Raw genomic sequence first — 922,746 nt, 5'->3', positions numbered from 1 at the left:
GGAAAATGAAGCATATCTTTCTCTTGCAGAATTCGGGGAAGATGAATTTGAAATTGTGACACCTTCTTTAAGTATTTTAGCTGAACCACCAGTGGCAATTGTCGACAAAATCGTTGATAAAAAAGGAACTCGCGAAGTAGCAGAAGCTTACTTGAACTATTTATACAGCGAAAAAGGGCAAGAAATTGCAGCGAAAAACTTCTATCGCCCTCGTGATGAAAAAGTGTTGGAAAAATTTAAAAATCAATTCCAAACTTTAGAGTTAATTACTATTGATGAATTTGGCGGGTGGCAAGAAGCCCAGAAAACCCATTTCGCAGATGGCGGAACATTTGATGAAATTTATCAATAATACAAAATATATGCTTCTACGTAAAGTGTTAATTTTGGGATGGAATGAAATAAATTAACTTTGAATAAACCACCATCAACATCTGAACGGGAAGCATCATTTGAGAAAACTGAATTTTTCGAAATAAAAGCATAAAGGAGAAGTATGACTCCTCCTTTATGCTGAATCTTCATTATGGAGATGGTGAGAGTGGAATTATCATTAAAAAGAAGGAAAAAAACTACTATTATTCCTGGTTTTTCTTTGACTTTTGGATATACGATGCTTTATTTAAGCATGATTGTCCTATTGCCTTTATCGATGATTATTGTAAATACGCTATCAATGAGTTGGAGTGAATTTTACGAAACGATTACCCATCCTCGGGCAGTAGCCTCTTATAAATTAAGTTTTGGAACGGCTTTCGTTGCTGGATTAATCAATGTTTTCTTTGGAACGATGATTGCATGGGTGCTTATTCGATATGAGTTTCCAGGAAGGAAAATCATTGACGGTCTTGTTGATTTGCCTTTTGCATTACCAACGGCGGTTGCAGGGATTGCGCTTACAACACTGTATGCACCGAATGGTTGGATTGGGCAATTTTTTGATTTTAAAATTTCTTATACGCCGCTTGGGATTATTATTGCCCTCACATTTATTGGGTTGCCATTTGTCGTTCGAACGGTGCAGCCAGTCTTGCAAAATTTAAGTAAAGAAGTAGAAGAAGCTTCAGCCAGTTTAGGGGCAACTAGATTCCAAACATTTGTGAAAATAATTTTACCTGAACTATATCCAGCAATGATTACAGGTTTTTCGTTAGCATTTTCTCGAGCTCTTGGTGAGTACGGATCCGTCGTATTTATTGCTGGGAATATGCCGATGAAAACGGAAATTACTCCGCTTATTATTATGACAAAGCTTGAACAATACGATTATGTTGGTGCAACAGCAATCGCAATTGTCATGTTATCGGGTTCGTTTATCATCCTGCTATTTATTAATTTCATTCAATGGCGAATGAATAGGAAATTTTATCATTAATGAGGAGGGCAAGTAATGACCAAACCATTGGAGGTAAAACAAGAAGTGCCCGTTGTTACAAGAACAACCAGTAACTCTTATTCTTTGAAAGAATCAGCAACTGTAAAGTGGTCATTGATTACGATTTCATTCCTTTATATTAGCCTATTTTTAATACTTCCGTTGATTTCGATATTTGTCACTGCCTTCGAAAAAGGTTGGGAAACGTATGTTGCATCGATTGTTCATCCAGATGCACTAGCAGCAATTAAACTAACTATTACCGTTGCACTGATTGTCGTACCATTGAATGCGATTTTCGGAATTGTAGCTGCTTGGTTGATTACGAAGTTTTCTTTTAAGGGAAAAAATTTATTAATAACACTTATTGACTTGCCATTTGCCGTCTCCCCAGTAATTGCAGGTTTAATTTTTATTTTACTTTTCGGTGCTCAAGGATTGTTTGGTGAATGGCTCTTTGAACATGATATAAAAATTGTATTTGCATTACCGGGCATCATCCTTGCTACATTGTTCGTGACATTTCCCTTCATTGCAAGGGAGCTGATTCCTTTAATGCAAACACAAGGAGTAACTGAGGAAGAAGCTTCTATTTCGCTGGGAGCAAGCGGGTTGAAAACATTTCTCTATGTCACGTTGCCAAATATTAAATGGGGATTATTGTACGGCTTAATATTATGTAATGCCCGTGCAATTGGTGAGTTTGGCGCTGTTTCTGTTGTATCGGGACATATTCGAGGATTAACTAATACAATGCCGTTGCATATTGAAATTTTATATAACGAATATCAATTTACAGCGGCTTTTGCTGTCGCTTCCATCATGTCAGTGTTAGCGATTATTACAATCATTATTAAAAATATTGTTTCATGGAAAGCTAAAGATGTGTAAGGTAGGGAGAGCTTATGAGCATTCAAGTAAAAAATGTATCAAAATCTTTCGGCTCATTTCAAGCGCTGAAAGATATTTCAGTTGATATCGAATCTGGTGAATTAATTGCACTACTAGGCCCCTCTGGATCTGGGAAAACCACGCTATTACGTATTCTTGCAGGGTTAGAAGGGCTTGATGAAGGAGCAATCTATTTTGATGGCGAAAATATTACAAATGTAAGTCCAAAGGAGAGAAAAGTCGGTTTTGTTTTCCAACATTATGCGTTATTCCGTCATATGACTGTGTTTGAAAATGTTGCATACGGATTAAAAGTGCGTCCGAGAAAAACGAGACCTTCCAAGCAAGAAATTGCAAAAAAAGTTAATGAATTATTGGAGCTTGTTAAACTTCAAAACTTTCAAGATCGATATCCTTCACAACTTTCTGGTGGTCAGCGGCAACGAGTTGCATTAGCGAGAGCACTTGCAGTCGAACCGAAAGTATTATTGCTCGACGAACCGTTTGGCGCTTTAGACGCAAAAGTGAGAAAAGAGTTGCGAAGGTGGCTGCGCCAACTGCATAATGAGTTTCACGTGACAAGCATTTTTGTTACCCATGATCAGGAAGAAGCACTTGATGTGGCAGATCGCATTATTGTCATGAATAATGGAAAAATCGAGCAAATTGGTACACCAGATGAAGTATATGAGAACCCAAAAAGTCCTTTTGTTTATGACTTCTTAGGAAACGTAAATATTTTTCGTGGACGTTTACAAAATGGAAAGCTAAGACAGGGGCAATTTGAAATCAGTGCTCCAAATTATCTTGATTCCCATGATGAGGCAGTTGGATATGTTCGTCCTCATGACATTCAAATTGAAAAAGAAAAAGTTGACAACGAAACAGTTGCCGCAAAAATCACGTTTATTCATATCGTTGGCCCAACTGTACAAATAGAATTAAAAAGGGAAGATAATGGTGAATTTTTAGAGGCTGAATTAACAAAGGAACATTATAAAAATCTAGAAATTCAAAAAGGGGATATCGTGTATGTTCGCCCAAAACAATTAAAAGTGTTCATACCGGAAGATTTCTCAATATAATAGTTATATTTTTATAGAGCAATTAATAATTTCTATCCGACGAGAAAACTAGAGGCCATCTAAGTAGCAATTGCTATTTTATGGTCTTTTATTTTTGCTAAATACGCTTTAGTTGGAATGCGTCAAATTAAATTATAGTTAAGAGTAAAAAATACGCTTATTAAATCATCCTATTTAATGAGTGTAATCATTCGTTCCCAAATTTCTTGAGACATGACCAAAGTAATCAAGTTGGAAAGAGTTCGATTTGCGTATTGCTTAATCGAACTTTTTTTGTATAATCGTTTATACTTTTTTATATACAACATAATGAGGTAAAATGGAGAGAAAGAAATGATAAAAATTGGTCTTACTGGATGGGGTGACCATCCTACAATATATCGTGAAAACTCCACAAAAAGAGATAGGCTTTTTGATTACAGTGGTCATTTCCCAATAGTGGAAGTAGATACATCCTTTTATGCAATTCCATCAGTGAAAAATGTTGAAAAGTGGATAGAGGAAACGCCAGAAAATTTCCAATTTATCGTGAAGGCATATCAAGGAATGACCGGTCATGGTAGAGATAATATTCCGTATCAAAACCGACAAGAAATGTTTGAAGCATTTCGCCAATGTGCCAATGCCTTTCACAAGTCCAATAAATTAGCTATGGTACTAGTCCAATTCCCACCATGGTTTGATTGTACCTCTCAAAATGTAAAGTATATTTTAGTATGTTAAACAACAATTAAAAGAGTTTCCAATTGCTATTGAATTTCGTAACCAAACTTGGTTTCAAAGTGATAGAGAGGAAGCAACGATTCAATTTTTAAGAGAAAATGGACTAATTCATACCGTTTGCGATGAACCACAAGCCGGTATTGGTTCAGTGCCCTTCGTTCCGAAAGTAACAAATAAGAAAGTACTTGTCCGTTTGCATGGAAGAAATGTTTTTGGATGGCGTAATTCGGGTACTCCTAATTGGAGAGAGGTTCGTTTTTTATACGACTATACAAAAGAGGAGCTAGAAGATTTAGCAAACAAAATAAAAGATTTGGAATCCAATGCGGAAGAAGTTTTTGTACTTTTTAACAACAATTCAGGGCATCATGCAGCAAGTAACGCAAAAATGTTTCAAGAAATTTTAAATATCAATTTTAAAGGTCTTGCACCGAAGCAATTAAATTTTTTTGAAGGGGAATTTTAATGGGATATTTACTTCTTTCCATCATCGCACTTTGTGCTGGAATATTAGGTTCGTTAGTTGGATTAGGGGGAGGGGTTATTTTAATACCAGCAACGCTTTTTTTCGGTATTAATTTAGGCTTTTTTCCTGACATTACTCCGCAGCGAGTCGTTGGTTTATCTGTAATCATGATGATTTTCATAGGCTTGTCTTCAACGATTTCATATATGAGATCAAAACAAGTGGATTTCATAAGCGGATTAATTTTTTTTATAGGTAGTGCACCAGGTACAATATTGGGCGCTTGGTTAAACAAAGGGTTGGATATTGATTCATTTAATTTATATTTCGGTTTTTTACTAATCGTTTTGTCAACAATATTGTTTGTACGAGATAAGTTAAAGCCTATTAACTGGTTTATTGATCACGGATTAAAAAGAAGTTTTACAGATCGCCAAGGCCAAAGTTTCGAATATGGTTATCCTATTTGGTTTGCTGTTCTCTTTTCCTTCTTTGTCGGCATGATTTCAGGATTATTTGGCATAGGTGGAGGTTCATTACTTGTTCCTGCAATGGTGTTATTGTTCCGTTTTCCACCACATGTTGCAGTTGCTACTTCGATGTTTATGGTGTTTTTAACATCATTAGTCAACTCGATGAGTCATATATATTTAGGAAATATCCCTTGGCACTATACAATTCCCGTAATTGTTGGGGCTTATGTAGGTGCGAAATTAGGTTCAGCTTTAAACAAACGATTGAAATCAAAAACGGTTGTTCTTGTATTGCAAATCGTTATGGTATTAATCGGTATCCAATCGATTTTAGAGGGGCTATTTTAAATATTGAGAGATGGTGAATAGTTTGCTAGAAACGATTCATTTTTATCATACAAATGATTTACATAGCCATTTCGAATATTGGTTGCGTTCTCAATTTTTCATTCGAAAAGAACGCCTTGCCTACGCAGAACGTGGAGAACCTAGTTTTTTATTTGACATTGGCGACCATTTAGATCGTTCGAATATATATACCGAAGCAACGCTCGGTTTAGGGAACGTCAAACTATTAAATGAAGCTCAATATGATGTTGTTACAATCGGAAATAATGAAGGAATTACGTTAGATTTTGACGAACTTTATCATTTGTATGATGAAGCAAATTTTGAAGTGGTTGTCGCTAATTTAAAGGCAGCAAATAAAGCGAATCCGAAATGGCTAAAACCATATACAATCTTAGAGACTAAATACGGAACAAAAATAGGTGTAATTGGTGCTACAGCTTTTTATGAATTGTTTTATAAAGAACTTCAATGGGATATTGTAGAGCCGAGAAAAAAGATAATTTCTATTGCTAAACAGCTTAGGGAACAAGTCGATATCTTACTATGTTTATCTCATTTAGGAATTACGGAAGATGAGTTATTGGCTCAAGATTGTCCAGATTTAGATGTAATTTTTGGTTCTCACACTCACCACTTTCTTGAATCAGGGAAAATGGTAAATGGTGTTTTGCTCACTGGTTGTGGCAAATTCGGGGCATATACAGGACACTTAACGATTCAATTTGATCACCGCGAGCGAAAAATTATTCGGAAAGAAGAGAAGATTATTGATAATGCATTGTTACCTGAAATTGACGGGGAAGTGGAGTTTCTAGAACAGTTATCGCGCACTGGCAAGGAGCTAATGAGCGAAACGATTTTCCAAACAACGAAAAGTTATAATAAAGAATGGTTTCATCATTCCCAAATTTCAAGGCTTTTTGCGAAAGCAGTATTGGAACATACGGGTGCCGATTGTGCGATGTTTAATGCAGGAATATTTTTAGATGGCTTAAAAAAAGGAAATATTAGTAAATATGATATTCATCGGATTTTACCCCATCCCATTAACATATGTGTTGTAGAAATAACCGGTAGAGAATTGAAGGAAGTGTTTCTCCAAGCGAAGAATGATGAGTGGTCACAACTTGAGTTGAAAGGGTTAGGTTTTAGAGGATTAATTTTTGGAAAAATATTAACTTATGATTTTTCGGTAAACAAAAATCGGGAATTAATTGTAAAAGGAGAAGTAAGTGACTTAAATCGAACATATCAATTAGCGACGCTTGATATGTTTACTTTTGGATATTTTTTCCCTAATTTTAAATATGCGAAAAAGAAATATTTTTTACCATATTTTTTGAGGGACGTTTTAATAGATTATTGTAAACGGTATTTAAATTGAAAATTTTTACTAAAATGTTCCTAAATAATATTACTGGCTATATAATATAATTTGGAATACTGAAATTGGCAGAATGGGGTAAACATTATTATGCGACTCATTTCTATTAATGCAGCAAAACCAGGAATGATAATGGGGAGAGCCATTTTTAACGAATCAGGACATCCATTAGTGCAGCGACATGTAAAAATGACCGAGGGCATGATACGAAGATTAAAGCAAATGAACATTCAATATATATATATTGAAGATGAAATTTCCAAGGACATTGTAGTGGAAGAGACGGTACCCCTAGAACTCAGAGCAAAAGCTGTATCGAATATTGAGCGTTCTTTCCGTCAAATGAAAGGATTAAATAGTCGTGATGCGGCTTTTGTTTTAGATAAGGAATCAAAAAAGTTGAATTTTTTAGTAGATGATTTGTTACAAACGATTTTTAGCAATAATGAAATGTTAACGATTATAACGGATACTTATCTTTATGATGAAGCGTTGTTCCAACATTCCTTTAATGTAACCCTTTATTCTCTTGCAATAGCGAAAGAACTCGGTTACCCGTATGAAGATTTACGTACAATTGGAATTGGCGCATTGTTACACGATGTAGGTAAAATGGTGCTGCCGCTCGAAATTTTACATAAACCTGGACAATTAACTGATGAAGAATTTGCCATTATGAAACTACATACCCGTTACGGGTTCAATATTTTACGAAATTTACATACGGTTTCTTTATTAGTTGCTCATTGTGCCCTGCAACATCATGAACGTTTGGATGGCAGTGGATATCCAAGAGGATTAGTAGACAATGAAATTCATCCATATGCAAAGATTATTGCAGTGGCCGATGTTTTTGACGCGGTCACATCAGATCGGGTTTATCGCGATAAAATGTTGCCTTCGGAAGGAATTGACCTAATTGAATCTGATAGTGGCACGCTTTTTGAAAAACAAGTGGTAGATGCTTTGATTAAAAGTGTTGTACATTATCCAAATGGAACGGTTCTTTGTTTATCGGATGGAAGAAGGGGAATCGTTGCAAAACAAAATACTAAACAATCCTCCCGTCCCTATGTTCGCATTTTTGAGGAAAACGGTATGTTATTAAAGTCTACGTATCTATTAAATTTAGAAGAATTTCCACAAGTTGAGATATTAAGAGTAGATACTGAATATTTACAGCCTTGAATAGCAATCTCCTCCTGTTCATAAAATTAGCTAGGAGGAGATTTTTTGTTTTCACGAAAACCTCGTAGAATGATGATTCGGTCACCGAATAGACGAAAAAAAAGAGCAAATCGTTTTGCATTATTTCTTATGAGCTTTGTATTCACTGTGATATTATTTTTATATTTTTTAAACTCTCGATTGATGCCAACCTATTTAGATTATGCTGAAGTACAAACATATAAAATCGCCTCGCATGTAGTAAGTAAGGCAATCAATGCAAGAACTTCAAGTGTGCTAGATGTGAATGAAATAATTGAGGACTTGCCTACGGAATCAGACTACATGTTGACAACGAAATTTAATACTGAAATTATTAACCAAGTCCGCGCGGAAACGACAGCCCTCGTAAAAGAACATCTAGAAATGGCGGAAAGGGGAGACTTGTCCCAGCTTCCTGAATTAGAAAATGTAGAATATGATGTTTCGGAAATTCAAAGAGGGGACGGCATTGTCTTTTTTGTACCACTTGCTCAAGCGTTAAATCTGCCCCTATTAGGTAACTTAGGACCTAAAGTGCCAATACGTTTTCACATCATTGGAAATGTCTCGAGTGATGTTGCTACATCAATAACAGAATTTGGAATCAATAATGCACTTGTAGAAGTGAACATTCGCTTAAAAGTAAATGTCCAAATCATCGTGCCATTTGCTAGCAAAACTGCTACTGTAGAACAAACGATTCCAGTCGCAATTGGACTGACTAGAAGCCAAGTTCCAAATATTTATACAAACGGTGGAGATGGTGCACAACCTTCTATTGAAGTCCCTGTTCCATATGAATAATAATAGAAAATAATATTATTGAACTTTATCGATATTGTTAGTTGTTGCAAAAGCATTAACATGATATATTGACAAGTAGGTTATACTATTTTTTCTTAATTGATAGGGGCTGATACGAAATGAGCAATAAAGAATTTCTAAGGAAACCCGAATGGTTAAAGATAAAGTTAAATACGAACGAAGAATATCGAGATTTAAAAAAATTAATGCGAGAAAATAACTTGCATACTGTTTGTGAAGAAGCACGTTGTCCAAACATTCATGAATGTTGGGGAGAGCGAAGAACGGCAACGATGATGATTTTGGGGGCTGTTTGTACCCGAGCATGCAGATTCTGTGCGGTTAAAACGGGACTTCCAAATGAGCTGGACTTACAAGAACCAGAACGTGTTGCTGATTCAGTAAAAATTATGAATTTAAAACATGTCGTAATCACAATGGTTGCGCGTGATGATTTAAAAGATGGCGGAGCAAGCATATTAGCTGAAACAATTCGCGCCATTCGACGTAAATCACCGCAAACTTCGATTGAAGTTCTACCTTCTGATTTAGGCGGGGTAGAGGAAAATTTACGCATTGTCATGGATGCAAGACCAGATATTTTGAATCATAATATCGAAACTGTTCGAAGACTTACTCCGAGAGTCCGTGCTAAAGCAACGTATGACCGTTCACTAGAGTTTTTGCGCAGAGCAAAAGAAATGCAACCGGATATTCCGACAAAATCTTCTTTAATGATTGGACTCGGTGAAACATGGGATGAAATTTTAGAAGTAATGGATGATCTCCTTGCTAACAATGTTGATATCATGACAATCGGACAATATTTACAACCAACGAAAAAACACTTACCAGTTAAAAAGTATTATTCACCTCTAGAATTTGGAAAACTTCGAAAAATTGCGATGGAAAAAGGTTTCAAACATTGTGAAGCAGGTCCTTTAGTTCGTAGTAGTTATCATGCGGATGAACAAGTGAATGAAGCAACGAAAACTAGACAACTCCAAGCAGAGATGTAATGAAATAAAAAGTGATCTAGTCGTAAAATTGGAGGGGTTTGGGTGATTGTAGTCGAAGGAATTGGCTATGAGTTAATTGAAAATTATCGTGACGGTTTTCAAGACGAAACATTTATAAATCGATATACGGACGTATTAGCGAAGTATGATTATATCGTCGGAGATTGGGGATATGGTCAACTTCGATTAAAAGGTTTTTTTGATGATCGCAATCAAAAATCTACCTTTGATAATAAAATTAGCACCGTTCAAGATTATTTATTTGAGTATTGTAATTTTGGTTGTGCGTATTTTATTTTAAGAAAAATTGGCCGAGTTCCACAAGAAAAGCTTGTATCAGCTCCGCAGGGGTATTCTCACGACAAAATCAAATAAGAAAATGAAGGCCATCTCCCTTGTTGGAGATGGCTTATTGATTATGACAATAATTCCATCAAATATTCTCTTAAATCTTCAGCCTCTTCTTCTGTTTTATTAAAAACATGTTCTAAATAGCCAGGTTCTTCTAAATCATCTGGTCCGATAATCGCAAATCGGCCAAATTGCATATCTAAAACAAGAACTTTTCCATAAAAACGTGTCGATTGCATAATCGCTAAATCATAGCGAAGTTTTTTTCCAGTAAAGCTGACAAATCTTGTCTTTGTATCTTCTATATCATCATATAAGAAAAATCGTTCCATGGCTGTTTTGGTCTCCTTCCAATACTACAGAATATGTTACTATAGAAGCGGGAAAACTATCAACTTTTTGAATTGGAGGCATTTGTCATGTATTTTGTTGACAGAAATAAAATTACGAGAACTTTATCATATTTAGATGAAATCATCGCCATTTTTGAACAGAAAGAAGATTGGCTAAAAGATGATATAACAAAATTAGCATTGGAACGCATTACACATAATGCAATTGAATCAGTCATCGACGTTGGAAACTTGATGATTGACGGTTTTATTATGAGAGATCCTGGCAGCTATGACGATATTATTGATATTTTGATTGATGAAAAAGTTATCGCAAGTGAAAAAGAAAAGCCATTCAAAGAATTAATCAGTTTACGCAAAAATATCGTCCGTGAATTTACACAAGTAGAAATTGAAAAGGTTTATGAAGTGTTAAAAAATACATTACCAGCGTTAAAAACATTTTCAAAAGAAGTAACGCAATATTTGGAAAATGAATTAGGACCAGTGTCCGCATTTTTACCGGAGGATCGTTGATGAAGCACTATCGAGCGTACTGTTTTGATTTAGATGGCACAGTATATCGTGGAAAAGAAGTTATTCCTACTGCCATCCAATTCATCCATCAATTAGAAGATAAACAGTTAGATTACTTTTTTGTAACAAATAATTCGTCGAAAACTCCTTCCCAAATTAAACAAACACTTCAGCAGTTCGGATTGAACGTTTCTGAAAAACAAATTTACTCAAGTTCATTAGTGACTGCAAAATATGTGAAAAAGCATTTTGGACAAGCTAAAGTATTTGTTATTGGCCAGGATGGAATCCGTTATGCACTTCAACAAGAAGGAATTGACATAGTGGAAGAAAATCCTGATGTAGTTGTAATGGGAATTGATCGAAAAATTGATTATGAAAAATTAACGAAAGCTTGTATTGCTGTTCAAAATGGAGCAACCTTAATTGGAACGAACGAAGATATTAAATTCCCAACAGAAAAAGGGTTCCATCCAGGGAACGGTTCTTTTGTTAAACTCGTTAGTCAAGTTTCTAATGTGGAACCAATGTTTATGGGGAAACCGTCGCCAGTTATGCTAGAAATGATACAGCAAGAATATGGCTATAACAAAAATGAGATGCTAATGATTGGAGATAATTACGATACGGATATTTTATGTGGTATTCGCTTTGGCTGCGATACTGTTCATGTCAATACGGGTGTCGTGAATACGGAGAAAGTTAAAGAAAAAGGGGTACAACCAACTTACTGCATTAATGATTTAAGTGAATTTGAATTATAAGCGTAACAAAAATTTGTCATAATAAATGATAGATATACGTTATAGCTAGTTGTCTTCTGCGGTACTCCTTTATAACTTGCATTTATCACATATAAAATGCGACGAGAGGGGGCATTTGATGTGGCCACCTGACTACCGTAGAGACAGCTTAAAAATATTCATAGTAAATATTTGAGCCTGACCAAAAAGTTTGTACTTTTGGTCAGGCCATTTTTCAATCTGTATCTAAACGAAATGATGACATGATTAAAAAAGAGGGTTGTCTTTAATATATTCATAAATCTTTTTCGTCAATTCTTCAGGAGTATCAGCTTCAACCATGTCTCCATTGACGAGAGCATATAACTTCTCTGAACACATTGTACAATAACTTAAACAACCGTATTCAAGAACATCTATATTTGGATCATTTTCCAATACATCATATGTTTCTTGAGAGCCCATTGCTAAATTCGAAATACAAAATTCTACTAACGGATTCACAAAGGTTCACCTCACTCAAAAAAATCCTACTCTTAAATTTTACATTCGTCAATGAAATAAACTTTATGTGAATCCTTTCACAAAAAACTATTGTGAAATCTCTCACAATGTAATATACTAATGTTTGTGTAAATTTAGTGAACTGCAAGCAATAAAAAAATAGGGGAGTTTTCTATGAAAAAACTTGTATTACTAGGCGGCGGTTATGGCAACATGCGTATTTTGCTTCGATTGCTACCTAACCAAATTCCAGAAGATACGATGATTACATTAATTGATCGCAATCCGTTCCATAGTTTAAAAACAGAGTTTTACGCACTTGCAGCGGGGACAACAACTGACAAAAAAGTACGAGTTGATTTTCCTGAACATCCAAGATTAGAAAAGGTGTACGGAGAAATTACAAAAATTGATCGTAAGGAAAAAACGGTTCATTTACAAGATGGAACGGTTATCCCATATGATGATTTAGTAATCGGTCTAGGCTGTGAAGATGATTATCATGGTGTACCTGGAGCAGAGGAGTATACATTGAGCATTCAAACGATAGCAAACTCTCGCAAAACGTTTGAAATGTTATGCGGCTTACCTCCAGGTTCTATCGTTGCAATCGTAGGAGCAGGATTGAGTGGTATTGAGATTGCTAGTGAATTAAGAGAAAGTCGCTCAGATTTGCAAATTAAATTGTTTGACCGATCTTCTCGTATTTTACGTTCATTCCCTGAAAAACTAAGTATGTATGTAAAAGAGTGGTTTGAAAAAAATAATGTAGAAATCGTTGCAGAATCTAACATTACAAAAGTTGAACCTGGAAAAATCTATAATCATGATGAAATAATTGAAGCTGATGCCATTGTTTGGACAGCTGGTGTACGTCCAGTGAAAATTGTTCGAGAAATGGATGCTGAAAAAGATAATAAAGGTCGACCACTTGTCAACCAATATTTCCATCTCGTTGATGATGAGCATGTTTTCGTTGTAGGAGACTGTGCTTCATCTGATTTGCCAGCCAGTGCACAACTTGCTGAAGAACAAGCTGAACGAATTGTTCGTGTGTTAAAACATCGCTGGAAAGGTGAAGCGTTACCAGAAAAAATGCCAGATATCAAATTAAAAGGATTTATGGGATCTTTAGGGAAGAAACAAGGATTTGTTTATATTGCGGATACAACGGTAACAGGTAGAATTGCACGTTTACTTAAGTCAGGATTGCTTTGGATGTACAAACGTCAAAACGATAACTAAATGAAAAATTCGCAAGTATTTTCCTTGTAATACTTGCGAATTTTTAACGTAAAGAAAACGTATGTTAATATTACTCGCTAGGCTCAAAACCTAATTTTTCTAAAGCTTTAAAAACCGGCTGTATTTGGATATATCCTTCTCCGACAACTTCATTGTTAATAAGTACTAGAGGATAAAAATATTCATCATTATGAATGCGTTCAGCATATTCTTGATCCCGTTTATCTGTTAGCGGTTCGTTGATATCAATGTAGCGAATTGTAAATGGTTGATTCGGATATTTCCGTTTAATCGCTGCTTCTAACCATTCGTAAGTGTTTTTGGATGAAGGTGCATTAACGCAACTTGCACAAAGAACGTCGGCACCAAAAACTTCAATAATTGGTATATTTTTATTCATATTATTACACCTTTCGTTACGATAATAATGGATTTTTTCTCTTGTTCACATTATAATAATTTTAATGAAAGGAGTCGAGGAATATGACAAATACTGAACAATTTGAACAAGTAAAAGAAGTTTTAGATAAATTACGCCCGTTCTTACTACGCGATGGTGGAGACTGCGAATTAATTGATGTGGAAGACGGCGTTGTAAAATTACGTTTACTAGGTGCATGTGGTTCATGCCCAAGCTCTACAATTACATTAAAAGCCGGCATCGAACGCGCATTATTAGAAGAAGTACCTGGCATTGTTGAAGTAGAGCAAGTTTTCTAATTGAAAAACGACTAAACTAATTGAAAACGGTGTACTCTTCTATTTAATATGAATAGTGAGTACACCGTTTTTTTATTCAGTAATTACATTTCCTTGATTTCGCTCTTCGCGAATGATTTGCCATTGTTCCTTAGCCATTTCTATTATTTTAGGTTCTCCACCATGTCGTTGATTTTCTATTACTTTTGAGAAGAATCTCGTTGCATTTGATATGTCCCCGATTCTTCGTGAAAGTTCAGCAATCAAGTACATAACACGGATTCCGCTCATTCCAGTGCTTAAATAGTCTTCTGTTGAGTAAGAATCCATATATAAATCTCTGGCAATTTTTAAAAAACGTATTTCTTGTTCTTTATTTTGAAGAGTACGATATAGCCAGCCAATTCGAAGAGCAAGACCTGCTCTTGCAATGAATTTTTCATTTTTTAAATTACCGCAAACGAGTGCGAGTTTATATGATTGTATTGCTTGGGCTATTGTACGTTCACCGCTAAAGCTGTGTGGAACCCATTTTTTCGTAATTTGCTCTTGAATTTTTTCCCGTGTACCTGGTGCAAAATATTTAGAAAAATCTTCGGTGAAGGAAAAGCCGCAGTGTTGACAAACAAATACATTGTAGTATAAAGGATTGACATTCGAATCAGAATAAATGGGACGAAAATCAGTTTCAGTATTTTCAACTTTTACGAACTTGGAACGAACTTTTAGGGTAGGAAATTTTTTTTCACAAAAAATACAAACTACTTTTTTTACATAAAAAGGGGAGATTTCTGTATGGTTTTCCATAATATACTACCTCCTGAGCAGTAGGTTATAAGACTATTATACTGGCAGATTCAATAAATGAGTTTAACAATAATGTGTATAAAGCAGTTTCATTGTCATATTCATGATTGCACTGTTATTATATTGTTTAAGGAAGGTGATTCGGATGAGTGCAGAAAAAAGAGTTATTGAATTAACAGAAGCAGCTGCATTTCGCGTAAAAGAGATGGCAAAACATAATGAGGAAGAAAGTTCTTATTTACGTTTAGCTGTTCATGGTGGTGGTTGTAGTGGTCTTACTTATGGCATGAATTTTGATCAAAATGTAAATGAAGATGATTATATCGATGAACAGCACGGAATTAAAATTTTAGTATCACAACAAGATGCCCCTATTTTAATGGGGACAAAAATTGATTATAAACAGTCGTTAATGGGCGGTGGATTTACGATCGACAATCCGAATGCCATTGCATCTTGTGGTTGCGGTTCATCTTTCAGAACAGCGAAAGTTACTGGCACACCGGAAGAATGTTAAAACGATTTATATTAATTGGGCTGTCTAGAAGAGAAATTTCTGGCGGCCTATTTTTATGAATTTTTTTAAGTGAACTAGGTGCTACTACCAAATAAGGAGATAGCTGAAAGTTTTATAGATATATTCAAATAGCTATAAGCGTTGTAAAATAGTGGTAAGTTTAAACAAAGGGTGAGTATATATGAAAAAAGAACGAGGAAAAGTATGGTTAGGTGCAGGAGCTGTTGTTGTCAATTCAGATGGAAAATGGCTCGTTGTAAAAAAGAGATATAGTGGATTAAAAGGAGTATGGTCAATTCCAGCAGGATTTGTGCAACTAGGTGAAACTGCTGATGAAGCAGCACTCCGGGAAGTAAAAGAAGAGACTGGGATTGATTGTATCGTAACCGGCATGGTTGGATTTAGAACGGGGGTTATAAGAGGAGAAGTAAGTGATAATATGGCCATTTTTGCTTGTAAACCAATTAATGAAGAGCAACCGATTTGCATTCAAGAACGCGAACTAATTGATGCGAAATGGCTTTCTGTAGAGGAATTATTAACTGGCGGGGAAGCTTCCATCATGCTACAAAACATGGCAAGTGATACTTTAATTCAGTATCAACTATCAAAAAATGAGGGGATTAATCCAGGAGATTGGTTTCAATATACATCCTATCGTGTGTTTTTTAACAAGTAATCTTCGAAGCTTTATTGAATAAAACAAAGAATAGGATAATAGTATAGTAAAAAAGAGATTGATTTTTTTGAAAAAATATAAAATAATAATAAAAGAATCAATTTCATAAATCATAGTTTTTCTGAAGTATAGAGTACCCCTATACTAAAAACTTTGTTTTTTTTAAATTATGCAACTTGGTTTTGTTGCTGTAATAAAGCATTGATTCGATCAACTGCTAGTTTGCAGGTATTATAAATTAACGTCACCAGATTGAAATGCATTTTTGCTTTCTTTCCTGTACGATGACGGACATTGTTTAATTGAAAGTATTCCTTTAAATAAGCGTTAACGCGTTCGACTGCTGTACGTTCTTGATAAAGCTGTTTCCATCGTTCTGTCCCACGTGCTGGATAGGTAAATTTACGGATATCTATATCACATTTGATTTTGAAAACTTTTTGGCAAAGGGTGTCTTCTCGTAATGGGCAAGTTGCACATTCCTTTGGACGTGTGAATTTTAATGTATTGTACTTAGCGTCAAAGCTGTCATATTGGTAACGATGTTCACGCACACAGGTTGGACGAAAATGTTCATCGAATCCTATATATTCTCCTTCTCGACGAACGTTGTAAGGAATCACGACTCGCATGGACTGTGATACGGCTTGACGGTAAATAGGTTCAACATCATAACCAGCATCAAATATAGCTATTGTAAAATGACCGTTTCCTAAGTGATGAAGTTTTTTCAATAATGGAATCGCAGCTTTACAATCACTTAAATTACCTGAGGACATCAAACGAGTGATGATATATTGACTTTTCGTCGAAACAGCTAAATGTGCTTTATAACCAAACCAGAATGTATTTTTTCCTTTACTATTCTTTTTCACACCCCATTTTGGCTCAATCGGTACATCCTTCCAAAGGGTTTCTAATGGGATATCCAGCTGTTCTTTCAGTTCTTTTTCATAGGTTGATTGATTTCCTTTTTTCTCTACTTGTTCGGCTAACCAAACAGCTCGTTCAGCTTTAGTTTTACGACCACGTTTTTTAGGAGTTTTAGGTGCTTTCTTTTCTGATGGTGTGAAAGCATCACGAGCTTCAAAGTGACTCGCATCGATGGCGACATGTTCATCATTTAGAAAGCCTTCCAACATCGCTGTTTTGATGAGTGTATCGTTCATTTTATCTAGCACATCTGATTCACTAATGACTTGAATCATGCGTGAATAAGAGCTTTCAGATGGTACGACATCAGACACAAGGAATCCACAGTCGAAACGAAATAAAGGATCATGAACCAAACGTTTGACTAAATCCTTGATAGTTGGAATACGTTCGACAATACGTATAATCAGCGATTGAATCATTGCACCATAATTCAATTCACGTGGTGCACCTTTCAATGTCTTTTTAGAAAACAATTGAAATATAGGCTGAATGTCGATAGCACTAAAAATGGCTTCATAACGATGGGAACTTTCCATTTCTAATAATTGATGGATGTCAAAAAGAGAAATTTGTTTTACAATAGTCATAGGGTACTCACCTCTTTCGTATGGTTTGTTTGGTTACCTACCATTATAACGAAATTTGGGGAGGTACCCATTTTTTATTGTCTTGAATCCCTTGAAAATCAAGGGGTGAGAATTATGAAATTAACTCAAATAATAATAAAAAAATATTTTTTGTAAAAGTCGTAATTTTTATACTATTACAAAAGAAATTTCATATTGTTTATTACATTTTCAATAATTTCTAAAAGGAGGATTGGACAAGGGGGTTATTTTAAAATAGAAATCGATTCTGTTAGTAGTTATTCGAAGAAATGAATACTATGGGATGGGGGAATTTTATGAATGGTCTTTCTATTGTAATTGGTGCCATCTGTATACTCGTGATTGGATACCGATTATATGGTTATTTTTTTACAAAAAAAGTTTTGTTAATTAATGAAAAAACACCAACACCTGCCCATGAATTAAACGATGGGCAAGACTATGTGCCGACGAACAAATGGGTAGCATTCGGACATCACTTCGCCGCAATCGCTGCAGCTGGGCCGCTTGTTGGACCTGTACTTGCTGCACAATTTGGATATTTACCAGGTTTACTATGGTTGTTAATTGGTGCGGTGATTGGTGGAGCAGTACATGATGCCGTTGTATTATTTGCATCCATGCGCAAAAAAGGGAAATCCCTTTCTGAAGTGATGAAAGAGGAGCTTGGGCCGGTTGCAGGATTCTGTACAGGTCTTGCTATGTTATTCATCATTACGATAACAATGGCTGGTCTTTCCATGGTAGTGCTTGGTGCATTAGAAAGAAATCCGTGGGGAACTTTTGCAGTAGGAATTACAATCCCAATTGCTATGCTTGTAGGGATTGCCTATAAAAAGACTGGTAATTTAATTGTAACATCTACGATTGGATTTATTTTATTAATGATCGGCGTATTTGCTGGACCGTATATTCAAGGAACAGTGCTTGGTGATTGGTTGACGTTAGATCGCCAAACTTTAGCGTTGATCTTACCGATTTATGCATTTTTTGCTGCGGCATTGCCGGTATGGTTTTTGCTTGCACCTAGGGATTATTTATCAAGCTTTATGAAAATTGGGGTATTTATAGCTTTAATTATTGGGGTATTTTTCGTTAACCCTGTAATTCATTTCCCAGCAGTAACAGAATTTATTCATGGTGGAGGGCCAATCATTGCAGGTCCTGTATGGCCATTTGTTTCAATTACCATTGCTTGTGGTGCCATTTCCGGTTTCCATGCATTCATTGGATCTGGAACAACGCCTAAGATGTTAGATAAATGGGAAGATATTCGCGTTGTAGGATTTGGAGCTATGCTAGTCGAAAGTTTAGTAGGGGTAATGGCGCTTGTTGCAGCTACTTCTTTGCATCCTGCTGATTATTTCGCAATCAATGCAGCTCCAGCAGTATTTGCCACATTAGGAATGGAAGTTGTCAACTTACCTCAATTATCACAAGCGATAGGTATTGATTTAGAGGGAAGAACGGGCGGTGCCGTATCCCTTGCAGTAGGGATGACACAAATTTTTACTGGAGTGCCATGGTTCACAGAAATGAGCGGTTACTTCTACCAATTTGTCATCATGTTTGAAGCGGTGTTCATCTTAACTGCAATCGACGCAGGTACTCGTGTAGCCCGCTACTTAATTCAAGATTTCTTAGGAGATGTCATCAAACCGTTAAAACGGACAGATTGGTTGCCTGGTACAATCATTGCTAGTGCTTTAGCGTGTTTCATGTGGGGGTATTTACTGTACACAGGTGAAATTGGACCAATTTGGGCGTTATTCGGTGTATCTAACCAGCTAATGGCTTCCATTGGATTAGTTATTGGTGCAACGGTTGTATTAAAAATTGCTACAAAACGGATTTATGTTTTAACTTGTATTATTCCATTAGTATATTTATATATATCAGTAAATGTTGCAGGAATTTGGATGATCAAAAACGTGTACTGGAATCCAGCAGCATCTGGTTATTCTGTATTAAATGGCATATTATCCGTCATAATGTTGATTTTAGGTGTTGTTGTTGTGATTACGGCTATTAAATCATGGATTAATCTATGGAATAGTCCAAGATTTGTAAATGGTAAAGCGGTAGGAGAAGCGGTATAACATAAATTTAAGTCTAGCATTCTATAGTTGGAATGCTAGACTTTTAATTTTAATAATGATTTGTTTTTCCATTTGAAAGGACAACTTAATTAGGTTAAACTAGGTAAAGGAAAATGGAGGTTATACATACATGGGTGGTTCTGTATCAATTGTTCAATTAGTGATCTCGATTGTACTATTTTTTGTTATGTTTTTTGGAATCGGTTTCTTATTAAATATGCTTCTTCGTATGACATGGTTAATGACGATCTTATATCCGATTGTCGTTATTTTTATTATTGATGAAGTGAGTTTTTTAGATTATATATTCAAACCTACTGTCGCATGGCCTGCTTTGTGGGATAAAGTTTTATCTCTTCAAGTGGTGGATATCGCCATTTTGTCTGGTGGATTTGTAGGTACAATTGTTGCGGGTATTGTTATGATTATATTAAGAAAGAACGGTTATCGAATGTTTTAAAAAAGGATATATCCAAAAGTGAAAGACGCTTTTGGATATATCCTTTTTATATGATGAAAGAATAAAATATGAAGGAAATTAGAATACCAGTTATGGCACCAGATAATACTTCATTCGGCTTATGACCTAACAATGTTTTTAATTCTTCGTGTTTTTCATGTTCATGTTTATCAGTCCAATGTTTCATATCCCTAAAGAATATGGTTAACTCTTGGCGTATCTTGTTTAACATAGCTGCATGTTGACCTGCCTGATATCGTACGCCGCTAGCATCATACATTACGATTCCAGCAAACAATGCAGCAATGGCAAATACAGGTGAGTCAAAACCGGTCTCGTATCCGATTGCAGTAGCAAGACTTGTCACTGCAGCTGAATGAGAACTAGGCATGCCGCCTGTAGACGTTAAAAGAGACCAGTTAATTTCTTTTGTAAACAAAAAATGTATGGGTACTTTAATAAATTGTGCAAAAAAAATTGAGAATATCGCTAGAAGTAATGGTGCGTTTTGAAATATTGCCAAACCGTAAAAACCCTTCCTTTCACGTCTTTCCATAAGTATAGCATAACTAATATACAACAATTAACGTTTTAAAGTAAAAAAATTTCTTAATTATTTAATTTTTTTGTTAGCGAAATTGTTTAGGATATGAGACAAATAAAAGGAACTTCAAAGCAATTTTGGCTTCATGATACTAGTCCACTTCTTAATAAAAATTGGGTTATACTTATAGTGGATAGATATATTGAAGCTCGTATACGATGAATTCTATTTGGAGGTTAAAGATGATTATTCAAAAAGAGAGAAAATCCTTTGAACAAATATCAACTGAATTGTTAATTGTGGGAGTTCAAAAAAACTGCGACCATATTAAAGGATGGAAAGAATTCGTATCATTTTACGGAGAACATGTTGAAAAATGGATTCGTACGGGAGATATCGAAACGGGGCGCAAAAAATTAACAAAGATTCCTTATTTGGGAGCTAATGAACATTTACAACGAATATTATTTGTAGGATTAGGTGATACGAAAACATTAACGCGTAATGAATTGCGAGACACATTTGGATTAGTGGGCAAAAAACTTCGGGAGATGAAAGCGAATCGATTTACGATTTGGTTAGAATCTTTTACAGCAGATCCTATTCAAGAAAAAGATATTGCGTTTTTATTTGCTGAAGGGAGTGGCATGGGATTTTATCAAGTTCCCCATTATAAAACAACTTCTAATGAACCGGAAGTTTATTTGGATGAAGTTCAATTCGTTACGAATGCAGATATTGATGAAATTGTTGAAAGCTACAAACTCGGAAAGATTTACGCAGATGCAGTGAATGAAGCAAGAACGTTGGTGAATTTGCCACCGAATATATTGAAAGCAACTGATTTAGCGGAATATGCTGTGAATTTGGCAAACAACTATGGCTTTGAAGTAGAAATATTAAATAAGGAACAACTCGAAGAATTAGGAATGGGAGGCATTTTAGCGGTAAATAGAGGCTCAACGAATGAACCGAGAGTTATTACATTAAAATATAAGGGAACAGAAGAATGGAAAGACGTAATTGGATTAGTTGGAAAAGGAGTAACTTATGATACAGGAGGCTACTCCATCAAATCGAAAACTGGAATGGTAGGCATGAAAGGAGATATGGGGGGAGCTGCATCGGTACTTGGAGCCATGAAAATTATTGGAGAAATGAAGCCAAAAAAGAATGTTGTCGCAGTTATTGGCGCAACTGACAACATGATTTCAGGAGATGCCTTTAAACCTGATGATGTCATCACGACTTACAGTGGAAAAACGGTGGAAATTAAAAACGCCGATGCAGAGGGCCGCCTCGTTTTAGCCGATGCAGTCACTTATGCAACACAACAAGGAGCCGATTATTTAATTGATGTGGCTACGTTAACAGGCGGGGTCATCACAGCTTTAGGATATGATAAAACGGGCGCATTATCGAATAACGAAGCGTTTTTCGATGCTTTTATTGAAGCAAGTGTGAAAACTGGAGAATTTGTTTGGGGCATGCCGCTTACTGAAAGGGATAAAAAACGCATCCGTGATTCACAAATTGCAGATTTAAATAACTCTCCTGGAAGCGATGGACATATGATTTTTGCAGGTGGATTTGTTGGAGAATTTGTAGAAAATACACCTTGGATTCATTTAGATATTGCCGGGACATCTGATACTACAAAACCCCATGAGTTGGGGCCAAAAGGTGCAACAGGTGTGATGGTTAGAACACTTGCGACATTTATCAAAGATTTTACATTTCATATATGATAAATGTTCACATTAGGCAATTCACATAGCTTCGCCTCTTTTTCTTACATATGTTATCAAAGAAAAGGAGGTTTACTATGACTGGTTATCGCCATTATCAACGTCCTGGATACCATCATCGTGATGGATTTAGTAACTTTGGCTATCCGTTTATTGGTGGATTTTTAGGTGGTTTATTAGGAAATGTCTTTTATCCACAGCAATTTTATTATCCACCTAACTATCCATATTATCCTTACTATCCATACTACCCTCCGTTTTACCCGCCATTCCGCCGTTATTAAAAAAGGAGTGCGTTCAATCGCACTCCTTTTTGTGTGTGCGCCTGGCATGGATGTAATCTATAGGGTGCAAGTCCCGAGCCGTGAAGGCAGAAGTAACGGTTAGCTTAACGCAAGGGTGTCTGTGGTGACGCGGAATCTGAAGGAAGCGAGCGGCAAACTTCCGGTCTGAGGAACACGAACTTCATACAAGGCTAGGTATCATTGGATGAGTTTGCACAACAAAACAAAGTCCTTTCTGCCGAAGGTGATACAGAGTAAATGAAGCAGATAGATGGAAGGAAAGATTACATTCTTACCCAGGGAGGTCTGATGGATACGTGAAGTACACTTCATAACCTACTTAGTGATAAGTAGCTGAACCATCAGAAGTCAGCAGAGGTCATAGTATTAGTTGGTCTAGAACAACTGAGAAGGACCGAACAATTAAGAGAGAATAGCCCTTGGCATTCAGTGAGTCATGATGAACACAGAAAACGTAGTACCTCACTTGAGGAAGGAAGCGGTGAATCCCGTGGGGGACCTCTTGGAGGGTGGAGTGACCACTGGCATAAAGAGAACAGCTATTCACGGAAGGAGAATAACGATGCTTTTGAATCAAATCCTGTCACGGGAGAACATGCTTCAAGCACTAAAACGTGTAGAACAGAATAAAGGAAGCCACGGAGTAGATATGATGCCCGTACAAAATCTACGACAGCACATAGTTGAAAATTGGCTATCGATTAAAGAAGCAATTCTCAAGGGAACTTATGAACCGATGCCAGTCCGCAGAGTCGAAATCCCGAAACCTGATGGCGGTGTTCGTTTACTAGGAATCCCTACCGTAACAGACCGTTTGATTCAACAAGCAATCGCCCAAGTACTTTCAAAAGTGTACGACCCTACATTCTCTGAAAACAGCTACGGATTTCGACCAAACCGAAGTGCTCATGATGCGGCGAGGAAAGCGAAAGAATATATAAGAGATGGATATCGATGGGTTGTAGATATGGACTTGGAGAAATTCTTTGATAAGGTCAACCATGACAGATTAATGGGTACACTCGCGAAGAGAATCCAAGATAAACCATTACTGAAATTGATTCGTAAGTATTTACAATCGGGCGTCATGATTAATGGTGTGGTGTCAAGCACATTAGAAGGAACTCCACAAGGAGGACCATTAAGTCCGCTACTATCTAACATTGTACTAGATGAACTAGATAAAGAATTGGAAAGAAGAGGACACAAATTCGTTCGATATGCGGATGACTGTAACATTTACGTGAAAAGTAAACGAGCAGGACTTCGCACAATGGCAAGTATCCAGCGATTTATTGAAGGAAAACTACGACTGAAAGTAAATGAAAAGAAATCAGCGGTCGACCGTCCATGGAAACGTAAGTTTCTAGGATTTAGCTTTACCTATCATAAAGAGCCAAAGGTTCGTATCGCAAAAGAAAGCCTTAAACGAATGAAGAATAAAGTTCGTGAAATCACATCACGCAAGATGCCCTACCCGATGGAATACCGCATTCAGAAACTGAATCAATATCTAATGGGATGGTGTGGATATTTTGCGTTAGCAGACACCAAATCTATATTCCCTGAATTAGATAAATGGATTCGTAGAAGACTTCGAATGTGTCTATGGAAGAACTGGAAGAAACCGAAAACAAAGATACGCAACCTTATTCAACTTGGCGTACCACAATGGCAAGCGTATGAATGGGGAAATACTCGGAAGAGTTATTGGCGTATTTCAAAAAGTCCAATATTACACAGAACCCTTGGTAACTCCTATTGGAGAAACCAAGGGCTGAAAAGTCTTGAAGCTCGTTATGAAAACTTGCGTCAATTATCTTAATTGAACCGCCGTATACGGAACCGTACGTACGGTGGTGTGAGAGGACGGGAGCTAATCACTCCCTCCTACTCGATGTGCGCCTGGCATGGATGTAATCTATAGGGTGCAAGTCCCGAGCCGTGAAGGCAGAAGTAACGGTTAGCTTAACGCAAGGGTGTCTGTGGTGACGCGGAATCTGAAGGAAGCGAGCGGCAAACTTCCGGTCTGAGGAACACGAACTTCATACAAGGCTAGGTATCATTGGATGAGTTTGCACAACAAAACAAAGTCCTTTCTGCCGAAGGTGATACAGAGTAAATGAAGCAGATAGATGGAAGGAAAGATTACATTCTTACCCAGGGAGGTCTGATGGATACGTGAAGTACACTTCATAACCTACTTAGTGATAAGTAGCTGAACCATCAGAAGTCAGCAGAGGTCATAGTATTAGTTGGTCTAGAACAACTGAGAAGGACCGAACAATTAAGAGAGAATAGCCCTTGGCATTCAGTGAGTCATGATGAACACAGAAAACGTAGTACCTCACTTGAGGGAGGAAGCGGTGAATCCCGTGGGGGACCTCTTGGAGGGTGGAGTGACCACTGGCATAAAGAGAACAGCTATTCACGGAAGGAGAATAACGATGCTTTTGAATCAAATCCTGTCACGGGAGAACATGCTTCAAGCACTAAAACGTGTAGAACAGAATAAAGGAAGCCACGGAGTAGATATGATGCCCGTACAAAATCTACGACAGCACATAGTTGAAAACTGGCTATCGATTAAAGAAGCAATTCTCAAGGGAACTTATGAACCGATGCCAGTCCGCAGAGTCGAAATCCCGAAACCTGATGGCGGTGTTCGTTTACTAGGAATCCCTACCGTAACAGACCGTTTGATTCAACAAGCAATCGCCCAAGTACTTTCAAAAGTGTATGACCCTACATTCTCTGAAAACAGCTACGGATTTCGACCAAACCGAAGTGCTCATGATGCGATGAGAAAAGCGAAAGAATATATAAGAGATGGATATCGATGGGTTGTAGATATGGACTTGGAGAAATTCTTTGATAAGGTCAACCATGACAGATTAATGGGTACACTCGCGAAGAGAATCCAAGATAAACCATTACTGAAATTGATTCGTAAGTATTTACAATCGGGCGTCATGATTAATGGTGTGGTGTCAAGCACATTAGAAGGAACTCCACAAGGAGGACCATTAAGTCCGCTACTATCTAACATTGTACTAGATGAACTAGATAAAGAATTGGAAAGAAGAGGACACAAATTCGTTCGATATGCGGATGACTGTAACATTTACGTGAAAAGTAAACGAGCAGGACTTCGCACAATGGCAAGTATCCAGCGATTTATTGAAGGAAAACTACGACTGAAAGTAAATGAAAAGAAATCAGCGGTCGACCGTCCATGGAAACGTAAGTTTCTAGGATTTAGCTTTACCTATCATAAAGAGCCAAAGGTTCGTATCGCAAAAGAAAGCCTTAAACGAATGAAGAATAAAGTTCGTGAAATCACATCACGCAAGATGCCCTACCCGATGGAATACCGCATTCAGAAACTGAATCAATATCTAATGGGATGGTGTGGATATTTTGCGTTAGCAGACACCAAATCTATATTCCCTGAATTAGATAAATGGATTCGTAGAAGACTTCGAATGTGTCTATGGAAGAACTGGAAGAAACCGAAAACAAAGATACGCAACCTTATTCAACTTGGCGTACCACAATGGCAAGCGTATGAATGGGGAAATACTCGGAAGAGTTATTGGCGTATTTCAAAAAGTCCAATATTACACAGAACCCTTGGTAACTCCTATTGGAGAAACCAAGGGCTGAAAAGTCTTGAAGCTCGTTATGAAAACTTGCGTCAATTATCTTAATTGAACCGCCGTATACGGAACCGTACGTACGGTGGTGTGAGAGGACGGGAGCTAATCACTCCCTCCTACTCGATGCGCCCGGCATGTACATGAACTATAGGGTGTAAGTCCCGAACTGTGAAGGCAGAAGTAACAGTTAGCTTAACGCAAGGATGTCCGTGGTGACGCGGAATCTGAAGGAAGCTGGAGGCAAAACACCGGTCCGAGGAACACGAATCTCATATAAGGCTAGGTATGATTGAGTGAGTTTGCAAAACAAAACAAAGCTCTTTCTGTCGAAGGTCATATCGAGTAAATGAGGCGGATAGATGGTGTGAAAGTGCATGTACTTACCCGGGGAGGTCTGGCGGATATGTGAAGTACACTTCATAACCTACTTAGTGATAAGTAGCTGAACCGTCAGAAGTCAGCAGAGGTCATAGTATTAGTTGGTCTAGAACAACTGAGAAGGACCGAACAATTAAGAGAGAATAGCCCTTGGCATTCAGTGAGTCATGATAAACACAGAAAACGTAGTACCTCACTTGAGGAAGGAAGCGGTGACCTCTTGGAGGGTGGAGTGACCACTGGCATAAAGAGAACAGCTATTCACGGAAGTTATATAAAGACTTGCGTCAATCATCTTAATTGAACCGCCGTATACGGAACCGTACGTACGGTGGTGTGAGAGGACGGGAGTTAATCGCTCCCTCCTACTCGATTTTTCTTCTCTTGATAGATTGAAATTTTTTGTTATGATATGGTAGGAAAATACAATAAACGAGGCAAAGTACAATGAAAAATCCATACTTATATGGTTATTTACCATTATTTTCAATTATTCTGTATAGCCTAACTTTTGGAATTTTTACAGTAAGTAAGTCTATTCAACTTTTTCAATCTATTGGAATCTATAATGGCATGCGAGAATTTCTAACAGATGTAGAAATTCGGATGCTATTATTGTTTGTATTCTTCCTTTGCTTTTTCATGCTGTTTTCAGCTTTAAAATTGATTGGAGAAACGATTCACGAAATAGGGATGTTGTTTTTTTCAAAGGATTCAGAAGGTGGTGCTGTTAAAGCAGCACGCGGAGGATATGTACTTTTCTTTATCGGAAGTCTTATTAGCGCCTTTGCTATCCAATCCTTTACTGCACTAATAATCATTTTTGCATTATCACTATTTTGTTTTTTCGTCTATTCAATCTATAAAATGAGCCAATATATGTCTTTATCTGGGATGATTGGATTAATCGCCTTTGAAATACTCTTTTGGTCTTTTTTTATAACAGTCGTCATTTTTGTTTGTATGAAACTTTACAACGGGATTTTGGCGAGCTTGCCTTTTGCTAAATAAGGGATAGACACTCTTATTCTAATCTGATTTAAGCGAAAGGAAAGTTCCTGCCGTGTTCGCTTCGTCGCAATTTATCTGCGATGAAAGCAATATTAAAGTAAAGCTTTCCCGCGGGAATGGACATGAATAAGAGAGGAAAGCCCATGCCCGCGGAAAGCTTCCAGCTGAAGCGAAAATCTATGATAGAAAAATATCATCCAAATAGTCATTTTATTGGTTAATAATACGGTTAAATATGTTGAAATGAATTCGATCGTCTTCTAATTGAAGCATAGATGTTGGTTGATCATAGCCAATCCAAACGGCTGCGGTATATTCATTGGATAATCCAGCGATCCAAAAATCTCGATATTCGTTCGTAGTGCCTGTTTTTACCCCAATATAGGATGAATTTGCATGAATCCCTCTTCCTGTTCCACTTCGCACTACTTCGTTTAATAATGAACGCATGTATTGTACAGTTTGTTTAGACCATATTTGTTTCCGTTCCGATGGCCACTGATACAATATGTTTCCTTGTTGATCGGTAACTTTTCGAATTGCATGGGATTTAACGTAACTTCCATCGATAAAGCTTGTATATGCATCGGCCAATTCTAATGTAGTTACACCGTATGTTAGTCCACCTAATGCAGCTGCGTAGTTTTTATCTTGTTCTACAATCGATTTAAAATTGAATTGTTGTAAATATTGAAAGGCTGTCTCTATACCAACTTTTGAAAACAGACGAACAGCTGACGTATTCAAGCTATGTTTAAAGGCAGTTGAAATCGTTACATCGCCATAGATTGCTCCGCCGTAGTTTTGTGGGCAAAACGCCCCAATGCAATATTTTCCTCCATTCACGATGGAGGAAGGTGAATAATTTGTTCTTTCAAATAGCGGTGCATATACAATTAACGGTTTAAAGGATGAACCTGGCTGTCTCGGAGCCTGATAAGCTCTATGAAAATCGAATTTATTGTAGTTTTTTCCAGCATACATACTCACGATTTCCCGCGTTTCATTTTCAATGACAACCGCGCTAGATTGCAAATTTTGAATGGTTAAAAGAGAATTGATTGATACATCATCTTTTGATTGTTTTTCAGGATCTAATGCTGTATGTATGATGATGCCAGAATAAAGAAGTTCATTGATTTTGTTATCTAATTCTTTTTGAAGCAGCAATTTTTCCTCTGGTGAAGCTTGTTGCAGCGCTTCGTTGTATCCCTCAGTTTCTGCAATTAATTGATTCAGTTCATGTAATACATACGTGCTGTAAGCAGGGAAGTTTTGCGTTTTTTCTTTTATGTTCAACTGTATGGGTTCTTCTTTATATTGTTTTGCTTCATCAAGGGAGATGACATTTTCTTTTGCTAGAAGATCAATTAAACGTTCTTGACGTGCTTTCGTATTGTCAAAATGCTTTAACGGATCATAAATAGAAGGGTTATTTGGTATAGCTGCAATAAAGGCGATTTCCGCAACGGATAAATGTTGTATTGTTTTTTGAAAATAATAGGTTGCAGCTGAATTAATACCATACACTTGATGACCAAAGTACATTTCATTCAAATACATTTCAAAAATGGTGTCTTTATCATATAGTTTTTCAAGTTCATAAGCATACAACACTTCCATAAGTTTACGTTCATAGGTTTTTTCTTCGGATAAATAAAGCATTCGAACAAGCTGTTGGGAAATTGTACTGCCCCCTTGTTGAATAGAATTTTGTTCCGCATTGGTTATGACAGCCCTCATGATGGCACTTATGTCAAAACCGATATGTTGATAAAAATCTCGATCTTCACTCAAAATAAAAATTTGTTTAACGATTTCGGGTATTTCTTCTATGGGGATAGGATTTCTCCATTCCACGTAATCTTCGTTAAATAAATTTCCGTTTCGATCTAACATTTTAACAGGAAGCTGTTTTTTTATTTCTGGGAGTTTGATTTGTTCCTGAATTTGTTCTTTATGAATTTGTGCTTTGGCTGCTTCTTCCCAAACTTTATCTCCAACAACAAAAAGAAGAGGGAAGAAACAAAGAATCATAAGATACCCTACCAATTGCCTCACATTCATTCCTCCTCGATTGCCTACAAGAAAGAATACCATATTTTTCATTTGAACAGTTCACTTTTCATATCATTACAACATGTTTTCAAAGAATTTTCCGAAAAAGATGAATGAAAGAAAGGGGAGTATAACACTTAAAATAAGTAGAAATACAAGTGAAATAACTTCATTAGCGGAAAAAATTCATGTTTTATGGTAAACTGGAACGAGGAAAATAAGAAATGTAGTCATCACTATGATTTTATTTATAAAGGAGAAGAAGAAATGTACCCACAATTAACGAAAGAATTAAACCCTGGAGAAATCTTAGTTGAAATGAAAACGACAATGGGATCAATGAAAATAAAGTTGTTCCCAGAACATGCACCTAAAGCGGTTGAAAACTTTTTAGGTCATGCAAAGTCAGGTTATTATGAGGGCATTATTTTCCACCGTGTCATTGCTGATTTTATGATTCAAGGTGGAGATCCAACTGGTACAGGTATGGGAGGGGAATCCATTTGGGGAGAACCTTTCGAAGATGAATTCCATCCTGAATTGTTTAATTTACGTGGAGCGTTATCCATGGCGAATGCTGGTCCAAATACGAATGGTTCTCAATTCTTTATTGTACAAATGCCGCAAGTACCAATTGATATGATTGCACAAATGGAACAAGCAGGTTTTCCAAAAGAAATCATTGAGGAGTATGCTCGTATAGGAGGAACACCTTGGCTAGACTATAAGCATACTGTATTTGGTCATGTTGTTGAGGGTATGGAAGTTGTAGATAAAATTGCCAATGTAGAAACAGATTTCCGAGATAAGCCGTTAGAAGAGATTAAAATTGAATCAATTACAGTGCTTGAATAAGACGACAGAAAGAAGTGATGATTGTGCACCAGCTATTATTATATGGCGATTTTTTATATTTTCCGGAAGACAAAAAGGCATATATTCCAGCTGCAGTTGAATTGGTATTGTTATTTATACTTTGTTTTGCTGTCTTTTTCCTTGTAAAGAAAATATCAAAAATACAAGAAATGAAGACAAAAGAGCTGGAAAAGCGAATGTTGCGTGAGCGGGAACAAAATAAAGAAACAATAATAAAAGAGTAGGGTTTGCTACATGAAAAGGGGCTGTCCAGAAAGTCGAACACTTTCTGAACAGCCTTACTTCTTATAGTAATATTCTCTTAAAAACTGGCTCTATAATATTTGGTGTTGGTGAGTATAAACCAGCACCAATTTTTTTGAACAAAAAAAATGAGACAGTGACAAAACTCTGGTAAAATGTAATCGCCAAAACACATTTTCCAAAGGAGTTGTGTCACATGTCTCACCATCATTCTATACGAAACCTACTCAATATAAAAGACAAAAATATCACATTTGATGAAAATTTTTGTTCTACCGAAACAATCAAAAAAGTAAAAGCGAAAGTCTTTCATGGGACGTTAACGTATCAACCAAAAGCTTGTTATGCTTGTGGACATGTCTTCGATGATCAAATCATTAAACACGGTTTTAAAACGTCTCTCATTAAAATGCCTAGCATTTCAGGTTTTCATACCTACTTAAAATTGCGTAAACAGCGTTATTTCTGTAAACATTGTCATTCCACGTTTACTTTAAAAACGAGCGTCGTGGCTAAAAACTGTTGTATTTCCAACAATACCAAAGTATCGATTGCTTTAAACGCCAAAGATAAAATATCCGAAAAAGATATTGCGATGAAACATAATGTTTCTCATGCCACTGTCAGTCGTGTCATTGACAGCTTTTATAGCTACTATCAACCAAATGTTCACTACCTTCCAAAGCATTTGTGTTTTGATGAGTTTAAATCAGTGAAATCCGCAGCTGGAGCGATGTCCTTTATTTTCTGCGACTCTGAAACGGGGGAGATTGTGGATATCGTGGAGGACCGGAGATTATCTGTCCTCAAAGAGTATTTCTTACGGTATTCCAAGAAGGCGAGAGATGCGGTAAAAACGATTGTCATCGATATGTATAGCCCTTATATTTCCTTAATCCAAGAAGTTTTCCCTAAAGCGGAAATCGTACTCGACAAATTCCATATCCTCCAACTATTTAGCAGAGCTTTAAACAAAACGCGCATCAACGTCATGAATCGGGATAAAAAGAATTACAATAAATTGAAAAAATACTGGAAGCTCCTTCTGAAAGATCAAACAAAACTTGATTATAAGAACTATAAATATCATCGTTGCTTTAAAAAGCATATGTGTGAGGTGGAGATTCTCCACTATCTCATTGATTTAGATTCTGAATTAAAAGCGTCCTATGAGTTATACCAATACGTTCGACATTACATCAAAACCAAAGACTTTGAGCTCCTAAAGAAAACATTAGAGAATAAACAAAATATCGTTTCCAGCTATATGAAAACCGCCATCAAGACAATCAACAAATACATCAATTATGTCGAGAATACGCTAAAGTACGATTATAATAACGGCATTTTAGAGGGGATTAATAACAAAATCAAAGTGATTAAACGCATTTCTTTCGGTTATCGATCCTTCTATCACTTTAGAAACCGAATATTCATTACCCAAAACTTAGCGAAAATAAAAACAGCTTAGGGGAACCTCGAATTTCCCCTAAGCCATCCGATTACATATTACCAAATAATGTCACTAAAATTTATTCACCAACACCATTTGACAAAGAACCATTGTTTTAAACAACTTACTATTCACCTTATACACTATGTTTTTGGTGGAATCTTTTTAACGAAAAATTTAAAAAGATAAGATAAGAAATTGTTGTAGTGACAGTAATCAGTATGAACCCTTTCCATCCTAAATTATTATAAATGGGGGCAACCAAGGTGCTTCCTGATGCAACACCAATATAATAGGAAACTAAATAAAGACTTGATGCACTTCCTTTTAAATGGGTTGCAGTTTTGCCAACACTTGCTGCAATTAGCGAATGGGCGGTGAAAAAGCCGAAACAAATTACACACAAACCGAGCAATACGATAAAGAGTGAAGAGTGCAATGTGCATAATACTCCGAATGATAATAAGCAGATTGCAGTAGTTCGTACTTTATCTAAAGTAAATTTATTTGATAGCCAACTCGCAATTGGAGCTCCTAATATTCCAAAGGCATAGGCAAAATACAAAAAGGAAATGGAGTCAAGCGACATTGAAAAAGGCGGTTCTGCCAATTGGAAAGGGAGGTATGTCCACGTTCCAGTAAATGTGATTTGTAATACTATACCTAATCCGAATAAAACAAGTAAATTTGGATTTTTTAAATGAAATCCAAAACCTCTAATATCTTCCCAAAAACTTACAGAACTTGGAATGAAATGTTTTGATGATGGTAATGCAATTAAAACAAAAAGAAATACACCAATCCCAAAAATGGTAATGATCGTAATTGCTAATTGCCAACTGTAGTTTTCTGAAAGATACCCTGCAAGAAAACGTCCAATCATTCCACCAAGCGCATTGGTAGAAATGTAAATGGATGTTGCTAAATTTCTTACTTTCGAATCCATTTCCTCTCCGATATACGCAAGAGATGCTGCCGGAACGCCAGCAAGGGTGAAGCCTTGAATTAATCGCAATATTGAAATCACCCAATACTTTTCCACAACAAAAAGCATAACCAGAAAAGGAATGATAGATAAAAGAATAGAAAGTTTAATAAATAATACTCTTCCATTCCGATCCGATAAAAAACCTAAAACAATCAGACCGAGAATCAAAGATAAGGTTGCAAGCGACATCGTTAAACTAGAATAGGTTACGGATATTGCAAATTCTTTTTCAAATACAGGAATGAGTGGTTGAAAGGCATAGAAAGTTGCAAATATAAAGGTTGAAGCTAAACCGAGACTCGCGACAATTCGCCAATAACCAATTTCATTAATATGATACCCCTTTGTTTCCATACGTGAACACCTACTTAATGGAAGTATAACGGACACAGTAGGAAGTATCCGTTATAACGTCAATTATTTTCCAATTCCAAATGGTAACCAAAGTGACAATTGTGGGAAGAGAATGACGACAACTAAGTATGCAATCATTAATACGATAAATGGAATAACTCCTCGAACAACCATCCCAAGTTTTTCCTTCGCTATACCTGCAACGACGAACAAGTTTAATCCAACTGGTGGTGTAATCATTCCAAGTTCTAAGTTGATAACCATGATAATAGCGAAGTGATATAAGTCGATGCCAAAATGTTTTAAAATAGGTAATAGAATTGGTAATGTAATTAATATGATGGAAACAGCTTCTAGGAACATACCTAAAATAAAGAAGAGCAAGTTAACAATGAACATGAACATCCATTTGTTCATACCGCTTTCAGCAATCCACGCTCCAACTTTTTGTGGAACTTGCTCATTTGTAAGATATAAACCGAATAATGAAGCAGCACCGATAATTAAGAAAATCATGGCTGTTACGTTGATGGATTCAACTAAGATTTGACGGAAATCTTTCCAACTTAGTTCACGGTAAATAAAAATCGAAACGATGAGGCCATAAACAACAGCAATAATAGCAGATTCAGTCGGCGTTACAACCCCTGAGTAAATCGTACCTAAAATTAATATCGGCAAAAATGCACCCCAAATGGCTTTCAATGACTTTCGACCGCGTTCTTCCCAAGTTGCTTTTTCATCGCCTTGATATCCCTGCATTTTTGCATATACAATAGCTGCTACAATTAAAACAGCAAGTAACCCTAATCCAGGGATGACCCCGGCCATAAATAATTTTCCAATCGATTCTTCCGATGTAATACCGTAAATAATGAGAGGTACACTCGGAGGAATTAAAATACCAAGAGTTCCCCCAGCAGCTACTAAACCGAGGGCGTATTTTTTCTCATATCCAGCAGCAATTAATGCAGGAATCATGATAGAACCAATTGCAGCTGCTGTTGCTGGAGAGGAACCAGAAATTGCTGCAAAAATCCCACAGGCAAGTAGTGTTACGACAGATAGTCCACCAGGTAAGTGTCCAACCCAGGCACGCAAAGCTTCAATTAAATATTTTGATATACCACCGCGAGCCATAATGGCACCTGCTAATACAAATCCAGGGATTGCCATCATTGGAAAGGAATCAAGTGCCGTAAACATACGTTGCGGCATCATATCCATATTAAAATTAGACATAGATAACATTAGAATAGTAGATAAAGCTAAACTAATAGCAATAGGAACACGTAAAAAAATCAATACAAAGAAACTAATTAAGAGGGTTAGCATAATCTTCATCCTTTCTACGCAGAATGTTTACCAACCTTTCAATGAAACGAAGCAGGAAAAGCACTCCTGAAATTGGTAGTATTAGGTAAACAATCCACATAGGGATTCCTACATCTAGAGATACCATTCCTGAACTAATGCGAGCAGTGACTAGTTTCATTCCGAAATATGTATAGATTAGGCAGAAAACAATCGATAGCACTGTCGCTAGTATATTGATGAAATACTTTCCCTTATTTCCTAAACGATCATATAAAATATCTACTTGAATATGTTGATTATGTTTTAGCGCCATACCAAATCCTAAAAATGTTCCCCAAATTATTGAATATCTTGCGACTTCTTCCACCCATGCTTGAGGATGATTTAAAAAGTAACGCATAACTACTCCGTAGAAAATCAATAATACACCGACGCCAAAAAAGAGGCTTGCTAATATTTCTTCTAACCAAGTCCAAAGCTTCGATAATGCCTTCACTTGTTATCAACTCCCTTATATTGGAATACATATATGAAAAAGAGGGAGTGTCGAAATAAATTCGACACTCGAAAAAATAGGGAAAAGACTGTGTTATAAGGATGAATTATTCAGCTAATGCTGTAATGCCATCGATTAATTCTTTTGTGATGACATCAGTAAATTCATCATAAACAGGTTGTAAAGCTTCTCGTAAAGCTTGGCGCTCTTCATCAGTCATTTCATAAACTTCAACAGTACCTAAGCTTTTGATTTTTTCGAAGGATTTTTGGTTTTCTTCAGCTGCTAATTTTTGAGCGTATTCAGTAGCTTCAGCAAGCGCTTCTTCCACTAATACACGTAAGTCTTCAGGCATTGATTCCCAGAACGATTTGTTTACGAAAATTGCATAGTCAAGGCGACCATGTTGAGTTGTGGATAAATATTTTTGAACTTCATAGAATTTCATTGTATCAAAGTTGTTGAATGGGTTTTCTGCACCATCAACAGTTCCTTGTTGAAGAGCTGCGTATGTTTCACCGAATGAAATTGTTGCAGAACCTGCACCTAATGATTCAAATTGTTTTTCTAATACTTGTCCTGCTTGTGTACGGAATTTCAAACCTTTGAAGTCTTCAGGTTTTACTAATGGATGTTTGTTGTTAGAGAAATGTTTAAAACCGTTTGGCCAGAATGCCATACCTTTAATATCGTTTTGTGCTAATTGTTCAGAGTTGAATAACTCATGTGCCACTTCTGAATCAAAGAATTTTTGAACATGTTCTTCATCTTTGAATAAATATGGCATATCAACATATTGCCAACGTGGGTCGATTTTTACCATTTTTGTAACGGATGGAGCAATCATATGTACGTTCCCTGATACTAATGCATCAAGTTCGTCCGCATCGCCGTATAATTGTGAAGATGGATAAACTTCAACTTTTACACGACCCTCTGTTTTTTCATCTACTAATTCAGCAAAGTAGTTAGCAGATTTACCTTTTACACTATCAACTGCAGTTACGTGTGAGAATTTGATAATAAGTGGTTTGTCAGCAGTGTAATCTTCGCTGGATTTTGGTTCACTGCTTGAACTGCCGCCACATGCAGCAAGGACAAGAGCTAGCACCCCTAAAATAGTGGCTAATAGCCATTTCTTCATGTAATAATCCCCCTTAAATATAGTAATTTTTTATTGTAAAAAGAGCGCAAAGTCTCTTTTTTACCTATTTGACATATTTATATTTCGGAAGATTTTGAATGTAGTAATCCCCGTAATGTTGAGTGTAGTAGTGATATACGGGCGTAAAATGTTCCTCCCATTCTTTTTTCTCTTCCTCAGATAAATAATAGATTTGTATGCATTGGCATTCTTCAATTTCTTGCAGTCTTTTATCATTCAAATCTTCTGCAAGCTGCCATTGCCATTCTTGAACTTCATGAAGCGTCTCGGTAATAAGTTCCTGATCTTCATCAGATAAACTTTCCCAAAAATCTAAATTAAATAGTAGAAAATAACCTAAATATCCATGATTTGAAATAGTTAAGTATTTTTGCAATGAATAAAAGTTTTTACTTGTGATATTTGTTAACGTATTTTCTTGTCCTTCTATATCACCTTTTTTCAGCGATTGAAAGACGGTATTAAAATCGATTTTTCTAGGAAAGGCGTCAACAATGTAATATTGTTGAGCTAAAATATCGCTCTGCATAATGCGCATCCGTATTCCTTTTAAATCTTGATAATGCTCGATCGGTCTAATGTCGTTGCTAATTTGTTTAAAACCGCTATCCCATAAACCAAGAGCGATAAGATTATGCATTTTTAATAAATCTTTTAATCGATTCCCGGCTTCACTTTCTGTAAATTCATGAACTTCTTCTAATGAATTAAAAGCATAGGGAAGATCGTATACAGAAAGTTCAGGAACCAAATCTGTCAACTTCGAAATAGCAGGAGCAATTAATTGGATATCTCCTCTTAAAAGGGCATCCAATTCTTCCACATCTTTATAAAGAGTTCCGTTTGAGAACACTTGTATTTCAATTCGACCGTTTGATCGTTCTTTAATGAGTTCAGCAAATTTTCTAGCTGCCATCCCCTTTGGTGTATCTTCACCTACTACATGGGAAAATCGGATGACAAGTCGCTCATCTTCACTTAACTGTTCTAAATCAGTGGGATAATCTTTTATTTGAGAGCATGCAAGAGTTAAAAATGGTATGACTAATAGAAAACAAAATAGAATTACTTTTATTGAATCTCTCATCGTTTTCCCCTTGAACTTGCTGTTAGATGTAGATAATTTCATGTTATATGAAAAACGAAAATTCTCAATATTATGGTATTAATGGACGTTTTGTTCTTTTTGGTATACAACAGCTATTTCGGAATAATAACTGTTATATTACATGGATGAAGGCAAAAAAATAAGAGCTTTAATAGCTCTTATTAAAGGGAATAATATTTTGTTGGACGACCCACTGTACCGTATTTTAAATCGATTTTGACTTCACTAATACTCGCAAGATAGTCTAAATATTTTCTTACAGTGACTCTCGCCATGCCTGTATTTTGTGCTAGTTGTTCAGCTGTGACGGGACCGTTGATTTCTTTTAATTTGTCGGTGATTTGTTTCATTGTAATTTCATTGAGTCCCTTTGGTAATTCTTTTTGAGACTCATAATACATGCCATAATAATCATCGATGTCATCTTGCTTAAGTTCAGTTTTTGTTGTTAATTTTTTTCTTGAACGAGCATAATCTTCTAACGCTTGTTGGAATCTTTCTAGGCGGAAAGGCTTCACTAAATAGTCGAAAGCTCCTAAGCGTGTCAATTCTTGAACAGTTTTTGCATCTCTAGCTGCAGTAATCATAATAATATCAACTGGGAGGCGTTCTTGACGAATTTTGTAAAATTTAATGGGTATCTCTTATACTACCCAAGATACTTCTGCAAGTGTTATTAACTCAAGTGACGATTTCTACTCCAAGGTGAAAATTTATGACGGAAATGGTGTATAAGAATCCTATTCTATCGAAGAGTTAAAAGAATTCATTAAATTCACTCCAAATGAGACTACTTTAAATGATGAATTCTACTCTAAGGTGAAAATTTATGATGGAAATGGTGTAGAAGAATCTTATTCTATCGAGGAGTTAAAAGAATTCATTAAATTCACTCCAAATACTTCAAATGCTAATATCTTAAGCAACAATCTATTATCAACTTCACTTGCAGCATCAGATTGGGAAGTATATAGCACAGGTGCATTTAACTTTCAGTCTGATATTTGGATTGGTGGAGGATGGAGAGGAAAGGCTTTCTATAATCCCGTTGATACGCTAATTACTCCAAAAGGAACTGCTAAAGATTTTAAAATTGAATGTTATTATGACAAAGATGGAGGAGCAGGTGATACTGCAAAGATTATAGAATTCCCTGGAGGATGGACAGGTACTATTCATGTTTCTGCATGGAGTAATCTTCCAAGAGGTTATAAATATCGATTCCACTTTGTAAATACTTCTAAGGACAAATCTAAGTTGTATTTAGATAATGTTTCTGTTTTATATGATTAAGATTGATACGTAAGAATCAACATCTTTAGGATTTTACTTAAATTATTAAAAACAGCTGAAAGGTTTAATCGACATACCTTTTCAGTTGTTTTTTCAATATGATGAATTTATCACAGCTCATTAACATATTGTTGAATCGTGCTTTTTTCAACTTTAATATCAGAAAATTTCTTTGTAGCCAATCTAAAATTTGTACTCCTTTGATCCATACTACGATCTTGATAGGGAGCAAGTTCTTTTTTTGTAGGACTTAATTCTTCAAATGATTTCTTAATAGTTCCATGCAAAATACTTATAAATCCAATTACGTGGAACCTTAACTCTTTTGCAATTTGCGAAATACGAAATTTCATTTAATGCAAATTGTGGAAATCTATACATAACTATAACCAGTTTCTGCTTTAATAGTACAACTTTCAGAATATTGCATGGTCTAGATTCTATCCAGCCAATAGTTAGGGGATTTCCACTGATTCTTTTTTCTTTTTTCACGAATCAATGTGGTTTTTGATATGTTTGTCATTTCTACTACTTCTTTATAAGTATGTGTTTCAAGCAACTGTAAGGCATGTTCAATTTGCTTTCTTGAGTATTTTTTCTTTCTACCTTCTCGATAATCCCCTCTTTGTTTAGCGAATTCTTTTCCTTCATTTAATCGTTCAACGATTATATCACGTTCAAATTCCGCAAACGCCGAAAGAATAGATAATATTAATCTACCTGTAGGAGTATTTTCTACAACACCCATGTTTAAGATATGAACATTTATATTATGATTCATTAAATCCTTGATAATCGTTATACCATCAACTGCAGAACGAGCGAAACGTTCTAACTTTGTTACAACTAACGTATCCCCCTCTTTTAATTTAGATAACACACATTGAAATTCTGGTCTTTCTTTTTTCGTACCTGTATATTTTTCAGCATAAACCTCGTCACATTCCCCTCTTTCATACAATTCTTGGATTTGTGCTTCTAAATCTTGTGACATGCCGCTAACACGAGCGTATCCGTATCTTGCCATAGGATTAACCCCCATTCAACTAATAGATTGCTAGATAGATTTGCTATATCTGTGATATAACGATTATAGCATTTATAATCGGAATTTTTGAGATAACATATACAAATATACAAATATATTCATATATAAGTTCACTAGCGTCGCATTAAAATAATTTAACACCTTCAAATAAACCGAATTTTCTGAAATATAATCTAAACACAAAAAAATCCTTTATAATGGTTGGGTGGTAGTAAACCATCCAAATCCAAAATAAAGGACAATCGCATGGATAAGTCTACACGAAAAACATCATTTGAGCAATGGTTTTCACCGATTCATCGTCCATTATTTGACGACCTAGTGAAAACTCATCAATTAAATCACTATACCAAGAAGCTTTATACGGCTTCATTTATGAAACTGCTTTTGTATGCCCAACTCCATGAAACCGAGAGTTTACGAGCGTTGAGTGACGCTGTCTTTTTAGAAAAATTACAACGAGCAACGGGATTGGAATCGATTAGTTTTTCACAGTTAGGGAGACGAATCAACGCCATTCCAACGGTTTTCTTTCAATCGATTTTTCTTGATTTAGTGGCTCAAATTCATGAGAAAACACATTTTCAAAAGCGAAGAAAGCTGACAACGCCACTAAAAATCATTGATTCGAGTACATTACCGCTTAATTTGACCAATCATAAGTGGGCAGAGTTTCGAAAAACAAAATCAGGAGTAAAGCTTCACTTACGACTTGTTTTTATGGAAAAAGGACTCTCCTATCCAGATCAAGCCGTACTCACGAATGCCAACGAACATGATCGTGGTCAACTAGAAGTATTCGTGGATGACAAAGAATGCATGTACGTGTTTGATCGTGGTTACTTGGATTATGGGCGCTTTGATCAAATGACGGAAGATGGCTATTTCTTTGTGACCCGTTTGCGTAAAAACGCTGTTGTCCGAGTGTTAGAATCCTTTTCGTTACCAGAAGATTCACCCGTATTCTCTGATGAAATGGTTGTCATTGGAACACCACAAAATCGTTCTGAAAACGTGTTTCGCTTACTCAAATTGCATGATACAAAAGGAAATGAGCTTCATTTACTGACAAATCGGTTTGACATTGACGCAGATGAAATTGCAGAAATCTACCAATCACGTTGGGCAATCGAACTTTTTTTCAAATGGATGAAACAACATCTGAACATTAAAAAGTTTTTTGGTCACAGTGAACAAGCTGTACATAATCAAGTGTACGTAGCCATGATAGTGTACTGTCTGAATGTTTTAGCTCAGCTGAACACGAATAGCGAACGCAGTTACTTACAAATTAGTCGCTATTTGAAGGCTTCTTTGTGGAAATCCGCTCACATTTGGTTACGAAAAATCGAAGGAAACGGCGTCCCATAAAGGTTTGCCAGTCGTTGTTGCACAAGTCATAGGTTATAGTAAAAAAATGGATGTTTACTACCCTCGCTTAGGTGTTTTCGTTTTTTCTCTAAAGTCCAGAAAAAATAAAACTGAAAATTCAGACATCATTTATGCGACGGTAGTGATAATAAATAGAAGATTGAAAAAAGGTAACAAATAAAAAGACTCTAACCTTTAATAGGTTGAGAGTCTTTAATAAATGTTTTTATAATAAAGCTTTTTTGAATCGTTCAACACCGTCTTTTACTGTTTCAAATGGACATGCTAAATTGATACGAAGGAATCCTCGGCCAGCTTCACTATATTTTGTACCTGGTTCTAATGCGATTTTTCCTTTATTTATCAGACGATCCATCATTTCGTTTTCAGAAAGACCAGTTCCACGATAATCAATCCAAACGAGATAGGTGGCATGAGGACGAATGATTCGAATGCCATCCAACTTATTTAATTCTTGCTCTAAATAGTCAATGTTTTTGGAGACGTATTGAATCATGCGATCGAGCCATTCGTCTCCTTTTTCATATACCGCTTGTACACCGCTAGCTGCAAGTACGTTCCAATCATCTAGACCGTGAGCCATTTTATTTTGAATTAATGCATTTCGTAATTGTTTATTTTCTGCTACGATAATCGCTGCATGAAGTCCAGCTAGATTAAATGTTTTCGTAGGAGCAATACAAGCGACAATTTTTGCTTGTTCGGCACCTTCTACAGTCATAGTAGGGATATGTTTATGACCTTCAAATACAATATCTGCATGGATTTCATCTGATATAAGTAAAACATCATATTTTATACATAAATGGATGAGTTTTTTCAGCGAGTCTTTTGACCAAACAACCCCAGCAGGATTATGTGGGCTACATAAAATATAAGCTTTTACTCCTTTTTTAAATTCTTCCTCCAACTGTTCAAAATCATATTCATAAATATGCTCTTTACTTTCTACTAAATTGCATTCGATTACTTGGCGATTAAGGGCTTTTGGTATGCTGAAGAAAGGTGCATATACCGGTGTTGAAATACATATTTTGTCTCCCGGTTCTGTGAAGGTTTCAATAATCGTAGCTATTGCAGGAACAACACCGCTATGGAAGATTAGGGCATCTTTATTTATATGCCAATTGTGGCGGCGTTTGTACCATTGTTGAATGGCCTCTTTGCAATCTTCACTGATGTAGGAGTAGCCGAAAATCGGATGATTTAGTCGTTCTTTTATAGCGTCAATAACAATTTGGGGAACAGCAAAATCCATATCAGCAACCCACATTGGCAAAATATCAGAGCCATCTTCTACATGGTATTTTGCACGGATGCGTTCTTTGAATTTGTCCCATTTTAAACTATTGGTGTTTCTTCTTTCGTATATTTCATCGAAATACAATGTCACAATTATCACTCTTTTCTATTTATTTTTTATCTTTAAATCTAATGATAATATGATATCATAAGAAGGAAAATAAAGAATAATTTGTGTTAGGTGAAATTCGTGGAGAACGTATTAATGAATAAAAAAGCGAAGCAAGCTTTAATGAAATGGGATCCCTTTCAAATGGGAGAAGGTGCTTATGAAATTGAAGCCAGCGATGTTGTTGCTGCGTTGCAAGCGATAGATGATCCCACAGAATTAGCAAAAGTAATTCAGAGAGTATACGAACACTCCTTTGAAATTTGGATTCCTTTCGAAAATTGTGTGGAAATGGCTTACCAATTGATTGCGATTAAATTTGAAGCTAAATGTATTATATAAAAAGTGATAAAAAGTGATAAAAAGTGTCGCTCCTTTAAAAAAAGTCGACACTTTTTATTTTACTTTCAAAATTAATGTTATGATAAACTTTTATAAATTCATCAAAAAAAATTGGAAGCTTTTTTCAAAAAAAGGTGATTTTTTGTTTCGCCGTTACTCGTTATGTTATAATTTAACATGACATTTACGTAGTGAAAGAAAGTAGGAAAAAATTATGAAAAAAAAATATGAAGTAGGTGAAGTTGTAACAGGGAAGGTAACCGGGATTCAACCATATGGAGCTTTTGTGGCATTAGATGAATCAACACAAGGTCTTGTTCATATTTCTGAAATTACTTATGGTTACGTTCGAAATGTAGAAGATTTTTTTAAAGTTGGTGACATAATACAAGTAAAAATACTTGATATTGATGAACGTAACGAAAAAATTAGTTTATCTACCCGTGCTCTTCAAGACCCACCACCACAAAAGAAAATGGATAAGAATCCGAAAAAAACATTACAAGAACGTGTAAATGAACAGGATGCAAACGGTTTTCAGACGCTAAAGGAAAAACTTCAAGATTGGATTGAGAGAGGGCATTAAAAAAATCCCAAAAGCGATGTGCTTTTGGGATTTTTTATATGTTTAATTTTCTTAGTCTGTATTGTAAATTTTGTCGTGTCATACCTAATGCATGGGCAGTTTTTGTAATATTTCCTTCGTTCATTTCTAATGCATGTTGTAAATAATATTTTTCTACTTCTTTTAAATAATCGTTTAATGGCAATAATTCCCGATTTTGTTGAAGAAGGAAAAAATCCGGTTTTCTCATTTTTTCGTTTTGTTGTTGTAACTTAAACCGGAAATGTAATGGCAACATTTCGTATGTAACGTATTTTTCATTTGTAATCATCGAAGCGATTTCATCTAACAATAGTTCCAATTCCTTTAAATTTCCAGGCCAATCATATTCAAGAAACAATTCCATTACATCATTAGACAAACCTTGAATATTCGAATTAAAACGTTCGCGATGTCTTGAAAAGTAATCATTTACGAAAGGTTTAATGTCTTCTTTTCTAGTGCGCAAAGCGGGTATAGAAATGCTCATTGAAGCAAAATAATAATATAAGTCTTTCAGCAATTGATGATTGCCAATTAAATCAATTGGGTCTCCACCGACACTGCCAATAACCATATGCTTTTCTGGCGGTAGGCTTGTTAACAGTTTATGTAGTTCTTTTTGAGTGGAGAAGGAATAAAATTCAATTCGTTCAAAGAAAAATGTATATGATTTATCTTGTTTTAAATACGTTTTTAATCTTTCTAATTGGTTTGGCCTTCTGCTGAAAAGAGTAACAAATTCATCGTTTTTCGGCTGAAGCTCGTGATGGATTCCTTCTGCTATTAAATCTTTTCCTGTTCCAGATTCTCCAATTAATAATACAGGAATGCGGGCACGAGCTGCTTTTTTTGCGTTTTCTTTAACGATTTGCATCGGTTCAGAGATCGCTGTAATGACATCAAATGTTAATGGTTCCCCATATCGACGTAAAGGTTGATAAATAAGTTTTTCCAAAGAAGTGATATCACGGGCAAATTCTATGGCACCGATAAGTTTTTCCCCTTCGTAAATGGGGTACGTATCATTAATCGTGGTAATTTCATGACCATATTTATTAAAATATGTTTGTTTTACGTTGATTTCTTTGATTCCAGTTTTTAATACGCGCAACAATGTGCTGTCATGGGAGCGAAATGCAAAAAGTTCTAAAATAGAACGATCGGTAATGTCTTCCACATCAAAACCTTCTATTTCTTTCATTTTTTTATTATATAAGATTGTTCTTCCTTCCGTATCAACAGCATGAATGCCAACTGAAACATGTTCTACAGCAAATTCATACAGTTTTAGAAGTTGTTTACTATTTAGAGACATCGTCAACACCCTCAAAAAATTTTTTTGATTATGTTATATAATATGTATTGAAAAATGCAATAATATTTTGCATTATTATATATATAAATATTCTATAGGTGCAAATATTTTTTGCATACTATTTATGTAATTTATTTTAAGGAGGAGTAATAATGATTCCCTACAAACATGAACCCCTAACTGATTTTTCAATTGAAGAAAATCGTCAAAAGTATCTTGAAGCATTAAAAAAAGTTGAAAGTGAATTAGGCAAGGATTATCCATTAATTGTTGGTGGAGAAAGAATTACAACGGAAGATAAAATTACTTCTTATAACCCTGCAAATAAAACGGAAGTTGTAGGTCGAGTTTCAAAAGCAAATAAAGAAATTGCAGAAAAGGCAATGCAAATTGCAGATAAAACGTTCAATACATGGAAAAAAGTAGATCCAGTTATCCGTGCAGAAGTTTTATTTAAAGCTGCAGCGATCGTTCGTCGCCGTAAATTTGAATTAGCGGCATGGTTAACAAAAGAAGCAGGTAAACCATGGGTACAAGCGGATGGAGATATTGCTGAAGGGATCGATTTCTTAGAATACTACGGTCGTCAAATGTTAGAAATTGCAAAAGGAAAACCGCTTGAAGAAAATCCTGGAACAATCAACAAATATGTTTATATTCCGTTAGGTGTTGGTGTTGTTATTTCACCATGGAACTTCCCATTTGCTATCATGGTTGGGACAACTGTAGCAGCTGCTGTTACAGGTAATACTGTACTTTTAAAACCAGCTTCTACAACACCAGTTATTGCTTATAAATTCATGGAAATCTTAGAAGAAGCAGGAATGCCACCAGGAGTTGTTAACTACATTCCAGGACCAGGTTCAGAAGTAGGAGATTATTTAGTAGATCATCCACGTACACGCTTTATCAGCTTCACTGGTTCTCGTGATGTTGGTATTCGCATCAATGAGCGTGCTGCCGTTGTTAATGAAGGACAAATTTGGCTTAAACGAGTAATCGCTGAAATGGGTGGTAAAGATGCGATTATCGTAGACGATGCTGAAAATGCTGATTTAGAATTAGCAGTTCAATCTATCGTAACTAGTGCTTTCGGATTCAGTGGTCAAAAATGTTCAGCATGTTCACGTGCAATCATTGTAGGAGATGAAGCTTACAATAAAGTTGTAGAACGAGTTGCTGAATTAACAAATGAACTTGTTGTAGGAGATCCTGCAAATGTTGAAACATATGTAAACCCAGTAATCGATGAAGGCGCATTTAAGAAAATTGCTGAATATATCGAGATCGGGAAGAAAGAAGGCCGCTTAGTTGCTGGTGGACAATATGATGATTCAAAAGGTTACTTCATCCATCCAACAGTATTTGCAGATGTAGATCCTAATGCTCGAATTATGCAAGAAGAAATCTTTGGTCCAGTTCTTGCAATAACAAAAGCAAAAGATTTTGATGAAGCACTTGAAATTGCGAATAATACAGTGTATGGTTTAACAGGTGCTGTCATTTCAAATAATCGCTTCCATTTACAAAAAGCTGCAGAAGATTTCCATGTAGGTAACTTATACTTCAACCGCGGATGTACTGCTGCAATTGTTGGATATCAACCATTTGGTGGATTCAACATGTCTGGTACAGACTCAAAAGCAGGTGGACCTGACTACTTGATTCTTCATATGCAAGCAAAAACTATTTCTGAAACGTTATAATTTAAAAAGCAGACGTTTTTATACGTCTGCTTTTTTATCAAAATGAATGATAAATAATTTGTTGAGCTAATAAATAAATAGGGAGAAAAAATGGTTGTACATATGGTAGGACATCATTAAAATGGAAATTACCAATACAATCAACTCGATTTATTTACAAAGTATGTTAATATGATGATGAGGTATCTTCTCAAAATATTAAATCATTGAGTTAAAAGAGGCGAGAATATATGTCTGAAAATGTAAATCTTCTTACTTCAACACAAGATGTGATTAAAGAAGCATTAAATAGGCTTGGATATGATGAAGCGATGTATGAATTATTAAAAGAGCCGCTTCGCGTGTTAAAAGTGCGCATCCCTGTAAAAATGGATGACGGTACAACGAAAGTATTTACTGGTTATCGTGCTCAACACTCAGATGCGGTTGGTCCGACTAAAGGAGGAATACGCTTTCATCCAGATGTGACCGAGGATGAAGTGAAAGCGCTTTCTATGTGGATGACTTTAAAATGCGGTATTGTTGATTTACCATATGGCGGAGGTAAGGGTGGAATTGTTTGTGATCCTCGCCAGATGTCAATGGGTGAATTGGAGCGATTAAGCCGTGGGTATGTTCGTGCTGTGAGCCAAATCGTGGGACCTACAAAAGACATTCCTGCTCCAGATGTATTTACAAATGCCCAAATTATGGCATGGATGATGGATGAGTATAGTCGAATTGACGAGTTCAATTCACCTGGATTTATTACAGGAAAACCAATTGTTTTAGGCGGTTCGCAAGGACGTGACCGTGCAACTGCAGAAGGTGTGACAATTGTTATCCAGGAAGCAGCGAAAAAACGCGGTATTGATATTAAAGGTGCACGAGTAGTTATTCAAGGTTTTGGAAATGCTGGTGGATTCTTGGCGAAATTTATGAGCGATTTAGGTGCAAAAGTGATTGGTATTTCCGATGCTTATGGTGCTTTATATGATCCAGACGGTTTAGATATCGATTACTTACTAGATCGTCGAGATAGTTTTGGAACAGTAACAACATTGTTTGAAGATACAATTACAAATAAAGAATTGTTAGAATTAGACTGCGATATTTTAGTTCCAGCAGCAATTTCAAACCAAATTACAGCTGAAAACGCACCTAATATTAAAGCTAAAATTGTTGTCGAAGCTGCGAACGGTCCAACAACTGCTGAAGCAACAAAAATCCTTACTGAACGTGGAATTTTATTAGTACCTGATGTACTTGCTTCTGCTGGTGGGGTAACTGTTTCTTATTTTGAATGGGTTCAAAATAATCAAGGCTACTATTGGTCTGCTGAAGAAGTGAAAGAAAAATTGCGCGAGAGAATGGTCAATGCATTTGAAAATGTTTACCAAACTGCGCAAAGTCGAAATATCGATATGCGCCTTGCTGCGTATATGGTTGGTGTTCGCCGTACAGCTGAAGCTTCCCGCTTCCGCGGATGGGTGTAATATACAACTGAATCTTGATTTAGAGTTTGCTTCTTGAAGAAGAATAACACCATTTTTCTGCATTGAAAAATGGTGTTATTTGTGTGCGCCTGGCATGGATGTAATCTATAGGGTGCAAGTCCCGAGCCGTGAAGGCAGAAGTAACGGTTAGCTTAACGCAAGGGTGTCTGTGGTGACGCGGAATCTGAAGGAAGCGAGCGGCAAACTTCCGGTCTGAGGAACACGAACTTCATACAAGGCTAGGTATCATTGGATGAGTTTGCACAACAAAACAAAGTCCTTTCTGCCGAAGGTGATACAGAGTAAATGAAGCAGATAGATGGAAGGAAAGATTACATTCTTACCCAGGGAGGTCTGATGGATACGTGAAGTACACTTCATAACCTACTTAGTGATAAGTAGCTGAACCATCAGAAGTCAGCAGAGGTCATAGTATTAGTTGGTCTAGAACAACTGAGAAGGACCGAACAATTAAGAGAGAATAGCCCTTGGCATTCAGTGAGTCATGATGAACACAGAAAACGTAGTACCTCACTTGAGGAAGGAAGCGGTGAATCCCGTGGGGGACCTCTTGGAGGGTGGAGTGACCACTGGCATAAAGAGAACAGCTATTCACGGAAGGAGAATAACGATGCTTTTGAATCAAATCCTGTCACGGGAGAACATGCTTCAAGCACTAAAACGTGTAGAACAGAATAAAGGAAGCCACGGAGTAGATATGATGCCCGTACAAAATCTACGACAGCACATAGTTGAAAATTGGCTATCGATTAAAGAAGCAATTCTCAAGGGAACTTATGAACCGATGCCAGTCCGCAGAGTCGAAATCCCGAAACCTGATGGCGGTGTTCGTTTACTAGGAATCCCTACCGTAACAGACCGTTTGATTCAACAAGCAATCGCCCAAGTACTTTCAAAAGTGTACGACCCTACATTCTCTGAAAACAGCTACGGATTTCGACCAAACCGAAGTGCTCATGATGCGGCGAGGAAAGCGAAAGAATATATAAGAGATGGATATCGATGGGTTGTAGATATGGACTTGGAGAAATTCTTTGATAAGGTCAACCATGACAGATTAATGGGTACACTCGCGAAGAGAATCCAAGATAAACCATTACTGAAATTGATTCGTAAGTATTTACAATCGGGCGTCATGATTAATGGTGTGGTGTCAAGCACATTAGAAGGAACTCCACAAGGAGGACCATTAAGTCCGCTACTATCTAACATTGTACTAGATGAACTAGATAAAGAATTGGAAAGAAGAGGACACAAATTCGTTCGATATGCGGATGACTGTAACATTTACGTGAAAAGTAAACGAGCAGGACTTCGCACAATGGCAAGTATCCAGCGATTTATTGAAGGAAAACTACGACTGAAAGTAAATGAAAAGAAATCAGCGGTCGACCGTCCATGGAAACGTAAGTTTCTAGGATTTAGCTTTACCTATCATAAAGAGCCAAAGGTTCGTATCGCAAAAGAAAGCCTTAAACGAATGAAGAATAAAGTTCGTGAAATCACATCACGCAAGATGCCCTACCCGATGGAATACCGCATTCAGAAACTGAATCAATATCTAATGGGATGGTGTGGATATTTTGCGTTAGCAGACACCAAATCTATATTCCCTGAATTAGATAAATGGATTCGTAGAAGACTTCGAATGTGTCTATGGAAGAACTGGAAGAAACCGAAAACAAAGATACGCAACCTTATTCAACTTGGCGTACCACAATGGCAAGCGTATGAATGGGGAAATACTCGGAAGAGTTATTGGCGTATTTCAAAAAGTCCAATATTACACAGAACCCTTGGTAACTCCTATTGGAGAAACCAAGGGCTGAAAAGTCTTGAAGCTCGTTATGAAAACTTGCGTCAATTATCTTAATTGAACCGCCGTATACGGAACCGTACGTACGGTGGTGTGAGAGGACGGGAGTTAATCGCTCCCTCCTACTCGATTTATTCGTATTTTTAACTTATAGTGTGAATTGTAAATTTGCTCATAAAGGAGAGTGTTTGAGTGAATAATTTTGTTTTTACTAATCCTGTTCGATTATATTTTGGGAAGGGTGAAATACGTAAATTAAAAAAGGAGCTGCCGAAATACGGGAGAAATATTCTGCTTGTTTTTGGAGGAGGCAGCATTAAGAGAAACGGGCTATATGATGAAGTGACTTCTATATTGAAAGATCTTGATTTGAATGTTTTCGAATTAAGTGGTGTAGAACCAAATCCAAGAGTTGAAACGGCTAGAAAAGGAATTGATATTTGTAAGAAAGAATCTATTGATTTTGTACTTGCGGTTGGCGGCGGTTCGGTTATCGATTGTTCTAAATTAATAGTTGCTGGAGCAAAAACGGAAGAAGATCCATGGGATATTGTAACGGAAAAAGTGAAGGTAAAAGATGCATTGCCTCTAGGAACAGTTTTAACGTTAGCTGCAACTGGATCAGAAATGAATGCAAATTCTGTTATTTCCAACGAAAAAACGAAAGAAAAATATGGTTGGGCAAGCGGAAGGGTGTTTCCGAAATTTTCAATTCTTGATCCGACATACACAATAACAGTACCAAAGGATCAAACGGTATACGGTATTGTTGATATGATGTCCCATGTATTTGAACAATATTTCCATGATGCGGAAAATACATTAGTTGTGGATGAATTGTGTGAAGGAGTACTCAGAACAGTTATCGAAACAGCACCAAAACTAGTAGATAATCTGGAAAACTATGAATTGCGGGAAACGATATTATTATCTGGAACGATTGCTTTAAATGGGATACTATCAATGGGATCAGATGGTGATTGGGCAACTCACGAAATCGAGCATGCTATATCTGCTGTATATGACATTCCACATGGTGGGGGGCTTGCGATTCTATTTCCAAACTGGATGAAACACGTAATGCATGTCAATCCACATCGTTTTGCTCGGCTGGCTACGAAAGTGTTTGGAGTAAATCCGTCTCATAAGACTGTAGAAGATGTTGCATATGAAGGAATTGAACGTTTAAGAGAGTTTTGGACATCTCTAGGAGCTCCAAGTTCACTTAAAGATTATTCTATTGATGATTCAAAGTTGGAATTATTAGTTGAAAAAGCAATGGCGAATGGTTCAATTGGACGTTTTAAAGTTCTTGAGAAGAACGATGTAAGAGAAATTTTGAGGATGTCTTTATAAATGGGTAGGCTGTCTAGTATTAGACAGCCTATTATCTTTAACAGTGTAATATATCATTGTATTAACATGATAATTCATTTTAGCGATTTCACAATTAAGTTATCCATTATTCTTTTTATGATATTTCCACTCTGTTATTCCGTCGTCTTTGTCAAAAGCAAGAGTTACTTTTGTAACGCCTTTTTGAGCCAAAATTAATTCAACTAAGTGATCTCGGACGCCATCTAAATAATCAAGAGATTGATGAGGATTGGTTTCTACAACGATTTCAACATGTAGAAACTCTCCTTCCTTTACAACTTCTAACCGTTCAATATCTTTTACATGGGGGTCTTCCATTACTAAATTACCAATGTGTATTAACATTTCTTCATCTGTTTCGCCGATTGCACCACGAGCGTTGTCAAGGAATACTCGACCCACTACATAAAACATCATTACACCTATAATCATAGATACTAAACCTTCTAATGCGTAAAAGTTCGTAAAATAAGCGATAATGATAGCTAAAAATGCTAGTACATTTCCCGCGGTAGCAACTGCATCTTCCATCCATACTAATTTTGTCGCTGGTTTAGCTCGGTTTAAATAAATAATTGATTTTGGAATTGCTCCTATACCGGAAGTTTCGATTCCTACTTCATGTAAAGTTTCTTTTGCAGCTTTTTGTAGAACAATGGCTTCCAGTATCGTTCCCAATAACAAAACACCAAGGGCGAATAGGATTCCATCTGATTGTTCTTTAGGATGTAAAAAATGATGGAGACCTTCTTTTACTGTTTCGTAAGAAAGTATTGCAACGATGATGACTGCTCCTAAACAAACAAGATTCACTACCCGCCCAAATCCATTTGGAAACCGTTTTGTAGGCGCCTTTTTTGATAAAGCAGAACCAATATAGACGAAAAATTGATTGGCTGCATCTCCTAATGAGTGCATCATTTCGGCAAACATGGCTACATTCCCTGTAAAAAAATAAGCTGCTCCTTTAATAATACCTAAAGTTAAATTCACAATTGCTGCAGATAATGATGGTTTATTTCCGTCTTTTAGTAATTTTATTATTTCTAACATCGATTTCCTCCAAATCAAGATAAAATTTCAATTTCAATTTTTTGAATATAAGGAAGTGCATGAAAGGTGTTAAAAACTGTATAAGTGTTATTTTTTAATAATGTGGAAAAACGAATATCAACTTCATAAGTCAGATTTTCGCCAGTAATGCGAATATTATCGATAACCATCCCGTTTTTTTTCATGAACTTTAGCAATTCCTCTATATTTTCTTTATGTGCAATCTTTGCTTTAAGAGAAAGTTCTCGCATCCTTATTCGTTTTGGCCCAATTTTTGTTAAAAAAGGTGCTACGATTTCAATACCGAAAACGACAATGATAACTGTTAATAATGCTTCTATATAAAACTCGGCACCGACAGCAATTCCAATTCCAGCCGCTCCCCAAACGATAGCAGCTGTGGTTAAACCTGTAATACTATCGTTTCCTTTTCTTAAAATGACACCTGCACCTAAGAAGCCGACTCCGCTCACAATTTGGGCTGCAAGTCTTAGTGGATCCATTGTGATGTTGATATCACCTCTAGGAGGGGTACTATATGCAGTATCAATCGAAATAATGGTTAATAAACAACTAAATGTAGAAATTACTAAGCTAGTTTTTAATCCCACAGGTTTTTTCTTTAATTCTCTTTCGATTCCGATAATTAAACTTAACATTGCAGCAAAGGCCAATTTAAATAAAACGACGCTGCGAATCGTTTCATGAAAAATGAGAAAGTACCCCAAGACATTTCCCCCTTTTTTTATTGTGCAAAAACATTAATCATGTAAAAATGGATATTGAATAAAGTAAAGTTAGGGGTAAATAAAATGGAAAAACCACTGATCCATCCATCTATAGCAATCATTATTGGTGTCATTTCGATTTCTTTTTCTGCTATTTTGGTAAAACTAGCAGAAGCTGAATCGGGTGTTATCGCTTTTTACCGTATGCTATTTACGGTGTTAATCTTGTCACCGATATTTTTTAAAAAACATGTACACGAATTAAAAATGTTAAATAAAAGAGATTGGTTGTTCTCTACAATTGCCGGAATCTTTTTGGCATTTCATTTTATACTTTGGTTTGAATCACTAAACTACACTTCGGTTGCAAGTTCTACGGTTCTTGTTACAATGCAGCCCTTATTTGCTTTTGTAGGAACATATTTATTTTTTAAAGAACGCATTACAATGCAAACAATATTGTCTGGAATTATTGCTATATCCGGTAGTGTTTTAATTAGTTGGGGAGATTTTAAAGTAAGTGGCAATGCTTTATTTGGAGATATACTAGCGCTTATTGCTTGTGGCTTAGTAACAGCATATTTTTTATTTGGACAAGATGTAAGAAAGAGATTATCCTTAATTACATATACGATGGTCGTATATTCTATTAGTACAGTTTGTTTATTATGTTATGTCATAATAAGAGAAGAGTCATTTGGTCCTTATCCAATGATGACATGGATATGGTTTTTGTTGCTTGCAATCCTTCCGAATTTACTTGGCCATTCACTTTTTAACTGGGCTATTAAATGGATAAGCACTACAGTTATTTCAATTGCAATATTATTTGAACCAGTTGGTGCATCAATTTTAGCATTGTTTATTTTTGGAGAAAAATTGATAGTTACACAAATTGTTGGTGGAATTATAGTAATTGCAGGAATTTTGTTGTTTGTACTAGATTTGAAAATGCTAAAAATTTTTTCAAAAAAACTATTGACTCCTAATGAAATGTGTTTTAATATATATCATGTCCTTAGCGGACGAGATAAGTTTTGTAATAAAAAACAAAAAATAACAAAAAACATCTTGACAATAACAAAACAAGATGTTAAAATAAAAAAGTTGTTTCGACCGATAAATAATGAAACAAAAATGAACCTTGAAAACTGAACAACAAAACGTTAATGCAATAAATTGTCTAGTTGTTAACCCTCGTTGACAAACTAGATTCGGACATTAAATTTTTGAGCAAATCAAATTTTCTTTTATGGAGAGTTTGATCCTGGCTCAGGACGAACGCTGGCGGCGTGCCTAATACATGCAAGTCGAGCGAACCAATTGAAAGCCTAGCTTTCATGAGGTTAGCGGCGGACGGGTGAGTAACACGTGGGTAACCTGCCCTATAGACTGGGATAACTCGCGGAAACGCGTGCTAATACCGGATAACACATCAAAGTGCATGCTTTGATGTTGAAAGATGGTTCTGCTATCACTATAGGATGGGCCCGCGGCGCATTAGCTTGTTGGTGGGGTAACGGCCTACCAAGGCGACGATGCGTAGCCGACCTGAGAGGGTGATCGGCCACACTGGGACTGAGACACGGCCCAGACTCCTACGGGAGGCAGCAGTAGGGAATCTTCCACAATGGGCGAAAGCCTGATGGAGCAACGCCGCGTGAGCGAAGAAGGTCTTCGGATCGTAAAGCTCTGTTGTAAGGGAAGAACAAGTGCAGTAGTAACTGGCTGCACCTTGACGGTACCTTACTAGAAAGCCACGGCTAACTACGTGCCAGCAGCCGCGGTAATACGTAGGTGGCAAGCGTTGTCCGGAATTATTGGGCGTAAAGCGCGCGCAGGCGGTTTCTTAAGTCTGATGTGAAAGCCCCCGGCTTAACCGGGGAGGGTCATTGGAAACTGGGAGACTTGAGTGCAGGAGAGGGAAGCGGAATTCCATGTGTAGCGGTGAAATGCGTAGAGATATGGAGGAACACCAGTGGCGAAGGCGGCTTCCTGGCCTGTAACTGACGCTGAGGCGCGAAAGCGTGGGGAGCAAACAGGATTAGATACCCTGGTAGTCCACGCCGTAAACGATGAGTGCTAAGTGTTAGGGGGTTTCCACCCCTTAGTGCTGCAGCTAACGCATTAAGCACTCCGCCTGGGGAGTACGGTCGCAAGACTGAAACTCAAAGGAATTGACGGGGGCCCGCACAAGCGGTGGAGCATGTGGTTTAATTCGAAGCAACGCGAAGAACCTTACCAGGTCTTGACATCCCGCTGACCGCTATGGAGACATAGCCTTCCCTTCGGGGACAGCGGTGACAGGTGGTGCATGGTTGTCGTCAGCTCGTGTCGTGAGATGTTGGGTTAAGTCCCGCAACGAGCGCAACCCTTGTCCTTAGTTGCCATCATTCAGTTGGGCACTCTAAGGAGACTGCCGTACAAATACGGAGGAAGGTGGGGATGACGTCAAATCATCATGCCCCTTATGACCTGGGCTACACACGTGCTACAATGGACGGTACAAACGGTCGCGAAGTCGCGAGACGGAGCCAATCCGAAAAAACCGTTCTCAGTTCGGATTGCAGGCTGCAACTCGCCTGCATGAAGCCGGAATCGCTAGTAATCGCGGATCAGCATGCCGCGGTGAATACGTTCCCGGGCCTTGTACACACCGCCCGTCACACCACGAGAGTCTGTAACACCCGAAGTCGGTGAGGTAACCCTTTCGGGAGCCAGCCGCCGAAGGTGGGACAGATGATTGGGGTGAAGTCGTAACAAGGTAGCCGTATCGGAAGGTGCGGCTGGATCACCTCCTTTCTAAGGATATTTACGGAAGCGTTAGCGTTTTGTGTTCAGTTTTGAAGGTTTATGACCTTCAAAGTTATAGCGTTGTTCTTTGAAAACTGGATAAACGACATTGAAAGCAAGCAATTTACTGTAAAGCGCAAACAACTAGGCTAACACGACGTAAATGCGACGTGGATTAAAAGCCGTAAGGGTTGCGAGACGCAAGCAAGACAAGGGAATGAGCGAGTGAGAACCGGAGTGTACTATATGCGTACATGAGGATTCGAACGAGCGAAATTGACGAAGTATTGCGCAGCGTATCGAAAACCGTAAAGGTTAAGTTGTTAAGGGCGCACGGTGGATGCCTTGGCACTAGGAGCCGATGAAGGACGGGACTAACACCGATATGCTTCGGGGAGCTGTAAGTAAGCTTTGATCCGGAGATTTCCGAATGGGGGAACCCACTGTTCGTAATGGAACAGTATCTTAACGTGAATCCATAGCGTTAAGAAGGCACACCCAGGGAACTGAAACATCTAAGTACCTGGAGGAGAAGAAAGAAAAATCGATTCCCTGAGTAGCGGCGAGCGAAACGGGAACAGCCCAAACCAAGAGGCTTGCCTCTTGGGGTTGTAGGACACTCTATACGGAGTTACAAAAGGATGGATTAGATGAACCGTTCTGGAAAGGACGGCCAGAGAAGGTAAAAGCCCTGTAGTCGAAAATCCATCCTCTCCTGAGTGGATCCTGAGTACGGCGGAACACGTGAAATTCCGTCGGAATCCGGGAGGACCATCTCCCAAGGCTAAATACTCCCTAGTGACCGATAGTGAACCAGTACCGTGAGGGAAAGGTGAAAAGCACCCCGGGAGGGGAGTGAAAGAGAACCTGAAACCGTGTGCCTACAAGTAGTCAGAGCCCGTTAACGGGTGATGGCGTGCCTTTTGTAGAATGAACCGGCGAGTTACGATTACGTGCAAGGTTAAGCAGAAAATGCGGAGCCGCAGCGAAAGCGAGTCTGAATAGGGCGTTTTGAGTACGTGGTCGTAGACCCGAAACCAGGTGATCTACCCATGTCCAGGGTGAAGGTGAGGTAACACTCACTGGAGGCCCGAACCCACGCACGTTGAAAAGTGCGGGGATGAGGTGTGGGTAGCGGAGAAATTCCAATCGAACTTGGAGATAGCTGGTTCTCTCCGAAATAGCTTTAGGGCTAGCCTCGTGTGAAGAATACTGGAGGTAGAGCACTGTTTGGACTAGGGGCCCACCTCGGGTTACCGAATTCAGACAAACTCCGAATGCCAGCTATTTATACACGGGAGTCAGACTACGAGTGATAAGATCCGTGGTCAAAAGGGAAACAGCCCAGACCACCAGCTAAGGTCCCAAAGTAATCGTTAAGTGGAAAAGGATGTGGCGTTGCTTAGACAACCAGGATGTTGGCTTAGAAGCAGCCATCATTTAAAGAGTGCGTAATAGCTCACTGGTCGAGTGACGCTGCGCCGAAAATGTATCGGGGCTAAACGATTCACCGAAGCTGTGGATTCGTGCGTTGCACGAGTGGTAGGAGAGCGTTCTAAGTGCGTCGAAGTCAGACCGGAAGGACTGGTGGAGCGCTTAGAAGTGAGAATGCCGGTATGAGTAGCGAAAGATGGGTGAGAATCCCATCCACCGAATGACTAAGGTTTCCTGAGGAAGGCTCGTCCGCTCAGGGTTAGTCGGGACCTAAGTCGAGGCCGAAAGGCGTAGACGATGGACAACAGGTTGATATTCCTGTACCACCTCCCCGCCGTTTGAGTGATGGGGGGACGCAGGAGGATAGGGAATGCACGCCGTTGGTCGAGCGTGTCCAAGCAGCAAGGCGTGGAAGTAGGCAAATCCGCTTCCTAATACGCCGAGCTGTGATGGGGAGCGCGTTACGCGCGAAGTTCCTGATTTCACACTGCCAAGAAAAGCCTCTAGCGAGGCGGGAGGTGCCCGTACCGCAAACCGACACAGGTAGTCGAGGAGAGAATCCTAAGGTGAGCGAGAGAACTCTCGTTAAGGAACTCGGCAAAATGACCCCGTAACTTCGGGAGAAGGGGTGCTCATTGGGGTGCAAGCCCTGATGAGCCGCAGTGAATAGGCCCAGGCGACTGTTTAGCAAAAACACAGGTCTCTGCAAAACCGTAAGGTGAAGTATAGGGGCTGACGCCTGCCCGGTGCTGGAAGGTTAAGAGGAGGAGTTAGCGCAAGCGAAGCTCCGAATTGAAGCCCCAGTAAACGGCGGCCGTAACTATAACGGTCCTAAGGTAGCGAAATTCCTTGTCGGGTAAGTTCCGACCCGCACGAAAGGCGTAACGATCTGGGCACTGTCTCAACGAGAGACTCGGTGAAATTATAGTACCTGTGAAGATGCAGGTTACCCGCGACAGGACGGAAAGACCCCGTGGAGCTTTACTGTAACCTGATATTGAATTTCGGTGCAACTTGTACAGGATAGGTAGGAGCCGTAGAAGGGGGAGCGCCAGCTTCCCTGGAGGCGCCCTTGGGATACTACCCTGGTTGTACTGAAATTCTAACCCGCAAGCCTGATCGGCTTGGGAGACAGTGTCAGGTGGACAGTTTGACTGGGGCGGTCGCCTCCTAAAAGGTAACGGAGGCGCCCAAAGGTTCCCTCAGAATGGTTGGAAATCATTCGCAGAGTGTAAAGGCATAAGGGAGCTTGACTGCGAGACCTACAAGTCGAGCAGGGTCGAAAGACGGGCTTAGTGATCCGGTGGTTCCGCATGGAAGGGCCATCGCTCAACGGATAAAAGCTACCCCGGGGATAACAGGCTTATCTCCCCCAAGAGTCCACATCGACGGGGAGGTTTGGCACCTCGATGTCGGCTCATCGCATCCTGGGGCTGTAGTCGGTCCCAAGGGTTGGGCTGTTCGCCCATTAAAGCGGTACGCGAGCTGGGTTCAGAACGTCGTGAGACAGTTCGGTCCCTATCCGTCGTGGGCGTAGGAAATTTGAGAGGAGCTGTCCTTAGTACGAGAGGACCGGGATGGACACACCGCTGGTGTACCAGTTGTCTTGCCAAAGGCACCGCTGGGTAGCTATGTGTGGACGGGATAAGTGCTGAAAGCATCTAAGCATGAAGCCCCCCTCAAGATGAGATTTCCCATTGCATAAGCAAGTAAGATCCCTCAAAGACGATGAGGTAGATAGGTCCGAGGTGGAAGCACGGTGACGTGTGGAGCTGACGGATACTAATCGATCGAGGACTTAACCAATCATTTCAATGTCGTTATCCAGTTTTGAAAGAATAATTTAATTCGGAGGATTAGAGAGAAGATATCCCATTAAATTAGGAAATCACCAGTTCATTCTATTGTCCTCCATCGCTAAAAATATATGCCGGTGTAGCTCAATTGGCAGAGCAACTGACTTGTAATCAGTAGGTTGAGGGTTCGATTCCTTTCGCCGGCACCATCATGAGCCATTAGCTCAGTGGTAGAGCATCTGACTTTTAATCAGAGGGTCGAAGGTTCGAGTCCTTCATGGCTCATCCCGTTCACTTTAATATATTAACAATGATAAAATAATTAAAGATTAAGTATTCCACTTAATTTTGCGGAAGTAGTTCAGTGGTAGAACACCACCTTGCCAAGGTGGGGGTCGCGGGTTCGAACCCCGTCTTCCGCTCCAATAATGCCGGGGTGGCGGAATTGGCAGACGCACAGGACTTAAAATCCTGCGGTAGGTGACTACCGTACCGGTTCGACTCCGGTCCTCGGCACCATGTAAAATAGAAGTTAGCGCCAGTAGCTCAATTGGATAGAGCGTCTGACTACGGATCAGAAGGTTGTGGGTTCGACTCCTGCCTGGCGCGCCAAAAAAAGTGAACCGGGAAGTAGCTCAGCTTGGTAGAGCACTTGGTTTGGGACCAAGGGGTCGCAGGTTCGAATCCTGTCTTCCCGACCAGCAGGAACTACGGGGCATTAGCTCAGCTGGGAGAGCGCCTGCCTTGCACGCAGGAGGTCAGCGGTTCGATCCCGCTATGCTCCACCAAATTATAAATGAATAACAATTGACGGCGGTGTAGCTCAGCTGGCTAGAGCGTACGGTTCATACCCGTGAGGTCGGGGGTTCGATCCCCTCCACCGCCATCTTAAGGACCTTTAGCTCAGTTGGTTAGAGCAGACGGCTCATAACCGTCCGGTCGCAGGTTCGAGTCCTGCAAGGTCCACCAAAGGTTGAAAAGATAGATAAGAAACAAATGGAGGAATACCCAAGTCTGGCTGAAGGGATCGGTCTTGAAAACCGACAGGCGGGTCAAACCGCGCGGGGGTTCGAATCCCTCTTCCTCCACCATAATATAAAATAATTATTATCGCGGGGTAGAGCAGTCTGGTAGCTCGTCGGGCTCATAACCCGGAGGTCGCAGGTTCAAATCCTGCCCCCGCAACCAAAGTGGTCCCGTGGTGTAGCGGTTAACATGCCTGCCTGTCACGCAGGAGATCGCGGGTTCGAGTCCCGTCGGGACCGCCATAAATACGGGTCGGTAGCTCAGTTGGTAGAGCATTTGACTGAAGATCAAAGTGTCGGCGGTTCGATTCCGTCCCGACCCACTTGATGCGGGTGTAGTTTAATGGTAAAACCTCAGCCTTCCAAGCTGATGTCGTGGGTTCGATTCCCATCACCCGCTCCAATGGGCCTATAGCTCAGCTGGTTAGAGCGCACGCCTGATAAGCGTGAGGTCGATGGTTCAAGTCCATTTAGGCCCACCATATATTCCGAAGTAGCTCAGTGGTAGAGCAATCGGCTGTTAACCGATTGGTCGTAGGTTCGAATCCTACCTTCGGAGCCATAAGGAGAAGTACTCAAGAGGCTGAAGAGGCGCCCCTGCTAAGGGTGTAGGTCGGGGTAACCCGGCGCGAGGGTTCAAATCCCTCCTTCTCCGCCATACATAGCCGTGGCCCCTTGGTCAAGTGGTTAAGACACCGCCCTTTCACGGCGGTAACACGGGTTCGAATCCCGTAGGGGTCATAAAAATAATAAAAAAAATAAAAAAAACTCTTGAAAAAGAGATTGAATATGATAAAATAATTCTTGTCCTTAATAAGTCTAGTGACGATGGCAAAGAGGATACACCCGTTCCCATACCGAACACGGAAGTTAAGCTCTTTAGCGCCGATGGTAGTAAGGGGCTTCCCCTTGTGAGAGTAGGACGTTGCTAGGCTTGATATGGAGGATTAGCTCAGCTGGGAGAGCACCTGCCTTACAAGCAGGGGGTCGGCGGTTCGATCCCGTCATCCTCCACCATGATATATGCCGGCGTAGCTCAATTGGCAGAGCAACTGACTTGTAATCAGTAGGTTGAGGGTTCGATTCCTTTCGCCGGCACCATCATGAGCCATTAGCTCAGTGGTAGAGCATCTGACTTTTAATCAGAGGGTCGAAGGTTCGAGTCCTTCATGGCTCATCAATAAACATTTGCGGGTGTGGCGGAATTGGCAGACGCACTAGACTTAGGATCTAGCGCCTTACGGCGTGGGGGTTCGACTCCCTTCACCCGCACCATTTAGAAAAATTGCGGAAGTAGTTCAGTGGTAGAACACCACCTTGCCAAGGTGGGGGTCGCGGGTTCGAACCCCGTCTTCCGCTCCAATAATGCCGGGGTGGCGGAATTGGCAGACGCACAGGACTTAAAATCCTGCGGTAGGTGACTACCGTACCGGTTCGACTCCGGTCCTCGGCACCATGTAAAATAGAAGTTAGCGCCAGTAGCTCAATTGGATAGAGCGTCTGACTACGGATCAGAAGGTTGTGGGTTCGACTCCTGCCTGGCGCGCCAAAAAAAGTGAACCGGGAAGTAGCTCAGCTTGGTAGAGCACTTGGTTTGGGACCAAGGGGTCGCAGGTTCGAATCCTGTCTTCCCGACCAGCAGGAACTACGGGGCATTAGCTCAGCTGGGAGAGCGCCTGCCTTGCACGCAGGAGGTCAGCGGTTCGATCCCGCTATGCTCCACCAAATTATAAATGAATAACAATTGACGGCGGTGTAGCTCAGCTGGCTAGAGCGTACGGTTCATACCCGTGAGGTCGGGGGTTCGATCCCCTCCACCGCCATCTTAAGGACCTTTAGCTCAGTTGGTTAGAGCAGACGGCTCATAACCGTCCGGTCGCAGGTTCGAGTCCTGCAAGGTCCACCAAAGGTTGAAAAGATAGATAATAAACAAATGGAGGAATACCCAAGTCTGGCTGAAGGGATCGGTCTTGAAAACCGACAGGCGGGTCAAACCGCGCGGGGGTTCGAATCCCTCTTCCTCCACCATAATATAAAATAATTATTATCGCGGGGTAGAGCAGTCTGGTAGCTCGTCGGGCTCATAACCCGGAGGTCGCAGGTTCAAATCCTGCCCCCGCAACCAAAGTGGTCCCGTGGTGTAGCGGTTAACATGCCTGCCTGTCACGCAGGAGATCGCGGGTTCGAGTCCCGTCGGGACCGCCATAAATACGGGTCGGTAGCTCAGTTGGTAGAGCATTTGACTGAAGATCAAAGTGTCGGCGGTTCGATTCCGTCCCGACCCACTTGATGCGGGTGTAGTTTAATGGTAAAACCTCAGCCTTCCAAGCTGATGTCGTGGGTTCGATTCCCATCACCCGCTCCAATGGGCCTATAGCTCAGCTGGTTAGAGCGCACGCCTGATAAGCGTGAGGTCGATGGTTCAAGTCCATTTAGGCCCACCATATATTCCGAAGTAGCTCAGTGGTAGAGCAATCGGCTGTTAACCGATTGGTCGTAGGTTCGAATCCTACCTTCGGAGCCATAAGGAGAAGTACTCAAGAGGCTGAAGAGGCGCCCCTGCTAAGGGTGTAGGTCGGGGTAACCCGGCGCGAGGGTTCAAATCCCTCCTTCTCCGCCATACATAGCTGTGGCCCCTTGGTCAAGTGGTTAAGACACCGCCCTTTCACGGCGGTAACACGGGTTCGAATCCCGTAGGGGTCATAAAAAAACCGGCTTTTTGTCAAATGGTGTTGGTGAATAAATTTTAGTGACATTATTTGGTAATATGTAATCGGATGGCTTAGGGGAAATTCGAGGTTCCCCTAAGCTGTTTTTATTTTCGCTAAGTTTTGGGTAATGAATATTCGGTTTCTAAAGTGATAGAAGGATCGATAACCGAAAGAAATGCGTTTAATCGTAAGCCCGAATTCAAACGACGCATATCAATCGATCGTACCTCCCTGTAAGATAGAGTTATCGATTACAGAGGAGGTGTTTTTGTTTGGCAGTTGAAAAATTAAATATCGTCCCTGTCAATTTGGAATCCGATTCTGATTCAACTTCACCCTCAACGAGTCGTGGTCCTCTCAAACCTGTATGCGTTATTCAAGCAACAAATTTTAAAATCTCCTTTTACCCCGGTGTAAAACCTCACATCATTCAAACGGTCATCAAGGAGTTGAATAGCAGTGATTCATGATTTTACTAAGTGTAAAAATATCTATATCATTTGTGGTCGTACGGATATGAGAAAAGGAATTGATGGTCTTGCCACCTTAATTCAGGATTCTTTCGAACTGGATCCATATAGCAACGCCATTTTCTTATTTTGTGGACGGAAGAAAGACCGCTATAAATGTTTGTATTTTGATGGAGATGGCTTCGCCATGTTATACAAACGAATCGATAACGGCAAACTCCAATGGCCCAGAAATGAAAATGAGGTTCGAAATTTGACTCAACAGGAGCTTCGATGGTTACTCGAAGGGCTCTCGATTCAACAACCTAAAGCCATCCAAAAATCGAAAAAAGGTGTCTTCTAAATACCGATTCATGATATAATCAACTCTATATAGAATCAGTACGGAAAAGTGGTGGATGTTGTGAACAATGATTCATACGAAAAGTTAATTCAGTCATTAGAAGAGCAACTAGCTCATGCCAATCAAAAAAATGATGAATTGTTGAAACAAATTGAATTATTGTCACAACAAGTTCGTTATTTAACTAAACGGCTTTATGGCTCAAAATCTGAAAAATCAAAGTATCAAGCTCCAGACGGACAGTATTCTTTGTTTGATGACGACTCTTTTTTTAATGAACCTGAGCACACAGGAGAAAAAAGCACGGACACTGTGACATACACAGTTGTTCGTAAACGACATAACAAGAAAAAACGAAATGATTCTTTTATGGATGGTTTAGAAATTGAAGAAATTCATCATCATCCAGAAAACTTACAATGCGAGTGTTGTCAATCACCTATGACAGAGATTGGCAGCACGATTGTACGAGAAGAAGCAAAATTCATACCAGCTACTATGAAGCGTGTTCAGCATATTGAACACGCTTATGAGTGCAGGTCTTGTAAAAAAGATTCGAATAAAGACTCACAAATCAAACGTGGAAAAGCACCGCAACCTGCCATTCTGCGAAGTATCGCAGGACCAACGGTCTTAGCAAAACTCATCTATGATAAATTTATTCTTTATTTACCCTTATATAGGCAGGTAAAGGAATGGCATCGTTATGGTTTACTAACCAATGATAAGAACCTATCCAACTGGGTGATTCGCACGGCAGAAGATTGGCTTCTTCCATTATATAATCGAATGAAAGAAACCCTCATGAAAAAATCAATTCTTCATGTCGATGAAACCTATGCCCAAGTATTGAACCGCTCAGATGGAAAGCCAGCTCAATCTAAAGCTTACAACTGGGTGTTCCGTAGCGTAGGATCTCAAGGTCCAGCAATTGTTCTGTTCCATAGTGCTTTATCCCGAAGTCGGGAAATTTTGACTGACTTTATGAAAGGCTTTAAAGGGACGATTATCTGCGATGGATATTCTGCATACCATGATGTGCCAAATATTCATTTTGCCAACTGCTGGGCTCATGTTCGTCGATACTGGTTAAAAGCCGAAAGTAAAAATGGACGGATTGGTGTCGATTATTGTGATCGACTTTACCGCCTAGAACGGAAATTTAAGAAACTTCGGCCGAGCGAACGGAGAAAAGCTAGACAAAAAGAGTCCAAACCTATCGTTGAGGCATTTTTCAAATGGATTGACGAATCTCCTTTCTATGGGAAGAATGCCCTTGCCAAAGCTGCGGAATATACATTGAAGCACGCCGAAGGTTTAAAAGCTTTTCTGTATGATGGACGCATTGAAATGGACAACAACCCAGCTGAAAATGCGATTCGGCCGAATGTCATTGGACGAAAAAACTGGCTGTTTTCCGTGAGTGAATCGGGAGCCGATGCAAACGCCATCTGTTTAAGCTTGGCTGAAACGGCAAAAGCTAATGGAATTGATTTTTATCAATACTTAGTGAAAGTATTGTCGGAACTCCCAAGTTTACCAATCCATCAACAGCCAGAAATATTAGATCGCTATTTGCCATGGTCGAAAACAATTTGTGAATCATGTGCAATGGCAAAATAGCCCTTAATCCGAAAAAATATTGGATTGAAGGGCTATTCGTCGTGCGTACCAGAGGGTGCGCATTTTTTTATTTATCTCACATATTTCGGGCTTACGTTTAATCACTTTGATTTTGTTATGAATCCCCTCTAAAATGCCGTTATTATAATCGTACTTTAGCGTATTCTCGACGTAATTGATGTATTTGTTGATTGTCTTGATGGCGGTTTTCATATAGCTGGGTTTTCTTCAAGAGCTCAAAGTCTTTGATTTTATGCAATATTGTACGTATTGATATAACTTATAGGACGCTTTTAATTCAGAATCTAAATCAATGAGATAGTGGAGAATCTCCACCTCACACATATGCTTTTTAAAGCAACGATGATATTTATAGTTCTTATAATCAAGTTTTGTTTGATCTTTCAGAAGGAGCTTCCAGTATTTTTTCAATTTATTGTAATTCTTTTTATCCCGATTCATGACGTTGATGCGCGTTTTGTTTAAAGCTCTGCTAAATAGTTGGAGGATATGGAATTTGTCGAGTACGATTTCCGCTTTAGGGAAAACTTCTTGGATTAAGGAAATATAAGGGCTGTACATATCGATGACAATCGTTTTTACCGCATCTCTCGCCTTCTTGGAATACCGTAAGAAATACTCTTTGAGGACAGGTAATCTCCGGTCCTCCACGATATCCACAATCTCCCCCGTTTCAGAGTCGCAGAAAATAAAGGACATCGCTCCAGCTGCGGATTTCACTGATTTAAACTCATCAAAACACAAATGCTTTGGAAGGTAGTGAACATTTGGTTGATAGTAGCTATAAAAGCTGTCAATGACACGACTGACAGTGGCATGAGAAACATGATGTTTCATCGCAATATCTTTTTCGGATATTTTATCTTTGGCGTTTAAAGCAATCGATACTTTGGTATTGTTGGAAATACAACAGTTTTTAGCCACGACGCTCGTTTTTAAAGTAAACGTGGAATGACAATGTTTACAGAAATAACGCTGTTTACGCAATTTTAAGTAGGTATGAAAACCTGAAATGCTAGGCATTTTAATGAGAGACGTTTTAAAACCGTGTTTAATGATTTGATCATCAAAGACATGTCCACAAGCATAACAAGCTTTTGGTTGATACGTTAACGTCCCATGAAAGACTTTCGCTTTTACTTTTTTGATCGTTTCGGTAGAACAAAAGTTTTCATCAAATGTGATATTTTTGTCTAATATATTGAGTAGGTTTCGTATGGAATGATGGTGAGACATGTGACGCAACTCCTTTGGGAAATGTGGTTTTGGTCGATTACATTTTGTCACTGTCTCATTCTTACGATCAGTCAAGTATATTTTATTAATTTGTATATGTTTTTATTTTAGTTGTAGTTGTGAGGGGGTACCCCCTCACAATTACAACTAAATTTTGGCATGCCAAAACAAAAAGACCTAACGATTTTTATTTTTTTCGCAAGGTCCTTTATGGTATAATGTAGTTAATCGATTATTTAACTTAAGGCAGTTTCATAATCGTATAAAATGCCATGTGTCAGTAACTGGAACGTCACTTTTAAAAATTTATTGATACAGGCGATAATCGCAACCTTATGAGGCTTTCTCTGAGGTTGTGTTTTTAATTTATAATAGTAATCTACAAAATGATTCGGTTTATCTTTCTTCTTCATAATCATGGCACACACCATAAAATATAAAAGCTTTCGCAAGTGTTTGTTACCTCTTTTATTAATACAATCATGATACTGTGTATTCCCCGATTGATAGCGCATAATATCAATTCCCGCATAAGCATTCAATTGTTTAGCATTTTGAAAGCGACGAATATCACCCATTTCCCCAATTAATCTACAAGCAGTAGAATCACCGATACCAGGGATGGAACGTAAAACAATATACTCTTTTCGATCTTTTGATAAAGTAATCATTTGTTGGACAAGTGCTTCTTTTTTATCCTTTAATTCTGCTATTCGATTTGCGTAATCACGGACTTATTCACATCGCACATCGGTAGATTTAATCGCTGGATCACTATTTTGAGCAGCTTCTAATAAAGCAATTGCTTTTTTCTCTGCCCGTTCTAAAGAAAGGTTCTTTCTTGTATTCGCTTTTAGGCGATTCTTCATGACAGTTTTAGAGTGAGCTAAAACAAGTGTTGGGTGAGGGTATAGTTGTACTATATTTAAAAATAGTGCAGAATTTGGTGTCAGTATTTTTTCTTGATTACTTTGCTGATCAAGTTTTAAAACTTACAAATCATTACTTTGGAAAATATAGAAAGGAAAAAACCAGTTGCAAAGATTAGAAAAACTGAAACAATTACAACTATAAATTTATTGAAAAAAATGTGCTTCAGCTTGCGATTGCAAGAAAAGCACATTACATAGTCACAGCACATTTGCATTAATAATTTTTTGAAGCATTGCACGAAACGATGGTGATGTAAAATCATACTGCAGTAGCTTGTCTTATAAAGAATAATACGGACTACATCATGCTTTGTATCCCCAACAGTTGGATTGATATGTGAATAACTATTCTTATTCGAAAGCTCCTTTTTTAAAGGAAGTTGAGTAAATTTTTTCAGCTCTTCTTCATTAAATAAACTGACAGGATAATCTAAATCTATTCGCAAACGATTAGTTCCCACGAATATTTTTCCCCACTTATCTGATTTTTCTTTCCAAGAAAGTCCCGATGTGCTTACAATATTGTAAATCTGTTTTTCTTCATTGCTAATAATAACTAGGCAATTGCGATGAGATTCTATAACACTACTAAATACTTTTCGTTTTTCTTGAATAGAATTCAAAATAATCACCTTTCTTATAGAATTTAGGATAAATTGATTTTCACTAGTGTCGCATAAAAAATACCAATAGACATAATAAATCTGAATTTTCTGTAACTATATTTTTCTAAAAAAAAATCCTTTATAATGGTTTGGTGGTAGTAAACCATCCAAATCCAATACAAAGGACAAAAGCATGGATAAGTTTACATGAAAAACATCATTTGAACAATGGTTTTCACCAATTCATTTCAACTTATTTGACGATATGGTGAAAGCCTATCAATTAGATTACTATACAAAGAAGCTTTATATGGCTTCATTTCTGAAATGACTGTTGTACGCTCAATTACATGAAACCGAGAGTTTGCGAGCTTTAAGTGACGCTGTTTTTTCTGAAGAATTACAACGTGCAACAGGTCTTCCATCGATTAGCTTTTCCCAATTAGGAAGACGAATCAATGCCATTCCAACGGTTTTTTTCAATCGATTTTTCTTGATTTAGTGGCTCAAATTCATGAGAAAACACATTTTCAAAAGCGAAGAAAGCTGACAACGCCACTAGAGTACTATGCGACGCTAGTGATAAATACTATAAAAACAAAAGAGTATGGGGAGTGGAGAATAGATGAAAGTAGTGGACCTACATTGCGATGTATTAGAAAAATTAGCACGATTTGAAGATGCCAATTTTCGCAATGATTCTAGAATAAATTCTAACTTTGAAAGATTAAAGGCAGGGAATGTAAAAATTCAAGTATTTGCAATATTTATCCATCCAGATATTCCTCAAGAGCAGAAATTTCAAGAAGCATTACGTCAGATTGAAGCCTTCAATAAATATGTATTGAAAGAGCCGGAAATGGTTCATATTAAAGATTGGAAGCAAATTGATGAGCTCGAAGAAGGGCAAATAGGAGCCGTATTAAGTTTGGAAGGCTGTGATGCTATAGATGATGATCTTGAAAAATTAAAGATTATTTTGGATGCAGGCGTTAAAATAGTCGGATTAACTTGGAATTATGAAAATAAAGTTGGCTATGGCACGTTAGAAGATTCTACAAAGGGTATAAAACCTTTTGGAAAAAAGGTAATTGAATTGTTAAATGAACGAGATATTATCATAGATGTTGCGCATTTAAATGAAAGAGGATTTTATGAATTATTACCGCTTGCAAAAAAAGTGATTGCTAGCCATTGTAATTCACGCACTCTCTGTGATCATCCAAGAAATTTAACGGATGAACAAGTGAAAATGCTTGTAGAAAAAGGTGGACGTATCCATGTTGTTTTTTATCCCCCATTTATAGAAAAGGAGAAGAAAACGACGACAATCGAAAAATTGGTTGAGCACATAAAATATTTAGCTAATTTAGTAGGAGTGGAACATATCGGTTTTGGTTCTGATTTTGACGGGATGGACCCATTGTCAGTAAGCAATTTATCAAATGCTTCTGAATTTCCAAATATCATTGAAAGGTTGCGTCAAGAGTTTACAGATGATGAGGTGAAATTATTTTCAGAAGAGGGATTTATGAATTATATAAGAAAATTAAATGCAACGACTTAATATAGAGTTAGGGAAATAAAAACTATATACTCCTAAAATTGGAGATTTTAGGATAAAAACTTTATAAATAATTTCACAGAAAGAATAGTTGAAAGTATTATTATTAAACCTAAAAAAATGATATGATAAAATAGATATTGCATTGTTCGGAAAGGCAATCAGAATAATTATTTTAGGAAAGCAGAAATAAGATTCTGCTATTTTTATGGCAAATTACATTGCTTTTTTACGGAGGTTTTTTTCATGCAGCAAAAGTGGTCTAAAACCACTGAAGTTGAAGTGGCATCAAATAAATTGTCCTTTTATATTGAAACGATTGAAGTGAATCAATTGTCCCCTTTAGCTTTTTATGCAGCAGGAGAACAGCAATATCGAGGGGAAAGGTTTTTTTGGCAAAATCGGGAAAAAACATTAACGATTGTTGGACTTGGACAAGCAATCGTATTGGAAAATAATAAAAATGGTCAACGTTTTTATGATATTGAGCATCAATGGAAAGAATTAACGAAAAATATTGTAATGGAAGAGCAGGAACCTCAACCTATTTTATTCGGAGGTTTTACCTTTGATCCGGAAAATAAAGAAAATGGTGAGTGGAATGATTTTCCTCAAAGTTATTTTACTGTAGCTACTTTTCAATTAATAAAACAACATGAGAAAACTTATGTCAGCATTCATTTGATTACAGAACAACAAGATTCTTCGATACATTTTGAAAAATTAAGGGAAGAACGGGACCAATTAATTCATGCAGCTCAAGTGAAAGAATTGAAAACATATGAAAAACCGAAAATACACTCGATTCATGAGCGAAATAAAGATTACTATTTCCATGCAGTTGAAAATGTTACCCATTTAATTCAAAAAAACGAAGCAGATAAAGTAGTAATCGCCCGTTCTTTAGAATTGGATTTTAAAGATGCGTTAACTTCGCCTCAAATCATTTATCAAATTATGAATGAACAGCCGGAAAGTTATTTATTTGGTCTTGAGCGGAAAAACTTACTATTTTTTGGTGCTACCCCTGAGCGTTTAGTAAAGGTGAAAAATCAGTATGCTTATTCTGCTTGTGTTGCTGGTTCTATCAAACGGGGAAAGACAGCAGAAGAAGATAAATTACTAGGGGAACAACTATTAAGTGATTCCAAAAACTTAAAAGAACATCAATATGTTGTCGATATGATTGAAAATATTTTTAGCAAACATTGTGAAGAGTATAAACTGCCAAAGCGTCCTAAATTATTAAAAATTCGTGATATCCAACATTTATATACGCCTGTTGAAGGAAAATTATTCAATCATGCAACAATATTGCAATTAGTAGAACATTTGCATCCTACTCCCGCGTTAGGTGGAGTTCCTAGAAATAAAGCGATGGAGATTATTCGTGAGTTCGAAAAAATGAACAGGGGATTATATGCAGGACCAATCGGTTGGATTGATGCTGATGGAAATGGAGAATTTGCCGTTGCTATACGATCTGCAGCATTAATTGATAAGAAAGCATACTTATATGCTGGCGGTGGAATTGTCGCAGATTCAAATCCAATGACAGAATATGAAGAAACGTTAGTAAAGTTTCGTCCGATGTTGCGGGCTCTAGGAGGACAATTTAATGAGTGAACGTAAAATTTTGACGGATTATGTGTATCAAATTGTAGCGTCTCTTGTCCAAAATGGTGTGGAAGATGTAGTCATTAGCCCTGGATCACGTTCAACTCCGTTAGCCTATGCATTTGCATCAACAAAAGAATTGAATCTGTATCGACAAGTGGATGAACGATCTGCGGCGTTTTTTGCGTTAGGATTGGCAAAGTCAAAAGGGAAACCAGTAGTATTACTGTGTACATCAGGTACTGCTGCTGCAAACTACTATCCTGCTATAGTGGAAGCAAAATATGCACGAGTTCCGCTCGTTGTCATTACAGCTGATCGTCCCCATGAATTGCGTGAAGTAGGGGCTCCACAAGCAATCAATCAAATTGATTTATATGGAAATCATGTCAAATGGTTTGCTGAATTTCCAATACCTGATGATAACAGTCAAACTCTGCCATTTGTTGAACGTCATATTGTACGAGCTGTCAATATTGCTAAGACTCATCCATTAGGTCCGGTACATATTAATATTCCGTTTCGTGAGCCATTGTTGATTGATTTTCAAAATGAATTACCAAAAAGATCATTTTTGGCAAGTTTCAATGGCACGATTACCCCACACTATGAAGCGATGAAGGCGCTATCATCGATTATCAAAGAAACACGAAGAGGAATAATCGTAATCGGTGAACTTGCACTTGGTACAAAGTTAGAATATTTATGGTCATTTATTCGAAAAGTACAATGGCCTGTTTTAGTTGAAAGTTTATCAAATATGAGAGCGAATATCCCAGAAGATTGTAAACAGTATGTCATTGCTACATATGATGCGCTCTTAAAAAGCGATGAGTTTAAAAAATTGGCAGTTTGCGATACAGTCATCCGTTTTGGTGCACAACCAGTTTCAAAATTTTTAACGATTTTTTTAATGGAATCAAAGCCAAAAAACTATATAGTAATCGATGAGGATCCGATGTTTCGGGATTCAACTTCCGTTTCAACACATTTTATCCATGCAACCATCGAATCATGGTTAGAGGAAATGATTATCCAGTCAACGATTAATGAATCATATTTTACTCTTTGGAAAACAGCTGATGATATAGCTAAAAAACATATACTTGCATATACTCAACATGAAAAAGATGAAGGGGCATTCGTTCGCTATTTGTTAGAACAATTGCCAGAAAAAAGTGATTTATTTGTGAGCAGTAGCATGCCAATACGAGATATTGATACTTTTTTGTTGCCTACTTCAAAGGATATTCAAATCTTTGCTAATCGAGGGGCAAACGGTATTGATGGAGTCATTTCAACGGCATTTGGATTTTCGAAAGGGAGAGAAAATAGAAAAACGTATTTATTGATTGGAGATTTGGCAGCCTTACATGATATTAACGCGTTTCTATTAACCCGCTATCAACCGTGTAATATGACTATTTTTGTATTAAATAATGATGGTGGGGGGATTTTTTCCTACTTGTCTCAAGCAACCGTAAAAGAATACTATGAGGACTTATTTGGAACTCCGACTGCACTAAAATTTCAAGATGTAGCAAACATGTATGGAATGGACTATTTGCTAATCAACCATTTTGATGAAAAAGAAAAGATTTTTGATATAGGGGATAAACCATTAAGATTAATAGAAATTCGAACAAACCGAAATGAAAATGTTCAGGCACATCGAAAGTTATGGCAACATATAAATTCGGAGTTGAAAGAATGGCTACTTTAAATATTCGTGGAATACAGGTCAATGTGGAAATATGGAATGAGGGTGCAGAAGAAGTTCTTGTTTTGTTACACGGTTTTACTGGAACAACTAACACCTGGAATAAAGTAATTGAATACTTGCCAAATACAATAAAAATTGTCGCAATTGATTTAATTGGACATGGTAAAACAGAAGCGCCAAAAGATTCTTCACGATATTCTATGATTGAACAAGTGAAGGACTTGGAAGAAATATTTAATCAATTGGGATTACATTATTTTAACTTATTAGGTTATTCAATGGGAGGGCGAGTAGCATTATCATACGCAGTTCGCTTTCCTAAGCGGATTAAACAATTAATATTAGAAAGTTCATCGCCAGGTTTACATACCGAAGAAGAACAACTGGCTAGAAGACAGGCGGATGAATTATTGGCTGATGAAATTGAAGAGAAGGGAATTCAATGGTTTGTAGATAAGTGGGAAAACATCCCCCTTTTTGCATCCCAAAAGACATTACCTGAACAAATACAACAAGCGATTCGAGAAGAACGGTTAAGCCAATCAGAAACGGGGCTTGCTAATAGTTTGCGTGGAATGGGGACAGGTGCCCAACCTTCATTATGGCGAAAATTAATTCGTCTCTCCTTTCCCGTTATACTCATAACTGGAGAATTAGATCAAAAATTCGTCCAAATTGCTGAACAAATGCTTGAACAGCTACAAAATGCGAAACATATTAACGTTCCTAATGTAGGCCATTCAATTCACGTGGAAAATCCGGAACAATTTGCTACAATAATTAAGGAAGTCTTATAAAATTCGGGGAGGTTACTCATATGACTCGTGAGTGGAAAACTTTACATACTTATGAAGATATAAAGTATGAATTTTATAATGGGATTGCAAAAATTACAATTAATCGTCCGGAAGTACGCAACGCATTTCGACCAAAAACGGTTGAAGAATTAATTGATGCTTTCTCACGTGCTCGTGATGATGCAAATATCGGTGTTATCATTTTAACAGGTGAAGGTGATAAAGCATTCTGTTCTGGTGGTGACCAAAAGGTGCGCGGTCATGGTGGGTATGTAGGCGATGACAATATCCCACGATTAAACGTACTAGATTTACAACGACTAATTCGCGTAATTCCAAAACCAGTTATTGCGATGGTTGCTGGATATGCTATCGGTGGCGGACACGTATTACACGTAGTGTGTGACTTAACGATTGCTGCAGACAACGCTATATTTGGACAAACTGGTCCGAAAGTTGGTTCCTTTGACGCTGGATACGGTTCTGGCTATTTAGCACGCATCGTTGGACATAAAAAAGCTCGTGAAATCTGGTACTTATGCCGTCAGTATAATGCACAAGAAGCGTTAGAAATGGGATTAGTAAACACGGTTGTACCTTTAGAACAATTGGAAGATGAAACGGTAAAATGGTGTGAAGAAATCCTTGAAAAATCACCAACTGCCATTCGTTTCTTAAAAGCTGCAATGAATGCAGATACAGATGGACTTGCAGGACTTCAACAATTCGCTGGAGACGCGACGCTTCTTTACTATACAACGGATGAAGCAAAAGAAGGACGAGATGCGTTTAAAGAAAAACGTAAACCAAACTTTGGTCAATTCCCAAGATTCCCTTGATTTAGATATCGATAATTCGTTTTTGAAAATAGGCTGTCTTGAAAGTTTCTCCTTTCAAGACAGCCTTTTTCATTTTGGATGGATTTTGTAAATCATGATAACCAATGAGTCTGATTGTTAATTTTTATTTGTGAAATTTTTTTAGTAAAATGAAGGGGAGAAAGGGAGGAATTATAATGTACCCTAATTGGATTCTACAGCGAGCCTATTTAACGCCAAATCGAATTGGGTTATCTTTTGAAGGTAATTACTGGACTTTTGAAGAAATCAAAAAGATTTCTGTAAAACGTGCGGAACAATTAAAGTCATTAGGCATAGACAAGGGAAGCCGTGTTGCGGTTCTTGGAGAAAACGATTCAAGTTTGATTTTTATTATGTACGGATGTATGCATTTACAATGTGAAATGGTGTTATTAAACCGTAAGCTAACTACTAATGAATTGGCTTATCAAATCAATGATGCACAAGTCTCAATGGTATTAGTCAATGACAATGATCTGTCATTACTGCCTGAAGATGTGAACTACTTGCGATTCTCTGAAATCGAAAATAGCGATTGTAAGCCAATTGAAATAAGCCGTGAATGGCCGCTGCAACAGACGATTTCCATTATGTATACGAGCGGCACGACAGGTTTTCCAAAAGGCGTGCGTCAAACGGTAGAAAACCATCAATCAAGTGCCGTTGCTTCAGTTTTGAATATCGGTTTATCCGAAAAAGATGTTTGGCTTTGTGCTGTACCTCTTTTTCATATTAGTGGATTTTCGATATTAGTTCGTTCTCTATTATACGGCAACGAAGTAAAGCTCTATCGAAAATTTGATCATGTACAAATTGCAGAGGATATTGTTTTCGGTAGGGTGACAAATGTTTCAGTGGTAGCGGTGATGCTTGAGCGAATTTTACATATCCTTGAGGAACGAAATCAGAAGGCATCTCCATCATTTAAGTTGATATTGGCAGGAGGTGGCCCTATTCCGAAAGATTATTTAATTCGTGCAGAACAGCGGGGATTGAAAGTATTGCAAACTTATGGGATGACGGAAACTTCCTCTCAAACAGCGACATTACCTGCGGAAGATGCTTTGCGGAAAATCGGTTCGGCTGGTAAACCATTATTTTTCAATCAGATTAAAATATTAGGAGCAGACGGTCCTTATCAAGAAGGGGAAATTTGTATCCGCGGCCCACATGTGACGCCAGGATATATTGGACGTTACGAAGCGAAACCATCGACGGAAGACGGATGGTTACATACTGGTGATATAGGTTATGTAGATAACGAAGGATATTTATATGTCGTTGATCGCCGTTCAGACCTAATCATTTCCGGTGGAGAGAACATTTATCCAGCAGAAGTGGAAAACGTGTTAATGGGGCATCCTGCAATCAAAGAAGCGGGTGTTTGTGGAGTGGAGGATGCAACATGGGGACAAGTTCCAGTTGCTTTCATTGTATTGAAAAAAGATGTTTCACCTGATGAAATTAAAGAATATTGTTTACAACATTTAGCGAAGTATAAAGTACCAAAAGAAGTCTATGTGGTTGATGCATTACCAAGAAATGCTTCCAATAAATTGTTGCGTCGAAAATTAAAAGAATTGTTACCTTAATCTCCATGAGTAGTACAAGCTGATTTGTACTACTTTTTTAATGGGAAAAGGTTAACTTTTCTACGTTTTTAACTATAGATTGCTTATCATGTTCCTAATTTTAGGAAAAATAAGAGCGAATCGAAAGCCTGTAGCTTTCAAAATTCGCTCCTTTAAGATTAATAATTTAAAGCTTTTTCCAACGTTTTTAAATTTTTTTCCATTAATGTAAAGTAATCTTCATTATTTTTTATATCATCTTCTGTTAATACGCTTAGGTTATGTAATATTAGCGATTCGGCTCCAATTTCTTCCTGAATGACAGATGCTAGTTTTGATGATACATTTTGTTCGAATAATATATATTTTATTTGATGTTTTTTAGCAAGAGCAACAATTTCCGCAAGCTCCTTCTGGGATGGTTCGCTTTGTGAATTTAATCCAGCAACGGGGATTTGTGTTAACCCGTAATTTCCTGCGATATAACCAAAGGCTGCATGGGACACAAAAAATGTTTTGGATGAAGCTTGACTTGCTAAATCTTTATATTGTTGATCTAATTCCTCAAGACGTTTTATTAATCGTTCATAGTTTGTATTGAACGTATTTTCTTGTTCTGGAAGAAGGTTGACAAGTTCATTTTTTATCGTTAATGCTATATCTTTAGAAATCGTTGGAGAGAGCCACACATGTGGATCGACATCTCCATGGTGGTGGTCGTGTTCATGTTCATGTTCCTCGTGGGAATGACCAACAGAAGTTTGTAGTTTTTGTTCATCAATTTTTTCCGCAACTGGAACAAATATTACGCGTTCATTTGCCAATGAATTTTTCGCATTTTCCACAAAACCTTCTAAACCTAATCCAATATAGAAAAATACGTCTGCATCTGCTAAAGCGATTATATCCTTTTGTGTTGGTTCAAAAGTGTGCTCATTTGCTCCAGGAGGATAGATAGAAGAAACATTCACATAATCTCCACCGATTTGTTTTGCAAAATATTGTAGTGGGTATACAGTAGTATATATATCAATTACGTTACTTTTTTCTTGATTCGATTCATTATTGGTACAGGCAGTTAAAAGCAGCGTCATCGCTAGTAATGAGAGGAAAATCAAATTTCTCATTGTATTTCTCCTTTTTATCAAATAGTAATGATTACGATTTATGTATTGTTCACGAAATCAATAATACCATGAACAAGTGAATAAATACAATAAGAAAAACCTTCGAAATTAATTTTTTTTCGAAGGCCACTTTTCAGGTACGGGATCAAAACCCCCAGGATGAAAAGGATGACATTTTAAAATGCGGATTGTAGTAAGTATAAAGCCTTTAATAGCACCGTGCTTTTCAAATGCTTCAAGTCCATATTGAGAACAAGTTGGATAAAATCGGCAGGTTGGTGGTGTGAGAGGAGAAATAAATTTTCTATAAAATTGAATAAGCCAAATAAAAGGATATTTCATTGTTCGAATTTCTCATTCCTTACTCTACTTATTTAAAATCGACCTTTTCTTTTCATAAGTATAAAGAAACCGATTGCACCAATCATTATGACGAAATACATAACGCCTACTAATATTAAGATACCAGACATATTCAATATCATCACCTCTACCTATATACTAACATAATTGTTCTTCTGATTGTTGCATACAAGGTGAACATAATATTTGGATAAATTCAATAAAAATTATCATACTATATATGAACTGTTTTCTGAGATTTCATGTAATTGTAAAATTATGAAAACAACATTTATAGTATAATTTAACAAAAGGATGGAAAATCTGTAAAATGAGGTGAAATGATGACAAACGATAAATTAATTGCACAGTTAAATGAATTAGTTTCAACATACTCAGTATTATATACGAAACTTCACAATTACCATTGGTATGTAACAGGTCCAAGCTTCTTTACATTACATGAAAAGTTTGAAGAATTATACAATGAAATTACGGCAAATTTAGATGAAGTAGCAGAGCGTATTCTAACAAAAGGCGGAAAGCCAGTTGCAACATTAAAAGAGCATTTAGAATTATCGAGAGTACAAGAAGCTTCAGGTTCAGAAACATCAGAGGAAATGGTTCAAACGATTATTGATGACTTCCAATCCACTATGAAGCTGATTAAAGAAGCAATGGAAGAGGCGGCAAATCAAGGCGATGATCGTACAGAAGATATGTTGAACGCAACTTTCCAAAGTTTAGAAAAACATACATGGATGTTATCAGCGTTTTTAGGTAAATAACGGAATGTCTATCCTCAAGAGTTCAATGTTAGGACTTTTGAGGATTTTTTATTTTTTTGAATAGCCCTAATTATATTTCACCATAATGAATATAAGGAGGGTGATTACTATCGAAAAGACAACGCTGTATGTGAACGTCTTAAACCAATCTTATAATTATATTCCTACCGGTGAACCTTGTGAGTTTAAGATTGAATTGGATCCGGATAAATTGTTTATATTTAAAAAGCTATTTAATCAGTTAAACTCTTTAGAATTTGATAATGCAGTAAGAGCTCATTTACCATATCTTCCATACCATCTTGATGAAGAGAATGATGAAATTGATACTCGTTTGAAAAAAATATATGCTTTAATTCATGAGTTTGGAGATGAAAAAATAAAAGAATTTGTGGAACAATTGCCCTATTTCAATAATTGATTAGAACATATCCCTTCGCTACACTAAATGTATAGGAGTTGAAGGGATGTTTACTTTTTATGATTTAAACAATAATAAAGTTGAACTAAGTTTTGAAGGTCCTCCGTTTCCACTTGAGCCGAAGCATGTCCTGGTACTCGTTCAAAAAGATGGAAAATGGCTTTGTACAATCAATCAAAAACGGGGTGTGGAATTTCCTGGAGGTAAAGTGGAATTGGGAGAAACAATAGAACAAGCAGCTAAGCGGGAAGTTTATGAAGAAACGCTCGTACATATTACGGATTTGAAATTATTTGCTCATTATACTGTTTATGAAAAAATCCCATTTTGTAAAGCCGTATTTGTTGCAAAGGTGGCTCGAATCGAACCTTTTGTTCAACAATACGAAACGGTTGGGCGACTTTTTTTAACAACGGAGGAATTATTACATCATCCATATGCAAGTTTTTATATGAAGGATGAAGGGATGAAAAAAATTTTGCAGGAAGTGAAACAACTTGAAAAAGAATGGTAGCATTGAATTAATTAGAAAATATCCTTCTCCTAATCCAAATGTAGAGCTTGAGGAAATCGTTTATTGGTCGGAAGGGCTTCGAGTGAAAGGATTGCTTGCTAGACCTATTGGAGATGGTTCATATGAAGCGTTATTATATTTGCGTGGTGGATTGCAGTCGGTAGGAATGGTAAGGCCAGCTAGAATTGCGCAATTTGCCTCAAATGGGTTTATTGTATTTGCACCATATTATCGTGGAAATCGAGGTGGAGAAGGTCGCGATGAATTTGGGGGCGATGACCGTCTTGATGCACTGCATAGCATCCAATTATTAAAAGAAATTGCCAATAATGATTCGGTACACCTTTTTGGTTTTTCAAGGGGAGGATTAATGGCTTTATGGATGGGGATTTTGAGTAAAGATATTCGGTCAATCGTCACTTGGTCGGGTGTAGCTGATTTGGCGGATTTGTACGAAGAACGGGTTGATTTAAGACGTACGCTAAAGAGACTTATCGGTGGATCTCCAACAAAATATCCGGAAATTTATGAAGAACGCTCACCAATTTATGAAGTGGACCGCATTCATGCACCGGTACTTATTATCCACGGTACTGAAGATTCCAATGTTAGGATTGAACAATCCTATAAGCTTGAAAGGGCGCTTAAAGAATCAGGAAAAGAATTTGAAACGTGGTATATGGCCAATTTGGCACACCATTTTCCACCTCATATCAATAGAGAAACGGTCCGTTCTATTTGCAATTGGATGAAAGAAAAAGGAAAGAAGCGATGATTTCAATTCACTCTTTTCCCTTTAATTATTGAAACACTTAGAACCGTTTTTCATTAAAGATTTATAAAAAATCCCATCAAAATTAAATGGCCTGATCAAAAAGTGGAATGCTTTTTGGTCAGGCTCAAATTTTTTATGAATATCATTCTTTCCCTGCGTTGGTCACATCTGACGCGACTCCTTGTCGAAATTAATCTGCGAAGAATGCATGAGCATCAGTCGTAAAGAGAGGCGCCTCAAATAACTTATTAGGCGCCCTCTTTAATCTTAATATGGATGGAACGTTAGTATTAAACCAATGGTCCACCTTTTTTCAAAATATCTTCTGATACATTGTTAAATTTCTTGAAGTTTTCTTTAAATAAATCAGCTAAATAACGAGCTTTTTGATCGTAAGCTTCTTTATCTTTCCAAGCTTCACGAGGATCTAGCACTTCGCTTGGAACCCCTTCAATTGCAGTTGGGATGTGTAATCCGAAAATACCATCTTGTTTTGTTTCAACATCGTTTAATTTACCGCTGATAGCAGCACGTACCATTGCGCGAGTATATGAAAGCTTCATGCGGCTACCTACACCGTATTCGCCACCAGTCCAACCAGTGTTCACTAAGAATACTTGAACGTTGTGTTCATCGATTTTCTCACCTAACATTTCAGCATATTTTGTTGCTGGAAGTGGTAAGAAAGGAGAACCGAAGCATGTAGAGAATACTGGTTCAGGTGAAGTAACGCCGCGTTCAGTACCAGCCAATTTAGAAGTGAATCCGCTTAAGAAGTGGTACATTGCTTGTTCCTTCGTTAATTTACTGATTGGAGGAAGCACTCCAAAAGCATCAGCAGTTAAGAAAATAATTGTTTTCGGATGACCAGCAATAGAAGGCATTACAATATTATCAATGTAATGAATTGGATACGCTGCACGTGTATTTTCTGTTAAGCTATTATCATCGTAATCAGGAATGCGTGATTCTGAATCGATTACAACGTTTTCTAACACTGTACCAAAACGAATGGCATTATAAATTTCTGGCTCTTTCTCAGCTGATAAATTAATTGTTTTAGCGTAGCAGCCGCCTTCAATGTTGAACACACCGTTGTCAGACCAACCATGTTCATCATCACCGATTAATTTACGATCACTGTCAGCAGAAAGAGTTGTTTTTCCAGTACCAGATAAACCAAAGAATAACGCTACGTCACCATCTTCTCCAACGTTAGCAGAGCAATGCATTGAAAGAATTCCTTTTTCAGGTAACAAGTAGTTCATGATACTGAAAATAGATTTTTTCATTTCACCAGCATATTCCGTACCACCGATTAAAATAATTTTCTTTTCGAATGATACGATAATAAATGCTTCAGAGTTTGTTCCGTCAACAGCTGGATTCGCTTTGAAACCAGGTGCAGAAATAATTGTGAAATCAGCTGTATGAGAAGCTAATTCTTCTTTTGTTGGACGGATGAATAATTGATGACAGAAAAGATTGTGCCAAGCATATTCATTTACTACTTGAATAGATAATTGAGATTCTTTATCTGCTCCAGCAAAGCCTTTAAATACAAATAACTCGTCTTTTTCTTTTAAGTAATTTAATACTTTTATATACAAGTTATCAAACACTTCAGCAGAGATTGGCTGATTTACACTACCCCAATCAATTTTATCTTTAATGCTTTCTTCTTCGACAATAAATTTATCTTTTGGAGAACGGCCTGTATATTTACCTGTCTCAGCAACAATTGCACCATCAATTGTTAATTTGGCTTCTCCACGAGTTACCGCCTTTTCAACTAATTGAGGCACTGACAATTGAGTGTTTATATTTCCACCTTTTAATAATTCCTTCAGCTCATTTGCAATTTCTACTGAATTCATCGATTAAATACCATCCTTTTTTTATTTTTAGGAAAATTAATTGTTGGTTATATAATACAGAAATTAGTATAACACATTAGATGAAATAATCTATACTAATTCTTAAAATTATTTATGAAAATTTTTTGCTTGTAACAAGAGTACCTACTTATAAGTAAATTATAGAATACCGGGTTATGTCAAATTTGAGAAAAAGGAAAAAATATTTGACATTGTATAGTATATTACGTAACATGTTGGTTGAACGGATACTCTTATCCAGAGCTGGTGGAGGGTTAAGGCCCTATGAAACCCGGCAACCTGCATTACTATAATAATGCGTGGTGCTAACCTGATGCAAGGGGTTCCCTTGAACGATAAGAGTGAAAGGTAGAATGTTTAGTTCCTTTCCTCATGCATGTGGATAGGAACTTTTTTTATTCAAGCACAAATGTCGTACTCATTCAACCTATAAAACCTATAAAAAGATAAAAATTTCTTAAAGCCTTTCATCATCTTCGCACTGTTCCTTACGGGCGAATGTTGCTAAGGCAAAATGGATAATGAGTACCGTATCATAGCAGAGATTCGTCTCGTAAATTTAGGAGGAAATTTAATGTCAAATCGTCGACTGTTTACATCAGAAAGCGTAACAGAAGGTCATCCAGATAAAATTTGTGACCAAATATCCGATGCAATATTGGATGCGATACTAGAAGAAGATCCAAATGCAAGGGTTGCTTGTGAAACAATTGTTACAACTGGATTAGTGCTTGTAACCGGAGAAATTACTACGACAACTTATGTCGATATTCAAAGTATTGTTCGGGACACTGTCGCAGAAATTGGATATACGCGTGGGAAATTTGGATTTGATGCAGAAAACTTGGCGGTGCTCACTGCAATCGGTGAACAATCACCAGATATTGCAGAAGGTGTAGACCAAGCCTTAGAAGCACGAGAAGGATATATGACTGATGAGGATATCGAAGCGATTGGTGCTGGAGACCAAGGATTAATGTTTGGATTTGCTTGCAATGAAACTCCAGAACTGATGCCTCTACCGATTAGTTTAGCTCATCGACTTGCAAGAAGATTATCAGAAGTTCGGAAATCAAAAGAGATTCCGTATTTACGACCAGATGGTAAAACACAAGTTACTGTAGAATATGATGAAAATAATGTACCTCGTCGCATTGATACAATCGTCATTTCTACTCAGCATGATGAAGGAGTTACTCTTGATCAAATTAAAGTAGATATGATGGAAAAAGTTATTAAGGAAATTGTTCCAATAGAGTTGATTGATGACGATACTAAATACTTCATTAACCCAACTGGCCGCTTCGTAATTGGTGGACCAAAAGGAGATGCGGGTCTAACTGGACGCAAAATTATTGTGGATACTTATGGTGGATATGCTCGTCATGGTGGAGGAGCATTTTCTGGAAAAGACCCTACAAAAGTGGACCGTTCTGCTGCCTATGCTGCGCGTTATGTAGCAAAAAACATCGTAGCATCTGGTCTTGCTGATCGAGTAGAAGTTCAATTAGCTTATGCAATTGGTGTTGCACGTCCTGTATCCATTTCAATTGATACTTTTGGAACAGGTAAAGTAAGTGAGAGCAAATTAGTTGAGTGGATCAAAGAACTATTTGATTTACGACCTGCGGGTATCATTAAAATGCTAGATTTGCGTCGTCCAATTTATAAACAAACTGCTGCATATGGTCATTTTGGTCGCACGGATATCGATTTGCCATGGGAAAGAACAGATGTGGCCCAATTATTAAGAGAGAAGGCAGGATTATAATTATTTTATAAAAATGCAGGCAAATATGAACGCCTGCATTTTTATTTTTCAATGTAAATTTAATATTGTATAAATATAATAACTTGAATTTTATTTCTTTAATGACTGATAATATTTCCCTTTTTCAACATATTCTTGAATAATGCGATCCATATCTTTACGATCTTCTTCTGTTACTTGACGGACGACTTTAGCAGGATTGCCCATAGCGACAGAATTTGGAGGGATTTTTTTACCAGGAGGTACTAAACTTCCAGCTGCAACGAGTGCTCCTTCACCGATTTCAGCACCATCTAATATGATGGATCCCATGCCAATTAAAGCGCGTTTACGTACAATACAACTGTGTAAAGTAGCCTGATGACCAACGATGACTTCATCCTCTATGATTAGAGGGTTATTGGGACTTTGATGTAAACAACTTAAATCTTGGATGCTACAACGTTTTCCAATAATCGTTGGTGCAACATCTCCGCGAATCACAGTTCCAAACCAAATTGACGTATCTTCGCCAATTGTAACATCTCCAGTAATCGTTACATGGTCTGCTATAAATACAGAAGGATCGATATTAGGTTCTTTATCTTTATAAGGATAAATCATCGCAAAGCTCCTCATTTCTAAAGTATTATTATGTATATTATCCTAGCAAATAAGAAAATATTTGAAAATAGAACAAAACTAACTTGTAATGACAGAAGTATTAGTGGATTTAGGAGGAACGCTATGTGGAAGTGGGAAACTAAAGAGCAACCGAAAGCTGTTATAGTAATAATACATAGCGCTTTTGAAAACCACCGTTGGTATGCATGGTTAATAGAAAAATTGATGACGGAAGGTTATCATGTCGTGATGGGCGATTTACCAGGGCATGAAGAAGGCTCAAAATTTACGAGGGTTCATGATGAATTAATTGACGAATACTTACTTTTCATTAAACAGCTCATGAAAAGCGCTCTTCAATATCATTTACCAGTATTTATCATTGGGCATGGCTTGGGCGGAACCCTTGCAATTCAATTTTTAAGGTCAACGAAGACGGAATGCGCTGGACTAGTATTAACTGCTCCATGGTTACAGTTGCATAAACATTCCAATTTACTTACAAGTGCACTAGCAAGCATGAACATAGCACCAAGCAAAAAAGTGTCGATGGAGTTTGATAAACGATTATTTACTCGAAATTCTGATGGTTTTCTAGAGATGGAGGATGACGTACCATATCATTCCAATGTTACCGTTCGATGGTATCGAGACATTCAACAATTAATGAAAAATTTGATGACTCAGGATAAGACATTGTCATTGCCCATTTTGCTGATTACCCCTAATCAAGATAAAGTGGCGGATTCAGAAACGGCAAGAAAGTGGCTATTATTGCAAAAAACAAATGAATTTCAATATAAAGACTGGCCCCATAGTTATCACAATATTTTTCATGATTATGAAAGGGAAGAAGTATTTCTATACATGAGAGATTTTATGAATAATGTTCTACGATCTATAGGATATATAGTTTAATTGAATTATATTGAAATTGGAGGAATGTTCGATATGGACATTCCTTTTTTGATATAAAATTAATAATTTTTTTAAAAAAATGATATCTAAAAATATTGATTGTTTTCATAAGTTTTTGTAATATAAAAAATATTCGTGATACATAAACTTAAAGGGGTGTGTGTATGTTAGAAAATTTCTTAAAATGGATTAGCGGCATCCTTTGGGGGCCAATCATGATTTATGGGATTTTAATCGTAGGACTTGTGTTCTCGATTATGACCCGATTTGCTCAAGTTAGAAAAATTAAAGAAATGTTTGTTTTAATGTTTACTGGGGAGAAATCTGAAGCTGGAGTTTCTTCTTTCCAAGCATTAACGATAGCGCTTTCAGGACGTGTCGGTACCGGAAATATTATTGGTACGGCCAGCGCTATTGCATTTGGTGGTCCGGGTGCAGTGTTTTGGATGTGGATTACTGCATTTATTGGAGCATCAACAGCTTATGTTGAATCAACTTTAGCGCAAATCTATAAAACTAAGAAACAAGGGGTTTATCGTGGTGGACCGGCGTATTATATGGAAAAGGGGACTGGAAAACGCTGGTTCGGGGTAATGTTTGCGATTGCAGCCATTTTAGCGATGGCTATCTTGATGCCTGGAGTTCAATCAAATGCTATTTCCAAAGCAATGAACACTGCATTTAACATTTCACCTTGGATGACAGGATTAACTGTCATTGCTTTATTAGGATTTGTCATTATTGGTGGGGTAAAACGTATTGCAAACGCAGCCCAAATTATCGTGCCATTTATGGCGGTTGCATACCTTTTAGTAGCAATTGTCGTAATTATCATGAACATTTCAGAAGTGCCTGCAGTGTTCGGATTAATCATTCGAAGCGCATTTAGTGTAGATGCAACATTCGGTGGTATGATTGGTGCAGCCATTGCGTGGGGGGTAAAACGTGCTATTTACTCCAATGAAGCAGGACAAGGTTCAGGTCCACATGCTGCAGCAGCTGCGGAAGTATCCCATCCAGTGAAGCAAGGTCTAGTGCAAGCAGCATCTATTTATATTGATACGTTGCTTGTATGTTCCGCAACAGCGTTAATGATTTTATTCATGGGCACTTACAATACGAATGTGAATAGTGCTGAAGGAGAATTAATTGTTGAACATGTGCCAGGGCATAGCTATACAGAATTTACTCAGCTTGCTGTTACTGGAGCATTCCCTGGATTAGATAATTTCGGTTCTGCTTTTGTAGCCTTTGCGTTATTCTTCTTTGCATTCACAACATTAATGGCTTACTACTATATTGCAGAAACGAATGTTGCTTATTTATTCTCCGGACGCACAGAAGGAACGATTACTTGGATTCTAAAAATTGTAATGCTTGCTTCCGTATTTTACGGTTCAGTAAGAACATCAGATTTAGCTTGGCTACTAGGGGATATCGGACTTGGTTTAATGGTATGGACAAATGTTATAGGGATTATTGTATTAGCGAAGCCTTCCTTCATAGCTTTAAAAGATTATGAGGAACAAAGAAAAGCTGGAAAAGATCCTGTATTTGATCCTATTAAATTAGGAATTAAAAATGCAGATTTCTGGGTAGAGCGTAATCAATCGCAAAATCAACAACAAGTAAATAAAGAAAAAGCAAAAATGTAGAAAAAGAAAAACTGCGGACTTTATTTTAAGCCCGGCAGTTTTTTTATTTTCTCCAAAGCGATGATAAACGGAGGGTCGTTTTTTTGATTAATGAATTCATAGCGAAGAACGTGAACATATTTTTGAGGAAGAGATTTTACAAATTCAATCACCGCATCTCTTTCCTCTTTCCCACCTTCGTGACCATGGTAAATCACTAAAACAATCATGCCGCCAATCTTTAAAAGTGATAGTAATTGTTCAATTGCAGAAATAGTTGTTTCTCCTTTGGTGATAATGTCATGATTTCCACCAGGTAAGTAGCCTAAATTAAAGACAGCCCCCGCAACTTCTTCTTGAACATATTTAGAAAGTTGTTCGTGTCCATCTAAAATGACACGTGCTCTATGTTCTAATCCCTTTTCTTTTAATCGTTGGATTGTTGCATCTACTGCTTGTTGTTGGATATCAAAGGCATAGACAAAACCAGTCTCCCCTACAAGGTTTGCTAAAAATAATGTATCGTGGCCGTTTCCAGCGGTTGCATCAACGGCGATATCACCTTCATTAATTACAGATGATAATAAAGTTTTTGCGTAAGGTAAAACCCGTTCTAGCATTATTTGTTCACTTCCGCCTTATAATATTTTCCTTGCCAGGAGTTTCTGCGTTCTAATTCAGCATCAATTCCGTTTAACACTTCCCATTTGTTCACGCTCCACATTGGTCCAATCATTAACTCTATCGGTCCATCACCGGTAATGCGATGGATGATCATGTTTGGCGGAAGAATTTCTAATTGGTCTGCTACAAGTTTGATATACTCTTCTCTTTCAAGGAATTGTAACATGCCTTTTTCATATTGTTTTACCATCGGTGTTCCTTTTAGTAAATGCAAGAGATGAATTTTGATGCCTTGAACATCTAACTTAGCCACTTCACGTGCCGTTTCCATCATCATATCGTAATCTTCTAATGGTAAACCGTTAATGATGTGGGTACAGACACGTATATTATGTTTGCGAAGTTTCTCGACTCCTTCAACATATGTAGCATAATCATGAGCTCGATTGATTAAATTCGCTGTTCTTTCATGTACCGTTTGCAGTCCCATTTCAACCCATAAAAATGTTCTTTCATTTAATTCTGCCAAATATTCTACGACGTCATCTGGTAGACAATCGGGGCGAGTCGCGATGCTTAAACCCATTACTCCTTCACAATTTAGTGCAGCTTCAAACTTCTCTTTTAAAACAGGTAGAGGTGCGTGAGTATTTGTATATGCTTGGAAATAGGCCATTGTTTTACCGTCTTTCCATTTATTTTGCATTTTTGATTTAATTTTTTCGAATTGGACCGGAATTGGGTCAACTCGGTCACCGGCAAAATCCCCACTGCCGGCAGCGCTGCAGAAAGTACAACCTCCATATGCCACTGTTCCGTCTCGATTCGGACAATCAAAGCCTGCATCTAATGCTACTTTATATACTTTATGGCCAAACTGATCACGCAAATATCGATTCCATGTATAATAACGTTTCCCATCGGAAGGGAATGGAAATTGTTGCTCTGTCAATTGTTTCACTCCTTACTGGTATTCACGAAAACAGTTGCATTTTGTTGGGTTAGATGTTGAATGATGAGCGGAATACCATTACACATTATAACATTGAAGAGGAAGCGTTGTAATCTTATTCATATTGCTTATATGGTTTATATTAAAATTCACAATATTGGTTATAATAGGTAATATTATATCGATTAGGAAAAAAGGGGAGTTTAGGGTTGATATTTCAAATAATGGGGATAGGAAATGCTATTGGATTCATCATGTTCTTTATTATTTATCTTCTAAGCATGATACTAGGTTTTTTCAAGCATTCCGCATTTTTTGCTCTAGCCATTATCGGATTTGGTGGAGCGGTTTATTACGTTGTTCGAATTGTTTCAAATATACTAAAGGAGATAAAGAAAAGAAATACAGAATAACTGGTGAAAAACTAGCCATATGAGGAAATTTAGTCTAAAATAATATACATTAAGATTTGTATTTATAGGGCTTGTATAATTTCTATATTTCTATTAAAATGAATTCATTGAAAATATGTACGACTAGGAGAAGGAATAGTAGATTTTGACGCTTTAACAGAGAGCTAGCGGTTGGTGGGAGCTAGTAAGCAGACAAATCGAACTCGCCTTTGAGTCTGTTTTAGTGAAAAGTAGTAGCTAAAACCGTTCACCGCGTTAAGGTATGAGCTGAGTGCATGTGTCACTAATTTGGGTGGTACCGCGGGAATAACATACTCTCGTCCCTTCTCTTTAGGTTGGGGCGAGTTTTTTTATTTTTTTAAAAATTCCGTTAATTCTACCACTTTTAGGATAATATACGGATAGGCAATTTATTGTTTCACGTATGTAGTAAAAAAGGTTGCAATAAATTAGGTCAAGGAGGAAGTACCCGTGAGTTACAATCATCGAGAAATTGAGAAGAAATGGCAGACGTATTGGGCGCAAAATAAAACCTTTAAAACATTAAACGATAATTCGAAACCTAAATTTTACGCATTGGATATGTTCCCTTATCCATCTGGATCAGGTTTGCATGTAGGTCACCCAGAAGGCTATACAGCGACAGATATATTATCTCGTTATAAACGCATGCAAGGTTATGATGTCCTTCATCCAATGGGGTGGGATGCGTTTGGACTCCCTGCTGAGCAATATGCATTAGATACAGGTAACGATCCTGCAGAGTTCACTCAACAAAATATCGAGAACTTCAAACGTCAAATTCAAGAATTAGGATTTTCATATGACTGGGATCGGGAGATCAATACAACAGATCCAGAATATTATAAATGGACACAATGGATTTTTATTCAATTATATAAACATGGATTAGCATACATTGATGAGGTACCTGTAAACTGGTGTCCAGCTCTTGGTACTGTGCTTGCCAATGAAGAAGTTATTGATGGTAAATCAGAACGCGGAGGGCATCCGGTAATACGTAAACCAATGAAACAGTGGATGCTAAAAATTACAGCATACGCTGACCGCTTATTGGAAGATTTAGATGAGTTGGATTGGCCTGAAAGCATAAAAGAAATGCAAAGAAATTGGATTGGCCGTTCAGAAGGTGCTGAAGTTACATTTACTGTACAAGGTACTGACAAACAATTCCGTGTGTTCACAACACGTCCTGACACATTGTTCGGAGCGACATATTGTGTTCTTGCACCGGAACATGATTTAGTAAAAGAAATTACGACTCCTGAACAAAAAGAACAAGTGGATGCTTATATTGAACAAGTACAATCTAAATCTGATTTAGAACGTACAGATTTAGCAAAAGAAAAAACAGGTGTATTTACTGGTGCATATGCCATTAACCCTGTTAACGGAAAAGCTATTCCAATTTGGATTGCGGACTATGTGCTTTCTTCGTATGGAACAGGTGCTATTATGGCGGTTCCTGCACATGACGAACGTGACTATGAATTTGCGAAAAAGTTCAATTTACCAATCATTCCTGTTTTAGAAGGCGGAAATATTGAAGAAGAAGCGTTTACTGGAGATGGACCACATATCAACTCCGATTTCCTAAATGGTTTAGGAAAAGATGATGCAATTAAGAAAGCCATCGAGTGGTTGGAAGAAAAAGGCGTAGGAGAAAGAAAAGTATCTTATCGTCTGCGTGATTGGTTATTTAGCCGTCAACGTTATTGGGGCGAGCCAATTCCGATTATCCATTGGGAAGATGGCACAATGACAACAGTACCTGAGGAAGAGTTACCTCTTCGCTTGCCTAAAACAAATGATATTCGCCCAAGTGGTACAGGAGAATCTCCACTAGCAAATATTGAAGATTGGGTAAATGTCGTAGATCCGAAAACAGGTAAGAAAGGTCGTCGTGAAACTAATACAATGCCTCAATGGGCAGGATCCAGCTGGTATTTCTTGCGCTATATCGACCCAAATAACAAAGAAAAACTTGCAGATGAAGAGCTTTTAAAGCGCTGGTTGCCAGTAGATATTTACATTGGTGGGGCGGAACATGCCGTTCTTCATTTGCTATACGCTCGCTTCTGGCATAAATTCTTATACGATATTGGCGTTGTTCCAACGAAAGAACCATTCCAAAAATTATTCAACCAGGGAATGATTTTAGGAGAAAATAATGAAAAAATGTCTAAATCAAGAGGTAACGTTGTAAACCCTGACGACATTGTGAGAAGCCATGGTGCAGACACGTTGAGACTTTATGAAATGTTCATGGGTCCTCTAGATGCTTCTGTTGCATGGTCTACGAAGGGGCTAGATGGAGCAAGACGCTTCTTAGATCGAATTTGGAGACTGTTTGTAAACGAAGATGGGACACTTTCTAATAAAATTCAAGAGTCCGATGATAAAACGCTGGAAAAAGTTTATCATCAAACAGTAAAGAAAGTGACTGAAGACTACGATCACTTACATTTCAATACAGCAATTTCTCAACTAATGGTGTTCATCAATGAATGTTATAAAGTTGAAGTAGTACCAAAAGAGTATGCAGAAGGCTTTGTAAAAATGCTTTCTCCAATTGCACCACATATTGGTGAAGAACTTTGGTCAATTTTAGGCCATGAGGGTACGATTACATATGAACCTTGGCCAACTTATGATGAATCAAAACTCGTTGATGATGAAGTTGAAATTGTAGTTCAAGTTAACGGGAAAGTCCGCTCAAAAGTGAAAGTAGCGAAAGATGCATCAAAAGAACAATTAGAAGAAATTGCAAAAGAAGATGAAAAAGTGAAAGAACTTGTTGAAGGAAAAGAAATTGTTAAAGTGATTACCATTCAAGGAAAACTTGTCAATATTGTTGTGAAATAAAAAGCATTTGGTAAGCCCGTAATCAAATAACGCATATAATATATTTGGCACCTTCGGTACGATAGACGTATCAATTAAAGGAGGTGCCATATCTATGTCCAAAAATAAATTAACAATTGTCCCTGTTAAACTTAATCCTCTTCCAACTGAAGCTACTTCGTTTCATTCTCCACATGATGCAGCTAAACCAGGTTGCGTCATTAAAACTGCTCTCGCTGAGATTTCCTTCTTTAATGGCGTAGATGAGCACATTATTCAAACCATTATGAGGGAGTTGAAAAATCTATGAAACATGATTTTACGAGCGTAAAAAATATTTATATTATTTGCGGGAAGACCGACATGCGAAAAGGTATCGATGGTCTGGCTACGCTCATTCAAGATTCGTTTCAATTAGATCCATATGGTGATTCAATTTTTCTATTTTCAGGTTGGAGTAAGGATCGCTATAAATGTTTGTATTTCGATGGTGATGGATTTGCGATGCTTTATAAACGCTTGGATAATGGAAAATTACAATGGCCAAAAAATGAAAATGAAGTAAGAAAACTCTCTCAACAAGAACTACGTTGGTTGTTAGAAGGATTATCCCTTCAACAACCGAAGGCTATTGTAAAATCTAAAAAAGGTGTCTTTTAATCAAAACACTTTCAATGGTATAATTATCCATAGTATATATTGAACGAAATGTGGTGAATGATTTGGGCAACACTTCTATGCAACAAAAAGAACGATTGATTCAATTACTGGAACAACAATTAGCACATTCAAATAAGCAGAATAACGAATTAGCAAAGAAATTGGAGCAATCGTTGAAACAAATTGAGGTGTTAACTGAACAAGTTCGCCAATTAACAAAAGCTTTATATGGTTCTAAATCTGAAAAGTCTAAGTATCGAGCGCCTGATGGGCAAATTTCTTTATTTGAAGATGAAGATGACCCTTTTTTTAACGAATCTGAGCACACAGAAGAACAAAGCACGGAAACAATTTGTTATACCGTTACTCGTAAAAAGACAAATAAAAAGCGAAATGATTCCTTTCGTGGAGATATTGAAATAGAAGAAATTCATCATCATCCAGAAAACATAATTTGTGACTGTTGCCATGGAGAAATGGTGGAATTTAGTTCAGTCCTTGTGCGTGAAGAGGCGAAATTTATTCCAGCAACAATGAAACGGGTACAACATTTTGAACATGTATACGAATGTAAAACATGTAAAAAAGACAACTTACAAAAAGCTCAAATTAAACGTGGGAAAGCACCACAAGGTGCCATTCAAAGAAGTATTGCCGGGCCTACTGTTCTAGCGAAACTTATTTATGATAAGTTTATTCAGTACTTACCTCTCTATCGTCAGGTAAAGGAATGGGAACGTTATGGTTTACTAACGAATGATAAAAATTTATCGAATTGGGTCATTCGTGTATCTGAAGATTGGCTACAGCCCTTATATGACTTGATGAAGCAGCAGCTAATGAAAAAATCAGTGTTACACATTGATGAAACTTATTCGAAAATCATCAAACGTTCCGATGGAAAGGCTCCTCAATCAAACGCCTATAATTGGGTGTGTCGTAGCGTCCAAAGTGAAGGTCCGATTATTGTTTTATTTAAGAGTGCTCTATCTCGTGGACGAGCTATCTTAGAAGATTTAATCAAGGACTTTAAAGGAACTGTCATTTGCGATGGTTATTCAGCTTACAATCAATTGCCTAATGTGAAATTCGCCAACTGTTGGGCCCATGTACGTCGATATTGGTTAAAAGTAGACAGTAAGAATGGTCGAATAGGTGTGGAATATTGTGATCGGTTATTTCATATCGAGCGTAAAATAAAACATCTGTCACCAGAAAAACGTGTGCAAATTCGGCAAAAAGAAGCTAAACCCATCATCGACGAATTTTTTGATTGGATTGATCGCTCACCTTTCTTCGGTAAAAATGCCATTGCGAAAGCTGCGGAATATACATTGAGCCGAAAAGAAGAGTTAAAGGTGTTTCTCGATAACGGAAACGTTGCCATTGATAACAATCCAGCTGAAAATGCCATTCGTCCCAATGTGATTGGTCGAAAAAACTGGCTTTTTTCTTTTAGCGAAGCAGGTGCAAAAGCAAATGCGATTTGTTTAAGTTTAGCTGAAACAGCCAAAGCAAATGGGATTGACTTCTATCGATATTTAGTAAAGCTGATGACAGATCTTCCTAATTTACCAATTCATCAGCAACCTGAAATTTTACATGACTATCTGCCTTGGTCTGAAAATATCCAAGCCACATGTGCAAAATAGCCAGCTAACCGAAAAAATTTTCAGTTAGCTGGCCATTCGTCGTGCGTACCGAAAGGTGCGCTATTTTTATTTCGGGCTTACAGCATTTGTTGAAAACAATGGCTCAAAAGTAAGAAATCTTTTGAGTCATTGTTATTTTTATGTAAATAATTCTTACTAAATTTATAGAATTATAAAAATTCTATTGACTTATCAAGTTTTTAACCTTATTATTTATACCAAATTACTATGAATTAAAGTGCTGACTAGAAAACTAGAGGCCGTAATATTCTCCGGATGAACCATAAAGACACGAGTACTTGTGTTCAAGGGGATATTATGGCCTTTTTGTTAATGTAAGTTTTTAAATCGGGTTGAAATTGGTTTGGCTGATTTGAAAAAATGAATCCATTATTCTTAATTTGGAAAAAAGTATTGAAAAGCTATAGGGTATTTCGTAATATATAAAAAACATAAAACTTAGTTGTTTTATAAGAATTTAAGGTTTTAGTATTCATGATCATCATTGATTGTATATTTCAGGAAAAACGTGAGGGAACAAAATGGGAAAAGTATATATTGTAGGGGCTGGTCCTGGCAGTGTCGATTTAATAACGGTAAAAGGTTTGAGATGTCTTCAACAAGCAGATGTTATTTTGTACGACCGTCTTGTATCAAAAGAGTTGCTTTCTTATGCGAAACAAAACGCTGAACTAATCTTTGTCGGAAAGTTACCAAAATTACATAATGTCATACAAGAGCGAATTAACCAATTGCTTGTACACCATGCAAAAAGAGGGAAAATTGTTACAAGGTTGAAAGGAGGAGACCCTTTCGTATTTGGGCGTGGGGCAGAAGAAGCAGAGGTCTTGAGGGAAGCGGGCATTCCGTTTGAAATTGTGCCAGGCATTACCTCTGGTATTGCTGCTCCTGCATATGCTGGAATTCCTGTAACTCATAGAGATTTTGGTTCGAGCTTTGCAATCATTACTGGTCATATGAGAGAGGGAAAAGACGAAGGTATTGATTGGAAAGGTTTGGCAGAATCAGTCGATACGTTAGCAATTTATATGGGTATTGGTAATTTGCCATACATTACAGAGCAATTGTTGAAATATAAGCGAAATCCAACTACTCCTGTAGCATTAATTGAATGGGGAACTACCGATCATCAAAGAGTTGTTACGGGTACGTTAGAAACAATTGTAAGCATCGCAAACAAAGAGAAGATTCAAAATCCTTCAATGATTATAGTAGGAGAAGTTGTAAACATGCGTGAAAAGATTGCGTGGTTTGAAGAATGTCAGTCGACTTTACGCGAAACTATGTAAACAGGAGAGATGAGATTGCAAGCATTGTTGTATGTTGCTCATGGTAGCCGAGTAAAAGAGGGTGTAAAAGAAGCGATTCAGTTTATTGAAACAGTAAAACCCTATATCGATGTTGGTATTCAAGAATATTGTTTTTTAGAACTGGCAGAACCATCGATTTTAAAAGGGATAGAGCAATGTGTTTCGAAAGGAGCAACATGCATTACAGTAATCCCACTATTATTGCTTTCTGCAAATCATGCAAAAATCGATATTCCATCTGAAATCGAACAAGCAAAAAGACGATATCCTTTTGTTACCTTTACGATTGGAAAACCTCTCGGCGTTCATGAAAAGCTTATTCATAGTTTACACAGCCGAGTAATGGAACAAAGTCCAGTAGACCCAAAGAAAACGGAGATTTTGTTGATTGGGAGGGGAAGCAGTGATCCAAGTGTACAGAAGGAACTAGGAGAAATTGCAAAACTCCTTCAACAAACATACGAATATGCAAAAGTTGATATTTGCTTTTTGTATGGTAACGGACCATCCTTCGACGAAAAATTAATGAAATTAAATGACAGCAAAAATCGGGTATTCATAATTCCTTATTTGTTATTTACAGGGTTATTAAAATTAGGCATTGAGAAAAGGGTAGCGAAACAAGGATTTTCGAAAGAACAAGTGGTGTTGTGTGAATGTTTAGGTTATGACGACAATGTGCGTCAAGTTTTTATTGAGAGAATTGAAGAATCACTATATTCATTTGTAGGGAGTGATTGAAATGGATAAAAAACAACAAAATTTTGAGAAGGCAATGGAAAGCATTAAAAAAATGATTAGCACAATGAATTATGGTTCAATCACTTTAATTGTTCAAGATAATTTTATAATTCAAATCGAAAAAAACGAAAAGATTCGATTGAAGTAAAAAAAATAATTTTATTTTATCGAGGTGTGCAGAGTGTTAGAAGTCATCAATAGTCCATTTAATGAAAAACAAGTAAAGCAGTTAAATGAAGTGTTAGCAACGTTAACTCCCCAACAAAAAATTTGGTTAACTGGATATTTAACTGCAAGTGCAAACATTGGCGTTATAGAGGCTCCTAGAGAAATGACTCAACAAGCCGTTGCATCTTCCCCAATTCAAAAACATGTGACAATCCTTTATGCCAGTCAAACTGGAAACGCACAAAAACTTGCAGAAAAGTTTGGCGACCAGCTTCAACAGATAGGTTTAGAAGTTTCGGTTTCATCAATGAGTGATTATAAAACGAATGCGTTGAAAAAGGTTCAATATTTACTGATTGTAGCAAGTACCCACGGCGAAGGGGAGCCACCAGATAATGCGATCGCTTTCCACAGCTTTTTACATGGAAAACGAGCGCCAAAATTGAATCATGTACAATACGCTGTTCTTTCGTTAGGCGACTCTAGCTATGAATATTTCTGTCAAACTGGTAAAGATTTTGATATTCAGCTAGAAAAACTAGGGGCAAAACGACTAGTGGAACGGGTTGATTGTGATGTTGATTATGCAGAACAAGCACAAAAATGGTTTGAAGCGGTAAAGGAAAAATTGCATAGTGAATTTACACAATTTACTCCTTTTGAACAAGAAGCAGCGGCGGCTGTATTACAAGAAGAGACGGAATATTCACGCAAAAATCCATTTGTTGCAGAAATCATTGAAAAGATTAATTTAAATGGTCAAGGTTCCAATAAAGAAACGATTCATTTGGAACTTTCTCTTGAAAACTCAGGAATTGCTTTTGAACCTGGTGATTGTTTAGCCATCATCCCGATTAACAATCAAAATCTTGTAAACTCTTTAATTTCTGCATTAGGATTTGAGGCGAACACAAAAGTCGATGTGGATGGAATAGCCGTTACACTTGAAGAAGCCCTATTAAAAACATTTGAAATAACACTTTTAACAAAACCGTTAATGAAGAAAATCGCAGAGTATACGGAAAATAAAGATTTCCATGCATTAATCGAAAATCAGGAAACTTTAAAACAATTTATAAATGGTCGAGACTTATTAGATGTTGTGGAACAATTTGGACCATTTAAATGGGATGCTCAACATTTCATCAACTGTTTACGTAAAATTCCTGCTAGACAATATTCCATTTCAAGCAGCTTATTAGCATATCCTGAAGAAGCCCATGTCACAATTGGTGTTGTTCGTTATGAAGTAGATGGTAGAGAAAGACTGGGGGTTTGCTCAACATATGTTGCCGATCAATTAGAAGTGGGAGATCAAGTGCAAGTATATGTTCAGAAAAATCCGAACTTTAAACTGCCAGATGATGATACGCCTATCATTATGATTGGGCCAGGAACAGGTGTTGCTCCGTTTCGAGCATTTATTCAAGAGCGAGAAGAGCGAGGTGCTAGTGGAGAAAATTGGTTGTTCTTTGGAGAACAACATTTCGTAACAGATTTCCTATACCAAAGGGAATGGTTAAACTGGCTTAAATCTGGAGTGTTGACGAAGCTAGATGTTGCTTTTTCCCGAGACCAAGAAGAAAAAGTATATGTACAACATAAAATGCTTAAACGTGCAAAAGAATTGTATGCATGGTTAGAAAAAGGGGCAGCTGTTTACGTCTGCGGTGATAAAAACATGGCAAAAGATGTGCAAGAGACGTTGCTCCAAATTATTCAACAGGAAGGCAACAAGTCGGAAGAGGATGCATTGGAATATTTAGAAGAATTGCGTAAGCAAAAACGTTATCAGCGGGATGTTTACTAAAGGAGGAAACAAACGTGACAAAAAAAATTGTGTTACCACCCCAAGAGGGAAAACCTAGTGATGTAGAGGAGATTAAACAAGCAAGTAACTATTTGCGTGGAACATTGGCTGAATCATTTCAAGATGAAGTTACATCCGGCATTCCTGATTGGGATAATCGATTATTAAAATTCCATGGAAGTTATTTGCAAGATGACAGGGATCAAAGGGTTGAAAGGGAACGTAAAAAATTAGAGCCGGCATACCAATTTATGGTGCGATTGCGGATGCCAGCTGGAGTTGCAAAGCCAGATCAATGGATAAAATTGGATGAATTGGCTGATAAATATGGAAACGGTTCAATCAAAATTACAACGCGACAAACAATCCAATTCCATGGGATTTTGAAATGGAATATGAAAAAACATTTACAAGAGTTAAATAGTATTTTGCTTGATACGATTGCTGCATGTGGAGACGTAAATCGCAACGTCATGTGTAATGCAAATCCTTATCAATCTAAACTGCATCAAGAAGTATCTGATTACGCAGCAAAAATCAGCCAACATTTATTGCCTCGAACAAACGCTTATTATGAAATCTGGTTAGATCATGAAAAAGTTGTAGATACGCAAGAGGAACAAGAACCTATTTACGGTGCTCTTTATTTACCACGTAAATTTAAAATTGGTATCGCTGTTCCACCTGCAAATGATGTAGATGTCTTTTCTCAAGATATCGGCTTAATTGCCATTGTTGAAAATGATGAATTGGTTGGTTTCAATGTGGCAATCGGTGGAGGAATGGGAATGACCCATGGGGATACAAACACTTATCCTCAGTTAGCGAGAATTATAGGATATGTTTCGAAAGATAAAATCGTTGATGTTTGTGAAAAAATTATGACTGTACAGCGAGACTACGGTAATCGTTCAGTACGTAAATATGCTCGCTTCAAATACACCATCGATCGACTTGGTTTAGAAAATGTGAAGAAAGAAATCGAAAAACGATTAGGATATGAATTTGAAGAAGCTCGTGACTTCCGTTTTAAACACACGGGCGATCGTTATGGTTGGGTTAAAGGGGAAGATGGTAAATATCATTTCACATTATTTATTCAAAATGGCCGTGTCCGCGATTTTGAAAATTATCCATTAAAAACCGCATTACGAGAAATTGCTGAAATTCATAAAGGTGAGTTTCGCTTCACAGGAAATCAAAATTTAGTCATTGCCAATGTAAGCCCAAGATCGAAAAAAAACATTGATAAAATCATTGAAAAATATCAATTAACGGAAAGTGACAATTACTCAGCTCTACGCAGAAATTCGATTGCTTGTGTTGCATTGCCAACTTGCGGATTGGCGATGGCTGAGTCTGAGCGGTATTTACCTACCCTTATTCAAAAAATTGAACCAATTTTAAAAGAATACAGCTTATTTGATCAAGATATTGTGATTCGGATGTCTGGCTGTCCGAATGGTTGTTCTAGAGCAGCTATGGCTGAAATTGGATTCATCGGAAAAGGTCCTGGAAAATACAATTTACATTTAGGAGGAAGTTTCCAAGGTACTCGACTTGCTAAATTGTATAAAGAAAATATAGGAGAAGAAGAAATATTAGCTACTTTAAAGCCGATTTTTGAACATTATGCAAATGAGCGGCTTGAAGGAGAGTATTTCGGAGATTTCGTCATCCGTGCTGGATATGTAGAAGCAGTTGCGGATGGAAGGGAATTCCATAAAGAGAAAACAAACGCATAAACATATTTTTCATTTCATTCTTCTGCCATGTCGAAAAGGGAATTAAGTAAAAATTTCCCTCCTGTTCGATAAGACATGGCAGAAGCAATGAAATTTATTTTCCTGCATTCATTCCTGCAATACGTCCTGTTACAAGAGCACTTGTAATATTATAGCCTCCCGTATAACCATGAATATCTAAAATTTCACCACAAAAATATAATCCCTTCTTTTTCTTCGAGGCCATCGTTTTAGGATCGATTTCCTTAATGGACACACCACCACCAGTAACAAATGCTTTTTCTAAAGGCAGCGTACCATGGACATCCATTGTAAACGATACAAGCTCATGAGCTAATTTTCGTATATGTTCTTGTGAAATTTCTGCGCAAGATTTTGAAGCATCGATATTTGCTCTTTCAAGTAAAAATAATAGCCATCTCTCAGGAGCTAACGGTTTTAATAAATTTTTTATCGATTTTTTCGGTTCCTTTTTTAGAAGTTGATTTAAGTATTGGAAACAAGTTTCTTCATTATAGTTGGGTAAGGTTTGTATACGAATTGGAACAGGTGCACCACTATTTTTCTTTAATTCTTTCACAACAAATTGGCTACACCGCAATATGGCTGGTCCACTTATCCCAAAGTGAGTAAAGAGCATGTCCATTTGATGAGTAATAATGGGTTTTCCTTTTTTATTTAATACGGAAACCGCTACATCTCTTAATGATAAACCTTGCAAGTCCCGAGATTGAATAAAAGGCTCCTTCGATATAATCGGCACCTCTGTCGGGAATAATTCTGTAACTGTATGACCTGCTCGTTCTGCCCAAGGATATCCATCTCCAGTCGAACCAGTTTGAGGAACCGCTTTGCCGCCAACTGCCACGATTACTGTTTTTGAACGAATTTCAGAACCATCTTGTAGACGAACCCCTAAAACTTTTTCATCATCCATTAATATTTTGCTGACAGAAGTTTGTAATCGTACTTCTACGTTCAAGCGGTTTAATTCACGCGTCAAGGCATCAACCACATCTTGTGCTCGGTTGGAGACAGGAAACATGCGCCCGTGATCTTCTTCCTTAAGCGGTACACCTAATCTTTCAAAAAATTGTATGATATCTTCGTTATTAAAAATGGAAAAGGCGCTATAAAGAAAACGACCATTGCCCGGTATATGTTTAATGATTTCCTCAACCGGTAATCGGTTGGTAACATTGCAGCGACCGCCGCCAGAAATCGCAAGTTTTTTTCCAAGTTTATTTCCTTTTTCAATTAGCAAGACTTTTTTCTTTTGTTCACCAGCCGCTATAGCTGCCATTAAACCGGATGGACCGCCTCCGATTACAATACAGTCGTACATAGGAAAATCTCTCTTTCATTTAGATTTTTTTCATTTCATATTATACACGCTGGATGGATGAAAATATAAATCTTTTGGAATTGTAAAAAGAAATAGCATTGGGAAAAGATATAATAAATTTAAGCAAGTAGCAAAATCCATATAGAAAAATTATCTAGAAATTGTCTAGCTTTGTCGAGTTTAGTACAATTGAGAAGATTCATTGAATCTTGAGTAGAATCGTTTTATAATCATAATTCGGTATGATTACGGAGCAATTTCTGATAAAATAATTTTGTTATGCAGAAAGTTGAGGCGAAAAGTAATGTGTGGATTTGTTGGATATATACATGGAACGGAGAAAATAGACCATCATCAAACAATTGAAAAAATGATGGATACAATTATACATCGTGGACCAGACAGCGGAGGCATACATATTGATGAAAAAGTTTCCCTAGGATTTCGTCGGTTAAGCATTATCGATTTAACCGATGCAGCAAATCAGCCTCTCTATAGTGAAGATGGAAGCATCGTTTTGGTTTTTAACGGAGAAATTTATAATTTTCAACAATTGCGGGAAGAGCTAATTAATAAAGGCTATCAATTTAAAACGAAATCAGACAGCGAAGTGCTGATTTATAGTTACATGGAATATGGTGAAGAGTTTGTAAAACAATTGCGCGGTATGTTTGCCTTTTGTATTTGGGATAAAAACCGCAATCAAATGATGATTGCCCGCGATGGTTTTGGAATTAAGCCGTTATATTATACAAAAAATACAAAAGATAATACGTTCATTTTCGGATCTGAAATTAAATCATTTTTGACCCACCCATCATTTATTAAAGAATTAAATAAGGATGCTTTACGTCCATACTTAACATTCCAATATTCATCAATGGACGAAACGTTCTTTAAAGGAGTTTATAAATTACGACCTGCCCACTACATGATTATTAAAGAAGGCAAAATCGTAAAAATGGAAAAATATTGGGATAAAAAATACCATGCGAAAGATGGCACATTGGAACATTATGTTGAAGAAATCCAAAAAACAGTGAAAGAATCAGTTGAGGCCCACAAAATTAGTGATGTGAAAGTTGGTTCCTTTTTATCTGGAGGGATTGACTCTAGTTACGTAACTTCACTATTACGTCCAAATACATCTTTCTCTGTTGGATTTAAAAATTACGAAAAAATGTTCAATGAAACGGATCATGCAAAAGAATTATCCGATATTCTCAATATCGAGAATAAACGCACATATGTATCTGCTGATGATGTATTTGAAAAACTGCCTACCATTCAATGGCATATGGATGAACCACAATCCAACCCTTCATCGGTACCGCTTTATTTCCTTTGTGAATTAGCGAGTAAAGATGTAACAGTTGTTTTATCTGGGGAAGGAGCAGACGAGATTTTCGGAGGGTATGAATGGTATCAACCTTCGAAGCGAATGGAAACCTATGAAAAAATTCCGTTCGGCTTAAGAAAAATCATTGGAGCTATTGCAAAGAAACTCCCGAAAAACAAATATACGAACTTCTTGATAAAAGGTGGACAAACAATCGAAGAACGCTTCATTGGGGAAGCGGTTGTGTGGGATGAAGAAGATGCCTTAAACGTATTAAAACCAGCTTATCGTACTGGCCCTAGTGTTCATTCAATAACAAAACCGATTTACGATGAAGTACCATATGAAGATGACGTAACGAAAATGCAATATTTAGATTTAAATCTTTGGTTGCCGGGAGATATTTTACTGAAAGCAGATAAGATGAGCATGGCTCATTCTTTGGAACTGCGCGTACCGTTTTTAGATAAAAAAGTGATGGAATTAGCAAAAAACATTCCTACGAATTATCGTGTGAATGAAAAAGATACAAAATTTGCATTAAGGCTTGCTGCTTTAAAAGAGCTTCCTGAAGAATGGGCAAAGCGTCCAAAGCTCGGTTTCCCTGTTCCAATTCGCCATTGGCTTCGAGAAGAGAAGTATTATAATATGGTCAAAGAAGCCTTTCAATCTGATTATGCGAAGGAATTTTTTGATACGAATCAATTGATGAAATATTTAGATGAGCATTATCATAATAAAGCAAATCACGCAAGATACATTTGGACAGTATATGTTTTCCTTGTGTGGTATAAGCGTTTCTTTATTGATGAGAAATAAAAATAAATTGTTCATGAGGGTGTTTCGTACCGGTTTTCCCTGTTATTCGGGGAACCGGTGCGATTCTTTCAATGTTTATAGATTTTATAATTTCTGATAAAGGACTATCTCAAAAGAATATGAGGTAGTGCTTATTTTTTGATGTAAAATTATATACTATGATTATTTACTTGAATTAAAAAGAACTAATAAACTGCATAAACGTTAAAAATACATAATAATGAATGTGATGATTATAAAAAATCCTTTATAGAATGGATGAATTTGATGTCCTCTTTAATGAAAGGTACAGCTATATTAACAATCGGCATGTTTTTATCGAAAGTACTTGGATTAATCTATGTATTCCCTTTTTATGCAATTGTTGGAGAAGAAAACGTCATCCTCTACCAATATGCTTATATTCCATATACCATCATGCTGTCTGTTGCCATTTCCGGCGCACCAGTTGCAGTATCAAAGTTTGTAGCTAAGTATAATACGATTGGCGATTATGAAGCGGGAAGGAAGTTGTTAAAATCTGGACTGCTCACAATGATGATCACAGGATTTTTGACATTTTTATTATTAAACTTACTTGCATCACCGATTGCAGAAATCGTCATCCGAAGTGAAGAGCAAGTTTTCACAGTGGAACAAGTGGCATCAGTGATTCGATGGGTTAGTTTTGCTTTAATTGTCGTTCCATTTATGAGTTTGTGGCGTGGCTTTTTCCAAGGATATGGAATTATGGAGCCGACAGCATACTCACAACTAGTGGAACAAATTGTGCGCATTCTATTCTTACTTTGTGCTTCATTCATTGTGATGATCCTTTTAAAAGGGAAAGCTGAAACAGCTATTGCATTATCAGTATTTGCTGCCTTTATCGGAGCAATCGGAGGACTTTTCGTATTATTTTATTATTGGAAAAAATATCGACCTCAAATGAATGAGCTTAGAAGTCAAAGCAGCAGAAACTCTGACATTAAATTAACTGAAATTTATATGGAAGTGATACGCTATTCCATACCGATGATTTTCGTCGGAATCGCCAACCCTCTTTTCCAATTAGTCGATATGTTGACATTTAATAATGCGATGAAAAATATTGGGATGTCAGAAGTATCTGACCTATATTTAAGTATGATTAACTTTACAACTCACAAAGTAGTTATTATTCCCGTAATGCTAGCAACTAGCTTATCTTTAGCACTGGTACCAACGATTGCAAAATATTTCAACAGTGGTGAATTTCAATTATTGAAAGGGGCAATGGATAAGTCTTATCAAATATTATTTTTCATCACATTGCCTGCAGTAATTGGAATTGCATTATTATCTCATGAAATTTACTTCCTTTTGTATGCTCAAAGTGAAATGGGAGCGAAAGTGCTTGCTCACTATGCTCCAGTAGCGATTTTATTCGCTTTATTCCAAGTAACATCCGCACTTTTACAAGGCATTGACTTTCAAAAGTGGATTGTTTTCAGCTTGTTAACAGGTATTCTTATAAAGTTAGTGCTGAATACGCCGCTTATTGAAGCAATGCAAGCGGATGGAGCAATTCTTTCGACAGCAATTGGTTATTCCGTTTCGATTGCCATAAACATCATCGTTTTAAAGAAAGTATTAAATTATCAATCGAAAATTGTATTAAGACGCACTTTTCTCATCGTTATTTTAACAGCTGTGATGGCTGCTTGCGTGTTGTTGGCGCATAAAGGACTAGTATGGTTATTTGGACCAGTTGATAGTAAATTGACCAGTTTAATTGTGGTATCCATTTGTGTCGCGATTGGCGTATATGTTTATGCATTTATAAGCTTTAAAACAGGGTTAGCTCAAAAATTATTAGGAGAGCGAATTTCTCGTATAGCAGGGAAATTCGGGTTAAAGTAGGTGTAGAAAATTATGCGTTTAGATAAAATACTCGCCAATTCTGGATTTGGCTCTCGAAAAGAAGTAAAACAGTTGTTGAAAAAAGAGCATGTGACGGTTGATGGGAAAGTTGTGAAAGATCCTGCCATGCACGTAGACCCAATGAGTCAAGAAATCTTTGTGCTCGGAGAAAAATTAGATTATAAAGAATTCATTTATTTAATGTTGAATAAGCCAAAAGGTGTTATTTCGGCAACGGAAGATCTTCGAGAAAAGACCGTGATTGACTTATTAAGCCCAATCGATCGACATTATCAACCTTTTCCCGTTGGTAGATTAGATAAAGACACTGTAGGATTATTGTTGTTAACGAATGATGGAAATTTAGCCCATCAGCTGTTATCACCGAAAAAACATGTGCCGAAAACCTACTATGCAAAAATTGATGGCGTCGTAACGGAAGAAGATATTTTGGCCTTCAAAGAAGGAGTCGTGTTGGATGATGGCACGGTCACAAAACCGGGAGAATTGACTATTTTAAAGTCCGGAGATACTTCTGAAATCGAATTAACGATCTACGAAGGAAAATTTCATCAAGTAAAGAGGATGTTTGAAGCTGTCAATAAAAAAGTAATATTTTTAAAACGTTTATCAATGGGGAACTTAACATTGGATTCTAATTTAAAATACGGGGAATATCGTGAGCTAACAGATGAAGAAATAAAATCAATAAGAGAGTATGTGAATAAAAAAGAGTGACCCCAACGTAAGGTCACTCGTTAATTTTCTGTATGCAATAAAATATAGCATATATTGTATTTCTATCTCTATGAAGTTAATTTTACTTTTTTCTTCGTCGTTGTCCATTTGCCTCTACTTGGACTTTCTACCAAGTTGTTAAAGGCTAACACATTCAAATCTCTTTGAATGGTGCGAGGAGTGATGTTAAACTCTTCAACTAAATCCTGTGTAGTTACTGTTCCATTCTCCCGAATGTACAAGTACACGTCTTTAATGCGAGTTAGCATTCTATTTGTAGCGGGTTTCATATTCATGAACCACTCCTTCATCTTAATTCACATGGCAAAGACCAGCGGACGACTAACAAATGAATGAGAGGTCTAAATTTCTGTCCTAGACATCCCCTTTTCAGAATTTTTTGTCAAAAAATACATTTGACAGAATCATTATAGCAATAAACTATTAATTTTTCCACAATTCAAAACGATATAAAGATAATTTTTGTGTTTTATTATTCAAAGAATACGTTAATATAAAGGGTTTTATACCTTTCTAATTTTTTTTTGAAACTCCTTAATTATTAATCAAAGAGGTGAAATACATGAACTTTTTGACATTAGCAGAACAAAGAAAAAACGAATTGATTGAAGAATTGCAGCAAATTATTCGAATTGAAAGTGTATTGGATGAAGAGAATAAAACGGAAGATGCACCATTTGGAAATGGACCTAAGAAAGCGTTAGAGTGGCTTCTTTCGAAAGCTTCAAAAGAAGGATTTAAAGTGAAAAATGTAGATCATTATGCAGGACACATTGAAATGGGAGAGGGAAAAGAAATTCTCGGTATTCTTTGTCATGTAGATGTTGTTCCAGCTGGTGATAATTGGACTTATCCACCATTTGAAGGGATCGTAAAAGACGGAAAGTTGTATGGCCGTGGTGCCATTGATGATAAAGGACCGACAATGGCTGCATATCTTGCTATGAAAATGGTGAAAGATGCCGGTATCCCACTATCCAAACGGGTTCGCTTAATTATAGGTACTGATGAAGAATCAGGATTCCGGTGTGTTGAACATTACTTCAAAAAAGAAGAAATGCCTGATATAGGTTTTGCTCCAGATGCAGACTTTCCTCTCATCAATGCTGAAAAGGGAATTGCCGTAATACAGTTTTCTCAAACGAGTCCTTTGTCTCATAATGAGCAACTCGTTTCCTTTAAATCAGGTGATCGACATAATATGGTTCCTGATTTTGCAAAAGCGATAGTAAAAAATGTTTCATCGGATTTTGAAAAAGAATTCTATGAATATTTTAAACAATTTAATGAAGAAGCAACCTTCACTAGAGAGGGAGAACAGGTTATAATAGCGGTAACAGGAAAATCTGCCCACGCAATGGAACCAGAAAAAGGAATAAATGCTGCCGTTATGCTTGCGAAATTTTTAAAACAACATTTATCAACCGACGCAAGTAAAGCATTTGTTTCATTTATTGTCGATGCTTTTAGTGATGTATATGGGAAAGCTCTAGGTTTCGATTATATAGACGAAATGTCAGGACCAACAACATTGAATGCTGGAGTAGTTTCTTTTGATTCAGAGAGAGGAGGAAATATACTCGTCAGCATGCGTTATTCTGTCACTTATCCATATGAAGAAAAAATTCGAGAAGCCACAGAGCGTTTATCGAAATATCCTTTTAATTTAACAGTAATATCAAATTCAAGCCCTCATTACATTCCTGAAGATGATGAATTGATTCAAACATTATTAAAAGTTTATCGACGATATACTGGCGATGAATCTAAACCACTATCAACCGGTGGCGGAACTTATGCAAGAGTGTTGAAAAAAGGGGTGGCATTCGGCAGTTTATTTCCTGGAGAACCTGATGTGGCTCATCAAAAAGATGAGTATGTTGTCATTGACAACTTAGTGAAGTCTGCTGCAATATATGCAGAAGCAATTATTGAATTAGCAGCGAAAAAATGAAGGATGTGGGAAAATGGGATACACTTTATGGAATGACCAAATTGTGAAAGATGAAGAAGTCAAAATTGATAAAGAAGATCGCGGTTATCAATTCGGTGATGGCGTATATGAAGTTGTGAAAGTATATAACGGTGAAATGTTTACTGTAAATGAACATATTGACCGATTATATGCATCAGCTGAAAAAATACGAATTACGATTCCATATACAAAGGATAAATTTCATCAATTGCTACATGAATTAGTGGAAAAAAATGAATTAAACACTGGGCATATTTATTTTCAAGTTACTCGCGGAACTTCGCCTCGTGCGCATCAATTCCCTGAGAATACTGTAAAACCAGTAATCATTGGTTATACGAAAGAAAATCCACGACCATTAGAAAATCTTGAAAAAGGTGTAAAAGCTACCTTTGTGGAAGATATCCGTTGGTTACGATGTGATATTAAATCATTGAACTTGCTTGGTGCAGTATTAGCAAAACAAGAAGCTCATGAAAAAGGCTGCTATGAAGCGATTCTACATCGAAATAATACAGTAACAGAAGGCTCTTCTTCAAATGTATTTGGAATAAAAGATGGTATATTGTATACGCATCCTGCAAACAATATGATTTTAAAAGGAATCACTCGCGACGTTGTCATAGCTTGTGCAAATGAAATTAATATGCCTGTAAAAGAAATTCCATTTACAACTCATGAAGCATTGAAAATGGATGAATTATTTGTAACGAGTACAACTTCTGAAATTACGCCAGTTATTGAAATAGATGGCAAGTTGATTCGAGATGGAAAAGTTGGAGAATGGACTCGTAAATTACAAAAACAATTTGAAACAAAAATTCCAAAACCACTTCATATATAATCTGAACTGAGAAAAGTTTGGTTTTGCTTTAAACCACTAAAACAAAAGTATCCTCATACTTTGAGGGTACTTTTTTCATTTTTAAATGTGAGCGTTACTATGAATTTTTAAAGCAGTCATGTAAAATGAATTCGAGAGAGTATGTAGGAGAGTGTTTTCATTGGCTCAACTGATAAAACTACAGGATTATATTTCGAGATATCAAATGGATTTAACAAGATATCCAACACAATATGTCAGATTAAAAAGAACCCAATGGGAAAAGGTAAAACAACAATGGTTAACTGGAGAAGAACCATTATCTTGGGAACATATTGAAGAAGATGAACAACTGAACCGCTTCTCCTTTATAAAAAAATGGTTCAATCAAAAGCGAATAAAAGAACAAGAGGATATGGAATCTGTTGATGTCTCCCATGAAGCGATGTCGGATGAAGAAGGAGAAGTTGATGAAGAGTCCACTTTGTACTTTGAGCCACATATCGTTTATCATCCAGATAGTATTGAAGAGTTAAAACGTATGTTTCTTGATCAATTTTTCCATTTTCAAATAAAATGGGCGAGTTCAACGCTATTAGAAAAATCATATGTCGATCCTCGTTTTTTTAGAGACAGTTTTTTAAGAACACTTCTCCAGCGTTTGCCTGATAATTATTTAGTATTTTACTATCCTATTATTAAAATAAAAAAAGCGCCGATAGAACTGGATGTCATCATCTTAACGCCGACTGAATGTTTATGTATCACGCTTGTTGAAGAAGAAGAGTCTGCTGTATATGTTGGTGACGGAGAACGATTCTGGACGAAAAAAGTAGGAAAAAGAAGTGAGAAAATGTTGAATCCGTTCATTCAATTAAATCGAATGGAAACAATTGTGTCACAACTATTTAATAAGCATCAGGTAGATTTCCCGATTCGAAAAATATTGCTATCACGGAATGGCTATTTTGATTATTCGCTGACGCCTTTTAACGTTCAAATCATTGATAAGCGTGGATATACAACGTGGTTACAGCAATTAAAATATTCTCCATCTCCTTTGAAAAAAGTGCAATTACAAGCGGCACATGCGATTTTGAATAATGTGGAGACAACTTCACATAGCCGCGATATATTGAATCCTCAAAATTTGGAGCAGTAAAATAAACAACTACTTATTCGTTGATATACATAAAGAAGAAAATGTAATAAATAAGAGTATCTCCATTCCTGGAAAAATTAATTTCTTTATGAACGGTTGTAATTGTTACATAATAATTTATTCTATAAATAGAAAACAGTTATTTTAAAAAAACATCGTTTGCATACGTAAAATGAATGAAACACATAGAAAGTAGGGTATAAAGTGAGATTACGTAATAAACCATGGGCGCGAGAATTTATTCAACAACATCCTGAAATGGTGATTCCGAATCCCGAAGAATATAAAGGGAAGTGGAATGAGCTTTTTGGAAATGATTGCCCGCTGCATATTGAAGTCGGTTCAGGAAGAGGGCAATTTATTGTTGGCATGGCTCAAGCCAATCCAGAAATTAATTATATTGGGATCGAATTATTTGATAAAGTTATTGTAAAAGCATTACAAAAAGCGTTGGAAGCAGGTTCGCCTCCCAATTTGCGATTATTGAGAGTGAACGCAGAAGAATTGGAGAAAATTTTTCAAAAAAATGAGGTACATCGCGTTTACTTGAATTTCTCTGATCCTTGGCCAAAGAAACGGCATGCAAAACGTAGATTGACTCATGAAAAGTTTTTGAAAATCTATGAGTCGATTTTGATAGATGAAGGTGAAATCCACTTTAAAACAGATAACCGAGGGCTTTTTGAATATTCATTGGTATCAATGTCCCAATATGGCATGAAGTTGAAAGATGTTTCTTTAGATTTACATGCAAATGAACCAGAAGATAATATACGAACTGAGTATGAAGAAAAGTTTTCTTCTTTAGGTCAGCCGATTTATCGATTAGAAGCTCAGTTTGTAAAGAAATAATTTTGATAATCTATTGAAACTTCCCTCACCATTTTTTGATAAATTCCAATTGAAGTTTCAATTGATTTCATAGACATTTTCATATTTTAGGGGGAGAAATGGATGGACAAACTACAGTTTCACGATATGACATTGACATGGTTAGATGGTGGCGTAACGTCACTAGACGGGGGTGCCATGTTTGGGGTTGTTCCAAAACCACTATGGTCAAGAAAATACCCAGTAAACGAAAAAAATCAAATCGAACTAGCCTGTGAACCAATTCTCATTCAATATAATGGAAAAAACTATATGATTGACAGCGGAATTGGAAATAAATTAAATGAAAAGCAAATCCGCAACTATGGTGTAACGGAACAGTCAAATATTGAAGAGAGCTTACAAAAATTAGGTTTGACAGTTGAGGATATTGATGGAATCTTGATGACCCATATGCACTTTGATCATGCCAGTGGATTGACGAAATATGAAGGGGGCGAATTGGTTTCCACTTTCCCAAAAGCCAAAATTTATGTTTCCCAAATTGAATGGGATGAAATGCGCAATCCGAATATTCGTTCAAAAGCAACGTACTGGGCGGAAAATTGGGAGCCGATTCAAGACCAAGTTGTTACTTTTACTGACTTTATTGAAGTTGCACCAGGAATTGAAATGATTCATACAGGCGGCCATAGTGACGGACATGCCATTGTGAAATTGAAGCAAAAAGGCGAATCGTTAATTCATATGGCGGACATTATGCCAACTCATGCCCATCAAAACCCTCTATGGGTAATGGCATATGATGATTATCCAATGACAAGCATTTTTGCTAAAGAGAAGCTATTAAAAGAAGCTTATACGAATGGATATAAATTTATTTTTTATCACGATGCGTATTATCGTATGGTACAGTGGGATGAATCAGGGAAAGACATAATTGATTCATTGAAAAGAAGTAAAGAAGCGAAAATTCAATTTTAAATAAAAAAGATGGGGCATCCCATCTTTTTTATTTTAAAGCATTGTTTATGCTTTCTTTAGTTCAACGATTACTCCTGAACGAGCATCCGCTGCAAATTCAAAGTTTTCCACTTCACCATCTAATACTCTTGAAATACCGCCTCGATAAACAGGGATTGTCATAACCCCGTTATGATAATTTTCAGGCTTCATATAAATCCATGAACCATCGATAGGGCTTTCTTTTCTAAATTCCTCTTTAATATTTTCCAATACTTGATTTGCATTCATAAACGGTTGTATACGTTCTGAAGCTTCTTTTATAATGACTGCCGCAGCTAAACCGGTTGTTACACCTAACATAAAATCACGTAAATTCATTAACTTTTCCCTCCTAATTTCCATTTTATCATGAAATCATTTTTTTAGTCTTCTGAAAGCAGGATAAATCGAATATATACTCTTTTCTATAAATAACTTAGATTTCCCTTTTTTAAGGATCCAATTAAATAAATCTTTTCGTTTAGAACAAACCTTTCTTAATTTCCAACGTTTTCAATTGATTATGTTAAAATAGAACGAGTAAATAATGAGGGAGTGTTCCGAATGAATGAAGAGACTTTACAATTATTTAAAACATTGACGGAACTTCCAGGGGCACCTGGAAATGAGCATTCAGTGCGAGCATTTATGCGTTCAGAACTCGAAAAATATGCAGACGAAATTGTACAAGATAATTTAGGTGGAATTTTTGGCTTGCGCAAGTCGGAAGAAAAGGATGCGCCCAAAATTTTAGTAGCGGGTCATATGGATGAGGTAGCTTTTATGGTAACGAGCATTACCGACCGTGGAATGATTCGCTTTCAAACGTTAGGGGGCTGGAATAGTCAAGTATTGCTTGCGCAGCGAGTGATAATTTATACAAATGAACGAGAAATACCCGGAGTGATTGCATCTACTCCACCTCATTTATTGACAGAAGAACAACGTAAGAAACCAACGGATATTAAAGATATGCTCATTGATGTCGGAGCTGACAGTAAAGAAGATGTCATTAACATGGGGATACGTCCTGGACAATCCATTTTACCAGTTTGTCCATTTACCGTAATGGCCAATCCGAAAAAAATAATGGCAAAGGCTTGGGATAATCGATATGGTTGCGGACTAGCCATCGAACTTTTAAAGGAATTAAAAGATGAAAAAATGGTGAATCATCTTTATTCTGGTGCCAATGTCATGGAAGAAGTAGGGCTACGAGGTGCACAAGTATCCTCTTACATGATTCAACCTGATTTATTTTTTGCATTAGATGCCTCGGCTGCAAATGATATGACAAGTGAAAAGGAATTCGGCCAGTTAGGTAAAGGCGTATTATTGCGAATATACGACCCGACGATGGTAACTCATCGCACATTGCGAGAATTTATATTAGACACTGCAGAATCCAACCAAATTCCTTATCAATATTTTGTATCACATGGTGGTACAGATGCTGGAAAAGTTCATACGATGAACGGCGGCATTCCAAGTGCGGTTATTGGCATTTGTTCTCGCTATATTCATACATCTGCATCCATAATTCATATTGACGATTATTTAGCTGCGAAAGAACTATTAGTTAAGCTAATTCGAACATTAGATCGTACGACTGTCGATACAATTCTTCAAAATCCTTAAAAAGATTTCTTTTTGTTCTATATAATGGGGAATTTGTCCAAATGAATTTCTATTTGTTGATATGAGCGAAAGGCGGCGGTGTTCCTGCCCTTTCGCTTCCCCATGTAGCGAAAATCAACAGTTTGTTGTTTCTGTAACATACCTGTAAAAACAATGTAATGAATTTCTATGAAATAACTAGAACATAATAAAGTAAAGAGAAATGAGGGTGCAACATGAAAATAGCAATTGGAACACATAACCGTGCAAAAGTAAAAGCGGTGCAAAACGTAGTGAATACATATTTTGATGATATTGAATTTCTAGAAGTGGATGTTCCTTCAAATGTTTCATCCCAACCATTTTCTGATGAAGAAACCCGACAAGGCGCTATTAACCGTGCTTTAAATACGTTAGAAGCAACGGGGGCAGAATTGAATTTTGGTCTTGAAGGCGGAGTTCGTGAAATAGATGGAATCATGTATTGTTGCAATTGGGGTGCACTGGCATTAAAAAACGGTCAAGTTTTAACTGCAGCTGGAGCACAATTTATGTTGCCTGAAGAAATTGCAAAAAAACTACGCGCGGGAAAAGAGTTAGGTCCTGTTATGGATGAGTATACGAATGAAAAAGATACGCGCCATCATAAAGGAGCAATTGGCGTATTAACAGCGAATTTGGTTGATCGTAAGGAAATGTTTGAACATATCGTTACATTATTGATTGGACAATATCTTTTTACAAAAAAGGAGAAATAATGATTAAATTTTCCTATTTTTTATCTATTATTCTAAAATTAGACTTTAAGATTGCACTCTATTCGATATCCTACTAAAATGTAGTATGGGTAAAGGAAGTGAAATGAAAAATGAAAAAATGGTTACTATTAACCATTAGCTGTATATCGTTGCTTGGATTAGCCGGTTGTGGAAAATCCGTAGAAGAGCAAATCAATATAGGTGTAGCTAGTGCACAAACAGTATTTGAAGAATCGCCAAGAGAACCAAATAAAAAGATTGGACAAATCGAGTTATACTTGCCATCAGGATATAGCATAAAAGAAACAGTTGATGAAAACAATTACATACTATCAAAAGGAAAAGATAAATATATTTTATTTGTGAATGTTAATGAAAAAGAAGATAGTCAGCTTCACTATGACTTATTGAAAAATAATTCAACGAAAAAAATAGTAAAAGAGCAACCAGTTGAACTAGATGGTGCTTTTGGATTTACAATGGTACTGGAACATGATGAAGGGCAATTCGAACTGATTGCTAGTAGCGGTGGTGTAAAAGTTTCTACGATATCCAATAATAAGCATATGGATAATAAGTTAGTAGAAATGATGTTAATTGCTCGTTCAGTAGAAGTACTGTACTAAAATTCATACTAATCGACTGTCCAATGTTTCTTCTGATACAATAAATGTATGAAAATTAAAACGGTTCACTGAAGTGAGCCGTTTATTTGTGCACATAAGGAAGTGATTTTAGTGAAACCTGAGCAGCTTGTAGAAGAGTTAAAAAGACGATTAGGTATTGAAAGGTTTAATTACTCGTACAATCGCAAAGATAATAAATTACGTTTAGATCATAAAAATCTTGGAAAAGGAATGGATATTAATCTTCCTGAGATTATCGCAAAATATAATGAGAGAAAAGAACAAGCGTTAGAAGATGTAGTCTATACGATTGAACAGACTTTTATTGCGATGGAAAAAGAGCAAGCTGAAGAAATACATCAATTATCTAACATTTTCCCAATTATTCGTTCCACTTCTTTCCCATTGAAATCGAAAGAGGGGCATCCCTTCATTACGTCAGATCACACGGCAGAAACCCGCATTTTTTATGCTTTGGATTTAGGAACAACTTATCGATTAATTGATGAGTCAATGCTTTCGAAATTAAATGCTACTGGTGAACAAATCCGGGAAATAGCCCGCTTTTCAGTAAAAAAGTTGTCAACGAATGTAAAAAAAGATGAAGTAGCAGGAAACATATTTTATTTTGTTAATGAAAACGATGGCTATGATGCGAGCCGCATATTAAATGAAACCTTTTTAAAAGAGATGAGGGAAAAAATTAAAGGAGATATGACAATTTCCGTACCTCATCAAGACGTGCTAATCATTGGGGATATTCGAAATGAAACAGGTTATGATGTGCTAGCCCAAATGACGATGCATTTCTTTTCAATTGGCCGTGTACCGATTACATCACTATCCTTCGTATATGATAATGGAGAGCTGACGCCGATTTTCATATTAGCAAAAAATCGAATAAAAAAGGAGACGAAAGATCAATGATTGTAGCGTACAATAAAGAACATGTTGGCGATGTTTTATTAGTTCAACTTACAACTGAGGAAGTTGTAACCCCATCAGTAGAGCGAGTAGGGGATGTAGCTCTTATCAAAGAAAAAACAACTGGTGAAGTGAAAGGGTTTAATTTATTTAATGCAAGTAAATATGTTGAATTGAATGTGAATGGTAATGTGGAAGTAACAGAGGAGCTTGTTCAAAAAATCCAATCTGCATTAAATAAAAATAATGTTGAGGTAACTATAAACGTTGACTTGTCACCAAAATTTGTTGTCGGATATGTGGAAGAGAAGGAAAAACATCCAAATGCAGATAAGCTTAGTGTTTGTAAAGTCAATGTAGGGGATGAAGTATTACAAATCGTTTGTGGAGCACCAAATGTTGAAGCAGGTCAAAAAGTGGTAGTTGCCAAAATTGGCGCGGTTATGCCTTCAGGAATGGTAATTAAACCTTCTCAATTACGTGGTGTAGATTCTTATGGCATGATTTGTTCAGCTAGAGAATTAGCAATTCCAAATGCTCCTCAAGAAAAAGGTATATTAGTTTTAGAAGAGGACGCTGAAATTGGTTCAGCATTTCAAATCCCTTCTACACTCTAAACATGGTTAGGACAATTTGTCCTAGCCTTTTTTAATTGAATGTTATTGTAATGTAAAGAATCTGCAATAAAACTTATGGTATTCTTTAGTGGCGAATACATAGTTCAAATGCATGAATTCGCTTACCAATACATATATGAAAGATGTAATTCTATAAAGAATGTAGCTTCATTACCGATTATTATCATATAATTATAAAAGGTATGATGTTAGAAAGAGTGATGATCGATGAATTGGCTCAAACGTACATTGAATAAGTTGTTATTTAAAGACGAAGTTGAAGATGAATATGACTATTATGAAGAAGATGAGTGGCAAGAACCTATATACGAAAAGAAAGAACAAAATCGAGCGAAATTTCGATTTCCATTAATCCCTGACGAAGAATTACAAGCGTCGGACCAGACCCCTCATCAACCAAAGTCTTATAATGATTTTATTTCGAATATCGAACCTCAACATCATAAAAATTCACTTGTATATGATGTGGAAGTGTCAAGAATCCATGAACTGTTAGAAATGCGAAAACAAAATAAGAAAAAAACAACAAGTGTCAGTTATGATATTACGTCCCGACGTAATGAGCGGTTAATTGAGAAAACAATTAAAAGAGAACCTATACAAAAGGAACAACCAATTGTAAAAGAAAAAAGTCAACCACAACCAAGCCGAAAAAGATTTATTCCTACCGATGTACCTTCACCGGTGTATGGATTTCAGAAACGTAAGCCAATAAATGCTTTGTATACTAATACACAAGAACAAACTGAACAGAAATTTGAGATGAATGCTGAAAAAGAAATTTCTCTTGAACAGTCGAAAGAAATAATTATAGCATCAGAAGAAGTAGCGAGCACTACTGTTGTTGAAGAGATTGACAAAAAGCTAGAACAAGTGAAGGAAGAAGTAGAACAATTCATCCATCAATCAAAAGAAGGATTTTCGATTACAATTGAAGAGGCAAGAAAGACAAAAGAATATGATGAAGAAAAATTAGTTCAGAATGATGGAGATGTACATCTAATAGTTGATAAAGAGAAAGAATTTTCTAATGAACCTCTAATCCTTACAGAACCAATAACAGAAGAAGCTCATATAATTGAAAATAATCATGGAAAAACGATAGAAGCAACTGACGATATAGAATCAGTTGCAACGAGTGAGGTTAACAAACAATTTGCATTAGGGTATAGAGAGAATGTGGAACCAACTGTTGAAAGTTCTTTACTTCAAGCGAATACGTTATTAGAAGCAGAACATGATGAAGACTTACAAGAGCAAATCGAGAAGGAACAAAATGAACCGTTGAAACTTCATGAAGATATGGCTTGTGAAACTGGTGAACAAATAGAGGAAACACAACATACTGTCGATAAAGATGAATTCAATTCGATGAATGAAGTAGAGAGCATAAATCATTCCAATTTCCAAAATGAATATGAAACAGGCGATTCGTTGAAAGAGGATGAAGCAAATGGTCTTCAACAAATCTCTGAATCGCTCCGTTTAGAATCGGTATTGAACGAAGCACAACTTTTCAACAATCAAAATAGAATTGAAGATTTATTAAATGTACAAAAGGAAGTAGAAGAACCACTTTCCGATGATATTCAAATGGAGTTATCTAATAATAGTGAGATAAATGAGCCGGCTTTAGAAGAAGAACTCTCAAATGAATCGCATCCAATTAGACAAGAACAACCTAAGAAAAAACCAATACCATTTAATGTCATCATGTTAAAGTCTGATAAAGAAAAATTAGCAAAAAAACAGCAAGTGCAAAAAAAGGAGACAAACGACTTAAAGGAATCCCAACCAATTGAAATTCCTGAACAATTGGAGAAGAATCAAATTGAATATAAATATATGAAGCCGCCTTTAGAATATTTGGCACCACCGGAAGAATCGACAGAAGATCGGGAATGGATGGAACGTCAGGCGGAAACGCTTGTGGAAGCACTTTCTTATTTCCAAGTCAATGCGAATGTTGAATCCATTATGCAAGGGCCAGCTGTTACGCAGTTTGAAATCACAGTAAGTCATGGGACGAAAGTAAGCAAGATTCGAAATCTTGCAGATGATTTAAAGCTTGCTTTAGCTGCGAAAGATATACGCATACAGGCACCGATTCCAGGGAAAAACACCATTGGAATTGAAATTCCAAACCGCATTTCACGTGCAGTTCGACTATCTGAAGTCGTAAATAGTGAAAGTTTCTTACAATCGGAATCGCCTCTTGAAGCAGCCCTTGGATTAGATTTAACTGGTAAACCAGTAACGATTGACTTGCGTAAAATGCCTCATGGATTGATTGCTGGCGCAACTGGTTCGGGAAAATCTGTGTGCATTAATTCAATCTTAGTCAGCCTGTTATTAAAGGCAGAACCAAGTGAATTGAAATTAATGTTAATCGATCCGAAAGTGGTGGAACTTGCACCGTTTAATCACATTCCGCATCTCGTCAGTCCAGTCATTACGGATGTGAAAGCAGCAACCGCAGCACTGAAGTGGGCGGTAGATGAGATGGAACGAAGATATCAACTGTTTGCCCATGCGGGTGTAAGAGACTTACCTCGATATAACAAACTTGTTGAACAAGAGGGGAAAAATAGTTTAAAACTGCCATATATATTAATCGTTATCGACGAGTTAGCCGATTTAATGATGATGGCTCCACAAGATGTGGAAGAATCCATTTGCCGAATTGCTCAAAAAGCGAGGGCTTGTGGAATTCATTTAATCGTTGCCACACAAAGACCGTCCGTTGATGTCATAACGGGTTTAATAAAATCAAATATCCCAACTCGTATTGCTTTCTCTGTATCTTCCCAAATCGACTCAAGAACAATTTTGGACAGTCAAGGAGCGGAACGCTTACTTGGCCGAGGCGATATGCTTTATTTAGGAAACGGGATGACAGACCCTATTCGATTGCAAGGTACTTATGTTACGGATGATGAGATTGAAGAAATTATCGAGCATGTGAAAGAGCAAGGAGAGCCTGAGTATCTCTTTGAACAAGAAGAATTGCTTAAAAAAGTAGAGATGATTGAAGAACAAGATGAATTGTTCGAAGACGTTTGCCGCTTTGTGTATGAACAGGGTTCCGCATCAACATCTTCCATTCAGAGAAAATATCACATCGGATACAACCGAGCAGCCCGCTTAATTGAAATGCTTGAAAGTTACGGATTTGTATCTGAACAAAAAGGAAGTAAACCTAGGGAAGTGTATATTACAGAATCAGATTTAGCGGAATTATTCGATTGATTTCCCAAAGCGCATCCGTATGAAAAAGAGGGGCCCGCCCCCTCTCAATTTTTTTCAAGACAAATGAAAAATAAATGCTATAATGTAATAGGTTTTTGATTAACTAAAAATGTATAAACTAGACATATATATAATATTTATTCATTAGGGTCAATCCCTGGGAGGTTTTTTGAACATGACAATTTATCATTTTACAGGAATAAAAGGTTCGGGAATGAGTTCACTCGCTCAAATATTGTTTGACTCCGGTGAATCGGTACAAGGATCGGATGTAGAAACATATTATTTTACCGAACAACCTTTAAGAGAAAGAAATATTAAAATATTAAAATTTGATCCGGATAATATTCAACCCGGAATGACTGTCATTGCAGGGAATGCTTTTTCTGATAGTCATCCTGAAATCGTACGAGCAAAGGAATTAGGCGTTGAAGTTATTCGTTATCATAAATTTCTGGGTGAGTATATAAAGAAATTTACATCAATAGCGATTACAGGTGCCCATGGAAAAACATCGACCACCGGCCTAACAAGCCATGTGATAGGTGGATTTAAGCCAACATCTTATTTAATTGGTGACGGTACTGGATCAGGTAAAAAAGATGCATCTTATTTTGTTATGGAAGCTTGTGAGTATCGACGACATTTTCTAGCTTACCATCCGGACTATGCAGTGATGACCAATATCGATTTTGATCATCCAGATTATTTCTCTGGAATCGATGATGTATTTTCGGCATTCCAAGAATTAGCGTTACAAGTTAAAAAAGCCATTATCGCTTGTGGTGATGATCATTATTTACAAAAAATTCGTGCTAACGTACCGGTGATTTATTATGGATTGGGAGAACGGAATGATGTCATAGCAAAAAATATTGAAAAATCAACTGAAGGTACGAGTTTTGAAGTATATATTCGTAATGAATATTATGATCGATTTTTCATTCCATTGTATGGAGACCATGCAATTTTAAATTCATTGGCAGTCATTGCATTATGTCATTATGAAGGAATCCCTGCAAATGTAATAAAAGAAAAACTAAAAACATTCAAAGGAGTAAAAAGACGTTTTACTGAGACGATAATTGGCAATAATGTTCTTGTTGATGATTATGCACACCATCCGACAGAAATTAATGCAACGATTCAATCAGCAAGACAAAAATATCCTGATCGAGAAATTGTGGCAATTTTTCAACCACACACATTCAGCCGAACAGAAACTTTTTTACAACAATTTGCTGATAGTTTAAAAAATGCGGATTCGGTTTATCTTTGTGAAATATTCAGTTCAGCTCGTGAACAAAATGGCAGACTAACGATTGAAGATTTAGCTGCCATTATTGATGGTAGTGAAATACTTCACGCTGAAACAATTGATAAATTAAATAAACATCAAAATGCGGTTTTCCTATTTATGGGAGCAGGAGATGTTAATAAGTTCCAAAAGGCATTTGAATCAATACTCCAAATGGGTGCATAGTTCCTTTCAAGATGATACGAAAATTTTTCATATTTCAAAAAGGAGCTAATTCAATGCTCCTTTTTTTAGCAGAAGAAGGAATAATAAAAATTTTGTCGAATTATATAAACAACTCATCATTCTAGGAGGTCTTCAACATGGAAGTGATACTATATATTTCAGCACTTGTAGCAGCAATCGCTTTCTTAGTTCTTTGCATAAGCATTGGTGCGACATTATTCTCATTAAAAGGAATATTAAAAAGTATTGCAGGTACCATTGCAGGTATTGAAAAACAAATGGAAGGCATTACCCGTGAAACGACTTCTCTATTAGAAAAAACTAATACGTTAGCTGCTGATATTACAGAAAAATCAGAAAAGCTGAATTCTGTAGTAGATGCAGTTAAAAATATAGGCGTATCAGTAAACAATTTAAATAACTCGATTAATCAAATTACTGAATCCATTTCGAGAGAAGTAAGTAAAAATGAAGAAAAAATTGCTCAAGTAGTTCAATGGAGCAATGTGGCAATGGATATAGCAGAAAAATGGAAACAGCGAAAAGCCCAACAAGAAGTGGTGGAGGTAGTGGATAATACGAGTACGACGAAATATAAACGCCGTAAAAAGTAGATAAAGGGGGAAAATGTATGTCAGGGGAAAAACCAAATTATAACGAAGTAAAAAAACAACAGTTACCTCAAGAATCCCTAGTCCATGAAACTAGAGAGGAGGAAACAATCAATATGAAAGATTTCGTAATCGGTGCATTAGTTGGGGGAATTGTAGGAGCTGCTGTAGGATTACTACTTGCTCCAAAAACAGGAAAAGATTTGCGAAGTGATGTTGCGCAACAAGCAGTTAATATTCGACAAAAAGGGCTTGTTCTTTCATCAACAGCTAAAGAAAAAACTGTTCAACTTTCAAGTCAAATTAAAGAGCAGTCATCTCAATTAGTAGATAAAGTTAAAGCCAAAAAAGTAAAATCGCCACAAGTGATTGATGATGGTACGGTTTCTTATGAGGAAAATTTAAATGATGTTTATGATGGGATGGATATTTCAGAAATTGCTAGACCTTCATCTATCTAAGCGGAAAAAAGCAAATTGAGAAAACGATGAGTTTTCTCAATTTGCTTTTTTAATTTAGATTAAAATTTAGCATTCTTCCAGCCGTTATCCCATAGCTGGTTGTTCAATTAATTGAATTTCTAAAATATCGCCACCAAAAATTTCTGTGTCAAAAGAGCTTGGATTTCCGTTTCTAAGAATAATGAATTGTCCTCTAAAATCAGGAGGCATTTGCCAGTTGGAGAATTTAAAAACGTCTTGGAAAATCCAAGGGCTACCATCTTTATTCACCAATTGTAAAGAAGCACCGTTATACACAATTGTAGTTGGCTGTACGACTACACCATTCATGAGAACTTCATATTTTGTTTTTTTCAATTGTAATGGTTCATTTTGAAAAGTTACTGTAATAGAGTCTTCTAATGCAATATCTAATTGATCTAACACGACTCGAACTGTTGGCATCGTCGTTGGGGTTTGTATCGTTAATACATCCTCATCTTGAATTGGGTACGTTAATTTGGCAGGTTTACCATTCAATAAGAATGTGCCACTGTACTTTTGTAAATATACCGGTTGACCGTCAACTTTAACTAAAAACGTTTGGAATTGGATGACATCATGTCGGTTAATATGCTCTAAAAAGTCTTGTACTGTTTCAATAGGTTCAAAGATAATTTGGTCTCGGTCTTTTATAGGAGTATCGAGGGATGCTCTTTCTCCGTTTAATTTTACAATTGGTTCAACAAAATATGTTTGTTCGTTGAAATTGATTTTTTTGGTGGATGCTTGGTCAATAATATCACGAATTGTAGCATGAGCATCTTTACCATCTTCTCCAGGGATGATAGTAATTTCATCCCCATCTTGAATTTTTGATTTAGTTGAAGCTTCTTGACCATTCACCAATATCGTTGCAGGATTTCCGTGTTCACCAGGAATGAAAATATCCCGGTCGTTGATGGTAATGGATATGCCTTGTCCTGGTTTACCATATAAATGTTTTGCACTTATCTTCGCAGCTAAAAAAGCATCGCTTACCGTCATTTCTTTCGTTTCAAATAGTCGAACAACCTGATCGTTCACTTTAACTGACATATATTGTATAGGAGATTTTTTAGCCGCAATCGCAATACCGATTGGAGTTACAAGATCAGGTCTTACTTCAATGGTTTCATCTTTTATTAAGTTCTGTATGGCACTAATATCCCGAACGGCTACACGATTTGCTGGCAATTGTAAGATTTTACAAAGTTCTTCAGGTAGTTTAGGTGTTAAACTTCCCCCTCCAATAAGCATAACAGCTTTTGGTGGAATTTGGTTGTTTAATCGCAATATTTCATTTCCGATGGCAGTTGCCAATTGTTTTATGGATGGCTCAATCGATTGAACGATTTCCACGCTTGGGATTTCTTGTTCAAATCCTAATATATCTTGAATCGTAATCATTTCTTCTGTATGTAATTTACGTTTAATAGATTCTGCGACAGGGAAGTCGAGTAAATATTGATCACACAAACTTTCAGTAATTTCATCACCAGCTGTTGGAACCATCCCATAGGCCACAATTGTGTTATTATTTGTAATTGCGATATCCGATGTACCAGCACCTATATCGACTAACGCTACGTTTAATCGACGCATTGTTGGAGGAATTAAGACATTAATTGCTGCAATTGGTTCGAGGGTTAATGCCTCCATTTCCAAATCTGCTCTTTTTAATGCAGCAAACAGCGATTCAATTACTACTCGTGGCAGAAATGTTGCAATCACTTCAACTGTCGCTTCATTTCCCTGCTGATCCAAAAGACTCCCAATTTCTTGCCCATCAAGCTTGTAGTAAAGTACAGAATAACCAACACAATAAAAATGATTTTTTTCATCTTTTTCATGTCTCTGAATAAGTTGAACTTGCGCTTGTTGTACAGCTTGTAATTCAAGTCGATTGATATCTTCTTGTGTAAAAATTGGCCGATTTTTAATATTAATTGTCACAAGAGCTTGTTCAGTTTTTAGTGCACGCCCTGCTGCAGCAACGTTCACTTTTGTTAAAGGACCGTGTTTTTTTTCTAATTCTGACTTCAATTCTTTTATTAATTCTGCCACGTATAAAACATTATGTATTTGGCCATCAATCATTGCCCGCTCTTTATGTTCTTTCATTAGTATATCCACAACCCGGTACTGTTGATTTTCCTCTTCTAAAATAATTCCTACAACCGACCGGGTTCCGATATCTAAAGCAAATATTTTGGAACTCAATGCAACCGCTTCCTTTCTATTATTATCTTCATACACTTTAACGAGTTGAAGTGTTAAATTAAAAACGTGACATTCTGAATTTTCTTGATTATAATATGGATATTATCTTAAAATGTAACATACATTTCAGTCTTCTGAAAGTGTTGTATTTAAGTGGAGGAGGAGAATTAGGGAATGAGTGAAAAAAGATTAGAAGCACTTCGACAACAAATTGACGAACTAAATTTAGAGATTCTTCGTTTGATTAACGAACGTGCTGAAATTGTAAATGAAATTGGTAAAATTAAAGAAAAACAAGGCGTTACACGATATGACCCGTTACGTGAACGACATATGTTAGATTTATTAAAAAAGCATAATAAAGGTCCGTTAAATCAAATGACGGTTGATTATATCTTTAAAACAATTTTTAAAACGGCTTTGAAACAATTAGAATCAGATACGAAAAAAGAATTGCTTGTGTCACGTAAGAAAAAACCAGAAGATACAGTGATTGAAATTAATAATGAAAAAATCGGGGTTGGCGAGCCAACATTCATCTTCGGTCCATGTTCAGTAGAATCATATGAACAAACAGCACAAGTAGCCGCTTCAATTAAAGCTAAAGGATTAAAGTTCATCCGCGGGGGTGCTTACAAACCTCGTACTTCTCCATATGACTTCCAAGGATTAGGCTTAGAAGGTTTAAAAATTTTAAAACGCATTTCTGAAGAATATGGATTAGCGGTAGTGACTGAGATTGTCACACCTGCTCATATTGAAGAAGCTTTGGATTATGTTGATGTCATTCAAATCGGTGCCCGAAACATGCAAAACTTTGAATTGCTAAAAGCAGTTGGTGAAACGAACAAACCAGTATTATTAAAACGTGGATTAGCTGCTACAATCGATGAATTTGTGCACGCAGCAGAATATATCATGTCTAAAGGTAATGAAAATATCATGCTTTGTGAACGCGGAATCCGTACTTATGAAAAAGCAACACGCAACACACTAGACATTTCAGCGGTTCCAATTTTAAAACAAGAAACACATTTGCCTGTATTTGTTGACGTAACTCATTCAACTGGACGCCGAGACTTATTATTGCCTTGCGCTAAAGCAGCTATTGCCATCGGGGCAGACGGTGTGATGGCGGAAGTGCATCCAGATCCATCAGTAGCATTATCCGATTCACAACAACAAATGGATTTACAGCAATTTGACCAATTCTTTGAAGAGCTTCAAAAATTCATGAAACAATATGAATATAAAGCTTAATGTTTTATACTATCCAATCACTAAGATTGGGTAGTTTTTTCTTACTCGAATATTTAGTGATAATTTACTAGTATTATATCTAAAATATTATATTTTTTTGAACTTTTCCTTTGTATTGAAATAATTAAGCAAAATATCGTATTATGAAGACAATAATAAAATGAAAAAGGAGGGAAAACCTTTGACTGTTACAATTTATGATGTTGCACGGGAAGCGAATGTTTCAATGGCAACAGTGTCACGAGTAGTAAATGGTAATCAAAATGTTAAGCCTTCTACTCGTAAAAAAGTGCTTGAAGTGATTGAACGTCTTGAATATCGTCCTAATGCGGTAGCAAGGGGACTTGCGAGCAAAAAAACTACAACAGTAGGAGTTATCATACCGGATATTTCAAACAATATATATGCTGAAGCAGCTCGAGGGATTGAAGATATTGCAACGATGTATCGATACAATATTATTTTAGCCAACTCTGACCAAAATGAAGACAAAGAGTTGTCACTGCTTGACACAATGTTAGGAAAACAAGTTGATGGAATTGTAATGATGAGCGACGCAGTTACACCGAAATTACTTCAGTCAATGGAAAATTCCCCTGTACCGATTGTTCTTGCAGGTTCAATTGATGAATCTCAAAAGTTACCTTCAGTTAATATCGATTATTTCCAAGCAACTTATGAAGCGGTAAATATGTTAATTACGAATGGACATAAACGTATTGCATTCGTTAGCGGACTGTTAAGTTATACAATCAACGTCAAATATAAGCTAGAAGCTTATAAAAAAGCATTGAAAGATGCTGGATTAGATGTGGATGAATCGTTAATTGTTGCTGAAGACAGCACGTATGACGGTGGAGTGGAAGCATGGAAAGAGTTAAACCAAATCGAAAATCCGCCGACTGCCTATTTTGCTGGAAGTGATGAATTAGCAATTGGAATTATTCATTCTGCACAAGATCACGGTATAAAAGTACCGGAAGATATTGAGGTCATTAGTTTTGAAAATTCGAAATTAGCTCGTATGGTAAGACCACAATTAACAAGTGTGGCATTACCTTTATATGAAATCGGTGCAGTATCAATGAGATTATTAACGAAATTCTTGAATAAAGAAAAAGTAGAAGATCAAAATGTTATTTTGCCTTATCGAATTGAAAAACGTGATTCAGTGAAAGAAAAATCAAAAAAATAAAAGAGTGTAGACAAAGTCTCAAATGATTTTGTCTACACTTTTTCGTGCGCCCGGCATGTACATGAACTATAGGGTGTAAGTCCCGAACCCCGAAGACAGAAGTAGAGGTTAGCCAAGAGCAAGGGTGTCCGTGGTGACGCGGAATCTGAAGGAAGCTGGAGGCAAAACACCGGTCCGAGGAACACGAACCTCATATAAGGCTAGGTATGATTGAGTGAGTTTGCGAAACAAAACAAAGCTCTTTCTGTCGAAGGTCATATCGAGTAAATGAGGCGGATAGATGGTGTGAAAGTGCATGTACTTACCCGGGGAGGTCTGGCGGATAGGTGAAGTACGCTTCATAACCTACTTAGTGATAAGTAGCTGAACCGTCAGAAGTCAGCAGAGGTCATAGTATTAGTTGGTCTAGAACAACTGAGAAGGACCGAACAATTAAGAGAGAATAGCCCTTGGCATTCAGTGAGTCATGATGAACACAGAAAACGTAGTACCTCACTTGAGGAAGGAAGCGGTGAATCCCGTGGAAGACCTCTTGGAGGGTGGAGTGACCACTGGCATAAAGAGAACAGCTATTCACGGAAGTTATATAAAGACTTGCGTCAATCATCTTAATTGAACCGCCGTATACGGAACCGTACGTACGGTGGTGTGAGAGGACGGGAGTTAATCGCTCCCTCCTACTCGATTTATATGAATGCTATTTTTTCTCACTTCTGATGATATTTAATGCTTTTATGAGCATTTGTGCATTTTTTTCTTCTATTTCTGCTTTCCTTGGAATCGGTTCAAATAATGGATTTGGGTCTTCCCACGTTGGAATGAGCGGCACCGGCGCCTCTTTTTGCCATTTGTTTAACCAATCTTCAGGCAGTTTTCCTGTTGGAATGGGGTAATCATTCATCTCTAGCCAAATCAGTGACCATGCCCGTGGCACAACTCGCCACATGTCATAACCGCCGCCACCAACGGCAATCCATCGTCCATCACAATATTCATGAGCCAATTCATGAGCGAGTTTCGGAATCTCTCGGTATATTTTCATGGAGGCATATAAATGAGTTAAAGGATCAAAATAATGGGCATCTGCGCCATTTTGGGTGAAAAGTACATCGGGTTTAAAATATTCAATGACTTCCCTTAAAGCTTTTTCGTACACCATTAAAAAACTATTATCCTCAGTAAAGGCTTCAAGAGGAAAGTTAAATGAAGTTCCATAACCTTGTCCATTTCCTCTTTCACTGATATTTCCCGTACCTGGAAATAAATATCTGCCTGTCTCGTGAATGGAAAATGTGCAAACGCTAGGATCATCATAAAATGTCCATTGTACACCGTCACCATGATGAGCATCTGTGTCTACATAAAGAACGCGAGCTTGATATTTTTCTTGTATGTAACGGATTGCAATCGAACTATCGTTGTATATACAAAAGCCACTTGCTCTTCCACGAAAACCATGATGCAAACCACCACCGAGATTTAAGGCATGTTTACTTTTTCCTTGCATTACATAATCTACCGCTTGCAATGTACCGCCGACAAGCAAACTACTTGCTTCATGCATGTTCGGAAAAATCGGGGTATCTTCTGTTCCAATGCCGTATGGTTCTGCTTGTTCTGCTGTTATGAGGCCATGTCCTGCTTTTTTTACGATGTCGATATATTTTGAATCATGGACCAGTTCAAGTTCTTCATCAGTTGCTACTCTTGCTGGAATGATATCATCATCTGATAAGGCGTCAATGTTTTTTAGTAAATCAATAGTTAACAGTAACCGCTTATGGTTAAATGGATGGCTGTCAGAAAACTTGTAGCTTAATTGTTCTGGTGAGTATACAAATACTGCATTTTTCATAGATTCACCCCTGGCACATTAGGCCATAATACTTCAAAGCCGTTGTTTCGTAAATCAGTAATAATTGATAAAGGATTCATCATTCGAATGCGAATTGAAATGATGCGGCTATCATTGTTTTCTGTATCAGGAAATACTAAAATGCTTAACACATTTGCATGATGTTTTTTTATAAGTGTTAGGACATCTGCTAATGTTCCAACTTTATCTTTTAACCGAATATCAATTTTCGATGAAGGCTGATGTGCACCTGTTAATTCAATATAAGCATACAGTAAATCCGAAGATGTAACGATACCTACAAGCTTCCCTCCAGAAACTATAGGTAGGCAACTAATTTTTGATTCGTAAAATGTAATCGCTACATCCTCAACAAAATCAAGTGGATGACCAACGATGACATCTTTTACCATAAATTTTTCTAGTGGTGTATCATAAATAGTCGGATTATTTTCTTCTTTAAGACAAGAAGGTAATGCATTTTTGACGTCGTGTGATGTAATGAGACCAACGACATTTTCTTCATCATCTACAATGGGAATGTGGCGGATACTTTTTTCTCTCATCAATTTAAGGGCATCATTTAATGTATCTTTTGGTGTAAGCGCATACACATCTCTTTTCATGATTTGTTCGACAATCATACTTATCCTCCTAAATTAATACATGTATCGATATTTAAATCGAAGTCTGTCAAATCGTTCGATGGATTCTTGATTCACTCGCTTGCCTATACGAACCATTAGACAATTGGCTGGATGAGATGTTATTTCTGGATCATCGGTCGCACAATATTCAAAGCCAACTGTTTTCATTAAATTTTCCATCATATTTCGATATTGCCATACATTTAGTCCTGTGCCTTTTAAATCCCAATGCCAATAATATTCTGTAGTAATAACTAAGTAATCTTCCATTTCATCTCCCATAAAGGAAACTTCTAATAGTTTTTTTCCTACCCCAGCTCCTCGATAGGATGGTATTACTTCAATTGCTCCCAATTCTAGCATATTTTCAATCTTATCCTCTGACCATCTCTCAAGTGGATCAGGATAAAGATATGTGACATAGCCGATGACGATATTTTCATTGCGAGCGATAATAATTCTACCTTCTATTAATTTAGCTATCTCGATTAATGCCCTTTTTTGTTCCTGAGGAGGACGAAAAGAAGTTAAATTTTCATGAAATTCATATTGTTCGAGTGTTTCTGGCGGTATGGGCCCTTCGACGATGACGGTGCCATGAGGCGTTTTCAACTGCGCATTGTAATAATTTTTTATATGTTGCAATCAGCATCACCTCCGTTTTTCTATTATTAACATTATATGATAAATTCTGTGCATTAACGCAGAAATTTGTGAAAAATAAACAAATTAACTAAATGTTAAAAATATTTTGCTAATTATAATAATTCGTTGTAAAATGTAAAATATCAAAAAAGAAAGGGGATATTTCATGGGGATGAAAACGACTGAGAAATTAGCAGTTGTTCACGGGGATTATCATCTAAAAAACTATGATGAAACATATGCTAATTTCGATTGGAAGGAAGTAGAGAAAGCATTTAGTTGGTATACGACGGGGAAACTAAATGCTGCTTACGAAGCAATCGATCGTCATGCAGAATCAGATCGAAAAAACAAAGTAGCTCTTTACTTTAATAACGGGGAACGTAAAGAAGCCTACTCATTCTATGATATGAAGCGCATGACGAACAAGGCTGCCAACGTGTTAAAAGAGTATGCAAACCTTGAAAAAGGGGATCGATTGTTTATCTTTATGCCGAGATCTCCAGAATTGTATTTTTCTTTGCTTGGTGCTTTGAAGTTGGGGGTAATTGTAGGTCCGCTCTTTGAAGCATTTATGGAGGGAGCGGTATATGACAGATTATCAAATAGTGAAGCAAAGGCACTTGTTACAACTCCAGAATTATTAAATCGAGTGCCGTTAGATGAATTACCACATTTAGAAAAAGTATTTCTTGTTGGGGAACAAGTAGAAGAAAATGAAAAAATCGTTGATTTTAATAAAAGATTAGATGAAGCATCCAGTCATTTCGATATTGTTTGGGTAGATCGAGAAGATGGAATGCTTTTACATTATACATCTGGATCAACGGGGGCACCAAAAGGAGTATTGCATGTGCATAATGCAATGATTCAACAATATCAAACTGCTCGTTGGGTATTAGATTTGCATGAAGATGATATTTATTGGTGTACAGCAGATCCAGGATGGGTGACAGGGACAGCCTATGGTATTTTTGGTCCATGGTTGAATGGTGTAACAAACGTAATCATCGGAGGAAGATTTAGTCCTGAAAAATGGTATGAAGCTATCGAAGAATATGGTGTTACTGTCTGGTATAGTGCACCAACAGCATTCAGAATGTTAATGGGTGCAGGTACAAGCGTGTTAAAACAATATGATTTATCTTCATTACGACACGTGCTCTCAGTAGGAGAACCATTAAACCCAGAAGTCATTCGTTGGGGAATGAATGAATTAGGCCATCGCATCCACGATACTTGGTGGATGACAGAAACTGGTGGACATATGATTTGCAACTATCCAAGCATGGAAATAAAACCAGGTTCCATGGGAAAACCAATTCCAGGTGTATATGCTACTATTGTCGATGATGAAGGAAATGAATTGCCGCCATATACGATGGGTAACTTAGCGATTCGTAAAGGATGGCCTGCCATGATGAGAGCCATTTGGAAAAATCCTGAGCGTTATGAACAATATTTCTTAAATGGAGAATGGTATGTTTCAGGAGATTCAGCATATAAAGATGAAGATGGATATTTCTGGTTCCAAGGTCGTGTCGATGATGTAATTATGACAGCTGGCGAGCGAGTTGGACCATTTGAAGTAGAAAGCAAATTGCTAGAACATCCAGATGTTATTGAAGCGGGTGTTATAGGAAAGCCAGATCCAGTTCGCGGTGAAATCATTAAAGCCTTTATAGCACTACGACCTGGAGTTGAACCGACAGAAGAATTGAAAGAGGAAATTCGCCAGTTTGTTAAAACGGGTTTAGCTGCACATGCAGCACCGAGGGAAATTGAATTTAAAGATAAACTTCCGAAAACTCGAAGCGGTAAAATCATGCGCCGCGTATTAAAAGCTTGGGAGTTAAATCTTCCAACAGGTGACTTATCGACGATGGAAGATGATTAATTCAATGAATTGCTAGAACACATCATGTGATTTATTGAGCAAGATAATATTTATGCATCTACCGAAGGATAATTCATTTATAAATAAGTGAATATCCTTCGTTTTTTTGTTCTATAGAATTTTTCGAAAATATATAAAAATACATTTGACTTTATATTTATACAGGTTTATACTATACATTATCTTACAGAAGAGGTGAGAATGATGAAGGTGGCAATCATTGGAGCTACTGGATATGGTGGATTAGAACTGATTCGGTTTTTACATAATCATCCTGAAGTAGAAAGGATGGACTTGTTTACTTCTTCTGAAGAAGGAGTTATATTTTCGTCAAAATATGGTCATTTATTGAATATTCAAGATGTACCTTTACAAAAAATAGATTATGAGACTTTGAGGAAATATGATGTTGTCTTTGCAAGTACACCTAGTGGGGTGACGAGCAAACTTTTACCTCCGCTTGTAGGAAGAGGACCAAAATTAATCGATTTATCTGGAGATTATCGATTAAAAAATCTACAAGACTATGAAAAATGGTATAAGAAAGAACCTGCTCCATCGGAAATTATAGAAAAAAGCGTATATGGTTTAACAGAATGGAATGAAAAGAACATTAAGGAGGCTGCTTTTATAGCAAATCCAGGATGTTATCCGACTGCAGTACTCTTATCAATCCTTCCGCTAATTAAGAATGGTTTAATTGATCCTTCCTTCTTAGTGATAGACGCAAAAAGCGGAGTATCAGGTGCTGGAAATAAACCAACGAAAATGACGCATTTTAGTGAAACGAATGAAAACTTATCAATTTATAAGATTAATGAACATCAACATATTCCGGAAATAGAGCAAGCCATTGAAATGTTTACAAACGTTAAAACAACCATTACATTTAATACGCATTTAGTGCCCATGACGAGGGGAATTTTAGCGACTTCCTATGCACCGGTGGCAAATGGAGTAACTACAAAAGATTTAACGGAATGTTTACTAGAAACGTATAAAAAACATCCGTTTGTTCGTGTGATTACCGATGCCGATACAATTGGAACGAGTCGAGTAAAAGGTTCGAACTATTGCGATGTGTTTGCAAAAGTAGATGAACGGACAAATCGGGCTACCATCATTGGTGTAATTGACAATTTAGTTAAAGGGGCTGCAGGGCAGGCAATTCAAAATATGAATGTTCAAATGAATCTGCCGCAAACGACGGGCTTAAATGTCGTACCATTATTTATTTAATTTTGCGTTTGATAGAAATGGAGGAGAAAAAATGGAATCTATAGTAGAGATGAAGCTATCAAGTAAAAATATTGTATCACCGAAAGGATTTAAAGCTGCTGGAATCCATTGTGGACTTAAACATAAGAAAAAGGATTTAGCACTTTTATATAGTGAAGTACCAGCGAGTGTTGCAGGCGTATTTACAACAAACAAAGTGCAAGCTGCACCGATTAAAGTAACGAAAGAAGTTGTTTATGAAACGAAAAAAATGCAGGCGGTAATTGTCAACTCTGGTAATGCCAATGCTTGCACAGGAAAACAAGGGTTGCTTGATGCTTATGAAATGCAAAAATTAGCTGCAGAAAAATTAGGTATCGATCCTGAATTAGTGGGAGTTTCTTCTACTGGAGTTATCGGTGAGATGCTAAAGATGGATTACATCCGTGAAGGTGTGAAAAAAATTGAGATAGGAAATACATTGGAAAATGGCATCGATTTTGCACAAGCAATTTTAACGACAGATACGGTCATGAAAAACACAACTTATTCCACAACTATCGATGGAAAAGAAGTCGTAATTTCAGGTACAGCAAAAGGTTCTGGAATGATTGAACCAAATATGGCGACGATGCTTGGATTTATTACAACAGATGCGAATATCGAATCCGATGTATTACAAAAAGCGTTATCAGAAATTACAGACTTTACTTTTAACTGTATTACAGTTGATGGAGATACTTCAACTAACGATATGGTATTGGTGTTGGCGAATGGTTTAGCAGGGAATAACCCATTAACACCGGAACACCCAGACTGGAACAATTTTTATAAAACTTTACAAATGGTTGCAGAAGATTTGGCAAAAGCAATTGCACGAGATGGAGAAGGCGCAACAAAACTAATTGAGGTAGAAGTAGATGGGGCTGTTTCAGATGAAGAAGCACGAAAAATTGCAAAAACGGTTGTAGGCTCTCCATTAGTGAAGACGGCGGTATTTGGTTGTGACGCTAACTGGGGACGCATTATTGCGGCTGTTGGTTATAGTGGAGCAACAGTTGACCCAGACAAAATTATGATAAAAATTGGTGATAAAAAAATGGTGGAAAATGGTGAACCCGTTCCATTTAATGAAGAAGAACTAATAAAAATTTTAAAGGCAAATGAAATAAAAATTTATGTTTCATTAAGTCAAGGAGAAGGACACGGGTTTGCATGGGGGTGCGATTTATCTTATGACTATGTACAAATCAATGCAAGCTACCGTTCGTAAACGAATTGTCATTAAATTAGGTGGAAGTACATTAGAAGGCTTAAATGAGGCCTTCTTTTCCAATTTTAAAACATTACAAGAAGAAGGTTATGATATCATCATTACCCATGGCGGAGGTCCGGCCATAAACCGAGAATTGGAAAAAAGGAAAGTTTCATCGCATAAAATAAATGGTATTCGAGTAACAAATAGAGAGGCAATGGAAGTTGTTCAGTCGATTTTAATTGGCCAAGTGAATCCGAAACTCGTTTACGATTTAAATCGAGCAGGCATTCAAGCAATCGGTATAAACGGATTTGATATGAATCTTCTTCAGTGTGAATTACTAGACTATGAAACTTATGGATATGTGGGAGAAATAAAGCATATAAATACTGATATTATCGATATCCTTACCACAAAGAAAGTGGTGCCGGTCATTAGTTGCATCGGCGTTTCCGAAGAAGGACAAGGATTAAATATTAACGGTGATACAGTAGCTAGCGAAATTGCGTTGGCAGTAGGTGCTGAACGTTTACTGCTTGTTACAGATGTAGCTGGAATTCGCATTGGTGGAAAGTATCAAAAAGAAGTTACACCTGAACTCATTCATCGGTGGATTGAAGAAGGCGAAATTACAGGGGGGATGATACCAAAAGTAGAGGGAGCGATTCGAGTATTAAAAGCAGGCATCCCGAAAGTAGAAATCGTTGATGATACGTTAACAGGGACAACAATAATCAGTAAGGAGTTAGTAAAATGAGTGCACTTTTTAATACTTACGCAAGAAGACCCATTGCTCTTGTTGAAGGGAAAGGGACCATCGTCAAAGATCAAAATGGCAAAGAATATTTAGATTTTACAAGCGGAATTGCTGTATTATCATTGGGTCATGCTCATCCGGAACTTGTCAAAACAATTCAGGAACAAAGCGAGAAAATTTGGCATACTAGCAATTTATATCAAATACCGGGTCAGGAAAAACTAGCGCAATCACTCGTAAAGGATACACACTTTTCATACGCATTTTTCTGTAATAGCGGAGCAGAAGCAAATGAAGCGGCTATTAAGCTCGCACGTAAACATACTGGAAAACACCATATTATTACCTTTCAACAATCATTCCATGGCCGTACATTTGGTTCAATGAGTGCAACAGGACAAGGTAAAATTCATAACGGTTTTGGTCCGTTAGTGGACAAATTTACGTATCTACCATTTAATGATGTGGATGCATTAATGAGTGTAATTGATGATACAGTTGCTGCCATCATGCTTGAAGTCATTCAAGGTGAAGGCGGGGTCAATGCGGTTACCGATGAGTTTGCTGAAGCTATTCAAGAGATTTGTTCAGAGAATGGAATTTTATTAATCATTGATGAAGTTCAAACAGGAATTGGTAGAACAGGTACCCGTTTCGCCTTCGAACAAACCCCTTTAAAACCGGATATTGTGTCAATAGCTAAAGGACTCGGAGGAGGATTTCCAATCGGTGGTATATTAGGAACAAAAGAATTGTTTGATACTTTTAGTCCAGGTACACATGGTACAACTTTTGGAGGAAATCCGTTAGCTGTTGCTGTTGCTCAAAAAGTTATTGACATTGTATTCCAACAAGAATTTTTAGATGAAGTAAAAAAGAAATCAGATTATTTTGGTGAAAAGTTAAAAGCAGCTTTCCATAATGGAGAATTTAAAGTTAAAGGTAGAGGGTTATTGATTGGTTTAGAAGGGGAAAATGAAGTGGCGCCAGCTATTAGTAAACTAGAAGAAGCTGGTTTATTAGTTTGTTCGGCTGGTACAAAAGTAATTCGATTATTGCCTCCTCTAACGGTAAGCTATGAAGAAATCGATCAAGCCATCGACATTTTAAAAAAGGTATTCGCATAAAAAGAAAGGGTGAACTGCTTCCTGTCAAGTAGACAGTGTAAAAAATAAAAATGTAACTAAGCGGCTTGAGCCCTGTATTCTAATGGACTTAAGCCGTTTAATTTTTTCTGATAACGGAAATTGTTATAAAAATAAATATATTCATCAATCGATTGTTTCAGTGCTTGATATGAATCATAGGTATTCAAATGATATTTTTCACATTTGAATTTACTCCAAAAGGATTCAATTGGAGCGTTATCGATGCATTGACCTACCCGAGACATACTTTGTGTTAATTGTGCCTCGTCTATAATTTCCTTATATTTTTTGGACGTATATTGGAATCCTCGATCGCTATGTACGAGTGGATGTTCATCAGGTTTCAGGGTTTGGATTGCTTTTCGTATGGTTTTAAAAACTAATTGATTATTATTGGAATGACCCAATTCATAACTCACAATAGAACCATCATACAAATCAATAATGGCACTTAAAAATGAATCAGTTTTAACATGAACTCTTTAGGATACTTGTAAAAGGTCATAATGAAAGCCCCCTATTAGGTTAGATGAATTTTTATTTTTTCATCTGTCTACCTAATAGGGAGCATATCACTTTCCAGACACCCTCACTTATTTTTTTATAACACTTGTTCCTGCGATAGTGTTACAATTGGCGTCTTGAAATCATTTCAGACGACGTGTTTATAAATGATGATGTGGGTTGCCATTGTTGTGGAATAACAGTTTTTATTGATGGTTCTGGTCATTTTCTTCTTTTTCAGTTTCATTTTGTTCGTTGTCGTTTGGTTGTTCGTTTTCGTTATGATCGTCCTTAGGATTTTCTTGTAACGGTTCTCCTGCTTGCACGTTGGAAATGGCGGATTCTAATCCCGTAATATCAACTGCGACGACTCCGTATTTTCCTTTTCCAACAGTAATGCTGCGAGTATCACTTTTAACGGAAGCGATTAATTTTTTACCGCCGTCGGAAAGGTCGTAAACACGATAACCGACAACGTCATTGGAAGCGGAAGGTGACCAGGATAAAACATTTCCTTTAATTGTTGCATTTACTGGTTGAGGTGCAACTTGGTCTGCGTCAAAGCTCTTTGCAGATGCAACTTGGATTGATTGTTTTCCTAAGAGTTTATCAGGATTTCCGCCGAGACGGCCTAGTAATTTATCAACAAATTCTTTATTTAATGAAATTCCGCTAGAAGTATAAGTAAATTCAGATGGTGTTGAATCCAAAGCAAGATAAGATTCACCGTTGATGTTAACCGTTCTCGTTTCAGAAGAGATGAAGCTATTATCTACTTTGGATGGAACAAATTTACGAATAAACAAGTCATTTTGTACTAAACCAGCATTACTACATGCGTTTGATGGCGCCATTCCTGAGATGCCACAGAAGGATGCATGTACGACATCTTTCGGTTGTTGGAATCGCTCTTTCGTACCAATGAATTCGGGTTTTACATTGTAAGCCGCATTCATTAAAGTTGCCCATAATAAATTTACACGAGTACTTGGTTGGAAATATATATTGTTAAATTGATATAAAGTTCTCGGTTGGTCATAACCTAACCAAACCCCTAAAGAAACATTTGGATTGTATCCAACGAACCATACGTCTTTGTATTCTTGAGTTGTACCTGTTTTTGCTGCAAAGTCAGATGAGAATTTTAATGTACTGCGTGCTCTAGTACCAGTACCATATTCCAATACATCTCTCATCATATCAGTAATGATGTATGATGCTTCAGGGGAAAACACTTGAACTGGCTCTGGAGTGTGATTGTAAATAATATTGCCGTCTACATCTTCTATCCGATCAATCATATAAGCGTCAATAAATTTCCCACCATTTGCAAATGTGGCAAAAGCGTTTGTGTTTTCTTCCACTGTTGTTCCGTATTCTAATGCTCCGATAGAAGTAGCTAGATTAACAAAATCCCCTTCAGTTAATTTTGAGAATCCCATTTTCTTTAATAGCTCAGCAGGTCTTCTGTCGATAATTTGGTCGTATAAACGGATTGCTGTTAAGTTTTGCGAGTGAGCTAATGCTACCCTAGCCGGTATGATTCCCCGCTCTTCGTTTTGGATATAGTTAGTTGGAGCCCAGCCTTTATACTTGAATTTGACGTCAACAACAGGACTTCCTGCGCCAATCACACCATATTCGATCGCTGGACCATAAACAAGTAGCGGTTTCATCGTTGAACCATTCGGACGATATGCTTGAGTTGCATGGTTTAACTCGGTAATTTCAAAGTCTCTTCCTCCAACAAAGCTCAATATTTTTCCTGTCTTATTTTCGATTAGTATACTGCCTACTTGCACAGGAAGAGGGACTTCAACTTCTTGTTTTGTTTCTGGATCAATTTCTGTTTTCGTAAAAGTATGACCATAATATTGGAATTCCTTTGCTGCATTGTTCATTGCATCATATAAGTCTTTATCGATTGTCGTATATATGCGGTAGCCGCCTGAACGTATATCTCTGTCCGCAAGTATTATATATTTTTCGTAAAGATTTTCCTCTTCATCAAGACGTTTAGGATCGATGCCGTCTTTTTCAGCTAATACTCTTGCCATAATTTCTTTTGCTCGGCGTTCGATTTCAAAAGTTAGATATGGGTAATTTAACGTTTGTGATTCTGGTTCTTTGAAATCTTTTGTAATGTCATAGTTGAGAGCTTCTTGATATTCCTCTTCTGAAATATAGCCAACTTCTTTCATTCGATATAAGACGGTTTTCATTCGTTCGATTCCAGGTTGTAAACCTTCTGGACTTTTTAGTTGTCCTTTTTGCGTATAAGGAGTATGAGCAAAAGGTGCTTGTGGAATTCCGGCAATGTATGCAGCTTGCGGTAAATTTAAATCCTTTGCACTTACACCAAAAATTCCTTTCGCCGCTGTTTCCACTCCTGCAATATTCCGGCCAGAAGCATTTCTGCCATATGGAATAATGTTTAAATACGCCTCTAAAATTTCATCTTTTGTCATAAAATGTTCAAGACGGAATGCAAGCAACAATTCTCTCGCTTTTCGTTCGTATGACACTTCATTCGTTAATATTTGGTTCTTAATAAGTTGCTGCGTTAAAGTAGAACCACCAGTTTGGGTTGAAGCATTTGTAAAGTCTTGAATTAATCCTCGAAGTACCGCTTTTGGCACGATTCCATTGTGCTCATAAAAGTATTCGTCTTCCGTTGCAAGGACTGCCTGCACTAAAAGGGGTGAAACTTGATCAAGCGTTGTTTCTTGTCGATCTAAATCTGTGCGAACTTTGCCTATGTAAATATTTCCGGCAAAATACATTTCACTAGTTTCTTCATAGTTATAAATTTGTTTTCGCATTTCTTCCTTCGTGTGCAGAGGCTCGTCTTTTACTAATGATGCAAAATAGCCTACTCCAATGGAAAATACAAATACAAAGCCGGTTAAAAAAAGTATCAAAAAGACGAGTCCTAGATTCCAAAGCACACTTAATGTAATGCGCAACTTGCTTGTATCTTTAGATGTAGCTATCGTTTCAATTTTTTCGTTTATTTGTATTAGTTTATTGATAAATTGTTGAAGCCACTCTCTCACTCAATCCCCTCCTAAAATCTTGTATATTATAGCACAATTCTATATAATCGGAGTATAGTTGTTGACAATGAAAATTTTACGAGTACAATATGACTTATAGTTTTTATGATTTACATATATTTTCAAGCGTTGAAGAGATTGAAGTAGTGTTTTCATTCACTGTATTAGAGAGCTAGCGGTTGGTGCAAGCTAGTCATAATGAAGACATGAATTACGTTCTTGGAGCTTGAACGTTTTCCGCGATAAGGATGAATGAGTGGGAGATAGTTTCTCCAAGCTGGGTGGTACCACGTGAATAGCGTCCCTGCATGCATGATTGCATGCAGTTTTTTTATGTGCGCCCGGCATGTACATGAACTATAGGGTGTAAGTCCCGAACCCCGAAGACAGAAGTAGAGGTTAGCCAAGAGCAAGGGTGTCCGTGGTGACGCGGAATCTGAAGGAAGCTGGAGGCAAAACACCGGTCCGAGGAACACGAACCTCATATAAGGCTAGGTATGATTGAGTGAGTTTGCGTAACAAAACAAAGCTCTTTCTGTCGAAGGTCATATCGAGTAAATGAGGCGGATAGATGGTGTGAAAGTGCATGTACTTACCCGGGGAGGTCTGGCGGATAGGTGAAGTTCGCTTCATAACCTACTTAGTGATAAGTAGCTGAACCGTCAGAAGTCAGCAGAGGTCATAGTATTAGTTGGTTTAGAACTACTAAGAAGGACCGAACAATTAAGAGAGAATAGCCCTTGGCATTCAGTGAGTCATGATGAACACAGAAAACGTAGTACCTCACTTGAGGAAGGAAGCGGTGAATCCCGTGGGAGACCTCTTGGAGGGTGGAGTGACCACTGGCATAAGAAGACAAGCTATTCACGGAAGTTATGAAAACTTGCGTCAATTATCTTAATTGAACCGCCGTATACGGAACCGTACGTACGGTGGTGTGAGAGGACGGGAGCTAATCACTCCCTCCTACTCGATTGCAAAATTTCTTTGACCTAGCTTTGGTGAAATATGTATTGAACACACTATCCCTTTTCATTAATAAATAAAAATTAGGAGGAATCAAGTATGACAAATGCGTTATTAGAAGATTTAAAATGGCGTGGTTTAATATATCAGCAAACTGATGAAGAAGGATTAGAAAAACTATTAAGTGGAGAAAAAATATCATTATATGTAGGGGTGGACCCAACAGCTGATTCCATGCACATTGGCCATATTGTGCCACTACTGACACTGCGTCGTTTCCAACAAGCAGGTCACAAACCTGTATTACTTGTTGGTGGGGCAACAGGAATGATTGGTGATCCATCTGGAAGATCTACAGAACGCCAACTTCTTACAAAAGAACAAATAGAAAAAAATGTTAATGGACTAAAAAAACAAATGGAGCGCATTTTTGAATTCGGTGATAGTGAAAATAGTGCTATTTTAGTGAATAACTATGAATGGATTAGCCAAATGAATGTCATCGATTTCTTGCGTGATTACGGAAAGCTTATTAATGTTAATTACATGCTTGCAAAAGATACCATTGCCTCTCGTCTTGAATCAGGTATTTCATTTACTGAATTCTCTTACACTTTATTGCAAGGTATTGATTTTAATTATTTATATGATCATTACAATGTGCGATTACAAGTTGGGGGTTCAGACCAATGGGGCAACATTACAACAGGTCTTGAAATCATCCGCAAAACCCATAATGAAGAGGCTAAGGCTTACGGTATTACAATGCCGCTTGTTACAAAAGCGGATGGCACAAAATTTGGTAAAACGGCAAGCGGTGCAGTTTGGTTAGATCCTGAGAAAACTAGTCCATATGAATTTTATCAATTCTGGATTAATACAGCTGATGCGGATGTTGTTAAATATTTAAAAATCTTTACGTTCTTAAGCAAAGAGGAAATTGAAGCTCTTGCTGTATCTGTGGAAGAAGAACCACATTTACGCAAAGCGCAAAAGGTATTAGCAGAAGAAATGACAAAACTAATTCACGGCGAAGAAGCGCTCGAAACAGCAAAACGCATTACAGATGCACTATTCTCAGGGGATTTAAAATCACTATCTGCCAGCGAAATGAGAGATGCATTTAAAGATGTACCTACTGCAGAAATCGCGAAAGTAGACAAAAATATTGTAGATTTACTAGTAGAAGCAAATATTTCGCCATCAAAACGTCAAGCGAGAGAAGACGTAGCGAATGGAGCCATTTCTATTAATGGAGACAAAGTAACTGATGTAAATTACATTGTTGGTAGCAAAGAGCGTTTAGACGATGAATTTACAATTATCCGACGTGGTAAAAAGAAATATCATATGGTTAAATACGTTTAATATTTGATAGAAATAAACGGTTCTTTGTCAAATGGTGTTGGTGAATAAATTCTAGTGACATTATTTGGTAATATGTAATCGGATGGCTTAGGGGAAATTCGAGTTCCCCTAAGCTGTTTTTATTTTCGCTAAGTTTTGGGTAATGAATATTCGGTTTCTAAAGTGATAGAAGGATCGATAACCGAAAGAAATGCGTTTAATCACTTTGATTTTGTTATGAATCCCCTCTAAAATGCCGTTATTATAATCGTACTTTAGCGTATTCTCGACGTAATTGATGTAGTTGTTGATTGTCTTGATGGCGGTTTTCATATAGCTGGAAACGCTGTTCTGTTTATTCGCCAAGGTTTTCTTCAAGAGCTCAAAGTCTTTGGTTTTGATGCAATGTTGCACGTATTGGTATAACTCATAGGACGCTTTTAATTCAGAATCTAAATCAATGAGATAGTGGAGAATCTCCACCTCACACATATGCTTTTTAAAGCAACGATGATATGTATAGTTCTTATAATCAAGTTTTGTTTGATCTTTCAGAAGGAGCTTCCAGTATTTTTTTAATTTATTGTAATTCTTTTTATCCCGATTCATGACGTTGATGCGCGTTTTGTTTAAAGCTCTGCTAAATAGTTGGAGGATATGGAATTTGTCGAGTACGATTTCCGCTTTAGGGAAAACTTCTTGGATTAAGGAAATATAAGGGCTGTACATATCGATGACAATCGTTTTTACCGCATCTCTCGCCTTCTTGGAATACCGTAAGAAATACTCTTTGAGGACATGTAATCTCCGGTCCTCCACGATATCCACAATCTCCCCCGTTTCAGAGTCGCAGAAAATAAAGGACATCGCTCCAGCTGCGGATTTCACTGATTTAAACTCATCAAAACACAAATGCTTTGGAAGGTAGTGAACATTTGGTTGATAGTAGCTATAAAAGCTGTCAATGACTCTACTGACAGTGGCATGAGAAACATTATGTTTCATCGCAATATCTTTTTCGGATATTTTATCTTTGGCGTTTAAAGCAATCGATACTTTGGTATTGTTGGAAATACAACAGTTTTTAGCCACGACGCTCGTTTTTAAAGTAAACGTGGAATGACAATGTTTACAGAAATAACGCTGTTTACGCAATTTTAAGTAGGTATGAAAACCTGAAACACTAGGCATTTTAATGAGAGACGTTTTAAAACCGTGTTTAATGATTTGATCATCAAAGACATGTCCACAAGCATAGCACGCTTTTGGTTGGTAAGTTAATTGGCCATAAAAGACTTTTGATTGGACCCCTTTAATGAGTTCTTCTGCACAAAAATTTTCATCAAATGTGATATTTTTGTCTTTAATATTTAATAAATTACGTATAGAATAATGATGAGACATGTGACATCACTCCTTGTAAATGTGGTTTTGGTCGATTACATTTTACCAGAGTTTTGTCACTGTCTCATTTTTTTGTTCAAAAAAATTGGTGCTGGTTTATACTCACCAACACCAAATATTATAGAGCCAAATAAACGAGTAGGCTTGATTGACAAATGATGTCAATCAAGCCTTAATTTTTGTCCTTTTGAAAAAAATTCCACCCAATTAGATAGTAGATATAATGGGGTTTTGAAATTTTCTTTCATTAAGACTTACTTATTAATACCAAAATAGTAATAATGCACTTAATTCTACATAATATTTTATTGACATGTTACGAAACAATTAAACCAAAAAGATTAAAAAATGTAAATAAATATAATTTTGTTATTTGAATCAATTTCATAAATCATAGTTTTTCTGAAGTATAGAGTACCCCTATACTAAAAACTTTGTTTTTTTTAAATTATGCAACTTGGTTTTGTTGCTGTAATAAAGCATTGATTCGATCAACTGCTAGTTTGCAGGTATTATAAATTAACGTCACCAGATTGAAATGCATTTTTGCTTTCTTTCCTGTACGATGACGGACATTGTTTAATTGAAAGTATTCCTTTAAATAAGCGTTAACGCGTTCGACTGCTGTACGTTCTTGATAAAGCTGTTTCCATCGTTCTGTCCCACGTGCTGGATAGGTAAATTTACGGATATCTATATCACATTTGATTTTGAAAACTTTTTGGCAAAGGGTGTCTTCTCGTAATGGGCAAGTTGCACATTCCTTTGGACGTGTGAATTTTAATGTATTGTACTTAGCGTCAAAGCTGTCATATTGGTAACGATGTTCACGCACACAGGTTGGACGAAAATGTTCATCGAATCCTATATATTCTCCTTCTCGACGAACGTTGTAAGGAATCACGACTCGCATGGACTGTGATACGGCTTGACGGTAAATAGGTTCAACATCATAACCAGCATCAAATATAGCTATTGTAAAATGACCGTTTCCTAAGTGATGAAGTTTTTTCAATAATGGAATCGCAGCTTTACAATCACTTAAATTACCTGAGGACATCAAACGAGTGATGATATATTGACTTTTCGTCGAAACAGCTAAATGTGCTTTATAACCAAACCAGAATGTATTTTTTCCTTTACTATTCTTTTTCACACCCCATTTTGGCTCAATCGGTACATCCTTCCAAAGGGTTTCTAATGGGATATCCAGCTGTTCTTTCAGTTCTTTTTCATAGGTTGATTGATTTCCTTTTTTCTCTACTTGTTCGGCTAACCAAACAGCTCGTTCAGCTTTAGTTTTACGACCACGTTTTTTAGGAGTTTTAGGTGCTTTCTTTTCTGATGGTGTGAAAGCATCACGAGCTTCAAAGTGACTCGCATCGATGGCGACATGTTCATCATTTAGAAAGCCTTCCAACATCGCTGTTTTGATGAGTGTATCGTTCATTTTATCTAGCACATCTGATTCACTAATGACTTGAATCATGCGTGAATAAGAGCTTTCAGATGGTACGACATCAGACACAAGGAATCCACAGTCGAAACGAAATAAAGGATCATGAACCAAACGTTTGACTAAATCCTTGATAGTTGGAATACGTTCGACAATACGTATAATCAGCGATTGAATCATTGCACCATAATTCAATTCACGTGGTGCACCTTTCAATGTCTTTTTAGAAAACAATTGAAATATAGGCTGAATGTCGATAGCACTAAAAATGGCTTCATAACGATGGGAACTTTCCATTTCTAATAATTGATGGATGTCAAAAAGAGAAATTTGTTTTACAATAGTCATAGGGTACTCACCTCTTTCGTATGGTTTGTTTGGTTACCTACCATTATAACGAAATTTGGGGAGGTACCCATTTTTTATTGTCTTGAATCCCTTGAAAATCAAGGGGTGAGAATTATGAAATTAACTCATTTAACAATATTCACTTTAATAATGATGGTAATTGGAATCATTCGAATTATTGAATGTTCCATTTATGATTAATTTATTTTTAATTTATACATGTTATGGAATCTTATTGTCTCTTACAGCATTTTTCCAGCGAGTATATACTCAAGGATTAAAACTGCATGGGTCAGATGTGATGATTGCATTACTAATGGTCATGATTGAAATTGCTATATTCCGTTATTTTTTATCGCTGATTAGAGTTTCGGCGTTTATAGGATATAGAAAAAAACGTTGCCAATGGGGGAAAATTACCCGCAAGAAACATAATAGCAAAACGATTGAATATACTTAATGCCTTGATATTAACAGATTTGTTTGTTTCACTATTAATTGAAATAAAGTTTTCCATATGCTTAAAAAAAGCCCTGGAAACTTGATAACAAAGTTTCCAGGGCTTTTTGTCATAAAGCAATAAATCAGCGAGAATAGAACTCAACGATTAGAGATTCGTTAATTTCAGATGGTAATTCAGAACGTTCAGGATAACGAACGTAAGTACCTTCTTTTTTCTCTGCATCGAAAGTTAAGTATTCTGGAACAAAGTTGTTTGCTTCAATTGCTTCGTTTACAACTTGTAAGTTTTTAGATTTTTCACGTAAAGAAATTACTTGACCAGGTTTTACGCTGTATGAAGGAATATCAACACGTTGTCCATCAACAGTAACGTGGCCATGGTTTACTAATTGACGAGCTGCACGACGAGTGCGAGCAAGACCTAAACGATATACTAAGTTATCTAAGCGAGATTCAAGAAGGATCATGAAGTTTTCACCATGAACACCTTTCATTTTACCCGCTTTAACGAATAGGTTTTTGAATTGACGTTCGTTCATACCATACATATGACGAAGTTTTTGTTTTTCTTGAAGCTGTAAACCATATTCTGTTAATTTTTTACGTTGAGTAGGTCCGTGTTGACCTGGTGCGTAAGGACGTCTTTCTAATTCCTTACCAGTGCCGCTTAGTGAAATACCAAGGCGACGAGAGATTTTCCATGATGGTCCTGTATAACGAGACATCTTGTCTCCTCCTTTTGGTTTTTTTGTTGTAAAACAAAACCAGTTGTATCCGAACTTATGTGTATTTTATTTTCATGTATTTTCGCCCTAGCAGCCGTTAGGGTTACTCAATACACCTTCTAATAATCAGTGACTATTAGAGGAATAAAATACATTCACAAGTTTATACAACTGCTGCATTTATTTTACACGAAGGTAATTTTATAATTTTTTAGAACTTCAGTCAAGGGAAAATAATTGAATTGCTAATGTTTAGAGATATTTCAACTGTTTTTTTCATAACATTAATCAATGATACAGAAAAGAGCATTAGCATTGCATAAATATAGTTAGAATTTTCTGTTAATTAATTTTTGTGAATTTGTGCCAAAAAGACAAAACCTAAAGAAAGGTGGCACTGCCCATTTGGTAAATATATACAGTTAAACCAGAGCGACAACGACAAAAGGGAGATTATGGACTGGCTCGCCCATCAAATTTTCGCAACCAAACATAAGCTGGTTTCCACAGAGCTCTCTTTAACCAACGAGTAATTCGAAGTAGAGATTTCTTACTTTTCATCTCCAATTGAATGAGAACATGTAAGCAATACGTGATAAGGGCTAAGAAAATTTGATTTTGAATAGCTGTTTCACTCATTCCATAAAAGTGCTTAATTTCTACGTGTTGCTTGAGCCATTTGAAAAAGAGTTCAATAGCCCAGCGAGATCGGTAAATATCACTTATCTCTTCTGGTTTTAAATCAAATCGGTTGGTGATGAAACGAAGTAAGTTCCCTTTTGTGTCCATAACTTCTAGTAGACGAAAGACATTTTCAGTACGATTTTGTGTGGTACCAATGTAGACCATTTTATCGGATAGAACGTGACAATCATCAGGAAGTGAAAATGTATAGACTTCACGAATGACTGCGTTTTTCTTCAGTCTTGAAACGAAGAAATAGCCATCATCTGTCATCCGATCAAAACGTTCATAGTCCACATAACCGCGGTCAAACACATACATGGCTTCTTTATCATCCACTAGGACTTCGAGTTGATTTCGGTCATGTTCTTTTGCTGTCGTAATCACTGCTTTTTCAGGATAGACGGTGTCTTTATCCATGAAAACGAGCCGTAAGTGTAGCTTTACACCAGCTTTTGTTTTACGGAATTTTGCCCATTTATAATTGGTCAAATTCAACGGGAGTGTACTTGAATCAATGATTTTCAGTGGCATATTCTTTCCGGTTTTATAATGGTACCGTTGAATTTTCCAAACAAGATCCAAGAACAAATTTGCAAGAATTAGTGGGTTGATCTGATTGTTTTTTCGGGATAGCTGAGAGGCACTTATCGATTCAAATCCGAGTGCTTTTTGAAGATCTTCGTCTACAAGTGCATCACTCATTTCCTCTAAGCTCTTAAATTCGAGCAGCTGGGCTACCAATAAAAGTTTAATATAGGCTTCTGTTGTCAGCTTTTTTGTGTAATAGTCCTGTTTCAATTCTTTGACTTGTTCGCTAAGTTTTTGAATATTTATGGGTGAAACCCATTTACCAAATGATGAAATTAGTGTATTCTTGTCCATAACGTTTATCCTTTACGATTGGATTTGGACAGGAACCACCTGTACTTCCATTGTAAAGGATTTTTTTGTTTCGAAATCAATAAAAAATTGAACATTCTTAGTATTTTGAATCATCAGATTTAATTAGTGCAATGCTAGTGAGAAAAGAGAAAATTTTATTTTACAATATGTCTTTAAAGCTAAAATAAGTAGGAAATTAGTTTTGAAAAATGGTATAATTATATAGTATGTTGTTATCTTGTTAGTCAAGAAAAGGTGATTTCATGTCAGAAGATCGGCTGAAATTAATGGAATTTAAGTCGGAATTATTGAACCTTTCATTTAGCTCCATCGATGATGAGCGTGATTTGAAAGAATTTATCAATATGCTTAAAAAGTGTTTGGTGCAACATTTTAATATAAAGAAATGTGATATTCTCTTCGTTGAAAATGATACGTTAAAGCAGTATAAAAGCGCAATTTCCATATTAGAACAGAGAGAGATACCGCAAATGGTCGAAGCTAGGGCTTCCATACCACAATCTTTAAAGGAGCTTTTTGACTATCGTGATTTCACTGATATGGTGTTACTCAGAGAAGGAGAAAGAGTATTCGGATTATTATTATGTCAATCGAGTCCTACTTGGAAAAAGTTTTCTGAATCAGAAGTTTTTTGTGAATTCGTCGATAACATCTCAAAATTTCTTCGAGCATTCATTCATAATTTAGAAGTACGCACGAACGAAAAGAAATTTAAAAAATTATATAGTATGACGGATTTATTTCACTCTACGATGGATATCGACATCATATTAGAAAACGTGATTACCACAATCCAAGAAAACTATTCAGAATTTGAAGTAGAATTAATATTGTCGAATGATCAAGAACAGAAGACTTCCCTTAAAATTAAACAGTTTGACTATTTAAAAGAGCGCGCTGCAACAGTTGAAGCATTTGTATCGGGGAAAATTACGATTGAAAAATCAGAGGAATTAAACAGTTGTATTTTAAACGCACCGATAAAAGGGAGACAAGCAATTTACGGTATTTTTCAAGTGAAAGCACCAATCCAATATGTATTCTCCCAAAAGGAAAAGGAATACATTGCAATGCTTACACATACGGCGGGCAATGCATTAGAAAACGCAAAATTATATCATCAATCTCATCGTTTAATCGGTGATTTGCAACTAATTAATGAAACCAGTCATCGATTGAATTCAGAGCTAGATATAGTTGAAATGCTTACGTTTTTAAAGAAGCAGTTAATGAAATCTTTCCAACCTAACGAGTTATGTTTTGTGTTTGCGGAGAAGGAATGTTTTCAATTAGCAAATGCTTCTACCAGTTTATTTAAATCGGTTGAGGGCATTTTTTACATTGATTTTGTCGCAAAGCATTTTGAAAAATCGAAGGACTCTTTATTCATCGCAGATTTTAGCCGACTCATTTCAAGCGATGTGAAATTCAAGTCGATGATGGCCATACCGATGATTGCTGGACAAAAAATTATCGGCTTTAGCATTGTTTTACATGAAGACGCTTACTTTTTCTCTTTTGATAGCTTTAAATTAATGCAATCGCTGATCCATCACTCATCTTTAGCGATATCGAATAATATTCTGAGACATAAATTGCAAGAAATGGTCGATCATGATCATTTAACGAAGCTTTATGCTAGAAGTTATCTTGATAAATTTGTGAATCAATCATTAACAAACGATGAAAGCGGTATGTTTTTATTGCTTGATATTGATGACTTTAAACAAATTAATGACTCATTCGGTCATCAAGTTGGCGATCAAGTATTAATTCAAATTGGAGAAAAGTTAATCGAGGAAGTTGGAAAAAAAGGGATTTGTGCTCGATGGGGCGGTGAAGAATTAAGCGTTTATGTGCCAAATATATCTGAATCGGAAGCATATCATCTATCTAAAAAAATCGTGTCGCAAATTCCAAAAATAACTGTTCCTAAAGTGACCGTTTCAGCTGGATTAATTACTTGGCATAAACAAAATCGACCTGAATATCAGCAATTATTTTTGCAAGCGGATAAAGCTTTATATGCTGCAAAAAATAGCGGAAAAAATAAGGTTTGTATTTATGAGGATGTAAGGGCTTTGAGGCCATAAAAAATTACTACGTTCGTAAAAGTTACGAAAACGTAGTAATTTTTTTATAAATATTGGATTAATGTTTGGACAAATTTTTCTAATCCCAGCTTGTCATCGTCTGTAAAGCGATTTTTCAGTGGACTATCAATATCAAGGACGCCGATGATTTCATCGTTTTTTATTAGTGGAATGACAATCTCTGAATTACTTCGAGCATCGCATGCAATATGACCAGGGAATTGGTGAACGTCTTCTACGACGATCGTTTCTCTTTTCTGTACAGCGGTACCACATACGCCACGTCCTACTGGGATTCGTACACAAGCAGGCAATCCTTGAAATGGTCCGAGGACAAGTTCACCATTTTTCATTAAGTAAAATCCAACCCAGTTGATGTCTGTTAAAAATTGATTTAACAATGCACTAGCGTTGCTTAAATTCGCAATGATATCATCTTCTCCTTCGAGTAAAGCGGAGAGTTGCTTGGATAACATGTCATATTGCTCTTCGAGATTACCTTTATATTCAGTTTTCGTAAACATAGTACCTCCTATTTGCGGAAAATTTTTTCATAATGTTGATGCAAATCATTGATTGAGTGAGCGTCAGATCCAAACACAAGTGGCAGATGTATCGATTTAGCATACTCAATCATTGGGAATGGCGGGTAAGGCTCTAAACAATATTTTTTGCTTAACCCTGCGCTATTTACATCCAGTTCGTATCCAAATACCTTCATTTTATTTAAAACTTCTTTAATGCGCTGTTCATCATCTACATGAACTTTATGGGCATGTTGAAATTTATGGACTAGTGTAGGATGGCCGATGCGACGAGGTTTATATACACCAAGGTCCACATCAATTGATTGAATAACAGTATCATAATACAATTCATAAATCGCTTCAACACTTCCAACTTTTTCTATAAATTTCATAAATTCTTGTTCTGAATAATCGATGCAAACATATTCATCTTTCCATTTTAAAAAATGAACGGACAGGATGGCATCATCAAGAAAAGGACCAACACTATTTAATAAGTTTTTCGTTTCGTTTTCGTAACCAACAATATAATCCACTTCTAAACCTATATGAATGGTGATATCTTTTTCATATTGTTGTTTTAATTTGTGCAATGTATCTATATAAGTTGGCAATAAATCCGGTTTCATTCCGCTATCCTTTTCGGGTGTGGGATCAACAAAATTTGCTGGTAGAGGTGCATGTTCAGTAAACGTAATATCTGTAAATTGATGTTGAATTGCTTTTTCTATATATCCTTCCAGCGAATCAGCTGTTCCATGGGGACAAAAGGGAGTATGAATGTGCCCGTCTTTTTTCAATTTTTTTCAACTCCTTTTACTTTTAAATAGAATTATATTACTTTCATGAAATACTTCATTTTTTAAAACAAAAGTTTAAAAACATGGTATATTATATAACATATAGCCAATTTGCGTGAGTGTGGAATAGGAGGCTTACGATGAAGTATATCATCATTGTCATCATCGTACTATTAGCATTATTAACGTTCGGGCTAATCATCCGGAAAAAACATAATGCTGTAATAGAGCGACTGGAAAAAAAGAAATTACAAATTCAACATTATCCTATATTTGAAGAATTAACAAAGGTAAAAAATTTGAATATGAACGGTCAGACGGAAGAATTATTCGAACGTTGGCGAAATAAATGGACTGAAGTGGTAGATGTTGACATCATCAAAATTGATTCCATGTTGTTCGATGCTGAAGAATATATTGACCGGTTTAAATTTAAAAAAGCTTCGATGATTGAAAAAGATATAGAAGATTATATTGATAAATGTGATCAAATCAAAAATGAGATCTTATCTGAATTAGAAGAATTAATTGGCAGTGAAGAAAAGAATCGCATTGAAATAGAACAATTGAAGGAACTTTATCGTTCAGCTCGCAAAACTCTTCTAGCTCATCAATATTCCTTTGGTCCTGCGATTGAGAATTTGGAAAAAATGCTAGAAGAATTTCCGAAGAAATTTGAAGAATATGATAAGTTAACTGAAGAAGGAAATTATTTGAATGCCAGAGAGATTGTTCTTTTGCTCAATGAAAAATCGAAAGAAATAAATGGGTTAATTAATGAAATTCCTGCTTTATTAACAGACATTCAAACAAAAATACCGTCCTCAATTCATGAATTAAGAAATGGTCACCGGGAAATGGAAGAACAATCCTATTACTTGCAGCATCTTGAATTAACAGAGAACCTTGACCGTATTGAACAAGAATTAAAGAAATTAGAAGAGGAATTAGCGAATTTAAATATTTCTTATGTGTCGACAAGAATCCAAGAAATCAATGATGAAATCGACAATTTTTACGATTTACTTGAAAAAGAAGTTTATGCAAAAAACTATGTCGATAAAAATTGCGATAGTACATACAAAACTTTAAATGAAGTTTTGAAAGCTACAAAAGAAGTAAGTACAGAAGCAGAATATGTGCAAAATAGCTATCGTTTGCCGGAAGAAGAGGCTGAAATTCCAAAACTCGGATTAAAACAATTGGAAGTGATACAAAAAAGATTTGAAGTATTGTTATCCCGTGTAAGAGAAGAAAAATCCGCATACTCAAGTTTGCAAGAAGAATTAATCGAAATTCGTAATGAAATTGAGCAAATTCAAGAGGTACAAGATCAGTTTTCAAACCGGTTAAAGAATTTGCGAATTGATGAAAATAAAGCTCGAGCAAAACTTCAGTCTTTAAAGAAAATCCTGCAAGAAACAGACCGGATGTTACATAGAGCAAACATTCCGGGTATACCAGAAGAAATGGATGCTCGCTTAGAAGAAGCAGAAGAGCAATTATTTATTGTCATGCAAAGCCTCCAAGAAGTTCCGTTGAACATGAATTTGGTAAATAGCAATTTAGATCAAGCGGAAAAATGTATTCAGGATGTGCAAAAACATGCTAAAGAGATGATCGAAAATGTGATGTTAATAGAGCGTATCATTCAATATGGAAACCGATATCGTTCAAATCCAAGGGTCCATGAATTGTTACTTCAAGCGGAAGAATCGTTCCACAATTTCCGCTATGTAAAAGCTTTGGAAGAAGCAGCAGAAGCTGTGGAACTGGCGGAACAAGGAGCAATTCAACGCATTCAAGAACTCGTTCAAGAAGAAATGTTCGAAAAAACGAAACATTAGTTTATGCACGGTAAGATTATTCACGATATAATATTAATAACAAATTGCATTATCGGAAATTGATATTGCAATTTGCTGTTATCCATTCATTTGAAAGATTTTGGATGATCTTTTGATGCTAATAGTCACAATGAGAAGGTTGGTTGTCCGGAAAGTGTTCACTTTCTGAACAACCCTTTTCTTTTGAAATTGTCATAAAAATTATAAATAGAAGGTTGGTATTCATGATCTATTTTGACAATAGTGCTACAACGAAACCACATGATGAAGTATTACATACATTTCTTGAAGTAAATAATAACTATTTTGCGAATCCTGCTTCAATTCATGCCTTTGGTGTGGAAGTAAATGAATTATTAGAAGCAGCAAGAAATCAAATTGCTCACATAATCAAAACAAAACCGGAACACGTTTTGTTTACTTCAGGAGGAACAGAATCAAATAACTTTGCAATTTTTGGCGTTGCAAAAAAAAATAAGCATATTGGGAAACATATAATTACAACTGAAATTGAACACGCATCAGTGTTGGAAGCATATAAAACTTTAGAAAAAGATGGATACGAAGTCGAGTATTTATCAGTGGATAATAAGGGTGTAATATCCATAGATGAATTGTGCAGCAAACTTCGTAAAGATACGATTCTTGTTAGCATGATGCACGTCAATAATGAGATGGGAGCAATTCAACCGATTGAGGAAGCAGCCAAAATCATTCACCAACATTCTCGTGCCATTTTTCATGTGGATGCAGTACAAAGTTTTGGAAAATTGGAAGTTCAATTTAACGGTGATGCCGGACCGGATATATTAACAATTTCGGGTCATAAAATCCATGGAATAAAAGGAACAGGAATCATCGCATTTCAAAGAAAATTAAACATTGCACCACTAATTGTAGGTGGCGGTCAAGAATTTGGATTAAGAAGCGGAACTGTCCCTGTTCCACAAGCTGTTGCATTAGCAAAAGCTTGTCGAATTGCAACTGAACATCTACAAGAAAATTATGCAAAATTTACAAAGTGGCGAGATCATCTGATGGATTTTTTCAATACTTTCGGTGATCATATTTATTTACTCTCAACTAAAGAAGGGGCGCCACATATTTTGTCTTTTAGCGTGCGAGATTTAAAAGGCGAAGTGATAATTAATGCATTGCAAAAAAGAGGTGTCATTGTATCTACATCTAGCGCATGTTCTTCAAAACAAAAGAAAACAAGCCATGTTGTCGAAGCTTTAAATGTAGATTCTCACTTTAAAGAAGGTGTTATTCGAATAAGTTTTGGCGCAAAAAATACAGAGAAAGAAATAGAACAATTTAAAGAAATTTTTAAAGAAGTTATGAAAGAATTAAAAGGAGTATAAAAATGATGCTTTGGAATGAAATATTAATACGATATGGTGAACTCACTACGAAAGGTCGAAATCGTAAAGATTTTATTCACCGATTAAAAAATAATATCAAATATACTTTTTCTGATATTGCCCCTCTGACAGTTCAAGCAGAGCGGGATCGAATGTATATTAAGCTTGATAATGAAAAACAATTTGAAGTATTGATGGAAAAATTGCCTAGTGTGTTTGGTATTCAATCGTTTAGTCCTGTTGCTATATGCGATAGGGAAATTGAAAACATCCAACAGTTAGCCCAAAAAATAATGGATCGTTATAAAGATCAGCAAATCACGTTTAAAGTGGAAGTGCATCGATCAGATAAAACATACCCACTCAAAACATATGATATACAATTAGCAGTTGGAGGATTTTTATTAAAACATAATCCAAATTTATCAGTAAATGTTAAAAATCCTGATGTGGAACTTCGAATTGAAATTCGAAAAGAAGCAGCTTATTTAATGTCTGAAATCATTTATGGTGCAGGTGGTATGCCTGTAGGTTCGAACGGAAAATCGCTATTATTGCTTTCTGGAGGAATTGATAGCCCAGTAGCAGGATATTTAATGATGAAAAGGGGAGTAAGAATTGATGCCATTCATTTTTATAGCCCACCTTATACGAGTGAACAATCATTGCAAAAAGTAAAAGATTTAGCAAATGAATTAACAAAATTCGGTTCTTCTATTCATTTACATGTTATACCATTCACTGAATTACAAGTTTTAATTAAAGATTCAGTACCAAAAGAAATGTTAATGACAACAACACGCAGAGTGATGATGAAAGTTGCAGATCGTGTTCGTGAAGAAATTGGCGCTTTGGGGCTTGTTACAGGTGAAAGTTTAGGACAAGTAGCAAGCCAAACATTAGAAAGTTTAACGGCAATCAATGAAGTAACGAATACACCGATTCTTCGACCTTTGATTTCATTCGATAAGCTGGACATTATTGATATTGCTCAAAAGATTGGCACGTACGAAATCTCCATTAAACCGTACGAAGATTGCTGTACAATATTTACACCAGCAAATCCGAAAACAAGACCAAAAATAGATCGAGTAACTTATTTCGAATCTCAAGTAGATTTTGAAGAGTATATTGAACGAGCAGTGAAAAATCGCGAAATTTATACGTTGCCTGAAAAACGTATGAAAGTAGAGAAATTTAAGCATTTATTATAATATATAATAATTTTGTACCATCGAATCGGTAATATATGAACAATTTACCTCTCACCTTTTATGTATTAATTAATAATTACAGCACATTCTAAATGCACAAGGAGGTGAGAGAGATGGCTACAAACAACAACAGCAGCAGAAATAAACTTTTAGTTCCTGGTGCAAATGCAGCATTAGATCAAATGAAATATGAAATTGCACAAGAGTTTGGTGTTCAACTCGGACCTGAAGCTTCTGCTCGTGCAAACGGGTCAGTCGGAGGAGAAATCACTAAACGTCTAGTGCAAATGGCTGAGTCACAATTACGTGGAACTCAACAATAAGTAATACAAGGCTAGTAGCGTATGCTACTAGCTTTTTTTCTATAATTTATTTCATTCATTCTCAAAAAAATTACTTTTTAAACAAAAATATATATACTATTTAGAATATTTTGATGATATTATTGAATATATTATAATTAGAATAATATTTTTATTTTTGAAAATTGAGGGGGAATTTGCTTGAAAAGAGAGGATTTACTAGCTCCAGAGAAATATAATATTGCAGATGAATTCGAAAAATGGGCAAAAGATGAAAACAAAGTGGCGTTACTGGTACACCATGAAGACGGTACGACAGAAAAAATCACGTTTGTAGAGTTATTAAAAAGAGCAAATAAAGTAGCAAATTTATTTAAAAAACATGGACTGACAAAAGGCGACGTTCTCCTTGTCATGGTTCCACGTTCTGCTGAAGCTTATGCTACATACATTGGTGCATTAAAAGCAGGGATTACAATTATTCCAAGCTCTGAAATGTTAAGAGCAAAAGATATTGACTACCGCATCGAACACTCAGGTGCAAAAGGAATTGTTGCTTTCTCAAATGAAATTTCTCAATTTGATGATGTAAAATCGTTAAATGGATTAAAACTTTTCGTTTACGGTGAAGCGAATGAACCGTGGATTCAAATAGAAAAAGAGCTTGAAAATTTATCCGATGAATTTAATGAAGTGCAAACGAAAAGTTCAGATGTTGCTTTCTTATCTTATACAAGTGGAACGACAGGAAATCCAAAAGGGGTTATTCATACTCATAGTTGGGGATATGCACATTTACGGACAGCAGCTGAGCACTGGCTCGGTGTAAAAGAAAATGATTTAGCTTGGGCGACAGCAGCACCAGGTTGGCAGAAATGGATTTGGAGCCCATTCTTAGCTATTTTAGGAAGCGGGGCAACAGCATTTGTTCATACAGGACGATTCGATCCAAAAAACTACTTGCAAATGTTGCAAGATTACAAGATTAATGTATTATGCTGTACACCAACAGAATATCGCTTGATGGCGAAAGTGGATGATTTAGAATCTTATGATTTATCCAATTTAAGAAGCGCTGTTTCTGCTGGGGAACCGTTAAACAGTGAAGTAATCAATAAATTCTTAAATGTATTTAACTTACAAGTTCGTGATGGTTATGGACAAACTGAAAATACATTGCTTGTTGGAACACTCCTCGGCATGAAACCAAAACCAGGATCTATGGGTAAACCAACTCCAGGAAATATTGTGGATATTATTAATGAAGATGGAGGACCAACAAAACCAGGCGAAGTTGGAGATATTGCAGTTCATTCTTCTACACCTGCATTGTTTAAAGGTTATTTAAATGATCCTGAGCGTACGCAAAGACAATTCCGTGGAGAATGGTATTTAACTGGTGACCGTGCATATAAGGATGAAGAAGGATACTTCTGGTTTGAGGGTCGTGGAGATGATATTATCATTTCTTCCGGTTATACGATTGGGCCTTTCGAAGTGGAAGATGCCCTTGTTAAACATCCAGCGGTAAAAGAATGTGCGGTTGTTGCAAGTCCTGATGAGATTCGAGGAAGCATCGTAAAAGCATTCGTTGTTTTAAAAGATCCATCTTTAAAGGATAGCCCTACCCTTGTTCAAGAATTACAAGAGCATGTAAAAAGTATTACTGCACCATATAAATATCCAAGAGCAATCGAATTTATCGACGAGCTACCAAAAACGGCTTCCGGTAAAATTCGACGCGTAGAATTGCGTCAAAGAGAAATGCAAAAGCAAGTTCTAAAATAATTAACTCAACTTTCGCAGAGTAATATCTTATTGCAACTCTTGATATGACTGTTTTATATCGTCTTTCATTATTTCTCTTGTTTTTTATTGATTTTATTTTTTTAAAAGAAAAAGACACCTATCTTTTGGTAAAATTATGGTGAACAAACCAAATACCAAAGAAGGTGTCACCATTATGATAACGAAAAAAGATACTTTTGCACAACTACCAAAAGAACTTGAACGAAGATTTTCTGAATTAAATATAGGCAAACATTTGAGAAAAGCGAGAATTACTAAGGGATTTGGTTATTCATGCTTATCTATTTTCCGTCTTATTTTTTTGCTTGTTTTCCAATATAAAAATTGGTTTCAAGCACTTCAAAGTAAGAAAGCCGTGGACTTACCTAAAAAAGATACGATCTACCGTTTTCTAAATTCATCTACTTATGCTTGGCGAACTTTTTTACTTTCCTTATGTCAAGATCTTACTGGACGTATAAAAAAGCTTACATCAAACAACAGAGTGAAGGTGTTTATTGTTGATGATTCACTCTTTTCACGCAACCGAAGCAAGTCTGTTGAACTTCTTTCACGAGTATTTGATCATACAGAGAAACGATTCTATAAGGGGTTTCAGTTGCTTACTCTTGGTTGGTCTGATGGATATTCTTTTCTACCTGTAGACTTTGCTTTATTGAGTTCAGCGAAAAAGGAAAATCAACTTAACGGGGTCGATGAATCCATTGATAAACGCACTTCCGGCTACAAGCGTCGTCTTGAAGCACAACAAGATAAGCCAAGCGTTGTCTCTGCTTTATTGGATCATGCCTTAAATGCAGGAATTACAGCTGATTATGTGTTAATGGATACTTGGTTTACGCATGAGCCTTTGATTGAAAAAATCACGGATAAAGGTTTATTTGTCATTGGTATGGTCAAGCAGCTAAAACAACGTTATTTCATAGATGGTGAAGCCCATACTCTGGATGAACTCTTTAAAAAAGCAAAGCGTACCATGGAAAAGAAAGACCTACTCGGTTCGATCCATGTTCATCTTGCAAAAGGACGACAAGTCAAGATTGTATTCGTGCGTAACCGCAATAAAAAGAGTGAATGGTTAGCCATTTTGAGTACAGATACCACACTTTCAGATGAAGAAATTGTGCGTATTTACGGGATGCGCTGGGACATCGAAACATTTTTCAAGTGTACCAAATCATTGCTTAACCTAGCAAAAGAATTTCAAGGTCGTTCGTATGATCTGTTGATTAGTCATACAACGATTGTGTTTACTCGCTTTATACTCTTAGAGTGGGAGCGTAGACAAAACAACGATCCTAAAACGATTGGAAATCTCTTTTTTCTATTATGTGAAGATGTAAAAGATATGAATCTAGAGAGTGCATTGAATCAATTATTAGCGATCTTCCAAACATTAGCAGAAGCTAATGTTTGTTTGAACATGGAATTATTTAAAAGTAAAGTACAAGAATGGATTGCGTCTTTACCCAATTACATCAAGAGATGTCTGACAATATCTGTGTGCGAAAGTTGAGTAATTAATTAAATACTTATCTATTGCATGAAGTGATATCAAAGTCAAGGCGTTCAGAAACAATTACTTTCTGAATGCCTTTTTTTCATGTAATCTTATACTAGCATAGAAAAATTTATCATTTTTTTGAAACAATTGTTGTTGAAAAACGTATGTAAATTGAAGGAGGTAAATTAGATGAATTTAAAAAGATGGATAGCGTTAGGAGCAGCAGTTTTTTTGCTGATTGCATCAATCGCAATCAATACGTTAATGTCATTTCTCAAGAGTGACTTTTTAAGTGGATTTGAGACGCTTACGGATGTAGAACTTGCAGAGACGGTCCTCGAACCAGGGTCTTTTAATGAACGAATTGCTTTACTATCTATAGATGGAGTAATTCAAGATGTTGGTTCAAGTTCACCTTGGGTACCGCTTGAATATGATCACCAAATGTTTCTTGCTTCATTAGACCAAATTTTGGAAGATGATACAGTACAAGGTGTTGTATTATCTGTCAATTCACCAGGTGGTGGAGTTATTGAATCTGCTGAAATTCATGAAAGATTGCTAAAAATTAAAGAAAAAGGTATTCCAATATACGTTTCAATGGGATCCATGGCTGCATCAGGTGGTTATTATATTTCCGCTCCAGCAGACAAAATCTTTGCCCATCGTGAAACAATTACGGGTTCCATTGGTGTTATCATGCAAAGTTATAATTATGCAGAGCTAGCGAAAAAATTGGGTGTTGAATTTGAAACAATCAAATCCGGTCCACATAAAGATATGTTCGGTGGTACTCGACCTACGACAGAAGAAGAAAAAGCGATGATTCAAGAGATGATTAATGAATCTTACGAAGTATTTGTAGATATAGTAGAACAAGGAAGAGGAATGACTGAAGCGGAAGTGAAAAAAGTTGCGGACGGACGAATCTTAGGTGGTAGTCAAGCGTTAAGAGCTGGTTTGGTCGATGAGCTTGGAAGTTTAGAGGATGCAATTCAGTCACTAAGAGAAGATTATGGATTGGAAGACGCTGAATTGTTCGAATATGAGTCAAATTTAGGTAGTTTTGCTTCTTTATTTACAATGAAACTGGGAACACTCTTTGGCCCTTCACCAGAAGAGCGGATGCTAATGAAATTGATGAATTCTTATGATGCACCACGATTAATGTATTTATATGGCCAATATTAAGGAGGGCTGGAATATGACGAGTTATAATCAAGATAATAACCGGAAAACTTCTGCCCATGAGTCGAATAATGACATTTTACAAAACAAACAAATGGAACAAAACTCAGCAAACGATCGAGACCAAGAGGAGCTTAAAATTGAAAATCCACACACTTCGGAAATTGCTCAAAAGTTCGTTGCAAATGAAGAAGAAATCAAAGTGGAGACAGATAAAGAAATTAAGCCTGATCAGCAAGCTGGTGTAGAGAAAGAACTAGAGCAAAAGGAAAAATTTCCAAAAACATTTTCAGAAACGGAAATCATTACAGAATATGAAGAAAAAACAGCTGGTTTTTGGATTCGTTTTTGGGCATTTATTACAGATGGTCTTATTGTTACAGCAATCGTCAGTATTTTAGTTAAACCAATTTTCTATATGATGGGTTGGAATTTATCTAGTTCCGTTTGGTATGCGCCTATTACGATTATTTCAGGATTTTTCTATTATGTATATTTTGTACTTATGACAAAGTTTTGGCAGCAAACTGTTGGCAAAATGATTTTCGGTTTAAAAGTAAAGTCACTGAAAGAACAAAAACTATCTTGGAGTACAGTATTGTTTAGAGAGTTAGTCTCTCGTTTTATTAACAATACAATTTGGCTTCCTTATATTGCTGTTGCATTTACTCCAAAAAATCAAGGACTACAAGATTATATATCAGATACCATTGTGGTGCATGAAAAAGTGTATGTGAAAAATGAAAAAAAGTTATAAAAGAAAAAATGATAGAATCAAATCATCAAACAGTATAGAGTTACTAAAACCATTCAGTGTCATGAAAATTTTAGACGCTGAATGGTTTTTAATTTTCAAGTTAAGTTATTTGCTTATACGTGAAGGTGTTTAGTAAGATGAAATAAGTAGAAAAGAAGGAGGAATATTCAAATGGCTGAAGTGACATTTAAAAATAATCCAGTAACATTGTTAGGAAATGAAGTGAAAGTTGGTGACATTGCACCAGACTTTACGGTGCTTGCCAATGATTTAACACCTGTAACATTAAAAGATTCTGAAGGTAAAATTCGCTTATTCGCTACTGTACCGTCTCTTGATACAGGTGTTTGTGATGCAGAAACTCGCCGTTTTAATGAAGAAGCAGCAAAATTAGGAGAAGATGTGGTTGTTTATACTGTTTCTGTTGACTTACCTTTTGCTCAAAAACGCTGGTGTGGAGCAGCTGGTATTGATCGAGTAGTGACAGTATCAGACCATAAAGACCTTTCATTTGGAAAAGCTTATGGAGTTGCAATTGAAGAGTTACGCTTATTAGCTCGTGCGGTGTTTGTTGTCGATCGTGAAGGTATTGTTCGATATGTAGAATATGTTCCTGAAACAACAAACCATCCAAATTATGAAGCGGCAATTAACGCTGTTAAAGAATTGATTTAACAATACGATGATGCAAGAAGTTCTTTTATCGTATATGATAGTTTTATGATAACAACTTTTTATGTAGACAAAGTCAAAGACGGCTTTGTCTACACTTATTTTCGACTATGTTCCTGTCGTTCTAATCGTAACTCCATAAAAAAATGGAAATTAATGAAAGGAAGAATTTGATGGAAAAGATAGAGCAAATATTTACCTTTATCAATAAAAAAACAGAGGAACTTGAAAAAACAGAGTCCTCTACATATTTAGAGAGTGTCTTAACAACTCTCAAGGGGATACTTGATGGAAAATATGAATTACCCTTTGAAGCAGCAACGAAGGAAGAAATGCGTAAAGCAATTCAGCTTTCTATATTAAAAGGAATGCGCGAATCTTCTCAACCAAATCACCAAATGACGCCAGATTCTTTAGGCTTATTAATAACGTATTTCGTTGAACAATTTTTTGAGGAAACATTAAAAGATGGAACAATTTCAATTTTAGACCCGGCTTTAGGAACAGGTAATTTAATGTTTACGATTATGAACAAATTGGATGGAAAAGTGTTCGCAACGGGTGTGGAAGTGGATGAATTGTTAATTCAATTAGCTGGGGAAATTGCAGAGCTTATTGAACAACCAATTCAGTTATACCACCAAGATGCGTTAAGACCATTACTAGTTGACCCTGTAGATGTGGTAGTTTGTGATTTACCAGTAGGATTTTATCCAAATGATGATATTGCAAAAAACTATGAATTAAGTTCTAAAGAAGGGATGAGTTACGCTCATCACTTATATATTGAACAAGCATTAAATTATACGAAAGATGGCGGTTATTTGATTTTTTTAATCCCTGCAACTTTATTTGAATCGGAACAAGCTGAAATGTTGCATAAATTTTTGAAGAAGTATGCGTGGATTCAAGCTGTGATGCAGCTTCCAGAAAACATCTTTAAATCCAAATTGCATGAAAAAAGCATTTTAATATTGCAAAAGAAAAGTGATACATTGAGGCCACCAATAGAAGTATTATTAGCGAAGGTGCCGAATTTATCCAATAAGCAAGCATTATTATACTTCTTTGAAAAAGTGAAAATTTGGAAAGAACAAAATACGAGAAAATAGGAAATTTATAAAAAAAGAGGAGGTGTCTAATTTTTATAGACACACCCCGTTAAACACCTATTAAAATTTTTTGTACAATAACGTATCAACGAATTGGACGACCGGTTTTCTTGACAAACAATATACAATTAATAAGCTGAATACAAACAATATCCAATATTGGCTTGATTCTATGATATACGACTTTATTGAAGACTCACGGAAAACTCGAACAATAGCCATATGAAGCAAATAAATCACCATCGTAGATTGGCCGATGGATGTAAGATAGCATTGTTTTTTAGGAACGAGGGAAAAAAAGGTATACAACGCTAACAGCTGAATACCGTATGTACTTAATCTTATGAGTGCTGAATATTCTAAGAGATTCGTTATTTCTTCATATGGTCTTTTTCCAAATAACCAAAATCTGAAGTCGATTGGTACATAGAGAACTATGATGATAAAACCTACGATGGCAAGTACTGTGCCAATAAATACGTTGATTTTGGATTTTATTTTGACAAAATGCTGTTCTTTTAAATGAAATCCAGCTAAGAAAAACGGAAAGAAGAAAAAGGTGCGGGACAAACTTAAAAATTCATCCACTTCAGTATCATAGCCAATTAATAGAGAAATAAGAATTGCGATTGGAAGTCCATATTTTAATTTTCCAAAGAAATATAAGAGAATATTCCAAAATAAAAAACTCATCAAAAACCAAAGTCCCCATCTTGGGATAAATAAACTATAACCTATCGAGTCTCCAAATATTAAATCATAGTAAAAAGTGTACAACACTTGAAAAATAATATAAGGGATGAGGAGTTTTTTGATGAGTTTTTTAAAATAGCCTTGTTCATAAACTTTTTTTGCAAAATAACCAGAAATTAAAATGAATGCTGGCATATGAAATGTATAGATGAAAAGATAAATATTTGCTAGAATCCTTTCATTTTCTATATACTCACTAATCATATGACCAAACACAACGAGGAAAATCAATATTGCTCTTGCATTATCAAAATATGAATTTCGTTTCAATAGAATCATTCTTTCTATATTTATTGTGAACTCAAAGGAGTAGAAGCCAACTAAAAAAGCAAAATGAGCGTTTTAGCGGCGGTTAATTGAGAACAGATATAGTTGTATCATAATTCGACAAAAACTTCTATTGCAAAAAGATAACAAAAACTTTAATATTTTATGTTAATCAAAAAAGAGGCTGGGACATAAACAAAAAATTAAAGGGGCAGTTGAAATAGTTTTGATAAAAAATTGATATAACTAAAAATTGATTGAAGTGACGGGCGAGTGCTCCTGTCGCGCACGCTTAGTCGCAAAGCAAAGCTTTCCTGCGACGAGCCCTATCGAGATACCGTAGGAGCGAAGGATTGAATCAGAGGAGGCTCGAGACGGGCCCGCGGAAAGCGTCCCCGGAACGGAAATTAATTTTAATAACATATCAAAAAAACATCATTTTCTCCTTGGAGAAAATGATGTTTTTTTAGATTTGTCCCAACCTCTTAAAATCTATACTAGATTAATTTTCAGGCGTGCGAACTACAAGAACATCACATTTTGCAGAGCGAACAATTGCTTCTGATACTGAACCGATTAAGAAACGTTCAACGGCATTTAGACCAGTAGCACCGCAGACAATTAAATCAGCATCTACTAATTTGGATAATTCTTTTGTAATGATTGTTTTTGGAGATCCGTATTCAATGATTACGTTCACATTTTTTACGCCAGCTTCTTCAGCTTTCTTTTTATATCCTTCAAGTAATTCTTCAGAGAAGGCCTGTGCTTTTTCAGCGATTGAGCGATCATATGCTTCAATTGCTGCAAAAGAGCGAGTATCAATTACATTCACTAAGTTTAATTTTGCATCCTCATTTTGTTTAGCGATTTCAGTTGCTTTTTTAAAAGCGTATTCTGCTTCTTTAGAACCATCCACAGCTACCACAATACTCTTATACTTTGTCATATTGTTTACCTCCTTTAACTATGTTTCTATTATATCAAATTTTCAGACAATGAGAATGCTATTTTAGTTAAAAATGAAAAACATTCACAAAATCTTCTAATTATTGTAAATGATTTTCTACAATACTGTAATTTTTTATATTTACAATTATGAATAATGTGAAGAAATTTGGAAGAAAAATTTTTCAAAAAATAATTTAATTTTTTTTTAACAATTGATAGAATAGTGGTGATTGATTTTTTATTACGAATATTCAAGCAAAGGGTGGGAGTTTTCGTGAAAATTGGAATACCTAAAGAAATAAAAAATAATGAAAATCGTGTAGCAATGACACCTGCAGGAGTTGTAACTTTAACGAATGCTGGTCATGAAGTATATATTCAAAAAGGTGCTGGACTAGGCTCTTCATTCACTGATGAAGACTATATTGCTGCGGGAGCAAAAATTGTTGATACTGCTGAAGAAGCTTGGTCACAGGAATTAGTTTTAAAAGTAAAAGAACCAATTGAAAGCGAATACAAATATTTTTATGAAGGACAAATCCTCTTCACTTACTTGCATTTAGCACCTGAATACGAATTAACACAAGCGTTATTAGATAAAAAAGTAATTGGAATTGCATACGAAACAGTGCAATTACCAAATCGAGCATTACCGTTATTAACGCCAATGAGTGAAGTTGCTGGAAAAATGAGTGTCCAAATTGGGGCGCATCATTTAGAAAAATTAAATGGTGGTAATGGAATTTTATTAGGCGGTGTACCTGGTGTACCCCGAGGAAAAGTTACAATTATCGGTGGGGGAGTAGCTGGAACAAATGCTGCTCGCGTTGCTATCGGCATGGGTGCAGATGTAACAATTATTGAACTGAATCCGGATCGTTTACGTCAATTAGAAGATATCTTTGGATCTTCTGTTAAAACATTAATTTCTAATCCGTATAATATCGCAGAGTCTGTGAAACAATCAGATCTTGTAATCAGTTCTGTTCTAATTCCTGGTGCAAGAGCTCCTAAATTAGTAACGGAAGAAATGGTAAAACAAATGAAGCCTGGTTCTGTTATCGTTGATATTGCAATCGACCAGGGTGGAAGTACGGAAATTACAGCGAACAACCCTACTTCTCACGATAAGCCAACATTTGAAAAATACGGTGTTTTACATTATGCAGTTCCGAACATTCCAGGAGCAGTTCCAAGAACATCAACAATTGCATTGACAAATGTAACGGTTCCTTATGCGTTACAAATTGCCAATAAAGGATATAAACAAGCGTGTTTAGAAAATGAAGCACTGAAAAAAGGTCTAAACACGTTAAATGGATATGTTGTGTATAAAGCGGTTGCAGATGAGCAGCAACGCGAATATGTATCTGCTGATACACTGTTGCAAGAATAATTATAACTATTTCAAGTACTTGGGAATACTTATGTATTTCCAAGTATTTTTTTATTTTATTAGAAATTTTTATAAATAGAGTTTGTAATATTTTTAAAATTCAATTAATAGAATAATAAATAGAGATTTACATTACTCCAATAGTGTAAATTAATAGAATTGAATTTATAGGGGGATTCAAAATGCAAAAGTTTCTAATTATTTTAGCAACATTCATGTTAATTCTATTAACAGCTTGTGGTAGTTCATCAACATCAACAAACAGCGGAGGACAAAGTAAAACAAGTATTGAAGACGAAACATCTGGAGAGGTAATTCAAGCAAAAATCGGGGTAATTTCATACCTATCTGGTGCAGGGGCTGCCTATGGAGAGGCGATTACACAAGGGTTGAAATTAGCTCAAAAGGAAATTAATGAAAAAGGTGAAGTGAATATTGAATTAGTAATTGAAGATTCTGCTGGTGAAGCGGAACAAGCGGTAAATGCCGGTCAAAAATTAATGGCCGATGATTCTATTCTTGCAATTATTGGACCAACGCTTAGTACGGAATTTTTCGCGGTTGCACCTGAAGCTGATTTAAACGGTATTACAATTATGGGTACATCTACAACAGCGGACGGAATTCCTGAAATTGGAGATTATGTATTCCGAAATTCAATTCCGGAAGCGTTAGCAATTCCTGCTGCAATGGAAAAAACAGTAAAAAGAACAGGAGCAAAAAAGGTTGCCATTATTTATGGGAATGATGATGCTTTTACAAAAGCGGGATTTGAAGTAATGAAAAGAACTGCGGAAGAAATGGGCTTAGAAATTACAACAATTGAAACATATCAAAAAGGTCAAAGCGACTATAAAGCACAGCTAACGAAAATCAAAAATACGAATCCAGATTTAGTTTTAGCTTCTGCTTTATATAACGAAGGAGCCGTTATTATCGATCAAGCGCGGAAGATGGGCATTACCGTTCCGTTCGTTGGAGGAAATGGATTTAACTCCCCTCAAGTTTTAGAAATTGCAGGCGATGCTGCGAACGGTTTAATTGTAGGAACACCGTATTTCGGGGATTCTACAGATCCAAAAATTGTTGAATTTAATAAAAAATACGAAGAGGAATATGGGAAAAAGCCTGACCAATTTGCTGCGCAAGCATATGATGCTCTTTATATTTATGCAGATGCATTAAAGAGAGCGGGAACAGGTGATGATCGAGATGCATTCCGAGATGCACTAGCTGAGACGAAAGATTTTGAAGGGATATTAGGACTATTTTCATTCAATGAAGTTGGTGATGTCGTGATGGATGTTACAGTTGTAGAAATAAAAGATGGGAAGTTTGTAGAATTCGAGGAATAACCTCGAATTCTACTTTTCCTTATATGAAAAGGGTGATGGTTATTGCTAATTGAACAGTTGATTAATGGGATTACATTAGGAAGTATTTATGCGATTGTCGCCCTTGGGTTTACTCTAGTTTTTGGCGTATTAGGCATCATCAACATGGCCCATGGCGAAATTTTTATGGTAGGAGCTTTTATTGGTGTATTGACGACGAGTGTATTAGGTTGGCCGTTGTGGCTTGCTTTTCTTGCGTCGATAGTCGTTACTTCCTTATTAGGTTATCTGTTAGAAATCTTCAGTTTACGCCCTCTTAGAGGGAAAAAGGGAGTATCCCATTTGGCTCCACTAATTAGTACGATTGGTGTATCAATCTTTCTTGAAAATTTATCTCATCATATGTTCGGAGCTGGAAATAAGCCATTTCGAACTGCTTTTGCAGAAATTCGTTTTGAAATTGGTTCAATAACAATTTATTTAGTACAAATTACGATTTTTGTTATTTCCGTCATATTAATGGTCGGATTATCCGTTTGGCTTTCAAAAACAAAAGCTGGTAAAGCCCTTAGAGCTACGGCAGAAAATTTAGAAACAGCAAGTATTCTTGGAGTGGATACGAAAAAAATCATCACATTAACGATGATTATCGCTTCCGGCATGGGAGGCATAGCAGGTATTTTAGTAGGTATGGCCTTTAACTCGGTAAGTCCACAAATGGGTTTATCTATGGGATTAAAGGGTCTTGCCATCATTATTTTAGGTGGTATGGGCAATGTGAAAGGAGCGATGGTTGGGGGGCTAATCCTCGGTTTATCTGAAACGTTGCTTGTTGCTTATGGCGATTCGGGATATCGAGACGCTATCGCATTTATCATGATAATTCTTATTTTATTAATTCGACCACACGGTATATTTGGATCCAAGACGGCAGAGGGCAGGTGATAAGAATGTTAGGAGAACTATTAAATCCATATTATTTACAAGTTTTATGTTTCATATTAATTAACATAATGTTAGCCCTTAGTATATATGTTCCGTTATCAAGTGGGCAGTTATCTTTAGGAAGTGCAGGATTTATGGGAATTGGTGCATACACATCCGCCCTTCTAACGATTCATTATGAACTTCCACTTTATGTAACAATCTTAGTGGGTGCCCTCTTAGCAGGTGTAATTGGTATTATCGTTGGAATCCCATCATTAAGATTAACGGGTGTATATTTGGCAATTGCAACATTAGGATTTGGAGAGGTTATTCGTGTTCTCTTTGTCAATTGGGAAAGCTTGACGAAAGGCTCAGTTGGTTTAACTGGTATTCCTCAGTTGGGGAGGGAATTGCTAAAGTTTGCAAAAAGTATCGGAATAGAACCTAGTGCTCTAGGTTTGAAAAATAATCAATTTGTTTATTTATCCCTTGTCATCGTTTTATTCATAATCGTTTTATTCATTTTATGGTTTGTCATTCGTCAACAAAATTCAAGAATTGGACGAGCTTATTCTTCCATACAAATGGACGAAAAAGCGGCGGAGTCAATGGGAATCAATATCACGTACTATAAAGTATTAGCATTTGCACAAGGAGCTTTTATCGCAGGACTTGCTGGTGCACTATTTGCACATACAATTGGCTATATTTCTCCATCTGATTTTTCATATCATCGCGCAGTAGAAATTTTGATATTTACAGTCTTTGGCGGCAGCGAAGTAATAATTGGTTCCGTTTTTGGAGCAACCATTTTAACATTATTGCCTGAAGTACTACGTTTTGTAAGTGACTATCGATATATATTTTATGGGATTATGCTCGTGATTTTAATGGCTGTTCGCCCTCAAGGAATATTAGATCTTCATTTGTTTTATCGATTAAAAGGAAAACGTATTAAAAGGGGGACTAGCTAATGGTCCTTGAAGTGAAAAACATTACAAAACGTTTTGGCGGGATTACCGCATTAAAAAATATCTCTTTTACAATTGAACAAGGGGAAATTTATGGATTAATTGGTCCAAATGGTGCTGGTAAAACGACGATGTTTAATTGCATTACAAATATTGTTGAACCGACAGAAGGTGAAATTTTTTTTAATGGAGAAAAAATTACAAAACTAAAGCCATATAAAATAACCGAAAAAGGCATTTGTAGAACTTATCAAAATATTCGACTGTTTCCGCAAATGACAGCGTTACAAAATGTAATGGTCGGTGGGCATTCAAGAATTTCAGCGGGAGTCTTCAGAAGCGTAATTCGAACGAAATCTCAAAAGCAAGAAGAGAAATTATTAAAAGAAAAAAGTGAAGAATTATTAGAATTAGTTGGACTTGGTCAATTGAAAGACCAATTTGCAGAGAATTTAGCATATGGTCAACAAAGAAGATTGGAGATTGCTAGAGCATTAGCAAGCAATCCGACTTTATTGCTGCTCGATGAACCGGCAGCAGGCATGAACGAAACGGAAACGGATAATTTATTTGATTTAATTAAAAAAATACAATCTATGGGAATTACAGTACTCATTATTGAGCATGATATGTCGCTTGTCATGAGGTTGTGTGATCGAATTACCGTTCTGAATTTTGGTGAGAAATTGGCAGAAGGGACACCGGATGAAATTCAAAATAATGAAGCGGTGATTGAAGCCTACCTCGGTAAAGAGGAGGAAGAGACAATTGCTTAAGTTAACAAATATTGAAACGTATTATGGACAAATTCAAGCATTAAAAGGAATACATTTAGAAGTTGAAGAAGGAAAAATTGTAACACTTCTTGGAGCTAATGGCGCTGGTAAATCAACGACGATGCGAACAATTGCTGGCCTTATAAAACCAAAAAGGGGAACGGTAGAATTTTTAGGACAAAATGTAACGGGAATGCGTCCACACCAACTTTTGAGGAAAGGTATCTCCCTCGTTCCAGAAGGTCGTGCAATTCTATCTACCATGACCGTTTTAGAAAATCTTGAAATGGGCGCTTATCATCGTAAAGATCATGATGTGAAAAAAGATATACAAAATGTAATGAAACGATTCCCGATTTTGGAGGAGCGCCAATCACAGCTGGCTGGTACGTTATCTGGCGGCCAACAACAAATGCTTGCAATTGCACGTGCATTACTTGCAAAACCGAAGCTATTATTATTAGACGAGCCTTCTATGGGGTTAGCTCCTCTAATTGTTGCGGAAATATTTAATATAATTAAAGAAATCAAAGAAGATGGAACGACGGTGCTGCTTGTGGAACAAAACGCAAAACAAGCATTGAAAATCGCTGATTATGGATATGTAATGGAGACAGGAAAAATAATTATTGAAGGACCTGCGGATGATTTACTTAAGGATGAGCGAATTGTCGAAGCATATTTAGGAAAGAAAAAAACGACCGTCTAAAATAAAAGAGCTTCCCAATGTCTAATAGACGTTGGGAAGCTCTTTCAATTATTGGATAATGATTAATTCTTTTGGATATTTTGTTAGGACTTCAACATCATTTTCCGTTACGACAACATCATCTTCTATACGAACTCCAGCCACATCGGATTTGTAAATGCCAGGTTCAATTGTAAATACCATGCCTGGTTTTAATTTCATTTCATTTGTTCCAGTAATTGATGGGAATTCGTGTACTGAAATACCAAGACCATGGCCTAATCGGTGAGTATAATATTCACCATATCCTGCATCAGAAATTATATCCCGGGAAATTTTATCTAAATCCATGCAGCGAATTCCAGGTTTCACTGATTTTATGGATTCTTCGTTTGATTTTTTTACTGTTTCATAAATCTTTCTTTGTTCTTCGTTAATTCCCCCGAATGCAACGGTGCGAGTGATATCGGAACAGTATCCTTCGTAAATTACCCCTAAATCAAACAACACAAAGTCGCCTTTTTGAATGGTGCGATTTCCTGGAGTACCGTGTGGAGATGCAGCTTTTGGACCAGATAATACAGTCGTTTCGAAGGACATGGAATAACCTTTTTCCTTAATAGCACTTTCAATAATGTGAACAATTTCTAGTTCAGTAATACCTTCTTTGATGGCCTTTACACCGACATCAATTGCATAATCGGCTAATTCAGCGGCTTTTCTTAATTTATCCAGTTCTTCTTTATCTTTAATTACCCGAAGCTCGTTTATTTGATTATCAATTGGAACAAAACGAGCATTAGGGAAGAAGGCTTGTAGAGCTTCAAATCGTTCAACTGTTAAATGCCCTTTTTCAATAGCAATTGTTGAAATATTGTTCGTACGAGAATGTATTTCGTTCGCTAATATATTCCATGGTTGATCGGTATCACTATGACCAACAATATCAAATGACCAACCCGAAGATTTCACATCAGAGATTTCCATTTTCGGACATATGATGAACGGGTCTGCATTTTGAAAAATCGAAATACCTAGTAATCTTTCGTGGGGATTACTTTTAAACCCTGAAAAATAAAATACATTATCTGGATTTGTAACGAAGGCTATATCAATTTCCTGCTCCTTTAAGTAAGATTGGATATTTATCATTTTGCTCATTAGACGTTCCTCCAAGTTTGGTTTATATATTACATAAAAGGAAATATAACAGTATTAGTATAGCAAAAAGAAGGAAAAAAGAAGGTTTTGTAGAAATATAAATGATGAAATTTTATTTATTTAAAGGGGGAAACATAATGGAAATTTCTTACCATGGTCATTCCGTCGTAAAAATTAAAACAAATGGCACAACGATTTTAATAGACCCGTTTATTACAGGAAACCCTTTAACTGATTTAAAAGTTGAGGAAGAAAAGCCGGATGTGATTTTATTGACACACGGTCATAATGACCATGTTGGAGATACGATAGCGCTAGCGAAAGCGCACAATTCGCAAGTAGTGGCGCTAAATGAGTTGGCAGTATATTTACAAAAACAAGGTGTCAATGCCCATCCAATGGGAGTTGGAGGAGCTTATGAATTTCCATTTGGTAAAGTAAAATATACGCTTGCTTTCCACGGTTCTACTTATGAAACTGAAACAGAAGTTGTCAATGCAGGAAACCCTGGTGGAATCTTGTTCTACGCGGAAGGTTTAACAATTTATCATGCAGGCGATACAGCGTTATTTGGTGATATGAAATTAATTGGTGACCGAAATGAAATTGATGTTGCCTTTTTACCGATTGGTGATAACTTTACAATGGGCCCTGAAGATGCGGCATATGCTGTGGAATTATTAAGACCTAAAACTGTTGTACCAATTCATTACAATACGTTCCCAGTCATTAAACAAGATCCGAATGACTTTGCGAAATTGGTGAAAAATAGTAAAGTTCAAATTTTAGAAGCAGGGCAAGAAGTAGAATTGCCTTAAACATATAAAACATAAAATCAAAAAGTTTTTTAAATGAATAGCAATAGAGAAAGTGAGTTATGGAGATTTTGTCGATTATTGTAAAATATCCATGACTACTTTCTCGATTTTTTTCTATACATAATTGAAAATATGTTACACTATGGGAGGAGAAAGTACGATGAAAATAGGTGATATCGATGTCCACAAAACATGAAAAAATATTGCAATATATCGAGTCACTTCCTATTGGCGAAAAAATATCAGTCCGACAAATTGCAAAAGAAATGCAAGTAAGCGAAGGTACGGCATATCGAGCAATTAAAGAGGCAGAAAATCGAAGTTTGGTGAGTTCTATTGAACGCGTAGGAACGATTCGAATTGAAAAGAAAAAGAAGGAGAATATTGAACGTCTAACTTTCGCGGAAATCGTCAATATCGTAGATGGACAAGTGCTCGGTGGAAAAACAGGGTTGCATAAAACGTTGAATAAATTTGTCATCGGTGCAATGCAATTAGAAGATATGATGCGCTATACCGACCCTGGGAGTCTTTTAATTGTTGGTAACCGTTTTAAAGCTCATCACAACGCTTTGAAAACTGGTGCAGCAGTATTAATTACAGGTGGATTTGACACGACAGAAGAAAATAAAAGACTCGCGGATGAACTGGAGTTGCCAATCATCTCATCTAGTTATGATACATTTACAGTAGCAACGATGATTAACCGTGCCATTTATGACCAACTCATTAAAAAAGACATTTTGCTAATAGAAGATATTTATGTACGTTTGGAAGATACAGCAAAATTAAATGTCGGACAATCGGTTGCTGATTTTCATGCATTAAATGCCCACACAACGCACGGAGCATTCCCGGTTGTTTCAAAAAATAATAAATTAGTGGGGATTGTCACTGCTAAAGACGTGATTGGGAAAGATGAAAATGAATTAATTGATAAGGTGATGACAAAACAACCGATTTCCGTGTCAATGAAAACAAGCGTCGCTTCTGCAGGCCACCGAATGGTTTGGGAAGGGATTGATTTACTTCCTGTCGTGGATGATGATGGATATTTACAAGGTGTAATCAGCCGTCAAGATGTATTAAAGGCATTGCAAACGTCCCAACATCAACCGCAACATGGTGAAACGATTGATGATATCGTAAAAAGTGAAATGAAAGTGCTTGGTGAGGAAGAAGTAGTAGTTGAATTTATTGTAACGCCTCAAATGACAAACCAGTATGGTGCGATTTCTTATGGTGCCTTTACAACATTGTTGACGGAAGTTGGATTAATTGCACTAAAAAGACGAAAACGTGGAGATGCGGTAGTAGAAAACATTGCAACTTATTATATTAAACCAATTCAAATGGATAATGTGTTGAAAGTCGTTCCACATATATTAGATATGAGTAGAAAATTCGTAAAAATGGATTTTGATGTTTATCACGAAGAAGCGCTTGTTGGAAAAGCGATGGCTACTTTCCAGCTACTAGATCGTTAGTAAATGAAAAAGGTTGTCCAAAAGAAATTGGACAACTTTTTCATAAATCGATTATTGCTTATTTAATTCATATTCTTGTTGAACAAATTTCCCTTCATGTTTTGCACGTTTATAACTGTGATAAGATTCCATTAGTCCGACAACAACGAAAACAACACCAACTATATTACCTAATAATGTATCTTGAACAATAAAGGTATTTAAACCAAAAAATACAACGAAAAGACCTAAAGCAACACCGGCTTTCGCTTTATACCATTTTTTTTGTATCGGCAATGAAGTGCGAAATTGTTTCGTTTTATAGTAAAAATAGGCGGCAAATGAAATGATGATGAAAGTTACAAATAACGCATTTAACATTTTCAGAACCTCCTAAACAAACTAAAATTATTGTAACGATTTTTTTATAAAAATGCTAATATATTAAAAAAATTTTCAATAACTTTGGAGGGTACCAATTTGAAGCGACGAATCATTGATACTATTGAACAATATGATACAGTTATTATTCATCGACATATCCGTCCGGATCCTGATGCATACGGTTCACAATTCGGTTTAAAAACATTAATTAAAGATAATTATCCCAATAAAAAAGTGTATGCAGTTGGTACACATGATGAATTATTATCCTACTTGGCTCATCCTGATGAAGTTTCCGATGAAGAATATAAAGGGGCTCTTGTCATCGTAACGGATACTGCAAATACTGAGAGAATAGATGATGACCGATATTCTAATGGAAATTTTCTCGTAAAAATCGATCACCATCCTAACAATGATGCATACGGAGATTTAGTATGGGTTGATACGGAATCCAGTTCCTGTAGCGAATTAATCTACGAATTGTATGAAGAAGGTCGAGAATACAAAGGATGGAAAATGTCTGAAGAATGTGCGAAATTTCTTTTTGCAGGCATTGTGGGAGATACAGGGAGATTTTTATATCCTAGCACAACTACTAAAACCTTTGAAGTTGCAGGGCAATTAGTTAATTATCAGTTCAATCGCAACGAAATCTATAATGGCATGTATGAAATGGATCCAAACCTATTGAAATTGCAAGGATATGTATATCAAAACTTTACAATGGACGAAAATGGCGCTGCATATATTAAACTACCAAAAGAACTGCTTGAGGAATACAATGTCACTACTTCCGAAACTTCTTCTTTAGTAGGGTCACTAAGTAATATTAAAGGTGTTCGGGCATGGGCGTTCTTTGTCGAAGAACCTCATGAGATTCGAGTGCGACTGCGTTCAAAAGGTCCAATTGTCAATGAGCTCGCCAAAAAATACCATGGAGGTGGACATCCTCTAGCTTCTGGCGCAACTGCTTATTCATGGGAAGAAGTAGACCAAGTAATTGCAGATTTAAAACAACTTTGTAAAGAATATTAATAAATACAGGAGGGATGCAGATTGTCCATTTATCCACAAGTACGAACAAGTGCAGATTTATTAAAGAGTACGATTCGTTTGGAAGAACTCATCCCTTTTTTAATTGAACAAAAGGCAGAAGCTTGTGCAATTGTCAATACAAAATTGTACGGGCTTTTGCCTTTTTACCATGAATTAAAAAATGCAGGTATTCATCCGGTTATAGGTCTTACTGCTCGAGTGCAGTTTGATCACATCGTTCTCCCCCTTCTAATATACGCACAAAACAACGATGGATATAAAAACCTGCTGAAGATATCTAGCAGCATTGCCATTAGAGATGATGAGTTATTGCCTATTCAGTGGCTAAAAGGATACTCTGACGGAATTGCCGTCGTAATTCCAACTATAAGTGATGATGCCAAATGGGTAGAGCATCCCTCTTCCATCGAACTGTTGCAAAAGTTATTCAAAGGGCGAATATGGTTAGGTATTTCAAGGCTTGAAGGAGAAAAGTCTCCTTTTGAAAATGAAGTCATTCACCTGAGTGAAAAATTGCAAATTCCTATCATGGCGATTCATGAATGTCTATATTTAAATCGAGAAGATGCCTTTAGTTATAGAGTTGCAAGAAGTATTGAAACGGGCGTTAAATTAAGCGAACAAGTACAAATCAATGAAAATTACAAACGATATTATACTCCTACTAAACATGATTGGCTTCACTGGTTTAATGATCGTGAAGAGTGGCTGCAAGAGAGCAGAAATATGCTTTTGAGTTGCCAAGTAGACATCGCTCAAAAAGGCCATATACTGCCAAAATTTCCTTTACAACAAGGACAAAGTGCGGAACAAGTATTGAGAATGTTAGCGTTGAAGGGATTAAAAGAGCGGTTAAAAACGAATGCACCAAATGAAATCTATATCCATCGATTAAATCATGAGTTAGAAATTATTTGTTCCATGGGTTTTGCTGATTATTTCTTAATTGTTGCAGATTTTATGAATTTTGCTCGCGGGCAGCAAATTTTAACTGGACCAGGGAGAGGCTCCTCAGCTGGTTCACTTGTGGCTTATTGCTTATACATTACTCAAGTCGACCCGATTCGTTACGGATTATTATTTGAGCGATTTTTAAATCCTGAGCGAGTAACGATGCCTGATATCGATATTGACTTTGTCGATACGAGAAGACAGGAAGTAATTCAGTATGTGGCAAAAAAATATGGGGAGAAGCATGTAGCGCAAATTATCACCTTTGGCAGTCTATCGGCAAAGGCTGTCGCTAGGGATGTAGCGAGAATGTTCAACTTTGAATCTGACACCCTTGAAATGATTTCTCGTCTCATTCCAAATAAATTAGGGATTACATTAAAAGAAGCATACCATACAAGTGAACCTTTAAGAAGATGGATTGAAGAGGAGTCTATTCGAAAACGTTGGTTTGAAACGGCGTTAAAATTAGAGGGATTACCTAGAAATGCTTCCACTCACGCAGCCGGTGTCGTGTTAAGTCCAGTTCCTTTAGTTGAGGTCGTTCCGATTGAAAAGGGACATGATGGGATTTTTATTACACAATGGCCTATGCAAGAAGTGGAGCAAGTAGGTCTATTAAAAATGGACTTTTTAGGTTTACGAAACTTAACAATGATTGAGCAAATTCAAAAAATGATTTACTATGCTCGAAATGAGAAAATTGATTTAAATGAAATCCCATTGGATGATCATAAAACCTTTGAATTGTTGCAAAAAGGAGATACAGCAGGCATATTCCAGCTGGAGTCGGAGGGAATGAAGAGTGCTTTGAGGGAAATTGTACCTACACAATTTTCCGATATTGTTGCAGTAAATGCTCTGTATAGACCTGGACCAATGCAGTTTATTCCGATTTATGCAGCCAGGAAAAAAGGGGTACAGTCCGTTGAGATGCCACACCCTGATTTAGAGCCAATTTTAAAAGAAACGTATGGCATCATAGTATATCAAGAACAGATTATGCAAATTGCCAACATTCTAGCAGGATTCTCACTAGGACAGGCTGATTTATTGAGAAGAGCGGTAAGCAAGAAAAAACGTGAGGTATTGGAAGAGCAAAGGATAGCCTTTGTCAACGGCGCAATCCATAAAGGATATAGCAAAGAGGTGGCAGAATCGGTATATCAACAAATTGTGCGATTTGCAGATTACGGTTTCGCGAAAAGCCACGCGGTTGCATATAGCATGATTTCTTATCAGATGGCCTATTTGAAAGCAAATTATCCAGCGGAATTTTATGCTGTCATGATGACCTTTGCCACAGGAAATCAAGAAAAATTATTCTCGTTAATAATGGAAGCGAGAAGCAAAGGTATATCGATACTACGGCCTTCCCTTCATCAAAGCAATCGGGTATTTTCAGTTGAAAATGGAAATATTCGCTACAGCTTATCAGCAATCAAGGGCGTTTCTCAAACGTTTTTACAAAAATTAATTTCTGCTCGAAAAGAACAAGGTAATTTTCATGATATATTCGATTTGGCTGTTTCCTTAAGCGGTAACTATTTCGCCCGTAAATGGATAGAGCCATTGATTAAAGCAGGTGCGTTAGACGATTTTGGAAAGGATCGAGCGACGCTTCTTGCAACGATTGAAGCAGCAGAAAAACATGCAAAAATAGTTCGGCCGACAGAGGAAGAAGATTTATTTACTTCACAAACCTCGCTATTTGGAAAACCGAAATATATGGAAGCAGCGCCGATTCCAAATAAAATGAAACTGGAATTCGAGAAGGAAGTCATAGGATTTTATTTATCGGAACATCCGGTTACAAACATCCGCCACAAACTACATGTGAATACAAATAGTTTTCTGTTGAATGGTCTTCCGCAAAACGCCTTAGTAAAACTTGTAGGAATAGTAGAGTCCATTCATCAAATACGCACAAAAAAAGGTGAACTGATGGCGTTTGTTCAAATTCAAGATGAATATGGATCGGTTTCAGCAACTCTGTTTCCGAAACAATATAATGAATGCCTAGGATGGATAAAAGAAGAGGTGCTAATCTATTTAGAAGGTAATGTAGAATATCGCTACAACCAACCTCAAATAAAAGTGAAAATGATAAGAAATGTTCAATAGCGAGATATTTTTGTTTGAATTTACAAAAACTGTGCGATTTTGCACAGTTTTTTCTTTACAAAGCAGAAAACATTTTGTAAACTGTACAAAAGTGGTCTGACCACTTTATGTGAGGATTTAAATGATAATGTTGGGGATTACTGTATTTTAGTAAACGATCGGTATAAGGGGTTGTTAAAACGTTTTGAGGTGAACATGGACACGAAACAAGAAAATAAAAAAGTCTTTTTAGAAATTGTTAGTAAATTAAAAGACATTATTATCACTGAAAAACTTCAACCTGGTGATAAGCTCCCTTCGGAAAGAGTTTTATCTGAAAAGTTAGGCGTTGGTAGATCTTCGGTAAGAGAAGCGTTACGAAGTTTAGAATTGCTAGGAATTATTGAGACCCGCCATGGCGGTGGTACTTTTTTAGCTTCCTCTCAACAATATCGATTAGTTGAATTACTAGCTACTTTTATATTGCAAGAAAATCAATCAATACGCGATGTTCATAAAACACGGGAAATTCATGAAAGAGAAGCGATACGAATTATTTGCTCCGATAAACGATTAAGACAACTTCCTGTTTGGGAAAGTTTATTTTTAAAAATTGAATTGGAAACAGAAGTAATTCGAGATCATATTTTACGTGAACTTCTCATTGCATCAGAAAATCGTTTAGCTCTTAGAATATGGATTCAACTTGTGGCTTATAGTGCCAATGCGTTAAAAAAAATGACGACGGAAGAAGAAAAGCCAATATTACAAAGGCTATTAACATCTTTGCAGCTTGGTTATGAAAAAGAAGCTCTTGAGGCATATACTGAATGGTTAGTTTTTTTAAAATCGCATGAAGAATAAATATAGTAGGGGGAAAAATCGTGGCAATAAAAAGTTTGCTAAATTTAAATCGGAAAAAAACAAAAGGGGTTATTGTAAATTCTAAAAATGAAAGCTCATTTCCAGCAGATTTAATGACGAAATGCCCATCATGTCGAAAAATCTTTTTAACAAAAGAAATTGAAACGAATTTAAAAGTTTGTCCAAATTGCGACCATCATTTTAAAATGACTGCTTGGGAACGGATCGACTCCTTTTTAGATGTTGAATCATTTACGCCGTTTGATGAACACTTACGCACGACAAACCCTCTTAACTTCCCATCATATATAGAAAAAGTAGAAGCGGATATGAAGAAAACAGGATTATCCGAAGCGGTTTTAACAGGAAGCGGGACGTTAAAAGGGGAAGAGGTCGTTGTTGCTGTGATGGACTCTCATTTCCGCATGGGATCAATGGGATCTGTTGTTGGCGAAAAAATTACCCGTGCAATTGAAAAAGCTACGGAAATGCAAGTGCCATTCATTATCTTTACTGCGAGCGGCGGTGCACGAATGCAAGAGGGAGTTATTTCCTTAATGCAAATGGCCAAAACGAGCGTTGCTTTAAAACGTCACAGTGACGAAGGTTTGCTTTTCTTATCCATCATGACTGATCCAACTACTGGTGGAGTATCGGCAAGCTTCGCCTCACTAGGAGATCTCAATATTGCTGAGCCAAAAGCGCTTATTGGGTTTGCTGGGAGAAGGGTAATCGAGCAAACGGTGCGTGAGAAGTTGCCTGATGACTTCCAAACAGCAGAGTTCTTACTTGCACATGGTCAATTAGATGCTATTTTCCATCGAAAAGAGATGCGCGATAAAGTGGCAACAATCGTGAAATTGCACCGCAAAGGAGGAGTAACTCATGTCTAAACCGATGTCATTTGAAGAACCTATTATTAAACTGAAAGAAAAAATTGATGAGTTAAGGGAACTGGCAAAAAATGCGGATGTAGATATGTCCGATGAAATTAAAACATTGGAAGAACGATTGCGCCAATTGGAAATTAAAATTTATTCGAACATGGAACCGTGGAATCGTGTACAAGTAGCGCGAAACCCAGAACGTCCAACAACCCTCGATTATATAAAAGAAATTTTTACAGATTTTATTGAACTCCATGGTGATCGCTATTATGCTGATGATGAAGCGATTGTTGGGGGAATTGCCTTTTTTGATGGCCAGCCGATTACTGTAATCGGTCATCAACGTGGTAAAGCAACAAAGGAAAATATTCGACGAAATTTCGGGATGCCCCATCCGGAAGGTTATCGAAAAGCGTTGCGTTTAATGAAGCAGGCGGAGAAATTCAGACGCCCAATTATTTGTTTTATTGATACAAAGGGCGCTTATCCAGGAAAAGCTGCAGAAGAGCGTGGACAAAGTGAGGCAATCGCCAAAAATCTGTTTGAAATGGCTGGTTTAAAAGTGCCTGTTATTAGTGTAGTAATTGGAGAAGGTGGTAGCGGCGGTGCATTGGCATTAGGAGTAACGAACCGCATCTATATGTTGGAAAATTCCACATACTCCGTTATTTCTCCAGAAGGTGCTGCTTCAATTTTATGGAAGGATGCTAGTCTTGCAAAACAAGCAGCAGAGGCAATGAAAATTACAGCTCAAGATTTAAAAGAAATGGGAATTATTGATGATATCATTCCTGAAGTTCCAGGAGGAGCACATCGTGACCCAGTATCACAAGCGAAAATCTTAAAGGAATATTTGAAAAAAGGGCTTGATCAATTAACTGCATTGTCGGAAGAGGAAATTATTCAAGACCGCTACGATAAATTCCGTAAAATGGGAGATTTTATTGAAGAAATTGTTCAATAAAATTACTAGACTTTCCACCCTTCTAATGACAAAATCCAATAGTGAGGATTTTGTCATTTTCCATTTTACATGAACAGTTTTATTATCGATGATAAATAATGGAATACATGAAAGTTTCTAGTTTCAATAGAAATTTTTTATGTTATTGTTTACATTATGAGCATTTGAATGGAGGGAGTAGGGTGAAAAGAATAGGTGTTTTAACGAGCGGCGGTGACTCACCTGGCATGAATGCAGCAATTCGTGCAGTTGTTCGAAAAGCCAATTATCATGGGGTTGAAGTCTTTGGAATATACCATGGATACGAAGGCTTTATAAAAGGTAAAATAGAGTTATTAGATTTAGGATCTGTAGGTGGGATTATTCAACGAGGAGGAACGAAGCTGTTTTCATCCCGTTGCCCAGAATTTAAAGAAAAGAAATATCAACTACAAGGTATTGAAAAAATGAAAGAAGCTGGAATTGAAGGCTTAGTAGTAATTGGAGGCGACGGTTCTTTCCGTGGAGCTTATGAGCTAACGAAATTAGGATTAGCATGTATTGGTGTTCCTGCAACGATTGATAATGATATTGCTGGTACAGAATTTACGATTGGTTTTGATACGGCACTCAATACAGTTGTCAGTGCAATTGATAAAATTCGTGATACTGCAACAAGTCATGAAAATACCTTTATTATAGAAGTGATGGGTAGAGATGCAGGTGACATTGCTTTATGGTCGGGACTTGCAGCCGGTGCAGAATCTGTTATTATACCAGAGGAGCCGTATGATTTAGATGATATTATTACGCGCATGAAGCGTGGAGAAGCGCGAAATAAAAAACATAGCATCATTATCGTTGCAGAAGGAGTTATGCCAGCCTCAAAACTTGCAAACATGCTAAAAGAAAAAGCCGGAATCGAAACGAGGATTACCGTGTTAGGGCATATTCAACGGGGAGGATCACCGTCAGCATTTGACCGGGTATTGGCTAGTCGTCTAGGTGCTCGAGCAGTCGAATTATTGTTGGAAGGGAAAACTAGTCGTGCAGTTGGTATAAAAAATCATCAAGTTTACGATTATGATTTACGGGAGATTTTTACAGCAAAACATAAAGCAGATACTAGTCTATATACTTTATCAAAAGAACTTTCAATTTAATCTAGAAAATGGAGAGAATGTATATGAGAAAAACAAAAATTGTATGTACTATAGGACCCGCAAGCGAATCTCCAGAAGTTCTCGAAGAACTTATTAAAGCCGGAATGAATGTTGCGAGACTTAACTTTTCGCATGGTACACATGAAGAACATGCTATGCGTATCGCAACAATCCGAGATGTAGCTAATCGATTAAATAAAATTGTCGGAATTTTGCTTGATACAAAAGGTCCAGAAATTCGAACACATTCAATGAAAAACGGGGAAGTTCACTTAAAAACAGGACAAGTCATCGATATTTCAATGACAGAAGTTCTTGGAGACGAAACATGTTTTTCCGTTACGTATGACAAATTAATTTATGATGTTAATCAAAACGATACAATATTGTTAGATGACGGATTAATTGCATTGCGCGTATTAGCGAAAGATTACGATAAAGGATTAATTCATACGATTGTTGAAAATGCCGGAGTGCTGAAAGATAAAAAAGGTGTGAACGTCCCTGGAGTTTCAATAAAACTACCTGGAATTACAGAGAAAGATGCGAAAGATATATTATTTGGAATTGAACAAGGAGTCGATTTTATCGCTGCTTCCTTCGTGCGAACAGCAAAAGATGTGCTGGAAATACGAGAATTGCTCGAACAAAATGGTGGCGGACACATTCAAATCATTCCTAAAATTGAAAACCGAGAAGGCGTAGATAACATTGATGAAATTATTGAAGTTTCTGATGGATTAATGGTTGCTCGCGGAGATTTAGGAGTGGAAATTCCTGCTGAAGAAGTGCCGCTCGTTCAAAAAGCATTAATTAAAAAGTGCAATCAAGTAGGAAAACCTGTCATCACGGCTACACAAATGTTAGACTCTATGCAGCGAAATCCGCGACCAACTCGTGCGGAAGCAAGCGACGTGGCAAATGCAATCATTGATGGAACAGATGCCATTATGCTTTCAGGAGAAACAGCCGCTGGTCAGTATCCAGTTGAATCTGTGAAAACGATGAACAGAATTGCAGTATTTACAGAAAACTCGCTGGATTATCGTTCGATAGTACAAACAAGAAGTCGTGAAAAAGAGACAACGATGACCGAAGCCATTTCCCAAGCAGTTTCATACACTTCAATTAACTTAGGTGTTAAAGCGGTGCTTGCACCAACTGCGAGCGGAGTTACAGCAAAATTGATTGCTAAATACCGTCCAGGTGTGCCGATTATCGCCATTACAGATTCTCCTTCAACTGCTCAAAAATTGACGCTTGTGTGGGGCGTTAATCCGATTGTCACACATAAAGTAACGACAACGGATGAAATTTTAGAATTAGCTGTGGATGAAGCGTTGAAATATGGTTATGTAAATCACGGTGATATTGTTGTGATTACTGCGGGAGTGCCGGTAGGAGAATCAGGAACAACGAACTTAATGAAAGTCCATGTGATAGGTGATTTATTAGCTCGTGGACAAGGAATTGGTAAACAATCTGTCGTTGGAAAAGCGATCGTTGTGAAAAATGCTGAAGAAGCACAAGCTTATGATACGGAAGGTTGTATCCTTGTAACGGTTGGAACCGATCGGGAAATGATGTCGGTAATTGAAAAATGTGCGGGCATTATTACTGAAGAAGGTGGCTTAACAAGCCATGCCGCTGTCGTTGGTCTAAGCTTAGGCATCCCTGTCATTGTTGGTGTGAAAGAAGCAACATCAATCATTCGACATGGACAAGAGATTACAATGGATGCTGAAACTGGTGTTATCTATAAAGGTCACGCAAGCGTATTGTAAGCATTAGCATAATTGGGCTGTCTAAAAAGTAGAAAACTTTTTAACAGCCCAATTTATTATTACGATATTATTGTAATTGAAACATTTGGCCTAGCAATTTCGTATATATGATAGTCAAAAAATTACTCTAATGGAGGGTATTATTTGAAAAAGTTATTTTCCATATGTATTGCGTTTGTTCTTATAGAGATTGCAATTTTCATTGTCGTCGGTAATTGGTTAGGCATCTTAAGTACATTGTTATTAATTGTATTAGCAAGTTTATTTGGAGCGATGTTAACAAAAAAGCAAGGATTGGAATCCGTACAAAATATTCAGAATAGCATTCGACGGGGAGAACCCCCAGGACAAGCGGTGATCGATGCATTTCTCGTATTTTTAGGAGGAGTATTATTTTTATTACCAGGATTTCTCACGGATATAATTGCTTTTACTTTGGTTCTTCCATGGACAAGACGTCTCTATAAACCGATGATCTTAGAATGGATTCGTAAAAAAATGAAAAACAGTGAGATGATTATTATCCAGCGATAGATTTTTGTTTGACTTTCACAGCTATCAATAATATAAATGGACTCAGCAATATACCATAAACCCCAAACAACAATATAGAGGCAGCGCTGATTAAAAATGTGTGGACTGTTCGCAATTGGAAAGTGGATGCCCATAATAATGATTCAGTTAGCTGCCTTGTTATTTGTATAAATACATAAAGCAAAACCAATGCTAAACTTACGAACTTATCTCCAATTGCAAAAAAGTATATGGCGATAGGAATGAGAAATAACCCAATTCCGAAAAATGGCAATACATCTGCAAAAGAGATTAGAAAGGCTTTGTTTATTGGATTTTCAAATTTTAGTAATGCCAGTCCAATACTAAGAAGGAAAAAGGTAATAATGAACAACTGAAATTCTACATATAAGAAATAGCTAAATAAGTTCATCGCCTTGGAGAAATATTGTTTCCATTCTTTACGATATGGTTTAGGCACATAGATAAAAAACCAGTATCGATTTCTTCTTGATTCAAACAAGGCAAAGAAGAAAGCCACTAGAAAAATAAAGAGCTCAAAAATGTATTGAAAAAAGTCTTGCAAATAACTAGCCAAACTCATAATAGCAGTATCGATATACGATAAAGACTCATTAAATATGTTTTCTAATACCACTAAATATTCGGAATCAAATAATTGAAGATTATCTACTTGTATTTTTATTTCTGGATAAATGGCAATAATACTTTGAATGGTGATATAAAAGAAGGAATAAATTGATAGGAAGATTAATAAAGATATAATGATGGCACTTATGATATATGGTAGTTTCAGTCGCTGATGGCAAAAGTGAATAATTGGATATAACATATATGCAAAAAATATTGCTAATGAAATGGGTAATACGAGCCAAAGGAAAATAAAATATAAAATCAGCACGAGCAACTGAATTACATTTTTATTCGAATAGGTTGAAAATTTATTCAATTGCAAATTTATCACCCCTAGTCCAAGTAATTATAATCTCGTGAACGTGGAATTATTCTCGTTTAAGTGGTGATTTTATTAAAAATACGATTTTTTCTTTATTTTTGAAAAATTATTCACAAAGCCGTCAAAATTTATTATAATTAACCATGTAAGCGATTTAATAATGGGTTCATTATGAGCGAAACGATCGTAAGTGTCATAGAAGAAAAAGAAAGCACTTACAATAAGTACTTACATTTTTTTAAAATTTAAAGAGAGGGAGCGATTTTATATGACAGCAACACGCGGTTTAGAGGGTATTATTGCAGCTGAATCAAAAATCAGTTCAATAATCGACGATACACTTACATATGTAGGTTATAGTATCGATGATTTGGCTGAAAATGCTACTTTCGAAGAAGTAATCTATCTATTATGGCACCAACGTCTTCCAAATAAAGAAGAATTAGCAGAACTTAAAAAACAATTAGCTGAAAATGCTGAAATTCCTCAACAAATTATCGATGTATTTAAATCAATGCCTCTAGATAAAGTTCATCCAATGGCTGCATTACGTACAGCGGTTTCTTTATTAAGTGCGTATGATGAAGAAGCTGACGTAATGAGTGATGAAGCGAACTATCGCAAAGCAATTCGTCTTCAAGCAAAAATTTCGACAATTGTAACAGCATTTGCTCGTGTACGTAAAGGTTTAGAACCTGTTTCTCCTAAACCTGAATTAGGATATGCAGCAAACTTCTTATATATGTTACATGGTAAAGATCCTGAGCCAATTGAAGTAGAAGCATTTGATAAAGCATTAATTCTGCATGCGGACCACGAATTAAATGCTTCAACATTTACTGCACGCGTATGTGTCGCTACACTTTCTGACGTTTACTCTGGTATTACAGCTGCAATCGGAGCATTAAAAGGGCCGCTTCACGGTGGAGCTAACGAACAAGTAATGAAAATGTTAACTGAAATTGGTTCAATTGAAAACGTAGAACCTTACATTATGAACAAATTAAATAACAAAGAAAAAATCATGGGATTTGGTCACCGCGTATATCGCAAAGGAGACCCACGTGCTAAACATTTACGTGTAATGAGTGAAAAATTAACAGCATTAAGAGGAAAACCAGAATTATACGAAATGTCTGTGAAAATTCATGACATCGTAGTTGGACAAAAAGGTCTTCCAGCAAATGTTGACTTCTTCTCTGCATCAGTGTATGACTCACTAGACATTGAGCATGACCTATTCACACCAATCTTTGCAGTATCTCGTACATCTGGATGGCTTGCTCACATTCTTGAACAATATGCAAATAACCGCTTAATTCGTCCTCGTGCTGAATATGTTGGACCACAACGTCAACAATACGTTCCAATCGATGAAAGATAATTTTTTATTCTAATCTAATAAGAAAATTTTTAGAAAATATGCTAAAATACACTAGGACTGTGTTAAACGACACAGTCCTAGACTCATGAATATAGGAGGCAACATACATGACTAACGGTAAAATTACAGTAGAAAACGGTAAATTAGTAGTACCTAACAACCCTGTTATTCCTTTCATTGAAGGAGATGGTACTGGACCAGATATTTGGGCAGCAGCTCAACGTGTATTTGATGCAGCTGTTGAAAAAGCATACAATGGCGAAAGAAAAATCCAATGGTTGGAAGTTCTTGCTGGTGAGAAAGCATTCAATCAAACTGGTGAGTGGTTACCACAAGAAACTTTAGATAAAATTAGCGAATACTTAATTGCAATCAAAGGTCCTCTTACAACTCCTGTAGGCGGAGGAATTCGTTCATTAAACGTAGCATTACGTCAACAACTTGACTTATATGTGTGCTTACGTCCTGTTCGTTACTTCGAAGGTGTTCCATCTCCTGTAAAACATCCTGAACATGTTGATATGGTAATCTTCCGTGAAAACACAGAAGATATTTATGCTGGTATTGAATACGAAGCTCAATCAGAGAATGCAAAAAAATTAATTAGCATCTTACAAGAAGAATTTGGCGTAAATAAAATCCGCTTCCCTGAAAGTTCTGCAATTGGTATTAAGCCAATCTCTATCGAAGGTACTGAGCGCCTAGTTCGTGCTGCTATTGAATACGCTATTCGCGAAGGACGCAAATCAGTAACTTTAGTTCATAAAGGTAACATCATGAAATTCACTGAAGGCGGCTTCAAAAAATGGGGTTATGAATTAGCTGAACGTGAATTCGGTGATAAAGTATTCACTTGGGATCAATACGATCGCATTAAAGCTGAAAAAGGCGTTGAAGCTGCAAACGAAGCTCAAGCTGAAGCAGAAGCAGCTGGTAAAATTATTGTAAAAGATACAATTGCTGACATCTTCTTACAACAAGTATTAACTCGTCCGAAAGAGTTTGATGTAGTAGCTACAATGAACTTAAATGGTGACTACATTTCTGACGCATTAGCTGCACAAGTTGGTGGTATCGGTATCGCTCCAGGTGCAAACATCAACTATGTAACTGGTCACGCAATCTTTGAAGCTACTCACGGAACTGCTCCAAAATACGCTGGATTAGACAAAGTGAACCCTTCATCTGTAATTCTTTCTGGTGTGTTAATGTTTGAACACCTTGGTTGGAAAGAAGCAGCAGATTTAATTATCAAATCAATTGAAAAAACAATTGCTTCAAAAGTTGTTACTTATGACTTTGCACGTCTAATGGATGGTGCGACAGAAGTTAAATGCTCTGAATTCGCAGATGAATTAATTAAAAACCTTTAATTTGATAAGTTTCTAGAAGGAATAATATATCTTTTGTAGAATTGTATATTTAGGCTTACCGAGTAATCGGATTGAATTGGGCCGTCTCAACTAACAGATTGAGACGACCCTTTTTATTTATTATTTTTGTGAAAGAGGTGTAATCCATGACTTTAAAAAGAAAAAAGATTTCTGTGATTGGAGCAGGATTTACTGGTGCTACGACAGCTTTTTTATTGGCACAAAAAGAATTGGGAGATGTTGTATTAGTCGATATTCCCGAAGCAGAAAATCCAACAAAAGGAAAAGCGTTGGATATGTGGGAAGCAGCACCGATTCAAGGTTTTGACTCTTATGTTATCGGGACATCAAATTACGAGAAAACAGCTAATTCAGATTTAGTCATCATCACTGCAGGCGTAGCACGAAAACCTGGAATGAGCCGTGATGATTTAGTACAAATCAATCAAAAAGTCGTAAAATCGGTAACAAAAGAAATCATGAAGTATTCTTCAGATCCAACAATTATTGTATTAACGAACCCAGTTGACGCGATGACGTATGTAGCATATAAAGAATCCGGTCTTCCGAAAAATAAAGTTATGGGACAATCTGGCATATTAGATACAGCACGATTCCGTGCTTTTGTGGCAGAGGAATTAAATGTATCTGTAAAAGATGTCACTGGTTTTGTTTTAGGAGGACATGGAGATACAATGGTGCCGCTCACTCGTTATTCTTACGTAGGTGGAATCCCTATTGAAACGTTGATTTCAAAACAACGACTTGAAGAAATTGTTCAACGAACTCGAGTGGGTGGAGGAGAAATTGTCAACTTATTAGGAAATGGTTCGGCATATTATGCCCCTTCAGCTGCATTAGTGGAAATGGCAGAAGCGATTATAAAAGATCAGCGTCGTATATTGCCAACAATTGCTTATTTAGAAGGGGAATATGGTTTTGAAGATATTTATTTAGGCGTACCAACTTTGATTGGAGCTAATGGTGTGGAGAAAATTTTCGAGTTAGAATTAACGGAAGAAGAGAAAGAAGCATTACAAAAATCCGCTGAATCTGTAAGAAATGTTATGAAAGCCTTATCTTAATTTGTGTCCTTTTATTGTGGCTATTTTCTGAAAAAACTGATACTATGTTACTAAAGTAACCAATTAGGGGGAATTTTTCGATTTGCTAAACGGGGCAAGAACCAAGATTGGCAAGAAAATTGATGAAATTGCTGTTGGTGAAAGGATTCACTTAGTTGAAACAATTGAAGATAAAGACTTGCTTATATATTTAGGGTTAACAAATGATAATAATCCATTATATATTCAGCATGAATATGCAAAAGATACATTTTTTAAAAAGCCAATTGTCCCAACGATTATGTTGAATGGAATCGTGACAAGTGCCATTTCTAAGCATTTACCCGGTCCAGGTTCGCATATTCGCGAGCAAAATATTATATACTTAGAACCGGTATATCATTATGAAACAATCGAATTTCTGCTAGAAGTCCAGCACATTGACTACGAAAATAATATTGTAAGTATTCAAGTAGATGCAATGAATAAAAGTCACCAACAAGTCTTACATGGCATATTAAAAGTTTTACCTCCAATATAAACAAATTACAGATTTGAAATGGGGGTTTCAAATCACAGGCAATATGGAGGATTAATCATGTCAACAAATCAAACAATTTTAGTTGTAGAAGATGAAGTATCGATTGCTACATTGCTAAAGTATAATTTAGAACGCGTCGGGTATGAAGTGTTGCTCGCTCACGATGGCAAAGAAGGGCTTGATATGGCCCTTGAGCACTTGCCGGATTTAATTCTATTAGATTTAATGTTGCCGACGATGGACGGGATGGAAGTTTGTAAAGAATTAAGGAGTCAAAAGAAAAATATCCCCATCATCATGTTAACGGCTCGTGATGATGAATTTGATAAAGTATTGGGACTTGAATTAGGTGCTGACGACTATATGACAAAACCTTTTAGTCCTAGAGAAGTAATTGCTAGGGTCAAAGCTGTGTTGCGCCGTTTCAATTCAAGTTTTCAAGAAGAAAAGAAAGAAAAAAAATATTATCATTTTGGAAAATTAGAAGTTTATCCAGAACGTTATGAAGCTTTTCTAGACAATCAACCACTTGAATTTACACCTAAAGAATTTGAGTTGCTTGTATACTTAGTGGAAAATAAAAATCGTGTATTGACTAGAGATCAATTGTTGAGTGCCGTTTGGAACTATGATTTCGCGGGTGATACACGTATTGTCGATGTTCATATAAGTCATTTGCGGGATAAAATAGAAGAAAACAGCCGGAAACCGAAGTTTATCAAAACGGTGCGAGGTATCGGTTATAAATTTGAGGAGCCTAAACAATGAAATCTCAAAGCAATCGATTGTTTTTCATCTTTATTATGCTAACGGGTTCAATTATAGCTGTCCTTGGTATTGTACTAGGTCAGCTATTTCCTTTCTATATGGAAAGTTATTTTATGAAAAACGATATTCCCTTTACAGAGGAACAAATTGAACAGATTAAGTATCAGCTAGCTTTTATTTTAGCGATTTTATTAATGTTTGCATTTTTATTAATCGCCTACATCGCAAATCGATTAATTAAAGAATTGCTCATTCCCATAGAAAATGTGACTGAAACAGCACGAGAATTGATTAAAGGGAATTATCGCGCAAGAACTTATGCCAGTGGACCAGCGACAATCATTGAATTGCGAAATTCCATTAATATTTTAGCGCGAAATCTTCAAGAAATTGAAAAAATGAGAGAAATAGAAGATGAGCGCTTGAAGACGTTAATTGAAAACATGGGTAGCGCCCTTATCATGATTGATAGGGAAGGGACAGTATCCATTGTTAATGGTCAGTTTTTGGAAGAATTTAATTTATCATTAAATGAAGTAAAGGGAAAAAACTTTTTAACTCTAGGTCTTCCTAGGGAATTGGAGAAATTTATAGACCACGTATTTTTAACAGAGCTTCCTTTTCGACAACAAATCGAAATAGAAATGAATAACGAAAAAATTTATGAACAAGTTTATGGGGCACCTGTTGTAGGAGATCACGGTCGCTGGTTAGGGATTGTCATCGTTATGCATGATATTACTGAGCTGATTCGTTTAGAACAGATTCGAAAAGACTTTGTGGCGAATGTTTCTCATGAACTTAGAACGCCGATTACATCGATTAAAGGTTTTTCTGAAACTTTGTTGGATGGTGCTTTTAAAGATGAAAAAATGCTGCTATCCTTTTTAGAAATTATTTATCAAGAAAGTAATCGACTTCAAATGCTAATACAAGACTTATTAGATCTATCGAAAATTGAACAACATGGCTATACAGTAAAATTAGTCCCAACAAGTTTAAAAGATGTGTTAATACGTGCCGTCGAAGTAACAAGCCCGAAAATGGATCATAAAAATATGGAGTTTGATGTTGATATTAAACGAGATGTGATGGTGCTGGGGGACAAAAACCGCTTAATTCAAATCTTTACAAACCTCATTGTAAACAGTATTACCTATTCCCCAAATCATACGGTCATAACATTGCGCATGAAAGAAAATGAACATTATGGAATTGTGGAAGTGGAAGATCAAGGAATTGGAATTGAGAAAAGTGAAATTCCACGCATTTTTGAGCGTTTTTATCGCGTTGATAAAGCACGAAGCAGAAATTCAGGGGGCACTGGGTTAGGGCTTGCAATTGTAAAACATTTAGTAGAAGCCCATCGAGGGAAAATAGAAGTAGAAAGCACTGTTGGCAAAGGAACTTGTATGCGGGTTATGATTCCCATTTATCGAGAAATTTAACATTCTCTTTACAATTTTGTGATGAAAGCTTCATACTCTACGTTTATTGTTCTAAATGAAACCCCCTTTTTAAATTTAGTAATTTGCCTAAATAAAAGAGCCGTCCGTTGTAGGCGGCTTTTTATTTTAGTGCGCCTGGCATGGGTGTAATCTATAGGGTGTAAGTCCCGAACTGTGAAGGCAGAAGTAACAGTTAGCTTAACGCAAGCGTGTCCGTGGTGACGCGGAATCTGAAGGAAGCGAGCGGCAAACTTCCGGTCTGAGGAACACGAACTTCATATAAGGCTAGGTATCATTGGATGAGTTTGCTAAACAAAACAAAGTCCTTTCTGCCAAAGGTGGTACAGAGTAAATGAAGCAGATAGATGGAAGGAAAGATTACATTCTTACCCGGGGAGGTCTGGCGGATATGTGAAGTACGCTTCATAACCTACTTAGTGATAAGTAGCTGAACCGTCAGAAGTCAGCAGAGGTCATAGTATTAGTTGGTTTAGAACTACTAAGAAGGACCGAACAATTAAGAGAGAATAGCCCTTGGCATTCAGTGAGTCATGATGAACACAGAAAACGTAGTACCTCACTTGAGGAAGGAAGCGGTGAATCCCGTGGGGGTCCTCTTGGAGGGTGGAGTGACCACTGGCATAAAGAGAACATCTATTCACGGAAGTTATGAAAACTTGCGTCAATTATCTTAATTGAACCGCCGTATACGGAACCGTACGTACGGTGGTGTGAGAGGACGGGAGTTAATCGCTCCCTCCTACTCGATTAACTTATATTAATAAAAAGACTATAATTTTATTAATTTTTTTCATTTCTGTGAAACTTTATTTGTAAATGTTACGTAAATTAGCTAATGTAATTTTAGAAAAGAAAGAGAGGGAGAGGTTATGAGTGTAAAAAGAGCGTTGCTTACAACAGGGCTAGCAATTATTTCAATTATAGGTATTATTGCGATATTTACTACTTGGTATACGGTCGATGAATCGGAGCAAGCCGTTGTTATCACGTTTGGACAAGCAACAGAAACCATTACAGATTCCGGTTTGCATTTTAAATTGCCATGGCCAGTACAAAAAGTAGAAATTCTTTCGAAAGAAACATATAGTTTACAGTTCGGTTATAAGACGACAAAAGATGGAGAAATAGTAACGAAAGATAGCGAAACGAAAATGATTACTGGGGATGAAAATATTGTACTCACCGATTTAGTTGTACAATATAAGATTTCTGATCCAGTGAAGTATTTATTCCAATCCGAAGACCCTAAACAGCTTCTGCATCATGCTACTTCAAGTGCGATTCGTTCCATTATTGGAAGTTCAACAATTGATGAAGCATTGACGGATGGACGAGCAGATATCGAGCAAAAAACAAGGGACTTACTAGTATCTGTCATGGAAGATTACGATATCGGCGTGACAATCTTGGCAGTGAAACTACAAGACGTCGAATTGCCAAATGCGGAGGTTCGTGCTGCCTTCACAGCTGTAACGGATGCCCGCGAAACGAAAAATACTAAAATTAACGAAGCAAAAAAATATGAAAACCAAAAAATTAGCGAAGCTCAAGGGGAAAAAGATGCAATCATTTCCCGTGCCGAAGGGGAAAAAATAGCACGTATTCAACAGGCGGAAGGGGACGTAGCCCTTTTCAATAAACTTTATAATGCATATGTTGGAAACCGAGAAATTACACGCCAACGACTTGTGTTAGAAACATTAGAGGAAGTATTACCGGGTGCGCAAATTTACATTATGAACGATAACGGAGAAACATTAAAATATTTGCCGCTACAACCTCAAACTGTACAACAAAATACAGAAAAAGAGCGTAAAGAAGGAGGCGGTAGTCAATGAGCAACAATTACTATGACGGGGATTTAGAAAAGTTCATCCGCAACCTTTTTGGAAAGAAAAATAAGGAAAAGAAAAATAAAGAAGCGAACCATATTCCAAATGTTGAAATCATTAATAAAAAGCCATCATTTAATCCGAAAAAATATGGAAAGCTAGCAATCATACTTACTATAATAGTAGCAGTCATTGCAATTTTATTAGCAAATTTATATATTGTGAAAGAGAATGAATATAAAGTCGTTCGCCAATTTGGTGAAGTCATTAAATATCAAGATCAGCCGGGACTTTATATGAAAATTCCATTTATCCAAAGTGTCACTACATTACCGAAAAACTTAATGATCCATAACATGTCTGAAGAAGAAATCAATACGTTGGATAAAAAACGAATCATTATTGACAACTATGCGGTTTGGCGTGTGACAGATCCAAAATCTTTAATTACGAATGCGAGATCCTTAGTCAATGCAGAAGCGCGTATGGAAGAGTTCATTTATTCGGTGTTGCGCACGGAACTTGGACAAATCAATTACGATGATATTATTAATGATGAAAATTCTGATCGGGGCAGCCTCTCAGAAAAAATTACAACGAAAGTAAATGAATTATTGCAAACGGACAATTATGGAATAGAAGTTGTAGACGTTCGCATTCGCCGTACTGACTTACCAGAGGAAAACGAAGAATCTGTTTATAAACGAATGATTTCTGATCGAGAATCAATCGCTCAAAAGTATTTATCTGAAGGGGATGCAGAAAAAAATCGTATAGTGGCAAATACCGATCGACAAGTGCAAGAAATGATTTCGACAGCCAAAAAAGAAGCTGCTTTGATTATCGCTGAAGGGGAAGCAGAAGCTGCAAGAATCTATAACGAAGCTTTCTCAAAAGATCCGGAATTTTATCAATTGTATCGGACATTAGAAACTTATAAGAAAACGATTGGTGATGATACGGTTATTATTATTCCTTCAAATTCACCTTACGCCAAAATATTATCGGGCTACATTGAAAACAATGAGTTAGTAGAAGGATTAGATGAATAATGGAGTAGGAATATTTTATTCCTTTGTGGTATTAGCAATAATTACAACTTTATCATCCTATTAACCTCAGTATATAATACTATATAGTAATAATAGAATTGAGGCGAAAGGATGTACCGTTTAAATAAATGGATTCAAAACACATTGCTTGCTGTAATAATGGCATGCAGTATGACAGCATTATATTTTTCAACACCTTACGCTTTTTTAAAAATTAAATTATTTCATATCCCCGTTTTATTTATCATTATCTTCATCTTCTCTATCATTATTGCCGAAGATGTTCGAAATAGTTTTAAGAAAGTGTTCCGTTTTAACAATCGTGATAATAAACGCTCCATCTGGCAAGTGGGAGTTGGTATGATCTTTTACTTTACTCAAGTAGGGATTGTGGAAGTATTTTTCCGTTCTTGGATGGAGCCTGAATTAGGTGGCATGCCCCTTTATCTTGTGATTGCCTTCTTGAATGCCTTTATCATGACAGTTATTTATGAAGAAATATTTTATTTCGAAGAAATGAATCAAACGAATTAGAATGATCGCAAACTAAATAAAAAGTTAAGAAAAAAAACACGTATTTGTCGTATTTCGGCAAATACGTGTTTTATAATGGGATTAACTGTGTAAAAGTAATGGAAGATGATTTATACGTTGAAGGAGTGCAAATGAGTGGGGAAAGAGAAATTATTATTACTAGATGGAAATAGTTTAGCCTACCGAGCATTTTTTGCATTACCCCTATTATCGAATGATAATGGGATTCATACAAATGCGGTTTATGGCTTTACAACGATGCTTCAAAAAATTTTAGAAGAAGAAAAACCGACGAAGATGCTCGTTGCATTTGATGCTGGAAAAACGACGTTCCGCCATCAAACTTTTGAAGAATATAAAGGCGGGCGTCAAAAAACGCCGCCGGAATTATCTGAACAATTTCCGTATTTACAAAAGTTAATTGACGCTTATCGCATCAAAAGATACGAACTAGAAATGTATGAAGCCGATGACATCATTGGTACGCTAGCTCGACAAGCGGAAAAGGAAAACATCGATGTTGTCATTGTTTCGGGTGATAAGGACTTAACACAACTCGCTACAGAGAAAGTAAAAGTTTATGTTACTCGAAAAGGAATGACAGATATTGAACAATATACACCAGAACATATTCAGGAAAAATATGGACTATCTCCAATACAAATTATCGATATGAAAGGTCTTATGGGAGATGCATCTGATAATATTCCGGGAGTTCCTGGCATTGGAGAAAAGACGGCTATTAAATTGTTAAAGGAATATGGAACAATCGAAAATTTATATGAACAAATCGATGAAATGAAACAATCAAAAATGAAAGAAAAGCTTATCGCAAATGAAGAGCAAGCGAAAATGAGCAAACAATTGGCGACAATTAATACAAATGCACCAATTGAAATTTCTCTTAATGATTTAAATTATCCAGGTCCAGATCAGGAAGCGGTTCTTGAAGTATGGAAAGAGTTACAATTTAAATCGTTAATCGAAAAATCAGATTTTGAAATTGAAGAAAAAGAAACAGCTACCCTTTCATTTAAAATCGTTCGTGAAATTGCGGAAGATCTTTTTACTGATACGATGGCTGTTCATGTTGAGCTGGAAAATGAGCATTATCATACATGTAATATATTAGGTTTTGGCTTTACAGATGGTTCAAATACCTTTTTCGTTCCAACAGAAGTTTTGCAAAAGAGCGAAAGATTAAAATCTTACTTTGAAGATGAAACGAAGAAAAAATACATGTCGGATTTAAAAGCTGCGCAATGTATATTAAAACGTCATGGCATCAATTTGCGAGGCGTGGAATTCGACTTGCTACTTGCATCTTATATTGTCAATCCTGCCATTTCAGGTGATGATGTAGCCACATTGGCAAAGGAATTTGGCTATACAGATGTGCGTTCCAACGAAGCTGTTTACGGAAAAGGGGCAAAATGGGCATTACCAAGTGAAGAAGTTCTTGCTGAACATGTTTGCCGAAAAGCATTTGCGATTTGGAGCTGTAAGGAACGGGTATCAAATAAGTTAAAAGAAAATGAACAGTTTGATTTGTACCATGATTTAGAATTGCCTTTGGCTGTTATTTTAGGAAAGATGGAAAGCGAAGGGATTAAAGTTAATATTTCTACCCTTGAAACTATGGGACAAGAATTAGAAGATAAAATCGCGAAGCTTGAAAAAGAAATTTATGAGTTGGCTGGCGAAACATTTAATATTAATTCACCAAAGCAGTTGGGAGTAATTTTATTCGAAAAATTAGGATTGCCGGTCATAAAGAAAACGAAAACAGGTTACTCCACGGCAGCGGATGTACTTGAAAAACTAAAGTCGGAACATCAAATTGTTCAGTTGATTTTAGAATATAGAACTCTTGCGAAATTACAATCCACTTATATTGAAGGATTAATCAAAGAAGTTCATCCAAAAGACGGCAAAGTTCACACTCGTTTTATGCAAGCCTTGACATCAACAGGACGGCTTTCTTCTACAGATCCGAACTTGCAAAACATACCGATTCGTTTAGAAGAGGGAAGAAAAATACGGAAAGCTTTCGTACCTTCCCATGAAGGCTGGCTGTTATTTAGCGCCGATTACTCACAAATTGAATTGCGCGTGCTTGCACATATGTCGAAGGATAAAAATTTAGTGGAAGCTTTCAATCAAGGGATGGATATTCACACACGAACAGCAATGGAAGTATTTCATGTATCCCAAGACGACGTTACTTCTAATATGCGAAGAGCGGCAAAAGCGGTTAATTTCGGAATTATTTATGGAATCAGCGATTATGGACTATCCCAAAACCTCGATATATCAAGAAAAGAAGCTGGAGAATTTATCGAAAAGTATTTTGAAAGTTTTCCAGGGGTAAAAGAATATATGGATAACATCGTGCAAGAAGCAAAATTGAAAGGTTATGTAACAACGATCTTAAACCGCCGACGTTATTTACCTGATATTACGAGCAAAAACTTTAATTTAAGAAGTTTTGCAGAGCGCACAGCAATGAATACGCCAATTCAAGGAAGTGCGGCAGATATCATTAAAAAGGCGATGCTAGATATTGACGCAAGATTGAAATCAGAAGGGTTACAAGCGAAACTGCTTTTGCAAGTACATGACGAATTGATTTTTGAAGCGCCGAAAGAAGAAATTGAAAAGTTAGAAAAAATTGTACCAGAAGTGATGGAAAGTGCCATTTTACTTGATGTGCCATTAAAAGTGGACATTTCTTATGGAAATACTTGGTATGATGCGAAATAAGGAAGTGAAATTATGCCTGAATTACCAGAAGTGGAAGGGGTTGTTCGGGCGCTATCCCCGAAAATAGAAGGTAAGACAATTTTAGAAGTTGCCCTATCTAAAACGGTTTGTGATGCTCATCAACAAGGAAAACAATGCATAGTGAAAAATATGGAACCAAGGGAATTTGAAGAACAGATGCGCGGCATGACAATCAAAAAGGTGCTTCGCCGCGCCAAATATATCTTTATTGATTTAGAAAAAAATAATACACCATATCTTTTCGTTAATCATTTAGGAATGACTGGCGCTTGGTTTATTGTTCAGAACGAAAATGAAATTTTAGAAGAAAAGTTTCGAAATCATATTCATGCCACATTTCAATTATCTACTGATGAGTTGCTCATATTTTCAGATATTCGTAGATTTGGCGAATTGAGATTGCTAAATACAATTGATGAGCACCCACCTCTTTTACAAATGGCTCCTGAACCTTTTGATGAAATTGCATTAAACTACTTTTTAGAAAAATGTGAGCTTACTAAATATAAAAACAAACCGATAAAGGAAGTCATTATGGATGGGCAAGTGATTTCCGGCTGCGGCAATATTTATGCAACGGAAGCGCTTTTTCGAGTAGGCATACATCCTGCGAGAAAGGCTGGGCGAATCAGTATAATGCGGAAAATCGCATTATTTGAAGAGATTCAGAAAATTTTACTTGAAAGTATTGAAAGGGGAGGCTCAACAATCTCTGATTATCGCAATATCAATGGCGAAGCAGGCGGGATGCAGCATCGATTGAAAATGTATGGTAAAAAGGTTTGTCCAGCATGTAATGCAAGTACGAAATCGATGATTATCGGAGGAAGAACAAGCGTTTATTGTCCAAAATGTCAACGTTAAAAGGGTGTTATATATGATTATTGGTTTAACTGGAAGTATCGCAAGTGGAAAAAGTACAGTAAGCAACATGTTAAAAGAATATGGATTGCCAATAGTTGATGCAGATGTGGTGGCTCGTCTCGTAGTGGAGCCTGGCAGCGAAACGTTAAAGAGAATTGTTGAAGCTTTTGGAGAAGAGGTACTAACAGAGAGGGGAGAATTAAATAGGCAAAAGCTAGGATCCATTATCTTCAATGATGAAGAAAAACGTCAAACGTTAAATGGCATTATTCATCCAGCTATTCGGAAAGAAATGTTGCGACAGCGGGATGAATATATCGCTAATGGTGAAAAAACCGTCATTATGGACATTCCATTATTATTTGAAAGTAAACTTCAACATTTTGTTGATAAAATTTTAGTCGTGACGGTATCGGAAGATGTACAATTGGAAAGATTAATGAAAAGAAATCAATTAACTGCGGAAGATGCAAAAGCCCGCATTCGTTCTCAGCTGCCATTAGCAGTAAAGGAACAAGGAGCCGATGCGGTTATAAATAATAATGGAACAATTGAAGAGACGCGAAAACAATTAGAGCATATTTTGAAAGAATGGGGAGTTCTTTCATAAGCTTTACATCGATTGATGATCAAATTATTGATTTCTAAACATTGTGTGAAGTGAATTTTTTCCATTTCATTCACGCTGAAAACAGCAATCGATGGAAAAGTTAGACTTTAAGCGGTAATTTTAAACAATTTTCTCATAGTAATACCTTTTTCCCTTTAATCATTTATTTTTCTGAAAATAATAACTTTTTTATTATTAGAATTATTGGTACACCTTTTATAATAATGTGCTATACTAATTGAGAAATAGTAAACATAATTGAAGTAAAACGGGAGGCTTATATTAATGACAGTTTCTATTGCAATTAACGGCTTTGGACGAATTGGCCGCATGGTGTTCCGACAAGCGATTGTTCAAGAAGATTTAAATATAGTGGCAGTTAATGCTAGCTATCCTGCAAAAACATTAGCACATATGGTTAAGTATGACACAATTCATGGACATTTTGATGGAACTGTAGAGTATGAGGAAGATGCTTTAATCGTCAACGGTAAACGTGTTCAATTAATTGCTGAACGCGATCCTGCAAAATTACCGTGGAAAGAACTTGGAGTAGACTTAGTTATCGAAGCAACAGGTAAATTCAATGATCGCGAAAAAGCAGCTCTTCATTTAGAAGCAGGTGCAAAAAAAGTAATTTTAACAGCGCCAGGTAAAAACGAAGACGTAACAATTGTAATGGGTGTTAATGATGATGTATTAGACGTGTCAAAACACCACATCATTTCAAATGCATCTTGTACAACAAACTGCTTAGCTCCGGTTGTAAAAGTGTTGCATGAACAATTTGGTATTGAAAACGGTTTAATGACAACAGTTCACGCATATACAAATGACCAAAAAAATCTAGACAACATGCATAAAGATTTACGCCGTGCTCGTGCATGTGGTCAAAGCATTATTCCAACTACGACTGGTGCAGCAAAAGCATTAAGTAAAGTAATTCCTGAAATGGAAGGAAAAATCCATGGTTTAGCTCTTCGTGTACCAACTCCAAATGTTTCATTAGTAGACTTAGTAGTCGACTTAAAACAAGATGTAACAGCTGAACAAGTGAACGAAGCTTTCAGAAAAGCAAGTGAAGGTTCATTAAAAGGTATCCTAAACTATAGCGAAGAACCACTTGTATCTGTTGATTACAATACAACAACATATTCATCTACTATTGATGCACAATTAACAATGGTAATGGGTACAAGAAAAGTTAAAGTAATGGCTTGGTACGATAATGAATGGGGTTACTCTGCACGCGTAGTTGATTTAACGAAAAAAGTTGTAAAAGCACTTGAAGCGGTAACTGCATAATAAATAGTTGATAAAGTGTAGACATCGTCTGACAACGACTTTGTCTACACTTTTTTATATAATCTGTAGTTATGTAATATCACTTGATAAAATAATCTTTCATTACTATTTATATACAAAACTTCCGAAAAATATGCATTGAAAGTGCTACCAATCATTCTAATGAAATTCAATATAAATAACCTCGATTTTTGGTTGGAAGTATATTAAAATGAAAACCTATCATCTTCCATTAGAGATTATGTACTAGGAAAAGTGTTACTTCCTATGTTATTTGATATAATAATGTTAAATATACTAGACAGGGAGAAATTTTTATGAGATGTCCAAGTTGTTATTACAATGGAACGCGTGTCATAGATTCCAGACCCGTTGATGATAATAAAGAGATACGTAGACGTCGTGAATGCGAATCTTGCGGTTTCCGATTCACTACTTTTGAAAAAATAGAAGAAACGCCATTAATTGTAGTGAAAAAAGATGGGTCCAGGGAAGAATTTAGCCGAGAAAAAGTGTTAAGAGGGCTAATTCGCGCTTGCGAAAAACGTCCAGTATCATTAGAACAACTTGAACAAATCGTCTTTTCTATTGAAAAAGAATTAAGAAGACTAGGAAATTCGGAAGTAAGTTCTGTAGATGTTGGAGAAATGGTAATGGATGAGCTTGCAAAGGTGGATGAAGTGGCTTATGTTCGTTTTGCATCTGTTTACAGACAATTCAAAGATATTAATGTGTTTATGCAAGAGTTAACAGAATTATTGAATCGACAGCCAAAAAAGTAGTTATAGGGGGAAAGCAAAATTGGTTCATTTGTATAAAGAGCTTCAACCGAAGGATCATTTTGACATTATTCTCCCTCATTCTCTATCTTCCCATGAACGACAACTATTAACGCTTTTCTATCAGCCACTTACTGGTCCGGAACCTATCAGCCTATATTTAACTTTATGGGCAGAAGGTGAAGATGCTCATAGGGAAACTTTAAATCATTATTATTTAATGAATGTGTTAGATATGCCGATTGGTAAAGTGTTTCAAGCCCGTATTTCATTAGAAGCAATCGGTTTATTAAGAACATATCGAAAAGAAGAAGGAGAAAATCGTTTCTTTTTATATGAATTAGTGCGTCCTCTTGATGCAGAGACATTTTTTCAAGATCCGTTATTATCGATGTTTCTTTTCAGTAAAATTGGAGAACAAGCATACCGTAAACTTCGGAAACGATTCATCAAGCGAATGAACATGGATTCTTTTAAAGAAGTATCAAGAACATTTATGGATGTGTACAAACCCATTCATACGAATGTTCCCCAAGAATTCATCGAACCCAACCTAGAAACAAAAAATCGCAATTATCCATTCTATTATGAACAATTTGATTTTGCTTTATTGCAAGCTGGGTTATCGGAACAATTGATTCCTACCAGTGTATTTACAATTGAAGTAAAAGAATGGATTGCAAAGATAGCCTTCCTCTATCAATTCTCTCCACTTGATATGCAGAAGGTTGTTATTTTAGCGATTGATGATGAAATGCGAATTTCGTTAGATAGATTGAAAAAAGCTGCATCAGATTATTATAAATTAACGATTTCTAAAGAAGTGCCGAAACTTGAAAAAACTTTTGAAATGAAACCGCAAGAAATACAAAATCAGCCTTTAACGAAAGAACAAGAGTTAATTGATTACCTTGAAACAACCCCACCCGTTCAAGTGTTAAGAGACATTAATAACGGAAAAGAGCCAGTGCCATCTTCTGTCGAAATAGCAGAAGATTTAATATTGAAACATGGCATGCCCGTCGGAGTTGTCAATGTATTGCTTGAATATGTTATGCTAACTACAGACATGAAATTGCCACGCAAATATGTTGAACGAATTGCGGACCATTGGATGAGGAAAAATGTTCGAACGGCGAAGGAAGCAATGGAACTTGCTCGCACAGAACGGGATCAATATAATAAGTGGAAACAAGAAAACGAAGAGAAAAAGTCTTCTGCTTTAAACTATAGAAAACAGCCATACAAAAATATAAGGGAAGAAAAGATACCAGAATGGTTCTATAAACGAAACGAACCTCGGAAAGAGGAAGAACAGTCCACAAAACAAAAAATTAACTTTGAAGAAGAACGTAAAAAAATATTGCAAAAACTTGGAGTTGTAGACGGGTAGGTGACCAACCATCGAATCGATCAAAAAATCTTTAAATAAAGTGCAAATTCCATCCTTTCAAGAAAGATACAATGCCATCCGAAATCAAATTTTAGAACATCCGAACGTTCAAAAATTTTTAAAAGAACATGATGATGTGGTTAATAAAGAGATGGTTGAACGCAGTTTAGCAAAGCTATATGAATATATTAGTCAAACGAGCGAATGTTGCAACTGCGGTTCGACAGAAAAATGCACTAATTATTTAAAAGGGTTTGTTCCAAAACTGTATATCGCTCAAAATTCCATAGATGTTGAATATGAACGATGCAAACAAAAAATCATTGAGGATGAACGCAGAGAAATTGAATCGATGATTTCAAGCATGTACATGCCAAAAGATGTATTATCTGCAACATTGAAAGATTTAGAGATTGATGATGAATCGCGGGTTGAAATACTTAATTATGCAGCTGATTTTGTTGCTCATATCAAAAATTCAGGGGAATTACCGAAAAAAGGGTTTTACTTGTATGGAGAGTTTGGTGTTGGGAAATCCTTTGTACTAGGTGCGATTGCCAACGAACTCGCAAGTTTAAAAGTCCCGTCAGTTCTTGTATTTGTACCTGAATTTTTAAGGGAATTAAAAAATTCCATCCACGATCAAACACTTCAGGAGAAAGTGGATTATGTGAAACAAGCTCCAGTATTGATGCTCGATGATATTGGTGCGGAATCATTAACAAGCTGGGCGAGGGATGAAATCTTAGGATCCATTTTACATTATCGAATGAGTGAGCAACTACCAACCTTTATTACATCGAATTTAGATTATAAACAATTGGAAATTCATCTAGCAGAAACTTCTCGTGGTGAGATGGATGTAGTGAAAGCGGCAAGAATTATGGAGCGAATTAAAGCCGTGACGTTTCCTATTCGAATGACGGGAAGAAATAGGAGACTTTAAAAAGCTTTGTCTATTTCGATAGTTGCATTTCAAAAAAACTCAGCGTATACTTTCATTATGATGATGAAAAATATTTTGCGGTGAAGAGGACACGAAGTTTGTGAAACGGCTTATAGAGAGGGAAACCTAGGCTGGAAGTTTCCTAGTACGACGCAACACTTTACTACCTCGGAGCATTAGCGGGGAACAATCCGCTAACGTTTTCGGTACGTTACACCGACCTAGAGCTTCGTCTGAAATTTTATTTCGGAAGGAAGAAGGGTGGAACCACGAGCGATCGCGTCGTCCCTTTATTGGGATGGCGTTTTTTTATTTTAGGTTTCAACTGTTTAGCTTCATTAATTTTTGATTTCTATGAATACAGAATAGCTAAAAATTTTGCATCAAAAAATATAGTAAAGGAGAATTTGAGTATGTCTGAAGTGATTCAATTAACATTTCCAGACGGTGCAGTAAAGGAGTTTCCTAAAGGAACTTCTACTGATGATGTGGCAGCTTCCATCAGCCCAGGATTACGTAAAAAAGCGTTAGCAGGTAAAATCAATGGTAAGTTACTAGATTTAAAAACACCAATTGAGGAAGATGGTGCAATTGAAATCATTACACCAGAACATGAAGATGCATTAGAAATATTGCGCCACTCTACTGCTCATTTAACAGCTCAAGCAGTAAAACGTTTATTCCCTGGTGTGAAACTTGGGATTGGTCCTGTAATTGAAGGTGGGTTTTACTACGATATCGACTCACCAACACCAATATCTGCAGATGATCTTCCAAAAATAGAAAAAGAAATGAAAAAAATCATTTCTGAAAACCTTGAGATCGTGCGTAAAAACGTTACTCGCGAAGAAGCGCGCAAAATTTATGAAGAAATCGGCGATGAATATAAATTGGAATTACTTGATGCGATTCCAGAAGGGGAACAAGTCTCTATATACTATCAAGGGGAATTTTTCGATCTTTGCCGTGGAGTGCACGTTCCATCTACAGGCAAATTAAAAGAGTTTAAATTGCTTTCTTTAGCTGGAGCATATTGGCGTGGTGATTCTAACAACAAAATGCTTCAACGTATTTACGGCACAGCATTCTTCAATAAAGAAGATTTAAAACAACACTTACAAATGCTTGAAGAGGCAAGAGAACGAGATCACCGTAAAATTGGTAAGGAACTTGAGCTATTTACTTTATCTCAAACTGTAGGGCAAGGGTTACCAATTTGGTTGCCAAATGGTGCAACAATTCGTCGCATCATCGAACGCTATATTGTTGATAAAGAAATCAGTCTTGGTTATCAACATGTATATACTCCAGTGCTAGGTTCTAAAAGTTTATATGAAACATCTGGACATTGGCATCACTATTCTGAAGATATGTTCCCTCCAATGGAAATGGATAACGAAACACTTGTGCTTCGTCCAATGAACTGTCCACACCATATGATGGTGTACAAGAACAGCATGCACTCTTACCGTGAGTTGCCGATTCGAATTGCCGAACTTGGTATGATGCACCGTTATGAAGCATCTGGTGGTTTATCTGGATTACAACGTGTGCGCGGAATGACGTTAAATGATGCCCATATCTTCGTTCGTCCAGACCAAATTAAAGATGAGTTTAAACGAGTAGTTAACTTAATTTTAGATGTTTATAAAGATTTCGATATTAAAGATTATCGTTTCCGCTTATCTTACCGTGATCCAGAAGATACAGAAAAGTATTATGACGACGATGAAATGTGGGAACGTGCTCAAAGCATGTTAAAAGAAGCAATGGATGACCTAGGCCTTGAATATTTTGAAGCGGAAGGCGAAGCGGCATTCTATGGTCCTAAATTGGATGTACAAGTAAAAACTGCTATTGGTAAAGAAGAAACATTATCAACTGTGCAACTTGACTTCTTGCAACCAGAGCGCTTTGATTTAACATATATCGGAGAAGATGGAGAAAAACATCGTCCAGTTGTAATTCATCGTGGTATTGTATCGACAATGGAACGCTTTGTTGCATTCCTAATTGAAGAGTATAAAGGTGCGTTCCCAACTTGGTTGGCACCAGTTCAAGCAGTAGTGATACCTGTATCAAACGAAGTGCATTTTGATTATGCAAAACAAGTGGAAGAAACACTTCGTAAAGCAGGTATTCGCGTAGAATTGGATGTTCGTGAAGAAAAGTTAGGATATAAAATCCGTGAAGCACAAATGAAGAAAATCCCTTACATGTTGGTATTAGGAGATAAAGAAGTGGAAGCGAATGCGGTAAATATTCGCAGATATGGATCTAAAGATTCCGAAACAGTTCCATTCGAACAATTCCTTGAAGATATCAAAAAGGACGCAAGAGTGTAAACGAGATACAAAGATGATTTGTATTTTTGATTAGTGTGGAAGATGCCCGGAGCTTAGCAAAGGGCATCTTGATTTTTTAAAATGCTTTAGTTTATAATTCTAATCATTGCACGATTAAAGTTTTCTATTTTTTCTTTCAAAGGAATGTATTGATAAAAAACTTGACATTCTAAAATATGAATGTTACGATAACAAAGGTTAAGAATACAAGTTTGTGGTTGAAAGTAGAGGCTGCCCGCTTCTCACCTGTTTCGACGCTTCAAGCAGTTGGCAGGTTTGGAATACATGAAAAATGAATACGCTCTTTTTGCGTATTTTACGGCGGGCGGACATCTTCTGAAATGTCCGTCTTTTTTTATGGACATAACAGAATCAACAGCGACGTTCAACCAGGGATGTTTCCAAACCGTGTATTCGCGACACAACCTTGGAGGTGGATTTTTATTAGCAAAGACATGTACGTCAACGAAGGGATACGTGCACGTGAACTTCGTGTAATTGATCAAAACGGTGAACAATTAGGAATTAAATCCCGTAATGAAGCGTTAGAAATGGCTGCTCGTGTAAACTTGGATCTTGTCCTAGTAGCACCACAAGCGAAGCCACCTGTCGCTCGTATTATGGACTATGGCAAGTTTAAATTTGAGCAGCAAAAGAAAGAGCGCGAGATTCGCAAAAATCAAAAAGTCATCCACATGAAAGAGGTACGTTTAAGCCCAACAATTGATGAGCATGACTTCCAAACAAAACTTCGAAACGCAATCAAGTTCCTTCAAAAAGGAGATAAAGTAAAATGTACGTTGCGTTTCAAAGGTCGCGCAATTACGCATACAGATATTGGTCAGCGGGTATTAGATCGTTTTGCTGAAGAATGTGCAGAATATGCAACAGTAGAACAAAAGCCAAAATTAGAAGGCCGAAGCATGTTTTTAGTACTTGCACCAAAAAATGAAAAATAATGATTACGAAATAAGGTTTAGGAGGAAATACTATGCCAAAAATGAAAACTCATCGTGGCGCTGCTAAGCGTTTCAAAAGAACGGGTACAGGTAAATTTAAATTTGACCGTGCTTACGGTAGCCACTTAGCTGCAAACAAAACGACAAAACAAAAACGTCAACTGCGTAAAGCTAAAGTGATGACTGCAGGTGACTACCAACGCATTAAAACTTTACTTGCGTACAAAAAATAATTGAACGTTATATAAAAATTTAATTTTCGAGAGAATAGCAGGAGGTAATTAATATGCCACGCGTAAAAGGTGGAACAGTAACGCGCAAACGTCGTAAAAAAGTATTAAAATTAGCTAAAGGTTATTTCGGTTCAAAACACACTTTATATAGAACAGCAAATCAAGCGGTAATGAAATCTGGTTTATACGCATACCGTGACCGCCGTCAGAAAAAACGCGATTTCCGCAAATTATGGATTACTCGTATCAACGCAGCTGCTCGTCAAAACGGCCTTTCTTACAGCCGTTTAATGTACGGTTTAAAACAAGCTGGTATCGAAGTAAACCGCAAAATGTTAGCTGACTTAGCAGTAAACGATGCACAAGCGTTTGCTCAACTTGCTGAAGAAGCGAAAAAAGCAATTGCGAAATAAGAAATTGACTCATTTTTTCACGAATTTAAACAACAACTTTAAAGGCTGGTAGGACATCCTATCAGTCTTTTTCTTTTAGGAGAAGCGCATATGAATGAAATTCTTATTGTTTACATGATGATTCTATCAGCGATTTGTTTTACATTGATGGGGATTGATAAATCAAAAGCGAGAAAAAAGAAGTGGCGTATTTCAGAAAGAACATTATTGTTCGTTGCAATCATCGGAGGCGCCTGTGGTGGGCTAATCGGGATGTATCTATTCCACCATAAAACGAAACACTCAGTATTTGCATTTGGATTGCCATTTTTGTCTGCAATACAGATTATATTAATCATGTATATAAATCGTTCATTCTAATTTGATGGAGTATGTTGTGATGATTCACTTCGCTCTTTAAAGAATTAAACGGCTTAAGCCTATAAAGATTTAGGGCTCAAGCCGCTTATTTTAAAATGATTTACTCAACAGAGAGTTTACTAATATTGTTTGGACAAGCTCCTTGTCCATCAACGAACAATTAAAACATTATTTAGAGGATGATTATTCTTCTTCTTTCATCAATTTTTCAATAGGATTTTTCCAATTGATTTTCGCTTTAGGATAATTCATTAAAATTTCCTTCTCTAAAAATTTGAAATCATCTTTCGTCATACCGTGAAGTTTCATTGGATCATGCACCCAGACGAAAATCGAAACAACTTCAAAGGCATCTTCGGTTGTCCCTAAATATTTTTCACCTTCAAATAATGCCCCTTTATAAGAAATGAAGAAGTTTTTTCGTACATTTTTTACATCGTCATAAAAATAATAATGCCCCTTTTCATAGGCTTCATCTAATTTCCTTTTTGGATCTGTTAAGTAGCGAACAGCTTTATAAAATAAATAGATAATGAGGACAATAACTATAATGCGCAAAAGAAAACCCATAAAAGTTCCCCCTTGTATAAAAGGTATCATATCCTATACGATTAGGGTAGATATATAGTTTCATTTTTTATAGAAAATGAGGGATAAAATTAATGGAATTTAAAGAACTGTTTAATATGCAAGCACAACTGGATTCATTTATTCAAAAAAATCAGCAAATCAACCGTGATGTGTTTTTAGAAAAAGGATTGGCGCTAACAATTGAACTAGCAGAGTTAGCAAATGAAACTCGCTGTTTTAAATTTTGGAGCACGAAAGGACCTTCTGAACGAGAAGTGATATTAGAGGAATTTGTAGATTCTATTCATTTTCTGCTCTCATTAGGAAATGAGAAAGGCTATCGATTAGATGCTTGGCCGGAAATTAAGAAAAAGGAAAACTTAACGACGTGGTTTTTACAAACACAAGATGTAATATTATCATTTATTCATAATCCGACAGAGGATAATTACTTGCAAGTGTGGAAATATTATGGAGTGCTTGCCTATAATTTAGGTTTCACATTGGATGATATTATCCAAGCATACATTGCTAAAAACGAGAAAAATTACGAGCGGCAACGCAATGGGTATTAAGGAGGATATTCATAATGAATTTGGATCAAACTCTGCAAATGTTGAAAGATTTGACTGATGCAAACGGCATCCCAGGAAATGAAAAAGCGCCGAGAGCAGTAATGAAAAAATATATCGAACCGTTTGCTGATAAGATTGAGTATGACAATTTAGGAAGCTTAATTGCTGAAAAATGTGGCGATGAAAAAGGCCCAAAAATTATGATTGCCGGTCACCTAGATGAAGTCGGCTTCATGGTGTCACAAATTGATGAAAAGGGGTTTATTAAATTTCAAACGGTAGGCGGCTGGTGGGCTCATGTTATGCTTTCTCAGCGGGTAACGATTACAACTCGTTCAGGAGAAGAAATCATTGGCGTAATCGGTTCAAAACCGCCACATATCCTGCCTCAAGAACAAAGAAAGAAAACTGTAGATATAAAGGACATGTTTATCGATGTTGGTGCATCTTCAAAAGAGGAAGCGGAAAGCTGGGGAATACGACCTGGTGACATGATTACTCCTTATTTTGAATTCAATGTGATGAAAAACGAAAAATTGTTACTCGCAAAAGCTTGGGATAACCGAATTGGTTGTGCCATTGCCATCGAAGTGTTGAAACGATTACAAAATGAAAAACATCCAAATATCGTGTATGGTGTCGGCAATGTACAAGAAGAAGTAGGTTTAAGAGGTGCGAAAACGTCCACGTTTAAAATCCAACCGGATATTGGCTTTGCAGTAGATGTTGGAATTGCTGGTGATACGCCGGGAATTACTGCAAAAGAATCGACATCGAAGCTAGGAGCAGGGCCGCAAATCGTTATTTACGATGCTTCGATGGTATCGCATAAAGGATTACGGGATTTTGTAATAGATGTTGCAGAAGAGAACAAGATTCCATATCAATTTGAAACGATGCCTGGTGGTGGAACGGATGGCGGTTCTATTCATTTAACTGGAAGTGGCGTACCAACCCTTTCCATTGGCGTTGCTACTCGTTATATTCATTCCCATGCATCCATTTTGCATCGTGATGATTTTGAAAATGCAGTAAAATTAATGGTCGAAATTGTAAAGCGGCTTGATTGGGATGCGGTGAATAAAATTAAATTTGATTGAGGCTGGGACATAAACAAAAAATTAAAGGGGCAGTTGAAAGAGTTTTGATAAAAAATTGATATAACTAAAAATTGATTGTAGTGACGGGGCGACTCCTGCGGCAACAGCCCGTGTCTCGAGACACCGCAGGAGCGAAGGAATGAGCTCCGAGGAGGCTCGAGCCGGGCCCGCGGAAAGCGTCCCCGGAACGGAAATCAATTTTAATAACATATCAAAAAAACATCATTTTCTCCTTGGAGAAAATGATGTTTTTTTAGATTTGTCCCAACCTCTTTTTTATTGGCATTTAGAACACTTGAAGTTATCTTTATGCATAACATGTACTATTATGAATAGAATGGAATGGATATCGTTTTAATTTGTGCGCATAAATATTAATTAAAATCAAAAATAAACCAGTTTCGTTGAATTTTTATTCGTTTTGATTGAATATCACTTCTATTGACAAAAAGATTAAAATATAATAAAAATACACTTGATTTAATAAATATGCAATTGTATAATGAATACAACCAAACGTTAAAGGAGCGGTAAGAATCAATGAAACTGTTGGAAGAAGTGCAGCTAAAGCCCGTTTCTAGTTTAAAGGGCAAAGATTTATTGACGCTGCTTGATTATACAAGTGAAGAAGTGCAAGAACTAATTAGTCTTGCAATAAAAATGAAAAAGGTAACGAAAAACGGAAGATGTCCAAAACTATTAGATGGAAAAATAATCGGAATGATTTTTGAGAAGAATTCAACTCGTACTCGTATTTCCTTTGAAGTAGGAATGCATCAATTGGGTGGAAAAGCGATTTTCTTAAATGCAAGAGATATGCAACTTGGTCGTGGTGAACCAATTTCTGATACTGGCCTTGTGCTTTCAGGGTATTTAGATGGCATTATGATACGTGCAAATTCCCACAAGATGGTAGAGGAGTTAGCTGAATACTCTACAATTCCTGTGATTAATGGATTAACGGATCTTTATCATCCATGTCAAGCATTGGCCGATATTGAAACAATCGTTGAAAATAAAGGAAAATTAAAAGGTTTAAAAACAGCTTATGTTGGCGATGGAAATAATGTTGCCCATTCGCTGGTAGTTGCAGCTGCCCATGTTGGAATGGATATTGTGGTTGCAACTCCAAAAGGGTATGAGCCAGATGAAATCATCATGAAGAAGGCTCAAGCGATTGCAGAGAAAAATGGCAGCACGGTTGTCGTAACAAATGATCCAATTGAAGCTGTGAAAGATGCAGATGTAATCTATACAGATGTATGGACTAGTATGGGGCAGGAAGAGGAAGCGGTTCAGAGATTAATAGACTTTAAAGGTTATCAAATCAATGAGGAACTTGTTGCTCATGCAAAACCTGACTTTATGTTCTTACATTGTTTGCCAGCTCATCGCGAAGAAGAAGTGGCAACATCAGTAATCGATGGACCAAATTCATACGTCTTCGAGCAAGCAGAAAACCGATTACACGCACAAAAAGCAGTATTGTTATCTCTTTTAGCATAATGAAAATAGAAGAGGATATGCATAGCTCTGCCCCGAAAGCGCAAGCGTCAGGGGCAAGCAGAAAACCGACTCCATGCTCAAAAAGCAGTGCTATTATCTCTATTAGCATAATGAAAATAGAAGAGAATATGCATAGCTCTGCCCCGAAAGCGCAAGCGGCAGGGGCAAGCAGAAAACCGACTCCATGCTCAAAAAGCAGTGCTATTATCTCTATTAGCATAATGAAAATAGAAGAGAATATGCATAGCTCTGCCCCGAAAGCGCAAGCGGCAGGGGAAACTTTTATCTCTACTACTATGCAGATTAACATGTTTTCACTCGATGTGGATTTCTAGGTGGAATGAAGCATCGGTATAAATAAAAGATACAAGGCAATCCAGGAGGCGCTGGATTGCCTTTTTACGTGCGCCCGGCATGTACATGAACTATAGGGTGTAAGTCCCGAACCCCGAAGACAGAAGTAGAGGTTAGCCAAGAGCAAGGGTGTCCGTGGTGACGCGGAATCTGAAGGAAGCTGGAGGCAAAACACCGGTCCGAGGAACACGAACCTCATATAAGGCTAGGTATGATTGAGTGAGTTTGCGTAACAAAACAAAGCTCTTTCTGTCGAAGGTCATATCGAGTAAATGAGGCGGATAGATGGTGTGAAAGTGCATGTACTTACCCGGGGAGGTCTGGCGGATAGGTGAAGTTCGCTTCATAACCTACTTAGTGATAAGTAGCTGAACCGTCAGAAGTCAGCAGAGGTCATAGTATTAGTTGGTCTAGAACAACTGAGAAGGACCGAACAATTAAGAGAGAATAGCCCTTGGCATTCAGTGAGTCATGATGAACACAGAAAACGTAGTACCTCACTTGAGGAAGGAAGCGGTGAATCCCGTGGGAGACCTCTTGGAGGGTGGAGTGACCACTGGCATAAGAAGACAAGCTATTCACGGAAGTTATGAAAACTTGCGTCAATTATCTTAATTGAACCGCCGTATACGGAACCGTACGTACGGTGGTGTGAGAGGACGGGAGCTAATCACTCCCTCCTACTCGATATGAAGGAATATTTTATTTAGAAGACCGTTTCTTTAAATCAATTAATTGATAAACAATCGCATTTGTTTGCAAGTCTTTCGTACAAATGTGGCCTAATTCTTTCGAATAATAATATTGGTAACCATCGGAACTAACAATTTCCATTACAGGATGAAAGGTTCCAGCAGGTGTTGTGATTTTTTTCGACATGCTGGTTACGACATACGTTACTGGTTGATACTCATCCTTATATGAATAAGACCAACTCGTTCCACGTTTTACTGGGTACGGAATATGAAAATCTGTGATAATTTCTTTATTTTCTAAGTAACCAGTAAAAGTGAAGCCTTTTTTATCGATGCGATTTACATAATGGATGTATTGATTGTTTTCGTCGGAAACTTGCCACCAATCCCCTAGTTCGTCAGATGAAAGGTACGAAAAATATTCTCGAGCGGTATAGCCCTCATTTAATTCATATATGTACTGGTACTGTTTATTGTACCCAAATCCACTTGAAACAGGAATAAAATCAGGTTCAATAATCCGAGACATAAAAGTGGAAAAGTGAGCGCGAGTAAGAGGTTGAGAAGGCTTAAAAGTGCCATCTTCGAATCCCGTTGTAATGTTATTTGCAGCTAATACTTTTATTGCTTGATAGAATGTATGGTTTTTGGAAACATCTTTAAACTCTTGGTTTGTTGTACCTTTTAAATGAAATGCATTAACTAATACTTGAGCCATTTCACCGCGCGTAATGGGTTCAAAGGGCCTAAAAGTATCTCCTTTTGGAAAAATCCCTTCATCCACAACTGCTGCGATGGCCTTATAAGTAACTTCATCGATTTTTCCTAAATCTTGAAATCCTGGAGCTGGTCGATTCTCTACATTAAGATTTAATGCTCTTGTAATCATTAATGCGACTTGGGAATTTGTAACATTGTTAGAAGGTTTAAAGGTTTGATCTTGATAACCTTTAATAATTCCTGAATCCGCAAGAAATTCAATCTCGAATATTGACGGATGACTTTCAGGAACATCTTTAAAAGTAGCAGCATCTCCATGATTTACTTTTACGCAAAAAATTAACATACAAATGATAAAACTACTCCATAGCCATTGTTTCCAATTGTAATGTACTCCCACTTCTTTCCCTCCTTCAATACTAGTTTGGATAAACTTATGAAATAATGATATTTTTACTAATTCTCATACTAGTATAAACGCTCTCTTTTTTTTGGTAAATGACGAATTAGACCTATTCAGGTATGATAGTAGTATTAACAGTTGAATAATAAATTCATTATTGATATAGTTGCTAGTCTACAAAGGGGTGAGATGATTGAATGATCATAAGGGAGAATTGTTGTTTGATTTAATTAAAGGGAAATGGATGTTATTGAAAAAAATAAAGAAAGGAAAATGGCAAGATATTAGTGATATTTACATAACAAATTCAGAATTTGCTATTTTATCAATAGTTTATAAGGATAAGCCATTAATTTCTCATGTAGCGAAACAAGTTCATTTTACAAGGCAAGCAACCCATAAATTTATCAAACAATTAGAGCAAAAAGGTTTGGTGGAAACGAATAAAGCGAACTTGAGAGATAAATATATTGAACTGACACCTTCGGGAGAAGCTTGCTATGAAAAATATATCGCTTTAAAAAAAGAATTGGAGAATATCATTGCAGAACATATAGGGGAAGAACAACTAAAAAGCTTGAAGGAAATTTTAAAAATGGAATGGGGGTTATATTAAATAAGGGCATGGAGAATCCATTCTCCAGCCCTTTAATTTTGAAATGCTTTTGATAATGTTTCGGTAAACTTTGCATGCTCTTCTTCAGTAGAAGTTTGCCACCACTTTTCTAAAAAGACACCAAGTCCTGGAAGTAGGTGCTCATCTCCTCGAGCGATTGCATCTTGAATTGTTTCCTGAAAATCTTGTGGGTTGTCTCCTTTAACATTTGCTGTAATGGCTTCTCTTATTTGAAAGTTCATACCATTCGCCTCCTCGAGTAGTAGTTTGTTACCACTCGATGAAATTATGCGTCATTTTCAATAACTCCTTGGAGAAACTTTTTTGGAGTAAAGTTCTTCTTAGCGCAACTTGCGTAATGTGTATGTGATTTTATGCTAATTGAAGCATACGGTTTAATGACAACAATGCTTCTTCCGTTGTTTCTCGGTCCACTTTAATGACATTTCCTTGTTCACCATTTTCAATCATTTCAAGCGCCCAAAGGAAATGTGGCAAATCGATACGGTTCATTGTTAGGCAAGGGCACATATTTTCATTGAGTGAGATGATGTGCTTGTCGGGATGCTCAGCAATAATTCGTTTCACTAAGTTCATTTCTGTTCCGATTGCCCAACTCGATCCAGCAGGAGCATTTTTGATGGTTTCTACGATATATTTAGTAGAACCTGAAAGGTCTGCTGCTTGTACTACTTCAAAAGAACATTCTGGATGAACAATGACTGTCATTTCAGGATAGTTTTCTCGAACTTCTTGAACATTCTCCACTGTAAATCCTTGATGAACAGAACAATAACCATCCCATAAAATCACTTTTATGTCTTGGACATTGCCTTCATACTTGAATTCTCCAGAAATCGGATTCCATACAGCCATTTGTTCTAAAGGGATTCCTAATTCGTAGGCTGTATTTCTTCCTAAATGTTGGTCTGGTAAGAAAAAGATTCGCTCTTTTTGCGTAAGTGCCCACTCCACCATTTTTTTGGCGTTGGATGAAGTGACACAAGCACCGCCATTCCGCCCGGTGAATGCTTTTATCGCAGCAGTTGAGTTGACATATGTTAATGGGATAATTGTATCGCCGAAAAGGGCTGTTAACTTCTCCCATGCTTCTTCCGTTTGATAAATATTTGCCATATCTGCCATGGAACAACCTGCACGCATATCAGGCAAGTAAACAATTTGCTCATCGGTTGTTAACATATCAGCTGTTTCAGCCATGAAGTGCACACCGCAAAATACAATATGTTTAGCTTGTTTATTTTTAGCAGCTACTTGCGCCAATTGCAAAGAGTCGCCTATTGCATCAGCAAATTGGATTACTTCATCTTTTTGATAATGATGTGCAGGGATAAATAATTGATCACCTAATTTTTCCTTTATTTCACGAACTCTCTTTTCCATTTCATCACGAGACAAGCGACGATATTTTTCAGGCAACATACCTTGAGTTGGAAGTGTGCAAATTGTTGACATTATTCAACATCCTTTCTTTTTACTAATGCACTAATATCTAAAGCGTTAACCGAATGGGTAAGGGAGCCGAGGGAAATCCATTCTACGCCAGATTCTGCGTACTTTCGCAAATTGTCTAACGTAATGCCCCCAGAAGCTTCCGTTGTTATATGTTTTGGAACAAGCGGCAACCATTGTTTAATTTCTTCAGGAGTTCGATTATCAAACATGATAATATCCGCACCAGCTTCAATTGCTTCTAACAATTGTTCTTTCGTTTCAATTTCCACTTCGATTTTTACCGTATGACCAATTTTTGATTTAGCTAATTGTACGGCCTTTGAAATGCTTCCAGCGAAAGCAATGTGATTGTCTTTTAACATAATGCAATCGTATAAGCCGCTTCGGTGGTTATAGGCACCGCCTGTCCGCACAGCGTATTTATCGAGCATTCTTAGACCTGGCATCGTTTTTCTGGTATCACATATTTTTGCATTTGTTCCTTTAGTTAATTCAACAGCTTTTCTTGCGTTCGTTGCGATGCCGCTCATCCGTTGAATTAAATTTAAAATGACCCGTTCTCCGCTAAGCAAACTTTGTAAAGAACCCTCTATGATAGCGATTTGATCCCCCTTATGAACTTCATCCCCATCTTCTTTCAGCAAGGTGATGTTAAGGAAAGGGTCGAGCAACTTAAATCCGGTTTCGATTATCGTAGCTCCACAAAAGATTCCGTCCTCCTTTGCATAAAAAGTAAAAGATCCTTGATCTATACGGGAAAAGATGGTTTCGCTTGATAAGTCACCGTCTCCGATATCTTCATTAAAAAACTGTTTCAATATTTCTTGTAATTTGATTTTGTTCATAAAGTCCGTCCCTCACATGTAATTTTCCTTGTTTGAAGATAATCCACTTATTTTGCCAATCCTCATTAATTGATGGAAAGTCATTACGAATATGGGAGCCACGAGATTCTTCTCTAGTAAATGCTCCTTGAACAATTAAAGAGGCGGTAATATGCATAAATAACTGTTCAATCGTTCGTCTGTCTAATGCATCAAAATTGACATTTGCAAATTCCTCATAGGCAGGCAACTGTTCAATTAAATCCGTTAACGCTTTTTTTTCTCTTACGATGCCAGCCTTTAGGAACATTTCTTTTTGTAAGACACTAGGTTGCATTAATTTTGGGATGTTGGACGATTTATTGTCAATTTTTCGAATCGTATAGTTGTTTTGACGGCTGCCGTTATTTAGCAAATGTTCTGCCATCAATTTTCCAAAGGTAATACATTCTAACAATGAATTGCTGGCTAGTCGATTTGCTCCATGGACACCCGTACAAGCGGCTTCACCAATGGCAAGAAGTCTTGGGATATTAGTCCGGCCGTAAACGTCGCTGACGATGCCTCCCATAAGAAAGTGGCTTCCCGGTGCAATGGGTATGCGCTGATTCGATAAATCAATCCCTATCACTTTGCAAATATTAGTAATCGTAGGAAACTTTTCTTCAAAGTGCTCGATGTTCGAAATGTCGATATAAACTTCATGGCCATTTGTACGATGTTTATACATTTCGTAAGCGGTAATATGTCTTGGAGCTAAATCCGCAAGTGGATGAACTCTTTCCATAATTCGATTTCCATTTTCATCAACAAAATAACCGCCTGCTCCTCGAACTGCTTCAGAAACAAGTCCATGCGTTTTTCCATCCAAATAAATTAAGCTTGGATGGAATTGAATAAATTCCATATCAGCGATTTCGGCTCCTGCAAGGTAAGAAAGGGCAATCCCATCACCAAAGCTATCGGAACAATTTGAAGTATATTCATACAATGCTCCTACACCGCCAGTTGCAACAATCACGTATGAGGCTAAGTACGTAATATGATCTTCAAAAGATTTCGTTTTTACACCGATACATTCTCCATCATCATTAATGAGTAGTTCATAAGCCAACTCATATTCGTGAATTATGACGTTTTCAGGCAAAGAATCTACCAAAAAGTTTACTAGAGCTTTGCCCGTTGCATCGCCGCCAGAATGGATGATTCTTGGTTTGCTATGTGCTCCTTCAAGTCCAAGCAAAATCGAGCCATCAGGTGCACAATCAATAGGAAAATGATCGTTAATTAGTTGTTGAACAGTTTGTTTTCCTTCTTTTACAAGTTTTATTACATTTTCCACATCATGATGATGAAGGCCAGCAACAAATGTATCTTCTATGTGAAATCGGATGTTGTCTTCACTGCTTGTGACTGCAGCAATTCCTCCTTGTGCTTTGTATGAACTACCGTTTTTTATGTGATTTTTTGTGACAATGTGTACATCATACTTTTTTGCAAGGAGTTTTGCTGTTTGAAGAGCACTAATACCACTTCCTATAATGACAATGTCTGTGTTGATGATCATAGCATTACCTTCTTTACAGTTGTCTTGACACATATATTTACATAAAATAAATGATAAAACAAGCATTTTCATTCATAATTTCCGTTATGTAAAGTATGCTAAGAGTCCATAATTTTTGTAGAAATGGGGAATATCAATGATTTATCTAGATTATGCTGCGACAACCCCGATGATGGATGTAAGTATTGAGGCTTACAGTCTTGCTGCAAAAAGCGTATATGGTAATACATCCAGTTTGCATGATGCAGGTGGACAAGCAGCCTTTTTGTTAGAAAACGCAAGAGAGGTTGTGGCAAAAAAATTAGGCGTTAATCGGGACGGCATCATATTTACTGGAAGTGGTACAGAAGGGAATATCCTTGCAATAATATCTTTAGCCCGTGCAGGAAAAGGGAAACATATCATCACGTCAAGCGCAGAACACACGAGTGTACATGCAGCTATAAATACTCTAGAAAAAGAAGGTTATGAAATTACAAAACTACCGTTAACAAAACAAGGTATAGTTGATGTAAGCTTGTTAGAACAATCGATTCGCCCAGATACAGTTCTCATTACAATCCAACATGTCAACTCAGAAATTGGTTCTATTCAACCGGTGAAAGAAATTGCCGAAGTTGCACAAAAATACAATATTTCATATCATGTAGATTGTGTTCAGTCCTTCTGCAAATTAGATGTAACGGAATTTTCAAAATTTGTTGATGGCATCACAGTATCCGCCCATAAAATTGGTGGACCAAAAGGCTGTGGTGCGGTATATTTAAATCCGCGCAGAAGAATATTGCCACTTTTTCCAGGTGTGACTCATGAAAGGGGCTTAAGAGGCGGTACGGTCGATACCCCAGCGGTTTTTGCTTTTGCCAAAAGCGTAGAGCATTACCAGTATGACCTCAATAAATTTTGGAGTTTGCGAAACCAATTAAAAGAATCAATAAAAGATACAAACTGCTATTTTATTGAAGCAGACGAAGCTCATCAACTCCCAAGCATATGTGGCTTATGTATGAAGGGGGCGGAAGGGCAATACGTGATGTTGCGATTAAATGAAGAAGGAATTTGCATTTCAACCGGAAGTGCTTGCGATATTAACAGTGCATCAGGAACAAAGGCGATACTTGCGATGGGGCATAGCTTATCGGAAGCACGTACATTTTTCCGAATCTCTTTTGGAATGGATACAACAGAAGAACATATTTATCGACTTAGTAAAGCATTAGTAAATTTAGATCAAGATGTAAAAAAATAAATAAAGGCGGTTTATCAATAATGAAACGCATAGAATCGGCTCAAAACGCTTATGTGAAACATTGGAAAAAGCTAGTTACCAATAGGAAAGAGCGAGAAAAAACAGGAGAATTTATTGTCGAAGGATTTCATTTAGTAGAGGAAGCGCTAAAAAATAAGGAGCAAGTCATTCAAGTCATTGTACGCGAAGGGGTTGAAATTCCCCGTGAATGGTCATTGAATGATGTAAAGATAGTGGAAGTAACGAATTCCATTGCGAAGGACATTGCAGAAACAGAAACTTCACAAGGTATATTTGCACATTGCAAACAAGCAATGATTTCGGAAACTGAACAGGCATCATGGAAAAAATTATTGCTTATTGATGCAGTGCAAGACCCAGGAAATATCGGAACGATGATTCGTACAGCGGATGCTGCTGGAATCGATGCGGTTGTTTTAGGAAAAGGCTGTGCAGATATATATAATCCAAAGACATTGCGTTCGGCGCAAGGATCTCACTTCCATATTCCGGTAATTCGCGGAAATTTAATGGCTTGGGTTGAAAAATTAAAAGAAAGAAACATTCCTTTGTATGGAACTGCTCTTGAAAATGCAGTTGATTATAGAGAATTACATAAGTCAGGAAGTTTCGCCTTAATTGTAGGAAATGAAGGTAGCGGTGTTCAAAAGGAATTGCTCGAGCAAACGACTCAAAACGTGATGATTCCGATTTTAGGACAAGCAGAATCGTTGAATGTGGCGGTTGCTACAGGGATTTTATTATATCATTTCATCGATTAACAAACTCTTACTTTTGCTTCTCGATTGAAGTAAAAGTAAGAGTTTTTCATTAAACGGATTGGATAATTATACAAGGTAGATACTTGAAACATAATCCAATTTATCGTAGAATAGTCTAAGATTTTTCCAATCATATGTGAATAAAGTGGAAATGCGTTGGAGCGGGAAGAGTAAATATTCAATGACTGCATTTCAGGGAGCATAAGCCATGACTGGAAGCTTATGTATGCAGTGAATATTGAAGTTCACCCCGCGAGCAGCATCCAGGACCAGAGTAAAGTTCTGTAAAGGATTGCCGGCGAATGCCGTTATGTCAATGAAGTGATTGCATTTTGCAATAACTAGGGTGGTACCGCGAATGTTCCTCGTCCCTTGATTTGGGGCGAGGTTTTTTATTTGATTTGTAACATGTGAGTGTGTAACAAAAATTGTTAATTTTATAACAAAAACTGGTAATTATTCAAACGAAAAATATTTTTCATTTAAGGAGGTTACATGATGGAACAGCAACTAAAACAAATTGAGCAAGAAGCCATTGAGAAAATTGCTGCATGCACGAACTTAAAAGAACTGAATGATGTTCGTGTTCAATATTTAGGGAAAAAAGGGTCCATTACGGAAGTATTAAAAGGAATGGGGAAACTTTCTCCTGAAGAGCGTCCTAAAATGGGGGCTCTAGCTAATACAGTTCGTGAAAAAGTAACTGAAGCGTTGGAGCAACGTGTCAAAGTATTAGAAGAACAACAAATTCAAGAACAACTAGAAAAGGAATCCGTCGATGTAACACTTCCTGGACGTAAAGTGCGCCTTGGCAACAGACATCCTTTAACGCGTGTTGTTGAAGAATTGGAAGATTTATTCATCTCCATGGGATATGAAATTGCAGAAGGTCCAGAAGTGGAAATGGATTACTATAACTTTGAAGCATTGAATTTGCCAAAAGGGCATCCTGCTCGGGACATGCAAGATACTTTCTACATTACGGAAGAAACGTTATTACGTACGCATACATCGCCGGTGCAAGCTAGAACAATGCTTGCGAAAAAAGGCAAACCGTTCCGTATTATTTGCCCGGGAAAAGTGTATCGTCGTGACACAGACGATGCTACTCACTCACACCAATTTATGCAAATTGAAGGGCTTGTGGTAGGAGAAAACATTCGTATGAGCGACCTAAAAGGTACGTTAGATAAACTCGCGAAAAAAATGTTTGGTGAAGATCGAGAAATTCGTCTGCGCCCAAGTTTCTTCCCGTTCACAGAACCATCTGTTGAAATGGATATTTCTTGTTTCCGTTGTGGAGGAAATGGCTGTAACGTATGTAAACATACAGGATGGATTGAAATACTAGGTGCCGGCATGGTGCATCCTAACGTACTGAAAATGGGTGGATATGATCCGAAGAAATTCTCTGGTTTTGCCTTTGGTATCGGTGTAGAACGTATTGCGATGTTGAAATATGGTGTGGAAGATATTCGAAACTTCTATATCGATGACATTCGATTCTTATCACAATTCCGACGTACAGAAGGGTAAGGAGGTATTAATATGTTAGTTTCATTAAATTGGTTGCAAGAATATGTAGATACACAAGGGCTGTCACCTGAAGATTTAGCAGAAAAAATTACTCGTGCTGGAATTGAAGTCGATTCCGTCATCGATCGATCTCAAGGAATGACGAATATCGTTGTTGGTCATGTCGTATCAAAGGAGAAGCATCCAGATGCAGATAAATTAAGCATTTGCCAAGTAGATGTAGGTACGGATGTAAGACAAATTATTTGTGGTGCACCGAATGTGGAAGCCGGCCAAAAAGTAATCGTTGCATTACCTGGTGCAAAACTTCCGGGTGGAATCAAAATTAAAAAAGCGAAAATGCGCGGCCAAGAATCGAATGGAATGATTTGTTCTTTGCAAGAACTTGGAATTGAAGGGCGCGTTGTACCAAAAGCATATTCGGAAGGAATATACGTATTACCGGAAGATGCAGTTCCTGGCAGCGATGCTTTAGAATTAATCGGTTTACGAGATTCTGTATTGGAGCTTGATTTAACTCCTAACCGTTCCGATGCACTTTCAATGTTAGGTGTAGCCTATGAAGTGGGAGCAATTTTATCGCAAGATGTCAAATTACCAGAAATTCAATATGAAACTTCAAACGAAAAAGCGGAAGATTACATTAAAGTTAAAGTAGAAGCTACTAAAGAAAATCCATTATACGCTGCAAAAGTCATTAAAAATGTAAAAGTGGCAGAATCGCCATTATGGTTACAGCATTATTTAATGGCGGCGGGCATTCGTCCACACAATAACGTAGTCGATATTACGAACTATGTATTGTTAGAATATGGTCAACCGCTTCATGCCTTTGATTACGATTCACTAGGCACAGGTGAAATCGTTGTTCGATTAGCGAATGAAGGCGAAAAAATTGTTACTTTAGACGATCAAGAGCGCACGTTACAGAGTCATCATTTAGTCATTACAAATGGAAAAGTACCTGTTGCTGTCGCAGGGGTAATGGGTGGTGCCAATTCGGAAGTAACAGAAAACACAACAACGGTTGTACTTGAATCAGCTTATTTTGTTGGTCATTCAGTTCGTCAAACTTCAAAAGATTTAGGATTGCGTTCCGATTCATCAGTTCGTTTTGAAAAAGGTGTCGATCCAAATCGAGTTTTAGAAGCTCAAGAACGAGCTGCACAACTTCTTAGTGAATTAGCTGGTGGAGAAGTATTAGAAGGTACCGTATTAGTTGATGAGCTTGATAAAACACCAGCGCGAATTGTAATTTCACCAGATGAAATTAATGCAAAATTAGGAATGAAAATCTCCCTTGAAGATATGATTTCCATCTTACAACGCTTAAAATTTGAGGTGGAAGCAGCACGAGGTTTATTAATCATTAATGTGCCAACTCGTCGACAAGACATTAAAATAGAGGAAGACATCATTGAAGAAATCGCAAGACTTTATGGTTACGATGAAATTCCAATGACATTGCCAGAAGGTAAAATGCATATTGGTGGCTTAACTCCGTATCAAGAAAAGCGCCGCATTGTGCGCAATTTCTTAGAAGGAGCTGGATTGTATCAAGCAATCACCTACTCATTAACTTCTGCTGAATTGTCTCAAAAATTTGCACTGAAAAAAGAAGAAACAACGAAATTGTTAATGCCGATGAGCGAAGACCGTTCAACTTTACGTCAAAGTTTAATCCCTCACTTATTGCAAGCTGCAAGTTATAACTTGGCGCGTCAAGCGGATTCTGCTAGTTTGTATGAGATTGGGTCTGTATTCCTCGGGAAGACGGAGGAAGGTTTACCATTTGAAGAAGAGCATGTTGCCTTTGTCATTACTGGCAAATGGGTAGACGATGCTTGGTTAGGGGATAAACGCAATGTAGATTTCTTCGCAGCAAAAGGCATTGTAGAGGGATTGCTTGAAAAACTAGGATTAACTGAACGAGTTACTTTTGAGAAAGCAGCAATGGACGGATTACATCCTGGCCAAACAGCAAATATATTACTTGATGGAGAACGTATTGGAGTAATTGGTGGTCTTCATCCATCAGAACGAAAAGAGTGGGATTTAAAAGATACGTATATAGCTGAATTAAATTTACATGCTCTGTTGCGCACTGATGCAAAAGGAGTAGAATACGAACCGGTTCCACGCTTCCCACTTGTTACACGAGATATTGCCATTGAAGTAGATCGCTCTGTACCTGCTGGAGAACTTGAATCTATCATTCGTACATCAGGTACGAAATTATTAAAAGCTGTAAAAGTATTTGATGTATATGAAGGAGAAAATATCGATGCCAATAAAAAATCAGTAGCCTTCACATTAACATACTTTGATCCTGAAAGAACATTAACAGATGAAGAAGTAACAAATGCACATGAAAAAGTATTGAAAGCATTAAAAGAAGCTGGTGCTATAATTCGTTAAAGGTTTTAAAATTTATATATTTAAAGTAAGGCTGGATTTAGATTCCAGCCTATTTTTATCTCATCATTGCTCTTTGTGTTTAGTATGAGTGGAATGGGAAAATATTGTATAATTTTCTTGATGTAAACCAATGGATGAGGAGTGAAATTGCTTGAAAAAAATTAGAAAAGCCATCATCCCAGCTGCAGGTTTAGGAACACGATTTTTACCTGTAACGAAAGCCATGCCGAAAGAAATGTTACCGATTGTAGATAAACCAACCATTCAATATATTGTTGAAGAAGCGATTGCTTCGGGAATTGAAGATATTATCATCGTTACCGGAAAAGGAAAACGGGCGATTGAAGACCATTTTGATCACGCCTTTGAACTGGAGGCAAATTTAATTGAAAAAAAGAAGTACGATTTGTTAGAAAAAGTACGTGTATCATCGGATATTGATATTCATTATATCCGCCAAAAACAACCTCTAGGCCTTGGACATGCCATTTGGTGTGCCCGTAAGTTTATTGGTAATGAACCTTTTGCTGTGTTGCTCGGAGATGACATCGTTCAAAGTGATGTTCCTTGTTTAAAACAATTAATCAATCAATATGAAAAAACTTTTTCTAGCGTAATTGGCGTTATGGAAGTACCTGATAGCGAAATCCATCGTTATGGTGTGATTGATCCAATTTCCACCGATTCACCGTTAATGCAAGTGAAAATGTTTGTAGAAAAACCAACAAAAGAAGAAGCACCTTCCAACTTTGCGATTATAGGACGTTACATTTTAACGCCCGAAATTTTCCGCTACTTAGAACAAAAGAAAATGGGGAAAGGCGGAGAAATTCAATTAACGGATGCTATTGAGGAATTGAATACGATTCAACGTGTGTTTGCATATCGCTTTGAAGGAAAACGATATGATGTCGGCAATCAAATGGGATTCATTGAAACGACAATTGATTTTGCGTTGCAGCGTGAAGATTTGCGAGAAGAAGTAAAACGTTTCATTATCGATAAAGCGCAACAATTATCAATACAAACACGTTCCCATTAATGAAATGCTAAATGAAATAATAAATTATAAGTAGTGATTATGTTTAATTGATAATAGAGTTTTGTAAATCACGATGAAAAAATTTCAAGATTCTATAAGAATATTTAAAGTAAAAAAATAAGAAATGAGGCAATTCCATTGACAACTCATTCTGTTCAAACAACATTATTGAATTGTTTATTCGATTATCAAGATATGGAAGCATATAAAGATCGAGTTAAACAAATTCACTTTGAATTAGAAAATTCAAAGGATATGACTGGTTGGATTAATTATCCATTAATGGACCATAAGGCGTTATTTAATGAAATTGAGGATTTGAAAAGTGAAATATGCATAAATGCGGATGTGTTTGTTGTAATTGGTATTGGTGGTTCATTTTTAGGAGCCCGTGCCGTTCAAGAAGCATTATCTCCTTATTTTGGTGTTCTCAAAGAGGGCATTGAGGTTATATACGTTGGTCATCATATGAGCGGGGCTTATTTAGAGCAATTAATTCATTATTTAGATGATAAAGAAATTTATATCAACGTCATTTCAAAATCTGGAAGCACGATGGAGACAGCTTTAGCATTCCGCGTGCTAAGACAGTATATGGAAAAACGCTATGGTGAAAATGCAGTTAATCGGATTATAGTAACAACAGACCCTGAAAGAGGAATTTTGAAAAATATAGCAGAAAAGGAAGGGTATAAACAGTTCGCTATCCCTTCGAATATAGGGGGCAGGTATTCAGTATTAACGCCAGTGGGGCTATTGCCACTCGCTGTATCTGGAATAGATATTCGATCTTTCATGGATGGTGCAAAAAATGCAGCTTTGGAATTAAAAGCGGTAGATTTAATGCGTAATCATGCATACCAATACGCAGTTATAAGAAATATCTTATATAACGAAGGGTACAGTGTGGAAATGCTAGCATCCTTTGAACCTTCATTAAAGAAGTTTCACGAATGGTGGATGCAGTTATTTGGTGAAAGTGAAGGCAAAGAAAGAAAAGGTCTATTTCCTACATGTGTTACGTTCTCCACTGATTTGCATGCAATCGGACAATTTATTCAAGAAGGAAGCCCCATTTTGTTTGAAACGCTTCTCCATTTCCATGAAATCGACGGGGATTATGACGTACCATATGATAGTCGAAATGAAGATGGATTAAATTATTTAGCAGGCCGCTCCTTTAACGAAATCAATGCAACTTCAAAACAAGGCACAGCCCTCGCCCATGCAGAAGGTGGAGTGCCAGTTATTCAACTAGAAATGCAAAAGCTTGATGCCTATCATCTAGGCTATTTAATCTACTTCTTTATGAAAGCATGTGCCATGAGTGCGAAGTTACTGGAAGTAAATCCTTTCGACCAACCTGGAGTGGAAGCGTATAAAAAGAAAATGCTTAAACTGTTAAAAAATGAACCATTAAAATGAAAAATATTATTCTACATTGGATTCTTCTATATTTTCAATTGGTTTTGGTTTCATAACACCATAAAAAGCTCCAAGTATACCACTAATTGTATGGATTAATCCGAATGTATAGATATTAAAAAAGACTAGATTTTTCGAATTGTTAAATTCAGAGAAGTCTCCTTCTATTGATTGCACAGATGAAAAATACACAAATAATCCAAGAAGCAATATTCCACCGGCAATGCCTATAAATTTTTCTATTCTTTTTGCAGAGCTTGTTACAGTTAAGAAATAGCGAAAAGTGGTAATTAAACTCAATATAATAAAAGGGAATAAGAAAATGATGCCAATGAATCCTAAATTACCAGTTGCTCCTTTCGGTTGCACCTCATACAATTGACTAACGAGTACAAAACCGAAAAAGGAAATGGCGATACTTATAAGCCAGCTTAAACGAATCACATACATCATCCATTTCTTTTGCATTATTTTAAGGCTACTAGTATTATAACCTATCTTAAAAACATGTTCTTATTGAAAGAAAATTTATATACAAGGAAATACCAATATTTTGTAGAATTAAATAAAAGGAAGATTGAAGGGGGATGAGGAGTTTGTTGACGAAACAAGATACTGTACTTGTATTGATTGATATTCAAGGAAAACTTGCACGCATCGTGGACAACAGTGAATTTGTGATTCAAAATATCGCCAATATGGTACAAGGTGCTAAAGTGTTAGGTTTGCCTATTTTATGGCTTGAGCAGTATCCGAAAGGTTTAGGGCCAACTGTAGAAGAAATTTCACAGCATTTAGCAGATGAGAAACCAATTGAAAAGATTACGTTCAGCGCATATGATACACCGGAATTTGTCGCTGCACTTGAAGCAACAGGTCGTAAAAAAGTGTTAATTGCCGGTATTGAGACGCATATTTGTGTGTACCAAACGACAGCTCACTTGCTCCAAAATGGTTATGAAGTCGAAGTGTTAGCGGATTGCGTTTCTTCTCGTACAGCTTTAAATACACAAATAGGTTTAGAAAAAATGAAACAATGTGGAGCAAAAATAACGAGTGTTGAAATGGCATTGTTCGAAATGCAACAAATTGCTCGTGGAGATGAATTTAAAGCTATTAGTAAGATTATTAAATGATGATTGAGTGGTTGAAAATAAAAAATTATCATCCGATTTGGATGATAATTTTTTATTTTGAGGTATACCGTATTGTCTTTATTTATAGTCATATTATTGAATGCAGGAGGTTGTTTGTTTCATTTGTTATTCGTTATCCAAAAATTGATCATGTCGTTCACGGATTGATGGATTTTCTTTCTTTTTTGGAATATGAAATTCTTCTTCCATTCCAAATTCTTCGAGACTTGCTCCATTACTTCCCACAGATTGTTTGCCGCGTACAAAATCAAAATGGCGTCTATTGTTTTCTAAATCCATTCGATGATCCATTGTAGAACTCTCCTTTCGTTTTTAATATGAGCATTTTCAACGATGTTATGCATCTCAAAGTTTGTCATAAATTCCTCACAAGCGGAGTTTTAGGTGCACGTGTGTGAATGCTAAATGTACAAGATTGTGTATTAACCACACCAGTTTCACGAGTTAAGCTGGCAATCTCACAAACTGTATTAACTTAACTAATATATATCCATAATTATTTTTAATAAAATAATTTCATATTATTAATGAATAACTTATAGTGAGTAACAATATATTTTAAAGTGTGGATAGATTAATATGTGAAGTTTAGGAGGAAGGAACATTGTCAATTAATAAAGGGCAATTGATTGAGTTAATAGAAAATTTACCAAAGTCAGCACATATTACAACGTACTACTATTTAAAAGATTTAACGAAAAGTAGATTTGTACAATATGAAATAGAAGTTGAAGATTACTCATTCATCAATGAGCAAAATAAACAAATAGAAACGTACTGGATCGATGCTTTTATGGAGTATCATTTAGACTCGAAATAAAATAGCCTCCTATTTATAATCAAATAATTACCAATTCATAAAGAGATTGGTTGTTTCTAATATAAAAATATCTAGTAATTTATTCCTATTTCAAAAATATTTCAATAATTTTACGAGATAAAAAAGAAGAAACTTATTCTATCAAAGGGTTGGTAGATTAATATTTCAACGTAACAAAACTGTAAAAATCCTTCCAAAAATTTTGTGATGAATTCATCAATCATTCCTTTTATGATGAATTTACATCAAGAAGGAAGGATTGAAGGAAATGTACAAAAAATTAAAAAGAGGTGCAGGAGCACTTGTACTATCAATTGGATTATTAGTACCGGCAACGGCTTTAGCTGCAGGAACGTATACGGTTGTTTCAGGAGATTCGCTTTGGAAAATTGCTGTAAAAACACAAACAGGTGTACAAGAATTAATTAATGCGAATCCACAGTTAAAAAACCCTAATTTAATATACCCTGGTCAAAAAATTAATATCCCTGAAAAAGAAGGGTTGGCTTACGAAGAAGAAGTAGTACGACTTGTGAATGTTGAGCGTGCAAAAGCAGGTCTACCAGCATTAAAATCTGATTGGGAACTTGCTAGAGTTGCAAAACATAAATCTCAAGATATGCACGATAAAAAATATTTTGATCATACAAGTCCAACGTATGGTTCACCTTTTACCATGATGAAAAACTACGGAATCCAATATAAATCTGCGGGTGAAAATATTGCGATGGGTCAAAGCACACCAGAACAAGTGGTGAAAGCTTGGATGAACTCATCTGGCCATCGTGCAAACATCTTAAACAAAAACTTCACTCACATCGGTGTTGGTTACGTGAAGGATGGCCATTACTGGACACAAATGTTTATTCAAAAATAATGATAAAAGAGGCGCCTAAAAAGTCATTTTTAGGCGCTTTTCTTTACGTTTGCCGCTCACACTTCATCGCAGATAGAGGTGCGTTTCATATGACCGTCGCAGAGAAATATAATACTAGAGCCTTACTAGAATGTGCAAACTTATTAGTCGGGCTTTTTATCATCAATACCATATTTTGCTTTCAAAGTAGTAATTTTATATAATTCACTTTAAAGTAGCTTTTTCATAAAGGGGATATTATGGTGAAGCCGATCAATTTATTTTCTTTGCTGAATGCAAAAGAAGATTTATATGAAACGAATTTTATACAATATCTGGAGCAGTTCGGAATCAACCCAAGAATCCGAACGAGTGAATTTTATGATTTACATGCTTTCGTTGAAGAGTTGAGAAAGAAATCTAAAGTTATACATATTTACAATGGTTATTACGTCGGCTATATGATTAAGCAAATCGGAAAGGAATTTGATTTATTAAGAATTGGGAAAGACTGTGTCATCAATATTGAATTGAAGCGGGAAGGAAATGTAGAAAAGATAACGAAACAGCTTGTACAAAACCGTCATTATTTAAAATTTCTAGATGTGGATGTATACAATTTTACCTATGTTTCATCAATCAATAGATTATATAAGTTAAACGAAAACAATCAAATTGAAGAAGTTGATTTTCACTTTTTAATTGATAAATTAATACAACAACAAATACAAGTCATAGAAAATTTAGATGATTTGTTTGATCCGTCGAATTACTTAGTATCCCCATTCAATTCAACAGAAGCATTTATGGAAGATAAATATTTTTTAAGTGCCCAACAAAGTACATATAAACGAGAAATCATTCATGCCAAGCCGACGAATCAATCAAAAATATTTGCGATTGAAGGTGGCCCTGGTACAGGAAAATCCTTACTCACTTATGACATTGCGAAAGAGTATATTCGACAATCGAAAAATGTCATCATTTTTAACTGCGGACGATTAAATGGAGGACATTTGAAGCTAATTGAAGAATACAAATGGCCAATTGTGCCAATTAGTAAGTTTCAAAAGGTCATACATAAAGAAACGGATTTATCAAAATATGACTTAATTATTTTCGATGAAGTACAGCGTTTATATATTCATAAATTACAGAGCTTCATTCATCTCTTAGAAAAATCAAAAACGAAATGTATATTCTCGTACGACCCTAATCAAGTATTAACGACTGTTGAAATGAGAAATAAAGTACCAAAAATCATCGAGACGACATTGAAACCTGTGAAGTATGAGTTAACAGAAGTTGTTCGATATAATAAAGAAATCCATTCATTTATTAAGAAGTTGTTTGATCTATCGACGGAAGTGCCTGTACAACAATATTCTAATGTGAGCATTCAATATTTCTCATCCATTCAAGCGACAAAGAGTTACCTGTATTTTTTACAGCAAGCTGGTTGGAAAGTGATTGATTTCACGCCTTCAAGGTTTATTGATCGCTCCAACAATCAAAGCAATCCATTAGCAGTGACAACCGCTGACGTAATCGGGCAAGAATTCGATTATGTTGTAGCAGTAATTGATGATTCCTTTTACTATAAACCGAATCATAAATTAGCAGCCAAAATGAATTTCAAGAAGCCGTATTATCAACCGACGAAAATGCTTTATCAAAACATTAGCAGAGCGAGGAAAAAACTGCATGTAGTTGTTGTCAATAACTTAATTGTAATGGATAAAATTTTAAAGATTTTAAATGGTTAATATCACCCTATTTCTTACCAATTTGTACTTAGATGATTGGAATGAATAGCAATATAAAATGGTCGATTCCACAATCGACCATTTTGAATGTTAGTCATCTACTTGCGAAGTTTTCATAAATCCTTTTGGCTTTTTTAGTGTTCGCAAAATGCCATTTTGCGATAGAACGGAGAACATTTTCACCTTGCTGCAACAAAATTTTTGCTGCCATTTCATCGACCAAATGACTAGCGCCTTTTTGAAGGGGAAACCCAACAATGTCAGATAGGCGATCCATTTCGATTAAAAAAGCATAACGCGCTATGATGGAGGCGGCTGCAACAGCGATATGTTGCTGTTCAGCTTTTGTCGAAAAAAGAACGTTTTCGCGAATGATTTCTTTTTCATTTTGAATATATTGATAGTACGTGTCTCTTTCTGCAAATTGATCAATTAATATATAATCCGGTTTTTCCGGTGAAATTTTATGGAGCACATGTTTTAAAGCTTGATTGTGCAGCATGGCTTTCATTTTTCCTTGAGTTAAGCCGCGGCTTTGCAAATCGTTATACTTGTCATTGCGTAATGTTAAAAGGCTATGAACACAAGTTGCAATTAAATGAGGTGCAATTTCTCGGATTGCTTGATCGTTTAGTTGTTTAGAATCTTTTACTCCCAGTTCTGTTACTAGTTCAATTTTGTCATTTGGTACGTAGACAGCAGCGACTGTAATTGGACCGAAATAGTCTCCAGTTCCTGTTTCATCAGATCCAATAACAGACAATTTTGAAAAGTTTTCCGGAAGTGTATCTCCTATTGAGTTTATGTTTTGTTGATTGTTTTCATCAGTTAGAGCGAATTCGTTAAATCGGCTAGCTTCCCGTTGAGCTCCTAAACCCTGAAACATTACTTTTCCAGAACTGTATACGGTGATGGCTACATCGGGGAGTTTTGCTGCAAATACGACACCAGGTGCATTACGTTCTACCTTATGTTTTAAGTAATACGTTTCTATTTCATTGAGTTGTTGTGGTAATAATTTTAAGACGATATTGTTCATGATACGCCCCTTTCTCCCAAGAAAGATTTAAATTGATTTTACCAAAAGGAGATTGAGAATGAAATTCTACAATATCCCTTTTAACTCTAGGTTGTATGACAACGAATAAAGATGATATGATAAACTTATTGATTCTAATAAAACATAAATATATGTAATTAACAGCTCCTATGAAAAAATATCGAGCTTCTAGGAGGTGCCCACTTGGCTGAGCAAGAGAAAAATAAAATAGAAGTCGAAATATATGGCCATACTTATAAATTAGTAGGTAATGAATCCATTGGTCATTTACGATTAGTCGCTTCTATCGTAGATGATAAAATGAGGGAAATTAAATTACATAATCAATCTCTCGATACGACTCAACTAGCTGTGTTAACCGCAGTGAACAGTGTTCATGAGTTTTTAAAGCTCAAAGAAGAAGTTGAGAGATTAGAAGAAGAATTGAAAAAACTGAAGGGTTGAACTGCATGTTAGATATCATATTGCTTTTTGTTTTTGCTGCTAGTTTATTAATAGGAATGAAGCGCGGTTTTATCATGCAAGCAATTAATCTTGTTGGTTTTCTTGTTGCGTTAATCGTGGCTTACATTTACTATAAACCGCTAGCAGAAAAATTTGTGTTATGGATTCCATATCCGGGGTTGCAGCCGGACTCTTCTCTTACATTAGTGTTGGATGCATTGGATGTAGATAAAACATTTTATCGTATTATTGCTTTTGCGGTAATCTTCTTTGTTGTTAAACTTGCCATGCAAATTGTTGCTTCGGTATTTGATTTTTTAACATTTTTACCAGTATTAAAATCTTTTAATCGCATTTTAGGGGCATTACTATGCTTCGTGGAATTTTATTTTATACTTTTTATTTTATTATATGTTTTCGCATTATTACCAATTGATGCTATTCAAAAACTCATGGGAAGTTCGTTTATTGCCAATTTCATGCTTGAACATACCCCAATCGTAACTCAATTATTCCAAAAACTATGGTATATTTATTTGGAAAATTAATAAACAACGAAATGATTGTCAAAAGTATCTTCCATCAACACAGCGGAGATACTTTTTTGCGGTTTAAAATAGAAAAAGGGTGGGACAGTTGAATAAAAAAATTGTCATTCGTACATTGGAAAAAATTGCGTTGTATTTGGAGCTTAAAGGAGAAAATCCGTTTAAAGTATCCGCCTTTCGAAAAGCGGCGAATGCATTAGAGTTGGATGAACGAAGTCTTGAAGAAATTGATGATTTTACGAAAATTAAAGGGATTGGAAAAGGCACGGGAGCAGTCATTGAAGAGCTGATTCAAACGGGAGAGTCCCAACAATTAATCGAATTAGAAAAACAAATACCGAAAGGCTTAATCCCTCTATTAAAAATACCTGGCCTTGGCGGTAAAAAACTTGCAAAGCTATACCAGGAACTTGGAGTGAGTAGTCGTGAAGCGTTGAAGGAAGCTTGTGAATCCAAAAAGGTACGATCGTTGCCTGGGTTTGGACCGAAAACGGAAGAGAAAATTTTGAAGGAACTTGAACAATTTGGAGAACGAACAGGAAGACTTCCTATTTGGTATCTTGAATCGGTTGTGAGAGAAATAAATCAACTACTTGCATCCATTGAAGAAATTGAACGATATTCTGTTGCCGGGAGTTTCCGTCGGGTGAATGAAACGAGCAAAGATTTGGATTTTGTCATTGCCACAAAAAGTCCTGAAAAAGTTAGGGAACAGCTTTTATTTGAATTAACAATAAAAGAAATCGTTAGCAGTGGAGACACAAAAGTGTCTGTCGTATTGGATTTGGACGAGCTTGTCAACGTTGATTTTCGATTAGTGGCAAATGAAGAATTTATCACAACACTTCATCACTTTACCGGTTCAAAAGATCATAATGTTCGCATGCGTCAATTAGCAAAAGAACAAGGGAAGAAAATTAGCGAATATGGTGTGGAACAACCAGATGGACAAATCCTTACATTCCATTCGGAAAAAGAGTTTTTCGCTCATTTTGGACTTCCTTACATTCCGCCCACTGTTCGCGAAACGGGACAAGAATTGGATCGTTTAAATGAAATTAAAGAATTGGTTACAATAGAAGATATTAAGGCTGATTTACACATGCACACCACTTATTCTGACGGTGCTCATTCCGTAGCAGAAATGGGAGAAGCGCTTATTTCAAAAGGCTATCATTTTGGAGTGATAACAGACCATTCTCAATATTTGAAAGTAGCAAATGGTTTAACACCGGAAAGGTTAAAAAAACAGCGTGAAGAAATTGAAGCTTTTAATGAAGCTCACCCTGATTTTACTTTATTTTCGGGAACAGAAATGGATATTTTGCCTGATGGTTCCCTCGATTATGATGATGACGTATTAAAAAATTTGGATTTTGTGATCGCCTCCATTCATTCAAGTTTTTCTCAACCTCAAGAAAAAATTATGGAACGATTATTTGCGGCGATTCAACATCCCTACGTTCATATGATTGCACATCCAACTGGTCGAATTATTGGTGAACGTGAAGGATATAATCCTAACGTTGAACAATTAATTCATTGGGCGAAAGAGTATGGGAAAATTTTGGAATTGAATGCTAGCCCATACCGATTAGATCTATGTATAGAACATTTGAAACTAGCGATGGAACTTGGTGTTCCTATTGCAATCAATACAGATGCCCATGCGATTGAACAACTTGATTATATGGAAATCGGTACAAAATATGCGCAAAAAGCGTGGTTGAAAAAAGAACTAGTTGTCAATACATGGAGCGTTGAACAGTTCAAAAATTTTATTCGGAAAAATAAGTAAACATATGTACAGACAGGAGTGTTCAGAGTGATTGCTGAACGAGCATTAAAAACCCTTGAATTCGATAAAGTGCGTGAGCAAGTGTCAGACTTTTGTACATCTTCCTTAGGGAAGCAACAAATAGAGCAGCTTGTGCCAGAGCCAAACTTTGAAAAGGTTGTTGAACTTTTAGAAGAAATGGATGAGGGACTAGCCATCCTACGGGTAAAAGGACATGTGCCAATGGGAGGTATTTTTGATATTCGTCCACATACAAAGCGGGCACAAATAGGCGGTATGCTAAGTGCAATGGAATTGATGGAAATTTCAAGTACTATTAGAGCAAGTCGAATTTTAAGAAATTTTATTGAAGATATCGAAAATGATGAAGAAATTCAAATACCACATTTTATTGAAAGAAAAAATAATATGCCGATTTTAACAGCGGTACAGCATGAAATTGATCATTGCATTGATGAAAATGGAACGGTGTTGGATTCCGCTAGCGTGGAATTACGGTCAATAAGACAACAACTGCGCTCAGAAGAAGCGAAAGTGAGACAAAAACTTGATAGTTTAACGAGAGGCCCTAACGCAGCAAAAATGCTTTCGGATACTATCGTAACAATTCGAAATGACCGTTATGTTATCCCGGTAAAACAGGAATATCGAAGCTACTACGGCGGGATTGTTCATGATCAATCTTCTTCAGGGCAAACTTTATTTATTGAGCCGGAATCAGTTGTGCAAATCAATAATGAAATTCAACGTTTAAAGGTTCGTGAAAAGGCTGAAATAGAGAAGATTTTACTTGCCCTTACGGAAAAAGTCCAAGAAGTAGCGAACGATTTATTTGAACTAGTTAAAATACTAGCGGATATCGATGTCATATTAGCGAAGGCGAAATACGGTGTGGCACAAAAATGCTCAAAGCCAAGCGTGAACAATGAAGGATATATTCGTCTAATACAAGCAAGACATCCCCTAATCCCAATGGATGTAGCGGTGCCGAATACAATTGAATTTGGTCGAGAATATACAGCAATTGTGATTACTGGGCCAAACACAGGGGGGAAAACCGTCACATTAAAAACGGTTGGATTGTGCACCTTAATGGCACAAGCGGGAATACCAATACCTGCATTAGATGGCTCAGAGCTTTCCGTTTTCAGTCAAGTATTTGCGGATATTGGTGATGAGCAATCCATCGAACAATCGCTATCCACTTTCTCATCCCATATGGTGAACATTGTCGATATATTAAAACACTTTGATGAAAACTCGTTAATTTTGTTTGATGAACTTGGGGCAGGTACCGATCCGCAAGAGGGGGCGGCACTTGCGATATCAATTTTAGATGAAGTTGTGGATAAAGGGGCGCGCGTTATGGCTACAACCCATTATCCTGAATTAAAAGCATATGCGTATAACCGAAAAGGAGTTATCAATGCAAGTGTTGAATTTGATATTGAAACCCTTAGTCCTACTTATCGATTATTAATAGGCGTTCCGGGACGATCCAATGCATTTGAAATTTCGAAGCGTCTCGGCTTAAAAGATTCCATCATTAATCAAGCGAAATCTTATACAGGTACTGACCGTCGAGAAGTAGAGTCGATGATTGCTTCATTAGAAGAAAGCAGACGCCGCGCTGAACAGGAAGTAGAGGAAGCGCATGAAATTTTAGAAGAAGCACAACAATTGCATGCGCAGTTAGAAGAAAAATTGAGTGCATTTAACGAAAAGAAAGAAAGCCTTGAACAAAAAGCGAAGGAAGAAGCGCGGAAAATTATTGAGGATGCGAAAAAAGAAGCAGAACATATCATTAAAGAATTACGTGAAATGCAGCAAAATGCTAATCAAGTTATTAAAGACCATGAAATCATCGAAGCGAAAAAGCGTTTAGAAGACGCATTACCAGCAGAAAATCCAATTTTGAAAAAACAAGCGAAAATTCGTGAACGAGCACAAAACTTACAACCTGGTGATGAAGTAAAAGTATTAAGCTACGGTCAAAAAGGAACGCTAATTGAAAAAGTTTCCGATAATGAGTGGGTTGTGCAAATCGGTATATTAAAAATGAAAATGGATGAGTCAGACTTAGAATATGTGAAGCCAGAAAAAGAAAAACAAAGAATTACATTGACAACGGTGAAAAATCGCAATAGTCATGTTAAATTAGAATTAGACTTGCGAGGAGAACGGTTAGAAGATGCCATCATGAAAACAGAAAAATATCTTGATGATGCCCTACTTGCCAACTATAGCCGTGTAACAATTATTCATGGAAAAGGTACAGGGGCTTTACGCCAAGGAATTCAAGAATATTTGAAAAAACATAAACGAGTTCGTTCTTTCCGATATGGTGAAGCTGGTGAAGGTGGCTTAGGAGTAACTGTCGTTGAATTAAAATAAAGGGGATGGTGAATGTGGGTACAACTTTTTGGCAACATCCTTTAATAGAAACAGCAGGCTATTTTAGTGTTGTTGTATTATGTTTAATAGTTTCAATGGTCTTATTTGAAATGGTGACAAAATATAAAAATTGGGAAGAAATTAAAAAAGGAAATGTTGCCGTCGCCCTTGCTACTGGAGGAAAAATACTAGGTGTTTGCAATATATTCCGCTATTCCATTGAAAGGCATAATACTTTTTTTGAAATGATTGGTTGGGGGTTGTACGGGTTTATTTTGCTTATCATCGCATATTTTTTATATGAATTTTTAACCCCCCATTTCAATGTCGATCAGGAGATTGCAGCGGATAATCGTTCAGTTGGATTGATTTCATTCACCATTTCACTTGGACTTTCCTTCGTCATCGGTGCCAGCATCATTTAGGAGGTTCCAATGGACAAATTAGCAAAAGTGCTTATCGTTGTAGCTGTCTTATTTTTTATTATAGGATTTTATTATTTACTTTCACTATAATGGTTATTATTAAAATTTTAATACTAGTAGAAACGTTAACATGCGTTTCTACTAGTTTTTTTAGTGCGCCTGGCATGGGTGTAATCTATAGGGTGTAAGTCCCGAACTGTGAAGGCAGAAGTAACAGTTAGCTTAACGCAAGGGTGTCCGTGGTGACGCGGAATCTGAAGGAAGCGAGCGGCAAACTTCCGGTCTGAGGAACACGAACTTCATATAAGGCTAGGTATCATTGGATGAGTTTGCTAAACAAAACAAAGTCCTTTCTGCCAAAGGTGGTACAGAGTAAATGAAGCAGATAGATGGAAGGAAAGATTACATTCTTACCCGGGGAGGTCTGGCGGATATGTGAAGTACGCTTCATAACCTACTTAGTGATAAGTAGCTGAACCGTCAGAAGTCAGCAGAGGTCATAGTATTAGTTGGTTTAGAACTACTAAGAAGGACCGAACAATTAAGAGAGAATAGCCCTTGGCATTCAGTGAGTCATGATGAACACAGAAAACGTAGTACCTCACTTGAGGAAGGAAGCGGTGAATCCCGTGGGAGACCTCTTGGAGGGTGGAGTGACCACTGGCATAAAGAGAACAGCTATTCACGGAAGTTATAAAGACTTGCGTCAATCATCTTAATTGAACCGCCGTATACGGAACCGTACGTACGGTGGTGTGAGAGGACGGGAGTTAATCGCTCCCTCCTACTCGATTTGTTACAAAGTTATTAATAGTTATATCAAAATAGTAAATAACCCTATTATTCGACATTTTTCGTCATAGAAAATAGTATTAAAATTATTGAATGAATAAGAAAAATTAAGAATTAAAGTAGAAAAAAATTATAATTCTAAAAAAATAGTTTGAAAGACCATTTCTTTTCAATTATAATAAATGTAACAATTGCAAGAAAATTTGAACATTTGCGCAAGGGGGATGTGTTGATGTCTAGTAAAATTTGGCTTAAACATTATCCTGCTGAGATACCGCATACGCTGGAGTATGAAGAAATTCCCGTCCAAACATTTTTGACAAGAGCATACGAAAAAAATCCAAAAAAATGTGCAATACATTTTATGGGAAGGGAATTGGATTATCAAGAGCTGTATGAATCAGCATTAAAATTTGCCAACTATCTTCGTTTTTTAGGGGTTGAAAAAGGAGATCGGGTAGCAATCATGTTACCAAACTGTCCACAGGCAGTTATAGCTTATTACGGTATTTTATATGCAGGAGGAATTGTCGTTCAAACAAATCCGCTTTACACAGAGAGGGAATTAGAGTATCAAATGCAGGACTCTGAAGCAAAAGTAATTTTGGCATTGGATATTTTATACCCAAGAATCATGAAAGTCATTCATCGAACACAAATTGAAAACGTTATCATCACGGGTATTAAAGATTATCTTCCATTTCCGAAAAATCTCGTATATCCTTTTATTCAGAAGAAACAATATGGCTTTAGTGTCAAAGTAGAACATCGTGGTTCCACACATTTATTCACGGAAATCATGAAGGTTGAAAAACCGAAACCAATTGATGTGCCTTTTAATTTTGAAGAAGATTTAGCCCTTCTTCAATATACTGGTGGTACGACTGGCGTTCCTAAAGGGGTAATGTTGACTCACAAAAATTTAATTGCCAATACAATGATGTGTGATGCATGGTTATATAAATGTGAGGAAGGAAAAGAAATTATATTAGGATTGCTTCCTTTCTTCCATGTATACGGCATGACTACAGTGCTGATTTTATCCGTCATGAAATCAAACAAAATGGTATTGCTTCCTAAATTTGAAGTGGAACAAGTGTTAAAAACCATTGATAAACAAAAACCTACTTTATTCCCTGGTGCACCAACAATGTATATTGGTCTATTAAACCATCCGGATTTATCTAAATATGATTTGTCTTCCATCAATGCATGTATAAGTGGTTCTGCTCCACTACCTGTGGAAGTACAAGAAAAATTTGAAGAAATCACTGGTGGGAAACTTGTAGAAGGCTACGGCTTAACGGAAACTTCACCAGTAACCCATGCAAACTTTATTTGGGGAAAACGAGTAGTTGGCTCGATTGGAGTTCCTTGGCCTGATACAGAAGCGGTGATTATGAAACCAGGAGAAAATGAAATTTTACCACCTGGAGAAGTAGGAGAAATCGCGATTCGTGGACCTCAAGTGATGAAGGGATATTGGAAACGCCCTGAGGAAACTGCAAAAGTGTTTGCAGATGGATGGTTCTTAACTGGAGATTTAGGATATATGGATGAAGAAGGATATTTCTATGTTGTAGATCGTAAAAAAGATGTCATTATCGCTGGCGGATTTAATATTTATCCGCGAGAAGTAGAGGAAGTATTGTACGAACATGAAGCGGTTCAAGAATGTGTTGTAGTTGGAGTTCCAGATCCATATCGGGGAGAAACGGTGAAAGCTTTCATTGTATTAAAAGAGGGTAAAACAGTGACGGAAGATGAATTAAATAAATATTGCCGCAATAATTTAGCTGCTTACAAAGTACCTCGCATTTATGAATTTAGAGATTCACTACCGAAAACAGCAGTAGGAAAAATTTTAAGAAGAACATTAATTGATGAGGAAAAACAGAAAGCTAAGGAGCTTCAAGCGAAATAGCATTAGTTATTGACAGAAAGTTCATGAAATTATAATATGAAAATATGAATGAATAATCATTCATATTTTCTTATTTTTTTGGTGGTGAACATCATGAATCGAGATAAACCGAAATACATGCAAATAATTGAAGCAGCAGTTATTGCGATTGCCGAAAATGGCTATCATCAAACACAAATTTCAAAAATTGCTAAACAAGCAGGTGTTGCAGACGGGACCATTTACCTGTATTTTAAAAATAAAGAGGATATTTTAATTTCCTTGTTTAAAGAAAAAATGAGAGTTTTTATTGAAAATTTAGAAGAAATCATTCAAACTGGTGCTAACGCCTCTGACAAACTATCAAAAATGATAGACAACCATTTTAGTGTGTTGGCCAATAATAAACACCTTGCGACAGTCACCCAATTAGAATTGCGCCAATCAAATAAGGAGCTTAGGTTAAAGATTAATGCAATTTTAAAAGAATATTTGAATCTTCTTGATAATATATTGGTAGAAGGCATGATGAATGGCGAATTTAATCCAACAATGGATGTGAGAGTTGCAAGACAAATGGTATTTGGAACAATCGATGAGACAATTACGTCTTGGGTGATGAATGATTTCAGATACAGCCTCTTAGATAATGCACCTAAAGTAAAGCATCTACTATTGAATGGTCTAAAAAATAATTAAAAGGAGTGTCTTCATGGAATTTCTAAAATGGAGAGCAGAAGACGGTGTTGCGATTGTAACAATCAATCGTCCGCCAGCAAATGCACTAGCACAACAGCTAATCCGTGAATTAGACGAATTGATGACTGAAGTTGAACATAATAATGATGTTCGAGTTGTTTTACTTCACGGTGAAGGACGTTTCTTTTCAGCAGGAGCTGATATTAAAGAGTTCACAGATGTTTCTTCTGAACAACAGGCAGTAAATCTCGCAGAAAATGGACAAGCTGCTTTTGATCGCTTGGAATCTTTCCCAAAACCTGTCATCGCAGCAATTCATGGTGCCGCACTTGGCGGTGGATTGGAACTTGCGATGAGTTGCCATATTCGATATGTCGCTGAAGACGCGAAGTTGGGTCTTCCTGAATTAAATCTTGGAATTATTCCTGGATTTGGTGGAACACAAAGATTACCGCGATATGTCGGATTAGCAAAGGCTGCTGAAATGATTTTTACAGGAGAGCCGATTTCAGGGGCAGAGGCCGTACAATGGGGGCTAGCAAATAAGGCTGTACCACAAGAAGAACTTTTACCGCAAGCATTAGAATTGGCGAAAAAAATTGCCAAAAAGAGCCCGGTTTCATTAAAAGCTGCTATTCATGCATTACAATACAGTAAGAAATCATTCGAAGAAGGAATCAAAGCGGAAGCAGAGCAATTCGGCCTTGTATTTAATTCGGAAGATGCAAAAGAAGGAATTCAAGCATTTATTGAAAAACGCCAACCTACTTTTAGTGGCAAATAATTTTTAGGAGGTAATTTACATGAACATTTTCGTATTAATGAAACGCACTTTTGATACAGAAGAAAAAATCGTCATTCAAGATGGAAAAATTCAAGAAGACGGCGCTGAATTCATTATCAATCCATATGATGAATATGCCATTGAAGAAGCAATTCAAGTAAGAGATCAACATGGTGGAAAAGTAACGGTAATCTCCATCGGCAATGAAGAAGCGGAAAAACAACTGCGCACGGCTCTTGCAATGGGTGCTGATGAAGCGGTTTTAATCAATACAGAAGATGATTTGGACGAGCTAGACCACAGTGGTGCAGCTTATATTCTCGCTGAATATTTAAAAGACAAAGAGCCAGATTTAATCTTGGCAGGAAATGTTGCAATTGATGGTGGTTCTGGTCAAACTGGACCAAGAGTTGCTGATTTATTAGGCATTAATTATGTAACAACGATTACAAAATTAGAAATTGATGGAAATAACGTGAAAGTTGTTCGTGACGTTGAAGGAGATTCTGAAATTATAGAAACGAGCTTGCCTTTATTAGTTACAGCTCAACAAGGATTGAATGAACCGAGATATCCTTCTTTACCAGGTATTATGAAAGCGAAGAAAAAACCGCTTGAAGAGTTAGAATTAGATGATTTAGACATCGATGAAGATGATGTTGAAACAAAAATTGAAACAGTGGAAGTATTTTTACCACCACAAAAATCTGCTGGTCGCATCTTAGAAGGAGAACTAAAAGACCAAGTGAAAGAATTAGTAAATTTACTTCATACGGAAGCAAAAGTGATTTAAATTTTCTGAACAATTAGAATGGATTGAAGAGTATTAGATTTCATTAGATTCGTACGGTAATGGAGGGAAAACAATGGCAAAAAAAATATTGGTATTAGGAGAAGTACGTGACGGTGCTTTACGTAATGTTTCATTTGAAGCAATTGCTGCAGCAAAGCAAATCGCAGATGGTGGAGAAGTTGTAGGCGCGTTATTTGGCGATCAAGTAGCAGATCTTGCAAAGGAATTAATTGCATATGGAGCTGACCGAGCGCTCGTTGTGGAACATCCACATTTAAAAACATATACTTCAGATGGCTTCAGCCAAGCTTTATTAGCTCTTGTGGAACAAGAAAAACCTGAAGGAATCGTTATTGGGCATACATCTTTAGGTAAAGATTTATCACCTAAAGTGGCATCTCGCCTGCAAGCTGGATTGATTTCAGATGTAACAGAGATTGAAGGAACAGGTGATGATGCACTATTTATTCGTCCAATTTACTCAGGTAAAGCTTTTGAAAAAGTAAAAATTAAAGAAGGATTCGTGTTCGTGACAGTTCGTCCTAACAATATTGCGCCACTTGATCGAGATGAAAGCCGCACAGGAGACGTTCAATCTGTATCTGTAGATATTAAAAACTTGCGTACGATTGTAAAAGAAGTTGTTCGCAATGCAACAACAGGTGTTGATTTATCTGAAGCGAAAGTAATCGTGTCTGGCGGTCGCGGTGTAAAATCAGCAGAAGGATTTGAACCATTAAGAGAGCTTGCTAACTTACTGGGCGGTGCAGTAGGTGCTTCCCGTGGTGCTTGTGATGCGGGTTATTGCGATTATGCAATGCAAATTGGTCAAACAGGTAAAGTGGTAACACCAGATTTATATATCGCGTGTGGTATTTCTGGCGCAATTCAGCACTTAGCAGGTATGTCTAACTCAAAAGTAATTGTTGCAATTAACAAAGACCCTGAAGCAAACATTTTCAAAGTTGCTGATTATGGAATTGTCGGCGACTTATTTGAAGTCGTTCCGTTATTAATTGAAGAAATTAAAGCATTAAAAGTAAATTCTTAAAATCTAAAACTGGCAATCTCCTCACCACATCTCAAATCTCAGAGATGTGGTTATTTTTTGTGAAAAAGTAAATCATTAAAAGAATTTGTATGTTAGATGAACGGATTTTAATTTCTTAAAACACTTTACTACCCTTTGAATTTTTAACGTGCTATACTACTAAAAGATGTTACATTAAGGAGGCATTTTATAAATGGCAATTGTACATGCTACTGATCAAAACTTTTCACAAGAAATCTCTTCTGGTTTAGTATTAGTAGATTTCTGGGCAGCTTGGTGTGGACCTTGTAAAATGATTGCACCTGTATTAGAAGAACTCGATGCCGAAATGGGTTCAGAAGTGAAAATTGTAAAAGTTGATGTTGATAACAATCCAGCAACAGCTGCTGAATATCAAATTATGTCGATTCCATCTTTGCTTTTATTTAAAGATGGCCAATTAATTGCAAAAACTGTTGGCTTCCAACCAAAAGAAGCATTAGTTGAATTCATCAACAACAATAAATAATATTCAACCGAGCACAAAGAATTTGTTTGTGCTCGATTTTTTATTTTGGATATGATTATTGATTTAAAAGAAAACTTATCGATTTTTGCTTTAAGATATTCGTATAATAGAGTTAAAGTAGGTTGATTAAATGTAAGGTGATACTCCATGAATGAAACAATTCAAAATAAATTGGCGCTGTTACCAGATTTGCCTGGATGCTACTTAATGAAAGACCGACAAGGAACGGTTATTTACGTCGGAAAGGCAAAAGTCTTAAAAAATAGAGTTCGATCCTATTTTACTGGTTCCCATGATGGTAAAACTCAACTGCTAGTTAGTGAAATAGAAGATTTTGAATATATTGTTACTTCAAGTGATTTAGAGGCTTTAATTTTGGAGCTCAATTTAATCAAACAATATGATCCAAAATATAACGTAATGTTAAAGGATGACAAGAGTTATCCTTATATTAAAATTACCAATGAAATTTATCCAAGAATTATTACGACAAGAAAAGTGAAAAAAGACAAAGCTAAATATTTTGGACCTTATCCGAATGTATCTGCCGCGAATGAAACAAAGAAGCTCCTCAACCGCATCTATCCATTAAGAAAATGCAACCGACTGCCAGATCGAGTTTGTTTGTATTATCATTTGGGGCAATGTTTAGCTCCATGTGTTAAAGATATAGATCCGAAAATTTTTGAAGAAATGACAAATGACATCATAAAATTCTTAAATGGCGGCCATGAACAAGTAAAAAAAGAATTAGAGAAAAAAATGATGGAGGCTGCGGAAAAGCTTGAATTTGAAAGAGCAAAGGAATATCGAGATCAAATTCAATATATCGAAACGGTTATGGAAAAGCAAAAAATCGTTTCAGGAGACCAAACGAACCGGGACGTATTTGGATATGCAGTTGAAAAAGGGTGGATGTGTGTTCAAGTCTTTTTCGTTCGACAAGGAAAATTAATTGAAAGAGATGTTTCTGTATTTCCTATTTACCGTGATCCGGAAGAGGAATTTTTAACTTTTGTAGGGCGTTTCTATGATACAGAACATTTAAAGCCAAAAGAAATATTGATTCCAGAAACAATTGATAAAAGCATTTTAGAAAAATTATTAAATATAAGAGTATTGGTGCCAAAACGTGGCACAAAAAAAGAACTGGTGGATTTAGCAAAGAAAAATGCAATGCTTGCAATCGAAGAAAAATTCCAATTAATTGAACGCCAGGAAGAGAGGACAATTGGCGCTTGTCAACAATTAGGTGAGGCTCTAAATATTGAAACGCCTTATAGAATTGAAGCCTTTGATAACAGCCACATGCATGGAGCAGATCCTGTTAGCGCAATGGTCGTATTTATTAATGGAAAGCCGGCAAAAAAAGAATATCGCAAATATAAATTAAAAAATACGGCGAAACATGACGACTATGGAGCGATGCAAGAGGTGATTCGCAGGCGCTATACCCGTGTATTAAAAGAACAATTGCCGCTTCCTGATCTAATTATTGTTGACGGTGGTAAAGGGCAAATTGAAGTTGCACGAGAAGTGTTGGAAGATGAGCTTGGATTATCAATTCCCATTGCAGGACTAGCAAAAGATGAGAAGCATCGAACATCTGAACTATTATACGGGGAACCACCTATGTCGATTCCGCTGAAAAAAACAAGTGATGCTTTTTACTTGCTTCAGCGAATTCAAGATGAAGTCCATCGCTTCGCTATTACATTTTTGCGGCAACAACATCAAACGAACGCTTTACGCTCTGTCCTTGATGAAATTGAAGGAATCGGTCCAAAACGTAAGAAACAATTACTGAGTCATTTTGGTTCAGTGAAAAAAATCAAACAGGCTTCTGTGGAAGAATTAATGGAAGCGAAAATGCCAAAAGTGGTTGCAGAAACAATCTATCAGTATTTCCATAATGACACATTGCCAAAGGAATAACTGTATGATAATGTAATTTTAAAAGTAAATAAGTTTAGATATAGATAGAGGTGCGAGATTCATGAGTACCTAACTGGAGGAGAGGAACAAGTCTGAAGAAGGTTAGGGAAAGGGGAGATTGCCGAAGCGGTAAATTTGCTTGTTCCAGTTTACTGGCTGGTTTTGCATTGAAGAAATGCAAGATTGTCAGAATCTAAATGGTTCTGGAGAGCTATCTCATAAAGTGTTTTCTGAAAATTGAGGCAGCTTTTCACCATCCTTTGTGAAGAGTTGCTTTTTTCTTTAATTATATAAGATTCGGAAACTTCATTTCATGGCTTATGAAAATAAGGGGAGTGTAGCGATGATTAATATTGTAGTGAAGTTGGATGAATGGAATCTATCATCATCTGAAAACATTGGAGAAATAGCAAAAAGACTCATCGAAGAGAAGAAGTTTGGACGCAATGTAGTAGCAGTCGTTCCATCCTCTCCACCTGTAAATGAGGGTTTGGAAAAAATTATTTACTCTTTATCGGATGCACCATCCGAAAGAGAGTTAGACGCAATCCATTCTACCAATAATCAAATTGCAAGCAGTTTGCTTTCCATTGCTATTCAAAAAAGAGGCTTTAGAGCTGTTTCCCTTACAGGCTGGCAACTTGGCATGAAAACAACAAGAAAATCAGTAGGAAATGCTCGCATACATCAAATCGATGGTAATGTCATTATTGAGCATTTTAAAAAAGGCGAAATAGTCATAGTCGCAGGCGGACAAGGTGTTGATGATGAGGGCAACATCACCCTTCTCGGTGCTGGAGGGACTGATACAACAGCGGTAGCGATTGCAAAAAGCATTGATGCAGAACGCGTGGAAATCTATACGGATCTTGACGGGGTATATACAGGAGATCCTAATGTAGTTCAACAGGCTCGTAAATTGAAAGATATTACATATGATGAGATGTTAGAATTATCTTATTTAGGTTCGAAAATTGTTCATCCGAGAGCGGTCGAATTAGCAAAAAAATTTGATATACCAATTGTTGTTCGTTCGAGTACGAAAAATCTTCGAGGTACATTGATTAAGGGAGAGATTGAAATGGAGAGAAATTTAATTGTTCGTGGTGTCGCCTATGAAACAGATATTATTCGCTTTACTGTTGGATATGAAATACTAGAAAAATCTTCCCTTGCCAACTTGTTTAATACCCTAGCAAAGCATCATGTCAACGTAGATATTATTGTACAATCTGTTATGAGTGAAGTAAAACCGACAATATCGTTTTCAATAGTAAAAGAGGATTTAGCTAATGCGGTAAAAGTGCTTGAAGAACATAAAGAGGAGTTAGGTTTTCAATTTGCTGATTTTGAAGTTGGTTTAGCGAAAGTGTCAATCGTGGGTTCGGGCATGGTTTCCAATCCAGGGGTAGCAGGCCGCATGTTCGCACGCTTATGTCAAGAAAATATCCCTGTTAAAATGGTTTCTACATCTGAAATTAAAGTATCTGTCGTTGTGCCACAAGATGATATGATTCGTGCAGCAAATGCACTGCATGATGAATTTAATCTTGCTGAGGAATGGGTATAAAAAGGGGCGAATAAAGCCCCTTAGCGTTCAATTTTTTCTTGTAAATCCATCTTTACTGTAAAAATTACTTCTAGTTGTTTTTCTTTTTTCTCTTCATAGCATTCCGTCAAAACACCTTTAAAGTTTTGGATTTGTTCGGCAATGAAGCCAGCTTCTAAGCGAAAATTTCTTTCATTAATCTTTAGCAACTCCGGTTCATTCGTCAAACTAAACACAAATCCGTCTTTCATTTCTTTTTCAAGGGTAAGATCACCCCATCCGGCATCTTTAAAAAAGGAAATGATTAAAGGAATATCGGTGCATGGAAATTTGCGAGCTAAATCTTTTCCTGCCCAATATAGAATATCTTTTTCATGCTTTCCTAAAATGGATGGCACTAAATAATCTCTTAGCAGTTCGTATCCAAATAAAGGAAACGAATCTTTCGACAATGACATATAATAGGAACCTCTTTCTAGAATATTTCTTTTTTAACAACAGAGAATTCGAAAAAAGTTAAAATAGAGAAAAATAACATAATAGAGAAAAAATAGAAGGTTTTATAGCGAATATTAGACAAATTTCGGAAAATAAATATGCACAACTAACCTTGACGGTAATAGTTCGTGGGGGTACAATGAACTTGTCATAATATTGTACCATTATGAATAAAACAGTCAATGCATAAAGCGTTTACAATTTGTGACGACTTATTGACTACTTATTTCTATCATTTAAGGGGGTATCAGTCTTGGCAAAAAATGAGTTTTACTGGCGCCGACTACATTCTTTACTTGGTGTTATTCCTGTAGGGCTATTTTTAGTGTTCCACTTGTCTCTAAACTTTACTGCAACAGGGGGAGAAGAGACATATAACAGTGCAACAGGAGTAATGGATTATATTCCAGGTCCACTATTATTACTTATTGAGTGGATTGTTATCTACATTCCTATTCTGTTCCACGGTTTATATGGAATTTATATTGCCTTTACAGCAACACCAAACAATAAGCGCTTCAGTACATTCCGTAACTGGATGTTCTTATTGCAACGACTTACTGGTGTGTTCCTAGTAATCTTCATTGCTTGGCACATGTTCCAAACTCGCATCCAAAAAGCATTTGGTGCGGAAGTAAGTTTTGAAATGATGGAAAAAATCGTTGCAAATCCATGGATGTTAGGATTCTACATTGTGGGTATCCTTTCCGCTACATTGCATTTATCTAACGGTTTATGGTCATTCTTCGTAAGCTGGGGTATCACACAATCAACACATTCTCAAAAAGTAGTTACGTGGATTACAATGGCATTTTTCGTCATCTTAAGCATTATCGGTGTATCTGCAATTCTAGCATTCGTATGATACAAGCATAGATAGAACGTCCAATTAGAAAAGAGGAGTGAGAAATAATCATGGCCAAAAAGAAATTAATCGTTGTTGGTGGCGGCTTAGCTGGTCTAATGGCAACGATGAAAGCAGCCGAAATGGGTACTGAAGTAGAACTATTCTCATTAGTTCCTGTTAAACGTTCACACTCAGTTTGTGCACAAGGTGGAATTAATGGTGCAGTAAATACAAAAGGTGAAGGGGATTCTCCGTGGATCCACTTTGACGATACAATTTATGGTGGAGACTTCTTAGCGAACCAACCACCAGTAAAAGCCATGTGTGAAGCAGCACCTGGTATCATTCACATGTTCGACCGTATGGGAGTTATGTTCAACCGTACTCCAGAAGGTCTACTTGACTTCCGTCGTTTCGGTGGTACATTGCATCACCGTACTGCATTTGCAGGTGCGACAACAGGTCAACAATTATTATATGCGCTTGACGAACAAGTTCGTCGTTACGAAGTAGAAGGTTTAGTTACAAAATACGAACACTGGGAATTCCTTGGAATCGTTCTTGATGACGAAGGAGTTTGCCGTGGTATCGTAGCACAAGATTTAAGCACATCAGAAATTAAAGCATTCCGCTCTGATGCTGTAGTTATGGCAACAGGTGGTCCTGGTATCATCTTCGGTAAATCAACAAACTCAGTAATCAATACTGGTTCTGCAGCATCAATTGTTTATCAACAAGGTGCTTCATATGCAAATGGTGAGTTCATCCAAATTCACCCAACAGCAATTCCTGGCGATGACAAAAACCGTTTAATGAGTGAATCTGCTCGCGGTGAGGGTGGACGTATTTGGACATATAAAGATGGTAAACCATGGTACTTCTTAGAAGAAAAATATCCTGCATACGGTAACTTAGTACCACGTGACATTGCGACACGTGAAATCTTCGACGTATGCGTAAACCAAAAATTAGGTATCAATGGTGAAAACATCGTATATCTAGACTTATCTCATAAAGATCCACATGAATTAGACATTAAACTTGGTGGTATCATCGAAATCTACGAAAAATTCGTTGGTGACGATCCACGTAAAGTACCAATGAAGATTTTCCCAGCTGTTCACTACTCAATGGGTGGATTATGGGTTGACTATGATCAAATGACTGAAATTCCTGGTCTGTTTGCTGCTGGTGAATGTGACTATTCACAACACGGTGCAAACCGCTTAGGTGCTAACTCATTACTTTCTGCGATTTATGGCGGTATGGTTGCAGGACCTAACGCAGTTAAATATATGCAAGGCTTAACAAAACATGCGGAAGATTTACCACAATCTCTATATGATTCTTATGTAAAACAAGAACAACAAAAATGGGATAACATCCTAAAAATGGACAAAGGTAATGAAAACGCATATTTACTTCACAAAGAACTAGGCGAAATGATGACTGACAACGTAACAGTTGTACGTTACAACGATCGCCTACAAAAAACATATGACACACTTGGTGACATGTTAGAGCGTTGGGAAAACATTAACATCCACGATACTCAAAAATGGAGCAACCAAGGTGCACACTTTACTCGTCAATTGAAAAACATGCTATATCTTGCACGAGTAATTACTAAAGGTGCGTTATTACGTAACGAGTCACGTGGTGCACACTATAAACCAGAATTCCCAGAACGTGACGACGAAAACTTCTTAAAAACAACTATGGCGAAATTTGATTCATCTACAGGTGAGCCAATTATTACTTACCAAGAAGTAGACGTTTCATTAATTCCGCCTCGTAAACGTGACTACTCTTCGAAAGGAGGTAATTAATCGTGACTACACAACAAGTGGAAACTGGAAAAACAGTAAGATTTAGAATTTTACGTCAAGATAATCCAAATGGTGCAAGCCGTTGGGAAGAATTCGAAGTACCTTACCGTCCAGGTATGAACGTAATCTCTGCATTGATGTACATTCGTCAACATCCAGTGACTGCTGATGGAAAACCAACAACACCAGTTACTTGGGACATGAACTGTCTAGAGGAAGTTTGTGGTGCTTGTTCGATGGTAATTAATGGCCGTCCACGCCAATCATGTTCTGCGTTAGTTGATCAACTTGAACAACCAATTCGCTTAGAACCAATGAAAACTTTCCCAGTTGTTCGTGACCTACAAGTTGACCGAAGCCGTATGTTCAACGCATTGAAAAAAGTAAAAGCGTGGATTCCGATTGACGGAAGTTACGATTTAGGAGAAGGTCCACGCATGCCTGAACGCAAACGTCAATGGGCATACGAATTGTCAAAATGTATGACTTGTGGTGTTTGTTTCGAAGCTTGTCCAAACGTTTCTGAGAAATCTAGCTTCATCGGTCCAGCACCACTTTCTCAAGTACGTTTATTCAATACACATCCAACAGGTGCAATGAACAAAGACGAACGTTTAGATGCAATTATGGGTGAAGGCGGACTTGCAAACTGCGGTAACTCTCAAAACTGTGTAGCTGCTTGTCCAAAAGGAATTCCTTTAACAACTTCTATTGCATCATTAAACAGAGCAACGACTGTACACATGTTCCGCAAATTCTTCGGTTCTGACCATATGGTAGACTAATATGTTTTAGAAGCAGTCAAAATCGTTTATCGATTTTGGCTGTTTTTAATTTTTTTATAGAACAATTATCCAATTTTCATGATGCTGCATAGTATAGTAAGCAGTTTATTTCTGTACAGTTGCATTGCGAATCCTCTTTCAATAAAAAAATCCATCGTCATCCCCTTCCAATATTCGACATTTTCATTCATTTCCTCGTTGAATCTACTATTGTATAATATTTATTATATAAATAAAACTTTGGTTAAAGGGGATGGGAAAATGAAAGAAATGTATATTGAAGATTTTGAACAATGGGAGAAGGAATTTACATTTTACACGGAAGAGATTGTTCGTTTTTCAGATGTTGATATGTATGGCCATTTAAATAATGTAGTACCATTTTCATATTTTGAACATGCACGCATTGAATATTTTAAATGGTTGAATGTGAAGAACAATTGGGGTTCACAAGATGAGCAATGTATTCCAGTTGCGGCAGATTTGCAATGCGACTATTTAAAACAAGTTTATTACGGAGAAAAACTGCGAATTTATGTAAAAACAGCACGGGTTGGAAACTCCTCTCTAGATCTTCACTACATGGTAAAAAATGAAAAAGATGAAATCGTTTTAACTGGCAGAGGGGCTTTAGTGCAAATCAATAAAGAAACTGGTAAACCTCATCGCTGGACTGAAGAACAAAAAGTAATATTATATGGGAAATAGTTAAAATGCCCTCACAGCCTCCACCCTCATGACATACTTTACATAGAGAGGAGATAGGAGGGTGTTGCCTTATGAGTAGCCCGCAGCATCGTTCGCTTTTAACGAAAAGAGAGCGGGAAATATTTCAATTATTAATTTTAGATTATTCCACAAAAGAAATTTCACAAAAGTTGGGCATAAGCGAAAAAACGGTGCGTAACCATATTTCAAACACAATTCAAAAACTGGGCGTTTCTAGTAGGTCACAGGCACTGATTGAATTGCTAAGACTTGACGAGCTTTCATTGCATTAATCGATTAAAGATAGTGGCTTTAAATCCTAAAATGAATTTTAAAAGGCTACAATCGTATTATTGATGAAAAATACTTATTCAAAAAATGTCAATGATTATCTGATTTACAATTACAACAATCGGACAGTTGCATGGATCAATGGCGCGATGTTTAACATGAGGGGATTCAAATAAAAAACTGTCTTTTCCTGTTCAATTGTATGGAATAAAAGAATCATTGAACTTAGTAAAGAATTAGGTCAAAATAGAATAGATAATAATATATCATACAAATGAAATAGGATAGAGGCGGTATAAGTGAATGCCCCAATAGGCGTTATCGATTCAGGAGTAGGCGGCTTAACTGTTGCAAAACAAATCATCAAAGTTTTGCCAAAGGAAACGATTTATTACATTGGCGATACTGCAAGGTGCCCCTATGGCCCACGAAAAAGTGGAGAGGTTCTCGCCTTTACTATACAGTTAGCAAAAGCGTTGGAAAAACAGAATATAAAACTGCTTGTTATCGCATGTAATACGGCAACAGCAGTAGCATTAGATGTTTTAAGAGAACAGCTCTCAATTCCAGTAGTGGGCGTCATTAATGCGGGAGCCCGAGCAGCTGTAAAAAAAACGAAGCACAATCGAATTGTGGTTCTTGCAACAGAAGGAACAATTAAAAGTGGCGCATATGAACGTGCACTGCTTGCTTTAAATACGGAGGCGAAAATTATTCCTCTTGCGTGTCCGACATTTGTACCGCTAGTTGAAAGTGGAGAATATGAAGGACAATTTGCATTCGACCTTGTAGCGAATGGATTAAAGCCGCTTGAAAATAAAAGTTTTGACACAGTCATTTTAGGTTGTACTCACTATCCGATGATTCAACATCATATCGAAAAGGTAGTTGGACCTAATGTAACTGTTTTATCATCAGCAGAAGAAACTGCAAAAGAAGTAAAAGAGCTATTAACAAAACATCACTTACTCCGAAATGAAAATCATAAACCACATCATATTTTCTATGTGACCGGCTCGGTGCCCATTTTCCGTACAATTGCTGAAAATTGGTTAGAAATGAAACACTTAGATGTAAGAAAAATTCAATTTTAACAACTCAAAAAATCCATGATGCTCAAATCATTTTGAGTCTCATGCGATTCGGTACATCAAGCAGCAAAATCATTCGGTTATACCGAATTGCATGAGACATGAAGAAAGCTCGAAAGGCACTTTTCGAGCTTTTTTACTTGTAGTACAGTGCTACAAGCTATAAAGATTGTATGCCAAAAAAGTTTCAAAAATGTGCAATGACTTTTTTCTGGAGAAAATGTATGTTAATATATTGTGCGATTATTTGTAGGAGGAAAGTACATGCGAGTAGATGGAAGAGAAGTAAATCAATTAAGACCTGTAACAATCGAAACAGATTATTTAATTCATCCAGAAGGATCTGTTTTAATTCAAGTAGGTAATACAAAAGTAATTTGTACAGCTACGATAGAAGAGAAAGTTCCTAGCTTTCTGCGTGGGCAAGGAAAAGGTTGGATTACTGCAGAATATTCCATGTTGCCAAGAGCAACGCAAGAACGTACTATCCGTGAATCTTCACGAGGTAAAATCGGTGGACGTACGATGGAGATTCAACGTTTAATTGGACGAGCATTGCGGGCAGTTGTTGATTTAGAAGCGTTTGGAGAGCGGACTATCTGGATTGATTGCGACGTTATACAAGCAGATGGAGGAACAAGAACAGCTTCTATTACTGGGGCGTTCGTTGCATTAACACAAGCTCTTGCAAAGCGCTATAAAGAATCTCCATTTGAAAAGTTTCCAGTTACTGATTTTTTAGCAGCAACAAGTGTCGGATTTGTAGAACCGATTGGAGCGGTTTTAGATTTAAATTATTCAGAGGATTTTCAAGCAAAGGTAGATATGAATCTAGTAATGACTGGAAGCGGCAGATTCGTTGAAATACAAGGTACTGGGGAGGAAGCGACATTCTCTCGAGAAGAATTAAATACGTTGCTTGCTCTCGGTGAAAAAGGAATTCGAGAATTAATTGAAATACAAAAGTCCGTACTTGGTGAAGATGCAAAATTCATTCTAGAAGTTGGGGAGTCAAAAGAATGATGAAACAAGTTGTAATTGCAACGAAAAATAGAGGAAAAGCAAAAGATTTTGAAGCGATTTTCAAGCCGCTTCATTATGAGGTTGTAACAATGCTAGATATAGCGAGTGATATGGAAATTGAAGAAACAGGTACAACCTTTGAAGAAAACGCAATATTAAAAGCAGAAGCCCTCTCACAAGCCCTTGGTAAACTCGTTATTGCGGATGATAGCGGTTTGGCAATCGATGCTTTAGGCGGTGAACCAGGGGTATTTTCCGCCCGTTATGCGGGAGATCATGATGATGAAGCAAATATTCAAAAAGTGCTTGAAAAAATGCAAGGGATTCCGGATGAAGAGCGCACAGCACGCTTCGTTTGTGCCATCGCTATTAGCGGTCCAAACATCGAAACGAGAACATTCTTAGGCGCATGTGAAGGCAGAATTTTACACGAAAAAAGAGGTACTAATGGTTTTGGTTACGATCCAATCTTTTACGTACCAGAATTAGGTCGTACTATGGCAGAACTTACACCAGAAGAGAAAGGTGCAATTTCCCACCGAGGAAATGCGATTCGGAAGTTAACAGAAGAGTTGCCGAATGTATTAAAATAAAGTGGACAGTTTGAAAATTTCCATAAACATTTGAAATCTCGTTAAGACTTCATTATAGTAGTAGGTAATGATGTAAATATGGAGGAAAAAGAAATGATACCAAACTGTCCAAAATGTAATTCAGAATATACGTATGAAGATGGAAACGTATTTATTTGTCCAGAATGCGCTCATGAATGGACTGAAAACGATCTTACTGAAGAGGAAGGCTTGGTAGTAAAAGATGCTTACGGCAATCTTTTACAAGATGGCGATACAGTGACAATCATTAAAGATTTAAAAGTAAAAGGAAGTTCTTCCACATTAAAAATTGGCACTAAAGTAAAAAACATTAAGTTGGTAGAGGGAGATCACAACATCGATTGTAAAATTGATGGTTTTGGTGCAATGAAGTTAAAATCTGAATTTGTGAAAAAAGCTTAAAGTAAAGGGGCTCAAGCAGCCTCTTTTTTATTTAGGATAAAGTTGCGAGTATTTTAGTCACAAGTATTTAAGCAAATGTTGCAATTATTTAATGATATGCGAAACAAAGATTTACTTGTGTACATTAAGTAAAACAGCAAGTCGTATTTTGTCAGCAATTAACCTTTTACATTTCAAGCAGATTTTATTAAAATTTTTATTAGGCATATTTTTCATTACTTGGATGCAAAGTAAAAAATAAGGGTGGAGACAATGAAATTATTAGTGATGAGTGATACCCATGGGGATGCAGAAATCATACAAGTAGTTAAGGAGCGACATCCAGGAGTGGATGTGGTCATTCACTGTGGGGATAGCGAACTAGATTATCAACACCCATATCTAGAAGGAGTAAAGCGAGTTCGCGGCAATTGTGACCGGGATAGCCGGTTTCCTGAAGAATTGCAGTTTGAAATTGAGAATAAAAAAGTGTATGTAACGCATGGACATTTATTAAATGTAAAGTCGACAACCATGAATCTGTTTTATCGTGCAAAGGAAGTAGAAGCAGATGCAGTGTTGTTTGGACATTCCCATTTACTTGGTGCAGAATTGATAGACAATATTCTGTTTGTAAATCCCGGGAGCTTGTTAAAGCCTCGGGGCATTGATGAAAAGAGTTACGCAGTGTTAGAGTATAATGATTCAATTTGGAAAGTTACTGCGTATACGGATCAAGGGGAAGAAATATTTCAAAAAGAGTATCCATTGGAAGAATTGTAAAATGGTTCGTAGTGTGAAAATTAGTTGAAAAAATTTTTAAAAACCCGTTGACATTTTCACACTACGCTAATATAATAAATATTGTCCTTTGGGAAAACAAAATGTCTCAGTAGCTCAGCTGGATAGAGCAACGGCCTTCTAAGCCGTCGGTCGGGGGTTCGAATCCCTCCTGGGACGCTACTTAAACAATTTTAGATAAGTTTAATCAACTTATCAGAAGCCCAAAAACCTTGATATATAAAGTTTTTGGGAATTTTTATTTTTCTCTGAAATCGATTGAATACGAACGGATTTTTTTAAACATTACACAAATATTACACATTAACCGCATATAAATTGACCGCAACTTTTTCATCCCTTTCTTCTAATTCTTTAATGATGTGAGTGTAATAATCGTATGTTGTTTCGATGCTTGCGTGTCCCAAACGTTTTGATACAGATTGGATACTTACACCTTTATAAAGAAGTACGCTCGCATGAGTGTGGCGTAGTCCATGCATAGATATTTTCGTTTCAATATTTAATTCATCCAACATTTTTTTAAGTGCTTTGTTTGCTGCTTCGCTTGTTAATGTTTTCGATTTTGTTGGCCTAAAAAACACAATCCCGTTATAAGTTGGTTGATTATTTTCAAAATGCTCTTTAAATATTTTCATCACCATTGGATCAATGCCAATTCTTCTTTCGGATGATGTGTTTTTTAAATCGATAAATCCTTCACCGTCTTTATAATCCCACGCTCGATAAATATAAATTGTATTATTTTCGAAATCAAAACAATCCCTTGTCAATCCAACTAATTCGCCGTATCGCATTCCGGACACAAGCGCTAATAAAAGCAAATGCGGAGTGTTAGTATTGGCTGTTTTGACTTTCTTCATCAAATAACGGTAAAGTCGCAAACTATCCATGAAATTCAAGTGTTTTTCACTACTTTTCTTTGGTTGTTTTGATGCGTTAAATTCTGCTTTGCGAGTAAAATCAATCGTAATTAAACCATCATCAATAGCATCTTTTACACAACTGCGGATGTGAGTATTCAATTTCCGAACAGTTTCTTTAGATCTTCCTTCTCCATACCAATTCAAAAATTCTTGATACGTTTGTCGAGTAATTTTTTGTATTGGTATATCTTTAAAATATTGTTTAACTGTTTCCACTGAATTTAGATATCTTTTGAATGTGTTTTTATGTTTTCCATTTTTATACAAATGTGCCCAATTCTCAAAATACTCCGCAAAACCAACATCTTTGACTTGCATAACCATTCCTTTTTTTAACATATATTCAACTTCGGCAGCTGCTTCCATAGCTTCTTTTTTTGTGCGAAATCCTCCCTTACGTATCGGCTTCAATTTACCGTCTACATAACGACTTATCGTATATTGCCATGTCTTACCTCGTTTTTGGAAACTTGCCATGAATTTACCTCCTTTTTTGAATAAAAAAGACTAAGTGGATAACTTAGTCTTTATAATTTTTTTTCATAAGATATCGCTTTCCCAATAATTCGAGCTGGGTAATCTTTAGTAACTTGTTTGAATTCATATTTTGGATTATCCGGTACCAACCAAATAGAATTCCCGGATTTTTTAACTCTTTTTAATGTAGCTTCCTCATCTCCATTTACTAATACAGCTGCAATTTCGCCAGATTCAACGTCAGGCTGAACTCTAATTAATACAATGGCTCCGTTCGGAATTGTAGGTTCCATCGAATCTCCTTTTGCTATTAGTGCAAATAGATCCCCACTTGGTAGATTATCAGGAGCTTTATAAATATAATCTTCAACGTTTTCTTGAGCTAAGATTGGTTCACCGCATGCTATTTTACCAATCACAGGAATTTTAACTTTTTCTTCAATCGGATAAATGTTTTTTATTTTTGTTAATTCCTCTTTTCCGATTAGAAGTTCAACGGGATCCACTCCTAAAGCTTCAGCAAATTTAGCTATCTCATCCATTGGAATTTTTCTCGAACCTTTGAAATATCGATTAATAGTACTTCTATCAGTTCCAACTCTTCTAGCTAATTCAGCCCCACTAATTTCTTTATTTTTAGCTATTTGTTCAATTCTCTTTGCAACTTCAAATGAGTTCATTTTTTTAACATCCTCCTCAACTACATTATATATAGTTTCCTTATAGGAAACAATAGTAAATCTTTATTACCAATTTTCGACTTAATTAGTGCAAAACGTTGACGTATAGGAAACAAGATGTTATTCTTTTATCAATAAATGACGAAGGGAGGAAAATAAATGAAGTTTAATTACAATCGTCTGAAAGGCGAACGAATTGCAAGAGGATTGACTGTTGAAGAAATGGCAAAAGAACTAGGTATATCAAAGGGTGCCTATTCTAAAAAAGAAAATGGAAAAATACCGATTACTGTAGAAGATTTTTCAAAAATTACAAAAAAATTAGGTATTGGTCCCGAAAAAATATATATTTTTTTTACGAATGATGTTTCCAAAATGTCAACAAAAGAAATTTTTGTATGAAAGATGGTGGTTTATGTTGACACAGCAAATTAAAGCTGAAGTTATCATTAACATTCCATCTGACTATGTTCTGATTAAAAAATCAGAGTTAGAGGTATTAGAGCAAGAGCGACTTAGCGGTGTTTTTTGGTCAATGGAAGATTTGGAAAAACGTATTAAAAAAAAGCATGAGTGGATAAAAGAAAACATTCTTTATCCTTCAAAATTCCGCAAAATCCTAGACGTTGAAAACGGTGGGTTTGTTTATTACCCAAAAGTTCGCGGTGAAAAATGGAGTTTTCACGCTACCAAAATGGCAAAGTTTTTGGATGATAATTTTCATTTGATTTTCGGGAGGTGACCGCAAATGCTCAGCGAGCATATCAAACGCACAACGCGTGAAATTGACGCGTTTCTTGAAAACTATACGCTCGGCACACTTATTGTAGACGGTGACACTGTTTCGCTTGAGACGAAACACGGTGAAATCGTACTTGATGAGTCATATGTCATCGAAGTGTTTGCAGGCAATCAATATCACACAATCACATATGACCAAGCGCGAAATACCATGTCTAGCGACGGATGGCCGTTGTACGCAGGGTTTGAAGCACGTGTGAAGAAAAAGGAGGTGAAACAAGATGTCATTACCAAGTGCGTATGACTTCAAAACGCTTGACGAAGCAGTTGTGTTCTATACGCGTATGGTTGCAGCAGTTGTAAAAACCCGTGACCGAAGCATGCATGACGAACTAATTCGCTTCAAAAAAGAACTTCACGAGCGCATTGATCGGGAATATGATCCAGCTGCCCTTTAGGGCTTCTTTTGGTTTTAAGGAGGTGAAACCAAATGACTCAATCGCTACTACAGTACATCAGCGACGGCGATCTAAGTACAAAACTTGAATCTGTTGAGTACTCAACGAATTTAAGAAGTATCGTCACTGTTGAATATATGATGGAGCGTTATGAACGCGGTGAATCTGATGAAGAATAAAGTTTGGCCACGTTTTCTTATATCTATCATTCTATCAATGGCTCTAAGTAGTTTAATTATTTGGTTGTTGTATCAACTAAAGGGGGTGATGAACTATTAAACGCGCTGCCAATTGGTCATCAACTGTTTTGCTAAAATGTCCAGTTCCTGGTTGTACTCATGCTGGAAACATTATCACAAAAGCACATTGCAAAATGGTACATGGGATGACTAGGGAGGATGTGAGAAAAGAATATGGTATGCCATACAAAATTAAATAGGGGGTAATTTTAATGAAATCTACAGGTATCGTCCGTAAAGTTGATGAGTTGGGGAGAATAGTGATTCCGATGGAATTACGTCGCACTCTTCAAATTAATGAAAAGGATCCAGTTGAAATTTTTGTTGATGGTAAACAAATCGTTCTTAAAAAATATACAGCTGCAAAATCTTGTTTTGTTACTGGGGAAGTAAATGACGACAATATTAGTTTGCTTGACGGTCGCTTAGTGTTAAGTCCTGAAAGTGCGAAGTATTTACTAAACGAACTGAAAAAGAGTGTGAAGTCATGAATGATATGATGTTTACCCAAGTCGATGATTATCCTACAGAAGATGTTTTCGGAACTGAAATTCTTCCTGGTGATGTGTTTTTTAAATTTGGTGAAGATATTGTGTTATCGCAAAACATTGATGACTACTTATTAGAGCATCTAAATGTAAAAGTATTAAAAGCAAAATAAAAGCCCATTATCAGCGGCAACTGATAAAAGGCCATAAAGAAAGTTGATCAAATTAAGTATAGCACAGGAGGTTGATCCATTGGAAAAAGAAACTGTAACCATACCTAAACAACGTCTTGTGGACATGCTCGATGCGCTGAAAGAAATTCATAAAATCACAAAAGGTTTAACTACATTTAACCCAACTTACAACACGATCCATCAACTTACACGTAAAGGGTTAAACATTCAGGAGGATGATGCTGATGAGTAAACAAATTGATTTACCACTTTCTGAATTGTCTAATGGTGCTATTCAAGAAAAGTTAGATTATGAGCTTAAGAAAGTATTCGACAACATCCATGATAAAAACACCAACGCAACAGCTAAACGTACAATCACAATTAAACTCACATTTACACCAGACGAAAATCGTCAAACAGTAACTGTGACTAGTGATTTTACTACAAAATTAGCTGATGTTACATCGGTTTCTACAACGGTGCTTACTGGACGAGATATAACAAGCGGAATTGTGGAAGCAAAAGAACTGAAATCTAAAGTACCAGGACAAACATACTTTGATGACAACATGGTCCAAAGAACCGATGTTGGTGAACCAGTCGATGTAATCGAACAAGAATTAAATCGTAAAAAAGTCATTAATCTTCAAACTGAAAGGAGTTAACTGAAATGGCAATTAAGATTAATAAACTCGAAATTGAAAATGTCAAACGTGTCAAAGCTGTCAAAATAGAGCCATCTCCAACTGGATTAACAATTGTTGGCGGTAATAACGGACAAGGAAAGACAAGTGTACTAGATGCAATCGCGTGGGCGTTGGGCGGTAATTCTTATCGTCCTTCCCAACCAAATCGTGAAGGTAGTATGTCTAATCCGTACTTAAAAGTTCAATTATCAAACGGCTTAATTGTTGAACGAAAAGGAAAAAATTCAGATTTAAAAGTCATTGATCCAAACGGTCAAAAAGCTGGCCAACAATTACTAAATAGCTTTGTAGAAGAATTGGCTATTAATTTACCAAAGTTTATGAATTCCACAAGTAAAGAAAAAGCGAATATTTTACTTCAAATAATCGGAGTTGGTGATAAATTATATGAACTTGAAAAAAAAGAAAAAGAAATTTATAACCAACGTCATGCGATTGGTCAAATTGCAGACCAAAAAATGAAATTCGCGAAAGAAATGCCTGAATATCCAAATGTCCCAAAAGAGCCAATATCAATTTCAGATTTAATTCAGCAACAACAAGCGATTTTAGCACGTAATGGTGAAAATCAACGGAAACGTGAACAACTATCATATTTAGAACGACAATATCAATTGCAAGCACAAGAAGTTGAACGTTTAAAACAATTATTAACAGAAGCAGAGATGAAACTTGGACAACTAGCAAACGATGTAGAAATAGCTAAAAAATCCGCAATTGATTTACATGATGAATCAACAGAAGAACTTGAACGCAATATTCAAGAAATTGAAGAAATCAATCGGAAAGTACGTGCTAACTTAGACAAAGAAAAAGCAGAAGAAGATGCGCGAAATTATCAAGCTCAATATGATGAGCTTACGAAACAAATTGAAGAAGTACGTAAGCAGAAAACAGACTTACTGCAAAATGCAAACTTACCACTTTCTGGACTATCTGTGCAAGATGGTGAGCTTGTCTACAACGGTCAAAAATGGGATAACATGTCGGGCGCTGAACAATTAAAAGTAGCAACAGCGATTGTACGTAAATTGAAACCAGATTGTGGTTTTGTTTTAATCGACAAATTAGAGCAAATGGATCTAGCAACACTAAAAGAATTTGGCGAATGGTTAGAACGTGAAAACTTACAAGCTATTGCCACTCGAGTGAGTACTGGTGATGAATGTAGCATCATCATTGAAGATGGCTACGTCGTTGGTCAATCGTTAATACAAGAAGCACCACAACAAGAAGTAGCTCCGCAAAAACAATGGAAGCCAGGTGAATTCTAATGTTTGAAGTGATTACTGGGAAAATGAATAAAGCGAAAAAAGCAGTATTTTATGGTCCAGAGGGAATAGGAAAATCTTCTTTAGCTGCTCAACTTCCTAATCCAATTTTTATTGATACGGAAGGATCTACGACAGAATTAGATGTTAATCGTTTAAAACGTCCTTCGAGTTGGATGGAATTGTATCAACAAATTGATTGGGTAAAAACACAAAATTATAAAACGCTTGTCATTGATACAGTTGACTGGGCAGAACGATTAGCAATTGAATTTATCACAAATCGAGCAAATAAAAAAAGTATTACTAATTTTGGTTATGGTGAAGGTTTTATTCAATTAGAAGAGGAATTTGGGAAATTCCTAAACAAGTTATCGGATTTAATCGAAATTGGTATACATGTTGTTTTAACAGCTCATGCAAAAATCGTGAAATTTGAGCAACCAGACGAAATGGGTGCTTATGATAGATGGGAACTGAAGTTAGGAAATAAGACAACTGCAAAAACAGCTGCATTAGTAAAAGAATGGGCCGACATGGTGTTATTCCTAAACTATAAAACTTTTAGTATTGCAGCAGATGAAAAAGGTAAAAAATTCAAAGGTCAAGGTGGAGCAAGGGTAATTTACACGACGCATAATCCAGCATGGGACGCAAAAAACCGACAAGGTTTACCTGATGAGATTCCTTTAGATTACTCATATATAGCTCATATATTTGCAGGTACAACACAAATACAACAACCAATACAACAACAAAACTATGGACAACCTATGCCACAAGTACCTCAACAATCAATGCAAGATCCAACACAAGTAAATACTAGGTCAACGATGCCACCTGAACAAGCACAGCAACCAATACAAGAACCAGTACAACCACCAATTCAACAAGAACCGGTACAACCTATTCAAAACGAACCAGTTGCACAAAATACAACAATTCAATTAGATCCATCCATTCCACCAGCATTAAGAGATTTAATGCTACAAAACGGTGTAACTGAAGAAGATATTCAAATGGTGGTTAGTGCTAAAGGTTATTACCCAGTTGGTACACCAATTTCGAATTATGACCCAGGATTCATCGATGGTGTATTAGTAGCTGCATGGCCACAAGTATTAAGTCAAATCCAAGAAATGAAGAACAGTTTACCATTTTAATAATATTATCCAGGAGTGATGAAAGTGAATCAAAACATCGAAAGAGAATTAGGTTGGGATGACACAATTGAAAAAGATGATGGTGGTTTTATCCTGCTACCAGAAGGAGATTACGATTTTACGGTAACTAAATTTGAACGTGCTAGATTTCAAGGTTCGGCGAAAATGCCGCCTTGTAATCAAGCTAAGCTAGAACTAACAGTTCATTCACAAGAGTACGGCGATGTAAAGGTGTTTCATAATCTATTTTTACACACAAAAACAGAATGGCAATTGTCTCAATTCTTTATGGCTATTGGTCAAAAGAAAAAAGGTGAACCATTACGTATGAACTGGGGAACAGTACCAGGTTCAAAAGGAAGATTAAAATTAAAAATTGATGAATACGAAAAAGACGGCAAAAAATATCAAAATAACAAAGTCGAAAAATTTTATCCTTACGAAGAAGTGTTTGGTGCTGCACCACAACAACAAACTTATCAAGCACCGCCACAACAAACTTATCAACAACCAGTACAGCAACCTCAACAGCCATTCCCTACAACACCATTTCCAACTAACTCAGGTGGATTCACACCAGGGCAATTCTAGGGGTGATTGAATGAAATTAAGACCATATCAACAAGAAGCAAGAGAAGCAATTCAAAGAGAGTGGAAAAACGGGAATAAACGAACATTATTAGTCCTTCCTACTGGTTGTGGTAAAACGGTAGTTTTCTCGAAAGTAACTGAAGATCGTGTAAGAATGGGCGAGCGAGTACTAATACTCGCTCACCGTTCAGAATTATTGGAACAAGCTTCCGATAAGTTAGAAAAAGCGACTGGGCTAAAAACAGCAATGGAAAAAGCTGAACACACTTCGCTGGGTAGTTGGTATCGAGTAGTCGTTGGAAGTGTCCAGACATTAATGCGAGAAAAACGATTGAAACAATTTGATAAAAATTTCTTTGACACCATTATCGTTGATGAAGCACATCATACAATCGCTGATAGTTATCTAAGAATTTTAAATCATTTTGAAAATGCTAACGTGTTAGGAGTTACAGCTACTCCTGACCGTGGCGATATGAAAAATCTTGGTCAATTTTATCAATCACTAGCTTATGAATATACGTTACCAAGAGCTATCAAAGAAGGTTATTTATCACCAATCAAAGCATTAACCATTCCACTGGAATTGGATATTTCAAAAGTTTCTCAACAAGCAGGAGATTTTAAAGCGAGTGAAATTAGTACCGCATTAGATCCGTACCTGGAACAAATTGCGGATGAAATGTGGAAAGTAGCTAAAGAAAGAAAAATCGTAGTATTTTTACCACTTGTGAAAACAAGCCAGAAATTCACAGAAATCTTAAATCGAAAAGGATTTCATGCTGCAGAGGTCAATGGAGAATCAAAAGACCGTGAACAAATTTTAAAAGATTTTGAGAATGACAAATACAACGTGCTTTGCAACTCAATGCTCTTAACGGAAGGTTGGGACTGCCCGTCAGTCGATTGCGTCGTTGTCTTAAGACCGACAAAAGTACGAGCGTTATATTCACAGATGGTTGGGCGTGGTACTCGGCTACATCCTGGGAAAACGGAATTACTGTTATTAGATTTTCTTTGGCATACAGAGCGACATGAATTATGTCGCCCAGCACATTTAATCGCACAAAGTGACGAAGTAGCTAAAGCTATGACAAAACAAATTGAAGAAGCTGCAGTTCCACTTGATTTAGAAGAAGTTGAACAGAAAGCCCAGGAAGATGTTATCGCAGAACGTGAAGAAGCATTAGCCAAACAATTAGCCGAAATGCGTAAACGGAAACGGAAATTAGTAGATCCGTTGCAATTTGAAATGAGTATCCAAGCCGAAGATTTGGCAAATTATGTGCCGGCATTTGGTTGGGAAATGGGTCCACCAAGCGAAAAACAGATTAAAACTCTTGAAAAACTAGGTATATTTCCAGATGAAATTGAGAATGCAGGAAAGGCTGCAAAACTACTAGACAGATTAGAAAAACGACGCGAACAAGGATTAACAACACCGAAACAAATTCGATTTTTAGAAAGTCGAGGATTCCAGCACGTTGGTACATGGTCATTTGAAGCAGCTAAAAAAATGATTGATCGAATTGCTGCTAATGGATGGCGAATTCCACAAGGAATAGTACCAGCTGAATATATACCAGAAAATTAAAACAAAGGGGAGTTGTTAAAATGAAAATCAATGTGGATATACAAAATGGTCAATTAATTGCTGAGAACGTTCAAGCAGAACAAGTGAATAAAGTGATTGATGGATTCTTCAATGTATTAGGGTTCGATACAAAAAGAGAGCCAGTAGCAAAAAAAATAACTCCTGTAGTAACGAAAAATGAAGAAAAAAATACGGAATCAGAACCAAAAACTACACCGAAAGCGCAAACAGTACAAAATCCACCGAAGATTCTTCCTAAAGTGAATGGGGATTGGACATTAAATGTACCAATTAGCGAGATTCTCGAATCAAAACAGCAAATACCTGAACATTGGAAAACGGGCGTTATAAATCGAGACGACAAATTACATTATCGAACTAAATATTGGTGTGATTGCGGTAATGAAGGGAAACGATATATTCCGAAAGATACTAAATTCGTTTATTGCCATGAATGTAACCAGAAACTATTAGTTGAACCAGCAACACTAGAATTTAATGATAACGGGCTTCCTGAACGTGATCAATGGGGCAATTTCTACATTGCACGCGAGGCATATGAAGAGGGAGAGTAATCTCCCTTGAGTCTTATTAGAAACAAAATGCGACGCAAGGAGGAAGATTATGGCCAAGATTTTAGATGCTTGTTGTGGAAGTAAAATGTTTTGGTTTGATAAGGAAAATGAAGATGTGCTGTACATGGATAATCGCCAGTTAAGTACAACCTTATGTGATGGTCGTGCTTTGAATATAAATCCTGATATTATTGCGGATTTTCGCAACATGCCTTTCGAAGATAACAGCTTCTATTTGGTTGTTTTTGATCCGCCTCATTTAATAAAGGTTGGAGAAAATTCATGGTTGGCCAAAAAGTATGGGAAGTTAGACGAAAATTGGCGTGATGATTTAGCAAAAGGGTTTAAAGAATGTATGAGAGTTTTAAAACCGAACGGAACATTAATATTTAAGTGGAATGAGGAACAAATACCGCTTAAAGAAGTATTAAAATGCTTTGATAAAAAGCCATTATTCGGCAATAAGAGAAGCAAAACTCATTGGTTAGTATTCATGAAGTAATGAACACTTCGTAGAAATTATGACGTATTTGAAACATATTGCGAAATGAAGTACTGGACGAAAGAACGGAGGAATCTGAATGAATTATCCAAAATTGTTCGAAGCTCAACGAAAATTAGATGACCACATCATTACTGAAAAGAATTTACAAGGACAAGATTTATTCCACAACAAAATTGAAGCATTACTATGCGAAATTCAAGAATGCGCGAATGAAACACGTTGCTTTAAACACTGGAGTAATAAAGAAGCGAATATGGAAAATGCACTTGAAGAAGCTGCAGATAGTTTTCACTTTATATTATCGATTGGGAACGATTTAAATATAAAACCAGAAGATGTTGAAAAACAAAAAGCCCGAATTTATGAAGATTTAACATTACAGTTCATTATTTTAACTTATACAGTCACTTGCATGGCAATATTCAATGATAAGATACGTTATTACTTTGAAGCTATCAGCATATTTAAAGGTTTGATGTGTTCGCTTAAATTCACGGAAAACCAATTGGAAGAAGCTTATTATAAGAAAAATAAAGTGAATTACGAACGACAAGCATCAAATTATTAACGTCGAAGTGGGTTGGAAAGTAGGTGTGTGACCTTGGAAAATAAATTAGACTTACGTGAATTACTACAATACATTGATCCAGCAGTATTAACTTATCAGGAATGGCTAAACGTCGGTATGGCTTTGAAATACGAAGGCTATACAGCAAGCGATTGGGATTCTTGGAGTGCTAGCGATACAGCACGATATAAGCCTGGCGAATGCTTTAAAAAGTGGACAACATTCGAAGGAACTGGAATTACAGGAGCTACAATTACTCAAATGGCCAAGGATTATGGCGGGTGGCAGCCAAAATCACAAATCGAAAGCCGTGAATTGGATTGGAATGATGAGATTAATGCAGATGATGATTATAAAATAATCGATAAAAACTGGATTGAAGGAAAAGAAATTCATGAACCTATCAATTGGAATCCAGTAAGAGAGATTACAAGATATTTAGAAACGCTTTTCCAATCAACGGAGTATGTTGGATATGTTACATCAACTTATGAAATCACAGATGAAAAAACAGGAGAAAAAATCTATAAACCGACAGCTGGGAACTATGACAGAACTGCTGGACAATTAATTGAAGCTTTAAATAAATGTAATGGCGACATTGGAAGTGTTTTAGGTGATTATAACGAGCTAGCAGGAGCATGGATCCGTTTCAATCCATTAGATGGGAAAGGCGTTAAAAATGATAACGTAACCGATTATCGATATGCATTAGTCGAATCAGATAACACAGATATTGAAAAGCAAAATGCCATTATACGCGAACTAGAATTACCAATAGCCGTGTTAGTCCATAGCGGTAAGAAAAGTCTTCATGCTATCGTGAAAATCGACGCACCGAATTATGACGAATATCGAAAACGTGTTGATTATCTGTATAACGTTTGTAAAAAGAACGGATTAAAAGTTGATAACCAGAATCGAAATCCATCACGATTAAGTCGCCTTCCTGGTGTCACACGAAATGGTAAAAAGCAATTCATTGTTGATACAAACATTGGAAAGGCAGATTGGAATGAATGGTACGAATGGATTGAGGATTTAAACGACGATTTACCAGATATGGAGAACCTGGAAGATTTTTTTTATAATCCACCGGATCTTGCTCCACCATTAATTGAAGGGGTACTAAGACAAGGGCATAAAATGCTAATTGCCGGTCCATCAAAGGCTGGTAAATCATTTGCATTAATTGAATTATCAATTGCTATAGCAGAAGGCATTAAATGGTTAGGTTGGCAATGTGCACAAGGACATGTATTATACGTCAACCTAGAACTAGATAGACCTAGTGCGTTACATCGATTTAAAGATGTATACAAGGCATTAGGGCTGCAACCAAAGAACATTCGAAATATCGATATTTGGAACTTACGTGGTAAGTCGGTTCCAATGGACAAATTAGCACCAAAATTAATCCGTAGGGCGCAGAAAAAAGGCTATATAGCCGTTATTATTGACCCGATTTATAAAGTTTTAACAGGTGACGAGAATAGCGCAGACCAAATGGCACACTTCACGAATCAATTTGATAAAGTAGCGACGGAATTAGGTTGTAGCGTGATTTATTGTCATCACCATTCAAAAGGAACGCAAGGTAATAAAAAATCAATGGACCGTGCTAGTGGTTCTGGTGTATTTGCACGTGACCCAGATGCTTTGCTCGATTTAATCGAATTAGAGTTAACAGATGATTTAATTAAGCAACAAGAAAATGCAGCGATTTGTAAGATTTACGATGATATTATCAAACGTGTGAACTTTGATTATTATGACCAACATGTCGGATTAGATGATCAATTGAGTGCTTACCAGATGGAAGAGCATGCTAAACGAGTGTTAAATCAAGAACAGTTGCAGCAAGCCAAAAACGAAATATCCAAAGCTGTGAATGTTATTCACTTACGCACGGCATGGCGAATTGAAGGAACGTTACGCGAGTTCCCGAAATTCAAACCGTTTAATATATGGTTCCAGTATCCTGTACACACAGTCGATGAAAGCGGAATTTTAAATGATGTTGAACCAGAAGGAAATTCACCTACTTGGAAAAAGAATTTTACTAAAAAGAAAAGTGCTAAAGAGCGTAAAGAAGAACAGAAACAATCGTTAGAAATAGCTTATGAAGCATGCAGTATTGATGAAAAAGTAACTGTAAAAGCGCTAGCAGAATACATGGGGATTTCAGAAAAAACTGTAAGAAGACGTATTAATGAACATGGCGGATTTGCAGTCATTGAAGGTGAAGTTACTCGAAAGTGACATCAAATGGACAAAGGACAAACTCGAATTTTGTCCTTTGTCCATAACGAAGGATAACAAGGACATTTTCGAGATTTGTCCTTGTCCCTTTAAGGGACAATATCAAAGTTGTCCCTGTCCCTTAAACGGACAAACTCGAATTTTGTCCCTGTCCCTACCAGAGGGACAAATTCGGGAAATTTTCGACTTTGTCCTTAGGACAGACAAACCTATATTACTACGTAATATAGGGTGTTGTCCCTGACCTTAAGGTCAAGGGGGAAAAGAAGGTGTGGGCGTTAAGACTGCGCCCACAACCTTCCTTCCCCTTACCTTGACTAAAAGATTTTGTCCCTAAAAATAATGAAAGTAAGAAAATGGAAGTGGTAAAATGACAGTTGAATTTTTTATCCCGATTGTTCCACCAACAACAACTCACCAACAGAAAAAAACTACTTTTCGAAATGGTAAGCCTATATTTTATGAACCTGCAGAATTAAAATCTGCTCGAGCAAAATTAATGGCACATCTTGGTCAACATGTACCAGAGAAAAAATATACCGGTCCAATTCGTTTGATGACAAAATGGTGCTTTCCCGTAACAGGAAAACATAAAAACGGTGAATATAAATACACAAAACCAGATACCGATAATCTTCAAAAATTATTAAAAGATTGCATGACTGATTGTGGCTATTGGAAAGACGATGCGTTAGTAGCTTCAGAGATTGTTGAAAAGTTTTGGGCAGATGTTCCAGGGATCTATATTCGAATCGAGGCGATTTGATGGATTATAAAAAATTTTATGCTGAAATTGCAGATTGGATTTTGCATGTAAATTATATGGCAATGCAACACGGCATGGAAAGTTATTTGTTCTGGAACTGGGTATCGCATTCAATTGGTGAACTTGCAAACAAATATCAAAATAATCAATTAGTCATTCGACAATTAGCCATGTTGTACATGTGGCTAGAAGATGTGTACTTAGAACAACAAAGTAAAGAAGGTGCATAATGATTATGGCTAAACTGAACAAAGAACAACTAGAAATCATTTCAAGAACAGCAGCGGCTGTTGCGATTGAAAAATATATAGCAGAACAAGAAACAAGAGAGCGAAAACTTTATGATCGTCGATTACATAATGTGAAATTACTTCTCAGAAATTATCGTTCTCTAGCAAATCATGTTGCAGAAATTAAGCTTGATATAGTTGAACTGGATGAAAAACTAGAATTATCGTATTTAGAATCCGATGAATTTGCTATCAATGCAATTAAACGTTCTAAAAACAGAACATTAGCAATGATTAAGTTTATCAATAAGACATTAGAAATATATAAAATCATTTGTGAGCAATCTAACGAGATTCGCAAGTATGAAACAATATACTACTTGTATATTGCAAAAGAGAAAATGACTATCAAAGAGTTAAGTGAAGTTCAATTTCTGTCAGAACGGATGATTTATAAAAATCGAAATAAAGCTTTCGAAGACTTGACAGTACTGTTTTTTGGTATTGACGGGTTACGTTTTTAAAGAGTGCAAAAAGAGTTCATTTTCAGCACAATATGAAAATTGTAAAATGATAGTGTGGTAAAATAGCAAACTACTAGATATCGGTATTGTTTAAGTGTTACTTCAAAACAAAAGGCTTCGCGGTAAAGTCACAATCGTTATTGATTGTGGCTTTTTATTTTATGAAAGAAGGTGAGGCGTATGAGAATTGAAGAAAGAATACCGGCAGAAATTAAAAAGCGATTAGGCTATAACAATGATTCTCGATTGAAGAAGAAACATAAGAAGCGTGAATGGCTAACAAGGCAAGATATCGAAGAATTAATGGGCGTGAATCGGCCGACGTACAAGCGTGTGCGTGGGGCGATTAGGAGGAAATAGTGTCGAGATTTGACGAACGAATTTTGTAGGAAAATCGTCTCCTTTTGTCGAATTGAGTAGGCGAAAGGGGAGATTAAATTTGGCAAGAAAATATGTGAGATTTAATTATTTCGAGGTACAGTTGGTACCTGCACCAGTTGTACTGAGGGATGAGTTTAATGAAGAGTATCAAGATTACGAACATCTAAACGATGGCGATTTTGCAGATGCTTGGGATATGTCAGCTTTTCTTGATTTCTTAATGACTCATCCTGAATTTGACACCACAGTTGCTGTAGGAGATGAGTTTGCGGAGATGGAAAAGGATTCATATTCTTATGATCAGCGCAGGAATGTTTATGGATTTCAATTGTCGAAATTGAGAGACAAAAATATCCCATCTAAAAAAAGGTTTGGGGAGATAAAAGAAGAAATTTTACTTGAGCAGGATGAATTTATAGGTGAATTTGTCTCAGTTTTATATGACAATACATACCAAGTAGTTGCTGTTCAATCAAATTTATACGGTCTATCTACTAAGCAAATAGAAAATGTGCTTACACAAATTAGGTTTAGATACCTTGATGCAAATGGTTTAACTGAAGAAGTTCCACTTGTTGTAAGATTAGCACCTATTATTGATAGAGCTAAAATAACCAGAGTAATGCAATCTGACTATTACAAAAAAATTAGGTTAAAAGGTTCTAATGTTATGTTAGATGCAAATTTAGATGATACCAGCTTAATGGGAGATGCAAGAAGATTACTTAACGAAGTTGCAGGAGTCAACATTGATATAACAATATCATTAGGAAGGGCTGAAAAAACCGCGTCATTAGATGATCAGAAAATAAGAGAGGTGATTGAGTCTTATCTTGGAATGCCTGAAGATCAAAGACCTCAATTAGAAATAACTGCTTTAGACAATGAAGAAGCTGAAATCGAGACCATAAATCTTTTTGAACCAAGGATGACTGATAGAATTAGTATAGTGGTTGAACCTAGAACGACAGTTGCACATGAATATTTATTTAACACATTTTTAGAAACCTATGACATAAGGAGACCTGATATAAGAAGGGTTCTTATGCCCATAAGTTTGGAGTGATGTTATTGACAGAAAAAATTTATGATTTTTTTGAAGTTATCTGGGAAAAATATTCAATACCTTTATCAATTGTCGCAAGTATATTAATCGGTTTTCTTTATTACAAAGGCTTAATTGTTAATATACGAGCTGTTACATCTAATATTGTTACATTCGCATCAATTGTAATTGGTGTGAATGGAGTTTTCTTAACACTAATAATTACTCTCCAGGAATCACCTGCATTTATTAGGTTAAGAGAGTTGTTTCCGTCATTCCAAACAAAATTGTACCTTAGTTTAAGAAATCAAATTATATATGGACTTGTTGTAGTAATCATATCCATACTGATTAACCTGTTGCCTCCGTCTCCAAATATTTATTTTTCTGTTTTGGGAGTCACAGTATGGTTTGTATTTTTCTTTTTAATGAGTATAGGATCATTTATATCTGTTAAACTCGTTACAGATATTATTGTGAAGAATTTTAATATTACAACAAGAAAAAAACGCCAATAATAAGCATCCTTCGGGGTGCTTTTTTATTTGGAGGAGTGGTGATAAATGAAAATTCAAATTGATTTAAACGAGCTAAAACAAATGCTTGATAATTGTGTTAAAGATACAGAAGCATTAGCTAAAATGATTGAAGAATATAACGAAAAGTATCCATTTGTAAAGCTGACTGCAAATATAGATATTGATTATGAGAAGGCTATGAAATGTATTAAGTTTGAATTGATTAAGTAAGCATCCGAATAATCGGGCGCTTTTTTATTTGGGGGTTGATAGCATGAACTTCTATAAAACACAAACCTGGAAACGTAAACGAGCAAAGATTTTACGACGAGATGGATATGAATGTTTGAACTGTAAGCGGTACGGTAAGAATCGAACTGCAACAACAGTACATCATTGCCATCCGTTAAAAGAAAGACCAGACTTGCGGTTGGTATCATGGAATCTTATTTCTTTATGTGCCGAATGCCACGGGAAGATGCATGACCGAGAAACAGATAAGCTAACCGAGCTTGGTGAGTTTTGGCGAGAGAAAGTAACCCCCCACTCTTCTTCTGCTGTGAATTGACCAACGGGGACCGGCGGGGGGAACTTTTTCCAATAGAGCGACTTTCAGAAAAATTTTTTTTGGGAGGTGAAGACGGTGTCAAAAATTCCAACGAAGGAAACAATTAAACGGCGAACAATAGCAGACATGAAAGAGTTGGGAGTTTATAAAAAGCAGTACGGACGCATGATTGACATATATGCAGGGCTAGTTCATCAATTTATGGTGCTGAACAAAAAATTTGAAGAAGGTGAATATGAGGTTCAAGTTCACTCGGCTAAAGGAGGACCAAAAAAAGCGCCGATTGTTGCGACCCTGGAAAGTTTAAGAAAAGATATTTTGGCATACTCCGACCGTCTTTGCTTAAACCCGAAAGCGCGGGAAACGGTGACGGTTGAATCAAATCAAAAATCAGCACTTGCAAGTGTGTTGAGTAGTCTTGAAAAAGGCTAAGAAGTTTAAAAATTATGACATAGTAATGGAGTATGCTAAAAACATTGTGGAAGGCAGGAAAGTCGCTTGTAAAGAAACCGTACAAATGTGCGAGCGATTCTTAAAAGATTTAGAGAATCCAGCTTATGATTTCAATCCAACAGATGCCGAATTTGTTATTCAAATTATTGAAAAGACATTTGTTCATCAGAAAGGCGAAGATATGGAAGGGCGGCCGTTAAGAGGTACGCCTTTTTTATTACAGCGGTGGCAAAAGTTTGTAGTTTACAACTTGCTAGGGTTCTTTCATAAAGGAACGAAACTAAGAAGGTTTAAAGAAGCTTTTATTATGCTTGCCAGAAAAAACGGGAAAACACCTTTTATGAGTGCTTTGGCGTGGGGGATTGGATTGTTGGAAAGAAAATCGGGCGCGGAAATCGTAATCGTTGGCGAGAAACTTAAGCAAGCGTTGCAATCTTTTAATTTTTTACTTTTTAATCTTCGACATATGGGCGAAGAGAAAAATTTCCGCATACTCGACAACAACCAGGAACATTCCATCAGCGGAGAACTAGGAGATGGATACATTCGGATTGAAACAATCGCTGGAAACAGTGACCGGATGGACTCTTTGAACACGCTTATCCAAATTCTCGATGAACTGCATTTGTATAAATCTGCCAGTCACTATAACACAATCAAAGAATCTGGTAAGGCTTATCGAAACAGCATGTGCATTGGAATCACAACTGCTGGGGATAATCCCAACAGCTTCTGCTACAACCGCATGAAGTACTGTCAAAAAATCCTGGACGGCACGGTTAAAGATGAACAGTATTTTGTGTTTATCGCCAAAGCAGATGAGGACCCAGAAACCGGAGAAGTGGATTATACGAATCCAATCGAACATGAAAAAGCGAATCCAAATTACAATATTTCTGTATCTGCACATGAATTAATGAATGATGCTTTGCAGGCCCAAAACGATCCACAACAAAGAAAATCATTTTTAGCAAAATCTTTGAACGTCTATACTTCTGCTTTAAAAGCATATTTCAATATCGATGAATTCCGTTCAAGCGACAGAAAATACAACTGGACAATCGAGGAATTAGTTAAACTTCCAATCAAGTGGTATGGAGGGGCCGATTTATCAAGGATGCATGATTTAACTGCGGCCGCATTGTATGGAACATATCAAGATATTGATATTGCCATAACACATGCATTCTTCCCAATAGTTGCAGCACATGCTAAAGCGGAAGAAGATAACATACCACTTTTTGGTTGGAAAGATGACGGTTGGTTAACAATGACGAATACACCAACAACGAACCATACTGACATAATTAATTGGTTCATTACAATGCGGAAAATGGGATTCAAAATTAAAATTGTTGGATTTGACCGTAAATTTGGCCGTGAATTCTTTCTTGGTATGAAAAAAGCTGGATTTAAGATTGTTGACCAACCACAATACTATTACAAAAAATCAGAAGGTTTTAGACGGATTGAGAAAAAAGCAAAAGATGGGAAATTTTATTATTTACATTCAGAAGCATACGAATATTGCGTTCAAAATGTACACGCCGTTGAAAAAACAGATGACATGGTTATGTATGAGAAAATAGATGGCGATGGCGGGGTAATGCGTATTGACTTATTTGATGCATCTGTTTTTGCTTCGGTTCAAATGTTAGAAGATATGACGCGGAAACAAGGTGCATCAGAATGGTTAAACAATTAAGAAAGGTGGTGGAAACTTGGCTTTTTGGAATAGAAGAAAACAACAACGATCTTCAATAGCAATTCCTATTGCATTAGGTAGCACCGATGCAGTCGGTTATGTAAAATTGTCTGAACATCCAGATGTATTAACGGCAGTGGATAAGATTGCTGATTTAGTTTCGAATATGACTATTCATTTGGTTGAAAAAACCGAAAAAGGCGACAAGCGAATAGTAAACGAACTATCCCGAAAAGTTGATATAGAGCCGTGTCGTAACATGACAAGAAAGACCTGGCTTTATAAAATCGTTCGGGATTTATTATTGGACGGCGATGGGAATTCTATTGTTCATATTTCAGTGGATAAGAAAACTGGATTGATTGAAAATCTAGTTCCATTCCAAATGTCAATGGTTAGTTATAATGACGGGAACAGTTTAATTGATTATACAATTGATTACAGTGGAATTACTTATTTGCCAGATGAAGTAATTCATTTTGTATTAAACCCACATCCACTTTATCCATATCGCGGTATCGGTTATCGAGTGGCTTTGAAAAATTTAGTAAAGAATCTTTCACAAGCGAATAAAACAAAAAATAATTTTATGTCCGGTAAATATATGCCTTCAATTATCATTGCAGTCGATGCATTAACTGAAGAATTATCGAGTAAAGAGGGCCGAGAAGAAATACTTAACAAATATATTGATGAAACTGAAGGTGGAAAACCGTGGGTAATTCCAGCTGATTTAGTAAAAGTGGAGCAAGTTAAACCTCTTTCTTTAAAAGATATTGCAATTGTGGAAGGCATGGAAATCGATAAAAAATCATTAGCAGGTCTTTTAGGAGTACCTGCTTTTTTCTTGGGTGTTGGTGAATTTGATAAAGATGAATATAACAACTTTGTAAACACTCGCATCATGTCAATTGGTCAGCGTATCGCACAGACGTTAACACGGGATATATTAATCAACCCGAATTGGTATTTCAGATTAAATCCTCGTAGCTTGTATTCTTACAATTTAACGGAACTTGTGAATGCCGGAAAAGAATTGGTGGACCGGACAGCCATGCGCCGGAATGAATGGCGAGATTGGGTTGGATTGGATCCGGACGAAGAAATGGAAGAACTTATTATCTTGGAGAACTACATCCCGGCTGACAAAATCGGTAATCAAAGCAAATTGTTATCGGATGAAGAAAGGATGGCGTTAGCACTGAAAATATTGAAAGGTGGTGGAACAGTTGTATCATGACACATTCGATTTAGAAAGAGTTAAAAGTGTTTTAGAAAAAGATCCAAATATTGATGTGGTTATTATTTCAAATAGCATAACTTTATCAGAACTATATTGGAGAAGAATTCAGGACCATTTAGGGATTAAGAAAGAAGCTTATGTCGTAACGGACAGTGAACATGCATTAGATGGAATTCCTATAAAAAATTCGCTTATTTTGAAAATCGGTAGATGGTGGGAAAACCGGAATGCGAGAGAGTTTATGCTTCAAACATCATTTGCAAAATTGACGCTACCCATAACTTTCATTACACCATTTTGGAAAGGTGGTGAGGTTAGTGAATAAAAGGCACATTCAATTCACTTCTGCGCTTCAAACGCGCTCAACTGACAATGAAAATGAGGGAATTATTGAAGGGTATTTTGCAGTTTATAATTCGGAAACCGAATTATGGCCAGGTGCTTTTGAAGAAATTGCTCCTGGAGCTTTTGAAAATAGTTTAAGAACAAAAGACATATTTTGCTTGGACAACCATGACAGCCGGGTAGTACTTGCTTCGACAGGTAGTAAAACACTCGAACTGAAATCGGATGAAAAAGGTTTATGGGGCCGAGTGGTTCTTGATTTAGAAGATCCATTTGCAAAATCTGCATTCCGTAAAGTACAGACCGGAAAAGTGCGCGGCTGTTCATTTGGTTTCTATCCGGTCCGGGAAGAAACCATTAACAAAGAAGATGGCTCCATCAAATGGCGCATTTTAGAAGCAGAATTGTTGGAAGTGTCAATTACTGCTTTTCCTGCTTATCCGCAAACTGATATTTCTGCACGGCAAAAAGATGCAGAAAGAATCAAAAAAGAAAAATTGGAACAAAGAAAAAAACAAATTTTAGAAAGGATGAAAAAAAATGCCTAAACCAATTTTAATTGGTGCGAAATTAAATCTAAAACGCAGCGCATTAAAAACTGTGGAAGGAGAACTTCAAACTTTATTAAATAAACGCAATGAGTTGGAAGCAGCGGTTAACGAAGCACAAACAGAAGATGAATTAGCTGCTTTAGAAAATGAAGTCAATGAAAACGAAAGTGCTATCGAAGCAAAAGAAAATGAAAAATCGCAACTTGAAGAAGAAATTCAACAATTAGAAAGCGAATTGGAACGGTCAAATAATAAAGTTCCGACTAATCGATCTAAAACAAACGATAACGGAGGTAAAAGAAGCATGGATAAAGAGCAATTAAAAGAATTACGTTCAGCTATTAACGCTTATATCCGCACAAAAGGCGCGGAAGTACGTGCAGTAGAAGGTTTTAAATTAGTGGACGGCGGCGCTTTGGTGCCGGAAGAATTATTGACACCAGAAAAGGCTCCCGAAGATGTAGTTGACTTATTACAATACGTAAAACGTGTGCCTGTTAACAGCGCAAGCGGTAAGTATCCGGTTATTGCAAAATCTGGTTCTAAAATGAACACAGTCGAAGAACTTGAAGCGAATCCAGAACTTGCAAAACCAAAAATTACAGATGTAAATTACAGTGTAAAAACTTATCGTGGATATATTCCAGTATCACAAGAAGTTATCGATGATGCGGATTATGATATTGTTGGTTTAATTGATGAAGAAATTCGCGATCAAGAATTAAACACTCGTAATGCTGCTATTGCTACCGTATTAAAAACAGCGAAACCAAAAACAGTATCTTCGCTTGATGAGTTAATTACATTGCTAAATACAGGATTTAAAACAGCTTACCAAGTAAAACTTTATGTATCACAATCTTTATTTAACGTGCTTGATTTGATGAAAGACAATAACGGTCGCTATTTACTTCAAGACGATATTACGGTTGCAAGCGGCAAACGTCTAAAAGGAAAAGAAATTGTTGTATTGGATGATGAAATTATTGGTGATGCAGCAGGTGATTTAAAAGCGTTTATCGGTGATGCGAAAGCATTCTGCAAATTCTTTGATCGCAAACAAGTATCTGTAAAATGGGTAGACAATAACATTTACGGTCAATTACTAGCTGGATTTGTTCGTTTTGATGTTCGAAAAGCAGATGAAAATGCAGGGTACTATGTCATTTACGAAGATGCTCCTGGAGCGTAAGGAGTGATTGCAAATGACCAAATACAAAGTGATTCGCAAATTTAAAGATTTGCAGGACGGCAACCACATTTACAACATTGGCGACACATACCCACGAAAAGGAAAGCGGCCAAAAAAAGAACGCATTGAAGAATTACTTTCTAGTAATAACAAAGTAGGTAAGCCATTGATTGTGGAAGTTGAAGAAGGTGATGAGTAATGTCTGAACAATTTTTACAGACATGCTTATCACTTTTTAAATTGGATTTGGGTATCACTCACAATTTACGCGATGTCCTTTTTTTAAATCTATTAAAATCTTCTTCTATTGAATTAACTAAAATGGGTGTTGATCTTTCAAAAGAAACTGCAGAGGACATACAACTTATCGTTGATTATTCATTGTGGCAATATCGTAAAAGACAGGATGATGTTGGGCTTCCACGGAATTTACAATTTAAAATTCATAATCGTGTAATCCAGAAAGTTGGTGAAACAAATGCCAAGCCTGAAACCGAGAGTGAATAAAAAAGATAGCATATCCAAAGACGATGTTTGCTATCTCATTTCAAAAACGATTATGAAAGATGAATTGGAACAAGAAATCGAGGTAGAAGAAGAGCGACAAGTGTTTTGTGCGCCGATTAGCATTGGGCAGCGTGAATTTAGCGCGGCATTTGTAAATGGGTTGAAACCGGAAATGGTTCTTGTTATTGTTCACGATGAGTACGATGGCGAAGAAAAAGTTGTGTATCACGATAAGCAATACACAATTTATCGCACTTTCACTCGTGATGACGGAGATATTGAATTGTATTGTACTTTAAAGGTTGGTGGTTAAATGGCCATCGATATTAATGATTTAGCAAAAGAAATCACGAAAACAGTTAGTCAATACACAGATGAAGTGGTAGAAAAAGTGGAAATGTCTGCTGACGAATTGTCACAAAAAGGTGTAAAACTGCTGAAAGAGAGAAGTCCGAAAAAAACCGGAGAATATGCAAGAGGTTGGAGCCGAGTTAAAACAAAAGGCGGTTATATCATCAAAAATAAAAAATATCAGTTAACCCATCTGCTTGAAAAAGGTCATGCCAAAGTCGGTGGTGGGCGTGTCCCAGCTAAAGTCCATATAACACCTGTGGAAGAACAACTGATTAAAGAATTTGTTGAAGCGGTTGAAAAGGCGGTGAAAGGATGATTCATTCACTCGCAGAATTAGCACAAGGTTTGAAGTCACTAGGTTATCCAGTCGCTTACTCGCATTTTAAATCAGCACAAACACCGCCGTTTATTTGTTATCGTGTCATCGATTCTGACACATTGACTGGTGATAATACCGTTGTGGATGAAGCGATAAATGTGGACATCGAATTGTATACTGAAACAAAAAATTTAACTGCTGAAAACAAAATAAAACAATTTCTCAAAGACAACGAACTTCCTTGGGATTATGTAGAGAGCTACATAGAAACCGAGGGAGTTTTTCAATGTGTTTTTTCAATTCAGTTAATTTAAGGAGGTATACAAATGGCAAAAGTCGGTTTGAAAAACATTTATGTAGCAAAAATTTTATCTGATGATGAGAACGGAACAACGTATGATACTCCACGTAAATTGAAGCCTGCAATGACTGTCAAAATCTCACCAAATTATGAGACCGCTGAATTATATGGTGACGATCAGCTTCAAGAGGTGGAAGAAGCACTTTCTGGTGTTGATGTTGAATTTGGCGTAAATGAATTAGATAACGAAGATTATGCTTATATTTTCGGTAAAACATTAGATGCTAACGGTGGTATTGTTGATAAAGCGAGTGATTCGGCACCATATCTTGCGTTTGGATATGAGCTTCCATTTTCGGGAGGTCGCGGCAGTAAATTTGTTTGGCTATACAAGGGAAAATTTACACTGCCATCAGAAGAAAATCAAACAAAACAAGGCTCAACTAACTTCCAAACGCCAACGATTAGCGGTAAATTCATGCCACGTGCTTCTGATGGCGTATGGCGTTATTTTGTTGAATCAAAATCAACAAATAGTGAAGTAACATCCACATGGTTTGATGAAGTGAAAGAACCACCAACTACAAATTAAAGGAGCGGCGTAATGCCGTTCTTTTTCATTTTTAACTGTGGAGGGAAAATAAATGGAAAAGGTTGTTATTATTGAAGGTCGTGAAATTCGTTTAAAAGTACACGGAAATATCCCGAACATGTACCATGCGCAATTTAACGAAGATTTATTTATGCAAATTGAAAAAATGCACAAAACAAAAAACATTAATCTTACTTTATTCAATAATTTTTTATGGACATGTGCCAAAGCGGCAGACAAAGATATTCTGCCGCCAGATGAATGGTTTGCATCCTTTGAATCTATGCCTATTTTACACTGCTTAGAAGAAGTAAAAGAATTGTTTGAAAAATTATTCCCGCAGGGAAAGCTGAAGACGAAGGCGCAAAAAGCGACAAAACGCTAACAACAGCGCGTTATTATGCAATGTGCAAAATATGCGAATTAACTAAAGAAGATTTAGAAAATATGACTGTCGATATGGTTTTTAAATACATCGATGAATATGCGGAGTATAAAAATCCAGAAGCAGCTAAACAAAATAAAGTTATTCAATACGCTGATGAAGCGCCAAGTTATGTATAGCCTTCCACAGTTGATTGTGGAGGGCTTTTATTTTGGTTAAAAGGCAGGTGAAAGTATGGCGAACGGGAAAATTAAAGGGATTACAATAGAACTTTCCGGGGACGCTGCTCCACTTGAGAAGGCACTTAAAGAAGTAGACAAAGCATCTCGGAATACCAGTAAAGAACTAAATCAAATTAATCGCGCTTTGAAGTTTGACCCGGAAAATACAACACTGCTCAAACAAAAATTTGATGTACTCCAGGATGCAATCAAGAATACAGAAACAAAATTAAATGCACTCAAACAAGCACAAGCGGAAGTAGATCGTCAGTTTCAATCCGGAGAAATCGATGCACAAACATATCGTCAATTCCAGCGCGAAATCGAAATAACGGAAGGTAAATTAAAGGCTTTTCGGCAACAAGCAGAAGATATAAAAGTCAAAATCGATTCCCAAGCTGATACAAGTGCATTAGATAAAGTTAAACAAAAACTTGATGAAGTCGCTATAAAATCAAAAGAAGTCGGCGACAAAATGTCGTCGATTGGAACGGAAATGTCAACAAAAATCTCTGCTCCGTTGGCTGCAGCAGGAGCAGGGGCAGCGATGGCGGCAACTCAATTTGATAATGCTGCAGGACAAATACAAGCGGCTTTAGGATTAACTGCAGAAGAAGCTGCAAAACTCGAAGAAAAAGCTAAAAACGTGTGGGAGGCTGGATTCGGTGAATCACTCGATGAAGTTACAAATGCGCTTGTTCGAGTGAAGCAGAATATGCACAATTTGGACGATGGCGAAGTCGAAAAAGTAACACAAAATGCATTGTTATTGGCTAAAACGTTTGATTCAGACGTAAATGAAGTGACTCGCGCCGCAAACAATCTGATGGAAGGTTTCGGACTTTCTGCAGATGAAGCGTTTGACTTGATGACTGCCGGCGCACAGCGTGGATTAAACTTTTCGAACGAATTGTTTGATAACTTATCAGAATATGTTCCACTTTGGAGCCAAATGGGATTTAGCGCGGAAGAAATGTTTGGTGTTTTGGAACGTGGTGTTAAGTCCGGTGTTTATAATCTCGATTACATGAATGACGTTATGAAAGAATTCCAAATTCGAGTGAAAGACGGCTCCAAAACGACTAGCGATGCATTTGCAGAATTGAGTTCCCAAACACAAAAAGTATGGAAAGATTTTCTTGATGGAAAAGCGACAGTGGCCGATGTTGCTTATGCAGTAGTCGGAGAACTCAAAAGCATGGATGACCAAGTTTTAGCCAACCAAATAGGCGTTGGTTTGTTTGGTACAAAGTGGGAAGATCTCGAATCCAAAGCCATGTACGCCATGCTTGGTAGCAAAGAAGCAATGGAAGGCTTTGAGGGAGCAACACAAAAAGCCAGTGACGCGGTCGAACAAACATTTGGACAACGTTGGGAATCATTCACTCGAACTGCTGCTTCTTCATTAGAACCGCTCGGTAACACTTTGCTTGATTTAGCTGAACAATGGCTGCCAAAAATAGCAGGTGCGCTTGAATCAGTTTCTAATTGGTTTGCGGAATTAAGTCCATTTGTCCAACAAATGATACTTATTTTTGGCGCACTAGTTGTTGCAATAGGTCCGGCACTTGTTATTTTCGGACAAATCGTATCGGCGCTCGGAGCACTGATACCACTGTTTACAAGTGGTGGCGCCGCGGCCCCGGTATTTGGAGCAGTTATATCAGCATTGAGCGGGCCGATTGGAATTGTAGTGGCCGCCATTGCTGGACTTATTGCAATCGGCGTAGCTCTGTATAAAAATTGGGACGAAGTATCGGCGTTTTTAAAAGGTATATGGGAAGGTATTAAGGAAGCTGCCACAATCGTTTTTAGCGCTATATCAGATTACCTAATAACTAAATGGGAAGAAGTTAAAACAATAACAGAAGTTGTATGGAACGGAATCAGTACATTCTTCTCCACAGTTTGGGAAGGTATCAAAAATATTTTTAATACAGTCGTAGAAATCATTAAACAAACTATGGAAATATATTGGAATTCGATGGGTGAAGGCATCAGGCTAGTTTGGGAAGGTATTAAACAATACTTTGAAGGCGTTTGGGAATTAATTAAAAATGTGTTCTTGGGTGCTTTATTAATTATCATAGATTTATTAACTGGGAATTGGGAAGATGCTAAAAAACATACCGAACAGATCTGGGAAAACATCAAGAATGCTCTTTTAAGTATTTGGGAAGCAATTCAAAATATTTTTTCAGGAGTTTTGGAAGCTATTTCAGGATATATCACGACTACTTGGGATAATATCAAAAATACAACTTCAACAGTATTTACTACAGTAAAAAATTCGATTAGTACGATTTGGAATAACATAAAAACTTTTGTAAGAGATACTGTAGCGAATATTGTCACTACGGTTACAAATAAATTCGCTGAACTTAAAAATGCAGTAACCGAAAAGATGCAATTAGTAAAAACTACTATTGAGGATTTATGGAATGAAGCACAAAGGTTTTTTGAAAACATCGATTTATTCCAGATTGGTAAGGACATTATACAAGGACTAATTGATGGTATTGGATCGATGGCTGAGGCGGTTTGGAGAAAAGTGAAAGAAATTGCGGAAGGCATAAAAGAAACAATTATGAAGGCATTGGATATTCACAGTCCATCTCGTGTCACAATGAGTTACGGTGTGAATATTGGTGAAGGTCTCGTTATCGGTATGGAAAAAATGATTGAAAAAGTATATTCTATGTCTGCAAAGCTTGCAGATTCAGTTATTAACGCTCAAGAAATGTTAAATTATAACGCTAATCGCTTAGCGCAAGGGAATGTATCGTATGTTAATAATTCTGTGAATAACAGTCGTACATTTGCTCCAGTTATCAACAATTATGGAGTATCGAATAATGATATTGCTATCGAAAGAACTTTAAGACGTTTAGCGCTTAAATACAACTAAGGAGGTGGCGACTTGATAACTGATAAAAACAAAGTAAAAATTACAAATGCAAACGGCGAGTTTATCGAGTTTGGTCGCTACTTTAAGCTGTTAAGTGGCATTAATTTATCTGGGTTAAAAGCAAATGTAAGTTATAGTGGCAGTAATAATGACGGTTCGACATATCAACGCACAATCTTAAATAATCGTGATGTTGATATGTCTTTTTATATAGATAAAAAAGGTCGAGATGATAATTGGACAGAACAAAAGCGAAAAGAAATTATTCGAGTACTTAATCCAAAGTATAATCCTATGAAAATGGAATTCAGTACAAAAGGCGGTTCGTCATACTACATCAATCTGAACTTAGAAGCCGTTCCTGACATGCCGGAAGGTTTCGAAAATTGTAACAAAAGTTGGCAAAAAGTTATTGCACTATTTAGTTGTAATGATCCGAACATTTATGAAGCGAATGGACAGAGTGTTGATATTGCTTTATGGATTGGTGCATTCGAATTTCCACTTGAAATTGTAGAAGGCGGTATTGAAATGGGTTATCGTTCACCTTCATTGATTGCTAATGTCTATAACAGTGGCGATAGTGACACAGGTATGATTGTTCGTTTTAAAGCGATTGCTAGTGTAAGTAAACCAAAGTTAATAAATATTAACACTTACGACGAAATGCAAATTAATTTTGAAATGCAAGGTGGAGATGTAATTGAAGTCAATACAAATCGTGGTAAAAAGTCGGTAACACTTATTCGGAACAATATACGAACAAATATTTTCAATGCGTTCGATTTATATTCCACATGGTTGCAGTTAGAGCCAGGAGATAATTTATTCCGTTATGATGCAGAGAGCGGATTGGACAACTTAGAAGTATCAATGAATTTCACTAACAAATTTGTGGGGGTATAACGTATGCAAAAGGAAATTGAATTATATGTGTACGACCTTCACTTCAATAAGCTTGGTGTTATTGATATTTATGAACAAATTCAATGCATAACTCAATACTATGACCATAGTCCACTAATCATTGATGTGGAAGGTAACGAAAAAATTGCTGGTTTATTATTAGCTGATGAAGATCGAATCATTGTAAAATCAAACGATATCCATCGTGGTTATTATGTAGAATTAGCTGAATATACAGATGAAACAAAAACATCAATTCACGTTGAAGCTCGTTCCTTATCGGTGATGACAAATTGGCGTATTGTGGACGGTCAAATGCGGTTCAAAGGAAATATTGAATATGTAATGCAGCAATTTGTTAAATATAATTGCATTACTCCTTCAAATCCAAATAGGATTATCCCAAATTTAGTGTTGGGTGTAGATACCGGCATTAACATAAATGCAGATGAAACATTTGTTAATTATCCTTTAGATCAAGCTTTATGGGAAATATGCAAAAAATATGAAGTTTCATTTGAAATACTATTAAATCATGAATTAAAGAAATATGTATTTAGCGTTTTTCAGGGTGAAGATAGAAGTGCCGAACAGACAATTCTTCCACAAGTGATTTTTGCGAAGTCATTTGACAACGTAGACAAACAGTCATATACAGATGAAAAAGCGGACTTTAAAAATACAGCAATTATCGAAGGTGCTGAAAAAACACTAACAGTAAACAATTCGAACAGCGGTTTTAATCGTCGAGAATTGTTTGTGGATGGTACAAGTTTAAGTAAGACTTATACAGATGAAAATGGAAATGAAATAACATTGACGGATGAAGAATACACTAACGTTTTGACATATACAGCTTTTACAAATTTATCTGAATATCCAAGGGTAAGAAGTTTTGAAAGTAAAATCAATGTCGACTCACAAAATGTGTACGGTGTTGATTTTTTTATTGGCGATAAAATCACGAATCGAAATGATGAGTTAGGAATTGTTACACATTCGAGAGTGGTTAAAGCAACAGAAATATGGAATAAAAGCGGCTATTCATTGGAATTAGAGTTTGGTACTGCTATTCCAAACTTTTTACAAAAAATAAAGAGAGGAGCGAAACGATGACCATAAGAAGCGGTTTTTTCAACTCGGTCAATGGAGATAGGAGATACAACGCTGCATTTTTCGCAGAATACTTTGCTAGTTTCATTGCAAACGGCGTATTTCCTAATCCAGCCACGGGATTACAAGTTATTGAAGGTATCAATATGACAACCATAGTAAAACCAGGAAAAGGCTGGATTAACGGTTACTACATTAATAATGACAGTGATTATGTGTTGCAACACGACATAGCAGATGGTGTATTAAAGCGAATTGACCGTGTGGTAATGCGATTAAACCATCAATCTCGACAAATTGAGATAGCCATAAAAAAAGGCACATTTTCAAGCAATCCGGCTCCACCAGCACTACAACGTGATGCAGATGCATACGAATTAGCATTGGCAGACGTATTCATTAATAACGGTGCCACTCAAATAACTCAAGCGAACATAACTGATTTAAGACTAAACAATGAGCTATGTGGTATCGTACACGGTACTGTTGACCAAGTAGATACGACAACATTATTTAACCAATACCAATCATGGATATCTCAACAAAAAGAACATTATGAAAATGATTTTGAAACATGGTCGGATGCCAAGCGAGCAGAATTTGACCAATGGATGAATTTAGAACAAAGTGATTTTGAAGCATGGCTCGAATCTATTAAAGATTTGCTAGATACGAATATTGCGGCAAATCTACAAAATCAAATCGATAGACACACAGCTGACTATGTAGCACACCCTGGTTATGCAGAGTCTACAAATGTCGGTAATGTTTATTCGGTTACCTTAAGTCCAGCACCAAACGAATACAAAGAAGGTATGGGTTTAGTCGTTAAAATCAACGCAGACAGCCTACCGGAGCCGACTTATATTAACGTGAATGGTTTAGGTGCTATCCCAATCAAAAAAGCTAATGGTGGAGATGTAAAAATATTAAACGCTAACGGTATCTATTCATTAAGGTACAGCGCTGGAAATTTTATCTTACAGGGTGAGGGAGGGGGTGGAACAGCGACCGAGGCGGACTTGCTCGAAGGTAAAACAGCAGTGTCGGATGCGGGCGATTTAATTGGTACCATGAAGAATAATGGTGCGGTGACGATTACTCCTGGACAATCAGATATCATAATCCCACAAGGTTACCATAACGGGCAAGGTGTTGTAAAAAAAGTTGAATTTGATGCATCAAAAGTTTTAACGGGTACGATGATTGCTGGTAAAGCCGGTACCATGCCGAACCGAGGGTCAATCGGAACTGTTAGACCTGGTACAAGTAATAAAACCTACGCAGCTGGTTATTATGATTCGTTCGCTGTTGAAGGAGATTCTGATTTAATTCCAGCAAATATAATACAAGGAAAGAATATCTTTGGTGTAATAGGTACAGCTACTCCAGAAAGTATGGGTGGAGTAAAGTATGCTAGTGGTACAATAACTTCGTCATCTAAAATTTATAAACTTTTTTATGGTCCGTATGCAATCGATTACTATAACCAAAATGTAATAGAGGTAAATAGTTTGAATTTTAAACCAAGATTAATATTTTTACAATCGACTTCATCCCGTTTTACAGTTTATTCATACTTAACTCCTGAATATGTTAATATAGGTCGTTGGGGTGGGCATAATAATACAGCTACTTATGTTAAACAAATTTACATGAATGATAGCAGAAACGAAATAAGTCTATTCGTGAATAATACAGGTTTTAGATTACCAACCGATGGTGGGACATACCAATGGCTAGCATTTGGATAAACCCTTTAAAAGGAGTGAAATATATGAAAACATTAATTATCTATGACAACGAAGGTTCTATTATTCAACAAATCACCGGTTCTTATAGAGTTCCTGTTGGAATACCGTATTTAGAACTTGAGATTCCAGAAGGAAAACATGTTGTAGCTGTAAATGTAGAAACAAAAGAACCAATTTTTGAAGATATACCAAAAAGCGAAATTGAAATTTTAAGAAATAAAATTGCAGAACAAGAACAAGCAATTTTAGAATTAACAACAACACTAGCAATGCTTCAAGGAGGGTATAATTAATGCTTTATAGTAAAGAATCAGCACTTGCGAGAATATGGGCTAGAAACGTAAGAGAAGGCAAATATACTCGTAATCAAGTTCCGAATTTGTTTAATTTAAGAGAAGTAGTGAATCAAATATTAGATGAAGAAAACGCGCAGTAATGTGGCCTTATTTTTTATGTCAAGATTAGAAGGAAAATACTTCCTTTTGTCGAATCGAGTAGGCGAAAGGAGGGGTAATAATGGAAGTTGCAGTTAAGTATCTTTTTAATAGAACAAGAAATTCGAGGATTGAAAGTGATATAGAAATTATGTATTTCGAAGAATATGATTACGAAGATTTTGAAACTGATTTAGAAAAAGAAAGAGAATTTGTAAATGAAGTAACTAATTTAATTAAACAAAAATATGGTTATTTCAGTGTAAAAGTAACTTCTTTTTCTGAAATATAAGCACTCTCACCCGAGGGTGCTTTTCTTATTGGGCAAAATAGGAGGGCACAATTAACATGAACATTGAACAAAAAGTTGCATTAATAAGTGGAATTATTGGATCTATTGTATCTTATATGTTTGGCTTAGTCGGGGTGGCGGTGTCCATCCTTATTTTGTTTATGTTAGCAGATTACATCACAGGATTAATCGCTGCAGGTATCAATAAAGAGTTGAACAGTCGTATTGGGTGGGTAGGTTTTATTAAAAAACTCTATATTTTAATTTTGATTAGCTTAATTTATGCACTTGAATATCTAGCAGGATATTACACAGAGTTCGATATTTTTGGCGGTTATATCGGTGATGGAGCGGCATTTGCTTATATTGCTATCGAGTTTATTTCCATTACCGAAAATGGCGTGAAAATGGGTGCGCCGATACCTACGTTTGTGCAAAGTTTATTAAAAATCGTTAAAGATAAAACAGGTGATGGGGGTGGTGAATTATGATTACAATCAGTCCTGGACACTGGTTGCCTGGTACAGGTGCACGTGATTTAATCGATGAAGTGACCGAAGCACGAAAAGTGGTTAATCGAGTGGTCGAAATCTTAAGAAGTAATGGAATCACAGTAAACCATGTGGAAGATAATACTTCTAAAAATCAACAACAAAATCTCAATTATTTAGTGACACAGCATAATAAAACCAACCGAAAACTTGATGTATCCGTACACTTCAACTCGGCAACCCGAACAGACAAAGGGCTAGGTGTTGAAGTGCTTTATTACGACCAAAAAGACCTTGCAGCAAAAGTTAGTAAAGCAATATCAGACATATCAGGTCTAATCAATCGAGGGGCGAAAGAGCGTAAAGAATTAGCTTTTTTACGCAATACAAACAAACCTGCCATTCTCATCGAGGTATGCTTTGTCAATAGCACTGTGGACGTAGCGATCTATCGTAGGGATTTCGAAAAAATATGTCGTGCGATTGCTAAGTGTTTAGCAGAATATGTTGGTAAATCATTAAATTCAACTTCAACAATTAGTGAACAAAAGAATGAGGAAAAATTCATGCTAACAGACACAGCTCGTAATGAAGCAAGGGAGCTTATCCGAAAAGCGTGCAAGCAAGGAGTATTCAATGCTGCATATCACACGGAAGAACGTATTAAAAGCTACACAGATTCACAGTTAATTAGCTATGCAATTATTTACTTGAATAGAACTGCTTGATGAATATAATAAGTATTAGATGAATTATTTATTGAATATCATAAAACCGCCTTCCACAATAGGAGGGCGGATTCTGTTATTTGAATAACTTAATTAATCATTTCAAATTCGTAATCATCTGGAAAAATTGCTGCAATTTCTTTTACGCGTATTCCTTTCTCTTCAAAAATATCTAGCATGTAATCAAACATCATTTGGTTATCCATTTGAATATGCATAGGTACTATTCCCAAATTCACTACAATTATGGCCCCACTCTTCAAAAGCACCCGCACTTTCAAATTCCCACCCCCTTTTTATTGTAATTATAGAAATAATCTTCCAATTTGTATTGCACTTTTCTATCGAGTTTATTAGCCAAAAACAAAATTTGAGGGGTTAATGGTCAAATAATTATTAAGTAATAAAAAGGACCAATTATATAGAAATGGAGTAAAAATTGATTCAGAAAATCGTTTGGATGAATCATTCACCGAGTATATTGTTCTGGAACGAGGAATAAAGTTCGAGTTAAAGTACTCAAATATTGCTCTGCGGAATTGGGTAAATGAAGAAGCTAAAAGACTACTTAATTTGCCATATCGTACATTGTAGAATAGATAAATCAAACCTATTTTGTTATAATTATCCAAAATATAATTGTGGTATTTTGGAGGTAGTTTATGAAAAAATTATTTATTTCTACACTAGCATTAGCTATAGCTACACCTGCATTAGTAGCGCCTATTCCTACAGATGCTCAGAAACAATTTACTGACATTCCAGCAAGCTATCAGTACTATCAAATTATCACAGAAATGCAAGATAAAAATATCATTAATGGTTATTCTGACGGTACGTTTAAGCCGAATCAAACAATTAGTCGGCAACATGCTGCTGTTTTAATTGTTCGTGCTATGAAAGCTAATGGAATTGAACTTGAAAAAGTAAGAGAGTTTGTTCAGCCAAAAGACTTAACGACAAAAAATCCATACTATCAAGAAATTAAATTGTTAATGGAAGCTGGATTGTTGGATACGGATAAAAACGGAAACATCAATCCATCAAAACCTTTAACCCGTGGCGAGATGGCTAAAATTTTATCAGTAGCATTTAACCTTGAACCTAATACAGATTTTGTATTTAATGATGTTAAAAATACAAAGTACGAAGAATTTGTCAAAGCGTTATATGCCAATGGAGTAACAACAGGATATGAAGACGGTACATTTAAACCGAACAATTCATTAACTCGTGCGCACTATGCAGTGTTTATGTATCGTGCAATGAATGCGGTTCAAAATAATACAACTTATGACAAAGCGGAAATTGCAAAAAAATTAGGACTTGAAGCTGCTACAGTATCACGAGTTGTGGATGGGGATACATTTGAGTTGGTTAATGGTAGTAAAGTTCGTTTAATCGGCGTTAATACGCCTGAATCAACAACGAGAACTGAAGTATTTGGAAAGGAAGCTAGCAATTATACAACATCTAAATTGGAAGGTAAAACTGTATATTTGCAAAAAGACGTATCTGAAACGGATCGTTATGGCCGTTTATTGCGATTAGTATGGATGGAAGTTCCAACTGATGTAATGGATGAAAATGAAATTCGTACAAAAATGTTTAATGCAGATTTAGTGTTGAACGGATATGCACAACCCGCAACATATGCTCCTGATGTAACGTACAGCGAATTTTTTGTCAAATTCGCAAGAGAAGCACGTGAAAATAATCGTGGATTGTGGCGATACGGTACAGATGGAACGACTACTGGCGATGATTTAGATGATAAATCTACAAATAATAATAATTCAAACAGTAACAATTCCACTAACGAAAATATAAAAACAGATTTTAAAAATTGCACTGAATTAAGAGAAGTTTATCCAAATGGTGTAGCGTCAGACCATCCAGCTTATCAGAAAAAGTTTGATCGTGACGGCGATGGTTGGGCGTGTGAAAAGTAATATAAAAAAGCCGAGTAGATTAATTTTCTACTTGGCTTTTTATTTTTCTTCATTATTGTCATCTTCAAACTGGATAATCAAATTGATATCTTTTATATCCAAAGCTTCTGCAATTTTCTCTAATGCATTTTTATTAATTCGTATAGTTTTATTATTTACCAATTCACTGATTGTACGAGGATTTAGACCCGTTTCTTCCACAAGCCTTTTTTGGTCCCATCCTCTTTGTTTTAATAAATTTCCTAAATTTGAAACTAATTTAACCATACGTCACCTACTTTCTAAAAAACACTGTGGAAAAAGTAAATAATGAATAAATTTCTAATTAAATAATAATACATATTTTACTTAAAAGAAATATTTGTTGACAATTTACTTAAAAGAAATTATGATTTACTTAAAAGAAAATTTACTTAAAAGAAATTTTTTTTGAAAGCTCATTTCGATTAAGTAAATTTTGAAGGTGGTTGATTAATAATGCTTAAAACAATCGAAAAAACTTCTTGGATTAGCGATAACGGTAAATGGAAAATTTACTATCACATTTTTGAACAAGACGGTTTAATTCAAGCAGACATCACAGTTTTTAAATTAAATAGTCGTGGAAAATATGACTATTTTACAAGTAATTTGTACGATGAAAAACTTCCGAAGTATGTGAAAGGTGAATTCGAGGCTATTCGGCATTACGTTGATGTTTTTAGATATCCAAAGAAAGTTAAAGAGCAAACTGATGAAGTAAAAGAAATTGTAGAAGATTTAATGAATTAATCAATGAGTGAAGTGGGAAAGCGAGGTGAGAACGATGGCATTTGAATACTTAGCACAATACACAACATTTACATCAGTAGAAGAAATGGATCAGCACGTTGAAAAACATATTCAAGCACATTACTATGTTCTAACTAAATCAGAACGTGCCATCGTTTTCAAACTTGCTTCACATTCGTTACAGTACCCTGGTGCTTCTCATTTAAAAGCGGAAACGATTGCAGATAGTCTTGGAATTAGCACGAAAACTGTTTATCGTGCAATCAAAAAATTAGAATCATTGGGCATTATTAAAAAAGTAAATTATACTCGCGGAAAAGGTGGCCAAGGAGCAAACATCTATATTATTTTACCGCATAATGTCCCAGCGAAAATGTCCGAGCAATCAAATGCTGAAAACACTAATAAAGACAACATTTCTGAACAAAATTTTGAAAAACAACCATTAAACTCTTTTAATCTATTAAATAATTCTAAAGATACGTATGCTGCGCAGCCGTCTGAATCTGTGGACAAATTGTTGACAACTAAAGAGCAAACACCATACCAAAGATTAAAACAGTTTGTAAGCTATTTTGTTAAAGACAATAAGCTAGCTTCTAAATTCTATGGCATTTTTTTGGCACAAGTATCCAAACAAATTAATAAGCCAGACATCGACATAGCCATTGAAGCCCTAAAATACACGTTTAGAGCGGTTAAAAATGGTCGTGTAAAATCTATCACTGGATACTTTAACAACACATTGCGTAATTTACTGGACAAATACTATGAAGATTTGGCCGCAGATTTAATTGGCCAAGATGTGGAGTTTGTTAACGGTAATAATCTACGTGGCCCAGAGTGGCTGTATTGGTAAAATAAAATTGCCACTCGTTTTGAGTGGCGTTAGTTAAAATTATATATTACACAAATATTACACAATACGATTTAAAATGACTGTAATATCAAGGTTTCGACGGTTTTATTATATGTCCTCCTGGGACGCTATTATGAAACCTTACTTCCTCAATGGTTGTAAGGTTTTTTTATTTTTATTCACAATTTTGCATGAAATAAAAATGCTCCAAAATGTTCCATTTTCAAACATTCTCTTTAAAAATTTATCAAATTGAGATGCAGCTCTTGAACCGCTCTAGATATTAAGTTACTATAAGTGTTCATTGTGTTCATCATAGAAGCATATACTTAACGATGTTGAATCGTCAGAAATTGGCTTAGTGGAAACAGGCCATTTGATGTAGCAATAAAATTAATAGAAAGCATAAAAAGATAAGCAATCAACGAATAAAGTTGGTTGCTCTTTTTTTGCGTTCAAAACCCCCAAGCCGGCCTGCTCAAACGGGCTCATCTGACAGTCAGAACTTGCTAGCAACTTTTTTATATTTAGGGGTAAAAATTTGCAAATATTTTTCAAGCCTTAGGACAATATTATTGAATTGTTTTCAAGTTTATACAAATTATGGTATATTAAAATTTAATAACAATACCAAAGGGGTGTTATGTAATGGGGTTATTCGACGGTTTAATGGGAAATGCTAGCGAAGTCAGTGTTGAAAAAATAAATGAAGAATTGAAAGAAATCTTAATACCTTCGGAAAGTGTAGAGCACGCTTATAAAGTCATTAGAGATATGTTTGTTTTTACTAATAAACGATTGATACTGATAGATAAGCAGGGGATGACGGGGAAGAAAGTTGAATATCATTCTATTCCGTACAGAAGCATATTGCATTTTTCAGTGGAAAACGCTGGCACATTCGATTTAGATGCGGAGTTAAAAATTTGGGTGTCCGGTAGTGAGTTACCGATTCAAAAGACGTTCAATAGATCGACGAATATATACAATGTGCAGCGTGTGCTTGCGGAGTATGTATTGAAATAAGAGTATTTATAAATGCGATCAATTCGATTAATTTCGGAATTGTTTGAGAAGCTATCTTGGAATCGTTTCTAGCGGGTATGGCTTTCTTTTTCTCACAATGTTTTTTCTAGGTATAAATCCCTTCTAGGACGCTACTTGTACAATAACGAATAAGTTTAATCAACTAATCATATGCTCGAAATCCTTGATATTTAAAGAGGTTTCGGGCTTTTTTCTTTTTCATGGAAATAGATTAGAAAAAATCATTTTTTGGGTTTTACTTAACATGTGTTTTAGCACTTGAACCACTCGTTGAAAAAGTACCTTTTGATGTTGATTTAATGATTACAAAACATCTAAAAGTTTTAATTAGGCGGTTACTTTTTAAAGATTTGTTGAACTCTTGTATGTTCTGATAACATCACCATATTTAGTAGTATAGAATCCAGCGTTTAAGCTCATGAAATCTTGTTCACTACAAAATTCCATGAGCTGTTAGAATAGCGGTTTATCCGATGAAACTTATTAGTCAATAACGAGAAGTACCTATATAAGTATCATGCATATAATAATTTCCTGTTGCGGTAAATCGCAATTCAATATGACCTGCAACGTTTCCTACGAGTTTAATATATTTATAATTAGCGTCTGCTATTGCATCCGCTGCTGTAGAATCAATCTTTTGAACTGTTTTATTCGTAATTTCACCTGTCCAACCTAGCCATACTTCAGCACTAGCACTAGGGGGATCTTGATAATTTACAATTTTTTACGTCATAACTAAAATTAACATTACAAGTAATTCTAAATTGATCAACTCCAAGGCTTCTTACTGTAAATGAACCTTTATAGAAATATGAATAAAATGTTGTATCTACTTATAGGAATAATTATTTTAACACTTGTATCAATCAATTTTAGCTTTAACAATTTCACTTTATTGTTAGCCTTTATTGGATACATTATTTCCTTAATTTTTCGCTTTCGGTTAATCAAAGTAGTCAATATAGATTAACCGAGTAAGTGGACTATCTGTTTCTCCCTTTATTACATACTCTCCAGGAAAATGGGAACAATTATTGATAATGGAAACATTAAGCAAGATGTAGATTTTCCTTACAGGCACCGCTAATGTTGTTGGCGGTGCTTTTTTCTGTTTTTTTACGTGCGCCCGGCATGTACATGAACTATAGGGTGTAAGTCCCGAACCCCGAAGACAGAAGTAGAGGTTAGCCAAGAGCAAGGGTGTCCGTGGTGACGCGGAATCTGAAGGAAGCGAGCGGCAAACTTTCGGTCTGAGGAACACGAACTTCATATAAGGCTAGGTATCATTGGATGAGTTTGCTAAACAAAACAAAGTCCTTTCTGCCAAAGGTGGTACAGAGTAAATGAAGCAGATAGATGGAAGGAAAGATTACATTCTTACCCGGGGAGGTCTGGCGGATATGTGAAGTACGCTTCATAACCTACTTAGTGATAAGTAGCTGAACCGTCAGAAGTCAGCAGAGGTCATAGTATTAGTTGGTTTAGAACTACTAAGAAGGACCGAACAATTAAGAGAGAATAGCCCTTGGCATTCAGTGAGTCATGATGAACACAGAAAACGTAGTACCTCACTTGAGGAAGGAAGCGGTGAATCCCGTGGGAGACCTCTTGGAGGGTGGAGTGACCACTGGCATAAGAAGACAAGCTATTCACGGAAGTTATGAAAACTTGCGTCAATCATCTTAATTGAACCGCCGTATACGGAACCGTACGTACGGTGGTGTGAGAGGACGGGAGCTAATCACTCCCTCCTACTCGATTTGCAATATGACACATGTCATTAAAACAGTCCTGATTCCTGTGAATACCGCTACTTTCCTTTCGCATCTATAATAAAAGCAACTTATGACGAAAGGGGACTGAACGGACATATGTCAGAAAAAAGAATTCGCTTACTAGATATACTGAGAGGTTTTGCAGTGCTTGGTACACTTGGAACAAATATTTGGATTTTTGCTCACTTAGGGGATTTGTCCTATATATTTACATTTGATCACTATTGGTGGACTTCCTTTCAAGATTTTATTAGAATTTTAGTATTATTTTTCGTGAATGGAAAAATGCTCGGTTTATTAACGATAATGTTTGGTGTAGGACTTGAATTAAAATACCGGCAATCATTAAAAAATAACACAGCTTGGCCAGGGTTGTATATTTGGACTTCTATAATTTTAATAACAGAAGGCTTCATCCATTTTATATTGGTGATGGAATACGATATTTTAATGAGTTATGGTATTGCTGCGATTATTGTTGCATGGATTGTAAAACGAGGAGACCGGGTAATTTCGAAAGCGATGAAAATGATTGGCGGTTTTCATGCAACAATCATGCTATCTCTTTTAATCATCGGGGTTTATTTTGGTTCATCTGCGAATATATCATTAGGTGAAATGAGTGGTATCGTGTCACTTTATAAAGATGGAAGCTGGTTCGAGCAGATACAATATCGGTTCATGAATTTTATTTTGCTTAGAATTGAGGTTTTATTTGTGATTCCTATGAATATTTTTCTTTTCTTATTAGGCGTACGGCTAATGAGAGCAGGTTTCTTTGCGCCAGATGACCAAGGGAAGAAAAAACGGGAGAAATTATTTAAACTCGGTTTTTATATAGGATTGCCATTGAATTTACTTTATTTTGTTCCAGGTGGTGTGTTTGATTTTCCAATTCGTTATTTATTTGCTCCTATCTTGTCTTTAGGATATTTAGCACTCATTTCAAAAGTCTTTGAAAGAACAGCACAGTTTTGGTTATGGAATAAACTCGAAAAGGTCGGAAGAATGTCATTAAGCTGTTATGTGATGCAAAATTTAATTTGTTCGATTCTATTTTACGGATGGGGATTTGGATTAGGAAATAAAGTTGACTCAGTAACGATTGTTTTAATATGGTTCCTTATTACGTCTTTCCAAATTGGATTTGCTTCCTTGTGGTTGCAAAAATTTAAACTAGGGCCCATGGAAACAACAAGAAAAATTATAGTAAGTTTTATTCGGCAGTAATTATAGCAGAGATAGAGGAAACCCTACATTTAGTAAGGGATGGGAAAACTACACAGGTTTACAGACAATCAAAAACCCCCGAAAGACAAAAAAGGATTAGCATCCAAATAGATTTTATCAGATATCTACAATAACTTCATTTGGTGAACCACAAAAATTGTATATGATGGTTATCTTTTATAAAAATGGACTTTTTCAGTGCGAACGAGAAGAGGTGTTTTGCATGACTTTTAAAAAGCTATACCCTATTGATCAAGTAGAAAAATATCTACTTATTGATATAGTTGCAATTGTTTTCTTAATCTATAAAGTTATAAAAACAGAAAGCAGCCTTGGTCTTTCGGGAAAGCTTTTGCTCATCTCCATTGTGTTATTATCTCACTATGTTTGTTTATGGTATCGAGATTGGCGTTTGCTTGTAGGTTGTTTTTCCGGGTTCGGTAGTCTTGTCATTTTAGAAGTTTTCCTACAAAAGTGGCTGCTTTTATATGGATTTATTTATGCCGATCTGTTAGGAAGGGCAAAACGCAAAATCTATATTGGTATAGGGATGGTTGGAATTGTCATGGTGTATTGCTTATTTAATTGGCTGACTGATGGACATCCCTTCCTTTTTGCCAACTCGATGTTACTTCCTTTTATGATTGTCCAACTATTTATTCCATTTGTCGTTTATACAAAGGAAAAGGCAAAGGCTCTTCAAGGAAAGCTCGATACAGCAAATGCTCAGCTGGAACGTTATATACAAGAAGAGGAAAGGCATCGGATTGCCAGAGACCTTCATGATACACTTGGTCAAACATTAACAATGATTAAGCTTAAAAGCGAACTGACGATAAAATTAGTAGAAACAGATGCAAAACAAGCGAAGGAAGAGATGAAAGATATTCTGAACTCTTCTCGATTTGCGCTAAAACAAATAAGAGAACTGGTGACAGATATGAATTTTGTTTCACTGGAGAAGGAGATTGAAGAATCAAAAAAGATTTTACAAACAGTCGGGATCGAATTAACGATTGTGGAGAAAGAAAAACTTCCTTTATTATCAAGTGTCACGGAAACGATGCTGGCACTTTCTCTACGGGAATCAATTACAAATATAATAAAACATAGTCAAGCAAAGCATTGTATGATTACAAAATATTATCAAGATAAAATGTATCATATTCAAATATTGGATGATGGAAACGGTGATTTAAAAAAGGGATATGGGAATGGCATCCGGTCGATACAAGAACGAATGGAAAAGCTGAACGGTACGGCTGAAGTGAATGGTTCTTTGAATAAAGGTGTTTCCATCACTTTAAAAGTTCCGGTTCATACAAATGAAGGAGGAAATGCCATATGATACGAGTGATCATTGCAGAAGATCAGAAAATGCTTCGTGGTGCACTCACTTCTTTATTAAAATTGGAAAATGACATTGAAGTCCTAGCAGAAGTATCCGATGGGAAAGCAGCTTGGGAGGCAATTCAGAGATATGAACCAGACGTCTGTTTACTTGATATTGAAATTCCATCAATAACGGGTCTTGAATTAGCTGAAAAACTTAGACATGCGGGAAGCACATGCAAAATTATTATTGTAACAACTTTTGCGCGCCCAGGCTATTTACAAAAGGCGATGGATGCAAAAGTGGAAGGCTATTTGTTAAAAGATGAACCGATTGATTATTTAATCGAAGCTATTCGGAAAGTAATGAATGGCGAACGTGTAATCAGTACAGACTTAGCTGCGACCCTTTTTATAAAACAAGAAAACCCTTTAACCGATCGTGAAATTGAAGTATTAAGAATGGCTAAGGAAGGAAAGACGACGCATGACATTGGTAAAACGCTATTTCTAACAAATGGAACCGTTAGAAACTATTTTTCTTCCGCCATTCAAAAGCTTGAAGTCGAATCAAGACAGCAAGCAATTGAAAAAGCACGTGAAAATGGGTGGATATAATTTTTAGCACTAAAAAGCCGATTTTTTATAATCCGAGCGCTCAAAGTATAATATTTTGTACCGTAGTAATGCGATATCTATCAGGGTCCTAATAATCTTTTTTTAATGAAGTGAAGTTTCAAGGTCCTGTCCTTCGATGCCAAAACCGGAAAACCCGTGAATGTAAAACATTAACATTCTCGGGTTTTTCGTTTGGTGAACTTTTTTATCTGCTGTGTCTAATCAACCTGCTTTAATGGCTTGTACACAATTTTTTTACTGGCAACAACAAAGGTGATTAGTGACAGTACGACCGGCATGACAACTGTATGCATACCGAATGCGTTCGGGTAATACGTATGAAATAAAATATAAGAACTAACGCCGACAATCATGGACCAAATGGCACCGTAGCGATTGCCTTTTTTCCAATATAGCCCTAAAATCACCGGCCAAATAAACGCTGCCTCCAATCCCCCAAAGGAAAATAAGTTCAGCCAAATAAGAAAGTCCGGTGGTGATAATGCCATAAAGAAAACGATAACTCCCAGTACAGCCGTTACGGTATAACTGATTTTCCGAATTTTCTGTTCTTTCGTATCTCGATTGATGTAGCTCAAATATATATCTTTAACAACTGCAGAGCTGACCATAATTAGGAGCGCATTCACCGTTGAAATAATGGCTGCCATCGGTGCGGCAAGAACGATACCGGCTAATACGGGCGGTAAAACTTCCATCGCAATTGTAGGCATCACCGTATCACCTACAGCAATATTCGGATTAATGGCACGTGCAAACACTCCAATTAAATGCATTCCGAGCATAATCATGCCGACAAAAACCGTACTGATGATGATGGCTTGATGCATCGCTTTTGCATTTTTATACGACATTGCTCGGACAACAATTTGTGGCAAGCCAACGACCCCGACACCAACCAATATCCAATAGGAAGACACATATAACGGACTTAACTCTCCATTCGCACCAAACGGACTAATCAGGTCCGGATCAATGGCAACAAGTTTTTGCATAATATTCGTTACTCCACCACCTGCAATAATCGTCGCCACTAATAAAATCAACGTTCCAAAAAACATCACCGCACCTAAAACCGTGTCTGTTAAGGCAACCGCACGGAATCCCCCAACAACAACATAAATCATGACGGAAAGGGCAAAAATCAATAATGCTAACCAGTACGGTATATCGAGCAATGATTCTATCAATCTTGCACCACCGACCCATTGTGCTGCCATGGATGAAAACAGGAAAATAATAATGCTAAGTGCAGCCAATAGTCCGACAAGTTCACTTTGATAACGACTTTTTAAAAAATCAATTAAAGTTACTGAATGATATTGCCTGGCAACGATGGCAAATTTTTTTCCAAGAATCATCAGGACAAAATAGCCTGCAGGAAGTTGGGCCATCGATAAAAGAACCCAACCGAGGCCGGTGGAATATGCTACGCCCGGACCGCCGATAAAGCTGCTGGCACTTCCGTAAGTTGCCATCATCGTCATGGCTAGGATAAATCCCCCATATTACGGCTACCAAGAAAATATTCGTGGAGAAACGAATCAGATTGGCTGACATATTTATTCGTCCACATTCCAACAAAGAATATGATAAAAAGAAAAAATAATAACGGTAGCAAAATCCCCAAACTCATCATAATCCCCCTTTATTTGCTTTTTCATCTGATTGAACCTCTTCATCAAAGGGGACTTCTTTAAAAAAACTTTTACGACAAATGTAATAAGAATGGACATTATGATTAAGCCGCCAATGCAACTGTAGAAAAACCAAGCCGGGAATCCAAGTATGTATGTATATTCGGTTGGTGAACCTTTCGAAAGACCATAAGCGAAACCAAACCACCAAAGAAAATTAATAACTACGAGTCCCACACCTATCCATGCTTCTCTTTTCGCTACTTTAAAACGTGGATCTTTTGAAAACATTTTATCTTCCATGCAATGCACCTTCCAAATTAATTCAATTTGCCGTTCACGCTATAGTTTACCTCTATCATAAGCATCGGGGCTGGGACAAAACTAGCTTCTAGATAGGAAAAAGGAGAATTTGAGTTGGCTCAAATTCTCCTTTTTCCATTTATACCCATTATTTTTTGTTAGTTGATCTTTGTTGGCCGTGTATTTTCGTAAATTCACGGCCATTAAGGCAATGCCCATTTCATTTTCCACTTTCGATTTTCCTCGAACGGAAAATCGAGTGAAACGCAAATTAGCCTTCAAGAATCCAAAAACTGGTTCTACGTCTATTTTACGTTGACGGAAAATAGAACCAGCTTTTTCTTCTGAAAGCTTCGCTCTTACATATTCTTTTTGTTGTTCCCATTTTTCATTCACCATGACCTTTCGGTGATTGCCTTCCTTTGCTTTTGTGCATGATGAACGAAATGGACATCCTGAACAGTTTTCACATTCATAGATTTTCAATTCTCGTTTGAAACCAGTCTTATCTGTACGTACAGAACGATAACGGAAGGTTACTCGCTGCTGATTTGGACAAATGTAGGTATCACTTTCTTCGTCGTACATCCAATTGTCTGGATGAAATGGATTTTGTTTATATTTCTTCTTTTGTTCTTTCTCATACATGGTATATGGAATGAGTGCCTCACATTTTCGATTCGAAAGGATGTCTTCATAGTTTTGTTCACTACCATAACCAGCATCTGCGACAATATACTTTGGTAACGGAAAATAATCCTTTTCTATCTTATTCAAGAACGGAATTAATGTACGTGTATCAGTAGGATTTGGAAAGATGCTATAAGCTAGTGCGTATTGACCTTCTGTTGCGATTTGTACATTGTATCCAGCTTTCAATTGACCGTTTTTCATATAGTCGTCTTTCATTCGCATGAACGTCGCATCTTGATCTGTTTTGGAATAACTGTTCCGTTCCCCCAAGATGTCCAAGTCTTTTTGGTATTTTTGTTTTCGTAGAATGAAGTCTATTAATTGTTTGTACGCTTGTTTTGGATATTTTCGTTCGCTTCTTAATGCTTTTCGTTCTGTGGCATCGGGCGATGTTTCTATCTTTTGGTCATATTCCTTAATGACTTCATCGACTTGTTGCACCATTTGAGCGAGTTCTTCTACGGACAGTTCTCCCTCATTTTCCCGCTCCATTTCAGGGATGATTTCTTTTTCTAATAGTTCGTTGTATAACTGATTGGACTTTTCAATTAAGTTTTGGTTGTATTTTTCAATGGATTTCTTCCATACGAAAGTAAATTTATTGGCATTCGCTTCAATCTTCGTACCATCGATAAAAATGGCTTCTTGATCGATTAACTTTTCTTCCACCAGTTGGCAACGGAATTGGACAAAACATTGACGAATTAATTCTTTTACTTCCGGATGCACACGAAAACGATTGATCGTCCGATAACTTGGTTCATATCCTTGTGCCAACCACATCATTCGTATACTGTCCTTTAATAGCGCTTCAATTTTTCGACCTGAAAAGACAGACTGCGAATAGGCACACAAAATAATTTTTAGCATCATGCGTGGATGATAAGCAGGACAACCTGTATTTCGAAGAAACGGCTGGAAGGCTTCATCTGGAATACTTTCAACTAAATGGTGAATATGGAAGGCAATATCATTTTCTTGTAATTTTATTTCTAAATCTAGAGGTAAAACTAATTGATTCATGTTATAATATTTAAACATAAGGACCCTTCTTTCTGTTAGTTTTGGTGGTAACTTAATTTTAACAGAAGAGGTCCTTATTTTTTATTGAAAAAATGAAGAACAGCTCATGAAATTTCATTCCAAAATTTCATGAGCTGTTTCCATTTTAGAGGGGGTTTTGTCCCAGCCTCTTCATTTCATCAAATTTTGAAAACCATTACCTCAGATAATGGTTCTGAATTTGCGGAGCTAAGCCTATCCGTCCAAGATGAGAAGACAACCGTTTATTTCACACATCCCTATTGCTCTAGTGAAAGAGGGACAAACGAGAGACATAACGGTCTCATTCGACGTTTTATTCCAAAAGGAAAAGCCATTTCTTCTGTATCCGATGTGACCATTACCTATGCAGAAAACTGGTGTAACAGCCTACCTCGGAGGATTCTGGGTTATAAGACTCCAGAAGAATGTTTCCAGGAAGAACTTTCCCGTTTGGCTTCTTTATAATCTGAATAACGGCTTTAGCAACTTGACATGGAGCCTCCAGCAGGCATGATTCCCAGCCAGGAAGCCAGCTGATAGGGAGCTGACTGTGCCTACAAGGCTATCATGCCTGCCCCTCCATGTAAAGTTGCGTATTGTCAAAAATTACTTAATAAAAACTTACGTTTTTGTTGATATAACTAGTTTTATATAAAAAAAACTTGCCACCCCCTTAAAATTAGGGTATTTATGAGGTAACCACACACTCAAAAATCCCTAATAAAGGAAGTGACAAGTTGTTACCTCAATTATTAACCTATTTGCTTGAATATATCAAGTACCAAGATCAAATGATTCGAACATTACTTACCCTTCTGATTGGAAAAAACATGTTTGATAAGCCAACTGAAAAGCCTGTCAATAAGCCTTATCAAAAACTCCAGGTGGATGAGCTGCCAATCATTGAAACTCTACAAAAGCTCGATTATCAAATTCTTCTCAAAGAATATTTGGAGAAGAACGGGAAACCTCTCAAACCTGTTCAGAGGCGTTCCAATTCAAAAGGTAAAGTACCTTCATCCATGAAATGTCCAAGGTGTGGTGCTCCGTCAGATTATCTTTATGCCAATAACGGAGGTAAAGGACAGTATCAATGCAAGGTGTGTGCGTGTCTGTTTAATAAAAAGAATCAATATGCCAAGGAGGCTATACTAAAATGTCCACACTGTTCGAAAACACTCGAGAAGATCAAGGAAAGAAAAGATTTTCTCGTATTTAAGTGCAAAAACAATGACTGTCCGTATTACAAAAAGAAACTGCAAGGAATGTCTAAAAAAGAGAAAAAGCAGTTCGAAAAGGATCCTCCGTCTTTTAAAGTTCGATACATATTCCGTCAGTTTCAAATTGATTATCAGCCGTTAGCCAAACATTCACCTAAGAAGCCAAAAGTGGATTTGTCCAGGCTTCATGTGTCACCGCACACATTGGGGCTCATTTTAACCTACCATGTAAACTATGGCTTATCGGCTCGGAAAACAGCTGCACTGATGAAGGATGTTCATGGCGTACCCATCTCTCACCAGAGTATATTGAATTACGAAAACAGCGTAGCACTTCTTCTCAAACCTTATGTGGATCATTATCCTTACGAGCTTTCTGATCAATTCTGCGGAGACGAAACATACATTAAGGTGAATGGTCGTTGGCATTATCTTTTTTTCTTTTTTGATGCGGTAAAGAAAATTATTCTGTCCTACCCTGTTTCTCCAAATCGTGATACGGTATCAGCCATTCGTGCGATTGATGAGGCCTTATGGAAGATGAAAGAGATCCCGGAAGACCTCACCTTTGTCGTAGATGGCAATCCGATTTACCTTTTAGCACAACACTTTTTTGCCCAGCACGGTATTACGTTTGATGTGAAGCAGGTCATTGGACTAACCAACGAAGACCAGGTTTCAACGGAATACAGACCGCTAAAACAAATTATTGAAAGACTGAATCGAACATTTAAGGGCAATTACAGATCGACACACGGATTTGGATCCGATCACGGATCCGTTTCTTATGTGACTTTGTTTGTGGCTTATTTTAATTTCTTGCGGCCACATTCAGCCCTGGAAGGCAAAGTGCCTGTAGTTATTCCAGAGCTAAAAGGACTGCCGAATATGCCTGCACGTTGGACAAAACTGATTGGTTTAGCTCAACAATGGCTAGTAGAGCAAACTGCCTAACTTTTTGTTTAGCAGAGCCCTTACCAGCATCGGCGAAGCGAACTCTTGACAAACCGAACCAGTCAATGGTTTAAAATGGGAATTGGCAAGGGCTTCTTTGGTGTGCCTTCTTTTTGTTCCCTTCGCCCTTGTTGGTTCGAAATCAAACCATTGACGTGTTTGTCAAGAGCGATTGCGGCGGCATTTCCTCTAGTTTCGCTAGATCACATCCCTCCAAAACTAAGTTTTCATAGATTTTTTGACATTACCTAAAGTTGCCCATTTAATAGTCCCAGTAACACTAAACAAAGCTTAGATCCTTAATCTAACACGGTTTAACAAGTATTTCAAAAAGCGTTGCATTTAATATTGCAATTTAAGACTATTTAATTTTATTAAAAAAGTTTATTTCCTAGAAAATAGCAAAAGTCGCAATAGTGAATTCAAGGAAGGCCTTCACAATTTAACAACAGAATTACAAAACTGTATGTTTATCACAGAATTGTTCAACATATAAATACGAAATATGCCATTAAGGAGAGTATAGAAATGATTAAAAAACTAATTATTACAGGATTCACGCTATCTATATATTATTGAGTATAAAAATCAAACACAAGACATCGATATTAAAATCGATGGGACAACAGGTGAAATGATACAAATGAAGATGGATGATTAACTTACAACATAATATGATTTGAATGGATGCAATTGTTTTACGTAAATGCACAATGAGTATCTTGCTCGTTGTGCATTTTTTTCGTGCGCCCGGCATGTACATGAACTATAGGGTGTAAGTCCCGAACCCCGAAGACAGAAGTAGAGGTTAGCCAAGAGCAAGGGTGTCCGTGGTGACGCGGAATCTGAAGGAAGCTGGAGGCAAAACACCGGTCCGAGGAACACGAACCTCATATAAGGCTAGGTATGATTGAGTGAGTTTGCGAAACAAAACAAAGCTCTTTCTGTCGAAGGTCATATCGAGTAAATGAGGCGGATAGATGGTGTGAAAGTGCATGTACTTACCCGGGGAGGTCTGGCGGATAGGTGAAGTACGCTTCATAACCTACTTAGTGATAAGTAGCTGAACCGTCAGAAGTCAGCAGAGGTCATAGTATTAGTTGGTCTAGAACAACTGAGAAGGACCGAACAATTAAGAGAGAATAGCCCTTGGCATTCAGTGAGTCATGATGAACACAGAAAACGTAGTACCTCACTTGAGGAAGGAAGCGGTGAATCCCGTGGAAGACCTCTTGGAGGGTGGAGTGACCACTGGCATAAAGAGAACAGCTATTCACGGAAGTTATATAAAGACTTGCGTCAATCATCTTAATTGAACCGCCGTATACGGAACCGTACGTACGGTGGTGTGAGAGGACGGGAGTTAATCGCTCCCTCCTACTCGATTGATGGTATCCGCAAAAGTCTCCGAGCCTGTTCATCTGAATTCATTAAAGTGCTTATAAAATCAAAGAAATTCTACTATTGATTTAAGGACAATTTTAGGTCATGTTCGAGGACTAAGATTTTCAATAAAATTAAATTAAAGAAAATTCTGAATAAAAGGGGGATGGAAGAAATGGTGATGAAGGACAAAGAGGTAAATGCTTCAATCTCTGGGAATCATCAAAATGGAGGAAATGGGTTTTTGAAATTTTTGAAAATTTTAGGTCCTGGTCTTATTACTTCGGCACTTGTATTAGGGCCAGGTTCCATCACATTAAACTCAAAAATTGGCGCAATTTATGGAACCGAATTAGTGTGGTCTATCATTGTCGCTGTCATCTTAATGGCCTGTTATACAGAAATGGCAGCAAGAATTGGGATTGCCGGAAAAGATACGTTTATTAATCTAGTGAAAGAAAAATGGGGGAAATGGGCAGGGGGCATTATTGGAATTGGTTCGTTTTTAGTTTGTTCTTCATTCCAAGCAGGAAATGCAATTGGAACGGGGATTGCGGTTGAAGCGATTACTGGCATCAGCTCAAAAATTTGGATTATTGTAGGTACTTTACTTGGCGTAGCTTTATTATTTTTATCTCAATTTTATAAAGTGCTGGAAAAATTGATGTTGGCTTTAGTCACTTTGATGTTACTCGCCTTCTTAATTACGTTAATCATCGTAAAACCTTCTATTGTGGACATTTTTAGCGGATTTGTACCTAGATTCCCTGAAGGTAGTATGGCGCTAGTGATTGGTTTAATTGCAACTTCATTCTCAGTCGTAGGGGCTCTCTATCAATCGTATTTAGTTCGTGAAAAAGGAGTTGCTCGAAAAGAGGTTCAAGAGAGCAAATTTGAAGCAATTTTCGGGATTTTCTTATTAGGATTTATTTCGTTCTTAATTATGATTACTGCTGCAACTGTATTAAAGCCTGAAGGAATTTTGGTGAACAATGCTATTGAAATGGCGGGTATTTTAAAACCATCATTTGGTAGTTTTGCAGTGTTTATTTTTGTACTCGGTTTATTCGGTGCTTCCTATTCATCATTAATAGGAAATGCCACAATTGGAGGCGGGCTACTGGCTGATGGTCTGGGGTTAGGGCATCAATTATCATCGATGAAAGTGAAAATCGCCATCATTATTGTAATGCTGTTTGGTTCGTTTATTGCATTAATTTTTGACGGAAACCCTGTGAACTTAATTACCTTTGCTCAAGGTGTGACGATTTTTGTAGTTCCGTTTATCGCAATTGCCATTTTAGTAATCGCCAACTCCAAAGAAATTATGGGGGACTTGAAAAATAAATTGTTAAGTAATGTACTCGGTATTATTGGGTTATTGCTACTCATTTATTTAGCATTTAATAACTTCAAAAATATATTCTTATCTTAGGAGGAAAAGCAATGATTGCAACAGTTGAACAACTTGAAGAATTTATGTCTACTCCAACAAAAGCATTAATTGAGGATGTGAAAAAGTTAAAGGGTGATTTTATCATCCTTGGGGTTGGAGGGAAAATGGGGCCTACTCTAGCCTATCTATTAAAAAATGCGATTAACGAAGCGGGGACAAATCAGCGAGTAATCGGTGTTTCAAGATTTTCTAATCAAGATTTAGAAACAAAACTAAATTCGAAAGGCATTGAAACAATTGCTTGTGATTTATTAAATGATTCAGAGCTTCAGCAACTACCTAAGGTCGAAAATGTCATTTTTATGGCGGGAAATAAATTTGGAACCGTTGGAAACGAACATTTTACTTGGGCGATGAACAGTTACTTGCCAGGTCGTGTTGCCGAGCATTATAAAGATTCAAGAATCGTCGTATTTTCTACAGGGAATGTCTATCCGCTAACAGAAGTAAAAACGGGTGGCTGTGATGAGTCGGTTACACCTAATCCGGTGGGAGAGTATGGTCAATCGACTTTAGGAAGAGAAAGAGTATTTACGTATTTTTCTCATAAAAATCAAACGAAGATGTCCATTTTTCGGCTAAATTACGCAATTGATCTTCGTTATGGCGTGTTAGTGGAAATTGCAAAAGCGGTTTATCATAATCAACCGATAGATGTAACGATGGGGCATGTAAATGTCATTTGGCAAGGTGATGCCAATGAGTTTGCGATTCGGTCATTAATACATGCTTCTACACCTCCGACAATTTTTAATGTGACGGGACCTGAATTGTTATCGGTACGTTGGTTAGCAAATGAATTTGCCAAAATCTTTGGGAAAGAAGCTAACATCGTTGGTGAAGAAGCGGATACAGCATTATTAAGCAATGCGTCGAAAGCACATCAAACTTTTGGTTATCCATCCGTTTCTGTAAAAGAAATGATTCAATTAATTGCCGATTGGATTCAACATAATGGTGAGCTTCTCAATAAACCGAGCCATTTCCAAGAGCGAAAGGGGCAGTTTTAATGTTAAGAGATGTGGTAAAAGAAAAATTAATGGATGGCGCATTTATACCTGCTCACCCATTAGCATTATTTGATGATAAATCTTTTGATGAAGAATCGCAACGTCTATTGACACGATATTATATCGAGTCGGGGGTAGATGGTGTAGCGGTTGGAGTTCATACGACACAGTTTGAGATTCACCAAGTTTTCGAGTTTTATCAACAAGTATTAAAAACAGCTATAGAGGAAATTTCTGCTCATGCAAAATCGGATTTTATTAAAATTGCAGGGGTCAGTGGGGAAATAGAGCAAGCGATAAAAGAAGCACAATTTGCAAAAGAAATTGGATATGATCTTGTATTATTAAGCAATAATGGGCTATTTCATTATACTGAAGAAGAATTGTTGCAACGAGCAAGGGAAATTGCATCTATTATTCCAATTATAGGATTTTATTTACAGCCAGCAGTTGGTGGCCGTATATTTACGACTGATTTTTGGAAACAGTTTTGTGAAATTCCGAATGCCTATGCAATTAAAGTCGCTCCTTTCGACAGGTATTTAACAATAGATGTGGCACGGGCGGTCTTACACTCAAGCCGTTGGAATGAGATTGCCCTTTATACAGGCAATGACGATTCAATAATTCATGATTTATTCGCAGTATTTGAAGAGGAGGTCGATGGTGAAATCAGGAAGAAACGAATCGCTGGCGGATTGTTAGGTCATTGGGCAGTCTGGACTTCAAAAGCTGTGGAACTATTCCGTAGCATTAAAGAAGAACGGGAAAAAGATGTTATTCATTCCAAATGGATGAAGATTGCACAAGAAATAACCCATGCAAATGCAGCATTTTTCGATTCGCATAATCATTTTAAAGGAAGTATTGCAGGTATCAATGAAGTATTGCGTCGACAAGGATTAATTCGCTCGAATAAATGTTTAAGCGAACGGGAAGTGCTGAGCAAAGGACAGTTGGAATTAATTGATGAAGTTTATAAATTGTACCCTCATCTTCACGATGATGAATTTGTAAAAAATTTTCTAAATAAGCAGTCAGTATAAGAAAATAGTAATCGAATGGTTTATGATTAAATCATTCGATTATTCTTTATTTGGAGGTTGAATGGGATGATCAAAATAGGCTTTATTGGGCCAACATGGATTGAAAAACTAATCAAAAAAAGTTTTTCAATGTTTCCGAATATTGAAGTAGTCTATCGATTTTCCGATGAAATTTACGATGCGATTACTTTTACAAAAGAGCTAATGAATAAAGTCGATTGCATATTGTATTCCAGCAGGACAACCTACCTATTAGTAAAAGATCATATAAATGATTCCATTGAATCCTATTACATCCCTTTAAAAGGTTCTGGTTTTTTTGAAGCTCTTTTTTACTTAATTAAAGATCATCCAATTCAATTTATTAGCATCGATGGATTAGCTAAAGAATATATACAAAGCGTGATCTGTGAAATTGAAGGAATTGATTATACAATTGTTGAACATTTAGGAATTGTAGAGGGATATGAAAAAATAGTACAACGTCATCTTGAAGCAATTGAAGGGAAATCCAATGTAGGAATTATTACTTCAATTAAGAAAGTGCAAGATGCCCTTAAACAATATAATCTTCCAGTCGTTTGGCTGAAACCGACGCAACAGGATATTATCGTTTGCATTGAACGAATTTTACTTTCTTCGACTCAAAGAAGAAAAAGAGAGAATCAAGTGATATACGGAAAATTTCTAATAGAATTTAAAGAGCAAAATGTACAATCGCTAAATAAAAAAGCACGAGTGAAAAATAAGTTAGAAAAAGCCCTTTATCGATTTGTTGATGATATGTATGGCTATATTATTCCCGTGAGTGAAACTGAATATCATTTCATTGCTTATCGAGGCGATTTTGAACGAATAACGGAAGGCTATAAAGTTCTAAATATCTTTAAAGAAATCAATCAATATAAAGAGTTAAAGGTGATGTTAGGGGTAGGATTTGGTATGTCCATCCCTGTTTCAGTTTTCCATGCAGATGTGGCATTAAAGCAATGTCAACAACATTCAACGAATATTGCGTTTATCGTCAATGAAGAACGTAATGTCATCGGACCAATTATTATTAATATACCGACCGTTTATCAATTAACAGATCATGAGAAAGAATTTCAAACGAGGCAAATTGAAACAATTAAGAAATATTTATTGAAAAACAATTTAAATTATTTTACATCAGATGAGGTAGCCATTAATTTAAACGTTACAAAACGGACTGCCAATCGCATTATTTCAAATTGGCTAGATTCCAATTTAATTGAGTTTTTCGGTTTAGAAAAAGTAAATGGCAGAGGTAGACCTAGACAATGTTATGTCTTTAAGGAGGCAAGTTATGAAAATCGGATTAATCGGTAATGATACATCCCATGTTGAAATATTTTCGAGTATGTTACATGATGAAAATCATCCTTTTTATATAAACGATGCGGAGTTTAGTGGTTTTATTGAAAGCTATTCTGAAGATTTGCCGATTAGTCGGGACCGAGCCAAAAAATATAAAGATGTATTACTATCCTATCATATACCAGAATTTGATGATGTTCAGACATTGAATGAAGAAGTAGATGCTTGGTGGATTATAACGGTTGACGGAAGAAATCATTTGCAATGGTTTGAAAAAATCGTCTCCTTTCAGAAACCCATATTCATTGATAAACCCATTACCATTGGGTTAGAGAATTTTGATCGGATGGTTGAGCTGGCTACACGATATGAAACGCCTATATTTTCATCTTCAAGTCTCAGATTTAGCGAACTATTAAAAGGCATTCATAAGGATGACGTTGAATTTGTCTATGGGTTTGGTCCTTTACCACTACAAGAGAAGATGCCAGGATATTATTGGTACGGCATTCATAGTCTAGAATGGATGGATGCTTTATTTGATTGTGATGTTCGACAACTTGAAAGAAAACGATATGAACGTTATGAAATTGTTGAATTTTTATTTCAGGACGGCAGACGTGCAATTTTTCGTGGGGATTATGAATGGCATGATCAGTTTGGCGGAGTTGTCCATTGCAAAGGATTGCCTCCAAAAATGCTTGAGTTTTGGAAAATGAAGAAATCTTATTATGTTTCTTTATTAGAAGAAGTATTGGAATTTTTTAAAAGTAAAAACCCTCCATTCAATATCCAACGTACGCGGAGAATCATTACTTGGATTGAAGAATTACAAAAGTTTTAGGTCAGTTCGGAATTTTATTACAAAGCCTCCTTCAAGTTAAAACATTTTCTATATAATGAAACATATCTCTCATGAAAGAGGATATGTTTTTTTGTTTTTACGAGAGTGTTTTCAGCTTTTTTCGTTGGTATAAGTGAAAGGAGTGAAGCAAGTGAAAGATGTGATTTCGAAATTGAAGCTAAGACATGAAAAAGCACTTGCTTATGTTATTGATACATATATGCCTTATGTAAAGGCCATCGCTAAACAAATTTTAGAACAACCATGTGGAAACTGGGCGGTTGATGAATGTATAAATGATGTTTTTTTAGCTGTTTGGCAAAATAGTGACAAGTTTAGGGGAAGTGAAGAAGAATTAAAAAAATGGATTGGCACAATTGCAAAATATAAAGCGATCGACATATATCGAAAACAGAAAAAGATGGAAGTGGTTTCATTGGAACATTCCAATGAACAAATAAATTTTGAAACGGGGGAATTGCTTTATTTGAACAAAGAACAAAAAGAAAGGATTTTATTAAAAATGCAATTATTGCCTGAGTCAGAACGTGAACTATTTTTAATGAAATATTACTTAGATCTTACAAATGGAGAAATAGCAGATGCATTAGGAATTACAAAATCTGCCGTAGAAAATCGATTATATCGAGGGAAGAAAAAGTTAGGAAAAATCCTTTCTGATGGGAGTGAAAAGAATGGATGAATTAAAGAAAATGCTTCAATTAAATGTGGATGAAATTGAGCCTGAAAAAGTCAGCCGTTTTGAGAAAAAACAAGTATTACAATTTGTTTTGCAGAAAAAAAAGAACCATTCAATGAAATATATCGTTGCATCTTGTTTACTTGCTGGAGGAATTGGTTCAACTTTAGTCTTTTACTCGCCAACAATCGCTTCCCATATCCCATTAGTGAACCAAATTGTCGAATATTTTAAAGGCGAGACATCGCAATTTCAGTATTTTGAAGACTATGCAACGGGAATTGGTGCCATTCAAGAAAGCAATGGAATTACAATTGAAATTGTTGATGCAATTTACGACGGAACGACAGTAACGCTTACCTTTGCAATGGAAGCGGAAAAAGATTTAGGTGAACATCCAAGTTTTGATAAGCCTATTAAAATCAATGGAGAAATCGAAGGCTCTTCCGTTACTTGGACGAAAAAACGGTCAGATACATCTTATGTTGGGGTTATTACGCTGACACCTGAATTAAATGGACGATCGCCACGCACTGTAAAACTAACTTGGAATCCTAGAAGTGTTTGGAATCATGATACAAATGAAAACTTTGAAGGTGATTGGGCTTATGAATTTCACTTAAAAAAGATTGATGTGAAAGGAATAAAAGCCAATTATCGAGATTCGAAAAATGGTTTTACAATCTTTGTTCCTTCAGTTGATATAACTGGCTATACAATCAATCTTCATTACAAGATTCAGATGCCGTCCAATTACGCGCTATACAATTTGCCGTATGTGACTGGTTTTGATGTGAAAGACGAGTTCGGTAATACTTACGAAATGATTACGAATTTGACAGGCAGTACGACGAAACACGCGGCGAAAGGGTCTTTTACGTTTGCAAACATTCAAAGCGGAACAAAAGAACTAATCATTACACCGAAACTTTACAATGATAATGAAGAAATCATCTTTGATTCTTTTGAAGTAACAATTTCAAAATAATGATGTTGCTAAATTGTGGCATACGCAATTTCACCTAAAGTTGTACAAAATAAGACAACGGAGGTGAAAAGGATGAAAAAGAAAAATAAAATGAATCTTAATTCAGGCAGTCAAAAATATAACAGAAGAAAAAGAGCAGAAGAGCTTGCGAGAGAATTTGACCACAATGTTGCCAATAAACGAAACCGCAAGACGAATGATAAATCGTAATAAACAGTAACCAAAACCGTTTAGTCATTCTCCCAATTAGGTAAGTAATGAATGAACTAATTCCTAATTGGGAGATTTTTGATTATAAATCACCATTTCATTTTGCATGGTTGAATCACTAGCATTGCACTAATTAAATCTGATGATTCAAAATACTAAGAATGTTCAATTTTTTATTGATTTCGAAACAAAAAAATCCTTTACAATGGAAGTACAGGTGGTTCCTGTCCAAATCCAATCGTAAAGGATAAACGTTATGGACAAGAATACACTAATTTCATCATTTGGTAAATGGGTTTCACCCATAAATATTCAAAAACTTAGCGAACAAGTCAAAGAATTGAAACAGGACTATTACACAAAAAAGCTGACAACAGAAGCCTATATTAAACTTTTATTGGTAGCCCAGCTGCTCGAATTTAAGAGCTTAGAGGAAATGAGTGATGCACTTGTAGACGAAGATCTTCAAAAAGCACTCGGATTTGAATCGATAAGTGCCTCTCAGCTATCCCGAAAAAACAATCAGATCAACCCACTAATTCTTGCAAATTTGTTCTTGGATCTTGTTTGGAAAATTCAACGGTACCATTATAAAACCGGAAAGAATATGCCACTGAAAATCATTGATTCAAGTACACTCCCGTTGAATTTGACCAATTATAAATGGGCAAAATTCCGTAAAACAAAAGCTGGTGTAAAGCTACACTTACGGCTCGTTTTCATGGATAAAGACACCGTCTATCCTGAAAAAGCAGTGATTACGACAGCAAAAGAACATGACCGAAATCAACTCGAAGTCCTAGTGGATGATAAAGAAGCCATGTATGTGTTTGACCGCGGTTATGTGGACTATGAACGTTTTGATCGGATGACAGATGATGGCTATTTCTTCGTTTCAAGACTGAAGAAAAACGCAGTCATTCGTGAAGTCTATACATTTTCACTTCCTGATGATTGTCACGTTCTATCCGATAAAATGGTCTACATTGGTACCACACAAAATCGTACTGAAAATGTCTTTCGTCTACTAGAAGTTATGGACACAAAAGGGAACTTACTTCGTTTCATCACCAACCGATTTGATTTAAAACCAGAAGAGATAAGTGATATTTACCGATCTCGCTGGGCTATTGAACTCTTTTTCAAATGGCTCAAGCAACACGTAGAAATTAAGCACTTTTATGGAATGAGTGAAACAGCTATTCAAAATCAAATTTTCTTAGCCCTTATCACGTATTGCTTACATGTTCTCATTCAATTGGAGATGAAAAGTAAGAAATCTCTACTTCGAATTACTCGTTGGTTAAAGAGAGCTCTGTGGAAACCAGCTTATGTTTGGTTGCGAAAATTTGATGGGCGAGCCAGTCCATAATCTCCCTTTTGTCGTTGTCGCTCTGGTTTAACTGTATATATTTACCAAATGGGCAGTGCCACCTTTCTTTAGGTTTTGTCTTTTTGGCACAAATTCACAAAAATTAATTAACAGAAAATTCTAACTATATTTATGCAATGCTAATGTGGTTGAATATTAAATAAATGGGTATATTTGAAAAAATATAAAATAAATCAATTAAATTTAGTAAATTAGTACGAAATCCAATCGATTGGAACCCTATGCCTAGTAATGAGATATAAATCATGTTAACTTTACACTATCGGTCGGTTGGGCAAAAATAAGTTGATGAGAAGTTTTACCAGGCATTACAACGTATATCACAAAGTTTTATATCTGAATATTCGTTAAATTGAAGTTTGGTGTGCTTATTCAGTTGCAATGCATTATAAAACTTTTCGTATAGGATAGAATTTGAACAACCTACCGAAATGATATTCATTTTGGAGGGGTAGATAAGATGAAATATGTGAAAACGATTGGTGCAACATTTGGAGTCGCCGCATCTTTAGTATTAGCAGGTTGTGGCGACAACACATCTCAGGGAACTAAAAGCAATGAAGAGCAAGTAAGTATCAGTCAAGCCCTCGATTATACAATAACGGGTATAGAACCGGGTGCTGGAATGATGCAATTAACAGAAATGGCGTTAAATGAATATGAAAATCTAAAAGGATGGAAAGTTTCAGAAAGTTCAACTGCTGGCATGTTGACGATGTTAGATAAAGCCATTCAAAGTGAGGAGCCCATTATTGTGACAGGTTGGAATCCTCATTGGAAATTTGCAACTTATGATTTGAAATATTTAGAAGATCCAAAAGGCACATTCGGTGAAGTGGAAAATATTAATACGATTGTTAGAAAAGACTTAAAAGAAGAACACCCAACTGCTTATGAAATGTTGGATCGCTTTTACTGGGAACCAGAAGATATGGAGCAAGTGATGCTAGATGCCCAAACAGTTACATTTGAAGAAGCTGCAAAAAAATGGGCAGAACAAAACCAAGAGAAAGTAAACGAGTGGATGGAAGGTTTACAATCCGTTAACGGTGAGAAATTTGAATTGGTGTCGACTCCATGGGAAACGGAAGAAGCATCAAGTCATGTTGTAAAATTTGTATTAGAGCAACTTGGCTATGATGTAACGATCACACCAGTAGATCCAATTATCATGTTCCAAGCAATTGCTAACGGGGAAGGGGATGCTTCAGTTGCTCCTTGGTTGCCTGAAACGCACAGATCGTTTTATGAACAATACAAAGACGATATAATCGATTTAGGCGAAAATTTGGTTGGAGCAAAAGTTGGATTAGTGGTACCAAGCTATATGGATATAGATTCTATTGAAGATTTAGAGCCAAAAGAATAAAAAGAGATATAGGCTGTCTAAAATGAACTGCTCCGTGTCAAGTAGACAGTGTAAAAAATAAAAATGTTACTAAGCGGCTTGAGCCCTGTATTCTAATGGACTTAAGCCGTTTAATTTTTTCTGATAACGGAAATTGTTATAGAAATAAATATATTCATCAATCGATTGTTTCAGTGCTTGATATGAATCATAGGTATTCAAATGATATTGTTCACATTTGAATTTACTCCAAAAGGATTCAATTGGAGCGTTATCGATGCATTGACCCACACGAGACATACTTTGTGTTCATTGTGCCTCGTCTATGATCTCCTTATATTTTTGGACGTATATTGGAATGCTCGATCGCTATGTACGAGTGGATGTTCATCAGGTTTCAGGGTTTGGATTGCTTTTGAAATCACCTGTTCAACACGTAGCTGAAAATCGATTAAATCGCGAGTTTACTGCAGAAAAGCCAATATGAAATGGTGTACAGATGTAACGGAGCTGAAATATGGGAACGGAAAAAAGCCTATTTAAGTGCCATTATTGATTTGCATGATGGTTCTATTGTGAGTTATGAATTGGGTCATTCCAATAATAAACATGTTATTCTTTTTATGTATCGTACTGTTAAATACTTAGAGGAACAAGGTTATTCAATACCTTTTAACTCAGAAATAGATGATAGTAAAATTAAATTAGGTATGACTTATGAAGATGTATATGATGTTGATGGTAATTAATTTTTGTAGTGTTTGGCAATTAAGGTTATGCATAAATTTTTGCATATTTGACGCTTTACATGGAGTGGCCGGCATGATAGGCTACTTTGCCTTGCAAAGTTCAAATATAATTATGGCTTGCCCCCTTTGCAAGAAATCATGCCCGCAGAGGATCCGTGTCAAGGGATTATAGATACGAATAATTATTCAATATATCGAATAAATTTAATTGCCATTTCATGCATTTTTTTAATTGCCAAAAACAGATAGTTAAGAAAAAATTATTTTCAATGGATAATTCCAAAATTTATACAAATGTAAGTCGCAATAATACTAAAGTTACTACGGATTATATATTTGAAAGTAAATATTCAGCTCTCTTTACGTGATGAGGAATTCTTAAATTCCCTCAAAAAAATTTTTGCTCTAAAATAGTAAACTTAATCCAAAAATAGGTTGACATAAATGTAGATTACGAGGTAAATTTATGTCAACCTATTTTATATTTTGGTTTACTAAAGGGGATGTAAGAATGAAAATTAAAGAGATTACTTATGTTGCATTGTTTGCGGGAATCATGGGAATTTTGGGATTGGTTCCACCTATTACATTGGGGTTCACTCCTGTACCAATTACTTTACAAACGTTAGGTGTGATCTTGGCAGGAGGTATACTCGGTGCTCGGCTTGGTTCGTTGAGCATCATTGTCTTTTTATTGATCGTAGCTGCAGGAATGCCGCTTTTACCCGGTGGACGCGGTGGAATTGGGGTCTTTTTCGGTCCGAGTGGCGGCTATTTAATAGGATATGTAATTGCTGCTTTTAACATCGGCCTTATTTTTTCTAAAATTCAAACGTTGAAATTTAAACATATTATCGCAACAAATTTAACGGTTGGCATTTTTTCTGTCTATTTAACAGGTATTCCTGTGCAGGCTTTTGTAATGAACCTTCCAATACTTGAAACGATTAAATTGAGTCTTGTTTATATTCCGGGAGATTTCATAAAAGCAATGATTGCTTCAATCCTTGTTTACAAATTACAGAAATACCCGATTATTGCCCAAAACTTTGTTAAACCGTCTACAGCACAAGTAAGGGAGGGATAAGGTGTGATTACTTCACCCTATTCAAAGCATGCAAAGCTTTTTCCCAATAAAGCTGCACTAATAACGAAAGATGGAGTTTTAACATACCGTGAATGGGATAAAGCGGTGCGGAAAACGGCCACATGGTTTCAGGCAATGGATTCCCATCATAAAACAGTTGGCATCCATTTGCCGAATGGAATTCCGTTTTTGCAGGTTTTTGCAGGGGCAGCTGCTGCCGGATGGAAGGCAGTTCCCCTTGATTTAAAATGGAAGAAAGAAGAACTGCAAAAACGTATTGAACTTGCCCAACCTGATGTCATCATTACTACAACAAATCTTTTTTCAAAAGAAATAGGGTTTAATCAGAATGTATTGATTTGGGAAGAATGCAAAGAAAAAATTGCGGAAATGCCGCCAAAGAAAAACTTTCCGGATTTAGACGATTCGCTTCCGTTTTATCTTGGATTTACATCAGGCTCAACCGGTTCGCCAAAGGCTTTTATCCGTTCGCACTTGTCTTGGATAGAAAGTTTTGTGTGCACTCGCCGTGAATTTGGCATCAAGGAAAACGACCACGTGCTGATTCCCGGTCCGCTTTTTCATTCCCATTCGTTATTTGGAGCGATGAGTACTTTGTTTATCGGTGGAACCGTGTATGTATTGGACAAATTTTCCCCTGAAAAAATGTTTTCAGTTATCAGGGATCATCCGGTTTCAGTAGTGTATATTGTTCCGACGATGGCTGAGGCGCTTCTTAAAAAAAACACATCGGTGAAGCAACCGTTGAAATTAATTTCTTCTGGGGCGAAATTAGAGGTACATACGAGAAATAGAATCCGCTCAATGTTTCCAAACCTGATATTGTTTGAGTTTTATGGTGCGGGTGAGCTTAGTTTTGTTTCATTTTCTAATAATGAAAGAAAGCCGGATTCTGTTGGCAGGCCGTTTCATAATGTGAAGGTTCAGATTCGCCGCCATAATGGAGAAATTGCCGGTGTCGGAGAAATCGGGAAAATCTATGTACGCAGCCCTATGACATTTATTGGTTATATCACAGAACCGGGTGGATACGCGAAATCAATTGCAGATGAACAAGGTTGGGTGACGGTCAATGATATGGGATGGATCGACGAGGAAGGTTATCTCTATGTCGCGGGCCGGGAGAATAATATGATTTTGTATGGTGGTATAAATCTTTTCCCTGAGGAAATCGAAGCTGTTTTGACGAAGCATCCGGAAGTGGAAAAAGCGGCTGTGGTTGGATTAAGCGATCCCTATTGGGGGCAAATTGCGGTAGGTATTATACAGGGAGATGTATATGAACTGGAATTAAAGCGGTATTGCAAAACGCATTTGGCTTCATATAAAGTGCCGCGCAAATGGTATTTTACAGAAGAAATGCCTATGACTACCAGCGGGAAAATCGCCCGTGAAGAGCTTCTGAGGTTGCTGGAGAAAAGACTGGTGAATGCCACTTCGATTAATGATTGTAAACACCCCATGATAGAAAGGGATGAGCTGCCGCGGTAAAGGGATGTAGGTGCGAAAGGAGAATGATAACATGAGAGATGCGGTAATTGTTGCAGCGAAAAGAACTCCGATTGCCCGCGAAAACGGGGCTTTATGTCATCTGCAGGCACATCAATTAGCGGCGCCGCTTCTTTCTTTTTTAGCCAAGGGAATCAAGGGGAAGATTAATGACGTCATACTTGGCAATGTTGTTGGTCCTGGAGGCAATATCGCACGTTTATCAGCTTTAGAGGCAGGTCTTCCCTTCTCCGTGCCCGGAATCACTATTGACCGTCAGTGTTCTGCAGGACTTGAGGCCATTCGCATGGCTTGTCTTTTTGTTCGTGCAGGTGCCGGATCGTGCTATATGGCAGGAGGAGTTGAAAGCGTCAGCACCTCTCCCTTCCCGAAGCGTGCCCGGTTTTCACCAGAGAGAATCGGGGATCCGGATATGGGAGTGGCTGCGGAATATGTAGCTGAGAAGTTTGGCATTACAAGAAAAATGCAGGATGAGTATGTTTTGTTAAGCTGGACGCGAAGCCGGAATGCTTACAGCAATGGAATCTATGATGAGGAAATCTTTCCTGTAGACGGCTTGGAATGCGATGAAATATGGCAGCGTAAACGTAATATGGAGAAGATAGTGAAACGGGCGAATCCCGTTTTTGTGAAAAATGGAACGGTAACAGCGGCAAATAGCTGCGGAATTCATGATGGTGCAAGTGCAGTTCTTGTCATGGAAGCTGGTCTGGCAGAAAAACTTGGATATAAACCTCTGCTTCGTTATGTCGACAGCCAGGTGTCGGGTGTGCATCCTTTTTACCCTGGATTTGCTCCGGTGCCTGCGATCAAAGAATTGCTTGAACGAAATGCTTTGACGATTGATGATATTGATCTTATTGAAATAAATGAAGCGTTTGCGTCCAAAATTGTTGCTTGTACTCAGGAGCTGTCGATTCCATTGGAAAAAATAAATGTTCATGGTGGTGCACTTGTGATTGGCCACCCATACGGTGCATCGGGTGCGGTTTTAGTAACAAGATTATTTTATGAAGTTCAACGGCATCCAAGGACTAGATATGTCCTTGCTGCTATCGGCAGTGGCGGAGGCGTAGGGGTGGCAATGTTGTTTGAAGCAATTGGAGAACAGGAATGAACTATGTCCACCGAGCGGCCAAATGGTTGGCATAGAAGAACAGGGACATATTATATCAAAGTACCTCTTAAATAAATGAGGTGATGAATTGAAATCGGAGAGTTATGCAGTTTGTTTTACAAAAGAAGAAGTTCTTCGTTATACCGAATTAGCCGGAGTGAAAAATCCGATTTTTCGCAATATGGAAGCGGCATTGGAGCAGGGGTATAAAGGGATACCTGTGCCACCGGCGATGGCGATGATTGCCTACCGCCACATTAAATTACCTTGGAAGCTTTCCGAACCGGTCATTCTCAGGAAACAGGAATGCCGGCTGTACAGAATCATGTATGCGGATGAAATTTATACCGGTACCGTTAAAATATCAAAGCATTCATTCCGTCATAATAAACTATTTATTCTTCAGGAATTGGAAATATTTGATCAGCAGAATCATCTCTGTTTTAACGGAATCTCTCATTTAATAGCAGGTGGTGTAATTGAAAAAAATACAGTTTGAAGTGACAGAAAAGGATATCGAAGGTTATGCAGAGTTGTCAGAAGATTATAATCGGATTCATCTTGACAATGAATATGCCAAGGCTCACGGCTTTTCGGGAAAAATGGCCCATGGGATGCTATCTTTGGCGAAAGTATGGGGCATTTTAGCCAATGAATTAGAAATTATGCAATTTCCAGCTGAATTCCATTTGCAATTCCAATCGCCTGTCTATGTTGGGGAACAGGTAGAATTGAACATTATGGAAAAAGACAATGTTGTCACAATCACCGGCAAGGTTATGAAAGGCAGGGCGTCGTGGTGACGTCTTAATTTACACCTTCAATTGATCGTTTGTACACATATGATTTGATCAAGCACCTCTTGAGACGTTTTTAAAACCTTACAGTCAATATTGGCTGTAGGGATTTTTTTCGTGAATTAAAAATTGGATGTTTAATAAAAAATTTCTTACTTGAATCGTATAGATTATTATTGAAAATAAATATATTTCCTAAAAACGTAACATCAATTAATTTGTTTTCAATAGTTACCGACACTATATTTCCTTCCATATCATTTCATTAAATTGGCCAGAAGATTTACATGTGCAATACTCCAAAATATCCAATAATTCCAATTTTAACCAGTCATTGCGATCACGATTTAGAACAAAAGATGGCCAATACATTTGTTTGCGAAGATCGGGTCATTCAATTTTATAACGAGAATGTTGAGCTGGAAAAAATTGTTGTATTTAGCCGGGATACTACTGTACAAAAAGCTCTCGAAGAAAAACTGGAAGAGCTTAGTTATTATGATAGCCTAACAGGACTTTTTAATCGAAATTATTATGAGAAACAAGAGGCAAAACTAAATTCATTTGATAACAGATCATTGGCATCATTATATGTGATTTGGATAATTTGAAACATATCAATGATTCCATTGGTCATACATATGGTGACAAATTATTAATACAGATGGGGAATTTATTGAAAAATCAACTGTATTCAGAGACCATAGCAAGATATGGCGGGGATAAATTTGTCGTTCTAATAGAAAATACAACTGAAAAGGATGTCAAAACCATTTTTTCAAAAATACGGCGCGCAATTGATAAGTATAACCAAAGCAATCCTATTTTGCCGATTGAATTATCAATTAGGATGGGCATTTTCACCCCATTCGATTGGACTTATGTAAAAAATCTTCAAAAACACAGATAAAATGATGTATGCTGAAAAAATAAGAAAAGAGCATATAAAGAGTTAGGATTTAATTTTTCTTTTCTAAATCGTATCGATAAAAAGATTATTAAAATTCCATATGTAATTTGGCACTTCATCCTTCTATTAATTTCACCCTTTTCTAGATTGTGGCATAAGCATTTTCCCTAAAGTTGTACAAAATAAGACAACGGAGGTGAGTAGAATGAAAAAGAAGCGAAAAATGAATTTAAACACAGGAAACCAAAAGGATAATAGAAGAAAAAGGGCAGAAGAGATTGCAAGAGAATTTGACCACAACGTAGCAAATAAAAGGAACCGTAAGACAAACGATAAATCGTAAAGAGAAGGGAGATATAGCAATTGATATGCTCCCAATTAGGTACAATATTCCTAATTGGGATTTTCTTATGTCTTGGTTAAAGTTCGTTTGAGAAACAAAAATAGTCATTATTTTTCCTGATTGGATATAGTGTATGGAATATTGATGATGAATATTAAAGGGAATTTCAATAAAATTCTATATATAAATGTAGTATATCATTTTGGCATTTATGACATAAAAATCATCAATTATGATATCAGTATTTCAATTATTACAAATTTAATGGATAATTAGGTTAATAGTGTAAAGAATATTTTTCAGCAAATGTTACAAATTGGATATGGATTCAATCATTTGATGACCAATAAAGAATGATGACAATGTTTTCTAATATAAAAATATTGCAATTATTGGAAAGTTTATTAATCCAAATATTTAAATTATTCTAGAATTTGCTTTCTCTATTCGTATTCGCCAATTATTTTTAGATAGATATGGATTCTGGACATCGAATTGACTGCCAAATTGTAATTAGAAATGATTCTCCCCCAATAGAATAAATTTGCTGAAATAAATATTCTTTACCTGTTCCTTTCTAATTTTTAGCTTGATTCAGCTTCGTTGAACGTTACAGAAATAACGAAAGTTGCTCTTCTCCTTGATCTTTATGATCTTCATCATCCAATTCTTCCAATTCAAATTGGATAGAGAAATCGTTTGGTTTAAAAATACAATCCTCTACTCCCAATTTTTCCACTAGTATTAAATTTCCTTTTTCAGCTTGGCTAAGGAGATATTGAAGAATCGAGGGCAGAATTCTTGGCCTTTTATGGATTCCGGCAGATAATGTACCATCTTGGTTGAAATAATCAATTAATATGTGGCAAACTTCTACGGTACTGGAAATGCCATTTAATATAAGTTGATATGCAATCATTTCTTTTGCGGGTTTTGGAGGGAGATTTTGACGAACTCTTTCAACAATTGATTCCAATTTTCTTTTTTCCCGCTCCATTTGTTCGATTATTCGTTTATTTTCTTCTTCCAGCATTTTCGTCAAGGCTTCTGCTTCTTTTTTCTTTGTTTCTCTTTGCAATTCGCGCAATTTTCGTGACAAACGATCAATTTGCCGGTCCAATAAGGGAACATTTGCGTTGATATGTGCTTGTATATCTTCCGGCAATTCCATTCCGTGAAAATCCCTTTCCAATAAATCGTAGCCATATTGTTTTTCTTTGATTTTTATAAGCAATTCATCAAGTTCAAAATTAATAATGGAAAAGTCTTTTATGATATCATATAAAATCTTTTTGTCGATTCCGAGAAATTGCATAAAATGGTCTTCGCCATAGTCGATCCTTTTGCCAGTCACTTCATGTTTTACAGTAAACACACGTCTTAATTTTCTATTGCAGGCACATCGCCCCAAGTAGTTGCCTTTTCCGTAGTCAATATAATTTTCAAGAACCCAGTACTTAGCATCGATTTCAATATCTTCCAAAGTGATATCTTGTGAACGGACGAGCGTCACTTTTTTCTCTGCCATCTTATTGAAGAATTTTGATCGAAACCTTTGTTTGATATTATTCATGATGAAATCGAGTTGTTCTTTTGTAGCGTATGGAAAAAGGGACTCCCTCTCTCCATTTGTTAATGGTGGTCTCATCTTAAGCACGTCACCTTTCCTAATACTCTATGATGATAATAAAGAGTCCTGATGAAAGTGTCAAATTGGCATGAATCGTTATCGATGGGAAAGAAAAATTTAAGAGTTTATTCATCAATCCTATCGTCATGAAATGCATAAAATAACTATTTTGATACGAAACAATATATGATGCAGCTTAACCAATAGAATTTTTCTCCAATTAACAGGAAAATATAATTTGATCAATAATTATTTATTCATACCCGTGGTGCTAGATAAAATGAGATGAGCATAAAAATAGTTAGAAGAGATAGTAGAGAATGCGTTACCGGATGAGGCAAGGCAAAAACTACCGTATTTTAAGACATTAGAATTTATAGAAAAAGGGCAAAATGTCATCTTAACAGGATCTCCTGGTACTGGAAAGACACACATTTCGATTGGGCTAGGAATTGAAGCTTGTTTAGCTGGGTACAAGGTGTTTTTTGCGACGGTTCCGTCATTTATTAATCAGCTTAAGGAGTATCGATCGGAAAGAACACTTCGCTCATTCGAATTAAAATTCGAAAAATATGACCTAGTCATTATTGATGAACTTGGGTATATATCCTTTGATAAAGAAGGAGGAGAACTATTATTTACGCATCTGTCATTAAGGGCTGGAAGGGAATCGACCATCATAACAAGTAATCTTTCCTTTTTAAAATGGCAGGAAATCTTTCATGATCTCGTTTTAACAGCTGCATTAACGGATCGTCTTGCACATAAATCACATGTAATAATTATGATTGGCCCTTCTTTTAGGATGAAAGAAACTCAAGAATGGATTCAAATGAGCACAAATCAAGTGGCTCAAAATTAATTTGCGAAATGGCTCAATTTTTAGTTGCGAAATACAAAAGACCTAATTTCATCTTTTTGAGAGATTGTAAATTCAGTCTGTTTTATTACGAAAAGCCATTTATACAATAACGTATGAATGGCTTTTATTATTACACTCCTAAAATTGCAACAATGATTATTGCCAATGCGACACTTAATAATAATGAAATAATCCAATGTTTCTTTTCTGTCATTTTAAAAAGAATATTTATAATAGAACTAATTAGCAGCACAATTATAAAAACAAAAGTAATCATTATAATTTCCATTTAAACAACCTCCTAGGTTTACACATTGAATAATGGACTTATATCTTACTTCCTTAATATACCATATTATATATATTTCATGTATACCAATTCAAATTACCACTATCCTCGATAGATGAAATAAGAGAAAAAGGGTGTTACAAGTTGAAAAGAAAAGTAATTGCACTACTCGCTACATCGATTTTATTTATCATTCTTTTTACAGCCGGTTACTTGTATTCTTTAAATAGACCGTATATGCAAATACGGACCGAAATCACGGCCATCGATGATGAAACTTATCAAACCCTAGGAGCATTGGAATATGTGGAACATCCGGACCAAAAATATTTTCGAAAGTTGAATTTTTCATTTAAATTTAAGTATTCGGATCAAATAGAAGATATCGAAACGGAAATGTCCGAATCTCTTAAGAATTTGTTGACATCAGATGTATATTGGACAGGAAGCGGTTTTGAATATGATAATACAGCTAAAAAGGAGTATATTGTACAAGAAGAAATCGTTCTTTATATGGGCGAAATTTCGGAAGAAGAAATCATCGAGCGGTTAAACGAAGGGGTGTTGACCGTCAAGTGGATGGAAGATGGAGAAGAAAAGCAAAAAGAATATAATATTGGCGAAAGCGTTAAGTTTGTTCAATGATTATACGAGGATGTCTCAAAAAAACTTTTTGGACATCCTCAGGTTCAGAGTACAAACTATAATTACATGTTGCCAAACTAATTTGCTGCAATGATTTTTGGCGAAATCGATAGCCCAGAAACCCCAATCCAATAGTTTTATTTTTTGTATTCTATCAATCGTCTCATTGCCTGAATTTGTCCAACATGCATAGCCTCATGGAAGGCAGCAAAAGCAGCTAATTCCCCCTTTGTTTCATTTCCAATCAATCTTTTTGGCAACTGTTCATTAAAGGTATTTACATCAATTGCTTGAATGCGTTCTAATTGTTCATCCAGCTGGCGTAGCAAAGTTTCAATATAAGGTACATCCGTTGGCCAATCAGCCGGTTTCGTACCAGGACCGAAGAGTTTTTGATAACTTTCCGGAATCGACTCTTTCCCTTTGAATAAGAAAAATTCTGCAGTTGTTAAAATATGTCCCGCTTGCCACAAAATATTGTTATTAAACCCCCAAGGAACTGTTAAACAAATCTCGGGCTTAATGTTTTCCAAAGTTTGTTTTAATACGATTCTTGTTCGTACAAATTGTTTTATTACATATTCTCCCATTTACAATCCCCCTTAGACCATCTTTACTACAATATACCAATATTGCTTGTAAACATAAAGGCAAAATTTCAGAATAAGCGTGGGTTCTGTGATGAATTTTCACATAGTTTTACCTTTTACAGCCTACAACACAGCATTGAAGTAGTATAAACTAAAATTGGTATTGCCGATTTGGAAATTCATTTTAAAGGATGAGGGCTTTGAAAAAAATTTTACTTTGTGCACTTATATTCGTTATTTTAATCGGTGGAATATTTATTTATATAAAAGCGACCCCACCATTAGCAACAAGGACAGTTTTCAATAGTGAAGATAATAAAACGGTTGTGGTTGCTTTAGGGAATAAAGGTTTCGGAGAATTGAAAGTAACAGGGGTAAAAGTCAATAATAATGCAGATCCAAATGTTGCAAAAATGCAAGTTAGCAATGCTTTAGAGGGCTTTAAAGGAACGATTGATGAAAAGTCAGAAGCTAGGGAAAATATTGAGTTTAAAAATATACAGGATGTTTCAATTCCAAAAGGAACAGTTCCGGAGAATGTATTGCAAAAACAAGGGGAAAGAAAAGCAACAGTAGACGATACAATTTATGGGCTCACTGTGAATCATCATGAAGAAATCCATAATATCCATATAAAATATCGTTATTTTGGTATTTTATTCAACGAAACAATCAACTTAGATTAAAAAGGGCCTGACCAAAAAGTGCTAAAATTTTGGTCAGGCTAAGTATTTTTATAATTTTTGCTCCGCGGAGGCATATCAAAATGTCACCATCCCCGTCGCAGAAGGTCGCCTCAAAATGAATTTCAGGCTCTATTTATTTCCAATTTTTATGTAAAAATGCTTTCGTACGTTCATGTTGAGGATGTTGGAAGAATTGTTCCGGCTCATTCGATTCAATTATTTCGCCGCCATCCATAAAGATCACACGATTTGCCACTTCTCTTGCAAAGCCCATTTCATGCGTTACGACAATCATCGTCATATGTTCTTCTGCTAAATCCTTCATGACTTTCAACACTTCTCCCGTTAATTCCGGGTCAAGGGCAGAAGTAGGTTCATCAAACAGCAGGATTTGTGGATTTAACATAAGGGCTCGTGCAATAGCAACACGCTGTTTTTGACCGCCTGACAGATTGCTAGGATAAGCATTCGCTTTATCGGATAATCCCACTTTTCGCAATAAATCCATACAGCGTTTTTCTATTTCTTCCATCGATTCGGATTTTCTAAGTTTCGGGGCTAAAATCAGATTTTCTTTAACAGTTAAGTGAGGGAATAAGTTAAAGTGTTGAAACACCATTCCCATTTTTCCTGTAATTTTTCGTATATCTGCTTGGTTAGCATATTGCCCATCTTTTACTAAAAAATCGCCGTCGATACAAATACTACCGTTATCAATTTCTTCTAAATGAATTAAACTGCGTAACAATGTACTTTTTCCTGAACCTGAAGGGCCGATCATTGCAATAACTTCTTTTTTATCTACCGAAAATGAAATGGATTTTAATACTTCCTGGTTCCCAAATGATTTCTTCAAATTTGCCACTTCTATTAGCGCCAATTTTTTCACCTCTATTCGTATTTATATCGACGCTCTAACCATTTAAAGAATACCGTCAATATGAGTGTCATCGCTAAGTAAATTACTCCCGCAATAAAGTAAGGGACAATTGTAAACTCTCTATTTACAGCTGTTTGTGCAAAGTGTAATAATTCTGGCACTGCAACTGCATAAAGTAGCGCGGTATCTTTGATGAGCGTAATGGATTCATTGGCAACAGCAGGCAAGGCTACTCGAAACATTTGGGGTAATATGATGCGTGTTGTCGTTTGCCATTTTGTTAAGCCAAGTACTTTTGCTGCTTCATATTGCCCTTTGTCGATGGAAATGAGCCCGCCTCTAAAGATTTCAGCAAAATAGGCTGCATAGTTTAATACGAATCCAAAACAAGCCGCAACGAAACGATCAAATACTAAATATTCTCCTACCACAGGCAGCATCGGCAATCCAAAGCAGATTAACAAGAGCTGCAATAATAGGGGGGTGCCTCGCATGACGGTAATATAAATTTGTGAAAGCCATGCAAGGGGCTTAAAACGGCTTTGTACGGCAAGTGTTAGAATAAATCCTAATGGAATTGATACAAGAATGGCAATGAAAAAGAGCAAAATGGTCATTTGAGCTCCTTCAAGCATCGGCCAAACAATCCGATTCCAGTAATCAACCATGATGTTTCCTCCCAAAAAATAAGAGTTCCATTGTCACATGGAAACTCTTATCGAAAATAATGACATTCTATTTTAGCATATATTATTTTAATACTCGATCTTCACCGAACCATTTCTCAGATATTTCAGCTGCAGTACCGTCTTCATTCATTTCATCTAATGCTGCCTGCAGTTTTTCAAGTAATTCTTCATTTCCTTTTTTCACACCAACTCCATATTGTTCTGGAGCAAGTTCTTCTTCAAGAATTGTAAATGTATCTGGTTCTTGTGTCATGTAATATTCAACGACAACTTTGTCGATTACAACTGCATCAAGGCGACCATTTTTTAAGTCTGTTAATGCAAGTACATTATCTTTGTATTCATTTAAATTTACTTCATTGCTAATAGGATGTTCATTTAACGCATCCAATGCAGAAGACAATGCTTGAACTCCCACTTGTTTTCCAGCAAGTTCATTGATTTTTGTAATAGGAGAATCTACTAATGTTACAACAACTTGTGCGTTTTCTAAGTAAGGTTTTGTAAATAATACTTTCTGTTTACGTTCATCTGTTATAGTGTAACCGTTCCAAATTAAATCGATACGGCCACTGGATAATTCAGATTCTTTTGTAGTCCAATCGATTGGTTGGAACTCCACTTCAACACCCATTTTTTCTGCAGCAGCACGAGCCATGTCGATATCAAAACCAACGATTTCGTTTTGATCGTCACGGAATCCCATTGGTGCAAACTTATCATCGATACCAATTATTAAAGTTTCTTTATCTTTTGTACCATTTGATTCTTCTTTAGATGATGAACCACACGCAGCTAATACTAAGATGATCAACGTCATGAAGAAAAATAAAGCTATTTTACGTTTCATGTAGTATACGCTCCTTATATTAGTAATCTAATTATTTAGTTGTTTAGTAAACTAAAGTGTATTAGCAAAAAATGTAACACGAAATCATGATTCGTGTTTTTAAAAACAAAATCTAATACATTTAGATTTACAGAATTCCTTCGTATACTATAGTAACCGCCATTGAGGGTGATGTCTAGTTAAAAATTTAACAATCTTATAACATATTAATGTTTATTTTGATGAACTCTAATAAATATCACTCCATCTGTTTATTAGCAAGTACTATTTGGTATAGTGGATTTTTTTATATAGCAATTGAAAATCCATGTATTTTTATATTATATTAATGGTAAATTAATATACAGATTTTATTGAAAATGGGAAGGGGATAACATGAAGATTGAAGTAATTCGTGTGTCGACAGAGGAACAATTAGAAAAAGCTTTTTCAATTCGAAAAGAAGTATTTGTTGAGGAACAGGGTGTTCCAATGGAAAGCGAAATCGATGAGTATGATAACCTTCTTTCTCCTTGCGAACATCTATTGATTGTTGTCGATGACAAGCCTGTTGGGGCTGGAAGAATACGCTTCGTAGATGGTTTTGGTAAATTGGAAAGAATTTGTGTATTGCAACCATATCGTAAATTTGGCATTGGAAAATTAATCGTGCAAGAATTAGAGAAGATTGCAAAAGAAAAAGACTGCCAAAAAGTAAAGTTACATGCACAATCTCATGCGAAAGTTTTTTACGAAAAGCTAGGTTATATCATTAATTCGGATGAATTTTTGGAGGAAGGTATCCCTCATTATTTAATGGTAAAATATTTTGAATAACATATTGTCTCCTAATAATAATTAAATCTATAAAAAGAATTAAAAATATTCTGAATAACTAATTTCCTAAATTTATAAAAATTAACGCGGGCTATGTAGCTCTTATTCTATAAAATAAAGGACTTGGGAGGTCTAACATGGATTACAGTCCTAAGGAAATAGCCCAAATCGCCGTTCAAAAAGGAGAAGAAAAGGCGAATATGTCCCTTTTTCAAATGCTGATTTTAGGATTTTTAGGAGGGGCATTTATCTCATTAGGGTATCTGGCATTTATTCGGATAACGGGAACAATGCCTGATGAATGGGGGAGTTTTGTAACCTTCATGGGAGCAACTGTGTTCCCAATTGGATTAATATTAATTTTGTTAGCTGGTGGCGAATTAGTTACTGGAAATATGATGGCAGTTGCAATGTCCTATTTTGCCAAAAGGATTACTTTTACAAAGCTTTTAAGAAATTGGTTTTGGGTTACCGTTTTTAATTTGATTGGTGCATTATTTGTAGCTTATTTTTTTGGACATGTCGTTGGACTAACGGAAGGAGATTTTTTAAACAAAACGGTAAGTACAGCATTGGCGAAAGTAAATGCAAGTTTTATTGAAGCTTTCGTTTCTGCAATCGGTTGTAATTGGCTTGTAGCGCTAGCTGTTTGGTTGTGTTACGGCACGACATCATTTTCTGGGAAAATTTTATCCATTTGGTTTCCTATCATGATCTTCGTATTAATCGGTTTTCAACATGTTGTAGCAAATATGTTTATTATTCCTGCAGCTATTTTTGCAGGTGAAATGACTTGGGGGCAGTATATAACAAATTTTGTTCCTGTCTTTTTGGGAAATGCAGTTGGAGGAGCTATTTTTGTAAGTTTGTTTTACTATTTGGCTTATTTAAAAAATGTATGAGAATGCTGTTTGTTTTAATAGATTTTAATTTGCTTACATTGTGTACATCTAATGTAGCTTATGGATAAGATATTAAGCATTCTTTCCCTTGAAGGAATGCTTTTTTCGTGCGCCCGGCATGTACATGAACTATAGGGTGTAAGTCCCGAACCCCGAAGACAGAAGTAGAGGTTAGCCAAGAGCAAGGGTGTCCGTGGTGACGCGGAATCTGAAGGAAGCTGGAGGCAAAACACCGGTCCGAGGAACACGAACCTCATATAAGGCTAGGTATGATTGAGTGAGTTTGCGAAACAAAACAAAGCTCTTTCTGTCGAAGGTCATATCGAGTAAATGAGGCGGATAGATGGTGTGAAAGTGCATGTACTTACCCGGGGAGGTCTGGCGGATAGGTGAAGTACGCTTCATAACCTACTTAGTGATAAGTAGCTGAACCGTCAGAAGTCAGCAGAGGTCATAGTATTAGTTGGTCTAGAACAACTGAGAAGGACCGAACAATTAAGAGAGAATAGCCCTTGGCATTCAGTGAGTCATGATGAACACAGAAAACGTAGTACCTCACTTGAGGAAGGAAGCGGTGAATCCCGTGGAAGACCTCTTGGAGGGTGGAGTGACCACTGGCATAAAGAGAACAGCTATTCACGGAAGTTATATAAAGACTTGCGTCAATCATCTTAATTGAACCGCCGTATACGGAACCGTACGTACGGTGGTGTGAGAGGACGGGAGTTAATCGCTCCCTCCTACTCGATTTTACATGTGAATAATGATGATTGAGGTGAATGAAGGATGGCACAATGCCCACTTTGCAATTCTTTGCAGGAATTAGAAGTATTTTGTCCAAATTGCAAGAATAGGTTGGAGGATTCAGGGAAGGTTTCCGATTATTTCGATCCTTATGGACATTATAATGACGAAGAGACGGTGAAAATGGGAGACGGTTATCCGAATACGGCACGGGACCAAGTTTGTCCACATTTAATGGTATGTCAAGAGTGTGGTTATGACGAAGTGCAATTCATTCAAGAAATCTGATGTTTACATAATACGCTACTGAAGTAATATACAACGTTCGATAAATGTGCAAATTGGGGTGGTTTAGTTGCTGCTAAAACAAAGTTTTTTCGAAAGCATACAAGGGGATGTTAAACTTTTTGAAGGGAAGAATGCATTTTCACAAGTCAAGTTAAACGTTTATTCATTTTACCAAGATGGTGTAGTCATTGACTGCGGAGCACATGTCATGAGAAAACATTTTATAGGATTTTATAAACCGCTCTCCATTGACCGCGTTGTGATTACCCATGCCCACGAAGATCATGAAGGTTGTGCGAAATATTTGAGTGATAAAGGTATACCAATATATTTGCATCCTATGTCAATTGAAAAAAGTAAGAAAAAAGCAAATTATATGTTATATCGAAAGTTTTTTTGGGGGATTCGGCCTCCATATCGTGCAAATCCCCATGAGGAAAGTTTCGAATCACGAAAATATAGATGGCGTGTCATTGAAACACCAGGTCATGCAGCAGATCATGTGTCATTTTTAAACGAATCAACTGGCCAACTATTTGCTGGTGATTTATTTGTCACTCCACGTACAAAGCTTATATTACGTGAAGAAAGTATACCGCAAATCATTCGATCAATCGAAAAAGTATTACAACTTGATTTCGGAGAAATGTTTTGTTGTCATGCAGGGTATATAAAAGATGGTAAAAAAGCATTTCGGCAAAAGCTCGATTATTTATATATGTTAACGGATCAGGTGAAAAGCTTATCAAAGAAAGGGTATTCTATTGATGAAATTCATCAACAATTGTTCCCTCGAAAATATCAACTTTCTACAATCTCTAGAGGCGAGTGGGATTCAAAACATATGATTACTTCGATTTTATCGGAGTAGAATCGTAAATTGGTCATTTAATTGGAAAGAGCAAGAACCCAAGAAATGCGGTGTTTTCAACATTTCTTGGGTTAATTTCATGATGGTATCATTTTTTTATTACATTCATATACTATATGGTGTGCTGTTTCCGTAATAATTTTTTCATTAAAGCTGTTCGATTCCATATTCCTCACTAATAACCTCTTAACTTAATTTCAGCAATTCTTTTAGCAATGGAAAATTTCCTGAATATAAAAACTCCGCGTTCTTTAAATGAATAATATCTAAATGGAAACTTTTCCCGTCTCTTGTATAAAACTCATAGGATTTTTATGTAGAAGTTTTTATTTAATTATTGATGTGCTGATATTTGTTAATCACACTGTTAGATAGACGTATTAATCCACATAGTTATAAAATATGCCAATTTGAAATCATATCGGTACATTGCTTTCCTCGTTAATTGTATTGCTTCTTCTTATAAGCAGTTATATTAAACTCCTTTTTTACTTTTACTCGCCATTCAATCAATATCTTTCATGTAGAGATAGAGTGTAATAGGTTTAAATAGTCGGCTGAATGATGATTACAAACCTTAACGAAGTTGATAGGTATACATTTGCAGGGAGGATTTTTCATGTACCAAGTAGGTGAATATTTATTATATGGCGGTCACGGTGTTTGTGTAATTGATGATGTTGCAGAGAAACTTTTTTCTGGTAAAGAAAAATTATATTATGTCCTGCATCCTATTAGTTATCCAGATTTAAAATTATATTATCCTGTAGATGGTGACCAATCGAAATTAAAAAAAATGTTGGCACCAGAAGAAGCAAAAAATTTAATGAATATTTTTAAACAACCTGCAAAAGAATGGATTGAAAAAAATACAGATCTCAATCAGTTTTTCAATTCCGTCATTAGCAGTGAAAATCGAAAAGAGATAGCAGAATTATTGAATACGTTGTTAAGAAGAAAATTACAATTCGAAAATGAAGGAAAAAAGTTACCAATACAAGAAACAAAATTATTGGAAGAGGCAAGCAATCTTTTGTATAACGAACTAGCTATTACACTTTCAACGACAAAGGATGCCATATCAAAACAAATTAATGAAATGGTAGCTGCTAGTCAAAAAATGATGAAATAGATAAAGATACTGGGACATAAACAAAAAATTAAAGGGTAATTGAAAGAGTTTTGATAAAAAATTGATATAACGAATAATTGATTGAAGTGACGGGGCGAGTGCTCCTGTCGCGCACGCTTAGTCGCAAAGCGGAGCAAGTTCAAGGAAGTAAATTCAAAGCTTTCCTGCGACGAGCCCTCTCGAGACACCGCAGGAGCAAAGCAATGAGCTCCGAGGAGGCTCGAGCCGGGCCCGCGGAAAGCGTCCCTGGAACGGAAATCAATTTTAATAACATATCAAAAAAAACATCATTTTCTCCTTGGAGAAAATGATGTTTTTTTTAGATTTGTCCCAACCTCTTTCCTTTTTCTATTAAGCTTTCAAATTGTTGAAACTATAAGGAAATTGAAATCGTATAGAATAGAAAAGAATGGAAAGGAAAGTAGGGATAATTTTGCAAAAAAATGGGTGTATTAAATGTGGAAGTCGCAACGCAGCAACAAAGGAAGTAGCCATGTCGGGTACTGGTTTATCAAAAATGTTTGATATTCAACATAATCATTTCATTGTTGTTTACTGTAAAAGCTGTGGATATTCAGAATTTTATAATAAACAATCATCAACAGCATCGAACATACTTGATCTATTCTTTGGAGGATGATTTTAAAAGGAGAATAGTTTCAAAAAATTAGTTGATATAAATTTAAAATAAAAAATCATCCGACAATCAAGAGCGGATGATTTTTCATTTACATTAATGAGCAAGCCAATTAAATCATAAATCTAGTATTTCTTAATCATATTTTGCCAATATAAGAAAGATAATCATCATAAATAAACATTTTCATTAAGGATGAATCCCAAATGTAAAGAATTTATTCACACAATAAAATAAATCGAACAAAAGTTGATTTTTTTGCAACTGAGCGATCTATTATAGTAAATCCAGCTTTTTGCACTAAATCATCAATCGGTTTGATGGAGACAAATAAAACCCGGTCAGCAATGCGCCGTGCGTGTTGAATGATATCGTATTCTTGTTCTGGTGAAAGATGAGAATAAATATTATATGGTAAATCCACAATTGCTACATCGTAATAATCTTTTACATCTGCAATGGAGCCTTTTGTCACAGTCGTTTCGTATCCAAAATAGGCGATATTTTCCCTTGCTCCAACACAAACGAGCGGACTAATATCTCTTCCGACAATATCAATATTCATAGATAACGCTTCGATTAATACTGTTCCAATACCGCAACAAGGGTCAATAGCTCGAATGCCTTCTGGTTCGGGAATTGCGATGTTAACAATCGCTCGAGCCACTCTCGTGCTAAGAGCCGTTGAATAACTGTTCGGCTTATGTAAATGTTTACGCCAAATTGATTCAGCTTTTGTCGCTTTTCCAAAATACCAACATTCATTTATGTAAAGCAAACCAAAAATAACATCAGGTTGGTTTAAATCTGGTTCTCCATCAATAGCCTGTCCAATTTGCCTTTCAATTTTTCGTCTTTCAGGATGATGGATTTTCTTTGTATTTCCGATATCCATTTTGTTAAGACATACCACTTTGTAAGTAGAATCCGTAAATTTTATACCATTAATGATCTGTTTTAGTTCCTCAAAACTATGTGCCTCAACATACACTTCTAAGCAATCTTCTATAAAAGGGCTGCGGCTAGGATTGATTTTACGATCGGTGATAATAAAATTTTGTTCAGTATCAATTCCAAATAAAGAGCGCCTTTCCATTCGACAAAGCTCAAATTCGTCAGGATGGTAAACAAAAGTATAAATATATTTCGGTTGCTTAATCAATTTCATCTTCCTTTTGAAAATATGATAATAAAAAGAGACAGTCCATTTCGACCGTCTTGTTTAACATTCATTAAATATATCATATATTTTTTTAAAACGTAAAAGTAAGTTGTTTGCATTTGCGCCAATCATAAAAGTGCGCAACGGTTTTGCGCACTTTTACAATAATGAAAGAGGGATATCAATTTTCTAATAATTGTTCAACGGGTACTTCTTTTTCATTTTCCGGGTCATCTAAAGGATAAATACGGGCTGTTCCTTTCGTTTCATCAACATGCTGAATGTAGATGCGCTGTCCGTTATATAAAACATTTGCGATTGCACCTGATTCGGCGATTTCTTTTGCGCGTTGTAAATTCATGAAATAGCCTCCCGATTTCTCTATTCTAATATCATTATTGACAAGTTGAAAAATTTCATACTTTTCGATTACTAGTCATAATTTCAATAAAAATTGTAAATATTATAGAAAAATCTATCGATGATTGAGGATGGATATGGGAGAAATTTATAATGCGAATAAAGATGTATTGCCAAAAAAAATCCCTTGGTTGATGAAACAAACTTGGACTGATATTTTATTTCTTCACTACCCAGTAAAAAAAGATGTATTAGAAGCACACCTTCCTCCAAATCTTATGCTTGATACATTTGAAGGACAAGGTTGGGTTACGATTGTATCATACTTGACGAAGGCGATTGGCATTCGTGGCATACCATCTGTTCCAATGGGTAGAGGAATTCCAGGGTTGAATGTGCGAACGTATGTAAAAGCTGGAAATAAACCAGGTATCTATTTTTTTCAGTTGGCGATTCGTCATAGGGTAACTGCCAAATTGGCAAAGGTGTTGTTTCATTTACCGTATATATACTTGGAAATGTCGCTATTAAAATCAGAAAAGCAATTCCATTCTGAAAGCAGTAGAATCTATTCTTTACCATTCAAATGTCAATATAATGTTCATTCTCAAGCATCCCGTATGAAGCATGGAACGTTAGGCGAATGGTTATTGGAAAGATATTGCTTTTATACAACAAATCCACAAGGAAAATTACTTCGTTGTGATATTTATCATGAACCGTGGATCGTTCATGAAGTAGAGTTAATGGAAGTAGAACATAATAATTTATCAACAGTATTGAATAATAGTTCTAAAGCTATTAATCCAATTCCTCATTATTCAAAACAATTGAGTGTTCATGTATGGCCTCTTATTTCAATTTAAAAGCCCCAACAAAAATTTCGTTGGGACTTATTAACTTTCATCGTAGTGTCGATTTGGGACAGGTGGTGGTATAATCGGACCAATTAATAGAATCCTTTGAATCCTGCTCCAACAATAATTAGTAAAACAAATAACACTACGAGTAAAGCGAAGCCATTGCAATATCCACCGCCATAGCCGTAGTTATCGTATTTGTAACCCATTCAACTCACCTCCTTCTAAATCTAATGTATGAACGGCTTTGAAAGAGGGTAAGTACATTTGTGTAGATAAAGAGAGATTTTTATCTTATTATTTTTAATTATTTTCTAGTGCTCAATGTATAAGTAAACAAGTATCAAAAGGAGAATTAATGGAAAATGTAAATAGTTTCATAAAATTTACAAATTTATTAATCGGCGGAGCTTGAATAACTTTTTTGTAAAAATAAAATGAAAATTAAGTCAAAAAATGCAAAATCTGAGGGATGAAATTGAAATTACAAGATAAAGTAGCCATTGTGACAGGTGCAGCTTCAGGAATGGGAAAAGCGATTGCAGAGTTATATGCAAAAGAAGGAGCGAAAGTCATTACAATTTAAAAGGCGCAAAAGCGGTTGAGGAAAGTATTGCAGAAAATGGTGGCACTTGTATCGCTGTAAAAGCAGATGTATCTCAATTAGAAGATGTTGAAAACATGGTCCAAAAAAACCAGAAGAAATTGCTCAAGTTGCCCTTTTCTTAGCATCTAAAGATTCAAGTTTTATGAATGGAACAGTAGTAGTTGTGTATGGCGGTTGGACTTCCGCATTCTAAAGAAGGTTGAATCATTTTCCTATTCCACACTAGTCGTAAAAAATTTTTTCAGCTCTAATAAGCGAGTTTCTCCACATTTATAACCCACACCATTAATTGAAAATGGTGTGTTTTTTTGTTTCTTCATTTTGAATTTGGTATTGTTGTCCATATAAGAATGAATTGACTATCGGCAAAATTTAAATAAAAAGAAGCATATTAGAAAAGGGGATAGAAATGTGAGATACATTATTTTCGATTTTGATGGGACTCTTGCCCAATGTCATCAACTTAACGTTACATTTAATGGAAAATAATATTTAATTTAACTTTTATAAAATTAGGTAATAAGCCTCTTGTAATTTTAAAAAGGCCACCAAAATCGTTTTAGAATCCAATTTTTAGTTAATAAAACGAGGATGGTGGTTTTTTTGAAAACAAAAAGTACTTTTTTAGGGGCAATTGAGATTACTCGAAAGTTGCTGAATGATGTGATGTTTATGCTTGAATCTCGGACAAAAGAAACGTATTTTACACGAAAAGAAAAGAAGTTAAATTTTAAAAATACTATTCTATTTAGCTTAAACTTTGTTAAAAAGAGCCTCCAAATTGAACTTGACGACTTTTTCGACAAATTTAATTTATCAGAAATTAGTATTTCCAAACAAGGCTATTCAGCCGCACGAAAAAAGATTTCTCCTCTCGCTTTTGTAAAACTTACAAAAGCGATTGTGAATTGGTATTATGAAGAAAATTCCTTTAAAACTTATCGTGGATTTAGACTTTGCGCAATCGATGGAAGTGTGCTCCAAATCCCTGATACTGAGGAGCTTCGAAATTATTTTGGGTATGGAAAAAATCATAAGACAAGTTATGCAAGAGCTAGTGCCTCTTGTATTTACGATCTTGAGAATGGAATCATTATTACTTCTAGAATCAATCCATATAAGGTAGCTGAGCGAGATAGTGCAAAGGATATGATTGAAGAACTCGTACAAATTGGATTAAAAAATGATCTTTTTTTATTTGATCGAGGGTATCCATCGAGAGATTTTATTGCCTATTTAGATGCCCTTGGTATCAAATATGTGATGCGATGTCAAAAAAATACGATAAAGGAAATTGTCGAAGCGAAAGATGCTGATCAAAACATTCATATAATACATAGGAAACAAGTGATTACTGCTCGTGTAGTTAGATTCCCACTGGATTCTGGCACGGAAGAAATACTTGTCACAAATTTAACCGAGGAAGAGTTTGATATCTCTGAGTTTAAATCTCTTTATTTTAAACGCTGGGGAATTGAAACAGAATATAATGATGTGAAAAATAAAATCGAAATAGAAAATTTCACGGGTAGTTCGAAAATCGCAATTGAACAAGATTTCTATGCATCAATATATTTATCGAATATGGTCAGTTTATTGAGAAATGATGCCAATGAAACAATTAATGAGGAGAGTAAGAAAAAAAGACGAAAACATGATTATCAAGTAAACACAAATATCTTAATAGGAAAATTAAAAGATAGGATGGTTCACTTATTATTAGAAGATTGTCCAATCAAAAGAGAGAGAATGTTTACAAAAATCATGAAAGTGATTATAAGAAATAAGACACCTATTCGGTTTGGGAGAAGCTACCCACGAAGGAATGGTCTGTCCTCAACAAAGTATCCCCTAAACCAAAAAAGGTGTCTATAAACAATACATAGGATAAATATATCCTATTTGTTTATTAAATGTAAATAAATTAGGGGCTTAAAAAAATAAAAATTTAAGCCCCGGGCATCCTATTGCCTTTTTTAGCCGATTTTAGAAAATTATCAACACTTTGTAGGTTGAATAGTATTTTTAAAAGTAGACAACCAGATGGTTGCCTACTAACTGTAAATTATTGGTTGTATAAGTTTCTGACATTGGACTCTTGCCAACTCTGCGGAAGTGTATGTGGATGCTTGGAATGCTTATGCAGAGAAATACAACTATTTGCCGTTAAAATTGGAGGATTTACAACAAATTCGACATCTTGACCATGCCAATAAAGCAAAAAAATATCAATTTCCAATGCATAAACTAACATTCATCTTACCAAAAATTTATCAATATTTTCATGAGCATATTCATGAAGTGAAGTTGTTTGATGGGGTAAAAGAAATGCTTGAGTCCATATCTTCTATGGGATATACAATTGCTATTTTATCTTCAAATAAAAAGGAAAATATTGAAGCTATTTTAAAACGAGAACAAATTTCAACCGTTTCTGAAGTGATTTCTTCAAAAAAGCTGTTCGGTAAAGATCGAGCGATGAAAAAGTTTATGAAGCATCATCAAATTACACCTCAAAATATACTTTATGTTGGAGATGAATTGCGAGATATTGAAGCGTGCAACAAAGTGGGAGTGCCTTTTATGTGGGTTAGTTGGGGATTGGATAGTTTTGAGCTTATCATGAAGGAGAATCCAACTTATGTAGTCCATACGCCTAAAGAAATTGTGGAGCAATTAAGTAAGTTAACAATTACTACATAAATAGAAAGAGGCTGGGACATAAACAAAAAATTAAAGGGGCAGTTGAAAGAGTTTTGATAAAAAATTGATATAACGAAAAATTGATTGTAGTGACGGGGCGAGTGCTCCTGTCGCGCACGCTTAGTCGCAAAGCGGAGCAAGCTCAAGGAAGTAAATTCAAAGCTTTCCTGCGACGAGCCCTCTCGAGATACCGCAGGAGCGAAGGAATGAATCAGAGGAGGCTCGAGCCGGGCCCGCGGAAAGCGTCCCCGGAACGGAAATCAATTTTAATAACATATCAAAAAAACATCATTTTCTCCTTGGAGAAAATGATGTTTTTTTAGATTTGTCCCAACCTCTATTCGCTTATTTCAATTTGCTGAACTAAATTTTGAATAAAGTCGCATGTCAAGATTAGGGCTTGTTCAATGGTCATATCTTCTTGAAACCCTTCAATAAAATTCAGCGGTAAGTTGATTTCCCATAATCCTTCATCACCAGCAAAAAGAGCGCTATAGTTTTTTATCGAATTGGTATGTAAGTGTTGTTCTAAAAAATTTTTTATTGTTTTCGTATGTTTCTTTTGAACTTTTAATCCAAATAAGGCCATATAAGTGCCAAATACATCATCCACTTCCATGGAAATAGCATCTACTTTTATTTCATCAAATACAGGGGACTGAATATAAAGAAATTCATTTAAATGATTTTTGAAATAAGAAATCGATGTATTTAAAAAAGATGCCGATTCTTTTTCAAGGATTTCTTCCGTTTCTTTATTACAACGTTCAATATATACTCGGCTTAAATCAATAGTCATTTTCTGTTACCTCCTTTATTCTTTTTCTAGTATAACCTACTTATAGGTGAAAATTCTTCTAAAGTATTATCGAGAAAGATTTATGAAGAACATATAACGTTACTTATAAATTTATATTTTTTTCATAAATATAATTTAGTAGGGTTATAGTAAAGGGGAATTCAATATGATTAAATTGGTTGTTGCATTGCTTGCAACTATAGGTGGAACGGCAGTTGCAGTGCAAAGTAAAGTTAATGGAGGGTTAGGTAAGCAAGTAGGATTAATTGAAGGTTCTTTTATTTCTTTTTTGATTGGTACGCTTGTTTTATTTTTCTTTACTATCTTTTTCGGAAAAGGAAATATATTTGCTATTACAGAAGTACCGAAATGGCAATTAATCGGCGGAATTTTAGGCGCAATTTACGTATCGATTCTTATTTTTTCAGTCAATAAAATTGGTGTTACCTCCACATTAATGGCTGTTGTGTTAGGACAAATTATTATTGGTGCCATGATCGATCATTTTGGATTTTTTGGAGGAGAGACATATCCAATCACTGGTAATAAAATTATAGCAATCTTGTTATTAATTTTTTCGCTTTATTTATTTAATAAATAATTGAGTTAATTTCATAATTCTCACCCCTTGATTTTCAAGGGATTCAAGACAATAAAAAATGGGTACCTCCCCAAATTTCGTTATAATGGTAGGTAACCAAACAAACCATACGAAAGAGGTGAGTACCCTATGACTATTGTAAAACAAATTTCTCTTTTTGACATCCATCAATTATTAGAAATGGAAAGTTCCCATCGTTATGAAGCCATTTTTAGTGCTATCGACATTCAGCCTATATTTCAATTGTTTTCTAAAAAGACATTGAAAGGTGCACCACGTGAATTGAATTATGGTGCAATGATTCAATCGCTGATTATACGTATTGTCGAACGTATTCCAACTATCAAGGATTTAGTCAAACGTTTGGTTCATGATCCTTTATTTCGTTTCGACTGTGGATTCCTTGTGTCTGATGTCGTACCATCTGAAAGCTCTTATTCACGCATGATTCAAGTCATTAGTGAATCAGATGTGCTAGATAAAATGAACGATACACTCATCAAAACAGCGATGTTGGAAGGCTTTCTAAATGATGAACATGTCGCCATCGATGCGAGTCACTTTGAAGCTCGTGATGCTTTCACACCATCAGAAAAGAAAGCACCTAAAACTCCTAAAAAACGTGGTCGTAAAACTAAAGCTGAACGAGCTGTTTGGTTAGCCGAACAAGTAGAGAAAAAAGGAAATCAATCAACCTATGAAAAAGAACTGAAAGAACAGCTGGATATCCCATTAGAAACCCTTTGGAAGGATGTACCGATTGAGCCAAAATGGGGTGTGAAAAAGAATAGTAAAGGAAAAAATACATTCTGGTTTGGTTATAAAGCACATTTAGCTGTTTCGACGAAAAGTCAATATATCATCACTCGTTTGATGTCCTCAGGTAATTTAAGTGATTGTAAAGCTGCGATTCCATTATTGAAAAAACTTCATCACTTAGGAAACGGTCATTTTACAATAGCTATATTTGATGCTGGTTATGATGTTGAACCTATTTACCGTCAAGCCGTATCACAGTCCATGCGAGTCGTGATTCCTTACAACGTTCGTCGAGAAGGAGAATATATAGGATTCGATGAACATTTTCGTCCAACCTGTGTGCGTGAACATCGTTACCAATATGACAGCTTTGACGCTAAGTACAATACATTAAAATTCACACGTCCAAAGGAATGTGCAACTTGCCCATTACGAGAAGACACCCTTTGCCAAAAAGTTTTCAAAATCAAATGTGATATAGATATCCGTAAATTTACCTATCCAGCACGTGGGACAGAACGATGGAAACAGCTTTATCAAGAACGTACAGCAGTCGAACGCGTTAACGCTTATTTAAAGGAATACTTTCAATTAAACAATGTCCGTCATCGTACAGGAAAGAAAGCAAAAATGCATTTCAATCTGGTGACGTTAATTTATAATACCTGCAAACTAGCAGTTGATCGAATCAATGCTTTATTACAGCAACAAAACCAAGTTGCATAATTTAAAAAAAACAAAGTTTTTAGTATAGGGGTACTCTATACTTCAGAAAAACTATGATTTATGAAATTGATTCATTCATAAAAAAATTTTTGGTTATCTTTCTAATATAAAGGAATCGAGCATATTGTTATAGAATCTAACATATGATGAAAATTATTAATAAATTTAAAATAGAATTGAAGAAAGGAGAAATAGAAATGCCGCAATTTAAAGCATTAGTTGTTGATAAGCAAGGTGAAGATGTAACTTTAAATATTCAACAATTGTCCATTGATGATTTGCCAAAAGGAGAAGTATTAATTCGAGTTCATTATTCAGGTGTAAATTATAAAGATAGCCTTGCGAGCATCCCGAATGGAAATATAGTGAAAAATTATCCTTTCGTACCTGGAATTGATTTATCAGGAGTTGTTGTCGCTTCAGAGGATTCTCGTTTTAAAGAAGGGGATGAAGTAATCGCAACAAGTTATGAAATTGGCGTTTCCCATTATGGAGGATATAGTGAGTATGCCCGTATTCCTGCTGATTGGGTTGTACCGCTTCCGAAAGGTCTTTCTTTAAAAGAAGCGATGATTATTGGAACTGCAGGTTTTACTGCTGCCTTGTCCATTTATCGACTTGAGAAAAACGGGCTAACGCCTAATCAAGGAAAAGTGCTTGTGACTGGTGCGACAGGTGGCGTTGGTAGTTTTGCTGTAGCGATTTTATCAAAACTAGGATATGAAGTCGAAGCAAGTACTGGTAAGAAAACAGAACATGAATTTTTAAAAAGCCTAGGAGCCGCATCTGTACTCTCTAGAGAAGAAGTAGTAAGCAACGGAAGACCAAAATCTTTAGCAAAACAAAGATGGATTGCAGCAATCGATCCAGTTGGCGGGGAGTCACTTGCATCAATTTTGAGCCAAATTAAACTCGGTGGTCAAGTGGCGGTAAGCGGATTAACAGGTGGAGCTAGTTTACCAACGACTGTATTTCCATTTATATTAAGAGGTGTCGATCTTCTTGGCATTGATTCTGCCTATTGCGACTATAGTACGAGAAAAGAAGTTTGGAATCGTTTAGCGACAGATTATAAACCAAAAAATTTACAAGATTTTCTATATAAAGAAGTGACGTTAGAAGAGTTACCTGATGCTTTCCCAATTTTACTAAAAGGACAAGCAAAAGGAAGAATTTTAGTAAATATAAATTCATAAACACTAAAATATAGGCTGTCTTAAATTTGAATTTTTAAGGCAGCCTATATTTGTTGAAATTTGCCTAAACTTGTGGTCATATTTTAATAGAAATGTCTTTTTTTAATAAATTGCTTTCATGATTAACAAGCTTATAAATTATTAAAGTATAATAGCTACGTAGAGAGAAAGAGAGGTGGCGTAGTTGAATCGAATTCAAATTGTAAAACAGAAGATTCAATATTTGGATGAGGCTGAAGCAAAAAGTATTTTATTATTGATTTATGCAAAATTAGATAGTGCTATTCATTATGGAGATGAAGAACTGATAAAAGAAACGGCAACCGAGATCTTTGATATGTATGAAAATCTGCCTCATAAAATGTTGAATTAATGAAATTCCATTTTGAACCACTCGTTGTTCAAAATGGAATTTTTCTATACAAAAAAACGACCTAAAGATATGGCTTTAGGTCGTAAAAAAGAAAGATGTTAGTAAGGGGAATTTATGGCGGACAGTGAAAGTAAAGAGGATTTACTGAACTTATTATTAATATCCATGATTATAGCAAGATCCTACAATGATAAGAAGGATGAATAATACTACAAGTAAAACGAAATCACACTTGTTTCCGAAGAATCCTCCTACTGAGCCGTAGTTTGAAGACATATATTTTCACCCCCTTTATTCGTACTTAATGTATGGCAAAATTTCATTGCCGTGTAGTACAAATGCGGAATTATTGTAAGTGATAAAAATTTGAACGGCTTATTGCCATCATATCAGTGACACATTTTTTTATTTCAATTGTATATTGCTTGAAGAATGAAGGGTTGATTGTTCGAAAAAACTATATACAAATGTGGTTTTGTAACGGAAGGAAGATGATGATGAATCGACGGGCGAAAGATGATAAAAAAAGAATAATTGAGTTTGAAAGAAATAATGAAAATAGTGACTTTTTTCATTATTCGGTTATCCTCATTGGAATTTTTATTGTTATTAGCATGATTAAATTGATTATTTTTCAATAACAGTTCAATTGTGAGCATGATTATCATAAAATAAAATTAAAAAATGTTCATTTATTTCTATTTTTGTGTAAACGCTTACTTTTCAGTGTGTTGAAAAGGATTATAGGCAGGTGAACTCATTGCAAGAGGGTAAGGTTGTAAATTTTTTACAATATAAATACGATAAATTAATTGGCGAACTACGTGAATATCCAGATTGTTTTGAATACATCATCATCAAAAATTATGAAAATGCATTCAATTTTCAGCGTACTGAGTGCATCCAAATGGATCGATGTTTTGTCCAAGTTATAAAATCTGGACCATCTTATGAAATGATTTCGTTTATTTTTTTTAAAGATGATTGGACAGTGTCTGAAATTCTATATTTTCTTTCTGAACATCACATCGAAATGTTTCGCCCGATAACGGAACCTTTTGACATACAACATGCAAGTGAAATACTTGACGCAAAATTGTTTAATCAGCATCCTCTCGTTTTATATAAAAAGGGGAAACGAAGCATTTGGTTGGATCCCAATATGTTAGACGAAGTGACAGAATTATATGAACAATACAATAAAATCAATTATACTGGACTAGCAACAGAAATCGACAAAGAAAAATTTCATATAGACTACTCTGAATAATTCTTATAACGCAATAGGAAAGAGAGATTATACTTAAACCACGGTGCACCTTGCTTATATATTAGGGAGATAGTGTATTAATTTCATTAGTTATTTTTCTACTTTTTATTATAGTATTTTTTGATTATCCAACTACTTTAGGAAATAGTCATGAAATATTCATATAGTTTTTTACAACTATTTGCTATATTTACATAAAGGAGTGAAAAGAATGGCGGCAATTTATCAAAAAATAGCTGTTGCAGTAGATTTTTCAGAAGGTTCAAAAAGAGCGTTAAAACAAGCAATTGAAATGGCAAAAAGTTTTCAATCTACTTTACTAATTATAAATGTAGTAGATACTAAATCCTTTGGCTCTGTTGCATCCTATGATTTAAAATACGCCGAAGAATTGAAAGAAAAGGCTAGGGAAGAATTAAACAAAATGAAATTAAATGCTGAACAAGATGGTGTAGCCAACGTGGAAATATTGGTAGAAGAAGGGGCTGCAAAAACGATTTTAACTAATGTTGAAGTCGATTTAATGGTTTGCGGTGCTACAGGATTAAATAAAATTGAAAAATGGTTGCTTGGTTCTGTGGCAGAACGCATTGTTCGTTATTCAAAATGTGATGTATTAATAGTCCGTTAATTCATGTTAAAACGATTTGTTGAATGTTCATGTTTTAAATTGTTCATGCATAAATTTTAATATTATACGATTATCTTCTTCATAAAGGAGAGAAATAATGTTAAACAAGCCATTCGAACAGTTTGAAATAGGCGAAACATGGACATCTAACGGGCGGACCATTACGGAAAGCGACCTTGTCAATTTTGCAGGAGTAAGCGGAGATTTTTTTCCGCTGCATATGGACTCAGAATATGCAAAGAATACGAGATTCAAACAAAGGATTGCCCATGGTATGCTTGTATTATCCATAGGGACAGGCTTATTAGATATGAGTCCTAAGACAGTAGTTGCTTTTTACGGAATTGAAAAACTGAGATTTTTACAACCGACTTTCATTGGGGATACAATCCATTTAGAATTAAGAGTAACTGATTTAGTTGATAAAGGTAATGGTACTGGCGTGGTCACGTATCAACAAGAAATAAAAAAACAGACAGGGGCAACGGTGATTGCTGCTGAATACAAATTTCTTATCAATACTGAAGGGGCGTCTGAAAAGTCGTTTTAGACGGCCCGTTTTATTTTCTGCAAACTTTCTGTTATGTAAAAATGTTTCTATAAATTATAGGTGTTCTTTAATTTTTGCGAAAAATTGTAACAATGTGAATATACGTAATTTAATCGCAGAAAGAGATGGACTCGATGGAATTTTGGTCGGAAGTGCTGGAACGTATTCGTTAAAAATTCCTAAAGCAAGCTATGATATGTGGTTTGCAAGAACGGAAGCAGAATGGAATGGGGACGTGTTATACATCCTTACAGAAAACCAAGTTTGTAAAGATTGGTTAAACAATCGCTATAAAAAATTTATAGCGCTTACAGTGGAAGAAATGACAGGGGAGAAAGTTCAAATACAAATTGTGAACAAAGATGTTAATGAACGAAAAATAAATTACAATCCAAAAGCTCCTTATGAAGAAATTAAAAACTTTATACTCCAACAAAATATCATGATTAATAGATTACAAAAAAGGGTCAGAGAGTTGGAAAAGAAAGTCGTCTATTTAGAAGCGGGAGATCGAATTGTGCGATAATTTCCTTTGAAAGTCGAATTGGTGAAGGAGGCGTCTGAAAAGTCATTTCAAGACGCCCCCTTTGCGGCTGTCGCTAAAGCTTTCGCCGCAGATAAATTGCGGCTGTCGCTAAAGCTTTCGCCGCAGATAAATTGCGGCTGTCGCTAAAGCTTTCGCCGCAGATAAATTGCGGCTGTCGCTAAAGCTTTCGCCGCAGATAAATTGCGGCTGTCGCACATTGCTTTCGCTCTCCTGTATGATTGTACAATGTTTGATAATAAGCAATCATACCATTATTCCCCAAACAATTGTCCAAATAGCAACTATTTCGCCATAGTGTAATGGTTCATCTTTTGGATTTTTCCCTAAAATTCCACTATAATGCAACTTCAATTGATTTTCCGTATTTGTATGAATAAATGGGAAAAAATCTATACAAAGCAGATTGTGCAATTAGATTCTAAAAATACTGCTATAATAATCACAATTGAGTTGGTAATGAATAATATTTATAGGGAATTTCCAAAAAAAAAACGTATTAATAGTGATGGCCGTTATAATTTTTTACTATAATAAGAATTGAATTGTTATAACTTACAATAATGGGAATGATGTTAGTAAAAAGTAAGTAAGTAGTAAGTTGCGAATTATTTTGTATTGCATCATGGAGTGAAAAAAGTGAAAAATAAAAAAACTTCATATACGGCTTATGAAAATGTTGTCGTATTTCCAGGAACAGTAGAACGTCTCATTTTAGAAGCACAAAAATATATTAAAAAAAATCAATTTGAAACTGCGAATCAATATTTTGAAGAAGCTTTGAAATATACTGATGGCGATGAGTATGTATTGAGTTTATATGCTTATTCTTTATATGAAGCAAAATCTTATCTAAAAGCTAAAGAAGTATGTGAGAAGTTACTCAATATCGGACCAACGATGTATTTTGAAGTAATGGAATTATATTTAACCGTTTGTATGCAATTAAAGGAATATAAAAAAGTTGAAAAAATTATTACTTCACTATTGGAAGAAGAAGCGATTCCAACTGATAAAATCGACCAATTTAATAGGTTGAAAGAATTAAATGCGAATATTATTGAAAAAATGAATAAGCAAGATGATTTCACGATGATTGTCAAACAGCTAGAACCTGAACTCTATGAATTAGATGCTTTTTTATCTTTTTCTCATGCTGAGCAGGTGAATAAGTTGCATGAATTATCCCTTGCAAACATTAGACCAATCATCGTTCACTTAAAAAATATTGTTGAAAGTCACCGTACACATCCTTTTGTTAAAAGTCTTATTCTTATATTAATGAATGAGCAAAATATTGATATTGAATTAAAGATACGTAAATTTGACCGGATGATTGTGGTAAACCCATCAAAAATTGGGTTGCCAACAGAGTTATCACAATATAAAATGATTTCAAATATAGTTAGTGAAAAACTGCAACAAGAACCATCCGTTTTAGAAATGGTTGAATATTTAATTGCAAAACATGCAATTGTAACGTATCCTTTTGAGTGGTTGGATTTTCAATCAAATGAAGTAGCAGAATGTTATATCGATTTTGTATATCAGTTGTTTGGACAAGATAGTGAATTCAATCAAGAAATCTATCAGTTCATTCAAGAATTGGAAAAGCTATCAGAACTACAATAAGCATGAAAAATGTTGAAACTAGAGCTACTTATGATATACTAAAATGGTTGTCAAAATCGTATAAACAAATGCTTAAAATTTGTAATTTATTTTTGGAGGTATTTATATATGTCAGCAAAATGGGAAAAAAAAGATGGGAATACTGGAGTATTAACAATTGAAGTTCCTGCTGAGGAAGTAAATAAAGCATTGGATCAAGCATTCAAAAAAGTTGTAAACCAAATTACAGTGCCAGGGTTCCGTAAAGGAAAAGTACCACGTCAAATTTTTGAAAAACGTTTTGGTGTAGAAGCATTATATCAAGATGCTTTAGAAATAATTATACCAGAAGCATATTCAAAAGCCGTTGATGAAACAGGTATCTTCCCAGTAGATTATCCTGAAATTGGCGATTTTGAAAGTTTTAAAAAAGATAAAGATTTTACATTTACTGCAACTGTAACTGTTAAACCTGAACCAAAACTAGGTGAATATAAAGGTTTAGAAGTGAAAAAATTAAGCACTGAAGTTACAGATGAAGAAGTGGAAGAACAAATCCAAAACTTATTAAACCGTAAAGCAGAATATGAAATTAAAGAAGATGAACCAATCGTTGAAGGCGATATTGCTGTAATCGACTTCGAAGGTTTCCTTGGCGATGAAGCATTTGAAGGCGGAGAAGGGGAAGACTATCCTTTAGAAATCGGTTCTGGCCAATTCATCCCTGGCTTTGAAGAACAATTAGTTGGCTTAAAAGCTGGCGAATCTAAAGACATCCAAGTAACATTCCCTGAAGAATATCATGCGGAAGAACTTGCTGGCAAAGATGCAACTTTCAAAGTAACTGTAAAAGAAGTAAAAACAAAAGTATTGCCAGAATTAAACGATGAATTTGCAAAAGAAGCAGACCCAGAAGTTGAATCAGTTGAAGAATTGCGCAACAAAATAAAAGAACAATTAGCTGAACAAAAGAAAAATGAAGCAGAAAGCACACTTCGCGATGAATTAGTGGAAAAAGCAGCTGAGAATGCTGAAATGGAAATTCCAGAAGCAATGATCCACAACGAAATTCACCGTATGATTGATGAATTTGCTCAACGCCTACAAATGCAAGGAATATCTTTAGACCTTTATTATCAATTCTCTGGTCAAACAGAGGAAGACTTGCATGAACAATTCAGAGAAGATGCTGAAACTCGCGTGCGCATTTCATTAACACTAGAAGCAATCGCTAAAGCAGAAAACATCGAAGTGACACAAGAAGATATCGACAAAGAGCTTGAAAAAATGGCTGACCAATTCAAAATGGATAAAGAAAAAATTATTACTGCTTTAGGCGGAACTACTGAAATGTTAGAAAATGATATTCGCAATCAAAAAACTGTAGAATTCTTAGTTGAGAATGCGAAAATTACTGAATAATTTATTCTTTCCTCATAAGGATTGTAATTAATTGAATAGTTCCAATAACAAGGTACGGCATATACTACCGTGCCTTGTTTTATACCAATGACTAAATAATTTTTGCATACATAAGCTATACAAAATATTCCATTAGCTTTGGAAACTTCTTATTTGCTAATGTGTTCAATATCCTGTAAGATTGTTGCTTGAATAGGGGTGAAGCAAATTGTTTAAATTTAATGATGAAAAAGGCAATTTAAAGTGTTCTTTCTGTGGTAAGCCACAAGAACAAGTGCGAAAATTAGTAGCTGGACCTGGTGTTTATATTTGTGATGAATGTATCGAGCTATGTTCCGAAATCGTTGTTGAGGAATTAGGTACAGAAGAGGAAATCGATTTTCAAGATGTTCCAAAGCCAAAGGAAATTTTAAGCATCTTAGATGAATACGTTATTGGACAAGAGCGAGCTAAAAAAGCTCTTGCTGTTGCAGTATATAACCACTACAAGCGAATCAATTCAAATAGTAAATTAGATGATGTGGAACTATCAAAATCCAATATTATTTTAATTGGACCAACTGGTAGTGGGAAAACTTTACTTGCTCAAACTTTAGCAAGAATTTTAAATGTGCCATTTGCGATTGCCGATGCCACTTCATTAACCGAGGCTGGTTATGTTGGTGAAGACGTAGAAAACATCCTGTTAAAACTAATCCAAGCTGCTGACTATGACATTGAGCGAGCAGAAAAAGGGATTATTTATATAGATGAAATCGATAAAATTGCTCGAAAATCGGAGAACCCTTCCATCACACGAGACGTATCTGGAGAAGGGGTGCAGCAGGCATTATTAAAAATTTTAGAAGGTACAGTAGCTAGCGTTCCTCCTCAAGGTGGTCGTAAACATCCACATCAAGAGTTTTTACAGATTGATACAACAAATATTTTATTTATCGTTGGTGGAGCCTTCGATGGTATCGAAAGCATTATTAAACGTCGATTAGGTCAAAAAGTGATTGGCTTTGGTTCCGACATGAAAAATAAAAATGTGGAAAGCGAATCTTTACTTTCCCAATTAATTCCAGAAGACTTATTGAAATTTGGTTTAATTCCGGAATTTATTGGTCGCTTACCAGTCATTGCTTCACTTGAACAGTTAAATGAAGAAGCGCTCGTAAGAATTTTGACAGAGCCAAAAAATGCATTAGTGAAACAATATCAAAAAATGCTCGAATTTGATAATGTGGAATTAGAATTTGAAGAGGAAGCACTTCGAGCGATTGCAAAGGAAGCGATTGAAAGAAAAACAGGTGCCCGTGGACTTCGTTCCATCATTGAAAATACGATGCTTGATATGATGTATGAATTGCCATCACGCGATGATATCGTGAAATGTATTATTACAAAAGAAACGATTACGGACAAAGCGCAACCAAAATTAATTTTAAAAGACGGTACAGAATTAAAAGATTTGAAGGACAATAAAAAAACTTCCGCATAAAGTAGTTACAAGTAACAGTAATAATGACCATTAAAATAAAGAGCTGACTGCGAATTTGCTTATGCATATCTCGTTAGTCAGCTCTTTGTAACAAATATTAGAATTACATATTTTTACAAATACTTACAAATCATTTTATTGAGCGTCAAATTGTTCAAAATAACATTTTACCGGGAATAATAATTGATGTAACAGAGAATAGTAAATGCTGTTATGAAAGATTAAATTTATCGAAATTGCTATGTAAAACCAAGTGAAATGTTTTTAATTTTTCACATACTAAATTTACCTAGAAGCGGGTGCATTCTTTAGTATCAAATGGAGGTGAATAACCCGCATGACTGAATTAAAAAAAAATGTACCACTACTTCCTTTGCGTGGACTGCTCGTATTTCCTTCAATGGTATTACATATCGATGTTGGTAGGAAACGTTCGGTCGCTGCATTAGAACATGCCATGATGAATGATAATAAAATCTTCCTAACGACGCAAAAGGATTTGCGGGTAGAAAAACCTGAAAAAGAAGATTTGTATATGATTGGGACTTATGTCTCTGTAAAACAAATGTTGAAATTACCGAACGGCACGTTGCGCATTTTAGTGGAAGGCATTTGTCGAGGGAAAATTGTTCATTACCAAGAAAACGATGATTTTACAACTGTAGATATTGAATTGCATGAAGATTCGAAAGAAAAAGACGTGGAAATGGAAGCGTTAATGCGCACAGTAGTTAATTATTTTGAAAAGTATGCGAAATCTTCAAATAAAATTACTGCTGAAACAATTGAATCTGTTTTAGACATCGAGGAACCAGGAAGACTAGCAGATATTATCGCTTCCCACTTACCATTTAAAATTTCTGAGAAACAAGAAGTATTAAGCATTTTCAATATTAAGAAAAGATTAGACCACTTAATGATTCGCTTGCATGATGAACAAGAAGTATTAAATTTAGAGAAGAAAATCAATACAAAAGTAAAGCAAGCGATGGAACGTACTCAAAAAGAATATTATTTACGCGAACAAATGAAAGCGATTCAAGCCGAGCTTGGAGATCGAGAAGGAAAAACAGGAGAAGTTGCTGATCTTCGTAAACGTGTTGAAGAATCCGGAATGCCTGAATCCACACAAAAAGTGGCACTAAAAGAGCTTGAACGCTATGAAAAATTACCGGCTGCCAGCGCAGAAAGCGGCGTCATTCGAAACTATATCGAATGGTTAGTCACAATTCCGTGGAAAGAAAAAACAGAAGATCGACTTGATGTTAATTTGGCAGAAGAAATTCTAAATCGCGATCATGATGGACTGGAGAAAGTAAAAGAGCGCATTTTAGAGTATTTATCTGTACGCCAATTAAAAAATTCCATTCGTGGACCAATTTTATGTTTAGTGGGACCACCTGGGGTAGGGAAAACCTCTCTAGCAAAATCGATAGCGGAGAGTTTAAATCGTAAATTTGTTCGCATTTCTCTTGGTGGTGTACGTGATGAGTCTGAGATTCGCGGACATAGACGCACTTACGTTGGAGCGATGCCTGGTCGTATCATACAAGGAATGAAAAAAGCTGGTACAATTAACCCTGTGTTCTTATTGGATGAAATTGATAAAATGTCCAATGATTTCAAAGGTGATCCTTCAGCAGCTATGCTTGAAGTATTGGATCCTGAGCAAAATCATACTTTTAGCGATCATTACATCGAAGAACCTTATGATTTATCGCAAGTAATGTTTATTGCTACAGCGAATGATTTAAGCACAATTCCAGGACCACTATTAGATCGTATGGAAGTAATATCGATTGCTGGATACACAGAGATTGAAAAAATCAAAATCGCTAAGAATCATCTTATTCCAAAACAACTTGATGAAAACGGTTTGAAAAAATCACAACTTATCTTTAAAGATGAAGCGATTGTTGATTTAATTCGATACTATACGAGAGAAGCTGGCGTTCGTGGTCTTCAACGTCAGATTGCTGCAGTTTGCCGAAAAGTGGCAAAAGTCATTGTTTCTGGCGAAAGAAAACGGGTTACTGTCAATTCGAAAACATTGATTGAAATGCTTGGTAAACATCGATTCCATTACGGTCAAGCGGAAACGGAAAACCAAGTTGGTGTAGCGACAGGATTGGCTTACACATCCGTTGGTGGTGATACACTTCAAATTGAAGTATCTTTAACACCTGGTAAAGGAAAACTGATTTTAACAGGTAAGCTTGGAGATGTGATGAAGGAATCTGCTCAAACTGCTCTTTCTTACGTTCGTTCTTTATCCAAACGCCTCAATTTGGATGCGGATTATTTTGAACAACATGATATTCATATACACGTACCTGAAGGAGCAGTACCAAAAGACGGTCCGTCAGCGGGAATTACTATTGCAACAGCACTTGTATCAGCCATTTCCAATAAACCTATCAAAAAAGAAGTCGGAATGACTGGAGAAATTACATTGCGAGGGCGAGTGCTTCCAATCGGAGGACTGAAAGAAAAATCGTTAGGAGCTCATCGTGCAGGATTAAAAATTATCATCATTCCTCAAGACAACGAGCGAGATATTGACGATATTCCTGAAGCAGTTCGAGAAGAATTAGTATTTAAACCGGTTAGATCGGCAGAAGAAGTGTTGAATATCGCCCTTGTTGGAGGTTTTTAAATGAAAGTTAGTCATGCGGAAATGGTAATTAGTGCTGTCAGACCGGAACAATATCCAGACGACGGTCTACCTGAATTTGCTTTGGCGGGCCGTTCAAATGTTGGAAAATCTTCATTCATCAATAAGATGATTAATCGAAAATCCCTTGCTCGTACGTCATCAAAGCCTGGTAAAACACAAACGTTAAATTTTTATAAAATCGAAAATCAATTGTTTTTTGTGGACGTTCCAGGCTATGGTTACGCCAAAGTGTCTAAGAAAGAGCGGGAAGCTTGGGGGAAAATGATTGAAAAATACCTTACTGGTCGAAGCGTATTACAGGCTGTTATTTTAATTGTTGATTTGCGCCATCCTCCTACTGCAGACGATCAAATGATGTATGATTTTTTAAAACATTACAATATTCCTGCGATTGTAGTTGCAACGAAAGCAGATAAAATTCCAAGAGGCAAGTGGGATAAACATAAAAAAGTGGTAAGAGAAACATTAGAAATGGAAAAAAGAGATCCAATCATCCTGTTTTCTGCGGAAACGGGAGTAGGAGTGGAAGAAACATGGACTGAAATACAAAAGTTCATGTGATTCCATACATAATTGAAAATGTTTACGAAGCTTATGAAACAGTAAGAACTTCCAATTTTATAAAGGTTGACCTAGCATCCTATAGGTCAACCTTTTATATATGTTCAAGAAGAGTGAATTGTCGGAATTTGTTGAATACTATGTATAAAGGTTATTATATTGAAACAGGAATCAAATTTTGTTATTCTTATATTAGAATTATTATAAAGTAAAAAATCTTATTTCATAACTTTTTCATAATTAGCGTTTAGATAGCGCTTTCTTTATGTTAGAATAGAGGTTATGAAATAGTTCGTGAGAGGTGTTAAGTTCATGCACACACTAGTTGTAGGCTTGAATTATAGAACTGCGCCAGTCGAAATTCGTGAAAAGTTGTCGTTCATTGAAAGTGAATTACCACAAGCGATGGCTGCGTTAAAAAAAGAAAAAAGCATATTAGAAGATGTAATCGTGTCTACTTGCAATAGAACGGAAATCTATGCGGTAGTTGATCAGCTGCATACAGGACGTTATTATATAAAACGTTTTTTATCCAACTGGTTTAACATTCCGATTGAGGAATTTGAGAGCTATTTATTTATTCGTGAAAATGATCAATCGTTAGTACACTTATTCCGAGTAACTGCAGGAATCGATTCGATGGTATTGGGAGAAACTCAAATTCTTGGACAAGTCAAGAAAAGCTTTTTAGAGGCACAAGAAATTGGTTCGACGGGTACGATTTTTAACCGCTTGTTTAAACAAGCAATTACTTTTGCGAAAAAAGCTCATAAAGAAACGACGATTAACGAAAATGCCGTTTCAGTATCTTATGCTGCGGTTGAACTGGCAAAGAAAATATTTGGTTCTCTAAAAAATAAACATGTATCGATTTTAGGCGCTGGTAAAATGGGCGAGCTTGCTATGGAAAATCTGTATGGAAGCGGCGTTGGAAAAGTAACGGTATTAAATCGTACTTTTGAAAAAGCGGTGACTTTAGCTGAAAAATTTGAAGGACATGCTAAATCGATTAAGGAATTGCAATGTACTTTGCTTGATACAGATATTTTAATTACATCAACAGGTTCAACAACGTATGTAATTGATTATGAACTAATGCAGTTTGTAGAGCGTTTACGCAAAGGAAAACCTTTGTTTTTAGTTGATATCGCAGTTCCACGAGATATCGATCCTAAAGTAGGCGAATTACCTAATATATTCTTATATGATATTGATGACTTACAGGGAATTGTAGAAGCGAATTTAGCAGAACGAAAACAGGCCGCTCAACAAATTGAAAAAATGATTGAACAAGAAATTGTTGAATTTAAAGATTGGGTTGCAACGCTTGGAGTAGTACCGGTTATTGCGGCATTGCGCAAAAAAGCAAATATGATTCAACAAGAAACGATGAAAAGTATTGAAAATAAAATGCCAAATCTAACTGAACGGGAACGTAAAATTTTAAATAAACATACGAAATCCATCATCAATCAATTGTTAAAAGAACCAATTCTTCAAGCGAAGGAAATTGCTAACTCTCCAAAAGCCAATCAAAAACTTCAATTGTATCAACAAATTTTTGGAATTGAAGAATTAGTTCAAGAAGAAATTCAAAGTCAACAATTGAAGTTAGAAACTGAAGAAGAACGAATTCAAGACGGAATTGAAAATCAACCAAAATTATCATTTTAAGTAAGAATTTTGAGGCGTTTTCGTATCGATGTGGTAAACTAATGATACGGAAGCGCTTTTGTTTTAAATTTTAATCATAATGACGTATAAGATGGAGAAGGGTTTCGTATGACTGAAGTGATGAGTAACCTTTACCAAATAATGGTTATACTATATGCGATAAGTATAATGTTTTATTTTGTCGATTATTTTTATAAAAAAGAAATCATTCGTAGAACTGCATTTTGGTTAGTATCCATTGTTTGGATATTGCAAACAGCTTTTATCGTATTAAGCGTGTTGGAGACTAAACGATTCCCTATATTATCGCTTTCTGAAGGGATTTATTTTTATGCTTGGTTACTTGTAACGTTGTCAATCTTCTTGCATTGCATAGCAAGAACAGATTTACCGGTGTTTTTTATTAATATACTCGGATTTATTTTTATGACAATTCGACTGTTTGCACCAAATAATTTGAATCCCGTATTAAAAACCATGGAATCTGAAATGCTGTTTATACATATTGGTTTTGCCATTTTATCGTATGCAGCATTTTCCCTTTCATTTGTCTTTTCAGTGCTATATTTAATTTTATACCACCTATTAAAAAAGAAAAAATATACAAAACTTTGGTCTCGTTTACCCTCCTTATCTCAAATGGCGACTTGGATGAATTATTCAATCATTATTGGCCTTCCAATCATGGGGATTAGTTTGCTATTAGGACTAGAATCGGCATTTATGAAAGTGGAGGGAGCTATTTCGTTTTTTGATGCAAAAATCATCGGTTCTTTCATAGTGCTTGTCATATATGTAGCTATCATCATGTTAAAGCAGCGAGGAATAATTACGGGACTGTCATTTGCTTGGACTCAAGTTTATGCTTATTTCGTTGTACTCATTAATTTCTTTTTGGGAAGTAAGCTATCCCAATTTCATTTATGGTATTAGCAGAAAGGTAGGTTCATCATGAGAAAAATTATTGTAGGTTCTCGAAAAAGTAAATTAGCATTAACCCAAACAAATTGGTTTATAAACGAATGTAAAAAAGCTGGTTTTCCTTTTGAATTCGAAATTAAAGAAATTGTCACAATAGGTGATAAAATATTAGACGTTCAATTATCAAAGGTAGGAGGAAAAGGATTATTCGTAAAAGAGATTGAAAAAGCATTGTTAGATAAAGAAATTGATTTTGCGGTGCATTCGATGAAAGATATGCCAGCAGTATTACCGGATGGTTTAACAGTCGGCTGTATTCCGTTCCGCGAAGACCCTCGTGATGCCCTTATTTCAAAAAATCATATTAAGTTCAATGATTTACCAGAAGGGGCAGTTGTAGGGACAAGTTCTTTACGACGCAGTGCTCAACTATTACAAGTGAGACCAGACCTTGAAATCAAATGGATTCGAGGAAATATCGATACTCGATTGAAAAAACTTGAGACGGAAGGTTATGATGCGATTATTCTTGCTGCAGCAGGGTTAAAACGTATGGGATGGTCAAGCGAAGTTGTAACAGAATATTTGGATGTTGACATTTGCTTACCGGCTGTTGCTCAAGGAGCATTAGGAATTGAATGTCGTGAAGATGATGAAGAACTTTTAACAGAACTAGCGAAATTAACAGATAATAACACTAAGAAAGCGGTAACTGCTGAGCGCACGTTTTTAGCTGCGATGGATGGAGGCTGTCAAGTACCGATTGCAGGATATGCAACGGTTGATGGAGATGTCATCACGATAACGGGACTTGTGGCATCACCTGATGGAGCGATTTGTTACAAAGAAACAATTCAAGGAAATGACCCTGTAGAAATTGGAAATAAACTTGCTCAACTTTTAACTGATCAAGGTGCTTATGATTTAATCGCTAAGGTGAAGGCGGAGAACAATGCATAAACCTTTGGAAGGAAAAACGATAATCCTAACTGGTTCAAAAAAAACGTTGTCTATTATAGACGAAATCGATCAGCTTGGGGGAGAAGCGGTAGTTTGTCCGCTCATACAAACTGAAGAAGTAATTAGTATAGAGGACAAAGAGCGATTATTTTCTTGCCTAAACTATGACTGGCTTATTTTTACGAGTCAAAATGGTGTTGAGTTTTTTTATAAAAAAATAGAACGTCATCATTTTAACTTGGCACATTTTTCTAGTAAAATTGCTGCTGTAGGAGAAAAGACGGCCAAACTGTTAGAACAATATGGCTTTACGGTTCATTTCATGCCTACTATTTTCAGCGCTGATACATTTGTAAAAGAATTCCCTTTTGTATGTGGTACGTCACCAAAATGTTTATTTATTAGAGGGGAATTAGCAAAGGACACCATAAAGAAAGGGCTGCCATTTCATATTGACGAATGGACGGTATATAAAACGATTGAAAATAGAAAATCCATTGAAACGCTAGTAAAGACGATTCAAACGAATAATGATCCAATTGTTATTTTTGCCAGTCCGTCAGCGGTAGATTGTTTCAATAAATTTGCAGTTTCACAAGTAGGATGGAACCAAATGAAAATCGCTTGCATTGGTCACATAACGAAAGGTGCCGTTGAAAAATATGGTGCCGTTGTTACATATTTTCCGAAGAAATATACGATGCAATCAGTTATTGAAGCGATTATAAAAGGAGAGGAATCATAATGTCACAATTTGAATTCAGAAGACATCGTAGATTACGTGCAAATGCTACAATTCGTTCTATGGTAAGAGAAAACCATTTACACAAAGAAGATTTAATTTACCCTATTTTCGTGATTGAGGGCGAAAACATTAAAAATCCAGTAAAATCTATGCCAGGTGTCTACCAACTTTCTTTGGATAATTTAGATGATGAGATTGATGAAGTGGTATCACTTGGAATCCCATCAGTGATTTTATTCGGAATTCCTGCTGTTAAAGATGCACAAGGAACAGGTGCTTTTCATGACCATGGAATTGTGCAAAAAGCGACTCAACAAATTAAAGAGAGATATCCTCAATTGATGGTCATTGCAGATACATGTTTATGTGAATTTACTGATCATGGTCACTGTGGTTTAGTGGAAGGGGACAAAATTTTAAATGACCCATCCCTTGATATATTAGCTCGCACAGCTGTTTCTCAAGCGAAAGCAGGAGCTGATATCATTGCACCTTCCAATATGATGGATGGATTTGTAGTGGCCATTCGCCATGCTTTAGATGAAGCTGGATTCCAAGATGTTCCAATCATGTCCTATGCTGTAAAATATGCTTCAAGCTATTACGGACCATTCCGTGAAGCAGCGGAAGGAGCACCGAAATTTGGCGACCGCAAATCATATCAAATGGATCCAGCCAATCGTTTAGAAGCGTTCCGTGAAGCTGAATCCGACATTGAAGAAGGAGCTGATTTCTTAATCGTTAAACCAGCTCTAGCTTACATGGATATTATTCGAGATGTGAAAAACAATTTCCCAGTTCCAGTAGTTGCATACAACGTATCTGGAGAATATGCGATGGTGAAAGCAGCAGCACAAAACGGCTGGATTGATGAAAAGTCTGTTGTGTTAGAAACTTTACTTGGAATGAAGCGTGCGGGTGCTGACTTAATCATTACTTATCATGCTAAAGATGTAGCTCGTTGGTTGGAGGAGAAGTAAAATGCGTACCTATGAAAATTCAGTGAAAGCATTTAAAGAAGCAGTAAATTTAATGCCTGGAGGGGTGAACAGCCCTGTTCGTGCATTCAAATCTGTTAATGCAGAACCGATATTTATTGAATCTGGGGAAGGTGCCATTATTCGTGACATTGACGGCAACGAATATATCGATTATGTGCTTAGCTGGGGGCCGTTAATTTTAGGGCACTCTCATCCTGAAGTTGTGAAAGCAATTCAAGAACAAGCAGCAAAAGGAACTTCTTTTGGTGCACCGACAGTATTAGAAAACAAATTAGCACAAATCGTTATTGAAAGAGTACCTTCAGTTGAAATGGTTCGTTTTGTTTCATCTGGAACAGAAGCGACGATGGCTGCTCTTCGACTAGCTCGAGGCTACACAGGCCGTAACATTATAATGAAATTTGAAGGATCTTACCATGGCCATGGAGATTCATTATTAATTAAAGCGGGATCAGGTGTTGCAACACTTGGTTTACCTGACAGCCCTGGCGTACCTGCAGACGTTGCAAAAAATACAACAACGGTTCCTTATAATGATTTAGAAGCAGTAAAAGCAACATTTGAAAAATTAGGTGACAATATTGCCGCGGTTATTGTAGAACCTGTTGCAGGGAACATGGGGGTTGTTCCACCGAAACCAGGATTTTTAGAAGGTTTACGTGAAATTACGAAACAATATGGCGCTTTGCTTATTTTTGATGAAGTCATGACAGGATTCCGCGTCGATTATCACTGCGCTCAAGGTTACTATGGCATTCATCCAGATTTAACATGCCTTGGAAAAGTTGTGGGAGGCGGACTTCCTGTAGGTGCTTATGCTGGTAAGCGGGAAATCATGGAAAAGGTTGCGCCAAGTGGACCAGTGTATCAAGCAGGAACATTATCAGGTAACCCTCTCGCGATGACTGCTGGAATTGAAACATTATCCCGTTTAACACCTGAATCTTATGACTACTTTAAAAAATTAGGTGACCAATTGGAAGCTGGAATTCGTGAAGCCGCAACAAAATATAACATTCCGCATACAATAAATCGCGCGGGAAGTATGATTGGATTATTCTTAACAAATGAAGATGTAGTTGATTTTAAATCTGCCCAAACTTCCGATTTAACATTATTTGCTGAATTCTATCGACTCATGCTAGAAGAAGGAATATACTTACCACCTTCCCAATTTGAAGGATTGTTTATTTCAACTGCACATACGGAAGAACATATCGCAAAAACGGTAGATGCATTCCACAAAGTATTTGCAAAATTAGCTCGATAATAATTAGAGTGTCTTTTCCGTTGATAAGGAAGAGACACTCTTTTTTATTTTATAAAGTAATGAGGGATTTTTAATTCTTTAATCATACTTCCGATTCTCGGGCATAGAGTATTACGGGAGGGAAACATATGGCAAAAATCAATTGGGAAATGATGACGCAATTTATTTTTCCAGAAGCTTATGGGATTGTAGAAGAAGTTGTTTCGGTCCAAGTCATCCCGCGTTGGCAACAAACAGAATTAGAAGAATCTCTTCGTTTAACAGGCATTTATCATATTAAAGCAACAGTGAAGTTTAATCCAAAAATAAAGCCAGATTATAGCGAAGGTACGTTAATTGAACATTTAGATTTAAAAGGTGATGAAGGTTACTTTGAATACGCATTGCCTTTAGAAGTTGATTTACCTCGTGAGAAAGTTGCAAAAGATTGTCGACCAGAATTGCTTGTTGATGATATATCCTTTTTTGTATATGATGGCTCAGGCTGTACGTTTAAATGGGAAGTAAAATGCACATTTGATGAACCGGTAGTAGGTGCATTATTCCAAGTAGAATCTGAAGAGAAAGTAGCTGAACGGGTAGCCGTTTTGGCGGATAATACAGGAAAAGTATTAGAAAGAGCCAAAACTGACCAGCCGCCATCTACATTAGAACATCCACTAGTAAATGAACCATTGCAACAAACAACGATTGAAACTACTGACTATTCGTCGAAAATGAATGAAAATCAACAATTTTCGAATTCTGATGAATTTACTCTACATGAAAATCCGTCCATTTCCGTAGAGCCACCTGAAGAATATAACTTTGTGGAAGAAGCAAAAAAAATTCGAAAAGAAACGGAAGAAGTAAAATTAGTTAATGAATCATCTAGCAAACTATTCATTGATGAAAAGTTTAAGCTTCCTTCTGATTCAGATGACTTCTATAATGAGCTTTCTGAAAATTATAGCGTATTGAAATTTAGATCATATCCGTCCATAACAACCATGAAATGAGGGCAAGTAGAAATAGCAGTAATACATCACCTGTCGTAGGAATAAAAACGACGCGAATAGCTTGAAAAATTGTAATTGGGATACAAATGCTTTTTGCAAAAAAACGTATTTTTCGAAGCCAAGGTGGTAATAACCAAGGATTATAACTTTTTCGTCTTTTGTGGAATAATGACATGGAAATCACTCCTTTCATTTCCTTCAAACTTGAAAACTGCTGCTAAATTTTATAAAATGATTTAAGCAGTTGAATACACATTGATGCGATGAATTGGAAGAGTAAAATGATGTTGCATGCTAAAGAGAGGAAACGGTAGCTGAAAAGTTTCCGCATGCACGCATTTGAAGGTAGCCATGGAGCAACTTTTATGAAATTGAAGTAGTAAAAGTCGGTTGAACACCGTTATCGAGATGAGCGCTATTTAGACATTTATTGTCTAAATGGAAAAAAGGTGGTACCGCGAAACTCCTTCGTCCTTTTTGGGATAAGGAGTTTTTTATTTTGCCAAAATTCAATCAACTAAAGGAGGAACATTCATGTCAGAAAACGTGACAATGCCAACTAAGTACGATCCAAATTCAGTTGAACAAGGTCGTTATAAATGGTGGCTAGAAGGGAAATTTTTCGAAGCAGATCCAAATAGTGACAAAAAACCATATTCCATTGTTATTCCACCACCAAACGTAACAGGAAAACTGCATCTTGGTCACGCTTGGGATACAACATTGCAAGATATTATTATTCGCATGAAACGGATGCAAGGATATGATGCATTATGGCTTCCAGGTATGGACCATGCTGGAATTGCAACACAAGCAAAAGTAGAAGCGAAGTTGCGTGAAGAAGGAAAAAGTCGCTACGATTTGGGTCGTGAAAAATTCCTTGAAAAAACGTGGGAATGGAAGGAAGAATATGCTAGCCATATTCGTGAACAATGGGCAAAATTAGGATTGTCATTGGACTATACAAAAGAGCGTTTCACATTGGATGAAGGTTTATCTGATGCTGTAAAAGAAGTGTTCGTACGTCTTTATGAAAAAGGATACATTTATCGCGGCGAACGCATCATCAACTGGGACCCGGAAGCAAAAACTGCTTTATCAGATATCGAAGTAATTTATAAAGAAATCCCTGGTGCCTTCTATCATATGAAATATCCGCTTGCGGACGGCTCAGGTTATTTGGAAGTTGCTACTACACGACCTGAAACAATGCTTGGGGATACTGCTGTAGCTGTTCATCCTGAAGATGAACGTTATAAACAGTACATCGGCAAAACAGTAATCTTACCGCTTGTCAATCGTGAAATTCCAATCGTAGCAGATGAATATGTGGATATGGAATTTGGTACAGGTGTTGTGAAAATTACACCAGCCCATGATCCAAATGACTTTGAAGTAGGAAACCGTCACAATTTAGAACGAATTTTAGTAATGAATGAAGACGGTACAATGAACGAAAATGCTGGCAAATATCAAGGTTTAGACCGATTTGAATGCCGCAAGCAAATTGTGGAAGACTTAAAACAACAAGGCTACTTAATAAAAATTGAGGAACATACGCATTCCGTTGGACACTCTGAGCGTTCTGGGGCAATAGTCGAGCCTTATTTATCTAAACAATGGTTCGTAAAAATGAAGCCTCTTGCAGAAGCGGCATTGAAACTTCAACAAGATGAAGAAAATAAAGTGTATTTTGTTCCACCACGCTTTGAAAATACGTATATTCATTGGATGGAAAATATTAAAGACTGGTGTATTTCTCGTCAGCTTTGGTGGGGCCATCAAATTCCTGCTTGGTATCATAATGAAACGGGTGAAATTTATGTTGGAAAAGAACCACCTAAAGATGCGGAAAATTGGACGCAAGATCCGGACGTATTAGATACGTGGTTCTCTAGTGCATTATGGCCGTTCTCAACAATGGGTTGGCCGGATACAAATCATGAATTATATCAACGCTATTATCCAACAAATACGCTTGTTACAGGTTATGACATCATCTTCTTCTGGGTATCCCGCATGATTTTCCAAGGGCTCGAATTTACAGGAAACCGCCCATTTAAAGACGTGCTCATTCATGGCTTAGTTCGTGACGGGGAAGGACGTAAAATGAGTAAGTCCCTTGGAAACGGTGTAGACCCAATGGATGTGATTGACCAGTACGGTGCAGACTCTCTACGCTACTTCTTAGCAACCGGCTCTACACCAGGTCAAGACTTACGTTATACGAATGAAAAAGTCGAAGCGATTTGGAATTTTGCAAATAAAATTTGGAATGCATCTCGCTTTGCACTCATGAATATGAACGGTTTAAAATACGAAGAAATTGATTTATCCGGTGAATTGAGTGTTAGCGATAAATGGATTTTGACACGATTAAATGAAACGATTGAAAAAGTAACAGACTTAGCTGAACGTTATGAGTTCGGTGAAGTTGGGCGTGAATTGTACAACTTCATTTGGGATGACTTCTGTTCATGGTATATTGAAATGGCGAAGCTTCCACTATATGGAGACGATGAAGCGGCAAAACTTACAACTCGCTCAGTACTTGCGTATGTGCTTGACAATACAATGCGCCTACTTCATCCAATGATGCCATTCATTACAGAAGAAATTTGGCAACACCTTCCACATGAAGGGGAATCCATCACTGTTGCTGAGTGGCCAAAAGTAAGACCAGAATTTAATTTCAAAGAAGAATCTAATCATATGAAACTTCTTATGGACATTATACGTTCAGTTCGAAATATCCGTGCAGAAGTGAATACGCCAATCAGCAAAAAAGTTCCTTTATTTATTAAAGCGAAAGATGCGGAAACAGTAAAAATTCTAGAGGACAATAAAGCTTATATTGAGAAGTTCTGCAATCCAGAACAATTAGTGATTGGGGAACAGGTTGCAACACCTGAAAAATCGATGACAGCAGTTGTGACAGGTGCAGAGCTATTCTTGCCGTTAGCAGGGCTCATTAACTTAGAAGAAGAAATTGCACGTCTTGAAAAAGAGTTAGATAAATGGGCGAAGGAAGTAAAATTAGTATCTGGCAAGCTTTCCAACGAGAACTTCGTGAAAAAAGCTCCGGAAGCACTAGTTGCTAAAGAACGTGAAAAACTTGCTGACTATCAAGAAAAATATGATACAGTGAAAAAACGTTTGGATGAATTGAAGCAAATGTAATCATTTTTTGATTTTGAAATTCGCTCAAGCTGAAGTATTTTTTCGGCTTGGCGAATTTTTTCATGTGCGGTGGAGAGTATGGAATCCAACTGCACAAGCTAGTGTGTTATCTGCACAAGTGGAGGATTCAACCGCACGAGCAGGGGTGTTATCTACACGAGTATGGAATCCAACTGCACAAGCTAGTGTGTTATCTGCGCAAGCGGAAAATCCACTCGCACGAGCAAGGATGTTATATCTGCACAAGTAGATTGATATTTACAGGACTAGGGATTCTATCTGCGCAAACTAAAGATGTATCCTCACAAGCTAGTGAGTTATCTACATAGGCAGTTTATTTATTATCAAAAATCATTTCTTTGATGATACGCCATTCCTTTTGGAGTAAAATTATGATGGTTAGGAGGCGGGGTTATTTGTTTACATCAATGGAAGAATGTACGAATTTTATGTTTGGTTTAAAGGCTGAAAAGCATAAAGGGGAACCTTTTCAGGTAATGAACAAAATTTTGCCACTTATTAACAATCCCCATGAAAAAGTCAAGTTTATACATATTGCTGGTTCGAATGGGAAAGGTTCTACTTTAAATTATTTAAAGGAAATTTTACAACATGCTCAATATAAAGTAGGAGCCTTTACATCACCGCATTTAGAACGGGTGAATGAACGAATCACCATTAATGGTATAGATATTCCAGATGAACGATTTTTATCCCTTGCGAATCAGCTATTTAAAATTATTGATGAACTGGGAGAGTATTATCCTAGCTTTTTTGAACTAATGACACTTATCGCGTTTATGTATTTTGCAGAAGAAGAAGTTGATATTGCACTTATTGAAGCTGGAATAGGTGGCCGTTTCGATTGTACAAATATCATCACACCATTATGTTCTATTATTACAACAGTATCTCTAGATCATACTGAAATACTTGGGGATACTTTAACTGAAATTGCCTATCAAAAAGCGGGGATTATTAAAAAAAATATACCTGTGGTTACCGCCGTTCAGGATCAAGAAGCAATAAATATTATTCGTCACGAAGCAGAACAAAAACTAGCTCCTATATTTGTTTATGGGGAAGACTTTTTCGTGTCGAATATTACGTTGAATACATCAAATCAGCATTTTACGTACCATTTAGGCAATGTGAAGTTAGATATATCATTAAAGATGATGGGTGCCCATCAAATCGTAAATGCCAGTTGTGCATTAACTGCAATAACTATACTTAGAAGCATCGGTTTTTCTAATATTACAGATCATCACATTCAATCAGCATTAGAAAAAGCGTTTTGGCCTGGGCGCTTCGAACGGCTTGGTAAACAAGTTATATTAGATGGCTCTCATAATCCGGAAGGAACTAGGGCGCTCATTGGTACTCTTATAAATCAATATCCAGACTATAAGTATAAGTTTATTTATTCTGTAATGAACGATAAAGATTATAAAGAGAGCATTTCCATGTTAGACAAAGTTGCAGAAGCGATTTATTTCACAGAGATACCTATACCGCGCGCTGCGAAAGCAAAGAATTTAGCAAGTTGTTCAGGGCATCCTTTTAAGGTTGTAAATGAAAACTGGAAGATGCTTATAGAACAGCAGTTGAAGAATCTGGAGAAAGATGAATTACTCATCATAACAGGTTCTATTTTATTCATTGCGGAAGTTCGGAAATATTTAAAGATGAAGGAAGAAGCGTATGATTCTCAATTTTGAACAATATAAAGAAAGATGGAATGTTCATAGTGACAGTATGATAAAACCGGGATTAGAGTCGATAAAAAGAGCGTTGACATTGCTTCATAATCCACAAGAAAAGCTTAAAGTAGTACATGTTGCAGGTACGAATGGAAAAGGTTCAACCATCGCCTTTTTAGAACAAATGGCGCTAAATCATGGACTATCCGTTGGAAAATTTATGTCACCATGTGTGGTGGATGTACACGATCAAATTCAAATAAACGGTAAACCGATTACACAAAAGCAAATGGACGTTGTTTTTCAACAAATGAAACACGCAGGAATCAGCGGATTATTAACGGATTTTGAGCTCCTTACATGTGCAGCGTTTCTTCATTTTGCTAATGAGCAAGTAGATTTAGTGCTTCTTGAAACGGGCTTAGGCGGATTAGAAGACAGCACAAATGTAGTCAATCCATTAGTTTCAATTATCACTAGCATCGCCCTAGAGCATACTCAAATTCTAGGTCATACGATTAAGCAAATTGCACAGCATAAAGCAGGAATTGTGAAATATGGGAAACCTGTGGTGATCGGAAAATTACCAGAAGAAGCTTTAACTGTTGTGAAACAAAAAGCCCATATTCAACAATCACCTTTGTATGCTTATGACGAGACGTTTACTGTTGAGGCAGATGAACAAGGGGAAAAGTATATAAATTTCAAGGAAAAAATAATAATTGAAAAACTCAAGAGAAAGTTGCTAGGTGCCCACCAAGGAGAAAATATGGCACTTGCAATTACTGCTTTTATAGAGGTGGCGAAAATCTTACAAATTGAAGTTCAGATCGATTTGGTTCGACAAGCAGTGAGTTGCACAAGTTTACCTTCTCGTTTTGAACAAGTGTTTCCGAATGTCTATTTTGATGGAGCCCATAATCCAGCTAGCATTGAGAAACTTATCGAAACGATTAAACAACAGTTACCAAATAAAAGGATTCGCTTCGTTCTAGGAATGGTTGCAGATAAAGATATTGAAAAAGTGTTGCGCTCCTTAGAAACTATTAGCGATGAATTTTATTTTGTCGATTTTCAAAATAATCGAGCAGCGAAAGCAAAAGATTTACTGCATCTTTCAAAGGCGAAGAAAAAAGTAATATTAAAAGACTATATCCCATTTATTCAATCAAGTGTAAATTTTGAAGGGATTACATTCGTGACCGGTTCCCTTTATTTATTAGCAGAAATACGCAATCAATTAAGAATATGATTTAATGTCTCAAGACCTTAGAAATCTATTATATTGATAAACCCTTTTCTAATGGTTTCTTACAAATAATTATCTTTTAGATTTGTTCCATTATCATTTTCAATTAAAAATAAACATATGAAATAATATAGACATTGTTCGACTACAGATTTGAAATGGTGATTGTTGAATTGAAAAGGGTGATTCGATGAAATTTCCACATATCATTGGGCGACGAGAAATCGTAAGGGCTGCTCTATTAGGTTCTATTACAGGGATTGTAGGTGTTCTATTATTCATTCTTATACTAAATTCCATGAATTCAACTTATACCGAGCAGAAACATCAAAATGAATTAATTCCCGTTAGCTCGCAACAAACAGAAGAGAATGAAGAAGATGTGAAGGATGGCTACAGTGAGCAATTTTATGCCAATCAGCATGGAGTTTTTTCAAGCTTTGAAGCTGCAACAGATTTTGTATATGGCTATGCTAGTTTAAACACAAGCGCTGTCGTTGAAATTGATGGGAATTATTATGTTTGGTCCAGTGTTTCGACTACGAAAGAAGGGGGCGTGAAATCTGATGATCCTCCTTCCTTTGCCAAGCCTTTTACATTATCCGCTGCAGGTTGTTCTGAACCAGCTTTAAAAAATCTTCCTTCTTTACTGAAAAGTAATGACCCTGCAAAATTTAATTTTGAAGGTGTCAAAAATAAAGAAGATTTTCCTCCCGATTGGCAGACAATATCCTTCGCATTGTCAAGTATATCAAGTGATTTATCAATTGTTCGAATGCATCTATTAGCCCACTATTTTACAGAAAATGACTGTTTGAAAATTAAATTTTAAAGGTACAAAGGGCAGTCAAATTTGTTATTTCCTAAAGTACGATGAATTTTTCAAAATCCCATTCCTAGGCTATATTATGTATAGGAGGAATGGAAATGAAATTTAGAACAAGTCATCAACTCGTTTTAGCGTCAGCCTCACCAAGAAGAAAAGAATTATTTGCAAAGCTAGGAGTCCCTTTTGAAATAATGGCGAGCAGTGTGGAAGAGACTTCAGTGCAAGCGAGGGACTTCAAAGATTATGTTCAAAAAGTAGCACTATTAAAAACGCAAGATGTGGCAAGTCATTGCCCTGGAAAAACAATCATTGGTGCAGATACTATCGTTGTGTTCAATGATGAGCTTCTTCACAAGCCAAAAACAAAGGAAGAAGCGATTCGCCATTTAGAAAAACTCTCATCGAATCGCCATCAAGTGATGACTGCTGTGGCTATCATAACAAAAGATCGGCAAGCGGAATCCTTTGTAGAAGTAACCGACGTATATTTTAAAAACCTACCGAAACCGATGATTGAAATGTATGTTCAAACAAAAGACCCTTTTGATAAAGCTGGTGGTTATGGGATTCAAACAGCTGGTGCATTATTTATCGACCGAATAGAAGGTGATTATAATACGGTAGTTGGACTTCCGATTGCATCCCTATTTGAAAAAATGGTGAAATTAAAAATTATCGAACTATAGGGGGTATGTAATGATATGTCCATCGGCACTTTTCCTGATTTGATGATACGCGATTTACATATCGATGATCGTCCGAGGGAAAGGCTAATAAAACAGGGGCCGCAGAGCTTATCAAACCAAGAACTAATTGCTATTTTATTAAGAACGGGAACGAAGCAAGAATCGGTTTTATCATTAGCAAATCGTGTGCTCAATTATTTTGAAAAATTACATGAATTAAAACATGCTACGTTGGAAGAAATTGTATCAATTAAAGGAATCGGTCAAGCGAAAGCAGTGCAATTATTGGCAGCAATTGAGCTAGGTAGAAGACTATCTCAAAAGCAAATGGATTCACGCTTTACGATTCGCTCTCCAAAAGATGCTGCATCTTTTTTGATGCCTGAAATAGGCTCTTTACAACAAGAGCATTTTGTAGCATTGTATTTAAATGTGAAAAATCAGGTGATTCATAAGCAAACGATTTTCATTGGAAGCTTGAATTCGTCCATCGTCCATCCCCGTGAAATATTTAAAGAAGCTGTGAAACGTTCAGCTGCTTCAATTATTTGTGCCCACAACCATCCGAGTGGAAATGCAACACCAAGTCCTGAAGATATTGAAGTGACAAAGAGGCTTCAAGAAGCGGGATTTATTATTGGAATAGAACTAATTGATCATATCATTATTGGTGATCATCAATACGTTAGTTTAAAAGAGCAAGGTTATATTTAATTCATAAGTCAAATATGACAGGTTGATTCCAAAAAAGTCGAAAGTCCCCATTTTTTGGATTTTCGGCTTTTTTTCGTGACGATTTTATTTCAACGAACCTGTTTTCGTAAAGTTCGTCTAATAAAAGGTGGATTTGTAATGAGATTGTAATTTCAAATAATGTTTTTTTCATTGTTTCAATCGCTATTTCACAATACAATGATAAATGCGAAAATTATATGTGTTGCATGCAAAGCGGGTAAAAACTATTTGTAACACTATAATTTTTCGACATTATCCGCTATAATAAAACTTATGATTTTGGACAGTCTTAGTGAAAGAAAGGCGTAAATAGAAAGGAAGTACAAAACTTGTTTGGATTAGGACAAAAAGATGTAGGTATAGACCTTGGTACAGCGAATACTTTAGTTTTTGTTAAAGGAAAAGGAATTGTGTTACGTGAACCATCTGTTGTGGCGAAAAATACAAAAACAGGTGATATTGTTGCAGTCGGAAATGATGCGAAAAATATGATTGGTCGTACACCTGGCTCCATAGTAGCTATTCGACCAATGAAAGATGGTGTTATTGCAGATTTCGATATTACGACTGCGATGATTCAATATTATTTAAAGCAGGCGTTGAAAAATTCTAGTTCAAATTGGAAAAAACCAAATGTGATGATTTGTGTACCATATGGTATTACTTCTGTTGAACAGCGAGCAGTTATTGATGCAGCTCGCCAAGCAGGAGCAAAAGAAGCCTTTACAATTGAAGAGCCTTTTGCAGCTGCCATCGGTGCAGAACTTCCAGTTTGGGATCCAACTGGTTCTATGGTAGTTGATATAGGAGGAGGAACGACGGAGGTTGCCGTTATTTCCTTAGGTGGCATCGTGACAAGCGAATCTGTTCGAATTGCTGGGGATGCAATGGATCAAGCAATCATAAGCTATATCCGTAAAACATATAACTTAACGATTGGAGAAAGAACAGCAGAACAGATTAAGATGGAAATTGGTACAGCACGTGTTGATGAAATGGATGAAAAGATGGAAATTCGTGGCCGAGATTTATTGACAGGGTTACCGAAAACAATTGAAATTTCAGCTAGTGAAATTTCTGAATCATTAAAAGAAGCCATTGCAGCTATAATTGATGGTGTGAAGAAAACATTAGAAAAAACCCCACCAGAACTTTCTGCAGACGTCATGGAACGAGGAATCGTTCTTACAGGTGGTGGAGCGCTCTTAAAAAATCTTGATAAAGTAATAAGTGACGAGACAAAAATGCCTGTATTTATTGCTGAAAATCCGTTAGATTGTGTTGCGTTAGGTACAGGAAAAGCGTTAGAACATATTGATTTAATTCGATCTCAGCAGTTGAAAAAATAAGGGGGGATAGCAATGCCACATTTTTCGAACAAAAAACTCATTATACTTTTAGTTGGTATGATTTTACTTGTGGCATTGATCAGCTTTTCATTACGCGATCGTCAAAATGCGACTCTCCCCGAACAATTCATTAAAGATTCAGTTGGCTTAGCACAAAGTGTTGTTGCTAAGCCAGCTAATTACATAACAGGTATCTTTTATAATATTCAATCATTATTAAATACTTATGAAGAAAACCAGCGCTTGAAAATGAGGTTGGAAGATTTTGCAGTTTTACAGGCAGAAGTAAATACTTTAAAGTCGGAAAACGAACAATTGCGGGAACTATTGGAAAAAAAAGAGAGCTTACGAGATTACGATCCGCTTCGTGCAACAGTCATTGCAAGAAATCCTGATCAGTGGGAAGAAAAAATTATTATCAATAAAGGCTCTTCCCATGGTGTAAAGCAAAACATGGCGGTTATGACGACTAAAGGATTAATTGGTAAAATAAGTTTAGTTACTCCTTTTACTTCTGAAGTGGAATTATTGTATACAAACAATCCAAATTTCCGAGTTTCAGCAATGGTTCAAGGTGAAAAAGTGGTCGCTTTTGGATTAATTGAAGGATATGACGAAGAGCGTAATGAATTAATATTAAAAAGAATTGATTCCAGTATAGAAATTAATGTAGGTGAAAAAGTCGTTACTTCAGGTTTAGGAGGTATTTTCCCAAAAGGAATACTCATTGGAGAAATTACAGAAGTGACAACGGAAGACTTTGGTTTAACGAAAATGGCCTATATACGTCCATCTGCTAATTTTTCAATGTTAGAAGAAGTCATTATTGCAAAGCGTAGTGCAACGGTCATCGACGGTTCTGATGGTGATGGAACAAATGCAGACTTAACAAATAATACAGGAATACCGGGTGAGGGTGAAGAATAATGTGGATCCGCTTAACGATTCCCTTTATCGCAATTGTATTATTTTTATTAGAACCTGAATTCGCATTGTTCTCACCGATTGAATGGAACGGGGAGATAATTTATTTAGTTCCTCGTTTTCTTATACTTTATTTAATTTTTATTTCTATTTATTACAGTCGCAAACGTGCTGTAACGTACGGATTGTTTTTTGGACTCTTGTACGATGTGTTTTACATTGATATCATTGGCTTATACACTGTGTTGTACCCACTGGTATGTTATACAGCTGGTTGGTCTGTAAAATATATCCACCAACATTTAAGTATTACGACAATTTTGTCAGTAGTTTTAGTTGCATTGATGGAACTTATTTTATACTATTTCTTCCATTTTATTCAATTTACCACTTTGCCTTTTAAAGAGTTTTTATTGATTCGATTAATCCCTTCAATTCTAGCTAATTTACTCTACTTAATTATGCTTGGTTGGGCATTTAAATATTTAATAGATGCGCGAGTATTGCAAAAAGCTCGCGAACTATCTTAATTTTAATCAAGCGAGAGGTGTCACTCTTATGAAAAAACAGTTTGTCCATATGAAAGGGACAAAAGACGGTTTAGTGCTTCGGCTTGATGATCAGTGCGCCTACGCAGAACTGGTTGAAGAACTTGAGAAAAAAGTATCAGAAGGTGGAATTGATGGTAGAGTGAATGTCTCTCTCGATTTAGGCTATCGATACCTTCTTGAACATCAAAAACAAGAAATAATTAAAATTATTGAGCAACCTGGTAAAATGGTCGTATCGAAAGTGTTTAGCAATGTCATTACAGTGGATGAAAACAATGCAAAAATTCAAGAAAATCAATGTGATACATATGTAGGCATTGTTCGTTCAGGACAAGTCATTCAAGCGCCAGGTGATATTATTATTGTTGGCGATGTCAATCCAAATGGAAAAATTGAAGCTGGTGGAAATATATTCGTATTGGGAAAATTAAAAGGCATCGCTCATGCTGGGATTGACGGGAATCGTGAGGCCATTGTAGCTGCTTCATGGTTCGAACCAACTCATGTTTACATAGCAGATGTGATTGAAGTGATGTCGAATGAAAAACCAATTATAAAAGAACATGCAGAGCAATTATTTGCATATATAAATAAAAATGGAAATATTTCATATGATCGATTACAAGAAGTGCGAAATATACGACCATTACTAAACACAAAAGGAGGTAGCTAATGTGGGGGAAGCTATTGTAATAACTTCAGGTAAAGGCGGAGTTGGCAAAACGACAACAACAGCTAACCTAGGTACTGCTCTAGCACTTCAAGGGAAAAAAGTATGCTTAGTGGATACGGATATTGGCCTCAGAAATTTAGACCTTGTTCTTGGTTTAGACAATCGCATCATCTACGATTTAGTAGATGTGGTTGAAGGGCGCTGCAAAATTCATCAAGCTTTAGTAAAAGACAAACGTGTAGACGATAAATTATTTTTACTGCCAGCTGCCCAAACAACTGATAAGAATGCCGTGACACCTGAGCAAATGAAAAGTTTAATTGAAGAATTAAAACGAGAATTTGAATATGTTTTAATTGATTGTCCTGCAGGGATAGAGCAAGGTTATCGCAATGCTGTAGCTGGTGCAGATAGTGCTATCGTTGTTACAACTCCAGAAATTTCTGCAGTGCGTGATGCAGATCGAATTATCGGTTTACTCGAACAAGAGCAAATTGATCCTCCGAAGCTTATCATTAACCGAGTTCGAAAAGATTTAATGAACCAAGGTGATGCAATGGACATCAATGAAATTACAACGCATTTATCCATTGATTTATTAGGAATTATAATCGATTGTGAGGACGTTATTGCTTCTTCAAATAAGGGTGAGCCAATCGTGATGGATCCAAATAATAAAGCTTCATTGGGATATCGTAACATCGCTAGAAGAATTTTAGGAGAATCGGTTCCATTGATGACGCTTGAAGAACAGCATAAAGGAGTATTTAGAAAATTAATTTCAATCTTTTCAAAATAATACAGAGGAGAAAAAAGACTGTACAAAAAGGGTTCTGAAGCTTTGTGGATAGCAATTTAAATTGATTTCCGCAAAGTCGAGAAAGAATCAACAACTTATGTTAACTTTTTGAGCAGTCTTATTATTCATCCCTTTATTCTCATTTTTCAACATATAGAATCGTATTTTCATATTTTTCATATACTAAGGAAAAATGAGAATGGATGAGGGTATGAACAAAAAATGGAAATGGATCGCTTCATTTTTGCTTTGTACCGGTGTGCTGATTGGTAACTTCTTACATGAAACGGGAAGAATCTCCATTGATGTGAAAAAAATTGTATATAGTTCTGAAGATTTAACGTTCATGAGAAATGTTTTAAGGGAGATATTTGATAAGAAAGCACATGACACGATTGCTGTTTCCTCAGAGCCTATTAATCAAGAATTATTAACATTTGTACAAGTTAAGCCATACTTCAAAGGGTATTTATTTACCTACGAAGAATCGGTACCCTTAATTGCGATTGATCATGGTCTAGTCGTATATACGGGATATTCAAAAGATACAGGGAAAACGATTTCAGTATATTATGAGGATGATACGACTGTGACTTATGGAAATGTGGATTCTTTTTCATTGTTGCCTTACACATCTATTGAAAGAGGAGGCACAATCGGGAAAAAAGAGCCAGGGGATTTGTACATTCAAGTAGAGAAGGATGGGAACATTCTTAATTTAGAAGAAACATTACTATGGATGAAAGAGCATATGCGACCATGATGCGTATGACGATTCATCCATTATTTTTACCCCTTTTATTTGGCATGATACTTTATGGAAATGTTTCCTATTATGCACTTATTCTAACTTCATTATTAATTCACGAATTTGGACATATTCTAATAGCTTGGCTGTTAGGGGTAAAAGTCAAGCGATGTGTACTCATGCCGTATGGTGGGGAAATTGAACTTGAAGGTGGCTACTCGTTGTCGCCTCACAAGCAACTCCTTATTAGCTTAGGAGGACCTGTCGCTACATTTTGTTGTATGTTGATGGCTCCTTTTCTAGATCCTTTATTGGCCAAGCCTTTTATAAAAATTCAAATCGTTTTATTGTGCATCAATTTAATACCTGTATGGCCTCTCGATGGAGGAAGAATTGTTTTCGCGCTTATTTTACTTTTTTGTAAAAAAGCGAAAGTATATGAATTGTTTTTAGCAATCTCTTTCATACTAATTACGTTGACGGTAATCATTACATTTATTCTGTTGCCAAAAACACTATTTTTATTTGTTCTTAGTATTTTCTTATGGTTTCATATCATACAAGAATGGCGTTATCGAAAATACCGAATTGCCTTTGAAAAATATGTATTGAATCGATTGACTTAACACATTCAGTATGATAACATTTCATATGTTATTGTTTGTAGCACCTGTGCTACAACCGCTCTGGAAAGGTTATAAAGTATCATGATGATCACCTTTCTTACAGGCGAGTCTTAGACTAGAGGAGGTGCAAGTAATGTACGCTATTATCGAAACTGGTGGAAAACAGTATAAAGTTGAAGCTGGACAAGAAATTTACGTAGAAAAATTAGGTGTTGAGCCAAACGAAGTAGTAACTTTCGATAAAGTTCTTTTCGTTGGTGGCGAAACAGTGAAAGTTGGTACTCCAACTGTTGAAGGGGCAACTGTAACAGCGAAAGTTGTGAAAGAAGGCCGTGGTAAAAAAATCACTGTTTTCAAATACAAACCTAAGAAAAACTATCGTCGTAAACAAGGTCACCGTCAACCTTATACTAAATTAGTAATTGAATCAATCAACGCATAAGAGGTGACCGGATGATTACGGTAACCCTACATCACGACGAAAATCGCCGTGTATCTGCCTTTGAATTTTCTGGACATGCTGAATACGATGAATCAGGGAAAGATTTAGTATGTGCAGGGGCATCGACCATTGCGATTGGTACGGTCAATGCCATTTATGCACTATTAAATATTGAACCGAAAATCGAGCAGGCAAATGAAGGTGGAGGCTACTTAAAAGTAGACTTGCCAACGGATATAGATTCAGAAGTAGATGAAAAATTACAATTGATTGTGCAAGTAATGACTGCGCAAGTTTATTCAATGGTACAAAATTACGGTCAATATATCCAAATCAACTACAGGCAAGTAGGAGGTGGAACACAATGAAATTATTGTTATCATTAGACCTTCAATTTTTCGCTTCTAAAAAAGGGGTAGGTTCTACTAAGAACGGTCGTGACTCTGAAGCAAAACGCCTTGGTGCAAAACGTGCGGATGGTCAATTTGTAACTGGTGGTTCAATTCTTTACCGTCAACGCGGTACAAGAATTTACCCAGGTGCTAACGTAGGCCGCGGTGGAGACGACACACTTTACGCTAAAATTGACGGAATTGTACGCTTCGAACGTATGGGGCGCGATAAGAAAAAAGTAAGTGTATACCCTGTTGCACAAGAAGCATAATTTGATTGATTATGAAAGGACTGCAAATGCAGTCCTTTTTTCTATCTAAAAAAACTGGCTCTATAATATTTGGTGTTGGTGAGTATAAACCAGCACCAATTTTTTTGAACAAAAAAAATGAGACAGTGACAAAACTCTGGTAAAATGTAATCGCCAAAACACATTTTCCAAAGGAGTTGTGTCACATGTCTCACCATCATTCTATACGAAACCTACTCAATATAAAAGACAAAAATATCACATTTGATGAAAATTTTTGTTCTACCGAAACAATCAAAAAAGTAAAAGCGAAAGTCTTTCATGGGACGTTAACGTATCAACCAAAAGCTTGTTATGCTTGTGGACATGTCTTCGATGATCAAATCATTAAACACGGTTTTAAAACGTCTCTCATTAAAATGCCTAGCATTTCAGGTTTTCATACCTACTTAAAATTGCGTAAACAGCGTTATTTCTGTAAACATTGTCATTCCACGTTTACTTTAAAAACGAGCGTCGTGGCTAAAAACTGTTGTATTTCCAACAATACCAAAGTATCGATTGCTTTAAACGCCAAAGATAAAATATCCGAAAAAGATATTGCGATGAAACATCATGTTTCTCATGCCACTGTCAGTCGTGTCATTGACAGCTTTTATAGCTACTATCAACCAAATGTTCACTACCTTCCAAAGCATTTGTGTTTTGATGAGTTTAAATCAGTGAAATCCGCAGCTGGAGCGATGTCCTTTATTTTCTGCGACTCTGAAACGGGGGAGATTGTGGATATCGTGGAGGACCGGAGATTATCTGTCCTCAAAGAGTATTTCTTACGGTATTCCAAGAAGGCGAGAGATGCGGTAAAAACGATTGTCATCGATATGTATAGCCCTTATATTTCCTTAATCCAAGAAGTTTTCCCTAAAGCGGAAATCGTACTCGACAAATTCCATATCCTCCAACTATTTAGCAGAGCTTTAAACAAAACGCGCATCAACGTCATGAATCGGGATAAAAAGAATTACAATAAATTGAAAAAATACTGGAAGCTCCTTCTGAAAGATCAAACAAAACTTGATTATAAGAACTATACATATCATCGTTGCTTTAAAAAGCATATGTGTGAGGTGGAGATTCTCCACTATCTCATTGATTTAGATTCTGAATTAAAAGCGTCCTATGAGTTATACCAATACGTTCGACATTACATCAAAACCAAAGACTTTGAGCTCCTAAAGAAAACATTAGAGAATAAACAAAATATCGTTTCCAGCTATATGAAAACCGCCATCAAGACAATCAACAAATACATCAATTATGTCGAGAATACGCTAAAGTACGATTATAATAACGGCATTTTAGAGGGGATTCATAACAAAATCAAAGTGATTAAACGCATTTCTTTCGGTTATCGATCCTTCTATCACTTTAGAAACCGAATATTCATTACCCAAAACTTAGCGAAAATAAAAACAGCTTAGGGGAACCTCGAATTTCCCCTAAGCCATCCGATTACATATTACCAAATAATGTCACTAAAATTTATTCACCAACACCATTTGACAAAGAACCAAAAAACTCCTTCCAATAGAAGAAATATAAAGAAAAAATTGCTATACTTAAATAGGTATTGCCGAGCATTATTGGATGGGAGTGGGGAAATTGACTAAGCTAACTGTCAATGAAATATTAAGAGCAGCTAATCATGATTTTATTAATCAGTTGCAATTAATTAAAATGAACTTAGATTTAAATCGAATTGATGACGCAAAAAAGATTATAGAAAATTACTGTAATCATTATAAATCATTTTCAATTTTAAATAGATTAAATTGTCCTAAAACCGTTGAATGGATTCAAACTTTTCATTATCGATTTCCCTCTATTGAATTAAAGTTAAAAATAGATGTAACGACTGCTCCAAAGGTGAAAAAAGATGAAGAAACTGTAGAATACTTAGAAAAGACGATTCAACATGTTTATCCTTATTTAGATCCATACAGTGAACAAGAGTTGTTGCTTACGATTGAATCCAAAGAGGAAATCTTACGAATCACCTTTGATTTACATGGAAAATGGAATATTAAACCTTTTAGCTCGGAGAAATATAGTAACAATTTGGACATTACCACTGAAAAAGAATCCATAAATGATTGGAAATATGTTTTAACCTTTAAGGAGTGAAATTATGTTTGTAGATCACGTAAAAATATATGTTAAGGGCGGAGATGGCGGAGATGGAATGGTTGCCTTTCGCCGTGAAAAATATGTACCGTATGGTGGTCCAGCTGGTGGAGACGGCGGAAATGGTGGCAATGTCGTCTTTGAAGTGGATGAAGGATTACGTACATTAATGGATTTCCGCTATAACCGCCATTTTAAAGCACCCCGAGGCGAAAATGGTATGAGCAAAGGGATGCATGGAAAAAATGCAAAAGATTTAATTGTAAAAGTTCCACCTGGAACGGTAGTGATCAATGAAGAAACTGGAAACGTCATTGCGGATTTAGTTGAACATGGACAACGCGCTATTATTGCAAAAGGGGGCAGAGGTGGCCGAGGAAATATGCGCTTTGCCACACCAGCAAATCCTGCACCTGAACTTTCAGAAAAGGGAGAACCTGGGCAAGAATTAAATGTTATATTGGAATTGAAAGTATTAGCAGATGTTGGACTTGTAGGATTCCCTAGCGTTGGGAAATCGACACTGCTTTCCGTTGTTTCCGCAGCAAAGCCAAAAATCGGTGCCTATCATTTTACAACGATTGTTCCAAATCTAGGAGTAGTTGAAACAGATGATGGTCGCAGCTTTGTCATGGCAGATTTACCGGGCTTAATTGAAGGAGCCCATCAAGGTGTGGGGTTAGGGATGCAATTCTTGCGCCATATTGAGCGAACTAGAGTAATTGTGCATGTTATCGATATGTCTGGAATGGAAGGACGCGATCCATTCGAGGATTATGTGACGATAAATGAGGAGTTAAAACAATACAATTTACGCCTTACAGAACGACCTCAAATTGTCGTAGCGAACAAAATGGACATGCCTGGTGCAGAAGAAAATTTAGTTGAATTTAAGAAGAAAATTGGCGACGTCATAAAAGTGTTTCCAATTTCAGCGATTTCGCGAAAAGGGCTTAAACCATTATTACATGAAATTGCAGACCTATTAGAAGTAACTCCTCACTTTGAACTGCATGATATAGTTGAAGAAAGTGATGCAACTGTTTTATATAAACACGAGGCGAAAGAGCAAGAATTTGAAATTACTCGAGATGATGATGGAGCATATGTGCTTAGTGGATATACAATTGAAAGATTATTTAAAATGACTGACTTCAGCCGCGATGAATCAATTCGTCGATTTGCAAGGCAGCTTCGCCATTTAGGTGTGGATGATGCATTAAGAGAACGAGGTGCAAAGGACGGAGATACAGTACGCATTTTAGATTATGAATTTGAATTTGTGGAATAGTAGGGGGGATGGAGATGAAAAATGTTGCTGAACAACGCTATTATTTAGTGCGGGAAGACGTGCTCACCGATGCCATGCAAAAAACATTAGAGGCAAAGCGATTGTTGGAGACGGGAAAGGTCAATTCCATATGGGATGCGGTAAGGCAAGTGGATCTTTCTAGAAGTGCCTTCTATAAATATCGGGATGCTGTCTTTCCCTTTCACTCCATCGTAAAAGAAAGAATTTTAACGATGATTATTCAGTTGCAAGACCAAAAAGGAACATTAGCAAAAGTATTGGAAATTATTACTGAAGCTCATTGCAATATATTAACCATTCATCAAACCATTCCGATTCAAGGTCGTGCCAATGTTACCCTATCACTAGACGTTACAAGTATGATGATGGACTTAAATGAATTAATCAAAAAAATGAATGAGTTAGAATTTGTCGAGGCTGCTGAAGTGATAAGCTCGGGGGCATTATAACTCATTCTTTATAATAAGCCATTTATTGATTGATGGGAGGCTAAATGGTGACAAACAATGAATGGAAGTACCGGATTGCCTATTTAGGACCGGAAGCTTCATTTACGTACTTAGCAACAAATTCACTTTTCCCGAATGAATGGAACATTGCTTATCGAACGATTCCAGAATGCATTGACGCAGTAACAAATGATTTAGTGGATTATGCGGTTGTACCCTTGGAAAATGCTTTAGAAGGCAGTGTACCACTAACAATTGATTATTTATTTCATGAAGCAAATTTATATATCATCGGGGAAATTAAATTAAAAATTCAACAGCATTTAATGGTCAATAAAGCGCAAAAAGATAATTGGGAAAAACTAGAGGGTATTTATTCCCATTCACATGCTTTAGCTCAGTGCCATAAATATTTATTTTATCGTTTTAGCCATGTTCCGTTGCATCAAACTACCTCCACTGCGCAGGCGGCAAAAATGGTCGCTGAGAATCCAGATAAATGTATTGCAGCAATCGGCAATGCGTCTTCTGCTGAAAAGTATGGATTGGAAATTGTGGAACACAATATTCATGACTTCCATTTTAACCATACTCGATTTGTTGTATTATCAAAGCATAATACTCGTTTACCAATCGAAAAATCAGATGGTCAACCGAAAACGACGCTAATGTTGACGTTGCCTCAAGATGTTGTTTCGGGAGCGTTGCATCAAGTGCTTTCGGTTTTTGCCTGGAGAAAATTGAACTTGAGCAAAATTGAATCACGACCACTAAAAACGGGATTAGGAAACTATTTCTTTATTATTGATGTGCTTGCAGATGAAAGTGAACCGATGATGAGAGGAGCCTTTGAGGAGTTACATGCTCTTGGCTGTAAAGTGAAATCACTCGGAACTTATTATACATATAATGCATCGGAGTGATCATGTTGAAGTCAATTATCTTATTTGACGGTGAGTGTAACTTTTGCAGTCGAAGTGTCCATTTTATCATGAAACGAGATTCTCAAAAAAAATTTCAGTTTGCATCTCTACAAAGTGAAGTAGGAAAATTGTTATGTAATCAGTATCAAGTTCCAAAAGATTTAAATAGCATGATTTTAATTGATAATCAACGTTATTATGCGAAATCATCGGCCGTATTGCGCATTTCTCTAGGGCTAGAAGGGTTTTGGAAAGTTTTTTCTATATTGATGATATTTCCACCTATTCTTCGGGATACAGTTTACGATTTTATTGCAAAACATCGTTATATTTTTGGAAAAAAGCAATCTTGTAAAATACCAAATAAAGAAGATATGGAAAGATTCTTATAAACATAGACAGGCTGGTAGAAAGTAATATTGTTTTCTAACCAGCCTTAATTCTTAATAATTGTTCTATTCTTCTATCAAATACCCCTTTTCACGTAGCCTTTTTTCGGCTTCTTCAATTTGTTCTTTTGTCGGCGCTGAAATGACATGTAAATGGGTTCCTTGCGTTAAGACAGAAAGGTAAGTTGCATTTGTTTCCTTCACTTTTTGAAGAAACTTTTCTACGTCAATGCGGGATGATAACATCATCGAAGCCGTAATTTCTCCATACACCGGATGTTCAACAATTACATTTTTTACTGTTACCCCACAATCTACAATCGTCAACAATTCATCTTCTGTTTCTTCAGCATTATGTATACAAACAATTTTCTTTTCAAATAAAGCCGTTGTATCGTCTTGATTTATATATAAATATCCTTGGCTTGTTGCAATAATCGGTTCATTTCGCGCTTTTAATAAATTCATGTCGTTAACAATCACTTGTCGACTAACATTTGCATATTTTGCTAATTGTGTACCTGTAATGGGCTCTTTTGAATTCTTTAGGATATTTAGCAATTCATTTCTCCGTTCTTCACCAAGCATTTTTTTCATACAATCACACCTTCTAATAAAATAATGTGTATACGGATAAGCCTGTTAAACATAGTTTAACACGAGGAGTAGTAAAGGGAATTATTTTTGTGTCTTTTTTGATTCATTGTCATATTATAAAACGAGAAAAGGAGGATGTTTGTGCGAACTCACATTGTTCAAAAAGGAGATACTCTTTGGAAAATTGCCAAGCAATATGGTATCGATTTTGAGGAGTTAAAAAGATTAAATTCACATTTAGCAAATCCAGATTATATTGTGCCTGGTATGGAAATTATTTTACCAGATGATCATTCAACTCAGAAACACTCGTATGGACATAAAGAAATGCCAGATAAAGCAAAAACGATTGAAACACCGCCAAAAGATAAAAAAGTAGAGATTCCACCGAAAGCCAAACCAATCGAAACACCACCGAAAAAACAACCAGTAGAAAAAGAAATGAAATTGCCGGAAATTCCTCCAACACCACCAGTACCACAAATTGTTCCGATGACGATTCAACAAATGCATCCACACGAAAAGACAGAATTCCACTTTGATTTTGCACCACATCTGAATATTCAACGACACATGCAACATCCACAAATAATGCCAATCCCACAACCAGTTATGCCACAGCCGATTTTCATCAAAATTCCACAACCAGAAGGAATGAAAGAAGAAAAGGAAAAAGAGAAGGAAAAAGTAGTAGAGAAAGAATATGTACCGGTTCCTCAAACTCACATTGAATATGTTCCGGTGCCACAACCTATTTTTATTCCATGCATGCCGCAACATCCTTGCAACTGTAAACCGCACAAAGTAGAGCGTTGCGGTTGTAGAGAAGCGCAAGACCATATGCAACATCATGCTCAACCATATTTCACAAACCAACATATGTTGCCGCCATGCCCTGAATATCCAATGCATTATGGAATGGATTATCAACAAATGATGCCATATGGAATGGATTATTCACAAGGTATGCCATACTCCGGTCAACCAGCTCCGGATATGCAATACAGCTTCCCGTACGAAGCAGGAATGTATGACGGAAGTGAAGCAGAAAATCCTATGATGACACAAATGGCAACAGAATATCATACAACTCATAATGATGATACAGATTGGCTCTTTGAATCTACTTCACAAGATGAGCAAAAAGAAGGGGAAAAAACATTGAGTCAGGATTATAGTAGTCAAATGCAAGAAGGACATCAGGACTACAATGTTTCTGAACAAGCAACAATGCCATCATACGACTATTATCAAATGCCACAAGGATATCATCCTATGAATCAAGGGATGTATCCACCGATGTTTCAATCTATGCCACAATCAATGTATCCACAAATGGATCAAGGATTCGACCCAAGTATGCAGCAATATTATCCACCGAGAATAAATCCTTGTGCACCACATTTTAAACCGTGGTCATACTAAATGCAAATTAAAAATAATATTTGGAAGCAACATGCAGGTAACGAAACACTATTCATAAAAAAATATGATCAATTTCATGTATTTGAAAAAGTAGCTCTAATTCATGAAGCATTAGAAAAAATTCAGTTTCCTTATATCATTCCATTAAAAAAATCAGAAGAGCCTTATTTGCTTGTTCAAAGTTGGCAAAAGAATAGTTATAGCGCGGATTTTTCCAAGACAAAACATAGAAAGAAAGCAGTGAAGATACTAAAGGCATTACATGAAACAAATGAACAGATTGAATGGAGCCATTATTCTGTCATTCCAAAACAGAAACTCATTCAAAAATGGAATGCTAGACTTGAACGGTTTTTATTGCAAGAAAATGAGCTGGTAAAATATTTGCGTCATCAATATTACGATATTGTTCTCTATGCGAATAAAGCGTTAAAAAAGATACGTCAAAACCCAGGTTCTTTTCCAACAAAGATGACATTGCTACATGGCGATGTTGTGCACCACAATTTTTTAATGACAAGAGATGGAATGAAATTAATTGATTTTGATTTAGCGGTTGTTGGCGATGCGGCGGAAGAGATGATTTTATGGATGCACCGGGCACTACCAAATGTAGATTATGATATTGAAACATTATTAAATGAAAATAAATATTTAAGGGAAATTTGTCTTTCAAAATTACATTACTTGCAATACCCTAATGAACTGTTAAGAGAATGGCAATATGTCTTGCATCTAGGTGATTATGAGAAAGATGCTTTCTTAGAATATATAATGCCATTTACAGAAAAGGCGTTAAGGCATTGGCCTGAACTGATGGCAACAACTGATAAAATTCAAGAAATGTTTGAAGTAGGATAAAATACGAGATTATGTTAATATAAAATAGAATAGTAAATAGTTGACCGTCATAAAAGACGGTCTTTCTTTTGTTTCAATATTGTGTTTATACCAACACTCCGAATGTGAGGAATGAAAATGTACGATTATATCATTGGACAAGTGACGCGCATTACACCTGAATATGTCGTCTTAGAACAGAGCGGGATTGGATACGCAATCATCACTCCGAATCCGTTTGCTTTTCGTGTGAATGAGGAAAAACAAAGAGTTTTTGTACATATGCATGTAAGAGAAGATGCTCAGCAATTGTATGGTTTTAAAACGTTAGAAGAACGAGAATTATTCAAAAAACTTATACAAGTTTCCGGTATCGGTCCAAAGAGTGCGTTATCAATTCTAGCAAGTGGCAATCCTTCGCATGTTATTACAGCCATTGAAATGGAAGATGAAAAGTATTTAGTAAAATTTCCTGGTGTCGGGAAGAAGACTGCTAGACAAATGATTCTAGATTTAAAAGGGAAACTTGGTTCGCTCCTTGAGCAAGTGGAACTTCCAATTGCTGAAGATGAACTGCCGCTATTTGGTGTGAATCCATATCAACATGAATTAGAAGAAGCAATGTTGGCTCTTCATGCACTCGGATATTCCGGAAAAGAATTAGAGAAAATTAAGCCTTTATTAAGTGAAAAGGAAGATTTACAAACGACGGAAAATTATATGAAATATGCATTAAAACTTTTGTTAACGACAAAGTAACAAGGAGGGCGGCAAGTGAATCGAATCGTTTCAAGTGAAGCAAATGAATTGGATAACCAAATTGAATTATCTTTGAGACCTCAAAGGCTTTCTCAATATATCGGGCAGCATCAAGTGAAAGATAACTTAAAGATCTTTATTGAAGCGGCAAAATTCCGACAAGAATCGTTAGACCATGTGTTGCTATACGGCCCGCCTGGATTGGGAAAAACGACTCTAGCTAATGTGATCGCAAATGAACTGGATGTAAACATTCGGCTTACAAGTGGGCCTGCAATTGAACGACCAGGAGATTTAGCGGCTATTGTTAGTTCACTAGAGCCTGGGGATGTCCTCTTTATAGATGAGATTCATCGCCTTTCCCGAGCAATTGAAGAAGTGCTGTATCCAGCGATGGAAGATTTTTGCCTAGATATCGTCGTTGGGAAAGGGCATGACGCCCGCTCTATCCGATTGGACTTGCCGCCTTTTACATTAGTAGGAGCTACAACAAGGGTAGGTTCTTTATCAGCTCCTTTACGAGATCGTTTTGGTGTATTATTAAGACTTGATTATTATGATGAACATTCATTAATTGAAATTGTAAAAAGAAGTAGTAAACTGTTTGAAGTTGAGATTGATGACAGAGCTGCAGAGGAAATTGCAAGGCGTTCCCGCGGAACTCCTCGTATTGCTAATCGCTTGTTGAAGCGGGTAAGAGACTATGCACAAGTGATAGGGGATGGAACGATAACCCTTGATCTTGCGAAACAAGCTCTTGAATTACTTCAAGTGGATCGATACGGTTTAGATCAAATCGACCATAAATTGCTAAGAAGTATGATTGTACAATTTAATGGTGGACCCGTTGGATTAGATACATTAGCGGCTTCCATCGGAGAAGAACGCATCACGATAGAAGATGTGTACGAGCCATATTTAATGCAAATTGGATTTATTCAACGTACGCCACGAGGACGTGTGGCGACAAAATTAGCTTTTGAACATCTTGGTTATACTTATTACGATGAAACAAAGTAAAAGGAAGTTATGTATGAAAATTGAAGAATTTGATTTCAACTTACCAGAAGAATTGATTGCTCAAACACCACTAAAAGATCGTGCAGCAAGTAGATTGCTGATCGTAAATCCTTTTTCAAAAGAAATTGAACATCATCAATTTCCTCATATTGTAGATGAGCTTAATGCGGGTGATTGTCTTGTATTGAATGATACCCGTGTAATGCCGGCTCGACTTTTTGGCATAAAAGAAGAAACGGGAGCTCATATCGAAGTTTTATTGTTAAAACAATTGGAAAAGAATAGATGGGAGACATTAGTCAAACCTGCAAAGAGGGTAAAAATAGGCACGACAATTTCTTTTGGCGATGGATTGTTGCGTGCGACTTGTACGGACGTTCTTGATCATGGTGGACGAATATTTGAGTTTAGTTACGAGGGCATTTTTTATGAAGTGTTAGAAAAATTAGGTGAAATGCCATTACCACCATATATTCATGAAAAATTGGAAGATCGAGAGCGTTATCAAACAGTTTATGCAAAAGAAATTGGCTCTGCAGCAGCTCCAACAGCAGGACTTCATTTCACTGAAGAAATTCTTGAAAAAATTCGCAATAAAGGGGTTGAAATTGTCTTTATTACCCTTCATGTTGGTCTTGGAACATTCAGACCTGTAAGCAGTGAAACAGTCGAAGAACATGAAATGCATTCAGAATTTTATAGCATAAGTGAAAGTGCTGCTGAAACGATTAATCGAGTGAAAGAACAAGGTGGCAATGTCATAGCAGTCGGTACTACATCTACAAGAACCCTTGAGACTGTCGCTTCCAAATATGATGGCAAAATCAAAGCGGAACAAGGATGGACAGATATATTTATTTATCCAGGCTATGAATTTAAATGTATTGATGGTTTAATTACGAATTTCCATTTACCTAAATCAACTTTAGTAATGCTTGTGAGTGCATTGGCTGGAAAAGAGACGATTTTCCATGCCTATAGTGAAGCGATTAAAGAACGATATCGATTCTTCAGTTTTGGTGATGCGATGTTTATTCGGCCAAAAGCATAACACTCAACAATCGAAGTACTGTTTATACTTTAGATGAAGAGAGGAATTTACAAATGACACAACCTGCAATTCGATATGAACATATAAAAACATGTAAACAATCAGGAGCAAGGCTAGGAATTGTCCATACGCCACACGGTTCCTTTGAAACACCAGCATTCATGCCCGTTGGAACCCAAGCTACGGTGAAAACGATGTCACCTGAAGAGTTAAAAGAGATGGGCGCGGGCATTATTTTATCCAACACGTATCATTTATGGCTCAGACCTGGTAACGAAATCGTAAAAGAAGCAGGCGGCTTGCACCAATTCATGAATTGGGATCGTCCTATATTAACCGATTCAGGTGGATTCCAAGTATTTTCGTTGAGCGACCTTCGAAAAATTGAAGAAGAAGGGGTTTATTTCAGGAACCATTTAAACGGAGATAAGTTATTTTTAAGCCCTGAAAAATCCATTCAAATTCAAAACGATTTAGGGGCGGACATCATCATGGCGTTCGATGAATGTCCACCATATCCAGCAACTTATGAATATATGTTACAGAGCGTGGATCGAACAACACGTTGGGCGAAACGATGCAAAGAAGCGCACCAACGTCCAAAAGAACAAGGGTTATTTGGCATTGTACAAGGTGGAGAATTTGAAGACTTAAGGAAACGATCTGCGGAAGCTCTTGTAGAATTGGATTTCCCTGGATATGCTGTAGGTGGATTATCCGTAGGTGAACCAAAAGATGTGATGTACCGAGTGTTAGAATTTACAACACCGCTACTTCCTGAAAATAAACCACGCTATTTAATGGGGGTAGGTTCTCCGGATGCTTTAATTGAAGGAGCAATACGAGGCATTGATATGTTTGATTGCGTATTGCCAACGAGAATTGCTCGAAATGGAACGCTAATGACTTCCCAAGGCCGTCTAGTTATTAAAAACGCTCAATATGCAAAAGATTTCGGACCACTTGATCCAAACTGTGACTGTTATACATGTAAAAATTACTCAAGAGCTTATATTCGTCATTTAATTCGAACTGGAGAAATTTTTGGATTGAGGCTGACAACGTACCACAATCTTTATTTCTTGTTGAGATTGATGGAACAAGTAAGACAAGCAATTAGAGAAGATCGATTGCTTGATTTCCGCAATGAATTTTTTGAGCAATATGGATTTAATAAACCAAATGCGAAAAACTTTTAAGCAAAGAAGCAAACTTTGAATAATTTAAGAAATTTTTCTTATAAAATAGAAAATAAAATCGATTTTTACCTTCGTTTTATACTATACTTATGAGGTGAGAGAAAGAAAGGGGGATATACTGGATGCAAACATTATATAATTTATTACCAATCATTATCATGTTTGTTGCAATGTGGTTTATTTTAGTTCGTCCGGCTCAAAAACGACAAAAAGCGACACAAGAAATGCAAAATAATTTAAAGCGTGGAGATAAAGTCGTAACAATCGGTGGACTTCACGGTGAAGTAGATGCTTTAGAAGATTCTGCTGTATATCTTCTAGTTGATGGCAAAACTCGCTTAAAATTTGAGCGTCAAGCAATTGGACGAGTTATCAACGATTAATCCATAGACAACGAATAAAAGGGGGCGTCTGAAAAGTCATTTCAAGACGCCCCCTTTGCGACGAGGTTGGTGACATTTTGATGTGACCACCGCAGGAGCAAAGTTTTTAAGAGAGTATTACTAGTAAGGAGTAGGGCTGTTCAGAAAGTGATTGACTTTCTGAACAGCCTTTTTTTTGTATAGTTGACGAACGCTTGGCCAACAATAGGAAAGAAAGGATGTGGGATGGATGGAACTGTATTTACAAATTCTTTTCAGAACGGTCTTTTTATATTTGCTCGTGCTTGTCGTTTTTCGCCTCATGGGTAAAAGGGAAGTAGGCGAACTAAGCATTATGGATTTAGTGGTATTTGTGCTCATTGCTGAATGTGTTGCTTTTGCTTTAGATGATTTAGATAAACCGTTATTTGAAAATGTTTTTCCAATTCTTATTTTGCTCGCCATCCAGTATTTAAATTCGTTGATTGCATTAAAAAGTAAGAAAATCCGTGATTTAATTGATGGAGATCCATCGATAATTGTGGAAGATGGTGTTATTAACCAAGAAGAAATGAGAAAGCAACGATATAATTTAGACGATTTATTTCAACAAATGCGTGAAGAACGCATTCCTTCCGTACAGCAAATTAAATATGCATTTCTTGAACCGTCTGGTAGACTATCGATTTTCTTAAAAGATGATGACCCGCTCATCTTTCCACTGATTGTTGATGGATATATAATAGATCGGCACCTAAAATTCCTTGAAAAAGATAGAGAATGGCTGTTGGAAAACTTAAAAAAGAAGGGCTATGAAAAGCCGGAAGACATTTTTTATTGTTGTTATGAAAATTATGATCTGCATGTTCAATTAAAGTCGACGAATAAGAATGGAACGTAAGAATCGAAAATCGCTCCATTTTAATTGATTTGTTACTAGTAGAAAGATTGTTAAAACAATGATGGTTAATGCACTATTTGTCCAAAAATTAAAGGAAATTTTACTGAAAATATAACTTTGAGTAAAACAAGTAAGAATAAAAATCACATAAGGAATTGCAAAGAATCGGAAACCGGAACTAATCATTTTATGCGCCCGTAGTGTTGCCATATGTAAAAAAGATGTTACTAATACACCAAATCCAATTGCGATAATTGCACCATATTCTTGAATAAATGGTTGAGATGCTAGTACAAACATGACGAATAATTTCCCGATTCCGCCATAAATGGAGTTCATCATGGCAGGTTTTGCTTCATCCATTGCTTGCAAAATGGAGTGTAGAGGGCTTTGGATATAATAAAAATAGAAAATTGGAGCTAAAATTTTCATAAATCCACGGTTCTCCTCTAAGTGAAAGAGCCGCATAGCAAGTTCATCACCGTGCAAAAAGAAATATGTCGCAGCGTAGGCACCAATGATGGATGAAAGGCGTAAACTTATTCCGATGCGATTATTCAGTAACCTTGTATTACTCCTTGCTACAGCATCGCTCACTGCTGGAATTAAAACGATCGCTAAAGCATTAGGAATAAAAGAAGGGAATAATAATAACGGTACATGTACACCAGAAATAATTCCGTACAAAGTCGTTGCTCCTGCAGCTGTCAGTCCTGCAATGGTTAAAGCCTTCAAAAAGACGATTGGTTCCAAAAACCATGTGAATGTGCCAAACAATCTGCTTCCTGCACTTGGAACGGCAATACGCAGTAAAGGCATTGCCGGATATGGTTTTTGTGAGGAGGATTTTTTTAGTTTTTTCTTTTTCATGAAATAATGAATGTATAAATAAATAAACGAAATAAATTCACCAACTGCAGTAATTGCCATTGCATATGCAGCCGTTAATTCAGGGTTGTCCGGCACAACGAAAAATGGCAATGCTAAAGAGATTAAAACGATGCGTACCAGCTGTTCGATTATTTGGGACCAGGCTGTTGCTGAAATGATGGCAATGCCTTGTAAGTATCCTCGAATTAAACCGGAAAATACAATAATTGGTACAGCCCCTAACGCAATATATAGCGTAATTTTTGTTCCTTTATTATGTAATAGCGTTTCTGCCAAATATGGAATAAATAATATAAGAATCGGTGTAAATAAGATAATGGATAAAATTGACCATCTAAATGCTGTTTTCATGACGGAATGAAGTTGTCCAATTTGGCGTTTTGCATATAGTTCTGCAATTACTTTCGCTACAGCAATAGGGATGCCTAGCTGTAATACTGAAACGAAGAAAATATACGCTGGATAGGCAGTCATATAAACTCCAACAGCTTCTTCGCCAGCTACCCTCATAAATTGCATTCTATAAATAAATCCGAATAGTTTTGACAAAAAAATGACAACTGTGAGAAAAATAGTTCCTCTAACAAATGATGCCATCCATACAATCCCTTCTCAATTATTCTATTATTCGTTACAATATTTGTATGCTTTCCTAAAAACAGTTAATACAGAACGATGGAGTGATTTGCCTATGGTCGAACATGAGCGCTTATTTTCAAAAGTTTTACCTGTGCTTAAGAGCAAATTAGAAGAAATGAACTTAAACGGGTATGAAGGTATTACGATTGAAGAAATTTGGAATTATTGTCTTCAAAAAAAGTGGCGAAAGAAAAATTTGGATGAAATTCGAATTCATGAAGCCGTATCAACAATTTTTTCATTAAAAGCTTCAGAAATCGTGAATTATTTGCAAATCCAACAATTCCAAAGCACAAATTGGTTTTCTGAAGTAAATCAAGAAGAATTGAGAGAATTATTAAATCCTACAAATAATAACAAAGAAAATGTATAGATTCGGTTTGACAGGTTGACTTTCGTGTTTCATAATTAGTTTGTTACATAAGAAAAGGAAAGGTATATTTTTGCAATAATTTCGATTGAGCTTATCCACTCCAAGTTTATTCTTCATTTGGTGGAAATATCACGAAAAAATTTTCGGAGTACTAATTCAAGAGATTATTGTAAAGATATGCTTGCACGTGTTTATGTATGTACAAGCTATTGTACATTACATCAAGGAGGATTTATCAATGAATTCAAAAAGCCGGATCGTTTCCTTTGTACTGGCTGTAATCGTACTTTTTGGTGCGATGGGCTTCACAGTAAAAGGAGTATTAAAAGATGTAAAACTTGGACTTGATTTACAAGGCGGATTTGAAGTTTTGTATGAAGTTGAACCCTTAAAAGAAGGGCAAAAAATTACTCAAAGTATCGTAGCAGATACGACGACCGCTTTATCAAAGCGTATCGATGCTTTCGGTGTCAGCGAGCCGAGTATTCAGGTTGAAGGTGAGAATCGGATTCGTGTTCAGCTTGCTGGAATAGACGATCAATCATCTGCTCGGGAAATGTTATCAAGTACGGCGAATTTAACATTTCGTGATGTAAACGATAATTTACTGTTAGACGGTTCTGATTTGAAAGAAGGCGGTGCTGCGGCTTCCTTCGACCAACAAAATCGACCAATCGTTACATTGACGTTAAAAGATGCACAAAAATTTGCAGACATTACTTCGAAAATTTCTCAAATGCCACCAGGTCAGAACTTACTTGTTATTTGGATGGATTTTGTTGAAGGAGAAGACTCATATAAAGAAGAAGCAACAAAGCCTGATCCGAAATTTATTTCAGCAGCGTCTGTAAAAGAAACTTTAAATACAACAGACGTTATGATTTCAGGGAATTTTACTGTTGAGGAAACGAAAAATTTAGCAAGTATGTTAAATGCGGGGGCACTTCCTGTAAAATTAACAGAAATTTATGCAACATCCGTGGGCGCTCAGTTTGGGGAACAAGCTTTAAATAGCACTGTATTCGCTAGTATTGTTGGTGTTCTATTAATTTTCATCTTTATGTTGCTTTACTATCGATTACCTGGTTTTATTTCGATTATCACGTTAACGGTATTTGCCTATTTAGTACTGCTTATTCAAAATTTAATTGGTGCAGTATTAACGTTGCCAGGTATTGCAGCTCTTGTACTTGGAATTGGTATGGCTGTGGACGCGAATATTTTAACAGCAGAGCGTATTCGAGAAGAAATACGTGTTGGTAAATCACCAAAAGAAGCATTCCAAATGGGATCTAAACTATCACTAAGCGCGATTATAGATGCACAATTAACAACATTACTAGCTGCGGTTGTACTTTTCTACTTTGGTACAAGCTCAGTTAAAGGTTTTGCGACAACGTTAATTATTTCCATTTTATTAAGTTTCTTAACATCAGTATGGTTATCACGTGTATTACTTGGATTACTCATTAAGAGTGGCAAATTCGATAATCCATTCTTCTATGGCGTTCGAAAATCAAAAATTCATGACGCTTCAGAAGGTGTAGAAACATTAGATTTAACAACAAACTTCGATCGCATTGATTTCGTTCATAACCGCAAAAAGTTTTATGCTATTTCAATGATTATTTTGTTGATCGGGGTTGTAATGCTTGGTATCTTTAAATTAAACTTAGGCATTGACTTCTCAAGTGGTACGCGAGTTGAAATACTTTCAAATGAGCCGACTACCCAAGAAGAAATGGCCGATTATTTAGAGAAAATCGGATTCCCAGCAGATGAATTAGTCATAAGTGGTGAAAATAAAGATACTGCTGTTGCCACTTATAAAAAAGATTTCACGCAACAAGAAACGTTAGATTTAAAATCAGCAGTGATGGAAGACTACGGTCATGAACCAAATGTAAGTACAGTTTCTCCAACAGTTGGTCGTGAACTCGTTAAAAATGCGATTTACGCTCTAAGTTTTGCCGCTCTTGGTATTGTCATTTATGTGGCATTCCGTTTCGAATGGAGAATGGGTGTAGGTGCAATTGTTTCACTATTACACGATGTATTCTTCATGGTGGCAATTTTCAGCGTATTGCGCTTAGAAGTGGACATAACTTTCATTGCAGCAATTTTAACCATTGTCGGTTATTCCATAAACGATACGATTGTTACCTTCGACCGTATTCGTGAAAATATCGACCATAAAGGCGAAATCAAATCGAAAGAAGAACTTGCCGAAATCATCAATAAATCCCTCCGTCAAACGATGGGACGTTCTGTAAATACAGTATTGACGGTAATCATAGTTGTTGTTGCACTCTTAATTTTTGGTGCGCCAGCAATTCGAAATTTCTCAATCGCTTTACTCATTGGATTAGTAACGGGAATGTATTCCTCCATTTGTATTGCAGCACAACTATGGTATACACTAAAAGTGCGCGAAATGAGCAAAAAAGGTACGACAGTGAAGAAAAAAGAGAAGAAGCAATGGGGTTCAGACGAGCCAGTAGTTTAATAATCTATTTCAGATACTCTCTAGTTTAGGGAGTATCTTTTATTTATTATTGGAAGATAAACTTTACTAGATTAATATAAGTTTTTTATCCAATACTTATGAAATTTAGGTATAATGGACTTCGTGAGGATGTGAGGTAATGATACAATCATCAAAAAAATGGAAGATCCAAATTCCCGATGAAATGTTTGTTCAACAATTACAAAACAATTTACATATTTCTAGTTTGACTGCAAAAATATTAGCATCAAGAGTGAAGACACTAGATGAAGCTAGAAATATTATACATATGAAAGATGACCAACTACATAATCCTTATTTGTTAACGGGGATGAAAGAAGCGGTAGAACGAATTGAATTAGCATTACATCGAGGGGAAAAGATATTAATCTATGGAGATTATGATGCAGATGGTATTACGAGTACGTCCGTCATATTGCATACATTGCTTGATTTAGGAGCAGATGTAGATTTTGAGATTCCGAATCGCTTCACACATGGATATGGGCCAAACGAAGAATTGTTCAGATTGGCACATGAGAAAGGAATCCAACTGATTATTACTGTCGATAATGGAATTAGCGGCATCGAACCGATACGCATAGCAAAAGAGCTTGGTATGGATGTGATTGTTACAGATCACCATGAACCGGGAGAAGAGCTGCCGCCTGCAGACGTCATTATTCATCCGAGGGTACCAGAAGGGAAATATCCTTTTGGTGAATTGGCAGGGGTAGGCGTAGCTTTTAAGCTTGCCCACGCATTATATGGAGAGGTGCCTGAGCATTTGTTTGAACACGTTGCACTTGGCACAATCGCAGATCTTGTCCCCTTAACTGGAGAGAATCGATACATTGTTCGTAAAGGGTTAGAGAAATTGCGAAAGTCAAATCACCCATGGGTTCAAGCTTTATGTGAAGCATCAGGAGTAAAGCAGCATGAAATCGATGAAGAAATTATCGGTTTTTATTTTGGTCCTCGATTAAATGCTATAGGACGCCTAGGTGATGCAAAACCCGGTGTAGAGTTTTTAATGAGTGAAGATTTAGCAAGTGCCACAATGGGAGCTAAATTGCTAAATGAAAAAAATAATGAGAGAAAAGAGTATGTCAATTCGATTACTGAAGAAGCAATAGAAATGATTGAAAATAATTCGGATATTAGCAATTCTTTAGTGCTTGTCGTGGCAAAAGAAGGATGGAATCCGGGGGTAATTGGAATTGTTGCTTCCCGTTTAGTAGAGAAATATTATAAACCGACAATCGTGTTATCGATCGATTCAGAATTGGGATTAGCAAAAGGTTCAGGACGCAGCATCGAAGGATTTCATTTATACAATGAACTAGCAAAAAATCGGGATATTCTTCCGCATTTTGGCGGACATCCAATGGCTGCAGGTATGACGCTTTCAGCTGAACATATCGATGAATTGAGAGTACGACTTCATCAACAAGCATCAACATGTTTATCCGATGAAATGTTAACGCCGACATTATACATTGATGTTCCTATCGATTTAAGTGAAGTAACGGTTGAAGCAATTGAAGAATTACAGAAGTTGAAACCATTTGGTGTTGGATTTGAAAAGCCGATTTTTGCTATACAACAAGTTTCGATTCGTTCAATGCGCAAAATCGGTGCAAATGAGAACCATATAAAAATGGAATTGGAAGATGCATATGGAATTCTTGATGCAGTTGGTTTTAACAAAGGTTATTTATTCAATGAAATTTCCTATGGCGTGAAATTATCCATTGTTGGTGATTTGCAAATCAATGAATGGCAAGGTAGAAAAAAACCGCAATTTTTACTTTCGGATGTTCAGATACTTGAGTGGCAGTTATTTGATTATCGGGGAAAAGTAAATGCCAATCATTGGGTGGGAAGCATTCCTATTGAAGAATCATCCTTTATTGCTTTTCGTGAGGAAACAATTCAATATTTTCAAGCAGTCATACCATCCATTCAATTAGTTGAAGATGAAATTGACAATTCTCTTTCATCGTATATTGTATTATTGGATTTACCAAAACGTATTCATACAATGGAAAAGCTAATTGAAATTGCAAAACCGCAACGTATTTATGCGGTATTTTACACACCGAATTCCCAATATTTTAATGGCATGCCAACACGAAAGCATTTTGCTCAATACTATACATTTCTAAAAAATCGCCCATTCTTTAACTTAAACGAACATATTCATCAACTATCCAAACATTTTGGTTTAAATGTGGATACAATAAAGTTTATGACAAAGGTGTTTTTTGAGCTCGGTTTTGTTACAATAGAAAATGGTTTGCTTTCCGTCAATGAATTTGCAAGTAAACGTTCTTTAACTGAAGCTACCACATATCAATTGCGACAACAGCAAATCGAATTGGAACAAAAATTTTTATACTCAACTTATTCAGAGTTAAAACAATGGTTTGATAATCGAATGAAGGAATTATCTTATTCCTAAGGAGGAAAATGGAATGGATTTAAGGGAACATATTGCAATTGTACAAAACTTTCCAAAAGAAGGAATTAGTTTTAAAGATATTACGCCGTTAATGGATAACGGTGAAGCATTTAAATATGCGGTTGATCAAATTGTTGAATTTGCAAAAGAAGTGGGAGCAGATATTATCGTTGGGCCAGAAGCACGTGGATTTATTATCGGATGTCCTGTTGCGTATGCATTAGGTATTGGATTCGCTCCGGTGCGTAAACCAGGAAAATTGCCGAGAGAAGTAGTTAGTGTTGAATATGCATTAGAATATGGTACGAATGTACTTGCTATGCATAAAGATGCAATTTCCCCAGGACAAAAAGTGTTAATTATTGACGACTTACTAGCAACAGGTGGTACGGTGGATGCTACAATTCAATTAGTTGAAAAACTTGGTGGTACCGTTGTTGGTTGTGCATTCATTATTGAACTAACAGAATTAAATGGCCGCGAAAAAATTGGAAATTACCCGATCAAAACATTGCTTCAATATTGATTTCCCAAAAAGAATTCGCACTTTGAATAACTGTGCGGATTCTTTTACTTTAATAAGCAAAAATTTTTTTTTAAAAATATTTTTCATCTGACAATGGTATATTATTTTGTTAGATAAACGCAATATGATAAGACTTGGCTTTACATTTTATTTATACTTTTTTACAATTAGTTTTATATATAAAACAGAAAAATTTTTGAAGGTGGACAAATCATGGCGAAGGAGCAAATTTTGACGCCCGAAGATGTATTTTCGAAAGTAAAAACTTATATGAATGATGAGCACGTCGAATTTGTGAAAAAAGCTTATGAAGTGGCAAAAGAAGCACATAAAGAACAAACCCGAAAGTCAGGGGAACCATATATTATTCACCCAATTCAAGTTGCTGGAATTTTAGCGGACCTTCAAATGGATCCACAAACAGTAGCTGCAGGATTTCTTCACGATGTAGTGGAAGATACCTCTGTTACTCGGGAAGATTTAGTAGCCGAGTTTGGTGAAGAAGTAGCTTTGCTTGTAGACGGTGTTACAAAACTAGGAAAAATTAAGTATTTATCGAAGGAAGAGCAACAAGCGGAAAATCATCGAAAAATGTTTGTTGCGATGGCACAGGACATTCGTGTGATTTTAATTAAACTTGCCGACCGCCTTCACAATATGCGTACGTTAAAACACTTATCTACAGAAAAGCAACGTCGAATTGCGAAAGAAACGTTAGAAATTTTCGCTCCCCTTGCCCATCGCCTAGGAATTTCTAAGGTGAAATGGGAATTGGAAGATACGGCTCTTCGCTACTTAAATCCTCAACAATACTATCGAATTGTAAGTTTAATGAAAAGAAAGCGTACGGAACGGGAAGCGTATTTAGAAAATGTAATGGGCGAAATTCGCTCTCAATTAAATCAAGTTGAAATTGATGCAGAAATCTATGGTCGTCCAAAGCATATATATAGTATTTATCGGAAAATGGTTTTACAAAATAAACAGTTTAATGAGATTTATGATTTATTGGCTGTACGCATCATTGTAGATAGCATCAAAGATTGTTATGCGGTACTAGGAATCGTACATACACTTTGGAAACCAATGCCTGGTCGCTTTAAAGATTATATCGCTATGCCGAAACAAAACTTGTATCAATCCCTTCATACAACAGTCATCGGCCCTTATGGCGACCCATTGGAAGTGCAAATTCGTACGAAGGAAATGCACAAAATTGCAGAATACGGGATTGCTGCACACTGGGCATATAAAGAAGGCAAATCACTGAATCCAAGTAAGGAAAGCATCGATCAAAAATTAACTTGGTTCCGCGAAATTTTAGAATTCCAAAACGAATCTTCCAACGCAGAAGAGTTTATGGAATCGCTGAAGCTAGATTTATTCTCCGATATGGTTTATGTGTTTACACCAAACGGAGACGTTATTGAATTACCTGCAGGAAGTGTTCCAATTGATTTTGCTTATCGAGTGCACACTGAGGTCGGAAATCGAACAATTGGTGCCAAAGTGAATGGGAAAATGGTACCGCTTGATACACCACTAAAAACAGGGGATATTGTTGAAATTTTAACTTCTAAACAATCTTTTGGGCCAAGTAGAGACTGGTTAAAAATTGCTCAAAGTTCTCAAGCGAGAAATAAAATTAAACAATTCTTCAAAAAGCACTTGCGTGAAGAAAATGTTCTCAAAGGAAAAGATTTAATTGAAAAAGAAATTAAAGCACAAGAATTTGATGTAAAAGAAGTGCTTTCAGAAGAAAATATTCAACGGGTTTTGAACAAATTAAATTTCACAAATGAAGAAGATTTATATGCAGCAGTAGGTGTAGGAGGAATTACACCTCAACAAGTGGTGAACCGCCTCGCTGAGAAAAAGCGGAGAGAGAGAGAGCAAGAAGAAGCTCTTGAAAAAATTCAAAAAGAAATGCAAAACCCGAAACAAAAGAAACAGAATGGTGAATTAGGTGTTATTGTAAAAGGCATCGATAATTTGTTAATTCGACTTTCTCGTTGCTGTACGCCAGTTCCTGGAGATGAGATTGTTGGATTTATTACAAAGGGTAGAGGTGTATCTGTTCATCGTATAGACTGTCCTAATGTTCAAACAGGTGGAGAAGATCGCCTAATTGAAGTGGAATGGGAGCATAGTGAAGCACAAGGGAAGAAAGAATATCCTGTTGATATCGAAATATCTGCATTTGATCGCCCAGGAATATTAAACGATGTTATGCATGCGGTTACAGAGACGAAAGTGAATATTTTAGCTGTTTCTGGTCGTGCTGCTCATGATAAAATTGCAACGCTTCATTTAACAATAGCTATTACAAATATTTCTGTATTACACAAAGTTGTAGAGAAAATTAAACAAATGCCAGATATTTATTCCGTACAGCGGGTTATTAATTAGTTGGTTTGAGGTGTGTTTGTCGATGAGAGTGGTCTTGCAACGTAGTAAAGAAGCAAAAGTAACAGTTAATGGAAAAGTAACGGGAAAAATTGACAAAGGATATGTTTTATTAGTTGGTATAACGCATACAGACACGATAGAAGATGTGAGATATTTAGCAAAAAAAGTAGCAGAGATTCGCCTCTTTGAAGATGAAGAGGGAAAAATGAATCACTCAATTAAAGAGCATGGCGGAGATATTTTATCTGTTTCTCAATTTACGTTATATGCAGATACGAAGAAAGGGAGAAGACCAAGCTTTGTAGAAGCAGCTCGACCTGAGCAAGCAGAGCCTTTATGGAATGCCTTTAATGATGCCTTACGTGAACAAGGTTTAAAAGTTGAAACAGGCATTTTTGGAGCCATGATGGATGTATCCCTTGTGAATGATGGTCCAGTTACAATTATTTTGGAATCGAAATAAAATAAATTGGCTTTCTAGAAAGATTGAACTTTCTAGAAAGCCAATTTTTTATTTTAGCTGTGCATCAAAATATTGGAGTACCCCTTCATAAATGCCCATTGTTGCTTGTTCACGGAAAAGGTCAGTATTAATCAGTTTTTCCTCACTTGGATTACTTAAATAACCTAATTCTACTAATATCGCATTTTGTTTATTTTCTCGTAATACTAAATAGTTCCCTTGTTGCACGCCACGATCCCGCAATTTGATCTGATCTGATAATCCATCATGAACAAATTGTGCAAGAGACTCTTGATAAGAGTGGAAATAATATGTTGTAAAACCTGAGATTGTCCGATCTTCAGTTGCGTCATAGTGGATGCTTATAAACGCATCCGCGGCAAGTTGGTGGGCGAGTGATACACGCTTATGTAGACCCACATACACATCAGATTCCCTTGTTAAGTAAACTTCTGCTCCTGCTTGCTGCAATTTAGTTTTTAACAGTTCTGCCGTTTTTAATGTAATTTCTTTTTCAATTGTGTTCCTTAGACCAGCAGTTCCCTGGTCATTTCCTCCATGACCGGGGTCAAGCACAATGGTTACGCCATTAAGAGTGCCTTTCTTTCGATTATCTTTCTTATCTTGTTTTACGGATTGTTCGTTTGTCGAAACTACCCAACTTGCTACATAACCTGTTGCATCTTCAGAAAGTTGAATTTTATACCAATCATGTTCCTTATTAATGATATTAAATTGTTCTCCAGCTTGAACGTTCATGATTACGTCCGATGAAGTTGTGGGTTCTTTTCGAATATTTGTCCCATTGTAGATAATTGTAATGGTTTGTTCTTCTTTTTCTTCCTCTATCGAAGAATTGTCGAATGTGCCGTAAAAGCTATAAATCCAACCTTTCTTTCCATTAAAATCGATTTGAATCCAATGGTGGTCTCGAGCTAGAATTGCGAATTGTTCTCCTTTTTTCGCAATGCCCAATTTTTTCGATTTTAAGTTTGGTTTTTGTCTTACGATTACAGCATCGACAATGATTGTAAAATGATTTGATTCCTTTATTTCAGCCGATTCGGTTTTTTCACTCACCGTGTTATTTAATTCATCGATAGTACCTTCATTCATCGTGATAAATTCGGATGAAACCCATCCCGTCAATTGTTGATGCTGGATTTGAACCCACTCATTCCTTTCATTTAATACCACCACTTGCTCTCCAGTATGTAACTGACCTAGTACAGGAGCAGAAAGTGACGGCTCCAAACGAATATTTAATTGATTAACTTGGGCGATAGCATATTTTTCGACGTTATTTATTTGTTCTGATTGAGTTAGCCAGGATGCGACCCATCCTTTTTTCTCATTAACCTCTACATATAGCCAATCCCCTTGACGATCCAATACCTTCAATCTTTTGTTTTTTTCAAGGGTATCGATAATATCGAACGACAAACCAGGACCTTCTCTCAAATGCAATTTTTCCGCAAAAACAATGCGAGATTCTTCATTGTTGGCTAATACGAAGCCTGAAAAATATGTAGTTATACAAGAAATGAGTATTACTATACAAAGAATAAGTATATTGCGCTTCATAAACATCCAACTTTCAAATAACAAATAATGTGAAAATCTCTTTATTTATTGTAAAATGTTATCCATGTATAAATCTATACTTTTTTGAAAATAGTTGACAACTTTTCGTTGCACAATTATGATTAAAATTAATGTGAAAATGTGTCGATAGCCTTTGAACAAGAGAGTAGCATTTACTGTATGTTCAGAGAGGGAAAGACTTGGCTGCAATCTTTCCTACAGAAGGTATTTGCGAAGAACACTTGGGAGGCTTTTTCCTGAAATTTAAGTAGGGAAAAACGGAAACGGCCGTTATCCGTTATGAGGTGGGTGTGTTCATACACATCAACTAGGGTGGAACCGCGGAAGTGATATGCTTTCGTCCCTTGTTATAAGGGATGAGAGCATTTTTTTGTTCCAAAATTTGTTTATAGAAAGGAGATAGGAAATGGCTTTTAAAGTACCTAGAGGCACACAAGATATTTTGCCTGAAAACACACCTAAATGGCAAAAAATTGAATCCATTTTACGAGAATTAGCTCGCGTTTATCGATATAAAGAAATTCGCACACCTATTTTTGAACATACGGAGTTATTTCAACGAAGTGTAGGGGACACAACGGATATTGTTCAGAAGGAAATGTACACATTTGAAGACCGTGGTGGCCGTTCATTAACGTTGCGTCCAGAAGGAACTGCTTCTACGGTTCGTGCCTATGTCGAACATAAGATGTATGGAGCACCTGATCAACCAATTAAACTTTCCTACATGGGTCCAATGTTCCGCTATGAGCGTCAACAAGCTGGAAGATACCGTCAATTCGTTCAGTTTGGTGTTGAAGCGATTGGTAGTGCTGACCCTGCTATCGATGCAGAAGTCATTGCTTTTGCAATGGACATTTACCAAACAGTAGGTTTAAAAGATTTAAAATTAGTGATTAATTCTTTAGGGGATAAAGAAACGAGAGATACTCATAGATCAGCACTAATCAATCATTTCAAACCGCACATTCATGAGTTTTGTGATGATTGTAAAAATCGTTTGGAAAAAAATCCACTACGCATTTTAGACTGTAAAGTAGACCGCGAACACTCGCTTATGCAAACAGCTCCTAAATTAACGGATTACTTAACACCGACATCAAGAGAATATTTTGAACAAGTGAAGAAATATTTAGAAGTTCTAGGAATCGAATATGAAGTAGATCCAAATCTTGTTCGTGGTTTAGATTATTATACTCACACAGCCTTTGAAATAATGAGCACTGCAGAAGGCTTTGGAGCAATAACAACTCTTTGCGGTGGTGGAAGATATAATGGGCTAGTAGAAGAAATTGGCGGCCCAGATGTTCCAGGTATTGGATTTGCCTTATCGATTGAAAGATTGCTCCTTGCTTTAGAAGCAGAAGGGGTTGAATTAGAGTTAGATGACGCGCTTGATGTTTATGTCATTGCCCTTGGTGATGAGGCTAAATTAAAAGCTGTGGAATTAATTAGCTCTTTCCGTTTAAAAGGCATTTCTGCAGATATGGATTATTTGATGCGTAAAATGAAGGCTCAGATGAAATCTGCTGACCGTCTTCAAGCGAAATTTGTCGTGATTATCGGTGAAACGGAGCTTGAAGAGGGAGTTGTAGTTGTGAAACAAATGGAAACAGGAAACCAAGAAAAAGTAGAAATCAATGAAATCGTAAATTATCTGAAACAACATCTTTCTATAGATTAAAAAATTGGAGGAATAGAAAATGGCTCAAAGAACACATCATTGTGGAGTATTAAGAGAAGAACATCATGGACAACAAGTCGTTTTAAAAGGTTGGGTACAACGTCGTAGAGATTTAGGAAGTTTAATTTTCGTAGATGTTCGTGACCGCACTGGTATTGTACAAGTTGTATTTGGTGATGAAGCGCCACAAGCCCGCGAAATTGCAGATAAAATTCGAAGCGAATTTGTAGTCGAAGTAGAAGGAAAAGTTGTACTTCGTGATCCAAGCCAAGTAAATCCAAACATCGAAACTGGTAAAATAGAAGTTGTCGCAACGGATATTAAAATTATTAATACATCTAAAACACCTCCTTTTGCCATTGAGGATTATGTCGACATCAATGAAGATGTACGTTTAAAATACCGTTACTTAGATTTAAGACGTCCTGTTATGTATAACACATTTAAATTACGCTCTGATGTAACGCGTACAATCCGTAACTTCTTGCAAAATGACGGTTTCTTGGAAGTGGAAACGCCAATTTTAACAAAATCTACTCCAGAAGGTGCACGAGACTATTTAGTCCCATCTCGCGTGCATGAAGGAGAATTCTATGCATTGCCGCAATCACCACAATTATTCAAACAATTATTGATGGTGGCAGGATTCGAAAAATACTTCCAAATCGCTCGCTGCTTCCGTGACGAAGATTTGCGTGCTGACCGTCAACCAGAATTTACTCAGGTGGATATTGAAACATCTTTCATGTCCATGGATGAAATTATCGATATGACAGAACGCATGTTAGCTGCTGTCATGAAAGAAGTAAAAGGAATTGAAGTGCAAACTCCATTCCCACGCATCTCTTACCAAGAAGCGATGGATCGTTTTGGTTCCGATAAACCAGATGTGCGCTTTGGCTTAGAATTAATCAACCTTACGGACATTGTAAAAGATAGCAACTTCAAAGTATTTACGAGCGCGGTTGAAAAAGGCGGCGTTGTAAAAGCAATCAATGTTAAAGGGGCAAACGACAAGTTTACTCGTAAAGATATTGATGCATTGACAGAATTTGTGGCGATTTACGGTGCGAAAGGATTAGCTTGGATTAAAGTGACGGAAGAAGGTTTCACTGGTCCGATCGCGAAATTCTTTGAAGGTCAAATTGTAGAAGATATCAAAAATGCGACTGGTGCTGAACCTGGAGACTTATTATTGTTCGGAGCAGATGATGCTTCTATTGTTGCCGCTTCTCTTGGTGCATTGCGCAATAAACTAGGAAAAGAGTTAGGCATAATCGATGAATCACAATTTGCTTTCCTTTGGGTTACAGATTGGCCATTACTTGAGTGGGACGAAGATGAAAAACGCTATACTGCTGCTCACCATCCGTTCACTCGTCCATTTGATGAGGATATTGAATTAATGGATACAAATCCAGATCAAGTTCGAGCACAAGCTTATGATATCGTGTTAAACGGTTATGAATTAGGCGGCGGTTCATTACGTATTTATGAGAGAGATTTACAAGAAAAAATGTTCAAACTTCTTGGATTTACAGAGGAACAAGCAAAAGAACAATTCGGTTTCTTACTTGAAGCGTTCGAATACGGTGTGCCGCCTCATGGTGGAATTGCGATGGGATTAGACCGTTTAGTGATGATTTTAGCAGGTCGCAACAACTTGAGAGATACGATTGCATTCCCTAAAACTGCTACTGCAAGTTGCTTGCTGACTGATGCGCCAAGCGAAGTTTCACCAAAACAACTAGAAGAATTACATTTAAAAGTGAATGTATTTAATAAATAAGCATAGAAAAGGGGCCGTCTGAAAAGTCATTTTTAGACGGCTACTTTGTTACTGTCTTCCACGCTAAGTTACAGATAAATTATGATGAGAATAGTGAAACTTGTTTTGACTATCTCAGGAACAAAGATTTATAAAAAACCATGATTATGAAGAGTGAGGGGTTCTGGAAAGATTTCGACTTTCTAGGCCCTTTCATATTAAAAATATAAATGGATTTGATTTTTCTTTTGTTTTTTGCACGCAAAAAATCAAATTCTAATTAAAATAAACAAAAAATTAACACAATTTAATCTATATTCATTGAAATTTACTTCAACTAATGTTATGATAATACCAACACGAATCCTGAAGTGTTTGTGAATGCCATATTAACAGTTTTGACCGAACAACAATAAAAAGGGAGCTCAATATTTTGACTTGGCAAACATGCCCCATCAGAACGCCAAAAGTATAGGGGACGTTTAAAAAGTCAGTGAGGGCACCCACCTGCGAGATAGCGGGTTCAAAACGGTGTTAATGACGCACTACGGCATCTTCGGGATTCGTCACGCTTCAAACTCCTCCATTTTTGATGGAGGAGTTTTTGTTTTTTATTAATACTTTGGAAATATAAACGTATACACTTCTAACCAACACTTATGATATAATTCCGATGTGAAAAATTCGAATGAAAGGCAGAAAGGTATGTTACATCAATTTTCTAGAAACGAACTTGCGATAGGAAAAGAAGGATTAGATAGATTAAAAAATACAACGGTTGCAATTTTAGGGATTGGAGGAGTTGGCTCTTTTGCTGCGGAAGCATGTGCACGAAGCGGTATAGGGCGAATTATTTTAGTAGACAAAGATGTGGTAGATATCACAAATGTTAATCGCCAATTGGTTGCGTATTTATCAACGATTGGAAGACCAAAAGCAGAAGTTATGAAAGAACGAATTGCAGATATTAATCCAGAATGTGAAGTTATTCATTTACACATGTTTTATAACGAAGAAACGTATGAAAAACTATTTGAATATGATATTGATTATGTCATTGATGCCTCAGATACAATCATGTATAAAATTCATTTAATGAAAGAATGTTTAAAGCGAAATATCCAGATTATTTCCAGTATGGGTGCTGCAAATAAAATGGATCCAACAAGATTCCGCATTGCAGATATTTCAAAAACTCATACAGATCCAATGGCAAAAGTTATTCGTACGAAATTAAGAAAAGAAGGTATAAAAAAAGGCATAACGGTAGTCTTTTCCGATGAATCACCAATTGTCGTAAGACCGGATGTTGTTGAAGAAGTAGGGAATCCCGATGCGTCCATCCGAAAAGCTAAAATGCCCCCATCATCAAACGCTTTTTGTCCATCCGTTTGTGGGCTTATTTGTGCAAGCTGGGTAATCAACTCTGTATTAAAAGACATACCAATTAAGCGTGTAAAACAATAATTATCTAATTAGAATGAATAATGAAATAATTTTTCTAATAAAATAATGAGTGTGTGTAATCATAATGAAGAGACAATAGAAAATGGTAGCTTTTAAAATCTATCGAATCGTACTTTTTTATAAATACCCCCATATTCGGAAATTGCTATTAATGAAGCTAAAAAAACAGATTTAATACATTTTTTTCACGTTTTATTATTTCATTCAAAATAATAAGGATTTTATTGATATAGTAAAACTTAATACGAGCATACAAGGGGGTATTTTATGCCAAAAATTCAAATAAGAAATGACATATTGAATTTAGTCCAGCTTCAAGAAGAATTGGATGGGATTCTCTTCGATTATATTGATACTTCGAAAAAATGGGATTTGGCTTTTGAAGAGTTAAAACAGTTATTGGATGAATTGGTTACTTACTTCAAAAAATATGTGCAAAGAAAACATGGAAGATTGCCGGAAAGCGATATGTATTGGTCTTTATTTATTGATATCGTAAGCAAAATTATATACTTCAATACAATTGCATATATGAACCTTGTAAAGGAAATGACTGAAGAACAAAAAGAGCAAATAAAAAAATCTTTTCATGATGCAGCAAATTGTTTACCGGATGTTCAAGGACGCAATTTAGAATTTTTACAAGAGATGAGCGAAACATTTAATCAATTATTTCATGAAGAAGATGAATTTGAACGCTATTACCTTGATAAAAATAATGGTTTAAAAGACTGCATTCGTTTTTTCAATGAATTTTGCAATCAATATGGAAACAATATCCTAAATTAATAAACATGGCTACCACTTGATGATTTTTTTGGAAAGTTGGGGAAACGGTAAAAATCGAACAACTTTACGTTGAAAACCAGGAAATATGAATCGAGTAGGAGGGAGCGATTAACTCCCGTCCTCTCACACCACCGTACGTACGGTTCCGTATACGGCGGTTCAATTAAGATGATTGACGCAAGTCTTTATATAACTTCCGTGAATAGCTGTTCTCTTTATGCCAGTGGTCACTCCACCCTCCAAGAGGTCTTCCACGGGATTCACCGCTTCCTTCCTCAAGTGAGGTACTACGTTTTCTGTGTTCATCATGACTCACTGAATGCCAAGGGCTATTCTCTCTTAATTGTTCGGTCCTTCTCAGTTGTTCTAGACCAACTAATACTATGACCTCTGCTGACTTCTGACGGTTCAGCTACTTATCACTAAGTAGGTTATGAAGCGTACTTCACCTATCCGCCAGACCTCCCCGGGTAAGTACATGCACTTTCACACCATCTATCCGCCTCATTTACTCGATATGACCTTCGACAGAAAGAGCTTTGTTTTGTTTCGCAAACTCACTCAATCATACCTAGCCTTATATGAGGTTCGTGTTCCTCGGACCGGTGTTTTGCCTCCAGCTTCCTTCAGATTCCGCGTCACCACGGACACCCTTGCTCTTGGCTAACCTCTACTTCTGTCTTCGGGGTTCGGGACTTACACCCTATAGTTCATGTACATGCCGGGCGCACAAAAAGAGCGAATGAAAAATTATATTCATTCGCTCTTTTTACGATAAAATCTGAAAACAAATTCGGTTTATCTCAATTAAGGATTTACTGACTATTATGATTTTTTAAGGATTTTAACTTTTCATAGATCGTTGCCATCCTTTTTTCTTCCCCTGCAATGACAGGGCGATAAAATTCCATATCTTGAAGTGTATCTGGTAAATATTGTTGATTTACCCAACCACCAAAAGTGCCTATTGGATAGTCGTGAGGGTACTGGTAACCAACGTGGCCTAATGTTTTGGCTCCCGCATAATGAGCATCCCTCAAATGCATAGGAATATCCCCAGTTTTTCCTTCATGAATGGCTTTAATTGCAGCGTCTAATGCCTGATATGCGGAATTGGATTTTTCAGATAAGCACATTTCAATGACTGCATTGGCAAGGGGAATTCTCGCTTCAGGTAAGCCGAGTACTTTTGCTGCTTCTGTTGCTGCATATACATGGGCACCTACATGGGGATTCGCAAGGCCAATATCCTCATAAGCCATCACCAAAAGTCTTCTACAAACTGCAATTAAATCTCCATTTTCAAGCAAATGGGCTAAATAATATAAACTTGCGTTGACATCGCTTCCTCTCACAGATTTTTGCAAAGCGGACAATAAATTATAAAAATGCGTGCCACCTTTATCTCCATATACGCCGATGCGTTTCGCCAAGTGTTCGATAGTAGAATCTTCCACACGCACAATGTCATCTATTTCTTCTGAAGCATGAAAGACTGATTCTAACAAAGTTAAAGCTTTCCTAGCATCACCATTGGAAGCAATCGCAATTTTTTTTATTTGTTCATCATGAATATCAATTGAATATTTACCTAATCCTCGTTCTTCATCATGCAATGCGTTTTTTAACAGTTGGACAAGTTCCTCAAGAGTCAAACGTTTTAGTTGAAAAATCTCCCCGCATCGGGAACGAATTGCTGGATTGACATCGTGAAATGGATTTTCTGTCGTAGCACCGATTAAAATAATTGACCCATCTTCCACATGGGGTAATAATGTATCTTGTTGAAGTTTATTAAATCTATGAATCTCATCTAAAAACAGTATGACTTTTCCTGTGAGCCTTGCTTCTGATACAATTTGTTCAACATCTTTTTTTCCAGCAATCGTTGCGTTTAGAGGAAAGAAAGGTAAATTTGTGCTTCCTGCAATCGCATAGGCAATAGAGGTTTTCCCAATTCCTGGTTCGCCGTATAATAACATTGACGGAACATGTCCGTTTTGAATCATTTTATATAAAGCGGTATCTTTACCAATAATATGTTGTTGTCCAACTACTTCATCTATATTTCTTGGGCGCATTCGAAATGCCAATGGTTCATTTTGCATAGTACTTCCTCCGATGAATTTAAAAACTTTTCATTTATAAATTATAATAGACCTTTTCCAAGTGGAATAAAAGGTGTTATGTTATACTAGACGAAGAAAATGGGAATAGAAATTTGAGGTGTAGTAAGATGAAAATTTCAACAAAAGGTAGATACGGTTTAACAATTATGATTGAATTAGCAAAACATTATGGGGATGGTCCACTCCCATTACGTAAAATTGCGGAAGAAAAAAATCTATCGGAGGCATACTTAGAACAATTAGTATCTCCATTACGTATTGCTGGTTTAGTAAAAAGTGTGCGCGGTGCATACGGCGGTTATTTGCTTGCCATTCCACCAAGTAAAATTTCAGCAGCCGATGTGATTCGTGTATTAGAAGGTCCAATCCAACCAGTGGAGGGAATTGAAGAAGAAGAACCACCACAACAACAGCTTTGGATTCGCATTCGCGATGCAGTAAAACAGGTACTTGATACGACAACGATTGAAGATTTAGCAAATTATACTGACGAGACAGAATATGACGGTTATATGTTCTATATTTAATTGCACATAAGAATAAAGGAGTTTATCGGCACATTATGCAAACGTTTTACTTAGATCATGCAGCAACTTCACCAGTTCATCCAGAAGTCATCAATTCTATGGCGGAAGTAATGGCTCGTGTGTATGGAAATCCTTCCAGCATCCATACAGCAGGACGATCTGCAAGAAAGGTATTGGACGAAGCGAGAAGTATTTTAGCTCAATCCATTGGCGCGAAAGATACAGAAATCATTTTAACCAGTGGTGGAACAGAAGCTGATAATACAGCAATATTTGGAGTAGCTCAAGCTTTAAAATCGAAAGGTAAACATATTATCACAACATCAGTAGAGCATCATGCTGTTCTACATGCATGTGAACAGCTAGAAAAAGCTGGTTTTGAAGTAACATATTTACCAGTAAATGAAAACGGTCGCATTTCTGTTGAATCTGTAAAAAATGCATTGCGAGCTGACACAATTTTAGTAACGATTATGTATGGAAATAACGAAGTCGGTACGATTCAACCTATTAAAGAAATTGGCGAACTTTTAAAAGACCATCAGGCGATTTTTCATACCGATGCTGTTCAAGCTTATGGATTAGAAAAAATCGATATTAATGAATTACATGTTGATCTTTTAAGTGTCTCCAGCCATAAAATTAACGGACCAAAAGGAATAGGCTTTTTGTATCAACGAGAAAAAACGCCTCTCGTCGCTACTTTTTATGGTGGTTCACAGGAAAGAAAACGTAGAGCAGGGACGGAAAATGTACATGCTGCTGTAGGTTTTGCAAAAGCTGTTGAAATCTCACAGCGGGAAATGGAAAAAAGACAGGAAACATATCTTCAATTTAGAACGATCTTTTTAAACGTATTAAATCGGGAACAAATTACTTACAAGGTAAATGGCGATCATGAATATTTCCTTAAACATATATTAAACATTAGTTTTCCAGGAATGGACGTTGAATCGTTCCTCGTGAATTTGGATATGGACGGTGTTTATGCATCAAGCGGTTCAGCGTGTACAGCAGGTTCCATTGACCCGTCTCATGTGCTTGTTGCAATGTTTGGAAAAGGTGCATCAGAGCTTCGTAATTCCATTCGTTTTAGTTTTGGTTTAGGATTAACAAAGGAAGATGTTGAAATTGCAGCTGAACGTACAGCTAAAATCGTGAAAAGAATGACGAATTCATAGAATTAGAAAAGGTGAAATACATGGTAGAAACTCGTGACCCATCACAAATTCGTGTAGTCGTTGGAATGAGCGGTGGGGTTGACTCATCTGTTGCTGCTTATTTGTTGAAGCAACAAGGATACGACGTGATTGGTATCTTTATGAAAAACTGGGACGATACAGACGAAAACGGTGTTTGTACAGCAACGGAAGATTATGAAGATGTGATTAAAGTTTGTAACCAAATTGGAATTCCGTATTATGCTGTTAACTTTGAAAAAGAATATTGGGATAAGGTATTTACGTACTTTTTAGAGGAATATAAGGCTGGTCGCACGCCAAATCCAGACGTGATGTGCAATAAAGAAATTAAATTTAAAGCTTTCCTTGAACATGCATTAAAGCTGGGCGCTGATTATTTAGCAACAGGACATTATGCTCGAGTGGAAGAGCGAGATGGGGAAGTCGTGTTATTGCGCGGCGTCGATCGGAATAAAGACCAAACATATTTTTTAAATCAATTGAATCAGCAACAGCTGCAAAAGGTCATGTTCCCAATCGGGCATATTGAAAAGCCGAAAGTAAGACAAATTGCTGAAGAGGCTGGTCTTGCAACGGCGAAGAAAAAAGATTCAACAGGCATCTGTTTTATTGGTGAGCGCAATTTTAAAGAATTTTTAAGTAACTACTTGCCAGCGCAACCTGGTAAAATGGAAACCCTTGATGGCAAAGTTTTGGGGAAACATGATGGGCTAATGTATTATACAATTGGACAAAGACACGGCCTTGGCATTGGCGGTGAAGGTGAACCTTGGTTTGTTGTGGGGAAAGATTTAAAACGCAATGTGTTATATGTGGGACAAGGATTCCATAATGAAGCATTGTATTCTACATCATTAATCGCAACAAATATGAGCTTCACATCCAATCAACCGAAACCAAAGAAATTTACTTGTACAGCTAAATTCCGCTACCGACAAGAAGATACTCCAGTAGAAGTGGAGCTTTTAGATGATCAAAAGGCACATATTACATTCCAAGTGCCACAGCGAGCGATTACGCCTGGACAAGCTGTTGTTTTATATGATGGGGAAGTATGTTTAGGCGGAGGAACAATTGATGAAGTATTAAAAAATGGTGAAAAATTAACTTATGTAGGATAATTGGCGGCTAAGTTGGTCGCCAATTTTTGATGAGAGGTGAAAACATGAACTATAATGAAGAAGGCATCAAAGCATTGCAGGAAGAGCGTTATGAAGATGCAGTGAAAGCTTTCACGGAAGCAATTGAACAAAATCCGGATGATCCAGTAGGCTATATTAATTTTGGGAATGTCCTTGCCGCAATGAACGAGATAGAGCGTGCAGAGAGATTTTTTCAAAAAGCGATTACTCTTGATGAAAAAGCAGCAACGGCCTATTATGGTTTAGCAAACTTATATTATAATTCGGAGCGATTTGTAGAGGCGGCAAAACTTTATCAAAAGTCGATTGAATATGGAATTGAAGGTGCCGATGCTTATTACATGTTAGGGAAAGCATTAGAAAAGGAAAATAAAGTAAAACTGGCACTTCCCTATATGCAACGAGCTGCTGAACTTGCGCCGGATGATATGCAAATTCGTTTAAGTTACGGCATTTTATTATGTAAGTTAGAGATGTTTGATTTAGCGAAAAAGGAATTGGAGTATGTCTTACATAATGATGAACAAAATGCCGATGCTCATTATAATTTAGGTGTGCTCTACGCCCTCTCGACAGAGGATGCAAAAGAGGCGTTATATCACTTAGAACAAGCCTTTACAATTCTACCAGAACATGAACATGCAAAATATATTTATGATATGGTAATGGAGCGCTTGAAGAATAAAAATTAGAATGTAGAAAGGCTATCTAGAAGTTAAGATTTCTAGATAGCCTTTTGAATTGGAAATTTTCTATACTAGCCGGTAGATACCCAACATTGATGTTAACCTCAAGCTTCATATTATTATTTGTTTCAGAAACGAAATTTATCTTATCACGATAATAGATGTAAAGTCGTTGTGACAGAAATTCTATCGGATAATTCACTATAGCTCATCAAAACTATGACTTACAATAATTCACCACATCTCGATATGGCAAATCGCCTCCAAAAATATCTAATGCACTGCCGATCGTTACGTGCAATTTTCCTCCTGATAATTTTTTAAACCTTTCAAGATCTTGTAATGATCGAACTCCACCTGCATAAGTTGTTGGAATCTTTGTCCATTTCGCTAAATCCTGAACTAATTCTTCCTGCATTCCGCTTTTTTTCCCTTCCACATCCACGGCATGAATTAAAAACTCATCACAATATTGTTCTAGGAAGGAAATATTTTCCTGATTGATTTCAAAATCGCTGAATTTCGTCCATTTATCTGTTACCACATACCATTTCCCGTCTCGTTTTCGGCAGCTTAAATCAAGGACAATGTGTTCTTTTCCAATCTCTTGGACTAGACGTTCTAATCTTTCCATATCTAATTGTCCATCGTGAAATATGTATGATGTAACAATGACATGGCTGGCACCCGTATCAATCCATTTTTTTGCATTGTCCGCAGTGATTCCTCCACCGATTTGAAGTCCTCTCGGATATGCAGTTAAAGCAAATTGGGCTTGTTCTTCATTTCCAGGGCCTAACATGATAACATGCCCACCTGTTAAACCATCCTTTTTAAATAGTTCGGCATAATAGGAAGCATCTTTTTCAGAAATAAAATTTTCTACAACAGTTTCTTGTCCTAAAGTACTGCCAACAATTTGTTTGACTTTTCCATCATGCAAATCAATACAAGGTCTAAATTCCATAATGCACTCGAATCCCTTCAATAAGTATTTTTTATATCATATCATTGGTCTATTATTTAATCGAGAAGTGGAAGTTCCTATTTTGTTACACTCCGTAATAATGGTATCATATTAAAGAGATTTTTTCGGAGAGGAGCGTATGAAAGTGGAGGAAAACTTCACCATACTCAAAACGACAAAAACCTTTGTTTTAGGCCGGCCAATTGTTTCCATTTTTCATAACGCATCCAACATGTATTCTATTGTAAAAGTAAAAATTAAGGAAACCAATTTGCAATATACAGAAAAAGAAATCACAGTTGTAGGATATTTTCCAACCCTTGATGAAGAACATGACTATCGTTTTTTTGGAAGTTTGAAGCATCATCCGAAATACGGAATTCAATTCCAAGTAGAAATGTTTGAAAGGGAAGTTCCTGCAACTGAACAAGGTGTCATTCACTATTTATCGAGTGACTTATTTCCGGGTATTGGTCCAAAAACTGCTGAGTTGATTGTCAAAACGCTAGGGACTGATGCGCTGAAAAAAATGATGGAAAATCCACAAATTCTCGATGAAGTTCCAAGGCTATCTGAAGAGAAAAAAATGACTATTCGCAGCACTTTAGAACAAAATTTAGGTTTGGATAAAATTATGATTCAATTGAACGAATGGGGATTCGGACCGCAATTAGGAATGAAAATATATCAAACGTATCGAGAAGAAACAATTCATTTGTTAACCGAAAATCCTTATCGTTTAATTGAAGAAGTAGAAGGGGTTGGATTTACAAAAGCCGATGAATTGGGCAGTAAAATCGGCATAACAGGAAACCATCCCGACCGAATTAAAGCAGCAGTCTTACATGTGTTGAATCAAGCTGCTTTATCTGAAGGGCATGTATATTTAGAAGCGGAACATGTATTGCCTGAGGTTAAAGGTATGCTGGAACAGAGCCAACCTGTAGAAATTCCTTTTGAGTCTATTTCAAAAGCGGTTATTGAATTGGAAGAGGAAGGGAAAATTTGCGGCGAAGAGACGAGAATTTACTTGCCATCCTTATATTTTAGTGAAGTTGGCATCGCCACTAAAATTTTGCAACTTTTAAAGCAAAATGAACAAAGTCAAATTTTTTCAAAAGACGAGATACGAAAAGCAATCGGAGAAGTCGAAGAACGTTTGGAAGTGACTTATGCAGAAACGCAAGCAAGAGCCATTGAACAAGCTCTAAACTCGTCCGTTATGATCTTAACAGGTGGGCCAGGAACAGGGAAAACGACCGTTATTCGAGGATTAGTTGAAGTGTATGCAGAACTTCACGGAATTTCCTTAGATCCTAAAGAATATGCGAAGAGGGAAGAGCCGTTTCCAATTATTCTCGCAGCACCAACTGGTAGAGCTGCAAAAAGACTTTCGGAATCTACGGGTTTACCAGCGATGACAATTCACCGATTATTAGGTTTTAATGGTCAAGAAAAAGAGGAAGAATCAGATCGTGAAATCGAAGGCCGTCTTGTAATAATCGATGAAATGTCCATGGTAGATACGTGGTTAAGTCACCAATTGTTAAAAAGTATTCCTCTCAGTGCTCAAGTGGTTCTTGTAGGAGATCAAGATCAATTGCCTCCGGTTGGACCTGGACAAGTATTAAAGGACTTATTAGCTTCTAAAGTCGTGCCAACCATAGAACTAACAGAAGTATATCGCCAAGCAGATGGTTCTACGATTATCGAACTGGCCCATCAAATTAAAAAAGGGCAAATTCCAACTAACTTTACTGAAAAAACGACCGATCGTTCTTTTATTAAAGCTTCAAAAGATCAAATTGCCAGCGTCGTCACACAAGTTGTAAAAAGTGCATTGGCAAAAGGTCAATCTATACGTGATATACAAGTGTTGGCACCTATGTACAAGGGTCCAGCTGGTATTGATTATTTAAATAAAGAAATTCAAGAGCTTGTGAATTCAAACGAGGATGGAACGAGAAAAGAAGTAAAGTATGGCGATACGATTTTCCGCATTGGTGATAAAGTTTTACAGCTGGTCAACCAGCCGGAAAGTAATGTTTTTAACGGTGATATTGGAGAAATTGTAGCAATCTTAAAAGCGAAAGAAACGGTTGAAAAACAAGATATCGTTGTCGTTTCTTATGATGGCAATGAAGTGACGTATGAACGATCTGACTTAAATCAAATTACCTTGGCTTATTGTTGCTCCATTCATAAAGCGCAAGGCAGTGAATTCCAAACGGTGATTATGCCTATTGTTCGAAGCTATTCAAAAATGCTTCGTAGAAATTTGATTTATACAGGAATTACTCGTGCGAAAAATTATTTAATATTATGCGGAGAGCCAGAAGAATTCATGAAGGGAATTCAACGCACGGACGATTTGGAACGGTTTACGACCTTATGTTCAAGATTAAATCCAGTGGGAATGGATGAGGGTGATACTCATCAGGAAGTTATAAATGACAATGAACAAGAGAAAAATCCTTCTCTAATTAACTATGTTGAACAGCAAGAAACATTGGAAGTAACTCCACTCCCACCAGTTTTGAATGCGGAAACGGCACCTAAAATCCACCCAATGATTGGCATGGATGGCATTACTCCTTTTGATTTTTTAGATGAATAAACATGTAAGAGCGAATGAGGGAAATTCGCTCTTTTTCTTTGTGCGCCCGGCATGTACATGAACTATAGGGTGTAAGTCCCGAACCCCGAAGACAGAAGTAGAGGTTAGCCAAGAGCAAGGGTGTCCGTGGTGACGCGGAATCTGAAGGAAGCTGGAGGCAAAACACCGGTCCGAGGAACACGAACCTCATATAAGGCTAGGTATGATTGAGTGAGTTTGCGAAACAAAACAAAGCTCTTTCTGTCGAAGGTCATATCGAGTAAATGAGGCGGATAGATGGTGTGAAAGTGCATGTACTTACCCGGGGAGGTCTGGCGGATAGGTGAAGTTCGCTTCATAACCTACTTAGTGATAAGTAGCTGAACCGTCAGAAGTCAGCAGAGGTCATAGTATTAGTTGGTTTAGAACTACTAAGAAGGACCGAACAATTAAGAGAGAATAGCCCTTGGCATTCAGTGAGTCATGATGAACACAGAAAACATAGTACCTCACTTGAGGAAGGAAGCGGTGAATCCCGTGGGAGTCCTCTTGGAGGGTGGAGTGACCACTGGCATAAAGAGAACAGCTATTCACGGAAGTTATGAAAACTTGCGTCAATTATCTTAATTGAACCGCCGTATACGGAACCGTACGTACGGTGGTGTGAGAGGACGGGAGCTAATCACTCCCTCCTACTCGATTTGATATAACTCGTGCGGATAGAGATCCTACTTGTGTATATAAAAAGGCCACTCGTGCAGATAGAGATCCTACTTGTGTATATAAAAAGGCCACTCGTGCAGATAGAGATCCCACTAGTGTACATAAAAAGTCGCTTGTGCAGATAGAGATTTCACTTGTGTACATAAAAAGGTCACTCGTGCGGATAGAGATTTCACTTATGTATATTAAAAGGTCACTCGTGCGGATAGGGTTTATACTTTTGTATATAATTGATTACTCTTGTGGATACAATTATTCATAAATTGTTCAGATATTGATATAAAAAATAACTATCTTATATCAATTTAATTATTTATAGTCAATATATTTATACGTAGATTAGATGAATTTCATTCGAAATTGAAATTGTTCTTATAGTCAAAAGGACATAAAATGGATGATAAGTAAAAAAATTATACTACGAAAGAGTAATGGATGATGTGTGGAATTACGGGCTGGATTGATTGGGAAAACAATTTGAAACATCAAGAAGTCACTATAAAAAAGATGACACAAACGTTAAACAAAAGAGGGCCAGATGCCTCTAACATTTTTTGTGACACGCATGTTGCTCTTGGTCATACAAGACTGATCGTAGTAGATCCTGTTGGCGGTTCTCAGCCAATGTCGAAAACAAAAGGTTCTAATAAGTATACGATAGTTTACAATGGTGAGCTATATAATACTGAAGAACTGCGTAATGAATTGGTCAATCGGGGTTATTCATTTCAATCCCATTCTGATACGGAAGTATTGTTAACAGCTTATATCGAGTGGAAAGAAGAATGTGTTAAACATTTAAACGGTATATATGCTTTTGCTATTTGGGATGAGGAATGTGAAAAAATTTACATGGCGAGGGATCGGCTCGGTGTAAAGCCTTTGTTTTATAAATTTAGCGGAAAAAGCTTAATATTTGGTTCAGAATTGAAGGCCATTTTAGCCCATCCAAAAGTAAAATCCGAAGTTGATCGAGAGGGATTACAAGAATTATTTGGTCTAGGTCCTTCCCGAACGCCAGGGCACGGAATATTTCGAGGGATTAATGAATTAAGGCCAGCCCATTATCTCATTTTTGATCAACATGGCTTGAATATTCAACGTTATTGGAATGTAAGAAGTGCTAAACATGTTCATTCATTAGAAGAAACAATCGAAACCGTTCGTTTACTCATAAAAGATGCAGTTGAACGACAATTAGTTGCGGATGTCCCAGTTTGCACCTTTTTATCGGGTGGTTTAGATTCAAGTGTAATTACCTCCATTGCTTCAAATTTTTTCAATAACCTAGATAGAGGACCTCTTCATACCTATTCTATTGATTATGAAGAAAACAGTACTTATTTTCAAAAGAGTTTGTTTCAACCGGATGAAGACCGTCCATGGATTGAAAAAGTAGTTCAACATCTTGGTGTTGCTCATCATACGACCATTATTTCCCACGAACAACTTGCTGAAAAATTAAAGGAAGCTGTGATTGCTAAAGATTTACCTGGTATGGCAGATATTGATTCTTCTTTACTTTTATTTTCCGAAGAAATAAAAAAACATTTTACTGTGGCACTATCTGGTGAATGTGCTGATGAAATTTTTGGAGGCTATCCTTGGTTTTATAAAACAGAATTATTGAAAAACGATGGTTTTCCTTGGATGCAATCCGAATCAGAGAGACAAAATCTACTATTACCATACTGGCAAAATACATTGAAATTGAAAGATTATATAAAATTACGATATGAAGAAACGATTCAAGAAGTGCCGAAATTAGAAGGGGAAGAACCGAATGAAGCCCGACGCAGAGAAATGTTTTATTTGAATATGGTGTGGTTTATGTCGACATTGCTAGATCGAAAAGATCGAATGAGTATGGCTGCTAGTCTAGAAGTGCGGGTACCATTTGCAGACCATCGAATTGTTGAATATGCATGGAACATACCATGGTCAATGAAAATGCTAGGTGGAAGAGAAAAAGGATTATTGCGAAAAGCTCTAGAAGGCATTCTTCCAATGGATATTTTGTACCGAAAAAAGAGCCCCTATCCTAAGACGCATCATCCTAAATATACAAAGTTAGTTACTGACATGTTGCGACAGATTATTCAGAAGAAAAACTCACCGATATTGCAGCTCATTTCTAAAGAAAAATTAGAAGAACTACTAGATTCCAATAAATCATTTAATATTCCCTGGTTCGGCCAACTAATGACGGGTCCCCAACGAATTGCCCATTTGGTTCAAATGAATATATGGCTTGAAAAATATAATGTAAATTTAGTTGATTTGTAAACGCTTTTTGAAATAATATTAAACTTTAATATATACGGATTTTTCATTCATTTTGTTTGATTTTTTCCATCTATATATTGTCTAATAAATGCAATTAGAGAATAATCCGATTGGGTTTGCCAATGTCGTATAGGGATTCAGTGGATACTCTTACACGCTGATGATAAACAGCGTAGAAAGGAAGGGGTATTATTATGTTAAATGTAAATCCTGATCAATTTGTTATCAAACCATCATTAGCAACAATTAATTGTGAACCAAATTGGCAGTGGAAGCGAAAAGCACCTATTCCAAATTATGATTTACTTTACGTTTGGAGCGGAAAAGGAACTTTAACTTTAAACGGAAAGGATTTTAAATTACAAAGAGGTAGTTGTTTTCTATTTAAACCAGGTGATTGGACGACGGCAACCCAAGATCCAATGCATCCGCTTGTAATTACGTACATTCATTTCGACCTTGAAATCGAGCCGAATATGATACCAAAATCTTATCGAATTTTACAAGATCGGATTCATTTTGAGTCGCTTCTTTCTCAATATGTAAGATTATTTTTAGTGAAAACTTTTGCTGCAGATATCGAAGGAAAGTTGATATTAAAACAATTAATGATTCAACTGTTAAGGGAAGATCAACAGTCAGAAACAAAACAATTAGAAGAAAGCAAGGAAATGCAAAGTCAGTTGTTCTTTACAATCAGGGAAGTGGCAAATTATGTTCAACAACATCCCGGAAAAAATCACACGGTAGAAAGTTTAGCTGCTCGCGCTAATTTTTCGCCACGTTATTTTTCAAAAAAATTCAAAGAAATTATGGGTCAAACAATTCAATCCTATGTTGTTGAAACTCGAATAAAAAGAGCGGAGCATTTGTTGCATTATACAGGGATGACCGTAACAGAAGTTGCTGATGCTCTTGGTTATAATAATATTCATTTCTTTAGCCGACAATTTAAAGCATATACAGGGAAAAGTCCATCGGAAATTCGGACATTACCGAGAATAAGAAAATCAACGATAGAAGAAATCTCGCTAAAAAGAAATGCTTAAATATATTGTTTAAAAAAACCGACATTTCCAATACGGAATATGTCGGTTTATTACGTATATTATATTTTAAATCGTTTCACTAATAGTTGAAGTTGCTCAGCCATCGATGCCAATGTTGTAGCCGATGTAGTAACTTCTTCCATTGTAGCCAGTTGTTCTTCTGAAGCGGAGGAAATTTCTGTTGAATGTTTCGCATTCGTTTCGGCCATTTTTGCGATTTCTTCAATGGAAGAATTAATTTGTTCAATATTTGTTGTAATTTCTTCTGTTATAGTATTCAATTCTTGAGTTTGGGCCGTGACATTCTCAATAGATTTTACTATTTGTTCAAATGATTTTCCGGATTCTTCGGTTATTTCTAATCCATTTTTGGCAACTGAATTAACATTGCTTGTCATATCAACAGCTGTTTCAATGTCTTTTTGGATGATATGGATAATTTCAACAATTTGATCAGCTGATGATTTTGATTGTTCAGCTAATTTACGTACTTCGTCAGCGACAACTGCAAATCCTTTCCCGTGTTCTCCTGCACGAGCTGCTTCAATTGCAGCATTTAATGCCAACAAATTGATTTGTGCTGCAATCTCGGTAATGACATCAATAATTTTTCCAATATAAATTGAATTTTGTTCCAAGTTTTTCATTACCTCTAGTGTATCGGATGATGCAACATGAATATTTTTTACTTGGCCTACTACTTTTTGAATATGGTTATTACCTAAGTTGGCTTGAGCCATCATGACATTAGCGTTTTCGGCAACGGAACTGATAGAATCTGCAATATAATGCATCCCTCTTGTAATATCATGTATGGCTTCAGCACTCTCAGTTGTATTCTTACCTTGAATTTCTATCGTTTTTGTTACCTCTTGGATAGAGTGTACCACTTGATCGGTCACAGAAGCGGTTTGTTCAGAGCTAGATAATAATTCTTCTGAAGATGCAGCGACTTGTTCGGAAGCCTTTCTTACTTGACTAAGCATGGCTCGTAAAGAACCTAACATTTTATTAAAGGACAATGCCATTTCACCAATTTCATCTTTAGATTGAATTTGAATTTCTTTCGTTAAATCTCCTTCGCCCTCTGCAATTTCTTTCAGTTGATTATTTACGAGATTAATTGGTCGAACAATTGAACGGATTAAGAATAACATCACAATCATTGTAATGATCCCAATAACTGCAATCGTCATTACAATTTCGATTAAAATAGTGTAAACATTTTTTTGTATTGATTCAATAGGTGTACCTGTAAGCCACATTCCGATAATATTGTCTTTTCCATCTTTGATTGGTTGATACATTGTTAAATACAACTCGCCTGAAATATCGGCTTTTCCAATATAAACCTCACCATTTTGAAGTACTGCTTCTGCAATGGCAGGATCGGCAGTAGCACCAATTTTTCTTTCTCCGTTTACCACAATATTTGTTGCTACAGTAGAATCATTTAAAAATATATTGGTAATACCACCAGTAGTCTCACCGATTTTATCCAAGATTTTATTATTATCATTAATTTTAATAACGCCTTTATATAAGTTTCCTTCACGAACGTTCCAACTACCTGGATACCTTTCATCAATTATGTTTAAACTTTGTTTCGCTTCAACTGCAACTTTTTCCTCATAAATTGATAATAACTGTTTTTCAATTTGAATTTTCGCTACGAATCCAATTGAAACCATTAAGAATAAAATAACGAAGATGATTAAAATATTAAATTTCGTTTGGAGTTTCAAATTCTTAACAACGTTCATGATGCTCTCTCTCCTGAAAATATTGTAATTTTTATAGTAAAAATCTTACATCATTATAATATATTTATAAAATATTGTAAAAATATTTAGTATTTCGAAATAACTAGTAAATGATTAATTGTGTTACATATGAACTGTTAATTGATAAATAGAATACCTAGTAATTTAGAGGGAGTTTCATTTTTGGATTTTGCTTTGAATTAACGTATCCTCTCCTCCAGCAAAACACTTGGCATATGTTCGGCAAGTGTTTTTTTTTTTTTTTTTTCAAACATAAACCTGAAGAAAAGAAGAAGTGTAAAAAAGTGCAAAGATTCAACTTAATAGTCTAAATATTTTTGGTTTTAGACTTGTTAGGATGTATGTATAAGAAAACAGGAAGAATTAAGGGGTGCAGAAAAATGGATCAAGGATTAACACAAGGTTTATACAATCCACAATTTGAACATGACTCGTGCGGAATCGCCTTATTAGCGAATATCAAAGGTGAAAAATCACATTCACTTGTATCCCAAGCGTTAATTGCCCTAGAACGGTTAACTCATCGCGGAGGTCGAGATGATAAGGAAACGTTAGGTGATGGATCAGGCATTTTAACTGACATACCTCATGAATTATTTGAAAAAGAATGGGGAAAGCAGGGAAAACAACTGCCATCTTTAGGGGAATATGGTGTTATGATGATTTTTCTTCCAAAAGAGGAAACGAAACAAGAAGAATACAAGCAAAGAATTGAAGAAATTGTTGAAATGAACAGTTTGACAATTTTCGGATGGAGAACTGTACCAACAAACGATCAAGTATTACAAAATGAATTCATACAAACAGCCCCTTCAATTCATCAGTTATTTGTTATACCTACATCAGTTAATAGTCAAAATGATGATTTCGAAAGACGTTTATATATTGCCCGAAAAAAAATTGAAAACACCTTTAAACAATTCGAGCGTAATATTGATGCTTGTTATATTTCTAGTTTTTCATCGAAAACCATTGTTTATAAAGGGCTACTGTTACCGAATCAATTAAAAAATTTTTATGTCGATTTAACGAATGAAAATTACCAGTCTAAAATGGCAATGGTTCATAACCGCTTTAGTACAAATACTTTCCCGAGTTGGAGCAGAGCTCAACCAAACAGGATGCTCATGCATAACGGGGAAATTAATACTATTACCGGTAATGTAAACTGGATGTTTGCTCGAGAAGCAACAATGAAAACGGAAGTGTTTGGTGATGATTTGGAGGCACTTCATCCAATTGTCAATCTCGACGGCAGCGACTCTGCAATGTTTGACAATGTTTTAGAGCATTTAGTGATGTCCGGATGGTCTTTACCCCAAGCGATGATGATGATGATTCCGGAACCTTGGCAAAATAATAAATTACTTTCAGAAAAACAGAGAGCGTTTTATCAATATCATAGCTTATTAATGGAACCGTGGGATGGGCCAGCTGCAATGGGGTTCACAAACGGACACCAAGCAGGTGCTTGCCTTGATCGAAATGGTTTACGACCTGCTAGATTCATTTTGACGGAAGATGACTTTTTCTATTTATCTTCAGAAGTGGGAGTTGTCGACATACCAGAAGAAAAAATCGTCCAAAAAGGCCGCTTAAAACCAGGTCAAATGTTAGTAGTAGATTTCGAAAAGAAAGCCTTATTGTTCGATGAGGAGCTAAAACTGCAATTTATCAATGAACATCCATATGAACAATGGACAGCTGAAATGATTTTACCTATCGATAACATTCCTGCATTAAATGTAGAAACATCAAAAAATATGGATCGTACTCAAATAATTCGTCTCCAACGAGCATTTGGCTATACCTTTGAAGAATGGGAAAAATATATTAAACCTTTAGCAGTCCGTGGAGACGATCCAGTTGGTTCAATGGGGTATGATGGGCCACTCGCTGTATTATCCAAAAAACCACAACTATTATTCAACTACTTTAAACAACGATTTGCCCAAGTAACAAATCCACCAATCGATGCTATTCGAGAAGCGTACGTTACTTCAATGGAAGTGTATTTGGGCAGTGAAGGTAACTTATTAAAACCTAAAAAAGAAGACTATCAAAAAATAAAATTAAAAACACCTATTTTGACTAAAAATGAATGGCTAAAAATTATTAGTTTAAATTTAAACGGTTGGAAAGTGTCTAAACTGTCAACTTTATTCCCTAGTGAACATCCAGAATCGATGAAAAAGTATTTGAAAAAACTTCTGAAAAATGCTGAAAAAGCTGCAAATGATGGATATCAATTACTTATTATTAGCGATCGGGGTGTAAATAAAGAAAATGCAGCCATTCCATCATTATTAGCTGTTTCCAGTGTCCATCACTACCTAATACAAAAAGGCCTTCGCAATAAAGTAAGCATTATTGTCGAATCAGGAGAACCGAGAGAAGTGCATCACTTTGCAGCACTACTTGGCTATGGAGCTAACGCTATTTATCCTTATTTAGTTTACGCATCCCTTTCACAATTGGAAGAAGCAGTAGATAACGATTTAATTGATAAGTATGTGAAAGGTATCACAAAAGGGATATTAAAAATCATGTCTAAAATGGGCATTTCAACGGTGCAAAGTTATATCGGTGCACAAATTTTCGAAGCAATTGGATTGAGTCGAGAAGTAATTGAAAATTATTTCCCTCGTACGATTTCTCAAATCGGTGGACTTGAATTAAATGATATTGCATTAGAGACAGTTATTCGCCATAAAGCTGCATGGGAAGATGATGAACTTTTATTGGAAGAAGGATCTGATTTCCAATGGCGAAAAAATGGTGAAGATCACCTTTATCGTCCTGAAACAATCCATACTTTACAGCTCGCTTGCCGTACAGGAAAATATGAACTTTACAAAAAGTATAGCGAAATGCTGTCGAAAGAAACGAATACAACGTTAAGAGGATTATTTGAATTAAAAAGTGATCGAAAACCAATTCCGATTGAAGAAGTAGAACCAATCGAATCGATTTTTAAACGATTTAAAACAGGTGCCATGTCTTTCGGTTCAATTAGTATAGAAGCTCATGAAGCAATTGCCATTGCAATGAATCGAATTGGCGGAAAAAGCAATTCAGGAGAAGGAGGAGAAGATCCAAACCGCTTTATTCCTTTGCCAAATGGTGATTCAAAATTAAGCCGCATTAAACAAGTGGCTTCCGGTCGATTTGGTGTAACAAGTCATTATTTAGTGAATTGTGATGAGATTCAAATCAAAATGGCTCAAGGTGCAAAGCCAGGAGAAGGGGGACAGCTTGCCGGCCATAAAGTGACAGAAGAAGTTGCAAAGACAAGAGGTTCTACGCCGGGCATTGAACTAATCTCACCACCGCCTCATCATGATATTTATTCGATTGAGGACCTTGAGCAATTAATTTACGACTTGAAAAACGCCAATCCCGAAGCGCGAATCAACGTAAAGCTAGTTTCCGAAAGTGGTGTTGGAACAATTGCTGCTGGTGTTGCAAAAGCTAAAGCCGATGTAATTCTCATCAGTGGTTATGATGGAGGAACAGGAGCAGCAGCAAAAACGAGCATTAAGCATGCTGGCCTCCCTTGGGAATTAGGGTTAGCAGAAGCACATCAAACATTAATGCTAAATGGCTTAAGAAACAAAGTAGTGCTCGAAACAGACGGAAAACTAATGAACGGTAGAGATGTAGTAATCGCCGCATTATTAGGAGCAGAGGAATACGGATTTTCAACATTGCCACTTGTATCGTTAGGGTGCGTCATGATGAGGGTTTGTCATCTAGATACATGCCCAGTGGGAATCGCAACTCAAAATCCAGTTCTTAGAAGAAAAATGATCGGAACTGCTGAACACGTTGTCCACCTAATGCACTTTATTGCGCAAGAAATTCGTGAATATATGGCGGAATTAGGCTTTAGAACAATAGAGGAAATGGTGGGAAGAACGGATATTATTCAGATTAAGAATGATGTGAATTGGAAGGAAAAGAAACTGGATTTATCTTCGTTACTCGTTAGCTATGATGGTGAACGTACAGCTACAAAAAGCCAAAATCACCAACTAGAAAAAACATTGGATTATGAAAAATTAATTCCATTAAGCAAGGAAGCTTTAAATCATAAGAAGCCAGTTCATATTGCTCTTCCTATTAAAAATACGAACCGCTCTGTCGGTACAATGCTTGGAAGTGTTGTTTCGAAAATACATGGAAGTGAAGGTTTAAATGAAGATACAATTCAAATTCACTTTACAGGATCCGCAGGCCAAAGTTTTGGAGCATTCATTCCAAATGGCATTACGTTGAAGTTGGAAGGAGAAGCAAATGACTATGTCGGAAAGGGATTATCTGGTGGAAAAATCATTGTAGCTCCTTCTTCAAATACAAAGATTGTTGCAGAGGAAAATGTCATCATCGGCAACGCGGCATTCTATGGTGCAACAAGCGGTAAAGCTTTTATTCGCGGTAAAGCAGGAGAAAGATTTTGTGTTCGAAATAGTGGAGCACTTGTTGTAGTCGAAGGTACAGGAGATCACGGCTGTGAATATATGACAGGTGGTAGAGTCGTAATTTTAGGGGAAGTTGGGAAAAACTTTGCAGCAGGTATGTCTGGCGGAATTGCTTATGTATATTCTCCAGCAAACAAATATTTTTACGAAAATTATAACGATGAGCTTGTATTACTTGAAACGATTGAAAGTGAAAAAGAAATCCAGTTTGTGCTTTCTTTAATCAAAGAACATGTTCAAGAAACGAATAGTCTTGTAGCGAAACGAATCATTCAAAATTGGAAAAAAGAAGTTTCGAATTTTATTCGTGTGATTCCTCACAAATATAAGCAGATTTTAGATGAACAAGAATTGTATTTATTAGAAAGTTACTAATTAAGAAAGTGTGGTGAACAAAATGGGAAAACCGACTGGATTTTTGGAGTATAAAAGACAAAATGCCCAGTATCGAAATCCACTAGAAAGACTTCAAGACTGGAAGGAAATATCAACATTACCTTCTGAAGACTTGTTAAAAACTCAAGCAGCTCGATGTATGGATTGCGGTGTTCCATTTTGTCAAAATGGCTCTACTGTAGGAGGAATGTCGACAGGTTGCCCGGTATTTAATTTAATTCCTGAATGGAATGAGCTTGTATACCAAGGTAAATGGAAAGAGGCTTATGAACGATTAAGCAAAACAAATCCATTTCCAGAGTTTACTGGAAGAGCATGTCCGGCTCCTTGTGAAGCTGGATGTGTCGCTTCCCTTTATGAAAGCTCCGTAACCATTAAAAGTATAGAGTGGGCAATCATCGAAAAAGCTTTTGAAGAAGGTTGGGTAACACCTGACATTCCAGAAAAACGAACAGGAGTAAAGATTGCGGTAATTGGATCTGGACCAGCTGGTTTAGCTAGTGCACATGAGTTAAATAAATATGGGCATTCAATAACAGTATTTGAAAGAGCAGATCGAATCGGAGGATTGCTCACTTATGGCATTCCAAAAATGAAAATTGAGCAACACGTAGTTGATCGTCGAATCCATCTGATGGAACAAGCGGGAATTACCTTCTTAACAAACGTTGAAGTTGGGAAAGATTATTCGATTGACCAATTACAATCAGAGTTTGATGCGGTCATTCTTTGCACAGGTGCAACGAAACCTCGTGATCTACAAATTAACGGAAGAAATTTAAAAGGGATCCACTTTGCGATGGATTATTTACACGCCAATACGAAAAGTATGCTGGATTCAGATTTTAAAAATGGTCAATATATTTCTGCTGAGGGAAAAGATGTGGTAGTAATAGGCGGCGGTGATACAGCAGTCGATTGTATCGCTACTGCTCTAAGACAAAATTGTAAAAGTGTCGTCCAATTCGATATTTATCCGAAACGTCCATCAGAACGTACGCCTGATAATCCATGGCCACAATATCCAATGACATATAAGTTGGATTACGGTCAAGAAGAAGCGCTAGCGAAATTTGGAGATGATCCAAGGCTATTTACAACTACTGCATTAGAATTTATTGGTGATGATAACGGTCAACTTGTTGCTGTGAAAAGTGTTGGTATGAAAACGACATTGAATGAAAAAGGAAAAAAAATTCGAGAACCGATACCAAATACAGAGAAAATGATACCTGCTCAACTAGTGTTACTGGCAATCGGATTTGAAGGACCAGAACAACAATTATTTGAACAATTAAATATTGATATTAAAAACTTGAAAAATAGTAGTGCTTACAAAACAAATATAGACAACGTGTTTGTTGCTGGCGATGCAAGACGTGGTCAAAGTTTAATTGTATGGGCAATTCAAGAGGGAAAAGAAGCCGCAAAATCTTGTCATCAGTTAATAACAAACAAAGTAAACCTATAATTTTAGGAGGGTTAAAGTGCAGACTGAAGATTATATACAACAATTATTTGCCGATCGAATTGGGGGTCCTTCATTCGGTTTAAAGGAAGAAATATTCAAATTTGAAAAAATTAAAAGAGCTAAAAGAATAGCCATTAAAGAAAAACCGGATATGGCTTTAATTGATTTGGGAGTCGGTGAACCTGATGCAATGGCAGACAAAAGAGTAGTTGAAAAACTATTCGAAGAAGCCTTAAAACCTGAAAACCGATTTTATTCAGATAATGGCATACATGAATTTAAAGTGGCTGCTTCCCGCTATATGTCAGAGGTATTTGGAGTAAATGGTTTAGATCCTGAAACAGAAATTAACCATGTTATTGGATCTAAATCAGGACTCAGTTTACTGCCAGCTGCTTTCATTAACCCAGGGGACATTACATTAATGCCATCACCATGTTATCCGGTGCTAGGAACTTATACAAAATACTACGGTGGCGAAGTTGTTTATCTTCCATTATTAAAAGAAAATAACTTTTTGCCTCGCCTTGATCAAATTGATCAAGAAGTATTAAAGAAAGCAAAACTGCTCTATTTAAATTATCCCAATAACCCAACTGGTGCAGTAGCGACGAAACAGTTTTTTGAAGAAGTTATTGAGTTTGCAAAAAGCAATCAATTAATCGTCGTCCATGATGCAGCATATGCCGCATTAATGTTCGACGGTGAGAAGCCACTCAGCTTTTTATCGGTACCTGGTGCAAAAGAGATAGGAGTTGAAATCCATTCCTTATCCAAGTCTTTCAATATGACTGGATGGAGAATCGGGTTTATTGCTGGAAATGCAAAATTAATAAAAGCTTTTCAAACGGTAAAGGATAACAGCGATTCTGGTCAATTTATTCCAATCCAAAAAGCTGCAAGTTACGCTTTATCCCACCCTGAAATAACCGAACAAACAGCAAATAAATATTCCCGTCGCCATGAATTACTAGTGAATATTCTTCGTGGGTGTGGTTTTCAAGTGGAAAAACCGAAAGGCTCTTTTTACTTATATGCTGAAGCTCCAATCGGGGTCAAAGATGGGCCTTCCTTTCAAACAGCGGAAGATTTTTCCCAATACCTTATTCGAGAACATTTGATTTCAACAGTTCCGTGGGATGATGCAGGGAGTTTCGTAAGATTTTCCGTTACCTTTGAAGCTAATTCAGAAGAAGAAGAACAGCAAGTGATGAAGGAAATTGAAAGACGATTGAAAGGAGTTCAGTTTATTTTCAAAGGAAGGTGATGAAATGTATTTTACAAAAATGCATGGTTTAGGAAACAATTATATTTTTATTAATTTACTAGAAAATACTTTGCAAGAACAAATACTTCCAACTCTAGCAAAAAATCTTTCTGATGTGAGATTTGGAATTGGTTCTGACGGGATGATTCTTATTTGCGATTCAAAAGTAGCCGACTTTCGAATGCGTATCTTTAACGCAGATGGTTCAGAGGGGAAAAATTGCGGAAATGGATTAAGATGTGTAGCGAAATATCTATATGATCATCAATTTATAGATTCAACGTGTTTTACTATAGAAACACTTGGCGGTATCGTTGAGGTTCACATTTCTCAAGAAAATACAAAAGAAGTGGAATTCGTCACAGTTGATATGGGTGAACCGAAATTGTTAAAAGGAATGATTCCAATGAAAGGTGACCCAACAACAAAGACTATCAATGAACCATTGACGATAGGAGGAAATGTTTACTACTTAACTTGTGTTTCAATGGGTAACCCTCACGCCATTATGTTTGTTGATGATGTTCATAATGTACCGTTAGAAACAATCGGCCCAATGATTGAATTCTCCGATTTATTCCCTGAAAGAGTAAATGTTGGTGTTGTAGAGGTAAAAAATGACAATGAAATCGACTATCGAGTTTGGGAAAGAGGCTCTGGTTTAACAATGGCTTGCGGTACAGGTGCTTGTGCGGCGGTTGTCGCAGCCACGCTCAATGGAAAACTGAAGCAAAACCAAGTAATAACAGTCCATCTTCCAGGAGGTGATTTAGAAATTCATTGGGATGAACATAACCACGTTTGGAAAAAAGGCAGAGCAGAATACATTTGCCACGGTGAAATAAAATTAGATTATTTCACAAAAGAAACAATGCTGTAACAAGCAATCAAATAAATGAAATTTCGATAGATAATAGGAGGAATTTAATATGAAAAAAAATTATACAAAAGAAGACATTTTAAAAATTGCTGAACAGGAAAATGTGCGCTACATTCGGTTACAATTTACAGATCTATTTGGAATTATTAAAAATGTTGAAATACCGCTTAGTCAATTACCAAAAGCTTTAGATAACAAGATTATGTTTGATGGTTCTTCTATTGAAGGATTTGTAAGAATCGAAGAATCAGATATGTATTTATATCCCGATTTAAATACTTGGCTTATCTTCCCTTGGGAAGCAGAACAAGGTAGAAAAATTGCACGTTTAATTTGTGATGTATATTTACCAGATGGTACTCCTTTCCCTGGTGATCCCCGTGGCGTATTAAAACGGGTACTAAAGGAAGCGAATGAACTTGGATTTACAGCAATGAACGTAGGTCCAGAACCGGAATTCTTTTTGTTTAAAGCAGATGAACATGGCAATCCAACAATGGAGTTGAACGACAATGGAGGTTACTTCGATTTAGCTCCAACAGATTTAGGGGAAAACTGCCGTCGTGATATTGTTCTTACCTTAGAAGAAATGGGCTTTGAAATTGAAGCATCCCACCATGAAGTTGCCCCTGGACAACATGAAATTGATTTCAAATATTCCGATGCAGTCGATGCAGCCGATCAAATTCAAACATTTAAATTAGTAGTAAAAAATATTGCTAGAAAACATGGTCTACATGCCACATTTATGCCAAAACCTCTCTATGGCGTAAACGGTTCAGGAATGCACTGTCACCAATCTCTATTCCGCGGTAAAGAAAATGCCTTCTTTGATGAGAAAGATGAATTAGGATTAAGTGAAACTGCTAAACAATATTTAGCCGGAATTTTAAAACATGCTTATAGTTTTGCAGCCATTACAAATCCGACAGTCAATTCTTATAAGCGATTAGTTCCTGGTTATGAAGCACCTTGTTATATTGCATGGTCAGGAAAAAATCGTAGTCCACTCGTTCGTATCCCAGCAAGCCGTGGTTTAAGTACCCGCATTGAATTAAGAAACCCAGATCCATCCGCAAACCCATATCTTGCCCTAGCTGTAATGCTGGCAGCTGGTTTAGATGGCATTAAAAATAAATTAACACTTTGTGACCCAGTAAACTCTAACATTTATAAAATGGATGAGGAACAATTAGATCAATTAAACATTCGCAGTCTACCAGCTAGTTTAAAAGAAGCGATTGACGCACTCGAACAAAATGAAGTCATTAAAGCTGCACTTGGCGAACATATTACAACGCACTTTATTGAAGCAAAACGTATTGAATGGGATGAATTTAGAATCAACGTGCATCCATGGGAACGTGAACGTTATATCACTTTATATTAACTACTTAAAGGAGGACGTTATATGAAAAAAGTTGAGGTAATTACGCGTCCAGAAGTGTTTAAAGAATTGCGAGATAATTTATTCTCAATTGGAGTCGGTGGCATGACCGTTACGGAAGCTGCCGGTACAGGCAAACAAAAAGGTGTGGAGGGGATGTTTCGAGGTACAACTTTTGAAATTAAAGTATTGCCAAAGTTGAAAATTGAATTGGTTGTAGAAGATGGGAAAGTAGATCAAGTGATAGAAGTGATTCAAAGAACATGCAAAACTGGATCGGTAGGTGATGGAAAAATTTTTATTATCCCTGTTGAAGAAGCAATTCGCATCCGAACAGGGGAACATGGTAAAGAAGCGATTATATAAGTTGAGAGGAGTCGAGTGAAGTTGAAGAAAAAAATGCTATCTATTTTTCCATTATTATTGTTCGCTGCAATGCCAGCTTATGCACAAGCACCAACTGTTGAGTCGATAGAATTGTCTGTGAATCTAGTTTGGGTCATGTTAGGTGCTATATTAGTATTCTTCATGCATGCTGGATTTACTTTGGTGGAAACAGGATTTACGAGAGCAAAAAACTCGTTAAACATCATCATGAAAAACTTCTTAACAATTAGTATTGTTTCCATTTTGTATTATCTTGTTGGCTTCGGTTTGATGTTTGGTGATTCAGCTGGAGGTATGTTTGGAACAAATGGATTTTTCTTATCGGGAAGAGAAGATATCGACTTTTTCGTATTCCAAGCAATGTTTGCTGCAACTTCCATTACCATTATTTCAGGTGCTGTAGCAGAACGGATAAGAATCATGAGCTATATAATGATTGCTGTTGCAATGAGCATCATTGTTTATCCAATCATAGGCCATTGGGTTTGGTCAGGTGACGGATGGCTTGCACAGCTCGGATTTACAGATTTTGCAGGTTCCACAGTGGTGCACTTAACTGGTGCGATTGCCGCATTAACCGTTGTCATCTTCCTCGGGCCTCGTATCGGAAAATATACAGGTAAAAAGGTCAATGTGATTCCAGGCCATAACATACCTCTAGGTGCTTTAGGTGTATTCGTACTTTGGTTAGGCTGGTTTGGTTTCAACGGTGCAAGCACCCTTGCAGCAGATACAAGTTTAGTACCACATGTCATTGCAACGACACTACTTTCTACATCGGCAGCTTTTGTGACGTCTGCCGTTTATACAAAAATCCGCTTTGGAAAAATTGATCCGTCCATTTCACTAAATGGTGTACTCGGTGGATTAGTAGGGATTACAGCAGGTGCAGCAGATATTTCCATTCTAGGTTCAATTATAGTTGGATTCGTATCAGGTATTTTATTAGTAGAAGGTGTTCGTTTCTTAGATGCAAAAGTACGTGTCGATGATCCGGTTGGTGCGATTGCTGTTCATGGTATTTGCGGTATTTGGGGCACTCTTGCAATCGGATTGTTCTCGACAGCTAGCGGTTTATTCTATGGCCATGGAGCTTCTCAACTAGGCGTGCAAGCAATTGGAGTTTTAGCCGTTATCAGTTATACATTCTTAATTGTAAGTGTTGCAACAGTTCTGATTAACTTTATTCATCCAATTCGTGTATCAAGCGAAGATGAAATTGCAGGTCTCGATTATTCTGAACATGGCTCTTATGCATATGAATGGAGTCAAACCTTACTTGAAAGAGTAATCAATGGCAATGACGAAAAACCTGAACACGGTTTAGGTTTAGCCGATCGTTTAAATAATCTAGGACACGGGGCAGTAAAAAGTAAAACTTCTTAAGTTGTTTTGAATTCATACAGTGGGTTAACATCGTTCCGTGATTTTATTGAAGATCTGAAGACAATACTTTCAGCCTGAGGAAGACTTCCTCAGGCTTTTTGATGTGCGCCCAGCATGTACATGAACTATAGGGTGTAAGTCCCGAACCCCGAAGACAGAAGTAGAGGTTAGCTCAACGCAAGGGTGTCCGTGGTGACGCGGAATCTGAAGGAAGCTGGAGGCAAAACACCGGTCCGAGGAACACGAACCTCATATAAGGCTAGGTATGATTGAGTGAGTTTGCAAAACAAAACAAAGCTCTTTCTGTCGAAGGTCATATCGAGTAAATGAGGCGGATAGATGGTGTGAAAGTGCATGTACTTACCCGGGGAGGTCTGGCGGATATGTGAAGTACGCTTCATAACCTACTTAGTGATAAGTAGCTGAACCGTCAGAAGTCAGCAGAGGTCATAGTATTAGTTGGTTTAGAACTACTAAGAAGGACCGAACAATGAAGAGAGAATAGCCCTTGGCATTCAGTGAGTCATGATGAACACAGAAAACGTAGTACCTCACTTGAGGAAGGAAGCGGTGAATCCCGTGGGGGACCTCTTGGAGGGTGGAGTGACCACTGGCATAAAGAGAACAGCTATTCACGAAAGTTTTAAAGACTTGCGTCAATTATCTTAATTGAACCGCCGTATACGGAACCGTACGTACGGTGGTGTGAGAGGACGGGAGTTAATCGCTCCCTCCTACTCGATTTGATATAACTCGTGCGGATAGAGATCTCACTTGTGTATATAAAAAATTCACTCGTGCGGATAGAGATTTCACTTGTGTATATAAAAAATTCACTCGTGCGGATAGAGATCTCACTTGTGTATATAAAAAGGTCACTCGTGCGGATAGAGATCTCACTTGTGTATATAAAAATTCACTCGTGCGGATAGAGATTTCACTTGTGTATATAAAAAGGTCACTAGTGCGGATAGAGATCTCACTTGTGTATATAAAAAGGTCACTCGTGCGGATAGAGATCTCACTTGTGTATATAAAAAATTCACTCGTGCGGATAGAGATCTCACTCGTGTACATAAAAAGGTCACTAGTGCGGATAGAGATCTCACTTGTGTATATAAAAAGGTCACTTGTGCAGATAAAGATTCCACTCGTGTACATAAAAAGGTCACTCGTGCGGATAGAGATCTCACTTGTGTGTATAAAAAGATCGCTTGTGCGGTAATCAGGGAAGTGGCAAATTATGTTCAACAACATCCCGAAAAAAATCATACAGTAGAAAGTTTAGCTGCTCGCGCTAATTTTTCGCCACGTTATTTTTCAAAAAAATTCAAAGAAATCATGGGGCAAACAATTCAATCCTATGTTGTTGAAACTCGAATAAAAAGAGCGGAGCATTTGTTGCATTATACAGGCATGACAGTTACAGAAGTAGCTGATGCTCTTATATAGGTTTGATGGTTCCCTAAAACCAGTAGGCGACATTCATAAGTATGAATCGCTGCTTTTTTTATAAATTGTAAAAGTCTGATAATGTGACTTTAAAACTATTTAATTTTGTTTTATAAAATATAAAATCATATTTTGGTAAGATGGAAAATTAGACTGATTACACTAAATAAAAAATAAATCGATAATTCTAAAGTTTTACAAAATAAAGATTTTAAAAGAATATATCAAAAAGTTAGAAATTTATGTCGATATAATAATGGGTTTTTTTCAGCAAGTGTTGATTTAGAAACAACAAATAGAAAACAAAAATACAAAATCTTTTTGGCAAAGGAGATGCCACTTTTCAACTAGGGGAGGACTATCAGTGAAAAAAGTTTCAAAAAAAATCAGCAAGTTTAGCTTTCGTAATTTTCATATAAAATTATTTGTTTCCATTACAATTATTGTAATCCTTTCTTCTTTGCTAATTGGCACATTATCATATCAAACATCCAAGGAAGAATTAAGAAATCAAATATTGGATAATATTTCGGCTAATGTATCTAGAATCGATGATGTTATCAAGGATCTAATTCAACCGAAAATGACGGATATTCAAATATTGTCAAATCGTATAAGAGGATCCCAATTTCAAGAATCCAATCATTCTGAAATACGTAAATGGCTGAAATTTTATCAAGAATCCCATCCCGAAATTGCTGGCGTCTATGTAGGAAATGAAGACGGAATATTTGTGAAGGAACCAGCCCATTTAGCGGTTAAAGCTGGATACGATCCTAGAGAAAGAGATTGGTATATTCAAGCCATGGAGAATAAAGGCGAAACCTTTATTTCAGAACCTTATGTTGCTGCAAGTACAGGGAAAATGGTGATTACCATCTCCAAAGCTCTCGATGATGGCACTGGAGTTGCAGGAATTGATATTAATCTTGATAAGTTGGAAGAATTAGTGAGAAACATTCAAATTGGCAAGGCGGGATATGGACTCGTTGTAGACAAAAACAATAAATATATTGCTCATCCATCTGCTGAATTGGGAAGTGAAGCCGTAGATTCGATTTACGACAAATTGTATGAGAAAGATAAAGGACAGGTTAGTGGAGTATTAAATGGAGAATCCGTAATTTTACATTTCATTACGGATGAATTGACTGGGTGGAAAATCGGCGGACTGGTTTATGAGAAAGAAATTGGTGAAGCAAATGAAGCAATCTTACATTTATCATGGATTGTAGGAACTATTGCGATTATCTTTGGTATCTTTGCTGCTGTTTTCATCATTAAATCTTTAAGCAGACCGATTAAACAATTGGGTGATTTAGCCGTAAAAGTCAGTGGAGGGGACTTGACCCAATACGCAAAAATATCGACAAATGACGTGATTGGAAAGTTAGGAATGGCTTTTAATGAAATGATTGATGGGTTGCGTACTTTGACTCTTCAAATAGACGAAACAGCCGAAAAAGTCGCGGCTACATCGGAACAATTGTCTGCCAGCTCCGAAGAAACGACTGCAGCAACTGAACAAGTGTCCAATTCAATTCAAGAAGTATCGAAAAATGCAGAAGCGCAAACAAGTATGGTTGAGAATGTATCCCATATCTTTAAAAAAGTTTCGCAAGGAGTGGAGGACATCGCCGAACGTTCATCTAACGTGACGGAACTTTCACGCCAAGCTATTCAGGTGGCAGACATAGGCGGCCAAGCTGTTTCCAAAACGGTTGAACAAATGAAATCCATTCATACATCTGTTAGCCAATCACAGTCTATTATTCATTCTTTATATGATAGTTCAAAACAAATCAATGAAATTTTAAATGTAATTACTGGAATTGCCGATCAAACGAATTTGCTTGCTTTAAATGCGGCTATTGAAGCTGCCCGTGCAGGTGAACATGGCAAAGGATTTGCTGTAGTCGCTGATGAAGTAAGAAGCCTTGCCGAACAAACCCAATCATCAGCTAAAGAAATTCAGGCGATTATTAAGAAAATTCAAGATGATACGGAAAATACAGTAAAGATGATGAAACAGATTTCTGTAAATGTAGATGATGGGGTAGAGATTACAAGCGAAGCCATTAAACAATTCAACCACATTCACCAAACAACGAAAGAAATTTCGCCGCAAATGGAAGAAGTTTCTGAAGCAGTGAAAGAAATGTCCAAAGCTCTTCAACATGTCAATGAAGAATTGGATGGTCTTGTGGAAGTGGCTCAAGGTAATAATGCGGCATCTGAAGAAGTTGTCGCAACAGTGGAAGAACAGTTGGCTGCGATGCAGGAAATTTCCGCTTCGGCCCAGTCCCTTGCATCAATGGCAGAAGAATTGAAATCTGTCACATCTAATATGAAATATCATTGATGAAGCAACTTCAATATTACATCTTGATGGCGTAATGAGAAAAGGGTTCTTTTCGATTCATCCATCAGTACAAACTGATCTGAGTGACTAAATATTTTGGATGACGATGTAAATTAGGCAGGAGAGTTTTATCTTCTGCCTATTTTTCTTTTTAAAAAGTTTAGTCTAATTACAAATGTTATCCATTTGCAAAAAATTTTTGTATAATTCAAGATATGACTATCAAAAGAGAGGAAAAGAAGATGTTAAAGCATTTTTTTTCTTATTATAAACCACATAAACGATTATTTATCATCGACTTTTCATGTGCTGTCTTTGTGGCTATTTTAGATTTGTTTTTCCCAATTGCGGTGCAATGGTTTATTGATGTCTTATTACCTGAAGGCGATTGGGGAAAAATTGTACAAGTTAGCATTTTATTATTACTTGTTTACATTTTAAGCACCATCATGAACTTCGTTGTCAACTACCTGGGTCATAAACTAGGAATTAATATTGAAACCGACATGCGTCGCGATTTATTTAATCACATCCAAAAACAAAGCTTTAAATTTTTTGATAATACAAAAACGGGCCATATTATGAGCCGCATTACAAATGATCTTTTTGATATTGGTGAATTTGCGCACCATGGTCCAGAAGATTTCTTTATTGCAATGATGACATTTATTGGTGCGTTCATTATTATGTTCCAAGTAAATCCGACATTGACGTTTATTGCACTTGTTTTCACACCGTTTTTAATTTGGTTAGTGACTTACTGCAACAATAAAATGAACAATGCTTGGAAAGAAATGTATAGTAAAATTGCGGATGTTAATGGAAGAGTAGAAGATAGTGTTTCAGGAATCCGGGTTGTTAAATCATTTACAAACGAAGAATTTGAAATGAAGCGCTTTAAACAACAAAACGGATATTTCCGCGCTGCCAAACTATTTGCTTATAAAGTGATGGCAGGGACACACTCAAGTATCTATTTTATGACACGACTATTGACTTTAGTCATTTTAGTGGTAGGTGCTTGGTTGAGTTATAATGGCAAATTGACATATGGTGAATTAGTAAGTTTCGTATTATATACAAATGTATTAATTAAACCTATTGATAAAATTAGTGCATTACTTGAACTGTATCCAAAAGGAATGGCAGGATTTAAACGTTTCCGGGAATTACTGATGCAAGATCCGGAAATTCAGGATCGTCCCAATGCTGTAGCAGTTCCTCATTTACAAGGAAATATCTCTTTCAACAATGTATCGTTCCAGTACGATGAATCAAAGCCGGTATTACGGAATATTTCATTTAATATCCAAGCTGGCCAAACAATCGCATTTGTTGGTCCATCTGGAGCTGGGAAGACAACGATCTGTTCATTAATTCCCCGCTTCTATGATGTAAACGCAGGGGCGATTACTATTGATGGAATCGACGTACGAGATATCACACAAAAATCATTGCGTGAACAGATTGGCATTGTACAGCAAGATGTATTCTTATTTACTGGTACAATTCGTGAAAATATAGAATACGGAAGACTAGGTGCAAGCTTTGAGGAAATACAAGCGGCTGCTGAGAAGGCTCATTTGAAAGAATTTATCGAATCTCTTCCAGATGGTTATGAAACGCAGATTGGGGAGCGCGGCTTAAAATTATCAGGAGGTCAAAAACAGCGTATAGCCATTGCACGTATGTTCCTAAAAAATCCGCCAATTTTAATATTAGATGAAGCCACTTCTGCACTGGATACGGAGACAGAAATGATGATTCAAAAATCTTTAAACGAGTTGTCCAAAAATCGTACAACATTAGTCATTGCGCATCGACTTGCAACGATTCGCAACGCCGATCGTATAATTGTTGTAACGAAAAATGGAATTGAAGAACAAGGCACTTATGAGGAACTAATTGCTTTAAATGGCGTATTTGCAAAATTGCATCATATCCAGTTTCAAAAAAATGAGGAGGAATTGATCTCTATCTAAAAGATTATTGGAGTTAATGGAGAAACTGGTACAGAATTAAAATGGGTCTTCTTAAAATCGAATTATCATTAGCATTTCGATATTTAATTAAACCGAATGATATTGAAGCTCAGAATAGAGTTTCAATAATCGTTCGGTTTTTCTATTGGCTGAAAACCTTTTGTCTCAACTCTTTTCTTAATTAGCAATTATCTATTTTTTAGTCAAATTATCAAAAATCCCAGTAGCCATTCATTTCTAATATGTATTATTCCATATCTTCAATTTAATGAAAGAATAAGAAAAAAGGGAATCGTCTAAAAATTGATATGCTCCCTATTAGGTAGACAGATGAAAAAATAAAAATTCATCTAACCTAATAGGGGGCTTTCATTATGACCTTTTACAAGTATCCTAAAGAGTTCATGTTAAAACTGATTCATTTATATTTAACGGGTGATTATTCATTTGAAAAGCTTGCTCGTCAATATAAAATTCACCAAAGTACTTTAAAAGAATGGGTTCGAAAGTATGAAGCCTTTGGTGAAGCGGTCTTTCACTCTAACTTTTCTCCACGATGTTATACAAGAGAACAGAAGATTCAAGCGGTGGAGGATTATTTATCTGGTGAATATTCTTTACTCGAATTAATGAAAAAACATCAAATTTCAGGTAGAACTATTTTAATGAAGTGGGTGAAAAAGTATACTAGTCATTGTGATATAAAAGATTCGGGTAAAGGATTGAGTAAAACAATGACAAAAGGTAGAAAAACAACCCTACTAGAACGAATGGAGATAGTCGATTTTTGCTTAAAGCACCATAAAAATTATCAATTAGCAGCCCAAACTTATCAAGTTTCTTATCAACAGGTATACCAATGGGTGAAAAAATTTGAGTTACATGGAGAAGAAGGGCTACAAGATCGCCGTGGACGCACAAAATCAGAGGCTGAATTAACGACGGAAGAAAAATTTAAATTAGAAATCAAACGAATTGAACGCGAGAATGAACGTTTACGTGCAGAAAATCTATTTTTAAAAAAGTTAGAGGAAATCGAAAGGAAGTGTCGTTAACCCAAGTACGATTACAAACTCGATATGAGGCCATTCAAGAATTACATGAAACCGAACACTTATCTATCATTTTACTTTGTCACATCGCAGGCGTTTCACGAGCAGCTTATTATAAATGGCTGAAACGCACTCCATCAGCGCGTGAACAATTGAATGAATCACTGTTAGAGGGCATTAAAACACTTCACGAACAAGTCAATGGAATCTATGGTTATCGTCGCATGACCATCACCATTAATCGATACAGAAAAATGGCGAATGAGCCCCTTGTCAATGAAAAACGCATTTATCGTTTGATGAAAATTGCGAAGATTCAAGCGGTGATTCGAAGAAAACGAAAACGATATAAGAAATCACCTGTTCAACACGTAGCTGAAAATCGATTAAATCGCGAGTTTACTGCAGAAAAGCCCAATATGAAATGGTGTACAGATGTAACGGAGCTGAAATATGGGAACGGAAAAAAAGCCTATTTAAGTGCCATTATTGATTTGTATGATGGTTCTATTGTGAGTTATGAATTGGGTCATTCCAATAATAATCAATTAGTTTTTAAAACCATACGAAAAGTAATCCAAACCCTGAAACCTGATGAACATCCACTCGTACATAGCGATCGAGGATTCCAATATACGTCCAAAAAATATAAGGAAATTATAGACGAGGCACAATTAACACAAAGTATGTCTCGGGTAGGTCAATGCATCGATAACGCTCCAATTGAATCCTTTTGGAGTAAATTCAAATGTGAAAAATATCATTTGAATACCTATGATTCATATCAAGCACTGAAACAATCGATTGATGAATATATTTATTTCTATAACAATTTCCGTTATCAGAAAAAATTAAACGGCTTAAGTCCCTTAGAATACAGGGCTCAAGCCGCTTAGTAACATTTTTATTTTTTACACTGTCTACTTGACAGGGAGCAGTTCAAATTTAAAACGATCCCCTTTTTATGCGTGCGCCCGGCATGTACATGAACTATAGGGTGTAAGTCCCGAACCCCGAAGACAGAAGTAGAGGTTAGCCAAGAGCAAGGGTGTCCGTGGTGACGCGGAATCTGAAGGAAGCTGGAGGCAAAACACCGGTCCGAGGAACACGAACCTCATATAAGGCTAGGTATGATTGAGTGAGTTTGCGTAACAAAACAAAGCTCTTTCTGTCGAAGGTCATATCGAGTAAATGAGGCGGATAGATGGTGTGAAAGTGCATGTACTTACCCGGGGAGGTCTGGCGGATAGGTGAAGTTCGCTTCATAACCTACTTAGTGATAAGTAGCTGAACCGTCAGAAGTCAGCAGAGGTCATAGTATTAGTTGGTTTAGAACTACTAAGAAGGACCGAACAATTAAGAGAGAATAGCCCTTGGCATTCAGTGAGTCATGATGAACACAGAAAACGTAGTACCTCACTTGAGGAAGGAAGCGGTGAATCCCGTGGGAGACCTCTTGGAGGGTGGAGTGACCACTGGCATAAGAAGACAAGCTATTCACGGAAGTTATGAAAACTTGCGTCAATTATCTTAATTGAACCGCCGTATACGGAACCGTACGTACGGTGGTGTGAGAGGACGGGAGCTAATCACTCCCTCCTACTCGATTACACTTCCAAACAGAATTTTCTATCAACTTAGAAAACACTAATTCTTTTCTTAAAATAATACCATTAATTAAAAGGATTTTCTTTCTTTAAGCTTTCAGGAAGTTCTGGTTCATGAAAAACTAATGTACATCCCATAGTAGTTGCTGTATTAGCTAATAAAATAACCAAACCTGAAATTTTGCTGACAAGTAATTTTCTAAACATTCTCTTTACCTCCTACAAATTTTTGTGTTAATACAGAAATAAGTTGTAATGTTATTCCGTAAAAAATGAAAATTCTGCTGGAAGGTATAAATATGAAACAAAGCCATAAAACAAACAATCTAAAAGCTATTTTCTTTTTTAAATACTGTCTATGTTTATAATTAAAAACAGGACGTTTACTCGTACCAATTGGTGAAAAAATAAATAATAATAAAGACATTGTACCAGTGAATAAAATCAACCATTCTATACTTAGATGAAAATCTTTTATGATGATTACACCAATTGGAAATGCAAGTATACTCATCAGTAAACAAACAATATTATTTTGAAAATGAAACCCCAAGCAAACTTGTCTCAAAATAAAAAATACAATGTGAGTGAAAAAAGTGATAAAAAAACAATCTAATAATATGGCGATCAGATAGATAATGATAATTTTCCAAATATCATTCAATATTAATCTCACGCCAAATTTTATTTTTTCTCTCTCTAAATTATTGTAATGTTCTAGAGTAAGCATTTTGACTATTCGATTTTCAATATTCGATAGAAAATTCATAAACACCACCACATCATTATCTTAATGTAAATTTTGATTAAATGGAGTTTTATGTCATAAGTGTTTAAATTTTACTCCTAGATGTAACAAAAACTATTAAACTTAACGAGTATATTGCGAGTTTTACAGTATTATAGGATTATGGTGTATAATGTGAAATGTGTGCTATTTTTTCGTATAAATATTTCCATAATCCTATTTCATTTATCTTAATTAGTGAATGTAAGTTACGATAAATAAATGTTTTGGATATGCCATCCCAAAATTACTAACATATAAAAATCACTATTTTTCAATCATGAAAAATAGTGATTTTCCAACTTATCCTTGATTAAATATACTCAAATCAATCAAACGAATTATTTTTTGATAACCTTATCATATATTCAAGGCTTAAAGGGGAGAGTTACAATTTCAGATTTACTTATTGTTAGTTTTATTGAATTTACTGTAATCTGCCTATCGATTTTTTATTTGCAAAAAATAAAATTAAATCTATTGTCCGTTTCCATTAGTCTATCAATAGCTGTCATATCATTCGTTTCATTTTATTTTCTGGAATCATGGATTGCCATCATTATACTATTTGGCAGTATCGTATTAGCACTGCTATTTCATTCTAGTTTATTTAAAATATGTATTGATTTATGTTTAATTATTTTCATCGGAATGATTTCAGACCACATTGCCCAACTGGTTTTAAATAAAAACAATAATGTCTTTTTCCACTCTCTAATCTTTGCACTTTGTTATGCAATATTATTTATAATCATTAATTTACTCATAAATTTATATAAACGAGATTATTTGCCCATTAATTTTATTACCAAGTTTCTCATCAGTATTTTATGTTGTGTAACTGTCATCGTCCTATATTTGAACATTTTTATTCCAACATCATACGAAGAATTACAGCTAACAAGAATTAATCTTATCATTCAAATATGTTACTTAATTGTTATGTCATTTTTGTTCATCTTACTTATTTATAGTATCAACGAAACGAATAAATTAAAGCATGAGAAGATACAAAAAGCCTTGTTTTCAGAATATATGAGTTCATTAAATGAAATTAATATAGAAATGCAAAAATTTCGTCATGATTATAAAAATATTTTAATTACAATGGAGAGATACATAGATAATAAAGATTTAGATGGTTTAAAAAAATATTTTAAAGAAAAAATCATAAATACTGAAAAAAATACACTATTAAAAAATTCCTTAATTCATGATTTAGGGAATTTAGAACTGATGGAACTAAAAGGATTATTACTAACAAAACTATTAACAGCTGTAGAGAAGAAAATTGATATACAAATCGAAATTCCAGAAAAAATCGATTCTATTAATATGGATATTATTGATTTATCAAGAATGATAGGGATTTTAATTGACAACGCTATAGAAGCAAGTATTGAATGTGAAAATCCCTTTATCAATCTTGCTATTATGAAAACAAATGATAATTCAGTATTAATGATTATTGAAAATAATTTCACCAATACATTAGATATTCATCAACTGTATAAAAATCATTATTCAACAAAAAAAGGAAAACGTGGCTACGGCCTAAACAATGTTAAGGATATTTTAAATAACTACCCAAATGTACTAATGAATACGAGCATTGAGGAAAATATCTTTATCCAAGAAATTGAAATAAGATAAAGGTGATGTTTCTTGAAGGTCATAATTTGCGAAGATGATTTAGAACAAAGACAATTTCTGCAGAATGTCATAAGAAGATATTCAAGTTTTCATTTGCCAAGTATTGAGATTGCATTATGTGCTTCAACACCAGAAGAAGTCATATCTTATATTGAAAATCATTCAGCTGAATGTTACATATTAGATATTGAATTGAATAGCAGTATCAACGGTTTAGAATTAGCTAGAATTATACGAAAACAAGATCCATTGGCAACTATTATTTTTGTAACGACCTTTGCCAATAAACTAAAATTAACCTTTAAATATAAAGTAGCAGCTCTCGATTTCATTATTAAAACGTCGAACCAACAATACCTTGCTAATAATATCATCGAAGCATTGACAACTGCATATCAACATTATTTGACACTTGGCCATAATAGTTCTACAAAAGTACTTCAAATAAAAGTGGGAGAGAATATAAAAAATATTCGTTATGAAGATATTTATTATTTTGAAACCTCTTCCATACCTCATAAAATAAGAGTGCATTCAAAAAATGGCATCTATGAGTTTTATGGAAAATTAAAAGATTTAGAGAAGTTGGATCCAAGATTTTGTAGATCTCATAACAGCTATCTAATTAATATTGATTATTTGCACGAATATGATGTAAAAAATAAAATATTAATAATGGAAAATGGGCATGAATGCCTGGTTTCATACAGATATGCTAAAAATATTGTGAAACACTTAGTGTAATGGATGCGTAAAATGTGGGTTTCTAGAAAGTCGAAAACTTTGAACTGCTAACTGTCAAGTAGACAGTAATTCAAAATTGTTTAACGAATTCTAATCAATTATGATTATATGAAAAGGATAGATGAAGCAGGAAACCTGTTCATCTATCCTTTTTAAATGAAATGTTCAATGTGAATCCATTAAATAATTTAATAGATTTTCCTTCATACTATTTACTCATCCATTACTGCAGTCATTTCAACATCTTTTGATTTTTTTGTTGAAAGTGCAAAATATCCAATCGTAATGAGGATAAAGGCAAACATATAGCTTAATAGAATCAAGTTGTTACGCCATAAGAATGAAATATCCCCACTTGAGATGGCCGCTTTAAAGGATTGGATTGAATAAGTCATTGGCAATAGTGCATTGATTGGTTGAAGTGTGTTTGGTAATAACTCCATTGGGAATGTACCTGCACTTGTTGTTAATTGTAAAATTAATATAATAATCGCTATAAATCGTCCAGTGTCTCCTAATAATGTGACAAGCATTTGAATGAGTGTCATAAACACAATGCTTACAATTATGGAAGTTAGGATGAACAACGGAAGATTTACAACTTCTAGTTTTAATGCCAATAATAAAATGCAATCTACTAATAGTGCTTGAATGATACCGACAATGGCAATCACACCAAATTTACTTCCAAACCAAGTGAAAGCATTTTTCGGTCGGATGACTGGTCGTTTTAATTCAAATACAATGGATAGCATTAGTGCCCCTACGAATAAGCCTAGTGACATAAAATATGGTGAGAAGCCTGTTCCGTAATTTGGCACTTCATTTACTGCCTCTTTTTGAATAACAACCGGTTCACCCATCATGTCATAAGTATCTTCATTTGCCTTAACTGAACCAGCTTCTTCAGCTCCATCAGCAAGTTTGTCAGCTAATTCCGTTGTACCATCTAACAATTTATCTGTGCCGGATTTTAATTGATTTGAACCATCTGCTAGTTGATTTGCACCGTCTTGAAGTTGACTTGCACCAGAAGTTAACTGTTTCATGCCTGAGCTTAATTCCCCAGCGCCATTTGTTAAATCAACTGAACCAGTATAAAGCTTATTTACACCATTTTGCAATGTTTGTTGTCCAGCATTAATTTGGTCAAGACCTGCAATTAATTGATCAAAGGCAGGGGCAGTTTGAGTTTTTAATTGTTCTTCAATACCATCAGCTGAAGCAAGCAATTGATTTGTTAGTGAAGTTTCAAATTGTGTTAACCCTTCTTTGAGTCCTTTGCTGATACCCGTAGAAATTTGAGGTTCTAATTGGGCTTGTAATTGGGTTTTATATTGCTCTTCAATTTGTTCCTTCGTAGGAACGTTGCTTGCTAGCTGCGCGATAAAGGCAGCAGCTTGTTCTTCACTCATAATGTTGTTGGCAACGAGAGCAGACTGAATTTGTTCTAAGTTTTGAGTTTGGGTTGATATGGATTGTACTGCAAGTTGGCTTGATAGTTGATTGACAATTCCAGCTGTCAGTTGTGTTGAAAGTTCTGCAGATAATTGAGTTTCTAATTGATCGATTCCATTACGAATATTCTCAACACTATTTTTAAGATTTTCAGAAATTCCTGTAGCAACTTGAGCTGGAAGTTGATCTTTCATTTGTTTAAGGCCATTTTCTACTTGAGATGTTCCTTCGACAAGGGATGGAAGATTTTCGTTCACTTGACGAAGACCATCTTTCAATTGACTAGAGCCAGCAGCAATCGAGCTTGAACCATCACTTGCACGGTTTACGCCTTCTTTGAATTCAATCATTTTTGAAGCCAATGTTATAAGATTGTCACTCAATGTTTTTGAACCATCATTTAAATCAGCTACACCATCTCTTAACTGGCTTGCTCCATCGCTTGCTTGGCTAATTCCATCTGCTAACTTTGAAATGGAATCAAACATTGTTTCGGAATAGGTTGAGATGATATTTTTGGAGATTTCCGCTTTGATTTCTCTCATGGCAGTTTCTCCAATTTGAGCTGAAAGGAAGTTTGTACTTTCATTCGGAACATATTTTAGTTCCAATTTTTTCGGTTCATCATCTAGAATCGTTGTTGCATTTTTTGAAAAATTTTCTGGTATTTCCACTAACAAATAAAAATCTCGATTCTCTAAACCTTTATAACCTTCTTCCTTTGAAACTACTTTGAAATTAAACTGTTCACTGTCATTGAGTTTTTCAGCAAGTTCTTTCCCAATTTCCAACCTTTTTCCTTCAAATTCAGCACCGGAATCTTCATTGACAATGGCAACTGGCAAGTCTTCTAAGTGCGCATATGGGTCCCAGAATGCCCAAATAAACATTCCTGTATACAGTACAGGAACAAGAGCAACTGCTATAACCGATATGAGAATTTTTCGGTTAGAAAGAAGAAATTTTAGTTCCGCCATAAATGACGATTTTTTCATTTTGTTACCTCCTGGAAGTAATGACTATTTTGTTCATTTGGTCAATTTTGCGTAATATAATAGGGTACTCTAATATATTGAGACCCTTAACCTTAAAGTTACTTAGCCAATCCATCAATGAAATATAATTTAAATAAATTAGATATTTCTTCTTTATCAATAGCTGGATGCTGCTTTTCCCAATCAAATATTAAAGCAACATACATTTTTAACATAACAAATGCTGTGATTTCAGGATTGCACTCTTTAATTTCACCACGGTCAATTGCTTCTTGTATAATTCCCTTCATGTAGTGAATGATTGCTTGTTCAACACGTTGTATTACTTCTGCTACAGCTTGTGTTCCCAGTTCTCTTTCTTCTTGAAAAAGTTTGATTGTGAGCTGATGAGACTGTCGAAATTCTAGAAGTCTTAATAATACACGATTAATGTTTTCATCGAAGCTACTATTAGGATTAATGGCTTTTTCTGCTTCAGTTTTCATATCTTTAATAAGAGATGTAATAATTTCATCAAATAGTTCTTCCTTATTTTTAAAGAATGTATAAATTGTACCTTTTCCCACATTGGCAAGTTTCGCGATTTGATCCATCGTGGTTGCTTTGTATCCAAATAAAGAAAAGGATTTTTTTGCAGCTTCGAGTATTAATTGTTTTCTATCAACACTCAATACATTCACCTCGCATTAATAAAATATGACCAAATGAGAAAATTAGTCATCCGTTTCACGTAGAGTAATTTATCACATATTATTTCACTTTGCAAGTAAATTTACATGTTATGTAGTTTTCTTATTATCATTAAATTCGCTGAATCGTAAGAAGTGGAATTGATTATATGTTGTAAATCTAAGTTAGAGAATATTTAAACCATATTTATCATGGAACATACGATGTTAAAACTGCAGGTGGAGGAAAAGTAAATAATATTTATACAAATCATGACTAGATTTTGGAGGACAACTTATGAAAATAAAAAAATTTCTTCTAAATGATTCTCCTCACTGAAACTTTATTGAAAATAGACTCGTAATATTGGAGAGATTTCTGTAAAATAAAGGAGAGTGGACTATGTCATTTTTTAACAAAATGCTAGCATCTTTTGGTATTGGTTCAGCAAAAGTGGATACTCAGTTGGAGAAGTCTTCCTACAGTGCTGGTGAAACGGTGCGCGGTGAAGTAGAAGTATATGGAGGAAATGTTGCTCAACAAATCAATACGATTTATTTCACTTTATATACGACTTATATAAAAGAAGTCGATGATCGAAAAGTTTCGGTTCCATTTGCATTCCATAAATTCAAAATTAGTGATCCTTTTATGATTCAAGCAAATGAAACAAAAATCATCCCGTTTTCTTTCGTGCTGCCAGTAGACACACCTGTAACGATAGGAAATTCTAGAGTATGGGTGAAAACGGAATTAGACATTCAAAGCGGTGTGGATTCAACAGATAAAGACTTTATAGAAGTTCGTCCATCAAGATTGGCTTCTCATGTGTTAAATGCTGTACAACATTTAGGTTTTCGTTTACGAAAAGCGGAAAATGAACAAGTATCATTCCGATACCGAAAAAACTATCCTTTTATTCAAGAATTTGAATTTGTTCCAGTAACAGGGCCGTTTCGAGGTCGATTAGATGAACTAGAGATTGCTTTTCTTTCCCAAGAGGAAGGCTACGTGGAATTATTATTGGAAGTGGACAGAAGAGCAAGGGGACTTGGTGGATTGTTTGCTGAAATGTTGGATGTGGATGAAAGCCACGTGCGCGTTACATTTACAGAAGCGGATATGTACCATATTGAATCTAAGCTTCAACAAATAATTACGAGATATTCATAATGTAAAAATCTATTATCTTTTATATAAAACAGAGATTGCCAACAGAATGAGCGGACTAGTGAAGTTAGGATCCTAGTTCGCTCGTATAACAGGCTATTTTTTCCTACATTTTCAGTGAGTTAGTAATTTTAAGTGTTTCAAATCTAAAACAAATTCACCGGATTTTAATATATCAAGTCCAATCAAACCTTGAATATTAAATCCTTGCAATGTTCCAAAATCAATATGAACATTAGGAAACGTCTTTTCGCCAATTTTTACATAATCCAATTTTTTCATAAAACTATATTCTACTCCACCGATTCCATAATGACGAACTAGCGAATCTCCGTTTTCAAAATAGATACCTATCTCTTGTACTGAATCAATATTGATAAAGGAATGGGAGGCACCGGAATCGATTGCAACTCGGCTTAACAATTTACTTTTCCCTTTATAGCAAATTTCAATTGTTGATAGCAATAAACCATCTTCAAAGAGAAGCTGCATATTTTACCTCCCAAAAGCTTTTATTTCCATTCTATTTCAATTTGTTAATCAATATTCAATTTGTACTTATATGTGTTTTATTTCTATTACGCAGAATAAAACCAATTGCAATAACGATGAATATTAATAATAATTGGAACAAGATTATAGGTAACGGATTTGTTAAATAAGGCTGAACATAAGCATCTTGAATAATCATTTTTGATGCAGTCCATGCAAGGACACCAGCACCTAAATAGATGAAAATAGGAAATTTTTCGATGATGCGAATGACAATTGTACTTCCCCAAACAATTATGGGAATAGAGATAAGGAGACCAAAGATGACTAGTAGCATATTTCCATAAGCTGCTCCTGCAACCGCAATAATATTATCAATGCCCATTAAAAAATCTGCTAACATGATTGTCCAAGCTGCACCCCAAAAGGATTTCTTTGATACGCGTATATCGGTATTTTCTTCAGTCACTAGCAGTTTTATCGCTATATATACTAACAATACGCCGCCAATAAATAGTAATCCATCAATTTCTAACAATTTCACTGCAAGCAGTGTAAAGATAATGCGCATAAAAATGGCAGCTAGCGTTCCAATGATAATAACCTTTTTTTGCTGTTTCGAAGGCAGATTTTTTGCGACCATTCCAATCAATAATGCATTATCACCAGCAAGAACAAGATCGATTAAAATAATGGACATCAGTGCAGTGTAAAATTCCATCGAAATCGTTTCCATATCTGCTCTCCCATCTATACTTTTTTGGAAAGTATATGTCCTACCATCCATGTTAAGAAGTAAATAACAAAGAAGTTGATTGACATGATATGACCGTTTTCATATAATTTAGAGAGAATTTCCATTCGTCATACTTATTTGTAAACACCTATATTTTCAACACGATGATGGAGAGAGTACGTTTTTGTCCAGTGGAAAGAGAGAGATTCCGTAGGCTGAAAGAATCTTCACTAGGGACAATTGCGGAAAGCTACTCCAGAGTGCAGTTAAAACCTGCCGTTCACTTACGTTACAGTGGCTAGAGTGACAGTTTCAAAATGAAACGGTTAAACGTGTATTTAGGTGATGAAATGAAACTGTAACGAGGGTGGTACCGCGAAATTTAATGTCTTCGTCCCTTATTGGGATGAAGGCTTTTTTTAATTTCAAAAATATTAGTAGGAGGTAATATTGAATGAAAGCAGCAGACATTCGTCGCAAATTTTTAGATTTTTTTGTTGAAAAAGGCCATGCAGTTGAACCATCAGCTTCATTAATTCCAGTGAATGACCCATCTTTACTTTGGATTAACTCTGGGGTAGCGACTTTAAAAAGATATTTTGATGGCCGTGAAATTCCTGAAAATCCACGTATTACAAATGCTCAGAAATCCATTCGTACAAACGATATAGAAAACGTAGGGAAAACGGCTCGCCACCATACATTTTTCGAAATGTTAGGTAACTTCTCTATTGGTGACTACTTTAAGCGAGAAGCAATTCATTATGCTTGGGAGTTTTTAACAGATCCAAAATGGATGGGATTTGACCCAGAACTCCTTTCAGTAACGATCCATCCAGAAGATGAAGAAGCTTATAACATTTGGAAAAATGAAATTGGCTTACCAGAAGAACGTATCGTTCGCATTGAAGGAAACTTCTGGGATATTGGGGAAGGTCCATCCGGTCCAAACTCAGAAATTTTCTATGATCGCGGCCCAGAATATGGAAATGATCCAAACGATCCAGAATTATTCCCAGGTGGCGAAAATGAACGTTACTTAGAAGTTTGGAACTTAGTGTTCTCTCAATTTAACCACAATCCAGATGGCACATATACGCCGTTACCAAAACAAAACATCGATACAGGTATGGGTCTTGAGCGGATGGCTTCCGTTGTGCAAAATGTACCAACAAACTTTGATACAGATTTATTTATGCCAATCATTGAAAAAATTGAAGAGTTTGCAAACCGTCGTTACAAACGACCTGGTGAAATTGATTTGAAAGAAATTTTCAACAATAAAGAAGATATCAACACACCGTTTAAAGTAATTGCTGACCATATTCGAACAGTGGCATTTGCTATCGGTGATGGAGCGCTTCCATCAAATGAAGGACGCGGTTACGTAATTCGCCGTTTATTACGTCGTGCTGTAAGATATGCAAAACAAATCGGTATTGAAAAACCATTTATGTTTGAACTCGTTCCAACAGTTGGAGAAATTATGAAAGACTTCTATCCAGAAGTAAGTGAGAAAAGTGAATTTATTCAACGAGTTGTGAAAAATGAAGAGATTCGTTTCCTAGAAACATTAGATGGTGGCCTTGAAATTTTAAATGAAGTAATTGAACGTGAAAAGAAATTAGGGCGTAATGAAATACCAGGTGAAGACGCGTTCCGCTTATATGATACGTATGGATTCCCAATTGAATTAACAGAGGAATATGCTGAAGAACAAGGAATGACAATTGATTACGAAGGTTTTGAAACGGAGATGGAAAAACAGCGTGAACGAGCAAGAAGTGCACGTGTTGATGTTGATTCTATGCAAGTGCAAAATGAAGTATTAACGAACTTAAAACAACCTTCCGTATTCGTTGGATATGAAGTGGCAGAATGTGACACAACCATTGTTGCTATGGTAGGAAACGGTCAGGAAGTAAATGTAGCTTCTGAAGGAGAAGAGGTATTAGTCATTTTAGCGGAAACACCATTCTATGCTGAAATGGGTGGTCAAATCGCTGATAAAGGTACTCTTGAGAGCGATACATTCAAAGCTGTTGTAAAAGATGTTCAACTTGCACCGAACGGACAGCATCTTCATACAGTAATTGTTGAATCAGGTGAAATGCATCTTAACGATCATGTAAAGGCGCAAGTGAATGCAGAAGAAAGAAAACTGATTGTGAAAAACCATACGGCAACGCACTTATTGCACCGTGCATTGAAAGACGTATTAGGTGAACATGTAAATCAAGCTGGTTCATATGTAGGTCCAGATCGTTTACGCTTTGACTTTACACACTTCGGACAAGCAACAAAAGAAGAGTTAGAAAAAATTGAACAAATCATCAATAAAAAAATTTGGGACGACATCGAAGTAGTTATTGAAGAAATGCCGATTGACGAAGCAAAAGCTCTTGGTGCTACGGCCCTCTTCGGCGAAAAATATGGAGATATCGTTCGCGTTGTACAAGTAAGCGATTATTCAATTGAGCTTTGCGGTGGTTTACACGTAAACCGTACATCTGAAATTGGATTGTTCAAAATCGTTTCAGAAGGTGGAATTGGTGCCGGGGTAAGACGTATTGAAGCTGTTACTGGTAAGGGGGCATATCTTGCAGTAAAAGAAGAAGAAAAAATCTTGCAAGAAGCAGCTGCACAATTTAAAGCAAATCCAAAAGACTTAGTAATGAGAATTCAAGGCTTGCAAAATGAATATAAAGAATTACAACGAGAAAATGAATCATTATCACAAAAATTGGCAAACCTTGAAGCGGCAAACGTTCTTGATTCAGCACAAAAAATTGGCGATATAACTGTTTTATCTACACGAGTAGAGGCAAAAGATAATAATCAACTTCGTCAAATGATGGATGATTTAAAAATGAAGCTTGAAAAAGCAGTTATTGTTCTTGGAGCTGTTGAAGGAGATAAAGTCATGCTTTGTGCAGGTGTAACAAAAGATATTGCTGGTAATGAATATCATGCAGGTAACATCGTCAAAACAGTAGCTGAGAAATGCGGAGGAAAAGGTGGCGGTCGTCCTGACATGGCAATGGCTGGTGCGAAAGAAGTTTCAAAACTTGATGAAGCCCTTCAATCTGTGTATGATTACGTTAAATCTATATAATAATTAAAAAGAAATCTATTTCACTGACTAATTGAATCAGTTATAATATAGAAAATGGAGCTAGAATTTCCAACTCCTTATTTCCGAAAGCGAGGTGCTGGTCTTGAGTTCGTTTGATCAAACAATGAAATTTAGCTTTCCAGAAGAATCAATGGAAGATGAAGTCAAGCAAGTAATGCTAAAAGTGTACTCTGCACTTGAGGAGAAAGGGTATAACCCGACAAATCAAATCGTAGGGTACTTGTTATCTGGTGATCCGGCATATATTCCTCGCCATCAAGATGCACGAAATTTAATTCGTAAACTTGAACGTGATGAAATTTTAGAAGAGCTTGTGAAATTCTATATTAGAAATAACAAATGAGGAACAATCAATGAGAGTAATGGGATTAGATGTCGGTACGAAGACAGTTGGTATTGCAATCAGCGATCCATTGGGTTTAACAGCTCAAGGAATTGAGACGATTCATATAGACGAAGAAACTGGCGAATTTGGGATTGAGCGAATTAAAGAGCTTGTAAAAGAGTATGGGGTTACCGAATTTGTTGTTGGATATCCTAAAAATATGAACAACACTGTTGGTCCACGAGGAGAAGCTTCCGAGAATTATAAGAAGCTTTTAGAAAATGCGTTTAATTTGCCAGTAACACTTTGGGATGAACGTTTAACAACAATGGCTGCTGAACGAATGCTCATTGAAGCCGATGTCAGTCGAAAAAAGAGAAAAAAAGTAATCGATAAAATGGCAGCGGTCATGATTTTACAAGGATATTTGGATAGTAAATCATTTAAATAAGATCCCATGTTGGGTGAATAAAGTGATTTCATCATGTTTTATACTTTCCTAAAGACAGTTATGTCGAGGGATAATTATATATTTTATTTATATTCTTAAAAAAAGAGGTGACCAACATGGTACATGAACATGATTATGAAGAAAGACATATTACTGTAATTGATGAAGATGGAAATGAGCAATTATGCGAAGTAATACACACTTTTGATTCTGAGAAATTCGGAAAGTCCTATGTATTATATACAATCGTCGGTGCGGAAGAAGATGAAGACGGTCAGATAGAAATTTTCGCTTCTTCTTTTACTCCTGCTGAAAATGGAGAAGATGGAGAACTGCAGCCGATTGAAACGGAAGAAGAATGGGATATGATTGAAGAAGTATTAAATTCTTTGGAAGAAGAATTTGAACTAGAAGACGATGAAGAATAATCATATAAAGTAGGCAAAATTTTGCCTACTTTTTTCATGCTTATGATCGATCTACTTGTGAATAATATCGATTTGATTATTTTTCATGGAACGTTCCACACTAAAGTTGAAAAGGTTATAAACTCAACTTTCGCAGAGTAATATCTTATTGCAACTCTTGATATGACTGTTTTATATCGTCTTTCATTATTTCTCTTGTTTTTTATTGATTTTATTTTTTTAAAAGAAAAAGACACCTATCTTTTGGTAAAATTATGGTGAACAAACCAAATACCAAAGAAGGTGTCACCATTATGATAACGAAAAAAGATACTTTTGCACAACTACCAAAAGAACTTGAACGAAGATTTTCTGAATTAAATATAGGCAAACATTTGAGAAAAGCGAGAATTACTAAGGGATTTGGTTATTCATGCTTATCTATTTTCCGTCTTATTTTTTTGCTTGTTTTCCAATATAAAAATTGGTTTCAAGCACTTCAAAGTAAGAAAGCCGTGGACTTACCTAAAAAAGATACGATCTACCGTTTTCTAAATTCATCTACTTATGCTTGGCGAACTTTTTTACTTTCCTTATGTCAAGATCTTACTGGACGTATAAAAAAGCTTACATCAAACAACAGAGTGAAGGTGTTTATTGTTGATGATTCACTCTTTTCACGCAACCGAAGCAAGTCTGTTGAACTTCTTTCACGAGTATTTGATCATACAGAGAAACGATTCTATAAGGGGTTTCAGTTGCTTACTCTTGGTTGGTCTGATGGATATTCTTTTCTACCTGTAGACTTTGCTTTATTGAGTTCAGCGAAAAAGGAAAATCAACTTAACGGGGTCGATGAATCCATTGATAAACGCACTTCCGGCTACAAGCGTCGTCTTGAAGCACAACAAGATAAGCCAAGCGTTGTCTCTGCTTTATTGGATCATGCCTTAAATGCAGGAATTACAGCTGATTATGTGTTAATGGATACTTGGTTTACGCATGAGCCTTTGATTGAAAAAATCACGGATAAAGGTTTATTTGTCATTGGTATGGTCAAGCAGCTAAAACAACGTTATTTCATAGATGGTGAAGCCCATACTCTGGATGAACTCTTTAAAAAAGCAAAGCGTACCATGGAAAAGAAAGACCTACTCGGTTCGATCCATGTTCATCTTGCAAAAGGACGACAAGTCAAGATTGTATTCGTGCGTAACCGCAATAAAAAGAGTGAATGGTTAGCCATTTTGAGTACAGATACCACACTTTCAGATGAAGAAATTGTGCGTATTTACGGGATGCGCTGGGACATCGAAACATTTTTCAAGTGTACCAAATCATTGCTTAACCTAGCAAAAGAATTTCAAGGTCGTTCGTATGATCTGTTGATTAGTCATACAACGATTGTGTTTACTCGCTTTATACTCTTAGAGTGGGAGCGTAGACAAAACAACGATCCTAAAACGATTGGAAATCTCTTTTTTCTATTATGTGAAGATGTAAAAGATATGAATCTAGAGAGTGCATTGAATCAATTATTAGCGATCTTCCAAACATTAGCAGAAGCTAATGTTTGTTTGAACATGGAATTATTTAAAAGTAAAGTACAAGAATGGATTGCGTCTTTACCCAATTACATCAAGGGATGTCTGACAATATCTGTGTGCGAAAGTTGAGTTATAAATATTAGGAGGAAAACATGGATCAACAATATTTTTATTTAACAACAGAAGATGGTGTAGAGATGAAATGCAAAGTATTATTTACCTTTGATACAGACGACTATTCTTATTGCATTTATACGATAATCGATGAAGATGGTAATGAAAGCGAAGAAATTTCAGCAGTACGATATGAACTTGATGAAAATTTAGAAATGACGAATTTTCAGGAATTGGAAACAGAAGAAGAGTGGGACATGGTTGAAGAAGTATACAATACACTAGTTGATACATTTTCTGAAGAAGAAAGAGACGCATTTATTGCAACGGATGAAGAAGGAAATGAAATAGAATGCAAAGTTATTTATCGATTTAAATTAGACGAATTCGGAAAAAAATATGTCGTGTATACAACCGATGAAACGGAACCAGTTGAAAACCTTTATGTTGCAAGCTACGTCGACTCTGAAGATGGTGAAATACAAGAAATTTTCCCAGTCGAGTCAGATGAGGAATGGGAAAAAATTGAAGAATCAGTTGAGTTTTTGAATCAATAAATCAAATCATTCTTTTTGGCTGAAGAGTTCCTGCGGTTTGATTTTTTCATGCCGCAGGGAAACATGATAAAAGCATTTATTGAATGATCATGGTTATAAATTGTTGTTTGAAAATTCATATTTATTAAAAAGTTATAGATTGATAGAACTTTTTCTTATGAAATAACGTACAAATACATATACAAAGCGAAACCGAAAGCGCATTTCAATATTGTTAATTCTTTTATAATTTTATATCATATGTTAAGAGTCGCAAGGGGGGAAACCAGTGGAGCAAGAACAAAAGAAAAATGAAATAATGGATAAAGTAAAATTGCGTAAACAAGAAGGAAAAGTAGTTCGTCGAATTGTAACAACCGTAACGCTAATTATTTTGACGTTAATTGTAATTGTTGGGTTATCTGGCACGTTATTTGTAAAAAGTGCATTACAGCCTGTTGATCCACAATCGGAAGAACAAATTCAAGTAGAAATTCCTATGGGCTCTGGGTTATCTACCATTTCAAAAATATTAGAAGAACATGGCATTATAAAAAATGCGACTATCTTTAAATATTACGCAAAATTTAATAATCAATCGAATTTTCAAGCAGGCAATTATACGATGTCGCCAAGCATGACTTTAGATGAAATTTTAGAAAGCTTGAAAACAGGAAAAGTATATAGAGAACCTGTATTAGCGATAACGATTCCAGAAGGATTAACATTAGAGCAGATTGCTAACATTATTGAAAAAAAGACGAAATACTCAAAAGAACAGTTTATGGAGAAGGTAAACAGCGAGGAATTCATTCATAGCATGATGGCTTCTTATCCTGAACTTATTACGGAAGAGGTATTGGATTCCAACATCCGTTATCCGTTAGAAGGATATTTATTTCCAGCTACTTACGCATTCTATGAAGAAGATGTTACTTTAGATGATATCATTATTCCGATGATTAAAAAAACAAACGATGTCATCAATGAGTATCAAGCTTTAATTACAGAAAAAGAGATGACAGTTCATGAGCTATTAACATTTGCTTCATTATTGGAAGAGGAAGCAACTGAAAAGACGGATCGTGAGACGATTGCAAGCGTATTTTATAATCGATTAGAAATCGGCATGCCGCTTCAAACGGACCCAACTGTATTATATGCATTAGGCGGACATAAAGAAAGAGTATTATATGAAGATTTAGAAGTTCAAAGTCCATACAATACTTATGTGAACCCAGGATTACCACCAGGTCCAATTGCCAATGCAGGTGTCGTTTCAATTGAAGCAACTTTAAATCCTACAGATACGGATTATCTCTATTTCTTAGCGGATAAAGAAGGGAACAATCACTTCGCGAAATCATACGATGAACATCTACAAAACAAAAGTCTTTATTTAAATAATAAATAAGATAGGATAAATAGCAGAATTAACCATGTTGGTTAACTGCTATTTTTTATTCATTCAATTCCGATATTGTTTATCATTCGGTCAATAGTCTGAATTGTAAACTTTTTAATATGAAAATCGTAAAGAATGTTCGCTTTCCATTGATTTTCATGTTATGATTAGATGTGATTTTCCCATAGTGTAGTTGATTAAAGCCAACTCGTTTGGTTTTTTTCTTTTTATATATAATCTGAAGGAGAGAAAACATGGAGTTTTCAGATCAGTTCATAGAGTCCTTCATTCATCCTCCGAATGAATTGCTGCAAAAAATGGAACAATATGCACAAAATCACCATGTTCCGATTATGAAAGCTTCGGCAATCGAAGTATTAACTCAAATATTGCGTATTCAACGACCGAAGACAGTTTTAGAAATTGGTACAGCAATTGGCTATTCGGCTATTCGCATTGCTGAAGCGGTGCCTTATTGCCGTATCGTTACAATCGAAAGAGATGAACAACGCGTCCAACTTGCTAAGCAGTTTATTGAGGAAAGTCACGTTGGAAACCGAATTACGGTGATTGAAGGAGATGCGTTAGAAGTAGATGTAACGAAGTTTCAATCTACTTTTGATGCTGTTTTTATTGATGCAGCGAAAGGGCAAAATATGCGCTTTTTTGAAAAATATTCTCCCCTAGTTCCGTCAGGTGGAGTCATTTATATTGACAATATTTACATGCACGGATTATCGGACATTCCATTGGAAGAAGTACCAAAACGAAAACGCTCGATGATTCGCAATTTAAAAGAGTTTACCGAGTGGATTAAAAACCATTCAGATTATTCTACGACCTTTGTCCCCGTTGGCGATGGTTTACTAATTTGTTTAAAGAGGTGAAGACATTTGAAAAAACCAGAATTACTCGTGACGCCTAAATCAATACCCCATATTAAAGAATTAATCGAGGCTGGTGCCGATGCATTTGTTATCGGTGAACAAAAATTTGGATTGAGACTTGCCGGAGAATTTTCCATTGACGAAGTAAAAGAAGCCACGCAAATCATCCACGAAGCAGGTAAGAAAGTTTATGTTTCTTGCAATGCTTTATTCCATAATGATCGCATTGATGCGTTGGATGAATATTTAAAACAATTACAACAAATTGGACCTGATGCGATTTTATTCGGTGACCCTGCAGTTCTCATGTCAGTTCGAGAATTTGGTATTACAATTCCCCTACATTGGAATCCAGAAACAACAGCAACAAACTGGTTCCAAGTAAATTATTGGGGAGAACGAGGAGCGAAGCGTGCAGTATTAGCCCGTGAGTTATCCCTTGATGAGATTTTAGAAATAAAAGAAAACTCCAAATATGAAATTGAAGTACAAGTACATGGGATGACTTGCATGTTCCAATCAAAACGGAAATTATTAGGAAACTATTTCCTTTACCGAGGAGAAGTAATGGAAATTGAAAATCGAAAAGAAAATAAAAACATGTTCTTACACGATAAAGAACGTAACAACAAATATCCGATATATGAAGACTTGAATGGAACGCATATTTTCTCGCCAAATGATATTTGTTTAATTGATGAATTAACAGAGTTTTTCGAAGCGGGAATCGATTCGTTGAAGATTGATGGAATTTTGCAAACTGAAGAATATATTACGACAGTAACAAGCCTTTATCGACAAGCAATTGATGCTTATTTCGATGAAGGGGAAGATGCTTATGATGAAATAAAAGATGAATTATTCGAAAAAATTAAAGCAATTCAACCACCATTACGTCCATTAGATACTGGATTTATTTATAAGGAAACAGTTTATTAAGAAAGGGGGATCTCCATTGTTACAATTAATTGAAAATGAAAGCATTCGTGAAACAATAAATGGCAAACGCATTATTACGAAAAAGCCGGAATTACTTGCTCCTGCGGGTAGTTTAGAAAAATTAAAAGTAGCTGTGCATTACGGTGCTGATGCAGTATTTATCGGTGGTCAAGAATTTGGATTGCGTTCCAATGCAGATAATTTCACCATTGAAGAAATGCGTGAAGGTGTTGAGTTTGCCAAAAAATATGGTGCAGTAATTTATGTAACAACAAATATTTTTGCCCACAATGAAAATATGGCAGGCCTAGAAGAATATTTGCGTGCAATTGCTGACGTAGGTGTAAAAGGAATCATTGTAGCAGATCCATTAATTATTGAAACATGTAAAAGAGTAGCGCCAGAGTTGGAAATCCATCTTTCAACTCAGCAATCTTTATCGAACTGGAAAGCGGTAAAATACTGGAAATCTGAAGGTTTGGATCGGGTTGTTTTAGCCCGTGAAGTAGGTGCGGAAGAGATTCGTCTAATCAAAGAAAAAGTGGATATTGAGATTGAAACATTCGTTCACGGTGCTATGTGTATTGCGTATTCTGGGCGTTGTGTGTTATCAAATCACATGACAGCTCGTGACTCAAACCGTGGTGGTTGTTGTCAAAGCTGCCGTTGGGATTATGATCTATATGAAAATGTAAATGGGGAAGAAAAGCCTTTATTTAATGAAGGAGACGCACCTTTTGCAATGAGCCCGAAAGATTTAAAATTAATTGAATCCATTCCTCATATGATAGAATTAGGAATTGATTCATTAAAAGTAGAAGGGCGCATGAAATCCATCCACTATGTGGCGACAGTAATTTCCGTTTACCGTAAAGTGATTGACAGCTATTGTGCCGATCCGGATAACTTCAAAATTAAACGGGAATGGCTGGAAGAGTTGGATCGTTGTGCTAACCGCGCCACAGCTTCAGCCTTCTTTGAAGGGGAACCAAGCTATAAACAACAAATGTTTGGTTTCCATGCGAAGAAGCCGGAATGGGATTTTGCTGGATTTGTATTTGATTATGATGAAGAAACACAAATGGTTACATTGCAGCAGCGCAATTACTTCAAAACAGGAGATACGGTAGAATTCTTCGGTCCAGAAATCGATACATTTACTATGACAGTCGGTCAAATGTGGAATGAAGAGAATGAACCGATTGAGGTGGCGAACCACCCACTTCAAATCGTGAAATTTAAAGTCGAAAAACCACTTCACCGATACAATATGATGAGAAGAAAAAATAAATAAGAACTGCTCTTGAAACAAAACTCATAGTATAATATGATGAGTATGGTATTGATTCTTTTGCATGATTTTTACATTATTCACTATTAAATGACAATTTGATATATTGTTGAAATAAAATTCGGTTATTAGAAAGCGTCCGTTGGATTCTTCTAAATTGTCCAAAGGCAACATATGCTTTTCTAATAACCGGGTTTTATCATATATAAGAAATTTTTCTTCAGAAAAAGAAAACGATTGCATTACAAAATATGGTAATGTGATTGGATGAAAAAAGTGATGTTTCTTAAGGAGTGAGTGTCTTGTCAAACGAAAAACAATACCCAATGACTTTAGCGGGTAAAGAAAAATTAGAAAAAGAACTTGAATATTTGAAAACAGAAAAAAGAAAAGAAGTTGTAGAACGCATTAAAGTTGCTCGTGGTTTTGGAGATTTATCTGAAAACTCCGAGTATGATTCTGCAAAAGAAGAACAAGCATTTGTAGAAGGGCGTATTTCTGCAATTGAAAATATGTTGCGTAACGCAGTGATTATTGAAGAAAGCGAAGAAGATGCAGATATCGTTACCCTTGGTAAAGCGGTAACATTTATTGAATTGCCGGATGGCGAAGAAGAAGAGTATGTAATCGTTGGTTCTGCAGAAGCAGATCCTTTTGAAGGAAAAATTTCGAACGATTCTCCAATCGCGAAAGCATTATTAGGTCATAAAGTTGGAGATGTGGTGAAATTAACAACTCCTGGCGGCGAAATGGAAGTTAAAATCGTAGCAATTCGTTCTTCAAACGACTAATGTATAAAAAAGGGGCGTCTGAAAAGTCATTGTGAGACGCCCCCTTTGCGGCTGTCGCAAGAGCTTAGCCGCAGATAAATTGCGGCTGTCGCTAGAGCTTTCGCCGCAGATAAATTGCGGCGAGGAGGCGCGTTTTGTGACCACGGCAGGAGCAAAGTTTTTAAGAGAATATTACTATAAGAAGTAAGGCTGTTCAGAAAGTGTTCGACTTTCTAGACAGTCTTTTTTCATTTGTAATATTTATATGACAACAATATTAAAAATTTAGTGGAAGTATTTGTTTATCTCAATTTCTTGGTAATATGGAAAAAGAAATATAAGGAGGAATCATATGGCGAAGGAAAAACAAGAATTAAATAGCCGTAGAATGAAACGTTATTCAGATAATAAACGAAAAATGAATCGTATACTCAATGTAATGATAGCCATTGTATTTACGTTAATTGTGATCAATATTTATTTCATCGTAAAAGATGATGAAGAAGATGAAGTGGCTAGAGAGGATTCGAAAGTGGAAGAATTAAAAGAACATGAAGATAGTGAAGAATTGGAGGAGCAGGATGGTAAAAAGGATAAAGAAGAAGAGCCAAATAATCTGCAAGAAGACAATTCGTCCATTCATGATGAAAACAATGATGAAATTATCGTGTCTACTTCCTCAGATGCCAATGTGGAAAAAGTCATTGTTAATAATAACTGGCAAGTGACGCCTACGAGACAAACTGGTGAGCATGTTTCTGCTTTTGAAGAAGGCCATGTGGATTATGAAGAAAAATTATTGACGATTCGAAACGCTGTGGAATTACAAGAAGATAATATTATTTATTGGTCTGTAAGAAATGATGGCACAGGAAAAGGGGCAGTTGCCGTTGTATCATCAAAAGATCAATCAGAAAAATATCGAGTTCACATAAAATGGATTGAAAATGCAGGATGGATTCCAATTAAAGTTGAAATACTAAAAAAAATTGATGGCACGTATAAGTAATGAATTGACTGCAATGGATATTTCCATTAAGTTGGAATAGATGTGGATTTCAAGGAGGAATTAAAATATGAAAATTGCAGTTATCGGTGCAATGGAAGAAGAAGTTGAATTATTGCGAGAAGCATTAGAAAATAAAACCGTTACGACCATTGCAAATTGTGAATATACTACTGGTACATATAATGGAAAAGATGTCGTTTTACTGAAAAGCGGAATTGGAAAAGTAAATGCTGCCATGTCAACGACGATTTTACTTCATCATTTTCAACCAGATGTTGTTATCAATACAGGTTCTGCTGGCGGCTATGACCCTAATTTAGAAGTAGGTTCCGTTGTAATATCAGATGAAGTTAGACACCATGATGTGGATTGCACTGTTTTTAAATATGAAATGGGGCAAGTACCGCAAATGCCACCTGCTTACAAAGCAGATGAAAAATTAATGAAACTGGCTGTTGAGTCGGTAAAAGAAGTAGGGGAACATCAATATGGAGTAGGGCTCATTTGTTCCGGTGATTCTTTTATGTATGATCCTGAACGAGTAGAAGCGGTTCGAAAACATTTTCCGCAAATGAAAGCATGTGAAATGGAAGCTGCTGCGGTTGCCCAAGTATGTTATCAATTTCAAACGCCATTTGTAGTCATTCGCGCCTTATCGGATATTGCAGGGAAAGAATCCGACATTTCATTTGATGAGTTTTTACCATTGGCGGCGAAACATTCAACTGCAATTGTTCTGAAAACGATAGAGAAATTATAAGGATTCTAGAAGGTCTTGACTGCATCATTTGGTAAAAAGTAATATATATGTAAGCTCGTTATGCATTTTTGGAGGAGGTAAAGGTATGATGTTAACATTAATGTTAGTTTCTGTAACAATTACTGCACTTGTTGGATTGATTGCTTGGTACGGTGCAAATGACGGTTCTGTAAAATCAAAATAATAAACAATTAGCTCGTTTAAATTAATATTTAAATGAGCTTTTTCTATTTATATAAAAATTAAGGGGGCGTCTGAAAAGTTATTGTGAGACGCCCCCTTTACGGCTGTCGCACAAGCTTTCGCCGCAGATAAATTGGGGCTGTCGCACAAACTTAGCCGCAGATAAAATGCGGCGAGGAGGCGCGTTTTGTGACACCGCGGGAGCAAAGTTTTTAAGAGAAAATTACTATAAGAAGTAAGGCTGTTCAGAAAGTGTTCGACTTTCTGGACAGCCCCTCATTGTTTTACTTTTTTTCCCGTTCTCTTTCATTTTGATTATGTTTAAATTGTTGGTACAATTTCACAAGAGCTCTTTTTTCAATTCGAGATACATAACTTCGGGATATGTTTAATTTTTTTGCAATTTCTTTTTGAGTCAAAGGTTCTTCATTATTTAATCCGTAACGGTAAATTATAATTTCCAACTCTCTCGTATCCAATGTATTGAGATACGTATACAATTGTTCGAAATTTTCTTTTTGTTCGATTTTTTCGATTGCAGGTTTTTCATCTAGTTGTAAGATGTCTCGTATTTGCAAAGATTGTCCCTCTTTATCCACCCCAATAGGTTCAAACAAAGATACATCTTTTTGCACTTTTTTTTGTGCTCGAAGGTGCATGAGTATTTCATTTTCAATGCAACGGGCTGCATATGTTGCGAGACGAGTTTTTTTATCTGGTGTAAAACTGCTCACAGCTTTCATTAACCCGATTGTTCCAATTGAAATATAATCGTCTAATTGTTCGTGTGGGGGATGGAACTTTTTGACCACATGGGCAACAAGCCGCATATTTCGTTCAATTAAATCAAGTCGCGCTTGCTCATCGCCCGCTAAAAATCGTTCAATCGCTTTTGCTTCTTCTTCTGATGTGAATGGTTTATGAAATGCCTGACCTTTAAGGTATCCTAGAAATGCGGGAATATCTAACCAAAGCTGAATCAGTGATGCCAATATTCCGCTCAAGGAGGTCATCCTTTCCGCTTTTTTCGACATTATATGAATTGAAGTATGAAAAAATGCGTAACGACGCTTATTCTGTAGAAAAAAGTAAAATTCATAAGAAAAGGCTTGAAAGAACTGTTTAACATTTGATAGTTTAGTAAATGTTTCAATTGTTGTAGTATTATGTGAGTAGCATTGAGTTCCATCGTTATGTTCGTGCTACATAGGTTTCAAATTGAAGGATATGCTATAATGGGAAATAAATTTTTGTAAGAGGGGAAAAGATTTTGTACAAGTTATTTTTACCAAATGAATTTGTTGCATCAGTGTTTGAAATTACTCCAGAAAAATTAAAATCACTTGGAATTCGAGGTATAATCACCGATTTGGATAATACATTAATCGAATGGAATCGAAAGGACGCGACGAAAGAAATTGCAGAATGGATGAGATTGATGCAAGAAGCAGGTATCCAAATCATCATTGCTTCCAATAACAACGAAGAAAGAGTAAAACGGTTTGCAGAACCATTGAAAATACCGTATATTTATCGTGCAAAAAAACCGCTTGGACAAGCTTATAAAGCTGCTCTTCATAAATTGCAATTAAATAGAAATGAAGTGGCAATGGTAGGCGATCAGTTGCTTACCGATATTTTAGGTGCAAAACGATTGCAACTTTATACTTTTTTAGTTCGACCTGTAGCGGAGTCGGATGGCTTTGTTACGCGCTTTAACCGTTTTGTTGAAAGACGCTTATTCAAAGTATTAAAAAGAAAAGGAATTACGATGTGGGAGGAACAATAATGACAGAAATGCCAACTTGTATTGGCTGCGGTGTAAAAATTCAAACGGAAAATCCAGAAGAAACAGGCTATGCGCCGCCAAAAACGTTAGAAAAAGAAACAGTAATTTGCCAAAGATGTTTTCGATTAAAAAACTATAACGAGATTCAACCGGTACGATTAACTGATGATGATTTTTTAAGAATATTAAATGGCTTAGGAAATCATGATGGACTGATTGTAAAAATTGTAGATATCTTTGATTTTAATGGAAGCTTCATTCCAGGTATTCATCGATTTGTTGGAAATAATCCAGTATTACTAGTAGCAAATAAATCGGATTTGTTACCGAAATCTGTGAAACGAGAAAAAGTGGTACGTTGGCTAAAGAGAGCTTCACGAGAATTTGGATTACATCCTGTCGAGGTAAAACTAGTAAGTGCCCATAAAGGACACGGAATGGATGAAGTCATTGAAACAATCGATCAATATCGTGAAGGAAAAGATGTATTCGTAGTCGGTTGTACCAATGTAGGAAAGTCTACATTTATTAATCGCATTATCAAACGCGCTACTGGAGAAGGGAATTTAATTACAACATCTCATTTCCCTGGAACAACTCTAGATATGATTGAAATTCCAATGGAAGATGGAAAAGCAATTTACGATACGCCCGGTATTATCAATCATCACCAAATGGCTCATCATATTCATGAAAGTGAATTAAAGTATATTACACCGAAGAAGGAAATTAAGCCAAAAGTGTATCAATTAAATGCTGAACAGACATTATTTATCGGTGGACTAGCTCGATTTGATTTTATTAAAGGTAATCGCAACTCGTTTACTGTGTATGTATCAAACGAACTTCCAATCCATCGTACGAAATTGGAAAAAGCCGATGCATTATATGATGAACACCGAGGCAAGTTATTATCTCCGCCTTCGGAAGAGTATATCAACCAATTACCTCCAATGGTTCGTCACGAGTTTTCGATAAAAGAAGGTAAAACAGATATCGTCATTTCCGGGCTAGGGTGGATTACAGTGCAACAACCAAATGTTGTCGTTGCTTGTCATGCGCCTAAAGGTGTAGAAGTATTTATACGTTCTTCTTTAATTTAAGTATTGGAAGAGGGTTAGGTAATGAAGAAATGGTTTGCTGTTATTGGTGATCCGATCGCTCATTCAAAATCGCCGTTCATGCATAATACGTGGTTCCATGAAATGGGAATTGATGCGACTTACATTCCAATCCACGTGAAAAGCGAACAATTGGAGGAAGCCGTTGCTGCTTTAAAATTGCTAGGTGCTAGTGGATGGAACGTGACAATTCCCCATAAGGAATCCATTATACCTTTATTAGATGACATCGATCCGATTGCTCAAAAGATGGGGGCAGTCAACACAGTTGTTAGACAAAATGATGGCTCATTAAAAGGTTATAATACCGATGGTGCTGGTTTTGTACATGCTTTAGAAGAGGCGGTCGGAAAGAACAAAGAGAAGAAAGTGCTTATGATTGGAGCTGGAGGAGCAAGCAGGGGAATTGCTTTTGCGTTGCAGCAATATGGTTATGAACAAATCCATATTGCCAATCGCACTGTTTCAAAAGCAGAAGCAATCATCCAAGAACTCGGTGAAGGGATTGCTCTTTCTCTTGAACAAGCAGAAAAACAATTAGATCAATATGGTATTATTATTCAAGCAACTTCTCTAGGGCTTTCAACTGGAGAAAACAAGCTCCCAATTTCATTGGATCGATTACAAGAGGGAACAATTGTTGCCGATATTGTGTATAATCCGTTAATGACGCCTTTCCTGTTAGAAGCTGAAAAACGACAAGCAAAGATTGTAACTGGGCTAGGAATGTTTATTCATCAGGGAGCAATCGCATTTAACCATTGGCTAGGTCAATATCCAAACACCGAAAAAATGATGGAGAAATTAATAGAGCAATTAAAATAGATTACTAGGAGGAACCTATGCTTACAGGTAAACAAAAAAGATTTTTGCGGGCAGAAGCCCACCATTTAAATCCGATCTTTCAAGTAGGGAAGGGCGGAGTGAATGAACAAATGCTTCGCCAAATAGAAGATGCTCTTGAAGCTAGAGAGCTTATTAAAGTTCGCATTCTAGATAATTGTGAAGAAGATAAACACGATGTAGCAGAAACATTGGCTTCGGGAACAAGTTCTGAACTTGTACAATTAATTGGTCTTACAGTTGTGTTATATAAACCTTCAAAGAAAAATAAAAGAATTCAATTACCTAAATAAATTTTAAAGTCAGGTGTTCTTTAATGAAAAAAGTCGGCATATTAGGAGGAACTTTTAATCCTCCACATATCGGACATTTAATCATGGCAAATGAAGTGTATCATGCCTTACAACTTGATGAAGTCCGCTTTATGCCAAACGCAATTGCTCCACATAAAAAAAAGGAAGACGAATCAACTAATGAAAATCGCCTGCAAATGGTGCAATTACTAATAAAACCTTATAAAGAATTTACGGTGGAAACGATTGAACTGGAACGTGGTGGAGTTTCTTATACTTATGACACGATGGTGGCATTAAGAGAAAGAGAGCCGGATGTCGAGTTTTATTTTATTATTGGTGGAGATATGATTGATACCCTCCACACTTGGCATCATATCGATGAACTCGTAAAAATTGTTCAGTTTGTTGGTATTAAGCGCCCTGGTGCCAAGTCGGAGTCACCTTATAACATTATTATGGTAGAAGCTCCAGATATAGCTTTATCTTCCACATTAATACGTGAACGGTTTGCCACAGGTGGAACATTAAGATTTCTATTACCACCGGAAGTGGAAGCTTATATTCGAAAGGAAGGACTTTATGGAGCGAAGTGAATTATTGAATCGAATTAAATCTCGAATGCCAGAAAAGCGCTATATTCATACAATAGGAGTAATGGAAACGGCAATTCAATTAGCTGAACTATATGGAGCAGATGTGAAAGCAGCAGAAACAGCTGCCATTTTGCATGATGTTGCGAAATATGCGGATGAAGATTGGATGAAAAATATCGTAAAGGAACACGGTCTGGATACAAGATTGTTGGATTGGGGGCCAGAAATTTTACATGGTCCTGTAGGTGCTTGGATTGCCGAACATGAATTTCATATATCCAATGAAGATATTTTAAATGCCATTCGTTTCCATACGACAGGTAGAGCAGGCATGTCGAAATTGGAGAAAATTATTTATATTGCCGATATGATTGAACCGAATCGATCATTTGATGGAGTAGAAAAGTTAAGAAATAAAGCACAACAAGATTTAAATCAAGCGATGTGTGCATGTATTCGTCATTCCATTGCCTTTTTAGTTCATACAAAGCAGCCGATTTTCCCTGATTCCATCGAATGTTATAATCATTATTATAAATAATTTGTTTAGCTTTTTTGACAATTCGAAAAAATAGATAGTAAATACAAAAAGGAGAGGAATTGTGACTCAATGGTAGATTTGTTGCAAGTAGTTTATAAAGCATTAGACGATAAGCGTGCAGAAGATATCGTCATTTTAAATATGAAAAACATTTCATTACTGGCAGATTATTTTATTATTTGTCATGGAAATTCAGACCGTCAAATTCAAGCGATTGCTAGAGAAGTGAAGGAAAAAGCTGAAGAAAATGGCTTTGATGTTAGAAGAATGGAAGGATACGATTCTGCTCGTTGGATTTTAATCGATTTAGGTGATATGGTCGTTCATGTATTCAATAAGGAAGAACGACAATTCTATAATTTAGAACGATTATGGGGAGATGCACCACAAATCGAAGTGCCGAGTGTCAGTGAATAGTTACGAACGTTTTGCCGAAGTGTACGATGTTCTCATGGAAGACATCCCATATGATCAGTATGTTAAGTGGGTTACTGCCTTTGCACCAAGTTCCAATTATCCCACATTATTAGATGTCGGATGCGGGACTGGTACATTATCGATACTGTTTAGTAAAGCGGGTTATCAAGTTAGTGGCATTGATTTATCTGAATCAATGCTTACAATTGCTCAAGAACGGTCCCAAAAAGAGGATTTGACGATACCGTTTTACCAAATGTCAATGGATGATTTAGAGGGCTTTTCAAATATAGATGTTGTTGTCATTCCCATTGATTCAATCAATTACTTACAAAGTGAAAAACAAGTGAAAGAAACGTTCAAAAGAGTATATTCAACTTTACGTGTGGGAGGTCAACTATTTTTTGATGTCCATTCCATTTATAAAATGGATGAAATCTTTTTACAAAGCCCTTTTACGTATGATGACGGCGATATTTTCTATATCTGGTATACAGAAAAAGGGGAAGAAGAGCATTCTGTTGTTCATGACATCACATTTTTTGTAATGGAAGATTTAACGAATCTTTATGAGCGTTTTGATGAACAACATTATCAGAGAACCTTTTCAATTGAAACTTATGAAAATTGGTTAAAGGAAGTTGGTTTTTCACAAATATTTATAACTGCTGATTGGGAAGACCAATCACCTACCAACACGAGTGAACGTATTTTTATTCGTGCAGTGAAATGACATCTTTTCTTTAGAAGGTAAATCGAGTATGATAAAGGTGACTCCATATGATTTACCTTCTAGAAGGGGTGCTCTATGATTTTCCACGATTTCTTAAAGAAGTATGGAAAAATGCTTGTAGCACCTGGAATCCTTTGCCTATTCATTGCTATCTATTTACTTCAGCAAGACAGTTCGGATGACGCTGAACTCGTTTCAACCATTCCTCAACCACAAATTTTCGATGATATGGAAACCCTTCAATCGGAAGAATCCACTTCTACAAAAGTCATTGTTGATGTAAAAGGGGCTGTAAAATTTCCCGGCGTATATGAATTAACAACAGAAGATCGAATTATCGATGCCATTCAATTAGCGGGCGGTTATGCAGAAGAAGCTGATTCAAACTATATTAATCATGCACAAAAATTGCAAGATGAGATGGTTATTTATATACCAAAAAAAGGTGAACTTCTTCGGGATGAAGAATACCAACCGTTAGGACAAGCTCTTCAACAAAGCCATTCATCAAGCAAGAAAGAGTCGTTAGTAAACATTAACACCGCCGATGAGTCCAAATTAATAACTTTGCCAGGAATCGGTCCTTCAAAAGCTCAGGCAATCATCCAGTATCGTGAAGAACATGGACCGTTTAAAAAAATCGAGGATTTAAAAAGTGTTTCTGGCATCGGTGAAAAAACCTTTGAAAAATTGAAGGATTTTATCACGATATAACTAATATTTAATTATTTTCTTCTATACTAGTAAATAGAAATCATTTGGAGGTAATCATATGGAGCGCATTACTTGGGATCAGTATTTTATGGCTCAAAGTCATTTATTGGCTTTACGAAGCACATGTCCACGTTTGAGCGTTGGTGCTACGATTGTGCGGGATAAACGAATCATTGCGGGAGGTTACAACGGCTCCATATCAGGTGATGAACATTGTATTGATGAAGGTTGTTATATAAGAGATAACCATTGTGTGCGCACAATCCATGCAGAAATTAACGCTCTATTACAATGTGCAAAATACGGTATTTCAACAAATGGAGCAGATATATATATCACTCATTTTCCTTGTTTGCAATGCACTAAAGCAATCATCCAATCTGGCATTAAAAATGTTTACTATGCTAGTGATTATAAAAATGATCCCTATGCTATCGAAATATTAAATAAAGCCGGAGTAAATGTTGTTCATGTGCCGTTTAATAAATCAAAAATTGACTTTTTAAAAGACGAGAAATATCAAATAGTTTTAGATTTGTTGGAGAAGTTACGACAAAGTGGCGCCGATAAAGAAGAATTATCCTTATATGAAGAGAAGGTGAAGGAGTTATTTGATATTTCAACATAAGTGGATTTACTATGCCTTGTCGGTGCTCATTGCCTCCCTCAGTGCGCATGAGACCACATGGCTTTTATTGTTACTTATACCGCTAGTTTTGCATGCTTATTTGATAAAGTTTCATCCAGTGCAAATTACTATACTTTTATTTTGTAGTATTAGTATTTTTCTCTATTTCTCTACCCAATTAAAAGAAATAGAAAAGCCTATCATCTTGACGGGTATCTATACGTGGACGCATGAATATAAAGTAAATGGCGATAAGATAAAAGGGTTGATGAAAGATGAAAATGGTAGGAAAGTCTATGTGACATATAAACTCAGCTCTGAAGAAGAAAAACATATTTTCGAATCGATGCCTTTAGAAGGAAAGGGATTCTTAGTTGAAGGGGAAATGGTGGAACCTAATAGACCCCAACATCCCTATAGTTTTAATATGAAAAAGTATTTAAAAAGTAAAGGTGCGACAGGTATCTTCGAAATTCATAGGCTTCAATATATTGACACGAAATCATCTTTCCATCAAAAAATTCGTGTTATGCGTTTTCATTTGAAAAAACATATTGAAAAGACGTTTCCAACATCTCTTGCTCCTGAAGCAAAAGCTTTACTAATCGGTTTACAAGATGATGTGGATGATGAAACAACGAGGGCTTATCAAAAATTAGGTATTACTCATTTGTTCGCCATTTCGGGATTGCACATTGCAATTTTTGCTTTCATTATTTATGAAGGGCTGATTCGTTTGCGTATAAGGCAAGAGATTGCGACCATTCTTCTAATAATTCTATTGCCAATTTATGCGATTGTAGCAGGTGGAGCTCCTTCCGTTTGGCGGGCAGTAACTGTTCTGGAGTTGATCATCATTTCACGATACAAACGTCGCCTTGCAATAGATGATGCTCTTTCCATCAGTTTTATCGGTTTTGTGTTGATTGAGCCATGGGTCATCTATCAAGTTGGCTTTCAACTATCTTATTTAGCTACAGCTAGTTTAATTTATTCTAGTAGATTTTTGCATTCGATTAATTCTTGGTGGTTAAAATCGTTTTTCATTACTTTTGTTTGCCAGTTAATCGTTTATCCCCTATTGCTATATCATTTTTATGAACTAAGTATCTCCTCGTTTATCGTCAATCTATTTTATGTGCCTCTGTTTTCCTTTCTTATTTTGCCAATCAATATTGTTTTATTAATCCTTTCATTTATTCCAATTCCTTTATCCAATCTATTTTTTACAGTGTATGAACCATTTCGGCTTCTCATAACAAAATTTACTTTCGTACTACAATCTGTGCCTTACCAAATGTGGGTGCCAGGCAAACCTTCCTTATTTTTGATGATACTGGCTTATGTCAGTGTGTTGATGGCATTATACTTCATCGATTGTCGAGCAAAAATCCGATATATCGTGTTGGTATTACTAATTCCTGTATTTCTACTACATTTTAAAGGAAAAATAAACCCTCATTTAATTATTTCCTTTGTGGATGTTGGACAAGGCGATTGTATCGTCATCGAACTTCCTTTTCGAAAAAAAGTGTACATGATTGATACAGGAGGGGTTTTACGATTTCAACAGGAGGAGTGGAAAGAAGGTACTCGATATGAAGTGGGAAGACAAGTAGTCGTTCCGTATTTGAAAGGAAAGGGAATTTCAAGCATTGATACGCTTATATTAACACATGCTGATAGTGATCATGTGGAAGGAGCTGAAGAAATATTAAAAGAGATTCGCGTTCGAGAAATACATGTAACGCCTTCTTCTTTGAAAAAGCCAGTTATGAATGATTTAATGGTTGAGGCAAAGATTCAAAAAGTTCCTATTAAGGAACAAATGGCTGGAAATGCATGGCGTGATGGAGAAGTGATTTTTCAATATCTTTGGCCTTTTGATACGGATTATGAAGGGAATAATGGTTCGCTCGTTTTATATGTTCAACAAGGTCATTTTCATGCATTGTTTACTGGGGATTTAGAAAAGGAGGGAGAACAAAAGCTGCTTTCAATATATCCTACTTTATCATCCATCGATTTATTGAAGGCAGGCCATCATGGTAGTAAGACCTCCAGCAGTGAAGAATTTATTCGACAATTACAGCCTGCAATCACGATTTTTTGTGCAGGAGAAAATAATCGATTTGGACATCCTCATAAAGAAGTTGTAGAACGATTTCAACGAATGGGATTAAAAACATTTACGACAGGGGAAGTTGGGACGATTGAAATTATCGCAAAAGCGCATGAAATGAAAATAAGAACCGTGACAACAACTATTGACTGAAAAGAAAAATAGAGTGTAGACAAAGGGAGAAACCTTGTCTACACTCTATTAAATATTAAGCGACAGCATCAATAACTACGGCAATAATGAACATTAATGTGAAAAATAAGAATGATACCGTGAAACCAACCGCACCATCAATAGCTTCATTACGTTTGCAAGAAGCATTATCACCTTCGAATGGGTTATGTGTAACGAAATTTTCATTATGATTTGCCATATGATAACCTCCTACTCAAAGTCCATTATAAGTCAATAGATAGTAAAAAGCTATAAGAGATTATTGAATTTCTTTTTGATTTCTATTTTATTTTGACACATTTTATACAAAAAATACAGTTCTTCTCATAATTCGTGTATACTAATGGATACGAATTGTTTGGAGGTTTACGAAATGTTTACGAAAGCATGGAAAGAAATAGCAAATGGAAAAATCGCTCCAGTATATTGTATTTATGGCGAAGAAACTTACTTTATAGATGAAACAATTGAACGCATAAAAAAAGCCTTGAGTGTTCACGAGGAAGTGGAGATGACGATTTTTGACTTGGAAGAGTCACCGGTCGACTTTGTCATAGATGAAGCGGATACATATCCATTTTTATCAGATCGTAAATTAATCATTGCGAAAAATGCAACCTTTTTAAAAGCTGCCGAAAAAGGTTCGGAAAAAGTTGAGCATGACGTCAAGCGACTAGAAAACTGGTTAAATCATCCTTCCGATTTTGCAGTAACAATCTTTACAGCGCCATATGAAAAATTGGATGAACGAAAAAAAATCACAAAGTTGATGAAGGAATTATCCGTCATGCTTCATGCAGAAGCGCTAGGGGAAAAAGATTTAGCTGTTTGGATTCAAAGTGAGGTTGCGAGCTTTGAGAAAAAAATTGAAGACGAAGCTATAGACAAGCTGGTTGAAATGGTTGGAGAAAATATGAATCAGCTTCAAAGGGAGATTGAAAAGCTTGTTCTCTATTTAGGCGAAGATAAAATGATTACAAGTGATTTAGTGGAAAATCTCGTAGCAAAAACCCTTGAACACGATGCGTTTAAAATGTTAAATGCTTACCTTGCTCATAACGTTTCAGAAGCGCTTCGAATTTATCATGACTTGTTGCGTCAAAAGGAAGAACCCATAAAATTAGTTGGTTTATTAGCAAACAATATACGGACGATGAATAACGTTTACTATTTACATAAGAAAGGTTATCCTCCGACACAAATTTCGAAACAATTGAAGATTCATCCTTACAGAGTAAAATTAATGCTAGAAAAAAGGGATCGTCCAAGTGAAGAGCGGTTATTGAAGGCGCTAAATGAACTTGCTGAAATTGATATCCTATTAAAAACAACTGGAGGAAACCGGGAAAGATATTTGGAAATGTTTTTATTAAAAAGTTTATAAATTTGCATTCATAATAAGAATCCAAAAAAGGCTGTGTAAAAAGTGCTATGCTTTTTATACAGCCTAAGTGTTTTCATAAATTAAGTTTGGACGAAAAAAGATCAATTGTTATTAAAACAATTGATCTTTTTAGTTTAGTTAGCTTGAGCTAATTTTTTAGCAAGGCGTGATTTTTTACGGCTTGCAGCATTTTTATGAATGATTCCTTTGCTTACTCCTTTATCAAGAGCTCTTGTAGCTTGAATCACTAATTCTTGAGCGTTTTCAGCACCGCTTGCGATTGCTTGTTCAGCTTTTTTAACAGCAGTACGCATTGCTGATTTAGCTTGAGCGTTTGCAACGTTTGCTTTTTTCGTAGTTTTTACACGTTTAATTGCTGATTTAATATTTGGCATTTTTTCACCTCCTAGTTGAAATACGAGATGACAATTTTTCAAAAATATCATTTGTCAATACAACAAAAAACATTATACAAAAGGTAATCTATATTTGCAATACATAAATGCAAAGAATATTTACTTGACAGATTGAACATGATAGAGAAGAGGTGATAAAAATGCAAGAAATTATCTGGAATAGAACCGATTTAATTGATGAAACAGAAGAGGTTGTTCAACATCAAACGAAACAACAAAAAGAGAAACTAGATGAGACAGAAGGCGTCAAATTTGAAGAATTTTACGAAAATCGAGTAAAAGTGACAAAGGTGACCGTCAATCAAGAAGGAGCTAAAGAGATTGGAAAAAAAGAAGGGCAATATTTTACCTTAACTGTTCCAACATTGAATATTGACGATCACGATGGTATGAAGCAGTTGGAAAAAGCATTTGTTAAATATATCGATGAAATTCATCAAAATATTAAGTTAACAAAGAAGAGTAAAATATTAGTAATTGGACTCGGCAATAAGACAATCACACCTGATGCGATAGGCCCGTTTACTATTGATGCAATGCAATCAAGACAGTTAGAAGAACATAATGAACAATTTATTTTATATGCTCCGGGTGTAACTGGGCAGACGGGGTTTGAAACGAGTGATTTTGTACTTGCATTAGCAGAAAAAATTCAACCCGATTTAGTTATTGCCATCGATGCTTTAGCAACGAGAGGAACAGCTAGATTATGTAAAACAATCCAAATAACTAATACCGGAATTCATCCAGGGTCAGGTGTCGGAAATCAGCGGGCAGAAATATCAAAAGAAGTGTTAGGTATTCCTGTAACCGCAATCGGTGTTCCAACGGTCGTTGATGCTACGGTTATTATTGCCGATGCGGTAGATAAGGTATTTCGTTCCATTGCGACAAAAATTCAAGAGAAAGACAAGCCTTCTGGCAAACTTTCTGTCACATCTTGGACATCGGATTCAAATTCAGATGTCGATTTAAATGTTGTTCGACCGATTTTTGGAGAATGGTCGACTTGGTCAAAGGCTGAACGAAGGCAACTATTTGAGGAAGTATTGTTATCTGGTTCGCAAAGACTTATTGTTACGCCGAAAGAAGTCGACATTTGGATGACGAAGTATTCGGTATTGATTAGCAATGGTTTATTTAATTGGGTAGAAGATAGATTGAACTAGTTCTAAAAATTCTCTTTCTTCCATATCGTAGTGGAAGGAGAGGATGCTATGATTAAAAAAATTCAAGGATTTGTACTGTTATTGCTTTTCTTTTTCTTGTTACCAATCATTACAGGACTATTACCTTTTCCAAACAACGAGAAATTTGTTCCTGCCACACCAGAAGAAAAGATAGTCTATGCATCGAATGATTTAGTAGTATCTGATGTTGTGCCTCCAAAAGATCCTTTTAAAGTGTTGCTCGTGTTTACCCATTCCCATGAAACGTATAAGCCTTTCGTGGAGAATGAAAAGGGAATGGTCGCTGTATACGATGATCATTCAAATTTATTTTCCATGCAAAGTTTGTTTGAAGATTATTTTCGGTTAAATGGAATTTCTGCGACAACTCTTGATGTAGATGTAATGAATGTCATGAAGCAGAATGGCAAAGCTTTTCATGAGGCTTATAAAACAGCTAGGCCATATATTGCCGAAGAATTAAAATCAAATCATTATGATTTGATTTTGGATATTCATCGAGATTCTACTTCTCGAAATAAAACAACGATTGTTCATAAAAATGTTTCCTATGCGAAAGTAGCTTTTGTTATTGGTGCAGAAAATCCAAATTATAAATCTAATAAAACGCTTGCTCAAGCCTTAAGTGATTCAATGAATCAAATTATACCAAATATTTCAAGAGGTATTATTGAGAAAAAAGGCAGCGGTGTGGATGGGGTATATAATCAAGATTTGGCAAAAGAAATGATATTAGTGGAGATTGGTGGCATTGATAATACAGAAGATGAAGTTTATCGTACTGTTGCCGTAATGGCGCAAGCGGTGGCGAATAGTATTGCAAAACAATAAATTTATATTTTCAAGTAGCGTTTAAGAGAATGACTTTTAAACGCTATTTTTTATTTTCACAAGGCAATTATGATTATTTTATAGAATAAGAATAAAGATTCCCTTTATTTGCTTATCTTGTTTATTATTGTGCTTACGCCATACTTCATAGTATAATTCAACTTAGTTTATTGTAACTTTGTAAAATCATGTTGAAAAACAACACAAAATAGCAGTATATAGTGAAAGGTGAAAAGCCTCCTGCGAAAACCAAATGACTTTGGTTAGATTCAAATCGCATGGAGGCATTTGTTAGGAGTGGAAATATGAATCGTGAAGAACGCTTAAAACGACAAGAACGCATTAGAAACTTTTCAATAATAGCTCATATTGACCATGGAAAATCTACATTAGCGGATCGCATTTTGGAGAAAACGAAAGCTTTAACAGAGCGAGAAATGAAAGAACAGCTACTAGATTCGATGGACATAGAACGAGAACGTGGAATTACAATTAAATTAAACGCTGTTCAGCTAAAGTATCAAGCAAAAGATGGGGAAATTTATATCTTCCATTTAATCGACACTCCAGGACACGTCGATTTTACTTATGAAGTGTCAAGAAGTTTAGCTGCATGTGAAGGAGCTATTTTAGTTGTGGATGCTGCGCAAGGAATTGAAGCGCAAACACTAGCAAACGTTTATTTAGCGTTGGATAATGATTTAGAAATATTGCCGGTAATAAATAAAATCGATTTACCTGCAGCTGATCCAGAAAGAGTTCGCAATGAAATTGAAGATGTGATTGGTCTCGATGCGGAAGATGCGGTGTTAGCGAGTGCAAAAGCAGGCATCGGTATTGATGAGCTTTTGGAGCAAATTGTTGAAAAAGTACCTGCTCCATCAGGAGATCCAGATGCACCTCTGCAAGCATTAATCTTCGACTCATTATATGATGCTTATAAAGGTGTTATTGTTTCTGTAAGAATCGTAAACGGAACAGTAAAACCTGGAGATAAAATTCGATTTATGGCAACAAATGCGGAATATGAAGTGGTAGAAGTAGGTGTACATACGCCGAGAGTGACTCCTGTTGAAGAGTTGACGGTTGGTGATGTAGGTTACATTACTGCTTCAATTAAGAATATTCATGACACGAATGTGGGGGATACAATCACCCATGCGGATCGTCCGGCGAAAGAACCTTTGCCAGGTTATCGAAAGCTAAATCCAATGGTATTTTGCGGCCTTTATCCAATCGATACAGCAAAATACAACGATTTACGAGACGCATTAGAAAAGCTTGCACTAAATGATTCTGCATTACAATTTGAACCTGAGACATCTCAAGCATTAGGTTTTGGGTTCCGCTGTGGTTTCTTAGGTTTATTGCATATGGAAATTGTGCAAGAACGCTTAGAAAGAGAGTTCCAGCTTGACCTTATTACGACAGCTCCATCTGTTATTTATGAAGTGGAATTAACGGATGGTTCAAAAGTTAGTGTGGATAACCCTTCCATGATGCCAGCACCACAAAAAATAAACCAAGTGTTAGAACCATATGTCAAAGCAACCATTATGGTGCCAAACGATTATGTTGGTGCGGTAATGGAATTATGCCAAAAAAAGCGTGGCACATTTATCAACATGGATTACATTGATTCAACACGAGTGAGCATCTTTTATGAAATGCCACTTTCAGAAATCGTTTATGATTTCTTCGATCACTTAAAATCGAATACAAAAGGTTATGCTTCATTCGATTATGAGTTAATTGGTTATAAACCTTCGAAACTTGTGAAAATGGATATTTTAATCAATGGTGATCAAGTCGACGCATTAAGCTTCATTGTACATCGTGATTTTGCGTACGAAAGAGGAAAAGTCATTGTTGAAAAATTAAAAGATATTATTCCGCGTCAACAATTCGAAGTACCTGTACAGGCGGCTATTGGAACAAAAATTATTGCCCGCTCTACAATTAAAGCAATACGTAAAAATGTGTTAGCGAAATGTTATGGAGGAGACATTTCCAGAAAACGTAAACTCCTTGAGAAGCAAAAAGAAGGTAAGAAGCGCATGAAGCAAGTAGGATCTGTTGAGATTCCGCAAGAAGCATTCATGGCAGTATTAAAAATGGATGACGAAAAGAACTAAGTTAAACAAAAATTTGGAAAAGCCATTCGATAATCGGGTGGCTTTTTATTTGTTACATTGAATTTTATGATTGAAACGGTACAATAGTAAGATAAATAGTGTTAAAGAAAGAAGGGATAGAATGGTTCGAGGAGTTTACATCCATATTCCTTTCTGTCATCAAATATGCAATTACTGTGATTTTAATAAAGTGTTTTTTCACAATCAGCCAGTAGATGAATATATTGAAGCAGTTGGGAAAGAGATTGCAATGGCTGTAAATAATATGCCGGAGCAATTTGAAAATATAGAAACAATCTACTTAGGTGGAGGTACACCAACAGCATTATCTCCCAATCAAATCAGCCGTTTGCTAGAATTAATTGCAAAACATTTAAACATCGATGTAATAGAATTCACTGCTGAAGCTAATCCAGATGAATTAACAATAGAAAAATTAAGAGCATTGAAAAATGGTGGGGTCAACCGTTTAAGTTTAGGGGTTCAATCATTTGACCAACAACTTCTTCAAAAACTGGGGAGAACACATACCAATGATGATGTTTATAAAGCAATTGACAATGCGATTGCTGTTGGTTTTCAGAACATTAACATTGATTTAATGTACGGGCTACCTGGACAGTCAATTGAACTGTGGGAAGATACTTTAGAAAAAGCTCTTCTACTAAACTTGCCCCATTATTCTGCATATTCATTAATTGTGGAACCAAAGACTATTTTTTACATTCAGTTTTCAAAAGGAATGTTGCATTTGCCACCTGAAGAACAGGAAGCGAAAATGTATGATTTGTTGATGGAGCGTATGGAGGATAGCGGCCTTTCTCAATACGAAATTAGTAATTTTGCAAAAGAAGGTTTTCAATCGCTTCACAATAAAATTTATTGGGATAACGATGAATATGCAGGCTTCGGTGCTGGTGCCCATGGGTATATGAATGGCATTCGCTACTCCAATTATGGACCTATCAAAAAATATTTACAATCCATCCATATGGGACAGCTGCCAACTCTTCATCGCCATCAAGTTTCGATTAACGAAAAATGTGAAGAAGAAATGTTTCTCGGATTACGAAAAAATGAAGGAGTTTCGTACCACCAGTTTGAAAAGAAAATAGGATTTTCATTAAATGAAAAATATGGTGAGATTATAAGCAAACTGATGGATGAAGGGTTAGTGATGGAAGAGGAAGGTCGAGTAAAACTAACAAGAAAAGGTCGCTTTTTAGGAAATGAAGTGTTTCAACAATTTTTATTGTACGAGTAGGTTATTTCGTTGACACTAATTCATAGTTTTGTTAATTTAATTATAGTATTAGCACTCTCTTTTTATGAGTGCTAACAGAGGTGGTTTCAATGTTAACTGATCGTCAATTACAAATATTGCAAGTAATCGTTGATGATTTTGTGATATCAGCTCAGCCTGTTGGATCACGTCAAATTTCCAAGAAAAAAGGAATTAATTACTCACCTGCCACAATTCGAAATGAAATGGCAGATTTAGAGGAGCTTGGGTATTTAGAAAAGACACATGTTTCTTCTGGACGTATTCCTTCAGAAAAAGGATATCGTTATTACGTAGATCACCTACTGCAACCGAAACGTATGTCTGTTCATGAAATAAATTTAATACAATCCATTTTTGAAAAACAAAAGGTTGAAATTGAACAAATCATACGTGAATCAGCAAGCATTTTATCCGAATTAACATCTTATACAGCGATTCTACTTGGTCCAAATGTAACGGATCATCGGGTTAAACGCTTTCAAATTATACCTCTTTCAAAACAAACAGCTGTTGCGATTATCGTAACAGATATGGGTCATGTAGAAAACCAAGTTATAGCATTACCTGAAGGTTTTGATGCTTCCGATATTGAAAAAACAGTTAACATTCTTAATGAAAGGTTAATTGGTGTGCCGTTAATTCATTTGCAAAGTAAATTAGAAAAAGAAACATATGAAGTATTAAAACAACATGTTCATATGGCTGATTCCCTCATTCTTTCGTTAATAAAAGTTGCATCTGTGGAAAATGATAGTAAAATTTACTTTGGCGGAAAAACAAATATGCTGAATCAGCCGGAATTTCATGATTTAAATAAAGTCCGCCAGTTGATGGAATTAATGGATAAGAAAAACCAAGTAATTTCACTGTTTCAGCCAGTGAAACAGGGCATTACGATTCGAATCGGTTCTGAAAACAATCATATTGCAGTCGAAAACTGCAGTGTAATTACCGCTTCCTATACTGCTGGTGAAGAGCAGAGCGGAGCCATTGCCATTATCGGGCCAACGCGAATGGACTATAAGCGGGTCGTGACGTTACTTGACATTGTAAGAAGAGGATTATCAAGAACTTTTTCGGAAAAATTGAATGATGGACAGTAAGGAGGATTATCAGTGTCCGAAACAACAGAAAACAAACACCAACTAGAAGAAGCAGTTGAAAACGGTGAAACAAAACAAACATTCAAAGAAGAAGCAACTTTCTCGAATTCAGAAGAAACAATAGGCGAGGAAGTCGTGAATGTAGAGGAAGATACATCGGCTGATGAAAGTTCACAAGCAGAACTTTCAGTAGAAGAATATAAAACAAAAGTAGCCGAGTTAGAAGCAAAATTAGCAGAAGAAGAAAATCGTTATTTAAGATTAAGAGCAGATTTTGAAAATTTGCGTCGCCGTAGTCAGCTCGACCTGCAAGCGGCAGAAAAATATCGTGCTCAAAGCTTATTAACAGATTTATTACCGATAATTGATAACTTTGAAAGGGCGCTTCAAGTAAAAGTTACTTCAGAAGATGCTCAATCACTATATAAAGGAATTGAAATGGTTTATAATGCCCTCATAGATGCGACGAAAAAAGAAGGGCTAGAAGTGATTCCGGCTGTTGGTGAACCATTTGATCCAAATGTTCATCAGGCTGTAATGCAAGAATCAGATTCAGAAAAAGAATCTGGCATTGTCTTGAAGGAATTACAAAAAGGCTATAAATTGAAAGATCGCGTATTAAGACCTTCCATGGTTTCAGTAAATGAATAATTGAAATTTGAATGAAATTTGTGTGAAATAGGAGGCAAAATTCAATATGAGTAAAATTATTGGTATCGACTTAGGAACAACTAACTCTTGTGTGGCTGTATTAGAAGGTGGAGAACCTAAAATCATCCCGAACCCAGAAGGAAACCGTACAACACCTTCTGCTGTTGCTTTTAAAAATGGAGAACGTCTAGTTGGGGAAGTGGCAAAACGCCAAGCAATAACAAACCCAAATACAATTCTCTCTATTAAGTCTCACATGGGGACTGATTATAAAGTAAAGATTGAGGATAAAGAATACACTCCTCAAGAAATCTCTGCAATGATTTTACAATATTTGAAAAGCTATGCCGAAGACTATTTAGGAGAAAAAGTAACAAAAGCTGTCATTACAGTACCAGCTTATTTCAACGACGCACAACGTCAGGCGACAAAAGATGCTGGACGAATTGCGGGTCTTGAAGTAGAGCGTATCATTAACGAACCTACTGCTGCAGCACTTGCATATGGTTTAGATAAATTAGATGAAGACCAAAAAATCTTAGTATTCGACCTTGGTGGAGGTACATTCGACGTATCCATTCTTGAACTTGGTGATGGTGTATTCGAAGTGCTTGCTACTGCAGGTGATAATAAACTTGGTGGAGACGATTTTGACAAAAAAATTATTGACTATTTAGTTGAAGAATTTAAAAAGGAACATGGCATAGACTTATCTAAAGACAAAATGGCAATGCAACGTTTAAAAGATGCTGCTGAAAAAGCGAAAAAAGATTTATCTGGCGTTACTTCTACACAAATTTCATTACCGTTCATCACAGCTGGCCCAGAAGGTCCTCTACACCTTGAAATGTCATTGACACGTGCGAAATTTGAAGAGTTAACAAAAGACTTAGTAGAACGCACAATGGGCCCTGTACGTCAAGCACTTTCTGATGCTGGACTTTCTGCATCTGATATCGATAAAGTAATCCTTGTTGGTGGTTCTACTCGTATTCCTGCTGTACAAGAAGCAGTGAAACGTGAAACAGGTCATGAACCACATAAAGGGGTAAACCCAGACGAAGTGGTAGCGATGGGAGCTGCTATCCAAGGTGGCGTAATCTCTGGTGACGTGAAAGATATCGTATTGTTGGACGTAACTCCGCTTTCATTAGGTATTGAAACAATGGGTGGAGTATTTACGAAATTAATTGAACGCAACACAACAATTCCAACATCAAAATCACAAATTTTCACTACTGCTGCAGATAACCAACCAGCTGTGGACATTCACGTTTTACAAGGAGAACGTCCAATGGCAGCAGATAACAAAACATTAGGTCGATTCCAATTAACAGATATTCCACCAGCTCCACGTGGTGTACCACAAATTGAAGTAACATTTGATATCGACAAAAACGGTATTGTGTCTGTTAAAGCAAAAGATCTTGGCACTGGCAAAGAGCAAAAAATTGTTATTCAATCGAACTCTGGTTTATCAGAAGAAGAAATTCAACGCATGATTAAAGAAGCAGAAGAGAACGCTGAAGCGGATGCAAAGCGTAAAGAAGAAGCAGACCTTCGAAATGAAGCAGACCAATTAGTGTTCCAAGTTGATAAAACAATTACGGATTTAGGCGATCAAATTACAGAAGATGAAAAGAAATCTGTGACAGATGCAAAAGAAGAGTTAACGAAAGCATTAAAAGAAGGTTCAATTGATGATATCAAGTCTGCAAAAGAAAAACTTGAAGGTGTTTTACAACCGTTAGTGATGAAAGTATATCAACAAGCTGCACAACAAGCACAAGCAAACAATGCTCAAGGAGAAGACAAAAAAGATGACGGTGTAGTAGATGCAGACTTTGAGGAAGTAAAAGACGATAAATAATAAATTGCCAATGATATAAGCGAAAGGCGGTTCTAATAAATAAACCCTCCTTCGTTGACCGCCTTTCGATTTGTATTGTCAATATTGGTTGATTGAATAATTGGAAAGCAAGAAAGTCAAAGCCGTTTTTGGTCTTTGACTTTTTCCATGATATAGACTGAATGATAGCATTATAAGGTAAAGTATCTTTCGCACACGCTTACATTAAAATAATGCAATTTTTAATGTAGCGTTTGTGGCAGATACATCATAGAAATAGAAAACTGTGTTAAATTTTTTCATCTTTTATTAGCATGGTTTAAATAAACTTCATTTCAATCTTTAGCATATATGATAAAATAGACCTTATGTAAAAGAGAGCGAGTGTGAGGTATGAAACGCGACTATTATGAAGTCCTTGGCGTAAGCAAAAACGCAACGAAGGATGAAATAAAAAAGGCATATCGAAAATTATCGAAAAAATATCATCCCGATCTTAATAAAGAACCTGGTGCAGATGAAAAATTTAAAGAAATTAGTGAAGCATATGAAGTATTAAGTGATGATCAAAAAAGAGCACAATATGACCAATTTGGCCATGCAGGTGTCAATGGACAAGGCGGTTTTGGCGGCGGAGGATTTAGTGACTTCGGTGGCTTTGGCGGTTTCGAAGATATTTTTGATACTTTCTTTGGTGGTTCAAGACGCAGAAGAGATCCGAATGCCCCTCGAAAAGGTGACGATTTACAATATCGTATGAACATTTCTTTTGAAGATGCAGTATTTGGTAAACAAACAGAAATCGAAATCCCGAGGGAAGAACAATGTGATACGTGCAACGGTTCTGGTGCAAAACCTGGTACAACACCAAAAACATGTGATAAGTGTAACGGTACTGGGGAAATGAGCCAAGCTATTGATACTCCATTAGGCCGCATTGTCAACCGTCGTACTTGTAGCTATTGCCAGGGCACTGGTAAAATAATCGTGGAAAAATGTTCGACTTGTGCTGGAAAAGGAACTGTACAAAGAAGGAAAAAAATTAAAATTACTATCCCAGAAGGAATCGATGACGGTCAACAATTACGCGTATCTGGTCAAGGAGAACCAGGCATTAATGGTGGACCACCTGGGGATTTATATATTGTCTTTCGTGTTGGAAAACATCCTTATTTTGAACGAGATGGAGACGATATTTACTACGAATTAAAAATTACGTTCCCTCAAGCAGCTTTAGGGGATGAAATTGAAGTTCCAACAATTCATGGAAAAGTGAAATTAAAAATTCCAGCAGGTACTCAATCGGGCGCTCAATTCCGAATTAAAGATAAAGGTGTAAAAAATATTCATGGATATGGAAGAGGTCACCAATACGTGAATGTAAAAGTTGTGACTCCGACGAAATTAACAGAACGGCAAAAACAACTATTGCGGGAATTTGCTGAAATTAGCGGTGATATTTCTGAAGAACAAGGAAGTTCATTATTTGATAAATTGAAAAAAACTTTTAAAGGTGAAACAAAATAAGGAATAATGATAGAAAAGTGGAGTGTGATTGCAAGTGAAATGGACTGAATTATCAGTACTAACAACAACTGAAGCGGTGGAAGCGGTATCGAATATTTTTCATGAGGCTGGAGCAAGCGGAGTTGTCATTGAAGAATCTTCAGAACTTAGTAAAAATCGTGAAAATCAATATGGAGAAATTTATGAATTAAATCCCGATGATTATCCAGCACAAGGGGTGGTCGTTAAAGCCTATCTTCCTGCATCCAGCTTCTTAGCGGAAACTATCGAGGAGATAAAACTTGCAATCGCAAATTTAAAGAATTTTGATATTAATGTCGGTGAAAATATATTAACAACTTGTGAAGTTCACGAAGAAGACTGGGCGACTGCTTGGAAACAATACTATCATCCAATTAAGGTGTCAGAGCGATTTACGATTGTACCTACTTGGGAAGATTATCATCCAAAAAATTCAGACGAAATCATAATTGAGTTAGATCCTGGCATGGCTTTTGGTACAGGAACTCACCCGACGACGGTCATGTGTTTACAGGCTCTTGAAAAAACGGTGAAAGCGGGCGACGTAGTCATTGATGTTGGTACCGGTTCAGGAGTTTTATCCATTGCTTCAGCTCTACTAGGTGCAAATAAAGTGCATGCTTTCGATTTAGATCCTGTAGCTGTGAAGTCAGCACAAGAAAATGTTCAGCTAAATCATGTCGAGAAAATTGTGGAAGTGGAGCAAGGAAATCTATTAGAAAAGGTACAAACGGAAGCGGATGTTGTCGTAGCGAACATTTTAGCTGAAGTCATCATGACATTTACAGATGATGCATATTCGATTATCAAGCCGGGTGGATTCTTTATTACATCTGGAATCATCGGTGCGAAAAAAGAAGTTGTGAAAAGTGCTCTTGAAAAATCAGGTTTTATTATTGAAGAAGTATTAATGCTGGAGGATTGGGTATCCATCATTGCGAAAAAATAATTTTAGGAGTTGTCTTTAGGGCAACTCCTTACTTTTAGGAGGAAATAATGCAAAGGTATTTTGTTGATGAACCATTTAATGAACAAAAACAATTGACAATTACAGGCGAAAGTGCTCGGCATATTTCGAAAGTAATGCGCATGCAAAAAGGAGACAAAATTATTGTCGTGCAAAAGGAAATTGCTTATCTTTGCACGATTCTTTCTGTTGGACAAGATGTGTTAGTAGAGCAAACGGGTGAAACAATTCCTTCTCCAGAAATGCCCATTCAAGTAGACATTGCTTGCGGTTTGCCTAAAGGAGATAAACTTGAATTTATAGCACAAAAAGGGACAGAGCTTGGCATGCATGCATTAATTCCTTTTGTAGCAGAACGATCCATCGTCAAATGGGATGAAAAAAAGAGCGATAAGAAAATCCAACGGCTATCCAAAATCGCTCAGGAAGCTGCTGAACAATCCCATCGAACATTTGTACCGATTATTTCCCCTCCTCTTTCATTTAAACAACTATTGGAAACATTTCCTTCATATGATGCAGTATTTGTTGCTGATGAAGAAGAGGCTAAGGGTAAGCACACAAGATTTGCGGACAAGCTAAAAAAAGTGTATGATAAAGAATCGAAGTCCATTTTATTTATTTTTGGGCCGGAAGGTGGACTTTCAAGGAAAGAAGTGGAAGCCTTTAAAGAACAAGGCGCAGTCACTGTTGCTTTGGGTCCCAGAATATTACGAGCGGAAACGGCACCTTTATATGTGCTTTCTGCCATATCATATGAATTTGAATGAAAGAGGTGTGTTGCCTTGCAAACTGTGGCCTTTCACACATTAGGCTGTAAAGTGAATCACTACGAGACCGAGGCCATTTGGCAATTATTTAAAGAACATGGCTACGAACGAGTTGATTTTGAAGAACAGGCAGACGTTTATGTGATAAATACGTGTACGGTGACAAATACAGGGGACAAAAAATCCCGCCAAGTCATCCGCAGGGCGATCCGTAAAAATCCGGACGCGGTGATTTGCGTGACAGGCTGCTATGCCCAAACATCCCCGGCGGAAATTATGGATATCCCCGGCGTAGATATTGTAGTCGGTACGCAAGATCGCGCGAAAATGCTTGATTATATCGAGCAGTACCGCAAAGAGAGACAGCCGATCAACGCAGTCCGCAATATCATGAAAAACCGTGTGTTTGAAGAAATGGACGTTCCATATTTTACGGACCGCACCCGCGCTTCATTGAAAATCCAGGAAGGCTGCAACAACTTCTGCACCTTCTGCATTATTCCATGGGCGCGCGGATTAATGCGTTCACGTGATCCACAAGCAGTAATCAAACAAGCTCAAGCCCTTGTCGATGCAGGCTATTTGGAAATCGTCTTGACCGGCATCCACACAGGCGGTTACGGACAAGACTTCAAAGATTATAATTTGGCGCAGCTTCTTCGTGACATCGAAGCGAATGTGAAAGGTATCAAGCGTTTGAGAATTTCATCCATTGAAGCTTCCCAATTGACGGATGAAGTCATTGACGTACTCCGCGAATCGAAAATTGTGGTCAACCATTTGCACATTCCTCTTCAATCCGGTTCGGATACGGTATTAAAACGCATGCGCCGCAAATATACGATGGCGTTCTTTGCGGAACGGTTGAATAAATTGAAAGAAGCATTGCCGGATTTGGCGATCACTTCCGACATCATCGTCGGTTTCCCGGGTGAAACGGAAGAGGAATTTATGGAAACGTACAACTTTGTAAAAGAACATAAATTTGCGGAACTTCACGTGTTCCCATATTCCAAACGGACAGGAACTCCGGCGGCCCGGATGGAAAACCAGATCGATGAGGAAGTGAAAAATGAGCGGGTACACCGGTTAATCACATTAAATGATCAATTGGCGAAAGAGTACGCTTCCCGATTTGAAGGGGAAGTGTTGGAAGTCATTCCGGAAGAACATGTGAAAGAATTTGGCCCAAACATGTTAGCCGGTTATACAGATAATTATTTGCGAGTTGTATTTGAAGGAACGCCAGATCTCATTGGAAAACTAGTTAAAGTGAAGATTACAAAAGCGGGATATCCATATAATGAGGGGCAATTTGTTCGTGTATTAGAAGAACAAGTTCAATAATAATCATTGCGCATTCTTGTACAGATACAGGAATGCGCATTTTTTATTCATTGAACAATTTTCACCTTAATATGAATGATTTTCGTATGTTATCATAATGGCAATTGGACAAGAATAAATAATACATTAAAGGAGCTATTACTATGACAACAAACTATGCTTCATATATTGACCATACGTTGCTCTCACCAGATGCAACGGAAGAACAAATTGGAAAATTGTGCGAAGAAGCAAGAAAATATGGCTTTGCATCTGTTTGTGTGAATCCATATTGGGTAAAGTATTGTAAAAGTTTATTGCAGGACACTTGCGTTAAAGTTTGCACAGTCATTGGTTTTCCTCTCGGAGCTTCAACGACGGAAACAAAAATATTTGAAACAAAACAAGCAATTGAACAAGGTGCAGATGAAATTGATATGGTCATTAATATCGGATTGCTTAAGACGCGTGATTATGAACGAGTGAAAGAAGATATTCAACACGTTATTGATGCTGCGGGTGGAAAAATTGTAAAAGTAATTATTGAAACATGTTTGTTAACCGATGAAGAAAAGGTGAGAGCGTGTCAATTGGCAGTTGATGCTGGTGCAGCATTTGTCAAAACTTCAACAGGATTCTCAAAAAAAGGTGCCACTGTAGAAGATGTCGCATTAATGCGAAAAACTGTTGGCCAACATGTTGGCGTGAAAGCTTCAGGTGGAATTAGAAGTTTTTCTGATATGAAAAAAATGTTGGAGGCTGGAGCAAATCGTATTGGTACTAGCAGCGGAGTCAGAATTATTGAAGAAACTTTATAGGATTTCTATTGACTCAATTTTTACAATACGCTATAATTTTCGAGTACACAATTAACGCATGTTTTCTGTGTATTGACGTGTGTTCGGAGGGAGGGAAAAGAGATGACAAAAACTGTCGTAAGAAAAAACGAAACACTTGAAGATGCTCTTCGTCGCTTCAAACGAACTGTATCTAAAAGTGGTACAATTCAAGAAATTAGAAAACGCGAATATTATGAAAAACCAAGCGTAAGACGTAAGAAAAAATCTGAAGCTGCACGTAAACGCAAGTGGTAATCTAATTATACCCTTCGTTCGTAACACGCGTAAGATACACTTTAGCTTAGTAAATCATACCCTAGTATTTGTTTAGCAAATACTAGGGTTTTTTTGCATTAATGATTTAATCATTAACATACTTAACAGAGGAACAACAATTGATTTTCATGTACAATATAATTAAGTATTAAATGAAAAATTTGAAACTTTTCATTCAATTGAGACGTAAACTATATTGAGGAAGGAGGGAACAAATGAATAAGCCGCACATTTTCCGATGGATTGTACTTTTAGCAGCTACATTGTTTTTCTTATTTCCGAATAATACTTTTGCGAAAGAAAAAGTGTATCACATTCCTTTAGAAAATGAAGTCGAAAGAGGTTTATATGAATTTTTAAAACGTTCCTTTAAAGAGGCGATTGAAAATAAAGCAGATGCTATCGTACTTGAAATACATACCCCTGGTGGCTATGTTGACGTCGCTTACGATATCGGAAAATTAATGGATGAGACGCCTGCCAAAATTATAGCATTCATTAATTCAAAAGCTCTTTCAGCAGGTGCTTATATCGCTCTTCATGCAGATGAAATCTATATGACACCAAATGCGACGATGGGAGCGGCACAAATTATCGATATGAATGGAAATGCTGCAAGTGAAAAAGCGAATAGCGCATGGATTAAAAATATGCAAGCTGCAGCAGAATCAACCAATCGAAATCCAGATTATGCTCGAGCGATGGCGGATGCTAGTCTTGATTTGCCAGAATTGAATAGTCCGAAAGGGAAACTGTTAACACTAACAGCTGAAGAAGCCTATCGAATAGAATACTCTAATGGAACGGTTGAAAATTTAAATGAATTGTTAGCGAAAACAGGTTTTGAGAATAGCGAAGTTTTTTCCATTCATGAAACATTTGCTGAAAAACTGGCTAGATTTTTAACGAACCCGATTGTGGTAACCTTATTGTTAACAATCGCCTCTCTAGGTTTAGTGCTAGAACTATTTTCTCCTGGTTTTGGGGCACCGGGTATCATTGGTATAATTTCATTCATTTTATTTTTCTTCGGCCACACAGTAGCAGGTTTTGCTGGTTTTGAAACGATTATACTATTTATAATTGGTTTTGTTTTACTAATTGCTGAGCTATTTGTACCTGGAGGAATTTTAGGCCTCATTGGTGGTGCTATTATGATCATCAGTCTATTATTTGCTGGTGAAAGCATCGTTCATATGGCTTATTCAATTATCATAGCATTGGCAATTGCCATAATAGGAATGGTGGTATTAGTGAAGTTTTTCGGAAAAAATTTACATGTCTTTAGCAAACTCGTCTTGAAGGAGGCAACCTCCACAGAAGAAGGTTATGTATCCAACGTCAATCGAATTGATTTAATTGGGAAAGAAGGAATAACGGTTACACCATTGCGTCCTTCAGGAACGGTTTTAGTGGACGATGAAAGAATCGATGTTGTTTCAGAAGGTAGTTACATCGATTCCAACAAAAAAGTTAAAGTGATTGAAGTAGAGGGGTCACGCATTGTTGTTAGAGAAATAAAAGAGAAAGAGGGAGATTAAACATGATGTTTATTGATGGTTTATTCGTCACTTCCATTGTTGGAATTGTCTTTGCAATCATTGTATTAGGAATTTTCTTTACATTCGTACCAGTAGGTCTGTGGATTAGCGCTTTAGCTGCTGGCGTGCGAGTAAGCATTTTAACTTTGATTGGAATGAGATTACGTCGAGTAATTCCTGGTCGTATTGTAAATCCATTAATTAAGGCTCATAAAGCAGGTTTAGATGTGACAATCAATCAATTAGAGTCCCATTATTTAGCTGGTGGTAACGTTGACCGCGTTGTAAATGCATTAATTGCTGCGCAAAGAGCAAATATCGAATTATCTTTTGAACGTGCCGCTGCAATCGACTTAGCTGGTCGAGACGTATTAGAAGCGGTTCAAATGTCAGTAAATCCTAAAGTTATTGAAACACCGTTTATTGCTGGTGTTGCCCTTAACGGGATTGAAGTAAAGGCTAAGGCAAGAATTACTGTACGTGCAAATTTAGACCGTTTAGTCGGTGGTGCGGGCGAAGATACGGTGATTGCCCGCGTTGGTGAAGGGATTGTTTCAACGATTGGTTCGAGTGAATCCCATTCAAAAGTTTTAGAAAATCCAGATTTGATTTCTCAAACTGTGTTGAAAAAAGGGTTAGATGCCGGAACAGCTTTTGAGATTTTATCCATCGATATTGCAGATGTGGATGTTGGTAAAAATATTGGGGCAGAATTGCAAATTGAGCAAGCTCAGGCTGATAAAAATATCGCTCAAGCGAAGGCGGAAGAACGACGTGCAATGGCAGTAGCGAAAGAGCAAGAAATGGTTGCTAAAACCCAAGAAATGAAAGCAAAAGTAGTAGAAGCTGAAGCACAAATACCGTTGGCAATGGCGGAAGCTTTACGCTCTGGTAATTTAGGAATTATGGATTATATGAATTACAAAAATATTCAAGCGGACACTGCAATGCGTGATTCTATTGCAAATGTGACAAAGAATCAACAAGAGGATTAAGAGATACTCCTCCAGAAAGGAGTGTTATAGTTGGAGAGTTTAATTCTATTTATCACCATAGCCCTAGTTAGTTCATTTTTTAGCTCGTCGAAAAAGCGGCATGATCAATCTACCCCTCCTATTCAAAAAAAGCATCGTCAAAGACCAAAAATTGAAATCAAAACATTAGATGAATTTGCAAAAGAAGTAATGAAACAATTAACGGAAGAAAAGGAAGAAAACCAGAAAAAAGAGCCGGTAATGGTAGATATGAAACCGCAAGAACCATCACCAATACAACAACAAGTACAACCTGTACCCAATAAAATCGAATTAAAAAAACGTTCAAATCAAACACCTGTCAAAATGAAAGAAACGACATCTCATCCAAGGGTAAATCACAAACTTCCTTTCTTATCTTCAAAAGAAGCGTTAAGGAATGCTATCATTACACAAGAAATTTTAGGACCACCAAAATCGAAAAAACGGTAAAAAATCATGTCCTCCCATTCCTAAGCATATACTTGGTGAAAGGGAGGGCAGTTTTTTTGAAAAAATTATTCCAGATTGACCCTATAATTGAAATGATGAATTGTCGCCAATTACGAATGATTGGTAACTATAAATTTTTAGAAGCATCGGAGCATCATTGCAAGTTTTATTATGAAGGCTTTCTCGTGATGATTGAGGCTGACAAAGTACATATTAATGTACTAAAAGAAGAAGAAATTTTAGTACATGTTGATCAGTTAAAAAATTTTGAAATGAAGCGACAGGTGAATGAAAATGAAATTATACGATAGCCGCCCTGTAGAAATTCGTGTTTCCCGTAGTGGAAACGTTCATGAATTGATTCGACGCTTGCAACAAAATCGGGTGAAATTACGAGAATTAGAGTTTTTAGAGGATGAAGTCAAATTTGAAATTTCTAGAAAAGATGTGACTATTGTACGTTCATTGCGGAAAAAATTAAATTTGAAAGTAAAAATTCGTTACTTGCAACAATCAAGGATATTTCAAAAAACTAGTTGGACAATTATTGGCATTATACTGTTGATTTTCATCCCCATCATCTGTTCACAATTTATTTGGAAAGTTGAAGTGGAAGCAAGTACGCCAGAATTGAAGGCGAAAGTTGAAATGATAATAGATGAAAAATTACAATTAGACAAACCTGCGTTAAAACGAAAACTTGTATCCGATTTTGAAATACGACAAACCATTATGGAAGAAGTACGTGATCTTTCTTGGGTGCATATTATCAAAAAGGGGAGCAGTATGACGATTGTTCCTCAACTAGCACCAATAACAGAAAATAAAGAAAAGAAAAGCGACGGACTATATCATTTAGTTGCTTCGAAAAGTGGCGTGATAACTCATTTTAATATTACAAGCGGTGAACGTCGAGTCATGCCAAATATGACTGTGTATAAAGGAGATGTTCTTGTATCAGGAGTCATTACTGTGGGTGAAGATGAATATATGGCTGTGGGCGCGCAGGGAGAAGTATATGCTGATTACTGGCTAGAAACGAGTTTTGAGATACCGAGGAAAGTCAAATACATTTCAGCCGCTGACAGCAAGTGGACATTTGGATTGAAAAATAGCGATGAAAAGGAGAAAGAGCCATCGTTTCAAAAAATCAAATTGCCAAATTGGATTTCAAATTACATCGAAATCAAAAAGACGCAAAATTATATAACAACTGTACAAGAACTGTCAGAAGATCAAATCGACTCATTTATTTTGCCGCTATTGCACGAAAAAATTTTAAAATCACTACCTCCAAAAACGATTATCAAGAAAGAAAATATTTTGCACGTTACCTTCGATGATGATAAAGTTAAAGGGAAAGTCCTTTTTTTGGTAAACGAAAATATTGCGAAAGAATATCCAATTAGTCAAGGAGATTAGATATGGCTGAAGAATTAACAGAGTTACATGTTGAAAACCCAAATGAAGCAATTATGCTTCTAGGAATGGGCGATGCTAATATAAAGTTAATTGAAGAATCATTTAATTGTCGTATCATTACTCGCGGTGAAATCATTCAAATTACAGGTGAAGTAGAACAAAAGAAGCAAGTAACATTGTTGCTAAAAGAATTATTAAAAGTTATTCGTAAAGGCATTAATATTGATTTAAGAGACGTTTCAAGTGCCATTGAAATGTTAAATAAAGGAACACTTGAATATTTTTCAGAGTTATATGACGTTGAAATAGGTAGAACTCATAATGGCAAGCCTATCCGTGCCAAAACGATGGGTCAACGTGAATATATAAAGGCTATTCGTTCTCATGATTTAGTTTTTGCCATCGGGCCTGCAGGTACGGGAAAAACATATTTAGCAGTAGTCATGGCAACACAAGCATTAAAAAATGGACATGTTAAACGAATCATTCTAACACGTCCAGCTGTAGAGGCAGGAGAGTCGCTCGGATTTTTACCTGGGGATTTAAAAGAAAAAGTTGACCCATATTTACGGCCATTATACGATGCCTTACACGATATTTATGGAACAGAACATACTCAACGATTAATTGAGCGGGGAACAATTGAAATTGCTCCACTTGCTTATATGCGTGGTCGTACGTTAGATGATGCTTTTGTTATATTGGATGAAGCTCAAAATACAACCCATATGCAAATGAAAATGTTTTTAACTCGTTTAGGATTTGGTTCCAAAATGGTTATTACAGGAGATAAATCTCAAATCGACTTACCAAAAAATGTAGAATCTGGATTGATGATTGCTGAACGAGTATTGAAAAATGTGAAAGATATTCATTTTACCTATTTGGAAGCAGGAGATGTAGTACGGCATCCTCTTGTGGCAAAAATTATTCAAGCCTATTTTGATCAAGAACTATAACAATGTGTACGCCTGTTCGTACACATTTTTTATTTACTAAAGAATCCAATTATACCAATGAAAAACGAACGAGAAATTGATAAACTATTAATATACAATATTGGGGGTGCGTTATGGACAAGCACTTAATAAAATTACTGGACATGTTCGGTTTTCGTCTATTACTGATTTCTATATTATTTATTACTGGCCTATTACAGTTTTTTATCATGTTTGGCAATGTTCGAGGAGATACATATGATGTCCAACCATTTCAATTAGCTCCAGAAACAATACGAGCTGTGAAAACCGTAGAAGATACTGAGAAAACAGAGAAGGAAAGACAAGCAGCAGAAGATGCTGTGGAACCCGTATATGTCTTTGATGAAGAAATTGTCGATCATCGGGTGGCACTTATTGAAACAATATATGAAATTATTTTGGACGTCCGAAAAGAAATTTCCGGAAACGGTACTAGAATACTATTGAAAGAAGAGCAAATTCAACTGCTTCAAGATAAATTAAAGGAAATCGCTGAAAGTCAAACTTCCCTGCGATTCACAGATGAACATTTATGGTCTTTTATCACTGTGGACGAAAAGGAATTAAGTAAAGCTCATACCACATTGATTCAACTAGTGAAAGATACTCTATCGGTCCCAATACGCAAGGAAAATGTCACATCCGTGCGCAATGAATTAGAATCAAAAATTCGTGTACATGAGAGTATTAGTAATTCCCTTATACCACCATTAGTTATTTTAGGAAGGGTAGCAGTTGTCGAAACGGAAACGTTGGATGAAGAAAAAACTGAAGAATTAAAACAACGAGCAAGGGAAGCAGTTGAACCAACTCGCATTTTACAAGGTCAAATTATCGTACAAGAAGGAGAATTGATTGACAGAGAAAAATATCGACAGCTGGAATTATTAGGGATGACAAATAATAAGGCATCTATTAAACCAATATTGGGATTAGCCATTTTAGTTATATTGCAAATGACTTTTCTTTTTTTACTATTTGACAAACTTAATATCGATGTGCAAAAAAAGCGAAAACAGTAAGCCCGAAATAAAAATAGCGCACCTTTCGGTACGCACGACGAATGGCCAGCTAACTGAAAATTTTTTCGGTTAGCTGGCTATTTTGCACATGTGGCTTGGATATTTTCAGACCAAGGCAGATAGTCATGTAAAATTTCAGGTTGCTGATGAATTGGTAAATTAGGAAGATCTGTCATCAGCTTTACTAAATATCGATAGAAGTCAATCCCATTTGCTTTGGCTGTTTCAGCTAAACTTAAACAAATCGCATTTGCTTTTGCACCTGCTTCGCTAAAAGAAAAAAGCCAGTTTTTTCGACCAATCACATTGGGACGAATGGCATTTTCAGCTGGATTGTTATCAATGGCAACGTTTCCGTTATCGAGAAACACCTTTAACTCTTCTTTTCGGCTCAATGTATATTCCGCAGCTTTCGCAATGGCATTTTTACCGAAGAAAGGTGAGCGATCAATCCAATCAAAAAATTCGTCGATGATGGGTTTAGCTTCTTTTTGCCGAATTTGCACACGTTTTTCTGGTGACAGATGTTTTATTTTACGCTCGATATGAAATAACCGATCACAATATTCCACACCTATTCGACCATTCTTACTGTCTACTTTTAACCAATATCGACGTACATGGGCCCAACAGTTGGCGAATTTCACATTAGGCAATTGATTGTAAGCTGAATAACCATCGCAAATGACAGTTCCTTTAAAGTCCTTGATTAAATCTTCTAAGATAGCTCGTCCACGAGATAGAGCACTCTTAAATAAAACAATAATCGGACCTTCACTTTGGACGCTACGACACACCCAATTATAGGCGTTTGATTGAGGAGCCTTTCCATCGGAACGTTTGATGATTTTCGAATAAGTTTCATCAATGTGTAACACTGATTTTTTCATTAGCTGCTGCTTCATCAAGTCATATAAGGGCTGTAGCCAATCTTCAGATACACGAATGACCCAATTCGATAAATTTTTATCATTCGTTAGTAAACCATAACGTTCCCATTCCTTTACCTGACGATAGAGAGGTAAGTACTGAATAAACTTATCATAAATAAGTTTCGCTAGAACAGTAGGCCCGGCAATACTTCTTTGAATGGCACCTTGTGGTGCTTTCCCACGTTTAATTTGAGCTTTTTGTAAGTTGTCTTTTTTACATGTTTTACATTCGTATACATGTTCAAAATGTTGTACCCGTTTCATTGTTGCTGGAATAAATTTCGCCTCTTCACGCACAAGGACTGAACTAAATTCCACCATTTCTCCATGGCAACAGTCACAAATTATGTTTTCTGGATGATGATGAATTTCTTCTATTTCAATATCTCCACGAAAGGAATCATTTCGCTTTTTATTTGTCTTTTTACGAGTAACGGTATAACAAATTGTTTCCGTGCTTTGTTCTTCTGTGTGCTCAGATTCGTTAAAAAAAGGGTCATCTTCATCTTCAAATAAAGAAATTTGCCCATCAGGCGCTCGATACTTAGACTTTTCAGATTTAGAACCATATAAAGCTTTTGTTAATTGGCGAACTTGTTCAGTTAACACCTCAATTTGTTTCAACGATTGCTCCAATTTCTTTGCTAATTCGTTATTCTGCTTATTTGAATGTGCTAATTGTTGTTCCAGTAATTGAATCAATCGTTCTTTTTGTTGCATAGAAGTGTTGCCCAAATCATTCACCACATTTCGTTCAATATATACTATGGATAATTATACCATTGAAAGTGTTTTGATTAAAAGACACCTTTTTTAGATTTTACAATAGCCTTCGGTTGTTGAAGGGATAATCCTTCTAACAACCAACGTAGTTCTTGTTGAGAGAGTTTTCTTACTTCATTTTCATTTTTTGGCCATTGTAATTTTCCATTATCCAAGCGTTTATAAAGCATCGCAAATCCATCACCATCGAAATACAAACATTTATAGCGATCCTTACTCCAACCTGAAAATAGAAAAATTGAATCACCATATGGATCTAATTGAAACGAATCTTGAATGAGCGTAGCCAGACCATCGATACCTTTTCGCATGTCGGTCTTCCCGCAAATAATATAAATATTTTTTACGCTCGTAAAATCATGTTTCATAGATTTTTCAACTCCCTCATAATGGTTTGAATAATGTGCTCATCTACGCCATTAAAGAAGGAAATCTCAGCGAGAGCAGTTTTAATGACGCAACCTGGTTTAGCTGCATCATGTGGAGAATGAAACGAAGTAGCTTCAGTTGGAAGAGGATTAAGTTTAACAGGGACAATTGTTAATTTATTTTTGGACATAGATATGGCACCTCCTTTAATTGATACGTCTATCGTACCGAAGGTGCCAAATATATTATATGCGTTATTTGATTACGGGCTTACCGAAAACAAGTTGTTGCAACGGTAATTGTTTATCTATTTTCAATCGGATTTATGGAACTTATTAATTTATTAGATGATTTTGAAGTCCAAATAGCCTTTTTATTTCCCTCTGCTTTAACGACTATGCTTGTATGTTTATTAGCATCTCATAAAGTTGCAAGTCTAGTTACATTACTCACGGCCGCATCGGCAGGTGTTATATTCCAAGAAGGGTATTCGGCAGTATTGCAAATGGAAATTGCATTGTATATATTGCTTGGTGGCTATGCATGCATTTACTTTATGAAATCGATTGAAAATCGTTCTGATATATTAAAGGGTTGTGGAATTGTAGTTATTATTAATATATTATTTATTGCATTCTATTTATTAATGTCCCAATCCCATTATGAACCGTTAGAATTATTATTTTACGGAGTGGCAGCAGTAGTTTCAGGTTTGTTGTCTGGCGCTTTAACGATGGGATTGTTGCCATTCTTTGAATCAGCCTTTGGAATTTTGTCGACAATGAAATTAATCGAATTATCGAATCCAAATCATCCGCTATTGAAAAAAATATTAACTGAAACACCTGGAACGTATCATCATAGCATCATGGTTGCAAATTTAGCGGAAGCAGCTTGTGAAGCCATTGGAGCAGATGGATTGCTCGCTCGAGTAGGAAGTTATTATCATGATATTGGGAAGACGAGACGTCCTGCATTCTTCGTCGAGAACCAAATGTCAGGTATCAACCCACATGACTCGCTGCCACCAGAAAGAAGTGCGGAAATTATTATAGCCCATACAAATGATGGAGCAGAAATTTTACAAAAACATAAAATGCCACAAGAAATTATTGATATTGCACTTCAACATCATGGCACAAGTTCGTTAAAATATTTTTTGCATAAAGCAAAAGAACAAGGCGTAGTAAAAGATGAGTCCATCTTCCACTATCCGGGGCCAAAACCTCAAACGAAAGAAATTGCGGTCATTAGCATCGCTGATAGTGTAGAAGCGGCCGCTCGCTCCATGAAGCAACCTAATGCTGACAAAATTCGCAATTTAGTGCAATCGATTATTAAAAATAAATTAGAGGAACAACAATTTGATGAATGCGATATTTCCATTAAGGAGTTAAAAATAATTGAAGAAGTGCTTTGTGAAACACTAAATGGTACATTCCACTCTAGAATTGAGTATCCAAAAGAGGATAAAAATTAGGAGGAACTATGACTTTAACAATTGATTTTTTAGATGAGACAAATAAATTAAGCGATGAACATATCGAACTTGTTGAAAAATTGCTTCAACATGCTGCGAAACTAGAAAATATCAACAATGCAGAAGTTTCTGTTACCTTTGTAACTAATGAAAAGATACATGAAATAAATCGTGAATACCGTGACAAAGACCAGCCGACAGATGTTATTTCCTTCGCCCTAGAAGAAATGGGCGAAGGAGAAATCGAAATTATTGGAGTTGGAGAATTACCTCGTGTTCTAGGTGATATTATTATTTCTGTCGATCGAACGAGGGAACAGGCAGAAGAGTACGGGCATACATTTGAAAGAGAACTTGGTTTTCTTGCCGTACATGGATTTTTGCATTTATTAGGATATGATCATATGACGGAAGAAGACGAAAAAGTAATGTTTTCAAGACAAGAGGAAATTCTCACATCATACGGCTTAGGTCGTGATTTGCATGCGTAAATTTTTTCGTTCTTTCCACTATGCAATTGAAGGAATACGATTTGCAATGAAAGAACGAAATATGCGCATCCATGTTACTTGTGCTGTATTGGTTACGATTGCAGGTTTATATTCGCAATTAAGTTCAGCGGAATGGCTGGTGTTAATCTTAACGATGGCCCTTGTGATTGCGTTAGAAATGGTGAATACTGCAATAGAAACAGTCGTCAATCTTGTTTCACCAGAATATCATGCTCTTGCAAAAGCAGCCAAGGATGTAGCGGCTGGTGCAGTCCTCATCTCCGCAATCGCAAGCATTTTCATTGGATTGATTATTTTTCTGCCCAAATGGTTTCTCATGTAATAGGAGGCGTATCCGTACATATGGAAGTACAAAAGTTAATGAATGAAGCGAAACACGCCCGTGAAAAAGCCTATGCTCCTTACTCTAAATTTTCTGTTGGAGCCGCATTATTGACGAAGAGCGGGAGAATTTTTCACGGTTGTAATATTGAAAATGCTAGCTTTAGTATGACAAATTGTGCAGAACGAACTGCAATTTTTAAAGCCGTTTCTGAAGGGGAAACAGAATTTGAGGCAATTGCTATCATTGCCGATACAAAAAATCCCGTTTCTCCATGCGGTGCATGTAGACAGGTAATGGCTGAATTTTGTTCACCAGAGATGCCTGTTTATTTAGCAAATTTACAAGGAAAAATACAAAAAACAACTGTAAAACAATTATTACCAAGTGCTTTTAATTCGGAGGATATGAAAGATGCATGACAATCATCGTTTTAAATCAGGATTCATTTCAATTATTGGTAGACCAAACGTAGGAAAATCGACATTTTTAAATCGTGTAATTGGCCAAAAAATTGCTATTATGTCGGATAAACCTCAAACAACTCGAAATAAAATACAAGGTGTATTGACGAGAGAAAAAAGCCAAATGGTATTTATTGATACACCAGGAATTCATAAACCGAAGCATAAACTAGGCGAATTTATGGTGAAGGTCTCTAAAAATACACTGCGTGAAGTAGATTTAATTATGTTTATGGTTAATGCAGAAGAAAAGATTGGCAAAGGCGACGAGTTCATTATGGAATTGTTAAGTGAAACGAATACTCCGGTGTTTTTAGTGATTAATAAAATAGATAAAATTCATCCAGATGAATTATTAGAAATTATTGATGTTTATAGAGAAAAAATGAATTTTGCAGAAATCATTCCAATCTCTGCCTTGGAAGGGAATAATGTAGAACGATTGCTTGAAACAATTGAAAACTACTTACCGGAGGGGCCTCAATATTATCCAAGCGATCAAGTTACAGATCATCCAGAGCGCTTTATCATATCAGAACTGATTCGTGAAAAAGTCTTACATTTAACGAGAGAAGAAATACCTCATTCTGTAGCGGTTGTCATTGATAAAATTCGCAGGGATGAAAAAAATGAAAACCTCATTCACGTGAATGCCACGATTATGGTTGAACGGGATTCGCAGAAAGGGATTATCATTGGTAAAGGCGGCTCTTTGCTAAAAGAAGTCGGAATTCAAGCAAGAAAAGATATTGAAATGCTCCTAGGTTCAAAAGTTTATTTAGAACTTTGGGTAAAGGTTCAAAAGGATTGGCGAAATAAAATCACATACCTAAGAGACTTTGGATATCGAGAAGATGAATATTAAAATGTTTAAGAGTGCGTCTAATTACTTACGACGCACTCTTTATGAATATTTATTCATCGTCCTTTTATCGAAATCATTATTAAATAAAATTCTAGAATGCCTCAGTGAAAAGGGATGTGCAACAGATGCTAAGTAAATTAGAGGGCATTGTTTTAAAAACAAGAGATTATGGGGAATCAAATAAAATTGTTACACTGTTGACAAAAGAAGCTGGAAAAGTTGCAGTGATGGCTAGAGGTGCTAAGAAACCGCGGAGCAGGTTAGCGTCAATATCTCAAACTTTTATGCATGGTATTTTCATTGTACAACGATCTTCGGGTATAGGCACGTTACAGCAAGGTGAGCTTATCAATTCGATGCGACATATTCAAACCGATATATTACGAGCAGCTTATGCTAGTTACATTGTGGAAATGGTAGATCGATTAATAGAAGAGGGGAATCCGCAACCATTTCCTTACGAAGTGTTGAAACAAGCTTTATATGCGATTGAAGATGAGCATGATCCAGAAGCAATCGCATTGTTCGTTGATTGGAAGTTTCTTCCTTATGCAGGGGTAAGGCCTATTTTGCATCAATGTGCATCCTGTGGTGCTGTAGAAGGGGAATTTGCCTTTTCCTTTTCACAAGGAGGATTTCTTTGCCACCGTTGTTTTCATGTTGACCCCTATATTATTCGGCTAAGTCCAACACAATTAAAATTAATTCGCGTGTTTTCTACTATTCCAATTGAGAAAATTGGAAAGTTGGAGTTAAAGCGTGAAACGAAACACTTTATCAAGAAAATTGTAACGACGATTTATGAAGAACAAACAGGTATGCGTTTAAAGTCTCGTTCATTTATTGAACAGCTTGAAAAATCAGAAGCTTTGTACTCGTTACAAAAAGACAATAAAGACAAAACAGGCGACAAACTTTAGGCGCCTGTTTTTATGTGCGCCCGGCATGTACATGAACTATAGGGTGTAAGTCCCGAACCCCGAAGACAGAAGTAGAGGTTAGCCAAGAGCAAGGGTGTCCGTGGTGACGCGGAATCTGAAGGAAGCTGGAGGCAAAACACCGGTCCGAGGAACACGAACCTCATATAAGGCTAGGTATGATTGAGTGAGTTTGCGTAACAAAACAAAGCTCTTTCTGTCGAAGGTCATATCGAGTAAATGAGGCGGATAGATGGTGTGAAAGTGCATGTACTTACCCGGGGAGGTCTGGCGGATAGGTGAAGTTCGCTTCATAACCTACTTAGTGATAAGTAGCTGAACCGTCAGAAGTCAGCAGAGGTCATAGTATTAGTTGGTTTAGAACTACTAAGAAGGACCGAACAATTAAGAGAGAATAGCCCTTGGCATTCAGTGAGTCATGATGAACACAGAAAACGTAGTACCTCACTTGAGGAAGGAAGCGGTGAATCCCGTGAGAGGGTAGTGTCAAAAAATCTATGAAAACTTAGTTTTGGAGGGATGTGATCTAGCGAAACTAGAGGAAATGCCGCCGCAATCGCTCTTGACAAACACGTCAATGGTTTGATTTCGAACCAACAAGGGCGAAGGGAACAAAAAGAAGGCACACCAAAGAAGCCCTTGCCAATTCCCATTTTAAACCATTGACTGGTTCGGTTTGTCAAGAGTTCGCTTCGCCGATGCTGGTAAGGGCTCTGCTAAACAAAAAGTTAGGCAGTTTGCTCTACTAGCCATTGTTGAGCTAAACCAATCAGTTTTGTCCAACGTGCAGGCATATTCGGCAGTCCTTTTAGCTCTGGAATAACTACAGGCACTTTGCCTTCCAGGGCTGAATGTGGCCGCAAGAAATTAAAATAAGCCACAAACAAAGTCACATAAGAAACGGATCCGTGATCGGATCCAAATCCGTGTGTCGATCTGTAATTGCCCTTAAATGTTCGATTCAGTCTTTCAATAATTTGTTTTAGCGGTCTGTATTCCGTTGAAACCTGGTCTTCGTTGGTTAGTCCAATGACCTGCTTCACATCAAACGTAATACCGTGCTGGGCAAAAAAGTGTTGTGCTAAAAGGTAAATCGGATTGCCATCTACGACAAAGGTGAGGTCTTCCGGGATCTCTTTCATCTTCCATAAGGCCTCATCAATCGCACGAATGGCTGATACCGTATCACGATTTGGAGAAACAGGGTAGGACAGAATAATTTTCTTTACCGCATCAAAAAAGAAAAAAAGATAATGCCAACGACCATTCACCTTAATGTATGTTTCGTCTCCGCAGAATTGATCAGAAAGCTCGTAAGGATAATGATCCACATAAGGTTTGAGAAGAAGTGCTACGCTGTTTTCGTAATTCAATATACTCTGGTGAGAGATGGGTACGCCATGAACATCCTTCATCAGTGCAGCTGTTTTCCGAGCCGATAAGCCATAGTTTACATGGTAGGTTAAAATGAGCCCCAATGTGTGCGGTGACACATGAAGCCTGGACAAATCCACTTTTGGCTTCTTAGGTGAATGTTTGGCTAACGGCTGATAATCAATTTGAAACTGACGGAATATGTATCGAACTTTAAAAGACGGAGAATCCTTTTCGAACTGCTTTTTCTCTTTTTTAGACATTCCTTGCAGTTTCTTTTTGTAATACGGACAGTCATTGTTTTTGCACTTAAATACGAGAAAATCTTTTCTTTCCTTGATCTTCTCGAGTGTTTTCGAACAGTGTGGACATTTTAGTATAGCCTCCTTGGCATATTGATTCTTTTTATTAAACAGACACGCACACACCTTGCATTGATACTGTCCTTTACCTCCGTTATTGGCATAAAGATAATCTGACGGAGCACCACACCTTGGACATTTCATGGATGAAGGTACTTTACCTTTTGAATTGGAACGCCTCTGAACAGGTTTGAGAGGTTTCCCGTTCTTCTCCAAATATTCTTTGAGAAGAATTTGATAATCGAGCTTTTGTAGAGTTTCAATGATTGGCAGCTCATCCACCTGGAGTTTTTGATAAGGCTTATTGACAGGCTTTTCAGTTGGCTTATCAAACATGTTTTTTCCAATCAGAAGGGTAAGTAATGTTCGAATCATTTGATCTTGGTACTTGATATATTCAAGCAAATAGGTTAATAATTGAGGTAACAACTTGTCACTTCCTTTATTAGGGATTTTTGAGTGTGTGGTTACCTCATAAATACCCTAATTTTAAGGGGGTGGCAAGTTTTTTGCTTATAAAGCCCTCTAATATAGGATTCTATAACCTATTTCTATATAAAGTTTTGACAATACGCGTGGGAGACCTCTTGGAGGGTGGAGTGACCACTGGCATAAGAAGACAAGCTATTCACGGAAGTTATGAAAACTTGCGTCAATTATCTTAATTGAACCGCCGTATACGGAACCGTACGTACGGTGGTGTGAGAGGACGGGAGCTAATCACTCCCTCCTACTCGATTGAAATATATATTGTATTAATATTTCTATCATTATCTTAATTCAGCTAAAATAGGCATTAAATCTTCTTTAAAAGCTTGCCAAAATTTTTCCTCTAGCTCAGGAATTAGGATGTGTTTAACATTTTTCAATTCCAAATACAGCTTTTCAATTTTGTCATCGACAAGTCTCATTCGATGTTTGATTTTCTCTCGTTCTTCTTCAATATTTAGAATAATAAAACTATCCATCAAAAGTTTAAGTTGATTATATTTTTTTATTGTACTTTCGTAAGCTTCTTTATGAAACACACCAAGCGATGTAGTAAGATCGATCTGTTTTCGGTGATATTGTGCCGCATGAAAATATTGTTGAATTTTCAAATTTGTATTGAATATTAATTGACTGTTGGAACTATTGGAAGGTACTTCTCGCTTTAATATCGCTGTCACAATATTCTTTAATTGGCTGAAAACGTCGCTAACTTGAAGTTCTTGTTGTTTCTTAAAACTTGTAAATGAACTAAACAGCATATAGCTCCCCCCTAATCCAAAATCCCTTAACTCAATTATACTAGAGGGGGAAAGAATATGTATATTTAATTCAGATAATTTCGATTTTAAAATAATGAACAACATATCATTAGACAAAAGAAAAAAAGCTGTACAATCATGTACAGCTTTCATCATGTAAGCAATATTAGAATTGTAAGTGCTTTTCAATATAAGCTTTTACATCCGCAATTGGCATGCGCACTTGCTCCATTGAATCTCGATGACGCACAGTCACTTGACCGTCTTCTTTTGAATCGAAATCATAAGTAATGCAGAATGGTGTTCCAATTTCGTCTTGGCGGCGATAACGTTTACCGATGGATTGAGATTCATCATAATCTACTGGGAAATATTTGCGCAATTCGTTCCAAACTTCAGTTGCTTCCTCTGACAGTTTTTTCGATAGTGGAAGAACTGCCGCTTTAAATGGAGCGATAACCGGATGGAATCTAAGCACTGTGCGTTTGTCTCCATCTTCTAGTTGTTCTTCGTCATATGCATCACATAGGAATGCCAATGTTACACGGTCTGCTCCGACAGATGGTTCGATGCAGTAAGGAACGTAACGCTCATTTGTGACTGGGTCAATGTAAGTGAAATCTTCATTAGAATATTGCATATGTTGCTTCAAGTCATAATCTGTGCGGTCTGCAATACCCCAAAGTTCTCCCCAACCGAATGGGAATTTATATTCGATATCTGTTGTTGCTTTCGAATAGTGGGATAATTCTTCTTCGGAATGATCACGAAGGCGAATGTTTTCTTCGCTCATGCCCAAACTTAACAACCAGTTTTTACAAAATTCTTTCCAGTAATTTTGCCATTCTAAATCTTCACCAGGTTTACAGAAGAACTCCAACTCCATTTGTTCGAATTCACGCGTACGGAATGTAAAGTTACCAGGCGTAATTTCGTTTCGGAAAGATTTGCCAATTTGTGCAATACCAAATGGAAGTTTTTTGCGCATAGAACGTTGAACGTTTTTGAAGTTAACAAAAATACCTTGAGCCGTTTCTGGTCTTAAATAAATTTCGTTAGAAGAACTTTCTGTAACACCTTGGAATGTTTTAAACATTAAGTTAAATTGGCGAATTTCAGTGAAATCTTGTGCACCACAATCAGGGCAGGAAACATCATATTGCTTCATGATTTCTGCCATTTTTTCAAATGATAAGCCGTCAACGATAATTTCATCTCCTTTTTGTAGAGCTGCTTCTTCAATTAACTTATCAGCTCGATGTCTTGCTTTACATTGTTTACAATCAATCATTGGGTCATTGAAGTTTCCAACATGTCCTGATGCTTCCCAAGTGCGTGGATTCATTAAAATTGCTGCATCAAGTCCAACGTTGTAAGGAGACTCTTGAACAAATTTTTGCCACCATGCTTTTTTAATATTATTTTTCAGTTCCACACCAAGAGGACCATAATCCCATGTATTAGCAAGTCCCCCATATATTTCAGAACCTGGAAATACAAATCCACGTTGTTTTGATAAATTCACAATAGTTTCCATTGATTGAACAGCCATTTTTGTTCCTCCTATTTATTTTTATTTTTCATAATAATAATAGAAAAGCACTCGTCTCCGGGCATAAGCCCGGGGACGAGTGCTGGAATACATAATTACACCCGCGGTTCCACCCCGATTGATTGCATTTCATTCATAGAATTGCAATCCTCTTTTTTTCATCATGGCTCGAGGATGCCGTTTCTCTTTTCGTGTAGGCTTTCACCATCCCTACTCGCTGTTTGTTGAAAAGATACTTATAGTCCTGTCATTGCCCAAAATATTTGAATATAGTAATTTTTTAATTAGTTGTGACATTATTTTATCATGTAGGACTTTTCTTAGCAATTATAAAGAAAATAGTATATAATATTTAAGAAAAGTATAACACTAATTGAGGCGGTGAGTCCAATAGAACTCAATCAACGTCAAGATAAAATTCTGCAAATTGTTAAAGAGAAGGGTCCAATAACAGGGGAGAAAATTGCTGAACAATTAAACTTGACTCGAGCAACCCTTCGACCAGATTTAGCAATTTTAACAATGGCAGGGTTTCTAGATGCCAGACCTAGAGTCGGGTATTTTTATTCTGGCAAAAAAACGATGGCTTCTGTAACAGAGTCAATGATGAATTTAAAAGTTAAAGATTTCCAATCTATGCCAGTTGTTGTATCTGAGAATATGACAGCTTATGATGCTATTTGTCAAATGTTCTTGGAAGATGTTGGAACCTTGTTTGTGGTAGATGATCGATCCCGTTTGCAAGGTGTGCTTTCAAGAAAAGATTTACTTCGCACAAGTATTGGAACTCAAGCTATAACTAAGATTCCCGTTCATATTATTATGACGAGAATGCCGAATATTGTGTATTGTCATAAGAATGATTCACTCATTCATGCTGCTAAAAAATTGATCGAGCGACAAGTTGACTCATTGCCAGTTGTAGAAGAGAAAGAAGATGGGTTAGAAATTGTGGGTCGTATAACCAAAACCAATATTACAAAAGCTTTTATTTCATTAGCTGAGACGAATGATTTGTAAGAGGTGCTAATTTGAAAAACTTAAAAATCTTTGTCGTATCTGATTCTGTTGGAGAAACTGGAGAGCAAGTGGTTAAAGCAGCTGCTACACAATTTAGACCAAATTTTGATGGCATCATTATCCGAAGATTCCCACATATCTCAAATGATAACCATATAAAAAACATTGTAGAAATTGCGGCGATGCAAGGTGCAATTATAGTGTATACATTAGTAGAAAAACAAAAACGTCAGTTAATGTATAATTTATGTCAACAAAATAACATTGATTGCATTGATTTATTAGGTCCTATTATTCATTTATTTAGTCATAGACTTGAAGAATCTCCGTTAGAAGAACCTGGAATAGTTCATAAGTTAGACGATGACTATTTTCAAAAAGTAGAAGCGATCGAGTTTGCCGTAAAATATGATGATGGACGAGATCCGAGAGGAATATTATTGAGTGATGTGGTGTTAATTGGCGTATCAAGAACTTCAAAAACTCCACTATCACAATATTTGGCCCATAAAAGATATAAGGTAGCCAATGTTCCAATCGTTCCAGAAGTCGAACCGCCTGAAGAATTATTTCAAGTAGATCCAAGAAAATGTTTTGGTTTAGTGATTTCTCCTGAAAAACTAAACGTCATCCGTAAACAAAGGTTAATTGCATTGGGTCTAAGTGATGATGCGATTTATGCAAAAAGAGATCGCATTGAACGGGAAATTGCACATTTTTATAAAGTGATAGAAAAATTAGGTTGTCAAGTCATCGATGTTACAAATAAAGCTGTTGAAGAAACAGCGAATGACATCATTGAGCGACTAGAGCGTTTAAAAAATAAGTAATTATTTACACCTCCAGATTATCGAGGAGGTTTTTTCATTTTTTTATAAAAAAGTATAGAAAAATCATAAAGAATGTTTTATAATAATAAAATTGTGGTAAAAATATTTATAATAAATAAATATTATAAAAAATGAAGTTTTTTGTCGCATTTAAAGGAATTTTTAAATTTTTATCGAATTGTGTTATTTAGCAACAAAGTTGGTGATGGAATGATAGGCAAAATTCCTGAAGAATTAATTGAAAAAATCCGAACAGAATCGGATATCGTTGATGTGATCAGCGAATATATTCAGTTAACAAAAAGAGGGCGAAATTGGTTTGGATTATGTCCTTTCCACGGTGAAAATACACCTTCTTTTTCTGTTTCTGAAGACAAACAAATATTCCATTGCTTTGGTTGTGGTGCAGGGGGCAATGTTATAACCTTTGTCATGGATATCGAAAATGTATCCTTTCCTGAAGCGGTTTCTAAATTAGGGGAGCGCATCGGCATACATATTGATATCCAAAATCAAAGTATGGACAAAAATTTTCGCCGATATTCACCAAAAGAAGAAAATATGATGAATGCCCATCAATTTGTTGCTGAATTTTATCATCATTTATTGATGAACACAGAAGAAGGCGAAAAAGCATTAAATTATTTATTAAAAAGAGGATTTACAAGGGAAGATATCGAATCCAATGGTATAGGATACTCATTGCCAGTATGGGATTCAGTGACTGTATTACTAGAGCGAAAAGGTTTTTCGTTAGATGAAATGGTTGAATGTGGACTCATTATCCAAAAGGAAAATGACCATACTTACTTTGATCGCTTTCGAGGACGTATCATGTTTCCAATTCGCAACGAATTTGGAAAGGTGATTGGTTTTTCTGGTCGAATTCTTGAGGCAAATGAATCAGAAGCGAAATATTTAAATAGTCCAGAATCCCCGATTTTTCGAAAAAGTGAAGTTCTTTTTAATTTGGACAAGGCTAGAGCTTCAATTCGTAAAAAACGTCAAGTTATATTAATGGAAGGATTTATGGATGTGCTTGCTGCGCAAAAAGCAGGTATAGACAACGCTGTGGCAACGATGGGCACTTCCTTAACAAAAGAGCATATCACAAGGCTAAAACGCTTAGTTCGAAACGTAGTGGTTTGTTATGACGGTGATTATGCAGGTTGGGAAGCAGCGAAACGAGCCGCAGAAATGATTTACAACGAACAAATGGATGTTGAAGTTGTCGTACTACCCGATCAATTAGATCCTGACGAATACATTCGGAAGTATGGTTCAGAGTCCTTTGCACAGATGATTGAAAAACCACATGCATACATGGCTTTTATGATGATGTATGCACGGCGCAATAAAAATTTTCAATTTGAAAATGATATTTTGCAATATATTCAAGAAGTGCTTGAGCATCTTGTTGGTAAATCATCGCCTATCGAACGAGAACTTTATATTAAAGAACTATCGAAAGAAACAAAAATATCGGAAGAAGCTATTTATGCACAATTCAGAAAATTAGATGCTGACTTTACTAAAAATTATAAACGAGCTGAACAAAAAAATACAATATTTAGTGGCCAAATTCATTCCAAAAATTTAAATGCGACTGAACGTGCTGAAAGATTGCTCCTTTCACATATGTTGTTTGATATGGAACTAGTGAAAAATATTTTACACAGTGATGATTCGCAACCATTTATTCATGATGAGTATATGGCAGTGTTTGTTCGGTTAATCGGCTTTTACGAAGAGCATGGCACGGCGGATTATCAAAGGTTTTTAGAAATTTTGGATGATGCAGAACTTCGAAAAATTGTTATGGAAGCTGCGTTAATAGAGCGCGTTCCAGAATTTAAAGAGGCTGAGATTGAAGATTGTTTAAAACAACTAAAAAAACATCGCATAAAGCTTGAAATAGAAAAACTCATGCACGATTCCCAAGAAGCTGAAAGAATGCATGAATATAAAAAAGCTTTAGAACTCGTCCAACGAATGATTGAACTGAAAAAAACATTATCTGCGATTTGAGTGATATTGGTTGTTATAAGGAGGAAGGTTTATGGCAGACAATATGTCAGAACGTTCAAGAGAAATTTTGGAAAAAAACTTGGAAGAAGCGAAAAATTTTCTTCGACAAAAAGCAAAAAATGATGGTATATCCATGGATGATATTTCAAAAAAATTAGATCCATTTGAATTGGAACCTGAGGAAATTTTTCATTTTGCTGAAGAATTAGAAAGCCAATATGATATTCGTGTGGAAGGAAAAGAAGAGTTTGAAGAAGAAGCACTTGCGAAACAGGAAGCAAGTGAAGAAGAATTTGATTTGAATGATTTAAGCGTTCCTCCTGGTGTAAAAATCAATGACCCTGTCAGAATGTATTTGAAAGAAATCGGGCGTGTAGATTTATTAACTGCTGAAGAAGAAATTGAACTTGCAGAACGTATTGAGCAAGGTGATGAGGAAGCTCGTAAACGACTTGCGGAAGCAAACTTAAGATTAGTTGTTTCGATTGCTAAACGCTATGTAGGTCGTGGAATGCTTTTCTTAGATTTAATTCAAGAAGGAAATATGGGATTAATTAAAGCAGTAGAAAAATTCGACCATCGAAAAGGATTTAAATTTTCTACGTATGCCACTTGGTGGATTCGTCAAGCTATTACGCGAGCAATTGCGGACCAAGCAAGAACGATTCGTATACCAGTTCACATGGTGGAGACGATTAATAAATTAGTCCGCGTCCAACGTCAATTATTGCAGGATTTAGGGCGTGAACCAACGCCAGAAGAAATCGCAGAGGAAATGGACTTAACGCCTGAAAAAGTTCGTGAAATATTAAAAATTGCCCAAGAACCGGTTTCATTAGAAACACCAATTGGTGAGGAAGACGATTCGCATTTAGGCGATTTCATCGAAGACCATGAAGCGCAATCTCCTGCTGACCATGCAGCATACGAACTGTTAAAAGAACAGCTTGAAGACGTTTTAGATACATTAACAGATCGAGAAGAAAATGTGCTTCGTCTTCGTTTCGGTTTAGATGACGGTCGTACACGCACTCTTGAAGAAGTAGGGAAAGTATTCGGGGTGACTCGTGAACGTATTCGCCAAATTGAGGCAAAAGCACTAAGAAAATTACGTCATCCATCTCGTAGTAAGCGATTAAAAGATTTTCTTGAGTAACATCATTCTGAGGAATGTAAAGGTACCTAATTTTAGGTACCTTTTTATTAGTGCGCCTGGCATGGGTGTAATCTATAGGGTGTAAGTCCCGAACTGTGAAGGCAGAAGTAACAGTTAGCTTAACGCAAGGGTGTCCGTGGTGACGCGGAATCTGAAGGAAGCGAGCGGCAAACTTCCGGTCTGAGGAACACGAACTTCATATAAGGCTAGGTATCATTGGATGAGTTTGCTAAACAAAACAAAGTCCTTTCTGCCAAAGGTGGTACAGAGTAAATGAAGCAGATAGATGGAAGGAAAGATTACATTCTTACCCGGGGAGGTCTGGCGGATATGTGAAGTACGCTTCATAACCTACTTAGTGATAAGTAGCTGAACCGTCAGAAGTCAGCAGAGGTCATAGTATTAGTTGGTTTAGAACTACTAAGAAGGACCGAACAATTAAGAGAGAATAGCCCTTGGCATTCAGTGAGTCATGATGAACACAGAAAACGTAGTACCTCACTTGAGGAAGGAAGCGGTGAATCCCGTGGGAGACCTCTTGGAGGGTGGAGTGACCACTGGCATAAAGAGAACAGCTATTCACGGAAGTTATAAAGACTTGCGTCAATCATCTTAATTGAACCGCCGTATACGGAACCGTACGTACGGTGGTGTGAGAGGACGGGAGTTAATCGCTCCCTCCTACTCGATTGAAAGTATAAAAAATTTTCTTTGATAATACTTTGTACGGATGTCGAAATATAGAAAATACTATACAATAATACATAAATAAACAAATTTGGTGAATGTTTATGGATAATCCGAAAAAACAAATCATAATCAATGAAATCTTATTTTGGAAGCAAAATAAGTTATTACCAGAACATTACTGCGACTTTTTAATGACACTTTATACTGAAGGTGAAGACATTCAACTTCAAAATCATATTAGTATTAAAAAATCAATTAAAATGAAAGAAAAACGTAAAAAAACAACTATTTCTTTATTAATAATGGCGATAACAGCAGCACTCTTAATACTCCTTTTCCTTATGACAGCATATTTTTATATCGCTGCTTTCATAGTCGGAATAATAGCAATACTTTTTCTTGTATATTCATACAAATTTGCAAAGAAGCATGATTTGATTGCTCCCATTTTACAAGTAGCTGCGGCGCTATTAATTTTTGGAATTTCAGTAAAAGTTAGTTTAGTATATTTCGAAAATAATAATGTTGTACTTTATTCTTTATTAGTAGCTAATTGTTTTATGTGGACGATTACAGGTATTAAATTAAAACTATTATATTTCACAATTTCTGGTGTATTAGGATTCATTATCATTATTGCATATCAATTGTTTTTCCTATAATTCCATCGAAAAGTAGTTTTTCATTTCATTTTTTAAATATAATTTTTTGTTGAAAGCAAATAATAAAGACAATTGATAGAAAAAATGATGAATATATAATTATTCAATCGGAAATTTATTCTTTGGCTAAATTGTGAAAAAATGTCGAAATTGTTACATTCCTTGTAAAAGTTATGGTTTAGGTCTTTTCGTTTTAAGAAATATGAAGTACAATAATTGTTGTTGACTATATTCTATATTTATAGCATTGATGATTCTACAAGGGAGGTAAAGACATGAAAAATAATCCGATCGTTCCTTATATCCTCATTATGGCATTCGGTATCGCACTTATCTTCTTTATGTCATTAGATGGAGTTGGAAAACAAGCTGAATTAGCTGAAGGTGAACATGGAACAACTGAAGAAGGTGCAGGAGGAGATGAAGCACTAGTTCAAGCTTGTATTGGTTGCCACGGCGGCGACTTAAAAGGTGGTACGGGACCTTCATTAGTTGGACTTGATGCAGATCATATCGTTGACGTTTTAGAAAACGGTATTGAAGGAACTCCAATGACTCCAGGTCTTAAAACTGGTGACGAAGCTCGCGCGATTGCTGAGTACATCAGTTCATTAGAATAAAAAAATAAATCCTTAGTTGCAAAAGGCGACTAAGGGTTTATTTTTTTATATAATGAGAGTTAGAATTTTACAATAAAGGCGGGTACTACATGAATGCACAAAATCTTTCCAAACGACTAGAAAAAGTTGCTTCTTTTGTGCCAAAAGGGGCAATTGTTGCAGATATTGGTTCAGATCATGCCTATCTACCATGTTACTTAGTCCATAAAGGAATCATACAAAAAGCTGTTGCAGGAGAAGTAGTGAAAGGACCCTATCAGTCAGCTTTAAAGAAAGTAAAAGAAGAAGGGTTAGAAAATCAAATTACTGTTCGACTTGCTGACGGATTAGAAGCAATTGAGAGCAGCGATCATGTTGATACAATCACGATTGCAGGAATGGGTGGTTCCTTAATCGTCTCTATTTTAGAAAAAAATCCTGAAAAACTCGAAAACGTTAATCGCCTCATCTTACAACCAAATATTCATGCACGCGTCATTCGACAATGGGCATTAGAAAACAAGTGGAAGATTATTGAAGAAGCTATAGTCGAGGAAGATCAAAAAATTTATGAAATCATCGTATTAGAACGAGGGAACATGGAATTGACTGAAGCAGAAATTTTGATGGGGAACATATTAATTCAAGAAAAATCAGAGGTATTTCTAAAAAAATGGTCGAATGAAGTAAACCATTGGAAAAAAGTACTTAAATCATTAGAATATGCGGAGCCGACTCCTGAAATCGTTGGAAAACGTCAAGAATTGCTTCATCAAATAGCACTAGTTGAGGAGGTAATCCATTGATGAAACAAGCTAATGGAAACGAAATCATTCAACTTTTTGAGAGCTGGTCACCGAAAAAACTTGCTTGTATGGAAAATGATCCGATTGGACTCGCAATAGGCACTTTAAATAAAGTAGTTACGAAAGTGCTTGTTACTCTTGATGTCAATCAAGAAGTTGCAGATGAAGCAATAGAGAAAGGGTGCCAATTAATTATTGCACACCATCCACCTATTTTCCGGAAATTGTCGAATTTAAGAACAGATACACCGAGCGGAAGACTATATGAAAAGCTATTGAAAAATGATATTGCTGTTTATGCAGCTCATACGAATCTAGATGTTGCTGAAGGCGGCGTCAACGATTTGCTGGCTGATGCTTTACAATTACAAAATCGTGAAATTTTAGAAAAAACGTATTCAGAACATTTAATGAAGTTAGCAGTGTTTGTGCCTGATGAGCATGCGGATGAACTTCGATATGTCCTAGCAAAAGCAGGTGCCGGGAAGATAGGGAATTATGATTCTTGCAGTTATTCAACGGATGGAAAAGGGCGTTTTCGTCCATTAGAAGGTGCTAATCCATATATCGGTGATGTTGGAGAGATCGAAGTAACCGATGAAGAAAAAATAGAAGTAGTATTTCCAACATCAATGAAAAACCGAATATTAAAAGCAATGTTAAATGCACATCCATATGAAGAACCAGCATATGATCTTTATACTCTAGCTCAAGAAACGAATGAATACGGTATTGGACGCTTCGGAATGTTGAAGGAACCTATGAGTTTGCGACAATTTGCTGAATATGTAAAAGAGCGGCTACAAGTTCCAATGGTTCGTATAGTAGGGAATGAAAACAGTACAGTTTCAAAAGTTGCTGTACTTGGAGGAGATGGAAATAAATATATCCATATTGCAAAAAGAGCTGGTGCGGATGTATTTGTAACAGGAGACATGTATTTCCATGTTGCTCAAGAAGCACAAGCGATAGGACTAAATATTGTGGACCCCGGCCATCATGTTGAAAAAGTGATGATAAAAGGCGTTAAAGAAAAAATGACAAGCCTGTGTCAAGAGAATAAGCTTGATGTAGAATTTATTGAATCAGAAGTAAATACAGAACCATTTATTTTTATATAGGAAATTAAAAGTTACGTGAGCGAATGAGAAAACAATTTGTTTTTCATTCGCTCAATTTTTTATTTGAGTACAGAAAACAGGCGAGAAAAATTCGTATACGAAAGGTCCGATAATAGTCAAATATGTGACAATAATTGCCAATCTCCAATGGATAATAGTCACACTTGTGAACATAATAGCCAAATGGATAAAAAGAACTTTTGAAAAATAAGATAATAGTCAAATTCGTTACAATAATAGCCAATCATGAAAAATAATAGTCATTCCTGTCATTTTAATAGCCAATCTAAAAAAAATAACCTCTGAAAAGTAAGATAATAGCCAAAACTTAACAGTTATTAGTCAAACTACTAAATATAATAGTCAAATTTTGAAAATTAATTTCCAAATTCTAAGACATGAATTTTACCAACTTTTCAGCATAGCCTACTACCTGTTGCTGTACCTTTCAAAATGCATTTGCATATGATAGCTTTTAGAAAGCTTACGTCATTTGGAATAAACAGAAAGGAGATTTCTATGCGTCCACATCACTTTCCAAACCAAATGCCTCCAGGAAGACCTAATTTTTATGCACCAAGACCTCCTCAATACGGCTTTAGACCCGGACCATATCCGCCACCAATGCCACCTGGTTTTCAACCACCAAAAGGAACAGCGAGATTGGACTCCATTTTAGAAACAGCTAATCGATTTTTAGCGACAGCACAAAGTTTCCAACCTTATATCCAACAAGCAGCGCCGATGCTTCGGAATTTGCCTGCACTATGGAAATTATATAAAGGGTTTCAAGGGCTTCCAACTCAAACTCAAGGGAAACAATCAAATGAGGAAGGAAAAAGACAAATATCACCGTCAAATCATTCAAGACAAGAAAGAAGAAATGAAAGAAATCTAAGACAAGAAGAAATTAGTAGACCGTCAATTCCAAAAATCTATCAACCGCCGTTCGATCATTTTGAATAGAAACTTTGTAATAACACCATAGCTCCGTTATAATAAAGTTATGTACCAACAAAAGGAGTTGTCATGATGGAAGTCATTAAAATAAATCCTCGAGGCTATTGCTATGGTGTAGTTGATGCAATGGTTATTGCAAGAAATGCTTCATTAGATAAATCATTGCCAAGACCAATCTACATTTTAGGAATGATTGTTCATAATAAACATGTAACGGATGCTTTTGAAAAAGAGGGGATTATCACTCTTGACGGAAGCAATCGAAAAGAAATCATTGAAAAAGTGGATAAAGGGACTGTTATTTTCACTGCTCATGGAGTATCACCTGAAATAAGAGAAATTGCGAAAAGAAAAGGACTTGTAGCAATTGACGCTACATGCCCAGACGTAACAGTCACTCATGAATTAATCCGTGAAAAGTCTCAGCAAGGATATGACATTATTTATATAGGGAAAAAGAATCACCCAGAGCCTGAAGGAGCAATTGGAGTTGCACCGAACCACGTTCATTTAGTTGAAAATAAACTAGATATTGACAATCTAAATTTACAAAATGATAAATTGCTAGTGACAAATCAAACAACTATGAGCCAATGGGATGTTAAGGATTTAATGGATTACATTAAAGAAAAATATCCCCATGTGGAAGAGCATAAAGAGATTTGCATGGCTACTCAAGTACGACAAGAAGCGGTAGCAAATCAAGCAGGAGAAGCGGATTTACTTATTGTAGTAGGAGATCCTCGTTCCAACAACTCAAATCGTTTAACTCAAGTTTCTGAAGAAATTGCAGGTACCCCAGCCTACCGCATTGCTGATATATCAGAGTTAAAAATCGAGTGGTTGATGGATATTGAAAAAGTTGCTGTTACAGCAGGTGCTTCGACACCAACTCCTATTGTGAAGGAAGTCATATCATTTTTAGAGAAGTTTGATAAAAATGATCCATCTACTCATGAAATAAAGCGTACTGTGACACTGGATAAAATACTTCCAAAAATTAAAGAACCAAAACCTGTTAACGTTATTCTTCCTAACGAGTAAAAGTGTTGCCAGTAGATGCTGGCATCACTTTTTCATTTTATCGCTAGTTTTATAAGCCGAAAGGGAAAAATGAATAATCTATCATATAATAATTATCGTTTAAATAGAATGTTAAGAATTATGTAAGATTTAAGTGAAATGAGTGCGAATAATTGAAAGTTTACTTAACTTTTTATACAGGATTGACAATTTGTATGTGTGAAAGATTGCAGTATATAGTATTTGACTTTCCATCTTTCATTTCAATTAATCGTCCCTCTACATGATTGATTTTTCCAATATGAGAAAAATCTTTGCCTAAATTTAAAATAACCAGTTGACCTTTTAATTCGGCAATTTGTTCAGCAAATTGCTTTTTAAATGTTGGAAGCTTATTTTTCGATAAGGATAAGAATTCGGTTTCACTGATGCCGTAAGGAAGGTCATTTTTAATATGAGGTATTATCCATTTTAAATGTTTATTTGGAATGTACATAGTGTTATAAATGGGTGACTGAAATACAAAATAGTCATCCATCACAGACGTAATGACGCCATGTAGCGCTTCATTTCTTGTCACCATTAATTCTACGTGCAGTCCTTTTGCCATGGAAAGAATATTGAATAACGTCAAATCTTGATTGACTTTTGTAATAAATTGCGGTATTTCTGAAGGGGATTGAATATTATTTTCATTATCAATATCCCTTTCCAAAGTATATATATGGTCAGTTGGCAAATATACAAATTGATTATTTACGTGGATCACGAAAATTTCATCACTTGAATCAATTAAGGAGCCGTTAAATATTTTCCCGCCCATGATTTCAATGAAAACAACTTCATTATTTAAATGATGCATATGGTGCCCCTCCTATCTATTTACAATCAAGAACAAAAGTATTACTTTATGATATTTTTTTATTTTTATTAATATTCCATTTCATTAGCATTGCATAAATATAGTTAGAATTTTCTGTTAATTAATTTTTGTGAATTTGTGCCAAAAAGACAAAACCTAAAGAAAGGTGGCACTGCCCATTTGGTAAATATATACAGTTAAACCAGAGCGACAACGACAAAAGGGAGATTATGGACTGGCTCGCCCATCAAATTTTCGCAACCAAACATAAGCTGGTTTCCACAGAGCTCTCTTTAACCAACGAGTAATTCGAAGTAGAGATTTCTTACTTTTCATCTCCAATTGAATGAGAACATGTAAGCAATACGTGATAAGGGCTAAGAAAATTTGATTTTGAATAGCTGTTTCACTCATTCCATAAAAGTGCTTAATTTCTACGTGTTGCTTGAGCCATTTGAAAAAGAGTTCAATAGCCCAGCGAGATCGGTAAATATCACTTATCTCTTCTGGTTTTAAATCAAATCGGTTGGTGATGAAACGAAGTAAGTTCCCTTTTGTGTCCATAACTTCTAGTAGACGAAAGACATTTTCAGTACGATTTTGTGTGGTACCAATGTAGACCATTTTATCGGATAGAACGTGACAATCATCAGGAAGTGAAAATGTATAGACTTCACGAATGACTGCGTTTTTCTTCAGTCTTGAAACGAAGAAATAGCCATCATCTGTCATCCGATCAAAACGTTCATAGTCCACATAACCGCGGTCAAACACATACATGGCTTCTTTATCATCCACTAGGACTTCGAGTTGATTTCGGTCATGTTCTTTTGCTGTCGTAATCACTGCTTTTTCAGGATAGACGGTGTCTTTATCCATGAAAACGAGCCGTAAGTGTAGCTTTACACCAGCTTTTGTTTTACGGAATTTTGCCCATTTATAATTGGTCAAATTCAACGGGAGTGTACTTGAATCAATGATTTTCAGTGGCATATTCTTTCCGGTTTTATAATGGTACCGTTGAATTTTCCAAACAAGATCCAAGAACAAATTTGCAAGAATTAGTGGGTTGATCTGATTGTTTTTTCGGGATAGCTGAGAGGCACTTATCGATTCAAATCCGAGTGCTTTTTGAAGATCTTCGTCTACAAGTGCATCACTCATTTCCTCTAAGCTCTTAAATTCGAGCAGCTGGGCTACCAATAAAAGTTTAATATAGGCTTCTGTTGTCAGCTTTTTTGTGTAATAGTCCTGTTTCAATTCTTTGACTTGTTCGCTAAGTTTTTGAATATTTATGGGTGAAACCCATTTACCAAATGATGAAATTAGTGTATTCTTGTCCATAACGTTTATCCTTTACGATTGGATTTGGACAGGAACCACCTGTACTTCCATTGTAAAGGATTTTTTTGTTTCGAAATCAATAAAAAAATGAACATTCTTAGTATTTTGAATCATCAGATTTAATTAGTGCAATGCTAGTGATTCCATTTTAATTAAACAATCGGTACATATTTCAACAAAGAAAAAAATTATGTATCATTATCATTTGTTTCCATTTGTTAGACACAAAGTTTAATTGTTCCTATTTAATAATCGCTGTTGAAAGCATAATGAACGAAAGTTGTTTATTGTTCTTTAGAAAGCGTATTTGGTACAATAATATTCATGTTAGGAGGTACGAAAAATGTCGAACTTTACAGATTTTCAATTCAAACCATTTATTATGGATGCAATTCAAAAGCTCGGCTTTAAAGAACCAACTCCCATCCAAAAAGAGATGATTCCGTTAATATTGCAAGGGAAGAGTGCGATTGGACAAGCCCATACAGGGACAGGCAAAACCCATGCGTTTTTATTACCGATCGTTCAAAGAATAGATGTAGAGAATACAGAAGTCCAAGCAGTAATTACTTCACCAACAAGGGAATTAGCAACTCAAATTTTTGAACATCTAAAGCAATTGATAGAAGGCACTGAAATTTCCGCAAAATTATTAATTGGGGGTACGGACAAGCAGCGAACAATTGAAAAATTAAAAAATCAACCGCAAATTGTTGTAGGAACACCAGGGCGAATTCATGATTTAGTAAAGGAAAATGTTTTACTAGTTCACAAAGCATCTATTTTAGTAGTAGATGAAGCGGATTTAGCCTTCGATATGGGATTCATTGAAGAAATAGATGGATTTGCAGCTCGAATGCCTGAAGATTTAGAAATGTATGTGTTCTCTGCTACAATCCCTGTTAAATTGCAACCATTCCTCAAAAAATATATGGAATCCCCAGTACACATTCAAATGAACGATCGAAAACCGGTGGCGGAAGGAATCGAATTTTTCCTTGTACCGATTCGCTCTAAATCTCGTACGACTCGACTACTAGAAGTTTGTGAGGCGATTAATCCATTTTTATGTGTTATTTTCTGCAATACGCGAAAAACTGCTGAGGAAGTTGCAGACTTTTTAGCGGAAAATGGCATACGTACAGGACAAATACATGGTGATTTAACGCCTAGAGAGCGTAAAAAGATGATGAAGCAAATTCGAGATTTAGAGTATCAATATATCGTAGCGACAGATTTAGCTGCTCGAGGTATTGATATACAGGGTGTTTCTCATGTTATTAATTATGAAATACCTGAGGATTTAGAATTTTTCATCCATCGTGTAGGTAGAACAGCGCGTGCTGGACTTCAAGGAACAGCGATTACCTTATATGGACCGGACGATGAAAATGATTTAGCCCGAATTGAAAAAATGGGTATTCCATTCCAACAGAAAGATGTTAAAAACGGCGAATGGATTGAGTTAAAAGAAAGGCACGCTCGAAAAAAACGAGTGAAACAGGAAAACGAGTTAGACCAACTCGCTAAAGCATTAGTGCGCAAACCGAAAAAAGTAAAGCCGGGCTATAAAAAGGCAATGAAAATGAAAATGGAACAGATTAAGAAGAGAGAAAGAAGAAAAAGAAATCGCTAGAAATGAGGGGAAGAGAATGTTAATTGGATCGCACGTATCCATGAGCGGCAAGAAGATGTTACTTGCTGCTAGTGAGGAAGCTGTATCATATGGATCAACGACCTTTATGATTTATACGGGGGCACCCCAAAACACAAGAAGAAAAGCTATTGAAGATTTAAATATTGAAGCAGGATTAAAGCATATGAAAGAACACGGTATCTCAAATATTGTTGTCCACGCACCGTACATCATTAACATTGCAAATACTGTAAAACCTGAAGTGTTTGCTTTAGGGGTGGAATTTTTGCAAAAAGAAATTGAGCGCACAGAAGCGATCGGTGCAACACAAATTGTTTTACATCCGGGTTCCCATGTAGGAGCAGGGGAAGAAAAGGGGATTAAAAAAATTATTGAAGGATTAAATGAAGTGTTGTCAGTCGATTCTCCTGTTCAAATTGTATTAGAAACAATGGCTGGAAAAGGATCAGAATGTGGCAAAAGCTTTGAAGAAATTGCGATGATTATCGACGGGGTTACGAATAATGAGCGACTCTCTGTATGTTTTGATACATGCCATACTCATGATGCAGGCTATAATATTGTAGAAGATTTTGATGGTGTTCTAGAACAATTCGATAAAATCATTGGTCTAGACCGCATTAAAGTGGTTCATATAAATGATAGCAAAAATGAGAGAGGGGCAAGAAAAGACCGCCACGAAAATATTGGATTTGGCCATATCGGCTTTGATGTATTAAATTACATAGTACATCACGAAGCATTTAAAGAAATCCCAAAAATACTTGAAACACCTTGGGTAGGTACAGATTCAAAAAATAAAAAGCCACCATATAAAGAAGAAATTGAAATGTTTAAAACAAGTACATTTCAACCGGAATGGATTGAAGCATTACGCAACTAGGGACTGAAATAAGTCCCTTTTTTTAATGAAGGAAATTTTAAGTGAAAGTGACGATAAAAGAAGGCGTATACGAGCATAATAGAATGTAAAAGAATGGTTCAAGGTGGCTGCCATGAAAAAACAGTGTGTATTATGTATTGTTATCGTGTTTTTCTTTTTCCAATATCTTCATCCAAGCCAAGCGATGTCACTCCATGAAAAAATAACACACCATTTAGGTACAAAGGATATCAGCGTGTCCATTCGCGATCTAGAAACTGGAGAGCTATTATATACGAAAAATGGGGATATTGGAATGAAACCCGCGTCCACATTCAAATTGCTTACTTCAGCTAGTGCATTACATATATTGGGACAACAGCATCAGTTTGCAACAGAAGTTTATATTGATGGGAAAGTAAACAACGGGGAACTTCAAGGTAATCTTTATGTAAAAGGAAAAGGTGATCCTACTTTTCAAAAGAAACATTTTTTACAAATTGCAGATATATTAAAGTTGTTAGGAATTTATTCGGTAAGAGGCAATTTATATGGCGATGATTTTTATTTTAATGGTGAAGCACTCTCTCCTGGCGTTTCTAAAGAAGATGAAAGTTTTTATTACGCATCAAGAATAAGCGCATTAACGATGTCACCGGATGGAGATTACGATGCAGGAACGCTCATTGTTCATGTAATCCCTACTTCCATTGGAAATAAACCAATCATACAAACGGAACCGAATGATAGTGGGATGATTTTATTGAACTACGCAATGACGGTTCCTTCGAATAACAAAAATACTATCGAAATCATTCGTAAATATCATTCAAATGAGGTAGTAATTTCAGGAAATATTCCGTTAGGGGCATCTCATAAAGATTGGGTGACATTATATGACCCAACGCTCAACACGCTCGAGGCTCTCAAAATCACGTTGGAGGAAGAAGGGATTGCATTTTATGAAACATCTGTTGTTCGAAAATCTGTACCTAAAAATGCAACGTTGATTTATAGAAAACAATCCCCCCCTCTGAAATATATCAACCATACATTCTTGAAATTAAGCAATAATAGCATTGCGGATATTTTAGTAAAGACAATGGGACAAAAAGTATATGGAAATGGAAATTTTGAAAATGGATTAAAGGTCATTCAACAATATGGCAAAGATTTAGGATTAAAAATGGAACAGTGGAAGTTTGAAGATGGTTCAGGAATTTCACATTATAACCGTACAACTGCTAATGAGTTAACGAACTTATTAGTAAAAGTTCAAGAAGAACCTTTTTTCCCGATCTTTTTTAGCAGTTTGCCTGTGGGAGGAGACACGAATCGACAAATCGGGGGATCGTTAAGAGAAAGATATTTAGGTGAACATTTGAAAAATCGAGTATTTGCCAAAACTGGCCACATTACTGGTGTATATACGTTAGCAGGATATGTAAAGGCTAATAGTGGGAAAATGTATGCATTTGCAATCATGACGCAATATCAAACAACTAACAAAATAAAAGACATTGACAAAGTTGTGGAATCGATTATTGAACAATACTAAACAAACATTTAAGAAAAAATAGGCTGTCTAGGAAGGAAAAACTTTCTAAACAGCCTACATTCGTTCACGATTGCCATTAGTATCTTTTTTGAACTAACTCATCGTTTTTTAAGTGCTTCTTGAGGGAAATTTAATTTCTTAAATCATCAAGCATTTTTTTATATTTTTTATACTTCTTAGAACCTAAAATCTGCTCGGCTTGTTTTAACACATTCTCAGGAATGCCTGTAATAAGCCAGGTGATGTTTGCTTGTTGGGCTAGTGGACGAAGCTGTTGGATTTCCTCAATCGTTAAATCCACACCATATTGTTTCGCCAATTTCCGAATTTCTTTATCGGATTTCGAAATTAGGGATTCCCAAAATTCAATCGCATTCATAACATCATCCTTTCCGTTCATCAAGCAAGAAACCTTTACAAAGAAAATTAAATCCCTTATACTAACAAAATGTAAATCGTAATGATTATGAATTAGAAAGAAGAGAAATGATGAAAAAAACTTTTGTGGAATTACAGAATGTTTCATTTAAATATAATTCGAGACTTGTATTAGATGATATTTCTTTTAATGTGAATGAAGGGGATTTTTTAGCGATTGTCGGACCGAATGGTTCTGGTAAATCTACTTTACTGAAAATCATTTTAGGATTATTGAAACCTAAAGGTGAAATAAAACTTTTTGGTGAACCATTCACTTCATTCCAACACCGTGAATGGATTGGATATGTTTCGCAAAAATCAAATGCCTTCAATTCTGCCTTTCCTGCAACGGTGAAAGAAGTTGTGCAAAGCGGATTAACGAAAAAAGTTGGTTTATTTAAAAAACTCCCAAAAGATACGATTAAAAGAGTAAATGATGCGTTAAGCGCTGTAGGAATGGATAAATTTATCAATCGTAATATCGGAGAATTATCCGGTGGCCAACAACAAAGAGTATTCATTGCTAGAGCATTAATTTCTGAACCAAAATTACTCGTATTAGATGAACCAACTGTTGGAATTGATATGAAAAACGTACAATCATTTTATGATATGTTAGGTGAATTAAATAAGAAACATAATTTAACCATTATTTTAGTGACGCACGACATTGAAACACCATCCAATCAAATCAGCCATGTTGCTTTTTTAAATGGGAGAATTCTATTTTACGGAGACATCGAACAATACAATCAAATTTCAAAAGAACAAATTTATAAGTGGTACGGTCATTCCGTACGGGCGATGTAAGGAGAGAGGGCTATGATCGAAGCATTACTCAACTATGAATTTTTACAAAATGCCTTCATCTCTGGAATTATAATTGGTTTCATAGCTCCATTACTTGGAGTATTTATAGTTGTTCGTAGAATGTCTTTAATTGCCGACGCACTGTCCCACGTAACATTAGCCGGAATCACAGGAGGGTTATTTTTAAGTCAAAATATCGCTGCTTTCTTTTTTATTCATCCTATTTATTTTGGAATTGCGGCTAGTGTACTTGGTTCCATTTTGATTGAACGGTTAAGGGCTATATATAAACATTATGAGGAATTAGCCATTCCAATCATTATGTCTTGTGGAATTGGATTAAGTGCTATATTTATTTCTTTAGCAAAAGGTTTTAGTACCGATGTGATGGGGTATCTTTTTGGTACTGTTTCTGCTGTTTCAAGGCAAGATTTATTTGTTGTGATTACGATTGCGATTATTGTAATCCTATTTTTAGCTTTATTTTTTAAAGAGTTATTTGTCTTATCCTTTGATGAAGAATATGCGAATGCATCAGGGCTTCCATCAAAAATGATTCACCTATTATTTATGCTCGTTGTTGCATTGACGATTGCTGCTAGTATGAGGATTGTAGGAATATTGCTCGTTTCATCATTAATTACGTTGCCAGTTGCCAGCGCCATGCGATTGTCGAAAGGCTTTAAGGCGACGATAATATATTCTGTTTTATTTGGCGAATTAGCGGTTATTATTGGTTTAATATTGGCGTTTTACTTAAATCTTGCACCAGGTGGAACAATTGTCATAACATCGATCATCATTTTAGTGGTAGTAATCTTATTCAAGAAATGGTTTAAATTTGATTAGAAGGGAGTCACAGCTGTGAATCGGACACGAGCGTGGGAAATATTAAAAGCCCATGGATATAAAAAAACAGATAAACGTGAGCTAATATTATCAATGTTTGAGGAAACAGATAAGTATTTAACAGCTCGCGATTTATTGGAAGTATTAAAAAAAGACTATCCTGGAATGAGTTATGATACCATTTATCGTAATCTAGCAACATTTGTTGAATTAGGTATATTAGAAGAAACGGAATTCAATGGAGAGAGAAATTTCCGAATGCATTGCGAAATCGATCATCATCACCATCATTTTATATGCATGGAATGCGGAAATGTGAAGGAAGTTTCGTTATGTCCAATTGAAAAGTTGGAAGCAATACTTCCCGGATATACAATCGAATCCCATAAATTTGAAATCTATGGGAAATGTCCACAATGTAACGGATAAGGTTCATACTTGAAAGGCAATACTGTCACTCCAGAAAAAAATATTTTTCAACGAAATGATTTGAGAAGGAAGTTTTAGTTGAAAAAGTATAAAGAGAAAAGCAAATGGAAACGAGGGAAAAGAATTGAAGCGTATTTAGTTCTTAACTGTATTATTAATCGTGATACTAGCAGGCTGTGAACAATAAAGAAAATGGAACTTCACAGGAAACAGATCTACATAAATCCGATTATTTATGTACAGTTGTTGATGGTGGGGGAGTAGAAATTACTTTCGAACAAGTACCTGAAAGGGTTGTGTCATTACAGCCGAGCAATACGGAAATTTTATATGAATTAGGTATTGGTAATAAAGTTATCGGTGTTACAGAGTATGATAAGTGGCCAGAAGAAGTACAACATGTTGAAAAAGTTTCCGATATTACGACTGTCAATGTAGAGAGAGTGATTGAGTTAAATCCGGATTTGCTTATATCACTGGTGGAGAGGAACAATTGGAACAATTAGAAAGCACAGGCTTGAAAGTATTTGTAATCAAGCCAGCAAACTCCATTGAGATGTATATGGAGACATTCAGCAAATTGCTCAAGTCATGGGTGTTGAAGAAAAAGGAAATGAATTAGTAGAAAAAATAAAGGCACAATTTGCAGGTATTAAAGAAAAAACAGATTCAATTGAACAGAAAAAGAAAGTATATTTTGAAATTGCACCAGCTCCTGATATTTGGTCTATCGGATCAGGTACGTTTCAACAGGAGTTAATAGAAGCAGCTGGTATTGAAAATATATATGCGGATCAACAAGGATGGTTTTCAGTTTCTGAGGAAGATATTATTAATCGAAATCCAGAAGCTATTATTACAACGGTCAATTTTTCTGATGATCCATCAGGAGAAATTAAATCTCGAAAAGGCTGGGAATCTGTACTTGCTGTTTTAAATAATGAAGTATATGTATTAAACCCAGATATTTTGGATAGACCAGGTCCACGAATTGCAGAAGCAACAGAAATAATTGCTCGGGCTATTTACCCAGAATTATTTGAAGATTAAAAGGCAGGGCTTTATCCCAATTTGTGCAAAAACGAGCGAATGGAGAAATTGTTTCCAATTCGCTCGTTTACGTGCGCCCGGCATGTACATGAACTATAGGGTGTAAGTCCCGAACCCCGAAGACAGAAGTAGAGGTTAGCCAAGAGCAAGGGTGTCCGTGGTGACGCGGAATCTGAAGGAAGCTGGAGGCAAAACACCGGTCCGAGGAACACGAACCTCATATAAGGCTAGGTATGATTGAGTGAGTTTGCGTAACAAAACAAAGCTCTTTCTGTCGAAGGTCATATCGAGTAAATGAGGCGGATAGATGGTGTGAAAGTGCATGTACTTACCCGGGGAGGTCTGGCGGATAGGTGAAGTTCGCTTCATAACCTACTTAGTGATAAGTAGCTGAACCGTCAGAAGTCAGCAGAGGTCATAGTATTAGTTGGTTTAGAACTACTAAGAAGGACCGAACAATTAAGAGAGAATAGCCCTTGGCATTCAGTGAGTCATGATGAACACAGAAAACGTAGTACCTCACTTGAGGAAGGAAGCGGTGAATCCCGTGGGAGACCTCTTGGAGGGTGGAGTGACCACTGGCATAAGAAGACAAGCTATTCACGGAAGTTATGAAAACTTGCGTCAATTATCTTAATTGAACCGCCGTATACGGAACCGTACGTACGGTGGTGTGAGAGGACGGGAGCTAATCACTCCCTCCTACTCGATTTTTTTAGGGCATAGCCTTTATAATTTAATTCACACTTTCCATCGGAGTTTTTTTCTTTTTTGATAAGAAGAAAGATAGAAGAAGTCCGACAAAAGCAAAAATGAGTGCCACTAGAAATGCGAGTTTAATTCCTTGAAAGATTTCATCGCTATTTGCTATCTGTTGCGATTTACCCAAACTCATCACCGAAACCAAGAGTGCAGTGAAAATTGAAGCACCAACTGTTCGAATGGTATTATGCATGGCTGTTCCATGGGCAATTAATGATTGTGGCAATGCATTAATTCCAGCAGTCATTAATGGCATCATTAGTAATGACATGCCAAGCATTTGAATGGAAAATATGACAGTAATGACGATAACGGATGTATCTTGGTTGATGAAGGTATATAAAATGGCCGAAAGAACCGTAAATCCAAAACCGACGATGGATAATCCTTTTGCCCCGAATCTGTCAAATAATTTCCCTGAAATTGGCGACATTGCTCCAGTGATGATCGCCCCCGGAAGAAGCATTGCCCCCGAAGTAAGTGCAGAACCTTGTTGAACATTTTGCACATAAATCGGCAAGATTGTTTCAATGCCGATTAACAACCCAAATACAACAATTGATAGGATTGTTGTGAGTGTAAATTCTTTTGACTGAAACACGCTAAAATTCAACATAGGTTGCTTTAACTTATACTGTCTTCGAATGAAGAATACTAAAGCAAATGCTCCAATTATAAGAGATGAGATGACATTTAAACTACCCCATCCATACGTACCTACTAAACTCGATGCGTAAAGTATACCTCCCCATCCAATGGAAGATAATATGACGGACAATATGTCGAGCTTTCTTTCCTTTTGTTCCGTCACATTTTTCATTAAAAAGATTGCTAATACCAGGACCACTAGTGTAAATGGCAAGACTGTATAAAATAATGATCTCCATGAAAAGTGATCAATGATCCACCCTGCAAGAGTTGGTCCAATGGCTGGAGCAAAACCAATCACTAAACCGCTCATCCCCATTGCAGTACCTCGTCTTTCCACTGGGAAAATTGAAAAAATGACTGTTTGCATTAATGGCATTAACATCCCCGCACCAATCGCTTGTACGATGCGAGCAACAATCAATAGCCAAAAGTGTGGAGTAATAGCACCGAGAAGTGTACCTACTCCAAAAATACTAATAGCAGTAATAAGTAAAGATTTACTACTAAATTTTTCGATTAAGAATGCAGTAATAGGAATCATAATTCCGTTTGCTAACATAAATCCCGTTGTCACCCATTGAGCTTCGGTTGGGCTGATTGAGAATTCATTCATAATAGACGGTAAAGCAACAATTAACAATGTTTGATTAAGTAAAGAAACAAAGGATGCTGCAAGTAAAATGCTGACAATTAAACTACGATTATATGAAACATGATTCATAGTATCCAAAGCGGTAATACTCCTTTTAATGAAAGGGATTTTGTAATAAGAAAAGCTTAAAATATGTTGGTAAAGAAATCAAGCAAAGAAAGAATTGAACAATAACTAAGTGGATGAAGAAGATGTATGTTATTTCTATTTTGAGCCATAATAACAGCAAATGATGTAAGAATAGGAAGGTGATTCAGATTGTCACCGTACTTTAAGAAAAGCAATCATTATGTAGACAGAACCCCAATATTTCCAGAAAGTCATATTGAGAATAAATACAAAGACAAACAAATCACAAATCGTCTTGAAGAAAATGTACAAATTTTTAAAGAAATATTTCAAAAAGATATGGATTTCTCTGTTCGGACATTTAAATTATTTCACGAAACCCAATCTACAATTATTTATCTTAATTCATTAGCCAATAAAGACATCATTAATAACGATGTTATTAAACCCCTTCAAGATCATGAGATGGATGAAGAAAAAAATATAATTTTACCCCAATATATTATTGAGAATATACTCTTTTTTAATGATGTGAAAGCGATTAAAGACATACCGAAAATTATCAGCGCCATTGTTCAAGGAAAAGCGATTGTCTTTTTTGATGGTATTCAAGAAGCACTGGAAATCGATGCAATTGAAAAAGAAAAAAGAAGTATAGAGGAGCCGGATACGGAGCGGGTTGTACGAGGACCGAGAGATGGGTTTATTGAACAATTGCCTATCAATGTTGCATTGCTTCGATATCGCCTTCCCATTCCAGAATTCCGCGTAGAAGAAACGGAAGTTGGTACTCGTACAAAAACAAAACTCGCTGTCTGTTATATTGAGGATGTTGTAAATCCCACATTAGTGACAGAAGTTAAGAAAAGAATTGATGCAATTAAAATTGATGGGGTTTTAGATTCAGGTTATGTTGAACAGTTTATAGAGGATAATCCGGTATCTCCTTTCCCTCAGCTCATCAATACTGAAAGACCGAATAAAGTAGTTGGAAATCTTCTGGAAGGTCGCATTGCTATATTAATGGATGGCAGTCCATCTGCATTAATTGCGCCTGCTACTTTTAATCAGTTTTATCACACAATGGATGATTATAATGAGCATTGGATTATCTCTTCATTTGTACGATTTTTCCGAATCCTAGCACTTGTTTTTTCATTGACCTTTTCTTCTTTATACGTAACCGTCATTTCTTTTCATCCGGAATTGATACCGGCAAAATATGTTGTTGCAGCTTCCAGTGGAAGGCAAAGCATTCCATTACCGGTCGTGGTTGAAGTATTGTTGTTGGAATTGGCGATGGAAGTGTTGAGGGAAGCCAGTGTTCGAATGCCGCAGCAAGTTGGTGGTGCCTTATCGATTGTAGGTGTACTTGTGGTTGGTCAGGCTGCTGTTCAAGCGGGATTTGTCAGCCCAATCTCCGTTGTAATTATTGGAATGTCCACAATTGGCTCCTTTGCTGTTCCATTTTATAATGCAGCCAATACTTTCCGCATGTTGCGTTTTTTGCTGATCATTTTAGCCGGTTCACTTGGTTTATTGGGACTTGCCGTAGGACTCATGATCGTTGTCAATCATATGCTTTCTTTGCGCTCCTTTGGTGTTCCATATATGGATCCATATGCACCATTAAATATAAAAGCTTTAAAAGATAGCATTATTCGAGCTCCATTCAATAAATTAAAAAGACGTCCATCCAACATTCATCCGAAGAATACAGTTCGTGTGGGAGAAACAGTGAAGGATTATACGAATTACAATTTCCTTGATGAAGAAGAAAGGGAAAAAATATGAAACATACAGATTCCATCAGTTCGATTCAACTAGCTGTCATAATTGCAAGTACAATCATCGGTGTATCTTTATTGGTATTACCTCGATTCATTGCTGCTGAAGTAGGAGAAGCAGCCATTCTTGCAAGTATCGTTGGAATACTCATCTCGTTAATTAGTGTGATTGCTATTACCCTATTAGCAAGGAAGTTTCGAGAACATACAATCATTGGATGTAATCGACTATTGTTAGGAAAATATTTTGGAAATTTATTTAATTACATGATTGTCATTGTGTTTATTGTCATTATGGGTCTTGAAGTAAGACAGTTTGCGGAAGTATTAGCAACTGGGCTTTTGCCCAATACACCCATTGAAATTTCCATTCTTATCATGATTATAATTTGTGCTTTAGTCGGTTATAGCAATGTTTCTACCTTCACCTATATTCACTTTTTTTATTTACCATTTTTAATAATTCCAATGTTTTTCTTTTTGTTTGCCCTAGAAGATATTGAAACATATCATTTACTGCCGATTTTAGGCCATAATTTATCGGTGAAACAGTTTTTGTCTGGGGCCATCATCATGACGCAGGTCATAACGAATTATTTTGTTATTGCCATGTTAATACCGTATATAAAGGATTACGAAAATTGTGTTAAAAATGGAATTTGGGGATTCTTTTTAGGAGCATTAGCCATTCTTTATTGCATTGTGGTTTCTCTAGGGGTATTTGGTGCTAAGGAATTACAAGAAATGTATTGGCCTATTTTATCCCTTAGTCGAATTATCCAAATACCCGGAGAAGTTTTATCACGAATCGACGCCATTATTTTAATTACTTGGATTTTTGCTGTATTTACGACATTGCTTTCATATTACTTCGTGATTGTACGTGGCACTGCAGAGTTATTTCGTACAGATAAATATAGTTTCATTACAGTGCTCATGATTCCGGTAATTTTTGTTTTTGCGTTAATTCCAAATAATGTTTATGAAATATATGAATATGCTTCAAAAATTACTTATGTTGGTCTATTTCTATTTATTATACTCCCAGTTTGTTTATTAATCATTGGCCATTTTCGAAAAAGGACGGGAGTGCAATGAAAAGGTTTCAATTAAAATTCGCTTTTGTTCTGATTGCTGTCTTTTTGTTAAGTGGTTGTTGGGATCGTTATGAACTTGAAGAAAGGGCAAATATTTTAGCTTTATCGATTGATATTGCTGAAGAAGGTGAAGATATTGAAATGCCTGAAGTCACCCATTCGAAAGGAGAGTTTCCAGCAGAGGAAAAAATCATTTATAAAGTGGCAGCCCAATTAGCAGTACCAGGAAAAATTATGCTTGGACCCGAAGGAGGAAATACAAATTCCGCAGAGACTGATTGGCTGTTAGTAACATATGGATATTCAATGAAGGATGTATTATCCAATTTACAACAAGAACTTGCAGAAAAAATATATTTAGGACATATTCAATTGATTGTTGTCAGTGACAAAATTGCAAAAAAAGGTCTTGAAGATATTATGGATTTTTTAAAAAGAGATTTTGAAGTAAGAAGAACTGCGTGGATTATGGTTACGGAAGGGGAAGCACTAGAAATATTAAATGCTACACCACCCATTCAAACAGTCCCTTCTTTATATTTAGCTAATACGTTAAGAGATGCTGTAAAGTTCGGAAAGTTACCGAAAGAGTATTTAGGGAAAGTGTGGATTGATTTTTCTGATGAAGGTGTGGATGCAATCATTCCTCTTGTAAAGCCGATGGGAGATCATATTTTGGTTGACGGACTCGTTTATTTTAAAGATTATCAAATGGTTGGTACGTTAACGCCAACGGAAACAGGAGCTATTTTAGCGATGCAGGGAATAAATCCTGCTGGTTATTCTAATGTAATTGTACCTGGTGATAAAAAAGGGGTTTATCTTGTAAAGCCATTCAAAAGAATTTCAAAAATCTCAGTAGAAATTCAAGACGGAAAACCGAAAGTATTGATCGATGTCAAAGTAGAAGGTTTTGTTGAAGAACAACTTTATACGAATGATTTAAGTAAAGAAAAATTGCAAGAACTTGAAAAATCAGCATCTGAGTTGGGAGGAAAAGCCTTAAATAGTCTAGTGAAAAAATTGCAGCAAGATGAATCGGATATACTTGCAATTGGTGCAAGGGTGCGTGCATATCATCCGAAATATTGGGAAGAAAATGTAAAAACAGAAGATGCTTGGCGTGAAATTTATAAAGAGATGGATATTCAAGTCAAAATGGATTATAAGATTTTGCGTGTCGGAATGGAATGGAAATGATAAATAAAATATATTTTTCGCAGGCTGTCCATAAAATGATATACTCATTTTGGACAGCTCTAATTTTTGGGGGAAAATAGATTAGAGGAGGGAAGAGAATGGGAAAAATCATTTTTATTACAGGCGGGGTTCGAAGTGGTAAAAGTTCCTTTGCAGAAAGTGTGGCTGTCAAGTTTTTCGACCAAAACCAAAAAGGCCTTTATTATTTAGCTTCCGGTGTCCCCTTCGATGAAGAAATGAAAAGAAGAATTGTTCGCCATCAAAAGGATCGAGAACGCTCGAAAAAGCCATGGTATACAATAGACGTAATTGATGACTTGCCTGTACAAAGGTTTCAAGAGAATGACATTGTATTATGGGATTGTATAACAACTTGGCTGAACAATATTTTATACAAGACCGAACATTTAAAAGAAGACCGATTACATACAATCTATCATTGGATGCATCAGTTTCAACAGGCAATAACGCAATGGAAAGAAAATGGTGTTATCATCTTAATTGTTTCAAATGAAGTGCTTGATGAAGTACCATCTTCATTCCAAGAAGTCCAACTATATCGAAAACTCCTCGGAACTCTTCATCAATGGATTGTCTCAATTTGTGATGAAGCATATGAGTTGGATTATGGTATTCGCGTACGCAGAAAATAGGCGGTGTTTTTGTGAAAAATATTATTGTAGGGTTATTATTATCTCTTCAATTTTTTACTTCTTTCCCCATTCGGAAGACACTTCCAATGAATAATAAAACTGTTACAGCGATGTTTGGCACAATGCCTTTCATTAGCTTCTTTATGGGGGTAATCGTTGTACTTGTCATTCTACTGAATGATGTTTATTTCAATTTTACTCCACTTTTCTTAGCAATTATCATTGTCATTATCAATATTATGATGACGGGTGGGTTGCATCTCGATGGTTGGATCGATTTAAGCGATGCTTATTTTTCTTATAGAGATAAAGAAAAACGACTAGAAATATTAAGCGATTCCCGTATTGGAGCTTTTGGTGCTATTAATCTAGTGCTCATTGTTCTACTAAAAATCGGCATATTTTATGAGTATTTACATCAGCGCCCAACAAACTTTTATTTATTTTTTATCATCATACCTGTCTTATGTCGATTAGCAATATTGATTTATTTCAATCTGTCAGTAAATGTGAAGGAATCTGGATTGGCAGCCTACTTTAAAAAACATGTGAAGGCAAAATCGTTATGGATTTATATTGCGTGTTATATATTCATTATCCTCATAACAGGTTTTGTGTTAAATGAATATAAACTATTTGTTTTAACATTTAGCATGTTTGTGATGACTTGGATTTATCGGCATTGGACATATCGCCATTTTGGCGGAATGACGGGAGACTTGCTAGGTGCTTTATATGAAGGGATGGAATTGGCATTATGGGGAATGCTGTTACTGTTCATTTAATTCGGCATGAAAAAACGAAAGCGAATTTAGAGCGAAAATATATTGGATGGACGAATGAATCGATATACATACAAACAGCAAATTGTCAAGTACCGATTCATACTAAGGATGTATTTGGCAGTGACTTAAAGCGCTGCATAGAAACAGCGCAACTTTATTTCCCCGAGGCAAAATACCATCCTTTTTTTCAATTAAGGGAATTACATTTTGGAGATTTTGAAATGAAAACTTATGATGAATTAAAAGATAATCCAGCGTATCGGCAGTGGATTGATTCACCAGAGAAAGCTGCGCCACCAAATGGTGAATCTTTTGTTTCGTTTAAAGAACGGATTTTAAATTGTTTTCATCAAATCGTGAGCTGTGGTGGAGAATATGTGTTTGTCGTCCACGGTGGTGTCATTCGTGTTATCCTATCGAAATTTCAAAAAGAGAAAAGTTTTCAAGATGTTAATGCACAGCATCGGATGATTTATACCCTATGTTGGGACGATATTGAATCTTTGAAAGGGGGAAGAGAATGCAATCAGTTATTGGAGGCGCCTATAATGGTAAACGAAAATTTGTAAGTAACATGTTAAAAGAAATAGGTGCGAATCGCTGTTATTTTTATGAAGGCGAAATACCGGAAGGCCCTTTTACAAAAGATGAATACGTTATTATAGGTAGTTTTGAAAAAATGATTTTGCTCGTCCCGGATTTATCGGAAGATGAAATCGTATCACAAATAATGGGGAAATTAATGAATTTAGATTATAAGACAAACCTAATTTGTATTTGTACGGATATCGGACGTGGAATAGTGCCGCTTTCAAAAGAGGATCGTCATTTGAGAGATACTTGTGGTAGATTGTATCAACAACTTTTTGAGAAAAGTGAGAAAGTCATTCGCGTTTGGTATGGTATTCCTGAGATATTAAAAGAGGAAAATTAACCAACCGTTCTTAAGTTCTACGTATCGAGTGAATGATTTTAGTAGATACTGTATCATTTACCAAATAAGCTTGTAATTAACAATACTACATGTTACAATGAAACACGAAAACACAATATATAGCATTTCGTTTATTAGGTTCTACTATATATAGTAGATTAAAAGGGAAGTCAGTGAAAATCTGACGCTGTCCCCGCAACTGTAATTGCTGACGAAAAGTTCAAATCCACTGTACAAATTTGTATGGGAAGGGAACTTGGAGGATGAAGCATAAGCCAGGAGACCTGCCTAATAAACGTGAATTGCTCATTTCTTCGGGGGCTAGGAAATGGAAGCAAGACGGTCCATTTCCTAGTACCTGACTGTTTCCATTTCAAAGCCATACCGAAAAAGGTATGGCTTTTTTATTTTCATAAAAGAATGGTAGAAAGGGAGAAGGAAATGAAATTATATTCAAAAAAAGTTTGCCCAAAATGTTTGTTGATGAAATACGAATTAAATCAACTTGGTTATGAAGGGAAATATGAAGAAATTTTGATTGATCACAATGAAGAAGCGAAAGAAAAATTATTGAATGCTGGATTCCTTTCTGTCCCTGTAATCGAAATCGATGGAGAGCTAATGGATAACATAGAAAATATAAAAAAATTCATTAGCAGGATCACAGTATGATTGCTTATGCTTCTCGAACGGGCAACGTGCGTTTTATCGTTCATCAATTAGAATTACCCCACATTGAAATTCGCGATGATCTTATTTTGAATGAACCCTTCTTATTGTTCACCTATACCGATGGATTAGGCGAAGTACCACGAAACGTGGAAACGTTTTTACAACATAATGTTCGTTTCTGTAAGGGTGTTATTGCAAGTGGGAACTCGAATTTCGGCCATGCTTATTTTTGCCGTTCTGCTCATTTGATTAACGAAAGGTACGGAATTCCCATTGTTCAAAAGATAGAATTACGCGGATTTCAGAAAAATTATGATGCCATAATTGATTATTATAACAGAGTAATTCAAAAGGAGATTTAGTGATGAAAAGCTATTTAACTTTGAATAATGAAATTTTGAATCACTACCACCAAACAGGAAAAATTGATTTAGAGAAAGATCGAGAGGCTACTCGTCAATATTTTATCGAACATGTTAATCAGAAAATGCGGAAGTTTTCTAGTTTGGAAGAAAAGATTCGCTTTTTCATTGAAGAAGGATATTATGAGAAAGAATTTTTACAAAAATATTCTTTCGAATTTATAAATAAAATTTTTGACATTGCGTATTCTTATCGTTTTCGATTTCAAACATTTATGAGCGCGAGCAAATTTTTTGAAAGTTACGCAATGAAAAGTCGAGATGGAAAAGAAATTTTAGAAACTTATGAGGATCGGATGAGCATTATCGCCTTATATTTAGCGAATGGTGATGAATTGTTGGCAGAAAAAGCAATTCGTGCGATGATGGAGGCTTTTCAACCAGCAACACCAACCACACTGAATAGCGGTAAAAAAGCGCGTGGGGAATTGGTAAGTTGTTTTAAATTATCCATGGATGATTCGATGAATAGCATTGCAGAAAACCTCGGTTATTGTTTAGAACTCTCAAGGCTTGGCGGAGGGGTAGGGGTAAATTTAACGGATTTAAGACCTTTGGGTGATCCGATAAAAGGTATCGCCAATCGGGCAAGCGGTGTTATGCCCGTTGCAAAATTATTAGAAAATGCCTTTTCTTATTCCAATCAATTAGGACAACGGAATGGTTCAGGTGTTGCTTATTTAAATATTTTCCACGCGGATATTGAAGAATTTATTTCTTCTAAGAAGCCGAATGCCGACGAAAAAATTCGGTTACAAACTTTATCGACTGGTGTCATTATTCCAGATATATTTTTTGAACTGATGAAAAAAGATGAAGATATCGTTCTTTTTAGTCCTTATGATATTTATCGAGAATACGGAAAAAGAATGTCTGAAATAAGCATAACGGAAATGTACGGGGAGTTGTTGAACAACCCAAATATACGAAAGTTAAAGCAAATCAATGCTAGAAAACTATATACGGAAATCAAAAAGAGCCAATTCGAATCCGGATATCCTTTTGAAATATTTGATGATAATGTAAATAAACAACATCCACTAAAAAAACTTGGAAGAGTCAAAATGTCCAACCTCTGTACTGAAATTTTACAAGTTCAACAAACGAGCATCATTAATGATCAAGATACACCAAATGAATATGGATTAGACGTATCTTGCAATCTTGGATCATTAGATATTCACCATGCGACAAAGTTTCATGATTTTGAAGAGTTAGTAGATACAGCCATGCGTTTGTTAACACAAGTGTCTTTAATGACCAATATAAAAAACGTTCCATCTGTAAAAAAAGCAAACCAGATGATGCATTCTGTCGGATTAGGTGTTATGAATTTGCACGGACATCTTGTAACTCAAAATATATTATATGGTTCAAAAGAATCAATTGAATTTATCGATTACTTTATGGAAGCATTGAACTTCTTTTCATTAAAAGCATCGATGCTACTTGCGAAAGAAAAAGGTGAAACTTTTTACGGATTTGAAATAAGCGAATATGCAAATGGTCATTATTTTGAAAAGTACGTGAATAAATTGGAAAAGGAACCTAGTGAATTGGTGAAAAAAGCTTTAGGTAATGTTCCAATCATTACAAAAGAAATGTGGAGAAAATTGAAAGAAGATATAATGAAATACGGATTATTTAATGCTTATCGGTTAGCAATCGCACCAACCGGCTCGATTTCTTACGTTCGTTCTTGCACGGCATCCATTGCACCCATTACTGAGCGAGTAGAGATACGAGATTATGCAGATAGCCGCACGATTTATCCAATGCCATTTTTAAATAATGACAATCAACATTTATACGTAGAAGCATATGACATGAATGTCTATAAAATCATTGATTTATATGTCGCTGCACAAAAGCATGTTGATCAAGGTATCTCAATGACTTTATATGTAACAGACAAGTGGACGACGGAACAATTAGCGAAAGCCTATATTTATGCTTGGATGCGAGGAATCAAAACGGTCTATTATGTACGCCAACGATTACAATCACTGGAGGAATGTGTAGCATGTACAATTTAACATACGAAGCAGTCAATTGGAATCAGTCAGCAAGCAGTCTTGCTAAAATTTTTTGGGATCAACAATGGAAACAAATGTGGTTTCCAGAAGAAATTGCAGTTTCAAAGGATATTCAACAATGGAGAAATTTTGAGCATCAAGAAACATACAAAAAAGTGTTTGGTGGACTGACGCTGCTCGATACAATTCAAACAAATATCGGGATGAATGAAATAGCAAAATACAATCCCAATTTACAAGAAAAAGCTGTATTAACGGTATTTGGTGCCTTTGAAGCCATTCATGCGAAATCCTATTCGTATATTTTTACAACCCTTTGTCATAACGACGAAATCGAAGAAATTTTTCAATGGGTAAAAAAGAATCAACAATTACAATATAAGGCTTCAAAAATTGCAAATATATATATGTCTATTAAGGATAATGATTTAGTTAGCCTATGGAAAGCAATGTTTGCTTCCGTCATGCTCGAATCCTTTTTATTTTATTCTGGTTTTTTCTATCCGCTTTATTTAGGGGGACAAGGCATTTTAAGGAACAGCGCGGAGGTGATTTCGCTAATATTGAGGGACGAATCCATTCATGGGGTGGCTGTTGGAATATTCGCACAAAACATTTTTAATCAATTTTCTAAAGAACAACAAGATGAATTAAAAAATTGGGGCTATGAATTATTGCTAGATTTATATGATAATGAATTGCGTTATACAGATGAAATTTATCGAGGAACAGGTTTGGAAGATGAGGTGAAGGCATATATCCGCTATAATGGGAATAAAGCATTAATGAATTTAGGGTTCGATACAATGTTTCCAGAAGAAGAAATTCATCCAATTGTGATGAATGGAATACGAAATGAAGGTTCCACATATGATTTCTTTTCTCAAAAGGGTTCCACATATGCCTTAGCAAAAGTAGAGCCTATCACGGATGAAACGTTCCATTTTGATATTTTACTAGATGATTGAGGGCTATAAATTGCAGTTCGAATAAAATCATGTTCTAATAATTACAATGATTTCAAAAATATAAAAGGAGTTTTGTATATATGTATACAGTTACTAATCGAATAAAAGTGAAAAAAGGCTTGGCAAAAAAGATGGCACCACTCTTCACGCAACCTGGTCCATTATTAACGTTTAAAGGATTTCGTAAAGTAGAAGTACTCGTAAGTACACAATTTGAAGACTACGATGAAATGAACGTCGTTATGTATTGGGATTCACTGGAAGAATTTGAGGCGTGGAGAGCTAGTGATGCATTTAAAGAAGCTCATAAACGTCCAAGCGGTAATAGCGAAGAAGCCCCTACAATCGAAAATGTAATCGTAATTTCTGAAGTTGTCTCAACATTAGAAAACAATTAATGATTAAATAGGAAAGAGGGTGTCTAGAAAGCCGAAAACTTTCTGGACACCCTCGCTTCTAATTTATAGACCTTTGCTCCTGAAGTAAATCGAAACAAGATTGTACTATCCTCGTTTCAATTTTTCTTTTGCTAACCGTTCACGATGTTTATTATATACTTTGTATGCTTCATCAATTGCATTTCTTATCATTCGATCAAATGAATTAGTAGAATGCAGTTGTTTCACAGCTGCCTTTACAAACTTCGATTGATCTTCTAAAAAGGATTGAATTTCATCTTCTGATCCTAAATGAGCATCAAAATAGATACGTTTTTTATTTCTTTCAATCATATATTTTAAATCATGTTTAATCATCACGCGTAAAATCCATTCGTTTAATCCTGTAGCTAGTTGGAGTGACATGATATAATATAATAGTTCTGGATGATTTTCACGGAACTTTAATTGGTTAAAATGTACATTGTCTTGAAGAGCATTTAGTATAACGAAATTCGAGGAGTAGTATAAGGTTTTCTCAGCTGAGTGAATGATATTGTATTTATTGGGCAGCAATAAAAGCCAAATATTGAAGGCGATAATCCAAGCATCGATGATATTTAATGCGCCTTCTTTAACTAGATAATTGAATTGGCTATTTTGTTTCGCTAAATCAATAAATTTGTCTACATGATATTGCTCAATATATAGTATGCTTCGTTCTACTGTAATTTCCCTATACATTCCAAACACCCCTTTGCTAAGAATGTTGTTTTGTTTTCACCCAGTCAAAACAGACATTTTTAACCAACTCTACTAATAGTTTATCGTTTAAAAACTATTTTTCCAAATCATATTTCAAAAATCAGACAAATTTTTTAAAAATAATAAGAAAGATTTATGTTATCGACAAAATTTTTGATTAATTTCAGTTATTTTTAGTAAATGAAACATACTATTTTTAAATAGAAATTAAGAATAAAATAATATTTTGGAAAAAAAGATTTGGGAATGAATCGTTGTAGGTAAGGGAAACTTGAGGAGGAAATAGAATGCAATCATTATATACATTCAAACATATTGAACCGAAGAATAATATTGAACAAAGTCCAGCTATTTTTTTATTTCATGGATTAGGAAGCGATGAAGAAGATTTATTACAAATTATAGGTGAAATAAAAGAAGTTTGCCATGTCTTTAGTTTAAGGGGACCAATCAGTCATGATCCAGGTTATGCCTTCTATACTTTTGTAGAGGAAGGAAAGCCTGTTCAACCTGTTTTTGATAAAGTGATTGCTGTTACAAGAGATTTTATTTTACAAGCAATTAAAGAATATCAATTAGATCCGACGAAGATATGTATTGCAGGATTTAATCAAGGAGCAGTCATCGCACAAACATTATGCATCGTGATGGGAAATCAAATTAAAGCATGTGCATCAATGTCAGGGTTTTTACCAGATTTTGTGAAAGAACAATATCACAAAAATAAAATGGATGAAACGAAAGTATTCATTTCTCACGGGGAGTATGATTACGATTTTCCAATTATGTGGAGTGAAAAAAGTAAAGAATTTTTTGAGCAACATGGAGCGAAAGTTGTTTATAAAACCTATCCTGTAGGACACGGCGTTTCGCCAGAAAATATGAGAGATTTTGTTCATTTTATAATGGAAGAAATTAAATAAAAAAGCTGACGCTAGTCAGCTTTTTTATTTTGAATTGATTAATTTTTCAGCTTCTACAATCGGCATTGGTTTATGGAAATAATAACCTTGACCTGTATGGCAACCAATTTGTACAAGGGTTTTATATTGTTCCAACGTTTCGATCCCTTCCGCTACCGCATGCATGTTTAAACTTTTTGCAAGTTGAACAATTGATTTTACGATTGCATACATACCTGAATCATGGATTTCGTTAATAAACGATTTATCAATTTTAATTTCTGAAAAAGGCAGCCGTTGTAGATAACTTAATGACGAGAATCCGACTCCAAAATCATCAATCGAACTCTCATAGCCATGTTCCTTTAATTTTAATAAGATGTTCTTTGCTTTTTCAAAATCAAATAATTCAAAGTTCTCAGTAACCTCGATTTTAATAAATTTTGGGTCAATTTGATATTGGCGGACAAGGGTTAATAAATCATCTGCAAAAGAATCATGATAAAAGTGTACAGGTGATACATTGATGGATACAGGATACAATTGATGGCCTTGCTTCTTTCTTTCCCATTGCCATCGTAATACTTTTTCAAAAATAGCATGATCGATATCCCTAATTTTTCCGCTATGTTCGGCTATCGAGATGAATTCTGCCGGCGAAACGTTTCCAAGTACAGGAGAATACCATCTCGCAAGAGCCTCGAATCCAATAATTTCCTTTGTTAACAAATGGACTTTTGGTTGCAAATAAACGGAAAGTTCATCATTTTTTAATCCAGTTGTTAATTCGTTTAATACGTTCAGTTCTCTTTGTATTTGTTGATCGGTTTCTTTTTCAAAATAGGAAATGACAGTTCCTATTTTTTTTCTTGATTTTGTAATGGCGATATCTGCTTGCCGTATACTTTCATCAATCGACAGTTGTTGATGAAAATAACTAACGCCAATTTTTAATGATATAAACATTTCCCTTCCATTTACATCAAAAGGTTGGGAAGTGCATTCAATAATCTTATGAATGAAATCATCCACTTTATTTACAGGAATTACACTCCCTAAAATAAATGTAGAATTTGAAAAACGACTAAAAATCGTTCGGTTTTTTTGAGTAATCATTTCAATGCGATGAACGATTTGTTTAATTAAACGGTCGCCAACTTTGCGCCCATACATATCGACTATGGAAGTATATTCTCCTGGCTGTATTAATAAAATGACTCCTTCAACACCGTTTTGAATCCACTCGTTTAATTTTTTATAAAAATAATGGTAATTTGGAATTCCTATATTTATATCATAATAAGCTAATTGTTTTAATAGGTTTTTTTGTTTAAAATGTTTGACTGTCAAGGCGATAATAGGGGACAGTTTATTTAAAAAATCAATATCCGATTGTTTCAAATATAAATTTTTTTGAATATAGATCGTAAATGTGCCAATCATCTTTTTTTCGTTGTCGACAATTGGCTTTGACCAGCAATACTGAATGTTATAGGTTGAAATAATTTTCCGTAATTTTTCATAATCCTCTTGTAAGCTAATGGATTGTATATAAGATAAATCTTTCATATAAATTGCATTTTCACTATTACCAGTTGTTGGACTAACTTCCATTCCGACGAGGTTTTCTATCCAACTGAAGGGTATCGTGGGACTGGCAATAGCCTTTAATGTACCATCTTTTTGAAGAACATGAATAGCACAATAAACTTGTCTAATATAATTTTTTTCTACCTGTGCGGTTATTCGTTGAAGAATATCTTCTAGTTTACTATCCTTTCCTAATTCGACATATACTTCATGCTCAATTTTGTGAAGCATTTTTTCCAACATTTCGGATGTAATATCTTTGCATTGAATAAGCACAAAGGTTGCTTCTTTCTTGGAGTTTTGAATTGGTTGAATACTAAGCTGGTTCCAAAAAGCGGTACCATCTTTTTTGTAATGAATCATTGTTGTTTCATAGGTGAGCTTATTTAATATATGAAACTCCAGATCTTGTTCAGTTTCGGGAAGGGTATTTGGACCGCATAAACATGAAATATGCTTGTTTAATAATTCAGCCATATCATAACCAGTTAATTGGGCAAATGATTGATTGTAATACTTAATGGAAAGTGGTTGCCGTTTTAAATCAATGATTACAATTGGTTGCTGAAGTTGTTCACCTATCGTGTATAAATATGAATATAAATCATCATTTGTTAGGTCGATTTGTTCTTGTTTAAACATATACTTCCCACCAAATTTTGATAATACTGTAAAGTAATTATAACAAAAGTATTTATTGACATGCATTAATAATTTTTTGAAATAATGATAGTGTTTTATGTTTAATTTGTCGTATTTTTGGCAGAAGAGGATGGTTTTTGAAAAGTTTAAATGGTTTTTCTATAAATTGTAATTTTTTAATAAAATTGTGGGTTTATGCATTTTATTTTGAATAAGTCATTAAAAAAATGTAGTACAAACCTTGCGATGGTTAGTACTACTAGAGTAAATTTTCATTACATTTTCTGTTGTAAATAAATATCGTATAAGTAATAAAGTATTTCTGCTCCTTTTTCATCCACTAACAATTCTTCATTTAATTTCATGCTGACCGTTGTTTCATTTGAATTTAGCAGTTCATCTATAAATACTAATTCAATAAAAATTTTACCGCTCTTTGAGAGTTTTTCTTTTACATCATCCGTAAGCTGTAATTGTTCAAATAATGGTTCCTTCCAAGTACCTTTTACTAGCAAAATATGCTTATTATGATTTTTTTCATATTCCCATTGGACATCACGTAGAATAGTTTTAAATAATTCGTCAACTGTAAATAATTCGTCTTTATATTCAATCTCATACTCACGCAAAGTATATGCATCGATCGTTAGACCGCTTTTTGCTTTTTCTGCTTGTGTATGGATACCAGAAACTGCCTCCTTTAAGTCGCTGACGGAACTTTTGCAACCTATTAATAGAAACATAGCAAGTAGTAATACAACATAAATATGTATGTTTCTCATTATAAAACCTCCTAGTGTTCAAACTATTGGCTATTTTCATCATAGCGAAAAAATTCATCGTTGTATTAGGAGATTTTAGAAAATTCCTTTACATTTCTTGTTTTTCAACTTTAATAGAAGGGAAGTTTTCATGAAAATCAATGATGAACTGCTGGAAAAATTAGGAGTGTATTTTGTATATCATGATATTTATAATCGATATGGAATTACTTTTGAAACATTTGTTGAACGTTGGGTGAGGGGAACATTAGAGATTTAAAACGAATAGCGTTCACAAAAAATCGCTAGACGATGTCACAATTAGGTTGGACAAGTCTAGCGATTGAAATGTGGCTAAAAATGACGCTCAATCCATTCGTTTGCTTCTTTCCAATTATGGACTCGAATCACGTTGGAAGGTATAACTTTACGATTGTATGGCGTGTCAAATAACAGTACGGGAATTTGGAGTTCTTCTGCAAGTATCACCGCATTATCATGTTTATCTTCAAAAAAAACATCTACGCGATACTTTTTTGCAGCTTCCAATTTATCATGACTACCTATTAATTCAATATGATCATAAGGTACTTGATGCTGTTCAAACCATTTTTTCGTCACATCATATAAATGCAAGTCTCGAGCGGAAATATAATACAATTCATATTGTTTATGCCAATTGTTTAAGATTTGTTGAGCATCGTTTGCAATTTTGCTTACTGAATATAAATAAGGTTCATTTTCTTTAAACCAACGAGCAAACTCGTTTCGATCAACCGGATGGGGGAATGCGCTTAAAAAATCATATTCGATGACATCATCAAGTACGATGTTTGTATTGTATTGTTTATTTATATGTGGAATCAGCGTATCAGGAGTCGTTACTGTTCCATCAATATCAATACCGAAACGAGGCTTATTTTGCTTCATATGGACCCCCTAAGATTCAATTTGTTTTTTGTTCTCGTTCTGCTAACATTTCTGCAGCTAATTTATCGATTTCTTTTTTCAATTCTTCTACCATTGTTTCTTCTGGTACTTTTCGTACGGTTTTACCCTTCATAAAGAGTAATCCTTCTCCTCGAGCACCTGCGATTCCGATGTCTGCTTCTCTCGCTTCTCCCGGCCCGTTTACCGCACAGCCTAATACCGCTACTTTCAATGGCACATTCAGTTTTGAAATATACTCTTCTATTTCGTTAGCAATGGAAATTAAATCGATTTCGATTCGACCACATGTTGGACATGAAACTAAAGTAGCCATGTTTGATGCAAGACCAAATGCTTTCAATAATTCTCGAGCTACTTTTACTTCTTCTACTGGATCAGCAGATAGAGAAATACGTAATGTATTGCCGATTCCTTTGGATAAAAGAGCACCTAAACCAGCAGCGGATTTAATTGTACCGGAAAAGAGCGTTCCAGATTCTGTAATACCTAAGTGCAATGGATAATCAAATGCACGTGCAGCTTTTTCGTAAGCTTCGATAGCAAGATTTACATCAGAAGCTTTCATCGACACGATAATATCATGGAAATCTAAATCTTCCAGTATTTTAATATGATGTAAAGCAGATTCAACCATTCCATCTGCAGTAGGATAGCCATATTTTTCTAATATATGGCGTTCTAAGGAACCTGCATTAACACCAATTCGAATTGGAACACCTCTTTCTTTTGCCGCATTCACTACGGCTTCAACCTTCTCGCGACGACCAATATTTCCGGGATTAATGCGTACTTTATCGATACCGTTTTCTATAGCCATCAAGGCAAGTTTATAGTTAAAATGAATATCCGCTACTAAAGGGATATGGATGCGTTTCTTTATTTCAGGAATCGCCGCTGCAGCTCGTTCGTCTGGAACAGCAACACGTACTAGCTGACACCCTGCTTCTTCTAATCGTAAAATTTCAGCAACAGTAGCTTCCACATCGTGAGTTTTCGTTGTACACATACTTTGGATGATTAGTTCGTTACTACCGCCGATTGTTAAATTGCCGACACGTACTGGACGTGTTTTCGAACGATGAATAATTTCACTCATCAATAACTCTCTCCTTCTTGAGGTACTTTTTCCGTACCTTCACTTCCATTATTTTAGCAGTGTAAAATAGTGTCGACAAGGAAGAAACACGTTTTTTTATTTTTTACATTCATGGTTATTTGAGTAAATCGGTATTTTGATTAATTCACCTGGTGCTATGACTTGATTTTTTAAATGTGGATTAAATTTGTAAAAATCCGCCATTCGTTCTGGTACTGAAATTCTTTCATCTGTTGGATATTGGGCGAGTAACCCTTGTACAGTATCCCCTTCTTTTGTAATAACAGGTACTGTTTTTACAGCTAGTTGTTCATTGCATTGGTCAACGCTTTCAGAAAACGCGATTAATGGTACTGTTCCTTCAGTTAAATCTATTTTAATGACCGTAACGATTATGATGATGATAGATGTTAATAGAAAAAATCTCATATAAAAACCCTCCTTGCTCCACTATATGAAGCAAAGAAGGATTCAGAACTTCTTTTTTTCTATTTTTGGATATTTTAGTGATGCAATTGTTAATAGAATGATGGTAATGATGGCATTAACAACTGTTCCAAACCAACTAGATATATTAATAAATGAAAATAGGATAGATAGTAGTGTTGACCATGTAATCGCTAATGCGGTCGTTCTCCACATATGTCGATATTCCCCGCGACGATTGAATATTTTTAATAATAATGTTCCGATGGCTGCGTAAATGGTAATTCTCACAAATAATAAAACGGTAGAAGTTAAGAGTAATAAAAGAAGCGCAAAAGGATAGAGCAGCCATTGAATATCAGAGACATATTGTTGCAACCCTTCAAATTGAATAGTAGTTTTCGATACCCCTGTTAAAAATTGTATAAACGAGAAAATCGTAACAATCGCAATTAGAATAAATACATATTGAATTACTTTACCGATTGTTAATAGTCGATAAGCAGCTAGCTTGTTTGGTTGAAACAGACTGTGTATGAATATTTGTAAATGAGTAACCATTTTCTTCTCCTCCATTGAGAGTTTAACATGAAATGATGAAAAGAAAAAACGTACAAAAACATTTTATTGAAACTTTTTGCAAACCTGTCCGTAAACTGTATCATGGAGGGAAGAACTTGGAAATCATTGCTTGGTTACTCATTATTATTTGTTTTATCGTGGCTTTTGTAGGATTAGTTTATCCAATCATTCCATCGGTATTATTTATACTATTAGGATTTATCGTTTATGGTTTGTTTTTCTCCTTTGCAGAACTTTCATGGTGGTTTTGGATCATCGAGATTCTGTTTGTTATTTTATTGTTTGTGGCGGATACTTTAGCGAATCTGATTGGCGTGAAAAAGTTTGGCGGAACGAAGGCTGGACTTTGGGGCAGCACCATTGGATTAATAGCAGGACCATTTATCATACCATTTCTGGGCATAATTATTGGGCCATTCATAGGTGCGGTAATTGGAGAAATGATAGTTGCAAAAAAAGATTTTAGCCAAGCGGTTCGAGCTGGTATTGGATCACTTGTTGGCTTCTTAACATCTGTTGTAACAAAAACGATGATCCAATTAGTGATGATTATTGTTTTTGTAATCGCAATCGCATAATAAGTTTTTTTGTATAAAAAATCATCTAAAAGGAAATAGTGAGTTTGGTTGAAAAATAAGTGCGTCACTGGTAAAAGACAAACAATGGATTGATTTCAGCCAAAAGTATGAAAATCACCAAGTAAGAGCTAAATCGTTGAATGACTACCTCTATTTTGATAATCTTATAGAGGTAGGAAATTACTGATTTATACAAAGGAGGAAATTCTAATGGCATTCGAATTACCAAAATTACCTTATGCTTACGATGCTTTAGAACCACACATTGATGCACAAACAATGGAGATCCATCATACAAGACACCACAATACGTATGTAACAAATTTAAATGCTGCTGTAGAAGGTACTGAATACGCTGATAAAGATTTAATCGAACTTATTTCAAATATCAATGCCCTTCCAGCTGATAAACAAACTGCAGTTCGCAATAATGGTGGCGGACATGCAAATCACTCATTATTCTGGGAAATTTTAACACCTGGAGGTTCAAAAACTCCAACTGGTGAGTTAGCTTCTGCAATTGATGCGAAATTCGGTAGCTTCGATGCATTTAAAGAAGAGTTTGCAAAAGCTGCTGCAGGCCGCTTCGGTTCTGGATGGGCTTGGTTAGTAGTAGATAACGGTGAATTAAAAATCACTTCTACGCCAAACCAAGATTCTCCATACATGGAAGGCCAAACACCAATCCTTGGATTAGACGTTTGGGAACACGCTTATTACTTAAAATATCAAAACCGTCGTCCTGACTACATTGCTGCATTCTGGAATGTAGTAAACTGGGACGTTGTAGCAGAAAAATATGCTGCAGCAAAATAATTGACTTTAAAAAAATGAGGAAAGCCTAAACATAGGTTTTCCTTTTTTTATTTTTGAAAAGATTATCGGTAAGTTTGACTGAGCCTAGATATTAAATTTCATTCACTAAATTTCATCGTTGTTTGAACCTTGGAAAAAATGAAATGGGTGACGTTAGTTGCGTATGGACTTACATCATTGATAAACTCTTCTACCTTGGAAAAGCTTTCAAATTGCAGTTTAAGCATAAAGCATGCTTTTCCTGATATACGGTAACAAAACTCCACATTTGGCAGACCTTCTATAAAATTTTTAAAGGATTTATAATCTCCGTTTTTAACGGTTGCTTCTACTATACATCAGATAGAAGAGATCTGGATAAGAAGAGAATTTAAAGTAAGAGGCGAATCATTTGGGTTCGTCTTTTTTTACTATTTCAATGATGTAATTATTAGTGATTCCTATTCCAGTATAAAATAATGGGTTTGTGACAAATTAAGTCCAATGGAGGTGACTACATTGTCAAAGAAGAAAAGAAATCAATTAGATCGGGAAGAGTATGGATATGGATATGATTTAAGTCCCGATGATTTAGATGTGATAGGTCAAAATGAAAAAGCAAAAAAAGAAAATCAAAATGAAAATAAACGTAAACCCTCTAGTAAGCAAAATCCTTCTATCTTAAATGAGTAATCAATATTACCAAAAATTCGCAAGCTTTCCGAATAAACAGTCTACACTGTTATGGAACTTGCGAATTTTTTCTTATTGATTCGATTATTTTCGATAAATCGTTCTAAAATCCCTTATTTTTTCTTAAAGTATACCAATGAAAAATAAGGGAGAGAGAAAATGGAAATTGATGGTGTTTTTTCAGGTGGTGGAATAAAAGCTTTTGCGTTTGTTGGTGCCTATCAAGTTTTGAGTGAGAAGGGTTTTATCTTTAAAAGAGTCGCAGGAACGAGTGCTGGTTCAATCGTAGCTGCATTTATCGCGGCAGGGTTTACCGTAAAAGAGATTGAAAAGGCATTAGAAGAATTAGATACAAAATCGCTTCTTGATCCACCCAAATTTTCAAAAACTCTTCCTTTTATAAAATGGCTGAATTTATATTTTCGATTAGGATTGTACAAAGGAAAAGCGCTAGAAAGATGGTTGTACAAAAAATTAGCAGAAAAAGATGTGTATACATTTGGGGATTTACCAAAGGATTCATTGAAAGTTGTCACCTCCGATTTAACGAATGGTCGCATAATTGTCATACCTGATGACTTGCATTTATATGGAAAGGATTGGAGAGATTTTTCTGTCGCAAAAGCGTTGAGAATGAGCTGTGGTATTCCTTTTTTCTTTGAGCCGGTCATGTTAAGTAATGGAAAAGGAGATTCCGTATTCGTTGACGGTGGGGTATTAAGCAATTTTCCATTATGGATTTATGATAACGGTAAAAGGAAAAGGCCATTATTAGGATTAAAACTCAGCAGACCAGAAGGAGAAATTCCACCACAGATAATTGATAATGGGTTAAATTTATTTGAAGCATTATTTAAGGCGATGATGAATGCCCACGATAATCGATATATCTCAAGAAGACACGAAAAAAATATTATCTTCATTCCTGTTGAACAATATAGTGCTACACAATTTGATTTAGATGATGATGCAAAAGAGCAATTAATTCAATTGGGAAGGGCAAGAACTGAAGAATTTCTAAAAAATTGGCGCCCCGTAATTTAACAATCACATATTTTTAGGAATTTATGAAATACTAAAAATAAAAAGGTCAAATGGAGTGGTTGCAATGCCAAAAACAGATAAAGAAATTGCTGAAAAAATATTAAATAATCAGTTAATTGGAACAATGGCTACCATTGAAGGAGATAAACCTCACACTCGCTATATGACGTTTTATAACGATAATTTCACTTTGTATACGGTTACGAGCAAAAATACCCATAAAGTTGAAGAACTTTCGAAAAATCCATACACACATATTTTAATTGGTTATGATGGGAAAGGATTTGGCGATGCCTATTTAGAAATAGAAGGAAAAGCGGAAGTTTCATCCGATGAAGGAATGAAAGAAAAAGTGTGGAACAAAGTATTAAGATTTTGGTTCGATGGTCCAGATGATCCGAATATGGTAGTTTTAAAAATCGTTCCTTCTCAAATTCGTATCATGAATTCGAAAGGAAAAGATCCGAAAATTATTCAATTTTAATTGATAGAACGATTGCTGATAGTCTTATCAATTTGAAAAAATAATATTTACTAAGTTAACAACATAAACGGCTTAGGCTTCACAATGTAGGAAGCTTGAGTCGTTTTCAATTTTATAGAAAAAGTTGATCAATGTTTATTTATTGATGTTTTTTAATTTTTTATTAAACTAATCATCGAAGAATGTTTAATTTGAAAAATCCAAGTAATATCTTTATGTTAAAAAAGGAAACCTAAAAATAAAAAGAACCGTTACAAATCAAGAAGGGAATCTCCTTTTTTCTCAAACTTTAAAATGATATACTAAAGAGCATGTATGGGTTTTTTTGAAAGGGGGGGACATATGCGAAATGTAAAGAAAACAAACAATAAAGGAAACTCTCGTACCAGTCTTTCATTTCGAATGAACGTCCTGTTTATTTCGATTTTTGTTTTGTTCTCCATGCTCATTTTTCGCTTAGGTTATTTACAAATCGTAAAAGGAGAAGAATATGTTCGGGCAATAGAAAGAACGGAAGAAGTAGCGGTCAATACGAGTGTTCCCCGTGGAAGAATTTATGATCGATATGGAAGAATTCTCGTAGATAACGATCCGCAAAACGCCATTACATATACAAAGTTTCAATCAACGTCTCAAGAAGAAATGTTAGAAGTCGCTGAAAAATTGGCTATGCTAATTGAACAACCAACGAAACGAGTAACGCTTCGTGATAAGCAAGACTTTTGGATTTTAAAAAATACAGAAAAAGCCTATGCGAAAGTTTCGAAAGCAGAAGAGAAAAAAATAAAGGAAAAACATGAAGATGAGAAAAAGGCTCAAGCAGAAATCGACCAATTAGTGAGAGATCGAATTACCGAAGAAGAATTGGCGGAGCTAACGCCTTTTGATTTGGAAGTGTTAGCAATTTATCGTGAAATGTCTTCTGGATATTATTTGTCTCCACAAATTATTAAAAGTGAAAATGTATCCGATGAAGAGTTTGCACGTGTTTCTGAACGATTATATGAATTGCCAGGTGTCAATACGACGACCGATTGGAAAAGGGTGAAGTTAAGTTCGTTATCGGTATTAGGTAGAACAACAGTCCCTAGTAAGGGGATTCCAAAGTCTGAATTAAATTATTATTTAGCCCGTGGTTATTCTCGAAATGATCGGGTTGGAGAAAGTTATTTTGAATCGCAATATGAAGAATTACTTCAAGGCCATAAATCTGTTGTGAAAAATATTACGAACAAAAAAGGCGAAGTCATAGATATGATTACGACCTTTGAAGGGAAACCTGGGAATGATTTGGTAACGACGATCGATATTGAATTGCAAGCAGCTGCTGAAAAAATTGTTGAAGAGAAATTGCTGCAATTAAAATCGATAGGTGGATCTTCCTTATTGGATCGTGCCTTTTTCGTGATGATGAATCCGAATACTGGTGAAATACTGGCGATGGTTGGAAAGAAAATAGAAAAGGATCCAGAAACGGGAAAACCATATGTGATTGATTATTCTTACGGAACATTTACGACAGCTTATGAAGCCGGTTCAACGGTGAAAGCGGCTACTATATTAATGGGATATAAAGAGGGCGTTATAAAACCTGGTACAGTTTTAATTGACCAACCAATTAAGCTTGCAGGTACAAAATCGAAAAGTTCCATCTTCAACAGAGGTGGCCGCATTGCAATGAATGATTTAACAGCGTTAGAGCGTTCTTCAAACTCCTATATGTTCCAAATTGCTATGAAAATTGGTGGAGTAAACTATCGCTATAATATGGGGCTACAATTAAAAGAAGATGTTTTGAAAAAAATGAGAAATGGTTATGCTGAATTTGGTTTAGGTGTCAATACAGGAATTGATTTACCGAATGAATTTGCAGGATTCCAAGGAAAAATGGATACTCCTGGTAAAATTCTAGACTTAGCAATCGGACAATTCGATACGTATACACCGATGCAATTGGTGCAATATATTTCAACGGTAGCAAACGGTGGATATCGAGTGCAGCCAAGACTATTAAAAGAAATTCGTGAACCATCTAAAGATGGAAAAACTTTAGGACCTTTAATTGAAGAAGTCCAACCGAAAATTTTGAATAGAATCTCAAATACTGAAGAAGAAATTAATCATGTAAAACAAGGGCTTCGCAGAGTATATATTGGCAGCCAAGGTACTGCCCGCGCTCAATTTGCAAATGCACCGTTTACAGCAGCAGGGAAAACAGGTACTGCGGAAGTAGTTTACTATGGCCCGATTCGAGAAAAATTTGGCACATTAACTGAAACAGTATCTCATGTTGGCTTCGCTCCGTTTGAAAACCCTGAGGTTGCTTATGCTGTGGTGATTCCTTGGGTGACAACAAACTTTAGCCATTCACATAACAATCAAATTGCCCGAGAAGTATTGGATGTATACTTCGAATTGAAAAAGAAATATGCAAGTAGTAAAATCACTGACGAAACTGTGAAGAAAGAAATTTTACCTCCAACTACGAATGAAAAAATTGATGAGGATACAGAAGAACAAGTTGTAAATGAATAATAAATTTCAAACAACAATTCAAAAAGCAACATTTTCTCCCAAAAGAAGATGTTGCTTTAAATTATGTTAATTACTATTTCAATCTAAGTAAATGTTGAACATTCGCTTATTGAGCGGTATAACCTCCATCTAACACAACTGCTTGCCCTGTAATTCCTTTAGCGGCATCGCTAGCTAAGAAAAGCGCTAAGGAAGCAACCTCATCTACCGAAATTAGCCGCTTTTGAGGAACTAAAGGGTAAAGGACTTCTTCTAACACATTTTCAACTGCTATATTGCGAGTTTTCGCCAAATCTTCAAATTGTCCTCGAACTAAAGCTGTATCTACATAGCCTGGACATATCGCGTTCACAGTTATTTGATGCGGTGCTGTTTCTAATGCGGCTACTTTTGTTAGACCAATTACACCGTGTTTTGCAGAATTGTATGCTGACTTTCCAGCAAATCCAATTAAACCATTGATCGAAGCGATATTGATGATTCTACCGAATTGATTCTTTTTCATATGTGGAATCGCATATTTCATCGTAATAAATGGGGCAGTCAACATAATTTTAATCATTAATTCAAATTTTTCGGTAGGGAAATCTTCAATGAACGCTACATGTTGTATGCCTGCATTGTTTATTAAAATGTCAATCGAACCGTATTTTTCAACAGTGAAATCAATTGCCTGTTTAATTTGTTCTTCGCTTGTTACATCACAGACAACACTTGAAACATTATCAGGTAATTCCTTTAATGCTTGGTCTAATTTTTCTTGATGAATATCCGAAATGACGACATTTGCACCCGCTTCAGCAAAGTTTTTTGCGATTTCAAATCCAATTCCCTGTGCACTTCCTGTAACAAAAAGTGTTTTTCCTTTCATGTTTGGACCTCCAACATTATTTTTATAAACCTAAAGAGAATAGAATGATTGCTAGAATAGTTCCGAGTAACGGAATAATGACTGTTAAAGCACCCATTGCTGGATAAGCATCTTTATGCGATTCTTGTGCAATGGCAGTGATGGTTGTAACAACGTAACCACTATGTGGCAATGTGTCTAACGATCCAGAAGCAATGGCAACAACACGGTGCAATTGTTCCGGATTGACCCCCATATCTAAGTAATGTGGTGCAATTAACGGTAAAGCAATAGATTGACCGCCAGAAGATGAACCAGTCAGACCTGCTAATACAGCAACAGCAATAGCACCACCGATAAGTGGACTGCCAGGGATGTTCGTCATATAATCAACCGTCGTTAAAAAGGCTTCTGTTTGTTTTACAACGCCGCCGTAACCAACCACAGCTGCTGTATTCGCAATGGCAATCACGGCTCCCAGTGCACCTTCTGCAATTGCTTTATCACGATTTTGCATATACTTGAAGCTAATAAGATAAGTTGTAATAATTCCACCTAGTAGAGCGATGATTAATGCCGATGTTCCTAACTTTTCATGGAAAATAAACGAAAACCCGAGCACAACGATTAATGGCAAAAGACTAAGTAAAGGACTAGGAAGTGCACGATTTTCCCCTTTATCTAGGTTATCTGCTTCTTTTGCAACAAATTTTTCACCTTTCGCAACAGCACGATTGACCATCCATTTTAGCCAAAAATACCCTGCGACAGCCATAAAGATGGCCACAATTAAGCTAACTTGCCACCCAGCATAAGGCGTCGTCCCCAAATATTGAATAGGAATCCAGTTTTGAATCTCTGGTGAACCAGCAGAAGTCATCGTAAACGTTACTGATCCCAATGCCAAAGCAGCAGGAATGAACCTTCTTGGTAGATTAGCTTCTTTAAATAGGGCTAATGCCATTGGGAATACCGAGAAGGCAACAATGAATAAACTAACTCCCCCATAAGTAAGTACTGCACATGCGACAACAACTGCTAAAATGGCATGTTTAGCACCGATTTTTTCGATAATCCATTTTGAAACGCTATCTGCAGCACCGCTATCTTCCATCACTTTTCCGAATATTGCTCCCGCTAAGAACATGAGCCACCAAGAACTAATGAATCCCGTAAATCCGCCCATATAACTTGTGATAAAATCTGGATCTCCTTCAGCAGCTAATTGTGGGAAAATTGTAATACCACTTAATATTGCTGCTATAAATGCTGCGAAAGGGGCTGCAATCAGCAAGTTTACGCCTCTCATCGTCAAATAAATCATTAATGCTAAACTACCTAGAAGCCCAATAAATCCTAATACCATAAAAAACCTCCTTTTTGTAAAATTCTAGAATTCTCAAGAAATTTCTTACATATTTTCAGAAATTCCTCATTAATACGTATGTAAAAGGGTAGAAATTATTCTCTAAAAATAGATGCATTATATTAAATAAGTCAAAAGTAACAGAAAATAATTTTCATAGATTTACATATATAAAATTAATCATATGATTGCGAAGCAGAGCTCAAATTTAATGAATGATTGCACAGCATAATATGCTTGATAAAGATTCTATTTTAAAAATTAAATTGCTATTGAAGAAGAATTTGGTAGAAGTTATACATGTATCAACCTATATAGCAACAATTATAAATGCCCACTAAGAAAATGAGTTTTACATGAAATCCGTTGTCTCCATCAGAAAAACTAGGGAAACATATTTTGAGAAAATTGTATTAGATGCTCAGAAATACTGGAAATTTATATTCTGGATGGCTAAGGCGCAGAATAATGGGAGAAGAGGGAAGGATTAGAACTGAAATGAACCTTCATAAAATCGAAATTAATATGTATTTTGGTATTTCAATCACAATAAAAACCGAACGATATTGAAACTAAATATAGAGTTTCAAAAAATCGTTCGGTTTTTCTATTCCGTTTGTCTGGGGATTGCTGAGTATTAAGTATAAACTTTAATCCATTGTAATGGATTCTAAAGTGGAAGTGACAATATATTTTTCGCCTTGATCTGTATTCATTATATATTCAGTTTTAATCTCTCCAAATCCTTCCGCGAAATATTTACGGTTTACATAGTTATCACCGTTTTCTTCAATTACAATTACATCTTCAAATATTTTATATGGGGTTTCAACACTTATACCTGTGTCGACAATTTTCCAATTGCCGAACGTTGTACCGACTTGAATTGGTTTTGCAAAATAAGTCTCAATTGGCTGCATTGATTTGATTTCTTCTAATCCAGGGAAAGTTGCATCGTGATCAACCGGTTCTTTGTAAATCATTTCAATTTTATCATCGCCGATTTTGTAAATATTCATCATGGTTACGCCGCCGTTATCGACAATCGTGCCTACATATTTTTTGTCCAACCAAGTTGTTTTTTCAGTATACGTTGCAAATTCATTCCCGTCTCCTATGAACTTCGCAATGGATTTATCAGGTTTAAAAAATCGACTTAAGTCTTCATGATTATTTTCTGAAGCATTTTGATTGGTTGGGGAAACATCGTTTTGATTAGTTGTGTTTTCTTGGGGTTGGCAGCCAATCATTAGGAACAAAAAGCAGAGAGAAAGATAAAAAGCCTTCAGTGTTATCGACTCCTTTCATTGGTTAGTATTTATCATTATATAGTTTTATATAAATTCAAACACTATATTAATGATAATAATATTATGTAAACAAAAATGGGTTTATTTATTGAATGGCTATTATTTATAGAAATTTGACTATTATTTCTTGAAGAATGACTATTAAATCGATTATTTTGACTAATAAAACAAATTTTTGAAACGGAAAATTAGTGGTTGGCTATTATCGATGCAAGTTTGACTAATATTTGTTAAAGAATGACTATTATATTCATCATTTTGACTATTAAATCGTTTTGTTTATCGTTGGAGCAAGCAACTTGCTAAGAATGTTGGTTATAATCCTATAAAGTGTTGTTGTTCACCTAATCTTAATGTATACACAAAAAAAGGCTGTCGGAATAATATCCGAACAGCCTTGCACTAAATTACAATAATCCTTGCGCTTCTTTCCATTCAAGGAATTCGTCATATGTGCATTGTTTATCAAGAATAGTCCCGTCGTCTTGAATTTCAATGACGCGGTTTGCTATTGTTTGAATAAATTGATGGTCATGGGATGTGAAAATCATCGCACCTTTAAAGGCAATTAAACCGTTGTTCAGAGCTTGAATGGATTCTAAGTCTAAGTGGTTTGTTGGTTCATCTAGTAGTAACACATTTGCACCAGAAAGCATCATTTTTGCTAGCATACAGCGAACTTTTTCGCCTCCGGATAACACGGAAGGTGATTTTTTCACTTCTTCTCCTGAGAAGAGCATACGGCCAAGGAAACCACGTAAAAATGTTTCTGTTTGATCTTCTGGAGAGAATTGGCGCAACCAATCCACTAATGTTTTCTCATTGCCTTCAAAGTATTTTGAGTTATCCATAGGGAAGTAAGCTCTTGAAGTAGTAACACCCCATTTAAAAGTACCACTATCAGCTTGTCGTTCTTCCATTAATATATCAAGCAATGCGGATTTTGCTAAAGGATTTCCTAGCAACACAATTTTATCGTCACGATTCATTATGAAACGAATATCTTTAAATAGCACTTGGCCATCTTGCGTTGCAGTTAAGCCATCTACAGAAAGACAGTCATTACCAATTTCTCGATTCATTTGGAAATTGATATAAGGATATTTACGACTGGATGGTTTAATATCCTCCAATTGTATTTTTTCGAGCATTTTTTTACGGCTAGTCGCTTGTTTTGATTTAGAAGCGTTTGCTGAAAAACGGGCAATAAATTCCTGAAGTTCTTTAATTTTTTCTTCTTTTTTCTTATTTTGTTCTTGTGCCATTTTTAAAGCTAGTTGGGAAGATTCATACCAGAAATCATAGTTCCCCACATAAATTTGAATTCGTCCAAAGTCTAAATCAGCAATGTGTGTACATACTTTGTTTAAGAAGTGACGATCGTGCGAAACAACGATTACAGTATTTTCAAAGTTGATTAAAAACTCTTCCAACCAACGAATAGCTTTTAAATCTAAGTGGTTTGTTGGCTCGTCTAATAGCAGCACATCTGGTTTTCCAAACAGTGCTTGAGCAAGCAATACTTTAACTTTTTCTGAACCTTCTAAATCAGCCATTTTCATATAATGTTTATCTTCGCTGATACCTAAGCCATGTAATAGAGTGGCCGCCTCTGATTCAGCTTCCCAACCATTTAATTCTGCAAATTCTGCTTCTAGTTCGGCAGCACGCATGCCATCTTCATCTGAAAAATCTTCTTTCATATAAATGGCGTCTTTTTCTTTCATTACGTCATACAGGCGCTTATGTCCCATAATCACTGTTTCTAATACCGTATATTCGTCATATTCGAAATGGTTTTGTTTTAATACTGCTAAACGTTGGTCTTTCCCTATGATTACTTGACCTTCTTGTGGTTCGATTTCTCCTGATAATATTTTAAGGAACGTAGATTTTCCCGCTCCATTTGCTCCGATGAGACCATAACAGTTCCCAGGCGTAAATTTAATATTTACATCTTCAAAAAGTTTGCGATCACCATAACGAAGACCTACATTACTTACTTGAATCATGTAAGTTCCTCCTTTAATACTACTTCGATGTGCAAAAAAGTTAAATTTTAACTTCTTTTTCTCTTTTACACATAATGGCACCATTATATCAAGAAGTGAAGTGAAAAGCTATAGAAGGTTTGGCATTCAAGGATGAATTAGTTTGAAAGAATAGAATTAAAACAACGTAATGAATGGGGACTGGTTAACAAAATATAAGCAGAATTGGAATCATGAGTAATCCAATTCTGCATTTTTATGTAGGAAGGGGAATGCAAAAGGGGATTATAATGTATAGGCAATGACATTTAAGAAAAGAAGGGAATTTGTCATATTAAATTAATCGAGTTTCTTTCTTCTAAACCAAAGCGTTGCAATCCATTTTTCACCTATATTAACTGGAGCGCCGCCATGTAATGTTAATTCATTTAATGTTTGATTGTTGTAAAAGTATTCAAAATATACAGCCATTCCTTTTCTAGGATACACTTTTAATCCAAGTTTTGGGAAATAGGTTTCTCCGCCATCTTCCACATCACTTAAATATAAAACAACTGTACAAATTCGATTATTGCTTGCTGCTTTACTTGTTGCTGCGAAATAATCAAAATGCTCTTTATACTCTTGTCCAGGTTTGTAATTTAAAATATGCAAACCTTCCGCATGTTCAACAGGGATACCTACAATAGAAGAAATTCTTTTTTCAACTGTTGATACAAGGTCATCTTGAACATCCGACAAAAATGCTCCACTACTAGTTCGGATATCGCTAACAATTTTTTCTACACCAATTTTGGAACGTTGAAGACGATTTCTTGATAATTCAATTAATCTGTCACATTCTTCATCATCTAATACAGAACCCAGTACAACGACTAAAGGTTCCTCAAATTTTACCAATACATCAATTTCTCTGTCTTCTGTTTTGATTTTGTTTCCAGTGAAGTTAAAAATTGTTGGTTCATTTGAACGAGTATTTGTAACATATGTAGTCAATGCTCATTCCCTCCGCACGATGGAATAAAATGTAATAAAAAGGTATAAAAAGGAATATTGAAATGAATAATTAAATTTTACAATAATTTTCTCATTTTTTCACTACTGTTTTATAAAAAATGGATGTGATCTAATCATTTTCACCTATAGCAATTTTGTTCTACGAAATGATATATGTTACGAAAGTCTTTAGGTAATGAGTAGATCTAAATCCAATCCCAGTTACATTGAATGTTTCTATCGATTATTGAATCATACTTTTTACCATTTAAGATGAATATATAAATATTATGTAAACTAATTACCGATAAATAAAAAGGAAGTTTTTTAGTTAGGAAAGCAGGGAAGTAACTTTCAAATCATAATGAGCGTTTTTAAAAGAAATGAAAAGAGCGGCAAAAGTAACATACTTTTAACCGCTCAACATTTATTTATTCCAGTATTTTTGTATGAATTCATCTCTTCCGGATTTTTTTCGGTCTTCAAGGTAATGTTCGGGATTTTTCTTGTAATAATCTTGATGATATTCTTCTGCTTCATAGAAGAGTGTGGCAGGTCGAATTTCCGTTACGATTGGCTTTTTGAATTTGCCGCTTGCTTCTAGTTGTTTCTTCGATTTTTCCGCTAAGATTCGTTGCTCTTCTGTATGATAAAAAATGGCTGTTTTATAAGATTCCCCGCGATCATGAAACTGACCTCCATCATCCGTTGGGTCAATTTGCATCCAATAAATTTCAAGAAGCTTTTCATATGGAAATACATCTGGATTAAATTCGATTTGTACGACTTCTAAATGTCCAGTTTTCCCAGATTTTACTTCTTCATATGTAGGATTTTCAACATGACCTCCCATATAACCTGATGTTACCTTTTCAATTCCATCCCATTCAACAAATGGTTTTACCATACACCAAAAACATCCACCAGCAAATGTTGCTTTTTCCATTTTTTTCACTTCCTATTGCTTAAAATTCTTAACAATGTTACAAGATAACTTTATAGTATCAAATTTACAACTTTCATATGCAAAAAAAGCTTTTTGTAAAATAGCATAGTATAATAATTGATATCGAACTTATCGTTTTGATTATCGTTATATTTTTATAAAGTGATATGTCTGAGGGGAATGAATATGGAAGAAAATCAAGTTCGTAGTAGAAGTGAAAAACGTTATAAGAAAAAACGTTTACGTAAAGGTAGAGTAATACTATTTTCAATTTTCATTGTGCTGATTGCAATCATTGCATATTCTATTCATCAATATCGTACGGGGTTAGAACTAGCTGGCGAAGAGAATAAAGAAGAAATAGAATTTACACCCGATGAACCTAAAGAAAAAATCGAGAATTATTTAATAATTGGTGTGGATAGTAGGGGAGAGGAAAAATCCCGATCCGATACGATGATGGTTCTTTCTTGGAATAAAGAAACCAACGATTTAAAGTTAGTTTCTTTCATGCGAGATATTTATGCAGATATACCAGGATATGATCGTTGGAAATTAAATACCGCTTATTATTTAGGTGGGGTACAACTGTTGAAGGATACATTGAATCATATGTTTGAAATCCCGATTCATCATTATATGGTGATTGATTTCAAAAGCTTTGAAGCGATGATTGATATTTTAGCACCAAATGGTATTGAAATAGAAGTTGAAAAAGACATGTCCGCTTATATTGGCATATCCTTAACAAAAGGTTTGCAACGTTTAAACGGTAAAGAATTATTAGGATATGCGAGATTTCGACACGATGCTGAAGGCGATTTTGGAAGAGTAGAGCGTCAACAAAAAGTCATTGAAGCATTAAAAGACGAATTGTTAAAACCGCAAAATATAAAAAATTTACCAAAACTTATCGGTGCAGCACAAGGCTATATCATCACGGATATGTCTTCTGTAGAGGAACTAAAAACTGCTTTATCAGTTGCAAAAGGTGGATCACCTTCCATCGAAAAGATGACAATTCCTGTAGAAGGGACATATCGATTTAACTCCTATCAACATGCAGGATCGGTCATTGAAATTGACTTGGAGGCCAATAAGAAAAAATTGCATGAATTTTTAAAAATAGGGGAGTAGAGAAGTTTTTTTCAGAAATTATTCATGATAAAATAATTTTGTCGAAATTTGATGAGGTGATTTTTTGGAAAAAGACAAAGAATTAGAGCAAGAAGTAAAACAAAATAAATATTCCATGTTTCAGACAACAAAATACATTCGATTTCTTGGAGGTAAAAATTTACTTTTCTCACTATTCGTTCTTTTATTATTAGGCTGCGTAATTTTCGTTTTTAATAAAGTTTCGTTTATCTTTTACCCGATTCAAGTATTGTTTGAAGTAGTAATACTCCCAGGAGTTCTTGCTGTCATTTTATATTATTTATTTAGACCGTTATTGTATTTGTTGGAACGGTGGATCCCGAGAATTTGGTCAATTTTTTTAATATTCATTATTGCGATTAGCGCCATTACATTATTGGTATTACTTGTCTTTCCATTTTTGCGGGATCAATTTACGAATTTAGTACATGAGTTTCCTGTTTATTTCATGGCAGTTGTAGAAGGGACTGTTACGTTTTTAAATAATTCTGGTGTGAATGAACTATTCTCGAAATACAATATTGATTATGACCGAGTATTACTGGATGTAACGAACAATTTAATTACGACGGTAAGGGAAACTTTTGCGAATTTAGCAACTACTGTAGCGAGCGGTATTACAGGATTTGTTTCAACGGTAACGGGAATCGTTTTATCTTTAGTAACAGTACCGTTTATTTTATTCTATCTATTGTATGAAGGAGAAAAATTCCCAAAATTCATTTTAAGTATTTTTCCTCCTCGCATGCGAAATGATGCATCCAAAGTGATGAAAGCAATGGATCATCAAATCAGTCATTACATACAGGGTCAAATTTTAGTTTCTTTCTGCATCGGCGTCATGATGACAATCGGATTTTTAATCATTGGGTTAGATTATGCGTTTTTACTTGGATTTTTAGCGATGATTACAAGTGTTGTGCCTTATTTAGGGCCAGCCATCGCCATCACACCTGCCATCATCATTGCAATCGTAAATTCACCATTGATGGTGTTGAAATTAATTATAGTATGGACGATAGTACAATTAATTGAAGGAAAGCTTATTACACCGAATATCATGGGTTCTTCATTAAAGATTCATCCAATTACGATTATTTTCGTATTATTAACAGCGGGTTCATTATTTGGTGTGGCTGGTGTCGTATTAGGAATTCCAGGATATGCCTTGCTGAAAGTGTTAGTGACATACATGTTCCAATTATTTAAAAGGCGCTATAATCGATTTGAAGAAGATGAAACGAATAAATATCATGTAGAATAAATCGGCTATTTATTAGCCGGTTTTTTATTTTTTTGAAGAAATAACTTGCAAGACTAAAGTAATAAACGCAGTTTTAAATAAAGAAAAAACTATCATTCAACTATTCAAGTGAATGATAGCTTATCAATTCGAATAATATTAAATTTTTAATTCGCGTAACCGTTCAATCGCTTCCTCTAATAATTCTTTTTCTTGAACGAGGGCAATGCGTACATATCCTTCTCCTTCAGATCCGAATGTAATTCCTGGGACCATGATTACTCCTGCTTGTTCTATAGTTTTAAATGCGAAAGACACACTATCAATGGAATAAGGATATTTCGCCCAAACAAACATCCCTCCGTTTGATGGGGCGTATTCCCAACCGATTTTTTCTAGCCCTTTTGTAATGACATGATGTCTTTCAGCAAATGTCTTACGTAAATGATCAGTGATAACTTCCGAATTGTCTAAAGCAAGTGCGGCAGTGGATTGAATCGGTTCAAAAATACCGTAATCTAAATTTGATTTCAATTGTTTCATAATATTTATCATTTCTCTATTGCCAACGATGTAAGCTACTCTGGCGCCAGCTAAGCTGAAACTTTTTGATAGAGAATTGATTTCTATTCCAACATCCTTTGCACCTGGAGCATTTAAGAAGCTGATTGGTCCCTCTCCAGTAAAGTAAAATTCTGAGTAGGCCGCATCATGTAGGACGATAATGTTATATTTTTTTGCAAATTCTACAACTTCCGTAAAATATTCGATAGTAGGCATTGCCGGAACAGGATTTCCTGGTAAATTCAAAATAAGCAATTTCGCTTGCTGGGCAATTTCTTCAGGAATCGCTGTTAATTCTGGAAGAAATCCTCTTTCCTTATTTAATGGTATGTAATAGGGGCGGGCACCTGCCAAATGAATGCCGGCAATATAAGCGACATAAGCAGGATTTGTAGTGAGAACGATATCGCCAGGATCACAAAAGGCGATTGGTAAATGAACTAGTCCTTCTTGAGAACCCATTGTGAGTAAAACTTCTGACTCGGCATTAACATCTACTTTATTGACTCTCTTATAATAGCGTGCAACTGCCTCATTAAATTCCATTGTTCCTGTTAATGTGTACCCATAGGCAGCAGGATTTTTGCTTTTTTCCGCCATGTGATTGCGAAGCATTTCATGAGGTGGTAGATCTGGACTTCCAAGGCTCAAATCAATCATTTTCATTCCTTTTTCTTGATAAGCTCTTGCATGATCCTTTAATTGACCGAATATTGCTGGTTGGAATAATGACATCTTCTTAGAAGGTACAATATTCAATAGTAACACTCCTTAATTTTGACGAATTTGAATATAAAAAATATTTTAACATATTTTTCAATACTTTTAATCTTTCTTCAATACAGTAAAAATTAAGTTTTTTGATTTAATTAACAATTTTGTTTATGATACAAGAAAAATAGTAAAAGTTTTGGAGATGAAAATATGAGAGTGTATTCCCTAAGTGGTCCAAGTGGTTCTGGAAAAAGCACGAGCGCTTTACAGTTTGCCCATGATCATCGAATTGAAGCAATCATTGATGATGGATTATTAATTAAGAACGGTCAAAAAATTGCAGGTACTTCAGCAAAATTTGAAAAAAATACAATAAAAGCTATTCGAAGAGCGATCTTTCAAGATGAATTACATAGAAAAGAAGTAATGGATGCAATAAAAAAACATCATATTCAATCGATTTTAATTATTGGAACGAGCGATAAAATGACAAAAAAAATTGCTGAACAATTGAACATTGGTCCAATTCAACAGTTTTATTATATTGATAACATACGCTCGAAAAATGAGATTAAATTAGCTCAATTTATTCGCTCGACTCAAGGTAAACATTTAATGCCCATTCCTTATCGTCAAGTGGAGCAAAATTTTTTTAAACGTTTTATTCAAAAAGGGTTTGATATTTTTTCAAAGAATCGGGTGAAATTAGGAGAAACGACGATTGTTCAACCTGATTTTCATCGTCAAACAATTGAAATATCACCGAATGTTTTTATTGATTTAATTCACTATGTTGTTTCGAATTATCCGGTTATCGCGAAAGTAGATTCTATACAATTCACAATGAAGAAATTGACGCCAAAAATTTATATATCCCTTCAGATTAAAGCACCAGTACATTACGATGTGGTCAATGCTATCGAAGAATTGCAAAAGCAGATTTCCATTGAATTTCAACGCCATTTTGAATTTGAACCAATGCAAATGCAAATTTTTATTAAAGGAATAATGTAAAGGACTGTCCAAAAACTACAATACTTTTTCGGACAGTCTTACTATTGCATTTTGTGTGAATTATATGAAAACATCTACTTGCAGTTATTGATTTTAGGCGAAAGGGAATTGATAGCCGTGATTTGGATTTACTAATGACTTTTCTGAAGCCTACAAAGCTTTAGTTTTTCCGTCTAAACTGAGGCATTCGTTTCTCAACGAAAGCACGAACTCCTTCAGGAAAATCCTCAGGATCGACAAAAGATGTAGTGCCTTGCCATAGGGCTGGAGTTGAGTTAACGCACTCTTTTACCGAATTTTTGACCGCCAGTAATGAAGCAGGGGACATGCTCGCCACTAGTTTTCCCAAACGAATAGAGAAACGAGTTAAATCTTTTTCTGGCACTAAGTAGTTTAACATACCGGCTCTATATGCTTCCTCTGCTTTAAATGTACGGCCAGTGAAAACAAAATCTTTTGTCGTTGCTGGGCCAACTAAATCAACGAGTCGTTTTGCAAACTTATTATTCAATGTAATGCCGAGCTTCCCAACTGGAATTCCCATGCGAGCTTTCTCAGAACCAATTCGTATATCACAAGCTAATGCAAGCTCAAGACCTGCTCCCATCGCTGGACCGTTAATGACACCAATGGTAGGGAGTGGTAAGTTTTCGATGGTGGAGATTGTATTTTCCATTCGAACAAAGGCCTCTTCAGCTTCTTCTAATGACATGCGATTGAATTCTTTTATATCTGAACCAGCAGTAAAATTCTCACCGGATCCTCGAAGAATTAATACTTTATTTTTTGGATTTTTTATAGATTGCGTAGCGATTTTTGCTAGTTGATCCCACATTTTTGCTGTCAAAGCGTTTTTTAATTGCGGTCGATGAATGGTGATAATGGCTAAACCAGCTGTTTCTTGATAGACAATTTTTGCTTCTTCTTCTTCGAGTCTCGTCGTACGAACTTGCATTCTCAATACCTCCTTTACATTAGTTTCATATTACTTGAATTAAGTAAATTATCCTACAGCTATTTCAATATTCACAATAAATTAAACAATTTTCAGAAATAATCGACAAATTTATTTAGTGAAGGGTAGGGAGGAGGAACAAAAAGAAATGAAACATTGTGATGACCATCTGCTCCAATCGTCGTAGTGATACTGCAAGCTCAATCGAGCACATATTTATATTAAATGTAGTGTTAGCCATTACAATGAATGTCTATTAATTAATATGGTTGAATATTTTTATTATAATGAAATACATAAAACATCAATAAAGGAGCATAATTATGTTGAAAAAAACAGTTTTTGAACAATTAAAACAAGCGATGAAAGAAAAAGATGTTGTGGCGAAAGGAGTTCTAACATTATTAAAATCTGCATTAGATCAAGCAGAAAAAGAAAAAGGCTCTGAACTTTCATTTGAAGAAGAAGTAGCGGTTATTAATCGTGAATTGAAACAGACTCAACAAGCGTTAGAGGGTGCAAAACAAGCGAGCCGTGAAGACTTAATTGAAAAAGAAAATCGTAAGCTGGAAATATTACAAAGCTTCTTACCAAAACAATTATCAGAAGAAGAAATTGTCAAAATTTTAGTGGACGCAGGTATTACAAAAGGAATGAATATGGGCGAGGCGATGAAAATTGCAAAACCGCTCCTTGCTGGCAAGGCTGATGGAGCAACAATCGCAAAAATGGTGAAAAGCCTCATATAAGGTTAACGAAGACTTGTTTAAATTTTTAGACAAGTCTTTCATTTTACCGTTGACAGAAAATTAAATCTGTACTATATTAGAATCAAAATAAAACAACTGTTATAGTACAATATAAAAGGGGGATATGTATGACAATTTATCAAGAAGGCTATGAGTATTATGTTTCAAAATGTGAGCAGTTTGGTCTTGAACCAATCAATTTTACAAACTTTATCGAACATTTATCTCAAGAACAGTTAGACAGATTTAATGAGCATGCACGAATAATGAAAGAACAAGTTAAATAATCAGATAAAATCGCTAGATTATAGGAAAGAGGTTAATAATTTGGATATATTTAAAATTGAAGTCGATTAAAAGCCTCACTTGTTTTGTAACAACAAGTGAGGTATTTATTTGCAAAAAATTGCAGTATGTAAAAAAATAACACCATTTTCATTAAAAATGGCGTTCAATTAAAAAGATAATGAAGCTATTCATCCAATAAATCGAGTATACGATTGTATTCGGGAGCACCAATACAATCATAGTATTGGAAAAGTAAGTCGGAATTTACTTTGATTTTATCTTTATGATTTAAATACATTTGCTCTGTTAAAAAGCGAATAATTAATGGTACCGGTTTATCGTGATTGAATTGGTTCATATGTTTTTCAATGAATTCTTCCGATAAAACACACCTTAAATTGTTTCCTAAGCATTCAAAGTCTACGTATTCTATATGCTCATTTAAAAATTCATCCGTTAAATGTTTATTATATAAACATACGATTTTCCAATCAATTTTATCTTTATATCGATTTAACCAATGGGGCTCTAAAATCGCACTAATTAATGAAATTTGTTTTGCATTGTATTTGTTAAATTGTTCATCCATTTCTTCATTTGTTGGTTTTTTATAACCCATGTCATCATATAACTGGCAAGCGAGGGAAGGAATCCCTTTTACCATGTGTTCGCTGCCAGGCCATTTAAATGGACCGCGATCAAACTCAAAAAATTGGAAATCTATTTTTTCCTCTTCTTCCTCATATTCATCTTCATCTAATAAATGAATGGTTGCATATTCACTAAAATAAGTGTCATCTTCAATAAATTCATCAATTTCATCTGCAAAATGAGGATTGATTTCTTCTTTTTTACGTATTAATTCGTCAACAATATATTTTTTAAATGAAGGAGTTAGTCTTGCGAGTACTGGATAATTATATTGCAGCGCGGCAACATCTACTAAATCTAAATGATCGATTAAATATTTTTCAGTGATTTGATCACATGCATAACATACATAAGCAAAATCTACATATTTTAAATATGGCTCAAATTCCGTTGGATGCAACTTTATTAAACTATATCTCCAGTAACAATAATCCATTATAAATTTCTTTGATAAATGCGGATTGTCTCTTTGGATTTCTTCTGCACTTGTTTCATCAATAATAGGACCGTAATGAACAGGTATGGACGTGACATCAAAATCATCAGGTATGTTTAATTGTTCAAGGGTTTTTTTCGGATTAAATCGCTTTCGACGGCTTGGATGAGTTTTGATGGTATATGTCCCGATGGAACCTCTTTCGTCTAATAAAATATAAGATAATTCTTGTTTTTGATCTCTCGTTAACTTCGTATCTTTTGGAAATTTTACAGCAGCAAAATAAGTAATATCATCAAGATTGTAATAAAATTTATATTCTCCTTCACGAGTAAATTCAGACCGCGAATTATTTTTCTTCCAATATATTAACGCGCCTAGAATGGGCGGATAATTTGAAAAATAGATGTTAGCAATAGAAAAAATATTATGAGATAAAGATTCATCATATACTGCTTTAATAAATTCGATTTTTTTAATTTTAAGCATGCTCGACCTCCATATTGTTATTATACCCTTTTAGGAATAATAACGTAGAATAAATTGTTTGAATAAATTGATGGAAAAAACAACAGTATTTCCATGTATATGTACTAATAGACTATCTTGTAAAGTTTATGAAAGTTATATCATAATCATGAATAATTTGCATTTAATTTTATTAATTTTAACAAATTCTTCATTTTCTTTGATTGAACATGAACAATAATTAAGTAAAAAATGATCATTTATAAAAAAAATCATCCACGAAAGTTTGGATGATTTTTTTATTCAAAATAGAACTTCTATAAAAATGTTTTTTAATGGAACAGCAAATATGATTAGAAAAACCAGGTTGCTAGTTTTGTAACAGAATAATTTTCCTCGAAATTTGTAAGAGAGGCAATATAACTCAAGTGGGCAGATCAAAAAATTAAGGTAGAGGAAATTCATCCTAAATAATATTGATAGTCTTTTCATTGCTGAAGAAAATATTTTCGAGTTGGTAAAAGGGAAGTGGGGAAGGGGAAGGACTAGCACGTGAAAATGATATGGTTACTCCAATTAAATTTGAAGGATTATATAAAAATTTTAGATAATACAGGAAGTTAGTGATTGTCTAATTACTGTTATTTTGCCTGTTGTTATTATTTTTATTTAATAGGAATAGGCATTTGTAGAAGGAGATTTACGTTAGATGATTTTCTATAAAAATGTGAAATTTTTTCCTTCATTTCTAGTACATATGACTCAAATCAATTATTAAAACTTGCATTTATTATAGTAACTTCAAGAATGGAGGTGAATGAAGTGATGGAAAAACACTTTAACAATTTAGGATTAGAATTCGGTGACACTATTTTGGTAGGAGGCAATGGTTTTTCAAACCAACAAGGAATCTTCATTGCATTCCAAGATAATTTCTTAGTTTGGGTAACTTTCATTAGCGGAGCAACAAGATTATTAAGTACAGATACTACTAACTTAACAATTGCTAGAGCATAATCTAGTTAAAATATAAAGGGCGTCTCAATGCAATATGTAGGCGACCTCAATTTGTCGAGCGCTAGTTACACAGTTTCTGTAACTAGCGTATTTTGATTTGAACTATAGAGCGTCAAAAGCAGTGTATATGACATAAAAAAAGATGTTGTTGTGATTTATTTACAAGTACTCTATTTTAGTCTACCATTAAAATGGTATTATTCCATAGAAAAGGTGAGTTCATTGATATATGTGTTCGATTTAGATGGGACGATTGTGTTTAATGGGCAACCGATATCAAAAACAATTCTTCAATCGTTAAAAAAGTTGAGGGAAGAAGGGCATGAAATCATTTTTGCTTCAGCGCGCCCCATTCGTGATATGCTGCCTGTAATAGATAAAGAATTTCATGATCTGACAATGATAGGCGGAAATGGTTCATTAATATGGAAAGAGGGAAAAGTGATAAAAAGTCACACATTTCCAAAGAAGGTAGTGGAAGAATTAAAAGAACTGATTAATCTGTATCAAGCTACTTATTTGATTGATGGGGAATGGAATTATGCTTATACTGGACCGAAAACACACCCAATTTTTCATAATATTGATCCAGGAAAATTAGCTAAACAAGTAAATATAGATTCTCTTGATAAAATTGTAAAAGTATTATTATTAACAGCTAATGATATGGATAAATTATCTGAACAGGTCTTAAAACTTGAAGTTTTTGTACATAGACATCACAATGAAGATGTAATAGATATTAGTCCAAAGGGGATTCATAAAGGAAGTGCTTTAAAGTCATTGGGAATTGAGGAAAATACATATATTGCATTCGGGAATGATGCAAATGATATATCGATGTTTGAACATGCATTCCATAACGTGATGATTGGTTCAAACGAACAACTAGCACCTTTTGCGAAGGAAAGTTTATCGATGCGCGGCGATGTTGAACAAGCAATCTCAGATAAAATCCTCTCATTATTATGATAACTGAACAATTGAAGTGCGTTTGAAAAGCAATTTTTAGTAGCCATTTGATGCTTATAAAGCAATAAATTTCGACCTGGAGAGAAATTTTAAAATCATATCATAAGTGGTTTGGCCTGACAAAAAGTTCGTCAGGCCATATTACTTTTATCAATAAACTCGTTTATTATATTCTTATAGAGGATGGTTCTAAAAAATCCTTTATTTATTGAAAACACTCGCTCCGAACAATTTATTAAAATCTAGTAAAAACACGTACAGCTATTATGGAGGGATAAAATGGGGAAAAGTACATTTGTCATTAAACAAAGAGCTTACTTAAAACTTTATATGCTTCATGCAGCAGAGAAGGGAAGACTTTATGGACTTCAAATATTAGAAGAATTACAAAATCATTTTAAAGATCTCGGTTATAAACCAACAAAATCTGAAATTTATAAGTCCTTGCATGAGTTGTTAAAAGAGGGCTATGTTGTTAGGGAGCCAATAACAAAAGAAGGAACAGAAATGCAGACGATTTATATTTATAGGCTGGGAGACAAAGAGAAGGTAAAAGCCTATAAAGATACGATTAAAGCTGATATCGACCGTTCAATTGCACTACTAAATAGGGCTCTAAAAGATAATTATTCCCAGAAGAGAGGTTAAATAGAAAAATCTGTATCTTACATTATGTATTATTTGATAACCCATCCTCTATTACTTATTTTAGTCCAAGCAAATCTCCGATGAATGAAATGTCTGATTTTAGAATTATTTATGACATACGGAACAACGGTATATAATAGTGTTTGCTGAAAAAAGCGAGAGCAATTTATAACGAAATATAATATGGAGATGGAGTATATTTTTGCTGCCACTGGAACGATCAAAACCTCAGTAGCATTTCTCTCGAGATAATAAATTTTCTACTTATAATATATAGGTGGCCAAACATATCAATTTTAGTTTTGATAAGTAAAGATTGATGTTGGGAAATCACTTATATTTACGGTTAATTGGATTAAAATATCAAAAGTAAAGTGTTATTGAGGGTGATTCGTGTGTAAATCAATTAAGTAGAAAAATACTGGCAAAAATACATGTGGAAAGTCAAATTAAATAAAACTTTTGATAAACAATTAATCATCCGTCTTAATCTTTTGAAACCAACAAATTGATACTCAACCATTTATTGATTATTCAATGGGTGGGAAAGAATTCATATTTTATGGAATGAAAATAAACTAATTTTTTATTTCTGTTTTTTAGTTTACATAATATATATTATCGGAAGTTAAATCTCAAAATATAAGAATACTTGTAATAGTGAGACAGAATTGAAATAACTGTATTTATTTTACCGATTTATTAGTTTAAATTAATAAAAATTTAATAATATGAACTGTTAAATTAATAAAATGTTTCAGTTATACATAACTATTTATAGGATCATCATTATTTCACATATGTTGATCTTGTACTTTCCTATAATTGTTATTCCTTCAATAATTATTAACTTCTATTCACACCAATTTCTTCGGTCATTGTTCCTAACTTTTTTTCCCTTTTTTCTATTTTTTGTTTTTTTCATTATCCTTCATTGTTATAATATCCCGAAAATATGTAAATTAATTGTCAAATAAATAGTTCTAACATACTGCGTATTTCTTAACTTTTGAAAAAAATTTCTCTTTTAATCTTGTTTTTTACTAAAAAAAATTGGAATATTTATAGAAAAAAGTTGTTGCAATTTTTTGAACTGTTAAATAAAATTAAAATTGTAAAATTCTTAAAAAAGAATTTTGCGCACACAAAGCAGCAAAAAAAATCAAAAATAAGGGGGTATGTTTATGGCGAAAGATAGCGGAAAGCAAATTGATTACGAAAGAATCGCCAAAATGGAATCGTTCAGACAGTTATCTAGAAAGAAAAACTCATTTCTCTGGACGATGGCAGTAATTTTCTTTGTCTTATACATGCTTCTTCCAGTTTTAACATCGTACACAGAAATTTTGCATCAAAAAGCAATTGGAGAAATTACGTGGGTATGGTTCTATTCATTTGGTCTCTTTATAATGGTTTGGGGACTGGCACACTTCTATGTGGGAAGAGCGAACAAATTTGACAAAGAAGCAAGAGAAATTATTGATGAATACGAAAGAGGTGCTGGTCAATGAGTCTTACTTCTATAGTCATGTTCTTAGCTATCGTTGCTGTTACTTTGTATATTACTTATTGGGCTTCTAAAAGAACCAGCACTGCAAGTGAATTCTATACTGCTGGCGGCGGCCTTAAAGGTTGGCAAAACGGACTAGCTATCTCGGGGGATTATTTATCTGCTGCATCATTCTTAGGGATTGCAGGTTCCGTTGCTTTATATGGATATGATGGTTTCTACTTCTCCATCGGTTATTTAGTAGCTTATTTAGTTGTATTATATATTGTTGCTGAGCCTTTACGAAATCTAGGTAAATTCACTTTAGCAGACATGATTACTGCTCGTTTCGATATGGCAAAAGTTCGTGGAGCAGCTGCATTAAGTACAATTGTTATCGTATTGTTCTACATGATTGCACAGCTTGTTGGTGCAGGTGCACTTATTCAATTATTATTCGGTATTCCTTATTGGGTTTCTGTATTAATCGTTGGCGTCATGATGACAATCTATGTATTGTTCGGAGGAATGACTGCTACATCTTGGGTACAAATTATTAAAGCTGTTCTATTAATGTTTGGTACTGCAATTATTTCACTTTTAGTTTTATGGAAATTTGATTTCAGCATTATTAGAATGTTCTCTGAAATGGCTACTGCTACCGAAGCAGGTGAAGCTTATTTAAATCCTGGTATGCTTTATAAGAGCGGTATTAATACAATTTCTACATTATTAGCATTAGTATTAGGTACTGCTGGTCTTCCACACATTTTAATGCGATTCTTCACAGTTAAAGATGCTCAAACTGCACGTTCTTCAGTAATTTGGGCTACTTGGATCGTTGGTATTTTCTATGTATTAACTATCTTCTTAGGATTTGGAGCAGCTGCATTCGTTGGTAAAGAAACTATTGTTGCTGCAAACCCTGCTGGTAACATGGCTGCACCATTACTTGCTGAAGCATTAGGTGGAGATATTTTATTCTCATTCGTTTCAGCTGTTGCCTTTGCAACAATTTTAGCGGTAGTTGCAGGTCTAGTACTTTCAGGTGCTTCTGCCCTATCTCATGACATTTATGGTCAGATTGTTAAAAAAGGCAAAATTACTGAAAAAGAGCAAGTTATTGCTGCTCGTATTGGTTCATTAGTCATTTCCGTTATTTCTATTTTACTTGCATTAGGAGCTCAAACGCTTAACGTTGCGTTCTTGGTATCATTAGCATTCTGTATTGCTGCATCTGCTAATTTACCAGTAATCATTTACACAATTTACTGGAAACGATTCAATTCTAATGGTGCTGTATGGGCTATCATTGGTGGATTAATTACTGCTTTAGTTCTTGTGGCAGTTTCACCAAACGTATGGAATCCAGAACCAGGTAAAGCGATTTTCGTAGGTACGCCATTAGTATCTTTAACAAACCCAGCAATTATTTCTGTTCCAGTTGGTTTCATTTGCGGTTGGATTGGAACTATTTTATCTAAAGAAACTGATTATGCAAAATATAGCGAAGTTGAAGTTCGCGCACAAACTGGTATTTCCGTTAATAAAGTCTCTCACTAATACTAACCCTTTGATCCTTGAGTTTCATAACTCAAGGATTTTTTAATTGCATATCTTTTCCCCATTACTCCCCTACTCTTTTCTCCAATTGTTATTTTCTATTTAATTCTTATTATAGTAGAAATATTTTTATTTTTTTATTGCTAGATGGTATATATCACAAATCTGTCACATAAAGCTTTAATAACTTTAATTGGTATGCAGTGGAACATGACGGGTTTGGAGGATGTAATGTTGAAGAAAACTACCATATAAATTTGATGAAGCAACTTATCCAGCCACATATGTTGGTGAAATAAGCCAATAAAAAGGCTTTTAACAACAAAATCATTAGAAAAATAAACAATGCATTTTACTCAAAACAAAAAGAGGAAGGCAGATGAGCTTTCCTCTTTTTATCATTTTATTCAATTCGATGGTTCCCTTCCCTACTCTCTCGATAAAATAACTATTGTTAGTAAAATGCATAACGATCCAATCCAATCAATCCATCCAAAAGCAACCCCTAAGAATGCTACTGATGTTAATGTTGCGGATAATGGTTCGAAACAAGCTAGTAAACTTGTTTCCGAGGCGCTTAAATATTTTAAGCTATCTAAATAAAAATAAAATGAAAGAACGGTTCCACAAACAACGACAAATAAGAAAGCAAAGTTTGCCTCAATATGCCATTGCCCTTCAAATTGCCAAGGAGCTCTTATAATGCTAAAAACGATTCCCCCTATTAACATTCCCCAGCCAATGGTAATAAAGGATCCCCATTTTTTTAATAATTTAATTGGATAAATCGTGTAAAATGCTAAACCAAGGGCGGACAGAATCCCCCATAAAAAAGCTTCTTTTGAAATCGTTAATGTTTGAAAGTTTCCGTGTGTGACAAGCAAAAAAGTTCCAAAAAGTGCTGAAAAAACTGCAATCAGTTCTTTTAATGTTGGTAGACGTTTGGCAATAATAAGATAATACATTGTCACTAATCCTGGACCTAAGTATTGTAAAACCGTTGCTGTTGCCGCGTTTCCGTGTTTGATAGCAGCTAAATATGTATATTGAACACCGATCATACCAAATATTCCGAAAATGACTAATGGAATGGCGTCATTTTTTTGTTTCCATATGTCAAAAATATGTTTTCCTTCTTTATTATAAGCAATGATTAATAATAACAATCCAGCAAGTAGTAACCGAACAGTTGTAAACCATTCTGTGTTGATATGTAAATGTTGAAACATATATTGGGAAACAGTACCGGATATTCCCCAAAACAATGCAGCAAGAATTACTAACGCCATTCCTTTCGAACGATGTTCAATGGATAACACTAATTTCCCCATAATGATTCCCCCAAAATAAACGATGATAACAATAGTAAACCGTTTTCGAATTTTTTTCAATTTAAAAGTGGACAACTCCATAATAGAGTCATCCACAATATTATGTTCTTATTAATTATAAATCCTTTATGATTTCTTGAATAGGTTTGAGAATTTTTACAAATAATAATTCACCGTCGTTGTTTATATCGAATTTCAATGAACCATTTGAATAACGATCTGCTTTAGTGAGTTCAGAAATTGCAAATTTCTCTTGTACTTGTTTTTTCGTTGCTACAAGTACCGAATCTTCTTCATTAACAACCAAAACGTTAAAGATACGGTGAGGATTTGTTTTTAATTCTTTCAATATGACAAGACCACGTTTAGCTCGGCCTGTTCGTTCGATTTCGGAAATACTCATCCGTTTGATTGCACCTCGATGGGTAACGACAAGTACATCTTGTTTAGCATCTTTTTCAATTACATTAACTGCGGCTAATAGATCATCATCTTTTAAATTGATGCCTTTAACCCCACCTGTTTTGACACCCGTAATCGGTATTTCTTCCATGTTAAATCGTACTGTATAGCTTAAATATGATGTTAGGATAACATCCTTATCGGAAGATACAAGGTTTGCATAAATCATTTCATCGTCATTTTTTAGGTTCATTGACTTAATTGGTTTGGAGTATCGAGATACTTGATATTCAGCTAGACTCGAACGCTTCACTTGTCCTTGTTTTGATGCCGTTAATACATGTAAGTTTTCATCATCAAAGTTTTCAACGCCAATAGCACCTATTACTTTTTCGCCTTCTTCAATCGGAACAATACTTGAAATATGTTGACCTAAGTCTTTCCAACGAATATCCGGCAATTCATGAACTGGTTGATAAATGTAGTTACCTTTATTCGTGAAAATTAATAGGTAATGTTGAGTATTCAATGTCTCTTCAAATAGTAAATAATCCGATTCTTTCATTGCAATATCTTCCGGGCTTGACGCTGCATAAGATCGTAGACTTGTCCGTTTTACATAACCATCTTTTGTAACAGTCACGACAACATCTTCGCTTGGCACTAAAACGTCTAGAGACAATTTGATTTCTTTAATTTCAGCTTGGATAGTGGAACGTCGAGGCTCGTCAAACTTTTTACGCAATTCTTGGATTTCTTTTTTAATGACCTTAATTAATTCTTTTTCACTACTTAATATTTTCGATAGTTTTTCTGTTGTTTTTTGTAATTCTTCATGCTCTTTTTGGAGCTGCGTTATATCTGTATTTGTTAAACGATATAATTGCAAGTTAACAATTGCTTCTGCTTGTGCTTCAGTAAATTGGAATTTCGATTGCAAATTGTTTTTTGCATCTCGTTTATCTTTAGAAGAACGAATTGTTTGAATGACGTCATCTAAAATGGATAAAGCTTTTATCAAACCTTCAACGATATGTAATCGATCTTTTGCTTTTTGAAGGTCAAATTTCGTCCTTCTTGTTACAACATCCTTTTGATGATCGATATATGCATCTAGCATTAATGGAAGTGTCATCATTGTTGGACGCCGATTATGAATAGCAATCATATTAAAGTTATATGTGATTTGTAAGTCTGTGTTTTTATATAGATAGTTTAAAATGGCTTCTCCATCAATATCTTTCTTTAATTCAATGACAATTCGGAGTCCTGCTGTTCGGTCGGATTCATCTCGAATGTCAGCAATCCCCTCTAAACGCTTATCAAAACGCATTTCATCAATTTTCTTTACAAGTTGTGCTTTATTCACATCATAAGGGATTTCAGTGATGACAATTTGCTCTTTTCCACCTTTTATGGGTTCTATTGTTGCTTTGGAGCGAATAATAATTTTTCCTTTGCCTGTTTCATAGGCTTTTTTAATGCCATCAATCCCTTCTATGATTGCACCAGTAGGAAAATCAGGCCCCTTTATAACTGTCATTAAATCATCTACAGTACAATTTGGATGGTCTAGACGCATCAATATTCCATCTAATACTTCTGACAAGTTGTGAGGTGGTATATCTGTTGCGTAACCTGCAGAAATACCAGTAGCACCGTTTACAAGTAAGTTAGGAAGTTTAGCAGGAAGCACAGTCGGTTCAGTGTCTTGGTCATCAAAGTTTGGAACGAAATCGACTGTTTGTTTATCAATATCTTTTAGCATTTCTGCAGCTACAACGGAAAGGCGCGCTTCCGTATAACGCATTGCTGCTGGGGGGTCACCATCAACCGAACCGTTATTTCCATGCATTTCAATTAACGGATAGCGAGCTTTCCAATCTTGGCTAAGTCGTACCATTGCTTCATATACGGATGAATCCCCATGAGGATGGTAGTTACCAATAACATTACCGACTGTTTTCGCAGATTTTCGGAATGGTTTTTCATGGGTGTTCCCTTCCCTATACATCGCATAAAGAATTCTACGTTGCACAGGTTTTAATCCATCTCGAGCGTCGGGAATCGCTCGGTCTTGAATAATGTATTTACTGTAGCGACTAAAACGATCGCCAATCACGTCTTCTAAAGTTAATTCATGAAATCGTTCGGTTGACGCCATTATTCTTCCTCCTTATGTTGGATGAAATCGGTTACTAAAGTATTTGTATCTTCTTCCATACCAAAATCAACATTTGATTCTATCCATTTACGGCGAGGTTCGACTTTATCACCCATTAAAGTTGTAACGCGACGTTCTGCACGGGCGCCATCTTCAATCGTTACACGAATCAGTGTTCTCGTTTCAGGATTCATCGTCGTATCCCATAATTGGTCCGCATTCATTTCGCCAAGACCTTTATAGCGTTGGATAACATAGCCCTTCCCTACTTTTTTAATTTTTTCTTGTAATTCATTTTCAGTCCAAGCATATTCAACAACTTCGTTTTTACCACTGCCTTTTGACACTTTGTAAAGCGGTGGTAAAGCTAAATAGACTTTTCCAGCTTCAATTAATGGGCGCATGTAACGATAGAAAAATGTTAGTAGAAGAACTTGGATATGGGCACCGTCAGTATCTGCATCGGTCATTATAATAATTTTATCGTAAGCCGCATCCTCTAAATTAAAGTCAGGACCTACTCCGGCTCCGATTGTATGAATAATGGTAGCAATCTCCTCATTTTTCATAATGTCCGTAAGTTTTGCTTTTTCTGTATTAATAACTTTACCGCGGAGTGGCAATATCGCTTGGAACCTGCGATCGCGACCTTGTTTTGCAGATCCCCCTGCAGAATCACCTTCCACGAGGTATAATTCATTTTTTTCGGGATTGCGAGATTGGGCAGGTGTTAACTTCCCAGAAAGAATTGTTTTAGCTTTTTTGCCCTTTTTACCGTTTCGTGCTTCTTCCCTAGCTTTTCTCGCTGCTTCCCTCGCCTGTCCAGCTCGAATTGCTTTCCGAACAAGAGATGCGGATAATTCTGCATTTTCTTCTAAAATATATAACAATTTTTCTGATAAAACAGATTCTACAGCAGTGCGGGCTTCGGGAGTTCCAAGTTTACTTTTTGTTTGGCCCTCAAATTGTAATAACCTTTCTGGAATTCGAACGGAAATGATGGCGGAAAGTCCCTCTCTTATATCGGTACCTTCAAGGTTTTTATCTTTTTCTTTTAATAAACCGACTTTTCGTGCGTACTCATTAAAGATACGAGTTAATGCAGACTTGGCACCAGTTTCATGAGTACCGCCATCTCGAGTACGAACATTATTGACGAAGGAAAGAATAGTTTCGGAATACCCATCATTAAATTGGAAGGCAAATTCTACTTCTATATCATCATGAGTGCCTTCCACATATTTTACTGGATGGATGACATCTTTTTCTTCATTTAAATATTCAACAAATGCTTGAATTCCGTTTTCATAGCAAAATACTTCCCGCTTTCCTTCTTCCCTTTCATCAATCAGTTCAATTGTCAAACCTTTTAAGAGAAAAGCTGATTCTCGTAATCGTTCAGCTAATGTATCATAATTAAATTTTATTGTGGAAAATATCGTATCATCCGGTAAAAAGTGAACGAGTGTTCCAGTTTCTTTTGTCGTCCCAATTAATTCAAGGGTTGTTACCGGTTTTCCACCATTTTCAAAGCGTTGGCGATGAATTTGACCATCACGATAAATCGTTACTTCAAGAAACCTAGATAGAGCATTTACAACGGATGATCCCACACCGTGTAGACCACCGCTTGTTTTATATCCACCCTGACCAAATTTTCCACCAGCATGAAGCACAGTGAATATTATTTCAGGTGTTGGTTTACCTAATTTATGCATTCCTGTTGGCATTCCACGACCGTAGTCTCGAACGCTAATGGAATGATCTTTATGGATTTTGACGATGATATGTGAACCAAATCCAGCAAGGGCTTCATCCACTGCATTATCTACAATTTCATAAACTAAGTGATGAAGACCTCGGCTGTCAGTGGATCCAATATACATCCCTGGACGTTTCCGTACAGCATCCAAACCTTCTAATACTTGAATGGCATCGGCATCATATGTGATCCCTGTTTGATTTATTGCCAAATTAAATCCCTCCAAATACAAACATCCGTTCTATATCACAAATCGTACAGAGAATCGTTCCATCTGTCAATCACTAGTACATTCGAGCATCCTTTTCATTTTAACAAATTTTTGAAAAGAAAAAAGAAAATTTTTCATAAAGTGTACTTTGTACTGTTTTCATCTTAAAAATAAAAGATTGCCTAATAAATATACTTGCCAACACAATCGCTTTATTTATTTTACAAAGGATAACATATATAATAAATGAAGACATTTCTTTGATTCACGATTACACATATGATTTCCTTCCACTGTACTATATTTTTTCGCGAATAATAGAAAAAAGCGAAAATGACCTTTCTCTTATAAGAGAAAAAGTGTAAAATGATTATCGCTAATAGTAAAACGTTTATTTTGAAAGGAATCTTGGTATGATTAATGTAATAGCAGTCATTTGTGCGTATTTAATCGGTTCGATTCCGTCTGGATTATGGATTGGAAAAATCTTTTATAAAACGGATATTCGAGAATATGGAAGCGGTAACTTAGGTGCTACAAATACATTCCGCGTATTAGGAAAAAAAGCTGGAATGGTTGTTACCATCATGGATATTTTAAAAGGTACAGTAGCAACGATACTACCAATGTTTCCGTTTTTCAGTGATACGATGGTACATCCTCTTATTTTAGGAGCAATAGCCGCGGTTGGACATATGTTCCCAATCTTTGCAGGTTTTCGTGGCGGAAAAGCTGTGGCAACATCAGGCGGTGTATTGTTAGGTTATTCATGGCCGTTTTTTATAATTTTAATCATCGGCTTCTTCATCAGTTTAAAACTGACGAAAATTGTTAGTTTATCGTCAATGGTTGTATCTGTCATAGCCGTGATTTATAGCATTATTTACTGGTTACTTACTGGTGATTTCGCATTATTTATCTTAGTATTGATTTTAGCAACTTTTATATTTTATCGACATAAATCCAATATCAAACGCATCAAAGAAGGTACGGAACCGAAAGTTAAGTGGTTATAAAGTTTTTCGAAAGGATTTGGCGTAAATGAAAATTATTATTTCGGATGAAGCGTTGGCTTGGTTCAAAGAAGAGATGGAAGTAGAATCAGGTGAATACATAAGGTTTTACGCTCGTTACGGTGGTTCTTCCCCTTTCCATGAAGCTTTTTCTTTAGGAATGAACCGTGAAAAGCCTCATAATATCGGGGTTGAAACGGTTGTAGATGGCATCCATTTTTATGTTGAAAAAGATGATGAATGGTTTTTCAATAATCATGACTTATATGTTTCTATTGATTCAAAAACGGATGAATTAATTTACGACTATAAAAAATAAAAAAAGGAAGTGGATCAAAAAATCCACTTCTTTTTTACGTGCGCCCGGCATGTACATGAACTATAGGGTGTAAGTCCCGAACCCCGAAGACAGAAGTAGAGGTTAGCTCAACGCAAGGGTGTCCGTGGTGACGCGGAATCTGAAGGAAGCTGGAGGCAAAACACCGGTCCGAGGAACACGAACCTCATATAAGGCTAGGTATGATTGAGTGAGTTTGCGTAACAAAACAAAGCTCTTTCTGTCGAAGGTCATATCGAGTAAATGAGGCGGATAGATGGTGTGAAAGTGCATGTACTTACCCGGGGAGGTCTGGCGGATAGGTGAAGTTCGCTTCATAACCTACTTAGTGATAAGTAGCTGAACCGTCAGAAGTCAGCAGAGGTCATAGTATTAGTTGGTTTAGAACTACTAAGAAGGACCGAACAATTAAGAGAGAATAGCCCTTGGCATTCAGTGAGTCATGATGAACACAGAAAACGTAGTACCTCACTTGAGGAAGGAAGCGGTGAATCCCGTGGGAGACCTCTTGGAGGGTGGAGTGACCACTGGCATAAGAAGACAAGCTATTCACGGAAGTTATGAAAACTTGCGTCAATTATCTTAATTGAACCGCCGTATACGGAACCGTACGTACGGTGGTGTGAGAGGACGGGAGCTAATCACTCCCTCCTACTCGATTTTAAAATTTTTTTATATCGATAACTTCTTTTTCGTATCCAAGTGCTATTACCATTTCGTTATATGCATTTAACACTTCATTATATAAAAGGTTTACCTGCTCTTCATTTACTTCTCCATCCATCTCATAGCGTGCAGCATCAAATTGGCTACTAAATTCATTTAATTTCACTTTAAGAGTTTCTACTTGTTGCGATTGTCTCGCTTCCTCACTTGCATATGTATAAACATTAAATGAATGCTGGTTAGCAGTAAATTTTTCAATTAATTCGGTACGTTTTTTTCCTTTGACTGAAGCAATTTTTTTTAATTGTTTCATTAGATCCATTACATTACGGCTTTGATTTACGAGCGTTTCAACCATATTCATATGCAATGACCCTCCCCAACATACTTAACTATTATCCACTTCATTATTTTATCAAAATTAAATGTAAATAGGATAAAATCTAGTTTAAAAAAAGCAATCATATTCAAATAAAAAAGAAACTGACATAAGGCCAGTTTCTCACTATTTTATACTTCTCCTCTTTTACGAGCAGCAGCTTCATCTTTAATTTCTTCACGGAAACCTTCAATTGCTTTACGGCGACGCTCATTCTTTTCTCTAATTTTTTCTCTTTCTTCAGGACCTGCAAATTCCATACTTGCTTCTGCTTCATGAATATTTTTAATTGTATTTTTCACCATTGTTTGTAATCGTTCTACGTTGTTTGAACGATTGTCTGGATTCGGTTTTCGATTTGCCATTGAATGCTCCTCCTCTTTCAAAAAATTCAGTATTAGTGTGAATCGAATAATATGAAATATGCATCTGGGATTGCTTAAGAATTTGGTTCCGATTCCATTAATTCATTTTTCAATAATTCCTCATATTCTTTTGAAGTTCTGATTTCAACGGTAATCGCCCCAGGTCTGTAATAACCTTGAATGAGAAAAGGGATTCCGGTTGTATTTTGGAATTGGAAGTCTAAGCCTCCAAATGAAACCGTAGCATCTCTTCCTTTTGGAACGTATCCAACATCCATGGAATGATGATGTCTTTCGATGATTTTAATTGGAAGCTGATCAACAGCATTAAATAATGTGGAAGAAGTTTGACATATGCCTCCACCAATCCCCATTACCAATTTTCCATTCACGATTTCAGGTGCTATTTGATAACCGTAAGCAATTTCTCTAGGTCCAACGACTGCATTAAAGGAAAATGTATCTTCGCTGCCAACAATGATGTTATGAATAGCTGCAGCTGAAATCTCGATGTTTTTACTTCTCCCTGCTTTATTTGGATTAAAGAATGTAGTAAAGGAAGCGAGTACAACTTCTTTTAAATGAGGAACATCAGTAAGTCGATAGTTGCTATCAGTAATCTTTAATGGGATTTCAATCTTTCCACCAGTAAATGAGCGGCTTAATATTTCTTCTAACAACTGTGTAGTATTGACTTCAATTCTTGGGGAACCTTTAATAATTTCACCATCTTCATCAATTCGATCAAGGGACATTTCTTTGTAGTAATATGGTTCAATTTCATGAATCCATCGTTCCACTTCACTTTTGAAGATATTTAAGTCTAATTCGATGTCATAATCATACGGATGAAAGGAATGGACTATCTCCTTTGATTCGGGATCAATTATCTCGATGTTGATGGATTGATTATTAGAAAAAAGAAAATCAATCGTGGAAGCATTCACAAAAGGCTGGTTCAGAAACATTAATAAACTGAAAAATACAAATATCTTCTTCATCAACTATCAACACAACCTAATCAATATTTTTATAATTATGTTTCCCTATTTGTACACGAAAAATGAGCAGTCTGAAAAATCATTTTGGATGGTTGATTGTCATGTACGGATTAATTTTGCAGCGAAGGAAACTTGCATTGATTGTCGGAGGAGGGGAGATTTATATAAGTTAATTGTTATGCAGAAGTAAGGGTGTCAAAAATTTCTCTAGACACCCTAAGTAAATAAACTAGAAAAATTATTTAAAATTTAAATTTTTGCGCTGTTTCGTTTAATGTTTCTGCCATTTTTGCTAATTCATTTGCTGCCGAAACAATTTCTTGCATTGTACCATGTTGCTGTTCTGATGCAGAAGCAATTTCTTGAATGCTGCTTGATGTTTGCATTGAGCTATTTAATACTTCATTAATGTGATGTAGTATGCTGAATCGTTTTCGCTTCATTTAATACAATTTTTTCCGGCGTTTCTAAAATTAATCCAAAGCCAACTGATTCAATAGGAGCATGTGCAAATATGTATTGTTCACCATTTATACGAAGAGAAGAAATGCCCGAACTATTCAAGCTCTCTTTTAGTAATATTGACTGTTTCTTGTTTCCGCTATATATATTGAAATGTCGCAACAATTGTTCATAGAAATGAAAATGAGGGCCGCATTTGACCCTCACTGAATCATATCTTTGTAAAGATAATGCCCATCAATGCCGTGATTATCCCAACGATTTGATACAATTTTAGTTTTTCATGAAATACGACAAAACTTCCACAAACTACGACTAAGCAGCTTAATGATACGATGGAAAATACTATACTTGCAATTCCCGTTTGTAAAGCAAAGAAATAACAACTATATCCAATTACACTAATTATTCCTACCACAAAACCAATTTTTGCTTCCGGTGTCTGCCATTTCTCTTTTTGAATGAAGCTGTTAATCATTAAATAGACGGTACCTCCGCCGTACATGCAAATTAACATGTTGAGTGGCTGAATGTGCAAATATGTAGATGCTTTCATCAATATACCGAGAACACCAAGTGAGAGAATGGCAAAGCTAATTCTCATCATCCAAGGTAAATATTCTATATGCATATGATTGGAAGGAGAATATTGAATCAAAACAGCTGAACAAATCATGATGATAATGCCAATCCATTGCAGGAGCGTAATGTGTTCATGAAAAATTAATGCTGCGCTTAAAATAGGAATGATTGCATTCATACTAATTAATGAACTGGTGATGCTTGCTGGTCCTTTTTCAAAGGCTTTAGACATTTGAATGTTGCCGTTTGTATTTAATACTCCGATTATCGCTCCGAGTACAACCGAAGCAAAGTTCAAATTATGTAATCCGACAATTAATCCATAAATCAATGTTAAAATAAAAGCAATCAAATAAAAATAAAGTTGAATATGTATTTTTGAGTACCCTTTAGTAGTACTCCATTTAAAAATCATATTATTTGCACCAAAACAAAACATGGTAGACAATGCTGCCCCGACCCACATAAATAAGCACCTCTTGCAAAATGTAATTCATTTTATTTTAGGTTCTATACATTGAAAATTTCAATGATTTTTCAATCAATAATTTTCTTTATTTTCACCATATTTTCTACCTTTATGTTATTTGCTATATAATGATAATTCAAATAGAATGAACCCACCTCAAACCAGTGGAGAAGGGTCCAGTACAAAAACAATATTAATAATTTTTTTCTAATCGCTCTTGTAAATTGATTAAAACTTCCTTGGCTTTTCCTTCTAATATACAATCAAAGTAGGTTGAATGATGTGCAATTTCTTTATTGATGTACACTTTTTTTCCTTTGGTCATCTTAGGAAGTTGGTTTACTGGATATACTTCCAAACTTGTTCCAATAACAATGACTAAATCTGCACTTTGAATATTTAATAATGCATTGTGCCATGCTTTTTCAGGAAGCATTTCACCAAATAACACAACATTTGGTCTTAAGTTTCCTTGGCAATGAGCACAACGTTCCTTGGCTAAAAAAGCTTCTTTTGAAGCGCTTCTTCCACACGAATGGCAACGAAATGTATAGATGGATCCGTGCAACTCTTCTACTTGGGTGTTGCCTGCTTTTGAATGAAATCCGTCGACATTTTGAGTAGCAATGTGTTGAAGGATTCCTCTTTTCTCCCAATCCGCAAGAATATAATGTCCTTCATGGGGAGAACATTTGTCCAGTAAATTAATTCTCATAGAATAAAATTCATGAAACAACGGATAATTAGATTCTAAAGCATCAACTGTTGCAACTTGCTGCGGGTCAGTTTTTGTCCACCAACCAGATACAGAACGAAAATCGGGCACCCCACTTTCTGTTGACATACCCGCACCAGTCAATACAATTGTTTTTTTCGATGAACGAATCCATTCAACAACTGTTTGTATTTGGCTCACATCCCCCACTCCTCTCTCCTATCCTTATCAATATTTATCTCATAAATTTTCCAAGAAGAAAATAAAAAAGTGTGATGGAAGTAGTGAATCCATTAAAATGCTTTATCGTACAGTTTATATATCTGCTCGTGCGGATAGATAAAACACTTGTTCGTATGAATATGTCGCATGTGCAGATAAATATATCCCTTGTGCGGATGAAGATGTTACTCGTGCAGATAACTAAATCGCTCGTGCGAAAAAGTAGAACACTTGTGCGGATAAATGAATAATCGTGCGGATGAATATATCACTTGTGCAGATAACTAAATCGCTCATATGGATGAATACATCACTTGCAGATGAACCACAAACTTGTGCAGAAGCATGACAACCACGTGCTGGTCTACTCTTGTTCAGTTAATAATTAAAAGTCTGTGCCAACATTACTTAACAGGCACAGACTTTTGTTCATCATCGTAGTAAAAATTCCGCAGTTATTTCATATCCCCGCATGTAATCTGGTGAACCCGGAAAACTTTGCATAAAACCATGAACGTTTCCATCAAAGCGAACAAGTTTTACATCAACACCAGTATTTTTTAATGTCTCTGCAAAATATTCTCCTTCATCACATAAAGGATCGTATTCCGCAACAAAAATTAAAGTGGGTGGCATTTGAGCTAAATACTTATTATTTGTGTGAAGGGGGGCATAATAGGAAATAGATGTATCTTCAAGATTGGAGATATTCAACGAATGCAATGTTAAATCAATTCCGTACTTTCCATTAAAAAGCATTCTTGAAATATGGGGACTGTTCTTTATATGTTGGTCTAATTGAATAATTGGATAATGTAACACTTGCTTTTTAAATTGGAAATTTTGCTGAATCGTGAAATCAAGAACAATACTGATGGCAAAATGTGCGCCCAAACTTGGACCGCCTATTGCAATATGATCCGAATGGCCTCCTAATTCTTCAGCGTGTTCTATAATCCATTTTGTTACGTTATAACAACGTTGAAGCATTGATGCTTCATCCGAATTCGTATCATAATCGACTGCAATCACTTTGTAGCCAGTTAAAGAACAAATCATTCGGCAACTGACATCATAGCTTTCAACACCACCCGGAATAAATTCTCCTCCGGGGAAAAAAATGAAAATAGGATGTTTTTTCGCTTCATTTGGTGTATAAATGCGAATGGGAATCTCAGAATTCCCTACTTGAACAAACCGATCTTCCACTTGAAATACTTTTGGACGTTTTTCTAAAGGTGGATTTTTTACTTTAATCCCCGTTTTCCTTGCTTCCGGATGTTGTTGAAAGTACTGTTCGATATATAAATGAATCGGCATCACTTCACTCCTTTCATTGACATAATTGTGATGGACTCCATACTAATCGATACACTGTACAATTAGAATGTCCAAATGAATAAAAGGATATGACAAATGAAAAAAACTAAGTATAGCCACTAAATCAAGTTTCTATACTTAGCATGAAAAAATTGTGCTGCTTAACAAACTCACTATTTCAATTTATCTCTATAGTTAAGGCAATCATCCTCTTCGATCAAAATTTTCGCAATAAATTCACTTCAAATCGTTGATACTACTGGATTTTCACCCATTTTTTCATTAAAACCATGCACTCTCAGACGCATCGAAATCTAATTGAATGAATAACTCCCTTCAAAATGAGCTGTAAATCGTTTATACAGCACGTATTTAATAATGAAAATTATTCCTTTATTTTACTTTTAACTGCATATAATGTATATTATATGCAGTTATGTTTTTAATTTTTGAATTTCCTTTGTTTAACGAACAATCCCCTATCTTATGGACTCAATAGATTATTTGATGAAAAAGCTGATTCAGAAACTACAAGGCCTGAAAAGAGGTTTAGATGATGGAATCACAACAAGTCTTAGACCATTATGAAAATGAAATCGATATTTTTAAAACCTATCTGGAGGATTTGGGCTATTCGCCTTATACAATTAAATGTTATCTATCTGATGTGCAGTCTTTTCTAACTTTCCTGTTTGAAAAGGAAGAAAAGTTGATTCCACTCGACACAGTGGGATCGAAAAATATCCAAGAATATTTGAGGAAAACGCAAAAAGGCAAGGCAAAAACAACGCGCAACCGGAGATTGATGTCTTTGCGAACGTTTTTTAAATCCCTTGTGAAAGCGGAGGAGCTGAACTTTAACCCGGCTCTTGAAATCGATATAGCAAAAACTGAAAAAAATCCATTGCCCACCTATTTAAACGATGAAGAGCTTCGTTTGCTATTTCAATGCATTAAACATGACCAATACCATATCCGTAATAAATGCATATTGATGCTTATGAGTCTGGCTGGATTACGTGTCATTGAAATCTATCATTTAAACACATCAGATCTCATTCGGGATGAAAACGAACCCGGCATTAATGTCATGGGAAAAGGGAGCAAAGCTCGCTATATTCCATTGCCTGCCCCCTTGTTTCATTTACTAATGGAGTACGAACACATGTATCGGCCAACGCCAAAGCAGGAACATCGCAATGCCTTTTTTGTTTCAAAACGGGGAGAAAGACTTTCAAGAAGAAGAATTCAAATGATTTCAGAAGAGGCATTCAATAGGCTGAAAAGTTTACCCGACTTCCATTATTTACAAAGCAAAAAGTTATCTTCCCATAAATTGAGACATACGTTCGGCACAAGACTTGTGCGGGAAGGGGTCGATCTTGTGACGGTACAAGAGTTGATGGGCCATACCAATTTAAGTACCACGCAAATTTATACCCATGTAAACAACAAACAAAAACAAGAAGCCATGCGGAATCAAAATGTGGCGAAGTTTTTTGAATAACGTACTGCCATTGATAAGAGGGAATGTAAATTTTCCCCTCTTTCGTTTTTTCGATATTCCCTAAACTTACGAAGCCTACTTCCAAATGACTTCATTGTCTCTGTAAAATTAAAACCTATTATAACAGCACGCGGTGTAAAGCATCCGAATGCGTGAACTGTTATAATAGGCCAAAATGGAAGAAACAGATACCTGTAATGGTTCTGCCCGAAACATAATAAGCTTTTTTGGATGAAATCGTTTATTCTACCCATGTTTGAATCGGGAATATATACGGTTCTTCAGGTTCCTCAATGATTTTCCAATTTGTGACGCTGATTTTGGGGATTTCCATTCCATGATAATTTGCAACAGCCAATCCTCCTTCGATTTCCAACCATGAATCCTGTTGTAATTGATCGGCCCCGTCCAATTCCGCCAAAAATCCGATCACGCTCGCATCAGCAACACAATGGGTAATAAAAAATCTCGATAGGACAAACTGATTTTCCGTAAAATCCCCTTCTTTAAATACAAATCCTTTCATTTTGATCGTTCTGCCTTCAAAGGATGATGGATTATCGTTAATGCTGCTGTAATAGGAAATAAAAATATCCTCATCCATTTCAATAATTTCCGCATTTTGGAGTTTTTCATGTTTTGATTTTATTTCCTCTTCCGTTAAATAATTTTCGTTTACTAATGGCTCATAATCACTGGAGTAAATATCAATCGATTCTTTTTCCGTTAATGACTCCGAATTTTGATTGAGCAATTCTTCCAATGACGCTTCTTCTTTTTGATAACTGATTTGTGAAAGGATTGACCCATTATTGGCAGCAAGCGAAGAATTTAATGTTGCAGGAGCAAATGTCAAACCAGTCATGATTGGAAAAATAACGATGGCAAAACTTATGATTTTCCCGACATTCCATTTTTCATGATGATGATGGCAGCAATGATTCGTACAATCGTGATGGGCATGCCCCTTTTGAAAAATTCTTGGCACTTGAATCAACAAGAAAATCAAAAAAATACCGATTGCAATCTTACTCATAAAATCGTATTTCGGATTAATGTATTTCCCAATATCCCCTGTCAAATGAAGCTTGAGAAAAAATAATGCGAACAACCCCAGGATTATTGCTTTCAATGATTGCTGCGTGTTGATACCCATTCAATCCCCTTCCTAAAGAAAATTCGTTAAAGTAACAAACGTAAAAACAATGGAAGTTATGAGAATAAATAGTCCAACTACAAATTTGAATTTAAACACACTGAGTAACATAAAAGTATTTTTCAAATCAATCATCGGGCCATAAACGAGAAAGGCTAAGATGGATGTTGAAGGAACCATCGTTTTAAATGATGCCGCAATAAATGCATCCGCTTCCGAACATAATGATAAAACATAAGCAAGCACCATCATGACAACTGTCGAATGAAGCAATCCATCTCCAAATGGAAATAAGCTTTGTATTGACACGAACGTTCGAAATAATGCCGCTACCATCGCACCAATAATTAAATACTTGCTCATGTCGAAAAATTCATCGATTGAATGTTTGAACATATCCATGATTCTTGTCCCAATCGGCCGCCTTTTCTTCAAAATGATCGTCTTCTTTTTATTCACCCGTTTAAGTTGATTCGATGGATAGAGTATACTGACGATGAATGCAATGAGTAAAGCGGCCACAAATCCGACTCCCATCCGGAGCAATGCCATTTCCAAATCATTTCCAAAGGCCATATAAGTCGATAATATCACAATGGGATTAATTAAAGGTCCCGTCAATAAAAAAGCCACTCCCGCATAAAGGGGCACCCCTTTTTCAATTAAACGCCGGACAATCGGCACAATCCCGCATTCGCATGCCGGAAACAGGGATCCAATAATACAGCCCATCCAAATTGCCAATATTTTATTCTTTGGAATGAACGTTCGAATATGATCCTCCGTAATAAACATTTGGATAAATCCCGCTATTAACACTCCAATCAACACAAATGGAATTGCTTCTATTAAAATACTAAGAAAAATGGTATTAAATTGATAAAAGGATTTTGGTAAAGCAAATCCTTCGTAATCAATAAAAATAGGAACCAAAAACAAAAGGAAAAACCCTATAAGCAAAAGGGATAAAAACTGGTTAACATTTTTCAATTTCGTTTGCATCCGAACTCCCACTTTCATTTACTAAAATCCGCAGAAAAAATTATTTTCTCCATAATGTATTCGTTGATAATCGTAATTATTACTATTTACATCAAGAAAGAGTGCCATTTTTTTTAAAAAAAATAGCACCCGAATAGGGTGCTTATTTAACTCTTTGTCCCGGCCTTTATTAAGTAATGTTTTCCCAAAGCTGTTTGTAATAAGAATGATTTTTTAATAATTCATGGTGAGTGCCCTTTCCTGAAAGATGGCCATCTTCAAAAACAAGAATTTGATCAGCATTTGTAATAGTGGATAGTCGATGAGCGATAACTATCGTTGTTCTCCCCTTCATTAAGTTCGATAAGGCGAGTTGTACTTCCCGCTCGGATTCATTGTCAAGGTTGGAAGTTGCCTCGTCCAGTAAAAGGAGCTGAGGGTTTCGTAAGATCGCACGGGCTATGGCGATTCGTTGCTTTTGCCCTCCCGATAACTTAATACCGTTTTCTCCAACGGATGTATCCAGCTTTTCTGGCAATTTATCGACAAAATCCCAAGCAAAAGCTGCTTTTAACGCTTCTTTCATTTTTTCTTCTGTTGCATTTGGATTACCATACTTTAAATTATCCCGAATGGTTCCATTCAAAAGTGGGGCTTCTTGAGATACGTAGCCAATCAAATTTCGCCATTTATACAAATCAAATTGCGTAATGTCCGTGCGACCATATCGAATGGTCCCTTACGATGCCTCGTAAAATCGTTCAATCAATGAAAATATCGTTGTTTTTCCACCGCCGCTTTGGCTGACAAAGGCGGTTGTCTTTCCAGCAGGTATTGTAAAGCTCATATTTTTTAATACATCTTTATCAGTATAGCGGAACGTCACGTTTTCAAACACTAAGTCTTGAAGCGTTTCTGGTAAGTCTATACCTTCTTTTATTTCAATAGGTTCCTTTAAAATTTGCTGAATGCGTTCAGTGGCACCAAGCGCCTTTTGAAGTGCTGTGAAAAACGTAGCCATTTGTGTAAACGGGATGATGATTTGCACTAAATAAATCATGATCGCAACCAGCTCTCCAGCTGAAATATTGCCTGATGCAATTTGTGCTCCACCATACCCGAAAATTAAAATAAGCACCACCATCATAATAAGCGTCATAATTGGCGATAAAATGGCCATTATTCTAGCCTCTTTAACGCCATAGCCATATAGGCCTTCAATATTTTGCGCGCCTTCCTTTGTTTCTTTCTCTTCAGCTTGTGTTGATTTGATTAATCGAATATTGGATAAAATTCTGCCAAGTTGTCCACTAAATTTCGCTAGTTGATCTTGGTTTTCTTTTGCGATTTTGTGCATTTTTGAACCTAGGGGCAGCATGACCACAATTGCAAGAGGTACAGAAATAAGCATTAGAAGGGTCATTTTCCAATCAAGCCAAAGCAAAATTCCGATCGCACCAATGATTGTAAAAATTCCTGTCACAAAACTCACTAGTTGGTCTGTTACAAGTTCTTTCACTATGCTTGTATCTTGTGTAATTCGACTAAGAATGCTGCCCGTTTCGTTTCGATCAAAAAAGGATACTTTTAGTCTTAGCACATGACTCCATAAAAATTTTCGCATGTTCGCAACAACTCGTTCGCCAAGTTTTCGCATAAAAAAGAACGTTAACCCACTGAATATTGCTTGTAAAATCAGAGCAAACACAACAAGCATTAAAGTCGACCAATCGAAATCTTCAACAGAAAAACCATTGATTAAATTTACCGTTAATAACGGAACCGTAAGTCCAAGAGCTGTGTCGAAAAGCCCGAGTACTAATACGAATGCGACTAATTTTTTTGGAAATTGGCTTTTCTTCATCAATTGCCATAATTCATCCATTTTCAGCTTCAAAAAAATCATCCCCTAACACTTGATGCTTAGCCATTTGCTCCAAAAGCCATTGTTCTTCATCTTGCGTGAATGGTGATGGGAAGAGCCAAGTATCTACTTCTAAATTTTCTACATCCTTAAATGCCTCGGCAATTTTGATTAGCAAATCCTGCGGCATAATATTTAACAATTTCCAAATCAACTCTTTTACTTCTTCATCTGGTGCATTTTCACTATAGGCAATTTTCAGTTGGTAGCATGCTTCGATATAACGACGGTTAATTTCGACAAAATTCATCTTCATCATTGAATACATTTCTTCTACTATTTCTTCATCGACAAATTTAAGCAAAAACGACTTTTGCTCATCTTCCGTTAGCAATGAATGCATCACAAGAAGAAGCAGTGTAGGTTCAGACACTTGTACTTTTTCATAAATCGAAATAGCCGTATCCAAAGTGTTAATAATGGATTCAATATGTTTTTTCTTTTCTTCAAGCATCGACTTTTGCTCTTTAAGTGAATCGAGCAGCGGAACTTCCTCTTTTAGGAGTGCTTTCATTTCTTCAATCGAAAAATCCAAGTACTTATATGTCGCAATTTTTTGAGCTTCGACAATATTCTCATCATTATACAGTCTTTGTCCGCCATCTGTTAGAGCTGCAGGTTTTAAAATACCTTTCTCGTCATAAAAGCGGAGAGCTCGAATCGTCATCCCTGTTTTTTTAGCAAATTGACCAATTGTATACATATATTTCACATCCTTTTCTTCATTATAAAAGTGTTTATGGCAAACTAAAAATGGCTCTTACGCAATTTTGGTGAAGGCCTATAATTTTACTTTTATAGTATAATAAAAGAAAAGGTGTGATGAATGATGAATCGTCAAATCCATTGGTCTTCACCAGATCCTTTCCTAGAAGTTCTCGATATTCAAGAAGAACCATCCTCCATTACCTTTATTGTTCGAAGCACTCATGAATCCTGCCCTTGTCCTCATTGCCAAGTGCCTTCCACACGTCCACACAGCCGATATACACGCATGATTCAAGATTTGCCGATTGCCGGAAAAGCTGTTTCCATCCTGCTTATCACAAGAAAATGGTTTTGCGACCAACCCAATTGCACCCAAAAAATTTTTACTGAACGGTATGATTGGATTTCCAAAAATGGACGCCGAACTTTACGGTCCGAAGAAGTATTACGTAAAATCGCGTTTTCCACCAGCTGCCTCAATGGCGAAAAAGTAGCGAAAGCCCTGTCCCTCCCTGTCAGCCATGACGTATTGCTCTCCCTTATTCGGAAAACGGAGATTCATCAAGAGGTGTCCCCCTTTTATCGGAATCGATGACTTTGCTTTTCGGAAAGGACACAGCTATGGCACGATCATTTGTGATCTGAGCACGCACAAGCCTGTTGCATTACTTCCGGAACGTTATCCGGAAACCATATCAGAATGGCTAAAAAATCATCAAAACATCCAAGTTGTCAGTCGTGATGGCTATCAGGCTTTTCGGAAAGGGATTCAGAACGCTTCGCAAAGTATTTTGCAAGTATATGACCGATGGCATTTTGTCCGGGCGGTAAAGAAGCAGATCGATGCTTGCCTCACCTCGATTCTTCCTTCCGTCATCACGTTGGAAAAAGAAGAAACGGACCAACAAACCTTTCCGCATGAAACCAAACTGCAAAGGAGACAAAAAGAAAGAGCCGAAAAGAAATGGATGATGATCAAAAGCATTCAACAGGAATACAAAAAAGGAAAGAAAAAAGCGGAGTTGGCCAGAGAATTTCATATGGATCCCCGAACCATTTCAAAATATCTCAACATAACCGAGATGCCGGTTCAAGTAAAAAGAAAGCGAAAACGGCAAACCGATGGTTTTGAGCAATACATTCAGCAACTCGAACAAGAGGGCAAGACCATCCGTGAAATTGATGCGCAACTTCGTAAATATGGATATACGGGGACACTTTCAGGTGTCCGCGTTGCAGTCGAAAGCATACGAAAAGAAAGAAAACGGCAGGGGATTAAGGAATCTTCCGTTCGAATTTCCAGACGGCAAATGATTTCATATGTTTGGAAACGAAAATCTAGACTTTTAGAAAAGGAACTGCAACTTCTTGAACAATCCTTTAAGATGTACCCATCCCTTCATTCTTTCCACCAAATGGTTCAAACATTTAGAGAAGCATTTGATGAACGGAACTATCCGGCATTTTTCAAATGGTTGGAAAAACAATTGTCTTCTCCAAACAATCATTTATATGATTGTGCACTTCGACTCCGTAGGGATTTACAGTCGATTAAGCTGGCATTTAGTACTTCCTACAGTAACGGAGTTGTGGAAGGCCATGTTCACCGATTGAAGCTGATGAAACGAATCATGTATGGCCGGGCAAAGCTGGATTTACTTGAAAAACGAGTGTTATATCATTTATAAAATGTTTTTTTAAAAAATTAATAAAGAGATGAAGGACTGTACATATATGGTTTCACCAAAAGAACGTAAGAGCCCTAAAAATGTAACGTTTGGCAATTAATTTATGCAGGTCCTATAAAACAAAAAACCACTTGCCAACATTCCCCAAATACACTACCCTCCTAGTTGGACAAAACAGTTCAACGGGAGGTATTCAAGGAGATGTTAGCAGTGGCTGAAATTCATTATATCAGATATGAAGCAAACCAAAAAGGATGTTCCTATTCCGATATTGCCAAAAGAATGAATCGTGATCCAAGAACAGTGAAGAAGTATGCGGAAATGGAAGACTTCAATCCCTCAAAAGTTAAACAAATGAGAAAAGCGAAAGTGATGGATCCAGTGAAACCGATATTGGATCAATGGATTAAAGAGGACTTGACAAAGAAGAAAAAATATCGAAGAACTGCGAAACGAATGTATGAAATCTTAAAAGAAGAATATGGATTTACAGGTTCAGATCGTTCTGTTCGGCTCTATGTATCAAAAAGAAAACAAGAACTGCTCGAACAAAGTGAACCAGCTGCGTTACCTTTAGAATCGAAACCTGCAACGGCTCAAGTTGATTTTGGAGAAGCTCCTTTTCTCTATCAGGGGAAATACGTCGATTTTCCTTACCTGGTCGTTTCATTCCCTTACAGTAATGCGGCCTATGTGCAAGTCATGCCAGCTCAAAATCAAGAATGTTTCTTGGAAGGATTAAAACGAATCTTTCACTATATGGGAAGGGTTCCAAGGGTCATTCGTTTTGATAATCTCTCCCCTGCCGTAAAAACGATCTTGCCAAACGGAGAAAGAGAATTGACAGAGACATTTCAACGATTCGTTTTACATTATGGCTTTGAATGCGAGTTCTGCAACCCAGCCAGCGGAAATGAAAAAGGGAATGTCGAATCAAAGGTGAAATATATTCGAAACAATTTCTTTTTACCTGAACAAACAATCTATCAACTAGAAAGTTTTAATGAATCTTTATGGGAGAAATGTGAGAAGGACTGGAATCGTCCGCATTATGAGAAGGAGCGACTCATCGCTGAATTATTTGAAGAAGAACAAGCGTTATTTCTTCAATTGCCAGCCAAAGAATTTGAATGTGTCCGATATGAGCAGGTCACGGCTGATAAGTACGGTTTCATCCATTTAGAAAACAAGGTATTTTATCAATTAATCAATGGAAGAGGTATACGAGAGCCAATTCAACCGAAAAAACACGTTCCAGATATGCCGGAAGCCCATCCGAGGAGTAAGGCATTATGACCGCCTATTCGAATCCCAAGGAGATGTGGCATCATGGAACAAATGATTAAGGAATATGCCAAAAGACTAAAATTAAGCTGGATTCCAGCCAATTACCATACCATCCATGCGGAAACAAATGAGGAATTTTTACTGAAGCTGTTTGAACGAGAAGTGCAGCATCGAGATGAGAGAAGGATAAATTTACTACTAAAACAGGCGACATTGCCGAAAATTCCAAATAAACCTTATGATTGGCGGGAGATTCAACTAGCCCCAGGCATCACAAAAGATTATATTTTAGAAGGTGAGTTTACGAAAAATCAGGAAAACCTTATCTTCTATGGCGGAGTGGGAACCGGTAAAACATTCCTTTCCACTCTCATCGCCCTCAATTTGATGAAAAAACAAGGAAAAAGAGTGAAGTTCTATACGGCCGCCTCCATTGTCAATGCTTTATTGGAGGCCAATGAAAAAGGTGACCTTGGTAAATTTCTCAATCAAATCGAAAAGTTGGATCTCTTGATTCTTGATGAATTGGGCTATATTCCATTGCATAAACAGGGGGCAGAGTTATTATTTCAAGTTATTTCCATGTGTTATGAAACCAAAAGCATCATTGTGACAACCAATTTACCTTTTAGCCAATGGAATAATGTCTTTGGCGATCCCATTTTAACAGAGGCCGTCATTGATCGGCTGATTCATCATTCTCATTTAATCATCTTCAATGGTGAAAGTCACCGATACAAAGACTCAATCTCTCAACGTTAACCATGGAATTTGGCAAGTGTATGTATGCATTTTTAATTGCCATTTCATACAATTTCTACTTGCCAAAAACAATAAAAGCTCACGTAACGGTAGATTCAACAAAATTTTCACGAAAAATCTATTCCTTGGTACCATTACTTTTATATTGGAGGAATTTCGATGACAGAATTTCGAAATGTTGAAGGAAATAAAGAAGAAATCGAGCAAGAGATTACAGTCGTGCGGGATTAGCGGCTCTTGGCGTTTGAAACTAAACGAACCTTTTTTATACATAAAAAGTGAATCTATTCAATAAAAAAGTGTCAAAACAATATTTCACGTTTTGACACTCATTGACAACGGAATATTTAGTTAATATGAAAAATGATAAAGTACCATTAATTTTCAATTGTAAACGCTAAAATAGAATGGCTCTTACCCACTGTTGGGAAAAGTGACGATAATTTGGCATCGTGTTTATTATAAATTTTTTTAATTTAGTCCCACCGATAAAGAAAACGATTCCTCAATAGATGGAAGCTGGCTCTTCCATACATTAACCTTTTTAATGTTTTCAGCCGATTGATTTGTCCCTCCACCGGCCCGTTGGACCAAGGAAGCACAATGCTATGCCAAACCGCTCTTTGATCTTCTTTTATTCCGTTGAGAAACGAATCGATATATTGAAACTTGGAATCTTTGTATGCAACAAGCCATTTCCTTAAACCGTCACTGGCTTTGGCATGGAGTAATGTCCGGAAACTGCCAACGAGCTGATCCAGTTCTAACAGTGCCGGAAATTCTTCGAACAATTGAGGGTGGATGGCATTCATTTCTTCTTCATGATTCACTTTTTCAAAGTCCCATATGATATGGATGATTTTCTTTCGGAGTGAAAGTGTCACGGTATTTGCGGAATACTCTTTTCTTTCTTCGGCAATCAATCTGTTTAAGGTGCTGACAGAACACTTATAGCCTTGGGAACGGCAGAGCATTACATACTTTGGTATTTTGCTAAAAATCCATCAATTTTTTCAATCACATCTACGCTTAGATTATGTTGAATTGCTTTTACTTCATCTTCCACTATTTCTTCTTCTACCCCAATAAATTTGAAAAAACGTATTAGTACAAGTCGATTTTTTAGCAACTGTTCACATAAATCTTTTCCTTTGTCTGTTAATGTGATGATTCCATACCGTTGAAATTTAATATATTCTTCGTCATTTAATTTTTTTACCATTTTTGAAACGGAAGGAACGGATACTTGCAATGATTTCGCTAATTGCGAAACTCGTGTATATCCTTCTTCATTTAAATTCACAAAAATCTCTATCAGATATTTCTCTTTACTAGGAGAAACCATCGCTTTTCCTCCTATTGTTATTTTCAAAGTCTTTTCATGTTTTCAACCTAGAAGGCCGTATCCAATTTGAAAGCAATCCATGTCTAGGGGAAAAGATAAAGCTTATGAAAAAAACGACTCCTGTTGCAAGTGCCATAGACCCTGAAATGGATGTATCAATCCATACAGCAAAATAATAACCTACTATTGCTGATAGTATACCGAATATAGCACTTAGAATGATCATTTTTAAAAGAGAATCTGTCCATAGATAACTAGCAGCAGCAGGTGTAATGAGCATGGCAACGACCATAATGGCACCAACAGCATCAAAGCTAGCTACAGTTGTAATGGATACAAGTGTCATAAATAAATAGTGTAATCCAACTACTGGAATTCCAAGACTAGCTGCAAGTGCAGGATCAAACGTTGTAACTTTCCATTCTTTATAAAATAATCCAATGATTAATATAATCAGTACTAATACTATAAATAGCGTTAAGGTAGCTACAGGTATATTTCCAAGTAGAGGAATTTGGACCGTATCCCATGGGATAAAGGAAATTTCTCCCATTAAAGCATGCTGTACATCAAGATGGGCATTCCCTACTTTTGTTGCAATTAGAATTATTCCTAAAGCAAAAAGTATTGTAAATACAACGCCAATTGATGATTCGTGTTGTACCCCTTTTGAATGGAGCATTTGAACGAGGTAAGTTGTCAATATCCCACTAATTACAGCACCTATGAACATGTGTATTCCACTTAAACTATGGGACAATAAATATGCAATAACAATCCCGAGAATGACCGAATGACTTATCGCATCTGCCATCATCGCCATTTTTCTCAAAATCAAAAATACTCCTACAATGCCACAAGAAATTCCTACAAGTGAAGCAGTTAAAAGAATCCACATTGTATAAGTCATGTATTCCCCTCCTTCATTGAAAGCGAAGGGTATTGTTTTTGAATTTCTTTCTTATTATTTCGCTTAATAAGATACTCAATAATCAATCCTTTCTTTGTTCCAAATAATAGAGAGATAAAAAAGATTGAACCAGATGTAAGTACAATAAATGGTCCAGTTGGAAAGTTAACCCCTAATGCACTAATCGTTGTGCCTAATGCTCCAGAAATTCCGCCAAATACACCAGACAAGTACAACATTGTTCTAAAGGAATGGGTCCAATATCTAGCACTAACAGGCGGTATAATGAGTAAAGCTGACATCAATATGACACCAACTGCTTGAATTCCAATAACAATTGTTAAAACCAATATAAGTAAATACATTGTATTCATACTTTTGATTGAAAGTCCTAGCCCTTTCGCAAAGTTTGGATCAAATAAATACAATTTCCATTCCTTAAAGCCAATCATAATAATTAAAATCACTACGGTTGCTAAAATAGAAGTTATGAATACATCTTGGCCTATCATAGATGCTGCCTGGCCGTAAATGAAAGAATCTAAACCAGCTTGGTTTCCACTACTAGTGCGATTAACAATCGGTAGTAACACAATTCCTCCACCAAAGAATACTGCTAAAATTAACCCCATCGCAGTATCTGAGGAAATTCGGGTTGTTGATTTTATTAACATGATTAAATAGGCACCAAGAAGTGCACTTAGACTTGCGCCAATGATTAATATAAAAAAATCTTTTACTTGAAATAATAGAAAAGCAGTAACAACACCTGGCAAAGCTGCATGCGAAAGGGCATCACTTATTAAACTTTGTTTTTTCCAATAAACTAAGCTACCAATTAAACCTGAAGCAATTCCAAGAAGCAGCGTGCTTACCAATACCCACTGATAATTACTGGATAGAAGGATTGACAATACCAACACCTTCTTTCAACCAGCGAACGCTTCCTCCATAGGTTTTTTCAATATTTTTCACTGAAAATGTAGAGGTAATATCACCGTAAGCGACAACTGTTTTGTTTAAAAATAATACTTGATCAAAATAGTCTTCTACTGTTTGAAGATCATGATGTACAACTAAAACAGTTTTCCCTTTATTTTTTAATTCTTTTAAAATCGTCATAATCGCTCGTTCTGTTGCTGCATCAACTCCGGCTAACGGTTCATCCATGAAGTATAAATCCGCATCTTGAATAAGCGCTCTTGCTAAAAATACTCGTTGTTGTTGACCACCTGACAATTCACTAATTTGCCGATTGGCGTAACTTGCCATACCGACTTTATCCAATGCTTTAAGCGCTTTTTCCTTATGTCGTTTAGTTGGCCATTTTATCCACCCAATCTGTCCATACAATCCCATCAATACAACATCCAATGCATTCGTTGGAAAATCCCAGTCAACAGAACCACGTTGAGGAACATAACCAATTCTTTTTTTTACATCTCTTAATGTTGAACCAAAAAATGAAACATTACCTGTTAATTTTGGATGTAACCCAAGTAATACTTTTATTAAAGTTGATTTACCTGCACCATTAGGTCCTACAATACCCGTTAGCGATCCTTGAGGAATAGCAAAGGAAATGCCATTTAACACAAGGTTTTTTCGATAGGCAGCGCTTAGATTTTCTACATTTAGCACATTCATGATTTGCTCTCCCCTTTCAATGCCTCATAAATCATGTTCACATTGTGGCGATACATTCCGAGATAAGTTCCTTCTTCAGTTCCCGCTTCACCCATCGCATCTGAGAAAAGCTCTCCCCCAAGTTCTACTTTTAGTCCTGCTTTACTAGCTCCTTCAATAACCGCTTGTATGGATTTTGGATTAATGCTACTTTCCACAAACACAGCTGGTACTTGTTTTTCAATTAATAGTTCGACCGTTGATTGTATATCAGATAAACCAACTTCATCTTCTGTACTTAGGCCTTGTAAACCGACTACTTCAATGTCATACATACGGCCGAAATATCCAAATGCATCGTGCGCAGTTACAAGGATTCGTTGTTTTTTAGGGATGCTAGATAATTTTTCTGTTGCTTCGGCTTTCAAGTCATCCATTTGTTTGAAATAATTTTGTTTATTTTGTTCAAAGTATTCAGCATGTTTAGGTAAATACTCTTTTAAAATTTCTGTTGCACTATTTAAAGCGTCTTTCCATAAATCTAAATCAAACCAAATATGCGGATCGATGGCACCTTGTTCATCTTTAAGTAAACGATTTTCATTAATTGTTTCACCAATTGCTAATATTTTTTTGGATTTCTTTAGTTTTTCGAAAATTTCACCCATATTACCCTCTAGGTGTAGTCCGTTGTAAAACACAATATCTGCTTTTTGTAATGTTTCAATATCTCCTTGAGTTGCTTTGTATAAATGTGGGTCAACACCTGGACCCATTAGACTTTTTACTTCCACATATGACCCACCAATTTTTTCAATAGGTTCAGCAATCTGTGCAATAGTTGTTACGATTTTAATTTTTCCACTGTCCACTTCATCAGTTTTTTCTGATTGTTCATTTGTTACTTGACATCCCTCTAATAATAGAACAATACTTCCAAACACAAAGATTAGACAAAGAACGAATAATTTTAATTTATTCATCTTATTTCCTCCTTTTTCTCAGGGAATAAATGTTGCACAAAGGAAACTTTTTGGGTAAAAAAATTTAGGATGTATTTTATACATATTTTCTTTCAAGATAAAATGTTTCTTTATATGCGTGAGGGAAGATTTGATAACAAGAAATTTTACAAAACTTAATATTTTTTCTTTTACTTAGATTATTCCTTTAATTTCTTTTTTGTATAAAGGCATAATTGTTGTATTAAGGAAACTTTTGATTCAAAAAATTTTCAAGATAAATCGGACAAACTTTTCTCTTATGACAAAAAAGTTTCTTTTAGGAAAAATTATATGCAAGAAGGAAAAATTGTCAACAATAATTTTTGAAAAAATTAAAACTTTTATACAACTTTAATTAATTTAACGACAACAAAAATTGATCTAATTATAAAAAAGTCCTTTATTAAATTATGGGTTTTCAGGTACCCAATATTCCGTTCAATTATACATTTACTATTAAATGACTTCATGAATCGTTTAATGTCTAATAAAGCAATAAACACCTCAAGCACACACCCATTGGTCATTTGCCTCATATGCTAGACAAAAAAAGAATCGAGGAAGTGACTTATGGGTATTGAGTTGACGGCACTGCATTGGATTTACGTCGTGTTCATCGCACTCATCATCGGATTTATGGTGAAACGGCGGGATACAACTCTTGTTTGTGTGGTTGGAATTTTTTTACTTTCCCTTGTTTCGACTGGTGATTTAGTCGCTTCGATCAGCAAAGTGTTTTCAAGTTTCATTTACGCCATCACCGAACTGTTATCGACCATCATCATCATTTGTGTCATCGTAGCCATGAGCCGTGTTTTGTTAAAAACAGGCATTAATGAAGTGATGGTTTCCCCTTTTACCAAAATCATAAAAAATCCGGCACTCGCCTATTGGACCATCGGGATTTTAATGATGATCATTTCTTGGTTCTTCTGGCCTTCCCCTGCTGTTGCCCTCTTGGGTGCGGTGCTCTTGCCTGTTGCGATACGAGCTGGACTTCCTGCCCTTGGGGTTGCGATGGCCATGAACTTATTCGGCCATGGAATTGCCTTATCCGGCGACTTTGTCATCCAAGGCGCACCGAAATTGACGGCTGATGCGGCAGGCCTTCCTGTCAGTGAAGTGATTTCTGCGAGCGTCCCACTTGTCATCGTCATGGGGGTTGTAACGACATTTGTTGCATACTTCTTGCTTAGACGCGATATGAAACGAGGCACTCTCGAAATGGTTGGAAATTTTGATGGTGGCGAAGAGAAACAAGAAGAAGTGGAAGAAAATCTCCTATCAATTCAACAAAAGCGATTTTTCGCCATTTTGATTCCTTTTGCCTTTTTACTAAATGTCGTGGCCATGTCCATTTTTGATTTAACCGGCGGAGACGCGACTGCGTTGATCGGTGGAACGACACTGCTGATTCTGTTGCTTCTTTCCATGTTCGCCCATAAAAATGCCGGGTTGGAAAAAACGACAAGCTATTTGATACAGGGTTTCCAATTTGGTTTTAAAGTGTTTGGCCCGGTAATTCCGATTGCAGCTTTCTTCTATTTGGGAGATTCCGGCTTTTCCCAAATCATTGGGGATTATCTTCCTGAACATTCGCAAGGGATCATCAATGATTTAGGGGTGGCTCTGGCATCAGTTGTACCTTTGACAACGGAAATTGCAGCCGTAACCGTTGCGGGCGTCGGTGCCATTACGGGATTGGACGGCTCCGGATTTTCCGGCATTTCATTGGTGGGGTCCATTGCCAATCTTTTTGGAGCTGTGATTGGTGAAGGAACGGCCACCCTGACTGCATTGGGCCAAATTGCAGCGATTTATGTCGGAGGAGGAACATTGGTGCCTTGGGCATTAATTCCGGCTGCTGCCATCTGCAACGTGAGTCCGTTTGAGTTGGCAAGAAGAAACCTGGTTCCGGTTGTGATCGGGCTTGTGGTAACAACAATCGTTGCCATGTTTATTATTTAAAATGAAAGAGGCTGGGACATAACTAATAAAGTGAACGAGCTGCAAAAAGATTTTTTGTAAAAAATTGATTGGAGTGACGGGGCGAGTGCTCCTGTCGCGCACGCTTAGTCGCAAAGCAAAAGCTTTCCTGCGACGAGCCCTCTCGAGACCCCGCAGGAGCGAAGGATTGAGCTCCGAGGAGGCTCGAGCCCAATGTCATCAACTTAACGTTACATTTAATGGAAAATAATATTTAATTTAACTTTTATAAAATTAGGTAATAAGCCTCTTGTAATTTTAAAAAGGCCACCAAAATCGTTTTAGAATCCAATTTTTGGTTAATAAAACGAGGATGGTGGTTTTTTTGAAAACAAAAAGTACTTTTTTAGGGGCAATTGAGATTACTCGAAAGTTGCTGAATGATGTGATGTTTATGCTTGAATCTCGGACAAAAGAAACGTATTTTACACGAAAAGAAAAGAAGTTAAATTTTAAAAATACTATTCTATTTAGCTTAAACTTTGTTAAAAAGAGCCTCCAAATTGAACTTGACGACTTTTTCGACAAATTTAATTTATCAGAAATTAGTATTTCCAAACAAGGCTATTCAGCCGCACGAAAAAAGATTTCTCCTCTCGCTTTTGTAAAACTTACAAAAGCGATTGTGAATTGGTATTATGAAGAAAATTCCTTTAAAACTTATCGTGGATTTAGACTTTGCGCAATCGATGGAAGTGTGCTCCAAATCCCTGATACTGAGGAGCTTCGAAATTATTTTGGGTATGGAAAAAATCATAAGACAAGTTATGCAAGAGCTAGTGCCTCTTGTATTTACGATCTTGAGAATGGAATCATTATTACTTCTAGAATCAATCCATATAAGGTAGCTGAGCGAGATAGTGCAAAGGATATGATTGAAGAACTCGTACAAATTGGATTAAAAAATGATCTTTTTTTATTTGATCGAGGGTATCCATCGAGAGATTTTATTGCCTATTTAGATGCCCTTGGTATCAAATATGTGATGCGATGTCAAAAAAATACGATAAAGGAAATTGTCGAAGCGAAAGATGCTGATCAAAACATTCATATAATACATAGGAAACAAGTGATTACTGCTCGTGTAGTTAGATTCCCACTGGATTCTGGCACGGAAGAAATACTTGTCACAAATTTAACCGAGGAAGAGTTTGATATCTCTGAGTTTAAATCTCTTTATTTTAAACGCTGGGGAATTGAAACAGAATATAATGATGTGAAAAATAAAATCGAAATAGAAAATTTCACGGGTAGTTCGAAAATCGCAATTGAACAAGATTTCTATGCATCAATATATTTATCGAATATGGTCAGTTTATTGAGAAATGATGCCAATGAAACAATTAATGAGGAGAGTAAGAAAAAAAGACGAAAACATGATTATCAAGTAAACACAAATATCTTAATAGGAAAATTAAAAGATAGGATGGTTCACTTATTATTAGAAGATTGTCCAATCAAAAGAGAGAGAATGTTTACAAAAATCATGAAAGTGATTATAAGAAATAAGACACCTATTCGGTTTGGGAGAAGCTACCCACGAAGGAATGGTCTGTCCTCAACAAAGTATCCCCTAAACCAAAAAAGGTGTCTATAAACAATACATAGGATAAATATAACCTATTTGTTTATTAAATGTAAATAAATTAGGGGCTTAAAAAAATAAAAATTTAAGCCCCGGGCATCCTATTGCCTTTTTTAGCCGATTTTAGAAAATTATCAACACTTTGTAGGTTGAATAGTATTTTTAAAAGTAGACAACCAGATGGTTGCCTACTAACTGTAAATTATTGGTTGTATAAGTTTCTGACATTGGGCTCGAGCCGGGCCTGCGGAAAGCGTCCCCGGAAAGGAAATCAATTTTCTTCAATTAATCGAGTAGGAGGGAGCGATTAACTCCCGTCCTCTCACACCACCGTACGTACGGTTCCGTATACGGCGGTTCAATTAAGATAATTGACGCAAGTTTTCATAACGAGCTTCAAGACTTTTCAGCCCTTGGTTTCTCCAATAGGAGTTACCAAGGGTTCTGTGTAATATTGGACTTTTTGAAATACGCCAATAACTCTTCCGAGTATTTCCCCATTCATACGCTTGCCATTGTGGTACGCCAAGTTGAATAAGGTTGCGTATCTTTGTTTTCGGTTTCTTCCAGTTCTTCCATAGACACATTCGAAGTCTTCTACGAATCCATTTATCTAATTCAGGGAATATAGATTTGGTGTCTGCTAACGCAAAATATCCACACCATCCCATTAGATATTGATTCAGTTTCTGAATGCGGTATTCCATCGGGTAGGGCATCTTGCGTGATGTGATTTCACGAACTTTATTCTTCATTCGTTTAAGGCTTTCTTTTGCGATACGAACCTTTGGCTCTTTATGATAGGTAAAGCTAAATCCTAGAAACTTACGTTTCCATGGACGGTCGACCGCTGATTTCTTTTCATTTACTTTCAGTCGTAGTTTTCCTTCAATAAATCGCTGGATACTTGCCATTGTGCGAAGTCCTGCTCGTTTACTTTTCACGTAAATGTTACAGTCATCCGCATATCGAACGAATTTGTGTCCTCTTCTTTCCAATTCTTTATCTAGTTCATCTAGTACAATGTTAGATAGTAGCGGACTTAATGGTCCTCCTTGTGGAGTTCCTTCTAATGTGCTTGACACCACACCATTAATCATGACGCCCGATTGTAAATACTTACGAATCAATTTCAGTAATGGTTTATCTTGGATTCTCTTCGCGAGTGTACCCATTAATCTGTCATGGTTGACCTTATCAAAGAATTTCTCCAAGTCCATATCTACAACCCATCGATATCCATCTCTTATATATTCTTTCGCTTTTCTCATCGCATCATGAGCACTTCGGTTTGGTCGAAATCCGTAGCTGTTTTCAGAGAATGTAGGGTCATACACTTTTGAAAGTACTTGGGCGATTGCTTGTTGAATCAAACGGTCTGTTACGGTAGGGATTCCTAGTAAACGAACACCGCCATCAGGTTTCGGGATTTCGACTCTGCGGACTGGCATCGGTTCATAAGTTCCCTTGAGAATTGCTTCTTTAATCGATAGCCAGTTTTCAACTATGTGCTGTCGTAGATTTTGTACGGGCATCATATCTACTCCGTGGCTTCCTTTATTCTGTTCTACACGTTTTAGTGCTTGAAGCATATTCTCCCGTGACAGGATTTGATTCAAAAGCATCGTTATTCTCCTTCCGTGAATAGCTTATCTTCTTATGCCAGTGGTCACTCCACCCTCCAAGAGGTCCCCCACGGGATTCACCGCTTCCTCCCTCAAGTGAGGTACTACGTTTTCTGTGTTCATCATGACTCACTGAATGCCAAGGGCTATTCTCTCTTAATTGTTCGGTCCTTCTCAGTTGTTCTAGACCAACTAATACTATGACCTCTGCTGACTTCTGACGGTTCAGCTACTTATCACTAAGTAGGTTATGAAGTGTACTTCACGTATCCATCAGACCTCCCTGGGTAAGAATGTAATCTTTCCTTCCATCTATCTGCTTCATTTACTCTGTATCACCTTCGGCAGAAAGGACTTTGTTTTGTTGAGCAAACTCATCCAATGATACCTAGCCTTGTATGAAGTTCGTGTTCCTCAGACCGGAAGTTTGCCGCTCGCTTCCTTCAGATTCCGCGTCACCACAGACACCCTTGCGTTAAGCTAACCGTTACTTCTGCCTTCACGGCTCGGGACTTGCACCCTATAGATTACATCCATGCCAGGCGCACTCAAAAAAACACCATTTTCTCCCGGTAGAAAATGGTGTTTTTTATCTTTTGTCCCAGCCTCTTTTTATAATTTTCAGAAAAATTCATACCCATTAAACTCATGAACTTCCTTCACCGGATACCACTCTACGTTTCGTTGTAAGCAAAATAACCATTCCGACGGCAATAAGGATCGCCAAGAAAAACATGCCGGAAGATAATGTAAACATTCCTAAAATCGTTGGCCCGACAAAGCCACCCAATGCCGCAAATGAATTGACCAATGCAATACCGACCGGCGCCGTTGATTCGGTAAAGAAGAAAGTCATGTATGCAAAAAAACATCCGGTAAATCCATATAATCCGATTGAAGTCAGCATCAACATCAATACCATTGCCGTCAATGAATCGGCAACGGCACAACCGATAAAACCGATCATTGCAACAATCAACGAAATGAATAGGTGCTCCTTATGTTTGCCAATACGATCTGCGCTCCAGCCTACAAAAAGCATGGAAGGAATGGCCACCACATAAGGCAGCATGGCAAGCCAACCAATCTCCAAATTTGTCGTAGCTTCGGACAATGATTTGATGATGCTCGGTATCCAAAAGGATAGTCCATAGACACCGGTATAAGCCACAAAATAGAAAGCCGATAATTTCCATACCGTTGCATCTTTTAACATCTCTTTTTTCGAAACTTTATTCACTTTGCTGCTGGCGATCCGTTCCTTTTCCAATTCACCTTCAATCCAGTTTTTCTCTTCTTCTGTAAGCCACTTTGCATCACGGGGACGATTAATTAAATAAAACAGTACCACAACCCCAAGTATAACTGCAGGAATGCCTTCCAAAATAAACATCCAGCGCCATCCGGCAAGCCCTGCCCATGCAATGTTATCCATTATCCAAGTGGAAATTGGTGCCCCTATTAAACCTCCGATCGGCAAAGCCATAATTAAGACTGCTGTTGCAATGGAACGTTCATTTTCTTTGAACCAATAGGTCAAATAGAGAATGATCCCTGGAAAAAATCCTGCTTCTGCAACACCCAATAAAAATCGAAGGATATATAAATGTGCGTCACTTTGTGCAAATCCTGTCAAAACCACAACAATTCCCCAAGTGATCATAATGCGGGCAATCCAAATTCTTGCCCCGACTTTGTGCAAAATCATATTGCTCGGGATTTCAAAGAAGAAGTATCCGATAAAGAAAATGCCGGATAATAAACCAAATACTTCAGCGGTCAAAGCCAAGTCTGCATTCATTTGAAGGGCGGCATATCCCATATTCACCCGATCAAGATAAGCGACAATATATAAAAGCAGGACAAACGGCAAAATGCGAACCATCCGTTTTCGTGTTGCAGATTGTATCACAGCAGGATCAGTCATTTTTTCCCCTCCATTTTAATGTGATGCCGATGCGCTTGCTCAACTCTTCCAGGGATAAATCTCCCATCAGCTCTGTGACACCCACTTCTCCATCTTCAAATGTAAAAATCGCATAATCGGTTACGAGCATATCAATTGTTCGGATTCCGCTGATGGGATAAGTCAGTTCTTTCACGATTTTTGGCGAGCCGTCTTTAGTGAATAATGTTGCCGCACCAATCACTTTTTTCGCACCCGTCACCAAATCCATGGCTCCGCCAACACCTAGAATCGGTTTGTTTGGAACTGCCCAATTCGCCACTTGTCCCAATGTATTCACTTGCAAAATCCCCAAAACCGCCACATCAATGTGGCCGCCTCGGATCATGGCAAAGGAGTCTGCACTGTTAAAGAAGGAGGCGCCTTTTGTAATCGTCACCGGTTCTTTTCCGGCATTGATCAATTCCGCATCCAGTTCTTCTTCTGTCGGCGGCGGACCGATTCCCAGCAATCCGTTTTCCGATTGAAAATATAAATCTTTCCCTTCCGCAAATGAAGCCACCAATGTGGGAATGCCGATGCCCAAATTGATTACTTGGCCATCTTCCAGTTCCTCGGCGATCCTTTTGGCGATTTTCAAACGTACATCAGCTTCTGACAAATCGATCACCTACTTTTTTATATTCCGTTCGGATAATGTAATCAACGTAAACATGCGGGGTGATGACATGTTCCGGATCAATTTCGCCCACTTCGACGATTTCATCGACTTCCGCAATCACGATATCCGCAGCTGTCGCCATTATCGGATTAAAATTTCTTGCCGTGGCATGATAGGTCAAATTCCCCAACCGATCCGCCGTTTTCGCACGAATGATTGCCACATCCCCTTTGATCGCCTTCTCAAATATATACCGTTCTCCATCAATGATCCGTTCTTCTTTCCCTTTTGCCAGTTCCGTTCCAACAGCCGTTTTTGTATAAAATCCGCCAATTCCTGCCCCGCCGCACCGAATGGCTTCTGCCAGAGTCCCCTGCGGCAGCAAATCAATCTCCAGTTCGCCTTTTGACCAGGCAATCACCGCTTCTTTGTTGATGGTAAAGAAAGATCCGGTCGCTTTATCAATCTTTCCCCGGATAAAAAGCTGATGCAATCCCATTCCATAATCTCCTAGATTGTTGCTGACCACATGCAAATGTTTCACATCCGTTTCGCATATGACGTCAATGATTGTCAACGGCGACCCTACGATTCCAAATCCGCCTACCAAAATGGTCTGACCGTCTTTGAAAATCGAAGAAAGTTCGGAAGGATGATCAACGACTTTTTGTTTCATCGGATTCCCCTTTCTTTTAAGTGGAATATAATGAGTGATTTACATTCCCCCTGCAACTTTGACATGCTCCATTGTGATGGCTGATGCTTCATCAGAGGCCAAAAAGAATACGGTATTGGCAATCTCCGTAGCTTCAATGAACCGGTTCATCGCCTGGCGCGGATACATAATTCGGACGAGCGCTTCCTGTTCTGTCAACCCTTCGCTTTCATATAAATCTTTCAATTGTTTTTCCAACAACGGCGTTTTTACTGGCCCAGGCAAAACCGAGTTCACGGTAATCCCATAAGGGGCGCCTTCCAACGCTGCTACACTGGTGATCCCTATTACACCATGTTTTGCGGCTACATAGGCCACTTTTTCCGGAGTAGCCATTTTTCCATGAACGGAAGAAATATTGATGATTCGGCCATATCTTTGTTTCTTCATTTGAGGAAAAACATGTTTTGTCATCAAGAAAACGCCGGTCAACATGACATCAATCAACTGCTGCCATTTTTCCAGTGGGAACTCTTCAATTTTCGCCCGATATTGCAGACCCGCATTGTTCACCAGCACATCGATTCTGTCATGTTCCCTGATAATTTTTGAAATCACCGCATGCACTTCTTTTTCATTACTCACATCCAAACGGTGGCCATAAGCGTTTTCCCCCAATTGTTGAACGGCCTGATCCACCTTTTCTTGATCCAAATCCAATAAGTAAACAATATCGCCGTTTTCAATAAACTTTTTCGTAATCGCCGTGCCGATTCCACCGATTGCTCCAGTGACTAAAACTACTCTTTTACTGGACATTGACATCACCTCAGTAACGTGTATGGATTAAATGTTTTAAAAGTTCGGAATCCCTTTGCAATACGTATTCATCAAATCCCTTTCCAGGATATTCAAAGAAACCTTTCCCGTTTTTTACACCTAAATGATTATTCTCAACCAAAGTACTTATGGATGAATATTCCCTTTCACTTGATTCGATTTCTTTCTGAAGATTTTTCAGCACAATCAACCAGACATCCAATCCGCCAAAGTCGATGATTTTCAGCAAACCGCTTGCTGAAAAGCGGAAACCGGGACCATCATATAAAGTTTTTTCGAGATCTTCTTTTGAAACGATACCATTTTCCAATAGCGCTAATGCTTCTCTCGCCAATGCCACTTGAATTCTATTGGCGACCAGCCCGGGAATTTCTTTGTGAACGATGATCGGGGATTTATCAATGGATTCAAAAAATGCTTTCACTTTTTCCAATACTTCAGGGGAAGTTTCTTCTAAAGCAAGCAATTCAACCAGTGGAATGATTTGCGCGGGATTAAAGAAATGGGTCAGCAGCAGTTGTTTTCGATGTTTTGTTACATGGAGGGCAATATCTGAGAGTTTTAAACTGGAAGTGTTTGAAGTTAATATGGCATCCGGTTTTGCAATTTCGTCCAATGTTTTAAAAATTTCCTGTTTTATTTCAAGGTTCTCTGTAGCACTTTCTATGATTAAATCCGCATCCTTTAAGTCTTCAAGGCTTGTTGAATAGTTGATAAATGCCTTTGATTCCTTTTCAGAAAATTTCAAAGGATATCCGCTTTCCTTAAAAAGTTGAAAATAAGTATTGAATTTATCCTTGGCTGTCGCAATTGCCTCTTCGGATACATCGACAACATGAGTTTGGATCCCTTTGATGGCAAAGTAAAAGGAAATACCAAACCCCATTGTTCCAGCGCCGATTACTCCAATCTTTTTCATCGTAAACCTCCTTTTAGATTAATAGAACAAAATTGCAACAATTAATCCAGGTACCGCGGCAACCAATGGTGCTATGACTGAAGTTGCAAAAATATGTTTGTAAGCATCCTTATGTGTCAATCCTGCAACGACCAACGTGGTAATGACTGCACCATTATGAGGAAGAGCATCCAAACCGCCGGATGCAATAGCTGCGATGCGGTGGAATGCCTCAGGGCTGACACCAAGGCTTAAATAGAGATCTGTCAGCGTTTCCATCGCAATAGCCAGTCCACCCGAACTGGATCCTGTAATACCTGCCAACAAGTTGGTTGCGACAAAGAGTGAAATCAAAGGGTTGCCAGGAATATTCGTGACGATATCCTGAAAGACTGCAAATCCGGAAGTGGCCGCAATGACTGAACCGTATCCGACATCTGCAGAAGTATTGATGATCGGCAAAACAGCATTTGTCGCGCCAATATTGATTGTTTCTTTTTTCAGGGATATATATTTATGGAAAAGGACCGCACTAACAATCACTGTAATCATTAAGGTATATATAATTTCTAATTTTACGAGGTTTAATAAAACCAGCAATAGAACGGGAGGAATCAGACTAAGGATAATATTCGGGAGTTTTTTATGGGCATATTTATCCTCAACTTCGTCTTCCTTGCTTTCTAAATTTTTCATATTAAAGTATGTTTCGCCCCGTTTTTCAGAACGTTTCAACGCGAAATGGATATACCAAATATTGATGATGATAACAAAGATAGCGCTTACAATTCCGATCCAGGCACCTGCAGTAACGGTTGTCCCCAAATAGGCGGTCGGGATGATATTTTGAATGGCGGGAGTTCCCGGAAGCATCGTCATTGTAAAAGTCGCCATCCCCGGCATAAACGCCGCAATAAATAAGTGCCATGGGATATTCATTTCTTTGAAAATCGGTTTGGCGATTGGCAGAATGGCAAAAATCACAACAAATAAACTTACGCCGCCATATGTCAACAGCGCACAAACAAACATGATTGTGACCAAAACTCTTAATTTGCTCTTTTTACCCGATATTTTCAACAGATATTGAGCTATCGTTCGGGCAGCTCCGGATTCTTCCATAAATTTGCCAAACATCGCTGCAAATAGGAAAATTAAGAAATAATTCTTCACATAATTTGTAAATCCGTTCATATAGTCATTTTGGAAGGTATCGATGATCGGCATATTGTTCAATATCATGACAAATAAGCTGACGACCGGAGCTATGATGATGATGGTGAACCCTCGCATTGCCAGAATCATGAGTAATATTAAAGATAGAATGATGGTGATCAAACTCCACATCGAAACTTCTCTCTCCTTTTTAGGAATTTATAGTCCGATTACATTTTTCTAACATTCCGCCTCCTTGCTTCTCATTTTAATTTACATTAAATGGGATTTTTTATTGATAGTTGGTTTTGCCCTGATAGGTATGTGTATAACATCTTATTAACAATTTGTGAAACTTATTCGAAATTTTAAGAAACAGTATCATATCGTTTTCCAATGATCGGATCAATAATAATCGAGTAGGAGGGAGCGATTAACTCCCGTCCTCTCACACCACCGTACGTACGGTTCCGTATACGGCGGTTCAATTAAGATAATTGACGCAAGTCTTTATATAACTTCCGTGAATAGCTGTTCTCTTTATGCCAGTGGTCACTCCACCCTCCAAGAGGACCCCCACGGGATTCACCGCTTCCTCCCTCAAGTGAGGTACTACGTTTTCTGTGTTCATCATGACTCACTGAATGCCAAGGGCTATTCTCTCTTAATTGTTCGGTCCTTCTTAGTTGTTCTAGACCAACTAATACTATGACCTCTGCTGACTTCTGACGGTTCAGCTACTTATCACTAAGTAGGTTATGAAGCGTACTTCACCTATCCGCCAGACCTCCCCGGGTAAGTACATGCACTTTCACACCATCTATCCGCCTCATTTACTCGATATGACCTTCGACAGAAAGAGCTTTGTTTTGTTTTGCAAACTCACTCAATCATACCTAGCCTTATATGAGGTTCGTGTTCCTCGGACCGGTGTTTTGCCTCCAGCTTCCTTCAGATTCCGCGTCACCACGGACACCCTTGCTCTTGGCTAACCTCTACTTCTGTCTTCGGGGTTCGGGACTTACACCCTATAGTTCATGTACATGCCGGGCGCACAAAAACTGCAGGAATCCTTTTATTTCGAATTCCTGCAGTTATTTTAAATATGATACTCGATTGAATCGTCCACATAATGCCAATCGTAAGGCGTTTCTTGGTAAACGTAGTAGTTCAGCCAGTTGTAGAACAATAAGTGGGCATGGGCGCGCCAAGTATTTTTTGGCTGCTTTGTTGGATCATTATTAGGGAAATAATTTGCCGGTATGTCTATAGGTAAACCTTTCTTTACGTCACGCTCGTATTCTTCCGCAAGCGTTGTTGCGTCATATTCCAAGTGGCCAGTGATCATAATGTGTTTGTTGTCTTTGGATTGGATGATAAAAGGTCCGACCTCTTCCGAATAGCTCAACAATTGCAAATCAGGATGCTGTTCTATTTCTTCGATGGAAACGGAAGTGTAACGGGAATGCGGTGCCACAAATTCATCGTTGAACCCTCGAACCAAATCATTCGTCAAATCCGTAATGGTATGCGCAAATATACCGGAACATTTTTTCGGCAACTCGAATTTTCCGATTCCGAAGTGGTAATATAGAGCGGCTTGTGCAGCCCAACAGATATAAATGATTGAAGTCACATTCTCTTTCGCCCAGTCCAAAATTTCAGTCAACTCTTTCCAATAATGGACTTCTTCAAATTCCATCCGTTCAACCGGCGCCCCGGTGATGACCATTCCGTCAAAGCGGCGGTGCTTGATTTTATCAAAAGTTTTATAGAATGTTTCCAAATGGCTTTTGGATACATTTTTAGGTTCATACGTGGCTGTATTTAAAAACGTTACATTGGTTTGCAGCGGCGTGTTCCCGAGCAATCGCAGCAACTGTAATTCCGCTTTTTCTTTTTCAGGCATCAAATTCAACACCAAAATGTTCAATGGACGTATGTCCTGTGATAATGCGCGGTCCTCTTCCATGACGAAAATCTTTTCGTTTCTCAATATTTCTCCAGCAGGTAAATTTTTCGGAATATTAATAGGCATTCCTCTTGTCCCCCATTCTAAAATATCTTAATAAAAAAACCCTGCTCATTCCAGAAAAGAGAATGAGAGGGTACAAAATTTCCTTGCACGCACTCTCTTATCTCCCAAGGCTGAGCCTTGCTGGAATTAGCACCTTTCTAACATCCGTTAGAGGTTGCTGAAGTTTCATTGGGCCAAGTCCCTCCACTTCTCTTGATAAGAAAGTTTTGAATCCTTATAAAATTAAGATAATCCTAACACATTTAATAGGGATTTGCAATATTAGGTTATTTTATTTTACTCTGCATTTTTGTTAGCCATTCCGAGCTCTCTTTCTCATTCAATTCTTGTTCTAATTGTTGATCCCAACTATTAAATAATGTATTCCATACGCGGATAAATAATTCCTTGTTTTCAGCGTTCCAAATAATGAATTCGATACAAGGGACATCATTTACTTGAGTATTTTCCATTGATAGTATGGATTTGATTTCTTGATGATCTTCTTCCAGTTCCGTCGCTTGCATGTTTTGTATTGCTTTCATCATAAAAGGTGCACTTACTGGCCCCTCTTCATTACGTATATAACGATAGATTTGTTCCGGAAAATCATCAAAGTCTAATACTTCCTCAATATCGCCTTCTACGATTTGATGATGTACAGGGCTATATAGTAGCTCTATTACTACGGGTTCTAATTCCTCTTCAAATACTCCTAGAGAAAATTGTTTCATTCCTTTTTCGGTAAGTTGATAATAGTTATTTTCCCGTATCAACAACCCATTTTTTTGCATTTTCCGTAATAAATCTTCTATAAATAGTGGCTCTACCAGTAAAATTTCACTGAGCTGTTCAGCCCTTTCGAAAGTTGATTTTTGGCAAGAGAAAAGTAAGATTTTCATTAATATATCCATCGTCCTCTTTCGAACTGGCTGATAAGTGATTTCATACGTATGCATCGGAATACACCAAATATCGGTATGAATGATTAAACCAGATTTTTCTTTTTCAAGCTTTTTTATTAATTGTTGCTGTATTTGATGGAGTTCCATGTTTATGTTAAGAACGTCTCCTTTGTTATTTTTCGAATACCTTGTTGTTTTTCCACTACTTCATATAGATATTGATACATTTCTTTAGTGTTCTTTGCTTTTGGTCGATTCATGAACATTTCTGAGCTGCCAATAATCATCAGTAATTCTCTTGCTCTCGATAATGCAACGTTTAACCGGCGGTAATCTTTTGCAAAACCGATTTCTCCATGTGGATTGTTTCGAACCATACTTAGTAGTATAACGTCCATTTCCATACCCTGGAATTTATCGACAGAGCCTGTCCGAATATGTAAATGGGACAAATTCAACTCTTCTATTAACAAATTAACTCGATTTACTTGCTCTCGATAGAAACTAATCACACCAACGGATTTTAAAGCATCATTTTCAAGTAAGCCTTGTTCTTTTGATTTTGCAGTTGCTTCGTTTAAATCGATTAATAGTTTCCGTATTGTTTCTAGTTCGGAAGAGTTAAATAAACTAGCGCCTTCCTTCATTCTTTCTTCAAAGTAATGTGGCTCGTTTGGTAGATCGAACCATAATAAATGTTCATGGCGTTTTACATAATTTCCATTTAATTTATGATCTCTTGCTTCATCAGAATTATCTAAACCACAATGTAAGGACTCGTTGCCGGTCCTATAAAATGGAGTGATGGTTTGCATAATCTTTTCATGCATTCTGTATTGAATTCCTAGCATTTTCTTATTTGTGCTAGGTAAATTTTTATATAGGCGTTCAAATAATGATTCTTCCAAAAGCTTCTCGAGTTCCCTTTTTTCTTCAAAAGTGTCGCTTTCTTTCATAACTACTTCCAATGTTTCTTCAAATGTATCGTCACCGATTAATGGTGGCAACTGATGGTGGTCGCCGACAAGAATAATTTTTTTCCCTTTTAACATTGGAAGTAATAATTCAGGCGGTGTTGCTTTTGATACTTCATCAATAATGACGACATCAAAAATAGGATAATTGTCCATAAAATCTTTATTTGCGGAAGCAACACAAGTTGTACCAATCACATTTGCATGTTTCACATATAGTTTTCGGATTTCATCTAAATCGTGTTCAGTAGAATTATTTAGTAATGAAAACCATTCTTTTTGAATTTCCTTTGTGATTGGCAACAGTTCAATTTGTTGATGTAATTTTTCAATTTTTAATTGGAAATCCTTAATTTTTTCTTTCGTTTGTTCCAGTTCGAACTCAGGATTTTGTTTTATGAGTTGTTGCAACTGTTCAGCTTTTTTCTCTAAAACAATGCCTTGTCGATGTAATTCTTTTAATTCTTTATGTATGGTCGATAATAATTCTCCACCATTGGAAAGTTCTTTTTCAATTGTGGCAATCTCTTGATTGATTTGAGCTTTTTCATGTTCATATGTTTGATAATTGGCTTGTTGTTCAGTTAGTGAAGAAATCTTTTCATTTAATGCGTCGATGATAACTTGTAACTCGTCAATAGATGGTATGAAATCTGTGTTTTCTATTTGGAAATTCTTTAGTTCTTGATGATATTGTTGAATCAATTGTTGCAGTTGCATCTCTTTTTGGCTTAACGATTGAATATGTTGTTCGCTAAGCCCTAATTGTAGTGAATATTGTTCCGCAACTTCCATTTTTAATTTTTCAAAAACGGTTTTCGATTCTTCTGCTAATCCTTTGAATTGCAATAATAGCTCATTGACATAAAGCCTTCTGATATATAGGCCGCGTATAGAAGGAATTCCATTTTGGCGATTGATTTTTTGTTGTTTAAAAGCAAGCGCTAATTTATCTAGAAACTCATTCACTTCATGTAAAGAATATTGATGATTTGGCGGCAGCTGAACGGGCTCTATTTGAATTTTTAATGTTTTTTCATTGTATTCAATGGCTTTTTCAATCCGTTCAGAAATTTGCTTCGCGGGTTTTAATTTCAATATTTGTTGATAAATTTTGTCCATATCAAGCAGCAACTGATTAATGACAAACCCTCTTTTGATTCCATGAGTTTCAATAAATCCTTCTACTTCTTCTAATTTTTTATAAGATTGCAATTGGTTAAACGTATCGCTGAATTCCTCTTGTTTTCTTTTCAATATTGTGATTTCATCTACTACTCGTTGCCATTCAGCTTGTGCTTCATTCAATTTTTGTTCCACATGAACATAGTTGATTAAGTTTTCACTTTCTCGAATGTGTTTTTGTGCGTCTTTAATTTCTTGCTGAATTTGATTAAGACCTTTGCTTGCTATCGTTTCTTCGATTTCTCTGAGCTTTTCTGTCCGTTCGTTTAAAGAGTTTTGCAATGTTTCGATTGATTTTTCGGTTTTATCTTTTTCTTTATGCTTAGAGATAATTTGTTTCTTTAGCTCAGCAATCGACTCAAATATACCTTTTAATTCTTTCTCGGCTTCCTTTTTTCGCAAAATATCACGTTCAAGTTGAGCTACTTTTTCTGTTAGCTGTTCAATTTGCGTTTTGTAATCCTCTATTTCTTTTTGTAATAATTCTTCTTTATGCTCATGTTGGTTAATTTCCTTCGAAATGGCATCAAAGGTTTGTGTTTTCCAATATTCTGCAACATTTTCCTCAATAAATTTTTTGCCTTCTTCTTCAATGCTTTCTGTACGACCGTACCGTAAAATACGAATATCTTTATTTGCTAGTAGTCTTCCAAGGGCATTATCAACAGCTAAATTTGATTGGGAGGCAATAAGCGTTCTTAGCCCCATTTTGACGTTTTGATAACAAATTTCAGAAATAACGGTCGTCTTACCGGTGCCGGGCGGGCCTTGAATGACAAATAAATCTTCGGCTTCTAGTGCACCCCTTACCGCTTCTCTTTGATATTTGTTTAAATTGTTATGGAATTCAATTTCAAGATGGTTATTGCGTTTTGCTACGTTTGGAACATCTTCAAATAAAAAGTTTTCTAGATTAGGATTTGCGGCAAGTCCTTCTTTTAGTCGATCAAAGCCTTTTAAAAGACGATTTAACTGAGATTTTGTCGAGGCATTGCTAAAGGTGATGGAATCCGTATGAAAATCAAAAACATTTTCTTTTGCTAATTTACTTATTTGAGGAGCTAATTCAATATCGATGGTTTGATGTTGAATATTCGTTTTGACAATTTCCCCAATTTCATTTTTTATGCCATGAACATAAGCGTTCATCCCTTTTAACGATTTCCATTCTTTATCACGAATACCACGTACCTTTAATGAAACCGTTGAAAAGTCTGAACTGTAAGAAATGGATTGGATATTTGCCTCGATGTCATCGATGTTGGCATTTTTATATAAAACTTTTAAATAACCTTCCCAGCTTGAAATCCGTTTATTTACATAGTCGTATTTTTCTTGTGCTACAGGTAATTGAGCGATGGTTTTTATAAAGTGCTCTGAGTAAGAATGGCCATTGATTCTAGAAGGGACGAAATGGATTCGCATGCCCTTTCGTCTGTTTGTATCAACGGGTGTATGTTTACCCTTTGTTCGGAAACTTTTCGCTATAAGGCCATTTTTTATATCAAATACACAGTCTAAAATCACGACGCGTTCGTTCATTTTTTTCGATAATTTTTCATTTCGACGATTGTCAAAATAAATCGTAAGGGATAGGGATGTTTCTTCTATCGATTGTTTTTCTAAAAAAACAAAAAATGATGATTGTAAACTAAAAAAGGCATGTTCATCGGTAAAATGTTTCTTAATCGCTTCTCGAGCTGTGTTTGTTAAGACGATAAAACATTTTGTTAATTCTAAAGTTTGCACCATGAACATCCCTCCTTTTTACTCACAATCGTCATTATATCAAAAATGATTCATCCAATATAGAATTATCGTTAAAAAGGAAAATGACTAGCCATAAAACTAGTCATTCATTTTATTAAGAAGTTTTTTCTTTTTTTGTTCGAGCTATTTCGTTATATTTTGAATCCCATTCAGGATCAACTTTTCGAAGTGGAACAGGTTTGAAATTGTCTTTTTTTACTAAGATATTTACAGTCGTGCCACTTGCGGCAACAGAACCATCTTCGTGTAAAATTTCATAACCATATGTAGTCCTCAATTTGTCATGTTGTTCTACCCATGTACGTACTTTAGCAATTTGTCCATATCTCATTGATTTTTTATATTGGATGGATAAATCGATGACAGGCGAAACATAACCCATTTCTTCTAATTTTACATAGTTAAACCCTAAATCATGAATGAGTTGGGTTCTGCCCATTTCCATCCAAATAAGGTAGTTTGCGTGGTAGACAACCCCCATTTGATCGGTGTCCGCATAGCGGATTTCTACTTCTTTTTCGCTGACAAACATTTGTATCACCTCTAAAACAGTATACCTCAATGAAATAATCGTGCAAATGAGAGATGCAAGATATATCATTTTTTTCCATCTATATTTGAGGAGTTTATTGGGAATAATACTTATACTTATACGAATTGCCTACTCTACAAAAATTGGATAGTGAGATACGATGAATATAAAGATTCTAATGCGATATATTGGCAGCCTCTGGATAATTAAATATTATATTAAAATGAAAAAACTGATGTGAATGGACTATATCATTCCATCAGTTTTTGTGTTAAAAACCAATTAATGTACTGATCGTTTTGAGATCATTGAGAATATTTTCTTTATTGTTTTTGACATTTGTATACCAAGATTCAATGATTTCCATCGCTTTATCTTCAATTTGTTGATTTTTCTTAATTAAAGAAACAATCGTATCAATGAATTTAGTTCGCTCTTCATAAAACTTCGTACGCATTTCGAAATCTCTATTCACTTCCACCTGAAATACTTTACCAAGGCGGATGATTCCTAAATTTACATGTTGTTCAGCATAAAGGCTTGACCCAACATAAGCCAACTTTTCTTGAAATGAGACAGGTTCATCTTTAAAATAACTTGCCATTAAACTCTCTACTTCATTAGTTACAGATTTTAACTTATTAACTTGGGTTGGAGCGAGTTCTTTTGCTTGTTCAAAAATAGGTAACATTGCAAGGGTATTATCAAATAATTCCTTCACCTTTTGAATTCGTTCTGAATCATGAGGAAGGTTTAATTGATGGTGAATATTTTCAAATACATATAATCGTTGAAGATATCCTGTTAGTAAAACAATTCCGTTATACACTTTTCTAGCATCCATTGTCATATGAATCCCACTTTCATTTCAAATCTCTTTTTGAACATAACATAAAACAAATGAAAACAAAATAGTTGATTTTTATGAAAATTAATAAAATACGGATTTTTAGTTGTCGCCATGAAATTGAAAGGGCCTGTCCAATTGTACTTTTGGACAGGCTTACTGCTTATAAGTCAATTTGCATTCCAATATATTTGGAGTAAAGGAAAAAGCGACTTATGAAAAGAAGGCGTCTTGAAAAATCTCTCGAGACGCCTTCTTCTTTACCAATCAATATTTGCAATAATTCCTTCTTCATCGTGAAGATCTAAAACAATTCGGGCTGCCATTGCATCTCGATGCAATTGTTCCTCAATGTAAAGTCGAATTGCTGTAATGAAATTAACAGTGTTATAAGGTTCCATTTCGCCGTTTACATACGCTTCAGCTGTAAAACCACTAGCATCATCATACATCAACTCTACTTCCACATCTTCTGGATTGACATGTTTAAATTTAGCGTGGAATAGACAAACGGCATCAATGATCTCTTGTTCAGATAACGTTATCTTCTCCAATTTTCCGTAACCTCTTTTTCACTTTTTCGTTTAATCATGAAATAAATTTTAATGATTAAATATGCAATCAATAAAATGGCACCGAGATTAATAACTAAGCCTAAGAGATTTCCTAGTAATCCCATGTCAGCAAATAGGCTTCCAAACAATAATCCAGCAAGTCCACCGATCATAAGACCTTTCATTAATCCACCGGAAGAAAAACCACCCTTTTTCGTGGAAGAAGCTGTATTATTGTCGTTTTTATTTGTTGTTGCTTTGTTAACGCTACCATTTGTACTAGCATCATCATTTGTCATGCGGTTTTTTGTTGCACCATTATTGCCGCTAAAACCTTTTTTGCCTGATTTGTAAGATTTGGCTTCAACAGTGATGTCCCCACCATCGTGAAATACAACTGTACCAACATTAGAGAAAACTAATGCAAATGCAAGTACAATGGCTGAAAGTTTTTTCATTTTAAATCCTCCTATTTACATCTATTGATGTCATACACTACCAGTATATCAAAATCATGATTGTGAACAAACTAAATACATATTTTAATTTTATAATTACATTTTAGTATACATAATAATATTATATAAACCTAATGATTATTTCTTAATAGTTTTATTACAATAATGATAAGATTATTATTCATGCAAAGAATTGTATAAAAATTTATTGTACAATGATGTTCAAAGAGGTAATATAAAAAATATATTTTTTGTTGTTTTAGGAGGTAGGAGAAGTTATGAGTAAAATTAGAATTGGGATTGTTGGTTACGGAAATTTAGGTCGGGGAGTAGAAGCGGCGATTCAACAAAATCCAGATATGGAATTAGTGGCGGTGTTTACGCGCCGAGATCCAAAAACAGTGGCTGTTAAATCAAATGTGAAAGTTCTTCATGTGGACGATGCACAATCTTATAAAGATGAAATCGATGTGATGATATTATGTGGTGGTTCTGCAACAGATTTGCCAGAACAGGGACCATATTTTGCTCAATATTTTAATACAATTGATAGTTTTGACACACACGCACGTATTCCTGATTATTTTGATGCTGTCAATGCTGCAGCTGAACAATCCGGAAAAGTTGCAATTATTTCAGTTGGTTGGGACCCAGGATTATTCTCTTTAAATCGCCTTCTCGGTGAAGTTGTATTACCTGTAGGAAATACATATACGTTCTGGGGAAAAGGTGTAAGCCAAGGGCATTCTGATGCAATCCGCCGAATTCAAGGTGTAAAAAATGCTGTACAATATACAATTCCTATTGATGAAGCGGTAAATCGTGTGCGCAGTGGTGAAAATCCTGAACTTTCAACACGTGAAAAACATGCTCGAGAATGTTTTGTCGTATTAGAAGAAGGAGCAGATCCTGCAAAAGTAGAGCATGAAATCAAAACAATGCCAAATTATTTTGATGAATATGATACAACTGTACACTTTATTTCTGAAGAAGAATTAAAGCAGAATCATAGCGGAATGCCTCATGGTGGATTTGTTATTCGAAGCGGTAAAAGCGACGAAGGTCATAAACAAATTATTGAATTTAGTTTGAATCTTGAAAGCAATCCGATGTTTACTTCTAGCGCTCTGGTAGCTTATGCACGTGCTGCATATCGATTAAGTCAAAATGGAGATAAAGGTGCTAAAACAGTGTTTGATATTCCATTTGGCTTACTATCTCCTAAATCTCCAGAAGATTTAAGAAAAGAACTATTATAATTCTACGATAACCAAATTTTTAATCTCTAATCATCCAACTACGATGAAGTAGTTGGATGATTTTTTGTGTGCGCCTGGCATGGATGTAATCTATAGGGTGCAAGTCCCGAGCCGTGAAGGCAGAAGTAACGGTTAGCTTAACGCAAGGGTGTCTGTGGTGACGCGGAATCTGAAGGAAGCGAGCGGCAAACTTCCGGTCTGAGGAACACGAACTTCATACAAGGCTAGGTATCATTGGATGAGTTTGCTCAACAAAACAAAGTCCTTTCTGCCGAAGGTGATACAGAGTAAATGAAGCAGATAGATGGAAGGAAAGATTACATTCTTACCCAGGGAGGTCTGATGGATACGTGAAGTACACTTCATAACCTACTTAGTGATAAGTAGCTGAACCGTCAGAAGTCAGCAGAGGTCATAGTATTAGTTGGTCTAGAACAACTGAGAAGGACCGAACAATTAAGAGAGAATAGCCCTTGGCATTCAGTGAGTCATGATGAACACAGAAAACGTAGTACCTCACTTGAGGGAGGAAGCGGTGAATCCCGTGGGGGACCTCTTGGAGGGTGGAGTGACCACTGGCATAAGAAGATAAGCTATTCACGGAAGGAGAATAACGATGCTTTTGAATCAAATCCTGTCACGGGAGAATATGCTTCAAGCACTAAAACGTGTAGAACAGAATAAAGGAAGCCACGGAGTAGATATGATGCCCGTACAAAATCTACGACAGCACATAGTTGAAAACTGGCTATCGATTAAAGAAGCAATTCTCAAGGGAACTTATGAACCGATGCCAGTCCGCAGAGTCGAAATCCCGAAACCTGATGGCGGTGTTCGTTTACTAGGAATCCCTACCGTAACAGACCGTTTGATTCAACAAGCAATCGCCCAAGTACTTTCAAAAGTGTATGACCCTACATTCTCTGAAAACAGCTACGGATTTCGACCAAACCGAAGTGCTCATGATGCGATGAGAAAAGCGAAAGAATATATAAGAGATGGATATCGATGGGTTGTAGATATGGACTTGGAGAAATTCTTTGATAAGGTCAACCATGACAGATTAATGGGTACACTCGCGAAGAGAATCCAAGATAAACCATTACTGAAATTGATTCGTAAGTATTTACAATCGGGCGTCATGATTAATGGTGTGGTGTCAAGCACATTAGAAGGAACTCCACAAGGAGGACCATTAAGTCCGCTACTATCTAACATTGTACTAGATGAACTAGATAAAGAATTGGAAAGAAGAGGACACAAATTCGTTCGATATGCGGATGACTGTAACATTTACGTGAAAAGTAAACGAGCAGGACTTCGCACAATGGCAAGTATCCAGCGATTTATTGAAGGAAAACTACGACTGAAAGTAAATGAAAAGAAATCAGCGGTCGACCGTCCATGGAAACGTAAGTTTCTAGGATTTAGCTTTACCTATCATAAAGAGCCAAAGGTTCGTATCGCAAAAGAAAGCCTTAAACGAATGAAGAATAAAGTTCGTGAAATCACATCACGCAAGATGCCCTACCCGATGGAATACCGCATTCAGAAACTGAATCAATATCTAATGGGATGGTGTGGATATTTTGCGTTAGCAGACACCAAATCTATATTCCCTGAATTAGATAAATGGATTCGTAGAAGACTTCGAATGTGTCTATGGAAGAACTGGAAGAAACCGAAAACAAAGATACGCAACCTTATTCAACTTGGCGTACCACAATGGCAAGCGTATGAATGGGGAAATACTCGGAAGAGTTATTGGCGTATTTCAAAAAGTCCAATATTACACAGAACCCTTGGTAACTCCTATTGGAGAAACCAAGGGCTGAAAAGTCTTGAAGCTCGTTATGAAAACTTGCGTCAATTATCTTAATTGAACCGCCGTATACGGAACCGTACGTACGGTGGTGTGAGAGGACGGGAGTTAATCGCTCCCTCCTACTCGATTGAAAAACCCCTCCCCTTCTCTTTTTAGACGTGATTTTCCTACTTATCTACTTCTATTTCTGAGTTAAGATATTAGTCAACCTTTGCTCCATAATAGTCACTCTACGAAAGATAATAGTCAAAACTGTGAACATAATTGCCAACTGTAAAAAAACAGTTTCAGAAATATTGGATAATAGTCAAAATCAATCTCATAATAGTCAAACTGCTATAAATAATAGTCAACATGATGAACTTAATAGCCAATTAATTGAAATTAAATGCTGAAAGTTAAGATATTAGTCAAAGTGAAGTAATTAATAGTCAAACGTTTCGCGATAATAGTCGAATTTAACAACATATTTGCCAAAGCATCTTTCTCCAACAGTCAATTAAAAAAGCAGGTTGAACAAGTCAACCTGCTTACTAAGCTAGAAATTATTTACCAGCCAATTTATTTCTTAATACCATCTGTAGGATACCGCCATGACGGTAGTAGTCTACTTCTACTTCTGAGTCGAAACGAGCTAAAGCTTGGAATTCTTTCACTGTTCCGTCTTCAGATTTAGCAGTTACTGTTAAAATTTGACGAGGTTTTACATCGTCAGTGATATTTACAGAGATCTCTTCTCTACCTGTTAAGCCAAGAGTATCTGCGTTTTCGCCAGGCATGAATTGAAGTGGTAATACACCCATCATTACTAGGTTAGAACGGTGGATACGTTCATAGCTTTGTGCGATAACTGTTTTAATACCTAATAAGTAAGTACCTTTTGCAGCCCAGTCACGGCTAGATCCCATACCGTAATCGTTGCCAGCAAGAACTACTAAGCCAGTACCTTGTTCTTGATATTTCATTGCTGCATCATAAATGTATTCAACTTCGCCTGTTGGCCAGTAAGTTGTGAATCCACCTTCTGTACCAGGTGCTACTTGGTTGCGGATACGAATGTTTGCAAATGTACCACGCATCATGACTTCATGGTTACCACGGCGTGAACCGTAAGAGTTGAAGTCACGAATTGCTACACCTTTTTCTTGTAAGTATTTACCTGCAGGTGTATCTTTACCAATTGCACCAGCTGGTGAAATGTGGTCAGTTGTAATAGAGTCACCAAACTTCGCAATTACGCGTAAGCCTTTAAGCTCTTGAATTGGAGCTGGTTCTTTAGATAAACCTTGGAAGAATGGTGGGTTTTGGATATAAGTTGAATTTTCATCAAATGTGTATAGAGACTCAGTTGATGTTTCAATTGCATTCCATTTTTCGTTTGCAGTGAATACTGTTTCGTATTCTTTCTTGAATAATTCAGGTGTAACGACTTTATTTAAGATGCCGTATACTTCTTCAGATGATGGCCAGATGTCGTTGAAGTAAACATCTTTACCATCTTTGTCTTTCGCAATTGGATCTTTTTGTAGGTCGATATCTACAGTACCAGCTAAAGCATAAGCAACAACAAGTGGTGGTGATGCTAAGTAGTTAGCTTTTACTAATGGATGAACACGACCTTCGAAGTTACGGTTACCAGAAAGAACAGATGTTACAAATAAGTCTTTTGATTTAATTGCTTCTTCGATTTCTGGAAGTAATGGACCAGAGTTACCGATACATGTTGTACATCCGTAACCTACAGTGTTGAATCCGATTTGGTCAAGGTAATCTTGTAAACCAGAATCTTTTAAGTAACCTGTTACAACTTTAGAACCAGGTGCTAAAGATGTTTTTACCCATCTTGGTGGTTTAATACCAAGTTCAACCGCTTTTTTCGCAACAAGACCTGCAGCGATTAATACGTAAGGGTTTGATGTATTTGTACAAGATGTGATGGCAGCAATTGCTACAGCACCTGTAGGCATTTCTAATTCTTCGCCATCTTCAAATTTAATTGTTGAAGTTTTAGCAAATTCATCTTCTGTTAAGCCGAAACCTTGTACGCCCATTGGAGCTACAACCGCTTCACGATAACGTTTTTTCATTTCAGAAAGCGGGATTAAGTCTTGTGGACGTTTTGGACCAGAAAGGTTTGGTTCGATTTCGTCTAATTTGATTTCTAATACGTCTGTGTAAACTGGATCGAAGTTTGGATCAAAGAACATATCATTTTCTTTTAAGTATTTTTCAACAACTTGAACGTGTTCTTCATCGCGTCCAGTTAAACGCATGTAGTTTAGTGATTCATTGTCAATTGCGAAGAAACCGCAAGTTGCACCATATTCTGGAGCCATGTTAGAAATTGTTGCACGGTCTGCAAGTGGCAATGTAGCTACACCTGGACCGAAGAACTCAACGAATTTACCAACTACACCGCGTTTACGTAATACTTGAGTTACTTTTAATGCTAAGTCCGTTGCAGTAGCACCGTTTGGAAGTTTACCAGTCAATTTAACACCGATAACTTCTGGGATTGTGAAGTAAGATGGTTGTCCAAGCATACCAGCTTCAGCTTCGATACCACCAACACCCCAACCAAGAACGCCAAGACCGTTGATCATTGTAGTGTGGGAGTCAGTACCAACTACTGAATCTGGGAATGCTTCGAATGTGCCGTCTTCATTTTCTTTAACGTGAATAACTGGTGCTAAATACTCTAAGTTTACTTGGTGTACGATACCAGTTGCAGGTGGTACAGCACGGAAGTTATCGAATGCAGTTTGAGCCCATTTTAAGAATTTGTAACGTTCAGCGTTGCGTTCAAATTCTAAATCCATGTTTGCTTGTAAAGCAGTTGGAGAACCGTATTTGTCAACTTGTACAGAGTGGTCAATTACAAGGTCAACAGGAATTTCTGGATTGATTTTTGATGGGTCTCCACCTAATTCTTTCATAGCAGAACGTAAAGAAGCTAAGTCTACTACTACTGGTACTCCAGTGAAGTCTTGTAGAACTACGCGAGAAGGTTTGAATGGTACTTCTCCTTCTGGATCTGCACCTTCTGCCCATTTTGCAAGATTATTTACGTGTTCTTCTTTGATTACATAGTCATCATATTGACGTAGAACAGATTCTAATAATACTTTGATTGAATAAGGTAGGCGTGAAACTTTTGCAATGCCTGCTTCTTCTAAAGCAGCTAAACGGTAATAATAATACGTTTTACCATTTAACTCAAAAGAAGCACGACTGTTGTGTAAGTTGCTCTTTGTCATATGTAATCCCCCTATATAAATTTTGAAAAGGCTTGCTAGTTCTTTTCTCCATGACCAATCATAACTCACTTATCTTCATAAGTAAATTACATTAAAATTATGTTTTGTCATTAGAGATTTTTATGACCCATTTGGGCAATTAAATTTTATTCCAAAAGATTCAAGAATTCAACGATGTGTATAAAAATGCTACATTCATGAATTCTATGAATATTTTGGATAATGCTAATTATAGTTTATACTTAACAATAAAAAAATTAAAGAGAGATTTTCTATTAATTATTCCCTATTTCTAGTCAGTTATTATATTGATAATTCACTTAAGATTTCATCTTTATCATTTTTGACTACTATATGAAAATGTTCGGAATCTTGGAGTTTTTCCAAATCAACATACCAAATGAAATAATCATTTACCTTATATAAATCAATTGTTTCTTTTGGTAATGTTGAAAGATTGAGCAATGTTGCTTTTTCACCATTTACGATCACTTCTACTTGTCCTTCTTTATTTATTAATCCATATAGAATTTTTCCATCAGAATGAGCGGAAGTGATTTCATTTTCATTTAAACGCTTTGGCAGCTTTGCGTATACACCGTTACCGCTTGACCATCCTTTCAAATTTTTCTTTACTACACCCGTACCAAAATAGTTTCCATTGGACAAAAAGAAATATCGATGTTCTTTTTCTGTTTTCGGCCCTTCAATCCACTCATACTCTGCATCTTTTGGCAATGCTTCTTGCGGCGTGTCAAACCCTTCACCTGAAAATTGAATTGTAATCTGTTGGAACAAAAAGGCCAGCATGATGATTAATGCTGCAAATAATACCGCCCTTGTAAACCTGCTTCTCATGTATTTTCTTCCCTTCTTTAATTTTCATTGCGTCCTTATTTGAGAAAACCTTTAATATAAAAATTTAACATTTCATAAAATGAAGCGTACTCACCATTATGACTTAAATTTCAATACTTCTCACCACAACCCCAAATGGCTTTTATACACTTATTCAAGGAAATGACCACTTTACTCCTCTGTCCTTACTGAAGAAGGAATTAAATCCTTATACCATTTTAACGAAGACCCCTTATAACGACATCATTTTTTTACTTAGTTTCATTAAAAAAGGATTAGAATTCCAATTTTTTAGTGAGAATAGTTATATGTAAGTTTTTAGGAGGGGTTAAATGGTAATTCGTTTGTTTTACAATTTGATGTTTTCAAAATATAAAACACTAAAAGGTGCATTAGCTAAAGCGAGTAACGGTGAAGCAGTACAGCTGTTACCTAAAAAATATAAAGAATCAATTCAATTTGAAAAAGATATGACACTCATTGGTGATGGGAATGGTCAAACCGTTATTGAAGGAATGTTTATCATTCCCAAGAACGTTCGTATTACGTTTAAAAAAATGAAAGTTTCACCGACTGCCCAATTATATGTTGAGGGTGAAGCGATTTTTGAACACTGCATCATCGAAGGAAATGTGGATGTACTCATTACAGTAAACGGAGGATATTTAAAAGGTGTTAATAGCAATTTTAGAAAAGCAAAAGAAGTAGGAATCGCACTCCTAAATAATAGTAATGGTGTATTTATCAACTGCAAGTTTCATCATAATGGAAAAATGCAGCTTTTTGCAAAAAACTCAAAAGCTTTTTTAGAATCATGTGAATGTTCAAATGCTTTGAAAGGATTTTGGATCACAGATCAATCTTTTATGCAAACAAAGAAATGCCATTTGCACCATCACGCAGAAAGACAAATTTCAGTGGAAAGATCAACATACATGGATTTTAATAGTTCAATTGAACGTGGTGAAGGATTTGGAATTGTAGTCGAAGAAGCTTCAGATGTTTTTTTACATTCAACCATTCTTTACTCCCATAATGCTACTCAACTCTTTGTTGACAATAGTGTATTGAATGGAAAGCAATGCACAATTCAACATGGAAATGAATGCGGTGTCATCTTGCAAAATAGTGATGGAACACTATCCCATTGTGAGATTTCAAATCATCATAATATCAATGTTCAAGCAAGAAAAAAATCTAAAATGCAAATTGAGCGTTGTGAAATTCATTCAGGACATGAAAATGGATTATTAATAAGTAAAGAATCTATAGTCAATTGTAATGAAACGGTTATTAAAGATCATTTATCCGCTCAAGTGGCAATCACCGAAAAGTCGTTTTGTTCTATGAAAGATTGTTTAATTGTAAATGGCCGACACGTTGGAATATATGTAGAAAAAAAATCGGAGTGTATGCTCCTCCAATGTCAAATTACGCAAAACAACAATTCCGCTATTAATGTTGATCGCGGAATCATGAGAGTATACCGCTGTGAAATTTCAGAAAATAACGGAAACGGAATATTGGCAGTGACAAATTCATTGGTGGAAGTAGACGGGTGCAACTTTTATTACAACCAAATGCCCCATATTGCATGTAAATCAAAGGTAAAAATTTATTTAAGCAATTCGGATTTTCAACGTGGTAAAAGTATATTTCTGTTACATCGTTGTGAGATTTACGCAATTCACACGAAGTTTCATAATAGTATGAATGTACAAATTGAAATAAATGATCATTCCACTGCAAAATTCGAACATTGCCAAATATATAATGGAAAATCCTATGGAGTAAAGGTTTTGAAAGATTCAAACTTCTTTTTCTATCATAGTCAAATCTTCCAACATGATTTAGCTCAAATTGTTGTCAATGATAGTTCCGTTATATTGAATAATTCTGAGATTTATCAAGGGAAACGAAATGCTTTATTTATTCAAAACCACAGTGAAGTGTATATTCAAGAAAGTTTTATTTCGAAACATTTACAAGCTCAAATTTGGATTGATTACGAATCCATATTAGAGCTCATGAGTGTGCAATTAACAGATGGAGCGCATTCAGATTTACATGCGCAAAATCAATCAAAAATCTATGTAGAAAATAGCATTATTCGCAATGACAAATATCGCTATAATGTGCAAGCATTAAACAATTCAAAAATTGAAATCGTCAAAACCATCGTTGAAAATAAATACGGTGATGTGTACTATAGCGAAAATAATAGTTCCATCAATAATTCCGATTATTGATGGAATTTTTTGTTGTAGTTTAGCTAAATGTTTACTGATATATTATGAAAAATGTTCTATTTGCTGCAATTTTAGTTTTCGAAACTAGCAAACTATGAGAAAATAGTTAGTTGGAAAGGAAGAGATTCGAAAGATATGACTACTTTAGAAAAAATTACTCCAAATTATGATCCGTGGGAAAGTTATTTAGATGTTATGCAATACGGAAAACTTGTATTGTCGAATATTGAGTTTACAACAACTTATTTATGCAATATGCGCTGTGCTCATTGTGCGGTTGGATACACTTTACAAACAAAAGATCCAGATGCACTACCTCTTGAATTACTGTTAAAACGATTGGACGAAATTCCAACATTAAGGTCTTTGAGTATAACTGGCGGAGAGCCAATGCTTAGCAAAAAATCAATTCAACATTATGTGAAACCAATTTTACAATATGCCCATGAACGAGGAATTCGTACGCAAATTAATTCGAATTTAACCCTTGATTTAGAAAGATATTTGGAAATTGCGCCTTATATTGATGTGCTCCATATTTCTCACAATTGGAGTACGATTGATGAATTCGTTGAAACGGGCTTTGCGATGATGGATAGAAAACCAACTTATGAACAGAGAGCGAAAATGTTTGAACGTATGATTGAAAATGCTCGCGCTTTAAGTGAACAAGGTGTCATGGTTTCGGCGGAAACGATGTTGAACAAAAAAACGGTTCCATACATTGAACAGATTCATCATCAAGTAGTTCATGAAATGAAGTGTAAAAGGCACGAAATACACCCAATGTACCCATCCGATTTCGCTTCGTCATTAACAAGTCTTTCATTGGATGAAACACGCGATGCCATTCACCATTTACTCGACATTCGAGATGAAAATACGTGGATGCTATTTGGTACACTTCCGTTTTATCATTGCAGTAAGAAAGAAGAAGATTTAGCATTGTTAAAACGATTAAAAGAAGCAAAAAATGTGACGTTGCGCAATGATCCGGATGGCCGTTCTCGTTTAAACGTCAATATCTTTACAGGAGACGTTATTGTCACTGATTTTGGTGACACTCCTCCTCTTGGAAATATTCAATCAGATTCATTAGTAGAAATCTTTGATAAGTGGTTGGATACACCTTTAGCAAAATCATTAAATTGCCATTGTCCAGCTGTGAAATGTTTAGGCCCTAATGTGCTTGTGAAAAACATGTATTATCCTAATGTAACATTTGAAAGTGGTTCAGCTAAGAAATAAAAATGGTGTCTAGAAAGTCGAAAGCTTTCTAGACACCATTTTACTTATGAACATAAATCTTTGCTTCTGCGGTAGTCGAAACAAGTTTCTAATACATCGCAAATAAATTCGACTAAAGTTGCGCCACAGTTACAAAGGGACCGTCTTTTTCAGCCGACAATTTTGTGATTAATGATCGAAATTCAAAATCTGTTGAAAATCGATTGCCATCGGAATTGGAGGAATTTCGGATACTATATCTGATTCTGTTAAGTTTAAAGGATAAAATGAATATTTTTCTTCAAAATCTACAGATATAGTGAGATTCTGTTCTATTGAGTCAATCGTAATATTAGATAATAATGCTTCGGTTGAAAAATCTACATTTGAAATATGATCGATTGTTGATAAAACATGATGAAGTTCTTCTTGTGAATATGGCAAAGATTCATTTTCTAATAATGGTTTCATTTCTTGCTGAAGAAATTCTTGTATTTCACGTATACATTGAAACTCATTTAATTTATTTACATATTTTTCTATATTCCTCTGCTGTTTTTTTCTGTTGCTATTTAATAAATAAGCTTTATTCATTATTTTTTCAAGTTGTTGTTGAGTTAAATCATTAATATGATCTTGGGTATTATATAAATCGTTAAGTAAATCAAGTTCAAGTCTTTTAATAGAATTATATGCATCTTTACACTTACACTGTAATTGATTCAGATGTTCTGCCTTCTTTAATAATAAATTGATTTCATTAGAATTGTCTTGAATTAATGGTTTTACAAACTTTTTACGTAAAAGCTTCTTTTCTTGTTTTTCAAAATATTGATATTCCAGCATATATTCACTATGAAGTTTTCGATATTCTCGCACTTTTTCATGATACTTTATTGCAAGTGTAACAAATAGATCAACTCTGTCGTCTTTTAAATATTTTTCAAATTCAAGAACTTGTAGTAACTGGTATAGCGTTTGAATATTTTTAAATATTTGGCTAATATGAGCATATTCTTTTTCATATTCAGATAAGATTTTTAAATCTCTTTCATAGCTTGAACGTTCTATCGTATTATTGAATGCTGCTAGATTTTTCATATAATTTGCAGCGGACAAATAAGGTTCGCGTTCCGGTATTAACTTTACTTCCCTTTCGAATAATTCAATCCACTGTTTAAATCGAAAGGCAATGTTTTTAGCCCTTTTTATGTTTTGCTTCGATAAATGGTTTATTTTAGTATGCAAGACGTTAATATGGCTATCAATATAAAGCTGCATATTATGGGATTTTTTTGCCTCCATCGCTTGTTGGATGGAAACACCAATAAATTCTTCGACGAAATCACCGTAGCGTTTTTTTTCAGATGCGATAAAATCTTCTATAATTTTGTCTTCATATTTGCTAGTGTTCAAAATAAAAAATGGCTTTTTCCCCATTTGATGAATCTTCTTTAATTGATCTAATTCTTCTTGTAATAACACTGTGTCATAATTCAATACCCAAAACACATCGTCTGCTCGCTGTATAAGCGTTTCAGATATATATAAATCCCCTTTTTGCCCTGCTTCCAACGGTGCCGAATCAATAAATATGACGTTCTTTAGTATTTCACAGTCAATATAAATCTCTATATAACTCAAATATTTTCGGAGAATATCCCCAACAAGTGTATTTGTATCAATGAATAGATGTAAATGTTTCATATCGAAATGAACAATTGTTCCATCTACAAATATTGCCTTTATTCTTTCTTTTTTTCCGTACCGAATCAAAGTATTTACATGCGTTCTGTTTCCTTCAGGCAGTATATTTCTACCAATGAGTGCATTGATTAGTGAAGTTTTTCCTGCTTTTTCCTTACCAATAAATAATACGATATATGGAGATTCAGCATCTTCAATCAGTTGTTTTAATTTATTGGAAGTATATTTTATATACGCATTTTTTTCTACTTTTGAAGAAAGTGTTTTTAATTTCTCAGTGAATCCGTTATTGGATTTTGTTAAAAAACTATTTTTTCCAATCATCGAATCAATCCTTTATCCTTTTATATAGTATAATTATATATGGTTTCTTTTATTGGAAATTGTATCTAAAGTGAAAATAAGAAAAGATGCTCACGGTTTTTTTACAAATTAGTCATTTGAACTTATTCGTTTTTTGGAAAAACAGAAATGTTAGTATTTTTTTTTTGATAAATGTAAAAATAATATAAAGTTTTGTAGGAAAATACGCTTAGGAATTAATAGTAAAAAAGCGATAACGTTTTTTGAGAATTACATTAGAGGTGGCATCATGAAGATAAGAAATCAATCAGCAATTTTATTCGGTATGTCCATCGCATTACTAACTGGTTGTGGAAGTATGATTGAGAGTGAAGAATTAAAGTTATCGAGCAATCAACAATATAGCCCAATGCAGCTTTCTATGGAATCACAAGAAGTGTTGACGGTTCAAACGGTGGAATTTTCTAGCAAAGAAAGCGTGGCCAAATTAGGGGTTGCATTATTTGATTTTGAAACAAAGCAAGAGATTGAGCGAGGAATTGTTGACCAAAACGGAATGGTTCATTTTGAGCAAGTATTTCCCGAAGTACTTTATGATATTGTTATTTATCGCATTACGGATCATGGAGAATGGATGGAGCAATCTCGAGAAAGTATTGTATTTAATCCTTCAAAACCAATTATACAAATTGAAACGTTCAATGTTTCACCTAAAGACAGTTTAAAGGTGCCAGTGGTACTGCAAAATCCTGAATTACCAAACGGTTGTGAAATTACATCATTGACTGCCATTTTAAATTACTATGGCATCAAAATGGATAAGCTTCAAATGAATGAATATTTACCTAAATCAAAAGTATATACAAAAAATGGCGTCACATATGGGCCAGATCCAAATAAAGCTTATGCTGGGGATCCGAAAGAAAAAGATGGCGGTTATTATGTATATGCTCCACCATTGGTAGATGTTGCAAATAAAGTATTAGCAGAAAACAATTTGGAATTCCGAGCATTAGATATAACGAATGCCACGAAACAAGAACTAATTGACTATGTTAAATCTGGTGTTCCTGTATTAACATGGGTAACAATCGATTGGAAAGAACCACGCAAATTTAGTCATTGGGTAATTGAAGGAACAAATCAAAAGCATGGGGTTTATAAGAATTTACATGCAGTAGTGTTGACTGGTTATCAAAATGGAAAAGTGACGATTATGAATCCATTAACAGGTATCGAGAAAATTGATGAAAAAACATTTTTCCGTACTTATAAACAGTTAGGTTCCCATGCATTGGTAATATTGTAGCGATTGTAGCACTTTCATGAATTTTCTCATTTGAGACAAAAATTCACAAGATGAAGTTTTATGCGGTCTCTTTTTTGGAGCCGCATCATTTTTTTAAATTACACCAATAGTGAAGTTTTTTGGATGCCAACAAAACTTTCCACTTCCTTATTAATCAATATAATTAATTAGAAAAATTTTCGAGATAAAACTCCTGCATTAAAGACTGATGACAATATATAAACGGTTTAAACGAGAATATATAGTGTATTTATTAGAGCTTTTTAAGAACAATTCTCAACCGTATTTTATTACATTAAAAAGAGCGTCCGAAATGACGCCCTTTTTTAATAAATTTATTTAAATACAATTCGTTTTTCTTCATATTCTTTAATTTTATCTTCATATTTAAATGTTAAAGCAATTTCATCCCAACCATTTAACAACATTTCTTTGTAGTATGGGTCGATGTTAAAGTGGTAAACGGATCCATCTTCCCCTGTGACAGTTTGTTCAGATAGATTTACTTCCACTATATAAGGTTTTTGGAGTCCTTTCGCCAATATTTCGTCCACTTCTTCTTCTTTTAATTTAACAGGCAAAATTCCATTTTTGAAGCAGTTGTTATGGAAAATATCTGCAAAGCTTGGAGCGATAATCACTCTAAATCCGTAATCCAATATCGCCCATGGTGCGTGTTCCCGGGACGAGCCACAACCAAAGTTATCTTGTGCTACTAGAATTTTTGCTTCTTTATATTCGGGTTTATTTAATACGAAGTCTGAAATTTCATTTCCATTTTCATCGTAACGCCAATGGTAAAACAAATATTTACCAAATCCAGTACGTTCAATACGTTTTAAAAATTCCTTTGAAATGATTTGATCTGTATCGACATTTTTTCGATCCAATGGTGCTATGACACTTTTGATGATATTAATTGGCTCCATTTTTAACCCGCCTTTCAATTATGCTTCTTGTTTTTGTTTCAAATATTCTCGGACATCGACGAAACGACCTTCGATTGCAGCAGCTGCTGCCATTGCTGGACTGACTAAGTGCGTACGTGCACCAGCTCCTTGACGCCCTTCAAAGTTTCGGTTGGAAGTGGAAGCACAACGTTCTCCTGATGGAATGATGTCTTCGTTCATGCCAAGACAAGCGGAACATCCGGAATTGCGCCATTCAAAACCAGCTTCAATAAAGATTTTATCTAAGCCTTCTTCTTCAGCAGCTTTTTTCACTGAGTGAGAACCTGGAACAACGATTGCTCGAACGCCCGGTGCCACTTTCTTCCCTTTTACAATGCTTGCTGCTGTGCGCAAATCTGATAAACGGGAATTTGTACAAGAACCGATAAAGACGTGCTGAATTTCAATGGATGTAATTGGTTGCCCTTCTTCTAATCCCATATATTCTAGCGCTTTTCTTAAAGCTTGCTTATCTGTTTCGGATTCGTAATCATCTGCAGTCGGTACATTTTTTGTTACACCTGTCCCCATCGATGGATTTGTACCCCAAGTTACAACCGGTTCGATTTCACTTGCATCAATTTCAAGAACTTTGTCATAGGTGCATCCTGGGTCAGATGCTAAACTTAGCCAGTATTCAGCTGCTTTTTCAAATTCTTCTTTCGGTGCAAAACGACGACCACGTAAATATTCAATTGTTTTTTCGTCAGGTGAGATTAATCCTGCTTTTGCTCCAGCTTCGATGGACATATTACAGATTGTCATGCGCTCTTCCATCGAAAGATTACGGATGGCTTCCCCTGTAAATTCAATAATATGACCTGTGCCTAAGCCAACTCCCCATTTTGCAATAATGGCTAATATGATATCTTTTGCAGTGACACCAAAACCTAGTTTCCCATTTACGCGAATTTCCAATGTTTTAGGTTTATTTTGCCATAATGTTTGAGTTGAAAGAACGTGTTCTACTTCTGAAGTACCGATACCAAATGCTAATGCGCCAAACGCACCATGTGTGGAAGTATGGGAGTCGCCGCAAACGATTGTTTTCCCTGGTTGTGTCAAACCTAGTTCAGGTCCGATTACATGAACAATTCCTTGATCTGGATGGCCGATATCAGCGAGTTGAATTCCAAATTCTTCACAGTTTTTTGCTAATGTGTTAATTTGTTTTTTCGCAATTGGGTCATTGATTGTATAAATATCTTTCGTAGGGACATTGTGATCCATCGTTGCAAAACATAAATCTGGACGACGAACTTTTCGACCAGCAAGTCTTAATCCTTCAAAGGCTTGTGGAGAAGTTACTTCATGTATTAAGTGAAGATCGATATATAATAAATCTGGTTTCCCTTCTTCTCGATGTACAACATGTGATTCCCAAACTTTTTCAATAATATTTTTCGCCATCTTAACCACCAACCTTTAAATATATGATTCCATGATGCTATCAGCTACAAAACTTGTATCGATTTCAGCGATGACTTTGTCAGTCCATTCATCAGTTGTTAAAGCATGTTCTTTATCCTTCGCTAAATCCATTGTGAAGTAACCATCTTCGAATACAGCATTTACTGCACGTTCAATCTCTGCAGCTTCTTCTTTTAAACCAAAGGAATATTGAAGCATCATTGCCACTGAAAGAATCGCTGCTGCTGGATTTGCAATACCTAAACCTGCGATTTCAGGAGCGGATCCGTGAACCGGCTCGTATAGACCAAAAGAATCTCCCCGGATGGATGCAGATGGTAGCACCCCTAATGATCCGGTAATAACAGATGCCTCATCGCTTAAAATATCTCCAAACATATTATCCGTAACAACGACATCATAATGGCTTGGATTTGTGATAAGCTTCATGGCAACGGAGTCTACTAAGTTATGTTCCACTTCAACTTCTGGATATTGATGCTTTTTCTCCTCAACCACTTCACGCCATAAACGTGATGTTTCAAGAACATTTGCTTTATCTACCGAGCAAAGTTTACCTCGTCTTAATTTTGCAAGTTCAAATGCATTATCTACAATTCGTTCAATTTCTTTACGAGTATATATACTTAAGTCACTTGCTTCTGATTCTGTACGTTTCTTTTCTCCGAAGTATATTCCCCCAGTTAATTCACGGACAATCAATAAATCAACATTATCTGCAACTTCTCTTTTCAAAGGAGATGAATCAAGTAAACTTGGAAAAGCTTTTACAGGTCGCAAATTTGCAAATAAGTCAAAGGTTTTGCGAATTTGCAATAATCCTTTTTCTGGTCTTAATTCAGGAGGATTGTTATCCCATTTCGGACCACCTACAGCACCAAGTAAAATAGCATCGCTTTGTTTACAAAGTTCAATCGTATCTTCTGGAAGTGGAGTGTTAAATTGATCAATCGCAGATCCTCCGATTGATGCATAAGCTAATTGAAAGTCATGTTTATATCTTTTCCCGATAGCTTGAAGTACCCGAACAGCTGCTGCAACGACTTCAGGACCAATACCATCACCAGGAAGAACCGTAATTTTCTTTTCCATGTTATAAAACACCTTTCTATAAAGAGATTTAAAGAGTAAAGGAAAACCCAATGTTTAACAAACGCCATCAAATTTTTGGTTATTTGATGGCGTACGAAATGTATGTTAATACATTACTAGATTTAATAATTTTATATTTGAGCTACATGTTTCTTTACGAAGTTTTCGTGAATGATATGTCTGTTAATTGCGTCAATAAATGCATTAGCAGTTGCTTCAAGAACGTCTTGAGCTGAGTCGCGACCTGTTGTAGTGACGTCATTATAACGAATTTTAACAACGGCATCTGCTAAAGCATCTCGTCCTTTGCTAACAGATTTTACTTGGAAATCCAATACATTTACTTTTGTATCAACTAATTGTTCAAGCGTATTAAATATCGCTTCAACTGATCCGGCTCCTGTTGCTGCAAGTGTCTTAGTTTCCCCTTCAGGAGTAGTGACAGAAGCAGTTGCCGTTGGAATATTATCTGTACCATAAGATACTTGAACGCTATTTAATTCAAATTTTGCGATATTTTCAATTGAAACGGATTGTTCAGTTAGCAATGTAATTAAATCTTCTTCCGTAATCTCTTTTTTGCGATCTGCAAGCTTTTTGAATTCTTCAAAAGCTTTATTTAATTTTTCATCCGATAATTCGAAGCCCATTTTTTCAGCTCGATCACGGAATGCAGCGCGACCAGAGTGTTTACCGAGAACAAGTGGAACTTCTCCTTCTCCAACTAATTCAGGAGATATAATTTCATACGTTTCTTTATGTTTTAACACGCCATCTTGATGAATTCCAGATTCATGGGCAAAGGCATTTTTACCAACAACCGCTTTATTTGGAGGCACTAAGAATCCTGTTAAACGACTAACTAATTGAGATGTTCTTTTTATTTCTTTTAAATTGATGCCCGTTTCAGCTTGATAATAATCATTTCGAATATGAAGGGCTACCGCAATTTCTTCTAAAGAAGCATTTCCTGCACGTTCACCAATTCCGTTAATAGTACATTCGATTTGATCTGCACCATTTTGCATTGCTGCTAATGAATTGGCAACAGCCATTCCTAAGTCATCATGACAATGGGCTGAGAATTTTACTCTCTCTGAACCTCGTACATTTTCTTTTAAATATCTGAATAATTCACCATATTCTTGAGGTGTAGCATAGCCAACTGTATCGGGAATGTTAATTGTTGTGGCGCCAGCTTCAATAACTTTTTCGATAATGCGAACTAAAAATTCACGATCAGAGCGAAAACCATCTTCTGCTGACCATTCTACAAGTGGGAAGAATTTTTTCGCATATTTTACTGCCTCTACCGCCTGTTCCACGACTTGATCAGGTGTTTTTTTCAATTTGTATTCCATATGGATTGGACTTGTTGCTAAGAATACGTGTACATGTGGCTGTTCAGCAACTTTCAATGCTTCCCAAGCACGATCGATATCATGTTGTACACAGCGAGCTAAACCTGTGACGATTGAGTTTTTTACAGTGCTTGCGATTTTGTTCACTGCATCAAAGTCACCGGGGCTAGAAGCAGGAAAACCTGCTTCTATAATCGTTACCCCAAGGCGTTCTAATTGTTTTGCAATTTCAATTTTTTCTGCGGTATTTAAGTTAATGCCAGGTGATTGTTCACCATCGCGTAAAGTTGTATCAAAAATATCAATCTTTCTCACTATTTAATCACTACCTTTCGATTTCCAGCGTTAATGAAAGGCATCATTTGACGCAACTCAGCGCCCACTTTTTCAATTTGATGCTCTTTCTCTTTTTGTTTGTATTCGTTGTATTGTGGACGACCATTTGCATTTTCTTCTAACCATTCTTTTGCAAATTTACCACTTTGAATATCTTCAAGTATTTTTTTCATGTTAGCTTTTACATCTTCGGTAATTACCCGTGGACCTGATACATAGTCACCCCATTCAGCTGTATCTGAAATTGAGTAACGCATGTTAGAGAATCCACCTTCGTAAATCAAGTCAACGATTAGTTTCATTTCATGTAAACATTCGAAATATGCACTTTCTGGTTGGTATCCAGCTTCAACTAATGTCTCAAAACCAGCTTTAATTAAGTGAGTTACCCCACCGCAAAGTACTGCTTGCTCACCGAATAAGTCAGTTTCCGTTTCTTCTTTGAACGTTGTTTCAAGAACGCCTGCACGAGCAGAACCAATTCCTTTTGCCCAAGCAAGAGCAAGGTTTTTCGCATTGCCAGTAGCATCTTGATATACACCAATTAATGCTGGTACACCCGCACCTTCAGTGTAAGTACGGCGAACTAAGTGACCAGGTCCTTTTGGTGCCACTAAGAATACGTCCACATCAGCTGGAGGTACGATTTGTTGGTAGTGAATATTAAATCCATGAGCAAATACTAGTGCATTTCCTGGCTCTAAGTTTGGAGCAATTTCTGCTTCATACACTGCTTTTTGAACTTCATCTGGAAGCAAAATCATGATGACATCCGCTTCTTTTGAAGCCTCAGCAACAGTTTTTACTGCTAAGCCATCTTCTTTTGCTTGTTCTGCAGATTTACCTGGGCGAATACCTACGCGTACATCAAAACCAGATTCTTTTAAGTTTTGAGCGTGTGCATGCCCTTGAGAACCGTATCCGATTACTGCGATTTTTTTCTCTCTTAATACTGTTTCATCGATTTCGTTATGATAGTACATTTTTGTCATTTTAATTTCCCCCTAATAATTGTTAATTTTCAAATGATTTATATTATTTCAATGTCAAAGATAGTTCTGAAAACTAACTTTGCATTGTGACGTTAAGACCACTTTATTCGCTTTATTTTAAAAGTGAAAGGGTTGGTTGATCATAGAAGTTTTGTTGTACTTCTCGTACTGTAGCAGTAACACCTGTTCGAGTTAATTCTTTGATGCCATATGGTCGAACAAGTTCGATAAAAGCATCGATTTTATCCGGATGTCCAATCACTTGATATGTGACTACATTTTTAGAGGTATCCACAATTTGAGGTCGAAATGGCTCAACAATTGCATTCATTTCCAGCCTTAAATTCGGCGGTGAAACAACTTTTACAAGTGCCAGTTCGCGTAGAACAATCGCTTTGTCAGTAATGTCATTCACCTTTAAAACATCGATTTGTTTAGATAATTGTTTAATGAGCTGTTCCAGTTTGACATCATCTTCAATATTAACTACTAGCGTCATTTTTGAGATATTTGGCTGTTCTGTATGACCAACTGTAATGGATTCAATATTGAATTGTCTTTTCATTAACAATCCTGTTACGCGGTTCAGTACGCCGCTTTGATTGATAACATTTACAGTAATTACTCGTTTCAAATTCTTTTCACCCCTACCATTTCATGAAGCGCCTTACCCGATGGCACCATTGGATATACATTTTCTAATTGTTTTACTCGGCAATCAACAACCACCGGTTCATCGGAATTAATCGCTTCAGTTAAGATTTTTTCTGCTTCATCCATATTTCTAATGCAATATCCTTTTAGTCCATAGGCTTCAGCTAGTTTAACAAAGTCTGGTTGAACTGGCATTAAACTTTGTGAGTAGCGGCTTTCATAGAATAATTCTTGCCATTGACGTACCATGCCGAGCGCTGCATTGTTTATGATAATTACCTTTACTGGTAGGTTGAATTCTTTTAATAATGCAAGTTCTTGGGCTGTCATTTGGAAACCGGCATCTCCGACGATGGAGATTACTTTTTTATCCGGCTTGGCAAATTGAGCTCCAATAGCAGCTGGGAAACCGAATCCCATCGTTCCTAAGCCGCCAGATGTCACCCATTGATGGCTATGATTTTGAAGATAGTATTGAGCAGTCCACATTTGGTGTTGCCCTACATCTGTCGTAACAATAGCATCACCATTTGTAATGGTATGAATCATCTCGATTACTTGCTGTGGTAACATTTCTTTTTCATCTTCCACATACCAATATGGATACTCTGTTCTCATATTGTTTAAATAGTCAATCCAACCTGCCGTATCTGGCGCTTTAAAATCATTTTTCAATAAAGATTTCAATGCTTCTTTTGCATCAGCAACAATTGGAATGTCTGTACGAATGTTTTTGCCAATTTCAGCTGGATCGATATCGATATGAATGATTTTTGCTTTCGGAGCAAATCGTGATGTATCACCTGTTAATCGATCATCAAATCGAGAACCGATATTAATAATTAAATCTGACTCCGTGATAGCATTGTTAGCTACGACTGCACCGTGCATTCCACCCATGCCATAATTTAGCTCATGATTGCCCGGAATACTTCCTAATCCAAGTAGCGTAGTAACAACTGGAAGTTTGTATTTTTCGACAAATTCTACGAGTTCTTCACTAGCGTTCGCAAATAGTACCCCTGCTCCAACAAGAACAACTGGTTTTTTTGCTTCACTGATTGCTTGAATAGCTTTCTGAATTTGCAAATAATTCGGTTTATAAGTTGGCTGATAACCTGGCAAATAAACTTCATCTGGCACATTCGCTTTTGATTCATCAAAAATTGCGTTTGAAATATTTTTTGGCAAGTCGATGAGCACTGGTCCTTTTCTACCTGTGTTTGCAATATGAAAAGCTTCTTTTACAATTCGTGGAATGTCGTTAACATCTTGGACTTGATAATTATGTTTTGTAATTGGTGTTGTAACTCCGATAATATCCGCTTCTTGGAATGCATCAGAACCAATTACATTTGTTGCCACTTGCCCTGTAAAAATGACTAATGGAATGGAATCAATCATCGCATCGGTGATTCCTGTTACTAAATTCGTTGCACCTGGACCGCTTGTTGCGATGACAACCCCTGGTTTATTTAAAACACGCGCATATCCTTCTGCTGCGTGGATTGCTCCTTGTTCATGACGAGTTAAAATATGTCGTATCGGATTTTTATACATTGCATCATATAAATGTAAAACTGCACCACCTGGATAGCCAAAGACGATATCAACACCTTGCTCTTGCAATGCTTGAATTAAAATTTCTGCACCATTTTTAGGTTTGTTTTCAATTTTTTGCATTTCTGCTGGTGTGGCATCAATTTTTGCGTTTGTTGACGCATTCGCAGTCATTGTTTATACATCCTCCTTCTAAATCTCTAAAATAAAAAAGCCTTTTTCTCCAACGCAAAAGAAGACCTTTTGCGAAGGGATGAAAAAGACTTTTCATGGTACCACCCTTTTTCGTAGCGAAATCGCTACCTCTGCGAATAGCTGTAACATCCCATCTCATTGAAGAAATAAATCTTCAACGGCAACTTAGATGGGAAAGCTATTCATTGGTAACGGTGCACGAAATAGTGCCCGGAGCTATCTAATAGCATTACGCGTTTAATAGCTCACTCCGAGGGGATGTCGGATATAGTTGTATCATCGGCTCCCACCAATACCGACTCTCTGGTAGATACAATGCTCTATATCCTTTAACCTCATCATTGAATTAAACAGTTATTTGTATATTTTTTAATGTTCATATTTATCGCAATTTTAAGAAAATTATATTTTCATAATGCCGCCTTTAGAAGCGTTTGTCACAAGTTTTGAATATCTTGCTAACCATCCGGATTTAATTTTTGGTTCAAATGGTTTTAGTTGATTACGCCGATTTTCTAATTCTTCTTCTGAAACTTTTAAGTTGATTGTTCGGTTCGGTAAATCGATTTCGATTATATCACCATTTTTAACTAAAGCAATTGGTCCACCTTCAGCTGCTTCAGGTGAAATATGCCCAATGGAAATACCACGTGATGCACCACTAAATCGTCCATCTGTAATGAGAGCAACCTTCGTTCCAAGTCCTCTGCCGACTATAGCAGAAGTTGGAGCAAGCATCTCAGGCATACCAGGACCACCTTTTGGTCCTTCATAGCGAATAACTACAACATGCCCTTCCCTTACCTTGCCTTCATCAATAGCAGCTAAAGCTTCTTCTTGAGAATCAAAAACAATCGCTTCGCCAGTAAACACTTTTATTGATGGATCAACAGCTCCTACTTTAATGACAGAGCCTTCAGGTGCTAGATTTCCATATAGAATTGATAAACCGCCAACCGGACTATATGGGTTATCTTTCGTTCGAATTACATTTGTATTTGTTATTTCATAGCCTTGAACTAGTTCACCTATTGTTTTGCCTGCAACTGTAGGACGATTTGGATGAATGCAGCCAGGGATTTTTGTTAATTCGTTTATGATGGCACTTACTCCACCAGCTTTATTGATGTCATCCATCGAAATATCGGATGCTGGCATGATTTTTGCAATATATGGAACACGTTCAGCAATTTTATTAATGTCTTCTAAGTTATAATCAATTCCCGCTTCATTAGCAATGGCTAACGTATGTAATACCGTATTTGTAGAACCGCCCATAGCCATGTCTAAAGCAAAAGCATCGTCAATTGCTTCTTTTGTAATGATGTCGCGAGGACGAATATCTTCTTCAATCATGCGAATTAAATGTCTTGCTGCTTCACGAATAAGTTCTTTTCTTTGTTCACTCGTAGCAACGATTGTACCGTTGCCGGGAAGAGTAACTCCGAGCATTTCCATTAAACAGTTCATAGAATTTGCCGTAAACATTCCTGAACAAGATCCGCAAGTTGGGCAAGCATTCATTTCAATATCTTTAAATTCTTCTTCAGTCATTTGACCTGACTTATACGCACCTACTCCTTCAAATACTGAAGATAATGAAAGTTGTTTTCCTGTAGAACTTCTTCCCGCTTCCATTGGTCCACCGGAAACAAATATTGAAGGAACGTTTGTGCGAACTGCAGCCATTAACATTCCAGGCGTGATTTTGTCACAGTTTGGAATGAAATAGACGCCATCAAACCAGTGAGCATTAATCACTGTTTCAGCAGAATCAGCAATGAGTTCACGGCTAGGTAAAGAGTAGCGCATTCCGATATGACCCATCGCAATTCCATCATCAACACCAATTGTATTGAATTCAAATGGAATTCCTCCTGCTTCAATGATTGCCTCTTTAACTTCTTCAGCAAATTCACGTAAGTGTACGTGACCAGGAATAATATCGATGTAAGAGTTACAAACACCGATAAATGGTTTACCTAAGTCTTTAGGTTTTACTTTCCCCGTAGCATATAGCAAGCTACGGTGAGGAGCACGATCAACTCCTACTTTAATCATATCACTTCTCATACTCTCAAACGCCCCTCACAAATACTAATATTTCCAATGTAGCGATAACGGGTAATAATCATTTCTCCGACTGATGGTTATAATATTTTTTCAAGTTCTTTTGAAAAAGTGTCGGTGAAATTGTTGTCATAATAGTACATAAATGACCCTTTCGTCAACCGTATTTTTTAAATTTTTTATAAAATTTTAAAAATTCAATTTTATTGCAAACGTTTTCTTTCTACGTTTTGTTGGAATTATTCTTATACTTTCATTTTTTTTCTGAATTTAATAAAATTAAAATTTTTTAGATCCAACAATTATTATTGGGAATAATAATCGGATTTCATTTTGAGTAATTCGCGAAAAGTGGTGTAAAAAGAACTTCTTCAATGAAAAACAAAAAAAGACCCGACCAATAAGTTAACTTATTGGTCAGGTTTAAATAATCAAATCAATATTTTAATGTTTTTTTGCTCTTGTGGTCGTCACATCCAACTATCCCTCATCATGAAAGCGTTAGCACCAGACGAAGGGGAAGTGCCTCAAAAGACTTTTCAGACTCCTCCCTTTTCTATTAACCTATTGGAACAATCGCAAAATCGATTGCTAAATTGAAAAATACGATTGTGTGAATGATAGCAAATATAATCCCCTGTCGATCTAAATTTCTTGTCATATTCATATAGATCCACCCCATCCCCCGTTAATTTTGTCTTCTTTGTGAACATTATATGACATTTTTCATCATTTTGCAAAATATTCAAAAAATATTTTTTCGTTATTTCATTTAGACTAGTTTGTTTGCATATCTCAAAAGCATTTGAGCACACTAACATAATGAAGATGCATCATAAAAGGAGTGGAATTATTCATGAATTTTATTTGGTATTTAGTTATTGGTGGAGTAATTGGATGGCTGGCTGGGGTTATTGTCGGCAAAGATATCCCTGGTGGTATTATCGGAAATATTGTAGCCGGCATTGTTGGATCATGGATCGGTAGTGCATTTTTAGGAAACTGGGGCTGGGAAGTTTCAAACTTTTATGTATTTCCAGCTTTGATTGGATCCGTTGTATTAGTATTTATTGTAAGTCTAATCATGAAAGGGTTTAGAAAAGCGACGGATTAAAATACTGATTCACTTGTAAAATGATCATCCAATACAGGGATGATCATTTTACTATGGACCACTTTTTTAGCTTGAATTACTATTTGTGGCTGTTATCACTTCTTTTTCTAAAAGAGGACTAACACGCTCATATTGCTCATAATAATATAAAATTTTCTTCACATAATCATTGCTATGGTTATAATGATAAATCGCTTTTTCCATTTTCCCTTCCCTTACCCCGGCTTGAGATAAAAAATTGGCAGCACTAAATATTGCATCTTCAATATCAAATGGATCTGCCACCCCATCCCCGTTTGCATCAACTCCATAGCCGCCATATTTTTCTATGACTTTCGGATCGGTTTTTTCTGATTCCGGAATATTTCCCTTCCCAAGTCCATCACAAGTTGGATGACTCCATCCTACAAATGTACATGGCATAAATTGCATATGGCCTTCTGCTCCTACGGGTGAAATTAATGTGTTCATTGTTGAAAATCTCGTTTCAACTCGATGATGTGCAGCAAGTAATGTCCAAGGAACATTATATTGTTCACCAGCTTTCATATAAATTGGTATATATTCTGCTGGAATTTTTAAATCAAAGTCCTCTTGTATTTTTTCAATTTCAGTTGTTTCATTAGAATTAAATAAAGATAGTGATTTTAAATCTTCCCAAGCTAAATATGCAATGGAATATATGATTATAGATGCAGGAATGAGTAATATAATGAGGAATAGCTTCATTCCGGGGCTTATTAATGTTCTTTTCTTTTTCTTCTTTTTCGACATAATTTCCCCCTAAATCATAATGTTGTTTTTTCTCCCCTAAATAATGATTATATCCTAAAAATATAATAAAAATTAATTTTAAAAAACCATTAAAGTTTGATGAAAGATAGAATACAAAATTTATAAATATTTAATTAATTCTATTAAATAACTAAGAAAAATCATGTTAATTTCTGAAACTATTGTTTTTAAATTTAGACCATGTTAAATTGTTAGATAACTAAAATTATTTAGTATTTTCAAGGAAAGAGTGACAGATATGACGAAAAATTCAATCGAAACAAAATTAGTTCAATTAGGAAATCAAAGTGACCCTAGAACTGGAGCTGTAAATCCCCCAATCTATCTATCTACAGCATACAAACACACCGGGATTGGAGAATCAACAGGTTATGATTATATTCGCACAAAAAATCCAACTCGGGAAATTTTGGAAAATGGAATTGCAGAATTGGAAGGTGGAGATGCAGGATTTGCCTGTAGTTCCGGAATGGCCGCTATCCAATTAATTCTTTCAATATTTAAACCTGGTGATGAAATTATTTTGCCGGAAGATGTGTATGGAGGCACTTATCGTTTATTGAATTCATATAACGAGTTGTATAATATTCGACCTGTTTATTTTTCTAATGCGGAACAAGTAGAAGAGTTGATTAATGAAAAAACAAAAGCCATTTTCCTTGAAACTCCTACAAATCCGCTAATGATTGAATTTGATTTAGATTACTTCAATCAAATTTGTAAAAAACATAATTTAATGTTTATTGTTGATAATACGTTCTACTCGCCTTATTTTCAACGCCCTATAGAACATGGTGCCGATATAGTAATGCATAGTGGTACAAAATATATTGCTGGACATAATGATACATTAGCTGGTCTTGTTGTTTCAAAAGGAAAAGAGTTAAGCGAAAAATTAGCATATAATCAAAATAGTATAGGTCTTGTACTTTCTCCTTTTGATAGTTGGTTAGTAATACGTGGATTAAAAACACTGCATCTACGAATGAAACAACATGATGAAAACGCAAAAAGAGTCGTTAAATTTTTGAAAGAAGAACCTTTAGTAACGGATGTGTTATATACAGGTAAAGGCGGAATGCTTTCATTTAAATTACAAAATGCGGATTTAGTAAATCCTTTTTTAAAAAAAATGAAGCTGATTACTTTTGCTGAGAGTTTAGGCGGTCCAGAAAGCTTTATTACTTACCCTGCTACCCAAACACATGCTGACATTCCTTATGAAGAGCGTGTTGCTCGAGGAGTTGATGATTGTTTGCTACGTTTTTCAGTAGGTTTAGAAAATGCAGAAGATATTATTGCAGATTTAAAACAAGTATTTAATCAATTAAGAGAAGAACAATAAATTTTTACTCAACAAAAAACCGAACTATTCAATTCTTGAAAAAATGATGCGGAATAGTTCGGTTTTCTTTATCTGTTTTGTGCGTAAGATAATTTTTCAAGAGTTTTTAATGGTTAATTTTAATTACTTCTTTTTCATGTTGTTAATTAGTGTCTCCATGTCGATTGCTATTTCATCATATGGGACAGCTTGACCGGAATTTTCCTCTTCTGAATAACCCGTATATAATTTTACAGCTACACCATTTTCGTCAACCAAATAAAAAGAGGAACCATGGATTACTTGATCGCCGTCTTCAGGCATTTTTACTAGAGTTTTAAACGATTTTAATGCAAATTGCTCGATGAATTTTTGATCATAACCAGTTAGTAAATGCCATTTTGATTCATCGGGTACAGTAAAGAATTTTAAATACTTCGAAAGCACTTCAGGAGTGTCTCTTGCTGGGTCTACTGAAAACCCAACGATTTTATAGTCCTCTAATCCTTTTTCTTTTAATTTTTCTTGTACGATTGACATATTTAACGTCATTGGCTGACAAATCGTGTTACAATTTGTAAAAATAAACATAGCAATCCAAGGTTGTCCCTTTAAGCTGTCTAATGTAACAGTTTCTCCTCGATGGTCAATCATCTTAAAATCTTCAATTTGGTACTCGATTGTCGGTTTAAAATTATAATTGCTACAAGCACTTAACACTATACTAACAAACAACATGATAGAAATAATAATAAAATTCCTTTTTTTTATAATCTTCATAAAGCCTCAACTCCCTTGGAATACTATGTTTATCATATAGGAAAGTAGTATAATAGTAAAAGCTTTTCCGCTTGAAAGGTTTTTAACAAATTTGTGAAATATTTTTCACTTTCTATCGTTCAAATACTTTTTCCCCATTGATGTTTTTCAATGATACGAGAACAGAATAAATGGCTTCAAGCTTAGCTTCGATTCGATGTAACAAATAAAAAGAAATGATAATAGGAAAACCAAGTTCTTGAATTAATGTGATCCATTGTTCCATCTATATAATCCCCTTTTTTAATATATTGATTAGAAAAATCGACAAAATCCAGTAAGGACTTTGCCGATTTTCATGAAAATTAAAGAATATCTGTTATCGTTTTATCAATCAGCCGTGCTTGTTTAACGCCCGCAAGTGGTGCTCCATCCAAATGAAAAACATCTTGATTAATTATCATTTGCATAGCATTGGATACATCTGTTGAAGTTAAATTTGGTTTTGGGTCGTTCAATGAGAGGGTTAAAATCTTTCCATTAGCTGCCTCAAATTTCATTTCAAGCACTGATGTCATGACATGTTACCTCCTTCATTATAAATCGATTTTTTCTGTTGTAGACAAAGTTGCATGAACGACTGGATAATTGGATAGTTGAATGAATGCTTGTACAACAGCTGCTAATTGTTCTGCTGTTACATTCGAGCGCACATTTTTGTAAGATCTAGAAGAGTAGACAACATCACCATATTCATCAATCCCCGTCTCATAAACGATTTTTAATGTTGCATTTTCAAACGTTAAGTTTGCCATTACTTATCCCCCCTTTCACTTATCCATATATCGAATTCATAAAAAAATAGAGACAACCTTAATGAAAAAATTTTTTACCTTGTTATAATGTTTTAGAGAGGAAAAAGAGGTGAACAAATTGGAAGGTTGGTTAATGTGGTTTCTCGTTTTTTGGAGTTTTGTAATGGTTGTATTAATGGCCATTGGCGGGTTTTTTATGTTCCGAAAGTTTTTAAAATCATTGCCAAAAAAGGATGGAAAATCAGATTTAGATTGGCAAGATTACTATATCAAGAAGACTCTGCATTTATGGAATGACGAATCAAAGCAATTGTTAAATGAACTTGTTAGTCCAGTTCCCGAATTATTTAGACAGCAAGCTAAGGAGTCGATTGCTGGAAAAATTGGCGAACTTGCATTAAAAGAGCATGCCAAAACCATTACGCAAGAATTAATTATTCGAGGCTATATTATTGCAACTCCGAAAAGAGATCACAAGTTTTTGCGTAAAAAATTAGCTGAAATGAATATTGATGTAACGCCTTATGAAAAATATTTTGCGGAAAGCAAAAAATGATGGATATTTAATACCCTTATCATAGTACAAGCCATCATTAAACTTTGAACAAATAATGAAGTATAAAAATGAGCTGGAACCAAACTAAAAAACATCATTTTCTCAAAAGAGAAAATGATGTTTTTATTGATTTCCGTTCCGAAACGCTTTCTAAGGATCGGAAACGAGCCTTCTCGTTCTACAGGGTCCCTTTCCTATTACTTAGTTTACTAAGTTTGATTTTTCGATTTTCTTATACTGAATGAACATGGCAATGCGCCATGGCCAGAGCATGGCAAAGGCAAGTATCCAAAACATGCCCGCTAATTCTCCAGGATCAAAAGAATCGGTTAATACAATTTTTCCAGCAATTCGTATCAATAACAAGCTTACCAAAATAATAAAAAATGCTTTGGAGCGTTTCATATAAATTTCATTGTTACGAATTTCAAATTTGGAAGTTGTAATTAAAACAATAGAAAAAATAATTCCTACTATAACAGCTTCCAATATTTGAAGAGGAGGTACACGGAACTCCTCGAATATAAACATTAATGCACCCGTAGACATAGCAATGGGCGGTATAAGGATTTTTTTTGCATTAACCGGTTTCTTTTGCGAACGCAATCTCATCATCATGATGAAAGTCCCCATAAATATTGCCATTAACGTACTCGCAATAATAATATAGCGAGAAGGTATTGCTTCTAACATATAATCCCTCCTCGAAGAAATTACAACTTCAACACATTTGCCTAAAAAAACTGCCTGTTAACAGGCAGTACCTTCATAATAATACCACATTATTATAATTCATATGTATCTAAGACTTTATTAACAATCATTTTTAATTGTGCTGCATCGAATGGTTTGGTAATAAAATCTTTTACCCCTATTTCAAGGGCTTCAACAATCAAGCGTTGTTGTCCTAATGCGGTAACCATAATAATGTTAGCGTTTGGAAAGTTACTTAGAATTTCTCTAGATGCTTCAATACCAGACATGATGGGCATCGTCACATCCATTGTCACTAAGTCCGGTTGATGGAGGTGAAATAGTTTTACGGCTTCTTCACCGTTAGTGGCCTCTCCTACTACATCAAAACCCCATTCAACAAATAGTTTTCTTACTGTTGTTCTCATAAATAATGCGTCATCCACAATTAATACAGAAGGCATTGACAAATCTCCTTTATTTCATCAGCATTCTAGAAACCAGTGAAACCGTCAAATATAGGCGATAAAATTCTAATAATTATATTCATGCCATCGAAGAATAATAATATTCCAACAGCGATCATTACGTAGCCACCGATTTTTACAATTTTATTGCTATATTTTCGTAGCCAACCAATTCTTGAAATGAAGAATGATAGAATAAAAAACGGAATTGAAAAACCTAAAACATAAGCAATCATGTACCCCATTGCCGAATTTGGATTTGTCATAGCAAGAGCAAAAATTGCTGCCAAAATCGGTCCTGTACATGGTGTCCATCCTGCAGCAAAGGCAAGGCCAATCAATGATGAACCTAAGTAGCCTGAAGGTCTATTTTTAAATTGTATTTTTCGATCTTTCATTAAAAAGTCGATATTTAGCCATCCAACGATCATTAGTCCGAAAAGAACAATTAATATAGCACCAATTTGGCGTATTAAATCTTGATAATTAATAAAAAAGTTTTCAATTGATAATAATCTTGCACCAAAACCTAGAACGACGAAAATAATTGAAAATCCTAGTAAGAAAAAGAGCGTATGAAGAATTGCTCTTTTTTGCAACATGCCTTTATCATTTTTAATTTCATCATAACTCATACCTGTTATGTACGATAAAAATGCGGGATATAACGGCAATGTGCATGGAGATATGAAGCTTAAAAATCCTGCACCAAAGGCAAATAATATATTAATATTTGTTGCCATCTTTGTCTCTCCTTAGCAATTGATGTTTCTATCATATCAAATGTTGCTTAAAAAGTACTAATTTAAAAATTGAAAAATTATTAACAAATAATAACACATGATGTTGATGCATCGTTAATGATTATTATAAATAATATATGCTGAAAAAATTTTGTTTATTTATTATTATAAGAATAATTAACATCGCTTCCAAATCTTAAGTTCCATTGGGGTTCAAAACGATCGATGATCCAATTTTTCAATCGCTTCATTTCATTTAAATCAGTTAACGAACATATTTGAAAATAAATAGTAGAATCTCTTATATGTTCAGCAATATTGGCATTAATATGACAATGAGTTGCGGTGCCATCTCGAAAGCACGATTTAGGAGAGATATTTCCAATATGTTGATTAAATCTTAATTTAAATGTATTGTTACAAATCCCTGCAAAAACTAGTTCATCATTCTTAATCACTAAATAAACACCTTTTTTACTTAGCAAAGAATCGTTGCCTTTAACAATAAATTGACAATAAGTTAAATCTCCATATTTATTTAAAAATTCTTTGTAAAAGGGGTCATGATTTTTTTTCATCTGATAAATAGCGATTCCAGCCGGAACATCTAAAAGTTCAGTATATTCCTTGATAACCTTTTCTTTTAAATGTTCGTATCGTCTATGTTGAAGTAGTTCACGAATTGTTTTTTTGTCAAACAAACGAAATTGTTCCTGAATGCCGGTTTCAATCAGTTCAATTCGAATGCGATGAAAAGGATATTCTCGATCCCCAACTTTTATGAACATGAACCAATCCCCTCCAAATAGCTAAAAAACAAAAAAATCGAAATATTCCCAATCTACGCTTCATTATGGTAATTCGATAAAAAATAAATAAATCCTTTTAGGCTAATTTACGTTTTTTTCGATTTTCCATAACCGTAGATAAACTAAAGAGTAATATAGCTAGCCATATAAAACTAAAAGAAATCAACTCTATGTTTGTAAAGGGTTCTTTATAAACAATGGTTCCCAAAATTAAAATAATAGTTGGAGAAAAGTACTGGATGAAGCCTAATATAGATTGTGGTAAAGCTTGAGCCCCTTTTGCAAATAAAATCAACGGGTAAGCGGTTACCAATCCCCCTAACATAAGAAACACATCTGTTTTCCAATCGAATTGCAAAAATGACGTATTGTTAGTAAACATAAGAAAACCGTAATAAACTAGTGCGAAAGGCAAAATAAACAATGTTTCAATTGCTAATCCCCTTGTTGCATCGAGCTGAATTTTTTTCTTTAATGCACCGTAAACGGCAAATGAACAAGCAATCCCCAATGCAACCCAAGGGATTTTCCCGTAACGAATTGTCATCAATGCCACTCCGATAAATGCTATAAAAACAGCTGTGATTTGAGCTTTAGACAATTGTTCTTTAAAAAGGAATAGGCCAAACAATACGGTGATTAATGGATTTATATAATATCCTAAGCTTGTTTCGACTACATGCTCATTTGTTACTGCCCAAATATATAGGAACCAGTTACATGAAATGACAAAGGATGCTAGTAAAAGTAAGAAAAATGTCTTTTTTTCTTGCCATAGCCATTTCAAATCTTCAATAAGTTTACTTTTTTGACCAATAATGAATATAAAAATAGTTGTAAAAATAAACGACCAAATAATGCGATTTAATAATATTTCAATGCTATTGACGTGTTCTAATAACTTCCAATAAACAGGAAAGAATCCCCAAATGATATACGCTGCCATGGCACTGATCATGCCTTTTCTTTCTTCAGACATATTGATAATCAACCTTTCAATGATATGAATTAACTTACATACAAATTATAGCGATGTAAAATAATGAAGTAAATGTAATATCAAACGAATACAATTCGTTATCTAGAGGGAATAGTTTATTCATAACGTTTCTGTATAGTTGATAAATTTAAAAAGTAAAAAATGACTAACTTGATTCAGTTAGTCATCGTGAAGTGTTTATTCATTTGGTGAAGTAAGTGATGAAATGAAAAGCTTTTATTTGCCTTTGGAAATATTCATTTTTTGTGAAATAACTATGCACAAGTCCCCGAGCGATTCTTAGTTTGACTTTTTCCCCTGAATCCTCCAATTTCTTTGCATAGGCAATCCCTTCATCCCTCAATACATCATTTCAGCAACGATAATAAAAGCGGAGGGCAAGTTCGTCAAGTCTTTAGCTAGTAATGGAGAGACATATTGGTGATATGTTTCATCTTCATTGTTTAAATAATGTTGTTTAAACCACGCCATATCTTCTTTTAAAAGATCATATCCAACTGCAAATTCTTCATAGGATGCAGTGCTGAACGTCAAATCTGTTACAGGATATAATACTATTTGAGCATGAATTGTAGAACCTTGTAAATCTCTGTTTAATAAAGTGACGACAGTTGCTAAATTTCCTCCGGCACTATCTCCTGCTACTAAAATTTGATTGGTTCCATTCAAAAATTTTTTATTTTCAACTGTCCAAAGAAAAGCATCATAAGCATCAAAAACGGGCGTTGGAAATTTAAATTCAGGAGCTAAACGATAATTGACTGAAACCACAATTGATTTCGTTATTTCTGCTAACAATTCACAGGTTTCATTGCACGTTTCAATGCTATTTAACACCCATCCTCCTCCATGATAGTAAACAATAATTGGAAATGGCCCTTTCCCTTTCGGTGTGTAGATTCGTAACGTGATTGAATGACCATCTCTAACCGTAATTGAAACATCTTTTTTCGTTACATTGCTTAAACCCTCAGTACATTTTGTTCTTAAAAATTTTTCCCTTCTAGATCTTTCTTCAATTGGATTCATTGTGTATAACGGAACTTGGCGATTCGTTTCATTTAAATAACGGATAGTGTTTGGTAATAAGGTGGACATAGAGGATCAACCCTTTTCCTTATATTTCTTATTGGATTACTATGATTTGATTGTACAATGAAATTCTAATTCAATCAACATAAATAGTTGGAGTATGCTGCACTATGTCACAATAATGACTACTATCCATCAAAATTAGCAAAGAAGAAAATTTTAAAACTCTTTCAATCTAGCTATCTGATAATAAATATAATTTTCATTTCAAAATTTTATTTGTTCATCATAGGTATTAATCTAGTTTATTTTTTAAATCTTCCATATGTTATGGATGAATAAATAACTATTAAGGAGGTGAAAATAAATGTTTAATCGAAGACATCAACATCATCATATGAGACCGCAACCTATTTGTTGTCCACCAAATGTAATGCCAACACAAATTGCACCTGCTCAAGTTTCGCCAACTCAAGAAGTTGTGAAAACGAATGTATTTAATACAATAGTTCCTCATTTCCATCCAGTGCACACAACAACAGTAAATCGACATATCTATCATCATCAACACTATTATCCAAGAACGTGTTCAGAAGTGAATGAATATTATCAAACATCTCAGCAATGTGGTAGACCTGAAAATCCTAACCCAAGGTGCTTCCCTCTACAAAGAAGATTTGGATATTAAATCATAATAAATGACTGCACCCCTATTAAGGCAGCATAATGCTTGCAAAGAGGTGCAGTTTTTTTATTTCATTACATCTTCTTTAACTTTTCATATTCAAGTTGAAGCTGTTCAATTCGTTTTCTCCCTTCTTCGCGGCTTTGAATTGTTTCCGCTTGAATTTGTTTCGTTTCTTCAATTCCGGCTAAAATTGTTTTCCATGTATTTTCAATCGTTTCAATTTTAATACTTGGTTGGCTTGCAGTTCTAGCAATTTCCACACTGTTACGACGAATGTTTTCCGCATTTCTCAACAACATTTCATTTGTTCGTTTATCTAGCTCTTGCATAGAGTCAGAAACTAATTTTTGACGTTGAATGGTTACTGCATGGATTAAACCTTGTTTAAAAATTGGGATTGTTGTTACAAATGCGGAATTAATTTTTGCAATCAAATGATTATTGCCTTGTTGCATTAATCGGATTTGCGGAGCTGCTTGGAAAGAAACTTGTTGTGCCATCTCTAAATCATAGCGCCGCTGTTCTAACAATTCGATAGCTCGCTGTAAGGATTCGAGATCCATAATTGCTTCTTGATCCCCTTCATTTGCTCGCATTTCTAATTTTGAAAGTTCCGGTTTTAAATCTTCCAGTTTTACTTCAATCGCTGCGATATGTTCGCTTAAACTTTTAAAATATTCAAGGTTTTGTTCGTACATTTGTTCAAGTTCGAGCGTATTTTTTTTTATTTCCTGTTCGTATTTCGTAATTTCTTGATAAATGACATCAATTTCTTTATTCATTGTATCGTATTTCGATAATATTTTTTGAAGTTGCTCTTTTCCCTTTCCAAACAGACGAGATAGAAAACCTTTCTTCTCTTCTTTGAAATCTTCCGGATCAAAACGAGACATGATTTTATTTAAATGATTGATGAGCTCACTAGATTTTTCTAATTTACTTTGTTTGATGGAAGCAAGCATCCGATCGGAAAACTTAGAAATGGCATTGGCGGTTTCCTTCCCGAATTCTAAAACCGCTATTTGATTTTTCCAGTCTATTTTTTCAGCAAGAGTACGAACGGCTGGATCTTTTTTTAACTCAATCTGTCTTTTACGCAATTGTGACTTTTCTTCTTCTGTTACAAGCTGAGGAGGAGCTTCAACAATTTCGTGGTTTTCTTGTTTCAATTTTGCATCTAAATCTTCAAATAAAGGGTTTTTCATTTCTGACATGGCTTTCCTCCGTTCTTCAATGTATGTATGTTACTCTTTCATTTACAGTTTACACTAACTTCTACAGTAATCATACGATTAAAGAATTACGAAAGTTTCATTTCGTTAACCAAAGCAATATAATTGTTAATTGGACAAGATGCGCTCAAAAAACCACGTTCTTGATTGAACGTGGTTTACGAATGATTAGCGATTGTTTTGATTATGTTTGGGATTTGGAATTGCGCCAATTGTACTTACCCAACGATTGGTGTAATTAAAGAAACCTACCACAAAAGCCGCTTCTAAAATCTCATGGTCGTTAAACCCTACTTCTCTCAACAAATCTACTTCTTTTGTTGTGATTTCGTCTGGATATTTCGTTGCACGGAAAGCGTAGTCACATAATGCTCTTTGTTTTTCTGTTAATTTTGCACTGCGGTAATTATACGTTAACGTGTCTACCCAAACTGGATCGTTTGTTAGTCTTCGTAACGTATCGCTATGAGTTGTCAAGCAATAGTTGCAACAGTTCACCGATGATACAACAAGACCTATCATTTCTTTATCAATTAAATCTAAATACGTATTTTTCGTATTAAACAACGAATATTTAAAATCTAAAAAGGCTTTAAATTGAATCGCATTTAACGGCAAAACTTTAAATAAGTTGTTTACTACTCCTAATTTTTCTTCTTGCTTTTTGATGTTCTCTTCAAAATATTCTTGTAATTCTGGTGGTATTTCTTCTAATTTTGGCTTTTCTAAATAAGATAATTGTTCATCATACATTCCCATATTTCTCCCCACTTTTCTACTAGTGATTGCCTCTAGAACAAGGTTTATAATGTTCCTCCTGAACCACCGTCAATATTTATGGAAGTGCCCGTTACATAAGAAGCTGCATCAGAAACAAGAAATGTAATAACTTTTGCTGCTTCATCTGTTTCGCCAATTCTACCAAGAGGAATCGATTTTCCAATTTCTTTAGAATATTCCTCCCATGAAGAATTTGGCATTTCTCTTTTCCATTTTTCTTCAATTTGCCTACTTCGAATAAGCCCGATACATACTGTGTTAACTCGAATATTATATTTTCCTAAATCTTTACTCATTGCTTTTGTCAATGCAAACCCTGCTGAACGACTAACAGTAGTTGGAAGGCTATTTTCACTTGGAGTTTTTGCGATTGACGCAGTAACGTTTACGATTGAGCCACCATATTCCTTTAAATATGGAAGTGCATATTTTGAACAATGAATTGCACCAAACAATTTTAAATTTAAGTCAGCAACCCAAAGTTCAGTGTCTACTTCTTCAAAAGAATAGGCAGCAGAAGTACCAGCATTATTCACCAAAATATTTAATTTGCCAAATTGCTTAACAGTTTCTTCAATTAAGCGTTTACAATCCTCTTCTTTCGTAACGTCCGCAACAATGGCAAGCACTTCTTTTCCCGTTTCCTTTTTTATCATTGTTTTTGCTTCTTCCAATGAAGATTTGTTTCGAGCGCATATGGCAACATTCGCTCCTTCTTTAACTAATTGAAGTGCAGTATGTAGACCAATTCCTTTACTTGCTCCTGTGACGACGGCAACTTTACCTTGTAAATTAAGTTCCATTGTTCACTCTCCTTTACTTCTATTTTGCAAAATAAGAACAAGGTATGTAAATAGATACTTTATTGAAATTTCAAAATAATCAAATGAATATTTTCTATTTATTCTTAACCTTAATTGATTAAAAGTTCCTTAGAAATAAAAAAACTGATTCTAAAGTGAAAATTCTTTAGAATCAGTCTTTCTTACAAAATTAACACCAACGTTTGAAATGTGTACCAACAATAATAAGTAGGATAAATAATACTACTAATAAAGCAAAGTTATTTCCATAATGGCCACCATAGCATCCTCCGTAATAGCCCATGGATATCCCTCCCTCATCATTCGATACTCCAGTTTATGTGGAAACGATGAATGGGATAGGTACAAGTGCATAGATTAATATTTAAATTTTTTCTATTTTAATATGAAAATTTTTTTCGAAAAGAAAATTACCTTTATCAAATGTTCGTTCCACAAAAGTTATATTCCAATCCTCATCTATTAATAAGACGGTTGAACAACGAGTGCCATAATGGGGTAATTTAATAAATGCAGAGGATAAATTTCTTTCCATCTCTAACCCAACACCTGTATTTGGTAACTGCTCATCTGGAGCGATTTCACGGTCCATGACAATTTCAAATAATTCATCGATATTTAATTTTCCAGTATTATTTTGTATATATTCTGCTAAGCGTGCCCTTCCTTTAACAACTTTTGGCCACGGAGTATTTAATGTATGATTACTGATGCTATGCGTCCCAGGTTGTATTTCATTTATTTCATTAAAGATATTATTATAGTGCAATAAATGATCCTCATGCCAAACAATGACATTATATCCACCGTAATAATCTTTAGTTGTTACTAATTCATCTACAAAATCTTTTGGATGTCTCGCATCCTTCAAAAAATTTCGTACAATTTCTCCGCGTGAACGAGGCTTTGCAGGTAAACTCGGATCACGATAATTCGTAATAGCTGCAAAACGACCATTTCTAGATACTCCGAGCCATGTACCCATTTGAAGTAGATCTCTACCCGCCAAAATATCTGGTTCGTCTTCCCAAAAATGTGCAGGTTTTGCCGGGCGATCATAAAACTCATCCCGATTTGCTACAACAATTAATTTGTAAATAGGATGTTCTTGATAATGAAAATGTATTAAACACATGCTCCCAACCCTTTAACATTTTATTTATAAAAATAGTTTATCATTCATGAGCTATAATTTTACTATAAATTAAAATTGATTAGTTCTTCTTTTTTATTTCTTCTAAAATTGCTTCTAATATTTTATTTTTATGCCTTAATGCAGAAACCACACTCACCATAAACCAAATGATTAATAATGCAGGAATAACATAAAAGAGTATAGATACAATAATAGTCACAGCAATCCCCCCTACTTTCCTTTGATTTCTTTCATAGGTCATGAAATAAAACAATAGAATTTTTATCATTATTTATAAGATAAATTTCACATGCTACATTTCTAATACAAAAATTTTAAATTTTTTATGAACTTGCAATAATCTACAAAAAGAGACTCTACATTAGAAAAATGTGTAGAGTCTCATATCATTTTCTTATCACGTTATATGGCACGCTAAACATATTATCTCCATTATCTTCTATTTAGTGATTAAATTGTATATTGTGATGCCTTTCACTACTTTATTAATCGTTATAACTTTCGTAAATATGCAGTAAATGTGCATATGCACTTCCTGCTTTTAAAGCCGCTGTAACTAATATTGCTTCAGCAATTTGTTCCTCTGACACCCCTAGTTTCATTGCATTATTTGTGTGGGAATTGATGCTATGTGTACAGTGGATTGCATGAGCAACTGCGATAGCAAGCAGTTCTTTAAATCCATCAGTTAAAAAACCTTTTCCCATGACAACTTGAGAAAAATTAAAGTATGGTTGAAGTTTCGCTTTGAATGACTCTGTTTTATCAATCAAAGCATGTTCATGTTGATTTAAGGTTGTCTCTGCTTCAACTGCCATTACAACAAATATTGCCTCTATAAGTTCTTCTTGACATGCTCCTGCAATCTTTGCTTTTTTTGTATGAACATCTATACAATAGGGACATTTTGTGACATGGGCAATGGCGACTGCAATGATTTCCTTTTCTTTTTTCGATAATGCCCCTGGTTTAAAAACCGTTCCATCAAATCTAGAAAAGGCTTTAAACTGTTCGGGCGCAAATTCTTTTAATTTCTTCATGTAATGATTTTTATTTTTTTCATAATAACTAGTCATGTAAATTGCTCCTTTATATATTCGTAAAAGAAAAATAACATAGCAGAAAATGAATTTCGAAATTGCAGAATTTTTATCAATTTAACATAAATTTTATGATTATCGGAATATTTCACTATTTCTTATAAAAATATTGTTCGATTTTATGGAAAAGAGTATATAATCAAACTATATTGCAATTTCAAGGAGTGTTTATCGTGAGTACAAACAAACGTGCATACAATTTTAATGCAGGACCTTCAGCATTACCCCTAGAAGTATTAGAAAAAGCACAACAAGAACTAGTAAACTTTAACGGGTCTGGCATGTCCATTATGGAAATGAGCCATCGAAGTAAAGATTACGATGAAGTTCATAACAATGCAATCAACCGTTTGAAAAAGCTTCTTTCCATACCTGATAATTACGAAATTCTCTTTTTACAAGGTGGAGCAAGTCTTCAATTCTCGATGATTCCAATGAACTTCTTAACAAAAGACAAAACAGCTAGCTATATTTTAACAGGATCTTGGTCAGAAAAAGCTTTGAAAGAGGCAACACTATTCGGAAATGCAGTGGTAGCGTCTAGTACGAAAGACAATGAATATCGAAATATTCCAAGTATTGAAGATATTCAATTTAATGCAAGCGATGCATATGTTCACCTTACATCCAACAATACAATTTATGGAACACAATGGAAAGAATTCCCGAATACAGGAGATGTTCCATTAATTGCAGATATGTCAAGCGACATTTTATCTCGCCCGATCGATGTGAATCAGTTTGGCATTATTTATGCAGGTGCTCAAAAGAATTTAGGACCTTCTGGTGTGACGGTAGTCATCATTCGCAAAGATTTAATTGAACAAGCAAATTCAGAAATACCGACTATGTTAAAATATAAAACACATGTGGATAAAAATTCTTTATATAATACTCCTCCAACATTTGGTATTTACATGTTAGGAGAAGTTTTAAACTGGGTTGAAAATCAAGGCGGACTTGAGACAATTCAGAAACGCAACGAAGAAAAAGCAAAATATATCTATGATGTTATTGATGAAAGCAATGGATTTTATAAAGGACATGCGGAACCAAATAGCCGTTCTCTCATGAATATTACGTTCCGATTAGCTGATGAGGAATTAGAAAAGCAATTTTTAGCTGAAGCAAAAGCTGCTGGTTTTGTCGGGTTAAACGGCCACCGCTCTGTAGGTGGTTGTCGAGCATCTACATATAATGCGGTACCAATAGAAGCTTGCATAGCTTTACGCGATTTCATGTACGAATTCCAAAAGAAACATCAATAAATAATTAATTATAAAAAGCGAATTGGAAAACACATCGGTTTCTCAATTCGCTTTTTTATATACTTATTTTACTTCTCCTATTCTAAATTTTTAAAAAAATAAGTCAGGTAAATATGATCAACCTTTTGTAGGAAGTACGTGTTTTAATTTGAGTTGGTGTGTTATTTGGTGCGAGGATTAGTTATATTATCAATGGATTATTTAGAACCAGGTTTAAATAGAAAATAACCGGCGTTTTTGCCTCCGGATTCCTTCAGATTCCGCGTCACCACGGACACCCTTGCGTTAAGCTAACTGTTACTTCTGCCTTCACAGTTCGGGACTTACACCCTATAGATTACACCCATGCCAGGCGCACTAAAAAACGAGGCTGTAAATTTTCAACAGCCTCGTTTTACTTACGTAAGCAATTAATATGCTCTTCCGAACCATACTGTATGTTTTGCTTCTTTTCCACAATGAATGCAAGTGTGTTTCGTTGTTGGTGGGTTGAATGGAATATTGCGTGAAGTAAATTTTGTTTTTTCTTTTACTTTAGCTTCACATGCATCATCACCACACCAACCTGCAAGTACCCATCCTGGAATTGTTCCGTTTTTCTCGCTATTTTCAATATGTTCTTTTAATTGATCTAACGTATCAATATGCAAATGAGAATTTGCATCTCGGAAAGCTTTTGCTTTATCGTATAGACGTTTTTGCATTGTTTGTAATTCTTTCTCTACTACTTCTACAACAGAATCGAGAGAAATTGTGATTTTTTCGTCTTCATCTCTAGCTTTTAAGATTGCTTGGTTGTTTTCTAAATCACGTGGTCCTAGCTCGATGCGAACAGGTACTCCTTTTAACTCCCACTCATTGAATTTAAATCCTGGTGATTGATCAGTATCATCTAATCGTACTCGAATCCCTTTATCTTTTAGAGCCTTAAAGATTTCATCTAATTTTTCAATGATTGCAGGATTTTTCTTCCATGGTCCAACAGGAATTAAAATTACTTGTGTTGGTGCAATTTTTGGCGGTAAAACTAATCCTTTTTCATCACCATGAACCATGATAACAGAACCGATTAAACGAGTAGATGTTCCCCATGATGTTGTATGGACGTGTACGTGTTTATTTTCTCGGTTTAAGTATTTAATGTTGAACGCTTCAGCAAATTTTGTTCCCAAATAGTGACTAGTACCTGCTTGTACGGCTTTACCATCTTTCATCATTGCTTCGATGGAGTACGTATCAACAGCACCTGCAAAACGTTCAGACGGTGTTTTCTGTCCATCATACACAGGGATGGCCAATACATTTTCTACAACATCTTTATAAATATTAAGCATTTGCATTGTTTCTTTGCGAGCATCTTCTTCATCTTCATGAGCTGTATGACCTTCCTGCCATAAAAACTCAGAAGTACGAATAAATGGAAGGGTCTTCTTTTCCCAACGGAAAACGTTAGCCCATTGGTTAATCAATACTGGCAAATCACGATAGGATTTAATCCAATTGGAATATAAATGACCAATCATCGTTTCTGAAGTTGGTCTAAGTGCTAAACGTTCTTCTAGCTTTTCACCGGCAGCTTCTGTCACCCATGGTAGTTCTGGAGAGAAACCTTCAATATGATCTTTTTCTTTTTGGAAGAAAGATTCAGGTATTAACATTGGAAAATATGCATTACGATGACCCGTTTCTTTAAAACGTTTATCCATTTCAGACTGGATATGTTCCCAAAGTTCATAGCCATCCGGTTTAAATGCGATACACCCACGAACCGGCGTATAATCCATTAAATCTGCTTTTTGTATTGTGTCGATATACCATTTTGTAAAATCGTTTGTTTGTTGCGACATAGTCATCCTCCTTACAACAAAATAGCGTAAAGATGCCCGATTGAGGACGCCTTTACGCTGAATAGTAGTTCCCACCAACATTCGACATATTTTGTCGTTTCAGATATTCAATGAAACCAATAAACGTCTTCTCCTTTTAAAGACATTAGGTGGTGATATAGCTCTCAGCGAATGCTATATTAACGGATTTTATTTGAAAAACGAATATTTATTTCTAATATAATGTACCAAATTAAAGCAATAAATACAATTACTATATAAAAATTTTGCGGAGGTAATGTTAAAAAGTTATACATTTGAAAACTTTTTTCATCATTTAATAGTTAAAAATTCTTGGACAATTCTGATAGTATTATCCTAAAAATTCTCAAAATTCAACCCTTTCAATTCTATGTAAAGATTTTGAAATGTTTGCAACAAAAAGATAGTTTTATCAATTATATGATGGGAAATTTCAAAATATCCAAAATTTATTAAAAAATATATGAATAAAGTAGTATATTATTTTTTATTAATTTATGGTTTCATATAATCGGTAAATACTACTTTATTCGACAATCTTTCATCCAAAGATTGTCATAATATGTAAATTGGAGGTTGAAAAATGAAAATTTCCATTCGATGGAAAATTATTGGGATAGTACTTCTCGTCATTGTAATTGGTCTAGGTTCCCTATCAACAGCAAGTTCCATCTTAATATCATCTAAAACCGAAAATGCAGTCATCGATCAAAGTGATGTATTAGTTAAAGAATTAACGCATTCCATTTCAACTTTTATTGATGGTTATGAAAAAAGCATTTTAAAAATGACTTCAGACCAAGGTGTATTAGATTATTATAATCACTCAACAACGTTTAATGATGAAGCTGATCAAGCTTTTCGGGAACAATTAAAAAAATATTTAAACATTTACAACTCTGCTTCGTCCATTTACTTTACAGATGCAAATAAAATTATCACTGAACCACATTTCGATGAAATTTTTGATTTAGATGTAAATACCCGTTCATGGTATACTGAAGCAATTGCAAACCCAAATGAAGTGTTATGGTCCCCTCCGTATGTAGATGCTTCAACCGGGGAATACGCAATTGCAGGTTCAAAAGCAGTAGTGGAAGGAAATAAAGTTCTAGGTGTATTAGGAGTAGATATTTTACTATCAAGTTTGACAGAGGAAATCTCGAAAATCGATTTAGGCTTTGAAGGATATCCAATTATTTTCGATTCTTCGGGAGTTGCTATTGTTCACCCGACACTAACGGGGGAGAATTTAAGCAATCTAGAATTTGTTGAAAAGATTTTAAATGACGAAAATCAAAAAAATATTTTAAGAACGACAATTGATAATCGAGAAAATGTGATTGTTTATGAAAAAATTCCGACTTTAGGATGGACAGTTGGTGCTGTTTACAATGTAAAACAATTACATAGTACAGCAAATAGCATTCAAAATATGATTATTTTATTTACATTCATCATCTTAATCGCAATCTTTTTCGTACTGTATTTCAGCATTTCAAAAATTATCAAACCAATTTATTCCTTATGTACTTCTATGGAAAAAGTTGCACATGGCGATTTAACTGTACATATCGATACAAAGAGACATGATGAAATTGGTGAATTAGCAAAACATTTCAATAACATGCTTGAAGAAATGAAAAAAATCATTGGAGTTGTTCAATCATCTTCAAGACAAGTGGAAGATCGTTCTCATCACTTAAGCGCCCTTGCTGAAGAAACGAATGCTTCCAGTGTAGAAGTAACAAATGCTGTGCGAGAAATAGCTATAGGCGCCACACAATCAAGTGAAAACGCAGATCAAGTAACTGTTTCATCAGGGAAATTAGGAGACAAAATCAATCAAATGACAGAGCAATCGAAAGCGCTCAAAGGAATTACAAATGAAGCGAATGAATTGAATAATGAAGGACAAGAGAAAATGGACAATTTATTAAATTCCTTTGAAAATTCGAAATCAGAATTACACAATATGTCTATCTCTGTGTCTTCACTGGAAGAAAAAATTCATGCGATTGAATCTGTGATGGATACAATCTCTGAAATTTCGCAACAAACGAATTTACTCGCTTTAAACGCAAGTATTGAAGCAGCTCGTGCAGGCGAACATGGTAAAGGATTTGCTGTTGTAGCAGAAGAAGTACGTAAACTTGCCGAACAATCGGCTAAAGCAACGGAACATGTCAAATCAACAATCCATGAATTGCAGCAAGAAGCAATTTCCGTCGTTAAACAAATGAATGAAATGCAAGATACATTCAAAGAACAAGGAACAGTTGTTGAAAATACAAGTATACTATTCCAAAATCTATCATCGTTAATTTTAAATATGGAACATACTTTTAAAACTGTTACGGAAGAAATCGATAGTATCATAAAATATAAAGATCGAGTTGTGGAAACCATTGAGGAAATGTCCATGACAGCACAATCAACTGCAGCAGCTTGTGAGGAAGTAAGTGCTGCTAGCGATGAGCAATTAAGAGCAATACATTCTGTTGCTGAAGCTTCAGAAGAACTAAACGAATTAAGCAAAGAATTATCAAAAACTGTAAGCAGATTTAAAATATAATAATAAAAACATACTAACATTAGTAGTACAGACCTAGGCCAAGGTTTGTGCTACTATTTTTGGCTATTCGTAAAATATACTAGAATCTTAGATTAATATAACTTTAACAAATTTATTATAAAATCGTAAAATATAGTGGAAATTGGTATAATTAATAGTGTAAATATAACCAATATGGGAGAGATAAGAATGACTATCTACGATTCAGTCGAGATCACTAGCGTCGCATTAAAATAATTTAACACCTTCAAATAAACCGAATTTTCTGAAATATAATCTAAACACAAAAAATCCTTTATAATGGTTGGGTGGTAGTAAACCATCCAAATCCAATACAAAGGACAAAAGCATGGATAAGTTTACACGAAAAACATCATTTGAACAATGGTTTTCACCGATTAATCGTCCATTATTTGACGACCTAGTGAAAACACATCAATTAAATCACTATACCAAGAAGCTTTATATGGCTTCATTTATGAAACTGCTTTTGTATGCCCAACTCCATGAAACCGAGAGTTTACGGGCGTTGAGTGACGCTGTCTTTTTAGAAGAATTACAACGAGCAACGGGATTGGAATCGATTAGTTTTTCACAGTTAGGGAGACGAATCAACGCCATTCCAACGGTTTTCTTTCAATCGATTTTTCTCGATTTAGTGGCACAAATTCATCGGAAAACCAATTTCCAAACAAGAAGAAAAGTGACAACGCCTTTGAAAATCATTGATTCGAGTACATTACCGCTTAATTTGACCAATCATAAGTGGGCAGAGTTTCGAAAAACAAAATCAGGAGTAAAGCTTCACTTACGACTTGTTTTTATGGAAAAAGGACTCTCCTATCCAGATAAAGCCGTACTCACGAATGCCAACGAACATGATCGTGGTCAACTAGAAGTATTCGTGGATGACAAAGAATGCATGTACGTGTTTGATCGTGGTTACTTGGATTATGGGCGCTTTGATCAAATGACGGAAGATGGCTATTTCTTTGTGACCCGTTTGCGTAAAAACGCTGTTGTCCGAGTGTTAGAATCCTTTTCGTTACCAGAAGATTCACCCGTATTCTCTGATGAAATGGTTGTCATTGGAACACCACAAAATCGTTCTGAAAACGTGTTTCGCTTACTCAAATTGCATGATACAAAAGGAAATGAGCTTCATTTACTGACAAATCGGTTTGACATTGACGCAGATGAAATTGCAGAAATCTACCAATCACGTTGGGCAATCGAACTTTTTTTCAAATGGATGAAACAACATCTGAACATTAAAAAGTTTTTTGGTCACAGTGAACAAGCTGTGCATCATCAAGTGTACGTAGCCATGATAGTGTACTGTTTGAATGTTTTAGCTCAGTTGAACACGAATAGCGAACGCAGTTACTTACAAATTAGTCGCTATTTGAAGGCTTCTTTGTGGAAATCCGCTCACATTTGGTTACGAAAAATCGAAGGAAACGGCGTCCCATAAAGGTTTGCCAGTCGTTGTTGCACAAGTCATAGGTTATAGTAAAAAAATGGATGTTTACTACCCTCGCTTAGGTGTTTTCGTTTTTTCTCTAAAGTCCAGAAAAAAATAAAACTGAAAATTCAGACATCATTTATGCGACGGTAGTGTAATAATATATTAGAGGAAATGATTTATAGCGTTAAGGAGTCAACTTGAATGAAAAAGTTTGCATTTGGCATAGTCGCTGTTGGTATTGTCATTGCATTTGCATATTGGGTATTTGCAAACAGTGATTCGCCAGACTATAAAGCAATTAACTATTATCTGCCCGAAAGCTTCAAAGGATGCGCAGTTATTGTATATGATCAAGTCGATGCGCCAGCATTAACCATTTCTGATGACAAAGAAGTGGACGTTGTATTTGATGAAAATGGCGTTATGAAAACATCTTCACCAAGTAATTTTGGATGGCAAAGCGAGGGCAACTCTGGCTTCCATAAATCCCATTATTTCTCTGGTGGAGAGCTTTTAGCGGAAGATGATATATACAGTCACAATATAGGTAGCATTGAAAGCGATAAGACATCTGAAATTCAGTATGAAGCAATATCTGTGAAGGTTAAGGATGCTTGTCAGGCAGAGGTTGTAGCGCAAATAATTGAAAAAAATGTACAACAATAGGTTGTATTTCTCGTCAAAAAATCTCCTTTATCTAATGTAAAAAAACTGATAAAGGAGGTTTTTCATTATGGTGAAAGTTGATTTACGCATTAAAACGTGGATTCCCCAAAAAGAAGTTCATTTTAATTCTGACCAATACTATTCGTATCGATTCGAAGGCGATAATCGAAGTGAAAGCTTTAGCTCCACTAAATACCGCACGTATCAACGATTCTATTTATAAAGACAAGATTAATAAAAGAGGAAATAACAAACTTAGAAAGATTCTATTTTACATGATCCAGACCATGATCCAACTACGGAAAAATACACAAAATCATATTGTAGATTATTATGATAAATTAAAAACGCAACCCCAGAGGAAACCTCATAAAGTTGCGTCCATAGCATGTGTGAATAAGTTCTTGAAATCGGCTTATCACCTTATCACACATAATCTGAAATACGATTACGAAAAGGCAACAATGCATCAGTAATCGTAAGTAAGATTATATCACAAAGACCTGGCGAAAACAATGGAAATCGTGAGGTCTATTTGTCATGCGAAAATTTATTTTGGAAGGAAGGGGTACCCCTTCCTTCCAAAATAAAATCTATGTTAACCAAATTATTTAATAAAAAACACTTGACTAGAGGTAAGAAAGGGGCTGTCCAGAAAGTCGAACACTTTCTGAACAGCCTTACTTCTTATAGTAATATTCTCTTAAAAACTTTGCTCCTGCGGTGGTCACATCAAACGCGCCTCCTCGTCGCAATTTATCTGCGGCGAAAGCGATAGCGACAGCCGCAAAGGAGACGTCTCAAAATGACTTTGATATGCCCCCTTTTTATTTTAATTATTTATTATGCTTGTTGCGCTTCTTCCCGTTTACCGAAGATTAGCTTTAATAATGGTGGAGTTACTAAAGTCGTAATAATGATGACTACAATCATTGCGCCATAAAACTCTTGAGATAATATGCCGCCAGTTAGTCCAATGGAAGCTAAGATTAATGCAACTTCTCCTCGGGAAATCATGCCTGCCCCAATGCCTGCCGAGGATCTCCAACCAAAGCCACAAACTTTTGCTCCAAGACCGCAACCGATAAATTTTGAAAGCACGGCAATAATAGAAAATACAATAATAAATACAATTTGATCTCCAATTCCATCAAAGCTCATTGGTAAACCAATGTTAATAAAGAAGAACGGTACAAAGATGCCATATGCAATTGGTGAAACACCGTGTTCAACTTCTTTTGCATATTTTGTTCTACTAATAGCAACCCCCATGAAATATGTACCGATAATGCCTGATACCCCAAGGAAATCAGCAAAATAAGCGAAGGCAAACAATAATATTAAGCCCGCAGTAACAATCGGTTCAGTAATTTTAAATCCTTCAAAGAGATGCATAAACTTCGGCACAAGATATTTTCCAACAAAGTAAATGACAATAAAGAAGATAATTTGTTGAGCAATTACCCATGCAATATTTGTATCCGAGCCCACAAAAAATCCAATTGCAACAGCAATGAGAATTACTACAATTACATCATCGAGAACCGCTGCTCCAAGTAATGTAGCTCCTTCTCTACTATTTAACCATCCAATTTCCCGCAATGTTTGAACGGAAATACTTACGCTCGTTGCTGCGAGTAATAATCCTAAGAAGACCCCTTCAGAAGTTGGAATTCCAAATATTGGTGCAGCTCCCCATCCCATTAAAATCGGCATAATGACCCCTAAAACTGCCACTAGAGTTGCTGCTTTGGCATTTTTATTTAAGCTTTCTAAGTCTGTTTCAAGTCCAGCAAGGAACATTAATAATAATACTCCGATTTCACTGAACACATGAATTAATTCCGTTTGTTCTATCCATCCAAGAACAGCCGGCCCAAGAACGATACCCGCAATGATTTTGCCTAATACGGATGGTTGTCCTAGGCGAATGCTGATTTGACCAGCTATTTTCGCAACGAGCAACACGAGTACAATTTGTAAAATAAATTCAAATACATCCACAATAGTTACCCCCTTGTTGTAATAATAGATGGATGCAAAAAAAGACATGGTGGTAGCCTTGTTGACAGACTCCACCATGTTTTGCTCCATATTCAAATACGTTTACTATTATAAACGAATTATATTATTATGTAAATTCCTTTTTTTCAGTTTATTTTTAAATTTTGTTATTCTATTTTGAGAAAAGTTACGATAGAATTACTTATTGTTATGATGTTACTTTCCCTTAAATTGCTGGACTGTCTGACTGCGATTATTGCTATTGCATATAGCGGAAATGACTGCTACTCCGTCAGCTCCTGCTTCTAATACCATATGTGCATTGAATGGAGTAATCCCTCCAATTCCGACAATTGGGAAATTCGGATACATTTTCCTTGCGTCCTTTAAAAAATCAACCCCAGCTGGCTTTTTGGCATCAGGCTTCGATTTCGTCTCGAAAATTGGACCAATCCCTACATAATCTGCCCCTCCTTCGACAGCTTTCACCATTTCTTCTTTATTATGAACGGAAACACCAATTATTTTGTGTTGAAACTTTTCGCGAATTTCTTCTATCGGTGTATCATCTTGACCAACGTGAATGCCATCTGCGTCGATTTTTAATGCAAGATCCACATCATCATTCACAATAAAAGGAACTCCATATTGCTTACAAAGGGATCGACATGCTCTTGCAAATTGTTCTAATTCTTTCCCCATTAACGGTTCTTTACCTTTTTCCCTCAGTTGAAAAATCGTAATACCTGCTTTTAAGGCATCTTCTAGCACTGATAGCGGGGACTCATTATTACAATTCTCGTTACCCATTATGAAGTAAACAGCTAAATCCGTTCTATTCAACAATTTCCACCTCTACTTTAGCACCAAAACGGTGAGCAAAGTGATTTGTTGGGCCATGTCCACGTCCGATATTTAGTGGATTTTCAATTGCCATTTGAACAAATTTTTTCGCTTCGATAACGGACTCTTTTAACGAAAGCCCCTTACCTAAATTTGCTGTAATAGCTGCAGAAAAAGTACACCCTGTTCCATGGGTATGTTTCGTATCAATTCGTTTTGATTTTAATTGAAAGAAAGAGCCGTCTTGAAAAAAGACCGTATCAACAGCAGATGGACCTTCCAAATGTCCGCCTTTCATTACTACACAATTAACACCAAGTTGCAAAATCTTTGCTGCTGCTTGTTGAATGTCATCTGCTGTTTCAATTTTCATACCTGTGATTTTCTCAGCTTCTGGAATATTAGGCGTTAATACGGTTGCTATTGGCAATAATTCATTTTTCATCGCTTGTACGGCCTCTTCTTGCAATAACGCTTGCCCACCTTTTGCAATCATCACTGGATCAACGACTATTTGAATATTTTTATCTATTAAATTTTTTGCAATCGTTTTAATAATATCTGCAGAAAATAACATACCTGTTTTTAATGCTTTCACTTCAAAATCTTGTAAAACTGTATTCAATTGTTGTTCCACAAATTCAGACGTTGCAGGATAAATACCTTCTACGCCTAATGTATTTTGAGCAGTCAATGCGGTAATGACAGATGTACCAAAAACATTTAGCTCCTGAAATGTTTTTAAATCCGCTTGAATGCCAGCTCCCCCGCCGCTATCTGAACCAGCAATTGTCAAGACAATATTCACAGTTATTCACCTCTTGAAATTTGATGTAATCCATTTAATATTTCAACTTGGAAGGAACCAAGGTATTTTTCTTTCGAAGCATTTTCAGCGACTTTTTTATAGTCAGCTAATACATTTCGAATATTTTCAAGTTTTCCTCCATCCAACGTTAATGCTGCAGCACAAATAGCACTTAATAAACAACCTGTTCCTGTAACTTGAGTCATTAACTCATGGCCACCACTAACTGGATAGTGTTCTATACCGTCAGTCACGAAATCTTCTTTTCCAGATACAGCGACAATTGCACCATACTTTTGAGCAGTTTCCTTAGCAACAAGGGTAATATCCATTTCTCCTTCTCCACTATCAACTCCTTTTGCTTGCCAATTAATTCCCGCAATTGCTGCTAATTCTCCAGCATTACATCGGATTAAATCAAATTTAATCTCTTTTAATAAATTTTTTGTAATTTCTTTACGATATGTTGTAGCCCCCGCCCCGACAGGATCAAGCACGACAGGAATGTTTAGTTCATTTGCTTTTTTGCCAGCTAATATCATTGCTTCTACTGAATTTTTATTTAATGTACCAATATTAATTAATAATCCGTTTGCAATAGCGACCATGTCTTCTACATCCAATGGCTCATCTGACATAACTGGTGAAGCTCCAATTGCAAGCAAACCATTTGCAGTAAAATTCGTTACAACGGTATTTGTAATACAATGAATTAATGGATTTTTTTTTCTTATTTTGATTAAGCTCATATATATCCTCCTATAATTGTAAAAATTTATGTAAAGAAAAAAGCTCCTTTGCACGGCGCAAAAGAGCTTTGAAAATAGAACACAATCTTTCATTGCTCCCTACGGCAGTGCTAACTGCATCAGGTTCTAAGGGTTAGGTGATATCACCTTCTCAGGCACTTGGCCACCCCTGCAATTATCATATGAAATAAAAAAACTCTCCAAGTTTGGAGAGCAACAATACACATAATCATAATTCATACGATAAGGTATTTTGCTCCCTACGGCAGTACTAGCTGCATCAGGTTCTAAGGGTTAGGTGATATCACCTTCTCAGGCACTTAGGCCACCCCTGCAAAATTTAATAATTTTTTAGTTGTTATGAAAATTATAACACATTTTCATTTTATTTTTTCAAATAATTTAATAGAATTTAAAAAGATTGCTAGATAAAACAGCTAAATCACTTAAATTCTAGATTGAATGTCACAAGTTTTTCTCGATTAATCTAACTCTATTTTTCCTTCAATTATGGTATTATTCAATGCTTGAGTTGCTAATCGATCGGCTTCTTCATTCCCTTTTCGCGAAACTAATTCAAATTCAGGTTTAATTGCTAGTTGATTTAATTTTTCATCAATTTTATTCGCCCAATTTGTTAATTCTTTTTCATAAATAGGCCATTCTCCACTCATTTGATTAATAACAACCTGTGAATCACCAATGAATCGAACAGTTTGATGATGAACGCCTATCACTTCTAACTCTAGAATACTTCCGTATAATGCCGCATATTCCGCTTCATTATTAGATCTTAAGCCAAGTTGCATTAAATTTTTTCTAGTTCGATAAGATTTTCCGTTTTGTTCAAAATATATGGCAAATCCTAAACCGGCTTTTTGACTTTCTAAATCATAACCACCATCAAAATACACTGTCACATTGGATGGCTCAGTTTCGATTTCCTTTAAATATTTTTTTATTTCTTTAACAGACCATGTACTGTCATATTGATCAATAAAGGTCATATGTTTTACTTTTCCGGTTTTCTTTAATTCTTCTGCAATCAATAGGGCTTGAACTGGCGGCATTTCATCTGATCGAAAAGTTGTTTCCAATCCTTTATGATGATACGTCCATTCAATGGTTATTTTCATGAATATAACCTCCCTGTTCCTGTTTACTTCAACAATTCGATATGTGCACTAATGTAGGCTTTGGTTTTTAATTTTTTTTATGAAATGTAATCGAACATAACGAAACTTCAATCGCTTAATTCGATTATACATGATACGAAAAGATGAGCGGATGTTTGAATAATCTTCAATGAAATCGAGAATGACATGTTCAATCATAATGAAGAACCATAATGTAAGGAAAAGAACAAGGATTACACCATCAAATAATTTTGTGACTATCAAGTAATATGAATAGAAGAAGTATTTAATCGTTATAAAGATGAAGCTAACTGTGATGATAACTATTGGAATATATCGAAACAACAAAGTTTTTTTTGTGAAAACCATAAGGAGAAAACTTACAATACAACAAATCAAGACAAATATTACAGTTAACATATTAATAATCATTCAATTCACCTCACTATGCAACTGGATGAAGGAAATTACCACTTTTTTGTTATTTTTTTCCTTTAATAACAAAAATATTCAATAACGTGAGGCATTTTTAAAACAGTAATCATAAAACGATTTATGAGCTTAATTAACACAAAAAGGAGCGATACCGCCCCTTATTCTTTAACCATTTAAAAAATTCAAAATAATCAACCTGTAGAATCACTCCCTCACTTTATTACTACAGCTGATTAAAACCATGAATGCTCAGAAAGTAGATGAGAAACAAATTGCTGTATTGAACCATAAAATATTCAACATATTTATAAAGTGCATTTCAATGTCAATCATTCATATGATATGAGGGATTATATTTAGAATATTTAATTGATGGTTATTTTAAAAATTTTCCTGTCATTCTTTGGTTGTATAGGTCGATTCGTATGACCGAAAACATCTCTAAACATAGTAATTTGTTCAATTGAAAATTCGATTGGCTCTTCTAATACAATCCAGTCAACCCCTTCTGTACAAGGAGGTGTCGTCAAAGAACCGGAATAGTAATACCCTTCCCTTACTTCAGGAATTAATTGTAATAAATTGAATGAATCCATTTCTTTTTCATTCATATTTTCATCTTGTATAAACTTCCATATTTCTTTAATTGCTTCGTTTTCTTCTCCAGATTTTATAAATACCGCTATTACAGCATGGTCGCCTTTTTCATTTTCGTGTACGAGATGTAATTCCATATCATAGTTTTGATTTTCGATTTGATGTTCACTTGGTAAATGGAAATGGAAGGAATGAAATTTGTATTGTTCATTATCAACCGAAATAAAACTTGTATTCGATTTCGAATATACTTTAAACTGATTTCTTTGTTTTATTAGTACAACAGGTTCCTTTTCATAATGTATGTTGATTTTTGGGGCATCTTCAAGAAGAACATTCTTGTATTCAATTTGTATAGGTGATTGCATTGTTCCTTTTTCACAAGCATGAACTTCCAATTCTTTTGAAATCTTTTTTTCTTCATCAGTATAAGAAACTTCTTTGAATGTATAGTCATTTTCTCCTGGTGATTGTTCAATAGTTGATTTTTGATAAGATAGATAACCAACTACACCAAGGCACAATGATAGCAAAAAAATCACAATATAATAGTTTAACTTCATCAATATTCCCCACCCATTTTTCCATTTTTTATTTAATTTAACCAAATAGATGATTGATTTATACTTCGGTCATGCTATATAGCACCATTCCCTTGTTTATAAACTTAATAGAGCTTGATTAAAAATACATACTTGCATGAGTGGGGAGCGGAGAGTCCAAGCCGCAAAAAAATAGTAGTACTTACCATAGATTTGGTTAGTACTACGAAAATTAGAATGATTTCATTTATTTTAAGTAAAACAGTCCCCCGCTAACGATTTCAATTTTAATTCGAGGTTGAAATCGCTCTTCTAACGCTTTTTTCTCTATTTCATAAATTTCTGGTTTGTTTTCTACATCTTCATAAAAATGATCTAATATTTCTTGTTCCCTTTTCCATCGTTTTTTTGCCTCATCCGCCCAAGATAAATCATCATTTGCGATATAATTTTCAATTGCAGTTTCCAAACGTTCAATCGCCCTCATTGGAGAAACAATATAAGGTAGGCAATATGCGTTTTTTGGCAATTCATCCGTTAACTGCAACGCACATAATATATCTTGGAAGTCACTTTTGACGCTGCCATGAATTAAGTTAATTCCTAAAGAAAAGAGCAATTCCTTTGTTTGGTCTGTATGATAAGAAACTTTAAAATTAGCACCAATCCATGGAAATAAACTTGCTCCTTCAATATCTTCATACATTTGAACAAAACAGCCTAAGTCTTTCGTGGCTTGAAAAATTTGATGCATTCGCATCGACCCATAATGAATATATTCACCACGAATGTTTAAATTCTCTTTTTGTTTCGTAATAAAGGTTACTTTTAATGGGTTTGGCTCTGCTTTTGTACTTTCAATAAATTGCCAATAAAAAGGACGATTCATTATACGTTTATCGATATCAGCTGTTAATTGAACAGTTAAATAATCGGATGTTTCATCTTCAATTTTACAATTTGTCTCTATAAAAAATGTTCGTAAATAATGATGGATTTGTTCAGCTATCATTCTTTTGCTCCTCCCAATTCGAGAAGTTTGCATTGGAAAATTTATGTGAAGCCTAACTGATCTTCTAAACCGAAATCTTCAAAATGGAAATTTGGCACAAAACTTGGAGAATTGTATATTGGCTCTTCCACTTTGTTTGATAAGATATCATCTATTTCTCCCACAACTTTTTCAAAGACATCGATTTTATTTGTTAATAAGTCGATGATGCGATCTTCAATTGTATTTTGAATAGCTAAATTGTAAATATATACATCTGATTGTTGACCAAAACGGTGTACCCGGCCAATTCGTTGTTCAATTTTCATGGGATTCCAAGGTAAATCAAAATTTACAACATGATGGCAAAATTGAAGGTTAATCCCCTCGCCACCTGATTCTGTTGCTATTAATACGTCAGCGTAATCTTTGAATAATTGCCTCATCCAATCTCGCTTATTTTTACTAAACTTTCCGTTAAACAACACACTTTTAATTCCTTTTTGATATAAATACCATTGTAAATAGTGTTGTGTTGCTCTATATTCGGTAAAAATAATGACTTTATCTTTTGCCTTTTGAATAATTTCATAAGTTTTTTCTGCTTTTGAATTGATTTCTAAATTGGACATTTTCTCTATAATTTCTTCTATATAATCTATTTCATCTCTACTTTGCATCTTCTCTTTCATTTTCACTAATGTTAAATATGCTGCTTCTTTACTCGAGCACATTTCTTTTAATAGTGTTGTCATAGCAAAAGAATTGGCAAATACACTTGTGCGTTCCTTTAATTGTTGAATCATTTCGTAAACTTCTTTTTCTTCATCAGTAAATTGAATTGGAATTGTTTCAACATGTCTGCCAACCCACTCAATGCCCGTATCTTGCCTACGATTTCGAATCATCACTTGATTCACTAATTCTTTTAAGTATTCATCTTCCTGTAAGCCATTTTTCCCTTTTTTGAAATATGATTGGAAACTTTCTACATTTCCTAAGTGACCAGGTTTTAATAAGGAAACGAGATAAAAAATTTCAAAAATGTTATTTTGAATTGGTGTAGCAGTTAGCAATAAACAAAATTTCTTCTTTAATCCTTGTACAAATTGATATGATTGCGTTTTATTGTTTTTTAATTTGTGAGCTTCATCAATAATAATCATGTCATAGTTCTGTTCGTAAATCTTTTCCCGATATGGACTCCGTTTAGCCATATCCATACTCATGACAACAAAATCATATTGTTCGAAGGGAACATTCTTTTTTCGACAACCAATGGCAGGAATAAAAAATTTTGCGTTCAGTTCATCAACCCACTGAGTAAGTAATGATGCCGGCACTAAGATTAATGCTTTTTTTACCAGTCCTCTTAGAATATATTCCTTCAAAATTAAACCAGCTTCTATCGTTTTTCCAAGTCCAACTTCGTCCGCTAATATTGCCTTTCCATTCATTTTTTCAATAACCGTTCTTGCTGCATCTATTTGATGTTCGAGAAATTGTATGTTTGTTAAAAATTTTGGAGCTTGTAAACCTGAAAAATCTGTAATTAATTGATCTTTTACGACCTCATAAGCCATTTTGTATAGCATCCAATTATCCCAAGGTCCTCCCTTTTCAAGGCGACGTGCAAACTCCTCTTTCCATTCTGAGGATTTTTGAATCATCATGTCAGTTCACCTCTCTTATTGTTCATTAGGTTGTCCAAATTTTATAAACCTATGATGATTCTATTGCCAATAAACCAACATTTTAGGATAAAAATTTTTCCCTTTCGCAAAATAAAATTAGAAGCGAGGAGAAAGAAATGAAAAAATGGTTGTTCATCATCTTAATTGGTATATTTCTTTTGATTATTTTTTTCCTGGATATTTTACGGATTATTCTCAATCAAAAGAATTTGAAGCATTGTATGAAACATTAGACGATAAATTTTTTCCTTTAGTAGATCGCATTAGTGATCACCTTAGTAAATCAGAAGAGAAAATGAATCAATTGCAATTTACAACGTTTTATGTATTAGAAGGAGGTATGGAAGAAAATTTAGAAATGCAACAAAAAATAGTTGAGTTGAAGAGTGAATTAATGAATTTTAATGTTCAATATCCAGATACCATTGCATTAAAAGAAAATGTTATTCAGCAATTGAACGTGTTAAAAAAATTGCTTGAAAAAATGTATAACGCACCACCCAATCTAGATGTAATGAACTTTCAGATGTTTCAAAATGAATATGAGAGAGATATTGAAATTCAATCACAATTGTTAGAAAAAATGGATTATATTTTAGAAAAAAATTACGAGTAAGTTCCAATTATAAAATAACCCAATAAGAGCAAATTAGGGCTAGGAGGTGAAGAATATGAGCAAAAATAATAAGAGCACAATAAACAAAAGAACTCACAATCCATTTGAAATTTATAAACACTTGCATAAAAACACAACTAGTCATGCTGAAAATCCAGAAGATCCAACAGAGGAAATTTCAGAAGAATTCGATTCAAAAGTAAAAAATAAAAACAATAAAACAAATCACGATAAAACTCAAAAAGCAAATAAAAATATTTAACCCTTTCTTTTTAATTCTCCTGTCCATTTGGAGGTTATCAAATGAATAAAAATCAAATTATTTTCATGAACCAGTCCCACCGCAACTTTAATATGTACATTGGTCATAAGGAAAAATTCGATTTTTTTAAAGATGTTATGTCAAAACAGCCTCCTACAGAAGATGAAAAAATTATTTCCCTTGATAATTATTTACTCAACTTTCGCACACAGATATTGTCAGACATCCCTTGATGTAATTGGGTAAAGACACAATCCATTCTTGTACTTTGCTTTTAAATAATTCCATGTTCAAACAAACATTAGCTTCTGCTAATGTTTGGAAGATCGCTAATAATTGATTCAATGCACTCTCTAGATTCATATCTTTTACATCTTCACATAATAGAAAAAAGAGATTTCCAATCGTTTTAGGATCGTTGTTTTGTCTACGCTCCCACTCTAAGAGTATAAAGCGAGTAAACACAATCGTTGTATGACTAATCAACAGATCATACGAACGACCTTGAAATTCTTTTGCTAGGTTAAGCAATGATTTGGTACACTTGAAAAATGTTTCGATGTCCCAGCGCATCCCGTAAATACGCACAATTTCTTCATCTGAAAGTGTGGTATCTGTACTCAAAATGGCTAACCATTCACTCTTTTTATTGCGGTTACGCACGAATACAATCTTGACTTGTCGTCCTTTTGCAAGATGAACATGGATCGAACCGAGTAGGTCTTTCTTTTCCATGGTACGCTTTGCTTTTTTAAAGAGTTCATCCAGAGTATGGGCTTCACCATCTATGAAATAACGTTGTTTTAGCTGCTTGACCATACCAATGACAAATAAACCTTTATCCGTGATTTTTTCAATCAAAGGCTCATGCGTAAACCAAGTATCCATTAACACATAATCAGCTGTAATTCCTGCATTTAAGGCATGATCCAATAAAGCAGAGACAACGCTTGGCTTATCTTGTTGTGCTTCAAGACGACGCTTGTAGCCGGAAGTGCGTTTATCAATGGATTCATCGACCCCGTTAAGTTGATTTTCCTTTTTCGCTGAACTCAATAAAGCAAAGTCTACAGGTAGAAAAGAATATCCATCAGACCAACCAAGAGTAAGCAACTGAAACCCCTTATAGAATCGTTTCTCTGTATGATCAAATACTCGTGAAAGAAGTTCAACAGACTTGCTTCGGTTGCGTGAAAAGAGTGAATCATCAACAATAAACACCTTCACTCTGTTGTTTGATGTAAGCTTTTTTATACGTCCAGTAAGATCTTGACATAAGGAAAGTAAAAAAGTTCGCCAAGCATAAGTAGATGAATTTAGAAAACGGTAGATCGTATCTTTTTTAGGTAAGTCCACGGCTTTCTTACTTTGAAGTGCTTGAAACCAATTTTTATATTGGAAAACAAGCAAAAAAATAAGACGGAAAATAGATAAGCATGAATAACCAAATCCCTTAGTAATTCTCGCTTTTCTCAAATGTTTGCCTATATTTAATTCAGAAAATCTTCGTTCAAGTTCTTTTGGTAGTTGTGCAAAAGTATCTTTTTTCGTTATCATAATGGTGACACCTTCTTTGGTATTTGGTTTGTTCACCATAATTTTACCAAAAGATAGGTGTCTTTTTCTTTTAAAAAAATAAAATCAATAAAAAACAAGAGAAATAATGAAAGACGATATAAAACAGTCATATCAAGAGTTGCAATAAGATATTACTCTGCGAAAGTTGAGTTATTTAAAAAAATAATTGTTAACTTTGTGAAAAATATTTTATGAATAAAATGTGAAATACTTCACTAATCGTTTCTTTATGTGATTGAAAAGGAGTACAATGAAATCAAAGTTGATATATAAATACAATGGAGGCGTTAATGATGTGGGTCGTCACACTATTTGAGGAAGAAAATTTCCGCATTTATGAATTCGAAACGAAAGAAGAAGCAGTTAAAGCTATGGAAGAGTTACAATTGCCAGCAATCCTTTCCTTCACAAACTTGACTTTTGTAGCTTAAGTCATTTCATAAATATTAGCAGTCATTATTTGGAGCAAATAATGCTCCTTTTTTTATGCTTTTTCTTGCTGAATATACCAATAAACGTCACTTTTTTATTTGCGAATTTTGGGAACGATAAAAGTGTAAGGTTAAAAATATTGAAAGCTAAAATCTTTGTGAGGTGATCAACATGAAAAAAAGATTTTATCTATTCACTTTCCTTTTAACCTTTGGACTTTTATTGTTCCCTTTAGGAGCAGAAGCCCATTATCATTCAAAATTTTTACAGGAATATGAACAATTAGATAATGAAAAAAAGCAACAAGTGGATAAAATCTTAAATGATTTGCATTCTGAATTAGAGAATTTAGGTGTGAAAATTCCGCATTTAAATGCACATCTAACCTATTCTCAATTAGATGAAGAAACGAAAGAACAAGTAAAACAAATTATTAAGGAATTAGAAGAAGGTAAAATTACTTCTGAACAGGTGGATGAAAAACTGTATAATTTAGGCGTCATCTCCCCTAAAGATGAGAAATGTAAAATTTACGATGGACTAGATGAGGGAACAAAGCAAAAGGTAAAGGAAATTATGAAACAAATGAAAAGTGGATCCATTACGAAAGAGCAAGCAGAAGAAAAATTAGAGGAATTGGGCGTTGAAATGCCAAAAGAACCACAATTAGATGAAGAAACAAGAGAAAAAGTGAAACAAATTGTCGAAGAAGCGGAAAAAGAATTCGAAAATTTAGGTATTGAATTTCCAAAAGAATTTTATAAACGTATTCTTGAATAAATTGAACAAGGGCTGTCCAGAAAGTCGAATACTTTCTGAACAGCCTTACTTCTTATAGTAATATTCTCTTAAAAACTTTGCTCCTGCGGTGGTCACAAAACGCGCCTCCTCGTCGCAATTTATCTGCGGCTAAGCATGTGCGACAGCCGCAATTTATCGTGCGCCCGGCATGTACATGAACTATAGGGTGTAAGTCCCGAACCCCGAAGACAGAAGTAGAGGTTAGCCAAGAGCAAGGGTGTCCGTGGTGACGCGGAATCTGAAGGAAGCTGGAGGCAAAACACCGGTCCGAGGAACACGAACCTCATATAAGGCTAGGTATGATTGAGTGAGTTTGCGAAACAAAACAAAGCTCTTTCTGTCGAAGGTCATATCGAGTAAATGAGGCGGATAGATGGTGTGAAAGTGCATGTACTTACCTGGGGAGGTCTGGCGGATAGGTGAAGTTCGCTTCATAACCTACTTAGTGATAAGTAGCTGAACCGTCAGAAGTCAGCAGAGGTCATAGTATTAGTTGGTTTAGAACTACTAAGAAGGACCGAACAATTAAGAGAGAATAGCCCTTGGCATTCAGTGAGTCATGATGAACACAGAAAACATAGTACCTCACTTGAGGAAGGAAGCGGTGAATCCCGTGGGAGTCCTCTTGGAGGGTGGAGTGACCACTGGCATAAAGAGAACAGCTATTCACGGAAGTTATGAAAACTTGCGTCAATCATCTTAATTGAACCGCCGTATACGGAACCGTACGTACGGTGGTGTGAGAGGACGGGAGCTAATCACTCCCTCCTACTCGATTGCGGCGAAAGCAATAGCGACAGCCGCAATTTATCGTGCGCCCGGCATGTACATGAACTATAGGGTGTAAGTCCCGAACCCCGAAGACAGAAGTAGAGGTTAGCCAAGAGCAAGGGTGTCCGTGGTGACGCGGAATCTGAAGGAAGCTGGAGGCAAAACACCGGTCCGAGGAACACGAACCTCATATAAGGCTAGGTATGATTGAGTGAGTTTGCGAAACAAAACAAAGCTCTTTCTGTCGAAGGTCATATCGAGTAAATGAGGCGGATAGATGGTGTGAAAGTGCATGTACTTACCCGGGGAGGTCTGGCGGATAGGTGAAGTTCGCTTCATAACCTACTTAGTGATAAGTAGCTGAACCGTCAGAAGTCAGCAGAGGTCATAGTATTAGTTGGTTTAGAACTACTAAGAAGGACCGAACAATTAAGAGAGAATAGCCCTTGGCATTCAGTGAGTCATGATGAACACAGAAAACGTAGTACCTCACTTGAGGAAGGAAGCGGTGAATCCCGTGGGAGACCTCTTGGAGGGTGGAGTGACCACTGGCATAAGAAGACAAGCTATTCACGGAAGTTATGAAAACTTGCGTCAATTATCTTAATTGAACCGCCGTATACGGAACCGTACGTACGGTGGTGTGAGAGGACGGGAGCTAATCACTCCCTCCTACTCGATTGCGGCTAAGCAATGTGCGACAGCCGCAATTTATCTGCGGCTAAGCATGTGCGACAGCCGCAATTTATCTGCAGCTAAGCATGTGCGGCAGTCGCAATTTATCTGCAGCTAAGCATGTGCGGCAGCCGCAATTTATCTGCGGCTAAGCAATGTGCGACAGCCGCAATTTATCTGCGGCTAAGCATGTGCGACAGCCGCAAAGGGGGCGTCTTGAAATGACTTTTCAGAAGCCCCCTTTTAAACTAATAGTAAATTTTATTAATAAAATGTATATTCATAAATTTTTGTAAATTTATGATGAAAACGTCATCATATTGAACAATTTGTGAAATAATTCACTTTCTATTTTCTTTCTCATATATTAGGTGTACAATGAATTTGACATTGATATATAACAATTTAACTGTTAATAAGAAATCAGTAAATTGTTATATAACAAAATTATTTTATGAAGGAGTTTGATCCCAAGATGTGGGTGCTTACTGTATTTGAAAAAAATTCTTATCGTATTTTTGAATTTATTGAAAAAAATGAGGCAACATTAGCACTTCAAAAATTCAGTCATTCAGCGTACTTGTCCTATACAAAATAATGAGTAGTTATAGTCATTGACAATAGATTATAAATAAATTATTTCTTGGTAAATTAAGGAGGCATTTTTTATGTGGGTTGTAACAGTTTTTGATGCAGACTCTTTCCGTTGTTTCGAATATGACTCTAAAGAAGAAGCAATTCGTACACTTGAAGTATATAAAAATAAAGCAATCTTATCATTCACAAATTAATGAGTATTCTTACATTTAGTCATTTAATAAAAGAGAGCCTGGCCAAAAAGAGCAAAACTTTTTGGTCAGGCTCAATTACTTATAAATATAATTCTTTCCCCTTTTAATGGTCACATCAAACGTCATCATCGTCGCTATTTTTCTAAGTTTGTATGCTTTGCTATCAGTCGTAAAGAGAGGCGATTCAAATCAACTTTTCAAGAGCCCAATCCTATTTAGAAATCCCCTTCTCTAATCTAAATTCATCACTTATAATCAATATCTCATCCCCTTCAACTTTGGATTTGGATGAGATTTCATTGAATTATATTATTACCTACAACAAAGATATATACCCCATTTTCTATTAGTTAATCCTATTAAATTGTGACAAATTTGTGAAAATCTATTTTTCCTCCACAATCCGACATTTTTTTTAATCTAAATAGTATACAATGAAGGAGCTTCAACACCATATATGAAAAATATCAAATTATGAACAATATTTACTGGAGGAATAAAAATGTTTAACACGCTGTATAAAAAAGTGTTAAAAGTTGTAATAGAAATAAAAAGAAAAGATATGTATCGAAAAGCACAAGAACTAGGATTCACCCATCCAAAAGTAGTAAATTGCAGCCAACAGTTAGACTATTTACTAAATAAGTATACAAAACAAGCGGCATAATTTATTAACTTAAGAATCATCCATTAAGTTAATTCGTTAATTATATAGGTTTATTATATATTTTAAAAATACCCTTCAAAACCTTTTCTATAAGGTTTGATGGGTATTATTTTTCTTTATTTTAAAGGATTCTCTTTTGCACCTGAATAGTCTCTTTTAGCCTGAACAAATACAAATTCTTGTTCAGGATACCGATAAGCCGTTAACTTCCCTCCAAAAACAACTCCTTGATCAATATTAATTGTATTATTCATAATTAGCGGCTCTGGTTTTGGCTCGTGACCCCAAATAACAAGCAATGAACCTTTATATTGCTTATACCACTCACGACGTATTGGTTTCCCTTGTTCGTCCATGCCAGCCACATCGCCATAGCGGCAAAAATTTTTGATTCTATTGGATTCTTTACCGATAAATTCTTCTCGTATGCCTGCATGCACACAAACGACTTTTGGCTGCCCTTGATCTGTTAAGATATAATGTGAAGGTACGTTCATTAGTAAGTCTTTGAATTGATTTTTTAACTTTTTTGTTTTTTCTATACCATGTATTTTTTCATATTGATTAAATTCTTCTTCTACCTTTTCATCACCATGTTTTAACTGCACTTTTCTTCCATCTAGCCAACGGGCAATTTTCCATCCATGATTACTATCAATCATATACGTGTTTACATTGCAATGATTTAAAAAAAATTTCATCGTATCAATCGATTTTGGTCCCCTACTCATGATATCTCCAAGAGAAATAATTTTTCTCCCTTTTGGATGAGCGTATAATCCTTGTTCATTTTTTTCGTAACCTAATTGATGCAACATTTGAATCCATTCATCAAAACATGCATGGATATCTCCTATGATGTCTACTCCATTTCCTACTTCAATATTCATTGATAGTTTGCCCCTTTATATTTTATAAATTTTTATAAATTATTGTATATTTATTATTTAATGAATAAAACACTTTATTCGTTAGAAACTTTTTAATTGTTGACACTTTTTAAAATTTCATGCATATTAATTAATAAATATACTACTAAATGTTTATATAGCAATCAGCTTAACGAAGATTAGTAAGCTGCACACTGTTGGAAAGAGAGCGATGTCCATAGGCTGAAAGACATCGTACAAATAAGAGCTGCTGAACCTGCTTCGCTAGCTTCTAGCTAAAACTAGACGCATGCTCAAAGCGTTATTTGAGGTAAAGTGGGATTATGTTGGCATAATCCAATTTAGGTGGTACCGCGGAAACTCCTTTTTCGCCCTAAAAATAAGGGCGAAAAAGGTTTTTTTATTTTAGTAGAAAGTTTTTAAGGATGGTTGTTGATGGAGAAGAAAAGAATTGTCGTTAAAATAGGTTCAAGTTCGCTTACAAATTCAAAGGGTGAAATTGACTATGTTAAAATGAAAGATCACGTTGACTCAATCTATCAAGTTGTCAAAGAAGGCCATGAAGTTCTTCTTGTTTCTTCTGGTGCTGTGGCGGCAGGATTTCGAAAACTAGGTTACCCTACTCGACCAGTCACTTTAAAAGGAAAACAAGCAGCTGCAGCTGTTGGTCAAAGTTTACTTATTCAACTTTATGCAGATCAATTTGCAAAATACGGAATCACAACAGCCCAAGTGCTTCTAACACGTACCGATTTTTCAAATAAAGAGCGTTATAAAAATGCTTTTGCAACTTTTAGTGAGTTGTTAGAACGTTCTATTTTGCCTATCGTAAATGAAAATGACACTGTTTCAGTGACAGAACTTACTTTTGGCGACAATGATATGCTTTCTGCCCTAGTAAGCGGGTTAGTACATGCAGATCAACTCATTATTTTGACGGATATTAACGGTTTCTATGACGATAATCCTTTAAAAAATCCAAAAGCTAAACGGATTCGTCATCTAACTGAAATTACGGATGACATGCTTCAACTAGCAAAAGGTGCTGGCTCCAAAGTGGGAACGGGAGGCATGCAATCCAAATTGCTAGCTGCTCGCACCGCTTTAAAAGCTGGTGTAAAAGTATTTATTGGAAAAGGAAGTGGACCAAATAAATTGCTCGATATTTTAAATGGTCATGGTGATGGAACGTATATTGATCGTGATCATCTAGCTATACTACCTAACCAAAAACAATGGATTTCTTTTACAGAAACAAAAGGAAAATTATTCATCGATAAAGGTGCTGAAGAAGCATTGTTATTAAGAGGAAAAAGTTTATTGCCTGCAGGGATTTTTCGAGTTGAAGGTGAATTTGACCGCGGTGATGTTGTGGAAGTCTATGGAGAATCAGGTCTGTTAGGTCGAGGAGAAGTGCTTTATTCCAGCAAAGAATTGGCTTTTGCTTGTGGTAAAAAAACCGAAGAACTTCACTCAGGATATATTGAAGTCATTCATCGAGATAAATGGGTAAAATTATAATATTTTTCTAGAATGAAGGAGGTATTTTCATGACACAATTTATGGTAGGTAGCGAAGTTAAAACAAAAGGTAAATTAGCGAAATTTGCAAGTTATTTAATGAATGTAAAAACAACAGAAGAAAAAAATGACGCATTAGCAAAAATTGCGGAACAGCTGCTTATTGAGAAAGATGCCATTCTTGAAGCAAATAAAAAAGATTTAGTAAGCGGAAAAGAAAATGGTTTAACTGATGCAGTACTAGATCGAATCATGTTAAATGAACAACGCATTCAAGCAATGTGTGAAGCTATATATCAATTAATTTCCTTACCAGATCCAATCGGTGAAGTGTTAGAAAGTTTTACAAAAGAAAATGGATTAAAAATTGAAAAAAGACGAGTGCCGCTTGGAGTTGTATGCATGATTTACGAAGCCCGTCCAAATGTTACAGTTGATGCAGCTACATTATGTTTAAAAACTGGAAACGCTGTTATGTTGCGTGGAAGCTCATCCGCTAAACATTCCAATATAGCTCTTGTTTCATGTATACACCGTGCGTTAGAAAAATCCGCATTGCCGATTGATGCGGTTCAGTTGATTGAAGATACACGACATGAAACAGCTTCTGAATTATTCCATTTAAAAGAATATATTGATGTATTAATTCCTCGCGGCGGTAAAAAATTAATTGATTTAGTTGTAAAAGAAGCCTCTGTCCCAGTGCTTGAGACAGGAGCTGGAAATTGTCACATCTATGTCGATCAATCAGCAGACTATGAAATTGCTGAAAAAGTCATTATCAATGCGAAAACACAAAGACCTTCTGTTTGCAATGCAGCAGAAAGCTTATTAATTCACGAAGATTGGTTTAAACTGCACGGAAAAAAATTATTAACAAACTTAGAAAATGCTGGGGTTGAAATTATTGGGGACGAAAAAGTATGCGATGTGTTACCACATGCTACACTAGCATCAGACGAAGATTATGCAACGGAATATTTAAGTTTAACGATTAGTGTGAAGATTGTGAATAATGTTGATGAAGCAATAGATCATATCAATTATTATGGTACGAAACATTCGGAAGCAATTATCACAAATGATGAGAAAAGTGCTGAAATATTCTTAAACCGCGTTGATGCAACAAGCGTCTATGTAAATGCTTCCACACGCTTTACAGATGGATTTGAATTTGGGTACGGTGCAGAAATCGGAATTAGTACACAAAAACTTCACGCAAGAGGTCCAATGGGATTACCAGCTTTAACATCAACGAAATATTATATACGTGGAAATGGTCAAATTAGAGGATAAATAGTCCATCATAAAAATAACCTATCAATACAATGAAGTGTTGATAGGTTATTTTATCAATTTTGACATATATAAGTTCTTTTCAACAGATTCAACAACATAACAAGGAGACTTATCCAATTCAATAAAAGAATTTTGCACCAATTCTTAACGATTAGTTTCCCTATAGAGAATATCGATGACCTCTTCCGTTTGATTATCGAAAATAATATCAACATAGACGCCAAATTCACGATTGCCTTCTCTTAACCAAAGTTTAAATTTTTCCGTAGTCGTCTTATCTCCAATTTCTCTTCCGATATGGAGATAATCAATAATATTTGCTTGTGCATATTTCTCTTTTACCTTCTCCATAACGATTCTTCCCCATTTTGCATAAGCAGGTGCAGTTTGTTGGGCATTGCTATCGGGAGAATCAGACATTATGTTGGCAACAAAGATTGTTGAAGCAATTAATACAAGAGAAATGACGATTCTCAATGTGGTAACCTCCTTTTCCTTATTGTTTTCTATTTTGAGGAAGCTATTCATTAACTGAAATGTCATAAAAAAGAGCCCACTGAAAAATCGTATTGAGACTCCCATTTACGGTGCTGATAGTGGAAAGTTGTTTCGATTATCCCAGGAGCAAATTTATAAGAAATTGTGATCATAAAAAGTGAGAGTGTATAGAAAATTTACGACCTTTCTATACACTCCCAAACAAATTAATTTAAACATGCTTTTGCTTTTTCGATTTGCACTCGAACTTGTTCAAAACCTGTCCCACCTTGAGAGAGACGACGAGAAACAGCCGCTTCAGGTTTAAGTACTTCATAAACATCTTCTTCAATCAGTTCACTTTCCGCCTTCATCTCATCTAAGGACAAGTCTTGTAAGAAAATACCTTTTTGAATACAAGTAAAAACTAACTTTCCAGTCACTTCATGTGCTTTACGGAACGGCATTCCTTTTGTAGCGAGATAGTCTGCAAGCTCTGTGGCATTGGAAAAATCGCTATGTACCGCTTTGTGCAATCGTTCCGTATTAACAGTCATTGTTCGAACCATTCCTTCAAAGATCTTTAATGATCCTAAAATTGTTTGAAGAGTATCGAACATTCCTTCTTTATCTTCTTGCATATCTTTGTTATATGTTAATGGTGTTCCCTTTAACACCGTAAGTAAACCGATTAAATTTCCATATACACGACCCGTTTTTCCACGGATTAATTCTGCCATATCTGGATTTTTCTTCTGTGGCATGATGGATGATCCAGTGGAAAAGGAATCATCTAATTCGATAAATTTAAATTCATCAGTAGACCATATAATGATTTCTTCTGCAAAACGGGAAAGATGAGTCATCAGTATAGATGAATTCGATAAAAATTCTACAATGAAGTCCCGATCACTTACCGCATCCATTGAATTTTCATAAATTCTACTAAAACCTAACAAATCTGCAGTCAATTGACGATTAATTGGAAATGTTGTGCCAGCCATTGCACCTGCCCCTAAAGGTGAAATATCGATACGCTTCATTGATTCTTTAAATCGTTCTTTATCACGCTCTAACATCCAAAAATACACCATTAAATGATGGGCGAAACTAATTGGTTGTGCTCTTTGCATATGCGTATAACCAGGAGCAATTGTATCGATATGCTGCTCTGCTTTTTGTAAAATTGTTTTTTGGAAAGTTTCAATTAATTCGATTACTTCTTTTACTCGTTTCTTTAAAAATAAATGAACGTCTGTCGCAACCTGGTCGTTGCGGCTTCGGCCAGTATGCAATTTCCCTCCAACAGGACCAATTAAATCAATCAACATTTTTTCAATGTTTAAATGGATATCTTCATTTTCAATTTTATATTCAAGCTCGCCATTTTCAGCACGCTTTTTTAATTCATTTAGTCCCCATTTAATTTTTTCCACATCTTCTTCCGGTAAAATACCTTGTACACCGAGCATTGTTACATGAGCAAGACTTCCTTCAATATCTTCCATCACTAATTGCTGATCGAAACCAATGGACGCTCCAAATTCATCAACCCAGCTTTCTGCTGATTTTTGGAAACGGCCTCCCCAAAGTTTTGTCATTTGTTCCACCTATCCTTACTAAAAATAATGTTACAATTCATGTGAAAAAGAATAGCGAAGTAGTCTTGGTATGCTTGAGAAACCACCATTCTCAAGCACTTATTTTAAGAACAAGCCTCATCTTCTCTAATCCTGTCTTAAAATAATCATACCTAGACCTCTTCGCACTCAACATAATTATTTACTGTTTACTTCTTTATTGTTCACTTGTGAAGCGACAACAGTTGGAAGACCCCAAAGTTCGATGAATCCAACTGCTGATGCATGATTAAATGCATCGTCTTTAGAGTAAGTAGCTAATTTTTCACTGTATAAAGAATTTGGAGATTTGCGTCCCTCAACAATTGCATGACCTTTAAATAATTTAACGCGAACTGTACCATTTACATATTTTTGCGTTTCTTTAATAAAGGCACAAAGTGCTTCACGAATTGGGTTAAACCATAAACCATCATAAATCACTTCAGAAAGTTTTTGTTCAATGATTGGTTTAAAGTGTGCCAATTCTTTTACTAATGTGATATCTTCTAATTCTTTATGAGCTGTTAAAAGAACTTTTGCACCTGGAATCTCATACACTTCACGAGATTTAATACCAACTAAACGGTTTTCAACATGATCAATGCGTCCAACACCATGTCGGCCAGCAATTTTATTTAACTCTAGAATTAAATCTGCCAATTTCATTTCTTGGCCATTTAATGCTACCGGTTTACCTTCAACAAATTCAATTTCTACATATTCTGGTGTATCTGGCGCATTTTCAATCGATACCGTTAAGCCATATGCTTCCTCTGGAGGAGCTACCCAAGGATCTTCCATAACTCCTGCTTCATTAGCACGTCCCCAAAGGTTTTGGTCAATGGAGAATGGCGAATCAATCGTTGCTGGTACTGGTACGTTATGTTTTATTGCATATTCGATTTCTTCATCACGGCTCCAAGCCCATTCACGCACCGGCGCCAACACTTCCAAATTCGGATTTAGTGCTTTAATCGATACTTCAAAACGAACTTGGTCGTTTCCTTTACCCGTACAGCCGTGAGCCACCGCATCTGCGTTTGTTTTGTTTGCAATCTCTACTAATTTTTTCGCAATTAATGGACGAGATAAAGCAGAGACTAATGGATATTTTTGCTCATACCAAGTATGTGCTTGTAGCGAAACAAGCGCATACTCCTCTGCAAATTCATCTTTTGCGTCAATAATATATGATTCAACAGCCCCAACTTGAAGAGCTTTCTTTTGTATAAATTCTAAATCTTTCCCTTCACCCACATCTAAACAAACAGCTACAACGTCGTAACCTTGTTCTTTTAACCAAGGAATCGCTACTGATGTATCAAGTCCACCTGAATAAGCTAAAACTACTTTTTTATTTGCCATATCAAATACTCCTTCGATAATGAATGTATTTTTATACAATTTTATAAAAGTTTATACATGAATGTTATCAAATTATAATTTTAAATACAAGTGTATTTTTATAAGTTTGTAGAACATTTTATTACTTATTATAATTGAATAGAATTTAAATTTTTGCAAGATTTAAAATTATTTTTTTGTAAAGAATTTCTTACCTAATGTTTCAACAATTGTAGGGGCGACTGCATATAGCTTACTTGTAATAATTAATATTCGAGGCAAATTGATTTCTCTTGATGGCCGATCAATTAATTTTACAACTTCTTTTGCTACTTTTTCAGGACGCAATAATACCCTTTTTAGAGAATTTCTATATGAAGTCGATGATGAAGAAGCTTTATCTAAAAATGGAGTATCAATTGGTCCAGGATAAACAGCCGATACTTGTACATTGAATGGAGCTAATTCCATTCTTACTCCATTTGCAAAGCCGGTGATAGCGTGTTTCGTTGCTGCATAAATACTCGCCTTTTTTGTTGCTACTTTCCCAGCTTGAGAGCCAATGAATATAAAGTGACCAGAACGTTTTTTTATCATATTTGGTGATAAAATTTTTACGAAATACATTGGAGCTCTTACATTAATGTCTATCATTGCATCAATTTCTTTTTCTGAAAGATCAAAGGCATAGTGGAAAAATCCAACTCCTGCATTGATAATGGCGACATCGATATCAGGAAGTTTGCTGCATATTCGATGAATATCTTCTTTATTGCTTAAATCCCCTTTTATCACTTTTGCACCAAGTTTTAAAAGATGATTAAGCGCTTCCTCATTTCTGCCTGTTGCATATACTTCGTGTCCCCTCTTCAAGCATAATTCTGCAATCATTTTCCCTAATCCACTTGTTGCACCAGTAATAAAAATTTTTTTATTCTTCATAATCGGTATATTCCTTTCTTATTTGTTCAATTTTTTTATGATGGTATTCTATTCATGATTAATAGCAAAACAAAAAGGGATATCCAATAATGGACAATCCCTATTAATCAAGCTTCATTTGAAGTAAATTTGATAATTCTTCTTTCGAATGTAGAAAATCTGCTAATGTGTATCGATCCAACACATTTAAAAAAGCTTGCAAGGCTTCATACAGAACATGTTTTAATTGGCAAGAAGGAGAGATGATACAAAGAGGATTCTCACGATTAAAACAATCAACTATATGAAAATCTTCTTCTGTATGTCTTACAAGTTTTCCGATATTAATATCTTTCGGAGCAACTTTTAAGCGAATTCCTCCACCCCGACCGCGAATTGTTTCGATTAAACCTAATTGGCCTAAATCATAAGTCACTTTCATTAAATGGTTTTTCGAAATATTATAACGATCCGCTATCTCTTGAATGGTGGATAGTTGGTCGTCCCCTTTTAGACCTAAATATATTAAAACCCTTAAGGAATAATCAGTATATAAAGTTAACCTCAAAATTATACACCACGCTTTTTCCATTTATAATTCGCATAACATTATACCATTTTTCAATAAATTAGGTTGTTTGAAACACAAAAAATTCGTTTTTAAAGATGTATTTAATATACATCAATTGTGACAAAAATGTTAAAGATGTATCTGAAATATTGCTTAATATTTTTATAATGTTTATAGTGTTTTTTGAAAGGACGTGAAAGTATGTTATCACAAAAAACTATCGACATCGTTAAAGCAACAGTACCAGTTCTTGAGAAGCATGGGGTGGATATCACGAAGCATTTCTATAAAAGAATGCTTACAAACCATCCTGAATTAAAAAATCTATTTAACCAAACAAATCAAAGAGAAGGAAGACAACCACAAGCCCTTGCAGCGTCTGTATATGCAGCAGCCGCTAACATTGATAATTTAGAATCCATTTTACCGGTAGTGCATTTAATTGCGCATAAACATCGAGCACTTGGTATCTTACCTGAACACTATCCAATCGTAGGAGAAAATTTACTAGCTGCCATTAAAGAAGTATTAGGTGATGCAGCAACGGATGAGATTATTGAAGCTTGGGCAGATGCTTACGGCGTAATTGCAAATGTCTTCATTCAAGTGGAAGAAGAGCTTTATCAACAAGCTGAAGCGAATGGAGGATGGCGTTTATTTAAACCATTTAAGGTAGTAAGAAAAGAACAAGAAAATGAACTTGTTACTTCCTTCTATTTAGAGCCGGAAGATGGGAAAGCGCTTCCACCTTATCAACCAGGTCAATATATTACAGTAAAAGTAAAAGCACCTGAAGAAGAGTATACGGCTCTACGCCATTACACTGTATCACAAGCACCGAATGGAAATGTTTATCGTATTTCAGTAAAACGAGAAGCGGAAAATAATCCAAAGGGTGTTGTATCAAATTACTTACATGATTATGTTGAAGAAGGAAGCACAATACAAATCAGTGCACCTGCAGGTTTATTTACTCTACAACAAAACGATAACCCTGTATTATTTATAGGTGGTGGAATTGGCGTCACTCCACTTTATGCAATGCTTGATTCAATGGAGTTCGGCCGTAACGTAACATTTGTACAATCTGTTCGTAATGAAAAATTAGCTGTATTCCAAGACCAAATTCAAAAGAAAATTAATGAATTAAATGGTTCATACTTTGTGAAATATTCTGATACAGAAGGATACATTACAAAAGAAGATTTATCAAAATACATTCAAGAAAACACAGAAGTTTATATATGTGGACCTGAAGCATTTATGGAAACTGTAATTTCATACGTAAGAGAACTTGGTGTTTCTGAAGATCGTATTCACTTTGAATTCTTCGGACCAGGGCTTTCATTCAAAGCTTAATATTAAATCATTTTCCACCAAATCAAACCGAATTCATCTCAAAGAATAAATTCGTGGGTGTCTAGAAAGTTGAAAACGTTCTGACACCCTCATTTGTTTTTATTAAAATATTTTTCAATCTTTGCTTCTGTGAGTACAAATATACTTGCCATAAAGAGACCGTTTGAAAATGACTTTTCAAACGGCCCCTTCCATATCACATCATATTTCTTGTTTACTAACCTTTTCAGTATTCATTCAAGAATCGACTAGTATGTAAAACCAATCATGTTAACTTCAACTACTTTATAGAATAATAAATATGATTTAACCCTAGTAATCTTATCATTATTCTAGGTCTGAATAACAATTTTTCATGCAACATCTTTTGTTATAGCCTTGAATACAACTCATATTCTCCTACTTGCTCACATCGAATACGCTCATTTTTAACTAAAAGATCTAAATAACCTTGCGTTTTTGATAAAGTTAGCCCAAGTTGATAATCGTTAGCATTCGGGTATAATTCTTTCGTTACTTCATAAACAGTTTTTGGTTCATGTAAAATTTCATAAACTTGATTTGTTCGAAGCAAGTCTTTTTGGATTCTCACATCGACTAATTCTTTAACATCAACAATGTCATTACCGTGACCGGAATATAATTTAGTTATATCTAAAGAAGTTAAAAATTTTAATGATTCATGATACTGAATAAGTGATTTTGGTCTATCAAAAGATAAATCCACCGGTGGTTCAATAAGTGGGTTGGATGCGATTTTCTCTAATAACAAATCCCCACCTATGACTTCTTTTGATTTTTGATTATAAAAAATAAAATGGCTTTGAGCATGGCCAGGAGTATAATAAGCAATTAAACCTGGATGTCCTGGTATTTCATCTCGATCTTTTATAAATTGAGTTAATGGCGTGTTCCCATATAAATCCATTCTTCTTCGGATTTGAATGATTTTTTGAATATATTCTTCTGGAACTGCTTGCTTTTTTAAATGCAATTCATAAAAGTCATCGCGATATGATAATAATTCCTCTTTATTCATCCAATAATCGATATATTCATGCCCTAGTATTCTCGCATTTGGAAATGCCTCAATCCATCCAGCATGATCAGGATGGTGGTGAGTCAAAATCACTTGTTCAATATCACTTAATTGATATCCTGCATTTTTTATTCCATGAACGAGCGCTTCGTACGCAGTTGGTGTTTTCGTACCAACATCAAAAATAGAAAGCGCCTCACCTTTTACTAAAAAAGCATTGACATCTCCAACATCATAGGGAGTAGGTATGATAATTTTTGTTATTTCCATGTCTGTTCCCCCTTGTTTCTCTATCTCTCTGAATGAATACTAATTCATTTTATTTTACTTCTTTTTTTTTAATTAGTCCACGTCACTTAGTTGACATATTTTATCGAAATGCATATAATTTCTGTAATAATTGAACAAAGTATTGCGATGATGAAGCCAAGTAAATGAATTGATGACTTCAGAGAGTGCTGCATTTGGTGAGAGTAGCATAGTCCTCTCAATTCATTGAACCTACTTCTGAGCAGTCATGAAAACATGACCGTTTCCCTTAGCGATAATAAGGGCTAGAGGTGTGCTATTTTTAGCAAACGAAGGTGGTACCGCGGAAACATGCGTTTTCGTCCTTTTTAATGAAGGATGAAAACGCATTTTTTATTGTTCATTATGGATAAAATATATCGGAGGGAAAAGGAATGCAAAAAATTGTATTTATGGGTGCAGGATCAATGGCAGAAGCATTAATTCATGGGTGGATCAAAAATGAAGTTGTTCCTGCTAACCAAATTTATGTAAAAAATCGTTCTAACGTTGAAAGATTACACGAATTAAGAAATATATATGGAGTTCACATTATTGAACAATTAGAAGAAATTAAAGATGCCGATTTAGTTATTTTAGCGATGAAGCCCAAAGATGCAAGAGTTGCTTTTGAATCGATTGCTCCTTATCTTTCCGAAAATACTGCAATCCTTTCTGTTCTTGCTGGAATTGCAATTGAAACAATTGAGAAAGCTCTAGGGGTTCGACCAATTGCAAGGGTCATGCCCAATACTTCAGCAGCAATCGGTATGGCAGCCAGTGGGATTGCATTTAATGAATATGTAACAGATTCACAAAAGTCTATTTATCTACAATTGTTAGAAGCAATTGGCATTGTCATTGAAGTGGAAGAAGATAAACTTCATGCTATCACGGCTCTTTCGGGAAGTGGCCCTGCTTATCTATATTATTTACTAGAAGCGTGGGAAAAAATTGGAGTAGAATTTGGCTTATCAAAAGAAACGGTTAGAAAATTAATGGTTCAAACGATTGCTGGTTCAGCAATGATGCTTCAAAAAGTTAAAGAAGAACCTGAAGTTCTTCGCAGAAAAGTGACAAGTCCTGGTGGAACAACTGAAGCTGGAATAAAAGCATTGGAAAACTTCCGATTTAACGAAGCCATTTATGCTTGTATTAAAAGTGCCGAAGCAAGATCTCGAGAACTCGCAAGGGGTGAGTAATTTTTGTACTATTCTTTCTTGGGAAAATATCAAAAATCCCTTGACGAGAAAAGAGATCTCCGTCATTTCCTATTTATATGAAATATATAATTAGTTGACTTTACAGTTAATATTGAAATTTTAAATGCTCCGATTACGGAGCATTTTATAATATTTAAAGAATATCAACCTTTTATCAATTATTTCCTAGGAAATGTATTTTTTTGCTATTCTATGTTGTCGAAATATATATTTTTGACTATTTACTTCGAAATATGTAAGGTTCCAAAAAGAATTTAGACATTTAAACTTGGGTTTTATCACCTACTAAAGTGCATTTTACCATGAAATTGCGAGTATGCTACTTAAGACTATTGACAAGGATTAGTACGAAATTTTGGAGTAGTAACAGAGCAGAATTCTACATTAAAAAAATTTGGCTACCAAGAAAGAATTTTTCTTTCTAGATAGCCAAGTTTCTTATAACGCACCGCTTTTAATACGTTTTATAATCGAATAAGATGTATACATTGTAATAGGTAAAAAAATCGCTAATAGAATAATCCAAAAAGATAAAGCCTCAGCTGCTTTTAATTCTTCAAAGTTTGTAATGACAAAAAATATGATTCCAATCATTAAGCACCAAGCTAATAAGTTAGGAAAGACAACAAATAAACGCAGTAACCCCGGATTTATTTTTGGTTGATTCATACTCTCCCCTCCCAACAACATCACGTATTGTCAAAACTTTATATAGAAATAGGTTATAGAATCCTATATTAGAGGGCTTTATAAGCAAAAAACTTGCCACCCCCTAAATTCTAGGGTATTAGTGAGGTAACCACACCAACACAAAATCCCTAGAAAGGAGAAGTGGCAAGTTGTTACCTCAAATTATAACCTATTTACTTACTTTTATAAACTTTCAAGAACAAATTATTCGAACTCTACTTACCCTACTAATTGGAAGAAGCATGTTCGATAAACCCAAAGAAGCTCCTGTTAATCAGCCTTATCGAAAGCTTCAAATTGATGATTTACCTATCATTGAAAAGGTAGAAAAGCTCGATTATCAGCTTTTATTAACGGAATATCTTCAATCCAAAGGAAAACCGTTAAAACCAGTACGCCGTCGAGCCAATTCTACGCCCGTACCGTCTACCTTATGTTGTCCGAAGTGTGGTGCTCCTTCTGCGTATTTGTACGCAAATAACGGAGGAAAAGGACAATATCAGTGTAAGGTGTGTGCGTGTGTTTTCAATAAAAAAAGTCGTTATCAGAAAGAGGCCATTCTTAAGTGTCCTCACTGCCTTAAAACGCTTGAAAAAATTAAAGAACGAAAAGATTTTCACGTGTTTAAGTGCAAAAATGATATGTGTACCTATTATCAAAAAAACTTGAGCGCCATGACTAAAAAAGAGAAAAAACAGTTTAAAGAAGATCCACAATCGCTGAAAGTTCGCTACATTTACCGGAAGTTCCACATCGACTATCAACCGTTATCCAAACAATCACCAAAGCAGCCAAAAGTCGATTTATCAAGATTGTATGTTTCACCGCATACACTTGGGCTCATCTTGACGTACCATGTCAATTACGGATTATCGGCCCGTAAAACGGCAGCGATCATGAAGGATATTCACGGCGTGTCTGTCTCCCATCAAAGTATCCTAAACTACGAAAACAGCGTCGCATTATGGCTCAAGCCTTATATTGACTACTTTCCGTATGAGCTGTCGGATCAATTCTGTGGGGATGAAACGTACATCCGGGTCAACGGTCGTTGGCATTATCTGTTTTTCTTTTTTGATGCGGTCAAGAAAGTCATTCTTTCGTATCCAGTGTCACCAAATCGCGACACCGCAACAGCAATACGAGCGATTGATGAAGTACTAGTGAAGCTGAAAGAAATACCCGAAAACCTACAATTTGTAGTAGATGGTAACCCTATTTACTTGTTGGCACAGCATTTCTTCGCAGAAAACCACATATCGTTTGACGTAAAACAGGTCATCGGGCTAACAAATGAAGATGATGTCTCCAGAGAGTATCGACCTCTCAAGCAAATCATCGAGAGACTAAATCGCACGTTTAAAGGAAATTATCGATCGACACACGGCTTTGGTTCTGAACAAGGTTCTGTTTCTTTTGTGACATTGTTTGTGGCTTACTTTAACTTCTTGCGCCCACATTCTTCACTTGAAGGTAAAGTGCCAGTAACAATTCCAGAATTAGAAAAGCTACCAACCATGCCAGCGAGATGGACAGCCCTTATTGGGTTAGCTCAAGACTGGATTCAACAACAGTCAGCCTAACTTTTGTTTAGCTGAGCCCTATTCAGCTATCGGCGAAGCGAACTCTTGACAAACCGAACTTACCAATGGTTTAAAATGGAAAAAGTCAAGGGTTTATTTAGCATGCCTTCTTTTGTTCCCTTCGCCCTTGATTGACCTCTGAATAAACCATTGGTGTGTTTGTCAAGAGCGATAGCGTGGCATTTCCACCCAATAAATGGTAGGTAGTATGAACCGTGCTAGTTTTTCATAGAACTTTTGACACTACCCAACATCATACAATAATTATCCTCAATCATTCTATTATTTTCTGAAATTTTAGGTGATTATTTATCTTCATTTCCTTCTGTTAACCTTCCATTTTTCCAATGAAAAAGAGAAAAATCATTTGCTACAAATACGTTAGGGAAAATATTTTTTGATTCTTTTATAATCTTATCTAAATCATGTGGTAAAAATCTTGCGCTGATATGGTTTAAAATTAGATACTTTGCAGCAGCCTCTTTTGCAATATTCGCAGCATCCACATTCGTCGAATGCCCATAATCTGCTGCAAGTTTTTTCGTAGAATAATCGAAAGTCGCTTCATGTATCACGATATCCGCATCTTTGCTTAATTCAATCGATTGATGACAATATTTCGTATCACCTAAGACTGTCACAACAAAGCCTTTTTTGGGTGGTGCAGTTACGTCTTTACTATAAACAATCGTTCCATCTTCTAATGTGACATCTTCCCCACTTTTCAATTTTCCAAGCATCGGACCTTTTGGAACGCCAAGTTTTAATGCCTTTTCAACTAATAGCTCACCAGGTAGCGGTTTTTGTTCAACACGAAAACCATAGCATGGTATGACATGCTCAAGTTGTTTTGCAGTCACAATAAATTGATCATCTTCAAATATTATCCCTTCATGAATTTCTACAAAATGTAAAGGATAGTTTAAATGCGTTTTTGTTAGTTGCAACGTGAATATAACCCAATCTTTTAATCCACAGGGTCCGTAAAGGGTCAACGGTGAAGTTTCCTCTCCTCCTAGAAAGGAACGGGAACTAAGAAAACCTGGTAAACCAAAAATATGATCTCCATGTAAATGGGTAATAAAAATTTTTTCAACTTTCCTTGGTTTAATAGTTGTATGTAAAATTTGATGTTGCGTTGCTTCTCCACAATCAAACAACCAAATCGTTCCTCTTTCTTCAAATAATTTTAATACAAGAGAACTTGTGTTTCGCTCTTTTGAAGGCATTCCCGCCCCTGTACCTAAAAACTGTAATTCCATGTTGAATCTCCATTCCTACTATTTATCGATCAAATCTTCAAAGAAATCTTTGCTAAAACTTGTTTTGGATGCATAACTTTTTTTCTTGACATCAATCCCTTTTCGTACAATTCCTTTTCCGAACTTCTTTTCCATTGAATGAATGATTTCATAAATAGGCTCTTCTTTTACAAATTGTTCAAAATTAAAAATGGACAGTTGTTCAGCAAAATGTTTTTTATCGATTACGTTAGACACAGTCACTCCAAGAAGGCGGATTGGTGTACCATCCCATGCTTTCGAGAATAATTCCATTGCTTCGCGGAAAATATCTTTTTCTAAATAAATTGGATTTTGTACAGTTTTACTTTTCGATTGATTTTTCCAATGGCAGTCCCGAATTTGAATCGTAATAGTGGAACCGCATAACTTTTTTGCTTCCAATCTTTCTGCAACTTTTTCAGATAGTTTAAGAAAAGTTGTTTCGATATCTTTCATTTCGATGATGTCATATGGTAGTGTAGTGGAATTTCCAACGCTTTTTGTATCATAAATTGCATTTGGATCCACTTCCCTTGTGTCAATCCCATTTGCTCTTCTTATTAGTCTAACTCCATTTTTACCCAATTTTTGTTTTAGTAACCTCTCATCGGCATTTGCTAAGTCTCCAATTGTATTAATATTGAGTGTTTGGAGTTTTTTAGCGGTACTCTCCCCTACCCCATGCATTTTTAATACGGGTAAAGGCCACAATTTTTCTCGTACTTCTCTTTTTCTTAATACCGTAATGCCCATGGGTTTTTTCATGTCTGAAGCTGTTTTTGCTAAGAATTTATTTGGCGCTATGCCGATGGAACATGGCAAATCTAACTCATTGAAAATTCGAAGTTGAATCTCTTTTGCGAGTTCTAATGGATGCCGTTCCTTCGAAACTTCTGTTACATCCATATATCCTTCATCAATTGAAACCGGTTCAACAAGATTTGTATAACTTTTTAAAATCGTAAATATTGCTTTGGAGGCTTCACGATATTTTGGAAAATCTGGAGGTAAGATGATTAGCTCTGGACAAGTTTTTAATGCTTCAGCTACATTCATCGTCGTATAAATCCCCTTTGCTCTCGCTTCATAGGAACTAGTTACAATAATGCCTCGCCGTTCTTTCGGATTGCCAGCGATGGCAATGGGTTTTCCTTTCAGTTCAGGATGATAGGCTTGTTCAACTGAAGCATAAAAGCTATTCATATCAACATGAAAAATCACTCTTGCCAAATTATCTCACCTCCAAAGATATTCCTTTCTGCAATATTTTATCATAAACTATTCCATTCCTCTTTTTCTTATATTTCACTTTAAATTATTATTTTCATAGATAAATTCGTATTGACTTTTGTAATAATGTTGGTTATTCTTTTTGTAAACCAATTATATAAACAGGTTAACAAAGGGGAGAAGACGGTGACTTCAACAAAAACTTATGGACTTGTATTAACAGCTTTTGGCGCAGCAATCATTGCTGTATTAGCTCAAATTACAATCCCACTTCCTTTAGTTCCAATTACTGGTCAAACTTTAGCAATCGGGCTTATTGTGACAATATTAGGATTAAAATATGGTACCCTTAGCGTACTTGTTTATTGTTTACTAGGCGCTATCGGTTTACCAGTATTTACAGGAATGTCTGGTGGGTTGTCAATACTCGTTGGACCTACAGGTGGCTATATTATTGGCTTTATTCCAACTGCTTTATTCATGGGATGGTATTTAAATAAATTCGGATATACTTATATCCATGGCTTGATTGCAAACGTTTCGGGAATGATGATCACACTTGCCTTTGGTACCATTTGGTTAAAGTTCGTTGCCGATATGTCATTACAGGCGGCATTCATGGCAGGAGCAGCGCCTTTTATACTGTTAGAAATGATGAAGGGTGTCATTGCTGCTTGGGTAGGAATTCTCGTTAGACATCGCTTATTGAACGCAAATTTATTAAAATTAGTTTAATTTGGTTTTGACCTTTTAAAGATACCCCTTCAAAATGTGAAAAACGAATGGCCATTATTGACCATTCGTTTTTTATTATTGTAATTCTTTTGATGATTTAAAAAGATCATTTCCTTTTTTAATTAAATCTTTTAACTCGTCTTCGTATTTTTGTAAGCTCTTTAGTCCAGAATCTCGATAATTTTTCAGCACTTTTTCCGCGTCTTCAATAGCATCGGATACATTTCCACGAGCTTTAGTAACGCCTTTTTTATCCTTAACTGCCCTTTCCAATTCTTTAATTGCATCCTCTAATTCATCAATTGCATCTTTTAATTCAGCTTTAAAATAATCTTCACGGTTATCTTCTTTTTTATCAATTTCCTTTTCAATGTCATTGGAAAGACTTCTTGCCGTTTTGATTAAATCCTTTAATTCATTTTCTAAAGTTTTTAAGTCCACTCCAGCATCTTTCATAGAATCGTAAGCATCTTCTGCTTTCATGATTGCTTCATTTAAATCTATCAGTTTGCTTTTCAACTCGTTTAACGAAACGTTAGATTTCAATACTTTTTTTCCTTTATCAATTACTTTTTCCAAATCTTTTTTTGTCTTTTTTCCCAATTCTTCGTAATAGTCTTTATCAAAAGTCTTTGCATATGCAGAGGCGTGGTCCCTTTTAGCTCTATTTATATCATATGCAAAAGAAATAATTGTTTGATCTAATTCTTTTTGATATTTTTCTTTAGCAGTCTGTAATATCTTTTCTGCATTATTCATTATCGAATCTAGATTTTTCAAAGCCTGTGATAATTTATTTTTTTGTATTTCATACTCTTCAATTAAATCTTCAAGTTCTTCTAATTCATCTTCAAGTTCATCAATTTTTCTCTCGATATCTCTAATTTTCTGTTTGTCTACTTCTTTTCGTTTTTCTTCTTTCTCTTTTTCTGATTTCTTTTTATCTATTTGCTTTTTTAAATATTGAATTTCTTCTTCAATTTCCTTAATATCTCCTATATCTTTTTTTACATCATTGAGTTTTTCCAGTTGTTTTTCTACTTCTTTTCTCGCATCTCTTAAATCGGTAATGTGAAACTCAATCTCTTTTTTCAATACTTCTAGTTGTATATAATCGTCTACTTGCTCATTACCACCTTGATCTCCATTTTCCTGATTGTTTCCATTGTCATTATTATTTTCTTTATTGTTTTCATTTGAGTCTTCGTTATCGTCCCAACCTTTTAATGTGTCCCAATAATCTTCTTTGTCATCAGAACGTTTTAAATCGATTGTACGAGCAATAAATGTGATTAGATGAGCACGACCTACTCCATCATTCGGTTTAAATAAACCTTCATTAACTGTAATTCCTAATGATCCGATTGTTCCAATGTAAGAATAGTTTTCATCATTTTCTGGAACATCAGAAAATCGTTTTAATGTTGGAGCTTCCAATTCATAAGCTTTTACTAAAATTTTTGCCATTTCAGCACGAGTGATTTCCTCACCAGGTTTAAAATATTTCCCTTTATCAAATACACCGAGCTCAGTCAATTTTGCTATTGCTCCATAGTGAGGATTAGGAACATCCCCATATTGCTTTGGTACGTCTTTAAATCCAGGGTCTTTTACATTTTCCAAATCAAGCCCCATCGTTCTCGCAACGAAAGAAGCTGCTTGTGCACGATTCACATTTTGATATGGTCTGAATGTGTTGTCATCAAAACCTTTAACATAATCAAACTTTAAAAATTTTTTCAGTGGCTCAATATAGAAATCATCTGCTTTAATATCCTTAAATGGAAGTTCATTAGCACTGGCGGACATAGCACCAGCAGCGATTAAACAGGCGGCAATGGATGCGGCAATTTTTTTCTTAAATTTCATTTATATTACCCCTTTTCATTTATGTATTGATACATTTTCATCGATATCTTCTATATTATTTAAACGTATAGTAGAAGAAAAAGTTACAAAAATGTGTATAATTGTGAGTTTTTACCTATACACTTCATAATATCGACAAAATATTTCTTAACTGTATATACCTATTATTAAAATACCATAAAAAAACATACAATGAAAATTTTCCATTGTATGTTTTTAGGAAATATTATTCTAGTTTAAAGTTTTTCCAATCATATACTCTAGGGAAAGGAACATGTCCATTATAAGATTGATGCTTTACATAAACTTTTGTATTGGAATCTGTTAATGTCTCCAGTACAGCGGGTTTATCATCAAAATAAACATCCAAATTAAGCTTCTGAATGATCTCCATCTTTTCGTGATCCTTCATTCCGCAATAAAAATGTTCATCAATGACCGGAAAACCTCGATTTTTCATCCATTGTCGAGTTTTTTCACAATATGTTTTCGGTCTCGATGTGATATAAAAAATGGAATGCCCTTCTTTTTCAAGTTTACGGATAAAATCAATTGCCCCTTCAAAAACTGGACAGTCTGTAAAGTAAATTTCTTCCATTAACGAATTCCACATTACATGACCTTCATCTTCGTCTAACCCGAAAAGTTCATGAATTTCCACTCTTTTTAATTGATGAAAAAGAGCAATATCAATCTGTTTTCCTAATTTTTTATTATAAAGATGAAAAGCATGTTCTCGTAAGTTAATCAATGTATCATCTATATCAAAACCGATTTTCACTTTTCCCCTACTTTCTTAACCAATGATAATAAACTGGGTAGAAAAGTTTTTTTCCTTTTCTATTTGCAATTTTTGTAATTTTTTTACTTCTTCTTTTCTTTGTTTCTCACATTGGGATAAACGTAATTCATTTATATTTCCGGGATCAATACATTCAGATAACCGATCTGCATCTTTTAAAGCACTGTTTAATCCAAAGGCTCCAGTTGGTGTCATCGCATGACATGCATCACCTATTAACAGTATATTGTCTTTTCTCCATATTTCTGTGTGATTACTATAGACATCTAATAAGACAAAATCATCCCAAGTAGTAATATGTTTTCGAACCGATTCTTCTAATTCAGGAAATGCTTGAATCAATTTATCTATAAACAGTTGTATAGATTGTTTGCGGATTTTCGAAAAGGATCCCTGTGCAATGTTCCAGCCAATTTGCACATAACCCTTAGCTTGGGTAAATAATGATAATTGGAAACCATCTACTTCAGCCATTTTTATGGATGGTTGCCAATTGTCTGGTGCCGGTATTTTTGCCCAAAGTAAGTCATAGCCATGTTTACGTGTTATTGTTTCAATACCTGCTTTTTTTCGGACAGTGGAATATCTTCCATCAGCCCCTATAATCATCGAACTATGTATAAGGATTTCTTCCTTACCTCTTTTCCCTTTAATCCCAATGAAATGACCATTTTCATCTTTAAGTAAATCAATCACTTTTGTATTTGTCATGAGAGAAAAATTTTCGTATTTTTTTGCTTCTTCGATAATTACTGATAATAGATGTGCTTGCGGAACATGGATTCCTAAATGGCCAACTTGTTTCTCAGGTTGAATTGTTTTAAAGAGTTTTCCATTTTTCCAATATTCAATAACTTTCATTTTTAACAATCCGAGTTTTTCAATTTTTGAATACAGATTATGTTTCTTTAAAATATTTTCTCCATCTTCATTCAAATGTTCACCTCGGAATTCCCTTGCAATTTCCTTATGTTGTTCAAGAAGGGTGACAGAAATCCCCTTCTTTGCTAATAGCAGTGCAAGTAGTGAGCCACTCGGTCCAGCACCCACAATCAATATATCAGTGAATATCATGTTGATCACCTAGTTTTGGATAAGCAATTATTCGTAAATCTTCTCCAACTTTATCGAATGAGTCAATTTCTACTTTTGCCGCTAAATTCATATTATCAACATCATCACCAGCTACCGGGGTAATGGAGTGGCGCCCTCCTAATATTTTTGGTGCAATGTAAATAATATATTTATTTACAAGTCCAGCTCTGATAAACGAGGCGTTTATTTCTCCTCCACCTTCAACTAACACATCTGTTATTCCATGTTTATATAATTGTTCCAACATTTCATCTAAGCAGATACCCTTTTGATTTTTAGAACAGTATATAAAATGTACATTTTTCTTTTTAAGTTCCGCTATTTTGATTGGATCCGCACCGGTAGTTGTCACAATAATTGTTTCAGCTTCGTCATTTAAAACATTTGCATCCATCGGAATTTGTAAATGACTATCTAAAATAACTCGAATTGGGTTTTTCCCTTTTTGATTGGGCAATCGTGTCGTCAATAGCGGATTATCTTTTAAAACGGTTCCTATTCCTACTAAAATCGCATCAACTTCATTGCGTAATTTGTGAACTTCAAGGCGGGCTGCTTCACCGGAAATCCATTTTGAATGTCCAGTATGCGTTGCGATTTTCCCATCTAATGTCATGGCAAATTTTGAAATAACGAAAGGACGATTTGTCAACATATTATGAATAAATCGTTCATTCAATTTTCTCGCTTCATTTTCTAATAAGCCTACTTCTACCTCAATTCCTGCTTTTCGAATGATGTCAACACCTTTACCCGCAACGAGAGGATTTGGATCAAGTGTCGCCACTACCACTCTGCTAACACCAGACTCTTTCACTAAATTTGCACAAGGAGGGGTTTTGCCATAATGAGAACATGGCTCTAGCGTGACATATAAAGTGGCACCTTTTGCATGCTCTCCTGCCATATGAAATGCATGAACTTCTGCATGGGCTTCTCCAGCTTTACGATGTATTCCTGTTCCTACGATAACCCCATCTTTTACTATGACCGCCCCAACAACAGGATTTGGATTTGTTTTGCCCTTTGCCGTTCGCGCTAAATTTAATGCTAATTCCATGTAATCACGATCCGTTAACACAATGACCCCTCCTAAAACAATTGTTTCTCTGGTATGTGACCTGCCTTTTTAATTTTCGTTTCTAAATAATAACGATTTGTTTCAGTTAAGCCGCCCCAAAGTGGAATATGTTTATCAGCTAATAGACCATGATGTTTTAACGCTTCCAGTTTTTTAGGGTTGTTTGTAATTAAAGTTACAGGTTTATTGCGAAGAGTCTCTAATACTTTAATTGCTTCTTCATAGGACCTTGTATCATCTTCAAAACCAAGTGCATGGTTGGCTTCTACTGTATCATAACCTTCTTCTTGCAATAAGTAAGCTAATGATTTTGAAAATAATCCAATCCCACGGCCCTCATGATTCGCTAAATAAAAGATTGCACCACATCCATGTTCAACAATCATTTTCATCGATTCATGTAATTGATAACCGCAATCACACCGTTGACTTCCGAAAATATCTCCAGTATGACAAATGCTGTGCATACGAATAAGCGCTTCCTCATCATTTTCAAAATCTCCGTAAACCAATACAGATGATTGTTGAGATTCTTGCAAGTTCGCACTTAAAATATAATTTAACACTTCTTCCTTTGTTGAAATGGGTTCATCTAGCTTCAACCAAGTATACCACTGGAATGTGGCTTCAAAATTATCTTGTTTTACAGGGAGTTTTACTGGGCCAACAAGACAAATTTGCTCATTTTCTTTATATGAAATTAACTGCATTTTTTTAAGCAAAATGTCATTCTTATTTAATAGTAGATTTTTCAATATTCATCACCTAATTCAACTAAATCTATTTAAAATTCCTATTTTATTAATAGGAATTAATCTTTGCCTTTTTTAATATAGCTGAAATAGGTTTAAAAAGCAAAAGAAGTGTTTTCCATGTTACTTTTTGTATAATAATAGAAATATTATTTAGATAAAACATTTTCGTACGAACTAATTGCTATTTTACATTTTTAATTTCGGCAGATTTTTCTTTATTATAAGTAGTGTTATTTTATCATTTTTATGCAATCATTGAACATGACTTTAAGGGGACAAAAGTCGACCAATTGTTATAATTTATTTGATTGTCAATATAATAAAAAATACACTTCATTTCTTAAATAATTGAAAGTGAAGTGTATTTTTTATGAGTTATTTTTTCATGATGATATGAAAGTTTAATCTAAAATTTTAATTTTTACCTTTTTTACTCCCCACTGCATTGCTTGATCATGGGAAGGGATGAATACATCAATTTTATTTCCTTTAATGGCTCCTCCAGTATCACCAGCAATTGCATAACCGTAGCCTTCCACCCATACTTTTGTACCGAGTGGGATAATGTTAGGATCAACAGCAATTACTTTCATATGTGGATTTTCTCGTAAATTTATCCCATAAGCAGTGGTACCAGAACATCCTTCACAGTATGCAGTATATGCTGTTGCTGTAACAGTCATTTCTTTTAATGACGGTTCATCTTCTTTTATCACTTGCTGAGTAGAGGTAGGTGATGCTTTCGTTTCTCTTTTCGGCAAGTAGCCACCCGTTGTGTCAGCTACAATAGAAATCGGTTTGTATTCTTTTTTGTATTTTTCGTCATTGTAAATAATCAATTTCTTACCAGGATGAATCAATGTATTGTCTAAATCGTTCCATTCCATTAATAAATCTAATGGTACTTCATGATTTAATGCAATACGGAACAAGTTGTCCCCTTCCTTCACAGTGTATACAGTAAATAGTGGGGCTTTCATAAAAGCAAGTTGGCGTGTAATTGCATCTTCCACCACTCCATTACCTAAAATGTTGGTGACAAAGTCGATTTCCCCTTCTTCCACTGATGTTTCTTTTGCATATGTCAATGATGTTGTAAACAATGTCAAACATAAAAGCATATATGCTGCAATTTTTTTCATACTTAGTCCTCCTTAACAAACAAACTTGCAATTCACTTTTTGTTAATACGAACTAAGTATTGTCCAAATATTTACATTTTTATTCATAATTTGATAAAAATTAAATAATACAGCTTTCAAACTAGTTGATAAAATGAGAGAAAGGGCTTGTATCAGAAAATTGCTTAGTTCAAAAAAAGGTTCTGAATCGTTGTTACAAAAAATAAAATCCTCTAGAAAATCTCTAGAGGATTGTTTAATTTAGATATTCATCCGAACAGCTTGGGAACATATATATTCCTTGTATCATATGAAAATCATAATGTCTTTGTATAAATTTTTCTTGATATAAGTATTCCATTAAGGAGATTTCATGCTCATTTGCACTGCATAATACCCCTGAGACACTTAATCCATTTTTAAACGAAACACCGATGGGCTGGCCGATTAAATATTTTATTTTTTCAAACACGATTTGCCCCCTTTCTTACCTCATTGTATGCTTCTATTCAGTTAATTGGCTGTGTGGGCTATTTAAGAAATCTTTAGAGAGCAACTCATGTAAAATAAATGTTTAATCAATCAGTTCTTTCTACTATTGGTTTAGAACAACCTGAAACTTGTTAGTTAGTTTACATAATATATTTATTTCTGAATTAAAATGATTGTCCTTTTACTTGCTGCAACATTTCCTTAAATATTTCATTTCTTTTTATTATATCTCCTTCAACCGTAAGATTGTAAAATTTGGAATCCAATAATTGGGTTAAAAGTTTTTTCCTTAATGAACGATCAGCAATTTGATTTAAAACGATATGACGAGCGTAATCTAAAAATTCTATATAATCCTCAAATTTTTCATCAAATTGTTGTTCGAGATCTTTTTTAATTTTTTTTGCTAAACTAGGACTAGCACCGCCAGTAGAAATGGAGATGTTAAGTTTCCCTCTCTTTATGGTTGCTGGTGTAATAAAGTCACTATCTTTCGGATTATCTGCAAGCAACAAAAGTTGATGTTCTTTTTTATGGATTCGTATTTCATGATTTGTAGCTGAATCATTTGTCGTAGCAATAATGATATTTGCCTGTTCAATATCTATAGGTTCAAAAGTTTTTTCAATCCATTTCGCGTTATTGTGTTGCATCCATTCCTTAATTTCTGGAATAATGGTTGGACTAATGATCGTTAAGTTTGCTTCTGTTCCCTCTAATCCTATTAGTTTTTGATAAGCAACACGTCCCCCACCGATTACGACAACATTTTTATTTTTTATATTCATCATGATTGGATAATACATGATTGACCCCCTCTGTTATATAATCATTCTTTTAAATTTTGTTTATTACTATAACCTAAAATTCATTATTAAATATAAAAATACACCATTTTTCTTTATTGAAAAATGATGTATTTTTGAACTAATAACTATCTTTATTTATGCAAGATATGCTTCTTTTACTTCTTCATTTTCAGCAAGTTCTTTTCCTGTTCCCGTTAAGACAATTTCACCATTTTGAATAACGTAACCTCGGTGTGCAATGCTTAATGCCTGATATGCATTTTGTTCGACTAACAAAATTGTAATGCCCATCTCATTCAATTGAAGTATGATTTCAAATATTTGTTCAACGACAATTGGAGCAAGTCCCATAGAAGGTTCATCAAGCATTAATAAATTAGGCTGCATCATCAATGCTCGACCGATTGCAAGCATTTGTTGCTCCCCGCCACTCATTGTTCCACCCTTCTGATTCATGCGTTCTTTTAATCTCGGAAAGTAAGTAAAGACATTTTCCATACGTTCTTCGATTACTGCTTTTCCCTTTACAGAAAATGCTCCCATAAGCAAATTTTCTTTCACTGTTAAATTGGCAAAAATTTCTCTACCTTCTGGTACGTGACTAATTCCCATCAATGTTTATTCATATGGATTAGAAAAATATTTCATGTTTTGTAGTGGATAAATTCTCAATTTAGATTCTCCAAAAACATCCTCTATTGGTATTAAACCATAATGCCGACTATCATAACTGTTCAAACGATTATCTCCTAATACAAATATATAGCCATCTGGCACTTTCTTTTCACCCGTCAAATCTTCCAATGTAAAATTTTCAGTCATGCGAATTTGATACTCAGCATTTTGTTTTACATATGGTTCTTCAAATTCTTTTCCATTGATAATTAATACATCATCTTTCATTTCAACCGTATCTCCAGGCAAACCTATGACCCGTTTAATATAATATTCATCTTCATAAGGTGCTTTAAAAACAATGTGATCAAATCGTTGGATTTTACTTATTTTGCTAACAATAATGACATCTTCATTTTCATATGTAGGTGACATTGACGCACCATTTACAACAACGGGAGAAAAAATATATTCCCTACAGATTAAAGCAATAGTAATTCCCGAAACGAAAACAAAAAACCAAGATAGCAATTCTTTCCGAATGTTATTTCCCTTCATTTATCCTGCTCCTCGTAAACGGCTTTGAATTGTCCAATTATTTAAATGCAATCCATGTACGATTCTGCTGTTCTTGTACGGATAGATCGCGACCAAAAAATTGAGATAAGTTTTGCTCGGTTAATAGATCATTTGCTAATCCTTTTGCATATACTTCCCCATCTTTTAGCAACAAAGTATGAGAAAAACAAGGCAATATTTCTTCTACATGATGAGTGACATAGATTAATGTTGGACAATATTCCTGTCGTGCAAGATTCCCTAAAAACGCTAGAAATTCCTCTCTTGCAATAACATCTAATCCATTACAAGGTTCGTCTAATATTAATATTTTCGGATTGGCCATTAATGCTCTAGCAATTAACACCCTTTGTTTTTCACCTTGAGACAGTAGGCCATATCGGGAACTTTCTAAATATTCAATTCCTAATTGTTTCATAAGCATATGTGCGATTTCCACATCTTTTTTTTCTACCGGTTCATATAGACCAATCGATGCGAATTTTCCGCTTAGCACAATGCTTAACACAGAATCAAATTCTCTTAATTGCTCTTTTAAAGAAGAACTGATAAAGCCGATTTCTTTACGCAATTCAGGAATATTTGTTTTTCCAAATTCTTGACCTAACACTTTTACTGTTCCTGAAGTAGGGTATAGATAGCCGGTGATGATATTGAGCAATGAAGTTTTACCCGCTCCGTTTAATCCAATGATGGACCAATGCTCCCCCTTATCTATATTCCAATTAATCTCTTTCAAAAGGATTTTGCCATTTCGTTTCACTGTTACATTTTCTAACTGTATCAATGTTCTTCCCCCATTTGTCCACCTTTATTAGTATTTTAATATTACAATAATTAAATATATAAAGAAAAGTAACAATATTTTTAACTATTAATTTACTCCTATAAAACATCGCTATTTTGATTTATCTTTTTATTATCATATTAATTTAAATATTTTATTTTTTTCAGATGAAGAATCGGAAGAAAAAGTATGTTACAGTTTACTTAATTTAGTATTTCATTTAGGAAAACGAGAAAGGGGTTATGTTATGAAACAAAAAAGCATTTACGCATCATGCATCAACCATTCATATATGGACTTATATATTGCCGCATCGGACAAAGGTTTAGTTTTTATAGGGGCTCAACATTCTTCTATGGAAGAATTAAAACAGTATTGCCAAAAACAATTTCCGCATTGTGAAGTAGTTGAAAATGATCTTTTCATTTCGCCCTATTCTTCCCAATTGATTGAATATTTGGATGGTAAACGCAAACAATTTACATTACCTTTTGATATTTCTGGAACTCCTTTCCAATTACAAGTGTGGAATGAATTATGTAAAATTCCATTTGGCAAAACTGCTACCTATTCTGAAGTGGCAACGAATATTGGAAATCCAAAAGCAGTCCGTGCAGTAGGAGGAGCAATTGGAAGCAATCCATTATCCATCATTATCCCTTGCCACCGCGTCATAGGTAAAAACGGAAGTCTTACTGGTTACAGCGGTGGACTGGATGTAAAAAAACGATTATTAGATTTAGAAGGGATTCCTTATTAACATGATGATCTTTTCATTTTTCGTATATTTTCCTTTACTTCTTTACTAATACGATGAGACTCAATTATTTTTTGCAACGCTTTATTATAAGTAAAATCATCTAATGAATTTTTTTGTAAAAATGTTGTTGTTTCTTCGGGAAACTTTAAATAGGCAGCGGATATCGCCCAAGCGACCGCCATTTTAACATAATAGCCGTCATGCTTGATGCCATCCCATATTTGAAATAATTCTTCAACACACTTTTCTTCAATAAAATAACTAAGGGACATCACGATAGCAAAACGTATTTCAAATTCATTTTTTGATTGGAAATAGGGGTTAAGAAATTTCCACACTTCATCCCGATGCTTTTTTGTAAATTTTAATCCGACACAAAAACTATCACATACAGACCAATTATCTATTTTAGGTACAAACCACTTAATCCACTTGAGCCTTTCCTCTAATGGAATGTTTACTTGCCCGATCACCATGCCTTTTAGCATAATTTCTTCAAAATATTCCTCTGTTCCATTCAATAAAAAATCTTCCCAGTCGCTTTTTGAAATTTCTTTTGCTAATGCTCTTAACTTCGGAATGCGAACCCCAAGAATATTTTCTTGATTCGGTATTAATGTTTTTTGAAACAATTGATACTTCTGTTCAGACAGTTCTAATAGTTCTTTCCGTATTTCCAATCAAATCAACTCCCATATTTCAACATTTCGTGTCATTCGGTATAGAAGTGTGGAAAATGATTATTTAATTTTGGATTGTTTATATATACCAATACCTATTGTAATAATGAGGGAAACGATAATCCCCGGAATAAACCAAATCCAAAGAAATTCGGTTTTACCTAATGCGATTTGTACAATTTGAAAATTAATCAATGCAAAAAGGATCATGCAAATATTTTTTATAATATTTAACATCTTTCGGCTATTTAAATAAAATTTTTCTGCATTTGATTCATTGATTCTTTCCGGATAATTATACATATGAGGAGCTTTTTCAAAAAGAGATGTTAATAATAAAACAAACATTCCAATGAATGGCAATATGATTAACTCATATTTTGAACCCCATCGATCTACTTCACCTTTACCATTAAAATGTACTGGTATTCGATCAGGAATTTGGCTCCACTGAAAAATAATAAACAAATTAGACAATATAAATAAACCAATGCCAACGATATCACAGATTTTCTCCATTTTTGTTTTTGGTATATGAAGAATTGGTCGATATGGCGTTTTCATCATATCATTCCACCTTATATAAAAATAAAGCTAGAAAAGGCTAATGCCTTACTCTAGCAATTCTATATTTTATGAATTCACCTCTTTTTCCTCTTTCAATAAATGATGTAAATAATCAATAATTTCCCGAATTCCTTCTAATGAATTTATCAAAACGTCTGGATTCACAATCGTAATCATTCGATTTTCTAAATTGGCCACTGCTGTAAAATATTTTGTTTGAGAATAATTTACGAGCCCCACTTGTTGAATGTCTTCATCACGAAAATCTAAAATTTCTTTCGCTTCACTCACAACTAATCCATAATTGACGACGTTCGTATTTAATACAATGATTCTCGCCAACGAATCCGTTGTTGGTTTGTTGTACAAAATAATATTAAAATCAAGGATAGGTATAAGCTCTCCACGAATTCGCGTAAAACCTACTAAATAAGTTGGCAAGTGTGGAATGGGGTTTATTTTTCCTATTTTTTCAATCGACACGACTTGATTAACAGGTATTGCGTATTCTTCATTTTCGCATCGAAAAACAATTGTTTTCATGAACATCACCTCAAATTGAACAATACTTGCAAGAACTTTTAACGATTTCTACTAATAAATCGGCTAATTTCTCCAATTCTTCAATAGGCATTCTTTCTTTTGTTGTATGAATATTTTCATAGCCTACCGATAAGTTCACTGTCGGTATTCCAAAACTTGAAATAATGTTTGCATCACTACCACCGCCTGAAACGCCAATTTGAGGTGTACGACCAATATTTCGGACAGCTTCGACTGCTATTTGCACCACTTTGTCTGATTCGTTTACTGAAAATCCAGGATACATGATTTGAACATCCACTTCTGCACGGCCGCCTAATTTTTCAGCAACTTTTTCGAAAGTCTCTTTCATATGTTTCGTTTGGTGATCTAATTTAGCCTTTTGGATGGAGCGGGCTTCTGCTAAAATTAAAACTTCATCGCAAACGATATTTGTTGCCTTTCCACCTTCAAAACGACCGATGTTTGCCGTTGTTTCATGATCGATGCGCCCCAATTTCATTTCAGCAATCGCTTTTGCAGCTAGGGTGATGGCAGAGATTCCTTTCTCTGGTTCAACTCCTGCGTGGGCAGTTTTTCCAAATATCTTCGCTTCAATTTTAGCTTGGTAAGGAGCTGCAACGACAATACCCCCAACTTTTCCATCACTATCTACCGCATATCCATACTTGGCGATAATCTTTTCCCGTTCCAATTCCTTAGCCCCACGAAGTCCGTTTTCTTCACCAGCAGTTATTATGAATTGAATTGTTCCATGCTCAATTGACTGTTCTTTAAGTCGACGGGCCATTTCAAATAGTGCAGCAATACCGGCTTTATCATCTGCACCTAGAATCGTTGTTCCGTCTGAATAAATATATCCATCATCCCGTATTTCAGGTTTAATTCCCTTTCCAGGAACGACTGTATCCATATGAACAGTAAAATAAATGGGTTCTATATCTTCTTTTCCATTCAATGTGGCAATAATATTCCCAGCACCATGACCATTTCGTGTATGGGCATCATCTTGATATACTGAAAAACCTAAATCCTCTAACTTCTTTATAAGTACGGGTGCGATTTTTTCTTCGTGTTTCGTTTCCGAGTCAATCTGTACTAATTCGATAAATTCATTTACTAAACGGCAGTTTCTCATCATCAAAACTCCTTTATCATACCTTTTTCATCATCATTCTACGCTTAGTTGCTTAAGATTACAAATTTCACCACTTATACTGAACAAATAAAAGAGACTATCCAGAAATTCGAACACTTTCTGAACAGCCTTACTTCTTATAGTAATATTCTCTTAAAAATTTTGCTCCTGCAGTGGTCACATCAAACGCGCCTTCTCGCCGTAATTTATCTGCGGCTAAGCTTGTGCGACAGCCGCAATTTATCTGCGGCGAAAGCGATAGCGACAGCCGCAATTTATCTGCGGCGAAAGCGATAGCGACAGCCGCAATTTATCTGCGGCGAAAGCGATAGCGACAGCCGCAATTTATCTGCGGCGAAAGCGATAGCGACAGCCGCAATTTATCTGCGGCGAAAGCGATAGCGACAGCCGCAATTTATCTGCGGCGAAAGCGATAGCGACAGCCGCAATTTATCTGCGGCGAAAGCGATAGCGACAGCCGCAATTTATCTGCGGCGAAAGCGATAGCGACAGCCGCAATTTATCTGCGGCGAAAGCGATAGCGACAGCCGCAATTTATCTGCGGCGAAAGCGATAGCGACAGCCGCAATTTATCTGCGGCGAAAGCGATAGCGACAGCCGCAATTTATCTGCGGCGAAAGCGATAGCGACAGCCGCAAAGGGGGCGTCTTGAAATGACTTTTCAGACGCCCCCTTTGACCTTCTTTTGATTTTCTAATAAAGAATAAATATATTCCATATTCAAATATTGCTGTACATGTTGTGCAAGTACGTCGTAAGCTTGTTCTCGTTGTTCTTTATCGGATATTACATCCATTGATAATTCTTTTAAACCTTTACTTTTTCTAATTTCATTAAAGTAAGCTCTTGTAAAGGAACGATTTTGGAAAATTCCATGTAAATAAGTACCAATCACTTTCCCGTGATGAAAAATAATCCCATCACAAGATCCATCATCTAATTGTAAAAATGGTTGTACATTAGAGTCTTGCGTTACTTTTGTTTGACCTAAATGAATCTCGTAACCTTTCACATCAATTTCTTTATTAAAAAGCATTGGATGAATTTTCCCTTTCGTTTGGGTCGTGCGTTTATTTTTTTCAAAAGTCGTTTGAATCGGTAATAAGCAAAGACCTGTCGTTTCTTTTATATCGCTCTCCACAAAGTCAGGGTCAAACAACTTCTCTCCTAATATTTGATAGCCACCACAAATCCCAAATACCCGCGAACCATTCATAGAGCATTGCTGAATAGCCTCAAATAATCCCGTTTCTTTCAACCACTCTAAATCTGCTGTCGTATTCTTCGTACCAGGAATTATAATACAGTCAGGATTGCCTAAATCACTTGCATGACTTACAAAACGAACGCCTACATCAGGTTCATCAAATAGCGGATCTAAATCGGTGAAATTAGAGATTCTCGGCAATTGTATACAAACAACATCAATGAGAGAATCGTTCTTTTTCGGTCTTTTTAATTTTAACGTATCAAGGGCTAATGAATCTTCGGCTTCGATTTTCAAGTCAAAATATGGGATGACGCCAATGACAGGAATACCTGTATATTCTTCAAGCCATTTTATTCCGTTTTCAAGTATTTCAATCATTCCTCTAAATTTGTTAATAATTATTCCTTTTACAAGTTTTCTTTCATCTTCATCTAGCAATGCTAGAGTGCCAACAATGGATGCAAAAACGCCTCCTCGATCTATATCCGCCACAAGGAACACATCCGCATTGAGCATTTTCGCAACACGCATGTTAGCAATATCTCGATCTTTTAAATTAATTTCAGCAGGACTTCCAGCACCTTCTGCTACAATAATATCGTAGGACTGTTCTAGTTCTCGAATGGCCTTTTCAACAATTGGCAATGCCTGCAGCACAAAGTTATCTCTATAATTTGTAGCACTCATATCCTTAAAATGTTTCCCATGAACAATGACTTCTGATACCATGTCTTGTTTCGGCTTCAGTAATATCGGATTCATCTTAGTTGTTGCGATTTCTCTTGCAGCTTCCGCTTGTACACCTTGAGCACGCCCAATTTCTCCCCCATCTTTGGTGACATAGGAATTCAGCGCCATATTTTGAGACTTAAAAGGTGCTACTTTGTATCCTGCATTTGAGAAAATGCGGCAAAGTGCGGTACAAAGCACACTCTTTCCCACATCAGAAGATGTTCCTTGAATCATAATTGAATTAGCACGCAAAAACGACCTCTCCTTTAAAATTCCAAGCCTTTTACTGCTGGAATCCCTTCATTGTAATAATGTTTCGTCGGTTCAATAGTTGAAACTAAATCTGCAATATCGATTAATTCTTGTTTTGCATTACGGCCTGTAATTACAACATGCATATGTTTTGGTCGGTTTTGAATGACGTTGATCACTTCATCTAATGGAATCACATCTTCAACTGGAAACTGTGTAATGCTTAGGGCATTGTTTAATTCATCTAATACTACAACGTCTACAGTTGAATCTTGAATGGCTTGTTTTGCTATTTCCCAACCTTTTTTCAAGGCTTCACGATGTTCCTCAGGTGTTTTTGTCCAAGTAAAACCGATTCCTAATTGTTCCATTGTCACCCCTAATTTTTTTAGAGCAAGGGCTTCACCATAAGTCCGTTCTTTCGATTTAATAAATTGTAAAAAACGAACGTTCATGCCGCGGCCAATTGCACGCAAAGTAAGACCTAAAGCTGAAGTCGTTTTCCCTTTACCATTTCCAGTATATATTAATATAAGTCCTTTTTGTTTCATCGATATTTCTCCTGTTTCTTTCATTCATTTACAGTGTTTTTCAAATCATCTATATATTCTTCAAACCATTGGGCTTGTTCTCTGATACGTACCACTTCACCTACAATAATCATGGCAGGATTCCTAATCTGTGCTTTTACTGCTTGTTCATAAATTGTTTCTAATGTCCCTGTAATCGTTCTTTGCCTTGTTGTCGTACCATTTTCAATTATTGCAACTGGGGTATCAGCTCTTTTTCCATGATGCATTAATTTATGACAAATATTTCTTAAATTACCTACGCCCATATAAAATGCTATTGTATCAATTCCGGAGAGGGAGTCCCAATTTAAATTATCAGAACCTTTATCTTTACTTCCGTGTCCTGTAACTAACGCAACAGTGGATGCATATTCACGATGGGTTAACGAAATTCCCGCATATTCGGCTGCTGCAACGCTTGCAGTAACGCCGGGCACAATTTCAAATGGTATTCCTTTCTTTTTTAATACTGCCGCTTCTTCTCCTACTCTTCCAAAAATACTTGGATCTCCACCTTTTAATCTGGTTACTACTTTTCCTTCTAATGCTTTTTGTACTAGAATTTCATGAATTTCCTCTTGGATTCGCATATGTTTTCCTGGAAGTTTTCCACAATATATAAGCTCTGCATTATCTGGAGCATAATCTAACAATGCTAAGTTAATAAGCCGATCATATACAATGCAGTCAGATTGTTGAATACATTCAAGACCCTTAACGGTAATTAATTTCTCATCCCCAGGTCCAGCACCTACTAAATACACTTTTCCTAACCTCATATTTTCCCTCCCGAAACATTGTTGCTTCATATTTTTGTTCATCTTTTTCATTCTAAGATTATTAGATTGCATTTCGTTTCTGTTCTTGAAATTGTAAACATGCATTTATCCAGTTATCTACAAGTTTTGAATTGGAGGCGAAATGGAAATGAACATATCCTGCAATTAAAGAATGGAGAATGCAGCCAACTCGTTTTGCTCCAAATCGACTTTTCAATTCATAAGCTGGTGGATATAATGAATTTGGCTGGAAAATTGAATAGTGGAATTCATGACCTTTCGCAACCTCTCCTTCTTTCATTAGGAAATTGTCATTCATGCCACAAATTTCTCGATATCCAAGGGCTGCAAGTGTGGACTGCATGGCTACTTTACCATCAATTACCCCAACCATTGGATAACTCATCCCTTCTGTCGTCTCAATGGATTTTGTTAAATACATAAATCCACCGCATTCAGCAACAGTTGGAACACCTTTTTCAATCATTGCTTTGATGGATTGTTTCGACACTTCATTACTCGCTAACTTTTCAGCAAATTCTTCCGGGAAGCCTCCACCAATATATAAACCATCAACATCTTCCGGTACTGGATCATTTGCTAACGGTGAGAAAAAAAGAAGTTCTGCCCCTCGAGCTCGGAGCAATTGTAAATTTTCTTCATAATAAAAATTAAAAGCAGCATCTTTTGCTACTGCAATTTTCACATTCCCCTTTAAATTTTCTTCAAAAATAGAATGATTCACTTTTTCTAAGCTGTTTGTTTCAGAAATCGTTAGTAGTTTATTAAGATCAATCGTTTTTTCAACTTCTGTTGCCAGCATTTCAAAATAAGAATCTAAATCTCCCCGTTCAATAGCAGGAATTAACCCGAGATGCCTGCTTGGCAAGTGGAGTTCATTGTTTTTCTTCATATAACCAATCACAGGAATATGACATTCTTGTTCAATGGCAGCTTTTACAATGTTAAAATGGCTCTCACTTCCTACACGATTGGCTATTACGCCAACAATACGTGATGGTACATGGATTGTTTGAAAGCCTTTTACAATCGCAGCAGCACTTCTTGCCATACTTGCACAATCCACTACGAGAAGAACTGGACTCTCAGTAATGTCCGCAATATCAGCAGCAGAACCAGTATTTTCTAATGGATTTTTTCCATCAAAATACCCCATTACACCTTCAATAATTGTTATATCTGCATCACGACTATTGCGTTCCACAATATCGCGAATGACATCGTGGCTAAACATCCAACTATCAATATTTCGAGAAACTCGTTTTGTAACGGCAGTGTGATAGGTTGGATCAATATAATCTGGACCACATTTAAATCCTTGAACGACAAGATTTCGTTTTTTCAATGCCGCCATGATTCCGATTGTTAAAGTGGTTTTTCCAACCCCGCTCGATGTACCTGCAATCATTAATCTTTTTGCCACGGAAAATCCTCCTTATGCTCGAGTACCCCAACAGAAATTGTTACATTCCCACTTTTCTTTTTGACTAGAACTAGTGAATTTGATTGTAAATAACGTTTTGCTGCTGCTTCACTTACGGAATATGCTCCAGTATATTTATAAACCGTTTCTGATGGTTCTTCGATATGCATTTCATTCAATTCTTTAGCTGTGTACGTACAAAATTCCACATTTCTTTCGTTTACAACTTGCAATAAACCCTCTTCATCTTTCTTTAGATCAATCGTACAAATGGCTTTTACACTTTTTGATGAAAATCCTAACTCAAGCAACGTCTCTTCAATGACGAAATGAATTTCCTCCGCACTTGTTCCACGATTACAACCGATTCCTATTACAATTACTTTAGGCCTAAATATAATGCCGTATTGTAAAATTGGTGTCTCTTCTGGGTTGAGTAACCGATGAGTAACAATTAGAGCACCGCTTGGTTTTGCATTGATTGCTTCCAAAATGGATTGATAAATTTTTATATTTTCTGGTAATGGGCGATCATATATCCACCATGAACGCTCTCCACTTTCCTGTACAACAGCAACATGTTCTTCGTTCACAACAGCTGCACTAACCTTCGTTAAATGTTCTTCTGAATCCCAAACCCAACCGAACCGAGAGCCAAATAAATCAACAGCGATAGTTTGCTGAACATCTGATGCCGTCGTAATCACAGGGTTTGCATGAAGCAATGCCGCGATTTCTCGCGTTAATTCATTCGCTCCACCTAGATGACCGGAAAGCACACTGATTACATTTTTACAACAATCATCTATAACAACAACGGCTGGATCATTTTTTTTATCTTTTATAAGAGGTGCTATCATGCGAACAACTGCACCGAGAGAAATAAATAAAATCAGACCTTTATATTTGTTAAAAATCGCTGATAACAGAATTCGAACATTGCCATCATATAGTTGGATGCTTAAGCTATCTTCATCAGCTTTACAAAACTTTTGCGGATAATAAAGGTCACAATTAGGAAAAAGTCCTTGTAATTTCCGAGCAATTTCTACACCATGTTTTGTTATAGCAACAACTGCATAATCATTTTTTTGATGAATGTTTGGAATTTCCTCTTCCACAAGTTGAATCACTTTGAAACTCCTTTCCGATAGCCATGAGTAAACTCGGCATCATAAAGCTTTGAGCGATACGTATCCTTTTCATAAAGGTTAGAGTCAAGTGCCCATCCTGCTAAAATCATGGCATGACTCCGAATGCCATTTTCTTTCATCGCTTGATCGAGATTCGCGAGTGTTGTACGAACGATTTTTTCATCTGGCCATGTAGCTTTTTGAATTACCGCAACGGGCGTGTCATCTTGCCACCCCGCTTCTTTTAATTCCTTCACTATTTTTTTCGTTAATGTTGCACTTAGGAAAAGAGCGATTGTACAATGATGGCTTGCTAAATCTTTTAATTTTTCTTTTTCCGGTACAGGTGTACGACCTTCAGCGCGGGTTAAAATAAGAGTTTGTGTTAATTCTGGAATCGTTAATTCTGCTTGTATTGCCGCTGCAGAAGCAAAAACAGAGCTTACACCAGGAATGATTTCTACCCCAATGCCTTCTTTTTTCAATAATGTTATTTGTTCAGCAATGGCACCGTACATCGATGGATCTCCAGTATGAATGCGGGCAACTAATTTATCACGTTTTACTCGATCGACTATGATTGAAACAATCTCTTCCAAATGCATTCCACTTGTTTTAATAATTTCTGCTTCTTTCTTTGCTTTGGCAATTAATTCTTCATTAACAAGGGAGTCTGTATAAAGAATACAATCTGCTTCTTGCAACATTTGTAATCCTTTTACAGTTATTAAATCGGGATCGCCTGGACCTGCTCCAATTATCCAAATTTTCTTCATTTGCGCACCACCATTAATGATAGATAATTTAAATCGGCACCTTCTAATTCGTTGATATTCCATAAGATTTCCTCGTCAGATGTAACTTTTGTAACTACATGTGCCTTGTTTTCTAATCCTAATTCTCGAAGCATTTCTAGCAACACATCAATAACCTTTGCAACTTTTAGAAATACTACAGCATCATGATTTTCAATTGCTTTTCTCATCTTTTCAACATCATCATTTGCGGGAATGATAGCCACTTGTTCATCACCATCCGCTAGTGGAATGGTTAATCGGGATACTGCACCGTTAACGGAGGAAATACCAGGTATGGAATGAATCTCTACATCAGGATATTTTTCCTTCATTACTTTCATTAGATGAATAAAAGTGCTATATAATAACGGGTCTCCTTCAGTAACAAATGCCACGTCTTTCCCTTGAGCAATTTTTTCATAAATTATATCAACGGCTTTATTCCATTCCCTCTCTAATACTTCCTCATTTTTCGTCATTGGAAATATAAGTCCTAACATTTCCTTTTCTTCAGGACGTATATAAACTTCTATAATCTTATACGCATAACTTTTTGAACCTCGCATTTTTTTCGGATAGGCTATTACAGGACATTCTTGAAGTTTCCGAAAAGCTTTAACGGTAAGTAATTCCGGATCTCCAGGTCCTACACCTATGCCATATAAAGCACCTTTACACATCCTCATCTTCCTTTCGTTTTGCACTTACAATAAACACAGGGTTTAATGGAGCGAATCGAGTCAACGATAATATTTGTTTACTTCTCGCAATTTGTACTTGGGTAACTTCTGTATGAAATCCTAACTTATAAAATATTTTGATAGATTCATATAAGTTTTCGATTGTTGCAGCATTTAAAACAATGCGGCCATTCTTGTTTAATCTTTCACAACATACGGTTAATAGTTCCTCCATGTTTCCACCCGTACCACCGATAAAAATAGCATCGGGATTCGGAAACTTTTCAAGGCCTTCTGGTGCTTTTCCGTGTACAACAGTGAAATCAACCCGAAATTTTTGTTGATTAAGAAGACAGTTTTTGATATCTTCTTCATTTTTTTCAATGGCAAAAATTTTACCTTCTTTTGCAATCTTCCCTGCTTCAATTGCAACGGAACCGGTGCATGTGCCGATATCCCAAACAATACTTTTTTCATGTAAATTCAATGCACTAATGGATAAAACACGAACTTCTTTTTTCGTGATTAAACCTTTCTCCGGTTTTCGTTGATAAAACTCTTCATCATCTATGCCAAGAGACCAATTTTTTGTTTGCTGAATTTTTACTAAAATTACAACATTTAAAGGGGAGAAGCTTGCTCGCTTCATTTCTTCAAGCGTCATTTTTCTGCAACGTTCTTTTTCTCCTTGCAAGTTTTCAGCAATATATGCTTCATATTCGGTCATTCCAAACTCTATTAAGTATGATGCTAGATTATTTGGCGAATTATTTTCATCCGTTAATATAATCACTTTGTCTTTTCCATCGATTTTTTGCGCTAGTCCTTTAATCGGCCTTCCATGAATACTGACAAAATAAGCATCATGCCAACTAATTCCGAACTTTGCGGCTGCAAGTTGAATTGAACTTACATAAGGATAAATTTCAACTGGAAGTTTTTTCGAAATGAGGCCTCCAATTCCATAGAACAATGGATCGCCAGAGGCTAAAATCACAATGTTTTGATTCCTATTTTCTAGCTTTTCTATAACGCTCATTACTTTAGTTTTCAATAATATTTTTTCTCCATTAAAGTTTGGAAAAAATGATAATACTCTTTCTCCACCAACGAGAACTTCTGCACTTTCAATCCATTCGATGAGTTGTGGATGCAAACCTTGTGCACCGTTATCACCAATTCCAATCAATTTAATGGGCATCAATTATTTCCGCCTTTCCTAATAATTCACCTTTCATTGAATAAATCGCAGTTGAAACAATCAATCCGCCACCAACATGTTTTAAGATTTCTTTACAGCAAAGTTCCGATAATTTGTCAAAAAATTCCATACATCCTTGTTCTTTCATGATTTCCCCTACTTCATTTGCTGTATTTGCTTGAAGAATTTGTCTAACACTTTCATTGGTAGCGCCACTTTCTCTAGCAATGGATGCAAGAAATTCAAAATTGACTTGAGAACCTTTTGAATGAAGCATCATGGAACCTTGGGCAAGTTTTGAAAATTTTCCCATCATCCCGACTAAAGATACTTTCGGAATGCCTAATTGTTTGCACTGTTTCATTGAAAAACCAACAAAATCTCCCATTTCAATAAAAGCAACTTCAGGAAGCTCACTATACATGCTCATGGCAAATTTTTCACTTCTTCCACCAGTTGTAAAGACAAGATGTTCACTACCCGCTGCTTTTGCTACAGATATTGCTTGTACAATACTTGCCATATAAGCGGCGTTGGAAAAAGGAACGACTGTTCCCCTTGTTCCCAAAATTGAAATACCTCCAATGATGCCAAGACGACTATTTAATGTTTTTTTAGCAATTTCTTCACCCTCGGGGACAGTGATGATAATATTTACTCCGGTTTCAATTCCATATTGCTGTAAGACTTTTTCAACTTCTGTTTGAATCATTTTACGTGGAACGGGATTAATGGCAGCTAGTCCCACTTCAATTGGTAATCCAGGTTTTGTTACTCGGCCTACTCCCTTGCCGCCATCAATAAAAATTTCCCTGTCTTTTCTCCAAGAAACAGTTGCTTCAATAATTGCTCCATGAGTTGCATCAGGATCATCTCCACCATCTTTTATTACGGAACATTTTACTTCAATATCTCTTATTTCACATTTTTCGATTGAAAATTCAACATCTTTTCCCACAGGCAGATGAATCATTACTTTTTTTTGTTCTAGCTTTGTGATTAATGCGATTAATGCTGCTTTAGCACATGCTGTTGCACAAGCACCCGTTGTATAACCTTCCCTAAGTTCAGAAGGATCTTTTCTTTTCTGTTTTTGCATATACCTCACACCTGATCAGCTAAAATAGAAATAGCATTTAATGCGGCAACGGTTACCGTGCTACCTCCTTTACGACCAACATTTGTGATATAAGGTACTCCTTTTAGTTTTAAAAGTTCCTCTTTCGACTCAGCTGCAGAAACAAATCCGACAGGCATCCCAATAATTAAGTCGGGTTTTGCGATGCCTTCATTGATAAGGCGAATTAACTCTAATAAGGCTGTAGGAGCATTACCAATCGCATAAATTCCTCCTACATGTTCACGGATAGCTTTCCTCATGGACATAATTGCCCGTGTAACTCCTTCTTTTTTTGCTTCTTGTGCCACATCTTCGTCACCGATATAGCAATGCAAATCTCCGCCATATTTTTGAAATCGTTTCCTTCCTGAGCCGCTGACAATCATTTGAACATCGGCAATCACATGTTTTCCTTCTCGAATTGCTTTGATGCCTGCTTCAACTGCACCAGGAGAAAATACAACACTCCTTCCTAATTCAAAATCTGCTGAAGCATGAATAATTCGACGCACGACTTGCCATTCCAATTCAGAAAAATGATGTTCACCCATCTCTTCTTCAATAATGGCAAAACTATAATCATAAATTTTATTCGGTTCTACCGTAATCGGTTTAAAATTCATAGCACACCCTCGTTTCTTTGTATTTTTAAGAATTCTACAACTTCCTCCATTTTGTGAAACTCATTGCCAAATTGTATATTTGGTCTTGTAATCACAATCGTCTCAATCCCTAATTCTTTTGCAGCTTCTACTTTTTCATCAACAGCACCAACTTTTCCACTTTCCTTGGTTATCATGAGTGTCACTCCGAAATGCTTAAATAAGGCAGTATTTAACTCTTTTGTAAAAGGTCCTTGCATTGCTACAATATTTTTTTGAGGGAAGCCAAGTTGTTCGCATTTTTGCATATTATCGATTCGGGGAAGCATTCTGCAAATTACGCGAACATCATTTAGTGGCAATAATTTTTTCGCAAAGATTTCTAATGTTTTACTGCCGGTTGTTAACATGACAACTCCTTTTTTCTTTGCTGCGAGTTCCGCTGCTTCTTCGTAAGTTGAAACATAAATAATAGAGTCTTGTTCTAGCTTTGATTGTTCTCTTTCGTATCGTATATATGGGATTTTTAATTGTTCCGCTACGGATTTCGCTGTTTTATGCGCCTCCTCTGCAAAGGGATGACTTGCATCAACAATTGCAGTCACCCCATTTTTCTTTGAAAATTCAAACATTTTTTCTTCATTTAAGCGACCAACTCTTACATTGATTCCTTCATCAGTAAGTCTATTTGCAGCAGATTCTGTTACTACAGTGGCTATTAGGGGGAAGCCTTTCTTTTTTAACAAAATTGCTAACTCTCGTGCATCGCTTGTACCTGCTAAAAACAGAATCATGGTTTCACTTCCGTTTTTTCATCATGATGATGATGATGTTCATGGTCATGATGATGGTGATGATGTTCATGGTCATGATGATGATGAGAAATGAGTCCCAATTGCTTTAACCTTTGAATATTCTCCAAGTCCTTAACACCTTTTGAGTGTCCATTTAGTGCTTGATCCATTCGCTCAATGATCACTGATTTTAAAAGTGGATGATTTCCAAAATAATGTGCAATCTCTATTTTTACGTTCGGGTATTGTTCATTGAAACGCTCACAATATTTTTTCATTCGTTCGATTAAAATGCCTGTGAATAGAAAATATGGAAGCATAATTATTTTTTTCGCACCGAGTTTGATACAACGTTCAATACCCTCATCAACTAATGGTTCTGTCACTCCCATAAAAGCACTTTCTACTATTGGAACATCTAGTTTTTCCCATAAAAGTCTTGTAATCTTATAAAAATCACCATTTGCGTATTCATCGCTTCCACCACGAGCAATTAATAAAATCGCTGTGTCTTCATGTTTTGCCTGTGTATCAAAACCGATTTCTTGCAAACGCTCTAGTAAAATTTGAAGTATTTCTTCGTGAATTCCAACAACTTCACCATACGTAAATTTCACATGGGGATATTTATTTTGTGCTTCTACAATTTCAGCAGGAATATGAATTTTTGAATGTCCTGCATGTAGTAAAATAATCGGAATTACATATATTTCTGTTGCACCTTTTTCAACACAATCATCAATTCCTTGAGAAATGGTAGGTTCAGCAAATTCTAAAAAACAAGTCTCAACTAATAAATTAGCATCTATTAAAGGGGTTAATTGCTCCACAAATTCCCTTACTTCATTATTTCCTGCTTCTAACTTACTTCCATGTCCTACAAACAAAATGGCTTTTGTCATTATTTTCTTCCTCCTAATCTACACAAGGGATCGGTTGTAAATTCAATTTTGGTTCATTATCTTGATATTCGTAGCCTGCTAGCACTTTTTTCCGTTTAAAATATTTAAATAGTCTTTCATTTGGATGAGCATGTTCTTTATATTCCTCAATAATTTTTTCGATTAAATCAACTAATTGATCCGCTTCTAATCCTTCTTCAATTAATTGTCCAGGATGGGCCGTACGCCCAACTGGTTTTGCCCCTAAAAACACATCAAACTTACCTTTTCGGTAAACGATTCCGATATCTTCCATAACTGCGTTGTAACAAGCCATTCCGCATCCATTAATACCGATCTTTAATTCTTTCGGCATGGCTTTTCCTCCAAATCGTCTTTGAAGTTCTTCCGCGTATGGAATGGAATCAGCTTTTTCACCATCACAAAAATCACAAGCTTTTACCGTAACGACATTTCCAACCGGCATCACTAGCAATCCAACGTTTGATATTTGCTCTACTATTTTATTAGGATTATTGGTTGGAATACTTATGAGTAACTGATGATCCCTTGAATAGTCCATCCTTCCTTCATTTCCCACAATTTCTGCTAACAGCTGAAATTGCTCCGGAGTAAATCGTTTGTTTGCCACTCCAGGGCTTACCGCAAATTCAAAAATAGACATATTGCTTGGCTGTTCTACAACGAAATGTTGCTTTTGATCTAGCATGGCAATTGCTTCACATGCAAGTTGAAATGGCGTTTTTTGTTTAAATAGTTCACTTTCTTTCGACTCTAGATTTTCTAAAGACCAAGGTTCAGCTTCCTTTTTTAATCGTTCATGAGGTTTCAATGGTTGAATCTCGCTATCAAGCGTATATTTTCGTTTGTATCCTCTCGGTGTAATCATTAAGTCATCATACACAAAAGTGGAAGAATTTCCGATAATCACCGTTGTGAGCATACCAATCTCGTAATCTAGCATTTTTTCTAGCGTAGTAATTACAATATTTTGTCTCTCACGATAAGCACTCTTTACGAGTCCAACAGGCGTATTCGGTGACCGGTATTTTAATAAAATTCTCCTAGCCTCTACAATTTGTTTTGTTCTCCTACCGCTTTTAGGATTATATAAAGCAATTACAAAATCTGCTGCTGCCGCTGCTTCCAGTCTTTTTTCAATAATAGACCATGGCGTTAAATGGTCGCTTAAACTAATTGTGCATGAATCATGCATTATTGGAGCTCCAAGAAGGGAACCGCAAGAATGAACTGCAGAAATGCCAGGAATAACTTCAATTTCAACCCCGGTTTCTTTATTCCACCCTTGTTCAACGAGCACTTCATAAATTAAACCAGCCATACCGTATACACCTGAATCACCACTTGAAATGACCGACACATGGTGCCCCGCTTCAGCAAGTTTTATTGCCGCTTGTGCTCGTGATACTTCCTCTGTCATCCCTGTACTAATAATTTGTTGTTTGGAATCTAATAAATCTTTAATTAGCTCGACGTAAGTTTTATAGCCAATGATTGTATCACTAGCTTTGATTGCTTCAACTGCACGATAGGTAATGTGATTAGCATCACCTGGACCAAATCCGACAATGTAAAGCTTTCCCTTCAAACTCATCACCCCTTTTAATTCTTTGCCTTCATGAAACAATCATGAAGAACATCTATTACTTTTTCTTTTGAACGTACATCATCTAGTTTTGAAATGAGTCCTTGCATTTTCATCATTTGCGCAATTTCGAATATTATGGATGTTTCTAAATTTGCTTTTTTCACAATGTCCTTGTTTTCTTCAAACAAACGATAAAAAGCACCGTGATATAACATTTCTCCATGATGCATCACAACGACTTCGTCAGCCCATTCATAAGCAAAGTCAATATCATGAGTAGAAAGAATGAGTGTTCTCCCGTCACAATGAAGTTCGTTTAACAATTTTCGTATTTTCCTTGTGTAATAAATATCTAAAGATGCAGTCGGCTCATCTAATATGATGACTTCAGGATCCATAGCAAGAACTCCAGCGATGGAAACTCGCTTTTTTTGCCCAACACTTAAAAAGTGAATCGGTTTATCTAATAATGATTCAACATCTGTTTGATTAATTGCTTTCTCTATCAACGACTTTCGTTCCTGTTCTGCTAAATGTAAATTAAATGGCCCATAGGCAATATCATCCCAAACAGTTCCATTAAACAACTGGGTTTCTGGATTTTGAAAAACAATTCCAACCTTGCGTCTAACATTTAACAATTCTTTTTTTGAATAGGATAATGGTTGTCCTTTAAAATAAATTGTTCCGGAGGTTGGTTTTAATAAACCATTTAAATGCAATATTAAAGTGGATTTCCCTGCTCCATTACTACCTAACAAAGCAATTTTTTTTCCTTGATCAATTTGTAAATTTATTTTTTGTAAAGCTTCTGTTCCATCTTCATAGGTATAAGAAACTTCTTTCAATTCAAACAAAGGAGTATTCATTTTAACCAACTCTCCCAACGGTGAAATAAAAGACGATAATGAACAAATTCACTAACAACGTAAATATCCAACTACTTGTTGAAAAATGAAGTTCTCTTGAAATGACTGCTGAATATCCATCTACACTTCTTGCATTTATCGCATTATTTAAGTCTTTCATTTCTTGAAATACCTTAATAAACAAAGCACTGATTATAAGTCCAATTGATTTGATAGAATTTAATAAAGAACTGTGACCTAACCTTGCTATTTGTGCAAGATAGATTGTCCTGCTGGAATCAAGAAATATATATATAAATCGATACATTAATGCAATTAAATCCAATAAAGTAGTTGGTACTTTACAACACCTTAATCCATATAGAAAATCTTGAATCGTCGTAGATAAAATTAAAAAATACAAACAACTAATACTCGATAAAGCAACAACAAATAGCATCAATGCCTTTTCAACACTCGTTATCGAAATTGAAATCGTGACGGGACCAATAATAGATTGAAAAATGGCACCTTCTATAGGGTTAGTTGAAAAATTGAGTAAAATGACTAGTATACTTGAAATTAGAAATACCACTGGAATAAGCAATAACTTCAAATATAGACGAATCGGAACTTTTCCGATTATTAAAGTAATAACTGTCATGATGCAAAATATGAATATGGATGTAAGAACATTTTGAAATACGATATTCAATATTAATGGAATAAGAGCAAATCCCATTTTTTCGATTGGGTGTTTATTTCTTAAAGGTGATTGATAAGCGAAATATTCTAACATTCTCATTTCTGTATCTCTGCATTTCCGCCCCTATTCCGGCCTCGCATATATCCTATAAAGTAACCAATGAACCCTGCACCGATTGCTCCTTGTAGTACGAATAATAAACTTTCTATTTCACCACTAGGAGGCTCCCAAATACTTGAAAACCATGGTTCATAGGATTGGTTCAGTGCTGTAATTAATTCTTCCGCTTCTCCGTCTGCACCACCATATTCTGCATCTCCGTTAAAAATCAGCGGGACAATCATTAAAAAAATGATCAAAATTAATAAAAGCATATTCTTTTTTAACATCTTACTTCACCTCCTGAGGTTTCTTTAGTACTTGAAGTAACTTTAATTCTCTTTCGTTGTATTTCAATAAGAAATTCATCACCATTACTGAAATCAATCCTTCAATAATTGCTAATGGTACCTGTGTAACAGCGAATACGCCAGCAAACTTTACAAATGAAGCGAAAATTCCACCAACTTCAGATGGAAAGGCTAGTGCAAGTTGAATAGATGTAATGACATATGTACCTAAATCTGCCAATGTTGCTGCTGAGAAAACTGCTAGAGTAAAGGGCAAACCGATCCTATTGAAGCCTTTAAATACTCCATAGGCGATAAAAGGTCCAGCAATCGCCATCGAAAACGCATTGGCGCCAAGCGTTGTTAAACCTCCATGGGCTAATTAATAATGATTGGAATAATAACACGATGGTACCTAAAACACTCATTACAAATGGTCCAAATAATACGGTTCCTAACCCAACACCCGTAGGATGAGAACAACTTCCAGTAACCGAAGGAATTTTTAATGCGGATAATACAAAAGTGAATGCACCCGATAAACCTAGTAATAACTTCGTCTCAGCATTTCTCTTTACTAAACTACTCATTTTCTTTAATCCAATGATTAAAAAAGGGAATGTAAGGAGCCACCAAAATATTGCCCACTTGATTGGTAAAAAACCTTCCATGATATGCATAGCAAAAGCTGTATTAGGAATGATTAATAATACTGCTAGAAAGTAAAGTATTTTGATTGAGACTTTCATAAAATTCCTCCTAAAATGAAAATTTGAAAATAAAAAAACACTGCCAAATTAGCAGTGTCCCACAATAAGACATAATAATCCAATCATGCCTATTCGTGTACCTATCCTCGTAGGACACTACCATCCACTCCATACGGCAGGTCTCCTGGCTTAGAGTCATCGCTACAAAATCGCCTTCCCGTTTGCACAGTGGCATTTGATTTTGAGCTCCTCTTCACAGTGGCGGGACCGCACTAGATTCTCACTAGTTTCCCTTTTAAGCTAATTTTCATTAGCACCGTATAGATTATTCAGTTGTTGAAATTTAGTTGAATTGTAGCATATTGTTTGAAAAATTTCTATATCTTTCTATAAATAAGACAAAATAATTACTAAATTCATATAATATTCATTACCTTTTGATATGAAATATTGTTAGAACCAATTTGAATTTTTGGAAAAATCGAAGTACAAACTGGGATTAGCTTGTGCTTCTAATGGTACGTAATTGGAAATTTTCACAATTATAGCGGAATATTTCCGTGTTTTTTCTTAGGTCTTGATTCTTCTTTATTTTCAAGCATTTCTAATCCTTGAATTAACTTAATGCGAGTTTCTCTTGGATCGATTACATCATCAACCATTCCAAGTGAAGCAGCAACATATGGATTAGCAAATTTTTCTTTATATTCCTCAATTTTTGCTTGGCGTGTAGCTTCCGGATCTTCTGAATTTGCAATTTCGTTCGCAAAGATGATGTTAGCAGCTCCAGCAGCACCCATTACGGCTATCTCTGCATTTGGCCAAGCGAATACTAAATCTGCACCAATGGCTTTTGAATTTAGCGCAACGTATGCTCCACCATATGCTTTTCGTAAAATGACTGTAATTTTTGGAACGGTTGCTTCAGAATAAGCATATAAGATTTTAGCACCGTGACGAATGATACCGCCATGTTCCTGTTTAACGCCAGGGAAGAATCCTGATACGTCTTCAAATGTAATGATTGGAATATTGAATGCATCACAAGTGCGAATGAAACGGGCAGCTTTATCGGATGAGTCAATATCAAGACCACCTGCTAAGGCCTTTGGTTGGTTACAAACTAATCCAACAGATTGTCCAGCAATACGAGCAAATCCTACAACAATGTTTTTCGCAAATTCAGAATGGACTTCCATGAAGGAACCTTCATCCACCACTTGTTCAATGACTTTACGAACATCGTAAGGACGTGTAGGTTCAATTGGAACAACGTCAATTAATTCAGGACGCCAATCGTCTCCTTCAGGGCGTGGTAATTTTGGTGCTTTTTCTTTATTACTTTGTGGTAAATAGCTTAATAATCTCTTAATTTGTTCAATCGCTTCTTCTTCAGAAGGGGCGCGGAAATGAGCGTTACCGCTGATTGTGTTATGCACTTTTGAACCGCCTAAATCTTCTGATGAAATTTTTTCTCCTGTAACCGCTTCAATTACTTTCGGACCAGTAATGAACATTTGGGATGTTTTATCCACCATTAAAATAAAGTCTGTAATTGCTGGAGAATATACAGCACCGCCAGCACATGGACCCATAATCACCGAAATTTGTGGAATAACCCCAGAATAAATCGAGTTGCGATAGAAGATGTGGCCATAACCGTCTAATGATAATACTCCTTCTTGAATACGGGCACCGCCAGAGTCATTGATGCCGATGAATGGCGCTCCATTTTTTGCAGCCAAATCCATCACTGCAGCAATTTTTTTCGCGTGCATTTCTCCTAATGCACCGCCGAATACTGTGAAATCTTGAGCAAATAAATAAACAGGACGGCCATTCACTTTACCGTATCCAGTCACAACACCGTCACCAGGGCCATTTTGTTCACCCATGCCGAAATCTGTTACTCTATGTTTAATAAATGGATTTATTTCAACGAAAGTGCCTTCATCTAGTAATAGATCAATACGTTCACGTGCTGTTAGCTTACCTTTTTCATGTTGCTTTTCAATGCGCTTGTCCCCACCGCCTAAATAAATCTCTCTTTTTCGGTCATACATTTCATCGATTTTATCTAACATATCCATGATTCCTTAACCCCTTTATCACTTTTTTTCATATAGTTCATATAAAACTCCAAAACTATCTTTTGGATGAATAAAGCATGCTTCAGCTCCCCCAGCTGCAGGTATAGGCTCTTCAGACAGAAGGCGAACTCCCTTTTCTTTTAATTCAGCCATTTTTTCTCGAATATTATCTACATTGAAACAAATGTGTTGAATTCCTTCTCCACGTTTTTGTATATGGTTATAAATCGCCCCTTCTTCACTTAAGGGTTGTAATAATTCAATATGTACATTCCCAGCATCGATAAATGCTACTCGTACATTTTGCGATGGAACCTCTTCAATTCTTTCTAATTTCAAACCTAAAACTTCAGTATAATATTTTACTGAATCGTCTAGGTTTTTTACTGCGATTCCAATATGATCGACTTTTTCCATCATGCCACCCCTTCTGTTATAGTACATAATCTATTGTAGCGAAATTACGAAATTTCCGCTACGTACTTGAGAAATTTTTCAGATTTGATAAACTAATCCTATGAAAAAAAGGAGAGAGCGAGAATATGAGCAACAAAAAATTTCAAAAAATAATAGTCTACGCGATGATTGCAATCATGTTACTTTCAACATTGGCATTCGGTTTATCATTCTTCTAACATTCTTTACAGCGGTTACAAGATATGTAATCGCTTTTTTATTTTGAAAAAATGTATATCAACCAACAACACTGTACCACAACAGCTACAATTAAAAAAATTTGATATAAAAATAAAATTAAATGATTTCTGAAAATATAGTAAGCAAATTTTCTATCTATTCATGAAATGAATAAGTTAGAATCCGCAATACTTGAATGATACGAGTATGCGGATTCTATTTTTGGTTTAATTATACTTCATCGCAATATTCTTCAAAATTGGCTTGTAAATTTGTAATAACTGACATTACATCATGTCCTTCTATTTCATGACGACCTATATCAGCGACAACTTTTCCGTCTTTCAGTAAAACAAAAGCTGGTGATGAAGGAATATGTTCGTCTCCAAAATGCGCACGTGCAGCAGCCGTTGCTTCTTTATCTTGTCCAGCAAAAACCGTTACTAGATAATCTGGACGTTTATCATAATGAATTGCACTTGCCGCTGCAGGTCGCGCAATACCTCCTGCACAGCCGCATACAGAATTAATCATGACAAGAGTAGTTCCAGGACGTGCAAAGGCCTTTTCTACATCTTCTGGGGTTCTTAATTGCTCATATCCAGCATTCTCCATTTCAGCTCGTGCAGTGGTAATAATTTCTTGCATAAATAAATCGTAATCCATACTCATACATTTCAATCTCCTTTCAAGTATTAATTTTAGCATAGAAGAAGGAAAAGTTAATTGCAAATACTTAAAAAGGATTCTCTGAAATGGGTTTTATACATGGATTACAACCTAAAGGCAGTTACTGATTGGGGAACAATTTGTGTATGCCTTGCGTTACGGTTAATTTTCCTTGCAATATTTCTTCTTCCAGCTTTTTCACTAATTCTTTGTTATCTTTATTACCAAAAAATGAATCAATTAGATGGTCGGTAATCATTGAATGGAACCAATCACTTGTTTGTTCTCGTCTTCTTGTGAACCAGTAGCTGGATTCTTTCATTTGTTTTTCAAACGATAAAATCATTTCCCAAACATCTTCCAATCCTGTTTTTTCATAGGATGAAACAGGAACAGTTTTTGATTCCCAACCTGGAGTTGACGGTTGTAAGAAATGCAGGATTTTCCTATATTCTTGAACGGTTTTTTTCGCTTTTTTTACATTGTCTCCATCAGCTTTATGGACAACAATACCATCTGCCAATTCCATAATGCCTTTTTTCAAGCCTTGTAATTCATCACCTGCGCCTGTTAAGACGAGAAGAAGGAAAAAGTCAACCATACCACGAACATACGTCTCACTTTGCCCTACTCCAACAGTCTCAATTAAAATAATATCGTATCCAGCTGCTTCACAAAGAAGCATCGTTTCCCGCGTTTTTTTATGAACACCGCCTAAGGTACCGGCACTTGGTGAAGGACGTACAAATGCGTTTTGATGACGGCTTAAATGTTCCATTCGTGTTTTATCCCCTAAAACGCTGCCGCCGGAAATGGTAGAACTAGGGTCTATTGCAAGAACGGCAACTTTTTTCCCCATCTCGCAAAGCATTGTACCAAACGCTTCAATAAAAGTGCTCTTACCTGCTCCGGGAACCCCCGTTATTCCAATCCGAATACTGTTTCCTGTAAAAGGTAATAATTCTTGCAATAAATTTTGAGCCAGCACCTTATGTTCATGATTGGAACTTTCAATTAAAGTAATTGCTTTTGAAAGCGAAGTGCGCTTTCCTCCGCGTACTTCACTCGCTAATTGCTTTATATCAACTTGTTGTTGCCGCTTTTTTCGAAATTTTTTTGGCGCAACATATGTCATTCCATCGTGTTTGCTTTCAATACCTTTCATGACATGTAGTGCAGTCTCTTCTGCGTTTTTTTCGTCCATCATTCAGACACTTCCTCATAACCTAATCGATGATAGATTTCTTCAATAATTTTAATCGCTGCAACTGGGATTACTGTACCTGGTCCAAAGATTGCAGATACACCCTTATCGTATAGGAATTGGTAATCTTGAGCAGGGATTACACCGCCAACGACAACGATAATATCTCCTCTACCTAATTTTTCTAATTCTTCAATTAATTCAGGTACTAACGTTTTATGGCCTGCTGCTAAAGAAGATACACCTACACAGTGCACGTCGTTTTCCACTGCCATTTGTGCCGCTTCTTGCGGTGTTAAGAATAGCGGTGAAATATCTACGTCAAACCCAAGATCAGCATAACCAGTAGCAACGACTTTTGCACCGCGGTCATGTCCGTCTTGTCCCATTTTCGCAATTAAAATACGCGGGCGACGACCTTCATTTTCTAGGAATTCATCTGTCATTTGTTTTACTTCTTCAATTAATTCATTATCGGAGAAGTTAGATGAATAAACACCTGAAATTGAACGGATAACTGCTTTATGGCGTCCGCAAACTTTTTCAATGGCATCGGAAATCTCACCAAGTGTCGCGCGAGCACGAGCAGCGTCAACTGCAACAGCAAGCATATTTTCTTCTCCTGTTTCTGCAGCTTTCGTTAAACGTTCAAGATGTCTTTGCACTTCTTCTTCATTTCTTTCTGCTTTCATTTTTTCAAGTCTTTCAATTTGTTTTTGACGAACTAGCGTATTATCAATATCTAAAATATCAATTGGTTCTTCAACGTCTAATTTGTATTTATTTACGCCAACAATCGTTTCCACTTTAGAGTCAATTTTTGCTTGGCGTCTTGCAGCTGATTCTTCTACTTTCATTTTTGGAAGACCTGTTTCAATCGCCTTAGCCATTCCACCCAGCTCTTCAATTTCTTTAATTAACTCCCAAGCTTTTTTCGTTAATTCATCTGTTAATTTTTCCACATAATAAGATCCGCCCCATGGATCGATGACTTTTGTCATAAGCGTTTCTTCTTGTAAGAATAATTGCGTATTACGTGCAATGCGAGCTGAGAAGTCTGTTGGAAGTGCAATCGCTTCATCCAAAGCATTCGTGTGTAAACTTTGCGTATGACCCATCGCAGCAGCATTTGCTTCAATTAACGTACGAGTTACGTTGTTGAATGGATCTTGTTCTGTTAACGACCATCCAGAAGTTTGGGAGTGTGTACGTAAAGCCAAACTTTTCGGATTTTTTGGATTGAATGTGCTCATCATTTGTGCCCAAATTCTTCTAGCTGCACGCATTTTTGCTACTTCCATAAAGTAGTTCATACCAATGCCCCAGAAGAAGGACAATCGTGGAGCGAAGGAGTCAATGTCGATGCCAGCTTTAAGTCCTGTTCGTACATATTCCAATCCATCTGCTAACGTATATGCTAATTCAATGTCCGCCGTTGCACCAGCTTCTTGAATGTGATAGCCGGAAATGGAAATAGAGTTGAACTTAGGCATGTATTTACTTGTATATTCAAAAATGTCAGCAATAATTTTCATAGACATTTCTGGAGGATATATGTACGTATTACGCACCATATACTCTTTCAAAATATCGTTTTGGATTGTACCAGCAAGTTTTTCCGGCGTTACTCCCTGCTCCTCAGCCGCTACAATGTAGAAGGCCATGATTGGAATAACGGCCCCGTTCATCGTCATAGAAACGGACATTTGGTCAAGAGGAATGCCATCAAACAAAATTTTCATATCTTCCACAGAGTCAATGGCAACGCCCGCTTTTCCCACGTCCCCTTTTACGCGAGGATGGTCGGAGTCATAACCTCGGTGTGTAGGCAAATCAAAGGCAACCGATAAACCTTTTTGACCCATTGCTAAATTTCTTCGATAGAATGCATTCGATTCTTCTGCCGTTGAAAAACCTGCATATTGGCGAACAGTCCATGGACGCGCTACATACATTGTTGGATATGGCCCACGGGTATTTGGTGCGATTCCTGGGAAGTCTTGTAAATGTTTTACGTCTTTTATATCTTCATTCTTATAAAATTCTTTTACTTCAATTCCTTCATTTGTTTTAAATGTATGAGATGGTTGAATTTGTTCACTTTTTATTACATCTTGTATATTTACAGAATGAAAGTTTGGTTTCATTGTTGTTGTACCCCCTTCAAGCTTTCAAGAAGCGCAGTGAGCTTTTCCACAATATTTTGACCTGCAAAAATAAATCCGTTTAAACCTTGAGATAACCAGTCTGTTTCTTCTTCTGGGAATTTCCCTGCAACATCTAAAATTAAGCCTTCTTTTTTACTTTCCAATAAAACTGGTACGATTTCTTTTGTTTGATCATTTGTAGCAGCAATCACTACATAATCAGCATCCGTTTGCTGTAACCAATTTTTTGCCTCTTCAATCGATTCAATTTCACCGGATTCTACAGGTACAACACCAGCTGTTGCGAAAAATCCTTCTACAAAGTCCGCTCGAGGTTTAAAGTCTTTTAATTTTCCGTAAGTGAGAATGCCGATTTTTGGATTCACTTGACTGTATTGCTCTCGAAGCATTTCAAATGGAATTGCTAAACGCTTAATATCTTTATATAACGGATTTGTTTCTGTTTGCAGCAGATCAGCTGGATTCGCATAAATGTTTGTACCAATTAACGAATGTTTTCTCGTTTCTACTTGACGAATACGCTCTTTATAGACTTCTTCAATAGCTGATTGTAATTTTCCGGATTTTTCGAATTCGTCAATGCCACCTGCTTCTTGAATTTGAAGGAATAATTCCCAAGCTTTTTCTACATATTCTGCCGTTAAAGTTTCTATGAAATATGAACCGCCTGCAGGGTCAAGAACATCATCAACAAATGATTCTTCTTTTAACACTAACACGACATTTCTTGCAATACGAACGGATTGTTCAGTCGGTTTTGTTAATACATCGTATGGGTGAACAGTAATGGCATCTGCTCCTCCGATTAACGCAGCAAAGGCTTCATTACCAGCACGGAGTAAATTTACGTAAATATCGTATTTAGAGAAACTGCGTAATGATGTTTCCACCAATACTGGAACTGGAACTGCTTCCGCATTGTATGCCGTAGCAAAGGCTTTCCATAAAACTTTAAAGGCACGCAATTTTGCAATTTCTTGGAAAAAATAAGTATCAATTGCAAAATTTACGAAAAATTTATTTACAAAGGATTCAAAGGATTCAGACTTCTCGGCATATTTTGCCGCTTGAGCTAGCGCAAGAGCAAGTTCTTGTACAATATGTGCACCATCGTTATGATAAGGAACTGTATTTGCCGCAAAAGTCCGAACCATCGGAAAATCATCAAGCGTAATTGCTTCTTTTGTAAGAACAAATCCTCTAACTTTTACACGATCAGATTCTTGAATTTTTGAAAATACATTTAAAATCTTGTTTTCGTGTACGATTAATTTAAATGGATACTCAATTAAGTAATTAGCTAATTGAGTTAAAGCTTCTTCGTCCCATTCAAGGATTCTACTATCGATTGTAATGTAACCATTACCGCGATTAACACTATCTTTTATTTTATCAAAATATTCTTTTGTATTTTCAGCATAAATTGTTTGGGCAGCTTGAACAGACTTTGTAGCATTTAGCGCACGAATCGTGTTTACTTGTTTTTCTAATTGGTCCCCTAATTTTTCCACCAACATTTGTTGTGTATATAACGGTTGTAATGTAACCCCTTCAATTGTTTTAGTAAAGAGTGATTCAAATGGCTTCCCCTTTAAAGATTTTATAGCTGTTTCTTTCCACTCTTCATAACTTGCGGATGGAAAATCGATCTCATGCATGTTGTTTGACATAGACTTCGCTAAACAGCTTCCCCCTTTTCATCAAATAATAAATTTTTATAATATTTATAATACATTAGAAACCGCTACCAATAAAGTATAAAAATGAAAGAAAGCCTTGATTTACAAGGCTTTCTAGCACTTTTAATAAATATTCTTTTCATAATAATTTGTATTTTCGAGAATATCTTTTACTCTATTTAGAAATTTCCCACAAATGTAGCCGTCTAAAATTCGATGGTCAATTGACAAGCATAAATTCACCATATCGCGAATTGCAATCATATTATTAATAACGACTGGTCTTTTTACAATGGATTCCACTTGTAAGATCGCCGCTTGAGGGTAATTGATAATACCCATTGATTGTACAGAACCGAATGAGCCCGTATTATTTACAGTAAATGTTCCACCTTGTATTTGATCACTCTTTAATTTTCCGCTTCGAACACTTTGAGACAATTCATTAATTTCTTTTGCAATCCCTTTAATGGATTTGTCATCTGCATTTTTGATTACCGGAACAAATAGGGCATCGTCTGTCGCAACAGCAATTGAAATGTTAATATCTTTCTTCTGAATAATTTTATCTCCAGCCCAAACAGAGTTAAGCATTGGATACTCTTTTAATGCTTGAGCAACAGCGTTGACAAAGAATGCAAAATATGTGATGTTGAATCCTTCTTTTTCTTTAAATTGTTTTTTAATGGAATCACGATATTGTACAAGATTTGTTACATCTACTTCCATCATCAACCAAGCATGTGGAATTTCATGCTTACTTCTCACCATATTGTTAGCGATTGTACGACGAAGGCCGGATACTGGAATTTCCACATCACCTGCTTGTTTCTCAATGTGAATTGGTTTTGGTTGTACTGGTGATGGCGACGGACTTGTTTCTTGAGTTTGAACAGGCTCTTGTACTTGTCGTTCAACGGACGGTACGTTTCCATCCTTCATTGACTCAATAAAGTTTAGAACGTCTTTACGCGTAATGCGACCATTTAATCCTGTACCAGTTACCTGTTCTAAGTCTATATTGTGTTCGCTCGCTAATCTCAATACAGCTGGAGAATATCGATTTTTTTGTTTTGGAATGTTTTCCCCATAATTTGGTTCATTCACTTTTACTTTCACAGGTTCTTTCGTCGCATTGCGAATGGCTTCACTTATATTTGATGATTCTTTTTCCTCAACTACTTCAATCGTACAAATCACCGTTCCTACCGGATACGTCTCGCCTTCTTTACCAATTAATTCCTTGATAATGCCCGTGTAGGATGAAGGTACTTCCGCATTTACTTTATCCGTTAAAACTTCCGCTATAGGATCGTATTTATTTACATGATCTCCAGGTTTAACAAGCCATTTTTCAATTGTTCCTTCTGTAACACTTTCTCCTAATTGAGGCATGATAATTTTTTCAACTGACATACGTATCCCCCTTAAAAAGCGGCTAATTCCCGCATAGCCCGTTCAATTTTTTCAGGATTGATCATGAAAAATCTTTCCATCGTTGGTGCATATGGCATAGCTGGAACATCCGGACCCGCTAATCTCATGATTGGTGCATCCAAGTCAAATAAGCAGTTTTCGGAAATGATGGCTGCAACTTCGCTCATGATGCTACCTTCTTTATTATCTTCCGTAACGAGAAGTACTTTTCCAGTACGGCTTGCGGCTTCAATGATTGCTTCTTTATCCAGTGGATATACCGTACGTAAATCTAAAATGTGCGCTTCTATTCCGTCGTCATGAAGGCGCTCAGCTGCTTGAAGGGCATAATTGACACAAAGTCCATAAGTAATAACAGTAATGTCGTCCCCTTCTCTTTTTACGTCTGCTTTACCGATTGGCAACACGTAATCATCAAGCGGCACTTCTCCCTTGATTAATCGATATGCCCGTTTATGTTCAAAGAATAAAACTGGATCTTCATCCCGAATACTTGCTTTTAGTAATCCTTTTGCATCATATGGAGTGGAAGGGATGACAATTTTTAACCCTGGTGTATTGGCAAATAGTGCTTCCACAGATTGGGAATGATATAACGCACCGTGGATACCACCACCATATGGAGCACGAACAACAAGCGGACAGCTCCAATCATTATTTGAACGATATCGGATCTTGGCTGCTTCAGAGACAATTTGGTTAACAGCCGGCAAAATGAAATCTGCGAATTGCATTTCAGCGATTGGACGCATTCCTACCATTGCAGCTCCAATGGCTACACCGGCAATTGCGCTTTCTGCTAGAGGCGTATCTAAAACGCGCCATTCACCAAATTGTTCATACAATCCTTGAGTAGCTTTAAATACTCCACCTTTTTTACCAACGTCTTCTCCTAAAATAAAAACGTTTTCATCTCTTTCCATTTCTTCTTTCATCGCCAAATTAATCGCTTCAATAAAAGACATTACCGCCATCTTATTCATCCCCTTCCCAATAAACATATTTCAACGCATGTTCTGGGGGAGCATAAGGTGCTTTTTCTGCATAATCTGTCGCATCATTCACAATTGCCATCACTTTGTCATTTATTTCTTCTAGAATTTCTTTCGTTGCGACATTTGTATCGATTAAGTAGTTACCAAATAACAGCAACGGATCGTTTGCTTTCCCTTCTGCTACTTCCTCCCTAGAACGATATTTGTCATCATCATCGGAAGAGTGGCTCGTTAATCGATAAGTTACTGCTTCGATTAAGCTCGGACCTTCACCTCTAAGTGCACGATCAACGGCTTCTTTCATCACTTTATAAACAGCTAAAGGATTTTTGCCATCAACGGAAGCACCGTGCATTCCATATCCAATAGCTCTGTCAGCCACGCGACCGCCCAATTGTTTTTCAACTGGTACAGAGATGGCATATTTATTGTTCTCTACCATGATGATAACTGGCAATTTATGAACGCCAGCAAAGTTTGCTCCTTCATGGAAGTCACCTTGGTTTGTGGAACCTTCTCCCAATGTTACAAAAGAAACTAATTCTTTGTTTTGTAATTTTCCTGCTAAAGCAACTCCTACAGCATGTGGTACTTGAGTTGCTACTGGAGATGATCCAGTTAAGATTCGATTCTTTTTATAACCAAAATGTCCAGGCATTTGTCTACCACCGGAGTTTGGATCTTCTGCTTTCGCAAACGCAGACAACATTAAATCCCTTGGTGTCATCCCAAAATGCAACACAACTCCCATATCACGGTAATATGGTGCAATATAATCCCTTGTTGGATTTAACGCAAAGGCAGCCCCTACTTGAGCAGCTTCATGGCCTTGACAAGAAATAACGAATGGAATTTTCCCAGCTCGGTTTAGTAACCACATACGTTCATCAAGTCTACGAGCTAAAAGCATTGTTTCATACATTTGTAACACATCGTTGTCTGATAAGCCTAATTGTGCATGATGTAAGTCGGACATTGATACACTCCCCTTTCACAAAACAGTTCTCATCATATATGAATCGCTTTTCCATCAACCGCTAAAGCAGCTTCATTTAAAATTTCGCTTAATGATGGATGCGGATGGATGGTTTCGCCGATTTCCCAAGGTGTTGCATCTAAAGTTAATCCTAATGCAGCTTCTGAAATTAAATTCGTTACATGCGGACCAATCATATGCACACCGAGTAAATCATCTGTTTCTCGATCTGCTATGACTTTAACAAAACCTTCTGTTTCACCATATACCACTGCTTTTCCAATTCCCTTAAATGGAAAGGTTCCTATTTTCACATCGTAATTTAACGATTTTGCCTCATCTTCAGTTAACCCAATGCTTGCAACCTCTGGGAATGAATATACGCATCTTGGAATGTTTCGGTAATTAATGGCTTTTTTCTTTCCGGATGCAATATGTTCCACCGCAATAATCCCTTCGTGAGAGGCCACATGGGCAAGCTGAACACCACCAATGCAATCTCCTATAGCGTATATATGTTTTTCTTTCGTTTGGTAAACATCATTTACTTTGATAAAGGAAGAATCCGTTTCAATCTCAGTATTTTCCAACCCTAAATTTTCAATATTTCCAATGCGGCCTATTGAAATTAACATTTTCTCCGCTTCAAATTTCTTTTCTTCACCGTTCACGTTTGCGTTAATTGTTACCGAATTATCACCTTTTACGATGGATGAAGGGGAGATTTCGGCTTTCGTCACGATGTTAATACCGCGTTTTATAAGCTGTTTTTCCATTTCTTTTGATATGGCTATATCTTCATTTGGCAATATGCGGTCTGCATATTCTAAAATTGTTACCTTCACGCCAAAATCGCTTAAACAAGAAGCCCATTCAATGCCAATTACACCGCCACCGATTATAATCATGGATACTGGAAGCTCTTCCATTTCCAATATTTGATCAGAATTTAAAATCATTGTCCCATCATATTCAATTCCGTTAAATGGACGTGGCTTGGCTCCAGTTGCGATGATAATATTTTTAGGTAACAGCATTTCATTTTCAGACCCATCATTCATCTCAACTGATACCGTTCCCCCTGCCATCGGAGAAAATATGGATGGTCCTAAAAGTCTTGCAGTTCCGTAATAGCAATCAATTTTTCCTTTTTTCATTAACCCTTTGATACCTTGATGTAACTGTTCAATTACACTTTTTTTTCGTTCTTGTAATTGTTGAAGATTAAATTGAATGTTTGAAATTTGGATTCCATATTCTTTTGCATTACTAGCATCACGATACATTTCCGCACTTCGTAAGAATGTTTTCGTTGGAATGCACCCTCTATGAAGGCAAGTACCACCTAATTTTTCTTTTTCAACGATGGCAGTCTTTAAACCTAATTGCGCTGCTTTTATTGCTGCAACGTATCCCCCAGTTCCTCCACCAATAATGACTAAATCATATTCTCGAGCCAAAGCCATCCCTCCAAATCAATTTCATCTATAGCGAAATTATTTTTGTCTTCTACTTAAGATGTTTTTTTCCTTTTGTAAAAATTGTTTTCTTGATTTTAGTACACTGTTAATTCTTTCTTCAGCCAAACGATTAGCAGCTAAATAAGTTGGGATGTTTTCATCTTTTGAAATTTTAAAAATTTTTGTTAAAGAATCATAAATTGTTTCTACTCGTTTCATTGCTCTTTCTCTGTTATATCCGTAAAGTTCATCTGCAACATTAATTACTCCACCAGCATTAATTACATAATCTGGTGCATAAATGATTCCTTTTTCATGAAGAATTTGCCCGTGGCGAGATTCTTTTAACTGGTTATTTGCACATCCAGCGATGACTTTTGCTTTTAATTGCGGTATCGTTTCATCGTTAATGATGGCACCAAGTGCACATGGTGAGAAAATATCAACATCTTGTTTGTAAATCTCATTCGGACTTACCGCAACTGCACCAAAGTCATTGACAGCTCGCTCTATTGCTTTTTCATTAATATCCGTGACAATCAATTTTGCGCCTTCTTCATGCAAGTATTTACACAAGTTATATGCAACATTACCTAATCCTTGAACAGCAATTGTTTTGCCTTGTAGGCTATCATCTCCAAATGCTTCTTTAGCACTTGCTTTCATTCCCAAATAAACTCCGTAAGCGGTTACAGGAGATGGGTTACCAGATGAACCAAATGAAGGTGATACACCTGTTACATAATCTGTTTCTTCATAAATCAAGTCCATATCTTCAACAGTTGTACCAACATCTTCTGCTGTAATATAACGACCATTTAAACTTTGAATAAATCGTCCTAACGCGCGGAACATTTCTTCGTTTTTGTCTTTAGCTGGATCACCAATAATTACTGTTTTACCACCGCCAAGATTTAAGCCACTTACTGCATTTTTGTACGTCATACCTCTAGCAAGTCTCAATGCATCCTCGATGGCTTCTTCTTCAGATTGATAAGGCCACATGCGAGCGCCACCTAATGCTGGTCCAAGCGTTGTATCATGGATGGCGATAATCGCTTTTAATCCAGAATTTTTGTCCTGACAAAATACCAATTGTTCATAATCATATTTTTCCATGTACTTAAAGATTTCCATTCAAAAAACCTCCCTAAAAATATAATGGAGTAAAACCTCTAAAATGAGCGACAAATTTTCTACAATTTGTACTATTTTACTTTACAATACTTTTTATTTTTTAATTTATCAACTAGAAATATTGAAAGATATACTTTTCCTAATTTTCTGATTCTTCGTATTATTAAAAATTATAATTCTAATATAATTTTTATGACAAAAATGTGCAAAAGATTAGCAATTTTTTGTCGAAACTTGACACTATTTCTTGGCGATGTAAAATTGAATTAATTGCGAAGGAGGTTATTTCATGGCCCGATTAATTGCCTTTATCATTTTATTGATTCCCGCATTAATTGCTGGTGCAGGTATCAAGTTTATGCGCGATACTCTATACGGCATATTAAATTCCCCTTTTCCTTGGTTATGGTTCCAATTTCTTATAGGACTTATCTTTAGCATCATCGGAATTGGATTTTTTGCGGGCTATTTATTGCATCGAGATCGAAAAAGGGGAAGAGTGGCTCCAAGGTTTCAAAAAAAGGATGAAACAAAAGAAATTAAACAATAGATTATTATATAAATAAAGCGTTCAACGAGAGACAAGTCCCTCCACTGAACGCTTTTTTATATATTTAATTCGCCAAATTCCAGTAAAAATTTCCCTTTTGTTGTCTTTCTTATTAAGGACGATTGTTTCCCTATTTGGATAAAAGTACCAGGATACGCTTCTTTTTTAACAATGATTTCCTCTTTGCCGATGGATTTTATCGCTGCAATCATCTCTTGAATTTCATTGTCCAATTCAATTACTTGCTGCTTCTTATCTTCCAATACTTCTTTCATTTCTTTATAAACCTTCGCTTGAGCAGGTGTTAGCCGATTTTTTAATGCTGCTAGTTTCTCTATCTTTTCAGATAATTTCTCCATTTCTTCTTGTGTCGACTTTAATAATGCTGCTTTTTCTTGAATAATCTTGTAACCTTCTTGCCGATTCACTGATTGGATAATTAATTCCGTCCGCCTTTCCATCCGGTTACCCGATATAGCGGTCACAATAGTGTTTCTCGCAATTGCCTTGCCACCAATAATTTTTCCTTTCCGCTCATCCACTAAAATCGAATCAGCTTGCAATGAGGAGTTTAAAGAATAAAACCCGATGACAATATTTTTTTTCGCATATAAATTTGCTTCATTGACATGTTTTACGTAAATGTTGCCACCAGCTTTTACAGTTGTTTGACCTAATCCAAATATACCACCTTTTATGTAAATATCTCCTTCTCTAGATTGGATTAATTTCGCACCTGTAACACCTTCTGTACCCTCAATGGAAATATCACCCGTTGCAATGACACTAAAACCTTTTTGAACAGTTCCACTAATGCTAATTGAACCATCAAATTCAAGATTTCCTGTCTCTAACCCAACATCTCCATCGATTGGCAAATGATTATTAATCATTAATAATCCTTGTCTTTCCTCTACAACGCCTTTATTTAATGCCCGAATGACAATTTTTCCATCCTCTTCTACTTCATATGCAGATTTACGATCATACTTTAATGGTATATCTTTACCTGGAGGAGCTGGAATTTCTTCTCCGTAAACATTTTTTCCATTTATACCAGGTTGGGCGGGGATTTTCTCTCCTAACCAGTCATTTTCATTGATTTCAAATATAAAATTCATATCAAAATAATCAGCTTTTCCATCTTCCCTTATGACAGGTTTTCTCTCCGGAATCTTTATGTATGTAACCTGTGCATCTTCACCTTTAATTGGTTCCGTTCCTTCAGCAATTACAATTGGTTTCCCGATAGTAATCGATTCTAGATTAAGCTCTTTTATTCCATGGACAATCTGTCTTTGAGTCAATATGTCATTTAGTTCTTTTTGAAATTGACTTGGATTTTCCAAAATGGTTGATTCATAAACAATAAGATGGGCTGTCATCTTATCTTTTGATACTTCAATTTCCATTGGAGGCAACCAGTAACCAATTTCGACAGGATTCGACACTTCTTCTTGTAGAGCTTTTTTTAAATTTGAAAAATTTGACAGTTTTATTCGAGTAAGAGAGCCTAATATTTCATCGAATTGTTTAATTGGAAAACCCTTTTTATAGTTTTGAATATAAACTTTACCGTTTTCTTCGATTAACTCAAAATAATCATTGGAAAATATACGCACATATGCTCACCTCTTGTACTATAATATAATTTTTTTATTTAAAGTGTAATACCTTTTATAAAATTAATACGATAAAGTAATAAAAAGTCACCTCAATAAAGAGGTGACAATTGGACGGAAAAGCTATTGTTAATAATAATATGACAATGACAGAAAATACGATTATGAAGCCACTAGTTCAATACGAATTTTATCAGCAATCATGGCAATAAACTCGCTGTTTGTAGGTTTTGATTTTAAATGATGGACTGTATATCCAAACATTTGAGAGATGGATTCATAATTTCCACGGTTCCATGCAACTTCAATGGCATGACGGATTGCTCTTTCAACACGAGAAGGAGTTGTACCAAATTTCTTTGCAATTTCCGGATATAAAATTTTTGTAACAGAACCTAACAATTCAATATCGTGATATACCATTTGAATAGCTTCTCGTAAATATGCATAGCCTTTGATATGCGCAGGTACGCCAATTTCCTTAATAATTGATGTAATCGTAGTATCCAATTGTCTCTGATTCACTTTTCCATTTGGTTCAGGCTGTAACACACTTTGTCTCTTGACAGTTTCACGCTTTTGGCCTGCGCAATGCAAAATTTTCTGAACGAGCTGATCAAACTCAAAAGGTTTTAACATAAAATAGGAAGCCCCGTATGTAACAGCCTGTTTCATTACATCTTCTTGTCCAAAAGCCGTCAACATAATGACTTGAGTATCGCGAAAACGATCATTTTTATACATTTCTTGAAGAACGCCTAAACCATCTAAATGGGGCATAATAATGTCCAACAACAAAATGTCTGGGTTATATTCTTCTAACATATTGAGACACAATTTACCGTTTGAAGCAGTTGCAACTATTTCAATGTCTGGATGATTTTCAAAGTATTGTTCCATTGTTCTCACTAAATCTCGGTTATCATCGGCAATTGCAACTCTAATTTTCGTCATGTAAAATCCCCCTTATAGCCTTCTCCCTAATATTGCATTTTTAATACTTATATGTCATAGTTTCCGTTTACTTGACACTATTCTTTTCGACATTTTATCGAAAAAACCTTTATCGAATTTAAAAATGAGAAGGTAGTCGTAATTTTTATGTATATTGTGACAGAAATCACCATTTATTTCTAATTGCATTTTTTTGTCATACAATGTTTTTAATTTGATTATCAAAAAAAGACTATACCAAAATGTTGGCATAGTCTTTTCAGCTTAATTTGGCTTCTTTTTTAACATCTCTGATAAGGTTATAGCTGCACCCCGAGCTGGTTGTTCGACAAACATATGTGTTACAGCACCAACAAATTTACCATCTTGCAAAATGGGACTTCCGCTCATCCCTTGTAATATGCCACCTGTTTTGGATAAAAGATTTTGATCGGTTATTTCAAATTGTAAATAATTATCTTCTATCTTCACAATTTCAATTGTAAAGGATTCAACTTTTGACCCTTCAATAGCTGTAAGAAGTTCTGCTTTTCCTAATTGAATTTCATCATCATGCATAATCTCAATAGGCTTACGCATTATTTCTTTTACATCTAATTCCCAATTACCAAAAATACCATATATATCATTGGATGAAATATTTCCTAAACGTATATCGTCATGATTAATGACAGAAATTTTATAACCAGGATTTCCAGGGCTCGATTTTTTTATTTGCTCAATAGACGCTAAAAAAATAGAACCATCTGTAAATTCAGGTGGTTTATTTAATACACCGTCGATGATTTGATGACCTAATGCACCGTATTCTTTCGATTCAGGATCAATAAAGGTTAATGTACCGATGCCATCCGTTTCATCTTTTAGAAAGGGAAGTATATTATTTGCTTGATCGTTCGTTAGCGTAATGGTTCTTGTATGATTGGTCGATTGTTTAATGGTAAGGCTTATTTCCGAATCAGTCATGGATTCCTTCAACATCTCGATGGATTGTATTGGCTTTCCGTTGACTTCTTTTATAATATCACCTTTTTTTAACCATTGTCCATTTGGTAATAATACATCATGAGCTACATATATATATGGTAATTCTAACTGTATCCCTATCGATTCACCCATCGGAATTAGCTTTTTTGCTTCGGCTGCTGCTGAAGGTGACAAAAGTGCAAGTGCGATGGTGAGCACAAGATAAGTCAACAGATTACGCAAATGGCATTTCATAGTCCACCTCCTCAAATTGTTTGTAACATTACTATGTGTAACTGTTCTTTTAATAATGTGAGGTAAATATTTGTCGCTTAGGTACTTTCAAAATTAGTAAAAGTAGATTTTGTAATATAAGGAGTCATCAAATGATGACTCCTCCTTATTGCATCGAGGTAGAACTTTTTAATTGTTCTTTGATTTCATTTTTCTTTATAAGTGCCAATTGCAATAATTCTCGCGCATGTTGCAACGTTAATTCTGTAATTTCAGTTCCACTCATCATGCGACTAATTTCTTCTACTCGTGTATCATTTTCAATTACTTGAACTGTCGTAAAAGTACGGTTTTGTTCAACTTGTTTTGATATTAAGTAATGCTGATCTGCCATTGCTGCAACTTGAGGCAAATGAGAAATGCATAATACTTGTGAATTGAATGAAATATTGGCGATTTTTTCAGCAATTGCCTGTGCAACGCGGCCGCTTACACCTGTATCCACTTCATCAAAAATGATGGATGTAATTTGAGATTTCGATGAAAAAATGGTTTTTAATGCAAGCATTATTCTCGATAATTCTCCGCCGGATGCAATTTTTGGCAAAGATTTAGGAGGTTCTCCTACATTGGTGGATATATAGAATGATATATAGTCTTTCCCATTTATGTCGAAATTATTTAAACGCTCAAACTGAACGATAAATTTCGCTTTTTCCATATGTAAATCACGAAGCTCATTCATTATGGCTTCACTCAATATACCTGCACATTTTTTTCGAACTTTCGTTAATTCATCACACAATTGGTCTAATTCAGATTCCATTTTTCTTAAATCTTGTTCTTTTTGTTGAATAGCTTCATCTCGATTTAATAGTGTGTTTAGTTCTTCTTTAATTTTTTCATAATATGTAATAATCTCTTTTACGGTACTTCCATATTTTCGTTTCATCATTTGATATTGTGCAAGCCGTGATTCTATTTCATTTAATCGTTCAGGGTCAAATTCAAGTTCATCAATGATATTTTTGATTTGATATGAAGCATCTTGCAACGCATAGAATGAAGATGATACAGCTTCAAAGGAATCATGAAATTGCTCATCTAATGAAACGATATCTTCCAAAGCGCTCATCGCTTCTCCAATACAATCTAGTCCTTTTAATTCTCCAGAAATTGCATCGTAGGCATGAATGGCTCGTTCATAAATCTTATGAAAATTTTGCAATCGTTTCCGTTCTTCAAGTAAAGCCTCTTCTTCTTTTTCTGATAATTTTGCATCTTCTAGCTCTTGAATTTGGAATTGATACAAATCAATACGTTGAGCTGTCTGTTGTTCATCGATATTGATGGCATCGACTTCTTTTTTTAATAGACGATATTCATGATAGAGGCGATGATATTTGTCTTTGATTGGCTGGATTTGTTTTTCCGCAAATTGATCAAGTAAATCGATATGGCACTTCTCATCCATTAATTCTTGGCTTTCATGTTGTCCATGAATATCCACTAGCGTGGAGCCGATATCACGTAAAACTGATAATGTAACAAGTTTTCCATTTACTCGACATACGCTTTTTCCATTTTCATTAATATCTCTCCGTAATATGATGGTACCTTCTTCATGGTCTATACCGGCATCAGATAATTTTTCAAAGACAGGATGATTGTCGGAAACAAAAAACAAACCCGTTAATTCCGCTTTTTTTGCACCGTGTCGCACAAATTCTTGACTTGCTCGTCCACCAGCTAACAAATGAACAGCATCGATAATGATGGACTTTCCGGCTCCTGTTTCACCTGTTAGAACGGTTAATCCATCATTAAAGTAAACGGTTAATTCGTCGATAATGGCGAAATTACGTATATTCAGCTCTTTCAACAAACTGACCACCTCAAATTATATTAAATCTAAAATGCGTTGTTGTATGATTTCCCTCTGTCCTTCATCCCGTACGATGATGAGAATCGTATCATCACCGGATAATGTACCTAATACTTCCGGCCATTCTAGATGGTCAATCAAAACCGCAACAGCATTTCCGTTTCCTGGAAGTGTTTTCAACATTAAAAAGTGAGCAACGCCATCAATGCTGACGAAAGAATCGGTTAAAGCCCTTTGCAATTTTTGCAATGGATTAAACCGTTGATCTGCCGGTAAACTGTATTTGTATCGTCCATCAGGAAGTGGTACTTTCACTAAATGTAATTCCTTAATATCTCTTGAAACCGTTGCTTGTGTAACATTAAAACCTGCTTCTTTTAAAGCAGAAACTAGTTCATCTTGCGTTTCAATTTCATTGTTAGCAATAATTTCACGAATTTTCATATGCCTTTGACCTTTACTCATAAATAGCACCTCTTAATGTATATAAATGTATATTTATACTATCATTATAAGTTCTTATTCAGCAAGTAAAAATAGGGAATGACGATTGCCATTCCCTAGCATACAACTTAATTTAATTCTTGGTGAGCTAATTCAACTACTTTTTTGAAATCAGTGAATGCCGAAACATGTTGTCCTTCTGATGGTTTTTGTAGATGGAATAAAAATTCAATATTCCCTTCCCCTCCCGTAATTGGAGAGTAGGTAGCATTTTTTACTACAAAACCAACATCTGTCGCCATTTTTGCAGTGTTTTCCAACACTTCTAAATGTGTTTTAGGATCACGAACAATGCCCTTTTTCCCCACTTTTTCTTTACCAGCTTCAAATTGTGGTTTGACAAGTGCCACTACATCACCGTTCGGAAGTAAAATATTGTGCAAAACTGGTAAAATAAGCGATAAGGAAATAAAGGAAACATCAATCGTCGCAAAATCTGGTAATCCCTTTGTAAAATCTTCCGGCTTTGAATAGCGAAAATTTGTTTTTTCCATTACCGTGACACGTTCATCTGTTCTTAATTTCCAAGCTAATTGGTTGGATCCTACATCTAAGGCATAACAATGTTTAGCACCGTTCTGAAGAGCACAATCAGTAAATCCCCCAGTAGATGAACCAATATCTAGCATTAATTTTCCTTCCACGGACAAATCGAATTCTTGTAATGCTTTTTCTAATTTTAAACCGCCTCGACTAACGTATTTTAATTGTTCACCTTTCACTTCCAACGGCGCATCAATCGAGATTTTTTCTCCCGGCTTATCAATTCGCAATTCTTTTGAAAAAACAATGCCCGCCATGATTGCTCGTTTTGCTTTTTCCCGGGTTTCACATAATCCCCTCTGTACGAGAAGAACATCTACCCGTTCTTTCGGAGATTTCGTCATACGGTATTTTTACCTAACGATTTTTTAATTAAGGATTCAATGCGAGCAATTGTTTCTTCTTTTGTAATGTGCAATTCTTCCAATAATAAATCGACACTGCCATGGTCCACAAAACGATCTGGAATCCCCATTCGTTCTATTTCAACTTGGTTGTATTTATTATCGCTGGCAAACTCTAATATGGCACTGCCAAATCCACCTTTTAATACGCCTTCTTCAATCGTTAATATCGGCATATTTTTCCCCATGATGTCATGAAGCATGTTGTCATCAAGTGGTTTGATAAATCGAGCATTCACTACTTTTACATGTATATTACGACTAGCTAGCTCATCTGCAGCTTCTAAAGCCATCGAAATAGTCGTACCGAATGTTAAAATGGCTGCATATTGACCTTCTCTCAGCACTTCCCAAGAACCAATTGGAATCGTTTTTAGCTCCTCATCAAGAGGAACGCCTACCCCATTGCCGCGGGGATAACGGAGAGCGATTGGTCCTTCATTATATTCAATAGCAGTTTTGACCATATGTTGCCCTTCGTTTTCATCTTTCGGCATCATGATTACGATATTTGGGATATGGCGTAAAAAGGCAATATCAAAAACACCTTGATGGGTATCGCCATCTGCACCGACAAGTCCCGCACGATCAATGCCAATGAAAACATTTAAATTTTGGCGAGCGATATCATGCAGTACTTGATCATATGCTCGCTGTAAAAATGTCGAGTAAATTGCTAAAAATGGCTTCATATTTTGTGTCGCTAATCCCGCAGCCATTGTCGTTGCATGCTGTTCTGCAATTCCAACATCGAAGAATCGATCTGGAAAATCTTTTTGAATACCTTCCATTTTCGAACCTACTGGCATTGCAGGTGTGATCGCTACAATACGTTTATCTTCTTTCATTAATTTTCGAACGGTTTCCGAAACTAAACTAGACCAAGAAGGGCCTTTCGCATTATTTTTGACGAAGGCTCCTGTTTCAATTTTATAAGGTCCTGTACCGTGCCAAGTACCAACTTTATCTTCCTCAGCCGGCTTATATCCTTTTCCTTTTTTTGTCACTACATGAACAAGAACTGGTCGATCTTCTACTTTTTTCGCATATTCTAACGTTTTTTCTAAAGCATCGAAATCGTGGCCGTCAATCGGACCTAAATATTTAAAGCCCATTTCCTCAAAAAACACTCCGGAAACAACAAGATACTTTAAACTATCCTTCACACGATCAGCCGCATGAGCAAGTTTTCCACCAAAAACAGGCACTCGCTTCATCAAAGATTCTAATTCTTCTTTCGCCTTAGAATATTCCTTAGCAGTTCTTAATCGGCCTAAAATATTGTGCAATGCACCGACATTTGGCGCGATGGACATTTCGTTGTCATTTAAAATGACAATCATTCTTCTTCGATCGTGCCCAATATGATTCAATGCTTCTAGTGCCATTCCACCAGTTAAAGCCCCATCGCCAATAATCGGAACAATATAATTGTTTTCCTTCTTTATATCTCTCGCAATGGCCATTCCCATTGCTGCTGATAATGATGTTGAACTGTGGCCCGTTTCCCATTCATCGTGCTTGCTTTCTGCTCGTTTTGGAAAACCACTTAACCCTTTATATTGACGTAATGTGTCAAATTCTCTTGCTCGTCCTGTCAAGATTTTGTGTACGTATGCTTGGTGACCTACATCCCATAAAAACTTGTCAAAAGGGCTATTAAAGGCTCTATGCAATGCAATAGTTAATTCAACTACCCCTAAATTTGGTCCGATATGTCCACCTGTAATTGAGCATTTTTCTATTAGAAAATCTCGAATGTCTTGAGCAAGTTTCTCTAATTGTTGCTTATTTAACTTTTTTAAAAAGGATGGACCAGTAATTGTCGTTAAATCCATCTCTCACACACCTTTTCATCAGTTTATTCACATCGAAGTTTTAACTATTATATCAAGCTAATATCAATGGCAAAAGCAATTTATTTTATCTATTAATTATTTCTGGAAATGATATAGTTCGCAAATTCTCTTAATAACGTCGTGTCTTCCGGTAAATTGTTCAAAGCGTTCAGAGCGTATTGATAATGTTCATTTAATTTTTGTTTTGCACCATCCAGTGTGAGTAGTGCAGGATAAGTACTTTTATTGCTCTCTTCGTCCTTACCAGCTGTCTTTCCTAACTGTTCTGATGTGCCTTCCACATCTAAAATATCATCTTGTATTTGAAATGCGAGGCCAATATGTCGTGCATATTCTATTAACGCTTTTCGAGCTTCCATTGTTGCATTGGATAATACTGCACCCGCTTCAATGCTAAAACGAAGAATTGCTCCTGTCTTATTTAAATGGACTTGTTCCAATTCCGATAAATTCAATTGACGGTTTTCACCATCTAAATCTAGAACTTGTCCTCCAACCATGCCTTCCGCACCGCTAGCAACACTTAATAAGTTGATTAATTCAACCTTTTTATCAGCGGAAATATTTTCCATTCGCGCTAAAACGCCAAAAGCCAATGTGTTTAAAGCATCTCCGGCAAGGGTAGCCATCGCCTCTCCGAATACAACATGATTCGTCGGTTTACCGCGTCTTAAATCATCGTTATCCATACTAGGTAGATCATCATGGATGAGGGAATATGTATGAATCATTTCAACCGCAGCACCAACAGTATAAACTTCTTTTTGTTTATAGTTAAACATTTCGGAAACGGCAACGACAAACAATGGACGAATTCTTTTTCCTCCTGCCCTTAACGAGTATAACATAGATTCTTTTAATGTATGCGGTGCAACTAATCGTTCCACTTGGTATTCAAGTTCACGGTTAATATAGTCAAGATGTTCATTGATAAATAGCTTTAAACGATTATTCATTGTATTATTCCTCTCCATTTGTTGGTTCGAAAGGCTTCTTCTCGCCATTTTCATTGACAATTGAAATCAATTGTTCTTCAGCATTTCTTAGCTTTTCGTGGCAGTATTTTGACAACTCCATACCCTTTTTATATAAGTCAATGGCTTCTTCTAGTGGAACATCTCCCTGTTCTAATTTACGAACAATCTCCTCTAATTCCGTCATTGCATCGGCAAATGTTTGTTTAGTCATCTTTTTCACCAACTCTTTCTTGAATTTCTATTACCTTTGCATGCACGATTCCATCCTGAAGATGGATCGAAAGGTCATCTTGTTTTTCTAACTGAGAGATCGATTTAACGACCTTTTCATCTTTATAAGTAACGCTAAATCCTCTTTCCATAATTGTCAAAGGATTTAATGCTTGAAGGGTGCGAATCGTGTAATGGAAATTCTCTTTTTTTCGATTTAACGCTTGAAAAGCAGTTCTTGTCAACAAGTACGAAATTTGTTCTAATTGTTTCTTATAGTAGACAATTGCATTTTGTGGTGAATGAATTTTTAACGTACCATCGAGTTGAGATAATTCATTTTTCTTTTTCATCAGGAACATTTGACTGGCTCGTTGTAAATTTATATCCGCTTGAATCAATCTTTCTGTAAAAGGCCGATACAACCGTTCAGGTTGAGATAAAGGATATGATTGTTGCAATTTATTAAGACGATTTCTTTCATAAATCAACTTGCTTCTTACGATTTGATGCATTTGGGATTGAAAAGCTAATATTCGTTGATATAGTTCCTGAATGTTCGGTACAGCAAGCTCTGCAGCGGCAGTCGGTGTTGGTGCACGGAGATCTGCAACGAAATCTGCAATCGTCGTATCTGTTTCATGACCCACTGCACTAATAATTGGTATGCGACTCTCAAAAATCGCTCTCGCAACAATTTCCTCGTTAAAGGCCCATAAATCTTCAATGGATCCTCCCCCACGACCTACAATCAGTACGTCAGCTAATCCATGTTCATTCGCCAATTGAATATTTTTCGCTATAGATTGTGCTGCACCATTTCCTTGGACAAGGGTAGGATAAATGATAATTTCTGCAAGTGGATATCTTCTATTAATGGTTGTGCAAATATCGCGAATTGCTGCACCTGTTGTTGCTGTACATACACCGATTACTTTTGGAAATTTTGGAATTGGTTGTTTAAAGTTTGGATTAAATAATCCTTCTTTATGTAATTTTTCTTTTAATTGATTAAAAGCGATAAAAAGACTTCCGATACCATCCGGTTCCATCGATAGAACATATAATTGATATGAACCTTGAGCTTCGTAAACATTAACATCTCCACGTATAAAAACTTGCATGCCATCTTCAGGTTTAAATTTTAATTGGCTTGCATGTGTCCGGAACATCAGTGCATTAATTCGAGCGGCATCATCTTTTAAAGTGAAGTAAATATGCCCAGATGTATGTATTTTTACGTTGGATAGTTCACCTTTCACATAAACGTCTCGTAAGTGTGGATCCGCATCAAATTTTCTTTTAATATATCTCGTTAAAGCTTTCACTGTTAAATAAGAAGATGGCATCGTGTAACTCCCCTTTTGCAAGCCTGTTATAGTACAAAAATTGCAACCATTAGAAAAGCTGTTTTCCTAGAAAAACAGCTTTCTCTTTCATTGTACAATTTTTATCGTTATTTGTCGCCTAATGTTTTTTCTGCCGATTTAACTGTATTATACAGCAACATCGTAATCGTCATTGGCCCCACTCCACCTGGTACAGGGGTAATATATGAAGAGATTGGTTCCACTTCTTCATAGTTTACATCACCAACTAACTTGTTGTTTTCAACTCGGTTGATACCTACGTCTATAACGATAGCACCTTCTTTAACATGTTCACGCGTAATGAAATTCGGTCGGCCTACAGCGGCAATTAAAATATCCGCTTGCTTCGTAATAGAAGGTAAGTCTTTCGTTTTTGAATGGGTATATGTAACTGTTGCATCGTTTTGCAGTAACAGTTGGCCCATTGGTTTACCAACGATATGGCTGCGACCCACTACAACTGCATGTTTTCCTGCGATTTCGATGCCAGAGTACTCTAATAATTTCATAACGCCAAATGGAGTACATGGTAAGAATGTATCTTGCCCCAACATCATTTTACCAACGCTAACTGGTGAAAAACCATCGACATCTTTATCTGGTGAAATTGCGGCGATCACCTTATCTTCATTAATGTGTTTTGGCAATGGCAATTGTACTAAAATACCATGAATCTCTTTTCGTTCATTTAACGTGTGAATTTGCTCTAATAACTCTTCTTCATTTGTATTTTCAGGTAATTTAATCACTTCTGAATAAATGCCAATCGCTTCACATGAACGATGCTTATTTCGTACATACGTTTGAGATGCTGGATCTTCACCTACTAAAATAACAGCTAAACCTGGTGTTACTCCCTTTTCCTTTAATTCTTTCACTCTTTCTGCAATTGACTCGCGGATTTGTTGCCCTATTGCTTTTCCATCAATAATTTGAGCCACGATTCTTCCTCCCAGTAGTTTCTCTAATTTCATGGAACTTTTAAAAATGAATGTTCTTACTGTTCAACAAACTTAGAAAGTACTCCATTGACAAATTTGCTAGATTTGTCATCTCCAAAAGTTTTTGCTAATTCGATTGCTTCATCCAACACGACTGCTGAAGGTGTCTCATCCATATAAAGTAATTCATATAAGGCTAATCGCAAAATAGTTCGTTCTATTTTAGGCAAACGATATAACGACCAATTCTCCAATTTTTCTTCAAGTTGACGATCAATTTCTTGTAGTTTTTCAGTTACACCATATACTAACGTTTTAAAAAAAGGATTCATTTCATTGTCTTCTATAATATGACTAATTGCCTCTTCTAGCGTTAAATCGGTATTTTCTAACTGAAATAAAACTTGTAACGCTTTTTCACGAATCTCGTGCCGTTTCATAATTTAACTCCTTCATTTCTAACATTCGTACCTATTATAACTATTGTTTGCAAAAAATACATTAGCAAATCACAATTTGATAAAAATACAACAATTTCTATTATAACATTACTTTTTCAAGTTAAAGAAATAAAAAACTTTTATGGCGTACATGAAATGTAAAAAGCTCCATCAGCAATTCGACTAATGGAGCTTTAAAATTCTTTACATATTCATTTTGTTGTTGATGTTTTTTTCTGTTTCTTTCGCCTGCTTAAAATCTTTCTTGTAATGAACTTCTTGCGCTTTTGTTAATTTGTTGTTTTTCTCGGATAATTTTTCGTGGATTGGCTTTTTCATTTTCTCTCTCCTTTCTCACTTATACTTCGTTAGTTTAAACGTTTGGAGGAGAGATATTCTTTTACCATCTTTTATTTGAAATATCTTGCCGCATTGACAGCCTTTTTCCAACCTTGATACAGTTTCTCTCTTTTTTCTGAACTCATATTTGGTTCAAATCTTCTTTCAAGATTCCAATATTGTGCAATCTCATCTTGATTTTTCCAAAAACCAACTGCCATTCCAGCAAGATAAGCAGCACCCAGCGCCGTTGTTTCATTCACAGAAGGACGCTCAACCTGCACATTTAATAAATCGGATTGAAACTGCATCAATAAATTGTTTTTCACAACGCCCCCATCTACCCGTAAAGACTTTAATGGAATTTCTGAATCCGATTCCATCGCACTGCACACGTCTTTCGTTTGATAGGCTAATGATTCCAAGGTTGCTCGAATGAAATGCTCCTTCGTCGTTCCTCGCGTTAAACCGAATATAGCGCCTCTTACATCGCTATCCCAATATGGTGTTCCAAGCCCAACAAAAGCAGGTACTACGTAAACCCCTTCTGTTGAATCAACTCTTTCTGCATAACGTTCGCTTTCACTGGAATGTTGAAACATGCGAAGTCCATCCCTTAACCACTGGATGGCAGAACCAGCTACAAAAATGCTACCTTCTAATGCATATTCCACTCTTCCATCGATTCCCCAAGCGATTGTTGTAAGTAGTCCATGTTTTGATTGTACAGCTTTTTCACCGGTATTCATCAACATAAAGCAGCCGGTACCGTATGTATTTTTCACCATACCTGGAGTGAAACATGCTTGACCGAATAAAGCTGCTTGTTGGTCACCAGCTATGCCACTAATCGGTACCTCAACTCCAAAAAAGTTCTTTTTTGAAACATATCCATAAACTTCTGAAGATGGACGAACTTTCGGCAGCATTGTACAAGGCACGTTTAATATTTCGAGCAACTCTTCATCCCATTTTAAATCGTAAATGTTATACATTAAAGTTCTAGAAGCATTGGAATAATCCGTCACATGTACAGATCCTTCTGTTAATTTCCAGATAATCCACGTATCAATTGTCCCGAACAGTAAGTCTCCTTTTTCAGCTTTTTCTCTTGTCCCTTCCACATGATCTAAAATCCATTTCACTTTCGTTCCTGAAAAGTAAGGGTCAATTAATAATCCTGTTTTATTTCGAAATAGTTCGTTATAGCCTTTTTCATTCAACTCGTCGCAAATTTCTGCAGTTTGTCTTGATTGCCATACAATGGCATTATAGACCGGATTCCCGCTGTTTTTATCCCAAACAACCGTCGTTTCCCGTTGATTTGTAATGCCAATTGACGCAATTTGCTCTGGTTGTATATTTTTTTCAGATAAAACTGACGCAATTACCGATAAAACCGAACTCCATATTTCATTCGCATCGTGTTCGACCCAGCCTGGTTTAGGAAAATATTGATTGAATTCTTTTTGAGCAATATGAACAACTTCTCCATGTTTATTGAACAAAATTGCTCGTGTACTAGTCGTTCCTTGATCTAGAGATAAAATATATTGTTCCACATCCTTCACTCCTTCCACATTCCACCCATTGAATAATTTATTCTTGATGGATAGTAAAACTCCTTTGATTTCCATGAATTTCGATAACACATTTCAGAAAAATTGTTAAATAAAAACATCAAAGGACAACTTTGATAGTCATCCATTTGATGTTAATAAATGCTTATATAATTCTAAAGGGAAATCTCCTCTTCGGCATTCGTTTCAAATTGAATTGCGGTAATGTGAATATTTACTTCGCTCGTCTCAATGGATGTCATGTTATAAATGGCTTGGCGAATGGCTGTTTGAATGTCTTTAGCTACTTTTGGAATTGAATTTCCGTATTTTATTGAACAATATACGTCAATCAGTATTTCCCCATCTTCGCTGATTGTTGCTTTAACCCCTTTTGAATGTACTTTTTTCCCAAATCGTTCAGCGACTCCAGATGCAAAATTACCGCGAGTAGATGCAACACCTTCTACTTCATTCGTTGCAATCCCCGCAATCACTTCAATGACTTCTGGGGCAACCTCAATTTTCCCAAGTTCTTCTTTGCCGGAAGGAGCAGGTTGTATAAATGCTTTTGCAGACTTTTCAGCCATCTTCTTCATCCTCTCTTTTCTTTCCAAAACTGTTTATCACAGTTCTCAAATTGCACCGATTAATGATTATTATACAAAATTTTCTTCATCCCCTGTACTAAAACAAAGAATTTCACGAAATATTCTAAGCCTGTTCTTTGAAACTTTGTGCAAGCAATTCAAAGGATTTTCTTCTTTTCTCTTGATCGTAAATCGGACCATTTACCATGATTTCATCAACAGCTCTTCTCTGAGCTATAAATTCCATGATTTGTTTATAAACAGTTTCTTTGGATCCCGCAAAAGTATACTTTAATGTGTGTAAAACTTGCTTTTTCTCTTCTTCGTTCCATAATTCATCCATGTTTGTAGGTGCGGGTGTTTTTCCACGCTTTCCTCGAATCATCCCTAAAAATTGCTGGTATAATGAGCTTGCTAAAAATTCTCCTTCGTCATCAGTATCAGCAACAAAAGCATTAATGCTGACCATCGTATAAGGAGCATCTAAAAATTGTGAAGGTCTAAAATTCCGGTGATATGTATCAATTGCATCGTCTAATAGATCCGGAGCAAAGTGACTTGCAAAAGCAAAAGGTAATCCTAAAACGCCTGCGAGTCTTGCGCTATATAAACTGGATCCTAAAAGCCATATCGGAATATTTAAGCCTTTTCCAGGCACTGCAATAACCGCACGGTGTTCATCATCAAAATAGCTCATCAATTCATCCACTAATTCATCAAATTGATATGCTCCTGCCTCATCTCTTCTTAACGCTCTCGCCGTTAACATATCCGTTCCAGGTGCTCGCCCTAGTCCTAAATCGATTCTTCCCGGAAACATGGACTCTAATGTTCCAAACTGTTCAGCAATGACGAGCGGTGCGTGGTTTGGAAGCATGATTCCTCCTGCCCCTACACGAATTTTATTCGTTGCTCCTGCTAAATAACAAATGAGAACAGCAGTTGCTGAACTTGCAATTCCTTCCATATTATGATGCTCAGCTACCCAATATCGATGATAGCCACATTTTTCTGCAAGTTGAATTAATGCGCGGCTATGAAGAAAAGCATCCGCTGGAGTTTCACCTTCTAATACAGGTGCTAAATCAAGGACTGATAATTTCGGTAACATTATTTCACTCCCTTTCTCGTTAAACTTAGTATAGCGCTTTGTTAAGGAAAAAGCATAAAACACGCTTCTCCGAAAGTGGTTATTAAATAAAAAGAGCCTTCAAATTGAAGGCTCCGTAAGTTCAGTTAGTTTTTCACAGTTTCTTTTTTTGTATTTAATACATCATTTTCTTCAAGGAATTTTGTATTGAATTTCCCTGATTTAAACACTTCGTTGTTCATTAAAGCATGGTGGAATGGTATCGTTGTGTGAATACCAGACCCTTCAACAACAAATTCGCTCAATGCACGATTCATACGAGCGATTGCTTCTTCGCGTGTATCCGCATGTACAATTAATTTTGCAACCATTGAATCGTAGTATGGCGGAATTGTGTATCCAGGATATACTGCGGAGTCGATTCGTACTCCAGGACCACCAGGTGTAATATATGTTTCAACTGTACCAGCAGCTGGCATGAAGTTTTTGTATGCATTTTCCGCATTGATGCGGCACTCAATAGCCCAGCCTTTTAATTGAATATCTTCTTGTGTCAATGTTAATTTTTCGCCGGAAGCGATTTTGAGCTGTTGCTGAACTAAATCGACGCCAGTAACCATTTCTGTTACAGGGTGTTCTACTTGAATACGAGTATTCATTTCCATGAAGTAGAACTTGTCCTCATTATAATCATAAATAAATTCGATTGTACCAGCACCTTCATAGCCACAAGCTTTTGCTGCCTTTACAGCAGCTTCCCCCATCTCTGCACGTCTTTCTGGAGATAATGCAGGAGAAGGTGCTTCCTCAACTAATTTTTGCATGCGTCGTTGTACTGTACAGTCACGTTCACCAAGATGAATCACATTTCCATATGCATCTGCTAATACTTGGATTTCACAGTGACGGAAGAATTCGATGTATTTTTCTAAATATACACCAGGATTTCCGAATGCTGCTTGAGCTTCTTTTTGAGTAATTTCAATACCTTTTACTAACTCTTCTTCTGTACGAGCAACTCGGATTCCTTTACCACCGCCACCAGCAGTCGCTTTAATAATGACTGGATAGCCAATTTCAGCTGCCCATTTTTTACCTGTTTCAATATCAGGAACAATGCCTGTACCAGGTACTAAAGGTACTCCTGCTTCTTCCATTGTCGCACGGGCAACGTCTTTCATCCCCATGATGCGAATGGATTTGGAAGAAGGACCAATGAATTTAATGCCAGCATTTTCACATGCTTCAGCAAAATCTGCATTTTCTGCTAGGAATCCATAACCTGGATGTATCCCATCGGCACCCGTTTTCTCTGCAACGCTTAATACGGCTGGAAAACTTAAATAGGAATCTTTTGATAGTTTTGGACCGATGCAATATGCTTCGTCAGCAAGTTTTACATGTAAGCTATCACGATCCGCTTCAGAATATACTGCAACCGTTTGAATTCCTAATTCTTTACAAGCACGAATAATACGAACCGCAATTTCTCCGCGGTTAGCAATTAATACTTTTTTTAACATTTTGGTCACCTCTTATTCAGTAGGTTTCACTAGGAATAGTGGTTGACCGAATTCTACTAGCTGTTCATTTTTCACCAGTACTTCAACAATTTCACCTTTAACTTCTGCTTCGATTTCGTTAAATAATTTCATTGCTTCAACGATACATACAATTGTATCAGGTTCCACTTTGTCCCCTACTTTAACGTAAGGAGGTGAATCAGGTGATGGTGCTGCATAGAATGTTCCTACCATCGGTGAAGTGATTTTATGTAATTTAGGATCATCTAAATTTACAGGTTTTGCTTCAAAAGTACTTGCTGCAGGTGCTGCACTTTCAGCTTGTGGTTTTACTTCTTCTTTTGGTTGTGCTTGTACTTGTGGTTGAGCTTGTTGTACAACAGTTTGTACTTTCGGTGCTACCACTTCTGTTACAACACCTTGATTTTTCTTTAATTTAATTTTTGCACCATCTACTTCATATATGAATTCGTCAAGAGATGATGAATCAACTAGTTTAATAATCTCACGAAGTTCTTGTACTTTAAACAATGTAGACACCCCTTCTTTTTATTCAATACAATAATCATTTTATATCCTTTCAACAGATTTTGAAACAATATTTTTTAATTTTCTATAAAATGAGCAAAAAACAGTGCTTTCGTTACGTAAACGAAGCACTGTTCACCTTCTGTTATACAACATCGTTTCTCCATTCAAAATTATATCTCAATAATAATTGGATTGAACGCTTACTGTCACATCTTGAATATCATTAATTTGTTGACGAACAACATAGATAATTTCACTCGCTTGAGCTTTCGAAATTTCATCGGATAATACTGTTACTTGTACTTTACCATCTTTTACATGTACTAATGCATCAGAATAGCCAAGATTTTCAATTAACATTTCAAGCATAGCCTCAGCAGATTCTCTCTTAATTAACTCATTCATTTGATTATATGCTTCATTTTTTTCCTCTGCAGAATATTCACTGGAAGCAATTTTTTGTTCTAATTGCTCTCTTAATTGGCTACGTTCATTGGCAATTTCCATTCTTAAATCTTCAAATAAATGGCTTTCAGATACTGTAGGCGTTGTTAATTTTTCATCTGCATTTGTTAAAGTTGTTTCTTCAAGGGTATCATCCGTAAAAATTGTCATTAAATCCACATTACGATTTGGTTCAAATACATAATACACTGAAATGACAGCAGCTAAACTCAATAATGTTAATAGCCAAACAGTTCTTCTTTTTACTTTCATTGTTCATCTCCTTTACTTTCCATCGGTACAATCATAATTCTGTGGGTAGGCATTTGCATAACTTTACTGATCGTTTCAAGAAGCTGCCTTTGGACTTTTGGATCTTTCGCACCTTCTGAAACAATGAGCAATCCTGATACAGTAGTGGTATTGTTACTTGAACGAAAATAGTTGCTTAAAGTTCCATCCGTATTTGAAGGGTTTTCATCGTAATGAAAATAAACCTTTACTTGTCCAACGCCTTCTATTTCACTTAAAGCTTGTTCAAGTCTACCTTCTGCTGAAACAGTATCATATCGCTCAACGGATGCATCACTCGTTGCTGAAATGTACGCAATGAACGCTAGAACTGCAATAGGTATAATTAATAGATTTAACTTTGTCCATTTCTTTTCCACCTCACGTTCTTAGTGCCCCCCTTCTCTCATGTTTCAAAACATTGTATGAATGAAGTACAAGCTCTATGCTTTATAGTTTGAGAATTTCTAATAAAGTTGTAATGACAATTAATAGAGTTGCTAGTTTGACATAGACCATAATCTCTTTTTCCTCAGCCAGTAATAGCAAGCACTTTCCTATTAATATGATGGCGATTAATTTGATCAAAAGCTTTTTCCCACCCCGAGCTGCAAAATTACCATGAAGATGAGCCAAATAAAAACGAAAGCGATTCCTAATAGCATTGCTGTAGCGCATAAGACGAGTAATGACTTTCCAATATCATCAAGGAGACCGCTAATGGTTCCACCAGAAAAGGGCTCGACGATTGCAGCTAAAATTTTAAAAGTCATTGCATGAATCAACAGCTTTCCAGCCGGATAAAACGCGGCTATCCAAAATGCAGTCATAGCACTAAATCCCGCTAAAGTAGTGGCAGCAGATTGGTACTTTTGGAAGATTGAAAAACCTTCAACGATTAGTGAACCAACAATTGGAATCGTTTGTTCAATTACTTTTTTCACAGGGCTCGCAATCGCTTTATCTACGGTAAAAAAGGCAACTCCTGAAAAAGATAAAAATGCGACCATCAACAATAACGTTGCTGTAATTAATGTCATAACGGTTCCTCGTATTAAATCGGAAGCTTTTGAAAAAGACATTTCGCCAATAAATCTTGTACAAAAATCCAGTAGCAGCGCGATGACGATTCCTGGAATAAGCACCTTTTGACATAACAATATTAAAAATTCAAATATCGCGATAACAATAGGACTCCAAGCTATGAAGGAAAATACTGCATTGAGCACAACGATAATGGACATGAGAATCGGTGTGATCGATAAAAAGAATTCGGCAGCGACATTCACAACTTCACCAATTAAACCGAATGACTCCATTACGGTTTGTCCAAGTGTCAACACGAGGACAATAATAAATAATGTATCTCCCCATTTTTTAAATTGCGGTACAAAAGCTTCTAATATCAGAAATAATATGGTGTATGTGACTACGAGTACAATGGATTTACCTGCAATTTTTAATGGATCGATAAAAATGTTCAATAGTTCATCCATTATGAAAGCCCCTTATTGAAGCTTATCTAGAATTGAAGAAAAACTAGAAAGAACTTTGGCAAACTCACCAACCCAATAAGATAGTAATGCGATCCGGACCGAAAACATGACGAATTCTCCCATCGTCTCATGCTCTTGTTCATCAAAAAGCATCTTAAAAAATATACCTAATTGATAAAAAAGAGCAGAATAGACAAGTTGAGGAACATATGGTACTGAATTTACATATGACAGGATTTGTCCAATTAATGGAAGTACAGATTTCGATAATAGAAAATGTAATATTATAAAAAAGAAGATGATGGCAATGAGCGAATGAAGTTTTGGGACCGTTTCTTTAATCAATATGATAATGAGTAGTAGAATTACGGCATAAATCAAAATCGTCATATGTCAATTCGTTAACCATTGGAAAAATAGCATAATTTCACCGAAAAAAAGCCGTAAAAATCGGATTAGTTCTGCAGCCATGTATAGGTATGCGATAAAGAATATATAGAATGTAAATTCCTTCTTCCCAACTTGGTCAAAGAAAACATGTAACAGTGCAATAATTAGCCCTACTCCTGCCACCCTTAATACATCCTGTAATTCCATTTGACTCCTCCTTGTGAAAGCAATATATGAGCTTGTTCAAATAAATAGACCAAAGAACAATAAAAAAAGCGGACGTGCTTTTGACGTCCACTTAATTTTTATTGAAATTATTAGTTAGCGCGGGAAACATACGATCCATCAGAAGTGTTGATTACTAAAATATCACCTTCATTAACAAAGAATGGTACTTGTACGATAAGACCCGTTTCTAAAGTAGCTGGTTTAGAACCTCCAGAAGCAGTATCACCTTTGATACCTGGTTCAGTTTCAACTACTTTTAATTCCACAGTATTTGGAAGTTCTACCCCAAGCATTTCTCCTTGATATGACATAATGTAAACTTCCATATTTTCTTTTAAGAATTTTAATTCATAATCGATTTGATTTGCATTTAATTCGATTTGTTCATATGATTCTAAATCCATGAAAACATGGGAATCACCTTGTGCATATAAATATTGCATTTTGCGGTTTTCTACCATCGCTTTTTCAACTTTTTCACCTGCGCGGAATGTTTTTTCAGCTACGTTACCATTTCGTAAGTTACGTAATTTGGAACGAACGAACGCTGCTCCCTTACCAGGTTTTACGTGTTGGAAATCAAGTACTCGGTATAATTCTCCATCTACAATAATTGTTAGACCAGTACGAAAATCGTTAACTGAAATCATGAATATTCCTCCATCATTATAGAATAATTAAATCTTTCGTCGAATGAGTCAATCTCTCATTGCCCGTTGCTGTGATAACAATATCGTCTTCTATGCGAACTCCACCGATACCCGGCAAATAGACACCAGGTTCGACTGTCACGACCATATTAGGCTCTAATTTTTGATTATTACGATAGGAAAGAGCTGGACCTTCATGAATTTCTAAACCAATTCCGTGGCCAGTTGAATGTCCAAAAGCCTCTCCATATCCTTTATCTGTTAAGTAATCTCTCGCAATTTTGTCCGCTTCGATACCAGTCATGCCTGGTTTAATTTTTTCTAAAGCTAATAATTGCGCTTCCAACACGACATTATACATTTCTACCAATTTTGTATTAGGATTACCTACCGCAATTGTACGCGTAATGTCGGAAACATACCCATTATAAACGGCACCGAAATCAAGTGTGACAAAGTCTCCTTGCTCAATGATTTTGTTTGTAGCAACACCATGAGGTAAAGCGCTTCTTAGACCACTTGCGACGATGGTATCAAAGGATGAAGACGTTGCACCTTGTTTGCGCATGAAAAATTCGAGCTCATTCGATACTTCTAGCTCTGTAACGCCAGGTTTAATAAAGTTTAAAATGTGCGAAAATGCAGCATCAGCAATTTCACATGCAACCTTTATAATCTTAATCTCTTCATCAGTCTTAATCAAGCGAATTTTTTCAATTAATCCGGATAATGGTACTAGCTCCACATTCAACAGATTTTGAAAAGATTCATATTCTCCATAAGTTACTGTATCTCTTTCAAAACCTAATGTTTTAATTTTACATTCATCAACAAGCTTCTCTACTTCTTTTAGTATGGAACCTTCCTGCTGAATAATGCGAAATTCTTTCACTTGATGATTTGCTTGCTCCGTATAGCGAAAATCAGTAATAAATACCGCATCGCTTTTTGTTACAAGGGCTGCACCGCTCGATCCTGTAAAGCCTGTCATATATCGGCGGTTGTATGGATTTGTAATAAGCAATGCGTCCACATGATGACTTTCCAATTCTTTTCGTAATTTGTCTAGTTTATTCATGGACTTTTCCTTCCTTATTTTTGTAAAAACTTTCTTAATGCCAATTCATATCCAAATGTTCCAAGACCACAAATTTGACCAACACATTCTGCCGCAAGTAGGGATTTATGACGAAATTCCTCCCTTTTATGTATGTTAGAGATATGAACTTCAATAACTGGTACGCTAATACTTGCAATGGCATCTCTAAGTGCGACGCTTGTATGCGTGTAAGCTCCCGGATTAAATACAATCCCGTTAACTCCTGTATCCTCCGCTTCATGTATCCAATCAATTAATTGTCCTTCATGATTGGATTGTTTAAATTCCAGTTCCGCATTAAATTCTTTCACCAAAGCAACGCATCTTTTTTTTACATCTTCCAAAGTTTCTAAACCGTAAACTTCTGGTTCCCTTTTACCCAGTCGATTTAAATTAGGTCCGTTTAACACTAACAACTTCATCGCCGATTCTCCTTTAAAATTAGAGGAAATTACCACTTTTATTTTATCACAGACTCCTTATACGGCAACCTATTTCGTTCCAAATGAGCTTGATAATGGAAAGAAGCTGTTTCAATAATAAATCTGGCCGTTATCACCACCATTACAATAAATGGAATGGACAGTTTTTTAAAAGAAGATAATTCTGCTGGTAAATCGTAAATAATCCATTCTGCAATAATGGCAAAAAGTCCACCTATGACAAGAGAAGTAATAAATGGAGGCACATTTTGTACATATTGCATGATCAAATAAATTATTAAATTTACGACAAAAATCAAAACCGCTAAAATAAGCCAGTTGATAAACGGATGACTACCTTCAAAAATTTCATATTTTTTGGAAAATCCAATGGGATTCCATTGAATGAATTTGAAAAATGATAACATTTTTAAACTAACTGTAAGAAAAATCGATGCAAATAAACTAGTAATGAACGCTAAATACAACATGCCAACCACTCCTTTTTTTATATATTTTTACCAATATTGATTTTTCGTATGCGTACGCTAGTACAATTGCTGAAAATTTAGTACAATAAAAAAAGTTGATAGAAAGAAATATTGTTAGAGAGTGGTGTCAGCTGTGGGCAATCAAACACCTATTTATGGAGGACAGGCGCTACTTGAAGGGGTCATGTTCGGAGGAAAAGAACATACCGTTTCCGCAATTCGCCGAAACGATCAATCCATTGAATATTACTATGCGAAAAAACCTAAAAAGCCTTGGATGCAAAAGCTTAAAAAAATTCCTTTCATCCGAGGAAATATAGCCATTATTGAATCCGCTGGAATCGGTTCTAAACATTTACAATTTGCTAGCGATCGTTACGATGTTACGCCCGGCGAAGAGGAAGATGGCCAGGAATTATCAAAGCTAGAAATGATATTTGGCGTTGCAATTGTCGGGATTCTTTCTTTTTTATTTGGTAAATTTGTCTTTACTTTAGTTCCCGTTTTTATTGCCGAATTATTTTCTCCATGGGTTTCCGGTAAATATCCACAAATCTTTTTGGAAACTGGCATTAAACTAATTTTGCTTCTGATTTATTTATATTTCATCTCGTTAACGCCTATCATTCGTCGAGTTTTTCAATACCATGGAGCCGAACATAAGGTCATTAATTGTTACGAAAACGGACTTGAATTAACAGTTGAAAATGTGCAAAAACAATCAAGATTACATTACCGTTGTGGTTCAAGCTTCATTTTATTTACGGTCATTGTCGGGATGTTCATTTACTTATTCTTCCCCGTTGATCCATTATGGTTCCGTGTGCTGATTCGTATCTTATTAATCCCTGTCGTATTAGGCGTTTCCTATGAGGTATTGCAATTTACTAATTCTTTAAGAGATATACCAGTATTATGCTATTTAGGATATCCAGGATTATGGTTGCAGTTATTAACAACAAAAGAACCGGATGATGACATGGTAGAAGTTTCAATTGCTTCCTTTAAGAAACTACATGAAATCGAAAACAATCCAGAAATCATCGCCCAATTGAATCACGACTAATCAATGAAATGACGTCACAGCATATGATTGCTGGAACGTCTTTTTTATACCAAAAAAACCAAAATATTTACTCTCCCCTACCAATTCGGTAACATTACTTTTATAAAAAAATATAGGGGATAGAGAAATGGAAATTGATGTCATAACCGTAATACTTCTTATATTTTTTGGTTTTTTAGGAGCTTTTTTAAATGCCATTGTAGGTGGCGGAGGTTTAATAACCGTACCAGCACTGATGTTTGTTGGACTCCCACCAGCTAGTGCCATCGCAACGAATAAATTAGCAGCAACGATGGGAAATTTAACAAGCACCTTAACATTCCTAAAAGCTGGTAAAGTAGATATGAAACTGTTAGGGCCAATTGTTCCTTTCGTTTTTATCTTTTCCATGCTTGGTGCCTGGACCGTTCATTTATTGGATCCAGCAATTTTAAAACCCCTTGTGATTATCATGCTGCTTCTAGTTTTCATTTACACAGTAATAAAAAAAGACTGGGGGCAAATTGAAAAGAAAAAAGAATTGACGTGGAAACGAAAAATCGTTTTCCTTTGTTCTTTACTCGCCATCGGATTTTATGATGGTTTTTTCGGACCAGGAACAGGTTCTTTTATCATTTTTGTATTTTTAATGATGGGATTTGATTTTTTACAGGCATCAGGAAATGCAAAATTATTAAACTTTACTAGTAATCTTGCAGCATTAGTGATGTTTTTCATACTCGGGGAAGTATTGTTCATCTACGGAATCATCATGGGGATTTCCATGATATGTGGTGCCTATGTAGGAACAAAGTTTGCATTGAAACAAGGAACTACTGTTGTTCGTATTTTATTTATCGTCACGACATTAATTTTACTAGCGAAAAATAGCTATGATTATTTTTTCTAATGATCGTTTGCTGATTTTCGCAAATTAGAAAATATAAAAACAGCTTAGGGGAACCTCGAATTTCCCCTAAGCCATCCGATTACATATTACCAAATAATGTCACTAAAATTTATTCACCAACACCATTTGGCAAAGAACCATTTTTTATTGGTCAGACACTTTTTACAGTATGACTTTGTCATCATTATAAACCGCATTTTAGTTGGGCACCACATACGGTACATGTGTTGCATCCACCGATTTCTTCCACTGTACCTTGGCGGCAAACTGGGCATGTATCTCCTACTTCGGAACCGATGTTCACGTTTGTTTGTTGAAGCGGAGCAATTGTTTCTAACAATACGACTGGCTTTTCAACAGGCTCATCCTGCAATTCTTCAAATGTTAACTGCTCTTCTTGCGTCATTTCCGCTTTTAATGTTAACACTTGCGAATCACGGCTACCGTCAACGTAAACCGTTCCACCTTTTGCTCCACCTCTATATAAACGTTCATAAACTTTTTCTACTTGTTCCACCGTGTATCCTTTCGGTGCATTTACCGTTTTAGAGATAGATGAATCTACCCAACGTTGAATGATACATTGAACATCTGCATGAGCTTCTGGCGTCAAATCCATCGCTGTTACAAACCAGTGAGGTAAGTGATGTTCATTTACTTCAGGATGCTTTTCTAAGTATTCTTGAACAATTTCTGCTTTTACTTCGATGAATTTTCCTAGGCGACCAGAACGATAATATGTGAAAGAGAAATAAGGTTCTAAACCAGTTGCAACTCCCACCATAGTACCTGTTGAACCAGTTGGAGCAACAGTTAACAGATGGGAATTTCGGATGCCATATTCAAGTACCCCTTGACGAATATGTTCTGGCATGCGTTTCATGTAACCAGTATTAATGAATGCTTCACGTAAGCGTTTTGTTTCCTCTTCTGTTTCACCTACTAAGAATGGGAAGCTGCCACGTTCTTTTGCTAGTTCAATGGACGTTTCGTAAGCAGTTGTCGCAATCGTTTCGAAAACTTGATCGACAAGTTTGTTTCCTTCTTGTGAACCATATTCTTTTTCGCAGTAAATTAGTAGATCAGCTAAGCCCATTACTCCAAGACCGATACGTCGCTCACCTAGAGCTTGTCTACGGTTTTCTTCAAGGAAATACGGAGTTGCATCAATGACATTATCTTGCATGCGAACGCCAACGCGAACTGTTTCTTTTAATGCCTCAAAGTCCACTGTTTTTTCATCTTTCAATGCAAATTGAGCTAAATTCACTGCTGCTAAGTTACATACTGAATACGGCGCAAGCGGTTGCTCACCACAAGGGTTTGTCGCAACAACTTTTTGGCCATAAGCGCGGGCATTTGTCATTTCATTCGCATTATCGATGAAGAAAATACCTGGTTCTGCCGCATAAGTTGCACATATATTAATTAATTTCCAAAGTTCTCGTGCTTTAATTTTGCGATATGTGCGCACTCCGTAACCGAGAGCTTCCCACTCGCGCACGTCACCAATTTTGTGCCATTTCTCATTGTAAATTGCCATTTCTTCCGGCGTATAGTTTTCTACATCTGGGAATCGAAGCGAGTATTCTTCGTCTTTTTCAACCGCTTCCATAAATTCATTTGTAATAGTAACAGAGATATTGGCACCTGTTAAAAAGTCTGGATTATGCACAGTGTACGTTCCGCCATCGCGAAGCTTTGTTTCCGCCTCTTTAATAATTGCTTCGCTAAATCCTCCTAAACCAGGGATGTTTTTATAGTTTAGGATTCCTTGATACATCGCTTCTTCAAGCGGCGTTAATGGTTTGAATTTTAATTTTTCTTTCGCATGGCGAACGATTGATTCATCTTCCATATTTTCAATTAAATAGCGCAAAATGCGAGGATTTTGCATTTTGGAAATGATAAATTCAACAATATCTGGATGCCAATCAGCGAGCATGATCATTTGTGCTCCCCGACGCGAACCACCTTGTTCGACAAGATGTGTAAGTTTCGCAATATCATCAAGCCATGATACAGAACCGCTTGATTTTCCATTGACCCCTCTTGCAAGCGTATTGCGAGGTCTTAGTGTTGAACCGTTTGTACCAACACCGCCTCCGCGGCTCATAATTTCCATTACCTTTTTGCGATGTTCACTAATACCTTCTCGGCTATCTGGAACGAAAGGCATTACATAGCAGTTGAAGTATGTGACTTGCGTTCCTGAACCTGCACCGTATAGAACTCGTCCAGCCGGCACGAACTTTAAAGAAGCTAATTGCTCGTAAAATTTTTGGAACCATTCATTGCGTTTTTCTTCTGTTTGTTCAACAGACGATAAGCCTGTTGCATTTCGTTTCGCAATTTGTTCATAAAAAATTTCTAGAGGCTTTTCAATAACATCTAGAGAACGAACGATGATGCCTGTTTCTTGTTCTTTTGGATCATCGAGTACATTTCTGTATTCTTCTTCAATTAATACTTCTGCTTTATTAGCATTCCAATCAATTGATTGGATATAACCTAATCCTCGAGCTGGAAACTTTGGATCTTCTTTAATTGTTAATACAACAAAATCTCCAGGTTTTAATGTTTTCTTTTCCGTATCCTTGAATGAGTATCGGTCAATCATGACTAATCTCGATACACCTTTATGCGTTATATGCATATCTGGAGTAATTGAATGAACTTGTGGAAATTGTTCAATATCTTTGTTTAGTTGATCAATGAGGATGGTCGTATAAGAATCTACCATTACCATCTGCCAGCCTCCCTTAGCACATATATAATTTATCTATCATTTCCCATATATAAACAATAAAACACAATATATTGTATGTCTAGCAAAATGAACATACAATATATTGTTTCGTTCTACTTAGAAAAGATTACCTCATAACTAGAATCGATTCAAGGGGTTGACAAATAATAATTTCTATGAATCTTAGAAATTTCTAAGTTTGGAGCTGATTATTAAATTTTAGTCACAATTTTTGAACTATAATTTTTAATTACTTTCTGAAATTCCATTCATCATTTGCATATTTTTCTTCTTCTAATTTTTTCACATATTCCTTTTGTTCTTCTGTTAATTCATGTGGAACAAGTTCAATTTGTAAAGCTTCTTCAAATCCTTTTTTGAATGCATGAATGCATTCCTCAATAGTGATGCGTCGTGTTGTTAAACGGTTAATTGCAACTGCTCTTTCCGGCAATTGTTTTCGCATCCGCTCTTTTGCCTCTTCGGAAGGGAATTTGAACAGAGACAACAGCTTGTCCTCATCGAGATCCAATAAAATCGCACCGTGCTGTAAAACGACACCCTTTTGTCTAGTTTGCGCACTTCCAGCAACTTTCTTTCCTTCTACAACGAGTTCATACCAGCTTGGAGCATCAAAACAAACTGCACTTTTTGGTTTTTTCAATGCTTCTTGTTTTTCCTCCGTATCAGGGATGCTGAAATATGCATCTAACCCTAAATTGTGGAACCCTTTTAACAAGCCTTCGCTTAAAAAACGATAAGCTTCTGTAACCGTTTCAGGCATATTTGGGTATTGTTCTGTAACGATGATGCTATATGTCAATTCGCTGTCATGAAGAACTGCTCTTCCACCAGTAGGTCTCCGAACAAAGCCAATATTTTGCGCTTTTAAAGCATCAAAATCAATGTCTCGATGTGCTCTTTGGAAATATCCAATAGAAAGGGTTGGCGGATTCCACTCGTAAAATCGAATGACTGGTGGAATTTCGCCTCTACTATGAAAATCGAGTAATGCCTCGTCTAATGCCATATTATAAGAAGGACTGCATGGTCCTGAATTAATGAAATACCATTTCGTTTTCAACTTGTTTTCCTCCTCACAACTTTTTTATTGTATCAAACTGAATGGACGAATGCCAATTTCTTATTTATAATGTTCTATGTAAATAGAAAGGAGAATTTTAGAAGTGGCGACAGTATTATATACGATTGCAACAATCCTAGGACTTATCATTATCTATGTTTTAGTAAGTTCATTCCGTTTGAAAAAATCTGTTACGAATTTGACGCAAGAAGAATTTATTAAAGGATATCGAAAAGCTCAATTAATCGATGTTCGAGAAACAAAAGAATTTGATTCTGGTCACATTTTAGGAGCACGTAATATTCCTTTTACTCAATTGCGTCAACGTTACAAAGAAATTCGTCCAGATCTTCCTGTATATTTATATTGTCAAAATATGACAAGAAGTTCTAGGGCAGCTCTTTTCTTAAAGAAAAAAGGTTACAATCAATTGTATCAACTTCAAGGCGGTTTCAAAACTTGGACTGGTAAAATTAAAACAAAAAATTAGTTTGCCTGTTGAAATTCCTATATTTAAAGAAATGACATGATTCGCCAACAACATTTATGATATTTTACTCATGTCATATATCATCTTTAAAATAGCTAGTTTTAAAAGTAATCGAGTAGGAGGGAGTGATTAGCTCCCGTCCTCTCACACCACCGTACGTACGGTTCCGTATACGGCGGTTCAATTAAGATAATTGACGCAAGTTTTCATAACTTCCGTGAATAGCTTGTCTTCTTATGCCAGTGGTCACTCCACCCTCCAAGAGGTCTCCCACGGGATTCACCGCTTCCTTCCTCAAGTGAGGTACTACGTTTTCTGTGTTCATCATGACTCACTGAATGCCAAGGGCTATTCTCTCTTAATTGTTCGGTCCTTCTTAGTAGTTCTAAACCAACTAATACTATGACCTCTGCTGACTTCTGACGGTTCAGCTACTTATCACTAAGTAGGTTATGAAGCGAACTTCACCTATCCGCCAGACCTCCCCGGGTAAGTACATGCACTTTCACACCATCTATCCGCCTCATTTACTCGATATGACCTTCGACAGAAAGAGCTTTGTTTTGTTACGCAAACTCACTCAATCATACCTAGCCTTATATGAGGTTCGTGTTCCTCGGACCGGTGTTTTGCCTCCAGCTTCCTTCAGATTCCGCGTCACCACGGACACCCTTGCTCTTGGCTAACCTCTACTTCTGTCTTCGGGGTTCGGGACTTACACCCTATAGTTCATGTACATGCCGGGCGCACGTAAAAATATCCATGAGATGCACTCATGGATATTTTTATTGTGAACGCTATTGTTTTTGATAACGCAAAATTGGATTTCTAGCAGCTTGAGTTTCATCTAATCGACTCACAACAGTTGTATGTGGTGCTTCTTGTACAATAGACGGATTCTCTTCCGCTTCTTTTGCGATTTGAATCAGTGCATCACAGAACGCATCTAAAGTTTCTTTCGATTCTGTTTCTGTAGGCTCAATCATCATTCCCTCTTCCACATTTAATGGGAAGTAAATTGTTGGTGGATGATAACCGAAATCAAGTAGTCGTTTCGCAATATCCAACGTACGAACACCCAGTTTCTTTTGACGTCGACCGGATAAAACAAATTCGTGTTTACAATGACGATCATAAGGAAGGTCAAAGTAAGGTTGTAGTTTGCGCATCATGTAGTTCGCATTTAATACTGCATATTCTGTTACTAATTTTAATCCTTCAGGACCCATTGAACGAATATACGTATAAGCACGCACATTGATGCCGAAGTTTCCGTAGAATGGTTTTACACGGCCAATGGATTGTGGACGATCATAATCAAAATGGAACGTGCCATCTTCTTTTTTCACTAATACTGGTTTCGGCAAGAATGGAATTAAATCTGCTTTTACCCCTACAGGGCCAGAACCAGGACCTCCACCGCCGTGTGGACCTGTGAATGTTTTGTGTAAATTCAAGTGTACACAGTCAAATCCCATATCTCCCGGACGAACTTTCGACATGATTGCATTTAGGTTGGCTCCATCATAATACACTTTGCCGCCCACACTGTGGACGATTTCGGCAATTTCAATGATATGTTCTTCAAATAGACCGAGTGTATTTGGATTTGTCAGCATAAGTGCCGCTGTATCTTCCCCAACTACTCGACGTAAATCTTCCAAGTCAACTAAACCATTTTCATCCGATTTTACTGTAATTGTTTCAAATCCAGCAACAGTAGCACTAGCTGGGTTTGTTCCGTGTGCAGAGTCTGGAACGATTACTTTATTACGATGACCTTCCCCATTTGCTTCATGGAAAGCACGAATCATCATTAATGCTGTCCATTCTCCATGCGCACCCGCAGCTGGTTGTAATGTAACTTCATCCATACCTGTAATTTCTTTTAAAGCTGTTTGAAGTTCGTACATTAATTCCATTGCACCTTGAACTGTTGACTCATCTTGTAACGGGTGAATATTCGCGAATCCAGAGAAGCGGGCAACTTCTTCATTAATTTTTGGATTGTATTTCATCGTACAAGAACCTAGTGGATAAAATCCGGAATCTACGCCATGATTGCGGCGAGATAATGCTGTATAGTGGCGCATAATATCCAATTCTGAAACTTCCGGTAATTCAGCAGGTTCTTCACGTAAATATTCTTGTGGAACTAATTCTGATAATTCTACCTCTGGCACATCTAATTCTGGCAAACTGTAACCGATGCGTCCTTCCTTCGATAATTCAAAAATGAGCGGTTGATTTTCGTTATGCATTGTAAGCCCCCATTTCTTGCACTAATTGATCAATTTCTTCTTTCGTACGCAATTCTGTTACGGCAATAAGCACATGGTTTTCAAGTTCAGGATAATCGCGGCCTAAATCATAACCACCGATAATGCCTTTTTCTAATAATCTTTTGTTTAATTCACTCACTGGTTTGTTTACTTTTACAACGATTTCGTTGAAGTGAGCACCTTGGAATGGAACTGTAAATCCAGCTTGCTCAAACGCTGTTTTTGCATAACGAGTTTTCACGATGTTTTGCTTTGCCATTTCTTGAATACCGCGTTTACCTAAAGCTGTCATAGTAACGGATGCAGCAAGAGCAAGCAATGCTTGGTTCGAACAAATGTTAGAAGTTGCTTTTTCACGGCGAATATGTTGTTCGCGAGCTTGTAATGTTAATACGAAACCGCGACGTCCGTCTTGGTCTACTGTTTGTCCTACTAAACGGCCAGGCACTTTACGCATTAATTTTGAAGTCGTAGCAAAATAACCGCAGTGTGGTCCTCCAAAGCTTTCAGGAATACCAAATGGTTGAGCATCCCCTACAGTAATGTCAGCTCCAAGTTTTCCAGGAGGCGTTAACACACCTAATGCTAATGGGTTTGCAGAAACAATGAATAATCCTTTCGCTTCATGTACAAGCTCACCCATTGTTTTCAAGTCTTCAATTTGACCGAAGAAGTTAGGATACTGAACCATAACAGCCGCAGTATCTTGATCAATCATACCTTTTAATGCTTCAATATCTGTAACTCCATCTTTCATTGGCACATTTACTACTTCGATTGATTGGCCATATGCATAAGTTTCTACAACAGTACGATATTCAGGATGGATTGCTTCAGATACTAACAATTTTTTACGTCTTGTTGAACCGGCAGCAAGCATCCCTGCTTCTGCAAGCGCTGTTCCGCCATCATACATGGAAGAGTTTGCTAAATCCATACCTGTTAATTCGGCAATCATTGTTTGGAATTCAAAAATAGCTTGTAATTCACCTTGTGAAATTTCCGGTTGATATGGTGTATAAGCAGTATAGAATTCAGACCGAGAAATAACGTGGTCCACAATAACAGGTTTGTAGTGATTGTATACACCTGCACCTAAGAATGAAACAGCTGTTTCAGTGTTGATATTTTTATCTGCTAAAGCTTTTAGTTCTTTTAATAGCGCAGATTCAGATGCTGCTTCTTTAATATTATAAAGCCCTTTAAAACGCACCTCTTCAGGAATATCCGCAAATAATTCATCAATGCTTTCTACTCCAATGGTAGAGAGCATTTCTTGTTTGTCTTGTTCCGTTATTGGAAGATAACGATGCTTCATTGTTTGACCTCCATTAATTTTTATTTTTCACGTTTATAAAATGGCTTCGGCACAACTTGTGCTTTTACCTTTTTATTGCGTATTTCTACTTCCACTTCTGTACCAATTTCAGTATATTGAATATCTAATAAAGCAAGTCCTAAATTACGTTTCGTACTAGGGATTTGTGTACCAGTTGTAACTTCTCCAATTTCAGTGTCGCCTTTAAATACTTTATAGCCATGGCGAGGAATCCCTTTATCAATCATTTCAATACCGACTAGTTTTCTTGAAAGTCCTTGTTCTTTTTGGTTTTTAAGAGCTTCTTTACCGATGAAATCCGCATCTTTTTGAAGTTTTACTGCAAAGCCGATGCCTGCTTCTAATGGAGAAATATTTTCTGATAATTCTTGTCCATAAAGCGGTAAGCATGCTTCAAAACGCAACGTATCACGTGCTCCAAGGCCGCATGGTATCAATCCATCTTCTTTTCCTGCTTCTAATAGTTTATTCCACAATGCTACAATTGAATTTGGCTCCCCGTATAATTCGAAGCCGTCTTCCCCTGTATATCCGCTGCGTGATAGCAATACAGAATAACCACTAACTTGAACAGATGCTTTAAATTGGAATGGTTTTAATTCAGATAAGTTCACATCTGTTAATGTTTGCAAGATTTTTTCTGATAGAGGTCCTTGAAGTGCAATTAAGGCATATTCATCTGATTGATTTATAATCGTTACATCGCCTTCCGCATGCTTTTTCATCCATTCAAAGTCTTTTTCAATATTTGCCGCATTGACAACAAGTAAGTATTGGTCATCGCCAAGATTATAGACGATTAAATCATCTACCACCCCACCATTTTCATAGCACATTACATTATATTGTGCGCCGCCAACTGGAATTTTTGAAATGTCATTGGACAATAATTTTTGAAGATAGCCGAGAACATCTTTCCCTTTTACAAGAATTTCTCCCATATGGGATACATCGAAAAGTCCAGCACGATTTCTTACAGCTTCATGTTCATCCTTTATTGATGAAAATTGAACAGGTAATTCCCATCCACCAAAATCAATCGTTTTTGCACCATATTTCGCATATTCGTCAAATAATGGTGTTCTCTTTAATTCTCCCATCGTGAAACCTCCCTCATTAATTAACAATTTACTACCCATATCTTTAAACTAGGCAAAAAGGACAGAAAATCCCCTTTTTAAAGGAATTCTCTGTCCTTGCACCTGAAAGTTACACCTATTATAAAATAGGCTTTCCCCTTGGGTGGCTGTTATTCAGCACTCTCCAGAGTTGCGTCCCGTACGAGTCTTTTTGCCTGAGAGATTCATAGTTCTACTACTTGCTCCTTCGGCGACGTAAAAACGTTCTCTCCCCGCACAATCATCCGCACCATATGAAATTTTTCAACAAACAGACATCTTTGCCTATATCCTAACATTGAACGTAATAGAAGGCAATCATTTTTTAAAACTCCTTAAAAAAACGAACATTTTTAAATAACAATACCTTATCATTCGCCTTTTAGTCGATTCACTTGAAAAGCAATATAATTTACCACTTGGCGAATTGTTCGATCTTTTGTAAGGACACGGATGTGAGCGGCTCTTTTATAAAATTTTCTCCTATAATAATATAGTCGTTCCAGTTCTTTTTTAGTCGAACGTTGTGCAATTGGTCGATTTTTGTCATTTTTTATTCTTTTATAAATGTCTTCAAATGTTGCATCAAGAAAAAAGATTAAACCTGTTCTTCTCATTATTTGTCGATTTTCTTGTCTCATTGGAACGCCGCCACCAGTCGCAATAATGCAAGCTTCGTCACGAAAGTTTTTTAAAAATTCAGTTTCTAAATTTCTAAAATATTCTTCTCCAAACTTTTCAAAAATTTCTGGAATCGGCATGCCTTGTTGTCTGACGATTTCTTTATCCATATCATAAAAGGGCAATCGTAGGGCATAGCTTAATTGGCGTCCGACTGCACTTTTTCCGCACCCCATAAACCCTACTAAGTAAATCTTTCGCATAATTAGACACCTTTCTACTAAAACTCTGCGGTTTCTCCAAGTAAATTTATCGTAGCACGAATGTTTATGTTTTCCAATGAATTTATAATAGAAAATTGAGTTAAGTAGGTTGAACTGTAAAAAATTACAACAGTGATAAGAAAAAACAAAAAGACAATGGCAACGGGAAATATCATGCCTTTTTCGTTATTTATGATATTGTACAAGTAACGCTCTCTCCTTTACAATACCATTCAAGAACTCTACTTTTATCGTTACAATATTGTTTGAAAGGGAAAACTCGGCATGCCGAATACCAATCAATAGTGGCACATAACCTTGATCATTGATTTGCAAACGAATCACATCTGTAATCTTGTTTATTTTTATCGTTTTTGTGGAAGAGTCTATGATATATAATGAATTATTCATTATATAAATATCCTCTGCATCAAGTAAATATTGTTGTAAATCATGAATAAAGATTTCCCATTTAATTTGTTCTTCTGCCACAATCGTGTCGTGCCATTGTTGAATTAATAGATAAAAAATAAAAATTACTTGAGCGAGTAACGAAAAAATCACCAATTGAAACAGCGCCTCGATAAATGTAAATCCCTTGCCGTTTCTTACAATTCGCCATCGCCATTGATGCATTTGTATCGTACCCCATCTAAATTGTTAAATCGTACACAAACCGCATCTGTTTGAAAATACCAAGCATATTCTACGTTGTCGATCCATTTTTCCCCTTCGAAAATACCGGTATTTTTAGCAATAATAACTGCTTCATAGGCCACTTGGGATGCATGTAATTCCAACGATTGATTGTATAGAGAATGCTGAAGTTGAAAAATGAACGGAATAAAACTGATGGCTACTATAATAATCATAAGCGTTAACAACGATTCTAACATGGAAGTCCCCTTCTCATTCCACATAACGAATTCGTCCTTTATTTATATTAATGACAATATGTTTTTGTCCAAAAGGAGTGTAAAAAGTAAATTTCCCAAAATTTTTTACATTTCCATCTGGATCAATTCGAAGAGTTAATAAATTACTATACTGATCAAACTCAATGATTTCCGGTAGTTTTCTCTCTAAAATCACTTCATCTAATTGATGGTATATTCTATAAGTATCTTGTTTTACAAAAGAAACAAAACAGCTCCTTTGCTTTTCCAAGGCTAACATTTGTGCCATTTGAATGTCCAATGTAAACTGGTGGAAAAACTGTTCCACAACCATTTTTTCTGTCATTTTAAAAGAAAAGGTTGTCCCTAACATACCAACCAATACGACAATCATTAAAACGAATAATATTTCTAATAGCGTATACCCCTGTTCTTTCAATCGCTCTATGCTCCTTTATTGATTGGTTAATGTCACAGTTCCATCCGTCTCAATGGTAAATCCCTTGCCATTCGGACATTTATCCATCCCCTCTCTTAAGTATCCCTTGTTTACTAACTGATCTAATGTAGGGATGGTTTTGTATTCAATTTTGTATGATTCTACCTGCCCTTGTACCATGCGGATATATGCTTCACAACCTTTATCATCAATCGTATTCCGATGTTTCGTTACGTTTGGAACAGTTACTAATATTAAAATAGATATAATAAAAAGCACAATTAGCATCTCAATTAACGTAAAACCCTTTTGATTTTTCATGATTTCACCTCTATTACATGATTTCGACTAAGTCATACATCGGCAGCAGTATACTTAAATACGCTGCAACAATGCATATCGCAATCAAAATAAAGAAAAGAGGTTGAATGCTCGCCAAGCAAAATTTGATGGTCGATTGGATCCTCTCATTTAGCAATTCGCTGAAGATGAGCATTTCCCGGCCTAAGTACCCATTTTTTTCACCGTGTTCAATCAATTCATCAAACTTCGGCATAAACAGTTGAAGTATCTTCACAGCCTCTGACAATGAATCACCGAACTTCACCCTTTGTGTCAATAGTGCTGTGATATATGATAAGTGGCGACTTATTTGTTGTTGTTCTAAAATAGACAATGCTTGTTGAAGTGATATACCTGATACTAATAAACTTCCAAGCAAATGAGAGAATTGTCTTGTTAAATTCACTTGATAAACATATTTCACTATAGGGATTTTCATAATGATGTTTAGTTGATGAGCGATTTCTTTTTTTCGAATGGAATGAATTGAAATAAATATCAAGAATAACGAAATAATGAATAGGAGTATGAGAAAATCTGGTATATGAAGCAATACAACAGCGAAGTTTATACTATTGACTTTTTCTGAATGATTTGAAATCACGAGTTGCTCTATGTTTGGTAAAAAATAACTTCGAAACAATATAAAAACCATTGTTAATAAAATCATCAAGAAAGCGGGATACATTAGCAACTTCACAATTTTCCGCTGCGTATCTTCTTGAAATTTTATTTGCTTACTTACGTGGTGCAATGATTCAGCCAAATCCCCTTTTTCTTCTGCAATAGCTATCAATAATAAAAAATGTTTTGGAATTGAAAGTTGTTGTAAAATATCCACTGCCGATGAACCGTTATTGAACTGTTGTTGTAATAAAGCATTCCACTTTTCCAATTCTTTAACGTGATAAGGAAGTAACATAAACAAGGCATCTGAAAATGTATATCCTTCTTTCAGTAATATGCTTGTCCTATTTAGGAGCGATGGAACATCCCGAACTTTCTCCTTATAATTTCTTTGAATGGGGAAAATCATTTTTTCGCTGATTTGCTGTAGCACGACAAATCCCCCAATTCTTCAATAGCAGCTTTTTGGAATTCCAATGTTTCCTCAACTGGCAAGTGATATTCAATTCCTTGCGCTGTATTTATAATTGCTTCTTGTAAAATATCTTTCGACAAAATTTCATAAATTGCTTTCCTGCTATCGCTATCATGTAACTGAATTAAACATTGGGCAATAATTGCAATCAAAGCTTGCCGAATTTCTTCTATGGAAACATTTAAATCCATTAAACGATATAGACAATTCACCGAATCTTTTGCATGTATAGTTGATAGCACCAAATGACCGGATAATGCAGCACGCATGGCGATTTCTGCAGTCTCTTCATCCCTGATTTCACCAATCATAATGACATCGGGCGAATGTCTTAAAATTGCTTTTAAACCAGCTGCATATGTAATACCTGCAAGCTCATTTACTTGAATTTGAAGCATATACGACTGGCTGCTTTCCACTGGATCTTCGAGAGAAATTACATGTCGCCCTAATGTGTCACTGCAATATTTTGCTAATGAATATAATGTCGTAGTTTTGCCCGATCCTGTGGCGCCACAAAATAATATCAATCCTTGTCGATTGGAAATCAATCTCAATAATTTTTCTGCTGAATGGCGATCGTAACATAATGAAGCAATCGGATATGAGGCATTTTGTAAAAACAAACGAATAACGAGGCTTTCTCTTTTATATACGGAAGGTAAAGTAGAGACTCGGAAGGCATATAAACGATTGGAAAACATTTCTTCAAATGAACCGCTTTGCGGCTTTCGCTTTTCACTAATATCTAAAGAAGATTTATATTTAAAAAAGGAAATCATTCGATCCCCTAATTCAATTGGGAAATGACCTGCAGGAAATAATTTTCCATATTTGCGAAACTGAATGGTGTAATGGTTTGGAGTTGGCTCAATTAAAATATCACTAGCTCCGAAATGTAAAGCTTTTAACAATAATTGAGTTGATTTTGTTTCAATAACGGACTCCAATTTCAAAGGCATCACCACTTCCCTAAATTCGTGACCGCTGAATTTAGCAATAGTATAAGACGAAGTTTATATTTGGAAAAGGCTTTTTCTTAAAATTTTTATTTGACCCCTTTTTTCTGTTGAAACTTTATTTTTGAAAAGTTTATGGCAGATTTTATTACAAATTTTGAATATTTTTCTAACACCCAATAATCACCACGTATTTTCACTATCATTTTATTAATCATAAAGCTAAAATTGAAGTAGCATAAATATTACTGAAGGTGGGATAACAACATGTTGCATCCATTAAAAATTACGAGTACTTTAGCGGATGAAACTCGTTTTCAAATATATGAATACATGTTGCAACAAAAAAAAGCATTTACTGTACAAGATATTGCAGATAAATTTAATATACATCCAAATGTGGCAAGACTGCATTTAACGAAATTATCGGAGATCCATCTCATCACTACTGATATTTTTAAATCAGGTAAAGGTGGAAGACCTGGTCGAATTTATCAAGTATCTGAACAAGGGGTTGAGTTGACTTTCCCAAAACGAGATGAAAAACATCTCGTTAAATGGGCACTTCAACTTGTATGTGAGTTGGGACAAGATGCATTGAAGACAGCGAAAAAAATTAGTTATCAAGATGGCTTAAAAGAAATTCAAAAAAGATTATCAAAGATAACTAAACCTCTTAGCTTTGAAGAAAAATTAGAAATCTTATCTGAAGCTGCTCTACTAGTTGGCTACATTCCAAAAATTGTAGATACTGCTGAAGGAAAGAAAATTACGCTAACGATTTTTAACTGTCCATATAAAAGTCAAATAAAAGAACATAGCGATATAGTATGTGAACTACATAAATCATACTTACAAGGTCAAATCGACATACTATTTGAAAAAAATGAATTTGTTCAATTTGAAAGTATGGTTCACGATTGCGATTTTTGTAAATATGAAATATTTGTGCCAAATGTTGCTCTGTAAAAGATACACTTGATTGTCACAAATCTATCGAAGTATCAGTTTACAATATTGTCAATTATCATTTATAATAAACATTGAGATTATTGTGTCGTACAAAAGGAGGGATTTGACATGGCTAATATGTATAAAGTTTTAGCATTCTGGACAGGTATTTTTGCCGTAATGTTCTATCTTGGTCATATGATTGAGGTTTCGCTATTATTCGTAGGTAATTCTGTATTATTCTTATTATTAGGCTTCTTAAACCTTTCAGAACGCATGTACATGTACATTTTCGGAGCTTATTTGACAATATTCTTTGCTGGATTTACTTATTACACAACGTTTATCCACGTACCGGGTGGACTTGGACACTAATAAATCAGAAATGGGGCTGTCTCAAAAGTCATTTTGAGGCGGCCCTTTTTGCGACGAGGATAGTGGAAGTTTGTTTCGACTATCACAGGAGGAAAAAGCAAGCAAGGGTGCCTGGAAAGCTCTCGACTTTCTAGACACCCTCTTATTAAGTTAAAAGCCATGTAAAAATGGATTCGTATCCATTTCATGAGCTGGTGTTGTATAGCCTCCATGTCCCGGATAAATAATAAAATCATCAGGCAGCACAAGCAGCTTCTCATGAATGGATTTTAATAACACTTCCAGTGAACCACCAATTAAATCTGTTCGACCGATGCTTCCTTGAAACAGCGTATCGCCTACAATTGCAAACCCATCGTCTTCGAAAATATATGAAATGCTTCCTGGAGAATGTCCTGGCGTAAATACCGCATGAAATTTCATGCCTCCTACAACAAAAGTCTGCTCTTTTTCGATAATATAATCTGCCGATTGCAGACGGTACGTTGGAAGATCCACATATTTTCCTGAACCATTTTTATTTGGGTCCATTAACCAATCCTCTTCTTCTTTATGAATATAAACAGGAATATGAAAAGCCTGTCTTAATTCATCGACAGCACCTATATGGTCAAAATGAGCATGAGTTAAAAAGATGGCTAGTGGTTTCAACTGTTGAGACTGAATAGTAGAAATGATTCTATTTCCTTCTTCGCCTGGGTCAAAAATGATGCATTCTTTTGATTGGTTGCTCACTATATAGCAATTTGCTTGCACTGGACCGACACTTAATGTTTTAACATCCAACAATCTCATCACCTCTAGCGTATTATACTATGGTTTGGAAAAAATGAACATTGCCAACCAATTCATTCTTAACTTTTAAACGAATCATTCGTTGTTCATATAAACGTCACTTTTAAAACTCGACATTTTATGACCGTTGCTATAAAATAGAGAAGGAATATTGTTTTACCGACATACTCTTTGGATGTCGAAAGGAGTGTAATATTTTTCATGAACTTATTAATGGTTATTTTCGGTTTAATTGCAATTCTTTCATTAGTTGCGGCATTCCGCGCAATCAAAGACAAAAACGTTTTAGCAATTATTTTTGGATTAGCATCTGGAGTAGTGTTTGGTTGGTTTGTCATCATGACTGTATTATACCAAGGCTATCCACCAGTACATCACTAATGAAAAGAAATCGAGTAGGAGGGAGTGATTAGCTCCCGTCCTCTCACACCACCGTACGTACGGTTCCGTATACGGCGGTTCAATTAAGATAATTGACGCAAGTTTTCATAACTTCCGTGAATAGCTTGTCTTCTTATGCCAGTGGTCACTCCACCCTCCAAGAGGTCTCCCACGGGATTCACCGCTTCCTTCCTCAAGTGAGGTACTACGTTTTCTGTGTTCATCATGACTCACTGAATGCCAAGGGCTATTCTCTCTTAATTGTTCGGTCCTTCTCAGTTGTTCTAGACCAACTAATACTATGACCTCTGCTGACTTCTGACGGTTCAGCTACTTATCACTAAGTAGGTTATGAAGCGAACTTCACCTATCCGCCAGACCTCCCCGGGTAAGTACATGCACTTTCACACCATCTATCCGCCTCATTTACTCGATATGACCTTCGACAGAAAGAGCTTTGTTTTGTTACGCAAACTCACTCAATCATACCTAGCCTTATATGAGGTTCGTGTTCCTCGGACCGGTGTTTTGCCTCCAGCTTCCTTCAGATTCCGCGTCACCACGGACACCCTTGCTCTTGGCTAACCTCTACTTCTGTCTTCGGGGTTCGGGACTTACACCCTATAGTTCATGTACATGCCGGGCGCACATAAAAAACGAGGTGCATTGCCGCATCTCGTTTTTTATTTCAATTAATTTTTTAAAAGGAAAAAAGGTTTCTAGAAAATCAGGTTCTTTGTCAAATGGTGTTGGTGAATAAATTTTAGTGACATTATTTGGTAATATGTAATCGGATGGCTTAGGGGAAATTCGAGGTTCCCCTAAGCTGTTTTTATTTTCGCTAAGTTTTGGGTAATGAATATTCGGTTTCTAAAGTGATAGAAGGATCGATAACCGAAAGAAATGCGTTTAATCACTTTGATTTTGTTATGAATCCCCTCTAAAATGCCGTTATTATAATCGTACTTTAGCGTATTCTCGACATAATTGATGTATTTGTTGATTGTCTTGATGGCGGTTTTCATATAGCTGGAAACGATATTTTGTTTATTCTCTAATGTTTTCTTTAGGAGCTCAAAGTCTTTGGTTTTGATGTAATGTCGAACGTATTGGTATAACTCATAGGACGCTTTTAATTCAGAATCTAAATCAATGAGATAGTGGAGAATCTCCACCTCACACATATGCTTTTTAAAGCAACGATGATATGTATAGTTCTTATAATCAAGTTTTGTTTGATCTTTCAGAAGGAGCTTCCAGTATTTTTTCAATTTATTGTAATTCTTTTTATCCCGATTCATGACGTTGATGCGCGTTTTGTTTAAAGCTCTGCTAAATAGTTGGAGGATATGGAATTTGTCGAGTACGATTTCCGCTTTAGGGAAAACTTCTTGGATTAAGGAAATATAAGGGCTATACATATCGATGACAATCGTTTTTACCGCATCTCTCGCCTTCTTGGAATACCGTAAGAAATACTCTTTGAGGACAGGTAATCTCCGGTCCTCCACGATATCCACAATCTCCCCCGTTTCAGAGTCGCAGAAAATAAAGGACATCGCTCCAGCTGCGGATTTCACTGATTTAAACTCATCAAAACACAAATGCTTTGGAAGGTAGTGAACATTTGGTTGATAGTAGCTATAAAAGCTGTCAATGACACGACTGACAGTGGCATGAGAAACATGATGTTTCATCGCAATATCTTTTTCGGATATTTTATCTTTGGCGTTTAAAGCAATCGATACTTTGGTATTGTTGGAAATACAACAGTTTTTAGCCACGACGCTCGTTTTTAAAGTAAACGTGGAATGACAATGTTTACAGAAATAACGCTGTTTACGCAATTTTAAGTAGGTATGAAAACCTGAAACACTAGGCATTTTAATGAGAGACGTTTTAAAACCGTGTTTAATGATTTGATCATCGAAGACATGTCCACAAGCATAACAAGCTTTTGGTTGATACGTTAACGTCCCATGAAAGACTTTCGCTTTTACTTTTTTGATTGTTTCGGTAGAACAAAAATTTTCATCAAATGTGATATTTTTGTCTTTTATATTGAGTAGGTTTCGTATAGAATGATGGTGAGACATGTGACACAACTCCTTTGGAAAATGTGTTTTGGCGATTACATTTTACCAGAGTTTTGTCACTGTCTCATTTTTTTTGTTCAAAAAAATTGGTGCTGGTTTATACTCACCAACACCAAATATTATAGAGCCGAAAATCAAAGCATTCTAGAAACCCCCACATTCTATAATCATAGCCCTTATAACTCTTTTCTACTACAGAAGCAGAAATAAGTCTCCGCTATCCTCTTTGCCATTACTCTGTAGCTAAGCATGCACCACAGTCGAAAGTGACCTTTTTAAACGATCACATTATCAACAATTATTTAACCGCTTCAGATATTAAATTTCCCGTTTCTTCATCATAGAAGCGCAATAAGTCACCATTGATGATTTTATCTGAATATCCAAGCTCTTTTTGAGCTCGTTCAATATAAGGTGCACATCCTTGAATATCCACCTTCTCTCCTGTTGCACGATCGAAGCATGTTTGATCCGCAAATACATACTGATCCGTCACAAAGCGTCCATCACGGAAGATGACAAAGTCTTCGTGATCATCAGAGAACAAGTCTGCACCTAATTGCATATCATTGGAAGTATCAATTCCCAACAAATGTAAAATGGTTGGTCTTAAGTCAATTTGACCTCCAACCTTTTCGATGATTCGCCCGTCACCAGATCCCGGAACGTGAATGAATAGCGGCACTGACTGCAACAATGCGCTATCGTATGGCGTAATTTCTTCTTTTTCTAAGTACATAGCCATCGCTTTATTATGGTTTTCAGAAATTCCATAGTGATCTCCGTACATAACAATAATGGAATTTTCATACAACCCTTTTTCTTTTAAATGTTCAAAGAATAATTTGACCGCCTCATCCATGTATCGCACAGTTTGGAAATAACGGTTTAACGTACCTGAATTAGAGTTGTACTCAGGAATCATTTTATCTTCTTCATCCAATGTGAATGGGAAATGGTTTGTTAATGTAATTATTCTTGTATAGAACGGCTGCGGCATTTCAGTCATAATTTCCGCTGATTGTTCAAAGAATGGAATGTCTTTTAATCCCCAGTTTACAGAATTATCTTCGTTTACTTCATAGCTATCAATATCATAGAATTTTTGCATTTTTAATGATTGATATGTCATATCACGATTCCAGAAAGATTTATTGTTTGCGTGCATGACACTTGTAAAATATCCATTTTTCCCTAGCTTTTCAGCCATCGAATTAAACGTATTTCCACTATGCGTAAAGAATACAGCACCACGGTCTAAACCAAACAGTGAATTTTCCAATAAGAATTCAGCATCACTTGTTTTGCCAAGTCCTGTTTGATGATAGAAATTATTAAAGTAATACGTATCTTTATCGTGAATTAAGGAATTCAAGAATGGTGTAACTTCGTATCCATTCATGTCATTTTGCAAGACAAAACTTTGCAATGATTCCAGTTGAATGACAATCAAATTTCGACCTTGATATTTACCAAACATATCTTCATTAATGGCTGCTTGGTTTGCTTGAACATAGTTATTGACTTCCACTAGTTCGCTCCCATCGGCAAGAGCACGTTGAGCGGAAGATTTTGATTGAATGTAAATATCATATAAATGATAATTATAAGTTCCAATATTTTTTACTAGTAATTCGCGGTCAAAACTACGAGTTAAAAGCTGTGGCCGTTCTGTTTCAGAAAGACCTAAATTTAAAAATAACACAGCTAATGATAGGACAAAATATGCGCGACGAACTTCTTTTCGAACGCTATATAATGTCTCCATTTTTGGTAAGTATTTAATTGCCAACAAAATAACAAATACATCAATAAAGTATAAAAGATCCCTAAAATTAAGTATTTCAGCTACAGACGTTCCTAATTCTCCGAAATTGCTTGTTTGGAATAATACAGGAAGCGTAATAAAATCGTTGAAGAATCGATAGAAAGCAACATTTGTATAAAGTACAATACTTAACACCATACTTGTAATGACAATCCAACGATTCCGCGCCTTTTCTGTTTTGAAAAATAAAGATATTCCGTAAGCAAAAAGCAAAAAGCTAAGAGGATTTATAAATAAAATGAACTCTTGCATTCCATTTTCTAAATCGAATTCAAAGCTGGTTCGATAGACGATTGCAGTCTTAATCCAAGTTGCGATAATGGCTACTATTAAAATCGTATGTTTAGGCCATTTCCATGACTTCATCTTGCATCCTCCTCTTCTTACGTATTCAAAGTCACAACATTCGCACATATACTTCATATATTTAGAAGAAGGCAAATAATATCTTAATCTTTTTCTTGCCATTATTCAATGAATTGCACTACGAAAAAATTAAAAGAAATTAGGTTATAAAAATTATATATTACCTTCCCTTTACAAACCCCCAAAAATATTTACGTCTTTTTTACAAAAAGGTTCCCAAAAATAAAACAGTGGCTTCTACACTGTTCTTATGAAAATGACTTAACAAGTCTACACCTTTTTAACAATTGATTCAATCATTATTTTTTTCTTTTATTGGCTATATTAGTTATTTAATTTCATTTTTCTTTCTTCTTCTTTTTTTATTTCGTTTCGAATTATCAATAGAGCCGATTGGAATTCTTTTGGATCGATAACTTGCGACTTATATAATTCGCGTATTTCATCTTCCATCATCATCAAATCCCCTAAGCGATCTCCTGTATAAATAAACGATCCATATTGCTTCAATATGTTGCGAATATCGAGTATCGTTTTCATTCAGCTATCTCCTTTCGATTGTTGGCACAATGTATGAGAGCTTTTTCAGTAATAATGAAATCAACTGGAATATCATGAGATTCTTTTGGTAATTGTTCGACAATTTGTAAATGAAAAGCTAGAGATATCTTATGCCCATTATAATTCGTTAAATACCGGTCGTAATAACCGCCTCCATAACCAATTCGATACCCAAGTTGATCAAATACAATCCCTGGTACAATCATTAAATCAATTTCTTCAGGAGATACATAAGTTGTTTTTTCTGGTATAGGTTCTTGCAAATCCATATATACCGTTTCCAGCTGAGAAAAGCTAGTGATATGATAAAAATCCATTGTTCGTGTTTTTGGATTGCATTTTGGAACAGCTACTCGCTTACCAAGTTGCCAACATGCCTTAATTATTTCATAAGTATCCACTTCAGGCTGTCTTGAAATAGTCAACGCAATCGTATGGCATTGTTCTAGGATGGGTTCATTGAATAAGCGCTTTTTTATCATTTCTGAAAGTAAATGATATTGATTATTGGACATTTCGTTTAAAGAGGATTTAATAGTATTTCGCCATTCTTTTTTGTTCATTTCAATCAATCCTTTGCTTATAAGTAAAAAGCCAAAACCGGAATTGGTTTTGGCAAAATCATTACTTCGTTTCACGGTGAAGAGTGACTTTCTTCTCGCGAGAGCAATATTTTTTTAGTTCTAGACGTTCTGGATTGTTACGTTTATTTTTTGTAGAAATATAATTACGTTCTCCACATTCTGTGCAAGCTAATGTAATGTTTACGCGCATTATTAACCCCCCACTCTCTATCATGAATTTATATATAAGCATGATTTATACGACTAAGTCATTATAACATAAATTGAAAAAAAATCTAGCATCATTTATTAATTAAAATCCTTATGTTAAAATAATTCAAAAATGTAAAATTCGGAGGAGCGATTGTGGAACTATCAACGTTACTAATCATCATCGGCATTATTTGTATTATTGCATCTTTTTTCCTAAAAGATACATCAAAAAAATTAGAACGAGATGTTGAAGAATTGTCTCTGCAATTTTATCAAGAAACAAACGGAATTAAAAGAAGATTAAAAGTGATCGAAGAAGAATTATTACTCGAGCCTTCTTTTAAAGTAAAGCCGGCGACAAAACCTATTACAACTAAATCAGAGAATGTACTCAAACAACCGAATAAGCCGGTCAATCAAATTTTAGTTCGACAAGTCATCGAATTAAATAAGCAAGGATACCCAATTAGTGAAATCAGCAAAATGTCAACATTATCTGAAGAACAAGTACTACATATTCTTAATCACGGAGGTCAATCATGAAAAGATCGACTGTTCGTGGGTTTGGCCTTGCTTGTTTAGTCATCGGCATCCTTTATACAGGGATGGATCGTTTCTCTCATACCGAATCAGAGTCAAAGGAAATTGCTAATTACGAAGAAAAAATTGCACAGCTAGAATCCCAATTAAAAGTAGCAAAACAACAATTACAAGAACTTGAAAATCAATCATCTTCCAATTCAACCGAAACGCAAGATGAACCCGAGGTAAATAATGCGCCTTCTGAAACGACTACATCGACACAACAGGAGAATGTAGTAGAAGACATTCTATATATTTATTCCGGCCTAACACCTTATGAAGTTTCAAAAAAATTGGAAGATATGGGCATTATTAAAAATGCGGTTGAAATGGAGCTATTTTTAGCACAACCGGAATATGCCCGCTCAATTCAAAAAGGGCAATTTAAAGTCAATTCCACGATGACTATTGAAGAAATTGCTAATTTAATTACAGGCAAACAAAATTCTTAATTCATCAACCCAAACGGATGGAAGATGATTCTGTTTGGGTTTTATTAATAAAAAACTCTCGAACATATTCAATAAATTGCTTTACTGCTCCACTCATATAACGATTTTTTAAATAGCTTAGTCCAATTTCCCTTTTGCAGTCTTTAGCATCTACTTGTATGATGTGTACATTATATTGGTCAAGCCCTTTAATATGAGGAATTAACGAAACTCCTAAGCCGCTCTCCACAAGTCCGGCAATGGTATGTACTTCTTCCCCTTCAAAAGCAACATTTAATTGAAACCCTTCTCGTTTAAAAATCTCATCAACATATTTCCTCAATGAATTTCCTTTTTTGATAGAAATGAAAGGCTCCTTTGCAAATTCAGCAAGCTTGACTTTTTTCCGATTTTTTAATGGATGTTGTTTCGGAACAATTAAAAATAACTCCTCTTCCCATAATTTTTCCCAATGGACGTCTTTACTAGTTTCAAGAGAAGATACTAAACAAATATCAAGCTCTCCCGTTTCCAATTTTTTCATAATGACACTAGAATTGCTTTGCGTTAATTGAAAACGCATATGAGGAAATCGCTTTTTCGCTTTCATCATTAAGGATGGAATAACTTCTAGTCCCAACGTATGCATAAATCCTAATGAGACTTCACCAACATCAGTTGTCACAAGGTTGGTTAAATCTTCTTTTGCCCGTTCGATTTCTTTTAAAATCAGATTCGTTCTAGGAAGAATTTCCCGTATCGGTTTAATTTGATGGAGCGGCCATTTCGATCGAAAAGTTCAACTCCTAAATACTCTTCCAGCATAGCAATCGATTTGCTGAGGGCAGGCTGGCTAATATGTAAAATTTCTGCTGCTCGCGACATATTTTCATATTTTGCAACAGTTTGAAAATAAATGAGTGCATTGATATCCAATTGATTGTCCCCTTCTCCTTCATATTCTTTATCCAAATTATAGCATGTCCTAAAGATGTCACAATGAAGTGGCATATTTTAAAGATACATCTACTTATAACTCAAAGTTATTAGTGAAATAAAAACTATGAAATTACTATTTTAGAAAATCACCATTATAATTATCGGTAAATTGATTGTTCAAAAAAATGTCAAAATTAAAAGAGGCGAAGAACAGTGTATATCCAAAAAGGAACTCGAGAATTTACATTAACGAATTTAGCATTGTTTGCAGCAGGATTTATTATTTTTGCAAACTTATACATTACGCAACCTTTATTTCCGCAATTTTCTGAAGAATTCCATGTTTCACCTGCTGTAGCCAGTTTATCATTATCAGCTTCTACTGTCGCCCTATCCTTTAGTTTAATTTTATTCGGATCATTATCGGAAGCTTGGGGACGAAAGCGATTAATGACCTTTTCCATCTTTGCAGCATCGTTCATAACTATTGTGCTAGCATTCTCTCCTTCTTTTGAAATTTTATTGTTATTGAGAGTCATACAAGGCATTGTTTTTGCGGGAATTCCTGCCATTGCGATGGCCTATTTAGGAGAAGAAATGGATCCTTCTAGTCTGGGTATTGCAATGGGACTATATATAAGAGCGGAAATACAGTTGGTGGCCTTAGCGGGCGGATTATCATGGGAACGGTAACAGATTTATTTTCGTGGCAAGTAGGAATGCTTTTTCTTGGTATTTTAAGTTTAATTGTGAGCTTCTTTTTCGTATGGGCATTGCCGGCATCTCAACACTTTGAACCAAGACCTTTACAATTAGCTTCCTTGACGAAATCACTATTTTCCCATTTAAAAGATCCAGGTTTAGTCTGCTTGTTCGGAATTGCATTCACATTAATGGGAGGATTTGTCACTTTATATAACTATATTAGTTATAAATTGTTAGAAGAACCTTACAACCTAAGTACAACTATCGTTGGCTGGATTTTTATCGTTTATTTAGTTGGAACTTTTAGCTCTGCTTGGTTTGGTAGTTTATCGGATCGGTTTGGGCGTCAAAAGGTGCTGTTAGTCGGGATTATGATTATGTTATCGGGCGCTTTATTAACACTTCCCGTCAACTTAATAATTAAAATACTTGGGATTGTTGTATTTACTTTCGGCTTTTTCGGATCCCATTCTATTGCAAGTTCTTGGGTAAGCAGCCGTGCAAAAAGCAATAAAGCTCAAGCCTCCTCCCTCTACTTATTCGCCTACTATTTCGGTTCCAGTGTTGGTGGAACAACAGGTGGATTCTTTTGGGCTAGTTTCGGATGGAACGGGGTAATCGCATTCATCAGTTCGTTTATCATTACTTCTCTCCTATTAGCTGTTATACTGAATTTAAGCAGCAGAAGAACTGAGAATTAATAGTGAAAGTGAGGAGCGCTCATGGAATTTTACGATATCGAAGTAACAACTGCTAAGGGAGAAACGTATCCATTAAGCCGCTATAAAGGACAAGTGATGTTAATTGTGAACACTGCATCTAATTGCGGTTTTGCTCCACAATTTGATGAACTAGAAAAAATTTATCAAAAATATAAAGATCGTGGGTTTGTCGTTTTAGGTTTCCCTTCCAATCAATTTAAACAAGAATATGACTCTGCAAAAGATGCGGAAGAAGCATGTCGAATCAATTACGGGGTGACATTCCCAATCCATAAAATTGTAGCAGTGAATGGTGACGATGCGCACCCATTATTTAAATTTTTGACAAGTAACACGAAGGGCGTTCTCGGTTCGAAAGTAAAGTGGAATTTTACGAAATTTTTAGTGGATCGAAATGGTCAAGTAGTCGATCGTTTTGCCCCGATGGATAAACCATCCAAATTTGAGAAAGAGATTGAGAAATACTTATAATAACGCTTTATATTTCTGGAATGGCTATTATAACGTGCAGATTGACCATTATCCTATTGGTATTGACTATTTTTTGCTTGACTTTGGCAATTATCACTTCTTTATATCAGCATGTTCAGCTCATTGACAAATTTGGCCATTTATCCTATTGAGTTTGGCTATTATTTACTAAACTTTGACTATTATCTTTCAATCAATTTTCTTGATAATTGGCTATAACTGTCACAATTTTGACTATTATCCTCCTCAGATTGACTAATATGAATTGAAGTTTGACTAATAACCATCTATTAGGACTATTATCTTCAATAAAATAACAGGCTTTCTAGAACGTTATACATTCTAGAAAGCCTTTTTACTATGCATTCGCTAAAAACGCCTTGACGATATGATTTCCGCTTGGTGTACCGATTGACTCAGGGTGGAATTGTACGCCATAGATAGGTAGCTGTTTATGTTGAATAGCCATAATTTCTCCATCATCTTTTGACGTTGCAATTACCTCAAAGTCTTTACTTAATGTCGTAGGTTCAATGACTAATGAATGATAACGCATCACTTCTACATCATTAAAACACTCTTTGAACAATCCCTTTCGTTCATAGTTTAATAGCGACGTTTTTCCATGCATGATGCGGTTTGCTTGCACAATCTCACCGCCAAATGCGGCACCGATAATTTGATGCCCTAAACAAACACCAAGGATTGGAAACTCCGTGTACAGTTCTTTTACAAGATTGACCGTTTGAGGAATATCATCAGGTCTTCCAGGTCCTGGCGATAATACAATCGCTTCAGGTTGCATATCACGAATTTCGTCAATCGTGATGTCATCGTAGCGAATAACCTTCACTTCTTTTCCGAGCGAGGCAATTTGTTGATATAAATTGTATGTGAATGAATCGTAATGATCAATTAGTAATATCATCGCTCTACCTCCAACAAAGCCTTCATTTTATTCAGTGTCTCTTCATATTCAGATTGCGGAATGGAATCATACACGATTCCTGCCCCAGCTTGCACATATGCTTTTTCATCTTTTACGATCATCGTACGTATCGCAATTGCCAAGTCTAAATTGCCATTAATTGAAATATAACCAATTGCCCCTGCGTAAACCCCTCTTTTTTGTTGTTCCAGTTCATTGATAATTTGCATGGCGCGAATTTTCGGAGCTCCGGAAACCGTTCCAGCAGGCAAGCAACTAGTAATGACATCCACTACATGAACATCATCTCTTTTTTCACCGATTACTTCGGAAACAATATGCATTACATATTTATACTTTTCTATTTTCATATATTTTGAAACATTCACTGTACCGACCTTCGAAACCCGCCCCAAATCGTTTCGACCTAAATCAACGAGCATGCGATGTTCCGCAAGTTCTTTCTCATCACTTAGAAGAAGTTCCTCTAATTTTCGATCTTCTTCCTTTGTTTTTCCACGAGGTTTCGTTCCAGCAATCGGATTCGTCTTAATGAATCCATCGGTGATTTTTACTAAACTTTCTGGGGAAGTACCCAAAATTGTATAATCATCAAACTCTAAATAGAACATGTATGGTGATGGATTCGAAGTACGCAGACTGCGGTATAAAGAAAAAGGATTTCCTTTAAAATCAGACGAAAAACGTTGAGATAATACAACTTGAAAAATGTCACCACATTCAATATAATTTTTTGCTTTTTCTACCATATTAACAAATGTTTCTTGATCAATGGATGGACGAAATTCAACTGTACTTTTTTCTACTTCAATAAGCGTAGTACCATTTTTCAATTGTTCTTCAATCTGATGGATGTATTCATCCATTTCCTCTCTTTTTTTACCTTCTTGGAATAAATCAATGGCCACGATCGATACTTTTTGTAGTAAATGATCGATGACAATAAATCGATTATAAAACAGAAGATGCACATCTGGCATATTCAACTCATCTGGTAAGAGAGGTCCGATTTTTTCAGTATAAAAAGCCGTATCATAACTAAAATAGCCAATTGCCCCTCCAAAGAAGGAAAAAGGAAGTGGTTCATTGGAAATAGGGATTAAATCTCTCAACTTTTGAAAGACCGAACCTTCCCTCTTTTCCTCCTCCCCTTCTTTCCTAAACAAGTAACTCTCTTTATTGCCAATTAATTCTGCAATCGGATCATAGGCAATAAAGGAATATCTTCCACTTTCCTCATGTTTCGCAGCAGATTCAAATAATACTTTATTTTTTCCTGAGACACTAAGGAAAACAGAAATAGGAGTCATCATATCTCCCTGTAAAGTTTTCATTACATAATTTACTGTCATCTCTACCTTCTCCTCTCAACTCAACTAACTAAGCTATCAAAATAAAAAACTCCCCTAAAATTAAAGGACGGGGAGCCGTGGTACCACCTTTATTGACATAAGAAGACTTATGTCCACTCAAAGTTTGTAACGTAAACGAAACGCTAGCACCTACTAAACTTTCAATGCTAGAGCTAGAAAACCCATTCGTATTATGTCTTGCACTAGCTCGCACCAACCGCTAGCTCTCTTAGCCAATCCATAATACTACTCTTTTTCATCATCGCTTCCGTATTTGGTTGAAATAATTTTATTATAAATTTTTTCATTATTCAATAAAAACCCTTTTGAAAAGTTAGAATACAACATTAACGGTTTAAATCTAAGTAAAGTCCTTTTTTAAAATAGAGGATATATTCTGCGATATTCGTTGCCAAATCCGCACAACGCTCAATAAATCGGCATACAAAAGATAAATACGTGATTTGCGAAACACTTTCAGGACTAATGGCAGAAAGTTTCATTAAATGTGCAATCATATTTCCATACATTTCATCGATTTGATCATCCATTTCAGCAATTTCTTTTGCATTTTGGACATTTTCTTCCACAAATGCATTAACGACTTGCCGAAGCATCGATATCGTTTTATAGCACATATCTTCCATTAACTCTACTGACGTAATAAACTGTTTCTCCCCAATGCGAATGGCTTCCTTTGATATGTTCACTGCATAATCTCCAACCCGTTCCATATCTGAAGCAGCTTTTAATAAAACGATAAGACGACGAAGATCTGTTGCAACAATCGGTTGTTGTTTGGTTAGAAGAAGCACTACTTTATTATGAATCTCTTCTTCCATCTTGTTCATTTCCACATCTTCTTCTATTATTCGTTTTGCTAATTCCATATCTTTTTCAATAAATGCTTGAAACGATAATTCAAATTGATGAATACTTTTATCGCACAAAGTTAAAAATGCTTGTTGCACAGATTCCAATTCTTTGTCCAATCTTTCTCGAATACTCACGAACCCATCACTCCTTATTAGCCGAAACGCCCTGAAATATAATCTTCTGTACGCTGATCACGTGGTGTTGAGAATATTCGATCTGTGATGTCAAATTCCACTACTTCTCCATTTAAGAAAAAGGCTGTTTTGTCTGAAATCCGGGCCGCTTGTTGCATATTGTGTGTCACAATAATAATGGAGTAATTCTTTTTTAAGTCCTGAATGAGGTCCTCAACTTTTAATGTAGAAATTGGGTCAAGGGCAGATGTTGGTTCGTCCATTAAAATGACATCTGGTTCAATCGCTAGACACCGTGCAATACAAATACGTTGTTGTTGTCCTCCTGATAAACCATAAGCATTGTGATGAAGACGATCTTTCACTTCATCCCAAATCGCTGCACCTCTCAATGACCTTTCTACAATTTCATCTAATATTTTTTTATTTTTAATGCCATGAATTCTCGGCCCATAAGCGACGTTATCATATATGGATTTCGGGAAAGGGTTTGGTTTTTGAAACACCATCCCAACTTTTGTACGCAATTCTTCTACTGCATAATCAGCAGCAAATATATTGCGACCACGGTATAAAATTTCTCCGCTTATTTTCACTGATGGAACAAGTTCCACCATACGGTTCAACGCTTTAATAAAAGTTGATTTTCCGCATCCTGAAGGCCCGATGATGGCCGTCACTTCATTTTCTTGAACGTTAAATTGAATATCTTTTAACGCATGGTGCTCACCATACCAAAGATTAAAATTGTTCGCATAGAAAACGGATGCTTTACTGTTTGTCTGGAAATTTTCATTCACTTTGAACTGCTTTTCAACAACACGCAAAGGTTTCAATTCATTGTTAATCATTGTTTGTACCACTTTCACCCATCCTTAATATCGTTTTTGGAATTTATTTCGAATCAACACGGCAATCGAATTCATCAGCACAAGGACAATCATCAACACAATAATTCCCGCTGCGGCAACATATTGAAATGCTTCTTGCGGGCGTTTGGCCCAATCGTAAATTTGCATCGGCAAAGCTGTAAATTCACTAAGCAAACCAGTAGGCAAGAAATGGATAATTACAGGAATTCCGATTACAACTAATGGCGCTGTTTCTCCAATTGCACGAGATAAAGCTAAAATGCTTCCCGTCAAGATTCCCGGTATGGCAGATGGCAATACAACTCGAGTAATCGTTTGCCATTTGGTTGCGCCCATACCATATGAAGCTTCCCGCTGTTCTTTTGGTACAGCACGGATTGCTTCTTGTGCAGCTACAATAATGACAGGCAAAATTAATAAACTCATCGTTAATCCAGCAGCTAGAATACTTTTTCCTAAACCAAACATGCGGACAAAAATAGTTAATCCTAATAAACCAAAGACAATTGATGGTACACCAGCTAAGTTGGATATATTTGTTCGAATAAAATCATTAAATCTATTATTCTTTGCATACTCTTCCAAATATATTGCTGTTGCCACCCCAAGTATGATGGAAGTTGGAGCTACAACGAGCATCATACTAATCGAACCAATTAATGCCGCTTTTACTCCAGCTTTTTCAGGAAAACGTGAAGCGAAATTGTTAAAGAAATCCCAATTTATGTATCCCGCTCCTTGAGATATTATTCTTACAATTAATACAACGAGGGTTAACAATGCAAAAGAAGTAGCAAGGAAAAATATCATTTTCCAAATTTTATTTTTTCTTAACCGAGACTGCATACGCTTCATGACGACGGTATCGTCAATGTATTTCGTCATATCAATATTCCTCCCTGAAGCGTTTCGAAATATATTGAGCTACTAAGTTCATCAATAAAGTAAATATAAACAACGTAAATCCAACGGCATACATGGAATAATAGATTGTTGTGCCGTAACCAGCATCACCAGAAGATACTTGTACGATATAGGCTGTCATCGTTTGAATTGAACCTGTAATATTGAAATCAAAAGTTGGAGTTGCACCACCGGCGAGGGAGACAATCATCGTTTCACCGATAGCCCGAGAAATGCCCAATACAATGGATGCAACGATTCCGGATAACGCTGCAGGAAGTACAACTTTTAACGAAACTTCGAGCTTTGTAGCACCCAGTGCGAGAGCTCCTTCTCGAATAGCATTTGGTACAGAATTCATGGCATCTTCCGATAAAGAGATAATGCTAGGTAAAATCATGATACCCACTACGATCCCTGGACTAAGAGCATTAAATAATTTCAGCGAAGGTATCAATGTTTGTAATATCGGTGTGACAAACGTCAGAGCAAAAAAACCATAGACAATGGTCGGTACACCTGCTAATACTTCCAAAATCGGTTTCACAATTTTTCGAGTTCTGTCAGAAGCATATTCACTTAAATAAATTGCTACTGACAAACCTATCGGAACAGCTACACCTATTGCAATCAGCGTCACTTTGAATGTTCCTATTATGAGTGGTAAAACACCAAAAGATGGACTGCCACTTGAAAATGGGTACCATACTGTTCCAAATAAAAACTCAACAATTGATACCCTCTTAAAAAACTCAAAGGTCTCGAAAATTAATGTAAAGACAATGCCTAAAGTAGTAACAACAGAAATCAGTGCTGCTAATAGGAGTAAAATGGGCATTATTTTTTCAATGATTTTTTTGCCCTTTTTATTTCGAGATTTCTCAATCAATTGTTGGATTGATTGCTCTTTCTCAATGCTTTGAGCCATTTCATAATCTCCCTTCTAACCCTGCAAAGTGTGTGGGTGAAAGCCTCCCACACACTAACAATCTAAAGGATTATTTAAATTGTTCTAACGTTTTCAGCCCTTCTCTATACTTATCATCAGGTAAACGTACAAATCCAACAGCTTCAGCCATGTCGCCAGCGTTTTCTAAAGTGAATTTCATAAAATCGTAAAATGATTCATTCTCAGTGATTTTTTTATTGTTTACGAATACAAATAACGGACGAGAGAGCGGCGTGTATTCCCCGTTTTCAATTGTTTCATTTGATGGTTCTATACCGTTCACGCGTACCGCTTTTAATTTATCTTGATTTTCCAAATAGTAAGCATAGCCAAAGAATCCGATCGCGTTTTTATCAGAAGCAACGCCTTGAACAATTACGTTATCATCTTCAGACAATTGAGCTGATCGAACTAAATCTTCACCTTCCAAAATGACTTCGTCGAAATAGTCAAAGGTACCTGAATCTGTTCCCGGTGCATAGTAGACAATTTCTTCATCTGGCCAAGATGGATCAAGATCAGACCATTTTTTCACTTTTCCGTCTTCAATCCAAATTTCTTTTAATTGTTCAATTGTTAAATCCGTAGCCCAATCGTTATCTGAATTAATTACGACAGTGATTCCGTCATAAGCTATTTCAAATTTTGTATATTCAATGCCCGCATCTTTTAAAGCTTGAGCTTCTTCTTCTTTAATTTCTCGTGAAGCATTTGAGAAATCCGTTTCGCCGGCGATGAATTTTTCAAATCCTCCACCAGTTCCAGATACCCCTACAGATACTTGTACATTTGGTTCAACAGCAGCATATTCTTCCACAAGCGCTTCAACAATAGGGGCAACAGTTGAAGAACCATCACCTGTTACAGAGCCTGCTAATTGTGCTTCTCCATTTTCTGCTTGTTGTGGTGTATTTCCAACGTTTGTCCCAGCTTCATTTTTTTCTCCGCCACATGCTCCAAGTAATAATGCAGAACTTACCATTGCAGTCATCGTTAAGAACTTCCACTTTTTCATCTGAAATTTCCTCCATCGTTTAATAGTTTAATTCTCACTACATTTCCCACTATAAAATTCATATATTGATCTTGTTTAAAGGAATTGTTAAGAGATTGTAAATTTGCACTACTTTTGGATGCAGAAAACGTTAAGATTGCAATTTAAAAGAAAAAGGAATTTTTACTAAAAACAGAACAAAAAAACAAAACATCATTCTCTGTTAGAAAATGATGTTTCCAAATCGAAAATAAAAAGAGGCGTCCAAAAATGGATGCCTCATCATATTTAAGTTCGTTTATTATTATAATTTAACAACGTTAGCAGCTTGAGGTCCGCGGTTACCTTCAACCACATCGAATTCCACTTTTTGACCTTCATCAAGAGTTTTGAAACCTTCACCTTGAATAGCTGAGAAGTGTACGAATACGTCGTTTTCGCCTTCAACTTCGATGAATCCAAAACCTTTTTCTGAGTTAAACCATTTTACTGTACCTTGTTTCATTAAAAAAACCTCCAAAAAAATAAAAATATTTTTACAATATGGAATTGTTTTTATTACCAGAATAAAAAAATTCACATATTACGAAGAGTACCGACAAAAACACCGATCACTCTTTGTAATATGTGAATCACTTGTTTCCGGCCTTACAATTCAATTGTATTTATATTATACCACCATATTACAAAATGTCAAACGATTTTTTACAGATTTGAAATCGTTCTCGAATGGATCGGGATATATTTTGTTACTATTATTGATTATATTCAAGTTGTTGCACAATTATACCATGAAAAATTTGTAATTCATCATCACAAGCTTCACAATAAGTTTTTTCATCTTCCGACCAAAAGGCAAAATACTTTCCTTCCCTGCTCTCCTCATGATCATAATTATTTCTAAACACATTAAGAGTTTCTTTAATTGCAACTTCAAATTGTTCTTTCGTATCAAAAACTTCTTCTGACACAATATGTGATTCCCAACCTTCAAATTGCCACCAAGGTTCAAAATCTGCCATCATATAAATAATTTTATACACGTTGAAAAACCCCATTCTAAAATATCTATAACTTGGTAATTTTTGAATCGAAAGGAAGGACTTAAGTATGTTTTTAACATTTTAACCAAGAGTTCATTTAAACGAATTATTAGAACGTGGAACTGATATAGAAGCATCAGGACGTTTTTTAAAACCTTACAATATGATCATTTTACAAAAAAGATCAGCAAAATTTACAAGGATTATTTAAAAAAATTGTAAACTCCAATCCAACAATGAGCAATATTTTTCACCGCTATTTAAAAGAAATTTCAACAAAAGGCGAAAATCCTATTCCAGAAGAAAAAATTGAAAAATATTTGCAACAATTTTTTCTTACTGAACGAAATGATGAGTATGTACAAAATGCGATAAAATTTTTTCACTTATTCAGAATACATAATTTTGACACTGGAAAATTAATCGTATTATTTAATCAATTCTCTTTTTACATTAGTACTCACATTTTACATAGCTTTGGTATGAAACCTCATAAGGCATTGGAATATTTGCGCTCATTAAACGCTGCAATGAATGTAGAGCAAGAATTATTGGTAGAAGTATTAACAGAAGGAATGATTGAAAATGTCATTACAGAAATTTTTTCGCTAATTGAATCGAATACGAAAATCATCTACATGAAAGATTTAATTCAACGCGTTGATCAACAAACAACGGAAATTCAAAATTCCACCGCAGCAATCGAACAAGTTTCCGCTTCGATTGGAGAAGTTGCCCGTGCTTCATCGAAAATTTCTGAGAAAACGACGGATACAGTAAGTAATGTTATCGACGGAAAAAATACAATTGAAAAAGCGTTAAATGATATTTTTCAAACGGATGATACGTTCCAACAAATTGTTCAGTCATTCCATCAATTACAAAACTATGTGAACGAAATTGATAATATCGTCACAATTATAAACGAAATTGCAGACCAAACAAATTTACTGGCACTTAACGCTTCTATTGAGGCAGCTCGTGCTGGTGAACATGGGAAAGGTTTCTCTGTTGTGGCACAAGAAGTACGAAAATGAGCTGAAGGAACAGTGAACACATTAAATGAAGTATCATAAAATGTCGTTGCATTAAACAATATTCAAATATGGTTTCCGATTCCATTCTAGATGCATCACAAAAGATTAAAGAAGTTACTTCAGAAGCAAAACAGTCGTTACCTTTATTAAACTCAATTGTACATGCAATTGAAAGTATTTAACATGATGTTGTGAGCACTGCTTCCATTACTGAAGAACAAGCTGCTGCCGTTGATGAAATTACTAAACGTATGTCTGAAATGGCCAATCTTCAAGAACAAATTCATAGCTTAGGTAACCAAACGTCTGAAAGCATATTTGCACTAAGTAAAGAAATGATGCGTTTCCGAAATGACATTATCCATAATAACCCTGTTCATTTAACCAGTACCGCCCTTTTACAATTATCAAAAACTGATCATCTATTATGGAAATGGCGGGTATATAACATGATTTTAGGAAGAATTATCATCAGACGAAGTTCCCTCCCACCAAGATTGCCGTTTAGGAAAATGGTATTATATAAATGACACCCAAGCTAAATTTAAACATGTAGAATCTTTCAAAGAATTAGAGCACATTCATAAACAAGTTCATATTGCGGCAAAAATGCAATTTTGGAATTAAAGTAGCGGAAAACGACATCAAGCGGAAATCCATTTGCAAGAAATCGAAAAAGCTTCTGAAAAAGTCATTCACTATTTAAATGATTTAATTCATATGTTGAAAACTCACGGCTGAACGAAAATTTAATTGATTGTAGGTGGAGTGATGGCAAAGAGGGCGCACATTATGATCAATATTGCTGGAAAAAGATTTAGCAACCGATTTTTCATTCAACAGAAGGCGTTAGAATTAGGATTAAATGGGAATTTTCGTATAAATGAAAACAATCAGCTTGAAATCGATGTGGAAGGGAAAAATCAATCTATTGATGAATTCTTGCATTTTATTAAGAAAGATGAAAATCTAAAATCAAGTTTGTCAATTGTAATTTTTGATGATATACAAGGATATGACAAATTGAATTTTGAATTGCTGTAATTTGGACGTTTTTTAAACGTCCAAATTTTTGTATTTCCCCCATTCCTTCTCTTTAAAAATATGTGAAAAAAGTAGTATCATTTAAATAGAGAAATGATAAATTCAAATAAGTTTTTTGAAACTTTTATTCCTCGCCGAACGTATTTATACTAAGAACACGAGGAGGTACGCATATGCTGGGGGTAAGCAACTTCATCATACGACATTTACTCAATTTTTTCTTTAGTTTTACAGTTTTTATCATATTTGTTGTTCAATTAAATATCAGTTTTCTGAATGGATTAATCATACCAATTGCATCCATTCTAACTTATATAGTTAGTAACTATATCATTAAAACTGTTCAAAAATATAAAAAGACGAAAGCTCTCGGCTTTACCCGTTCAGAATATAATCATATTGAATCCCAATTAAAACAAGCAAAAAGCCACATAAATTTATTAACACAGCAATATATTCGAGTGCGTTCCATTCGTTCTTTTAAATTGCTAAATGAAATGACAAAGTTGTCTAGAAGAATAGTCAATATCGTTCAAACAAATCCGCAAAAATTTTACACAGTTGAAGATTTCTTCTATTCTCACCTGCCTTCAGCTGTGCAATTGAGCAAACATTACGCAACGTTAGTACAACAGCAAATCAAAGATGCAGATGTGCATATCGCTCTTGAAGAGGCTCGAAAAGCGATGAAAAAATTACAAAGTTCGATGGAAGATGACTTAAAAGCTGCTCTTGCATCTGATTTAGAAAATTTAAAATTGGAGTTGGATTATGTCAAACTCGAGCATGAAAAGAAACAAAAGCAAATAGAATTTGGGAGGGAAAATCAATGATAGAGAAAAAGAGCTCAGAAGGTTTTGAACTGTTCTCAAACGAGAGCTCTTTTTCTATTGTGGAGAGTAAAGTATTCCCTACCCTTACTGAAGAAGAGCAGTCAAAAGCATTATATTTAGCAAGCGAGCTAGATAGTACTTGCTATGAAGCCATTGTTCGTTTTGGTGAAGAAGTTCAAAAATCCCTAAAACATTTTACCCATCAATTATTAGTTCAAGTGCAAAGAAACGATACTTCACCAATTCGAGAGATTTTATCGACCTTAATTGAACAGTTGGATTCAATGAATCTCGATCAATTCAACATTCAAGATAAAGGATTTTTAAGAAAACTATTTAAACGAAAAACTTCCATTCAACAAATCGTTTCCCAATACAATCGCTTAAGTAAGCAAATCGACCGTCTAACGATTCATTTAAAACGTGCTCAAGAGAATTTATTGACGGATCACAATATGTTAAATAAGTTATATGAAAAAAATGAAGAATATTTTCAAGAAATCAATTTGTACATTGCTGCTTTGGAAATGAAAAGACTTGACCTTCAAAAGCAGTTGCAAATGGTGGAAACGGATTATAACGATATGGACAACCCCATGATGAGGCAAAAGTTACTCGATATGAAAAATGCGGCGGAATGGCTAGATCGAAGAATGTATGATTTACAAATATCGCGGGAAATAGCTATTCAAACTGCTCCCCAAATTCGCATGATTCAATCAACCAATGAAATGCTCATTGAAAAAATTCAGTCATCTATATTATCAACAATCCCTTTATGGCAATCTCAAATTTCCATGCTCGTCAACCTCAATCGCCAACATCGTGCAAATGCGACAAGTCATCATTTAATGAATACTTCAGAGAAGTTAGCGATGAAAAGCGCTGAAATGACGAGCATTACCGAAAGTCATGTAGAACTGAATCATTTAAAAGAAACGCAAATACAGCTTATCGAATCAATCGAAGAAACATTGCAAATTCAAGCCGACCGGAACGAAAAACAACAATTGATTGAACAAACCATCCATGAAATAGATGGCAAGTAAAATAGCACGAGTGATACAAAACACTCGTGCTTATTATTTATTCGAAGTACTCCTTATAATACCCGCCTACTTTTCCAGTATTATCAACTATAAAAATAAATTCTTCTGTTTCATTTTTCACTTCATATTCTTTCCCAACAGTTAACACGTTAGATACTAAATATTTTTTTGCATTTGTATTCACACATTTTACTGTACGAATAGTAGGTGCGTCCTTCCATTTTAAGTGTAGCATCATCATACCCTCTCTCTTCATTAAACTATCGTTACAATTATATCATTGAATTGCCAGGTAAATACATGAAAGTTTTCAAAATCGTCTCTCATAAACTTCTTGTCCAGTTAACACATTTCATTTTAACAAATACTGAAGGATTTTGTCGTCCATTAGGTAATTTCGATTTACTTAATTTATCGTATGCTTATTTATGATTCTTTATTTGTTTTAAATCTGTTGCAGTAGAATTTTAGATAAATCCTTTCTTGAGCACTAACTACTTTTCTTCCTTTCCCTTTTAAAAAATATTCGCCAACTATCACCAGTAAGCCTTATTGAAACTTTTCCAAACATAAGTACAGTTGTCACGGTACATTTCTGTGCAATTTACATATAATAATGATAACGTTATTTACCATTCTGGCTGATAAATTTATTGTTATTTGCAAAGACTATCAAGTAAACCATCCCTGTGATTTCTCAACATACGCTGATGAAATAGGTGATCGTGATGTTAAACTACTTAGATGTTGGGAAAGGTGAAGAAATAGTCTTTATTCATGGATTAGGTAACCGCATACAAGCTTGGGCTCCCCAATTGGAACTAACTACACAATATCGATTAATTATCATCGAATTAAGAGGACATGGTGACTCTCCAGAAAAAGAAAATATCAATGTCGAATTTTTTGCAAAAGACATAATTGAAGTATTAGATTATTTAAATATCGAAAAAGCACATTTTGTTGGTCTATCACTCGGTGGAATCGTTGCACTAGAAATATGTAAGCGTTTTAAAAAGCGTGTAAAATCACTCATTTTATGTAATACGACTTACTATATTCCTACTTTGCTTGGGAATATTACTCTTGAAAAAACAAAACGATTTTTAAAAAAATCGTCACTCGAACAACTGAATGAACGGCTCATCAAAAAATGTTTATACAATCCTGAAGAACAAAAGGTTTATGAATTAGCAAAGAATGCTTTTCACATTCGAAAAGATACGTATTTACAATCGGTTCAATCAGCTTTTGGAAGAAACTATTTTTATGATTTATTGACCATTAATGTGCCAACACTGATCATTGGTTCTCTAGAAGATAAAGTAGTACCTATTCAAAATGCCTATTTAATGCATTACATGATTAAGTCTTCCAATTTAATTATTTTTGAAAATACAGGACATTTGTCGAATATCGAACGACCAGAACTATTCAATTTAGCCATTGCTCAACATATCAAACAATTTCAAAATAAAGTAAGTTAAAAGGGCGCGTCTGACAAGTCATTTCAAGACGCCTCCTTTGCGGCTGTCGCACATGCTTTCGCCGCAGATAAATTGCGGCTGTCGCTAGCGCTTTCGCCGCAGATAAATTGCGGCTGTCGCACATGCTCAACCTCAGATAAATTGCGACGAGGAGGCGCGTTTGATGTGACTACCGCAGGAGCAAAGTTTTCAAGAGAATATTAGTATTAAGAAATAAGGCTGTTCAGAAAGTGATTGACTTTTCTAGACAGCCCCGTTCCATCTTATTTATTTAATGTTCGTCTTAAGAACTCTTTTGTTCTTTCGTGTATTGGGTTGACTAGTACTTGTTCAGGAGGCCCTTCTTCAACGATGACCCCTTTATCCATAAACACGACACGATCTGAAACTTCTTTTGCAAATTCCATTTCATGGGTAACAATTAACATTGTATTTCCGGCCTTCGCAAGGTCTCGCATAACCTTTAATACTTCCCCTACCATTTCTGGGTCAAGGGCAGAAGTCGGTTCATCAAATAGCATCACGTCTGGATCCATTGCTAAAGCTCTTGCAATGGCAACCCTCTGTTTTTGTCCACCTGAAAGTTGTCGAGGTCGCGCATTCTTATAGCGATCCATTCCAACAATCGTTAAATATTTCATCGCATTGTTTATGGCTTCCTCTTTTGAACGTTTCAATACTTTTACTTGTCCGACTATACAATTCCCTAATACATCCAAGTTATTAAATAAGTTAAACTGCTGGAATACCATACCTAAGTGCGTACGATATTTTTCTTTATTGTAACCTTCCGTTAAAATATTTTCTCCATTAAAAATAATCTCACCGCCTGTAGGAGTTTCCAGCAAGTTAATGCAACGCAATAATGTGGATTTTCCTGATCCTGAAGCTCCAATTAACGTTACAACTTCCCCTTTTCTTACTTGGAAATTGACATCTTTCAATACTTCATGATTGCCGAATGTTTTATTTAAATGTTTGATATCAATGACCACTGTCATAGCATTACTCACCATCCTTTATCGGCTTGTTTCCTGTCACAAGCTCCACTCGGTACGAATCAGGTCCATCCATTTTCTTCTCAAACCAAAGAAGAATACGAGTTACAGTGAATGTCATAATGAAGTACAATACACAGGCAATTAAGAATGCTTCTGCATAACGATATGTACTACCCGCAACAGAGTTCGTTGTAAAGAATAATTCAACTACACTAATGACACTTAGTACAGAAGAGTCCTTTATATTCATAACGAGCTGGTTACCAGTCGCTGGTAAAATATTGCGAGCTACTTGAGGAAGGATAATGTAGAACATTGTTTGAAAATGATTCATACCAATCGCTTCACTGGCCTCGTATTGTCCTTTATCGATTGAAACAATTCCACCACGCACATACTCTGCCATATAAGCACCTGTATTTAAGCTGATAACAATTAAACCAGCAACAAAGCGATTTAATTGAATATCAATGGCATAGAGTCCGTAGAACACAACCATCGCTTGTACCATCATTGGAGTGCCACGGAATAGTTCAACATAGCAAGTTAGTATAAAATTAATAGTTTTTAATACATATGTTTTAAAGGATTTTTTTTGCAATGGAATCGTGTGCATAACCCCGATGAAAAATCCGATAATCGCACCAAAAATCGTACCTAATATCGCAAGAATTAATGCAATCCATGCTCCTCGCAAAAACAAATCCCAGTTATTCTGAAAAATATTCCAAACTGTTTCTAAGAAAGACATAAAGAAATCCCCTTATTGTTTTTTGTTCGCACTTAGAAGAATTAAAGTTAAGGACAGTAAATAACTTTACAGGGAAGGAAAATGGAAAAAGGTTGTCTTATAGAGAATCTCAAGACAACCTTTCACCACACTATTGTTGTGATGGTTGATTTTTAATAGCTTCTTCCATGATTTGATGACGTTCATCTTCCGTAATACCAGCTAAAATCTCGTTAATTTTATCTTTTAAGTCCGAACCTTTTTTCAAGCCAACAGCGATTGCTGTATCAGATTCATCAGCCTCAAATCCGTCTTCTGGAACAATGTAAGTAAATCCTTCAATTGCTGCCTCAGCAGACATCCCTTCTGGACGTTCTGAAATATAAGCATCAATTGCACCAGAAGATAATTGGATTCGCATTTGGCCAAAATCTGTAGCTGGTACTTGTTTATTAACGCCAGTCATTTGATCGATTACTTTGTAGTGAGTAGTACCTTGTTGTGCTGTTACTTTAGCCCCTTCAAAATCATGAATCGATTTTGCATTTGCATATGGACCATCTTTTTTCACAACAATTACGAAATCACTCGTATAATAGTTGTCTGTAAAATCGATTACTTCCATGCGTTCAGGAGTAGGTGACATACCCGCAATAACTGCATCAATTGCACCTGATTGTAATGATGGAATTAAACCATCCCAGTCAGTTTTTACAATTTGAAGCTCCATCCCTAATCCTTCAGCAATACGTTTTGCGATTTGAACATCGTAACCGTTTGCAAACTCTTTAGAATCTGCAGTAGGAACTGCTCCATTTGAGTCATCTTTTTGAGACCAGTTAAATGGTGCATAAGCAGCTTCCATACCTACTCTTAATACACTTTTTGACTCGGATGAGGATTCTGAATCTTTTTGCGATTCTCCACCTGTTGATTCTTTGTTTCCTGAACCACATGCTGCAAGAACGAGAACCGTCATCATGGTTATGAAAAGTAGCAATAATTTCTTTCTCATCTTAATTCCCCCTGTCTCTGTTTCGCTTAGCTTCACAAATAAAAAGCGACCTAAGAAGAACTTAAGGTCGCATCAATTTGTTAGACTAATACCTCTAGTTCCACTTTGGAATAGCACACCTTACATATAAACATGTAAGACAGTGTTACAGTTATTCACTGTAACCCCAGCATAGTTATCTGAGCAAATAACTACACTTCGGCGATATTTCCTTCTTTCCCACTTCTTCACTCGCTCAAGCTCCATGAGAAACTAATAAATACCGCGCCTCTACCCTACCAAGTGAGGCTAGAATATTCAATTGTTAAGAGAAGCATAACCTAAATGGTGTTTACTTGTCAATAACAAATAGGAAAAGTTTAATAGTACCAAATATACTCCCCAAAAAGAATTGGGGAGTATATTTTACATTTTCTTATGAATTTAGAAGTAAATCTTCAGGATTTTCGATTAATTCTTTAACTGTTTTTAAGAATCCAACTGAATCTTTACCATCAATGATTCGATGATCGTATGAAAGTGCCACATACATCATTGGACGAATTTCAACTTGTCCGTTTACAGCTACTGGACGGTTTACAATTGAGTGCATACCAAGGATACCAGCTTGCGTACCATTGATAATTGGTGTTGAAGCTAATGAACCAAAGATACCGCCGTTTGTAATTGTAAATGTTCCGCCTTGTAAATCAGAAATTGCTAATTTCTTTTCACGTGCTTTTTGAGCAAGTTCAGCAATTTCTCTTTCAATTTCAGCGAAGTTTTTGCGATCTGCATCACGTACAACTGGAACTACTAAACCTTCTTCTGTAGATACCGCAATACCGATATCATAAATGTTAAATTTATGAATTTCATCGCCAACAATTTGTGCATTTACATAAGGATATTTTTTCAATGCAGCAACTACTGCTTTTGTGAAGAATGACATGAATCCAAGTTTTATACCATTCTCATTCACAAATTGTTCTTGTTTGCGTTTGCGAAGTTCCATCACGTTTGTCATGTCAATCTCGTTGAATGTTGTTAACATTGCCGTATTTTGTTTAACTTCAAGAAGACGTTTTGCAATTGTTTGACGTCGACGGCTCATTCTTTCAACTGTAACGCGAGATTCATCTACAGTTACAGCAGGTGCTACAGGTTGTGCTGCTTGCACTGGTTGTGCTGGTTTTGCAGCATGGGCAGCAACATCTTGTACACGAACTCGGCCTTGTGGATCTACTGGTGAAATAGCTGCTAAATCAATGCCTTTTTCACGAGCAAGTTTACGTGCAGCTGGAGAAGCTACTACGCGCTCATTAGATGTTTCCTCAACAACCGGTGCAGCTTGTGCTGGTTGTGCTTGAGGAGCTTGTGGTTGTTCCTCTTTAACCGCTTCTTTTTCAGGTTCTGCTTGAGGTGCTGGAGTAGGTTCAGCTCCACCTTCAACAGGCTCAACGATCGCAATTGTTTGGCCAACTAATACTGTATCGCCTTCTTCAGCTAAAATTTGAGTTAATACTCCTGCTTCTTCAGAAATAATTTCTGCATTTACTTTATCTGTTTCTAATTCAACGATGAATTCGCCTTTCTCAACGCGATCTCCAACTTTTTTCACCCATTGTGCAATTGTACCTTCCGTAATCGATTCTGCTAATTCAGGGACTTTAATTTCAGCCACTTTTATATCCTCCTTTAATTCTCAACACTGTTAAATCTTAACGTAAATTATGCAAGATTACAAATCTGCTAAAGCGTCGTTAATTACTTTAGCTTGAGCAACTTTATGTGAATCCATGTCACCTTCTGAAGTAGAAGACATTTCTGGACGTCCAACATAACGTACTTTTTTGCCTTCAGCTAATTCAAGTAAGTATTCTAAGGCAAATTTCCAAGGACCTTGGTTTCTAGGTTCCTCTTGTACCCAAACAATTTCTTTCGCGTTAGGGTATCTCGCAATGATTTCAGAAAGTTTTTCCATTGGGAATGGATATAATTGTTCAATGCGAAGGATGTGAAGTTTTTCGAATCCTTCACCGTCTTTAATTGCTTCTGCTAAGTCAATTGTCACTTTACCAGAAGCTAAAATAATGCGTTCCACTTTTTTAGGATTTTGTCCGAGTCCAGGTTGTTCAATGACTTCTTCGAATTTTCCTTCAGATAATTGCTCTAATGTAGCTGCAGCTAATGGATGACGCAATAATGATTTTGGTGTTGCAACTACTAATGGACGCACTCCTTCAGTTCCAAGCATTTTCGCTTGTCGACGTAATAAGTGGAAGTAGTTTCCAGCGTTTGAACAGTTTGCAACAATCCAGTTATTTTCAGCACATAATTGCAAGTAACGTTCAATGCGTGCTGCAGAGTGTTCTGGCCCCTGTCCTTCCATACCATTTGGTAATAAAAGAACTAATCCAGATTTAAGACCCCATTTAGAACGAGCAGCTGTAATGAAGTTATCAAACATTACTTGAGCCATATTTGCGAAGTCCCCGAATTGTGCTTCCCAAATTGTTAATGCTTTCTCATTTTCAAGGTTATAACCATATTCATAACCCACGATTGCCGCTTCTGTTAATGGAGAATTGAATACACTAAAGGAAGCTTTAGCTCCTGAAATATTGTGTAATGGCGTCCATTCAGAACCGTTATTTTTATCATGTAGTACTAAATGGCGTTGCGAGAAAGTACCACGTTGAGCATCTTGCCCAGTCAGACGTATTGGGTTTCCTTCACGTAAAATTGATGCAAATGCCAATGTTTCTGCATGACCCCAGTCAATTTTTCCTGTTTCTAGCGCTTCAACACGTCTTTTTAGAATTCTTGCTAATTTGTTTTGAGGCTCAAAGTTTTCAGGCCATGCTAACAATTCTTCGTTAATTTGTTTTAATTCTTCAGCAGAAACACCTGTTTCTAATTGTGGATAAGGTTGTCTTACCTCTTCAGGAATTTCCACTTCGAGATGATGACCCTTTTCTTCGCCTACTGCTTTAACATGATCGTAACTTTTTTGCATTTCGCCGTAAATTTCTTGGTTTAACTGTTCTACGAATTCTTTTGTTACAATGCCTTCATTTACAACTCGTTCACCATAAAGTTCACGAACTGTAGGATGTTTATCAACAATTAAGTATGTTTTTGGATTTGTTACAGTCGGATCATCAGTTTCATTGTGTCCAAATCTACGGTAACCAATTAAGTCAATTACGATATCTTTACCGAACATTTGACGATATTCAAAAGCAAATTTTGCTACTTGAATAACTGCTTCAGGATCATCTGCATTCACGTGCACTACAGGAATACCGTATCCTTTTGCTACATCTGATGAATAGTGTGTTGAACGAGAATCGTAATATTCTGTTGTAAATCCAATCATGTTATTGGAGATAATGTGGATGGAACCGCCAGTAGAGAATCCTTTTGTTCCAGCATAGTTAAATGTTTCTTGTACGATTCCTTCACCGCTAAATGCTGCATCTCCATGAACAAGAACAGCTAGTGCTTTTGATGTATCTTGCACTGGTTCTCCAGGATTAGATGTATCTTCTTGAGCTGCTCTCGTTGAACCAGTTACAACAGGACTAACTACTTCTAAGTGTGAAGGGTTATATGCAAGTTTTACCGTTAATCCAGATGGTTTGTGATAAGTTGCACCCATGTGATATTTCACATCGCCAGTCCAACCTTTTGTAATTTCAATTGAACCATCTTCAGGGAAGAAGTAATCGTTTGGAACGTGTGCGAAATCTGCAAACATCATAGCGTATGGCTTGTTTACGATATGTGTTAATATGTTTAAACGTCCGCGGTGTGCCATACCGATTTGTAAAAATTTCATTTGATCTTTTTCTGCGGATTTTACGATTTCATCAATTAAAATTACTAATGTATCTAAACCTTCAATAGAGAATCTTTTTTGACCAACGAATGTTTTATGAATGAATTTTTCAAAGTTTTCAACGCGAGTAAGTTTTTCTAATACGGCTTTTTTCTCATCTGCAGATAGTTTTTGTTTGAAGAATCCTGATTCAATTTTTGATTGAATCCAATTTCTTTCGGATTGATCTTCTACATGTGCATATTCGAATCCAATTTTTTCAGTGTAAAGTGAACGTAAATAATCAATCGCTTGTTTACCGTTGGAAACGTTTGCAGGGACATTATTTAAGAATAGTGAAGCAGGTAATTCAGCTAAATCTGCATCTGTTAATCCGTATGCTTGTGGCTCAATTTTTGAAAAATCTAATGGACGGTCTTTCAGTGGGTATACGTCCGCTCCATAATGCCCAAAAGCTCGTATTGCATCTGCTAATTTTACAGCTGCCAATACTTTGTTAAAATCTCCTGTTTGAGCCACTTGCGCACCACTTGAAGTTTCTTCTAGTACTGGAGCACCAAATTGTTGGAATAATGAAGCTAATTCCGAATCAACTTCGTCAGGGTTTTGTAAGAACAGTTCATATTGTTCCATTACATACCCTAAGTTCGGACCAGAGAATACTGACCAAGGAGATCCAGTTGTAATTACATTGTTCGACATGAGAAAAACCTCCAAATTTTGCTAATAGCAATTACATTTTAAATAGAAAGTATAAAAATCATTCTTCTATTAATATAAATTTATATAACAATTTGAGAAGAACCTTTTTTCCATTTCAATCTTACTACTCTTCATAAAAAATACAACTATTTTTCACAAATTTAGATGAAATTTTTTGAATGGAATTAAAAAAATGTGTTAAGTAGGTAAACGTAATGTAAAAGTTGTGCCCTTTCCTACTGAACTCGATACATCCATTTCCACTTGATACTTGTCTGCCAACATTTTTGAAATGCTTAAACCTAGTCCAGTTCCACCTCCATTACTCCGCGAACGATCCACGCGATAAAATCGATCAAATATAAAAGGTAAATGTTCTTTTGAAATGCCGATACCATTATCTTGTATCGTCATAAAAATATTTTCTGTAAAATAATGAACATGTATTTGGATAATGGGTATATTTTCATTATATCGAATTCCATTTTCGATAATGTTTCTTACAATTTGTGCAAACGCATTCTCAGATATTTGTGCCATCCTTTTTTCGCCATCGAACACCACATTCATTTTAGCATTTGAATAAACAACTTCAAGTTCCTCAATCACGGTATTTAAAACTTTTTCTATATCACAAGAAGCTTCTTCTTTTCCTTCATTTCGAGCCAAACTTAATAATTCCTCAATCATTTTCTTCATGCGTTGAACTTCATCTATTGCCAAATCCAGCGATTCTTCCAACACTTGTGGATCATCCTTACCCCATCGCTTAATTAAAGACAGGTGTCCTTCAATCGCTTGAATGGGTGTGCGAAGTTCATGGGATGCATCTGAAACAAATTGTTGTTGCTGCATAAAAGCTACTTCCAATTCATTCATCATGGAGCGATAAATTTTTAGCAAATCACCAATCTCATCATCATGATGATAAGTAAAATGAATATTTTCTTGAAAACCTTTTTCTTTTACTCGAGTCATGGAATTCCGCAAATCTTTTAACGGCTTCATTATTATATGAACCAAATAATGACTCATAGTTACTGCAATGAACAATGCACCGATTCCTGCTATTACCAAAACCGTCAACACATAACGCATCATGGAGTGAAACGTGTCAAGCGGGTGTATTAATTGAATAATTCCTTGAAAAAATCCGATTTGAACTAAACGGTTCACGACAATGACTTCTTTATGATCTAGCGATAGTTTCTCAACGACAGTTTTCTGTATTTCATCAATCGGATAATTGATGTTTGCACTAGGCGAGTAATCATTAATCCGCAAAACTTCATAACCATCCATATTATATAGACGAACTGTTTGATTTTGATGAACAATTGACTTCAATAACCCTGTATTGTCTTTCAATTCATTGATTGAAATCGATTGGCCTTGGGTATGAAAAAAATCCGTTAAATCATCAACAGTTCGGACTGCATTTAATTCCTCTTGATGAATGAGCCAAGTATAGAGTGCAAAATAGATGATGATACAAATCGTCGCATAACTAAAAAATATGACTAGTGAAGTAGATAACGTCCACTTTTGTTTTAATGTTAATTGGAACTTTGATAGTTTAATTTTTTTCATTCTCTCACCACATACCCAACGCCACGAATTGTTTCAATATATGGTTCTTTTTCTGTCTGTAATTTTAAGCGTAGATGACGAATATAAACATCTACTACGTTTGTTTCTACTTCCATATTATGTCCCCATACCTTATCTAATATTAACTCTCGAGTACATACTCGGTTTTTGTTTTCACACAACAATTTCAATAAATCATACTCAGTTTTGGTTAAATCTAATTTTTTCCCTTCAAACATTACTTTATAGGATGCGGTATCAATTTCAAGGTCTCTTACTTTAATGACTTTTCGTTGTTGTTCACCCCAATTGGCTCTTCTTAAAACAGAGCGAATTCGAGCTAATAATTCTTCAATCGCAAAAGGCTTAACAATGTAATCATCCGCACCGGCATCCAATCCTGATACTCTGTCCGTAACCGCATCACGAGCCGTTAATAAAATAATCGGCACATCGGAATTTGCACGAATTCGCCGACAAACTTCAACACCATTGAGACTAGGTAACATCACATCAAGCAATATACAGTCGAAAGATTCATTTAGCGCTTTTTGTAAGCCTTCTCTGCCATCACTGCATGTTGTCACATCAAAATGTTCATGAATAAGTTCCAATTCAATAAATCGGGCTATACTTTTTTCATCTTCTACTAATAATATTTTTTTCATTTTAATCACCTTTCAAAAAGGTATAAATTTATAAATAATGGTTATATTACCAAATACAAGACACCCCTAACACTTTTTTCACAAAGAATATATCCTTAAACTTTGAAAGCCACAATTTAAGTTTACCTTAAATTGTGGCTCTTTTTTAATGGATTGGATCGAATTTTCATCATAATCTGTAATCTCCCCACTATCGAAAAAGTTATTTCATCCTTGTAACTTTTTTCCCTAATCTGCATATTTTACGTTTATGCCCTATATCGATGACGAATTTCGATAAATTTACCTAGTTTTAGAGTTATTCAATCTAGGTATTATATAAATAAAACATATACAGCTTTTCATTTGCAAGAAGTGTTATGCTAAATGTAGCTATTTTAACAATTAACTATTTCATTTATTGAAACATCGATGGTTTTTTTATAGAATATTTCTTATTACGTTCACAAACTTTACACAGAAAATACTGGTTTTTTCAAACAAAATCTTGTAAGAACGATTATATTTATTATAAGATATACTGGTCAAAATTTTTTTAGAATATTAGAACGGGAAAACTATGGATGCATGTCTATAGTTTATAACGTCTAAACTTTTAGGTTTTTGGTGTCGTTGCTCTTCGTGTTATTGGAAATTTTTTGCAACTATCCTAAAAAGGAGGCGTTTACATGCTGAAACATCGAGATTTATTAGAAACTAATGAATTGTATCAATTACTCATACACCCGTCGGTTTTCCCGTATGTTCGTCATAAAGCGACGAGCCCAGAGGAATATCTATTTATGACAAAACAAATTATTGAAGAAGAGGCTTTAGGCAAAACGATATCAAGAACGATTCTTGATGAATGGGGTCAACCCATTGGAACAATAAGTTTGTATGATATTGAAGATGGCGCTGGATTTTTAGGTACTTGGATTGGCGCCCCATTCCAAGGAAAAGGATACAATCAGTTAGCAAAAAAAGAATTCTTATCCGAAATATTTTTCAAATATAATTTCCATACCGTTTTTTTAAGAATTCGGAAAGAAAATGAAAAATCGAAACGTGCCTCCTTAAAGTTGCAATATGTAATTTCCGCAAATGAATTACATCCAACTTTATATGAGGAAATTAATGCCGGCGAAGCAAAATATGATTTATATAAAATTCCAAAAGATTTATTTTATTTAGTAACGGCTCATGAGCAAGAAGATACGGAAGAACAAGTAATTTAATAAATGAAATCAAGAGGTTGGGACAAATCTAAAAAAACATCATTTTCTCCAAGGAGAAAATGATGTTTTTTTGATATGTTATTAAAATTGATTTCCGTTCCGGGGACGCTTTCCGCGGGCCCGGCTCGAGCCTCCTCGGAGCTCATTGCTTCGCTCCTGCGGTGTCTCGAGAGGGCTCGTCGCAGGAAAGCTTTGAATTTACTTCCTTGAACTTGCTCCGCTTTGCGACTAAGCGTGCGCGACAGAAACTCGCCCCGTCACTTCAATCAATTATTCGTTATATCAATTTTTTATCAAAACTCTTTCAATTGCCCCTTTAATTTTTTGTTTATGTCCCAGCCTCTTTTATTTATTTTTCATATTTTAAAATTAAATTTACCATTTCTTTCGGAGTTTTCGGCCTTTCCGCTTTCGCCATCGCTTCTAAAATGGATTCTTTATTTTGAATTAAAGTTTGAAGGGATTCCAAAAAAGTTTGCTTCGTTAAATTTTCTTCTTCCAATACTTCTGCAAAACCTTGATTTTTAAATAATTTTGCATTTAAAATTTGATCGCCTCGGCTTTTTGCAGATGATAACGGAATAAGTAACATTGGTTTTTTCAGTGCTAAAAATTCAAAGATGGAATTTGAACCTGCACGCGATACAACAAAATCTGCCGCGTTAATTAAATCTGGTAATTCCGATGTCACGTATTCGAACTGCTTATATCCTTTTAATTCTAATAAGGATGAATCAACATTCCCTTTACCACAAAGGTGAATGACGTTGTAGTCCTTTAAAAGCTCTGGTAGATTGCTTCGGATTGCGTCATTTAACACGACGGAACCTAAACTACCACCCATAACAAGCAACACCGGCTTTTTGCTTTCAAATTGACAAAGTTTTAATCCCCTCATTTTGCTTCCTTTAAACAGCTGTTCCCGAACAACAGAACCGGTACATGTTGCTTTATTCGCAGGTATATATTTTAATGTTTCCTTAAAAACCGTAAAAATATGAGAAGCAAAAGGTTGAGCTAATTTATTTGCAAGACCTGGCGTCACATCCGATTCATGAATGACTACAGGAATATTCAACAATTTTGCTGCAATCACAACTGGTACGGAAACGAATCCACCTTTAGAAAAAACAATGGAAGGTTTCACTTTTTTTATAATCGAAAATGCTTGACCGATTCCCGCTAAAACTTTAAAAGGATCTGTGAAGTTTTTTAATGAAAAATATCTTCTTAATTTTCCACTTGAAATGCTATGGTAAGGAACTTCAGGAAAACTATCAGTAATTAATTCCTTTTCAATTCCATGATGTGAACCGATGTAATGAACTGTGTATCCCTCCGCTTGAAGAGAAGGAATGATTGCCTCATTTAACGAGACGTGTCCAGCAGTTCCCCCACCAGTTAAAACGATTGTTTTTTCGCTCACAAAAATTCTCCTATTCTCATGAAACTCCGTTATGTTCAAACTTCTTGTTTACATTATGCTTCATTAAAGCAGTACATGAAGCCAACAACACTGATTTTATCATAAAACACGATAGAAACAACGGAATTTCACATTTGGATAAAATGATGCTTCTGTTATGGAGAGTTAGGCACTTTCAGTAGTTTATTAGCTAATCCCAATAAATGAAGCGTTACTCTATGTGATATTGGTCATTCTTGGGTACATATTGGCCAAATCCGACAATATATTGGCCAATCCCTCACATTTATTAGCCATTCCACATAAATGAATTTTCACCCATGCGATAAATTCTCCGGTACATATTCACAATTAAATTACCGCTTTCTTAAACTTTTCCATACGAAAAAAGCTCAAAAAAATCATCCATCAATTAGATGGATGATTTTCACTCGTTTTCGTTACATTTGGATAAATTGTTGTGTCCAGTAGTATCCATTTTCAACGAAACCTACACCAATATGTGTGTAATTGGCATTTAAAATGTTTGCTCTATGGCCTGGAGAATTCATCCAAGCATTAACTACCTGTTCAGGAGTTCTTTGACCTTGAGCAATATTTTCACCTGCAGCACGATATTGAATGCCTGCCGCGCGCATTTGTTCAAATGGGCTACCGTATGTTGGGCTTGTGTGAGAGAAATACCCTAAATTCGCCATATCTTGAGATTTTGCCTTGGCTACTGCCATCAATGGCGCATACATCGTAAGCGGTTTTAAACCTGCTTTTGCCCGTTCGGCATTCGTTAACTCCACTACTTGACGTTCAAATTCAGATACTTGGTTAGTAGGTTGAGAGATTGTTGGTTCTTCTTTTACCTCTGGTGTTTGAACCGGTTGACTAGGAGTTGTTGGCGCTGGTGTGACAGTTTTTTCACCATTAAAGTTTGATTGATATTCTTTTAGATATTGATCCAATATTTGTTTTAACTGTTCGTTATTTAACCCTTTATTTGAAGGTGTTTCTACATTTTGCTCTACTGGAGTTGAAGGATTATGTTGTTCCTTTTGACTTGGAGAATTTACACCTTCTTTTTGTGTAGGCACTGTTGGTTTTGTTTCATTTACTACCGGCTTTTCTTGTTTTTCAGATTGATTAGGTTGTTTCGTTGCTTTATGCAACTGTGAAATAATTTTTTCTGCTGTATTTTTCGCCAGTTGAATTGTTTCTGGCACATTTTTTAATGGCACTTCTGTTAACGCTAATTCTTCAATTGTTTTAACAATGATGCCATTTTTATTTTCAAATTTAATTACTTGAACGTTTCCGAATAGATGTCCAGATTTTCCCTCTCCTAAATCAGCTGCACTTACTTGAGGTATAACCGTTGCAAATAAAAATAATGCGCAAAAAGTAATGAACCATTTTTTCATTATCGTTCTCCCCTTTCTGTCCTCTATCATAAAGGAGTAAATTTGAAAAAAATGGTCCATATGTTGGTAGAAAAACCAAATAATTTTCGAATCAAAGATATAAAGAGTTTTCAGAAAAATAAATATACAGCATTTTACAGCAATAAAATATATTTCTAACAAAAATCTATTGACAAATAGAAAGAATGATAGAAATAAGTCATTTTTATTACGAATTTTACATCTTTAACTATTCTTTCTTTTCACCAATCACTGATATAGATTGTACATCTTCGCCAATCATCACAATTTTTGGCGGCATATTCATATATTCTGGCATCCATTGAACTAAACCATATGCATATTGGAATAACATTGGATATTGCATTCCTTCAATGGGTACATAACCTTTCATACGATAAACTGTCGGCGGAAGTCCCCTAACCCATTCTTCAAATTCTTCTTGAGTAAAGCCTTTTTGAAATTCAATCACTCGAGAACTTAAATGCAAATGTCTGCCGATTTGAGCCGGTTCTATTTCTTTATTTAATGCTGTAGCTTGCATGTTTTTCAGTAATTTCAAAGGAACTCGTCCATTTGTTGTTTGCAATATAAACGTATTGGGATTAAGTCCTTGCAATTCAAACACAACGTTTGCTTTTTCCGCTTCTGTTAATAAATCGCTCTTATTGGCAAGAATCAAATGAGCATGGCGAATTTGTTCCAAAAAGAGGCTTCTTGCTTGTGGAGTGAGCTGTTCACGCTCTAACCATCGTTTACTGTCTGCTACCGTGACAATCCCCTTAATATTTAACAGTTCAGCAAATAACGGAGAATATACGGCATCCAACGCTTCTACAGGATGTGCAGCTCCCGTTGTCTCAATAATCAGCACATCAAAATCTGCTTCGTAAAGCAATGTTCGAATTTGAGCTTCCGTTTTCTCTCCACCAGTACAACAAATACAACTGTCAAGTATTTCCTTTAACGGAACTTCATCATCCACTGCTTGAGAATCAAAAGGCATTTCCCCAAGTTCATTCATAATAACGGCTGGTTTATAGCCTTCTTCTTTCAATTGGCGTAAAACGTCCACCAACATGGAAGTTTTACCGCTTCCTAAAAATCCGCTAAATAAATAAACGTCTTTCACGTGATATTCCTCCATTCATAAGAGAAGAGCTGTCATTCAATGTTAAGAATGCAGCTCTTTTCATTGTAACCATTATTGAACTTGTAGCAATTCTTTTGCTTTTAAAATGTGTGGATCTTCTTTTTTAATTTTTTCACGTAATGCATCCATTAATTCGTACGTTGTATCTCCTGAAATTTTACCTGTACGTTCTAGCCCTTTGTCCTTTTGGAACTGAAGTACTGCCGCTTCTGTTGCAGCATCAAAAGTAGTGTCGATAGTTCCAACGCTATATCCAAGGGCATCAAGCATTTGTTCCGCCGCTTTTACATAATTCGATACAACGCCTTTTTGTAATTCATTTTTAGGATCGACATAAGCAATACTCATATATTCAGGATAAGGCACTTCTACATCTGGTTTGATTCCTTTTTCATGAATCCAGTTCCCTTTTGGCGTTAACCATTTGCCCGTCGTATATTTTAAATTTGAACCATCTGGCATTTTAGTCACCGTTTGAACTGTCCCTTTTCCAAAAGAATTCAAACCAACAATTTTAGCATTAGCTGATTCTTTTAAAGCTCCTGCTAGTATCTCAGAAGCAGAAGCACTTCCGTTATCTATTAACACCACAATTGGAATTTTATATTTTTTTCCACCTTCACTTAACACAACTTCTGGCTCACCTTTGCGTTCTTGTAATTGGACAATCGGTTTACCTTCTTCAATAAATAAGTTTGAAATTTCAATCGCAGCGTTTAAATATCCACCAGGATTTTGTCTTACATCTAATATGATGCTCTTCATACCTTCTGCTTCAAATTGTTCAAGAATCTTCAGTAATTCTTCATAAGTCTTATCACTGAAAGAAGTTATTTGAATATGAGCTATTTTGTCCTCTCCCATTTCACCATATACCGTTTCAATCGGTATTTCATCGCGAATAATTGTCATTTCAATTAATTCATCGGATTCTCCCCGCTTGATTGTTAAGTTGACAGGAGTTCCTTTTTGGCCGCGAATTAAGAGCACTGCTTCAGTAGCACTCATTCCTTGTAAACTTTGTCCATCTACAGATAATATAATATCTTCAGGTAATAGCCCTGCTTTTTCAGCTGGTGAATTTTTTATGGGCGAAACAACAATAATATTTCCATTTCGTTCTTGAATTTCTGCACCGATTCCTTGAAAACTCGATGAAAGATCAGAATTAAATTGTTCTGCTTCTTCTTTTTCCATGTAATCAGAATATGGATCGTCTAGTGCGTCAAACATACCATTAATGGCACCGTGAATAATTTTTTCATCATCTATTTCCGTATAATATTTTTCTTTTAGTTCATCATAGGCATCGTATAGCTGTGAAAATTCTTCTCTTTCAACTGGAACCGCTACTTCTACAACTTTTTCATCTCCAAAAGTTAATGCAAATATCGTTAATACTGATGTGAAAAGAATTGTTAAAAACATCATCATAATAAAAGTAAATGGTTTTAACCGAATAAATCTCGTAGCTGGTTTGACTTGTTCTTGTTGTATTTCTTTCTCTTGTTGATTTTGTTCTTCCATAGTTTCACCACTCTCATATACACTTTCTTTTACGATATTTCCATATTAACAGTTTCCAGCTTTTCCGAAAAGAAAAAGACTGTCAATATTTAATGACAGTCAACATATTTTTAGTTTCATTGAATTTATATGTGACAGCAAAATCCAATATTTAAATTCTATATCAAAATGTTAATAAATATTTTTTAGACTGATTCATTTTCTATTGCAGCTTCTAACGCCACTTGAATCATATCATTAAACGTTGTTTGCCTTTCTTCTGCAGTCGTAATTTCGCCTGTCAAAATATGATCTGAAACTGTCAATACGGAAAGGGCTTGCCTTCCGTACTTAGCAGCTAATGTGTAAAGGGCTGCTGTCTCCATTTCCACTGCTAAAACCCCATAACGCGCTAACTTTTCATTTTGATTTTCATCAGAATAAAACATATCAGCTGTAAAAACATTACCAACTTTCAAATTCAAACCAGCTTTCAATCCAGCGTTATAAGCTTTTAATAGCAAATCAAAATTAGCTGTAGGCGCAAAGTCAATTCCATTAAAAATAATTTCATTCATTTTGGAATCTGTGGAAGCGGATTGGGCTAAAATCACATCCCGCACTTTTACATCTTTTTGCAGAGCGCCACAAGTACCAACACGAATTAATTTTTTTACTCCATAATCTTGCATTAATTCCGTAATATAAATAGAAATGGACGGAACCCCCATTCCCGTTCCTTGCACGGAAATTCTGTGACCTTTATACGTTCCTGTAAATCCAAACATGTTGCGCACTTCATTATAACATGTCGCGTTTTCTAAAAATTTTTCTGCAATATATTTTGCTCGTAACGGATCTCCAGGAAGTAAAACAATATCTGCAATTTCTCCAGGTTTCGCATTAATATGAATACTCAATGGCTTCCCCTCATTTCAATGATTTCAAACTAAAATATACTTATTTTTCAAAAATTATGCAATGAATAATTTGTTACTCATTCACTATCATTTTTTATGCGATAAATTTCCCATAGTTCGTCAAAAGTATTCGTGGATAAATCATCATCTGCTAATGTTTCAATGTAACTGGAAAGCTCTTCAAAAGAACGGCTAATTTTGGGAAAACTGTGATCTTGGAACATTTTCTCAGCAAACCGAGTTTTTGGATCCGATAGATCTCCTCCACGATAAGAAAGGACAAATTGATAAAAACTTTGACTCATTCAGTACCTCCCGCCTATCTAGTTAAATTTATGTAGGACTTTTTAACATTTTATAGTAGAATAGATTTGAAGATAGCAATACATGGAAACAGCATTTTTTAAAGGGGATGTTTACAAAAATGACCGTAAAAGTACAGAAAATGAATAATCAATCCACAAAAAAAGTTCAAGCAAAAGGGAAAAAACACCAAACGAAAAGTCCTACGAAAGGCCGTTTCTATCACACAATTCGTGGTCGAATTGTACTGACCTATGCAATACTCATTACAATTATCGTTATCATGCTTATTCTATCCTATATTAACATAACTAGACTACAGCAAAACTTAAATCATTTTGCAGAAGTAAACTTAAAGGAACAAAGGGAAATCAATCAATTAGCAAATAACATTGCGAATTTGACAATTTTTGAACAAGCGTTTCTCATTTACGGGGATGAAGAAAACTTAAATAAATATAATACAACAAAGCAATTAATTGAAAATCAACTCATCGAACTTAGCAAAAACTTTGAACATCGCCCGGAAGAATTCAAGCTTGTCAGTTACATTCAACAATTTTTTCGCTCATATTTGTACGCATCTACAGGAATTATTGAAACAAGACAATATTACAGTTATGAACAAGCCGTTCGTTTAATGGAAAGAAGTGAAGGACCTGCCATTAAAAATAATATCGAAAAACATGCTGATGAGTTGTTGCATTTATTAGAAGACAAAAACGAAAAAACAATCAAAGAAATCGAAAACTTTGCAAAATTCTCGCGCATCGCCTTCATCTGTCTATCATCATTTTCATTGTTTATCGCTGTTTTCTTTAGTTATCTGTTATTCCGTTCTATTCGAATCAATACAGCGAAAATTAATCATTCCATTCTTGATATCGCCCATGCTGGAGGAGATTTAACGAGACGGGTGAAAGTAGCGACAAAAGATGAATTTGCTGAAATTGCCCACTCCACAAACTTGTTAATCGAATCAATTTCAAAATTAGTAAAAAAAGTGGCCAGCTTAGCTGAGCATGTTTCATCTAGTTCTCAAGAATTAATGGCATTAGCAGAAGAAAATGCAAAATCAATTGATGAAATTGCAAGTTCTACCCATGATATTGCAAATGATTCCAGCTCGACAATCGAACGAATGAATGAAGCTGCATTAAAAATGAAAGCACTTGAACAGTCAATGGTTGAATTAAATGATGAAGCATATGAAGTTCAAAAAGCAGCAAAAGAAATGCAATCAGCTGCTCAAAACGGCAGCCAATCAGTAAAAGATTCGACAAATGTCATTCATTTCATTGAAGACACGATGAAAAACACTACTTCAACAGTTGAAGCCCTAGGACAAAAATCAAAAGATATCACATCCATCATCTCAACGATAACAGCTATTGCAGAACAAACAGATTTGCTTGCTTTAAATGCAGCAATTGAAGCTGCTCGTGCTGGAGAACATGGAAAAGGTTTTGCAGTAGTAAGTAATGAAGTGAAGAAACTCGCCATCCAATCGCAAGAAGCAGCAAAAGAAGTGGCAAAAATTGTTCATTCTATTCAAGATGAAATTAATACAATTGTGTTGCAAAATGCAAAAGGCGTAGAATCCATTTCTCGTGGTGTGGAAGTAACGAATGAAACAAATGAAGTATTAAATGGCATCCTATCTCAAACAAATAAGACAACACATATTATTATTTCGATGGTTGAAAAGATTAGTTCTACTTTAAAAATTGTCAATGACTTGACAACATCTTTCCAAGAAGTCAATGCTCTCAGTCAAAACACAAGCCTTGCAACGGAAAGATCGGCACATGCTGCGATGCAAGGTTCCGCTGCAATGGAGGAAATCAATGCCAGTGCAGTAGAACTTGCAAAACAAGCAGATGATTTAAGAAATCTAGTTAGCGAGTTTAAAATATAATAGGGACTTTTAATTAGACTTTTCATAGATAGAGATAATTCTTTATAGAAAAAACTGAGGTTATGGAAGAATACGGAAAAAGATGGGCGCATTCCTTTGAGTGAAGATTCGATTGATGTTCATGTAACGGTTGATAAATTGAAATCCGGAAGATCAATGTTCAAAGATACGCTTAACGAGTATCCGTAAAGGCATCTTCTTTCTAAATGATGTCAAAAAAATAAGGCTGTCCAGAAAGTCGAACACTTTCTGAACAGCCTTACTTCTTATAGTAATATTCTCTTAAAAAACTTTGCTAATGCGGTGGTTACACAAACGCGCCTCCTCGTCGCAATTTATCTGCGGCGAAAGCGTGTGCTGCAGCCGCAATATATCTGCGACGAAAGCGTGTGCTGCAGCCGCAATGTATCTGCGGCGAAAGCGATAGCGACAGTCGCAAAGGGGGCGTCTTGAAATGACTTTTCAGACGCCCCCATTTTCTAATAAGTACATGTTTATTCCTCAAATAACTTCAAAAACTCTCCGTAGCCCTCTTCTTCCAATTTCTCTTTTGGAATAAAACGCAAAGCGGCAGAGTTGATGCAGTAGCGTAGTCCTCCCAGATTCCTCGGTCCATCCGGAAACACATGGCCTAAATGGGAATCTGCTGTTTTGCTGCGAACTTCGATGCGGCGCATACCGTGGGACAAATCCAATTTCTCAACGATTTCACTCTCATCAATAGGTTTTGCAAAACTTGGCCAACCGCAACCTGCATCAAACTTATCTTTGGAACTAAAAAGCGGCTTGCCTGATACGATATCCACATAAATACCTTCTTCAAAATGTTGGTCATATTCATTTTGATAAGGCGGTTCTGTACCATTTTGTTGCGTCACATAATATTGCATTGGTGTTAACTGTTTTAATCGTTCTTCTTTATTCATTCATATCCCCCCAATGTTGTTTAATAAATTGAGCTCTACCAGATCCGATAAAATACCGTTCATAATGTTGCGGGTTTTTCTTGTAATAATCTTGATGATATTCTTCAGCTGGATAAAATGGTTTTGCTGGAAGAATTTTCACGACAATCGGTTTATCAAACTTTCCCGACTCTTCTAGACGCTTTTTAGATTGTTCTGCAATTTTTCGCTGCTCTTCATTATGATAAAAAATTGCCGTTGTATAAGACTCCCCACGATCAAAAAATTGTCCTCCCGGATCAGTCGGATCAATTAATGTCCAATAAATCTCCACTAATTTTTCATATGGAAAAACCGCTGGATCAAAGGTAATTTGTACTGCTTCTACATGACCCGTTGTCCCGGAACAAACTTGTTGGTATGTGGGATTTACCACATGTCCCCCTGTATATCCGGAAACGACTTTTTCAATCCCTTCTAGTTGATCAAACGGCTTGACTAAACACCAAAAGCATCCTCCAGCAAATGTGGCTAGTTCCGTTGGCATTTTGTTCACTCCTATTCATTTGGAATCACGATTTCTAATAGTATTCGATTATTTTTCAAATCAATTTCTTTTGCTTTCACCCTTGCACCAGAAGAAAGCGATAAGTTTGATAAATCCACAAATATTTCTTGTGCATCAGGTCGTATAATCATCCACTCAGGAAAATCAATGGCTTCATTCATTAACTTCAATACCATTGAAGAAGGGAGATTTAAACTCCCTACATTCACTTCTGATTGAACTAAATGAATATTGCCATGTTCATTGACAACTGGATCGAATTTCATGGAAACAGGTACAGTAATCCCAAATGCAATAATCTCACTGGAAATCTGAATGGCATCATTTATCTCTATATCCACCGGTAATGACGAATTTTTTAATTCTTGCGCTAAATATTTAATGGCCATTTTTTCAAAATCTTCCGCTGTCGTTTCAACATATAGGACACTATCTGAAGGTTTAAGAGATGTTTCTTTAGGAGAAGGGATTGCTGTTTCCACAGATGAAGTCGCCCAGTAAATTACGAATGCCAATAATAATACAATGGAACCTGATAATATAAAAAAGGCGACTTTCCAAACATTCATTCATCTGACACTCCTATTCAATCTTACAAATGGTTCTATCAGCACTAATCTTTTAGTATGCATCAAACTCTATTAAATATACATGCATTTGTAATATTTATTATAAGTTGATTGGAAAATTTAATAAAAGAATACGCTTATAAACATAAAAAAAGTGTCTACTCCCTTCGAACAGGTTGTTGACACTTCAATTCCAATATTTAGTTATTCTGCAAAAAACACTAATGCAATGGCTCCTCGACCGACGTGAGTACTAACGATTGGAGACGTAACCGTTACTTCAATATCACAAAATCCCGATTGTTCAATCAGTTCTTTTAACGGTGCTCCTACATTTTCCATCCCACCTGCATGAGAGATGCAGATCGATTTTACCTGTTTCCCTGTGATATGTTTTATATACTCTTTAAACATATATTTTACCACTTGACTATAACTTCTTACTTTGGCAACAGGTAGATACTCACCTTGTTCTAATATAGCAATAGGTTTAATGTTCAATAATGAGCCTAATAGCGCTTTCCCCTTCCCTATTCGGCCACCTTTGACTAGATTCGTTAGCGTATCTAAATAAATATACATTTTAGTATTGGCGCGAACTTCTTTCAACCTTTCGATGATGTCATGGACTGAAGCTCCAACTTCTCTCATCCGCACCGCTTCCCGCACTTGGATTGCTAATGCAGAGGCAATGAATTGTGAATCAAATACGGTTACCTTTGCATTGGCGATTTGTGCTCCTTGTTGTGCTGAGCTTAATGTGCCGCTTAAATTGCCAGCAATGTGTATTGAAATGATTTCATCGCCATCTTTTCCTAATTTTTCATAAATCTCTGCAAATTGTCCTGGCGCTGGCTGTGAACTTTTCGGTAATTCCTTTGCTTGATCCATCATGTCTAAAAATGGTTTAGGATGAATATCCACCCCATCAACGTATGTTTTCCCATCAATGTGCACCGTCAGAGGAACAATATGGATATCTTTTTCTAACGCCTCTTCTTTTGAAATATCACTTGATGAATCCGTCACAATATGGATCTTTCCCACTTATCCACTTCCTCTATCTAATTTGAATTATTATATAAAGCGATGATCCCGGTTGTAAAGATGACAACTGTCATAACTTTCATGGGTATTTGAAATATGTGACAAATGATAGTGTTGTATTGAAATGTATTCATGTAACCTATTCATTATTAGGAGAGTGATAAGATGAACAATATCCATCAAATTGATTACAAAAATTGGAAAGAAGAATTTTGGAATGCCATCACTCACGGAATCGGATTACTTTTAAGTATTCCTGCTTGTGTTTTGTTAATATTATTGGCTGTGCATAATGAAAGCGTCGTGCAAATTATTTCCTACTCCGTCTTTGGTGCATCGTTAATTGTGTTGTTTTGTATGTCCACTTTATTACATAGCATGCCGGAAAAATATAAAAAGTTTTTCTCCATTCTCGATCATTCCTCGATCTATGTATTAATTGCAGGTACATATACTCCGTTTTTGTTGATTGCTGTAAACGGGACACTTGGACTTGTACTATTATGTATTATTTGGTCCATTGCCTTGTTTGGAATTGTGTTTAAATGTTTGTTTATTCACCAATTTGAAACTTTTTCTTTAATATTATATTTGGCAATGGGATGGCTTATTATGTTTGCTATTAAACCGCTCTATGCATTTTTACAGTTAGAAGGTTTTATTGTACTTCTTGCCGGAGGATTGTTTTTCACAATAGGTTCCATTTTTTATGCTTGGAGAAAACTTCCTTATAATCACGCAATTTGGCATTTATTTGTCATCGCAGGATGTACGTGTATGGTGGTTTGTGTGGCGGTTTATTTGTAACAAAAAGATGATGAGGCGGATCATAGTCAATTCAAATGAGATATCCGTCAAATGAATCCAACTAATAGCAAATTAACTAAAACGAGACTGCAATGAAGCGGATATTAACCAAATCCGCTATGATAATAGTTAAAGTCGTCTCGATAATAGTCATTTTAAATCAGATATTAGCCAAATAAATCTATTTAATAGCCAACCATTAAAAATGAGATGGTTATGAAACGGATAATAGTCAAAGTCGCCTCGATAATAGTCATTTTAAATCAGATATTAGCCAAATAGATTCATTTAATAGCCAACCAATAAAAATGAGATGGTTATGAAGCGGATATTAGTCAAAGTCGTCTCGATAATAGTCATTTTAAATCAGATATTGGCCAAATGAATCCTTTTAATTGCCATTTAACTTAAAGAAAGTGCATTCCAAACTTTAATGGAAAATAGTCAACTCGAATAAAATAATGGCCATTCTTCAATCGAGTAGGAGGGAGTGATTAGCTCCCGTCCTCTCACACCACCGTACGTACGGTTCCGTATACGGCGGTTCAATTAAGATAATTGACGCAAGTTTTCATAACTTCCGTGAATAGCTGTTCTCTTTATGCCAGTGGTCACTCCACCCTCCAAGAGGACTCCCACGGGATTCACCGCTTCCTTCCTCAAGTGAGGTACTATGTTTTCTGTGTTCATCATGACTCACTGAATGCCAAGGGCTATTCTCTCTTAATTGTTCGGTCCTTCTTAGTAGTTCTAAACCAACTAATACTATGACCTCTGCTGACTTCTGACGGTTCAGCTACTTATCACTAAGTAGGTTATGAAGCGAACTTCACCTATCCGCCAGACCTCCCCGGGTAAGTACATGCACTTTCACACCATCTATCCGCCTCATTTACTCGATATGACCTTCGACAGAAAGAGCTTTGTTTTGTTTCGCAAACTCACTCAATCATACCTAGCCTTATATGAGGTTCGTGTTCCTCGGACCGGTGTTTTGCCTCCAGCTTCCTTCAGATTCCGCGTCACCACGGACACCCTTGCTCTTGGCTAACCTCTACTTCTGTCTTCGGGGTTCGGGACTTACACCCTATAGTTCATGTACATGCCGGGCGCACAAAAGAAAAAAGTGCGAAATAGTCGCACTTTTTTCCATTATCATACTGGACTTACTCCATGTTTACGCTCTGAGAATACGAGATATTTTGAAGAATAAGCATGAAGTCTTGCAGTCAATACTTGACGCAACTCATTTGGCTCGATGACATCGTCCACAATTAATTCTGAAGCTAACTTATAAATATCGATTTCTTCACGATATTCATTTCGTTTTTCTTCAATAAATGCTTGTTGTTCTTCTTTTGGCAGTTGAGTGATCTTATTCGCATAAACCGCATTCACTGCCGCTTCAGGTCCCATAACTGCAATTTGCGCTGTTGTTAATGCAATCACACAATCCGGTTCAAAAGCAGGACCTGCCATTGCATATAATCCAGCACCGTATGCTTTTCTCACAATGATTGTAATTTTTGGAACTGTCGCTTCACTCATCGCAAAAATCATTTTTGCTCCATGGCGAATGATTCCTTGTCTTTCCACTTGAGTACCAATCATAAATCCTGGTACGTCCGCCAAGAAGATTAATGGAATATGGAAAGCATCACATAGGTTAATGAATTTAGCCGCTTTATCAGCAGAATCGTGGAATAATACGCCGCCTTTGACTCTCGGTTGGTTCGCTACAATTCCAACCGCTTGTCCATCAATCCGCGCAAAACCAGTAATGAGTTCTGCTGCAAACAGCTTTTTCACTTCACAGAACGAACCTTCATCAATGATTCGATCAATTAAATCATACATATTGAAAGGTACGTTTTGATTTTTTGGAATGATCTCCTCAATTGTTTTTTCGAATTGAGCTGGCAATTTTGGTGCTTGTACTGGAGGTTTTTCGCGATAATTATTTGGGAAGTAGCTTAAATATTTTCTTGCGTATTCAATCGCTTCTTCTTCCGTCTTTGCAAGAACATCTCCACAACCAGATATAGAGCAATGCATTTTTGCTCCGCCCATTGTTTCTAAATCTACTTTCTCACCAATTACCATTTCAGCCATTCGAGGAGAACCTAAATACATGGATGCATTACCATCCACCATGATGACCACATCACAGAATGCCGGAATGTAGGCGCCACCTGCTGCAGATGGACCAAATAATAAACATACTTGAGGTACTTTACCCGATAGCTTTACTTGGTTATAGAAAATGCGCCCCGCTCCTCTTCTTCCTGGGAACATTTCCACTTGGTCAGTAATACGAGCTCCTGCAGAGTCAACTAAATAAATGATTGGACAAGCTAGTTTCTCAGCAGTTTCTTGAATGCGCAAGATTTTTTCAACTGTTCTTTTACCCCATGATCCTGCTTTTACCGTTGAATCATTGGCCATAAAACAAACTGTTTGTCCATGGATTTTGCCTATCCCAGTTACAACTCCATCTGCTGGCAAATCTCCTGCCATTACGTTTGCAAATATGCCATCTTCAATTAATACATCCTCATCAAAAAGCAATTTAAGTCGATCGCGTACAAATAATTTCCCTTGCTCTTTATTTTTTTGATGGTATTTCTCATGTCCACCTTTTTTAATTTCTTCTATTAAATCTGCGTGGGATTTTTTTGTTACCGTATCACCCATGAATGAATCCTCCTTTGGCTCTGAAAGCGTAAATTAAGTTATCTTCCTACATATTGAGGTTGTCTTTTTTCTTGGAATGCTACTAAACCTTCCATACGGTCTTCAGTGTATAGCAACTCGTTATATGCAAGTTCTTCGATTTTTAATCCCGTTGTTAAATCGACTTCAATCCCTTTATTAATGGCAATCTTTGCTTGAATAAGTGATAACGGTGCATTTTTGGCAATTTCTCTAGCCAGTTCTGTCGCTCTTTTTAGTAAATCTTCTTTTTCAACGACTTCGTTGATGAGATTGATTTCAAGGGCTTCGCTTGCTGTAATTCTTCTTGCTGTATAAATTAATTCTTTCGCCTTTCCAAGACCAATTAAACGAGGTAAACGCTGCGTACCACCAGCACCTGGAATAATGCCTAAGGAAACTTCCGTTAAGCCCATTTTTGCCTCACTGCTGGCAATGCGAAGATCGCACGCTAGAGCTAATTCCAATCCGCCGCCGAAAGCAACGCCGTTTAAAACAGCGATGACTGGTTGTGGCAGAGCTTCTACTCGATTGACCGTACTGCCAATGAGTCTTACTGTTTCACGAACTTGTTGTTCGTTCATATTTTTGCGCTCTTTTAAGTCTGCCCCAGCGCAAAAGGCTTTATCACCACTGCCGGTAATTAATACAACACGAATTTCTCGATTTTTAGCAACCTCATCCAAACATTCATTGAGGTCCGTCAATAATTGAATGGACATCGCGTTTGCTGCTTCTGGCCTATTTAACGTAATGAGACCAATGCCCTTTTCGATTTCGTTAAACTGTACGAGCGTTGTCAACGTTAGCGCTCCTTTCATTTCTTGCAATTTCCATTTGCTTTGAAACTAATTTCTTACCAATTTTTTCTTCAATGAAAAATGCTGATTCGATCAGTGCTTCTTGATTAACGCCAGTTTCGATGTTCATGGCAGAAAGCATGTATAATAAATCCTCAGTGGAAACATTTCCTGATGCTCCTTTTGCATATGGACATCCACCAAGCCCACCAGTTGAACTATCGAATGTCGTAATACCCATTTCTAAAGATTTCACTACATTTGCGAGAGCCGTACCTCTCGTATCATGGAAATGCATGGCAAATAGATTTGATGGGAAGTGTTTTAATAATGTAGAAAGTAAACTTTCCACTTGCGTTGGAACCCCGACTCCAATTGTATCTCCTAATGAAATTTCATAAACGCCCATTTCCGCTAATCGGTCCACTACTTTTAACACCTGTTCTGGTGAAACAGGTCCATCATAAGGACAACTAATCACCGTTGAAACGTATCCGCGCACTTTTACATTTGCTTTTAACGCTTCATCCACAACTTCTTTTAATACAGGAAACGTCTCATCAATCGTTTTATTAATATTGCTTTTATTATGGCCTTCACTAGCGGACATAAACACACTGACTTCATTTACGTTGCAAGTTAAAGCCCTCTCAAGCCCGCGAATATTTGGAACTAAGGCAGCATACGTTACTCCCTTTTCTCGATTGATTGACTTTAATACTTGCTCACTGTCAGCTAATTGTGGAATCCACTTCGGATGAACGAAGGAGGATACTTCAATATAGTCTAATCCTGTTTTACTTAATAAGTTGATCCAATCCACTTTGTCTTGTGTCTCAATGAACTTGGATTCATTTTGCAATCCATCTCTTGGACCAACTTCTTTAATTGTCACTTTCGTTGGAAGATGCATCCTTTTCACCCTATTCGATTTCTAAAATGTCATCATCTACGTTAATAAAATCGCCTTCTTGAACAAAGATTTTTTTCACAACTCCTGCTGCTTCAGAAACAATCGGAATTTCCATTTTCATTGATTCTAAAATTACAACATCTTGTCCTTCTTGTACTTGTTCACCTTCAGATACAACAATTTTCCAAACTGTTCCTGCCATATTTGCTTTTACTACTGTCATCATAATCCCTCCAAATATTATTACTAACGAAATGAAAAAATATTGAATAGCTGTTCAATGATGGAAAGAAAAGCTATTATCATTGAACAGCTTCAATTTACTTACTTAACCTGAAATTCAGGTAGATAATATTCATCTACAAAGCTTGTAGTAATATTGCCTTTTCTAAATTCTTCGTGACTTGCAATTTTCATAAGCATTGGAATATTTGTCTTAATTCCTTCTAGCTTGTATTGTTTCAATGCTTCAACTAAACGTTCACATGCTTTTTCGCGCGTCTCACCGAAACAAATCAATTTACCAATCATCGGGTCATAGAATGGCGTAACCGCTGATCCTGATTCAACAGCACAATCGTTTCGAATTCCTTCCCCTTTAGGCAATTCCAGTAAAGTAATTGTTCCCGGTGAAGGATAAAACGTAACTGGATCTTCTGCATAAATTCGCGCTTCAATCGCATGTCCTTTCATCTTGATTGAATCTTTCGAAATCTCCAACGGCAACCCTTCTGCAACCCGAATTTGTTGTTCTACAAGGTCAATTCCCGTAATTTCTTCCGTTACAGGATGTTCCACTTGCAATCGAGTATTCATTTCTAAGAAATAGAAATTTTCTTTGTCGTCTACTAAAAACTCAAATGTTCCAGCATTAGTATAGCCAATATACTTCGCTGCCTGAACAGCTGCTTCTAACATTTTTTCTCGCGTTGCATCTGAAATTGTTGGAGATGGTGCTTCCTCAATCACTTTTTGATTTCGACGTTGGATTGAACATTCTCGTTCAAAAAGCGGTACTACATTTCCATGTACATCGGCGATAATTTGCACTTCTACGTGGTGAGGATTTTCAATGTATTTTTCAATATACATCGTGCCGTCACCAAAATAAGACTGTGCTCGCTTTTTATTACCTTCAAAGGCTTTTGAAAGTTCGTCGCTATTATTAATTCGTTGCATGCCGATGCCACCGCCGCCGCTAGAAGCTTTTAACATTAATGGATAGCCAATTTGATCTGCTATTTTGATTGCTTCTTCTACGTTTTCAATAGCAACGTCTACCCCTTCGATAATTGGTACCCCTGCTTCTTTCATTTTAATCCTTGCTTCTAACTTACTTCCCATTGCAGCGATTACGTCATGTTTCGGTCCGATAAAAACAATGCCTTCTTCTTCACATCGTTTTGCAAAATTCGGATTTTCAGAAAGTAAGCCATAACCAGGATGAATCGCATCGACATTTGCATTTTTAGCAACTTCTATTATTTTTTCAATATTTAAATAACTTAAAGAAACAGGGGGTTTACCAATTTCATACGCTTCGTCGGCTTCTCGAACGAATAGGGATTCACGATCTGCCTCCGAATAGATCGCTACTGTACGAATATTCAATTTTTTGCAGGTACGAATAATTCTTCTAGCAATTTCTCCGCGGTTTGCAATTAATATTTTCTTAAACATCGGCATACTTCTCCTTCCTACTAGTGTACTAGTTTTGCAGTAAATTGTTCTCTCAACTTATATTTTTGAATTTTTCCTGATGCTGTCATAGGATATTGGTCTACAAAGAAGATATATCTAGGAATTTTATGTTTAGAAATTTTTCCATTGCAAAACTCGCGAATTTCATCTTCCGTTGCTGTTTCACCTTGCTTTAAGATGATAAATGCAGCCACTTCTTCTCCATACTTTTCATCTGGCACACCAACGATTTGTACGTCATAAATTTTTGGATTTTTATATAAAAACTCTTCAATTTCACGAGGATAAATATTTTCTCCACCGCGAATAATCATATCTTTCAAACGGCCTGTAATTCGCACATAGCCGTTTTCATCCATTGTGGCAAGGTCCCCTGTGTGGAGCCAGTTATCTTCATCAATAGCTTCTTTTGTGGCATCTGGATTATTATAGTAACCTTTCATCACGTGATAGCCACGCGTGCAAAGTTCACCTTGCGTATTAGGTGGCACTTCTTTACCAGTAGTTGGATCAATAATTTTTACTTCCACATTCGGTAAAGCTCGCCCTACTGTACCCACTTTTAAATCAAATGGATCGTCTGTGCGTGTTTGTGTAATTACTGGTGAAGATTCAGTCTGTCCATAGCAAATCGTAATATCTTTCATATTCATTTTTTGAATAACAGCTTTCATTACTTCTTCAGGACAGTTGGAACCAGCCATTACACCTGTACGTAGTGATGATAAATCAAATTCATCGAAATTAGGTAAATTCAATTCACTAATAAACATCGTTGGTACACCATGTAAGGCAGTACATTTTTCTTTCTCCACCGTTTTTAAAACTTCCATTGGATTATATTCTTGAATCGGCACCATCGTACCGCCAACGCTTACAATGGCCAATGTTCCAATGACGCATCCGAAACAGTGGAAGAACGGAACTGGAATGCATAGGCGATCTTCATTAGTCAGCTTCATACTTTCTGCAATATTAATGGCATTGTTTACGATATTGTAATGTGTTAACATAACACCTTTCGGGAATCCTGTTGTTCCGGAAGTATACTGTAAATTAATGACATCATCATAGTGAAGAGAAGCTTTTCTTTGTTCTAATTCTTCATCCGACACTTGATCTGCCAGTTTAATGACGTCACTCCAGTTGTATACTCCGTCGAATTGGTTTTCGCTTATGATGATGACATTTTTCAACATCGGTAAGCGTTTTGATTTCAATTCCCCAGGTTTACAAGTTTTTAATTCAGGGCAAATTTCGTAAACTGTATCAATGAAGCGATGGTCTTTATATTGCTCAATTAAAATGAGCGTTTTGGAATCGGATTGCTTTAATAAATATTCAAGTTCTGCAGTTCGGTAATTTGTATTGACCGTTACGAGCGGAGCACCCATTTTGCCAGTAGCAAATTGTAATGCTACCCACTCTGGTACGTTTGTTGTCCAAACGGCGATATGATCACCCTTTTCAATTCCAAGGGCCATGAGTGCTTTTGCTACTTGATTAGACCAAGCATCAAATTCTTTATACGTTAATCGTAAGTCTCGGTCTGAATAGACAACTGCCTCCTTATTAGGATATTTCTCCGCTTGCTCCTCCAACAATTGACCAATAGTTTTATAAACAAGATCAGCCATTCAGTTCCTCCTTCGAAATTTTTTAGCAACCTATTAATCTAGATATTACTAATCTTTGAACTTCAGAAGTTCCTTCACCAATTTCCATTAATTTAATGTCACGTAAATGTCTTTCCACATCGTATTCTTTCATGTAACCATAGCCACCGTGAATTTGAATAGCTTGGTTACACACTCTAAAGCCCATTTCCGATGCGAAAAGTTTTGCCATTGCTGCCTCCTTTCCAAATGGTTTATTGTTGTCTTTCAACCATGCTGCCTTATATACCATGTTGCGAGCTAATTCTATTTCCATTGCCATGTCAGCTAATTTAAACTGAATGGCTTGGAATTTAGAAATCGGTTGGCCAAACTGAACTCTTTCTTTTGCATATTTCAACGCTTTTTCATAAGCGGCTTGAGCAATCCCTACAGAAAGAGCTGCAATGGAAATTCGTCCGCCATCTAATGTTTGTAAGAATTGGCTAAATCCTCGCTTCGGATCTCCTAACACGTTTTCTTTTGGGACACGAACATTTTCTAATACAATCTCACAAGTGTTAGATGCACGAACACCCATTTTGTCATAATCGCAACGAATTTTTACACCAGGAGCATCAGTAGGAACAATCAGAGAGGTGATGATTTTCTTTCCATCTTCTCTTTTACCTGTTACAGCTGTTACAATTACTTGTCTAGCGTATCCAGCATTCGTAATCCATTGCTTTTCACCGTTGATGATATATTCATCACCAACTAGTTCAGCTTTCGTTTGAGTACCACCTGCGTCAGATCCAGCATTTGGTTCTGTTAAACCAAAGGAACCAAGTGTTTCTCCTTTCGCCATTGGAACAAGCCATTTTTGCTTTTGCTCTTCTGTTCCGAAATAATAGATAGGTGATGCACCCAAACTGATGGCAGCAGCGTAACTTAGTCCTGTACCGCCACAAGCTTTTCCGATTTCTTCAACCGCAATCGCATAAGAAATCGTGTCTCCTCCTGAACCGCCGTATTCTTCCGGGAACGGAATACCTAGTAGTCCAAGTTCACCCATTTTCTTAAATGTTTCAATTGGGAATGTGGAATTTTCATCATGTTCTCTTGCATACGGTTTAATTTCTTTTTCTGCAAAATCTCTCACCATTTCTTGAATCATTAATTGTTCTTTTGTTAATTCGAAATTCATGAACATTTCCCCCTATTTTAAAACCGACTAGTCGGTTTGTTTTTGACCTATGATTATTCTATTAATTGATTTAATTGTTTGGCTTCAACCAATCCTTGCTCTGTGACAATTGAGCGGAGGATTAAATCTTTGAAAATGGCTGTAATTTCTTCCATAGTCATTGGTCCATCTTGCTTAAACCATTTGTAAGTCCAATTGATCATGCCGATAATCGCCATTGTAACAATATTGGCTGGCAATTCATTTCGAAAATCTCCACTTTCTTGCCCTTCAACAATCACCTTTTCAAGCAACTTTCGATAGCGATCTCGTTTTTCATTGATAACTTGTTTAAATTCATGATTTAGATAAGCGCTTTCTTCGTAAAAAACTGTAATGTACGGTTTATACATGTCAAAAACTTTAATGAATGAATTCAGTATGGCGGATAATCTAGAAATCGGCGTTTTATTCTCCGTGTAGGAAAGTTCCGCTTTTTCTATCACATAGGAAATAAATACATCATGGATTTCATATAGCAACTCATCTTTTGACTTATAATTGTGATAAAATCCGCCTTTCGATGTTCCCGCTTCTAAGACGATTTTATCTACCGTGACTCCGTGATAACCATGTTCCTGAAATAAGTGCAATGAAGTTTCTAAAATTCGTTCTTTAACTGATTTTTTCATTTTTTTCCGCCTTTCGGTTTCACGTTTGAACCAAGCGCTAATAGAAATATATTTATTTTCTTAGAATTTTATGACATAAAACATATAAATTTCAACAAAAAATTTTTTACCACTCTATAAGATTTGGTGAAATGCTATATTCAGCTTCTGTTTTGCTCTTTAATTCTTCCAAGGAAATGTCCTTTGATTTTTCTATTAAAACCATTCCTTCTTCCGTGAAATCAAATACAGCTAATTCCGTAATTAAACGGTCCACTACACCTTGACCTGTAAGCGGCAAAGTACATTCTTTTCGTACTTTTGGCTCTCCTTTTTTGGACAAGTGCTCCATGATTACAACGACGCGTTTCGCCCCTTGCACTAAATCCATCGCACCGCCCATTCCTTTTACCATTTTTCCTGGAATCATCCAGTTAGCCAAATCACCCTTTTCAGACACTTCCATTCCACCTAAAATCGCTAAATCAATATGTCCACCGCGAATCATGGCAAAGGATTCAGCACTATCAAAAAATGCTGCGCCTTTTACAGCAGTTACCGTTTCTTTACCTGCATTTATTAAATCCGGATCCACTTCATCCTCTGTCGGATATGGACCAATACCAAGTAAACCATTTTCAGATTGTAATAACACTTGATAATCGATTGGAATTTCATTGGCGACAAGCGTCGGCATACCGATACCAAGATTAACATTCATGCCATCTTTTATTTCTTTCACAGCGCGTTTCACAATTTTCTCTCTAGTTGTGAGAGTCATCTTAATAAACCTCCTCTTTTTTTCGCGTTGTCTTTCTTTCAATCCGTTTTTCGTAGTGGTCGCCAACTAAAATACGTTGAACGTAGACGCTAGGCGTATGAATTTGATCAGGATCTAATTCCCCTACTTCAACCAGTTCTTCTACCTCTGCAATCGTAATTTTTCCAGCCATTGCAGCTAAAGGATTAAAGTTTCTTGCTGTTTTCCGGTAAACTAAGTTTCCTAATTTATCGCCTTTCCATGCTTTTACAAATGCAAAATCACCCACGATTGCTCTTTCTTCGATATACGTTTTTCCATCAAATACTTTTGTTGGCTTTCCTTCTGCAATAGGTGTCCCAACTCCTGTTGCTGTATAGAACGCTGGAATACCGGCACCTCCAGCACGAATTCTTTCTGCTAGTGTACCTTGAGGTGTTAATTCAACTTCAATTTCCCCATTTAAAAATTGTTGTTCAAAGGTTTTATTTTCCCCTACATAGGAAGCAATGATTTTAGAGATTTGCTTATTAACAAGCAGCAATCCAAGTCCCCAATCATCTACACCACAGTTATTGCTGACAACCGTTAAATTTTTTGTTCCCTTTCTTAAAATGGCTTCAATCGCTTTTTCAGGGATGCCACATAATCCAAATCCACCAACGATAATGGTATCCCCATCTTTCAAGTCTTGGATGGCTTCATCAAAAGATGTAAAAACTTTTGACATGTTGTGAGTCCTCCTTTATCTTTTTAGCAACTAAATATATCTATATTTTAAAAATATGTGTAATAGAATAGTTTTATACTAAATTTTTATTAGAAAAATAAATTATTATATTAATATTCTGAAAAACGTTTCCATTCCAAAACTAATGATGATGTATGATGAAATAGTGAAAATCATACCATCACCGTCATCGATGAATCAAATTCCTTAATACCCTAAAGAAGAAAATTAAAACATGAAGGAGAAAATTTTGAAAAAATTAAGATTATTTTCAATTGTTTTTATTATATTTCTTTCAATCATTTTGTTCAATAAATTTCTTATCCACTCTTTTCAATCGGACAATATCACCCCAAAAGGAGCAATAGAAAAATGAGAAAATTGAAGTTGTAGGTGTTTCTATTTGGTATATTACTACACCTGAAAATGAGGGAATGAAATAAGCAGATGAAAACATTATGTTCAAAAGTTGGGAATTCAAGGAAAAGGATGGAGCTGGTCTTTTTTGAAAAGGATGGAGAACGTTTCATTGCTATTAACTCAAATGTGGAGGAAAGAGTATGTACTTGTTAAAGTACATCGTAAAACGAAAAGTATATTAGAAAACTAACAGATACTATTATTAAATATTATTCAGAAGTAGATTTTTTGAAGTTCCATTTTTTTGATAATTGACAATTTCATCATTACAAAAAGAGCGCCAAATTCTTAGACGCTCCTTTAATCATCTGGTTATTTTTTTTCATAAACTAAATATTGAAACGTATATCCTTCATCGGCTTTAAAAACTTCACTTGATGAAACGATTTTCCATTCTTCACCGTATGCCGGAAAGTATGTATCACCTTTAAATTCATGATTAATAAGTGTAATATACAATCGATCTGCAATCGGCAATGCAAGTTTAAAGATTTGTTCTCCGCCGATAACCATGATCTCCTGAGCATCACCCGCAAGTTTCAATGCTTCATCGAAACTTGAAACCACTTCAATCCCTTCATGAGTATATTCTTTGTTTCTAGTTATCACAATATTTCTTCTCCCAGGCAAAGGCCGTCCGATCGATTCAAATGTTTTTCTCCCCATAATAATTGGTTTTCCCATTGTTTTTTCTTTAAAATATTTTAAGTCCCCAGGTAAATGCCAAGGCATTTGATTTTTATATCCAATTACTCGATTATTGTCATGTGCTACAATTAGTGAAATCATGTTCTCTCTCCTATTTTAAATTTCATTTTATTTTTACCTTGATTCCATGATTTTCAGTAAAATTTCTTCATACATACTAGTCATTTATGCATAATGTTTAATTAATTATACAAAAGGTTTCATGGAAAGGATTCATTTTGATTTATCTATTCTTGTTTCTCTTTTTACAACAACTGCACCTAAAATTACTCCGATTGTTGTTGCTAACATATTTACTATTATTTTGATTTTTAATGATAAATCATTATTCACTAGCGTCGCATAAATAAATTTTGAAATTTCAGATTTTATTTTTCTGGAAAATTAGCGAAAAACGAAACACCTAAATAAAGGTAGTAATTACCTATAGCTTAAGACGAGTGCAACAACGACAAATCAACCTTTAAGGAACGCTCTTCCTTTCGATTTTCCGTAACCAAATGTGTGCAGATTTCCATAAAGCTGCTTTCAAATATCGACTTATTTGTAACGTACTTCGGTCACTATTCGTGTTCAACTGAGCTAACACATTTAAACAGTATACAATCATCGCTACGTATACTTGGTTGTGTACGGCTTGTTCACTGTGGCCGTAGAACTTCTTGATATTCAAGTGTTGTTTCATCCATTTGAAAAAGAGTTCAATGGCCCAACGTGACTTATAGATTTCGGCGATTTCATCTGCATCCATATCAAAACGATTCGTCCGTAAATAAAGTTCATTTCCTTTTGTATCCAACAATTTGATGAGACGGAACGCGTTTTCAGAACGATTTTGCGTGGTTCCAATCACCACCATTTCATCGGAGAATACAGGCGAATCTTCAGGTAACGAAAATCGTTCTAACACACGGACGACAGCGTTTTTTCGTAAACGTGAAACAAAGAAATACCCATCATCCGTCATACGGTCAAATCGCTCATAATCTAAGTATCCCCGATCGAACACGTACAGGCATTCTTGATGATCAATGAATACCTCTAATTGACCACGATCATGTTCGATTGCGTTTGTCAGTACGGCCTTGTCGGGATAAGAAAGTCCTTTTTCCATGAATACAAGACGCAAGTGAAGCTTCACGCCCGATTTTGTTTTTCGGAACTCTGCCCATTTGTGGTTCGTCAAATTCAGTGGCAATGTACTCGAATCAATGATTTTTAGTGTCGTTGTCAGCTTTCTTCGCTTTTGAAAATGTGTTTTCTCATGAATTTGAGCCACTAAATCAAGAAAAATCGATTGAAAGAAAACTGTTGGAATGGCATTGATTCGTCTTCCTAATTGGGAAAAGCTAATCGACGGAAGACCTGTTGCACGTTGTAATTCTTCAGAAAAAACAGCGTCACTTAAAGCTCGCAAACTATCGGTTTCATGGAGTTGGGCATACAAAAGCAGTTTCATAAATGAAGCCATATAAAGCTTCTTTGTATAGTAATCTAATTGATAGGCTTTCACCATATCGTCAAATAAGTTGAAATGAATTGGTGAAAACCATTGTTCAAATGATATTTTTCGTGTAAACTTATCCTTGTTTTTGTCCTTTGTATTGGATTTGGATGGTTTACTACCACCCAACCATTATAAAGGATTTTTTTTTTGGAAAAATATAGTTACAGAAAATTCAGATTTATTATGTCTATTGATATTTTTTATGCGACACTAGTGATTGAATTAACTCATTTCCTTCAAATACTCTCTCTTATATTTCATTGTAGCAAACAAAGCCACAAAGCAATGGAAGTTGGAAGTTTTCCATTCTTTTGTGGCATTTATCAAATCAAATCCATTATTACTCTTAAACTGCTACAGGCGCTTTGATGGTTGGATGTGGGTCATACCCTTCAATCGACAAGTCATCCAACTCGATATCAAATACCGATTTTTTCTCAGGATTAATTTTTAGCGTTGGGAGGGCTTTCGGTTCTCTAGAAAGCTGTTCCTTCACTTGTTCTATATGATTTAAATAAATATGTGTATCGCCAAAGCTATGAATAAACTCTCCTACTTCAAGTCCGCATTCATGAGCGATTAAATGCGTCAACAATGCATAAGAAGCAATATTAAACGGCACACCTAAAAACACGTCTGCACTACGTTGATATAGTTGACATGATAATTTCCCTTCTGCCACATAAAATTGGAATAACGTATGGCAAGGTGGCAGCGCCATTTCATCCACTTCAGCTGGATTCCATGCAGAGACAATTAATCGGCGGGAATTTGGATTTCGCTTAATTTGCTCAATCACATTTTTTAATTGGTCAATCGTTTCACCGTTGTCATTAGGCCAACTTCTCCATTGTTTTCCATATACCGGACCTAATTCACCATATTTTTTTGCAAATTCATCATCCGTTAGTACTTTTTCATGGAAGATTTTCATTTGCTCATCTAACACTTTTGCAAACTCTTCATCCTTTGCTGCACGTAATCCGAAGTCGGTCATATCCGGTCCATTATACTCATTTGATTCAACCCACTTTTTAAACGCCCATTCATCCCAAATGTGGTTATTATGCTCGAGTAAATAGCGAATATTTGTATCTCCTTTAATAAACCATAACAATTCGCTAGCAATCAGTTTAAAAGGTACGCGCTTCGTAGTTAATAATGGAAAACCTTTGCTTAAATCAAAGCGCATTTGATAACCAAAAATGCTGATTGTTCCTGTCCCTGTTCGATCTTCTTTCTTCACTCCCGTATCTAAGATATGTTGCAATAAATCTAAATACGCATACTCAGGATGGCGCATATCAATACACTCCCATCTATGTAAATTCTAGTTCGTAATCATTTTTCCAAACTTACAGCAATTTATGAAATAATATTGCGTCATCGAAAAAAGAACTTTTCTTATCATATCATAAAAGAAAAAAGATTGGTTTCAAAATGAAAAATGAATGGATTTGTAAAATGTTGCATATAATTACTTTCTAAACATATCTTCAATCGGAGGGATTATAATGGATGCAGATTTTTTAATTGGTATCGGACTTATTTTATATACAATATACTTAACAACCCTTTGCTTTACAAATTAACAATAAAAAAAACGAAAAGCTGATTCAATGAACTCGAATCAGCTTCTCCATTTGTCTTTTACCAAATATCCTCATTGGAACTATTTCATTTTATCATTCCCATCATTGATAACAATATTTTTGCATCGTTATTCAAATTTTTTAGTGTATTTTCCCTTAATAATAATTGTTCTTTTTCTCTTAAAAATATCTTTAATCCGCTAATATCGAATCGACTTGCATAAGTATTAATGACAGTAATGGCATGTAATTCATCTTTTGTTAACGTTTGTTCCACCGATTCAAATTTCTGCTGAACAAATAAAAGAATTTCCCGAGCATTACTGTTAAGCAAATGTCTATTTTCATAAACAGTATCAAAGTTTTCCTCTATGTATCTACGAGCTGTACCATAATCTAATGCATCAACAGCGCCATTTATCCTAATAATCAAGTTACTCAACAACACTACTAAAGACCTCCTTGACATAATAACATATCGGTATAATAGTAGTATTGTTTAGCCTATTTTTAAAGAAATTGGATATAAAATAAAATAGGTATTTTTGACAATATACCCCAATTTTTGAAAATAAAAAAATACCACCCATTTTTAGGTGGTATTGGATATTAAGAAAGCCATTTAGGTGGAGTATTTTTAGAATAGTAAATATCCCCAATCGTATGATGGGATGCAAAGTGATCCTCGTGAGTATGATAATGGAAGTTGTAATAATATCCTTCTTGAGGACGCTTTTCCGTACGAACATGGAATCGAAGTAAGTCTTTTCCGCTTATACCATCCGTAATATGAAATATTTTTTCAGAATAATTTCCGCCCGGTTTTTCAGAAATTGTTAAATAACGTTTTGATTCATCATCCAAATTTGATAAGGTAGTAGAAATAATTCTTTCTATATTTGGGAAAATCTGTTGTTCGAATTCATCTTCAATCACCGGCGTAATTTTTGAACCAAATTTTATGTATGATTGTTCACGTGCAAGTTGAATAATTGCATCAATTGGATCATAAGATTCTTCAATACTTTCATTTGCTTCTTCAACATTTTTATAATCGGAACTAGGCGTTCGATTCGAGTCTTGTCCATTTTCTAATACATCCCAAATGGAATGATCAGGCGTAATGAACCCTAATGTTAATAAGGCAACGGTAAATACGAGTACTTTTTGCCACCACTTTTTCAAGGACCTCACCAGCTTTCTATATAAATCTACTATCATTATTTACGATTTTCTATGAAAAAGGTTTCCTAATTTAAGTTTTCATAGTAAAATTACTAGGGAATCGACTATTGTTTTCTATTAGGGAGGGATAAGGAATGGCCTCAATTACTATTGCCATTGGTCTTGTTCTTTATTTAGGATACTTAACTTCATTCTGCTTTTCTAAATAAGTCTTGAAAAAAGCTGCGTCTCGTGGCTTTTTTTGTTTATTGGAGGAGCACTGCTATGAATCTTTGAGAGTAGCAGTGCAGTTACACTTAAATTCTCAGCAACTCCGCGATATTCTCAACTAGTTCCAACACAAGTTGTTTTGCATCTTTCATTGATTCTTCTATCGAACTCGGTCCTTTACATATTGAGAAAGCCGCGGCTAATCCTAATTCTCTTATTTCATTTCTCGATAATTCAATATTGCCGCAAACCGCCACAACTGGGATATGATGCAGATTGGCAAGTTCACAAATTCCTTTGATTACTTTTCCATTAAGGGTTTGATGATCTAGCTTCCCCTCCCCTGTGATGACAAAATCCACCGTAGGAAGCAACTGATCTAATTGTAAATATTCAATTAATATGTCAATGCCTTGTCTAATTTGCGTTTTAAAAAGTGCCAAAAAAGATGCAGGAATTCCCCCAGCAGCACCAACGCCTTCGCGACTTACAATCTCCTTACGAAATTCTTTTTCTAATACGTTTCCATAATGTTCAAGGATTCCATCAATTTCGTTTAAACGCTCTTTGGCAATGCCTTTTTGCGGTCCGAATACGAAAGTCGCCCCCCGCTCTCCACAAAGAGGATTATTTACATCCGTCGCCAAAATAAATTCACATTCAAATAGCCTCGGATCAATCTTTTGTAAATCAAGTGAAGCAATTTTTTGGATATCCGTTAATGATTCAATTTCTACAGGTTTATTGTGAACATCTCTGAACGACACGCCCAATTCCAAAAGCATCCCAACACCCGCATCATTCGTAGCACTACCGCCAAGGCCGATAATAAAGGTACGACAGCCTTTATCTAAACCATATAAAATAAAATTTCCTACCCCATAGCTAAATGATTGATAGGGATTTCGTTCATCTTCCGATACAAGTGTTAACCCTGTACTTTTTGCCATCTCGATAAACGCCATTCGTTTTTGTAAGTCAAACGCCATTTTTCCTTGAATCGTTCGCCCCAACGGATCTTTGACGTTTACCAACTCCACTTGGAATGAATGCACAGAACAGATGCTTTCTAAAAAACCTTCTCCTCCATCAGAAATCGGAACTTCGATTACTTCTGCATCCATGACGTTGTTCATCCCATGGCGAATTGTTTGGCACAATTCAATAGATGAAAGAGAGCCTTTAAAGGAATCCGGTGCAACTAAAACTCTCATATTTCCAAACCTTTCGTCACAGGCGTAATCGGTTCTTTACCCGATAACACATTGGCAATATTGTTCGCAGCGAGTTCCGCCATTTTTGTTCTCGTTTCATATGTAGCACTGCCAATATGAGGAAGCAAGATGACATTATCTAATGCCAATAACCCTTCCACAATTTTCGGTTCATGTTCGTACACATCGAGTGCCGCCCCAGCGATTTTTCCTTCTTTTAAATGTTCATATAACGCTTGTTCATCAACTAATGGCCCACGGGATGTATTAATTAAATAAGCATCTTTTTTCATGAGATGTAATTCTTCTCGCCCAATCAAATGATAGGATTCTTCATTTAATGGTGCATGGATTGTGATATAATCGCACTCTTTTAACAACGTTTCCAAATCGACATATTGTGCATTGTATTCTTGTTCCTTTTCTTTCGGCAGCGGATTTCGATTATAATAGTAAACCTTCATATTGAACCCTTTTGCTCTTTGACATACAGCTGACCCAATTCTCCCCATCCCTATGATGCCTAATTTCTTTCCATATACCATATTGCCGATAAATAAATGCGGAAGCCAGCCGGTAAACTTCCCTTCCCGAACGAAATGATCGGCTTCAACAATTCTTCTTGCTATTCCAAGAATCAGTGCCCATGTAAGGTCTGCCGTTGCATCATTTAGAACATCTGGCGTGTTTGTTACGACGATGCCACGTTTTTCTGCAGAAGCAATATCGATATTGTTATAGCCAACACCGCAATTGCCGATAACTTTTAACTTTGATGCTTGTTGTAAAATGTCATCTGTAATGAAATTGTTGACCATCGAAAGCACGGCATCTTGATCTTTTATTTTGTCGAGTAACGCTGGCCCATTCAACGTTTCTTCCTTTTCCCAAACTTCCACTTCACCCACAGATTTTAATATGTTTAATGCTGAATCACTAATTTTACTCGTCACAAAAATCTTAAACATTTCTACCACTCCTCTTCTACATACATATTCTCGGTTTTTTTTAATAATCCTTCTGTCGAAACTTTTTCGAAAAGGAACTCGTATAAATAGGAAACCGCTACAAATAATGTATGGTAAAAACGAATAGGAGAATGAATATTGGAAACAAAAGAGCAATTATTGGCCTATTTACAAGAGATTGAAGCATGGGAAAAGAAACAAAAAGATTTATTTTTTTGGGAAAAAATCGGTAGAATCCCCTTTAAAATTTTAGATAAATTGACACCAAAATGGATTCAAAATAAAGTTGCTGAATTAGTGGATGAATTAGGAAGCTACATTCAAACAGGCGGAAAATATTTAGTTAGTGAACAAGCTATCATTAAAAGAATCAATCAACATTCCTCTGTTAAAAATATCCACTCGATAGAAGAGATTCGAAATTTACCGATTGAAGAGATGAAAAAGATTTCCGAGCAGCTTTCGAAAAACCGCGCAGCGATTGCAACGGTGCAAGGAGCTTCAACGGGAGTAGGCGGATTATTTACTCTTGTCATCGATATTCCTGTGATATTGGGAATTTCCTTGAAAACCCTTCAGGAAATTGCCATAATTCATGGATACGATCCAAATGATAAGATAGAACGCATATTTATCGTGAAATGTTTGCAATTTGCAAATGCAGATATTGTTGGAAAGGAAGCCATCTTAAAAGAATTGTCGGAAATGGATAAACAATTCTCTACGGATGTAATCCAGCAATTAAAAGGATGGCAAGAAGTGTTTTATACGTTCCGTGATCAATTTGGTTGGAAAAAATTCTTCCAAGCGATACCAATTGCCGGCATACTATTCGGAGCTTTCGCCAATAAAGGTATGATTGAAAACATCGCAGAAACTGGCAACATGCTTTATCGGAAAAGAAGAGTGAAGGAAAGATTAAAAGAATTGTCTGTTGGAGAGTTTTGATGAATTTTTTCATAACGCACCGATTCAATCGCAAGCCTGCATCAACTACATTCGTTGTTGGAGAGTTTTGATGAATTTTTTCATAACGCACCGATTCAATCGCAAGCCTGCATCAACTACATTCGTTGTTGGAGAGTTTTGATGAATTTTTTCATAACGCACCGATTCAATCGCAAGCCTGCATCAACTACATTCGTTGTTGGAGAGTTTTGATGAATTTTTTCATAACGCACCGATTTGGATCTAGCGAAAATAAAAGCGTGTTGGCGACATCATGTTTCGATGAATTCTTCATTACGCATCGATTAGGGGGAAATCATGAAGAAAAATAGAATATTTACAATAAAAGTTGCTGAATTGTACTATGAACAACTACAAAGAGAGATTCAATCCAGTGGGTTAACAGTAGAAGAATGGTTTAAGCAAAAAATGGAACAATTACAAAAAGACACTCAATCACAATGATGGACGAGTGTCTTTTTATATGGAAAATGAATGAACATACGCTTAGTAAATGTGTAAAAGTAGATTGGAAACTTCTATTTGGAGCTTGGTGAATATTTGATCAATACAAGTTATACTGCTCCATTCGCACGTGAAAGCTTGTTCCTATACGCACGAGTGAGGACTTCTTCTGCACATGTTGGGATGCTATATATACGAGGGAGTACTTTATCTGCACTAGTTGAGATTCCATACGCACGAGTGAATACTTTATCTACACAAGTTGGTCTCCCATACGCACAAGCGAACACTTTATCTGCACTAGTTGATTTCTCATACGCACGAGTAAATACTTTATCTACACAAGATGAAATCCCATACTCACAAGTAAATACTTTATCTACACAAGTTAAGATACCATATACACAAGCGAATACTTTATCTGCACTAGTTGATTTCCCATACGCACGAGCGAACACTTTATCTGCACTAGTTGATTTCCCATACGCACGAGTAAATACTTTATCTACACAAGATGAAATATCATACGCACAAGCGGATACTTCATCTACACAAGTTAAGATACCATATGCACAAGCGAATACTTTATCTGCACTAGTTGATTTCTCATACGCACGAGTGAATACTTTATCTACACAAGTTGGTCTCCCATACGCACAAGCGACTCCCCATCCGCACCAAAAAAATTTCCACACAAAAAAGAACGAACTTGCCATATTCGCTCTTTTTATACTTTATACACTTGCTGTAATCAGCAATTAATTTTTTCTAATACCCCGTAGTGGAATTTCGATGTCAAGCGCACTTTTCGCTCAAAACCCAAGTCTTCAAAATGAGTTGAACGAAAATGAGCTTTTAACACCACCCGCTTTTTCGCCACACGATACGCTTCCTTCACCCATTCTTCCGTTAATGGATGATGGCTGCCGACTTCTCTTAGTGATTCAAAGTTATTTGATTCTTCAATGGTCTCCTCAAACATCGGATCAAGATATACAACATCAAAGGTACTATCTGGCTGCTTCTTTAAAAATTCAACTGCCTCAGCATGAATAACCTGAATCCGCTCCATCGCTTGTTTTAGCACTGGGTCTGTCGTTTCATATTCTTTTAATCCTCTCCGGACAAGATAAGAAATGATAGGATCTACTTCCACACCTACCACTTTTCCACTTTCGCCAACAGCAAAAGAAGCAATAATCGCATCTGAACCAATTCCTAATGTACAGTCAAGAAATGAATCGCCAGGTTGCAGCCCACAAGACTCAATAAACGGCTCCGTTTCCCCTCTCTCTAACCGCTTCAAACGAAAAGCGGCCGTATCAGGATGAAAAAAGAAAGGCGTTGAAGAGCCTTTCACATAATACTCGAACCGATTTTTCCCGGCAACAATCACATTGGCTTGATAAAGATTGCCGATTTTCGCAACAGAACGTTTCTTTCGCGGAACATAACGAACATGAAGTTCTTCGCTAATTTGTTTTGCCAACTGAAAAGACTCTTCATCTGGCCTACCTGCTGTCGTCACAATTACTTTCCGCATGCTTGTTTTAACACGCCCGTAATATGGTCACGGATTTGTTCCACTGAAAAACCTTCAATTTGTTCTCTTGGAATAAAGTATTCTAATTGTCCATCACGTAAAATAGCAATGGATGGGGAGCTTGGCGGAATATCTTCAAAGTATGCACGCATAGCCGCTGTTGCTTCGCGGTCTTGTCCAGCAAATACCGTCACTAAGTGATCTGGTTTGATTTCTTTAATTGCTTCTCTTACTGCTGGACGTGCACTTCCAGCCGCACAACCACATACGGAGTTAATCACAACAAGCGATACCCCTTTCGCTGTTGCCATAAATTCATTGACTTCATCTGCTGTTGTTAATTCTTTAAATCCAACGTCCACCAATTCTTGACGCATTGGCTGCACGATGGCTTTCATATATTCTTCATAAGCGTTCATCGTTTCGCACCCTTTCATATTTTTTCACAAATCTTATTATATCAAGGATTTTTAAGCATTTACAGAAAGTTGCATTTCGTATTTTTTTAATTAATTTCGGAATAAATGTTATTTTTGTGTTATTTTTTTAAATAAGTGTTAAACGAGTAAAAAATTTTGTGCAACATGTCTAACACATTATGAGTGTTTTAAATGCTTCGCCGACCGTAGCATTTAGTATATTATTTATTTCTTCGTTGTTCAATCGTAATATACAAACCTAGTAATCTGTCGGTTGTCATTTTCCTATTTCTTAGATCATCTAAATGTTGTTTTTGAATAATACCATCTTTCACAGCTTGCTCAATGAAATTTTCAGCTTCTGTATACATTGTTGGTGATTTTGGGTCCCACATTTTCGTTTCCTCCTTAATTTGTTTATCTTCCACAATTAGCTGCACTTTTAAATTACTTGTTGTTGGCACAATTACCGTACCTTCTAATTTATAACCTTTTGGCATCGTCCAAGATGGGGGTACTTCAAAATGAGGACGATCCACACTGCCGACCCAATCTCCACCCCAAGTAATGCCCAGCTTTCGAGCAATGGCGCCGACTTTATTTAATGTATTCACATCGTAAAGAGCTTTAGGTGGTGCTACTGCGATATCCCACGCTAAGCGGCTTGTGTGTCTGCTGTTTAAGGTCCATGTGATTATTGAGCCTGGACGACTGCGACCTTGCTGATATAAATAATTTTGTCGTTCCTGCGTTCGGTAAGTTTCTGTAATAAAAATATCTCGAATCCCCGCTTTATAGCATTCTTGAAATAGCAACTTGCAAGCAGTTTGAGCGACCGGTAATAATTCGTTAATGTCACGGCAAGTTGTTGTTACGCTCATTTTTTATCACCCTTCATAGCCTTAGCTAAATCAAATGATCCGCTTGCTGTCACCCCCCAATAATACCTGCTACAATCATTAAATAAAGCGAATAATTTGTTAACGGCCATACTAAAATAGCAACAAAAATACCGACTACAACGGATGTAATCGGTAAATAACGTGTTTTAATATTAAAAGTCTTTTTGCATACCTCAACCACTGCTGAAATAATGGACACCAACACAACTGCTATAACAAAAATAACTGTTAAATCCATATAATCAACACTCCTTTTGATTTTTGTATGTGTATTTTTCCATTCGGTCCATTCGACCTTCAAGCGTGTCCAAATTTTCGCTGATTTTTTGCATCGCTTTTGCTTGTTCTTGTTGTGCCTTTGTTAATTCACTTAAATTATCAAGTAATCTAGTTTCCCGTTTATTCGAGTGCCATAATACATAACCAGCTAGTAAAATACATAGAATCGACCACACGACTTGTGAATTAGCAATTTGTTCAGCTACCGTTACTGTTTCCAAAAAAATCACCTACTTTCAAAAAATAAAAAACCCTTCATATGAAGAGTTATTAGTCGTTTTCATTTGCATTTTCTGCACTTTCGTTCACTGGAACAATTGACATAATTGTATTTTTATTAACAATTGCACCTCCAATATTTACAAAGTAGATTTGACGATCGTTTAATGTTTGTGTAAAAGTTGCTGCATTAAAATCTGTTACTCCATTAAGTGTTATAATTTGGCCAGTGTTTAAATGTACTTGATAATTCATACTAATCACTCCTTTTGTTAAAAGTTTATTGTGGTACTACCTCGCCTGTACTTGTATCAATGTAAAATAAATTACTGCCGTTTTTTCTAAAGTATAATCTTGATCCGCTTGCATTTAGTTTCCATTGTGAGCCACCGTTGAAGATTAAATCTCCATCGATTTCTAAATCTTGCTCGAAAGTAGCATCACCATCTACAATTAACTCACCTGCTATTTCTACAATCGAAGCAGAAATCTCAATTCCCCAACCATCGCCATTCGCAGCACTTCCACCTCCTCGAATATTCGCATAGTTGTTAAATACAATTCTTTTACTAGTCGAAAAACTAGATAATGAACCGAGGTGCAGATTGTTTCCGATTTTAACATCCTCAGAAATATTGATATTGGCTGAATAAATATTACCAGCTGTTATAGTCCCAAGGTTACCTGTTATGTCACTTAAAACTGTTACAGCCCCTACTAAGTTGATTTTGTTTGCTTGTATTGTAGCTGTTGTGGAAGTCAAATTGATTTTACTAATGATCTTATTACCGGTATAATCGCTCTCATCTACTTTAAGTTCAATTTCATCTTCTAGCTGTTTGATTTGAGTTGATACGTTTTTATCTAAATTTGTCACTTGTGATTGTATCGAATTTGCTTGAATCTGTAACGATGCTATTTGACTTTGTGCATTACTAACATTTGCTTCAATACCATTAGCACGAATGTTCAATGCCGATACTTCTTGAGTTATACGATTATTAATAGTTAATTCAATATTGTCTGCTTTAACGTTAACCTGTGCTATTTGGCCGCCCAACTCTTCTACTTCCAAAGTAATGCGATCATTCGTCTGTTCAATTTTGCTACGGAATTCCTTCTTATTTTCATTAATTTCTATTTTTTGCTGAACCAATAAATCTTGTGCTGTTTTTGGAAGCACATTACCAACAACCACTTTAGTCGTTGCTAATTGACCGTTAATTAATCCTAATGTTTGCTTCATGATTCGAGTTGATAATTCAATATCCATAGGCTCGTAAATAAGCCAAATTGTTTCACCAAGATTTCTTGATGTAAGTTCCACAACATCCAATTCCAGTGCTACTGCCGGAATATCGTTTAATTGTGACTTAATGTGTTCCAACAAAGAATCTGCGTGAGTAAATCGATCATCATAAATCGGATCCGCTTTACGAATTCCAAACAGCGGATTATCTGCGAGTTGTGACGTATAAGTTACATACAAACCGTCTGCACCATAGCCTTCGATGTATGTTTTTACATTTGATGTGTCTACGGTTTTATTTAATACTTTGATGTTGTGCTTGTATCGATATTGGTAATCGTAATTGCCACCAATTTGTTTAGCGAAATGAACTCGTTTATTCGGCAATATTTCATATTCACATTCAAATGTTGAACATAGTGTATTAATTAAAGCAATAATATTAGCATTACCGAAATCCGGGATATATCTGCTTTCTTCAATATCAGTGGTAAAAGTCCATCCTGTACCATTAAATAACCATGTAGCAAAATCAACAAATGATTTTGTACCCGCGAACACATCATCTTTCCGATCATCATTTAGATCAAAAAATGTACTGATAGCTGTAATTGATTTGCTGTATTGATTTTCTTGAATCTGTTTTATACGAAACTCATATTCTTCAACCACAACTATAGATTCTTCTTGTAATAGTGGATATGCTGGGTTATTTGCATAATTAAAAGAGGTCAACGATAGTTGAAAACTACCATTAACCTCTTTTTCTATAGATAATGCTTGTATGTGATTGAGTGGTTCTGCTTCTAAACCACGTTTAACGTAAATCAAATTATCACCTACCTAATTAAATTACATAATAAAACGCCCTCAAATTATTGAGAGTGTGCTTGGTTTTCATTATTATTTTGAGGCTTATTATTTGATAATTCATACAACACATGATTATTACTATAAATCATTAGAATTTGAATGGATACTAAATAAATTAAAATTATTACTATAAAAGAAGTTATTAAAATAACTTCATATGGTTTATTATTTAAAAAAGATATAAAATCACTCAATAAAGGTATTTCAATACCAAATAAAGATATTAAACTAAAAAAAGGTATTAAAATACAGGTTAGAATTAGCACAGTCAAAATACTATAACTAATTTTTTTATATTTTAAAACATATTTTTGTAACAATAATTTCTTTTCCTTATACAATTCTCGTGTAATTATTTCATTTCTTACTTTTTCAACATTTACAAATAGAGTTTCATTAGGATTTCTTGCAATTAACATGGTCTTTTTATCAACTCTTCTGATAATTCTCCACTTCTCATTTTTATATTGAAATGTAAATTGAACTTTAACCGCTAAAAAATTGATCCATGTATTAGATATTAAAGAAGTTACTATTCCAATTCCAATTACAAAAACATCAAAAAGTATAAAGTCTAACCAACTAAAATTTTTACTCTTATCAGCATATAATATAATCAAATAAAAAAACAATCCAATTAAACTAAAAATTAAAGTTATATTTGTTAAATGTAATAATAACTTTTTTGAAGTAGTTAAAAAAATCTTTTCAACTGTCTGCATTTGCAATGAATCAATACCATTTTTAATAAGTACTAAAATAACAGGTACTAAACTTGCTATACTAATTTCTGTTGGGAAATCGGAAAATGTCAACTAAATCACCACTTTAATATTGAAATATTTAACATTTTAATTATTATATTCCAATATTAAAGTGTAGTCAAAAGATTAAAAAACTATTAATCTAATTACAAAATCGAATACCCATAATAATTCTACTTTCTTAATAAAATTGAAATTTTAATGTATTTTATAAATCGAATTTACTATTAATTTGTTTTAAGTTCATAATAAAAATTTAATATTAAAACATTTTTTAATTACTGAACACTTTGAGACTATTTTGTTGTAAAAATAACGCCGCATTACTGTGCGTTTTCATCAGCTTCTAACATTTGTCTCACTTGTTCTCGCCAAACTAGAGGAACATTTTCTAATTTCCAAAGATTTTTCTTAATCAAATCGAAATAAAGCCATGCCACAATCACTCACCTCCTAATAACATTGTAGCGAGTTCTGTGATTGCTAATTGAATTGCTGTCTTATCTCGTTCTCGCTGTGCGTCTAATTCAGCGATTGCTAATGCAAGTTGTTCTTCCATCGATAATTCTTTTGGTTGATTTTTAATTGCTTCTATTTCTTCTTGTGATAAACCTTCTACAAGTTCACCGTCTACCAATCTCGGTTGATAGAATACACCATGCGGAATTTCTATTTCAATAACTTGGTCGCCTTCATCTATAACCACGCCTTTTACAAATTCCCCTATGTGGAAACCATCTTTATCAAAAATATGCTTTGCCATGAAACCACCTTCCCTTACTGTTCCGCCTTAAAACTAAAGGAAATTATAAATGTTTTTTTACCTACAGCGTAGGCATTAGCTAACTGTACTGAACCATTAGATGTAATAGCTATAAGTATAGGGTACCCTGTTGTGTTATCCGTATAAGCCATACCTACAGTCATAATAGTTTTAGATGGTCTGAATCCTTTAGGTAATGTGAATACACTTTTATGAGCAGCTATTTCATCTTCATTATTTATTTTTATGAATAAATTACCATAAACCATACCTAAGGAGTTTTTAAAATATCCATCAAAGCCTATATATTCATTAACGTATTTGAATGGTGCATACAATAAAGGTTTAATTATTTGAACTCCTTCACCTTTTCTCACCATATCCCGTTCAATAACAGAGATACGATTTCCTTGTTCTGAAGATTCTTCTACAAGTTTTTCTACTACTGAACCTAAACTTGATGTATATTCAATCGTTAGTGTTTTGATAGGTGCTGTTATTTTGTATGGTTCAAGTGGAATATAGTCTACTGTATAAACTGCTGTTGGGTCAATTTTATTTCTTTTAAATAGCCTGTATTTTCCATATCCTTCAAAATCACTTTCATTCCAATTGTCATCTATTTCACCGTTTTTATAAACTGCAATTAATTTATTTAATTTATAATTTAATAAGGTTTTAGGATATGCAGTCCAATTTGTATATGAATAACCGTTTTCGTAAACAATTGGATTAGTAATTTCTCTACGAATGATACCTTCCGTTAGCGTTAATTCGTTCGTGCCTTCCTCTAATCGTAGATTACCTACTGTTTGAATGGTTTCTACTGTTGGGGTTGCTAGTTCGTAGATTAAGCGGTATGGTTGCCATGTTCCGCTGTTATTTTGATTCGGCTCATAAGTAGGTGCTGTACCTATTACAGCATAGGAAGGGTTATACGTCTCATTTAATCTAGTAAATGGATACCATAATTTATTACCTGTTCCATTATATGCGCCATTCTTTTTATCTCCACCCTCTGTAGACATTCTCCAACCTTTAAAATACGCTTGTATTTCCTCTTTAGTTGGAGTATAGTTTTGCCCCCAACCGCTATCAGAATTAGAGATAGTTACATACATATAATCTTCTGTATTAACTATTACATCTGTACCAAAAGCTACGGTACCTCTAGGTCTTATAATAAGTCCGTTAAATTTTACTCCTGTTGCTTTAAAATCACTACCTAAACCTACGACATTTTTCAATGCTGGACATCTTACTGCTTTATAATCACTGTAGTTATAATGAATACTCCAATCCTCATCACCAGTTAACTCAACCTCTTTCCACTTCCTACGAACTTTCAACTTTCCATCCGTATCAACGAAAACTTCGTCACCTTCGTGGAATGTACCTAACAGTGTTAGATATGTTCCATTTGTTTTATTAATGATTGAAGGGTTGTGTGTACCTTTTACATTAGCAACAAAAGGTTTTGGTTGAGAACCTTCTACTATACTAATATTTTTTATAGTATACGTTTGTCCATTATTAGTCTCCGTAGTCACAAATAACTTACAATATGAAAGATTAGAAGGTGTTTTGAATGTTAATTGGGTTGTGCCTTTATTGGAATCACTATAGGCATACCCAATAGCAGTTTTGGTTGAATCGTAAAATCCTATATTTACATAAACATTTTTATCTACTCCAGATAATTCATAAGTAATAGTATAAGTAGTATCTCCTTTTAAATAAAGAGGGTCGATTTTAGATTGTTGAAAATCACCAGTAGGAGTTACTCTTAATGTTGTAGAATCTATAACGGTAGCATTTGAGTGTATTTCCCATGCGCCATTATCAAACAATGGAGCATGATTCACAATTGTTTGAGGTTCAAAATTTATCGCTTTGACTATAGAATCTAATTCAGCTTCTGTAATATTATCGCCACGATTGAGTACGACTGTTTCAGATTGCCCTGCTGTTAGTCGGTTTTCAATATCAGCCAAGTGTTCATTAACTGTTTGCTGCAGAGATGTCAAATCTGTATTACTTGCTGCCCCAATATCACTAGGATTTAATTCAACGTTTCCATTTTCATCTGGTAAAATATTGTTCACAGATTTAACTTTTCCTTCGACTTCATTTCCGTTCGCATCTACAACTTTTCCGTCTTCGTTCAGACGGGCAACTCCGCCAACGACTCCTTTTTCAGAAATTGGAATTGCACCTATGTCCTCTGCTGTTAACTCGACATTACCATCAATGTTAGGGGACTTACCATTGACAGAACTTACAGAACCTTCTCCATCAACACCTCTTTGTGCTAACAACATCCAATATTCATTTAGTTTTGTTGGAAGAGTAGGTGGAGTCTGTCCTTTATTATCCTTTAACGCTATATATGAGGATCCATTAAATTCAACAATGTTATTTTTATAATATTGTTTTGCTGATTCCCATGAAGAAAGACCTTCAAGATTCAAAATATTAGGCAATACTTCATTAATTTGTTGTATCCGATTATTAAAAACTGCATCACGTTGTGCTTCAGCATTTATACGATTTTGTTCATTTATAACACGTTCATCTTCGTTTGCAATTCGGTCATTCTCATTATCAATTCGCTCTGCTTCACTATCTGCAATATCTTCTATTTGACTTTTTAACTGCTCCAAATCACTTTTAAGTGATGTTAATGTATCGATTAATTGAGTTCCATCATTAATAAGTTGATTCCCGTTGTTAATTATTAATTGAGATTCGTTAATAAGATCCACTAATTGATTTATTAAATTTGTAGCTTCGTCAATTTTACTATTAACTTCTGTTGTAGCATTATTAGCATCTTCTAATGCTTTATCAATACGTTCTAATAATTCATCGATTTCTTTACCGCCCGATAAGATATAAATCTGTCTTTGCAAATCTGTTAAACCTTCAATAATGCGTGACCAGTTTTCATTGATTTTATTGCGTTCGTCACGATTAATCGGATTACCAGTGTCATGTAATATAATAGTCAATATTACTTGCTCCTTTCCTATTTATATAAAAAGCGAAAATTAAAAGAGATACTCGACATAGTACCTCCTGAAATTGTCATGTTATTTTCACCTGGTCTTAAAGTAATTAATTTTTTGTTAGTACTACCAAAATCGGAAATACCATTTTTTAATGTTCTAATTCCATTGATCATTAATGTATCGGAAGTAGTTAATTTCCCATTATACTGATAAACTTCTTCAGTAGTATTATTAATCATTGTTAAACCGTTAGGAAAATCACCTTTGATAGTAACTATTAACTCATGCTCTCTCGGATCAATATCTACATTGCCTAGATTTTTTACATTGAAGTTTTTATTAGTAAATGTGTAAGATAAATCATCATCCCATGTGATAGTATCATTCCATGCAAATAATCCAACATCCCATTCTTTATTATTTTGCATTTCAAGCGTTGTGCCGATGGATTCCGAAAAAATATTTTCACACGTAAATTCAATAGTGAATGCTTCCATCTGTTGATTAGGTGGTAACTCAAAATTGTTATTTACCCTCACTAACCAACGCTTATATGGTTCGTTTTTAAATACGATATAATACGGTTCTGGTCTTGTGAATAAAGCATTTACTTTATCACGCAATAAATAATAGTCGAATATACCAGTAGCTTGATATAATAACTCAACTGTAATAATCCTCTCACCATATTGGCTGTCTAAAAATAATAAACCACCTCTTCCATTAGCAGTAGTAGTATTATGTACCATGCTGATTGATGGAATATGGTGGTATAACCTTTTAAGTGAGTAATCCCCAATATCGTATTTAATCCCATCTAATAATTGTATAATCATAGTTGCACCCCTTTTGTTAGTGCAGTGATATTAGTCGTTGCATACATTTTTTGATTAATGGTGTTAAATGTAATCTCACCAATTTGTTGACCATCTAAAATAATCGGTGCAGGTTGGATATAAATATTTTGTGAGTGTTGCATATTTTGTACAATACCTTGTCCTATACCAGCTAATACTTTTTGTGTTAATGGTAATACTGCTTCTTTTCCTGCTTCTCCTCCTACCATTAAACTATTTCCATTAATTCCAAATATCGTTGGTTTCGTTAAGATACCGCCTTTAGCATACCAATCGACGCTAAATGTAGGTACACTTGGCGGACTTAAACTAAAATCTCCTTTGATTTTGAAATGTGGTAATTTGATTTTCGGAATTTTAATTTCAGGTAGTTTCAAATCTCTAAAGAATCCAAAGATTTTATCTAATGCCTCTTTTACACCATCTTTTACTTTATTAATAGGTGTCATGATAGCATCTTTTACAGCATCAAATTTTGATTTAGCACTTGATAAAATATCATCAAACTTACCTTTAAATTTACCTGCCATATCTGTGATAACATCGATTGCTTTACCGCCAAACCCTTTAATGACTTTGAAGATTTTACCTAAAAATCCCAATTGTAATAGTCCCCATATTGCTTCAACAGCACCTGAGAATATTTGCTTGATACCTTCCCACATACCACTGAAGTCACCTGTTAATAAACTACTAAATGTTTTAATGACACCCATAATAATATTTAATGCCCCATCAATAACATTTTTAATAGCATTCCATGTATCTTCTATTAATGCTTTAACAAAAGGCATTACAAACTCTATAACACTCTTGATAAAGTTAAATGCATTGTCTACAGCTTGCATTATTTGCTCGCCATTTTCAGCCCAGAATTGTTTGATTGTCTCCAGTTTTTCTTGCAGATATTCAACCACTATACTGATTACGGTTTCGATAATGGATTGAATAGCAGTAAATACTTCATTTACCTTTTCTCTAAAACTTTCAGATTGTGTGTATGCAACTGTGATTGCTGTACCTAAAGCTGTGATTGCTGCAACAGTTAAGCCAATTGGTCCCGTTAAAGCAGATAATACAGCTGATAAACCAACCCCTGATGTTGATAATGCCGTTATGATTGGAGCTAATAGCGATGCTCCTGCTGTTATCATACCAATTGCCGATGTAACAGCTACGATAATTGCAGTTAATGTACTATTTTCACTTGCCCATTTAGCAATACTAGCAACTATTTCTGCAATCACAGACAACGCAGGTTCTAATGCTGTTTTTATATCTGCAAATGCTTGCTTCATTAACACCGCTGGGCTACTATCCATTTGTGCAATTGCATTATTTAACTCATCCATATTTTGAGTTGTCTTATCTTGAACATCGTTTAAACCTTTAAAAACTGATATTAAATTTTGCCCCTGATCTTCCCACTTTGTCCCAAACACTTTTACAGCTATTTCATTTTTAACCGTTGAATCTTCAATAGTATCCAACCATGTAACCATTTCAGCCATTGCTTTTGAACCTTCACTACCGCCACTTGCAACAGCTTGCCCCCATGCTTGGAACTTATCAGCACTCATTCCAGCACTAGATAATAATTCTTTCATGGATTTATCGACTTCATATCCAAATTCAGCCATTAAAATACGCGCTTCTTTAACACCGTCATTCAAGTTATCGATGTTCCACGTTTTCGTATCAATTCCCGCTTCAAAAATGGCTTGAATTTCTTGTGCAGTGAAGCCGATGTCATGCATTTGCTGTCCGTATTCGGCGATTGTGTCTAATTGTTCAGGTGGAAATCCTGCTTTTAATAATGCGTTAGTTAATGCAAGTGCTTCTTCGTTGCTTATTTCTAATGCACCTGCAACTTCATTGACTTCTTGTATTAATTCAATAAAGTCGATGCCAGTGTATGCACTTGCAATTAAAGATGCACCTTTTACTACTTTTAAGTTTGCTTCGTCGGTAGCATTAGCGTTTAACGCCCATTGCCTACGTACACCCTCTAGGGCTTCTTCACCTTCGATGCCATACGTCTCTATTTCTCTAACCGCATCTTTAATTGTTTTTTTGGATGACTCTGGAACATCAAAAGTAATATCAATTTTTGTATTTAGTGTTGATACATCAAGTGCCTGGCTTACTGCACCTGCTAATCCACCACCAATTGATAAACCAGCAACTACATCTTTAATTTGAATTCCTAAATCATTAACTGCATCTTCTGCTTTGTTGGCTTCTTTCGCTACTTGTGATAAATCCTGTTGCACCTTTTTTAATGATTTACCATCATCAACACCATTAAGTGCTTGCTTAAACTTATCAATGTCAATATCAGTACCTAAAGCAGCTTGACCTATTTTTTTAAGTGCCAACTCTAATTGATCCGCTGTAGCTGTACCGCCACGAATCGCATTAGTTAATTTGCTACCCAAACTATTAGCAAAGTCATCTACTGTTGTTCCAGTCGCTTCAAAAAATGTTTGAAGTTGCTTTGTAGATGTTGCCATTCGTTGCTGCTCAGCTTGCAAACTTGCTAATTGGTTTTTAAATGTATTTAATTTACTTTCTGTTGATACTAATTCTCGTTGAAATTGTCGATACGCTTCCTCACCAATTTCTCTAATTCGAAATTTTTCCTCTACCTGTTGTTGGGCTTGTCTTAATGAATCTAGCTTTGTAGTTGTTTGTTGTATCTGTTTACTTAACAATTCTTGTTTTTGTGCTAGTAATTCTGTTGATTGAGGATTGAATTGCAATAATTTATTAACTTGAGATAACTCTTTTTGAGTTTTAGATGTCTCTTTGTTAATATCCTTTAATGCCTTTTCGAGTCCTGTAGTTTCGTAACCAAGTTTAATAGTAATACCCTTTATTGCTTTATTACTCACCGTCTCACCACCTTATACCAAATAAAAGAGGGTATCGCATTTTACGACACCCTACAAACGTCCTTTAAGCCATTCAATATCTTGTTGAGTAGCTTTTCTAGTTTTATTCTCTCTCGGTTTTATTAATTCAGCGTATTCCTCAATATGATCTGCAACCATGCCGATAGTCATCATTTCTAAATCGGACATTTCTAATTTTGCTTGTTTTGCATATACCAAATACTTAGTAACCGTTAACGTTTCGGCAGTCTGTTCTTTTTTTTATTCGGCTTATTAGTTTTAATATTTGCGAAGATTAAAGGAGATAATTGTTCATAAACATCAAAAATCGGGAACTTATCAAAACTTGCAAGCCATTCTTCCATTGGTGGAATATCTTTATTTGCTGTTTTAGCCATCAAATAGACCATGCGATAAAATGACATACCGCTTAAATTACCTTTTTCGATTTCAGTTAATTCTTCAAAATAGTCTTTACCAAATTCAGCCATGTATCGAATTGGTGTACTTCCATTAGCAACAAACTTTACTTGTTTACCATCAATTGTTAATACCTTTTCCATCATTACTCACCTTGCTCTGCTTCTTGATTTTCTTTTGGTTCGTACACTTCATTGTAAAAATTATCGTAGATTTCTTTTGGGGTATTTTCTCCTGTTACAAAGCGAATAGCTTTATCAGTTGTTCGAGGTTTAACAGTAATGGATAGTTCTTGAGCTTCAATTTCGATTGATTCTGCTGTTGTATTAGCATTTTGAGATGGCCGTGCAACAGATACATCGTAATAAACAAATCTATCTTGTTGTACATCACCGTCTACTTCGAATAATAAAGCAATATCATTCGGTTTAGCGTCTGCTTTTTCTAATAAACCACCGTCGATTAATTTCTCCCCTAATACATCGATTCTGAATTCCTCGGGTATTCGAGCAATTGATAACGTCCCTTCATATCCTGTGTTGGCAGTTCGTGAAAAGTAAACCCCATTATCCGCGTAAAAATTATTACTATCTCCTGTTGGATCAAGTGTTAATGATACTGCGCCATATACGCGCTTCGGTTTGCCGTATTTATAATTTCCTTGCTCGTCCTTACTGATTACTGCATAATGCACATTAGTTAAACCGTAACTTACTTTATTTCCCATAGTTTAACACTCCTAAATTGTAGTAATATAATAGATTCGTTGATGAAGATTTTCTTTTTCAATAAAAAAATCATCCGCATCATAATAGATGGAATGATTATAAAATAAATCTTCTATTTGCTTTTCTATTTTTAAATCTTTTTTATCTGTATATAGTTGTACTTCGACACTTCTGACCTTCTTCCAAACCCTGTTATCAGCAGCAAAATTATTTGTACCAGTTTCTTTATACGCAATAAATGGTGGATTAACTTTTTTATTAAAATCTGAATAAGAAACAGGATAAGGTAACGTATCTAACAATTGTGCAAGTTGATTTAGTGTTATCATTTACCTTGCACCGCCTTTTCGGTTGCTTTTAAAAACTTATCAATAGTTTCTTTCTCTACTGGTGCAATGTGTGGTTGTGGCGCTGTGCGAGACCCATCTCTATTGAGATGACCGTTTTCGAGTAAATGAGTTAATTGATAATGGGTAGCATTATGCATTACATAACCCTCATTTGTTTGTTTAAGGCGCCAACCATCAGCATATTCACCTGTTCTTTTTGGAGATGTTTCTTTTAATTTTTTCACGCCTTCTTTTCCAATTTCTTTAGCCGACTTTTCTATTTGCTCAACAACATCATTAGTATACTGTTGTAATTGTTTATTTAATTCTCTTGCTAATTGATTGACGTTAATGGCCATTAGAAACGCCCGCTCTCATTGCACAATACAACTCGATATCTCCGTCATCGCGCACAAAAGTTCTGTAAATTATATAGTGTTGATCATCATGTATTACAATTTCTTCGCCATCGTACTCATCATAATCAAGTAAAAGCACTTTTTCTGCTTTCAATGCATTTACAAACGACACACTAAATTCACGTTGGCCAATGCTTAAAGCCGCACAAAATACTTGTCTTGGTTCCCCGTCTTTTCTTATTTCTTGTAATAATTCATCTTTTACAATAATTGTAGGAATCAAATAACAAACATCATCTTTCGAAATACTGTCTTTCTTACTCACTCTCGGCTTCAGACTTGGCACTTGAAATCACCTTTTCAATTTTTCTATTGTGAATTTTGAACAGCAAATTGCGTGGAAGGCCAACATCATCCTGTCTTTTACGATATTGCCACAATGAATAATCAACGATAAGTTGTATGTCCTCTGCAGTTTCTTTTGAAAGATCAACACCCATTTTAGTTAATTCAGTTATAGTTGAATTTAAACGATTAATAAAAAGAGCATCACGCAAATTGTGCGTAATGCCCAAATCCAATTTAAAAAGTGATAAGCAAACATCTAACATATTGTCAGACATTACTCATCACCTTCTTCAACTTCCACAATCAATGGCTTACCTACTTTGTTATTACTAGAAAGTAATTCTTCAATGCGTTCTTTTTTTGGCCGCTTTCCTTTTCGTGGGTATGTGTCGCCAATGTTGTAAATGTGGTTGCCGTCCTGCAAATCTTTAAATTTGCGAATCACTTTGTATTTGGTCATTTGCAATCACTCCTTACGCTCCAGGAGCATCTTCGTAAATGACATAGTACCCTGCATTTTCATCTGCTTTTCGAACATCAAAACGAACAAATCCAGCTAGTAATTGACCGTAAATGTTATTGTCTACCCATTTTACAGATACTTGTTTGCGATCAAAGAATTTGCAGAATGCTTTCGCATCACCGACAAACGCTTTTAAGTCTCCGGCTGCATCTCCAATAATTTCATCATCCAACACAACAATTTCTTTTCCTTTTAGACGTTTGCCGCTTGCAACCGTAATATCGTCTTGAAGTAAATAGCGACCGTTATTGTCTTTCATCAAATCAAGCACGTTAAATAAAGATTGTGATACATAAAGTTTTACTTGGTAAGCTGTTTTAAATCCTGTATTTAGCAATGTAATTAACTCATCAAGCGAAGATACTGTTTTTGGTTTCGCTGTTTTTAATACGGTAGCAATAGCAGCATTACGAGTGTTTAATTCTTGATCGCGAATTTCTTCATCAATTAAACCAACAATATCATAATCCGCATCATCGATAACTTCTTGTGATACTGGAATATATCCACGATAAGTTTTTACACTGTAATTTACATCTGTAATTTTTGGTTTTGCAAGTTCTGGATTCGCTTCAAGTTCTTCGACTGTGTTCATTTTAGAACCAGATTTTGCAATAACCGGATACTTACCGCTTGCGCTGTTAACAGGCACACGTTTTACGTATTGTAATAAGTCAACTACATCTTCGGGAGCCTTTTCTGGTGTCAATAATTCTTCCGGCACCAAAGCGCCGCCGTCCACTAATTTAAAACCTTCTACTGCACGTACTTCCGCGCCTTTTGTGCGGATATAAGCGTTAATAGCTGAACGTAATTCTTTTAATTGCTCTTTATCCATGCTTCTTTTACCTCCGTTATCGTTTGTTTTAGATCGATTAGTCGGAACTTTATTATTTGACCGTTCCAATTCGCTTTCTAATTGTTGAATTTCTTCTTCAAGTTGCGATTTTTCATTTTCTTTTGCTTCGATAGCACTTTCGTTTTCATTGACTTCATTTTCTAAAGCAGCTAATTCATCTTCTGTTTGTGCTTCGTTAACCGCTGCTTCCAACTCATTGCGTTTATTTAATAAAGTTTGAAGTTCTCCTTCCACAGTTTTTAATGCGCTGCGTTTTAGATTTAATTTCGCACCAATTAAAATTGGTTTAGGCATTTTTTTTCATCCTTTCTAAAATTTGTTTTTTTCTTTGTTCCAATTTTTCTTTTTTGATTCTTTCTGCATCTTTTTGCCGTGCAGAAATATCAGTTTGCGGATAAGCAGGAAAAGCAGTAATTGACACTTCCAACAATTCTGCTTCTAAAATGCGCCATTTGATGGAGCCATCTTCTTTGTTAATGGTTTCTTCCCGGACCGGATAGAAACCAAATGAACAGCCGCGCACTTTTCCGGTCTGTACTTTACGGAATGCAGATTTTGCAAATGGATCTTCTAAATCAAGAACCACTCGGCCCCATAAACCTTTTTCATCCGATTTCAGTTCGAGTGTTTTACTACCTGTCGAAGCAAGTACTACCCGGCTGTCATGGTTGTCCAAGCAAAATATGTCTTTTGTTCTTAAACTATTTTCAAAAGCTCCAGGAGCAATTTCTTCAAAAGCACCTGGCCATAATTCGGTTTCCGAATTATAAACTGCAAAATACCCTTCAATAATTCCCTCATTTTCATTGTTAGTTGAGCGCGTTTGAAGCGCAGAAGTGAATTGAATGTGCCGTTTATTCACCCTTCTCACCACCTTTTAATATTTTCAGTGCCAACGCCATCCTTTCTTCATCAGATAGCAGTTTGCTTTGATTACCGATTTTGTCAGCCGGTATGTAGTTCTCCAAGATAATAAGTTCTTCCATTTCTTCGTCCGGATCCAATCCAACCCAATCACGCCATTCATTACGCCGCATTGCTGTTCGGTCCACTAATTCTTTTCCGGCATTCACAAGTTCTGATAAATCATAAGCATACAAGCTTCGAGGATTTAAGCGAAAGTACCAATTCGGGCTGAATAATATGTCCCTTGTTAATGTTTGCGCAATTCGCTGACCAATTGACATGATGCGAGTATTGATGAAGTTATTAAATTCATCTTTATTAAAACTTCCAACACCAAGAAAAAAAGCAGGTGCTCCTAAAAGTCCTGCTAATGATTTCTTATCAATTTCCATGCCTTCCACAATGGCGATGTCTTTTAAAGAGAGTGGTTTTACTTGATGTAAGTTAATTAAGTCGGCAGGAATCACCCACGGTTTACCGCCCTCTGTTTCATCGATATATTTCTTCAGTATTTCTTCTCGACCTTCCTTGCTCGACAATTCTTCATTTAATGCATCAACAGCTAAAATTAAAGAAGGCATATATTTTCCAGACATGAAATTGTTTTTTGTTTTATTTGCTTGTGAAAGATTTTTTACTAAATCTCGCAAAGCAATTCGATAACCAATACCTCTATACGGATAAAGTGGGTGTGGATTTAAAACAAAATGGACAACTTCATCTGGCGAATATTTGATTCCTCCGTAATCAATAGTGTAATCAATTAAATTATCACCATCTTCATAGCTAACATTTTGCATTTGAAAGGGAATCAGATTCTCAATAAGTCCGGTGTTGCCGTCCACACTGATGTGGAGGATGGAGTTACCGTCACCATCTAACAATAAATCCCGAACGATTTTATAAAGCCAAGTTTTTCTTGTCATGTTCTTGCATGGCTCTATATCAACCTTTCGGGATAGTTCATTCACTATTCGTTTATCACCTTTTTCCGTCTTTTCCACAAGATGTATTGTCATATTTGAAACTAAATCTGCAATTCTGTCAACTATGGTTATTACATCTGGATGGTCGGATAATCGAATATAACCAGGAGTGGCAACATCACCAATTGCAATTTGAACTAATTGCTTCGTTTTATTTTCTGAACGTGATTGTACTTTCTTTCGATTCCAAAAAGCCAAATTTTCACCGCCTTTCTAATCTAACTATTTAACCATTCACTTGCATTTTGTTTGCGTGTTAAATCTTCAAGCATTTGTACTGCAGCAAAAACAGATGCATCAAATAAGTCAATACGTAAAGTTTCTAAAACTTTTTCGTATTGAATCATGTCATCTGTTTTCTCGATTGCAGAAACATTTTGAACACAATATTCATACGCCTGTGAGTGTAAATAATAAAAGTTTCCGTCTTTCACCTTTTTCTCAATCCGACGGAAACCTTCACTCTTTTTGAAGTAATACTGTGGTTGATCTACAATTTTAAAACCTGCTTTTTTCATTCCTAAGAAAAATTCTCGACCGAATTTTTTATCGAAACCAACAATCTTAATTTTGAAACCTTTCTTTTTCATCGTGATAAACCAATTAATGATATCGGTATAATTGACAGTCGGTGTTTTACACATCGTCAACCAACCATCATCTTTCCAGCCGAATAATGGTATTCCGTCTTCTTCTGCCTTTTCTTTTGCTCGAATCAGTGGAAAAAATGCGTGTGTAATTACAATATCAATTTCTTTATAAGTTCCATAAAGTGCGCTAGCTGTTAAGTCGTGCATTCTTGATAAATCGGCACCACCGTACCAAGTAATCGGTAGTTTCACTAATTCTTCTAACGTCCAATTATACTTTCTATCACTCGCTTTAAATTCATTAATATCGAAATATGCTTCATTTGGTGATGTGAAGATGTTAAGTGTTTTATTTAAGAACTCACCACGAGTTTGAGGATCATTTAATGCTAAAAGTGCATCTCGCATTAAATCATCTATAGAAACAGTTACACCTGTACCAGGATTGGCCATTTCTAAAATTTTTGGGTCTGTAATGTCTTCTACTTCGCCCTTTTCATTTTGGTCCGCTTTACAAATAAAAATAAAGTATTGATCATCAACAATTGTTCCATCCAATACTTTTTTGCAATATTCCAAACGCTGTGCTAAAAAACCTGTTGGTAAATCTCCAGCAGTTGAAATCGCAATTAACAATTTATTTCGATATGCCTTTTGCGAGTTTTTCATCAAAATATATTTTTTAGATGATTTCCAAGTATGAACCTCGTCCAAAATAAGCAAGTTACTATTTAATGAATCCAAGCGTTTTTCATCACTTGCTAACGCTTGAATGAAGATTGAACCACCGTCACTAAAATTCTTTGAAATTGAGTGTTCTTGGTTGTTATCACGTACTCGAATTGTACTATCATTTAGTCTGTTAACGTTATAGGTTAAGAAACTAAATGATTCCATTGTTTGCTTTAAGCTGTTTGCCAAAATATAAAGTTTCGATCCGGACTTTCTTTCTAAAATTGATAAGGCCCAACCTAAAGCAGAAGCAAAGGCAGTTTTCCCGTTTTTACGTGCAATCATTAAAAGTGATTCATTGAAACGCCTTAAATTCGTCCCAATAATAAAAAAACCTAATAAATTGACGATAACGAATATCTGCCAATCTATTAGTTTTAACGGTTTCCCTTTTAACGGATTTCCCTCTAAATCTTCGCCTTGTTGATGACAAATCGTTTTTTCAATTAAATCTATTACAAAATCAAATTGTTCTTGTCGAAAGTCTAAGTCTTCTCGATTTAAATCATTTAAAAATCGTTGTGCAGCAAGTCTATTTTCAACACAGGCAACTTTTCGTCCTTCAACAATTGATTTTGCATATTCAACTGCAATCTTAAAATTTTTTGATGTGATGTGCGACAGGTCCATTTACATCACCCATTCGCAGCGAGGAACGCATCGAGTGGGGAACCTTTATTTTCTTGTTTTGGTGGTTCTAATAATGTTTTAGGATTTAGGCATAATCTATCAGAATATGAAATTATGTCTTTACGTAAAGATTCCATAGCAGTTAATAACGGGACCTTCCGCTGATTTGTTGCTCCTGCTTTGTTCGTATACTCTTCTGTAATTTGATATCCACTTTCTTCAAACTGCTTTTCAAAATATTGATATTGGTGAAGCATGCCTGCGTAAATATCAATCAACTCATTGTATTCTTTTTTGTACGTTCCCAAACTTTTCATCTCACGCACAATTAAATTTCGATACTGCTTTTTCGTCTTCATTTTTTCTTGCACTAATTCCTCACCTCGTTCCTTGCACCCCTTTTTTTCTGAAATTGCGCCGTGGAGGGAAAGAGTTATCCCTTGCGCCGGTGTCCCTTACGAATATTTTTTCATCGAAGGTGGGGGGATATAAAATTCTTTCGGCGTTACTTTTTCTCGCCAATACTCACCAAGTTCAGTCAAAGTATGACTCTCACGATCATGCATCAATTCATGACATTGAAAGCACAAGCTGATTAAGTTCCAGGACTTCAACCGAAACTCCCAATGCGTTTCGATTGGGTTGCAGTGATGAACGGTCTTCGCTTCTCGGCTCCTGCCGTAGCGTTTACATTCTCTACATTCGTGACCGTCTCTTGCTAATATTGATTTACGTTTCCGTCGCCAAGCTTTTGTGTCGTAGAATCGCATTTACTCACTTCCTTATTTTCGATTGTGTATACTTCACATGAAAATGAATTCATTACCATCTCACCACCTCATAATAATTCGTATAAAGTTTGAATAAATTGAATAAATTAATATAGAAAGGTAGGTGAAAAAGAATGTATATTGATTTAAACACTTTATTACTAATCCTCATCCTACTTTCGATTAAATAAATTTACATTGTTAGTACCGAACTAACGGAAAGAAGATAGACAACCCTAACAAGGTTGTCGGTCGCCGAGTTAATTAATAATTAATACATATTTCGAATTAATGAATTACATATCCCTCAACTTTTCTCTTCGATTTCCTTCTTCACTATTAGTGGGCAAGTGTCCGACTTTCACCTCTGAATTTGTCATATTGTTAATACTGTAAAATTCCCGAAACACCGTCAAACCCTTGATAAATCAACACATTAAAAATATTTAATTATTGAATTTGCATAGCCTTGCATTTATGTAATATTGAAAATAAAAAATTGGCCTTTAATACTTAATGCATAAAGTTTTAGTCGTATTATTACATAATAAAAAGCATAGCTGTTTATAAGGCTATGCTTTAATAACGTACTTTTAATATTTTGTTGTCGATCATATCTTGTTCTACACCTATGTAAATTAAAGTCGTATTTTGGTCCCGATGATTTAAAATCTTTTGTAATGATGCTACGTCGCCTGTTTGGTCGTAATAATGATATGCAAAAGTCTTACGCATGGAATGGGTCCCGATTCTGTCACGATATCCAATTGCTTTGGCAGCATCTTTTAAAATTTTATCTGCTGCTTGTCGTGTAATAGGTCTACGTGCTCCTGACTTAGTTCGTTTTCGGCTAACGAATAAATATTCATTTGGATGTTTACCTTTACAATAATCGGCTAGTGCCTTTCTCAGAACTGGCCTTAATACAATTCTTTTTCTTTTACCTGTCTTTTGCTCAACGATGTTTAAATGCGTTCCCTGTAAATCTCCTACTCTTAACTTTAGGATATCTGAAATACGAAGAGAAGTATGAATACCAACCAAAAACATGACATAATTTCTTTCACTCGTTTTTTTGAAGTATTCTTCAAACTCCTTTAATTGATCAAGGTCTCGAATCGGCTCAACAAAATTCATACGATTTCCCACCCTTCATTTTCAATTTTTCTTTTGCACCTTTTTAACGTATCGGAAACAGTCGATTTTGGAATATGTAAATAATTCGATATTTCTCTAATTGAAAAATCATTTGCAGCTAATTCAAATATTTCTTTTTCCTTCTGATTAAGAGGTTTAATCATTTCGATCACTAAATTTTGCTTAAAATCACTTTCCTCTTCTTCGTTGAATTCGCATGTTATATAATCATCCTCTTTCTTTAACTGTATCCAGTAAGGATCAAATGGAATTTCTCTTTCATATGCTGCGCGTCTTTCTATTCCCCTTGTATTACCTGGCTGTCTTCCTGTTTTAAGCCAAGAGATAGAATAATATAAATTTGAAATCCAACTACGTACAATCTTTAAATCTTCTTGTAAAGAATGTAGTAGCTCATAATCTCGTTTATTCTTCGGTATGTTGTTTACTTGATTAATCCGCTCAATTAAACTGTTTTGAATTTCTATTGTCTCTCGCAATGTACGTCTATATTCTTTAAGTAATTCTTTCACTACTACATCCCTCCCACTTTTATAACAAATTGGAATACTAATATTGCTCATATACCTGTAAACTAAATAAAAAAGAGAACAACAAATGATGCAGCATAATACTGCAATCAAATGTTGTCCTCCAGATGGCTGGTAGGCATCATTTAACCCCTTCTACTCCTAGTTCACTTATTGAAAAAACTTTGGTCTCGAGCTCTCTATACTTTCTGAAAAATTCCTCTTCTATTCCAGTTAACAGAGCAAAAAAACCTTCATCTACTCTTAGTTCATTCATTAAACTGGATACAGAGTAAATGTTTCTCTCAAAGAGTAATCGCAAAATACTTCGAATTTTCATTGGTCTCTCAACAGGGATTTTATCGTCTAACGGTTCTAGGTGCCTATATCCTTTTTTGTTTATTAACATGTAATAGTAGCGATATTGCTGATAATCAATAATGTTTAATTTAAAAGCCCTTATTGCAATAGCTTGCAAAGAAACATTCCACTTCTGTTTTATATCGATATACGCATCAGGATTGGACAGTTTAGAAATTCCCTCACAATCCCTCTTGAAAAACTCCTCTGGCAACAAAAATTCAGAGGCAAAGGTATATGCTTCCTCTTCAAGGAGATTATACGATATCTTATCTTGCATTGCAAACTCCACTTTGTAGTGCAAGAGCAAATGCCCTAATTCATGTGCCAAATCAAAATTTCTTCTAGCTGCGGATTTTTTGACAGACCCTAGTATAATATACGGTCTATCGTCCTCTGTCCATAAGCTGTAGGCATCAATTTTTTCCTCAAATTCTTTTTCGAGTATAAAAACCCCAGATTTCTCCAAACAGAATAGTAAATTTTTGTTGGATTCTTTATCCAATCCGATTCTTTCACGAGCTAATTCGGCAATATACTTTATTTGTCTTCCTCTATCCATTCCTGGATTTTCTTTTAAAAATTTAATTACATCTCTTCTCAATTCTAAAAGCACATTTTTCGGATAGCTAATTTTTCTCTCAATCTTTTTTAAGAATGCATCGATAAACCTGACATGCATTAATTCGCTCTGAGATCTGTTTAGCGAGTTAATTGTTTCTGATCTGTATGCGATATGTTGTATTTTAATGTTATCCATATCCAAATTACACAAAAGATCAGGTTTATAAAAATAAGTCGCTTTTACATTAAAAATCTTTTTTAATTCGTTTACAACTTCCAACTTTGGAGAAGAATATCCATTTTCATATTGCCAAATAGCCTGTTCAGTTACACCAACCTTTTCCGCTAGCTGTCTTCTACTCAAGTTGTGAAGGATTCTTATATTGGTTAGGCTCTCACCAACGAACACAGGCTATCCCCCCTATCTTGGGATTAATTTTCCTTCTCTTCTGAGTCATCTAATACAATTCCAAAGACATGTGCATCTAAACCTTCCTCTAAAACATTATCGTTTATTAGAATGCTCTTTAATTCGTCGTCTATACTAATTGTATGCGTTCCGTTAATGTATTTTGTCAAATCTTCGATTAAATATGCTTTATTATTTGCAGGATTAGGCATCCATAATCTAATTTGTTCAATTTGTTGATTTTCATCAATTTTGTACGTAACAATATAAAACCTCTTATATATAGGCTTTAATTTAACAATTTCTTTTTTCACGTCTTCGTTTAAATGGCTGTCTTCTATTAGCTGAAGTTCGAGTTGTGTAGAATTCCCTTGCTCTAAAGGAACTTCCTTAAAATCAATTTCTGAGTTAATTTGCATTAACTCCTCCATATAAGATATCTTTTTGTTACGTGTCCTCCCTAATGCATCTTTCCCCCGATCGACTTGTTCTGGATTAAAATATCTTGCATTTTTAACAATAAACAACATTGCTTCACTATCATTCTTAAACTGTAAGTATTGCCATGTTAAACCAGCTTTAGCTATCTTACTTTCAACTCCATACGGTTCGCATGCTATAGCCACATGGTGATCGATGTGGTTTCCTTTGACCCACGCATAAGCGCCACTCACTTTTAGTGTTCTAGCTTTTTCACGTCGAACCTTTAAATAATCACGATAACCTTCAAAAATCCCATCTACAATTTTCTGATTCAACTCTCTTGACAAAGCATACTCCTTCATTTATCAAATCCCCCATATTCTTTGAACAGTATCACTTAAATTTTATTAAAGAAAATATGATTTGTATATGATTTTATTAAAGTTTTTTATTTTTTCTCTCTATAGATTAAAACTCCTCTCCCTCGTCAAACTTCACCCTTTTCACTTTTCCTTGATGTGTAATAATTTTCGTTTCCCCAAATGTCGGCAACTCAGCTATTTTAGCCTTTCCATCACAAACGACAATCGCAAACGTTCCTTTTAATTCCATTATATCAATATTTAGGTGGCCGGTGTCAGAAATTTTTAACTCTTTCATTCTCATTACAGCTTCCTCCTATGCTATAATATTTCTAACTTCGTTTTTTTAAGGAAGCTTTATTATGTATTTTGCTACGGTTCGAAAACCGTAGCTTTTTTTATATCATGGATGAGATGAATGAATAGCATTTATCTAGTGAGTTAAACAACTCATGCAAATCCTCATTTTCTACTTCATAAAATCTCTCTGTTTTTCGAACTTTAAATGAATCAATCTGTATTTCATCCCCAATTTTTAAATTATTTATTTTCCTGAATACCGGATCATCTGATAAACTAATAAACTGATATAAATTTGTTTGTACATAAACCATTAGAATCACCTTTTATTTAATTAGCCTCTTGCAACCACATTTCACGGGTAATACCGTTCTTTCTTTTCCAATTCCATAATTGATGCTTGGATATACCTTCTGCTTTCCTGATGTCTTTATCCAACCATCCACGTTTTTTATACATGATATATTTTTCAATAGGCATCGACCAAGCTTTTTTCTTTCCAGTTGCATAATCACGATAATCATTGCTCGAATCAGCAAATTCATGATCACTAATGTTGTACAAAACTTTACTTTCTAATAATTTTCCTAGTTTTTGGATTTCTAAGCGAATTTCTCGTCTTTTCTTTCTATCTTTTTGAGAGTCTAGAGCTGACTGCAATTCATCTATTTTTCGAAGGATTGCAATACGTTCTGCTTTAAGTTGAACACGTTTTTTGCGTATTTCAATTTTGTTCATATTTGTCACCTACTTTTCTTATAATTTTTGTTTCTGTCGTAATATGGTTCAAATTATGACTTACTTCCACATTTCCGCCATACTGCTTACCTGCTCTGCTAAAATCTTGGCATGGGCTTCCATGTATTAAAATGTCAGGTTGCAATGTATATCCGACCACATTTTGTGGTTGATAGTTATTGTCGAACATAGCGTTGTAAGTTCTTACTGCTTTTTCATTCCACTCAACATAATCAATGGATTTATGCTCGATTCCAAGATTTATTAATGCTTTTCGAGGAGCACCAATACCACCAAATAATTCAAGTATTTTAATCAATCTTTTTCACACCTCACTATGTCGCAATCTGTTTCAAATGTGACTAGCCCCAGTGTCCATTACGTTTCATGATTTCAACAACTTCATCAATATAAGTTTCATCTAAATTAATGACAATGTAGTTATTGAATGGTCTTTTTCCATCATTGATGCGGCCTTTTTCAATATGTTCAGCAACCTTATTAAATGTGTTCATGAATTCTATCTTTAATTCATCTGGTACATACTTTTGAAAATCGCGCTCATTTAGTACCGTAAATCTTCGCTCAAAACCTTCTTTGATCGTGCCATCAAAAGCTGGTTCTCTTTTCTCCCAGCTTAACAACATATTCTTTACTTCTTGATTTACATGTCTGTAATTATCATTCATCGTCATCTTCCTTTCCAAAAACGTTCAATTTTCGTCGTAATACGAGCTATGGATTTTCAAAAATGTTTGGATCGTTCATTTACTCACCTTTTTCTAAACTGATTCCCATGCTTTTGTTATAAATCTTGTTTAATTCTTCGTCCGGCAATTTACTTAAAAATTCTTCGCTATAATGGGTCATCAAACTGCAAATGAAAATCAGCTCTTCGCGTTCCTCTTGCGACATTTGATTCATCCTTTTTTCTTCTCTTTAATCCATTTTTCAATCTCTATACCGAAAACCATCAATGCTCCCAAGATAACAATGATCCAAGCACTGTTCCCTCCTACAAATGCTTACCATACTGCGTTTTACTGGTGCTTTTTTATTACGTTTCTCATTTTTCGAAGCGATGAACTAGTTAAGTCTGTAATATCTCCTGCTATTTCGAGCATAAGTTTTACCAAGTATTCTTTTTCTTCTTGGGCTTGTTTTAATTTCAAGAATTCTTCAACGGGAATCATAATGTATTCTCTAGCCATTGCTCTCTACACCCAGCTTTGCTAAAATCCTTTTCCTTTCAGCTTCAAAGTCTAGATTTTTATCAGCAAAGTTTTCTTCGGATTTTGAAACCTCGTTAGTCTCGTTAGTTTGGCGTTTGTAGAACCAATCAGGTATTTTTTCTTGACGGATTCTATTTCTGCTATTTTTTTGTTGCTTTTGAGCTTCAAATCGTTTTCTGTCAGCTTCTACATCAGCAAGTGATTTAAAGTTTTTGTTATGCCAGTTTTTAAGAATGGTTTCAACATATTTCCAGTTTCGTGCATTATTTTCTGTTGAAAGTTTCATAGCTTCTAAAACTAGTTCCTGGCGCAGCGTATTGTCAAAAATTACTTAATAAAACTTACGTTTTTGTTGATATAACTAGTTTTATATAAAAAAAACTTGCCACCCCCTTAAAATTAGGGTATTTATGAGGTAACCACACACTCAAAAATCCCTAATAAAGGAAGTGACAAGTTGTTACCTCAATTATTAACCTATTTGCTTGAATATATCAAGTACCAAGATCAAATGATTCGAACATTACTTACCCTTCTGATTGGAAAAAACATGTTTGATAAGCCAACTGAAAAGCCTGTCAATAAGCCTTATCAAAAACTCCAGGTGGATGAGCTGCCAATCATTGAAACTCTACAAAAGCTCGATTATCAAATTCTTCTCAAAGAATATTTGGAGAAGAACGGGAAACCTCTCAAACCTGTTCAGAGGCGTTCCAATTCAAAAGGTAAAGTACCTTCATCCATGAAATGTCCAAGGTGTGGTGCTCCGTCAGATTATCTTTATGCCAATAACGGAGGTAAAGGACAGTATCAATGCAAGGTGTGTGCGTGTCTGTTTAATAAAAAGAATCAATATGCCAAGGAGGCTATACTAAAATGTCCACACTGTTCGAAAACACTCGAGAAGATCAAGGAAAGAAAAGATTTTCTCGTATTTAAGTGCAAAAACAATGACTGTCCGTATTACAAAAAGAAACTGCAAGGAATGTCTAAAAAAGAGAAAAAGCAGTTCGAAAAGGATTCTCCGTCTTTTAAAGTTCGATACATATTCCGTCAGTTTCAAATTGATTATCAGCCGTTAGCCAAACATTCACCTAAGAAGCCAAAAGTGGATTTGTCCAGGCTTCATGTGTCACCGCACACATTGGGGCTCATTTTAACCTACCATGTAAACTATGGCTTATCGGCTCGGAAAACAGCTGCACTGATGAAGGATGTTCATGGCGTACCCATCTCTCACCAGAGTATATTGAATTACGAAAACAGCGTAGCACTTCTTCTCAAACCTTATGTGGATCATTATCCTTACGAGCTTTCTGATCAATTCTGCGGAGACGAAACATACATTAAGGTGAATGGTCGTTGGCATTATCTTTTTTTCTTTTTTGATGCGGTAAAGAAAATTATTCTGTCCTACCCTGTTTCTCCAAATCGTGATACGGTATCAGCCATTCGTGCGATTGATGAGGCCTTATGGAAGATGAAAGAGATCCCGGAAGACCTCACCTTTGTCGTAGATGGCAATCCGATTTACCTTTTAGCACAACACTTTTTTGCCCAGCACGGTATTACGTTTGATGTGAAGCAGGTCATTGGACTAACCAACGAAGACCAGGTTTCAACGGAATACAGACCGCTAAAACAAATTATTGAAAGACTGAATCGAACATTTAAGGGCAATTACAGATCGACACACGGATTTGGATCCGATCACGGATCCGTTTCTTATGTGACTTTGTTTGTGGCTTATTTTAATTTCTTGCGGCCACATTCAGCCCTGGAAGGCAAAGTGCCTGTAGTTATTCCAGAGCTAAAAGGACTGCCGAATATGCCTGCACGTTGGACAAAACTGATTGGTTTAGCTCAACAATGGCTAGTAGAGCAAACTGCCTAACTTTTTGTTTAGCAGAGCCCTTACCAGCATCGGCGAAGCGAACTCTTGACAAACCGAACCAGTCAATGGTTTAAAATGGGAATTGGCAAGGGCTTCTTTGGTGTGCCTTCTTTTTGTTCCCTTCGCCCTTGTTGGTTCGAAATCAAACCATTGACGTGTTTGTCAAGAGCGATTGCGGCGGCATTTCCTCTAGTTTCGCTAGATCACATCCCTCCAAAACTAAGTTTTCATAGATTTTTTGACACTACCTAAAATTTTTCATTCTCAATTAGACTTCACCTTCAAGGATTGCTGTCATTAACGTATAATCAAGAACAATTTTTATGATAAATGAATCTGTCTTTCCTGAAAGGCCTTTTATGTCATTTCGGAAGATTTTTTTGGAAAAAGGGGAAAATTTTTTATTTTGGTTGTGGGGAGCGTGCTAAAACGTGGAGTTCATAAAAAAAGCGCCCAAAATAGCGCTTCTGCTTTGAAGGTATTGTAACATTTACCTCTTGTGCGGATAGCGTTCACTCTTGTTCGGATAACGGGGTAGCTTGCGCAGATGAAGCTCCTTCTTGCTCAGATATCAACTCAACTCGCGCGGATACAACCTCCTTTTGCTCACGCTAATGCAATCAATCCTTGCTAGGATAATATGGCCCATAAAAAAACGCTCATCTTCACCTACTGAGCGTTTTCTTCCTTCTACACCCACTCCACATCTTGAAAACTTTAAGACTCTTCTATCTCCGTCCCTTTTTTAAATTCCACCAATCTCGCAAAGGCGCGCCAGTAATGGTAGACAAGACGGTCAATCCACAGAAGCGCCTGAACGTTGGACATGGCCACTTCCAATTTTGTTTCTCTTACCGCCGTTCGCTCATAATATTTTCTTCTGCGCACTCGTCTTTCTTCTGCAATTTTATGGGCCGTTTTTTCCAACACCTGCTCCATTTCGATCAATTTTTCTTCGCTGGCATAACTTTCATTAATCTGCTCCAGTGTTTTATGCCATTTCTTCATCAATTTTTCGTGATGGAAAATGCCTTCCACCTTTTGCTGCTCCCTCAATACACTCACTAGCCGTGTGATATGATCCAATACATGAATGATGGCGACATGTTGATTGCGTAACTTCGTTGAATCGGACTGCACTTCATTAAGGAATTTACGAACGGAAAGAATCGCTTCCTCCACATCCCTCACCTTTTTCTCAAAACTGCTCGTGACCTTTTTCGCATCTAACAATTCCAAAATCGCATCGGTCAATTGCTTCATGATTTGAAGCAGCGTTTGATAAGCCACTTCCAAGGCGGCCGATGGAATGGATACCAATTGATCGTCGAGGTTGCGGGTCAGCGCATTGGCCTTTTCCGGCAGCAGCTTCAAAAGCAGCATGGAGAACTGCTTCGTAAACGGCACGAAAATGATGGCGCCGAGCACGCTGAAAAGGGTATGGAACAGCGCAAGCCCCACCGTTTCATCAAAGCTGCCCACCAGCGCAACCGTCAAGAATTTCACAAACTGCAAAATATAACCTATAAAAATTGTCACGATAACAGCCGTCACAACATTAAACAACAAATGGGTTGTCGCTGTGCGTTTTGCTGCGATGGATGATCCAATCGAAGCCACAATAGCTGTTGCAGTCGTTCCGATATTTTGACCAACGACTAAAAAAGCAGCCTGTTCAAAATCAATCGCTCCAGCAAATAATGCAGTAAGCGTCGTTGCCATCGCTGCACTAGATGCTTGCATAATAATGGTCATAATAATGCCAATTCCAATTAATAACAAAATGGACAGAAAGGATTCAGTATCCAATGACTCAAAGCGAATCCAATGTTGGGCCGTTTCCATCCCTTTTTGGAGCAAATCGATTCCTAGAAATAGAAGGCCGAAACCGGTGAATACGCCTCCATATTTCTTGATGTCGCTTGGAGCCACATATTGTACAAATACCCCTAAACCAATCATCGGCAATGACATGGCTTGCAGGCTGATCTTAAACCCTAAAAGGGAAATAATCCACCCTGTACTTGTACTTCCAATATTGGCGCCAATGATAATACCAATCGACTGAAAAAAAGAAATAAGTCCTGCACTGACAAAACCAACTGTTAAAATCGTTGTTGCGGTTGAAGATTGAACGAGCACAGTCATAAAAAATCCTGTTAATAAGGATGTAAACGTTCCTTTTGTGAAAGTATGTAACCATTTTCTCAACGTTTCGCCCGCAATCTCTTTCAACCCGTTTGTCAACATCGACATTCCTAATAAAAAAATGCCGATTCCACCTATTGCATTAATCATCAAGCCACCTCCTTCACTAGAAAGGGCAATTCACTGGAATATTATTATTTTACAAAAAAAACAAAATTGCGTTCCTAGAAGAACGCAAAATTAGACGAAAGAATCAATAAAAATTCGACCATCTGATATGGGCAAGACGCAGTATTCATTTTGAAATTATATTTCACAAAATATTATTTCTATTCTGCATCAATGACAAATTGTTTCATTGACTCTCTCGAATCTTCCTCTTTTAAATAAATCACTAGTTCTTGGCGATATTCATTTCCCTCTAAATAGTGGTCAAGGGTATGAAAATCATATTTATAACTGCCAAAAGGAAACGTTACATATTCTCCCTTCACCGCCGCAAGTAAACCTGCAACATCGTGGGAGACCATTTGTAATATTTCTTGACCTGTAGATGTTAATACAAATATTACATTCATCTTCTTTCACCTTTTCATGAAAAAACGTTGCCTTATAAGCAACGTTTTCTTAGTCTATTTATGTAAGCATATTTTACCATATGTATTAAGCATTGAACACTGTTGTGTCTTCTTTCCGCTTTACAATTTTTCCCCAAGGAGTTCCGAGTTTTAATAATACCCAGCGATCTAAACCATACCAACCTGCTACTTTCCAAGCTAACATTAAGAGAATACTGAGTAATAATAGACGTGGATTTGAACTTAACGTGCCAGCAAATAAGAAGGCAATATTCATCATCGATCCGAAAAAGGCTGCAATGGCTGTGAACAATCCTATTATTAATCCAATCCCAACAAGCACTTCCCCAAACGCAACTAAATAGCTAAAGATTGTTGCATTCGGCAAACAAATATGTTCTAAAAAAGCTGCATACCATCCCATTACATCATTCGTCGTGGATGCTTTTTCGATGGCACCTTGTAAATATCCGCTGACTGCCGCTCCCGCATTCTTACCAGTCCAAGCATCATCAAATACTTTATGAATTCCTGATTGGAGCCAAATCCATCCTACATAAATGCGGACAACTAGCCAAATGGCCGCGGAACGAGTGTCATTAAATAAAAATCGAGTCACTGGATTTTCCGGATAGAAAATCAATTCCTTTTTTTCCATTGTTTCACTCCTTTCACCACTTATTATATAGTGTTTTATTACTCCGAACTATCTTTTTTTCTATATACAAATACTTTTTATAATGAAAATTCATGAATTTGAAAAAATTATAAATACAATCGAGTAGAAGGGAGCGATTAACTCCCGTCCTCTCACACCACCGTACGTACGGTTCCGTATACGGCAGTTCAATTAAGATAATTGACGCAAGTCTTTATATAACTTCCGTGAATAGCTGTTCTCTTTATGCCAGTGGTCACTCCACCCTCCAAGAGGACCCCCACGGGATTCACCGCTTCCTCCCTCAAGTGAGGTACTACGTTTTCTGTGTTCATCATGACTCACTGAATGCCAAGGGCTATTCTCTCTTAATTGTTCGGTCCTTCTTAGTTGTTCTAGACCAACTAATACTATGACCTCTGCTGACTTCTGACGGTTCAGCTACTTATCACTAAGTAGGTTATGAAGCGTACTTCACATATCCGCCAGACCTCCCCGGGTAAGTACATGCACTTTCACACCATCTATCCGCCTCATTTACTCGATATGACCTTCGACAGAAAGAGCTTTGTTTTGTTTTGCAAACTCACTCAATCATACCTAGCCTTATATGAGGTTCGTGTTCCTCGGACCGGTGTTTTGCCTCCAGCTTCCTTCAGATTCCGCGTCACCACGGACACCCTTGCTCTTGGCTAACCTCTACTTCTGTCTTCGGGGTTCGGGACTTACACCCTATAGTTCATGTACATGCCGGGCGCACAAATCGAGTAGGAGGGAGTGATTAGCTCCCGTCCTCTCACACCACCGTACGTACGGTTCCGTATACGGCGGTTCAATTAAGATAATTGACGCAAGTTTTCATAACTTCCGTGAATAGCTGTTCTCTTTATGCCAGTGGTCACTCCACCCTCCAAGAGGACTCCCACGGGATTCACCGCTTCCTTCCTCAAGTGAGGTACTATGTTTTCTGTGTTCATCATGACTCACTGAATGCCAAGGGCTATTCTCTCTTAATTGTTCGGTCCTTCTTAGTAGTTCTAAACCAACTAATACTATGACCTCTGCTGACTTCTGACGGTTCAGCTACTTATCACTAAGTAGGTTATGAAGCGAACTTCACCTATCCGCCAGACCTCCCCGGGTAAGTACATGCACTTTCACACCATCTATCCGCCTCATTTACTCGATATGACCTTCGACAGAAAGAGCTTTGTTTTGTTTCGCAAACTCACTCAATCATACCTAGCCTTATATGAGGTTCGTGTTCCTCGGACCGGTGTTTTGCCTCCAGCTTCCTTCAGATTCCGCGTCACCACGGACACCCTTGCTCTTGGCTAACCTCTACTTCTGTCTTCGGGGTTCGGGACTTACACCCTATAGTTCATGTACATGCCGGGCGCACAATCGAGTAGGAGGGAGTGATTAGCTCCCGTCCTCTCACACCACCGTACGTACGGTTCCGTATACGGCGGTTCAATTAAGATAATTGACGCAAGTTTTCATAACTTCCGTGAATAGCTGTTCTCTTTATGCCAGTGGTCACTCCACCCTCCAAGAGGACTCCCACGGGATTCACCGCTTCCTTCCTCAAGTGAGGTACTATGTTTTCTGTGTTCATCATGACTCACTGAATGCCAAGGGCTATTCTCTCTTAATTGTTCGGTCCTTCTTAGTAGTTCTAAACCAACTAATACTATGACCTCTGCTGACTTCTGACGGTTCAGCTACTTATCACTAAGTAGGTTATGAAGCGAACTTCACCTATCCGCCAGACCTCCCCGGGTAAGTACATGCACTTTCACACCATCTATCCGCCTCATTTACTCGATATGACCTTCGACAGAAAGAGCTTTGTTTTGTTTCGCAAACTCACTCAATCATACCTAGCCTTATATGAGGTTCGTGTTCCTCGGACCGGTGTTTTGCCTCCAGCTTCCTTCAGATTCCGCGTCACCACGGACACCCTTGCTCTTGGCTAACCTCTACTTCTGTCTTCGGGGTTCGGGACTTACACCCTATAGTTCATGTACATGCCGGGCGCACAAAAAAGATGCAACAGGTTGTCTGCTGCATCTTCATTATATTAAATCGTTACAGGTGCAAAAAACTCCTCATACAATGCGCGTAAGCATTGGTCTTCATATGGCTGCAATACACCAAATACGAGGCTAACTTCTGATGACCCTTGATTAATCATCTCGATATTTGCTCCAGTTCTAGAAATAGCTGAAGCTGCACGGGCTGCTAATCCTGTATTATTGCGCATACCTTCACCTACAATGACAATCATGGAAAATCCGTGACGGAAATAAACATCATCTGCGTGAAGTTCTTCTTTCACTCGTTTAACAATGCGTTCTTCTTTTTCAGGATTTAATTGGTTGGAACGAATGATAATTGAAATATCATCCACTCCAGATGGCGTATGATCGTAAGAAATGTTTTCTTCCTCAATGATTTGCAATAGTTTTCTGCCAAATCCAATTTCTCGATTCATTAAATATTTAGAGACGTACAAAGTCGAGAAACCGTGATCTGCCGCTATCCCAATGACCGGTCGACCATTAGGCTTGCGGGATGGAACAATGCGCGTACCAGGAGCAGAAGGATTATTTGTGTTTTTAATATTCACAGGAATCCCTAGTTTGAATACAGGAATTAAAGCTTCATCATGGAATACTGAAAATCCTGCATAAGAAAGCTCCCTCATTTCACGGAATGTAATTTCTTCAATACCGATAGGATCGTTTACCACTTTCGGATTTGCAGAAAAAACGCAATCAACATCTGTGAAGTTTTCATACAGCTCTGCTTTGACAGCCGCCGCTAAGATGGAACCTGTAATATCGGAACCACCGCGATCAAATGTACGTAATACACCATCTTTTGTATATCCGAAAAATCCAGGGAAGACAATGATTTCCTCACTCTTGCCAAGATTTTTTAAGTTTTCATAAGCCTCTGGTAAGGCAACTGTTCTTTCAGGAGGGTCGTTTACAATTAACCCATCTTTTGGGCTAACATATTTCGCCTTCATGCCAATAGAATTGAAATATGCCGCAACTAATTTCGCGTTATTGTCTTCTCCACTTGCTTTTAAATTATCAATGAATAACTCTTTTTCTAATTTTAATGCAATGCGTTCGCGTAAATCTTTCTCTATTACTTCGCAAATTTTTCCGTCTAAACCTAAACCTTGGGCAATTTCAATATATCGATTTAACACATTTTGCAGCTTCTCTTCAACTTGATCATTCCGAAGAGCTGATTCTGCTAAATCGATTAACAAATCCGTCACTTTAATATCATCACCAAAGCGTTTCCCTGGAGCAGATACCGTCACGATTCTTCTTTTTGGATTAGCCTTCACAATATTTGCCACTTTTTTAATTTGTTCTGCACTTGCAACAGAAGTACCACCAAATTTACATACTATCATTTTTTTCATCAAATCCTTACTATCCAGAATTGTATTTTCCATAAAAACATTTGACTTTTCTCAGTGTACAAATTTTATAAAAAATCGTCAAGACCAATTAAATAAAAAGATAAAATATTTGCAAAATTTAATCCGATTATATTAATTCGTCCTAGTATATGTAGAAATTCACTACAAAACTGCATAGTTGCCTAACATAAAAAAACTTCAATTTTTTTTAAAAGAAAACCGTGCACACCTATTCGGTAAAAATAGATGCACACGATTTTACTATATATCATGTGTCAGTATCGATTATCAATACTTAATATTTAGTAGTTTTATTATATACTATCTTCTTGATTTTTCTAGTCTAAATTTATTTTTGATTCATAGATTTTTATAACTTTTTATCATTTAAAAATCGAAATGACAGAAACTAGAAGAATAATCATGACCATAAGTACTAATTGAACATACATCCAACATTTTATATGAAAATCGTCCATAGTAGAATGTATTTTTTGAGAAATAATTGTGATGAACCCGACAAGTACGACTTTAAGTAAAAGTAACAGCCCAAACGGCTTTAACAATAAATCCAATGGCGAATCATATTTATACGCTAACAAACTACCGGAAATAACTAACATCACAATGCAAACAAAAGCATATTCAATGAAAATGGCAATGAAGTTTTTTACCATTGTTTTATATTTAGAATAGAAAAAAATAACAATGGCAAGACCTGTAAACCAAATCGCAGCCGCAATTAAATGAAAGATTTCAAATAGTGCTAAAATAAGTGCGCGAAAATCTGCTGGATATTCGATTTTACAACCTATGAGTATTAGTACAAACAATAAATCGAACCATCGATTTTTATTCAAAAACAATAACCCTAATACTGAGACTATAAGCGAGAGATACCAGCCATACTGAATCGATGATTGGTTTGGTAAGGAAGGAAGGAATCCATCCGTTAATATATTCATTTCCAATAAAATAAGTGAAATCAATGCGAGAAAATGAACGCATTGAATAACAAATCCCCATTGCAAATATGTTTTTCGTACATAGAAGGAATAATTCTGTATAATTCTCCACCAAATCACCGATCCGACAAGTAACAAAAAACCAATGGTATAAAAGGATTGAATGGCAATCAAAATTAGTTGGGACTTTTCGGTAGGATTGTGCCATTCATGATGCTCTAAAAGAGTGATGGGCGAGAAATTTCTAGTAAAATGCATGAATTCGTAGAGGGGATTAAGGGATGCATGATTCACAGATTGAGTAGTACTCTCAATATAAGAAAGATTTTGAGGAAGGAAATTAGTGTCCGATGTTTGATTCATAAGCATTTTGAATGATGGATTATGCTCTACATGCGATAATGCTTGCCACTCATCATCCAATGCCACTGGCCAAAAAGCATAGAATCCATAGACTAAAATGGCAACAATCATCAATGGAACAAAGCGTTTCCTTATGATGATGAAAATCCTTTCCTCTTTTTATTATCATATTCAGCTCCGCTTCAAATGGATTATTCCATCAAATAGATCCTTACTTTCCTCGCTCTATGTTGTTGGAAAATTCCATCTTCCAACTGAAATATTCTTCTTCAGGATTTTTTTCATAACGCAACATTGCATCAAACTTATTCCCTTTTTTGCTTGTGAGACCTTTCACTAACACATTCCCTTCTCTCAACAACTGCTTCACCATCGTTTTCGTCGGTTTCTTTTTCATGGAAGCCAGGAATTTATCATTTTTCCAAATGACAAATTTACATCCATTTTTCCAATTGCTGCAACCAAATCCTTTTTGCCCTTCAATGACCGCATGACCACAAACTGGGCATTTCCCTAACACTTCAAAGGTTTTCTTCTTTTTCTCCACTTCATTTAAAATCACATCTTCATCTTGTTGAATTGTATGTACAGCTTTTTTCGTAAAGTCAAAAATAAATTGTAAAAATCGTTCCCGCTGAAATTTTTGTTTTTCAATATCCGATAACGTTTTTTCTAATCGGCCTGTAAACTCTAAATCAAACAATTCTTTGATTGGAAATGTTTCAACAATTCGCTTCCCTAGCTCTGTGCAAATTAGATATTTATTTTTCGTTGTAATGTACCCAATTGATTTCAACTTTTTGATTGTTTCTGCTCTTGTTGCCGGCGTGCCGATGCTAAAACCGCTTAAAATGGTCGCCATCATTTCATCGCTTTCTTCCAGCTCTTCTCCCTTCCCTTTTCCGCACGTTTCCATCACCTTCAATAACGTTTTTTCCGTATGATGTTTCGGCGGCTTAGTAACATGAGAGGTCAGTTCATGGTCCTTGATTGTCACTAGCTCATGAAGGGTTACATTTGGAAGAATCATATCTTTTGACTCAATTTGTTCTACTTTTCTCCACCCTTCTACAATTTGAACTCTGCCTTTTGAAATAAACTCTCCTTTGATTTCGTTCACTTTCGTTATGATTTTAGTTTCTTCATGTTCAGCCACAGGCATAAATTGCATTAGAAAACGATTTTTAATCGCTTCATAAACGATTTTCTCATCATTCGATAAACGGGCAGGCTTCACATACGTCGGGATAATGGCGCTATGGCTTTCGACCTTTGAGTTGTCAAATACACGTTTCTTTTTAGCAAAAACGATTTCATCTTCATAAGGTAAGCCTTTTTTTACAATTTGAAGAACCTTCATTGCTTTATCCACTAAACTTTCTTCCAATACGACGCTAGCTGTACGTGGATAGGTAATATATTTCTTTTCATAAAGGGATTGGGCAACTTTCAGCACTTTATCGGAAGTCCAACCTTTATATTTGCTCGTAATATACCCTTGCAAGTTTGTCAAATTGAATAAGTAAGGAGGATATTCTCTCTTTTTCTCTACGGTCTTTTCGATAATTTGTGCTTGATGATTCGCTAATGCTTTTTGAATGTTTTCTAATTCATCTCTATTCTTAAACTTTTCCTCTCCATTTACGTGATACGTTCCTTTATACACTTCCCCATTTTGGGTTTGAAAGGACGCTTCGAGTTTGAAATAATCTTCAGGTTTGAATTGTTCGATTTCTTTATCTCGATCATAAATTATTTTTAATGTAGGTAATAAAACTCTTCCGATGTTTAAAGCACTGCCTGATCCTTTCTGATATTTTAACGTTGCAACAGATGTCAAATTAATGCCAATCACCCAATCCGCCCATTGCCGACTAATTCCTGCATCCAACAGCGGTCTCATTTCCGTATTTGGTTTTAATTGTTTAAGACCTTTCAACACTTCTTCCTTCGTCCATTCATTTTGCAACATTCGATACACAGGCTTATTCGTTTTCAAATTATATAGAATTGTATCGCCAATCAGTTGCCCTTCCCGATCATAGTCGCAGGCAGAAATAATCATTTCCACGTCAGGGCGGTTCATTAACTGTTGGATAGTTTCCAGCTGCTTTTTTGCCCCAAAGTCTTCTTTCTCTTTATTTTTAGGATCTGTTTTCACTTTGTATTGAAATTTTTGTGGGATGAAAGGAAAGTACTCCATTCTCCATTTCGTCATTTTTGGATCATAATCTTTCGCATCATACAATTCAAGAAGGTGTCCGAAAGCCCACGTAATAATGTATCCGTTCCCTTCAAAATATCCTTCTTTTTTTGTTTTTATGTTTAACGCATCTGCAATATTTTTCGCAACGGATGGTTTTTCTGTTAATATTAATTTCATTTTTTACAATCACCTTGTGTTGACTAGTTTTATTTATAACTCAACTTTCGCACACAGATATTGTCAGACATCTCTTGATGTAATTGGGTAAAGACGCAATCCATTCTTGTACTTTACTTTTAAATAATTCCATGTTCAAACAAACATTAGCTTCTGCTAATGTTTGGAAGATCGCTAATAATTGATTCAATGCACTCTCTAGATTCATATCTTTTACATCTTCACATAATAGAAAAAAGAGATTTCCAATCGTTTTAGGATCGTTGTTTTGTCTACGCTCCCACTCTAAGAGTATAAAGCGAGTAAACACAATCGTTGTATGACTAATCAACAGATCATACGAACGACCTTGAAATTCTTTTGCTAGGTTAAGCAATGATTTGGTACACTTGAAAAATGTTTCGATGTCCCAGCGCATCCCGTAAATACGCACAATTTCTTCATCTGAAAGTGTGGTATCTGTACTCAAAATGGCTAACCATTCACTCTTTTTATTGCGGTTACGCACGAATACAATCTTGACTTGTCGTCCTTTTGCAAGATGAACATGGATCGAACCGAGTAGGTCTTTCTTTTCCATGGTACGCTTTGCTTTTTTAAAGAGTTCATCCAGAGTATGGGCTTCACCATCTATGAAATAACGTTGTTTTAGCTGCTTGACCATACCAATGACAAATAAACCTTTATCCGTGATTTTTTCAATCAAAGGCTCATGCGTAAACCAAGTATCCATTAACACATAATCAGCTGTAATTCCTGCATTTAAGGCATGATCCAATAAAGCAGAGACAACGCTTGGCTTATCTTGTTGTGCTTCAAGACGACGCTTGTAGCCGGAAGTGCGTTTATCAATGGATTCATCGACCCCGTTAAGTTGATTTTCCTTTTTCGCTGAACTCAATAAAGCAAAGTCTACAGGTAGAAAAGAATATCCATCAGACCAACCAAGAGTAAGCAACTGAAACCCCTTATAGAATCGTTTCTCTGTATGATCAAATACTCGTGAAAGAAGTTCAACAGACTTGCTTCGGTTGCGTGAAAAGAGTGAATCATCAACAATAAACACCTTCACTCTGTTGTTTGATGTAAGCTTTTTTATACGTCCAGTAAGATCTTGACATAAGGAAAGTAAAAAAGTTCGCCAAGCATAAGTAGATGAATTTAGAAAACGGTAGATCGTATCTTTTTTAGGTAAGTCCACGGCTTTCTTACTTTGAAGTGCTTGAAACCAATTTTTATATTGGAAAACAAGCAAAAAAATAAGACGGAAAATAGATAAGCATGAATAACCAAATCCCTTAGTAATTCTCGCTTTTCTCAAATGTTTGCCTATATTTAATTCAGAAAATCTTCGTTCAAGTTCTTTTGGTAGTTGTGCAAAAGTATCTTTTTTCGTTATCATAATGGTGACACCTTCTTTGGTATTTGGTTTGTTCACCATAATTTTACCAAAAGATAGGTGTCTTTTTCTTTTAAAAAAATAAAATCAATAAAAAACAAGAGAAATAATGAAAGACGATATAAAACAGTCATATCAAGAGTTGCAATAAGATATTACTCTGCGAAAGTTGAGTTATAATTATAATGTTATTTTCTTTGATTAGAATGTATAGGGATAACCAGAAATTTTATAGAAAAAAGTATTTGATATTGATATAATGTCACTACAAAGGTAAGGGGAGTTTATTGCCATGCAAAATGTTTCAAAACGAACGATTTTATGGATTGTACCTATACTCATCCTTTTTATTTTTTGGTATATGTATAAACCATCGGATGGTGCTGAATATATATCCTATATTAAAACACAAACTTCTAGTAGTAGCCCTTCGTTAAACTATGAAGATGCTTTGAACAAAACTTGCGAAAATGAAGAGTGGATTTATTTTAAAACGAACAATCGCCAACATGTTGTAGAGTTTAAAGGAGTTTGTCCTGTTGATGGACAAGAAAAGGCGGATATCAACTTGCAATTTATTGTGGAGAAAGATTTATCAGACTTTAAAGTTGGAGTAATGTTATTGAAAGGCGAGCAACAAACTCCTGAAAAGCGGGATGCGTTTTTAAATGAAGTTCTATCAAGTCAATGATTCATCAGAGCGAATGAAGTAAATTCGCTCTGTTTTTTTATTTTAGGGATATTGACTAATGGCTCACCTTAGCATTTGCTGGTAATTTTCATCGATTGGCTATTCTCTTCCTAATTTTGGATTATATCGAGTTTGCTGATGCCTTTTTCATCCATTGACTATTATCTTCATCATTTTGACTATTATCGTATTGGACGAGGAAACTTTTTCTTCCGTTGGCTATTATCTTGCCGAGTTTGACTATTATTCTTGCATGATTGACTATTATCTTCATCATTTTGACTATTATCGTATTGGACGAGGCACCTTTTTCTTCCGTTGGCTATTATCTTGCCGAGTTTGACTATTATCCTTGCATGGTTGACTATTATCTTCTTGATTTTGACTATTATCGTATCGGGCGAGGCAACTTTTTCTTCCGTTGGCTATTATCTTGACGAGTTTGACTATTATCCTTGCATGGTTGACTATTATCTTCATCATTTTGACTATTATCGTATCGGGCGAGGCAACTTTTTCTTCCGTTGGCTATTATCTTGCCGAGTTTGACTATTATCCTTGCATGGTTGACTATTATCTTCTTGATTTTGACTATTATCGTATCGGGCGAGGCAACTTTTTCTTCCGTTGGCTATTATCTCCTCTAGTTTGACTATTATCCTTGCATGGTTGACTATTATCTTCATCATTTTGACTATTATCGTATCGGGCGAGGCACCCTTTTTCTTCGGTTGGCTATTATCTTGTCGAGTTTGACTATTATCCTTGCATGGTTGACTATTATCTTCTTGATTTTGACTATTATCGTATTGGACGAGGCAACTTTTTCTTCCATTGGCTATTATCTTGCCGAGTTTGACTATTATCCTTGCATGGTTGACTATTATCTTCATCATTTTGACTATTATCGTATTGGACGAGGCAACTTTTTCTTCCATTGGCTATTATCTTGCCGAGTTTGACTATTATCCTTGCATGGTTGACTATTATCCTTGCATGGTTGACTATTATCGTATCGGGCGAGGCACCTTTTTCTTCCATTGGCTATTATCTTGCCTTGTTTGACTATTATCCTTGCATGGTTGACTATTATCTTCTTGATTTTGACTATTATCGTATCGGGCGAGGCAACTTTTTCTTCCGTTGGCTATTATCTCCTCTAGTTTGACTATTATCCTTGCATGGTTGACTATTATCCTTGCATGGTTGACTATTATCGTATCTGGCGAGGCACCTTTTTCTTCCATTGGCTATTATCTTGCCGTGTTTGACTATTATCCTTGCATGGTTGACTATTATCTCCACGATTTTGGCTATTATCGAACATTGCAGATTTCGATTACACTTCATCATGTTGTAACTCAAAAAATAAAAGGCAAAGAGCACCTCAATAGTACCCTTCGCCTAAAAAAGTTGCATTATTTTCTTCCAGCAATTCCCGGATGTGTCATTTCATATGGATTTAAGATTTCATTTAACTGTTCTTCTGTTAATACGCCATACTTAATGCAAAGTTCACGGATGGATTCCCCTGTAAGATATGCTTCACGTGCTAATTTTGCAGCTGTTTCATAGCCTACATGTGGGTTAATTGCAGTGATGATTCCAATGCTTTTCTCAACATATTCTTTCATGCGTTCTTCATTTGCCTTAATGCCTTTTAAGCAGTTTTCTGTAAAGGATTTAAAGACATTTGTCATAATCGAAATCGATTGAATTAAATTGAAGAATAACACAGGTTCCATCACATTTAATTCAAATTGGCCTGCTTCAGATGCAGATGTAATTGTTAAATCATTACCGAACACTTGGAATGCCACTTGGTTCATCACTTCTGGCATAACAGGATTCACTTTACCAGGCATGATAGAAGATCCAGGTTGTCGAGCAGGAAGAACGATTTCTGATAAACCTGCGCGTGGTCCAGATGCCATTAAGCGTAAATCATTGGCAATTTTAGACATGTTGATCATGCAAACTTTTAATGCAGAAGAAACTTCTGTATAGCAGTCTGTATTTTGAGTTGCGTCCACTAAATGTTGTGCACTTCTTAATGGATGTCCGCTGAATTTCGCTAAATGTTCTGTTACGATTCTTATATATTCAGGATCTGCATTTAAGCCAGTGCCGACTGCTGTTGCACCCATGTTGATGTCGTATAAATTGTTTCTCGTATTGGCAATACGTTCAATATCGCGGGCAATTACACGAGCGTATGCTTCAAACTCTTGTCCTAATAAAATAGGAACAGCGTCTTGCAAGTGCGTTCTTCCCATTTTAATAACGCCAGCGAATTCATCTGCTTTTTTCATGAATTCTTGTTGCATGTATTTTGTAGTTTCAATTAATTGATTTAATAAACTTAACACAGCAATATGCGTTGCAGTAGGGAAAGCATCGTTTGTTGATTGAGACATATTTACATGGGAGTTTGGACTAATTTTTGAATAGTTTCCTTTTTCCTCTCCCATTAATTCCAATGCGCGGTTAGCAATCACTTCATTTGCATTCATATTAATGGAAGTTCCTGCCCCGCCTTGAATTGGGTCAACAATAAATTGATCATTCCATTTTCCTTCAATCACTTCGTCAGCAGCTTTTACGATATATTGCCCAACTTCTTTATCGAGTAAGCCAACTTCCATGTTTGCTAATGCGGCTGATTTTTTTACAATCCCTAGTGATTTAATTAATTCTGGATGAATACGATAACCTGTAATTGGAAAATTTTCCGTTGCCCGAATTGTTTGTACGCCATAATAAGCGTCTTTCGGAATCTCCTTTTCTCCTAAAAAGTCTTTCTCAATACGAACATCGGTATTCATATAAAAACAATCTCCTTTTCTGTCTATCGAAGCTCTAAGCAAACGTTTACATTGTCGAACTTGTATTAGAGTTTCTTTATTAAATCCTACACTATTCTATCATAGAAAAATATAAAAAGAGCCCTGTTTCCTAATAATATTTTGTAATAGTATTGCCAAATTCACATAAATGTTATTTAATAGATTCTATATTGTTTTATTTCAGAGTTTTCGGAAAAATTATAGGATACTAATATAGTTTTGAGGAAAGTCAAATGAATGTATCTGCTATGATTAAACTGTCAGTTAGTATGGCCATTTTTGGTTCCATCGGTTTATTTACAGTGAATACAGGGATTCCTGCTGTAGAGCTCGTATTTGTTCGTTGTATCTGTGCAACTTTATTTTTAGGTGGACTATGGTTGTTAACCGGAGGACATAAGACAGAAGTTTGGGATCGAAAAGAAGTATTACAAACTCTATTTTGCGGAATATTCCTCGTATTGAATTGGGTATTTTTATTTAAGGCATTTGAAGAAATGTCCATTTCCGTAGCTATTTCTATTTATAACTTAGCACCCATTTTCGTTGTGATGTTAGGTGCGGTATTATTGAAAGAACACATTACGATTGGGAATATTCTTGCCATTATCATCTGTTTTGTTGGCTCTGTTTTTATTGTTGGAATGGAACATTTACATTCCATTGAGGCTTTTATGAATTCTGGATTTATATGGGCCATGTTATCCGCCATTTGCTATGCGTTGACGATGTTTTTAAGTAAGACGCTAAAAGGATTATCACCTTATGCAACGACATTTGTACAAACAGCTTTGGGCATACTCATTTTGTTGCCAATGTGCGATTTTACGGTGTTTCATGGTTTAACAAGCACAAACATAATGTTTATAGTGGGAACAGGTATTATTCATACTGGATTTGTTTACTATTTATTCTTTGACAGTATTCGTAAATTGCCGACAATCATTGTTTCTGTTTTAACTTTCCTAGATCCAGTTGTAGCGATTTTACTCGATATGGTGATTCTTGATTTTAGACCAAGCCTCTTGCAGACTCTTGGTATTTTGGTAATTTTTGGTGGAATCTCATATACAGTATTAAAGCCTAGAAAATATACAAAGGAGAAGTTAGCGTAATAAAAAATTTTCTTCTTTCTTTTTATTGACGATTAAGTTTCGCTTTGATGATATGAAACATTCCCTGTTTATCGAATATTAAATTCACTAACTTGAAAAGTATTTTGGAAATATCAAAACACATAAATAAAAGGCTGCCTGGAAAGTAACGACTTGTTAGGCAGCCATTTTTACATTGCAAAGAGCACAAAACTTACCCTACTTTTATACTCAGTTATTATTTCTCTCCGTCATTTGCTTCCAGACGGATCCTTTTGCTTCTTCACCTTGCTCGATTCGTGCAATAGCCATCTTTACTTGGAGCTTCACCTCAAATTCCGGATCATTTTCCGCATCCCTTAATGCAGGAAGACTCCGTTCCGTTCCAGATTCATATAAAAACATAGCTGCACGCCAGCGGACAAGTTTATTTTTATCTTTTAACGCTTCCATCATGGCCGGTTCAAATTCTACAAATCCAAGATCGCTCATGCAATCTCCTGCAGTACGGCGAACCGCAGCGCTTTTATCATTCAATGCACGAACAAGAAGCGGCACAACTGCCTTATCTTCAATCATGCCCAAATACACTGTTGCGAGTCTCCGAATGGACATCTGTTCATCTTCCAAAGCTTTTTCCAATAATGGAAGATCATCCAAATCCGGATCCGGAATTTGATCTAGCATTTGGAAACGTTCCTTCCAATCCTCCACCTCAAACTCTTCCACCGTAATTTTCTTTCTTTTTACGGTTTCTTGTTTTTTTGCATTTGTTGCTTCCACTATGCGGGCAATCCGTTCATCTGGATATGTTGCTTCAATTTCTTTTAAGACGCTTTGCGCAATTTCTTCTTTATCCCCATAGCGAATACCAAAATCTGCCCACTTACGTTCGAAAATATAGTTTTCGTCTGTCTTGTCAACTTTAAGTTGATGAAACGCATTCACAAACCGCTCACCAGTTGAAATCCGATGTTCACCGGAAGAATCAAACACTTTAATTTGAAGCGGCAATCCTCTAAACATTTGAACGTGGACAAAAACTTCTCCATAATGATCCGCAACTTGTTCTTTTTGTTCCACCTCTTCTGTTTGATCACCAAGCGCATTGCGAACTTGGGATAAAATCGTTTCCCATTGATGTTTTGCATTCCGCTCAACCGCTAAAAAATCTGCTACGCGATAAACACCCTTAACGCCTTCAATTTTCAAGATTTCTTGGATTTCACTTGGCGCTTCTTCTATATTTTCTTTCGTATAATTAAAGCTTTTGCCAAAAGGCAACTCCTCATCCACTACCACTTTCATTGTATTGGGACTCGGTGTTGGCTCAATCGTTACTATTTTCAATATTCTTCCCTCCATTTAATTTCCGTTCACAATTCCATCTAAATACGTCCATCTTTCAATCAATCGTTCATATTCAGCATTTAGTTCGTTTAATTTATCTGTATATTCTTGTAGTTTCACATAATCCGAACCACAGCCTGCCATTAGTTCTTCCGTTTCCGCTATTGCCTCTTCCACTTGTGCTATTGTTTCTTCAATTGTTTCCCACTCTTTTTGTTCTTTATAAGTTAATTTTTTCTTTTCATTTTTTGGCTTCTCTTGCTTTGGTTTTTCTTGTTTTTCTGCTTTTGTCTCTAACTTTTCAGCTTCGGATTTCTTCGCTAAATATTCTGTGTATAAATCCAAGCTTTCCTCTACATTCCCTTTTCCATCTAAAATCCATAACTTTTTCACAATTCGATCTAAGAAGAAACGGTCGTGGGAAATGGTAATCACAACACCTGGGAAATGTTCAATAAAATCTTCCAATACTCCAAGTGTTTCAATATCTAAATCATTTGTCGGCTCGTCCAATAACAATACATTTGGCTGTTCCATCAATAATCTTAATAAATGCAGTCGTTTCCGCTCACCGCCTGATAACTTCCCAATCGGTGTACCGTGTGTATGTAATGGGAATAAAAATCTTTCCAACATTTGGGCAGCTGAATAACGAACCCCTTCCGAGTCGGTAATGTCGTTCGAAGCCTCGCGAATATATTCAATCATTCGCTGATTTTCATTCATTTTTGGAAGCATTTGATGAAAATGGGCTATCTTAACGGTAGGTCCAACAATGACTTCTCCTGCATCTGGCTGAATTTCCCCTGCCAATATCTTTAATAAAGTCGATTTTCCATATCCATTAGCACCAACAATGCCGATGCGATCCCCTTGTTGAATCAGGAAATGAAAGTCTTTTAATATCGTTCGCTCCCCAAACGATTTGGATAAATGGACGCCTTCTAAAACCTTTTTCCCTAATCGGGTAGTCGATAGCGACAGTTCAAGTTTTGCTTCTTCTTTATGCCGTTCAATTTGCTTGTCTAATTCTTCAAAGCGCTGAATTCTTGCTTTTTGTTTCGTCGTTCTTGCTTTCGCACCGCGGCGTATCCATTTCAACTCATTGCGGTAACGATTGCGTAATTTTTCTTGCGTTGCCTGTCTATTTTCTTCCCGAATTGCTCGCGCTTCTAAGAAATCCGCATAGTTGCCGTTATGGCGATAAAGGGTTTGATCCGCGAGTTCATAAATATGAGTGGCAATTTCATCTAAAAAATAGCGGTCATGGGTGATAAAAATAACGGCTCCTTTTAAGCGAAGTATCATTTCTTGCAGCCATTCCGTTGATTCTGCATCAAGATGGTTCGTCGGCTCATCCAATAAATAAAGATCCGCCGGTTCAATTAAAACCTTCGCTAATGCCACACGCTTTTGCTGCCCACCTGATAAATTCGAAACATGCTCATCAAACAAATTAATGCCCAGTTTCGTTAAAGCTTGTTTGGCGAGAGCATTAACATCCCAAGCTTTTTCAGCGTCCATTCGCTGCTGCAGTTGGAATAATTGGTTTTGTAGCGCTTCTGATTCAGGCTGAAAGGCGAGTTTTGATACGACTTCTTCATACTCTCTATTTAATTGCAAAATGGGAGAGTTTCCTGAAAAGACAGCTTGTAGAACGGTAAGTCCTTCTTGAAATACAGGTTTTTGCGGCAAGTAGGCAATTCGATATTTGTTTGGATGATCCATTTCGATGGAATCGGCTTCTTGTTCGCCAGCTAAAATGGAAAGTAAAGTTGACTTCCCAGTACCATTAATTCCGATCAGACCTGCCCGCTCTCCTTCATAAATGGTAAATTCAACGTTTTTAAATAGTGTTTTATCTCCAACGGTTTTTGTTAAATTCGAAACAATTAAATGACTCATCGTATTCCATCTCTTTCAATATAAACTTCTATTCATTCTATCATTTATTATATAGAATTTTTTATCTCCTTGCATTCTTCAGTATCTTATCAAACTGTTCCACACTGGAAGATTTATTTTCTTCTATTTTTATTTAATCTTCGCTCTCAAAATTATTTTTTTAAAATAATATTATACTTATAATGCCTGAATATAGATTTATTGTAAAATTTGGATAAACTTTGGATAATTATCGACAAAATCTAAAACACTTCATGTCTGTTTTGTGAATTTTACACTATAACCATAGTGAAAACGATGTTAAATTTCTTATTTTGATATAGAATTAACTCAAAGTGATTGAAAGGAAGTCGAAATCGATTTTCTTTTAGAACGTTGAAAGGAGCACATCCATTATGAAACGAACTCTGCTGTTATCTCTCTCAATGCTTATTGTCTTCCTCGCAGGTTGTGAACCTTTATTAGTGTTAGACCCAAAAGGACCTCAAGCAGCACGTCAAGCAAGCGACATTATGATTTCCATCGGGATTATGGCGTTTATTGTAATCGTTGTCATGGTTTTATTAGTTTACATGCTTGTTAAATATAGAGCTTCGAAACTACCGGAAGATTACGAACCTCCTCACATTGAGGGTAGTCCTTTGATTGAAGGACTCTTTATTGGTATTCCAATCATTATTGTGGCCGTTCTTTCGATTATTTCAGTGAAAAGTAACTACATTGTAGAAGCAACTCCACAAGGTTATGAAGATCAAGAACCATTAATCATTTACGCTTCATCTTCCAACTGGAAATGGCACTTTAGTTATCCTGAACAAGATATTGAAACGGTGAACTACTTATATATACCAACGAATCGACCAATTGAGTTTAAACTTTATTCTTACGGACCTATTACAAGTTTCTGGATTCCACAATTAGGTGGTCAAAAATATGCGATGGCTGACATGGTGACAACACTTCATTTAGCTGCGGATACACCAGGAGAATATATGGGACGTAACGCTAACTTCAGTGGTAAAGGTTTTGCTGAAAATACATTTACTGTAACAGCCATGAATCAAGCAAAATTTGACGAATGGGTGGAAGAAGTTCATGCCAATGCTGAACCATTAACTGAAGAAACTTTCGATAAATTATTAGAACCTGGTCATCTTGGAAGAATGACGTTTACCGGAACACACCTTGGATTCAATCCACCTCCAGAACATGACCACGGTGCAGATGAAGGAACGGAGCTTGAACATACAGAGCACGAAATGCATGCTGAGCATTCACACGAATAAACGTAAATCTAGTAATTTACGTAATAAACTTTGAGAGGAGAAAAATCCATGGAATTTTTTGAACGATTTGCTGTGCCGCATCCAAGCCCAGCAATCTATGCATCTATGGTAGCGATTGTTGTTGTCTCCCTAGCCATTGTCGTTGGTTTAACATATTTTAAAAAATGGGGTTACCTGTGGCGAGAATGGCTTACGACTGTGGACCATAAAAAAATCGGGATTATGTATTTAATCTCCGCAATTTTGATGTTGTTCCGTGGTGGAGCTGACGCGATTATGATGCGTGCACAGCTCTCCATGCCGGAAAATCAATTATTGGACGCGCAACATTATAATGAAATTTTTACAACGCACGGTGTAGTCATGATCATCTTTATGGCAATGCCTTTCATCTTTGCCTTCATGAACATCGTCGTTCCATTGCAAATTGGAGCTCGTGACGTTGCCTTTCCAAGACTTAACGCTATCAGCTTTTGGCTTTTCTTCTTTGGAGCGATGTTATTTAATATTTCGTTCGTTGTCGGTGGTTCACCAGATGCAGGATGGACGTCTTACTTCCCACTTGCTGGAACGGAATTTAGTGAATCTGTCGGAACGAACTATTATATGATTGCCATTCAGATTTCGGGTATTGGATCCTTAATGACTGGTATCAACATGATTACTACGATCTTAAAAATGCGTGCTCCAGGAATGTCGCTGATGAAAATGCCAATGTTTACATGGGCTACATTTATGGCTTGTGTCATCATCATCTTTGCGTTCCCAGTATTAACAATTGCGTTATTAATGGGTACAACAGACCGCTTATTTGCGACAAACTTCTTTACTTCTACAAATGGCGGTATGGACATGCTTTGGGCAAACTTCTTCTGGATCTGGGGACACCCGGAAGTATATATCTTAATCTTACCAGCCTTTGGTCTTTACAGTGAGATTATTTCTACTTTTTCTGGACGAAACCTTTACGGATATAAATCAATGGTAGGATCAATGGTGATTATCTCCCTGCTTTCATTCCTAGTTTGGACGCACCACTTCTTTACGATGGGTCAAGGTGCTTTAACAAACAGTAT

Annotated in this window: 913 protein-coding genes, 39 tRNA genes, 3 rRNA genes, 1 other RNA gene, 20 pseudogenes, 10 riboswitches and 10 other annotated features (2 of these 996 cut by a window edge); of the genes and pseudogenes, 578 read left to right on the top strand and 398 right to left on the bottom strand. The window is 36.0% G+C overall.

From position 1 onward, the window contains the following. From NST98_RS07170 to NST98_RS07120, 11 genes and pseudogenes are all read left to right on the top strand, one after another. Positions 1–352, top strand: the final stretch of a protein-coding gene (locus tag NST98_RS07170; RefSeq protein WP_339288157.1) for a sulfate ABC transporter substrate-binding protein. 701 nt of this gene lie to the left of the window's left edge; 352 of the gene's 1,053 nt are visible here — the last part of the coding sequence; the start codon falls outside the window, past its left edge; it ends in the stop codon at positions 350–352. A 189-nt stretch (positions 353–541) separates the two neighbouring features. Beyond that, positions 542–1,375 (top strand): sulfate ABC transporter permease subunit CysT, encoded by an 834-nt coding sequence (gene cysT, locus NST98_RS07165; protein WP_016839279.1) that lies wholly within the window; start codon positions 542–544, stop codon positions 1,373–1,375. Positions 1,376–1,390: 15 nt separating this feature from the next. Continuing rightward, positions 1,391–2,266: a sulfate ABC transporter permease subunit CysW gene (gene cysW, locus NST98_RS07160; protein ID WP_247595817.1), complete on the top strand. Its 876-nt coding sequence runs from the start codon at positions 1,391–1,393 to the stop codon at positions 2,264–2,266. 14 nt (positions 2,267–2,280) lie between these two features. After that, positions 2,281–3,351, top strand: a complete 1,071-nt coding sequence (locus NST98_RS07155; RefSeq protein WP_016839281.1) for a sulfate/molybdate ABC transporter ATP-binding protein — start codon at positions 2,281–2,283, stop codon at positions 3,349–3,351. Positions 3,352–3,684: 333 nt separating this feature from the next. After that, positions 3,685–4,540: pseudogene (locus tag NST98_RS07150) on the top strand (DUF72 domain-containing protein). Next, positions 4,540–5,361 (top strand): sulfite exporter TauE/SafE family protein, encoded by an 822-nt coding sequence (locus NST98_RS07145; RefSeq protein ID WP_016839283.1) that lies wholly within the window; start codon positions 4,540–4,542, stop codon positions 5,359–5,361. The pseudogene NST98_RS07150 and the gene NST98_RS07145 overlap by 1 nt, the downstream one beginning before the upstream one ends. Positions 5,362–5,383: 22 nt before the next feature. After that, on the top strand, positions 5,384–6,748 hold the full coding sequence (locus NST98_RS07140; protein ID WP_340715694.1) for a bifunctional metallophosphatase/5'-nucleotidase: 1,365 nt from the start codon (positions 5,384–5,386) through the stop codon (positions 6,746–6,748). A gap of 90 nt (positions 6,749–6,838) precedes the next feature. Beyond that, a complete protein-coding gene (locus NST98_RS07135) occupies positions 6,839–7,936 on the top strand; it encodes an HD-GYP domain-containing protein (protein ID WP_340714773.1) in 1,098 nt (365 codons plus the stop codon). 69 nt (positions 7,937–8,005) lie between these two features. Continuing rightward, on the top strand, positions 8,006–8,761 hold the full coding sequence (gene yunB, locus NST98_RS07130) for a sporulation protein YunB (protein WP_340715693.1): 756 nt from the start codon (positions 8,006–8,008) through the stop codon (positions 8,759–8,761). A gap of 119 nt (positions 8,762–8,880) precedes the next feature. After that, the gene (gene lipA / locus NST98_RS07125; RefSeq protein WP_340432294.1) at positions 8,881–9,780 is read left to right on the top strand and encodes a lipoyl synthase; all 900 of its coding nucleotides are present in this window, start codon (positions 8,881–8,883) and stop codon (positions 9,778–9,780) included. A 42-nt stretch (positions 9,781–9,822) separates the two neighbouring features. Beyond that, positions 9,823–10,155: a YutD family protein gene (locus NST98_RS07120; RefSeq protein ID WP_340432296.1), complete on the top strand. Its 333-nt coding sequence runs from the start codon at positions 9,823–9,825 to the stop codon at positions 10,153–10,155. Positions 10,156–10,196: 41 nt separating this feature from the next. On the opposite strand, the gene NST98_RS07115 is transcribed toward NST98_RS07120, so the two are convergent. After that, positions 10,197–10,463, bottom strand: a complete 267-nt coding sequence (locus tag NST98_RS07115; protein WP_016839289.1) for a DUF3055 domain-containing protein — start codon at positions 10,461–10,463, stop codon at positions 10,197–10,199. Positions 10,464–10,550: 87 nt separating this feature from the next. Between NST98_RS07115 and NST98_RS07110 the strand changes: the two genes are divergently transcribed. After that, the gene (locus NST98_RS07110; RefSeq protein WP_016839290.1) at positions 10,551–11,000 is read left to right on the top strand and encodes a DUF86 domain-containing protein; all 450 of its coding nucleotides are present in this window, start codon (positions 10,551–10,553) and stop codon (positions 10,998–11,000) included. Continuing rightward, positions 11,000–11,764, top strand: a complete 765-nt coding sequence (locus tag NST98_RS07105) for a TIGR01457 family HAD-type hydrolase (protein WP_016839291.1) — start codon at positions 11,000–11,002, stop codon at positions 11,762–11,764. Before NST98_RS07110 ends, NST98_RS07105 begins: the two co-directional genes overlap by 1 nt. Before the next feature lie 246 nt (positions 11,765–12,010). Here the strand turns inward: NST98_RS07105 and NST98_RS07100 are convergent, their stop codons facing one another. Then, entirely contained in the window at positions 12,011–12,247 is a 237-nt protein-coding gene (locus NST98_RS07100; protein WP_016839292.1) for a YuzB family protein, read from the bottom strand. A 174-nt stretch (positions 12,248–12,421) separates the two neighbouring features. Here NST98_RS07100 and NST98_RS07095 point away from each other — a divergent pair, with 174 nt between their 5' ends. Continuing rightward, on the top strand, positions 12,422–13,492 hold the full coding sequence (locus tag NST98_RS07095; RefSeq protein WP_340714772.1) for an NAD(P)/FAD-dependent oxidoreductase: 1,071 nt from the start codon (positions 12,422–12,424) through the stop codon (positions 13,490–13,492). Positions 13,493–13,562: 70 nt separating this feature from the next. Here the strand turns inward: NST98_RS07095 and NST98_RS07090 are convergent, their stop codons facing one another. Beyond that, on the bottom strand, positions 13,563–13,892 hold the full coding sequence (locus NST98_RS07090; protein WP_340714771.1) for a YuzD family protein: 330 nt from the start codon (positions 13,890–13,892) through the stop codon (positions 13,563–13,565). Between the two features lie 83 nt (positions 13,893–13,975). On the opposite strand from NST98_RS07090, the gene NST98_RS07085 reads away from it, so the two are divergent. Beyond that, positions 13,976–14,212 (top strand): NifU family protein, encoded by a 237-nt coding sequence (locus NST98_RS07085; protein WP_016839295.1) that lies wholly within the window; start codon positions 13,976–13,978, stop codon positions 14,210–14,212. A 72-nt stretch (positions 14,213–14,284) separates the two neighbouring features. On the opposite strand, the gene NST98_RS07080 is transcribed toward NST98_RS07085, so the two are convergent. Further along, entirely contained in the window at positions 14,285–14,998 is a 714-nt protein-coding gene (locus tag NST98_RS07080; protein WP_340714770.1) for a DUF2225 domain-containing protein, read from the bottom strand. Positions 14,999–15,143: 145 nt separating this feature from the next. Between NST98_RS07080 and NST98_RS07075 the strand changes: the two genes are divergently transcribed. After that, positions 15,144–15,515 carry a HesB/IscA family protein gene (locus NST98_RS07075; RefSeq protein WP_016839297.1) on the top strand — a complete coding sequence of 124 codons (372 nt, stop codon included), beginning with the start codon at positions 15,144–15,146 and terminating at the stop codon, positions 15,513–15,515. A gap of 181 nt (positions 15,516–15,696) precedes the next feature. Continuing rightward, positions 15,697–16,194 carry an NUDIX domain-containing protein gene (locus tag NST98_RS07070; RefSeq protein WP_340714769.1) on the top strand — a complete coding sequence of 166 codons (498 nt, stop codon included), beginning with the start codon at positions 15,697–15,699 and terminating at the stop codon, positions 16,192–16,194. Positions 16,195–16,361: 167 nt separating this feature from the next. On the opposite strand, the gene NST98_RS07065 is transcribed toward NST98_RS07070, so the two are convergent. After that, complete coding sequence (locus NST98_RS07065; protein WP_340714611.1) at positions 16,362–17,717, bottom strand: transposase; 1,356 nt, start codon at positions 17,715–17,717, stop codon at positions 16,362–16,364. Positions 17,718–18,034: 317 nt separating this feature from the next. Here NST98_RS07065 and NST98_RS07060 point away from each other — a divergent pair, with 317 nt between their 5' ends. Together NST98_RS07060 and NST98_RS07055 are read left to right on the top strand one after the other, a co-directional pair. Beyond that, a complete protein-coding gene (locus NST98_RS07060) occupies positions 18,035–19,837 on the top strand; it encodes a carbon starvation CstA family protein (RefSeq protein ID WP_340714768.1) in 1,803 nt (600 codons plus the stop codon). Between the two features lie 130 nt (positions 19,838–19,967). Further along, positions 19,968–20,297 (top strand): YuiB family protein, encoded by a 330-nt coding sequence (locus tag NST98_RS07055; RefSeq protein ID WP_016839300.1) that lies wholly within the window; start codon positions 19,968–19,970, stop codon positions 20,295–20,297. Positions 20,298–20,343: 46 nt separating this feature from the next. Here NST98_RS07055 and NST98_RS07050 read toward each other — a convergent pair whose 3' ends face one another. Then, positions 20,344–20,820: a divergent PAP2 family protein gene (locus NST98_RS07050; protein ID WP_016839301.1), complete on the bottom strand. Its 477-nt coding sequence runs from the start codon at positions 20,818–20,820 to the stop codon at positions 20,344–20,346. 263 nt (positions 20,821–21,083) lie between these two features. On the opposite strand from NST98_RS07050, the gene NST98_RS07045 reads away from it, so the two are divergent. The 6 genes from NST98_RS07045 (at position 21,084) to NST98_RS07020 (ending at position 27,942) form a co-directional block, all read left to right on the top strand. Further along, positions 21,084–22,589, top strand: coding sequence for a leucyl aminopeptidase (locus NST98_RS07045; protein ID WP_340714767.1), 1,506 nt, complete (start codon positions 21,084–21,086; stop codon positions 22,587–22,589). Positions 22,590–22,666: 77 nt separating this feature from the next. Continuing rightward, complete coding sequence (locus NST98_RS07040) at positions 22,667–22,873, top strand: hypothetical protein (protein ID WP_016839303.1); 207 nt, start codon at positions 22,667–22,669, stop codon at positions 22,871–22,873. 583 nt (positions 22,874–23,456) lie between these two features. Further along, positions 23,457–24,719: a group II intron reverse transcriptase/maturase gene (gene ltrA / locus NST98_RS07035; protein WP_340715687.1), complete on the top strand. Its 1,263-nt coding sequence runs from the start codon at positions 23,457–23,459 to the stop codon at positions 24,717–24,719. 622 nt (positions 24,720–25,341) lie between these two features. Beyond that, positions 25,342–26,604: a group II intron reverse transcriptase/maturase gene (gene ltrA, locus NST98_RS07030; protein ID WP_340714478.1), complete on the top strand. Its 1,263-nt coding sequence runs from the start codon at positions 25,342–25,344 to the stop codon at positions 26,602–26,604. 487 nt (positions 26,605–27,091) lie between these two features. After that, the gene (locus NST98_RS07025; RefSeq protein ID WP_340714766.1) at positions 27,092–27,235 is read left to right on the top strand and encodes a hypothetical protein; all 144 of its coding nucleotides are present in this window, start codon (positions 27,092–27,094) and stop codon (positions 27,233–27,235) included. A 143-nt stretch (positions 27,236–27,378) separates the two neighbouring features. Beyond that, positions 27,379–27,942: a DUF5366 family protein gene (locus tag NST98_RS07020; RefSeq protein ID WP_340714765.1), complete on the top strand. Its 564-nt coding sequence runs from the start codon at positions 27,379–27,381 to the stop codon at positions 27,940–27,942. 210 nt (positions 27,943–28,152) lie between these two features. On the opposite strand, the gene NST98_RS07015 is transcribed toward NST98_RS07020, so the two are convergent. After that, a complete protein-coding gene (locus NST98_RS07015) occupies positions 28,153–30,009 on the bottom strand; it encodes a transglycosylase domain-containing protein (protein ID WP_340714764.1) in 1,857 nt (618 codons plus the stop codon). A gap of 258 nt (positions 30,010–30,267) precedes the next feature. Here NST98_RS07015 and NST98_RS07010 point away from each other — a divergent pair, with 258 nt between their 5' ends. The 3 genes from NST98_RS07010 to NST98_RS07000 all read left to right on the top strand — a co-directional run bounded on the left by NST98_RS07010 (position 30,268) and on the right by NST98_RS07000 (position 32,590). Continuing rightward, entirely contained in the window at positions 30,268–30,855 is a 588-nt protein-coding gene (locus NST98_RS07010) for a peptidylprolyl isomerase (RefSeq protein ID WP_340715692.1), read from the top strand. Between the two features lie 17 nt (positions 30,856–30,872). Next, positions 30,873–31,100, top strand: coding sequence for a hypothetical protein (locus tag NST98_RS07005; protein WP_340715691.1), 228 nt, complete (start codon positions 30,873–30,875; stop codon positions 31,098–31,100). Between the two features lie 215 nt (positions 31,101–31,315). Continuing rightward, positions 31,316–32,590 (top strand): ISL3 family transposase, encoded by a 1,275-nt coding sequence (locus NST98_RS07000; protein ID WP_340714763.1) that lies wholly within the window; start codon positions 31,316–31,318, stop codon positions 32,588–32,590. Positions 32,591–32,708: 118 nt separating this feature from the next. Here NST98_RS07000 and NST98_RS06995 read toward each other — a convergent pair whose 3' ends face one another. The 6 genes from NST98_RS06995 to NST98_RS06970 all read right to left on the bottom strand — a co-directional run bounded on the left by NST98_RS06995 (position 32,709) and on the right by NST98_RS06970 (position 38,620). Continuing rightward, complete coding sequence (locus NST98_RS06995; protein WP_340714762.1) at positions 32,709–33,914, bottom strand: MFS transporter; 1,206 nt, start codon at positions 33,912–33,914, stop codon at positions 32,709–32,711. Between the two features lie 63 nt (positions 33,915–33,977). After that, a complete protein-coding gene (locus NST98_RS06990) occupies positions 33,978–35,249 on the bottom strand; it encodes a TRAP transporter large permease (protein WP_340715690.1) in 1,272 nt (423 codons plus the stop codon). Further along, a complete protein-coding gene (locus NST98_RS06985; RefSeq protein WP_340714761.1) occupies positions 35,230–35,727 on the bottom strand; it encodes a TRAP transporter small permease in 498 nt (165 codons plus the stop codon). The genes NST98_RS06990 and NST98_RS06985 overlap by 20 nt, the downstream gene beginning before the upstream one ends. Positions 35,728–35,833: 106 nt before the next feature. Then, positions 35,834–36,871: a TRAP transporter substrate-binding protein gene (locus tag NST98_RS06980; RefSeq protein ID WP_340714760.1), complete on the bottom strand. Its 1,038-nt coding sequence runs from the start codon at positions 36,869–36,871 to the stop codon at positions 35,834–35,836. Between the two features lie 64 nt (positions 36,872–36,935). After that, on the bottom strand, positions 36,936–37,979 hold the full coding sequence (locus NST98_RS06975; RefSeq protein ID WP_340705215.1) for a DctP family TRAP transporter solute-binding subunit: 1,044 nt from the start codon (positions 37,977–37,979) through the stop codon (positions 36,936–36,938). Positions 37,980–38,161: 182 nt separating this feature from the next. Next, positions 38,162–38,620, bottom strand: coding sequence for a response regulator (locus tag NST98_RS06970; protein ID WP_340715689.1), 459 nt, complete (start codon positions 38,618–38,620; stop codon positions 38,162–38,164). A gap of 199 nt (positions 38,621–38,819) precedes the next feature. Between NST98_RS06970 and NST98_RS06965 the strand changes: the two genes are divergently transcribed. Further along, positions 38,820–39,293 carry a hypothetical protein gene (locus NST98_RS06965; RefSeq protein ID WP_340714759.1) on the top strand — a complete coding sequence of 158 codons (474 nt, stop codon included), beginning with the start codon at positions 38,820–38,822 and terminating at the stop codon, positions 39,291–39,293. Positions 39,294–39,403: 110 nt separating this feature from the next. Here the strand turns inward: NST98_RS06965 and NST98_RS06960 are convergent, their stop codons facing one another. Both NST98_RS06960 and NST98_RS06955 read right to left on the bottom strand, forming a co-directional pair. Further along, positions 39,404–39,646: a hypothetical protein gene (locus NST98_RS06960; protein WP_340714758.1), complete on the bottom strand. Its 243-nt coding sequence runs from the start codon at positions 39,644–39,646 to the stop codon at positions 39,404–39,406. An 80-nt stretch (positions 39,647–39,726) separates the two neighbouring features. Then, a complete protein-coding gene (locus NST98_RS06955) occupies positions 39,727–40,320 on the bottom strand; it encodes a recombinase family protein (protein WP_340714757.1) in 594 nt (197 codons plus the stop codon). A 267-nt stretch (positions 40,321–40,587) separates the two neighbouring features. Between NST98_RS06955 and NST98_RS06950 the strand changes: the two genes are divergently transcribed. Then, the gene (locus tag NST98_RS06950) at positions 40,588–41,712 is read left to right on the top strand and encodes an IS4 family transposase (RefSeq protein ID WP_340714756.1); all 1,125 of its coding nucleotides are present in this window, start codon (positions 40,588–40,590) and stop codon (positions 41,710–41,712) included. Positions 41,713–41,938: 226 nt separating this feature from the next. Here NST98_RS06950 and NST98_RS06945 read toward each other — a convergent pair whose 3' ends face one another. Then, positions 41,939–43,126, bottom strand: coding sequence for a MalY/PatB family protein (locus NST98_RS06945; RefSeq protein WP_340714755.1), 1,188 nt, complete (start codon positions 43,124–43,126; stop codon positions 41,939–41,941). Between the two features lie 99 nt (positions 43,127–43,225). On the opposite strand from NST98_RS06945, the gene NST98_RS06940 reads away from it, so the two are divergent. Continuing rightward, on the top strand, positions 43,226–43,486 hold the full coding sequence (locus tag NST98_RS06940) for a DUF1871 family protein (RefSeq protein WP_340714754.1): 261 nt from the start codon (positions 43,226–43,228) through the stop codon (positions 43,484–43,486). Between the two features lie 214 nt (positions 43,487–43,700). After that, positions 43,701–44,072 (top strand): S1 domain-containing post-transcriptional regulator GSP13, encoded by a 372-nt coding sequence (gene yugI, locus NST98_RS06935; RefSeq protein WP_016839480.1) that lies wholly within the window; start codon positions 43,701–43,703, stop codon positions 44,070–44,072. 34 nt (positions 44,073–44,106) lie between these two features. On the opposite strand, the gene NST98_RS06930 is transcribed toward yugI, so the two are convergent. Then, complete coding sequence (locus NST98_RS06930; protein WP_340714753.1) at positions 44,107–45,408, bottom strand: PAS domain S-box protein; 1,302 nt, start codon at positions 45,406–45,408, stop codon at positions 44,107–44,109. 149 nt (positions 45,409–45,557) lie between these two features. On the opposite strand from NST98_RS06930, the gene pruA reads away from it, so the two are divergent. The 4 genes from pruA to NST98_RS06910 all read left to right on the top strand — a co-directional run bounded on the left by pruA (position 45,558) and on the right by NST98_RS06910 (position 51,782). Then, entirely contained in the window at positions 45,558–47,114 is a 1,557-nt protein-coding gene (pruA, locus tag NST98_RS06925; protein WP_340715688.1) for an L-glutamate gamma-semialdehyde dehydrogenase, read from the top strand. 230 nt (positions 47,115–47,344) lie between these two features. Next, complete coding sequence (locus NST98_RS06920) at positions 47,345–48,589, top strand: Glu/Leu/Phe/Val family dehydrogenase (RefSeq protein ID WP_016839477.1); 1,245 nt, start codon at positions 47,345–47,347, stop codon at positions 48,587–48,589. Positions 48,590–49,220: 631 nt separating this feature from the next. After that, a complete protein-coding gene (gene ltrA / locus NST98_RS06915; protein WP_340715687.1) occupies positions 49,221–50,483 on the top strand; it encodes a group II intron reverse transcriptase/maturase in 1,263 nt (420 codons plus the stop codon). Between the two features lie 135 nt (positions 50,484–50,618). After that, positions 50,619–51,782, top strand: coding sequence for an iron-containing alcohol dehydrogenase (locus NST98_RS06910; protein WP_340714752.1), 1,164 nt, complete (start codon positions 50,619–50,621; stop codon positions 51,780–51,782). Between the two features lie 99 nt (positions 51,783–51,881). On the opposite strand, the gene NST98_RS06905 is transcribed toward NST98_RS06910, so the two are convergent. Continuing rightward, positions 51,882–52,856, bottom strand: a complete 975-nt coding sequence (locus tag NST98_RS06905; protein WP_096551652.1) for a cation diffusion facilitator family transporter — start codon at positions 52,854–52,856, stop codon at positions 51,882–51,884. A 14-nt stretch (positions 52,857–52,870) separates the two neighbouring features. Further along, the gene (locus tag NST98_RS06900) at positions 52,871–53,584 is read right to left on the bottom strand and encodes an MgtC/SapB family protein (protein WP_422822758.1); all 714 of its coding nucleotides are present in this window, start codon (positions 53,582–53,584) and stop codon (positions 52,871–52,873) included. Positions 53,585–53,668: 84 nt separating this feature from the next. On the opposite strand from NST98_RS06900, the pseudogene NST98_RS06895 reads away from it, so the two are divergent. From NST98_RS06895 to tnpC (NST98_RS06675), 45 genes and pseudogenes are all read left to right on the top strand, one after another. Beyond that, positions 53,669–54,559, top strand: a pseudogene (locus tag NST98_RS06895) (DMT family transporter); the annotation flags it as partial. Positions 54,560–54,833: 274 nt separating this feature from the next. Continuing rightward, positions 54,834–56,386 (top strand): 16S ribosomal RNA (locus NST98_RS06890). Between the two features lie 304 nt (positions 56,387–56,690). Next, positions 56,691–59,617: ribosomal RNA gene (locus NST98_RS06885) — 23S ribosomal RNA — on the top strand. A gap of 123 nt (positions 59,618–59,740) precedes the next feature. Then, positions 59,741–59,816, top strand: a tRNA-Thr gene (locus NST98_RS06880). Between the two features lie 4 nt (positions 59,817–59,820). Beyond that, a tRNA-Lys gene (locus NST98_RS06875) sits at positions 59,821–59,892 on the top strand. A 65-nt stretch (positions 59,893–59,957) separates the two neighbouring features. Continuing rightward, a tRNA-Gly gene (locus tag NST98_RS06870) sits at positions 59,958–60,032 on the top strand. Positions 60,033–60,037: 5 nt separating this feature from the next. Then, positions 60,038–60,126 (top strand) — tRNA-Leu (locus NST98_RS06865). 16 nt (positions 60,127–60,142) lie between these two features. After that, positions 60,143–60,219: transfer RNA gene (locus tag NST98_RS06860), tRNA-Arg, on the top strand. 12 nt (positions 60,220–60,231) lie between these two features. Continuing rightward, positions 60,232–60,308: transfer RNA gene (locus NST98_RS06855), tRNA-Pro, on the top strand. 11 nt (positions 60,309–60,319) lie between these two features. After that, positions 60,320–60,395: transfer RNA gene (locus NST98_RS06850), tRNA-Ala, on the top strand. Positions 60,396–60,419: 24 nt separating this feature from the next. Then, positions 60,420–60,493: transfer RNA gene (locus tag NST98_RS06845), tRNA-Met, on the top strand. Positions 60,494–60,499: 6 nt separating this feature from the next. Beyond that, positions 60,500–60,576 (top strand) — tRNA-Ile (locus NST98_RS06840). 29 nt (positions 60,577–60,605) lie between these two features. Next, positions 60,606–60,698 (top strand) — tRNA-Ser (locus NST98_RS06835). A 20-nt stretch (positions 60,699–60,718) separates the two neighbouring features. Next, positions 60,719–60,795, top strand: a tRNA-Met gene (locus NST98_RS06830). Positions 60,796–60,799: 4 nt separating this feature from the next. Continuing rightward, a tRNA-Asp gene (locus NST98_RS06825) sits at positions 60,800–60,875 on the top strand. A gap of 7 nt (positions 60,876–60,882) precedes the next feature. Beyond that, positions 60,883–60,955, top strand: a tRNA-Phe gene (locus NST98_RS06820). A 6-nt stretch (positions 60,956–60,961) separates the two neighbouring features. Further along, positions 60,962–61,035 (top strand) — tRNA-Gly (locus NST98_RS06815). A gap of 2 nt (positions 61,036–61,037) precedes the next feature. Then, positions 61,038–61,114: transfer RNA gene (locus NST98_RS06810), tRNA-Ile, on the top strand. Between the two features lie 5 nt (positions 61,115–61,119). Further along, positions 61,120–61,194, top strand: a tRNA-Asn gene (locus NST98_RS06805). 3 nt (positions 61,195–61,197) lie between these two features. Beyond that, positions 61,198–61,290, top strand: a tRNA-Ser gene (locus NST98_RS06800). Between the two features lie 11 nt (positions 61,291–61,301). After that, positions 61,302–61,373, top strand: a tRNA-Glu gene (locus NST98_RS06795). 77 nt (positions 61,374–61,450) lie between these two features. Next, positions 61,451–61,566: ribosomal RNA gene (gene rrf, locus NST98_RS06790) — 5S ribosomal RNA — on the top strand. The 16S, 23S and 5S rRNA genes sit together here with 38 tRNA genes alongside, the layout of an rRNA operon. Positions 61,567–61,573: 7 nt before the next feature. After that, positions 61,574–61,649 (top strand) — tRNA-Val (locus tag NST98_RS06785). Positions 61,650–61,657: 8 nt separating this feature from the next. Next, positions 61,658–61,733 (top strand) — tRNA-Thr (locus tag NST98_RS06780). A gap of 4 nt (positions 61,734–61,737) precedes the next feature. Continuing rightward, positions 61,738–61,809 (top strand) — tRNA-Lys (locus tag NST98_RS06775). 13 nt (positions 61,810–61,822) lie between these two features. After that, positions 61,823–61,907 (top strand) — tRNA-Leu (locus NST98_RS06770). 12 nt (positions 61,908–61,919) lie between these two features. Next, a tRNA-Gly gene (locus NST98_RS06765) sits at positions 61,920–61,994 on the top strand. 5 nt (positions 61,995–61,999) lie between these two features. Further along, positions 62,000–62,088 (top strand) — tRNA-Leu (locus NST98_RS06760). 16 nt (positions 62,089–62,104) lie between these two features. Further along, a tRNA-Arg gene (locus NST98_RS06755) sits at positions 62,105–62,181 on the top strand. Positions 62,182–62,193: 12 nt separating this feature from the next. After that, positions 62,194–62,270, top strand: a tRNA-Pro gene (locus tag NST98_RS06750). A gap of 11 nt (positions 62,271–62,281) precedes the next feature. Further along, positions 62,282–62,357, top strand: a tRNA-Ala gene (locus NST98_RS06745). A gap of 24 nt (positions 62,358–62,381) precedes the next feature. Beyond that, positions 62,382–62,455 (top strand) — tRNA-Met (locus NST98_RS06740). 6 nt (positions 62,456–62,461) lie between these two features. After that, positions 62,462–62,538 (top strand) — tRNA-Ile (locus NST98_RS06735). 29 nt (positions 62,539–62,567) lie between these two features. Then, positions 62,568–62,660 (top strand) — tRNA-Ser (locus NST98_RS06730). A 20-nt stretch (positions 62,661–62,680) separates the two neighbouring features. Continuing rightward, positions 62,681–62,757: transfer RNA gene (locus NST98_RS06725), tRNA-Met, on the top strand. Between the two features lie 4 nt (positions 62,758–62,761). After that, positions 62,762–62,837 (top strand) — tRNA-Asp (locus NST98_RS06720). Positions 62,838–62,844: 7 nt separating this feature from the next. Further along, a tRNA-Phe gene (locus NST98_RS06715) sits at positions 62,845–62,917 on the top strand. 6 nt (positions 62,918–62,923) lie between these two features. Continuing rightward, a tRNA-Gly gene (locus tag NST98_RS06710) sits at positions 62,924–62,997 on the top strand. 2 nt (positions 62,998–62,999) lie between these two features. Next, positions 63,000–63,076, top strand: a tRNA-Ile gene (locus NST98_RS06705). A gap of 5 nt (positions 63,077–63,081) precedes the next feature. After that, a tRNA-Asn gene (locus NST98_RS06700) sits at positions 63,082–63,156 on the top strand. 3 nt (positions 63,157–63,159) lie between these two features. After that, a tRNA-Ser gene (locus NST98_RS06695) sits at positions 63,160–63,252 on the top strand. An 11-nt stretch (positions 63,253–63,263) separates the two neighbouring features. Then, positions 63,264–63,335: transfer RNA gene (locus NST98_RS06690), tRNA-Glu, on the top strand. Between the two features lie 280 nt (positions 63,336–63,615). Beyond that, the gene (locus NST98_RS06685; RefSeq protein ID WP_096550383.1) at positions 63,616–63,813 is read left to right on the top strand and encodes a hypothetical protein; all 198 of its coding nucleotides are present in this window, start codon (positions 63,616–63,618) and stop codon (positions 63,811–63,813) included. Then, positions 63,803–64,156 carry an IS66 family insertion sequence element accessory protein TnpB gene (gene tnpB / locus NST98_RS06680; protein WP_222837117.1) on the top strand — a complete coding sequence of 118 codons (354 nt, stop codon included), beginning with the start codon at positions 63,803–63,805 and terminating at the stop codon, positions 64,154–64,156. Before NST98_RS06685 ends, tnpB (NST98_RS06680) begins: the two co-directional genes overlap by 11 nt. Before the next feature lie 48 nt (positions 64,157–64,204). Continuing rightward, a complete protein-coding gene (gene tnpC, locus NST98_RS06675; RefSeq protein ID WP_445684030.1) occupies positions 64,205–65,779 on the top strand; it encodes an IS66 family transposase in 1,575 nt (524 codons plus the stop codon). A 3-nt stretch (positions 65,780–65,782) separates the two neighbouring features. On the opposite strand, the gene NST98_RS17265 is transcribed toward tnpC (NST98_RS06675), so the two are convergent. From NST98_RS17265 to NST98_RS06655, 5 genes are all read right to left on the bottom strand, one after another. Next, positions 65,783–65,992, bottom strand: a complete 210-nt coding sequence (locus tag NST98_RS17265; RefSeq protein WP_445684029.1) for a transposase — start codon at positions 65,990–65,992, stop codon at positions 65,783–65,785. Between the two features lie 15 nt (positions 65,993–66,007). Next, positions 66,008–67,036, bottom strand: coding sequence for an ISL3 family transposase (locus tag NST98_RS06670; protein WP_340714750.1), 1,029 nt, complete (start codon positions 67,034–67,036; stop codon positions 66,008–66,010). Positions 67,037–67,272: 236 nt separating this feature from the next. Continuing rightward, positions 67,273–67,707, bottom strand: a complete 435-nt coding sequence (locus NST98_RS06665) for a transposase (protein WP_340714749.1) — start codon at positions 67,705–67,707, stop codon at positions 67,273–67,275. A gap of 63 nt (positions 67,708–67,770) precedes the next feature. Next, positions 67,771–67,905 (bottom strand): hypothetical protein, encoded by a 135-nt coding sequence (locus NST98_RS06660; protein ID WP_340714748.1) that lies wholly within the window; start codon positions 67,903–67,905, stop codon positions 67,771–67,773. Positions 67,906–68,021: 116 nt separating this feature from the next. Then, on the bottom strand, positions 68,022–68,591 hold the full coding sequence (locus NST98_RS06655) for a hypothetical protein (protein ID WP_340714747.1): 570 nt from the start codon (positions 68,589–68,591) through the stop codon (positions 68,022–68,024). A 223-nt stretch (positions 68,592–68,814) separates the two neighbouring features. Here NST98_RS06655 and NST98_RS06650 point away from each other — a divergent pair. The 7 genes and pseudogenes from NST98_RS06650 to NST98_RS06620 form a co-directional block, all read left to right on the top strand. Continuing rightward, positions 68,815–69,113 (top strand): annotated as a pseudogene (locus NST98_RS06650) (DUF4372 domain-containing protein); the annotation flags it as partial. An 85-nt stretch (positions 69,114–69,198) separates the two neighbouring features. Continuing rightward, complete coding sequence (locus tag NST98_RS06645; protein ID WP_340714746.1) at positions 69,199–70,140, top strand: dipeptidase; 942 nt, start codon at positions 69,199–69,201, stop codon at positions 70,138–70,140. 243 nt (positions 70,141–70,383) lie between these two features. Further along, entirely contained in the window at positions 70,384–71,763 is a 1,380-nt protein-coding gene (locus tag NST98_RS06640) for an isochorismate synthase (protein WP_340714745.1), read from the top strand. After that, entirely contained in the window at positions 71,756–73,477 is a 1,722-nt protein-coding gene (menD, locus tag NST98_RS06635) for a 2-succinyl-5-enolpyruvyl-6-hydroxy-3-cyclohexene-1-carboxylic-acid synthase (protein WP_340714744.1), read from the top strand. The genes NST98_RS06640 and menD overlap by 8 nt, the downstream gene beginning before the upstream one ends. Continuing rightward, positions 73,465–74,274 (top strand): 2-succinyl-6-hydroxy-2,4-cyclohexadiene-1-carboxylate synthase, encoded by an 810-nt coding sequence (menH, locus tag NST98_RS06630; protein WP_168411939.1) that lies wholly within the window; start codon positions 73,465–73,467, stop codon positions 74,272–74,274. The genes menD and menH overlap by 13 nt, the downstream gene beginning before the upstream one ends. A gap of 20 nt (positions 74,275–74,294) precedes the next feature. Then, positions 74,295–75,113 carry a 1,4-dihydroxy-2-naphthoyl-CoA synthase gene (gene menB, locus NST98_RS06625; protein WP_016837033.1) on the top strand — a complete coding sequence of 273 codons (819 nt, stop codon included), beginning with the start codon at positions 74,295–74,297 and terminating at the stop codon, positions 75,111–75,113. Between the two features lie 176 nt (positions 75,114–75,289). Further along, positions 75,290–76,726: an o-succinylbenzoate--CoA ligase gene (locus NST98_RS06620; protein ID WP_340714743.1), complete on the top strand. Its 1,437-nt coding sequence runs from the start codon at positions 75,290–75,292 to the stop codon at positions 76,724–76,726. A 158-nt stretch (positions 76,727–76,884) separates the two neighbouring features. Here the strand turns inward: NST98_RS06620 and NST98_RS06615 are convergent, their stop codons facing one another. Both NST98_RS06615 and yidD read right to left on the bottom strand, forming a co-directional pair. Then, positions 76,885–77,832, bottom strand: a complete 948-nt coding sequence (locus NST98_RS06615; RefSeq protein WP_340714742.1) for a metal ABC transporter solute-binding protein, Zn/Mn family — start codon at positions 77,830–77,832, stop codon at positions 76,885–76,887. 108 nt (positions 77,833–77,940) lie between these two features. Continuing rightward, the gene (yidD, locus tag NST98_RS06610; protein ID WP_096551638.1) at positions 77,941–78,174 is read right to left on the bottom strand and encodes a membrane protein insertion efficiency factor YidD; all 234 of its coding nucleotides are present in this window, start codon (positions 78,172–78,174) and stop codon (positions 77,941–77,943) included. 344 nt (positions 78,175–78,518) lie between these two features. On the opposite strand from yidD, the gene NST98_RS06605 reads away from it, so the two are divergent. From NST98_RS06605 to NST98_RS06590, 4 genes are all read left to right on the top strand, one after another. Next, positions 78,519–78,962 (top strand): Dps family protein, encoded by a 444-nt coding sequence (locus tag NST98_RS06605; protein WP_340715686.1) that lies wholly within the window; start codon positions 78,519–78,521, stop codon positions 78,960–78,962. A 100-nt stretch (positions 78,963–79,062) separates the two neighbouring features. Further along, entirely contained in the window at positions 79,063–79,383 is a 321-nt protein-coding gene (locus NST98_RS06600; protein ID WP_340714741.1) for a transposase, read from the top strand. Positions 79,384–79,429: 46 nt separating this feature from the next. Continuing rightward, positions 79,430–79,897 (top strand): NUDIX domain-containing protein, encoded by a 468-nt coding sequence (locus NST98_RS06595; protein WP_340714740.1) that lies wholly within the window; start codon positions 79,430–79,432, stop codon positions 79,895–79,897. Next, the gene (locus NST98_RS06590; RefSeq protein WP_096551636.1) at positions 79,881–80,672 is read left to right on the top strand and encodes an alpha/beta hydrolase family protein; all 792 of its coding nucleotides are present in this window, start codon (positions 79,881–79,883) and stop codon (positions 80,670–80,672) included. The genes NST98_RS06595 and NST98_RS06590 overlap by 17 nt, the downstream gene beginning before the upstream one ends. Positions 80,673–80,962: 290 nt before the next feature. Here the strand turns inward: NST98_RS06590 and pckA are convergent, their stop codons facing one another. After that, the gene (gene pckA, locus NST98_RS06585; protein ID WP_016837041.1) at positions 80,963–82,549 is read right to left on the bottom strand and encodes a phosphoenolpyruvate carboxykinase (ATP); all 1,587 of its coding nucleotides are present in this window, start codon (positions 82,547–82,549) and stop codon (positions 80,963–80,965) included. A gap of 251 nt (positions 82,550–82,800) precedes the next feature. After that, positions 82,801–82,912: riboswitch (SAM riboswitch) on the top strand. Between the two features lie 232 nt (positions 82,913–83,144). On the opposite strand from pckA, the gene metK reads away from it, so the two are divergent. After that, positions 83,145–84,341, top strand: a complete 1,197-nt coding sequence (metK, locus tag NST98_RS06580; RefSeq protein WP_340714739.1) for a methionine adenosyltransferase — start codon at positions 83,145–83,147, stop codon at positions 84,339–84,341. Positions 84,342–84,431: 90 nt separating this feature from the next. Here the strand turns inward: metK and NST98_RS06575 are convergent, their stop codons facing one another. After that, positions 84,432–84,944 carry a gamma carbonic anhydrase gene (locus NST98_RS06575; protein WP_016837043.1) on the bottom strand — a complete coding sequence of 171 codons (513 nt, stop codon included), beginning with the start codon at positions 84,942–84,944 and terminating at the stop codon, positions 84,432–84,434. 123 nt (positions 84,945–85,067) lie between these two features. Between NST98_RS06575 and NST98_RS06570 the strand changes: the two genes are divergently transcribed. Beyond that, positions 85,068–85,862 (top strand): alpha/beta hydrolase, encoded by a 795-nt coding sequence (locus NST98_RS06570; RefSeq protein WP_340714738.1) that lies wholly within the window; start codon positions 85,068–85,070, stop codon positions 85,860–85,862. A gap of 164 nt (positions 85,863–86,026) precedes the next feature. Continuing rightward, complete coding sequence (locus NST98_RS06565) at positions 86,027–87,517, top strand: alanine/glycine:cation symporter family protein (protein ID WP_340714737.1); 1,491 nt, start codon at positions 86,027–86,029, stop codon at positions 87,515–87,517. Between the two features lie 20 nt (positions 87,518–87,537). Here the strand turns inward: NST98_RS06565 and NST98_RS06560 are convergent, their stop codons facing one another. Then, entirely contained in the window at positions 87,538–88,119 is a 582-nt protein-coding gene (locus tag NST98_RS06560) for a class I SAM-dependent methyltransferase (protein ID WP_340715685.1), read from the bottom strand. Beyond that, entirely contained in the window at positions 88,116–89,072 is a 957-nt protein-coding gene (locus tag NST98_RS06555) for a TIGR01212 family radical SAM protein (RefSeq protein ID WP_340714736.1), read from the bottom strand. The genes NST98_RS06560 and NST98_RS06555 overlap by 4 nt, the downstream gene beginning before the upstream one ends. Positions 89,073–89,296: 224 nt before the next feature. Here NST98_RS06555 and NST98_RS06550 point away from each other — a divergent pair, with 224 nt between their 5' ends. From NST98_RS06550 to cysI, 10 genes are all read left to right on the top strand, one after another. Continuing rightward, on the top strand, positions 89,297–89,485 hold the full coding sequence (locus NST98_RS06550) for a hypothetical protein (protein WP_340714735.1): 189 nt from the start codon (positions 89,297–89,299) through the stop codon (positions 89,483–89,485). A 116-nt stretch (positions 89,486–89,601) separates the two neighbouring features. Beyond that, positions 89,602–89,813, top strand: a binding site (T-box leader). A 143-nt stretch (positions 89,814–89,956) separates the two neighbouring features. After that, positions 89,957–92,371 (top strand): leucine--tRNA ligase, encoded by a 2,415-nt coding sequence (gene leuS, locus NST98_RS06545; protein WP_340705234.1) that lies wholly within the window; start codon positions 89,957–89,959, stop codon positions 92,369–92,371. Between the two features lie 94 nt (positions 92,372–92,465). Continuing rightward, positions 92,466–92,660 (top strand): hypothetical protein, encoded by a 195-nt coding sequence (locus tag NST98_RS06540; RefSeq protein ID WP_340714536.1) that lies wholly within the window; start codon positions 92,466–92,468, stop codon positions 92,658–92,660. After that, a complete protein-coding gene (gene tnpB / locus NST98_RS06535) occupies positions 92,657–93,010 on the top strand; it encodes an IS66 family insertion sequence element accessory protein TnpB (RefSeq protein WP_340714537.1) in 354 nt (117 codons plus the stop codon). Before NST98_RS06540 ends, tnpB (NST98_RS06535) begins: the two co-directional genes overlap by 4 nt. 77 nt (positions 93,011–93,087) lie before the next feature. Then, on the top strand, positions 93,088–94,662 hold the full coding sequence (tnpC, locus tag NST98_RS06530) for an IS66 family transposase (protein WP_445684053.1): 1,575 nt from the start codon (positions 93,088–93,090) through the stop codon (positions 94,660–94,662). A 542-nt stretch (positions 94,663–95,204) separates the two neighbouring features. Then, a complete protein-coding gene (gene cobA, locus NST98_RS06525) occupies positions 95,205–95,972 on the top strand; it encodes a uroporphyrinogen-III C-methyltransferase (RefSeq protein ID WP_340714734.1) in 768 nt (255 codons plus the stop codon). 9 nt (positions 95,973–95,981) lie between these two features. Continuing rightward, complete coding sequence (locus NST98_RS06520; protein WP_340705236.1) at positions 95,982–96,734, top strand: sirohydrochlorin chelatase; 753 nt, start codon at positions 95,982–95,984, stop codon at positions 96,732–96,734. Positions 96,735–96,768: 34 nt separating this feature from the next. Next, positions 96,769–96,882 (top strand): DUF2292 domain-containing protein, encoded by a 114-nt coding sequence (locus NST98_RS06515; protein WP_408056479.1) that lies wholly within the window; start codon positions 96,769–96,771, stop codon positions 96,880–96,882. A 33-nt stretch (positions 96,883–96,915) separates the two neighbouring features. Then, positions 96,916–98,712 (top strand): assimilatory sulfite reductase (NADPH) flavoprotein subunit, encoded by a 1,797-nt coding sequence (locus NST98_RS06510; RefSeq protein WP_340714733.1) that lies wholly within the window; start codon positions 96,916–96,918, stop codon positions 98,710–98,712. Positions 98,713–98,726: 14 nt separating this feature from the next. Continuing rightward, on the top strand, positions 98,727–100,457 hold the full coding sequence (gene cysI / locus NST98_RS06505) for an assimilatory sulfite reductase (NADPH) hemoprotein subunit (protein ID WP_340714732.1): 1,731 nt from the start codon (positions 98,727–98,729) through the stop codon (positions 100,455–100,457). A 94-nt stretch (positions 100,458–100,551) separates the two neighbouring features. Here cysI and NST98_RS06500 read toward each other — a convergent pair whose 3' ends face one another. After that, positions 100,552–101,802 (bottom strand): BaiN/RdsA family NAD(P)/FAD-dependent oxidoreductase, encoded by a 1,251-nt coding sequence (locus tag NST98_RS06500; protein WP_340714731.1) that lies wholly within the window; start codon positions 101,800–101,802, stop codon positions 100,552–100,554. Positions 101,803–102,106: 304 nt separating this feature from the next. On the opposite strand from NST98_RS06500, the gene asnB (NST98_RS06495) reads away from it, so the two are divergent. The 3 genes from asnB (NST98_RS06495) (at position 102,107) to NST98_RS06485 (ending at position 106,579) form a co-directional block, all read left to right on the top strand. Continuing rightward, positions 102,107–103,960, top strand: a complete 1,854-nt coding sequence (gene asnB, locus NST98_RS06495; protein WP_340715684.1) for an asparagine synthase (glutamine-hydrolyzing) — start codon at positions 102,107–102,109, stop codon at positions 103,958–103,960. Positions 103,961–104,227: 267 nt separating this feature from the next. Further along, positions 104,228–105,841 carry a putative polysaccharide biosynthesis protein gene (locus NST98_RS06490; RefSeq protein ID WP_340705240.1) on the top strand — a complete coding sequence of 538 codons (1,614 nt, stop codon included), beginning with the start codon at positions 104,228–104,230 and terminating at the stop codon, positions 105,839–105,841. Positions 105,842–105,853: 12 nt separating this feature from the next. Continuing rightward, the gene (locus NST98_RS06485; RefSeq protein ID WP_340714730.1) at positions 105,854–106,579 is read left to right on the top strand and encodes a pseudouridine synthase; all 726 of its coding nucleotides are present in this window, start codon (positions 105,854–105,856) and stop codon (positions 106,577–106,579) included. Between the two features lie 68 nt (positions 106,580–106,647). Here the strand turns inward: NST98_RS06485 and NST98_RS06480 are convergent, their stop codons facing one another. Next, on the bottom strand, positions 106,648–106,869 hold the full coding sequence (locus NST98_RS06480; RefSeq protein ID WP_026018962.1) for a DeoR family transcriptional regulator: 222 nt from the start codon (positions 106,867–106,869) through the stop codon (positions 106,648–106,650). Between the two features lie 293 nt (positions 106,870–107,162). Here NST98_RS06480 and pepV point away from each other — a divergent pair, with 293 nt between their 5' ends. The 5 genes from pepV (at position 107,163) to NST98_RS06455 (ending at position 112,375) form a co-directional block, all read left to right on the top strand. Next, a complete protein-coding gene (gene pepV, locus NST98_RS06475; protein WP_340714729.1) occupies positions 107,163–108,554 on the top strand; it encodes a dipeptidase PepV in 1,392 nt (463 codons plus the stop codon). 13 nt (positions 108,555–108,567) lie between these two features. After that, a complete protein-coding gene (gene dat / locus NST98_RS06470) occupies positions 108,568–109,419 on the top strand; it encodes a D-amino-acid transaminase (RefSeq protein WP_016837063.1) in 852 nt (283 codons plus the stop codon). Positions 109,420–109,579: 160 nt separating this feature from the next. Then, positions 109,580–110,560: a nuclease-related domain-containing protein gene (locus NST98_RS06465; protein ID WP_340714728.1), complete on the top strand. Its 981-nt coding sequence runs from the start codon at positions 109,580–109,582 to the stop codon at positions 110,558–110,560. Between the two features lie 204 nt (positions 110,561–110,764). Further along, complete coding sequence (trmB, locus tag NST98_RS06460; RefSeq protein WP_340714727.1) at positions 110,765–111,412, top strand: tRNA (guanosine(46)-N7)-methyltransferase TrmB; 648 nt, start codon at positions 110,765–110,767, stop codon at positions 111,410–111,412. A gap of 102 nt (positions 111,413–111,514) precedes the next feature. Beyond that, a complete protein-coding gene (locus NST98_RS06455) occupies positions 111,515–112,375 on the top strand; it encodes a YtnP family quorum-quenching lactonase (RefSeq protein WP_340705245.1) in 861 nt (286 codons plus the stop codon). 45 nt (positions 112,376–112,420) lie between these two features. Here the strand turns inward: NST98_RS06455 and NST98_RS06450 are convergent, their stop codons facing one another. Beyond that, complete coding sequence (locus NST98_RS06450) at positions 112,421–112,735, bottom strand: hypothetical protein (RefSeq protein ID WP_340714726.1); 315 nt, start codon at positions 112,733–112,735, stop codon at positions 112,421–112,423. Between the two features lie 225 nt (positions 112,736–112,960). On the opposite strand from NST98_RS06450, the gene NST98_RS06445 reads away from it, so the two are divergent. The 9 genes from NST98_RS06445 to NST98_RS06405 all read left to right on the top strand — a co-directional run bounded on the left by NST98_RS06445 (position 112,961) and on the right by NST98_RS06405 (position 122,763). Beyond that, on the top strand, positions 112,961–114,034 hold the full coding sequence (locus NST98_RS06445; RefSeq protein ID WP_340714725.1) for a M42 family metallopeptidase: 1,074 nt from the start codon (positions 112,961–112,963) through the stop codon (positions 114,032–114,034). 215 nt (positions 114,035–114,249) lie between these two features. Next, positions 114,250–114,771, top strand: a complete 522-nt coding sequence (locus tag NST98_RS06440) for a DUF84 family protein (RefSeq protein ID WP_340714724.1) — start codon at positions 114,250–114,252, stop codon at positions 114,769–114,771. A gap of 110 nt (positions 114,772–114,881) precedes the next feature. Further along, a complete protein-coding gene (locus NST98_RS06435) occupies positions 114,882–115,397 on the top strand; it encodes a hypothetical protein (protein ID WP_340705248.1) in 516 nt (171 codons plus the stop codon). Positions 115,398–115,508: 111 nt separating this feature from the next. Beyond that, complete coding sequence (locus NST98_RS06430; protein ID WP_016837071.1) at positions 115,509–116,324, top strand: DUF1444 domain-containing protein; 816 nt, start codon at positions 115,509–115,511, stop codon at positions 116,322–116,324. After that, positions 116,321–116,938 (top strand): YtpR family tRNA-binding protein, encoded by a 618-nt coding sequence (gene ytpR / locus NST98_RS06425; protein WP_016837072.1) that lies wholly within the window; start codon positions 116,321–116,323, stop codon positions 116,936–116,938. Before NST98_RS06430 ends, ytpR begins: the two co-directional genes overlap by 4 nt. Before the next feature lie 249 nt (positions 116,939–117,187). Continuing rightward, complete coding sequence (locus tag NST98_RS06420; protein WP_445684028.1) at positions 117,188–120,208, top strand: DNA translocase FtsK; 3,021 nt, start codon at positions 117,188–117,190, stop codon at positions 120,206–120,208. Positions 120,209–120,383: 175 nt separating this feature from the next. After that, a complete protein-coding gene (gene murC, locus NST98_RS06415) occupies positions 120,384–121,691 on the top strand; it encodes a UDP-N-acetylmuramate--L-alanine ligase (RefSeq protein WP_340714722.1) in 1,308 nt (435 codons plus the stop codon). 137 nt (positions 121,692–121,828) lie between these two features. Continuing rightward, positions 121,829–122,305: a DUF948 domain-containing protein gene (locus NST98_RS06410; RefSeq protein ID WP_016837075.1), complete on the top strand. Its 477-nt coding sequence runs from the start codon at positions 121,829–121,831 to the stop codon at positions 122,303–122,305. A 17-nt stretch (positions 122,306–122,322) separates the two neighbouring features. Next, positions 122,323–122,763, top strand: coding sequence for a YtxH domain-containing protein (locus NST98_RS06405; RefSeq protein WP_096551584.1), 441 nt, complete (start codon positions 122,323–122,325; stop codon positions 122,761–122,763). An 84-nt stretch (positions 122,764–122,847) separates the two neighbouring features. Here the strand turns inward: NST98_RS06405 and NST98_RS06400 are convergent, their stop codons facing one another. Then, positions 122,848–125,004 (bottom strand): cell division protein FtsA, encoded by a 2,157-nt coding sequence (locus NST98_RS06400; RefSeq protein WP_340714721.1) that lies wholly within the window; start codon positions 125,002–125,004, stop codon positions 122,848–122,850. A gap of 174 nt (positions 125,005–125,178) precedes the next feature. Between NST98_RS06400 and NST98_RS06395 the strand changes: the two genes are divergently transcribed. The 3 genes from NST98_RS06395 (at position 125,179) to NST98_RS06385 (ending at position 128,075) form a co-directional block, all read left to right on the top strand. Then, the gene (locus tag NST98_RS06395; protein WP_016837078.1) at positions 125,179–126,264 is read left to right on the top strand and encodes a bifunctional 3-deoxy-7-phosphoheptulonate synthase/chorismate mutase; all 1,086 of its coding nucleotides are present in this window, start codon (positions 125,179–125,181) and stop codon (positions 126,262–126,264) included. A 181-nt stretch (positions 126,265–126,445) separates the two neighbouring features. Next, the gene (gene ccpA, locus NST98_RS06390) at positions 126,446–127,459 is read left to right on the top strand and encodes a catabolite control protein A (protein WP_340714720.1); all 1,014 of its coding nucleotides are present in this window, start codon (positions 126,446–126,448) and stop codon (positions 127,457–127,459) included. A gap of 466 nt (positions 127,460–127,925) precedes the next feature. Next, positions 127,926–128,075, top strand: coding sequence for a hypothetical protein (locus tag NST98_RS06385; protein ID WP_340714173.1), 150 nt, complete (start codon positions 127,926–127,928; stop codon positions 128,073–128,075). 81 nt (positions 128,076–128,156) lie between these two features. On the opposite strand, the gene NST98_RS06380 is transcribed toward NST98_RS06385, so the two are convergent. From NST98_RS06380 to NST98_RS06370, 3 genes are read right to left on the bottom strand one after another with little or no spacing between them, the layout of a single operon-like run. Beyond that, a complete protein-coding gene (locus NST98_RS06380) occupies positions 128,157–129,314 on the bottom strand; it encodes an acetoin utilization protein AcuC (protein ID WP_340714719.1) in 1,158 nt (385 codons plus the stop codon). Beyond that, positions 129,311–129,958: a CBS and ACT domain-containing protein gene (locus NST98_RS06375; RefSeq protein WP_340714718.1), complete on the bottom strand. Its 648-nt coding sequence runs from the start codon at positions 129,956–129,958 to the stop codon at positions 129,311–129,313. Before NST98_RS06375 ends, NST98_RS06380 begins: the two co-directional genes overlap by 4 nt. A 15-nt stretch (positions 129,959–129,973) precedes the next feature. Continuing rightward, the gene (locus tag NST98_RS06370) at positions 129,974–130,606 is read right to left on the bottom strand and encodes a GNAT family N-acetyltransferase (protein ID WP_016837082.1); all 633 of its coding nucleotides are present in this window, start codon (positions 130,604–130,606) and stop codon (positions 129,974–129,976) included. A 166-nt stretch (positions 130,607–130,772) separates the two neighbouring features. Between NST98_RS06370 and acsA the strand changes: the two genes are divergently transcribed. The 5 genes from acsA (at position 130,773) to NST98_RS06345 (ending at position 136,863) form a co-directional block, all read left to right on the top strand. Next, positions 130,773–132,503, top strand: coding sequence for an acetate--CoA ligase (acsA, locus tag NST98_RS06365; protein WP_445684027.1), 1,731 nt, complete (start codon positions 130,773–130,775; stop codon positions 132,501–132,503). A gap of 204 nt (positions 132,504–132,707) precedes the next feature. Then, entirely contained in the window at positions 132,708–133,742 is a 1,035-nt protein-coding gene (argC, locus tag NST98_RS06360) for an N-acetyl-gamma-glutamyl-phosphate reductase (protein WP_340432369.1), read from the top strand. A 31-nt stretch (positions 133,743–133,773) separates the two neighbouring features. Beyond that, the gene (gene argJ / locus NST98_RS06355) at positions 133,774–134,994 is read left to right on the top strand and encodes a bifunctional ornithine acetyltransferase/N-acetylglutamate synthase (protein WP_340714717.1); all 1,221 of its coding nucleotides are present in this window, start codon (positions 133,774–133,776) and stop codon (positions 134,992–134,994) included. Beyond that, positions 134,957–135,736 carry an acetylglutamate kinase gene (gene argB, locus NST98_RS06350; protein ID WP_096551568.1) on the top strand — a complete coding sequence of 260 codons (780 nt, stop codon included), beginning with the start codon at positions 134,957–134,959 and terminating at the stop codon, positions 135,734–135,736. The genes argJ and argB overlap by 38 nt, the downstream gene beginning before the upstream one ends. Continuing rightward, entirely contained in the window at positions 135,733–136,863 is a 1,131-nt protein-coding gene (locus tag NST98_RS06345; RefSeq protein WP_340714716.1) for an acetylornithine transaminase, read from the top strand. The genes argB and NST98_RS06345 overlap by 4 nt, the downstream gene beginning before the upstream one ends. Before the next feature lie 56 nt (positions 136,864–136,919). Here the strand turns inward: NST98_RS06345 and NST98_RS06340 are convergent. Together NST98_RS06340 and NST98_RS06335 are read right to left on the bottom strand one after the other, a co-directional pair. Beyond that, positions 136,920–137,333: pseudogene (locus NST98_RS06340) on the bottom strand (transposase); the annotation flags it as partial. A 261-nt stretch (positions 137,334–137,594) separates the two neighbouring features. Next, positions 137,595–140,444 carry a transglycosylase domain-containing protein gene (locus tag NST98_RS06335; RefSeq protein WP_340709849.1) on the bottom strand — a complete coding sequence of 950 codons (2,850 nt, stop codon included), beginning with the start codon at positions 140,442–140,444 and terminating at the stop codon, positions 137,595–137,597. Positions 140,445–140,564: 120 nt separating this feature from the next. Further along, positions 140,565–140,753: a binding site (T-box leader), on the top strand. Between the two features lie 448 nt (positions 140,754–141,201). On the opposite strand from NST98_RS06335, the gene NST98_RS06330 reads away from it, so the two are divergent. Further along, positions 141,202–141,345: a hypothetical protein gene (locus NST98_RS06330; RefSeq protein ID WP_172597780.1), complete on the top strand. Its 144-nt coding sequence runs from the start codon at positions 141,202–141,204 to the stop codon at positions 141,343–141,345. 164 nt (positions 141,346–141,509) lie between these two features. Next, positions 141,510–142,778, top strand: a complete 1,269-nt coding sequence (tyrS, locus tag NST98_RS06325; protein WP_168411924.1) for a tyrosine--tRNA ligase — start codon at positions 141,510–141,512, stop codon at positions 142,776–142,778. Between the two features lie 108 nt (positions 142,779–142,886). Here the strand turns inward: tyrS and NST98_RS06320 are convergent, their stop codons facing one another. Continuing rightward, a complete protein-coding gene (locus tag NST98_RS06320) occupies positions 142,887–144,161 on the bottom strand; it encodes an ISL3 family transposase (RefSeq protein ID WP_340714715.1) in 1,275 nt (424 codons plus the stop codon). 448 nt (positions 144,162–144,609) lie between these two features. After that, positions 144,610–145,965, bottom strand: a complete 1,356-nt coding sequence (locus NST98_RS06315; protein ID WP_340714611.1) for a transposase — start codon at positions 145,963–145,965, stop codon at positions 144,610–144,612. A 193-nt stretch (positions 145,966–146,158) separates the two neighbouring features. Between NST98_RS06315 and NST98_RS06310 the strand changes: the two genes are divergently transcribed. Next, the gene (locus tag NST98_RS06310) at positions 146,159–146,425 is read left to right on the top strand and encodes a hypothetical protein (protein WP_340714714.1); all 267 of its coding nucleotides are present in this window, start codon (positions 146,159–146,161) and stop codon (positions 146,423–146,425) included. Positions 146,426–146,549: 124 nt separating this feature from the next. On the opposite strand, the gene rpsD is transcribed toward NST98_RS06310, so the two are convergent. Further along, positions 146,550–147,152, bottom strand: a complete 603-nt coding sequence (gene rpsD, locus NST98_RS06305; RefSeq protein WP_016837096.1) for a 30S ribosomal protein S4 — start codon at positions 147,150–147,152, stop codon at positions 146,550–146,552. 453 nt (positions 147,153–147,605) lie between these two features. Further along, positions 147,606–148,721 carry an IS4 family transposase gene (locus NST98_RS06300; RefSeq protein WP_096549683.1) on the bottom strand — a complete coding sequence of 372 codons (1,116 nt, stop codon included), beginning with the start codon at positions 148,719–148,721 and terminating at the stop codon, positions 147,606–147,608. 263 nt (positions 148,722–148,984) lie between these two features. Between NST98_RS06300 and NST98_RS06295 the strand changes: the two genes are divergently transcribed. Then, the gene (locus NST98_RS06295; protein WP_340714713.1) at positions 148,985–150,835 is read left to right on the top strand and encodes a sensor domain-containing diguanylate cyclase; all 1,851 of its coding nucleotides are present in this window, start codon (positions 148,985–148,987) and stop codon (positions 150,833–150,835) included. Between the two features lie 44 nt (positions 150,836–150,879). Here the strand turns inward: NST98_RS06295 and NST98_RS06290 are convergent, their stop codons facing one another. Together NST98_RS06290 and hisJ are read right to left on the bottom strand one after the other, a co-directional pair. Next, positions 150,880–151,359, bottom strand: a complete 480-nt coding sequence (locus NST98_RS06290; protein ID WP_340714712.1) for a GAF domain-containing protein — start codon at positions 151,357–151,359, stop codon at positions 150,880–150,882. A gap of 8 nt (positions 151,360–151,367) precedes the next feature. Continuing rightward, positions 151,368–152,162, bottom strand: coding sequence for a histidinol-phosphatase HisJ (gene hisJ, locus NST98_RS06285; protein WP_340714711.1), 795 nt, complete (start codon positions 152,160–152,162; stop codon positions 151,368–151,370). 140 nt (positions 152,163–152,302) lie between these two features. Here hisJ and ezrA point away from each other — a divergent pair, with 140 nt between their 5' ends. The 10 genes from ezrA (at position 152,303) to NST98_RS06235 (ending at position 163,931) form a co-directional block, all read left to right on the top strand. Further along, on the top strand, positions 152,303–154,009 hold the full coding sequence (gene ezrA, locus NST98_RS06280; protein ID WP_340714710.1) for a septation ring formation regulator EzrA: 1,707 nt from the start codon (positions 152,303–152,305) through the stop codon (positions 154,007–154,009). 224 nt (positions 154,010–154,233) lie between these two features. Beyond that, positions 154,234–155,373 carry a cysteine desulfurase family protein gene (locus NST98_RS06275; protein ID WP_340714709.1) on the top strand — a complete coding sequence of 380 codons (1,140 nt, stop codon included), beginning with the start codon at positions 154,234–154,236 and terminating at the stop codon, positions 155,371–155,373. Between the two features lie 5 nt (positions 155,374–155,378). Further along, complete coding sequence (gene thiI / locus NST98_RS06270) at positions 155,379–156,587, top strand: tRNA uracil 4-sulfurtransferase ThiI (RefSeq protein ID WP_026018967.1); 1,209 nt, start codon at positions 155,379–155,381, stop codon at positions 156,585–156,587. A 113-nt stretch (positions 156,588–156,700) separates the two neighbouring features. Then, positions 156,701–156,910 (top strand): alpha/beta-type small acid-soluble spore protein, encoded by a 210-nt coding sequence (locus NST98_RS06265; RefSeq protein ID WP_016837103.1) that lies wholly within the window; start codon positions 156,701–156,703, stop codon positions 156,908–156,910. A gap of 180 nt (positions 156,911–157,090) precedes the next feature. Beyond that, entirely contained in the window at positions 157,091–158,677 is a 1,587-nt protein-coding gene (gene mbcS, locus NST98_RS06260) for an acyl-CoA synthetase MbcS (RefSeq protein WP_340714708.1), read from the top strand. A 175-nt stretch (positions 158,678–158,852) separates the two neighbouring features. After that, complete coding sequence (locus tag NST98_RS06255; RefSeq protein WP_096550514.1) at positions 158,853–160,214, top strand: IS4 family transposase; 1,362 nt, start codon at positions 158,853–158,855, stop codon at positions 160,212–160,214. A gap of 177 nt (positions 160,215–160,391) precedes the next feature. Then, a complete protein-coding gene (sppA, locus tag NST98_RS06250; RefSeq protein ID WP_016837105.1) occupies positions 160,392–161,393 on the top strand; it encodes a signal peptide peptidase SppA in 1,002 nt (333 codons plus the stop codon). 13 nt (positions 161,394–161,406) lie between these two features. Continuing rightward, positions 161,407–162,147 (top strand): RDD family protein, encoded by a 741-nt coding sequence (locus NST98_RS06245; protein ID WP_340714707.1) that lies wholly within the window; start codon positions 161,407–161,409, stop codon positions 162,145–162,147. A gap of 171 nt (positions 162,148–162,318) precedes the next feature. Further along, positions 162,319–162,822 (top strand): thiol peroxidase, encoded by a 504-nt coding sequence (gene tpx / locus NST98_RS06240; RefSeq protein WP_016837107.1) that lies wholly within the window; start codon positions 162,319–162,321, stop codon positions 162,820–162,822. A gap of 170 nt (positions 162,823–162,992) precedes the next feature. Then, on the top strand, positions 162,993–163,931 hold the full coding sequence (locus NST98_RS06235; RefSeq protein ID WP_016837108.1) for a class I SAM-dependent methyltransferase: 939 nt from the start codon (positions 162,993–162,995) through the stop codon (positions 163,929–163,931). Positions 163,932–163,991: 60 nt separating this feature from the next. Here the strand turns inward: NST98_RS06235 and NST98_RS06230 are convergent, their stop codons facing one another. After that, positions 163,992–164,954, bottom strand: a complete 963-nt coding sequence (locus NST98_RS06230) for an acyltransferase family protein (RefSeq protein ID WP_340714706.1) — start codon at positions 164,952–164,954, stop codon at positions 163,992–163,994. Between the two features lie 499 nt (positions 164,955–165,453). Then, the gene (locus tag NST98_RS06225) at positions 165,454–165,900 is read right to left on the bottom strand and encodes a universal stress protein (RefSeq protein WP_016837110.1); all 447 of its coding nucleotides are present in this window, start codon (positions 165,898–165,900) and stop codon (positions 165,454–165,456) included. A gap of 276 nt (positions 165,901–166,176) precedes the next feature. Between NST98_RS06225 and ald the strand changes: the two genes are divergently transcribed. The 6 genes from ald to NST98_RS06195 all read left to right on the top strand — a co-directional run bounded on the left by ald (position 166,177) and on the right by NST98_RS06195 (position 172,015). Beyond that, on the top strand, positions 166,177–167,298 hold the full coding sequence (gene ald / locus NST98_RS06220) for an alanine dehydrogenase (RefSeq protein WP_340714705.1): 1,122 nt from the start codon (positions 166,177–166,179) through the stop codon (positions 167,296–167,298). 182 nt (positions 167,299–167,480) lie between these two features. Then, positions 167,481–168,653 carry an ABC transporter substrate-binding protein gene (locus NST98_RS06215; protein ID WP_096551529.1) on the top strand — a complete coding sequence of 391 codons (1,173 nt, stop codon included), beginning with the start codon at positions 167,481–167,483 and terminating at the stop codon, positions 168,651–168,653. Positions 168,654–168,695: 42 nt separating this feature from the next. Next, on the top strand, positions 168,696–169,577 hold the full coding sequence (locus NST98_RS06210; RefSeq protein ID WP_340714704.1) for a branched-chain amino acid ABC transporter permease: 882 nt from the start codon (positions 168,696–168,698) through the stop codon (positions 169,575–169,577). Positions 169,578–169,582: 5 nt separating this feature from the next. Further along, a complete protein-coding gene (locus tag NST98_RS06205; RefSeq protein ID WP_340435874.1) occupies positions 169,583–170,533 on the top strand; it encodes a branched-chain amino acid ABC transporter permease in 951 nt (316 codons plus the stop codon). After that, positions 170,533–171,306, top strand: coding sequence for an ABC transporter ATP-binding protein (locus NST98_RS06200; RefSeq protein WP_340714703.1), 774 nt, complete (start codon positions 170,533–170,535; stop codon positions 171,304–171,306). Before NST98_RS06205 ends, NST98_RS06200 begins: the two co-directional genes overlap by 1 nt. Continuing rightward, a complete protein-coding gene (locus NST98_RS06195) occupies positions 171,299–172,015 on the top strand; it encodes an ABC transporter ATP-binding protein (protein ID WP_016837116.1) in 717 nt (238 codons plus the stop codon). The genes NST98_RS06200 and NST98_RS06195 overlap by 8 nt, the downstream gene beginning before the upstream one ends. A gap of 48 nt (positions 172,016–172,063) precedes the next feature. Here the strand turns inward: NST98_RS06195 and NST98_RS06190 are convergent, their stop codons facing one another. Beyond that, entirely contained in the window at positions 172,064–173,155 is a 1,092-nt protein-coding gene (locus NST98_RS06190) for a M24 family metallopeptidase (RefSeq protein WP_340714702.1), read from the bottom strand. A 137-nt stretch (positions 173,156–173,292) separates the two neighbouring features. Here NST98_RS06190 and NST98_RS06185 point away from each other — a divergent pair, with 137 nt between their 5' ends. Further along, positions 173,293–173,973 (top strand): metal-dependent hydrolase, encoded by a 681-nt coding sequence (locus tag NST98_RS06185; protein WP_340715682.1) that lies wholly within the window; start codon positions 173,293–173,295, stop codon positions 173,971–173,973. Positions 173,974–174,152: 179 nt separating this feature from the next. Beyond that, positions 174,153–175,460, top strand: a complete 1,308-nt coding sequence (locus NST98_RS06180; RefSeq protein ID WP_340714701.1) for a DRTGG domain-containing protein — start codon at positions 174,153–174,155, stop codon at positions 175,458–175,460. Positions 175,461–175,511: 51 nt separating this feature from the next. On the opposite strand, the gene NST98_RS06175 is transcribed toward NST98_RS06180, so the two are convergent. Next, positions 175,512–175,820, bottom strand: coding sequence for a YtpI family protein (locus NST98_RS06175; RefSeq protein ID WP_340433213.1), 309 nt, complete (start codon positions 175,818–175,820; stop codon positions 175,512–175,514). A gap of 99 nt (positions 175,821–175,919) precedes the next feature. Between NST98_RS06175 and NST98_RS06170 the strand changes: the two genes are divergently transcribed. The 8 genes from NST98_RS06170 (at position 175,920) to NST98_RS06135 (ending at position 186,111) form a co-directional block, all read left to right on the top strand. Further along, a complete protein-coding gene (locus NST98_RS06170; RefSeq protein WP_340714700.1) occupies positions 175,920–176,861 on the top strand; it encodes a DHH family phosphoesterase in 942 nt (313 codons plus the stop codon). A gap of 21 nt (positions 176,862–176,882) precedes the next feature. Beyond that, positions 176,883–179,957 carry a DNA polymerase III subunit alpha gene (gene dnaE / locus NST98_RS06165; protein WP_340714699.1) on the top strand — a complete coding sequence of 1,025 codons (3,075 nt, stop codon included), beginning with the start codon at positions 176,883–176,885 and terminating at the stop codon, positions 179,955–179,957. Between the two features lie 195 nt (positions 179,958–180,152). Beyond that, positions 180,153–180,800, top strand: coding sequence for a FadR/GntR family transcriptional regulator (locus NST98_RS06160; protein ID WP_340714698.1), 648 nt, complete (start codon positions 180,153–180,155; stop codon positions 180,798–180,800). Between the two features lie 20 nt (positions 180,801–180,820). Further along, positions 180,821–181,693, top strand: a complete 873-nt coding sequence (gene accD / locus NST98_RS06155; protein WP_016837124.1) for an acetyl-CoA carboxylase, carboxyltransferase subunit beta — start codon at positions 180,821–180,823, stop codon at positions 181,691–181,693. After that, a complete protein-coding gene (accA, locus tag NST98_RS06150) occupies positions 181,686–182,651 on the top strand; it encodes an acetyl-CoA carboxylase carboxyl transferase subunit alpha (RefSeq protein ID WP_096551508.1) in 966 nt (321 codons plus the stop codon). The genes accD and accA overlap by 8 nt, the downstream gene beginning before the upstream one ends. A gap of 182 nt (positions 182,652–182,833) precedes the next feature. Beyond that, positions 182,834–183,793 (top strand): 6-phosphofructokinase, encoded by a 960-nt coding sequence (gene pfkA, locus NST98_RS06145; protein ID WP_096551507.1) that lies wholly within the window; start codon positions 182,834–182,836, stop codon positions 183,791–183,793. Positions 183,794–183,816: 23 nt separating this feature from the next. Then, positions 183,817–185,577 carry a pyruvate kinase gene (pyk, locus tag NST98_RS06140; protein ID WP_016837127.1) on the top strand — a complete coding sequence of 587 codons (1,761 nt, stop codon included), beginning with the start codon at positions 183,817–183,819 and terminating at the stop codon, positions 185,575–185,577. A 144-nt stretch (positions 185,578–185,721) separates the two neighbouring features. Continuing rightward, positions 185,722–186,111: an FxsA family protein gene (locus NST98_RS06135; RefSeq protein ID WP_016837128.1), complete on the top strand. Its 390-nt coding sequence runs from the start codon at positions 185,722–185,724 to the stop codon at positions 186,109–186,111. On the opposite strand, the gene NST98_RS06130 is transcribed toward NST98_RS06135, so the two are convergent. Then, the gene (locus NST98_RS06130; RefSeq protein ID WP_409373607.1) at positions 186,098–187,075 is read right to left on the bottom strand and encodes an AI-2E family transporter; all 978 of its coding nucleotides are present in this window, start codon (positions 187,073–187,075) and stop codon (positions 186,098–186,100) included. The two genes, NST98_RS06135 and NST98_RS06130, sit on opposite strands and share 14 nt — an antisense overlap. 259 nt (positions 187,076–187,334) lie before the next feature. Here NST98_RS06130 and citZ point away from each other — a divergent pair, with 259 nt between their 5' ends. The 22 genes from citZ (at position 187,335) to NST98_RS06020 (ending at position 210,074) form a co-directional block, all read left to right on the top strand. After that, positions 187,335–188,450, top strand: a complete 1,116-nt coding sequence (gene citZ / locus NST98_RS06125; protein WP_340714697.1) for a citrate synthase — start codon at positions 187,335–187,337, stop codon at positions 188,448–188,450. A 107-nt stretch (positions 188,451–188,557) separates the two neighbouring features. Further along, on the top strand, positions 188,558–189,823 hold the full coding sequence (gene icd, locus NST98_RS06120) for an NADP-dependent isocitrate dehydrogenase (protein ID WP_016837131.1): 1,266 nt from the start codon (positions 188,558–188,560) through the stop codon (positions 189,821–189,823). 146 nt (positions 189,824–189,969) lie between these two features. Further along, positions 189,970–190,908: a malate dehydrogenase gene (gene mdh / locus NST98_RS06115; RefSeq protein WP_340433231.1), complete on the top strand. Its 939-nt coding sequence runs from the start codon at positions 189,970–189,972 to the stop codon at positions 190,906–190,908. Between the two features lie 82 nt (positions 190,909–190,990). Next, entirely contained in the window at positions 190,991–191,428 is a 438-nt protein-coding gene (locus NST98_RS06110; protein ID WP_096551495.1) for a MaoC/PaaZ C-terminal domain-containing protein, read from the top strand. 57 nt (positions 191,429–191,485) lie between these two features. Beyond that, positions 191,486–192,196 carry a response regulator transcription factor gene (locus NST98_RS06105; RefSeq protein WP_016837134.1) on the top strand — a complete coding sequence of 237 codons (711 nt, stop codon included), beginning with the start codon at positions 191,486–191,488 and terminating at the stop codon, positions 192,194–192,196. Next, a complete protein-coding gene (gene pnpS, locus NST98_RS06100) occupies positions 192,193–193,644 on the top strand; it encodes a two-component system histidine kinase PnpS (protein ID WP_340714696.1) in 1,452 nt (483 codons plus the stop codon). The genes NST98_RS06105 and pnpS overlap by 4 nt, the downstream gene beginning before the upstream one ends. A 551-nt stretch (positions 193,645–194,195) precedes the next feature. Continuing rightward, the gene (locus NST98_RS06095; RefSeq protein WP_339287845.1) at positions 194,196–194,339 is read left to right on the top strand and encodes a hypothetical protein; all 144 of its coding nucleotides are present in this window, start codon (positions 194,196–194,198) and stop codon (positions 194,337–194,339) included. 195 nt (positions 194,340–194,534) lie between these two features. After that, positions 194,535–195,503, top strand: a complete 969-nt coding sequence (gene hflK, locus NST98_RS06090) for an FtsH protease activity modulator HflK (protein WP_340433238.1) — start codon at positions 194,535–194,537, stop codon at positions 195,501–195,503. After that, positions 195,500–196,549, top strand: coding sequence for a protease modulator HflC (hflC, locus tag NST98_RS06085; protein ID WP_340705286.1), 1,050 nt, complete (start codon positions 195,500–195,502; stop codon positions 196,547–196,549). The genes hflK and hflC overlap by 4 nt, the downstream gene beginning before the upstream one ends. 111 nt (positions 196,550–196,660) lie before the next feature. Further along, positions 196,661–197,083, top strand: coding sequence for a DNA polymerase I (locus tag NST98_RS06080; RefSeq protein ID WP_096551489.1), 423 nt, complete (start codon positions 196,661–196,663; stop codon positions 197,081–197,083). A 135-nt stretch (positions 197,084–197,218) separates the two neighbouring features. Further along, positions 197,219–199,846 carry a DNA polymerase I gene (gene polA, locus NST98_RS06075; RefSeq protein WP_340714695.1) on the top strand — a complete coding sequence of 876 codons (2,628 nt, stop codon included), beginning with the start codon at positions 197,219–197,221 and terminating at the stop codon, positions 199,844–199,846. A 12-nt stretch (positions 199,847–199,858) separates the two neighbouring features. Then, positions 199,859–200,731 carry a bifunctional DNA-formamidopyrimidine glycosylase/DNA-(apurinic or apyrimidinic site) lyase gene (mutM, locus tag NST98_RS06070; RefSeq protein WP_340714694.1) on the top strand — a complete coding sequence of 291 codons (873 nt, stop codon included), beginning with the start codon at positions 199,859–199,861 and terminating at the stop codon, positions 200,729–200,731. Between the two features lie 13 nt (positions 200,732–200,744). Then, on the top strand, positions 200,745–201,341 hold the full coding sequence (coaE, locus tag NST98_RS06065; RefSeq protein WP_340714693.1) for a dephospho-CoA kinase: 597 nt from the start codon (positions 200,745–200,747) through the stop codon (positions 201,339–201,341). 285 nt (positions 201,342–201,626) lie between these two features. Next, positions 201,627–202,646: a glyceraldehyde-3-phosphate dehydrogenase gene (locus NST98_RS06060; RefSeq protein WP_016837142.1), complete on the top strand. Its 1,020-nt coding sequence runs from the start codon at positions 201,627–201,629 to the stop codon at positions 202,644–202,646. Between the two features lie 317 nt (positions 202,647–202,963). After that, positions 202,964–203,428 carry a transcriptional regulator NrdR gene (gene nrdR / locus NST98_RS06055; protein ID WP_016837143.1) on the top strand — a complete coding sequence of 155 codons (465 nt, stop codon included), beginning with the start codon at positions 202,964–202,966 and terminating at the stop codon, positions 203,426–203,428. 19 nt (positions 203,429–203,447) lie between these two features. Beyond that, on the top strand, positions 203,448–204,818 hold the full coding sequence (locus tag NST98_RS06050) for a replication initiation and membrane attachment family protein (protein WP_340714692.1): 1,371 nt from the start codon (positions 203,448–203,450) through the stop codon (positions 204,816–204,818). Positions 204,819–204,828: 10 nt separating this feature from the next. Further along, entirely contained in the window at positions 204,829–205,764 is a 936-nt protein-coding gene (dnaI, locus tag NST98_RS06045; protein ID WP_340705515.1) for a primosomal protein DnaI, read from the top strand. Between the two features lie 413 nt (positions 205,765–206,177). Beyond that, on the top strand, positions 206,178–208,109 hold the full coding sequence (thrS, locus tag NST98_RS06040) for a threonine--tRNA ligase (RefSeq protein WP_096551477.1): 1,932 nt from the start codon (positions 206,178–206,180) through the stop codon (positions 208,107–208,109). Between the two features lie 216 nt (positions 208,110–208,325). Next, positions 208,326–208,472: a sequence feature (ribosomal protein L20 leader region), on the top strand. 92 nt (positions 208,473–208,564) lie between these two features. Further along, entirely contained in the window at positions 208,565–209,068 is a 504-nt protein-coding gene (infC, locus tag NST98_RS06035) for a translation initiation factor IF-3 (RefSeq protein WP_016837147.1), read from the top strand. 32 nt (positions 209,069–209,100) lie between these two features. Next, entirely contained in the window at positions 209,101–209,301 is a 201-nt protein-coding gene (gene rpmI / locus NST98_RS06030) for a 50S ribosomal protein L35 (protein WP_096551475.1), read from the top strand. A gap of 53 nt (positions 209,302–209,354) precedes the next feature. Beyond that, entirely contained in the window at positions 209,355–209,714 is a 360-nt protein-coding gene (rplT, locus tag NST98_RS06025) for a 50S ribosomal protein L20 (RefSeq protein ID WP_016837149.1), read from the top strand. Between the two features lie 90 nt (positions 209,715–209,804). Beyond that, positions 209,805–210,074 (top strand): DUF1294 domain-containing protein, encoded by a 270-nt coding sequence (locus NST98_RS06020; protein WP_340436743.1) that lies wholly within the window; start codon positions 209,805–209,807, stop codon positions 210,072–210,074. Positions 210,075–210,257: 183 nt separating this feature from the next. Here the strand turns inward: NST98_RS06020 and NST98_RS06015 are convergent, their stop codons facing one another. Then, on the bottom strand, positions 210,258–210,644 hold the full coding sequence (locus NST98_RS06015) for a sigma-w pathway protein ysdB (protein ID WP_340714691.1): 387 nt from the start codon (positions 210,642–210,644) through the stop codon (positions 210,258–210,260). Positions 210,645–210,736: 92 nt separating this feature from the next. On the opposite strand from NST98_RS06015, the gene NST98_RS06010 reads away from it, so the two are divergent. From NST98_RS06010 to NST98_RS05990, 5 genes are all read left to right on the top strand, one after another. Beyond that, entirely contained in the window at positions 210,737–211,219 is a 483-nt protein-coding gene (locus tag NST98_RS06010) for a dUTP diphosphatase (protein WP_096551473.1), read from the top strand. A gap of 11 nt (positions 211,220–211,230) precedes the next feature. Further along, a complete protein-coding gene (locus NST98_RS06005) occupies positions 211,231–212,319 on the top strand; it encodes a M42 family metallopeptidase (RefSeq protein WP_026018973.1) in 1,089 nt (362 codons plus the stop codon). A 540-nt stretch (positions 212,320–212,859) separates the two neighbouring features. After that, positions 212,860–213,825 carry an ornithine carbamoyltransferase gene (gene argF / locus NST98_RS06000; protein WP_096551471.1) on the top strand — a complete coding sequence of 322 codons (966 nt, stop codon included), beginning with the start codon at positions 212,860–212,862 and terminating at the stop codon, positions 213,823–213,825. Positions 213,826–213,842: 17 nt separating this feature from the next. Further along, positions 213,843–214,160, top strand: coding sequence for a hypothetical protein (locus tag NST98_RS05995; RefSeq protein ID WP_340714690.1), 318 nt, complete (start codon positions 213,843–213,845; stop codon positions 214,158–214,160). Between the two features lie 490 nt (positions 214,161–214,650). Further along, positions 214,651–214,794 carry a hypothetical protein gene (locus NST98_RS05990; RefSeq protein WP_172597780.1) on the top strand — a complete coding sequence of 48 codons (144 nt, stop codon included), beginning with the start codon at positions 214,651–214,653 and terminating at the stop codon, positions 214,792–214,794. An 87-nt stretch (positions 214,795–214,881) separates the two neighbouring features. On the opposite strand, the gene NST98_RS05985 is transcribed toward NST98_RS05990, so the two are convergent. Next, the gene (locus tag NST98_RS05985; RefSeq protein ID WP_340714689.1) at positions 214,882–215,994 is read right to left on the bottom strand and encodes an S-layer homology domain-containing protein; all 1,113 of its coding nucleotides are present in this window, start codon (positions 215,992–215,994) and stop codon (positions 214,882–214,884) included. Positions 215,995–216,190: 196 nt separating this feature from the next. Between NST98_RS05985 and NST98_RS05980 the strand changes: the two genes are divergently transcribed. After that, positions 216,191–216,613 carry a MarR family winged helix-turn-helix transcriptional regulator gene (locus tag NST98_RS05980; RefSeq protein WP_340714688.1) on the top strand — a complete coding sequence of 141 codons (423 nt, stop codon included), beginning with the start codon at positions 216,191–216,193 and terminating at the stop codon, positions 216,611–216,613. 32 nt (positions 216,614–216,645) lie between these two features. On the opposite strand, the gene sspI is transcribed toward NST98_RS05980, so the two are convergent. From sspI to nadB, 4 genes are all read right to left on the bottom strand, one after another. Continuing rightward, positions 216,646–216,855, bottom strand: a complete 210-nt coding sequence (gene sspI, locus NST98_RS05975; RefSeq protein ID WP_016837164.1) for a small acid-soluble spore protein SspI — start codon at positions 216,853–216,855, stop codon at positions 216,646–216,648. A gap of 130 nt (positions 216,856–216,985) precedes the next feature. Further along, positions 216,986–218,089: a quinolinate synthase NadA gene (gene nadA, locus NST98_RS05970; RefSeq protein ID WP_016837166.1), complete on the bottom strand. Its 1,104-nt coding sequence runs from the start codon at positions 218,087–218,089 to the stop codon at positions 216,986–216,988. Then, positions 218,089–218,934 (bottom strand): carboxylating nicotinate-nucleotide diphosphorylase, encoded by an 846-nt coding sequence (gene nadC, locus NST98_RS05965; protein WP_016837168.1) that lies wholly within the window; start codon positions 218,932–218,934, stop codon positions 218,089–218,091. The genes nadA and nadC overlap by 1 nt, the downstream gene beginning before the upstream one ends. Beyond that, positions 218,891–220,480 carry an L-aspartate oxidase gene (nadB, locus tag NST98_RS05960; RefSeq protein WP_016837170.1) on the bottom strand — a complete coding sequence of 530 codons (1,590 nt, stop codon included), beginning with the start codon at positions 220,478–220,480 and terminating at the stop codon, positions 218,891–218,893. Before nadB ends, nadC begins: the two co-directional genes overlap by 44 nt. Before the next feature lie 136 nt (positions 220,481–220,616). On the opposite strand from nadB, the gene NST98_RS05955 reads away from it, so the two are divergent. From NST98_RS05955 to NST98_RS05930, 6 genes are all read left to right on the top strand, one after another. Next, entirely contained in the window at positions 220,617–221,729 is a 1,113-nt protein-coding gene (locus tag NST98_RS05955; protein ID WP_340714687.1) for a cysteine desulfurase family protein, read from the top strand. A 20-nt stretch (positions 221,730–221,749) separates the two neighbouring features. Then, a complete protein-coding gene (locus NST98_RS05950) occupies positions 221,750–222,511 on the top strand; it encodes a TrmH family RNA methyltransferase (protein WP_340714686.1) in 762 nt (253 codons plus the stop codon). A 147-nt stretch (positions 222,512–222,658) separates the two neighbouring features. Continuing rightward, positions 222,659–222,887: a binding site (T-box leader), on the top strand. 122 nt (positions 222,888–223,009) lie between these two features. Continuing rightward, complete coding sequence (gene pheS / locus NST98_RS05945) at positions 223,010–224,047, top strand: phenylalanine--tRNA ligase subunit alpha (RefSeq protein ID WP_168412064.1); 1,038 nt, start codon at positions 223,010–223,012, stop codon at positions 224,045–224,047. Between the two features lie 12 nt (positions 224,048–224,059). Further along, complete coding sequence (gene pheT / locus NST98_RS05940; RefSeq protein ID WP_340714685.1) at positions 224,060–226,465, top strand: phenylalanine--tRNA ligase subunit beta; 2,406 nt, start codon at positions 224,060–224,062, stop codon at positions 226,463–226,465. A 151-nt stretch (positions 226,466–226,616) separates the two neighbouring features. Continuing rightward, complete coding sequence (galU, locus tag NST98_RS05935) at positions 226,617–227,507, top strand: UTP--glucose-1-phosphate uridylyltransferase GalU (RefSeq protein ID WP_016837176.1); 891 nt, start codon at positions 226,617–226,619, stop codon at positions 227,505–227,507. Positions 227,508–227,645: 138 nt separating this feature from the next. Continuing rightward, a complete protein-coding gene (locus NST98_RS05930; protein WP_016837177.1) occupies positions 227,646–228,932 on the top strand; it encodes a glucose-6-phosphate isomerase in 1,287 nt (428 codons plus the stop codon). Between the two features lie 6 nt (positions 228,933–228,938). On the opposite strand, the gene NST98_RS05925 is transcribed toward NST98_RS05930, so the two are convergent. Next, entirely contained in the window at positions 228,939–229,385 is a 447-nt protein-coding gene (locus tag NST98_RS05925; RefSeq protein WP_340714684.1) for a hypothetical protein, read from the bottom strand. A gap of 143 nt (positions 229,386–229,528) precedes the next feature. On the opposite strand from NST98_RS05925, the gene NST98_RS05920 reads away from it, so the two are divergent. Then, positions 229,529–230,068, top strand: coding sequence for a hydrolase (locus NST98_RS05920; protein ID WP_016837179.1), 540 nt, complete (start codon positions 229,529–229,531; stop codon positions 230,066–230,068). A gap of 126 nt (positions 230,069–230,194) precedes the next feature. Here the strand turns inward: NST98_RS05920 and NST98_RS05915 are convergent, their stop codons facing one another. Next, the gene (locus tag NST98_RS05915; protein WP_016837180.1) at positions 230,195–230,380 is read right to left on the bottom strand and encodes a hypothetical protein; all 186 of its coding nucleotides are present in this window, start codon (positions 230,378–230,380) and stop codon (positions 230,195–230,197) included. A gap of 313 nt (positions 230,381–230,693) precedes the next feature. Between NST98_RS05915 and NST98_RS05910 the strand changes: the two genes are divergently transcribed. The 3 genes from NST98_RS05910 (at position 230,694) to NST98_RS05900 (ending at position 233,531) form a co-directional block, all read left to right on the top strand. Beyond that, the gene (locus NST98_RS05910) at positions 230,694–230,909 is read left to right on the top strand and encodes a hypothetical protein (protein ID WP_016837181.1); all 216 of its coding nucleotides are present in this window, start codon (positions 230,694–230,696) and stop codon (positions 230,907–230,909) included. 268 nt (positions 230,910–231,177) lie between these two features. Beyond that, positions 231,178–231,786, top strand: coding sequence for a SafA/ExsA family spore coat assembly protein (gene safA / locus NST98_RS05905; RefSeq protein ID WP_096551448.1), 609 nt, complete (start codon positions 231,178–231,180; stop codon positions 231,784–231,786). 239 nt (positions 231,787–232,025) lie between these two features. After that, on the top strand, positions 232,026–233,531 hold the full coding sequence (locus NST98_RS05900) for an ATP-binding protein (RefSeq protein ID WP_340714683.1): 1,506 nt from the start codon (positions 232,026–232,028) through the stop codon (positions 233,529–233,531). A 94-nt stretch (positions 233,532–233,625) separates the two neighbouring features. Here NST98_RS05900 and rnhC read toward each other — a convergent pair whose 3' ends face one another. Continuing rightward, entirely contained in the window at positions 233,626–234,570 is a 945-nt protein-coding gene (rnhC, locus tag NST98_RS05895; protein ID WP_016837184.1) for a ribonuclease HIII, read from the bottom strand. 204 nt (positions 234,571–234,774) lie between these two features. Between rnhC and zapA the strand changes: the two genes are divergently transcribed. The 14 genes from zapA to NST98_RS05825 all read left to right on the top strand — a co-directional run bounded on the left by zapA (position 234,775) and on the right by NST98_RS05825 (position 250,235). After that, a complete protein-coding gene (gene zapA / locus NST98_RS05890) occupies positions 234,775–235,035 on the top strand; it encodes a cell division protein ZapA (protein WP_016837185.1) in 261 nt (86 codons plus the stop codon). A gap of 5 nt (positions 235,036–235,040) precedes the next feature. Further along, positions 235,041–235,583, top strand: coding sequence for a CvpA family protein (locus NST98_RS05885; protein ID WP_016837186.1), 543 nt, complete (start codon positions 235,041–235,043; stop codon positions 235,581–235,583). A gap of 88 nt (positions 235,584–235,671) precedes the next feature. Continuing rightward, positions 235,672–237,381: a DNA polymerase/3'-5' exonuclease PolX gene (gene polX / locus NST98_RS05880; RefSeq protein ID WP_016837187.1), complete on the top strand. Its 1,710-nt coding sequence runs from the start codon at positions 235,672–235,674 to the stop codon at positions 237,379–237,381. Between the two features lie 27 nt (positions 237,382–237,408). Beyond that, positions 237,409–239,775, top strand: a complete 2,367-nt coding sequence (locus NST98_RS05875; RefSeq protein WP_016837188.1) for an endonuclease MutS2 — start codon at positions 237,409–237,411, stop codon at positions 239,773–239,775. A gap of 5 nt (positions 239,776–239,780) precedes the next feature. Continuing rightward, the gene (locus NST98_RS05870; protein WP_026018975.1) at positions 239,781–240,200 is read left to right on the top strand and encodes a DUF350 domain-containing protein; all 420 of its coding nucleotides are present in this window, start codon (positions 239,781–239,783) and stop codon (positions 240,198–240,200) included. A gap of 575 nt (positions 240,201–240,775) precedes the next feature. After that, positions 240,776–240,919 (top strand): hypothetical protein, encoded by a 144-nt coding sequence (locus NST98_RS05865; protein ID WP_172597779.1) that lies wholly within the window; start codon positions 240,776–240,778, stop codon positions 240,917–240,919. Between the two features lie 305 nt (positions 240,920–241,224). Beyond that, positions 241,225–242,916 carry a long-chain-fatty-acid--CoA ligase gene (locus tag NST98_RS05860; protein WP_016837190.1) on the top strand — a complete coding sequence of 564 codons (1,692 nt, stop codon included), beginning with the start codon at positions 241,225–241,227 and terminating at the stop codon, positions 242,914–242,916. A 93-nt stretch (positions 242,917–243,009) separates the two neighbouring features. Beyond that, entirely contained in the window at positions 243,010–243,594 is a 585-nt protein-coding gene (locus tag NST98_RS05855) for a TetR/AcrR family transcriptional regulator (protein WP_016837191.1), read from the top strand. 13 nt (positions 243,595–243,607) lie between these two features. Further along, positions 243,608–244,378 (top strand): enoyl-CoA hydratase, encoded by a 771-nt coding sequence (locus tag NST98_RS05850; protein WP_340714682.1) that lies wholly within the window; start codon positions 243,608–243,610, stop codon positions 244,376–244,378. Between the two features lie 19 nt (positions 244,379–244,397). After that, a complete protein-coding gene (locus NST98_RS05845) occupies positions 244,398–245,171 on the top strand; it encodes an electron transfer flavoprotein subunit beta/FixA family protein (RefSeq protein ID WP_016837193.1) in 774 nt (257 codons plus the stop codon). 73 nt (positions 245,172–245,244) lie between these two features. Beyond that, positions 245,245–246,222: an electron transfer flavoprotein subunit alpha/FixB family protein gene (locus tag NST98_RS05840; RefSeq protein WP_340714681.1), complete on the top strand. Its 978-nt coding sequence runs from the start codon at positions 245,245–245,247 to the stop codon at positions 246,220–246,222. 193 nt (positions 246,223–246,415) lie between these two features. Then, complete coding sequence (gene trxA / locus NST98_RS05835) at positions 246,416–246,730, top strand: thioredoxin (RefSeq protein WP_016837195.1); 315 nt, start codon at positions 246,416–246,418, stop codon at positions 246,728–246,730. 147 nt (positions 246,731–246,877) lie between these two features. Further along, complete coding sequence (uvrC, locus tag NST98_RS05830) at positions 246,878–248,665, top strand: excinuclease ABC subunit UvrC (RefSeq protein WP_340714680.1); 1,788 nt, start codon at positions 246,878–246,880, stop codon at positions 248,663–248,665. 37 nt (positions 248,666–248,702) lie between these two features. Next, a riboswitch (Lysine riboswitch) is annotated at positions 248,703–248,887 on the top strand. A 121-nt stretch (positions 248,888–249,008) separates the two neighbouring features. Beyond that, entirely contained in the window at positions 249,009–250,235 is a 1,227-nt protein-coding gene (locus NST98_RS05825) for an aspartate kinase (protein ID WP_340714679.1), read from the top strand. A 20-nt stretch (positions 250,236–250,255) separates the two neighbouring features. Here the strand turns inward: NST98_RS05825 and NST98_RS05820 are convergent, their stop codons facing one another. Next, positions 250,256–250,672 (bottom strand): YslB family protein, encoded by a 417-nt coding sequence (locus NST98_RS05820; RefSeq protein WP_340714678.1) that lies wholly within the window; start codon positions 250,670–250,672, stop codon positions 250,256–250,258. Positions 250,673–250,965: 293 nt separating this feature from the next. On the opposite strand from NST98_RS05820, the gene NST98_RS05815 reads away from it, so the two are divergent. The 11 genes from NST98_RS05815 to NST98_RS05765 all read left to right on the top strand — a co-directional run bounded on the left by NST98_RS05815 (position 250,966) and on the right by NST98_RS05765 (position 259,241). Beyond that, positions 250,966–251,577: a succinate dehydrogenase cytochrome b558 subunit gene (locus NST98_RS05815; protein ID WP_016837199.1), complete on the top strand. Its 612-nt coding sequence runs from the start codon at positions 250,966–250,968 to the stop codon at positions 251,575–251,577. Positions 251,578–251,627: 50 nt separating this feature from the next. Beyond that, positions 251,628–253,388, top strand: a complete 1,761-nt coding sequence (gene sdhA, locus NST98_RS05810) for a succinate dehydrogenase flavoprotein subunit (RefSeq protein ID WP_340432737.1) — start codon at positions 251,628–251,630, stop codon at positions 253,386–253,388. Between the two features lie 2 nt (positions 253,389–253,390). Then, positions 253,391–254,173: a succinate dehydrogenase iron-sulfur subunit gene (gene sdhB, locus NST98_RS05805; protein WP_016837201.1), complete on the top strand. Its 783-nt coding sequence runs from the start codon at positions 253,391–253,393 to the stop codon at positions 254,171–254,173. Between the two features lie 261 nt (positions 254,174–254,434). Next, positions 254,435–254,881 carry an acyl-CoA thioesterase gene (locus tag NST98_RS05800; protein WP_340705316.1) on the top strand — a complete coding sequence of 149 codons (447 nt, stop codon included), beginning with the start codon at positions 254,435–254,437 and terminating at the stop codon, positions 254,879–254,881. Positions 254,882–254,952: 71 nt separating this feature from the next. After that, complete coding sequence (locus tag NST98_RS05795; protein WP_016837203.1) at positions 254,953–255,174, top strand: helix-turn-helix domain-containing protein; 222 nt, start codon at positions 254,953–254,955, stop codon at positions 255,172–255,174. A gap of 297 nt (positions 255,175–255,471) precedes the next feature. Continuing rightward, entirely contained in the window at positions 255,472–256,266 is a 795-nt protein-coding gene (gene racE / locus NST98_RS05790; RefSeq protein WP_340705317.1) for a glutamate racemase, read from the top strand. Positions 256,267–256,527: 261 nt separating this feature from the next. Continuing rightward, entirely contained in the window at positions 256,528–257,286 is a 759-nt protein-coding gene (gene rph, locus NST98_RS05785) for a ribonuclease PH (protein WP_340714677.1), read from the top strand. After that, positions 257,286–257,879 carry an XTP/dITP diphosphatase gene (locus NST98_RS05780; RefSeq protein ID WP_340715681.1) on the top strand — a complete coding sequence of 198 codons (594 nt, stop codon included), beginning with the start codon at positions 257,286–257,288 and terminating at the stop codon, positions 257,877–257,879. The genes rph and NST98_RS05780 overlap by 1 nt, the downstream gene beginning before the upstream one ends. A gap of 93 nt (positions 257,880–257,972) precedes the next feature. Beyond that, positions 257,973–258,302, top strand: a complete 330-nt coding sequence (locus NST98_RS05775; RefSeq protein ID WP_340714676.1) for a zinc ribbon domain-containing protein YjdM — start codon at positions 257,973–257,975, stop codon at positions 258,300–258,302. A gap of 252 nt (positions 258,303–258,554) precedes the next feature. Beyond that, the gene (locus NST98_RS05770; protein WP_340714675.1) at positions 258,555–259,064 is read left to right on the top strand and encodes a metallophosphoesterase; all 510 of its coding nucleotides are present in this window, start codon (positions 258,555–258,557) and stop codon (positions 259,062–259,064) included. Between the two features lie 103 nt (positions 259,065–259,167). Next, positions 259,168–259,241: transfer RNA gene (locus NST98_RS05765), tRNA-Arg, on the top strand. A gap of 137 nt (positions 259,242–259,378) precedes the next feature. Here NST98_RS05765 and NST98_RS05760 read toward each other — a convergent pair. Both NST98_RS05760 and NST98_RS05755 read right to left on the bottom strand, forming a co-directional pair. Further along, positions 259,379–260,485 carry a tyrosine-type recombinase/integrase gene (locus tag NST98_RS05760; protein ID WP_340714674.1) on the bottom strand — a complete coding sequence of 369 codons (1,107 nt, stop codon included), beginning with the start codon at positions 260,483–260,485 and terminating at the stop codon, positions 259,379–259,381. Between the two features lie 50 nt (positions 260,486–260,535). Beyond that, a complete protein-coding gene (locus NST98_RS05755; protein ID WP_340714673.1) occupies positions 260,536–261,165 on the bottom strand; it encodes a LexA family protein in 630 nt (209 codons plus the stop codon). Positions 261,166–261,324: 159 nt separating this feature from the next. Here NST98_RS05755 and NST98_RS05750 point away from each other — a divergent pair, with 159 nt between their 5' ends. The 48 genes from NST98_RS05750 to NST98_RS05515 all read left to right on the top strand — a co-directional run bounded on the left by NST98_RS05750 (position 261,325) and on the right by NST98_RS05515 (position 293,329). Then, a complete protein-coding gene (locus tag NST98_RS05750; protein WP_340714672.1) occupies positions 261,325–261,567 on the top strand; it encodes a helix-turn-helix domain-containing protein in 243 nt (80 codons plus the stop codon). 13 nt (positions 261,568–261,580) lie between these two features. After that, positions 261,581–261,907 (top strand): DUF771 domain-containing protein, encoded by a 327-nt coding sequence (locus NST98_RS05745; RefSeq protein WP_340715680.1) that lies wholly within the window; start codon positions 261,581–261,583, stop codon positions 261,905–261,907. A gap of 6 nt (positions 261,908–261,913) precedes the next feature. Then, complete coding sequence (locus tag NST98_RS05740; RefSeq protein WP_340714671.1) at positions 261,914–262,210, top strand: hypothetical protein; 297 nt, start codon at positions 261,914–261,916, stop codon at positions 262,208–262,210. Further along, positions 262,188–262,364 carry a hypothetical protein gene (locus tag NST98_RS05735; protein WP_340714670.1) on the top strand — a complete coding sequence of 59 codons (177 nt, stop codon included), beginning with the start codon at positions 262,188–262,190 and terminating at the stop codon, positions 262,362–262,364. The genes NST98_RS05740 and NST98_RS05735 overlap by 23 nt, the downstream gene beginning before the upstream one ends. 32 nt (positions 262,365–262,396) lie before the next feature. Further along, positions 262,397–262,543 (top strand): hypothetical protein, encoded by a 147-nt coding sequence (locus NST98_RS05730; protein ID WP_340714669.1) that lies wholly within the window; start codon positions 262,397–262,399, stop codon positions 262,541–262,543. A gap of 272 nt (positions 262,544–262,815) precedes the next feature. Further along, on the top strand, positions 262,816–263,094 hold the full coding sequence (locus NST98_RS05725; protein WP_340714668.1) for an AbrB/MazE/SpoVT family DNA-binding domain-containing protein: 279 nt from the start codon (positions 262,816–262,818) through the stop codon (positions 263,092–263,094). Further along, positions 263,091–263,264: a YqaI family protein gene (locus NST98_RS05720; protein WP_340714667.1), complete on the top strand. Its 174-nt coding sequence runs from the start codon at positions 263,091–263,093 to the stop codon at positions 263,262–263,264. Before NST98_RS05725 ends, NST98_RS05720 begins: the two co-directional genes overlap by 4 nt. Before the next feature lie 79 nt (positions 263,265–263,343). Next, a complete protein-coding gene (locus NST98_RS05715; protein WP_340709591.1) occupies positions 263,344–263,517 on the top strand; it encodes a hypothetical protein in 174 nt (57 codons plus the stop codon). Beyond that, positions 263,510–263,932 carry a replication terminator protein gene (locus NST98_RS05710; RefSeq protein ID WP_340709590.1) on the top strand — a complete coding sequence of 141 codons (423 nt, stop codon included), beginning with the start codon at positions 263,510–263,512 and terminating at the stop codon, positions 263,930–263,932. Before NST98_RS05715 ends, NST98_RS05710 begins: the two co-directional genes overlap by 8 nt. Before the next feature lie 5 nt (positions 263,933–263,937). Next, the gene (locus tag NST98_RS05705) at positions 263,938–265,248 is read left to right on the top strand and encodes an AAA family ATPase (RefSeq protein WP_340709589.1); all 1,311 of its coding nucleotides are present in this window, start codon (positions 263,938–263,940) and stop codon (positions 265,246–265,248) included. Beyond that, positions 265,248–266,408, top strand: coding sequence for an ATP-binding protein (locus tag NST98_RS05700; protein WP_340709588.1), 1,161 nt, complete (start codon positions 265,248–265,250; stop codon positions 266,406–266,408). The genes NST98_RS05705 and NST98_RS05700 overlap by 1 nt, the downstream gene beginning before the upstream one ends. Before the next feature lie 18 nt (positions 266,409–266,426). Further along, complete coding sequence (locus tag NST98_RS05695) at positions 266,427–266,999, top strand: DUF669 domain-containing protein (protein ID WP_340714666.1); 573 nt, start codon at positions 266,427–266,429, stop codon at positions 266,997–266,999. 10 nt (positions 267,000–267,009) lie between these two features. Continuing rightward, entirely contained in the window at positions 267,010–268,593 is a 1,584-nt protein-coding gene (locus NST98_RS05690; RefSeq protein ID WP_340709586.1) for a DEAD/DEAH box helicase, read from the top strand. A gap of 20 nt (positions 268,594–268,613) precedes the next feature. After that, a complete protein-coding gene (locus tag NST98_RS05685; protein WP_340709585.1) occupies positions 268,614–269,168 on the top strand; it encodes a hypothetical protein in 555 nt (184 codons plus the stop codon). Positions 269,169–269,217: 49 nt separating this feature from the next. Next, the gene (locus tag NST98_RS05680; RefSeq protein WP_340714665.1) at positions 269,218–269,670 is read left to right on the top strand and encodes an SAM-dependent methyltransferase; all 453 of its coding nucleotides are present in this window, start codon (positions 269,218–269,220) and stop codon (positions 269,668–269,670) included. A 79-nt stretch (positions 269,671–269,749) separates the two neighbouring features. Continuing rightward, positions 269,750–270,241 (top strand): dUTP diphosphatase, encoded by a 492-nt coding sequence (locus tag NST98_RS05675; protein ID WP_340709583.1) that lies wholly within the window; start codon positions 269,750–269,752, stop codon positions 270,239–270,241. Between the two features lie 27 nt (positions 270,242–270,268). Beyond that, on the top strand, positions 270,269–272,503 hold the full coding sequence (locus tag NST98_RS05670; RefSeq protein WP_340714664.1) for an AAA family ATPase: 2,235 nt from the start codon (positions 270,269–270,271) through the stop codon (positions 272,501–272,503). Positions 272,504–272,873: 370 nt separating this feature from the next. After that, complete coding sequence (locus NST98_RS05665; protein WP_340709581.1) at positions 272,874–273,269, top strand: RusA family crossover junction endodeoxyribonuclease; 396 nt, start codon at positions 272,874–272,876, stop codon at positions 273,267–273,269. After that, positions 273,269–273,499 (top strand): hypothetical protein, encoded by a 231-nt coding sequence (locus tag NST98_RS05660; RefSeq protein ID WP_340709580.1) that lies wholly within the window; start codon positions 273,269–273,271, stop codon positions 273,497–273,499. Before NST98_RS05665 ends, NST98_RS05660 begins: the two co-directional genes overlap by 1 nt. 5 nt (positions 273,500–273,504) lie before the next feature. Further along, complete coding sequence (locus NST98_RS05655; RefSeq protein ID WP_340709579.1) at positions 273,505–274,023, top strand: hypothetical protein; 519 nt, start codon at positions 273,505–273,507, stop codon at positions 274,021–274,023. A 180-nt stretch (positions 274,024–274,203) separates the two neighbouring features. After that, positions 274,204–274,383: a hypothetical protein gene (locus tag NST98_RS05650; RefSeq protein WP_340714663.1), complete on the top strand. Its 180-nt coding sequence runs from the start codon at positions 274,204–274,206 to the stop codon at positions 274,381–274,383. A 79-nt stretch (positions 274,384–274,462) separates the two neighbouring features. Then, positions 274,463–275,470, top strand: coding sequence for a DUF6731 family protein (locus NST98_RS05645; protein WP_340714662.1), 1,008 nt, complete (start codon positions 274,463–274,465; stop codon positions 275,468–275,470). 5 nt (positions 275,471–275,475) lie between these two features. Continuing rightward, positions 275,476–275,967 carry a hypothetical protein gene (locus tag NST98_RS05640; RefSeq protein WP_340714661.1) on the top strand — a complete coding sequence of 164 codons (492 nt, stop codon included), beginning with the start codon at positions 275,476–275,478 and terminating at the stop codon, positions 275,965–275,967. 45 nt (positions 275,968–276,012) lie between these two features. Further along, positions 276,013–276,198: a hypothetical protein gene (locus tag NST98_RS05635; protein WP_340714660.1), complete on the top strand. Its 186-nt coding sequence runs from the start codon at positions 276,013–276,015 to the stop codon at positions 276,196–276,198. 43 nt (positions 276,199–276,241) lie between these two features. Beyond that, positions 276,242–276,535 carry an HNH endonuclease gene (locus NST98_RS05630; RefSeq protein WP_340715679.1) on the top strand — a complete coding sequence of 98 codons (294 nt, stop codon included), beginning with the start codon at positions 276,242–276,244 and terminating at the stop codon, positions 276,533–276,535. A gap of 75 nt (positions 276,536–276,610) precedes the next feature. Then, positions 276,611–276,967, top strand: coding sequence for a P27 family phage terminase small subunit (locus tag NST98_RS05625; RefSeq protein WP_340709576.1), 357 nt, complete (start codon positions 276,611–276,613; stop codon positions 276,965–276,967). A gap of 25 nt (positions 276,968–276,992) precedes the next feature. Next, a complete protein-coding gene (locus NST98_RS05620; protein WP_340714659.1) occupies positions 276,993–278,693 on the top strand; it encodes a terminase large subunit in 1,701 nt (566 codons plus the stop codon). A gap of 16 nt (positions 278,694–278,709) precedes the next feature. Beyond that, positions 278,710–279,933: a phage portal protein gene (locus tag NST98_RS05615; RefSeq protein ID WP_340714658.1), complete on the top strand. Its 1,224-nt coding sequence runs from the start codon at positions 278,710–278,712 to the stop codon at positions 279,931–279,933. Then, on the top strand, positions 279,923–280,261 hold the full coding sequence (locus NST98_RS05610) for a hypothetical protein (RefSeq protein ID WP_340714657.1): 339 nt from the start codon (positions 279,923–279,925) through the stop codon (positions 280,259–280,261). The genes NST98_RS05615 and NST98_RS05610 overlap by 11 nt, the downstream gene beginning before the upstream one ends. Further along, positions 280,254–280,829 carry an HK97 family phage prohead protease gene (locus tag NST98_RS05605; protein WP_340714656.1) on the top strand — a complete coding sequence of 192 codons (576 nt, stop codon included), beginning with the start codon at positions 280,254–280,256 and terminating at the stop codon, positions 280,827–280,829. Before NST98_RS05610 ends, NST98_RS05605 begins: the two co-directional genes overlap by 8 nt. Next, the gene (locus NST98_RS05600) at positions 280,822–282,024 is read left to right on the top strand and encodes a phage major capsid protein (RefSeq protein WP_340714655.1); all 1,203 of its coding nucleotides are present in this window, start codon (positions 280,822–280,824) and stop codon (positions 282,022–282,024) included. The genes NST98_RS05605 and NST98_RS05600 overlap by 8 nt, the downstream gene beginning before the upstream one ends. A 13-nt stretch (positions 282,025–282,037) precedes the next feature. Further along, positions 282,038–282,223, top strand: a complete 186-nt coding sequence (locus NST98_RS05595; RefSeq protein ID WP_445684021.1) for a hypothetical protein — start codon at positions 282,038–282,040, stop codon at positions 282,221–282,223. Beyond that, on the top strand, positions 282,223–282,531 hold the full coding sequence (locus tag NST98_RS05590; RefSeq protein ID WP_340714654.1) for a hypothetical protein: 309 nt from the start codon (positions 282,223–282,225) through the stop codon (positions 282,529–282,531). Before NST98_RS05595 ends, NST98_RS05590 begins: the two co-directional genes overlap by 1 nt. Next, on the top strand, positions 282,503–282,844 hold the full coding sequence (locus NST98_RS05585) for a hypothetical protein (protein ID WP_340714653.1): 342 nt from the start codon (positions 282,503–282,505) through the stop codon (positions 282,842–282,844). Before NST98_RS05590 ends, NST98_RS05585 begins: the two co-directional genes overlap by 29 nt. Continuing rightward, positions 282,845–283,201, top strand: coding sequence for an HK97 gp10 family phage protein (locus NST98_RS05580; RefSeq protein WP_340714652.1), 357 nt, complete (start codon positions 282,845–282,847; stop codon positions 283,199–283,201). Then, positions 283,198–283,518, top strand: coding sequence for a hypothetical protein (locus NST98_RS05575; RefSeq protein ID WP_340714651.1), 321 nt, complete (start codon positions 283,198–283,200; stop codon positions 283,516–283,518). Before NST98_RS05580 ends, NST98_RS05575 begins: the two co-directional genes overlap by 4 nt. Positions 283,519–283,530: 12 nt before the next feature. After that, complete coding sequence (locus tag NST98_RS05570) at positions 283,531–284,097, top strand: major tail protein (protein ID WP_340714650.1); 567 nt, start codon at positions 283,531–283,533, stop codon at positions 284,095–284,097. A 52-nt stretch (positions 284,098–284,149) separates the two neighbouring features. Next, the gene (locus NST98_RS05565) at positions 284,150–284,482 is read left to right on the top strand and encodes a hypothetical protein (RefSeq protein ID WP_340714649.1); all 333 of its coding nucleotides are present in this window, start codon (positions 284,150–284,152) and stop codon (positions 284,480–284,482) included. Between the two features lie 20 nt (positions 284,483–284,502). Further along, positions 284,503–284,661: a hypothetical protein gene (locus NST98_RS05560; RefSeq protein ID WP_340714648.1), complete on the top strand. Its 159-nt coding sequence runs from the start codon at positions 284,503–284,505 to the stop codon at positions 284,659–284,661. Between the two features lie 55 nt (positions 284,662–284,716). Continuing rightward, on the top strand, positions 284,717–287,611 hold the full coding sequence (locus tag NST98_RS05555) for a phage tail tape measure protein (RefSeq protein ID WP_340714647.1): 2,895 nt from the start codon (positions 284,717–284,719) through the stop codon (positions 287,609–287,611). 12 nt (positions 287,612–287,623) lie between these two features. Next, positions 287,624–288,517 carry a phage distal tail protein gene (locus tag NST98_RS05550; protein ID WP_340709564.1) on the top strand — a complete coding sequence of 298 codons (894 nt, stop codon included), beginning with the start codon at positions 287,624–287,626 and terminating at the stop codon, positions 288,515–288,517. 3 nt (positions 288,518–288,520) lie between these two features. Further along, the gene (locus NST98_RS05545; protein ID WP_340709563.1) at positions 288,521–289,633 is read left to right on the top strand and encodes a siphovirus ReqiPepy6 Gp37-like family protein; all 1,113 of its coding nucleotides are present in this window, start codon (positions 288,521–288,523) and stop codon (positions 289,631–289,633) included. Further along, positions 289,630–291,384 (top strand): hypothetical protein, encoded by a 1,755-nt coding sequence (locus NST98_RS05540; RefSeq protein WP_340714646.1) that lies wholly within the window; start codon positions 289,630–289,632, stop codon positions 291,382–291,384. Before NST98_RS05545 ends, NST98_RS05540 begins: the two co-directional genes overlap by 4 nt. A 23-nt stretch (positions 291,385–291,407) precedes the next feature. Further along, positions 291,408–291,677 carry a hypothetical protein gene (locus NST98_RS05535; protein WP_340714645.1) on the top strand — a complete coding sequence of 90 codons (270 nt, stop codon included), beginning with the start codon at positions 291,408–291,410 and terminating at the stop codon, positions 291,675–291,677. Further along, the gene (locus NST98_RS05530) at positions 291,677–291,820 is read left to right on the top strand and encodes a hypothetical protein (protein WP_340709560.1); all 144 of its coding nucleotides are present in this window, start codon (positions 291,677–291,679) and stop codon (positions 291,818–291,820) included. The genes NST98_RS05535 and NST98_RS05530 overlap by 1 nt, the downstream gene beginning before the upstream one ends. Positions 291,821–291,900: 80 nt before the next feature. Then, the gene (locus tag NST98_RS05525) at positions 291,901–292,110 is read left to right on the top strand and encodes a hypothetical protein (RefSeq protein ID WP_340714644.1); all 210 of its coding nucleotides are present in this window, start codon (positions 291,901–291,903) and stop codon (positions 292,108–292,110) included. A gap of 56 nt (positions 292,111–292,166) precedes the next feature. Continuing rightward, on the top strand, positions 292,167–292,601 hold the full coding sequence (locus NST98_RS05520; RefSeq protein ID WP_340714643.1) for a phage holin family protein: 435 nt from the start codon (positions 292,167–292,169) through the stop codon (positions 292,599–292,601). Next, positions 292,598–293,329, top strand: coding sequence for an N-acetylmuramoyl-L-alanine amidase (locus tag NST98_RS05515; RefSeq protein ID WP_340714642.1), 732 nt, complete (start codon positions 292,598–292,600; stop codon positions 293,327–293,329). Before NST98_RS05520 ends, NST98_RS05515 begins: the two co-directional genes overlap by 4 nt. Positions 293,330–293,418: 89 nt before the next feature. On the opposite strand, the gene NST98_RS05510 is transcribed toward NST98_RS05515, so the two are convergent. Beyond that, positions 293,419–293,562 carry a hypothetical protein gene (locus NST98_RS05510; RefSeq protein ID WP_340714641.1) on the bottom strand — a complete coding sequence of 48 codons (144 nt, stop codon included), beginning with the start codon at positions 293,560–293,562 and terminating at the stop codon, positions 293,419–293,421. 429 nt (positions 293,563–293,991) lie between these two features. On the opposite strand from NST98_RS05510, the gene NST98_RS05505 reads away from it, so the two are divergent. Continuing rightward, on the top strand, positions 293,992–295,281 hold the full coding sequence (locus NST98_RS05505) for an S-layer homology domain-containing protein (protein WP_340714640.1): 1,290 nt from the start codon (positions 293,992–293,994) through the stop codon (positions 295,279–295,281). A 39-nt stretch (positions 295,282–295,320) separates the two neighbouring features. Here the strand turns inward: NST98_RS05505 and NST98_RS05500 are convergent, their stop codons facing one another. Beyond that, on the bottom strand, positions 295,321–295,548 hold the full coding sequence (locus tag NST98_RS05500; protein ID WP_340709553.1) for a helix-turn-helix domain-containing protein: 228 nt from the start codon (positions 295,546–295,548) through the stop codon (positions 295,321–295,323). Between the two features lie 210 nt (positions 295,549–295,758). On the opposite strand from NST98_RS05500, the gene NST98_RS05495 reads away from it, so the two are divergent. The 7 genes from NST98_RS05495 (at position 295,759) to NST98_RS05465 (ending at position 302,916) form a co-directional block, all read left to right on the top strand. After that, the gene (locus tag NST98_RS05495) at positions 295,759–296,052 is read left to right on the top strand and encodes a hypothetical protein (protein ID WP_340714639.1); all 294 of its coding nucleotides are present in this window, start codon (positions 295,759–295,761) and stop codon (positions 296,050–296,052) included. Positions 296,053–296,086: 34 nt separating this feature from the next. Further along, positions 296,087–296,911 carry a helix-turn-helix domain-containing protein gene (locus NST98_RS05490; RefSeq protein ID WP_340714638.1) on the top strand — a complete coding sequence of 275 codons (825 nt, stop codon included), beginning with the start codon at positions 296,087–296,089 and terminating at the stop codon, positions 296,909–296,911. Between the two features lie 648 nt (positions 296,912–297,559). Next, complete coding sequence (locus NST98_RS05485; protein WP_016837209.1) at positions 297,560–297,937, top strand: PH domain-containing protein; 378 nt, start codon at positions 297,560–297,562, stop codon at positions 297,935–297,937. A gap of 1,566 nt (positions 297,938–299,503) precedes the next feature. Beyond that, positions 299,504–299,647 (top strand): hypothetical protein, encoded by a 144-nt coding sequence (locus NST98_RS05480; RefSeq protein ID WP_340714637.1) that lies wholly within the window; start codon positions 299,504–299,506, stop codon positions 299,645–299,647. A 185-nt stretch (positions 299,648–299,832) separates the two neighbouring features. Then, entirely contained in the window at positions 299,833–300,966 is a 1,134-nt protein-coding gene (locus NST98_RS05475; protein WP_340714636.1) for a DUF418 domain-containing protein, read from the top strand. Positions 300,967–301,189: 223 nt separating this feature from the next. Then, complete coding sequence (locus NST98_RS05470; RefSeq protein ID WP_340714635.1) at positions 301,190–302,314, top strand: sensor histidine kinase; 1,125 nt, start codon at positions 301,190–301,192, stop codon at positions 302,312–302,314. Beyond that, the gene (locus NST98_RS05465) at positions 302,311–302,916 is read left to right on the top strand and encodes a response regulator transcription factor (RefSeq protein WP_034767617.1); all 606 of its coding nucleotides are present in this window, start codon (positions 302,311–302,313) and stop codon (positions 302,914–302,916) included. Before NST98_RS05470 ends, NST98_RS05465 begins: the two co-directional genes overlap by 4 nt. A 218-nt stretch (positions 302,917–303,134) precedes the next feature. Here the strand turns inward: NST98_RS05465 and panF are convergent. From panF to NST98_RS05450, 3 genes and pseudogenes are all read right to left on the bottom strand, one after another. Beyond that, positions 303,135–304,573 (bottom strand): annotated as a pseudogene (gene panF / locus NST98_RS05460) (sodium/pantothenate symporter). Next, entirely contained in the window at positions 304,500–304,877 is a 378-nt protein-coding gene (locus NST98_RS05455) for a YhdT family protein (RefSeq protein WP_445684026.1), read from the bottom strand. Before NST98_RS05455 ends, panF begins: the two are co-directional and overlap by 74 nt. 81 nt (positions 304,878–304,958) lie before the next feature. Beyond that, the gene (locus tag NST98_RS05450; RefSeq protein ID WP_340714120.1) at positions 304,959–306,611 is read right to left on the bottom strand and encodes an IS1182 family transposase; all 1,653 of its coding nucleotides are present in this window, start codon (positions 306,609–306,611) and stop codon (positions 304,959–304,961) included. 165 nt (positions 306,612–306,776) lie between these two features. Between NST98_RS05450 and NST98_RS05445 the strand changes: the two are divergent. The 13 genes and pseudogenes from NST98_RS05445 to NST98_RS05385 all read left to right on the top strand — a co-directional run. After that, positions 306,777–307,079 (top strand): annotated as a pseudogene (locus NST98_RS05445) (IS30 family transposase); the annotation flags it as partial. Between the two features lie 272 nt (positions 307,080–307,351). Further along, positions 307,352–308,788: a DDE-type integrase/transposase/recombinase gene (locus NST98_RS05440; protein ID WP_340714634.1), complete on the top strand. Its 1,437-nt coding sequence runs from the start codon at positions 307,352–307,354 to the stop codon at positions 308,786–308,788. Positions 308,789–309,954: 1,166 nt separating this feature from the next. After that, the gene (locus tag NST98_RS05435; RefSeq protein ID WP_340714173.1) at positions 309,955–310,104 is read left to right on the top strand and encodes a hypothetical protein; all 150 of its coding nucleotides are present in this window, start codon (positions 309,955–309,957) and stop codon (positions 310,102–310,104) included. A 233-nt stretch (positions 310,105–310,337) separates the two neighbouring features. Then, complete coding sequence (locus tag NST98_RS05430; protein ID WP_340714633.1) at positions 310,338–311,606, top strand: Nramp family divalent metal transporter; 1,269 nt, start codon at positions 310,338–310,340, stop codon at positions 311,604–311,606. Between the two features lie 14 nt (positions 311,607–311,620). After that, positions 311,621–312,637 (top strand): NAD-dependent epimerase/dehydratase family protein, encoded by a 1,017-nt coding sequence (locus NST98_RS05425; RefSeq protein WP_340715678.1) that lies wholly within the window; start codon positions 311,621–311,623, stop codon positions 312,635–312,637. After that, positions 312,637–313,683: a dihydrodipicolinate synthase family protein gene (locus NST98_RS05420; RefSeq protein WP_340714632.1), complete on the top strand. Its 1,047-nt coding sequence runs from the start codon at positions 312,637–312,639 to the stop codon at positions 313,681–313,683. Before NST98_RS05425 ends, NST98_RS05420 begins: the two co-directional genes overlap by 1 nt. Before the next feature lie 66 nt (positions 313,684–313,749). After that, positions 313,750–315,033 (top strand): hypothetical protein, encoded by a 1,284-nt coding sequence (locus tag NST98_RS05415; protein ID WP_340714631.1) that lies wholly within the window; start codon positions 313,750–313,752, stop codon positions 315,031–315,033. After that, a complete protein-coding gene (locus NST98_RS05410; protein ID WP_340714630.1) occupies positions 315,011–315,865 on the top strand; it encodes a Gfo/Idh/MocA family oxidoreductase in 855 nt (284 codons plus the stop codon). Before NST98_RS05415 ends, NST98_RS05410 begins: the two co-directional genes overlap by 23 nt. A 151-nt stretch (positions 315,866–316,016) precedes the next feature. Then, the gene (locus NST98_RS05405) at positions 316,017–316,568 is read left to right on the top strand and encodes a sigma-70 family RNA polymerase sigma factor (RefSeq protein WP_016837216.1); all 552 of its coding nucleotides are present in this window, start codon (positions 316,017–316,019) and stop codon (positions 316,566–316,568) included. Continuing rightward, complete coding sequence (locus NST98_RS05400; protein ID WP_340714629.1) at positions 316,546–317,553, top strand: DUF4179 domain-containing protein; 1,008 nt, start codon at positions 316,546–316,548, stop codon at positions 317,551–317,553. The genes NST98_RS05405 and NST98_RS05400 overlap by 23 nt, the downstream gene beginning before the upstream one ends. 72 nt (positions 317,554–317,625) lie before the next feature. Further along, positions 317,626–317,763 carry a hypothetical protein gene (locus NST98_RS05395; RefSeq protein ID WP_016837218.1) on the top strand — a complete coding sequence of 46 codons (138 nt, stop codon included), beginning with the start codon at positions 317,626–317,628 and terminating at the stop codon, positions 317,761–317,763. Positions 317,764–318,019: 256 nt separating this feature from the next. Continuing rightward, the gene (locus tag NST98_RS05390) at positions 318,020–319,135 is read left to right on the top strand and encodes an IS4 family transposase (protein ID WP_096549683.1); all 1,116 of its coding nucleotides are present in this window, start codon (positions 318,020–318,022) and stop codon (positions 319,133–319,135) included. Positions 319,136–319,616: 481 nt separating this feature from the next. Continuing rightward, positions 319,617–320,525, top strand: coding sequence for a glycine betaine ABC transporter substrate-binding protein (locus NST98_RS05385; RefSeq protein ID WP_340714628.1), 909 nt, complete (start codon positions 319,617–319,619; stop codon positions 320,523–320,525). 69 nt (positions 320,526–320,594) lie between these two features. Here the strand turns inward: NST98_RS05385 and NST98_RS05380 are convergent, their stop codons facing one another. Continuing rightward, positions 320,595–320,804, bottom strand: a complete 210-nt coding sequence (locus NST98_RS05380) for an IS3 family transposase (RefSeq protein WP_340714627.1) — start codon at positions 320,802–320,804, stop codon at positions 320,595–320,597. Positions 320,805–320,922: 118 nt separating this feature from the next. Here NST98_RS05380 and NST98_RS05375 point away from each other — a divergent pair. The 9 genes and pseudogenes from NST98_RS05375 to NST98_RS05335 all read left to right on the top strand — a co-directional run. After that, positions 320,923–321,121 (top strand): annotated as a pseudogene (locus NST98_RS05375) (IS3-like element ISEnfa5 family transposase); the annotation flags it as partial. A 643-nt stretch (positions 321,122–321,764) separates the two neighbouring features. Then, positions 321,765–322,340 (top strand): biotin transporter BioY, encoded by a 576-nt coding sequence (locus tag NST98_RS05370; RefSeq protein WP_340714626.1) that lies wholly within the window; start codon positions 321,765–321,767, stop codon positions 322,338–322,340. A 3-nt stretch (positions 322,341–322,343) separates the two neighbouring features. Further along, positions 322,344–323,852, top strand: a complete 1,509-nt coding sequence (locus NST98_RS05365) for an AMP-binding protein (RefSeq protein ID WP_340714625.1) — start codon at positions 322,344–322,346, stop codon at positions 323,850–323,852. Positions 323,853–323,883: 31 nt separating this feature from the next. Beyond that, on the top strand, positions 323,884–324,987 hold the full coding sequence (locus NST98_RS05360) for an acetyl-CoA C-acyltransferase (protein WP_340714624.1): 1,104 nt from the start codon (positions 323,884–323,886) through the stop codon (positions 324,985–324,987). 88 nt (positions 324,988–325,075) lie between these two features. Next, positions 325,076–325,486, top strand: a complete 411-nt coding sequence (locus tag NST98_RS05355) for a hypothetical protein (protein WP_340705327.1) — start codon at positions 325,076–325,078, stop codon at positions 325,484–325,486. Between the two features lies 1 nt (position 325,487). Beyond that, on the top strand, positions 325,488–325,790 hold the full coding sequence (locus tag NST98_RS05350; RefSeq protein ID WP_340714623.1) for a MaoC/PaaZ C-terminal domain-containing protein: 303 nt from the start codon (positions 325,488–325,490) through the stop codon (positions 325,788–325,790). 353 nt (positions 325,791–326,143) lie between these two features. After that, a complete protein-coding gene (locus NST98_RS05345; protein ID WP_340714622.1) occupies positions 326,144–326,395 on the top strand; it encodes a hypothetical protein in 252 nt (83 codons plus the stop codon). Further along, positions 326,383–326,694 (top strand): GGDEF domain-containing protein, encoded by a 312-nt coding sequence (locus tag NST98_RS05340; protein ID WP_340714621.1) that lies wholly within the window; start codon positions 326,383–326,385, stop codon positions 326,692–326,694. Before NST98_RS05345 ends, NST98_RS05340 begins: the two co-directional genes overlap by 13 nt. A 205-nt stretch (positions 326,695–326,899) precedes the next feature. After that, positions 326,900–327,037, top strand: a complete 138-nt coding sequence (locus NST98_RS05335; protein WP_340434785.1) for a hypothetical protein — start codon at positions 326,900–326,902, stop codon at positions 327,035–327,037. A 610-nt stretch (positions 327,038–327,647) separates the two neighbouring features. On the opposite strand, the gene NST98_RS05330 is transcribed toward NST98_RS05335, so the two are convergent. Beyond that, positions 327,648–328,685 carry a hypothetical protein gene (locus NST98_RS05330; RefSeq protein WP_340434783.1) on the bottom strand — a complete coding sequence of 346 codons (1,038 nt, stop codon included), beginning with the start codon at positions 328,683–328,685 and terminating at the stop codon, positions 327,648–327,650. Between the two features lie 283 nt (positions 328,686–328,968). Here NST98_RS05330 and NST98_RS05325 point away from each other — a divergent pair. Beyond that, positions 328,969–329,529, top strand: a pseudogene (locus tag NST98_RS05325) (ATP-binding protein); the annotation flags it as partial. 130 nt (positions 329,530–329,659) lie between these two features. Here NST98_RS05325 and NST98_RS05320 read toward each other — a convergent pair. Further along, entirely contained in the window at positions 329,660–329,818 is a 159-nt protein-coding gene (locus NST98_RS05320; protein WP_340714620.1) for a hypothetical protein, read from the bottom strand. Between the two features lie 144 nt (positions 329,819–329,962). Between NST98_RS05320 and NST98_RS05315 the strand changes: the two genes are divergently transcribed. Beyond that, entirely contained in the window at positions 329,963–330,463 is a 501-nt protein-coding gene (locus NST98_RS05315; protein WP_340705329.1) for a hypothetical protein, read from the top strand. Positions 330,464–330,600: 137 nt separating this feature from the next. On the opposite strand, the gene NST98_RS05310 is transcribed toward NST98_RS05315, so the two are convergent. Further along, the gene (locus NST98_RS05310) at positions 330,601–331,053 is read right to left on the bottom strand and encodes a DinB family protein (protein ID WP_340434779.1); all 453 of its coding nucleotides are present in this window, start codon (positions 331,051–331,053) and stop codon (positions 330,601–330,603) included. A 200-nt stretch (positions 331,054–331,253) separates the two neighbouring features. On the opposite strand from NST98_RS05310, the gene NST98_RS05305 reads away from it, so the two are divergent. After that, positions 331,254–331,739 carry a hypothetical protein gene (locus NST98_RS05305; protein ID WP_340714619.1) on the top strand — a complete coding sequence of 162 codons (486 nt, stop codon included), beginning with the start codon at positions 331,254–331,256 and terminating at the stop codon, positions 331,737–331,739. 133 nt (positions 331,740–331,872) lie between these two features. Here NST98_RS05305 and NST98_RS05300 read toward each other — a convergent pair whose 3' ends face one another. From NST98_RS05300 to NST98_RS05290, 3 genes are all read right to left on the bottom strand, one after another. After that, the gene (locus NST98_RS05300; RefSeq protein ID WP_340715676.1) at positions 331,873–332,619 is read right to left on the bottom strand and encodes an amino acid ABC transporter ATP-binding protein; all 747 of its coding nucleotides are present in this window, start codon (positions 332,617–332,619) and stop codon (positions 331,873–331,875) included. A gap of 11 nt (positions 332,620–332,630) precedes the next feature. Then, on the bottom strand, positions 332,631–333,287 hold the full coding sequence (locus tag NST98_RS05295; RefSeq protein ID WP_340434772.1) for an amino acid ABC transporter permease: 657 nt from the start codon (positions 333,285–333,287) through the stop codon (positions 332,631–332,633). An 82-nt stretch (positions 333,288–333,369) separates the two neighbouring features. Continuing rightward, complete coding sequence (locus NST98_RS05290) at positions 333,370–334,158, bottom strand: amino acid ABC transporter substrate-binding protein (protein ID WP_340714618.1); 789 nt, start codon at positions 334,156–334,158, stop codon at positions 333,370–333,372. Positions 334,159–334,533: 375 nt separating this feature from the next. On the opposite strand from NST98_RS05290, the gene NST98_RS05285 reads away from it, so the two are divergent. The 7 genes from NST98_RS05285 (at position 334,534) to NST98_RS05255 (ending at position 339,551) form a co-directional block, all read left to right on the top strand. Then, positions 334,534–334,974 (top strand): GNAT family N-acetyltransferase, encoded by a 441-nt coding sequence (locus tag NST98_RS05285; protein ID WP_340436450.1) that lies wholly within the window; start codon positions 334,534–334,536, stop codon positions 334,972–334,974. A 137-nt stretch (positions 334,975–335,111) separates the two neighbouring features. Then, positions 335,112–335,876, top strand: coding sequence for a formate/nitrite transporter family protein (locus NST98_RS05280; protein ID WP_340436448.1), 765 nt, complete (start codon positions 335,112–335,114; stop codon positions 335,874–335,876). Between the two features lie 529 nt (positions 335,877–336,405). Beyond that, entirely contained in the window at positions 336,406–336,555 is a 150-nt protein-coding gene (locus NST98_RS05275; RefSeq protein ID WP_340714173.1) for a hypothetical protein, read from the top strand. Positions 336,556–336,662: 107 nt separating this feature from the next. Continuing rightward, positions 336,663–336,908 (top strand): hypothetical protein, encoded by a 246-nt coding sequence (locus NST98_RS05270; protein WP_096551409.1) that lies wholly within the window; start codon positions 336,663–336,665, stop codon positions 336,906–336,908. Between the two features lie 67 nt (positions 336,909–336,975). Then, entirely contained in the window at positions 336,976–337,779 is an 804-nt protein-coding gene (locus NST98_RS05265; RefSeq protein ID WP_340714617.1) for an MBL fold metallo-hydrolase, read from the top strand. Between the two features lie 619 nt (positions 337,780–338,398). After that, on the top strand, positions 338,399–338,911 hold the full coding sequence (locus tag NST98_RS05260; RefSeq protein ID WP_340714616.1) for a CarD family transcriptional regulator: 513 nt from the start codon (positions 338,399–338,401) through the stop codon (positions 338,909–338,911). A 433-nt stretch (positions 338,912–339,344) separates the two neighbouring features. After that, positions 339,345–339,551, top strand: a complete 207-nt coding sequence (locus NST98_RS05255) for a zinc ribbon domain-containing protein (RefSeq protein ID WP_016838465.1) — start codon at positions 339,345–339,347, stop codon at positions 339,549–339,551. Between the two features lie 214 nt (positions 339,552–339,765). Here NST98_RS05255 and NST98_RS05250 read toward each other — a convergent pair whose 3' ends face one another. Further along, positions 339,766–340,716, bottom strand: coding sequence for a TRM11 family SAM-dependent methyltransferase (locus NST98_RS05250; RefSeq protein WP_340714615.1), 951 nt, complete (start codon positions 340,714–340,716; stop codon positions 339,766–339,768). A gap of 175 nt (positions 340,717–340,891) precedes the next feature. Then, entirely contained in the window at positions 340,892–341,071 is a 180-nt protein-coding gene (locus NST98_RS05245; protein ID WP_016838461.1) for a small acid-soluble spore protein H, read from the bottom strand. Positions 341,072–341,207: 136 nt separating this feature from the next. On the opposite strand from NST98_RS05245, the gene NST98_RS05240 reads away from it, so the two are divergent. Next, positions 341,208–341,936: a YqjF family protein gene (locus NST98_RS05240; RefSeq protein WP_340714614.1), complete on the top strand. Its 729-nt coding sequence runs from the start codon at positions 341,208–341,210 to the stop codon at positions 341,934–341,936. An 83-nt stretch (positions 341,937–342,019) separates the two neighbouring features. On the opposite strand, the gene NST98_RS05235 is transcribed toward NST98_RS05240, so the two are convergent. Continuing rightward, positions 342,020–342,139 carry a YjcZ family sporulation protein gene (locus tag NST98_RS05235; protein ID WP_016838457.1) on the bottom strand — a complete coding sequence of 40 codons (120 nt, stop codon included), beginning with the start codon at positions 342,137–342,139 and terminating at the stop codon, positions 342,020–342,022. 269 nt (positions 342,140–342,408) lie between these two features. On the opposite strand from NST98_RS05235, the pseudogene NST98_RS05230 reads away from it, so the two are divergent. The 4 genes and pseudogenes from NST98_RS05230 to NST98_RS05215 form a co-directional block, all read left to right on the top strand. Further along, positions 342,409–342,617, top strand: a pseudogene (locus NST98_RS05230) (SDR family NAD(P)-dependent oxidoreductase); the annotation flags it as partial. A gap of 17 nt (positions 342,618–342,634) precedes the next feature. After that, positions 342,635–342,730: a hypothetical protein gene (locus tag NST98_RS05225; protein WP_340715675.1), complete on the top strand. Its 96-nt coding sequence runs from the start codon at positions 342,635–342,637 to the stop codon at positions 342,728–342,730. 410 nt (positions 342,731–343,140) lie between these two features. Then, on the top strand, positions 343,141–344,412 hold the full coding sequence (locus tag NST98_RS05220; RefSeq protein ID WP_208650901.1) for an IS4 family transposase: 1,272 nt from the start codon (positions 343,141–343,143) through the stop codon (positions 344,410–344,412). A gap of 231 nt (positions 344,413–344,643) precedes the next feature. Then, positions 344,644–345,240: pseudogene (locus tag NST98_RS05215) on the top strand (HAD-IIIA family hydrolase); the annotation flags it as partial. A gap of 337 nt (positions 345,241–345,577) precedes the next feature. Here NST98_RS05215 and NST98_RS05210 read toward each other — a convergent pair. Continuing rightward, on the bottom strand, positions 345,578–346,039 hold the full coding sequence (locus tag NST98_RS05210; protein WP_340714613.1) for a branched-chain amino acid aminotransferase: 462 nt from the start codon (positions 346,037–346,039) through the stop codon (positions 345,578–345,580). Between the two features lie 166 nt (positions 346,040–346,205). Between NST98_RS05210 and NST98_RS05205 the strand changes: the two genes are divergently transcribed. The 4 genes from NST98_RS05205 to NST98_RS05190 all read left to right on the top strand — a co-directional run bounded on the left by NST98_RS05205 (position 346,206) and on the right by NST98_RS05190 (position 349,694). Further along, a complete protein-coding gene (locus NST98_RS05205; RefSeq protein WP_340714612.1) occupies positions 346,206–346,640 on the top strand; it encodes a DMT family transporter in 435 nt (144 codons plus the stop codon). Positions 346,641–346,769: 129 nt separating this feature from the next. After that, a complete protein-coding gene (locus NST98_RS05200; protein ID WP_340714611.1) occupies positions 346,770–348,125 on the top strand; it encodes a transposase in 1,356 nt (451 codons plus the stop codon). A gap of 197 nt (positions 348,126–348,322) precedes the next feature. After that, positions 348,323–349,321 (top strand): NADPH:quinone oxidoreductase family protein, encoded by a 999-nt coding sequence (locus tag NST98_RS05195; RefSeq protein ID WP_340715674.1) that lies wholly within the window; start codon positions 348,323–348,325, stop codon positions 349,319–349,321. Positions 349,322–349,505: 184 nt separating this feature from the next. After that, the gene (locus tag NST98_RS05190; protein WP_016838445.1) at positions 349,506–349,694 is read left to right on the top strand and encodes a hypothetical protein; all 189 of its coding nucleotides are present in this window, start codon (positions 349,506–349,508) and stop codon (positions 349,692–349,694) included. A gap of 156 nt (positions 349,695–349,850) precedes the next feature. Here NST98_RS05190 and NST98_RS05185 read toward each other — a convergent pair whose 3' ends face one another. Then, positions 349,851–349,970: a YjcZ family sporulation protein gene (locus NST98_RS05185; protein ID WP_096551395.1), complete on the bottom strand. Its 120-nt coding sequence runs from the start codon at positions 349,968–349,970 to the stop codon at positions 349,851–349,853. A 215-nt stretch (positions 349,971–350,185) separates the two neighbouring features. On the opposite strand from NST98_RS05185, the gene NST98_RS05180 reads away from it, so the two are divergent. The 17 genes from NST98_RS05180 to NST98_RS05100 all read left to right on the top strand — a co-directional run bounded on the left by NST98_RS05180 (position 350,186) and on the right by NST98_RS05100 (position 368,012). Next, complete coding sequence (locus NST98_RS05180; protein WP_340714610.1) at positions 350,186–350,335, top strand: hypothetical protein; 150 nt, start codon at positions 350,186–350,188, stop codon at positions 350,333–350,335. A 119-nt stretch (positions 350,336–350,454) separates the two neighbouring features. Beyond that, positions 350,455–350,964, top strand: coding sequence for a hypothetical protein (locus NST98_RS05175; RefSeq protein ID WP_340714609.1), 510 nt, complete (start codon positions 350,455–350,457; stop codon positions 350,962–350,964). Between the two features lie 211 nt (positions 350,965–351,175). After that, positions 351,176–351,595, top strand: a complete 420-nt coding sequence (locus NST98_RS05170) for a universal stress protein (protein ID WP_096551391.1) — start codon at positions 351,176–351,178, stop codon at positions 351,593–351,595. A 97-nt stretch (positions 351,596–351,692) separates the two neighbouring features. Next, a complete protein-coding gene (locus NST98_RS05165; protein WP_340714608.1) occupies positions 351,693–352,145 on the top strand; it encodes a MaoC/PaaZ C-terminal domain-containing protein in 453 nt (150 codons plus the stop codon). A gap of 94 nt (positions 352,146–352,239) precedes the next feature. Beyond that, positions 352,240–352,671, top strand: coding sequence for a DnaA N-terminal domain-containing protein (locus NST98_RS05160; protein WP_340714607.1), 432 nt, complete (start codon positions 352,240–352,242; stop codon positions 352,669–352,671). Positions 352,672–353,328: 657 nt separating this feature from the next. Then, positions 353,329–354,321, top strand: coding sequence for a tetratricopeptide repeat protein (locus tag NST98_RS05155; RefSeq protein WP_096551383.1), 993 nt, complete (start codon positions 353,329–353,331; stop codon positions 354,319–354,321). 108 nt (positions 354,322–354,429) lie between these two features. Next, the gene (gene tig, locus NST98_RS05150) at positions 354,430–355,722 is read left to right on the top strand and encodes a trigger factor (protein ID WP_340714606.1); all 1,293 of its coding nucleotides are present in this window, start codon (positions 354,430–354,432) and stop codon (positions 355,720–355,722) included. A 208-nt stretch (positions 355,723–355,930) separates the two neighbouring features. Then, positions 355,931–357,205 carry an ATP-dependent protease ATP-binding subunit ClpX gene (gene clpX, locus NST98_RS05145; RefSeq protein WP_096551379.1) on the top strand — a complete coding sequence of 425 codons (1,275 nt, stop codon included), beginning with the start codon at positions 355,931–355,933 and terminating at the stop codon, positions 357,203–357,205. 337 nt (positions 357,206–357,542) lie between these two features. Next, complete coding sequence (lon, locus tag NST98_RS05140; RefSeq protein ID WP_340714605.1) at positions 357,543–359,861, top strand: endopeptidase La; 2,319 nt, start codon at positions 357,543–357,545, stop codon at positions 359,859–359,861. Then, positions 359,862–360,443: a ribosome biogenesis GTP-binding protein YihA/YsxC gene (gene yihA / locus NST98_RS05135; RefSeq protein ID WP_340714604.1), complete on the top strand. Its 582-nt coding sequence runs from the start codon at positions 359,862–359,864 to the stop codon at positions 360,441–360,443. It abuts the gene before it with no gap. Positions 360,444–360,755: 312 nt separating this feature from the next. Continuing rightward, positions 360,756–362,117 carry a glutamyl-tRNA reductase gene (gene hemA / locus NST98_RS05130; RefSeq protein WP_340714603.1) on the top strand — a complete coding sequence of 454 codons (1,362 nt, stop codon included), beginning with the start codon at positions 360,756–360,758 and terminating at the stop codon, positions 362,115–362,117. Positions 362,118–362,225: 108 nt separating this feature from the next. Further along, entirely contained in the window at positions 362,226–363,050 is an 825-nt protein-coding gene (gene ccsA / locus NST98_RS05125; RefSeq protein WP_340714602.1) for a cytochrome c biogenesis protein CcsA, read from the top strand. A gap of 18 nt (positions 363,051–363,068) precedes the next feature. After that, positions 363,069–363,998 carry a hydroxymethylbilane synthase gene (hemC, locus tag NST98_RS05120; RefSeq protein WP_340714601.1) on the top strand — a complete coding sequence of 310 codons (930 nt, stop codon included), beginning with the start codon at positions 363,069–363,071 and terminating at the stop codon, positions 363,996–363,998. Beyond that, on the top strand, positions 363,991–364,743 hold the full coding sequence (locus NST98_RS05115) for a uroporphyrinogen-III synthase (protein WP_340714600.1): 753 nt from the start codon (positions 363,991–363,993) through the stop codon (positions 364,741–364,743). Before hemC ends, NST98_RS05115 begins: the two co-directional genes overlap by 8 nt. Further along, on the top strand, positions 364,743–365,723 hold the full coding sequence (hemB, locus tag NST98_RS05110; RefSeq protein WP_340714599.1) for a porphobilinogen synthase: 981 nt from the start codon (positions 364,743–364,745) through the stop codon (positions 365,721–365,723). Before NST98_RS05115 ends, hemB begins: the two co-directional genes overlap by 1 nt. Position 365,724: 1 nt before the next feature. Then, positions 365,725–367,014 (top strand): glutamate-1-semialdehyde 2,1-aminomutase, encoded by a 1,290-nt coding sequence (hemL, locus tag NST98_RS05105; protein ID WP_340714598.1) that lies wholly within the window; start codon positions 365,725–365,727, stop codon positions 367,012–367,014. 128 nt (positions 367,015–367,142) lie between these two features. Next, positions 367,143–368,012: a hypothetical protein gene (locus tag NST98_RS05100; protein ID WP_340714597.1), complete on the top strand. Its 870-nt coding sequence runs from the start codon at positions 367,143–367,145 to the stop codon at positions 368,010–368,012. On the opposite strand, the gene NST98_RS05095 is transcribed toward NST98_RS05100, so the two are convergent. Continuing rightward, entirely contained in the window at positions 367,978–368,187 is a 210-nt protein-coding gene (locus NST98_RS05095; protein ID WP_340705347.1) for a hypothetical protein, read from the bottom strand. The genes NST98_RS05100 and NST98_RS05095 overlap by 35 nt on opposite strands. Positions 368,188–368,266: 79 nt before the next feature. Then, positions 368,267–368,491 (top strand) — a binding site (T-box leader). A gap of 55 nt (positions 368,492–368,546) precedes the next feature. Here NST98_RS05095 and NST98_RS05090 point away from each other — a divergent pair. The 23 genes from NST98_RS05090 (at position 368,547) to NST98_RS04980 (ending at position 388,409) form a co-directional block, all read left to right on the top strand. Then, a complete protein-coding gene (locus NST98_RS05090) occupies positions 368,547–371,192 on the top strand; it encodes a valine--tRNA ligase (protein ID WP_340714596.1) in 2,646 nt (881 codons plus the stop codon). Between the two features lie 7 nt (positions 371,193–371,199). Beyond that, positions 371,200–371,442: a hypothetical protein gene (locus NST98_RS05085; RefSeq protein WP_340714595.1), complete on the top strand. Its 243-nt coding sequence runs from the start codon at positions 371,200–371,202 to the stop codon at positions 371,440–371,442. Between the two features lie 166 nt (positions 371,443–371,608). Beyond that, a complete protein-coding gene (locus tag NST98_RS05080) occupies positions 371,609–372,913 on the top strand; it encodes a bifunctional folylpolyglutamate synthase/dihydrofolate synthase (protein ID WP_340714594.1) in 1,305 nt (434 codons plus the stop codon). Continuing rightward, positions 372,897–374,147, top strand: coding sequence for a bifunctional folylpolyglutamate synthase/dihydrofolate synthase (locus NST98_RS05075; protein ID WP_340705351.1), 1,251 nt, complete (start codon positions 372,897–372,899; stop codon positions 374,145–374,147). Before NST98_RS05080 ends, NST98_RS05075 begins: the two co-directional genes overlap by 17 nt. Before the next feature lie 187 nt (positions 374,148–374,334). Beyond that, positions 374,335–374,976: a hypothetical protein gene (locus NST98_RS05070; protein ID WP_340714593.1), complete on the top strand. Its 642-nt coding sequence runs from the start codon at positions 374,335–374,337 to the stop codon at positions 374,974–374,976. A gap of 95 nt (positions 374,977–375,071) precedes the next feature. After that, the gene (locus NST98_RS05065; protein WP_340433972.1) at positions 375,072–375,659 is read left to right on the top strand and encodes a Maf family protein; all 588 of its coding nucleotides are present in this window, start codon (positions 375,072–375,074) and stop codon (positions 375,657–375,659) included. A gap of 15 nt (positions 375,660–375,674) precedes the next feature. Continuing rightward, positions 375,675–376,373 (top strand): RadC family protein, encoded by a 699-nt coding sequence (gene radC, locus NST98_RS05060; protein WP_340433970.1) that lies wholly within the window; start codon positions 375,675–375,677, stop codon positions 376,371–376,373. 350 nt (positions 376,374–376,723) lie between these two features. Next, positions 376,724–377,743 (top strand): rod shape-determining protein, encoded by a 1,020-nt coding sequence (locus NST98_RS05055; RefSeq protein WP_340433968.1) that lies wholly within the window; start codon positions 376,724–376,726, stop codon positions 377,741–377,743. Between the two features lie 12 nt (positions 377,744–377,755). After that, positions 377,756–378,670 carry a rod shape-determining protein MreC gene (gene mreC, locus NST98_RS05050; RefSeq protein WP_340433966.1) on the top strand — a complete coding sequence of 305 codons (915 nt, stop codon included), beginning with the start codon at positions 377,756–377,758 and terminating at the stop codon, positions 378,668–378,670. Continuing rightward, positions 378,670–379,197 carry a rod shape-determining protein MreD gene (gene mreD, locus NST98_RS05045; RefSeq protein ID WP_016838414.1) on the top strand — a complete coding sequence of 176 codons (528 nt, stop codon included), beginning with the start codon at positions 378,670–378,672 and terminating at the stop codon, positions 379,195–379,197. The genes mreC and mreD overlap by 1 nt, the downstream gene beginning before the upstream one ends. Before the next feature lie 28 nt (positions 379,198–379,225). Beyond that, positions 379,226–379,891 carry a septum site-determining protein MinC gene (locus NST98_RS05040; RefSeq protein WP_340714592.1) on the top strand — a complete coding sequence of 222 codons (666 nt, stop codon included), beginning with the start codon at positions 379,226–379,228 and terminating at the stop codon, positions 379,889–379,891. Between the two features lies 1 nt (position 379,892). Beyond that, positions 379,893–380,690 carry a septum site-determining protein MinD gene (gene minD / locus NST98_RS05035; RefSeq protein WP_016838412.1) on the top strand — a complete coding sequence of 266 codons (798 nt, stop codon included), beginning with the start codon at positions 379,893–379,895 and terminating at the stop codon, positions 380,688–380,690. A gap of 211 nt (positions 380,691–380,901) precedes the next feature. Then, entirely contained in the window at positions 380,902–381,453 is a 552-nt protein-coding gene (locus NST98_RS05030; RefSeq protein ID WP_026019083.1) for a peptidoglycan DD-metalloendopeptidase family protein, read from the top strand. Then, on the top strand, positions 381,426–382,064 hold the full coding sequence (locus NST98_RS05025) for a M50 family metallopeptidase (RefSeq protein WP_340714591.1): 639 nt from the start codon (positions 381,426–381,428) through the stop codon (positions 382,062–382,064). The genes NST98_RS05030 and NST98_RS05025 overlap by 28 nt, the downstream gene beginning before the upstream one ends. A gap of 43 nt (positions 382,065–382,107) precedes the next feature. After that, positions 382,108–382,185, top strand: a sequence feature (ribosomal protein L21 leader region). Between the two features lie 12 nt (positions 382,186–382,197). Next, on the top strand, positions 382,198–382,506 hold the full coding sequence (rplU, locus tag NST98_RS05020) for a 50S ribosomal protein L21 (RefSeq protein WP_016838408.1): 309 nt from the start codon (positions 382,198–382,200) through the stop codon (positions 382,504–382,506). 11 nt (positions 382,507–382,517) lie between these two features. Continuing rightward, complete coding sequence (locus NST98_RS05015; protein WP_016838407.1) at positions 382,518–382,874, top strand: ribosomal-processing cysteine protease Prp; 357 nt, start codon at positions 382,518–382,520, stop codon at positions 382,872–382,874. A gap of 5 nt (positions 382,875–382,879) precedes the next feature. After that, positions 382,880–383,170, top strand: a complete 291-nt coding sequence (rpmA, locus tag NST98_RS05010) for a 50S ribosomal protein L27 (RefSeq protein ID WP_026019082.1) — start codon at positions 382,880–382,882, stop codon at positions 383,168–383,170. Positions 383,171–383,355: 185 nt separating this feature from the next. After that, a complete protein-coding gene (locus tag NST98_RS05005) occupies positions 383,356–384,630 on the top strand; it encodes an ISL3 family transposase (RefSeq protein WP_340714590.1) in 1,275 nt (424 codons plus the stop codon). 181 nt (positions 384,631–384,811) lie between these two features. Continuing rightward, the gene (locus tag NST98_RS05000) at positions 384,812–385,333 is read left to right on the top strand and encodes a Spo0B domain-containing protein (RefSeq protein WP_340714589.1); all 522 of its coding nucleotides are present in this window, start codon (positions 384,812–384,814) and stop codon (positions 385,331–385,333) included. A 4-nt stretch (positions 385,334–385,337) separates the two neighbouring features. Then, positions 385,338–386,624: a GTPase ObgE gene (obgE, locus tag NST98_RS04995; protein WP_340714588.1), complete on the top strand. Its 1,287-nt coding sequence runs from the start codon at positions 385,338–385,340 to the stop codon at positions 386,622–386,624. A 14-nt stretch (positions 386,625–386,638) separates the two neighbouring features. Further along, positions 386,639–387,094 (top strand): ACT domain-containing protein, encoded by a 456-nt coding sequence (locus NST98_RS04990; RefSeq protein ID WP_340433958.1) that lies wholly within the window; start codon positions 386,639–386,641, stop codon positions 387,092–387,094. A gap of 47 nt (positions 387,095–387,141) precedes the next feature. Next, positions 387,142–388,017 carry a prephenate dehydratase gene (gene pheA, locus NST98_RS04985; protein WP_016838402.1) on the top strand — a complete coding sequence of 292 codons (876 nt, stop codon included), beginning with the start codon at positions 387,142–387,144 and terminating at the stop codon, positions 388,015–388,017. Positions 388,018–388,019: 2 nt separating this feature from the next. Beyond that, positions 388,020–388,409 carry a thiol-disulfide oxidoreductase DCC family protein gene (locus NST98_RS04980; RefSeq protein WP_340714587.1) on the top strand — a complete coding sequence of 130 codons (390 nt, stop codon included), beginning with the start codon at positions 388,020–388,022 and terminating at the stop codon, positions 388,407–388,409. Positions 388,410–388,472: 63 nt separating this feature from the next. Here NST98_RS04980 and NST98_RS04975 read toward each other — a convergent pair whose 3' ends face one another. Further along, the gene (locus NST98_RS04975; protein ID WP_340714586.1) at positions 388,473–389,003 is read right to left on the bottom strand and encodes a transcription repressor NadR; all 531 of its coding nucleotides are present in this window, start codon (positions 389,001–389,003) and stop codon (positions 388,473–388,475) included. Positions 389,004–389,144: 141 nt separating this feature from the next. Here NST98_RS04975 and safA (NST98_RS04970) point away from each other — a divergent pair, with 141 nt between their 5' ends. From safA (NST98_RS04970) to NST98_RS04935, 8 genes are all read left to right on the top strand, one after another. After that, entirely contained in the window at positions 389,145–390,428 is a 1,284-nt protein-coding gene (gene safA / locus NST98_RS04970; RefSeq protein ID WP_340714585.1) for a LysM peptidoglycan-binding domain-containing protein, read from the top strand. Next, on the top strand, positions 390,429–391,289 hold the full coding sequence (locus tag NST98_RS04965; protein ID WP_340714584.1) for a phosphotransferase: 861 nt from the start codon (positions 390,429–390,431) through the stop codon (positions 391,287–391,289). It abuts the gene before it with no gap. 117 nt (positions 391,290–391,406) lie between these two features. Next, positions 391,407–392,027, top strand: a complete 621-nt coding sequence (gene ruvA / locus NST98_RS04960) for a Holliday junction branch migration protein RuvA (RefSeq protein ID WP_340715673.1) — start codon at positions 391,407–391,409, stop codon at positions 392,025–392,027. Positions 392,028–392,042: 15 nt separating this feature from the next. After that, complete coding sequence (ruvB, locus tag NST98_RS04955; RefSeq protein ID WP_340705359.1) at positions 392,043–393,047, top strand: Holliday junction branch migration DNA helicase RuvB; 1,005 nt, start codon at positions 392,043–392,045, stop codon at positions 393,045–393,047. 13 nt (positions 393,048–393,060) lie between these two features. Further along, positions 393,061–394,098 (top strand): tRNA preQ1(34) S-adenosylmethionine ribosyltransferase-isomerase QueA, encoded by a 1,038-nt coding sequence (queA, locus tag NST98_RS04950; RefSeq protein ID WP_340705360.1) that lies wholly within the window; start codon positions 393,061–393,063, stop codon positions 394,096–394,098. 53 nt (positions 394,099–394,151) lie between these two features. Continuing rightward, positions 394,152–395,297, top strand: a complete 1,146-nt coding sequence (gene tgt / locus NST98_RS04945) for a tRNA guanosine(34) transglycosylase Tgt (RefSeq protein WP_340436531.1) — start codon at positions 394,152–394,154, stop codon at positions 395,295–395,297. 122 nt (positions 395,298–395,419) lie between these two features. After that, on the top strand, positions 395,420–395,680 hold the full coding sequence (gene yajC, locus NST98_RS04940; RefSeq protein WP_016838393.1) for a preprotein translocase subunit YajC: 261 nt from the start codon (positions 395,420–395,422) through the stop codon (positions 395,678–395,680). Between the two features lie 229 nt (positions 395,681–395,909). Beyond that, positions 395,910–396,560, top strand: a complete 651-nt coding sequence (locus NST98_RS04935; RefSeq protein WP_340714583.1) for a DUF421 domain-containing protein — start codon at positions 395,910–395,912, stop codon at positions 396,558–396,560. On the opposite strand, the gene NST98_RS04930 is transcribed toward NST98_RS04935, so the two are convergent. Further along, positions 396,531–398,048 (bottom strand): putative polysaccharide biosynthesis protein, encoded by a 1,518-nt coding sequence (locus NST98_RS04930; RefSeq protein ID WP_340714582.1) that lies wholly within the window; start codon positions 398,046–398,048, stop codon positions 396,531–396,533. The genes NST98_RS04935 and NST98_RS04930 overlap by 30 nt on opposite strands. On the opposite strand from NST98_RS04930, the gene NST98_RS04925 reads away from it, so the two are divergent. The 6 genes from NST98_RS04925 to dtd all read left to right on the top strand — a co-directional run bounded on the left by NST98_RS04925 (position 398,005) and on the right by dtd (position 406,831). Continuing rightward, positions 398,005–398,463: a post-transcriptional regulator gene (locus NST98_RS04925; protein WP_340714581.1), complete on the top strand. Its 459-nt coding sequence runs from the start codon at positions 398,005–398,007 to the stop codon at positions 398,461–398,463. The two genes, NST98_RS04930 and NST98_RS04925, sit on opposite strands and share 44 nt — an antisense overlap. A gap of 238 nt (positions 398,464–398,701) precedes the next feature. Beyond that, positions 398,702–400,969 carry a protein translocase subunit SecDF gene (secDF, locus tag NST98_RS04920; protein WP_340714580.1) on the top strand — a complete coding sequence of 756 codons (2,268 nt, stop codon included), beginning with the start codon at positions 398,702–398,704 and terminating at the stop codon, positions 400,967–400,969. Positions 400,970–401,108: 139 nt separating this feature from the next. Next, positions 401,109–403,433, top strand: coding sequence for a single-stranded-DNA-specific exonuclease RecJ (gene recJ / locus NST98_RS04915; RefSeq protein ID WP_340714579.1), 2,325 nt, complete (start codon positions 401,109–401,111; stop codon positions 403,431–403,433). Positions 403,434–403,446: 13 nt separating this feature from the next. Further along, positions 403,447–403,959 carry an adenine phosphoribosyltransferase gene (locus NST98_RS04910; RefSeq protein ID WP_340714578.1) on the top strand — a complete coding sequence of 171 codons (513 nt, stop codon included), beginning with the start codon at positions 403,447–403,449 and terminating at the stop codon, positions 403,957–403,959. Positions 403,960–404,172: 213 nt separating this feature from the next. After that, a complete protein-coding gene (locus NST98_RS04905) occupies positions 404,173–406,368 on the top strand; it encodes a RelA/SpoT family protein (RefSeq protein WP_340705365.1) in 2,196 nt (731 codons plus the stop codon). Between the two features lie 22 nt (positions 406,369–406,390). Next, positions 406,391–406,831, top strand: a complete 441-nt coding sequence (gene dtd / locus NST98_RS04900; protein ID WP_096551329.1) for a D-aminoacyl-tRNA deacylase — start codon at positions 406,391–406,393, stop codon at positions 406,829–406,831. 48 nt (positions 406,832–406,879) lie between these two features. Here dtd and NST98_RS04895 read toward each other — a convergent pair whose 3' ends face one another. Continuing rightward, positions 406,880–408,415: an SH3 domain-containing protein gene (locus NST98_RS04895; RefSeq protein WP_340715672.1), complete on the bottom strand. Its 1,536-nt coding sequence runs from the start codon at positions 408,413–408,415 to the stop codon at positions 406,880–406,882. 145 nt (positions 408,416–408,560) lie between these two features. Next, positions 408,561–408,784, top strand: a binding site (T-box leader). Positions 408,785–408,842: 58 nt separating this feature from the next. Between NST98_RS04895 and hisS the strand changes: the two genes are divergently transcribed. The 5 genes from hisS (at position 408,843) to NST98_RS04870 (ending at position 414,144) form a co-directional block, all read left to right on the top strand. Then, on the top strand, positions 408,843–410,120 hold the full coding sequence (hisS, locus tag NST98_RS04890) for a histidine--tRNA ligase (protein ID WP_340714577.1): 1,278 nt from the start codon (positions 408,843–408,845) through the stop codon (positions 410,118–410,120). 19 nt (positions 410,121–410,139) lie between these two features. Beyond that, complete coding sequence (gene aspS / locus NST98_RS04885; protein WP_340714576.1) at positions 410,140–411,909, top strand: aspartate--tRNA ligase; 1,770 nt, start codon at positions 410,140–410,142, stop codon at positions 411,907–411,909. A 339-nt stretch (positions 411,910–412,248) separates the two neighbouring features. Next, positions 412,249–412,455: non-coding RNA, 6S RNA (gene ssrS, locus NST98_RS04880), on the top strand. 138 nt (positions 412,456–412,593) lie between these two features. Further along, entirely contained in the window at positions 412,594–413,355 is a 762-nt protein-coding gene (locus NST98_RS04875; protein ID WP_096551323.1) for a tRNA threonylcarbamoyladenosine dehydratase, read from the top strand. A 267-nt stretch (positions 413,356–413,622) separates the two neighbouring features. Continuing rightward, positions 413,623–414,144, top strand: a complete 522-nt coding sequence (locus NST98_RS04870; protein WP_340714575.1) for a hypothetical protein — start codon at positions 413,623–413,625, stop codon at positions 414,142–414,144. Between the two features lie 159 nt (positions 414,145–414,303). On the opposite strand, the gene NST98_RS04865 is transcribed toward NST98_RS04870, so the two are convergent. After that, positions 414,304–414,453, bottom strand: a complete 150-nt coding sequence (locus NST98_RS04865; RefSeq protein ID WP_340714173.1) for a hypothetical protein — start codon at positions 414,451–414,453, stop codon at positions 414,304–414,306. Between the two features lie 506 nt (positions 414,454–414,959). Continuing rightward, positions 414,960–416,252 (bottom strand): replication-associated recombination protein A, encoded by a 1,293-nt coding sequence (locus NST98_RS04860; protein ID WP_096551321.1) that lies wholly within the window; start codon positions 416,250–416,252, stop codon positions 414,960–414,962. A 128-nt stretch (positions 416,253–416,380) separates the two neighbouring features. On the opposite strand from NST98_RS04860, the gene cymR reads away from it, so the two are divergent. From cymR to NST98_RS04840, 4 genes are read left to right on the top strand one after another with little or no spacing between them, the layout of a single operon-like run. Continuing rightward, positions 416,381–416,800 (top strand): cysteine metabolism transcriptional regulator CymR, encoded by a 420-nt coding sequence (gene cymR / locus NST98_RS04855; protein ID WP_016839403.1) that lies wholly within the window; start codon positions 416,381–416,383, stop codon positions 416,798–416,800. A gap of 35 nt (positions 416,801–416,835) precedes the next feature. Next, positions 416,836–417,981 carry a cysteine desulfurase family protein gene (locus NST98_RS04850; RefSeq protein ID WP_340714574.1) on the top strand — a complete coding sequence of 382 codons (1,146 nt, stop codon included), beginning with the start codon at positions 416,836–416,838 and terminating at the stop codon, positions 417,979–417,981. Positions 417,982–418,001: 20 nt separating this feature from the next. Beyond that, positions 418,002–419,123 (top strand): tRNA 2-thiouridine(34) synthase MnmA, encoded by a 1,122-nt coding sequence (gene mnmA / locus NST98_RS04845; RefSeq protein WP_340714573.1) that lies wholly within the window; start codon positions 418,002–418,004, stop codon positions 419,121–419,123. 44 nt (positions 419,124–419,167) lie between these two features. Then, positions 419,168–419,836 carry a tetratricopeptide repeat protein gene (locus NST98_RS04840; RefSeq protein WP_340436379.1) on the top strand — a complete coding sequence of 223 codons (669 nt, stop codon included), beginning with the start codon at positions 419,168–419,170 and terminating at the stop codon, positions 419,834–419,836. A 211-nt stretch (positions 419,837–420,047) separates the two neighbouring features. On the opposite strand, the gene hisA is transcribed toward NST98_RS04840, so the two are convergent. Beyond that, positions 420,048–420,797, bottom strand: a complete 750-nt coding sequence (gene hisA / locus NST98_RS04835; RefSeq protein WP_096551313.1) for a phosphoribosylformimino-5-aminoimidazole carboxamide ribotide isomerase — start codon at positions 420,795–420,797, stop codon at positions 420,048–420,050. A 139-nt stretch (positions 420,798–420,936) separates the two neighbouring features. Here hisA and recD2 point away from each other — a divergent pair, with 139 nt between their 5' ends. The 4 genes from recD2 to NST98_RS04815 all read left to right on the top strand — a co-directional run bounded on the left by recD2 (position 420,937) and on the right by NST98_RS04815 (position 427,451). Continuing rightward, the gene (recD2, locus tag NST98_RS04830; protein ID WP_340714572.1) at positions 420,937–423,414 is read left to right on the top strand and encodes an SF1B family DNA helicase RecD2; all 2,478 of its coding nucleotides are present in this window, start codon (positions 420,937–420,939) and stop codon (positions 423,412–423,414) included. A 462-nt stretch (positions 423,415–423,876) separates the two neighbouring features. Beyond that, positions 423,877–424,020: a hypothetical protein gene (locus NST98_RS04825; protein ID WP_340714232.1), complete on the top strand. Its 144-nt coding sequence runs from the start codon at positions 423,877–423,879 to the stop codon at positions 424,018–424,020. Between the two features lie 534 nt (positions 424,021–424,554). Continuing rightward, a complete protein-coding gene (asnB, locus tag NST98_RS04820) occupies positions 424,555–426,402 on the top strand; it encodes an asparagine synthase (glutamine-hydrolyzing) (protein ID WP_445684054.1) in 1,848 nt (615 codons plus the stop codon). 194 nt (positions 426,403–426,596) lie between these two features. Further along, entirely contained in the window at positions 426,597–427,451 is an 855-nt protein-coding gene (locus NST98_RS04815) for an AraC family transcriptional regulator (RefSeq protein WP_340714570.1), read from the top strand. A 59-nt stretch (positions 427,452–427,510) separates the two neighbouring features. Here NST98_RS04815 and NST98_RS04810 read toward each other — a convergent pair whose 3' ends face one another. Continuing rightward, positions 427,511–429,214 (bottom strand): methyl-accepting chemotaxis protein, encoded by a 1,704-nt coding sequence (locus NST98_RS04810; RefSeq protein WP_340714569.1) that lies wholly within the window; start codon positions 429,212–429,214, stop codon positions 427,511–427,513. Between the two features lie 401 nt (positions 429,215–429,615). Between NST98_RS04810 and gltB the strand changes: the two genes are divergently transcribed. From gltB to NST98_RS04740, 13 genes and pseudogenes are all read left to right on the top strand, one after another. Further along, positions 429,616–434,091, top strand: coding sequence for a glutamate synthase large subunit (gene gltB, locus NST98_RS04805; protein ID WP_340714568.1), 4,476 nt, complete (start codon positions 429,616–429,618; stop codon positions 434,089–434,091). Positions 434,092–434,113: 22 nt separating this feature from the next. Next, positions 434,114–435,583 carry a glutamate synthase subunit beta gene (locus tag NST98_RS04800; RefSeq protein WP_016839415.1) on the top strand — a complete coding sequence of 490 codons (1,470 nt, stop codon included), beginning with the start codon at positions 434,114–434,116 and terminating at the stop codon, positions 435,581–435,583. Positions 435,584–435,599: 16 nt separating this feature from the next. After that, the gene (locus NST98_RS04795) at positions 435,600–436,850 is read left to right on the top strand and encodes an LL-diaminopimelate aminotransferase (RefSeq protein ID WP_016839416.1); all 1,251 of its coding nucleotides are present in this window, start codon (positions 435,600–435,602) and stop codon (positions 436,848–436,850) included. A 4-nt stretch (positions 436,851–436,854) separates the two neighbouring features. Then, positions 436,855–437,730, top strand: coding sequence for a diaminopimelate epimerase (gene dapF, locus NST98_RS04790; RefSeq protein WP_016839417.1), 876 nt, complete (start codon positions 436,855–436,857; stop codon positions 437,728–437,730). 49 nt (positions 437,731–437,779) lie between these two features. Next, complete coding sequence (gene glnA, locus NST98_RS04785) at positions 437,780–439,120, top strand: type I glutamate--ammonia ligase (RefSeq protein WP_016839418.1); 1,341 nt, start codon at positions 437,780–437,782, stop codon at positions 439,118–439,120. 21 nt (positions 439,121–439,141) lie between these two features. After that, on the top strand, positions 439,142–439,483 hold the full coding sequence (locus tag NST98_RS04780; protein ID WP_096551303.1) for a P-II family nitrogen regulator: 342 nt from the start codon (positions 439,142–439,144) through the stop codon (positions 439,481–439,483). Between the two features lie 21 nt (positions 439,484–439,504). Further along, positions 439,505–440,890 carry an ammonium transporter gene (locus tag NST98_RS04775; protein WP_445684025.1) on the top strand — a complete coding sequence of 462 codons (1,386 nt, stop codon included), beginning with the start codon at positions 439,505–439,507 and terminating at the stop codon, positions 440,888–440,890. Positions 440,891–441,415: 525 nt separating this feature from the next. Continuing rightward, positions 441,416–441,559 carry a hypothetical protein gene (locus NST98_RS04770; protein ID WP_340714567.1) on the top strand — a complete coding sequence of 48 codons (144 nt, stop codon included), beginning with the start codon at positions 441,416–441,418 and terminating at the stop codon, positions 441,557–441,559. Positions 441,560–442,114: 555 nt separating this feature from the next. Further along, positions 442,115–442,336, top strand: a pseudogene (locus NST98_RS04765) (helix-turn-helix domain-containing protein); the annotation flags it as partial. Positions 442,337–442,706: 370 nt separating this feature from the next. Beyond that, the gene (locus NST98_RS04760; protein WP_340714565.1) at positions 442,707–444,704 is read left to right on the top strand and encodes a methyl-accepting chemotaxis protein; all 1,998 of its coding nucleotides are present in this window, start codon (positions 442,707–442,709) and stop codon (positions 444,702–444,704) included. 242 nt (positions 444,705–444,946) lie between these two features. Beyond that, a complete protein-coding gene (locus tag NST98_RS04755; RefSeq protein WP_340436023.1) occupies positions 444,947–446,686 on the top strand; it encodes an ABC transporter ATP-binding protein in 1,740 nt (579 codons plus the stop codon). A gap of 374 nt (positions 446,687–447,060) precedes the next feature. After that, a protein-coding gene (locus NST98_RS17260; RefSeq protein ID WP_445684020.1) for an IS3 family transposase occupies positions 447,061–448,634 on the top strand; the annotation gives its coding sequence in 2 pieces (ribosomal slippage) (positions 447,061–447,703 and positions 447,703–448,634; 1,575 coding nt in all). Between the two features lie 494 nt (positions 448,635–449,128). Next, positions 449,129–449,272, top strand: coding sequence for a hypothetical protein (locus tag NST98_RS04740; protein WP_172597780.1), 144 nt, complete (start codon positions 449,129–449,131; stop codon positions 449,270–449,272). A 139-nt stretch (positions 449,273–449,411) separates the two neighbouring features. On the opposite strand, the gene NST98_RS04735 is transcribed toward NST98_RS04740, so the two are convergent. Both NST98_RS04735 and NST98_RS04730 read right to left on the bottom strand, forming a co-directional pair. Beyond that, positions 449,412–449,552 (bottom strand): cyclic lactone autoinducer peptide, encoded by a 141-nt coding sequence (locus NST98_RS04735; RefSeq protein ID WP_016839648.1) that lies wholly within the window; start codon positions 449,550–449,552, stop codon positions 449,412–449,414. Beyond that, positions 449,545–450,114: an accessory gene regulator ArgB-like protein gene (locus NST98_RS04730; protein WP_340714564.1), complete on the bottom strand. Its 570-nt coding sequence runs from the start codon at positions 450,112–450,114 to the stop codon at positions 449,545–449,547. Before NST98_RS04730 ends, NST98_RS04735 begins: the two co-directional genes overlap by 8 nt. A gap of 1,125 nt (positions 450,115–451,239) precedes the next feature. Between NST98_RS04730 and NST98_RS04725 the strand changes: the two genes are divergently transcribed. Together NST98_RS04725 and NST98_RS04720 are read left to right on the top strand one after the other, a co-directional pair. Continuing rightward, positions 451,240–451,785 (top strand): GHKL domain-containing protein, encoded by a 546-nt coding sequence (locus NST98_RS04725; RefSeq protein ID WP_340714563.1) that lies wholly within the window; start codon positions 451,240–451,242, stop codon positions 451,783–451,785. Positions 451,786–451,797: 12 nt separating this feature from the next. After that, on the top strand, positions 451,798–452,529 hold the full coding sequence (locus NST98_RS04720; protein ID WP_096551293.1) for a LytR/AlgR family response regulator transcription factor: 732 nt from the start codon (positions 451,798–451,800) through the stop codon (positions 452,527–452,529). 212 nt (positions 452,530–452,741) lie between these two features. On the opposite strand, the gene NST98_RS04715 is transcribed toward NST98_RS04720, so the two are convergent. Both NST98_RS04715 and NST98_RS04710 read right to left on the bottom strand, forming a co-directional pair. Further along, positions 452,742–454,982 (bottom strand): YhgE/Pip domain-containing protein, encoded by a 2,241-nt coding sequence (locus NST98_RS04715; protein ID WP_340714562.1) that lies wholly within the window; start codon positions 454,980–454,982, stop codon positions 452,742–452,744. A gap of 98 nt (positions 454,983–455,080) precedes the next feature. Continuing rightward, positions 455,081–455,653 carry a TetR/AcrR family transcriptional regulator gene (locus NST98_RS04710; RefSeq protein WP_340714561.1) on the bottom strand — a complete coding sequence of 191 codons (573 nt, stop codon included), beginning with the start codon at positions 455,651–455,653 and terminating at the stop codon, positions 455,081–455,083. A gap of 400 nt (positions 455,654–456,053) precedes the next feature. Between NST98_RS04710 and NST98_RS04705 the strand changes: the two genes are divergently transcribed. Then, positions 456,054–456,824: a sporulation protein gene (locus NST98_RS04705; RefSeq protein ID WP_340714560.1), complete on the top strand. Its 771-nt coding sequence runs from the start codon at positions 456,054–456,056 to the stop codon at positions 456,822–456,824. Positions 456,825–456,935: 111 nt separating this feature from the next. On the opposite strand, the gene NST98_RS04700 is transcribed toward NST98_RS04705, so the two are convergent. Both NST98_RS04700 and NST98_RS04695 read right to left on the bottom strand, forming a co-directional pair. Then, positions 456,936–457,313, bottom strand: a complete 378-nt coding sequence (locus tag NST98_RS04700) for an aspartyl protease family protein (protein ID WP_016838615.1) — start codon at positions 457,311–457,313, stop codon at positions 456,936–456,938. A 55-nt stretch (positions 457,314–457,368) separates the two neighbouring features. Beyond that, positions 457,369–458,049: a TerC family protein gene (locus NST98_RS04695; protein WP_340714559.1), complete on the bottom strand. Its 681-nt coding sequence runs from the start codon at positions 458,047–458,049 to the stop codon at positions 457,369–457,371. 155 nt (positions 458,050–458,204) lie between these two features. Beyond that, positions 458,205–458,451, top strand: a binding site (T-box leader). Positions 458,452–458,503: 52 nt separating this feature from the next. On the opposite strand from NST98_RS04695, the gene alaS reads away from it, so the two are divergent. The 13 genes from alaS to mtnN all read left to right on the top strand — a co-directional run bounded on the left by alaS (position 458,504) and on the right by mtnN (position 471,626). Beyond that, positions 458,504–461,164, top strand: coding sequence for an alanine--tRNA ligase (alaS, locus tag NST98_RS04690; protein ID WP_340714558.1), 2,661 nt, complete (start codon positions 458,504–458,506; stop codon positions 461,162–461,164). A gap of 103 nt (positions 461,165–461,267) precedes the next feature. After that, the gene (locus NST98_RS04685) at positions 461,268–461,528 is read left to right on the top strand and encodes an IreB family regulatory phosphoprotein (protein WP_016838611.1); all 261 of its coding nucleotides are present in this window, start codon (positions 461,268–461,270) and stop codon (positions 461,526–461,528) included. A gap of 10 nt (positions 461,529–461,538) precedes the next feature. After that, the gene (ruvX, locus tag NST98_RS04680; RefSeq protein WP_016838609.1) at positions 461,539–461,961 is read left to right on the top strand and encodes a Holliday junction resolvase RuvX; all 423 of its coding nucleotides are present in this window, start codon (positions 461,539–461,541) and stop codon (positions 461,959–461,961) included. 116 nt (positions 461,962–462,077) lie between these two features. After that, positions 462,078–462,389 carry a DUF1292 domain-containing protein gene (locus tag NST98_RS04675; protein ID WP_016838608.1) on the top strand — a complete coding sequence of 104 codons (312 nt, stop codon included), beginning with the start codon at positions 462,078–462,080 and terminating at the stop codon, positions 462,387–462,389. 293 nt (positions 462,390–462,682) lie between these two features. Beyond that, positions 462,683–464,044, top strand: coding sequence for an IS4 family transposase (locus NST98_RS04670; protein WP_096550531.1), 1,362 nt, complete (start codon positions 462,683–462,685; stop codon positions 464,042–464,044). A 23-nt stretch (positions 464,045–464,067) separates the two neighbouring features. Further along, positions 464,068–464,586, top strand: coding sequence for a DUF1292 domain-containing protein (locus tag NST98_RS04665; RefSeq protein WP_340714557.1), 519 nt, complete (start codon positions 464,068–464,070; stop codon positions 464,584–464,586). Between the two features lie 268 nt (positions 464,587–464,854). After that, positions 464,855–465,979: an endolytic transglycosylase MltG gene (gene mltG, locus NST98_RS04660; RefSeq protein ID WP_340714556.1), complete on the top strand. Its 1,125-nt coding sequence runs from the start codon at positions 464,855–464,857 to the stop codon at positions 465,977–465,979. 245 nt (positions 465,980–466,224) lie between these two features. Next, positions 466,225–466,857: an O-methyltransferase gene (locus NST98_RS04655; protein ID WP_340435309.1), complete on the top strand. Its 633-nt coding sequence runs from the start codon at positions 466,225–466,227 to the stop codon at positions 466,855–466,857. Between the two features lie 6 nt (positions 466,858–466,863). Continuing rightward, on the top strand, positions 466,864–467,796 hold the full coding sequence (locus NST98_RS04650) for a peptidase U32 family protein (RefSeq protein ID WP_340435307.1): 933 nt from the start codon (positions 466,864–466,866) through the stop codon (positions 467,794–467,796). A gap of 28 nt (positions 467,797–467,824) precedes the next feature. After that, the gene (locus NST98_RS04645) at positions 467,825–469,090 is read left to right on the top strand and encodes a peptidase U32 family protein (protein WP_340705521.1); all 1,266 of its coding nucleotides are present in this window, start codon (positions 467,825–467,827) and stop codon (positions 469,088–469,090) included. 299 nt (positions 469,091–469,389) lie between these two features. After that, entirely contained in the window at positions 469,390–469,878 is a 489-nt protein-coding gene (gene greA, locus NST98_RS04640) for a transcription elongation factor GreA (RefSeq protein WP_016838602.1), read from the top strand. Positions 469,879–470,209: 331 nt separating this feature from the next. Next, positions 470,210–470,866 (top strand): YrrS family protein, encoded by a 657-nt coding sequence (locus tag NST98_RS04635; protein ID WP_340714555.1) that lies wholly within the window; start codon positions 470,210–470,212, stop codon positions 470,864–470,866. Between the two features lie 67 nt (positions 470,867–470,933). Then, positions 470,934–471,626 (top strand): 5'-methylthioadenosine/S-adenosylhomocysteine nucleosidase, encoded by a 693-nt coding sequence (mtnN, locus tag NST98_RS04630; protein ID WP_340714554.1) that lies wholly within the window; start codon positions 470,934–470,936, stop codon positions 471,624–471,626. A 467-nt stretch (positions 471,627–472,093) separates the two neighbouring features. Here the strand turns inward: mtnN and sigK are convergent, their stop codons facing one another. Next, positions 472,094–472,813, bottom strand: coding sequence for an RNA polymerase sporulation sigma factor SigK (gene sigK / locus NST98_RS04625; protein ID WP_340715670.1), 720 nt, complete (start codon positions 472,811–472,813; stop codon positions 472,094–472,096). Positions 472,814–473,079: 266 nt separating this feature from the next. Here sigK and NST98_RS04620 point away from each other — a divergent pair, with 266 nt between their 5' ends. The 11 genes from NST98_RS04620 (at position 473,080) to NST98_RS04570 (ending at position 481,759) form a co-directional block, all read left to right on the top strand. Then, a complete protein-coding gene (locus tag NST98_RS04620) occupies positions 473,080–473,598 on the top strand; it encodes a YqeG family HAD IIIA-type phosphatase (protein WP_340705391.1) in 519 nt (172 codons plus the stop codon). Beyond that, a complete protein-coding gene (gene yqeH / locus NST98_RS04615; protein WP_016838596.1) occupies positions 473,598–474,701 on the top strand; it encodes a ribosome biogenesis GTPase YqeH in 1,104 nt (367 codons plus the stop codon). Before NST98_RS04620 ends, yqeH begins: the two co-directional genes overlap by 1 nt. 21 nt (positions 474,702–474,722) lie before the next feature. After that, complete coding sequence (gene aroE / locus NST98_RS04610; protein ID WP_340714553.1) at positions 474,723–475,544, top strand: shikimate dehydrogenase; 822 nt, start codon at positions 474,723–474,725, stop codon at positions 475,542–475,544. 17 nt (positions 475,545–475,561) lie between these two features. Beyond that, positions 475,562–475,855: a ribosome assembly RNA-binding protein YhbY gene (gene yhbY, locus NST98_RS04605; protein ID WP_340714552.1), complete on the top strand. Its 294-nt coding sequence runs from the start codon at positions 475,562–475,564 to the stop codon at positions 475,853–475,855. Positions 475,856–475,878: 23 nt separating this feature from the next. Next, positions 475,879–476,451: a nicotinate-nucleotide adenylyltransferase gene (locus NST98_RS04600; RefSeq protein WP_016838593.1), complete on the top strand. Its 573-nt coding sequence runs from the start codon at positions 475,879–475,881 to the stop codon at positions 476,449–476,451. Then, entirely contained in the window at positions 476,438–476,992 is a 555-nt protein-coding gene (gene yqeK, locus NST98_RS04595) for a bis(5'-nucleosyl)-tetraphosphatase (symmetrical) YqeK (protein ID WP_016838592.1), read from the top strand. Before NST98_RS04600 ends, yqeK begins: the two co-directional genes overlap by 14 nt. Positions 476,993–477,061: 69 nt before the next feature. Further along, on the top strand, positions 477,062–477,409 hold the full coding sequence (gene rsfS, locus NST98_RS04590; protein ID WP_168412852.1) for a ribosome silencing factor: 348 nt from the start codon (positions 477,062–477,064) through the stop codon (positions 477,407–477,409). Next, positions 477,402–478,142 (top strand): class I SAM-dependent DNA methyltransferase, encoded by a 741-nt coding sequence (locus tag NST98_RS04585; RefSeq protein WP_340705394.1) that lies wholly within the window; start codon positions 477,402–477,404, stop codon positions 478,140–478,142. The genes rsfS and NST98_RS04585 overlap by 8 nt, the downstream gene beginning before the upstream one ends. 75 nt (positions 478,143–478,217) lie before the next feature. Next, a complete protein-coding gene (locus NST98_RS04580) occupies positions 478,218–478,856 on the top strand; it encodes a helix-hairpin-helix domain-containing protein (protein ID WP_340714551.1) in 639 nt (212 codons plus the stop codon). A 58-nt stretch (positions 478,857–478,914) separates the two neighbouring features. Then, positions 478,915–479,484 carry a ComE operon protein 2 gene (locus tag NST98_RS04575; protein WP_016838588.1) on the top strand — a complete coding sequence of 190 codons (570 nt, stop codon included), beginning with the start codon at positions 478,915–478,917 and terminating at the stop codon, positions 479,482–479,484. Between the two features lie 205 nt (positions 479,485–479,689). After that, a complete protein-coding gene (locus tag NST98_RS04570) occupies positions 479,690–481,759 on the top strand; it encodes a DNA internalization-related competence protein ComEC/Rec2 (protein WP_340714550.1) in 2,070 nt (689 codons plus the stop codon). A gap of 55 nt (positions 481,760–481,814) precedes the next feature. Here NST98_RS04570 and NST98_RS04565 read toward each other — a convergent pair whose 3' ends face one another. Beyond that, positions 481,815–481,979, bottom strand: coding sequence for a YqzM family protein (locus tag NST98_RS04565; protein ID WP_340714549.1), 165 nt, complete (start codon positions 481,977–481,979; stop codon positions 481,815–481,817). A gap of 174 nt (positions 481,980–482,153) precedes the next feature. Between NST98_RS04565 and holA the strand changes: the two genes are divergently transcribed. Beyond that, positions 482,154–483,164 carry a DNA polymerase III subunit delta gene (gene holA, locus NST98_RS04560; protein ID WP_339288383.1) on the top strand — a complete coding sequence of 337 codons (1,011 nt, stop codon included), beginning with the start codon at positions 482,154–482,156 and terminating at the stop codon, positions 483,162–483,164. Positions 483,165–483,298: 134 nt separating this feature from the next. Here holA and rpsT read toward each other — a convergent pair whose 3' ends face one another. Continuing rightward, a complete protein-coding gene (gene rpsT, locus NST98_RS04555) occupies positions 483,299–483,559 on the bottom strand; it encodes a 30S ribosomal protein S20 (protein ID WP_016838584.1) in 261 nt (86 codons plus the stop codon). Positions 483,560–483,720: 161 nt separating this feature from the next. Between rpsT and gpr the strand changes: the two genes are divergently transcribed. From gpr to NST98_RS04455, 20 genes are all read left to right on the top strand, one after another. Continuing rightward, entirely contained in the window at positions 483,721–484,749 is a 1,029-nt protein-coding gene (gene gpr / locus NST98_RS04550; RefSeq protein WP_340714548.1) for a GPR endopeptidase, read from the top strand. Between the two features lie 48 nt (positions 484,750–484,797). After that, a complete protein-coding gene (gene spoIIP, locus NST98_RS04545) occupies positions 484,798–485,601 on the top strand; it encodes a stage II sporulation protein P (RefSeq protein ID WP_016838582.1) in 804 nt (267 codons plus the stop codon). 305 nt (positions 485,602–485,906) lie between these two features. Continuing rightward, on the top strand, positions 485,907–487,736 hold the full coding sequence (gene lepA, locus NST98_RS04540; RefSeq protein ID WP_016838581.1) for a translation elongation factor 4: 1,830 nt from the start codon (positions 485,907–485,909) through the stop codon (positions 487,734–487,736). A gap of 121 nt (positions 487,737–487,857) precedes the next feature. Then, positions 487,858–489,000, top strand: a complete 1,143-nt coding sequence (gene hemW / locus NST98_RS04535) for a radical SAM family heme chaperone HemW (protein WP_340714547.1) — start codon at positions 487,858–487,860, stop codon at positions 488,998–489,000. Positions 489,001–489,089: 89 nt separating this feature from the next. Further along, positions 489,090–490,124, top strand: a complete 1,035-nt coding sequence (gene hrcA, locus NST98_RS04530) for a heat-inducible transcriptional repressor HrcA (protein ID WP_168412331.1) — start codon at positions 489,090–489,092, stop codon at positions 490,122–490,124. Positions 490,125–490,136: 12 nt separating this feature from the next. Then, entirely contained in the window at positions 490,137–490,775 is a 639-nt protein-coding gene (gene grpE / locus NST98_RS04525) for a nucleotide exchange factor GrpE (protein ID WP_340705397.1), read from the top strand. 46 nt (positions 490,776–490,821) lie between these two features. Next, a complete protein-coding gene (gene dnaK, locus NST98_RS04520) occupies positions 490,822–492,645 on the top strand; it encodes a molecular chaperone DnaK (RefSeq protein ID WP_340705398.1) in 1,824 nt (607 codons plus the stop codon). A 372-nt stretch (positions 492,646–493,017) separates the two neighbouring features. Next, the gene (dnaJ, locus tag NST98_RS04515; RefSeq protein WP_340705399.1) at positions 493,018–494,151 is read left to right on the top strand and encodes a molecular chaperone DnaJ; all 1,134 of its coding nucleotides are present in this window, start codon (positions 493,018–493,020) and stop codon (positions 494,149–494,151) included. Between the two features lie 34 nt (positions 494,152–494,185). Then, positions 494,186–495,121 (top strand): 50S ribosomal protein L11 methyltransferase, encoded by a 936-nt coding sequence (prmA, locus tag NST98_RS04510; RefSeq protein ID WP_340433206.1) that lies wholly within the window; start codon positions 494,186–494,188, stop codon positions 495,119–495,121. 47 nt (positions 495,122–495,168) lie between these two features. Beyond that, positions 495,169–495,909 carry a 16S rRNA (uracil(1498)-N(3))-methyltransferase gene (locus NST98_RS04505; protein ID WP_340714546.1) on the top strand — a complete coding sequence of 247 codons (741 nt, stop codon included), beginning with the start codon at positions 495,169–495,171 and terminating at the stop codon, positions 495,907–495,909. 15 nt (positions 495,910–495,924) lie between these two features. Next, complete coding sequence (gene mtaB, locus NST98_RS04500) at positions 495,925–497,256, top strand: tRNA (N(6)-L-threonylcarbamoyladenosine(37)-C(2))-methylthiotransferase MtaB (RefSeq protein WP_340714545.1); 1,332 nt, start codon at positions 495,925–495,927, stop codon at positions 497,254–497,256. Positions 497,257–497,399: 143 nt separating this feature from the next. Then, positions 497,400–498,053, top strand: coding sequence for a deoxyribose-phosphate aldolase (deoC, locus tag NST98_RS04495; RefSeq protein WP_340714544.1), 654 nt, complete (start codon positions 497,400–497,402; stop codon positions 498,051–498,053). A gap of 102 nt (positions 498,054–498,155) precedes the next feature. After that, positions 498,156–498,329: a 30S ribosomal protein S21 gene (gene rpsU, locus NST98_RS04490; RefSeq protein ID WP_016838571.1), complete on the top strand. Its 174-nt coding sequence runs from the start codon at positions 498,156–498,158 to the stop codon at positions 498,327–498,329. A gap of 236 nt (positions 498,330–498,565) precedes the next feature. Beyond that, positions 498,566–499,891 carry an NfeD family protein gene (locus NST98_RS04485; protein ID WP_340705400.1) on the top strand — a complete coding sequence of 442 codons (1,326 nt, stop codon included), beginning with the start codon at positions 498,566–498,568 and terminating at the stop codon, positions 499,889–499,891. A 2-nt stretch (positions 499,892–499,893) separates the two neighbouring features. Beyond that, positions 499,894–500,886 (top strand): flotillin-like protein FloA, encoded by a 993-nt coding sequence (gene floA / locus NST98_RS04480; protein ID WP_340714543.1) that lies wholly within the window; start codon positions 499,894–499,896, stop codon positions 500,884–500,886. Positions 500,887–500,916: 30 nt separating this feature from the next. Next, complete coding sequence (locus tag NST98_RS04475; protein WP_340714542.1) at positions 500,917–501,357, top strand: hypothetical protein; 441 nt, start codon at positions 500,917–500,919, stop codon at positions 501,355–501,357. Positions 501,358–501,413: 56 nt separating this feature from the next. After that, a complete protein-coding gene (locus NST98_RS04470) occupies positions 501,414–501,668 on the top strand; it encodes a hypothetical protein (protein WP_016838567.1) in 255 nt (84 codons plus the stop codon). Then, positions 501,646–502,779, top strand: a complete 1,134-nt coding sequence (locus NST98_RS04465) for a sporulation protein YqfD (protein WP_340714541.1) — start codon at positions 501,646–501,648, stop codon at positions 502,777–502,779. Before NST98_RS04470 ends, NST98_RS04465 begins: the two co-directional genes overlap by 23 nt. A gap of 2 nt (positions 502,780–502,781) precedes the next feature. Next, complete coding sequence (locus tag NST98_RS04460) at positions 502,782–503,738, top strand: PhoH family protein (protein WP_340714540.1); 957 nt, start codon at positions 502,782–502,784, stop codon at positions 503,736–503,738. Between the two features lie 113 nt (positions 503,739–503,851). Further along, positions 503,852–504,781, top strand: coding sequence for a hypothetical protein (locus tag NST98_RS04455; protein WP_340714539.1), 930 nt, complete (start codon positions 503,852–503,854; stop codon positions 504,779–504,781). Positions 504,782–504,858: 77 nt separating this feature from the next. Here the strand turns inward: NST98_RS04455 and tnpC (NST98_RS04450) are convergent, their stop codons facing one another. The 3 genes from tnpC (NST98_RS04450) to NST98_RS04440 form a co-directional block, all read right to left on the bottom strand. After that, positions 504,859–506,433: an IS66 family transposase gene (gene tnpC, locus NST98_RS04450; RefSeq protein WP_445684053.1), complete on the bottom strand. Its 1,575-nt coding sequence runs from the start codon at positions 506,431–506,433 to the stop codon at positions 504,859–504,861. Positions 506,434–506,510: 77 nt separating this feature from the next. Further along, positions 506,511–506,864: an IS66 family insertion sequence element accessory protein TnpB gene (gene tnpB / locus NST98_RS04445; protein WP_340714537.1), complete on the bottom strand. Its 354-nt coding sequence runs from the start codon at positions 506,862–506,864 to the stop codon at positions 506,511–506,513. Further along, entirely contained in the window at positions 506,861–507,055 is a 195-nt protein-coding gene (locus NST98_RS04440; protein ID WP_340714536.1) for a hypothetical protein, read from the bottom strand. The genes tnpB (NST98_RS04445) and NST98_RS04440 overlap by 4 nt, the downstream gene beginning before the upstream one ends. 84 nt (positions 507,056–507,139) lie before the next feature. On the opposite strand from NST98_RS04440, the pseudogene NST98_RS04435 reads away from it, so the two are divergent. The 6 genes and pseudogenes from NST98_RS04435 to recO form a co-directional block, all read left to right on the top strand. After that, positions 507,140–508,345 (top strand): annotated as a pseudogene (locus NST98_RS04435) (HD family phosphohydrolase); the annotation flags it as partial. Positions 508,346–508,353: 8 nt separating this feature from the next. After that, on the top strand, positions 508,354–508,836 hold the full coding sequence (gene ybeY / locus NST98_RS04430) for an rRNA maturation RNase YbeY (RefSeq protein WP_340433167.1): 483 nt from the start codon (positions 508,354–508,356) through the stop codon (positions 508,834–508,836). Continuing rightward, complete coding sequence (locus NST98_RS04425) at positions 508,829–509,179, top strand: diacylglycerol kinase family protein (protein ID WP_340705403.1); 351 nt, start codon at positions 508,829–508,831, stop codon at positions 509,177–509,179. The genes ybeY and NST98_RS04425 overlap by 8 nt, the downstream gene beginning before the upstream one ends. Before the next feature lie 20 nt (positions 509,180–509,199). After that, a complete protein-coding gene (locus NST98_RS04420) occupies positions 509,200–509,601 on the top strand; it encodes a cytidine deaminase (RefSeq protein ID WP_340705404.1) in 402 nt (133 codons plus the stop codon). Further along, a complete protein-coding gene (era, locus tag NST98_RS04415) occupies positions 509,594–510,508 on the top strand; it encodes a GTPase Era (RefSeq protein WP_340714535.1) in 915 nt (304 codons plus the stop codon). Before NST98_RS04420 ends, era begins: the two co-directional genes overlap by 8 nt. Positions 510,509–510,633: 125 nt before the next feature. After that, positions 510,634–511,428, top strand: coding sequence for a DNA repair protein RecO (recO, locus tag NST98_RS04410; protein ID WP_340714534.1), 795 nt, complete (start codon positions 510,634–510,636; stop codon positions 511,426–511,428). Positions 511,429–512,174: 746 nt separating this feature from the next. Here the strand turns inward: recO and NST98_RS04405 are convergent. Beyond that, on the bottom strand, positions 512,175–513,611 hold the full coding sequence (locus NST98_RS04405) for a DDE-type integrase/transposase/recombinase (RefSeq protein ID WP_340714312.1): 1,437 nt from the start codon (positions 513,609–513,611) through the stop codon (positions 512,175–512,177). Between the two features lie 80 nt (positions 513,612–513,691). On the opposite strand from NST98_RS04405, the gene NST98_RS04400 reads away from it, so the two are divergent. Further along, a complete protein-coding gene (locus NST98_RS04400; protein WP_340714533.1) occupies positions 513,692–513,847 on the top strand; it encodes a hypothetical protein in 156 nt (51 codons plus the stop codon). Between the two features lie 105 nt (positions 513,848–513,952). On the opposite strand, the gene NST98_RS04395 is transcribed toward NST98_RS04400, so the two are convergent. Both NST98_RS04395 and NST98_RS04390 read right to left on the bottom strand, forming a co-directional pair. Next, positions 513,953–514,432, bottom strand: a complete 480-nt coding sequence (locus tag NST98_RS04395; protein WP_340714532.1) for a hypothetical protein — start codon at positions 514,430–514,432, stop codon at positions 513,953–513,955. A 166-nt stretch (positions 514,433–514,598) separates the two neighbouring features. Then, complete coding sequence (locus tag NST98_RS04390; protein WP_016838557.1) at positions 514,599–515,984, bottom strand: glycine--tRNA ligase; 1,386 nt, start codon at positions 515,982–515,984, stop codon at positions 514,599–514,601. 381 nt (positions 515,985–516,365) lie between these two features. Between NST98_RS04390 and NST98_RS04385 the strand changes: the two genes are divergently transcribed. From NST98_RS04385 to NST98_RS04335, 11 genes are all read left to right on the top strand, one after another. Then, a complete protein-coding gene (locus tag NST98_RS04385) occupies positions 516,366–517,004 on the top strand; it encodes a helix-turn-helix transcriptional regulator (RefSeq protein WP_016838556.1) in 639 nt (212 codons plus the stop codon). A gap of 11 nt (positions 517,005–517,015) precedes the next feature. Beyond that, on the top strand, positions 517,016–517,834 hold the full coding sequence (locus NST98_RS04380; RefSeq protein ID WP_340714531.1) for a pyruvate, water dikinase regulatory protein: 819 nt from the start codon (positions 517,016–517,018) through the stop codon (positions 517,832–517,834). Between the two features lie 210 nt (positions 517,835–518,044). Beyond that, entirely contained in the window at positions 518,045–519,862 is a 1,818-nt protein-coding gene (dnaG, locus tag NST98_RS04375) for a DNA primase (protein ID WP_340715669.1), read from the top strand. 31 nt (positions 519,863–519,893) lie between these two features. Beyond that, complete coding sequence (gene rpoD / locus NST98_RS04370; RefSeq protein WP_016838553.1) at positions 519,894–521,018, top strand: RNA polymerase sigma factor RpoD; 1,125 nt, start codon at positions 519,894–519,896, stop codon at positions 521,016–521,018. A gap of 472 nt (positions 521,019–521,490) precedes the next feature. Beyond that, the gene (locus NST98_RS04365; RefSeq protein ID WP_172597779.1) at positions 521,491–521,634 is read left to right on the top strand and encodes a hypothetical protein; all 144 of its coding nucleotides are present in this window, start codon (positions 521,491–521,493) and stop codon (positions 521,632–521,634) included. Between the two features lie 175 nt (positions 521,635–521,809). After that, entirely contained in the window at positions 521,810–522,370 is a 561-nt protein-coding gene (locus NST98_RS04360; RefSeq protein WP_168412321.1) for a hypothetical protein, read from the top strand. 275 nt (positions 522,371–522,645) lie between these two features. Then, positions 522,646–522,990, top strand: a complete 345-nt coding sequence (locus NST98_RS04355) for a c-type cytochrome (RefSeq protein ID WP_340714530.1) — start codon at positions 522,646–522,648, stop codon at positions 522,988–522,990. An 89-nt stretch (positions 522,991–523,079) separates the two neighbouring features. Further along, complete coding sequence (locus tag NST98_RS04350) at positions 523,080–523,775, top strand: tRNA (adenine(22)-N(1))-methyltransferase (RefSeq protein ID WP_340714529.1); 696 nt, start codon at positions 523,080–523,082, stop codon at positions 523,773–523,775. After that, on the top strand, positions 523,775–524,896 hold the full coding sequence (locus NST98_RS04345) for a Nif3-like dinuclear metal center hexameric protein (RefSeq protein ID WP_340715668.1): 1,122 nt from the start codon (positions 523,775–523,777) through the stop codon (positions 524,894–524,896). The genes NST98_RS04350 and NST98_RS04345 overlap by 1 nt, the downstream gene beginning before the upstream one ends. A 519-nt stretch (positions 524,897–525,415) precedes the next feature. Continuing rightward, complete coding sequence (vrrA, locus tag NST98_RS04340; protein ID WP_016839005.1) at positions 525,416–525,862, top strand: VrrA/YqfQ family protein; 447 nt, start codon at positions 525,416–525,418, stop codon at positions 525,860–525,862. 66 nt (positions 525,863–525,928) lie between these two features. After that, on the top strand, positions 525,929–526,900 hold the full coding sequence (locus tag NST98_RS04335; RefSeq protein ID WP_016839004.1) for a 4-hydroxy-3-methylbut-2-enyl diphosphate reductase: 972 nt from the start codon (positions 525,929–525,931) through the stop codon (positions 526,898–526,900). Between the two features lie 172 nt (positions 526,901–527,072). On the opposite strand, the gene NST98_RS04330 is transcribed toward NST98_RS04335, so the two are convergent. Both NST98_RS04330 and NST98_RS04325 read right to left on the bottom strand, forming a co-directional pair. Further along, positions 527,073–527,741, bottom strand: coding sequence for a DUF2642 domain-containing protein (locus NST98_RS04330; RefSeq protein ID WP_340714528.1), 669 nt, complete (start codon positions 527,739–527,741; stop codon positions 527,073–527,075). A 228-nt stretch (positions 527,742–527,969) separates the two neighbouring features. Next, positions 527,970–529,085, bottom strand: coding sequence for an IS4 family transposase (locus tag NST98_RS04325; RefSeq protein ID WP_096549683.1), 1,116 nt, complete (start codon positions 529,083–529,085; stop codon positions 527,970–527,972). Between the two features lie 343 nt (positions 529,086–529,428). Here NST98_RS04325 and NST98_RS04320 point away from each other — a divergent pair, with 343 nt between their 5' ends. From NST98_RS04320 to dacB, 3 genes are all read left to right on the top strand, one after another. After that, complete coding sequence (locus tag NST98_RS04320) at positions 529,429–530,721, top strand: DEAD/DEAH box helicase (protein ID WP_016839002.1); 1,293 nt, start codon at positions 529,429–529,431, stop codon at positions 530,719–530,721. Between the two features lie 16 nt (positions 530,722–530,737). Continuing rightward, complete coding sequence (locus tag NST98_RS04315; protein ID WP_340714527.1) at positions 530,738–531,625, top strand: deoxyribonuclease IV; 888 nt, start codon at positions 530,738–530,740, stop codon at positions 531,623–531,625. A 112-nt stretch (positions 531,626–531,737) separates the two neighbouring features. Continuing rightward, positions 531,738–533,162, top strand: a complete 1,425-nt coding sequence (dacB, locus tag NST98_RS04310; protein WP_340714526.1) for a D-alanyl-D-alanine carboxypeptidase/D-alanyl-D-alanine endopeptidase — start codon at positions 531,738–531,740, stop codon at positions 533,160–533,162. Positions 533,163–533,292: 130 nt separating this feature from the next. On the opposite strand, the gene NST98_RS04305 is transcribed toward dacB, so the two are convergent. Beyond that, on the bottom strand, positions 533,293–533,565 hold the full coding sequence (locus NST98_RS04305; RefSeq protein ID WP_172597868.1) for a hypothetical protein: 273 nt from the start codon (positions 533,563–533,565) through the stop codon (positions 533,293–533,295). Positions 533,566–533,651: 86 nt separating this feature from the next. Here NST98_RS04305 and NST98_RS04300 point away from each other — a divergent pair, with 86 nt between their 5' ends. The 6 genes from NST98_RS04300 (at position 533,652) to NST98_RS04275 (ending at position 537,357) form a co-directional block, all read left to right on the top strand. Further along, complete coding sequence (locus NST98_RS04300) at positions 533,652–534,392, top strand: metal ABC transporter ATP-binding protein (protein WP_016838998.1); 741 nt, start codon at positions 533,652–533,654, stop codon at positions 534,390–534,392. A 12-nt stretch (positions 534,393–534,404) separates the two neighbouring features. Further along, positions 534,405–535,241 carry a metal ABC transporter permease gene (locus tag NST98_RS04295; protein WP_096551186.1) on the top strand — a complete coding sequence of 279 codons (837 nt, stop codon included), beginning with the start codon at positions 534,405–534,407 and terminating at the stop codon, positions 535,239–535,241. Between the two features lie 15 nt (positions 535,242–535,256). Then, on the top strand, positions 535,257–535,670 hold the full coding sequence (locus tag NST98_RS04290; protein ID WP_096551184.1) for a Fur family transcriptional regulator: 414 nt from the start codon (positions 535,257–535,259) through the stop codon (positions 535,668–535,670). Between the two features lie 176 nt (positions 535,671–535,846). Beyond that, a complete protein-coding gene (locus tag NST98_RS04285) occupies positions 535,847–536,176 on the top strand; it encodes an ABC transporter substrate-binding protein (protein WP_340714525.1) in 330 nt (109 codons plus the stop codon). A gap of 85 nt (positions 536,177–536,261) precedes the next feature. Then, positions 536,262–536,720, top strand: a complete 459-nt coding sequence (locus tag NST98_RS04280; RefSeq protein ID WP_340714524.1) for an ABC transporter substrate-binding protein — start codon at positions 536,262–536,264, stop codon at positions 536,718–536,720. Positions 536,721–537,213: 493 nt separating this feature from the next. Beyond that, positions 537,214–537,357, top strand: coding sequence for a hypothetical protein (locus tag NST98_RS04275; RefSeq protein WP_172597780.1), 144 nt, complete (start codon positions 537,214–537,216; stop codon positions 537,355–537,357). Between the two features lie 99 nt (positions 537,358–537,456). Here the strand turns inward: NST98_RS04275 and NST98_RS04270 are convergent, their stop codons facing one another. Further along, positions 537,457–538,854, bottom strand: coding sequence for an MDR family MFS transporter (locus tag NST98_RS04270; RefSeq protein ID WP_340715667.1), 1,398 nt, complete (start codon positions 538,852–538,854; stop codon positions 537,457–537,459). Between the two features lie 189 nt (positions 538,855–539,043). On the opposite strand from NST98_RS04270, the gene NST98_RS04265 reads away from it, so the two are divergent. The 12 genes from NST98_RS04265 (at position 539,044) to NST98_RS04210 (ending at position 549,806) form a co-directional block, all read left to right on the top strand. After that, on the top strand, positions 539,044–540,648 hold the full coding sequence (locus NST98_RS04265; RefSeq protein WP_340714523.1) for a spore germination protein: 1,605 nt from the start codon (positions 539,044–539,046) through the stop codon (positions 540,646–540,648). Further along, positions 540,645–541,739 carry a GerAB/ArcD/ProY family transporter gene (locus NST98_RS04260; RefSeq protein ID WP_340714522.1) on the top strand — a complete coding sequence of 365 codons (1,095 nt, stop codon included), beginning with the start codon at positions 540,645–540,647 and terminating at the stop codon, positions 541,737–541,739. The genes NST98_RS04265 and NST98_RS04260 overlap by 4 nt, the downstream gene beginning before the upstream one ends. Continuing rightward, positions 541,736–542,938, top strand: a complete 1,203-nt coding sequence (locus tag NST98_RS04255) for a Ger(x)C family spore germination protein (protein WP_340714521.1) — start codon at positions 541,736–541,738, stop codon at positions 542,936–542,938. Before NST98_RS04260 ends, NST98_RS04255 begins: the two co-directional genes overlap by 4 nt. 98 nt (positions 542,939–543,036) lie before the next feature. Continuing rightward, positions 543,037–543,591, top strand: a complete 555-nt coding sequence (locus tag NST98_RS04250) for a bifunctional adenosylcobinamide kinase/adenosylcobinamide-phosphate guanylyltransferase (RefSeq protein ID WP_340714520.1) — start codon at positions 543,037–543,039, stop codon at positions 543,589–543,591. 11 nt (positions 543,592–543,602) lie between these two features. Next, complete coding sequence (gene cobS / locus NST98_RS04245) at positions 543,603–544,376, top strand: adenosylcobinamide-GDP ribazoletransferase (RefSeq protein WP_340705421.1); 774 nt, start codon at positions 543,603–543,605, stop codon at positions 544,374–544,376. Continuing rightward, a complete protein-coding gene (locus NST98_RS04240; RefSeq protein ID WP_340714519.1) occupies positions 544,349–544,945 on the top strand; it encodes a histidine phosphatase family protein in 597 nt (198 codons plus the stop codon). Before cobS ends, NST98_RS04240 begins: the two co-directional genes overlap by 28 nt. Then, entirely contained in the window at positions 544,897–545,310 is a 414-nt protein-coding gene (locus NST98_RS04235; protein ID WP_016838987.1) for a bifunctional adenosylcobinamide kinase/adenosylcobinamide-phosphate guanylyltransferase, read from the top strand. The genes NST98_RS04240 and NST98_RS04235 overlap by 49 nt, the downstream gene beginning before the upstream one ends. A gap of 119 nt (positions 545,311–545,429) precedes the next feature. After that, a riboswitch (cobalamin riboswitch) is annotated at positions 545,430–545,616 on the top strand. A gap of 135 nt (positions 545,617–545,751) precedes the next feature. Next, positions 545,752–545,982, top strand: coding sequence for a glutaredoxin family protein (locus tag NST98_RS04230; protein ID WP_016838986.1), 231 nt, complete (start codon positions 545,752–545,754; stop codon positions 545,980–545,982). Next, positions 545,979–546,344: a class Ib ribonucleoside-diphosphate reductase assembly flavoprotein NrdI gene (nrdI, locus tag NST98_RS04225; RefSeq protein ID WP_340436011.1), complete on the top strand. Its 366-nt coding sequence runs from the start codon at positions 545,979–545,981 to the stop codon at positions 546,342–546,344. The genes NST98_RS04230 and nrdI overlap by 4 nt, the downstream gene beginning before the upstream one ends. A 2-nt stretch (positions 546,345–546,346) precedes the next feature. Continuing rightward, a complete protein-coding gene (gene nrdE / locus NST98_RS04220) occupies positions 546,347–548,440 on the top strand; it encodes a class 1b ribonucleoside-diphosphate reductase subunit alpha (RefSeq protein ID WP_340714518.1) in 2,094 nt (697 codons plus the stop codon). Next, the gene (gene nrdF / locus NST98_RS04215) at positions 548,428–549,408 is read left to right on the top strand and encodes a class 1b ribonucleoside-diphosphate reductase subunit beta (RefSeq protein ID WP_340714517.1); all 981 of its coding nucleotides are present in this window, start codon (positions 548,428–548,430) and stop codon (positions 549,406–549,408) included. The genes nrdE and nrdF overlap by 13 nt, the downstream gene beginning before the upstream one ends. An 80-nt stretch (positions 549,409–549,488) precedes the next feature. Then, entirely contained in the window at positions 549,489–549,806 is a 318-nt protein-coding gene (locus NST98_RS04210; RefSeq protein WP_339288422.1) for a heme oxygenase, read from the top strand. A 105-nt stretch (positions 549,807–549,911) separates the two neighbouring features. On the opposite strand, the gene NST98_RS04205 is transcribed toward NST98_RS04210, so the two are convergent. Next, positions 549,912–550,529, bottom strand: coding sequence for a hypothetical protein (locus NST98_RS04205; protein WP_340714516.1), 618 nt, complete (start codon positions 550,527–550,529; stop codon positions 549,912–549,914). A gap of 308 nt (positions 550,530–550,837) precedes the next feature. Between NST98_RS04205 and NST98_RS04200 the strand changes: the two genes are divergently transcribed. Beyond that, positions 550,838–551,473 carry an alpha/beta hydrolase gene (locus tag NST98_RS04200; RefSeq protein WP_340714515.1) on the top strand — a complete coding sequence of 212 codons (636 nt, stop codon included), beginning with the start codon at positions 550,838–550,840 and terminating at the stop codon, positions 551,471–551,473. A gap of 24 nt (positions 551,474–551,497) precedes the next feature. Here NST98_RS04200 and NST98_RS04195 read toward each other — a convergent pair whose 3' ends face one another. Next, positions 551,498–553,684: an EAL domain-containing protein gene (locus NST98_RS04195; protein ID WP_340714514.1), complete on the bottom strand. Its 2,187-nt coding sequence runs from the start codon at positions 553,682–553,684 to the stop codon at positions 551,498–551,500. A gap of 275 nt (positions 553,685–553,959) precedes the next feature. Beyond that, on the bottom strand, positions 553,960–554,466 hold the full coding sequence (locus NST98_RS04190) for a hypothetical protein (protein ID WP_340714513.1): 507 nt from the start codon (positions 554,464–554,466) through the stop codon (positions 553,960–553,962). 130 nt (positions 554,467–554,596) lie between these two features. On the opposite strand from NST98_RS04190, the gene NST98_RS04185 reads away from it, so the two are divergent. Further along, the gene (locus NST98_RS04185) at positions 554,597–554,725 is read left to right on the top strand and encodes a hypothetical protein (RefSeq protein ID WP_016838977.1); all 129 of its coding nucleotides are present in this window, start codon (positions 554,597–554,599) and stop codon (positions 554,723–554,725) included. A 74-nt stretch (positions 554,726–554,799) separates the two neighbouring features. On the opposite strand, the gene NST98_RS04180 is transcribed toward NST98_RS04185, so the two are convergent. The 4 genes from NST98_RS04180 to NST98_RS04165 all read right to left on the bottom strand — a co-directional run bounded on the left by NST98_RS04180 (position 554,800) and on the right by NST98_RS04165 (position 557,479). Beyond that, entirely contained in the window at positions 554,800–555,375 is a 576-nt protein-coding gene (locus NST98_RS04180) for a 5' nucleotidase, NT5C type (RefSeq protein ID WP_016838976.1), read from the bottom strand. Positions 555,376–555,391: 16 nt separating this feature from the next. Beyond that, positions 555,392–556,492: a flavodoxin-dependent (E)-4-hydroxy-3-methylbut-2-enyl-diphosphate synthase gene (ispG, locus tag NST98_RS04175; RefSeq protein WP_096551157.1), complete on the bottom strand. Its 1,101-nt coding sequence runs from the start codon at positions 556,490–556,492 to the stop codon at positions 555,392–555,394. A gap of 96 nt (positions 556,493–556,588) precedes the next feature. Continuing rightward, positions 556,589–556,921: a LysM peptidoglycan-binding domain-containing protein gene (locus tag NST98_RS04170; protein WP_016838974.1), complete on the bottom strand. Its 333-nt coding sequence runs from the start codon at positions 556,919–556,921 to the stop codon at positions 556,589–556,591. Positions 556,922–556,963: 42 nt separating this feature from the next. Then, positions 556,964–557,479 carry a DUF1189 family protein gene (locus tag NST98_RS04165; RefSeq protein ID WP_016838973.1) on the bottom strand — a complete coding sequence of 172 codons (516 nt, stop codon included), beginning with the start codon at positions 557,477–557,479 and terminating at the stop codon, positions 556,964–556,966. A gap of 116 nt (positions 557,480–557,595) precedes the next feature. Here NST98_RS04165 and NST98_RS04160 point away from each other — a divergent pair, with 116 nt between their 5' ends. Both NST98_RS04160 and NST98_RS04155 read left to right on the top strand, forming a co-directional pair. After that, positions 557,596–558,078 (top strand): DUF456 domain-containing protein, encoded by a 483-nt coding sequence (locus NST98_RS04160; protein WP_340715666.1) that lies wholly within the window; start codon positions 557,596–557,598, stop codon positions 558,076–558,078. A gap of 210 nt (positions 558,079–558,288) precedes the next feature. Then, positions 558,289–558,894: a superoxide dismutase gene (locus tag NST98_RS04155; RefSeq protein ID WP_016838971.1), complete on the top strand. Its 606-nt coding sequence runs from the start codon at positions 558,289–558,291 to the stop codon at positions 558,892–558,894. Between the two features lie 98 nt (positions 558,895–558,992). Here NST98_RS04155 and NST98_RS04150 read toward each other — a convergent pair. Then, a pseudogene (locus tag NST98_RS04150) lies at positions 558,993–559,232 on the bottom strand (Lrp/AsnC ligand binding domain-containing protein); the annotation flags it as partial. Positions 559,233–559,377: 145 nt separating this feature from the next. Here NST98_RS04150 and NST98_RS04145 point away from each other — a divergent pair. From NST98_RS04145 to NST98_RS04130, 4 genes are all read left to right on the top strand, one after another. Beyond that, positions 559,378–559,566: a hypothetical protein gene (locus tag NST98_RS04145; protein ID WP_172597866.1), complete on the top strand. Its 189-nt coding sequence runs from the start codon at positions 559,378–559,380 to the stop codon at positions 559,564–559,566. Between the two features lie 159 nt (positions 559,567–559,725). Continuing rightward, positions 559,726–560,610 (top strand): patatin-like phospholipase family protein, encoded by an 885-nt coding sequence (locus NST98_RS04140; protein WP_016838969.1) that lies wholly within the window; start codon positions 559,726–559,728, stop codon positions 560,608–560,610. 64 nt (positions 560,611–560,674) lie between these two features. Next, entirely contained in the window at positions 560,675–561,094 is a 420-nt protein-coding gene (locus NST98_RS04135) for a pyridoxamine 5'-phosphate oxidase family protein (RefSeq protein WP_016838968.1), read from the top strand. Positions 561,095–561,436: 342 nt separating this feature from the next. Beyond that, positions 561,437–563,629, top strand: a complete 2,193-nt coding sequence (locus tag NST98_RS04130; RefSeq protein WP_340714512.1) for a penicillin-binding transpeptidase domain-containing protein — start codon at positions 561,437–561,439, stop codon at positions 563,627–563,629. A 106-nt stretch (positions 563,630–563,735) separates the two neighbouring features. On the opposite strand, the gene NST98_RS04125 is transcribed toward NST98_RS04130, so the two are convergent. The 6 genes from NST98_RS04125 to msrA (NST98_RS04100) form a co-directional block, all read right to left on the bottom strand. After that, positions 563,736–564,500: a 3-hydroxybutyrate dehydrogenase gene (locus NST98_RS04125; RefSeq protein ID WP_340714511.1), complete on the bottom strand. Its 765-nt coding sequence runs from the start codon at positions 564,498–564,500 to the stop codon at positions 563,736–563,738. Positions 564,501–564,522: 22 nt separating this feature from the next. After that, on the bottom strand, positions 564,523–565,845 hold the full coding sequence (locus tag NST98_RS04120; protein ID WP_340714510.1) for a GntP family permease: 1,323 nt from the start codon (positions 565,843–565,845) through the stop codon (positions 564,523–564,525). 650 nt (positions 565,846–566,495) lie between these two features. After that, entirely contained in the window at positions 566,496–567,095 is a 600-nt protein-coding gene (locus NST98_RS04115; RefSeq protein ID WP_340714509.1) for a hypothetical protein, read from the bottom strand. A 467-nt stretch (positions 567,096–567,562) separates the two neighbouring features. Further along, a complete protein-coding gene (locus NST98_RS04110; RefSeq protein WP_340714508.1) occupies positions 567,563–569,167 on the bottom strand; it encodes an ABC-F family ATP-binding cassette domain-containing protein in 1,605 nt (534 codons plus the stop codon). Between the two features lie 318 nt (positions 569,168–569,485). Continuing rightward, positions 569,486–570,142: a 2OG-Fe(II) oxygenase gene (locus NST98_RS04105; protein WP_016838119.1), complete on the bottom strand. Its 657-nt coding sequence runs from the start codon at positions 570,140–570,142 to the stop codon at positions 569,486–569,488. Between the two features lie 427 nt (positions 570,143–570,569). Further along, positions 570,570–571,088, bottom strand: coding sequence for a peptide-methionine (S)-S-oxide reductase MsrA (gene msrA / locus NST98_RS04100; protein ID WP_340705435.1), 519 nt, complete (start codon positions 571,086–571,088; stop codon positions 570,570–570,572). 186 nt (positions 571,089–571,274) lie between these two features. Here msrA (NST98_RS04100) and NST98_RS04095 point away from each other — a divergent pair, with 186 nt between their 5' ends. Together NST98_RS04095 and NST98_RS04090 are read left to right on the top strand one after the other, a co-directional pair. After that, positions 571,275–572,225: an LCP family protein gene (locus NST98_RS04095; protein WP_340714507.1), complete on the top strand. Its 951-nt coding sequence runs from the start codon at positions 571,275–571,277 to the stop codon at positions 572,223–572,225. 115 nt (positions 572,226–572,340) lie between these two features. After that, positions 572,341–573,510: an AI-2E family transporter gene (locus NST98_RS04090; RefSeq protein ID WP_340436603.1), complete on the top strand. Its 1,170-nt coding sequence runs from the start codon at positions 572,341–572,343 to the stop codon at positions 573,508–573,510. A gap of 138 nt (positions 573,511–573,648) precedes the next feature. Here NST98_RS04090 and NST98_RS04085 read toward each other — a convergent pair whose 3' ends face one another. Then, on the bottom strand, positions 573,649–574,812 hold the full coding sequence (locus NST98_RS04085) for an aminotransferase class I/II-fold pyridoxal phosphate-dependent enzyme (protein ID WP_016838115.1): 1,164 nt from the start codon (positions 574,810–574,812) through the stop codon (positions 573,649–573,651). A gap of 165 nt (positions 574,813–574,977) precedes the next feature. On the opposite strand from NST98_RS04085, the gene NST98_RS04080 reads away from it, so the two are divergent. Then, on the top strand, positions 574,978–575,781 hold the full coding sequence (locus tag NST98_RS04080; protein ID WP_016838114.1) for a hypothetical protein: 804 nt from the start codon (positions 574,978–574,980) through the stop codon (positions 575,779–575,781). 160 nt (positions 575,782–575,941) lie between these two features. On the opposite strand, the gene NST98_RS04075 is transcribed toward NST98_RS04080, so the two are convergent. Then, a complete protein-coding gene (locus NST98_RS04075) occupies positions 575,942–576,736 on the bottom strand; it encodes an enoyl-CoA hydratase/isomerase family protein (protein WP_016838113.1) in 795 nt (264 codons plus the stop codon). A gap of 323 nt (positions 576,737–577,059) precedes the next feature. On the opposite strand from NST98_RS04075, the gene NST98_RS04070 reads away from it, so the two are divergent. Together NST98_RS04070 and NST98_RS04065 are read left to right on the top strand one after the other, a co-directional pair. Further along, the gene (locus NST98_RS04070) at positions 577,060–577,485 is read left to right on the top strand and encodes a GatB/YqeY domain-containing protein (protein WP_016838112.1); all 426 of its coding nucleotides are present in this window, start codon (positions 577,060–577,062) and stop codon (positions 577,483–577,485) included. A 128-nt stretch (positions 577,486–577,613) separates the two neighbouring features. Further along, positions 577,614–577,772, top strand: a complete 159-nt coding sequence (locus NST98_RS04065; RefSeq protein ID WP_016838111.1) for a hypothetical protein — start codon at positions 577,614–577,616, stop codon at positions 577,770–577,772. A gap of 185 nt (positions 577,773–577,957) precedes the next feature. On the opposite strand, the gene NST98_RS04060 is transcribed toward NST98_RS04065, so the two are convergent. Beyond that, the gene (locus NST98_RS04060) at positions 577,958–579,349 is read right to left on the bottom strand and encodes a hypothetical protein (RefSeq protein ID WP_016838110.1); all 1,392 of its coding nucleotides are present in this window, start codon (positions 579,347–579,349) and stop codon (positions 577,958–577,960) included. 801 nt (positions 579,350–580,150) lie between these two features. Here NST98_RS04060 and NST98_RS04055 point away from each other — a divergent pair. The 5 genes from NST98_RS04055 to NST98_RS04035 all read left to right on the top strand — a co-directional run bounded on the left by NST98_RS04055 (position 580,151) and on the right by NST98_RS04035 (position 585,017). After that, on the top strand, positions 580,151–580,345 hold the full coding sequence (locus NST98_RS04055; RefSeq protein ID WP_016838108.1) for a hypothetical protein: 195 nt from the start codon (positions 580,151–580,153) through the stop codon (positions 580,343–580,345). 222 nt (positions 580,346–580,567) lie between these two features. Then, positions 580,568–581,317 carry an HAD-IIB family hydrolase gene (locus NST98_RS04050; RefSeq protein ID WP_016838107.1) on the top strand — a complete coding sequence of 250 codons (750 nt, stop codon included), beginning with the start codon at positions 580,568–580,570 and terminating at the stop codon, positions 581,315–581,317. A 279-nt stretch (positions 581,318–581,596) separates the two neighbouring features. Continuing rightward, a complete protein-coding gene (locus NST98_RS04045) occupies positions 581,597–581,965 on the top strand; it encodes a helix-turn-helix transcriptional regulator (RefSeq protein WP_168412567.1) in 369 nt (122 codons plus the stop codon). Between the two features lie 1,184 nt (positions 581,966–583,149). Beyond that, entirely contained in the window at positions 583,150–583,476 is a 327-nt protein-coding gene (locus NST98_RS04040; protein WP_016838104.1) for a DUF485 domain-containing protein, read from the top strand. After that, the gene (locus NST98_RS04035; RefSeq protein WP_340714506.1) at positions 583,473–585,017 is read left to right on the top strand and encodes a solute symporter family protein; all 1,545 of its coding nucleotides are present in this window, start codon (positions 583,473–583,475) and stop codon (positions 585,015–585,017) included. Before NST98_RS04040 ends, NST98_RS04035 begins: the two co-directional genes overlap by 4 nt. 428 nt (positions 585,018–585,445) lie before the next feature. On the opposite strand, the gene NST98_RS04030 is transcribed toward NST98_RS04035, so the two are convergent. The 3 genes from NST98_RS04030 to parE all read right to left on the bottom strand — a co-directional run bounded on the left by NST98_RS04030 (position 585,446) and on the right by parE (position 590,887). Next, complete coding sequence (locus tag NST98_RS04030; RefSeq protein ID WP_096552512.1) at positions 585,446–586,348, bottom strand: DMT family transporter; 903 nt, start codon at positions 586,346–586,348, stop codon at positions 585,446–585,448. Between the two features lie 115 nt (positions 586,349–586,463). Further along, entirely contained in the window at positions 586,464–588,914 is a 2,451-nt protein-coding gene (parC, locus tag NST98_RS04025) for a DNA topoisomerase IV subunit A (protein ID WP_340714505.1), read from the bottom strand. Next, positions 588,914–590,887, bottom strand: a complete 1,974-nt coding sequence (gene parE, locus NST98_RS04020) for a DNA topoisomerase IV subunit B (protein ID WP_340714504.1) — start codon at positions 590,885–590,887, stop codon at positions 588,914–588,916. Before parE ends, parC begins: the two co-directional genes overlap by 1 nt. Positions 590,888–591,300: 413 nt before the next feature. On the opposite strand from parE, the gene plsY reads away from it, so the two are divergent. The 3 genes from plsY to NST98_RS04005 all read left to right on the top strand — a co-directional run bounded on the left by plsY (position 591,301) and on the right by NST98_RS04005 (position 592,823). Next, positions 591,301–591,903 (top strand): glycerol-3-phosphate 1-O-acyltransferase PlsY, encoded by a 603-nt coding sequence (gene plsY, locus NST98_RS04015; protein WP_340714503.1) that lies wholly within the window; start codon positions 591,301–591,303, stop codon positions 591,901–591,903. 25 nt (positions 591,904–591,928) lie between these two features. Further along, positions 591,929–592,219 carry a HesB/YadR/YfhF family protein gene (locus tag NST98_RS04010; RefSeq protein ID WP_340714502.1) on the top strand — a complete coding sequence of 97 codons (291 nt, stop codon included), beginning with the start codon at positions 591,929–591,931 and terminating at the stop codon, positions 592,217–592,219. A gap of 460 nt (positions 592,220–592,679) precedes the next feature. Then, complete coding sequence (locus NST98_RS04005) at positions 592,680–592,823, top strand: hypothetical protein (protein WP_172597780.1); 144 nt, start codon at positions 592,680–592,682, stop codon at positions 592,821–592,823. A gap of 75 nt (positions 592,824–592,898) precedes the next feature. Here the strand turns inward: NST98_RS04005 and NST98_RS04000 are convergent, their stop codons facing one another. From NST98_RS04000 to NST98_RS03965, 8 genes are all read right to left on the bottom strand, one after another. Then, a complete protein-coding gene (locus NST98_RS04000) occupies positions 592,899–593,267 on the bottom strand; it encodes a hypothetical protein (RefSeq protein ID WP_016838096.1) in 369 nt (122 codons plus the stop codon). A gap of 146 nt (positions 593,268–593,413) precedes the next feature. Beyond that, positions 593,414–593,647: a small acid-soluble spore protein Tlp gene (gene tlp / locus NST98_RS03995; protein WP_016838095.1), complete on the bottom strand. Its 234-nt coding sequence runs from the start codon at positions 593,645–593,647 to the stop codon at positions 593,414–593,416. Positions 593,648–593,721: 74 nt separating this feature from the next. Beyond that, positions 593,722–594,648 carry a VanW family protein gene (locus NST98_RS03990; protein ID WP_340715665.1) on the bottom strand — a complete coding sequence of 309 codons (927 nt, stop codon included), beginning with the start codon at positions 594,646–594,648 and terminating at the stop codon, positions 593,722–593,724. A gap of 242 nt (positions 594,649–594,890) precedes the next feature. Continuing rightward, positions 594,891–595,034, bottom strand: coding sequence for a hypothetical protein (locus NST98_RS03985; protein WP_340436477.1), 144 nt, complete (start codon positions 595,032–595,034; stop codon positions 594,891–594,893). Positions 595,035–595,053: 19 nt separating this feature from the next. Beyond that, the gene (locus NST98_RS03980; protein ID WP_340714501.1) at positions 595,054–595,212 is read right to left on the bottom strand and encodes a hypothetical protein; all 159 of its coding nucleotides are present in this window, start codon (positions 595,210–595,212) and stop codon (positions 595,054–595,056) included. Positions 595,213–595,321: 109 nt separating this feature from the next. Beyond that, entirely contained in the window at positions 595,322–596,158 is an 837-nt protein-coding gene (locus NST98_RS03975) for a DMT family transporter (RefSeq protein ID WP_340714500.1), read from the bottom strand. 196 nt (positions 596,159–596,354) lie between these two features. Then, the gene (locus tag NST98_RS03970; RefSeq protein ID WP_340714499.1) at positions 596,355–597,077 is read right to left on the bottom strand and encodes an SIR2 family NAD-dependent protein deacylase; all 723 of its coding nucleotides are present in this window, start codon (positions 597,075–597,077) and stop codon (positions 596,355–596,357) included. 453 nt (positions 597,078–597,530) lie between these two features. Continuing rightward, positions 597,531–598,418, bottom strand: coding sequence for an alpha/beta hydrolase (locus NST98_RS03965; protein WP_340714498.1), 888 nt, complete (start codon positions 598,416–598,418; stop codon positions 597,531–597,533). A gap of 553 nt (positions 598,419–598,971) precedes the next feature. Here NST98_RS03965 and NST98_RS03960 point away from each other — a divergent pair. Continuing rightward, positions 598,972–599,925 (top strand): tyrosine-type recombinase/integrase, encoded by a 954-nt coding sequence (locus NST98_RS03960; RefSeq protein ID WP_340714497.1) that lies wholly within the window; start codon positions 598,972–598,974, stop codon positions 599,923–599,925. A gap of 241 nt (positions 599,926–600,166) precedes the next feature. Here the strand turns inward: NST98_RS03960 and NST98_RS03955 are convergent, their stop codons facing one another. The 4 genes and pseudogenes from NST98_RS03955 to NST98_RS03940 form a co-directional block, all read right to left on the bottom strand. Then, a complete protein-coding gene (locus NST98_RS03955; RefSeq protein ID WP_340715664.1) occupies positions 600,167–601,006 on the bottom strand; it encodes a TIGR03943 family putative permease subunit in 840 nt (279 codons plus the stop codon). Positions 601,007–601,093: 87 nt separating this feature from the next. Then, a complete protein-coding gene (locus NST98_RS03950) occupies positions 601,094–602,083 on the bottom strand; it encodes a permease (RefSeq protein ID WP_328219864.1) in 990 nt (329 codons plus the stop codon). 169 nt (positions 602,084–602,252) lie between these two features. Continuing rightward, a pseudogene (locus tag NST98_RS03945) lies at positions 602,253–603,968 on the bottom strand (ABC transporter ATP-binding protein). After that, positions 603,940–604,689 (bottom strand): MerR family transcriptional regulator, encoded by a 750-nt coding sequence (locus tag NST98_RS03940; protein WP_445684052.1) that lies wholly within the window; start codon positions 604,687–604,689, stop codon positions 603,940–603,942. The pseudogene NST98_RS03945 and the gene NST98_RS03940 overlap by 29 nt, the downstream one beginning before the upstream one ends. A 123-nt stretch (positions 604,690–604,812) precedes the next feature. Between NST98_RS03940 and NST98_RS03935 the strand changes: the two genes are divergently transcribed. The 4 genes from NST98_RS03935 (at position 604,813) to istB (ending at position 608,431) form a co-directional block, all read left to right on the top strand. Further along, positions 604,813–605,289, top strand: a complete 477-nt coding sequence (locus NST98_RS03935; RefSeq protein WP_340714495.1) for a transposase family protein — start codon at positions 604,813–604,815, stop codon at positions 605,287–605,289. Next, positions 605,216–606,382, top strand: coding sequence for an ISL3 family transposase (locus NST98_RS03930; RefSeq protein ID WP_340714494.1), 1,167 nt, complete (start codon positions 605,216–605,218; stop codon positions 606,380–606,382). The genes NST98_RS03935 and NST98_RS03930 overlap by 74 nt, the downstream gene beginning before the upstream one ends. A 201-nt stretch (positions 606,383–606,583) precedes the next feature. Beyond that, positions 606,584–607,678: an IS21 family transposase gene (gene istA / locus NST98_RS03925; RefSeq protein WP_340714493.1), complete on the top strand. Its 1,095-nt coding sequence runs from the start codon at positions 606,584–606,586 to the stop codon at positions 607,676–607,678. Between the two features lie 33 nt (positions 607,679–607,711). After that, the gene (gene istB, locus NST98_RS03920) at positions 607,712–608,431 is read left to right on the top strand and encodes an IS21-like element helper ATPase IstB (RefSeq protein ID WP_013399917.1); all 720 of its coding nucleotides are present in this window, start codon (positions 607,712–607,714) and stop codon (positions 608,429–608,431) included. A gap of 476 nt (positions 608,432–608,907) precedes the next feature. Here istB and NST98_RS03915 read toward each other — a convergent pair whose 3' ends face one another. The 6 genes from NST98_RS03915 to NST98_RS03890 all read right to left on the bottom strand — a co-directional run bounded on the left by NST98_RS03915 (position 608,908) and on the right by NST98_RS03890 (position 613,295). After that, on the bottom strand, positions 608,908–609,315 hold the full coding sequence (locus NST98_RS03915; RefSeq protein WP_412766691.1) for a transposase: 408 nt from the start codon (positions 609,313–609,315) through the stop codon (positions 608,908–608,910). A gap of 89 nt (positions 609,316–609,404) precedes the next feature. Beyond that, entirely contained in the window at positions 609,405–609,776 is a 372-nt protein-coding gene (locus tag NST98_RS03910; RefSeq protein ID WP_328219874.1) for a metal-dependent transcriptional regulator, read from the bottom strand. A 34-nt stretch (positions 609,777–609,810) separates the two neighbouring features. After that, positions 609,811–610,686: a metal ABC transporter permease gene (locus NST98_RS03905; RefSeq protein WP_328219873.1), complete on the bottom strand. Its 876-nt coding sequence runs from the start codon at positions 610,684–610,686 to the stop codon at positions 609,811–609,813. Next, positions 610,683–611,600 (bottom strand): metal ABC transporter permease, encoded by a 918-nt coding sequence (locus tag NST98_RS03900; RefSeq protein WP_340714492.1) that lies wholly within the window; start codon positions 611,598–611,600, stop codon positions 610,683–610,685. The genes NST98_RS03905 and NST98_RS03900 overlap by 4 nt, the downstream gene beginning before the upstream one ends. Next, entirely contained in the window at positions 611,578–612,333 is a 756-nt protein-coding gene (locus NST98_RS03895) for a metal ABC transporter ATP-binding protein (RefSeq protein WP_328219871.1), read from the bottom strand. The genes NST98_RS03900 and NST98_RS03895 overlap by 23 nt, the downstream gene beginning before the upstream one ends. Next, the gene (locus NST98_RS03890; protein ID WP_328219870.1) at positions 612,330–613,295 is read right to left on the bottom strand and encodes a metal ABC transporter solute-binding protein, Zn/Mn family; all 966 of its coding nucleotides are present in this window, start codon (positions 613,293–613,295) and stop codon (positions 612,330–612,332) included. The genes NST98_RS03895 and NST98_RS03890 overlap by 4 nt, the downstream gene beginning before the upstream one ends. Positions 613,296–613,886: 591 nt before the next feature. Here NST98_RS03890 and NST98_RS03885 point away from each other — a divergent pair. Both NST98_RS03885 and NST98_RS03880 read left to right on the top strand, forming a co-directional pair. Beyond that, entirely contained in the window at positions 613,887–615,284 is a 1,398-nt protein-coding gene (locus tag NST98_RS03885; RefSeq protein ID WP_340714491.1) for a hypothetical protein, read from the top strand. Positions 615,285–615,627: 343 nt separating this feature from the next. Next, positions 615,628–616,899: an IS4 family transposase gene (locus NST98_RS03880; protein WP_208650901.1), complete on the top strand. Its 1,272-nt coding sequence runs from the start codon at positions 615,628–615,630 to the stop codon at positions 616,897–616,899. 350 nt (positions 616,900–617,249) lie between these two features. Here NST98_RS03880 and ltrA (NST98_RS03875) read toward each other — a convergent pair whose 3' ends face one another. The 15 genes from ltrA (NST98_RS03875) to NST98_RS03805 all read right to left on the bottom strand — a co-directional run bounded on the left by ltrA (NST98_RS03875) (position 617,250) and on the right by NST98_RS03805 (position 633,869). After that, positions 617,250–618,512, bottom strand: coding sequence for a group II intron reverse transcriptase/maturase (ltrA, locus tag NST98_RS03875; RefSeq protein ID WP_340714478.1), 1,263 nt, complete (start codon positions 618,510–618,512; stop codon positions 617,250–617,252). 646 nt (positions 618,513–619,158) lie between these two features. Further along, positions 619,159–620,439 (bottom strand): MFS transporter, encoded by a 1,281-nt coding sequence (locus tag NST98_RS03870; RefSeq protein ID WP_340714490.1) that lies wholly within the window; start codon positions 620,437–620,439, stop codon positions 619,159–619,161. Next, positions 620,432–621,088, bottom strand: a complete 657-nt coding sequence (locus NST98_RS03865; RefSeq protein WP_445684024.1) for a 3-oxoacid CoA-transferase subunit B — start codon at positions 621,086–621,088, stop codon at positions 620,432–620,434. Before NST98_RS03865 ends, NST98_RS03870 begins: the two co-directional genes overlap by 8 nt. Beyond that, on the bottom strand, positions 621,066–621,755 hold the full coding sequence (locus NST98_RS03860; RefSeq protein WP_340714488.1) for a CoA transferase subunit A: 690 nt from the start codon (positions 621,753–621,755) through the stop codon (positions 621,066–621,068). The genes NST98_RS03865 and NST98_RS03860 overlap by 23 nt, the downstream gene beginning before the upstream one ends. A gap of 39 nt (positions 621,756–621,794) precedes the next feature. Beyond that, positions 621,795–622,553 (bottom strand): 3-hydroxybutyrate dehydrogenase, encoded by a 759-nt coding sequence (locus NST98_RS03855; protein ID WP_340714487.1) that lies wholly within the window; start codon positions 622,551–622,553, stop codon positions 621,795–621,797. A gap of 10 nt (positions 622,554–622,563) precedes the next feature. Beyond that, complete coding sequence (locus NST98_RS03850) at positions 622,564–623,493, bottom strand: 3-hydroxyacyl-CoA dehydrogenase family protein (RefSeq protein WP_340714486.1); 930 nt, start codon at positions 623,491–623,493, stop codon at positions 622,564–622,566. A gap of 18 nt (positions 623,494–623,511) precedes the next feature. Then, on the bottom strand, positions 623,512–624,819 hold the full coding sequence (locus NST98_RS03845) for a GntP family permease (RefSeq protein ID WP_340714485.1): 1,308 nt from the start codon (positions 624,817–624,819) through the stop codon (positions 623,512–623,514). A gap of 292 nt (positions 624,820–625,111) precedes the next feature. Further along, positions 625,112–625,261, bottom strand: coding sequence for a hypothetical protein (locus NST98_RS03840; RefSeq protein WP_340714308.1), 150 nt, complete (start codon positions 625,259–625,261; stop codon positions 625,112–625,114). Between the two features lie 465 nt (positions 625,262–625,726). Further along, positions 625,727–626,665 carry a homoserine O-acetyltransferase MetA gene (metA, locus tag NST98_RS03835; RefSeq protein ID WP_340714484.1) on the bottom strand — a complete coding sequence of 313 codons (939 nt, stop codon included), beginning with the start codon at positions 626,663–626,665 and terminating at the stop codon, positions 625,727–625,729. A gap of 94 nt (positions 626,666–626,759) precedes the next feature. Further along, positions 626,760–626,867: riboswitch (SAM riboswitch) on the bottom strand. Between the two features lie 64 nt (positions 626,868–626,931). After that, entirely contained in the window at positions 626,932–627,696 is a 765-nt protein-coding gene (locus NST98_RS03830) for a hypothetical protein (protein ID WP_340714483.1), read from the bottom strand. A gap of 2 nt (positions 627,697–627,698) precedes the next feature. After that, positions 627,699–631,460 carry a DEAD/DEAH box helicase gene (locus tag NST98_RS03825; protein WP_340714482.1) on the bottom strand — a complete coding sequence of 1,254 codons (3,762 nt, stop codon included), beginning with the start codon at positions 631,458–631,460 and terminating at the stop codon, positions 627,699–627,701. 112 nt (positions 631,461–631,572) lie between these two features. Further along, positions 631,573–632,010 (bottom strand): acyl-CoA thioesterase, encoded by a 438-nt coding sequence (locus NST98_RS03820; protein ID WP_340714481.1) that lies wholly within the window; start codon positions 632,008–632,010, stop codon positions 631,573–631,575. Positions 632,011–632,281: 271 nt separating this feature from the next. Beyond that, entirely contained in the window at positions 632,282–632,860 is a 579-nt protein-coding gene (locus tag NST98_RS03815) for a transcriptional regulator (protein ID WP_340714480.1), read from the bottom strand. A 257-nt stretch (positions 632,861–633,117) separates the two neighbouring features. After that, the gene (locus tag NST98_RS03810; RefSeq protein ID WP_340714479.1) at positions 633,118–633,411 is read right to left on the bottom strand and encodes a YxcD family protein; all 294 of its coding nucleotides are present in this window, start codon (positions 633,409–633,411) and stop codon (positions 633,118–633,120) included. Next, a complete protein-coding gene (locus NST98_RS03805; RefSeq protein ID WP_016838078.1) occupies positions 633,399–633,869 on the bottom strand; it encodes a hypothetical protein in 471 nt (156 codons plus the stop codon). Before NST98_RS03805 ends, NST98_RS03810 begins: the two co-directional genes overlap by 13 nt. A 278-nt stretch (positions 633,870–634,147) precedes the next feature. Between NST98_RS03805 and NST98_RS03800 the strand changes: the two genes are divergently transcribed. Next, positions 634,148–635,128, top strand: a complete 981-nt coding sequence (locus NST98_RS03800) for a diaminopimelate dehydrogenase (RefSeq protein WP_016838077.1) — start codon at positions 634,148–634,150, stop codon at positions 635,126–635,128. Positions 635,129–635,744: 616 nt separating this feature from the next. Then, a complete protein-coding gene (gene ltrA / locus NST98_RS03795; protein ID WP_340714478.1) occupies positions 635,745–637,007 on the top strand; it encodes a group II intron reverse transcriptase/maturase in 1,263 nt (420 codons plus the stop codon). 491 nt (positions 637,008–637,498) lie between these two features. Here ltrA (NST98_RS03795) and acnA read toward each other — a convergent pair whose 3' ends face one another. Further along, positions 637,499–640,210 (bottom strand): aconitate hydratase AcnA, encoded by a 2,712-nt coding sequence (acnA, locus tag NST98_RS03790; RefSeq protein WP_339288486.1) that lies wholly within the window; start codon positions 640,208–640,210, stop codon positions 637,499–637,501. 303 nt (positions 640,211–640,513) lie between these two features. After that, positions 640,514–641,068: a hypothetical protein gene (locus NST98_RS03785; RefSeq protein WP_340714477.1), complete on the bottom strand. Its 555-nt coding sequence runs from the start codon at positions 641,066–641,068 to the stop codon at positions 640,514–640,516. A 332-nt stretch (positions 641,069–641,400) separates the two neighbouring features. Here NST98_RS03785 and NST98_RS03780 point away from each other — a divergent pair, with 332 nt between their 5' ends. Further along, positions 641,401–643,317, top strand: coding sequence for a right-handed parallel beta-helix repeat-containing protein (locus NST98_RS03780; protein WP_016838074.1), 1,917 nt, complete (start codon positions 641,401–641,403; stop codon positions 643,315–643,317). 135 nt (positions 643,318–643,452) lie between these two features. Continuing rightward, positions 643,453–644,565 carry a radical SAM/CxCxxxxC motif protein YfkAB gene (gene yfkAB / locus NST98_RS03775; protein ID WP_340714476.1) on the top strand — a complete coding sequence of 371 codons (1,113 nt, stop codon included), beginning with the start codon at positions 643,453–643,455 and terminating at the stop codon, positions 644,563–644,565. Between the two features lie 168 nt (positions 644,566–644,733). Here yfkAB and NST98_RS03770 read toward each other — a convergent pair whose 3' ends face one another. Next, a complete protein-coding gene (locus tag NST98_RS03770; RefSeq protein ID WP_340714475.1) occupies positions 644,734–646,575 on the bottom strand; it encodes a dynamin family protein in 1,842 nt (613 codons plus the stop codon). Positions 646,576–646,843: 268 nt separating this feature from the next. On the opposite strand from NST98_RS03770, the gene NST98_RS03765 reads away from it, so the two are divergent. Then, the gene (locus NST98_RS03765; RefSeq protein ID WP_340714474.1) at positions 646,844–647,863 is read left to right on the top strand and encodes a C39 family peptidase; all 1,020 of its coding nucleotides are present in this window, start codon (positions 646,844–646,846) and stop codon (positions 647,861–647,863) included. Between the two features lie 335 nt (positions 647,864–648,198). Here NST98_RS03765 and leuD read toward each other — a convergent pair whose 3' ends face one another. The 8 genes from leuD to ilvD form a co-directional block, all read right to left on the bottom strand. After that, positions 648,199–648,792: a 3-isopropylmalate dehydratase small subunit gene (leuD, locus tag NST98_RS03760; protein ID WP_340714473.1), complete on the bottom strand. Its 594-nt coding sequence runs from the start codon at positions 648,790–648,792 to the stop codon at positions 648,199–648,201. Positions 648,793–648,810: 18 nt separating this feature from the next. After that, positions 648,811–650,223: a 3-isopropylmalate dehydratase large subunit gene (leuC, locus tag NST98_RS03755; RefSeq protein WP_340703945.1), complete on the bottom strand. Its 1,413-nt coding sequence runs from the start codon at positions 650,221–650,223 to the stop codon at positions 648,811–648,813. Positions 650,224–650,238: 15 nt separating this feature from the next. Continuing rightward, the gene (gene leuB / locus NST98_RS03750; protein ID WP_016838068.1) at positions 650,239–651,336 is read right to left on the bottom strand and encodes a 3-isopropylmalate dehydrogenase; all 1,098 of its coding nucleotides are present in this window, start codon (positions 651,334–651,336) and stop codon (positions 650,239–650,241) included. A gap of 131 nt (positions 651,337–651,467) precedes the next feature. Further along, a complete protein-coding gene (locus tag NST98_RS03745) occupies positions 651,468–653,012 on the bottom strand; it encodes a 2-isopropylmalate synthase (RefSeq protein WP_016838067.1) in 1,545 nt (514 codons plus the stop codon). Continuing rightward, complete coding sequence (ilvC, locus tag NST98_RS03740; protein WP_016838066.1) at positions 653,012–654,025, bottom strand: ketol-acid reductoisomerase; 1,014 nt, start codon at positions 654,023–654,025, stop codon at positions 653,012–653,014. Before ilvC ends, NST98_RS03745 begins: the two co-directional genes overlap by 1 nt. 112 nt (positions 654,026–654,137) lie before the next feature. Next, positions 654,138–654,659, bottom strand: coding sequence for an acetolactate synthase small subunit (ilvN, locus tag NST98_RS03735; RefSeq protein WP_016838065.1), 522 nt, complete (start codon positions 654,657–654,659; stop codon positions 654,138–654,140). Next, a complete protein-coding gene (gene ilvB / locus NST98_RS03730; protein WP_016838064.1) occupies positions 654,656–656,413 on the bottom strand; it encodes a biosynthetic-type acetolactate synthase large subunit in 1,758 nt (585 codons plus the stop codon). The genes ilvN and ilvB overlap by 4 nt, the downstream gene beginning before the upstream one ends. Positions 656,414–656,836: 423 nt before the next feature. Continuing rightward, the gene (gene ilvD / locus NST98_RS03725) at positions 656,837–658,507 is read right to left on the bottom strand and encodes a dihydroxy-acid dehydratase (protein WP_340714472.1); all 1,671 of its coding nucleotides are present in this window, start codon (positions 658,505–658,507) and stop codon (positions 656,837–656,839) included. An 853-nt stretch (positions 658,508–659,360) separates the two neighbouring features. Between ilvD and NST98_RS03720 the strand changes: the two genes are divergently transcribed. Then, the gene (locus tag NST98_RS03720; RefSeq protein WP_016838061.1) at positions 659,361–659,618 is read left to right on the top strand and encodes a GlsB/YeaQ/YmgE family stress response membrane protein; all 258 of its coding nucleotides are present in this window, start codon (positions 659,361–659,363) and stop codon (positions 659,616–659,618) included. A 66-nt stretch (positions 659,619–659,684) separates the two neighbouring features. On the opposite strand, the gene NST98_RS03715 is transcribed toward NST98_RS03720, so the two are convergent. Next, the gene (locus tag NST98_RS03715; RefSeq protein ID WP_168412115.1) at positions 659,685–660,392 is read right to left on the bottom strand and encodes a lytic transglycosylase domain-containing protein; all 708 of its coding nucleotides are present in this window, start codon (positions 660,390–660,392) and stop codon (positions 659,685–659,687) included. Positions 660,393–660,651: 259 nt separating this feature from the next. Here NST98_RS03715 and NST98_RS03710 point away from each other — a divergent pair, with 259 nt between their 5' ends. Next, positions 660,652–661,758 carry a methionine biosynthesis PLP-dependent protein gene (locus tag NST98_RS03710; RefSeq protein ID WP_340714471.1) on the top strand — a complete coding sequence of 369 codons (1,107 nt, stop codon included), beginning with the start codon at positions 660,652–660,654 and terminating at the stop codon, positions 661,756–661,758. A gap of 123 nt (positions 661,759–661,881) precedes the next feature. Here the strand turns inward: NST98_RS03710 and NST98_RS03705 are convergent, their stop codons facing one another. From NST98_RS03705 to NST98_RS03690, 4 genes are all read right to left on the bottom strand, one after another. Next, positions 661,882–662,517 (bottom strand): SCO family protein, encoded by a 636-nt coding sequence (locus NST98_RS03705; RefSeq protein ID WP_340714470.1) that lies wholly within the window; start codon positions 662,515–662,517, stop codon positions 661,882–661,884. 112 nt (positions 662,518–662,629) lie between these two features. Beyond that, positions 662,630–662,782, bottom strand: coding sequence for a YvrJ family protein (locus NST98_RS03700; RefSeq protein ID WP_016838057.1), 153 nt, complete (start codon positions 662,780–662,782; stop codon positions 662,630–662,632). Between the two features lie 79 nt (positions 662,783–662,861). Beyond that, a complete protein-coding gene (locus tag NST98_RS03695) occupies positions 662,862–663,074 on the bottom strand; it encodes a DUF2922 domain-containing protein (protein ID WP_016838056.1) in 213 nt (70 codons plus the stop codon). A gap of 18 nt (positions 663,075–663,092) precedes the next feature. After that, positions 663,093–663,311, bottom strand: coding sequence for a DUF1659 domain-containing protein (locus tag NST98_RS03690; protein ID WP_016838055.1), 219 nt, complete (start codon positions 663,309–663,311; stop codon positions 663,093–663,095). Between the two features lie 133 nt (positions 663,312–663,444). On the opposite strand from NST98_RS03690, the gene NST98_RS03685 reads away from it, so the two are divergent. Next, on the top strand, positions 663,445–663,867 hold the full coding sequence (locus NST98_RS03685) for a DUF2621 domain-containing protein (protein ID WP_040764545.1): 423 nt from the start codon (positions 663,445–663,447) through the stop codon (positions 663,865–663,867). Positions 663,868–664,068: 201 nt separating this feature from the next. On the opposite strand, the gene NST98_RS03680 is transcribed toward NST98_RS03685, so the two are convergent. The 6 genes and pseudogenes from NST98_RS03680 to NST98_RS03655 all read right to left on the bottom strand — a co-directional run bounded on the left by NST98_RS03680 (position 664,069) and on the right by NST98_RS03655 (position 668,608). After that, positions 664,069–664,560 (bottom strand): CcdC family protein, encoded by a 492-nt coding sequence (locus NST98_RS03680; protein WP_340714469.1) that lies wholly within the window; start codon positions 664,558–664,560, stop codon positions 664,069–664,071. 92 nt (positions 664,561–664,652) lie between these two features. Continuing rightward, positions 664,653–665,024, bottom strand: a complete 372-nt coding sequence (locus tag NST98_RS03675) for a response regulator (protein ID WP_016838052.1) — start codon at positions 665,022–665,024, stop codon at positions 664,653–664,655. Between the two features lie 29 nt (positions 665,025–665,053). Continuing rightward, positions 665,054–665,770 (bottom strand): cytochrome c biogenesis CcdA family protein, encoded by a 717-nt coding sequence (locus NST98_RS03670; RefSeq protein ID WP_016838051.1) that lies wholly within the window; start codon positions 665,768–665,770, stop codon positions 665,054–665,056. Between the two features lie 155 nt (positions 665,771–665,925). Then, the gene (locus NST98_RS03665; RefSeq protein WP_340434906.1) at positions 665,926–666,558 is read right to left on the bottom strand and encodes a hypothetical protein; all 633 of its coding nucleotides are present in this window, start codon (positions 666,556–666,558) and stop codon (positions 665,926–665,928) included. 97 nt (positions 666,559–666,655) lie between these two features. Continuing rightward, positions 666,656–667,558, bottom strand: a complete 903-nt coding sequence (gene rarD, locus NST98_RS03660; protein ID WP_340714468.1) for an EamA family transporter RarD — start codon at positions 667,556–667,558, stop codon at positions 666,656–666,658. Between the two features lie 202 nt (positions 667,559–667,760). Next, a pseudogene (locus NST98_RS03655) lies at positions 667,761–668,608 on the bottom strand (alpha/beta hydrolase fold domain-containing protein). Positions 668,609–668,978: 370 nt separating this feature from the next. Between NST98_RS03655 and NST98_RS03650 the strand changes: the two are divergent. Continuing rightward, a complete protein-coding gene (locus tag NST98_RS03650) occupies positions 668,979–669,299 on the top strand; it encodes a CotD family spore coat protein (RefSeq protein WP_340434912.1) in 321 nt (106 codons plus the stop codon). A 71-nt stretch (positions 669,300–669,370) separates the two neighbouring features. Here the strand turns inward: NST98_RS03650 and NST98_RS03645 are convergent, their stop codons facing one another. The 7 genes from NST98_RS03645 to NST98_RS03615 form a co-directional block, all read right to left on the bottom strand. Next, positions 669,371–670,513, bottom strand: coding sequence for a toxic anion resistance protein (locus NST98_RS03645; protein ID WP_340714466.1), 1,143 nt, complete (start codon positions 670,511–670,513; stop codon positions 669,371–669,373). Between the two features lie 186 nt (positions 670,514–670,699). Continuing rightward, positions 670,700–671,284 carry a peroxidase-related enzyme gene (locus NST98_RS03640; protein WP_232019831.1) on the bottom strand — a complete coding sequence of 195 codons (585 nt, stop codon included), beginning with the start codon at positions 671,282–671,284 and terminating at the stop codon, positions 670,700–670,702. Between the two features lie 50 nt (positions 671,285–671,334). Further along, the gene (locus NST98_RS03635) at positions 671,335–672,114 is read right to left on the bottom strand and encodes an SDR family NAD(P)-dependent oxidoreductase (protein ID WP_340714465.1); all 780 of its coding nucleotides are present in this window, start codon (positions 672,112–672,114) and stop codon (positions 671,335–671,337) included. 190 nt (positions 672,115–672,304) lie between these two features. Beyond that, the gene (locus NST98_RS03630; protein ID WP_016838041.1) at positions 672,305–672,418 is read right to left on the bottom strand and encodes a YjcZ family sporulation protein; all 114 of its coding nucleotides are present in this window, start codon (positions 672,416–672,418) and stop codon (positions 672,305–672,307) included. An 81-nt stretch (positions 672,419–672,499) separates the two neighbouring features. After that, positions 672,500–673,270 carry an NRDE family protein gene (locus tag NST98_RS03625; protein ID WP_340714464.1) on the bottom strand — a complete coding sequence of 257 codons (771 nt, stop codon included), beginning with the start codon at positions 673,268–673,270 and terminating at the stop codon, positions 672,500–672,502. 79 nt (positions 673,271–673,349) lie between these two features. After that, the gene (locus NST98_RS03620) at positions 673,350–673,490 is read right to left on the bottom strand and encodes a hypothetical protein (protein ID WP_016838037.1); all 141 of its coding nucleotides are present in this window, start codon (positions 673,488–673,490) and stop codon (positions 673,350–673,352) included. Positions 673,491–673,776: 286 nt separating this feature from the next. Further along, entirely contained in the window at positions 673,777–674,367 is a 591-nt protein-coding gene (locus NST98_RS03615) for a carboxymuconolactone decarboxylase family protein (RefSeq protein ID WP_340714463.1), read from the bottom strand. Between the two features lie 194 nt (positions 674,368–674,561). Here NST98_RS03615 and serC point away from each other — a divergent pair, with 194 nt between their 5' ends. Next, positions 674,562–675,659 carry a 3-phosphoserine/phosphohydroxythreonine transaminase gene (serC, locus tag NST98_RS03610; RefSeq protein WP_340715663.1) on the top strand — a complete coding sequence of 366 codons (1,098 nt, stop codon included), beginning with the start codon at positions 674,562–674,564 and terminating at the stop codon, positions 675,657–675,659. 410 nt (positions 675,660–676,069) lie between these two features. On the opposite strand, the gene proS is transcribed toward serC, so the two are convergent. Then, positions 676,070–677,506 carry a proline--tRNA ligase gene (proS, locus tag NST98_RS03605; RefSeq protein ID WP_340714462.1) on the bottom strand — a complete coding sequence of 479 codons (1,437 nt, stop codon included), beginning with the start codon at positions 677,504–677,506 and terminating at the stop codon, positions 676,070–676,072. Between the two features lie 604 nt (positions 677,507–678,110). On the opposite strand from proS, the gene NST98_RS03600 reads away from it, so the two are divergent. The 5 genes and pseudogenes from NST98_RS03600 to NST98_RS03580 all read left to right on the top strand — a co-directional run. Further along, positions 678,111–680,102 carry a methyl-accepting chemotaxis protein gene (locus NST98_RS03600; RefSeq protein WP_340714461.1) on the top strand — a complete coding sequence of 664 codons (1,992 nt, stop codon included), beginning with the start codon at positions 678,111–678,113 and terminating at the stop codon, positions 680,100–680,102. Between the two features lie 349 nt (positions 680,103–680,451). Further along, positions 680,452–681,576 (top strand): IS4 family transposase, encoded by a 1,125-nt coding sequence (locus tag NST98_RS03595; RefSeq protein ID WP_340714460.1) that lies wholly within the window; start codon positions 680,452–680,454, stop codon positions 681,574–681,576. 195 nt (positions 681,577–681,771) lie between these two features. Continuing rightward, positions 681,772–682,236 carry a DUF6843 domain-containing protein gene (locus tag NST98_RS03590; protein WP_340714459.1) on the top strand — a complete coding sequence of 155 codons (465 nt, stop codon included), beginning with the start codon at positions 681,772–681,774 and terminating at the stop codon, positions 682,234–682,236. Positions 682,237–682,303: 67 nt separating this feature from the next. After that, complete coding sequence (locus tag NST98_RS03585; RefSeq protein WP_340714458.1) at positions 682,304–682,459, top strand: hypothetical protein; 156 nt, start codon at positions 682,304–682,306, stop codon at positions 682,457–682,459. Further along, positions 682,452–682,712, top strand: a pseudogene (locus NST98_RS03580) (IS110 family transposase); the annotation flags it as partial. The gene NST98_RS03585 and the pseudogene NST98_RS03580, both read left to right, overlap by 8 nt. Positions 682,713–683,079: 367 nt before the next feature. On the opposite strand, the gene NST98_RS03575 reads toward NST98_RS03580, so the two are convergent. The 8 genes from NST98_RS03575 to NST98_RS03540 all read right to left on the bottom strand — a co-directional run bounded on the left by NST98_RS03575 (position 683,080) and on the right by NST98_RS03540 (position 692,014). Then, the gene (locus NST98_RS03575; RefSeq protein ID WP_340714457.1) at positions 683,080–684,240 is read right to left on the bottom strand and encodes a cation:proton antiporter; all 1,161 of its coding nucleotides are present in this window, start codon (positions 684,238–684,240) and stop codon (positions 683,080–683,082) included. A 216-nt stretch (positions 684,241–684,456) separates the two neighbouring features. After that, positions 684,457–685,083: a thiamine phosphate synthase gene (gene thiE / locus NST98_RS03570; protein ID WP_340714456.1), complete on the bottom strand. Its 627-nt coding sequence runs from the start codon at positions 685,081–685,083 to the stop codon at positions 684,457–684,459. After that, positions 685,076–685,891 carry a bifunctional hydroxymethylpyrimidine kinase/phosphomethylpyrimidine kinase gene (gene thiD, locus NST98_RS03565; RefSeq protein WP_340714455.1) on the bottom strand — a complete coding sequence of 272 codons (816 nt, stop codon included), beginning with the start codon at positions 685,889–685,891 and terminating at the stop codon, positions 685,076–685,078. The genes thiE and thiD overlap by 8 nt, the downstream gene beginning before the upstream one ends. Before the next feature lie 2 nt (positions 685,892–685,893). Then, positions 685,894–686,640: a hydroxyethylthiazole kinase gene (gene thiM, locus NST98_RS03560; RefSeq protein ID WP_016837841.1), complete on the bottom strand. Its 747-nt coding sequence runs from the start codon at positions 686,638–686,640 to the stop codon at positions 685,894–685,896. Between the two features lie 79 nt (positions 686,641–686,719). Continuing rightward, positions 686,720–686,821, bottom strand: a riboswitch (TPP riboswitch). Between the two features lie 59 nt (positions 686,822–686,880). Continuing rightward, a riboswitch (TPP riboswitch) is annotated at positions 686,881–686,983 on the bottom strand. A 139-nt stretch (positions 686,984–687,122) separates the two neighbouring features. Beyond that, positions 687,123–687,776 carry a reverse transcriptase-like protein gene (locus NST98_RS03555; RefSeq protein WP_340714454.1) on the bottom strand — a complete coding sequence of 218 codons (654 nt, stop codon included), beginning with the start codon at positions 687,774–687,776 and terminating at the stop codon, positions 687,123–687,125. A gap of 800 nt (positions 687,777–688,576) precedes the next feature. Further along, the gene (locus NST98_RS03550; RefSeq protein ID WP_340715662.1) at positions 688,577–689,371 is read right to left on the bottom strand and encodes a carbonic anhydrase; all 795 of its coding nucleotides are present in this window, start codon (positions 689,369–689,371) and stop codon (positions 688,577–688,579) included. A gap of 226 nt (positions 689,372–689,597) precedes the next feature. Continuing rightward, the gene (locus tag NST98_RS03545) at positions 689,598–690,362 is read right to left on the bottom strand and encodes a YqhG family protein (RefSeq protein ID WP_016837837.1); all 765 of its coding nucleotides are present in this window, start codon (positions 690,360–690,362) and stop codon (positions 689,598–689,600) included. A 41-nt stretch (positions 690,363–690,403) separates the two neighbouring features. After that, positions 690,404–692,014, bottom strand: coding sequence for a DEAD/DEAH box helicase (locus NST98_RS03540; RefSeq protein ID WP_050988838.1), 1,611 nt, complete (start codon positions 692,012–692,014; stop codon positions 690,404–690,406). A gap of 145 nt (positions 692,015–692,159) precedes the next feature. Between NST98_RS03540 and NST98_RS03535 the strand changes: the two genes are divergently transcribed. After that, positions 692,160–692,651, top strand: coding sequence for a hypothetical protein (locus NST98_RS03535; RefSeq protein WP_340714453.1), 492 nt, complete (start codon positions 692,160–692,162; stop codon positions 692,649–692,651). A 55-nt stretch (positions 692,652–692,706) separates the two neighbouring features. Continuing rightward, the gene (locus NST98_RS03530) at positions 692,707–692,913 is read left to right on the top strand and encodes a hypothetical protein (RefSeq protein ID WP_340714452.1); all 207 of its coding nucleotides are present in this window, start codon (positions 692,707–692,709) and stop codon (positions 692,911–692,913) included. 195 nt (positions 692,914–693,108) lie between these two features. Here the strand turns inward: NST98_RS03530 and NST98_RS03525 are convergent, their stop codons facing one another. Then, the gene (locus tag NST98_RS03525; protein ID WP_340715661.1) at positions 693,109–694,470 is read right to left on the bottom strand and encodes an IS4 family transposase; all 1,362 of its coding nucleotides are present in this window, start codon (positions 694,468–694,470) and stop codon (positions 693,109–693,111) included. Between the two features lie 311 nt (positions 694,471–694,781). On the opposite strand from NST98_RS03525, the gene NST98_RS03520 reads away from it, so the two are divergent. The 6 genes from NST98_RS03520 (at position 694,782) to NST98_RS03495 (ending at position 698,628) form a co-directional block, all read left to right on the top strand. Next, positions 694,782–694,922, top strand: a complete 141-nt coding sequence (locus tag NST98_RS03520) for a hypothetical protein (protein ID WP_340714451.1) — start codon at positions 694,782–694,784, stop codon at positions 694,920–694,922. Between the two features lie 172 nt (positions 694,923–695,094). Next, the gene (locus tag NST98_RS03515) at positions 695,095–695,703 is read left to right on the top strand and encodes a hypothetical protein (RefSeq protein WP_340714450.1); all 609 of its coding nucleotides are present in this window, start codon (positions 695,095–695,097) and stop codon (positions 695,701–695,703) included. A 580-nt stretch (positions 695,704–696,283) separates the two neighbouring features. Beyond that, a complete protein-coding gene (locus NST98_RS03510) occupies positions 696,284–696,427 on the top strand; it encodes a hypothetical protein (protein ID WP_340714449.1) in 144 nt (47 codons plus the stop codon). A gap of 531 nt (positions 696,428–696,958) precedes the next feature. Next, positions 696,959–697,102, top strand: a complete 144-nt coding sequence (locus tag NST98_RS03505; RefSeq protein ID WP_172597780.1) for a hypothetical protein — start codon at positions 696,959–696,961, stop codon at positions 697,100–697,102. Between the two features lie 736 nt (positions 697,103–697,838). Next, positions 697,839–697,961: a hypothetical protein gene (locus NST98_RS03500; RefSeq protein ID WP_016837829.1), complete on the top strand. Its 123-nt coding sequence runs from the start codon at positions 697,839–697,841 to the stop codon at positions 697,959–697,961. Between the two features lie 502 nt (positions 697,962–698,463). Further along, the gene (locus NST98_RS03495; protein WP_016837828.1) at positions 698,464–698,628 is read left to right on the top strand and encodes an aspartyl-phosphate phosphatase Spo0E family protein; all 165 of its coding nucleotides are present in this window, start codon (positions 698,464–698,466) and stop codon (positions 698,626–698,628) included. 116 nt (positions 698,629–698,744) lie between these two features. Here NST98_RS03495 and NST98_RS03490 read toward each other — a convergent pair whose 3' ends face one another. Next, entirely contained in the window at positions 698,745–699,518 is a 774-nt protein-coding gene (locus NST98_RS03490; protein WP_340435036.1) for a metallophosphoesterase, read from the bottom strand. Between the two features lie 435 nt (positions 699,519–699,953). Between NST98_RS03490 and proB the strand changes: the two genes are divergently transcribed. Both proB and NST98_RS03480 read left to right on the top strand, forming a co-directional pair. After that, positions 699,954–701,039, top strand: coding sequence for a glutamate 5-kinase (gene proB, locus NST98_RS03485; protein ID WP_016837826.1), 1,086 nt, complete (start codon positions 699,954–699,956; stop codon positions 701,037–701,039). Positions 701,040–701,068: 29 nt separating this feature from the next. Next, positions 701,069–702,334: a glutamate-5-semialdehyde dehydrogenase gene (locus tag NST98_RS03480; RefSeq protein ID WP_340714448.1), complete on the top strand. Its 1,266-nt coding sequence runs from the start codon at positions 701,069–701,071 to the stop codon at positions 702,332–702,334. Positions 702,335–702,481: 147 nt separating this feature from the next. On the opposite strand, the gene NST98_RS03475 is transcribed toward NST98_RS03480, so the two are convergent. From NST98_RS03475 to NST98_RS03455, 5 genes are all read right to left on the bottom strand, one after another. Further along, positions 702,482–702,814 (bottom strand): YqzG/YhdC family protein, encoded by a 333-nt coding sequence (locus NST98_RS03475; protein WP_340435030.1) that lies wholly within the window; start codon positions 702,812–702,814, stop codon positions 702,482–702,484. Positions 702,815–703,041: 227 nt separating this feature from the next. Next, the gene (argH, locus tag NST98_RS03470) at positions 703,042–704,415 is read right to left on the bottom strand and encodes an argininosuccinate lyase (RefSeq protein WP_340714447.1); all 1,374 of its coding nucleotides are present in this window, start codon (positions 704,413–704,415) and stop codon (positions 703,042–703,044) included. A gap of 177 nt (positions 704,416–704,592) precedes the next feature. Beyond that, positions 704,593–705,801 (bottom strand): argininosuccinate synthase, encoded by a 1,209-nt coding sequence (locus NST98_RS03465; RefSeq protein ID WP_096551041.1) that lies wholly within the window; start codon positions 705,799–705,801, stop codon positions 704,593–704,595. Positions 705,802–705,969: 168 nt separating this feature from the next. Then, on the bottom strand, positions 705,970–706,722 hold the full coding sequence (locus NST98_RS03460) for an SDR family NAD(P)-dependent oxidoreductase (protein ID WP_340714446.1): 753 nt from the start codon (positions 706,720–706,722) through the stop codon (positions 705,970–705,972). 103 nt (positions 706,723–706,825) lie between these two features. Beyond that, entirely contained in the window at positions 706,826–707,269 is a 444-nt protein-coding gene (locus tag NST98_RS03455) for an RrF2 family transcriptional regulator (protein ID WP_340714445.1), read from the bottom strand. 204 nt (positions 707,270–707,473) lie between these two features. Between NST98_RS03455 and hmpA the strand changes: the two genes are divergently transcribed. Beyond that, entirely contained in the window at positions 707,474–708,631 is a 1,158-nt protein-coding gene (hmpA, locus tag NST98_RS03450) for an NO-inducible flavohemoprotein (protein WP_340714444.1), read from the top strand. A gap of 370 nt (positions 708,632–709,001) precedes the next feature. Here hmpA and NST98_RS03445 read toward each other — a convergent pair whose 3' ends face one another. Beyond that, positions 709,002–709,940: an MBL fold metallo-hydrolase gene (locus tag NST98_RS03445; RefSeq protein WP_340714443.1), complete on the bottom strand. Its 939-nt coding sequence runs from the start codon at positions 709,938–709,940 to the stop codon at positions 709,002–709,004. Between the two features lie 138 nt (positions 709,941–710,078). Then, positions 710,079–710,289: a binding site (T-box leader), on the top strand. A gap of 64 nt (positions 710,290–710,353) precedes the next feature. Between NST98_RS03445 and proC the strand changes: the two genes are divergently transcribed. After that, on the top strand, positions 710,354–711,160 hold the full coding sequence (gene proC / locus NST98_RS03440) for a pyrroline-5-carboxylate reductase (RefSeq protein ID WP_016837817.1): 807 nt from the start codon (positions 710,354–710,356) through the stop codon (positions 711,158–711,160). Between the two features lie 459 nt (positions 711,161–711,619). Here the strand turns inward: proC and NST98_RS03435 are convergent, their stop codons facing one another. Beyond that, positions 711,620–711,850, bottom strand: coding sequence for a hypothetical protein (locus NST98_RS03435; protein WP_016837816.1), 231 nt, complete (start codon positions 711,848–711,850; stop codon positions 711,620–711,622). 170 nt (positions 711,851–712,020) lie between these two features. Between NST98_RS03435 and NST98_RS03430 the strand changes: the two genes are divergently transcribed. Further along, positions 712,021–713,454: a DDE-type integrase/transposase/recombinase gene (locus tag NST98_RS03430; protein ID WP_340714442.1), complete on the top strand. Its 1,434-nt coding sequence runs from the start codon at positions 712,021–712,023 to the stop codon at positions 713,452–713,454. Positions 713,455–713,759: 305 nt separating this feature from the next. On the opposite strand, the gene rnz is transcribed toward NST98_RS03430, so the two are convergent. Then, positions 713,760–714,716, bottom strand: a complete 957-nt coding sequence (rnz, locus tag NST98_RS03425; protein ID WP_340714441.1) for a ribonuclease Z — start codon at positions 714,714–714,716, stop codon at positions 713,760–713,762. 18 nt (positions 714,717–714,734) lie between these two features. Next, the gene (locus tag NST98_RS03420) at positions 714,735–715,967 is read right to left on the bottom strand and encodes a DNA polymerase IV (protein ID WP_340714440.1); all 1,233 of its coding nucleotides are present in this window, start codon (positions 715,965–715,967) and stop codon (positions 714,735–714,737) included. A gap of 186 nt (positions 715,968–716,153) precedes the next feature. On the opposite strand from NST98_RS03420, the gene NST98_RS03415 reads away from it, so the two are divergent. Next, entirely contained in the window at positions 716,154–716,702 is a 549-nt protein-coding gene (locus NST98_RS03415) for a biotin transporter BioY (protein ID WP_340714439.1), read from the top strand. 75 nt (positions 716,703–716,777) lie between these two features. Here NST98_RS03415 and NST98_RS03410 read toward each other — a convergent pair whose 3' ends face one another. The 11 genes and pseudogenes from NST98_RS03410 to NST98_RS03360 all read right to left on the bottom strand — a co-directional run bounded on the left by NST98_RS03410 (position 716,778) and on the right by NST98_RS03360 (position 726,707). After that, positions 716,778–718,571 carry an S-layer homology domain-containing protein gene (locus NST98_RS03410; protein ID WP_340714438.1) on the bottom strand — a complete coding sequence of 598 codons (1,794 nt, stop codon included), beginning with the start codon at positions 718,569–718,571 and terminating at the stop codon, positions 716,778–716,780. Between the two features lie 226 nt (positions 718,572–718,797). Next, complete coding sequence (locus NST98_RS03405; protein ID WP_168412192.1) at positions 718,798–719,352, bottom strand: 5' nucleotidase, NT5C type; 555 nt, start codon at positions 719,350–719,352, stop codon at positions 718,798–718,800. 15 nt (positions 719,353–719,367) lie between these two features. Then, positions 719,368–720,447 (bottom strand): FAD-dependent monooxygenase, encoded by a 1,080-nt coding sequence (locus tag NST98_RS03400; protein WP_016837810.1) that lies wholly within the window; start codon positions 720,445–720,447, stop codon positions 719,368–719,370. Next, complete coding sequence (gene ribD / locus NST98_RS03395; protein WP_016837809.1) at positions 720,434–721,549, bottom strand: bifunctional diaminohydroxyphosphoribosylaminopyrimidine deaminase/5-amino-6-(5-phosphoribosylamino)uracil reductase RibD; 1,116 nt, start codon at positions 721,547–721,549, stop codon at positions 720,434–720,436. Before ribD ends, NST98_RS03400 begins: the two co-directional genes overlap by 14 nt. 11 nt (positions 721,550–721,560) lie before the next feature. Continuing rightward, positions 721,561–722,259 (bottom strand): GTP cyclohydrolase II, encoded by a 699-nt coding sequence (locus NST98_RS03390; RefSeq protein WP_050988840.1) that lies wholly within the window; start codon positions 722,257–722,259, stop codon positions 721,561–721,563. 446 nt (positions 722,260–722,705) lie between these two features. Continuing rightward, positions 722,706–723,446: a 3D domain-containing protein gene (locus tag NST98_RS03385; protein WP_340703994.1), complete on the bottom strand. Its 741-nt coding sequence runs from the start codon at positions 723,444–723,446 to the stop codon at positions 722,706–722,708. A 235-nt stretch (positions 723,447–723,681) separates the two neighbouring features. Then, entirely contained in the window at positions 723,682–723,897 is a 216-nt protein-coding gene (locus NST98_RS03380; RefSeq protein ID WP_016837806.1) for a hypothetical protein, read from the bottom strand. Positions 723,898–724,081: 184 nt separating this feature from the next. Next, complete coding sequence (locus tag NST98_RS03375; RefSeq protein WP_340714437.1) at positions 724,082–724,723, bottom strand: precorrin-2 dehydrogenase/sirohydrochlorin ferrochelatase family protein; 642 nt, start codon at positions 724,721–724,723, stop codon at positions 724,082–724,084. A gap of 138 nt (positions 724,724–724,861) precedes the next feature. Beyond that, positions 724,862–725,341, bottom strand: a pseudogene (locus NST98_RS03370) (ABC transporter ATP-binding protein); the annotation flags it as partial. A gap of 3 nt (positions 725,342–725,344) precedes the next feature. Next, positions 725,345–725,899 (bottom strand): signal peptidase I, encoded by a 555-nt coding sequence (gene lepB / locus NST98_RS03365; RefSeq protein WP_340704000.1) that lies wholly within the window; start codon positions 725,897–725,899, stop codon positions 725,345–725,347. A 37-nt stretch (positions 725,900–725,936) separates the two neighbouring features. After that, the gene (locus NST98_RS03360) at positions 725,937–726,707 is read right to left on the bottom strand and encodes an ABC transporter ATP-binding protein (protein ID WP_340704001.1); all 771 of its coding nucleotides are present in this window, start codon (positions 726,705–726,707) and stop codon (positions 725,937–725,939) included. A 247-nt stretch (positions 726,708–726,954) separates the two neighbouring features. Here NST98_RS03360 and NST98_RS03355 point away from each other — a divergent pair, with 247 nt between their 5' ends. After that, a complete protein-coding gene (locus NST98_RS03355) occupies positions 726,955–727,467 on the top strand; it encodes a methylated-DNA--[protein]-cysteine S-methyltransferase (protein WP_340714435.1) in 513 nt (170 codons plus the stop codon). Here the strand turns inward: NST98_RS03355 and NST98_RS03350 are convergent. The 23 genes and pseudogenes from NST98_RS03350 to mce all read right to left on the bottom strand — a co-directional run bounded on the left by NST98_RS03350 (position 727,464) and on the right by mce (position 749,403). Further along, positions 727,464–728,147, bottom strand: coding sequence for a DNA alkylation repair protein (locus NST98_RS03350; protein ID WP_340714434.1), 684 nt, complete (start codon positions 728,145–728,147; stop codon positions 727,464–727,466). The two genes, NST98_RS03355 and NST98_RS03350, sit on opposite strands and share 4 nt — an antisense overlap. Before the next feature lie 60 nt (positions 728,148–728,207). Next, the gene (locus tag NST98_RS03345) at positions 728,208–728,714 is read right to left on the bottom strand and encodes a DUF1648 domain-containing protein (RefSeq protein ID WP_340714433.1); all 507 of its coding nucleotides are present in this window, start codon (positions 728,712–728,714) and stop codon (positions 728,208–728,210) included. 66 nt (positions 728,715–728,780) lie between these two features. Further along, positions 728,781–729,257 carry a chemotaxis protein CheW gene (locus tag NST98_RS03340; protein ID WP_340714432.1) on the bottom strand — a complete coding sequence of 159 codons (477 nt, stop codon included), beginning with the start codon at positions 729,255–729,257 and terminating at the stop codon, positions 728,781–728,783. A gap of 10 nt (positions 729,258–729,267) precedes the next feature. After that, positions 729,268–730,395 (bottom strand): M20/M25/M40 family metallo-hydrolase, encoded by a 1,128-nt coding sequence (locus NST98_RS03335; RefSeq protein ID WP_340715660.1) that lies wholly within the window; start codon positions 730,393–730,395, stop codon positions 729,268–729,270. A 682-nt stretch (positions 730,396–731,077) separates the two neighbouring features. Beyond that, a complete protein-coding gene (locus NST98_RS03330; RefSeq protein WP_340714431.1) occupies positions 731,078–732,610 on the bottom strand; it encodes a cobyric acid synthase in 1,533 nt (510 codons plus the stop codon). A 14-nt stretch (positions 732,611–732,624) separates the two neighbouring features. Then, entirely contained in the window at positions 732,625–733,161 is a 537-nt protein-coding gene (locus NST98_RS03325) for a cob(I)yrinic acid a,c-diamide adenosyltransferase (RefSeq protein ID WP_016837790.1), read from the bottom strand. A 20-nt stretch (positions 733,162–733,181) separates the two neighbouring features. Beyond that, positions 733,182–733,961, bottom strand: coding sequence for a uroporphyrinogen-III C-methyltransferase (gene cobA, locus NST98_RS03320; protein ID WP_340714430.1), 780 nt, complete (start codon positions 733,959–733,961; stop codon positions 733,182–733,184). Between the two features lie 61 nt (positions 733,962–734,022). Then, the gene (locus NST98_RS03315; RefSeq protein WP_340715659.1) at positions 734,023–735,390 is read right to left on the bottom strand and encodes a cobyrinate a,c-diamide synthase; all 1,368 of its coding nucleotides are present in this window, start codon (positions 735,388–735,390) and stop codon (positions 734,023–734,025) included. Further along, complete coding sequence (locus NST98_RS03310) at positions 735,390–736,538, bottom strand: cobalt-precorrin 5A hydrolase (RefSeq protein ID WP_340714429.1); 1,149 nt, start codon at positions 736,536–736,538, stop codon at positions 735,390–735,392. Before NST98_RS03310 ends, NST98_RS03315 begins: the two co-directional genes overlap by 1 nt. Further along, positions 736,535–737,314: a precorrin-4 C(11)-methyltransferase gene (cobM, locus tag NST98_RS03305; RefSeq protein ID WP_096551011.1), complete on the bottom strand. Its 780-nt coding sequence runs from the start codon at positions 737,312–737,314 to the stop codon at positions 736,535–736,537. The genes NST98_RS03310 and cobM overlap by 4 nt, the downstream gene beginning before the upstream one ends. Further along, positions 737,311–738,015 (bottom strand): precorrin-2 C(20)-methyltransferase, encoded by a 705-nt coding sequence (gene cobI / locus NST98_RS03300; protein WP_340715658.1) that lies wholly within the window; start codon positions 738,013–738,015, stop codon positions 737,311–737,313. The genes cobM and cobI overlap by 4 nt, the downstream gene beginning before the upstream one ends. Then, positions 738,008–739,216, bottom strand: coding sequence for a precorrin-6y C5,15-methyltransferase (decarboxylating) subunit CbiE (gene cbiE / locus NST98_RS03295; protein WP_096551007.1), 1,209 nt, complete (start codon positions 739,214–739,216; stop codon positions 738,008–738,010). Before cbiE ends, cobI begins: the two co-directional genes overlap by 8 nt. Further along, a complete protein-coding gene (locus NST98_RS03290; RefSeq protein ID WP_340714428.1) occupies positions 739,206–740,315 on the bottom strand; it encodes a cobalt-precorrin-5B (C(1))-methyltransferase in 1,110 nt (369 codons plus the stop codon). The genes cbiE and NST98_RS03290 overlap by 11 nt, the downstream gene beginning before the upstream one ends. A gap of 5 nt (positions 740,316–740,320) precedes the next feature. Beyond that, positions 740,321–740,959 (bottom strand): precorrin-8X methylmutase, encoded by a 639-nt coding sequence (locus NST98_RS03285; RefSeq protein WP_340432784.1) that lies wholly within the window; start codon positions 740,957–740,959, stop codon positions 740,321–740,323. Next, positions 740,956–741,732, bottom strand: coding sequence for a precorrin-6A reductase (gene cobK, locus NST98_RS03280; protein WP_340714427.1), 777 nt, complete (start codon positions 741,730–741,732; stop codon positions 740,956–740,958). Before cobK ends, NST98_RS03285 begins: the two co-directional genes overlap by 4 nt. Beyond that, on the bottom strand, positions 741,729–742,634 hold the full coding sequence (locus NST98_RS03275) for a sirohydrochlorin chelatase (protein WP_340714426.1): 906 nt from the start codon (positions 742,632–742,634) through the stop codon (positions 741,729–741,731). Before NST98_RS03275 ends, cobK begins: the two co-directional genes overlap by 4 nt. 13 nt (positions 742,635–742,647) lie before the next feature. Then, entirely contained in the window at positions 742,648–744,249 is a 1,602-nt protein-coding gene (cobJ, locus tag NST98_RS03270; protein WP_340715657.1) for a precorrin-3B C(17)-methyltransferase, read from the bottom strand. Between the two features lie 8 nt (positions 744,250–744,257). Then, positions 744,258–745,112, bottom strand: coding sequence for an energy-coupling factor ABC transporter ATP-binding protein (locus NST98_RS03265; protein ID WP_168412201.1), 855 nt, complete (start codon positions 745,110–745,112; stop codon positions 744,258–744,260). A gap of 1 nt (position 745,113) precedes the next feature. Next, on the bottom strand, positions 745,114–745,896 hold the full coding sequence (cbiQ, locus tag NST98_RS03260) for a cobalt ECF transporter T component CbiQ (RefSeq protein ID WP_340714425.1): 783 nt from the start codon (positions 745,894–745,896) through the stop codon (positions 745,114–745,116). Next, the gene (locus NST98_RS03255) at positions 745,893–746,186 is read right to left on the bottom strand and encodes an energy-coupling factor ABC transporter substrate-binding protein (protein WP_016837776.1); all 294 of its coding nucleotides are present in this window, start codon (positions 746,184–746,186) and stop codon (positions 745,893–745,895) included. Before NST98_RS03255 ends, cbiQ begins: the two co-directional genes overlap by 4 nt. Position 746,187: 1 nt before the next feature. Next, positions 746,188–746,935, bottom strand: a pseudogene (locus NST98_RS03250) (energy-coupling factor ABC transporter permease). A 118-nt stretch (positions 746,936–747,053) separates the two neighbouring features. Continuing rightward, positions 747,054–747,232, bottom strand: a riboswitch (cobalamin riboswitch). Between the two features lie 206 nt (positions 747,233–747,438). Further along, complete coding sequence (locus tag NST98_RS03245; RefSeq protein WP_016837774.1) at positions 747,439–748,986, bottom strand: acyl-CoA carboxylase subunit beta; 1,548 nt, start codon at positions 748,984–748,986, stop codon at positions 747,439–747,441. Positions 748,987–749,004: 18 nt separating this feature from the next. After that, entirely contained in the window at positions 749,005–749,403 is a 399-nt protein-coding gene (gene mce, locus NST98_RS03240; protein ID WP_340715656.1) for a methylmalonyl-CoA epimerase, read from the bottom strand. 125 nt (positions 749,404–749,528) lie between these two features. Between mce and prli42 the strand changes: the two genes are divergently transcribed. Next, positions 749,529–749,621, top strand: coding sequence for a stressosome-associated protein Prli42 (prli42, locus tag NST98_RS03235; RefSeq protein WP_016837772.1), 93 nt, complete (start codon positions 749,529–749,531; stop codon positions 749,619–749,621). Positions 749,622–749,853: 232 nt separating this feature from the next. Here prli42 and NST98_RS03230 read toward each other — a convergent pair whose 3' ends face one another. The 9 genes from NST98_RS03230 to NST98_RS03190 all read right to left on the bottom strand — a co-directional run bounded on the left by NST98_RS03230 (position 749,854) and on the right by NST98_RS03190 (position 761,347). Further along, positions 749,854–750,294: a BrxA/BrxB family bacilliredoxin gene (locus NST98_RS03230; RefSeq protein ID WP_096550991.1), complete on the bottom strand. Its 441-nt coding sequence runs from the start codon at positions 750,292–750,294 to the stop codon at positions 749,854–749,856. Positions 750,295–750,412: 118 nt separating this feature from the next. Continuing rightward, on the bottom strand, positions 750,413–751,498 hold the full coding sequence (gene meaB, locus NST98_RS03225) for a methylmalonyl Co-A mutase-associated GTPase MeaB (protein ID WP_340714424.1): 1,086 nt from the start codon (positions 751,496–751,498) through the stop codon (positions 750,413–750,415). Next, positions 751,495–753,642: a methylmalonyl-CoA mutase gene (gene scpA, locus NST98_RS03220; RefSeq protein ID WP_096550987.1), complete on the bottom strand. Its 2,148-nt coding sequence runs from the start codon at positions 753,640–753,642 to the stop codon at positions 751,495–751,497. The genes meaB and scpA overlap by 4 nt, the downstream gene beginning before the upstream one ends. Next, complete coding sequence (locus tag NST98_RS03215) at positions 753,639–755,333, bottom strand: methylmalonyl-CoA mutase family protein (protein ID WP_340714423.1); 1,695 nt, start codon at positions 755,331–755,333, stop codon at positions 753,639–753,641. Before NST98_RS03215 ends, scpA begins: the two co-directional genes overlap by 4 nt. Before the next feature lie 132 nt (positions 755,334–755,465). Beyond that, positions 755,466–756,758: a dihydrolipoamide acetyltransferase family protein gene (locus NST98_RS03210; RefSeq protein WP_016837767.1), complete on the bottom strand. Its 1,293-nt coding sequence runs from the start codon at positions 756,756–756,758 to the stop codon at positions 755,466–755,468. A gap of 11 nt (positions 756,759–756,769) precedes the next feature. Beyond that, positions 756,770–757,753 (bottom strand): alpha-ketoacid dehydrogenase subunit beta, encoded by a 984-nt coding sequence (locus tag NST98_RS03205; protein WP_016837766.1) that lies wholly within the window; start codon positions 757,751–757,753, stop codon positions 756,770–756,772. 1 nt (position 757,754) lies between these two features. After that, entirely contained in the window at positions 757,755–758,750 is a 996-nt protein-coding gene (locus NST98_RS03200) for a thiamine pyrophosphate-dependent dehydrogenase E1 component subunit alpha (protein WP_340714422.1), read from the bottom strand. A 32-nt stretch (positions 758,751–758,782) separates the two neighbouring features. Then, positions 758,783–760,210 (bottom strand): dihydrolipoyl dehydrogenase, encoded by a 1,428-nt coding sequence (gene lpdA, locus NST98_RS03195; RefSeq protein ID WP_340714421.1) that lies wholly within the window; start codon positions 760,208–760,210, stop codon positions 758,783–758,785. Between the two features lie 36 nt (positions 760,211–760,246). Further along, positions 760,247–761,347, bottom strand: coding sequence for a Glu/Leu/Phe/Val dehydrogenase dimerization domain-containing protein (locus NST98_RS03190; protein ID WP_340432750.1), 1,101 nt, complete (start codon positions 761,345–761,347; stop codon positions 760,247–760,249). A gap of 289 nt (positions 761,348–761,636) precedes the next feature. Here NST98_RS03190 and NST98_RS03185 point away from each other — a divergent pair, with 289 nt between their 5' ends. After that, complete coding sequence (locus NST98_RS03185) at positions 761,637–761,897, top strand: DUF2627 domain-containing protein (RefSeq protein WP_016837762.1); 261 nt, start codon at positions 761,637–761,639, stop codon at positions 761,895–761,897. Between the two features lie 56 nt (positions 761,898–761,953). Here the strand turns inward: NST98_RS03185 and NST98_RS03180 are convergent, their stop codons facing one another. The 27 genes from NST98_RS03180 to NST98_RS03050 form a co-directional block, all read right to left on the bottom strand. After that, positions 761,954–763,519: a FapA family protein gene (locus NST98_RS03180; protein ID WP_340714420.1), complete on the bottom strand. Its 1,566-nt coding sequence runs from the start codon at positions 763,517–763,519 to the stop codon at positions 761,954–761,956. A 162-nt stretch (positions 763,520–763,681) separates the two neighbouring features. Then, positions 763,682–764,473, bottom strand: coding sequence for a sporulation transcription factor Spo0A (spo0A, locus tag NST98_RS03175; RefSeq protein ID WP_016837760.1), 792 nt, complete (start codon positions 764,471–764,473; stop codon positions 763,682–763,684). 264 nt (positions 764,474–764,737) lie between these two features. Beyond that, positions 764,738–765,694, bottom strand: coding sequence for a SpoIVB peptidase S55 domain-containing protein (locus tag NST98_RS03170; RefSeq protein WP_340714419.1), 957 nt, complete (start codon positions 765,692–765,694; stop codon positions 764,738–764,740). A 145-nt stretch (positions 765,695–765,839) separates the two neighbouring features. Next, positions 765,840–767,558, bottom strand: coding sequence for a DNA repair protein RecN (gene recN, locus NST98_RS03165; protein ID WP_340714418.1), 1,719 nt, complete (start codon positions 767,556–767,558; stop codon positions 765,840–765,842). Positions 767,559–767,573: 15 nt separating this feature from the next. Next, entirely contained in the window at positions 767,574–768,023 is a 450-nt protein-coding gene (gene ahrC, locus NST98_RS03160; RefSeq protein ID WP_016837756.1) for a transcriptional regulator AhrC/ArgR, read from the bottom strand. Between the two features lie 107 nt (positions 768,024–768,130). Continuing rightward, positions 768,131–768,949: a TlyA family RNA methyltransferase gene (locus NST98_RS03155; protein WP_340714417.1), complete on the bottom strand. Its 819-nt coding sequence runs from the start codon at positions 768,947–768,949 to the stop codon at positions 768,131–768,133. Next, positions 768,946–770,847, bottom strand: a complete 1,902-nt coding sequence (gene dxs, locus NST98_RS03150) for a 1-deoxy-D-xylulose-5-phosphate synthase (RefSeq protein ID WP_340714416.1) — start codon at positions 770,845–770,847, stop codon at positions 768,946–768,948. The genes NST98_RS03155 and dxs overlap by 4 nt, the downstream gene beginning before the upstream one ends. Positions 770,848–770,939: 92 nt before the next feature. Continuing rightward, positions 770,940–771,824 (bottom strand): polyprenyl synthetase family protein, encoded by an 885-nt coding sequence (locus NST98_RS03145; RefSeq protein ID WP_340434055.1) that lies wholly within the window; start codon positions 771,822–771,824, stop codon positions 770,940–770,942. A 4-nt stretch (positions 771,825–771,828) separates the two neighbouring features. Beyond that, positions 771,829–772,056, bottom strand: a complete 228-nt coding sequence (locus tag NST98_RS03140) for an exodeoxyribonuclease VII small subunit (protein ID WP_016837752.1) — start codon at positions 772,054–772,056, stop codon at positions 771,829–771,831. Further along, entirely contained in the window at positions 772,049–773,404 is a 1,356-nt protein-coding gene (gene xseA, locus NST98_RS03135) for an exodeoxyribonuclease VII large subunit (RefSeq protein ID WP_340714415.1), read from the bottom strand. The genes NST98_RS03140 and xseA overlap by 8 nt, the downstream gene beginning before the upstream one ends. 107 nt (positions 773,405–773,511) lie before the next feature. After that, on the bottom strand, positions 773,512–774,399 hold the full coding sequence (folD, locus tag NST98_RS03130; RefSeq protein WP_445684023.1) for a bifunctional methylenetetrahydrofolate dehydrogenase/methenyltetrahydrofolate cyclohydrolase FolD: 888 nt from the start codon (positions 774,397–774,399) through the stop codon (positions 773,512–773,514). A 23-nt stretch (positions 774,400–774,422) separates the two neighbouring features. After that, positions 774,423–774,806: a transcription antitermination factor NusB gene (gene nusB, locus NST98_RS03125; protein ID WP_096550972.1), complete on the bottom strand. Its 384-nt coding sequence runs from the start codon at positions 774,804–774,806 to the stop codon at positions 774,423–774,425. Between the two features lie 204 nt (positions 774,807–775,010). Beyond that, positions 775,011–775,145: a YfhE family protein gene (locus NST98_RS03120; RefSeq protein ID WP_016837748.1), complete on the bottom strand. Its 135-nt coding sequence runs from the start codon at positions 775,143–775,145 to the stop codon at positions 775,011–775,013. Positions 775,146–775,216: 71 nt separating this feature from the next. Then, complete coding sequence (gene glpK, locus NST98_RS03115; RefSeq protein ID WP_096552494.1) at positions 775,217–776,707, bottom strand: glycerol kinase GlpK; 1,491 nt, start codon at positions 776,705–776,707, stop codon at positions 775,217–775,219. Between the two features lie 173 nt (positions 776,708–776,880). Then, positions 776,881–777,294: an Asp23/Gls24 family envelope stress response protein gene (locus NST98_RS03110; RefSeq protein WP_340715654.1), complete on the bottom strand. Its 414-nt coding sequence runs from the start codon at positions 777,292–777,294 to the stop codon at positions 776,881–776,883. A 124-nt stretch (positions 777,295–777,418) separates the two neighbouring features. Continuing rightward, positions 777,419–778,405, bottom strand: coding sequence for an LLM class flavin-dependent oxidoreductase (locus tag NST98_RS03105; RefSeq protein ID WP_340434062.1), 987 nt, complete (start codon positions 778,403–778,405; stop codon positions 777,419–777,421). Positions 778,406–778,530: 125 nt separating this feature from the next. After that, positions 778,531–779,907 (bottom strand): acetyl-CoA carboxylase biotin carboxylase subunit, encoded by a 1,377-nt coding sequence (accC, locus tag NST98_RS03100; protein WP_340714414.1) that lies wholly within the window; start codon positions 779,905–779,907, stop codon positions 778,531–778,533. A gap of 12 nt (positions 779,908–779,919) precedes the next feature. Next, positions 779,920–780,438 carry an acetyl-CoA carboxylase biotin carboxyl carrier protein gene (gene accB, locus NST98_RS03095; RefSeq protein WP_340714413.1) on the bottom strand — a complete coding sequence of 173 codons (519 nt, stop codon included), beginning with the start codon at positions 780,436–780,438 and terminating at the stop codon, positions 779,920–779,922. A gap of 177 nt (positions 780,439–780,615) precedes the next feature. Next, positions 780,616–781,155, bottom strand: a complete 540-nt coding sequence (locus tag NST98_RS03090) for a SpoIIIAH-like family protein (protein WP_096550966.1) — start codon at positions 781,153–781,155, stop codon at positions 780,616–780,618. Continuing rightward, on the bottom strand, positions 781,152–781,553 hold the full coding sequence (locus NST98_RS03085) for a hypothetical protein (RefSeq protein WP_096550965.1): 402 nt from the start codon (positions 781,551–781,553) through the stop codon (positions 781,152–781,154). Before NST98_RS03085 ends, NST98_RS03090 begins: the two co-directional genes overlap by 4 nt. A gap of 204 nt (positions 781,554–781,757) precedes the next feature. Further along, complete coding sequence (locus NST98_RS03080) at positions 781,758–782,669, bottom strand: stage III sporulation protein AE (protein WP_340714412.1); 912 nt, start codon at positions 782,667–782,669, stop codon at positions 781,758–781,760. A gap of 12 nt (positions 782,670–782,681) precedes the next feature. Beyond that, positions 782,682–783,059 carry a hypothetical protein gene (locus NST98_RS03075; protein WP_096550963.1) on the bottom strand — a complete coding sequence of 126 codons (378 nt, stop codon included), beginning with the start codon at positions 783,057–783,059 and terminating at the stop codon, positions 782,682–782,684. 3 nt (positions 783,060–783,062) lie between these two features. Then, the gene (locus NST98_RS03070) at positions 783,063–783,266 is read right to left on the bottom strand and encodes a hypothetical protein (protein WP_016837737.1); all 204 of its coding nucleotides are present in this window, start codon (positions 783,264–783,266) and stop codon (positions 783,063–783,065) included. A 110-nt stretch (positions 783,267–783,376) separates the two neighbouring features. Further along, entirely contained in the window at positions 783,377–783,937 is a 561-nt protein-coding gene (gene efp, locus NST98_RS03065) for an elongation factor P (RefSeq protein ID WP_016837736.1), read from the bottom strand. Between the two features lie 16 nt (positions 783,938–783,953). After that, complete coding sequence (locus tag NST98_RS03060) at positions 783,954–785,015, bottom strand: M24 family metallopeptidase (RefSeq protein ID WP_340714411.1); 1,062 nt, start codon at positions 785,013–785,015, stop codon at positions 783,954–783,956. 14 nt (positions 785,016–785,029) lie between these two features. Further along, positions 785,030–785,458, bottom strand: coding sequence for a type II 3-dehydroquinate dehydratase (gene aroQ / locus NST98_RS03055; RefSeq protein WP_340714410.1), 429 nt, complete (start codon positions 785,456–785,458; stop codon positions 785,030–785,032). A gap of 38 nt (positions 785,459–785,496) precedes the next feature. Further along, entirely contained in the window at positions 785,497–785,949 is a 453-nt protein-coding gene (locus NST98_RS03050) for a hypothetical protein (protein WP_096550959.1), read from the bottom strand. Positions 785,950–786,133: 184 nt separating this feature from the next. Between NST98_RS03050 and NST98_RS03045 the strand changes: the two genes are divergently transcribed. Together NST98_RS03045 and NST98_RS03040 are read left to right on the top strand one after the other, a co-directional pair. Beyond that, entirely contained in the window at positions 786,134–787,015 is an 882-nt protein-coding gene (locus NST98_RS03045; RefSeq protein ID WP_340715653.1) for a DUF1385 domain-containing protein, read from the top strand. A 127-nt stretch (positions 787,016–787,142) separates the two neighbouring features. Further along, entirely contained in the window at positions 787,143–787,904 is a 762-nt protein-coding gene (locus NST98_RS03040) for a TSUP family transporter (RefSeq protein WP_016837731.1), read from the top strand. Between the two features lie 184 nt (positions 787,905–788,088). Here NST98_RS03040 and NST98_RS03035 read toward each other — a convergent pair whose 3' ends face one another. Both NST98_RS03035 and NST98_RS03030 read right to left on the bottom strand, forming a co-directional pair. After that, a complete protein-coding gene (locus tag NST98_RS03035; protein WP_340714409.1) occupies positions 788,089–790,653 on the bottom strand; it encodes a vitamin B12-dependent ribonucleotide reductase in 2,565 nt (854 codons plus the stop codon). 250 nt (positions 790,654–790,903) lie between these two features. Continuing rightward, positions 790,904–791,683 carry a lipoate--protein ligase family protein gene (locus NST98_RS03030; protein WP_340715652.1) on the bottom strand — a complete coding sequence of 260 codons (780 nt, stop codon included), beginning with the start codon at positions 791,681–791,683 and terminating at the stop codon, positions 790,904–790,906. Positions 791,684–791,840: 157 nt separating this feature from the next. On the opposite strand from NST98_RS03030, the gene NST98_RS03025 reads away from it, so the two are divergent. Next, positions 791,841–792,227: a rhodanese-like domain-containing protein gene (locus tag NST98_RS03025; RefSeq protein WP_096550954.1), complete on the top strand. Its 387-nt coding sequence runs from the start codon at positions 791,841–791,843 to the stop codon at positions 792,225–792,227. Between the two features lie 184 nt (positions 792,228–792,411). Here NST98_RS03025 and NST98_RS03020 read toward each other — a convergent pair whose 3' ends face one another. The 11 genes from NST98_RS03020 to comGA form a co-directional block, all read right to left on the bottom strand. After that, positions 792,412–792,555: a hypothetical protein gene (locus NST98_RS03020; RefSeq protein WP_172597780.1), complete on the bottom strand. Its 144-nt coding sequence runs from the start codon at positions 792,553–792,555 to the stop codon at positions 792,412–792,414. A 469-nt stretch (positions 792,556–793,024) separates the two neighbouring features. Next, entirely contained in the window at positions 793,025–794,488 is a 1,464-nt protein-coding gene (gene gcvPB / locus NST98_RS03015) for an aminomethyl-transferring glycine dehydrogenase subunit GcvPB (RefSeq protein WP_340714408.1), read from the bottom strand. Beyond that, positions 794,481–795,827 carry an aminomethyl-transferring glycine dehydrogenase subunit GcvPA gene (gene gcvPA / locus NST98_RS03010; protein WP_340714407.1) on the bottom strand — a complete coding sequence of 449 codons (1,347 nt, stop codon included), beginning with the start codon at positions 795,825–795,827 and terminating at the stop codon, positions 794,481–794,483. Before gcvPA ends, gcvPB begins: the two co-directional genes overlap by 8 nt. Positions 795,828–795,847: 20 nt before the next feature. Next, on the bottom strand, positions 795,848–796,948 hold the full coding sequence (gcvT, locus tag NST98_RS03005) for a glycine cleavage system aminomethyltransferase GcvT (RefSeq protein WP_340714406.1): 1,101 nt from the start codon (positions 796,946–796,948) through the stop codon (positions 795,848–795,850). Positions 796,949–797,036: 88 nt separating this feature from the next. Beyond that, a riboswitch (glycine riboswitch) is annotated at positions 797,037–797,117 on the bottom strand. A gap of 3 nt (positions 797,118–797,120) precedes the next feature. After that, a riboswitch (glycine riboswitch) is annotated at positions 797,121–797,211 on the bottom strand. A 126-nt stretch (positions 797,212–797,337) separates the two neighbouring features. Then, the gene (locus tag NST98_RS03000) at positions 797,338–797,850 is read right to left on the bottom strand and encodes a shikimate kinase (RefSeq protein ID WP_340714405.1); all 513 of its coding nucleotides are present in this window, start codon (positions 797,848–797,850) and stop codon (positions 797,338–797,340) included. A gap of 186 nt (positions 797,851–798,036) precedes the next feature. Continuing rightward, the gene (gene comGF / locus NST98_RS02995; protein WP_340714404.1) at positions 798,037–798,486 is read right to left on the bottom strand and encodes a competence type IV pilus minor pilin ComGF; all 450 of its coding nucleotides are present in this window, start codon (positions 798,484–798,486) and stop codon (positions 798,037–798,039) included. Then, positions 798,459–798,746, bottom strand: a complete 288-nt coding sequence (locus NST98_RS02990) for a hypothetical protein (protein WP_340714403.1) — start codon at positions 798,744–798,746, stop codon at positions 798,459–798,461. The genes comGF and NST98_RS02990 overlap by 28 nt, the downstream gene beginning before the upstream one ends. Positions 798,747–798,759: 13 nt before the next feature. Continuing rightward, positions 798,760–799,185: a competence type IV pilus minor pilin ComGD gene (comGD, locus tag NST98_RS02985; RefSeq protein WP_340714402.1), complete on the bottom strand. Its 426-nt coding sequence runs from the start codon at positions 799,183–799,185 to the stop codon at positions 798,760–798,762. A gap of 15 nt (positions 799,186–799,200) precedes the next feature. Continuing rightward, positions 799,201–799,506, bottom strand: a complete 306-nt coding sequence (gene comGC, locus NST98_RS02980) for a competence type IV pilus major pilin ComGC (protein ID WP_340714401.1) — start codon at positions 799,504–799,506, stop codon at positions 799,201–799,203. Between the two features lie 13 nt (positions 799,507–799,519). Beyond that, positions 799,520–800,587, bottom strand: a complete 1,068-nt coding sequence (gene comGB, locus NST98_RS02975) for a competence type IV pilus assembly protein ComGB (RefSeq protein WP_340714400.1) — start codon at positions 800,585–800,587, stop codon at positions 799,520–799,522. Beyond that, on the bottom strand, positions 800,560–801,591 hold the full coding sequence (comGA, locus tag NST98_RS02970; RefSeq protein WP_340714399.1) for a competence type IV pilus ATPase ComGA: 1,032 nt from the start codon (positions 801,589–801,591) through the stop codon (positions 800,560–800,562). The genes comGB and comGA overlap by 28 nt, the downstream gene beginning before the upstream one ends. 264 nt (positions 801,592–801,855) lie before the next feature. On the opposite strand from comGA, the gene NST98_RS02965 reads away from it, so the two are divergent. Beyond that, positions 801,856–802,557 (top strand): helix-turn-helix transcriptional regulator, encoded by a 702-nt coding sequence (locus NST98_RS02965; protein ID WP_340714398.1) that lies wholly within the window; start codon positions 801,856–801,858, stop codon positions 802,555–802,557. 111 nt (positions 802,558–802,668) lie between these two features. After that, positions 802,669–802,914: a DUF2626 family protein gene (locus NST98_RS02960; RefSeq protein ID WP_016837709.1), complete on the top strand. Its 246-nt coding sequence runs from the start codon at positions 802,669–802,671 to the stop codon at positions 802,912–802,914. Between the two features lie 150 nt (positions 802,915–803,064). On the opposite strand, the gene NST98_RS02955 is transcribed toward NST98_RS02960, so the two are convergent. Then, entirely contained in the window at positions 803,065–803,709 is a 645-nt protein-coding gene (locus NST98_RS02955; RefSeq protein ID WP_445684051.1) for an MBL fold metallo-hydrolase, read from the bottom strand. A 201-nt stretch (positions 803,710–803,910) separates the two neighbouring features. Here NST98_RS02955 and NST98_RS02950 point away from each other — a divergent pair, with 201 nt between their 5' ends. Further along, a complete protein-coding gene (locus NST98_RS02950) occupies positions 803,911–804,090 on the top strand; it encodes a DUF2759 domain-containing protein (RefSeq protein ID WP_016837707.1) in 180 nt (59 codons plus the stop codon). A gap of 83 nt (positions 804,091–804,173) precedes the next feature. On the opposite strand, the gene NST98_RS02945 is transcribed toward NST98_RS02950, so the two are convergent. The 6 genes from NST98_RS02945 to rpmG form a co-directional block, all read right to left on the bottom strand. Then, a complete protein-coding gene (locus NST98_RS02945; protein ID WP_172597780.1) occupies positions 804,174–804,317 on the bottom strand; it encodes a hypothetical protein in 144 nt (47 codons plus the stop codon). 594 nt (positions 804,318–804,911) lie between these two features. Further along, positions 804,912–806,186 carry an ISL3 family transposase gene (locus NST98_RS02940; protein ID WP_340714397.1) on the bottom strand — a complete coding sequence of 425 codons (1,275 nt, stop codon included), beginning with the start codon at positions 806,184–806,186 and terminating at the stop codon, positions 804,912–804,914. A 298-nt stretch (positions 806,187–806,484) separates the two neighbouring features. Continuing rightward, entirely contained in the window at positions 806,485–808,380 is a 1,896-nt protein-coding gene (locus NST98_RS02935) for an LTA synthase family protein (RefSeq protein ID WP_340714396.1), read from the bottom strand. A gap of 324 nt (positions 808,381–808,704) precedes the next feature. Further along, on the bottom strand, positions 808,705–808,920 hold the full coding sequence (locus tag NST98_RS02930; protein ID WP_016839241.1) for a YqgQ family protein: 216 nt from the start codon (positions 808,918–808,920) through the stop codon (positions 808,705–808,707). Then, the gene (locus NST98_RS02925) at positions 808,917–809,504 is read right to left on the bottom strand and encodes a 5-formyltetrahydrofolate cyclo-ligase (protein WP_340714395.1); all 588 of its coding nucleotides are present in this window, start codon (positions 809,502–809,504) and stop codon (positions 808,917–808,919) included. Before NST98_RS02925 ends, NST98_RS02930 begins: the two co-directional genes overlap by 4 nt. A 61-nt stretch (positions 809,505–809,565) precedes the next feature. After that, a complete protein-coding gene (gene rpmG, locus NST98_RS02920; protein ID WP_016839239.1) occupies positions 809,566–809,715 on the bottom strand; it encodes a 50S ribosomal protein L33 in 150 nt (49 codons plus the stop codon). A gap of 155 nt (positions 809,716–809,870) precedes the next feature. Between rpmG and NST98_RS02915 the strand changes: the two genes are divergently transcribed. Both NST98_RS02915 and NST98_RS02910 read left to right on the top strand, forming a co-directional pair. After that, a complete protein-coding gene (locus NST98_RS02915; protein WP_340714394.1) occupies positions 809,871–810,260 on the top strand; it encodes a hypothetical protein in 390 nt (129 codons plus the stop codon). Next, positions 810,257–810,751, top strand: a complete 495-nt coding sequence (locus tag NST98_RS02910) for a hypothetical protein (protein ID WP_340714393.1) — start codon at positions 810,257–810,259, stop codon at positions 810,749–810,751. Before NST98_RS02915 ends, NST98_RS02910 begins: the two co-directional genes overlap by 4 nt. Before the next feature lie 4 nt (positions 810,752–810,755). On the opposite strand, the gene NST98_RS02905 is transcribed toward NST98_RS02910, so the two are convergent. Together NST98_RS02905 and NST98_RS02900 are read right to left on the bottom strand one after the other, a co-directional pair. Beyond that, positions 810,756–811,415: a LysR substrate-binding domain-containing protein gene (locus NST98_RS02905; RefSeq protein ID WP_340714392.1), complete on the bottom strand. Its 660-nt coding sequence runs from the start codon at positions 811,413–811,415 to the stop codon at positions 810,756–810,758. Between the two features lie 44 nt (positions 811,416–811,459). Beyond that, entirely contained in the window at positions 811,460–811,702 is a 243-nt protein-coding gene (locus NST98_RS02900) for a LysR family transcriptional regulator (RefSeq protein ID WP_340714391.1), read from the bottom strand. A 180-nt stretch (positions 811,703–811,882) separates the two neighbouring features. Here NST98_RS02900 and NST98_RS02895 point away from each other — a divergent pair. After that, positions 811,883–813,075: pseudogene (locus NST98_RS02895) on the top strand (MFS transporter). A 21-nt stretch (positions 813,076–813,096) separates the two neighbouring features. Continuing rightward, positions 813,097–813,567, top strand: a complete 471-nt coding sequence (locus NST98_RS02890; RefSeq protein ID WP_340714390.1) for a glutathione peroxidase — start codon at positions 813,097–813,099, stop codon at positions 813,565–813,567. 358 nt (positions 813,568–813,925) lie between these two features. Here NST98_RS02890 and NST98_RS02885 read toward each other — a convergent pair whose 3' ends face one another. From NST98_RS02885 to NST98_RS02845, 9 genes are all read right to left on the bottom strand, one after another. Further along, positions 813,926–814,495: an anthranilate synthase component II gene (locus NST98_RS02885; RefSeq protein WP_016839233.1), complete on the bottom strand. Its 570-nt coding sequence runs from the start codon at positions 814,493–814,495 to the stop codon at positions 813,926–813,928. After that, the gene (gene trpE / locus NST98_RS02880) at positions 814,492–815,868 is read right to left on the bottom strand and encodes an anthranilate synthase component I (RefSeq protein WP_340714389.1); all 1,377 of its coding nucleotides are present in this window, start codon (positions 815,866–815,868) and stop codon (positions 814,492–814,494) included. Before trpE ends, NST98_RS02885 begins: the two co-directional genes overlap by 4 nt. A 60-nt stretch (positions 815,869–815,928) precedes the next feature. After that, positions 815,929–816,140: a binding site (T-box leader), on the bottom strand. A 75-nt stretch (positions 816,141–816,215) separates the two neighbouring features. After that, complete coding sequence (gene phoU, locus NST98_RS02875) at positions 816,216–816,878, bottom strand: phosphate signaling complex protein PhoU (protein ID WP_340714388.1); 663 nt, start codon at positions 816,876–816,878, stop codon at positions 816,216–816,218. A 17-nt stretch (positions 816,879–816,895) separates the two neighbouring features. Then, positions 816,896–817,741: a phosphate ABC transporter ATP-binding protein PstB gene (gene pstB, locus NST98_RS02870; RefSeq protein WP_016839229.1), complete on the bottom strand. Its 846-nt coding sequence runs from the start codon at positions 817,739–817,741 to the stop codon at positions 816,896–816,898. A gap of 12 nt (positions 817,742–817,753) precedes the next feature. Continuing rightward, a complete protein-coding gene (gene pstA / locus NST98_RS02865) occupies positions 817,754–818,635 on the bottom strand; it encodes a phosphate ABC transporter permease PstA (protein WP_340714387.1) in 882 nt (293 codons plus the stop codon). A gap of 1 nt (position 818,636) precedes the next feature. Next, positions 818,637–819,581 carry a phosphate ABC transporter permease subunit PstC gene (gene pstC, locus NST98_RS02860; protein WP_340714386.1) on the bottom strand — a complete coding sequence of 315 codons (945 nt, stop codon included), beginning with the start codon at positions 819,579–819,581 and terminating at the stop codon, positions 818,637–818,639. A gap of 70 nt (positions 819,582–819,651) precedes the next feature. After that, positions 819,652–820,617, bottom strand: coding sequence for a PstS family phosphate ABC transporter substrate-binding protein (locus tag NST98_RS02855; protein WP_340714385.1), 966 nt, complete (start codon positions 820,615–820,617; stop codon positions 819,652–819,654). A 283-nt stretch (positions 820,618–820,900) separates the two neighbouring features. Then, entirely contained in the window at positions 820,901–821,101 is a 201-nt protein-coding gene (locus NST98_RS02850) for a cold-shock protein (protein ID WP_340714384.1), read from the bottom strand. Between the two features lie 250 nt (positions 821,102–821,351). Then, positions 821,352–821,639, bottom strand: a complete 288-nt coding sequence (locus NST98_RS02845; protein ID WP_340714383.1) for a DUF1033 family protein — start codon at positions 821,637–821,639, stop codon at positions 821,352–821,354. 236 nt (positions 821,640–821,875) lie between these two features. Here NST98_RS02845 and NST98_RS02840 point away from each other — a divergent pair. The 6 genes and pseudogenes from NST98_RS02840 to NST98_RS02815 form a co-directional block, all read left to right on the top strand. Further along, positions 821,876–822,673 (top strand): annotated as a pseudogene (locus NST98_RS02840) (methyl-accepting chemotaxis protein); the annotation flags it as partial. Positions 822,674–822,867: 194 nt separating this feature from the next. Then, complete coding sequence (locus tag NST98_RS02835; RefSeq protein WP_340714381.1) at positions 822,868–823,206, top strand: hypothetical protein; 339 nt, start codon at positions 822,868–822,870, stop codon at positions 823,204–823,206. Next, complete coding sequence (locus NST98_RS02830; RefSeq protein ID WP_340715651.1) at positions 823,199–823,303, top strand: hypothetical protein; 105 nt, start codon at positions 823,199–823,201, stop codon at positions 823,301–823,303. Before NST98_RS02835 ends, NST98_RS02830 begins: the two co-directional genes overlap by 8 nt. Before the next feature lie 165 nt (positions 823,304–823,468). Beyond that, positions 823,469–823,720 carry an acylphosphatase gene (locus NST98_RS02825; protein WP_340714380.1) on the top strand — a complete coding sequence of 84 codons (252 nt, stop codon included), beginning with the start codon at positions 823,469–823,471 and terminating at the stop codon, positions 823,718–823,720. A 173-nt stretch (positions 823,721–823,893) separates the two neighbouring features. Then, positions 823,894–824,553, top strand: a complete 660-nt coding sequence (locus tag NST98_RS02820; protein ID WP_340714379.1) for a 5-bromo-4-chloroindolyl phosphate hydrolysis family protein — start codon at positions 823,894–823,896, stop codon at positions 824,551–824,553. Next, the gene (locus NST98_RS02815) at positions 824,550–825,602 is read left to right on the top strand and encodes a toxic anion resistance protein (RefSeq protein ID WP_340714378.1); all 1,053 of its coding nucleotides are present in this window, start codon (positions 824,550–824,552) and stop codon (positions 825,600–825,602) included. Before NST98_RS02820 ends, NST98_RS02815 begins: the two co-directional genes overlap by 4 nt. 37 nt (positions 825,603–825,639) lie before the next feature. On the opposite strand, the gene NST98_RS02810 is transcribed toward NST98_RS02815, so the two are convergent. Continuing rightward, positions 825,640–825,837 (bottom strand): DUF6501 family protein, encoded by a 198-nt coding sequence (locus tag NST98_RS02810; RefSeq protein WP_016839213.1) that lies wholly within the window; start codon positions 825,835–825,837, stop codon positions 825,640–825,642. Between the two features lie 493 nt (positions 825,838–826,330). Here NST98_RS02810 and NST98_RS02805 point away from each other — a divergent pair, with 493 nt between their 5' ends. Then, positions 826,331–827,089, top strand: a complete 759-nt coding sequence (locus NST98_RS02805) for an alpha/beta fold hydrolase (protein ID WP_340714377.1) — start codon at positions 826,331–826,333, stop codon at positions 827,087–827,089. A gap of 263 nt (positions 827,090–827,352) precedes the next feature. On the opposite strand, the gene NST98_RS02800 is transcribed toward NST98_RS02805, so the two are convergent. The 7 genes from NST98_RS02800 to NST98_RS02770 all read right to left on the bottom strand — a co-directional run bounded on the left by NST98_RS02800 (position 827,353) and on the right by NST98_RS02770 (position 836,618). Beyond that, positions 827,353–828,090 carry an amino acid ABC transporter ATP-binding protein gene (locus NST98_RS02800; protein ID WP_016839211.1) on the bottom strand — a complete coding sequence of 246 codons (738 nt, stop codon included), beginning with the start codon at positions 828,088–828,090 and terminating at the stop codon, positions 827,353–827,355. Positions 828,091–828,094: 4 nt separating this feature from the next. Next, complete coding sequence (locus NST98_RS02795) at positions 828,095–828,841, bottom strand: amino acid ABC transporter permease (protein ID WP_340714376.1); 747 nt, start codon at positions 828,839–828,841, stop codon at positions 828,095–828,097. Between the two features lie 130 nt (positions 828,842–828,971). Continuing rightward, a complete protein-coding gene (locus tag NST98_RS02790) occupies positions 828,972–829,835 on the bottom strand; it encodes a transporter substrate-binding domain-containing protein (RefSeq protein WP_340714375.1) in 864 nt (287 codons plus the stop codon). 103 nt (positions 829,836–829,938) lie between these two features. Beyond that, a riboswitch (Lysine riboswitch) is annotated at positions 829,939–830,116 on the bottom strand. Between the two features lie 134 nt (positions 830,117–830,250). Then, positions 830,251–831,498, bottom strand: a complete 1,248-nt coding sequence (gene odhB, locus NST98_RS02785; protein ID WP_340714374.1) for a 2-oxoglutarate dehydrogenase complex dihydrolipoyllysine-residue succinyltransferase — start codon at positions 831,496–831,498, stop codon at positions 830,251–830,253. A 57-nt stretch (positions 831,499–831,555) separates the two neighbouring features. After that, the gene (locus tag NST98_RS02780) at positions 831,556–834,360 is read right to left on the bottom strand and encodes a 2-oxoglutarate dehydrogenase E1 component (RefSeq protein ID WP_340714373.1); all 2,805 of its coding nucleotides are present in this window, start codon (positions 834,358–834,360) and stop codon (positions 831,556–831,558) included. A gap of 198 nt (positions 834,361–834,558) precedes the next feature. Next, positions 834,559–835,950, bottom strand: a complete 1,392-nt coding sequence (locus tag NST98_RS02775) for a HAMP domain-containing sensor histidine kinase (RefSeq protein WP_340714372.1) — start codon at positions 835,948–835,950, stop codon at positions 834,559–834,561. Continuing rightward, a complete protein-coding gene (locus NST98_RS02770) occupies positions 835,947–836,618 on the bottom strand; it encodes a response regulator transcription factor (protein ID WP_340704048.1) in 672 nt (223 codons plus the stop codon). Before NST98_RS02770 ends, NST98_RS02775 begins: the two co-directional genes overlap by 4 nt. A gap of 668 nt (positions 836,619–837,286) precedes the next feature. Here NST98_RS02770 and NST98_RS02765 point away from each other — a divergent pair. Beyond that, positions 837,287–837,835 carry a GNAT family N-acetyltransferase gene (locus NST98_RS02765; RefSeq protein ID WP_340714371.1) on the top strand — a complete coding sequence of 183 codons (549 nt, stop codon included), beginning with the start codon at positions 837,287–837,289 and terminating at the stop codon, positions 837,833–837,835. Positions 837,836–838,184: 349 nt separating this feature from the next. Here NST98_RS02765 and NST98_RS02760 read toward each other — a convergent pair whose 3' ends face one another. The 6 genes from NST98_RS02760 to NST98_RS02735 form a co-directional block, all read right to left on the bottom strand. Beyond that, the gene (locus NST98_RS02760) at positions 838,185–839,261 is read right to left on the bottom strand and encodes an undecaprenyldiphospho-muramoylpentapeptide beta-N-acetylglucosaminyltransferase (RefSeq protein WP_016839360.1); all 1,077 of its coding nucleotides are present in this window, start codon (positions 839,259–839,261) and stop codon (positions 838,185–838,187) included. A gap of 440 nt (positions 839,262–839,701) precedes the next feature. Beyond that, positions 839,702–840,673 (bottom strand): CAP domain-containing protein, encoded by a 972-nt coding sequence (locus NST98_RS02755; RefSeq protein ID WP_445684022.1) that lies wholly within the window; start codon positions 840,671–840,673, stop codon positions 839,702–839,704. 229 nt (positions 840,674–840,902) lie between these two features. Then, the gene (locus tag NST98_RS02750; RefSeq protein ID WP_340714370.1) at positions 840,903–841,805 is read right to left on the bottom strand and encodes a CobW family GTP-binding protein; all 903 of its coding nucleotides are present in this window, start codon (positions 841,803–841,805) and stop codon (positions 840,903–840,905) included. Between the two features lie 72 nt (positions 841,806–841,877). Then, positions 841,878–843,353, bottom strand: a complete 1,476-nt coding sequence (locus NST98_RS02745; protein ID WP_340714369.1) for a lmo1851 family serine protease — start codon at positions 843,351–843,353, stop codon at positions 841,878–841,880. A gap of 185 nt (positions 843,354–843,538) precedes the next feature. Beyond that, a complete protein-coding gene (gene deoD, locus NST98_RS02740; protein WP_340704052.1) occupies positions 843,539–844,252 on the bottom strand; it encodes a purine-nucleoside phosphorylase in 714 nt (237 codons plus the stop codon). Between the two features lie 77 nt (positions 844,253–844,329). Then, positions 844,330–844,557, bottom strand: a complete 228-nt coding sequence (locus NST98_RS02735; protein ID WP_340714368.1) for a YozE family protein — start codon at positions 844,555–844,557, stop codon at positions 844,330–844,332. A 119-nt stretch (positions 844,558–844,676) separates the two neighbouring features. Between NST98_RS02735 and NST98_RS02730 the strand changes: the two genes are divergently transcribed. Continuing rightward, a complete protein-coding gene (locus NST98_RS02730; protein WP_340714367.1) occupies positions 844,677–846,473 on the top strand; it encodes a methyl-accepting chemotaxis protein in 1,797 nt (598 codons plus the stop codon). A 494-nt stretch (positions 846,474–846,967) separates the two neighbouring features. On the opposite strand, the gene msrB is transcribed toward NST98_RS02730, so the two are convergent. The 4 genes from msrB to NST98_RS02710 form a co-directional block, all read right to left on the bottom strand. Continuing rightward, entirely contained in the window at positions 846,968–847,399 is a 432-nt protein-coding gene (gene msrB / locus NST98_RS02725; protein ID WP_340714366.1) for a peptide-methionine (R)-S-oxide reductase MsrB, read from the bottom strand. Continuing rightward, positions 847,392–847,925 (bottom strand): peptide-methionine (S)-S-oxide reductase MsrA, encoded by a 534-nt coding sequence (gene msrA, locus NST98_RS02720; RefSeq protein WP_016839349.1) that lies wholly within the window; start codon positions 847,923–847,925, stop codon positions 847,392–847,394. Before msrA (NST98_RS02720) ends, msrB begins: the two co-directional genes overlap by 8 nt. A gap of 11 nt (positions 847,926–847,936) precedes the next feature. After that, positions 847,937–848,515 (bottom strand): YpmS family protein, encoded by a 579-nt coding sequence (locus NST98_RS02715; protein ID WP_340714365.1) that lies wholly within the window; start codon positions 848,513–848,515, stop codon positions 847,937–847,939. Between the two features lie 204 nt (positions 848,516–848,719). After that, the gene (locus NST98_RS02710; protein ID WP_340714364.1) at positions 848,720–849,562 is read right to left on the bottom strand and encodes a DegV family protein; all 843 of its coding nucleotides are present in this window, start codon (positions 849,560–849,562) and stop codon (positions 848,720–848,722) included. Positions 849,563–849,727: 165 nt separating this feature from the next. On the opposite strand from NST98_RS02710, the gene trhA reads away from it, so the two are divergent. Further along, entirely contained in the window at positions 849,728–850,369 is a 642-nt protein-coding gene (gene trhA / locus NST98_RS02705) for a PAQR family membrane homeostasis protein TrhA (protein ID WP_016839346.1), read from the top strand. A gap of 549 nt (positions 850,370–850,918) precedes the next feature. Here the strand turns inward: trhA and NST98_RS02700 are convergent. From NST98_RS02700 to NST98_RS02615, 18 genes are all read right to left on the bottom strand, one after another. Further along, positions 850,919–851,062 (bottom strand): hypothetical protein, encoded by a 144-nt coding sequence (locus NST98_RS02700; protein WP_340714232.1) that lies wholly within the window; start codon positions 851,060–851,062, stop codon positions 850,919–850,921. A 462-nt stretch (positions 851,063–851,524) separates the two neighbouring features. Continuing rightward, entirely contained in the window at positions 851,525–853,063 is a 1,539-nt protein-coding gene (locus tag NST98_RS02695; protein WP_340714363.1) for an acyl-CoA carboxylase subunit beta, read from the bottom strand. Between the two features lie 38 nt (positions 853,064–853,101). Continuing rightward, on the bottom strand, positions 853,102–853,884 hold the full coding sequence (locus NST98_RS02690) for an enoyl-CoA hydratase (RefSeq protein WP_016839344.1): 783 nt from the start codon (positions 853,882–853,884) through the stop codon (positions 853,102–853,104). Next, complete coding sequence (locus tag NST98_RS02685) at positions 853,862–854,794, bottom strand: hydroxymethylglutaryl-CoA lyase (RefSeq protein WP_340714362.1); 933 nt, start codon at positions 854,792–854,794, stop codon at positions 853,862–853,864. Before NST98_RS02685 ends, NST98_RS02690 begins: the two co-directional genes overlap by 23 nt. 10 nt (positions 854,795–854,804) lie before the next feature. After that, positions 854,805–855,020 (bottom strand): acetyl-CoA carboxylase biotin carboxyl carrier protein subunit, encoded by a 216-nt coding sequence (locus tag NST98_RS02680; RefSeq protein WP_340714361.1) that lies wholly within the window; start codon positions 855,018–855,020, stop codon positions 854,805–854,807. Between the two features lie 98 nt (positions 855,021–855,118). Beyond that, a complete protein-coding gene (locus tag NST98_RS02675) occupies positions 855,119–856,474 on the bottom strand; it encodes an acetyl-CoA carboxylase biotin carboxylase subunit (protein WP_340714360.1) in 1,356 nt (451 codons plus the stop codon). Positions 856,475–856,494: 20 nt separating this feature from the next. Further along, positions 856,495–858,132: an AMP-binding protein gene (locus NST98_RS02670; protein WP_340714359.1), complete on the bottom strand. Its 1,638-nt coding sequence runs from the start codon at positions 858,130–858,132 to the stop codon at positions 856,495–856,497. 22 nt (positions 858,133–858,154) lie between these two features. Then, complete coding sequence (locus NST98_RS02665; protein WP_340704064.1) at positions 858,155–859,297, bottom strand: acyl-CoA dehydrogenase; 1,143 nt, start codon at positions 859,295–859,297, stop codon at positions 858,155–858,157. A gap of 53 nt (positions 859,298–859,350) precedes the next feature. After that, positions 859,351–859,968 (bottom strand): TetR/AcrR family transcriptional regulator, encoded by a 618-nt coding sequence (locus NST98_RS02660; RefSeq protein WP_096550922.1) that lies wholly within the window; start codon positions 859,966–859,968, stop codon positions 859,351–859,353. A gap of 106 nt (positions 859,969–860,074) precedes the next feature. Next, positions 860,075–860,728 (bottom strand): CoA transferase subunit B, encoded by a 654-nt coding sequence (locus NST98_RS02655; protein ID WP_340714358.1) that lies wholly within the window; start codon positions 860,726–860,728, stop codon positions 860,075–860,077. A gap of 1 nt (position 860,729) precedes the next feature. Further along, entirely contained in the window at positions 860,730–861,437 is a 708-nt protein-coding gene (locus tag NST98_RS02650; RefSeq protein WP_340714357.1) for a CoA transferase subunit A, read from the bottom strand. Between the two features lie 732 nt (positions 861,438–862,169). Next, positions 862,170–862,646: a type 3 dihydrofolate reductase gene (folA, locus tag NST98_RS02645; protein ID WP_016839334.1), complete on the bottom strand. Its 477-nt coding sequence runs from the start codon at positions 862,644–862,646 to the stop codon at positions 862,170–862,172. A 382-nt stretch (positions 862,647–863,028) separates the two neighbouring features. Further along, the gene (locus NST98_RS02640; RefSeq protein ID WP_340714356.1) at positions 863,029–864,198 is read right to left on the bottom strand and encodes an IS4 family transposase; all 1,170 of its coding nucleotides are present in this window, start codon (positions 864,196–864,198) and stop codon (positions 863,029–863,031) included. A 220-nt stretch (positions 864,199–864,418) separates the two neighbouring features. After that, complete coding sequence (locus NST98_RS02635; RefSeq protein ID WP_340714355.1) at positions 864,419–865,375, bottom strand: thymidylate synthase; 957 nt, start codon at positions 865,373–865,375, stop codon at positions 864,419–864,421. 374 nt (positions 865,376–865,749) lie between these two features. Further along, entirely contained in the window at positions 865,750–866,112 is a 363-nt protein-coding gene (locus NST98_RS02630) for a hypothetical protein (RefSeq protein WP_340434882.1), read from the bottom strand. Positions 866,113–866,273: 161 nt separating this feature from the next. Next, complete coding sequence (locus tag NST98_RS02625) at positions 866,274–866,849, bottom strand: YpjP family protein (protein ID WP_340714354.1); 576 nt, start codon at positions 866,847–866,849, stop codon at positions 866,274–866,276. A gap of 296 nt (positions 866,850–867,145) precedes the next feature. Further along, complete coding sequence (locus NST98_RS02620; protein ID WP_340714353.1) at positions 867,146–868,273, bottom strand: glycerate kinase; 1,128 nt, start codon at positions 868,271–868,273, stop codon at positions 867,146–867,148. Further along, positions 868,270–869,241 carry a 2-hydroxyacid dehydrogenase gene (locus NST98_RS02615; protein WP_340714352.1) on the bottom strand — a complete coding sequence of 324 codons (972 nt, stop codon included), beginning with the start codon at positions 869,239–869,241 and terminating at the stop codon, positions 868,270–868,272. The genes NST98_RS02620 and NST98_RS02615 overlap by 4 nt, the downstream gene beginning before the upstream one ends. Positions 869,242–869,379: 138 nt before the next feature. Here NST98_RS02615 and NST98_RS02610 point away from each other — a divergent pair, with 138 nt between their 5' ends. Further along, on the top strand, positions 869,380–870,189 hold the full coding sequence (locus NST98_RS02610) for an EcsC family protein (protein ID WP_340714351.1): 810 nt from the start codon (positions 869,380–869,382) through the stop codon (positions 870,187–870,189). Between the two features lie 318 nt (positions 870,190–870,507). Continuing rightward, the gene (locus NST98_RS02605; RefSeq protein ID WP_340714350.1) at positions 870,508–870,654 is read left to right on the top strand and encodes a hypothetical protein; all 147 of its coding nucleotides are present in this window, start codon (positions 870,508–870,510) and stop codon (positions 870,652–870,654) included. Positions 870,655–870,764: 110 nt separating this feature from the next. Here NST98_RS02605 and NST98_RS02600 read toward each other — a convergent pair whose 3' ends face one another. The 40 genes from NST98_RS02600 to NST98_RS02405 form a co-directional block, all read right to left on the bottom strand. After that, entirely contained in the window at positions 870,765–871,349 is a 585-nt protein-coding gene (locus tag NST98_RS02600) for a hypothetical protein (protein WP_340714349.1), read from the bottom strand. Positions 871,350–871,405: 56 nt separating this feature from the next. Further along, positions 871,406–872,197, bottom strand: coding sequence for a class I SAM-dependent methyltransferase (locus NST98_RS02595; RefSeq protein ID WP_340714348.1), 792 nt, complete (start codon positions 872,195–872,197; stop codon positions 871,406–871,408). Beyond that, positions 872,185–872,616 (bottom strand): BrxA/BrxB family bacilliredoxin, encoded by a 432-nt coding sequence (locus tag NST98_RS02590; RefSeq protein ID WP_340715649.1) that lies wholly within the window; start codon positions 872,614–872,616, stop codon positions 872,185–872,187. Before NST98_RS02590 ends, NST98_RS02595 begins: the two co-directional genes overlap by 13 nt. Before the next feature lie 221 nt (positions 872,617–872,837). Continuing rightward, positions 872,838–873,497, bottom strand: coding sequence for a M15 family metallopeptidase (locus NST98_RS02585; RefSeq protein ID WP_340714347.1), 660 nt, complete (start codon positions 873,495–873,497; stop codon positions 872,838–872,840). A 49-nt stretch (positions 873,498–873,546) separates the two neighbouring features. Next, positions 873,547–873,756, bottom strand: a complete 210-nt coding sequence (locus tag NST98_RS02580) for a hypothetical protein (RefSeq protein ID WP_340714346.1) — start codon at positions 873,754–873,756, stop codon at positions 873,547–873,549. Between the two features lie 4 nt (positions 873,757–873,760). Continuing rightward, positions 873,761–874,018: a hypothetical protein gene (locus tag NST98_RS02575; RefSeq protein WP_340714345.1), complete on the bottom strand. Its 258-nt coding sequence runs from the start codon at positions 874,016–874,018 to the stop codon at positions 873,761–873,763. Between the two features lie 49 nt (positions 874,019–874,067). Next, positions 874,068–874,271, bottom strand: a complete 204-nt coding sequence (locus NST98_RS02570; protein WP_340714344.1) for a hypothetical protein — start codon at positions 874,269–874,271, stop codon at positions 874,068–874,070. A 25-nt stretch (positions 874,272–874,296) separates the two neighbouring features. Beyond that, positions 874,297–876,096 carry a phage tail spike protein gene (locus NST98_RS02565; protein ID WP_340714343.1) on the bottom strand — a complete coding sequence of 600 codons (1,800 nt, stop codon included), beginning with the start codon at positions 876,094–876,096 and terminating at the stop codon, positions 874,297–874,299. A 44-nt stretch (positions 876,097–876,140) separates the two neighbouring features. Next, positions 876,141–876,953: a hypothetical protein gene (locus tag NST98_RS02560; protein ID WP_340714342.1), complete on the bottom strand. Its 813-nt coding sequence runs from the start codon at positions 876,951–876,953 to the stop codon at positions 876,141–876,143. Between the two features lie 272 nt (positions 876,954–877,225). Further along, positions 877,226–877,342, bottom strand: a complete 117-nt coding sequence (locus NST98_RS02555) for a CD1375 family protein (protein WP_340714341.1) — start codon at positions 877,340–877,342, stop codon at positions 877,226–877,228. Between the two features lie 2 nt (positions 877,343–877,344). Beyond that, positions 877,345–877,665 carry a hypothetical protein gene (locus NST98_RS02550; protein ID WP_340714340.1) on the bottom strand — a complete coding sequence of 107 codons (321 nt, stop codon included), beginning with the start codon at positions 877,663–877,665 and terminating at the stop codon, positions 877,345–877,347. Between the two features lie 14 nt (positions 877,666–877,679). Beyond that, on the bottom strand, positions 877,680–880,676 hold the full coding sequence (locus tag NST98_RS02545; protein WP_340714339.1) for a hypothetical protein: 2,997 nt from the start codon (positions 880,674–880,676) through the stop codon (positions 877,680–877,682). Positions 880,677–880,693: 17 nt separating this feature from the next. Further along, positions 880,694–881,512 (bottom strand): distal tail protein Dit, encoded by an 819-nt coding sequence (locus NST98_RS02540; protein WP_340714338.1) that lies wholly within the window; start codon positions 881,510–881,512, stop codon positions 880,694–880,696. Next, positions 881,509–884,427, bottom strand: a complete 2,919-nt coding sequence (locus NST98_RS02535) for a replication protein (protein WP_340714337.1) — start codon at positions 884,425–884,427, stop codon at positions 881,509–881,511. Before NST98_RS02535 ends, NST98_RS02540 begins: the two co-directional genes overlap by 4 nt. Before the next feature lie 51 nt (positions 884,428–884,478). After that, positions 884,479–884,646 (bottom strand): hypothetical protein, encoded by a 168-nt coding sequence (locus tag NST98_RS02530; protein ID WP_340714336.1) that lies wholly within the window; start codon positions 884,644–884,646, stop codon positions 884,479–884,481. Between the two features lie 14 nt (positions 884,647–884,660). Then, on the bottom strand, positions 884,661–884,993 hold the full coding sequence (locus NST98_RS02525) for a hypothetical protein (RefSeq protein WP_340714335.1): 333 nt from the start codon (positions 884,991–884,993) through the stop codon (positions 884,661–884,663). Beyond that, positions 884,993–885,574: a major tail protein gene (locus tag NST98_RS02520; protein WP_340714334.1), complete on the bottom strand. Its 582-nt coding sequence runs from the start codon at positions 885,572–885,574 to the stop codon at positions 884,993–884,995. The genes NST98_RS02525 and NST98_RS02520 overlap by 1 nt, the downstream gene beginning before the upstream one ends. Positions 885,575–885,586: 12 nt before the next feature. Further along, positions 885,587–885,904: a hypothetical protein gene (locus NST98_RS02515; RefSeq protein ID WP_340714333.1), complete on the bottom strand. Its 318-nt coding sequence runs from the start codon at positions 885,902–885,904 to the stop codon at positions 885,587–885,589. Beyond that, a complete protein-coding gene (locus NST98_RS02510) occupies positions 885,901–886,263 on the bottom strand; it encodes an HK97 gp10 family phage protein (protein WP_340714332.1) in 363 nt (120 codons plus the stop codon). The genes NST98_RS02515 and NST98_RS02510 overlap by 4 nt, the downstream gene beginning before the upstream one ends. Continuing rightward, positions 886,253–886,588 carry a hypothetical protein gene (locus tag NST98_RS02505; protein ID WP_340714331.1) on the bottom strand — a complete coding sequence of 112 codons (336 nt, stop codon included), beginning with the start codon at positions 886,586–886,588 and terminating at the stop codon, positions 886,253–886,255. Before NST98_RS02505 ends, NST98_RS02510 begins: the two co-directional genes overlap by 11 nt. After that, positions 886,581–886,874, bottom strand: a complete 294-nt coding sequence (locus tag NST98_RS02500; protein WP_340714330.1) for a hypothetical protein — start codon at positions 886,872–886,874, stop codon at positions 886,581–886,583. The genes NST98_RS02505 and NST98_RS02500 overlap by 8 nt, the downstream gene beginning before the upstream one ends. 11 nt (positions 886,875–886,885) lie before the next feature. Continuing rightward, positions 886,886–887,071: a hypothetical protein gene (locus NST98_RS02495; RefSeq protein WP_445684021.1), complete on the bottom strand. Its 186-nt coding sequence runs from the start codon at positions 887,069–887,071 to the stop codon at positions 886,886–886,888. Between the two features lie 13 nt (positions 887,072–887,084). Next, entirely contained in the window at positions 887,085–888,287 is a 1,203-nt protein-coding gene (locus NST98_RS02490; protein ID WP_340714328.1) for a phage major capsid protein, read from the bottom strand. Continuing rightward, the gene (locus NST98_RS02485) at positions 888,280–888,855 is read right to left on the bottom strand and encodes an HK97 family phage prohead protease (protein WP_340714327.1); all 576 of its coding nucleotides are present in this window, start codon (positions 888,853–888,855) and stop codon (positions 888,280–888,282) included. Before NST98_RS02485 ends, NST98_RS02490 begins: the two co-directional genes overlap by 8 nt. Continuing rightward, positions 888,848–890,083, bottom strand: a complete 1,236-nt coding sequence (locus tag NST98_RS02480) for a phage portal protein (protein WP_340714326.1) — start codon at positions 890,081–890,083, stop codon at positions 888,848–888,850. Before NST98_RS02480 ends, NST98_RS02485 begins: the two co-directional genes overlap by 8 nt. Positions 890,084–890,103: 20 nt before the next feature. Continuing rightward, positions 890,104–891,837, bottom strand: coding sequence for a terminase large subunit (locus NST98_RS02475; RefSeq protein WP_340714325.1), 1,734 nt, complete (start codon positions 891,835–891,837; stop codon positions 890,104–890,106). A gap of 5 nt (positions 891,838–891,842) precedes the next feature. Further along, the gene (locus tag NST98_RS02470) at positions 891,843–892,208 is read right to left on the bottom strand and encodes a P27 family phage terminase small subunit (RefSeq protein WP_340714324.1); all 366 of its coding nucleotides are present in this window, start codon (positions 892,206–892,208) and stop codon (positions 891,843–891,845) included. Between the two features lie 84 nt (positions 892,209–892,292). Next, on the bottom strand, positions 892,293–892,607 hold the full coding sequence (locus NST98_RS02465) for an HNH endonuclease (protein ID WP_340714323.1): 315 nt from the start codon (positions 892,605–892,607) through the stop codon (positions 892,293–892,295). 579 nt (positions 892,608–893,186) lie between these two features. Then, complete coding sequence (locus tag NST98_RS02460; protein ID WP_340714322.1) at positions 893,187–893,744, bottom strand: site-specific integrase; 558 nt, start codon at positions 893,742–893,744, stop codon at positions 893,187–893,189. Further along, positions 893,741–894,277 carry a sigma factor-like helix-turn-helix DNA-binding protein gene (locus NST98_RS02455; RefSeq protein WP_340714321.1) on the bottom strand — a complete coding sequence of 179 codons (537 nt, stop codon included), beginning with the start codon at positions 894,275–894,277 and terminating at the stop codon, positions 893,741–893,743. The genes NST98_RS02460 and NST98_RS02455 overlap by 4 nt, the downstream gene beginning before the upstream one ends. A gap of 139 nt (positions 894,278–894,416) precedes the next feature. Further along, a complete protein-coding gene (locus tag NST98_RS02450; protein ID WP_340714320.1) occupies positions 894,417–895,607 on the bottom strand; it encodes a spr1629 family repressor/antitoxin in 1,191 nt (396 codons plus the stop codon). Between the two features lie 23 nt (positions 895,608–895,630). Next, positions 895,631–896,392, bottom strand: coding sequence for a spr1630 family ClpXP-sensitive toxin (locus tag NST98_RS02445; protein ID WP_340714319.1), 762 nt, complete (start codon positions 896,390–896,392; stop codon positions 895,631–895,633). Positions 896,393–896,498: 106 nt separating this feature from the next. Beyond that, positions 896,499–896,696, bottom strand: coding sequence for an XtrA/YqaO family protein (locus NST98_RS02440; RefSeq protein WP_340714318.1), 198 nt, complete (start codon positions 896,694–896,696; stop codon positions 896,499–896,501). Between the two features lie 94 nt (positions 896,697–896,790). Further along, complete coding sequence (locus NST98_RS02435; RefSeq protein ID WP_340714317.1) at positions 896,791–897,006, bottom strand: hypothetical protein; 216 nt, start codon at positions 897,004–897,006, stop codon at positions 896,791–896,793. 16 nt (positions 897,007–897,022) lie between these two features. Then, positions 897,023–897,430 carry a hypothetical protein gene (locus tag NST98_RS02430; RefSeq protein ID WP_340705568.1) on the bottom strand — a complete coding sequence of 136 codons (408 nt, stop codon included), beginning with the start codon at positions 897,428–897,430 and terminating at the stop codon, positions 897,023–897,025. Further along, positions 897,417–897,749, bottom strand: coding sequence for a DNA cytosine methyltransferase (locus tag NST98_RS02425; protein WP_340714316.1), 333 nt, complete (start codon positions 897,747–897,749; stop codon positions 897,417–897,419). Before NST98_RS02425 ends, NST98_RS02430 begins: the two co-directional genes overlap by 14 nt. Positions 897,750–897,792: 43 nt before the next feature. Then, a complete protein-coding gene (locus tag NST98_RS02420) occupies positions 897,793–898,125 on the bottom strand; it encodes a hypothetical protein (RefSeq protein ID WP_340714315.1) in 333 nt (110 codons plus the stop codon). A gap of 73 nt (positions 898,126–898,198) precedes the next feature. Continuing rightward, positions 898,199–898,354, bottom strand: a complete 156-nt coding sequence (locus NST98_RS02415; protein ID WP_340714314.1) for a BH0509 family protein — start codon at positions 898,352–898,354, stop codon at positions 898,199–898,201. 116 nt (positions 898,355–898,470) lie between these two features. Beyond that, the gene (locus NST98_RS02410) at positions 898,471–898,641 is read right to left on the bottom strand and encodes a hypothetical protein (RefSeq protein ID WP_340714313.1); all 171 of its coding nucleotides are present in this window, start codon (positions 898,639–898,641) and stop codon (positions 898,471–898,473) included. Beyond that, positions 898,634–898,975 carry a DnaD domain-containing protein gene (locus tag NST98_RS02405; protein ID WP_340715648.1) on the bottom strand — a complete coding sequence of 114 codons (342 nt, stop codon included), beginning with the start codon at positions 898,973–898,975 and terminating at the stop codon, positions 898,634–898,636. Before NST98_RS02405 ends, NST98_RS02410 begins: the two co-directional genes overlap by 8 nt. 144 nt (positions 898,976–899,119) lie before the next feature. Here NST98_RS02405 and NST98_RS02400 point away from each other — a divergent pair, with 144 nt between their 5' ends. Continuing rightward, positions 899,120–900,556, top strand: coding sequence for a DDE-type integrase/transposase/recombinase (locus NST98_RS02400; RefSeq protein WP_340714312.1), 1,437 nt, complete (start codon positions 899,120–899,122; stop codon positions 900,554–900,556). A 717-nt stretch (positions 900,557–901,273) separates the two neighbouring features. Here NST98_RS02400 and NST98_RS02395 read toward each other — a convergent pair. The 10 genes from NST98_RS02395 to NST98_RS02350 all read right to left on the bottom strand — a co-directional run bounded on the left by NST98_RS02395 (position 901,274) and on the right by NST98_RS02350 (position 912,501). After that, the gene (locus NST98_RS02395) at positions 901,274–902,854 is read right to left on the bottom strand and encodes a Na/Pi cotransporter family protein (RefSeq protein ID WP_340714311.1); all 1,581 of its coding nucleotides are present in this window, start codon (positions 902,852–902,854) and stop codon (positions 901,274–901,276) included. A 179-nt stretch (positions 902,855–903,033) separates the two neighbouring features. Beyond that, positions 903,034–903,282: a thymidylate synthase gene (locus NST98_RS02390; protein ID WP_340714310.1), complete on the bottom strand. Its 249-nt coding sequence runs from the start codon at positions 903,280–903,282 to the stop codon at positions 903,034–903,036. Positions 903,283–903,367: 85 nt separating this feature from the next. Continuing rightward, complete coding sequence (locus tag NST98_RS02385; RefSeq protein ID WP_340714309.1) at positions 903,368–903,940, bottom strand: DoxX family protein; 573 nt, start codon at positions 903,938–903,940, stop codon at positions 903,368–903,370. A 188-nt stretch (positions 903,941–904,128) separates the two neighbouring features. Beyond that, complete coding sequence (locus tag NST98_RS02380) at positions 904,129–904,278, bottom strand: hypothetical protein (RefSeq protein ID WP_340714308.1); 150 nt, start codon at positions 904,276–904,278, stop codon at positions 904,129–904,131. Between the two features lie 498 nt (positions 904,279–904,776). Beyond that, the gene (locus NST98_RS02375; RefSeq protein WP_340714232.1) at positions 904,777–904,920 is read right to left on the bottom strand and encodes a hypothetical protein; all 144 of its coding nucleotides are present in this window, start codon (positions 904,918–904,920) and stop codon (positions 904,777–904,779) included. Positions 904,921–905,417: 497 nt separating this feature from the next. Continuing rightward, positions 905,418–905,561 (bottom strand): hypothetical protein, encoded by a 144-nt coding sequence (locus NST98_RS02370; protein WP_340714232.1) that lies wholly within the window; start codon positions 905,559–905,561, stop codon positions 905,418–905,420. A gap of 462 nt (positions 905,562–906,023) precedes the next feature. Beyond that, positions 906,024–907,379, bottom strand: coding sequence for an aspartate kinase (locus tag NST98_RS02365; RefSeq protein WP_340715647.1), 1,356 nt, complete (start codon positions 907,377–907,379; stop codon positions 906,024–906,026). A 392-nt stretch (positions 907,380–907,771) separates the two neighbouring features. Next, positions 907,772–908,827 carry a hypothetical protein gene (locus NST98_RS02360; protein ID WP_340714307.1) on the bottom strand — a complete coding sequence of 352 codons (1,056 nt, stop codon included), beginning with the start codon at positions 908,825–908,827 and terminating at the stop codon, positions 907,772–907,774. Positions 908,828–908,927: 100 nt separating this feature from the next. Beyond that, complete coding sequence (locus tag NST98_RS02355) at positions 908,928–911,099, bottom strand: type IA DNA topoisomerase (RefSeq protein ID WP_340714306.1); 2,172 nt, start codon at positions 911,097–911,099, stop codon at positions 908,928–908,930. Between the two features lie 40 nt (positions 911,100–911,139). Next, the gene (locus NST98_RS02350) at positions 911,140–912,501 is read right to left on the bottom strand and encodes an IS4 family transposase (protein ID WP_096550514.1); all 1,362 of its coding nucleotides are present in this window, start codon (positions 912,499–912,501) and stop codon (positions 911,140–911,142) included. Positions 912,502–912,790: 289 nt separating this feature from the next. Here NST98_RS02350 and NST98_RS02345 point away from each other — a divergent pair, with 289 nt between their 5' ends. The 5 genes from NST98_RS02345 (at position 912,791) to NST98_RS02325 (ending at position 914,357) form a co-directional block, all read left to right on the top strand. Continuing rightward, positions 912,791–913,189: a glucosamine 6-phosphate synthetase gene (locus NST98_RS02345; RefSeq protein ID WP_340714305.1), complete on the top strand. Its 399-nt coding sequence runs from the start codon at positions 912,791–912,793 to the stop codon at positions 913,187–913,189. 154 nt (positions 913,190–913,343) lie between these two features. Beyond that, a complete protein-coding gene (locus tag NST98_RS02340; protein ID WP_340714304.1) occupies positions 913,344–913,532 on the top strand; it encodes a hypothetical protein in 189 nt (62 codons plus the stop codon). Beyond that, complete coding sequence (locus NST98_RS02335; RefSeq protein WP_340714303.1) at positions 913,520–913,738, top strand: hypothetical protein; 219 nt, start codon at positions 913,520–913,522, stop codon at positions 913,736–913,738. The genes NST98_RS02340 and NST98_RS02335 overlap by 13 nt, the downstream gene beginning before the upstream one ends. A 194-nt stretch (positions 913,739–913,932) precedes the next feature. Beyond that, positions 913,933–914,151 (top strand): hypothetical protein, encoded by a 219-nt coding sequence (locus tag NST98_RS02330; protein WP_168412493.1) that lies wholly within the window; start codon positions 913,933–913,935, stop codon positions 914,149–914,151. Further along, entirely contained in the window at positions 914,139–914,357 is a 219-nt protein-coding gene (locus tag NST98_RS02325; RefSeq protein WP_340714302.1) for a hypothetical protein, read from the top strand. The genes NST98_RS02330 and NST98_RS02325 overlap by 13 nt, the downstream gene beginning before the upstream one ends. Positions 914,358–914,607: 250 nt before the next feature. Here the strand turns inward: NST98_RS02325 and aspA are convergent, their stop codons facing one another. Further along, complete coding sequence (aspA, locus tag NST98_RS02320) at positions 914,608–916,014, bottom strand: aspartate ammonia-lyase (protein ID WP_096550882.1); 1,407 nt, start codon at positions 916,012–916,014, stop codon at positions 914,608–914,610. Positions 916,015–916,268: 254 nt separating this feature from the next. Between aspA and NST98_RS02315 the strand changes: the two genes are divergently transcribed. Beyond that, positions 916,269–917,150: a DMT family transporter gene (locus tag NST98_RS02315; protein ID WP_340714301.1), complete on the top strand. Its 882-nt coding sequence runs from the start codon at positions 916,269–916,271 to the stop codon at positions 917,148–917,150. Positions 917,151–917,360: 210 nt separating this feature from the next. Here the strand turns inward: NST98_RS02315 and NST98_RS02310 are convergent, their stop codons facing one another. Together NST98_RS02310 and NST98_RS02305 are read right to left on the bottom strand one after the other, a co-directional pair. After that, entirely contained in the window at positions 917,361–918,479 is a 1,119-nt protein-coding gene (locus NST98_RS02310; RefSeq protein WP_340714300.1) for a conserved virulence factor C family protein, read from the bottom strand. A 15-nt stretch (positions 918,480–918,494) separates the two neighbouring features. Continuing rightward, positions 918,495–920,384, bottom strand: coding sequence for an ABC-F family ATP-binding cassette domain-containing protein (locus tag NST98_RS02305; RefSeq protein ID WP_340714299.1), 1,890 nt, complete (start codon positions 920,382–920,384; stop codon positions 918,495–918,497). Positions 920,385–920,779: 395 nt separating this feature from the next. Between NST98_RS02305 and qoxA the strand changes: the two genes are divergently transcribed. Together qoxA and qoxB are read left to right on the top strand one after the other, a co-directional pair. Beyond that, positions 920,780–921,670 carry a cytochrome aa3 quinol oxidase subunit II gene (qoxA, locus tag NST98_RS02300; protein ID WP_340714298.1) on the top strand — a complete coding sequence of 297 codons (891 nt, stop codon included), beginning with the start codon at positions 920,780–920,782 and terminating at the stop codon, positions 921,668–921,670. 48 nt (positions 921,671–921,718) lie between these two features. Further along, positions 921,719–922,746, top strand: the 5' portion of a protein-coding gene (gene qoxB / locus NST98_RS02295; protein ID WP_340714297.1) for a cytochrome aa3 quinol oxidase subunit I. 922 nt of this gene lie beyond the right edge of the window; 1,028 of the gene's 1,950 nt are visible here — the first part of the coding sequence; the start codon lies at positions 921,719–921,721; the stop codon falls past the right edge of the window.

This window comes from Ureibacillus sp. FSL W8-0352 (assembly GCF_038004345.1).
Classification (GTDB): Bacteria; Bacillota; Bacilli; order Bacillales_A; family Planococcaceae; genus Ureibacillus; species Ureibacillus thermosphaericus.
Note: the sequence above shows the minus strand (reverse complement) of the source record. Positions and strands in the feature narration are given on the sequence as shown.

Excerpts from the sequence above, each read along its gene's own strand:
- cysW (WP_247595817.1), top strand. The coding sequence starts at position 1,391 with ATGACCAAACCATTGGAGGTAAAACAAGAAGTGCCCGTTGTTACAAGA.
- NST98_RS07155 (WP_016839281.1), top strand. The coding sequence starts at position 2,281 with ATGAGCATTCAAGTAAAAAATGTATCAAAATCTTTCGGCTCATTTCAA.
- NST98_RS07145 (WP_016839283.1), top strand. The coding sequence starts at position 4,540 with ATGGGATATTTACTTCTTTCCATCATCGCACTTTGTGCTGGAATATTA.
- NST98_RS07135 (WP_340714773.1), top strand. The coding sequence starts at position 6,839 with ATGCGACTCATTTCTATTAATGCAGCAAAACCAGGAATGATAATGGGG.
- yunB (WP_340715693.1), top strand. The coding sequence starts at position 8,006 with ATGATGATTCGGTCACCGAATAGACGAAAAAAAAGAGCAAATCGTTTT.
- lipA (WP_340432294.1), top strand. The coding sequence starts at position 8,881 with ATGAGCAATAAAGAATTTCTAAGGAAACCCGAATGGTTAAAGATAAAG.
- NST98_RS07115 (WP_016839289.1), bottom strand. The coding sequence starts at position 10,463 with ATGGAACGATTTTTCTTATATGATGATATAGAAGATACAAAGACAAGA.
- NST98_RS07110 (WP_016839290.1), top strand. The coding sequence starts at position 10,551 with ATGTATTTTGTTGACAGAAATAAAATTACGAGAACTTTATCATATTTA.
- NST98_RS07105 (WP_016839291.1), top strand. The coding sequence starts at position 11,000 with ATGAAGCACTATCGAGCGTACTGTTTTGATTTAGATGGCACAGTATAT.
- NST98_RS07095 (WP_340714772.1), top strand. The coding sequence starts at position 12,422 with ATGAAAAAACTTGTATTACTAGGCGGCGGTTATGGCAACATGCGTATT.
- NST98_RS07090 (WP_340714771.1), bottom strand. The coding sequence starts at position 13,892 with ATGAATAAAAATATACCAATTATTGAAGTTTTTGGTGCCGACGTTCTT.
- NST98_RS07085 (WP_016839295.1), top strand. The coding sequence starts at position 13,976 with ATGACAAATACTGAACAATTTGAACAAGTAAAAGAAGTTTTAGATAAA.
- NST98_RS07080 (WP_340714770.1), bottom strand. The coding sequence starts at position 14,998 with ATGGAAAACCATACAGAAATCTCCCCTTTTTATGTAAAAAAAGTAGTT.
- NST98_RS07075 (WP_016839297.1), top strand. The coding sequence starts at position 15,144 with ATGAGTGCAGAAAAAAGAGTTATTGAATTAACAGAAGCAGCTGCATTT.
- NST98_RS07070 (WP_340714769.1), top strand. The coding sequence starts at position 15,697 with ATGAAAAAAGAACGAGGAAAAGTATGGTTAGGTGCAGGAGCTGTTGTT.
- NST98_RS07065 (WP_340714611.1), bottom strand. The coding sequence starts at position 17,717 with ATGACTATTGTAAAACAAATTTCTCTTTTTGACATCCATCAATTATTA.
- NST98_RS07060 (WP_340714768.1), top strand. The coding sequence starts at position 18,035 with ATGAATGGTCTTTCTATTGTAATTGGTGCCATCTGTATACTCGTGATT.
- NST98_RS07055 (WP_016839300.1), top strand. The coding sequence starts at position 19,968 with ATGGGTGGTTCTGTATCAATTGTTCAATTAGTGATCTCGATTGTACTA.
- NST98_RS07045 (WP_340714767.1), top strand. The coding sequence starts at position 21,084 with ATGATTATTCAAAAAGAGAGAAAATCCTTTGAACAAATATCAACTGAA.
- NST98_RS07040 (WP_016839303.1), top strand. The coding sequence starts at position 22,667 with ATGACTGGTTATCGCCATTATCAACGTCCTGGATACCATCATCGTGAT.
- ltrA (WP_340715687.1), top strand. The coding sequence starts at position 23,457 with ATGCTTTTGAATCAAATCCTGTCACGGGAGAACATGCTTCAAGCACTA.
- ltrA (WP_340714478.1), top strand. The coding sequence starts at position 25,342 with ATGCTTTTGAATCAAATCCTGTCACGGGAGAACATGCTTCAAGCACTA.
- NST98_RS07020 (WP_340714765.1), top strand. The coding sequence starts at position 27,379 with ATGAAAAATCCATACTTATATGGTTATTTACCATTATTTTCAATTATT.
- NST98_RS07015 (WP_340714764.1), bottom strand. The coding sequence starts at position 30,009 with ATGAATGTGAGGCAATTGGTAGGGTATCTTATGATTCTTTGTTTCTTC.
- NST98_RS07010 (WP_340715692.1), top strand. The coding sequence starts at position 30,268 with ATGTACCCACAATTAACGAAAGAATTAAACCCTGGAGAAATCTTAGTT.
- NST98_RS07005 (WP_340715691.1), top strand. The coding sequence starts at position 30,873 with ATGATTGTGCACCAGCTATTATTATATGGCGATTTTTTATATTTTCCG.
- NST98_RS07000 (WP_340714763.1), top strand. The coding sequence starts at position 31,316 with ATGTCTCACCATCATTCTATACGAAACCTACTCAATATAAAAGACAAA.
- NST98_RS06995 (WP_340714762.1), bottom strand. The coding sequence starts at position 33,914 with ATGGAAACAAAGGGGTATCATATTAATGAAATTGGTTATTGGCGAATT.
- NST98_RS06990 (WP_340715690.1), bottom strand. The coding sequence starts at position 35,249 with ATGCTAACCCTCTTAATTAGTTTCTTTGTATTGATTTTTTTACGTGTT.
- NST98_RS06980 (WP_340714760.1), bottom strand. The coding sequence starts at position 36,871 with ATGAAGAAATGGCTATTAGCCACTATTTTAGGGGTGCTAGCTCTTGTC.
- NST98_RS06975 (WP_340705215.1), bottom strand. The coding sequence starts at position 37,979 with ATGAGAGATTCAATAAAAGTAATTCTATTTTGTTTTCTATTAGTCATA.
- NST98_RS06960 (WP_340714758.1), bottom strand. The coding sequence starts at position 39,646 with ATGAAATTTCGTATTTCGCAAATTGCAAAAGAGTTAAGGTTCCACGTA.
- NST98_RS06955 (WP_340714757.1), bottom strand. The coding sequence starts at position 40,320 with ATGGCAAGATACGGATACGCTCGTGTTAGCGGCATGTCACAAGATTTA.
- NST98_RS06950 (WP_340714756.1), top strand. The coding sequence starts at position 40,588 with ATGGATAAGTCTACACGAAAAACATCATTTGAGCAATGGTTTTCACCG.
- yugI (WP_016839480.1), top strand. The coding sequence starts at position 43,701 with ATGAAAAAAAAATATGAAGTAGGTGAAGTTGTAACAGGGAAGGTAACC.
- NST98_RS06930 (WP_340714753.1), bottom strand. The coding sequence starts at position 45,408 with ATGTCTCTAAATAGTAAACAACTTCTAAAACTGTATGAATTTGCTGTA.
- NST98_RS06920 (WP_016839477.1), top strand. The coding sequence starts at position 47,345 with ATGTCTGAAAATGTAAATCTTCTTACTTCAACACAAGATGTGATTAAA.
- ltrA (WP_340715687.1), top strand. The coding sequence starts at position 49,221 with ATGCTTTTGAATCAAATCCTGTCACGGGAGAACATGCTTCAAGCACTA.
- NST98_RS06905 (WP_096551652.1), bottom strand. The coding sequence starts at position 52,856 with ATGTTAGAAATAATAAAATTACTAAAAGACGGAAATAAACCATCATTA.
- NST98_RS17265 (WP_445684029.1), bottom strand. The coding sequence starts at position 65,992 with ATGAAAACCGCCATCAAGACAATCAACAAATACATCAATTACGTCGAG.
- NST98_RS06670 (WP_340714750.1), bottom strand. The coding sequence starts at position 67,036 with ATGTCTCACCATCATTCCATACGAAACCTACTCAATATATTAGACAAA.
- NST98_RS06665 (WP_340714749.1), bottom strand. The coding sequence starts at position 67,707 with ATGATTACTTTATCAAAAGATCGAAAAGAGTATATTGTTTTACGTTCC.
- NST98_RS06660 (WP_340714748.1), bottom strand. The coding sequence starts at position 67,905 with ATGAAGAATCGCCTAAAAGCGAATACAAGAAAGAACCTTTCTTTAGAA.
- NST98_RS06645 (WP_340714746.1), top strand. The coding sequence starts at position 69,199 with ATGAAAGTAGTGGACCTACATTGCGATGTATTAGAAAAATTAGCACGA.
- NST98_RS06640 (WP_340714745.1), top strand. The coding sequence starts at position 70,384 with ATGCAGCAAAAGTGGTCTAAAACCACTGAAGTTGAAGTGGCATCAAAT.
- menD (WP_340714744.1), top strand. The coding sequence starts at position 71,756 with ATGAGTGAACGTAAAATTTTGACGGATTATGTGTATCAAATTGTAGCG.
- menH (WP_168411939.1), top strand. The coding sequence starts at position 73,465 with ATGGCTACTTTAAATATTCGTGGAATACAGGTCAATGTGGAAATATGG.
- menB (WP_016837033.1), top strand. The coding sequence starts at position 74,295 with ATGACTCGTGAGTGGAAAACTTTACATACTTATGAAGATATAAAGTAT.
- NST98_RS06620 (WP_340714743.1), top strand. The coding sequence starts at position 75,290 with ATGTACCCTAATTGGATTCTACAGCGAGCCTATTTAACGCCAAATCGA.
- NST98_RS06615 (WP_340714742.1), bottom strand. The coding sequence starts at position 77,832 with ATGAGAAATTTGATTTTCCTCTCATTACTAGCGATGACGCTGCTTTTA.
- yidD (WP_096551638.1), bottom strand. The coding sequence starts at position 78,174 with ATGAAATATCCTTTTATTTGGCTTATTCAATTTTATAGAAAATTTATT.
- NST98_RS06605 (WP_340715686.1), top strand. The coding sequence starts at position 78,519 with ATGACAAACGATAAATTAATTGCACAGTTAAATGAATTAGTTTCAACA.
- NST98_RS06595 (WP_340714740.1), top strand. The coding sequence starts at position 79,430 with ATGTTTACTTTTTATGATTTAAACAATAATAAAGTTGAACTAAGTTTT.
- pckA (WP_016837041.1), bottom strand. The coding sequence starts at position 82,549 with ATGAATTCAGTAGAAATTGCAAATGAGCTGAAGGAATTATTAAAAGGT.
- metK (WP_340714739.1), top strand. The coding sequence starts at position 83,145 with ATGTCAAATCGTCGACTGTTTACATCAGAAAGCGTAACAGAAGGTCAT.
- NST98_RS06575 (WP_016837043.1), bottom strand. The coding sequence starts at position 84,944 with ATGATTTATCCTTATAAAGATAAAGAACCTAATATCGATCCTTCTGTA.
- NST98_RS06570 (WP_340714738.1), top strand. The coding sequence starts at position 85,068 with ATGTGGAAGTGGGAAACTAAAGAGCAACCGAAAGCTGTTATAGTAATA.
- NST98_RS06565 (WP_340714737.1), top strand. The coding sequence starts at position 86,027 with ATGTTAGAAAATTTCTTAAAATGGATTAGCGGCATCCTTTGGGGGCCA.
- NST98_RS06550 (WP_340714735.1), top strand. The coding sequence starts at position 89,297 with ATGGGGATAGGAAATGCTATTGGATTCATCATGTTCTTTATTATTTAT.
- NST98_RS06540 (WP_340714536.1), top strand. The coding sequence starts at position 92,466 with ATGTCCAAAAATAAATTAACAATTGTCCCTGTTAAACTTAATCCTCTT.
- tnpB (WP_340714537.1), top strand. The coding sequence starts at position 92,657 with ATGAAACATGATTTTACGAGCGTAAAAAATATTTATATTATTTGCGGG.
- tnpC (WP_445684053.1), top strand. The coding sequence starts at position 93,088 with ATGCAACAAAAAGAACGATTGATTCAATTACTGGAACAACAATTAGCA.
- cobA (WP_340714734.1), top strand. The coding sequence starts at position 95,205 with ATGGGAAAAGTATATATTGTAGGGGCTGGTCCTGGCAGTGTCGATTTA.
- NST98_RS06520 (WP_340705236.1), top strand. The coding sequence starts at position 95,982 with ATGAGATTGCAAGCATTGTTGTATGTTGCTCATGGTAGCCGAGTAAAA.
- NST98_RS06515 (WP_408056479.1), top strand. The coding sequence starts at position 96,769 with ATGGAAAGCATTAAAAAAATGATTAGCACAATGAATTATGGTTCAATC.
- NST98_RS06500 (WP_340714731.1), bottom strand. The coding sequence starts at position 101,802 with ATGTACGACTGTATTGTAATCGGAGGCGGTCCATCCGGTTTAATGGCA.
- asnB (WP_340715684.1), top strand. The coding sequence starts at position 102,107 with ATGTGTGGATTTGTTGGATATATACATGGAACGGAGAAAATAGACCAT.
- NST98_RS06490 (WP_340705240.1), top strand. The coding sequence starts at position 104,228 with ATGTCCTCTTTAATGAAAGGTACAGCTATATTAACAATCGGCATGTTT.
- NST98_RS06485 (WP_340714730.1), top strand. The coding sequence starts at position 105,854 with ATGCGTTTAGATAAAATACTCGCCAATTCTGGATTTGGCTCTCGAAAA.
- NST98_RS06480 (WP_026018962.1), bottom strand. The coding sequence starts at position 106,869 with ATGAAACCCGCTACAAATAGAATGCTAACTCGCATTAAAGACGTGTAC.
- pepV (WP_340714729.1), top strand. The coding sequence starts at position 107,163 with ATGAACTTTTTGACATTAGCAGAACAAAGAAAAAACGAATTGATTGAA.
- dat (WP_016837063.1), top strand. The coding sequence starts at position 108,568 with ATGGGATACACTTTATGGAATGACCAAATTGTGAAAGATGAAGAAGTC.
- NST98_RS06455 (WP_340705245.1), top strand. The coding sequence starts at position 111,515 with ATGGACAAACTACAGTTTCACGATATGACATTGACATGGTTAGATGGT.
- NST98_RS06450 (WP_340714726.1), bottom strand. The coding sequence starts at position 112,735 with ATGAATTTACGTGATTTTATGTTAGGTGTAACAACCGGTTTAGCTGCG.
- NST98_RS06445 (WP_340714725.1), top strand. The coding sequence starts at position 112,961 with ATGAATGAAGAGACTTTACAATTATTTAAAACATTGACGGAACTTCCA.
- NST98_RS06440 (WP_340714724.1), top strand. The coding sequence starts at position 114,250 with ATGAAAATAGCAATTGGAACACATAACCGTGCAAAAGTAAAAGCGGTG.
- NST98_RS06435 (WP_340705248.1), top strand. The coding sequence starts at position 114,882 with ATGAAAAAATGGTTACTATTAACCATTAGCTGTATATCGTTGCTTGGA.
- ytpR (WP_016837072.1), top strand. The coding sequence starts at position 116,321 with ATGATTGTAGCGTACAATAAAGAACATGTTGGCGATGTTTTATTAGTT.
- murC (WP_340714722.1), top strand. The coding sequence starts at position 120,384 with ATGACAATTTATCATTTTACAGGAATAAAAGGTTCGGGAATGAGTTCA.
- NST98_RS06410 (WP_016837075.1), top strand. The coding sequence starts at position 121,829 with ATGGAAGTGATACTATATATTTCAGCACTTGTAGCAGCAATCGCTTTC.
- NST98_RS06405 (WP_096551584.1), top strand. The coding sequence starts at position 122,323 with ATGTCAGGGGAAAAACCAAATTATAACGAAGTAAAAAAACAACAGTTA.
- NST98_RS06395 (WP_016837078.1), top strand. The coding sequence starts at position 125,179 with ATGAGTGAAAAAAGATTAGAAGCACTTCGACAACAAATTGACGAACTA.
- NST98_RS06385 (WP_340714173.1), top strand. The coding sequence starts at position 127,926 with ATGATGAACACAGAAAACGTAGTACCTCACTTGAGGAAGGAAGCGGTG.
- NST98_RS06380 (WP_340714719.1), bottom strand. The coding sequence starts at position 129,314 with ATGAAAAATGCAGTATTTGTATACTCACCAGAACAATTAAGCTACAAG.
- NST98_RS06375 (WP_340714718.1), bottom strand. The coding sequence starts at position 129,958 with ATGATTGTCGAACAAATCATGAAAAGAGATGTGTATGCGCTTACACCA.
- acsA (WP_445684027.1), top strand. The coding sequence starts at position 130,773 with ATGGGGATGAAAACGACTGAGAAATTAGCAGTTGTTCACGGGGATTAT.
- argC (WP_340432369.1), top strand. The coding sequence starts at position 132,708 with ATGAAGGTGGCAATCATTGGAGCTACTGGATATGGTGGATTAGAACTG.
- argJ (WP_340714717.1), top strand. The coding sequence starts at position 133,774 with ATGGAATCTATAGTAGAGATGAAGCTATCAAGTAAAAATATTGTATCA.
- argB (WP_096551568.1), top strand. The coding sequence starts at position 134,957 with ATGACTATGTACAAATCAATGCAAGCTACCGTTCGTAAACGAATTGTC.
- NST98_RS06345 (WP_340714716.1), top strand. The coding sequence starts at position 135,733 with ATGAGTGCACTTTTTAATACTTACGCAAGAAGACCCATTGCTCTTGTT.
- NST98_RS06330 (WP_172597780.1), top strand. The coding sequence starts at position 141,202 with ATGATGAACACAGAAAACGTAGTACCTCACTTGAGGAAGGAAGCGGTG.
- tyrS (WP_168411924.1), top strand. The coding sequence starts at position 141,510 with ATGACAAATGCGTTATTAGAAGATTTAAAATGGCGTGGTTTAATATAT.
- NST98_RS06320 (WP_340714715.1), bottom strand. The coding sequence starts at position 144,161 with ATGTCTCATCATTATTCTATACGTAATTTATTAAATATTAAAGACAAA.
- NST98_RS06315 (WP_340714611.1), bottom strand. The coding sequence starts at position 145,965 with ATGACTATTGTAAAACAAATTTCTCTTTTTGACATCCATCAATTATTA.
- NST98_RS06310 (WP_340714714.1), top strand. The coding sequence starts at position 146,159 with ATGATTAATTTATTTTTAATTTATACATGTTATGGAATCTTATTGTCT.
- rpsD (WP_016837096.1), bottom strand. The coding sequence starts at position 147,152 with ATGTCTCGTTATACAGGACCATCATGGAAAATCTCTCGTCGCCTTGGT.
- NST98_RS06300 (WP_096549683.1), bottom strand. The coding sequence starts at position 148,721 with ATGGACAAGAATACACTAATTTCATCATTTGGTAAATGGGTTTCACCC.
- NST98_RS06295 (WP_340714713.1), top strand. The coding sequence starts at position 148,985 with ATGTCAGAAGATCGGCTGAAATTAATGGAATTTAAGTCGGAATTATTG.
- NST98_RS06290 (WP_340714712.1), bottom strand. The coding sequence starts at position 151,359 with ATGTTTACGAAAACTGAATATAAAGGTAATCTCGAAGAGCAATATGAC.
- ezrA (WP_340714710.1), top strand. The coding sequence starts at position 152,303 with ATGAAGTATATCATCATTGTCATCATCGTACTATTAGCATTATTAACG.
- NST98_RS06275 (WP_340714709.1), top strand. The coding sequence starts at position 154,234 with ATGATCTATTTTGACAATAGTGCTACAACGAAACCACATGATGAAGTA.
- thiI (WP_026018967.1), top strand. The coding sequence starts at position 155,379 with ATGCTTTGGAATGAAATATTAATACGATATGGTGAACTCACTACGAAA.
- NST98_RS06265 (WP_016837103.1), top strand. The coding sequence starts at position 156,701 with ATGGCTACAAACAACAACAGCAGCAGAAATAAACTTTTAGTTCCTGGT.
- NST98_RS06255 (WP_096550514.1), top strand. The coding sequence starts at position 158,853 with ATGATAACGAAAAAAGATACTTTTGCACAACTACCAAAAGAACTTGAA.
- sppA (WP_016837105.1), top strand. The coding sequence starts at position 160,392 with ATGAATTTAAAAAGATGGATAGCGTTAGGAGCAGCAGTTTTTTTGCTG.
- NST98_RS06245 (WP_340714707.1), top strand. The coding sequence starts at position 161,407 with ATGACGAGTTATAATCAAGATAATAACCGGAAAACTTCTGCCCATGAG.
- tpx (WP_016837107.1), top strand. The coding sequence starts at position 162,319 with ATGGCTGAAGTGACATTTAAAAATAATCCAGTAACATTGTTAGGAAAT.
- NST98_RS06235 (WP_016837108.1), top strand. The coding sequence starts at position 162,993 with ATGGAAAAGATAGAGCAAATATTTACCTTTATCAATAAAAAAACAGAG.
- NST98_RS06225 (WP_016837110.1), bottom strand. The coding sequence starts at position 165,900 with ATGACAAAGTATAAGAGTATTGTGGTAGCTGTGGATGGTTCTAAAGAA.
- NST98_RS06215 (WP_096551529.1), top strand. The coding sequence starts at position 167,481 with ATGCAAAAGTTTCTAATTATTTTAGCAACATTCATGTTAATTCTATTA.
- NST98_RS06205 (WP_340435874.1), top strand. The coding sequence starts at position 169,583 with ATGTTAGGAGAACTATTAAATCCATATTATTTACAAGTTTTATGTTTC.
- NST98_RS06200 (WP_340714703.1), top strand. The coding sequence starts at position 170,533 with ATGGTCCTTGAAGTGAAAAACATTACAAAACGTTTTGGCGGGATTACC.
- NST98_RS06190 (WP_340714702.1), bottom strand. The coding sequence starts at position 173,155 with ATGAGCAAAATGATAAATATCCAATCTTACTTAAAGGAGCAGGAAATT.
- NST98_RS06185 (WP_340715682.1), top strand. The coding sequence starts at position 173,293 with ATGGAAATTTCTTACCATGGTCATTCCGTCGTAAAAATTAAAACAAAT.
- NST98_RS06180 (WP_340714701.1), top strand. The coding sequence starts at position 174,153 with ATGTCCACAAAACATGAAAAAATATTGCAATATATCGAGTCACTTCCT.
- NST98_RS06175 (WP_340433213.1), bottom strand. The coding sequence starts at position 175,820 with ATGTTAAATGCGTTATTTGTAACTTTCATCATCATTTCATTTGCCGCC.
- NST98_RS06160 (WP_340714698.1), top strand. The coding sequence starts at position 180,153 with ATGGACACGAAACAAGAAAATAAAAAAGTCTTTTTAGAAATTGTTAGT.
- accA (WP_096551508.1), top strand. The coding sequence starts at position 181,686 with ATGTCTAAACCGATGTCATTTGAAGAACCTATTATTAAACTGAAAGAA.
- pyk (WP_016837127.1), top strand. The coding sequence starts at position 183,817 with ATGAGAAAAACAAAAATTGTATGTACTATAGGACCCGCAAGCGAATCT.
- citZ (WP_340714697.1), top strand. The coding sequence starts at position 187,335 with ATGACAGCAACACGCGGTTTAGAGGGTATTATTGCAGCTGAATCAAAA.
- icd (WP_016837131.1), top strand. The coding sequence starts at position 188,558 with ATGACTAACGGTAAAATTACAGTAGAAAACGGTAAATTAGTAGTACCT.
- mdh (WP_340433231.1), top strand. The coding sequence starts at position 189,970 with ATGACTTTAAAAAGAAAAAAGATTTCTGTGATTGGAGCAGGATTTACT.
- NST98_RS06105 (WP_016837134.1), top strand. The coding sequence starts at position 191,486 with ATGTCAACAAATCAAACAATTTTAGTTGTAGAAGATGAAGTATCGATT.
- pnpS (WP_340714696.1), top strand. The coding sequence starts at position 192,193 with ATGAAATCTCAAAGCAATCGATTGTTTTTCATCTTTATTATGCTAACG.
- NST98_RS06095 (WP_339287845.1), top strand. The coding sequence starts at position 194,196 with ATGATGAACACAGAAAACGTAGTACCTCACTTGAGGAAGGAAGCGGTG.
- hflK (WP_340433238.1), top strand. The coding sequence starts at position 194,535 with ATGAGTGTAAAAAGAGCGTTGCTTACAACAGGGCTAGCAATTATTTCA.
- hflC (WP_340705286.1), top strand. The coding sequence starts at position 195,500 with ATGAGCAACAATTACTATGACGGGGATTTAGAAAAGTTCATCCGCAAC.
- NST98_RS06080 (WP_096551489.1), top strand. The coding sequence starts at position 196,661 with ATGTACCGTTTAAATAAATGGATTCAAAACACATTGCTTGCTGTAATA.
- mutM (WP_340714694.1), top strand. The coding sequence starts at position 199,859 with ATGCCTGAATTACCAGAAGTGGAAGGGGTTGTTCGGGCGCTATCCCCG.
- coaE (WP_340714693.1), top strand. The coding sequence starts at position 200,745 with ATGATTATTGGTTTAACTGGAAGTATCGCAAGTGGAAAAAGTACAGTA.
- NST98_RS06060 (WP_016837142.1), top strand. The coding sequence starts at position 201,627 with ATGACAGTTTCTATTGCAATTAACGGCTTTGGACGAATTGGCCGCATG.
- nrdR (WP_016837143.1), top strand. The coding sequence starts at position 202,964 with ATGAGATGTCCAAGTTGTTATTACAATGGAACGCGTGTCATAGATTCC.
- thrS (WP_096551477.1), top strand. The coding sequence starts at position 206,178 with ATGTCTGAAGTGATTCAATTAACATTTCCAGACGGTGCAGTAAAGGAG.
- infC (WP_016837147.1), top strand. The coding sequence starts at position 208,565 with ATGTACGTCAACGAAGGGATACGTGCACGTGAACTTCGTGTAATTGAT.
- rpmI (WP_096551475.1), top strand. The coding sequence starts at position 209,101 with ATGCCAAAAATGAAAACTCATCGTGGCGCTGCTAAGCGTTTCAAAAGA.
- rplT (WP_016837149.1), top strand. The coding sequence starts at position 209,355 with ATGCCACGCGTAAAAGGTGGAACAGTAACGCGCAAACGTCGTAAAAAA.
- NST98_RS06020 (WP_340436743.1), top strand. The coding sequence starts at position 209,805 with ATGAATGAAATTCTTATTGTTTACATGATGATTCTATCAGCGATTTGT.
- NST98_RS06015 (WP_340714691.1), bottom strand. The coding sequence starts at position 210,644 with ATGGGTTTTCTTTTGCGCATTATAGTTATTGTCCTCATTATCTATTTA.
- NST98_RS06010 (WP_096551473.1), top strand. The coding sequence starts at position 210,737 with ATGGAATTTAAAGAACTGTTTAATATGCAAGCACAACTGGATTCATTT.
- argF (WP_096551471.1), top strand. The coding sequence starts at position 212,860 with ATGAAACTGTTGGAAGAAGTGCAGCTAAAGCCCGTTTCTAGTTTAAAG.
- NST98_RS05995 (WP_340714690.1), top strand. The coding sequence starts at position 213,843 with ATGCATAGCTCTGCCCCGAAAGCGCAAGCGTCAGGGGCAAGCAGAAAA.
- NST98_RS05990 (WP_172597780.1), top strand. The coding sequence starts at position 214,651 with ATGATGAACACAGAAAACGTAGTACCTCACTTGAGGAAGGAAGCGGTG.
- sspI (WP_016837164.1), bottom strand. The coding sequence starts at position 216,855 with ATGAACTTTCAAATAAGAGAAGCCATTACAGCAAATGTTAAAGGAGAC.
- nadA (WP_016837166.1), bottom strand. The coding sequence starts at position 218,089 with ATGTCAACAATTTGCACACTTCCAACTCAAGGTATGTTGCCTGAAAAA.
- nadC (WP_016837168.1), bottom strand. The coding sequence starts at position 218,934 with ATGAACAAAATCAAATTACAAGAAATATTGAAACAGTTTTTTAATGAA.
- nadB (WP_016837170.1), bottom strand. The coding sequence starts at position 220,480 with ATGATCATCAACACAGACATTGTCATTATAGGAAGTGGTATTAGTGCT.
- NST98_RS05955 (WP_340714687.1), top strand. The coding sequence starts at position 220,617 with ATGATTTATCTAGATTATGCTGCGACAACCCCGATGATGGATGTAAGT.
- NST98_RS05950 (WP_340714686.1), top strand. The coding sequence starts at position 221,750 with ATGAAACGCATAGAATCGGCTCAAAACGCTTATGTGAAACATTGGAAA.
- pheS (WP_168412064.1), top strand. The coding sequence starts at position 223,010 with ATGGAACAGCAACTAAAACAAATTGAGCAAGAAGCCATTGAGAAAATT.
- pheT (WP_340714685.1), top strand. The coding sequence starts at position 224,060 with ATGTTAGTTTCATTAAATTGGTTGCAAGAATATGTAGATACACAAGGG.
- NST98_RS05925 (WP_340714684.1), bottom strand. The coding sequence starts at position 229,385 with ATGATGTATGTGATTCGTTTAAGCTGGCTTATAAGTATCGCCATTTCC.
- NST98_RS05915 (WP_016837180.1), bottom strand. The coding sequence starts at position 230,380 with ATGGATCATCGAATGGATTTAGAAAACAATAGACGCCATTTTGATTTT.
- safA (WP_096551448.1), top strand. The coding sequence starts at position 231,178 with ATGTACAAAAAATTAAAAAGAGGTGCAGGAGCACTTGTACTATCAATT.
- NST98_RS05900 (WP_340714683.1), top strand. The coding sequence starts at position 232,026 with ATGGTGAAGCCGATCAATTTATTTTCTTTGCTGAATGCAAAAGAAGAT.
- rnhC (WP_016837184.1), bottom strand. The coding sequence starts at position 234,570 with ATGAACAATATCGTCTTAAAATTATTACCACAACAACTCAATGAAATA.
- NST98_RS05885 (WP_016837186.1), top strand. The coding sequence starts at position 235,041 with ATGTTAGATATCATATTGCTTTTTGTTTTTGCTGCTAGTTTATTAATA.
- NST98_RS05870 (WP_026018975.1), top strand. The coding sequence starts at position 239,781 with ATGGTGAATGTGGGTACAACTTTTTGGCAACATCCTTTAATAGAAACA.
- NST98_RS05865 (WP_172597779.1), top strand. The coding sequence starts at position 240,776 with ATGATGAACACAGAAAACGTAGTACCTCACTTGAGGAAGGAAGCGGTG.
- NST98_RS05860 (WP_016837190.1), top strand. The coding sequence starts at position 241,225 with ATGTCTAGTAAAATTTGGCTTAAACATTATCCTGCTGAGATACCGCAT.
- NST98_RS05855 (WP_016837191.1), top strand. The coding sequence starts at position 243,010 with ATGAATCGAGATAAACCGAAATACATGCAAATAATTGAAGCAGCAGTT.
- NST98_RS05850 (WP_340714682.1), top strand. The coding sequence starts at position 243,608 with ATGGAATTTCTAAAATGGAGAGCAGAAGACGGTGTTGCGATTGTAACA.
- NST98_RS05845 (WP_016837193.1), top strand. The coding sequence starts at position 244,398 with ATGAACATTTTCGTATTAATGAAACGCACTTTTGATACAGAAGAAAAA.
- NST98_RS05840 (WP_340714681.1), top strand. The coding sequence starts at position 245,245 with ATGGCAAAAAAAATATTGGTATTAGGAGAAGTACGTGACGGTGCTTTA.
- trxA (WP_016837195.1), top strand. The coding sequence starts at position 246,416 with ATGGCAATTGTACATGCTACTGATCAAAACTTTTCACAAGAAATCTCT.
- uvrC (WP_340714680.1), top strand. The coding sequence starts at position 246,878 with ATGAATGAAACAATTCAAAATAAATTGGCGCTGTTACCAGATTTGCCT.
- NST98_RS05825 (WP_340714679.1), top strand. The coding sequence starts at position 249,009 with ATGATTAATATTGTAGTGAAGTTGGATGAATGGAATCTATCATCATCT.
- NST98_RS05820 (WP_340714678.1), bottom strand. The coding sequence starts at position 250,672 with ATGTCATTGTCGAAAGATTCGTTTCCTTTATTTGGATACGAACTGCTA.
- sdhA (WP_340432737.1), top strand. The coding sequence starts at position 251,628 with ATGGCCAAAAAGAAATTAATCGTTGTTGGTGGCGGCTTAGCTGGTCTA.
- NST98_RS05800 (WP_340705316.1), top strand. The coding sequence starts at position 254,435 with ATGAAAGAAATGTATATTGAAGATTTTGAACAATGGGAGAAGGAATTT.
- NST98_RS05795 (WP_016837203.1), top strand. The coding sequence starts at position 254,953 with ATGAGTAGCCCGCAGCATCGTTCGCTTTTAACGAAAAGAGAGCGGGAA.
- rph (WP_340714677.1), top strand. The coding sequence starts at position 256,528 with ATGCGAGTAGATGGAAGAGAAGTAAATCAATTAAGACCTGTAACAATC.
- NST98_RS05780 (WP_340715681.1), top strand. The coding sequence starts at position 257,286 with ATGAAACAAGTTGTAATTGCAACGAAAAATAGAGGAAAAGCAAAAGAT.
- NST98_RS05775 (WP_340714676.1), top strand. The coding sequence starts at position 257,973 with ATGATACCAAACTGTCCAAAATGTAATTCAGAATATACGTATGAAGAT.
- NST98_RS05770 (WP_340714675.1), top strand. The coding sequence starts at position 258,555 with ATGAAATTATTAGTGATGAGTGATACCCATGGGGATGCAGAAATCATA.
- NST98_RS05760 (WP_340714674.1), bottom strand. The coding sequence starts at position 260,485 with ATGGCAAGTTTCCAAAAACGAGGTAAGACATGGCAATATACGATAAGT.
- NST98_RS05755 (WP_340714673.1), bottom strand. The coding sequence starts at position 261,165 with ATGAACTCATTTGAAGTTGCAAAGAGAATTGAACAAATAGCTAAAAAT.
- NST98_RS05750 (WP_340714672.1), top strand. The coding sequence starts at position 261,325 with ATGAAGTTTAATTACAATCGTCTGAAAGGCGAACGAATTGCAAGAGGA.
- NST98_RS05745 (WP_340715680.1), top strand. The coding sequence starts at position 261,581 with ATGTTGACACAGCAAATTAAAGCTGAAGTTATCATTAACATTCCATCT.
- NST98_RS05740 (WP_340714671.1), top strand. The coding sequence starts at position 261,914 with ATGCTCAGCGAGCATATCAAACGCACAACGCGTGAAATTGACGCGTTT.
- NST98_RS05735 (WP_340714670.1), top strand. The coding sequence starts at position 262,188 with ATGTCATTACCAAGTGCGTATGACTTCAAAACGCTTGACGAAGCAGTT.
- NST98_RS05730 (WP_340714669.1), top strand. The coding sequence starts at position 262,397 with ATGACTCAATCGCTACTACAGTACATCAGCGACGGCGATCTAAGTACA.
- NST98_RS05725 (WP_340714668.1), top strand. The coding sequence starts at position 262,816 with ATGAAATCTACAGGTATCGTCCGTAAAGTTGATGAGTTGGGGAGAATA.
- NST98_RS05720 (WP_340714667.1), top strand. The coding sequence starts at position 263,091 with ATGAATGATATGATGTTTACCCAAGTCGATGATTATCCTACAGAAGAT.
- NST98_RS05710 (WP_340709590.1), top strand. The coding sequence starts at position 263,510 with ATGAGTAAACAAATTGATTTACCACTTTCTGAATTGTCTAATGGTGCT.
- NST98_RS05705 (WP_340709589.1), top strand. The coding sequence starts at position 263,938 with ATGGCAATTAAGATTAATAAACTCGAAATTGAAAATGTCAAACGTGTC.
- NST98_RS05700 (WP_340709588.1), top strand. The coding sequence starts at position 265,248 with ATGTTTGAAGTGATTACTGGGAAAATGAATAAAGCGAAAAAAGCAGTA.
- NST98_RS05695 (WP_340714666.1), top strand. The coding sequence starts at position 266,427 with ATGAAAGTGAATCAAAACATCGAAAGAGAATTAGGTTGGGATGACACA.
- NST98_RS05690 (WP_340709586.1), top strand. The coding sequence starts at position 267,010 with ATGAAATTAAGACCATATCAACAAGAAGCAAGAGAAGCAATTCAAAGA.
- NST98_RS05685 (WP_340709585.1), top strand. The coding sequence starts at position 268,614 with ATGAAAATCAATGTGGATATACAAAATGGTCAATTAATTGCTGAGAAC.
- NST98_RS05680 (WP_340714665.1), top strand. The coding sequence starts at position 269,218 with ATGGCCAAGATTTTAGATGCTTGTTGTGGAAGTAAAATGTTTTGGTTT.
- NST98_RS05675 (WP_340709583.1), top strand. The coding sequence starts at position 269,750 with ATGAATTATCCAAAATTGTTCGAAGCTCAACGAAAATTAGATGACCAC.
- NST98_RS05665 (WP_340709581.1), top strand. The coding sequence starts at position 272,874 with ATGACAGTTGAATTTTTTATCCCGATTGTTCCACCAACAACAACTCAC.
- NST98_RS05660 (WP_340709580.1), top strand. The coding sequence starts at position 273,269 with ATGGATTATAAAAAATTTTATGCTGAAATTGCAGATTGGATTTTGCAT.
- NST98_RS05655 (WP_340709579.1), top strand. The coding sequence starts at position 273,505 with ATGGCTAAACTGAACAAAGAACAACTAGAAATCATTTCAAGAACAGCA.
- NST98_RS05650 (WP_340714663.1), top strand. The coding sequence starts at position 274,204 with ATGAGAATTGAAGAAAGAATACCGGCAGAAATTAAAAAGCGATTAGGC.
- NST98_RS05635 (WP_340714660.1), top strand. The coding sequence starts at position 276,013 with ATGAAAATTCAAATTGATTTAAACGAGCTAAAACAAATGCTTGATAAT.
- NST98_RS05630 (WP_340715679.1), top strand. The coding sequence starts at position 276,242 with ATGAACTTCTATAAAACACAAACCTGGAAACGTAAACGAGCAAAGATT.
- NST98_RS05620 (WP_340714659.1), top strand. The coding sequence starts at position 276,993 with ATGGAGTATGCTAAAAACATTGTGGAAGGCAGGAAAGTCGCTTGTAAA.
- NST98_RS05600 (WP_340714655.1), top strand. The coding sequence starts at position 280,822 with ATGCCTAAACCAATTTTAATTGGTGCGAAATTAAATCTAAAACGCAGC.
- NST98_RS05595 (WP_445684021.1), top strand. The coding sequence starts at position 282,038 with ATGACCAAATACAAAGTGATTCGCAAATTTAAAGATTTGCAGGACGGC.
- NST98_RS05590 (WP_340714654.1), top strand. The coding sequence starts at position 282,223 with ATGTCTGAACAATTTTTACAGACATGCTTATCACTTTTTAAATTGGAT.
- NST98_RS05585 (WP_340714653.1), top strand. The coding sequence starts at position 282,503 with ATGCCAAGCCTGAAACCGAGAGTGAATAAAAAAGATAGCATATCCAAA.
- NST98_RS05580 (WP_340714652.1), top strand. The coding sequence starts at position 282,845 with ATGGCCATCGATATTAATGATTTAGCAAAAGAAATCACGAAAACAGTT.
- NST98_RS05575 (WP_340714651.1), top strand. The coding sequence starts at position 283,198 with ATGATTCATTCACTCGCAGAATTAGCACAAGGTTTGAAGTCACTAGGT.
- NST98_RS05570 (WP_340714650.1), top strand. The coding sequence starts at position 283,531 with ATGGCAAAAGTCGGTTTGAAAAACATTTATGTAGCAAAAATTTTATCT.
- NST98_RS05565 (WP_340714649.1), top strand. The coding sequence starts at position 284,150 with ATGGAAAAGGTTGTTATTATTGAAGGTCGTGAAATTCGTTTAAAAGTA.
- NST98_RS05560 (WP_340714648.1), top strand. The coding sequence starts at position 284,503 with ATGTGCAAAATATGCGAATTAACTAAAGAAGATTTAGAAAATATGACT.
- NST98_RS05555 (WP_340714647.1), top strand. The coding sequence starts at position 284,717 with ATGGCGAACGGGAAAATTAAAGGGATTACAATAGAACTTTCCGGGGAC.
- NST98_RS05545 (WP_340709563.1), top strand. The coding sequence starts at position 288,521 with ATGCAAAAGGAAATTGAATTATATGTGTACGACCTTCACTTCAATAAG.
- NST98_RS05540 (WP_340714646.1), top strand. The coding sequence starts at position 289,630 with ATGACCATAAGAAGCGGTTTTTTCAACTCGGTCAATGGAGATAGGAGA.
- NST98_RS05535 (WP_340714645.1), top strand. The coding sequence starts at position 291,408 with ATGAAAACATTAATTATCTATGACAACGAAGGTTCTATTATTCAACAA.
- NST98_RS05530 (WP_340709560.1), top strand. The coding sequence starts at position 291,677 with ATGCTTTATAGTAAAGAATCAGCACTTGCGAGAATATGGGCTAGAAAC.
- NST98_RS05525 (WP_340714644.1), top strand. The coding sequence starts at position 291,901 with ATGGAAGTTGCAGTTAAGTATCTTTTTAATAGAACAAGAAATTCGAGG.
- NST98_RS05520 (WP_340714643.1), top strand. The coding sequence starts at position 292,167 with ATGAACATTGAACAAAAAGTTGCATTAATAAGTGGAATTATTGGATCT.
- NST98_RS05515 (WP_340714642.1), top strand. The coding sequence starts at position 292,598 with ATGATTACAATCAGTCCTGGACACTGGTTGCCTGGTACAGGTGCACGT.
- NST98_RS05505 (WP_340714640.1), top strand. The coding sequence starts at position 293,992 with ATGAAAAAATTATTTATTTCTACACTAGCATTAGCTATAGCTACACCT.
- NST98_RS05500 (WP_340709553.1), bottom strand. The coding sequence starts at position 295,548 with ATGGTTAAATTAGTTTCAAATTTAGGAAATTTATTAAAACAAAGAGGA.
- NST98_RS05495 (WP_340714639.1), top strand. The coding sequence starts at position 295,759 with ATGCTTAAAACAATCGAAAAAACTTCTTGGATTAGCGATAACGGTAAA.
- NST98_RS05490 (WP_340714638.1), top strand. The coding sequence starts at position 296,087 with ATGGCATTTGAATACTTAGCACAATACACAACATTTACATCAGTAGAA.
- NST98_RS05485 (WP_016837209.1), top strand. The coding sequence starts at position 297,560 with ATGGGGTTATTCGACGGTTTAATGGGAAATGCTAGCGAAGTCAGTGTT.
- NST98_RS05480 (WP_340714637.1), top strand. The coding sequence starts at position 299,504 with ATGATGAACACAGAAAACGTAGTACCTCACTTGAGGAAGGAAGCGGTG.
- NST98_RS05475 (WP_340714636.1), top strand. The coding sequence starts at position 299,833 with ATGTCAGAAAAAAGAATTCGCTTACTAGATATACTGAGAGGTTTTGCA.
- NST98_RS05470 (WP_340714635.1), top strand. The coding sequence starts at position 301,190 with ATGACTTTTAAAAAGCTATACCCTATTGATCAAGTAGAAAAATATCTA.
- NST98_RS05465 (WP_034767617.1), top strand. The coding sequence starts at position 302,311 with ATGATACGAGTGATCATTGCAGAAGATCAGAAAATGCTTCGTGGTGCA.
- NST98_RS05455 (WP_445684026.1), bottom strand. The coding sequence starts at position 304,877 with ATGGAAGATAAAATGTTTTCAAAAGATCCACGTTTTAAAGTAGCGAAA.
- NST98_RS05450 (WP_340714120.1), bottom strand. The coding sequence starts at position 306,611 with ATGTTTAAATATTATAACATGAATCAATTAGTTTTACCTCTAGATTTA.
- NST98_RS05435 (WP_340714173.1), top strand. The coding sequence starts at position 309,955 with ATGATGAACACAGAAAACGTAGTACCTCACTTGAGGAAGGAAGCGGTG.
- NST98_RS05430 (WP_340714633.1), top strand. The coding sequence starts at position 310,338 with ATGGAAGAAATGGTGATGAAGGACAAAGAGGTAAATGCTTCAATCTCT.
- NST98_RS05420 (WP_340714632.1), top strand. The coding sequence starts at position 312,637 with ATGTTAAGAGATGTGGTAAAAGAAAAATTAATGGATGGCGCATTTATA.
- NST98_RS05415 (WP_340714631.1), top strand. The coding sequence starts at position 313,750 with ATGATCAAAATAGGCTTTATTGGGCCAACATGGATTGAAAAACTAATC.
- NST98_RS05410 (WP_340714630.1), top strand. The coding sequence starts at position 315,011 with ATGAAAATCGGATTAATCGGTAATGATACATCCCATGTTGAAATATTT.
- NST98_RS05400 (WP_340714629.1), top strand. The coding sequence starts at position 316,546 with ATGGGAGTGAAAAGAATGGATGAATTAAAGAAAATGCTTCAATTAAAT.
- NST98_RS05395 (WP_016837218.1), top strand. The coding sequence starts at position 317,626 with ATGAAAAAGAAAAATAAAATGAATCTTAATTCAGGCAGTCAAAAATAT.
- NST98_RS05390 (WP_096549683.1), top strand. The coding sequence starts at position 318,020 with ATGGACAAGAATACACTAATTTCATCATTTGGTAAATGGGTTTCACCC.
- NST98_RS05385 (WP_340714628.1), top strand. The coding sequence starts at position 319,617 with ATGAAATATGTGAAAACGATTGGTGCAACATTTGGAGTCGCCGCATCT.
- NST98_RS05380 (WP_340714627.1), bottom strand. The coding sequence starts at position 320,804 with ATGTCTCGTGTGGGTCAATGCATCGATAACGCTCCAATTGAATCCTTT.
- NST98_RS05370 (WP_340714626.1), top strand. The coding sequence starts at position 321,765 with ATGAAAATTAAAGAGATTACTTATGTTGCATTGTTTGCGGGAATCATG.
- NST98_RS05360 (WP_340714624.1), top strand. The coding sequence starts at position 323,884 with ATGAGAGATGCGGTAATTGTTGCAGCGAAAAGAACTCCGATTGCCCGC.
- NST98_RS05345 (WP_340714622.1), top strand. The coding sequence starts at position 326,144 with ATGGCCAATACATTTGTTTGCGAAGATCGGGTCATTCAATTTTATAAC.
- NST98_RS05335 (WP_340434785.1), top strand. The coding sequence starts at position 326,900 with ATGAAAAAGAAGCGAAAAATGAATTTAAACACAGGAAACCAAAAGGAT.
- NST98_RS05330 (WP_340434783.1), bottom strand. The coding sequence starts at position 328,685 with ATGAGACCACCATTAACAAATGGAGAGAGGGAGTCCCTTTTTCCATAC.
- NST98_RS05320 (WP_340714620.1), bottom strand. The coding sequence starts at position 329,818 with ATGGAAATTATAATGATTACTTTTGTTTTTATAATTGTGCTGCTAATT.
- NST98_RS05310 (WP_340434779.1), bottom strand. The coding sequence starts at position 331,053 with ATGGGAGAATATGTAATAAAACAATTTGTACGAACAAGAATCGTATTA.
- NST98_RS05295 (WP_340434772.1), bottom strand. The coding sequence starts at position 333,287 with ATGGTTGATTACTGGAATCGGATTGTTTGGCCGATGCTTGAAGGAGCT.
- NST98_RS05290 (WP_340714618.1), bottom strand. The coding sequence starts at position 334,158 with ATGAAACGTAAAATAGCTTTATTTTTCTTCATGACGTTGATCATCTTA.
- NST98_RS05285 (WP_340436450.1), top strand. The coding sequence starts at position 334,534 with ATGAAGATTGAAGTAATTCGTGTGTCGACAGAGGAACAATTAGAAAAA.
- NST98_RS05280 (WP_340436448.1), top strand. The coding sequence starts at position 335,112 with ATGGATTACAGTCCTAAGGAAATAGCCCAAATCGCCGTTCAAAAAGGA.
- NST98_RS05275 (WP_340714173.1), top strand. The coding sequence starts at position 336,406 with ATGATGAACACAGAAAACGTAGTACCTCACTTGAGGAAGGAAGCGGTG.
- NST98_RS05270 (WP_096551409.1), top strand. The coding sequence starts at position 336,663 with ATGGCACAATGCCCACTTTGCAATTCTTTGCAGGAATTAGAAGTATTT.
- NST98_RS05260 (WP_340714616.1), top strand. The coding sequence starts at position 338,399 with ATGTACCAAGTAGGTGAATATTTATTATATGGCGGTCACGGTGTTTGT.
- NST98_RS05250 (WP_340714615.1), bottom strand. The coding sequence starts at position 340,716 with ATGAAATTGATTAAGCAACCGAAATATATTTATACTTTTGTTTACCAT.
- NST98_RS05245 (WP_016838461.1), bottom strand. The coding sequence starts at position 341,071 with ATGAATTTACAACGCGCAAAAGAAATCGCCGAATCAGGTGCAATCGCA.
- NST98_RS05240 (WP_340714614.1), top strand. The coding sequence starts at position 341,208 with ATGGGAGAAATTTATAATGCGAATAAAGATGTATTGCCAAAAAAAATC.
- NST98_RS05235 (WP_016838457.1), bottom strand. The coding sequence starts at position 342,139 with ATGGGTTACAAATACGATAACTACGGCTATGGCGGTGGATATTGCAAT.
- NST98_RS05210 (WP_340714613.1), bottom strand. The coding sequence starts at position 346,039 with ATGACTATTGATTTAAGCCGAGTATATATTGAACGTTGTAATAAAGAA.
- NST98_RS05205 (WP_340714612.1), top strand. The coding sequence starts at position 346,206 with ATGATTAAATTGGTTGTTGCATTGCTTGCAACTATAGGTGGAACGGCA.
- NST98_RS05200 (WP_340714611.1), top strand. The coding sequence starts at position 346,770 with ATGACTATTGTAAAACAAATTTCTCTTTTTGACATCCATCAATTATTA.
- NST98_RS05195 (WP_340715674.1), top strand. The coding sequence starts at position 348,323 with ATGCCGCAATTTAAAGCATTAGTTGTTGATAAGCAAGGTGAAGATGTA.
- NST98_RS05185 (WP_096551395.1), bottom strand. The coding sequence starts at position 349,970 with ATGTCTTCAAACTACGGCTCAGTAGGAGGATTCTTCGGAAACAAGTGT.
- NST98_RS05180 (WP_340714610.1), top strand. The coding sequence starts at position 350,186 with ATGATGATGAATCGACGGGCGAAAGATGATAAAAAAAGAATAATTGAG.
- NST98_RS05170 (WP_096551391.1), top strand. The coding sequence starts at position 351,176 with ATGGCGGCAATTTATCAAAAAATAGCTGTTGCAGTAGATTTTTCAGAA.
- NST98_RS05165 (WP_340714608.1), top strand. The coding sequence starts at position 351,693 with ATGTTAAACAAGCCATTCGAACAGTTTGAAATAGGCGAAACATGGACA.
- tig (WP_340714606.1), top strand. The coding sequence starts at position 354,430 with ATGTCAGCAAAATGGGAAAAAAAAGATGGGAATACTGGAGTATTAACA.
- lon (WP_340714605.1), top strand. The coding sequence starts at position 357,543 with ATGACTGAATTAAAAAAAAATGTACCACTACTTCCTTTGCGTGGACTG.
- yihA (WP_340714604.1), top strand. The coding sequence starts at position 359,862 with ATGAAAGTTAGTCATGCGGAAATGGTAATTAGTGCTGTCAGACCGGAA.
- hemA (WP_340714603.1), top strand. The coding sequence starts at position 360,756 with ATGCACACACTAGTTGTAGGCTTGAATTATAGAACTGCGCCAGTCGAA.
- ccsA (WP_340714602.1), top strand. The coding sequence starts at position 362,226 with ATGACTGAAGTGATGAGTAACCTTTACCAAATAATGGTTATACTATAT.
- hemC (WP_340714601.1), top strand. The coding sequence starts at position 363,069 with ATGAGAAAAATTATTGTAGGTTCTCGAAAAAGTAAATTAGCATTAACC.
- NST98_RS05115 (WP_340714600.1), top strand. The coding sequence starts at position 363,991 with ATGCATAAACCTTTGGAAGGAAAAACGATAATCCTAACTGGTTCAAAA.
- hemB (WP_340714599.1), top strand. The coding sequence starts at position 364,743 with ATGTCACAATTTGAATTCAGAAGACATCGTAGATTACGTGCAAATGCT.
- hemL (WP_340714598.1), top strand. The coding sequence starts at position 365,725 with ATGCGTACCTATGAAAATTCAGTGAAAGCATTTAAAGAAGCAGTAAAT.
- NST98_RS05100 (WP_340714597.1), top strand. The coding sequence starts at position 367,143 with ATGGCAAAAATCAATTGGGAAATGATGACGCAATTTATTTTTCCAGAA.
- NST98_RS05095 (WP_340705347.1), bottom strand. The coding sequence starts at position 368,187 with ATGTCATTATTCCACAAAAGACGAAAAAGTTATAATCCTTGGTTATTA.
- NST98_RS05090 (WP_340714596.1), top strand. The coding sequence starts at position 368,547 with ATGTCAGAAAACGTGACAATGCCAACTAAGTACGATCCAAATTCAGTT.
- NST98_RS05075 (WP_340705351.1), top strand. The coding sequence starts at position 372,897 with ATGATTCTCAATTTTGAACAATATAAAGAAAGATGGAATGTTCATAGT.
- NST98_RS05070 (WP_340714593.1), top strand. The coding sequence starts at position 374,335 with ATGAAATTTCCACATATCATTGGGCGACGAGAAATCGTAAGGGCTGCT.
- NST98_RS05065 (WP_340433972.1), top strand. The coding sequence starts at position 375,072 with ATGAAATTTAGAACAAGTCATCAACTCGTTTTAGCGTCAGCCTCACCA.
- radC (WP_340433970.1), top strand. The coding sequence starts at position 375,675 with ATGTCCATCGGCACTTTTCCTGATTTGATGATACGCGATTTACATATC.
- mreC (WP_340433966.1), top strand. The coding sequence starts at position 377,756 with ATGCCACATTTTTCGAACAAAAAACTCATTATACTTTTAGTTGGTATG.
- mreD (WP_016838414.1), top strand. The coding sequence starts at position 378,670 with ATGTGGATCCGCTTAACGATTCCCTTTATCGCAATTGTATTATTTTTA.
- NST98_RS05040 (WP_340714592.1), top strand. The coding sequence starts at position 379,226 with ATGAAAAAACAGTTTGTCCATATGAAAGGGACAAAAGACGGTTTAGTG.
- NST98_RS05030 (WP_026019083.1), top strand. The coding sequence starts at position 380,902 with ATGAACAAAAAATGGAAATGGATCGCTTCATTTTTGCTTTGTACCGGT.
- NST98_RS05025 (WP_340714591.1), top strand. The coding sequence starts at position 381,426 with ATGGATGAAAGAGCATATGCGACCATGATGCGTATGACGATTCATCCA.
- rplU (WP_016838408.1), top strand. The coding sequence starts at position 382,198 with ATGTACGCTATTATCGAAACTGGTGGAAAACAGTATAAAGTTGAAGCT.
- NST98_RS05015 (WP_016838407.1), top strand. The coding sequence starts at position 382,518 with ATGATTACGGTAACCCTACATCACGACGAAAATCGCCGTGTATCTGCC.
- NST98_RS05005 (WP_340714590.1), top strand. The coding sequence starts at position 383,356 with ATGTCTCACCATCATTCTATACGAAACCTACTCAATATAAAAGACAAA.
- obgE (WP_340714588.1), top strand. The coding sequence starts at position 385,338 with ATGTTTGTAGATCACGTAAAAATATATGTTAAGGGCGGAGATGGCGGA.
- NST98_RS04990 (WP_340433958.1), top strand. The coding sequence starts at position 386,639 with ATGAAAAATGTTGCTGAACAACGCTATTATTTAGTGCGGGAAGACGTG.
- NST98_RS04980 (WP_340714587.1), top strand. The coding sequence starts at position 388,020 with ATGTTGAAGTCAATTATCTTATTTGACGGTGAGTGTAACTTTTGCAGT.
- NST98_RS04975 (WP_340714586.1), bottom strand. The coding sequence starts at position 389,003 with ATGAAAAAAATGCTTGGTGAAGAACGGAGAAATGAATTGCTAAATATC.
- NST98_RS04965 (WP_340714584.1), top strand. The coding sequence starts at position 390,429 with ATGCAAATTAAAAATAATATTTGGAAGCAACATGCAGGTAACGAAACA.
- ruvA (WP_340715673.1), top strand. The coding sequence starts at position 391,407 with ATGTACGATTATATCATTGGACAAGTGACGCGCATTACACCTGAATAT.
- queA (WP_340705360.1), top strand. The coding sequence starts at position 393,061 with ATGAAAATTGAAGAATTTGATTTCAACTTACCAGAAGAATTGATTGCT.
- tgt (WP_340436531.1), top strand. The coding sequence starts at position 394,152 with ATGACACAACCTGCAATTCGATATGAACATATAAAAACATGTAAACAA.
- yajC (WP_016838393.1), top strand. The coding sequence starts at position 395,420 with ATGCAAACATTATATAATTTATTACCAATCATTATCATGTTTGTTGCA.
- NST98_RS04935 (WP_340714583.1), top strand. The coding sequence starts at position 395,910 with ATGGAACTGTATTTACAAATTCTTTTCAGAACGGTCTTTTTATATTTG.
- NST98_RS04925 (WP_340714581.1), top strand. The coding sequence starts at position 398,005 with ATGACAACTGTGAGAAAAATAGTTCCTCTAACAAATGATGCCATCCAT.
- NST98_RS04930 (WP_340714582.1), bottom strand. The coding sequence starts at position 398,048 with ATGGCATCATTTGTTAGAGGAACTATTTTTCTCACAGTTGTCATTTTT.
- secDF (WP_340714580.1), top strand. The coding sequence starts at position 398,702 with ATGAATTCAAAAAGCCGGATCGTTTCCTTTGTACTGGCTGTAATCGTA.
- recJ (WP_340714579.1), top strand. The coding sequence starts at position 401,109 with ATGATACAATCATCAAAAAAATGGAAGATCCAAATTCCCGATGAAATG.
- NST98_RS04910 (WP_340714578.1), top strand. The coding sequence starts at position 403,447 with ATGGATTTAAGGGAACATATTGCAATTGTACAAAACTTTCCAAAAGAA.
- NST98_RS04905 (WP_340705365.1), top strand. The coding sequence starts at position 404,173 with ATGGCGAAGGAGCAAATTTTGACGCCCGAAGATGTATTTTCGAAAGTA.
- dtd (WP_096551329.1), top strand. The coding sequence starts at position 406,391 with ATGAGAGTGGTCTTGCAACGTAGTAAAGAAGCAAAAGTAACAGTTAAT.
- NST98_RS04895 (WP_340715672.1), bottom strand. The coding sequence starts at position 408,415 with ATGAAGCGCAATATACTTATTCTTTGTATAGTAATACTCATTTCTTGT.
- hisS (WP_340714577.1), top strand. The coding sequence starts at position 408,843 with ATGGCTTTTAAAGTACCTAGAGGCACACAAGATATTTTGCCTGAAAAC.
- aspS (WP_340714576.1), top strand. The coding sequence starts at position 410,140 with ATGGCTCAAAGAACACATCATTGTGGAGTATTAAGAGAAGAACATCAT.
- NST98_RS04875 (WP_096551323.1), top strand. The coding sequence starts at position 412,594 with ATGTTACATCAATTTTCTAGAAACGAACTTGCGATAGGAAAAGAAGGA.
- NST98_RS04870 (WP_340714575.1), top strand. The coding sequence starts at position 413,623 with ATGCCAAAAATTCAAATAAGAAATGACATATTGAATTTAGTCCAGCTT.
- NST98_RS04865 (WP_340714173.1), bottom strand. The coding sequence starts at position 414,453 with ATGATGAACACAGAAAACGTAGTACCTCACTTGAGGAAGGAAGCGGTG.
- NST98_RS04860 (WP_096551321.1), bottom strand. The coding sequence starts at position 416,252 with ATGCAAAATGAACCATTGGCATTTCGAATGCGCCCAAGAAATATAGAT.
- cymR (WP_016839403.1), top strand. The coding sequence starts at position 416,381 with ATGAAAATTTCAACAAAAGGTAGATACGGTTTAACAATTATGATTGAA.
- NST98_RS04850 (WP_340714574.1), top strand. The coding sequence starts at position 416,836 with ATGCAAACGTTTTACTTAGATCATGCAGCAACTTCACCAGTTCATCCA.
- mnmA (WP_340714573.1), top strand. The coding sequence starts at position 418,002 with ATGGTAGAAACTCGTGACCCATCACAAATTCGTGTAGTCGTTGGAATG.
- NST98_RS04840 (WP_340436379.1), top strand. The coding sequence starts at position 419,168 with ATGAACTATAATGAAGAAGGCATCAAAGCATTGCAGGAAGAGCGTTAT.
- hisA (WP_096551313.1), bottom strand. The coding sequence starts at position 420,797 with ATGGAATTTAGACCTTGTATTGATTTGCATGATGGAAAAGTCAAACAA.
- recD2 (WP_340714572.1), top strand. The coding sequence starts at position 420,937 with ATGAAAGTGGAGGAAAACTTCACCATACTCAAAACGACAAAAACCTTT.
- NST98_RS04825 (WP_340714232.1), top strand. The coding sequence starts at position 423,877 with ATGATGAACACAGAAAACATAGTACCTCACTTGAGGAAGGAAGCGGTG.
- asnB (WP_445684054.1), top strand. The coding sequence starts at position 424,555 with ATGTGTGGAATTACGGGCTGGATTGATTGGGAAAACAATTTGAAACAT.
- NST98_RS04815 (WP_340714570.1), top strand. The coding sequence starts at position 426,597 with ATGTTAAATGTAAATCCTGATCAATTTGTTATCAAACCATCATTAGCA.
- NST98_RS04810 (WP_340714569.1), bottom strand. The coding sequence starts at position 429,214 with ATGAACGTTGTTAAGAATTTGAAACTCCAAACGAAATTTAATATTTTA.
- gltB (WP_340714568.1), top strand. The coding sequence starts at position 429,616 with ATGGATCAAGGATTAACACAAGGTTTATACAATCCACAATTTGAACAT.
- NST98_RS04800 (WP_016839415.1), top strand. The coding sequence starts at position 434,114 with ATGGGAAAACCGACTGGATTTTTGGAGTATAAAAGACAAAATGCCCAG.
- dapF (WP_016839417.1), top strand. The coding sequence starts at position 436,855 with ATGTATTTTACAAAAATGCATGGTTTAGGAAACAATTATATTTTTATT.
- glnA (WP_016839418.1), top strand. The coding sequence starts at position 437,780 with ATGAAAAAAAATTATACAAAAGAAGACATTTTAAAAATTGCTGAACAG.
- NST98_RS04780 (WP_096551303.1), top strand. The coding sequence starts at position 439,142 with ATGAAAAAAGTTGAGGTAATTACGCGTCCAGAAGTGTTTAAAGAATTG.
- NST98_RS04770 (WP_340714567.1), top strand. The coding sequence starts at position 441,416 with ATGATGAACACAGAAAACGTAGTACCTCACTTGAGGAAGGAAGCGGTG.
- NST98_RS04755 (WP_340436023.1), top strand. The coding sequence starts at position 444,947 with ATGTTAAAGCATTTTTTTTCTTATTATAAACCACATAAACGATTATTT.
- NST98_RS04740 (WP_172597780.1), top strand. The coding sequence starts at position 449,129 with ATGATGAACACAGAAAACGTAGTACCTCACTTGAGGAAGGAAGCGGTG.
- NST98_RS04735 (WP_016839648.1), bottom strand. The coding sequence starts at position 449,552 with ATGTTTAGAAAATTACTTGTCAGCAAAATTTCAGGTTTGGTTATTTTA.
- NST98_RS04730 (WP_340714564.1), bottom strand. The coding sequence starts at position 450,114 with ATGAATTTTCTATCGAATATTGAAAATCGAATAGTCAAAATGCTTACT.
- NST98_RS04725 (WP_340714563.1), top strand. The coding sequence starts at position 451,240 with ATGGAGAGATACATAGATAATAAAGATTTAGATGGTTTAAAAAAATAT.
- NST98_RS04715 (WP_340714562.1), bottom strand. The coding sequence starts at position 454,982 with ATGAAAAAATCGTCATTTATGGCGGAACTAAAATTTCTTCTTTCTAAC.
- NST98_RS04705 (WP_340714560.1), top strand. The coding sequence starts at position 456,054 with ATGTCATTTTTTAACAAAATGCTAGCATCTTTTGGTATTGGTTCAGCA.
- NST98_RS04700 (WP_016838615.1), bottom strand. The coding sequence starts at position 457,313 with ATGCAGCTTCTCTTTGAAGATGGTTTATTGCTATCAACAATTGAAATT.
- NST98_RS04695 (WP_340714559.1), bottom strand. The coding sequence starts at position 458,049 with ATGGAAACGATTTCGATGGAATTTTACACTGCACTGATGTCCATTATT.
- alaS (WP_340714558.1), top strand. The coding sequence starts at position 458,504 with ATGAAAGCAGCAGACATTCGTCGCAAATTTTTAGATTTTTTTGTTGAA.
- ruvX (WP_016838609.1), top strand. The coding sequence starts at position 461,539 with ATGAGAGTAATGGGATTAGATGTCGGTACGAAGACAGTTGGTATTGCA.
- NST98_RS04675 (WP_016838608.1), top strand. The coding sequence starts at position 462,078 with ATGGTACATGAACATGATTATGAAGAAAGACATATTACTGTAATTGAT.
- NST98_RS04670 (WP_096550531.1), top strand. The coding sequence starts at position 462,683 with ATGATAACGAAAAAAGATACTTTTGCACAACTACCAAAAGAACTTGAA.
- NST98_RS04665 (WP_340714557.1), top strand. The coding sequence starts at position 464,068 with ATGGATCAACAATATTTTTATTTAACAACAGAAGATGGTGTAGAGATG.
- NST98_RS04655 (WP_340435309.1), top strand. The coding sequence starts at position 466,225 with ATGGAGTTTTCAGATCAGTTCATAGAGTCCTTCATTCATCCTCCGAAT.
- NST98_RS04635 (WP_340714555.1), top strand. The coding sequence starts at position 470,210 with ATGGCGAAGGAAAAACAAGAATTAAATAGCCGTAGAATGAAACGTTAT.
- mtnN (WP_340714554.1), top strand. The coding sequence starts at position 470,934 with ATGAAAATTGCAGTTATCGGTGCAATGGAAGAAGAAGTTGAATTATTG.
- yqeH (WP_016838596.1), top strand. The coding sequence starts at position 473,598 with ATGACAGAAATGCCAACTTGTATTGGCTGCGGTGTAAAAATTCAAACG.
- aroE (WP_340714553.1), top strand. The coding sequence starts at position 474,723 with ATGAAGAAATGGTTTGCTGTTATTGGTGATCCGATCGCTCATTCAAAA.
- yhbY (WP_340714552.1), top strand. The coding sequence starts at position 475,562 with ATGCTTACAGGTAAACAAAAAAGATTTTTGCGGGCAGAAGCCCACCAT.
- NST98_RS04600 (WP_016838593.1), top strand. The coding sequence starts at position 475,879 with ATGAAAAAAGTCGGCATATTAGGAGGAACTTTTAATCCTCCACATATC.
- yqeK (WP_016838592.1), top strand. The coding sequence starts at position 476,438 with ATGGAGCGAAGTGAATTATTGAATCGAATTAAATCTCGAATGCCAGAA.
- rsfS (WP_168412852.1), top strand. The coding sequence starts at position 477,062 with ATGGTAGATTTGTTGCAAGTAGTTTATAAAGCATTAGACGATAAGCGT.
- NST98_RS04580 (WP_340714551.1), top strand. The coding sequence starts at position 478,218 with ATGATTTTCCACGATTTCTTAAAGAAGTATGGAAAAATGCTTGTAGCA.
- NST98_RS04575 (WP_016838588.1), top strand. The coding sequence starts at position 478,915 with ATGGAGCGCATTACTTGGGATCAGTATTTTATGGCTCAAAGTCATTTA.
- NST98_RS04565 (WP_340714549.1), bottom strand. The coding sequence starts at position 481,979 with ATGGCAAATCATAATGAAAATTTCGTTACACATAACCCATTCGAAGGT.
- holA (WP_339288383.1), top strand. The coding sequence starts at position 482,154 with ATGTTTACGAAAGCATGGAAAGAAATAGCAAATGGAAAAATCGCTCCA.
- rpsT (WP_016838584.1), bottom strand. The coding sequence starts at position 483,559 with ATGCCAAATATTAAATCAGCAATTAAACGTGTAAAAACTACGAAAAAA.
- gpr (WP_340714548.1), top strand. The coding sequence starts at position 483,721 with ATGCAAGAAATTATCTGGAATAGAACCGATTTAATTGATGAAACAGAA.
- spoIIP (WP_016838582.1), top strand. The coding sequence starts at position 484,798 with ATGATTAAAAAAATTCAAGGATTTGTACTGTTATTGCTTTTCTTTTTC.
- lepA (WP_016838581.1), top strand. The coding sequence starts at position 485,907 with ATGAATCGTGAAGAACGCTTAAAACGACAAGAACGCATTAGAAACTTT.
- hemW (WP_340714547.1), top strand. The coding sequence starts at position 487,858 with ATGGTTCGAGGAGTTTACATCCATATTCCTTTCTGTCATCAAATATGC.
- hrcA (WP_168412331.1), top strand. The coding sequence starts at position 489,090 with ATGTTAACTGATCGTCAATTACAAATATTGCAAGTAATCGTTGATGAT.
- dnaK (WP_340705398.1), top strand. The coding sequence starts at position 490,822 with ATGAGTAAAATTATTGGTATCGACTTAGGAACAACTAACTCTTGTGTG.
- dnaJ (WP_340705399.1), top strand. The coding sequence starts at position 493,018 with ATGAAACGCGACTATTATGAAGTCCTTGGCGTAAGCAAAAACGCAACG.
- NST98_RS04505 (WP_340714546.1), top strand. The coding sequence starts at position 495,169 with ATGCAAAGGTATTTTGTTGATGAACCATTTAATGAACAAAAACAATTG.
- deoC (WP_340714544.1), top strand. The coding sequence starts at position 497,400 with ATGACAACAAACTATGCTTCATATATTGACCATACGTTGCTCTCACCA.
- rpsU (WP_016838571.1), top strand. The coding sequence starts at position 498,156 with ATGACAAAAACTGTCGTAAGAAAAAACGAAACACTTGAAGATGCTCTT.
- NST98_RS04485 (WP_340705400.1), top strand. The coding sequence starts at position 498,566 with ATGAATAAGCCGCACATTTTCCGATGGATTGTACTTTTAGCAGCTACA.
- floA (WP_340714543.1), top strand. The coding sequence starts at position 499,894 with ATGATGTTTATTGATGGTTTATTCGTCACTTCCATTGTTGGAATTGTC.
- NST98_RS04465 (WP_340714541.1), top strand. The coding sequence starts at position 501,646 with ATGAAAATGAAATTATACGATAGCCGCCCTGTAGAAATTCGTGTTTCC.
- NST98_RS04460 (WP_340714540.1), top strand. The coding sequence starts at position 502,782 with ATGGCTGAAGAATTAACAGAGTTACATGTTGAAAACCCAAATGAAGCA.
- NST98_RS04455 (WP_340714539.1), top strand. The coding sequence starts at position 503,852 with ATGGACAAGCACTTAATAAAATTACTGGACATGTTCGGTTTTCGTCTA.
- tnpC (WP_445684053.1), bottom strand. The coding sequence starts at position 506,433 with ATGCAACAAAAAGAACGATTGATTCAATTACTGGAACAACAATTAGCA.
- tnpB (WP_340714537.1), bottom strand. The coding sequence starts at position 506,864 with ATGAAACATGATTTTACGAGCGTAAAAAATATTTATATTATTTGCGGG.
- NST98_RS04440 (WP_340714536.1), bottom strand. The coding sequence starts at position 507,055 with ATGTCCAAAAATAAATTAACAATTGTCCCTGTTAAACTTAATCCTCTT.
- ybeY (WP_340433167.1), top strand. The coding sequence starts at position 508,354 with ATGACTTTAACAATTGATTTTTTAGATGAGACAAATAAATTAAGCGAT.
- NST98_RS04425 (WP_340705403.1), top strand. The coding sequence starts at position 508,829 with ATGCGTAAATTTTTTCGTTCTTTCCACTATGCAATTGAAGGAATACGA.
- NST98_RS04420 (WP_340705404.1), top strand. The coding sequence starts at position 509,200 with ATGGAAGTACAAAAGTTAATGAATGAAGCGAAACACGCCCGTGAAAAA.
- era (WP_340714535.1), top strand. The coding sequence starts at position 509,594 with ATGCATGACAATCATCGTTTTAAATCAGGATTCATTTCAATTATTGGT.
- recO (WP_340714534.1), top strand. The coding sequence starts at position 510,634 with ATGCTAAGTAAATTAGAGGGCATTGTTTTAAAAACAAGAGATTATGGG.
- NST98_RS04395 (WP_340714532.1), bottom strand. The coding sequence starts at position 514,432 with ATGCTGTTTAGTTCATTTACAAGTTTTAAGAAACAACAAGAACTTCAA.
- NST98_RS04390 (WP_016838557.1), bottom strand. The coding sequence starts at position 515,984 with ATGGCTGTTCAATCAATGGAAACTATTGTGAATTTATCAAAACAACGT.
- dnaG (WP_340715669.1), top strand. The coding sequence starts at position 518,045 with ATGATAGGCAAAATTCCTGAAGAATTAATTGAAAAAATCCGAACAGAA.
- rpoD (WP_016838553.1), top strand. The coding sequence starts at position 519,894 with ATGGCAGACAATATGTCAGAACGTTCAAGAGAAATTTTGGAAAAAAAC.
- NST98_RS04365 (WP_172597779.1), top strand. The coding sequence starts at position 521,491 with ATGATGAACACAGAAAACGTAGTACCTCACTTGAGGAAGGAAGCGGTG.
- NST98_RS04360 (WP_168412321.1), top strand. The coding sequence starts at position 521,810 with ATGGATAATCCGAAAAAACAAATCATAATCAATGAAATCTTATTTTGG.
- NST98_RS04355 (WP_340714530.1), top strand. The coding sequence starts at position 522,646 with ATGAAAAATAATCCGATCGTTCCTTATATCCTCATTATGGCATTCGGT.
- NST98_RS04350 (WP_340714529.1), top strand. The coding sequence starts at position 523,080 with ATGAATGCACAAAATCTTTCCAAACGACTAGAAAAAGTTGCTTCTTTT.
- NST98_RS04345 (WP_340715668.1), top strand. The coding sequence starts at position 523,775 with ATGAAACAAGCTAATGGAAACGAAATCATTCAACTTTTTGAGAGCTGG.
- vrrA (WP_016839005.1), top strand. The coding sequence starts at position 525,416 with ATGCGTCCACATCACTTTCCAAACCAAATGCCTCCAGGAAGACCTAAT.
- NST98_RS04335 (WP_016839004.1), top strand. The coding sequence starts at position 525,929 with ATGGAAGTCATTAAAATAAATCCTCGAGGCTATTGCTATGGTGTAGTT.
- NST98_RS04330 (WP_340714528.1), bottom strand. The coding sequence starts at position 527,741 with ATGCATCATTTAAATAATGAAGTTGTTTTCATTGAAATCATGGGCGGG.
- NST98_RS04325 (WP_096549683.1), bottom strand. The coding sequence starts at position 529,085 with ATGGACAAGAATACACTAATTTCATCATTTGGTAAATGGGTTTCACCC.
- NST98_RS04320 (WP_016839002.1), top strand. The coding sequence starts at position 529,429 with ATGTCGAACTTTACAGATTTTCAATTCAAACCATTTATTATGGATGCA.
- NST98_RS04315 (WP_340714527.1), top strand. The coding sequence starts at position 530,738 with ATGTTAATTGGATCGCACGTATCCATGAGCGGCAAGAAGATGTTACTT.
- dacB (WP_340714526.1), top strand. The coding sequence starts at position 531,738 with ATGAAAAAACAGTGTGTATTATGTATTGTTATCGTGTTTTTCTTTTTC.
- NST98_RS04300 (WP_016838998.1), top strand. The coding sequence starts at position 533,652 with ATGAAAAAAACTTTTGTGGAATTACAGAATGTTTCATTTAAATATAAT.
- NST98_RS04295 (WP_096551186.1), top strand. The coding sequence starts at position 534,405 with ATGATCGAAGCATTACTCAACTATGAATTTTTACAAAATGCCTTCATC.
- NST98_RS04280 (WP_340714524.1), top strand. The coding sequence starts at position 536,262 with ATGGGTGTTGAAGAAAAAGGAAATGAATTAGTAGAAAAAATAAAGGCA.
- NST98_RS04275 (WP_172597780.1), top strand. The coding sequence starts at position 537,214 with ATGATGAACACAGAAAACGTAGTACCTCACTTGAGGAAGGAAGCGGTG.
- NST98_RS04270 (WP_340715667.1), bottom strand. The coding sequence starts at position 538,854 with ATGAATCATGTTTCATATAATCGTAGTTTAATTGTCAGCATTTTACTT.
- NST98_RS04260 (WP_340714522.1), top strand. The coding sequence starts at position 540,645 with ATGAAACATACAGATTCCATCAGTTCGATTCAACTAGCTGTCATAATT.
- NST98_RS04255 (WP_340714521.1), top strand. The coding sequence starts at position 541,736 with ATGAAAAGGTTTCAATTAAAATTCGCTTTTGTTCTGATTGCTGTCTTT.
- NST98_RS04250 (WP_340714520.1), top strand. The coding sequence starts at position 543,037 with ATGGGAAAAATCATTTTTATTACAGGCGGGGTTCGAAGTGGTAAAAGT.
- NST98_RS04240 (WP_340714519.1), top strand. The coding sequence starts at position 544,349 with ATGGGGAATGCTGTTACTGTTCATTTAATTCGGCATGAAAAAACGAAA.
- NST98_RS04235 (WP_016838987.1), top strand. The coding sequence starts at position 544,897 with ATGCAATCAGTTATTGGAGGCGCCTATAATGGTAAACGAAAATTTGTA.
- NST98_RS04230 (WP_016838986.1), top strand. The coding sequence starts at position 545,752 with ATGAAATTATATTCAAAAAAAGTTTGCCCAAAATGTTTGTTGATGAAA.
- nrdI (WP_340436011.1), top strand. The coding sequence starts at position 545,979 with ATGATTGCTTATGCTTCTCGAACGGGCAACGTGCGTTTTATCGTTCAT.
- nrdE (WP_340714518.1), top strand. The coding sequence starts at position 546,347 with ATGAAAAGCTATTTAACTTTGAATAATGAAATTTTGAATCACTACCAC.
- nrdF (WP_340714517.1), top strand. The coding sequence starts at position 548,428 with ATGTACAATTTAACATACGAAGCAGTCAATTGGAATCAGTCAGCAAGC.
- NST98_RS04210 (WP_339288422.1), top strand. The coding sequence starts at position 549,489 with ATGTATACAGTTACTAATCGAATAAAAGTGAAAAAAGGCTTGGCAAAA.
- NST98_RS04205 (WP_340714516.1), bottom strand. The coding sequence starts at position 550,529 with ATGTATAGGGAAATTACAGTAGAACGAAGCATACTATATATTGAGCAA.
- NST98_RS04200 (WP_340714515.1), top strand. The coding sequence starts at position 550,838 with ATGCAATCATTATATACATTCAAACATATTGAACCGAAGAATAATATT.
- NST98_RS04195 (WP_340714514.1), bottom strand. The coding sequence starts at position 553,684 with ATGTTTAAACAAGAACAAATCGACCTAACAAATGATGATTTATATTCA.
- NST98_RS04190 (WP_340714513.1), bottom strand. The coding sequence starts at position 554,466 with ATGAGAAACATACATATTTATGTTGTATTACTACTTGCTATGTTTCTA.
- NST98_RS04185 (WP_016838977.1), top strand. The coding sequence starts at position 554,597 with ATGAAAATCAATGATGAACTGCTGGAAAAATTAGGAGTGTATTTTGTA.
- NST98_RS04180 (WP_016838976.1), bottom strand. The coding sequence starts at position 555,375 with ATGAAGCAAAATAAGCCTCGTTTCGGTATTGATATTGATGGAACAGTA.
- ispG (WP_096551157.1), bottom strand. The coding sequence starts at position 556,492 with ATGAGTGAAATTATTCATCGTTCGAAAACACGTCCAGTACGTGTCGGC.
- NST98_RS04170 (WP_016838974.1), bottom strand. The coding sequence starts at position 556,921 with ATGAGATTTTTTCTATTAACATCTATCATCATCATAATCGTTACGGTC.
- NST98_RS04165 (WP_016838973.1), bottom strand. The coding sequence starts at position 557,479 with ATGGTTACTCATTTACAAATATTCATACACAGTCTGTTTCAACCAAAC.
- NST98_RS04155 (WP_016838971.1), top strand. The coding sequence starts at position 558,289 with ATGGCATTCGAATTACCAAAATTACCTTATGCTTACGATGCTTTAGAA.
- NST98_RS04145 (WP_172597866.1), top strand. The coding sequence starts at position 559,378 with ATGGAGGTGACTACATTGTCAAAGAAGAAAAGAAATCAATTAGATCGG.
- NST98_RS04140 (WP_016838969.1), top strand. The coding sequence starts at position 559,726 with ATGGAAATTGATGGTGTTTTTTCAGGTGGTGGAATAAAAGCTTTTGCG.
- NST98_RS04135 (WP_016838968.1), top strand. The coding sequence starts at position 560,675 with ATGCCAAAAACAGATAAAGAAATTGCTGAAAAAATATTAAATAATCAG.
- NST98_RS04130 (WP_340714512.1), top strand. The coding sequence starts at position 561,437 with ATGCGAAATGTAAAGAAAACAAACAATAAAGGAAACTCTCGTACCAGT.
- NST98_RS04125 (WP_340714511.1), bottom strand. The coding sequence starts at position 564,500 with ATGAAAGGAAAAACACTTTTTGTTACAGGAAGTGCACAGGGAATTGGA.
- NST98_RS04120 (WP_340714510.1), bottom strand. The coding sequence starts at position 565,845 with ATGGTATTAGGATTTATTGGGCTTCTAGGTAGTTTAGCATTAATGATT.
- NST98_RS04115 (WP_340714509.1), bottom strand. The coding sequence starts at position 567,095 with ATGATTGGCTGCCAACCCCAAGAAAACACAACTAATCAAAACGATGTT.
- NST98_RS04110 (WP_340714508.1), bottom strand. The coding sequence starts at position 569,167 with ATGATTCAAGTAAGTAATGTAGGTCTTCGTTATGGTGATCGCAAACTT.
- msrA (WP_340705435.1), bottom strand. The coding sequence starts at position 571,088 with ATGGAAAAAGCAACATTTGCTGGTGGATGTTTTTGGTGTATGGTAAAA.
- NST98_RS04095 (WP_340714507.1), top strand. The coding sequence starts at position 571,275 with ATGGAAGAAAATCAAGTTCGTAGTAGAAGTGAAAAACGTTATAAGAAA.
- NST98_RS04090 (WP_340436603.1), top strand. The coding sequence starts at position 572,341 with ATGTTTCAGACAACAAAATACATTCGATTTCTTGGAGGTAAAAATTTA.
- NST98_RS04080 (WP_016838114.1), top strand. The coding sequence starts at position 574,978 with ATGAGAGTGTATTCCCTAAGTGGTCCAAGTGGTTCTGGAAAAAGCACG.
- NST98_RS04075 (WP_016838113.1), bottom strand. The coding sequence starts at position 576,736 with ATGCAAGTTCGTACGACGAGACTCGAAGAAGAAGAAGCAAAAATTGTC.
- NST98_RS04070 (WP_016838112.1), top strand. The coding sequence starts at position 577,060 with ATGTTGAAAAAAACAGTTTTTGAACAATTAAAACAAGCGATGAAAGAA.
- NST98_RS04065 (WP_016838111.1), top strand. The coding sequence starts at position 577,614 with ATGACAATTTATCAAGAAGGCTATGAGTATTATGTTTCAAAATGTGAG.
- NST98_RS04060 (WP_016838110.1), bottom strand. The coding sequence starts at position 579,349 with ATGCTTAAAATTAAAAAAATCGAATTTATTAAAGCAGTATATGATGAA.
- NST98_RS04045 (WP_168412567.1), top strand. The coding sequence starts at position 581,597 with ATGGGGAAAAGTACATTTGTCATTAAACAAAGAGCTTACTTAAAACTT.
- NST98_RS04040 (WP_016838104.1), top strand. The coding sequence starts at position 583,150 with ATGGCGAAAGATAGCGGAAAGCAAATTGATTACGAAAGAATCGCCAAA.
- NST98_RS04035 (WP_340714506.1), top strand. The coding sequence starts at position 583,473 with ATGAGTCTTACTTCTATAGTCATGTTCTTAGCTATCGTTGCTGTTACT.
- NST98_RS04030 (WP_096552512.1), bottom strand. The coding sequence starts at position 586,348 with ATGGGGAAATTAGTGTTATCCATTGAACATCGTTCGAAAGGAATGGCG.
- parC (WP_340714505.1), bottom strand. The coding sequence starts at position 588,914 with ATGGCGTCAACCGAACGATTTCATGAATTAACTTTAGAAGACGTGATT.
- plsY (WP_340714503.1), top strand. The coding sequence starts at position 591,301 with ATGATTAATGTAATAGCAGTCATTTGTGCGTATTTAATCGGTTCGATT.
- NST98_RS04010 (WP_340714502.1), top strand. The coding sequence starts at position 591,929 with ATGAAAATTATTATTTCGGATGAAGCGTTGGCTTGGTTCAAAGAAGAG.
- NST98_RS04005 (WP_172597780.1), top strand. The coding sequence starts at position 592,680 with ATGATGAACACAGAAAACGTAGTACCTCACTTGAGGAAGGAAGCGGTG.
- NST98_RS04000 (WP_016838096.1), bottom strand. The coding sequence starts at position 593,267 with ATGAATATGGTTGAAACGCTCGTAAATCAAAGCCGTAATGTAATGGAT.
- tlp (WP_016838095.1), bottom strand. The coding sequence starts at position 593,647 with ATGGCAAATCGAAAACCGAATCCAGACAATCGTTCAAACAACGTAGAA.
- NST98_RS03990 (WP_340715665.1), bottom strand. The coding sequence starts at position 594,648 with ATGAAGAAGATATTTGTATTTTTCAGTTTATTAATGTTTCTGAACCAG.
- NST98_RS03985 (WP_340436477.1), bottom strand. The coding sequence starts at position 595,034 with ATGCAAACATCAAGCAGCATTCAAGAAATTGCTTCTGCATCAGAACAG.
- NST98_RS03975 (WP_340714500.1), bottom strand. The coding sequence starts at position 596,158 with ATGTGGGTCGGGGCAGCATTGTCTACCATGTTTTGTTTTGGTGCAAAT.
- NST98_RS03965 (WP_340714498.1), bottom strand. The coding sequence starts at position 598,418 with ATGCCGATTCATTTATATATCGAACAGTACTTTCAACAACATCCGGAA.
- NST98_RS03960 (WP_340714497.1), top strand. The coding sequence starts at position 598,972 with ATGATGGAATCACAACAAGTCTTAGACCATTATGAAAATGAAATCGAT.
- NST98_RS03950 (WP_328219864.1), bottom strand. The coding sequence starts at position 602,083 with ATGCAAACGAAATTGAAAAATGTTAACCAGTTTTTATCCCTTTTGCTT.
- NST98_RS03940 (WP_445684052.1), bottom strand. The coding sequence starts at position 604,689 with ATGTATACAATTGGTCAATTTGCTAAAAAAACAGGGATGACGATTCGA.
- NST98_RS03935 (WP_340714495.1), top strand. The coding sequence starts at position 604,813 with ATGATGAATCGTCAAATCCATTGGTCTTCACCAGATCCTTTCCTAGAA.
- NST98_RS03930 (WP_340714494.1), top strand. The coding sequence starts at position 605,216 with ATGACGTATTGCTCTCCCTTATTCGGAAAACGGAGATTCATCAAGAGG.
- istA (WP_340714493.1), top strand. The coding sequence starts at position 606,584 with ATGTTAGCAGTGGCTGAAATTCATTATATCAGATATGAAGCAAACCAA.
- istB (WP_013399917.1), top strand. The coding sequence starts at position 607,712 with ATGGAACAAATGATTAAGGAATATGCCAAAAGACTAAAATTAAGCTGG.
- NST98_RS03910 (WP_328219874.1), bottom strand. The coding sequence starts at position 609,776 with ATGGTTTCTCCTAGTAAAGAGAAATATCTGATAGAGATTTTTGTGAAT.
- NST98_RS03905 (WP_328219873.1), bottom strand. The coding sequence starts at position 610,686 with ATGACTTATACAATGTGGATTCTTTTAACTGCTTCACTTGTAGGAATT.
- NST98_RS03895 (WP_328219871.1), bottom strand. The coding sequence starts at position 612,333 with ATGAATGTGCTAAATGTAGAAAATCTAAGCGCTGCCTATCGAAAAAAC.
- NST98_RS03890 (WP_328219870.1), bottom strand. The coding sequence starts at position 613,295 with ATGAATAAATTAAAATTATTCGTTCTTTGTCTAATCTTTGTGTTTGGA.
- NST98_RS03885 (WP_340714491.1), top strand. The coding sequence starts at position 613,887 with ATGGGTATTGAGTTGACGGCACTGCATTGGATTTACGTCGTGTTCATC.
- ltrA (WP_340714478.1), bottom strand. The coding sequence starts at position 618,512 with ATGCTTTTGAATCAAATCCTGTCACGGGAGAATATGCTTCAAGCACTA.
- NST98_RS03870 (WP_340714490.1), bottom strand. The coding sequence starts at position 620,439 with ATGACTGATCCTGCTGTGATACAATCTGCAACACGAAAACGGATGGTT.
- NST98_RS03860 (WP_340714488.1), bottom strand. The coding sequence starts at position 621,755 with ATGAAACAAAAAGTCGTTGATCATCCTTCCGAACTTTCTTCGATTTTC.
- NST98_RS03855 (WP_340714487.1), bottom strand. The coding sequence starts at position 622,553 with ATGTCCAGTAAAAGAGTAGTTTTAGTCACTGGAGCAATCGGTGGAATC.
- NST98_RS03850 (WP_340714486.1), bottom strand. The coding sequence starts at position 623,493 with ATGAAAAAGATTGGAGTAATCGGCGCTGGAACAATGGGGTTTGGTATT.
- NST98_RS03845 (WP_340714485.1), bottom strand. The coding sequence starts at position 624,819 with ATGTGGAGTTTGATCACCATCATTCTATCTTTAATATTACTCATGATT.
- NST98_RS03840 (WP_340714308.1), bottom strand. The coding sequence starts at position 625,261 with ATGATGAACACAGAAAACGTAGTACCTCACTTGAGGGAGGAAGCGGTG.
- metA (WP_340714484.1), bottom strand. The coding sequence starts at position 626,665 with ATGCCTATTAATATTCCGAAAAATTTACCTGCTGGAGAAATATTGAGA.
- NST98_RS03830 (WP_340714483.1), bottom strand. The coding sequence starts at position 627,696 with ATGGAACTCCATCAAATACAGCAACAATTAATAAAAAAGCTTGAAAAA.
- NST98_RS03825 (WP_340714482.1), bottom strand. The coding sequence starts at position 631,460 with ATGGTGCAAACTTTAGAATTAACAAAATGTTTTATCGTCTTAACAAAC.
- NST98_RS03820 (WP_340714481.1), bottom strand. The coding sequence starts at position 632,010 with ATGTTTGTCAGCGAAAAAGAAGTAGAAATCCGCTATGCGGACACCGAT.
- NST98_RS03815 (WP_340714480.1), bottom strand. The coding sequence starts at position 632,860 with ATGACAATGGATGCTAGAAAAGTGTATAACGGAATTGTTTTACTAACA.
- NST98_RS03805 (WP_016838078.1), bottom strand. The coding sequence starts at position 633,869 with ATGAAAAAACTTTCAGCCATTGTACTTGCATTTGCATTAGTTTTCTCT.
- NST98_RS03800 (WP_016838077.1), top strand. The coding sequence starts at position 634,148 with ATGAGTAAAATTAGAATTGGGATTGTTGGTTACGGAAATTTAGGTCGG.
- ltrA (WP_340714478.1), top strand. The coding sequence starts at position 635,745 with ATGCTTTTGAATCAAATCCTGTCACGGGAGAATATGCTTCAAGCACTA.
- acnA (WP_339288486.1), bottom strand. The coding sequence starts at position 640,210 with ATGACAAAGAGCAACTTACACAACAGTCGTGCTTCTTTTGAGTTAAAT.
- NST98_RS03785 (WP_340714477.1), bottom strand. The coding sequence starts at position 641,068 with ATGAGAAGCAGGTTTACAAGGGCGGTATTATTTGCAGCATTAATCATC.
- NST98_RS03780 (WP_016838074.1), top strand. The coding sequence starts at position 641,401 with ATGGTAATTCGTTTGTTTTACAATTTGATGTTTTCAAAATATAAAACA.
- yfkAB (WP_340714476.1), top strand. The coding sequence starts at position 643,453 with ATGACTACTTTAGAAAAAATTACTCCAAATTATGATCCGTGGGAAAGT.
- NST98_RS03770 (WP_340714475.1), bottom strand. The coding sequence starts at position 646,575 with ATGATTGGAAAAAATAGTTTTTTAACAAAATCCAATAACGGATTCACT.
- NST98_RS03765 (WP_340714474.1), top strand. The coding sequence starts at position 646,844 with ATGAAGATAAGAAATCAATCAGCAATTTTATTCGGTATGTCCATCGCA.
- leuD (WP_340714473.1), bottom strand. The coding sequence starts at position 648,792 with ATGGAGCCAATTAATATCATCAAAAGTGTCATAGCACCATTGGATCGA.
- leuC (WP_340703945.1), bottom strand. The coding sequence starts at position 650,223 with ATGGCGAAAAATATTATTGAAAAAGTTTGGGAATCACATGTTGTACAT.
- leuB (WP_016838068.1), bottom strand. The coding sequence starts at position 651,336 with ATGGAAAAGAAAATTACGGTTCTTCCTGGTGATGGTATTGGTCCTGAA.
- ilvC (WP_016838066.1), bottom strand. The coding sequence starts at position 654,025 with ATGACAAAAATGTACTATCATAACGAAATCGATGAAACAGTATTAAGA.
- ilvB (WP_016838064.1), bottom strand. The coding sequence starts at position 656,413 with ATGACTGCGAATGCGTCAACAAACGCAAAAATTGATGCCACACCAGCA.
- ilvD (WP_340714472.1), bottom strand. The coding sequence starts at position 658,507 with ATGAGAAGTGATATGATTAAAGTAGGAGTTGATCGTGCTCCTCACCGT.
- NST98_RS03720 (WP_016838061.1), top strand. The coding sequence starts at position 659,361 with ATGAATTTTATTTGGTATTTAGTTATTGGTGGAGTAATTGGATGGCTG.
- NST98_RS03715 (WP_168412115.1), bottom strand. The coding sequence starts at position 660,392 with ATGTCGAAAAAGAAGAAAAAGAAAAGAACATTAATAAGCCCCGGAATG.
- NST98_RS03710 (WP_340714471.1), top strand. The coding sequence starts at position 660,652 with ATGACGAAAAATTCAATCGAAACAAAATTAGTTCAATTAGGAAATCAA.
- NST98_RS03705 (WP_340714470.1), bottom strand. The coding sequence starts at position 662,517 with ATGAAGATTATAAAAAAAAGGAATTTTATTATTATTTCTATCATGTTG.
- NST98_RS03700 (WP_016838057.1), bottom strand. The coding sequence starts at position 662,782 with ATGGAACAATGGATCACATTAATTCAAGAACTTGGTTTTCCTATTATC.
- NST98_RS03695 (WP_016838056.1), bottom strand. The coding sequence starts at position 663,074 with ATGACATCAGTGCTTGAAATGAAATTTGAGGCAGCTAATGGAAAGATT.
- NST98_RS03690 (WP_016838055.1), bottom strand. The coding sequence starts at position 663,311 with ATGGCAAACTTAACGTTTGAAAATGCAACATTAAAAATCGTTTATGAG.
- NST98_RS03685 (WP_040764545.1), top strand. The coding sequence starts at position 663,445 with ATGTGGTTTCTCGTTTTTTGGAGTTTTGTAATGGTTGTATTAATGGCC.
- NST98_RS03680 (WP_340714469.1), bottom strand. The coding sequence starts at position 664,560 with ATGTTAGAAGCAATACCTTCTCGCTATATTATTATTGCGAGTACGTTA.
- NST98_RS03675 (WP_016838052.1), bottom strand. The coding sequence starts at position 665,024 with ATGCCTTCTGTATTAATTGTGGATGACGCATTATTTATGAGAACAACA.
- NST98_RS03670 (WP_016838051.1), bottom strand. The coding sequence starts at position 665,770 with ATGGCAACAAATATTAATATATTATTTGCCTTTGGTGCAGGATTTTTA.
- NST98_RS03665 (WP_340434906.1), bottom strand. The coding sequence starts at position 666,558 with ATGTTCATAAAAGTTGGGGATCGAGAATATCCTTTTCATCGCATTCGA.
- rarD (WP_340714468.1), bottom strand. The coding sequence starts at position 667,558 with ATGTCTGAAGAAAGAAAAGGCATGATCAGTGCCATGGCAGCGTATATC.
- NST98_RS03650 (WP_340434912.1), top strand. The coding sequence starts at position 668,979 with ATGTTTAATCGAAGACATCAACATCATCATATGAGACCGCAACCTATT.
- NST98_RS03645 (WP_340714466.1), bottom strand. The coding sequence starts at position 670,513 with ATGTCAGAAATGAAAAACCCTTTATTTGAAGATTTAGATGCAAAATTG.
- NST98_RS03640 (WP_232019831.1), bottom strand. The coding sequence starts at position 671,284 with ATGTATGATGAACAATTATCTTATTTAGAAAAGCCAAAATTAGAAGAA.
- NST98_RS03635 (WP_340714465.1), bottom strand. The coding sequence starts at position 672,114 with ATGGAACTTAATTTACAAGGTAAAGTTGCCGTCGTCACAGGAGCAAGT.
- NST98_RS03630 (WP_016838041.1), bottom strand. The coding sequence starts at position 672,418 with ATGGGCTATTACGGAGGATGCTATGGTGGCCATTATGGAAATAACTTT.
- NST98_RS03625 (WP_340714464.1), bottom strand. The coding sequence starts at position 673,270 with ATGTGTTTAATACATTTTCATTATCAAGAACATCCTATTTACAAATTA.
- NST98_RS03615 (WP_340714463.1), bottom strand. The coding sequence starts at position 674,367 with ATGACTAGTTATTATGAAAAAAATAAAAATCATTACATGAAGAAATTA.
- proS (WP_340714462.1), bottom strand. The coding sequence starts at position 677,506 with ATGTCGCAACAAACAAACGATTTTACAAAATGGTATATCGACACAATA.
- NST98_RS03600 (WP_340714461.1), top strand. The coding sequence starts at position 678,111 with ATGAAAATTTCCATTCGATGGAAAATTATTGGGATAGTACTTCTCGTC.
- NST98_RS03595 (WP_340714460.1), top strand. The coding sequence starts at position 680,452 with ATGGATAAGTTTACACGAAAAACATCATTTGAACAATGGTTTTCACCG.
- NST98_RS03590 (WP_340714459.1), top strand. The coding sequence starts at position 681,772 with ATGAAAAAGTTTGCATTTGGCATAGTCGCTGTTGGTATTGTCATTGCA.
- NST98_RS03585 (WP_340714458.1), top strand. The coding sequence starts at position 682,304 with ATGGTGAAAGTTGATTTACGCATTAAAACGTGGATTCCCCAAAAAGAA.
- thiM (WP_016837841.1), bottom strand. The coding sequence starts at position 686,640 with ATGAGCTTAATCAAAATAAGAAAAAAAAATCCATTAATTCATTGTATT.
- NST98_RS03555 (WP_340714454.1), bottom strand. The coding sequence starts at position 687,776 with ATGAAAATAACCATTGAATGGACGTATCATCATAAAGGATTGGAAACA.
- NST98_RS03550 (WP_340715662.1), bottom strand. The coding sequence starts at position 689,371 with ATGAAGTTAAACTATTATATTGTGATTTTTTTGCTATCATTGTGCCTT.
- NST98_RS03545 (WP_016837837.1), bottom strand. The coding sequence starts at position 690,362 with ATGATAGCTGAACAAATCCATCATTATTTACGAACATTTTTTATAGAG.
- NST98_RS03540 (WP_050988838.1), bottom strand. The coding sequence starts at position 692,014 with ATGATGATTCAAAAATCCTCAGAATGGAAAGAGGAGTTTGCACGTCGC.
- NST98_RS03535 (WP_340714453.1), top strand. The coding sequence starts at position 692,160 with ATGGTTGTTCATCATCTTAATTGGTATATTTCTTTTGATTATTTTTTT.
- NST98_RS03530 (WP_340714452.1), top strand. The coding sequence starts at position 692,707 with ATGAGCAAAAATAATAAGAGCACAATAAACAAAAGAACTCACAATCCA.
- NST98_RS03525 (WP_340715661.1), bottom strand. The coding sequence starts at position 694,470 with ATGATAACGAAAAAAGATACTTTTGCACAACTACCAAAAGAACTTGAA.
- NST98_RS03520 (WP_340714451.1), top strand. The coding sequence starts at position 694,782 with ATGATGTGGGTCGTCACACTATTTGAGGAAGAAAATTTCCGCATTTAT.
- NST98_RS03515 (WP_340714450.1), top strand. The coding sequence starts at position 695,095 with ATGAAAAAAAGATTTTATCTATTCACTTTCCTTTTAACCTTTGGACTT.
- NST98_RS03510 (WP_340714449.1), top strand. The coding sequence starts at position 696,284 with ATGATGAACACAGAAAACATAGTACCTCACTTGAGGAAGGAAGCGGTG.
- NST98_RS03505 (WP_172597780.1), top strand. The coding sequence starts at position 696,959 with ATGATGAACACAGAAAACGTAGTACCTCACTTGAGGAAGGAAGCGGTG.
- NST98_RS03500 (WP_016837829.1), top strand. The coding sequence starts at position 697,839 with ATGTGGGTTGTAACAGTTTTTGATGCAGACTCTTTCCGTTGTTTCGAA.
- NST98_RS03495 (WP_016837828.1), top strand. The coding sequence starts at position 698,464 with ATGTTTAACACGCTGTATAAAAAAGTGTTAAAAGTTGTAATAGAAATA.
- NST98_RS03490 (WP_340435036.1), bottom strand. The coding sequence starts at position 699,518 with ATGAATATTGAAGTAGGAAATGGAGTAGACATCATAGGAGATATCCAT.
- proB (WP_016837826.1), top strand. The coding sequence starts at position 699,954 with ATGGAGAAGAAAAGAATTGTCGTTAAAATAGGTTCAAGTTCGCTTACA.
- NST98_RS03480 (WP_340714448.1), top strand. The coding sequence starts at position 701,069 with ATGACACAATTTATGGTAGGTAGCGAAGTTAAAACAAAAGGTAAATTA.
- argH (WP_340714447.1), bottom strand. The coding sequence starts at position 704,415 with ATGACAAAACTTTGGGGAGGCCGTTTCCAAAAATCAGCAGAAAGCTGG.
- NST98_RS03465 (WP_096551041.1), bottom strand. The coding sequence starts at position 705,801 with ATGGCAAATAAAAAAGTAGTTTTAGCTTATTCAGGTGGACTTGATACA.
- NST98_RS03460 (WP_340714446.1), bottom strand. The coding sequence starts at position 706,722 with ATGAAGAATAAAAAAATTTTTATTACTGGTGCAACAAGTGGATTAGGG.
- hmpA (WP_340714444.1), top strand. The coding sequence starts at position 707,474 with ATGTTATCACAAAAAACTATCGACATCGTTAAAGCAACAGTACCAGTT.
- NST98_RS03445 (WP_340714443.1), bottom strand. The coding sequence starts at position 709,940 with ATGGAAATAACAAAAATTATCATACCTACTCCCTATGATGTTGGAGAT.
- proC (WP_016837817.1), top strand. The coding sequence starts at position 710,354 with ATGCAAAAAATTGTATTTATGGGTGCAGGATCAATGGCAGAAGCATTA.
- NST98_RS03435 (WP_016837816.1), bottom strand. The coding sequence starts at position 711,850 with ATGAATCAACCAAAAATAAATCCGGGGTTACTGCGTTTATTTGTTGTC.
- rnz (WP_340714441.1), bottom strand. The coding sequence starts at position 714,716 with ATGGAATTACAGTTTTTAGGTACAGGGGCGGGAATGCCTTCAAAAGAG.
- NST98_RS03410 (WP_340714438.1), bottom strand. The coding sequence starts at position 718,571 with ATGAAATTTAAGAAAAAAATTGCCGCATCCATTGCCGCCTGTTTAATC.
- NST98_RS03400 (WP_016837810.1), bottom strand. The coding sequence starts at position 720,447 with ATGATATTCACTGATATATTGATTGTGGGTGCTGGACCGAGTGGCTCA.
- NST98_RS03390 (WP_050988840.1), bottom strand. The coding sequence starts at position 722,259 with ATGCAGTTAATTTCATATAAAGAAAATGAGCAAATTTGTCTTGTTGGC.
- NST98_RS03385 (WP_340703994.1), bottom strand. The coding sequence starts at position 723,446 with ATGAAAAAAATTGCAGCATATATGCTTTTATGTTTGACATTGTTTACA.
- NST98_RS03375 (WP_340714437.1), bottom strand. The coding sequence starts at position 724,723 with ATGTATTATCCAATCATGATGAATATAAAAAATAAAAATGTTGTCGTA.
- lepB (WP_340704000.1), bottom strand. The coding sequence starts at position 725,899 with ATGAAGGGAAATAACATTCGGAAAGAATTGCTATCTTGGTTTTTTGTT.
- NST98_RS03355 (WP_340714435.1), top strand. The coding sequence starts at position 726,955 with ATGAAACAAAAAAGCATTTACGCATCATGCATCAACCATTCATATATG.
- NST98_RS03345 (WP_340714433.1), bottom strand. The coding sequence starts at position 728,714 with ATGATGAAAACGCCATATCGACCAATTCTTCATATACCAAAAACAAAA.
- NST98_RS03340 (WP_340714432.1), bottom strand. The coding sequence starts at position 729,257 with ATGAAAACAATTGTTTTTCGATGCGAAAATGAAGAATACGCAATACCT.
- NST98_RS03335 (WP_340715660.1), bottom strand. The coding sequence starts at position 730,395 with ATGAGAAACTGCCGTTTAGTAAATGAATTTATCGAATTAGTACAGATT.
- NST98_RS03325 (WP_016837790.1), bottom strand. The coding sequence starts at position 733,161 with ATGAAACAAAAAGGACTTATATTAATATATACTGGAAATGGTAAAGGG.
- cobA (WP_340714430.1), bottom strand. The coding sequence starts at position 733,961 with ATGAGGTTAGGAAAAGTGTATTTAGTAGGTGCTGGACCTGGGGATGAG.
- NST98_RS03315 (WP_340715659.1), bottom strand. The coding sequence starts at position 735,390 with ATGATTGCAGGTACATCGAGCGGGGTTGGAAAAACCACTTTAACAATC.
- cobM (WP_096551011.1), bottom strand. The coding sequence starts at position 737,314 with ATGAAGAAAATTTGGATAATTGGAGCAGGTCCAGGCGATCCCGATTTA.
- cobI (WP_340715658.1), bottom strand. The coding sequence starts at position 738,015 with ATGTGTAAAGGTGCTTTATATGGCATAGGTGTAGGACCTGGAGATCCG.
- cbiE (WP_096551007.1), bottom strand. The coding sequence starts at position 739,216 with ATGCCCATTAAATTGATTGGAATTGGTGATAACGGTGCACAAGGTTTG.
- NST98_RS03290 (WP_340714428.1), bottom strand. The coding sequence starts at position 740,315 with ATGCAAAAACAGAAAAGAAAAGATCCTTCTGAACTTAGGGAAGGTTAT.
- NST98_RS03285 (WP_340432784.1), bottom strand. The coding sequence starts at position 740,959 with ATGAATTTTAAACCGATTACGGTAGAACCGAATAAAATTTATGATTAT.
- cobK (WP_340714427.1), bottom strand. The coding sequence starts at position 741,732 with ATGATTCTGTTTTTAGCAGGTACAAGCGATGCACGAGAGTTAGCAATT.
- NST98_RS03275 (WP_340714426.1), bottom strand. The coding sequence starts at position 742,634 with ATGACAAAAGCCATTTTGTTTGTAGGACATGGAAGTAAGTTAGAAGCA.
- cobJ (WP_340715657.1), bottom strand. The coding sequence starts at position 744,249 with ATGAGTTTGAAGGGAAAGCTTTACATTGTCGGATTTGGTCCAGGTGAT.
- NST98_RS03265 (WP_168412201.1), bottom strand. The coding sequence starts at position 745,112 with ATGAATACTCCTTTGTTTGAATTGAAAGAAGTTTCTTATACCTATGAA.
- cbiQ (WP_340714425.1), bottom strand. The coding sequence starts at position 745,896 with ATGAGAATGTTAGAATATTTCGCTTATCAATCACCTTTAAGAAATAAA.
- NST98_RS03255 (WP_016837776.1), bottom strand. The coding sequence starts at position 746,186 with ATGTTAAAAAAGAATATGCTTTTATTAATTTTGATCATTTTTTTAATG.
- NST98_RS03245 (WP_016837774.1), bottom strand. The coding sequence starts at position 748,986 with ATGGATATGTTAGATAAAATCGATGAAATGTATGACCGAAAAAGAGAG.
- mce (WP_340715656.1), bottom strand. The coding sequence starts at position 749,403 with ATGGAAAAAGTCGATCATATTGGAATCGCAGTAAAAAACCTAGACGAT.
- prli42 (WP_016837772.1), top strand. The coding sequence starts at position 749,529 with ATGAGCAACAAAAAATTTCAAAAAATAATAGTCTACGCGATGATTGCA.
- NST98_RS03230 (WP_096550991.1), bottom strand. The coding sequence starts at position 750,294 with ATGAGTATGGATTACGATTTATTTATGCAAGAAATTATTACCACTGCA.
- meaB (WP_340714424.1), bottom strand. The coding sequence starts at position 751,498 with ATGATGGACGAAAAAAACGCAGAAGAGACTGCACTACATGTCATGAAA.
- scpA (WP_096550987.1), bottom strand. The coding sequence starts at position 753,642 with ATGAAACCAAACTTTCATTCTGTAAATATACAAGATGTAATAAAAAGT.
- NST98_RS03215 (WP_340714423.1), bottom strand. The coding sequence starts at position 755,333 with ATGTCAAACAACATGCATGAGATCGATTTTCCATCCGCAAGTTATGAA.
- NST98_RS03210 (WP_016837767.1), bottom strand. The coding sequence starts at position 756,758 with ATGTCAGTTGAAAAAATTATCATGCCTCAATTAGGAGAAAGTGTTACA.
- NST98_RS03205 (WP_016837766.1), bottom strand. The coding sequence starts at position 757,753 with ATGGCGGTAATGTCTTTTATTGAAGCGATTAATTTGGCGATGAAAGAA.
- NST98_RS03200 (WP_340714422.1), bottom strand. The coding sequence starts at position 758,750 with ATGTCCGACTTACATCATGCACAATTAGGCTTATCAGACAACGATGTG.
- NST98_RS03190 (WP_340432750.1), bottom strand. The coding sequence starts at position 761,347 with ATGGAAATCTTTAAGTACATGGAAAAATATGATTATGAACAATTGGTA.
- NST98_RS03185 (WP_016837762.1), top strand. The coding sequence starts at position 761,637 with ATGGCCCGATTAATTGCCTTTATCATTTTATTGATTCCCGCATTAATT.
- spo0A (WP_016837760.1), bottom strand. The coding sequence starts at position 764,473 with ATGACGAAAATTAGAGTTGCAATTGCCGATGATAACCGAGATTTAGTG.
- NST98_RS03170 (WP_340714419.1), bottom strand. The coding sequence starts at position 765,694 with ATGAAATGCCATTTGCGTAATCTGTTGACTTATCTTGTGCTCACCATC.
- ahrC (WP_016837756.1), bottom strand. The coding sequence starts at position 768,023 with ATGAGTAAAGGTCAAAGGCATATGAAAATTCGTGAAATTATTGCTAAC.
- NST98_RS03155 (WP_340714417.1), bottom strand. The coding sequence starts at position 768,949 with ATGACGAAATCTCCGAAAGAACGGGTAGATGTTCTTCTCGTACAGAGG.
- dxs (WP_340714416.1), bottom strand. The coding sequence starts at position 770,847 with ATGGATTTAACGACAATTACTGGTCCATCCTTTTTAAAAAAGTTAAAT.
- NST98_RS03145 (WP_340434055.1), bottom strand. The coding sequence starts at position 771,824 with ATGAATAATCGTTTAAAGCTATTTATCAATGAACATCTTGACTATATT.
- NST98_RS03140 (WP_016837752.1), bottom strand. The coding sequence starts at position 772,056 with ATGACTAAACAAACATTTGCCGATGCAATGACGGAATTAGAGGAGATT.
- xseA (WP_340714415.1), bottom strand. The coding sequence starts at position 773,404 with ATGCCATCTTCTTATTTAACAGTGAAAGCTTTAACGAGATATATTAAA.
- folD (WP_445684023.1), bottom strand. The coding sequence starts at position 774,399 with ATGAAATTAGAGAAACTACTGGGAGGAAGAATCGTGGCTCAAATTATT.
- nusB (WP_096550972.1), bottom strand. The coding sequence starts at position 774,806 with ATGAAACGGCACGAGATTCGTGAAAAAGCGTTACAAGTTTTATTTCAG.
- NST98_RS03120 (WP_016837748.1), bottom strand. The coding sequence starts at position 775,145 with ATGAAAAAGCCAATCCACGAAAAATTATCCGAGAAAAACAACAAATTA.
- NST98_RS03110 (WP_340715654.1), bottom strand. The coding sequence starts at position 777,294 with ATGGCTGAAAAGTCTGCAAAAGCATTTATACAACCTGCTCCTTCCGGC.
- NST98_RS03105 (WP_340434062.1), bottom strand. The coding sequence starts at position 778,405 with ATGTTACCGAAATTATCAGTCCTTGATTTAGCACCTGTATTAGAAGGT.
- accC (WP_340714414.1), bottom strand. The coding sequence starts at position 779,907 with ATGTTAAAAAAAGTATTAATTGCTAACCGCGGAGAAATTGCGGTTCGT.
- NST98_RS03090 (WP_096550966.1), bottom strand. The coding sequence starts at position 781,155 with ATGAAAGTAAAAAGAAGAACTGTTTGGCTATTAACATTATTGAGTTTA.
- NST98_RS03080 (WP_340714412.1), bottom strand. The coding sequence starts at position 782,669 with ATGGATGAACTATTGAACATTTTTATCGATCCATTAAAAATTGCAGGT.
- NST98_RS03075 (WP_096550963.1), bottom strand. The coding sequence starts at position 783,059 with ATGACGATTTTGATTTATGCCGTAATTCTACTACTCATTATCATATTG.
- NST98_RS03070 (WP_016837737.1), bottom strand. The coding sequence starts at position 783,266 with ATGGAATTACAGGATGTATTAAGGGTGGCAGGAGTAGGGCTAATTATT.
- efp (WP_016837736.1), bottom strand. The coding sequence starts at position 783,937 with ATGATTTCAGTTAACGATTTTCGTACTGGTCTAACAATTATTGTAGAT.
- NST98_RS03060 (WP_340714411.1), bottom strand. The coding sequence starts at position 785,015 with ATGAATAAACTAGACAAATTACGAAAAGAATTGGAAAGTCATCATGTG.
- aroQ (WP_340714410.1), bottom strand. The coding sequence starts at position 785,458 with ATGAAGTTGTTAGTGTTAAACGGACCTAATTTAAATCGACTGGGTAAA.
- NST98_RS03050 (WP_096550959.1), bottom strand. The coding sequence starts at position 785,949 with ATGTTGTATTTAGCGTTCATTACTAGTTTATTTGCATCGATTTTTCTT.
- NST98_RS03045 (WP_340715653.1), top strand. The coding sequence starts at position 786,134 with ATGTTCGGAGGAAAAGAACATACCGTTTCCGCAATTCGCCGAAACGAT.
- NST98_RS03040 (WP_016837731.1), top strand. The coding sequence starts at position 787,143 with ATGGAAATTGATGTCATAACCGTAATACTTCTTATATTTTTTGGTTTT.
- NST98_RS03035 (WP_340714409.1), bottom strand. The coding sequence starts at position 790,653 with ATGGTAATGGTAGATTCTTATACGACCATCCTCATTGATCAACTAAAC.
- NST98_RS03030 (WP_340715652.1), bottom strand. The coding sequence starts at position 791,683 with ATGGCATTAGACGAGGCATTACTCGATTTTCATAGTAGAGGCGAAATT.
- NST98_RS03020 (WP_172597780.1), bottom strand. The coding sequence starts at position 792,555 with ATGATGAACACAGAAAACGTAGTACCTCACTTGAGGAAGGAAGCGGTG.
- gcvPB (WP_340714408.1), bottom strand. The coding sequence starts at position 794,488 with ATGCATAACGAAAATCAACCGCTCATTTTTGAATTATCGAAGGAAGGA.
- gcvPA (WP_340714407.1), bottom strand. The coding sequence starts at position 795,827 with ATGAAGCATCGTTATCTTCCAATAACGGAACAAGACAAACAAGAAATG.
- gcvT (WP_340714406.1), bottom strand. The coding sequence starts at position 796,948 with ATGGGAGAATTAAAGAGAACACCATTATTTGACGAATATGCGAAATAT.
- NST98_RS03000 (WP_340714405.1), bottom strand. The coding sequence starts at position 797,850 with ATGCGAAAGATTTACTTAGTAGGGTTTATGGGGTGCGGAAAAAGTGCA.
- comGF (WP_340714404.1), bottom strand. The coding sequence starts at position 798,486 with ATGCATCAATGGCGATGGCGAATTGTAAGAAACGGCAAGGGATTTACA.
- NST98_RS02990 (WP_340714403.1), bottom strand. The coding sequence starts at position 798,746 with ATGTTAGAATCGTTGTTAACGCTTATGATTATTATAGTAGCCATCAGT.
- comGC (WP_340714401.1), bottom strand. The coding sequence starts at position 799,506 with ATGAAAAATCAAAAGGGTTTTACGTTAATTGAGATGCTAATTGTGCTT.
- comGA (WP_340714399.1), bottom strand. The coding sequence starts at position 801,591 with ATGCCTTTGAAATTGGAGTCCGTTATTGAAACAAAATCAACTCAATTA.
- NST98_RS02965 (WP_340714398.1), top strand. The coding sequence starts at position 801,856 with ATGTTGCATCCATTAAAAATTACGAGTACTTTAGCGGATGAAACTCGT.
- NST98_RS02960 (WP_016837709.1), top strand. The coding sequence starts at position 802,669 with ATGGCTAATATGTATAAAGTTTTAGCATTCTGGACAGGTATTTTTGCC.
- NST98_RS02955 (WP_445684051.1), bottom strand. The coding sequence starts at position 803,709 with ATGAGATTGTTGGATGTTAAAACATTAAGTGTCGGTCCAGTGCAAGCA.
- NST98_RS02950 (WP_016837707.1), top strand. The coding sequence starts at position 803,911 with ATGAACTTATTAATGGTTATTTTCGGTTTAATTGCAATTCTTTCATTA.
- NST98_RS02945 (WP_172597780.1), bottom strand. The coding sequence starts at position 804,317 with ATGATGAACACAGAAAACGTAGTACCTCACTTGAGGAAGGAAGCGGTG.
- NST98_RS02940 (WP_340714397.1), bottom strand. The coding sequence starts at position 806,186 with ATGTCTCACCATCATTCTATACGAAACCTACTCAATATAAAAGACAAA.
- NST98_RS02935 (WP_340714396.1), bottom strand. The coding sequence starts at position 808,380 with ATGAAGTCATGGAAATGGCCTAAACATACGATTTTAATAGTAGCCATT.
- NST98_RS02930 (WP_016839241.1), bottom strand. The coding sequence starts at position 808,920 with ATGAAAACGATACTCGATATTCGCAACATATTGAAGCAATATGGATCG.
- NST98_RS02925 (WP_340714395.1), bottom strand. The coding sequence starts at position 809,504 with ATGAACAAAAAAGAATGGCGAAATACTATTAAATCCTCTTTAAACGAA.
- rpmG (WP_016839239.1), bottom strand. The coding sequence starts at position 809,715 with ATGCGCGTAAACATTACATTAGCTTGCACAGAATGTGGAGAACGTAAT.
- NST98_RS02910 (WP_340714393.1), top strand. The coding sequence starts at position 810,257 with ATGAAAAGATCGACTGTTCGTGGGTTTGGCCTTGCTTGTTTAGTCATC.
- NST98_RS02890 (WP_340714390.1), top strand. The coding sequence starts at position 813,097 with ATGGAATTTTACGATATCGAAGTAACAACTGCTAAGGGAGAAACGTAT.
- NST98_RS02885 (WP_016839233.1), bottom strand. The coding sequence starts at position 814,495 with ATGATATTACTAATTGATCATTACGATTCATTCACATACAATTTATAT.
- trpE (WP_340714389.1), bottom strand. The coding sequence starts at position 815,868 with ATGACAGTAAATTATGTAATGAAAACTTTACAGGGAGATATGATGACT.
- pstA (WP_340714387.1), bottom strand. The coding sequence starts at position 818,635 with ATGACGAAATACATTGACGATACCGTCGTCATGAAGCGTATGCAGTCT.
- pstC (WP_340714386.1), bottom strand. The coding sequence starts at position 819,581 with ATGGCTCAAAGCATTGAGAAAGAGCAATCAATCCAACAATTGATTGAG.
- NST98_RS02855 (WP_340714385.1), bottom strand. The coding sequence starts at position 820,617 with ATGAAAAAGTGGAAGTTCTTAACGATGACTGCAATGGTAAGTTCTGCA.
- NST98_RS02850 (WP_340714384.1), bottom strand. The coding sequence starts at position 821,101 with ATGAAACAAGGTACAGTAAAATGGTTTAACTCAGAAAAAGGTTTTGGA.
- NST98_RS02825 (WP_340714380.1), top strand. The coding sequence starts at position 823,469 with ATGATCAATATTGCTGGAAAAAGATTTAGCAACCGATTTTTCATTCAA.
- NST98_RS02820 (WP_340714379.1), top strand. The coding sequence starts at position 823,894 with ATGCTGGGGGTAAGCAACTTCATCATACGACATTTACTCAATTTTTTC.
- NST98_RS02815 (WP_340714378.1), top strand. The coding sequence starts at position 824,550 with ATGATAGAGAAAAAGAGCTCAGAAGGTTTTGAACTGTTCTCAAACGAG.
- NST98_RS02810 (WP_016839213.1), bottom strand. The coding sequence starts at position 825,837 with ATGCTACACTTAAAATGGAAGGACGCACCTACTATTCGTACAGTAAAA.
- NST98_RS02805 (WP_340714377.1), top strand. The coding sequence starts at position 826,331 with ATGTTAAACTACTTAGATGTTGGGAAAGGTGAAGAAATAGTCTTTATT.
- NST98_RS02800 (WP_016839211.1), bottom strand. The coding sequence starts at position 828,090 with ATGACAGTGGTCATTGATATCAAACATTTAAATAAAACATTCGGCAAT.
- NST98_RS02795 (WP_340714376.1), bottom strand. The coding sequence starts at position 828,841 with ATGTCTTTCTTAGAAACAGTTTGGAATATTTTTCAGAATAACTGGGAT.
- NST98_RS02790 (WP_340714375.1), bottom strand. The coding sequence starts at position 829,835 with ATGAGAAAGAAATTATTGCTACTTTTCATAACCATGATGACGGTTCTC.
- NST98_RS02780 (WP_340714373.1), bottom strand. The coding sequence starts at position 834,360 with ATGTCGAACAATGTAATTACAACTGGATCTCCTTGGTCAGTATTCTCT.
- NST98_RS02775 (WP_340714372.1), bottom strand. The coding sequence starts at position 835,950 with ATGAAAAAAATTAAACTATCAAAGTTCCAATTAACATTAAAACAAAAG.
- NST98_RS02770 (WP_340704048.1), bottom strand. The coding sequence starts at position 836,618 with ATGAAAAAAATATTATTAGTAGAAGATGAAAAAAGTATAGCCCGATTT.
- NST98_RS02765 (WP_340714371.1), top strand. The coding sequence starts at position 837,287 with ATGCTGAAACATCGAGATTTATTAGAAACTAATGAATTGTATCAATTA.
- NST98_RS02755 (WP_445684022.1), bottom strand. The coding sequence starts at position 840,673 with ATGAAAAAATGGTTCATTACTTTTTGCGCATTATTTTTATTTGCAACG.
- NST98_RS02745 (WP_340714369.1), bottom strand. The coding sequence starts at position 843,353 with ATGGAAGAACAAAATCAACAAGAGAAAGAAATACAACAAGAACAAGTC.
- NST98_RS02735 (WP_340714368.1), bottom strand. The coding sequence starts at position 844,557 with ATGAGTCAAAGTTTTTATCAATTTGTCCTTTCTTATCGTGGAGGAGAT.
- NST98_RS02730 (WP_340714367.1), top strand. The coding sequence starts at position 844,677 with ATGACCGTAAAAGTACAGAAAATGAATAATCAATCCACAAAAAAAGTT.
- msrB (WP_340714366.1), bottom strand. The coding sequence starts at position 847,399 with ATGAATAAAGAAGAACGATTAAAACAGTTAACACCAATGCAATATTAT.
- msrA (WP_016839349.1), bottom strand. The coding sequence starts at position 847,925 with ATGCCAACGGAACTAGCCACATTTGCTGGAGGATGCTTTTGGTGTTTA.
- NST98_RS02715 (WP_340714365.1), bottom strand. The coding sequence starts at position 848,515 with ATGAATGTTTGGAAAGTCGCCTTTTTTATATTATCAGGTTCCATTGTA.
- trhA (WP_016839346.1), top strand. The coding sequence starts at position 849,728 with ATGAACAATATCCATCAAATTGATTACAAAAATTGGAAAGAAGAATTT.
- NST98_RS02700 (WP_340714232.1), bottom strand. The coding sequence starts at position 851,062 with ATGATGAACACAGAAAACATAGTACCTCACTTGAGGAAGGAAGCGGTG.
- NST98_RS02695 (WP_340714363.1), bottom strand. The coding sequence starts at position 853,063 with ATGGGTGATACGGTAACAAAAAAATCCCACGCAGATTTAATAGAAGAA.
- NST98_RS02685 (WP_340714362.1), bottom strand. The coding sequence starts at position 854,794 with ATGCATCTTCCAACGAAAGTGACAATTAAAGAAGTTGGTCCAAGAGAT.
- NST98_RS02680 (WP_340714361.1), bottom strand. The coding sequence starts at position 855,020 with ATGATGACAGTAGTAAAAGCAAATATGGCAGGAACAGTTTGGAAAATT.
- NST98_RS02675 (WP_340714360.1), bottom strand. The coding sequence starts at position 856,474 with ATGTTTAAGAAAATATTAATTGCAAACCGCGGAGAAATTGCTAGAAGA.
- NST98_RS02670 (WP_340714359.1), bottom strand. The coding sequence starts at position 858,132 with ATGGCTGATCTTGTTTATAAAACTATTGGTCAATTGTTGGAGGAGCAA.
- NST98_RS02665 (WP_340704064.1), bottom strand. The coding sequence starts at position 859,297 with ATGAATTTCGAATTAACAAAAGAACAATTAATGATTCAAGAAATGGTG.
- NST98_RS02660 (WP_096550922.1), bottom strand. The coding sequence starts at position 859,968 with ATGAAAAAATCAGTTAAAGAACGAATTTTAGAAACTTCATTGCACTTA.
- NST98_RS02655 (WP_340714358.1), bottom strand. The coding sequence starts at position 860,728 with ATGACTCTCACAACTAGAGAGAAAATTGTGAAACGCGCTGTGAAAGAA.
- NST98_RS02650 (WP_340714357.1), bottom strand. The coding sequence starts at position 861,437 with ATGTCAAAAGTTTTTACATCTTTTGATGAAGCCATCCAAGACTTGAAA.
- folA (WP_016839334.1), bottom strand. The coding sequence starts at position 862,646 with ATGATTTCACTAATTGTAGCACATGACAATAATCGAGTAATTGGATAT.
- NST98_RS02635 (WP_340714355.1), bottom strand. The coding sequence starts at position 865,375 with ATGCGCCATCCTGAGTATGCGTATTTAGATTTATTGCAACATATCTTA.
- NST98_RS02620 (WP_340714353.1), bottom strand. The coding sequence starts at position 868,273 with ATGAGAGTTTTAGTTGCACCGGATTCCTTTAAAGGCTCTCTTTCATCT.
- NST98_RS02615 (WP_340714352.1), bottom strand. The coding sequence starts at position 869,241 with ATGTTTAAGATTTTTGTGACGAGTAAAATTAGTGATTCAGCATTAAAC.
- NST98_RS02605 (WP_340714350.1), top strand. The coding sequence starts at position 870,508 with ATGAAGAAAAATAGAATATTTACAATAAAAGTTGCTGAATTGTACTAT.
- NST98_RS02595 (WP_340714348.1), bottom strand. The coding sequence starts at position 872,197 with ATGCGGAAAGTAATTGTGACGACAGCAGGTAGGCCAGATGAAGAGTCT.
- NST98_RS02590 (WP_340715649.1), bottom strand. The coding sequence starts at position 872,616 with ATGAACGCTTATGAAGAATATATGAAAGCCATCGTGCAGCCAATGCGT.
- NST98_RS02585 (WP_340714347.1), bottom strand. The coding sequence starts at position 873,497 with ATGAGCGTAACAACAACTTGCCGTGACATTAACGAATTATTACCGGTC.
- NST98_RS02580 (WP_340714346.1), bottom strand. The coding sequence starts at position 873,756 with ATGGATTTAACAGTTATTTTTGTTATAGCAGTTGTGTTGGTGTCCATT.
- NST98_RS02570 (WP_340714344.1), bottom strand. The coding sequence starts at position 874,271 with ATGAATTATCAAGTACATTTAAACACTGGCCAAATTATAACACTTAAT.
- NST98_RS02550 (WP_340714340.1), bottom strand. The coding sequence starts at position 877,665 with ATGGCAAAGCATATTTTTGATAAAGATGGTTTCCACATAGGGGAATTT.
- NST98_RS02540 (WP_340714338.1), bottom strand. The coding sequence starts at position 881,512 with ATGATTATACAATTATTAGATGGGATTAAATACGATATTGGGGATTAC.
- NST98_RS02525 (WP_340714335.1), bottom strand. The coding sequence starts at position 884,993 with ATGATGGAAAAGGTATTAACAATTGATGGTAAACAAGTAAAGTTTGTT.
- NST98_RS02520 (WP_340714334.1), bottom strand. The coding sequence starts at position 885,574 with ATGGGAAATAAAGTAAGTTACGGTTTAACTAATGTGCATTATGCAGTA.
- NST98_RS02515 (WP_340714333.1), bottom strand. The coding sequence starts at position 885,904 with ATGATAACACTAAATCAACTTGCACAATTGTTAGATACGTTACCTTAT.
- NST98_RS02510 (WP_340714332.1), bottom strand. The coding sequence starts at position 886,263 with ATGGCCATTAACGTCAATCAATTAGCAAGAGAATTAAATAAACAATTA.
- NST98_RS02500 (WP_340714330.1), bottom strand. The coding sequence starts at position 886,874 with ATGTTAGATGTTTGCTTATCACTTTTTAAATTGGATTTGGGCATTACG.
- NST98_RS02495 (WP_445684021.1), bottom strand. The coding sequence starts at position 887,071 with ATGACCAAATACAAAGTGATTCGCAAATTTAAAGATTTGCAGGACGGC.
- NST98_RS02490 (WP_340714328.1), bottom strand. The coding sequence starts at position 888,287 with ATGCCTAAACCAATTTTAATTGGTGCGAAATTAAATCTAAAACGCAGC.
- NST98_RS02475 (WP_340714325.1), bottom strand. The coding sequence starts at position 891,837 with ATGGACCTGTCGCACATCACATCAAAAAATTTTAAGATTGCAGTTGAA.
- NST98_RS02465 (WP_340714323.1), bottom strand. The coding sequence starts at position 892,607 with ATGCGATTCTACGACACAAAAGCTTGGCGACGGAAACGTAAATCAATA.
- NST98_RS02460 (WP_340714322.1), bottom strand. The coding sequence starts at position 893,744 with ATGAATTTTGTTGAGCCGATTCGAGACCTTGATCAATTAAAGGAGTTT.
- NST98_RS02445 (WP_340714319.1), bottom strand. The coding sequence starts at position 896,392 with ATGAAGGAGTATGCTTTGTCAAGAGAGTTGAATCAGAAAATTGTAGAT.
- NST98_RS02440 (WP_340714318.1), bottom strand. The coding sequence starts at position 896,696 with ATGAGAATGAAAGAGTTAAAAATTTCTGACACCGGCCACCTAAATATT.
- NST98_RS02435 (WP_340714317.1), bottom strand. The coding sequence starts at position 897,006 with ATGGTTTATGTACAAACAAATTTATATCAGTTTATTAGTTTATCAGAT.
- NST98_RS02430 (WP_340705568.1), bottom strand. The coding sequence starts at position 897,430 with ATGAACAAAATTGAAATACGCAAAAAACGTGTTCAACTTAAAGCAGAA.
- NST98_RS02420 (WP_340714315.1), bottom strand. The coding sequence starts at position 898,125 with ATGACGATGAATGATAATTACAGACATGTAAATCAAGAAGTAAAGAAT.
- NST98_RS02415 (WP_340714314.1), bottom strand. The coding sequence starts at position 898,354 with ATGAATCAAATGTCGCAAGAGGAACGCGAAGAGCTGATTTTCATTTGC.
- NST98_RS02410 (WP_340714313.1), bottom strand. The coding sequence starts at position 898,641 with ATGGCTAGAGAATACATTATGATTCCCGTTGAAGAATTCTTGAAATTA.
- NST98_RS02395 (WP_340714311.1), bottom strand. The coding sequence starts at position 902,854 with ATGATTAATGCAATAGGTGGAATCGGCATTTTTTTATTAGGAATGTCG.
- NST98_RS02390 (WP_340714310.1), bottom strand. The coding sequence starts at position 903,282 with ATGAATGTAATATTTGTATTAACATCTACAGGTCAAGAAATATTACAA.
- NST98_RS02385 (WP_340714309.1), bottom strand. The coding sequence starts at position 903,940 with ATGGAAAAAAAGGAATTGATTTTCTATCCGGAAAATCCAGTGACTCGA.
- NST98_RS02380 (WP_340714308.1), bottom strand. The coding sequence starts at position 904,278 with ATGATGAACACAGAAAACGTAGTACCTCACTTGAGGGAGGAAGCGGTG.
- NST98_RS02375 (WP_340714232.1), bottom strand. The coding sequence starts at position 904,920 with ATGATGAACACAGAAAACATAGTACCTCACTTGAGGAAGGAAGCGGTG.
- NST98_RS02370 (WP_340714232.1), bottom strand. The coding sequence starts at position 905,561 with ATGATGAACACAGAAAACATAGTACCTCACTTGAGGAAGGAAGCGGTG.
- NST98_RS02365 (WP_340715647.1), bottom strand. The coding sequence starts at position 907,379 with ATGATAGTATGTAAATTTGGTGGTACTTCTGTTGCAAGTGCAGAACAA.
- NST98_RS02360 (WP_340714307.1), bottom strand. The coding sequence starts at position 908,827 with ATGATTGTTGCCATTTTAGTCTATGGATTCTATGCTTTTTGGCCAGTG.
- NST98_RS02355 (WP_340714306.1), bottom strand. The coding sequence starts at position 911,099 with ATGAAATTAATATTAACAGAAAAACCATCCGTTGCGAAAAATATTGCA.
- NST98_RS02350 (WP_096550514.1), bottom strand. The coding sequence starts at position 912,501 with ATGATAACGAAAAAAGATACTTTTGCACAACTACCAAAAGAACTTGAA.
- NST98_RS02345 (WP_340714305.1), top strand. The coding sequence starts at position 912,791 with ATGCAAAATGTTTCAAAACGAACGATTTTATGGATTGTACCTATACTC.
- aspA (WP_096550882.1), bottom strand. The coding sequence starts at position 916,014 with ATGAATACCGATGTTCGTATTGAGAAAGACTTTTTAGGAGAAAAGGAG.
- NST98_RS02315 (WP_340714301.1), top strand. The coding sequence starts at position 916,269 with ATGAATGTATCTGCTATGATTAAACTGTCAGTTAGTATGGCCATTTTT.
- NST98_RS02305 (WP_340714299.1), bottom strand. The coding sequence starts at position 920,384 with ATGAGTCATTTAATTGTTTCGAATTTAACAAAAACCGTTGGAGATAAA.
- qoxA (WP_340714298.1), top strand. The coding sequence starts at position 920,780 with ATGAAACGAACTCTGCTGTTATCTCTCTCAATGCTTATTGTCTTCCTC.